The sequence below is a fragment of the Faecalimonas umbilicata genome (assembly GCF_042846195.1).
In the GTDB taxonomy this organism is placed as follows: Bacteria; Bacillota; Clostridia; order Lachnospirales; family Lachnospiraceae; genus Faecalimonas; species Faecalimonas umbilicata.
On the sequence record NZ_AP031411.1, the window covers coordinates 115,343 to 1,038,088 of the forward strand.

Below are 922,746 nucleotides of genomic sequence, written 5' to 3' on the forward strand. Positions count from 1 at the left end.
TCATTGGTCAGAAAGCTTATGTAACAGGTGTGAAATACTTACCAGGTGGAAGTCTTATTGTAACAAATGCCGGACTGAATCACTAATCAATATGTGGTTGATACTAGGAAAAGGGCAGCGCCGTAAGCTGCCCTTTTTTCAAGATACATCTGTGATGTATGGATACAGAACTTGTCCTTTTCAGGATATGACAGCAGAGATACCCGATGAAACATCGGAGAAAATGAAGTTGGAGTGAGAAGATATGAGTCGATATTTTGTCAAGCGAATCCTGCAGACGATACCATTGATGCTGGTAATCTCGATTTTAGTATTTTTATTTATTCATATGATCCCGGGAGATCCGGCGAGAACAATGGCAGGACTGGATGCAGAACAATCAGAAGTAGAGGCGATTCGCGAAGAGTACGGATTAAACGATCCGCTGATCGTGCAGTATGTGAACTATATGAAAGGTTTGTTTACCGGAGACCTTGGAAGAAGTTTAAAATCTGATACTCCGGTAGCAGAACTGATCGTAGACAGAATGCAGAATACATTAAAGCTTGTATTCGCAGGAATTTTATGGGCGCCGGTATTAGGTATTTTTATCGGTGTGATCTCAGCGATCAAGAGAGGAAAAGCACTGGATCACGGCTGTATGCTGTTGGCGATCACCGGGCTTTCCGCACCGGGATTCTGGCTTGGTCTGATGGGAATCCAGATTTTTTCGGTACAGTTAGGATGGCTTCCGTCAGGAGGACTGGATTCCTGGACCGGATACATTTTACCATCGTTTACAATGGGATGTGGAATCATGGCGGTTCTGGCGAGATACTCCCGTTCTTCCATGTTAGAGACATTGAGAGAAGATTATGTCAGAACAGCAAGAGCAAAAGGACAGAAAGAATTTTTAGTTATGTTCCTGCATGCATTCCGTAACTCGCTGATTCAGGTTATTACGATTTTAGGTCTTCAGATTGGTGGATTACTGTCAGGATCTGTTCTGACAGAGACAGTATTTTCTATCCCGGGAATGGGACGTCTTCTGGTGGATTCCATTGCATTCCGTGACTACCCGGTGATCCAGGGGCTGCTGATGCTGTTTGCGTTCCAGTACGTTATCATCAACTTGATCGTTGACTTGCTGTATGGTGTGATCAATCCGAAGATTCGATATGATTAGTTGTGAGGGAGGAATGTATAATGGCTGAAGAACAAGTAAAAAAACAAGAAAATACAGAGTTTGAAAAAACATATATTGATGAAAATATACAGTCCGATAAAGACGGGCGGTTCAAGTCGTTTCTGAAAAAATTTTTAAAAAGAAAAACGGCTGTCGCAGGTCTGATCATTATTTTCCTTCTGGTGATCATTGCGATCATCGGACCTTATGTTACTCCGTATGATTATACAGAATATGATTATGCAAATACACTTGCAGGGCCTAGCGCGAAGCACTGGTTTGGAACAGATAACTATGGACGTGATATTTTGAGCCGTATGCTCGTAGGAACAAGACTGACACTTGGTGTGGCATTGTCTTCCGTAGTAGTCGGCGCTGCGCTCGGAAGTATTCTCGGACTTCTGGCAGGGTATTATGGCGGGATCATCGAGATGCTGGTTATGAGAAGTTCAGATGTGCTTTTCAGTTTCCCTGATATTCTCCTTGCGATTGCGATCGTGGCAATTTTAGGACCTGGTATTATCAACGTATTTATCGCGGTTATGGTATTTACGGTGCCGAGTTTTGCACGAATTATGCGAAGTTCGACGCTGGCGGTAAAGAATTCTCTCTATGTAGAAGTGGCACAGAGCCTTGGATGTAATGATTTCCGGTTATTGTTCGTACATATTTTCCCGGGAACGATCCAGTCACTGATCGTCAATTTTACAATGAGAATCGGAAGTGCGATCATGGCGGCAGCATCCTTGAGCTTTTTGGGATTTGGCGCAAATGTCTCAGAGCCGGAATGGGGAGCAATGCTCTCGCAGGGAAGAAGTTACCTGGGAATTGCATCACATATGGTATATTTTCCTGGTCTGATCATTTTTATAACGGTACTTGCATTTAATCTGTTTGGTGACGGTCTGAGAGATACACTTGATCCGAAGATTAAGTAGTGGGAGAGGCAGTGAAAGGAGTATACGATGAAACAAGAAAATTTGCTTGAAGTAAAGCAGTTAAGAACGGAATTCTTTTCCAGTAAGACTTCCAGTGTGACTGCGGTAAATGAGATTAGTTTTTCAATAGGAAAAGGAGAGATCCTCGGACTGGTAGGAGAATCAGGATGTGGGAAAAGTGTTACTTCTCTGTCGATTATGGGGCTTCTCACAGCTACCAGCGGAAAGGTTACAAAAGGTGAAGTGCTTTTTGAAGGGAAAGATTTGTTAAAGATCAGTGAGAAAGAGATGCGCGAGATCCGCGGCGGAGAGATGAGCATGATCTTTCAGGAGCCGATGAGCAGTCTGAACCCGGCAATGCGGATTGACAAGCAGATGATCGAGGGAATCCGTCTTCATACAGATCTCTCCAAAGAGGAGGCAAGAAAGCGGGCAGCGGAAATTCTGGCGCAGGTGGGGATCCCTGATCCGGAGCGTGTCCTGAAGAATTATCCGCACCAGCTGTCAGGAGGTATGAGCCAGCGTGTGATGATCGCGATGGCAATGAGCTGCCAGCCGAAGCTTTTGATCGCCGATGAGCCGACGACTGCGCTGGATGTTACGATCCAGGCACAGATTCTTGATCTGATGAAAAAGATCCAGGAAGAAAAGGGAATGAGTATCCTGATGATCACTCACGACCTTGGTGTTGTCGCAGAGATGTGTACAAGAGCAATCGTTATGTATGCAGGAGAGATTGTGGAGGAGGCGCCGATTGATGAATTATTCAATGCGCCGCAGCATCCATATACAAAAGGTCTGATCGCATCTGTACCGAAGCTTGGCTCAGGAGTCAAAGTGCTTCCGAGTATTCCGGGAAGTGTACCGGATCTGTCTTCTCTGCCGTCTGGCTGCAGATTTGCACCGCGCTGTAAATATGCGACAGAAAAATGCCGGGCAGGAAAGCCGGAGTTATTTGAAGTAGGTGAAAATCATTACAGCAGATGCTGGCTTGCCAGCGAAGACAGAAAGGGGGAAAAGTAGTATGGATACATTAGTTTCTGTAAAAAATGTGACAAAAACTTTCCCGGTCGGAAAGACACTGCTTGGGAAACCGGATAAATTTGTACATGCGGTAAATAATGTAAGTTTTGATATCTATAAAGGTGAGACGTTCTCTGTCGTAGGAGAATCCGGATGTGGAAAAAGTACGACAGGAAGGCTGATCAATCATCTGTTGATGCCGGACAGCGGAGAGATCTGGTTTGACGGACAGCGGATCGATCAGATGACACAGGCGCAGGTAAGACCTCTGCGAAAAGAGATGCAGATGATCTTCCAGGATCCGGCGGGAAGCTTAAATCCGCGTATGAGAGTGGAGGATCTTGTGGAAGAGCCGCTTTTGATCCATACAAAGATGACAAAGGCAGAGCGGATGAAAGAAGTACATAAGCTTTTGGAGATTGTAGGATTAAGCGCAAAGCATGCACAGCGTTTTCCGCACGAGTTCTCAGGTGGACAGAAGCAGAGGATCGGAATTGCGAGAGCACTGACAGTAAAACCAAAACTGATCATCGCCGATGAACCGATTTCAGCGCTGGATGTTTCCATTCAGGCGCAGGTACTGAATCTTCTTCATGATCTTCAGAAAAGCTTCGATCTGACTTATATGTTTATCTCTCACGACTTATCGGTTGTAGAGATGATCTCTGACCGGATTGCAGTAATGTATCTTGGATTTATTGTGGAGATGGCGCCAAAAGAGATGATCTACAACAATCCGTCACATCCGTACACACAGGCATTGTTATCGGCGGTGCCGATTCCGGATCCGGGACGGAAGAAAGAGCGGATCATTCTGGAAGGGGATATTCCAAGTACGGTAAATCTGCCGGAAGGATGTCCGTTTGCAACGAGATGTAAATACTGCAAGCCGGAATGTCTGAAGACGAAACCAGAAGCAAAAGAGATTGAGCCTGGACATGTAGTGGCATGTCATTTATATTAGAAGTATATCGTTTGCTTAGGAGGAATAGAAATGAAACGAGTATTAGTTGCATCGATGATGCATGAATCTAATTCATTCAATCCAATCATTGCCGGAGAAAATGACTTCGGTGTTGTCCGGGGAGAAAAACTTTTTGAGAGAAATCCAAAAAATGATCCGCTGCGCGGAGTGATGGATACGCTTCAGGAACAAGGATATGAAGTAGTACCGACACTTTTTGCAAGCGCAGTTCCAAATGGGGAAGTAGATCATGACTTTTATATGGGACTGAAAGCAGAGATCCTTGAGAGAGCGCGTCAGGCGCAGGAAGAAAAGCCGCTGGATGCGATCACACTTGCACTTCACGGATCTATGAGAGTGAAAGGACTTGGAGATGCAGAAGGATATCTGCTGGAAGAATTAAGGGAGATGTTCCCGGACATTCCAATCTTCTGCGCGCTGGACATGCACACAACGATGACTGTGCGTATGCACGAGAACTGTGACGGATTTGTCGGATTTAAATGTGCTCCGCACACAGACCGGTATGAGACCGGGATACATGCGGCACAGATGACGATCGCGGCTCTGGAGAATCATGTGCAGGCAAAATCTGCCTGGGTAAAGGTTCCGATTCTGATCGCAGGAGAGCAGTCTTCCACAACGGTAGAGCCTATGAAAGGACTGATCACCAAGCTACGCGAGACAGAGAAGAAAGAAGGAATCCTCGCGGCTTCTTATCTGATGGGATTTCCTTGGGCAGACAATGAGGATAGTTCTGTCGCAGTCTATGTGGTAGCAGAAGAGCAGGAACTGGCTGACCGCGAGGCGCTTCGTCTTGCGGAGATCATCTGGAATACAAGAAATGATTTCTGTTTTCAGACAGAGACATATACAGAGGAAGAGACATTAAATGTCGCTTTTGATGCGATTGCAAACGGACAGGAACTTCCGGTATACCTTTCTGATTCCGGGGACAACCCGACAGCAGGATCTTCTTCGGACTGTACCGGATTCTTAAAACGAATCATGGATGATCCTCGTACAGAGCAGTTAAAAACACCGGTTCTCTACGGTGGAATTTATGACCCGGAAGCGACGCTGGCTTGTAAGGGAAAAGTCGGGGAAGAGGTTACGATCACCTTCGGTGCAAAGTTTGACACGACGACAACACAGCCGATCACAGCGACCGGAACGGTCAAGGCTTATGTGGAGAAATGGAAGAAGACATCGATCCCTTGCGATATTGCACTGTTTAGTTCCTGCGGTGTTGACGTTGTACTTGCAGAGGGTCATATCGGTTATGTTTCTCCGGACGTATTCACAGATCTTGGAAGAGATCCGAAGGAAGCAGATATTGTCGTATGTAAATTAGGGTATCTGACTGCAGACCAGGATGCGATCGCCAAGAGAAGCATTATGGCGCTCACAAAAGGAAGTACAAATGAAGATCTGAAGACGTTAAATTACACGAAAGTGCCAAGACCGATCTTTCCGCTGGATGAAGAGTTTGCATATGAGGCAAAGGACAATCTTGTTGTGAAATAAGGGAAATGTCAGACCGGTGTTCGACCACGTTAAAAGAAAAAGGGAACGAATACATAGCTGAATAGAAAAAGTAAAAGGAGTCTCCGCTATCAAAATGTGGCAGGAGACTTCTTTTTTGGATTTTGGTCAAGAGTTGGGATGACAAATTGGTCTTTTGTCAAGGGCCGGGGGAAAATCTTTTTTCTTGGTAACAGATTGAAATTATGATAAAATAGGGGAAATGTTTGGAAAGGAAAAGAAAGAATATGGCGTTTACAACTGTTTTTTTCTTATTTGCAGTGTTGCCGGCATCGGTTGCAGGATATTATTTTATAAAGCTTGTGGGAAATAGAAATGAGAAGTGGGGCGACCGGATCGGCAATCTGTTTCTGGTTCTCGTAAGCCTTTGCTTTTACGGATGGGCCAGACTGGAAGGAATTGCCCTTTTGAGTATCTATGTGCTTGGAGTATGGCTGGCGGGAAAGGGAATCTGTCGTTTGGGAAAGGAAGAAAAACATAAGTGGAAAGTGTATGGTATGACACTTTCAATTCTGGCTGTGACAGGCATTTTGATCTGGTATAAGTATTATAATTTTATTGCGGAAAATCTGAATCACTTTTTCGGAATCAGTCTGGCAATGAGCCGATGGATCGTTCCCCTGGGAATCTCTTTTATCACCTTTACGACAATATCTTATCTTGTGGATGTCTTTCGTGGAGATGCAGAAGCGGGAAGCCTTTTGGATGTATTTTTATATCTTTCTTTTTTCCCGAAAGTGATTTCCGGACCGATCGTACAGTGGAAAGATTTTCAGAAGCAGACGGTACACCGGCAGGCAGATGAGAACGCATTTTTAGACGGATTGAACCGGATCATGATCGGATTTGCAAAAAAAGTGATTCTGGCAGATTCGTTTGGGGCTGTGATCAGCCGGATCGATCCTTATGTCGGAGTGGGAATAGATGTGCCGACCGCATGGTTGTTTGCATTTTTTTATATGATGCAGATATACTATGATTTTTCAGGATATTCAGATATCGCGATTGGTTTGGCCCGGCTATTTGGATTCCATTTTAAAGAGAATTTTCAGTTTCCTTATCGGTCAAAATCTATTACAGAATTTTGGAGACGCTGGCATATTTCACTCGGCACATGGTTCCGGTCGTATATTTATATTCCGCTTGGAGGAAACCGAAAAGGGATGAAAAGAACCTTATGGAATCTGTTCTGCGTCTTTTTGCTGACCGGAGTATGGCATGGAGCATCATGGAACTATATTTTATGGGGTGTGATCAATGGGATCTGTGTACTGGCAGAGCGCTGTGCAAGGGAAAAAAGTTTCTATCAGAAGATTCCTGATATCGTTAAATGGGCTGCTACGATGGCGATTGTATTTTTTAGCTGGCAGGTATTCTATTTTTCAGACTTTAACCGGCTGGAAGTGTTTATGAAAAGTCTGATCGGTATCAGCGCCGCCAACGCAGCAGGTACAGTGGAATATACCTATCGGCACTACCTGACAGCAAAACTGATTGGATTGTCAGCGATTGCGGTACTTGGGGCGACAACCTTTTGTATGCCGTGGGCGGAGAAAGTGAAAAATTATTTTGATCGGACAAAGACGGGACTTTTTATCAAAGAGACCGGACTGATCCTGCTGATGATCCTATCGGTGATCTTTCTGATCAATAGCTCGTACAGCCCTTTCCTGTATTTTCAATATTAGTAGGAAACAGGTAAGAATTAGTTAGGAGAAGAAAATGAAAAAACTAAAGATATTTTTTATTGTCATATTTTTTGTACTGCTTGCGATTCCTGTTGTGACCTTCAATACCGAAGAAAATGCAGTTTCAGAGGTGGATAACCGGATGCTCGCTACAAATCCTGTCTCGGCAATACGGGAGGGAGAAGATGCCACTCAGGCAATTGAAAACTATGTAAATGACCGCATTGGACTGCGAAATGAGATGATCAAGCTTTATACAGTGGGGCATGATAAGATTTTTCATGAGATGATCCATCCTAGTTATGTATATGGACAGGATGGGTATGTATTTTTAAATACAGGGGGAAATCCGGTCTTCGGTGATTACCATATTGCTTTTGCGGACATGATAAAAACAATCCAGGATTACTGTGAAGCAAGAGAGATTCCGTTCCTATTCGTGTTTGAGCCTGCGAAAACAACTGTTTTGCAAGAGGAACTTGAAGAGGGATGGAATTATGACAATCGGTGGGTGCAGCAGTTTTTAAAAGAACTGGATCAAAGAGAAATTCACTATGTAGATAATACAGAGATATTGGAGGAAAAGACAGAGGAAGGAGAGGCGGTATTTAATAAGAAATATGATGGAGGGCATTGGAATGAACTGGGGGCGTTCTATGGAGTCAACCATATTTTAGAGGGATTGAGCGAGCAGGGAGTTCCCGTTCATATTAATACGAAAGAGGAATTTCTCATTCATGAGGAAACGATGGAAAAATTACTGCTCTCAGATATTCCGATCCACGAGAAGATTCCTGTCTATGAAAGAAAAGCAGATGTGGAGTGTCTGACGGAGCAGTACAGCCCGGAAGTCAGAAGAGACGAAAGCTTTAATCATTTCAATTATTATGTAAATAAGCAGAAAGTTGCCGAAGGGGTGCCGAGAACACTTGTTTTTCAAGGAAGTTATTTAAATGGTCTAGGTTCTAAATTTTTGGAGAACAGTCTTGGAGAATATATTTCTGTTCATGATTATCGGAACATTTTTGACTTTGATTATTATTTTACGATGTTTCAGCCGGAATGTGTTGTTTTTGAAGTGGCAGAGTATACTTTTATAGAAGACTATTTTCCGTATGAGCAGATAAAAACGATGAATCTCCCACCGGTGTTAGAGTCATTTGAGGAGATGCCGGAGGAAAATCTTACGATGCCGGAGACGATGTATCAAGTAGAAGAGGGGCAAATCTATGAAGTAATATCGATAGAGGGGCTTTCGGCCGATACCCAATATGCATATTTGCAGGAAGGGAATCAGGTATTTGACTTGGTGAGAAGAGAAGACGGAGTTTACACAACAACAGTGGAAAAACAGCTGTTAAATGTGGATAACATTTCTATAATTGCTGTGGAAAGTGGAAAAAAAGTCTGCTATCATAAAGAAAACAGGTAAATGCAGAGGGAGAAATCTAGGAAGGGTAAGGAGGAAGTCGTATGAAGAAGAGAATGTTGCTATTGTCCATGTGCCTGATGCTCGCGGTTATTCCGGGATGTGGAAAAAGTGGGAAACAACAGGAGGAATCTGTAAAGGCAGGCCAGTCGGATGCAAAAGAGCAGAAGAGTGAGGATACGAAAGGATCAGAGGAGAGTGCATCGTCGGAGGAGATTCCCGCAAATCAGAATCTTCTGACCGGAGTTTTGGATCTGACAGAGGGTGCGATCGGGAAACGTCCAGTGGCAGTCATGGTCAATAACGTGGATCCGGCGATGCCGCAGTATGGGGTCGGAAAGGCAGATATTATTTTTGAAATCCCGGTAGAGGGGGATGCGACAAGATTTATGGCGCTGTACGGTGATTATACGGCTGTCCCGAAAATCTGTGCGATCCGAAGCTGCCGCGCATATTTTCCGGCGCTGTCAGAAGGATTCGATGCCTTTTATGTCAACTGGGGAAGCGATGACACAATCGGAGAATACATTGCTTCGCTGAATCTGGACCAGATTGATGGAATCAGTGATGGAAGCGGTCTGTTCGGAAGAGATCAGGCGCGTCTAAGTGCAGGATATGATCTCGAGCATACAGGATATTTTGATGGTACTCAGTTTGCCAGTGTCGTGCAGTCCAGAGGATTGAGAACGGATATCGAGGAAGATAAAAAGGATGCGGCTTTTTCGTTTTACGGACTCAATGAGCAGGTAAAACCGGACGGAGAGGATTGTCAGAAAGTAGATATTAATTTTGGAGCTGCCAGAGCGACACTTACTTATGATGAAGCAAAAAAAGTATATGTCAAAGACTTAAATGGAAAACCGCAGATCGATGGAAATACTGGAGAGCAGCTTGCATTTACAAACGTATTTGTCCTGGAAACATCGATTACAGTGAGAGATGAGATTGGACATAAAGAGGTAGACTGGGATGGCGCCAGCGATTCGGTTGGATACTATATTTCCAACGGTGGTGTGCAGAAAATTCACTGGTCAAAGGAAGAAAAAAATGAGCAGTCCAGGCTGAAATTTTATGATCAGAATGGGAAGGAAATTAAGATCAACAGAGGAAAGAGCTATATTGCAGTAAATTACGCCGATCAGGCGACTTTCCAATAACAGAAAAAAATACGTCTTGCAGAAATGCTGTGATTTTCACATAAGGCAGTCACAATTTCTGCGGAGACGTATTTTTTTATTTAGATAGTATTTGAAGCAGTGCTTAGGGGAGAACGAGGTTACATTTCATCTGTCAGGATGTCATGATCTCTGAGTAATTTTTCAATTACCGTTCCTTTTATCACACGGATCAGTGGTTTCTTCAGTGCATTTAACGGCCCCGGAAGCTGAATGTCGAGAGGGGATTTTCCATCCATGAGCTTGACAGAGCTGTCGAGCAGGTCGCGGATATCGTAGACACTGCCCCATACTTCCGGTACACCACGGTCTACGCCGAGAAGACCGTATACGGCTTCCATCGCAGTACGAACAGAATATTCTGTTGTAAATACCGTGTCGCGAGGAGTATCGGCAAACTGTCCAAGGAATGCAAAGTTTACACATCCATCCGGGATGACATCCGGACGGTCTCCTTTTGTTCGAGGCATGAAGAATGCAGTGATATACGGCATCATTGTCGGAACACAGACTGCACTCTGTTCTGCCAGTTCAGGAATCTGTTCTACCGGAACACCGATATGGTACAGCCATTCTTCCGTGATCTCCTTTCCGGTACATTCCCGCATCGGTTTCTTGACGAAATCTCCCGGAACATCGGTAAATAGTCCATATACCCAGACACATACTTTATCTTTATCCTGTTCTTTAAATTGTCCCTGACGGTTGATGGTCCAACTCATGAGCCATTTGGAATCCTGGCAGCTCACGATTCCTCCGGTTACGACTTTTCCACTCTTTGGATCACGTTTACAGATCTTTGTGATGTAAGGAATAATCTTATCATCCAGTGTTGTGATCGTTGCAGATTCCCAGTTTGTTTTGGAAATATCAGAGCAGAATTTCTCAGGATGTCCAAAAGATGGATCCTGCCGTGCGATATTTTTCCATAAGTTCCAGCATCCACTCGTGCGTACTTCTGCATCGCCATTTGGTGCATGGTTCTGGTCACCGTAAATCGTTCCTTCGGTACAGCTTCCGTTTGTCACAAAGACAAGATCGTTCTCTGTAAGCAGGATTCCCTTTTCGACACCTTTTACCTTGCATTCAATTGCGGATGCAATTTTCTTATGATCTTTAAATTCAAAGACAACATTCGTTACTTCAGTGTTGAACTGGAAGTCGACACCTGCATTCTCCAAATATTTCTGCATTGGAAGAATCAGAGATTCGTACTGGTTGTATTTTGTGAATTTCAGAGCACTGAAATCAGGGAGCCCTGCAATATGGTGAATGAAGCGCTGGAAATACAGCTTCATTTCTAATGCACTGTGCCAGTTTTCAAAAGCAAACATCGTTCTCCAGTATAGCCAGAAGGTAGAGTTGAAAACTTCGTCATCAAAGACATCTTCGATGGTTTTGTCATAGAGATCTTCGTCTTTTGTCATAAACAGTTTCATGATCTCTATGCAGCCTTTCTGACTTAAATTGAATTTTCCATCTGTGTGTGCATCTTTTCCGCGTTGTACGGTTGCACGGCAAAGAGAATAGTTCGGATCATGCTTGTTGAGCCAGTAATATTCGTCAAGAACAGAAGCACCAGAGGTCTCAAGAGAAGGGATGCTGTGGAAGAGATCCCAAAGGCATTCAAAGTGATCTTCCATCTCTCTGCCGCCTCGCATAATATAGCCGCGAGAAGGATCGAAAATTCCGTCACAGGCTCCTCCAGCAATATCCATCGCCTCTAAAATGTGAATATGAGGTCCCGGCATCTGGGCATCTCTTACGAGAAAGCATGCGGCTGCGAGTGCTGCGAGCCCGCTTCCTACAATGTAAGCGTGTTTCTCATCAACTCCGTCAGGTTTTTCCGGACGTGCAAACGCTTCATAATTTCCGTTGGAATAGTAGATTCCTTTGCTGTTTTTCTCATGCTTGCCTCGCTCTGTGTTCCGATAGTCGGAAGATTTGGAAACACTTTTTGAGGAAGCAGTGTGAGATTCTACATCGGATTTTTTCTTTAATAAAATGGCGGCGCCTGCTCCTGCGGCAACTGCGGAGGCAACACCGATCGCTAATTTTTTCTTTGCCATATAGATGACCACCTTTCTGAAATAACTACATTGCTTTCTTCTGTACTTTCAGCATAGACGTTCTTTTCTTTTGTGGCAATTTACAAAGAGAGGGAGATGATTATTTTTTTATCATTCCCCTTGTTTTGTAAAATTATGAATGGAATTTGCAATTGTTCCGTACATGGTAACGCAGATATTATGTACGATTTCTTCATAATTTTCTTTCATGCCATGTTTGATCCAGTCGAGCATAAGACCGACAAAGCTGTATTTGTAAAATTCAGCAATAAATTTCTTTGCATGTTCAGAGATTGGTGTCTGGGCGGCCTGCTCTTCGACGACACCGGCGATCAGCTCGTAAGTAAGGTGAAAGAGATAATTTTCAATCTGTTCCCGGCTGAGGCAGCGGTAAGCATTTAGGATGAAAGGTTTATTTTCAAAAACGACTTCAAAAATTTGAAGAAGTCCTTCCTGCCAGGTGTCATAAGTTTTCTTTCCCTGAAGTGCTTTCGTTGCATCTTCCAGGCATGACCATTCTACAAGATCATAAATATCCTTAAAATGATAGTAGAAGGCCATGCGGCTGATTCCGCAGTCTGATGTGAGATCATTGATCGTGATCTTGTCTAGGGGTTTTTTTAATAAGAGTTTTTTTAATGATGCTTCCAGCGCGTATTTCGTAATATTAGACATTTGCCATTCCTCCAGATCATCCGCGATAACAGGCACGGAGGAAGGAGTCGCGGATTTCCGTGCCTATAAAAAATGATATTTTACAAAATTGGAAAATGATTTTGCTAAGATAAGCTAAGTATAGCATACAAATAGAAGGATGTAAAAATGATAAAAAATTGCTTGCATTTTCAGAACAGATATGATATAAATATATACTAGTTGAGGCAATTTGCTTCAAGAAAATGGATGGATTCCCGAGTGGCCAAAGGGGGCAGACTGTAAATCTGTTGGCAACGCCTTCGAAGGTTCGAATCCTTCTCCATCCATTTAAAATACTTTGTATGCCGCAGTGGCGGAACAGGCAGACGCACAGGACTTAAAATCCTGCGGGACTTATACTCCCGTACCGGTTCGATTCCGGTCTGCGGCATTATTGAAAAAAGTGGAAGAAACTTTTGATTGAGTTTCTTCCACTTTTTTTGTGCTGTTTTTTGGGTATGCAGAATCGGATGTGTGTCGGTAGAGTTAATCGCGATATATCTGGAGAAACTGTTCCCGGACACTCTGGATGTAAGAACGGCTTACAGGAATCTGTCTTCCATCTTTCAGGCAGAGATATCCCGGCAGGAAAGCAGATAATTGTTCGAGGTTGATGAGATAGCTCCGATGGCATAAAGTGAAGGAAGGGGAAAGCTGAGCTAAAATAGAGGAGAGCTTTTCTGCCGTGTAAAAAGTATCATGGAGGGTGTAGACAGCCGTTTTCCGGAGTAGCCGTTCCATATAGCAGATATCTTTCTGGAGAATTTCTGTTTTCTTTTTGTTCCAGGAAAGAGTCAGAATCAGATGGCTGTGCTCCTCAATCTTTTGCAGTGCTTTTTGAACGGCAGGTTTTAGATAAAGTTCTAATTCCGGTTTATAGATGAAGTAGGTATGTGCAGTCTCGTAAACCGGGCTGACATATTTTAGATATTGACTGACAAAGATGATCTGTATGTCCGGGCAGTATTCAGATAGTCGTGATGAGAGAGTGATTCCCGATGCATCACCGAGCTCGATATCCATAATCGCCAGATCATAGATGATATGGGAATCCTGGATATCTGACAGCATTTCCTTACCGGATGTATAGTGTGTCAGAGTTATATTCTTTGGAAGGACAGCTGTCAGCAGTTCTTTCATCTTGTTTGCATGTGTTTCAATGTCTTCGCAAATTGCAATATGTATCATTTGAAATTGGATACCTCCTGTTTTCCTGGTAATTGAGAATGATGGAGGAATCAAAAGAATCTCCCTGATCTGTAAAGTGACAGATTCCTCCATATTTTTCAACGATTGTCTCTATAATTCCAAGACCGAATCCATGACGGATTGCAGCAGATTTTGTAGTTGTTTTTTGAAATGTCCGAGCCGGTGTTTTTGTATTTTCCATATGAATGCAGAGCATGGTTCCCTCTGTATGAATTTGCAGATGGATTTCAGGTGTAGCTTTTTCAGATTGGATACATGCTTCGATACCATTGTCCAATAGATTAAATAGAATGCAGGATAGTTCGGATGCAGAGAAATTTTTCAAAAGCTGGAGATCCGGAAGAAGGATCTGATAATTGACAGAAATTCCATACCGGTGAGCCTCCTCTTGTTTGAATTGCAGGACAGCGTTTATGTAAGAATCTGCACAATAGGAAGCAGGATTACTTCTGGAAGGACGAAGTAAGAGTGACTCCAGAGAAGAAAGTGCTTCTGTATATTGCTCGGAGCGGATTGCTTTTTGTATTGTTTCCAGATGATGATAGAAGGATTTTTTGTTGTGGATAGTATCTTTCTGCAGGTTGGATAATTGTTGCTCCTGAATGGAGGATACTTCCTGCTGTTGCTTTAACAGAGCAAGTTCGCTTTTTGTGTTCTGTTCTTTTACCATCTGAAAAAAACCGATCCCAAAGAATAAGATAGCGGAAAGTGATGCCGTTGCACTGAATAGTTCAGTGATGCAAAATAGCAGAGAAGTAGTGGGGAGAGATAGAAAAGCAAGGAAAAGACCACCCGCGGACAGAGGCATCAATAGTAGGCTTAAAAAGAAAAAGATTCTATATTTCATAAGCTAATCCGCCTCCTTTTGTTTCATAAGTTCTTCGAGATAAGCAGATACTTCATCCCAGTGACCATCCTTTGCCAGATATGTCATTGTGGTCAGGTGATTAGAACTGTCATGTTCCCAGCGCCGGATAGCACGGTATTTTTGCTCAAGTGTCCGTGTATATTCCGATTGACTTTTTGACTTCTGTCTTTGCAGAAGAAGAGATTGTTTTCTCTGTTCTGCTTCTTCAAAGATTCTGCAGGTTTTTGAAATATAAAAGAAAAAAAACAGAAGCAGGATAAGGCTGATGCCTACATGGATCAACAGGGTGGAGGGTTTGTCGCTGTCTATCTGGGCAAATAAAATATTTGACAGATTGTACATACAGATAATAGGAAGGATTAGTTTTAAAACAGAAGATTCCGGGACAAATCCATAATAATATCTGAGCTTTGGAAGCAATTTCTTATAGAAGAAATATAAACAGAACACATACACAGAGGTATATAGAGACAATGTTTTGAAGTCGTAGTTTAAAAACAGCATTGTACTCTCAAGTGTATTATCTGGAAATAGAATATCAGCGACACTGATGATCAACATAAAAAAGGATTCGATCGCTATCAACATCAGATAAAAGAGAAAAATCAAGTTTACTTTTGTCAAAAGCCGTCCCTCGAAAAAGGGAAAACAAGTGATCAGCTGAAAAAAGATCATTGCAAAGCAGATATAAGGGAAAGATTCATCAGGAATCAAAGAAACCAGTATAGCAAACACACAGCACAGAAAAATCAGGCAGAGTGTAGAGTGTCTGCGAAAGTATTTTTTCAGAGGAAAGAAGAAACGGCAGGTGAGAAATGAAAAAATTAGGACAACCAGCTGTATCAGTATGAGAAAAAATTTACTCGATAAGATCATAATAGATGCTTCCTCCTCTTTTTCTAAAAGTTTAAATCCGAATCTATTATATCACAGAGGGAAGCAGTGAGAAAAGACAAGGTAAGGTTATATATTACATATATCTTGAAATCCATGACGTGATCATACAAAACGATATAGGGAAGTAGTATAATCATGAAAAAAACAGAAGAAAAAATAGGAGGAATGTATATGAAAAGAAAGAAACAGGAGAGGCGAACCAGAGGGGTCATACTGACGATTGTTCTTCTGCTCATCCTATTTATTTTTGTAGTGGCAGGTTTGCTGAATAAACGTGCGGAAAAGGAGAGAGAGGAAGCGTATGAACAGAAGACACTGGAGGAGGCGCAGGGAGTCTGTGAGGAGTTTCTGAATGCATATCAAGATAAAGATGGCGAAATGCTGACAAGACTTCTCTGGAATCAGGGGTATGGAGAACCTGTGGAATTTAGTGAATATATGAAGATTGCGGCAGATCATCTGTCTTATGAGATTGGAAAAGCAAAGAAACATAAAGATGGAAGTTGTTGGGTTTCAGTAGAAATTACAAATCTGGATCTTCCTGCCATTGCAGAGTTGGAGATTGAAAAGAAGACACATTTAAAATCAGATTCGGGGACTGTGCTAAATGATTTTTTACATCTCCTTTCAGATTGGGATACAAAAAATCTGGGAGAAATGCCAATGAAGACGTATAAAGCAGACATACTTCTCAAGGAAGAAAACCTTCAGTGGAGAATAGAGATGACCGATGAATTGTCAGATGCACTGCTTGGGGGGTATGTGGAACTTTACAGTGAAGTCGTGAAGGAGTTGGAGGGAGCACAATGAGAAGAAAACGGATATGGGGAATGATACTTGCTGTCTGTATGCTTGTGCAGCCGATTAGTGTACTTGCAGAAGAAAAGGAGCAGAACGGTTATTTGAATATACGTGAGTATGCGACCGGAGAAAAGACACAGATTTATGTAAAGGCAGAAGACAAGATCATTTATGCACAGCCGCAAGAAATCGCACAGGTCTGTGGGGCAGTTGTAGAAGAAAAAGCATACGGAGTCGACCTAAACCGGAATGGCTATATGGTGAGGATCAATGTAGAAGAAGGGACGGCAACATTAGAAAATGAGATTGGACCGATTTCAAGACAGACCTTTCCGCTGGAATGTAAGGTGAAAGATGATGAAATTTATCTTCCATTGGAGAAGACAATGTACCTGCTGAATGCAGGATGGCAGATGGATGAGGAAACGGTTGTCGTAGATGCTCCGAAAGAGACTCTTTGGAATCTTTTGAATGATTTCCCAAAACTGGCAAAAATGCGCCCGCTTGCCGAAGATCTTTATGGCAATCATGTATATGAGAAGAGTTTTAAATATGTGCTGCTGGCGCTGGGAGATGAGATTGATTACCGGATTATTTTATCAGTCATCGGCGAAAGAATGATTGAGAAACAGCAGTGCGAGAAAGTATTATATGATCTTGGAAAAGACGATTCAAAATATCTGGAAGGAAAAGACGATATTTTTGCAGATATGGAAACACTGTTGAAGATATTTAAAGATGGATATGGGATGTTAGAGGGACTTGGAAAGATGCCGGAAGACTTGTCCGGTATTTTGAAATATATGGAAAAAAGAAATGGGATTCCATTTACGAAGTGGGATGTGATTCCGGAAGAGTGGCTTACAAAATTAATTAAAAGTCAGGGGAGTGTGTCGCAGACAGCAACGGATCTGGATATTGCACTGCGCTTGTATACAGTGATTGAGGCGGTCCATCGCCTAGAAAACTGGCAAGAGATTTACTGTGATCAGCTGAAATCACTTGCAGACAGTGATATATCCTATGTAAAGAGAGCAGGAGAAAGAGCAGAAATGCTTCAGGACTCTGCAAAAAGGCTGTATGAGAATAGTTCTGATTCGGAGAAAGAATTATGGCATCAGATCATTCTCCAGGTAATGGATGTATTTGCCTCTGAGCTTTTTAAAAAGGTTCCGGTCGCCGGAAAAGCGTTGGAAGTCTATGGGATGATTGTTCCTGTGGCCTCTGCAATCCCAGAGATTTCTAAACAGTTTGATCTCGGAAGCGATGCGTATGATGCGGATGTACTGCTGGATATCGGCGCAATGTCACTGCACAATTGCAGTTATGTATTAAATCATGTTGTGAATCAGCAGGCAATCACAATCGAGCAGCTCAAGGAAGCAAGGGCAAACTATATGCTGATGATTCGGACTTATTTTCACACATGGGATCGCATCGGAAAAGTAAGAGAGGCAGAAGGGAACCCACCTTCTGCGGATGAGATTGATGTGACGAAGTGGGATACTGTGCAGTTAGAAATGATGAATCTTCAGGAACTGATCACGAAAAGTTATGAGCTGATCATAAGGATGAATGAGAGTGCAAGATATGACAGTGCGCTTCTGTTAAATACAGAATATACAAATTTATACAACGAAAAAATAGAGGATGGCATTGTCCGTCAGAAGATTCCGCTCTCTCTGATCACAGAGGAACGTATGCAGGCAGAAAATGAAGGTGTGGGAAATGTGATTCAAGGAGAGGATGGCTCCATCTATTACTGGAAATATCAGAAGAGCAGTTTTGAAGAGACTGGAACGCTGGCACAGTATCAGGCACTGCCAGGAGTGAGCAATGCGCTGATCAAGAGAGATCCGTCTGGAAATGAAGAGACGGTCTTCGAGGCAGAAGGCGCCGGGGAGATCGCAGTTACCGACGAAAAAATCTTCTATGAGAAGCCGATCGACAATATGTCAGTGACAAAGATTTGCAGTTATGACCGAAAGAGTGGAGACATTACAGAGATCAAAAAAGGAAAACTGAAAGCGGCGACGGAGAAATATATTATCTGTTCGGATCCGAATGAGGAAGAAATCTATAGCTTGAACATTTCTAATGAAGAGGAAACGAAATTAGGGGATGGAAGTTATCTTGCGATTAAAGATGGATTTATCTACTATCAGCTGGCAGGAACTGGCAAGGATAAAGTAACACTGGCACGAATCCAGCCAGACGGAAGTGATGATAAAGAACTATGTACTGTGGATCTGGAAGAGCACGTAGATGAGGATGACCTTGTCAGCAATGCAACAATCGCATTCATGGTATTTCAGGGAAAAGATATTTATTTTTCATATGGAAACTATGGGGGATCAGCAGTCATGTATCAGGGTGGAAAGATTGCGAAGTACAGTAGTGAAGAGGAAACAGTAGAAGACCTGACGCCGGAAGAGTGGGATGAGCTGAAGGCAGCTGACTTTGTGGTCAATGCAGATGGAACGGTCGACAAAGAATACATCGGAAATGAACTGAATGACACATCGCCGATGGCGGAATATTATACTGCAGATGGAAGTGTATTCTATTATGCGGAAAATGGAGCTCCGGAAGAGATCATCACGCAGGAGGATTATGCTTCGGTCGGAGAAGGAATCTGTGGACAAGCGACTGATGATACTGCGCTTACATTAAAGTATGTGGAAAAATTCGGAGAAAAGGTATATTTCTTCATGGATTCCGGTGAAAAGCAAATCAGAGGTGGAGCAGGATGGCGCTATTCTTATAAGCTGCAGAGCGGAGCGATGCTGGAGAAAGATCTGTCGACCGGAGAAGTGAAGACATTGTACACTTATTAAAGAGAGGGGGCGTATGAGAGTGAAAATAATACAAAAGACAGTATTGACCTTTTGTCTTCTGGCACTGGTAGGGTTCTCGGCTCCTATGCTGGTCCATGGAGCGGAAGATAGACAGAGTACAGATTCCGATTTCCATATCGATAAGGAAGGATGCCTGACCAGTTATACCGGATCGGAGGAGCATGTGGTGATTCCAGAGGGAGTAAAGCGCATCGGAGGTAATCCGGATAACAGTATCTTTGAGGATACGGAGACAGAGATAAAAAGCGTTGTGATACCAGATAGCGTAATCGAAATTGGCGAGAGGGCTTTTTACACTTGTCTGCAGCTGGAAGAAGTGACGATGGGAAATGGGGTTAAAAAAATCGGTCAAGAGGCTTTTGCGGGTTGCTTTAAAATGAAGACGATTCATTTGTCAGATAGTTTGCAAGAGATTGGTCTGAGAGCATTTAACTTTTGCGAATCTCTGGAAGCACTGGAACTGCCGTCTAGCCTGCGAAATATAGAAATGGAAGCTTTTGGAAATTGTATTAGCCTGAAAAGTCTGAACATTCCGGATGGGGTGCAGGCAATCCCGCCAGGTACATTTGATCGGTGTTCCAGTATGGAAGAACTATATATTCCTTCCAGTGTAACTAAAATCGGAGCAGGAAGTAAACTGATGCCGCAGTATGTTGGGGAGAGAACCGGTTTGGAGGATTGTGATAATTTGACAATCTATGGCGCAGCAGGCAGTGCAGCGGAGAAGTATGCACAAGAAAAAGATATCACCTTTGTGGAGGATGCAAGCATGCAAAGCACTGTGATACCGGATTCCGAAGAGGAGGAACTGGAAACGCAAGAAGAGGTGGAAGAAGAGGAAGAAGCGATAGAAGAGGAAACAGATAAAGACGAGGCAGAGAAAAAAGAAAGTACGCAAAAAACACAAAGTAAAACTTCTGTGGACAGAGTGCAGATTGTTGGATTGACAGTGGGGGCAGTTGGTCTGGTGATCATTCTGATCGCAGTTGTGATTCAGATCATAAGAAACAGTAGAAGAAAATAATAGAAACTATAGAAAACAGGTACAGAGATCACAGGGAAGATGAGAAAATTTTCCCGTATAGTTGTGAGATGTACCTGTTTTTTGTTGGAAAGAAATAAAGAAGGTACGATATTTCATTTATAATGAAATGCTATTTGTCTATCGCAAGTTTATGCCGGATTTCCCGCGGTGTACATCCGTAGATTTCTTTGAACATCTTGTTGAACAGTTTGTAGTTCGTAAAACCGTGTCGTTCGACGATTTCCATAATGCCGTCCTCTGTGTTGCAGATATCATGGTAAATATGAATCAGGCGGATCTGGTTGACGTACCGCGTGAACGTCACACCGAGGCTCTGTTTAAAGAAGCGGCAGAAATATTCCCGGCTTAGCCCCAGTTTCTGTGCAGCTTCCTCAAGGGAGATTGGTTTACTGTAATGATCATCTACATAAGAAGTGATCGCACTCAATCGGTCAAGGCTCCCGATATTTTCAGGAATCAGAGATTCTTCGGCAGGGCGGGCAAAATGTGTCAGAATCAGATAGAGAACTTCCATTGCGATGGACTCACATTCGAGGCGGTAGCCAAGAGGCTGCTGGACATGGAGTGGTGGAAGTTTTTTCAACAATTCGCAGATCTGGAGATAGATATCGAGCTTCTCTTTGACGAGGATATCCCGGCTGAACTGTAGGTTCAGGTGGTCAAGATCAGGGATATATTTTTGTAAATGCTGACGGGAATAGTGGATGCAGAGCCCCATCGTCATTGTGGCACATTTCGATTCGTGGATCTGATTGGAGTCAATTAAGACAAAATCTCCCGGAACAACGAGATGTCTGTGTCCATTGATGCTCATCTCGGCAGAACCGTTTAATACGAAGATCAGTTCCAGTGGAGAATGCCAGTGAGGCGGTGTATAGTAACCTCTCTCTGTATAATACTTGATAGCAATTCCAGTATCGTCCACGTTATATAATTGTTTATATTTAAATGCAATCATGTGATAATATCTCCTTATGTCAATTTTGACCTAAAAGTAGTCAATTTTATATCTAAAAAACAATATAGTAGTATGATAACATAATACACGTAGCAAGGAAAAGTTAATTATAAAAGTTAAAATAAAGGAGAGATTATTATGTCAACAATCGCATTAAACAATCAGAACGTATATGTAAACAATAAAGCTGAGAAAAAGGTAGAAAAGAAAATGTCTGTATGGGCAAAAATCGGAGCATTTATTATGGAAAATGCAGATGCATTAGAAGCATATGCTTGTACTTTAGACGGAAGAACTTATGTCCCAGATCACAAATAGGATGGGGCATAAGCAAATGGAAAAACAAAAAGATAAATGACAGCAGGAACAACTTTAACAAGTGTTCTGCTGTTTTTTTGTGGAAAAATCATCAGAATCTTTTTTTACTGGTTTTGACCTTTTAGTTCTTTTCGAAGTGCGCCGGGAGTGGTGTGAAAATGTTCGTGAAACATACGGCGAAATACTCTGTAATTTTTAAACCCATGGATTTCCAACAGCTGATAGAGAGGGTAATCTGTGGAGGTGAGATCCTGGTAAATATGGGAAAGGCGAATTTCGTTAATATATTCCAAATAAGTGCAGCCCATATGCTTTTTGAAAAAGCGGCAGAAATATTCGGGTTGCAGAGAGGCAATATTTGAAATCTCCGGAATAGAGATCTGCAAATGGTAATTCTGCTTAGTGTATTCAATCACCGGCTCTAGAAGAGAGAGACTTTTAAAACGACGGTCGGTAAAGCGAAGCGGCAGCTCCCGGCGAAAATCTCTGTAAAGATGATAGAGAAAATCAAACAGAAGGCTTTGAAAACGGAGTGTATTGGCAGAAGATAAGGATGCTTTGTCGGTAGCTGAGATCATATTTTGCAGGATTGTTTTGAGTGTATCTAGTTTCGCCTTCGTTTCGCGGTCTTGTGCAAAGACAGGTACATCGAAAAAAATCTTTGGCATATCCGGAATGTATTTTTTGAGAAGGGGATATGGAATTTGTATAAGAAGACTTTTGGTATTTTTCACGTATCTGGTGGCATGTATTACTTTGGAATTGATAATGATACAGTCGCCTGACTGCAGAAGGAAAGTCTGACCATCGGCAGTTACCTCAAAAGTGCTGTCCAGAACAAAATTAATCTCAAGTGCATTGTGCCAGTGAGGCATGATGTAGATATCTGATGCATGAAAAAGATCAAAGCGGATATCCAAATTGTGGGAAAGTTCAATGTGCTCATGTGCAGCGGAAATTTCTGTTGACATAGGAAGTTCCTCCTTTTTTATAAAAAATGAAAGAGTATTTACGATCAGCTTTTTTATTTTTCATTTCTTTTCACATATTCTCTATAATATCACAGGAAATTGCCTGAAACAATCGAAAAACAATTCCCAAAAGATAAAATCGACCTATATAAAAGTAAGGATAAGGACTTACAAAAAAAGTGTATGCGGTAGTATAATAAAAAACAGAGTGTATTCGATCAGATTGGAGGAAATCGTATGGACGTAAAAGAATTAGTTGCAAAAATGACATTGGAAGAAAAAGCGGGACTTTGTTCCGGACAGGATTTCTGGAATACAAAAGCAGTAGAACGGCTGCAAATTCCGGCAATGATGGTCAGTGACGGACCTCATGGGCTCCGGAAACAAGATGAGAGCGGAGATCATCTGGGAATCAATGAAAGTATTAAAGCAGTATGCTTTCCGGCAGGATGTGCGACCGCCGCTTCTTTTGACAGAGAGCTTCTCTACAAAGTAGGAGAGACACTGGGAAAGGAATGTCAGGCAGAGGGAGTCGGGGTTATTTTAGGACCTGCGGTCAATATTAAGCGTTCTCCGCTCTGTGGAAGGAACTTTGAGTATTTCTCAGAAGATCCTTATCTTGCGTCAGAGATTGCGGCAAGTCAGATCAAAGGGGTACAGAGTAAGAATGTCGGAACGAGCATCAAGCATTTTCTTGCAAATAATCAGGAGCACAGAAGAATGACTTCGAGCTCGGAAATAGATGAGAGAACGCTGAGAGAGATTTATCTTGGTGCATTTGAGGGCGCAGTGACACAGGCAAAACCGTGGACAGTCATGTGTTCTTATAACAAGATCAATGGAACTTATGCGGCAGAAAACAAAACCTATCTGACAGAAGTACTTAGAAATGAATGGGGATTTGACGGATTTGTTGTCAGTGACTGGGGTGCAGTCAATGACAGAGTGCCGGATCTGGAAGCAGGACTTGACCTTGAAATGCCGACTTCCTTTGGATTAAATGACAAAAAGATTGTGGAAGCAGTCAAAACCGGAACACTAGCAGAGGATGTGCTTGATCAGGCAGTCGAACGGATCCTGAACATCGTATATCGCTTTGAGGAGAACCGGGATGCAACAGCAGTGTTTGACCGTGAGGCAGACCATGCCCTTGCGAGAAAAGTAGCTTCTGAGTGTATGGTACTTCTGAAAAATGACGGAATCCTTCCTCTCACAGAAGAGAGAAAGGCGGCATTTATCGGAGTATTTGCGGAGAAACCTCGCTACCAGGGTGGCGGAAGTTCACATATCAATGCCTCTCAGACAGAATCTGCGCTGGAGATGGCAGCAGGATATCCGGTTGTATATGCGAAAGGATATGACACGAAGGAAGATCAGGTTGATGAAGAACTCGTGGCAGAGGCAGTGCGTGTGGCAAAAGAAGCAGAAGTCGCTGTGATCTTTGCAGGACTGCCGGATGCATTTGAGTCCGAAGGCTATGACAGACAGCATATGCGCCTTCCGGAATGTCAGAACTATCTGATCCGGGAAATTTGCAAAGTCAATGAAAATGTAGTGGTAGTCCTTCACAATGGGTCTCCGGTGGAAATGCCTTGGGCAGATCAGGTGAAAGGCATTTTGGAAGTGTATCTTGGCGGACAGGCAGTCGGCGGAGCGACTGTGGATGTGCTTTACGGCAAGGTAAACCCGAGTGGACATCTGGCAGAGACATTTCCATTGAAACTGCAGGACAATCCATCTTACTTATATTACGTAGGAGAAGGAAATAAAGTAGAGTATCGAGAAGGTGTGTTCGTCGGTTATCGCTATTATGATACAAAAGAGATGGATGTTTTATTCCCATTTGGACACGGACTGAGTTATACGACATTTGCTTACAGCAATATGAAGTTAGATAAGACGGAGATGAACGACACAGAGACATTGACTGTGCAGGTAGATGTGACCAATACCGGAGATCGTTTCGGAAAAGAAGTGGTACAGCTCTATGTGATGCCTCCCAAAGGAAATGTGATCCGTCCGGTCAAGGAGTTAAAAGGGTTTGAGAAGATTGGATTACATCCGGGAGAGACAAAGACCGTTACATTTACATTAGGGAAACGTGCATTTGCTTACTATGACACAGATCTGCATGCATGGAATGTAGAGAGTGGAAGCTATCGGATTGCGTTGGGGCAGTCTTCCAGAAACATTCTGGCAAATCAGGAAGTTCAAGTTCACTCTACAACACAGAAAAGACCCGAACTGACTATGAATACCATGTTTGGTGATATCATGACGATTCCGGGTGCGAAGGAAGTTATGGCAGAAGCAATGGGAGCAATTTCTGTTTTTGATGGAATGCAAGGAGATTCTCTTGGAGAGGGAACCGGAGATATGATGGAAGCCATGATGCGATATATGCCATTGCGTGGACTGACCGCATTTGGCGGTGGAAAACTGACATTTGCAGAGGTGGAGAAACTACTGGAAAAGTTAAGGAGATTATAGGAAGCAAATGAATTCAGAGAAAAGGAATCAGAATTTTATGGAACAGAAATGGACAGAGAAAAAGGAAGACGGATATAGACTGCTCCAAAATGAAAACGGACCAGAGTTGGGAATCAGTGAAGGAAGCAGAGTCAAAATCTTGGTCGTAGATGGATATGCATTTAAAGATCTGGCAGGAGCCGGAGAGTTACTTCCGTATGAAGATTGGCGTTTATCTTATGAGAAGCGTGCAAAGGATCTGGCAGAGCGTTTGGAAATAGAAGATATTGCAGGGCTAATGCTTTACAGTGCACATCAGCTGATTCCAGCAAAAGGAAAACTAGCAGAGACGTTTGGTGGAACTTATGAAGGAAAACGATATGAGGAAAGTGGTGCAAAGCCATGGGAATTGACAGACCAGCAGAAGGAGTTTGTGCAGAAAGATAAAGTGCGCCATGTTCTAATCATGGGGCTTGAGAGCACAGAGGTGGCGGTCAGATGGAACAATAACCTTCAGGCATTGGCGGAAAATACCGGTTTCGGAATCCCAGTCAATAACAGTTCAGATCCGAGACACAGTGCGGGTTCTACGGCAGAATATATGGGAGTGACCGGAGAACCGATCTCGAAGTGGGCAAATGGCATTGGATTGTCCGCATCCTTCGACCCAGAGCTGGTAAAGGCATTTGGGGAAGCTGGATCTGCAGAATACCGGGCACTTGGGATTACGACAGCACTTTCACCTCAGATTGATCTTGCGACAGAGCCGAGATGGATGCGGTTTGCAGATACGTTCGGGGAGCACACCCAGATGACGATCGATATGACAAAAGCATACTGTGACGGGTTTCAGACAACCGAAGGAACTGCGGACGGATGGGGAAAGGACAGCGTCAATACAATGGTAAAACACTTCCCAGGCGGAGGTCCTTGCGAGGGAGGAAGAGATGCGCATTATGCCTATGGAAAATATGCAGTCTATCCGGGAGAAAATTTTGCAGAGCATTTACGGCCATTTACAGAAGGAGCATTTTCGCTTGGTGGAAAGACAAAAAAAGCAAGCGCTGTCATGCCTTACTACACGATTTCTTATGAGAGAGATCAGAAATACGGAGAGAATGTAGGAAATTCTTTCAACAAATATCTGATCCAGGATTTGCTGCGGGAAGAGCTGGGATATGACGGAGTGGTATGTACCGATTGGGGAATCACTCATGATACCGGAAAGACGGAAGAAGAGTTTGCTGGAAAATGCTGGGGTGTGGAACATTTGACAGAGGCGGAACGCCATTTAAAAGCATTGGAGGCCGGTGTCGACCAGTTTGGTGGAAATAATGATGTCAAGCCTGTCATGGAAGCCTACGGAATGGCATGTGAAAAGTATGGGAAAGAGGCTACAGATGCAAGATTTCGGAGATCTGCCTACCGCCTGCTTTTAAATATTTTCCGGACAGGACTTTTTGAAAATCCATATTTAAATTTGAAGTCTTCTTTGAGTATTGTAGGATGTGAAACGTTCAAAGAAAAGGGATTTGAGTCACAGCTGAGATCTGTGACGATGGTAAAGAATAGGGAGCATGTACTTCCATTGAAAAAGGGAATCAAAGTTTATATTCCAAAGAGACATATACGCTCTTATCTGAACTTTATGAGTATGCCGACAGGGGATCAGACAGTGACTCCGATGGCAAAACAAGCGGCAGCATCTTATTTCCATATAACAGAAGATCCGAGGGAAGCGGATGCCGCGCTCTGTTTTATCGAATCCCCGATCAGTGTTGGATATGATCCGAAAGACAGAGAAGATGGTGGAAACGGCTACGTTCCGGTGACACTTCAATATCGTCCATATGAGGCAAAAACTGCAAGAGAGATAAGTATTGCAGGAGGGGATCCGCTCGAAGCATCCAAGGACCGTGGGTATAAAGGGAAGTGGAACACGGCGGCAAATGAGGAAGATCTTGATCTGATTCTGAATATGAGAAAAGAGATGGGAGAAAAACCAGTCATTGCGATCGTCACCTTAAAAAATCCGATGGTGATGGCAGAATTTGAACCGTATACGGATGCAATTCTCGTAGAATATGGAGTGACTCCGGCAGCTGTGCTAGATGTTCTTACCGGAGCATTTGATCCCGAAGGACTACTGCCAATCCAGATTCCAAAGGATATGGAAACGGTTGAACAACAGAAAGAAGATGTGGCATTTGACATGGAATGCTACGAAGACAGTGAAGGACATACTTACGATTTTGGGTATGGAATGAATTTTGGCGGGGTCATCCGGGATGAAAGAACTAAAAAGTACGTAAAATAGAAAAAATAACAATATGGAATAGATTTTTGCCTGACAGTCGTATTATAAGTGAAACGTAATTATTACATTTATAGTATGGGAGGACTTCGTTATGAGTATGAAGAAAACAACAGTTGGTATTTTGACTTCAATAATCGTAGTTTCCGCAGGGACAGCAAGTGTCTTTGCTGCTGGACAGGCAAAAGGAAGAAATTTTATAGATGTCGATGGCAATGGAATCTGTAACAATGCAAAAGTGGTCTGTTCCTATGTGGATGAGGATCAAAATGGAATTTATGATCATTGTAAATCTGGCCAAGGGGAAGTTCTGACAAACGGAAAGGGAATGAGACACAGACAAGGATATCGGGCAGGGCGAAATAAGTAGCAGGTGAAAAACTCATGAAAGGTGAGCAAGATGTAAATCGAGTAGTCGAGCAATATTCGGATATGATTCGGCGACTTTGCATGATACATTTAAAAAATTATGCAGATACCGAGGACATTGGCTCTATTTTGAACCAACAGCAGAAATCAGCATCGATATCAATCCATCTCTGGAGTTGGAACTTAATCGATTTAATCATGTGCTCTCAGTGGAAAGTTAATGATCAAATACAATCAAAAGAAGTTTTGAATCATATAAAGGGATGTACAAACAAAAGCGAAAATATTTATTGCTATTATATAAAAGCAGAAGAAGTAGAAAATGCGCATGAAGCAGGATTTTCCTGTGGGAAATATAAGGTGTTTTTAGAAATTCAGGAGTTGGATCCAAGAATTACGGCAAAAGAAGTGAAGAATATGTCGATGAAGGAAATGAGAGACTTGCTGAAAGAGCTGTCAGGAACAGATCAAGAGAAGCCAGAGCCTCACGAAAAAAGAAAAAGGCATGGAAAGTGTAAGTAAAAAAAGTGAAGAAAAATTTAAAAATGTATTGACAAATCCGAAAACTTAGTATAGAATAATTTTTGTTGTTAGCGCAATACTGAGTTGCCCAGATAGCTCAGTCGGTAGAGCAGAGGACTGAAAATCCTCGTGTCGCTGGTTCGATTCCGGCTCTGGGCACTGTGCGGGTGTAGTTCAATGGTAGAACACCAGCCTTCCAAGCTGGATACGTGGGTTCGATTCCCATCACCCGCTTTGGTGAAAACCAAAGCAGTATCACAATTTTATAGCAGATGCGGGTGTAGTTCAATGGTAGAACACTAGCCTTCCAAGCTAGATACGTGGGTTCGATTCCCATCACCCGCTTTGGAGAAACATGTACAGTTGGTACATGTTTTTTTTCTTTGTCAGTGGAAATGTTGTCTTAGCAAAAGGAAAAGGGATTTTCGATAATAATGATAATTTTTATCGGCAATCCCTTTTCTTTTTATATTTGCTTTTTCTGTTGTTGGGTCATGAGACGCTTTAAGAGTATTTTGTCTCAACGTTCCTGCACTTAAAGTGGAAGATCATAAATCCGAGTACGAGCATTCCTCCAATTACGGCGACACCGACTTTGGAGTTGTCGGCAAGCTGGGTTGTGATTCCCATCAACATTGTGCCGAGGAAGGATGCACCTTTACCGAAAATATCATAGATTCCGAAGTATTCGCTCGATTTGTTCTTCGGAATGATCCGGGCAAAATGAGATCTGGAGAGTGCCTGAATTGCCCCTTGGAAGACTGCTACGAGTACAGCAAGGAACCAGAATTCCCATGTTTTATCCAGCTGCAGGGCGAAGGCAGCGATTCCGATATAACCTACGATCGATATAGAGATCAGATCTGTCGTGCGATATTTTTTCGTCAGTTTTCCGAACAGGATCGAAAATGGAAAGGCAACAATCTGAGTAAGGAGCAAAGCCAGAAGCAGGCTGTTGTCGTCAATTCCTACATCTTTTCCGTAAGAGGTTGCCATCTCAATGATCGTATACACTCCATCAATATAGAAGAAAAAGGCGAGAAGGAAATAAAAGACGGTTTTATTCTCGCGCAATTCTTTGAAGATATTTCCGAAGCGCTGAAAGCTGCTCTTGATCGGGGAGCGTACAGGTTCAATATAGTAAATCTGTTTATAATTTTTTAAAAGCGGCAGCGTCACGACCAGCCACCATACAGCATTTAAAAGGAATGCAATTGCAGTTGCCGCAGCAGTCGACAGTCCGATCGGCTCTGCGAACAGCACAAGGATAAGGCTTGCGATAAATGGAACACAGCTTCCGAGATAGCCCCATGCATAGCCGAGAGAGGAGAGGTTATCCATCCGGTCATCAGTAGTGACATCTGATAACATCGCATCGTAAAAAATGAGACTGGAAGCAAATCCAACTTTGGCAACTACGAAAACAGCCAGAAAGAAGATCCAGGAGGACGGCAGAGCAAGAGCAGCACAGCCAATGACACCGACCATCATGGAGAAGGTAAAAAGTGGTTTCTTGTAGCCTTTTGTATCTGCGATCGTGCCGAGTACAGGACCTATGACTGCAACGATCAGTGTCGAAAGAGACACAGCGTATCCGTAGTAGGCGGTGGAGTCCGAAAGGGAAATTCCGTTGGCAGATGCAATGTTTTTGAAATAGATTGGGATGATCGTTGATACCAGAAGGACAAATGCAGAATTTCCGATATCATAGAGGATCCAGTATTTTTCCAGTTTTGTCAGTTGATTCTTGTCCATAGGGGACTCTCCTTTGTTAAATTGTTATTCAAAGTTTCTGTCAAACCGCTCTTCCAGCGGCTCTCCGGTAGAAAGTGCATTGTAAAAGCTTTCGGTCAGGCGGACACCTACCGGAATTGCCTCGATATACAGGTGGCTGAGTCTGCGGCAGATCGGTGCGCAATCCGGATTGCGATGAAAGTTCATCACAAGACCATGAAGTTCCTCATAACTTCCACTGAGCCGAAAGGCAGCATTGATCACTGCGCGGCGCACTTTGCAAGGGCTGATCAGGAAGTTGTTATAAAAGCGGAATGATTTTAATGCTTCGAACATTTCTTTCTCAGAAATTGCAGGGAAAAACTGTGCAATGCAGTTAGAAATTTCTTTGCTTACCTGGATGTGAGAAAGTGTCTTTGTTGTGATGGGATCTTTCTGACAGTGGAGAAGAATACTCCGGTCAAATTCAGTCTCAATTTCCGTATGAGAGATTCCAGTTTCTGTCATCTCTCCGATATATCCGTGGCATTCGCTGTCGAGAGAGTAGTGGCAGATAAATCCGAGAATATAAGCGATGGATGCTTCTCTGTTATTACTCCGGTTGATGACACGTCTTGCCTGTCGGAAGAAAGGAGCAGCAATTTCTGCGTGCATCAAGTGCCCGGCTTTGCTGACTGGATTGCTCTTTAGCGGTCTGTAAAAGAATAAAATGTCAGGACCGTGGAGTCCGATGTCAAAAAGTGCACGGTGTTCTGTGATGATACGCCGAATATCCGGATTTTCTATATTTGCAAGGACTTTTTTTCCAAATGTGTAGTGTGCATAAGCTGCAGGCATGGCAATTCCTCCTTTGAAATTACAATGATAAAGTGTAAGTATTGTATGTTAAGTTTGTCGTATGTATTGTGTTAAAAACTTGTAAAACAGCTGCTTGTTATTTTGTCAGCACTTCGATTCCAGTCTCTGTGACGAGCACCATATATTCAATCTGTGCGGAAAGTCCATCGTCAATCGTGTAGACCGTCCAGTCATTATCCTCATCGACGAAGAAATCAGGGCTTCCTTCATTGAGCATCGGTTCGATTGTAAACATCATACCCGGAACAAGGACCATCTCAGATCCCTTTGGGGTTACATAGGAAACAAAGGGTTCTTCGTGGAACTCCAGTCCGATTCCATGTCCGCCGATATCTTCTACGACAGAATACCCGTTTTTCTGTGCGTGCGTGTAGATTGCATCGGCAATATCTCCGAGGTGTCCCCAAGGTTTTGCCGCTTTTAAGCCAAGTTCTACACATTCTTCAGTTACGCGTACAATCCGTTCGGCACGTTCGCTGACGGTTCCGATTTTAAACATTCTGGACGCGTCTGAAAAGTAACCGTCAAGGATTGTAGAGACATCGACATTGATGATATCTCCTTCCTGAAGGATGATATTTTTATCCGGGATTCCGTGACAGATCTCATTGTTCAGAGAAGTGCATACACTTTTCGGGAATCCTTCATAGCCAAGCGGAGCCGGAATGCCACCGTGGGAAACGGTGAAATCGTGTACGAGTACATCGATGTCCTCTGTGCTTATGCCTGCGTGGATGTGTTTGGCAACGTGGTCAAGCACAGCGGTGTTTAATTCGGCACTTTTTTTGATTGCTTCAATCTGAGCGGGTGTCTTTAACAGTTCTCTTCCCGGGACAATGTGTCCGGCTTCCCTCAGTTGCTGCATTTTTTCTTCCATCGCCATATGGCAGCGTTTATACTTTTTGCCACTGCCGCACCAGCATAATTCATTTCTTTCCATGATGTAAGACTCCTTTTTATAAAATAATGTACATTGTCAGGCAAAGAAAAAAGGGAAAAATACAGTCTTTTCCTTTCTGCCTTGCAATGGTTTAAAATAGTAACAGATGATTTGTACTTCATATAGTATACCGCATTTTTTTGTTGTTAGCACCTGAAAAATAAGATATACTATATTTGTTGAGAAATAGTGACTGTGAATCGGAAGGGATGGGAAATATTTCCATAGAAAGGAAGGGCTTGTATGTTAAGAATAGGAATGTTGACAAGCGGTGGCGATTGCCAGGCACTGAACGCGGCGATGCGTGGTGTGGTAAAGGGTATTTGTTCAAAGATCAAGGATGTGGAGATTTATGGCTTCAAAGAAGGTTATAAAGGATTGATCTATGCTAATTTTGAGATGTTGACTCCGAAAGATTTTTCGGGGATCCTCACGATGGGTGGAACGATCCTTGGGACATCGAGACAGCCATTTAAACTCATGCGGGTTCCGGATGAGAAGGGACTGGATAAAGTGGAAGCGATGAAGCACACTTACCATAAGCTGAACTTAAATTGCCTTGTGATCCTTGGAGGAAACGGGACGCATAAGACGGCGAATCTTCTGAGGGAGGAAGGGCTGAATATCATTACACTTCCAAAGACGATCGATAATGATCTGTGGGGAACGGATATGACGTTCGGATTCCAGAGTGCGGTAGACATTGCGACAAATACCATCGACTGTATTCATACAACTGCTACATCCCACAGCAGAATCTTCATTGTCGAGGTGATGGGTCACAAAGTTGGCTGGGTGACGCTTCATGCAGGAATTGCAGGAGGAGCGGATATTATCCTGATTCCGGAGATTCCATATGATATCGAGGTTGTGGCAGAAGCAATCCGGAGAAGGACAGAGGCAGGAAAGCATTTTACAATCCTTGCGGTAGCAGAAGGTGCCATTTCCAAAAAGGATGCAAAGCTTTCTAAGAAGGAATACAAAGAGAAATTAAGAAATCGTAAGTATCCGTCCATCGCTTACGAGGTGGCAGAGGAATTAAAAGAACGTACGGGTCAGGAAATCCGGATTACAGTGCCGGGACATACGCAGAGGGGAGGCTCTCCTTGCCCATATGACAGAGTGCTTGCGACAAGACTCGGAGCAGCGGCAGCGGAATTGATCATGACAGAACAGTATGGTTATATGATCGGAATCCGCAACGGGGAGACGACAAAAGTGCCGCTGAAGGAAGTGGCAGGAAAGCTGAAGACGGTGCAGCCGGATTCCGGCATTGTCCAGGAGGCGAAGATTACAGGAATCAGTTTCGGTGATAAATAGCAGAGGTTACAGGAAATACAAAAGGGAACTGTAGATTGTTTTCCGGAATATAGAAGAATGAAACACCAGCAGGAAGATAAGGAGAGAAAAATATGTCATATACAGCATTGTACAGAAAGTTTCGCCCGGGTGGATTTGAGGATGTAAAGGGGCAGGATCATATCGTACAGACATTGAAGAATCAGATAAAGGCAGAGCGGATCGGACATGCTTATCTTTTCTGTGGGACAAGAGGAACTGGAAAGACGAGTGTGGCGAAGATTTTTGCGAAGGCCGTAAACTGTGAGCATCCAGTAGACGGAAGCCCGTGCGGGCAATGCGCGATGTGTCAGAAGATTGCAGAAGGGACATCGATGAATGTGATAGAGATCGATGCGGCATCGAACAATGGTGTCGACAATATCCGTGAGATTCGTGAGGAAGTCGCATATCGTCCAACGGAAGGAAAGTATAAGGTATATATCATCGATGAGGTGCATATGCTTTCCATCGGTGCGTTCAATGCACTGCTAAAGACACTGGAGGAGCCGCCGGAGTATGTAATCTTTATTTTGGCTACAACAGAAGTACACAAGATACCTATTACGATTTTGTCCAGATGTCAACGGTATGACTTTAAGCGGATCACGATCGATACGATCGCGGCGAGAATGAGTCAGCTGATGGAGACAGAGCATGTGGAAGTAGAAGAGAAAGCAATCCGCTATATTGCGAAGGCAGCGGACGGTTCTATGCGTGATGCGCTAAGTCTCCTCGACCAGTGTATCGCATTCTATCTCGGACAGAAATTGAAGTATGATGATGTGCTGGAAGTACTTGGCGCAGTGGACACAGATATTTTCAGCAGGATGCTTAGACAGGTCATGGCGCGGGATGTGGCAGGGGTTCTTCAGACGGTAGAGGAACTGGTCATGCAGGGAAGAGAACTGACACAGCTCGTGGCAGATTTTACATGGTATTTAAGGAACTTGCTTCTTGTGAAAAGTTCTGATAATATGGAAGATGTTCTGGATGTTTCCACAGAGAACTTAATTCAGTTGAAGGAAGAGGCAAAGATGATTGAAAGTGATATGCTGTTTCGGTATATCCGTATTTTCTCAGATTTGTCTAATCAGATCAAATACGCCACACAGAAGAGAGTGCTTCTGGAGGTGACATTGATCAAGCTCTGTACACCGGCAATGGAGACGACGCAGGATAGCCTGCTCGATCGGATCCGTGCAGTGGAAGAGAAGGTGGAGAAAGCAGATTTTTCGACGCAGGGAGAGCAGAGAGTTGTCTACGTGCAGGAGGAGAAGCAGGCGGGGCCTGTTGAGCGCCCGAAGCTTGAGAAAGCGATTCCGGATGACGTGCGGGAAGTGGTGCAGAACTTCCGGGGAATTGCCAATGAGGCATCGCCGATGCTGCGCAATTATCTGAAGTATGCGAAACTAAGTCTCGGTGGAGATGACCGGCTGTTAGTTGTACTGCCGGATGAGATTTCTGCAAATGTTGTGGGGACAGAAGAACATAAGAAGGAGCTGGAAGCTCTGATTGAAAATAGAATCGGCAAGACAGTGACGCTCGATGTCCGTCAGGTAGACGATGGAAGAAGGTTCGAGGATAGTTTTGTGGATATAGAAGATGTGATTCATATGGAAATTACGGTCGAAGATTAAGGAGGATATGATTATGGCAAAACGTGGAGGATTTCCGGGCGGAGGAATGCCGGGAAACATGGCGAATTTAATGAAGCAGGCGCAGAAGATGCAGCGCCAGATGGAAGAACAGGCAAAGGAAATGGAGTCGAAAGAATTTACAGCAACAGCAGGCGGAGGAGCTGTAGAAGTGACTGTTTCCGGTACAAGAGAAGTCCTGAAAGTGAAATTACAGGAAGAAGTGGTAGATCCTGATGATATCGAGATGTTAGAGGATCTGATCGTTGCTGCAACAAATGAGGCGCTCCGTAAAGTGGAGGCAGAATCAGCATCAGCAATGTCAAAATTGACAGGCGGTCTTGGCGGAGGAATGCCGGGACTTCCATTTTAGTGTAAGAAGGAGCGGAGGATATGGACTATTACAGCAGTCAGATCAGTAAATTGATCGAAGAGCTGTCAAGACTTCCGGGAATTGGTGCAAAGTCAGCCGGGAGGCTGGCTTTTCATATTATTAATATGCCGAAGGATCAGGTGGAGCGGCTGGCATCTACGTTGGTGGAGGCGAGAAATAATGTAAGGTACTGCGCGCAGTGCTGTACATTGACAGACAAGGAACTTTGCCCGATCTGCGGAAGTAATAAGCGAGATCAGAGGACAATCATGGTCGTGGAGACGACCAGAGATCTGGCGGCTTATGAGAAGACAGGAAAATATAACGGAGTCTATCATGTTCTTCACGGTGCGATTTCTCCGATGCTTGGGATCGGACCGGGAGATATTAAATTAAAGGAACTGATGGAACGGCTTCAGGGGGATGTCGATGAGGTGATCATCGCCACGAATTCCAGCTTGGAAGGAGAGACAACAGCGATGTACCTCAGTAAACTGATCAAGCCGACCGGAATTAAAGTGAGCCGTATCGCAAGCGGGGTACCGGTAGGAGGAGATCTGGAGTACATCGATGAAGTGACACTTCTGCGTGCATTGGAAGGAAGAACACAGCTGTAAACGTGAAGATGCATTTGTATGAGATACTGCAGGAGGAAACAGAATCAAATATGCAAGGAGGAAACGGGTATGAAATTTTTTATTGACACAGCAAAAGTGGAAGAAATCAAGAAAGCAAATGACATGGGTGTCATCTGCGGAGTAACTACAAACCCATCTTTAATTGCAAAGGCAGGGCGTGCTTTTGAAGATGTGATCGCAGAGATTGCATCGATTGTAGACGGACCGATCAGCGGGGAAGTAAAGGCCACGACCACAGATGCAGAAGGAATGATCGAGGAAGGCAGAAAGATTGCGAAGATCCATCCGAATATGGTTGTGAAGATTCCGATGACGGCGGAAGGGTTAAAGGCATGTAAGGTGCTTTCGTCCGAAGGGATCAAAGTCAATGTCACATTGATCTTCACTGCGAATCAGGCGCTGCTGGCGGCGAGAGCCGGTGCAGCTTATGTATCTCCGTTCCTCGGAAGACTGGATGATATCTCTGTGCGAGGCGTGGATCTGATCACAGAAGTGGCAGAGATCTTTGCCGTTTCTGGTATTGACACCGAGATTATCGCAGCGAGTGTCCGCAATCCAATCCATGTTACGGATTGTGCGCTGGCAGGAGCTGATATTGCGACAGTGCCATATGCAGTGATCGAAAAAATGATACACCATCCTCTGACAGACCAGGGAATCGAAAAATTCCAGGCAGATTACCGGGCTGTGTTCGGGGAATAAACGGCTTGCATAAAGAGAAAGCAGCAGATATAATTGAGTAGGAAAACAAAATGTGGAGGCAGTCTAATGAATAAATTAGAATTAATGAAAATGGCGAATGAAATCCGCAAGGGCGCTGTGACGGCGGTTTACCATGCGAAATCAGGACATCCGGGCGGATCATTATCCGCAGCAGATATCTATACATATCTTTTCTTTGAAGAGATGAATGTTGACCCGGCAGATCCGAAAAAAGCAGACAGAGACCGTTTTGTCTTATCGAAAGGTCACACAGCACCGGGATATTATGCGACACTTGCAAACAGAGGATTCTTCCCGGTAGAAGATCTGACAACACTTCGTCACGTGGGATCTTATCTCCAGGGACATCCGGACATGAAGCACATTCCTGGTGTAGATATGTCAAGCGGATCTCTCGGACAGGGAATCTCAGCAGCAGTTGGAATGGCGATCGGAGCAAAGCTTTCCGGAGATGATTATCGTGTATACACACTTCTTGGAGACGGAGAGATCCAGGAAGGGCAGGTGTGGGAAGCAGCCATGCTTGCAGGACATAGAAAATTAGATAATTTAGTTGTGATCGTAGACAACAATGGACTTCAGATCGATGGAAATATTGCAGATGTCAATTCTCCATACCCAATCGACAAGAAGTTTGATGCATTTAACTTCCATGTGATCAATATTGACGGACATAACTTTGACGAGATCGCAGCGGCATTTAAAGAAGCAAAAGAAGTAAAAGGAAAACCGACAGCGATCATCGCGAAGACGATCAAAGGAAAAGATGTTTCTTTCATGGAAAATGAAGCTTCTTGGCATGGAGCAGCTCCAAATGAAGAACAGTATGCAGTGGCAATGGCAGATTTAGAGAAGGTAGGTGAAGCATTATGTCAGATGTAAAGAGAATTGCGACAAGAGAGAGCTATGGAAAGGCATTGGTAGAATTAGGAAAGCTTCACGAAAATCTGGTTGTGCTGGATGCAGACCTTGCAGGTGCTACAAAGACAGCGATGTTTCAGAAGGAATTTCCGGAGCGTCATATTGACTGTGGAATCGCAGAAGGAAATATGATCGGGGTTGCAGCAGGACTTGCTACGACAGGAAAGGTTCCGTTTGCAAGCTCGTTTGCGATGTTTGCAGCAGGACGTGCATTTGAACAGGTGAGAAACTCTGTCGGATACCCGAAGTTAAATGTGAAGATTGGGGCAACGCATGCCGGAATCTCTGTAGGAGAAGATGGAGCGACACATCAGTGTAACGAAGATATTGCGTTGATGAGAACGATTCCGGGAATGGTTGTGATCAACCCTTCAGATGATGTAGAGGCAAAAGCGGCAGTGAAAGCAGCGTATGAACATGAGGGACCGGTATATCTTCGCTTTGGAAGACTTGCAGTTCCGGTGATCAACGATAATCCAGAATACAAGTTTGAACTTGGAAAAGGAATTGTATTGCGTGAAGGAACAGATGTGACAATCATCGCAACCGGGTTGGAAGTATCTGAATCGTTGGAAGCTGCAAAGAAATTAGAAGCAGACGGAATCAGTGCAAAAGTAATCAATATCCATACGATCAAACCGCTGGATGAGAAATTAGTGATCGAATCTGCAAAAGAAACAGGGAAGGTTGTTACAGTAGAAGAACATTCTGTGATTGGCGGACTTGGAAGTGCTGTATGTGACGTGCTGTCAGAAAATTATCCGGTGAAAGTGCTGAAGATCGGAGTGAATGATGTGTTTGGAGAATCCGGACCGGCATTAGAACTGATCAAGAAATATGAACTGGATGCGGACAGCATTTACAAAAAAGTAAAAGCATTTGTATCATAAGAGCAGAGACTATGATCAGAAAGAGTAAGAGATATAAAAGTTGGAAGCGTAAAGTCCTCCATGTGCGTAAGGAGTGGCAGGATGAGTTTTGTGAGAGCATCCGTGATATCGCGACACATCCGGTGGTACTTCGCATGAAATTGTATCCCCATCACGGTAACAGCAACTGCTACGAACATTGTCTGCATGTTGCGTATTATAATTATCAGTGGTGTAAGTTTCTTGGTTTGGATGCAAGATCTGCAGCGAGAGGCGCAATGCTTCATGACTTGTTTTTGTATGACTGGCACACACACAGAAAAAAGACGGGTGATCGGTTTCACGGATTGACACACCCGAGAACAGCATTGAAAAATGCAAGTAAGTTTTTTGATCTCAATGAGATTGAGAAGGATATTATTTATCGGCATATGTGGCCTGTGACATTTTTCAGAGTGCCACGGACAGCGGAAGGTTTCATTACCACTTTGACAGATAAATATTGTGGAGCGTGTGAGACGAGTCAGAGAAAGCCTAAGCAACGAAAACAGGTAATGCTCGGATCATATCAATAAAAGTAGAGCAGAAAAAGAACGCGGAAGGGAAAGTACAATGTTTGTACGATTCCTTCCGCTTTTTGTCGAAATATTCCAGCGACCTCTCGACAACAAGTGATAAATTCAGTCGGCTTTGTGTGCTATGCTAAAGAAAATACGCAGAGAGGTGAGTAAAGATGGAAAGAGAGATTCCTAGAAATGTAAGACAGATTGGGAACATATCCGGCGGTCCTAAAATCTATGTAGAAGATTATGTAGATACATTTTTCGGGCAAATTTCGGATCAGACAGAGGAAATTCGGGGAGCATTTTTAATAGGAGAGATGGAAGACAAGGAGCATCCGGATTACATATACATCACAGGAGCGATCCAGATGTATGAACTGAAACGGGACGGAAATACATTTCAGATTACGGAAGAAACATGGAAAAATGCATACGAAGACTGCAAGCGTTATTTTGGAAATGCAACGATCGTAGGATGGTTTGTAAGTGCCCCGGGAATTCCGGCTGAGATCAATGACGAGGTGATACGGACACACGAGAATGCTTTTCCAAATACGTATTCTATATTTGTTATGCGGGATTTGCGGGAGAAAGAAGATTATTTTTATGTGAATAAATTCAATGATCTGATGAAGGTGAGTGGATATTATATTTACTATGAGAAAAATCCTGCGATGCAGAATTATATGATTGCATCGCGCAGAAAAAATGGACTTACGATCAGTGAGTCGGTGGAGGACAGGGCTGCAAAAAGTTTTCGCAACCTGATTCGTACGAAGGGGGAGTTAGAAGATCAAAAACAGTCAATTCATTTTATGCGTATCGCCAGTTCGTTTTTGATCTTAGTCATGCTGGTGATGGGGATAACGATGATGAATAATTATGACAAGATTCAGTCGGTACAAAAATCGCTGGAAGCACTCGCAGAATCTGCACAAGCGGAACAGGAAGCAAAAAGAGTCAGCGTAGATCGGACGCCTTCCGTTGGATTAAAAAAGGAGCTGGAGGAGCACGCAGTAGAGAAAAAAGAAATCAACAAAGAAGATGCTGCAGCAAAAAGTGGAGAAAAGACCACAGAAGAAAAAACAAAACAGGAAGCATCTGACTGGAAAGAAGGAGCTGCGGAGGAACTTGAGGAGGGAAGCCAGGGAGATATTTATGTTGTGCGGAAAGGGGACACGCTTTTGTCTATCAGCAGAAAAGTTTATGGTACGGATGAAAATATTGCATCTATCTGTAAGATCAATGGTTTGAAAGAAAATGACTTTATCTATGTAGGACAAAAACTGCTTCTTCCGTAATCAGAAAAAGAAAATTAAAAACACACCAGAAAGAAAAAGTGTGATATAATGTACGCGAATATAAGTAAAACAGCGGGATAACGATTAGATCCCGAAAAACAAAGGGGAAAACTATGACTGATAAAATCAATAAAGAATTACATTTGTCAGAGTCGATGCAAAATCTGAAAGAAAAGATCAGAAAGCATAAATTAATGAGGTGGAAAAGAATTATTACGGCAGCATTTCTGGGATTTATGATCATTTTTGGATCTTATCTGCTTTTGGAGTACCGCACATATGAAAATACACGAGTGATTCGTACATACAAAGGAGACAGTTCGGCAGATGGAAGCTATAAGATGTTCGGGGATTCCGTTTTAAAATATACAAAAGACGGAATGACACTGATTGATCAAAAAGGAAAAGAAATATGGAATCACTCTTATCAGATCAAGAATCCGATCATTGAGATCAATCATGAGGTTGCAGCAATCGGAGACAGTGGCGGAAACAGTATCATTGTAATCGACCATGAAGGGATCAAAGGAGAGATTGAGACGACGCAGCCAATCGAAAAGTTGTCTATTTCCACGAATGGAATTGTGGCAGCAGTGTTAAAAGATGAAGTTTCTCCGAAGGTGATGTGTTATGACTCGACGGGAAATATTCTCGTAGAAAATAAAGTATCAGCAGCAAAAGACGGTTATCCAGTGGAAATCGCACTTTCCAATGATGGGACAACCTTGATCGTGTCCTATTTACATGTACAAAGCGGAGCGCTTGCTTCCAACGTGGTGTATTACAACTTTGGGGATGCGGGAAGAGAAGAGAAAAATAATCAGGTTGCCGGAGAAAGCTATACGGGTCAGATTGTTCCAAGTGCTTTTTTTATGGATGATGAGACGTCTGTGCTGGTCGGGGAGTCTGGGTTTTATATTTATGAGGGAACAGACAAGCCTAAATTGAAAAAAGAAGTAAAATTTGATACAGAGATCAAGAGTGTATATCATACAGAGAAGTATATCGGTTTTGTTTTAAAGGCAAAGGACAAAAAGGGATATGAAATCTGTCTTTATAATCAAAAAGGACAGCGGACGATGTCCAAAAAGTTTCAAGGGGATTATGCACATGTAAAGATGGTCGGAGAAACGGTGATGATGTATGACGGTGTAAATTGCTGTATCTACACTGCGAATGGTGTGAAGCGGTTTGCCGGACAATTTCAAGATAAGATTCTCGATATAGTTCCGGTGGGGGGAATCAACACTTATACGGTCATGAATATCAACGGAATCCAGAAAGTTCGTCTGGTAAAATAGAAGGGGAAAAGAGCAATGGATCAGACAAACTGGATGGCAGTCATTGTTATGGCAATTTTTGCGATCAGTATCTGCAATGGCTATCGAAAAGGGTTTTTCAGGCTTTGTGTTTCTTTTGCTGCGACAATTTTTACGGTGATACTGGTGAGCATTCTTACGCCACATGTCGGGGAAGCAATCATGAAGTGGACGTCTGTGGATGAGGTGATAGAGAAAAATTGCATGGAGATTTTTGCACCGGCGGAGATTGCAGAAAAGGAAGATGTTTCCCTTCAAGAGCAGATTCAGACAATCGAACAGGCAGGACTTCCAGAATTTTTCAAGCAGATCCTTTTGGAAAACAATAACCGGGAAATTTATGGGATACTCGGAGCGGAACGATTTGCAGATTATATCAGCAGTTATATTACGAGGACTGTGATCAATGTAATCGCTTTTTTGACGACATTTGTTTTCCTTACAATCGTGGTGAGGATGACTTTGTTTACATTGGATGTGATCACAAAGATTCCGATCCTGCATGGATTGAACCGATGGGCAGGAGCGGCACTTGGGTTTTTTCTAGGAGTCATTTTTGTGTGGATGTTCTTTTTGGTGCTTACTTTGTTTGGAGGTACTCCGTTGGGAGCGGAGTGTTTCCGACAGATACAGTCAAGTAGATTCCTGTCAGAATTATACAGAGCGAATGTGATTTTAAGAGAAATGCTGCTTTAAGCAAGAAGGACTTCGATAACAGAAATAGAAAACATATTTAAAAAGAGGAAGAGATGAGATGGGATGGGATATAGTCATGAGATTATTTTGCCAAATGAGGATTTGAGTTTTAAAATGTTTCTATTTGAAGGGAAAAATGGAAACTATGTTAGGGGAAAACATTGGCATCGCTCAATAGAGATTTTTGCAATTTTTGAAGGTAGTTTACGCTTCTTTTTGAATGAAGAAGAGTATAAAATGAATGCGGGGGAATTCCTTTTAGTAAACTCCAACGAAGTGCATTCGATTTTTTCGCCAAAGCCGAATGTAACAGTTGTGATTCAGATTCCACTTGTCGTTTTTAAAAAATACTATACAAATGAACAATTTATTTCTTTTTCGCATGAGCCGCGCGTCCGCAATCAGGAATTAATGAAGCTGATGCATAAAATGTATGATACCTATGTGAAAAAAGAATGCGGATATGAATTTCGAGTACAAAGCTATTTTTATGAATTGCTTTACACACTCGTTACGGAATATAGAGATATAGATATTAGTCCTGAGGCGGTTAAGAGTTATCAGAAACTAAGTCGGCTTACGGAAATTACAGATTATATCAAAAAGAATTATCAAAAAGAATTGTCGCTGGAGAGTCTGGCAGAAATCTTCGGATATTCTCCAACGTATTTGTCGAAGATGTTTCAAAAGTATGCAAAGATTAATTATAGGGATTATGTACAAAATGTGAGATTGGAGCGTGCCAGTAAGGAGTTAATGGAGACGGATCACATGATTAGCGATATTGCATTGAATCATGGGTTTGCCAATAGCAAAGCCTTTGCAAATGCATTTCGTAAAAAGTATGGAAGATTACCAAGTGATTTTAGAAAAGAGAAAAACTAAAAGAAGTGTATGCAGAGACAGCTGCTTCCGAATGAAATCGGAAAGAAGTGTTTCGCATACGCTTTTTTATGTTGCAAGTCATAAAGAGGTTATTGTGGAAAAATGACAAGAAAGTGACATTAAAAAGGCAATATATTGGTTGAATAGAATAAAAAAACTTGTTAAAATATAGAAAAATTTTCAAAAGAGGGGGAGAAGCTTAAAAATGAAAAAGGTAACGGATGAATCTTTTAAAAAATACGGGAAAGTGATAAGTAATTTAGATTTCTCGGATCTGTTAGAAAAAATGAATGCTACACAAGTTCCGGAGGATGTTATTTATGTACCATCAATGGAATGTTTGGAAAAATCGGATGTAGCACAGAAATTGAAAAATAGTATATACGGCGGCTTAGATATTCAGATAGGATATTGCAACGGACATAATAAGTCATTGAATGCACTGGAATATCATCGTTGCTCAGAAGTGGATGTGGCGGTGGATAATCTGATTCTGTTGCTTGGCTGTCAGCAGGATATAGAGGACGACTTTACATATGACACGGAACGGGTAGAAGCTTTTTATGTACCGGCAGGAACTGCGGTAGAATTATATGCAACGACGCTTCACTATGCACCGTGTAACGTGGAAGATCAGGGATTTCGTTGTGTGATCGTACTTCCAAAGGATACGAACACAGAGCTTACTTTTGAAACATCCGGTGAGGGTGAAGAAAAATTGATGGTCGCAAAAAACAAATGGTTAATCGCTCACGAAGATGCAAAGATTGAAGGAGCTTTTAATGGACTCAAAGGTCTGAATATTACGTTGGAGTAAATCAGGAGGAGAAAAAATGAATAATATGCCAAAACTTAAGATTGGTGTGGTAGCAGTAAGTCGGGATTGTTTTCCGGAAAGTTTATCTGTTACAAGACGAGAAGCACTTATCAAAGCTTATGTTGAAAAATATGGAGAAGCAGAAATCTATGAATGCCCGATTTGCATCGTGGAAAGTGAAATTCACATGGTTCAGGCTTTAGAGGATGTCAAGAAAGCAGGATGTAATGCATTGGTTGTATACCTTGGAAACTTTGGACCGGAAATTTCTGAAACTTTACTTGCAAAGCATTTTGACGGACCAAAAATGTTTGTTGCAGCTGCAGAAGAAAGAGGAGACAATTTGATTCAGGGACGTGGTGATGCATATTGTGGAATGTTGAATGCAAGCTACAATCTGAAACTTCGCAATGTCAAAGTATATATTCCAGAATATCCGGTTGGAACCGCAGAAGAATGTGCAGATATGATCCATGAATTTGCTCCGATCGCAAAAGCGATTATTGGACTGCATAGTTTAAAGATTATCAGCTTTGGTCCGCGTCCGTTAAACTTTTTAGCTTGTAATGCCCCGATTCAGCAACTTTACAATTTAGGGGTTGAGATTGAAGAAAACTCTGAGCTGGATCTCTTCGAAGCATTTAATAAACACGCAGATGACGAGAGAATTTCGGAAATTGTAAAAGAAATGGAAGAGGAACTTGGTGCAGGAAATAAAAAACCAGAGATTCTTAGAAAATTAGCACAGTATGAGTTGACGTTAAAAGATTGGGTAGAGGAGCATAAAGGGTACAGAGAATATGTTGCCATTGCAGGAAAATGCTGGCCTGCATTCCAGACTCAGTTCGGATTTGTGCCTTGCTATGTGAACAGCCGTCTTACAGCGCAGGGAATTCCGGTATCTTGTGAGGTAGATATTTATGGAGCTTTGAGTGAGTTTATTGGTACAGTAGTAAGTAATGACATCGTAACCTTACTGGATATCAATAACAATGTTCCGGCAGATCTCTATCGGGAGGATATTGAAGGAAAATTTGATTATACACATAAAGACACATTTATGGGATTCCACTGCGGAAACACTGCAAGCAAAAAACTTTCTTTCTGCGAGATGAAATATCAGCTGATCATGGCAAGATCGCTTCCGGAAGAAGTGACACAGGGAACTTTGGAAGGAGATATTGTTCCGGGCGATATCACATTCTTCAGACTCCAAAGTACAGCAGATTGTAAGCTGCGTGCATACATTGCACAGGGAGAAGTTCTTCCGGTTGCTACAAGATCATTCGGTTCGATTGGTATTTTTGCGATTCCGGAGATGGGAAGATTCTATCGCCATGTGTTGATTGAGAAAAACTTCCCGCATCACGGAGCAGTTGCGTTTGGAAAACATGGAAAAGTATTATTTGAAGTATTCAAATATATTGGAGTTCCAGTAGAAGAGATCGGATACAATCAGCCAAAAGGTGTGAGATATCCTACTGAAAATCCATGGGGATAAATAAGTGAATCGATAAGTTGCCTATACTTTTTGCGTATGGGCAACTTTTTTATGTTCGTAGGAGATTGCTTTGGAATCTTATACGATAAAACATGCTTGCGAGAGAGGTTTTGTTCTTTGGATATTCCAAGAAATATATGTGCGAATATGATATTTTATTGACAATCTCGTTGATGTGCATAAAAAAGTAGATATACAAATGTGTTTTATATGCAAAATAACAAGAAAGTGACATTGAGAGGTTGAAAGTCTGCTAGTGATGCACAAAAAAGATTGCTATAATTTAAAATATAAGAAACAGGAAATCCACAAAAGGAGGAAACAAAAATGAAAAAGAGACTTGCGAGAGTTCTTGCTGCAACCTTAGCAGCATCGACAGTACTTACAGGTTGCGGGGGTGGAAGTGAGAAAAAATCTGCGAATGGGAAAGCACCTGAGAAACAGAAAATCACTGAGGATGTAACAAAGACAGAAGGAGAAATCAACGTTTGGACAAACTTAAGCCAGGACGAGATGAATTTCTATGTGGAGGAGTTCAATAAAATTGTACCGGGCGTTAAGGTAAATGTAACAGTTATGCCGTCCAAAGAATACCGGACAAAACTTCAAAATGCGTTCCGTACAGGAACAAATGCACCGGATGTAGCAACTTTTGAAATTTCAGACTTTGGTGTTTATAAAGATTCCGATATGCTTGAGAACTTAAGCCAGGAACAGTACGGAGCAGATGCGATTTCGAAAGACATGATCCCATATGTAGATGAGTTGTCAAGAGATGGGGAAGGAAATGTAAAAGGTCTTTCATGGCAGTCAACACCGGGCGGATTCTGGTACAAAAAAGCATTAGCAAAAGAATATCTTGGAACCGATGATCCACAGGAATTATATGAGATGTTATCAAGCTGGGACAAAATTGTTGAAACGGGTAAACAGGTTTATGAAAAATCAGGTGGAAAAATTGCTTTATTAGATGACGTGGAATCTGTATTACAGCTCTATGCATCTTACAAAGGACAGGCATGGGTAGATGAAAACAACCACATCATTGATGATGAGTATATGCTTGAGATGTACGAAATGATGGATACTGTTGTAAAAAATAAAGTAGATGCAGAAGCTGATATGTGGTCAGCAGGCTGGACATCCGGAATGTATTCAAAAGATATGTTTATTTTAACATGTCTTCCAACTTGGGGATTAAACTTCTGTATTAAACCAGGTATTCCGGCAGACGAAATGGACAAAGCTGCTAATACATGGGGATATATGCAGGCTCCAATTCCTTACCAGAATGGTGGAACATGGTATGGAATGTATTCGAAATCAGAAAATAAAGATGCTGCATGGGCTTGGATTAAAACTATGACATCCAACGAAGATTACCTTGTAAACGGTCTTGCAAACACATGGGGAGATTTCCCAGGATATATCCCGGCAATTGAAAGATGTATTGAAGAGGGACATACAGATATCGTTACAGGAGATCAGCAGTATTTTGCAGATTTCTATGAAACAGCAAAAAATGTAAAAGGAGATCCGATGACAAAATATGACCGTCAGGCATGGGCAAGTGCAACTGCACAGATGGATCTGATAGCTACAGGACAGACAACACCGGAAGAAGCAGTAGAAGGCTTTAAAGAAGAAATGAAAAATATTTATCCGGAAATCGAAATCGATTAATTTTTAGCAACATAGCTGCTTCGTGGAGGTATTCGGGAAGAGTACAACGCGAAGCAGCTTTTTTAGTCGGAAGGAGGATTACAAAAAAGTGTCCGCAAAAACAAAGAAAAAACGAAACAAAATAGATAAAAATAATGCAGGATATTTCTTTATTGCCCCATATATTATTGTGTTCCTGGGGTTTACGCTGTATCCGATTCTTTATACGTTTAAATTAAGCTTTATGACATGGGATGGATTTGGAGAACAACAATTTGTTGGATTAGCCAATTATGCCAGATTGTTACATGATCCGATGTTTATCAAGTCGATCGGGAATACAATATTCATTGCGCTGCTTTCGATGATACCACAGATGGTATTCGGATTAGTGCTTGCATTTTTATTGAATCAGAGAAGATTAAAAGGATCTAATTTCTTTAAAACGGTTTTCTATTTTCCGAATCTTGTCACAGCAGTTTCGCTCGGTGTTTTATTCAGCTTACTCTTTGACTGGAAAGTCGGAAGCGTGAACCAGTTACTTACCTCTTTGCATATTATTTCGGAACCGATCAACTGGAAAGGAAGTCCGATCTTATCACAGTTGATTGTTGCATTTGTTCTGTTTTGGCAGTATTTTGGATATTATACGATTATCTTCACAGCAGGAATTCGTGGTATTTCTTATGAACTGTTTGAGGCAGCAGAGGTGGATGGGGCAACAAAGGTTCAAACCTTCTTTAAAATTGTTCTTCCGCTTATGCGACCGATCATGACCTTCGCATTTGTAACTTCCATCATAGGTGGTCTGCAAATATTTGACCTTCCATATACATTCGGCGGTCAAATGGGAGGAACGAAAGGATCCTTGTTGACGATGGTTATGTATATGTACAATATTGCATTTACAAATTTAGATTATGGATACGGTGCAGCTATTTCTTATGGATTATTTGTGATTATTATTGTATTTTCTATTATCTTTATGAAGTATACAACAGGAAAGAAGGAGCAGTATTAAATGAGTGTGAAAGCAAAAAAAGAAAACCACGCAAAAATCGGCAGGATTTTGACCTATATCGTTTTGATTTTTCTGGCTATTATAAGTATAGTACCATTTTATAATATGATTATTGGATGTACTCATGATAATGCAGCCTTAGCAACATCTTTTCAAATGCTTCCAGGAAGCCATTTGATGGATAATTATAAACGATTACAAGACAATGTAAATATCTGGAGAGGACTTGCGAACAGTATTTTTATTTCGGTTACTTATACATTGATCTCTACATATATTGGAGCTTTAACGGCATATGGATTTGCAAAATATAAATTCCGCGGAAACAAAGTTTTGTTCTGGATTGTACTTGCAACGATGATGCTGCCAGGACAGCTTGGTATCATCGGATATTTCCAGGAGATGAATGGATTAGGATTGCTGGATAGTTATCTTTCTATTATTATGCCGAGTTTTGCAACTCCGGTTATGGTATATTGGATCCGTCAGTATATAGATGCGTATGTTCCGAATGAACTTATGGAAAGTGCGAGGATTGATGGCTGCAATGAATTTAAAATTTTCAATAAAATTATTTTCCCGGTAATTATTCCGGGTGTAGCTACACAGGCAATTTTCACATTTGTAGGATGTTGGAACTCATTTGTTCAGCCGTCTATTCTTTTGTTCTCGCAGGAGAAATTTACACTTCCTATTTTGGTACAGCAGATGCAAGGGGTATACAAGACGGACTATGGTGTTATATATTTAGGAGTAACACTATCAGTTATTCCAATTCTTCTTTTATTTATGTTCTGTTCAAAGAAGATTTTGGAAAGTTCAATGGCTGGTGCAGTAAAGGGATAATCTATGAAATATGATTTTGATGAACAAATAGACAGAAGAAATACAAACAGCGCAAAATTTGATGAGATGGATGCGTTGTTTGGCTCGGACGTGATGCATTTAGGAGTGGCAGATATGGACTACCGCTCCCCAAAGCCAATCATAGAGGCAATGCAGAACATTGTTGAGAAAGGTGTGTTTGGATATACTATTTGGCCAGAGAATTATGAAGAACTGGTTTCTCAATGGATGAAGCGTCGTTATGAACAAGAAACTAAGACCGAATGGGTTGTATTTTCTCCGAGAATTAATATGGCGTTGAATATGGCAGTGGAAACTTTTACAAATGAGGGAGATGGGATTGTTCTTCATACTCCGGCTTACACAGCGCTTCAAAATGCAGTTGAGAAATATAACCGTGTTATGATTGAAAGTCCTCTTGTGTTGGAGAACGGTAGATATAAAATGGATTTTCAGCAATTGAGAAGAAATCTGGACGAGAAGAAAGCGCAAGGTGTCTGTGCAAAAATCATGCTTTTATGTAATCCACATAATCCAACGGGGAGAGTCTGGGAAATCGAGGAGCTGCAGGAAGTAGTTGATATTTGTAAGGAATATGATCTGCTTTTGATATCGGATGAAATACATGAAGACTTTGTGAAAAAAGGGCATAAATTTGTGTCGTGCCTGCACTTTCAAGAGGATCTTCAGGGACGGATGATTGTGTGTAATTCGATTACAAAGACATTTAACGTACCGGGAGTTATTTTGTCGAACTTATTGATTCCGGATCAAGGAATCAGGGAGCGGATGAAAGAAACCATGGATCGTTGGGGACTTCATAATCCGAATATTTTTGCTGCAGGTATTATGGAAGCGGCTTATACGCAATGTGATGAATGGATAGAACAGGTCAATGCATATCTGGATGAGAATTATGAGTTTTTGAAAAAATATCTTGAAAAGAATATGCCGGAACTGGAAGTGATCCCATCAGAGGGTACTTATATGGCATGGGTGCAAACAGAAAAGCTTCAGATCAGTCCGGAGGAGTTAGAAAAGTTTTTTATCGAAGATGCAAAGGTATCTGTTTATATGGGCAGCAGATATGGGAAGCATACTGATTCTTTCATAAGGATCAATATTGCAACGTCAAGGAGTTATCTACAGGAAGCATTAGAAAGGATTCGGGCACAGTATTACAAAATAGCGCCAAACAATAAAAAGTAAAAGCAATTAGAGGTGTAGAAGATGGATAGGGAATTTTTGGATAAACTATTAGAGCAGATATCGGTATCTGGCTGTGAGGAGTGTGGACAAGAAGTAGTAAAATCTCACATGCAGTCCTTTTCAGATGAGATATGGACAGATGAAATGGGAGATGTAATCTGTATTTTAAATCCGGAAAGTCCGGTTAGAGTCATGCTGTCTGCACATGCAGATGAAATTGGTCTTCTTGTCACGAGGATTACAGAGGAAGGCAGAATTCAGGCGATTGAGCGTGGAGGTATCATTCATCAGAATTATCCGGGACAGAAAGTTCGGATTCATACGCAAAAGGGGATTGTGTATGGTGTTGTAGAGTGCAGCAGGGAATTGTTTAAACAAGATAATTTAAAAGCTTCTGACTTTTTGATTGACATCGGTGCTACTTCGAAAAAAGATGCGGAAGCATATGTATCGCTTGGAGATACGGTTGTATTGGATGCAGGAGTAAGGGAACTTGCAAATGGCAGACTGTCAGCGCGGGCATTCGATGATCGAATTGGTGTTTTTGTAATTATGGAGGCATTAAAAAGAGCGAGGGAGAGAGGCTGTGAGATAGGAGTTTATGCAGCAGCGACGGTTGGCGAAGAGACGGTTAAAAACGGGGCATATTGGTCTAGTACACGGATTCAGCCGACAGCAGCCGTCGTTGTAGACGTTACGAATTGTACGGATTATAGCAGGTTCCCAAATCCGGCAGTAGCGGGAGATGTTGTTCTTGGAGGGGGTCCATCTCTTTGCAATAGTCCGTTAGCATCCAAACGGTTGAATAAAAAAATGCAGGAATGTGCAGAACGCATCGGCATTCATACACAGCGTGAGGCGGCAAGTGCAAGAAGCTATACGGATGCAGATGAGATTCATTTTTCCAATCAAGGGGTACCGGTAGTATTTACAGCAGTTCCACTGCGCAACATGCATACACCGGGAGAAATTGCGGATATGAAAGATGTAGAAGGCTGTATTGAAGTGATTGCAGAATTTTTATGTTCGTTTACTGAGCCGTAATGAATGTGTGGTAAGTTAACAGGAAGGTAGTTGGAGGAAACAAATATGTTATACATAGGTATCGATTTAGGGACATCGGCTGTGAAGCTGCTTCTGATGGATGGAAACGGAGAAATTAAAAAAATAGTTTCAAAAGAATATCCTTTGTTTTTCCCGCACCCTGGATGGTCAGAACAAAATCCGGAAGATTGGTTCGAACAATCTATGAACGGCCTGAAAGAGCTGACTGCAGAATGTGATAAATCGCAAATTGCAGGAATCAGTTTTGGTGGACAGATGCATGGATTGGTTGTCCTGGATGAAGAAGATAATGTAATAAGACCGGCGATTTTGTGGAATGATGGTCGTACGGGAGAAGAAACAGAGTATTTAAATACAGTAGTCGGAAAAGAAACACTTTCGAAGTATACTGCCAATATTGCGTTTGCCGGTTTTACGGCTCCAAAGATTCTTTGGATGAAACGTCATGAACCGGAACGTTTTCAGAAAATTAAAAAAATCATGCTTCCAAAAGATTATCTTGCTTATCGATTGTGCGGAACATTTTGTACAGATGTATCGGATGCTTCCGGTATGCTTTTGATGGATGTGAAAAATAAATGCTGGTCAAAAGAAATGCTTGAGATATGCAGTATTACAGAAGAACAGCTTCCGAAGCTATATGAAAGCTATGAGGTCGTAGGATCCTTAAAGAAGAATATTGCAGAGGAACTTGGAATGACGGAAGAGGTAAAAGTGATTGCAGGAGCCGGAGACAATGCGGCGGCAGCGGTGGGTACAGGCACAGTAGGAGAGGGAATGTGTAATATTTCTCTTGGAACTTCCGGAACGATTTTTATTTCCAGTAAAAAATTTAAAGTAGATGAAAATAATGCACTTCATTCTTTTGCACATGCAGATGGAAACTATCATCTGATGGGATGTATGCTAAGTGCAGCATCCTGCAATAAGTGGTGGTCAGAAGAAATATTGAAAACAACAGATTTTGTAAACGAACAGGCAGGTATTACAAAACTTGGTGAGAATAACGTATTCTATCTTCCATATTTAATGGGAGAAAGATCTCCGCATAATGATCCAAAAGTCCGGGCTGCTTTTATCGGAATGTCTATGGACACAACACGGGAAGAAATGACACAGGCAGTTTTAGAAGGAGTGGCATTTGGATTAAGAGACTCTCTTGAGGTTGCGAGAAGTCTTGGCATAAATATTGCGAGAACGAAAATCTGCGGTGGAGGTGCAAAAAGTCCACTTTGGAAAAAGATTATTGCAAATGTCATGAACATAAAAGTAGAAGTGATAGAGAGTGAAGAAGGACCGGCGCTTGGAGCTGCCATGCTTGCAGCGGTCGGGTGTGGGGAATATCCGGATGTTGAAACAGCGACAAAGCAATTTGTGAAGACTGTCGATACCGTAGAGCCGGAAAAGGAACTTGTAGAAAAATACGAGGAAAGATATCAGAAATTTAAAAATATCTATCCGGCGGTAAAAAATCTGTTTTAGTCTGAAAAGCTTGGGAATCGTTTGATTATCTAGGTTTAAAAATTTTCCTGAGGTACGGGGATTCGAAAAAGAATAGTGCAAATCAGCATGAAGTCGGATCCCGTGCCGGGAATTGCGAATGAATTATGGATGAGATAAGAAAGCGGTAGAGAAGAAAGAGTAAAGCTTTTTGAAATAAAATAAAAAATGTATTGACAGTTTTTGAATAAGATGATATTATAAATGTCGCTGCAAACAGCAGTGGCTATATTTTTTGAAATGTTTCATCAGAGTTAACAGGAAATGAAAAATAAAATAAAAAAACTGTTGACAAAGAAAGAATAAAGTGATAAGATATAGAAGTTGTCGCGACAAGTGATAACGAAAAAATAAAAATAAAAAAGTGCTTGACAAGTAAGAAATGCTGTGATAAAATAAAACAGCTGATTGCGAAAAGCAAAACAGAACATTGATAATTAAACAATAGACAACACAACCCTGAAAATTTCGAACAAATGAGAAAATTTCAGAACAGACAGAAATGTCAACCTAAAAACAGTAAAAGGGATAGGATTGCTAGTAGTGATTCTTGACTGGAAACAAACACTTTTAACGAGAGTTTGATCCTGGCTCAGGATGAACGCTGGCGGCGTGCTTAACACATGCAAGTCGAACGAAGCACTTGAATGGAATTCTTCGGAAGGAAGCTCAAGTGACTGAGTGGCGGACGGGTGAGTAACGCGTGGGTAACCTGCCTCATACAGGGGGATAACAGTTAGAAATGACTGCTAATACCGCATAAGCACACGTGATCGCATGATCGAGTGTGAAAAACTCCGGTGGTATGAGATGGACCCGCGTCTGATTAGCTAGTTGGTGGGGTAATGGCCCACCAAGGCGACGATCAGTAGCCGGCCTGAGAGGGTGAACGGCCACATTGGGACTGAGACACGGCCCAAACTCCTACGGGAGGCAGCAGTGGGGAATATTGCACAATGGGGGAAACCCTGATGCAGCGACGCCGCGTGAAGGATGAAGTATTTCGGTATGTAAACTTCTATCAGCAGGGAAGAAAATGACGGTACCTGACTAAGAAGCCCCGGCTAACTACGTGCCAGCAGCCGCGGTAATACGTAGGGGGCAAGCGTTATCCGGATTTACTGGGTGTAAAGGGAGCGTAGACGGCAGTGCAAGTCTGAAGTGAAAGCCCGGGGCTCAACCCCGGGACTGCTTTGGAAACTGTGCAGCTAGAGTGTCGGAGAGGCAAGCGGAATTCCTAGTGTAGCGGTGAAATGCGTAGATATTAGGAGGAACACCAGTGGCGAAGGCGGCTTGCTGGACGATGACTGACGTTGAGGCTCGAAAGCGTGGGGAGCAAACAGGATTAGATACCCTGGTAGTCCACGCCGTAAACGATGACTACTAGGTGTCGGGGAGCAAAGCTCTTCGGTGCCGCAGCCAACGCAATAAGTAGTCCACCTGGGGAGTACGTTCGCAAGAATGAAACTCAAAGGAATTGACGGGGACCCGCACAAGCGGTGGAGCATGTGGTTTAATTCGAAGCAACGCGAAGAACCTTACCTGCTCTTGACATCCCTCTGACCGCTCTTTAATCGGAGCTTTCCTTCGGGACAGAGGAGACAGGTGGTGCATGGTTGTCGTCAGCTCGTGTCGTGAGATGTTGGGTTAAGTCCCGCAACGAGCGCAACCCCTATCTTCAGTAGCCAGCGGCAAGGCCGGGCACTCTGGAGAGACTGCCAGGGATAACCTGGAGGAAGGTGGGGATGACGTCAAATCATCATGCCCCTTATGAGCAGGGCTACACACGTGCTACAATGGCGTAAACAAAGGGAAGCAGAGTCGTGAGGCCGAGCAAATCCCAAAAATAACGTCTCAGTTCGGATTGTAGTCTGCAACTCGACTACATGAAGCTGGAATCGCTAGTAATCGCGAATCAGAATGTCGCGGTGAATACGTTCCCGGGTCTTGTACACACCGCCCGTCACACCATGGGAGTCAGTAACGCCCGAAGTCAGTGACCCAACCGCAAGGAGGGAGCTGCCGAAGGTGGGACCGATAACTGGGGTGAAGTCGTAACAAGGTAGCCGTATCGGAAGGTGCGGCTGGATCACCTCCTTTCTAAGGAAGAAAGAAGTAAGGATTGAAAGAAGTCTATTGTTTAGTTATGAGTGTTCTGAAAAGAACGAAAAGCTTCTGGTGGCGATGCGCTGAGGGGAAACACCCGTACCCATCCCGAACACGATGGTTAAGACCTCAGCGGCCGATGGTACTGCACTGGAGACGGTGTGGGAGAGCAGGTGGCTGCCAGATTTATAAAAAAGATACTGGATTTACCAGTGATCAGAAAACTGAAAAGATTTAGCTTTCTGATGACTGATAAAACAGTCAATATGTACCTTGAAAATCGCATACAGAAATGAAATGATAAGAAAAATATCAAGACATCCGAGGTGATCATGGAAGCTTGCAAGAGCAGAAATGAGAACTGATTCGAGAAAACGAATAAAAACAACAAACTATTGCCAACGCATATCACGCTAGATATGTGTAGCGGAGTCCATACCCGTGGACGAAGCAAGTTGGTTATGCTAGAAAGAGCGTATGGTGGATGCCTTGGCACTAAGAGCCGATGAAAGACGTGATAAGCTGCGAAAAGCTTCGGGGAGGAGCAAATATCCAATGATCCGGAGATATCTGAATGGGGAAACCCGGCGGAGCAAACCTCCGTCATCTTAACGCCAATACATAACGTTAAGAAGGGAACCCGGTGAACTGAAACATCTAAGTAGCCGGAGGAAGAGAAAGAAACATCGATTCTGTGAGTAGCGGCGAGCGAAAGCGGAAGAGCCCAAACCGGGATGCGTGCATTCCGGGGTTCGGACTGCGTAAGTGATGAGTAAGCCTAGTAGAATGGTTTTGGGAAAGCCAGCCAGAGAGGGTGAAAGCCCCGTACATGAAAGGCGAGCGAGCACGGCAGGATCCAGAGTACCACGAGACACGAGAAACCTTGTGGGAATGAGCGGGGACCACCCCGTAAGGCTAAATACTCCTTAGTGACCGATAGCGCATAGTACTGTGAAGGAAAGGTGAAAAGGACCCCGGGAGGGGAGTGAAAGAGAACCTGAAACCATATGTTTACAAGCTGTGGAACATCTTTATATGATGAACCGCGTACTTTTTGTAGAACGGTCCGGCGAGTTACGCTGGCTGGCAAGGTTAAGGACTGAAGGTCTGGAGCCGAAGGGAAACCAAGTCTGAACAGGGCGTGAAGTCAGTCAGAGTAGACCCGAAACCGGGTGATCTATCCATGTCCAGGTTGAAGTTGCCGTAAAAGGCAATGGAGGACCGAACCCACATCCGTTGAAAAGGGTGGGGATGAGGTGTGGATAGGGGAGAAATTCCAATCGAACCCGGAGATAGCTGGTTCTCCTCGAAATAGCTTTAGGGCTAGCCTCATACGAGTCTTGCGGAGGTAGAGCACTGAATTTCCTAGGGGGCGTCAAAGCTTACCGAAGAATATCAAACTCCGAATGCCGCGTAGATGATGTATGGGAGTCAGACTATACGAGATAAGTTGGATAGTCGAAAGGGAAAGAGCCCAGACCACCAGCTAAGGTCCCAAAATGTGTGTTAAGTGGAAAAGGATGTGGGATTTCGAAGACAACTAGGATGTTGGCTCAGAAGCAGCCATACATTCAAAGAGTGCGTAATAGCTCACTAGTCGAGAGGTCCTGCGCCGAAAATGTCCGGGGCTGAAACACACTACCGAAGCTGTGGAATTGAGTAATCAATTGGTAGAGGAGCATTCTTAAAGGGAAGAAGCTGTACCGGAAGGAGCAGTGGACTTTTAAGAAGAGAGAATGCCGGAATGAGTAGCGAGAGGAAGGTGGGAATCCTTCCGGCCGAATATCTAAGGTTTCCAGAGTAAAGCTGATCTGCTCTGGGTAAGTCGGGGCCTAAGGCGAGGTCGAAAGACGTAGTCGATGGACAACAGGTTGAAATTCCTGTACTATGATATAACAGAACTGTGGGGACACGTGTGGAGAGCGGGAGCCGGGAATGGAAAGCCCGGTGCAAGCGAAGTAGGAGAGGAGTTGGCAAATCCGCTTCTCAATCTGAAGACGTGATGCGGACCGAACTGAGAGTAGGGAAGCCCGTGAGCCATGCGTCAAGAAAAGCCGCTATTGTTTATATCATACCCGTACCGTAAACCGACACAGGTGGATGAGGAGAGAATCCTAAGGCCGACGGGAGAAGCATTGTTAAGGAACTCGGCAAAATGACTCCGTAACTTCGGGAGAAGGAGTGCCAGTGAGAACTGGCCGCAGAGAATTGGCCCAAGCAACTGTTTAGCAAAAACACAGGTCTATGCAAAACCGAAAGGTGAAGTATATGGGCTGACGCCTGCCCGGTGCTGGAAGGTTAAGGGGAGAGGTTAGCGTAAGCGAAGCTTTGAACTTAAGCCCCAGTAAACGGCGGCCGTAACTATAACGGTCCTAAGGTAGCGAAATTCCTTGTCGGGTAAGTTCCGACCCGCACGAAAGGCGTAATGATTTGGGCACTGTCTCGACAATGCACCCGGTGAAATTGAAATACCAGTGAAGATGCTGGTTACCTGCGCCAGGACGGAAAGACCCCATGGAGCTTTACTCCAGCTTGATACTGGGATTCGGTATTGCATGTACAGGATAGGTGGGAGACTGAGAAGTATTTACGCCAGTAGATACAGAGTCGCTGTTGGGATACCACCCTTGCAGTACTGGGTTTCTAACCAGCAGCCGTGACCCGGCTGGGGGACAATGTCAGGTGGGGAGTTTGACTGGGGCGGTCGCCTCCGAAAGGGTATCGGAGGCGCTCAAAGGTTCCCTCAGAATGGTCGGAAACCATTCAAAGAGTGCAAAGGCAGAAGGGAGCTTGACTGCGACACCGACGGGTGGAGCAGGTACGAAAGTAGGACTTAGTGATCCGGTGGTATAAAGTGGGATTGCCATCGCTCAACGGATAAAAGCTACCCTGGGGATAACAGGCTTATCACTCCCAAGAGTTCACATCGACGGAGTGGTTTGGCACCTCGATGTCGGCTCATCGCATCCTGGGGCTGAAGTAGGTCCCAAGGGTTGGGCTGTTCGCCCATTAAAGCGGTACGCGAGCTGGGTTCAGAACGTCGTGAGACAGTTCGGTCCCTATCCGGCGTGGGCGTAGGATATTTGAGAGGAGCTGCCCTTAGTACGAGAGGACCGGGGTGGACTGGCCGCTGGTGTATCTGTTGCACTGCCAAGTGCATGGCAGAGTAGCCAAGCCGGGACGGGATAAACGCTGAAGGCATCTAAGCGTGAAGCCCCCCTCAAGATGAGATATCCCAACGCAAGTTGTAAGACCCCTTGAAGACGACGAGGTAGATAGGACAGAGGTGGAAGTGCAGTAATGTATGGAGCTGACTGTTACTAATCGGTCGAGGGCATAACCAAGTGGTGATAGGAGAATGGATGGAAGAGAAAAACTTAGAAAAGTAGTTGACTGTATGTGATTTTGAAGGTATAATATCTTTAGGTTAATCCTCAATAGCTCAGTCGGTAGAGCACTCGGCTGTTAACCGAGTTGTCGTTGGTTCGAGTCCAACTTGGGGAGTTTAGAAATAATCATTTCTAAAAGTGAAAAGACGAATAAGGCTCCTTGGTCAAGCGGTTAAGACATCGCCCTTTCACGGCGGTAACACGGGTTCGATTCCCGTAGGAGTCATTTGAGCATAAATGATTCATTTGGCTCATATAATAAATTATATAAGTTATGGCGCCATAGCCAAGTGGTAAGGCAAAGGTCTGCAACACCACAAACTAAGGAGTCAAATAATATATCTATTCCTCCTTAGCTCAGTCGGTAGAGCATGCGGCTGTTAACCGCAGTGTCGTTGGTTCGAGTCCAACAGGGGGAGCTACAAACCCAATAATTGTGCAAAATAACTAAATACGGCGCAGTAGCCAAGTGGTAAGGCAATGGTCTGCAACACCAGTATTCACCGGTTCAAATCCGGTCTGCGCCTCTTAAAAAGCCCAGAAAATCAAGGTTTTCGAGGCTTTTTCTTTTTTCAAAATCCTATAATTCTGTCTAAAAAAATAAGGTGGCAAAATTATAGGAAAGAAAAAGTTCACAATTTTTTCTACAAGTCCATTTTTCCATAATCCAATTCCCTTTTTTAAAAAATTAATTCTAAAATATAAGTTTTCATGCTTTAATATTTATAGATATGTCCGCCAAAAACCGTTAAAAACCTTATAAAATCAAGTAAAATCGTTTCGTAAGGTGGACGATAAGGTGGCAGAATTTTGGTTGTTACAGCCTGTGCCATCATACTGTAGACAACCATTACCTCTGTTAAGCGGATGATTTATGCAATCATAGCATCAATTAAACTTACCTTACGTTCACTGTCTGTATGAACATAAGTACGCATGATCACCTCATAGTTATCGCCAATGATTTCAGCAGCTTCCTTTATTTCTCCCATATTGTGAGTCTGCCGGATCAGATTTGTTGCAAAAGTGTGCCGTAGTGCATGAAGATTATATTCTGGAATCTCAGCACGCTTACAAATTTTCTTTAGCGTATTGGCTAAATTTTGGATTGTAGGGCTGACACCATTTTGCGTAGATAATATCAAATCTGGAAAAACCCGATTTTTATCGTATAGCTCCATCATACATGATAGTGAAAATTCAGCTTCCTTGTTTAATGGAATAGTCCGTAAACTATTTGGGTATTTTGGAGGAGTCAAAATCATTTTAGTCTTTTTTTTGGAACCGGCCTCTCTGTTTTTAACCCTGCTAAGCGTATGTGTGATTTTAATGCCACGCCGTCCTAAAAAGGGCACGATAGAAGATTGACCTAATGCAAGCAATTCACCACCACGTAAACCTGTGTTTAAAAGGAATACAATGGCAGGACCATATCTATACAAATAGCGTTCATTTTTATTTGGACTGGGTTCCATTGCAATTTCTTTTATGATCTGCTCATGTTCTGGTGGGATGATTGAGATTTCCTTTGTTTCTACAGGAAGAACGGATTCTTCCGGCATTATCACCCGATTTAAAATATCAGAAAAGTTTTTTGGCAGTTCGCCGAGAGAAATTGCTGTTTTAATCATTGCAGACCAAAATAAGTAAATTTTCTTTAATGATGAATAACTCAGGATTTCCTTTTTGGCATTAATCGTTGCTGTAATATCATCAGCAGTCAGATTAGAAAATGTTTTGCTAAAAGCATCCGTATCTTTTAAATGATTTTCGTATGTTTTTTCTAATCGATCTAGGCTGGTTTGTTTGAATTTGCCAGCTTCAACCATGAGACTTTTGCGGAATAAGTATTTGTTCGCATAGTCCTGTACTTTGATGTTTGAAGTAATTGCGTCTTGTATTGCCACTTTTATCTTCCAGTCATCTAATAATGCTTTCGCTTCTCCTTTGGTAGGAGCATTAAACTCCTTGTCCGGTAGCCCTTTTTTTCTATATCGGGCAGTCCATCCTCCTCTCTTATTTGGAAATAGTGATCCATCCCCTTTGGATCTTCTTTTTTGTTGTGTACCTTTCGTTGTTCTCGCCATGAATAGTTCCCTTTCTTTAATGAGATATTCATGCCAAATCAGGTATAAGGTCTATTTTAATATAGCCAAGCCTGATTGACAATAACTTTCTAAAGGGCCTAAAAGAATATTTGCTTTCCTATGTTTTTCTTGAGAAACTCCTGAATAGAAGCTGGTGAAGTAAAATATTGCCGCCCAACTTTTGTAACGGGAAGAATTCCACTGTCAAGAAGTTCCCTGGTTTTTGTTTTTCCAATGCCGAGCATGGATGCTATCTCCTGAACGGAGTATGCTTTAAAGAGATTGTCTGTTTCACTCAATATAATCACCTCTATAAATTAGATTAATGAAAGAGTAGACATATCAGGAAACCGTTTCCTATGCCATGTTTCATGCACGTATGAGGTGTTACTATGTAATCATCAAGCTGCAGGCGTGCATTTATGCGACACTATCTGCAGCACCTATATACATTTCCTGATAAGGTATAAAATTATCAAGGTACAATAGCGTAAGACTTGGTTTTGTCTTAACAATTTCATTAAGTAATTAACTGAGATTTTTTCAGATTGAACAGATTATGTACTTTTTATTAAAAATTTTTCTATAAACTTGAAAAAAGAGAGATGGGATACGTGATATTTCAATATTCTAATTGAAGTCATATATGCAAAGCATAGTATTTAAAAACATACAATATATTGTGCATGAAGATTGACATATACTATATCATGTGCTACTATACTGCTATAGTTAATTTTATGCGTACCCATAGGGGGAGTTTTGGATTTGTATAAATCCGAAGACTCAAGGAGAGCAGTAAGGCTGCTTATTCCGCATAAGTTGTTTATGATTGTATAAAGTGTCACTATCTGTCCTTATGGGGCAATAGCGGCACTTTTGTTTTTTCGGTAATATTATCAGGGATATGAGAATGGATAGCGAAGGAATACTTCACTTTTCATTCTTTTTTTATGCCCTAATGAAAGGCAGGATTGCCACAATCAGCTTTGGCTGTTTATGGATAAATAAATTTAAGAAAGGTGGTACACACATGAAAGAAACAAAGATTTATGCAGATGAGTTTTGCACTACATTTGCAAGTACAACGGAGATGCTGGAATTTCTGGCTGAGAGGGCAAAGCAGTCCAAGTGGATTCGTAAGCCTACCAGGATGCTAAAACTGGTTCCATTGGAAAAGGAGGCAGAAACCATTGAAGAAGCCTGTGAAAAAGAACTGGAAGGAATAGTAGAGGATACAGAAAAGAATACCCAGTTGGTATTAAAAGTGAACAAGGATTTTTATCCGGTTCGTGACTGTGCTATCCATACAATTCTGAAAAGAGCCGGCATTAATGGAACAGGATTAAAGAAACTGGAGAAAGCTACTTATGCAAAGGTAGTAAACTACTGTCTTCAGGTAGCGAAAGGAGATGCCTTAATCAAGGTGGCAGATGGAAAAGTATCTGCAGTACATGGCGGTGATGATCATGATTACTGTGTACTGGATATGCAGACAATCTTCAATATGACAAGTGATTATCTGAAAGCACATTTTAAGGGAAGTACTTATCTGGAGGGTTCTGGAAGTTTTGACCATTCCATTGTGTCTGCTATGTGGACTTTAGGAGGAAATCAGGAACTTTTGGATACTTATCACCAGGCTTTGGAAGATCATGGAATTGAGGATAAGAGCCTAGCTCCTGCACTGCGCCTGACTACTTCTGATGTAGCAGTAAGTGGTGTGAATCTGTATCCCATGATGCTCTCGCAAACCAGTAACCGTGTCATTAACCTGGGAAGTCCTATCAAACTGTCCCATGATAGAGGGGCGACCTTACAGGATTTCCGGAATAATCTGGACAAAATTTTTTCCCGTTATCAGGAAGCAGTTAAAGGAATTGTTGGTTTGATGGATATAGATATCCAAAACCCTGTAAACTGCCTGCATCTGATTATGAAGGAACTTAAAATCAATCAGAAAATCCGAAATGAAGTAGTAGATCTTTTTGTGGGACAATATGGAGAAGAACCATGTACCGCTCATGACCTTTATTTTGCCATGCACGAAGCTGCTTTCTTTGCTGCTTGTGAAGGGTTTTCTGCACCACGGATTTTAAAATTGGAAGAAGACATTGCAAAAACACTGGTCTTTGACTGGAAAGGGTTTGATGTATATGGAACGATTAAATTATAAGGAGGAAATGAGATGAATACAGCATTAAATTATCAGCCGGAAGTTCTTGTTGATACAGCAGATTTGAGCCGAGAAGAGTGGTTGGATTACCGGCGCCTTGGCATTGGAGGAAGCGATGCAGCGGCAATCATGGGCTTATCCCCATTTGCGACAATCAGGGATTTGTATTTCGATAAAATTGGTGTTACGCCAGTAATCGAAGAAGAGGAAGAAAACTGGGTAGCGAAAGAAGTGGGACACCGCCTGGAAGATTTGGTTGCCATGATTTTTGCAAAGAAGACGGGGCTTGAAGTTTTCCCTGTACGAAAAATGTTCCGGCATCCGCTATATCCGTTTATGTTGGCGGATGTGGATTACTTTATCCGTTTCCCAGATGGAAGCATTGGAATTTTGGAATGTAAGACCTGCAATTACAATGCAAAAGACAAATGGGCAGATGATGGGATTCCTGAAAACTATGTTTTGCAGGTTCGTCATTATCTTGCAGTCATGAATATGAATAAAGCATATATTGCCTGCCTTTATGGAAACAATGAAAATGAATTTGTTTATCGGTGTCTGGAACGGGATAGAATGGAGGAAGAAGAACTTATTGAACAGGAGAAATACTTCTGGGAAGAATATGTGGAGAAGAAAATAGAACCACCGTATTCCGGGAAGCCAGATCTCATTTTGGCTAGTATCCGGAAATATAAGGGTTACGCAGACAAATCAATTCCTGAAATCAGCATATCTAGCTTGGAATCACGCAGTCTTGAAAAATATCTTAAATTATCTGAAGAAAAATCCCAATTGGAAAAAAGAAAAAAGGAGATTGAAGCGGAACAACGTGCATTGAGCGTACCGTTTGTCGAGCTTCTTGGACAAGGGTGTAAGGCAGTGATCGAGGATGGGAGTTTCCGTTACCGGATTACTTATAATCCTACGATACGCACCCAGATTGGAAAAGAAAATATGGAGAAACTGAAAAATCAGCATCCGGATATCTACGAAGAATACACAAGTACTACAGAAAGCAGGATTTTCCGGATTAAAAAGGAGGTTGCATAATGTTACAAGGAAAAAAGGCATATATCTGTTCTCCGCTGTCTGCCCCGAATCCAGAGGGAGTGCAGCATAATATGGAACTGGCAAAATACTATCTCATGCAGATGAAAAGGCTGTATCATTGCCGTACTTTTGCTTCACATGCTCATCTTCCATTAATGTTAGATGACCGTATCCCGGAAGAACGGGAAACTGCAATGCAGATTGCAGTTTTGATGTTGGATTTATGTGAAGTATTGATCATTTGTGGTTCACATATCAGCGAGGGAATGAGAAGCGAGATTCAGACAGCATTTGTAAAAGGAAAGGATATTTATTGGTATGACTCCAAGATGAAACCAGGGGAATTGATGAAAGTAGAGAACTGGAGGGACATAGACGATGAGGTGCAAATATATACGTAAGATTTTTCAAAATGAGGAAAACGGATATACGGTTGCATTATTTTCCACACTGAATCAGGAAGTTCCTCTTTCTGCCAGGGATAAGTTTTGGGCAGAGAAAAAAATCATTGCGTTTACTGCCAAAGGATATGACCTTCCGCTTACGGATGAGATCGAAATTGAGATGGAAGGCGAGTGGGAAACAAGTTCCTATGGGACACAATACAAGGTGGAAACTTTTTTAGAGGTTGTACCTAGAACAAGGGAAGGTATCTTAGGATACCTTTCTTGTGGTTCTTTAAAAGGAATTGGTCCCAAAACGGCAGAAAGGATTGTCAATCGTTTTGGTCTGGATACCTTAGAGGTGATGGAAAAATATCCACAGGAATTATTAAAAATTCAGGGGATATCTCAGCAAAAACTGGACCGTATTGTGGATTCCTTTGGAAAAAATAAAGTATTCCGGGAATTGATGACCTTTTTATCACCATTTCATGTTACTCCTAAAAAAGCAAATATGATTCTTCAGAAGTTTCGGGATCAATCCGTAGAAATCATTCGGAAGCAGCCTTATATCCTTTGTGCTGTTAAGGGGTTTGGTTTTCTCACTGTGGATGCCATTGCAAGGCAGTGTTGTGCTGCAACGAATGATCCTATGCGCATTTCCGGCTGTGTCAGTTATGTGTTGCGGGAAGCCATGAAGCAAAACGGACATTTGTATCTGGAGCAGGAAATTCTGGTAAAAGATGCCTTGAAAGTTCTAAATAAAGAACCGGATCTTCAGCCGGTGACAGAAACAGAAATTTTAAAAGTGATCTATCGTCTGGTTATGCAAGACAGTATCGTGGTAGAAGAAAATAGGATTTACATTACCAAACAGTATCAGGAAGAAGATGACACTGCTTCTATGATTGCAAGAAAATTGTATGAGCGAATTCCAGTTCTTACGATTGAAAAGGAACTGGAGGAAGCACAGAAAGATTTAAACATAACATTATCCGAACAGCAGAAAGAAGCAGTACGTATGGTTTTTGCAAACCCGATCAGCATTATTACTGGAGGACCTGGAACCGGTAAAACAACGGTTTTAAAGGTCATTTTGTATATCTATCAGAAAAAATGCGGGAATAAAGTCCAACTGATGGCACCAACTGGTCGTGCCGCAAGGCGAATGGCAGAGAGTACCGGAAGTGGGGATGCAACTACGATGCACATGGCACTGGGGCTTTTTGGTGACGGAGATTATGAAGCACTTATAGATGAATTGTCCGCAGATTTTATTAATGTGGATGAGGTATCTATGGTAGATATGCACCTTGCCTATGAATTTTTTTACAAGGTAAAAGCAGGAGCCAGAGTGCTTTTGGTCGGAGATGTCCACCAGCTTCCTTCTGTAGGAGCAGGAGATGTGTTCCGTCAGCTTATTTTGTGTGGGAAAATACCGGTTACTGTTTTAAATCTGGTCTATCGTCAGGGGAAGGACAGCAATATCCCCATAAATGCCCAGCTTATCAACGAAGGAAAAACAAATCTGCAATGGGGAGATGATTTCCAGATGATTGAATGTTCAGGAGCAGATGCAGCAGCACAAATTGTTAAGAATATTTATCTCAAGGAAATTCAGGTGTATGGTATGGAGCAGGTACAGATACTTTCTCCATACAAAGTGCGAAGTGCAGCCGGTGTCTTGGAACTGAACCGCAGTCTGCAGGATGATGTAAATCCTCCTGTATCCGGGAAACAAGAGCTTCATCTTGGCGGTGAGATATTCCGAGAAGGTGACCGAATCCTTCAAAACAAAAATACAGAAGTTGCCAGTAATGGAGATTTAGGTACTTTGGTACAGATTTCTGAGGATGAGGATAACAACCCAATAGTTCAAATCGTATTTACAGACGGACGCAGGGTGAAGTATGAGGCAGAGCAGGTGGAGATGATGGAACATGCAAATGCCATAACCATACACAAAAGCCAGGGAAGTGAGTGCCACGTGGTTATCATTCCGTGGCTAAAAGCTTTTTATCCCATGCTGAAGCGGAATATTTTTTATACAGGGATTACCAGGGCGAAGCTGCGCGTTTATATTGTTGGGGAATGGAAAGCTGTTTGTCAGGCAATTCATACAGATGATACAGGTACCAGAAAGACGATGCTGGCGGCAAAAATACAACAGTATTGTGAACGGTATCAGCCACAGAGTAATAGACAGATCCCGACAACAATTTGCAACCGGGCTGTGTAAAAAAATAGCAAAATAGTTCAATGTTGAGAATTGGCAGGTTATTACTTTATAAAGGGATGTCCTGCCGGTTCCAAAGAAAGGAGCAGGCAATGAGCGAATTATTATATAACAAGTCAAAAGCAGTAGAAGAACTGAATAAAGTGGAAGGATTTTATCCTCTGGAACTTGCCAGAGTTATTTCTAATGAAGGGCAGGAGGAACAACGGTATCTGGATGTGAAATATCGGAAGCTGTGGTTCCGTCTGGTAAATCCTACAGGCAAGATTATCAGCCGGATTGTTCATTTTACAGAAAATATGGCAGTTGTAGAAGCCAGGATTTATCTGGATAAGTGTGATCAGGAGAATAATTATATTGCCAATTCCTTTTCGCAGAAATTTCGTACAACAGATACACAGTTTGGAGATAAATTTCTTGAAATGGCAGAAACCGCAGCGATTGGGCGAGCTTTGGCAGATGCGGGATATGGTCTGCAATTTGCTGATGTAGGGGAAGGTAATGATCCCATGCAGGTAGATGCAGGAATTCCTGTAAACCAGGGAACTTCGATGCAGGCTGCGATGCCGGCACAAAATCCGGCACCTGCAATGCAACAGACACCGAATCAGCCGGCAGGGGCGATGCCAGCATTTCAGACGCAAGCAATGCCAGGACAGCAGATGATGGAGCAGTTTTACCAGGAAGCACAAGCGAATGGAAATACAATTAGCAGGGCAACGGGGAGTGGACAGATGACTAATCCGGTAATGAGTTCGGCAAGTGGTGGTGTTGCACCAACTATGCAGCAGATACCTCACCAGCAGCAGATGCCATCTAAGCCGCAATCTCTGGCTCCCAATATGCCGGTGGAAGAACTGGTGAAATGGATGAGTTATGAGCAGGCAATCCAAGTTGCCATAACAGGAAAAGGAAAATTTAGCGGAAAAACTATGGGGCAGGTTGCGATGGAAAGTCCTTCCAGCTTGCAATGGTTCGCAGAGCAGTATCATGGACAGAACCATTTTATACCGGCAGCAGCCAGAGTAATTCTTGCAAAAGCATAACAAATAGCCGGTGATCATCATTCTTTCCACAGCCTTTATTGGCTGTGGAAGAAAGGAGGAGCCATAGAGTGTATGATATGTCAGGCTTTAACTACGATATCACAGATGTTGTACATTTACTGCAGCTTAGAGTACGGCATAAGAATTCTTCATCGATGGATGTGAATTGTCCATTTTGTGGAGAAACAAAAGGAAAAATGAATGTTAATCTTCAGAAAAATGTGTTTCGGTGTAATCGGTGTGATGCTTCCGGCGGAATGCTGGAATTATACGGAAGACTGCATGGTGTTTCCAGCGCAGAGGCAAATCGGCAAATCCGGGAAGCTCTGGGAAAGGGAGAGTACAGAACAAATTATCAGGTAGCTCCTAAAAAAGAGCCTGTAGTAATTTTCAATGCCGAGTTGGCAGATGCAGATGTCATTGACCGAACATATCAGGAGATGTTGTCCTTATTGACATTAAATGATAAACACCAGGAGGATCTTAAAAAAAGAGGGCTGACGGAAGAACAGATCGAGATACAGAGGTATCGTAGTGTACCGTTGTTTGGAATTAAAAATATGGTACAGAAACTGTTGGAATCCGGACAGACAGTAAAAGGTGTGCCTGGATTTTATGAAGATCAAGATGGGAAATGGACAATTAATTTTAGTTCTAAAAATTCCGGGATTTTAATACCAATTCAATCCCCGGAAGGAAAAATACAAGGATTTCAGATTCGGTTGGATCAGGTAATGGAGGGACGGAAGTATATCTGGCTTTCCAGTGTGAAATTTAAAAATGGAGTATCATCAGGAAGTCCGGTACATGTCATAGGAAACCTGGACGCAGAACAGATCTATTTAACAGAAGGCGCATTAAAAGGCACGATAGCTCACTATTTATCAGGGGATACGTTCATTTGTGTTGCAGGTGTGAATCAATACAGAAATTTAAAGCCAGTTTTGGAAATGTTGAAAAGCAGGCATCTGCAGCACCTATATGAAGCGTATGATATGGATAAAAAAATGAAGGTATATTGTGACGGGGATTCCGAAAAATGTGATGCCTGTCAACGTAAATCAGCCACTTTTTATTGTCCGCATAAGATGCAGAAACGGCAGATTCTACAGAACGCTTGTAGAAAGGTGTATGAAATCTGTAGTGGATTGTCTATTTCCATGAGCCGTATGGTTTGGGACATGGATCCTTATGGTGAGTGGAATGGACAGATCAAAGGAATTGATGATTATTACTATGTATTGAAAAATACAGGGTGAATATGGACCGGGCAAGTTGTCCGGTCTTATGGAAGAGGAGGATTCGATGAAACGAAAGAAAATTTACGGTATATTTATGCTTGTAGCCATTGCTGTTTTTTTATTTGCAGGAGGAAGGATACTGCAAATTTATTTGAATTATCAGGAAAGTCAAAAAGTCTATGAGCAGATGGAAGGGTTTACACAAAAGATAGAGGATCAAGACCTGTCACCAGAAGCGGTTCCAGGGGAAACACCAGAGGAGGTCGCAGAGCAGGGAGTCCTACAGGTGGATTTTAACAAGCTGGAAGAAATCAATCCAGATGTCATTGCATGGATTGAGATTCCTGGTTTGGAAATTAGTTATCCGGTAGTCCAGGGGAGGGATAATGACTATTATCTGCATCACCTGATTACGGGAGAAAATCATAAAAGTGGCAGTATTTTTATGGACTTTCACAACCAGGAGAATTTATCAGACAGAAATTCCATTATCTATGGGCATAATATGAAGGATGGGAGCATGTTTGGAACCCTGGATCAGTATCAGTCACAGGCACTTTATCGAAACTATCCCTGTTTTTATATGTATGTGCCAGGATATATTTATGAGTATCAGATTTTTTCCTGTTATGCAGCACCGACGGATCATCCAGCATATACTTATGATTTTCCTACTTCTGAGGACTATGAAGTTTTTCTGGAAACACTACAAAGAAGTGCTGAGTATAACACAGGGATGACAGTTACCGAGGAGGATCAGGTAGTGACCTTATCAACTTGTGTAAATACCCGAAAGGATTATCGCTATTTAGTACATGGAAAACTGAAACAGAAAATAAAAATGGAGGAATAACAGATGTTAGATTTTGAATATGCAAAGGCATTGGCAGAGGTTGTGCTGGATACAACTTGCAGCGAAAAAGAAAGAGAAGTACGGCTGGAGTGTTCAACCCAAATATTTGGCAGAGCAAATGCTTATTTAAAGAAAGGCTTCTTACCCGATGTGGTAGAGGCTTTTTTTGTGCGAAAAATGAAAGGTTTGCCACTGGTATCGACAAAGCAGGATATGCAGGATTTTTTGAAAGTCAGTACACCCCATTATTTTGGCGGGAAATTTACAGTTAGTAATATTCCGTATTATTCAGAGGAAGAAGAACTGCTACTTTGGTCAGAAACATCACTTCGTGGTCCATTGATTACAGCCGGATACGAACGCTATATGGAACTGTTTAAAAAGATTTTGCCTCAAAAGGCAGAACAGATTAATTTTTTATAAAGAGAAATAATTCGAATGAGGACTGGAAATATATGGTGGTTTAAAGATAAATGTTAAAAATTATTATATAGGAAGAAAGCATCTGTCTGTAGCAAAATGCTGCAGACAGGATATTTTTTTGAAAAAAAGTTGCTTTGTACGGAAGCTCTGCGTACAAGAGAAGTATAAAGAAAAAAAGGAGAGATGATTTTATGATAAAAAAAGTTCGGATTGCGGTAGACCATGGCAATAGAAATATGAAAACCTGTTCCCAGGTATTTACGACAGGGCTTACCATTCAGGATAAAAAGCCTGCCAGAGGGGAAAAGTTCCTGTTCTATGAGGGAAAGTATTATGTGCTGAGTGAAAATAGGATTCCTTATCAAAGAGATAAAACGCAGGATGATCGATTTTTTATCCTTACTCTATTTGCAATCGTAAAAGAGCTGGAGGAAAACCCTCAAATTCAGCCGGAGGATGTCATTCAGGTGGATCTTCCGATTGGGCTGCCACCCAAGCATTATGCAGAACTTTGTGAACGGTATGAAGCATATTTTAAAAGACAAGGGAAAATCCATGATATCAATTACTGTGGTAGGACATATCATATCACCATTGGAGAGGTAATGGCATTTCCACAGGACTATGCGGCTATGATGACTATGATTGAAAAGCTGCAGCAGATTCCCAAAGTAGTAGGAATTGATATAGGAGGATTTACTACAGACTATCTGCTGATGCGGAAAGGTAATCCGGATATGGAAGCCTGTGATTCTATGGAAAAAGGTGTGATTACCATGTATAACAAGATTATTTCCGGGATTAACAGTGAATATGATATTTTGTTAGAGGAAAGTGATATTGACAGTATCCTTCAGGGAAACACAGAGTTTTATGAAGAGGCTGTAGTCCGTATGACAGAAGGTATGGTGCAGGATTTTGTAAAGGATCTGCTGAACAGTATTCGAGAAAGAGGCATAGATACCAAAGCAGCATATACGGTATTTATTGGAGGCGGGGCAAAGCTATTGAGCCATTTTCTGGAACAATCGGACCGTCTGGGGAAATATACCTTTATTGAGGATATTTCTGCCAATGCCAAAGGATATGACAGACTGTTTCAGATTATGTAGAGGAGTGTGATAAATGTGGAGAAAAAGAATCCCTATAAATTCACACTTGGATTTGATAAAACAAAGCCGACACATGTATGTGCGGCAGAGATTTTAAATTCCGTAAGGGATAAAGCCGACTTAATCGCATCAGCAGTGGTTGCTCATATAGATGGCGGCAGTACAGAAAAAGGGGCTGTATTGAACCAAGAAGCTTTGCAGATTATGATGTTGGAATTGGTAAAGCAAGAAGTGGAAAAAGCAATGCAGAATTATTTTTCAAAACAGGAGAATGTTCAAGTGGAAGAAGAAACAGAGGAAGATGTAATAGAGAAACAGAAGATATCTGAATTTGTCCTTGCACCTGAAGTTGCCAAAAGCGTTAGAGATGCAATGAGTGCATTTAGAAATAGATAGAAAAGAAAAAAGAAGCATCGGATTTTGAGTGCTTCTTTTTTGTTGCACATTTATGCCAATTCACAGGAACCCCACAGATTTCGCACAGGTTTCTCACAGATTTCATCCGTATAATCAAAAGTCAGATATTGTCAGAAAAAGGCTTAATTGAGTGGATCCTTTTCTTTCAATGCAGAAAGAAGCCCACGCAAGGTGCGTAGGGCAATTTGCCGCTCGTCTTCAGAGCAGTTTTGCAGTTCTTTCATAATCTGATAAGTAGTAGTGTCCGGTTCCTTTCGTTCATCCTGAACAGCTGCATCAATTGAAATATTCAGAAATTGAGCGATTGGGATTAAAGTTGCAAGTTCCGGATTGCCATTACAGGTTTCAATATCAGAAATGGTCCGGGTGGACACACCGGCTTGTTCTGCAAGTCTTGATTGTGACAGACCACGCCTTTCTCTTTCACTTCTTACCATATAGCCTAATTTTTTCTTGACGGTATCCATCAGCATCCGCATCACCTCACTTATTGTTTTATTTTATCGTAGATTGATAGTAAGAGAAACGCATTATAGTGCATGAAGATACGCAATATAATGTGAATTGCGGGGCAGGAGAACCTACAAGGGAGGAGCATCTATGTTGCAAGGAAAGACAAGGCACTTGTGTAATGATTCGTCAAAAAAATCTTGCTTTTGCAGGGGTGCCAAAAGGGTTATTTATATGCAGTATATGCGTTAATATATGAAGTCACCGTGCAGGATGATGCATGGGATAAGAAAGATGTCGAGCCAGAAGAAATGTGGTTCGGCGTTTTCTTTTACCAAAATAAAAATATCCTTCACAGATGCAGATCTCCACCTCTGAAATTTGGAAACTTATTGATTTCAAATTTCGGAGGTAGAAAATGAAAGAAGAACAAAAATATAATGGATCTAAAACAAGAAATTATTTCACTGCTTACTTGCTGGCATCTATAAGGGGAAAAAGACTTCGGTATCTGGAAAAGCAGCAGAAAATATTATTTGCAGAGGAAAATCTGGAAGATAAAGAATATACAGATGCGGATATTTCTCCAGAGGAAAGGCTGGAATTGGAACAGAAAGAACAACTGCTTATGGAAGAAGCACAGGGGATATATCCAGAGTGGAACGAAATGACGGATATAAGCCTTATAGAAGCCATGTTTTCTTTGCAGGAAGAAGAACGGAAGCTTATTTATCAGCATGTCTTTGAGGAGCGTACTTTTAAGGAGATGAGCATCTTAAATCAGATGACGGAAGAACGCTGTAAAGGTGCGTATTATTGGGCTATCCGCAAAATACGAAAGAGAATGGGAGGAAAGAAATCATGAATTTTAAAGAATTGTTATATCGGGCAAGACAAGGGGATGAAGATGCTATTCTGGAAATATTTGAAATGTACCGACCACTCTTGATTAAAAATGCCTTGGTAGATGGAATCTTTGATGAAGATCTGTACCAGGAATTGACAGCAGAATTGTTGAAGTGCATACGGTATTTTAGGGATGTAGAATAGAATTATAGGAGGTGTAGCGGTATAATCCATACACCTCCCTAGAGCATATTCTGCCATTTTTAGTAAATGGATTACATAATTATAATTGCCAATTAGGCAATAAAAAACGCAATTGAAACAAGAATACTAGACGGGATAAACTAAAATCCCCTAATATAGTAAAAAATAGTAGGAGGAAATTTCGATGGAGATGAACCAAAAAGAATGTGGAATAGTGTGCAAAGAAAATGGTACGGAGCAAATAGAAAAAGTAACAGAGGAAGAATGGAAATTATTAAAACAATATAGAAATTTGTGTGAAGAAAATAAATTAACCATCAACATTTTGATCCAGCGATTATTAGCACACGAGAAAGGCAGGGAATAAGTTGATTAAAGTGGCATTATGTGATGATATTATTGACTATAATAAAAAAATGGAGAGTTATATCGAAAAATATGGAAATGAAAATCATGTAGAAGTCAAAATTACTTCGTATGGAAGTGGCAGTCAGTTATTATTGAATTATCAGAAACGAAAGTTTGATGTTATATTTTTGGATGTGTCTATGCCTGAAATGGATGGATTTGAAACAGCAGAGGAGATTCGGAAGAGTGATACTGATGTTTCAATCGTTTTTTGTACTTCTTATTATACAATCACTAATGCAGGGAAAGGCTTTGAAGTTGCGGCAGAAGATTTTTTATCAAAACCTTTACTGTATAGAAAAGTTGAGAATATCTTAAACAAAATATATAAAAAGAAATTGTTGAATGCAGAGGAAAAATTATTTTTGAAATGTCACGATGGATTGATTACGCTGCAACTTTCCGATATAATCTATATACAAACAGAAAACAAGCTGTTGATCTTACATACAATTCATGGAGATGTGCAAAGTAGCCAAAGAATGAGTGAACTGGAGAAGCGTTTAAGCAAAAAGCAATTTTTTCGCTGTCATAATAGTTATATGGTCAATTTTGATTATGTTGAAGGGGTTAAGAAAGATAGTGTGTTAATCAAAGATAAAGTTCAGAAGTTAAAGACTATTCCAATAAGTAAATATAAGAAAGAAGAGTTCATGAGAGCATTAGCTAGATATGTGGGAAAATGGGAAAACTGAAAATCTATGTCAAAAATATGTTGATTTATACAAAGAATATTGTTGTATGGAAAAAAATGGATTATAGTCCTCATATACTAAACAGAAAGGAGAAAAAACATGGTTAATACTGAAACAACAGAAGAGTTCGTAAAAGAACTGGATTTAACAGAGGAAGAAATAGAAAGTTATACCGGATGTTCTGAAAGAACGCAGAGATGTTTAACTGATTGCCCATGGCCATTTCCAGGGGCATACATTAATGAAGCTAGTTAAAACAAAGAACCGTGTAGCCTATCGGATATGATAGTCTGTGCGGTTTCTTTTTTGGAGGAAAGTATATGTATACAATTACTTTAGAAGTAAACCAAATATGTAATTTACGTTGTACATATTGTTATCTTGGAAGAAAGACAAACCAAAAGATGTCCGAACAGATAGCATACAAAGGATTGGAAATTGCATTTTTAAATGCGGAAAATCATAGAGATCGAAGATTATGGGTGGATTTTGTAGGTGGAGAGGCACTCTTAAGTCTTTCATTTTTAAAGCATTTGGTGGATTATATAGAGGGGCAGGCATTAAAAAGAAATATTTTAGTGACATATTCTATCACGACAAATGGAACTATTTTAAATGATGAGATTTTAGCATGGCTGATTAAATATAGAATTCATTTAAAAGTAAGTATTGATGGAGATGAGGAAACCCATAATAAAAACAGAAAGAGGATTGATGGTGTTGGAAGTTATTCTAATATTATTGAAAACTGTATGTATTTCAAAGAATACGAGAAGAGAACCAAGCAATATATTCAGGCAGCACATGTTGTTACACAGAATAATTATGGGGAAACATTTGAATCTGTTTGCCATTTAGTTGAAAATCTAAATTTTAGCATAGTGGATTCTTCTATTGATGTTATGAATAGATGGACAACCGATCAGTTGGATGGTTTGGCTGATGAATGGGAAAAAGTATTACGTTACTATTTAAAAAGGAAAAAAGCAGGAAAAGCATTTCTTTGGGGACCAATTTTAGATTTGAAGAAATACGGAGAAAATAATGGAGAATCAGGATTTTGTGGTGTAGGTCTTATTCAAATATATATAAAGGTGGATGGGAGAATCTTTGGTTGTGCGGCAAATTTAGAAGATAGTGGGTGCATTGGAGATGTTGAAAATGGATTGTCTAAGGAATGTATCAAAAGATTGAGGAAAATAGGAAAAGAAGGTAATATGTGTTCAAAATGCAGCTTTGCTGTGAAGTGCCAAAGCAAAAATTGCATCATGAACAGTTTGGCATATAGTGGAACAGTAGGTGAACATAATCCTGATATGTGTTATTTTGAAAGGAAAAAGAGGAATCTATGGGAGATATATGCTCCTCAATTATAATTTTTTGAAAATAAAACTTGAAATATGGGTAAAAATACGCTATTTTTATTATAAATACCAACTTATGAAGTGACTGGTAGTAAGTGTTTTATTATATTGATGTGGTGGTGAAAATGAATATAATTAGGCGAAAGAGAAAGGAATTGGGGATTTCTCAAAAAGAATTAAGCGAAAAGTTAGGTACGAGTCAACAGACAATCAGCAGGATTGAAAAGGCAGATATTGAAAATATTCCCTGTAGCTTATTGGTGAAACTGGCAAATATATTTGACATACCAATAGATGTTTTGGTATATGGAGATAATAGTGATTTGTGTAAAAGTCAAATTGAAGAATTATGGGATGTTTTTCAAAAGTTAGATGAGATAAATAAAGCTACGTTATTGTTGATGGGAAGAAGGCTAAATGAAGCACAGATGGAAAATATGCTGAAGAAGCAGATAGGTGATATGAGTGATAAAAATAGCGATATGTGATGATGAAAAATATTTTGTAGATACAGTTGAAAAAATGCTAAAAATTTATGCAGAGAAAAATGGTAAGGACTTTTGTATAAAAAAATATACAAAGCCGTTGCAGTTAATGGAATCTTTAAAAGAAGAATTCCAAATTTTCTTTTTGGATATAGAGATGCCTGCGATGGATGGCATGGAGTTGGTGGATATTATCCGCAGACATGATGAAAAATATAATGGTATCGTAATTTAAGACACTTCAAGAGACATTTCTTAATGAATCTGATATACTGTAAACACTACAGAAAGAAGGATTATTATTATGTCTCGAACAAGAAGAAATTTCTCTGCCAAATTCAAATCAGAATTAGTGATTGAACTGCTCAAAGGAGAAAAAGACTTAAATACAATCGCAACCGAAAACAATATTCAGCCGAATCTTCTCCGCAACTGGAAGAAGGAGTTCCTCGATAAAGCATCCGTGGTTTTTAATGACACACGAGAGGATAATCTGAAAGAAAAACTCGCTTTAGAACGCAAGGAAAAAGCTGAATATGCGAAAAAAGTTGGCCAGCTCACCATGCAGGTGGATTGGTTGAAAAAAAAATCTGAAGAAACACTTGGACCTGACTACGAGAGTAAATTTAGTCCAAAACCTTTTGAAGACTAAAGAACTTCCAGTTAAAACAGGAGCTACACTTCTTGATATCAATCGTACCAGTGTTTATTACAAGGGCATGCCCATATCTCAGGAGGAGTTGGATTGCAAATCGATCATAGATCGATTACACACGGATAATCCGGCCTGGGGAGCACGACAACTGTCTGCTCAACTGAAGAAGCGTGGGCATCAGGTTGGTCGCCGGAAAACGCGCCGTTATATGAATGAAATGGGGATTGATCCAATTTATCCAAAAATGAACCTTTCTAAACGTATGCGACAGGCTAAAGTCTGCCCGTATCTGCTACGTAACGCCGTTATCGACCGTCCAAATCAGGCATGGTCAATCGACATTACATACATCCCCATTAAGCGTGGATTTCTGTATCTGACCGCTGTGATTGACTGGTACAGCCGCTGTATCGTTGGCTGGGAAGTCGATGATACTCTGGATACCAGAATGGTCATAACTGCGTTAAAAAAGGCGTTTATAGTGGCAAAACCTGTTATCCTGAATTCAGATCAGGGCTGTCAGTTTACAAGCAATGAGTACATGAATTTCCTCAAAGAGAACCAGATCCGTCAAAGCATGGATGGTAAAAGCCGGTGGGCTGACAATATCATGATTGAACGATGGTTCCGAAGCTTCAAGTACGAGGAAGCATATCTGACCCAATATAACAATATCAGAGAAGCACGGAAGGCAATCGGTAAATATGTGCACACTTACAACTTTGAACGTTGTCATTCTGCACTCAATAATCAAACACCGGCATCCTGCTATTATCCGATTCTGTTACTGGATGATCATGCAGCCTAAGGGGGGATTTTCTCCCCTACCCAGTTACATATATCAGTTCATTATAAAAAGCTTAGATTTTTGTCTTGACAACTGAACCACTATAAAATCAATTATTCTTTATGTATCATCTCATAATGAATTTTTAGGGGTTGGATATAAGTATGATGTCCAAAATTTTATTACAAAACCAATTACACAAGTACAGATTAATTGTGAAATGAATAGAGCATTAAGAAAACTAGAGTCATATGAGCAAAAATACATAGCAGTAAAGAATGAGAAAGGATACTTTAAACTATTTCTTTCCGATATAGAATACATTGAAACCGTGAAACGAAAGGTTTTATTTCATCTACGAAATGGAAATCAGGAAGATGGATATTTTAAAATGAGAGATTTAGAAGAACGCTTGGAAAAATACTATTTTGTACGTTGTCATAATGGTATTATTGTAAATGTCGATTGTATTGAATCATTACATGATCTTACCACTACACTTTATTCCGGAGCTAAAATTTATATTACACGGTCTAGAAAACAAAACCTAATGAAAAAAATGGCAGAACGGGGAGGAAGTGTATAGTGTGTATGCACAGAGTATTATAAAGAATCTTTTTTCAATAATTAATATTTTTCTGATTACATATTTGTTGATTGATAGAAAAAACAATCAAGAGTATCGAAAGAAAAATTGGTATTCCTATGTTTTGTGCATTGGAAGTATTTTTCTGGTGCGGGTAATGGAGAATGGGGTATCCATACATATCGTTTATAATTATATTACGATTGTGATTATTGTCATGTTTATAGGACATTTTTTATTTCAACGGAATATGAAATATTGTATTTTGATAGGCAGTATTTTCTTATCTATTTCGTTATTAGGGCAATTACTAAGCAGTATTTTCCTATATCCATATAGTGGAAATAGAGTATTAGCTGAATTACCAGGAATATACCAAGTGGTGATGATGGTAATTGCAGAAAGTGTTATTATTGCCGGATGTTTGACATTAAAGAAAATTATAGAAAGAATTCCACCGCATTTATCAAGCATTAATGTGATGACAATTTTCATCCCGTTATTGCTTAATATTATAGTTATGGCAGTATGTACCGATAACCTATATAATGATAAAAAGGTAATTATTGGAAACATATGGTCAGTTATTACAATATCAATAGTTCCTATTGTTATGTTTTTAGGAACTGTCTGTAACATAGTGATTTTGGAGAACTACTTAAATGTAAAAAAAATCGAAAATGAAAAAAAGCTTCAAATAAGTGAGATGAGCTTGCAGTATGATTATTATATGAAACAATCGAAAGATATGGAAAATATCCGCAGGCTTTCCCATGATATAAAAAATCATTTGGAGGCATTGAAAGAAAATATAGAGCCAGAACAAAAAATAGAGTATATTAATGGTATTGAACGTAAATTAAATAAGTATCAAAGTTACTATAAATCAGGGAATACTTTTATTGATAATTTGCTTCATACGAAACGATTGGAGGCTATCGAAAAGGGAATTGAATTTAAGGTGTTTGCCGATTTTACAGAGTTTCGACAGATAAGAAATGAGGATTTATGTGTCATAATTTCGAATACAATAGATAACGCATTAAGAGAATGCCGGTTAATGAAAGAAGAAAATCCTATGGTAGAGTGTTTAGTACAGTTAAAGGCTAAAAAAGTAAAGGGGTTCTTGTCAATTTTATGTGAAAATAGCCTAAGAGATTCACAAGTACGTTATCTGCGAGAAAATGCAACACTGGAAACATCAAAGGAAGATAAGAAAAATCATGGGTTTGGTGTCAAAAATATTAAAAGTGTGGTGAAAGATTATGGAGGAGAAGTATCATTTAGTGTTTTAGATGATATGTTTTCTGTTTCTGTGATTATTCCGATAGAAATATAGTGTGACAAGATGGTGCTTATGGAAAATAAGTGCCATTTTTATTGGTCCAGGCAGGGCATAAAAAATGCAAACTAAACAAATTATATGTTTTTTCTTGAAGCAGGATGTAAAATAAAGAAAAAAGAAGAGGAGGCATGGGTATGCGAAAAAAAATGAAACTATTTATTGCCATGGTATCAGTGGGGGCTTTATTGGGAACGATGCCAGTTATGGCAGCGGAACAACCAGAACTTCCAACGAAAGTGCAGGATATTGCGAATGGTTCTGATGAACTTTACGGGGAAGGAGTTCCGATTGAGCATGGCACAAATCCAGATGAAAGATTTTCGTCTGGTGGGGTAGATCATACACATCAGTATATTGTTGCAAACGCACTTAAAATTCTGAGCAATGATAAAGGAAATAGTGCATTCTATAATGGTATCGTAATTTAAGACACTTCAAGAGACATTTCTTAATGAATCTGATATACTGTAAACACTACAGAAAGAAGGATTATTATTATGTCTCGAACAAGAAGAAATTTCTCTGCCAAATTCAAATCAGAATTAGTGATTGAACTGCTCAAAGGAGAAAAAGACTTAAATACAATCGCAACCGAAAACAATATTCAGCCGAATCTTCTCCGCAACTGGAAGAAGGAGTTCCTCGATAAAGCATCCGTGGTTTTTAATGACACACGAGAGGATAATCTGAAAGAAAAACTCGCTTTAGAACGCAAGGAAAAAGCTGAATATGCGAAAAAAGTTGGCCAGCTCACCATGCAGGTGGATTGGTTGAAAAAAAAATCTGAAGAAACACTTGGACCTGACTACGAGAGTAAATTTAGTCCAAAACCTTTTGAAGACTAAAGAACTTCCAGTTAAAACAGGAGCTACACTTCTTGATATCAATCGTACCAGTGTTTATTACAAGGGCATGCCCATATCTCAGGAGGAGTTGGATTGCAAATCGATCATAGATCGATTACACACGGATAATCCGGCCTGGGGAGCACGACAACTGTCTGCTCAACTGAAGAAGCGTGGGCATCAGGTTGGTCGCCGGAAAACGCGCCGTTATATGAATGAAATGGGGATTGATCCAATTTATCCAAAAATGAACCTTTCTAAACGTATGCGACAGGCTAAAGTCTGCCCGTATCTGCTACGTAACGCCGTTATCGACCGTCCAAATCAGGCATGGTCAATCGACATTACATACATCCCCATTAAGCGTGGATTTCTGTATCTGACCGCTGTGATTGACTGGTACAGCCGCTGTATCGTTGGCTGGGAAGTCGATGATACTCTGGATACCAGAATGGTCATAACTGCGTTAAAAAAGGCGTTTATAGTGGCAAAACCTGTTATCCTGAATTCAGATCAGGGCTGTCAGTTTACAAGCAATGAGTACATGAATTTCCTCAAAGAGAACCAGATCCGTCAAAGCATGGATGGTAAAAGCCGGTGGGCTGACAATATCATGATTGAACGATGGTTCCGAAGCTTCAAGTACGAGGAAGCATATCTGACCCAATATAACAATATCAGAGAAGCACGGAAGGCAATCGGTAAATATGTGCACACTTACAACTTTGAACGTTGTCATTCTGCACTCAATAATCAAACACCGGCATCCTGCTATTATCCGATTCTGTTACTGGATGATCATGCAGCCTAAGGGGGGATTTTCTCCCCTACCCAGTTACATATATCAGTTCATTATAAAAAGCTTAGATTTTTGTCTTGACAACTGAACCACTATATTCAATGGTGAGCTGAACTCATCTATTCTTATGGAGGCAACCGACTGGCCGGATAAACTTGGAAATGAAACAGATGCAGGAACTTTTGCAGGACACTTTTATGATCCTGATACTGGAAAAAACTGGCTTGGTCAAAAATCTCCGACAGCTAGGACAAGAGCAGAGTCATATTTTCAGGCAGCAGTAAATGCGTATCGTGCAGGAGATGTACAATTGGCTATGTCAAACTTAGGAAAAGGCACCCATTATGTATCAGACTTAAATGAACCGCATCATGCATCGAACTTGACAGCAGTAAACAGCAATCATTCCGCTTTTGAAAAATATGTTGATAAAAACCGTAAATCTTACACAATAGCAGGAAATTCGTTTGGCTCATCCGTATATACAACCGCATTAAATACATCAACAGGAGATTTGATGTATTCCGCAGCAAAACATGCGAAAGGGCTTGCGGCGGATGCTCAAAAGGAAAGTTCCTATGATAGTGCAGGCAGACAATCTGTGCAGCATGCTATACAGACGGTAACTCAATATATGTATAAATTTGGAAAAGAAGTTGGAATCTATTAATAAGAGTTTTTCAGGTCTTGGTATTAAGAATATCGAGGCCTGTTTTTTATGCCATTTAGACACTAAAATACGCAAAATAATCAAAATATATGGCGAGATAGGAGAATTTGATTAAAATTGTTTTTAGTATATTCAAGAAAGGAGTAGACAGATATGTATAATTTCACATTATATATGACAACAGATTGTAATTTTAAATGTCAGTATTGTTATGAAGACTACCATAACCATTATCAGTTGAATGAAAAAACACTTGTGGACTCTTTGGAGTTTATGATGAATTATGGGGATAGAGGGAAAGTCTTGATTGATTTTTTGGGCGGTGAGCCTTTGCTGAAGAAAGATTTAATTTACAAGGCAGTAGCCTATATCAAAGATAATTATCCGGAAAGGGAAGTAAAGTATTATATTACTACCAACTGTTCCATGATGGATGATCGGTTCATTGCATTTATGAAAGAAAATCATTTTACAGTACGCCTTAGTTTTGATGGGAATAAGGAAACCCATGATTTGAACAGAGTTGCGAAAGATGGAGTTTCTTGCTATGAAAAAATTTTTGAGAATATCATGAAGGTAAAGGATAGTGGATTGAATTTTTCTGTAAGAATGACGGTCACAGAAAATACCATTCCGTATATGTTCGAAAATATCTGTTACCTGCATGAGCATGGATTGGATAACATCTGTATGATTATGGATGTATATTTAAAAATATGTGATGAGCTGAAGGCAGAATTTGAAAAGCAGGTGGGACAAATTTTGCGGTACTATTTGGCTGAGGCAGCAGCGGGCAGAGTTTTTACTATAGATCAATTTGATGGAAAAATGTTTAATATGTTGTGTGATTTTGGGAACTGCTTTGGCATGTGCGATGCCGGAATTGGAAATTTCAAGATCTTTCCGAATGGTCAGATATATCCATGTGGATTTCTTACAAGTAATGAAAAATATTGTATAGGTAATATCAAGGAAGGCGTTGATATAAGAAAGGCAAAATTAATAGCAATGTCGAACTTTGATAAAACCGATCCGAAGTGCAAGGGATGCACAATCCGAGATTTTTGTCATGGTATGAAATGCGGATATATGAATTTTATCAATACAGGGAAGATTAATGTACCATCGGATGCAGAGTGTATTTTTGAACATATCTTTTATAAGGCAATGGTGCAGATTCTTGAATATTATTTACAGCAGCCGATTGAAATAGTTAGAGAAAAATTAGGAGTGTATATAGACTATATCCAGGAGGAAGATTTAAAATTCAGTGAGTTCGGAGAGAAGATTGCCAAGAGGTTAAGCGATGAAAAGTAAAGAAAGCCGTCCATATCTTGGATTTTTAAAAGAGTATGCTTTTAAGAAAAAGTTACTACCTTCCTATATTTTAACAATAGCAACGATTGTGTTAACGGCGGGAGTTTCTTTGGTGCGTCCGGAGCTGCAGGGAAAAGTGATAGATGATTTGGGGAATCCACATAGTACCAGTTTATCTGCGTTTATGCTCCTTCTGGTGGTGTTCCTGGGCATGTTACTGCTGAACTACCTTATGAATTATGTACAGCGTTATATCGTGGCTGTTATTTCGGAAGAGATAGCAGCAGATATGCGACAAAAGGTAGAAGATAAATTATCAACAGTAAGCGTGAATTTTTTTGAGAAGATAAAGCTAAGTGACATTTTGCTGAAAGTAGATAAAGATGTTTCAGCAGTGAAACAATGTGGAATCACAAGTATTATCACATTGGTTTCCAATATTGTTATCCTGGTGGTTGTTCCTCCATATATGTTTTCTATCCATAAGGGGATTGCCGTATCCAATATTATCTTACTTGTCAGTGTTCCTTTTATTAGTAGAATCCTGGGGAAATTGATACAGGAAACCAGTGGTCAAGTTTTGGAAGGATATAACAGCATAACCAATGTTCTGACAAACACCTATGATAATTGGTTTATTACAAGACTCTTTCAATGTGGGCAATATGTGCATGATATGTACTTTGAGAAAAATCAGAAATACAAAAAAGAGACGAATCGCCAGAATTTGTTGTACATATTGAATACATCTACGATACTCGTGATTCAGTTTATAGGAACAGTCATAATTTGGGTAGTCGGTGCACAAGAAGTATTTAAAGGAAATATGACCATAGGTACCATTATGGCCTTGATGAATTACCAGACAATTATTATGAATCCTATTATTGGAATCGCACAGTTTGCTAACGAGTATCATACAGCCGTAGTTTCCTTAAAGGATATCAATGGTTTGCTTCAGTATCCGGATCAGAAACAAGGAGATGGAGAGAAAGTAACAACAGTTAACAACATTTCCTTAGAAGAGATGAGCTTTTCTTATACAGAGTCGAATAAGAAGGTATTTGACCGGCTCAATTTGAAGTTCGAAAAAGGCACTCTTTACGGAGTTCATGGAAAAAGTGGACAAGGCAAAAGCACTCTGTTCAAAATTATAACAGGTGTGTATCAACCGACAGAAGGAAAAGTAGTTGTGAATAACACAGATTTGCAGGAATTAGATATTAACAGCTATTGGGAAAATACAGGATATGTTATGCAGCGTACACAGTTCTTCAATGATACGGTAAGACGGAATATGGGATTACTACATATTGTTTCGGAAGAAGAAATGGATACAGTGGCAAAGTGCTTGGATTTGTATGATGAAATCCATACTTTAGAAATGGTATGGGATACCGAGATAAAGATAGATCCATGCAATTTCTCAGAAGGACAAATGCGGCGTTTAGATATTATGAGGAATATTTTGAAAAATTCACAAATTCTGATTTTTGATGAAGCGACAGCAAATATTGATGAAAAACGAAGAGGGCGTTTTTATCAATTATTGCATGCGTTATCAAGGGAGAAAATTATTATTTTTTCTACGCACAATCTGGAAGAATTGCGAGAAGCAGATATTATTGTGGATTTGGAGAAGCTACATATAAGGCAGGTGAGTGAAAAGTGAGGATAGGTGTGTTGGATTCCAATGGATCTTTTGATAATCCTTTTTTTCAGGATAAGAAAATTGTAAAAATAGACTGCAAGTGGAAAGGTCAGGAATACAGTAAAGATGCCTTTGGATTTACCCATGCGGAATATGTCTGTTCTTTTATTTTAAAGGAAAACCCAGAAGCTGAAATTGTTCTGGTACCCATTGTGAGGAAGAACAAAAAGAGTACGGTTCTGGATATGATAGAAGGTATTGAATTACTGATAGAGGAACAGGTAGACATAATTAATATGAGTATGGGAGATGAGTACAAATATCACAAAGAAATAGAGGAGGTATGTAGAGCAGCTACAGAAAAGGGGATTTTGATTGTGGCAGCATACTCTAATCAGCAAGTAGAAGCAACCTATCCGGCTTCCTTCCCTTTTGTAATGGGAATAAGATGCCTGGACATAGAGAATCCTTTACAGGTTTTCCAATATGATGGGATAGGAAAGGATGTGATTTTTTCCTCTAAATTTTTTTCTCTTTATCATTTAGGCATTCCTAAGTTTTATCAGGGCAATAGCTTTGGGTGTGCTGTAATAACAGGGTATTTAAGCAATTATGAGGATGAACATGAACAGGCAATTTTACAGTTTACTCTCAACACTTTGAATCACTATTATCCATATCAAACATTGAAGCAGAAACAGTGTTATTTTCTAACGAACCGTATAGAAGAACCTTTAGAGCAGCGTTTCATACGGGAAGTAACGAGAACAGAGAGATGTGATACTTTTGAAAGTGGAATGGAAAAATTGAGAAATATAAAAACAGCAGAACAGTATCCGGTGCTATTTATTGATCACAACAATTATCAGGAAATATGTGAGTATAAAGAGAGAATCAGGGTATATGCCATGGAAAATCCGAAGACAGAAATTATTTTGCGATATCCCTTATTTAATATGGTGGAAAGATTGGATTTCCAGAAGAAAACAAATAGAAATTTGAACCAATTTACAGTTTAGGAGGCAGGAAAATGTATACATTGTCATTAGAGATCATAAATAAGTGCAATTTGAATTGTACTTACTGCTATCTGGGCGAGAAGAAAAATACATACATGAGTTTAGAAACGGCTCAAAAGGCAATCGATATTGCTGTGCATGAAGCAAATAAACAGCATGATCGGACACTTATGGTTTACTTTATTGGAGGGGAACCCCTTATGGCATTTAATCTGATGAAAGATGTGGTAGATTATGCGAAGAAAAAATGCCAGGAAACAAACTTAATATGCAAGTTCAGTACTACGATAAATGGAACGTTAGTTACAGATGAAGTAATTGATTTTTTTGTGGAAAATACATTTGAGGTGAAGGTGAGTTTAGATGGTCCTGAGTATGTTCAGAATTTGAACAGGAGAGATTATGCAGGAACCGGAAGCTTTGAAAAAATTATGAAGAACCTTCCGTTATTGAGAAAATATGAGCAGGAAACAGGAAATCAGATTTCGGTAGCCAGTGTTGTGACAAGTAATAACTATCAATATTATGCAGAAAGTTTCCAGTTTTTGCTTGATTTAGGAATTAAAAAATTAGAGTCGGGAATTGATTATTATTGCTCCTGGAGTGATGAGCAGATACAGGGATTACGAGAACAGATAGAGAAGGTATTTGGTTTATATAAAGCACATATACAAAAAAATCAAGAAGTAATCTTTTGGAATCTTTGGGAACAATATCTGAAATCTTTCCTGATTCCATGTCCATTTTACGCATGTAAGGCAGGTTTGACAACTTGCTATGTAACAACGGATGGTGGGATTTATACTTGTGCGGAACTTCCAGAATTTAAAATCGGTTCTGTAGAAGCCGGGTTGGATGTTCCGAGGATTCGAGAGATTATTTACCTAGAGGATCAAGAGGATACAATGTGTAAAAAATGTCAATACATTAGACATTGTAAAACAAGAGGCTGTCAGGTGGCAAATTATGAAATTCACCAAAATGTATATCAACCTATAAAAGTGAATTGTGAAGTGACGAAGTGGATGTACCATCTGATTCAAACAAACTTAACTGAAAAACAGCTTGAAAAGCTGAAACAAGAATATGAAAGGAGATATTTACGTCATGGAAAGTAAGATGAATGAGTTTATTAAGATAACTGAGGGAGAAAAAGTGGCTTTAATTGATCCGGTAGGAAAAGTCTGCCTGGGGGTAAGTAAAAGATTTGCAGACAATTTAGATAAACCAGAGTTTCAGGAAAAGTTATTCCCTGTATGGGAGCAGCAAACTGAATTTGTAAAAGAAATAGAGAAGAATCATGAGAAAATCAATACGGTATATTTGATGGTAACCAGGAAATGTAATATGAATTGTGATTTTTGTGCGATCAGTGCAAACGACAAGCTTCGTCCAGAAAAAGAATTTAAGCTGGAGGATATACAGAATAAGGTGATTCCGTTCTTTCAGAAAAATAAACCACATAAAATGATTCTTACAGGTGGAGAGCCACTGATTAAAGATCAAATTGTGGAAATTGCAAAAGCATTAAGAAATGGTTTGACTTGCCCAATTACACTACAGAGCAATGGTCTTGCGATTACCGAGGAATTAACAGAACAACTCAAAGGATATATAGATGAAATTGATTTCAGTACCATGCACATGTTCGGAACACCTGAAAAGGAGCAGCAGCTAATTAAGCATATAGAGATGTGTCAGCAAGCCGGAATAAAGGTAGTCCTTACTTTCATTTATGAGAAAACCAATGAGATGGATTTGTATCGATTGATTGATATAGCTGCGAAATATGACATAGATGTTCTTTTTAATATAGTTTCATCCGTGGGTAGGGCGAAAGAAAACTCTGAAATTTTAACAGATATGGAGCATCTTGATATGAACCTGAAGATAGTAAAATATATATTGAACCAGGGATACGAGGATAAAAAAATTGGGGGAGCTTTTTATCAAAGAGTTCAGGTAAGAAATTCTTGTGGGGGCTATGGAAAAGTTATGGCAATTTTCCCGGAAGGCGATATTTACATGTGCCAGTGTATGGAGCAGAACCAGGTTCGAATGGGAAATATACTGTCCGATGAGCCACAGAAAATTTTACAGGAATTAGAAAATTTATTGAAAAAAGATGAAATTAAGAGGTTGTTCTGTGCTGAATATAAAGAAATATGTAAAGAATGTGATTATCGCTATATATGCGGTGGGCATTGTCTAGCATCAGAAGAACCTTATGATTATCGGTGTATTTTCTTAAAAGCAGTATTAAATTATGTGCTGTTTTACTATGATTCTAAAGCAAATAGAAGGAAAAATTTAGAAATTTATATTGAGTATATGGAGGAGGTAAAGAGAAGATGGGAGGAAGAACCCAACTAGGAAGAAAAAAGAGCAATTTAGACAAGAAATATAGATAAAAGGTATGTGAAAGCGTATAAATATAGGCATAAGGAGGTGAGTTCTATGGAAGAATTCAATACAGAAAGAAAATCCTCAGAACTTAACAAAGAGGAAGTAAATGTTTATACGGATGACTGCGGTGTGACAAGGTATAATTGTGTAACAGATTGTTTTTGGGTATTAGCTTTAGTTACAGCAGCGGAGTAAATTCGGAAAGGAGACAGTAGACTATGAACGAATTAAAAGAAAAAGAAGCTCAGGAATTATCAAAAGAAGAAATCAATGTTTATGCAGCAGGCTGTGGAGAAATTCAGAATCATTGTAAAAATGACTGCTTTGGTGGCGGATCTTTTCTGAATCCGGATTATTAAAGAGGAGGATCAGTGTCATGGAAGAAAAGAGAATAGAAGTAACTGAAAACGAAGAGTTATTAAAGGAAGAAGTTGATATTTATGAATTGCCAGACTGCGATATCGTTCGTAAGAAATGTGAAAATGATTGCATCGGTGGCGGAGCGTTTTTAAATACAACTAAGTAATACATACAAAAACATGGAAGGCTATTCGAGAAAATAAAATCGAGTAGCCTTTCATTGATATATAGATACGAATTAAAGAATGAATTGAAAGGAGAAATAAATTATGAAAGTATTGGAAGCAAGAAATATAAAAAAATATTATGGAAAGGAGCCTAATATAACAAAGGCATTAGATGGAGTAGATTTTAGTGTTGAAAAGGGAGAATTTGTAGCTATTGTTGGTACATCCGGAAGTGGTAAATCTACCTTATTGAATATGTTGGGAGGATTGGATATACCTACCTCTGGGGAAATTAAAATCCAAGGAAAAAAATTGTCAGACTTAAATGATGAGCAGCTTACAATCTTTCGAAGAAGGAATATAGGCTTTATTTTTCAAAACTATAACTTACTCCCCATGTTAAATGTTTATGAGAATATAGTTTTGCCAATTGAATTAGATGGGCAGGAAGTTGATCAGGTATTTTTGAACGAAATTATTAATATGCTCGGTTTAAAGGAGAAACTGAAAAGTATGCCGAATATGTTATCTGGTGGACAACAGCAGCGTGTTGCCATTGCAAGAGCCTTGATTACGAAGCCGGCAATTATACTTGCAGATGAACCTACAGGAAATCTTGACAGCAAGACGAGCCAGGATGTACTGGAATTGATTCAAAGCACGAGTAGAAAATTTGAGCAAAGTGTTGTGATGATTACTCATAACGAGCACATTGCAGATTTAGCAGAACGAATAGTGAGGATTGAAGACGGAAAATTTTTGAAAATTGGAGTTGGTGAAGATGAGAAAACAAGGGGATAAAAAAGCAATAAAAAATATTGTACAGAGGAATCTTCGGTCTGAAAAGCGAAGAAATATTATGTTAGTGATTTCTATAGCTCTAGCATCATTTTTGATATGCTTTTCAGGACTAATTGCGACTTCACTGCTGGAAGTACAAAAAAAACAGATTCAGGATACATACGAAGCAGTATACATGAATGTTTCAGAAGAAAAACTGTTAAAGCTAAGAGAAGAAACGGGATTTGAAAGAGTAGGACAATACTACATTGTTGGGGATATACCGTCTGATAAAACATATACTGCTGCTTTTTTTTACATGGATCAGCCAATGCTCTATATGATGAGAAACCAGATGAGTTTATTTAGTGGAGAACTTCCAGAGGAAGAAGCTCAAATTGTCGTATGTAAAAAATGGTTGGATAAATATGATAAAGATAAAAAGGTAGGAGATAAGATTACATTAAACACGGAACAGCTATCAGGAAAATACACGATTTCAGGGATTCTTGATATGGCAACTAGTGGAGAAACATTTCCATTTTTAATATCTTGGGAAAAACTGAAAAATTATGAAGACTATAATGAAGACTCCAGCATGGTTTATGTGCATGTGAAGGAAAAAAATGCTGAAGAAATAAAGAAATATTGCAGCGAAATTGGTGAAATAAATAATCTACCTGTAGCATTTAATAATCGATATTTTCGGTACGTTAATCAAATGATTTCTGCAGATCAATTAGGTATCTTAGGAATATTAATTGGACTCGTTTTGATAGGAAGCTATACTGTTATAAAAAGCATTTTCCAAATTTCTATAATTAATAAAATACAAAATTACGGACAACTTAGGACGATAGGAATGACACAAAAGCAGATAAAAAAGATTGTAAAAAAGGAAGGAAGGTATTTAGGTGTTAGAGGAATACTGATAGGTATTACATTAGCAGTTCTTTGTTCAGCGATAATACTAGCAAAAGGGATTAATATTAGGAATTATATCGTATGTGCAATGATAACCGCAGCTATCTGTAGCATTATTGTCAGCATCTCTATAAATAAACCAGTTAAAATAGCAATGAAGGCCTCACCGATGGAATCTGTGAGGATGACAGCAATTAGTAATATAAAAATATCAGCACAAGAAAAAAATAGAAAGCTTACGCCAATATCTTTGGGAATAATGAATTTTAAGAGAGAACCCAAAAAAGTATGGAGCATTGTTATATCATTAAGCCTCGGAGGAATTATTCTGTTAACGGTATCTTCAGCTTTACTTTTACAGTCTCCGGTAAAGATGACACAACACTATTTTGGTGATGCTGATTATAAAATATATATAAAGTCAGATAAAGAACCTACGGAACTATTATATTCCGGGAATCCCCTTAATGATAATTTGAAAGAAGAAATTGGTAGTATTCCAGGCATAAATGAGATGCAAACATTAAGAAAATCAGCAACCTTTACCTTCGAATATAAGGGATATGGAGGAAGAGGAATGTGTGATATGATTACCACGCAAAATAAGAAAGAAATTGAAGATTCATTAGTTGCAGGGCGAATGCCTGAAAATTCCCATGAAATATTAGTAAAGACTGGTTACGAAGATTTTGGGGAAGAAGTAAAGGTAGGAATGCAATTTGAGATATCCTTTGGGAAAGAGAAAATCCCAGTAACAGTATCAGGAATTTTCCAATCAACTAAATTTGCATCTGCACTAGGAAGTGGGCGTGGGGGATTTAATGCTGCGATGATGTGTATGACGGAAGATGCTTTTAAAGAATTATTGCCTGGAATAAAAAATTTTGATTTCACATGGGGAATAAACATTGATCCAAAGGAACAGAGCAGTGTTGATGAAAATCTTCGAAATACGATTTCAAAAAACGAAGATATTGCAATCGAAAGCTTTAGCGAAAGAGTGAAGGGATATGAGAAAGACAATACAATATATTTCGTTTTGCAGGTAATTTCAATCCTAATTTTTCTTTTTGGTGTGATAAATTTGATTAACACAACATTGTCAAATCAATTATTTAGAAGACGTGAATATAGTGTTTTACGGTCTATAGGATTGACAGAAAAGCAGCTTTATAAAGTTATTATCGGTGAAGGTATGTGCTATTCTATCTTAAGCATTTGTATGACTTTGCTAATTGGAACTCCTATTGCAATGTTAATTTGTCGTCAAATGAGTATAAGCTGTTATGGGAAAGTGGTAGAATATTCATTTCCGTTTTTTTATATGGGTATATACGTATTGGTGCTTCTGTTAATACAGGTTATATTATCTATTTATCAAATAAGAGAACAGAAGAAAAAATCAATTATTGATCAACTAAGAATGGAATAGTTATCCAAATAGAAAGAAAAAAATGTAATCTGTACATAAAATATGGAGATGAAATTTTAAAATAGTATACTGATGTTATCAAAAATATTAATAGGAAGGAGGAAAGTCGGATGAAAGAGCGAAGAGATGAACAAGAGGCAAGAGAACTCCTTATGGCAGAAGTAAGCATTTATACGGATGATTGTGGAGAGATTCAGTTTCATTGTTTAAATGATTGCTTGGGCGGAGGTGCTTGGCTCAATATTGAATACTAATAATAACTGAATAAATTTATACAGAAAGGAAAAAAGACATGGAAAGTGAGAGAATAGTAAAAAATAATGAAATAGAGATAGAAGAAGTGAATGTATATACAGACGATTGTGGCACAACAAGAAAAGCGTGTGTAACAGATTGTATTGGTGGAAGTGCTCTTATAACCCCTATGGAGTAATATTGAGTAGGAGAAATTCTATATAGACGATTGTACATTAACTAAATGCCAATATTGTCAGCTACGTTTTAGATATGTGCATAATTAAAAGTACGGAATGAAACAAGGAGGATTTTTATGAACGATGTAAAATTAGAGAATGTTGAATTACAGGAAGAAGAAGTCAATATATACACTCCAGCCTGTGGAGAAACAAGATATAAGTGTATAGCAGATTGCCTTATGGGTAATTGTTTCATTACCTGTGATTACTAGATCATAAGATAAGAAAGGAGCAACGTTATTCGTAATAGATTACGTTGCTCCTTTAATAGGTACTCCACATATATCCAATTCCATATATTGTCTTAATATAATGATGATTTTCGGTATCAATTCTTTGCCGTATGCGGCAGATCATACTATTGAGAGAAGTTTCTTCTACATAATTCCCATTTCGATCCCATAGAGAATATAAAAGATGTTGTCTGGTTAAAACGGTGTTTGGATTTAAAGAAAGCAGTTTGAGTAGCTTAAATTCCAATGGAGTAAAAGAAGTAGCAGTACCTTCAATCACTGCGGTCAAGGAGTCAAAATTTAAAGTTATGTGGCTGTCTTCATACTTTGTGGTTGGATGATGGTTACTAAATAAGATATCCAATTTTTTCTGTAAAAGTGCTGGTGATGAGAGGGTCGAATATAAATGGTCATCGGCACCTGCTTCATAGAAATCCAAAATAATTTGTTCTGGAATATTGGTAGCGCATAAAAACAGAACAATAATATTTGGGAAGTGCTTTTTTGCAGTCTTACATATGATAAGACTATATTCATGTAACAGTGTGAAATCCAAGAGCAAAGCATTATAAGAGTTAAATGGTATGCTGCCGATTTGTTTTGGTACGGTGGAAATAAAATCGGTATGATAATTTTGCTTTAAGATATTCTCCAGATTTTTCCCCAAGACGGACGGGTTGCTAATCAATAATAGTTTTTTCATAAGCATTTCTCCTCCCCTATAAGCACTAGTATATTTAAAAGAAAAGAAATTGTAATATTGTTTGTATAGATTGACTTTTTTTCGGTATAGATGTGTGGAAATGATGATAGTAATACTACGATATACTATGATACATAGTAGTAATACTCTTAAACGAAGTAAAATACAGGCGTATTTAAGTGTAAAATGAGTGTATCGGGAGGTGTACGCTTGTGAATCGAATATCTGAATTAAGAAAAAAATTAGGCCTGACTCAGACGAGATTAGGGGAAGAAATAGGAGTCAGTCAGCAGACAATTAGTAAGTATGAAAAGGTAGACGAGAATATTTCTGGTGATATGTTGCTTGCATTATCCAAATTCTTTAAGGTCCCTGTTGATTATATATTGAGGAAAGATGAAGAGGAACAGCAGAGAGAGCAGGATAATAAAAGAGAAATTATGGAATTGTATAGGGATATGGATCAGTACAATAGAGATACTTGGATTATTATAGGAAAGCGTTTATTGGGCGGTCAGTTACACAAATACAATGAAGATAGTATCGTAGAAAAAAGGCTAAAGGAATAATTTAATAAGATTTCTGCAATAATTCGGATGTAAACTTAAAGTATAATGATAAATGATATGAGGAGATAGAGGATGGGAGAATTATTATACTTTAAGAATTGTGAGGAAAGAAAAAAAGCAGAGGAATTATTAAAGAAATGTTGGCCGGAAGTATCTTTTGTAGTTATGCGATTAGATATGCAAAATATATTAGAAGAAGAAAGAATTCATTTCGGAAAATGGGATATTGAATTTGACAAGAAAAGGATGATTTATAATGGTACAGAAATTGTAATTACTGATATGCAATGGGAGATTTTACAACTGTTGATGAGCGATTCAGAGTTGAGTTTTTCAATTAGAGAAATTGCATACGCCATGAATATTGAAGTGCATGAAGCTCAAATATATGTAGAAGAATTGTTAAAAACGATACAAGAACAAACGGGTTCTGCAATTGTGCAAAAGAAAGAGGAAAGATACTCATTTGTGGAAATAACAGATTAAGTGATGGAGAAAAGGCAGTGGACGACACTGCTTTTTTTATGGGGAGAATGATGTATGCTAAAAATATATAAGATTAAAATAGGCAAAGAAAAAATCAAAATATACAATAGATATACCAGACTTGCTTAAAGTGGTTTATGATGAAATTGGTATGGTGCCTTAGATACAAATAAAATAGAGGTAACTTCTCATTGCTATTATTTTTTAATGGAGATAAGAAATGAAAAAGATATTGTTAATAGAGGACGATAGTAATTACATTTGGCATATAAAAAACTTTCTACAGCGAAAAGGATATCATGTATTAGTTGCATTTACAGTATCACAAGGAAAAGAGCTTATAGAAAAGGAACAAATACTCATTATAGGCTCGGATTTGAAATTGTCAGATGGGAGTGGAATGGAGCTGCTAGAATACTTGCGGGAGAAAACATACAAAATTCCATTCCTTTTCTTTACATGCTATGACAAAAAATATTATGAGAAAGAAGCATTGGAAAAGGGAGCTAAGATATGCATGAATAAATTACAATTCGATTTAGTGAAGGAAACATTATTGGAATATGCTTATAAAGAATCCAATGGAGAGGGAGCTACTTTTCATAAGATACTTCTTGTAAAAAAGAATTCGGAAATCACGTCTATTATACAAACAGAGCTTCTTAAAAAGGGGATATATATGATTATGGTAGAAACTATATGGGAAGCAGAGAATAAACTATTAGAATGTCAAGATATTGAATTGATTCTGTGTGATTTGTTTTTACAAGATGGAATTGCTATGGATTTTTTTCATTCTATGAAAAAGCTTGCTGGAATATATCAAAACACGAAGGAGCCAATATTCAGAGAGTTGCCGTTTTTTATATTCACTGATAATAAAGATTTATCTTTAGAATATCAATATCGCCATGAGGGTGTAAGCGACTATATAACCAGTCCTGTTAATATTCCAGAATTAATCAGACGGATATGTTATTTCGTAGAAGAATAGAAAAGTTATTTGGTTTAAAGATAAAACCAACCGGACAGAAAAAAGTACAATGTAGACAAAAAATATAGTAATAATAGTAAAGATATTTTATGTTATTGACAAATATGAAATATTGATACAAAGGAGAATTTACTATGGAAAAAAGAATATTTACCTCAGAATCAGTAACAGAAGGGCATCCGGACAAAATTTGTGATGCCATATCAGACGCCATATTGGATGCTCTTATGGAGAAGGATCCGATGAGCAGAGTGGCCTGTGAGACTGCAATTACAACGGGTATGGTATTAGTGATAGGAGAAATCACGACCAATGCGTATATAGATATGCAGCAGGTGATAAGAGAAACGATTAAAGAAATTGGTTATGACAACGGAGATTATGGATTTGATGCACATACCTGTGCCGTCTTAACGGCAATTGATGAGCAGTCAGCAGATATTGCTTTGGGTGTGAATAAGGCATTGGAAGCAAAAGAACACAAAATGTCAGAAGAAGAGCTTGATGCAATTGGTGCTGGGGATCAGGGTATGATGTTTGGTTACGCATGTGACGAAACGAATGAATTTATGCCATATCCAATTTCACTGGCACACAAATTGACTCGGCAGCTTACGCAGGTCCGTAAAGATGGTTTGTTGAATTATTTAAGACCGGACGGTAAGAGTCAGGTTACTGTAGAATATGACGAAGCAGGTATTCCGCACCGGTTGGATGCAGTGGTTCTGTCAACACAGCATGATCCAGATGTGACACAGGAGCAGATCCACGAAGATATAAAAAAATATGTATTGGAACCGATTATTCCAACAGAACTGGTAGATGAGAATACAAAATTTTTCATCAATCCAACAGGGCGTTTTGTCATCGGTGGTCCTCACGGAGATAGTGGTGTAACAGGACGCAAGATTATTGTAGATACCTATGGTGGTATGGCACGGCATGGCGGCGGAGCTTTTTCTGGAAAAGACTGTACGAAAGTAGATCGTTCTGCATCTTATGCTGCTCGTTATGTTGCGAAGAATATTGTGGCTGCAGGTCTAGCAAAAAAATGTGAAATTCAGTTGTCTTACGCAATTGGGGTGGCTCATCCGACCTCTATTATGGTAGACACCTTTGGAACCGGGAAAATTTCAGATGAGAGTCTGGTAGATATGATAAGAAAAGAATTTGATCTGCGACCAGCAGGAATCATTCAGACGTTGAATCTCCGCCGTCCAATCTATAAACAGACGGCAGCCTATGGACATTTTGGAAGAAATGATCTCAACCTTCCATGGGAAAGATTAGACAAGGTAGAAGAACTGAAAAAATATTTGAAATAATTTACTTAGGAGGGAGCGTATGAGAAGATACAAAAAGCAAATCTCAAGAATTGTGACGGTTGCGATGCTGTTTGCATTTTTGGTAGGGAATTCTAATATGGTATATGCTATGGGAGCAACACAAGTTGGATATGCGAGTAAATATATCACGGTGAAAGGGAATAATATGCATCTTGCTTTGTATGGAAAATTGGATGCAAGTGGAGAAACATTTGCAGATGAAGGAAAAACCACATTGGTGATGATGCCGGCTCTGGGAGTTCCATCACCGCATATCTACTTCAAACCTCTGGCACAATCTTTAGATGAGAGTTTTAACATAGTGATTGTAGAGCCGTTTGGATATGGGCTTAGTGATGTTGCAGCAACGGATCGAACTGTAGATAATATCAATAGTGAATTGAATGCTGCACTGGACACCATGGGAATTAAGCAGTGTGTATTGCTGGTACATTCGATTTCTGGAGTATATGGACTCAACTTTGTACAGAATTATCCCGAAAAAGTAAAAGGTTTCATTGCTGTTGATAATACGGTATATGATGAAGAACTGGCAGAGGCTATGGAAATGGAAAAGAAATATATGCTGCAGGGAATTGATGAATTTCAGAAAATCAAGAATTCTTTTTCTTCTTTGGAAGAATTCCAGATGGCACTGAAAACAGATCCAGATAAATATGGGGCAGCATTACCACAGGTTTCCGGGTACACTTATACGGAGAGTGATAGGGAGGAATACATTCAGGCATATTCTTTAAGCAGCAACGATACGATTAGAAATGAAGTGAACGGGATGGATCAATCATTACTCTCTATAAAGAATAAAAAATTCCCATCGGCACTTCCTGTATTAACCATGATTTCTTCAGAGAATGTACAAAATGTTCCGGCATGGGAGACTGCTCATAGAAATCAATTGGATTTAGAATCTGGTAATCACCAGTTATATATTGTAAATGGAGGACATTATATCTGGTATACCAATTTAACGCAGGTTGTCCAGCTTATCGATGAATGGAGAATAGAGAATCATTTTTAAAAGGAATCTGTGTGATGAGATTTCTAAATAAGAGAAAACAGAAGGGAAGTGTAGCTTGGGGAAAGTAACTATTTCAACTGTATTGGGATACAAAGAATATGTAGTGGAAAATATAAAAAACATCCGGGGAGAGGATGAAGAAAATTCCGATTTTAGGATTTATCCGGATTATCATAAGATTTATAGAGGACAGACGGAGATCGTCTTAACGAAAGCAGAGTATGAATTGTTTATGCTTTTGTCAGGGAGACCAGGTGTGATATTTACCAAAGAAAAAATTTTTGAGATTCTTTATAACGAGGAATTGCCGGAAAGCATTGATAATATTGTGTACTGTCTGGTATCCAGTATGAGAAAGAAAATTGAACCGGAGCTAAAGCAGTGCCGCTATATTAAAACAGTGAGAGGTGTAGGATATAAGTTTGAAGGAAAAAAGATGGACATCTTTCCAGAATAGTTGATCTGAAGACAGAGGAAATTTTTAAAAACCTCTGTCTTTTTTTGTTGCTTTTTTATGCCATCTTGCGTACAGAAGTAGTGAAAGTCACCTCCCAAAAAGTATGCTTTTTGATGGGAGATGTAATAGGCTATTTTTTTATTTCCAAAAAGTATATAAGAAAGTTTTGAGATATGCCAAAATATTTTAAGACTTTTTGGGAATGTATAAAGGGGGATACGTATGGCATATTATGGGTATCACAGAATCAGTACTAAGGAACAACACTTGGACCGAGGTATTATAGAAATAAAGAGGTTCTGTGAAAATCAGAAAATTAAACTGGAAAGTATTTTTACAGATAAGATAACCGGTAAAAATTTTGACAGACCACGTTATACCGTTCTTGTGGAAGATGTTTTACGGGTAGGGGATACCCTGATTATTACAGAGCTGGACAGACTTGGCAGGAACAAGCAGGAGATTTTAAAGCAGCTACGTTTTTTAGAAGAAAAAGGGGTTCGGGTAATGGTATTGGAACTTCCTACCACGTTGTTTGACCTGTCTCAGATGGAAAATAATCTGGCAAAGATGATGATAGAAACAATCAATAATATGATGATTGAACTCTATGCATCCATGGCACAGGCAGAGATGGAGAAAAAGGAGAAGCGACAAAAGGAAGGTATGGAGGCAAAAAGGCTTCGGGGTGAATGGGATGAAGTAGGAAGACCACGGGCTATAGAACAGGAAAAGTTTAACCAGGAATTTATGAGGGTGGTACAAAAGAAGGTAACACCGACACAACTGCAGCGGGAGTTGGGGTTAACTTCTTCTACCTATTATCGGTATCGGAAAAACTTTTATGAAATTTTTCCGGAATTTCTTCAATCTGTATAGAGATGAGGTAATTACTAAGTAAAAGAAAAATTTAAGGAGGCAGATATTATGAGTGAACACAGAGAAGGTACATTGTTTTATGATACTGAAACAGGGAGGTATGATATACGTTTTGATTTGGAATCTTTTTATGGAGGACTACATTGCGGGGAATGTTTTGATGTAAAGGTGAAAAATGTTTGGGTTCCGGTCCGAATTGAAATGGGAGATGACTGGTATCTGGTTGGACTGAACGTGTCGAGATTAGATGGATTGAGAGTACGTATGTAAATAGGAGGATAAGCCTGATGAGGGGAAGCACAATGAGAGAAAGTGTTACGGATGTTCGCATTATACTGGAATGCTTACAGGAAGCATATCAAATGGAAGGAGATATGGTACGATCCGGGAAAAATATTCATGCGACTATGATATATCCATTTGTCCGTATGCTGCAGGAAAAGTGTAGAGATTTAACAGAGGAACAGATACATAAGACACTTTGGAAAGAATATGAGATTTCAGGGGCAGACAGGATGTTTGTGGAGAGGGCTTCAAAGATTTTAGAGCCATACGAAGGAGAATCTGAAGATGAGAAATAGTACAATGGAATATAAAGTAAATCAAGCCTATGAAGAACTAAAGCGTTTAATACAGTGGAATCCGGATAGTGAAGAAAAATTTTTACAGAAAATGGTATGTTTATTGTTACCTGGACAAAGAAAATGTTGGTCAGAGGCTATCCGTGATTTGAGGCAATCTTTTGAAGCTGAGCAGGGGATGATATTTGTTGAAAAATACAGAGGAAAACTGGAATGGCTGAATAGCATATCTTTGGCAGAACTACAAAGAAAGATAGGAGAAATTTATTTTGTTGATCATTACAAGATGATAGCAGATCAATTCCTATATAAAAAGGATTTTGAAACTTCCTTATTTTTGAGAATTGCAATGGAAACAGGGATAAGAAGTGCAGATATTCCATGTATAGAATGGTCCTGTATGCATGGAAAAACTATTATTTTGGAAGAAACCAAAAGAGGAGATTTGTATAAAAAAGTTAATGGAACGTTTCCTAAGATTTCAACTCAGTCGTTACGGATTATGAAGTTATTGCACAGGAAGCAAGGGAAAATATTCACAAAATCAAACGAGTACTATGTTCGCAAAATTTCTTGTGCTTGGGGAATGCCTGGGTTTCGTATCCATAGTTTTCGGGATTATAGGAGAAAGATAGAAATGGGAATTACAGCAGGAGTACAAGTTCCAAGGATCATTCCATTATAAAGAATAGGCTGGATTGGAAAACGTTATAGGATGCTATATGAGCTGCTGTTGCAGTTCTAGTGAGTTTCAATAAAAATACGCAAATATAGTATTTGCGTATTTTTTATTGAAATTACAAATATATTTGCAAATAGATTGAATTATAAATAAAAACAATAAAATAAACGCAAATATAAACTTTGCGTTTATTTTATTGTTTTTATAGGTGCTATGTGATATACTACGAAAAGAAAGTAGGTGTAGTATGAATAGCAAAACAGCATTAGAAAAAAAATACGAGATAATCAAACAAAATCTTGGGAATCAAACTACCTTTTATACAGATGAAGTAATTCCCCTTTTCCCGGAGTTAAAAAAGTCTACTTTATATTGGAATCTTTCTAAATTAGTAGAGGCGGGTTACATTAAGAGAGTGCGAAACGGTGTATTTTCCTTCAATGATTTGAAAGGCAGACAGGGAATTATTTTATGTGAAACAGCCCAAAAATTGAAAAATTACATGGATGAGCTGGGATTTTATTATTATATATCCGGTTTGGATATTTTGGCAAAATATATGTTACACATACCAGAACAATATCCTGTCATTGCATTTATTGAAAAAGCAGCAAAAGAGGAAATATATAACAATTTATTAGCAGAAGGATTTGAGGTGATAGAACCACAATACACGAAAAAAATGTATGAAGATGCTATGTTTTCAGGTAGCCATAATATGCAGGTGATTTTATACACAACGGAGGATTTTCAGTACAGTAGTGAAGGTCTGGCAAGTATAGAGAAGGCTTTTGCAGATCTTTATTTTGCAATAACGAGAAACGGATATCCACTATCATTGCAAGAATTGGTAAGAATTTATCAGAATCTCAGCAGATTGGGAAATATAGATAAAAAGAAGCTGATAACAGTAGCATCAAGAAGGAATATACAATATGATATTCGCTTTATCGTTGAAAATCGGTTTATTACAGATTCGGCAATAGAGTTTGGAAAAATACTTAGAAGGGAAGAATAAAATTTGGATTACAAAAAGTTATTTCATAAAGAGGAAGCATTTCAGAGAGAAACCTTTCAGAAGAGAATGGAAGAATTTGGGTTTAAAAATATGGCGAGAATGGAACTGTTTTTATGGGATCTTGAATTATTCTTGCATATTCAGAAAATACTAGGAGATAAAATAATATTGAAAGGTGGTGCAGCCACGCAGTTTTATCTGCCAAGGGATGCTCAAAGAACAAGTGTAGACATTGATATGTTATTTTTTGGAACAGAAGAGGAAATAAAGAAAACATTGAGGAAAATCGAAGAATATTTGGGGACAGAAGACGAATTGTTTTACTTTCATAAACATAGCCCTAAGAATCCGAAAACAAATCTTCCATTACATACATATTACACGAAAGTTCCTTCTGTACTATCCAATGCAGAACGTAATATGGAGAGAGAGAGTATTCCCTATCAGGAATTAAAAATAGAATTTATTCTCCAGCCAGAAAAATGGGAATATGAAAGAAGAACGGGAGAAAACATATTTGCGGTAAACAGTTCATGGAACTATCAGATCCTTCCATTGAATTATTTATTTGCGGATAAGCTCACCACATTAGGTTGTAATACGATTGGCGTACAAAATGAAAGGCTGGATGAACAGGTGAAGCAGTTCTATGATATTATGATGTTGTCCAGAAACTGTATATCCGAGATGCAATGCTCTGTTGTGAAAGAAAAGTATTTAAAACGGGCAGAACAAGAATGGAATACAAGGAAGATTACACTGGGGAGCACGCTGGAGGGAAGAGATTATGAACCTAAATATATCGTAAAAGATGTTGAGAAACAGCTTTTGCGTTATCAACAAGCCGATAGCGGTGAAGATGCAGAATTGAAAAAGTTTATTAATGATTTTCATTCGTTATATTTAAACAGGAAAGTGCAGTATGATCCCAAAACGGTTGCCTGCGGAGCATCCCTGGTTCGCTTGATGTATGAACTGATGATTTCAGGCATGGGTTGGGATAAGGTAAAACAGGCATTAGAGATTGAAAAAAAATTAGGTATGGAGCATTTATCGGGACCAGAAAAAGGACAAAAAATTCGTAAACTCAGAAATCAGTTTATTCAGGAATTTGGTAAAGATTCGGTAATCCCGGCATCAACTTTGAAAGGGAAAGATTTAAAAAGAGTGTTCTGGGCAGTTGTAAATATTGATAATTTAAACAAGATTGAGGGAATGATATAAAATGAGATATTATATTGCAGATTTACATTTCTTTCATGAAAATTTGAATACAAAAATGGATAAACGTGGATTTGCAAATGTAAATGCAATGAATGATTATATGCTGAAACAGTGGAATAGTAAAGTGCGTAATAGGGATGAAGTTGTTATCTTAGGGGATTTATCATGGGGGAAATCTGAAGAAACAAACCAGTTGCTTCAGAAATTGAACGGACGTCTATATCTGATACAGGGAAACCATGACCACTATGTCAAGGATCCAAACTTCGACAGTTCACGCTTTGAGTGGATTAAAATGTATGAGGAACTTAGCGATAATAAGAGAAAAGTGATACTTTGTCATTATCCTATTATGTGTTATAACGGACAGTATAAATTGAATGCAGAAGGAAACCCAAAAACCTATATGTTGTATGGACATGTACACGATACGCAGGATCAGAGATTGCTGGAAAGATTTCAAGGAATCACATCTGAAACAACATTTCTGAATACACAGGGGGAAACACAGCATATTCCATGTAATATGATTAACTGTTTTTGTATGTATTCAAATTATCAGCCGCTTACTTTGGATGAATGGATTGCGTGTGATAAGAACAGGAAACAAAAGAGCTGCCAGAATGTAAAGTGATATGAAAAAGAGCCGTCCAAAACTGGTCGGCTCAAAGTATTTATAGTTGTTTATGATTTCTTAGGAATGTCAACAGTTCCTAGTGTTTCAATTAAGGATAGGATTGCATCTGAATTTTGCTGAAATTGCGTTTGAAAATCTTCTGTAATATCATAGTTCAGATACAGAGTTATCAAAGTAGCATTCCATATTGAAATCATGGTCTTTTCTGATATGTGTTCTTCCAGAAATTGTAGATGTTTGCAGAGTGTTGCCTGTGTTCTTGTCCATGTAAAGAAATAGTCATCTTTTAGTGGAATGTTAAAACTACGAAACCATTCCCGGACGGTATGTGTTTCGATTCCGTCTCCGCACTCAGGATTATTAAAGATATATCCAACAGACAGTTCTTCTGGATTTTTCGGAAAACTATCATCCGCAGAAAGGGTAAGATACCGACCAATCGGAAACATGGCACAGACAGTCGGTTTTACATCATGAACCAAACATTTCTGATCCTTTAATAAAGGGCAGCGTTTGACACTTCCTTGTGGTCTCAGGCGGACTATCGGGAAACGGGAGTTACATCCAATATAAGTTTCACAATATTGTTCCAAGGCTTCCGCTGGTGTAATTTGAAATTTTTTTGCTATGTTAAACAGATCTTTCGGGGATAAGAGAATATCCTCCCGGTGAATGCAGCACTTTCCGCATTGGGTACAGTGAAATGTAAATGTATCATCGAGACCGATTTCTTCATATCCTAATTGTTCTTTTAGTTCTTTTATTGAATTCATAATCATTCTCCTTAAAAAAAATATTTTTATGGCGGTTCTATTATTTTGTGTCTGAACACATTGCTTTTTCGTATTCTAGGATTTGTTTCCATGTCAACCATTCTGGTTTCCCATCATCCGGAAATTCATTCCAGAGTTTTTTCATGGCGGCAATTTGTTTGCTTTCATTGTGATAGTACAGATGTCCAGTACAACGGTTTCCGTAATTCAAGTAATACTCACAGTCGCTTTGTAAACGACTAAGCATCATGTACTGAAATTCATAAGGATTTTTCGGTTTATCTGTTAAAATTCTAAATGGTTTCCGGATAGGCATATCCGGTTCTCCATCAAATTCATTTCCGACTGCAGAGTGCAGATGAGGAATTTCAAAGTCACCAAGTTCTACATCTTTCCACAACTTCCCATATTGATCCTGGTATACCGGGCGAGCCCATTCGTCTGTACCAATATAATGAAGAAGACGAGAGGGTTCTTCTGGAATAGAAATCAGTTCATCCGGGGACATAATCACTTCATCCAAAGCAAGATCATCCAGTTTTTTTGGCATATTGTAAAGAGAAGAAAAGCGTTCCTCTAGTTTCCGAATGTCTGCTTCAGACTCAGGAAAATCAAAGCAACAGTGAATATCAGGAGTCAGATTGTCGGTTTCTTTATCTTCGCCGGTATGAATTTCCAAAATAACACCATCCAATCCTGCATAATCGCTGGCATCGGTTGTCCGCACACGTTGTCCAGGTTTGAAGATGACATCTCCCCATTGTAATTCAGTTGTTGTATTGTTCATGTAATTCTTCCTTTCTTGATGGGAATTGGCATTGACAAAAGAGGGAATAGAATAAATCCATACCCCTTTTCCGTAACATCACATCTATGCCAATTCTCATAAATTCATAAATTTTCACTAATTCAGTGCTGTGTTTTTCGTGATCCTTCTAAATAAAAAGAGACCACTCGCAAGTAGTCTCTTCGTAAACATAAATTTAATTAAACTTGTATTGTTCCAATAAATAAATAGGCAGTGTTTCTGTTTTTCCGTCTATTCCTCCTTTGGTTGCCCCTTTTAAATAAAGAAGCTTATCTGCTTTTCCCTGAGCCAGAGCTTTCTGGGCAGTGGAAGCAGTCCCTTTTCCGGCTTTTACTTCTATTAAATATCGGGTGGAAGAAGATAGGCTTTGTGCCAAAAAATCAATTTCTCCGCCTCGGTAAGTAGCAAAAGCTGGGGTTTCAAAGGAAATTTCCGGTGGAAAATCCTGGCGTTTCTTCAGGTTGATATAGACATAATTTTCATTTAATGTGCCTGCAAGTACACGGGAATCGGTACCGGTACGTGTCAGATAATAATTTGCCAGCCCCATATCCATGAAGTAGCAGCGGCTTGCAGACTTAAAATCCAGAATGTCCATTTCTGTTATTTTTGCACAGAATCCAATGATTCCAGAAAAGTACAGCCAGCTAATGGCACGGTTGCAGGTAGCCTTTGAAATATTGCTGGAGTAGTCTTTGGTTACCAGTTTTTGCAATTCTTCACTGATGCTGTCTTCTGAAAATCCTTTCTTTTCACGATTTAAAATACGGCAGATGGAAAAGAAAATATGGGTAAACACTTTGGTATACAAAATATCCGTAAAATAGCGAATGGATTCATTGGTAAAGGTATCAATGATTTTTACGAGTTCGCCTTGAGCTTTTACGATGTTCCGGTTTTCCAGATAGTTTTCGACCACTTTGGGATAGCCACCAATCTGGCAGTACAGCTCATAGGTTTCCTTTAAGCGATTATAGACTTCTGCTTCAGAGGAAACAAGAGATATTTTTTTGTAATCGCCATACAGATTCTGATCATAGGCCATCAAAAACTCCTCAAAAGAAAGCGTATAGATGGTGAGTTTGGTGACATCGCCGCTGGAATAACGGAATTCTGGATCATAAATCCGTCCAAGGTAGCTTCCTGTGATGATGAAATGGGCTTTAAAGTGACGTGTAAACTCCCGGATACGGTTATAAATTTCGGAAGACTCCTGGATTTCGTCAATAATGATGACGGTATCTTCAGAATCAATAAAGTCCGGTTCATATAACTGGAAGGCATCGTGGAGAGGATGCTCCCGCCGTTTTGTTCCAGGTGTCCAGTCGGTTGCCTGTTTATAACATTCCATAAACTGTTTGCCGCTTAATTCAAACAGGTTAATATAAATTTTGTGTTTGTAGTTTTCGTCAGCGAATTTCTGTATCAGGTAGGTTTTTCCAACCTGACGGGCTCCACCGACTTCCAGGGTACTATGACCTCCTTCATTTTTCCAATCCAGAAGACGGTCATAGACAAAACGCTTCAGATACATAAGCACAAATCCTTTCTTTAAAATCTATCTTTCATTATAGCAAAATATTTGCAGTTCATACAGTGCAAAATTGGATAAATTATGTTTTAACATTCAAATTGAAGCTTTGCACGTATATCCATAAGAATTTTGCCCAGATGATTTTCGCCATGACCATTTACAGAACCCCAAAAGTAATCTCCCCAGTTGTTTCCTTCAACAAGGTGACAATTCCCAGTAGCAAGTAATGCTTTACATAGGGTAGGATTCTGCATGAATTTGCACATACAAATTTCATACATGTACATAAGCTTTACACTTTCCCAGTCTGAACGGAGCTGCACTTCTCTTCCCAGTTTTTTTGCATCTTTTGGATTCCTTAATTTGGTAAATTGAAGCTGTTCTTTAGGGGAAATGGTCTTTTGTGCCTGGAAAGCAGCCTCATTATTTGCATACCAGTAGCCCCGGTAATATATCCGGGAAGGATAGAAGTTACTAAGAAAAGCGTATGCTCCATGAAAGTGGTCAATTGTTTGCTGGTAATGATTCGAATAGGTATTAATATACATGTAATCCCTTCTTTCTTATACAAAAAAGGAACCGCTTATGGTAAGCAGTTCCTTCTTAAACATATTTTTTTGTTTGTTATTTGTTTATTTGTGCTTCTTCTTGTTCTTCGTAATAGCGGTCTGCAATATAGCCGGCAGATTCCGCCCAAAGAGTATTTTCTGTATTTTGTAGGGCCTTGTAAGTTTTTGAATGATAAAATTTGCCCATGGCATCCGGAAAGGAAAGATTACTCTTTTCCATAATAATATCGATAACATCCCGGATCTGAATATACAGATTCATTGAAATATCTTTTCCGTTAAAAAAATATTTACCTTCCATGTTTTACACATCCTTTCGAGATTCCAATACCAGATGTTCAAGAGCAAGTGGGGTGTGAAAGGAAACCTGATTATTAACCTTATTATACCGAAGCCTTGTAACCGCTTCATCCACGCTCAAGATACCGGACAAATAAAGTTGTACAGTTTCCATGGTATTATCATCCGCAACAGGCCCAATTACAACATCATAGTGATGCTGGATATCGCCGACAGTACGGTTGAGTTTGACAAACTCCAACCATTCCTTGTCCAAGGTGGCAAAATGTTTGATTTTTAGTTCCTCGGATTGCTGGAAGATATACCGATACACATATTTGCCGCCAGTATGAGTACGCAAGTACAGGCGGTTCGCCCATTCATTTGCCTGCTGTTCGAGAACTGTGCAATAAAATCCACGACCAAAATCACGACGGTTATGTGATTTGTTCAAATCGATTTTATCAAATGCAATATTGGAGCCATGGAAAAGAACAAGCGTGGGCGTATCTTCTTCTATAATATCTTCTACGTATTGAAAAGTATCATGAATATCTAATTGGTGCAACGTTTCGTGTTGTACCAGTATTTTTTCAAATACTTGATGTTTGTAGAAAATATTAAAGGCATCGTCTTCTGATATTTGGTGCTTTTTAGCATAATATTCCAGTGCTTCAATTGATAGCATCTCTATATCTGATTGAATACTCATATACGTTATCCCTCCATTTGCTTTCATTATATCAAAAAAGAAGGTGCTTTCCAACGGTAAAATAACTATAAATGTAAAGTTGCAAAAGATGTTTGAAATGGGGCGTCACCCCATTTCACTATCCCCAAACTTCGCCCATGATTTCCACAAGAAAATCATCTAATGGAAAATCGGGAGGAAGTAATTCACCAAACGTTTCTTGAATTTCTTGGATAACTTCCGTATAAGAAGAATACGCCTGTGAAAATAAGTGGGAAGAATTTTTAAGTTCAATGATATAAAATTCTTCTCCTGGATTTAAGTCCAGTTCTTCCTGATCTTTGATCCTCCATACCGTCATAGACTCAGCAGTGCCATAACGACAGCCATCAAGTTTCTCACAAAGATATTCCTGAAAGGCTAAGAGTGATTCTGGATCAGAGAACTCTTTGTATAAATCAGGAAAAACTTCCTCTGTATATCGAAGGATAAGATTAGCAGCCTCTTCTGTAATAAGAAATCCATAGATATGAAAAACGGATGTAATGATACTCATAGATTTCTCCTTACGCAATCATTTCAAGAAACTCATCTTCAGATAAAATCTTAATGCCGAGAGACTGGGCTTTTGCTAATTTACTGCCGGCTTTTTCCCCACAAATTAGATAATCTGTCTTTTTTGTGACAGAACTGCCGGCTTTTGCTCCAAGCTCTAAAATCTTCGAGTTGATTTCATCTCTTGTAAAATGAGCAAGTTTTCCTGTTGCAACGATAGTACATCCTGTAAATACATTTTCTTTCATCATAGTATTCATTTCCTTTCTTTCTTCAAATATAAGTTCTTTTTGGAGTTCGTGCCAGAGAATTAAATTGTTTTCATCAGAAAACCAGTCATGGATATTCTGATTCAGAGTATCACCAAAGTCATCTAACTGGGTGAAATCATAGTCATCAGAGGCAGCATCAAAAAATTCCTGTAGACTGCCGTGGAATACTGTATCCAAAATCCTGCTTTTGGTCCTTCCGACCATAGGAATATCCATGGAAACCAGGAACCGGACAAAGGTAGTATTCCGGCTGGAAGTAATGGAATTCCATAATCTTTCAAAGGATTTTTTACCGAAACCTTCCAACTGTAAGATTTCTTCCTGATGTTCATTTAGATGGTAAATATCCGGAAATGTCTGGAGATAACCCAAAGTCAGGAATTTTTCCAAGGTAGTTTCGGAGAGTCCCTCGATGTTCATTGCTTTTTTTCCAACGAAATGTGTAAAGCGTTTTCGGATCTGGCTATCACAGTTGGGATTGTCACAATGCACCGTTTCAATGAGACGCCCATCATTTCCTTTTCTTTGATAGATACGAGTCTGAGAACCACAGCATGGACATACAGGAGGAACTGCATCTACGTAATGACCACGTTCCAGATTTTCTTCAATATGAGGAATGATCATATTACGTTTTGATACAGAAATTCTACAACCTGGCACCAATTCTAATTCTTTGATAAAGGTCAGATTGTGAAGGGTTGCTCTGGAAACAGAGCATCCGTCAATTTCCACAGGGTCAAAAACTCCCACAGGTGCAATTTCTCCGAAACGGGTGGGTGTCCATTCTATATTGCGAAGAGTGGTTTCGTAAGTTTCGTCTTCAAACTTAAAAGCCAGTCCATCTTTATAATGATGTCCGGTACGCCCGCAGTTTTTGGAATAGTCCAGACTGTCGAAAATCATTACAATTCCGTCAATAGGCAGATGTTTTTTGCCTGCCAGATCAGTCAGCCTTTCAATATACTGATTTACAAGTTCCGAGGTTAAGGGATGGTTTGCAGCAATATAAGGACAAGGCTGAAAACCATAGTCAAACAGGCTGGAAATTTTCATAGCTCTGCTGTCTGGAAAGAGAAATGGAGAGTCCAGACCTTCCAGAACATTAAAAGGCATAAAGTGCAGACAGCGTCCTGCACAATTTGCCGGATCAAGACTTCGCACAGAGCCAGAAGCCAGATTTCGCCCATTTTTGTAAGGTTCTCCTTTTCCATCTCGGAGGGTTTCTTTTAAACGCTCAAAGTCATGGGTTGGGATGAAGGATTCTCCAACAATCACCAGCCGGCCTTTATATGGAATTGAGAGAGGGACATCAACGTATGCAGGGATGTTATGGGTGATAAGTTCCCCAATTTCTCCGTCGCCACGCGTGGAAGCCTCTACAAGTGTTCCATTTTCGTAGACTAATTTAGTCGTTAATCCGTCCAACTTCAGCATAAACAGAACTGGCTGCTTACCGGCAAAACTTATCAAGTCCTGTACCTGCTTTGTCTTATCTAAAGAGAGCAAAGGGACCGGATGCTTTACTTTGGGAAGTTCACTGATGGGAGTATAGCCTACGGTTTGTGTCGGTGAATTGGATAAGACAAAGCCTGTCTGCTTTTCTAATTCCACTAATTCATCGAAGATTCGGTCATATTCCGCATCACTGATATTCGGACTGTTCTCATTATAATAAGCGTTACGCTGTAAATTCAGATGGTCCACCAGTTGTTTGATTTTTTCCACGTTTGATAATTCATTAGAGTGGTTCATTTTATTCTTGTCTCCTTTTCTATGGTATAGTTGTAATTCTTATTTGTTCCGGTTTTTCTTCCTCCTTTCTTTGCGTTCAGGCATAAAAAAAGAGAATGACACGGATGTTCATTCTCTAATGCGTGCAGTTTCCTGCAAAATAAAAAAGCCAGAAGTCCCTGCTGGTAGCGTGGTATACTTCTGACACTTTTACAAACCTAAACTGCGTGCGTATATCCTTTCCGGATGACACAAATAATAATTACATAGTAAGTGTAACACTATATGTAGTATGTGTCAATATAAAAGCACTATATATTGTTTATTCTGAGAAGAAAATTACTATATATAGAGGAAGCATGGATATGGAAAATATTATCTCTTGATTTCAGAACGTATGTTCTATATAATGAGATATAAAGGAGGGGAACGTGAGTTTGGAAAAAGTGATTTTTCATATAGATGTAAATTCTGCCTTTTTGTCCTGGGAAGCGGTATATCGGCTGCATCATTTGGGATGGAAAGGCGATTTAAGAGAACAGGTGTCAGCGGTAGGTGGGGATATGGCGATGCGTCATGGAATCATTTTGGCAAAATCCATTCCAGCAAAGAAATATCGGATACAGACAGGTGAATCAATCTTGGAAGCAAAACAGAAATGTCCAAATCTTATCTTAGTGCCTCCGAATTATGGATTGTATGAGAGGTGTTCCAAAGCTTTTATGGGAATTTTGCAAGAGTATTCTCCCACAGTGGAACAATACTCGATAGATGAGGCGTTTGTAGATATGACTGGAACGGAATTGCTTTGGGGGACACCAGTGGAAGCGGCGGAGAAGATGCGGAGACAGATTAAGGAACGGCTTGGATTTACAGTGAATATCGGTATTTCAGAGAATAAACTGTTAGCTAAGATGGCAAGTGATTTTCAGAAGCCCGACAGAGTGCACACACTATGGAAGTCTGAGTTACAGAAAAAGATGTGGCCATTGCCGGTAAGCGACTTGTTTTTTGTAGGACGGGCAACAACAAAGACACTTTTCAAGTTGGGAATTCGGACCATAGGAGATTTGGCAAAGAGTGATCCGAGTTACTTAAAACAACATTTGAAGAAACATGGGGAAGTTGTCTGGGGGTTTGCAAATGGGATTGATGTGTCTGTAGTCCAGTCGGCCCCGCCTGCTAATAAGGGATACGGCAATTCTACAACGATTCCTTTTGATGTGACAGATGCATCTACAGCAAAATTGGTGCTGTTGGCTTTGGCAGAGACAGTAGGAAGCAGACTTCGTGGAGCAGGAGTCAGGGCAGAAGTGATTGCAGTAGGGATCAAGAATTATGATCTCAGTTATGCCAGTCACCAGATGACGCTTCAGAATGCAACCAATATTACGATAGAGATTCATCAGTGTGCTTGCCAGTTATTTGACCAGCTCTGGGATGGGACACCCATCCGGCATCTGGGAATCCATACCAGCCGCATCAAGGATCAGGTGAATATGAGACAACTAAATCTGTTTGATACGAATGATTATGAGAAACTGGAAAAAATGGATGAAACGATAGATCAGATCAGAAAACGGTATGGGAATGATTCGGTAATACGTGCGGCTTTTTTAGGTGGGTGTATTGATCACATGAGTGGTGGCATTTCACGGGAAAAACGTTCTGTGGACTATGAGAAATTAAAGACAGAATAGCGGGAAGGGGGAAGGAAAGGTGGCATTTGGAATCGGAATAAATACAGAGCATACAGAGCAGGAGCCTTTATCCGGAACCTATCATGAGGTGGCAGTCCAGTGCTGGTTCACAGCTACCGGAAAATCTCTGCCATTGATGCTGAAGGTAAAAGGGGAGGATGAAGAGATTATTCAAATCAATCATATCCAGGTTCTGACTGTAGAAAAGCAGTGGTATGCGGGAATTTTGAACTGGAAGTATAGATGTCAGGCGGTACTTTTGGGAAAACAAATCAATTTTGTGCTTCTCTTTTGTCCGGAGGATTGTGCATGGAAACTGGTTGTATAAGATACCAGGGATGAAGTAAAATAGGAAAAAGGAGGACAGAAAATGTGCGGAAGATATTATGTGGATGATGAAACTTCACGGGAAATTGAAAAGATTGTAAGGAAACTGGACTAGCGTTTAAAGATAGAGCATGGACAGGACATCCACCCGTCTGAATCTGCAGTCATTCTTACAAAGGAGTGTAAGGAAGTGGCTGCGAGGCAGATGCAGTGGGGCTTTCCGGGGTTCCAGGGAAAGGGACTGCTTATCAATGCAAGGGCAGAGGCGATACTGGACAAGAAGACCTTTCGGGACAGTGTGCTGCATCGAAGATGTGTGATTCCTGCCCATCACTTTTACGAATGGAGTAAAAACAAAGAAAAATATACTTTTCAAAGTCCAAAGCAGGATGCCACATTATTTATGGCAGGGTGTTATCAAATCTATAATGGTCAAAATCGTTTTGTAATTCTGACTACGCAGGCAAATGCTTCCGTAGCACCAGTGCATGAACGGATGCCATTGCTTTTGGAACGACAAGAACTGGAAGATTGGATTATGGAGGATGCAGCGGTAGAATTTATTCTTGCTAAGAAGCCCATACTGTTGAATCGGACAGCAGAATATGAACAACTGAAATTATTTTCATAAGAAGGGAAACCCATAAAAGTTTCCCTTCTTGACATAAAAATTTTTGAATTTAGAATCCATTGTTTATTTGTTCTGTTGCTGCAGGCATAGGAGGACTAGATTTTACATAGATTAATAGTTTCCCATGCAGATCCAAATTCTGTTTACTCCATTGCCCATTCTCATAAACCTTTTGGGTAATTGTATTGTAGATAATTGGCGTATCCTCTATACGTTCCATATCAACGACAAGGCAATCCTGAAGGGCAATATATGGATATAGAGCATCTTCAATATATGTCCTTAATTTTAATGCCTGCCTGTGCAGTAGTTCCACATCATACAGTTTTGATAAGGTATAGCTCATTTCTTTGAGCATCCCGGATGTTGTAATTGCCTGTTGGATAACAGAAATCTGCTCTTCCAGAGATACATCTGGATTTATCATAAGCTTTGATAATGTAATTTCTTTTACAAAAGCTGTTGCTGTATCACCAATTTGCTTTTTTAGGCTTTCATAAGGAATCCGATACTGTGTTTGTAAAATTTCAAGTGGAACGTATTCTCGGTTTTTCTTCAAAGTTGAAAGCAATTCACAAAGCCTGCTTCCCAATTCATATATGTTATTCAAGCACACATCACTTCCGATACGGTCTCTGGTGTATGAACCAAATGGTAAATGGTATTTTCTGTTTCGAAAACGATACTGTCATTTGATACTTCCAAAATCGTTAGGATAGGAGATGTCAGAATAGAGAAACCATTGACTCCAGAAATAATAGCACGTTCCCCAACCCGTAGCGAAGAATGAAACCATCCTGAGAGTGTCGTTATTTGTCTATTTTTCACATGGTGCTTTCGATTTGTCATAGTGTTCACACTCCTTTTGTAGCGTCATAGAAAATCTGTTTTTCATGGCTCGTTTTTATGTAACAGGGTAACTCAAACGAAAATATCCTTTCGATACAGGTATATATTCGTCTGGGTGTTCATATAAGGTGGCACGGATACGTTCCTGATAATGCGGATTCTTTTTCGCTTTTGGGTGTTCCTTTAATAAATCGTACAGGTCTTTTAAAGCCCCTCTTCCTCCAATACTCTCCATTGTCATCCGGATTAGATGATGCCAAGTCAGTGCAAGAATATCTGTATTTTGTACATAAAACACACCTTCTTGCCGGATGCTGAAGGGGATAATGAAAGAATCTGTTTTTTTCAGCAACAGAGCATATTCTGTCACAATGGGAATGAAAGGCTTTTTGTACGTCCGATTGTCAGAAACACAATTAAACTGGCCCTTTACCAGAAAGGATTCAAAATCACCCATCCGCATTAAATCATTCTGCATACTATAGAACTTACCATGGAGCCGCATATCGCCTACCAGTATGGCAAGCCTCCCACCTTTCCGAAGTGCCAGGAAAAATTTCCGGATACAGTGATTTAGTTTTTCAAGAAAATCCGAATAGTTTTCACAGCGGGATAGGTCGTCCGGGTGAGGGGTTCCCCAGATATTTCCGGAATACTGGATCATATTATGGTAGGGTGGATGGAAAAAGATGAGATCAGCGGAATCCTCTACTTCATCTTTTAGAGCATTCCAGTTACCTTTTCCATACGCAGGTGCCGGATTTAGATCATAGAGCAGGGAGCGTACCTGATAACGGTCAGCAGCCGCCTTTGAAGTCCCAGAGCCACTCATAGGATCTAAGAGGGTAAAGGTGCTGGTATCTTTTCCGTAATATCGCTTATCGTCCAGGCAATAGCGTAGAAGTGCTGCAACCACTTCGGGGGAGCAGTTACCACGCCACTGGCTGTTACCGCCTGCTCCACGTTCTGGGTATGCCATGAAAGAAGTCAGTTCCTTTCCTACACGTTTTCGCAATCCTTCCGTTCCAAGCATGTCAGCGACAGTACGCCATTGGGGACCAAATTCAGCTTCTAATAATTGTGCTGCCCGATGCAGCATTAAGTCATTCATTTTATGTCACCTTCCTTTCATAATTTTGTTGGATGTAGCGGGAAATCGCCGCCGCAGTCATTTTGGCACAGCCTAAATCCATTTCGCTGAAAGGCTGTTGGTTTTTTGCACATAGTAAAAGACCCAACGTTTCACCAAATTCGTCTTTTTTAGAAATAGGGAAAAAGACTGATATGGGATATTTTCCTGTCATAGTAGGGTATATGCGTTCCTTTTCAGAGAATAATTTCATCTTTCCCTGTTGCAGAAGCCTTTGAATACTTTCTGTTACAGGCATATTAAGTGCTGTATGATAATTCTTGGAAGCAATGATTTTGGAATCATTACATAACAGGATCCGGCAAGGGACATTACTATGTAAAATATCCAGAAAACTGTCTAACCGGATATCCATAGGGATATGGGAGTCGCATTTACGAAGACAGATGTTGCGTGTGTCAGCTTCCAGCATCAATACATCGCCTGTATGAAGCTGTAGGGCTTTTCTTACTTTGGCAGGAATAATGATCCGCCCTTGTTGGTCAATATTTAGTGTTGTGGCATAATCCATAGAAATCTCCTTTCCTTTATAAAAAGAAGCAGTCTTTTCGGCTGCTTCTTTGTTGAAATTCTTTAAGCGACATACATACCATTCAGATATTGTTCTTGTGGTTGTTCTTGCATATAGGAAGACATTTCATGCGGCTGTATATTTTGTGCCATTCGTGCGTCCTGTTGTTTTTTAAATTGTTGTTTGCCGTTTTGAATCAGGAAGGATGCAACGTAGTTTTCCCAATTTACGATATAGGAATCAGCACGTTTTAACAGCATATAAAAATCCATATCTGTCAATTGGATAAAAGCACTTTTTTCAGAGATAAAACTTTGAGCCTGCATATAAGTGCCGCCGTTATGATTCTTTTTCTTGATACCTTTTCCGTTATTAATTTGAATTCTCCATGGGCTGGTCAGTATTTCCTGCTGGTTGTTATATACGTGGCGGGAAATAAAAAACTGTTGTGCAGTAGAATAGCCATTGCCATCCGGCACACCAAATATTTTGCTTTGCGACCATTCAAATTCAGGAAAGCCAGCGGTAACTCTGGACAGCAGAAATTGAATTTGTTCGGGTGCCAGATGAAAACGGGTGATAATATTTTTATCACCGGTACCACTAGAGTAATCCTGTATGGAGATTCCAATAAGGGAGTGAACTTTATGACCATTTTCTTCAAATTCTCCTTTTGCATGAAGCTGTGCATAGCTGTTATAACTTGTGTAGCGGAGACGGTCATACAGTGCAATTAATTTTTTACTGGTCTGTACTTTGCATATCTGATCTGTAATTGAGTTTTGATAATTTTCACTCATGTATGTTTTCCTTCTTTCTATTTCAAATATTGTTTTACAAGCTGTGTCATATTTTTGGGCAAATCTTCTAATTTGGTAATATCTAAAAAACCATCCTGATAGATTCTGCGGATGTTTTCTTTGTCATCACCAATTGCTGCAGCAAAGATCACAATGCCACGTTTACGATATTCATTCTTGATACCACGAAGATCTGCTTCTGCTTCCGTACCACTGTACCCACAATCTGCGGGCTGTCCGTCAGAGATTATGATGAGGAGTTTTTGTGATTCCGGACGCTTTGCCAGGTGTTCCGCAACATAACGAAGTGCAGCTCCATCCCGGTTGCCATTACGGGCAGACATATCCATCAGCCGGTAACGGTCAGAGGCATCCAGAGAATCAAATTCAGCATAGGAATACAAAGCAACCCCCTTAGAATCTGTAGAATGCCCATAAATGGTAATAGGAATTCCCAGGCTCATACAGAAATCATACAGCACGATTGCAGTTTTCCGGGCATGGGTAATACGATCTCCCCAGCCCATAGAACCACTTTCATCAACCAAAAGTCCCACGGAAAGTTTTTGTTCTTCATCCGGAAGCCTGGTTCTGGTAAAGATACCGCCGTCCTTTCGGTGTAAAGCCCGCATATCCAGCCTTTTACCAAATAACAGGTTTTTTTGTTTCCCGCCTTCTGCCTCTTCTTTTAATAAAGGAAGAATGGAACTTTGCAGCCTTTTGGAGGTCCGCAAAAGAGGGGAAGCAACTGTTTGATAAGATTTGATAAAAAAGTCGGAAACTGGATTGATGCGGTGGATTGTTACATGGATGCCTGCATGGGCATTTCCGTAATGTATTTCATCCGCCGATTTTTGCAAGTCTTCTGTTAATTCCTGTTCATAATCATTTTGGGCTTTTTCCGTAGCAACATCATTTAGGATGCGTGCAAGATCATTCGCTGCATTTTCATAACCGGAACCGGCATACTGTGATGCGTATGTGATTCCTGGATTATTTCCATCTAATACTGCTGTAGTTTTAGCAAGTTCAATTCTTCCTCCTTCTTCCTGCAGTACCTTTTCTGCCTGGTTGATTGCATCTTGCCTGTAATTTGGATCAAGACCAGATAAGTCACAGGTTATAGGAGTTTTTGATTTTACTGTAGGACCTGGAATGTTTTTAGGGATTCCTCCGTTTTTACCAGTTGGAAGAGGAGATCCGCTACCTGATTCTTTCCGCAGCAGATCCTCCAGAGCATCGCCAACTTGGGTACTATCCTGCTTTTTTAAAGACTCTCTGGTTAACTCTACCATAGGCTGAATATAGTTCCAGCAAAGTACTAAAAGATAGTTGGAAGCACGTAAGCGTTCTTTCCCCTGTGTGGCAATTAAAGCATCGTCAATATAATCCATGCAGTCTGAAAGGGTGTCTGTGTATTCTCCAGAATAATTCGTGCGGTTATTTATATTACCAGTCCGGCAATAAGACAAAATTAAATTGCTCATAATGGAAAACGGCTGATAGCCACAGTCAATTTGTTCCTGTATAGAAGGAATCAATTCAGACATCCGCAGATTATTGATCTGTATTCCCTGCTTAAAAGTTCCGGGATATTCTTCACACATCCGGGCTTCAATGTAGATGTCCTCCAGTATATTATTATACTGTGCAGCACAGCGGGATAGCGTCAGACACGTTGCGTTATCTTTTTCTTCCATGGCATCTAAGATGTCCTGCAGATTTGCCTTGTATCCAGAAGGCAGATTGTCTGGTGCTTCTGGATAGAAGGAACCATTTTCCATATTGGTCAGATAAAGCTGTAGTGATGCAAAATCAGAGTAACGCAGATGTCCGATTTCATGTCCAGTTAGACCAGTCAGGCTTTGTGACCGCAGAAATCGGGAAGGAAAGCTTTGGGTTATCGAGTTTGCGGCGTTACAGTGAATTCTATAATTATCTGTATAAGCGATGTCTGCATTTTCAGAACTGTCCCATTCCATAAGCACCTGAAGTCCATAGCGAGAACGGCCAGTAGCCGCTTTCGCCAGAGATGTTTGGTATTTTTGGAAAGCCGATGAAAGAAAGAGTTCTTCATCAGTGATTTTTGACTCCGTATCCCGGATCATTCTTTTTAAAGCTTTTTGAGTGTTATTCAATTTTTTCACCTTTCTTTCTTTTTCATATTTTGGGTTAGGAGATCTTCCATTGTACAGCCGTAATACTGGGCTAACCGAAAGACGGCGTAAGCAGATGGAAGCGTATGCCCATTTTCATAGTTCATAATTGTTTTTTCCGGTAGATGCAGAAGTCTTGCTACGGCTTTCTGAGAGAGTTTCGTCTGCTTGGATTTTCTTAAATAAACGAGATTTTCTGCCAGAGTTTTGCGTAGTTCGGCTTCGGTATAAAAGGTGTTCCTCAATAGTGTGTTATGATGCAAGAACTGTATCCAAGCAAGAACCTTCAATTTCGATACGGCTTTCAGAATCGGCAGTGACGGAAGATAAAATGGTATAATGAGCAGCTTCCTGTATATCGCCACATACCATAAAAGACTGAACCCAGGCAATTAATTCCCGGACTCCACAGCAGCCATCTGTTATCAGGTTATCCTGACAATACTGTGCGATGGAACGTACAATCTGTGTCATGGTACGTACTGATTTTTTATCGGAACATCCGGTAATAGCAAGAACACGCTCTACCATGGTCTCTTCATCCGGTTCATCCATATCTATGACCATATTCATCCTTGAAATGACAGACTGGTTCATGGGACGACAGCCGGCATAGTCATGATTAGTTGTGACTATAATGGTAGTATCCGGATGCCGATGGATGACTTCCCCGTTTGGCAGAAATACGCTGTTACAACGGTCCAATAGGGAATTAAGTCCTACCAGTACACCAGGATTGGCAATCACCGTAGGCTCCTGTATTTCTACCAGATAGCCGTTTCGGATGGCTTCAACCAGTGGTGTATCCACATAGCGGAACTGTTGGCTGCTGGAGGTAGCAGCTTGTTTCTGCTTCATTTCCTCAGATATATGATGGATCAATTCTTCATAAACTGTATTTTCTGATACCTTTTCATCATAAGTACCCGTTAATTTTTCATAGGCAGTAGCCGGATCGAGGGTAATGTCTTGAAAAGAGGGCAGTTCCCCTACCAAAGAAAGCTGTTTTTCATCTACATCAGGTAAAATCTGTCCAAGAAGGTCAAAAATTTCTGTATTTGCCGAGCAGGTGATGCATCGGTAAGGAAGGTGAAGTCCTGCAGCAATGGCTTTGGCACCTTCGGTCTTTCCCGTTCCAGCAGGCCCACGGAGCATAAAATTCCTCATAGGCTGCTTGCTGTCAGTTGTTAATTTGGCATGTTCGCATATTCTTTGGATTTCTTTTGGGATTACATACCAATCTTCGAGAATAGGAACGGTTGATTCTTCTTGGGGAGTTAATGTCCGAGAATTGGACAGGATGTATTTATCGACAAAATCTTCTTTGGGAATTGAAACGGCGGAAGCAGTATAGTGATGTCCACCTTTTAATACCTGAAAGGTACCCTGGATAATTTCCGTTGGTGCATAAACACCTTTTTGGATATTCAGTGGTGTAAGTCTTTGGAGCACGCCATTTGCAGGAGTGTCAACTTTGATGTTCCCGATAGGAAGGGAATCACCATAACGGATCCTGCGGTACACGTTATCACAAAGAACCGCAGCCGTTTCTGCAGCTTTGGGCAGGTCAGGAAAACCGTCATCACGGTGTTGCTTTAATTCCTGATATTTTTCATTGAATTCGTCATCTGAAAGGAAAGTAGGCATTAAAGCAAAATAAAGAGCACTTCCGGAATCTTCATCTTTTTTAAACTGATATGGCTCTGGTTTACTGTCCAGATCCAAAGGTTTTTCATACTTTCCGGCTATAAATTTCCCAGTCATACGGTTGTAGACCACTACATGCAGCAACCCGGTACGGCTTGGATATTCTGCGATTGTAAAATTGTTTGCCTGGCTTCCAATGGCTCCGAGTTCTTCCTCTGCTTTTCCAGCAGGTGGATTTTCCAAATTCATATAAGAAAAAACTGCCTGCAAAGTAGCAGAATGGAGAGTAGCCCGTTTTTTAGGCTGATTACAGTATTTGGAAGCGATGTCTTTCATCACTGCACTTTTCCCGGAATAGCTGTCAAATGGAGATGGTAGCGTTCTTTCAAAAGTCCAGTTAGGGACAAAGTTTGTATTTGGCATAGTATTTCCTCCTTTATTCTTTTATCCAGGATAATTCTAGTGCCTGGTCCTTTTCTTTTGCGGTCAATTCATCTTTTTGGAAGATGGAAATGAGAATATCCCAATAGTTTCGTGGCGGGAAATAATCAAAACAATCCTTGATTTCCGCTGTATCACCATTTTGGATGTAAATTTGCCCGTTTTCATTAATATAGAGTTTATGGTGTCCTTTCGCATGGAGCTGTCCGATAAGGTTCTCCAGTTTTTTCTTGCCAATTAAGGAATACCAGGATTCCGGATCAGCAAAAGGAACATCGTCCTCATCGGTAACTGTGACAGTCTTTTTGAGGCTGGCAATGGTCAGCATTTGAAGTTCCAGATATCCGTATTGGTTCATACGTGCTTCCGCAAAGTTGTAGTCCTCCGTATGAAAGGTTCTCAGACGTATGGGATTTCCGCAAAGAAGCTGCTTCATGGATGGCGGCTTCTGGAATTCCCATGTTGCATTTGGAAATGCAGCCTGTAGTTTGTCGGTAATCTGATAGCTGATTTGTCTCCAAAGCAATTCTTCTGTTTCGGAAACTGGCTCAGATGATTTCAAAGAAGACCAAGGGCTTGTTTTGCCCTGGTTCTTGAGTAGGTTTAGAGTCAGTTTATAGATTTTAGGAAGAAGTGTGGAAAGAAATAGCAGCAGGATGCCAAGGATTCCGATACTTGCGACTGCATTACGATTTCCATTTCCTGGTATGAATATAGTTGCAATTAACAAAATTATTGTGAGCATACTTAGAACTTTAAGAAATTTCTTTTGTGTATTCACTTCATTTCCTCCATGTTTGTTTCAATAGAAAAAGGAATTGCAGCAGACCAGTAGATACTGGAAAGTCGCAATTCCTTCATTTTAGGGATCTTTGATAATTTACGGGAATGGAAGCTGCTGTGGTGGTGTATTTTCCGGAATATTGGTAAATCCATCACCAGATACATTGCCAGCCGTAAATCCCTGTGGTGCATAAGCCGATCCCCCTGCCGGAGCATAAGACATCTGTTGTGCGGCCTGTGGCATCATATTGTTATTGACTGGCATTGCGCCAGTAGGCACGGTACCGGAAGGATTCATTCCCGGGTTTCCATTATAAGTAGCACCGTTTGCTGGTACTGGTGGAACATTTGGATTTCCGACCATTGGATTCCCCGGTACAGGTGTTGCTGCATTGGTATCATTACGATTCGCAGGTAAGAACTGCCAGTCCTTTACCATAATTTGCGGCGTGATAGCTGCTTGACCTGCATTATTGCCTTTCTGGTGAATATACGGATGGAGTTCTAAATCTCCGTAGACCATGAGACACGTTGATTTTTTGACACCGGCTTTTATCAGTCGATCTGCAAGAAACTTGTTGCAGTAACACTGATAGAAGATGGGTTCTTCCTTTCCGCTTTGACCTCTCTGGTTGGTAGCAAGCCCCAGACTGATGTATTCAGTTCCGGAATTCTTTGCTTGTTGCATAACCGGATCGGCAGTTACCCTTCCTGTTACAATGATAATAGATGACATAAAAATTCTCCTTTCTGCCCTTTGGGCGATAAAATAGTGATAAATAAAAAAAGTGCCATTATAGCACCGTATAAAACGGCATTATAATGACACGATTTTCCAACTTAAACTGCATGTGTACTGGAGATAGTATCCAGACACCCTATAAAGGGATAACACAAAACTTAAATACAATATCATAGTAACACAAGATATAGCGAAGGTCAATGATAAAATACCATATATAGTATTTTGCGATTCGAAATAATAATTTTTGTGTCAAAATGCTTGGAAGTGTAGTATTTTATGAGGATAATCCCAAATAGATATAAAATTTTCATAAAACACTACTACCTTTTCAGAGTAGATAAAATGTGGTAGAATGAGGAAAAATTATTAGGAGGATGCATTATGGCAAGACGAAAAAAACTGGAAAACACATCTTTGGAAGAGCAACTGGAGTATGTGGAACAGGAGATTCGTACAAAAGAGTCCGATTTAAAGGAACTGCGTCATAAAGCAAAAGAGATTCAAAAAGAGATAGAAGAGAAGCAGAAAGATGAGCTGTTTAAGGCTTTGGTAGCATCTGGGAAAACCATTGATGAGGTTATGAGATTTATAAAGGCAACAGGAGAAGATAAAATCGAATAAAAAAAATGAAAGATGCCGTTGTGGGGGAGTGAATCTGCAACGGTGTTTTTTATGGTCAGCTGAAATACAAATGATTTTCATAGACCACAATCACCGTTACCTTGGAAAGGAATATGTAGTGGTTCGAAGTTGTGTCTTTGCATTTGTAATTCGTAGATTTAATATATACTGCGTGGAAGTTAAGCCATTGTAGTGTCTAAAACTACGGATAACTCAGATGGTGCTTGGACGTATGTGATAGTTAATGAAGTGTTTGTGCCTGAAAAAATTGTTGAGGGTATACCTAGTTGTTTGAAAGTATGAAAAAAGTGAATAGGGTAAAAAATACCGTTACAGATTAATCTTTGTAATGGTATTTTTTGCGTGAATTTATTCTAACGGTGTAATTTATAACCTATTCCCCATACAGTATCGATATAAGGGGCTTGGTTTCCTATATGCTCTAGTTTTTTTCTTAGTTTGCTTATATGGACATTGAGAGTATTATCATCTGAAATATAATCTTTTCCCCAAATAAGTTGATATAAAGATTCCTTTGTAAAAGTCTGTTTTGGATGTTTGATTAGTAGCTGTAAGAGGTTATATTCGGTAGTAGTCAGAGTAAGCTCTGTGTTATTTACAAGTACTTTGTGATCATCCACATTTATGCGAATATCTTTAAAGGAATATTCCGTTTGGGGACTTTCGCTGCAACGGCGCAAAACACTTTCTATTCGTGCGAGAACTTCTTCATGATAAAAAGGTTTAGTTATATAATCATCTGCACCGGATCGGAGAAGGTTTATACGAATCTCAGGCTGATTTTTGGCAGATATAACAATAACTGGAATAGAATTGTTGTGTTTTTTTAGGTGAAATAGTATTTTTTCACCAGGCAAATCGGGAAGCATCAAATCTAATAACATTAAATCATATTTTTTAGAGGAAAGAGCTTCAATTGCTTCTATCCCATTGTGATATGCTGAAACATTGTAAGGGTTTCTTTTTAATAATTCTGTAAGAATAAAGCAAATTTCTTTATCATCTTCTACTAATAATATATCAATCATAATAAACTCCTTTGGTAATAGGTATGGTAAAAATACTAACATGATTTGTAATTTCATACAAGTTACTGTTTTAAATAATTTGAAGGTTTCATAGGCGAGTGGGAAAATATAAAGATAAATTTATAATTTTATGGAAATTTAAGAACTGATTTAAGAGAAATGTTAGAATTAGACATTATCATTATCATTATAGGATTTAAGAAACGAGGGAAGTGATTAGAATGAAAGAACCCGAAAAAATATTGGAAGCAAAAGATATTTGTAAAGCATACGGAAAAAATATGGTACTTAATCAGGTAAATCTTACGATAAAAGCGGGCGAGATATATGGACTGGTTGGAGAAAATGGTGCAGGAAAAAGTAGCCTGATGAAAGTTATTACAGGACTAACAAAGCCGACTTCAGGTGAGATAAGTTTATTTGGTAAAAAAAATCTTGAAGATGAAAGAAATAAGATAGGATGTTTAATTGAAAATCCAGCTTTGTATATGGACATGACAGCACGCCAAAATTTGGAAATCCAGCGTACTCAACGAGGAATTCCAGGAAAAAGTAGTATTGATGAAGTTCTGGAAATAATGGATTTAAAGGACGCTGGAAATAAAAGAGTGAAGGCTTTTTCTTTAGGGATGAAACAGCGATTAGGAATTGCAATTGCATTGCTTGGTCGCCCACAGTTGCTAATTTTAGATGAACCAATAAATGGCTTAGATCCAACCAAAATTAAATATGTGCGAGAAGTCTTAAAGAATATGAATGAAGAAGATGGTACAACGATACTTATATCCAGTCATATTTTGCCAGAGTTACATCAACTTGCAACTGTATATGGATTTATACATCATGGAAAAATGTTACAACAGATTACAGATAAAGAATTAGATGAGAAATGTCGTCGTCATGTTCATATCGAAGTAGACAATGTGGAAAAGGCTAGTTGCATTTTAGATGAGAGGTATCCAGAAAGTCAAATAAAAGTTTATTTAAGAAATGTGATTAAGGTATTTGGTTATAATAAAAATATTTCTGATATAACAAAAGAATTAGTATATGGAGGAGTTGGTGTAGAAAAAATAGGATATGAAGGAGAAGACTTAGAAGAGTATTACACAAATCTATTATCGGAGGTGAAATCGAATGAGACAGCTTAAAGCAGAGTACTATAAAATGAAATATTCGCGAGCCTCGAAGTGGGTTTTAGTATTTATGGCATTTATTTTTTTTATACCGTTCGTTGTGGGAAATGATACATTGTTTATGACTTTTGGTGATTATAGAAATATAGATAGCATTGGTTGGATTTGCTACATAGACGACATGAATAATGTAAAAGCTGCAGAAATCGCAAGATTTGCATTATCAATTAATTTTTTTTCTTGGATTGGATTAATTGTCTATATTACGACAATGGTATCTGCAGAATTTCATCAAGGAACAATAAGAGCTTCTGTCGTATATGGGATAAATCGAACCAAATTATTTTTAAGTAAATTACTGGTGATAAATGTTCACTTTTTTATTCTCTATTATATTGTGGAAACTGCATTAGGCTTAGGATTAGCATGGAAGTATGGTTTTCATTATAAAGGTGAGGAATTTTTGATTTTTATCGGAATGGTTACCTTAAATATGATAGCTATGATTGGAATGGAAGCTGTGGCGGTTTTGATTACGGTTTTAGTAAAGAATACAGGAATTGTGGCAGCTTTATCATGTGTATATTTCTTTGCAGGTGCGATTACTTATCCTATGGTATATGAGAATTTTCAAAATCAATCAGTGCTTCTTAAAGCATTTTGTGTTATGAACCCGACCACTTATATGTATAATATTTGTGGATATCGGATGACAAATGGGATTGTTGTTGGAACTATTATGTATGGTATGGGTGCGTGCCTGGTGGGGATAGTTTTAATGCATTTTGCATTGAAACGTCAAGAACTTTAATTTGTGTTTCAAGTAGCTCTTACTACTTTGAAATAAATAAATATTTTACAGGAGGATATTGCAATGAAGTGGATTAACAAAGCATCAGAGGACAAAAGTACAAGAATCTGCTGGGTTTACAATGATAAAGGTTGTGGATCTAAAAAGGCTACATGTGTAATTCGTTACTAAAGATATTTGTAGTCAGTAAAGGAAAATGTGCTCAGCAATATGCTGGGCACATTTTCATTATTGCAAAGAACACTGTGAAAACAAGAGATTAAGAAAAGAGGATATAATAATGAAATTATCAAGATACAATATAGAGAAAAAAGAAGATAAAAGTTGTTTGATTTACAATACGGTCACATCTGCAATACTGGAATTAGATACTGATTATGAAAAATCATATTATGAAATGAAAGAAGGGAAAAAATGTTCAAAGCCTGATTTAGAGTCAGCATTATTAGAGGGTGGTATGCTAGTTGAAGATGATAAAGATGAATTTGCAGAATTGCTTATAAGAAATAAAATAGAAAGGTTTGCGGATTCAAATCTTACATTAACTATTGCCCCAACTATGGCATGTAATTTTTGTTGTCCCTATTGCTATGAAAAAGGGAGAGAATATATTACTATGTCTGAGACTGTTCAGGATCAATTAACATCGCAGCTCAAAGAAAAATATCAGCATATACATGAATTAACGGTATCTTGGTATGGAGGGGAGCCATTATTGGCAATTGAAACTATTGAAAAATTAACCAAAAAGATAAAGTCTGTTTTGCCACTTGGTTGCAAATATAATGCGGATATGGTCACAAATGGTTATAAATTGACTAGAAGAGTAGCTGAAAAATTAAAAGACATGGACATCCACTATATTCAAGTTACTTTAGATGGTTCAAAACAAGCCCATGATAGTAGAAGGATTCTCCATAATCATCAGCCTACCTTCGAACATATATTGGACAATATAAGAGAATGTGCGGATATTTTGAATATTTCGATAAGAATTAATGTTGACAAGACAAATATAAACGAAGCAACAGAAATATTTGATTGGCTAGAAAGATATGGTTTAAAAGGTAGAGTTGGTTATTATTTAGCACCAGTAGATGATATTAATGGAGTATGTAATAATCATATATGTATGGAACGACCACAGTACGCAAAAGAAGAGATTGCGTTTTATAAAGAAGGGATTAAGAGAGGCTTTATGTACCAAGGTGTTAAGCCGAGCAATTATGGTGTATGTGGAGCAATTAGCTTAAATTCATTTGTGATAGGTCCAGATGGAGCGTTGTATAAATGTTGGAATGATATTGGATATAGTGAACGAAGTATCGGTAATTTGGAAAAAGGAATCAAACTTACAAATAAATTTGTAGAATGGCTTTCCTATGATGTCGTAAAGGATCAAGAATGTAAAGATTGTTCATTTTTTCCAGTATGTTATGGTGGGTGTGCTGCTTATAAAAATAAGATTTGTTCTTCAGTAAAATGGAATGCAGAAGAGATGTTGGAGCTGATGAAAGAAATGGCTCAATGAAATAGCAGGGAGAATTGGAATGATAAAATTTTGCAGTAAATATGTTTTTCAATATAAAATAGAATATGGGATATATTTTTTGTTGGGTATTATACTGTGCGGGTTAAATACATTTATACCGGCTGCTATGGGACAATTTATTAATATGTTTAATGTGGAAACAACATATTCAGCAATGTTAAAATTCATATTTTTATTACTGTTATTGTATGTTGGTAAGGAAATTGTCTGCTATGTCAATAAAATACTTTATATAAGGATACAGACTAATGCAGCATTTTCATTAAATTTCGAAATTGTAAATCATTTAAAAAAAGTTTCGCCACTCGTAATTGGCAGAACTGATTTATCGTACTTATCTCAAAGGATAAACAATGATGCGAATGATGTACTTATTTTTTTCATCAGCTCCTTGACTGAATTGATATTTTCAGTTTTTTCAGCGGGTATAATCTTATTTATGATTTGGAAAATGGATTCGATTGCTTTTATAGTTACAATGTTTTTATTAGCACTTTATTTTTTTATATATATTGGCTTCAAAAAGCGTATTTATAATTGCAGTTATGGAATGAAAGAGGAGAAATCCAATTTCTTCTCCAGACTGCAGGAACAATTAGAAAAAATAGAGTTTATAAAAATACATAGTATGGGTTCATTTTTTTCAAATAGGTTAGTAGCATCATATCAAAAATTATATCGATCTATATTTAAACAACAAGCGACTATCCAGGCATTTGCAAATCTTGAAGGGATTGTAGGGGCAATATCTGTATGCATTTTACTTTGGATTGGAGGAAAAAAGATACTTACTGGAGATATGCAAATAGGATATTTCTATATGATTTCAGTATATTTTAATATGATTTTGGAATATGGAAAAGAAATAGTGGCATACGGTCAAGAATACCAAGAGGCTTATGTATCCTTTGAACGTATAAAATCTATTTTAGAAATTAAGGAGCAGTCTAAGGGGTGTATAAGACTTAATGAAATCAAACAAATTAGAATTCAGGATTTGAATTTTGCATATGACCAGAAAGAAACCATAAAAAGTTTTTCTACAAACTTAAAAAAGGGGAAAGTTTATGGATTGAAAGGAGAAAACGGATGTGGGAAAAGTACACTTATTAAAATTTTAATGGGTATGTATGTAGATGAATATCAAGGGAATATAATATGGAACGATACAGAAATGAGAAATTTAGATATGGATTATATAAGAGAACATGTAATCAGTGTAACAGAACAGGAGCCGACTTTAATAGCAGATACAATATATAATAATATTGCTTTATATCGAAAGCTTGATGTAAAATGTATACAGAGAGCCGTTGATTGCTTTGGTGATAGTATTTTGAAAAGAGATAATTGGGATTTGCAAATTAATGAAAAGTCAAGTAATATTTCCGGTGGAGAAAAGCAAAAAATTGCAATTATTCGCCAAGTAGTGCAAGACGGTCAGGTAATGATTTTTGATGAGCCTACCTCAGCTATGGATGAGAGTGGAAAAAAACAATTTTTACAGTTGATCGATCAAATTAAAAATCATAAAATAATTATTATTGTTTCACATGATAATGCAATCTTGAATACATGTGATGAGATTCTAATATTATAAGGAGATATGAAGTTTGCTAGTTGTCTTTTTAATAACAGGAGTGTTTATATTATTAGGCATATTATACATTTTTCATCTGAAGAGGGAAATTAGAAGAATTATAGAATGGATAGAACATAATGAGCATATCTACTCGGTCAATGTATTTGATAAAGATATTGAGAACCTTGCACTTAGTATCAACAAGCGAATTAAAGAAGATGAACGAAAAGAACATCAGCTAAAAAAACAGGATAAAAATTTTAAAAAGATGGTAGCAAATTTATCACACGATTTACGTACTCCATTAACTGTTATTATTGGTTACTTGCAGTTAATTAGATTAGAAAAAAATGTGAATGAACCTGTTAATAGCTATATAGAACATATTGAAAAAAAGGCGGATTATTTAAAAAAATTAGTAGACGATTTATATTTATTGTTTTGGAGTGAAGCAATAGAGAGCGAAGTTGATATGAAATCAGTCAATATTACAGAGGTAGTCACTTCTTTGTTAAAGGAATATATTCAAAATTCAAAACGTGCCTCAGAACAATTAGATATTAGACTGCCACATGGAAACATTTGGATACTTGCTCAAGAGAAAATATTAATTAGAATTTTATGTAATTTAATAGATAATGCTTTAAAGTATAGTACTGGTGATATAATGTTTTACATGTGGGGAGAATCCGAGTATTGTCATATACAAATAAGCAATCCTTCTGATTATATTAGTGATGAAGAATTAAAATCTATATTTGATTTGTTTTACACAAAAGATGAAGCAAGGACAAAAAGCAGTGGTATCGGATTGTATGCTACTAGAAAGCTAGTAATACAAATAAGTGGTGATATTCAAGTGAATTATGAAGCGGGAATTTTCACTGTCAGTATAAAGTTGCCCTTAATATGAAAAAATTGGTCACAGTAGAAAAATAAAAGATATGGTTACTGCATTTTGAAACCCTGAAAGTGAAAGCACTGTCTATTTTTTGAAGAGTCTTCTGGAATACAATAGATTATTATTCCCTGCGATTGCTGTTATGCTGTCATCCTTGAGACAGAATACGTGGTAGTTCGGAGTGGTTTTTGTCATTTCACTGGGACGGCAGAAGGAAAACTTATAAAGCATAATAGAAGTGGGTATGTGAAAGTGGCATATCCACTTCTATTGTATTTAGAGAAGAAATCTAAGAGTTCTTCGGGGAAACATCTTCATTTAGGGATAATTCCTCATACGCAAGTAAATCCGGAGTAACCTTTTCTTCACCCGAAAGGTTTGCTACATTCCGGAAATATAGGCGATAATAATGTCCAGATAAAAGGCGGATATTTTTATCGAATGTAAAGTGATATTCTTTCTGGTCAGTGGAACGGAAAATAATTTTCTGTTTCTTGGTAAGTGGGCTGACTTCACGTTTTGTACAGGTTCCAGTTAATTCGGTATAGTCATGCATCTTGATGGTATGTAGCAGACTCACAATTCGTATGGCAGTTCCAACACCGATGCAAAGACTCATAAGGAGAAATATCTGGTCGTCTGTTATAAATCCGTAAATACATCCAAATAGGACACAGAAAAAGCCGATTGCCCCATGGACAATCAGCTTATTAAGAAATGGTTTTGGCATAATTTGCTCCTTCCTATAATTTTTCAAATGCAATCTGTTTATTGAGGTACAAATTACTGATGGCTTCCAGTACAGGATAACCGGCATGGGTGAATTGGATATCCTGTGCCAGGGTACGGAATGTTGCATCCGAGGTTTCATAGAGCTGCGTCAAAAGTTGCTCTGTATTTTGTGGATGGATGCCCTGTTCTACACAGGTTACAAGCTCTGCCGTAGAAATCTGTACTTTTTTTGCTATTTGGAGTACCGTGTCCTCTATAGCAGTCCGTGCCGGCTTTTTTAGATAATGGATCAGTTCCTTTGTGTGCAGTTTTTTCTTCATGCAGAGATAGATGCAGGTAAAAAGCCGTACTGAAAAACTGTCCTGCAATGGGCTGATATAAAGTTCTCCTAAGAGGCGGTACAGGGCATCCACACCAGTTAAACCATCCCCTTTTACAACCAGTCCTCGAAGCAGCAGCCGATTCAGGTAAGGTTCAATGGGGATATTTTCCGAACGGTGATGTTTTTTCAAGCGTTCGGAAAAAGCAGACTGCAATTCATGGATCTGTCGGATTTGAAATGCGAGGCTGCTCCACAGAAAGAATTCTTCTTCTGTCAGTCCGTATTCCTGCCGGTTATTGATAACAGTCGGTGTTTTATGTTCCTTTATGGAATCCTGGAATCGTAGGATTCCGACTGCAGTATAAAGTGTCAGCATAATCGTTCTCCCTTCAAGATAAAAGAGTATATAATTTGGTATCCTGCTGTAAGTATTTCCGGGCTTTGCTTTGCCATGCCCGGACATGATTCATTGGGACACCATAATGTTTGGAAATTTCTTGGTTGGTATATCCTTTTTGCTGCAGGAGCAGGGCATGTATTCCTTTTCTTAGTGTATTGCAGCTTCTCGCTTCTAAGGACTGCAGGTGCTTATAAATGGGTTCCTGGTTCATACATTGTTCCTGCCATAGTTCGGTTTTTTGGTCTACAAGCAGGGGTTCCATGTCAAATTCGGAAGATGCATACATGGAACAGGTGTATTTTCGTTCTTTTTGCAGTTTTCTCCAATAACTGTAAATGGCATTTCGTATGGCAACTCTGGCGTAAACTGCAAAGGGACGGGTGTTGTCATAGTTCATGGCGGCTTTGCATAAAGCTAAGTTTCCGGCTTGCAGAAGGTCTTGCTGCTCATCGTATGAGACATAAGCACAACGAGTAGTCAATTTTTTTACCATTTCAGGTACCAAATATAAGTACTCCTCTGTCAATCGGCGTTCATCATCTGTCATCGGGATGATCATACATATCCCCCCTTTCAACCAATGGCCCTGAGAGGGATATGGTTATTCTCCAGAATCTTCATGGATTCCAGAATTAGTTGATCACACATATAAGTGCTAAATTCTCCGATGTGTGCTTCCTTGGCAGTCAGACAGAATTTATCAGCAATCCAGCGGTAAGCCTCCGATTTCGTAAAGATGTGGTTTAGCCATATCTGGTCAAACACCCGGTGTGCTTGGATCCTTTTTTGCCGAAGCTCTTTGTTTGCCAGTTTTCCTTTGGCATTGGTAGTGCCAGGATGAACTCCTACATAAGAATTACACTGTGGGAAGTGACTGCACACATAGAGTTTTCCATCTTTCGCTTTATTTCCATATACATAGGACGCATCCCTTAAAATTGCGATGCTGCCGCAGTATGGGCAGCGGATTTGTTTCTGTTTCATAAAGATTCACCTCGCTTACGTGTTTTATACGTATATTGTAAGAAAGCAGGTGATGAATTCCCATAGGATGGGCATAGAAACTACTCCCAGATTCGGACTAAATGGCACAAAATGGCAGAAAATCTAAGAATAGAACAGTGCCTTGATAAGCGGAAAGAAACCGCTGTCTGCAAAACGTGAGTAATTTACTGGTGTAAAGATGAACCCTGCACAGAAAATCCGGATGACATAAACAGAAATCAGAGCTATACATAGCCGATACAGATTTCTGGTGCGTCTGCTCCAGGGCTTTCTCGGACGAAACTTCAGGTACAGGATTAAAAGTGCAGGAATAAAAATTAAGTTCGTAAATATTGTATCGATTCCTTGAATCATAGCAGTGAAATTCAACATAAAATCGCCTCCTTTCTTATCCTGTACGCAGAAAGTACCAAAAGTGCAACCTTTTACCAGTAATAATGGGATGCTTCCTGATGCCGCAGTAAAGCAAAACAAGGACATGGCTTATCGGTCAATGCTTCTTTTGCAAAGTAGAGTCCATATAAGGACTGAAACTGTTCCAGTGTTATGGCGGACAGGCATTCCGTTGGTTCCGGTATGCGGGAGAAGAGCATACGGGCATCTGCCATGGGCAGGATACAAGGACTGCCGTTTTCATCTGGATGATATAAGAAGTGTGGGCCATTACAATAACCTGGGGTTTTACAGGAAACGCAGCGAACATAAATACAGGAATGCCAATTTCCATCACAAATATCTAAAAAATGCCGGATGTGCTTGGCATCGGCATTACAACGAGATTGTTCCATATTCATCACCTTTATAGCAGGCAGCCGTAAGAAGCTGCCTGTGAGCATATTTATTGATAGTTACTTATCTTTTTTTCGCTTACGGATATATAAAATACCAAATCCGGCAGCAAAGAGGAGTGCGGCACCTGCCAGTAAAAGATAAGGAAGAATGGTTGTTTCATCTCCAGTCTTGACTGGTTTGGAAGGTTCCGGTGTGTCTTTTGGAACTTCCGTAAGTTTTATCGTCTGTCCTTTATCGTCCAGATCCTCATGGGAAGCAATTTCAAGTGCTGTTTCTCCTTCAAGGGAAAAAAGTTTTTCAAAAACGACTACATCATGACCAGCCAATGTGCTTCCATCAAAAGTGAAGATGACTTCGACAGAACCATTGGAATCCTTTGGTGTAAATTCTGTTTCTGACGTGACAGGTTTTCCATCAATCAGAACTTCCTTTTGGGTTGTTTTGTCCATCAGTGTGCCGACCAGTTTGTATGGAGTATCCGGAATCAGATTTTGGTAGGATACGGTGTCAATGATGGTTACTTCTTTCGTAGCAACGGCTTCCTGATCCCCATCCGCTTTGTCCTTCGCAGTAGTTCCAATTCCTGGGAAGTAGATAGACTGTTCATGGTCTTCTATATCGGCGTGAACAGCAATCTCTTTTTCCTGATACGTTAAAGACTCAAAGACAACAATTGTTTTGCCGGACAGGATGCTGCCATCAAATGTAAAGGTAAGTTCAATACTGCCAGAGGCATCTTCAGGAGTAAAGGTCGTAGTGGCAGTAATCGGTTTACCATCTGCCTGAAGAGGCTCTTTTGTCTCTTTGTCCATCAAGGTACCGGTAAGTGCATACTCTTTTCCTGGAATTAGGTTACTATATTTAACCGTGTCAACGATGGTAATCTCTTTATCGGTTTTGGTAAAATGATCTCCGTCTGCTTTATCTTTTGCAGTAGTAGCGATTTCTGGGAAGTAGATGGTCTGCCCATTATCTTCAAGATCTGCGTGTGTTGCAAATTCTTTGCCGTCATAAGTAGCAGATTCAAAAACAACTACGGTTTTTCCGGCAAGGGAGGTCCCATCAAAAGAAAAAATCACATCTACCGTTCCAGAGGATTCTTTAGGAGTAAATGTGGTTTCGGCAGTAACCTCTTTCTTATCTATTTCGACAGGTTTTCCGGTTTCTTTATCCATAAGGGTTCCAGTCATAACATATTCTTCGCCGGGCAGAAGATTTTTGTAAGCTACCGTATCTACAAGGGTAACTTCTTTATCTGCTTGGGAAAGATTCATATCTGTTTCCTTATCTTTTGCAGTGGTCCCGATTTCTGGGAAATAGATAGTCTGATCCTGATCTGTAATGTCCGCATGAACAGCCAGTTTTAAATCCTCCTGGTACAGTTCCTCAAATACTACGATTGTTTTGCCCTTCAGAGAAGAGGCATTGAACGTAAAGGTCACTTTTGCAGAACCAGAAGATTTTTTTGGTTTGAAGGTGGTTTCTGCTGTGACAGGTTTTCCATCTATTTCAATTGGCTTTCCGGATTCCTGATCCATCAGTGTACCGATGAGCTTATAAGACTGTCCCTTCTTTAAGCCTTCGTATTCTACGGTATCAACCAGAGTGATTTTTTCTTCTGGTTTGGCAAAGTGGGAGTTGCTGTCTTTGTCAAGGGCAGTAGTTCCAATGGTAATCTGATCATCCGTTAAAGTTCCCATATCCACGACTACGTGATTTTTGTATACAGAGACCTCAATTTTTAAGAGGTTCATACCTTCATTGGAATCGCAGCGTTGTTCTTCCAAAATATAGGTATCATAAATCAGGGCTCCTTTGGCATCATCAGGTTTAGAAGCGCCAAACCAGATTCCGTCTTCAGAAGTTTCCCCACGATTGGTATTTGTAGTGTGCTTATTCCATTCTGAGGAAGTACTGGCATAGCCATTTTTGTCTGTTACAATGGTATGACTTTCTCCTGTAGTTTTGGAGGTAATGGAAAATGGGACATTTGCCAGCCGGTTTAAATCTCCGTCAGAGACCTTTACGAATTCTAAATCGCCACGGATTACCTGATTGGAAATCGCTGTTTCTTTTGCAGTTAAATCCAAAATTTTCCCATTTTCTGTGATATGAAACTCCTGAGAGAGTTTGCCCTCGTTCAAATAACCTTCCGGTGCTTTTGTCTCATCAACCCGGTAATGACCATAAGGGAGCGTATCTTTTTTGGTGGAAGCAAGCCCCTTTTCATCTGTCTTCAAAGTGAGAACTACTTGATCTTTTTCGTAAAGGGTTCCATCCACAAGAACAGGATTTGGACCAAGATTGGTGATTGTAAATTCTGCATCCTTTAAAGAAGCATTTCCCTGTGGTTTGGCTTCTCCTGTTTCCAGATCCCGTTTTTGGATTTTGACACCGCCACGGATAATCTGGTTAGAAACAGAAGTCTCTTCTGTTGTTAAATCTACGATTTCTCCATTTTGGGTGATGTCAAATTCAAGAGCCTTTGCACCATCGGTTAGGTATCCGGAAGGCGCTTTGGTTTCTTCTATCCGGTAATGTCCAAGGGGCAGGGCATCAGCGGCACTTGCAGCAATACCATGTGTATCCGATTTGATTGTAAGCACTGCCTGACCATTTTCATAGAGCTTTCCACCTACCCATACTGGCTGTTTGTTCAGAGTGGTAATGGTAAATTCGGCATCTGCAAGAGATGCGGTTCCTTGTGCTTGTGTTCCCTGAGTTTCCAGATCCCGCTTCTGAATTTTGACGCCGCCTCGGAAGACCTGTTCTTCGACAGAAGAAGCGTTATAAATAGAGATAGTTTCTTCCGTACCGGTACTGGTGATTTGCTGCACGAAAACAGATTCGTTTGGAAGATAGCCGGCAGGGGCTTTGGTTTCCTGTACGGTTACTGTACCCAGTGGGAAGCAGACGGTCTTTCCATCACTGGCATAGAAAAATTCATCCCCGGATACCAAATAATCTTTTGTAAAATGGATTTCTCCAGAGGCATCTGTTTTCAATATCCAGGTGCGAACCGGTTTCTTACCATTTGCTCCGGGATCGGTAGCTGACTGCTCTGTATAGAATTTTATTGTAAATTCGGCATTGGCGAGAGAGCCGGTTCCCTGTGCAGAATTTTGCTGTGTGTCAGCATCCAGCTTTTTAAGGAGCAGTTTTACGGGATTATTTTGAGGAATATCCTTTACTTTTACGGTAGATGTTCCTTCTGCTTTTACCGTAACATTATGGGCGGAAGTATCTATAGCAAATCCTTCTGGGGCACTGATTTCTTTGACGGTGTAACTTCCTTCAGCCAGTTCTTTGGATTTTGCATATCCTTTTTTATCGGTAACAAGAGTTTCTACCAGTTCTTCCCCTTTGTAGATTCCGTATTTGGCTCCTTCTAAAGAGTAATTGCCATTTTTATCGGAAATATCGGTATTGGCAGAGGATTTCTGCAGTTCGATAAAGCCGTTTGGAACCTGATACCAGCTTCCTGCAAAAGTTTGGGAAGCATTGCCAGGAACGATAAAAGCACGGAAGGATTCTGGTGGGGCAGGAAGCCCTTCAATGGCGTTGGCAACTTCCAATGCTTTGTCAATATAATTTTGAGGTGCGCCATGGAAGGCACCGGTGTCCCCGTTATTTCCAGCGTGGATATAGGAAACGACCAGATGACCAATGACATAAGAGTTGTCATCGGACCATCCTTGGAAATATTGATCTTTTATGAGCTTTTCGTAGCCGTATCCACCATTGACATAGTAGAGTGCTTTTCTAAGCGGGGAATCCTTTCCTAAAAGATTATAAGGATATTGTCCGGAAGCAGGTGTTTTCTTTAATGGTTCAACGCAATAAGCTGTATTATTACCATCAAAACTCATGCGGGAAGTATAATAGTCCCCGTATGGAATTTTGGCTCCTGCCTTATAATCAATGGTTCCATCTGCAGCATAAGCGGTATGGGCATTGAAAAAGAGTGTGCTAAGAAACATCGTGACACAAAGAAAAAGGGCGGTTAGCCGGATATGAGGTTGTTTTGCTGGTTTTAACATAAATCTCCTCCTTTGTTAAAAAGAAAAGCAGCCATATTCGGGCTGCAGGTAACATTAACCGACTTTTTTATCCTGGCGTTTCAAGATTTCCAGGAGTTCCTGTCGGTCTGTGGTAATTAATTCTTTTTCCAGGTTGGAAGCTTTAAATTCCACAGTGATATTATTGTTGTTTGTTGAAATCAGTCCGTTTCCACGTTGGAAATGGGTGATATTCATAACTTCGGTTTCGGAAAGACGAAGAATGGTTTTTACACGTTGTGCCTCTTCATCTTCCATGTTAAGAATAATTTTGGTTTTACAGTTATTGATAATGCCTTTTCCATATTTTCCGTCATCAAGAGCAAAAAAGTCGTTGAGGTCCTGGGTTGCAAAAATACCGGCACCAGAGTATGCCCGGATGATCTTGGCGATCTCCAAAACGAATTCAGCGGCCAGACGGTTACTGGAGGCACCGATGAGCTGCCATACTTCATCTACGAAAATGGCTTTTTCTTCGGTACGATTTTCTTTGGCTTTATCCCATACATAGTCCAGAGCAACAAACATCCCTACCGTTAAGAGATCACTGGAACCAGTCAGCTCTGAAATGTCCAAAACGGTATATTTATTGGTCAGATCTACATTGGTCTGCTGGTTAAAAGAGGAAGCAGAGCCATGGACAAGACGGTTCAGGATGTGAGCCAGTCGTTTGGTATCTTCAGTTTCCATCAAAACATCATATACATCTCCAAGAATTGGCATCGCTTTATAATGATCCGGGTGTTTGGGATCAATGAGGGATTCATTCTTATGGGTGATTCCCTTTCTTGCATAGGTTTTAATCAGTGCTTCGTCCAAAAGCTGTTTTTCCTCATGGCTCATATCTGGAATGAGCAGAGAAAAGAAAACGTGCAGACGTTGAATCTTACTGGCTAAGGCAGATGCGTCTAAAGTTGGACCGTCCAGCAGCTCATTGACAGAGTTATCTACTTTTCGGATTTCCATGACATTGATGCAGTTTTGGCTGGCAGGAGAAATCTGGATAAAGGTTCCTCCTACATTTCTGGCAGCCCGATAAAACTCATGACCTTTTAACGGTGCGATGATAAATACCTGGATTCCTTTACGCCGCATACGAAGTGCCATAGTCTGCATGGTAAAGGTTTTTCCGGATCCAGAAGTGCCAAGAATCGCAATATTGGAGTTTTTATATTGTTTGGAGTCAAAAATATCAGCAATCACTAAAGAGTTGTTATGCTTATTTACTCCAAATAGGATGCCGTTGTCATCGCAAATGCTGTAGCTGACGAAAGGATAGCAACTGGCAGCTCCGGTGGTTAAGACATTTCGTTTTGAGAGTTCATAGAGCTTCTTATCCAGGTTTACAAGAGGAAGGGAAGATAAAAATCCCTGTTCTTGCAGGAAGTAACAAGACCGCAGATCCATATCCTGTGAGATGAGAAGTTTTTTCATCTCCTGAATCCGCCATTGCAGTTCTTCCAGATCACCTGCCGTAATCGTAATCAAAAGATTCATGTAATAGAAATCTTCATTATTAGCAAGTCCCTGTTTGAGGAAATAGCCGGAACGGATGGCAGAATCCAGATCATCAAAATCCGCATTGGTATCAGAGGCATCTTTGATCTTTGAACGGTTGATCCGGATTTGCTGTCCAAGACGTTGCTGGATCTTATCTTTGGGCTGTTTATGCAGAAAAAAGTCAATGTCAATTCCTTCGCCAGCATTGATAAGCAGGGACAGCCAGCCTGGCATTACTTTTGCTTTGTAACCATCGCACGGCACCAGCAGGTAAGAATGGTAGATGCCATTTACCAGCACATAGTTACTGTGCTTAAAGTCCAAAGACTCTGGTGCAATGAATTCATTGATATGGATGTTATCCACTTCCTGCTCACGACCAGATTCCATATAGCGGGTCAGTACCTGGTTAATCCGTTTTGGCAAAGGGGTTTCGGTACATTTGGTACGGTTCAGTAAAGTGTAGAGTACATCGGTTGTAAACTCATCTTCATTGTCATGAACCAGCACATCGTTGCCGCATTGATATAGAAAGGTTTTTGCGGTCTGTGCAGCAGTTTCCAAAGCTGCCAGGATTTCCTTTTCCTCCACCTTCCGATTCACATTGAAAGGTTCGTATTCAAAGATTAGGAAAAAACGTCTGGAAACCGCTTCTCTGGAACTTAACTGCCGGACAAATTGGATATAGTCTTTTTGTAACTGCCGGCAGTTAGGATCTGATTCCCGTTCCATTTCCAAACGGGACTGTTCCAGATGTTTGTTGATATCCGCTTTTTTGGAGATCATCTTAATCTGCAGTTTCACAGGGCTGATTTTTAGGTAGGAGATGAAGCTGAAAATGATCCCCTGTTGTTCCCTAGCACTGCGTAAGAGGAAATTGATCGGTTCAATCTCCAGGATTTTTACATAACGATGGTCTGTCGTGTAGATAACACCATTGGCAATCTTATCAATAGGAAGATAATCTTCCAAGGTGATTTCTTTTCGTTTTTTCTTTTTGCTTTTCCCGGAAGCAGCAGATGACTGGTTGGAAGCTTTATTCGCAGTTCTTTCTTTTTTTCGTTCCTCCAAAAGTTGCTGCTTTATCTGTTGTTTTTCAAGTTTTGCCTGCCTTTTCGCACTTTTACGTGCAACGTTTTGTTCTTTTTTTAATTGTCGGGACTCAAATTTAAGAATCCGGATGTCTTCACGAGCCTGTTTGCGTATTCCACGTTTTGTAGAAGTATCAAACTGCCGACGTTCTTTTTTTTTAATAGCAGAGGATTCTTTTGTCTCCTCTTCGGAAGACATCTGTGAGCAGTTCTCTTCAGAAGAAGATTCTGCAGGTTGTTTTGGATGCCGTTTGCGTTTCTTGGTTTTTGGTTCTTTGTTGCGGGGCTTTTTTATCCGGTACTTTTTTTTCGGCTCCGGATGTACATCCATACGGTAAATAACCCGGCGGTTTTTCAGAAAACGCAGAGCGTTCATTAAAAACGCAGTAATGCTTTCCCCACCGATTCCAATTAGAGAAATCATAGCTGCAGGCAGAGCAGTCATACAGAGAATAATAATCCTGACAGTGAGTGTCAGAGGCAGATTGATAACAGGAATGGTGATCAGGATTGCCAGGATACCGCCTTCGATGGCATTACGGATTTTAAACATTCCGCCCATAAAGGTCCCTTTTTCTATAAAATTGCGAGGGATGAAGACAGGATGTTGTTCTTCAGTATTGTTCATGGCTGCACCTCCTTTGGTTCTTCCATGGAAGGAGTTTCCGGAACTTCTGTGACAGGGGCAGCTTTTTCCGAATTCACTGAGGTATCATCATAACCGCCTTCTTGCAACTGTTCAATTTCCTCTGTTGTGATGGAAGGAAGTTTGTCATCTGTCGGACGTTCATAGATGATTTCTTTTCCAGAATCAGGGGTACGTTCCTCACCGAAAAAGAATCTTCCAGTAGAGGAAGTGTAGTACACAGGAAGAACGGACTTATCCGGAAGCTGGAACGAAAAATTAATATCAGAAGCATTGGGATAGGTAGTATCATCAGCAAGGAAACGGATGGAAGTTAGAGACATCTGTTTTACGTTTTTAAGATAGGAGGTCAGTTCTTCCTGAAAAAGTTTCACCTGTTCCTTGGAGAAAAAGTCTTCCAAAGCTTCAAAATCCTGAAAGCTTATGGATTCGTTATTTTCTGCTTGTTCTGTCTCGGTATTTTCATTATTATCGTGTTGAGTATTTTCTGTCTCGGATTTTTTGTTTCCTTTTTGGGATTTCCAGATGGAGGGAAAGACAAATCCGATGATAATTAAAAAGGCCATCATAAAGATAGCCAGAATTGCTTTTTTTCTGTTCATAAGTGTCTCCTTTATTTTTTAGCGAAGATCCAATAGGCATTTGCGGTTGCATGCACTTCCGTCATCATATCGAATTCACGGTTGATGTAGTTTTTGGAGGAACTGTCATTGGGATCATTGACTAATACTTTACCTCCAGCCGTTACACCACGAAGGACAATAAAATGTCCGCCACTGGTAAAAAGCCCAGCTCTTTGGGAACTGATGACCGGATGACCTTCAGATAAAGCCTGAAGTACCTGGTTGGGATCACTGGTCTGTGTGACAGCCCCACACCCAAAATGATCGGACGCTGCCTGGAAATAAGACCAGTAAGTGCCGACTCCTGGTTTGTAATAGGAATTTCCGCACCAGGATATTGCATCAATAGGTGTAATGGTAGTGCCTGTAAGATAACTGGCAATCATAGCAAAGCTTGTCGGACCGCATCCGCTGCTGGCGATGGAACCCCCGCCGTATGGAATGTTTCCATAGTCTGTCTGGAGATAGTGTGGAATCTGCATACCGTTTGCGGGATAGCTGCCACCACTGGCAGTAATTTGGTAATACCGAAGGACATGATCCACATATTCTTTATCACCATACAGGTCATAAGGCCAGCTTGGTCTTGCACACATCATATCAGAGTAGGCAATCGCATTTTCCTTGGTATAACCACCGTCACGCTCCATTGCCCAGTCAATGTATGCAGAACCGTAGTTGTAACCCTGAAGAGCCAGTTTAATCCGGTCTAAGTCCGTAGGTCCGGTACAGCCGGCTTTGTCGAGGGCATATTTTAATTCCTGTACTCCACATTCAATGGAGTATTCAGGATCTGTAATCCCATTTGGCACATGGGGATAGCGGGTATTAAATCCACCTTCCGCTGCTTGCATAACATCCAGCCCTCGTCCGCCAGATTCCTGCATCATGACTGCCAGAATTAAATCCACATAATCACTCATACCATATTTCGCAGCAGCTCTTTCTACAGCAGGGCGGTAGGACAATACCTCATCGCTAAGATTGATAGCAGCTACTATGCCGGAAGAAGCAGTACCAAAGAAAGCAGTCAGGTTTTCGGCATAGTTTTTGGCAAGTTCTTTCTGCTTGTCTGTAAGATGGAATACATGGTCTGCAAAATAGGAATCTCCAGCATAAACAACGGTATAGGTGTGTTTCGTAAAAGTAACCGTCTGTGTTTGTGCCTGCCCCTGTTCTGTGCCGGCTTCTCCTTCTGCATCGCCATCAACGGTAACTTCCATGGTAACTGTCTCGGTTGCTACATCATAAGAAAAAAGTCCTTCTTTGTTTTCACGGATGAGTTTCTTTAATTGGTTTAGGTTGATGTTTTTATAGTCATCCTGGCTGGCACAAAATTGTGAAATCAGCAGATTGGCATTGACGGAGATGCTGTATGTATAGGGGTCATTGATGGATGCAGTATCACCTTGTGGAAGACGGGAAATTGCTGCATGGATCTCTGCCAGAATGTCTTCATGGCTTTCTTCTAACACTTCAACGATGGCTTCACGGGAAGCACGGATGTTTTCACTGATCATAGAGTTGCTGTTCAGTACATCGCTTTGTTCGGTCAGACTTCCAAAGATCAGACCAGGGAGCATCACAATAAATAAAACCGGAAGCAGCAGTATGGCGAGAATAACAAGGAGAATTTTAGCGAACTGATTCCGGTTGGCTATGACTGCTCCAATCGCTGCTGAAAAAGGCCCGCCAAGGGCTGCACCATATCCTGCTTTGGAGAAAGTGGCTGCTGTTTTTAAGGACTTTAGGTGAGAAATGGTACTGGAGCCTACATCCATTGCTTCGTCAAGTCCAGAGCGTTCTGTATCCATCACTAAATCCGATCCTTTCTTGGAGGAGTAGGAGGAAGCTTTTGGACAATGGATTCGTTGTAGGCTATCTTTCCATCGCCAGCATCATAAGGAATTTTGGATACCGTATTTTCAGCATACTGTTTGTACCAGGTAGCTCCGTCTACAGATTGAACAGTTTCATAGGTTCCATGGGTAGGAGCCGTATATTGATCGGCATGGTACATAGCAAATTCCCGGCTGTCTCCATTGGAACCGGACTCAACTCCTGTTATCCTGCCGCCGCCAATTTCAACATTGGTATAGGAATGATCTGTTTTATCTTCATTTTGAATTCCCATGTAGGATTGAAATGCAGAAACAGCCCCATCACCTTTGATCGAGCCAACTTGACCATAGTTTCCCTGAGCAATATTGCTGATAACGTTATTGGCAAAATCTCCGCCCTTTTCAAGGGAAGACTGATAGAGTGCATTTCCGATACTTGGTCCTTCGGTATATCCGGTGGCTGCATTTACCGCAGAACGCTCTGTCTGCCTTCCAACGGCTCCGGCTAATCCTCCGGAAAGGAAAGAACTTTGTACTGCAGCACTTCCGGGAGAGGAAGAATGGGAACTACTATGGCTTCCACCTCCATGCCCTCGAAAGGAACTTGCAAGACCTCTTCCGGCGATTAAAAGTTCAGCCATCATATTTCCACCAGTATTTCCAACATTGACTCCCAGACTTGCCATAAAGCTGTCAATCTTTTGAGAAACCTTCAAAAAAGCAATGGCACACAGAAACCAGATAAAGACATTACCGGTGACCGTTTCTTTTCCCTGTGCATCTACAGCTTGCTGCACCTCTGCTTCTGTAAGTTCAGCGGCAAAGACCGGCATGGAAGTTACAAGAATCAGACAAGAAATCAATAGCAGGCTGCAGAGCAGTGTTTTCTTATGTTTCATAATCTCCTCCTTCCTAGAGTGATAAAGGGTTTGCAAGGAATGTTCCGACCATGGAAGTAAACAGCCGCAAACACCAGGCGTTCATTAAAAGCAAAAAGAACTGTCCGCCGAGCATACGGCACCAGCTCTTAAAAACATTTCCGGTAGCCTGGGAAGCACCCGTGGAAAACGCAACAGGTGCGGTGTAGACCAGAACTCCAAGTAGTATGTAACGTTCCGCAGCTTCAAAAAGCAGCTTGATGTAATTCCAGGCAAGGATCAGTACCAGTATGAGGGCAACAATGGCAACAGCACCATTGGCACATACCCCCAGGATTACTGTGATCACAGAATTGAATTTGGCAAATTCCAGTGGTGGAAGATCTTCAGTCAGAATCCAGCTATACGGGGTTCCTGCAATATTCAATAGAAGATCCACGATGTCCTTGGCATAGAATGTCAGGAAAAGGAACATAAATGTCCGCAGTGATAATTTGATTGGATCTTCAGCATCAATCCCTGTCCCCATAAAATAATTCTTAAAAAGCTGCCAAACCCAGTTTAAAAGGATGAGTCCGATAGCCAGTGCCAGAAAAATCTGGTACATTGTTTCCGCTGCTGGAAAATAACGGAGAAAAGTATCCATGGAACATCCCAGTGCACCCAGAACAGAAGTAGTAATCAAATCCAGAATGTTCATGACCTGTTCGGCAATCCATTCTACAATTCCGTCAAGTATTCCCATGACAGAGCCACCTCCTTATCTGCATTATCCATTCCACTGCCCGCCGGCAAAGAACGGTGTAATGTAAGCCATGATAAATCCCAGACCATTGAGAATCGCCCATGTAATGATGATTCGTTTGAGCCATGCCCTGGATTCATCCACGGTTTTTCCAGATTTGGAAAAATTCATCAAGAGCAAAGCAACCGATGCAGTTACAACAGCCGCAATGGTGGAAATCAGAATAATCTGGTTATATACGTCTTTCATGATTTCTGAAGCTTTGTCCCAGATGGTAGCAGCCATAACGGGTTGTACATTACAGGCAATCAGAGTGAAAGCGAGGAAGGCAGTATAGAGATATTTTCCATAGTTCCGATGATGTTTCATGCCCGGTGGGGCTTCTTTGTGTACATGGTTTTTCAAGTAAATGAACCTCCTTCATAAAAAGAGGGCAAAGTGAGATCTTTCACTTTGCCCTGGCTTATAGTTTTCCTGCCTCATAAAAGCTTCAATCCGGTCAATACGGAGGAACGCTTATTCTATATTTAGTTGTGATACTCCTTTCCATGCACTAAAAAACGCAGCTTGTACCAGAGAAGAGGCATTCCCTGGAAAGCTACGTTTTCGCTACATATAATTTTGACAGTATCATTCTAACATGGGTAGATTTCCCTGTAAATCGCAGAAGTGTGCCAAGTTGGGACATAAAAAGGAATAGTATGCGCCAACGAGGAAAGAAAAAAGACAATGTAGACAAAAAATATTACTAAAAAAAAGAATAAGGGTATATTGAAAATGTCTTAGATAGTTGAACATAAAAAATAAGCATATAGATTGATACTGGGATATAGCTTCGGGGATTAGGATTTATGTTTATGTGAATATGAATTTTAAAAAAGAGAATGAACGTATGGAATAAGATCTAAAATGAAAGGGGGAATGAGTATAATGAGGATTGGTGTGATTGATTCAGATGCCATATTTCAACACCCGTTTTTTTATGGCAAAAAGATAGAAATAAAAAGAATGAATCCAGGATATTGCATTAAAAATAAAAATTTCCCATTTTCTCATGCGGAATATGTATGTGCATGTATTTTGTTGGAAAATCCTACGTCTGAGATATTACTTTATAATATAATAGGTGGCAATGCTGGGAATGAGGGAGAACTACTTTACAGAAGTTTGGAAGCATTAATTGAAAAAAATGTAGATATTATTAATATTAGTTTAGGAGTAGAGATTCCATTCTCAAAAGAGCTGTATGATTTATGTAAAAAAAGTCCAGTGCCAATAGTGGCAGCACATGCAAATAATAACCAAACTGCATATCCTGCATCGTATGATAATGTTATTGGTATTAGGCGTGAGTTTGACGGAAATGTTATTCTCAAAAGGAGTGGAAATCAGAATTTATTATTGAATAATAAGACTTATGTTTCGTTTAAACAGTTAGATCAAGAACATTTGATGCAAGGCAATAGTTGGTATACAGCGAAACTTACGGGAATAATAAGTTGTTTTAGAGAAAACAAAAATCTGGGGATTGAAGATATAGTTGATTTAATAATGTCTTCTAGTCTGAACCAGATAAGTAGCGTTAAACAGAATAATTCTGAAAATGCAATTTTGGTAACTAATAGGAGTGATAACCAGAGGCAAAAAGAATTTATCAAACAATGTTTTTCTAAAGTTCATATTATAGACATAAATAATTTAGAAGCACAAAAAATAGTTGGTTATTACGATAAGTTGTTTATAGATATTGATAAATATAGCGATTTTATGTCAGCTAAAAAGGATTTGCTAAATTTTGTATATGATATCCGTGATGCTTATAAGCACTGTTATATTCGATATCCTTTTTTGGGGTATTATGATAGATACAGGTTTTTGACTGAGAAAGGAATTTTAATAGAACAGCTATATTTTTAGTAGATGATAGGAGAGTAAATGTATTCATTAACATTAGAAATTACTAAAAGATGTAATTTGAATTGTTCATATTGCTACGTGGAAAATAAAGAAAAAGTGAATATGAAATGGAAAACAGCACAATTGGCAATAGATATAGCTATGCGTGAGGCCATCAAGCAGAAAGATAAAACTTTAAGTGTGTATTTTATTGGTGGAGAACCTTTGCTTGCTTTCGGGCTTTTGAAAGAGATTATTTTTTATATAGAAAAGAAAAACGAACAAATTGGATTAAATATTTTTTATAGTACCACTACAAATGGAACTGTATTTACAACAGAGATTATAGAATTTATGATTGAAAAAAGAGTACGATTCAAAATTAGCATAGATGGTTTAGAGGATGTTCATAATGAAAACAGGAAATTTGTGAATGGTGTTGGAAGTTATAGTGAAGTTAAAGAAAAACTTGTATACAAAGAAGAATTTGAGAAAATGACAGGAATTGCTGTACATGCAGCACAACTTATTAATACTAATACGTATACTAAATTTTCAGCTTCATTTAGGCATTTACATGAATTGGGATTTCGATATATAGAAACGGAGATAAATGCCTATCAGAAATGGAATAAGGAAGATAAAATTTGTTTGTTTCAGCAAATTGATGAGGCATTTGAGTATTACATTTCTTCTAGAAATAGAGGACAACTATGGGTATGGAAATTTTATAATGATATGTTAGAAGGCTTTGTAGCAGATTATTTGCCTTTTTTCCCTTGTAAAGCAGGATTGGTTTCGTTATTTGTAACAGTGAAAGGAGAGTTATATCCTTGTATAGAAACTGGGAAAAAATATATGATAGGAAGTGTAGACAAGGGGTTAGATGCAGAGTATATAAGAAAAATTATTAAAATAGAGAAAACGCAAAATACGAGATGTTTACAGTGTAAAGAGTATAAAGAAAATAAATGTAGAATTTGCAGTTGTTTATTTGGAAATTACGAAAATACAGGAAATTGTTATATACCTTCTGAAATTAACTGTGAACTTACTCGACATGTAAACAATATATTTCGAGAAAAATATAGTGAAGAACAAGTAGCAATGCTTCGAAAGCATTATAGGAGAGAGTTGTAGTATGGGATATAAATATAGGGTGGTGGAAATTGGAGAATATGTTCTAATTATCCAAAGAGAAAAAAATATTTGTTTTAAAATGAAGAAAAAAGAATTTGAAGAAGAGGGTGACATAAAGATTCGGGAAATTATAGATGGAATTTCAAAAATGCGAAAGAAATATGATGTGACATTTCCTGAGAATAAAAAACAGATGAATACAATTTATCTATTTGTTACGGATTATTGCAATCTGAACTGTGAATTTTGTGCTATGCGTTCTAATAATAAGGATATCAAAAAAGAGAAATTGTCTCAACTTGAAGTAAAAGAACATGTAATTGATAAAATTAGGAAGGCTAACCCTAGAAAGTTAATAGTCAGTGGTGGGGAACCGTTTGTCCTAGAGGACATACTAGATATTCTTAAAGAGTTGAAGGAAAATATTAATACAAAAATAATTGTTCAGACAAATGCGACTCTATTAACAGAAAAGACTATTAAAAGCCTTAATGGAATTATTAATTCCATAGAAATTAGTACAGCCCATTATAAAAATACTGAGCAATTAAAAGAAAAGATTGCTTTATTGAATAAATACAAAATAGATGTAGTGTTAACATTTACATATCAGAATGAAAAGGAAAAGATGTTGCTTCGAGAAATCATAGATATGGCTGCATATTACGATGCTGATTTTTTGTTGCATTTTGTAGATTATGCAGGGAGTGCAGCAGATAGAGGTTATCCATTATTAAATTATCAAGAAAGGTTAAAGGTATACTGCTATTTTGCTAAATATATCATAGAAAAGGGCTATACGAATAAACGTTTTGCCGGAAATCTTTTTCATGCGGTAGAATTGAGCCATCCATGTTCAGCATTTGGAAAAATGGCTGCTTTTTTCCCTGATGGAAATATATATTTGTGTCATTCTCTGGTTAAAGAAAAATATCGAATAGGCAGTATAGAACAAGAGACGGATATAGAGCAATCGATCGAAAAAATATTGTCTAATGACAATGTGGAAAAGTTATTTTATATGCCTAATGAAAAATGTAAGACTTGCAAATTTAATTGTGTTTGTGGAGGAATGTGTCCAGCACTTATAGAAGAAGGAGTAGATTCTGACTGCACATTAAGAAAAATTATGTTTATATATAGCATGTTTATATTTGATAAAAATGAAAATATAGCAATAAATTTGGAAAGATTTATAAAATTTTGTGAAGAGGAAGAGTATCAGCAATTTTTGTGATATGTATATAATTAGTGAAAACTATTTATATAAATTTTTAATGAAAGGAGGAGTCAAAATGCTGGAACATAAAGAGAATAAGGAATTAACAGAGGCAGAAGTTAATGCGTATGATCTCGTCATTATTTGCTACGGTAAACTGAGAAAAGATTGCTTAACTGATTGCTTAGACGGTACTTATTGGTTATCACCAGAGCAGTAAGATGTGCTAGGAAAAACCCATTTTCAAAATCAGAATTTGGTTTTGAAAATGGGATTTTTCGTAAATTTATATAGAATTGAGGTAGGAAAAATGAAAGGCAATAATGAAAAAAAGGTAATAGGGCATTTAGCAAGACAGGATTTGAATAGTGTGAGGTTAAAGAAGTTTTGTGGCATTTTAACGATAATATTGTCAACAGCATTAATTATAGTGGTAACACTTTATTTTGTACAAACACAACGTTTTTCAATTCAAGATGCTGAAGGTCGGTATCAAGCGACATTTATGGATGTTAATTCTAAGGTTGTCAATAAAATGAAAGCCATGAAGAATGTTGAAATGGGAGAAACTAGAACACTGGGGACATTAAACCAGGGGACTTATAAAATTACTATAAGAACAATGACAGAGTCGTTACTAAAGTTAGGAAGATATCCCGAATTAAAGGGGAAATTACCTGAAATGGAAAAAGAAGTTGTAGTAACTGATTCATATTTAGAAGAGGTTCAATCAAAGGCCAAAATAGGTGATTCTATAGAGATAGATTTAGGAGATGGAAAAGAAAGCTATGTTATTGCAGGAATTTTACCTATGCAGAGTACTGCAGATACACATTCGATATATGTATCTGATAAATTGATTGAAAGAAAAATGCCAGGGGCTTTATATAGCATATATTTTAAAATTAACGATACTCAAGGCTGGAACGAAGCCGGAATAAAGAGTGAAATTGATAAAATAGCACAACAATTAGATGTACCAAAGGATAGCATTGTTTATTCATCTTATTATTTTTCTCTTATTAGTCAGAAAAGTATTCAATATATAAGTGTTATTTTGGGCGTGAGTTTAGTCATTGCAATTATATCAAGTATAGTTATTTATAGTATATTTTTTGTTTCTGTTTTGGAGAGAATTGGAAAATATGGACAGATGAGAACATTGGGTATGACTAAAAAGCAAATCAGAAAAATAATAAAAATAGAAGGGAATGTTTTAACTCTAAAAGGTTGTTTTTGGGGATGTGTTTTTGGGGGTATTATAGCTTACTTTATTCAACCAAAAGGATGGTATTTAGTGAATACTATTTTAATATCAGGTATGGCGAGTGCGTTTGTTTATTTTGTTGTAATGTTATCTCTTTATAAACCAGCAAAAATAGCATCTGCAGCCTCTCCAATAGAAGCATTACGATATTTTGCAGATACAGAGGTAAATATAAATAGGAAACATTCATATAAAAAAATTACATTGTGGAGATTAGCATTGTTAAGTGTGCAGCGTAATAAGAAAAAAACGTTTTTAACAATACTTTCTTTAGGAATTTGTGGAATAGTTCTTATGGCTAGCTCTTCCTACTTAAATTCTATTGATCCATATAATATGGCAAAAAAATCAATGCCAAATGGTGAAATAAAAATTGAACTTGGAACATACGGACCACAGTCTTATACGAGTAAACAATATTTTGATTTACAAAAAAATAATATTTTAAATCAAGAGTTGCTAAAAAAATTAGAGGATATGCAAGCTGTCGAATCAATTAAACAGTATAAAGGAACAGTTTGTGACATAACATTACCGAATGGCGATACAGATATTTTTGTTGTGGACGGAATACAATCGGGGGATATTACTAATTTAAAGAAATTTTTAGTAGATGGTGAAATAGATTTTAAGAAAATGCAACAGAAAAATGGAATTGTAGTTTCGGAAGCAAGTGAGTGGGAAACTTTATGGGATTGGGAAGTTAAAATTGGTGATACAATTAATATTTTAGATAGCGAGGGTGTACCAGTAAAATATGAGGTTGTAGGAATTGTAGAAAATGGTGCTGATTATGGCGGCTACAATATGGTGTATATGCCTTTATCTAATATGGAAGAATTAAGAAAAGATGTATTAAATTTAACTTATCAATTGAGTATAAAAACAACAAGTGATACAAATGTTTCAAAAACAGAAGATATGATTAGAAAGATGTTTCAAAATGAAATGCCTATCCAATTTACTACCATAGATGATGTTGCTGCTTCATATAAACAAAGGATAGATGCATATAGAAAGCCAGTTTATGGTTTAGTTATATTTGTAGGAATTTTTGGTATTGTTAATTTGCTAAATATGCTGTTTTCAAATATGGCAACACGTAAACGAGAATATGGAATGCTACAATGTGTAGGTCTAACTGATAAACAATTATCATCTATAGTAGTAAAAGAGGGAATCTTATATTCCGTTGGTTCGATTTCAATTTCTTTGATTTTTGGAACTATTTTTGGGATTATACTGTGTAATGTATTTAGTTCCTTTAGTGTTTTTGGAAAAGTGATATATCACTTCCCATTTAAAGAAATGACGGTATATTTTTCAATACTTATTATTGTTCAAATGATATTTGCCTATATAATTATTAATTTTTACAAGAGAGAGAGTCTGATAGATAGAATAAAATAGAGTATATCTACTAATAAAAGAATTTTATAAATTAATATATGGGCATTGTATTTGTTCTTTTGCTTCATAAACTGCAATATATTTTTGGTTTGAAAATTGAGTATGAGGGTGAGAAAAGATAACAGAAAAGGTAGGAAAGCGTTCAGTTGATTTCCTACCTTTCACATTATGGACTGTTAAATACTCTGTTTAATAATACGAGTGATAATCCCCACTGCAACATTCCGTTCTTCATCAATATGTGTCACAACAAAGGACACCTTATCTTTCTTCCCAACGGTGCGGCTGTCGTAGCAACTGTGAGCAATGGCGTTGACGCCCAATTCTAACCGGACAAAAACAGTTCCTTTGTGGATGTCTTCCACCGTTCCGGCATATTTTCCCTGTACCCGACAACTTTTCAGATTTTCTTTGCTGGTGTTGCCTTCCACGATTTTTACATCTGCATGGATGGAGAGCGTTTCTGGGGAATCTCCCGGGATAGTTAAGATTCGGACCAGAATATGTTCCCCTACCTGGAATCGTTGTCAGATTATTCTAGTATGGGTGAATTTTTTTTAATTGTAGAGGTTTGTCAAGTTGAGATGAAGAAATAAAAATTTGATATATAAAGAGTTAGCCAAAATGGTTCGATATATGAATTACAAGAATATTGTAAGATACAAACGGTTAATATAGTGATAAAATAATTACCAATATAATTGTTGCAATCAATTTGAAGAGATATACATATTACTGGAGGCTTGAGATGAGAAAAGATATTATAATTATTGATGATGATAGGGATTTATGTACACTCTTGCAAGAGAGTCTTTTGCAAGAAAATATTTGTGCAGATATTTCATGCAACGGTTTTGATGGGATAAAATCAGTAAAAGATAAGGAATATCAATTAGTTGTATTGGATGTGATGATGCCAGGAATCAGTGGTTTTGAAGTTTTAGAAAGAATACGAGACATGAGTAATGTACCAATACTAATGCTTACAGCGAAAGATGACAGCACCTCAAAAGTAAAAGGGTTGCGGGCGGGAGCTGATGATTATTTGACAAAACCTTTTGAAATGGAAGAGTTTTTTGCAAGAGTATTATCTCTAATAAGACGTTACACACGTTTAAATAATATGGCTAGTAAAGCAATTTTGAAATATGGCGATTTAAGAATTGACTTAGAAAGTGGCATAGTAGAATTGTCTGGTGAAGAGCTTAAATTATCTGCAAAAGAATATGATGTACTTATATATCTTGCAAAAAATCAAGGAAAAATTCTCACGAAGAAACAAATATACGAAAATGTTTGGAACGAAGAGTATGTATATGATGATGATAACATAATGGCAGTTATTAGCAGATTGAGAAAGAAAATAGAGCGAACAGCAGAAAATTCGTATATTCAGACTGTAAGAGGTCTTGGATATAGATTCAATAAGGAGTTATGAGATAAATGAAATTATTTTATGTGGTGCTAGTCATACTTTTATTTTATAATTTGGGATTGACACTTTATGTGTTTAAAATTAATAGAAGACTAAAAGAGTTCAATCAAATACTTTTAGAAATAGAGAAAGGTCAAAGCAAACAAAAGTTTCTATTGAAAAAAAATAATAGGATAGATCAAGTTGGATTTAGAGTAAATTCTATATTGTATAAATATGAAAAAAGGATCGAAGAGAGTAACATAGAGTTGGAAGCAAATAAGCAACTCATGACAAGTTTATCACATGATGTCAGAACACCCATGACAACCTTAATAGGGTATTTGGACGCTCTAGATTTAAAACTGGTAAGTTCAGATAAAGAGGAACAATATCTAAGACTAGCGAAAGAAAAGGCGTATGACTTAAAAAAATATATCGAAGTGTTATTCGAGTGGTTTAGGATTAATTCAGATGAGGAACAGTTGGAAATAAAAGCAGTTGACATTACTGAAGAAACCAGAAGGATTTTTTTGGATTGGATCCCTATAATAGAAGAACATCGAATAGGATATAATATAGAAATTCCTGAGAAAGCTATAATTGTTGAGATTGATGAGGATTGTTATATGAGGGCTATAAATAATATTGTGCAGAATATTTTTACTCATAGCAAAGCAGCAAACATATCAATAACAGCATCAGAGGGGAATGGTAAATTTAGACTCGAGATAGGTGATGATGGGATAGGGATAGCAAAGGAAGATTTGAATTATATTTTTGAAAGATTATACCGGTGTAATAAAGGAAGATCCGGAAAAGGGAATGGACTGGGATTAAATATTTCAAAATTATTGCTAGAGAAAATGGGTGGGACAATTAGTGCATTTAGTGAACCGGGTAAAGGAACAGTATTTTGTATTGAATTTTCAGTTATACAAAGGTAACAAAAAAGATGATACGTTCGAGTATCATCTTTTTCGTATTAAATAAATTACAAGGTTCTTGTCAGGTTTCTGTCAGGTTCCTGTCAGAAAAATATATTATACTGTAAAACATAGAAGATTCTGAAAGGAGAAAAACCAAATGTCACAATACATTATACAAACACGTGATTTAACTAAAACATATGGAGAACAGAAAAGTGTTTCCAATCTAAATATGCATGTAAGAAAGGGAAAGATATATGGACTTTTAGGGAGAAATGGAGCTGGAAAAACCACAACTATGAAAATGCTGCTAAACCTCATAGAACCGACATCAGGTTCCATACGTATTTTTAATAGAGATATAAGGCTTGAAGAGAAAAAAATATTACCTCGAATAGGATCACTGATTGAAAGTCCTGGATTTTACCCTAATTTGACAGGTACGGAAAATCTTAGAATTTTTGCGAAATTGAGAGGAATCCCAAGAACTGATGCTATCGAACAGGCATTAAAACTTGTTAATTTACCATATAAAGATAAAAAGTTATATTCGCAGTATTCATTAGGAATGAAACAGCGATTAGCTATAGCATTAGCGGTAATGCATGATCCAGAAATATTAATTTTGGATGAACCAATTAATGGCTTAGATCCGATAGGAATCGCAGAAATAAGAACATTTATAGAAGATTTATCTAAAAATAGAGGGAAAACTATATTGATCTCTAGCCATATACTTTCAGAAATTGCTGTTTTAGCAGACGATATTGGTATCATTGATAAAGGCGTACTCATTGAAGAGGGAAGTATGAAGGAATTAGAAGAAAAAAATGGAAAATATATACACTTCAAGGTTTCTGATAATGCCCAAGCAGCAAGAATACTGTCAGTGTATTATAAAGAATCAAATTTTAAGGTATCAGGAAACCAAGATATAAATGTGTATAATCTCAGTATATCAATACCAGATATAGTTCGTTCCTTTGTTCAAGAAGGAGTAGACGTGATGGACGCTCATTTGTGTGAAGATACTTTAGAGGACTATTTTAAAAAAGTGACAGGAGGGGAAGGAATTGCTTGATTTAGTCAGATGTGAGTTTACAAAATTGAAAAGAAGGAAAATCACGCTCATGCTGATTGTATTATCATGTTTTTTCCCCTTAATTGTGGTTATGACAACTAAGAACGGGATGTCTGGTGATCTGAGCACACATTATTTGAAAATGAGGTTTGATTTATCCTTTACTATGACACAGGGCTATGGTCTTGTATTCCTTGCACCTTGTTTAATAGGAATGCTTGCGACAATCTTGTTCTTTATGGAACGAGATAATGATACATTTAAAAATATTAGAACAGTGCCCGTGACAATTACCAAAATGATCCTTGCAAAGATCTGTGTACTTTTTATATATGGTACTCTTTTTAGCCTGGCGAGTGTATCATTTACAATATTCTTTTCATGGATATTGAAGGTTGGTATTATATATGATTTAGCATACAAGCTAGGATTTAGTATTATATTTGGGCTTGTGATAACGATAGCGTCACTTCCTATTGTGGTTATAATAGTATATTTTAATAAATCCTATTTAGTGTCTACATTGTTGGCATTTTTTTATTCGATTCTAAATTGGGGAATTATCGGTTTATTTGAAACAATGGCAGTGAAAGGTACCGCAAAATTTCTAAATCTATTTCCAGTTATATGTGCGATGGACTGGACAAGCGGTAAACTGGTAGATCATGTAATAAAAGATAATTTGTCAAAAGAAGCATATATTATGTTTCCGTCAGATATTTATGCATTTTTGGTATTAGGAGTAACATTGTTCTTATCTTTAATGCTTATGATTAGATTTTATAAAAAATGGACGAGGTAATTTAAATGGGAAATATTATATCAACAGAGTTATTAAAAATTAAAAGATATTCAGTTGTAAAAGCTGGATTAGTTATGATGTCGCTATCTGTGTTAATGAGTTGCTTTTATTCAATTGCAAGCACAAATAAAGTATGGGATTTTCAGTATTTTATACAGCAGGTAATTATTAGTAATTGTACATTATTTTTCCCGATTATTATTACATTAGTCGCTGTGTACATTATTTCCAGGGAAACAACAGATGATACATTAAAATCTATTTTAACAGTACCTATTTCATATAAAAAGTTACTTATTGCTAAATTTTGGCTGCTTTTATTTTTAACTATAGTTTTTAGTATTTTTAACGCTCTTTTGTCAATATGTTTTAATGCTTTTTTAGGATTTTCTGGAATGAATATTCATATGATGCTGATGTCAGCCGCTCAGATTATTGTATCTGACATATTGGTGTATATATCAGTACTTCCCATTATTATTGTTTGTGCTTTTGCAGAAGGAAAATCATTGCTGGGAGTTGCCGTTGCATTCATCTACGGATATTTTGCAACAATGGAAGGAAGTATGCTTAATTGGTTTCCAATCAAGGCTGCAATGATACTTGTTGATCCTAAATGCGGAAGCGAATATGGAATAACATATAAAATTCCTCCTGCGGCGATGTCTATAATTGGGGTTTTGGTGGTTTCCATACTATTGTTTCAAATGCTAAACAGAACCAAAAAGAATGTTTATATGAAATCAAAAAGAAAAGTAAAGGTAAAACAAACAAGACGGAAAGGGTGGTAAAAAATGGTGGATTGAATGTAAAGAAATGTTGTCCGTAATCATAAACAATTTTAATATATGTTTGTAAGGAAGGAGAAGAGAAAATACATACTGCTAGTCAAGTGAACTTAACAGAACCTTTTAAGGAAATGAGAAATGAAAAAATAAATATCTTAGGATGAACCTGAAGGGTTCTGTATTCCTGCAGTATTTTGTGAAAAATTAAATCGTATAGATATAGACATTTTGAATTTACATATGGTATCTATGCAAGAAGCAGTTAGGAGCGTGCCTTATGAAGAAAAATTATAGAAATCCAATGACAAGACCAGAAAATTTCATGAATCCGGCAGGAAATGTAATGAAGGAAATTAAAGAGGCGGATTTAAACAATTTTTCCGCAGGTGCTGGTGAACCAAGAGTTTCCGATGGGTCTCAGTTCTGTACATCAACAAAAGAATGTAACTGGGGAACAATTATGTTTGTTTGCTGTTAGTTTATGAGAGTGGTATGAAACCACAGGTATGATGACTACTGAATGAATAGGTTTGGCTTCTATGCATAGATATCATATGCAAATTCAAAATTTTTTACATAATGGAGGAGATTATTATGGATAAAAATAATTGTGACAATAATTCCTATTTTTATGAAAGAAATTATTATAAGGATGTTCCAATCAAAGATACTCAAATATTAGAATATTGGAATAACATTTTAGGTAAAGATGTTATTGAATCAATAGATAAGGCTTATGGGGTTTCTATAGAGCAGATATTATTTTCAGAGTATTCGTTAAATCATAAATATATTAGCTTTGCAACGTTAAATCAGGAATATTCTGATATGTGTAATGAGAAGGCTATATCCTATTTGACTAAAAAAGGGACAAAAGTATTATTTGATCAATTTGTTCTCAGGTTTCTGGGATATGGGAAACGGGTTTTAGAAAGAAAGAGTAGAAAAGGATATATTGTTAAAGTAATTCAGGACTGTTTTTTGAAAAATTTAGCGGAAAGGATTTTAGATGTTTCTTTAAGCACTCTTATTTTTGAAATGTATTTAGCAAAAGAACAAGGAGAACTTAGAGGAAATGATGAAGCAGAAGAATATAACGACTATAATCAGAGATTTCTTGGTAATGATAAGTATATAAAAGAATTATTTTCCATATATCCAGGTCTTAAAAGAATGCTGATAGAATTAATGGAAAATTTGGCAAATAATTATATATTATTGCAGGAAAGAATGGAAAAGGATACTTTACTTTTAGAAGATAAATTTGGTGGGAAAAAGAGCTGGACTGAAGTAAAAGATATAAGAACGAGTGGTTCAGATTCACATAAGAAAGGAAATAGTGTTTTTTTAATTCAGTTTCAAGATGGAACAAAAATAGTTTATAAACCACACGGACTGAAGGTGGAGAAAGCATATCAGTCATTTTTGGAATTTATTTCTTCCAATTGTAAAAAGGACTTTAGGCAATTTTTGATTCTGGATTGTGGGGACTATGGATGGGAAGAATTTGTAGTTAATCTTCCTTGTAACAGTGAGGCTGAAGTCAGGAATTATTATTATCGGATAGGAGTGCTTGTTTTTTGCAATTATATATTAAATGTCAATGATATACATACTGAAAATCTTATTGCTAATGGGGGATATCCGGTTGTTGTAGATGCCGAGACTGTCTTAGATAATAAAAGGGACAAAAAGAAAAAATCAGGTAGAGAAAAAATTTACGATAAGATACATGAATCAGTGTTGTATTCTGGAGTACTGCCTTTTTATAAATACACTAAAAATGGAAAAGGTATAAATATGAGTGCTCTTAATGGCCAAGAGGGAGAGCAATATCCAATACTGATTCCAAGATTAAAAAATGCTGGGACATCAAATATGCATTATGAATATGAAAGACCTATTACTCAAGCTAGTAATAATTTACTGAGACTGGGGGAAAAGGTAAAAGAACCTAATCAGTATATAGATGAGATATGCGAAGGTTTTTTTGACGCATATACATTTTGTTTGGACAATAAGAAGCTTATATTAAACTATGTTTCGATATTTGAAAATATTGAAGTTAGGCATTTAGTCCAAGATACTCAGCGGTATTCCATGCTATTGCACACATCATACAATCCGGATTTTCTTCAAGATGCGAAAGATAGGCAACTATTTTTGTGTGCAGTGTTAAAAAATGTGGAACAGATGCAAGGGAATATGGAAATTGCAAAACTGGAAATAAAGGATATGCTGAATATGGATATTCCATATTTTTATAGCAATACTTCAAAAGAAGATCTTTATGGATCAGAAGGGGAAGTGGTGAAGAACTATTTTGCTGAGTCTAGTATTCAACATCTTAGAAATAAGATCTGTTCTATGGGCAAGAAAGATAGAGAAGAACAGATTAGATTTATAAAAATAATTTTAACAGATTTGAATGATGTAAAAGTTGAGAAACCTAAAAAAGATATAAATGAACTTTGTATAAGTAGAAGCGATAATGAACATGGACAAAAGGAATATAAAAAAAATGCCATATTAAAAATTTTACATACATTAGAGCAAAAAGCTTTTTATGGTGATGATGGGCAGGATATAAATTGGATAGGAATAACATCTATTGGAAATTCTGAAAATTCTTCTTGGAATATCCAACCATTAGGGGTTTATTTATATGAAGGATTAGGAGGAATTGCCCTTTTTTATAATGCACTACAGCAATCAGATTTTGATGTGGATTTGTCAGCAGCCTGCAAAGCATTTGAGACCATGATGTTTCAATATACCGATGATATGTTGGAACGATCCACGGATTTAGAAAAGGAAAGTAGCGGTGCTTATGCGGGGGAAGCTTCTGTTATATATGTATACGAAGTTTTATATAAGATAACAGGAAAACAAAAATATTTAGAATATGCAGAAAAACATTGCAAAATTTTAGAGTATGCATTGAAAGCAGATGAAAATAATGATCTGATTTATGGTAATGCAGGTGCCGTTATTGTTCTTCTTAATCTTTATCACTTAGCTCAAAAGGATATATATTTGCAATTGGCGTGCGAAGCAGGGAACATTCTTATAAAAAATCAGAATAAGGGTAAGTGGTGCTGCGGAAACGGGCAGAGCTTATCTGGGCTGTCACATGGAATTACAGGTATAATTTATGCTCTTACAAAGTTAAATAATGAGCAATTTCATATTGAATATCAAAAGGCAATACACTCTGGATTAATATATGAAAATACCATGTATTCTGATAAATATAATAATTGGTTAGACAATCGGGAGGAGGCAAAAAAAGAAGAAAACTCTGATAATAGATGCATGGCAGCATGGTGTCATGGGGCACCAGGGATTTTATTGGCAAGAAGTAAGATGTATAACCTGGTTAAAGACAGTAGTGATTATATAACAGTACAATGTGATATTGAACGTGCACTATTTGCGACAAAAATGTATGGATTTACAGATAATGACTGTCTATGTCATGGGAATTTGGGGAATACAGAAATATTACTTGAATATTCAAAAGAATGTAATGATGAAGAAGTAAGACATATGATGTTGTCTGCGAGAACACAAATTGCTATGGATATTATAAATGAAAATTACGATTGTGCAAGGTCTTATTTGCATGGGTATAAGATACCAGGATTTATGACAGGAATCTCAGGAATGGGATACTCTCTATTAAGAGATTTGTACCCAGAATTACCATGCATTTTGGCTCTGGAGATTTAGGAGCGTAATTGCTAAGTAATATTTAACAAAGGGAGGAACTTGATGTTTCAAAAAAAAGTGCATTATGTTTCACAGCTAGGAAGCATGGATTGTGGCATAGCATGTCTGACAATGATTCTTAATTATTACGGGTGTAAAAGTGATATCGTGGACATAGGGGCAGAGATTCAGATTGGCAGAGACGGTATGACCTTAGCTCAAATGAAAGAATTAGCAGAAAAGTATGGATTTAAATTTGCTGCATACCAGTATAATCATGAAGAAAAAAACTTAATAGAGTATCTTCCAGCCATTTTGTGTAATGATTCCCACTATGTGGTAGTTGATAAAACTAAGAAGAAAGGAAAATATATTCTGTTTGATCCAGCAAATGGAAAAAGAGTTGTCGATTTTTTAGAATTAAAAAACGGATACAAGGATATTCTTGTATCCGTTATTCCAAGTAGAAATATTAAGAAAATAAAAAAAACCAAATTTAAAATAGAGGTAAAATTCTCTCAATTTATGATTGCAATTATGTTGATGCTTATGTGTCAACTTATTACATTAGCTGTTCCAATGGTTGTGCAAAAAGTAATAGATAGTTTATCTTCTGCCCATATTACAATTCATATATGGAAAATTACACTTTTAGTTCTTCTGATTATGTGTGCCCATTTTGTATTGAGCTTACTAAGACAGAAAATTTTATTGAATATTAACATGAAACTTTTTAAAACAATGATTTCTAATATGATTCATAAAATTTTCCGTTTGGATGTAAGTTTTTTTGAATGGCATTCCGCAGGTGACATAGGGAACCGTTTCAATAGTATAAATCAGTTGAACGACATTCTTACCAATGTATTTATAAACATTATAATCCAAGGGATTACATCCTTGGTATGTTTAGCTGTTATGACCAGTATATCTCCATATTTGACTGCATTTGTTCTAGTTGTTTCTATTATACAGATCGCCATAATGATTTTATTAAATGGTAAAAATCTCATAAAGACGAAAGAGTATATATACTCACAGAGTACAATACAGGGAGAACTGATAGATACTCTGGAGAATATAATGGAAATAAAATGTATGGGGATGGATAATGCAGTTAAATCAAATTTACAAAATTCTTATAGTAAGTTAATAGAAAGATTCAAGGGAAAAACTCGAATTAGTAATTTGATGAATAGTTTTTCCTCAACCTTAAACTTGATTTTCCCTTTAATGATTTACGTGATTGGAAGTTATAGTGTGAAGCAAGGAGGGTTAACGATAGGACAACTTATAGCCTATGCAACCTTAGTGGGATATTTTACAGCACCTTTTACTACCGTTGTATTGTTGTTACCGAGTATCAATAGTATTAAAGAAGTGCTTTTACGTTATAAGGAACTAATGATTTTTAGAGAAAATTATCATACGGGAGTTCTTGTACCTGGAAAATTTGAAAATTTAAAAATAAGTTCGGTTTCATATTGCTACAATAGTGGGCAGGCATACGCATTGAATAATGTTTCTCTTGATCTTAGGCGAGGCGAGAGAATTGCTATTGTTGGTTTATCGGGTAGTGGAAAATCAACCTTGATAAAAGCCATACTGGGTGCCGTGGATATTAATCAAGGATGTATTGAGATAAATAATTATGATATCAGATCAATGTCGAAGGAACAGATTTATAAATGGTTTTCAGTAGTTACTCAAAATCCTATGTGCTTAAATGCAAGTATAAGAAAGAATATTGATATTATAGGTGATGCTCCGGATGAGAAAATATGGAAGGTACTAGACATTGTAGCATTAAAAGAGGAAGTTTTAAGTATGCCGTTGGGATTGGATACACTTGTTGGAGAAGGAGGACAAAATATTTCAGGTGGTCAAAAACAGCGTATTGCCATAGCAAGAGCTCTGCTTAGCGATACGGAGGTAGTTATTTTTGATGAAGCTACCAGTAATCTGGATCAGCTTACAGAAAAGAAAATTTATGATAACCTAAGGTCTACCAATAAAACGCAAATTATCATTACTCATAGACTTTCCTCTATTCGAGATACGGATTATATCTATGTATTGAACAGGGGAAGCATCATTGAACAGGGAACACATTTGGATTTGATGAAGAAAAAGGGATGGTATTTTGAGAGTATTCAATGACAGATAGGAATTAAATTATGATATGAAAAGCCATTGTATGGGGAGGTATTACAGATGAAGAAGAAAGAGATAGTTATTGGGGTGAGCGTACTGATTAGTGCATCACTTCCCATTTCAGTTTATGCTGCTTCAAATGAAAGTATGAGTTCTAGAGGTTTTATAATTGATGAAACTAATGAGTTTGAGGATATCGTTAAGCAAATTTTAGATGTTAAGTCAAAACATCCGGAATGGAGTGAACAGCAGATAAGTGATTTTATGGATCAGATTCATGCTATTAAGAAAGATGGCGTCATAGACATTTGGAACGCACTTACTTCTTCTGAGAAAAAATTAGTGATTCGATATCCGTTTGATGCACTAAAAGTCAATAAAGCAAAGGAAATTGCCACTAAACAAACCGAAAGAAAATTCGGAAAAAATGGTTTGGGTGACAGGAGTGACGCATTTAGACACGGAATATGGAATGCCGAAATGACAGTTTTGATAGGAAGTGAAAAAGCAGAGCTTTTTGCGACAGCACATGAAGATAAAGATACTACTGGAAACGAAAGCGATGGATATACAAAAGATGAGCACAAAAAAATGGATTTACATAACAATGAAATAGGGAGGAAATTAGGTGCAGATAACCTATCTGCACCAGAAGAGAAAATGGCGGAAATCATATATGACGAGATAATGAGAGAAGATTCGCTGTTTGTATGGCTGCATGAATGAAAAAGTTAGAACGTATGAACTGAAATGAAATATATCTCTAAGACAGTCGCAGATATTTTATTGATGTTTAGATATCTGTGACTGTTTTTGAATAGAAATAATAGTCGTTAAAAATGTCTGCTCTGACTAAATTTGAAAGAAGAATCAGAATGAGAACCAAGTACTAATGTATAGCCATGAATTAGATGTGAAATCTGTTAAATGATGGTCAAATGAGAATGAGGGGGCTGTAGAAAAATATTTATCAACATATTATTTGTCGATTTAGTTTAAGTAATGACAATAACAATAATAAAGGGGGACTTGATTTCTCATATCCCCCAGTGTATAATCTAATTAAGAAAGGTAATCAGATGCAAGATCTGATGCCCTCAGTAAAATTTAATTTTTTTCTATGTTAAGACATAGCATCCATCAAACTTTCTCAGGGTTTATCGTGGATGCTATTTCTTATCATGTCGATTATCTATGTAAGTCAGAGCCGCAAAAACTACTAAAAGCAATGTGAGTACTTCCATTGTGTTCATGGGCATCACCCTCCTTTAAAAACTAGAGGGCTGGTCGAAATTGCATCCGCATCTCTTTCTCGATTAGCTATACTCGCTCAGTATAGCATGGAATATCTTGTATCGCAATAAGAAATGGATGTAGTGAGCTCCTTTTCATATTGCTTTTGGTAATCAGATATTTTGTTTGATAATCCTTGTAATGATGCCAACAGCAACATTCCGTTCTTCATCAATATGTGTCACAACAAAGGACACCTTATCTTTCTTCCCAACGGTGCGGCTGTCGTAGCAACTGTGAGCAATGGCGTTGACACCCAATTCTAACCGGACAAAAACAGTTCCTTTGTGGATGTCTTCCACCGTACCGGCATATTTTCCTTGTACCCGACAATTTTTCAGATTTTCTTTGCTGGTGTTGCCTTCCACGCTTTTTACATCTGCATGGATAGAGAGCGTTTCCGGGGAATCTCCCTGGATAGCTAAGATCCGGACCAGAATATGTTCCCCTACCTGGAATCGTTCCCTGGCATCACCCAGCCAGTCAAAAGACAGATCTCTTGCAAGGATGGAAGTTTCTACACCAAAGATTTCTGCCCGGACTACTTTTTCAGCAACGGCAATGACTCTGGCCTGCACAATACGGTCTTCGTGGATTTTATTCTGTCCGGAAGAGTCCTGATCAAAATAGAAAATCTGACGTTTCTTCAGCATAGCATCTTTCCGGCTGGCAACGATGCTTCTGGATTTGGTATCCAGTCCTTTGATTACAAAGTCGATTTCACTACCAAGCATGTTATTAAGGACTTTGTTCTGTCTAAGAGAGAAATCTCCGTAATCATGAGTTTCATCTTGGATCAGATTGATCATCATTTCCGAGATAGGGATGACTGCCCGATAATCTTTATAGTAAATAATTGCTATTAAGCTGCCGGCTTCGGTCTTTTCAATACCTCCCAGAATGCCGGTGAGAATTTTCCGGGTACGATAGGCATTTTGGATGTCATGCCAGATTAAATCCGCTTTTGATTGAGCAGTTTCTAATACAGTATCGGAGTCAAGGGTTAAAATAGGGGTGTTCAGGTTCATTGTTTCGTTTGCCATAAATGTTATCTCCTTTCAAAATGTGTTATGACATGATGGAATCTTTATCTAAAGGAACCATGCCAGAGTCGGGGGAATCTTCTATAAAATTTTCCTGAAAGAAATCCTCCATAAAATCATCGGGAGTAGGTTCCTGATAAACGGGTTCGGATGTAAAATGTGGTTTCTGTTTTGCTATTGACGCAGAAGATGAACGGCGTTTCCTTTTGGCTGATCCGGGTGAGGGCTGTGGTCGATACTCTGTTTCTTCCGAAGACCCATTTTTGCGCCATTCAGGTATGTGTTCCGATGCTTTTCTTGGTGTCAGCTTTTTGGCATCTGGATGCAGGGTATAATCGTACTTTTCTACTTTTAGGACTTTTTGCCCACGTAGGATAACCAAAGCAGTATCAAGCGGGAGCCGCAAGATTTCATCTGGTGTTAAGAGTTTTCGTTTGCCGATAGATTTTGTCTGCCGGTATTCCGGTGTATAGTCGGATACCCGCCAGCTATTGAGCTGCTTGGCTTCGCTGCTTACCCCTACGGTCACATCGCCGCTGCGGTTGCTGATAAAGGTAGCAGTAACTTCATCTGTGCAGCCCAAAAAGAGCTGGGTATCACAGTTGCCAATGATTTCCTGCCATTGGTTATAAGGATAGCGGTTCTGCATCTGGGGCAAATTCTGAAAGATGCAGGAAATGCTGAGATTCCGGCTTCGGATTACACTGATTTTCTTATTCAGTTCCAGGATAGCTCCGGTGTTGGCAAGCTCATCAGCCAGTATATGTACAGCAACAGGAAGTTTTCCTTCTTCTCCATACTTATCTGCATAACGGACCAGTTTGATGAAGATGAAGGTCATAAACAGGGAAGATAAAAAATCGAAGGTGCTGTCCTGGTCTGAGGTAATGCAAAAGTAAGCACATTTCTGTTTCCCTGGAAGTGTCAGATCAATCTCATCATAAGAGGTAATCTGCCGAATGAGTTTATTCTGAAATACCTGAAGTCTGGCACCCAATCCGATAATAACTCCGCTTCGCACGGTATCACTGGCTTGTTTGTAGATGCAGTAAGGAACTTTTGCTGGATGGGACACTGGGAGCAGATCAAAAAGACTGTTCAGCTCCTTTTCGGAACTCATGGTCAGCAGCTTATAAACCTGTCCAATATTTCTGGCTTCCGGCGGAAAGCCCTGATCTACATAGAGAACCAGGGCTTTTAGCAGGTTCATCTCCGCATTATCCCAGAAATGATCTCCTTTTCCGGAACCTGTATTCTGGATAATGACATCTGCAAATACCTGAGCCATCGTTTCTTGTCCATTGATTTCACCCAGACAATTCCAACTATCCGAGTTTTCCGGATTGACCAGATTAAATGCTTTTACTACATAGCCCTCATTTTCCAGATAAGCAGACATGCTTTCATAGAGTTCGCTTTTGGGATCGGTAATGATTAAACTTTCCCCGGAAGCGTTGTTGCCTTCCTGCCCTCTGGCGACACACTGGAAAATCATATTCCTGGCAAATGCCCTGGATTTCATGGAACCGCTGGCACCATACACGGCGATATTTTTATTCATTCGTGTTTGATATGGAAGACATACGGCTTTGCCATTTAATTTTCCTAAAATGGTTCCTTTATTTTTCTTGACATCTCCGGTCAGTTCCAAAACTTTCATCATTTCATCTGGAGTCATGAATCCGGATGTACCGTAGGTTCCTTTTGTAGAGTAATTTAAGTTCCGGTCATGGTCACTAATTTCCCCGTTTCTGTCATATCCCATACGCATAAGTAAAAAAGTAAGAAGCCCAAAGAGAACCAGGCAAAGAAAAATCCCATACAAATTGTATGGGAAATCGGTAAGGGCGGTATGAAAGCAGACCAATGGGTGTAAAGAAGCTGCTTGCGGATAGGTTCCGTTGCCGGCAAAGTTTCCGGCAGAAGTCCATTCCTGATAGTTTTTAATAAATTGTGCTGCGTATCCTCCGGCATACAGAGTGCAGACGCTTATGGGAAGCAAAAACAGGAACTTCCACCATTTACGGTTCATTGAAAAACCTCCTTTTAAACTTTTGAAAATCAATGCTGGAGAAGTGTATATCTGCAGTTAGGTATTTTTTCAGGCAGGGAAGCTGAAAGTCAAAGCAAATCAGGTTCCCGGATAGCCCATATACATTTAATCCAGTATTGAAGCGGTTGATACGCTGCATGTCAAAATCATACGCAAGCAAAATAGGATTTTCCTGGCTGTCTATTCCATCATGTTCAATTGGCAGATCCTCACGCTGGGGAAAACAGTCGGACAGTAGTAGCTGATTGAGCTGCATCATACGCTGGGGTTGTACCAATAAACGGAGCAGGTATTCTCCGTAGCTGTTATTGGGCAGGAAATAGAAGTGTTCATACGAAGTATCCAGCATGAACAGTGTTTTTTTGTATCCACCGGTACTGGTAAGGAGCCGGAAAGCCATATCCATATCACTGCCAGTCATGATGGCATAAACGGTAGGTGGCCCATGGTAAGGAAGTCCCTGAAGATAGTGCTGCAAAAAAGCATTGAGTCGGACTTCCGTTTTGTATTCCCATTTTAGAAGTGTATTTCCGGTATTATAAACAGCATAGACACAGTGAGGAGCCATCAGGATTCCTATACAACGGGAATTTTTAATTTTGGTAGTGGATGCTCCAAGATTTTTTATTTCTCTGGAAGAGTAAAACAGAGGAAGGCTTCGCACAGGAAACGTAGCCGCTTCGCTGGATTCAGAAAAAAGCAGCGGCTTTTCATCTGGAAAGAATGGGATTCCGGCATGTGAAAGCGTTAAATAGGTTTCTGCTTTTTGATGAAGTCGCAGCCGTCTTGGTAATTCACTACGTATGAGGTTGGTTTCTGCATTTCCGGTTAAATAGTTTTGAAAACGACAGGGATTTTGCGAAAGCAGCAGTTCTTTTGCCCGTTTGGTAAGGCGATAACCTCGTAGGCCATCTTTATAGTGTGTTCTTATAAGCTTACTCTGCTTTAAATCTGTAACCACCTTCTCTGCATAGGAATCACTCTCAATCAATCTGTTAAGCTGTCCGGAAGGGAATTCCCCACATAGCCCAACCATTTCCAAAAGCTGATATTTTATAGAATCGGTTTTTATCAAATAAGCATCACCTCAGTTCGATTTTTACCTATGACAGCCTATACTTGGGTAAAGTAAGGGCGGTATTAAGCATAAAAAATGCAAAGAATATGGCTTCTTTGCAGAAAAATTACCCATATCGGAAAAAGAAAGAAAAATATCAGGAAATTTCCGATATGGTTTTGATAGACTCTTTTCTATCTTTCAGCCAGCCAGGAAAGATTTCCGGTTCCATTACAAAGATAACGGTGTGATCGTAATTCCCCAGTTCCGTAGTGTGATAGGAGTCGCAAAAGAGTCCCGTATCATCAACCAGAACATAGGAAGCGATAGTATCTAAAATCTGTTTGAACTCCAAATTATCGTAATCACGTATCCGTTGTAAAGAAAGGCTCTGGTCATAAATTTGACTAAAACAGACCACACATCTTTTATATAACGGAATAGAATGTTCTGTCACATAAGTCTGCAAGGCAAGGTTTAATGGCTCATGTAGAAAAGCGGTGTTGGTTCGCAATTTACGTTTGGGCAGTAGTCCTGGCATGGTAATGGAAAGAACACTATTTGAAAAAGAGATTTTGATTCCCTGCACAGCCGCAGCCTGTTTCAGATAGTCTTTCTTTCCAGTGTCAGTTGTGGTATATACCAGATTTCTGAGCTGGCAGGCAATCCTTTCAGAACGTAGGGCAGCACTGATACTCAGCTCTTCGTATTTGTCGGCATACGCTTGAATATCTGTTGTTTTCAATGCAAAAATAGTGTTGTGAAGTTTTTGGACTTCATCATCAATGCTCTGTAAACGGTCAAAAACAGTTTTGGTGTTCATACATACCTCATTTCTTTGCATAATAGCTGACAGATCCGGTAGAGGAGTCTACAAGGCAAAAGGCAATCACGCCTGTGATATGAATTTTTGCAGCCTGTTCTTCTGTTTCTAATACAACCAGCCGTTTCGCATCGCTTTTTGTCTGGCTTTCCATGACATGATTGATAAGATATTCTTGTTCCTGGGGGACATAGAGGACTTCATACCACTCATCTTTAGAGAAAAAGTTCAGTTTCACAGGAAATTCACCGTCAGTATGGTACACAATGGCTGTTTTGAAGTCCAAAAGCACCCAAAAGGATGCAATCATGCCATAATCAGGATTGTTTGCAGATTCCTGGCTGTCGAAGAGAAGCCCGTTCTCCTTATCATAGATAATGCGTTTTTGTTTTACCAGACTTGTGATCAGAGATTTGATAGACTCTCTGTTTTTGGAAAAGAGCCGTAAGACCTGTTCATATTGCAACGAATGGTAAGTTGTAATGAACCGGAGCAGTTGGGCACCTTCCCCTTGATAGATTTCATTTCTTGTTTTCATGGTAATCTCCCTTCATTATATAATAGGAAGTTTTACTTACACTGTACGCACAGAATACGTTTTATTTTAGGGGAAGTACGCTGTACGTACTGTGTAAGTATTGGCTACTGTCAGCGAAAGGTTTACGGGTACAAAAAAAGCACCGATTAAGGTGCTGGGGAAAATAGGAATACTATAAGCAATACCTATTGTAACATGGGTAAAATTACCCTTCAATCGCAGAAGTGTGCCAAGTTGTGGCATATTTAGGAAATGATAAAGACAGTTGAAAACCAATTAGGAAGAAAAAATGTCAATCTATACCAAAAATAAAGACGAAATTCGGAGATAGGATATAATAAAAATCAAGATACTTAGGTATCAAAAGGTCCTAGTTCTGAAGAAAGGAATGGTGGATATTATGAGAAAATTTGACAGAACAAATATGAAATATAACAACCCGGCTGGAGATCTTTTGACAGAATTAGAAGCAGCAGATTTGACAAGTAACAAAGTTGATAGTTTAGCTTCATCAGGTGTGGTTTGCACAATTTCTGTTGAATGCGGAAGTATTTTTACACTTGCTTGTTGCTAATTAACCAAAGATGATTTTAGAACTAGGGCCTGGATTAAGAGAAAGGGAGATAACATGAAAAAATCTAGTTATTTATCTGAAAGAGTGTATGATGCTATTCCGTCTGAAATAAATATGGAGTCTTTAGAGTATTGGAAGAAAATACTGAAGGAGGAAGGATTACAATATGTAAAGAAAAACCACCTTGAGTATTTTTTTGGTTTTATAAATAATTGTGCTTTTAGTAGCCACGAGAAGAGTCAACCACGAAATTTTGTGAAATTGTCTTTGAACAAAAAGGCGTTTAGGCATGAGGGTGAGAAAATGGTTTTCGGAGCATTTTATGATCCTTTTGTGCAAGAGGCAAATAGACAGCTTAGAGAAATAGTTATACAAAGACGATATATCAATGAATCGATTCTATTTGATTTTCAGCAATTTTTGTTTAATTCGCTTAATAATCTTTGTATCCGAACTTTAATTTATGAAATGCATATATGTGGACAAGAAGGCGTGTTAAGGGGAAATGAATCTGAACAGTATCAATATTATATCGACCATTTTTTAAAGGATAAACAATATTTGAATGATTTATTTTCGCTTTATCCAGTGTTAGAAAGAAGGATAAATGAAATTATACAAAATGCGATAGATATTTACAAAGAAGTGATAGAGCGCATTGAGAAAGATGCAGATGTTTTAATGAAAAAATTTAATATCACTGAAAAAGGATTTGTCGTAAACCATCTTTCGACAGATTTTTCTGATTCGCATAAAAAAGGGAGAAGAGTATTTTGTGTGGAATTTGTATCGGGAGATAAAATTTTATATAAACCACGAAGTTTGCAAAATGAGATTAAGCTACAAGAGATTACAAATTATTTCTATAGAATATGTAATTTGGGAAGTTATGAGTATTCTATACTTGATAAAGAAATGTATGGTTGGTGCGAAATTGTAATACAAAGAGATTGTAAGTCTATAGAAGAACTTTCAAGATATTATCAAAGAATAGGGATTATTTTGTTTATAAATTATCTTTTGGAAGGAGGAGATATTCATTTTGAAAATCTCATTGCATGCAATGAATATCCAGTTATTATTGATGCGGAAACATTTATAGGAAATATAGAAGAGAATAATGGGAAAAGTGCAGCAGAAAAAGTGGCTAGTCTTTTAAGAAAATCGGTGTTGTATTCAGGAATACTCCCCTTTTATTCATGGAATAACGCAGGAGATACAGGAATCAATATGAGTGCCATTAGTGGAGAAGAAGGACAAAAATTCCCGATAAAAATCCCCTTTATTATCAATCCGAAGTCGGTTAACATGAGGGTTGTCTATGATTATCCAGTATCGAAAGGAAATCACAATTTGGCAATGCTAAAAGGAAGGTTTATTCAACCCTCCGAATTTGCAGATAAAATTATCCAGGGATTTGAAAGTGCATACTTAGGTGCAATGGAAAATACAGAAACACTATTAAGAATCATACAACAATATGGTGAATTAGAGGTGAGATATCTGATTAGAAATACACAACAGTATGCAATTGTGTTGAGTAGTTCATATCATCCTGAATTATTAGTGGATGGAGGAGCACGAAATTTATTTTTTTATTCATTGGCAAATGGAAATCTTCAAAATCAAAGGAGTAGATCTCTTATTGAGTATGAAATTGAAGATTTATTAAGTGGTGATATACCGTATTTTTATTTTCGTGGAAGTAAAAAAAACATTTATACTTGGGATGGCAGAGAAGTAAAGGATTTCTTTAGTAAGCCAGCTTTGCAGCAAATTGAGGAAAATATACAGAATTTGTCCTATAAGAATTTAGAACAACAGACGCAATATATTAAAATTACTTTTAATATGGAGAATGCAGGAACAAGGAAAATAAAGAATAAAAGGTTAAAACTAGATCTTTATAGTAATATGGCCAAAACGGCAGAAGAATTGGCAAAAGAGCTGCTAGATAAAATAGGAACAAATGCGATTTATAGCGAAGATGGAGCAGACGTTAATTGGATTGGCGTAAAATTATTTGGTATAAAAGAAAATCAGTGGATGATCCAGGCATTACCGAATACATTATATGATGGTACGGTTGGGATTAATTTGGTATTCCATTTATATGAATGGATATACCATGACAGAAAATATCATAAGATTTGTGAGGTTTTAGATAATCGTTTGTTGAGGTATATTGATACTATAAGTGAAGGGGAACAGAATATCGAAGACTTTAATACAGGAATCTTTAGCGGCGAAGGTTCGATTTTATATACGTTGGGTATTTTATATGAAATATATGATGATATCAAGTATAAGGAATATTTCGATAAGTGGCTAAATTGTATGGAAACACTTATCTTAGAAGATCGTTTGTTCGATATGATTTCGGGAAATTCGGGAATAGTTTTGGTTCTGATTAATATGTATAGAAAAACAAAAAAGCCTATTTATCTACAAAAAGCTATACAAATAGCAGAACAATTGATAGAGAATATGATTACTGAAAATGGAAAAGTTGGTTGGAAATCAGAGGTGGTTCCTGAAGTATTGGCGGGATTTGCACATGGAAACAGTGGTTTTATAGAACTATTTTCAAGATTATATGAGGTATATCCACAAACAAAATATTTAGATATCCTTTCAAGTTTAGTAGAATATGAAAATTCTTTATACTCAGAAAAGGATAATAATTGGATTGATTTAAGAAAGTTTTCAGAGGTTGATCAGCATAAGAGTCAACCAATAGCGTGGTGCCATGGAGCTGCGGGTATTCTGTTATCCAGATTAACCTTATATAATGCCATCAAGAATTTAGGAGAAACTGCATTGCTTCAGCAAGCTATTAAAGATATAAGCCTTGCTAAAAATAAATTAATTGAAGACGGGTTACATGCAGGTTTCTGCCTATGCCATGGAAACATGGGAAATTTATTGATTTTAAAAAGATATGCAGAAATTTTTGATGATAAGCAGGTAAGAAGCATTTGTGATTCTCGATTTGAACAGATTTTGGAATTCCTTAATGAGGAAAATATATTACCAACAGAATTATACAATCCAGGTTTTATGACTGGTTTATCAGGAATCGCTTATGCTTTGTTAAAATATAAGATGCCCAAATTACCATTGCTTATAGGAGTTGAGGGAATATATGATAGAAATGAAGTTTAGTAAAAATGATGAAGAAGATGGGTTGTTCCGCATAAGTTCGAGAGACATAGTTGGATTTTATAATTGTAGTAGTAAACAAGAGCGTAAGATAACAGACATTATAAAATGCTATGGAACAACAAAAAGCATAAAAGAAGTTGAACTGAAAAACATGAAGCCAGAGGATAATGTTACAGTATCTCGGTATATAGAGAGAAATGTAGGTTCAATTATAAACAAAGATTATGTGATTGAAGGCTTTCTGGGAATGGGGAAGTTGTCCGATTGTAAAGACGAAATGGTTAGCAGATTGGATATATCTAAGAGATACTGCTTAGAAATATTAGTGGCATTTCTTCAAGAAGCAGACATTATTATTTTGCATGAAATGTTTGAAAATGTTTGGAATCATACTATAGAGGAAATTTTAGTTGAATTTTCACTAAGAGGAGCAGTGGTTGTGTTCTCAGAACATGGTGAAGAATCATTGATGAAATTACCAATGCACAGTTACGACCTAAGTGGTAGGTGTGTTGGATGGTAGAATAATTGGGGAATATGATTTTTCATATTCCTTGAGATATATAGGGTAGAAAATATATTTAGCTGCAATGTTTTGTCCCTCCATAGTTAACGAATCTATCTAAATAAGAAATAGGTTATATCAAACAGATTTTACAAAGGAGAAATACATGGAGAGAGTTTTAATAATATCTTATATTATCAGTATGATACTTACGGCAGGCTTTATTTATTGTATTTATAGAGAGAAATATTGGGTTTTTGAATTTGTAAACAGAATAAAGAAGCCGATACAGCAACTTGTTTATGTTTTTCTTATGCTCCTATCATCGTATGCCTATATATGCTTTTCGTTACTCATAAAGGCTGATTTTAATGCTGTGATATGTGCGGTGCTATTACTTCTTTTGATTTGGGCTATGGACTATCTGTTTTCTTTATGTTTTAAAAAAAATGATTTGGGGATAAGTGAAAAAAAACGCTATATTTTTATGGCGTATGTGGGAGCCTGCATATCGGGATTTATTATTGCAAGTCGTGATGCTTCGAAAATGGCTTTAGAAATTCCAAATATAACAATTAGCGTTTTGATCGGAGCTTATGTACCTTTTACATTATTATTAGAGGATGGGAAAAAAGGGAAAGTAGAATTGCAAAGTATGAAAGAAGAATGGGAGGAAAAGTATAAGAAGACATTTCGTGAACGTAAGGTCAAAGACATTCTTTCTGCTCTACTATTTGCGATGGTATATGGCGTTTTACTGGTAGGGGCGTTATCTCCTGCTCAAAATATCATCAATGATATTGCTTCAGGGATAGGAATGGGGATGGCTACAGTGGTTGTTGCCTTTGTAGGGTTGGTTGAAGTGAAAAACAGGTTAACGAAAAGGAGGAATAAAAGAGAAGACGCAGATCAAGAGAAATCCGATACAGAGTAGAAGGGGCAAGACAGCAAGGAGTATTTAGCCGGAATTATTTCAAATGTACCTCACAAGATTGGATGTTGATGCGATATAAATGATATGATATACTGAAGTCCATATTATTAGATTTGTGGAGAAATAGGGATAGCCAAGAGAAAAAATATAAAATTAAATTTTGCAGAAAGAAGGCATTTTTATGAAACTTGTAGGAAGCAGAAAATTAACATGGGGAATTTGCAGTATTGGTGTTTTATTAGCAATAGTAAGCGTGTTTTTCTTACCTCAGATTATTCCTGTTCATTTTGCAAATGGGATAGCAGATGATTTTGGAAATAAGGTAGAGATTTTTTTATTTCCTATTTTGTTAATCATAATTACACTTTTGACTGGAAAAGAAAACATTAAATATTTCCTGACACATTCAAAAACATTTTTGACAGATATACAGTATAATTTGATGATAGATGGCGTTCTCGGAATTGTTTTGATTGCAGAAATTTATGTTATTTATGCTTCATTTGTTTAAGTGTTTCAACAAAAAATTCCAGTTTCTATAAAGAGCAAAGGAGAATGGTCATGATTGATATGCAGAATCAAGAGGAAATTCCGATCTTAGAGGATTTTGCGGCATATATTAGAAATCCAGTATTTATGAAATTTTGTTCCGAGATTAAAAAGAAGTACAGGTGCCATGAAAAAATAGAATTTAGCCGTTGTAGTTTAGAACGTGGTTGGAATGTAAAATTTAAAAAGTCTGGGAAAAGCCTGTGTACGATATATCCAAGAGAAGGGTATTTCACAGTGCTGGTTGTGATTGGTTCAAAAGTAAAAGAAGCAGTTGAGAATATTTTATGCGACTGTGCCCCAGAATTAAGAGAACTTTATGAAAAAACAAGATGGGGAAATGGACAAAAATGGCTTATGATTGATTTAGAAGATCAAGGAGAAATGTTTGCGGATGTACTTCAGCTTATTGAAATTCGCAGGGGATAATCAATTTTGGAGTGTGGAACAAGGAGTAAAGACGGAAGACTGCGAGGTAAACGATGAAGACGTATGAAAATAAAGAGGAACTAAAGGCAGAAATCAAGAGGGCTTACGACAAATATATTGCAGAGTTTAAGGATATCCCGGAATCCTTGAAGGACAAACAATGTATGGAGGTAGATCGAACACCTGCAGAAAATCTTGCATATCAGGTTGGGTGGACCGCATTAGTATTGAAATGGGAAAATGATGAACAGGCTGGACTTCCAGTGAAAACACCATCGGATGGTTTTAAGTGGAATCAATTGGGGGAATTGTATCAGTGGTTTACCGATACCTATGCCCATTTATCTCTAAAAGAACTAATGGGCATGCTGGATGATAATATACAGAAAATTTTTACAATGATTGATTCTATGACGGAAGAGGAGCTATTTTTACCACATAAAAGAAAGTGGGCAGATGAAGCTACCAAAACAGCAGTATGGGAAGTTTATAAGTTTATTCATGTAAATACAGTAGCCCCTTTTGGAACATTTCGGACAAAGATTAGGAAGTGGAAGAAGCTTTTACTTTGACACACAGATAGAGTTTTAGAAAATATCGTGCTTTTTTGTGCAAAAGAAAATAAATATATAATGCTATTTGGAGTGCATATTCAGTTTCAGGATATGCACTTTTTTAATAAAATAAAAGAGACAAACATTATTCAGATTCAAAGGGTAAGAAATTGTGATAAATCTATACGGTATGCTTTAATGGTTTTGGAATTTAACTTTTTTATGGTTTCACATGTTTTGAGATATTCGGATATAAAATTTGATAATTGATCCATAATAGGCACCCTCCTTTGTTTTTTTCAATTATGAGTGCCTATATGGAAAATGTCGATTTTATTTTGGGAAAAACTTATTTAAAGTTTCCAGTGTCCCCTTTGCAGAAAATCCCCATAGTATGCTGCTAAGAGCGTTAATAGCAGCCTGCCTCCTTCGGTAGTACGTCCGGTAGGAGATACTGGGAACGTGCTTTTCCAACTCTTCCAGGATTTCCTCTGTATTTTTCAGTTCATGGGGAGACAGAAAGGCGTAATATAATATCCAGTAATATTCTTCCCCATGCTTATGATTTTTCCGGAGCAGATCCACAGAAGAGAGAAGCAGCTTTATCATTTTGTTACTGCGGGCAATGCTTTTTGCCCATTCTTCAATCTGGCTGTCTCCCAGATCTGCTCCTGCAGCATAGATGGAATCTAGAAATTCGTCTACACTGGTGTTGTATTCCAGTTGGAATTGAATTTCCACCTGCCGGACAGCAACCATCAGGCTATAAGTAGAATCCCGGTAACAACGGAGCAGCTTATAGGTATCATGGTACAACGGATTATTTTCTACTTCAGCAGAAACAGGGTGGTGATTTTTCTTTGCCATTATACAACCCCTCCTTTCAACAGAACTTCTGGGATTTCAGCGAAGGCAGGTAAGGTATGCTGCAGAGGCGGAGTATGCCCTGGGACGTTGGTGACGGCGTGATTTTCCGGTTTTAGTTTTAATTCAAACTGATAGGCTGCTTTCCCCCAGGGGCAGATAATACGTAGTGAATATAGATATATACTATCCTTGCAGGCTGATAAAGGAGATAATATATACTTTGTTTTGGGGCATCTACAACAAGAAATGCCTTGTATTTCCAGTATTTCAGCGACTTTGCGAACAATGACTTTGATGTGTGATTCTGGAACGCAGGAGCCTTCCTGTGAAACGATGATTTGTTCGTCAGTAATAGATTCTGAAACGCATTCAGAATTGTTTTTGTCAGGCAAGGTATCTTCGGTTATATGTATTGGCAGTTGCATTTTCATGGCAATTTCCTCCTTATCAATCATGACATCACTGATATTAAACATAACGGACAGATAATTACGCAGATATACCATGCTACCATGTTTCCCGGAATAGGAAATCAGTGTGATCATGTCGGTATCTTCAAGTTTTTTAAGCAGACGGGATACAGAAGATTTCGACTGTTTCCAACGTCTGGCAAGTTCCTGATAACTGAACAAGGGATTTCCAGTCTGATTGCGAAAATATACTACTGGACCGGCATCAGAGCCTTGCACAGATGGATCATTATAGACTGCATGAATCCAAAGATCCAAAAGAGCATCCATTTCTGAACATTTTCCCAGTCCGATTAGTTTATGAACATCTGCGATTGGAAAAAAGAAAAACCCGATGTCTTTTTTGCATGGGTAATTATAGGAAAGGGCAGTATTATCTTTTGGCCAGTCTTTGATCTTGTATTGGATAATCTTATTTTTTTCGTGCAGTGAGTAGGTTAAAAGGTTTTGCTCAACCAGGGTATCCAATATGGATATGACCTGGTGCTGGAATTTTTGGCGGAAGTGAATCTGGAGTTCTTTAAGAGAACAGATCCATTCGCCAGGAACAACTTTGTAAGTAAGGTGTTCGATGTTCCGATAAGAGGAGCTGTAATTTGCATAAGAACATAAAATGAGAAAATAAAAAAGACAGGAACCTCCGTTGGTACGGATGCTTCTGTCTTTCATAAGGGTTTGTATAAATTCCCGGTAAATCCGGCAGCGTGGAAAATCCACAATTTGTTTTAATTCTAATTGATAATTCACGATAAACCTCCATATAATATTGTAGTTGTAGTAAAATAATTGTAGACGAAAGATACTAAAATGTATATAATATGCCCATAGGGGTGCTAAGTGGCATAGATTTGGCACAGTAAAATACCTGATATGGCATGAAAGCAACATGAAAATTAGGGTGGATATAAGGTGGACAGTTTGGAAAACCTTAGAGTTTTAGAGGGTTCCGAGGTTTTTTTCCGGGGTCTGCAACACCTCTATCACCAGTTCAAATCTGGTTGGCGCCTTAGAAAGTATCGAAGTGATTCGGTACTTTTTTTGTGCGGTAAAAGTTCTTTGGATTTTGTGTAAGAATGATTATGTCAAAGATTTTTAACAATTTCATGAGAAATGAAAAGAGAGGGCAAACGGATGTGCCCTCTCCTTTTTAGTTATTGGGTAAGATTTTTAAAACTCAAGCCCAAAATTCATTTCATAGTAATTTCCTTCGCTGTCACGGTAAGCGTATGCTTTGCCGTTCTCATCCTTCATTTCTTCCGGCATATAGAAGTCTTTGTCATATCCCGGTACGTCGTTGCGAGATACGCAGACACCGTCGGCATTGACAGCGAGAACACTGTCATCTTTTGGAAGGGTGATCGGCATTTTTCCGCTTGGAGTATAGGCACCGGTAATAATATCAATCGTTGCTTCCGGGAAAGTGTCAAATCCAGCGAGCAGTGCGTCAGAATAACGTTCGACATTTCCCACCATCCATGCGAGTGTAAAGTTAATATTAGAAATCACTTTTCCTCCATTTGCATGGATTGCTTCTGAAATCACGCGGATCTCATCAGTGCCAAGAAGTGTTGTTTCTTCGTGTGTCGCCTCAGCTGGTCTTCCGAGATCGTCAACATCGTGGACAGTTTTGTTCTCGCAGATATCCAGTTCGAGATATCCTTTTGTTGCGTTGAAGTATTCTCCGGAACTTGGACTTGCGAAGAGGAATGCATAGTCAGCATCCTCGTAATGATCTGTAAGTGTCACTCCTGGAGTTTCGGCTAAGATGCTGTGCAGTTTTTCTGTAAGCGCCTTGGCAGTATCTTCTTTTGATGCAAATCCTTTTGCAAAGATTTTTTTGTCTGCAAGTTTTTCTGCTGTCAGAGGGAGAAGCTGTTCTTTGTTTTTCAGAAGGACAACAGATTTGCGGTGTACGTCATCGGCATGTTTCCAGTGTACCGGATTTGCAATCACTTCTTTTGCAGTCTGCGGATCACGGTATGGGTTTTCAAAGACACCAAGTTCGAACATTTCTTTTAATGTGTGTGCGGCCGCAGTTGTGAGAGCTTCTTCAGACAATGTGATCTGCTCTAATGTATATCCGTCAGGAATTTTGTGCGCACCGTCTGTATAGTAGCCATTTGTTCTTCTATCTAAAGCTTCTTTTGCGGCAAATACATCAAAGGAACCGCTGATGATATCGACACCGGAATTAACTGCAAGTGCGATTCTTTCAGGAATGTCAAGTTCTTCCACACCCCATGCCATATTGATGGTGATACCGGAGTCGCTGTTGATATAGCCTTGGAAGTTCATCTGATTTTGCAGAAGTTCCTTTAAGAAAAACTGGTTAAACGCAAATCCAACTGGAATCATTTCAATCGGATTTCCATTCATGTCGTACTGGATGCCGCTCTTTTCAGCTGCAGGTTTTGCATAATAAGGCATGATAGAGGATACGTGGTTTGCAATAGAAGATCGGAATCCTGGCAGATGGTATTTCTGTAAGCTGTTTTCTGTCTGGTAGACATTCCATTGTCCTTGTTTGTAGTGTGGGTCAAATCCATTTTCACGAGCACCGCCGCCAGGGAAATGTTTGACAGTCATTGCAACACCATCTGTTGTTACACCATCTTTGCTTCCCTGAATGCCTGGAACAAGGCGGTCAAAAATATTGTTGATCAGTTCTGGATCTTCGCCGAACGTACCGTAAGTACGCTGCCATCTCGGATCAGATACGACGTCTGCCATGTACATATATCCTTTTTTCATTCCGGTTGCATCCCATTCTTCACGGATGCATTCTGCAAAATCATCGATCAGGTCAAGGCTGCTTCCTTTTACGGCAGCGGCAATTCCCATTGTTCCCGGCCATGTGGCAAATACACCAGCGGCATCGTTCATACCGAAGACGATCTCTCCGTTTTCGTTTCGTGAGTTTGATACCATGAGAACCGGAATCGCATGTGTTTCGCCTTCAGCAAGTGCATTCAGTTCGTTCATCCAGTCTGCCAGTTCGTCCGGTTTTGGATTTTCGCGCAGGATAAAGTGTCGGATTCCCATATCTTTTACTGTATACGTGGTTCCGTGATATTTTTCGGCGTTAAAGATCGTAGTGTCTTTTTCAATTACTTTTTCATCAAAAAGTCCGGTTGCATCGACTGCCTCTTTGTCTTCCTGGTAAGCTCCCATTTTTAAAGAATTGATGAAGAGCAGACCGATCTTTTCCTCGGAGGAAAGTTCCTCTGCAAGTGCTTTGGCACGTTCTGAAGGAGTTTTTCTCCAGTCTTTGTAAGTATTTAATGTTCCGTCACCGTTTAAGTCTTTGAAATAAAGACCATCGGATTCGATCACATCTTTGGCTGTTACACCAATCGTAGGCCCATTTGGGTTCTTATAGTAGCGAATCATTTCTGTTGCCTTTTTTGTTGACATTATTTTTTCTCCAATCTTATAAATTTATTCTTTCAGAAATATTTGTGGCAAGTAGATTCCAATTAGCAATCACTTGGAAAATCCGGAAGAATATACTTTTATTTTATCGTATTTTGTGAGATGAGATATTAAGAAATATGCTATAATATTATTGAAATATGCTGTCAGATGAAAAATAGCGGACAGTAAAAGGTATGTAAAAATAAGTCTGATTTTCTAAAATAAGGTTTAGGAAAGAATAGGGCAGCTTAGGGGGAAGAAGAGTTGTGAAAGGAGAGGAAACATGAAAACACATGAAGAACTGGTGCAGACTGCCAGAGTGCTGCACAAGGCGCTGAAGGTTGACCTGACAATCTACGGCGGTGACAGAGACTGTATTGTGAAATTCACAAAAAACCCATATCCCGAGGAATTGTGTGGAAAACTTTGGGATCATCCGGAGAAAATGTGGAAACATCTTGGGAAAGCGAAGGAAGATAGTGTTTCTTATCAGTATTTTCCAGAATTTCATCTCGTCTGTATGAATCTGAAGGTCATAGAGGAGGATGAGAGTTATTATCTGTCAGCAGGACCATTTCTGACGGAGCATTATTCAGAGCAGCTTGTCTTGAAAATTCTTCATAGCCAGAAGCTGTCACTTTCCAGAAAAGGGAAGTATGAACTCTTGTATTCACAGCTTCCATATTTTTCAAACCGGGTAAAATCGATGGCAGATGTCCTTTCGTATCTGATCAAAGTTTGTCCTGAGTGGAAACAGATCCCGGTCATATATGAGGAGATGCCCGGACAGGAGGAATGTGTGAAAGAAACAAGGAGAGAAAGGGAAGGGCTGTTAGAGAAGACAGATGTTTTGCTAAATTACGAGACGGAACGGCGATGGAGGGCTGCGGTGGAACAAGGAGATTTCCAGATGGCAAGGCGTGGAATCTCTCAGATGAGTAAAGGAGAATTTTTCTATCGAACCCCGGATAATCCGCTTCGTTCACAGAAGAATCTTTTGTTTACAGTCAATACGATCTGCAGAATCGCGGCAGTGGATGGGGGAGCAGATGTTGTGAGAGTACACGAGATCAGTGATTTGTTTGCGATCCGCATCGAGCAGGCGAGAAGCGGGTTGGAGACAACGATGTTGGAAGAGGAGATGTTGCGCGCATATTGTCAGATTGTGATGGAGACGAAGACGAGAGGACATTCAGCGCCTGTGGCAAAAGCAATCCAGTATATGTATGCACATTTTGATCAGCCGCTTACAATGGAGAAAATTGCGGAGGCGATTCATTTTAGTCCGGGGTATTTGTCGAGAACTTTCAAAGCAGAGATACATGTGACAGTCGGAGAATATTTGAACCGGCTTCGCATTGAGAAGGCAGAGGGAATTTTAAAAACAGGAGATTTCCCGGTTATGGAGGTCGCGATTATGACTGGATTTTCCAGTTATGCGAAATTCAGTGTAGAGTTTAAAAAATATACGGGAAAAACAGCGCGGGAATATATGGCAGCCATTCATTGACTATCCAAGGAGAGTTTGCTATGATTTCATAAAATAAATGAACAAAGGAGGACGCTATGAGACAAAAGATAAAGGACCGGATGCGGGCACTGAAAATGGAGATTCGGGAGCACAAGAGTTCTTTTATAGTGTATGTGACCCTTCGCGCACTTGTGATCCTTGTGATGATTCTTCAGATATTCAATCGAAATTATGAAGGGGTTTTCTACTGTATACTGACCTTGATTCTTCTGATGATTCCAAGCTTTATTCAGATGGAACTGAAGATAGAACTTCCGACGACACTGGAGATTTTTATATTGATCTTCATTTTTGCGGCGGAGATACTGGGAGAAATCGGTTCTTACTATACAAAGGTAGCGAACTGGGATACGATGCTCCACACGATCAATGGATTCCTTGCGGCGGCAATCGGATTTTCCCTTGTAGATATTCTGAATCGGAATGAAAAAGTGAAAGTACAGTTATCACCTCTTTTTATGGCAGTTGTGGCATTTTGCTTCTCTATGACGATCGGTGTCATGTGGGAATTCTGGGAGTGTGGAATGGATTTGTTTTTGGGTATGGATATGCAGAAAGACACGATCGTACACAGTATTTCCACTGTGATGCTGGACCCGACCGGAGGGAATCGGGTAGTGCATATTGATAATATTAAAAATACTGCCGTCAATGGGATGGAATTGGGCTTAGGAGGTTATCTGGATATTGGGCTGATCGATACGATGAAAGACTTATTTGTCAATTTCATCGGTGCGGTTGTATTCTCAATTATCGGATTCTTTTACGTAAAGCAGAGAGGAAAGGGAAAATTTGCAAACCGCTTTATCCCAAGAATCAAAGATGAGAATGCAGATTTCCTGAAAATTGTGGAAGAGGATAGAAAAGCTGAAAAAGTCCAGAAAGAGGATTCTGACAGCAATCCCTAGTATATAATAGAGCCAAGAGAGAATAGACTACATAGGGAACGGGAAAACTGAAAGAAAGTTCCGAGATGCATATAAGAAGCGAAATCGGCATAAAAAATTAAGATAAGAAAAGAAGCGGGAATCGAATGAGAAAGAGCGTGTGGAAAAAAAGAAGAAGGATCATTTTGATAATCTGTGCAGGCATTTTCGGGGGAATCACGCTCCTGACGGGGACAGGAAGCGGTGGAAATGTATTCGCACAGAGGTTCGATGAAAACGAGACAACTGCATCTGGGGAAGCCAGACAGGATGATAGTATCCAGAATGATCGTGTTCCGGATGATAGTGCCCGAAATGAGAATGTTCTGGGTGATGGAGACCAGGCGGAGAAATCTCAGGAGGAACAAGGGGAGATTTTTGTAAAGGATGTGCTGGAAGAACTCACCTATATGAGAGTGAGGCTTGGCAGACGTTATCTGGGGAGAGAGGCAGAGTATGATATTTACGGAGCAAGAACGATTGTGCAGCCAAATGAGGGAGAAAAGCAGATTATAATCCGAGATGGGAATTGTGCAGAAATTTTTTATGGGACATACAGAGGTGTGAAAGAGTATGAGTCTTACACAGAGCTGTCAGATATGTTGGATGCACAATTCTTTTTACTTCCCATTATCAATTTGGAATTGACGGATCAGAGGATCAAAGAACAGAATTATGAGATGGAATTTACAGAGGAAGAGCAGCTCGAAGGATTTCTGACGGCACTTTCTTATGTGGGAGCAGTGGATATTGAGGCAGTACAGCTTACGGCAGTGCGAATTCGGTTTGATGAAATGTATCGGCCGGAGGAGGTACAGTTTCATCTGCAGTCAGAGACGATTGCGGAGGAGGACCTTCGGACTGTGGAGCAGGAACTGCAACAGCAGTATGCTTACGATGATGTTGTGGAAGAAGTATCCTTTGAGGACAGGTACAATGAAATTTTGCTGAAGATACAGGAAATTGTCCCGGAGAAGGATGTGACGGCAGAACAGTATATTGAAGATTTGTCAAATGTGGCGCGGGCAGCAGATGAGAGTTTTCTTGCGATTTTGAGAGACCAGTCAAAGCAACTGATAAAGAAGGATGGCTGGGATCGCCGAGCAGTATTTGCCTATCTGGAAGCAATCGATGCAAGATTCGGGGAATTTCGGGAAGATTCTCTGACAGAGATCCCTCAGGAAACCTATTTAAAAGAACTGGAAGATACATTTGCAGAAGTACACAAGGTTGGCTCGGGTGTCTACACCTATATGTTTGAAGTCAGTGGGCTGAAAGCGAAAGAGAAGGCGCAACTTGTCATCTCTCAGATGGGTGGCTATATGGATGGGAATGAGATGCTTCAGTTGGCAGGTGAGTATCAGTTTGACAGTGAGATGCCGCCGCATGCGGAATTTCTGGAGTCCTATGCTGCCTGTGTACGGACTGCATGGCAGAAGAAGAGTGGATCGTATAAAATACTGGATGATCAGAAAGTGCATCAGTTTCGAATGTACATCGACAGGCAGAATATTCAGTATGTGCGAAGTCATTTTGCCGGGAAGACTGATTATGAAAAGCTGCAAAATTATGCGAAGCAGTATGAGTTTTCTCTATATTATGGGGAACCTTCCAGACATCACAATAAGATTCTGCGCAAAGGAAGATTTGAAGTGCAGGAATATGACAAGGTGCTGACACCGAACCGGTTGTCAGAATTTATTATCGACGTGCAGACAGGAGCCTTTATTACGGAGTGGGATATTTTGAAAGTGGATGAAGTAACAGGAATTGTGAGTAACTCGGAGGCATATCCAAAGCAGAAGACGATCGAAGGCAAGACAATTGTTGACACAGAGTCTTTTAACTATGCACCTGCAAATTATGAGGAGGCTCACCAATGTCTGGATGTGCTGCCGGCCTCTCCGGACAAGAAAAAGGGGGATGCAACCTATCTTGAGAATCAAGTGAAGAAGACAATGAAAAAAGTGTGGAAGAGTCCTGAAAAATATCATTACAGAGAGCGGTATCGTTCTGCGAAGGATTATAAAAAGGAAAAATAAAAGGGCAGTAGGAGGAAACCAGGATGAAAAAGGAGAGAAAGTGGCTGTGTGGTATACTGGCTGCAGTGATATTGGGCAATATGACCGGCTGTGCAGAGCAGATTTCGGGCAAGACAACGGTAAATCGTATTCTGGCAGAAGAATCTTATATTAATGTCATACTTGGAGAGGGCTATCATCAGCAGGAAGTGCGGTTTGATCTGAAAAATGACAGAGCAGTGATTCCGAAAGATGTGCAGTGGGGGATGCACAGTTATCGAAACGGAACTGAGGTCGGAATTTCCTACGGAGAGAGCGAAGGGTGTGAGATCTATGATTCAGATCCGGAAGTAAATCCAGAACTGTATGAAGAATCTTATTTGGATTCTATTCGAAAACTCAAGTTGAATGTGTCGGATATCCGAAAAAATAATTATAATATCAAGGTTGTTAAAAAGAAGCAGCTGGAAGCATTTGAACAGGAACTTGCGCTGATGTCGGGAGTTGTGATCAAGGGGGAATATGAACTGACAGGAGTCAACATTGAATTTGACCGGAGATTCCGACCAGTCAAAAAGACCTTTCGACTTCAGGCGCTGGATGAGTCGCAAATGCATGAAGAGAAAAAAGACGAGAAAAAATGTATTCAGGAATTTGGGTATAATATAGGAAAAGTCCGGTTTCAGACTTCTTACCGCGATGTTGAAAAAAAGATACAGAAAGAGTGGAAGAAAATTTTGGAAGCGGAAAGAACTGAGGCACTTCTTCCCTACAGGAATCAATAATTGCAATCAAGCCATGAATGTGCTACACTCCAACTATACAAAGGAAGCTTTGCGTATGAGGAGGTGAAAGAGAAGCGGTTATGGCAAAAAAGCAGGAAAGATCAAGGAAAAAAGGAAAGAAGAAAAAATCAGGATTGCTGAGCAATCTTATTTTGATACTGGCAGTGTGCGTATTTGTATTTTCCGGCTATCAGCTCTACCAGATTTTTTCCGAGTACCATGAAGGAAAGAAGGAGTACGAGGAGATCAGAGAACTTGTCATTCAAGAAGAGCCAAAGAAAGAACCGGAAGAAGAGAAAGAACCGGAAGTTCAGCCACGCTTTACAGTTGATTTTGCGACATTGCAGCAGATGAATCCCGATACTGTTGGATGGATCCGCTTTGAGGAGCCGTCAGAGATCAGTTATCCGGTTGTCAAAGGCAGAGATAACGAAGAATATCTGACGAGAACTTTTGAGGCGAATGACAACAAGTTAGGAACACTTTTTGTAGATAAAGATAATACCGGTACTTTTACAGACCGTAATACAATCATTTATGGACACAATATGAAAAATGGAACGATGTTTGCTCAGCTGTTAAAATATAAAGAACAGGATTTCTTTGAAAAATATCCGTATTTTTCTATTTATACTCCTGATGGAAAAGAATCAAAATACCAGATTTTTGTGGCGGGAGTTGTAGAGGACACTGCTGTAAATTATCAGTTTGCATTTCAGTCGGATGAGGAGTTTTTAAATTACATTGAGACGATCAAAGGAACATCACTGTATACGCCGAATGTGGAAATCAACGCAGCATCTCAGATTGTGACACTTTCTACCTGTACAAATGTTGCTGATGAGGAGCGATTTGTCGTGCAGGCAGTAAAAGTCAGTGAACAGTAAGACAGACAAGGAAGGAAACGGCAGAGGAGGGACAAGAGATGGCGAATGTATATGAAGTCGGGGACATCGTCCGCATGAAGAAAAAGCATCCGTGTGGAAGCTACGAGTGGGAGATTCTTCGTGTCGGAGCAGACTTCCGTTTAAAATGCACAGGTTGTGGACATCAGATTATGATTACAAGAAAATTAGTAGAAAAAAACACAAAAGAAATCAGAAAAAATGCTTGAAATCAGTAGAATCTTATGGTATAGTATTGACTTGTGATATATTGTTGTTTGCAGACAAGCGTCCGCGAACGATATTTCCTTGTTCCTGACAAGGTTCAGGGACCAAGAGACCATAAGGAGGTGCAAGAACATGAACAAGTATGAATTAGCTGTTGTAGTCAGCGCAAAAGTTGAAGATGACGTTAGAGCAGGAGTAATCGAAAAAGTAAAAGAGCTTATCGCTCGTTTCGGTGGAAATGTGACAGACGTTGATGAATGGGGTAAGAAAAGATTAGCTTACGAAATTCAGAAAATGAAAGAAGGATATTACTATTTCATCCACTTCGAATCTGATTCTACTGTTCCAGCAGAGCTTGAGAGCAGAATGCGTATCATGGAAAACGTTATCAGATTCTTATGCGTAAAACAAGAAGCATAGAGAAAAGAGGATAAATCGTATGAATAAAGTAATTTTGATGGGACGTCTGACAAGAGATCCAGAAGTGAGATATTCACAAGGTGACAGCGCAACTGCTGTTGCAAGATATACATTAGCAGTAGACCGCCGCTTTAAACGTGACGGAGAGGCAAGTGCCGACTTTATCAACTGCGTAGTTTTCGGAAAATCAGCAGAGTTTGCAGAGAGATATTTCCGCCAGGGATTAAAGGTTGTTGTAAGTGGTCGTATTCAGACAGGAAGTTACACAAACAGAGATGGTGTGAAAGTTTACACGACAGATGTTGTTGTAGAAGATCAGGAATTTGCTGAGAGCAAAGCTGCAAGCGAAAGCAGCATGGGAAGCTACCGTCAGGCAAGTCCAAGTCCATCACCAGCTCCAAGTGCAGATATTGGAGATGGGTTCATGAACATTCCAGATGGAATTGATGAAGAATTACCATTCAGTTAGACGATACAATGAGTAGATTTGTATAAATATAGGAGGTAATACCACAATGGCTTACGATAAAGGTAACAAAGCTGATTCTCCAATGAAGAGAAGAGGCGGACGCAGAAGAAAAAAAGTTTGTGTATTCTGCGGTAAAGAAAACAACGAAATCGATTACAAAGACGTAGCAAAATTAAGAAAATATGTTTCTGAAAGAGGAAAAATTCTTCCAAGAAGAATCACAGGAAACTGTGCAAAACATCAGAGAGCTCTTACAGTAGCAATCAAGAGAGCAAGACATATCGCTTTAATGCCATACGTTCAGGACTAAGAAATGCAGAGGCTAAAATCTCAGAAAAGAGGTTTTGGTCTCTTTTTTTGTCTATTTGTCAAAGGCTGGGGAAAAAGAAGTTCCCTTGCAGTTCGGTGTAAAAGTACATTTTGTATGAGAAAGAACAGCTTTCCTAGGTTTGTATTATCTAAATAATATTCGCTATTGAAATGAATGACAGATAAGTCTATAATAAATCCATATAACTCGAAAAAATCAGACAACTGCAAAATGTACAGGAGGTACTGTGTATGGTGAAATTATATAATCAAGGAGTGTATCTGCTAAATGGGTCAGAGATTGTGCCAGATGGAGAAGATGCTGTAAGGGAGATAGAAGGCAAGGTGGGGCATGTTGTTTCCAAAGAGGAAGCGGCAAAGGAGACTATTGCATACCGCATTCTGAAGGAGCACAATACGTCTCCGGATATGGAGCACCTCAGAATCAAATTTGATAAACTGACTTCGCACGATATCACTTTTGTGGGAATTATTCAGACGGCAAGGGCATCGGGACTGGAACGGTTTCCGATACCGTATGTGTTGACGAATTGTCATAACAGTCTGTGTGCGGTCGGTGGGACGATCAATGAAGATGATCATATGTTTGGACTGACCTGCGCGAAGAAGTATGGAGGAGTGTATGTTCCACCGCATCAAGCGGTAATCCATCAGTATGCAAGGGAAATGCTTGCAGGCGGAGGCAAGATGATCCTCGGCTCTGACAGCCATACACGCTATGGTGCACTCGGTACAATGGCAATTGGCGAAGGAGGACCGGAGCTTGTCAAGCAGCTGCTGAATAAAACATATGACATCCGCATGCCAGAGGTGATCGCGGTATATCTGGATGGACAGCCTTCAGTCGGTGTGGGGCCACAGGATGTAGCGCTTGCGATTATCAAGGCGACTTTTGCAAACGGATATGTGAATAATAAAGTCATGGAATTTGTAGGACCGGGAGTAGAGAAATTAAGTGCGGATTTCCGAATCGGAATTGATGTGATGACGACAGAAACGACATGTCTGTCTTCTATCTGGAAAACAGATGCTGTCATAGAGGAGTTTTTTGAGATCCACGGAAGAAAAGAGGATTTTGAGAAGCTTTCTCCAGGTGAGACAGCTTACTATGACGGAATGGTATATGTAGATCTTGACAAGGTTGAGCCGATGATCGCGATGCCGTTCCATCCAAGCAATGCCTATACAATCCGCGAACTGAATCAGAATCTGAGCGAGATTCTTCATGATGTGGAGCAGAAAGCGCTGGTAAGTCTTGGAGGAGATGTGAATTTCACATTGCAGGATAAGGTGCGGAACGGAAAGCTTTATGTGGAACAGGGCATCATCGCCGGATGTGCAGGTGGAGGATTTGAAAATATCTGTGCTGCTTCTGAGATTCTTTCAGGATGCGGAATCGGAGCAGATGAGTTTACACTCAGTGTGTATCCGGCAAGTACACCGATCTACATGGAGTTGGTGAAGAATGGGGCTGTTGCAAAACTGATGGAAGCCGGGGCGGTTGTGAAGACAGCATTTTGCGGTCCGTGTTTCGGTGCAGGGGATACCCCGGCAGATGGGGCGCTCAGCATCCGGCATTCTACAAGAAACTTCCCAAATCGGGAGGGATCAAAATTACAGAGTGGACAGATTGCTTCTGTAGCTTTGATGGATGCAAGATCGATTGCGGCAACTGCGGCGAATAAGGGATACCTTACATCGGCGGCAGATATGATGGACAGAGAATATCAGATGCCGAAGTATCATTTTGATAGTAATATTTATGCGAATCGTGTCTTTGACAGTAAAGGAATTGCAGATCCGTCAGTCAAGATTAAACTTGGACCAAACATTAAAGACTGGCCGGAGATGCCGCCGCTTCCGGAACATCTCCTTTTGAAGGTGGTATCAGAGATTCATGATCCAGTCACGACGACTGACGAACTGATTCCGTCTGGAGAGACTTCCTCCTATCGGTCCAATCCGCTTGGATTGGCAGAATTTGCCTTGTCGAGAAAAGATCCGGCATATGTAGGCAGAGCGAAGGAAGTACAGAAGGCACAAAAAGCAATTGAGCAAGGACAATGTCCGCTGGAAGTGTTGGAAGAGCTGAAGGATGTGATGGAAGTTGTGCGCAGGAGATATCCGCAGGCAGGTGAGGGGACACTTGGAATCGGAAGTACGATATTTGCAGTGAAGCCGGGCGACGGATCTGCGAGAGAGCAGGCAGCCTCTTGTCAGAAAGTACTTGGCGGATGGGCAAATATTGCAGAAGAGTATGCTACCAAGCGCTATCGCTCAAACTTGATCAACTGGGGTATGCTCCCGCTTTTGACAGACGAAAAGGAAGAACAACTATCGTTTCACAATGGAGACTATATTTTCTTCCCGGATATTTTAGAAAAAATCAAACAAAAGGAAAATAAGATTACAGCTTACATTGTAAAAGATGATCTGGTGGAGGTCACATTCCGGTTGGGAGAAATGACGGAGAATGAGCGAGAAATCATCCAGAAAGGCTGTCTGATCAACTATTACAGGGACCAGAACAGGTAAGTGCTATAGGATCCTGATTAGATTATGAGGAGAAAAAACAGATGAAAGAGAAGTTATATACGATTCCGGTAAATGATGCGTTTCGGGAGGACTGTGAATGTCCTCTCTGCAGTATTTACCACAAGCTGGAACAGGATGCTCTTGAATATACACTGCGTCCATCTACTTATATGGTAAGTGAGCGCAGGGAAGAGAGTGATAAAGTAGGATTTTGCAAAAGACATGCAGCGATGTTAAATGAGATGCCGGATCGGCTGGGGCTTGCACTGATCTATAAGACGCATATGGATTCTTTTATCAAGGAAATTGAACAAAGGCAGAAAGAACCGGTAAAGCAGGCATCGTTTTTCAAGAAAAAGACAGAAGCCTCAGGATTGGCTGCTTATATCGGGCAGTTGGAGAAATCCTGCTTTGTCTGCGAGAAGATCGAGAAAACTTTCCATGATTATTTAGGTACAATCTTTCATCTGTATAAGAAGGAGGAAGAATTCCGGAAATTGTTTACCTCCTCGAAAGGATTTTGTACAAAACATTACGGGATGCTGTATGAGATGGCGCCGGAAAGACTTGGCGGCGCTTTGCTGGATTCCTTTATCAGTGAATTGAATCAGCTCTATCTGGAAAATATGAAGCGCGTGCGGGATGACCTTAGCTGGTTTGTCGATAAGTTTGATTATCGATTTAAGGACGAACCGTGGAAAAATTCCAAAGACGCGCTTCCAAGAACTTTGACAAAAGTAAATGGCTTATAAAAGCAGAGCTTTCAACCGCTTCTGGATCGTAAGACCGGCGAAGAGGGCAATCAATATTTTTGCAATATCAAAAAAGAGATAAGGAACTACTCCGATCATCAGACCTTCTGCAAAGGATAGGTGGAGTTGTACACAGAGCCAGACAGTTCCAAACAGATAGTTTACTGCGGAGCCGAGCAGCATTCCGATCAAGATGACTGCAGGTTTTTTTAAGAATCGCTCTGCGATCCACCCGGATAAGATTGTGAGAAAGATCATTCCGACAAGGTAGCCTCCGGTCGGTCCTGCGAGTTTTCCGAGACCTCCTGCGAATCCGGAGAAGACAGGAAGACCAATAGCTCCGAGGAGAAGATAGGCGAGGTAGCTTACAGTGGCGGCTTTCCATCCCAGTATAAAGATACTGATGTATAAGACCAGGTTGGTCAGAGAGAGGGGAACCGGGCTAAATGGCAGCGGGATGGAAAGCGGCGCTAAAATGCAGGTGATTGCGGTAACAAGTGCAATCCGTACAAGCAGGTGCGTTCTGACTTGTGGATGTTTGGTAGTTGCTGAAGGTATTGGATTCATAAGTGTTGTAAGATCCTTTCTTTTGCTAAAATTTATGGAGATCAAATATATTGTGTATCCCATATGAAGCATATTATAATTTGGGGAAAACTAAATGTCAACATATTTAAAAATAAAGTTAACAATTAAAACCGGAAGTGTATGTCCAAAAGTCTGTGACGGAATAGAAATGAAATTAATTGATAATAAAATTAAAAATAAGATAAAAACAGAAAATATAATTATATAAAAAGAAAAATAAAAAAACATATAAAAAACTGTTGACAAAACAGAAAATATAATGTATTATAAACTCAACAAAAGAAATCCAAAGAAATTAAAAAAGTAATTTTCATACAAAATTTTCTAAAGATTCTAGAAGAATTTGAATATGACAAGTAGACGGAAAAGGAACTTTTGAAAATATTTCAGATAACCGGAAGCGGATACTTGAATATAAAAGAAAAAATGAGAGTTTTGATTTATGAAGACTTAAAGAAATTTCAGAGGATGGATGATCGGAAGGAGGCTGTTACCATTGGATATGACATCGTTTACAATTCAATATGTGAGTGGTCGGGCAGATAAAAGTTCCTGCGAGAACGGCCTTTATCATAGATAGTTCGATGATGAAAAAATAATGAAGAAAGTAATCGGAGAAAGAAAAGCTACCATATGATTTAGAATTGCAGAACATATTGAATAAAGAAAATAGACCAAAGAAGTTCGGAGAGTTTAGAGGATGTGTAAAGAAACATCTAATAAAAAATCAGAAACAATATATAATCGGTACAGAGAGAATTAATTTTATATGAGTAGCGAAAAGAGTATTGATATGAAATGATTTGAAGGAGGAAAGCAATCCGATTATAAAAAACGAACGAGAAATGGTATCGGAGATTTGGAAATCGGAGACCTTAAGAAAAATCGAAATCAATTAAAGGTTGATTATGAAAAGAATGAAGGCCGGCAGGAACAGAAAGTGTTAGCTTCTCCGCTGAGAATAAATAGAATGGATAAGGATAAGATTTAGATAGCCATTATAATTTCAAAGAAAATTATAATGGCTATTTTTTTGACAGAATGGAGTTGGTGTGATAAACTATGATAGTATTGGAGTAAGCAAATATAAGAATGGGAAGTAAATTATAATAGATGAGGTGATTGTATTGGATAAATATGAATATCGCGTAAAGACAGAGCAGATGCTCGAGTATATGGAACAAAAAGCATATGGGAAGGCGATGGAGATTGCAGATACGATTGATTGGCGTAAAGTAAAGAATGCGTCTATGCTCTGTTCTGTAAGTGAGATTTACGAGCAGAATGAAAAGTATGAAAAAAGCCGCGATGTCCTATTCATCGCATATGATCGCACCCCGGGAAGTAGAAAGATTATATACCGGCTTGGAATTTTAGCTCTCAAGCTGGGAGAGCCATCGGAAGCGATGGACTGCTATGAGGAATTTGTATCAGTCGCACCGAAAGATCCGAACCAGTATATTTTACGTTATAAGATTCTGAAAGCACAGAATGCTCCAATTACACAGCAGATTGAAGTACTGGAAGAATTTAAGAAAGCAGAATATATAGAGAAGTGGGCGTATGAGCTTGCAAAATTGTATGATGAGGCAGGGATGATCACGGAATGTCTGGAAGAGTGCGATGATCTGATTCTTTGGTTCAGTGAAGGAAAATATGTGTATCAGGCCATGGAACTGAAGATGAAGTATAAGCCTTTGACATCTTTACAGCAGGAGAAATACGATCAGAAACCTGGCGGACCGATGACGCCGAGCCAGAAGTTTGTTCAGAAATTAAGAGAGAACCAGTTGGATACGTCTACAGCAACGATTCCGACTGGAGAAGTGAAGGAAGCAATAAAGGAACCACAGCTTCAAAAGCAAGTGACAGGTCAGATGAAGATTGAAGAAATCCTTGCAAGCTGGGAAGAAAAGCAGAAAGAAGTCATGGAAGTCATCGAGCAGAAACGTCAGGAAGCAGAGGCAGACAAGGAGATTGTGGAACTGAAGTCTGAACCGGAAGCAGCAACTCCGGAGGATGTTCGCCGACTGATGGAAGAGCTGGAAGGAAAGAAAGAGGATGAAGCTTTAGAGGAAGCATCTGCTTCAGAGCCTATGGAAGAGGAAGCGGAACCGGAAGTCATCGAGGAACCAATTGAAGAGCAGACATTTGCAGAAGAAGATTTTGAAGAATGTTTTGATGATGAGATTGATGAGGAACTCGAAGAGTTTGAAGAACTGGACATTCCTGAATGGGATGAACAGGAGATGGAGGCGATGACAGAAGATCCGGTGGAGGTGATCGAAGAATCTGAGGAGGAAGTGATCGAGGAACCGGAGAGTATTTTTGAAGAGATGTCGGAAGAGGATGCTGCTCAGGTGCTGTCGGAAGAATCGGAAGTACATGAGGAGACAGAACTGTACGAAGAGGAAGAAATTTCGAAAGATCTGTCAGAAGGACAAGAAGAGATGGATCCGGAAGACGATGACGAAGGCAGCTTTGATCCGAATGATTTTGAAGAAGTAGAAGATGGATATGATATCCGTGACTTTGAAGAGGAAATAGCAGCTTTTGAAAGAGAGAGAAAGGAATCGGAGGAGGACGACGACGATGATTTTGACCTTCTGAATGAGACGATCCCTCTTTCGAGAATTGAAGTGGCAAAAGCGGCAGCAACTGGTAAGACAGGAAAGATTCCAGTAGATGAGATTGCAAATGCACTGGGAGCTACGGGAACTTTTGGACAGGGAACAACCGGATTTACTGTTCAGGCAAAATATGATCTGGAAGCACAGAGTGAAGTGGGACTTCGTGCCGGATTGACAGAAGAGCAGAAGAAATTATTCTCTTATTTTGTACCAGTAAGAGGAATGAGCGAACAGCTGGTAGATGTTTTAGAGCAGGATAAGCAGTGTACGAATCGACAGGGAACGTCAAAGACAGGAAACTTGCTGATCATTGGGCGAAAAGGTTCCGGTAAGACGGTTCTGGCTGTGGATGTGGTAAAAGCAATTCAGAAACAGAGAAAATTAAAGCAGGGAAAAGTAGCGATTATTACCGGAGATTCTCTGAATAAGAAAAAGATCAAAGAGATCGTATCGAAGTTATATGGAGGCGCTCTGATCATTGAGAAGGCCGGAAGAATGAATGAAAAGACAGTTCAGCGGTTGAATAAGGCTATGGAGAGAGATACCGGAGAGCTTCTGATTGTTTTGGAGGAGCAGAGAAAGCCTTTGGATCGTCTGTTATCTTCTAATAAAGAATTCAGAAGAAAATTCACCTCTCGTCTGGAAGTGCCGATCTTTATCAATGATGAGCTTGTTACATTTGGTCAGACATATGCAAAGGAAAATGGATTCAAGATTGATGAAGTAGGTATTCTCGCACTGTACAGCCGGATCGATATGCTCCAGAGAGAGGATCATGTTGTGACAGTAGCGGAAGTCAAAGAGATCATGGACGAGGCGATTGAACATGTGCAGAAGACAAATGTCAAGAAAATCGTCAAGAGAGTGTTAGGAAAAGGAAGAGATGACGCAGACCGCGTGATCTTGTCTGAGAAAGATTTCAATATATAAGACGGGAAAGAGTCTGGATACAAAAGAAAAAGGTAATTTTTCAAGAAAAAAAGAGAAAATTTTTGGAGAAAAATTACAAAAAAAGAGTTTTGACAAGGTGAAAAATTGTCAAAACTCTTTCTTTTTGTATGGGTCTAAAGTATAATGAAAGAAATATCAGTAAATGGACTGGAAAGGTGAATGATATGGGAAAAGCAATGAAAAAGAATACGAAAATGTCGTATGAAATAGGAGAGCTGGATCAATATCTGTTTGGACAGGGTACACATTATGAAATTTATAAAAAGCTAGGTGCGCACAAAGCAAAGAAGGGAAAGAAAGAAGGAATCTATTTTGCAGTATGGGCACCTCATGCACAGGAGATATCTGTCATTGGTGAGTTTAATCAGTGGGATCGAACAGCCAGTCCGATGAAGCGACACGAACCTCTTGGAATTTATGACTGTTTTGTGCCGGAAGCAAAAGAAGGGATGCTGTATAAGTTCTGCATTCGGACACAAGAAGGAGAGTATTTATACAAGGCAGATCCATTTGCAAATTATGCGGAAGTAAGACCAGGTACCGCTTCCAGAATTGTGGATATCGAAGATTTGAAGTGGACAGACAGTAAGTGGATGAAGGACAGAGAAACCTGGGATCACAATCATGAACCGGTGTCGATTTATGAGGCACATATCGGTTCCTGGAAGCGTCATCCGAGGGAAGAGGAAGATGGATTTTATACTTACCGGGAATTTGCCCACGAGGCTGCCGCCTACATAAAAGAGATGGGATATACACATATTGAACTGATGGGGATTGCAGAGTATCCATATGATGGATCCTGGGGATATCAGGTGACCGGGTATTACGCACCGACTTCCCGCTATGGAACACCGGAAGATTTTGCGTATATGATCAATTATTTCCACAGGAATAAGATTGGGGTAATCCTCGACTGGGTTCCGGCACATTTTCCGAAAGATGCACATGGCCTCGCAAATTTTGATGGGGCACCATTGTTTGAATATGCAGACCCCAAGCAGGGAGAACATCCGGACTGGGGTACGAAGATTTTTGATTATGGCAAGGCAGAGGTAAAGAACTTTCTGATTGCCAATGCACTGTTCTGGGTGGAAAAGTTCCATGTGGATGGGCTTAGAGTGGATGCGGTTGCCTCGATGCTTTACCTGGACTATGGAAAGGAAGATGGACAGTGGATTGCCAATAAATATGGTGGAAATCAGAACCTGGAGGCGATAGAATTTTTCAAGCACTTAAATTCCGTTGTGCTTGGAAGGAATCAAGGGACGATGATGATTGCAGAAGAGTCGACAGCATGGCCGAAAGTGACTGCAGAGCCCGAGTATGATGGTCTTGGATTCAGCTTGAAGTGGAATATGGGTTGGATGCATGATTTTACAGAATATATGAAGTTGGATCCGTACTTTAGAAAAGGGTGCCACAACCAGATGACGTTTGCGATGAGCTATGCTTACAGTGAGAAATATGTACTTGTCCTTTCTCATGATGAAGTTGTTCATTTGAAATGTTCTATGATCAATAAAATGCCGGGACTTGGCTTTGACAAGTTTGCAAACTTGAAAGCGGGATATGCATTTATGATGGGACATTCCGGCAAGAAGCTATTGTTTATGGGACAAGACTTTGCACAGCTACGGGAGTGGAGTGAAGAGAGAGAGCTGGACTGGTACCTGCTTGCGGAGGAAGAGCACAGGCAGATGCAGGCATTTACAAGAGATTTGCTCCATCTCTATAAGAAGAACAAAGCATTGTATGAATGTGATGTTATGCCGGAAGGGTTTGAGTGGATCAATGCAGATGACAGGGAGCGAAGTATTTTCAGCTTTATCAGACATTCGAAAGACGATAAAAAGAATTTGCTGTTTGTATGTAATTTCACACCGGTGGCAAGACCAGATTACCGCGTGGGAGTATCAAGAAGAAAACAGCTGAGATTAGTGTTAAACAGTGATGAGAAGCAGTATGGGGGAACCGGTGCAGAACGTCCGGTGATCTATAAACCGAAGAAACAGGAATGCGATGGAAGACCGTATTCCATCGGCTACGATCTTCCACCATATGGTGTGGCAGTATTTGAATTTTAATAGGTTAAGAACGGGTATAGGAGAGCATCTCCAGAATACGTTTTTTTAAGACTTGTCTGGAAAGAATCCCGCTCATCATACCGAGCGCTTCTCCGTGGGAAAAAAGAAGGAATGTGGGTACGATTTCGATCCCGCATTCCTTTGTCAGTTTTTCATATTTTTCTGTATCAATCCGGACTACTTTCAGGTCTTTGGCAAAGTCGTTCTCAATCTCATCGACAAGAGGAAGCATCATATTGCATTTGGGGCACCATGTCGCAAAAAAGACGACAAGTACAGGCTGTTTTTCTTTGAAAATATAAGAATGGAAAAAATTATTTTCCAGAGCAGCAGCCATGTGGATCACCTCCGGGACATCTGCATTTTGCATTTAAAATGTGATATACTTCTACCCAGGATCTGCGGATCGCACAGAGCTTTTTCTTTAGAAATGGCTTGTCATACAGATAACAGTTCATCTTACATTTCATACGGTTACAGCATTTCATAAAAAGACTCCTTTTCTTCTTACTATATGCATTGGAAAGAACTGCGTGATGCGATCAGTTTGTGGATCGGGTTGCCCATGGATGAGAATTTCTGTTCATATTCCGTCATTACATTTCCTTCATTCATGACAGGATCATGGTGAAGGTCGAAAGTGTGAGCATTCAATGTCCATCCTGCTTCGGTCACTTGTTCCAAAGAGAAGTCAAAGAGCGGACGGTTGTCTGTCTTAAATTCTACTGTGCCGTCGGCTGCCAGCACACGATCGTAGCGGGCAAAAAATTCTTTGGAAGTCAGTCTTCTTCTTGCATGGCGTGCTTTCGGCCATGGATCTGAGAAATTCAGATAGATCTTTTCCACTTCTCCTTTTTCAAATACCTCAGAGATATCTGCAGCATCCATGCAGATAAAGCGGATGTTCGTCAGTCCTTCGTACTCCTCGGAGTCGAGCTTTTCAAGAGCGCGCAGAAGAACACTGGAGTAGCGCTCAATCCCGATGTAGTTGATCGTTGGATATTTCTTTGCGAGGGTAAGCAGGAACTGTCCTTTTCCCATACCGATCTCGATGTGGATCGGGTGGTTGTTTCCGAAAAGGGTATGCCAGTTTCCCTTCTGTTCTGTCTCATTTTTGATCGCAGCAGCATGTGCTAAAATCACGTCATCTGCATGCGGTATATTTCTAAGTCTCATAGATATCGTTTCTCCTTCTGTTTCAAATCGGATTTTATTATACCATTTTTGTGTGAAAAAGCAAAGAAAATCGTATCAGTGGAAATGTGAAATTATACAAAAGAAATTTTATGTCAAAAAATAAATTTGTTAAATTTCCCGATGGATATTTTCGAAAATGAGAGTATGATAATACAATAGATAAAATAAGGAAAGGGAGGCAGAGTATGGATTCGATTATTAGTAAACTGTCAGAAGTAGAATCTGCAGCAGAGTTGATCGTGCAGCATGCAGAGGAACAGAAGCATATACTTGATGAGCAGATGAAGGAAAAAACGGACAAGTTTGACCGGGAACTCGCTGCGGATACAGAAAAGAAACTAAGTGAAATACGTGCCGGTATGCAGGGCAGTATGGACTTCGAGCTGGAACGGCTCAGAGAAGAAAGTGCAAAAACGATCAATGCATACAAGAGAGAATATGAGTTGGAGCATGAGCGGTATGCGCAGGAGATTATAAAACGTATAACTGAGGTATAAGACATGGGAAATTTGCTTGTATATAGTGGGATCACTACAAAGATACGTGCTATGAGATCGAGACTCTTGTCTGAGAAAGATTTTGAGGAAATATCAGCGCTCCACAATGTACCAGAAGTAGTCGCTTATTTGAAGAAACACTCGGCATATGCAGATGATTTTGCCCAGATTGATGAGAACAAACTTCACCGCGGAGACGTAGAGAAAATATTAGTTCAGTCACTCTATGATGATTATTCAAGACTGTACCGTTTTTCGGGAATAGAAGTACGGAAGTTTATGAAACTATATCTGAAGAGATATGAAGTCGATCTGATCAATTATTGTCTGCGGATTATTTTTAACCATTATGAACAGCCGTTTGATTTGAATTATAAGCGAACTTTTTTTGACAGATATTCACAGATTTCTATTGAAAAACTGATTACTTCCAGAACGATTGAGGAGTTCGTGGACAACTTGCAGGGAACTGAGTATTATGAACCGCTCAGAAAGCTCAGGGATTCCAATGCATCCACACTGTTTGATTATGATCTGGCACTGGATCTGTATTACTACACAACGCTGTGGAAGGAGAAGAAAAAGGTCTTAAAGAAAAGAGAATTAGAGATCTTTACAAGAGATATTGGTTCTAAGATCGACCTTCTGAATCTTCAGTGGATCTACCGCGCAAAGAAATATTTTAAGATGCAGCCGGCAGATATTTATTCGATGATCATCCCGATTCATTTCAAGATTCATCGGGATACGGTGAAAGAGCTGGTGGAGACTGCTTCAGTGGAGGAGTTCATCGCGCATGTTGCCAGCACATATTATGTAAAAAGATATGATTTCGATGATCATCATACGATAGAAAGAGTCTATTTTGAATGTATCCAACGGTTATATACGGTGGATGAAAGACGGAATCCATATTCCATTGCTTCAATTAACACATACCTTTTCTTAAAAGAAGAGGAGATTAAGCGATTGACCAGTACATTAGAATGTATCCGTTATGGATTGACGCCGAAAGAAACATTAGATTATACAGGGGGTGTTATACAGAAATGATAGTAAAGATGAAGTTCATAAGTATTACAGGACCGAAAAATGACATCGACCGTGTAACTGACCAGTATCTTTCCAAATATGAGATTCAACTGGAAAATGCGCTTTCTGAGTTGAAAACTACAGAGAATCTTCAGCCGTTTGTGGAGATCAATCCATACCGGGAAGCATTGGAAAAGGCGAAACAGCTCGCCTTGTATGTCAAGGATCAGAAGCCGGAAGATACACCGGAACTTTCCATTGAGGAGATATTCCACACAGTGCGCGATGCGAATCATGATTACATGGAACTGCGTGCAAAGGAAAATGACTGGAAGGTAGAGCGGGAGATGTTAAGAGAACGTCTGCTTGCACTTGCACCGTTCCGTCCGTTGAATTTTAACCTGCACAATGTTCTTCAGTTCCGCTATATTAAGTTTCGGTTCGGAAGGGTTCCGGTGGATTATTACCATCGCCTTGAAAAATATGTGTACAGTGACATGGATGCATTGTTCATTGAAGGCGGGAAAGATGACAGCTATGTGTACGGAGTGTATTTTGTAGCGAATAAGGCAGCCGATAAGACCGATTCGATCTTCCAGTCGCTGCATTTTGAACGGATTTATCTGCCGGATGAATATCAGGGAAATACAGAGGAAGCCTATCAGAAGCTGGAGCGAGAGATTGAGGAGATCACAGCAAAGATTAATGGGATTGATGACGAGATCAAGCTGACGCTGGCAAAGAAGGCCGGACGTCTTTTGGAGGCGAGAAACCGGCTTGAGATGCTCTGTGAGAACTTCGATGTCCGAAAGGTTGCGGCTTGTGTAGAAGATCAGCATGAGGACTTTTATATTTTGTGTGGTTGGATGGCGGAAAAAGATGTGGAATCTCTTCTGAAAGAAGTGAAAAATGATCCGAATATTTTTATTTTTGTAGAGGAGGATAATTCCGGATACTTTGGAGCGCCTCCAACTAAGCTTGAGAATCCAAAGTTGTTTAAGCCGTTTGAGATGTTTATCAAGATGTATGGACTGCCGGCACACAATGAGATGGATCCGACAATCTTCGTGGCACTGACTTATACATTTATCTTCGGTGCGATGTTTGGAGATGTAGGACAGGGTCTCTGTCTGTTCCTTGGAGGAGCAATCCTTTATAAGTGGAAGAAACTGAACCTTGCGGGAATTGTATCTGTCGCTGGACTGTTCTCTACATTTTTTGGCTGGATGTTCGGAAGTATTTTCGGATTTGAAGATATTATCGAGGCAAAATGGTTAAGACCAATCTCCCATATGACGAATCTTCCATTTATTGGAAAGCTGAATACAGTATTTATTGTCGCAGTTGCATTTGGTATGGGAATTATCCTGTTATCGATGGTGTTTCACATTATCAATGCTCTCAGGGCACACGATGCGGAAAACGCATGGTTTGATGCGAACGGACTTGCCGGACTTGTATTTTACGGTTCTGTGACAGCGGTTCTTGTGTTGTTTATGACAGGGCATAAGACACCGGCAGGAATCGTGATGGCAGTGATGTTTGGAGTGCCTTTGATTCTGATGGTATTGAAAGAGCCTCTGGCAAAGAAAATTGAAAAGAGCACTGAGAAGATGACAGAAGGAAAAGTGATGTTCTTTGTGCAAGGATTTTTCGAATTATTTGAAACATTACTGAGTTATTTCTCAAACACATTATCGTTTGTCCGTATCGGGGCATTTGCTGTCAGCCATGCGGCGATGATGGAAGTGGTCCTGATGCTTGCAGGCGCTGAGGCGGGGACACCGAACTGGCTGATCGTTGTACTCGGTAACCTGTTCGTATGCGGTATGGAAGGGCTGATCGTAGGGATCCAGGTACTCCGTCTTGAGTATTATGAGATGTTCAGTCGTTTCTACAAAGGAAATGGACGAGAATTTAAACCATACAAAATCATTAAGAAACAATAGGAAAATTTCATTAGGAGGCTATTATTATGACATTAGCAACAAAATTAATTCTGATCGCAACTTTAGTATTAAGTATCATTCTTCCATTCGGATATTATCTGATCGGAGAGAAAAACAAGAAGCGTTATAAAAGAGCAATCGGAACAAACGCATTCTTCTATTTTGGAGCATTTCTTGTGGCATCGATCATGATGTTCGGAGGAAATGTACAGGCTGCAGAAGCTGCTACTTCTGCTTCTATCGCAACAGGTCTTGGATATATCGCTGCCGCTCTTGTTACCGGTTTATCATGTATCGGTGGTGGTATCGCCGTTGCCAGTGCTGCTAGCGCTGCTCTTGGAGCAATCAGTGAAGATTCTAGCGTACTTGGTAAATCATTGATCTTCGTAGGTCTTGCAGAAGGTGTCTGCCTGTATGGTCTGATCATCTCCTTCATGATCTTAGGTAAATTATAAGCCGATGAAGATGTATTTGATTAGTGATAATGTAGATACCTACACAGGGATGCGTCTTGCGGGTGTAGACGGAGTCGTCGTGCATGAGCGCGGCGAACTCTATGAGGCGCTTCAGAATGTCATCAAAGATAAGGAAGTAGGAATTGTCCTTCTGACCGAAAAATTCGGACGAGAATTCCCGGAGATCATTGATGATATTAAATTGAAGAGAAAGATGCCTCTGCTCGTGGAGATCCCTGACAGGCACGGAACCGGCCGTAAGAAGGACTTTATCACATCCTATGTAAATGAAGCCATCGGGCTGAAACTATAATGAAACAGAGGGCGATGACATGACTTTAGAAGAAAAAATTGAAAACTTGCAGGCAGCTTCGATGGAAGAGGCGAGAGCCCAGGGAAATGCAATCATCCAGAATCACAAAGAAGCGCTGGAAAAACTTTATAACGAGCATACAGAGACTGCACTCAGACAGGCAGAACTGAAGCTGAAGGCAGAGACGGCAAATGCAAAGCATGAGGTCAACAAAGCCATGGCAAAATCCCAGATTGATCTGAAGCGTGAGCAGGGAAAATGCCAGACAGAGTTAAAGAACAGACTGTTCCGCAGAGTGCATGTTCTTGTAGATGAATACATGCAGACAGAAGCGTACACAGAACTTCTGTCTTCTTATATCCACAAAGCAATGGCATTTGCCGGTGGGGAACAGGTGACGATTTATATTAATCCGACAGATGAAGATAAAAAAGCAGAATTAGAAGAGCGCACGGGAGCTTCCTTGACCGTCAGCAGAGAAGACTTTATCGGAGGGATCCGGGCAGTCATCCATGCGAAGAACATTCTGATCGATCACTCCTTTAAGGCGTCCCTTGCAGAAGAATACGAGAAATTCTTGTTTTTAGGAGGGAAAGAAAATGCTTAGAACGGGAAAGATTTACGGGATCAATGGTCCGGTTGTTTACCTGAAAGGAAACACGGGATTTAAGATGTCGGAAATGGTATATGTTGGGAAGGAAAGACTTGTCGGGGAAGTGATCGCCCTTGATAAAGAACGGACAACGATCCAGGTGTTTGAGGAGACGACAGGGCTTCGGCCGGGTGAAACGGTTGAGGCGAGTGGAGATGCGATCTCTGTCACACTGGCACCAGGAATCCTGAACAACATTTTTGACGGAATTGAAAGACCGTTGGAGCGTATCGCTGAAAACTCCGGTGCATATATCAGCAGGGGTGTCAGTGTAGACTCACTTGATAAGACAAAAAAATGGAGCACACATATGACGGTTTCTGTCGGGGACGAGGTTCACGGCGGACACATTATCGCGGAAGTTCCGGAGACGGCGGCGATCGTGCACAAATGTATGGTTCCTCCAAATATCAGCGGAATGATCACAAAGGTAGTGCCGGATGGAGAATACACGATCGATGAGCCACTTGTGACGGTGGAATTGGAGAGTGGAAAGACGATCGACCTTACGATGACACAGAAATGGCCGATTCGTGTGCCGAGACCGACGCATCACAGATTTCCGGCATCCAAGCCGCTTGTGACCGGACAGCGTATTCTGGATACGATGTTCCCAATCGCGAAGGGCGGAACAGCCTGTGTGCCTGGTGGATTTGGTACTGGAAAGACAATGACACAGCATCAGATCGCAAAATGGTCGGATGCCGACATTATCATTTATATTGGATGTGGAGAGCGTGGAAACGAGATGACACAGGTATTGGAAGAATTTACTCAGCTTGTGGATCCGAAATCAGGAAATCCGTTGATGGATCGAACAACATTGATCGCCAATACATCCAACATGCCGGTGGCTGCCCGTGAGGCGAGTCTTTACGCAGGTCTGACACTTGCAGAGTACTACCGTGATATGGGATATGATGTCGCGATCATGGCAGATTCCACTTCTCGTTGGGCGGAGGCGCTCCGTGAGTTGTCTGGACGTCTGGAGGAGATGCCGGCAGAAGAAGGATTCCCGGCTTATCTTGCATCAAGACTTTCTGCATTCTACGAGCGTGCCGGAATGATGCACAATTTAAATGGAACAGATGGTTCTGTATCGATCATCGGTGCGGTATCTCCGCAGGGTGGAGATTTCTCTGAGCCGGTTACACAGAATACAAAGAGATTTGTCCGCTGCTTCTGGGGACTGGATAAGAGTCTTGCATACTCCAGACATTTCCCGGCGATCCACTGGCTGACAAGTTACAGTGAGTATCTGATGGATCTTGCACCGTGGTATGCAAAACATGTCTCAGATAAATTTATTGATTACCGGAATCAGATGATGGCACTTCTCAATCAGGAGAGCAGTCTGATGGAAATCGTAAAACTGATCGGAAGCGATGTGCTTCCAGATGATCAGAAGCTGGTACTGGAGATTGCAAAAGTGATTCGTCTTGGATTTTTACAGCAGAATGCATTTCATGCAGATGATACATGTGTCTCTCTGGACAAACAGTTTAAAATGATGGAGGTCATCCTTCACTTATATGATAAATCAAAGGCATTGATCACGATGGGAATGCCAATCTCGGTATTGAAAGAGGAAGACATCTTTGAGCGTGTCATAGCGATCAAGTATGATGTCCCGAATGATAAACTGGAAATGTTTGATGACTACATGAAAGCCATCGATCAATTTTATGACCGTATTATGGAAAAGAACGCATAAGGAGGCTGTGTCATGGCAATAGAATATTTAGGACTGAGTAATATCAACGGCCCTCTTATCGTGCTTGAGGGCGTAGAAAATGCTTTCTATGAAGAAATCGTAGAGTTTGTTGTAGAGGGCAATCAGAAAAAGATCGGACGTATTGTTGAAATCTACGAGGACAAAGCGGTGATCCAGGTGTTTGAGGGGACAGAAAATATGTCCCTGACTAATACGCATACAAAGCTGACTGGACATCCGATGGAAGTTGCATTGTCACCGGATATGCTGGGACGTACATTTAACGGTATCGGGGAACCGATCGATGATCTCGGACCGATCACTTCCACACTCCGCAGAAATATCAACGGACTTCCGTTAAATCCGGTAAAGAGAGAATATCCGCGTAACTACATTCGCACAGGAATCTCAGCGATTGACGGACTCACCACACTGATCCGAGGACAGAAGCTGCCGATTTTCTCCGGCAATGGACTTCCGCATGACCAGCTGGCGGCACAGATTGTAAAACAAGCGTCGCTGGGAGATGATTCGGATGAACAGTTTGCGATCGTATTTGCGGCGATGGGTGTGAAACATGATGTTGCAGAATTTTTCCGCAGAACATTTGAAGAGAGCGGGGTTGCCGATCACGTTGCGATGTTCTTGAATCTCGCAAATGATCCGGTGGTAGAACGTCTGATCACACCGAAGGTAGCATTGACTGTGGCAGAGTATCTTGCATTTGAGAAGAACATGCACATTCTTGTTATTCTCACAGACATGACATCTTTTGCGGAGGCGATGCGAGAAGTATCTTCTTCCAAAGGAGAGATTCCAAGTAGAAAGGGATTCCCGGGATATTTATACAGCGAACTGGCAACAATCTATGAGCGCGCCGGAATCGTGGAAGGTGTCAACGGTTCTGTGACACAGCTTCCGATTCTGACAATGCCAAACGATGATATTACGCATCCGATCCCAGACCTTACAGGATACATTACCGAGGGGCAGATTGTTCTCGATCGAAACCTTCATGGACAGTCTGTCTATCCGCCGATCAATATCCTCCCATCTCTTTCCCGTCTGATGAAGGATGGTATTGGAAAAGGATATACGAGGGAGGATCATCAGGATCTTGCAAATCAGCTGTTCTCTTCTTATGCAAAAGTAGGAGAGGCGAGAAACCTTGCATCGGTTATCGGAGAAGATGAACTTTCGCCGATTGATAAAAAATATCTCGAATTCGGTAAGGAATTTGAGGCAAGATACATCGGACAGGGTATGGAAGAAAACCGGACAATCGAGGAGACACTGGATCTTGGATGGGAACTGCTTCGTATGCTTCCAAGAGAAGAGCTTGACCGAATTGACACGAAGATTCTGGAACGCTTCTACGAGAAGAAGGAAGCATAAAAAAAGAAAGAGAAGAAGATTAGAATATCTGGAAAGGAGCCGAGTGTGTTATGGATCCACGTACATTTCCCACAAAAGGAAATCTGATTCTTGCAAAAAATTCTCTGGCACTTGCGAATCAGGGATATGAGCTGATGGACAAGAAACGAAATATTCTGATCCGTGAGCTGATGGATCTGATTGATCAGGCAAAAGAGATTCAGGAGAAAATTGATTCGACATTCACATATGCTTATAAATGTCTGCAGCGTGCGAACATCGAACATGGGATCAATCTCGTATCTCAGATTGCCTACACCGTTCCAATTGAAAAATCAATCCGGATCAAAAGCCGAAGTATTATGGGAACAGAAATTCCATTGGTCACTTATACGCCGGAGATGGAGGCGCCGACTTATTCTTTCAGTACGACAAAAGAATCCATTGATGTGGCGCGTGAGGCCTTTAAGCAGGTAAAAGATCTGACAATCAAATTGTCGATGGTAGAGAATGCTGCGTACCGCCTTGCGGGAAATATTAAGAAGACACAGAAACGTGCCAATGCATTAAAGAATATCACAATACCGACTTATACAGCACTTGTGTATTCTATTTCCAATGCGCTGGAGGAAAAGGAGAGGGAAGAATTTACCCGTCTGAAAGTGATCAAGCGGATGAAAGAATAGGATCGTTTCTAAAAATAATTTTGGGAAGTCCGATTTCGTTCTTGAATATTTGAATTGAAAATGATAGAGTATACTTTAGAAAAGCAGAAGAAGGTATACTGTCATGAGAAGAGTCGGAAAAGTCAGAAGTGAATATAGAGAAAAGAAGCAGGTCGGGAAGGCCTGCTTCTTTTCACTTTATCCGGCTAAATGATTAAAGAGAAGGAGTGGGACCATGAAAGAGGCGACAAAAGCAGAGTTAAAAGAAGTCTTCAGCTTAAAAAGAATTATGTGGGTGCTGATCGGAAATACGATCTATTCTTGCGGAATTGCCGCATTTGTATTGCCGAATGACTTGATCACAGGAGGAACAACAGGAATTGCGTTGATACTGGAACATTATTTCGGTCTGCCGATCGGATTGTCTGTTGCAATTTTTAATATAGTAATGTTTATCCTGGCAATCTTGATTCTCGGGAAATCATTTGCGCTCACAGCGCTGATCAGTACGTTTTATTTCCCGTGGATCTTATCGCAGTTTCAAAAAGTACAGTTTATTCAAAATATGACAGATGATTTTCTGCTCGGAAGTATTTTTGCAGGACTGATGCTGGGACTTGGAGTTGGGCTTGTCATCAGAGCCGGAGCTTCCACTGGAGGTATGGACATCCCACCGCTGATCTTAAATAAGAAATTCGGACTTCCGGTATCTATTGGGCTCTATGTATTTGATTTTACAATTTTGATCATTCAGATGTCCTTCAGAGACAAAGAGCGGATCTTATACGGAATTTTACTTGTTCTAATTTATTCAACACTGGTAGACAAAGTGCTTCTTATGGGTAAGACACAGATGCAGGTAAAGATCATCAGCGATCATTACGAAGAGATCAATAAAGTGATCCAGGAGAAACTGGACAGAGGTTCTACCTTCTTCAAGACGGAATCTGGATATCTCAGAAAAGATTCTTTTGCAATCATGACAGTCGTATCGTCAAGAGAATTACCGAAGCTGAACGAACTTGTGCTTGAGATTGATAAGCAGGCATTTATTGTGATCAATCAGGTCAATGAAGTCATGGGACGAGGGTTTACACTGCATAAACAGGCAGAGTAATTGTCCGGGAAATAGTTTGCGGACGGCCGGAGATTATATGGAAGAAATGTGATCTCCGACCACGCAAAAAATATTTCAAAAAATTTGAAAAAATTTAAAAAATTGCTTGCATTCTCTAAAAAACTGTTATATAATATCACTTGTGTTAAGGAAACACAAAAATAAAATAAAGAAAATGCGCGATTAGCTCAGTTGGTAGAGCACCTGACTCTTAATCAGGGTGTCCAGGGTTCGAACCCCTGATCGCGCAGTTGGGAAGCACTGTTTTTGCAATCTTTGAATTGTGGGGGCGGTGCTTCTTTTCGATATTTTTCATAGATTTTTAAGAAATTTCTCAACATTTTAGAATGCAGTTATGATATAATGCTGAACAGTGGAGTGAAAGGAGACGGAAATGTTCGGATATGTGACGGCATATAAGCCGGAGATGAAGATGAAAGATTTTTATAAATATAAGGCATACTACTGTGGACTGTGTCATGTGCTGGAAGAACGACATGGACTTAGAGGTCAGGTTACACTCACATATGATATGACATTTCTTGTGACGCTGCTCACTTCCTTGTATGAGCCAAAGACGGTTCATGAGAAGCATCGGTGTATGGTGCATCCGCTAAAAGAGCATGACATGCTTTTCAATGAGATTACAGAATATGCAGCGGATATGAACATTGTGCTGACGTATTACCATTTTCTAGATGACTGGAAGGATGAGAAGAGCAAGACGGCGCTTGTAGGACTTCATACTTACCGGAAATTATACCGGCAGGTAGAAGAGAAGTATCCGGAGAAATGCAGAGTAATCCGGAAATGCCTTTCAAAGCTTCAGAATTATGAGAAGGCGGGCGAGACGGATATCGATGCGGTTTCAGGCTGTTTTGGGAAATTGATGGGAGAACTTTTCTTATTTCGAAAAGATGTCTGGTCGAAGAATCTCTGGAAGATGGGGTTTTATCTTGGAAAATTTATTTATATTTTAGATGCCTATGACGACTTGGAGAAAGACCGGGCGCAGGGCAGTTATAATCCGCTTTTGAAGATGGCAGACGAAGAAGGATATGAGGAGAGATGCAGGCAGATGCTCACGATGATCCTTGCAGAGTGCAGCAACTGTTTTGAAATGTTGCCATGTGTGGAAAACATAGATATTCTGCGAAATATTCTGTACGTTGGCGTTTGGAATAAGTTTGAGGAAAAGTCTGCGGCCGAGGACACGGCAGGAAAGAGTAGATTAGAGAAAGAAATAAAAGGAGAAGACAGAGGAGAATTATGATTACAGATCCATACAGTGTGCTGGGAGTGCCGTCGAGCGCTTCCGATGATGAAGTAAAGAAAGCGTACAGAGAACTGATCCGGAAGTATCATCCGGATTCCTATGTGAACAATCCGCTTTCTGATCTGGCGGAGGAGAAGTTTAAAGAAGTGCAGGAAGCTTATGACCAGATTATGAAGCAGAGGGAGAATGGAGGGTATTCTGGAGGCTATGCGGGAAATTATTCCGGAGGGTATTCTAGTGGTCAATCTTATTCTTCCGGCAGTGAGGATGATGTGAAGATGCAGGCGGCATGCAATTATATCAATGCAAGACATTACCGGGAAGCTTTAAATGTACTGTCAAGCATGTCGAATCAGAATGCGCGCTGGTATTATTGTAGTGCGATTGCCAACTATGGTGTGGGAAATAATCTTGTGGCAATGGAGCATGCGCAGCGTGCAGCATCGATGGAGCCGGGCAATCCGGAATATACAAATCTAGTCAATCAGTTCCAGTGGAGGGGACAGCGTTATCAGAATACCGGATATGGTTATGGCAGACCGACATTTGGAACTGGAAATATGTGTTGTGATCTGTGGTGTGCGGATCAGATGTGTGAATGTATGGGAGGCGATCTTTGCTCATGCATGTAAATGCAAGAAAAATAGCATTGTCAGGGGTACTGGCTGCATTTGCAGTCGTGCTGATCGTGCTGGGGAGCATATTTGAAACAAGTACCCTGTTTCTGCTGGCTGCAGCGGCATTTTGTGTTGGAATAGTGGTCAGAGAGTGGGGGATTGCTTACGGCGCAGCATTTCTTACGGCATGTACTCTGCTTGGTGTGATCGTTTCTCCGCAGAAGATGTACTGTGTGACATTTGCGGCAATGGGAATCTATCTTCTGCTTGCGGAGGCCGGATGGGAAGCGCTTGCGAAAGCAGAACGCATTCAGAAGAAAAAGATAATTTTGTGGGTGTGGAAATATCTCGTATTTAATAGTATGTTTCTTCCGGCATTGTATTTTTTTCCATCCTTACTGGTTGCCAAGAAGATGACGAAGACGTTGTTTTTCGTTATGGCAGCAGCGGGACAGGCCGGTATTTTTATTTTTGACAGAGCACACATTTATTTTCAGGCAGAAGTATGGGGCAGGCTTAGAGGAAAGGTAATGAAACAGTAAGGGAAGCCGGTGAGGAGCTTTGTTTACAGAAGTTCCCATGAAAAGTTTTCGGCACGATTCTTTAAAAAAACGAAAAAACATGGTATAATAAAAATGTTACAGGAAAATCAGCAGGAAAAGGAAAAAATTATGTGGATAGATGATGAAGCACTGGCGAGAAAGGACAGGAATCAGAAGCGCAAGTTTGAAATGCTGAAGAAGATTGCGATGACTCTCGCAGGGATCGCACTTGTGGCAGGGCTCGCAGCAGGAGGAGCTGTCGGTATTTTCGTTGGAAAGAGGACAGAAGCAAAAGCAGTTGATGCCAAAGTTGCGAAGGCAGTCAAAGAAAGTGAAGCCAAAGCGGCAAAGCAGAGTTCGGATAAGAAAGAGAAGGACACTGTTGATGAAGAGAAGAAAAAAGAGTGGAATTTGACATTGGTGAATAATACACATCCGCTGGATGAAAATTATCAACCGGAACTTGCGGAAGTGGAGAATGGTTATACATTTGATGCAAGAGCAGCAGAGTCGCTCAAGGAGATGCTTGCAGCGGCCAGAGAAGCGGGACTTAGTCCTCAGATTTGCTCGGCATATCGTACGATCGAGGAGCAGAAGGCAATCTATAATCAGACGATGCAGGAGTGGATCGATCAGGGAATGACCTATCTGGAGGCATTTGAGGAGACAGGAAAGTCGGTGGCATACCCGGGAACGAGTGAACATGAGCTGGGACTTGCTGCGGATATTGTATCTTCTTCTTACGGGATGCTGGATGAAGCTCAGGCAGACACCGAAGAGGCAAAATGGCTGGAAGAGAACTGCTATAAGTATGGATTTATTTTAAGATATCCACCGGATAAGATTTCGGAGACAGGGATCATTTATGAATCGTGGCATTACCGGTATGTCGGAAAAGAAGATGCAAAGAAGATCATGGACAGTGGTGTGACACTGGAAGAATATCTGGGAGAAACTTATTAAGAATTGTTTCCAAGGGGAAATGTCTGCAATGGCAGAGAGAAAAAATTCGCATGCAGACAGAAAATAGGCAGTAAAAATAGGCATAGAAACTTGTATAGGCAGGCAGTATAAGGGGAAACTACACTTATACTGCTGCTTTTTTTGAAGAGGAAGTCATAAAGAATTTACGTTCTGTTCTCTTTACCTTTTTTCTATTGTCTGATAAAATAGAACCCAAAGAATTGGCGATAGATTTCATATCCTTAAATTTTTTAGAAAAGAAGCGAGTGTGAACAAAGTGAAAATAGAGGTAATCGATACGCAAAAAGAAGACCGGACGGAAAACCTGCAAAAGAAGCTCAGCGGTAAGACGATGTTGGAGAGGAGATATGAGCAGGAATTGATGAAGGTGAAAGCGGCGGCAGACGCAGAACTGGAAGACCGTGACAAAGGAGAAGTGAACCCGTATACAGGCAGAGAATATGATACAAATACAGTCCGGGTACACGCAGATAAGATTGGATATGTGCAGGTGTATGACCGCAGTATCCATGGGTGGGAGACCATGACGGAATGGGCATTTCTTGGGAAGGAAGAACAGAAGAAAGTGACGCTGGGGGATGCCTATGAACCACCAGTATTCGTGTAATCCGGCAAGAGAAGAGGAAAAGGAGCAAATATGGAAAGTTACAAAGAGTTTTTAAAAAGTGAAGTACAAGAATTTAGAAAAGCAGGACACAGATTTTTGGAGAAGGAGATCAGCAAGGCAGAATTTAAAGGTATTTCCGGTGGGATGGGTGTATATGCGCAGCAGGATCAGAAGTCCTTTATGATCCGCCTGCGGACACCGTCGGGATTGATTTCCAAGGAACACTTAAATCTGATTCTTTCTTATGTGCACAAGTATGGTCTGGAGAAAGTACATTTGACGACGAGACAGGCAGTGCAGCTTCATGATCTGGATATTGACAGTGTATGCGATATTATGGAAGATGGGATCGATCATGATCTGTTTACAAGGGGAGGAGGCGGTAATTTTCCGCGGAATGTCTCCTTGTCTCCGCTTGCGGGAGTGGAAAAAGCAGAGGCATTTGATGTGACACCGTATGCGCTGCAGGTTGGAAACTATTTCCTTGGAAATGCTCCTTCATACAAGCTTCCGAGAAAATTGAAAGTGGCATTCTCTTCGGATGAGAAAGATACGGCGGCTGCGTCTATCAATGATATGGGATTTATGGCAGTGTCTGAGAAGGGGATTCCGATGTTCCGCATGTGGCTTGCCGGTGGGATGGGACAAGGTCCGGCAGTAGCAGTTCCTTACCCGTCACTGGTCCGTCCACAGGAAGTGCTGTATTACGTTGAGGCGATGATCCAGCTGTTTATTGCAGAAGGGGATTATGAGAATAAGGCGAAGGCACGTACGCGTTTTATTCCGAGAAGAATGGGGACAGAGGCGTTCTTAGAATGTTTTGAGAAACATCTGGAAGAAGTGAAAAAAACACATCAGTTCGAGGAGATTGCGCCGGTTGCGGCAGAAGGAATGTCTTCTTGTGAAGACTTGAATGGTACTTGCATCGCACAGCGTCAGGAAGGTCTTTATACAGTGATACTTCACCCGGTATGTGGTCAGCTTGCGGCGCAAGATCTTGAGAAGATCGCAGCATTTGTGGAGCGAGTGGAAGCGGCTCAGATTAGACTGAGCATGGAAGAAGAGATGTATGTCCGCAACTTGACACGGGAGCAGGCGGAAGAGCTTCAGGCGATGATGGCGCATATGATGCAGACACCGGTTGCACGTACACTGAGTTGTGTCGGAACTCCATCTTGCCAAATGGGAATTTTGCAGAGCCAGAAGCTTTGCAGGGGAATACTTGCGGCAGTGAAAGAAGCCGGACTTTGCGAAAGCCGGCTGCCAATGATTCAGATCAGTGGATGTCCGAACAGCTGTGCAAGGCATCAGGTGGCAGAGATTGGATTTGCGGGAAGAAAAGTAAAAGTCGGAGATCGGTCGGAAGATGCGTTCCAGCTTTTCGTGGGCGGTTCTGTTTCCGGAGCAGATACACGTATGGGAGAACTTCAGGGAGTAATGCTTGCAAGTGAGATTCCGCAATACATTGTAGAATTAGGAAAGCTTTTGGAGCGGGAAAAGAAGACTGTGACAGAGATCGCAGAGTGTGAGTGCTTTAAAGAACTGACAGAGAAATTTTTAGTTTCATAGAAGGACAGAGCGTGTTTGAAGGTGCAGAGAAGCTGAAGTTCAGACACGCTCTGGTTCTTTTTTCCCTGGCTTGTGCATAGATTAAGAAAAAGACAAGTTGAGGGATGTTGCGGAAATATGGGACAGCAAATCTGTTATTTATATGAATATAAAGAATCTGTACCAGTGAGAAATGTTGGCTTTATCCGGGCAGAGCAGAAAAGAGACGGAGCTGTTTTTAGCATCAGTGCGAAAGGAATCGTGGAACATGCAAATGAGAAATTGGAGATTTTTGGATTTTGCATGAAACATGGAAGTTGTGAAACAGTCTCTCTTGGGGAGCTTCCGATCGTGCATGGGAGTGTATCGCAGATGGTGGAGACAGAGGAACGGCTGGATGGTCTGGATGGGCTTTTGATCAAGTGTGAAGAGAAGGTTCTCTACGCGGCGGTATGGGAGCCGGTAAAAGTAAATTTTACCGGATGCGTCAGAAGAGAAAGCCAAAAAGAAGAGATAGCAGAAAAGCCAAGTGAAGAAAATGACGCAGAGGCGGAAGAAAGCTTTGCGGAAGAAAGTGTGCTGGAACAGGAGATTGATCCGGAGCAGTGTGCGTGTGCAGGGGGACAGACAGACTATGAGGAGTGCGGTGGAAAGGAACGTCTGCAATGCAGGAAAATTCGGAGAAATGATCTGGGGGAACTTGCGCGCGGAGAGTGGAAGCTAGCGAACAACAGTTTTTTGCTGCATGGTTACTACAACTATCATCATCTGCTTCTGATTGAAGAGGGGGATGACTGCATACTTGGTGTGCCGGGGATTTATCACCGGAGAGAGCGGCAGGCGGCAGAGTGCTTTGGTTTTTTGGAATTTCGGGAAGCAGAAGGATTGCCGGTCACACTTTCTGAGCAAGAGCGAAATGATTATGAGAGATTTGGATATTGGTGCAGAAAAGTAGAAAAAGGACAGTAGAAAGAGAGCAGAGGAAACAGGAAGATGAATCAGGATGAAAAGTACATGAAAGAGGCAATTCGGCAGGCGAAGAAGGCATATGCGCTGAAAGAAGTGCCTATTGGCTGTGTGATCGTATATCAGGATAAAATTATTGCAAGAGGATATAACCGGAGGACGATTGACAAGAATACGCTTGCCCACGCGGAGCTGATCGCAATCAGGAAGGCGAGCAGGAAGATGGATGACTGGAGGCTGGAGGATTGTACTATGTATGTTACGTTGGAGCCATGTCAGATGTGTTCGGGAGCGATCGTGCAGTCGAGGATGAAGAAAGTTGTTGTCGGATGTATGAATCCAAAAGCGGGATGTGCAGGGTCGATTTTTAATCTGCTGCAAGTGCCGCAGTTCAATCATCAAGTAGAACTGGAGATTGGAGTGTTGGAGGAGGAGTGCAGTCAGTTGATGAAATCTTTCTTTCGGGAGCTGAGAGAAGAAAAGGCGAGAAAGAAAGCGGAGGAAAACTCCGTGGAATAAGAGGGCGATTTGTGGAAAAGAAAGCAAAAAAACAGAAGGTACGTGGATAACTTTCCAGTGCCTTCTGTTTTTTTAAAATTATAATGCGAGTGAGCCCATTGGATCCCAAGGTTCGAGGAGGATCGGTTCAGATTCATATTCTTTGACAAATTGTTCCGGAAGGTATTTTTTATTGACAACAACCTGGTACATATATTCGTCAAACCATGCATCACTCATGACATAGTAGCCTTTCTTACCGGATTTTTCTCCCCAACTGTTCTCGACACGCCAGCGATCTGGGTTTCCGTTCTCGTCTAGATTGACACCCATAAATGTCATTGCGTGTGTCATAAGGCTCTCATGATAGTCCAGACGCTCGGCTTTTGTCATATGGTAGGTGGTACCGAGAAGTTCTTCCGTCTGATAGAGGTCAAGATCCATCACACCGTTCTCGCCGCAGGAATATTTTCCGACATCACAGCCGAACCATACCGGGGAACCGTCCTGCATCTGTGCGATTGCGGCTTTCTTTAATTCTTCAATTTCCAGATTTAGGTAGCGAACCGGGCGTCCTTCTTTGACATTTCCAAGATATTTGACGCTGTAGCTGCGGTGGTATGGTTTGTCGCTGGTTGGAGCATTGATCAGGCTAATATAGTCATCGAGATTCAGACTGATGTACTTTTCGTAAAATTGCTGCGGAGTGATCTGTGTATCGCGATGGAAGTTCTTATCTTTGTCGCGCACTTCAAAATCGAATGTCTTCGGAGGTTCACCGAGACAGATGCAGAGAATGCGGTAGATTTCATTCATCATAGATTCTTTCTGCATGCGAAGTTCATCGATAGAAGCCCCGGATTCGTTCGCTTTGCGGAGGGTGCAGGCAAATTCACGAAGTTTTTTTGTCATATATCCTGCCATTTCGCGTGTTGCAGAAGAGCAGGCTGTCTCCGGCATCGCATCCTTCGGGACGAGACCGTATTTGCGGATAATGCTGCACAACATATCCCATTGACCACCGTCTCCGAGCGGGTCTGTAAGAAGGTGGGAGATCAGTCTTCCATTTACAGGTTCCTTAAGTGTGTCAAGAATGCTTTCTAAGAAATAATTTGCTTTCTCAAGTTTGTCGTAGAATAAAGTATAATTCTGTGACAGCTCAAATGTCTCGAGATTCAGTTTTTTCATGACTTCAAAGCGGAATGTGTTGAGTGCGGCGAACATCCAGCAACGTCCACTCTGCATCTGATTGGTAATCTCTCCTTGTTCAAGGGAGATGGAAAATTCGTGTCTTGTGCTGCGGGCTGCCTCGCTGTTTCTGGATGATTTTAAGAGTCCATTTACAGTGACGGCATTTTTCGCAACAGTGTGAAGTGTGTTTGCGCGGAAATCATTCTGAAATGCTTCCAGTGTTTCTTTTGTGAGTGATTCCTTCATTTGATAACCTTCTTTCTGCTCATTCGTTGTGTTAAAGATTTTGTCTATCTGTATTTTACCACCGGAGAAATCTAGTGTAAATGAGGAAATAAACAAAATAAAAAGTGATTATTACCAAGTGAAGATTGAGATTATTTTTTATGTAGATTTTCTTAATGCTTTCTATATGAAAAGTAAACTTTGTGAAAAATAGTATTCCTTATTTTAGATTTAGTTAGTGTTTAGAAAATGTGTTTTTATTCAAATTTTTCATAGAAAACATCAATAATTACATTGCAAAAACTGATTGGACTTTCAAAAAAACACTTGCTATAATCAGTTCTAGTAATAAATCAACTGGTTGTGAAAGGGTGGAAGTATGGGCTTGAAGGTTGATACTAAGCAGATTTTGGCAGATTCATTTTGCAAATTGCTAGAAAAAAATTCTATTGAGAATGTTTCTGTTCAAAATATTGTTGATTATTGTGGCGCATCGAGGACTACTTTTTACAATCATTTTTCGGATAAATATGAGTTGATGATTTGGATTTATAAAGAGGATATGAAAAAAATTTGGACGGGATGTTTAGGGGATTGGAAAGAAAATGCAATAAAAGTATTGGAATATTTTAAGGAAAAACGTTCTTTTTATTTAAACATATCTCAGCATGCAGGTCAGAATTCAATTCAAGAAGAAATGACAGAAAGATTAGTGCTAAATGCGGAGAATTATTTAAAAGAAAAGGCGGGTACAAATTTGTTTAGGGACGAGATAGAATATGCTATTAGGATTTATAGTAGAAACGTGATAGATGAAATTTTTAATTGGTTAAAGTCTTCAAATGCATGTTCTACTCAAACAATGGTTAAAAATATGTCAATGTGCATGCCGTTTGTATTAATGAAATATTTTGTGGATAAAAGAGTATAAAACATAAAGGAAAGCTGTAATGGCTTTCTTTTTTATTGTTTAACTTTTCATCATATCATAAATTTTTTGAAAAATAACTTTACAAAAAAATAGAAATGTAAATTTGTTTTACAAATATACTTATTTATCAATTCTCATTAAAATGAAAGCTTATTATAATTAAGTTGTACAAAATAATTTTAAAAGGAAATCTTGAGGAGGAAACAAATGAAGAAAAAAGTTTTAGCTCTTTTTCTTGCTTCACTTATGGTAGTGGGAGTATTTACAGGATGTGGAGCTGGGAATGAGAAAAAAGAAAACAACACAAAAACAGAAGAGACGGCAAAGAAATCTGAAGGGAGTACATTAAGAATTGCAATGGGTTATAAACCGAATTCACTTCAGCCAAGTGCGCAGAGTAGTGATGACCTTGTGAGTGCAATTCGACCAATTTATGAGCCTTTGTTTGCAGAAACAAAGGAGGGATTAGAGTATTATTTGTCTGATAACCTTGAGATTTCTGAGGATGGGTTAACATATACACTTCATATCAATGAAAATGCTACATGGAGCGATGGAAAGCCGGTAACGGTTCAGGATGTAATGTTTACGATTAATTATGGAGTTGAGACATATGGAGGGCCAACCTCTTTTACCCAGATTAATGGGAAAGAAGTCCTTTTTAATGAAAAAGATGATAAAACATTAGAAATTGTACTTCCAATGGTATATGACAATTATACAAGAACTTTGGCACAGTTTTATCCAATGCCGGCACATGCATTTGATAATGACCCGACAAAAGTTGATGATAGTAATTATTTTAAAACTACAGAGATGGCTACGTCTGGTGCGTATGTTGTAAGTGAAATTAATGAGGATAGTTTTGTATTTAAGGCAAGAGATGATTATTATAGAGGAACTCCTACCGTTAAGACAGTCATAATGAAAACAATCGGAAGTGGAAGTACAAAACAGATTGAATTTGAGAATGGTCAAATTGATTATATGCGTGTGACTTCAGCAGAGGAGTTGAAAAAATATCAAGAAGCAGATGACAAATACAATATGTATAGTGTTTCTGAAGCGCGTTTAAATTATATTCAGCTGAATCCAAATGGGTCAACTATGTCAACGTTATCGGATGATGCAAGGAAAGCAATTTTTCTTGCTCTCAATAAAGATGATATTATTCAATTTGCATGGGGAACAGATGAGCTTGCTAAGCCAGCAAACAGTCTTCTGACTCCGGATCAATCTCTTTATAATAAAGAGTGTAAAGGATATGAATATAATTTAGAAGAGGCAAAAGCACTTGCTGAATCATCAGGTCTTGCTGGAAAGACATTGACTTATATTTATAATGCGGATAGAGCAAATATGGAAGCGGTTGCAACCGTTGTGCAGCAGCAGTTAGCAGCAATCGGAGTAAATGTTGTTATTGAAAGTTGTGATACATCAACATTTTTCCCGAGATTTTTCGCGAAAGAGGATAGTGAATACGCAAATACATGGGATCTTGGAACAAACGGATGGGATTCGCAGAGAGGAACAAACTGTGGACAGACAATTAGTTATCTTACAAACCGTCTTTCAGATTGTGGCTATAGTGAGGAAGTTTCTGGGCTTGCTACAAAGGCATTGAGTACTGTAGATACAGATGAAAAGCAGGATCTTTGGAATGAAATTCAAGATAAAGCACTTGCAGAATGCTGGGAATATCCATTGACTTATACAAATTATGTTATGGTTTCACAGAAGAATGTTACGGGACTAGATGGATCTTCTGTAATTCCAGAATTTATTGATTATTTGTCAATTGAAGTGAAGGAATAATCAGTAATACAAAATTTAAAATGAGTAAAGGAATGTGACTTTGTTGAAAAACGAGTCACATTCTTTCTCATTAGATTTTTATGGAGAAAAAATTATATGGGAAAATATTGCTTTAAAAAATTAGTTCGAATGATTATAGTTATGTTCCTTATTTCATTTTTTTCATTTGCAGTAATATATTTTGCTCCAGGTGATATTTCAGATATGTATGTGACGGCAGATATGACAGAGGAACAAAGAGAAAATCTAATAGCAGAATTAGGACTAGATAAAAGTATGGTGGAACAATATGGAGCATGGGCAATGAAAATGTTACGTGGTGATATGGGAGTTTCTCTGTCAAATAAATCTGCTGTGTGGCCACAGTTTCAAGAAAGACTTCCGGCAACTGTACTATTGATGGGGAGTTCGATTATTTTATCGCTAGTGCTCTCGATTCCACTTGGATTATGGTCTGGTTATAAGAAAAATACTTGGGTAGATAATTTAATTAGTTCAATTTCATATATAGGTATGTCTTTGCCATCGTTTTGGTTTGGTATGCTATTGATTATTTTCTTTTCTGCTATTTTACATTTGCTTCCTTCGTCTGGTATGCATACGGTAGGAAATGAATCTGTATTTGACACATTTAAACATATGATTTTACCTTGTATTACATTAAGTATTGGTCATGTGGCAGTATATATTCGTTACATAAGGGCTAATACAATTGGACAGTTGAGTGAAGAGTATGTATTAACAGCAGAAGCAAAAGGAAATTCTCAGAGAAAAACATTATTTGGACATGTTTTCAAAAATACATTATTGCCTATTATTACATTGCTTGGTATGAATCTCGCATCTTTAGTATGTGGTTCCTTTATTGTAGAATCAGTATTTGGATGGCCAGGTATTGGAACACTTGCGATGACGGCAATCGGAGCAAGGGATTATCCAATTATTATGACATATGTCATGCTTTCAGGTTTCTTGCTCGTGATGGGAAATTTTCTCGCAGACTTATTGTATGCTTTTGTAGATCCGAGAATTAAGCGGGGAGGTACAAGAAATGGAAGATAGAAAAGAAATTGATGAGAAGTTATTTCGGCAATTGGAGAGAAAAAATTCTCAGCAATATACAGCAAAATATCAAAACGTATGGGTCAGCATTTTGAAAGAATTAAAAGCAAATAAGATTGCAATAATCTGTTTGGTTTTGTTAATGATTTTGGCTATAGCGGTATTATTGGCTCCATTAAGTCCGTATGATCCGTATGCATTGGACGCAACACAACGACTTCAAGGAATCTCGAAGGCCCATTGGTTTGGAACAGATGAATATGGAAGGGACTATTTCACTAGAACGCTGTATGGGGGAAGAGTATCATTGTTAGTAGGATTTATGTCGATGATTATGACGATTGTGATTGGAACGTTGATAGGTGTATTTTCTGGATATGTGGGAGGTAAAATAGATACACTTTTAATGAGTTTTACCGATATTTTCCTTGCATTACCAAGTATGCTTTTAATGGTAATATTGAATACATTTTTGAAACCGGGGCTATCAACATTAATTGTGGTATTGAGTCTATTTTCATGGGCATCCGTAGCAAGAATCACACGAGCAGAAACAATGTCATTGAAAGAGAGAGATTTTGTTGTTGCAGCAAAGAATCTTGGTGCATCTAATTGCCGAATTATTTTTGTACATATTATTCCTAACATTGTAGGTCCGGTAATTGTAGCTGCAAGTTTAAGTGTCGCAAGCGCGATTTTAACAGAATCTTCACTCAGCTTTCTTGGGCTAGGTGTGCAGATTCCGATGGCATCGTGGGGAAGTATGCTTCAGGCAGCGCAGACTTATATTTTAGATTATCCTTTGTTGGCAATATTTCCAGGGGTCATGATTTTAATTACGGTGCTTAGTTTTAATTTACTTGGTGATGTGTTGAGAAATGCACTGGAACCTAAGATTGTGGATTGATTTATTTCGTGAATCCAAAAGAAAGGAAAAAAGAGAATGAGTGATTTGTTAGAGATGAGGAAGGTTTCAGTAACTTATGATACATACAGTGGTATGGTTCAATCGGTGAGAAACATTTCGTTTTGTGTAAAAAAAGGAGAGACGGTTGCGCTAGTTGGAGAATCAGGTTGTGGAAAATCAGTGACAGCTAAGAGTATTATGGGATTAATTAAAAAGCCGGGTAAAATTTCAAAAGATAGTGAAATTATATTTTCGGGAACTAACATTCAAAAGTTTTCAAAAGATCAATGGAGAAAGTTTCGTGGAAAAGAATGCTCTATGATTTTTCAGGATGCTCTTGTGTCTTTGAATCCGACAATGAAGATTGGAAGACAGATTATAGAAAACTTAGACAATCATGCAAAAGAGCTATCAAAAGAAGAGAAGGAACAAAAAGCAATAGAGATGCTAACGCTTACAGGAATTCCAGATGCAAAACAATGCCTGATGAAATATCCACATGAGCTTTCAGGAGGTATGAGACAGCGGATTATGATTGCTATTGCATTAATTACTCATCCTAAATTGTTGATTGCAGATGAACCTACAACTTCCTTAGATGTAACGATTCAAGCACAGATTCTGAAACAGATGAAAAGTTTGCAAAAACAATTAAATATGGCAATTTTGCTTATTACACATGATCTTGGGATTGTCGCAGATATTGCAGATAAGGTAATTGTGATGTATGCAGGGAGAATTGTAGAGGAAGGGGAATGCCGTGAGATTTTTTATCGTCCGGCACATCCATATACAAAAGCTCTTTTAGAATCTGCACCTAGATTAGATCAAAATGGAAAACAAATGCTTCGAGCGATTGAGGGAAGTATTCCGGATATGACAAATCCCCCAGAGGGATGCGCGTTTTGTATGCGCTGTCCTTACGCAATGGAGGTGTGTGCAGCTTATATACCTGAAGAGAAAAAAATATCGGAATCGCATCGCGTATCCTGCTGGTTAATGGATAAACGTGCAGAAAGGGAAGGAACTAATAATGAAAGATCGCAAAAAAATCTTTGAAATAAGACACTTGAAAAAATATTATTCAGTGTCACAGAAGCAGTGGTTAAAAGCAGTAGATGATGTTTCTTTTGATATTTATGAAGGAGAAACACTTGGGATTGTCGGTGAATCAGGATGCGGAAAAACGACTTGTGGAAAAACTTGTCTTGGAATGATTGAAAAGAGTGGAGGAGAAGTTTTGTTCATGGGACAGGATGTTCATTCTATGAAAAGAAGAGAGCATTTTGAATTTACAAAAAAAGTTCAGATGATTTTTCAGGATCCTTATGCATCACTAGATCCCCACCAGAAAGTATATAATATTATTGCAGAGGGGATTCGTATTCATAAAATGGCCAAAGGGAAAAAAGAAGAAGAAAAAATGGTTTCAGAACTTTTGGAAATGGTCGGCTTGAATGCAGAACATGCATCTAGAAATGTCCATGAATTTTCAGGGGGACAAAGACAGAGAATAGGAATAGCAAGAGCGCTTTCAGTAAATCCAGAATTTCTTTTTTGTGATGAACCAATTTCGGCATTGGATGTATCTATTCAAGCTCAAATCATAAACTTACTTATGAAACTTCAAAAAGAGAGAAAGCTTACAATGCTTTTTATTGCACATGATCTTTCAGTTGTTAAACATATTTCGGATCGAGTTGGTGTTATGTATTTAGGGAGGATGGTAGAACTGACAATGGCAGATCAATTGTATATAAATCCTAAACATCCCTATACACAGGCTTTGCTATCAGCTATTCCAATTGCGGATCCAGATGAATGTAAAAGAAAAGAAAGAATTATGCTAGATGGAGACGTCCCGAGTCCTATAAATCTTCCATTGGGATGTCGTTTTGCAAGTCGATGCAGTAAATGTATGGAGATATGTAAAAGTATAGAACCCAATATGATAGAAGTTGAACAGGGACATTTTGTTGCTTGTCATTTATATAAATAAAAATAAGGAGAATGGAGAGGAATAATATGAAGTATGATTTTGTATCTATTATTGATCGTCAGGGCAAAGATGCTATGGCTGTGGATGTAGTAGGAAAATTTTCCGGTTTTGAATTGCCACAAGAAGGATTTGATTTTATTCCGATGTGGGTTGCAGATATGAATTTTGCAACAGTACCTACAGTTCAGAAAAAGATTTTAGAAAGAACTGAACATCCAACTTTTGGATATTTTATTACAAGAGATGAATATTATGAAGCGATTATAAACTGGCAAGAAAAAAGAAACAATGTTGCTAGGCTTACAAGAGAATGCATTGGTTATGAGAATGGTGTATTGGGGGGAGTTGTATCGGCTTTAAATGCTTTTGCAACTCCGGGAGATAGTATACTTGTTCATAGTCCTACTTATGTGGGGTTTACAGGAAGTATTACAAATGCAGGATATAAAATTGTGTTGAGTTCGCTAAAAAAAGATGAAGAAGGCATTTGGCGTATGGATTATGAAGATATGGATAGAAAGATAAAAAAGAACCGAATTCACGTTGCTGTATTTTGTAATCCGCATAATCCTACAGGAAGAGTATGGGAACGAGAAGAACTTAGAAAAGCTCTTGAAGTATATCGTAAAAATGATTGTATTGTTATCTGCGATGAAATTTGGTCTGATATTATTTTAAATGAAAATCAGCATATTCCTATGCAATCTTTAGATGAAGATGCAAGAAACAGAGTGATTGCTCTTTATGCGCCAAGTAAAACTTTTAATTTAGCAGGATTGATTGGAAGTTATCACATAATTTATAATCCATATTTGAGAGATCGTGTGAGAGCGTGTAGTAGTAAATCTCATTACAACTCTATGAATGTACTTTCAATGTATGCATTGATTGGAGCATATAGTAAAGATGGTATGGAATGGGTAGATGAATTGAGAAAAGTACTTTCCCAAAATATTAATTACGCATACGATTTTATTAATAAATATTTTGAAGGAGTGGAACTGAGTAAACCGCAGGGAACTTATATGTTATTTCTAGATTGCAGAAAATGGTGTGAAAAGCATCATATAAGTTTAGAAGAGATTTTGAAGAAAGGACATCGTGTTGGAGTGGGTTGGCAAGATGGAAGACCGTTTCATGGGGAATATGCAATTCGCATGAATCTTGCACTTCCCTTTACAAAAGTTCAAGAAGCACTTAAAAGGCTTGCAGAATATGTTTTTTGCTCAAAATAGCATTATTAGTTGGAAATAAATCATTCGATTTTTGCCTATCAATTAGAATACATCGAAAAATAGGAATAGTAGTAAAGATCACCTATTATGAGAGTAATATCGTCAACTTAAAACATATTCAAAATAGATAAAAGCACTTGACAAGATGTAAAATATGTTGCCTCGCATTGATTTGATATGCTCAATGCGAGGTGTTTTTATGAATACAAAAATTATGGTATATTTCTTTTTGAAAAATAATAAAAGAAAGAGCAGGATATACAGCTTGGTATATCCTGCTCAGAATGGGCATTGTATTCAATATATTAATTAATGATATTGATGTTATTTGCCCAAGTAAGTCCATATTTTTTTCGTGCGTTACACTTCGAACTTACCTCCCGAACGTTACCTCGGTAGTTAACTCAGCCCAGGCACCCTTACGGCACCCGGAGGTCTCTGCTTAGTGCTGCTTCGTTCCCGACCTGACACGGTTCACAGAGTTCCGTCGCGTAAGACCCAAGCCTCAACGCCACTTTCCGAGGGCAGCTTCACAAGCATAAGCCCTCCGTGTAACATCACCCCCACTATAGCGGATTGTGGGTACAAGGTACCGCTAACACCCCGGCTGCACGAGTCTATATTTTACCTTGTTTATGTGAAAATGTCAACTGGGAATTGCGAAAAAGTACAATATATAGTAAAATAAAACAATATTTCAGGCGCAGATTTGCCGCAAGGTACAGTTGGCGCAGAAAAGAGGCGTATATGAACATTTTATTAACAGCGATTAATGCGAAATACATCCATTCCAATCTGGCCGTGTACAGTCTTCGGGCGTATGTGCCGGAATATCGGGAAGAGATACAAATTGCGGAGTATACGATTAACCAGCAGGTAGATAATATTTTGATGGATCTGTACCGGAAGAAACCGGATATTCTTTGCTTTTCCTGTTATATCTGGAATCTGGATTATGTAGAGCAGCTTGTGAGGGAGGCAGGAAAGATTCTTCCAGGAGTGCCAATCTGGATCGGAGGCCCCGAAGTATCTTATGACAGTCCGACAGTTCTTCAGAGACTTCCGGAAGTATTCGGAGTGATGAAGGGAGAAGGGGAAGAGACATTCCGGGAGTTGGTACATTACTATATGGAAGGTGGAAGTCTGGAGAAGATTGACGGGATCACTTACCGGGGAGAAAAAGGGCAGATTCTGGAGAATCCATGGCGCCCGGTAATGGATCTGAGCAAAGTCCCATTTGTCTACCATGACATGAAAGATTTTCAGAATAAGATCGTTTACTATGAGACAAGCAGAGGATGTCCGTTTTCCTGTAGTTACTGCCTTTCTTCAGTAGACAAGTGCCTGCGTTTCCGTGATTTAGAGCTCGTGAAGAAGGAATTACAGTTTTTCCTTGATGAAAAAGTGCCGCAGGTGAAATTTGTAGACCGGACGTTTAACTGTAAGCACGGACATGCGATGGAGATTTGGAGATATTTGATTGAGCATGACAATGGGATTACGAATTTTCATTTTGAAGTGTCGGCTGATCTCCTGAATGAGGAGGAACTTTCTTTGATCAGTCAGATGCGACCGGGACTGATCCAGCTGGAGATCGGCGTACAGTCTACCAATGCGAGGACGATCCGGGAGATCCGCCGGACGATGAAATTTGAAGAGGTGGCACGCATCGTCAGACAGATCAATGCTTACGGAAATGTCCATCAGCATTTGGATCTGATCGCGGGGCTTCCGTATGAAGATTACGAGAGCTTCCGAAAATCTTTCAACGATGTCTATGCGCTTGCACCGGAACAGTTACAGCTAGGTTTTCTGAAAGTGCTGAAAGGCTCCTATATGGAGGAACAGAAGGAACAGTATGGGCTTGTGTATAAGAGCAGACCACCGTATGAAGTGCTTTACACAAAGTGGCTCCCTTACAGCGATGTGCTTCGCCTGAAGAGGGTGGAAGAGATGGTAGAAGTTTACTATAACAGCAGACAGTTTTCGTACACACTTGGGGCGCTTGAAAAGGCATTTCCGGATTCCTTTTCGATGTATGAGCAGTTGGGCGCATATTATGATGAAGAGGGACAGACCTTTTTAAGTCACGCGAGGGTGACACGGTATGAGATTCTGTATGCATTTGCGAAGAAGATAGATCCGGAGAGGGAAGAATTGTATCGGGAACTGCTTATTTTTGATTTTTATCTCAGGGAAAATGCAAAAAGCCGACCGGCATTTGCAGGAGAAGAGACGGTGAAAAAAGAAGAGCAGCAGCAATTTTATGATGAAGAAGCAAAAGCACATAAGTATCTTGTCGGATATGAAAAATGGGACAAACGACAGTTGCGGAAGATGACACATATCGAACGGTTTGGCTATCGAGTGACCGAAGATGTTGCCAGAGGAGAAACGGTACTTTTATTTGATTATCAGAATCGGAATCCACTGAACTATGAGGCGCGTGTGGTAGAAGTTTGTGAGATGGAAGAAGAAACAGTATTTTAGAAAAAGATTCGGGAAAATCCGCTTTTGGTTTCTTGCAAAAGAGGAAGAAACGGTATAGAATGAAGAAATATCTTCCGGCAGGAAGGGAAGAAATGTGCAATAGTAGTTGGTGGAAGAAAGGAAGAAGAACAATGAATTTTTATAATAAGAAATTTCGAAAGATTGCATCGGTGATCATTATCGTAATTATTGTAGCAATGATTCTGACCGGAGTTGTGCCATATTTGTTCTAATCATATAGGAGCAGAGAACAGATGATGGGCAGAACAAAAGAAAGGACTGGGAAAGCATGAAAATAGGGAATGTGTCAGGAACTGTGCTGAAGCGTTCTATTTTAAAACAATTACATACTGTCAGAGATGAGTCGATGTTTGAACCGACTTCTGAGGAAATGTGTGCGGGGATCCGTGTAAAAGAGTCGGCTCCGGTGATTTTTTCCGGGACTTCGGTGTATGGAAGTGCGAAAAGTATCGGCATATTTGCGATGGCGCGAGCGGTAAATGATATCGCTGCCCGAGGTGCAGATCCAATCGGTGTGGATGTGCAGATCCAGCTTCCGCCTTATGCATACGAATCCAGATTGAAGGCGATGGTAGAATGGATGGAGCAGGCGGCAGAGAGGCAGAATCTTCAGATCCTCTGTGCCAAGGCAGAAGTAAGTCCCGCCATCTGCGAGGCGATTGTGCATGTCAATGCAGTTGGAACGGCGGAAGAAGAGATTCCTCAAAAGATGGTAGCAGAGGCAGGGCAGGATATTGTGCTTGCAGGATGGATCGGGCTTGAGGGAATGCTGCGGGTTGCAGGCAGGAAAGAAGAAGAGCTGGCGAAGAGATTTGTTCCGGCATTTTTGAATCGAATCAAAGGGATGGAGCAGGAATTGTTTGCGCTGGAACAGATCTGGACTGCCAGAGAGCATGGCGCTTCGGCAATCTATCAGATCGGTCCGGGAGGAATTCTGGCGACACTGTGGGAAGCAGCCGAGGCAGCTGATGTAGGGCTGGAAGCAGATATGAAGAAGATGTCTATTCAGCAGGAAACAGTAGAAATCTGCGAATATTTCCGCTTGAATCCGTATCAGATGACGTCAGTGGGAAGTCTTCTGATCTTTACACAGAATGGAGAGGCGCTTGTGCAGAAACTTCAGGAGGCAGGAAAGCAGGCAGCGGTCATCGGACATACGACGAACAGGAAGGAGCGCGTGTTGTCTGGGGGAAGCGAGCGGCGTTTTCTGGACAGACCTCAGCCGGATGAGCTTGCAAGGATCTATGAGTCATTTATCGAACAGGACAGGAAAGAAGGGAAAGTATAATGAGAAGAGAGATTTTAAAATATCTTGAAAGGAACAGCAAAATAAATCTGCAGGAGTTAGCAGTACTGCTCGGCTCAGATGAGGTGATGATTGCAAATGAGATCGCGCCGCTGGATGCCGTGCTGAGCACAGCGACCCATTTCGTATTGAAGAAGTACAAAGATCATGGAGCAGTACTTGTGGCAAAGACAGAATCAGAAAGGATGTTGGTGACACCGTAATGAGGAATCCGTTAGCAAAAAAAGTAGTAGAAATAGAGCCTTCGGGAATCCGTAAGTTTTTTGATGTCGTCAATGAGATGAAAGATGCCATTTCTCTTGGAGTTGGGGAGCCAGATTTTGACACGCCTTGGCGGATCCGGGAGGAAGGAATTTATTCTCTGGAAAAGGGAAGGACATTTTATACATCAAACTCTGGGCTGAAGGAATTAAAAGAAGAAATCTGTAATTATATTCAGAGAAAAACATCTGTCGTATACGATCCAAAGTCAGAGGTAGTCGTGACAGTCGGCGGGAGCGAGGGAATTGATATCGCAATGCGTGCAATGCTCGATCCGGGCGATGAAGTGCTGATCCCACAGCCGAGTTATGTATCGTATCTTCCGTGTGCGGTACTTGCAGGCGGTGTGCCGGTTGTGATCCCTCTTCAAAATAGAAATGAGTTTAAGCTGACAAGAGAGGAGTTGGAGGCGGCAATAACACCTCGCACAAAGATTCTTGTCCTGCCATTTCCAAATAATCCAACGGGGTCGATCATGACGAGGGAGGATCTGGAACCGATCGCAGAAGTGGTAAAAGAGCATGATCTGTTTGTGATTTCGGATGAAATTTACTCAGAATTGAGCTATCAGGGAGAGCATGTATCGATCGCAGAGTTTCCGGGTCTCCGGGAGCGGACGATCATGATCAATGGATTTTCCAAAGGGTTTGCGATGACCGGATGGAGGCTTGGGTATGCGTGTGGTCCGGCGGAGATTATTGAGCAGATGATTAAGATCCATCAGTTTGCGATTATGTGTGCGCCGACAAACAGCCAGTATGCAGCGATCGAAGGACTTAGAAACTGTCAGCCGGAAGTTGATGAGATGCGGGAAGCTTACAATCAGAGAAGAAGATTTCTCATGCATGAGTTCAGAAGGATCGGGCTGAAATGTTTTGAGCCGTACGGAGCATTTTATGTGTTCCCGGATGTTTCCGAGTTTGGAATGACATCAGAAGAATTTGCCACGAGGTTTCTCGAGGAAGAGAGGGTGGCAGTTGTGCCGGGGACTGCCTTCGGGGCAAGTGGAGAAGGATTTATCCGTATTTCTTACGCGTATTCTCTGGAAGATCTGAAGGTGGCGCTTGGAAGGCTGGAAAGATTTATTGAACGTCTGAGGGAGCAAAAGAGATAAAGGAGGCAGAAGAAATGTTAAATATCGTGTTATTTGAGCCGGAGATCCCGGCGAATACAGGAAACATCGGGAGGACGTGTGTGGCAACAAACACACGACTGCATCTGATCGAACCGCTTGGATTCCGACTAAATGAAAAAGCAATCAAACGGGCCGGTATGGATTACTGGGACCAGCTGGATGTGACAACCTATATTGACTACAATGATTTTCTGGAGAAAAATCCGGGGGCAAAGATCTATATGGCGACGACAAAGGCTCCAAATGTCTATACGGATGTAAAGTATGAGCCGGATTGTTATATCATGTTCGGGAAGGAGAGCGCAGGGATCCCGGAGGAGATTTTAGTCCACCATAAAGAAGACAGTATCCGTATTCCGATGGTAGGGGATATCCGCTCACTGAACCTTGGAAATTCTGTGGCGATCGTACTTTATGAGGCACTTCGTCAGAATCAGTTCGCAGGAATGAATTTAGAGGGGCATTTACACCGGTTAGAATGGGATATATAATCATAGGAAGATTCACTAAAATTATAGACAGAATTAATAAAGAAACTGTAAAAAACCTAGACAAGAACCCTAAAAATGTTATAATAAAAAGGACAGGAAAATATGAATTGAAAGTAGGGATCGAGTTATGAAGTATAAAAGAAGTGTGTATCGTACATTTGCACTTATTACACAGCTTGGATTAAGTATGATCACCCCTATTTTTTTGTGCGTTTTTCTTGCGGTGTTTTTGGAAAAAAAGTTCTCCATTTCACTGTTTATCCCATTGGTGATCATGGGTGTGCTGGCCGGAGGACGCAACACATATTACTTGGCAAAACATGCAAATGAAGATCCAGAAGAGAAAGAGGAACATAAAGATGAATAGTGCAGACAATACAGTGAAGGAACTGGCGGCTGGCATAATTGTATATGGAATTCTGACACAGATCATCTGTCTGGTCGTGACGGATAATACGTTGTCTGTTGCGGTTGGTCTCTGGATCGGAATTGCAACGGCACTCGGTATGATGATACATATGAAGCGGTCGATCGAGGATGCTCTTGACTTTGGGGAAGAGGGTGCACCGAAGCATATGCGTAAGACATATGTGATCCGTCTTTTTGTTGTTGCAGTCGTATTTGGAGTGACAGCTTACTTTCAGGTAGGCAACATCATTGCGGCGCTGATCGGCGTTATGAGTCTGAAGATCTCGGCGTATCTCCAGCCGTGGACGCACAGAGTATTTGTAAGACTCCAAAAATCTAAGTAAAGGAGGGTGATCATGTGGGAACTGGCTTAGGAATTTTAGCTGCAGACGGACCTGATTTTATGATACACGGGCTTGTCAAATTTCACTTGTTTGGGCAGGAACTGTGGCTGACAACGACACATGTCAGTGTACTGGTTGTGTGCGTACTTCTTATCATTTTTGCACTCATTGTCCGCAGTAAGCTCCGGGATACCGAAGGGGAACCTGGAACATTGCAGAACATTGCAGAGATGGTTGTGGAAGCGCTGGACGGCATGGTAAAAGGCAGCATGGGGAAAAATGGAATCCCTTACCGGAATTATATCGGAACGCTGTTTTTATTCCTGATCGTCAGCAACCTGTCAGGGCTTCTTGGACTTCGTCCACCGACAGCGGATTACGGTGTAACACTTCCACTTGGTGTGATAACGTTTATACTGATCCAGTATAATAACATTCGTTACAACAAGGTCGGAGCATTCACCGGATTGTTTAAACCGCTGCCAATTTTATTCCCGATCAATTTGATCGGTGAGATCGCGGTACCGTTCTCGCTTTCATTGCGTCTGTTCGGAAACGTTGTATCCGGAACAGTTATCATGGGTCTTTTATATGGCCTGTTATCGAAGTTCGCAATCGGATGGCCAGGTATCTTGCACATATACTTTGACATCTTCTCAGGATGTATTCAAACATATGTGTTCTGTATGCTGTCAATGGTATTTATCAATGATAAATTACCGGAAGCAGAATAATCAGCCTCTTAGCAGGCAGGGAAATTTTACGAAAATGAATTGTAAAACAGGAGGAATTTATTATGAGTCAAATTACAAACGAAGCATTAATCTTAGCGTGTTCAGCAATCGGTGCAGGTCTTGCGATGATCGCAGGTATCGGACCTGGTATTGGACAGGGTGTTGCAGCAGGTCATGGTGCATCTGCAGTTGGTAGAAACCCGGGAGCAAAATCAGACATCACATCCACAATGCTTTTAGGACAGGCCGTAGCAGAGACAACAGGTCTTTATGGTCTTGTTATCGCGCTGATCTTATTATTCGCTAACCCATTATTAGGTCAGTTATAAAAAAGAGATTCCGTACAGAAGCAGATTGAAAAACGGAAGAGATGAAAATAATAGAAGGAAGGAGGCTGAACCTTGGAACGTTTATTTAACCTGGATGCACAACTGCTGTTCGATGCGTGTACACTTGCAATTGCGATGTTCGTACTTTTCACACTGTTGTCCTACCTGTTATTTGAACCGGTCAGAAAGATGCTTGACGAGCGTAAGAGACGGGTAAAGGAAGAACAGGATACTGCAAAGAAAGAGAGAGCAGATGCTGTCGTATTCAAAGAAGAATATGAGACAAAGTTAAAAGAAGTGGACAAAGAAGCGCAGGTCATCCTGAGCGAAGCCCGCAAGAAAGCGATGAAGACAGAGTCACAGATTGTTGCAGAAGCGAAAGAAGAGGCAGCCCGTATTATAGCGCGTGCAAACGCAGAGGTTGAATTAGAGAAGAAACGTGCATTGGATGAGATGAAGCAGGAGATGGTAGCAATTGCTTCTCTTATGGCAGGAAAAGTCGTAAAGGCTTCGATCGATACAAATGTACAGGAAAGTCTAATCGATGAAACATTAAAAGAAATGGGTGAACGTACATGGCTAAGTTAGTTTCTAAAACATATGGTGATGCATTGTTTGCCGTTGCTGTTGAGGAGAACAAGATGGATCTGTTCTTCACAGAGGTTCAGGATGTGCTGGAAGTTTTACGCACAAACGAAGAACTGAGCAGATTAATGAATCATCCGAAGATCATCAAAGAAGATAAAGTGAAGATCATCGAAGAAACATTCGGCGGTCATGTATCCCGCGAGATCATTGGACTGATGACATTATTGATCACAAAAGGTCATTACCCGGATACAGTGTCCGTATTTGAATACTTTATCGGACTTGTAAAGGAAGAAAAGAAGATCGGTATCGCAAATGTGACGACAGCTTTTGCGCTGAGCGACAAACAGAAAAGTGATATCGAGAAACGTCTGCTTGAGACAACACAGTATGAGACATTTGAGATGAATTACGATGTTGATGAAAGTCTGATCGGAGGCATGGTGATCCGTATCAAAGACCGTGTTGTGGACAGCAGTATTAAGACGAAGCTCTATGAATTATCAAAACAGTTGAGAAAGATCCAGATTCACTAGAGCACAAAAAATAGAAGGAAGGTGGATTCGCTCCATGAATTTAAAACCAGAAGAAATCAGCTCTGTCATTAAAGAACAGATTAAAAGATATGCATCAGAGTTAGAAGTATCTGATGTTGGAACGGTTATTCAGGTAGCCGATGGTATCGCGCGTATCCACGGACTGGAAAATGCAATGCAGGGAGAATTGTTAGAGTTCCCTGGAGAAGTATATGGTATGGTATTGAACCTTGAAGAAGACAACGTTGGTGCGGTTCTCTTAGGTGATAACAGAAACATCAACGAAGGTGATACTGTAAAGACAACAGGCCGTGTAGTAGAAGTGCCGGTCGGTGATTGCATGTTAGGCCGTGTAGTAAACGCGTTAGGTCAGCCAATCGATGGAAAAGGACCGATTCAGGCAACATCTTTCCGCCAGATCGAAAGAGTTGCTTCCGGAGTTATTTCTCGTAAATCCGTAGATACTCCATTACAGACAGGTATCAAAGCGATCGACTCCATGGTGCCGATCGGAAGAGGACAGCGTGAGTTGATCATCGGTGACAGACAGACCGGTAAGACAGCAATCGCAGTCGACACAATTATCAATCAGAAAGGTCAGGGCGTAAAATGTATCTACGTTGCGATCGGACAGAAAGCATCTACTGTTGCAAATATCGTTCAGACTTTTGAAGAACATGGTGCAATGGATTATACAACAGTCGTTGCATCTACAGCAAGTGAGCTGGCACCTCTTCAGTACATTGCACCATATGCAGGATGTGCGATCGGTGAAGAGTGGATGGAAAATGGAGAGGACGTTCTCGTAGTATACGATGATTTGTCCAAACATGCGACAGCTTACCGTACACTCTCCTTACTGCTCCGTCGTCCACCAGGACGTGAGGCTTATCCGGGAGATGTATTCTATCTGCACTCTAGATTGTTAGAGAGAGCAGCAAGATTATCTGACAAATTAGGCGGAGGTTCTCTGACAGCACTTCCGATCATTGAGACACAGGCAGGTGACGTATCTGCATACATCCCTACAAATGTTATCTCTATCACAGATGGTCAGATCTTCCTCGAAACAGAGATGTTCAATGCTGGTTTCAGACCGGCGATCAACCCGGGTATTTCCGTATCCCGTGTTGGAGGTTCTGCACAGATCAAAGCGATGAAAAAGATCGCAGGACCGATCCGTATCGACCTTGCACAGTACCGTGAGCTTGCTTCTTTCGCGCAGTTCGGTTCTGAGCTTGATGCAGATACGACAGAACGTCTTGCACAGGGTGCCCGCATCAAAGAGATGTTAAAGCAGCCACAGTATCAGCCAATGCCGGTAGAATACCAGGTTATCATCATTTATGCGGCAACACAGAAACATCTGCTGGATATTCCGGTAGAAGATGTGCTTCGTTTTGAAAAAGGACTGTTTGAATTTATTCAGACAAAATATCCGGAAATTCCAGAAGCAATCCGTACAGAAAAAGTAATTTCTGACAAGACAGAAGAAGCACTTGTAAAAGCAATCAATGAATTTAAAGCAGAATTTTAGTGCGGTAGCGATTACCATTCAGGTGAGAGGAGAACTATATCATGGCATCAATGAGAGAGATTAAAAGACGTCGAAGCAGTGTGCAGAGTACACAGCAGATTACAAAAGCCATGAAACTTATTTCTACTGTAAAGCTGCAAAAAGCAAGAACCCGCGCGGAAAATTCAAAAGCATATTTCGAATGCATGTATGCGACGGTGACTTCCATGCTTGCAAAAGCAGGAAACATTGAGCATCCATACTTGCAGAAGAGCGACTCTAAGAAAGTCGGAATCGTAGTTGTGACATCAAACAGAGGTCTCGCAGGCGGATACAATTCTAATATCGTGAAACTGATTACTGGAAGTGGAATCGAGAAAGAAAATATCCGTCTGTATACGGTCGGACATAAAGGTGCGGAAGCATTGGAGAGAAAGGGATATGAGATCGTGGAAGATTTCTCTGACGTGATCGAAGAACCTTCTTACAGTGATGCACAGGCGATCAGCAAAAGACTTCTGACTGATTTTGCGGCAGGGGAGATCGGTGAGATCTATGTGGCATACACATTCTTCAAGAATACTGTAAGTCATATTCCGACACTTACAAAATTACTTCCGGTAGACACCGCTGCAATCGCAGAGGAGGAAAAAGAGGGAGAAAGTTCTGTGGATAAACTGACACTGATGAACTTTGAGCCTGAAGAGGAAGTGGCAGTCGGACTGCTTGTTCCAAAATATATGACAAGCATTCTCTACGGAGCCTTTGTAGAGGCCGTTGCAAGTGAAAATGGTGCGCGTATGCAGGCGATGGATTCTGCGACAAACAACGCAGAAGAGATCATCGAAGACCTGGCATTGAAATATAACAGAGCCCGTCAGGGTGCGATCACTCAGGAACTGACTGAGATCATCGCGGGTGCAGAGGCATTGTAGTATTGGAAAACAGATTAGGAGTGAAAAGATGGCAGAGAGAAATATAGGTAAAATCACTCAGATCATCGGCGCGGTATTGGACGTAAAATACGCCGAGGGCCAGCTTCCTGAGATTAACGAAGCGATTGAGATCACAAGATCCAATGGCGAAAAGTTAGTTGTAGAAGTTGCGCAGCATCTGGGAGATGATACAGTAAGATGTATCGCCATGGGTCCGACAGACGGACTTGTGCGCGGAATGGATGCGGTTGCGACAGGTGCACCGATCACAGTACCGGTTGGAGAACATACATTAGGACGTATCTTCAACGTACTTGGAGAAGCAATCGATGAGAAACCGGCTCCGACAGACGTGGAATATGAACCGATTCATAGAAAAGCGCCTACATTCGAGGAGCAGGCAACCGAGGCAGAAATGCTGGAAACTGGTATCAAAGTAATCGATTTACTTTGTCCATATCAGAAAGGTGGTAAGATCGGACTGTTCGGTGGTGCCGGTGTAGGTAAAACAGTATTGATCCAGGAACTTATCACAAACATTGCAACAGAGCATGGTGGATATTCTGTATTTACAGGTGTAGGAGAGAGAACCCGTGAAGGAAATGACCTCTACTACGAAATGACAGAATCAGGAGTTATCAATAAGACAGCCATGGTATTCGGACAGATGAATGAGCCACCTGGAGCTCGTATGAGAGTTGGTCTGACAGGTCTGACAATGGCAGAGTATTTCCGTGACAAAGGTGGAAAGGACGTACTTCTGTTCATCGATAACATCTTCCGTTTCACACAGGCAGGTTCAGAGGTATCAGCGCTTCTTGGACGTATGCCTTCAGCCGTAGGTTACCAGCCTACACTTCAGACAGAGATGGGAGCTCTTCAGGAACGTATCACATCTACAAAGAACGGTTCTATCACATCCGTTCAGGCTGTATACGTACCTGCCGATGACTTGACTGACCCGGCTCCGGCTACGACATTCGCCCATCTGGATGCGAAAGTCGTACTTTCCCGTGCGATCACAGAGCTTGGTATTTACCCGGCGGTAGATCCACTGGAGTCTTCATCAAGAATGCTTGATCCACATATCGTAGGCGAAGAGCACTATAATGTAGCCCGCGGTGTGCAGGAAATTCTTCAGAAATACAAAGAATTACAGGATATCATCGCAATGCTTGGTATGGATGAGCTTTCCGAAGACGATAAGCTTACTGTATCCCGTGCGAGAAAGATCCAGAGATTCTTATCACAGCCGTTCTTCGTTGCGACACAGTTCACAGGATTTGAAGGACGTTATGTACCGATCAGTGAGACTGTTCAGGGATTCAAGGAGATCCTCGAAGGAAAACACGATGATATTCCGGAAGGTTACTTCCTGAACGCAGGAAATATTGATGACGTACTTGCTCGCGTGAAGTAGGAGGGAGTTCCTATGGCAGAGAGATTTGAATTGAAGATCATCTCTCCGGATGAAGTATTCTACGAAGGCGAGGGGACATTCCTCGAATTTGTATCGGTCGAAGGAGAGATGGGTGTATATCAGAACCATATTCCGCTTACAACGATCTTAGAGCCTTGCGTTATGAAGATCCACAATGAATCGGAAGTGAAGAAAGCAGCAATCCTCGGTGGATTTGTTGAGATTCAGAAGGATAAGATCACGGTACTTGCAGAAGATGCACAGTGGCCGGAGGAGATTGACGTAGAGCGTGCAAAGAAAGCGGAAGAGCGTGCAAAAGAGAGACTTGCAAAGAAGGACGGAATTGACATACTCCGTGCAGAAGTCGCATTAAAGAAAGCGATTGCAAGGCAGAATGCAGTAAAATAACAAAGATTGACGAAACAGAATACGTTCTGAATGAGAGTAGATTTCATTCAGAACGTATTTTTTTGTATTTTTCACGCTTTGGATATTTTTTCATATAGTAAATTAGATGAAACAGGAAAGCGCAGGTATTTTTATGGATTATCGCTTACCATATTATATGGCATATCCTATGCCGCTTCAGTATGATGACGAAAGAATTGAACGTTACGATTTTGAGTATATGAAAAGTATGTATCCACAGACGGCAAAAAAGGTTCTGCCTTATGTAGAGGATGAGTGCGACCGGATGGAATATGAGGGGAGCATGATGTATGATGAATATCCTGACCAGCTTCAGCTCCGTTTGATGTGCAGGCGGGTATACGACAGAATGATGCGGGAAGAAAAAGAGGAACTGGAGATGGCAGATGAAGAAGATGTAGAACAGCAGTATCTGCAGATGGGGCGTCAGCAAAACGGAAGAAATCGAAAGGATAGAGATCAACATCTAAGGGAAATTATTGAGATTCTGTTATTCCAGGAATTGTTTAAGAGGAGAAGTGATCATAGAAAAAGAGGGAGAAGATACTATTAAAGTGCAGATGAAAATTGTATGCTAAAACATAGAAGAAAAAATTTTTCCTCGGCTGTCTGCGGACGAATGTGCGGCGTGCAAGAAAGATGAGCGGGACATGAGAACAAGTGTGCGCTGGACGGAGAGACAAAAATATGGTAAAATACTATAGAGATGCGGGACAAAACGAGAAAATGAAAATTTTAGAAACCGTTCCGGTATCGTATATTTGGAGAGTTCTTTTGACATGATAAGTATTAAGCAGAAAAAAGAGTGACAAAGAAGAGGCAAATTTCGGGGCTGAAAACAGAAGGACTGATCAGAGAGAATGAAAATTGTTTTACAAATAAGAAATATGTGCTATAATACTCCGTGGACTAAAAAGAAATTACAGGTTATTGTCCCGTAGATAAGAGATAGGGATTCGACAGTTAGGATGGCAGAAGGGACGATAACGATCACTTGAAAATCAGATGAAGTAAAATAAATGGAACAATAGAGGTGCGATATGGAGCAATATATAATCAAGGGCGGCAGTCCGCTCGTAGGTGAAGTGGAGATTGGCGGCGCGAAGAATGCAGCACTTGCAATTCTTGCAGCAGCGATTATGACAGATGAGACTGTGACGATTGACAATTTACCAGATGTAAATGATATTAATGTACTTTTAGAAGCGATGGAGGGCATCGGAGCCCAGATCCAGAGAGTTGACAGACATACAGTGAAGATTAACGGAAGCACAATCGGTGATTTTAGCATAGACTATGACTACATCAAGAAGATCAGGGCTTCCTACTATTTACTTGGGGCTCTGCTCGGGAAGTACAATAAGGCAGAGGTTGCGCTTCCGGGAGGATGTAATATCGGTAGCAGACCGATCGATCAGCATTTGAAAGGATTCCGTGCGCTCGGAGCAGAAGTTGAGATTGAACATGGAAAGATTCTTGCAGAAGCAGAGACACTGAAAGGTACACATCTTTACTTTGACGTAGTATCCGTAGGTGCAACGATCAATGTTATGATGGCAGCGGCGATGGCAGATGGGCTGACTATTCTTGAGAACGTTGCGAAGGAACCACACGTCGTTGACATGGCGAATTTCCTGAACAGCATGGGAGCCAACATCAAGGGAGCAGGAACTGATGTGATCAAGATCCGCGGTGTGCAGAAGCTTCACAAGACAGAATATTCTATTATTCCGGATCAGATCGAAGCCGGAACATTCATGTTTGCAGCGGCAGCGACAAAGGGAGATATCACAGTATTAAATGTAATTCCAAAGCATCTTGAGGCAACGATTTCTAAATTAGAGGAGATGGGATGCCAGGTAGAAGAATTTGACGATGCAGTCAGAGTTGTGGCAAACAAGCGCTTAAAGAGTACACAGGTAAAGACACTTCCGTATCCGGGATTCCCAACCGATATGCAGCCACAGATTGGCGTGACGTTAGCTCTGTCAAAAGGGACAAGTATCATTACAGAGAGTATTTTTGAAAATCGCTTTAAATATCTGGATGAACTTGCAAGAATGGGAGCCATCATCAAAGTAGAAGGAAATTCTGCAACGATCGAAGGGGTAGAAAAGTTCTCAGGTGCTCGTGTCAGTGCGCCGGATTTAAGAGCAGGAGCGGCACTTGTGATTGCAGGACTTGCGACGGATGGAATCACGATCGTAGATGATATTGTCTACATCCAGAGAGGATATGAACAGTTTGAGAAGAAACTGCAGGGGCTTGGTGCGATGATCGAGAAAGTTGCAAGCGAAAAAGAGATTCAGAAGTTTAAACTGAAAGTAGGATAAGGACTAGTTCAAATAAAAATAAATACAGATTATGCAGCAGTGAAAAGCAGCCTGCCAGAGCAGATCGGTCGAGGAGACCGGGTGTTTTGGCAGGCTGTTTATTTTGGTTCTTTGTAAAGTGAAATTTATAGATAATATGAATGAGTATTATAGAAATAAACAATTTTTCATCCTTAAGGTTCCATGTTATAGTGAAGGTTAAAGAAAATCGGAGAAACTTTTCTTTGCAGTATAGAAAATATGGAAAGAAAGAGGATACGAGGGATGAAAAACAAGAAGAAACTACTTTTAGTCAGCCATTGCATTCTAAATGTGCGTTCTAAGATTCAGTATGCGGTGGAGTTTGAAACGGAGGAGGAGAGAAACAGGAAAGCATTTTTGAAAAAAGTGATTGAGGAGGATATTCAGCTGATACAATTACCGTGCCCGGAATTTTTGATGTACGGTGGAAGACGGTGGGGACATTCCTCAGAACAGTTTGATAATCCTTTTTTCAGAAGACAGGCGAGAAAGATGCTGGAGGATATTGTGCTTCAAGTGAAGGAGTATCAAAACTGTGCAGAGCGGGTGGAAGTGCTTGGAGTAGTAGGAATCAATGGCAGTCCGAGTTGTGGGATCGAATACACTTTCTCTGCGGATTGGGGAGGAGAGTTATCTTCACAACCGAATCTGGAAGCATATCTGAAAAAGGGAGAGCGGAAAGAAGCGATGGGAATCTTTATGCAGGTGCTGAAAGAGATGCTGGAAGAAGAAGGAATCATTCTTCGGATGGTTCCGCTGACAGGGAGGACACTGGAGGAACTGGAAGATGAGAATTAGACTGGAGAATCTTACCAAACGGTATCAAGAAGTGACTGCAGTAGATCACTTGAATTTGGAAATTGAGGATGGAGATCTTGTCTGTCTGCTTGGACCGAGTGGATGTGGGAAAAGCACGACTTTATCGATCATCGCCGGGCTGGAGCAGGCAACAGAAGGAAGTATTTATTTTGATGAGGAAAATGTCGGAGGACTGGAGGCGGAAGAGAGGGACATTGGAATGGTGTTTCAGGATTATGCGCTCTATCCTCATATGACTGTGCAGGAAAATATTGCATTTCCTCTGAAAATGCAAGGATGGAAGAAAAAAGACCGGATAGAAAAAGTAAAAGAAGCGGCTAAAATGCTTCAGATTGAAGAATACTTGAAGAGAAAGCCGGGGAAATTATCGGGTGGACAGCAGCAGAGAGTTGCGATTGCGCGTGCCATCGTAAAGAATCCGAAGATCTTACTTTTAGATGAGCCACTGTCAAATCTGGATGCAAGACTTCGCATTGAACTGCGCGATGAGATCCGGCGTGTGCAGAAACAACTGGGGATCACGACTATTTTTGTGACACATGATCAGGAAGAGGCGCTTAGTATTTCGGATAAGATTCTTTTGATGGAGAAAGGAAAGATCAGTCAGTATTCTTCTCCAAAAGAGATGTATATGGAGCCGCAAAATATGTTTGCGGCGAAATTTCTTGGAAATCCACCAATGAACTTTGTTCCGGGAGAAAAAGTAGAAGATGGAATCTGTCTGCTGTTAGGTGATGAGAATGTGATCGTGAAAAGAGGAACAGTACACGAGGCAGGAGAACTGAAAGGAAATGTTTGCGTTGGCATCCGTCCGGAGGCATTAGAGTTGTGCAGTACAGAGGAAGAAGCGATTTCGGGAGTAATCACCGGAATACAGACACTTGGAAAAGATATGTACATTCATTTCCGAGCAGGTGAACAGGCGTTGACGGCCTGCGTAGGATGGGAAAAGACATTTTCAGAAGGGGAACGTGTGTCATTTCGTGTCAAGCGGCTTCATTTGTTCCCAGGGGAGGGTGACAGATAATGAAGAGAAGATGGAAAATCAGAAATCCGCAGTTTCGGGCATTTCTGTATTTGCTGCCTGCACTTTCTGTCATAGCAGTCTTTCAATTTTATCCAGTGCTGAAGTCTTTTTTTATGGGGTTTTATACGAAATTTGATTATTTGACAGATACGGTGGAAGCAGTCGGTCTCGACAATTTTCTCTACGTATTGAAAGATCCGGAGTTTGCTCTTGCTATGAAAAATACGGCAGTATTTGCGGTGATCTCGGTACCGCTTGGAATCATTACGGCATTGGTATTTGCCCTGATTTTAAATTCCAATATCCGGTTTCAGAAATTTTTCAGAAGTGCATATTTTCTTCCATTTGTCACATCGACGACCGCAGTGGCTGTTGTGTGGCGGTGGATGCTCAACAAAGACTATGGAATGGTCAATGCACTTCTCTCAGTGCTTGGGATGCCAAAAGTAGCGTGGCTTACAGATGCGCAGATGACCATCCCGATCTTGATTGTATTAAGTGTGTGGAAAGGGCTTGGCTATAAAATCATTATTTTGCTGGCTGCACTTCAAGGGGTAGATGAAAGATATGTGAAGGCAGGACGGATGGATGGCGCAGGGTCATTTAGAAGGATCTGCCATATTATTCTTCCAATTTTAAGACCGACGATTTTATTCTTATCTGTGACATCACTGATCGGAGCTTTTAAGATCTTTGATGAAGTTTATATTATGTACGGGCAGAAACCGGGGCCGCTTCAGAGCGGGCTTACGATTGTCTATTATATTTTTGATAAGTTTTACAGACACTGGGAGTTTACTACCGCATCGGCGGCAGCATTTCTTCTGTTTCTTGTGATTCTATTTTTTACGTTGCTCCAGTTTCTGTTTTCGTCAGAAAGGAGGAAGTCATGAGAAAAGGGAAAAAGATGGTGACAGTTCTGTCCTATGTCATTCTGGCTGCGGGACTTTTGTGGGTCAGCCTTCCGTTTGTCTGGATGGTTCTGACAGCATTTAAGCCGGCAAAGGAAGTATTATCGATGCCGCCAAAATGGATCCCATCTGTCTGGCAGTGGGAAAATTTCAAGATGGCATTGCAGCAAGTACCGTATGCTAGATATTTTTTCAACAGTGTGTTTACAGCAGTGATGGTGACGGTGGGGGAAGTATTTACAACAATACTTGCGGCCTATGCATTTGCATATATTCCATTCCGGTTTAAAAATGCTCTGTTTTTGGTTCTTGTAGCGACCATGATGGTTCCGGGAGAAATCCTGATGATCCCTAATTATATTACACTGAGCAACTGGGGATGGATTGACAGTTATAAGGCGCTGATCATTCCCTGGTGTGCAAGTATTTTTTCGATATTTTTACTGAAACAGCAGTTTGAAAGCATTCCGATTTCTTATTATAAATCGGCGAAGATCAATGGTTGCTCGGAATTGCGATTTTTATTTACTATTTTAATTCCGTGTTCCATACCGACACTTGCATCGATTGCTATTTTAAAATTCATTAACTGCTGGAATTCCTACATGTGGCCTCTGATCACGACAAATTCAGAGGAGATGCGGACGCTTCCGGTAGGAATGGCAGCATTTTCAACCGAGGCGGGAACAAGATATCATATTTTAATGGCCTTTTCGATCCTGGTGATTGCGCCGGTGATCATTTTATATTTATTTACACAAAAATATATTGTGAAAGGGGTAAGCAAATCAGGACTGAAAGGATAAAACGAAAAGAGAGAGGAAAAGAAAGATGAAGAAAAAAGTATTGGCGGCACTTCTTTGCACGACGATGGCAGCATCCATGCTGACCGCATGTGGAGGGGAGAAAAAAGAAACGGAGAAGAAAGAAGAGACGAAAACAGAGTCGTCAACAGAGAAAAAAACAGACACAAAAGTGACAGAAAAAACAGAGATTACATTCTGGCATGCGATGTCAGGATCTAATGAGGAGGCAATCCAGAAAATTACAGATGATTTTATGGAGCAGAATGAAAATGTATCCGTAAAATTAGTGAATCAGGGAGGATACATGGATCTGTTTGACAAATTGATGGCCTCTGCAAAGGCAGATCAGCTCCCGACAATGACGCAGATTTATTCCAACAGATTATCCTGGTATGTTTCCAAAGGGCTTGTGGCAGATCTGACACCATATATGGAAGATGAACAGACAGGATTTACTGAGGAAGACCTTGCAGATATTCCGGAGATGTTCCTTGCAGATGGAATCTGGGATGGAAAACAGTATGCAATCCCGTTTAACAAAAGTCAGATGGTTTTATATTACAATGAAACTATGTTCGAAGAAGCTGGTGTAGAAGTTCCAAAGACATGGGACGAGTGGACAGCGGCAGCTGAGAAACTGACGGTAGACGAGGATAAGGACGGCGAGCCGGAAGTGTATGGATGTGTATTTGCAAATAACCTTTCCACAGATATTGCACCTTGGCTGAAACAGGCAGGTGGAAGTACGATGAATGAAGAAACAAATGAATTGTATTTTGATACACCGGAGACAAAGGAAGCAATCGAATTTTTAAATAGTATGTTCCAGGCAAAGACAGCAAGATTTGCCGGAGATGATGAAAATGCAAATGTTCCGGTGCAGGATGGACGAGCTGCAATGTGTGTAGCTTCTACATCCGCACTGCCATACATAGAAGAAGGAACGATGGAAGGTATTACTATCAATGCCGCAGCGCTTCCAGGACATAAGACAGATGATCAGCTGTATTACGGAACAAATGTGGCAGTATTTGATTCTGCAACAGACATGCAGAAACAAGCTGCATGGGAGTATATTAAATTCCTGACAAATACAGAAAATACAGCATATTTTGCGGCAGAGACAGGATATATTCCAGTGCGTGTATCTGCACAGGAGGATCCGGTGTTCGCAAAAGTACTCGAGGAAAAACCGATCAAACAACTTTCGTTGGAATGCTTTGACAAAGGTTTCCAGGGAACAAGAAATATCGGCGGCAAGAATGCGTTAGATGAACTTGGAAAACAGCTTGATCTTGTATTCAGCGGAGAAAAAGGAATTGACGAAGCGCTCAAAGATGCCCAGACAAACGGAGAGCAGGCAATGAAAGAGGCACAGAGTAACTAGAAAAGTTTTCTCAAAAAGACTCTTGACGGTCCTGTCAATCAGTGTTATGATTTCTAACGGAACAAGAACAGAATAATAGAAACTTTCTCTTATTCAGAGCAGTGGAGATACAAAGGATCTGTGAAGCTGCGGCAACCCCGTGAACGGAAGGTGCCAGCCTGAGCGAGTAATCGAACAATAAGAGGATTGATTTATGAGTATAAAGCAGTCCGAATGTTGTCGGGCTGCTGTTTTTATCTCAGAGAGTTTTGGTAAATGACTTTTTATCAGAGAAAGACAGAACAGTCCGGCGAAAGAGAAAGAGAAAAAAGAAAGGAACGTACGAATGGAAAAATTATTATTTACTTCAGAATCAGTAACCGAAGGTCATCCGGATAAGATCTGTGACCAGATTTCAGATGCTGTGTTAGATGCGCTGATGGAGCAGGATCCGATGAGCCGTGTGGCATGTGAAACAGCGATCACAACAGGACTTGTCCTTGTTATGGGTGAGATTACAACAAATGCATATGTAGATATTCAGAAAATCGTAAGAGATACTGTGGATCAGATTGGATACAACAGAGGAAAATATGGATTCGATGCACATACTTGTGGTGTGATCACAGCAATCGATGAGCAGTCTTCTGACATTGCAATGGGTGTAGATAAAGCTTTAGAAGCAAAAGAAAACAAAATGTCAGACGAGGAGATCGATGCAATTGGAGCAGGAGACCAGGGAATGATGTTCGGATATGCTTCGGATGAGACAGAAGAATTGATGCCATATCCAATCGCGCTGGCACACAAGCTGACATTGCAGCTGACAAAAGTCCGCAAAGATGGAACACTTTCTTACCTCAGACCAGATGGTAAGAGCCAGGTGACAGTAGAGTATAACGAAGAGGGAATCCCGGTGCGTCTTGATGCGGTTGTATTATCTACACAGCATGATCCGGATGTAACTCAGGAACAGATTCATGAAGATATTAAGAAATATGTATTTGATCCGGTACTTCCACAGGAGATGGTAGATGCGCAGACAAAATTCTTCATCAACCCGACAGGAAGATTCGTAATCGGTGGACCACACGGAGACAGTGGTGTGACAGGACGTAAGATCATCGTAGATACTTACGGCGGAATGGCACGTCACGGCGGTGGAGCATTTTCCGGAAAAGACTGTACAAAGGTAGACCGCTCTGCAGCATATGCAGCACGTTATGTTGCAAAGAACATCGTTGCAGCAGGAATTGCAAAGAAATGTGAGATTCAGCTTTCTTATGCAATCGGGGTGGCTCATCCGACATCGATCATGGTAGATACATTCGGAACCGGAAAACTTTCTAACGAGAAGTTAGTAGAGATCATCCGTGAGAACTTTGATTTAAGACCGGCAGGAATCATCAAAATGTTAGATCTTCGCCGTCCAATCTACAAGCAAACAGCAGCTTATGGACACTTTGGACGTAACGACTTAGATCTTCCATGGGAAAAACTGGATAAAGTAGAAGCATTAAAGAAATATTTATAAGAGACTTCGATCATCAGATGAGAAGGATGGCTGCTCCACAGATAAGGGAAAATCTGTGGAGCAGTTTTTGCATACTGGGTCGTACGAAGGTTTACAAAAATTTTATAAATGTTTATAGATGTTTTGGTGTATTTAACAAGGTGGCATGATATAATAATGAAGTCAGATTGAGACAAGCATAGAAAGTATATAGAACAAGAGGTTGGACACGATGAAATTAAAAACACGACTGGTCATTGCTTTTATGACGATCATTATTTTGCCGGTGTTCTTGACGAGCGCCGTATTTTGTGGATTCGCACAACTTCAAATTCGTTCGATCGAGAAGACATATGGAATTACAGGGACCACCTATGAAGCACTGTTAAATAGTGTACAGGTGCCGAGCCGGATTACGAAAGAGGCATATCATGAGCTGGAGAAGGCAGCGGATAAGGATCCGGAGAAGCTGGAAGATGCTTCTTATCTGGAGCAGTTTAACCAGAGGCTTCGGCAGAAAGGATCCTATCTTCTTGTGAGAAAGGATGATATTATCGTATATATGGGAGAAGATCCGCAGAAGACGGAGGTGGTGATCCCGGATTTACCGGCTTATGAGGAATACAATGCAGATTCCGAGAATGGTGTATATATTGGCGGAGAAGCACAGGTACTTGTAAAGCAGGTGGATTTTGTCAGTGATGACAAGAACAAGTGCAGTGCATTTATTGTAACAGATGTAACGAGCATGCTGCCGGAAGTATCACAATTCTTAAAAGACATTCTTGTGGCGGTCATTGTGATCCTTGTCATTACCGGAGCGCTGCTGGTTGTTTGGATTTACAGAGGAATCAAGATTCCGCTTGTGAAGATGCAGAAGGCGACGAAGAATATTAAAGAAGGGAATTTAGATTTCCGGCTGATTCCGGATACCGATGATGAACTCGGACAGCTTTGTCAGGATTTTGAGGAGATGCGGAAGCGGCTGAAAGACAATGCGGAGGAGAAGCTTGCCTATGATAAGGAGAGCAAGGAGCTGATCAGTAATATTTCCCACGACTTGAAGACACCAATCACAGCGATCAAGGGGTATGTAGAAGGAATTATGGATGGTGTTGCAGATACACCTGAGAAGATGGAGAAGTATATCCGGACGATTTATAATAAGGCAAATGAGATGGATCTTCTGATCAATGAACTGACACTTTACTCTAAGATTGATACGAATCGAATTCCATACAATTTTACAACACTGTCAGTCAATGAATATTTTGATGATTGTGCAGAAGATCTGAAGTTGGAATTGGAGCAGAGAGATGTCGAGTTTGGATATTTCAATTACGTAGAGGAAGATATCCGCATCATCGGCGATGCCGAGCAGTTAAAGCGAGTCATCAACAATATTGTGACGAATTCTTTGAAATATATGGATAAGAAGCGGGCGCGGATTAACTTGCGGGTGAAGGACGTCGGTGATTTTATTCAGGTGGAACTGGAGGACAATGGGAAAGGAATTGCCGCCAAAGATCTGCCGAATATTTTTGATCGTTTTTACCGGACAGATGCATCGAGAAATTCTTCTAAGGGCGGAAGCGGTATTGGACTTTCGATTGTGAAGAAGATCATCGAGGAGCATGGCGGCAAGATTTGGGCGACAAGTAGAGAAGGGACAGGGACGGTCATGTATTTTGTAATCAGAAAATATCAGGAGGTACCGGTAAATGAGTAGAATATTAATCGTAGAAGATGAAGAAACGATTGCAGATCTGGAGAGAGATTATCTAGAACTGAGTGGGTTCGAGGTAGAAGTTGCAAATGATGGAGAGACGGGGCTTGAGAAGGCGCTGACGGACCAGTTTGATCTGGTGATCCTTGACCTGATGCTTCCGGGAGTGGATGGATTTGAAATCTGCAGAGAAGTACGTCAGAAGAAAAATACACCGATCATTATGGTCTCTGCCAAAAAGGATGATATCGATAAGATCCGGGGACTTGGACTTGGCGCAGATGATTATATGACAAAGCCATTTAGTCCGAGCGAACTTGTGGCGAGAGTCAAAGCGCATCTTGCAAGATATGAGCGTTTGATCGGAAGCAATGTACAGACAAATGATATTATTGAGATCCGTGGCTTAAAGATTGACACGACAGCGAGAAGGGTGTGGGTCAATGGAGAAGAGAAGGCATTTACGACGAAGGAATTTGACCTTCTGACGTTTCTTGCAGGGCATCCGAATCACGTATATACAAAGGATGAATTATTCAGTGAGATCTGGGATATGGAATCGATCGGGGATATTGCGACTGTGACAGTTCATATTAAGAAGATTCGGGAGAAGATTGAGTACGATACTTCCAAACCGCAGTATATTGAGACAATCTGGGGTGTGGGGTACCGATTTAAAGTATAAGAGAAGAAAAGAAGGGCCGTAGTCCGGAAATGAGGGCTGTCGGCAGCGTGAGGGGTTCCTGTGCTGTTGGTACAGGGATTCTTTTTTTAGGACTGTTATCTTTTCGGGAAGTGTAGTATAATTGATTCAAAAAGCATAAAGGGAGAAAAGTGAAAGAAAATGTTTAAGTGGAAAGAAAAAAGTGTAAGATTAAGCACGATGCAGATGCTTGCAGCAGGCTTCTTGCTCGTGATCGTGATCGGCGGAATACTTCTATGGCTTCCGGTCTGCAATCAAGAGCCGATTGCATTTACAGACGCACTTTTTACATCGACATCGGCAGTTTGTGTGACCGGGCTTATGACAGTTGTTCCGGCAACGCAGTTTACGCTTCTTGGCAAAGTGGTACTGCTTGTTCTGATACAGATTGGAGGACTTGGTGTAGTCGCAGTATCGACATTTTTTCTTGTTGTGATCGGAAGGAAGATCACGGTAAAAGAGCGTGTGATGATTCAGGAAACGTATAACATGGAGTCTTTGTCAGGTATGGTGAAATGGATCTTGCGTATTCTGAAGGGAACCTTCGTTGTAGAAGGAATTGGAGCAATCTTTTTTGCATTTCAGTTTATTCCGGAGTATGGATTTTTGAAAGGAATTTGGTATAGTGTGTTTCACTCTATCTCAGCATTTTGCAATGCGGGAATTGATATATTAGGGGCAGATAGTTTTGCGGCATATGCAAGAAATCCGTTGATCAATCTGACAACGATGATATTGATCGTTGCAGGAGGTATCGGTTATACCGTGTGGTTTGACATCACTGATAACATTAGAAACTTTCGCAAAAAGGGTGAGAGAAGACGTGGAATGTTTAAGATTTTAACCTTGAACTCCAAGGTTGCACTGACGATGACGGCAATTCTGATTGTGACAGGTACAGTCAGTTTTCTGTTTCTAGAATTTTCTAACCCGGATACGCTTGGAGAATTTTCTTTTGGAGACAAGGTGATGGGAGCGGCATTTCAGTCAGTGACAACGAGGACGGCCGGATTCTTTACCGTGCCGCAGGGAGATCTAAGAGAAGAATCGGTATTCATTTCCTGCCTTCTGATGTTTATCGGAGGCTCCCCGGCCGGTACCGCCGGAGGGGTGAAGACGACAACGATTGCAATGTTATTCCTTACAGCGGTTACTGTCGTAAAAGGAAATAAGGATACGGAGTGCTTTGGAAGAAGAATTCCGGAAGAAAATATTCGGACGGGGATTTCAGTTATGCTGATGTCTTTTACAATCTTGATGATAGGGACTATAGCTGTTTCAGTGATAGAATCGGCGGGATTTCTTGATATTTTGTTTGAGACGACCTCGGCAATTGGAACAGTAGGTCTTTCCACGGGGCTGACTCCGGCGCTTCACACCGCAAGTAAATTTGTGATTATGATCTTAATGTATGCAGGGCGGATCGGACCGGTTACAATGGCGCTGGCATTCGGATTAAAGAAAAATCCGATGAGCCAGGTGAGACAGCTGCCGGCGAAACGTCTGATGATTGGATAGGGGGATAAGAAAATATGAAAAAGCAATATGCAGTATTTGGACTTGGAAAATTTGGTTCCAGTGTGGCAGTGACATTGGAGAAACTCGGATGCGAAGTGATCGCAGTAGATATTGCGGAAGAAAAAGTACAAGAGATCGCAGATCAAGTATCTTACGCAATGCGCGCGGATCTGCATGACACGGGAGTGATCCAGTCTCTGGGACTTCGCAATCTGGATGGTGCAGTCGTGGCGATTGCCGATAACATGGAATCTAGTATTATGGCTACGATTTTGTCAAAAGAGGCAGGGATTCCGTATGTGCTTGCAAAGGCGCAGGACGAGCTTCATGCATCCATCTTAAAAAGGGTCGGTGCAGATGCAATCGTATTTCCGGAGATGGAGATGGGAAGAAGAGTTGCCAAAAATCTTGTCTCCACAAATTTTGCAGATTGGATCGAGCTATCACCGGATTATAGTATCGTAGAGACAAGGGTTCCGGAAAAATGGATCGGGAAGACTTTGCGTGAACTTTGCATCCGTGAGCGCTATGGATTTAACGTAGTCGGTATTAAAAAGGATGAGAAAGTTGATGTCAATGTAAGGCCGGAGATGCCGCTGGAAGAAGGAACTATTATGATTTTCATCGGAAGTAATGAAATGTTGAATAAATACAAAGGGGAATAAGTATGATTACAAGCACGTCAAATGCGAGAGTGAAGGAACTGGTGCAGCTTCAGAAAAAAAGCAAAGTGCGGAACGAGCAGGGAGTCTTTCTTGTGGAAGGAGTCAAGATGTACCAGGAGATTCCACAGGAGCAGCTTGTGAAAGTCTATGTATCCGAGACATTTGCAGACAAACAGAAAGAAGAAATCAACAGGCTGAAAGACAGAAGGAAGTTAGAATATCTGTCAGATCATGTTTTTCAATATGTTTCTGATACAAAGACACCACAGGGAATCCTCTGTGTCGTACGCCAGTCCACTTACTGTCTGGAGGATATTTTAGAGGCAGAAGATGCACATCTTCTTGTTTTGGACAACCTTCAGGATCCAGGGAACCTTGGAACGATTCTGCGAACCGCAGAGGGAGCGGGGGTGACAGGAATCATCATCAGCAAGGAGAGTGTGGATATTTATAATCCGAAAGTTATCCGTTCAACGATGGGTTCTATTTACCGTGTTCCGTTTGTCTATGTGGAAGATTTAAAAGAAGCGATCGCAAAAGTAAAGGCGCACGGTATTTTTACATATGCCGCACATCTTGATGGGAAAAATAGTTACGACAAGGAAGACTATACGAAAAAGACGGCATTTTTGATTGGAAATGAGGGAAACGGACTTCGAAAGGAAATCGCGGATTTGGCAGATACATGGATCCGCATTCCTATGCAGGGGCAGGTAGAATCACTAAATGCAGCAATTGCCACCTCCGTGCTGATGTTCGAAACTGCGAGACAGAGAAGAAATCAGAGATAAACAAAGAAATAAAGATAGACAAAGAGTATCATTAAAAAGGATAGCAGTTGATCTTGAGGAAGTTCCAAAAGATCAGCTGCTTTTTTGTATGGAAAATTCATTTGATATTGTGTGAGAGAAAGAGACAAAAGGGGATGGATCTTGGAAGGAGAAAATTTCCAGAGCGGAAAAGTTGACAAATGAAAGAAAAGCTGTTAGGATGTTCCTACAAACAAAATGTAATAAGTTTGTAACAAATGTAATAAAAATGAATTAAAAGAGTATAATATAATTAACTTTTAATTCGTTTTATTGCAAAATCAGGAGGAAAAGTATGAGAAAAGAGAATAAGAGGATGCTGGCAGTAGTTTTGTCTGCGGTTTGTGTGCTCACAGCTGCAGGAATGGACGGAAGTATATCTGTGGCATCAACTGAAACTCGGCAGACTGACAGTATAGAGAAAACACAAACAATTTCATCGGCATTGGCATCAGCGCTGGAGCAAATACCGGAGGTCGCAGCAGTTGCAGTATCCACGCAGGAATGGCACCAAAAGGCAGTATCCAACGTGGATGGGGAGACTGATGTACTGCTTGCGGGAGAAGAAGGAAGCGAAGTTGTTGGAAAACTATACCACAACACAATTGTAGATGTGGAAGAAAAAGGGGTTGTATGGACAAGAGTTTCCGCAGATGAGGTGAACGGATATGTGAAGAGCGATTCCCTTGCATTTGGAACGGATGCAGTCAGAAGGGCAGATCAGGTGTGTCCGGTTGTAGAAAAGCCGATGGAAGACAATGGAGCAATTGTCCGGACAAGGGAGTCTGAACCAGCGAAAACGTTAGCGCAGATTGAAGAAGAACAAAGAGCGGCAGCGCAGGCGGCGGAAGAGGCAAGAAAAGCAGAGGAAGCAAAAAAGAAAGCAGAGGAAGAGGCGGCAGCAGCGCAGGCGCAGCAGCAGGCACAAGAAGCACAGGCTTCCCAGCAAGCAGTGACAGCTGCCACCAGCGGGGAGCAGGCATTGCTTGCAGCGTTGATCTTCTGTGAGGCCGGGGGAGAGCCGTATGAAGGTCAGGTTGCAGTAGGGGCTGTTGTTATGAACCGTGTAAGAAGCGGCATTTTCCCGAACTCAATTACAGAGGTCATTTATCAGAGCGGACAGTTTGGACCGGCAATTACCGGCAAGCTGGATGCGGTACTTGCCGACGGGCGGACAACGGCAAGTTGCTATCAGGCAGCGGCAGATGCCCTCGCAGGAGCCAATCCGATCGGGGAGGCACTTTATTTTGGAAATGGTGATTACGGACAGCTGATCGGAAATCACTGGTTCCACTAAAAAAGAAAATAGGGGAGTAAAAAAATGTCTGGAGTTCTGCAGGAGATGTGAAAACATCGAAAACGCAGGATTCCAGACATTTTTTATAAGTCATAGATTTCGCAGATAATCTTATAGGAAGTATCTATAATATTATAAAAAATAGCAATTTGACTTCGTTTTAAAACGACTATATCATCATAAGTAAAGGTCGAAATATGGAGGAAAACTAACATGGAAGTGATTAAAGAATTACCAGAAGTATTTGAAGAGTTTGCCGAGCAGCGCAAAAACTCATTTCTTGCTATGAAGCAATTAAAAGATAAGGGAATCCCGGTAGTCGGAGCATATTGTACATATTTTCCAAAGGAAATCGCAACGGCTATGGGAGCAGCGACAGTTGGATTATGTTCTACATCAGATGAGACGATTACAGAGGCAGAGAAAGATCTTCCGAAAAACTTATGTCCGCTGATCAAATCCAGCTATGGATTTGCGAAAGCGGATAAATGTCCGTTTTTCTATTTTTCAGATGTAGTTGTCGGAGAGACGACTTGTGATGGAAAAAAGAAGATGTATGAATATATGTCAGAGTTTAAAGATGTATTTCTGATGGAACTGCCGAACACACAGAGTGAGGAAGCACTGAAATTGTGGAAGAGCGAAATCATCCGTTTCAAAGAATATTTAGAGAAGAAATTTGAAGTGACGATCACGGAGGACGATATCCGCAAGGCAATTCATGAAGAAAATAAGGTCCGCAAGTCTTTAAAGAGATTTTATGAAGTGATGAAACATGATCCGGCGCCGATCACAGGTATGGATCAGTTTAAGGTACTCTATGGAAGTGGCTTCAAATTCGACAGAACAGCGATCCCGGCAGAGGTGGACGGAATTGTTGAAAAAATCGAGAGAGAATATGCAGAAGGAAAGATGTTAAACAAGAGACCTAGAATCCTTTTGACTGGATGTCCGGTAGGGGGAGCAAGCGAGAAGGTGATCAAAGCAATCGAAGAGAATGGCGGTGTCGTTGTGACTTACGAGAACTGCAGTGGTGCAAAATCTATCGATAAGCTGGTTGATGAGGAGAATCCGGATGTATACGATGCACTTGCGAGAAGATACATTGATATCGGATGTTCTGTAATGACACCGAACCCAAACAGACTGGAATTGTTAGATCGTCTGATCGATGAGTACAAAGTAGACGGAGTTGTAGAGATGACACTTCAGGCATGTCATACATATAATGTGGAGACACTGGGAATCCGCCGTTTTGTCAATGAGAAGAAGGGAATTCCTTATATTAATGTAGAGACAGACTATTCTCAGGCAGACATCGGTCAGCTCAATACAAGAATCACAGCATTCCTGGAGATGCTGTAACATGTCAGAAGAGGTAAGAAACGTGAATTATGTAGGGATTGATATTGGCTCCACCGCATCGAAGGTAGTAGTAAGAGGGACATCCGATATGCAGTTTGTGCTTCCTACGGGGTGGAGCAGCAAGGAAACAACACAGACGATCAAAGAGAAGTTAAAGGAAAATGATGTGGATGTTCTGGGAGATGAGACGAAAGTCGTTGCGACCGGGTATGGCCGGATCGCAGTAGATTTTGCCGACTATGTGATCACGGAGATCACCTGCCATGCAAGGGGCGGAAGAGAATTGGCGGGAGGAGACTGTACGGTCATTGATGTCGGAGGTCAGGACACGAAAGTCATACTGATCGAGAACGGAATGGTACAGGATTTTCTGATGAATGATAAGTGCTCAGCAGGAACTGGAAAGTTTTTGGAAATCATGGCAAACAGGCTTGGTGTGACACTGCAGGAACTTTTTGATCTGGCAGAAAAGGGAACCGTGCTCCCAATCAGTTCTCTCTGTACTGTTTTTGCGGAATCAGAAGTTATCAATTATATTGGAGAAGGCAGAAGCAGGGAGGATATCGCAGCAGGTGTTGTGGACTCTGTTGTGACGAAGGTAGCGCAGCTTGCTATGCGAAAGGCAATGACAGACCGTGTCATCCTGACAGGAGGACTGAGTCACAGCGCATATTTTACAAGACGCCTTTCTGAGCAGATTGGAAAGAACGTGGAGTCGACTGCAGATGGAAGGTATGCGGGGGCGCTGGGCGCAGCGATCCTTGCAGAAGAAAAGTCAAGAAGAGGGAGATAGAGGAGTATCGGTTTTTACGGAAAAGCCAGTACGTTATTAAAAGGAAGAGAGGAAATAAGAGTGGCAGAAAATTCTGCACTTCTTACAAAAAAGATACCGAAATTCAGACGGTATCTTTTTTGTATCTGACTATTGTATTTGGAAGAAAATTATAGTAAGATAAGGAAAATAAATAACACAATAGATTCTGTCTAAAAGAGAGACGGATCGTTGAAAGGGGGACTTTCTATGTATTACGCAACAGGAAGCATCATGACGATGGTGCTTGGAATTGTTTTTCTTATCATTATTGTAGGGCTTCTGATTTCGTGTATTAAGATTGTGCCGCAGGCACAAGCGATGGTAATCGAAAGACTGGGTGCTTATAAGACAACATGGGGAGTAGGATTCCATGTCAAAGTGCCGATCATCGAGAAGGTAGCAAGAAAAGTGGACTTAAAAGAGCAGGTAGTAGATTTTGCGCCACAACCGGTGATCACAAAGGATAACGTTACAATGCAGATTGACACAGTTGTGTTTTATCAGATTACAGATCCAAAGTTATTCTGCTATGGGGTGGCGAATCCGATCATGGCGATCGAGAATCTGACCGCGACAACCCTTCGTAATATCATCGGTGATTTGGAATTAGACGAGACACTTACCTCCAGAGAGACAATCAATACGAAGATGCGGGCATCCCTCGATGTTGCAACAGACCCTTGGGGCATTAAAGTCAATCGTGTAGAGTTAAAGAATATCATTCCTCCGGCTGCGATCCGTGATGCTATGGAGAAGCAGATGAAGGCAGAGCGTGAGAGACGTGAAGCGATTCTGAAGGCAGAAGGTGAGAAGAAGTCTACAATCCTTGTGGCAGAAGGTAACAAGGAGTCTGCAATCCTTGATGCAGAGGCAGAGAAGCAGGCTGCGATCCTTAGAGCGGAAGCAGAGAAAGAGAAGATGATTCGTGAAGCAGAAGGTGAGGCAGAGGCGATCCTCAAGGTGCAGAAAGCCAATGCAGACGGTATCCGTTTCTTGAAAGAGGCAGGAGCAGATGAGGCAGTTCTGACGATGAAGAGTCTTGAGGCATTTGAAAAGGCATCTAATGGAAGAGCGACGAAGATTATTATTCCTTCTGAGATTCAGGGAATCGCAGGACTTGTGAAGTCTGTGACAGAGATTGCAAAGACAGAGAAAGAACAATAAAGAAATAAAAGAGGAAAGTCATAAGAGGAAGGCGGCTGCTGCAAAGGATTTTGCGGCGGCCCCTTCGCTTTCCACCTGACAGGAGGGGATTTTGTGAAACCGGTGATAGATCTTGAGAAAACATATGGAATTGTATTTGACGGTGGAGGCGCCAGAGGAGCATATCAAATTGGAGCGTGGAAGGCGATGCGGGAGGCCGGTGTCAAGATCAGTGCAGTGGCAGGCACATCGGTCGGAGCTTTAAACGGTGCACTTGTCTGCATGGGGGATCTGGAGCGAGCGGAGAAAATCTGGGAGAAGATCACTTTTTCAAGAGTCATGGATGTAGATGACCAGATCATGCAGGAATTGTTTGACAGAAAACTTCCGCTCCACGAAGCAATCCATGAAGTGCTCACTGTGATAAAAAATGGGGGAGTGGATGTTACACCGCTGAGGGAACTGATCCATGAAATGGTGGATGAAGAGAAAATCAGACAGTCAAAAATTGCATTTTATCTGCTTACATTTTCTTTGTCAGATATGAAGGAGCTGGAGCTTGGAATCGAAGATATTCCGGAAGGACTGCTGGAGGATTTTCTTCTGGCGAGCGCTTATCTGATTGGGTTTAAAAACGAAGAACTGCATGGGAAGAAGTATATGGACGGGGGCGTGATCAACAATGTACCGCTTGGAACACTTGTTGAGCGCGGGTATCAGAATATTATCGAAGTGCGGATTTTTGGTCCGGGAAGAGAGCCAAGGGTATATTTACCTGACGATGTGACAGTCTATGAGATTGCACCAAGGGTGAAGCTTGGGAGTATTATTGAATTTCAGGAAAAGCGAAGCAGGCAGAATATGAAGATTGGATATTATGATGCCAAACGAGTAATCTACGGACTTGCGGGTACGATTTACTATATTGAACAAACGAAAGAAGAGTGGTATTATGAAAAGAAGTTTGAGGGCCTGACAGAGCATGACCGCAGGGAGATTGCATTCTGGCTGAAGCTTCCGCTGCGCACAAAGGAAGCAGAGTTGTATCTTGCAATGTTGGAGGCGAGCGCAAAATATCTGCATGTCCCAAAGTACCGGATCTATACCGTGGAAGAATTATTTGATCTTATGAAAGAAAAATATGAAAAGAAAGACAACAAAGAGGCTGTTCCATATTTTACGGAACTGCTCCTTGCGATGGGAAAGGAAGAATAGTATGAATTTAAAAGGACGTCATTTTTTAACATTAAAAGATTTTACCGCAGAAGAGATTACATATTTTCTTGATCTGGCCGCAGAACTGAAGGAAAAGAAAAAGCAGGGTATCTTGACTAAAACTTTGCGCGGGAAAAATGTAGCGCTGATTTTTGCAAAAACAAGTACGAGAACCCGCTGTTCTTTTGAGGTGGCTGCCCACGATCTCGGAATGGGAACGACCTATCTGGAACCGGCTGCGTCACAGATTGGGAAGAAGGAGAGTATCAAGGATACTGCACGGGTGCTTGGAAGAATGTTTGATGGGATTGAATACCGCGGATATGGACAGGAAATCGTTGAGGAACTGGCAAAGTATGCAGGCGTTCCAGTCTGGAACGGGCTTACGAATGAATATCATCCGACACAGATGCTGGCAGATCTGTTAACCATCCGGGAGCACTTTGGAGATCTTGCGGGAAGAAAGCTTGTGTATATGGGGGATGCCCGCTATAATATGGGAAATTCTCTGATGATCGCCTGCGCGAAGATGGGAATGCACTTTGTGGCATGTGCACCGGAGAAATACTTTCCGGACCAGGCACTTGTGGAAGAATGCCGGAAATTTGCAGAGGAATCTGGCGCAACGATCACACTGACAAAAGATGTCAGCGCAGGGACTAAGGATGCAGATATTATTTATACAGATGTATGGGTATCTATGGGAGAGCCAGACAGTGTGTGGGAAGAACGAATCCGTGATCTGACCCCGTACAAGGTGACAATGGATGTGATGAAAAATGCGGGAGAGCAGGCAATCTTTCTCCACTGTCTGCCGGCATTTCACGATTGGGAGACTGAGGTCGGAAAAGAGATGGGAGAACGTTTCCAGATTAAAGAGATGGAAGTCACCGACGAGGTGTTTGAGTCTGCACAGTCGAAAGTATTCGATGAGGCGGAGAATCGTATGCATACGATCAAGGCAGTGATGGCTGCCACTCTGGGAGCATGATCATGAAGGCAGAGATATTAAAAGTGCTTCGGGAAAGCAGTGGGCATGTCTCCGGGCAGGAGCTGTGTGAACGGTTCCAAGTGTCCCGGACTGCCATCTGGAAAGTAATCTCACAGCTGAAGGAAGAAGGATATGAGATCGAGGCGGTGAGAAACAAAGGATATCGACTCCAAGAGAGCCCGGATGTGCTTTCTAAAGAAGAGATGGAAAGCAGGATTGAGACACGGACAATTGGAAAGTGTGTAGAATATTATGCAGAGACAGACTCTACGAACATTCGTGCAAAGCAGGCAGCCGGGCAGGGAGCTGTGCATGGAACACTTTTTGTGGCAGACAGGCAGAGTGCCGGAAAAGGACGCAGAGGAAGAAGCTGGGATTCCCCAAAAGGAACTGAGATTTTTATGTCTTTGCTGCTGCGACCGCAGTTTGCTCCGGACAAGGCGCCGATGCTGACGATCTTGATGGCGATTGCCGCGGCGGAGGCAGTAAGAGATAAGACTGATCTTGAGGTAAAGATTAAGTGGCCAAATGATCTTGTGATTGGCGGAAAGAAGATCTGTGGGATTCTGACAGAGATGAGCGCAGAGATTGATTACATTGACTATGTGGTTGTCGGAGTCGGAGTAAATGTAAACCGGAAGGAATTTCCGGAAGAGCTTAGAGAGAAGGCGACGTCCCTTCTGCTAGAAGGCAAGGTTTCCATAAAGAGATCTGAGTTGATCGCAGAGATCATGCAGCGGTTTGAGACGCTTTATGAAGCGTTTGAAAAAGAACAGAGCCTTCGTTTTGTGCAGCAGAGATACAATGAGCAGTCAGTAAACTGTGGACGGAGAGTGACAGTTCTGGAACCAAAGGGAAACTGGGACGGCATAGCACTGGGGATCAATGAAGCTGGAGAACTGCTAGTAGAAAATGAAGCGGGAGAGATTTGCACGGTTTATGCCGGGGAAGTATCGGTGCGCGGAATTTACGGATATGCGTATTAGCATAAATGAATTAGAAAAATGGAGTAACAAAAACATGTACGAAGAGAAAGTAGTATTGTGCGGGGCGAACTCGTATGAAAAAAAATATTATCTAAATCCGGATTTTGAGGCATTGCCGCAGGAAATTCAGGATGAATTGAAGATTCTGTGTGTACTTTACACAGAAGATGTGGGGGGGATCCTCACACTCGTCTTTGAAGAAGATGGAACACTTTGCTTTGAAGTGACGACCGAGGATTTTGATCCAATGTTTGATGAAATTGGAAGCAAGCTCAAGATCAAAGAGATACAGCAAACAAAAGAAGAACTGTTGAGATCTTTGGAGCTTTACTATAAAGTATTTTTCTTAGGAGAAGAAATTTAATGTTATTGGTTATAGATGTTGGAAATACAAATATTACACTGGGTGTATATAAGGAAGAAAAGCTGGAAGCGAAATTTAGAATGACAACAAAGCTTCCGAGAACATCAGATGAATATGGGATTTCTCTGTGTGATCTGATTGAACACCAAGGGTTTGAGATCCGGCAGATCGATGCAGTCATCATTGCTTCTGTCGTGCCGGATATTATGCACTCTCTGACAAGTGCGATTATTAAATATCTGGATGTATATCCCCTTGTAGTCTCAAGAGAGATTGAGACGGGAATTAAGATCGGGATGGATAATCCGCGCATGGGACCGGATCGGATTGTAGATGCAGTTGCTGCATATGAAAAATATGGCGGTCCGGTGATCGTCGTCGATTTTGGGACAGCGACGACCTATGATATGATCGCAGAGGATGGTTCCTTTATGGGAGGATGCATTGCAACGGGAATCCGTACCTCTGCACGGGCTCTTTGGGGCGGGGCAGCGATGCTGCCAGAGATTGAGATCAAGAAGCCGGAAGTGATCATGGGACAGGAAACAATTACAAGTATGCAGGCGGGACTTGTATATGGGTATATCGGGCAGACAGAGTATATTGTCCAAAAGATGAAAAAAGAAACAGGATTGGAGAATGTAAAAGTCATTGCGACCGGAGGCCTTGGTAAGATCATTGTCTCGGAGACAGACGTTTTTGATGCCTATGATCAGAATCTGACATTGGACGGACTTCGGATTCTGTATGAGAAGAATAAGAAGTAAAAAGCAGAAAGGAAAGAGATGATACACAAAAATAGATTGAAAATAGGGACAGTAGAGCTGGAGAATCCATATATACTGGCACCGATGGCAGGAGTGACCGACCTGCCTTTTCGCTTGCTCTGCAAGGAGCAGGGGGCAGGACTTCTCTGCATGGAGATGGTCAGCGCGAAGGCAATCCAGTACAAGAATAAAAATACACAGGACCTTCTTCGGATCCACGAGGAAGAACGACCGGTTTCTCTTCAGCTATTCGGTTCTGAGCCGGATACGATCAGTGAGATTGCAAAGCAGATTGAAGAACTTCCGTTTGCGATCCTCGATATCAATATGGGATGCCCGGTGCCTAAGATTGTCAAAAATGGAGAAGGTTCTGCGCTGATGAAACAGCCAAAGCTTGTCTATGAGATCGTGAGCAAGACAGTGAAGGCGATCCAAAAGCCGGTCACTGTTAAAATCCGGAAAGGATTTGATGATTCTTGCATTAATGCAGTGGAAATCGCAAAGGTGATCGAGGAGGCAGGGGGCGCTGCAGTGGCAGTGCATGGCCGGACAAGAGAGCAGTACTATTCTGGAAAAGCAGACTGGGAGATCATAAGGAAAGTGAAAGAGGCAGTATCCATCCCGGTCATCGGAAATGGAGATGTGACTTCCGCAGAAGATGCTGTGCGGATGCAGAAACTGACTGGATGTGATGGAGTAATGGTAGGAAGAGGCGCACAGGGAAATCCATGGATCTTTCGAGAGTTAGTAGAATATGATAGAACCGGAAAGATTCCGCCACGCCTATCGCTGGAAGAATTAAAGGAGACTATGCTGCGTCATGCAAGGCTTCAGATCGAGTATAAAGGAGATTATCTCGGGATCCGGGAGATGCGGAAACATGTCGGATGGTATACGACTGGATTAAAAGGAGCAGCGGCTTTGCGGGCAGAAATCAATCAAGTGCAAAGTTACGAGGAATTGGAACAATTACTTGGAAACAAATTGACATTATAGGCAAAAACATGTATAATGTTGAAATTGTGAAAATAGAATTATTTTACAGGAAATATTCGCTGAAAAGCTGACAAATAATAGGGGAATGTTATAAGCATACAAGGAGGTAATATGCAATGGCAGACAAAAAAACAATACTTACTTATGCAGGGTTAAAGGCATTGGAAGAAGAGCTGGAAAACCTCAAAGTAGTAAAACGTAAGGAAGTTGCAGCAAAGATCAAAGAAGCAAGAGAGCAGGGCGATTTATCAGAGAATGCAGAGTACGATGCTGCAAAAGATGAACAGAGAGATATCGAAGCAAGAATCGAAGAGATAGAGAAGATTTTAAAGAATGCAGAAGTTGTTGTAGAGGATGAAGTAGATTTCGATAAGATTAATATCGGATGTTCTGTACTCGTATATGACAAGGAATTTGACGAGGAAATTCAGTTTAAGATCGTAGGTTCCACAGAGGCAAACAGCCTTCAGGGTAAGATCTCCAACGAATCTCCGGTAGGACAGGCACTGCTTGGCAAGAAAGTCGGAGACGAGATCCAGGTAGAGACGCAGGCAGGCGTTATGGAATACAAAGTGTTAAAAATTGAAAGAGCAAACTAAGGAGTGAGAGAAGTGGCTGAACAGAAGAAGGTACAGGAGCAGGACGTAAACCAGCTCAGACAGGTGCGCCGGGAGAAACTGGCAGATCTGCAGGCAAGTGGAAATGACCCGTTCGTCATTACAAAGTATGATGTGACACATCATAGCATGGATATCAAGGATCATTTTGAAGAGATGGAAGGAAAAGACGTAGCGATCGCAGGACGTATTATGTCCAAACGTGTGATGGGAAAAGCGTCTTTCTGCAATGTTCAGGATTTACAGGGCAATATCCAGTCTTATGTCGCAAGAGATAACATCGGAGAGGAAGCTTATAAAGCATTCAAAAAGATGGATATCGGTGATATTGTCGGAATCAAGGGAGATGTGTTCCGCACAAAGATGGGAGAGATTTCTATCCATGCGCAGGAAGTGACATTGTTATCGAAGAGTCTTCAGATCCTTCCTGAGAAATTCCACGGTCTGACCAATACAGATTTACGTTACCGTCAGAGATATGTAGACCTGATCATGAATCCGGACGTCAAAGATACATTTATCAAACGTTCTAAGATTCTCAGCGCGATCAGAAAATACTTAGATGGACAAGGATTCATGGAAGTAGAAACTCCAATCCTCGTTTCTAATGCAGGAGGAGCAGCAGCAAGACCATTTGAGACACATTTTAATGCACTCAATGAAGATTTCAAACTGCGTATCTCCCTGGAATTATATTTGAAGAGACTGATCGTTGGTGGTATGGAACGCGTCTATGAGATTGGACGAGTATTCCGCAACGAAGGACTTGATACAAGACACAACCCAGAGTTTACATTGATGGAATTATACCAGGCATATACAGATTACAACGGAATGATGGATTTGACAGAAAATCTTTACCGTTTTGTGGCACAGGAAGTTCTTGGAACAACGAAGATTACTTACGGTGGAGTAGAGATGGATCTTGGAAAACCGTTTGAGAGAATTACAATGGTAGATGCGGTGAAGAAATACACTGGTATCGACTGGAACGAAGTGACTACACTCAAAGAAGCAAGAGAACTCGCCAAAGAACATAAAGTAGAGTTTGAAGAGCGCCATAAGAAGGGAGATATCCTTTCTCTGTTCTTCGAGGCATTTGTAGAAGAACATTTAATCCAGCCTACATTTGTGATGGATCATCCGATCGAGATTTCTCCGCTGACAAAGAAGAAACCGGAGAATCCAGAATATACAGAGCGTTTCGAATTCTTCATGAATGGATGGGAAATGGCAAACGCATACTCAGAGTTAAACGATCCGATCGATCAGAGAGCACGTTTCAAAGCACAGGAAGAGTTGCTTGCACAAGGTGATGAGGAAGCGAACACAACAGACGAAGACTTCCTGAATGCACTGGAGATTGGTATGCCGCCAACAGGTGGTATCGGATTCGGAATTGACAGAATGTGTATGCTTCTCACAGATTCCGCAGCGATCAGAGACGTTCTCCTGTTCCCGACAATGAAGTCACAGGGCGCTGCTAAGAACGAAGCAAACAATGCTGCACAGTCAACAACAGCAGCTCCAAAAGCTGTAGAAGCACCGGTTGCAGCTGAGCCGGCTAAGGTAGAAATCGACTTTTCTAATGTAGAAGTGGAACCATTATTTAAAGATATGGTAGACTTTGACACATTCAGCAAATCAGATTTCCGTGCGGTAAAGGTAAAAGAATGTGAAGCAGTTCCAAAGAGCAAAAAACTTCTGAAATTTGTATTAGACGATGGAAGCGGCGAAGATCGTGTCATCTTAAGTGGTATCCACGATTACTATGAGCCAGAATTCTTAGTAGGAAAGACATTGCTTGCAATCACAAACCTTCCACCACGTAAGATGATGGGAATTGATTCTTGCGGTATGATTATCTCCGCTACACACCTTGTAGAAGGAAGAGAAGGACTCAATGTTCTGATCCTGGATGATAAGATTCCAGCTGGAGCAAAACTGTACTAAGAGCAAGAAATTTTAAGCTATATTTTAAACAGAAAAACAGGTTACTACACCACATTTACACCAAATTTTTTAAAAGTCTAAGAGAAGGACTCTGCAAAAGAATGGTGTAAAAGAAAACTAGTAATAAAAGATACAGTTGAGTGTACCAAAAAAGTTGGTACACCCAGCTGTTTTTTGTTTTATTAGAAATATCTAAATATCAAAATGGAAGTAATCAGTGTTGTAGGTGGTTATTTTTTATTCTATATCGCACATCAGAAATTCTAAAACTTTTATAAATTTCTCAGAAATTCCTGTAAAAATGCCTCTCAGCAATTCGTTATGTAGAAGGATATATATAACAAGTTTAACGAAATGTTAGAAGTAAATCATTATTCTTACAAATGAGGAAGGATTATGGTACACAACGTTCCTGAATCTGTGTAAATAATTTCCTGTCGTAAAAGAAGAGGGGGAAGTGCCTACGAAGCAGGAGGTTTCCATCTAGGGGAAGAACAATTTGACTTTAGAAGAAGCGGCTGTTTACTGGAGTTGGTATTAACAAATTGTCTGATGATGGGAATTGTAGGTTTATGCTCTGGATTGGGCAAAAGACTAATTAAACACAGACAGCTTGACGTGTATATTAAGATGAATGTGTTCGTTGTAGTGAATGATATGATAAAATGAAAAAAATATTGCGTTTTAAAGTGAAAGGTGGTGGTATTACAGTATGCCAATGGAGAAAGGAAGTATCATTATGAAAATACAAGCAGTATTGATTGATGGATTTAAAAATTTATCAAATGTTAGGATTAATTTTGATAATATTACTGCATTGGTATCATTGAACAATTTTGGAAAATCCAATGTTTTGTCGGCGATAGATTTTGGATTGACTTATATTAAGAGTAATATCGAAGATAAAATTGATATGATGGGAAGGGATAAAAGTATAATAAGCTTATCAAAAGAAATCAAGAAGAGGCATTTTATAAAAGTTCAGAAACAGGAAGATGTTCATCCAAAATTAAAGTGGAAGATGCAAAGCGTTTTTATCAGCCTGATCCTATTATAAGAAAAGGATTAGAAGATGTGATGATTAATGCGGAAAATTTACCAAGAGTAATTTATCAGCTCAAGGAAAAATATCCAGACAAATTTGAATTGCTTAAAGATGTATATTCTCAGTTGTTTCCTGATATAGAAGATATTGTTGTAAACAGTTTAAGTTAAAGGGCAGTGAAAATGATAAATTACCAGAGAATGCCCCTTTCATAATAGCAAATTCGATTCATGTTTTATTCGTTAAAGATAGGAATTTAAGCCATCCAATAGGGTTTGAAATGATGTCGGATGGAGCAAAAAGGGTATTTATGATTTTGGCAAGAATCATTCTATCGGGAACGAGTAACGTGTCTTTGATAGCAATAGAAGAACCGGAAAATTCTGTGCATCCTAGTTTGTTTCAGGCATATATAAGAATTATTAGCCAGTTGCTTGATGATTGTAAGATCATTATTACAAGTCATTCACCATATATTGTAAGCTATTTGGAGCCTTCGTGGATACATGTTGGAATGAACAGAGAACCCGGAATTGCAGAGTTCTTTACGTTTAAAAAGTCAGGGCAGAAATTGCTACAGCAAGATGCCGAGTCGTTTAAAATGAGTATGGGAGATTATCTGTTCTCATTATTGGCAGATTCGGAAAATAATTTGAATGATTATTTGGAGTGTGATGCGAATGAGTAAATGCCTTGTGCTATTTGTTGAAGGAGAAACAGAAGTAGAATTTTATAAACAAGTTATTGCTAATGCACGTAAAAGCGGAAATAAAGCCAGATTTTTTTATTTTTCGTAGTTTGGCTCGTGAAATTCCTGCCCTGCGTTCTAATTCTGCGAGATTAACTTTATCAGGATTAAATTTTTCTCCCATTTCCCTCTTCATTTCATTAAGGGCATGTGCTATTATTTCAGTTAAGTCATTGTGTTTTTCTTCCATTGTGATTTCTACTGATGCATTGGCATACATCATTTTAGAACACGAAGAGAAAAATACAATGACTTTTCTATTCGACTAAAAATGGTTAATTCTAAGCGGCTTTAGGTGGTCAATTTTCCCCGCCCCTAACAAAAGTATTATTTTGTGTATATTCTATCTTGTTTTGTTTATGGTGTATACACATACTAAACGGTAAAATTAAAGTGAATTTAGATATCATTTGTGACAAAGCGCACTTCAAGTTTATCAGGGCGTGAATAACTTTCTGTATATTCAACTAAATTCCCATTTTCATCGTATCCTATGAATTCAATATAGTTGACGATAGAGGTGGCACTTGGAAGATGAAGGTGCTTTTGAAGTTTTTCGCCAGCTTCTACCATCACCATTGTCTCATTAAATTTTACAGGCAAATGATTTTTGGATTTCATATAATCATAAAGCGATATGTGCTCAAAATTGTAATTATCGATATCTGAAAAAAAATGAATAGGAACATAGGTAAACTCAATTGCAAGAGGTTCCTTGTTTCCAAGACGAATTCGATGAATACCGTATATTTCATCTTCTTCAGAAAGTCCAAGTTTATCTGCAAAGTATTTTCTGTTTTTGATTATACCTGTGCCTAAGCATTTATTGGAAATTTCAATACCAAAGTTACGAACTAAAGAGGTAAAGCTGGCATTTTTTGATTCATTTAGTACTCCTAAAGCAACTCGATTTTGTTCGGGTTTGCGGACAAAAGTTCCCTTTCCGTGAACGCGAATTAAGTAATGTTGGCTAATTAATTCGTCAAAGATGTCATGAATCAAATACCGACTTACACTATACATTGTTGCAAAATCCCGTTCGCTAGGAAGCAACTCCCCAGGAAGATATTCCTGTGTTTTAATTTTTGTAATGATACTAGATTTTATTTGTGCGGCTAATACATCATCATTGCTCATAAAACTACCTCCCTGATAAAACCAAAACGATCAATTAGCATATTATTTTCAAAAAAGACTGCAAGATGTCCTTGTTTATCATACATGAGCCCTTTGTATTTCATTAAAGGGCTATCAACAGGAATATTTAAAATTTGAGCAGTCTTTATGTCTGCGTAAAGTAAGGTGACTTTTTGATTCGATTTTGCCAAGGTTATTTGACAATTGTTTGTAATCAAATCAATTGCAGGAGCAGAAGCAGCAATTTGTTGGGTGAGATCTGGATAGATGTATTCAGGAATATAAGTTGTATTGATACAAATTAGTTGAGTACCATCTGAATAAAGCCAAACAATTTTGTATATTTTCGATTTTTCAGGAAGTAACATTTCGCTTGCAAGATAGTTATCTGCTTCTATTTTTTTGAAATCATATAATTCGTAAGTTAATTGTCCGCTATCTTCCTCTGAATGTAAGGAAAAATTACGAATGGATTGTAAAATGCGTTTAGGCGCTACGTAATAACCACTTCGTGGTTTTGAGATAATTGTTTTATCTTGAAGTAACAGATTCAAGGCTCCACGAACAGTTAAGCGTTGTACATGAAACAGCTCTGCCAGCTTTCGTTCCGAAGGCAGTTTGTCACCTGGAAGATAGTGTTCTTCCTTTAGCATGTATTTGATTTCTTTTGATAATGCAACATCTAAAGTTAATAAATTTTTTTTCATAAGAACTCCTAATATTATAATTTACTTGTAAATTATAATCAAATTATACGTTGTCAGTTCTTAAAAAGCAAATGGAAAGGAAAAAAGAAATGAATAAATAAAAAATAAATATAAAAACTGGTATAGTAAGTTTGAAATGTGTTTCATACCAGAATAAAAGAAATATATGCATTATGTATAAATAAATGCATTTATATTTATAAAAATACAACAATATTCAATATTCTTTACATGAAGTATTGAAAAAAATAAAAAAAGTGGTATATTAAATTTAAAAATAGTCGCCAATGCAAAGGAAGAGAAAGGGGAAAACACTATGTTGAAATTTAATGAACAGAAACAGATTGAAAGTGTGAATGGAGCGCTTGCTCTGAGAAATCAAATTAATGAATTGATTGATGGAATTTGTAAAGAAGGATACAAGAATATTTGTTGGCTCGGTATCGGTGGAACATATGCATCTTGCCTCCAGGCAGAGGTTCATATGAAAGAAAAATCAAAACTTTCATTTTTTGTTGAAAACGCAGCAGAGTATTTGACAACTGGAAATAAAAAAGTTGGAGAAGGAACTATTGTAATTATTTCGTCTGTTACAGGAACAACTTCTGAAATCGTAGATGGAGTAAAAAAAGCACAGAAGAGTGGAGCAAGGGTGATTGGTTTTATTGATGTTGCTACTGCAGAACTTGCAAAACTTGTAGATTATGTGATTACATATCCTGCCAATGAACAATTGAAATTTTATATGGTAGCAGATAGATTTATGTACAATGCAGGAGAATTTCCAGAATATGAGGATTTATACAAGGAGTTGGATCAGTATTTGGCAACTGCACTTGTGGAAGTTGAAAAGGAAGCAGATGCTTTCGGAGAAGAATTTGCAAATCGTCATAAGGACGACAAAATTCATTATTTTGTTGGGGCTGGGAACCAGTATGGTGCCACATATTCTTATGCAATGTGCTATTGGGAAGAACAGCATTGGATTCGTACAAAATCTATCCACAGTGCAGAATTTTTCCATGGAATGTTAGAAGTAATTGACAAAGATACACCAGTTACAGTATTTATTGGGGAAGATTCTCAGAGATCATTGAGCGAGCGCGTTGCAAACTTCTTGCCACGCATTTGTGGAAAATACAATATTATTGATACCAAGAAATTTGAATTAAAAGGAATTAGTCCAGAGTACAGAGGATATATATCACATTTAGTGATGCATGCGGTAACACAGAGAATTGATGCACATATGGAAAAAGTCAATTGCCATCCTATGGAAATCAGAAGATATTACAGACGTCTGGACTATTAAGGTGGCAAAATGGACAGAAAGATAAGAGTAGCAGCAATAGGAGATAATTGTATTGATTATTATGATTCATTGAATGAATCTTATCCAGGGGGAAACCCAGTGAATGTTGCTGTATACATAAAACGATTAGGTGGAGAAAGTTCTTATACAGGTGCTGTTGGAACTGATTCATTCGGAAAAATCATGATAAGTGCAATTCAAAATAAAGGAGTCGATACTTCTCATATTCAAGTGCTAGATGGAAAAACCGCAGTTTCACATGTTGACATTGTAGATGGAGATAGAGTGTTTGGAGAATATGAAGAAGGTGTTTTGGCAGACTTTAAGCTAAGAGAACAAGACATTTCCTTTATAAAGAAACATGATTTAGCGGTTACAGGAATTTGGGGAATGATTGAAGATGAGCTTCCACTTATTTCGAAAGAAATTCCAGTTGCATTTGATTTTGCAAATAAATTTGCAAATCCAATTGTTGAGAAAGCGATTCCATATGTGACATATGCATTCTTCTCTTTTGACGAGGAATCACGCAATGAGTTTAGACAGAAATATCATAGCATGGGCTTAAAAGAAAAAGAAAATTGTATGGAACAATTAAAGGAATTCATGAAAGCAATGCAACAAAAAGGACCTAAAGTCATTATTGCAACATTGGGGAAAAATGGAAGCATTGGGTATGATGGAAATTCTTGGTATCGATTTGGAATCATAGAGTGTAAAGTTGTTGATACAATGGGTGCAGGCGACAGTTTTATTGCCGGATTTTTATATGGGATTTTGAATGGATTGAATGTTCAAGATTCGATGGAAGCAGGAGCTCAGAATAGTGCGGTAACAATAGGGTATCGAGGAGCATGGTAGAAGGAGAATATAACAAATGAGAAAAAAAATAGTGGCAATTTTATTGACAGCTGCGATGGCAATGGGTATTGCAGCATGCGGAAATCAAAGTGAAAGCAATAAAGAGGCAAAAAAAGACGATAATACAATTACAGTATGGTGTTGGGACAAAACATTTAATATTTTTGCAATGGAAGAAGCTGCAAAAATTTATCAAGAAGCTCATCAAGATGTGAAAATTGATATTGTCGAAGTTGGAGATGTAGATGTACAGTCTAGACTTACTACGGCTGGTACATCAGGAGATCTAAGCACATTGCCAGATATTTTTTTGATGCAAGACCATGCATTCCAAAAAAATGTATTATCTTATCCGGATATATTTACAGAAATTTCTGAAGAGAAAATTGATTTTTCAGAATTTGCCTCTGGTAAAACAGATTTTTCTGTTGTAGATGGAAAACACTATGGAGTGCCTTTTGACAACGGAGCAGCAATTGCTTGTTATCGTACAGATATTTTGCAAGAAGCTGGAATGACTTTAGAAGATTTTACAGATATTACTTGGGATGAGTGGGGTGAAAAAGGCAAAGTAGTACTGGAAAAAACAGGAAAACCATTATTGACAACGTTAGCAGGCGAATGTGATTTGCTTACGATGATGTTACAGTCTGCAGGAGCATCTTTGTTTAATGAAGATGGAACAACGAATATTGCAAAAAATGACACTTTAAAGAAGGTAATTGATACATATTGTAAAATGAAAGATTCAGGTGTGTTACAGGAAATAAATAACTGGGATGAATACACTGGCTCAATATTGAACGGTGAAGCTGCAGGTGTGATTAATGGGTGTTGGATTATGGGAACAATTCAGACAGCTGAGGATCAGTCAGGAAAATGGGCTATTACAAATATTCCAAAACTTACAAATGTAAAGGGTGCCACAAACTATTCAAATATTGGAGGTTCTTCCTGGGCAATCTCAGGGAATTGTGGAAACGTAGAGTTAGCAGAAGATTTTCTTGCGTCTACATTTGCTGGAAGTACAGAGTTATATGATAATATTCTCTCTTGTGGAGCAATTTCTACATGGACACCAGCAGGAGATTCTGATGCATATGCAGTACCGAATGAATTTTTCTCTGGTGATGCAGTGTTTGAAAAAATAGTTGACTATTCAACAAAAGTTCCTTCTATTATTACGGGACCATATTTCCATGAAGCAAGAGACGCAATCTCTGTTGCGACAACAAATATTACAAATGGTGCAGATTTAGAGGAAGAGCTTAAAAAAGCGGAAGATACTGTTAATTTTAATATGGGACAGTAAGAGAGATTCCTATCATACAAGGGGATGGAATGTAGAACCATCCCCCTTATGGATAGAGAGGAGGGGTTTTTGTGTCTAACAAACCAAGAAAAATGACGTTAGAAAAAAAGCATAATTTAACAGGATGGGCTTTTTTGGCACCAGCAACATTTTTGATTGCGGTGTTTAGTTTTTGGCCAATGATCAAAGCGTTAGTTTTATCTTTTCAGACGGGGAAAGGTACAAATATGCAGATGGCTGGATTTACAAATTACATCAGAATGTTTCAAGATGATGTATTTATTCAGTCAATAAAAAACACATTTTTTTATTTCGTTCTTCAAGTGCCCATTATGCTTGCAGTAGCGTTGGTGTTAGCTTGTATTCTAAATAAAAAAGACTTACGGTTTAAAGGATTTTTCCGAACAATGATTTTTTTGCCGTGTACAACTTCATTGGTTGCGTATTCAATTATTTTTCGGTCTTTGTTTGCAAATGATGGATTAGTAAATTATGTTCTAGTGAATTTTGGAATTTTGGATAAACCATATAATTTTTTGACACAACCATTTGCGGCAAAAATGGTTATCATATTGGCTCTTTTGTGGAGATGGACAGGATATAATATGGTATTTTTCCTTTCTGGATTGCAAAACATTGAATCTTCAGTATACGAAGCTGCAAAAATTGATGGAGCATCAGCAATACAGACATTTTTTAAGATTACTGTTCCAGTATTAAAACCAACTATCTTGTTGACAGCAATAATGTCAACAAATGGAACATTACAGTTATTTGATGAATCAATTAACTTGACCGATGGAGGTCCTGCGAATGCTTCAATCTCTATGTCACATTACATATATAATTTATGTTTTAAGTATGTGCCGAATTTTGGATATGCAGCAGCGATGTCCTTCTTTATATTACTGTTGGTTGCAGTATTAGCATTTATACAAATGAGGGTGGGTGATAAACGTGATTAAAAAGATGAAAAATATAGGAATGTATGCATTCTTGATTTTGGTTACTTTTATTTCAGTATTTCCTTTGTACTGGATGGTAAGTGCATCCACAAACAAAAGTGTGGATGTATCAAGAGGTGTATTATCGTTTGGCTCTCATTTGGGAGAAAACTTGAAAAATCTGCTGGCAAATCAAGATGTAGGGGCTGCATTGGTCAATTCATTTAAATATGCAATATTACTTACAATAGTTTCGATGGTGATATGTTCCTTGGCGGGATATGGATTTGAAATTTATCATGATAAAGCAAAAGATGCCGTGATGGTTGTGATTCTTCTTGCAATGATGGTTCCATTTATTACGACATTGGTCCCATTGTTTCAGATGGTTTCAAAAATGAAAATGTTAAATAGTACGTTGGGATTCATTTTACCAACGGTATCAACCCCATTTTTAATCATGATGTTTCGGCAGAGTGCAAGATCATTTCCTCATAATATTATTGAAGCTGCCAGATTAGATGGACTTTCGGAAATTAGAATCTTCTTTCAGATGTTTATTCCTACAATGAAATCAACATATGCAGCAGCTATGACTATTACATTTATGAATGCTTGGAATAGTTATTTGTGGCCGAAAGTAATCATGACACAATCCAAGAGCATGACAATGCCAATGGTTGTAGCAAATCTGACAGAGGGATATGTAACAGACTATGGAATGCTTATGTTGGCAGTCTTAATATGTACATTGCCTACCGCCTTAGTATTCTTTATTTTACAGAAGAATTTTGCAGAAGGTATTACTGGAGCTGTAAAATAATAAATGATATCTATAAAGAAAGGGATTAGAAATGAAATATAAAAAAATAAATATGCCAGGTCTTCTGCATGGTGGAGATTATAATCCTGAACAATGGTTAGATAGACCGGATATTCTTGAAGAGGATATCCGGTTAATGAAATTAGCGCATGTAAATAATGTTTCACTAGGAATATTTTCGTGGGCATTTTTAGAACCAGAAGAAGGAAAATATCAGTTTGACTATTTAGAAGAAATTATTAACCGTTTATATGACAATGGCATCTATACAAATCTAGCTACACCAACAGGTGCAATGCCAAATTGGATGACTCAAAAATATCCTGAAGTAATGCAGACAGATGAAAACGGGATACAGAATTTACCAGGAAAAAGGCATAATTTTTGTTACACGTCTGCTGTTATGAGAGAAAAAACTAGAAAGTTGGATTTGAAATTATCAGAACGCTTTGGAAAACATCCAGGAGTAATTCTTTGGCATATATCAAACGAATACGGAGGAAATTTTAGGGATGCTTCTTGTCATTGCGAAGAATGTCAAAAAGCATTTCGGAAATGGTTGAAAAAAAAATACAAAACATTGGATGCATTGAATCATGCATGGTGGAGTGCGTTTTGGAGTCATACTTATACCGATTGGGAACAGATTCATTCACCTTCTCCGAGGGGAGAGGATGAATTACACGGTTTGAAATTGGACTGGAAAAGATTTGTGAGCGAACAGTTACAGGACTTTTGTAGAGAAGAGATTCGAGCTGTTAAAACATATTCGGATCTTCCAGTTACAACAAACATGATGATGTATTTTTCGCCATTGGATTATGATAAATGGGCAGAGGAGTTGGATGTGATTTCTTGGGACTCTTATCCGAGTTGGCATACAAAAGAAGATGAAGTACCGATTGCTGTGTGGGCAGCCTTTATGCATAACCAGATGAGAGGATTTCAGAAGAAGCCATTTTTGATGATGGAATCAACACCATCACTTGTGAATTGGGATGAGGAAAATAATGTAAAAAGACCGGGGATGAATTACTTATCTTCAATGCAGGCAATTGCGTTAGGTTCTGATAGTGTTCTTTATTTTCAATGGAGAAAAAGCAGAGGATCGAGTGAAAAGTTTCATGGAGCGGTTGTTGATCATGATGCGTCAGAAAAGAATAGAGTTTTTCAAGAAGTTGCTTGGATTGGCAAAGATCTAGAAAAGCTAAGCAGTCGAATACTAAGTACATGTAATAGGGCGAAGGTAGCTATTATTATGGATTGGGAAAATTGGTGGGCTCTTTCTGACGCACAAGCAATATCGAGAAAATTCGATTATACGGAAGAGCTTTTAAAATATTATCGGGTTTTTTGGGAAAAAGGAATTGAAGTTGATATAATTTCCATGGATCGAGATTTGTTAGATTATCAGCTTGTGGTTGCTCCGACCTTGTACTTGTATAAAAAAGAGTATATTCATAAAGTAGAAGCATACGTGGAAGCAGGTGGAATATATGTAACAACTTATTGGAGTGGAGTAGTAAATGAAACAGATTTATGTTTTATTGGAGAGAGACCACATGAGAGATTGCTAGGATTATCAGTTGATGAGATTGATGTGGGGAATGAATATTTTCCAAATACTTTCTCCTATAAAGACGGTGTATATAAAGCCGGTGTGTTAAGAGAAGTTGTGACACTTCAAACTGCAAAGCCGTTGGGAACATACTTGCAAGATTACAATGCAAATACTCCAGCAATTACAGAAAATGCGTATGGCAAAGGAAAAGCTTACTATGTTGTTGTTCAACCAGATCTGGAATTTTTGAAAGAATTTTTGGGCGATGTAATTGAGGAAGCAAATGTGGAAGCAAATTTGACGGAAACATTACCTTATGGAGTTACTGTTTCAAAAAGAAGTGGAAAAGAACAGAAAGATGATGTATATTTTCTTCAGAATTTTAACAGACATCCTGTGAAGATGGTTTTGAATGAATGTTATACAAATTTGATTACTGATGAAATCCTTACAGGTTCAATAAAACTGCAAACATATCAATGTATTGTGATGCAAAAGAAATAAGATTCCGTAATAGGGAGGAACTCACATTGAAATCAAAGGCAAAGACATTTTTAATTGATATTTTACTTGATATTGTAGGTGGTTGTTTCATTGCGATTGGAGTCTATAATTTTGCAGTGGCATCTGGATTCCCGGTAGCAGGTATATCAGGTATTGCAATCGTGTTTTATTATTTTTGGAAAATTCCAATTGGTACAATGACGACAATTTTGAATATTCCAATTATTTTAATTTGTTACAAGTTGTTGGGAAAACAATTTTTTTTAAAATCAATAAAGACAATGTTAATTTCTAATATACTGATGGACTGGGTTGTTCCATTGTTTCCAGTTTACCAAGGTGATATGATGTTATCTTGTATTTGTATGAGTGTATTCTCAGGAATCGGATATGCATTAATTTACATGAGAGATACCTCTACAGGTGGAGCAGATTTTGTTTTGATGGCAATACACAAGGCAAAGCCACATATTTCTGTAGGAAAAATTATCATTGTTATGGATTTTATTATTGTAATTGTTGGTGGAATTCTGATGCGTGGAAACATTGATAAGATTATTTATGGATTAATAGGAACGTATATTCTATCATTTGTCGTAGATAAGCTAATGTATGGCGTTGATGCTGGAAAACTTGCTTTGATTGTAACAGAAAAGGGACCACAAATTGCGGCAAAAATTGATGAGCTATCACAACGAGGGGCAACTTTGATTAAGGCAGAAGGAAGTTATACAGGACGTGAAAAAGAAGTATTAATGTGTGCATGTAACAATAAAGAAATGCATACGATTCAAGAAGCTGTAAAGAAAGTAGATTCATCAGCGTTTCTTGTTATAATGGAATCGAATGAAGTGCGTGGAGAAGGATTCAAGCCACATTAAAAGAAATATAATATAAAAATTAAGAAGTTCTAGCATGGATCGGTATAAGATTGGATCCGGAACATTATCTTTGATTATGGAACGTTATCACGCGGGAGGTTTATGAAAATTCAGAGGTTTATCCAGTTGCATATGTGACCAGTCAATATCTTTCGGAAGAGGATTATAATACCCTGGAATTTCCATATAATCAGACAGCATTTCTTGACTTTGCTGTTGTGAAAAACAGAAGTTCCTGTGCCGGATGGAAGGAACAGCTTCAATCAAAGATACAGGAAGTAGATATTGGATTTCAATATAAAGAGATAGATAGCAGGCAGTCAGTGACAAAAGAATTTACAATTCCAAAAGCCCAAAAGGGAGATTTATTTTTGCTTCAGTTTGATGTAGAAAACCAAGATACTTCAAAGGATGTATCTGTAGATGTAGAAGGTATTCGCAATAAATTAACGGAAAAAAATCATATTTACTATAACGAAAACGAAACCTTTACTTATGCTGTTACGCTAGAAGATGGTCAGTGTCTTTGGTTTGCTGTTATTTTGTAAGCGCAAAATATTGCTACGCTGTCCATGAATCACGCTTGCACCAAAATGATAGATGCAAGCGTTTTACTCTATGTTTAGTTTTGACAGTTCGCTTTCGCAGTCTCGCTCCATGGGGCAAGCTGTTCCAGCTGTTCATCTGACATTTTAGCGTCTGGCCGCTGTGATAAGAGGTATGTCAGATATTTGTAGGTATTCAGGTCATTCGCTTTTGCCATCTCAACCATTGTATACACAATAGCGCTAGAGGCCGCTCCCTTCGGACTGGCACTGAACAGCCAGTTCTTCCGCCAAGAAAGATGATGGGAATCGATTCCTGTGGTATGATTATCTCCGCAACTCATCTGGAAGAAGGAAGAGAAGGATTGAATGTCTTGATGGTAGATGACAGAATCCCAGCAGGAGCAAAACTCTATTAATGGAAAATAAATATTGATTGTTGAGGGCACTTTTTGAAAGAAAAAACTTTCAGGGAGTGCCCTTTTTATGTTTATAATCTGTTATACAAAAAGTGGATGAATATTTTTAGAAATTACATGAAGAACATGATGAAGTATACAGCCTTGCAGAAGAAAATCTGCAAGTGTATAATTTACATAAAGTTAATTTATGAAATTTTCAAGGAGCAAAAAACTTATGAATAAAATTTTGATCATAGAAGATGATGCTGATATAAATGTTATTATAGCGGAGGCGCTCACCAAAGCCGGATACAGCTGCACACAGGCGTTTTCGGGAACAGAAGCTTTGCTTTATCTGGACAAAGAGAATTACGCACTTGCTGTTATGGATTTGATGTTACCAGGGTTATCCGGTGAAAAACTACTTCCTAAGCTGAAAGAAAAGCAGCAGATACCTGTGATTGTAGTTTCTGCTAAAGATAGCCTTGATAGTAAAGTGAACCTTCTGACAGAGGGGGCAGAGGATTACTTGACAAAACCTTTTGAGCTTGAAGAACTTATTGCAAGAGTTGGTGTTCAGGTTCGTCGTTTTGCAAAAGAGTATAATACAGAGAATAACTTGTTAAAATATAAAAATCTGGTTCTGAATTTAGATACATTTACAGCTGAAATTAACGGTACAGAGATTATATTGACAAGACAAGAGTTTAAAATATTGGAACTTTTCATGTCTCATCCCAATAAGGTGTATGCAAAGCAGGATATATACGATTATGCCTGGGATGATATTTATGTTGGAGAGGATAAGACTATTAATGTACATATCAGTAACATACGCAAAAAAATAAAAATTGTTACAGAAGAGGAATATATTGAAACGGTATGGGGAATTGGATTTCGTCTGGTTAAATAACTTTAACTTTTCTTTAACTTTGCTTTGCGTTTTATTGTCATTTTATCTGTAAACTAGGAAGCATAAAGTAAAGGAGGAGTTGAAATGAAGGATTTGTTAAGTACAAACGGTCTTACGAAAAAATTCGGAAGATATAAGGTCGTAAATGCAGTAAATATTCATATCAGACAAGGTGATATATATGGGCTGATTGGGAGAAATGGAGCAGGGAAAACAACGATTCTTAAAATGATAAGCGGACTTGCAGCTCCAACAGAAGGTGATTTTTCTCTATTTGGGAAAAGTGGAAAAGCTGCCTATCAGTATATGTCCCGCATCGGTACATTGATTGAAGCACCAGGAATTTATCCGAATATGTCTGCTTATGAAAATATGAAACTGAAATGCATCGCAATGGGTGTTAGAAAACAGGGTGTGATTGAAGAACTTCTTAATACTGTAGGACTTGGAACTGTTGGAAAGAAAAAGGTCAAGAACTTTTCTCTTGGTATGAAGCAAAGACTTGGAATCGCACTTGCACTTGTAGGCGATCCAGACTTAGTGATTTTAGATGAACCGATCAATGGTCTTGATCCCCAGGGAATTGCTGAAGTAAGAGAAACTTTATTCAAATTGAATAAAGAGAAGAATATTACCTTTATTATTTCAAGCCATATTCTTGAAGAATTATCAAAGATTGCAACAAACTATGGTGTTATTCATGATGGTGTTCTAATTAAGGAAATGACACGAGAAGAGCTTCTTGCAGAATGTAGTGAACGAATAGAGCTTAAGACAGATGATACAGGAAAAGCCTGCACTGTTCTTGAAAATATGGGAATCCATCAGTATAAGGTAGTAGATGCTGATACAATCCAGATTTTTGAGAGACTGAATGATGGTGGAAGCATCACGATGACATTAGCGGAAAATGGTGTAAAGACTGTAGGGATTACTATAAAGAACGAAGCTTTAGAAGATTACTATTTAAATTTGACGGGAGGTGCTTTAAATGTTTAATCTTATAAAAATGGATATTCACCGACTATTACATTCAAAATCTACATGGATTATGATCTGTTTTGTAATTGGTCTTGCAGTGTTCAGTGTAACGATGACAAATTCAGATATAGAATTTATGAAAGATGATCCAGCGGCAGTGACAGAAACAATGGAAGAACGCCCGGTAGGTATCTATGTGGAAGCACAGCCGGAATGGGTAAATGGTACTATTGAAATTGGAAGTGTCGTCAGTGTTGAAATGAGAAGTCAGTTACTTGCAATTTTATGTGTTATTTTTGCGGCAATTTTTACCAATGCAGATTATAAGAATGGATATATAAAGAATATTGCTGGGCAATTTCCAAGACGGGAACAGCTTGTTGCATCGAAATTTATCGTAATTGCATTCCAAGTGCTAGTGATGGTTGTTGTATTTACAATATCGATAGTTGTAAGTGGGTACGTAATGTGGGGAAGTGATTTCTATTTAGGAAGTGTAACAGAACTGTTTCAGTATTTAGGGGTACAATACTTGCTTCATTTAGGAATTGCTACAGTAATGATGTTACTTTGTATTCTCACTTATAGTACTGCGTTTAGTATGACCAGTGGGATTCTTTTGTGCTCTGGACTTGCAGTGCCTATTTATTCACTAATAAATAAAGCAATTAATGGATTGAAAACAGGACTTGAATTTGATATTAACAAGTATATACTTGATGGTAATATTACGATGTTATTGTATGATAGCACATCAGAAGTTATGGTAAGAGGTGTTGCCGTTGGAGTAGCATTTGCAATTGTATCTTTATTCATTTCTACGATAATTGTAAAGAAACGAGATATTCGATAGAGGTTTTATATGATTCTATGGGCTGTTTTATCAACAGTGTTGGCTGTTGGATTAATATTTATACTGTTAATGTACAGGCGACAGGTAAAGAATACCTGCCGCCAACTTGGGTTTCTAAAAGAAAATCAGACAAATCTTCGCCTTACGGTAATGGTTCCTTTTAAACAATTCGAAAAGCTTGTGGACAGTATCAATCAAGTACTTGACATGTCGCAAGAGATTAAGAACAATGCACGGAAAAATGAAGAACATTTGAAGGAGACAATTACAAATCTTTCTCATGATATTCGAACACCGCTGACATCTCTTGATGGATACTTTCAATTGCTGGCACAAAGTGATTCAGAAGAAGAGCAGCGACATTACATAGAAGTAATCCAAAGCAGAATTTCAAGTTTAAAGGATATACTGGAAGAATTATTTACATATACAAAACTTCAGAATGAACAGTATGAGTTGAAGATGGAAACAGTTGATTTTGGTAAATGTGTGTATGATACAGTATTTTCGTTCTATGATGAATTTCAGACAAAAGGCCTGGAACCTGAGATTGATTTTTGTGAGGAGAATATTCTGATAGAGGGAAATACGGAAGCAATTAGAAGAATATTGCAGAATATTATAAAAAATGCATTGGTGCATGGCAGTCAAAAGATCAGAATGAAGCTTTTCAGTGAGAATAATGACATAATTTTTCTATGTGAAAATGATTTGGAAAATCCAGGGGACATTGATATTAAGAAGATTTTTTCAAAATTCTATAAAGCCGATACAGCACGAACAAGTAATACTACAGGGCTTGGTCTTTCAATTGCAAAAAGTTTGGTAGAGCGAATGGACGGAACGATAATTGCTGAGATAGAGAATGATATGTTCCTAATAAGAGTTATGTTTTTTAGAAAGAAACTTTAAATATGTATATCCCTTATCCTTATGCCAGATGGGGAAAGTACAGTAATTTGGAGACTTTAGGCAAATTCTATTATGAATTCTTCTTGCTTTCATAAGGAAAGTAGATTAGAATATACGATTAGATTAGTAAATGTAGAACTTTTTCAAGTATACATAAAAGGAAATACGACTAGAGTAAATTCTACAAGGAAGAAAAATATCATTTACAAGAGAGGAAAACATGGTCTTTATTGTTATATTTTTGGTACTTGCTATCGGTGGGCGTTGGGCATGCTCTGCGATATGTCCATTGGGAATTATACAGGAAGTGATTTTTCAAATTCCTTTCCCTAAAAAGTTACTTCAGTTGCCTTACGAAAAGTATTTGAGAAAAATAAAGTACATTATTTTTTTTGCATTATTGTTTTTTATTCCCATTGTTTTTTTGCCAAATAAGGAAAATTGGAGGGAAGCATTTCTTTTTATAAAAGTATTTGGATTCACAACTATTTTTATATTGTCACTTTTTATTTATCGCCTGTTCTGCAAATATTTCTGTCCATTCGGTGTGTGTTTGGGATTCTTTCAGAAAATATCACCTTTCCGCTATAAGGTAGAGTCTTCTTGCAATCGTTGCGGACTATGCAAACGTAAGTGCAAAATGGGAATCAAGCCTTATGAGAGCCCGAATCATATGGAATGTATTCGATGCGGAGCATGTTTGAAGGGGTGCCCACGGAATGCAATAAGGAGAAGGAAAAATGAATAAGATTTTGATGATCGCATGGATACTGGCAGGAATCTCATCGTTTGTTGTGCCGCCAGATATGGAATATTTGAACTATATTGATTTTCATACACTAGGGTTACTATTTTGTCTGATGGCAGTCATGGCAGGCCTGAGCCGGGAAGGAGTATTTGGACAGGCGGCTGGAAGATTGATCACAGTTGTGAAGAATAGTCGGCAGATGGAACTGATTCTTGTGTTTTTATGTTTTGTGTTTAGTATGTTGATCACAAATGATGTAGCTTTAATTACATTTGTGCCATTTGCAATACAGGTGCTGGAGATGGCAAATATGAGAAAACGAATTGTTCCGGTAATTGTCATGCAGACAGTTGCGGCAAATTTAGGAAGTATGTTTACCCCAATTGGGAATCCACAGAACCTTTATCTGTATTCCAAATCAGGAATGACATTGAGTGCATTTTTTAAATTGATGCTGCCGTACACACTACTTGCAGCAGTGATGTTGCTTGGAATGATTTTGTTGAGAAAATGTGTTGTGCTTGGTGATTTACAAATGCGGGAAAGCGAAGAGGTGAAAAATCCGTGGAAAGTAGCTATTTATGCAATAATTTTTCTATTGTGTCTTCTTTGCGTATCGCATTTGCTTCCTGTTTGGGTTGTAATGCTCGTGACAATTTTGGCAGTGTTTGTGATGGACCGTGGAACTTTTAAAGAAATCGATTACTCTCTTCTTCTTACTTTTGCAGGATTTTTTATCTTTATCGGAAATATGGGGCGAATTTCTATGTTTTGTAATTTCCTAAAGAGTATTTTGAATGGGAATGAAATATTGACTGCGGTCATTTCTTCGCAGGTAATCAGCAATGTTCCGGCAGCACTATTACTTTCAGGATTTACAGATCAGTGGTCGGAATTGATTATCGGAACAAACCTCGGGGGATTGGGAACTATGATCGCATCCATGGCGAGTTTAATCTCGTATCGTTTTCTCATAGCGGCCTATCCGGAAGAAAAAAGAAGATACACAATGCATTTTACAGTTGTTAATCTCGGGTTCCTGCTAGGATTTCTGATTGCTATGTGGAGCATTCGTATTTGGTGATGGAAAAGTCAGTTAAAATGAAAGAAAAATAGATGTTAACGGTGTTGAATAGGATTGGGAGGAAAGAAGATGCTTGCATATACATACAAAGAGCAGGGGAAATTTATGTTGGAAGAAAAAGAGAAGCCGGTTCTTCAAGAGGAAGAGGATGCGATCGTCCGCGTAACGCTGGCGAGTATTTGTTCGAGCGATATTCATATCAAACATGGAGCAGTTCCAAGGGCGGTACCGGGAATTACAGTAGGGCATGAGATGGTTGGCATTGTGGAGGAAGTAGGAAGCAAGGTGACCAAAGTAAAACCTGGAGATCGTGTAGCTGTAAATGTAGAGACTTTTTGTGGAAATTGCTTTTTCTGCCAAAATGGTTATGTGAATAACTGCACAGATAAAAATGGCGGATGGGCTTTGGGATGCAGGATAGACGGAGGGCAGGCAGAATATGTGCGTGTGCCTTATGCCAATCAGGGATTGAATCGGATTGGAGATGCGATTACGGATGAAGAGGCATTGTTTGTCGGAGACATCCTGGCTACGGGATACTGGGCAACAAAAATTTCTGAAATTGGAAGCGAGGATACTGTAGTCATCATTGGCGGGGGGCCAACGGGAATCTGTACACTTTTATGTGTGATGTTGAAAAATCCTGAAAAGATTATTTTGTGTGAGGTGGATCACGAGAGAATTACATTTGTGAAAGAGCATTATCCGAATGTGCTTGTAGTAAATCCAAAAGAAACTGATGTCGAGGAATTTGTCAGACAACACAGTAGACATGGTGGAGCTGATCGCGTGCTAGAAGTAGCGGGAGGAAGGAATACTTTTGAGCTGGCATGGAAGGTAGCCAGACCAAATGCCATTGTGACTGTGGTGGCTCTTTATGAAGAAGAACAGATCTTGCCATTGCCACAAATGTATGGAAAAAATCTCACGTTCAAGACCGGAGGGGTAGACGGATGTGATTGTGATGAAATTTTACGGTTAATAGAACAGAAGAAAATCGATACGACACCGTTACTTACCCATACATTTCCGCTAAGAGAGATTGAACAGGTATATGATATTTTTGAAAATCGAAAAGAAGGTGTCATTAAGGTAGCTATTCGACCGTAGACAAGAAAAAAATGATTTCTGCTATCACGGCCTCTTCATTAATGCAAAGAGAAATACAAATAGTTCTGTTGCGGGATATGCCAGCCAGACACCGGTCATTCCAAAGCAGCAAGAGAGTATCCATGACATTGGTATTAAAACAAAAAAGCTGCGGAGTATGGAAATGATCTGTGCCGGAAGCGGATGGTTTATGGAAATAAAATAGGTCGAAAGAACAATGTTAAATCCGATAAACGGGCAGGCGGTAAAGTAAAGTCTTAAGCCGGGGATTGCATAGCTGGCTAAAATCAAATCTTGTTCGCTGTTAAAAACAGAAACGAGACGGGGTGCATGAAAGAAAATAATCCCATATATCACAATGGATAAAAGGATAGAAGTTATGAGGGAATAGCGCAAAAGCGTTTGCACATTTTTCTTATTTCCTGCCCCATGATTCTGGCTAATTAATGGCTGTATTCCCTGTGATAAACCGGTATACAGGGAGATTACCACAAGCGAAATCACGCTGATCACACTGAATGCTGCGACGCCTGTGTTTCCGGAAATTCTCAGAATAATAAAGTTAAATAAAAACATCACAACACCGGAAGCGGCTTCGGTCAGAAAAGGCGGAATACCATTTGCAAGGATGTTGGCAGTAGTTCTTTTCATTTGAACAAGATTCGGAATTGTCAAATGAAAAGAATTCTTTTTTTTCAGAAAATATGGAAGCAATACTAGCATACTTATCACTGGTGACAGTCCGGTTGCAAGGGCAGCCCCGAAAATGCCCATATGAAAAGGGAAAATAAAAATGTAGTCTAAAACAATGTTGGAAAAACTTCCGGTTATCATAGCTGCCATGGAAAGTGAAGGATTCCCATCATTTCTGACAAAGCACTGAAGGAAATGGTTTAATAAAAAGGCAGGAGCAAATAGCATGAGAACTTTCAGATAACGATTTGTTGTTTCAAACACCTGGATGTCTGCACCTAGAACTGTTACAAGATGCTGGGAAGCAAATAGTCCTGTAAAAAAGAAAATGGAAGCAAACAAAAGTACCAGTATAAGTCCATTGGTAAATACTTGATCAGCAGTGTTGGATTCATTACGGCTTTTCAGGATAGAAAATCGGGAACTGCCTCCAATACCAATCATAAGTCCAGTTCCGCTGATAATACAAAATACAGGAAAAGCAAGATTCAGTGCAGTGAGCCCGTTTGTGCCAATGTCCGCAGATACGAAGAAAGTATCTGCCAGCGTATAACAGGAATAAGCAATCTGCCCTAAAATATTGAAAGAAACATATTTAGAAAAATCTTTAAAAATAGTTTTATTCATATAGCCTCCCAAATATAAATGGTAATTTAGACAAAAACACGCTCCCGGAAACAAAGTAGCCTTTGCATTCGGGAGCGTTTCAAACCGTGGTTACAGAATAACATAGAAAGGGAGAAAGTGCAAGAAGTGGATAGGAATAAGTACTTTGATATGATTCTGAGCGTGTTTCTTATTTATAAATCATAGATTAAATTCGTTCTGCATATCTTGTATAAACAAATTATACAGGGGTTTCTATGAAAGATTATATCGAAGAGCGTGCCGCTGCGATCGCGAATTATATTATTGAAGAAAATGCAACAGTGCGGCAGACTGCGAAAAAATTTGGGGTAAGTAAAAGTACGGTACATAAAGATGTAACTGATCGTTTGCTTCAAATTAATCCTGCGCTTGCAGTGAGTGCAAGAAAAGTTCTGGATCAGAATAAATCAGAGCGTCATATTCGGGGAGGAATGGCGACGAGGGAAAAATATCTGCACATTGCGCATAGATATTAACCGTTTCGGAAGGCATTGTAAAAATATAATTTCTAGAGAGGGGTATTAGAAAATCATCTTCCTTAACACAATTATGGATGATATAGATTATTTGTGAGAAGGGAGATGATTTTATGTCAGGCTACATACTTTTAAGAAGAGGAAGTTCCAAAGTCATTTAAATCTTCTTTCAGATAATGAATCGCGTCCTCCAGGCGTTTTTGGCGGATTGCGTCTAAAATTAAATCGTGATATTTCATATCAGCCGGGATATTATAGTGGCTCCATTTATTCCAGTGTAATTGTGCATAGGCGCGCCATAACATATTCATACAGCTTTTCAGCTGAGCACAGGCATAGTCGTTGCCGCCGAGAGAAAGCAGTGCAATGTGAAAATCCATATTATAAATCCAATGCTCCATGACATCCTCAGTATTTTTGCTGCAGAGAGAAGAGAGCTCATCAAGATGCAAAAGCTGTTTTTCAGTGATAGTGTCGAAGCAGAGGCGCAGCATTCCGGTTTCAAGTACCATTCGATATTCTAACATTTTTTGTATGTCCTCGGAGGTGAGTGCGATCACTTGGTAACCACACCTTGGAATGTTTTTTAAAACGCCCTCGTGGCAGAGGGCAGTCAAAGCTTCACGGATTGGTGACTTGCTGTAACCGTATTTTTGAATTAGTGAAGTCTCTGTGATAATTTCATTTGCACGGTATTCAGAGGAATAAATGCTGTTCAATACCGAATCATATACAATTTCTTTTAAATTCTTTTTGCTCATAATGCTCAAGTCCTTTGTTTTGAATAAATAGTCTTAATGAGATTCCATCCTTATCCATGAATAAATTGGAGAAATAGATCGTGCTATAAAACCTTGTGTTTGCAGTAAGAAATTATATCATGAATCACACAGAACAAAAAGAGAGAAGTAAATATTTATCAGAGATGATTGTATTTTATTTTGAGAAAGGATTCTTGATTGACGATTAATCATATTAGTGATATTATCAGAAGAAAGAGCTGGTATGACTACTGATATGATTTATATCAGTACAAGGCAGAAAAAACGAATGAGAAGGTAGAAACAGGAAAAATCACAGTTAGAAAAGAGGATGGAAATGAACCAGGAATTGTATCAGAAGTATGTAGAAATTTTGAAAAGCGAGCTTGTTCCGGCGTTGGGCTGTACAGAACCGATCGCTCTGGCGTATGCAGCAGCGGTGGCGAGAAAGGAGCTGGGACAGTTTCCAGAGAAAGTGGAAGTGTTATGCAGCGGAAATATTATTAAAAATGTAAAAGGGGTAAAGGTTCCAAATTCCGGAGGAATGAAAGGCGTAGAGGCTGCGGTTATCTTAGGAATTGTCGGAGGAAAGGCAGATCGAGAACTAGAAGTTTTACAGAGTATTTCTGAAGAAGACCGGGAAAAGACACGGCAGCTTTTTAAAGAGGGATACTGTGAGTGTAAATTAAAAGAAGGGACTGCAAACCTTTATATTGAAGTGAGGGTATGGGCATCAGGCGAAGAGACGGCAGTTAGAATTGAACATGCACATACAAACATTACAAGAATTGAGCATAATCAAAAAGTGGTATATGAGAATGAAGAAAAATTTACAGCACATGAGCTGGATAAATCTTGTCTGAATATCAAAGATATTACGGCTTTTGCAAATGAAGTGGAGATTGCGGATGTGAAAGATGTCCTGATGAGACAGATTGAATACAATTATGCGATTTCAGAGGAAGGCCTTCAAAATACATGGGGAGCTCAGATTGGAAAGATTATCAGGGAAGAAGAAGGAGATCAGCTGAAGTGGAAAATGATTTCCAGGGCAGCGGCAGGATCCGATGCTAGAATGAGTGGCTGCTCTCTTCCGGTGATTATCAATGCAGGTTCTGGAAATCAAGGAATGACTTGTTCTCTTCCGGTTGTCGAGTATGCCAAAGAAAAGGGGAAGACAGAAGAAGAACTTTTGAGAGCATTGTGCGTTTCCAACTTGATTGCTCAGGATCAAAAGAGGTATATTGGTGCTCTTTCGGCTTATTGTGGAGTGGTATGTGCAGCGGCAGGAGCAGGCGCGGCAATCACATATTTATGTGGGGGAGATGAAGAACAGATTGAAAATACCGTGATCAATACGATTGCAAATATTGGAGGGATGGTCTGTGACGGTGCGAAGCCAAGCTGTGCGGCAAAGATTTCCTCTGCGCTTCAGTCAGCAATTTTAGGACATGAGATGGCAATGAGAGGTATCCGCTTTGAAGCCGGAGATGGAATTGTCATGGAGAATGCGGAAGATACTGTAAAGGCGGTCGGCTATATGGGAAAAAATGGAATGAAACAGACAGATGTGGAGATTTTGAACCTGATGATCGGAAAGACAAAACTTTCATAAGAAACAGCAGGGGGAATAGAAAAGTACTTTCAGAAGTGGATTAGGAATACCTATTGTGACTACAGTAGAGATTCCTTTTCCGCTTCTTTTTATCAGAGGAAGAAAAGAGCGTCAAGACAGAGAACTATATGTAATGCAAATGGAAGATGCAGGGAAAAGAGAGGGGAAAATTAGGGAAGAGAAAAAGAGCCTTGTCTGTTATTTTTTTCGGACGTATAATAAAATAGTCAGATGGATATCTGATAAAACACAAGGGGCGGCAGAGAGAGGCGCTGTACTTTGTGGATTGTCAGAATCAGGTTGGGTGTTGCAAGAGATAAATCGGGACTATGACAATACATATGGCAGGAGGAGATGAGAGATGAAAATAAGTAAAGAAAGGCAGTTGTTTGATAATAGAGCGCTGGTTGCGTTGATCATTCCGCTGATTATCGAACAATTTTTAGCTGTTCTCGTAGGGATGGCAGATTCTATTATGGTGGCGAGTGTCGGGGAGGCGGCAGTGTCTGGCGTATCCTTGGTTGATAATATCGTTGTACTGCTTATCAATATTTTTTCGGCTTTGGCAACTGGTGGGGCTGTTGTCGCAGGTCAGTATCTTGGAAGGAAGAGGGAGGAAGAAGCTTGTAAATCTGCGGGACAGCTTGTGTGGTTTGTCACAATCAGTGCGGTGGGAGTGACAGCGATTGTATATCTATGCAAGAGTTTTATTTTACACGGTGTATTTGGAAAAATAGAGGCAGATGTTATGGAGCATGCCAATACGTATCTGCTGATCGTAACTGCATCCATTCCGTTTATTGCTCTTTATAATGGAGGAGCCGCTATTTTCCGTGCAATGGGTGATTCGAAAATACCCATGATCGTGTCCATGATCATGAACGTGATCAATGTGAGTGGAAATGCAATTTTAATTTATGGCTTCCACTGCGGAACAGAAGGTGTGGCAATTCCTACACTGGTTTCCAGAGCAGTTGCAGCGATTCTGATCACCATTCTTTTATGTAATTCCAAGAGGGTGCTGCACTTGGAAAAAACATTCCGCTATCGGTTTGATGGTGCGATGGTTAAAAATATCTTAAAGATCGGTGTTCCGAATGGACTGGAGAACAGTATGTTCCAGTTGGGGAAAATTCTTGTATTGAGTCTGGTATCTACTTTTGGAACATATGCTATTGCGGCGAATGCGGTTTCAAATGCAGTGGCAATGTTCCAGATTCTTCCGGGAATCTCAATTAATCTAGCAATCATTACTGTTATCTCAAGGTGTGTTGGAGCAAGGGATTATGAGCAGGTAAAATATTACACAAGAAAACTGCATATTATCACTTATGCATGGATGATCGTTGAAAATATTATTATTGCTCTGCTGATTCCTACTATTTTAAAGGTATATCATTTATCAGATCTCACAGCACAGACAACGGAGCAGATTCTTTTGTTCCATGCAGTTGCAGTTGTGACGATTTGGCCATTATCATTTTCGCTTCCATGTACACTCCGTGCAGCAGGAGATGTCCAGTACACAATGTATATGTCGATCTTTTCCATGTGGATCTTCCGGATTGCGTTTAGCTATGTCCTTGGAAAGTACATGGGACTAGGCGTATTTGGAATCTGGGTTGCAATGGTCATCGACTGGATTTTCCGCGCCATCTGCTTTGTGATTCGATATCTGGGTGGAAAATGGAAGCATAAGGTGACAGTATAAAATGGCAAATACATGTAGGATTGATACAAAAGAAGTAGATTTTTTGGAAAAATATGGAAGAAAAGAAGAAATGCAAAAGGAAAGTGATAGTTTAACTTGTAAAACAGCAAAACCTACTTTATAATAATGACATTGGCAACAGAACATCACAGACAGTTTGCAGGAAAAAGAGCAACTGCAGGGAACTGACAGGCATGCAAATCAGGAAATCTTATAGCTAAGAATACTGAAAGAAGTGCGTGTCAGAATTGTTATCAAGAGAAATGAAAAAATGCAAGGAGGAAACATAGTGAAAAATGAAACAGTCATCGTTCTTGACTTTGGCGGGCAATACAATCAGCTGATTGCAAGACGTGTAAGAGAATGTAATGTATACTGTGAAATCTATTCTTACAAAAAAGATATAGAAGAAATAAAAGCAATGAATCCAAAGGGAATTATCCTGACTGGAGGACCGAACAGCGCATACGAAGCAGATTCACCGACATATTCCACAGAGTTATTTGAACTGGGGATTCCGGTTCTTGGTATCTGCTACGGATCTCAGTTGATGATGCATTTGCTGGGCGGACATGTATGTAAGGCACCAGTTCGCGAGTATGGAAAAATCGAAGTGAATGTAGATACGACATCGAAATTATTTAAAGATGTATCTGAAAAGACGATTTGCTGGATGAGTCATAACGATTACATCGAGCAGGCAGCACCAGATTTCAAAATCTCAGCCTATACAGCAGACTGTCCGGTAGCGGCAGTTGAAAATGAAGAGAAAGGACTCTACGCAGTGCAGTTCCATCCGGAAGTACTTCATACACAGGAAGGAACAAAAATGCTGTCCAACTTCGTATACAATGTATGTGGATGCTCCGGAGACTGGAAGATGGATTCTTTCGTAGAATCATCTATTCAGGCAATCCGCGAAAGAGTTGGAAATGGAAAAGTTCTCTGCGCACTTTCCGGTGGAGTAGACTCTTCTGTAGCAGCAGTAATGCTCTCCAAAGCAGTCGGAGAACAGCTGACATGCGTATTTGTAGACCACGGTCTTCTTCGTAAAAATGAAGGTGATGAAGTAGAAGCGGTTTTCGGACCAGAAGGAAACTACGACCTGAACTTTATCCGTGTTAACGCACAAGAACGTTTCTATGAGAAACTAAAAGGTGTAGAAGAGCCGGAAAGCAAGCGTAAGATCATCGGAGAAGAATTTATCCGTGTATTTGAAGAAGAAGCAAAGAAAATCGGAGCGGTTGATTTCTTAGTACAGGGAACTATTTATCCAGACGTAGTAGAGAGCGGACTTGGCGGAGAATCTGCTGTGATCAAATCTCACCACAATGTAGGAGGACTTCCTGAGTATGTAGATTTCAAAGAAATCATCGAGCCACTTCGCGATTTATTCAAAGATGAAGTACGTAAAGCAGGACTGGAATTAGGAATTCCAGAATATCTCGTATACAGACAGCCATTCCCGGGACCGGGACTTGGAATCCGTATCATCGGAGAAGTAAATGCTGAGAAAGTAAAAATCGTTCAGGATGCAGACGCAATCTACCGTGAAGAGATTGCCAATGCCGGACTTGACCGCAGCATCGGACAGTATTTTGCAGGTCTCACAAACATGCGAAGCGTTGGGGTTATGGGAGATGAGAGAACTTATGACTACGCAGTAGCGCTCAGAGCTGTAAATACAGTTGATTTCATGACTGCAGAAGCAGCAGAGATTCCTTACGAAGTACTGAATAAGGTAATGAACAGAATTATCAATGAAGTCAGAGGCGTTAACAGAGTCATGTACGATCTGACAAGTAAGCCACCGGGAACGATTGAGTTTGAATAGTACGCGGTAGGCTAAAAAGCCTTTATTTACGGGCTTTGTCGGCATCGATGACTCTGGATTGCATTATTATTGCATTTTTATATTTTCCTGTGATACGACGCAGTAAACTGGTTATGTGTATAATCAGCGATGCTTTCGGTAGCAGGAGTGAAGTTAATAACTCCGCCTAACAGTTTGGCAACCTCAAAGTTGCTGTTAGGATATAGATGTCCATAGGTCCCTAAAGTTGTCTGGATTTTTTCGTGTCCCAGACGGTCTTTGACGATCAATGGATTCACCCCCATGCTGATTAAAAGTGCTACATGTGAATGTCTTAATGCATGGATTTTAATGCGGTGAACACCGGCAAGCCCTGCCAGCTTTTCCAGGGCTCTTGGCAGGGTATGCTTGCTGGTGGGAATCCCACTATAGCTCAGTACAAAATTACAGTCTTTCAGAACTTTCTTCTGCACTTCCCTCCAATCTTTCAGTTCCCTTATGGTATCTTCATCAAGCACAACGGTCCTGATGCTGGCAGATGTTTTGGGATCTACAAATTTGTATTCATTCATAGATTTGTAATATAACGTTTTTGTCACGCTGAGTAATCCGCTTTCAAAATCGATGTCATCCCACTGTAATGCAGCAGCCTCTCCAATTCGTAATCCTGTTGTGAACAGGAGCCAGAAACAGATAAACAAATAATGTTCGTAGTAATCTCCTTTGTATAAAAGAGAAATTACTTTCTGGAATTCTTCCAATGTCCAAAAATCCACTTTTACTTTCTTATATTTAATATTGCCGACCATACGTGCGGGATTTTTCTTGGCAAGGCCGAGGATGATTGCACGGTCAAATGCCAGAGAAAGCATACCTTGTATAATTCGTACATAATTAGGACTGTAGTCTTTTGCCAGTTTTAGCTGCCAGGTTTGTACATGAATCGGTTCTATTTCGTTTACCTTTTTCCGATAAAAAAATTTAAAGTGTTTTTCGATAGTATTTAAACGGTTTCTATAGGTACTCTCTTTGACTTGTGTTTTATACCATGGAAGATAAATTTCTTCAATAAATTGTTTAAATGAGGGTTGCTTCTTTTCCATTGCCAGTTCATCTTCAGCAGCGATGATGAGTTTGGAATATTCTGCACGGGCCTCTTTTTTTGTAGAGAAACCACTTCGATATTTCTGAATCTGCTTTCCAGTTACAGAATCATAGCCCAGATTTGCTCTGAAATAGTAAGTTCCATTGTTTGCCCTTTTAATTGGATCCTTTGCCATAAAAATTCCTCCTTTGCATAAACACACAAGAAGTACTATTGGTTTTGTTCGTCTGGCAATTTAATCCCCAGAATTTCTTCAACGGCTTCTTTGGGTACCCTGTCTAATTTTCTTGACTGGTAATAAGTATGTCCACGTTCAATCATAAGAATTTTGGCCTGTCTTATAATGTCTGAAGAGAAAGATGGACCATACCCCAGTGCAATCAGATCTTTTTTTGTAACAGTAATCATATACCTCCCTTCTATGAACAGGGTAATCATAATACCTGTTCATTATTATAACAAATTTTGAGTAATTGTGTAGGCAGAATGACTTCTTGCTGAAAAATAAAAGTATCTTATCAGGAAACCGTTTCCTATGCCTTGTTTCAGGCACGTAGAAGGCGTTACTATGTAAACATCAAGCAGCAGGTGTGCAATTATGCGACACTATCTACAACACCTATATACATTTCCAGATAAGGTATGAAGTTATCAAGGTACAAAGGCGTAAGACTTAGTTTTGTCTTAGCAATTTCATTAAGTAATTAACTGAGATTTTTTCAGATTGAACAGATTATGTACTTTTTATTAAAAATTTTTCTATAAACTTGAAAAAAGAGAGGTGGGATACGTGATATTTCAATATTTTAATTGAAGTCATATATGCAAAGCATAGTATTTAAGAACATACAATATATTGTGCATGAAGATTGACATATACTATATCATGTGCTACTATACTGCTATAGTTAATTTTATGCGTACCCATAGGGGGAGTTTTGGATTTGTATAAATCCGAAGACTCAAGGAGAGCAGTAAGGCTGCTTATTCCGCATAAGTTGTTTATGATTGTATAAAGTGTCACTATCTGTCCTTATGGGGCAATAGCGGCACTTTTGTTTTTTCGGTAATATTATCAGGGATATGAGAATGGATAGCGGAGGAATACTTCTCTTTTCATTCTTTTTTTATGCCCAAATGAAAGGCAGGATTGCCACAATCAGCTTTGGCTGTTTATGGATAAATAAATTTAAGAAAGGTGGTACACACATGAAAGAAACAAAGATTTATGCAGATGAGTTTTGCACTACATTTGCAAGCACAACGGAGATGCTGGAATTTCTGGCTGAGAGGGCAAAGCAGTCCAAGTGGATTCGAAAGCCTACCAGGATGCTAAAACTGGTTCCATTGGAAAAGGAGGCAGAAACCATTGAAGAAGCCTGTGAAAAAGAACTGGAAGGAATAGTAGAGGATACAGAAAAGAATACCCAGTTGGTATTAAAAGTGAACAAGGATTTTTATCCGGTTCGTGACTGTGCTATTCATACAATTCTGAAAAGAGCCGGCATTAATGGAACAGGATTAAAGAAACTGGAGAAAGCTACTTATGCAAAGGTAGTAAACTACTGTCTTCAGGTAGCGAAAGGAGATGCCTTAATCAAGGTGGCAGATGGAAAAGTATCTGCAGTACATGGCGGTGATGATCATGATTACTGTGTACTGGATATGCAGACAATCTTCAATATGACAAGTGATTATCTGAAAGCACATTTTAAGGGAAGTACTTATCTGGAGGGATCTGGAAGTTTTGACCATTCCATTGTGTCCGCTATGTGGACTTTAGGAGGAAATCAGGAACTTTTGGATACTTATCACCAGGCTTTGGAGGATCATGGAATTGAGGATAAGAGCCTTGCTCCTGCACTGCGCCTGACTACTTCTGATGTAGCAGTAAGTGGTGTGAATCTGTATCCCATGATGCTCTCACAAACCAGTAACCGTGTCATTAACCTGGGCAGTCCTATCAAACTGTCACATGATAGAGGGGCGACCTTACAGGATTTCCGGAATAATCTGGACAAAATTTTTTCCCGTTATCAGGAAGCAGTTAAAGGAATTGTTGGTTTGATGGATATAGATATCCAAAACCCTGTAAACTGTCTGCATCTGATTATGAAGGAACTCAAAATCAATCAGAAAATTCGAAATGAAGTAGTAGATCTTTTTGTGGGACAATATGGGGAAGAACCATGCACAGCTCATGATCTTTATTTTGCCATGCACGAAGCTGCTTTCTTTGCTGCTTGTGAAGGATTTTCTGCACCACGGATTTTAAAATTGGAAGAAGATATTGCAAAAACACTGGCCTTTGACTGGAAAGGGTTTGATGTATATGGAACGATTAAATTATAAGGAGGAAATGAGATGAATACAGCATTAAATTATCAGCCGGAAGTTCTTGTTGATACAGCAGATTTGAGCCGAGAAGATTGGTTGGATTACCGGCGTCTTGGTATTGGTGGAAGCGATGCAGCGGCAATCATGGGCTTATCCCCATTTGCGACAATCAGGGATTTGTATTTCGATAAAATTGGTGTTACGCCAGTAATCGAAGAAGAGGAAGAAAACTGGGTAGCGAAAGAAGTGGGACACCGCCTGGAAGATTTGGTTGCCATGATTTTTGCCAAGAAGACTGGACTTGAAGTTTTCCCTGTACGAAAAATGTTCCGGCATCCGCTATATCCGTTTATGTTAGCGGATGTGGATTACTTTATCCGTTTTCCAGATGGCAGCATTGGGATTTTGGAATGTAAAACCTGTAATTACAATGCAAAAGACAAATGGGCAGATGATGGGATTCCTGAAAACTATGTTTTGCAGGTTCGTCATTATCTTGCAGTCATGAATATGAATAAGGCATATATTGCTTGCCTTTATGGAAACAATGAAGATGAATTTGTTTACCGGTGTCTGGAACGAGATAGAATGGAGGAAGAAGAACTCATTGACCAGGAGAAATACTTCTGGGAGGAATATGTGGAGAAGAAAATAGAACCACCGTATTCCGGAAAGCCAGATCTCATTTTGGCTAGTATCCGGAAATATAATGGTTACGCAGACAAATCAATTCCTGAAATCAGCATATCTAGCTTGGAATCACGCAGTCTTGAAAAATATCTCAAATTATCTGAAGAAAAATCCCAATTGGAAAAGAGAAAAAAGGAGATTGAAGCGGAACAACGTGCATTGAGTGTACCGTTTGTCGAGCTTCTTGGACAAGGGTGTAAGGCAGTGATCGAGGATGGGAGTTTCCGTTACCGGATTACTTATAATCCTACGATACGCACCCAGATTGGAAAAGAAAATATGGAGAAGCTGAAAAATCAGCATCCGGATATCTACGAAGAATACACAAGCACTACAGAAAGCAGGATTTTCCGGATTAAAAAGGAGGTTGCATAATGTTACAAGGAAAAAAGGCATATATCTGTTCTCCGCTGTCTGCCCGGAATCCAGAGGGAGTGCAGCATAATATGGAATTGGCAAAATATTATCTCATGCAGATGAAACGGCTGTATCATTGCCGTACTTTTGCTTCGCACGCCCATCTTCCGTTAATGTTGGATGACCGCATACCGGAAGAACGTGAGACTGCAATGCAGATTGGACTTTTAATGCTGGATTTATGTGGAGCATTGATTATTTGTGGCTCACAGATTAGTGGGGGAATGAAAAGTGAGATTCAGACAGCATTTGAGAAAGGGAAGGATGTTTATTGGTATGATTCCAAGATGAAACCAGGCGAATTAATGAAAGTAGAGAACTGGGGGCGCATAGAAGATGAGATGCAAATATATACGTAAGATTTTTCAAAATGAGGAAAACGGGTATACGGTTGCATTATTTTCCACGCTGGACCTTGAGGTTCCTCTCTCGGCCAGAGATAAATTTTGGGCAGACAAAAAAATCATTGCGTTTACTGCCAAAGGATATGATCTACCTCTTACGGATGAAATCGAAATCGAGATGGAAGGCGAGTGGGAAACAAGTTCCTATGGGACACAATACAAGGTAGAAACTTTTTTGGAAGTTGTACCTAGAACAAGGGAAGGTATCTTAGGATACCTTTCTTGTGGTTCTTTAAAAGGGATTGGTCCCAAAACTGCAGAACGGATTGTGGATCGTTTTGGGCTGGATACCTTGGAGGTGATGGAAAAGTATCCACAAGAATTATTAAAAATTCAGGGGATATCTCAGAAAAAATTAGACCGTATTGTGGATTCTTTTGGAAAAAACAAAGTATTCCGGGAACTGATGACTTTTTTATCACCGTTTCATGTTACGCCTAAAAAAGCAAATATGATTCTCCAAAAGTTTCGGGATCAATCCGTAGAGATTATTCGTAAGCAGCCCTACATTCTCTGTTCAGTTAAAGGATTTGGTTTTCTCACGGTGGATGCCATTGCAAGGCAGTGTTGTGCTGCAGCAAATGATCCTATGCGTATTTCCGGCTGTATCAGCTATGTGTTGCGGGAAGCCATGAAGCAGAATGGACATTTATATCTGGAGCAAGAAATACTGGTAAAAGATGCTTTGAAGGTTCTGAATAAAGAACCGGATCTTCAGCCGGTGACGAAAACAGAGATCTTAAATGTGCTGTATCGTCTGGCAATGCAGGACAGTATCGTTGTAGAAGAAAATAGAATTTACATTACTAAACAGTATCAGGAGGAAGAAGATACAGCCTCTATGATTGCCAGAAAATTGCATGAGCGAATTCCAGTTTTTACGATTGAAAAGGAACTGGAGGAAGCACAGGAGGATTTAAACATAACATTATCCGAACAGCAGAAAGAAGCAGTGCGTATGGTTTTTGCAAACCCGATCTGCATTATTACTGGAGGACCTGGAACCGGAAAAACAACGGTTTTGAAGGTCATTTTGTATATTTATCAGAAAAAATGCGGGAATGAAGTCAAACTGATGGCACCGACTGGACGTGCTGCAAGGCGAATGGCAGAGAGTACTGGAAATGGAGATGCAACTACTATGCACATGGCACTGGGGCTTTTTGGTGACGGTGATTATGAAGCACTTACGGATGAGCTATCCGCAGATTTTATTAATGCGGATGAGGTATCTATGGTAGATATGCACCTTGCCTATGAATTTTTTTACAAAGTAAAGGCAGGAGCCAGGGTGCTTTTGGTTGGGGATGTCCATCAGCTTCCTTCTGTAGGAGCTGGGGATGTGTTCCGGCAGCTTATCCTGTGCGGAAAAATACCGGTTACTGTTTTAAATCTGGTATATCGTCAGGGCAAGGACAGTAATATCCCCATAAATGCTCAACTTATCAATGAAGGAAAGACAAACCTGCAATGGGGGGATGATTTCCAGATGGTTGAATGTTCAGGAGCAGATGAGGCGGCACAAATCGTTAAGAAGATCTATCTCAAGGAAATCCAGATGTATGGTATGGAGCAGGTACAGATACTCTCTCCATACAAAGTGAGAAGTGCAGCCGGTGTCTTAGAATTGAACCGCAGTCTGCAGGATGAGGTAAATCCCCCTGTATCCGGGAAAAGGGAGCTTCATCTTGGCGGTGAGATATTCCGGGAAGGTGACAGAATCCTTCAAAACAAGAATACGGAATTTGCCAGTAACGGAGATTTGGGTACACTGGTACAGATTGCTGAAGATGAGGACAATAACCCTTTGGTAAAAATTGTATTTACAGATGGCCGCAGGGTGAAGTATGAGGCAGAGCAGGTGGAAATGATGGAACATGCAAACGCCATAACCATACACAAAAGCCAAGGAAGCGAGTGCCAGGTGGTCATCATTCCGTGGTTAAAAGCTTTTTATCCTATGCTGAAGCGGAACATCTTTTATACAGGAATCACTAGGGCAAAAAAGCGAGTTTATATTGTTGGGGAATGGAAAGCCGTTTGTCAGGCAATCCACACAGATGATACGGGAACCAGAAAGACGATGCTGGCAGTAAAAATACAACAGTATTATGAACGGTATCAGAGACAGGAAAACAGACGGATCCCTACAACAGTTTGTAATAGAGCTGTGTAAAAAATAGAAAAATGGTTCAATGTTGAGAATTGGCAGGTTATTACTTTATAAAGGGATGTCCTGCTGGTTCCAAAGAAAGGAGCAGGCAATGAGCGAATTATTATATAACAAGTCAAAAGCAGTAGAAGAACTGAATAAAGTGGAAGGATTTTATCCTCTGGAACTTGCCAGGGTTATTTCTAATGAGGGGCAGGAGGAACAACGGTATCTGGATGTGAAATATCGGAAGCTGTGGTTCCGTCTGGTAAACCCTACAGGTAAGATTATCAGCCGGATTGTGCATTTTACAGAAAATATGGCAGTTGTAGAAGCCAGAATTTATCTGGATAAGTGTGATCAGGAAGATAATTATATTGCCAATTCCTTTTCGCAGAAATTTCGCACAGCAGATACACAGTTTGGCGATAAATTTCTTGAAATGGCAGAAACAGCAGCGATTGGGAGAGCTTTGGCAGATGCGGGATATGGTCTGCAATTTGCTGATGTAGGGGAAGGAAATGATCCGATGCAGGTAGATGCAGGAATTCCTGTAAATCCGGGAACACCGATGCAGGCTGCAATGCCAGCACAACCCCCGGCCCCTGGAATGCAGCAGATTCCCAATCAGCCGGCAGGGACAAACCCATCATTTTCGCCTCAAGCAACTCTGGGACAGCAGATGATGGAACAGTTTTATCAAGAAGCGCAAGCCAATGGAAATACAATTGGCGGGGCAACAGGTACAGGACAGATGACAAATCCGGTAATGAGTCCGGCAACTGGAGCCGTACCAATTATGCAACAGATACCATCGGAGCCACAGTCTCTGGATCCCAATATGCCAGTGGAAGAACTGGTGAAATGGATGAGTTATGAGCAGGCAATACAGGTAGCAGTAACCGGCCAGGGAAAATTCAGTGGCAAAACTATGGGACAGGTTGCAATGGAAAGTCCTTCCAGTTTGCAATGGTTCGCAGAACAGTATCATGGACAGAACCATTTCATACCGGCAGCAGCCAGAGTAATTCTTGCAAAGGCATAGCAAATAGCCGGTTCATCATTCTTTCCACAGCCTTTACCGGCTGTGGGAGAAAGGAGGAAACATAGATTGTATGATATGTCAGGCTTTAACTACGATATTACAGATGTCGTGCATTTACTACAGCTTAGAATACGGCATAAAAATTCTTCATCAATGGATGTGAATTGTCCGTTTTGTGGAGAAACAAAAGGGAAAATGAATGTCAATCTTCAGAAAAATGTGTTCCGGTGTAATCGGTGTGATGCTTCTGGCGGAATGCTGGAACTATATGGAAGACTGCATGGTGTTTCCAGTGCAGAGGCAAACCGGCAGATTCGTGAAGCTCTGGGAAAGGGAGAATACCGGACGGATTATCAGGTAGTTCAAAAAAATGAATCTGTAGAAATTCTCAATGTTGAGCTGGCGGATGCAGATGTCATTGACAGAACATATCAGGAGATGTTGTCGTTATTGACTTTAAATGATAAGCATCAGGAGGATCTTAAAAAAAGAGGGTTAACGAAAGAACAGATTGAGATACAGATGTATCGTAGTGTACCGTTGTTTGGAATTAAAAGTATGGTACAAAAACTGTTAGAATCCGGACAGACAGTAAAAGGTGTGCCGGGATTTTATGAAGATCAAGATGGGAAATGGACAATTAATTTTACTTCTAAAAACTCTGGGATTTTGATACCGATTCGATCCATGGAAGGGAAAATCCAAGGATTTCAGATACGGTTGGATCAGGTAATGGAGGGACGGAAATATATCTGGCTTTCCAGTGTGAAATTCCAGAGCGGAGTGTCTTCAGGGAGTCCGGTACATATCATAGGAAGCCTGGACGCAGAAAAGATCTATTTAACAGAAGGTGCATTAAAAGGTACGATAGCCCACTATTTATCGGGAGATACATTCATTTGCGTTGCAGGTGTGAATCAGTACAGAAATTTAAAGCCAGTGTTGGAAACACTGAAAAGCAAGCATCTGCAGCACTTATATGAAGCTTATGATATGGATAAAAAAATGAAGGTATATTGTGATGGAGAGTCCAAGAAATGTGATACCTGTCAACGCAAACCAGCCGCTTTTTACTGTCCGCATAAGATGCAGAAACGGCAGATTTTACAAAATGCCTGTAGAAAAGTGTATGAAATCTGCAGCGACTTATCTATTTCCATGAGCCGGATGGTTTGGGATATGGATTCCTATGGTGAGTGGAATGGGCAGATCAAAGGAATTGATGATTATTACTATGCATTGAAAAATGCGGAGTGAATAGGAACAGGGATATCTATCTGGTCTTATGAAAAAGGAGAACTCAATGAAACAAAAGAAAATTTATGGCATATTCATGCTTGCCGCAACTGCTATTTTTTTATTCGCAGCAGGAAGGATGCTGCAAATTTATTTGAATTATCAGGAAAGCCAAAAAGTTTACGAGCAGATGGAAGAATTTACGCAGAAGATAGAGAAGCAAGAACTGCCCTCAGTAGAAGTTCCGGGGGAAATACCAGAGGAGAATGCAGAACAGGGATTTCTACAAGTGGATTTTAACAAGCTGGAAGAAATTAATCCAGATATCATTGCATGGATTGAGATTCCTGGTTTGGAAATCAGTTATCCGGTAGTCCAAGGGAAGGATAATGAGTATTATCTGCATCATCTGATTACGGGAGAAAAGCATAAAAGTGGCAGCATTTTTATGGACTTTCACAATCAGGAGGATTTATCAGACAGAAATTCCATTATTTATGGACATAATATGAAGGAGGGGAGCATGTTTGGAACCCTGGATCAGTATCAGGAACAGTCGCTTTATCAAAACTATCCTTGTTTTTATATGTATGTGCCGGGGTATGTTTATGAGTATCAGATCTTTTCCTGTTATGAAGCACCAACGGATCATCCAGCATATACGTATGCTTTTGCTGATTCTGAGGACTATGAAGTTTTTCTGGAAACATTGCAAAGAAGTGCTATGTATGACACGGGGACGACCGTTACCAGGGAGAATCAGATAGTAACCTTATCAACTTGTGTAAATACCCGAAAGGATTACCGCTATTTAGTACATGGAAAACTAAAACAGAAAATAAAAATGGAGGAATAACAGATGTTAGATTTTGAATATGCAAAGGTATTGGCAGAGGTTGTGTTGGATACAACCTGCAGTGAAAAGGAAAGAGAACTACGGCTGGAGTGCTTAACCAAAACATTTGGCAGAGCAAAGGCTTATTTAAAGAAAGGCTTCTTACCCGATGTGGTAGAGGCTTTTTTTGTGCGAAAAATGAATGGTTTGCCACTGGTATCGACAAAGCAGGATACACAGGATTTTTTGAAAATCAGTACCCCCAATTATTCTGGCGGAAAATTCACGGTTAGTAATACACCGTATTATTCAGAGGAAGAAGAACTGATGCTATGGTCGGAAACATCATTTCGTGGTCCATTGATTTCAGCTGGATATGAACGCTATATGGAACTGTTTAAAAAGATTTTGCCTCAAAAAGCAGAACAGATCAAGCTTTTATAGGAGAGAGTACCTCTTATCCGCTTGGAATTTGTAGCGTGTATAAGGAAATCCACAAATAAGCATAAGGATATTACTATCTTACAGGAGAACAAAGAATCGGCTGTATGTATTGCTGTTTTAGTGTCAATCAGGAAGAAGAACCAACCACTTACAGAGAAGGATGCTTACCTATCCAAAGTGCTATGCGTTTTGTATGAAGGTAGAAAAAGGTGGTCCGGGACTAAAAGACGTGTTGCGATACATGGAGATGCCGTATGAAACTTGGGAATCCGTTGGACAGATGTCCTGGATTTTGATGAAGAAGGATTTTTATCCTGAATATAGAATTGAGTAGGAGAAGGAAGTTCCTGTCTGTGGAAAAAATGCTACAGACAGGATATTTTTTGTGGAAAAAGTTGCGCTGTACGGAGGCTCTGCGTACAAGAGAAGTATAGGATAAAATAAAGAAAAGGAGATAAGCCTTATGATTAAAAAAGTACGAATTGCGGTGGATCATGGGAATCGGAATATGAAAACATGCAGTCAGGTATTTACTACTGGACTAATTATTCAGGATAAAAAGCCTGCCAGAGGTGAGAAGTTTATGATCTACGAGGAAAAATATTATATTTTAAGTGAGAATAGAATTCCGTATCAAAGGGATAAAACACAGGATAATAGATTTTTTATACTTACCTTGTTTGCTATTGTAAAAGAATTGGAAGGAAATTCACAAATTCAGTCGGATGATGTCATTCAGGTGGATTTGTCCATAGGTTTGCCTCCAAAACACTATGCGGAACTTTGCGAGAAGTATGAAACTTATTTTAAGGGTGGAAGTCGGATTCATAAGGTGACTTATTGTTCCAACGAATATCATATAACGATTGGTGAAGTGATGGCATTTCCGCAAGATTATGCAGCTATGATGACGATGATTGAGAAACTGCAGCCAATTCCCAAAGTAGTGGGAATTGACATCGGAGGATTTACTACAGACTATCTTCTGATGAGGAAAGGAAACCCGGACATGGAGGCCTGTGACTCCTTGGAAAAAGGAGTGATTACCATGTACAACAAAATTATTTCGGGCATTAATAGTGAATATGATATTTTGTTAGAAGAAAGTGATATTGATAGTATTCTTCAGGGAAATACCGAGTTTTATGAGGAGGCGGTAGTGCATTTAACAGAGAATATGGTGGAAGATTTTGTAAAGGATTTACTGAACAGCATCCGAGAAAGAGGAATTGATACAAAATCAGCTTATACAGTATTTATTGGAGGTGGAGCAAAATTATTACATCACTTTTTGGAACAATCGGATCGTTTGGGGAAATATGTTTTTATTGATGATATTTGTGCGAATGCCAAAGGATATGACAGGTTGTTTCAGATTATGTAGGGGAGTGTGATAAATGTGGAGAAAAAGAACCCCTATAAGTTCACGCTTGGATTTGATAAAACGAAACCGTCTCATGTACGAGCAGTAGAGATTTTAAATTCTGTAAAGGATAAAGCTGATTTAATTGCTTCAGCAGTAGTTTCCCATATAGATGGTGGCAGAACTGAAGAAGGGACTGTATTGAATCAAGAAGCTTTGCAGATTATGATGCTGGAATTGATAAAGCAGGAGGTGGCAAAGGCTATGCAGAGCTATCCTGTAAATCCGGCGAATGCTCAGAATGAAGAACAGGAAAATATCATAGAAAAAAAGATGGTATCTGGATCTGTCCTTGCACCTGAAGTTGCTAAAAGTGTTAGAGAAGCAATGAGTGCATTCAGAAACAGATAGTAAATAAAAAAGAAGCATTTCGGCTGATGCTTCTTTTTTATTGCACTTTATGGCAATATACAGGAATCCCACAGATTCCGCACAGGTTCCTCACAGATTCCATCCGTATAATCAAAAGTCAGATATTGTCAGAAAAAGGTTTAATCAGGTTGATCCTTTTCTTTTAATGCAGAAAGAAGCCCACGTAAGGTACGCAGGGCAATTTGTCTCTCATCTTCAGAGCAGTTTTGCAATTCTTTCATAATCTGATATGTAGTAGTGTCCGTTTCTTTTCGGTCATCCTGAACAACGGCATCAATTGAAATCTTCAGATACTGAGCGATAGGGATTAAAGTTGCGAGTTCCGGATTGCCATTACAGGTTTCAATATCAGAAATGGTCCGGGTAGAAACACCGGCCTGTTCTGCAAGTCCTGATTGTGACAGACCGAGTCGTTCTCTTTCGCTTTTTACCATATAGCCTAATTTTTTCTTGACGGTATCCATCAGCATCCGCATCACCTCACTTATTGTTTTATTTTATCGTAGATTGGTAGTAAGAGAAACGCATTATAGTACATGAAGATATGCAATATAATGTGAATTGTGGTGCTGGAGAACCTACAAAGGAGGAACATCCATGCTGCAAGTAAAGAGAAGGCATCTGTGTAATGATTCGTCAAAAAAATCTTGCTTTTACAGGGGTGTCCAAAGGGTTATTTACATGCAGAATATGCGTTAATCTATGAAGTAACCATGCAGGATAGTGCATGGATTAAGAAAGATGTCGAGCCAGAAGAAATGTGGTTCGGCGTTTTCTTTTACCAAAATAAAAATATCCTTCATAGATGCAGATCTCCACCTCTGAAATTTGGAAACTTATGGATTTTCAAATTTTGGAGGTAGAAAATGAAAGAAGAACAAAAATACAGTGGTTCTAAGACAAGAAATTATTTTACTGCTTACTTACTGGCATCTATACGGGGAAGAAGACTCCGGTATCTGGAAAAGCAACAGAAAATATTATTTGCAGAGGAAAATCTGGAAGATAAAGAATTTACAGATACGGATATTTCTCCAGAAGAAAGGCTGGAACTGGAGAGAAAGGAACAGCTGCTTATGGAAGAAGCACAGGGAATTTATCCAGAATGGAATGAAATGACAGATATAAATCTTATGGAGGCATTGCTTTCGTTGCAAGAGGAGGAACGGAAATTAATCTATCAGCATGTATTTGAAGAACGTACATTTAAAGAAATGAGCATTTTAAATCAGATGCCTGAAGAAAGATGTAAGGGTGGCTATTATTGGGCTATTCGGAAAATACGGAAAAGAATGGGAGGAAAAAAGGCATGAATTTTACTGAATTGTTGTATCGAGCGAGACAGGGGAATAAGGATGCCATCTTAGAAATATTTGAAATGTACCGCCCACTTTTGATTAAAAACGCTTTGGTGGAAGGGATTTTTGATGAGGATCTTTATCAGGAGCTGACAGCAGAATTGCTGAAGTGCATACGGTACTTTAGGGATGTAGAATAGGATGATAGAAAGAGGCGTAGCGGTATAATCGTTACGCTTCTTTAGCATATTCTACTATTTTCAGTAGACGGATTATATGATTATATTTACCAATTAGGGAATAAAAAGTGCAATCGAGACAAGAATAGTAGACGATTACTATACTACTACTTAATATAAAAAATAAAGGGGGGATTTTATGATGACTCAACAGAAGGGATAACCCATATTTGGAAAAATCGGTAATACTATAGAACAAGAATTAACAATAAAATAGAGAAACCGTGTAGCAGTGTAATGGCAAGGAAATTGAGTTATACATTACGCTGATTGTTCTAGTATTAGATTTTTGGCATGTAGTTATCTAAAAAATAAAAAGTGAAAAGATTAGCTCGTATATATTGCTATTTGATATCATAAACAGATAAAAAATTTTAAAATTTAGATGGTATGAATATCAAATCAAGGGAAGGCAAGCGGAAGAGTATATCTAGAGACTGAAACCTAAAGAGGTGGTTATAGTATATAACTTATTGATAAAAGAAAATATTATAGTGGAGGAAAATGAAAAATAGATTATTAAAATATTTGACAGGTCTATTATTTATGGGTCTGGGGACTGTACTTATGCTAAAAAGTGAGTTGGGGGTGGCTGCGTTTGATGCACTGTGTATGGGATTATCTGAAAATATACATTTTTCAACGGGAACGTGTTGTATGGGATTAGGGATTCTCATAATTTTGATCAATTCGATTATAGAGAAAAGAATACCAAGTTTTTTTTCGTTTTTAACGAGTCTAATTGTAGGAATGTGTATCGACTTATGGATGAAATTGATTATATATATTCCTTATACAAGTTTATGGCGACTCTTTTTCTTAATAATTGGTATGTTAATAAATACTTTCGGGATAGCCTTATATATATCAGCGGAGTTATCTAGGGGACCAATAGATCAGTTAATGCTGAACATAAGCAATTTAATGAAGACAAGTATTTGGATTGGAAAAACGTGTATGGAAGTTTTTTTTCTGATAATAGCATTAGGATTAAAAGGACCGATAGGTGTAGGAACAATTATTGTTACTTTTTCATCAGGCGTTCTAATTCAAAAATTTTTAGACATGATAAAAGAAAGGAAAGACAAGAATTATGGATATATTACAAGAGAAAAAAAATAAAGATGTAGCCGTTTTATTTTCGGGTGGAATTGATTGTAGTTTAGTTTCCTTACTGTTAAGGAAAGACGGATATAGAGTGCATTTATTACATTATAATCATGGGGCAAACATTTCTAATGGATTACATAGGATTAGATTCCAAGAATTAAAGAATTTGATGGGGGAAGAGAATATTTTATTACAGGAGTTATCGCATAGGGGACTCTTTCGGAAACTGGCTTTAGCTAATATAGAAAACGATTTTGCAAAATATAAAACAAATATGATTTGTTTGGGATGTAGGTTAGCGATGCATATAGAGTCCATTATTTATTGTATCAAAAATGATATACATATAGTAGCTGATGGTAGTGTAAAATATCAAAATGATTTTCCAGAGCAAAATGGTGTAGCTATAAAAATATTTAGAGAATTATATAAAAAATATGGAATAGAATATAGAACTATATTGGCAGAAGTCAGCTCTGCAAAAGAGGTAAAATATAGATTACTAGATAACGGGATTTCTATACAATCAATGGAAGATACGTGTTTATTTAGTAACACATTTAATAAAGCAGAAGAAAACGCCATAAAGGAATATTTGAATGAAAGACTATCCATTTGTGATACATATATAGAGGAAAAATTGTGTCTATTAAAATAAGGAGAGGTACATATTTATGATAGATAAAGTTGGTGGCATAGTTATTAAAGATAAAAAGGTATTGGTTGTTCGTAAAAAAACAAAAGAGAATTTTCTGGAGTTTATTATTCCTGGAGGAAAAAGAGAATCCGGAGAAACTGATTTGGAAACATTACAGCGTGAAATGCAAGAAGAGGTCAATCTTAAAATTATCAAAACGGAGTACTTAGGGGAATATAGAGACATAGCAATTTTTGAGAATATTCCCATTGCCATGAAAGTATATTTGTGTGAGGTGGAGGGAGAAATAAACGTACAAAATGAAATAAAAGAATTTTGTTGGATCGATAAAAATTATAAAGAGAAGGGGATAAAAGTGGGATCTATTTTGGAGAAATTTGTTCTCCCCCAACTCATAAAAAGGGAATTGATTTAATTAGGAGACAATAGTGCTATGGATAATTTATTTGTTTTTGACTTAGATGGAACGATAATTATGGATAATGAAAAGATAAATCCACTAATTTGTCAAGCATTACGAGTGTTACATAATAAGGGAGAAAAAGTAGTTTTTGCAACTTCGAGATCCTTGAGAGGTGTAAAGGAAGTGCTGCCCATCCAATTACTAAAATTTCCGTTGATTTTATGTAATGGAGCGTTTGCAGTTGTAGATGGTAAGTTTTTTTCAGCGGGGGTAATATCAAAAGGAGAGTATGAAAGAATAGTATGTTTTTTAAATAAAAGCAGTATCCCGTTTTATTTAGATATGGGAAATGAATTGTTTATCCCAGCTGGTGTTGAACATGATTTTTTGACATTATTAAAACAAGAGGCAGAAGGAGAAAAAATAATTCACGAACTAAGTGAGATAAAGTCCAATGTGTATAAAATTGGTATTGTCCAACCAGTTAGGTCAGATGAATTGAAGAAGATAGAGAGTATTGGTGGAAGGATAAGAATTTACCAGCATACAGATAAAACAGTAGATATAGTTCCATTGAACTGTTCAAAATGGAAAATGCTACAAGAACTTAAACTGAGCCAAAATAGAAAAAGAGTTATAGCATTTGGGAATGACACGAATGATATAGAAATGATAAAGCATGCGGATATAGGAGTGGCGGTTTGTTCTTCGAATAAAGAATTGTCTGATGAGGCAGTTATGCAAGTATTTGATAATACACCAGAAAGTTTAGTGAAGAAAATAGAAGATATATGTAAATATTTAAGAGAATTAGAAATGAGAAAATAAGAGTTTTAGTAAGGAAAACGGACAGAGTTACTGTTAGCTCTATATTAGAATAAGATGATAGAAAGAGGCGTAGCGATATAATCGTTACGCTCTTTTGCGAATGATTTTAAACTAAGTTTAAATTTGCTTAAAGTAATTACCAAGTAGGCAATAAAAATGGCAATCTATACAAGAAAACTAGACTAGTATAATTAAGGACATTTATTATTAAAAAATAAGGAGGATGTATTCATGGGAACAGAACGGAACAAAACGAGTTTTGACAGGGAAAAAAGAAATCATGATGAGAAACAGGATATAACGGAGAAAGAATGGATATTATTAAAGCAGTATAGAGAGTTGTGCGAAGAAAACAAATTAACAATAGACATTTTGGTTCAACGATTATTGATACATGAGAAAGGCAGGGAATAGGTTGATTAAAGTAGGTTTGTGTGACGACATCATAGATTTCAATAAGAAAATGGAAAATCATCTAGAAAGATATGGAGAAGAAAACAACTTAGAGGTTAAAAGTATTTCATACGGAAGTGGATCACAACTATTGTTAAATTTTCAAAAGGGAAAATTCGATATTATTTTTCTGGACGTTTCTATGCCAGAATTAGATGGTTTTGAAACAGCAGAACGGATACGGCGTATGGACGAAAATGTATCTATTGTATTTTGCACATCATATTATACAATTTCTAATGCAGGAAAAGGTTTTGAAGTAGCAGCAGAGGATTTTTTGGCAAAACCGTTATTCTATAAGAAAATAGAAAATATATTGGATAAAGTGTATCAAAGGAAACTGGTGCGTGCAGAAGAAAAGCTGTTTTTAAAATGCCAGGATGGATTGATTACGTTACAGATTTCCGATATAATTTATATACAGACAAGGAATAAATTATCAATATTACACACAACATCTGGAGAGGTACAAAGTAACCAAAGAGTAGGAGAATTGGAAAAACGGCTGAGTAAAAAACTATTTTTTCGGTGTCATAATAGTTATATAGTGAATTTTGATTATGTAGAAGGATTTCAAAATGACAATGTGTTCATTAAATACAAAAACCAGAAGATAAAAGAAATTCCGGTGAGCAAATACAAAAAGGAGGAATTTATGAAAACCTTTGCTATATATGTAGGAAATCAGCTAAATTGAAATTTATACTAAAAAAGTGACAATTTAAACATAGAATATTGTTATCTGAGAAAAAACAAGGTATAGTTTTTTCATACTTACTGAAATGAAAGGAGTAACAAATATGCAAAAAAATAAGACAGAAGAAGAATTTCAAAAAGAGGTGAACTTAACGGAAGAAGAAATCGAAAGCTATTCTGGGTGTACTGAAAGAACACAGAGATGTTTAACAGATTGTCCATGGCCGTTTCCAGGCTCCTATATCAACGCAGCAAGCTGAGTCAAAGAACCGCATACCTATCAGAGAGGATAGGTTGTGCGGTTTCTTTTTTGGAGGAAAGAAATGTATACAATTACTTTAGAAGTAAATCAGATATGTAATTTACGATGTGATTATTGTTATCTGGGTGAGAAAACAAATCAGAAAATGACAGAAGAGACAGCTCATAAAGGTCTGGAGATTGCTTTTTTGAATGTAGAAAAACATAGGGATAGAAGATTATGGGTTGATTTTGTAGGCGGGGAGGCTTTCCTTAGTTTTCAATTGTTACAGAACTTAGTGGAATATATAGAGAGAGAAGCAAAGAAAAGAAATGTAACGGTTTCTTATTCTGTCACAACCAATGGTACTATCATAGACAAAAGTATACTAGATTGGTTGGCTAAGTATAGATTTCATTTAAAATTAAGTATAGATGGAAACAAAGAAACACATGACAGAAACCGGAAAATAAGTTCGAATATGGGAAGTTATCAAAGTATAATGGAAAATATGTGTTACTTCAAAGAATATGAAGAAAAAAGCGGGCAATATATTCAGGCAGCCCATGTGATAACTCAAAATAATTATTGGGAAGCAGTTAAATCTGTTAAGCATTTAGTAGAAAATCTTCACTTTAGAATTGTAGATTCCTCTATAGATGTTTCCCATAGCTGGACACATGAGCAGTTAGACAAGTTAATTGAGGAGTGGGAAAGTATTTTAGGTTATTACATGAAGGAGAAGAAGATAGGAAGGGAATTTTTATGGGCACCAGCATTAGATTTGATGAAATATGGGGAAATGGTAAAGAGTTCAGGGTTTTGTGGGGTAGGATTGATACAGATATATGTTAAGACAGATGGTAAAATATATGGTTGTGCAGCTAATTTGAAGCCTAGTGGATGCCTGGGGGATGTAGAAAAAGGGCTTTCTGTAAAAAAGATTAAGGTTTATCGTGAATTAGCTCTAAAAGACGAAATGTGTTCAGGATGTAGCATAAATCAAAGATGCCAGAGTCAAAAGTGTATTATGAATAATCTGTTTTATAGCGAGAACATTAATGAACACAATCCAGATATGTGTTATTTCGAACAGAAGAAAATAAATTTATGGAAAAAATTTTTTTAAAATAAGATTGAAGAAAAACTAGAAAAATAAGTAAAAATGTGCTATTTTTATTACAAAATACTTGATTTATAAGTGCTTGCTTTGAAAAGAATAAGATGTGTGTGGTGGTAAAGATGAATGTAATCAAACAAAAACGCAAGGAATTGGGAATTTCTCAAAGAGAACTTAGCGAAAGGCTAGGAACCAGTCAACAGACGATTAGTAGAATCGAAAAGTCAGATGTTGAAAATATTCCAAGCAGTTTGTTGATAAAATTGGCAGATATATTCCAGGTTCCGGTTGATTTCCTTATCCGTGGAGAAAAAAGTGATTTGTTTTCTACGAAAGGAGAGGAGATGTGGGAAATATATAAGCAGTTGGACGAAGAAAATAGAACTACGCTAATTGTGCTTGGAAGAAGATTAAATGAAACGCAAGCAGAAAATATGTTGAAAAGACAGACAGGTGAGAAAAGTGATAAAAATAGCAATATGTGATGATGAAAAATGCTTTATAGATGCAATTGAAAAAATGTTAAAAACCTATGCAGAGAAAAATGGACAGGACTTTTTGATAAAAAAGTATACAAAACCATTGCAATTAATGGAAGCATTAAAGGAAGAATTCCAAATTTTCTTTTTAGATATTGAAATGCCTGCCATGGATGGGTTAGAATTGGTAGATGTTATACGAAGGCATGATGAAAACTCCGTAGTCTTGTTTGTTTCTTCGCATAATGAATTTCTGGGAGTTGGATATACGTATGATGTCCAGAATTTTATTACAAAACCGATTACGCAAGTACAAATAAACTGCGAAATGAATAAGGCACTTAGAAAACTCAATACATACGAGCAGAGGTATATTGCAGTAAAAAGTGAAAAGGGTTATTTTAAGCTGTTTCTATCAGATATAGAATATATTGAAACAGTAAATCGAAAAGTAGTATTTCATTTGCGAAATGGCAATCAGGAAGCTGGATATTTTAAAATGAGAGATCTGGAAGAACGATTAGAACCATTTTTCTTTGTACGTTGTCACAATGGTATTATTGTGAATGTGGATTGTATTAAATCATTACATAATCTTACGCTTACGCTTTATTCTGGGAATAAAATATATATTACCTGTTCGAGAAAACAGAAACTTATGAAAAAGGTGGCAGAACGGGGAGGTTGGGTGTAAAGTGTATGGACAGATTATAATAAAAGATATATTTTCTATATTCAATATTCTTTTGATTGCATATTTATTGATCGATCCTAAGCCAAACCTCGGTAACAAGCAGAAAAATTGGTATTCATACATTTTGTGCATTGGAAGTTTAGCTACAATAAGAATAATGCTAAACAATGTATCATTACACATTGTTTACAACTATATAACAATTATTTTTATTGTCATGATTATAGGCCATTTTTTATTTCAACGTAGCATAAAATACTGCCTGCTAATTGGAAGCGTTTTCTTATCAATTGTTCTATTAGGTCAGTTATTAAGTTGCATTTTTTTCTATAGATATAGTAGTAACGCAATATTGGCAGATCTTCCAGACAGTTATCAAGTATGTATGATTTTAATTGCTGAAATAGTTATTGCTGTTGGAAGTTTAGTTATAAAAAGAATAGTAAGAAAAATTCCCTTACTTTTTTCTGGAATACATATAGCTACAATTATTGTACCACTATTTATTAATATTATAGTGATGGCAATATGCGCAGATCAACTGTATTATGAAAAAGAAATGATAGTGGATAATATGTGGTCAATGGTTACGATTATGGGCGTTTGTATTTTTATGTTCATGGGAACAATATGTAACATTGTAGTCTTAGAAAACTATTTGAATGTTAAAAAGATTGAGAATGAAAAGAAATTGCAGATTAGTGAAATAAGTATGCAGTATGACTACTACGTTAAACAGTCCAATGACATGGAAAATATACGAAAACTTTCTCATGATATTAAGAATCATTTGGAGGCGTTAAGGGGAAATATTGATTATTACCAGAAGATGGATTATATTGATGGTATTGAACGTAAACTGAGTATTTATCAAAGCTATTATAAAACTGGAAATACTTTTATCGATAATGTTTTGCATGCAAAAAGGTTAGAGGCTCTGGATAAAAAAATTGAATTCAAGGTATTTGCAGATTTTTCAGTTTTTAGAAGAATAAAGAATGAAGATTTGTGTGTAATTGTTTCCAATACAGTGGATAATGCTTTACGAGAATGTCAACTTATGAAAGAGGAAGATTCAGAGGTAGAATGTTTAATACAACTAAAAGCAAGGCAATTAAAGGGATTTTTATCAATTATATGTGAAAATACTTTAAGAGAATCTCAAGCGGAACTTCTAAAAGATAATGTAACATTAGAAACATCAAAAGAAGATAAAAAGAATCATGGATTTGGAGTAAAGAACATTAAAAGTGTCGTGAAAGATTATGGTGGAGAGGTATCATTTCATGTAGTAGATGGCATGTTTTCTGTATCTGTGATTATTCCTATCGAAGTGTAGAAATAAAAGTGGTATTTACGGAAGGTAAATATCACTTTTTTGCATCTAGATAGGAAGGAAAAGGGACAATTTAAGTAATTTTTATTTCTTCTTTTCTATTAAGAGATAAGATATAGAAAAAGAAAAAGAAGAGGAGGCATGGGTATGCGAAAAAAATCAAACTTTTTATTACTATGGTATCAGTAGGAGTTTTAATGGTAACGATGCCAGTTATGGCAGCAGAACAACCAGAACTTCCAACAAAAGTGCAAGATATCGCAAATGGTTCTGATGACATCTACGGGGAAGGTGTTCCCATTGAACATGGAACAAATCCAGATGAAAGGTTTTCATCCGGTGGAGCAGACCATACACACAAGTATATTGTAGCAAATGCTCTTATAATTCTTAGCAATGATAGGGGCAATAGCACATTTAATGGTGAATTAAATTCATCTATTCTTATGGAAGCAACTGATTGGCCGGATAAGTTGGGGAATGAAACAGACACAGGAACTTTTGCAGGGCATTTTTATGATCCTGACTCAGGGAAAAATTGGCTTGGACAAACTTCGCCAACTGCAAGAACAAGAGTGGAATCTTATTTTAAGTCTGCAGTAGATGCATATCGCTCAGGAGATGTACAGTTGGCGATGTCAAATTTAGGAAAGGGTATACATTATGTATCAGACTTAAATGAACCTCACCATGCATCAAACTTGACGGCAGTCAATAGCAATCATTCCGCTTTTGAAAAATATGTTGATAAAAACCGAAAATCTTATACAATAGCAGGAAATTTATTTAGCGAGTCCGTATACACAACTGCGCTAAATACTTCTACAGGCGATCTGATGTATTCAGCAGCAAAACAGGCAAAGAGTCTTGTAGGAAGTGCCCAGAATGAAAGTATGTATGAGAGTGTAGCAAGGCAGTCCATTCAGCATGCAATACAAACGGTAACACAATATATGTATAAGTTTGGAAAAGAAGTCGGTATTTATTGGTGGTATTTAAGGAGACTTGATATTAAGAAGTTAATATCAAGTCTCCTTTTAACATTAGACATTAAAAGCGATAAAATAAACAAGATATATAGAAAATTATAGAAAATAGTTTTAAATTATTTGTATTAAACAAAAAGGAGAAATAGATATGTATAGTTTTACATTGTATATGACAACCGATTGCAACTTCAAATGCCAGTATTGTTATGAAGACTATCATAACCATTATCAATTAAATGAGAAAAAGTTGGTAGACTCTTTGGAGTTTATGATGAATTATGGAAATAAAGGTAAAGTTTTAATTGATTTTTTAGGTGGGGAGCCTTTGCTGAAAAAGAATTTGATTCATCAGGCGGTAGAGTATATTAAGAATTTTTATCCGGAGAGAGAAGTGAAATATTATATTACGACCAACTGTTCTTTGATGGATGATGTATTTATTGATTTTATGAAAGAAAATCAATTTACGATACGGTTTAGCTTTGATGGAAATAAGGAAACCCATGATTTGAATAGAGTGGCAAAAGACGGTATATCTTACTACGATAAAATTTTTGAAAATATTATGAAAGTAAAAGACAGTGGATTGAATTTTTCTGTGAGAATGACTGTGACAGAAAATACAATTCCTCACATGTTTGAAAATGTCTGTTATTTACATGAACATGGTCTGGACAACATTTGTATGATTATGGACGTGTATTTAAAAATGTCAGATAAATTGAAAATGGAGTTTGAAAAACAGGTAGCAGTAATATCGGAGTATTATTTGGCGGAGGCAGCAGTAGATAGAAGCTTTACTATAGACCAATTCGATGGAAAACTGTTTAATATGCTGTGCAATTTTGGAAACTGCTTTGGTATGTGTGATGCAGGAATTGGGAATTTCAAGATATTTCCGAATGGTCAGATATACCCATGCGGATTTCTTACAAGCAATGAAAAATATTGTATAGGAAATATCAAAGAAGGCGTTGATATAAGGAAGGCAAAATTAATAGCAATGTCTAACTTTGATAAAAGCGATCCGAAATGTAAGGGATGCACAATTCGAGATTTTTGTCATGGTATGAAATGTGGATATATGAATTTTATCAATACAGGGAAGATTAATGTACCATCGGATGCAGAGTGTATTTTTGAACATATTTTTTATAAGGCAATGGTGCAGATTCTTGAGTATTATTTACAGCAGCCGATTGAAATAGTTAGAGAAAAATTAGGAATGTATGTGGACTATATCCAGGAGGAACATTTAAAATTCAGTGAGTTCGGAGATAAGATTGCCAAGAGGTTAAGGGATGAAAAGTAAAGAAGGACGTCCGTATCTTGGATTTTTAAAAGAGTATGCGTTTAAGAAAAAGTTACTTCCTTCCTACATTTTAACAATAGCAATGATTGTGCTAACAGCGGGGGTTTCTTTGGTACGCCCGGAGCTACAGGGAAAAGTGATAGATGATTTGGGAAATCCGCAGGGTACCAGTTTATCTGCGTTTATGCTCTTACTGGCGGTGTTTCTGGGAATGTTGCTGCTGAACTACCTTATGAATTATGCACAGCGTTATGTCGTAGCTATTATATCGGAAGAGATAGCAGCAGATATGCGACAAAAGGTAGAAGATAAATTATCAACAGTAAGCGTGAATTTTTTTGAGAAGATAAAGCTAAGTGATATTTTACTGAAAGTGGACAAAGATGTTTCAGCAGTGAAACAATGTGGAATCACAAGTATTATCACACTGGTTTCCAATATTGTTATCCTGGTAGTGGTTCCTCCATATATGTTTTCTATCCATAAGGGAATTGCCGTATCCAATATTATCTTACTTGTCAGCGTTCCTTTTATCAGCAGAATCCTTGGGAAATTGATACAGGAAACCAGTGGTCAAGTTCTGGAAGGATATAACAGTATCACCAATGTTCTGACAAACACCTATGATAATTGGTTTATTACGAGACTCTTTCAATGTGGGCAATATTTGCATGATAGGTACTTTGAGAAAAATCAGAAATATAAAAAAGAGACGAATCGCCAGAATTTGTTGTACATATTGAATACATCTACGATACTTGTGATTCAGTTTATAGGAACAGTCATAATTTGGGTAGTCGGTGCACAAGAAGTATTTAAAGGGAATATGACCATAGGTACTATTATGGCTTTGATGAATTACCAGACGATTATCATGAATCCTATTATAGGAATTGCACAATTTGCCAATGAGTACCATACAGCCGTAGTTTCTTTAAAAGATATCAATGGCCTGCTTCAGTATCCGGATCAGAAACAAGGAAACGGAAAGAAAGTAACAACAATTAACAGTATTTCCTTAGAAGCGCTGAGTTTTTCTTATCCAGAGTCAAATAAGAAGGTATTTGACCGACTCAATTTGAACTTTGAAAAAGGCATTCTTTACGGAGTTCATGGGAAAAGTGGACAAGGTAAAAGCACTCTGTTTAAAATTATAACAGGTGTGTATCAACCGACAGAAGGAAAAGTGATCGTGAACGACACAGATTTGCAGGAATTAGACATTAACAGTTATTGGGAAAATACAGGATATGTTATGCAGCGTACACAGTTCTTCAATGATACGGTAAGACGGAATATGGGATTAGTACATATTGTTTCCGAGGAGGAAATGGATACAGTGGCAAAGTGCTTGGATTTGTATGATGAAATCCATACTTTAGAAATGGTATGGGATACTGAGATAGAGATAGATCCATGCAATTTTTCAGAGGGACAAATGCGACGTTTGGATATTATGAGGAATATTTTGAAAAATTCGCAAATTCTGATTTTTGATGAAGCCACAGCAAATATCGATGAAAAACGGAGAGGACGTTTTTATCAATTATTACATGAGCTATCAAGAGATAAAATTATTATTTTTTCTACGCACAATCTGGAAGAATTGCGAGAAGCAGATATTATTGTGGATTTGGAAAAGCTACATATAGGGCAGGTGAGTGAAAAGTGAGGATAGGTGTGTTGGATTCTAATGGATCTTTTGATAACCCTTTTTTTCGGGATAAGAAAATTGTAAAAGTAGACTGCAAGTGGAAAGACCAGGAATACAGTAAAGATGCTTTTGGATTTACCCATGCGGAATATGTCTGTTCTTTTATTTTAAAGGAAAACCCAGAAGCTGAAATTGTTCTGGTACCCATTGTAAGGAAGAACAAAAAGAGTACGGTTATCGATATGATAGAAGGTATTGAATTACTGATAAAGGAACAAGTAGATATAATCAATATGAGCATGGGAGATGAGTACAAATATCACAAAGAAATCGAGGAAGTGTGTAGGGCAGCTACAGAAAAAGGGATTTTGATTGTGGCTGCATATTCCAATCAAAAAGCAGAAGCAACCTATCCAGCTTCCTTCCCTTTTGTAATGGGGGTAAGATGCCTGGATATGGAGGACCCTGTACAAGTGCTTCAATATGATGAAAAGAAAAATAATGTAATTTTTTCTTGTAGGCTTTTCTTTTTATACCATTTAGGAATTCCGGTACTTCATCCAGGAAATAGCCTTGCCTGTGCTGTAGTAACAGGCTATTTGAGTAACTATGAGAAACAGTATCAACAGGCAATTTTACAGTTTACTCTTAACACTTTGAATAACTATTATCCATATCGGACATTGAAGCAAAAACAGTGTTATTTTCTAACGAACCGTATAGAAGAACCTTTAGAGCAGCGTTTCATACGGGAAGTTACGAGAACAGAGAGATGCGATACTTTTAAAAGTGGAATGGAAAAATTGAGAAATACAAAAACAGCGGAGCAGTATCCGGTACTCTTCATTGATCATAATAACTATCAGGAAATATGTGAGTATAAAGAACGAATCAGGGTATATGCCATGGAACATCCGGAGACCGAAATTGTTTTACGATATCCCTTATTTAATATGGTGGAAAGATTGAATTTCCAGAAGAAAACAAGTAGAAATCTGAACCAATTTACAGTTTAGGAGGCGGGAAAATGTACACATTGTCATTAGAAATAATAAATAAGTGCAATTTGAATTGTACTTACTGTTATCTGGGAGAGAAGAAAAATACATACATGAGTTTAGAAACAGCTCAAAAGGCAATCGATATTGCTGTGCATGAAGCAAATAAGCAGCGAGATCGGACACTTATGGTTTACTTTATTGGAGGGGAACCTCTTATGGCATTTAATCTGATGAAAGATGCGGTAGATTATGCGAAGAAAAAGTGCCAGGAAACAAACCTAATATGCAAGTTCAGTACTACAATAAATGGAACGTTGGTTACAGATGAGATAATTGACTTTTTTGTGGAAAATACATTTGAGGTGAAAGTGAGTTTAGATGGTTCTGAGTATGTCCAGAATTTGAATAGGAGAGATTATGCAGGAAATGGAAGTTTTGAAAAAATTATGAAAAACCTTCCGTTATTGAGAAAATATGAACAGGCTACAGGAAATCAGATTTCTGTAGCCAGTGTCGTAACAAGTAATAACTATCAATATTATGCAGAGAGTTTCCAGTTTTTGCTTGATTTAGGAATTAAAAAATTAGAGTCAGGAATTGATTATTATTGCTCCTGGAGTGATGAGCAGATACAGGGATTACGAGAGCAGATAGAGAAAGTATTTGGATTATATAAAGCATATATACAAAAAAATCAAGAAGTAATATTCTGGAATCTCTGGGAACAATATCTGAAATCCTTCCTGATTCCATGTCCATTTTATGCATGTAAGGCGGGTTTGACAACTTGCTATGTAACAACGGATGGTGGGATTTATACTTGTGCGGAACTTCCAGAATTTAAAATCGGTTCTGTAGAAGCTGGTTTGGATGTTCCGAGGATTCGAGAGATTATTTACCTAGAGGATCAAGAGGATACAATGTGTAAAGAATGTCAATACATCAGACATTGTAAAACGAGAGGCTGTCAGGTGGCAAATTATGAAATTCACCAAAACGTATATCAACCTATAAAAGTGAATTGTGAAGTGACGAAGTGGATGTATCATCTGATTCAAACAAACTTAACCGAAAAACAGCTTGAAAAGCTGAAACAAGAATATGAAAGGAGATATTTACGCCATGGAAAGTAAAATGAATGAGTTTATTAAAATTACAGAGGGAGAAAAAGTGGCTTTAATTGATCCGATAGGAAAAGTCTGCCTGGGAGTAAGTAAAAGATTTGCAGATAATTTAGATAAACCAGAGTTTCAGGAAAAGTTATTCTCTGTATGGAAGCAGCAAACTGAATTTATAAAGGAAATAGAAAATAATCATGAGAAAATCAATACGGTATATTTGATGGTAACTAGGAAATGTAATATGAATTGCGATTTTTGTGCGATTAGTGCAAACGACAAATTGCGTCCAGAAAAAGAATTTAAGCTGGAGGATATACAGAATAAGGTGATTCCGTTCTTTCAAAAAAATAAACCACATAAAATGATTCTTACAGGTGGAGAGCCACTGATTAAAGATCAAATTGTGGAAATTGCAAAAGCTTTGGGAAATGGTTTGACCTGCCCAATTACACTGCAGAGCAATGGCCTTGCTATTACCAAGGACTTAACAGAACAACTCAAAGGGTATATAAATGAAATAGACTTCAGTACTATGCACATGTTTGGAACACCTGAAAAGGAGCAGCAGCTAATTAATCATATAGAGATGTGTCAGCAAGCAGGAATAAAGGTGGTTCTTAGTTTCATTTATGAGAAAACAAATGAAGTGGATTTGTATAGAGTGATTGATATAGCAGCTAAATATGACATTGATGTTCTTTTTAATATTGTTTCATCTGTGGGTAGGGCGAAAGAAAACTCTGAAATTTTAACAGATATGGAACATCTTGATATGAACCTGAAGATAGCAAAATATATATTGAAGCAGGGGTACGAGGATAAAAAAATAGGAGGAGCCTTTTATCAAAGGATTCAGGTAAGAAATTCTTGTGGGGGTTATGGAAAAGTTATGGCAATTTTCCCAGAAGGCGATATTTATATGTGTCAGTGTATGGAACAGAACCAGGTTCGAATGGGAGATATACTTATAGATAATCCTGAAAAGATTTTAAAAACTCAAGAGTGTTTATTAAAGCAATCTGAAATAAAGCAGTTATTCTGTGTTGACTATAAAGAAATATGTAAAGAATGTGATTATCGTTATATATGTGGGGGGAAATGTATGGCTTCGGAAAACGAATATGACTATAAATGTACTTTTGCAAAAGCAATGTTTAAATATGTGCTGTTTTATTACCAATCCCAAGAGAAAAATAGAGAAAAACTTGAAAGTTATGTTCAATATCTTGAAAAAATAAAGAAATGCATATGAGAAAGATAGAGAATCCATATAGGAAGAAAAAAATGCAAAATAAACATAAGTTGTGGCTGATACATCAGAAAAGGGATATATTTAAAATAGTTTTACATACGGAAAATTAAGGAGGTAATAGCATGAATGAAAAGTTGGAGCTGACAGAGGAAGAAGTTAATGTGTACAGTGATGATTGCGGTAAAATACAGGTAGATTGTTTAAATGATTGTATTGATGGAAGCGCATGGCTAAGTATCGAATCCTAAAGAATTTACGATGACATGATGATTAAGGAGATGTAATTGAGGTAACAAGTATCTTTAAAGTAAAAAAATATTATAATTTTATGTAGGCAATAGGAGGAAGTGTACATGAAATTTTCAAAGTTTAATTTGATAATCAAAGAAGGGGATAAAAGAATTTTATTTAATACGCTTTCAGGAGAGTGCTTTAAAATATCTATAGATGTTGCAGAAATGATTGAGAATAATTTACTGGATCAACTCAATAAAGAATTATATGATGATTTTGTGGAAAAAGGAATTATTGTGGATGATCAGGTTGAAGAAAATAGGTATTTCAGTTATATTCAAAACCAAACAAGGTTCAATAATAATGCATTATCATCGACAGTACTGCTAACCTGGGCATGTAATTTAGCATGTATATATTGCTATGAAGGAGCAGGATGTAGAACGATAAGAATGAATAAAGCAACAGCAGATAGATTTATAGGATTTATGATAAACCAAGCAAAGACAAGAAATTCAAAAAGTATGTATATTAATCTGTTTGGTGGAGAGCCATTACTTAACATAGATTGTGGATTTTATATTTTAGATGAGTTAAAGAAATTCTGTGGGGAAAAAAATATAGAGTTTGCATCAGGGATAATAACAAATGGAACTTTATTAACAGCTAAAATAGTAAATCAATTAATAAACTATAATTGCCAACAGATACAAATAACTCTTGATGGTATGCCTGATACGCATAATGCAAGAAGAAAATATAAGGATGGAAAAGGTTCATTTGAACAGATTATTTCGGCGTTAGAATTGCTGAACAATAAAAGTGCTGATATACATACTGTTATAAGAATCAATGTGGATAAGAATAATTTGGATGAAGTGAGTTTGCTTTTGGAGTATCTTGGGAGTAATGGAAAAGGTTTAACAAATTGCAATGTTGACTTTGGAATCGTTAGAGGTTCTACACAAGCATGTTCTGCATATTCGGGGAATTGTTTAAGTGAAAGTATTGTAGGAGAAGTATTGAGTAAACTATGGAGTAAGGCTGAAATGGAAGGGTTTACTTTATATACAAAACCATTTCATAGATGGATTTATTGTGGACTATATGCTGATAGTCAGTTTACAGTTACTCCCAATGGTGAATTATATAAATGTTGGGAACATGCAGGGGATGAGCAACATTTGATGGGGAATATTAATGAGAACGGTAATATTGATAACATAAAGTATTCATATTATGATTGGATGTCTCATAACCCATTAGAGAATGAAGAATGTAAAGAATGTGTATATTTGCCAGCTTGTGGTGGTGGATGCGGGGTCGTTAGCTATAACGAGACTAATAGCTACCATTCGAAAGGGTGCTTTAAAGTAAAAGGCGTACTTGAAAAGCAAGTGTTACGGTATTTTAAGGGGAAAATATAAAATTGGAGGTAATATGTATGGAGGCTTGCACCAAAGGAACAGTAATTTCAACTAATAGATTATGGTGGTTGAAAATTAATAAAAAACCTATTAGAACACATTTATTAGATGGAGCTGATTTTCCTACGGTTATTACTGTGCAATATAGTGTTTCCGGTGTTAATTATAAAAAAAGAAAATTTATTGGCGTAGGTACTAATTGCCCCAAAAAAGGGGAAGAATTGTCAGTATTCTATTTTATGGATAATCCCAAAAAGGCCAGAATAAAATTGTGATTAGTAATCTGAGGGAGAAGTTATGGTAAGCATTTTTAAAATGTGTAGAAAGTATCTGATTAAAAATAAGTATTGCGTGATTTGGTATGGATTTCTGTGTCTAACAAGTAGTATATTTTCTATGATTTCTCCCTACATAAGTGGCAATTTTATTGATTATTTGATAGTGGCTGATGATATCAGTAAAATTTATCAATATTGCTTTGTTTTTTTCGGGCTTTTTGTTATTAATCAGTTGATAGGGTATATTGTTAATAGAGTATACATAAAGATGCAGACTCAAATGGGCTATGAATTGAATAGTGATGTGATACGTCACATACAACGTTTGCCAGTTTCATTCTTAAAAAAGCAGAACATGGCTTATTTAAACCAAAGAGTCAATAATGATTCTAATCAGCTCATCACATTTTGTATCAATATTGTACAGGGGATATTAATAAATAGTTTAAAACTTTTATTTTCCATTTCTCTATTGGTGCAATTTAGTAGCAATATTACATTGTTATTCGTAGCTATAATAGGTGCGTATGCATTGTCGTATAAAATATTAAAGAAAATCCTTTTCGAAGCACAATTTATTTTGACAGAAGCACAAACAAATTATTTTTCGAAATTATTCGAACAATTTGATAATATCCTTTTTGTAAAAATGCAGGCTATATATGAATCTTTTTTAAGTCGGTTAAAGAGAGAGTTTCAAAATATTTTAAAAGTAAGTCTCCAATATCAAAAAATTTCGTATTTATTTTCAAGTTTGGATTCTTTAGTGATGTCCTTAGCTCAAATAGGAATTTTTATAATGGGAGGGGCATTAGTTATTAGAGGTAAACTTAGTGTAGGTCAATTAACAATTATGTTGAGTTACTTTGGGATAATGATGGAAGCTTCGAGATATTTCTTTTCGTTAACAAAGACAATACAGGACAATAAAGTAGCATATACAAGATTAAAGCAGATATTAGATTTAGAGAGTGATGAGAATGCTGGGGTAGAGTTAAAGGATATTGGTCAAATCAGACTGAAGAATATAATGTTTTATTATGGTAAGAAATGTATTTTCCGTGATATTAGTTTAGAATTTAAAAAAGGGAAAATATATTCCATCATCGGAAAAAATGGAATAGGGAAAAGCACATTGGTAGATTTGATTATAGGGTTCTATAATAGAGAATATGAAGGTGAGATATATTATGATGATTTATCATTAGATCAGATTGATGTTTATAAAACGAGAAAAATGTGTTTTGGAATATGCGAGCAAGAGCCAGTGTTATTAGCGGATACAGTAAAATATAATGTATCAATGGATGGTGAGGGTGGCATAGATTTAAAGCGATTATTTTATATAGCAAAAAAGATAAATTTGTATTCATTCATAGAAAGTCTGCCACAGAAATTGGAAAGCACCATTGAAGAAAAAAATTCAAATTTGTCTGGAGGAGAAAAACAAAAGCTTTCTATAATGAGGACATTTTACAAAAATTCACCGGTAATTATTTTAGATGAACCGACATCTGCATTAGATGAAGAGAGTATAAGATGTTTACAAGCCTATTTAAATGAAATAAAAAAAGATAAAATAATTATTTTAATATCGCATAATTCCGATTTTATATCTATATCAGATGAAATAGTAGATTTAGATAAATTAGATATGGACGTATAGTATAAGTTATGAAAGCTAAAACGGTATACTGAAGAGCTGGCATGGTTATTACATGTTATGGCTAATATATTATTTATATAACGAATCGCATACTTATTCAGGAAAGGAGAAATGTTATGGGTAGTGAATACATAGGAAATGGATATGGTCAGTCTAAAGCTGGTGGATGTGTCGGAGGAGTTGGATGTTTAGCCGATGTAGGATGTGGTGGAAATGCCTGCGGAGCGGCAGCATGTGGAGCTAATGTTTGTGGGGTAGATGGTTGCGGAGCAGCAGCATGTGGAATTAATGCTTGCCCACTTAATGGGTGTGTGGGAGATGCATGTGCAGCAAACTTTACGCCATTGCCGGGACCGTTTTCAAATAGTGATAATAAATAAACAGAAAATAAGGATATATTAGCAAAAAGTATGCGACTCGTACTGAGCCTTGAAAGGGTGCAATTATAGCAACCTTTCAAGGCTTATTTTTAGTACAACAAAAAAGATTTTTAAATCCATTTGAAATGGAAGCAGAAAAAACACAGCATTACTTGGAGGTCTCAAAATCCTATACGATAATGATATCGGTTTTGTATGTTTTAGTTATAATTCTATTTCGTAAGCGCAAAAATATTGCTACGTTACTCGTAAATTACGCTTGCACCAAAATGATAGATGCAAGCGTTTTCCTCTATTTTAGTTTTGACAGTTAGCTTTCGCAGGCTCGCTCCATGGGGTGAATATTCTTGCGGCTCGAAATCACGAATTCGGAAATTTGGAAATCAGAGTTCTGGTACTCGGAAATCGCCTTTTTTGTGCTTGATTACGGTTCCATTTCTATGGGAATATTTGTCAAGGCCTTGCCGCATCTGCGGTGCGTAGCAGCCTTTACGAATATTCTTGTAGAAATTATGATTCAGTATGTACAAAAGTGAATCTAAAAAGTGATTTCCATATCGCCGGACAGCTGATGGAAACTTATCGGAATAATCATGGGGCCAGCTGTTCCAGCTGTTCATCTGACATTTTATCGTTTGGTCGTTGTGATAAGATATGTCAGATATTTATAGGTATTTAGATTATTCGCTTTTGCCATTTCAACCATAGTGTACACAATAGCACTGGCAGTGGCTCCTTTTGGACTGGCACTGAACAGCCAGTCCTTCCGGACAACAGTAAATGGTCTGATTGCATTCTCGCTGAGATTGTTAGATAAACTACAATGACCGTCTTCCAGATAGGTCATCAGAGTGTCTTTCCGATTTTGGGCATAGTTCACCGCTTTCGCCAAACGAGCCCCCTTGTTTGGGCGCTGTTGTTCCAGCCAATTCCAGAACGCATCCAATATCGGCTTTTCTTTTTCAAGACGAAACTGTTTCTTCTGCTCCGCAGTATGATTATGATCTGTCAATCCACTTTGACGGCATTCCATGATGAGACGGTATTGTTCTTCTGTAGGTATTCTTTTGCTTCTCATGAGCAGTCCTCCATAAATCGAATCGAGTAAAATGCTCTCACCTATCATTTCTAGCAACAGAAGATGAAGTAAAGTGCTTGGATTTTCTAATGATTATTATGGACTGAATTTTAGGGCAAAGCAATCCGTCGAATTATTTTGCGTTTACTCTATTTCTGAAAAAGATTGAAAATCCGTTAACAATTACTGAATCATAGTAATACCATGGTATACCACGATATATAGTAGTAAAACAATAAATGATAGTAAAACAAGGTGTATTTATGTGTACAATGAATATATGGAGGTGTATACTTGTGAATCGGATTGCTGAATTAAGGAAAAAATTAGGTTTGACGCAGACAAGACTTGGAGAAGAAATAGGAGTTAGCCAGCAGACAATTAGTAAATATGAAAATGGGGATGAGAATATTTCAGGAGATATGCTACTTGCATTATCTAAATTTTTTAGGGTTCCAATTGACTATATATTGAGGAAAGAGGAAGAACAGCAACAGCAGGAGCAAAATGACAGAAAAGAAATTATGGAATTGTACAGGGATATGGATCAATATAACAGAGATACTTGGATTATTATTGGGAAAAGATTATTGGGTGGTCAATTACATAAGTATAATGAAAATTGTATTTTGAGGAAATAGTTTGGGCAGGTAATGAACATATTGTTTATACAATGGAGCGGTGGTCTTAGAGCCACTGCTTTTTTCAATGAAATAATTATGCCAGTTAGGAAATTTCCAACGAGGCAAATAAAATGTTGATTTAAACAGAAAGTCTACACATTTGTTGGCAAATGAAATATGATATTTTTGTTATTATAGTATAAAGAAATTTTTATAAAGTGATAGAATAATCCTAAAATTAATGGAGGTCTAAGAGAAATTATTAAAAATACTATAAAAATATATAATGTAAGGAGAAAATTACTATGGAGAAAAGATTATTTACCTCAGAATCAGTAACAGAAGGACATCCGGACAAAATGTGTGATGCTATATCAGATGCCATATTGGATGCTCTTATGGAGAAAGATCCGATGAGCAGAGTGGCCTGTGAGACTGCAATTACAACTGGTATGGTATTAGTAATGGGAGAAATTACGACTAATGCATATATAGATATGCAGCAGGTGGTAAGAGAAACAATCAAAGAAATTGGTTATGATAATGGAGACTATGGATTTGATGCACATACCTGTGCCGTCTTAACAGCAATTGATGAGCAGTCAGCAGATATTGCTTTGGGTGTAGATAAGGCATTGGAAGCAAAAGAACACAAAATGTCAGAAGAAGAACTTGATGCAATTGGTGCTGGGGATCAGGGTATGATGTTTGGTTATGCATGTGATGAAACGAACGAATTTATGCCATATCCAATCTCACTGGCACATAAATTGACTCGTCAGCTTACTCAAGTCCGTAAAGATGGTATATTGAAATATTTAAGACCGGACGGTAAGAGCCAGGTTACCGTAGAATATGACGAAGCAGGTATTCCGCACCGGCTGGATGCAGTGGTTCTGTCAACACAGCACGATCCAGATGTGACACAGGAGCAGATCCACGAAGATATAAAAAAATATGTATTGAAACCGATTATTCCAACAGAGCTGGTAGATAAGAATACAAAATTTTTCATCAATCCAACAGGACGTTTTGTCATCGGCGGACCTCACGGAGATAGTGGAGTAACAGGACGTAAGATTATTGTAGATACCTATGGTGGTATGGCATGCCATGGCGGCGGCGCTTTTTCCGGTAAGGATTGTACAAAAGTAGACCGTTCTGCAGCTTATGCAGCTCGTTATGTGGCAAAAAATATTGTGGCAGCAGGTCTTGCAAAAAAATGTGAAATTCAGCTGTCTTACGCAATTGGCGTGGCTCATCCGACCTCTATTATGGTAGACACCTTTGGAACTGGGAAAATTTCAGATGAGAGTCTGGTGGAGATGATAAGAAAAGAATTCGATTTGCGACCAGCAGGAATCATTCAGATGTTGGATCTTCGCCGACCAATCTATAAGCAGACAGCAGCCTATGGACACTTTGGAAGAAATGATCTCAACCTTCCATGGGAGCGCTTAGACAAGGTAGAAGAACTGAAAAAATATTTGAAATAATTTACGTAGGGGGAAGCGTATGAGAAGATACAAAAAGCAAATCTCAAGAATTGTAACGATTGCGATGCTGTTTGCATTTCTGGTAGGAAATTCTAATATGGTACATGCTATGGAAACAACACAAATAAGATATGCGAGTAAATATATCACAGTGAAAGGGAATAAGATGCATCTTGCTTTGTATGGAAAATTGGATGCAAGTGGAGAAAAGTTTGCAGATGAAGGAAAAACTACATTGGTGATGCTGCCGGCTCTGGGCGTTCCATCACCCCATATCTACTTTAAACCTCTGGCAGAATCTTTGGATGAGAGTTTTAATGTAGTGATTGTGGAGCCATTTGGATATGGACTTAGTGATGGTGCATTGACAGATCGAACGGTAGATAATATCAACAGCGAAGTGAATGTTGCACTGGACACCATGGGAATTGAGCAGTGTGTATTGCTGGTACATTCGATTTCTGGAGTATATGGACTCAATTTTGTACAGAATTATCCGGAAAAAGTAAAAGGTTTCATTGCTGTTGATAATACGGTATATGATGAAGAGCTGGCAGAGGCTATGGAAATGGAAAAGAAATATATGCTGCAGGGAATTGATGAATTTCAGAAAATTAAGAATTCTTTTTCTTCTTTGGAAGAATTCCAGACTGCATTGAAAACAGATCCGGATAAATATGGGGCAGTATTACCACAGGTTTCCGGGTACACTTATACGGAAAGTGATAGGGAGGAATACATTCAGGCATATTCTTTGAGCAACAATGATACGATTAGAAGTGAAGTAAATGGGATGGACAAATCATTACTTTCTATAAAGAATAAAAAATTTCCATCGGCACTTCCTGTATTAACCATGATTTCTTCAGAGAATGTACAAAATGTTCCAGCCTGGGAGACTGCTCATAGAAATCAACTGGATTTAGAATCTGGTAATCACCAGCTATATATTGTAAATGGGGGGCATTATATCTGGTATACCAATTTAACGCAGGTTGTGCAGCTTATCAATGAATGGAGAATGGAAAATGATTTTTAAAAGGAATCTGTGTGAAAAGATTTCCACATAAAAGAAACAGAAGGGAAGTGTAGCTTGGGGAAAGTAACTATTTCAACTGTACTGGGATACAAAGAATATGTAGCGGAAAATATAAAAAGCATCTTGGGAGAGCATGAAGAAAACTCCGATTTTAGGATTTATCCGGATTATCATAAAATTTTTAGAGGACAGACGGAGATTGTCTTAACGAAAATAGAGTATGAATTGTTTATGCTTTTGGCAGGAAGGCCGGGTGTGATTTTTACCAAAGAAAAAATTTTTGAAATTCTTTATAACGAAGAATTGCCGGAAAGCATTGATAATATTGTGTATTGTCTGGTATCCAGTATGAGAAAGAAAATTGAACCGGAGCTAAAGCAATGCCGCTATATTAAAACGGTGAGAGGTGTAGGATATAAGTTTGAAGGAAAAAAGATAGACATCTTTCCGGAATAGTTGATATGAAGACAGAGGAAATTTTATTAAGCCTCTGTCTTTTTTGTTGCTTTTTTATGGCATCTTGCGTACAGAAGTAGTAAAAGCCATCTCTCAAAAAGTATGCTTTTTGGAATATGCCAAATAAAAGCTGTTTTTCGTTTCAAAAAGTATGCATTTCTTGTTTTGGGATATTCCAAAAAAATGTGGACTTTCTGGAACAGATAGCAGAAGGATGTGGATAGATTATGGCAGTATATGGATATCACCGCACCAGTACGAAAGAGCAGCACCTGGATCGAGGTATTATTGAGATCCAGAATTTCTGCCGGGAACATCATCTGGAGTTGATTGATATTTTTACGGATCAGATGACCGGGAAAAAGTTTGATCGGCCGGAGTATCAATTCTTAAAGAAACGAATCTGTCTCGGGGATATGCTGATTATTACAGAACTGGATCGACTGGGAAGAAACAAGCTGGGAATTTTGAAAGAGCTTCGTTATTTTCAGGAAAAAGGAGTGCGAGTCATGGTATTGGAACTTCCGACCACCCTGATTGACCTGTCCAAGTTCAGTAACGAACTGGCACGTATGATGATTGAAACCATCAACAACATGATGATCGAGCTGTATGTTTCTATGGCGGATGCAGAAATGAAGAAGAAAGAAAAACGTCAGCGGGAAGGATACGAAACAAAGCATATGCGGGGAGAGTGGGATGAGATTGGGAGGCCGGCTGTGATGGGGTGGGAATTATTTTATCAATATTTTGAAAAGGTTGTTGCCGGAGAGATCACCCCTACGGAGCTTCGGAGAGAACTGAACATGACGCACTCTACTTTTTACAGGTACCGGAACATGTATTATAAGAAATATGTGAAAAAATTTCAATCTGAGGATTAACAGGACTATTACATATATAGAAGAATATTTTTAGGAGGAAATTAAAATGAGTGAAAAAAGAGTTGGCAATTTGTTTTATGATGCAGAGATAGGGCGCTATGATATTAGGTTTGATACAAATTCTTTCTATGAAGGACTACATTGTGGAGAATGCTTTGATGTTAGAATAGAAAATTCATGGATTTCTGTAAGAATAGAAATGGACGACGATGGCTGGTATCTGGTAGGGCTTCCCGGAATAAAACTGGATGGCCTTACTGTACGGATGTAAAAAAGAAAGTATGAATAAGTATTTTTCAACGGTTGAAAAATGGAGCGATACAGAAATAAAACAAAGAGCAGGTATTCTTGCAAGTAAATTGATGAAAATATATCCATATTTTGATGAAACAATCAATAGTAGTGATTTGTCAAGTGTAACTGGAACAAAACCTTATTCGTTAGTAGTTCTTGGACAAGAATTTAATGTAAAGACATGGGCAGATGTTTTAATGTATACATTGAAAGTTGTATCTGATTTAGCCCCGGATAAGCTTGAAAACATAGAAACGGATTATCCATCGCTCGTTGGAAAAAATGCAAAAATTTTTAGAAGACCTAAAGAGTTGTGCAATGAATATTATTATGAATCAAATTTAAGTGCAAGTCATATATACAATTTCTGCAAACAGTTAGTCAATGTAATGGAGCTGTCAGAAGATGAGTGGAAAACAGAAGTAACAAATTAGAACAGAATGTTGATAGCTCAAAGAAACATTGACATAGGTATATTTTATATTATTTTATGCGATTAAATGAAATATTTTGGAATAGACAATAAAATATTGACACCATATACGATACCAAATATAATATAGATAGGAAGTATAAAAAATGTCAAAGTGGGATAAACTGATAGCACGTATATGTAATTTATCAAAAGACCTCCGATTTGATGAGTTACGAAAGGTATTGGAAAGCTACGGATACGAAATGAATGCACCAAGAAGTGGAAGCAGTCATTACACTTTTAGAAAGCAAGGGTGTATGCCGATTACAGTACCAAAGCACGAACCAATCAAGAAGGTGTATGTAGAAATGGTAAGGCAGATTGTAGAAAGTGAGGCGAAGAATGATGAAGACGCTGAATGATTATATGGCAATGTCCTATCGTATGGAAATTGTGGAAGACAAAGATGAAGGCGGATTTGTAGTTTCTTATCCGGATTTGCCTGGATGCATTACTTGTGGTGAGACAGTGGAGAGGGCGGTAGCAAATGCACTGGATGCAAAAAAAGCATGGATTGAAGCTGCATTGGAAAATGGTTTAGAGATTCATAAACCAGACAGTCTGGAAGATTATTCTGGACAGTTTAAATTAAGAATTCCACGAAGCCTACACAGATCACTGGCAGAGCATTCTCAGAGAGAGGGAATCAGCATGAATCAATACTGTGTGTATCTACTTTCCAGAAATGATGCGGTGTTTTCAAAATAAATGTTGTCAAGTTTATTTACAGCATTTATAATGCTCTGACAACAAATTGGCAACAGAAAATCAGCGAGCCAAAATAATATATGTAACAGAAATAAAATAACGGCAAAAAAGACATAAAACTTAAACAAATATATTAAAGAATATTTTTGAATTTGCCGAGTTCGAATAAGATTAGGCGTTGTCAGATTCGAATAACAGACAGAAAACCTCGGATGCCCATTTTATAAGGGTTTCCGAGGTTTTTTTATGCCTGTTGGATCTATTTCTTTTGACGGAGTATTTTTTATGCGTTAATACCGAAAAACTTCTCCATATCCTCTTCCACAGTGCCAATTCCTGCAATGCCGAAGTTCTCGATCAAGACCTTTGCAACATTCGGGCTGAGAAATGCCGGAAGTGTAGGGCCAAGGTGGATATTCTTCACACCAAGATATAAAAGAGCCAGAAGAACGATAACTGCTTTTTGCTCGTACCATGCGATATTATAGATAATTGGCAGATCGTTAATATCGTCAAGCCCAAAGACCTCTTTGAGTTTCAAGGCGATTACAGCAAGGGAATAGGAATCATTGCATTGACCTGCATCCAGAACACGTGGGATGCCATTGATATCGCCTAAAGGCAACTTGTTATATTTATATTTTGCACAACCGGCAGTAAGGATGACAGTGTCCTTCGGCAGAGCCTTAGCAAATTCTGTATAGTAGTCGCGGCTCTTTGCTCGACCATCACAGCCCGCCATAACCAGAAACTTTTTGATAGCACCGCTTTTTACAGCTTCTACAACTTTATCTGCCAAAGCCAGAACCTGTGCATGGGCAAATCCGCCGATGATTTCACCGGTTTCGATTTCACTCGGAGCGACACATTTTTTTGCATGCTCAATAATCGCAGAAAAATTTTTTTGTTCGCCAATTTCTCCCGGAATATGTGTACATCCCGGATATCCCGCAGCGCCGGTAGTGTAAAGCCTGTTTTTGTAACTATCCTTAGGAGGAACAATGCAGTTGGTTGTCATTAGAATAGGACCGTTAAAGGATTCAAATTCTTCTTTTTGTTTCCACCAAGCATTCCCATAATTACCAACAAAGTTAGGATATTTTTTGAAAGCGGGATAATAATGAGCTGGCAACATCTCGGAATGCGTATACACATCCACTCCAGTTCCCTGTGTCTGTTCTAACAGCATTTCCAAATCGCGCAGGTCGTGGCCGGATACCAGAATGCCGGGGTTCTTTCTGACACCGATATTTACCTTTGTAATTTCGGGGGTTCCATAGCTGTCTGTGTTAGCCTTATCCAGCATTGCCATACCGGATACTCCGTATTTTCCTGTTTCCATTGTTAGAGCAATCAGATCTTCTACACTAAGGTTGTCATTCAGCGTGGCAGCCAGTGCTTTCTGAAGAAATGTGTCAACTTCATCGTTGTCCTTCAACAGCACATTTGCGTGCTTCGAGTAAGCGGAAAGTCCCTTCAAACCGTAGGTGATTAACTCGCGCAGAGAGCGAATATCCTCGTTTTCGGTAGAAAGAACACCGACAGTTCTGGCTTTTTCTTCCCAGTTTTCAGATCCGTTCCACTTTGCGGCTTCAGGCAGAACAGTCAGATTGGTAACTTGCTTTAGCAGAACTTCCTTTTCGGTCAGTGTAGCACGGATTCTTGATTCAATGCTCTCTTTATCAAAATTTGCGTTGGTAATGGTAGTGAACAGATTCAGAGTAATCAAGTGATTGATTTTGGCAGATACCTGCTTACCTTCCTGACGCAATGCAGTCGTAATAGCCGAAATTCCTTTTGTGACATAGACCAACAGATCCTGCATGGCCGCTACATCAGGTTTCTTTCCGCATACGCCGGACATGGTGCAGCCCTTGCACCCGGCGGTTTCCTGACACTGATAGCAAAACATTTTTTGTTCCATAATATGCCTCCTAAAAACTATTAAAATTTGAAATAATGTGGTTTCTTCTCAATCAAAAAAGCATATAGACGCGTTTGAATTAATCTTCCCAGGCGATTGCAGACACAGGACACGAGTCGATGGCCTCCTGTACAGCACCTTGATTTTCAGCGTTTGCTGGTTGATACGCTTCCGCCTTTCCCTGCTCGTTCATACGGAAAACCTCGTCGCAGATCCACAGCAAAGCCCACAGCCAATGCAGAGATCCTTATCTACTTTTGTTGCTTTCATAAAATCACCTTCCTTTGTCAATTTTGCGTTTGATTAAAATACAACTACTAAAAGCATCTTGAACGCTTCCTGCCCATATACCGCATGGGGATGGCCTGCTGGCATGACAATAGATTCTCCTTCGTGCAGCAGATATTCAACGCCATCAATCGTGATTTTTCCGATACCATCCAAGCAGGTGACGAAGGCGTCCCCACCCGATTCATGGGTGCTGATCTCTTCGCCCTTTGCGAATGAGAACAGGGTAATACTTACTGCCTGGTTTTGTGTCAAAGTTTTGCTGACAACCTGCCCCTCCTGATAAGAAATTTGTTCTCTCAGCATCAGTACTTCTGATTGAGCAATGTTTTTCATTTTTTTACTCATAGTATCTCTCCTTTTATTCCAAAATTTTACCACCCAACGAAATCGTAACAATCTGCCAAGGAATGAATTTTCCGCTTGCCTGCAACGCTTTTTTGGCAGCTAATTCCAGTCCGCCGCAGCAGGGAACTTCCATGCGTACAACCGTCACACTTTGAATGTTGTTGTTTTGAATGATCTGCGTCAGCTTTTCGCTGTAGTCTATGCTGTCAAGCTTTGGACAGCCGATAATCGTAATTTTCCCACGCATGAAATCCTCGTGCATTCTGGCATAGGCGTATGCACTGCAATCCGCTGCAATTAACAATTTTGCGCCGTCAAAATATGGTGCATTAGTCGGTACTAGTTTGATTTGGCATGGCCATTGTCCCAACTGTGATTCTGTCTGTACCCGGGCAGAAGGAGTTGTTTCTTGTGAATGTTGAATACGCTGCATTCGACTGCCGGGGCAGCCTGTATGGGGAACAGCGGCATGATTGCTTTTCGCTTTTTTTCTCATATTTTCCTGCACAGCTTTTTCATCATAGGCGGCAGCTTCTCTCTCCACAAAGGAAATTGCACCTGTCGGGCAGGTTGGCAGACAATCTCCCAAACCATCACAATAATCATCTCGCAGAAGTGTTGCTTTGCCGTTTACCATGCCGATTGCACCCTCGTGACAAGCTTCGGCACACGCACCACATCCGTTACATTTTTCTTCATCTATTTGGATAATTCTTCGAATCATTTTATACCATCCTTTCTCTTGTCTTTCTGGGCATAGTATATTATAATTAAAAATAAAAATCTGTTGTTATAACAACGAAAGGGTAAAAAATATGAAATTATCCGATATGCAGCTATTCCGTGGGTTAGAAGAAGATGACATCTCCTCGCTTTTAAGCTGTTTGAATAGTGTAAAACGCAATTATAAAAAAGGAGAAGTAATTCTTTCAGAAGGGAGTATTATAGAGAATATCGGCATTGTACTGTCAGGCATGGCAATGATATCTTGTAACGATATTTGGGGGAATACCAGCATTTTAGGAAGTGTTGCACCTGGTTCTGTATTTGCTGAGGTATATGCCTGTATTCCGGGACAGCCGATGCTGGTTACAGTGTCTGCCGTGGAAGATACCTCTGTGTTGTTTATGAATGTGGGACGTGTTCTGACTACCTGCACAAACGCCTGCCCTTTTCATACAAACCTTGCACGAAATCTACTGACTGTCTGTGCTCATAAAAGTCTGCAACTTTCACAAAGGATTTTGCACACCAGTTCCAAATCCATACGAGGCCGATTGATGTCTTATTTTTCAGAATGCGCAAAACATGCCGGAAGCAATTCTTTTCTGATTCCATATAACCGCCAGCAATTAGCAGATTACTTGAATGTTGACCGCAGTACTATGTGCAACGAGCTTTCTAAAATGCAGAAAGATGGCATGATTGAATATAAAAAAAATCGTATTTTGCTCAAAGACTGAGATTTAAGGAATGGTATGAATTTGAATAGGGATTGATTTTTTAAGCAAAATCGCTTATGATCTGAAATAGAATATAGTGCTATTATCCACAGTTACAGAGCAAGTGTTATCAACACCGATAACAAAATGATAACATTAGCCTGTATAGGCAGGATAATATGGATAAATCAAATAATCAAAAGAACTGTAAACACGACAGAGAATAATCTCTAAACAAAATTGATTAGTAATTGTCGAATTTGAATAATAAACCAAACCCCAGAGTGCCCTATTTTTTTATTCCGTGATGTTAAAACTCAGAAATTTCCGCTTTTTCCGCATAATTTCTTATATTTCGGTATGGTTGTATTGGCCATAAAATCATCCAATTTTTCTATGCTGCCATTAACCATCTCGCACGTACTGATCGCATCCGAAAAAACAGCTAGAACAAAATCCTTCATATCCGGATCCGGCCTGAAGGTAGAAATAATATGAATGATTGAATCGCCAAAAGCTATCAAATCAAGATATGCTGATATAGGATATCCGTACAACTCTTCACTATCTATATTAATTCCATATTTGGAGAAAATATTTTGGTTGTTCTTTTTTATATGTTCGTTTCCATCATCTATTGATTTTTTGAGAAGATACTGGCTTGCTTTTGATAGTGGAGAGCCAGGAACCATATCAACAAAGATATCGTTAGGAATAATAGAATTTGTTTTTCTCTCTTTTTCGTATTCTTCCTGCCTAATCATCACTTCTGTTTTATCGGCAAGAGCCTTATCGGAATCCGGATACAAGTGAGAATAAGTATCCCATGCCGGCTATATCTTTCCCCGAACCAGCATGGCAGTTAAGGGCCTGGTGTGCGAGCTGCCGCCCGTGGATTCTGGCTATCGTGGAGAGAGCCATGCCATTATCAGCAATGTCAGCAACCAAATTCAGGAACTCACCAAAGGCTCCCGTGTAGGGCAGCTCGTAATTGCCCCGGTTGTTATTGCAGATTTTGTGACGGATCTGGGTGCGGAACGTGGTACAGGAGGATTCGGCAGCACAGGGCAATAAGAATACCGTTTGATATGCGCGCACAGTTTAAGTGTGCGTTTTTCTTACCCAAAATCTAAAAAAATGAAGGAGGCTATATGCAGATAGAGGAATTTAACCAATATGTGAAAGACCACATCAAAGAATACCTTCCCCCGGAATATGAGACTGCAAAGGTTTCTATCCAGGAAGTTACAAAAAGCAATGACCGTATGTTGAACGGGCTTACCATTCTTCGAGAGGGCGAGAACTTTTCACCTACGGTCTATCTGGAACCTTTTGCGGAGCAGGTGGCACAGGGGTGCTCCTTGGAAGATACCCTGCGCGAGATTACAAAGATCCAGACCGTTCACCATGCACATGTACCGGTGAACATTTCCACTTTTATGGATTATGCTGAAACAGGTGGAACGGAGCGAACTATCCGCAGATACCTTTATGGAAGGGATCACGGAAATGTGCCGGGAACTGGTAAAAGAACATACTGCACCGGAGGAACGATTTGCCAAACTGTTCCCGGACGCTAAAGGAAAGCAGGATGCTGTCGGCACCTGTCCCCGCTGTGGTGCACCTGTGTATGAGGGCAAAAAGGGCTTTTTCTGTGATAACAGGGATTGTGCCTTTGCTCTCTGGAAAGACAATAAGTTCTTCACTTCCAAGAAGAAAACCATAACCAAATCCGTTGCGGTTGCTCTATTGAAATAGGGCTGCATTTCCATATCCGGGCTTTACAGCGAAAAGACTGGCAAAACCTATGACGCGGTAGTGGTGCTGGATGACACGGGTGACAAGTATGTGAATTTCAAGCTGGAATTTCCAGCAGCAAAAGGCAGGCGGAAATGAGCGGCCCGGCATCACGGGAACTGACACGATCTGAACGGGCAGCGATCCGGCGGCTGGTAAACAAATGTGCCAACTATGACAGCACGGATAAAATCTGCCTTCTGCTGGACTGCCCTTGCTATAGAGTACTTCCATAGTCTACTTGTAAGCCGTTAGAAAGGACTCACTATGAGGCATGAAAATCTGACGGGGTAAATAAGTTCCTGTGAGGTGAATAAAATTAGTGGCTACATTTTGGCTACAAAAACATTACGGACGAAGTGGATTATGCGGATAATCAATCATAAAACACACATAAAACGAATTGATAATACACTTTATAAGCATTTGTACGAATGTAAAAGACGAGTTCGAATAAATTTGTGCCAACAGCATATAATTTTAATGGATAGTTCTCTTGACTTTCCGCTTTGTACTTGTTAGTATATTGTTACAAAGAAAGTTTACCACTGACCGATATGTGGTATATAAATGGTCGGGTTGAAAGTTTACCGCTGACCGATATGCGGTATATAAATGGTTGAGTTGAAAGTTTAGTCCTTTGCCGAAAAGCGAGGGACTTTTTCCATATTTCCGCAGAGAGGATGGACAAATGAAGAAAACAGGGTTTTACATCATAAAGGACAGATTTTTTGAAGATATGCCTGATCCGTATCTCAAGGGGAATAAGGCAGGTAATAGACCACATTATTATTGTTTTGAAGATAAGAATACGGGAATTTATTGGATGATACCATTCAACCTCAAATTTGAGTAAGTGAAGATTTGAAGTGGCATATAAAACATATAACAATTCTGTTTGTTTGTGAGGAATATGCTTTGTGCGGTTGGGGAGGGGCTGGAGGGGATTGTGAATTTAAAAAGATATCATTCAAATAGAGATGAGTAACTACTTCATATTTGATAAACCTAGATTAGGAGGATATATTTTACGTGAACTATAAAGAAAACACTTTATGTTATGAGGAATATTGTAAACTTCGTGAAAGCGTTGGGTGGATAAATTTTTCAAGAACACAAACTGAAAAGTCACTCCAAAATAGTTTATATACAGTGGCAGCAGAAGAAGACAACCAAGTAGTCGGTATGGGAAGATTGATTGGTGATGGAATGTATTATATGATAGTAGACATTGTAGTACAGCCGGCTTATCAACAAATGGGCATTGGCAGTAAAATACTTAATATGATAATTGAATATGTCGATAGTGCAACACCAGACGGAGGCCGTTGCAGTATTCAATTGATTGCAGAAAAAGGAAAAGAAACATTCTATGAATCAAGAGGATTTAAAATAATTCCTCATGAATTTTGTGGATCGGGTATGAGGAAAGTTATTCGTAAGTGAAGTTTAGGTTGTAGAAGAGTTGGAGTGTCGTCTAAAAGTATTTAAACATTGTAATATAAAATCATCACATGAATTTTGAGATATGCAGTGTATGTTGTTAACAATACAATTTGACGAAGGAATAGCAAATATATATAAAACAGTTCAAAAATGGATTGATTTAAGGCAAAAATAAGGGATAAGCACTACCAAGCAAAGAGAAGTTTACAAGTTTGAATATATGAGCCAAGAAATGCCTATTTTACGGGCTTTCTTGGCTCTTTCTATGTTCGTTGACAATCAAATGACAATACTTTCAAATCTTAGAAAAGAATATTATTTACAAGCTTTTAAAACTTCCAGCAAAAATCTCCATATGCGTTCTACAGAGGCAAGGTCTAATTTTTCATTGATGGAATGAATATCCAGGATGTTTGGACCAAAGGAGACAGAGTCAAGACCTTCACAGTGACCGCCGAAGATGCCACATTCCAAACCGGTATGAACAGCCTCCACTCTAGGTTCTTCTTCGAACATTTTTACATAAACATCACGCATAAGAGGGCGTAACTTAGAGTTTGGATCGTATCCCCATGCTGGATATTCGCTGTCAATGATGTAGCGACCGCCAGCAAGTTCTACCAATGCACCAACTCTTTCGCAAAGGGATTGTTTCTTTGTTTCGATAGAACTTCTAAGAAGGAATTGCATGAATACAGAATCTTCTCTGGTAACTGTAACGCCAAGATTCAAGGATGTTTCAGATTGTCCCGGAAGGTTGCGATCGGAGCAGATTAGCCCTTGGGGTACTGCATAGATAAATTTCATAATTCTGGAAGAATCTGCTGGAGCAATCACCGCAATGTTCTTTTGACCTGCATTTGTAATCTCGATGTTCAGACCGGTTTCGTCATTGCTGAATTCTTTTTTCCAAATGGCTTCTTCTTCTCTGACAGCTGTGATAAATTCTTCCGCCTGAGCGCTGTCTACCAATACTCTCATTTTAGCACTATAAGTGATGACATTATCTTTTTCACCACCATCAATAGAAATCAAATCCATAGCAAATGTTTTTGATAAATGGATATACATACGGGAAGAAAGTTTTACTGCATTCCCTCTTTGTTTGTGGATGTCAGAACCAGAGTGGCCACCCAACAATCCTTTGATCCAAAGTTCGATTTCAGTACCTTCTTTTTCTACTTTCTGGAAATCAAATGTAACATGTTGACGGAGACCGCCTGCGCACCCACATGTCAAAACACCTTCTTCTTCGGAGTCGATATTAAGAAGACGACGTCCTTTCAAGAGAGACATGTCTAATTTTTCGGCACCTAACATAGAAGTTTCTTCATCTACAGTAAAGACGGCTTCGATTGGTGGGTGAGCAATAGTGTCACTGGCAAGAACTGCAAGTGCGTAAGCAATTGCAATTCCATCATCACCGCCAAGACTTGTATCCTGTGCATATAAGTAACCATTTTCTACTTTCAAGTCTAAAGGATCTTTCATAAAATCATGAGTGGAATCCAAAGTTTTTTCACAGACCATATCTAAATGTCCTTGTATGATTACTGGCGCTGAGTTTTCAAATCCTTCTGTACCATCTTTGTAGATGATGACATCATTATATTCATCTTGTACATAGCGAAGATTGTGATCTTTGGCAAATTGTACACAATAATCACTAATTGCTTTTGTATTTCCTGATCCATGAGGAATTTTGCAGAGCTCCTCAAAATAGCTTAATACGTTTGCTGGTTCAAATCCTTTTAAAACTGACATATTCAAAAAATCCTCCTGTCATTTATGATGTTTTTTAAAAAATTCCCACACCGGCAATTCAGCGTGGGAATTTATGTGCTACCTTAGTGTAGATTATCGAAGTAATGTTCCTACAAAGATTCCGTAGTAGTTACCAATTACATATCCTAATGTACCAACAAGGAGTGCTGGGACGATTAAGGCGTTCCATCCCTTTGCAATCGCAAGAGCAGCAGCAGTTGTTGGTCCTCCAATGTTTGCATTGGATGCAATACAGATTTCTTCCAGATTGAACTTGAAAAGTTTTCCAAAGAGGAAAGAAATCAACATGTTTGTTGCAACGATGATCGCACAGAATACAAGAAGCAATGGTGCCTTTGTAAGAATCAGGTAGATAGAAGCTGGAGCACCGATGACACCAAAGAAAATGTGGATCATAAATGTACCGATTTCTTGAGCACCTGCGATTTCACCAACCTGTGTTGGGAATGCAGTAGCTAAAATCATTGTAAGCGTTGTCATGATAAGATATTTGTTACCGATCAATCCATTTAACAGAGCTAATACAAAATTAGATGTTGGGATGATTCGTCCAAAGAACGCAGCAATCTCAGTAGAAACAGCAACAATCACAAAAGAGAGTGCAAAGGTAAATGCAATATCTTTGAGAGCGACCGGTTTCGCTGTCCAATAGCTTTGTGCGTGATTCTGACTTTCGCCATTTGCAGTACGTTTGTCAATTTCATCCTGAAGTGGGTGCCTAAAATGTTTTCTAAAGAAGCTTACTGTTGGGATTGCGATTAAAGCGAAAAAGTAAAGTGCCATTAGCAAGTTGTCAGCGACAACGGATGTAGATACTAATTCGCCACCTGCATCAAATGCATCTGCCATAGCAACAAGGTTTACGCTTCCACCAGTATATGTTCCGACCATCATGGCAGTTGCCTTGTTGAGTTCAGGAATAAAGTTCTTTAACGCAAAGAATGCAAGAAATCCTCCGGCTACTGTTCCGATTCCGCTGATCAGATATATAATGATCAGACGTCCAGAGTCCTTTGAAATTTTCTTAACGTTAGCTTGCAAAAGTAGCATTGGAATTGCAAGTGGAACAACGTAGTCCCAAACGAAGTCGTATGCTGCTGCTTCTGTTGGAATAATTCTTAAGTTTGATAAAATAAGACATCCAATAAGTGCCAGCACGCATCCTGTGATTTTTGAAGCCCATTGGTATTTTTGCTCCAAATAGATTGCTAATGCAGCAACCGCTACCAAAATCGCGAATAACCCCCAAGTATTTTCCGCACTGATTAAGGTTTTCATGTAATTCACTCCTTTTTTGATATATTATATGAATACTTTCTTAATACATATGATAACTCTTTAACAGAATAATCGCAAGCATTTCGAACAAAAGTCAATCAAATTAGAAAATATATTAATATATCTTGCACAAATAATGTGTTTTGCTGACAATGGGAAGGAGTATTGTTTTTTGGGGTTCCGGAAACTACAATAAAAATAGTTTCTGAACTTTTGGAAGAGGCAATTGATTTGATAGAAGAAAAAACATGCCTATTTCAAAACAGAAAAGGATTCTCTATGCACAGAAAACTTGGAAAATGGGATTGACAAGAAAACTTGGCGGAGATATAATTGTGACAACAAAACTTGTCAATTTGAGATGGAGGTGCTGATATGGAACGAGATGAGATTTTGAAAATGGCACAGAAAGAAAGTGAACATTATGATGAGAGGGAAGTATTTATACAAATGAAAGGGTACAATTATGGGATGGTCGCCTCAGCGATTGTATTTGCTTTTATCGTGATACTGAAAGCTTTTAGAGGAGAGCCGATGTATGATATTCTTGCAATGTATGAGACAACACTGGCTGGATTTTATATATACAAATATAAAATGGAGAAGAAAAAAAAGGATTTGTTTTTGGCTATATGTTGGGGAATGACAACGATTATCAATTTGTATCTGGCTATTTGGAGGCATTAATATGGATGGCGAATTGATATTGAAAAACAACTTAAAGAATGCTAGAGCTGAGAGAAAACTATCTCAGATGGAGCTTGCAGAGTTAGTTGGAGTGTCGCGAAATACGATTAGTTCTATTGAGACAGGTCAGTTCAATCCTACTGCGAAACTAGCATTACTTCTGTGTATTGCTTTAGAAAAAAAGTTTGAAGAACTGTTTTATTTTTAAATTGAGGCTTATGAAGAAATGAATGAGGAGCGCAAGTCAAAGCGCTCCTCATTTTACTATTCTGTGTAGTTGAAAGGTTCCGCGGATGTTTCCATATTGCAACGAGAAAGTCTAGCTGTCTTGAGCTGATAGAACAGTGCGCAAAGACCTGTAACTACAAGTGCTACAAGAACCCATCCAAGACCCAGAGAGTACAGTGGAAGTGCATGGAGCAATTTGCCGGCAAATCCAAAGGAAACTCCAAGATTTTCAAGTGCATATGCAACGCTGAGGATACTTACTGCACCGATGGTGCATGGATAGATATAAGTGATATTTTTTATCCAGCGATGACATAATCCAAGTAAAATCAGAGTGATGGAGACTGGATAGATAGCATCCAACACCGGAACGGAAATGCTTAAAATCATATTTAATCCCTGATTACAGATGATAAAAGAAAATCCCGCAATCAATAATACCCATTGACGATAAGATAATTTTGTAGTCAATGTCGAAAAATATTGTGAGATGGAAGTAATCAGTCCAACACAGGTTGTCAAGCATGCTAATGTGAAGATTGCTGCCAGTAAAACTGCGCCGGTATCACCAAACAGTTGGTGAACAATGCAGCGGAGTGTCCATGCACCATTTTCCTGGATTGGGAAGACACCTGAGGAACTCATTCCCATATATGCCAGAGATAAGTACACGCATGCAAGAATTGTTCCGGCAAAGATTCCGGTCATGACAGTGTATTTCATTACACCTTTTTTCTCTTTCACCCCTAAACTTCTGATTGTAGTTGCAATTACAAGTCCAAAATTTAAGGCTGCAATGGTATCCATTGTAAGATATCCTTCTAAAAATCCTTTGACAAGTGGATTGCTGCTATAACTTACTTGAGCAGGATTGACTTTCACGGTGCCTCGGAATAGGAAATTGACAAATACAAAAAACAGTAAAAGTAGCAGTGATGGTGTCAAAAATTTTCCGATTCGTTCTACCAGTTTATTTGGAGCTAATGCAAGCCAGCTGGCAGTCAGGAAAAAGACTAAGGAAAAGAGAAACATAAATACAGTCAAATTCGCATTTTCCGGAAGGTATGGTGCAACTGCCATCTCAAACGGGAGAGAAGCCGCACGAGGAATTCCAAGGCCAGGTCCGATAGACAGGTAAATCAAAATAGTAAAGAAAATGGCAAATTTAGGATTAACCTTTTTTGCGAGCTGCTCTAGTCCATCAAATTTCGCAACAACAACAACACCCAGGACAGGCAATGCCACTGCTGTAATTAGGAAGGTTGCAATTGCAAATGGAGTTTTGTCTCCTGCGTTTTGTCCCAAAAATGGAGGGAAAATCAGGTTCCCTGCACCAAAGAAAAGGGAAAACAACATAAAGCTGACGAGTAAAATTTGTTTCTTTTGTAGTTTCATAGATAACCTCCTTAAAATAAAAAAAATCGCCCTAGAAAGGACGATTGAAGACCGTGGTACCACCTTAATTCCTGAGAAAATCTCAGCTCATATCCGCATCATCTAATGCGTCTCACCTGTAACGTGGCTTTACTCCGGCGCTCCTACTTTGTTTCAGTTTGCTTCTCAAGGATGATTTCATCTGTCAGGTTCATTGGCAACTCGCACCACCCGTTACCTCTCTGAAAAATCCGCTGAAGACTACTTGTTCCTATCAAATGAATTTGGAATATTTTTCTGTATTATAGGACAAGATGAGAGAAATTGCAAGAGATTTTTTTGAAAAAAGTAGAAAAAGTAGAAAAATATGTTTGTTGATACGGGAGAGGGGAAAGTGAAATTTGAAAATAGTATGGTTTTAAGAGGTTAATAAATGGAAAATGACATTAGGTGTACAGATTTTTGCACATCTATTTTTTTATAATACAAACATAAGAAAATGTCAGAAAATTATATCATATGGCAGGGAAAGGAGTAAAAGATAATGAGAGTTGTGAGTATGCAAAGTAAAGCGAAAGTCTATCACCGCGAAGAATGTAGATATGCAAAAAAGATTCTTCCTAAAAATAGAATGCAGTTAAGCAGTGAGGCGGCGGAAAAAGCGGGGTATCATATTTGTCCGTACTGTGATGGAATGGATGCATTGTTTCGCATGAAGAAGGAACAGATTTTAAAATATGCAAGAAAGAATCATATGGAGGTAGATTTGTTGAATCATGTTCTGTATGTACGAACAGATGTTGGATGTTGGAAAATGATTTATAGTATGAGCGAACAGAGGTTTTTACTTTATCATAAAAATTATATGCAGGGAGTGCTCTCGCTTGATGAGGTTGAAGAAGGAGCTTATCATAGGCAAAGAGATGTTCCTTTTTCAAAAAGTATAGAAAAATATCTTTTTTATATAAGCAAACATGATGCAGCCCGGAAAATAGAGATGATAGATTATAGATTGCTTCCTAATAGAACAAAAAAGGAGAAGCGATATTTTGCCAGCGCGAGGGCAAGGAGTAACAGAAGATCTCAAAGGCGCTTGGAGGAATTATTTACAATGATTGAGCAGGGAGCATAAGGAAAAAGATAAACAGATCGGACTTTAGGGCAAGAAAATTATGTTATAATAATACCAATGAGATTTGAGACTTGTTTGGGAGGAAATGTGTTATGGGAGTGTATGAGACGAAGCTTAGAACGCTATATGTAATGCGGATTTTAGCAGAAAATACAGATCAAGATCATATTTTGAATGCTACAGATATTTGTAAGCTTTTGGAGCAACAGTATCAAATTCACGCCGATCGGAGAACGATTTACGGAGAAATAGAAGCGTTGAGAATGTTTGGGGTAGATATTATACAGCAAAAAGGAAAAGCATCTGGATATTATATTGGGGAAAGAAGCTTTGAATTTCCAGAGCTGAAATTACTTGTAGACTCTGTTCAGTCCTCTAAATTTATTACAGAGAAAAAATCAAGAGAACTTATTTTTAAGTTGGAGAAACTTTGCAGTACGTTTCAGGCAGAACAGTTGGCAAAACAAGTAACTATTTTAAACCGATTGAAGACTGAAAATGAAGAGATTTATTACAGTGTAGATAAAATTCATTCCGCGATATATAACAACAAGAAGATTCAATTTCAGTATGCAGAGTGGACGCCAAAAAAGGAATTGAGATTTAGAAAGAATGGGATGTTTTACAAAATTAGTCCTTGGGTACTTACTTGGGATGATGAAAAGTATTACTTAATTGCATTCGATGATGTGGCGGGGAAAGTAAAGCATTACAGAGTCGATAAGATGAAGCATTTGGATATTTGTGAGGAAGACCGGGAAGGTCAAAAACAATTTGAAAAATTTGATCCATCTGAACTTACAAAGAAAACATTTGGTATGTATGGAGGAATGGAAATAGGAGTAAAACTCTTATGTCAAAATAGTTTGGCAGGAGTGATATTGAACAGATTCGGGAAGGATGTCTGGATGAGAACTGTCGATGAAAATCAATTTATAGTCCATGTAAATGTGGTAGTCAGCCCTCAGTTTTTTGGATGGATTACGGGAATAGGGGCTCATATGAAAATTGTGGAGCCCATGGAAGTGAGGGAGGCATACAGAAAATATTTGGAGACGATATTAGAAGGATATAGGGTGTAGATTAAAATTCATATTTGTAAAAAGTAAAAGGTGATAATAAATTTACAAAAAATCAAAAAGATGAAAGGAATTCAAAAATTATGCAATATATAGCACACATAGATCTGGATAGAATTCAGTCAGTCAAGGAACATTTAGAAGGGACGGCAAAGATTTCTGGAGAGTTTGCGGGGAAATTTGGGAAACAAGACTGGGGCTACTGTAATGGGATATTACATGATATTGGAAAGTATTCTGTGGATTTTCTGAAAAGGATTACAGGGGAAAGCAATCAGCGGGTGGATCACTCTACAGCAGGAGCGAGAGTTTGCAGGGAGAAAGGCGGAAAGTACAGTTTTTTAGAATATTGCATTGCGGGGCATCATGCCGGACTTCCGGATTATGGAAGTAATTATGATAATGCAGGCGATCCTACTTTAATGGGGAGAAGAAAGAAAAAGATCAGTGACTATCAGGCATATCAGAAAGAAATTGATATTCCAGAAATCGTAACGGATCCATTTGATTTCAAGAAGACAGTGAATCCAGATTTTTCTATGAGTGTTTTTATAAGAATGCTTTATTCTTGTTTGGTCGATGCTGATTTTTTAGATACAGAAGCATTTATGAGTCGTGGGCAAAAAGTAAGAAATTCTGGAGAGCCGATGGAAGCACTTCTTGAGAAATTGGAAAAGCATGTTTCGGAATGGTTGAAAAATCAAGATCTGGATACAGTAAATGGAAGAAGAACAGAAATTTTAAAGCATTGTTTAGCAGAAGGTAAATCTGAAAAAGGGCTGTTTCGCTTGACAGTTCCGACTGGTGGTGGAAAGACAATAGCTTCTTTGGCCTTTGCATTACGTCATGCGGTGGAAAATCAAATGGATCGGGTAATTTACGTCATTCCATATACAAGTATTATTGAACAGAATGCGAAAGTGTTCAGAGAAATTTTAGGAGACGAAAATGTGTTGGAAAATCATTGTAATGTTGATTACGAAAGTTCGGAAGAACTTCAGCCAATGCAGCTTGCAGCTGAAAACTGGGACAAACCGGTTGTTGTCACAACAAACGTACAGTTTTTTGAATCACTATTTGCAAATAAGTCTTCCAAATGCAGAAAATTACATAATATTGCAAACAGTGTAATTATTTTTGATGAAGCGCAGATGTTGCCGAATGATTACCTAAAACCTTGTATCGCAATGATAGAAGAACTTCTCAGTAATTATAGAACCAGTGTTGTTTTATGTACAGCAACTCAGCCGGCTTTAAAATCATTTTTTCAGAGAAATGTTTCAGCAACAGAGTTGTGTCCTAGAATGGATGAACAATTTCAATTTTTTAAGAGGACATTGTTTGAAAATATCGGAACAGTAACGGAAGATTGTTTGATAAACAAGTTAAGAGGGGAATATCAGGCGCTTTGTATTGTTAATACGAAAAAGAGAGCGCAAAATATTTATCAAGAGTTAAAAGAAGAGGGGGTATACCATTTATCTACAAGTATGTATCCGAAACATAGAAAACAGGTTTTGGAAGAAATAAGAGGAAGACTTAGGGAAGATAAAAAATGTATTCTCATTTCTACAAGTCTCGTAGAGGCAGGAGTCGACCTTGATTTTCAGTCAGTATATCGAGAACTGGCGGGAGTAGATTCTATGATACAGGCGGCAGGACGGTGTAACAGGGAAGGCCATAGAAAGGCAGAAGAGAGTAAGGTTTTTATTTTTAGATTTGAAGAAAAAGAGAGTGTTTTAGGACAGCGACAGCAGATCGATGTGGCAAAAAGTCTGATAGCAGATGGAAGGGATCTTTCAGATAGGGAGACCATTACAAGATATTTTGAAATGCTATATCATATCAAGGGGGAAAGTCTGGATAAGAAAAAAATCATGGATGAGTTTACGAATAAGAAAATAAAATATCGGTTTGCAAAAGTCGGGAAGGATTTTCGATTGATTGAACAAAATACAAAAACAATTTTTATAAATTGTGAGGAGGATGCAGATGAGATTCTTCGCGAATTAAAAGAAAAAGGATTTACAAGATCGGGAATGCGAAAGGCGAGTCAATATTGTATTACCGTATATGACCAGACTTTTGACAAGATGTACGGTGCCGGCATGCTGAAACCGATAGCGGAAAATATGGAAGATTTTTATGAATTGGCAGATGAGAGTAGATATACAGAAGAGATGGGTTTGAAGTTAGAAATTGATAATGGTATGGCATTGTTTCTTTAAAGAATTATGAAATAGAATGAGAAATGAAAGAAGCAGTGAATATGCAGAACTTTGAGGAGTTCTATCATAAATACTGCTTCTTTTGCAGTAGTTAAAGCTACTACTAATATTTTAAGACACAGTCTAGTTTGACAGGATAAGTATAGTATTTGAAGGTTCAACAAATTGTTAAAATACTTATAATAAATTTTTTTGTAAAAAGTATTTTAACGAAATATATTTTGGGGTTAATTAGTACGAAAAAATATGATATATTGACAATATGAGAAAATAATTAAAATGGTCAGAATAATAAAGTGAAGTAAATAAGAGGAGTATGCGAATGATTTTATATCATGGAAGTAATGAGAGAGTGGAATATCCTGAGATTCGGAAAACGAAATATAACAAAGATTTTTATTTTGGATTTTATTGCACACGATGTCAGGAACAAGCAGAACGATGGGCTACGAGATATGGGAAAAAGGGGTATGTTAATCAATACGAATATGAGCCAAATGAAAAATTGAATTATCTTTTATTTGAAGAAATGACAGAAGAATGGTTGGATTTTATTGTAGCGTGTCGTCAGGGGAAATCTCACAAATATGATATTGTGGAGGGACCAATGACAGACGATACGATTTATAATTATATACAGAATTTTATTGATGGGAAAATATCAAGAGCGGCATTTTGGGAGTTGGTAAGGTTCAAGTATCCTACTCATCAGATTAGTTTTCATACGATTTCTGCTCTGGATACACTGAAATTTGTAGGATGTGAGGTGGCACATGGCAAGAAAAAATAACAATCATTTATTTTTTACATGTAGTTTGATTGAATACATTGGAAGAAAAGTGAAAAGAACACGAAAGCAGGTGGTGGATTTTCTTGGGGAAGAACGGATTGAGAGAATTTATGAGTACGCAGATGTGTTCCATTGTGAGCCGATTGAAAAAGTGGCGGATGAATTTATAGAAGAAAGTAAGATCACATTGGGAAATTTTGACAATGAGAAGGAGTGTAGGTATTTAGTTCCTGATTACTGGAATATAGGAGAAGTATATGAGCGTTTGATAGAAGATTCCTATGACGATGAGGAAATTATAAAGGGAATTTGGGAGGTGTATCATTCATGGATCGATGAGCATATTTCAGATTATAATACAGACTTTTATTATCAGCCGCGAGATTATATTGCAGCGTGTTATGAGGAAGGAGTGATCTTATGATGAGACTGAAAAAAGAGGTGAGAATATGGGAATGGGAGTAAAGGTAAGAGTCTGGGGAGATTATGCATTATTTTCACGTCCTGAGTTAAAAGTAGAACGGTATTCTTATGATGTAATGACACCCTCAGCGGCGAGAGGAATTTTGGAAGCCATCTACTGGCATCCGGGGCTGCGGTGGATCATTGATAAGATATATGTAAAAAATCCGATTCAGTTTACAAGTGTGCGAAGGAATGAAGTGAAAAGTAAGATTTTAGCCAGCAATGTACTGTCTGCATATAACGGGGGAAAGAAACCACTTTATATAAGCAGTAAAGAAGAGATTGTTCAGAGAGCCTCTATGATTTTAACAAATGTAGAGTATGTGATAGAGGCGCACTTTGAGATGACAGAGAATGCAAATAAAACAGATAATCCGGGAAAATTTAAGGATATTATGATGAGACGTCTGCGGAGAGGAGAGTGTTATCATATGCCTTATTTTGGGTGTAGAGAGTTTCCGGCAAACTTTGCATTATGTGAGGAAGAGGAAATTAAGACTGCTTTTGACGATGTACCTGAAAAAGATTTTGGATTGATGTTGTTTGATATGGATTATAGCGATAAAGAAAATATCAGTCCAATGTTTTTTCGGGCGGTTATGAAGCGTGGAGTTATAGATTTGCAGAATTGCGAGGTGATACGATGATTTTGCAGGCACTTGCGAAATATTATGAAAATCTGGCAGAAGAGGAAAAGGTACCTAAGCCGGGATGGTGCAGTGCAAAAGTATCTTATCAGATTAATCTGTCTGAAGAGGGAGATGTAAAGGGAATCATTAGTTTGAAGACAGAGGAAGAGCGGGGAAAGAAAACAGTTCAAGTTCCTCAAGTACTGCTAGTACCCGAGATGGTTACAAGATCCTCCGGTGTATCTGCTAATTTTTTGTGTGACAATGCGAAATACTTACTTGGGATTAGCCAGGAAACAGATGAAAAAAACAAAAAGAGAGCAAAAGAGTGCTTTGATGCTGCCAGAGAGAGACATCTTTCTATATTGTCTCAGATAAAAAGTACGATGGCAAAGGCAGTATGTCTGTTTTTTGAAAAATGGAATCCTGAGGAAGCAATGGAGCATCCGGAAATCAGAGAAAACTGGGAAGAAATTACAGATGGAAGCAATTTGATTTTGGGAATGGGAATGGATTATGCTCAGGATGATGCAGACGTCAAGAAGGCTTGGGACATTCATAATTCCGGGGAGAGTAAAGATGTTCAGGGAATTTGTCTTGTGACGGGAGAAAGGGCAGAAATAGCAAGAATCCACAGGGGGATTAAAGGAGTCCCGGGCGCACAGTCAAGTGGTGCAGCACTGGTTTCCTTTAATGCACCTGCATTTGAGTCGTATGGAAAGGAGCAAAGCTATAATGCTCCGGTAGGGATGTATGGAGAGTTTGCTTATACAACAGCATTGAATTATTTGCTGTCGGACAGAACATATTCATTACAAATTGGGGATACGATGGTCGTTTTCTGGGCGGAAAGTGCAGAGATAGATTACCAGGCTGTATTTATGGGATGTATGGATTCTCCTACTGATAATCAGGAGGAATTAAAGAGCCTTTTTAAACGGATACAGTTAGGACAGCCTATAATATATCAGGGGAATGAATTGGATCCGGAACAAAGATTTTATGTTCTTGGATTAGCACCGAATGCGGCAAGATTATCCGTGCGATTTTTCTATGAAAATTCATTTGGAAATATTTTAAAAAATATTTCTGCCCATTATAAGAGGATGGAGTTGATCAGACCGAAATGGGAACAGAAAGAATATCTGAGCGTGAGGGAAATGCTGTTTGAAACAGTGAATAAAAAATCAACCGATAAAAAACCAGTATCAAACATGGCTGCCATGACTTTTCGGGCAATTTTATCCGGCAGCAGATATCCGGAACGCTTGTATTCAGATACCTTGATTCGCATCCGTGCAGAGCAGGACGAAGGAAAACTTAATTGGAGAAGAATCGCTATTATAAAGGCATATTTAATGAGAAATGGTAACTGGGAGAAAGGAGAGGATTATATGGGATTGAATGAAGAAAGCAATGATATTGCGTATGTACTTGGAAGGTTGTTTTTTGTTTTGGAAGCGATACAGATAGAAGCAAATCCGGACATACAGGCGACAATCCGAGACCGATATTACAATTCAGCATGCGGAACACCTGCATCTGTATTTCCTATTTTGATCAAGCTCAAAAATAGTCATTTGAAGAAAATAGGAAGAGAAAAAGACGGAGCTAAAAAATATTATGAAAAACTTTTAGCTGAACTTATGTGGAAGATAGATTGTCAGAAAGGCTTTCCAAAACGATTGTCGTTGGAAGAGCAGGGAATGTTTGCAATCGGTTATTATCATCAGAAACAGAAAAAATATGAAAAAAGGGAGGAAAAATAAATGAGTGAAGTGATTAAAAATAGGTATGAATTTGTAGTTTTATTTGATGTGGAAAATGGGAATCCCAACGGGGATCCAGATGCGGGAAATATGCCGAGAATTGATCCGGAAAGCGGTCTGGGGTTAGTCACAGATGTCTGTTTGAAAAGAAAAATCCGGAATTATATTGAGACGGTTAAAGAAGATGCAGAAGGCTATAAGATTTATATAAAAGACGATGTGCCTCTAAACAGAAGTGACCGTGAAGCATGTGCAAGTGTTGGAGTGGAGGAAACAGATGAGAAAAAGGTAACAGAATCTTTGAAAAAATTAAAGAAAAATGATGACAATGTTGATATCAAAATCCGGGATTATATGTGCCAGAACTTTTTTGATATCCGAACATTTGGTGCTGTGATGACAACTTTTGTAAAGGCTGCTTTAAATTGTGGACAGGTAAGAGGGCCGGTGCAGCTTGGATTTGCACGAAGCATTGATCCAATTGTTTCTCAGGAAGTTACAATCACGAGAGTAGCGATCACCACGGAAAAAGATGCTGCGAACAAGAGTACTGAAATGGGAAGAAAGAGTGTAGTACCTTATGGACTGTATCGTGTAGAAGGGTATGTATCTGCGAATCTGGCACGGAAAGTGACAGGATTTTCAGAGGAAGATCTTCAATTACTGTGGGAAGCGATTATTAATATGTTTGAACATGATCATTCTGCCGCAAGAGGAAATATGGCAGTTCGGGAACTGATTGTATTTAAACACAGCAAAGAATTAGGAGATTGTCCAGCTTATAAATTATTTGATTCTGTGGAGGTGCGAAAAAAAGAGGAAGTAGAATATCCTAGAAGTTATAGAGATTATATTGTTGAGGTTCATGAGGAAAATATACCAGATTCAGTAGAAATGAAAAGGATGATTTGATGGAATATGCAGAAGATGATTATTTAATGCTGTCAGGTATTCAACATTTCAAATTTTGCAGGAGGCAATGGGCACTGATCCATATTGAACAACAGTGGGCTGAGAATGTCCATACAGTTGTTGGAGAATTGATGCACAAAAAAGCACATGATCCTTATCTTGTGGAAAAGAGAAAATACTTACTTGTAGCCCGTTCTCTTCCGATTGCCTCAAGGAAAATGGGGATTAGCGGAGAATGCGATGTTGTTGAATTTCACAGATGTGAAGATGGAATAAAGTTGCATGGGCATAGAGGGAATTATTCGGTTTATCCGATAGAATATAAAAAAGGGAAACCTAAACTTACAGAGGAAGATCGTCTGCAGTTGGCAGCTCAGGCGATGTGCCTGGAAGAAATGTTTTCTACGGATATTCCTGAAGGAGCATTATTTTATGGAGAAACGCGGCGACGTGAAGCTGTGGAGATTACGGAAGATTTACGCCAGGAAGTAAGGAATATGTTTCGAGAAATGCATCAGTATTTTGAAAGAAAATATACTCCGAAAGTAAAATATAGTAAATCGTGTACTGCATGTTCACTTAAGGACATTTGCCTGCCGAAACTTGGAAAGTCAGGTTCAGTAAAGGATTACATTCATCAGATGCTAAAGGAGGATGAGGAATGAAAAAGTTATTGAATACATTATATGTAACCTCTGAGAATAGTTATCTGGCATTGGATGGGGAAAATATTGTTGTTTTGGAAGAAATGACAGAGGTGGGACGCCTGCCTTTGCACAATTTAGAAGGCATTGTTTCCTTTGGGTATAAGGGGACAAGCCCGGCTTTAATGGGAGCATGCGCAGAGAGAAACATCTCTCTGTGCTACATGACTCCGCAAGGAAAATTTCTGGCAAGGGTAACGGGGAAGGTAAAAGGAAATGTAATATTAAGAGAACAGCAGTATGCCAGCTCGAAAAATGAAGAACAAAGCCTTGAGATTGCAAGAAATTGTATTTTAGGGAAAGTGCATAATGCTAGATGGGTGCTGGAGCGTGCAACACGAGATCATAGCTTGCAAATCAATGTGGAACGAGTAAAGGAAGCATCGGGGTATCTGAAAAAATCTTTAAACTATATTCAGAACAGTCAGTCAAAAGAACAATTGAGAGGATATGAAGGAGAAGCGGCAAGTATTTATTTTGGAGTATTTGACGAGTTGATATTGCAGCAGAAAAAGACTTTAAATTTCAGGGGAGAAATAAAAGACCACCGCTGGACAATGTAAATGCATTATTGTCTTTTGTGTACACCTTATTGACAAACCAGATTACTTCGGCATTGGAAAGTGTTGGCTTGGATCCCTATGTAGGATATCTTCATACAGAACGTCCGGGAAGAGCTTCATTGTCATTAGATTTAATTGAAGAGTTAAGAGCGGTACTGGCAGACAGATTTGTTTTATCACTGATTAATAAGAAAGTAATTACCGGGAAAAATTTCATAACAAAAGAAAACGGTGCCGTACTGATGACGGATGATTTAAGAAAAAAGCTGTTGGCAGAATGGCAGAACAAAAAGAAAGAAACATTGACACATCCATATCTCAAGGAAAAAATAGAGTGGGGGATGGTTCCTTATGTGCAGGCAATGTTACTGGCGAGATATTTAAGAGGCGACTTAGACAGTTATCCGGTATTTCTTTGGAAATGAGGCGAAAATAGGTATGTTAGTGCTGATTACATATGATGTAAATACAGAAACAGCAGCTGGAAAGAAAAGGTTACGCCAAGTGGCGAAACAATGTGTAAATTATGGTCGGCGAGTGCAGAATTCTGTTTTTGAATGTATTCTGGATAACGCACAGTATGTGATGCTTAAGGCAAAGCTAACAGATATTATTGATGAAGAAGTAGATAGTTTGAGATTTTACTATTTGGGAAATCAATATAAAACAAAAGTAGAACATGTTGGTGTAGATAAAGGAATTGCAGCAGATGGAATACTGATTCTATAAATGAATGTGCGAGTAGTAAGTGAACATGAAAATCCAGGGAGATTCGCACCAGAAAAAGTGCACAAAAAGTAATAAATGTTTCTTTTCGTTAAAAGTAAAGAGAGACTTTCTAAGGTTTAATTAGGAAATTGATGAAAGAAATTAAAAAATAAAAGTCCTAAATTGGACAAAATTGCTGTCACTCCCTTCGTGGGAGTGTGGATTGAAATCATATCCATTCGCCCCTGCCCAGTTGGTATAATTGTCACTCCCTTCGTGGGAGTGTGGATTGAAATTCCTAAATGACTCTTTACATTCTCTGACTACTGTGTCACTCCCTTCGTGGGAGTGTGGATTGAAATGAGCAGGCGGCAAAGTATATCCGCCAGTAAAAGATGTCACTCCCTTCGTGGGAGTGTGGATTGAAATTGCTAGTGGCTTCGGTCTGTCGAATATCGATTTCGTCACTCCCTTCGTGGGAGTGTGGATTGAAATTTGCATAAATTTCTGACTTGTAAACTGGTACATCGTCACTCCCTTCGTGGGAGTGTGGATTGAAATACGGAGGCATGAAGTCAACGAAAGCATATTTTATGTCACTCCCTTCGTGGGAGTGTGGATTGAAATTACAAAAGATTTAGTGAATGCGTGTGGGTCTTCGGTCACTCCCTTCGTGGGAGTGTGGATTGAAATCGATCTTGAGCTATTAAGCATTGGAATGGTAAATGGTCACTCCCTTCGTGGGAGTGTGGATTGAAATAAAAGTTGGCAGAGATTATCACGAATCTCGTGAAGTCACTCCCTTCGTGGGAGTGTGGATTGAAATTTAGTTCGCTCACTTTAAATGCATCGACGAAGTGTCACTCCCTTCGTGGGAGTGTGGATTGAAATTTATGTCAGGCTATGTTTGATGAGACATTGAGATTGTCACTCCCTTCGTGGGAGTGTGGATTGAAATTGCCTTTGTGTCGTACAAAACATAAGGCTTTTGCGTCACTCCCTTCGTGGGAGTGTGGATTGAAATGGAAAGCGGATACCCAAGGGGCAAGGCTTGACTGGGTCACTCCCTTCGTGGGAGTGTGGATTGAAATTTCTGAAGACACCGAAAACATGTTGAAAGAGGCTCGACACTCCCTTCGTGGGAGTGTGGATTGAAATCGTAAAAAGAGAAATAGGAAACATCACACAGCTTGTCACTCCCTTCGTGGGAGTGTGGATTGAAATTTGGTTTAGTGGGTCGCTTGAAGGTGCTTGCTGAGTCACTCCCTTCGTGGGAGTGTGGATTGAAATTTTTAAAAATGCAGATGCGGCCATCGAAATGATTCGTCACTCCCTTCGTGGGAGTGTGGATTGAAATGCATAAAATTTGCAAATATATGCGGACGGCATAGAGTCACTCCCTTCGCAGGAGTGTGGATTGAAATCCAAAACATAAAATTGGAACATAGACAAAAGATATCACTCTCTTCATGAGAGTAATAAATGAAATTTTTTGCAATATTTTAGAGAATACAAATATCAATAAAATAAATTTCATCATCTGTTACATATAGAAAAAGGAATTTATACTTTTTATTTCCGAAACATTTATTCATATAAATTGTAAGCAATAAAACAAATTGCAAATGCTCCCCCTCTATAGTATCATATTACTCATAACCATTTTTGAAACAAAAGGAGAAATATCATGAGTAATGAAGTTTTAGCAGTCGTTGCAGGTAAGGAGATTACAAATGCGGAATTGGATGCATTTTTACAGAATGCTCCAAGAGAACAGCAGGCATATGTTACAAATCCACAGTTTAGACAGCAGTATTTGGAGCAGCTGATTTCTCTGCACTTATTTGCGCAGGCAGGGGAGGATGCAAAGCTTGAGGAGACTGAGGAATTTGCGAAGATTTTAGAAAATGCGAAGAGAGATATTCTTGCGCAGCTCGCGATGAGAGAGACATTAAAGGATGTAACTGTGACAGATGAGGAAGTGGCAGCTTACTATGAGGAAAATAAGCAGCAATTTACAAAGGGAGAGACAGTTAGTGCAAAACATATTTTAGTAGATTCAGAAGAAAAGTGTACTTCTGTTCTGGAGTCTATTACAAGTGGAGAGAAAGCATTCGAGGATGCTGCAAAGGAAGCGTCTACCTGCCCATCTGGTGCAAGAGGAGGAGACCTCGGAGAGTTTGGAAAGGGTCAGATGGTCAAAGAATTTGAGGAAGCAGCATTTGCAGCTGAGATTGGTCATGTGGTAGGACCGGTAAAGACACAGTTTGGTTATCATCTGATCAAAGTTGAGAAGAAAAATGAGGCATCTGTGGCAGCATTTGATGAGGTAAAAGAGGCGATTAAGAGAAATTTGATTCAGCAGAAGCAGAATGCAGCATATAATGCAAAGGTTCAGGAACTGAAAGAAAAATATTTACAAAAATAAATGAGTGATACAAAGAATGCCGTAAAAGTGGTCGTAAGAAGCACTTTACGGCATTTTTCATATAGTTCAATTATTTTTACAAACCTGTTTATTTCTATCGGTTATTTTTATGTAGCTATGTAACTTACATTACTCCACTTGCATTACCCGATTCATATTCTTGGGCTGTTGTATTCCCAGCATCTGTTTCATCTTGCGGACGGTTGCATTGTATACAATCCAGATGATCAGGACAAGTAAGAATAAGAGTGCCAGGCACACAAGCAGTGAGGCAATTTCCGTGAAAGAAATGGTGCCGTCATTTGCGTACATGATCATGGAAAAGAAGAAGTACATAGCGACCATTCCAATGATGGAAGGGGTAAAGAAGATTTTTCTCGTCTGTGCTTTTACTTCTTTTGTGAGGAATGCAGGGGAAGCGCCGAGTCGTTTCAAATCCTCAAAGACGTAGCGGTTGTTCAGGACGATGGAGATGCTTCTTGTATAGCAGATGATCAGCGCTGCCATGACACAGATAATGGTGATAAAGAAGAACAGCATCAGATAAACTGCCGTTGTGCGAACAAAATCAGTGGAGTCCAGCATTTTGAAGGAAGGCATGTATTTCCATCCGAATCGGAAAGTGCTGCCGTCACAGTCTGCATAATCTACTTTTGCATCGGCTGCATACTCAGGTTCATCGAGAAAGTAACTTTTCCCATTGACGGAACGACCATATTTTACAACGCGGTCATAGTTGGATGAGATTGCGTATTTTTCTCCGAGTGCATCCATGAAAACATGGAATAATTTGTCGGCAAATTCGTAGTTGTCTTCTCCATCAATGTTAAACAGGATTTGATGTTCCTTCCATTCATCGCCTAGACCGACTTCCATATTTTCGTAGTCTGTATCGTTTAGAACATAATAGTTTGAGCGCCCGGAGAACAGACTGTAGTGCAGATAGCCGTCAAAAGTAACTGGAAGTTTTTTCATCGTCGTCATGTTGATGATTTGATCTGAGTCGGAGGTGAGCCAGTAGGTGTCGGTCTCGTCCTCATTGGAAATTGCTTTGTATGTTCCGGGTGCAACTTCTGTCTTCTGTCCGGTTAGAAATTCAAAAGCGGAAGCGGTAAGGAAGGTTCCCTCATTGGCAAATTCCTCATAGACAGTGTAGAGTTTTCCGTCGTCCGTAGTTCGTTCTACCGTGGTTGACATGCCGAGAAGGATGGTTGCTTCTTCCTTGTAATCTTTAATCGAGAGGTCATAATCTTTGGCAAGATCTGCAATTTCTTCTTTCCCTGGAACCGGCTGACCGATGGGATAGTGGAAAGAATAATCATATGGAGTGGATTTTACTTGCATCGCCTGACTGGTCTGTAGCGTTGGGATATAGAACAGTGCGAAGGCGCCGCCAGCCACGAGCAGTGCGATGACCATCATATTATTTACAGTCTGTTTTCCATGAAATTTCATCATACTGCGTGAGATAATCCCTTTGTATGGATGCTTTTTATGATTTCCGAACCCGCGTACCACAATGTGCAAAAGAAACATATACAGACCGATGAAGAGCGGTATGTAAAGGAGGGGTAAAAATGGGGATGAAAAGCGCCGGAATACTACTTGATAAATCGTTGGTCCAAAATATCCGGCGGTTCCTCCGAGAATCATCAGCAAAATACCGACGGAGGCATACCATGGCTTTACATCCCGCACGGGTTCGTTTTTGTGTTCTTCATTCACGACATCCATAATGTTGGTGCGGTAAAGTGTCCGTCTTCCAAGGAGAAATGCAAAAAGTAAAATGATCAGGATAAAGGCCGCCGGAATCAGGAGACAGCGAAAGTCCAGAAATAAACGCATCTCAGTGCTATCTACAACAAGCAGACGGAACAGCTGCCAGATAGACCAGGCAAATGGAATCCCAAGTGAGGTTCCGAGCAGGGAAGCGCTTAAGGAAGTGATAGCAGTGTCCTTGTACAGATGATTTCGAAGTACTTTTTTAGAAGTTCCCAGTGCGAGGAAGATTCCGAGTTCTCTTGACTTCATGCGGAAGAAGATATTTCCGGCATAGATGGTAAAAATTACGCATCCGATGCAGGCGAGTGCGAAGATCATCATTGCCTGTTTTCTGCTGTCGCCGCCTTCTGGAAGAACGAGAAGGACAGTCGGCGAAGTCAGGATCGCGGAGTAGGCTGTGATCAGTAAAAGCGCTGTAAAGTTACAGATAAAGTACAGTGTGTAATTTTTCCGGTTCTTTTTTCTTAAGGCAGAAAAAGTATCAGTTAAGGTTTTCATCGTTCTCTTCCTCCTCTTCTAACGTATTCATCTGTTTTAATTCCTCTAAAAGTGCATCGTGAAAAGCATGCTGGGAACTATTTCGTTCCATATTTTTATAGACAACTCCATCTTTGAGCAGGATGACACGGTCGCAGAAGGAGGCGGAAAAGCTGTCATGAGTCACCATGAAGATGGTTGCTTTCAGAGAAGCTTTTGCCTCTAGGAAAGAATCAATGACAGCGCGGCTGGATTTCGAGTCAAGATTTCCGGTCGGTTCATCTGCGAGGATCAGAAGCGGGGAGTTGATCAGTGCTCTTGCAACTGCGGTCCGCTGCCGTTCTCCACCGGAAATTTCTGCCGGATATTTGCCTGCAATCTGCGCAATACCAAATAAGTTACAGAGCCGGTCTGCCATCGTCTCTTCCTTTCTTCCCACATTTCCTCGGATGATCGCAGGGAGGAGGATGTTCTGCCGTACGGTTAGTCCGTCAAGCAGCATAAAATCCTGAAAGACAAATCCTAGTTTTTCGTTTCGGATATGTGCAAGAGCATCTTCCGACAAGCCTTTTAATTCTTTTTGTCCGAGTGTAATCTTGCCCTCCTCAAATGGAATGTAGCAGGAGATGCAGTTTAAAAGGGTGCTTTTCCCGGAGCCGGACGGGCCCATGACAGCGACAAATTCGCCTTGTGCAACGCTGAGACTGACGCCTTTTAACACCTCATAGCTGGTCGCTCCGACCTGATAAGATTTATGAAGATTTTTTACATACAGCATAGAAATACCACCTTTCTGAATTGTTTGAATGAAATCTGTATGGACAGAATCCGGAGTTTATGGAAATTTATGATCCCGGATTGTTCTTTTGTGTTGCTGTTGAAAAAAGTATAGCATGGAAAAGAAGAAGTAAAATTTGGGATGGAAAGAATGGCAGTTCTGATGTAATGTTTGGAGGGGGATGAGGAGAAATGTAAAAAATAGCAGCCGGAATGTAAAGTTTTGTATTCGGAGAGAGAAAAGCAGGAGGCGCAGAGACAAAGATTTATGTTATAATGCATAGGAAAATAGATGTGTCAGGAGATGGGGGGCACAATGGAAATATGTAAATGTCGCATGGAGACAAGGTATTCGGTGTGTGATAGTTCTTAATTCTGTGGACATTGAGGAGGTATAGATCATGTTAAGAATTGGAATCTGTGATGATGAATGCTATGCAAGAGATGCGCTTCGGTTGGAACTTGAGAAACTCTTGGAAGAAACCGAGGAGATTGTCTATGAGTTTTCCGGGGGAGAGACGGCGGTCAGTTGGCTGAAGAAACATCCGGGTGAGATTGACCTTCTGTTTCTGGATGTGGAGATGAAAGGGGTTAACGGAATCCGGACAGCGGAGCAGATCCGGGAATTTGATACAAGAATCCAGATCGTGTTTGTGACTGGTTTTCGGGATTTTGTGTTTGAGGGGTACCGTGTGCAGGCAGTTGATTATCTTGTAAAGCCTGTGGATGCGGACCGGCTTTCCAGTGTGCTTTCGCGTGTGCGCAGACAGCTGGAGCAGGTGCGGCAGAAGCAGTTTGTCTTTCAGAATGGGGACGGCGTATACAGGCTTTACCAGGATGAAATACAGTATTTTTACAGTGAGAAGAGAAAAGTGGTGGCGGTGACAAGGGAAAAGGAGCTGTCCTTCTATGCCAAACTGGATGAGGTGGAAGCTCGGGTCGGGAGAACTTTCGTGCGGATCCATCAGCGCTACCTAGTCAATGCAGATGCGGTGTCCTATATCGGCGCATCTTCGGTGCGGATCGGAAGCGAGGAACTGCCGATCAGCCGGGCGCTGAAGCAGGATGCGGTTGCAGCGCTTGCGAAAGCCATGATCGGTGGTGATCTCTCATGATAGAAAAAGTGATTCTTTCGATTGCGGAGTATTTCAGGGTGTTTCAGATAATCTGCTCAATCTTTATTGCTTTGGCAGTCAGCTTTACGATCGAACGATTTTTTGTGGTACGCCGACAGTGGTACTGGAAGCTTCTGCTCTTTGGATGCAGTTGGCTCCTGAGCTCTATGCCGTTTTTTATCGGGGATCTGGTGAACCTCCCTCCGACGGTGCTGATATTTGTGGCGGGAATCCTGCTCGGATGTGAAGGAAGTCTGTTAAAAAAGCTGTCACTTTCCTTTATGATTATCAGCCTGACATCTTCTTTTAGTGTGCTGATAGATAATTATCTATTGTCGGCTGACAGTGGAATACCGACGGAGCAGGAAAGAATCGTCTATCTGTCTGTAAAACTGCTTTTTTACCTGATGATCTATTGCAGTGTGAAAAAATTTGTCCCGAAGAAATTCTATGAGTTGTCCAATCGGCTCTGGAGTCTTTTGGGACTGTTGACGTTGACACCTTTTTGTACCGTTTTGTTGGTTGTGTTGTTTCAGGAGTACAATGGTGAAATTCTTACAGCAAATGCGGCGTTCAATAAGACGATCCTCTGTCTTTGTATCCTTTCATTTGTCGGTCTGATCTGGGCAGTCGTCGTGTTATCCCATCAGTATGAGCTGGAGCAGAGCAGCAGGCTTTTAGAAATGAATCAGCTCTATTATGAATCATTGGAGCGGCAGCAGCTGGAAGTCAGAAAACTGCGGCACGATATGACAAATCATCTTCAGACACTTGCAGGACTTTCCGGGGAGGAACACAAGGCATATCTCGACAAACTTCTGGATCGTCCGGGGATCAAAAGGAATGTACAGTATTGTGAAAATCCGGTGATCAATGCCGTGCTGAGTACAAAGACCGGCAAAATGGAGCTGGAACAGATTGCATTTGCGTATGATCTGCAAGTGCCGTCCAAAATTGACATGGATTCGGTGGATCTCTCGGTGTTGTTTGCAAACAGTCTTGACAATGCGATCGAGGCGTGTGAAAAATTGCCCGGACAAAAAAGAAAAATTTCTCTGCAGGCCAAGAATGAGAAAGGATTGTTTGTGATGAAGATAGAAAACACTGCAAAAAGTGAAGGAAAAATTTCGGAAAAGGCTGCGCCGTGCCTCCTTCCGCAGACGACGAAGAAAGATCGGAAGCTGCACGGATATGGGTTGAAGAGCATTCAGGAGATCGTACAGAGATATGGGGGAAGCATGGAAATTACAAAAGAAGAGGAGCGGTTTGTGCTGTTTCTGTATATTCCGGTGATGATATAGCGCCCGGGATGGAACTTTATCTGCCCCAAAAGCTGTGCGGCAGACTTATCTTGGATCTGCAGACCGCACTCCCTGCGAGATAAAAAGAAGGACTGGTCGACTTATCCCTCTTTCTGTGATATGATAATCCTTGTATTAACAATCACAGAAAGGGGGATTTTCATGGAAAATATGTCTGAGGACAGAGAAAAAAATACGGCGAAAGAGCCGTCAAATCATATATGTATCGGGTTGTTGGCCCATGTAGATGCAGGAAAGACAACCTTGTCGGAAAGTATGCTCTATCTGAGCGGAAGGATCCGGCAGCAGGGAAGGGTGGACCATGGGAATGCCTATCTGGATACTTATGAACTGGAGCGTGCGAGGGGAATTACGATTTTTTCCAAGCAGGCAGAGCTTGTGTTTGGAGAACTGAAGGTTACACTGCTGGATACGCCGGGGCATGTGGACTTCTCAGCAGAAATGGAGCGGACACTCCGGGTGCTTGATTATGCAATCCTTGTGATCAACGGAGCGGACGGTGTGCAGGGGCATACGGAGACACTGTGGAAGCTCTTAAAGCAGTATCGGATCCCGGTCTTTTTGTTCATCAACAAAATGGATCAAAATGATACGGATGCAGAGAAATTGCTGGAGGAACTGCGTGTGAAGCTTTCAGGAAGCTGTATCCGGTTTGGGGAAGCGGAAGATTCGGAAGAATTTTTGGAAAATGTAGCTATGGCAGAGGAGCAGGTGCTGGAAACGTATCTGGAACATGGTACGATCGAACGGGGGGAGATTTCCAGACTGATCTGGGAGCGGAAAGTATTTCCGTGTTATTTCGGCTCTGCGTTAAAAAATATTGGGGTGAAGGAATTCCTTGCCGGCTTGGAATGCTATGCCAAAGAGCGGTCCTACCCGGAAGAATTTGGCGCAAAAGTCTATAAGATCGCGCGGGATCCGCAGGGGAACCGTCTGACATATCTGAAAGTGACCGGGGGTGTATTAAAAGTCCGGGATCTGATACGATATCAGGATGTAGAGGAGAAGGTTAGCCAGATCCGGATTTATTCCGGTGAGAAATATGATGCGGTTCAGGAAGTGCGTGCAGGGCGCGTGTGTGCGGTGACCGGGCTTACGAAAACGTATCCGGGAGAAGGACTTGGGGCAGAGCCGCCATCGGAAGGGCCGGTGCTGACTCCGGTTTTAAATTATCAGCTGATACTCCCGGAAGGATGCGATACCCACGGAATGCTGCTCAAGCTTCGCCAGCTGGAGGAAGAAGATCCGGAGCTTCATATCGTGTGGAATGAGGAACTTGGGGAAATTCATGCGCAGTTGATGGGGGAAGTACAGACAGAGATTTTACAAAGTATGATCCGGGAACGATTTCAGACAGAGGTCACGTTTGGACCGGGAAATATTGTATATAAGGAGACGATCAAACGTCCGGTGGAAGGTGTCGGGCATTTTGAGCCGCTGCGCCATTATGCGGAAGTACATCTGCTTCTAGAACCAGGAGAATCGGGAAGTGGACTTGTGTTTGCGGCAGACTGCAGTGAGGATGTCCTTGACCGAAACTGGCAGCGGCTGATTTTAACACATTTGGCCGAAAAAGAGCATAGGGGTGTGCTGACTGGATCTGCGATCACAGATATGAAGATTACGCTTGTTGCAGGCAGGGCACATCTGAAGCATACAGAAGGAGGAGATTTCCGTCAGGCAACTTACCGTGCGGTTCGCCAAGGGTTAAAATCGACAGAAAGTGTGCTTTTGGAACCGTACTATGAATTTCGGATGGAGATCCCGGCTGAATTTGTCGGAAGAGCACTGACAGATATTCAGAGAATGGCAGGAGAATTTCAGACACCGGATACAGAGGGAGACTTTGCGGTGATCACCGGGAGCGCTCCAGTATCTGAGATGAGGGATTATCAGCTGGAAGTGACAAGTTACACGAAAGGAAGAGGACGACTGTTCTGTACTTTAAAGGGATATGCACCTTGCCACAATGCAGAGGAAGTGATAGAGCAGATCGGATATGATTCAGAGGGAGATCTGGACAATCCGACCGGATCCGTTTTCTGTGCGCATGGAGCAGGTTTTCATGTCAGCTGGGATCAAGTGCCGGATCATATGCATTTGGAATATGTGTGGACACCTGAGGCAGAAAAAGAGAAATCGGCAATTGAGGCTAAGAAAGGTCAGGGAAGCGTACAGAGTGGAAGAGTTTCGAGTAGTTTTTCAAGAAGTGTTGAAGAGGATAAAGAACTAGAGGAAATTTTCCTTCGTACCTATGGAAAAATAGAGAGAAAACGTCCGATTGCTGAGCGGCGAGTAGAGAGCCCGGAGGAAAGACAAAAGCGGATTCGAAAGGATCAGATGGAAGAATATCTGCTTGTAGATGGATACAATGTGATTTTTGCATGGGAAGATCTAAAAGAGCTTGCAAAAGTCAATATCGAAGGGGCGAGAAATAAACTGATGGATGTGTTGTGCAACTATCAGGGATTCAAGAAATGTAATCTGATTCTTGTGTTTGATGCATACAAGGTGCAAGGGCAGGAATTAGGGGTTCAGAAATACCATAACATCTATGTCGTGTATACGAAAGAAGCGGAGACTGCAGACCAGTATATTGAAAAAGTTGTTCATGAGATTGGAAGAAAATACCATGTAACGGTTGCTACTTCGGATAATGTAGAGCAGGTTGTGACACTGGGGCAAGGTGGAAAGCTGTTATCTGCCCGGGAGCTTCGGACAGAGGTGGAAGAAGTGCAGCGCCAGATAAGAGAAGAATATCTGAATCGTCCGCAGAAGGGGAAAAACTATCTGTTTGATTATCTCGATGAAGAGATTTCCGGTCAGATGGAAGAGGTACGACTTGGGAAAAAAGAGCTAAAGGATGTCTGGGGAGAGTGAAGATGCACGAAAGTGATGAATGGATGCAAACAAACTTGATATCATTCATTCCCACTTTCGTGTTTTTGTTTTATAACATTTCTTCCAGTGTCTGATAAAGTGATAGGGAGTTCATTTCGTCGATTGTAAATTCTTTTGTAAAAGCGATGATTCCATCTTGAATCTCCTGGCGGCTGTAATTGTGATCCGATAAGAAATTATCGGTATATTCGTTAATATGCGAATAGAACGTCAGTCCCATCAGCAGATAGTCTTTGCTGTCAGGTTCGACATTTGCGTATAGAAGGTTCTCGGCTTCGTTGATTTTTCCGCCGTCTGCGAGGGAAAGGATCCGTGCGAAAATATCATCGCATGGGGTGTAAAGCCCATCAGAGGGCAGTTCATAGACCGTATCTGACTTCCCAGTGATCAGCTTGATGAAGAAGCTGACGATACTTTTGATCATCCGCATAATATAATCTTGCTCAAATTCCATAGAGACCTCTCCTTATTTCTGAAGCATAGTTTCGGTGTGATGTAGTGTTACAGTTGTAAGCATATCAGGCTGGACTTTGCCAACGGTGTTGTACAATTTCGATCAGTCAAGAAAATCTGTGTCATCATCGAACTGTCTGGCCAGCTTTTTCTGGCGATACTTTGTGAAAGTTCCCATTAGAAACAAAACTACAAACATCAAAAAGAAAATACTGATGGCAAACAGGGCGCAAATGGACAGTACATGTTCAGAGCCGTTGCATGCGAGACCTGCGCCGAGTAAAAAGGTAAAAATCAGTGTTCCAATCAGGCTGGCACTAAGATAAGTCTTCATACATGGTGTAGAGTCATATCCCCAAAGCCCTTTTTTCACACAGCCGATCACAACGATCAGACATCCGACCAGAAATGAAATATTTTCTCCGGCAATCTGCTTTGGACCTGCCCCGAGAAAAAGTGATTGCACCAGAAGTGACAGAAGGAGTACGCCCCACATAATCCAGAATCCAGTGCGTTCTACTTTCATCATTTCCAGTTCCTGACGTTCGTCAATAATTTTCTTCATAGCTACTCAACCTCCCAAAATAAATCGTCTAATGTTTTGCCCAAAGCCTTGCAGATTCGGATACATAGTTTCAGCGAAGGATTGAAATCTCCGGCCTCAATCATACCGATCGTCTGTCTGGTCACATCGGTCATCTCTGCAAGCTGGATTTGCGAAAGCCCTTGTTCCATGCGGGCAATCTTTAGTTTCATATTTTTCATATACGGTTAAGAATCTCCCTTCCAGCCAGTAGATGCAATGCATGCTGCTGACTTGATTTCTGTCTTCTTGTCTTCAGTATATGAAATATGTAAAAGTATGTCAAGTATATATTGCATTTTGTGTAATATAGTTTGCATACAGGGCGCCGTAAAAGTATTATTTTGAAAACAAAAGAAGACAGAAACATTGTAAAGCAAATACGAAAAGTCTTGCTTTGCTCAGTTTCTGTCTTCTGTATCAAATTTGCAAAGGTATCTGTCTGACTAGCAGATTAATTCCGCCTGTCAAATCCATGGATCCAGTCTGCTTTAAAATAGTAGATGATAAATAAAATCGAACTTAATGTCCAGGTGATCGGGTATGCCCAGAAGATGACTTTGATATCTGGGATGATCCGGACAGCGACGGTAATGTAAGATACACGGATTATGCACCAGCAGATCAGCATAACGAACATCGGTATCGTAGATTTTCCAGCCCCGCGGAGGATTCCGGCAATACAGTGCGAAAATGCGAGGAGGAAGTAGAACAAAGTAATGGTACGTGCCTGTGCAGTTCCAAAAGCTACCACCTGTGGATCATTGTTAAATGCGGCAACAAGGTATGGAGCGGTAAAGAAGATAATGATTCCGACAATCTCTGCCATAGTAATGGAACAGAGCACACCGAATTTTGCGCCTTTTTTTGCACGTTCGTACTGTCTGGCGCCGAGGTTCTGGCTGATAAAGGTAGTCAGAGACAGTGCAAAGCATGTGATCGGCAGGAAGCCAAATCCCTCGATCTTTGAGTAAGCACCGCAGCCGGCAACAGCCATTTTCCCAAAGGAGTTGATGTTGGACTGCACGATGACATTTGCGAAAGAAATGATCGAGTTCTGGAAGCCAGAAGGAAGTCCGTTAGAAATAATCAGCTTTAGCATTGGAAAGTCAAAGCGGATTTTCTTTAGGTGAATTTGATAATCTTCTTTGCAGCGCATCAGATGGATCAGGCAGAGGATTGCACTTAAAAACTGTGAAAGGATTGTGGCGACGGCTGCGGATCCCACACCAAATCTGAACACACCGATAAAAAGCAAATCTAGAACTACATTTGTCACAGAGGAAATGATCAGGTAGATCAAAGGATGTCTGCTGTCACCGACAGACTGAAGGATTCCAACAAAAATATTATAGAGTACAAATGCAATGGATCCGAGGAAGTAGATGCGGAAATACAGCACTGAATTTTTTAATACATCTGCGGGAGTCCCCATCCACCTAAGAAAAGTAGGTGTCATGATCAGTCCGATGGCAGTCAAAAGAATTCCTGCCACAATTCCAAAAGCAACGGTTGTGTGAATGGCATCCTGTACTTTTTCTTTCTCGCGTGCGCCAAAGTATCTGGCAATGACGACGCCGGCACCAAGTGAGATACCATTGAAAAAGCCGACCATTAGAAAAATGAGACTTCCGGAGGAACTGACAGCGGCAAGGGCATCACTTCCAAGGAAGTTTCCAACGATCAGGGAGTCGGCGGTGTTATAAAGCTGCTGGAAGAGGTTTCCAAGGAACAGCGGAATGGCAAATAGGATCATCCGTTTCCAAATGGGCCCCTCAGTCATTAAAGTAGACTTTGTTTTCGTATTCATAATTCAGATCTCTCCATTCCTAAAATAATATCTTTTCTTATTATAGCATGCCTTCTGATCAGTGAACAAAAAAGTTGTATGAATGAGAAAAATATATTATAATACACAATAATTTACAACGATTGTGGAAAGAGCCAGACGAGATAAAGACATTTACAGAGGAGGAAGAAAATATCTCGAAAGAAAGGGTACAGAGAATGGAAAAGAAAGGGATTATTTTTGATTTAGACGGAACGATTTTGGATTCGATGCATATCTGGGAAGAAATTGATAAGAAATTTCTTGGAAAAAGAGGACTGGAAGTTCCGGAAGATTATTTGAGAAGTATTGCGCCTCTTGGGTTTGAACGGGCGGCAGTCTATACCATTGAACGGTTTGGATTTTTAGAAACACCTGAGCAGATTATTGCAGAATGGTACCAGATGGCAACAGATGCTTATGCAAATCAAGTACAGCTAAAGCCGTCAGCAGAGGAATATCTTCGTTATCTGAAAAAACGGGGGATCAAGATTGGAATTGCAACATCCTGTGAACCACAGATGTTTTTGCCGGCATTGGAGCGAAATGGAATTTTGGATCTGTTTGAGTCCTACACAACTGTGCGAGAAGTACCGAGGGGAAAAGAGTTTCCGGATATTTATGAGAGACAGGCTGAAAAGATGGGACTTTTGCCGGAAGAATGTGCAGTATTTGAAGATATTCTAAAAGCGGTACAAGGGGCGAATGCAGGAGGATTTTATACGGTAGGTGTGTACGATGCACATTCAAAAGATGAATGGGAAGAAATCCAAAGGCACGCAGACAGCTTTATTTACAACTATAAGGAGTTGATCAGATGAAGAAGATTATTTTAGCTTCCGGTTCGCCGAGACGCAGAGAGTTGCTCGAGCAGATCGGATATACATTTGAGGTTGTGACAAGCGAAAAAGAAGAGGTATATCAAAGCACGGAACCGCAGGAAATCGTAAAGGAACTGGCGCTTTTAAAAGCAAAGGACGTGGCGGAGAAAACTGCATCGGATAGAGAAGAAGATTGTGGCCGGATAATCATCGGTGCAGATACTGTTGTGGCGCATGAAGGGAAGATTTTAGGAAAGCCAAAAGATAAGGAAGATGCAGAGCGCATGCTGGAAGCACTTCAGGGGGATGCCCATGATGTTTATACCGGAGTAGCTGTGATCTGCTATGACAAGGAGGGGAAAGAAGAAGTCATTTCCCATGCGGTCCAGACAAAAGTATATGTAGATGTAATGACAGAGGAGGAGATTCAGTCCTATATTGCGACTGGGGAACCAATGGATAAAGCGGGCGCATACGGAATACAAGGCAGATTTGCAGCACATATTGCAAAGATTGACGGGGATTACTATAATGTGGTCGGACTTCCGGTGTCTTATATTTATAAAGTGCTTCGGGAAAAAATCTGATTATTAAACATGGAAAAAGCCTTTGTTTTTGCGATTTGAAGGAAGTTATAGGGTAAAAAGCAGGAAAAAATAAAAAAACATAGGAATGTAGAAGAAAATCTTTTACATTCTCTTTGTTTTATATTATAATACTGTTGCAATATGCAGAGATGCCGGATTTATGATTCTGACATCCTGTGCAGGAAGCAAGTAAATTAAAGAAATAGATTTGGAGAGTGCAAAAGATGGAACGTAAAGTAGGTACTATATCAAGAGGAATCCGCTGCCCGATCATCAGAGAAGGCGACAACCTCGCAAATATTGTAGTAGAAAGTGTATTAGATGCAGCAACAAGCGAAGGCTTTGAGTTAAGAGACAGAGATGTCATCTCCCTGACAGAGTCAATCGTTGCAAGAGCACAGGGAAACTACGCTTCTGTTGAGGCAATCGCAAGTGATGTAAGAGAAAAATTAGGCGGTGAGACAATCGGTGTTATTTTCCCGATCTTATCCAGAAACCGTTTTGCGATCTGCTTAAAAGGAATTGCGATGGGCGCAAAGAAAGTAGTTCTTATGCTGAGCTATCCGAGTGATGAAGTTGGAAATCAGCTTGTATCTTTAGACAAGCTGGATGAAGCAGGAATCAATCCATACAGCGATGTACTTACTTTGGAGAAATACAGAGAACTGTTCGGAGAGAATAAGCATGAATTTACAGGTGTAGATTATGTAGAATATTACGGACAGCTGATCAGAGAAGCAGGTGCAGAAGTAGAGATTATCTTTGCAAACAATCCGAGAACAATCTTAGATTATACAAAGAATGTAATGACTTGTGATATCCACACAAGAGCAAGAACAAAACGTATTCTCAAAGCAGCAGGTGCAGAGCGTGTATGCGGAATGGACGACATCCTGACAGCGCCGGTAGATGGAAGCGGATGCAATGAGAGATATGGATTGTTAGGATCTAACAAGTCTACAGAAGGCATGATCAAGTTATTCCCAAGAGAGTGCCGTGATCTTGTAGATGAGATTCAAAAACAGATCTTGGACAAGACAGGAAAACATGTGGAAGTAATGGTATACGGAGATGGAGCATTTAAAGATCCTCAGGGAAAAATTTGGGAATTAGCTGATCCGGTTGTATCTCCGGCATTCACAGACGGACTTCGCGGAACTCCGAACGAAGTAAAATTAAAATACCTTGCAGATAACGATTTCAAAGATTTAAGCGGAGAAGCTTTAAAAGAAGCAATTTCCAAGAGAATCAAAGAAAAGAGTGACAATCTTGTCGGAGATATGGCTTCTCAGGGAACGACACCGAGACAGCTCACAGATCTGATTGGTTCCCTCTGTGACCTTACAAGTGGTTCCGGAGACAAAGGAACACCGGTTGTGTTAGTGCAAGGATACTTTGATAACTACACAAACTAGTGTAAAAAGCAGAAACGATACAGCAGTAAGAACTGTTAAAAGTTTATAAAGACTGGAAATGAGGCATTGTCGATGATCAGAAGATCATTTGGCAATGCCTTTTTCAATAGTTCAAAAAATGCAATATTTTGTATAAAAAGCACAAGAAAATGTGAAAGAAAGGTGATACGATACAGTTAGATGAAACAGCAAAGGGAGGAAAAGAACTATGGAAATTAAAAAAGAGAATATGGAGTGGCTTGCAGAAGCGATGCACTATGTAAAGAGCAAAGTGAATGAGAGTCTGCCAAAGTATTCAACAGTTTTTCCGACATCAAGTTCCGAAAACCTGATTTATGGAGAAATGGGGAATAAAGATTAGACAGAAGGATTTTGGACAGGGATTTTGTGGCTTTTGTATGAAGACACAAACGAGGAAAAGTATCTTTCTGCATTGGAGACATTGCTCCGCACATTTCAAGAGAGATTAGATCAGAACATTGGTTTAAATACACATGATATTGGATTCTTATACTCTTTATCCACACTTGTGGGTTATAAAATTACAGGAAATGAAAAGGCACTGGAGTTCTCGGTGCGCGCTGCAGATTATCTTATGGAACGATACAGTGAAAAGACTCAGATTATTCAGGCATGGGGCGTTTATGGATTTGCGCTCAGCTATGCACATACGGGAATTCTTGCATGTGGGCTTCTGGAATTAAGTAAGCACCTTCCGGTCTTAGATCCAAGAAAGAAAGAATATGAGGAAACGGCAGTTCAAATTGTGAAGTCACTGTTTGAAAATTATACAACGGAGAAAGATCTTTCAAATGGGATTATCAAACATGGAGTATATGCAATTCCATTCCATGTTGGAGTCGATGAATGTTGTATCTGGGGAGACTATTTTTATGTGGAAGCATTAATGCGTTTAAGAAATGTCTGGAATATGTATTGGTAAGGGAGAAGAATGAGATGATTCTGCATGCGTTGGAAAAAGTAGCATCCGAAAAAGGGTTTTCGGTAGACAATTATGGGATGTATTCTGCAGAAGACGAGTGTCAGTTGACATATGTGCAGGTTGGGATTCTTGCAGCAGTTTTATTAAATGCAGGGGCGGCGGACTATGTGATCACCGGATGCGGAACTGGTGAAGGAGCTATGCTTGCATGTAATTCTTTTCCAGGTGTGATTTGTGGACATGTAGAAGATGCATTAGATGCTTATACATTTGCACAGATCAATGACGGAAATGCAATTGCAATCCCATTTGCAAAAGGATTTGGATGGGGTGGAGAACTGAATTTGGAGTATATCTTTGAAAAACTATTCGCAGAAGAGAGTGGACAAGGATATCCAAGAGAGCGTGCAGTTCCGGAACAGAGAAATAAGAGGATTTTGGATGAAGTAAAAAAAGTGACTTACAAAGATCTGCCTACAATCTTAAAAGAACTTGATCGTGATCTTGTGAGAGGGGCATTGCAGGGGAAAAGATTTGAGGAACTTTTCTTTGCGAATTGCAAATGTGAAACGCTGGCAGAATGTGTGAGAGAAATTTTGAAGGAAGATTAAGATGTTAAAAGTAACAATAAAAAATGCCGAGGGACAAGAAATATTAAGTAAAGAGGGAGAGCAGGAAATTGCATTTCTCTGTGAACGAACTTATGAAGAGGGGGATCGTATTGTAGTGGAAAGCAGTGAGAAAAACTTACCGAAATCTGGCGCTGAATGTCAACAATCAGTCATGTAGTACAACTTGTTATCCACATGTATCTGCAAATGTAGAAACGAGAGGAGAAGCTGTCTTTGCAGCAGTCAATGTAGTTGACGGAGTGACTGCAAATGAAGGACATTGGAAGTGGCCGTTTCAATCGTGGGGAATTAATCGTCGTGAGGATGCGGCGATCAAGATTGACTTTGGAAGAGAAGTGGAGATTGATCGGATTATTCTCTATACGAGAGCAGATTTTCCGCATGAATTTATGATTGAAAAAAGGAAAGTGAGCTGGATAGAATTGTGCGATCTGATCAAAGCAGACGATCCATCTCCATTTCCGGCGCTGACACAGATTGAAGTGTATGGAAACGACTTGTAAGTGAAGAAAATTCCAAAAAAGTTACCACATCCTTCAGGATTGCGTTAACTTCTTTTTGTTGCGGTTTTATTTGGGTTTGCAGGATGCTGTGTGTCTAAAGCTGCTCGGAATATTAAGAAGAAAACTGAGAGTATTTCTTTGGTGAGATGCCGACTGCCTTTGTAAATGTCTTCAGGAAGTTACTGTAATCGTTGAACCCGCATTCCTCACATGCCTCATTGACCGATTTTCCTTCAGCAAGCAATGACTTTGCGATCGTGATTCGTTTGGCAGTAATATATTTGTTGATCGTTGTCCCGGTCGCAGATTTGAAAATGCGGCACAGGTAGGAAGGACTCAGATAGAAATTTTCGGAGAGTTCTTCGATTGTCAGTGGATTCTGAATGTGCTGGTTGATATAAGTCAGAATCCGGTCAACCTGCTGGTGCTGTGTCCAGCGCACAGAAGATGTGACAGGAAGATTGTTGTCAGAGAAAATTTTATTCAAAAATACCATTAATTCTGTGAACGTGGCTTTCTCTATAAGATCTGCGCCGAATCCATCTGTGCTGACAAGTTTATGAATGAAGTACTGAAAGAGCTTTTGCTCCTCGGCATTCAGAGAGCGCTTGTGCAGATTTGGATTGGAAGCATCACGAGAAGAAAAGCAGTTATCCAGGTTGGTCTGCCCAGAAGAAAGCTGTTTTAAAAAGTCTGGGAAGATAGATAAAACAATCCGCTCATGGACTTTCTCATCAATATAAGTTAAATGGTGGCTTTCATACTGATTAATGAAGAAAATATCCCCTGGTTCGATGCTGTAGAACCGGTTATCATCATTGTATAAGTGGGAAACAGCAAAAGTTTTCTGATCTAAACAAGAAGCGATTGCTTCTTTACATGAACGTTGTAATTCCATATCAAACCTTCTCAAAATTTGATAAAATTATAGCAGATTTTGTGGATTTTTACAATTCGTCTTTGGGTGATTGTACTCTTTTAAAAAGTATTTGCTGCCTTTTTCGGAAAACACCTGCTGCCCTATATTGACATTCTAGGAGCGTCAATTTATAATCAACAATTAGGGGACTAACAAATGGAGGATAATATGGAACGGGACATTGCGATTGGCAGAATAATCGGCATTTTGTCAAATCAGATCAAGAGACAATTTGACAGTTCTGCCTCAAAGACAGGTGTGACCGGAGTGCAGGGACGGGTGTTGCATTATCTTTTGGGACAGCCAAGAGAACAGGAGATTTTTCAGAAGGATCTGGAGGAAGAGTTTAATTTAAGAAGATCTTCAGCTACGGGTATCTTACAGCTTATGGAGAAGAACGGATATATCGAACGGGTTCCGGTGGAATATGATGCGAGATTGAAGAAAATAGTAGTACTTCCGAAAGGGCTGGAGGCAAGTGCGGCAGTGGATGAGGATATACGATATGTAGAATCTAAGCTGCAAGATGGCCTGACAGAGGAAGAATTGGAAATTTTTCGACGGGCAGCAAAGAAGATGCTAAGAAATCTTCAACAGTCGAGGGATGGAGAAGAAAAAGGATAATTTTATCTTGTAAGGGAAAAGAGCGGATAGCTGCAAGGCTAAAAATAGAATTGACAAGTGAAAATAACCGTGCTATTCTGTTACGGTGTAAAATAAAGTGCCGGATGGGCTATAAATTTTTTCTGTTTCTGATTTAAACAGAAAAGATTTATAGCCTTTTTGTGTACTAAAAAAGGAAAAGATAAAGGAGGAATTGTTAAATGAAACAATCAGAAAATCAAATGGGAACGAAAGCAATTTTTCCTCTCTTGATGGGGATGTCTGTTCCGCCGATGATTTCGATGCTGATTCAATCTTTATACAATATCGTAGACAGTATTTTTGTAGCTAAGCTGGGAGAGGAGGCGCTTACAGCAGTCTCTCTCGCTTATCCGCTTCAGAATTTAGTACTTGCCGTGGCGGTAGGACTTGGTGTAGCAACGAATGCAGCGATTGCAAGAAATCTTGGAGCAAAAAAAAGTGAGGAGGCAAATGATGCGGCGGCACATGGGCTTGTACTGACAGGTATTCATTCGATATTTTTTATTTTGCTTGGAATCTTTTTTACAAAACCATTTTTGCAGATGTTCACAGATAATCCGACTGTGCTGGAATGGTCCTGTCAGTATTCTTATATTGTAATCTGCCTTTCGTTTGGATCGCTCTTTCATATTGAAATTGAAAAGATGTTTCAGGCGACAGGAAATATGTTTTTACCGATGATCATGCAGGGGGTGGGAGCGATTGTGAATATTATCCTTGATCCGATCATGATCTTTGGACTGTTTGGATTCCCGGCGATGGGAGTACGGGGAGCAGCGACAGCGACGATTCTTGGACAGTTTTCCGCGTGCATGTTATCCATCATCTTGTTTTGTAGACACAGTGGAGGGCTTCAGATTCATATGAAAGGATTCCGCATGAAAGGAAGGATTGTCAGACAGCTGTATCTTGTGGCAGTTCCATCTACGGTGATGATGTCCCTTCCGTCTATCCTGATTGGTGTTTTGAATGGAATTCTAGGAGCTGTTTCCCAGACAGCAGTTGCGGTACTTGGAGTATATTTTAAACTTCAGATGTTTGTCTATATGCCGGCAAATGGAATCATTCAAGGAATGCGTCCGATCATCAGTTACAATTATGGAGCAGGGGCTAAGAAGAGGCTTCATGAGACAATTAAAGTTAGTGTGCTGGTGACAGCGGTCATTATGACAGTGGGAACGATTTTGTTTATGGGATTCCCGGAGCCGGTTCTTTCTTTGTTCAGTGCCACAGAAGAAATGCAGAAGATGGGAGCACAGGCGCTTCGGATCATTGGAACTGGATTTATTGTATCTACATTAGGAACAGTATTTGCCGGTGTGTTTGAGTCGATGGGAAAAGGAATTGCATCGCTGATCGTATCTCTGTTACGACAGCTGGTCATCATTGTTCCATGTTCTTTGATGCTGATCAAGGTGATGGGAGTTGCGGGAGTGTGGTTGACATTTCCAGTATCAGAGGCAGTGGCAGCAGTTGTTGCCTCTATTCTTCTGTACCGTATGATGAAGAAAATTTAGCATGCATAATTTTGGGCGATCGGATAGTACTTGTTCACAATCTTAAAGAAAGATTCAGAAAAACAAGGTGGAATTTTTCAGAAAAAAGTAGTAGAATATAGAAAAGATACAGAAAATAAAACCGATACGCACAAGAAGGGGGCGTCAGTATGAATCAGGAATTGATCAGACAGTTAAAATATGTGAAGCAATGCATTGTAAACAAAGAAATGCGTGGAAATGACTGGGAGGAACAACAGGAGGCTGTCAACAAGTTGGAAGAAGTCATTAATTATCTCAAAGATGAAGAAGGGAAAGCGGTCGAGTTCGATTCTTGATCGGCGAGACGTGGCAGCCGACTGAAAGAATGTGAATCGTATATAGAAGAAAGTAACGGCAGAGAAGGGAAGACCGATTTTGCCGGATGGAAAATCCCCCTGGGCAGACAAGGCGATAAGCGGAAATCTGCTCGGGGATTTTTTGTTCCTGTTTCCAGTTGTGGACAGGAACAATTTTTATTTGCGGAGGAAATTGCTGAGATATTGCTATTCACTTTCGGGATATGATATAGTTGTTGTGTAAAAGGAATATACTGACCATTTTTGGAAGGACAAAACAGAAGAGAATAAGGGAGAGACATATGGCACAGAAGAAGATAACAGCATTGATTTTTGATATGGACGGACTGATCTTTGACTCAGAGCGCGTTGTGCAACGTTCCTGGAACCGAGCAGGAGAGGTGCTCGGAATTCCCAAAATGGGAGAACATATTTATCATACGATTGGATTTAATGTGGTGAGAAGAGAACAATATTTTCGCACAGCCATCCGGGAAGATTTTCCGATGGATAGGTTTAATGAACTGACAAGAGCATTTTTTAAAGAAATCGTAGCATCTGAAGGTCTGGCGATGAAACCGGGGGTGAAAGAGCTGCTTGCCTATGCAAAAGAGAATGGGTATAAGCTTGCGGTCGCCTCGTCTTCGAGAAGAGAACATGCGGTGAACTTGTTGACAGAAGCAGGAGTATACTCGTATTTTGACGGTAGTGTTTTCGGGGATATGGTAAAAAATGCGAAGCCGGATCCGGAAATTTATCGGACTGCCTGTGAAGTGATCCAGGCAGTGCCGGAGGAGACGGTAGCATTGGAAGATGCACCGGCGGGTGTGAAATCTGCATCAGGGGCAGGTCTTCGGGCGATTATGATCCCTGATCTTGTACAACCAGATGAGGAGACGATGAAGGATGTCTGGAAAAAGTACAATACACTTCTGGATGTCTTGGAGTTATTAAAAGAACAAGAGGCAGATGACAAAAGGAATACGTCCGGGGGGAAGGAATAAAAAGAGAAAAAGGAGAGGGAAATGAAAATGAGAGAAAAATCAATGGGAAATCATAGTGGAAGTCAGGCTTTGGCAGGACATCGCAAAGCACTTTTTCTGACGATTCTTGCGCTGGCATGGCCGACACTTTTGGAACAGATGCTGCAGACACTTGTACAGTATATTGATGCGGCGATGGTCGGAAGAATCGGCGCAGAAGCCACGGCAACGGTCGGGATGAGCACGTCGGTCACATGGCTTGTGAACGGACCGTTGTTTGCAATGGGAATTGGATTTATGGCATTTATTTCAAGGGAAATGGGAGCAGAAGCATTTGATAATGTGAAGAGGGCATCTGTGCAGGCAGTGATCGTTACCGTGGTGACCGGAATCGGAGTTGGGGTATTGACACTTGCTGTCAGTCCGATTCTTCCAACGTGGATGGGAGTAGATCCGGCGATCAAAAAGGATGCGTCCCTCTATTTTGCGATCATCTGCCTTCCGATGCTCTTCCGGAGTGCGATCATTATTTTCGGAGCGCTGCTTCGGGCAGTGGGAGATACAAAGACACCAATGTATGTCAATGTTTGTATGAATCTTGTGAATATCGTCCTGAATTACCTTTTTATCTATGATACAAGAATGATCAAAATCGGTGGAGCCAGTGTGAAGATGTTTGGATTCGGATATGGGGCAGTCGGAGCCGGAATCGGAACGGCAGTCTCCTTTGTAGTTGGCGGAATCTTTATGACGATTGCACTTTATAAAAACCGATATGTATCTCCGGCGGGATGTGAAATCCGCCCGGAGCGGGAAATTATGGAACCTTGTATTCGCGTTGGATTTCCGGTTGCGATGGAACGCATGGCTACCTGTCTTGGTCATGTCGTGTTTGCATCGCTTGTGACAGGACTTGGAACAGTGGCTTTTGCGGCGCACTCGATTGCGCTGACAGTAGAACAGGCGTTTTACATCCCAGGGTATGGGATGCAGGCCGCAGCAGCTACTTTGGCAGGAAATGCCATTGGTGCAAAAGACCAGAAACGGCTGCACGAATTGACAAGGATGTTGATCGTGATCATTCTTGTGATCATGACTGTATCCGGAGCACTCTTATTTTTCATGGCACCACAGCTTTTGCAGCTGTTTACGAAGGAAAGTGATGTCATTGCACTCGGAACGGTTGTCCTTCGTATGGTTGCAGTATCAGAGCCACTATTTGGTGTATTGATTATCCTCGAGGGAATTTTCAATGGGGTAGGAGATACGGTAAAGCCGTTTTACTATGCGCTATTCAGTATGTGGTGTGTGAGAGTGTTAGGAACATTCTTCTGTGTCAAAGTATTCCATCTTGGACTGTATGCAGTGTGGGGATGCATGATCGCTAATAATGTCTGTCTGGGAAGTTTGTTTATCCTTCGATATCTGCGGGGAGGCTGGAATCCACTGAATAAAGAAAAAAGTAGAAAATAAAAATAGTAGTAGGAATCGTGATAAGTTCAGGAAGGCAATGTGGTAGTGAGGCGATCATATGAAGAAAATTGTAATAATCCCAGATTCTTTTAAGGGAACGATCAGCAGCCAGGAGGCAGGAAGAATTATTGAGGAAGAGGCAAAAAAGAGATGGCCGGATGTGGAAACAGTTCGGATGGAAATAGCGGACGGAGGGGAGGGAAGCGTGGATGCTTTCCTCTCTGTTTTAGATGGGGAGAAAAAACAAGTCAAGGTGAGGGGACCTTATGGCGAGCAGGTGGAAAGTTTTTATGGGAAAATAAAAGAAACAGCAGTCATTGAAATGGCAGCAGCGGCAGGACTTCCTCTTGCAGGCGAGTGCTTAAATGCCGGGGAAGCTACAACTTATGGGGTCGGAGAGTTGATTTTAGATGCGCTTCAGGGAGGAGTGAAGAAAATCATATTAGGACTTGGGGGAAGTGCTACAAACGAAGGGGGTGCTGGTGCGCTTGCGGCATTGGGAGTTAAATTTTTGAATGAAAGAGGAGAAGAATTTATTCCGGTTGGGAATACTTTACATTGTATTAAAAAAATTGATTTGTCAGAGCTTGACCAACGAATAAAGGAAACGGAAATTTTGGTTATGTGTGATGTCAGTACCGTTTTGTGCGGAGCAAACGGAGCAACTGCAATATTTGGACCACAGAAGGGGGTAGAACCGGAGGAAGTTTCCAGATTAGATGACGGATTGAGCCATTTTGCAGAGAAAATATATGAGGTGACCGGAAAGGAAATTTTGCAATTAGAAGGAGGCGGAGCTGCCGGGGGAATGGGAGCTGGCATTGCAGCGATTCTTGGGGGAAAGCTGATGAGTGGAATTGATATTATGCTGGATACAATCACATTTGAGGAGGTTTTGAAAGATACATCCATGGTAATTACTGGGGAGGGAAAAATTGATGGACAGAGTTCCTATGGAAAAGTAATTTCAGGGGTAGCGAAACGGGCAAAGAAATATCAGGTTCCGGTGATCGCACTTGCGGGGGCAGTCACAGAAGATGCAGATCTGTTGTATGAGATGGGAGTCAGTGCAATGTTTGGGATTAATAGAAGAGCATTGTCATTTGAGGAACTAAAAGCGACAACGAAAATGGATTTGAGAAAGACAGCAGAATCAATCTTCCGTTTGATGGATCTGTCCTCAAAAGTTTAGTTTTTTTTCACTTGACGATGAATGAAATTTGACAGATAATAGAGTTCGATTTAGAGAGAGGAACATAGCAGGACGAAACAGGCGCACTTGCGGCTGTCGGAAGAGGAAAGAAGAAAAAATATATTGAAATAGAATGAAAGAAGAGGAGAATTTATGAAGAGTTTTTATACAAATGGAACGATTTTGACCATGGAAGATGACGCACTGTATGCAGAGGCAGTGTGTGTGGAGAATGGGCGGATCAAGGCGGTCGGAACAGCCGGGGACGTGTTGAAGCTTCAGGAGGATGCAGATGAGATGATTGATCTGAACGGTGCGGTGCTGATGCCGGGATTTATTGATGCACATTCTCATTTTGTCGGTGCAGCCAATGCGATGACACAGTGTGATCTATCTCTTTGTAAGGATTTCGGAGAGATCATAGAATTGATGAAAGCGTTTAAAGAGAAGAGAAATCTGCCGGGGGATGCATGGATCATCGGATGTAATTATGACCAGAACTTTCTTGCAGAAGGAAGACATCCGGATAAGACGGTGTTAGATCAGATCAGCAGTGAGAATCCAGTTCTCTTAATCCATGCATCTTCTCATATGGGTGTGACAAACAGCCGTGGACTGGAGGTTCAGGGGATTACGGAAGCGACAGAGGACTGTCCGGGTGGACGTTACGGAAGAGTCGCAGAAACGAGAGAACCGGATGGTTACATGGAAGAGAAAGCATTTCTGGCATTCCAGGAAAAGCTTCCGATGACATCGATGGAGGAGTTGATGCGACTGATCGGGGAAGCGCAGAAGATGTATGCAAGCTACGGGGTAACAACGGTACAGGATGGAATGGTTGCAAAGCCGTTGTTTCAGCTGTTAAAGTATGCATCGGGTGCAGGACTTCTGAAGCTGGATGTCGTTGGCTATGCTGATGTAATGACTGCAGCAGATTTGCCGGAGACGGAGCCGGAATATGCGGGACGGTATAAAGATCATTTTAAAATGGGCGGCTTTAAAGTGTTCCTTGATGGTTCTCCGCAGGGAAGAACTGCGTGGATGACAACGCCTTACGAAGGAGACGACACATACTGTGGGTATCCGATCCACAGCGATGAGAAATTAAGGGAGTATATTGCAGTCGCTTTGGATAAAAAGCAGCAGCTTCTCGCACATTGTAATGGGGATGCGGCGGCAGAACAATATATCTCGCAGTTTGAGAAAGAATTAGAAGCAAGAGGAGAGAAAGACAGCAACCGTGCAGTGATGGTACATGCGCAGCTTGTCAGAAAAGATCAGCTGGGACGAATGAAAGCAATCGGGATGATTCCGAGTTTTTTTGTGGGGCATACTTACTACTGGGGGGATATCCATATCAAAAATTTTGGAGCGCAGAGGGGAAGCCAGATTTCACCGGTAAAAGATGCGCTTGAGGATGGAATGAAGTTTACATTTCATCAGGATACACCGGTAGTTCCGCCAGATATGATGCGGACAGTTTCCTGTGCAGTGAACCGTGTGTCAAGAACCGGTCAGGTGATTGGGGAAAATCAGAGAATCCCGGTGCTTGATGCGCTCAAAGCGATCACAAGTTATGCGGCATACCAGTATCACGAGGAGCAGGAAAAAGGAACAATCGCTGTTGGAAAATATGCGGACTTTGTCGTGCTTGATAAGAATCCTCTGGAGACAGATGTGAAAGCACTCGCGGATATCCAGGTGCTTATGACATTGAAAGAAAATGAAGTAGTTTATCGCAGAGAAGAAGTGCAAAAAGAGAACGTAAGAGAAGGAGAGGCAAGTCATGAATAAGCGCAGCAAAGGGATTGCACTGGCAGTGATCACTGCAGTTATGTGGGGGATTATGGGGATTTTCGTGAGAGATCTCTCGAAATACCAGTTTTCCAATATTGAGATTTCTTTCTTCCGATGTGCTCTGGCGGGGGCGGCGTATTTTGTATTCCTTCTGATCACAAAGCCGGCAGCGCTTAAAATCAATCTGAAAGGGATTATTATTTGCATCGTGTATGGGGCAGTCGCCTACAGTATCAGCTTTGTCAGCTATAGTGTGGCAGTATCGAGAATTCCGGTTGGAGTTGCGACAGTACTGATGTTTATGAGTCCAATCTGGGTTGCAATCCTTGGAAGGTTTATGTTTGGGGAAAAACTCGAGAAAAGTAAGATTATTACGATCTTTGTCTGTCTGATTGGCGCTATACTCGTGGCAAATCTGATCGGAGGAGGAAATATCAAACTGGATGCGATCGGTATTCTTGCGGGAGTGGTCAATGGAATCGGTGTCGCGTTGCAGATCTTGCTTCCAAAGTTTTTCGCGAAAGATTATGACCGAGATACACTGCTTGTCTACGGATTTCTTGGAGCGGCAGTGGCTCTGTTGTTTGGAATGGATTTTGGTGCAGTTGCAGGACATTTTGCGGCGGCTCCGGTGACCAATCTTTTGTGGGATCTGTTTGGGATTGGAATACTCTGTACGATGGTGGCGAATGTGGCATGTGTGAAATCTACTCAGTATGTAGAGGCGACAACGACCAGTATTTTATCTGCACTGGAAGTTGTTGTAGGGACATTGGTTGGATTCCTTGTGTTTCATGAGCATCTGACTATTTTGCAGATGATCGGGGCAGTCATTATCGTTGTAGGTGCGATTGGATCCGAGCTGGTTCAGGGGAAAAAGAAGACGGAATTTAAAAAGTAGAGTGAAATAAAAATAAAGTGGACAGCTTGCAAAATCTGATGAAATCTTATAAAATGCAGAGGTAATTTTGCAGAAAGATTTAGAAAGGGGATATTTATGCCAGACATCAGAAGTACATGCAGCTGTCCGTTAATCTTTACACATCGTATACTGGGAGGAAAATGGAAGATGAGAATTTTGTGGCATATCATACACGGAGAAAATCGTTTTTCCGAATTAAAAAAAGCACTTTCCGGCATTTCAGAGAAGGTACTTTATACAAGTTTAAGAGAACTGGAAGAGGCAGAGATACTGGTCAGAGAAGTTGAACAGGAACAGAAGCCGTCCATTATCCGCTACTATCTGGCGGAAGAATACGCGGAGGTGAAAGAAATGGTCCGTGCTGCTCACAGCTTTGCCGAAAAATATGTCAGAAAGAATGAGATCAGACAGTGTGGGGACTTACAAAAAAGTAAGGTATTGCAGGAAAAAGAAAAACTGTGTATAGTTGACACGGAATAAGAAATGAATATATTTTTTTACCCATGAGTTAGTGTAAACTAATATATGTAAAATAAAACTAATCGGAGGTGGTGTTATTAAAAAATATATATCAACGATCATTCTGGCAGTGGCGCTTGTGATCTTATCGATCGTATCACTTTTTATCGGCGTGATCGACACAGATCCCGGAGCGTTTTTGACAGGAAATCCGGAGACTGTGAAATTGTTTCTGATCTCGAGAGTGCCGAGACTGCTTGCAATTTTATGTACTGGAATCGGTCTGAGTACGGCGGGACTGATTATGCAGCAGCTCTGCATGAATAAATTTGTCTCTCCATCCACAGGAGCCACAATTTCATCTGCCCAGCTTGGGATACTGCTGGCGCTTGTATTTCTGCCGAATTCCTCACTGTGGGGCAGAGCGGCTTTTGCATTTGTGGCAGCGATACTCGGAACATGGATTTTTGTATGGTTTATCCAGCACATTCAGTTCAAAGATGTGGTACTCGTTCCGCTTGTAGGAATTATGTTTGGAAATGTGATCGGAGGCATTACAAATTTCATCGCATATAAGTATGAGATGACACAGGCGCTTTCTACATGGCTTGTGGGACACTTCTCAATGGTACTCAGAGGCAGATATGAGATCGTATATATGGCGGTGCCGCTGGTGATTCTTGCTTTCGTGTTTGCCAATCACTTCAATATTGTGGGAATGGGAAAGGACTTTTCAAAAAACCTCGGTGTTCCGTATAATTTTATTCTGTTTATGGGAATTACGATCGCTGCGATGATCACAGCCTCTGTGATTGTTGTAGTTGGTTCTGTTTCCTATATTGGACTGATCGTACCGAACATTGTTGCGATGTTCAAAGGAGACAAGATCCGCGGTACTTTAATCGATACGGCTCTTTTCGGAGCGTTATTCGTGCTGGTGTGCGATATGATCGGGAGAGTTGTGATTATGCCGTACGAGTTGCCGATTGAGCTGATCATCGGAACAGTAGGAAGTGTTCTGTTCGTGATCCTGCTATTGTATCGTCTGAAGAACGGAAGAAAAGCAGTCCGGTTTGGGAAAGGAGGGATTGGCAATGGGCAGTGCGGCGCATAGAAAAAACAGACGGAAGCTGGCATTGCTGGTATTTCTTGTGGTTGTGGCTGCCGCTGCATACCTGTTTACCGACGTGTCATTTGCAAATGAGCGGCTCTTCCGCTATGCGATGAAGATAAGGATTCCGAAGCTGATCGCAATGCTTGTCACGGCGGCTGCGATCGGAGGGGCCTCCATTGTATTCCAGTCTGTGATCAACAATACGATTGTAACGCCTTGTCTTCTGGGAATGAACTCTCTGTATACACTGATCCATACCGCGGTCGTGTTTGTGGCGGGATCGGGAAGTTTCCTTGTGGTGAACGGGAACATTTCTTTTGCGGTGGACCTTGTTTTGATGGGAGTGGCGGCGACAGTCATTTACAGTTATCTGTTCCGTAAGACGAATCATAACATTTTGTATGTGCTTTTAATAGGGACGGTACTGACATCGTTTTTTGGGAGTATTCAGAGTACGCTTGTCAGAGTGATGGATCCGAACGAATATGACAGTCTGCTTGCGTCGCTTGTGGCAAGCTTTAGCAATATCAATTCGGAAATTATTGTGTTTGCGGTACTGCTGCTGGCAGTTCTGATATTTGCACTACGAAGAGAACTTGCGCTTCTGGATGTTCTGACACTCGGAAGAGATCAGGCGGTCAATCTCGGGGTGGACTATGACCGGGCGATTCGAAGACTTTTACTTGGAGTGGCACTCTGTATTGCGATTGCCACAGCGATGGTAGGTCCGATCTCATTTCTGGGACTGATCATTGCGAACCTGTCCAGACAGCTTTTGAAGACGTACCGCCATTCACAGCTGATCGCGGGATCAGCACTGTTTGGGATGATTGTTCTGGCAGGAGGCCAGATGATCGTAGAGCAGGTGTTCGTCTACGCAGTTCCGGTTAGTGTATTTATTACAGTAGGGGGCGGGATTTATTTCCTGTATCTTCTGCTTGGAAAAAGGAGGGTTAATTTTTGAGAATCCATGAGTTGAAAAAACAGTATGATGGGAAGACCGTTGTGGATTCCGTTTCCTTTGAGATACAGAAAGGGAAAGTGACTGCCCTGATTGGCCCGAATGGTGCCGGAAAATCCACGGTTATGAGTATGATCTCACGTCTGATCGCAAAAGATGAGGGGCTTGTGGAAGTAGAAGGAAAAAGCATTGAAAAATGGAAGAGCAAGGAGTTATCCAAACATCTGGCGATCCTGACTCAGAGCAACCATATCCAGATGAAACTCACTGTCAGAGAACTGGTGGCATTTGGGCGGTTTCCTCACACAGGAGGAAGGCTTACAGAGGAAGATGAAAAGATCATAGACCAGGCAGTTGCCTATATGGAACTGAAGGAGTTTGAAGACCGTTTCATCGACGAGTTGTCAGGAGGACAGAGACAGAGGGCATACATTGCCATGGTAATTGCGCAGGATACCGAATATGTGCTTCTCGATGAGCCGACGAACAATCTGGATATTTACCATGCGACCAACCTGATGAAAATGGTGAGGAAATTAAGTGATGATCTCGGAAAGACTGTGATACTTGTACTGCATGAGATTAACTATGCATCTTTTTACTCGGATTATATCTGTGCGTTTAAGGATGGAAAAATTGCAAAATACGGAGCAGTCGAGGAAGTTGTGACAAAAGAGGTGCTCTCAGAGATTTACCAGGTAGATTTTGAAATATTGAGGATCGAAGGGAAACCACTGTGCATCTATTATTAAGGCAAAGAGAATTACGGTAAAAGAAACAGAAAATAAAAAGAAAGCAAAAGAAGGAAGGAAAAGGAGAAAACGATGAGAAAATTAACAGGAGTATTACTTGCGGGAGCAATGGCGGTCAGCCTGGCAGCATGCGGACAGGCGGAGGAGAAAAGCAATACCTCCAAAAAGGCGGAGACAGAACAGACAAAGGAGCAGACACCGGAGAATGTGATGATCAAATCCTTTAATGGAAACAAGGAAGAGGTGAATCTGGAAGTTCCGTACGATCCGGAGAGAATCGCGGTGCTTGATATGGCATCACTTGACATTCTCGATAATCTGGGAATGGGAGACCGTGTTGTAGGTTCCGCTTCTACCTCTCTGGAATATCTTACTGATTATGTGGATAATGAAGAGGTAGCAAATCTGGGAACGATCAAAGAAGCGGATCTTGAGGCTGTTATGGAGTGTGACCCGGATGTGATTTTCATCGGAGGACGTCTGGCATCTTCTTATGACGCGCTCAGTGAAATCGCACCGGTCGTATTCCTCTCCACAGACAGTGAGCTCGGCATTGTAAAGAGTGTGACAAAAAACGCGGAGACCATCGCATCTATGTTCGGTCTGGAAGATGAAGTATCGAAAAAGACAGAAGGGTTTGACGAACGTATTAAGGCACTGAAGAAAACAGCAGAAGGCAAAACAGCGTTAGTTGGTATGACGACAAGCGGAAGTTTCAACTTGATGGGGAATGATGGACGCTGCTCGATTGTTGGAAGAGAGGTTGGATTTGAAAATCTTACTGCGGCAGAGAGCACATCGACACATGGAAATGAAGCATCTTTTGAGACGGTAGTGGAGAAGAATCCAGACTATATTTTTGTTATGGACAGAGATAGTGCGATTGGTGCAGACGGGGCACAGACCGCGAAAGAAATTGTGGAGAATGAACTTGTCATGGGAACAGATGCATATAAGAATGGACGGATTATCTATTTGGAACATCCAGCAGTGTGGTATACAGCAGAAGGGGGGATCACAGCACTTAACATTATGCTTTCTGACCTGGAGAATGCACTGTAAGAGAACAAAAGCATTGTAAAATACTGTTGCAGAGTGATAAAATTATAGAGAAGGAAAAGGTATTTTCCGGCTACAGAACATGTACCGGAGGATGCCTTTTTTGAAGTTACATTTCTACAGAGCATTGCATCTGTTTTTAAAGCGACTGGATCGATGTATTTGTGCAGGGAACCTGGTGGGAATCTGACAGAAAGACAGAGGAGACATGTCCGGCAACCGTAATCTGGAGACAATACCTTGACAAGTATATACTTTATCTCGTATGCTTTTAGAAAGCCCTTTCACGGGGAAATGTAATAAGGAGAGGAAATGGAATCAAGAAACATGAACATTTATGATATAGCAAAAGAAGCAGGAGTCTCAATCTCTACGGTGTCGAGAGTGCTCAATCATAAGGGCAACGTGAATCCTGCGACGAGAGAGCGAGTAGAGGAGGTACTTGAACGCAATCACTATACACCAAGTGCCATTGCACGAGGCATGGTCAGTAAGTCTATGCGTACGGTTGCAGTGCTTACGGTGGATATTCGTGTGCCGCACTATGCTCGGACGGCATACACGATTGAGCGGGAATTAAGTCACAGAGGATATGAGGTTACTCTCTGCAATACAGGTGGAGAGGCAGAGGAGACAGAGAAATATCTGCAGACGATGTTGGAGAAAAAGGTAGATGGAATCGTTCTAGTCGGATCTGTGTTTAATACGATCTGTAAGAAACCAGAAATTAAAAAGCTTCTGCGGACGGTTCCGGTTGTTTTGGCAAATGGAAAGCTGGAAATGGATAATTCCTATTCGGTTCTCGTAGACGATAAGTATGGAATTGCACTTGCGGTAAATGAATTGCTCAAAAAAGGACACAGAGATATCTATTATGTAAAGGATATGGATACCGTCAGTGCCCGGCTCAAATGGGAAGGATTTGTCGATACACTGCAGCGTGCCGGAATTGCTGAGGCAAAGAAGAAGGTATTACATACAACATCTGATCTGGAAGGCGGAATGCGGGCAGTCAGAGAGCTGATCCAAAGCGGAAAGAAATTCTCAGCATTGGTCTGTGGAGAAGATATTACAGCGGCAGGTGCAGTGAAAGCACTTTTGCAGGAAGGTTACCGGATTCCGGAAGACGTGGCTGTGACAGGGTACAATAATTCAGAATATGCAAGGATCTGTGAGCCGACACTTACAACGATCGACAATAAACCGGAACTTGTTGCGATGTTCAGTGTACAGCTTTTGACAAGTCTGATCGAGAAGACAGATGCATATTCTTCCTGCACAATCCAGCCGGAACTTGTAGCGGGAAAGACAGTCTGAGTTCTTCAGGCCTTATAGGCTGAAGAACTCTTTGATCTGTTCTGCGATAATGTTCATTAGTTTTGTCCTCGCTTCGATACTTGCCCATGCGATATGAGGTGTAATAAGAAGGCGGTTACTGTCAGAAAAGCCGCGGAGCGGATTGTCTGTGCACATGGGCTCTTCAGACAGGACGTCTAGACCGGCAGCTCGTATTTCGTCTGTTTCCAGTGCCCGTTTCAAATCTTTCTCCACGACGATCGGACCGCGACCAAGATTTAAGAAAATAGCGCTTTTCTTCATTTTTCGAAATGCCGAAAAATCGATGAGATTTTCCGTATACTTATTTAACGGTGCATGTACGGATACAATGTCGGCAGTCTCAAGGAGCAGATCAAGGGAAACTTGATGAAAACCTTCTTGAGGAGCCGCGCCTGAAGGTGAAGAGTAAATCACGTTTGCTCCGAATGCGTTTGCAATGGAGGCAACTCTTCGACCGATATTTCCAAGACCAATGATTCCCCATGTCTTGCCTTTCAGTTCATAAAAGGTCTTCTCAAAATGTGTGAAGATCGTATCATTTGTATAATGGTCATTTTTGACATAATCGTCATAATATCTCAAATGTTCCAGAAGATAAAACAGCATGGCAAAGGTGTGCTGTGCAACCGATTCCGTAGAGTATCCGGCAACATTCCGCCATGCAATGCCACGTTTGTCTAAATATTCTTTATCAAGATTGTTCGTGCCGGTAGCTGTTACGCAGACTAATTTAAGCTTTTTTGCAGTTCCAATCGAAGCCTCGTTGATCAGGATCTTATTTACAATAATCACATCAGCATCCAAAACGCGCCCGGGAACTTCCTCCGGAGTAGAAAAAGAGTATTTGACAACCTCTCCGAACTGGTCAAACTGGGAGAGGTCAAGATCATCGCCGATTGTCTTCGCATCTAAAAATACAAGTTTCATATAGTAGTCTCCTTTCTGTTCGCTGCATGGCAGGTTGTTGCCTGTAGACAGTTTCTGTGACAGCGATAGTTTATAAAAGTTTACCATGAATGTACTAGTTATGTAAATTCTTTGTTTTCGAATATCTTTGAGAACGCCATTGGTGCGACAAATTTCTGATGTAGAACAAGATATTGTGAAAGCCCTTTCTTAAAAATGATTTAAAAACCTTTCAAGAACATAATAAACGTTAAAAATAAATCGTTATTTTGCACTAAAATAAATACAAAAAATAGACAAAATGACGAAAATAGTTGTTTTTCATCACATATATTGACAAAATATGATAGATAACTATAATGAAAAATAAAGAAAGCGCTTTTATAAAGTTTCAAAAAATAATTAGTTTGTTTTGAAATTGACAATTGTAAAAGGCAAAATGTTTCAGAAAGTTGAAAGGAGATCACATAATGAGAGTTCAATATGATGTGATGGTGCAGGAATTTGCACGTGTATTAGAGAAAAAAGGATTTCGGAGAGAGGATGCAGAGAGTGCAGCAGTGATTTTTGCACAGAACAGTCTGGCTGGTGTGTTTTCTCACGGACTCAATCGCTTTCCGCGTGTCGTAAGTTATCTGGAAAAAGGAGAGATCGATCCAGATGCGCGCGCAACATGCGAGATGAGTATGGGTGCAATTGAGCGATGGGATGGACATCGTGGGTTTGGTCCGCTGAATGCAAAGCGTGCAATGGACCGAGCATGTGAACTTGCAAAAGAATATGGAATCGGATGTGTTGCTCTTGGAAATAACAATCACTGGATGAGAGGCGGCACTTATGGATGGTTGGCAGCGGAGAACGGATGCATCGGAATCTGCTGGTCTAACACAATGCCGAATATGCCTGCATGGGGTGGAGCAGACAGAAAGATCGGAAATAATCCGCTGATCATGGCAGTTCCTCGCTCGAATGGAGAACATGCAATGGTAGACTGTGCCGTGTCACAGTTCTCTTACGGAAAGATTGAAGACTGTCGTCTGCGCGGTGTGCAGCTTCCGGTTCCGGGTGGATATGACACAAAGGGAGAACTCACAACAGATCCGACAGAGATTGAGAAAACATGGCGCGTACTTCCGATGGGATATTGGAAGGGAAGTGGACTTTCTATTATGTTAGATTTGATTGCGACGGTTCTGACAAATGGAAATTCAGTACAGAAAATCGGAACATTCGGAGACGAAGTCGGGCTGACACAGATTATGATCGCAGTTGATCCGACAAAATTCCAGACAGCAGAAGAGACAGATAAGATTGTGGACGAGATTCTTGCAGATATCAAATCTTCAGAGCCGGTTACCGAAGGCGGAGAAGTCTTCTATCCGGGTGAACTGGAATTGAACAGCATTCGTGACAACAAAGAACATGGAATCCCAGTTATTGAGGAAGTATGGGAATCTGTTCTGAAAATGTAAAGTGACAGATACTAGGAGGAAAAGTTATGGAATATATCATTGGTATTTTGCTGCTCATCTCATTTGTCGGACTGGCAGTCTATGCGGTTCGCGGTGGAAATTTGATGATGGGTATGCTCATTATGGGAGTGATCTGGACAGTTCTCCCGCTCATTGGAAATACATTTGCAACAAATCCTGATTTTATAGCGGCTTACCCGGGAGTGACGGATATTTCTTTTGTAGATGCGATCACGAAAGTCTTCCAGTCAGGACCAGAAGGATGGGGAAGTGTACTTGTAAACGTTGTGTTCGGCGCATGGTTTGGACGTGTGCTGTTAGAGACTGGTATTGCGGATGCATTGATTCGAAAAGCCGTAGAGCTTGGCGGAGATAAACCGATCGTTATATGTGTGCTTCTGTCAACAGTGACAACAGCTATTTTCTCTACATTATTCGGAGCAGGTGCAGTAGTTGCAATCGGTGTGATCATTCTTCCGATCCTTATGAGTCTTGGGATTCCGAAAACGCTTTCCATCGGTTCGTTCATGATGAGTGTCGGTGCAGGAATGTATTTAAACCCGGTGCTTTCTGGTCAGTTCCTCGCATTCTTCCTCGGGGAGGATGGAAAACAACTGATCACATACGATGATCCTGCACGCTTAAGATGGGCGGTGATCGGCCTTGCAGTACAGCTTGTTCTAGTAATCACAATGTGTGCATTTACACTGAGAAAGAAAAAGACAGTACATGCGTGGAGTGCTTCGGCGGCGAGAAAAGCCCGTCCGGGATATGTGCCGACACCGGCTCTGATCGCTCCGATTCTTCCGGTGCTTCTGCTTGTTATTCTCAATGTGCCGATCATTCTTGGATTTATTATAGGAAGTTTCTACGCACTGATCATCTGTGGAAGATTAAAGACATTCCGCGGGGCATGCCGTGTGCTGAATAAAGATTTCTATGACGGTGTAGTAGACACTGCTCCGCTTGTAGGATTCCTTCTGATGATCCCGATGTTCAACAAAGCAGCAGAACTTTGTGTTCCGTATTTCAATGCACTGCTTGGAAATATTATTCCGAACAACACACTAATCATCAGCATCGCATTTGCAGTACTGGCACCGCTTGGATTGTTCCGTGGACCGTTTACCTTATTTGGATGTGGGGCAGCTACGCTCGGAATTTTAAAAGGAATCGGATTTTCCACACCATATCTGTATGCGCTGATGGTCATTCCTTCGATCACGATGAATGTATCAATCTGTATGACACAGAGCTGGATCGCATGGGGTGTAAGCTATGCAAAAGTTTCTACAAGAGAACATTTGAAGAAGACATTGCCGGTTGCATGGATCATCTGCGCAATTATGCAGGCAATCACATATATCATGTTTGGTTAAGGAGAGGGTGAAAATGAGTAATAGAAAAGTACGCATGGGAATAGATGTCGGCGGAACCCATACAAAGGCAGTTGCGATCGACAATGCAACACATCAGATCATCGGAAAATCTTCCGTGAAAACATCGCACGATGACAAAGCAGGTGTGGCAGCCGGTGTTGTTCAGGCATTTCAAAATTGTCTGAAAGAAAACCAGATCGATCCGAAAGATGTTATCTTCGTTGCCCACTCTACGACGCAGGCAACCAATGCGTTGATCGAGGGTGATGTGGCGCATGTAGGTGTAGTCGGAGTCGGACCGAAAGGGGTAGGAGGATGGCTTGCAAAAGCACAGACAAATATGAAAGACATCAATCTAGGGTCCGGAAGATTTATCCATCTGCACAATCGCTTCATTTGTGATGAGAAACTGTCTGACCAACTTGTGACAGATACGATCAAATCTCTCGTAGGAGAAGGGGCGCAGGTAATTGTTTCCAGTGAATCTTACGGTGTAGACGATATGGAAAATGAGACAGGGATCTGTGCGATTGCGAAAAATATGGGGCTCGAAGCGACGGCGGCAAGTGAGATCACAAAGCTTTACGGACTTACACGCCGTACACGGACAGCTGCGATCAATGCTTCTATCCTGCCGAAAATGCTGAACACTGCTAATTCTACAGAGCAGAGTGTCAGAAGCGCAGGTGTGGAAGTGCCTCTTATGATCATGAGAGGTGACGGCGGTGTTATGGAGATCAGCGAGATGAAGAAACGTCCGGTACTGACGATGCTTTCCGGACCGGCAGCCTCTGTGATGGGAAGTCTGATGTATCTGCGCGCTTCTAACGGTGTATATTTTGAAGTAGGTGGTACGACAACGAATATCGGTGTCATCAAAGACGGACGTCCTGCCATCGATTATTCCGTTGTAGGAGGACACAGAACTTATATCAGCAGTCTGGATGTGCGCGTGCTCGGTGTAGCAGGTGGAAGTATGGTGCGTGCGGATAGAGGCGGTATCAAAGATGTAGGGCCACGTTCGGCGCATATCGCAGGGATGGATTATGCTGTATTTACTCCGGAAGAAGAAATCGTAGATCCGAAAGTTGTCTTCTTCAGCCCAAAGGAAGGAGATCCGGATGACTATGTGGCAATCGAATTGAAGAGTGGGAAACGGATCACAATCACAAATACTTGTGCGGCAAATGTCCTTGGATTGATCAAGCCGGAATATTTCGCATATGGAAATGCCAATGCAGCAAGAAAAGCAATGCAGCCGCTTGCGGATTACATGGGAAAAACAGTGGAAGAAGTCGCAACACAGATCCTGACAAGAGCTTACGAAAAGATTCAGCCGATCATCATGGATCTGGCAGAAAAATATCGTTTGGAAAAAGATCAGATCAGTCTTGTCGGAGTCGGCGGAGGTGCCGCATCTCTGATCGGGTTCTGTTCAGATAAAATGGGACTTCGTTACTCGATTCCGGAAAATGCGGAAGTAATTTCTTCTATTGGTGTTGCGCTCGCGATGGTGCGTGATGTTGTAGAGCGTGTTGTGCCAAATCCGACACCGGAAGATATCCGCTCCATCAAGGCGGAAGCAATCGACAAGGCGGTAGAAAGCGGTGCGGCAGCCGACAGTGTGGATGTCCACATTGAAATTGATCCGCAGACATCGAAACTGACTGCAATCGCACTTGGATCTACAGAAGTGAAGACAACAGACTTATTGAAAGAGTGTACGCCAAAGGAAGCATGCGAGCTTGCGGCAGAAGATTTAAAAGCATCCAAATCAGAAGTCAAAGAAGAATGTGCGACAAAGAACTTCTATGTATTTGGGATGGAACGAAAAGGAAAACATCCAGTCCGTATCCTCGATAAAAAAGGATTTATCAAAGTGCAGAGAAATGATGCAAAAGCAGTGTTGTGCAAGGCAGGAAGTTATCGTAATATTGTTTCTCAGCTCTGGGAGGAACTGGCCATTTATCAGCAGGATGCAATCTTAAGACCGGATTATTATATTTGCGCCGGTGCGAGAGTCATGGACTTTGCAGGTTCTATTGACCTGGATAAGATCATGATGCTGATGGAAGTAGAGATGCAGATGATCAATCCGGGAGAGGATGTGATCATCGTGGGAGCAAAGAACAGTTTGTAAAAGAGAAAGGGGTGCCTTTTATATGGAAGGAAGCAGAAAAAAAGAAAAGTGGAATCGTTTGGTAGATGCATTTTCCTTAAAAGGCACTTCTTATGTGGTTCCGCAGTATCCTCAGGTGGAACCGGAGCAGATGGCAGAGGAATTGTCAGAGATATCAGAAACAGTCTGGGGAATGTATGCCTTTGCACGGGAACCACTGGAAGGAAGATTTACAAGAGAGCAGAAATGCCATTATATCGCAAAAGCCAATGTCTGTGGAAGAGAATGGGCAGATAAAGTTGCCAAAGAGTATGGGACAAACGATCCGAAACTTCTGGCAGAACGGATGGGAATGAAAGTCTTAAAGAAAAAGACACCGACAGGAGGCGGAATCGTGTTGTTTGCACAGTTTGTCCAGCCGGATGAAATCACAATCTTTACAGACTGTATCGCAAAGGCACAGCGTATCTACAAAGTGTGCGGCTGTCCGCTCTTAGAGGCAGAAAAACTGACCTCGGTACTGCTTTCCCATGAGCTCTTTCATGCGGTGGAAGAGAGGCATGAAAAAGAAATCTATACCCGCACGGAGAAGGTAGAGCTGTGGCGCCGCCCGTTTTCCAACCGTTCATCGATCGTCTGCCTGTCTGAGATTGCAGCAATGGCATTTGCGGCACAGATGACAGGGATCGAGGTATCGCCTTATATGCTCGATGTTCTGCTTGTGTATGCTTATGATCAAAATGCTGCGTGGGGGCTGTACGAGGAAGTGTGCAGTCTGCGGGCAGAAGAGCAGAAACTGCAGGAAAAAAGAGAAAACAAGAATACTTGTCTGGACTGAGATCCGGACAGACAGGGGGCAAATCATGCTGACAACAACAATGAAATACGCTGAAAAATATAATTATCTTGATGAGAAATTTCAGAAGGCATTCTGCTTTCTGAGAGAGACAGATCTTCTGGCACTGCCTGTCGGGAACGTTCCGATCGACGGGGAAGAGATCTATGCAAACGTGCAGAGCTATACGACAATGACACCGGAAGACTGTCCGTTTGAAGCACATCGCAAGTATTTCGATATTCAATATGTCGCAGAGGGGGAGGAAGTCTTCGGTTATGAGCCTTTGGATAATCTGACTCCTGCGATGGAATATGACGAAGAGAGAGATCTGATTTTCTATGAAGAGCCGGATCAGAGCGGCTCCATCGTCTTAAAAGCAGGAGATTTTGCGATCGTGCCTCCGGAGGATGGTCATGCACCACGGAGAATGACAAAAAACGGAGCATGCCAGGTGAAGAAAATTGTAGTTAAAGTAAAAGTATAAGTAATGTCATGAAAGAAAAAGTCTTATGCCAGTTGTGGTGTAGGGCTTTTTTTCATGGGAATCACTATGGGATTCTATGTGATAAGAAACATGTGTTGCGTGAAAAAAATCAGCAGACTTTGTAGAAAAATAGGGAGGAGTATGATAAAATGAAACCATATTTTTATGAGGAGGGATTACTATGAAATATTGTCAGCAATGCGGTGCACAATTGGAAGAGGAAATGAAGTTCTGTGTATATTGCGGTGCGAGTGCGGAAGATAGTGCGAATGCACAGCAGGAGCAGAATCCATGGAACAACTACAACAGCAGTCATCAGTCTCAGGAAACGTATGGCCAAAATCGGTCTGAACAGAACGGGCAAAATATGAACTGCCAGAATAATGGCTTTCAGAATAATAATGCCGCAGGTTATGGCCAGATGCCGGGACCTTACGGAGGAGGTATTCATGGGATTGAGAGAAGAAGTATTCCGCTAAGTGTCATTTTGACGATTGTCACATGTGGACTTTATGGATTATACTGGATCATCAAATTAAATGATGAGATCAATCAGCTTGCTGGAGAGCCGAACGCAACTTCCAGCGGAATGGTAATCTTACTTTCTATCGTCACATGTGGAATCTATGAGTTTTACTGGCTGTATAAGATGGGAGAGCGCGGCGATAAGATCAAAGGAGTGAATTCAAGTTCCGGTATCCTTTATATTGTCATTGCTATTTTAGGACTGAGCATTGTTGACTTGTGCCTGATCCAGGATACGGTCAATAAGAAGGTGGGAAATTAGGAACGGTTTAGGAAAAGAGCAAGATGAAGAAAAAAGCAGGGACAATATGGACCGTGCTGGCAGTCGGAGTGATCTATTTTTGTTGGCTGAAGGTGACAGGGATCGGGATTCCGTGCATATTTCGTAAGATCACAGGGTGGTATTGTCCGGGATGTGGGATAACCACCCTGATTTTATGTATTTCTGAGCAGGATTTTGTGGGGGCTTTTCGGGCAAATCCATTTTTGTTTGTGACAAGTCCGTTTCTTCTGGGAGAACTTGCTGCAGAGTGGATCCGGGTAAAAAGAGGGAAAAAGATGCCAGGATGGAATGAAAAGCTGTTAGTTGTGTATACGATTTTTTTGTGTGCATTTGGAATTTGGAGAAATGTAGCATAGATTCGGTGTTGTGGTGGCAGAGAAAGAGGATTGACGGAAGCTTTTGAAAATGTTAAGATGAAGCAGTTTCAAAAGGAGGAAAAAAAGATGAAAGATAAAAAGAATAAAAAAATATGGATTGCCCTTGCAGTCTTTGTAGTTGTGATCGCTTTATTTGCAGGAGCTTACATGATGTTCCGGCCGCAGGCACAGGAAGGAAGCAAGTCGGTGACGATCACAGTTGTAAATAAAGATGGAGAAAAGAAAGAGTATCAGATCAAGACAGATGCAGAATATCTTCAGCAGGCGATGGATGAGGCAAAAGAAGAAGGGCTTACTTATTCAGGGGAAGACAGTGAGTATGGTCTTATGGTAGATACGGTAAACGGTGAGGAAGCCGTGTTTGAGAAAGACGGTGCCTACTGGGGCTTTTCTGTCAATGGTGAATACTGCAATTACGGGATTTCAGAGCAACCGGTAGCAGACGGAGATGCATTTGAGATTGCGTATACAGTAGGAGAATAGTAATGAAAACAAGAGAGCTTGTTGGAAATGCATTTCTTGCGGCGATTCTGGTCATAGTCCAGGTCGCCTTTTCTTTCCTGCCAAATATCGAGTTTGTATCACTTTTGATCATTCTTTATACACTTGTATTTGAAAAACGTACAGTAGTGATCATCTATCTGTTTGCGCTTCTGGAGGGAATCCTCTATGGCTTCGGGGTGTGGTGGATCATGTATCTGTATGTGTGGACGATTTTATATCTGCTTGTGCGGATATTCAGAAAGAACAACAGCCTGCTTCTGTGGGCGGTTCTGAGTGGATTTTTCGGACTGGCGTTCGGCATGCTGTGTGCAGTTCCATATGCAGTGACAGGAGGAATTGGAGCCGGAATTGCATGGTGGATCAGCGGGATTCCGTTTGACATTCTGCATGGAATCGGCAATTTTATCACGGTTCTTATTTTTTTTAGACCACTTCAGTATATCCTGCGGAAAATCAAGTAAAAAAACTTGACAAATCCGCAGGGTGCATGGTAAGCTATACTGGCGAATGGAAGTAGGTCTTTTTTTTATGCCTAAATTTGGGTAGTCTCGCAAACTACCATGTAACACAGAATTCAATTTAAAAAAAGCGAGGTGGAAGTTGTGCGCACAAGAATCACATTGGAATGTACAGAATGTAAACAACGTAATTACAACATGACAAAGGATAAGAAATCTCATCCGGAACGCATGGAAACAAAAAAATACTGTAAGTTCTGCAAATCACACACATTACACAAAGAAACGAAATAGTTGTTGAAAGGAAGTGAATGTTATGGGCGAAAAAACTAAGGATAAGAAAAAATCCGAGAAAAAAGCTCAGAAGACAAGCTGGTTTCAAGGCATGAAAGCTGAGTTTAAGAAAGTTATTTGGCCAGACAAGAAAACACTTGCGAAACAAACGGCAGCAGTCGTTTCAGTGTCCGTTTTTTTAGGGGCATTGATTTCAGTTATCGATGTTATCGTAAAATACGGTATTGATTTATTGGTGAAATAGGAACGGATATGTGAACTGTTAGCAATAATGAAAGGTGATTTTATGTCAGAGGCAAAATGGTATGTAGTTCATACCTATTCTGGGTATGAAAACAAGGTGAAAGCCAACATTGATAAGACAATCGAAAACAGACATCTGGAGGACCAGATTCTTGAAGTCCGTGTTCCGATGCAGGAAGTGATCGAGCTGAAGAACGGTGCCGAGAAAGCGGTTCAGAAGAAGATGTTCCCTGGATATGTTATGATTCACATGATCATGAATGATGACACATGGTATGTCGTAAGAAATACACGAGGCGTGACAGGATTTGTAGGACCGGGATCTAAGCCGGTTCCGCTCACAGAAGAGGAAATGCTGCCGCTCGGAATCCAGAGTGAAAGCATTGTCGTTGATTTTGAGGAAGGCGATACAATCACTGTTGTTGCCGGAGCATGGGAAGGGACAGTCGGAGCAGTTCAGACAGTAAACCCAGCAAAACAGAGTTTGACAATCAATGTTGAATTGTTTGGTCGTGAAACACCAGTCGAATTAAGTTTCACAGAAGTTAAAAAGATGTAACAATAAGATATGGTCTTTGGAACGGAACAAAGACTATCACTTAACAAATCGAGTGGGAGGGAAATCCCCGCGAATACCACAAGGAGGTACTGAAAAATGGCAAAAAAAGTTCAAGGTTATATTAAATTACAGATTCCAGCAGGAAAGGCAACACCAGCACCACCGGTTGGTCCAGCTCTTGGTCAGCACGGTGTAAACATCGTTGAATTTACAAAACAGTTCAACGCAAGAACAGCAGATCAGGGAGACCTTATCATTCCTGTTGTGATCACAGTTTACAATGACAGAAGCTTCAGCTTCGTAACAAAGACACCACCGGCAGCAGTATTGATCAAAAAAGCATGTAACATCAAATCTGGTTCAGGTGTACCGAACAAGAACAAAGTTGCTACAATTACTCAGGAACAGTTAAGACAGATCGCTGAGACAAAAATGCCAGACTTAAACGCTGCAACAATCGAAGCTGCTATGAGCATGGTAGCTGGAACTTGCAGAAGTATGGGTGTTAAAGTAGAAGAATAAGAAGATTGTAAACAGTTAATGTGGGAGGGCTAGCTCCCGATACTACCACTAGGAGGTTATTTAATATGAAAAGAGGAAAAAAATATATTGAGGCTGCTAAGTTGATCGAGAGAGGAAATCTCTACGACAAAGAAGAAGCAGTAGCATTAGTGAAAAAATCTGCAGTAGCAAAATTCGATGAGACAATCGAAGCACACATCAGAACTGGATGTGACGGACGTCACGCTGACCAGCAGATCCGTGGTGCGGTTGTATTACCACACGGAACAGGTAAAAAAGTTCGTATCTTAGTATTTGCAAAAGACGCAAAAGCAGAAGAAGCAAAAGCAGCTGGAGCAGATTACGTTGGAGCAGAGGATTTAATCCCAAGAATCCAGAACGAAGGATGGTTTGATTTTGATGTTGTAGTTGCTACACCAGACATGATGGGTGTTGTAGGACGTTTAGGACGTGTACTTGGACCAAAAGGTTTAATGCCAAACCCGAAGGCTGGTACAGTAACAATGGACGTTACAAAAGCAATCGCAGATATCAAAGCCGGTAAAATCGAGTACAGATTAGATAAAACAAACATTATCCATGTGCCATTAGGAAAAGCTTCTTTCACAGAAGAACAGTTAGCGGACAACTTCCAGACGCTTATTGATGCAATCAACAAAGCAAAACCAGCAGCAGTTAAGGGACAGTACTTAAAGAGTGTGACTCTTACTTCTACAATGGGACCTGGTGTAAAAGTAAACCCAGCAAAATTAGCTTAATTTGTTATTGACATCAAATATATAAAGATGCTATAATAGCAGAGCAATAACTGCCGAAGACAGTAGGTGCCGTAAGGCATAAGGAGAAAACGCCTACCGAGGAGATGTAAATTCTAAATATGAATTTTCTAGCCTCTCTGTCTTTTGACAGAGAGGTTTTTATATCGGCGGTATAAATCTATAAGGAGGTATACCATTCATGGCAAAAGTTGAGTTAAAACAACCGATCGTACAGGCTATCGCGGAAGACATCCAGGGTGCTCAGTCAGCAGTTTTAGTTGATTATCGTGGATTAACAGTAGCAGAAGATACTGAGTTACGTAAACAGTTAAGAGAAGCTGGTGTAATCTACAAAGTCTGCAAGAACACAATGATGAGAAGAGCATTCGAGGGAACAGAGTTCGCTGAACTTGATTCTTACTTAGAAGGACCAAGCGCGATCGCAATTTCTAAAGACGATGCAACAGCTCCGGCAAGAATTCTTTGCAAATTTGCAAAAGACGCAAAAGCATTAGAATTAAAAGCTGGTGTAGTAGAAGGAACTGTTTATGACAGCGCAGCTTTAAACGAGTTAGCGAAGATTCCTTCAAGAGACGAATTACTTTCCAAATTCCTTGGAAGCATTCAGTCACCAATTACAAACTTTGCTCGTGTTATTAAACAAATCGCTGAAAAAGATGGCGAAGTTGTAGAAGCGGCAGCAGAGGAAGCAGCTGAAGTAACAGCTGAATAATCTATAAAAATCAAAAAACGAAAATAAAGCAAATTTTATGGAGGTAAGTAAAATGGCAAAATTAACAACAGCTGAAATGATCGAAGCGATCAAAGAATTATCAGTATTAGAATTAAACGAATTAGTAAAAGCATGTGAAGAAGAATTTGGTGTATCTGCAGCAGCAGGTGTTGTAGTTGCAGCAGCAGCTGGAGACGGAGCTGGAGCAGCAGAAGAGAAAGATGAGTTCGACGTAGAATTAGTTTCTGCTGGAGCATCTAAAGTTAAAGTAATCAAAGTTGTTCGTGAAATCACAGGACTTGGATTAAAAGAAGCTAAAGAAGTAGTAGACGGAGCTCCTAAGGTAGTTAAAGAAGGCGTTTCTAAAGCAGAAGCTGAAGAAATCAAAGCTAAATTAGAAGCAGAAGGTGCTGAAGTTAACTTAAAATAATTGTATTGTGAAAACACTACAATAAAATAAGATGAGGCTGTCATCCTTGCAGAAAATGCAGGATGGCAGCCTTATTTGCATATGGGGAAAAGTGCTTTAAACTTTAAAGAAGTATCTTGTTGAGTTATAAAATGAGGTGCTATAATGAGAAAAGAGCAGATAAAAACAGATGAAAGAGAGGTGGGGAAACGATATGTTTACACAAAAATTTATGCAGGAGATAGAGCGTAGCTTTGAAGCGCAGCTGAACCGTCTTGGAGAGAGGAGAACAGAGGTGGAGACTGCCCTTTCCAAATGCAGTGACGATGAGGCGGAGGCGCTGAAATGTCTTTATGCTTCGATGCCGGTCAGTGATGCGGCAGATTATGAGGCGGAATTGTTTTTATCTTATGCAAAACATGGAGTGTTTTTATGGGAGGCAGGTCCATTTGCAGGAACGATTCCGGAGGAGATTTTTGCGGGCTATATACTCCACCATCGAGTAAATAATGAAGATCTGACACCGTGTCGGCCGTTTTTCTATGAAAAGTTGCATAAGAGGATTGAGGGGCTTTCGATGGAGAAGGCGATTTTAGAGATCAATTACTGGTGTGCCGAGGAGGCGACGTATCGCACGACAGATGACAGAACTGCAAGTGCAGAGTGCGTGTACCGTTCCGCATATGGCAGATGTGGGGAGGAGTCCACCTTTGCAGTATCCGTGTTCCGAAGTGTCGGGATTCCGGCAAGGCAGGTGTATGTTCCGCTTTGGTCTCACTGTGATGATAATCATGCGTGGGTGGAAGTCTGGAGCGATGGCATGTGGAAGTTTCTGGGAGCATGTGAGCCGGAGGAAGTTCTGAATAAGGGGTGGTTCACGAATGCATCCTCCCGGGCAATGATGGTACATTCCCGCTGGCTGCTCCCGGTCAGACCGAAGGAAGAGCTGGTCGGACGAACAGGTATGGCTCTTGTGGCTAATCAGTTGAAAACGTATGCAAAAACGACTAATGTGGAAGTGACGGTGCTCAATGCTGACGGTACTCCGGCTTCGGGAGCAGAGATCCGCTTTGAGGTGTTGAACTATGCAGAGTTTGGAGAAATTGCCTGTGCCCGTGCAGATGCAAAGGGAAAGAAGGTGCTGGAGACTGGACTTGGCACTTTGCAGGTGACTGCATACAAGGATGGAGCCTATGCGGAACAACTCGTAGATGTGGCAAAGCAGCACAGCTGTATACTGAGACTGGGGCAGACAGACTGTCAGCTAGATGCATGGACGGAGATGATCGTGACCGCTCCGAAAGATTCTCCGGTCAATCGTTGCGTGCAGTCGGAAGAAGAAATTTTGTTTGGAAGAGAAAAAAGCAGAAAAGCGACAGAAAAACGCATGGCAAAGGAAGCGGCTTTTTATGATGAAGAGGTGGCGGTAAAGGCAGCCGAATGTATGCCGGAACGGTTTCGGGCGCGTGCAGTGGAGATTATGAAGCTTGCGTGTGGAAATCAGAGGGAGATTGCAAAATTTCTTGAAAAGGAGATGGAACCTGCACTCAAGATGGAGCTGTTAAATAGTCTTCGGGAGAAAGATTATCTGGATATTACCGCAGATAGTTTAGAAGAACATTGCAGGCAGGCGGCAGTCTTTGCGGGAAAATGGGACAAAGAGTTATTTGTACCGTATATCTTATGCCCGCGCGTGGATAATGAGATGATTCGTCCATTCCGAAGGTTTCTGCTGTCATGGCTCTCGGAGGAAGAGAGGCAGAAGATGGCGGAGGAGCCAAAGTATGTGTGGGAATTTGTCTGTGCACATCTGAAGTCCGATGAGCAGTTAGCGTATGGAAATCTGATCACTTCTGCACAGGGAGCATTTACCACCGGATATGGAAGTGCACTGACCAAACGGGTAGTAAGTGTGCAGATATTAAGAACACTTGGAATCCCTGCCCGTCTGAATCCATCTGATCGCATACTGGAAGTGTGGAAGGACGGTGCATTTGTGGCATTGGAAGAGTATGAAGGACAGTCGGAAGTGCGGACAGCAGGGATTGTTGTCGAGCAGCAGGAAGGAAAGACATGGACATACTATCAAAACTGGACGATCGCGAAATTTGATGGAACGAAATATCAGACATTGCGGCTGAGTGATGAGAACGGGCTTCCGGTCTATGGGGAGATCCCTCTGTTCCCGGGACAGTATAAGATTCTCACAGCGAACCGTCTGCCAAATGGAAATGTGTTTGCCAAACAGTTTGTGTTTGTATTGAAAGAAGGGGAAAAACGGCATATTGTTCTCGAACAGAAGGAGGCAGATGTCAAAGACATGCTGGAAGAGAATGAGATCACAGACTTTACAGTGCAGAAAGAAGACGGAACGCAATGTCATCTTTCGGAACTGGTAAAAGAAAAGGAAGGGCTCTTCCTCTGGCTGGAAGAAGGAAAAGAGCCGACCGAACATCTTTTAAATGAGATCCGACAGAGGAGTGAGGCATATAATCAACTGCCTGCGAATCTGTATTTTGTAGTCCGGGATATGGAAGTGAAAAAGGATCCGACGCTTGCGAAAACACTCGCAGAACTGGAGCATGCCCAGTTTCTTGTAGACGACTTTGGAGCAGATATGGAGACGCTGGCAAGAAGGATGTATCTGGAGCCGGGCAAACTGCCGCTGATTGTCATTGTCGATCAGGAAATGAGAGGAATCTATGGTGTTGCAGGGTATAATGTGGGAAGCGCAGATATGATTCTGAAAATTTTAAATAGATAAAGGTGAGAGGATAGATAGAAAAAGGAAATGTGACGGGTGGATTTCCATATGTGGGAAGTTTAATCGATTGAAAAAAGCAGGAGTTGTCTTAAAGGGCAATTCCTGCTTTTTCACAACAGAAGATTTTTATTCTCGGACAAGCGAATCACGGTTCGGTTGAGGTTTGCGCTCCACAAGTTTTTTGCCGGAAGAGAATGCAATCAACAAGCCAAGTCCCATGAGTAAAAGAGCAAAGAATAATTGTAATCCATCTGTTAAGAAGGCAAATCCTCCGGTTACGAATATTTTTTTGCAGATGGAGTAAACGCTCATTCCTAAGGATGTCATGGTCACAACTAACATCATTGTCATTGGTGCGTATAACATGAATCCCTTTCTGCCTGTCACTTTTAAGAACACAGATAAAGAAATCAATACCATAGCGGCTAATAACTGATTTGCAGAACCAAACAGTGGCCAGATGTTATTATATCCACCTAAGCTTAACAGATACCCGCCGGCCAGTGTGATGATTGTTGCAAAGTATTTGTTTGTCAGAACTTTTACAGCCGGTGAAACTGCTTTGCCTTCTTCGATTTCAAATAATTCCTGAAAAGAGAGTCTTCCGATACGTGCAACAGCATCTAAGGAAGTTAAAGCCAAAGCAGAAACGAACATAGTCATGATGCATAATCCCCATTCTTGAGGCATTCCAAGCTTACTGATCAATCCCGTTACCCCTACGGAGAATTTCGTAAAAGGAGTAGCGGTGTCTGCCAATGCCATAGCGGCCAGATCATTATTTAATACACCGGTGTCGGCTAAATTTGTCAAAGAGCCTACAATTACAATTACTAATACAGCTAACAGAGATTCCAGAAGCATACTGCCGTAGCCCACTTGCAGCATGTCTTTTTCATTTCGAATCTGTTTGCTGCTCGTCTCGCTTGATACTAAAGAATGGAATCCGCTTACTGCACCGCAGGCAATGGTGACAAACAGTGTCGGAAATAAATAACTTCCATTCGCAGAGACAAAACCGGTGAAGACCGGTGTTGAAATCGTAGGATTTGAAATCACAACTCCGATGACAGCTGCAATGATCATTCCTACAAATAAGAAGGTAGTCAAATAATCACGCGGTTGTTTTAAGAGCCACATAGGGGTGACACTTGCGAAGAAAATATAAACAAACACTAAATATAACCAGCTTTGCTTTTGCAGATAAACAGGAAAAGCAATTCCTGCTGCAAGCATAGCGACAATTAGTACGATTCCTAAAACAGCTTGTTTCCAGCCGTCGATTTTCGTTTTGCGTAAGAATAATCCAAATGCAATCGCCACAAAAACATAAAGAATAGAAATGGAAGCAGCCGCAGCATTTGGTTGTAATTTGGAGCCGTCAGCGCGAAAACCATGAAAAGTTCCCGCAACCATATCTGCGAAAGCCGCAATGACCAATAATGTAAATAACCAGCAGAATAAGAAAAATAACTTTCTTCCGGTCTTTCCAATATATATTTCAATAAGCTGGCCGATTGATTTCCCATCTGATTTTACAGAAGTATAAAGGGAAGCAAAATCCTGAACGGCTCCAAAGAAAATACCTCCGACTATGATCCATAAAAATGCAGGAAGCCAGCCAAACATCATTGCCATCACAGGACCGGTGACAGGACCCGCGCCGGCAATAGAAGAAAATTGGTGGGCAAAGACCTCCCATTTATTGCTCGGGACATAGTCAACTCCATCCTCTTTTTTTACTGCGGGTGTTTTAGCAGTTACATCAATTCCCCACTCTTTTACTAAGTAGCGGCCATACAGCAGATAAGCTCCGATTAATACAACAGCCGTAATTCCTAATAATAATAATCCATTCATACAGTTCCTCCTTTGCATATTCCTTTTTGATAACAGCATGAAATAAAAATAAAAAACTTCGTCTAGCCTCACAGAGGAGAAAACGAAGACAAAATCACAGATTTGTTTTGTAGTACTACTTAGATTGCATAAAAATACAGTGTAACTTTTGGCCTATTTCTTGCTTTATCCCAGTGCTGAAAGCTTTTGTGAAGAAAAAGCAGGAAAAAAGTTATCTTGATATTGTATTTGTATTCATGCGTTGCGTATATATTACAAGAAAAAATACTAGATGTCAATTATTTTTTTGGATAAAATCAAATTGAACTACATATTGAGAAAATACAAAGAAATGTCAAACGGTTATTGACAAAAAAGAGGAAAAAGGTGTAATCTGATAACTAAATAATTTTAGGAGGAGTTACAATGGAAGTAAAATTTATACCCGCAGAACAATTAAAAGAAAAGCCGGATGAGAATGCGTTAGGCTTTGGAAAATATTTTACAGACTATATGTTTACGATGGACTGGACGAAAGAAAAAGGCTGGCATAATGCAACGATTGAGCCTTATGGACCAGTTTCACTGGATCCGGCAACAATGGTTTTACATTATGCGCAGGAAACCTTTGAGGGATTAAAAGCATATAGGACAAAAGAAGGAAAGCTACTTTTATTCAGACCAGAAATGAATGCGAAAAGGTTTGCAAATTCCAACCGCCGTCTTTGTATGGAAGTATTGCCGGAAGAACTGTTTGTGGATGCGATTGCTACTTTAGTCTCTTATGAAAAAGACTGGATCCCAACGGCGGAAGGAACTTCTCTTTACATTCGCCCGTTTATGTTTGCAACGGAACGTGCGGTGGGAGTACACCCAAGCAATGCATATAAATTTATGATCATTCTCTCGCCGGTTGGGGCATATTACCCGGAGGGAGTGAATCCGGTTAAAATTTATGTAGAAGATGAATACGTGCGTGCTACGAAAGGCGGTACAGGATTTGCAAAGTGTGGTGGAAACTATGCTGCAAGTATAGCGGCTCAGGTGAAAGCGGAAAAGTTAGGGTATACGCAAGTATTGTGGCTTGATGGAGTAGAAAGAAAATATGTAGAAGAAGTAGGGACGATGAATGCGATGTTTATCATCGATGAAAAAATTGTGACTGCACCGTGTGATGGAACGGTTTTACCGGGAGTCACTCGTGATTCCGTGATCCAATTGTTAAAATCCTGGGGATATGTCGTAGAAGAGCGTCATTTGTCAATTGATGAATTAATGGAAGCAGGAAGAAATGGAAAGCTGCAGGAAGCTTTTGGAACCGGGACAGCAGCTGTCATTTCCCCAATCGGCAAATTAAGTTATAAAGGGGAAAGTATTACCATCAATGACTTTCAAACCGGAGAAATCACACAGCGATTATATGATACATTGACAGGAATCCAGTGGGGAAAATTAGAAGATTGCTTCCACTGGACGTATGAAGTGAAATAGTGTCGTTCATACGTCCCAATTTTTTAGAGCATAATATTAAAGCGGGTTATTTGCACGTGTTGCGATCAGTTCGCCTGCGATGCTGACTGCAATCTCGGCAGGAGTCTCCGCGCCGATGGAGAGCCCGATCGGGGACTTGCAGCGGTTAATCTCTTCCTTGGTAAATCCGTCAGCCAGAAGTTTTTCGCGGAGTGTCTCGCATTTTCGTCGGCTTCCCATGATGCCGATGTAGGAGACGGGTGTCTGCATCACTTGTTTTTGGACAATGTAGTCACAGAGATGTCCGCGAGTCATAATGCAGACATAGTCTTCCGGATGAAAGTCGATCAGATTTGACAGCTGCTCAAAGTTTCCAGTGATGCAGCGGCAGGCAGAAGGGAATAGTTCTGGGTTGGCAAATTCTTTTCGGTCATCGAAGACGACACAGCGAAAATCCAAATGTGTCAGTACCGGAACAAGTTCCTGCGCCACATGTCCGCCTCCAAAGATATAGACAGTTCCGGCTTTGATGAGGGGTTCGATGTAATAATGCCTGCCGGCAATACTATATTCGGATGGCTCTTCTGGAAGTGCATATCCAGAATCTGTCAAATTGCGCAGTGAGGCGTCTATGGTATCGGTCATATACTGGAAGGTCCAGTTGGATTCTTCTGTCAGATCGAGGAGGAGCCAGAGTTGTTTTGCCTGATCCCAGTTGGCGAGCAGTGAACGGCACTGATCTAGAAAGACTGTATTCTCATGGGAGACATATTGAAAATAGGCAGTGATCTGACCGCCGCAAATCATTCCGAGATCGGCAGCATCATTTGGTCTTAAGACAAAGTCTTTCAAAAAGGAAGTCTGCTCTTGGATCCCGAGAAGCGCCTGCTTTGTTGCTTCGTATTCAATGGAGCCTCCGCCAATCGTTCCGTGGGACGTTCCGTCAGCGAGGACGATCATGCGGGAGCCGGCGCCGCGGGGAGCAGAGCCGGAGCTTTTTGTCACAGTCACGATCATACAGTCATTTTCGGATTCTACATGTTCTAAAAGGATTTCAAAAAGTTCTTTCATAGTTTTCATAAGATTCTCCAATCTAAATTTTTAATAGTTAATCTTTTTCCCCAATCTAAATTTTTAATTAGGAATCTTTTCCTCTAATCTAGGTTTTTAAGAGGTGTTTTTTGTCCGGTAAAAATTTCTTGAAACAGTTCTGAGGCATAGGCAGAAAGCTGTTCTTCTGCGCGCAGATAATTCTGTAAAAATACCGTTCCCTCTTTTGTGAGAGAGGAGGAACCGCCTCCGCCCCCGCCTGTTTTTGTGTGCAGCAGAGAAAAGCCGAGATGACTTTCCACGGACTTGATCGTCTTCCAGCCTTTGCTGTAAGAAATTTGCATATGCCGGCACGCGGTCTGCATGGAACCGGTATGCTCGATCAGCATCAAAAACCGGGCTGTCTCGGATGTGAAAAATGGGATTTCTCGGCAAAGCTGAAATTCTCCGACGGCGTAGATTGGAAGTGTCTCATTTTTATTGAAGCGTTCAGTATCGGAATCTACGGTGTCTGCGGATAAAATGATGCCGGAATCGCTGACGGAAACTTCTGCTGTGCGGGCGGCGATAGACGGTTGGCGCAACGCACCGCGCAGTCCGTTTTCACCGGTGTATGTCAGTATTTCTGAAAATAATTCTTCCCGGAGCAGGATCGGATGGCCCCGGTGACCTTCAAAGACCGGGCGGACGCAGGGGGCATCCTCAGACAGCATGGTCTCCAGTGTCTGTGACAGAAGGATCGGATATTTGGCAGGGAGGATAAATACGCTGTCGCAGAGATCCTCCATGTAGTTAAGCCCGGTACAGATTTGGTCAAACATAGAGAGTGTTTCATACTGAGGACTGTACAGACAGATCGTCTGCAGCCCGGATATTTCTTTTTCCACCTGGTCGGCTTCTTCTCCGGTGATCACGGTAATTGGGGAAATTCCTGCCCGTTTTAGAGCCAGGATCACACGGCGGATGACAGAGACGTGATCCAGTTCCAAAAGTGGAAGGAAAGTGCTGTCCTGCTTCCCTCTCTTTGCCGCTAAAATAATCGCACCTGTTTTCATAAAGTCTCAAAAACTCCTTGTAATTTCTAAGAAAATTATATATGATGTATTTCGATATGTAAATAAAAACATAACGAACGGAGTGAGAAAATTGAAATTATGTAAAACAGAAGAGGCAGTCGGACAGATTTTGTGCCATGATATCACACAGATCATTCCGGGTATCGTAAAAGATGCCGTGTTCCGAAAGGGGCATGTGATCAAAGAGGAAGATATCCCCGTACTGTTAAGTGTCGGAAAAGAACATATTTATGTGTGGGAAAATGATGATACGATGCTTCATGAAAATGAGGCAGCAGAGGTTCTATACGAGATTTGCAAAGGGGAAGCGATGCATGGCTCGGAGGTAAAAGAAGGGAAGATCGAACTGATTGCAGACTGTGACGGCGTGCTGAAGATTGACAGAGAGAAGCTTTTTGCAGTCAACAGTCTTGGACAGATGATGATTGCTGCAAGACATGGAGATTTTCCGGTCAAGGCCGGGGAGAAGATTGCAGGGACAAGGATTATTCCGCTTGTGATCGAGAAGGAAAAGATGGAGCGGGCAAAACAAGTGACAGAAGGCGGACCGATTTTTTCCATTCTTCCGTATGTGCAGAAGAAGATCGGGCTTGTGACGACTGGAAGTGAAGTCTACAAGAGGAGAATTCAGGATAAATTTTCACCGGTGATCAAGGAGAAGCTGGCAGAATATGGCATGGAAGTGGCAATGCATGAGATCTGCAGCGATGACCATGAACAGATCACAGCTGTGATCCGGGCGATGCTGGATGCCGGGATGGATATGGTCATCTGTACTGGGGGGATGAGCGTCGATCCGGATGACCGCACGCCGCTTGCGATTAAAAACACAGGCGCAGAGATCGTCACTTACGGAGCGCCGGTGCTGCCGGGAGCGATGTTTCTTCTCGCCTACTATGAGGGAAAAAGACCGGTTGTCGGATTGCCGGGCTGCGTGATGTATGCGAAACGGACCATCTTTGATCTGGTGCTTCCGAGGCTTCTGGCAGGAGAGAAGATCAAGGCAGAAGAATTTTACGCACTTGGAGAAGGCGGGCTCTGTCTGTCCTGCCCGGTCTGTACATTTCCAAACTGCGGATTCGGAAAAGGAGGATATTAATGAGCGGATTTACACATTTTGATGCGAGTGGCCATGCTGTGATGGTCGATGTCAGCGAGAAGCAGGAAACACAGCGCGAAGCGACAGCGAAAGGAAAGATCTATATGAGTCCGGAATGTTTTGCGCTTGTTAAAGCAGGAGAAATGAAGAAGGGTGATGTCCTCGGTGTTGCAAGGATTGCCGGGATCATGGGAGCCAAAAAGACATCTGAGCTGATTCCGCTCTGCCATATTTTAAATCTTTCTAAAGCGGAAATCACATTCACATATCTGGAGGAAAGCTGCGCGATCGAGGCGGCGTGCACGGCAAAGACGGTCGCTAAAACCGGCGTGGAGATGGAGGCGCTGACGGGAGTTAATATCGCGCTGCTTACAATCTATGATATGTGTAAGGCGGTGGATAAGGCAATGCGTATTTCCGATATCCGGCTGTGCAGAAAGACCGGGGGCAAGAGTGGGACACTTATTTTGGAAAGCGAGGACGAATAGGTGAAAGATTCGTATGGAAGAGTCATTGATTATATGCGGATTTCCATCACGGACCGATGCAATCTGAGATGTCGCTACTGCATGCCGGATGGGATCAAAAGCATTCCGATGGAGCAGATCCTTACACTGGAAGAGATTGCAGAAGTCTGCCAGATTGCTTCGGAACTTGGAATCACAAAATTTAAAGTGACCGGAGGGGAACCGCTTGTGCGGAAAGGCTGCATCGAACTGATCCATATGCTGAAAGCACTTCCGCACACAGAGCAGGTGACGTTGACGACAAACGGGATTCTCCTTGCAGTGTATGCGAAAGAATTAAAAGAAGCGGGGCTCGACGGCGTCAATGTAAGTCTGGATACGCTGTGCGCAGAAAAATTTGCGGAGATCACCGGATATGACAGGCTAAAGGATGTGCTGGAAGGAATCCGTACCGCACATGCGCTTGGACTGAAAGTCAAGATCAACACGGTACTTCAAAAGGGCGTCAATGAGGGAGAATGGGAAGCGTTGCTCCAGATTGCAAAGGAAACACCGATCGATATACGGTTTATTGAGATGATGCCGATTGGGCACGGCAGCAGGAAGGCATCTGTCTCCAATCAGGAGTTGTTGGAAAAGATCCGTGGAAGATATGGCGAAATGACAGAAGAAGCAAAGAAGCAGCAGAGCGGTGGGCGAGGAGCATTTTCTGGGCATGGCAATGGACCGGCAGTGTACTACCAGATACCGGGATTTCAAGGAAGTGTTGGATTTATTAGCGCATTGCACGGAAAATTCTGTGACAGCTGCAATCGGATACGAATGACAGCGGAAGGCTTCATAAAGCCATGCCTGTGTTATGATACCGGGATTTCAATAAAAGAGGCGGTCAGAAACCATCAGCCGGAGAAAGTGAGGCGGTTGCTTGCACAAGCAATTTCAGAGAAACCGGAAGCACATTGTTTTGAAAAGAAAGAGGAAATCACAGAAAAGCGGGAAATGTCCCGGATAGGAGGATAATATGGGAATCATCAGGGGAATCTGTACAAGCGATATCAGAGGAATTCAAAAAAGCGAAGTGCAGGAAGCAGATATTGAAGTAGACTGGGGGATTGTTGGCGATGCACACGGGGGGAAATGGCACCGTCAGATCAGTCTGCTTTCGTTGGAGCGCATTCAGGAATTTCGTGAGCGAGGGGCGGATGTGGAATTTGGCGCATTCGGAGAAAATATTATCGCGGAAGGGTACGATTTTAAAAATCTTCCGGTTGGTTCGCGCTTCCAGATTGGTGAAGTGATCTTGGAGATGACACAGATTGGGAAAGAATGTCACAGTCATTGCCAGATCTTTCAGAAAATGGGGGACTGTATCATGCCAAGAGAAGGCGTGTTTGCACAGGTGATCCACGGAGGACATATTAAAGTCGGAGATGAGATCAGGCTGCTGGAGCAAAGTGAATAAAAGAGAAGGGAAAAGGTGGATTCGATGCATCTGAGGAAAATGGTGGGAAGCGGAAAGAAAACATGGAGACGGGCAGGCGCCCTATTGCTGGCAGGATGCCTTTTGAGCGGAAGTGCGGTTGGGCTGACCGGCTGTGCCGGAAAAAATGAAAAGACGGAACCGCAGGGGAAACAAGCAGAAGCAAAAGCAACACAGAAAAAGGGGAAAGCAGATCCCGGCAAGAAAGAAGAGACGGAGATCCAGGTATTTATCGCTGCGAGTCTGAATACGGTCATGACAGAACTGGCAGAAAATTATGAGAAGGAGCATCCGAAAGTGAAGATCACTTACAATGCGGATAGTTCGGGGACCCTTCTCACACAGATTGAAGAAGGATACGAATGCGATATTTTTTTCTCCGCAGCGCAAAAGCAAATGGATCAGCTTGAGGCAGACGGGCTGATTGTGGATGGGACAAGAAAAAATGTAGTGAACAATCAGGTTGTCCTTCTTACAAGAAAGGACAGCGGTACCGAGGTTACCGGACTGGAAGATCTGGACAAGGCAAAGAGCATTGCCCTTGCCGGGGGAAGTGTACCGGTTGGAAAGTATACAAGAGAAGCGCTTGTCAATATTAGGATCCTTCCGGAGACAGAGGATGTATCAAAGATTCGGACAGAGGAAGTGTCAAAAGCACTCGGAGGCGTGGAAATCAGCGAGCAGGATAATGTCAGCAAAGTTCTGATCGCTGTCACAGAAGGTTCCTGTGAGGTTGGGACAACTTACTATTCAGATACATACGGCTATGAGGATCAGGTAAAGGTACTTCAGACAGTCAGTTATGATCTGACGGGAAATGTCATTTATCCAATCTGTCAGGTGGAAAATAAGGAAGCGGATGATGCACAGAAAGAAGCGGCTGCAGAGTTCTTAGAATATGTCGTCTCAGACGAAGCAAAAGCGATTTTTGAAAGTTATTATTTTGATACACAGGTAGAATAGAGAGAGTATCGTATTAGGAGGAAGGAAACATGGAAGAAGTCAGAAGGATTATGGCAGAACTGGACTGGAGTCCGCTTTGGATTTCTATGAAAACCGGTGTGGTTGCGACAGTAATCTCGTTCTTTTTAGGAATCTACGCGGCTAGAAAATCTGTTCAGGCGGGACCGAGACTAAAAGCGGTTCTGGATGGTATACTGACACTTCCGATGGTACTTCCTCCCACGGTTGCAGGTTTTTTCCTGCTGCTCATATTCAGTGTGCGGCGGTCGTTTGGGGCATTTCTATATGGCAATTTTGATATCAAGGTCGTACAGTCATGGGCCGGATGTGTGATCGCTGCGACGGTGATTGCATTCCCGCTGATGTATCGGAATGCACGGGCGGCATTTGAGCAGATCGATATCAATCTGATCCATGCGGCGCGGACACTTGGAATGTCAGAGTTTCGTATTTTCTGGACGGTAGTTATGCCGACCGCAGGTCCAGGAGTTACAGCGGGAACGATACTGGCATTTGCCCGGGCGCTCGGAGAATATGGGGCGACTTCGATGCTGGCGGGAAATATTCCGGGAAAGACGGGAACGATCTCCCAGAAGATCGCGATGGTCATTCAGGATGGTGATTATCTGACGGCAGGTGTATGGGTAGGGATCGTGATGGTGATCGCGTTTGGAATGATCTTCGTGTTGAATCTTTTGCTTGGAAGACGGATGAGACATATCAAGAGGTGGTAGTATGGCGATAGAAGTAAGGATACATAGAGAATTTGATGATTTTAAGCTGGATGTGCAGTTTCAGTCGGAAAGTAGAAGAATCGGGATCCTCGGAGCATCTGGATGTGGAAAGAGTCTTACACTAAAAAGCATTGCAGGGATTGAAAGACCTGAAACCGGGAAGATAGAATCCGCGGGGAAGGTCTTTTTTGATTCTGCAAAAAAAATATGGATGCCGCCGCAGGAGCGAAATGTCGGTTACTTGTTTCAGAATTACGCACTTTTCCCGACGATAACTGTGGAAAAGAATATTGGGATTGCACTTCGTTGTGGAAAAAAGGAAAAAGAAAAAAAAGTGCGGGACATGATTGACCGATTTTCCTTGCAGGGACTGGAAAAAAAACTTCCGGGGCAGTTGTCAGGAGGCCAGCAGCAGCGGACGGCGCTTGCGAGGATCATGATTTATGAGCCGGATATGATTCTGTTGGATGAGCCTTTTTCAGCATTGGACAGTTATTTGAAGGAACAGACACAGAGAGAATGTCTGGAACTGCTTCAAGATTATCCGGGCACTGTTATTTTGGTTTCGCACAGTCGGGATGAAATTTATCGTTTTAGTGAAGAAGTACTGGTGATGGATGGCGGAAAAGCTGTTATCCAAAAAACGGTCAAAGAGTTGTTTGAGCATCCGCAGAAAGTAGCTGCAGCGAAGCTGACCGGATGTAAAAATATTGAAGAGATTGTATGGAAAGACGGGAAACACCTGTATGTGCCGGGATGGGATATGGTGATTCCTGCTGGAATGGGAAACGTAGGCGATGCACAGGCAATCGGGATCCGGGCGCATGAATTTACAACAGAGCGTACAGAGTCAGACGGTGAACTTGTATTTCCGGTTTACAAACCGGAAGTGAAAGAGGATTTATTTGAGTATCATGTACAGTTTTTCACATCGGAACGTGCAAAAACTCCAGTTGTGTGGAAAGTTTCCAAGAAACTCTGGGATGTTGGGGAAAAAGGTGTGCCGAAGTGGCTGCATCTGAAGAGAGAGCATATATTGTTTTTGGAGAGAGAGTAGGAAGTTTCCGGAAAGAGTAGAAAATATGCTAGAAAAAGCGTATGATAGCAGAAAGAAGCATATGGAAAGAAATTTTGAAAAATGGGAGAAAGAAATATGAAGTTATTTGACTTACATTGTGATACACTTGTTACCTTGGGAGAGAAAAAGGCAGATTTTTTCTGCCCGGAAACACAGTTCTCATTATGTGAGCTGGAAAAGTTCAGGTGCTTTTGCCAAACGATGGCGATTTTTATTCCGGATCAAGTCCGAGGAGAGGATGCATTTGCATATTTTCTCAAGTACAAAGAATATTTGGATCAGCTTTTGCAGAGACAGGCAGAAGTTGTGGAAAAAATCAACTGTGGAGCAGATATCAGACGGATTACCGGGCAAGGAAAGTGCGCGGTAATTTTGGCGGTAGAAAGTGGTGCGGCGCTTGGAGGAAGGATAGAACGTATAGATGATCTGGCGGAGAGCGGCGTAAAAATCATGACGCTTGTCTGGAATGGAAAAAATGAGCTTGGGTCAGGACATGATACCGGGGAAGGGCTTACGCCGTTTGGAAAAGAAGTAATCAGAAAAATGGAAGAGAGGAGAATGATCGTAGATGTCTCTCATTTAAATGATCGAGGATTTGATGAAGTCTGTGAAGTGGCTGCGCGTCCGTTTGTTGCAACTCACTCGAATTTACGGTCAATCTGTTCGCATCCGAGAAACTTGAAAGAAGAACAGTTTTGTGAAATGGTTATACGAGGAGGATTGGTAGGGATCAATCTTCATCAACCGTTTTTAAGTGATACAGGAGAGGGGAAAGAGGAGGAGGTGTATCGGCATATTGACCGCATGTTGGAGCTGGGTGGAGAAAATGTGATCGCATGTGGAAGTGATTTCGATGGAGCGGATATCCATTTGTCGTTAAATACGCCTGTGAAATATGCAGAACTTGCAGAGAAGATGTTAAAAAGAGGGATCAAAGAAGCGGTAGTAGATAAAATCTTTTTTGAAAATGCAGAGCGATTTTTCAGAGAAAATGTATAGAGGGATGTGCAGGGTGGGAAAAGTCCTGCCCTTTTTAAATTGCTGAAAAAAACACTTGACAACAGAAAGTTTTCATGATACAGTTAAAAATGCGCTATTGTGGATAATAATGCCCGTAGTGCGCATATGAAAACACTCATAAATGCTTGTTTTCATTGTATATTCAAGGAAAATACAACGCAACCAAATAAATATACAAGGAGTGAAACGTCAATGGAGAAAAATAGAATTCGTCCCATCACAAATGGAAAAAGTTCCCGTATGAGCTATTCTAGACAAAAAGAAGTATTGCAGATGCCGAACTTGATCGAAGTCCAGAAGGATTCTTACCAGTGGTTTCTGGATGAGGGATTAAAAGAAGTATTCCGCGATATCTCTCCGATTGCTGATTACAGCGGTCACTTGAGTCTGGAGTTTGTAGACTTTACATTATGCGAAGATGATGTGAAGTATACGATCGAGGAATGTAAAGAGCGTGATGCAACTTATGCAGCACCGCTGAAAGTCAGAGTAAGACTTTATAATAAGGAAAAAGATGAGATCAACGAGCATGAAATCTTTATGGGAGATCTGCCGCTCATGACAGCGACCGGTACTTTTGTAATCAATGGTGCTGAGCGTGTTATCGTAAGCCAGTTAGTTCGTTCCCCTGGAATTTATTATGCGATTGCCCATGACAAAATCGGGAAAGAATTATTTTCATCAACAGTTATCCCTAACCGTGGGGCATGGCTGGAGTATGAGACAGACTCCAATGACGTTTTTTATGTTCGTGTAGACAGAACAAGAAAGGTACCGATCACAGTGCTGATTCGTGCACTTGGATTTGGTACGAATGCAGAAATTATTGAATTATTCGGAGAAGAGCCGAAGATTCTTGCAAGCTTTGGAAAAGATACGGCTGAGAATTATCAAGAAGGTCTTCTGGAATTATATAAGAAGATCCGTCCGGGTGAACCTCTTGCAGTAGACAGTGCAGAGAGCCTTATCACAAGCATGTTCTTTGACGCGAGACGCTATGACCTTGCAAAGGTTGGACGTTATAAATTCAATAAAAAACTTGCACTGAAGAACCGTATTTCCGGACAGAAAGCGGCAGAGACAGTTGTAAGCCCTCTGACAGGTGAAGTGCTTGTAGAGGAAGGACAGCTCATTACAAGGGAACTTGCAGAAGCAATCCAGAATGCAGCAGTTCCATATGTATGGGTACAGGGAGAAGAACGTAAGATCAAAGTTCTTTCCAATATGATGGTAGATTTAAAGGCGATCGTAGATATCGATCCAAAGGAAGTTGGAGTGACAGAGGCAGTCTTCTATCCGGTACTGGCAGGTCTTTTGGAGGAAACTGCAGGAGATGTAGAAGAACTCAAAGATGCAATCCGCAAGAACATCAATGAGTTGATTCCGAAACATATTACAAAGGAAGATATTCTTGCTTCCATTAACTACAATATTCACTTAGAGTATGGACTTGGAACAGACGATGATATCGACCACTTAGGAAACAGACGTATCCGTGCGGTTGGAGAACTGTTACAGAACCAGTACAGAATCGGTCTTTCCAGACTGGAGAGAGTTGTTCGTGAGAGAATGACTACACAGGATCTGGATGGTATTTCTCCACAGTCTCTGATCAATATCAAGCCTGTAACGGCAGCAGTGAAAGAATTCTTCGGTTCTTCACAGCTCTCACAGTTCATGGATCAGAACAACCCGCTTGGTGAGCTGACACATAAGAGACGTCTCTCTGCACTTGGACCAGGTGGTCTGTCACGAGACAGAGCCGGATTCGAGGTGCGTGACGTTCACTATTCTCATTATGGAAGAATGTGTCCGATCGAGACTCCTGAAGGTCCGAACATCGGTTTGATCAACTCTCTTGCAACCTATGCGAGAATTAACGAATATGGATTTATCGAGGCTCCGTATCGTAAGATTGATAAGACAGATCCGGCGAACCCGGTTGTCACAGAAGAAGTTATCTACATGACAGCAGATGAAGAAGATAACTACCATGTAGCACAGGCGAATGAGCCTTTGGATGAAGAGGGACATTTCCTTCACAAAAATGTTTCCGGTCGTTACCGTGAAGAGACACAGGAGTACGAGAGAAAGATGTTCGATTACATGGACGTTTCTCCGAAGATGGTGTTCTCGGTAGCGACAGCACTCATTCCTTTCCTGGAAAACGATGATGCCAACCGTGCGCTGATGGGATCCAACATGCAGCGTCAGGCAGTGCCGCTTCTTACAACAGAAGCGCCGGTAGTCGGAACAGGTATGGAAGTGAAAGCCGCTGTCGATTCTGGGGTATGTGTTGTTGCAGAGCAGGCAGGAACTGTGGAGCGCTCTACATCAAAAGAGATTACGATCAGACATGAAGATGGAACAAAGAAAACATATAAATTGACAAAATTCCTTCGCAGTAACCAGAGCAACTGCTACAACCAGAGACCGATCGTAGTCAAAGGAGAAAAAGTAGAAGCAGGTCAGGTAATCGCAGATGGACCATCCACATCAAACGGAGAGATGGCCCTTGGTAAGAACCCGCTGATTGGTTTCATGACATGGGAAGGATACAACTACGAGGATGCTGTACTTCTGAGTGAAAGACTTGTACAGGATGATGTTTACACATCTGTACATATCGAAGAATACGAGGCAGAAGCTCGTGATACGAAGTTAGGACCGGAAGAAATCACACGCGACATTCCAGGTGTTGGAGATGATGCACTCAAGGATCTTGACGAGAGAGGTATCATCCGCATCGGTGCAGAGGTGCGCGCAGGAGATATTCTTGTCGGAAAAGTAACTCCGAAGGGAGAGACAGAACTGACAGCAGAAGAGAGACTGCTCCGTGCAATCTTCGGGGAAAAGGCGAGAGAAGTAAGAGATACTTCCCTGAAAGTACCTCATGGAGAATACGGTATCGTAGTAGATGCAAAAGTATTTACAAGAGAAAATGGTGATGAGTTATCTCCTGGAGTGAACCAGGCAGTCCGCATTTACATTGCACAGAAGAGAAAAATCTCTGTCGGTGATAAAATGGCCGGACGTCATGGTAACAAGGGTGTTGTTTCCCGTGTACTTCCAGTAGAAGATATGCCGTTCCTTCCAAACGGACGTCCGCTTGACATCGTGCTGAACCCACTTGGTGTGCCTTCACGTATGAACATCGGACAGGTACTTGAAATTCACTTAAGTCTTGCTGCGAAAGCATTAGGATTTAACATTGCAACGCCGGTATTCGACGGTGCAAACGAAAATGATATTATGGACACTCTGGATCTTGCAAATGATTATGTAAATCTCGAGTGGGAAGAATTTGAACAGAAACATAAAGAAGAGTTGCTGCCGGAAGTTATGCAGTATCTGTCAGACAACAGAGAACACAGAAAACTCTGGAAAGGTGTTCCGCTCTCAAGAGACGGTAAAGTTCGTCTCCGCGACGGTAGAACCGGAGAATATTTTGACAGCCCGGTTACGATCGGACACATGCACTATCTGAAGCTGCATCACTTGGTAGACGATAAGATCCATGCACGTTCTACTGGTCCTTACTCACTGGTAACACAGCAGCCATTAGGTGGTAAGGCACAGTTCGGTGGACAGAGATTCGGTGAGATGGAAGTTTGGGCACTGGAGGCATACGGTGCATCTTACACACTTCAGGAAATCTTAACTGTAAAATCAGATGACGTTGTCGGCCGTGTGAAGACATACGAGGCAATCATCAAGGGAGATAACATCCCAGAACCAGGAATTCCGGAATCCTTTAAAGTACTCTTAAAAGAACTTCAGTCACTTGGACTTGATGTCAGAGTACTCAGAGAAGACCAGACAGAAGTAGAGATCATGGAGACAATCGATTACGGTGAGACGGATTTACATTCAATCATCGAAGGAGACAGAAGATATAATTCAGAAGAAGAATCTTACGGGGAACACGGGTTCAGCAAACAGGAGTTTGACGGAGAAGAACTTGTGGACATCGAGGAGGATCTGACGGATTTTGATGCAACTGATGACATCGATTTTGAAGCAATTCTTGACGAAGAATAGAAGAAGGGAGTGCCACAAATGACAGCCACAAATAATGAAACATCATATCAGCCAATGACGTTTGATGCAATTAAAATTGGATTGGCATCACCTGAGAAGATTTTAGAGTGGTCAAGGGGAGAAGTTACAAAACCTGAGACAATTAACTATAGAACATTAAAACCAGAGCGTGACGGTCTGTTCTGCGAAAGAATTTTCGGACCAAGCAAAGACTGGGAATGCCACTGTGGAAAATACAAAAAAATCCGCTACAAAGGCGTTGTCTGCGACCGCTGTGGTGTAGAGGTAACAAAGGCGAGTGTCCGCCGTGAGCGTATGGGTCATATTGACCTTGCCGCTCCGGTGTCTCACATCTGGTATTTTAAAGGAATTCCGAGCCGTATGGGACTGATCCTTGATCTTTCTCCGAGAACACTTGAGAAAGTATTGTATTTTGCTTCCTATATCGTACTGGATAAGGGAGAGACAAACTTACAGTACAAACAGGTGTTATCTGAGCAGGAATACCAGGATGCAAGAGAGGCATGGGGAAATAATTTCCGTGTCGGAATGGGAGCAGAAGCAATTCAGGAATTGCTTCAGGCAATCGATCTTGAGAAAGAATATGTAGAGCTTCAGGCAGGATTAGAAGGAGCAACTGGACAGAAGCGTGCAAGAATCGTGAAGCGTCTGGAAGTTGTAGAGGCGTTCCGTGATTCCGGAAACAAACCGGAATGGATGATCATGACTGTGATCCCGGTTATTCCGCCGGATTTACGTCCGATGGTACAGCTTGATGGTGGACGTTTTGCTACTTCTGACTTAAATGATCTTTACAGAAGAATCATCAACAGAAACAACCGTCTGAGAAGACTGTTGGAGTTAGGTGCGCCTGACATTATCGTCCGCAATGAAAAGAGAATGCTTCAAGAAGCAGTAGACGCCCTGATTGATAACGGACGCCGCGGACGTCCGGTAACAGGACCAGGAAACAGACCGTTAAAATCACTTTCCGATATGCTGAAAGGTAAATCCGGACGTTTCCGTCAGAACCTGCTCGGAAAACGTGTTGACTACTCTGGACGTTCCGTTATCGTTGTAGGACCGGAACTGAAGATTTATCAGTGTGGTCTTCCAAAAGAGATGGCAATCGAGTTATTCAAGCCGTTCGTAATGAAAGAGCTTGTAGCAAACGGTACCGCTCACAATATTAAAAACGCAAAGAAAATGGTTGAGAGATTACAGCCGGAAGTATGGGATGTCTTAGAAGACGTGATCAAAGAGCATCCAGTTATGTTAAACCGCGCCCCTACTCTTCACAGACTTGGTATTCAGGCATTTGAGCCGATTCTTGTAGAAGGTAAGGCAATCAAACTTCATCCGCTTGTATGTACAGCGTTCAACGCTGACTTCGATGGTGACCAGATGGCTGTTCACCTTCCGTTGTCTGTAGAAGCACAGGCAGAGTGCCGCTTCTTACTCTTATCTCCAAATAACCTTCTGAAACCTTCAGACGGTGGTCCGGTAGCAGTTCCTTCCCAGGATATGGTACTTGGTATCTATTACCTGACACAGGAAAGACCGGGAGCAAAGGGAGAAGGAAAGTACTTTAAGAACTTAAATGAGGCGATCCTCGCGTATGAAAATGGCGTGATCACGCTTCACTCTAAGATTAAAGTGCGTGTTACAAAGACAATGCCAAACGGTGAAGTGAAGACTGGAAATGTAGAATCTACACTGGGAAGATTTATCTTTAACGAGATCATCCCACAGGATCTTGGATTTGTAGATAGAAGCATTCCGGGAAATGAACTGCTTCTGGAAGTAGACTTCCATGTAGGAAAGAAACAGAATAAGCAGATTCTTGAAAAAGTAATCAATACACACGGTGCAACAAAGACAGCCGAAGTATTAGACTTAATCAAGGCGACAGGATATAAGTACTCTACAAGAGCAGCGATGACTGTTTCGATTTCTGATATGACAGTGCCTCCGCAGAAGCCGGAGATGATTCAGAATGCACAGGATACTGTGGATAGAATCACAAAGAACTTCAAGCGTGGTCTGATCACAGAAGAAGAACGTTACAAAGAAGTTGTAGAGACATGGAAAGAGACTGATGATAAGCTGACAGAGGCACTGTTATCAGGACTTGATAAATACAATAACATCTTCATGATGGCAGATTCCGGAGCCCGTGGTTCTGACAAGCAGATCAAACAGCTTGCAGGTATGCGTGGATTGATGGCCGATACAACAGGACGTACGATCGAGCTCCCAATCAAGTCAAACTTCCGTGAAGGTCTTGACGTATTGGAATACTTCATGTCTGCCCATGGAGCTCGTAAAGGACTTTCTGATACAGCGCTTCGTACAGCCGACTCTGGATACCTGACAAGACGTCTTGTTGACGTATCACAGGAACTTGTTATCCGCGAAGTAGACTGTGTGGAAAAAGGCGCTGAGATTCCAGGTATGTATGTAAGAGCATTCATGGATGGAAACGAAGTTATTGAAAGCTTACAGGAACGTATCACAGGACGTTATTCCTGCGAGACTATCTGTGACAAAGATGGAAATGTGCTTGTAAAAGCAAATCATATGATTACACCGAAACGTGCAGAGAACATCATGAAATACGGTGTGAATGCACAGGGCGGAGAGATTACAGAAGTGAAGATCCGTACGATTCTTTCTTGTAAGTCACACATCGGAATCTGTGCAAAATGCTACGGTGCAAACATGGCAACGGGAGAGCCGGTACAGGTTGGAGAAGCAGTCGGTATCATTGCTGCTCAGTCAATCGGTGAGCCGGGTACACAGCTTACGATGCGTACATTCCATACCGGTGGTGTTGCCGGTGACGATATCACACAGGGTCTTCCTCGTGTCGAGGAGCTTTTTGAGGCAAGAAAGCCGAAGGGTCTTGCAATCATCACAGAATTTGGTGGAGTTGCAACCATCCATGATACTAAGAAGAAACGTGAGATCATTGTGACAAACAACGAGACAGGAGAATCCAAAGCATATCTGATCCCTTACGGTTCCAGAATCAAAGTGCAGGATGGAGCAGTATTAGGAGCAGGTGATGAGCTGACAGAAGGTAGTGTGAACCCACACGATATTCTGAAAATCAAAGGACTCCGTGCAGTACAAGATTACATGATCCAGGAGGTACAGCGTGTATACCGTCTCCAAGGTGTAGAAATCAACGATAAGCATATCGAGGTCATTGTACGTCAGATGCTGAAGAAGATCCGCATCGAGGAAAAGGGTGATACAGAATTCTTACCGGGAACAATGGTAAATGTACTTGAATTTGACGATGTGAACGAGAAGATGATCGCAGAAGGAAAAGAGCCTGCAACAGGTGTTCAGGTAATGCTTGGTATTACAAAAGCTTCTCTTGCAACAGATTCCTTCTTATCAGCAGCTTCCTTCCAGGAGACAACAAAAGTCCTGACAGAGGCGGCAATCAAAGGTAAAGTGGACCATCTGATCGGTGTGAAAGAAAACGTATTGATCGGTAAACTCATTCCAGCAGGAACAGGTATGAGAAAATACCGTGATGTAAAACTGGATACAGATATGGCAATGGAAGATGAGATTTCTTTAGAAGACTTTGAGACATTTACATTATCTGAGGAAAGTGTAGCAGAGCTGGAAGCACAAGATGTATTGGTCGAGGATTTATTTAATTCGATAGAAGAATAAAAGAGGAGGGTGAGGCTGAAAAAGTCTTGCCCTCTTTTGCTGCGCGGAAGACATTCTGCTGGATATCACATAAGAGGTTTGAAGAAGGAGACATGTATGGTTGACTGGATCATAGGAATTGGAGTTGCTGTGCTGGTTGTTTTGATTATCCGACAGCAGTTTCGAAAGAAAAGAAATGGACAAAGTGGATGTGGATGAGGCGGTTGCAGCGGTTGTGCCGGAACTTGTCCGACGGACAGAAAAGATCAGAATTGACAGTAGAAAGAAGAAGAGAATATAATAAAAAATAGAGGGTTCTGCTGGGAGAATTTATCAGTGAAAGGAGAACCAGACAGAAATAGATTAAGAGATAGCAGGAGGAAGAAAAATGTTTCAAGATAAGCTGAACCGTGTATTGAATGCGATGAAAGACGCAGGACTGGAACAAATGATTGTTGCAGATCCTGCATCGATCTACTATCTGACAGGAAGAATGATCCTGCCGGGAGAGAGGATGCTAGTACTGTATCTGAACCAGAATGGAGATCACAAGCTGATCCTATCTAAACTTTTCCCGCAGGAAGGAGAAGTTGGAGTGGATGTCATCTATTTTGATGATGTGGAGGACAGTGTGGAAATCCTTGCACGATATGTGGAAAAAGAGAAAAAAGTAGGAGTGGACAAGATTTGGCCCGCAAAATTTTTACTTCGTCTGATGGAACTGGAAGCAGGAAGTGCGTTTGTCAATGCTTCTTTTGTACTGGACGATATTCGGCAGATCAAAGATGCAGATGAGATTTGTAAAATGAAAGAAGCTTCCAGACTGAATGATATGGCAGTGGAGCGACTGATACCGCTTGTGAATCAGGGGATGACAGAACAAGAGTTGGCAGAAGAATTGCAGAAGATTTATCTAGAACTGGGTGCAGAAGGATATTCTTTTGAGCCAATCTGTGCTTATGGGGCAAATGCGGCAGATCCACATCATATGACAGATACGGTCAGTGTCGGCAAAACAGGAGATTCGGTTGTGCTTGATATTGGCTGTAAGAAGGATGGATATTGCTCTGATATGACGAGAACCGTCTTTATCGGTGAGGCTTCTGAGCAGGCAAGAGAAGTGTATGATACCGTGCTTCAGGCAAATCTGAGGGCGATTGCGGCAGTAAAACCAGGTGCGCGTTTCTGTGATGTGGACAAAGCAGCCCGAGATTACATTACAGAGAAAGGCTATGGACCATATTTTACACACCGCACCGGACACTGCATCGGACAAGAAGTGCATGAGGCGGGGGATGTTTCTTCTGTGAATGAAAACGTGTTGAAGCCGGGAATGATCTTCTCCATCGAGCCGGGCATTTACCTTGAAGGGAAAGTGGGAGTCCGTATCGAAGATCTTGTTCTTGTGACAGAAGAAGGGTGCGAAGTGCTGAATCGAGCAGATAAAGCCTTGAGAATTATCTAAGATGGTAGTAAAAAATATGTTGAATATGCAGCTGATGATCTTTCTTCTTGTGATCATTGGTTTCTGCATCCGAAAAAAGGGGATTGTGGGCACAGAGGGGCGGAAGAACATGGTAGACCTCTGTCTCTTTGTCACACTTCCGTTTAATATTATTCATTCATTTTTTATGGAATGGGATTGGGGGATGATGGTTTCCTGCGCGATCGTATTGTTCCTGTCAATTGGATATAATGTAGTCAGTATTGTGACGAGTTTTGTATGCTACCGAAAAGAACCGCATTACAGGCAGAAGACACTTCGGTATGGGACGATCGTGTCAAACGGTGGTTTCCTCGGAAATCCAATTATTGAGGGGATTTACGGAAGCAACGGACTTTTTTATGCATCTATTTTTATGATCCCTGTCCGGATTGTGATGTGGACGATTGGAATGTCTGTGTTTATGAAAGGAAGCGGGCAGGAAGAAAAAGCAGGGAAACACAGCCTGTTTCGAAAAGTGATGACCAATCCCTGCATTGTGGCGGTCTATACCGGGGCAATTCTGATGGGGAGCGGGATCAGCCTTCCGACTTTTCTGGAAAATACTATTTCGGGGATCAGCAGCTGCAATACACCGCTCAGCATGATGCTGGTAGGGATGATGCTTGCCGAAATGAATCCGAAGGGACTTTTGACCAAGTCCGTTGCATTTTACACATTTGTCCGGCTGATTGTTGTGCCAGGGATTGTGTTTGGATTGACGGCGCTGCTTCCGATCGATCCGCTTCTTCGGGGAATCACAGTGATCATTGCGGCGATGCCGACACCGATTACAGCAGTACTTCTGTCAGGAAAACATGGAGGAGATGAACAGTGCGCTGCGGGAATGCTGTTTGTATCTACGCTTCTGTCACTCGTGACGTTGCCGATCTGGTGCATGTTTTTATAGAAAAGCAGGGAAAGCAGAAAAAAGTTTGCAGGATTGCGACTTTTTTTTGCTTTTTTTGTCTGGGTGCTTGACATTTGGGGAAAATCGTAATAGACTAATAGAGCGTGCATAGGAATATGTATATTTTTTATGCACAAAAAGAGTGAATAAAAGCTCAGCAACCAGGAGTTCTTCGCGAAAAGAAGAACAGGAAATATCATAGGAGGTGAAAGGAATGCCAACATTTAATCAGTTAGTAAGAAAAGGACGTCAGACATCTGTAAAGAAATCTACAGCTCCAGCTCTTCAGAAAGGTTACAACTCTTTAAAAAAGAAAGCAACTGACACATCTGCACCACAGAAAAGAGGTGTGTGTACAGCAGTTAAAACAGCTACACCTAAGAAGCCTAACTCAGCTCTTAGAAAGATTGCCAGAGTTCGTCTTTCTAACGGTATCGAAGTAACAAGCTATATCCCAGGAGAAGGACACAACCTTCAGGAACACAGCGTTGTTCTGATCCGTGGTGGTAGAGTAAAAGACTTACCAGGTACAAGATACCACATCGTCAGAGGAACACTTGATACAGCAGGTGTTGCTAAGAGAAGACAGGCGCGTTCTAAATACGGTGCTAAGAGACCGAAAGACGCAAAGAAATAAGAATCAGTAACAAAAATCGTATCACAAACAGAACTATGATTCCAGTAGGTTGCGGGTTATATCGATAGAGATAGTAAGTCCCGCACGAACACATTATCATTAGAAAGACACATGTGAGTACCGATGAATTAATTAAGTAATTTTGAACATTTCAAAACAATGATTAAGGAGGGAAGGACCGTGCCACGTAAAGGACATACTCAAAAAAGAGACGTATTAGCGGATCCATTATACAATAACAAAGTGGTTACAAAGCTTATCAACAACATCATGTTAGATGGTAAGAAAGGTGTAGCTCAGAAGATTGTATACGGAGCATTTGAAAGAATCGAAGCAAAAGCTGAGAAACCAGCGATTGAAGTATTCGAAGAAGCAATGAACAACATTATGCCAGTGCTTGAAGTAAAAGCAAGACGTATTGGTGGAGCAACATATCAGGTACCGATCGAAGTAAGAGCAGACAGAAGACAGGCTTTAGCACTTCGTTGGATCACATTGTATTCTCGTAAAAGAGGAGAGAAGACAATGGAAGAAAGACTGGCAAACGAACTTTTAGATGCAGCTAACAACACAGGTGCATCAGTGAAGAAGAAAGAAGACATGCACAAGATGGCAGAGGCTAACAAAGCATTTGCTCATTACAGATTCTAAGGGAGGAAAAAGTCTTGGCTGGAAGAGAATATCCATTAGATAGAACTAGAAACATCGGTATTATGGCTCATATTGATGCTGGTAAAACAACAACAACTGAGCGTATTCTTTACTATACTGGTGTTAACCACAAAATCGGTGATACTCACGAAGGTACTGCTACTATGGACTGGATGGCTCAGGAGCAGGAAAGAGGTATCACAATCACTTCAGCTGCTACAACATGTCACTGGACACTGCAGGAAAACTGCAAGCCAAAAGCTGGTGCGTTAGAGCACCGTATCAACATCATTGATACTCCGGGACACGTTGACTTTACAGTAGAGGTTGAGCGTTCACTCCGTGTACTTGACGGTGCAGTTGGTGTATTCTGTGCAAAAGGTGGAGTAGAGCCTCAGTCAGAAAACGTATGGCGTCAGGCTGACACATACAACGTACCAAGAATGGCATTCATCAACAAGATGGACATCTTAGGTGCAAACTTCTACGGAGCAGTAGAACAGATCAAAACAAGATTAGGTAAAAACGCAATCTGTATCCAGCTTCCAATCGGAAAAGAAGATGAATTCAAAGGAATCATCGACTTATTTGAAATGAAAGCATATATCTACAACGATGATAAAGGTGATGATATTTCCATCACAGATATCCCGGAAGATATGAAAGAAGACGCAGAGCTTTACCGTACAGAATTAGTTGAGAAAATCTGTGAATTAGATGATGACTTAATGATGGAATACCTGGAAGGAGAAGAACCTTCAACAGAAGCATTAAAAGCAGCTTTAAGAAAAGGAACATGTAGCTGTGATGCTGTTCCGGTATGCTGTGGTACTGCTTACAGAAACAAAGGTGTTCAGAAACTTCTTGATGCAGTTATCGAATTCATGCCTTCACCACTTGACGTACCTGCTATCCAGGGTATTGATGAAGACGGAAACGATGTTGTAAGAGAATCATCTGATGAAGAACCGTTCTCAGCATTAGTATTCAAGATTATGACTGACCCATTCGTAGGTAAGTTAGCATACTTCAGAGTTTACTCTGGAACAATGAACTCAGGTTCTTACGTATTAAATGCAACAAAAGGTAAGAAAGAACGTGTTGGACGTATCTTACAGATGCATGCAAATAAGAGAGAAGAGCTTGACAAAGTATACTCAGGAGATATCGCAGCAGCGATCGGATTTAAGTTTTCTACAACTGGAGATACAATCTGTGACGAGCAGCACCCGGTAATCCTTGAGTCTATGGAATTCCCAGAGCCGGTTATCGAGTTAGCTATTGAACCAAAGACAAAAGCTTCTCAGGGTAAATTAGGTGAATCTTTAGCAAAACTTGCAGAAGAAGACCCGACATTCCGTGCTCATACAGATCAGGAAACTGGTCAGACAATCATCGCTGGTATGGGTGAGCTTCACCTTGAAATCATCGTAGACAGACTTCTTCGTGAATTCAAAGTAGAAGCAAACGTAGGTGCACCACAGGTTGCTTACAAAGAATCCTTTACAAAAGCAGTTGATGTAGACAGCAAATATGCAAAACAGTCAGGTGGACGTGGACAGTACGGACACTGTAAAGTTAAATTTGAACCAACAGACGTCAACGGTGAAGAGACATTCTTCTTCGAGTCAACAGTTGTCGGTGGTGCAATTCCGAAAGAATACATCCCGAAGGTTGGAGAAGGTATCGAGGAAGCTATGAAGTCTGGTACACTTGGCGGATTCCCGGTAGTAGGTATCAAAGCTACTGTATATGATGGTTCTTACCATGAAGTCGATTCAAGTGAAATGGCATTCCACATTGCAGGATCTTTAGCTTTCAAGGAAGCTATGGCAAAAGCTGCACCAGTTTTACTTGAACCAATCATGAAAGTAGAAGTAACAATGCCAGAAGAATACATGGGAGATGTTATCGGTGACATCAACTCTCGTCGTGGACGTATCGAAGGTATGGATGACCTCGGCGGTGGTAAGATCGTTCGTGCATATGTTCCATTATCTGAGATGTTTGGTTACTCTACAGACTTACGTTCTAAGACACAGGGACGTGGTAACTACTCAATGTTCTTTGAGAAGTACGAGCCAGTTCCGAAGAACGTACAGGAGAAAGTGTTATCTAACAAAAACGCTTAATCAACCGTAAAATATATCGTATCTGACAACCGGATATGGCTTCTGAGATTTTCTTAGGCAGATTCGGTTGTTTGATATAAAAAAATCAGAAAAAGGCTTGAAAAACAATGCGATTTGAAATATAATCGAAGTAGTCGAGTTAAACTGAAACTAATAGAATTGTCTTCGTTAAGAAGACATATAATAAGGAGGATTATTCAAAATGGCTAAAGCTAAATTTGAAAGAAGCAAACCACATGCTAACATTGGTACAATCGGACACGTTGACCATGGTAAAACAACTTTAACAGCTGCTATCACAAAAACTCTTGCAGCAAGAGTAGAAGGTAACACAGCAACAGATTTCGAGAACATCGATAAAGCTCCAGAAGAAAGAGAACGTGGTATCACAATCTCTACATCACACGTTGAGTACGAGACAGAGAACCGTCACTACGCTCACGTTGACTGCCCAGGTCATGCTGACTACGTTAAGAACATGATCACAGGTGCTGCTCAGATGGACGGTGCTATCCTCGTTGTTGCTGCAACAGATGGTGTTATGGCTCAGACAAGAGAGCACATCTTACTTTCTCGTCAGGTAGGTGTTCCTTACATCGTAGTATTCATGAACAAATGTGACATGGTAGACGATGAAGAGTTATTAGAATTAGTTGAAATGGAAATTCGTGAATTATTAGACGAATACGAATTCCCAGGAGATGACACTCCAATCATCCAGGGATCTGCTCTTAAAGCTCTTGAAGATCCAAACGGAGAATGGGGAGACAAGATCATGGAACTTATGGCAGCTGTTGACAGCTACATCCCAGATCCAGAACGTGAAACAGACAAACCATTCTTAATGCCAGTAGAGGACGTATTCTCTATCACAGGACGTGGTACAGTTGCAACTGGTAGAGTTGAGCGTGGTACACTTCACGTATCTGACGAAGTTGAAATCGTTGGTATCAAAGAAGAAACACGTAAAGTTGTTGTAACAGGTATCGAGATGTTCCGTAAACTTCTTGACGAAGCTCAGGCTGGTGACAACATCGGTGCATTACTTCGTGGTGTTCAGAGAACAGAAATCGAAAGAGGACAGGTTCTTGTTAAACCAGGTAGTGTTACATGTCACACAAAATTCACAGCTCAGGTTTACGTATTAACAAAAGACGAAGGTGGACGTCACACACCATTCTTCAACAACTACAGACCACAGTTCTACTTCAGAACAACTGACGTAACAGGTGTTTGCCACTTACCAGAAGGTACAGAAATGTGCATGCCTGGAGATAACGTAGAAATGTCTATCGAACTGATCCATCCAGTAGCTATGGAACAAGGTTTACGTTTCGCTATCCGTGAAGGTGGACGTACAGTAGGATCAGGAAGAGTTGCTACAATCATCGAATAATTAAAAGATGAATAAATTTTTGAGGGATTGCCGTAAGGCAGTCCCTTTTTGCATGACAGGTTGCCAGTTTGTATGATAAAATATTTTTGTATTTTAAGTAAGAGAGAAAAGGGATAACTACAAAATGTTAAAACAGTCGTACACATTTCAAAGTCCAATCGGTATCCTGACAATTTCAGAAGCAGATGGATATCTGACAAATCTTTTTTTAGAAACGGAAAATGTTATTTTGTTATCGGAGAAGCAATCCGAACATCGCTATCATCTGCATTCGGATATTCTATATGAAACGTACTGTCAGATTCAGGAATATTTCGCGGGAGAGCGAAGGAATTTTACAATTCCAATCAAGGCAGAAGGGACAGCGTTTCAAAAGCGAGTATGGGAAGAACTACGCAAAATCCCATATGGGGAAACGAGAAGTTATGCAGATATTGCAGCAGGTATAGGAAATCCGAAAGCAGTCCGCGCAGTCGGACAGGCAAATAATCGGAATCCGATTTTGATCCTTGTTCCATGCCATCGTGTGATCCATAAGAATGGAGATATATCTGGATTTGGATGTGGGGATGATGTGAAGCGATATTTACTGGAACGGGAAGGGAGAAGAAACGAGAGATGGAAATGAGAGTAGATGGGATTATTTTTGATGTAGACGGTACGCTGTGGGATTCGACAGAGATTGTGGCAGGTGCATGGAATCAGGCAATCATAGAAGAGGGAATCACAGACGTTCATCTGACTGGAGAGATTTTAAAGGGATTATTTGGGAAGACGATGGATGTGATTGCGAAAAATATTCTTTCAGAGGCTACAGAAGAACAGAGGGAGCGTATCCTGGAGCGATGCTGTCGATATGAGCACGAGGCGCTGGCTGCCAGCGAAGAGGACATTACTTATCCACAGGTAATAGAAGTTATGCGAACACTGGCAGAGAGGTATCCTCTGTTTATTGTCAGCAACTGTCAGAGCGGTTACATTGAGTTATTCTTAGAGAAGACAGGGCTTGGCAAGTTTGTGACAGATATGGAATGCTTTGGGAATACAAAACGTCCAAAGGGAGAGAATATCAGAAGCGTTGCAGATAGAAATGGACTAGATTTTCCGGTCTATGTCGGAGATACGCTCGGGGACTATAAAGCGTGTGAGATTGCCAAGGTACCGATGATATTTGCGGGATACGGGTTCGGTGAGGCGCCGGATGCTGAGGCAGAAATAGGGCAGTTTCAGGAACTTCTTGAGATCTTTTAAGAGCAGTTTATATACTTTTTGCAAAAGGATAAAGGATATAAGAAAATGACTTTTTGCAAAACAGGATATGATATGAGAAAAATATAGAGGTTTTTCGGTAAAAAAGTGTTATACTAAAAGGAGTATGACACTTTTTCTGTATTAGGAAAGATAGGAGCAAATGGATGACACAAAAGAATAATTTATTGAGAAATGCCTCTTTTTTGATGATTGCGGCGTTAATTTCAAAAGTGATCGGGTTGCTGTATAAAAGCCCACTGTCGGAGATTGTTGGAGAAATTGGGATTGGTTATTATGGGCTTGCACAGAATGCGTATCTGATTTTGCTGATGATCGCATCTTTCAGTATTCCTCAGGCAGTATCGAAAGTGATTGCAGAACGGCTGGCATTTAAGGAATATAAGAATGCACAGAAGTTCTTCAGAGGTGCGCTGATCTATACAATGATCTTAAGTGGTGCAAGTGCGCTGTTTTGTCTGTTTGGAGCAAAATACATGATTCCAAGTAATCAGCCGGGAGCGACTCTTGCACTTCAGGTATTAGCGCCGACGATTTTCTTGTCAGGGATCCTTGGGGTATACCGTGGATATTTTCAGGCGCACAGCAATATGCTTCCGACCTCTTTGTCCCAGATTATTGAGCAGATTCTCAATGCGGCAGTCAGCATCGGGGCGGCATGGCTTTTTATCCATTTCTTTTCCGATGGAACAAAAGAAGGAATTGCAAAATGGGGGGCAGCAGGAGGAACCGTTGGAACCGGAGCAGGTGTATTGATCGCGTTGCTTTTTATGGCAGCTGCCTATGAGGTCAACCGAAAACAGATCGCACGGCATGTGAGAGCAGATCAGACCGGGAAGGAAGATAGTTATCGAGAGATTTTCCGTGTTTTATTTCTGATTGTAACACCGATTATTTTCAGTTCGTTCATCTATAATATCAACGGTTATATCAACGGTGTCATGTATTCCGAACTGGCAGGCAGGCAAGGGGTAAACTCGGAGGTGGTGAGTACACTCTATGGTGAGTATTCGGTCTATTTTCTTACGATTATCAATATTCCTCTGACGCTTGCTGGAGCGGCGCCTACATCGATGATTCCGGAGGTGTCCGCACTGTATGCACAGCATAGGAGGAAGGCTGCCAGAAGGAAGATCGATGAGGCGACTCAGTTATCGATGTTTATTTCAATTCCGGCGGCTGTAGGGCTTGCAGTATTGGCTTATCCGATCACAAGACTGTTGTTTTCGAATACGAATGGAACCGCCGGCACTTTGCTGCTCATCGGCGCAGTAACGATTATTTTTAATACAAATTCAAATGTATCCAATGGTGTTCTGCAGGGAATCGGCAAGGCAAATCTGCCGATGTGGAATGCGGCGATCGCATTGGTCATCAATGTCGGGCTGCTTGTTGCGCTTCTTCAACTGACTTCACTTGGGATTTATGCAGTGCTGGTGGCAACGATTGTCTATTCAATTGTCATCTGTATTTTAAATGATATTTCAATGAAGAAGTACATTCATTATAAAAACCCATGGGGAACTGCCTATCTCTGTCCGCTTCTGGCATCTATTCCGATGGGAGTGGCAGCAGGTGGGATTTATTATCTTTTGGAGCTTGTTACCGAATCTAATCTGATCAGTCTTTTGTTTGCAATTGCCATCGGAGGAATGATTTATCTGAGTTTTTATACAACGATCATGACTAAGCTGAAAGCTATGGAGAAAAGGCGGCGTATGGAACAAAGATACAAAAGGGAACGGGCAAGAGAGAGACGGTAGATGAAACAAAGTGAGATGTTCTGCATAGAATAATGATAAAGAAATTTATCGGGAGTAGAAACATGCCATATTCAATTATGTTAGATGCCGGGCACGGTGGACGTGACCCGGGAGCAGTATATAACGGTAGACAGGAGAAGGATGATACACTGAAGCTTACGTTAGCGATTGGGCAGATTTTACAGAATAACGGATTAGATGTAGAATATACAAGGACAACAGATGTGTATGAGTCGCCGTATGAGAAGGCAATGGAGGCGAACAAAGCCGGAGTAAATTTTTTTGTGTCCATTCACCGGAACTCCTATCCCACTGCCAACGCAGTATCAGGGGTAGAGTCACTTGTCTATGACAAATCTGGGATTAAGTATGAGATGGCACAGAATATCAATGAGCAGCTAGAATCCATTGGATTTGTGAATCTCGGGGTCAAGGCAAGACCGAATCTGATCGTGTTGCGCAGAACAAAAATGCCGGCAGTTCTTGTGGAAGTTGGGTTCATCAATTCAGACACAGATAATCAGTTGTTTGATGATAATTTTCAGGATATTGCAGAGGCGATCGCGTCAGGTATTCTTGATACCTTGGAGAGCAGCAGTGGCGGAACCGTGCCGGGAAGTGGTGGAACTGCCGGAGGAGCAGGAGGAAGATACCGTGTCCAGGTCGGAGCATTCCGGAATCAGGTATATGCAAATAACTTGTTAAGAGAGCTTCAGGAGCAGGAATATCCCGCAAGAATTGAAGACTCTAACGGGTTTTACCGTGTAGTGGTCGGGAGTTATCCGACTTTGCAGGAGGCAGCGCAGATGGAGCAGCGGTTAAAATGGGCAGGATATCCAACGATTGTGATCCATTAAGCAGTAAAACTACATGGCAATAGAGCATAATGCTTTACAAAAGCAGTGAAAATAGGTAGAATAGGGAAATATACAAAGCAGAAAAGAGGATAAAAGTATGAGTGATAGATTAGAATTTCGGGAGAAACTAGGAGGAATTCTTCAGAAGGCTCAGGGAGCGCAGAATGTACTTTCGGTAAGAGAAGTAGAAGAATATTTTGCAGAGGACGGACTTTCCAGAGAACAGATGGAGTTGGTCTGCGACTATCTGCTGTCGCAGAAAGTAGCAGTCAAAGGCTATGTAAAACAGGGAGGAACTGTTACTGAGAAGACAGAAGAACAGGCAGAGGAGCACTATACAGAGGAAGAAAAGCGTTATCTCGCATGCTATATGGAAGAAATCAAAACAATAAAGGCAGAGGAAGCAGGCGAGCGACAAAAGTTATTTGCAGCCTCGATAGAAGGAGATGCACTCGCAAGGGGAAGACTGATCGAGCTGTATTTGGAGAAAGTTGTGGAAGTAGCGAAAGAGATGTATCACAAAGAAGTATTTCTCGGAGATCTGATCCAGGAGGGAAATGTAAGCCTGATGCTTGCACTGGATGAATTGAAATCCGCAGAGGAAGCGCATGGGAAGATTATGGAGGAAGTACGCGCGGGAATGCAGATGCTGATCGAGGAGCAGACAGAAGTGAAGCGAAGAGACCATACGCTTTTAGAGAAGTATACAGATTTAGATGATAATATCAAGAAACTGAAAGAGGAAACAGGAAGAGATGTAACGATAGAAGAAGTATCTGCCTTTCTGGATATGTCGGAAGAAGAGATCAATGATATTCTCAATCTGGGAGAACAATAGGTGAATGCATAGAAAATAAAAATGTTGCTGTAAAATGGTAAGATACCATATTGCAGCAACATTTTTGTTAGATTAGAAGTCGAAAGAGTCTTCTTCTTTCCGATCGTAGAATCCTTCCGGAATATATAAGTGAACACTTTCTACACGATTCTTCTGGAGTGCCTCCACGACGAGCCGGATTCCATCATCTGTCGTCAATTCATCCCCCTGTTCAGGAAGACGGTCAAGATGTTCGATGATGAATCCACCAAGGGAATCGTAGTCTTCAGAGGAAAGATTTAATCCGAGGCTGTCGTTGAGATCGTCAAGATTCATGGAACCTTCAATGATATATTCCCGGTCATTGATCTGACGGACAAACTCCTCTTCGTTCTCATCGTACTCGTCATGAATCTCGCCAACAATCTCTTCGAGTAAGTCTTCGAGGGTAATCAGTCCGGCAGTTTCTCCATATTCATCGAGGACGATGGCGATGTTGATCGAAGCCTGTCGCATTTCTACTAGCAATTCAGAGATGCTCTTATACTCGTAAGTAAAATAAGCTTCTCTTAAAATATCTCTGACATGAAATTCCTTCTTGTCATTGTAATTGTATAACAGAAGATCCTTCATATTGATTGTACCGACGACATTGTCAGTGGTCTCTTCGTAGATCGGAAGTCTTGTAAACTTGTCCTCACGGAAAATCTCGATCAGTTCATCGTAAGTGCTGTTTATATCAGCGAACGTCACATGGACACGAGGCACCATAATATCTTTTGCTTTGGCATCTCCCATATCAAATACATTGTAGATCATTTCTTTTTCTTCTGATTCAATCACGCCGTCCTCATGGCTGACATCCACGATGGTCCGAAGTTCGTGTTCGGTCATTGTGTTGACCTTCTGATCCGGATTGACACGCAGAAGAAACAGAACTCCCATGGAGAGCTTGTTCACAATAAAAATGACCGGGGTAAAAATCTTCATCAGAAAATGGATCAGCGGTGCATAGAGCAGCGCCATCTTTTCGGAATGGATCGTTGCCAGTGTCTTTGGAGAAATTTCTCCGAAGATCAAGATCAATAAAGTGATTACACCGGTCGCAATACCGACCCCAGAATTTCCGAATAGCTGAATGATCAGAGACGTCGTGAGCGCGGTTGCCGCATTGTTCACGAGGTTATTCCCGATCAAGATCGCACTCAGCATCTTACCAGAATCTTCTGAAATCTTTAGAAGAATGCGGGCGCGCTTGCTTCCCTGGTCTGCCAGAGATTGAATTTTTAGTTTGTTAGAGGTTGTCAAAGAGGTCTCTGCCGATGAAAATAATGCTGATAAAAGAATCAGTACGGCTAAAATAATTAATTGTATGACGACACTCGAGTCCAATGATAAGTTCACTCCTTTTTTGCTTTACATTTTGCTTCTAATATACCGTATTTCGGGAGATTTTGCAAGTGTACATTGAATTTGCGGGGGCTTTATAGTATGATAAAGATACTGCCCGGAGGAATACTTCGGGACAGGATGAATAGGAACAGAATGAATGATGCATATAGATAGAAGCAGGAGATAGAGCATGAAGAAAGAATTTTATGACGCATTGATACAGCTGACCGAAGAAAAAAATGTGCTGACAGACGAACCGTTGAAAAACCATGTGACGTTCCGTGTCGGAGGAGCAGCGGATTACTTTGTATCACCGGAGAGTGCAGAAGAAGTACAGAAGATTATTCTCTTATGCAAAGAGGTAGGAATGCCATATTATATTTTAGGAAATGGAAGTAATCTTCTTGTTAGCGATCAGGGCTACCGAGGGGTTATCATACAGATTTACAAATCCATGAGTGAGATTTCTGTAAAAGGAGAATTTGTGACAGCGCAGGCAGGTGCGCTTTTATCGGCAATTGCAGCAAAGGCAGCAGGAGAGTCGCTGGCTGGATTTGAGTTTGCTTCCGGAATTCCCGGAACAATCGGAGGAGCTGCAGTGATGAATGCCGGAGCATACGGCGGTGAGATGAAAGATGTGCTGGAGCAGGTGACAGTTCTGACAAAGGAAGGAGAACTGCTCACGATTCCGAAAGAGGAACTGGATATGGGATATCGCACAAGCAAGGTTGCGAAAAATCAGTACATTGTACTGGAAGCGGTAATCCATCTTGCACATGGGGAGCAAGAAAAAATCCGGGAAAAAATGAATGAACTCAAAGAGAAGCGCACGACAAAGCAGCCGTTGGAATATCCAAGTGCAGGCAGCACCTTCAAACGTCCGGAAGGATATTTTGCCGGAAAGCTGATTGAGGAAGCCGGGTTACGAGGATTTCAAGTAGGAGGCGCACAGGTATCAGAAAAGCACTGTGGGTTTGTGATCAATAAGGATAATGCGACAGCTTCGGAAGTACGGGAACTGATCCGCCAGGTATCGGAGCGCGTAAAGGCAAATTCCGGGGTGACACTGGAACCGGAAGTAAAGATGTTAGGAGAATTTTAAGATGAGATTTGTGATCGTTACGGGAATGTCCGGTGCGGGAAAGAGCACTGCATTGAAGATGCTGGAAGATGTTGGATATTTTTGTGTAGATAATCTTCCGATTCCTGTGATTCCGGCTCTGGCAAGTCTTTTGAGTGGGGCCAATTCAGAGATTGATAAGCTGGCTCTTGGGATTGACATTCGGGATGAGCGGAATTTTACAGAATTAGAAGAAGTGTTAAAGAAGATTGATGACACTGGATTTGCTTATGAAGTGTTGTTTCTTGAGGCAGGGAATGATGTGCTGATCAAGCGATATCAGGAGACAAGGCGGACTCATCCGATTGCAGGAAATGAGCGGCTGGATAAGGGAATCGAACTGGAACGTGAGAAATTAAAGTTTTTAAAATCCAAAGCAACATATATTGTAGATACAAGTAAAATGCTGACAAGGGAACTAAAGGGTGAACTCAACAAAATTTTTGTAGAGAATAAAGAATTTAAAAATCTGTATATTACAGTATTGTCGTTCGGATTTAAGTATGGAATTCCTAATGATGCAGATCTGGTATTCAATGTGCGTTTCCTTCCGAATCCATATTATATAGAAGAGCTCCGGCCGATGAGTGGAAATGACAGTCCGGTCAGTGAGTATGTGATGAAGGAACCAAAAGCACAGGAATTTTTAGAGAAGTTAAAAGATATGGTTACCTTTCTGATTCCAAACTACATTATAGAGGGAAAGAATCAGCTTGTCATTGCAATTGGATGTACCGGGGGAAAGCACCGATCTGTTACACTGGCAAATGAACTGTATCAGTTTTTGAAGCAGGATGACAGATATGGAGTAAAGGTAGAACACCGGGATATTGAAAGAGATTCATAGGGAAAAGTAAAATAAATGGAAAAAATGTCATTTTCAGCAAAAGTAAAAGAAGAACTGTCCACGCATATGAGCAGTGCAAGACATTGTCAAATTGCAGAACTTGCGGCGATCATAAGTATCTGCGGGAGAATTTCCATCTCCAGTTCGGATAGATACCGGGTGACAGTACATACAGAAAATATAACTGTTGCAAGAAAGTACTTTACATTAATCAAAAAAACATTTAATATATGTACTGAAACTTCTATTCGAAAGAACCTTAAAAAAGGAAGTGTTTTTTATTCCGTTATCATTGCAAGGCACGAAGAGGCAGTGAGAGTGCTTCAGGCAGTGAAGTTATTGGATGATACGGGTGAAATTAGAGAGGAACTTTCCATTGTAAAGAATGTGGTGATTCGTCAGCTATGCTGTCGGAGAGCGTTTCTAAGGGGAGTGTTCCTTGCATCAGGTTCAATCAGTGATCCTTACAAATCTTACCACTTTGAAGTGGTATGTGCGACTGAAGACAAGGCGAAGCAATTACAGTATATTATGAACAGTCTGCATATGAGTGCCAAGATCGTGCTTAGAAAGAAATCCTATGTTGTCTACCTCAAGGAGGCAGATCAGATTTCGGATATGCTAAATATCATGGAGGCACATGTTGCACTGATGGAGTTTGAAAATATTCGTATTTTAAAAGATATGAGAAACACCGTGAATAGAAAGGTAAATTGTGAAACTGCCAATATTAATAAAACCGTTTCCGCAGCAGTCAAACAGCTGGAAGATATTGTATATATCAGAGATGAAATCGGTTTTGAAAAATTAGCAGACGGATTAAGAGAGGTTGCTCTTGCGAGAATCGCCTATCCGGAAGCAACATTGAAGGAACTAGGTGACGCACTGACACCGCCAGTCGGGAAGTCGGGTGTGAATCATCGGCTAAGAAAGTTAAGTGAGATCGCTGAGAAGGTAAGAGCGAACAAGGAGGTACACAATGATTAGGAAACCAGTAACAATTCAACTTGACAATGGACTAGAGGCAAGACCAATTGCTCTGCTTGTTCAGGAAGCAAGTCAATATGCAAGCCAAATCTATATTGAGATCAAGGAAAAAAGAATTAATGCCAAAAGCATTATGGGAATGATGAGCCTGAACGTTCACAGCGGAGAAGAGCTGACAGTAGTTACTGAGGGTGAGGACGAAGAAAAGGCAGCACAGGGTATTGAATTGTTTTTAAATAATGTAAAGTAAAAGAGGTAGGAAAAAGAGCATGTGATATGCTCTTTTTTATCCTATAAAAATAGTAGAAAGGAGAACGCGATGAAGAAATTATTATTTATTTATAATCCGAACGCAGGGAAGGGATTGATCAAGCCAAAACTGTCAGATGTACTTGATATTTTTGTGAAAGCAGGATACGAAGTGACCGTTTATCCGACACAGAAGTACCGGGATGGATATCACAAAGTGCGTCACTTTAAGGAAGAATATGACTTAGTTGTGTGCAGCGGTGGAGATGGCACGCTTGATGAAGTCGTAACCGGGATGATGAAGAGAAAAGAACAGATTCCAATCGGTTATATCCCGACTGGGACGACGAATGATTTTGCCAGAAGTTTACATATTCCAAAAGATATGCTAAAGGCTGCAGATACGGCAGTGAATGGAATTGTCTTTCCGTGTGATATCGGGAAATTTAACCACGATTTTTTTGTGTATATCGCAGCATTCGGGCTTTTTACAGATGTTTCATATCAGACAAAGCAGGAAGTGAAAAATGTTCTCGGACATCTTGCATATGTGCTGGAAGGAATGAAGCGCCTTTATAATGTGCCGTCTTACCGGATTAAAGTGACGCATGATGATCAGGTGATCGAAGATGAATTTATCTTCGGGATGGTAACAAATTCCAGGTCGATCGGCGGATTTCGAAATATGGTTGGAAAGAGTATTGTATTTGATGACGGAGAGTTTGAAGTGACTCTGATTAAGACGCCAAAGAATCCGTTAGCATTGCAGGAGATCATCGCAGCGATTCTGATCGAACAGATTGATACAAAACATATGTATACATTTAAGGCAAACAGCTTGAAACTGGAGTCTCTGGAAGAGATTCCATGGACACTGGATGGTGAGTTCGGAGGGGAACATGATGAAGTGATGATTGAGAACCAAAGACAGAAATTAAAGATTATGGTACCTATCGATAAAGTCAAATCTCTGATGAAGGAACCAGATACGTTACAATTAGAGGAAGGAATTGAAGAGGATTAATGGAAAAGAGAGAAAAATTTTCATCCCGGTTGGGGTTTGTATTGATTTCAGCCGGTTGTGCAATCGGTCTTGGTAATGTATGGAGATTTCCATATATTACGGGAAAATATGGAGGGGGAGCATTTGTACTTGTATATTTGTTTTTCTTATTTATACTTGGTCTGCCGATTGTTGTTGCAGAGTTTTCAGTAGGGAGGGCGAGCCAGAGAAGTATTGCTACTTCCTTCAATAAATTAGAGCCAAAAGGGACAAAATGGCATTGCTATCGTTATTTTGGAATGGCAGGTAATTATTTGTTGATGATGTTTTATACAACCATCGGTGGATGGATGCTTGCGTATTTCTTCAAGATGCTCAAAGGAGAATTTACAGGACTGAAGCCAAAGGAAGTTGAGCAGGTATTTGCTACATTTACATCTGATCGAAATGCGATGATCTTCTGGATGTTATTAATTTCAATAGCAGGATTGTGTGTGTGTTCTCTTGGACTTCAGAAAGGCGTGGAGGGAATCACAAAGATCATGATGTCTACGCTGTTTGTAATTATGGCGGTGTTGGCGGTGAAGTCACTAACACTTCCAAACGCAATGGACGGTCTCCGTTTTTATCTTGTACCGGACTTCGGTAAGATGAAAGAGGCAGGGATCGGTACTGTGATTTTTGCAGCCATGGGACAGGCATTTTTTACACTGAGCATTGGAATCGGGGCACTGTCAATTTTCGGAAGCTATATTGGGAAAGAACGAGCACTGACTGGAGAGGCCATCAGCGTTGGTTTACTTGACACAACAGTGGCGATTGTTTCTGGTCTGATTATTTTTCCAGCATGTTTTGCATTTGGAATCAATCCAGGAGAAGGTCCGGGACTTGTATTTGTAACATTGCCGAACGTATTTAACGAGATGGCAGGCGGAAGAGTGTGGGGAAGTCTGTTCTTCTTGTTCATGACATTTGCGGCATTTTCTACGATTATCGCAGTGTTCCAGAACATTATCACATTTGCAAGAGAGATGTGGGGGTGGTCCTTACAGAAATCTCTGCTCATAAATGGTGCGCTTTTGATCCTGTTAGGACTTCCGTGTGTACTTGGTCTGACAGATTGGTCTGGAATACAGATCCTTGGAAAGAATATTATGGATTTTGAGGATTTCCTTGTCAGCAACAACCTGCTTCCACTCGGATCTTTGATCTATCTGTTATTCTGTGTGACAAAATATGGGTGGGGATGGGATCATTTCCTGAAAGAAGCCAATACCGGAACCGGAATCAAATTCCCGGGTGGCCGTCCGATGAAGTTGTACCTTACATTTGTTCTTCCGGCGGTAATCTTGTTTATCTTTGTGCAGGGATATATGTCTATGTTTGCCGGAGGAATGTAGGAAAAATCAGCAGCAGAAGCCGAGGGGCGAAAAGCGCCTGGTTTCTGCTGTTGAATCTATAAAGGGAAGGTTTGGGCGATAGATAAGAATTGTTCAAGTATAGAAGCAAAAAATAGAAAAACAAAAAAGTTTAAAAAATTTGAAAAAAATTGAAAAAAAGACTTGCATAATCCCCAAAAGTGTTCTATACTATACAGGTACCAAACAAATGGCTCCATGGTCAAGCGGTTAAGACGCTAGCCTCTCACGCTGGAATCAGGGGTTCGATTCCCCTTGGAGTCACTTTTGGGATTGGCGGAAGACCTTTAAAATGAAAGGGTTTTTCGTCTTTTTTTGTTTGCTGGAAGATATATAATATTTGTCTTACGTTTTCTCAGATTTACGGAAGGTTCTGCACTAGATATAGTGGATCCTTTTGTTTTGCTATAATAAAAGGTTCTTCTATGATTTTTATTTTATCAGAGTAGAACCTTTTGTATTTTATTTAGGAGAAAAAATTTTATACTTTTATGCTCAAGAAATTATACGGAATAAACAAGTAACTCTTCCATGTGCACATTTAGGAGTGAAGATAAGGCAAGCAAATTATCCAGAGAAGGAAGAGACTTCCCGGAAAACCAATTATAAACAGACTGATTGCTGATATTAAACAGTCGTTCAATTGCACAAGCAGAAAGATTATTTTCCTCGCATAGAGAACGAATATTTTCCCCAGTTTTTATCATATCTATCTGGGGATAATTAAAAGGTACAAAAGTCGTCATCAAAATCACCTTCACAATCATTATTGATATCATCATCATCTTCCTCATCCCAATTCCAATTCAGACCATCCGCTTCTTCCTTATCCCAGTACAAGTCATCTTCCTCTTCAGAATCATCAGATAAGAAGTCTTTTAAATCTTCTGCAGGAAATAGGGAATAAGGAGTAAAGACTTCATCATCATTTTCCATTTTGACATCGGAGTCTTTTCCAGTGTCGATATTTTCTGAAATCAGTTTTGAGAAATTACATAAGTTTCTTTTTAAAGTTTGATAATGCTGTTCTCCAAGAAAGTCTTCGACCGTATCCAATAAATATAAAATACTGCTGCGTGCAGCAGGAATAGCCATATCTAGTGTAGCCATTGCATATGTGCATAATGAAACAAGTCCTTTTTTTGAATAGGAAGAATCGTTTCCCATTACAAACCCTTCTTTAGGCTGCAAAGCATAGGCAAAAAGTTGGTCGACGGTTTCTTTGAAGTATTCGTTGACAGTGATATAGTTCTCGGTATCTTTTTTGCATGACAATATATCGATGAGTAATTTTGTGAGTTGATACAAGTTTGTTATATGTAATTCTGATAAATATCTTCGATAGAGCTTTTTCTCCTTTTTTGTCATGTATTTTGCTGGCGTCATTTTAAATCCTCCTTATTTGAAAACAATATGTTAGTAGTTCTGTTGTGATCACACTTATAGTATACGGGTGGGAGAAAAAACTCGAAAGAGAGTATAAAAAATATTTTTATGGGTGTTCCAATTGGTAGTTGGAGTATTAGATTGTGTAGCATATAGGGTGTTTTTTGTCAAGGGGATAGGAAAAATATTTTTAAAGTGTATAAACCATTTTTTAGTGTCCAGTTTGTGATTGAATGTGGAAATCAGAAAAATTTGATATGCTTGATGTAAGTCACAAGAAGAACTAGAGTGACATATTAAGATGAGTCTATGAGTCACTATGGTGAGGAAGTTTATGGGCAATATTTTGAGGAGTGATTAACAGAACTATATGACTATTTTGAGAGAGAAGGCTATGATCCATTACTCTATTCAGAACTTGAAGTTGGCATTTATGTGCATGATAAGAAGATTGAAATATTAGGGGTAAAAAACAGTACAGGTTAGCAGTAGAGAGGTGACAACAATGATTTATATTACAGGGGATACCCATGCAAATTTTAGGCGTTTTTTAAGAAAACAGATGCCTTATCATTTGGAAGAAGGCGATTATATGATTGTGTGTGGAGATTTCGGTCTGTTGTGGACGAAAGATAGGACCTTTCAATATAATTTAAAATTTTTTGAGCAAAGAACATACACAACCCTGTGGGTAAGTGGAAACCATGAGAATTATGATATGATAAAAGAGTATCCAAAGGAACTTTGGCATGGAGGAATGGCGAGACATATTGTCAGGGATAAAGTAATCCTACTTGAGCGAGGGCAGGTCTTTGAGATAGAAGGAAAGAGATTTTTCACATTTGGAGGAGCTGCAAGTCATGATATTCAAGGAGGAATTTTAGATTTGGATGATCCGGAATTTATGGTGAAGAGACAGCGGGCAAATCGATCCTACCTTCCATATCGGGTGAAAAATATTTCATGGTGGGAAGCGGAACTTCCCACAGAGGAAGAGATGAAAGAGGGAAAGGAGAATCTGGAAAAAATCAATTATAAAGTAGACTATGTGATTACGCACTGTGTATCCAATCGGATTCAAGATAAAATAGAAGAAAGGTATTATGGTGGTGGAACTTATGGCAGAAGTTATTTCCCAGATATTCTGACAGGGTATTTGGAGGAAATAGAGGGGAAATTGCAGTATCAACATTGGTTTTGTGGACATTATCATATGAATGAAGAAATAGACATGAAGCATACAGTTCTATATGAAAAAATCATTCCGCTCAATCAGTATGAAATGAAAGGGATCTTTCAAAAATAGGAGTAGATGGAGAAATGGATAAGATTATGTTGTATAATAGAAAAATGTTCTCCAGTCTTTGATGGGCTGGTACAGTTTTTTATGGGTAGATTAGAGGGGGTGAAAGCCACTGGATGGAGAAGATATTCGTGGATGAAGAAATAGCAGTTCGCTTTATCTGGTTTAAAATAAGGTATTTTCTAATCAGGAAATACAAGCTACAAGGTGTCTGTGGAAAAGAGAGAATATGGGCATAGAAAGGAAATGGCTGGAATACATGTTTAGCGTGGGGGGATTCGATTCACCTCATAAAAGGAAGAAAGAAGAGAGTGGGACAGATAAAGACGGAAGAAAACGATAGGATTATCCCAAAGAACATTTTTCGGAAGGTGTGGTGGAAACGTACTGGTGGATAACACTTGGAGAACATGAAAAAGAATTAGAGGGACTGTCATATGAGATGATCACATGTCTGATATAAGATATCCCTGGGAGGAAGGATAGATGTTTTTTGTGAAGAATGAAAAAGGAGAGTACATTTGTGCAAGATGCGGATGTGGTGGGAAGATTACAAAGGATCATTTTATTCCGAAATCGTGTGGAATGACTGTAAATGAAGAAGGAAATTATGTCGGCATTTGTGAGAAATGTAACAGGGAGAAAGGAGATGACATTGTATTACCTTCGTGGTATTCTTTTCTTCCGAGAGGGCAGCAAGAGGAACTGAGGAGATACTTAAGATATGCGAGAAGTTATGTTTTGCAGAAGTGTAAAGATGAGGAAGTTGAGAAGTATTTGAGGGAAATGAAGAGGGAGTAGAAGATGCCGGATTGCTTTGCAATCCGGTATTTTTGTTAAGAAAAGATTGTTTGTCATAGATTAAAAATGAAAAAATTTCGAAAAGTATTGACAAACAGATTGTTGATGTATATAATAAAAGTCAGTGAAGTCAGCAATGTCAGCGATGTCGGCTTTGTCAGATGAGTTGTTTTAAAAACTACATTTAAAAAGGAGGAATTTAGTGTGCGAACAGAAGCGGTTGCATTAAGAGTGGTGAATTATGGTGGAGATGTCCCTCGGGATATCATCAATCAGCATTTTAAAAAACTGAAGTTATCTGGCCGGGTTTATTATTCAACGGGGGTTATTTTTGAGGAAAGTAAACTCCGGGAGATCAAAAAGTTGATTCTTTTTTTCGAAGAAAACAACTGCAGGCGGTATGTTGTTGCCGATGTTATCAAATCTTTGAAATATAATCTGAAAAAAGAAGATTCAAGCCAGTGCATTCCAAAGGATAGTTTTTTATGGAGCGTGAAGAAATATGAGAATATAGCTGCAAATACTTGGTTTTTAATAGAATCTTTGAGAGTCCCAAGCCAAGAAGAGATTGATTCTTTTCAGGTTAAATACATGGCTGAAAATCAAGTTTATGTTAGACGGTTGGAAGATGTACTAGACGCGTCTACGCGACCTAACAGAGTCTATTGTTCTCGGTTTTATGATTGTAGTGAAGAAATTGAAGACGAATTCTGTTTAGTTTAGGCCCTGAGGGATAATTAACAATTTTTCAATGACAGATTTCTCTAGAGATCAAAGGTAACTAAAAAATTATTTGTAAAAAAGGGGTAGTTTTTGATACTATCTATTTAATGATGGAGGTTTGGATATGAACAATTTTTGGCTTATACCTATGGATTTTAGAACCTGTAATTATGAACAAATGAAAGAGGAGTGGGATGAAAATAAAAAAATCATGTGGGAAGCACCTGGAAAACCTACGAACAAAAACGGTGAATGGACTGTCGAAAATACTATGGCTAAATCGTTAAAAAAAGGGGATGTGGTGTATTTTTATGTTACTAATTTACCGTCAGAAAGTAACGTCAAGCTAAGCAGAATTATGCTAAGGGGAAAAATAGAAGATGAGCCCTATCCGATAGAAAAAAATAAGGTTTATAGGAGCTTAAAAGAAACGACGATGATAAGTGGTTTTTCTATTGGCTCTATTTCAACTTTACATAAAGAGCTACTAGAAAATAATTTATTTTTGAGTTTAAAAGACTTGAGGAAAAGAGATAATAATTTTCAATATCCACGAGGAAAAAATTGGCCTGACAAAAACAGTAAAAAAAGTTTCAGTCAAGATTTGATTAAAACATTAGAAGAAAGTTTTAAAGTTGGTATGCGAGAGAATGATTTTGAAGTATTAATGAATCATTTTAATAAAAAATGTTTCTTTTGTGGAAAAGATGGAAATGGACATAAGACATTTGTGGGGAGGAATGGATTAGATTACTTTGAATATCATCACTTTATTCTACAATGTGTAGCTAAAAAATTTCCGGAATTGCAGGATATTATAGATTCACCGACTAATAGATTATCCTTGTGCTCAAATTGTCATAATAAATTTCATTATGGAAGAGTTGAAGAAGTGAGCAGAATGATAGAAATAGTTTTGGAGGACAGCGAAATTAATAAAATGTTAGAGGAATTTGATTTTCAAAAAAATATAGGAGAAAATAAGGATATTTTTGAGTGGTTTCAAGAAGTATATAGCGTAAAATAGGGAAATTAGACTATGAAAAAAGTTTATAAATAAGATCTTCTATGATAATGATAGGTGAAAGGCTTGATTAAAACTAGCTTTTCACCTTGATTTATATATAGCAGTTATAAAATTTTATATCAAACAGGAGTAATTTTTCTGTGGAACAACACTCTTCTTAGATTCAGCAGTTTCAGTACTCTTTTGGGTACTGTTAATGGTCAGCTAATGAATAGTATAGATACCAGATAGCAGCCTATTTTTGATTAATTTTCCAAGATTTGTAGGTTCATATCCGTACACATTACCTGTTAGATTCAAATTTCTACAATCTTTTGAGTAGGTTGCTGTAGCTTTGTGTTCATATCCGTGGATATTGATTGTCTATGGGAATCCGATGATTGTCTTGTGAGAAACTTTTCAATAGTTTCAACGCTAAGTCCACATGTTTTTTGTAATAAACTGGTCTTGGTGGATATTCTTATCACTTCCTCGTGTGGTCGTAAGTGTTTTTCATTTAGATTATCCAAAATTACGAAACTTTCCACCGGTTTCCCATACCATTCTCTTAGCTATTGATCGATTTCATTGTTGCGATGCACGTTCTCTGAGAATGGAGTTCGATCCCCAAATTTTAATCCAAATTCTCGAAACTTATTCTGCAAAACCCTAAAAAGTCGAAATTCCCGTTTGCGAAAAAACATTTTCTAGAATATAGGTGTTCAGGCATATCTAATCAAACTGCCAGGCAGACGATAGTATGATTTTGTCATCAGCACGATTTACCAATTGCTTTCATTTCCCAAAGCGCCTCTCCGTTCTTATTAAAAAATACATTTTTGAGTAGGTAGGAAAGTATCAATGAAAATATCATACGGAAACGTATTTTTCAATTATGCTGCAACTGGAAATAAAAAATCTACTGTCGAGAAAATTTATGGAAATTGAATTTGTTCCAACTATGGATTGATGTCGGTTTCAGAGTGAAAATGGTATCCTAATATCAAACAAGGAACAACTTTTTGATTACAGATAATACAAATATATTTGTAGGAGAAAGTTCTATTATGGAAAATAGATTATTGATTACACAGGCATTGGATGAAAGAGATTTGCCGGTAAAAAGATTACGTCTAAAATTGCAGTATTTTAGTCGGCGGATGCAAAAAAGAACAATGAAGAAAAAGTTTTGGAAAACAGTATAGGAGAGGAAGCAAGCTTTCAAAAAAATATGGGAGTTTTTAAGAACCATTTATTCCACTACCCCAAATTAGATAAACAGTTTTTTCTATAAAAGATAGTGGTATTCACAAAGAAAAGTTAGTTATAAATATGGAGGTTGGATTTACAATGGACATTACAAAAGAAATTTTAAGACGTGCAACTATACAAGGTATTACAGAATATTTGCTCTATGGATCCGCGATCGAGGCAAAACAGACAGAATTAGATTATAACAAAAAGTTAGAAGAAAGTTATAGTAAAAATGAAGAGGTATTAAGAGAACATGGAAACAAAACAGTTTCAGAACTGATAGATTCAGCAAATGAAATGGCAAGTGAGGTTTCCGAAGTTTATACTGCGCTTGGTCTACAAGCGGGTATGAAAATCATGCAGGAACTGTTGAAAGGCATGAATAAATAGCAAATTTCCTTGTTTGTTTACATTCAAAAAACAGTGTCTTGCAGGATGCCCCGAGCAACGGATTCTAACAGGTTGGTGGGGCATCGGGGCAAGCGTTACGCTGACAGAATATTATGGGTTCTTTCTATTTGACAATCCGAGCATATAATCAGCAGATACATTGTAAAATTTGCATAACGCTATCAGATAATCAATAGGCATTGGTCGCTTTTCTAATTCATATTGAGAATAAGTTGTTTGAGCAACTCCTAGCATATCAGCTACTTTCTTTTGAGAAAGATCGTTATCTTGTCTTAAATTTCTCATTCGTTCAGCATAATTCAAAGTTATCACCTCAAATTGATTTTATTATAGAAAGAATTTGAGGATTGACTTTCAAGTCGGTGCGAGTTAGAATAAAAATATAACTCGGAACGAGTTAAAAATGTGTTGAATTTAAGGATGATAGAAGAGGGGATAGAATTCGGGTTCTTAAATATTGTCTTTAGATTCATGAAGGCAAATTTTAGGAGGAGATACAAATGAGAAAGAAATTTGTTGTTGCGTTGGTTGCTGCTATGTCTTTGACTGTTGCAGGAACGGGAACAGTATTTGCGATGGATAAAGTATCAGCAATAGCAAGCGAAAAAGAGCATGTACATGGGGATAATTGCGAGTGGGTAGTGGATAAGGAAGCGTGGCAGGAAACTATTCACCACGAAGCAGAATACAAGACGGTTCATCATGAAGCTGAAGGATATTATGAAAAACAACAAGTACAAGTAGGTACTAAGCCTATTTACGAAAAACAGAAGCATGCAATTTGTCAAACATGTGGTGGTATAGATATAGGTCTTTACGAAGATCCTGTAGAAGGCGGTTTATCTAAAGAGTATGGAGAACATATCGGATATCATGCGGATCGTGGTGAATTCCGTATAACAATAAAGGCTAAATGGGTTGATGTACAAGTTGGTGAGGAGCCTATTTATGAAGAAAAGGATATCTGGATTGAAACAAAGCCGGCATGGGATGAACAAGTTCTTGTAAAAGAAGCATATGATGAGGTGATTAATCACCCGGAAGAGGGGCATTGGGTATGTAATGGAGAATCACAAGAGCCAGATCAGAAACCGGAACAGCCGGAGAACCCAGATCAGAAACCGGAACAGCCGGAGAATCCGGAACAAAAGCCAGAACAGCCAGAGAACCCAGATGTAGAAACACCAGAAGTACCGGAACAGAAACCAGAAGCACCAACAACACCAGAAGAAAATAAGGAAAATGTTCAGACACAAGCAGCAGAAACAAAGAAAGAGGGAACAACACCAAAAACTGGTGACACAGCTTCCTCACTTCCGGTTGCAGGAGCAGGAATTGCTTCACTCGGAGTTGCTCTTGCAACAATCTTAAAAAAACGGAAATAATTTGATAATTTTATTTGATCGAAGCCTAATCGCTTATGCGTGAGGGCTTCTTTGTATGGGACGTTGTTTACTAAAAAATAGATGAGCATAGGAAAGAAAGAGCGGACGTATGATTACACCCACTTGTTTTTCTATTTTAATTAAAACAGCAGGCAAGATACGACCGGAAAGTTTCTGTGATAAAAAGGTTTCCTTTTTTTTACATATGCGGTATAATAGGGCATGTGAAATAACGTAAAAGAAGCGGAGGAAGAAACATGTTAGTATCAGCAAAAGAAATGTTAGAAAAAGCAAAAGCAGGTCACTATGCAGTTGGACAGTTCAACATTAACAACCTGGAATGGACAAAATCTATCTTATTAACAGCTCAGGAATGTAATTCACCGGTAATTCTCGGAGTATCTGAAGGTGCCGGAAAATATATGACAGGTTATAAGACAGTAGTAGGTATGGTAAATGGAATGTTAGAAGAACTGAACATCACTGTTCCGGTAGCACTTCACTTAGACCACGGAAGCTTTGAAGGATGTATGAAGTGTATCGAAGCAGGATTTTCTTCTATTATGTTCGACGGTTCTCACTACCCGATCGAAGAGAACGTTGCAAAGACAAAAGAGTTAGTAGCAATCTGTGCTGAAAAAGGAATGTCTCTGGAAGCGGAAGTAGGTTCTATCGGAGGAGAAGAAGACGGAGTTGTAGGAAAAGGTGAGTGTGCAGACCCTCAAGAATGTAAGGCGATCGCAGATTTAGGCGTAACAATGCTTGCAGCAGGTATCGGTAATATCCACGGAAAATATCCGGAAAACTGGGAAGGACTTAGCTTTGAGACATTAGATGCGATTCAGCAGCTTACAGGGGCAATGCCGCTTGTACTTCACGGAGGAACAGGAATTCCGGAAGATATGATCAAAAAAGCAATTGACCTTGGTGTAGCGAAGATCAATGTAAATACAGAGTGTCAGTTAGCATTTGCAGCAGCAACTCGTGAGTATGTGGAAGCAGGAAAAGACCTTCAGGGAAAAGGATTCGATCCTCGTAAATTATTAGCTCCGGGAGCAGAAGCAATCAAAGCAACTGTAAAAGAGAAAATGGAATTATTCGGATCTGTAAACAAAGCTTAATATTTGCAGAAGAATTGTTCAGAGATAATTGAAAAGAGATTTCGGAAAAAAGATCAGTGTGACTGCACCGATCTTTTTTCCTTATCAATATTTATAAGAAATTACAAGTGTTAGGAACCTTGCTTTTTTTCTGAAATTAGAGTATCGTATTAAAGTGTATTTGAAAACGAAAACAAAAGCGAAACAAATATTTGGAAGGATGGGAATATGAGCGAAGTAATGAAGGTAACGGAAATCTTTGGGGAAAATGTCTTTAATGATGCTGTCATGCAGGAACGTCTGCCGAAGAAAGTATATAGAGAATTAAAGAAGACGATTCAGGAAGGAAAGGAGTTAGAGACTTCCATTGCTGATGTTGTCGCACATGAGATGAAAGAGTGGGCGATCGAGAAGGGGGCAACACACTACTCTCATTGGTTCCAGCCTCTGACAGGAGCGACAGCAGAAAAGCATGATGCATTTATTTCTGCACCGAAGCAGGACGGAAAAGTACTGATGGAATTCTCGGGCAAGGAACTTGTCAAAGGGGAACCGGATGCTTCCTCCTTTCCTTCCGGAGGATTGCGCGCCACATTTGAGGCGAGAGGATATACGGCATGGGATTGTACTTCTCCTGCATTTGTGAAAAAAGATGCAGAGGGAAACGGAGCAATTTTATACATTCCGACAGCATTCTGTTCGTACAATGGAGAGGCGCTCGATCAAAAGACTCCGCTGCTGCGCTCGATGGAGGCAATCGATAAGGAGGCAATGCGGCTCCTTCGTCTGTTTGGAAATACGACCTCTTCTAAAGTAATCCCATCAGTAGGGGCAGAGCAGGAATACTTTCTTGTAGATCGGGAAAAGTATTTAAAGAGGAAGGATCTTGTATTCACAGGAAGAACACTGTTCGGAGCAATGCCGCCGAAAGGACAAGAACTTGACGATCACTATTTTGGTGCGATCAGAGAACGAATTGCAGCGTTTATGAAAGATGTGAACAAGGAACTGTGGAAGCTAGGAGTATCGGCAAAGACGCAGCACAATGAGGTGGCTCCTGCTCAGCATGAACTTGCTCCGATCTATGCACAGTGCAATGTGGCAGTGGATCATAATCAGCTTGTCATGGAGACATTAAAGCAGGTGGCATACAAACATAACCTTCAGTGCCTGCTTCATGAAAAGCCGTTTGCAGGAGTGAATGGATCAGGAAAACATAATAACTGGTCGCTGACGACTGATGATGGAATCAATTTGCTGGATCCAGGAAAGACGCCGCACGATAATATCCAGTTTCTTCTTGTACTCACTTGCGTATTAAGAGCGGTAGACCGCCATGCGAAACTTTTGAGAGAGTCGGCAGCAGATGTGGGAAATGATCAGCGTCTCGGGGCAAATGAGGCGCCGCCGGCAATTATTTCTGTCTTTCTTGGAGAACAGCTGGAGGATGTTTTGGAGCAGCTGATCAGTACCGGGGAAGCGACACATAGTCTGAAAGGCGAACGATTGCACACTGGTGTGTCGACACTTCCTGATTTTACGAAAGATGCAACAGACCGAAATCGTACTTCACCATTTGCGTTTACTGGAAACAAATTTGAGTTCCGTATGGTTGGTTCCAGAGATTCGGTTGCAGCGCCAAATGTCATTTTAAATACAATTGTGGCGGAAGCATTTTCGGAGGCATGTGATTATCTGGAAGCGGCAGAAGATTTTGACAGAGGTGTCCATGATCTGATCAAAAAATATGCTTACGAACACCAGAGAATCGTTTTCAGCGGAAACGGGTACTCAGATGAGTGGGTTGAGGAAGCAAAACGGAGAGGACTTCCGAATTTAAAAACAATGGTAGATGCGATTCCGGCATTGGTAGAAGAGGAATCGGTTGAAGTCTTTGAAAAATTCGGTGTATTTACAAGAGCAGAATTAGAGTCAAGAGCGGAAATCAAATATGAGGCATATGCCAAAGCGGTAAATATCGAGGCGAGAGCAATGATCGATATTGCAAGCAAACATATCATTCCGGCAGTGATTACCTATATTACATCGCTTGCGAAGTCTATCAATGAAGTGCGTCAGGCATGTGCAGTAGCGGTGATCGATGTGCAGGAAGAACTTCTTACCCAGTCATCGAATCTTCTTGCAGAAACAAAGAATGCGCTAAAAGAGCTGGAGAAAGTAACAGAAGAAGCTGCAAAGAAAGAGGAAGGAATGGAGCAGGCATGCTTTTTTGAACGTCATGTTGTGCCTGCGATGGAGCATTTGCGCCGTCCGGTCGATCAGCTGGAGATGATTGTTGATAAAAATATTTGGCCGATGCCATCTTATGGAGACCTTCTGTTTGAGGTATAGTATAGATCTTTTGTTGTGAAGATAGAATCGTGGAAATTGTAAAAATTCTTAGATTCTTTTAATAAAATATTAAGGATGTTCCTATTGGATTCAAAAGAAGTTTATGTTATTCTTTATTTTGAAAGAAGATAAGAAACATCAGACAGTCCCCCGCCTGGTCTGCCTGGCGGGGGACTGTTTGTCATAAGGGACTGTGACTGCATGGAAGGCATTCTCTTCGGCATTTGTTGTGGGAGTGTCAAGTAGATACAGGAAATCTGGGGGAAATAGATGAATAGACATGAATTTTTAAAACAGTTGGAGCATGCTTTGGAAGCGGAGATGAATCCGGCAAAAGTCAGAGAGCATGTGGACTATTACCGAAGTTATATTGTAGAGGAAGTCAAAAATGGAAAGTCAGAGAAGGAAGTGATGGATCTTCTCGGGGATCCGTGGGTGATCGCAAGGTCTATCATTGACTCTCCTTTAAATGAAACGGAGGATCAATACACATATGCCGATTATGAAGAGGCAGAGCAGGAGGCACCATTTGGAACACCGGAGATAAAGATTAAGAAAATTACCGGATGGAAGATAGCGGCAGTTTGTGTCGGGATTGTGCTGATTTTGGTGCTTGTAATTTCGCTGCTCACTGGGTTGATCAGTATGTTGGCACCTGTGCTGGTTCCTCTTCTTGTGATTTGGATTGTGCTGCGAATCGTAGAAAATCACAGACGGTGAGAAGAATCTGAAAATAGTAAAAATGGGGAAAAGTGGGGAGAGCAAGCCTGAAATAGCAAAATAAAAGACCGTTGGGGGAGCCAACGGTCTTTTGAGGGGAGTATAAATAATTAATAAGGGGTTGTAAGAAGTTTCCTTCCTACAAGCAGTAGTATAATATAATACGAAATAAAAAGCAAGCTTAAATTAGAAAAAAAGCAAAATATTGGCAAAATTTACAAATGCAAAACCTCCGGAAGCTGCATAGTTTTTTACGGAACAGGGATAATAAGAATGTAACTATTCACGAGTGAGCAGCAAATTGCAGGAGGAAATTTAAAATGGCAAAGAATGCGAAAACAACAAACAAAGCCAAAAACAGTGAATCTTATTCATCTTATTCTGATGGATATTCCGGAAACAGCAGTAAAGCTTCAGATCGAATGACATCAAAAAATAGCAACAAGACATCGGATCGCATGACATCAAAAAACAGCAGCAAAGCATCTAACAAAAATAAGAATTCAGAGAGCAACGAAAATTCTTACGGAAATTGTGATTACTAATCAGCAGAAACGAGCCAGTGCTGTAATACTTCAAATGTCTTAAATAGGAATACTTTTAAAAGAATCTGACAGAAAGCCTTTGGTAGTATGAAAATACCGCCGGAGGCTTTTTTATTGATGCGAAAATAGTTGTGCATCCAGACAAGTTGCGGTATCATAAAAATGAAATACAGAACATCGGGAGGAAGAAGATGGAGAAACTGGAACTGATTGCACCATGCCATTTTGGGCTGGAAGCAGTTTTAAAGAGAGAAATACAAGATTTAGGATATGAGATTATAAATGTAGAAGATGGAAGAGTGACTTTTGCCGGGGATGCAAGTGCGATTTGCCGGGCGAATGTGTTTTTGCGGACCGCGGAGAGAGTGCTGCTGAAGGTTGGAAGTTTCAAAGCAGTGACGTTTGATGAATTGTTCGAGCGGACCAAGGAGATCCCGTGGGGAAAATATATTCCGGAGGATGGAAAATTTTGGGTGGCCAAGGCCGCTTCTGTAAAGAGTAAATTGTTCAGTCCTTCAGATATTCAGTCTATCATGAAAAAGGCGATGGTTAACCGGATGAAGCAGCATTATCATATTGACTGGTTCGAAGAGAATGGGGCGTCTTATCCGGTGAGGGTATTTTTAATGAAAGATATCGTGACGGTAGGAATCGACACTTCGGGAGTTTCTCTTCATAAGAGAGGATATCGTCAGTTGTCCAGCAAAGCGCCGATTACAGAGACATTGGCAGCCGCTTTGATTTTGTTGACACCGTGGAAAAAAGACAGGATTTTTATAGATCCATTCTGTGGAAGTGGGACATTTCCAATTGAGGCGGCGATGATCGCTGCCAATATCGCACCGGGGATGAATCGCTCTTTCACGGCGGAGGAGTGGACAAACTTGATTCCGCGAAAACTCTGGTACGAGGCGGTGGATGAGGCGAATAGCCTGATTGACGATGATATTGAAGTGGATATTCAGGGATATGATATTGATGGGGAAGTTGTAAAAGCGGCCAGAGAGAATGCGAGAGAGGCAGGCGTAGAGCATTTGATTCATTTTCAGGAGCGGGCAGTAAAGGATTTAAGACATCCAAAGAAGTATGGATTTATCATCACCAACCCTCCATATGGAGAGAGACTTGAGGAAAAGTCTGCACTTCCGGCTCTGTATAGAGAATTCGGTGAGAGCTTTAAGAAGCTGGACAGCTGGTCGGCATATATGATTACGAGTTATGAGGAAACGGAACGGTATTTTGGAAGGAAAGCAGACAAGAACCGAAAGATTTACAATGGAATGCTAAAGACGTACTTTTATCAATTCCTCGGTCCAAAGCCGCCGAGAAGGAAGAAATATCCGGAAATTTAGACAGAACATAAATAGAAAGTGAATGACAATGCAGGATATGGATGTGCAAAGAAAAGGATCAGTATCCTGCTTGCAAAAAGGGACAGGGAGAAAGAACATGGAAAGAAAGATCATATTTGCGACAGGGAACCAAGATAAAATGAAAGAAATCCAGATGATTTTAGAGGATCTCGGAATTGTGGTATCCTCAATGAAAGAGGCTGGGATTGACGTGGATATCGTAGAAGATGGAACCACATTTGAAGAAAATGCGATGATCAAGGCAGAAGCGATTGCAAAATTGACAGATGCAATCGTGCTGGCAGATGATTCGGGATTGGAAATTGATTATTTGAATAAAGAACCGGGTATCTATTCGGCGAGATATGCAGGAACAGATACTTCTTATGAGATTAAAAATAATCTTTTGCTGCAGCGTTTGGAAGGAGTTCCAGATGAGAAGCGCACAGCAAGATTTGTCTGTGCAATCGCAGCAGTATTTCCAGATGGAAGCAAAGAGACTGTAAGAGGTACTATTGAGGGGCGGATTGGATATGAGATTGCCGGAGAACATGGATTTGGATATGATCCGATTTTTTATCTTCCAGAATACGGATGTACAACTGCAGAACTGGACCCGGAAAAGAAGAATGAACTTAGCCACAGGGGAAAGGCACTCCGTTTGATGAGAGGGATTATCGAACAAAAAATGCAGCAGGAAGATTAGGATCCAAAGAAATAAAAGGTTCGTGTTCCGAAAAAAGGAAACGCTAAAATAATATTCGAAGAAAATGACAGGTGAAAGAATGAAGATACTGATCGTGAGCGATACGCATGGGAGACACCGGAATCTGGAGGAGGTTCTGGACAGAGAGGGACCGATTGACATGCTGGTCCATCTTGGAGATGTAGAGGGGGGAGAAGACTACATCTGTGCACTGGCAGACTGTGAGACGCATATTATTGCGGGAAATAATGATTTCTTTTCAGATCTGAGCAGGGAGCAGGAGTTTTTTATAGGAAAGTATAGAGTGTTTATCACACATGGGCACTCTTACTATGTCTCTATGGGAACGAAAGAACTGAAAAAAGAGGCAAGAAGACGAGGGGTAGATATTGTAATGTATGGACATACTCATGTGCCGCATCTGGAAGTAGATGGAAATCTTACTGTGCTCAATCCGGGAAGTCTTTCTTATCCAAGGCAGGCAGATCGCCGTGCAGGGTATATGATTATGGAAATAGATCACAATGGAAAAGCATATTTTGAGCAATGTTTTGTATAAAGTGCCAAATGAATAAAAAAATAAAAAAAATTAGAAAAAAGTGTTGACTTTTGTTTGTTGCTATAATATAATAACTCTTGTCTTAAGGACAGAGACAAAAACAAAAACACAAAATAGCAACTACGGGGTGTGGCTCAGCTTGGCTAGAGCGCCTGGTTTGGGACCAGGAGGTCGCAGGTTCGAATCCTGTCACCCCGACTCCGCGGGTGTAGTTCAATGGTAGAACACTAGCCTTCCAAGCTAGATACGTGGGTTCGATTCCCATCACCCGCTTTCCTAGAGCCTTAGCTGTTAGGAAGAAAAAAAGAATGCGTGTTTGTAGCTCAGTTGGATAGAGCAACGGCCTTCTAAGCCGTGGGTCAGGGGTTCGAATCCCTTCAAGCACGCTTATGGTGGGTATGGTGCAGTTGGTTAGCGCGCCAGATTGTGGTTCTGGATATCGTGGGTTCGAGTCCCACTATCCACCCTTATTTTTTGCCTATTTTTAGGCGATGCATGATGGGCTATCGCCAAGCGGTAAGGCACAGGACTTTGACTCCTGCATTCGTTGGTTCGAATCCAACTAGCCCAGTTGAAGTTTTATATTATGGAGCATTAGCTCAGTTGGTAGAGCACTTGACTTTTAATCAAGTTGTCCGGGGTTCGAATCCCCGATGCTTCACTAGAACAAGCCTAGGCTTGTTCTTTATTTATGCGGATGTGGCGGAACTGGCAGACGCGCTAGACTTAGGATCTAGTGGGAGACCGTGCAGGTTCGATTCCTGTCATCCGCAGCCTAAAAAGCACTTGAAAGCTGATTTTTTTATTAAGCTTTCAAGTGCTTTTTTATTTTTATTCAGTATCCTGAAAATAATTTGATGATCAGAGAAAAATGTTGATATACGTATACGTATATGATATTATATACTTGTAGGGAGGTGAGAGGTGCGCATGCAAAACAGTGAGGAAAAGAAAAACAGACCGCAAGATAAGTGGGATGAGAAAGCAGGGTTGGTTCCGAAGACATACAAAGTCGATAAGGAAGTAGCTGAAGAGTTCAAAGAAGTTTGTAAAGAAGTAGGTGTTGCGATGGGCACACAACTTACAAGGATGATGAAAGAATTTATTGAAGAAGTGAAAAAATAAATAGTAGTGAGGCAATTGAGAAAGGATAAGGAGAGTTCAGATGGAAAAATTATTAGAACAGATTTTGCAGGAACGCTATCAAAAAACAATCAAAGAAGCATCGAACAAAGAAATCTATACAGCACTTTTTATTCTCACGAAGGAGAAGATGAAAGGTGCAAAGCGAAATGAAGGAAAGAAGAAGCTTTATTATATTTCAGCAGAATTTTTGATTGGGAAATTGCTGTCAAATAACCTGATCAACCTCGGATTGTTTGAGGAGACAAAAGAAGTGTTGGAAAAGCACGGACACCAGATCACAGAGATCGAGGAGATCGAGCAGGAGCCTTCTCTTGGAAACGGGGGACTGGGACGTCTTGCAGCATGCTTCTTAGATTCGATTGCCACACTCGGATTGAATGGAGACGGTGTTGGTCTGAACTACCACGACGGGCTGTTCCGTCAGACGTTTGCAGACCATAAGCAGAAGGAAGAGAAAAATCCATGGATCACAGATCTTAGCTGGCTCATAAAGACAGACGTGCAGTTTGAAGTGCCGTTTAAAGACTTTACACTGACTTCCACGATGTACGATATCGACGTGCCGGGATATAGAAACGGATGCAATCGTCTACACCTGTTCGATGTAGATACGGTAGACGAATCCATTATCCGGGACGGAATCGATTTTGATAAGACAGATATCCCGAGAAACCTGACACTGTTCCTCTATCCGGACGACAGCGATGAGGCAGGACAGTTACTCCGCATCTATCAGCAGTATTTTATGGTGAGCAATGCCGCGCAGCTGATCTTAAAAGAGGCAGAGGAACATGGATATGACCTTTACAGACTGCATGAGCATGTGGCAGTGCAGATCAACGATACCCATCCGACAATGGTGATCCCAGAACTGATTCGTCTTCTGATGCAGAGAGGATTTAATATGGATACCGCCATTGATGTTGTGAGAAAGACATGTGCATACACAAACCATACGATCCTTGCAGAGGCATTGGAAAAATGGCCGGTCGCTTATCTTGAAAAAGTAGTGCCGCATCTGATGCCGATCATCCGGGAACTGGATGCGCGTGTCAGAAGAGATTACCATGACGAGCGTGTGTATATCATCGATGAGATGGACCGTGTACATATGGCACACATCGATATTCATTTTGGATATGCAGTCAATGGGGTTGCAGCGCTTCATACACAGATTTTGGAAGAGTCTGAACTGAAACCGTTCTATGATATTTATCCGGAGAAATTCAATAATAAGACAAATGGGATTACCTTCCGAAGATGGCTCGTGCACTGTAATCCAGAACTGGCTGCCTATCTGAAAGAACTGATCGGATCGGAATATATGGAAGATGCCAAGCATCTGGAGAAATTGCTTGCATACAAAGATGACGAGCAGGTGCTGAAAACGTTAAGAGAGATCAAAATGCACTCCAAACAGGGGCTTGCGGATTATCTGAAGCGGACACAGCATGTGGAGATTGACACCAATTCTGTATTTGACATTCAGATCAAACGTCTGCATGAGTACAAGAGACAGCAGATGAATGCACTCTATGCAATCTATAAATACAAAGAGATCAAAAAAGGGAATCTTCCGAAACGTCCGATCACAATGATCTTCGGAGCAAAGGCAGCGCCGGCTTACACAATCGCAAAAGATATTATCCATCTGATCCTCTGTCTGCAGCAGCTGATTGAAAATGATCCGATCGTGAGCAAACATATGAAGATTGTCATGGTAGAGAATTATAACGTGACAAAGGCAGAAAAATTGATTCCGGCATGTGATATTTCTGAGCAGATTTCCCTTGCATCCAAGGAAGCATCCGGAACCGGAAATATGAAGTTTATGTTAAATGGCGCAGTCACACTTGGAACGGAAGACGGGGCAAATGTGGAAATCCACGAGCTTGTCGGCGATGAGAATATCTATATTTTTGGAAAGAAATCGGAGGAAGTCATCAAACTTTATGAGGATGCTTCTTATTGCTCGAGAGAGATTTATGAGAGTGATACCACCGTAGAAGAACTTGTGGACTTCATTATCAGCAAGGAGATGATTCAGATTGGAGATCCGGTGAACCTTGGAAGACTCTACAAAGAAATCGTGTCCAAAGACTGGTTCATGGCGCTTCTGGATATCAGAGAATATATTCAGAAGAAAGAAGAAATGCTCGCAGATTATGAGGATCAGACCGCGTGGGCAAAGAAAGCGCTTGTCAACATCGCAAAGGCAGGATATTTCTCCGCAGATCGTACAATCGCTGAGTACAACAGAGATATCTGGAAATTATCATAAGAGGAAACGAACATGAGAGAAACGGGGATATTGATGCCCGTATCTTCGCTCCCGTCACACACGGGAGTCGGAGAACTGGGAAAAGAGACAGAAAAATTTATTGGATATCTGAGTGCATCCGGTGTGAAAATATGGCAAATTTTGCCGCTCAATCCGGTTGGCTACGGAAATTCTCCATATCAGCCATACTCTTCCTGCGCTGGAGATGAGATCTATATCAGTCTCGAAAAATTGTGGGAACAGCAGCTGTTAAAGGAAATTCCGATGTCAGAGCTTGCAGGAAGTACGAGGGTGCAGTATGAAAAGGTCCGGGTGTGGAAAGAAATGTATCTGCGGGAGGCATTTCAGACATTTATCGAAAAAGGACTGGATCAGACAGAGGAATATCAGACGTTTGCCACACAAAAATGGGTGCAGGAATACGCACTGTTCCGTGCATTTAAGAAAGAAAACGGTGGATCCTGCTGGAATGACTGGAAGCCGGAACATAAAAACTGGCCGGAACACAAAACGGAGGTTGCAACAGTAATCAGAGAAGAGGCAGACTATCAGATTTTCTTACAGTATCTGTTTTACTGTCAGTGGATAGAAATAAAGAGCGTAGCAAACGCAAATGGGATTCGCATTATGGGAGATGTGCCGTTCTATGTTGGTGTAGATTCTGTAGATGTGTGGGCGGGAAAGGACAATTTTCTTCTCGACACAGACGGAAGGCCGATCTTTGTGGCGGGCGTGCCGCCGGATTATTTCAGCGCGACCGGACAGAGATGGGGGAATCCAATCTATGACTGGGAGTATCTGAAAGAACAGAATTATCAGTTCTGGGTGGATCGAATCGGGTACAGCAGCAGCCTGTTTGACATTATCCGTATCGATCATTTCCGGGCATTTGATACATTTTGGAAAATTCCGGCATCTTGTCCGACAGCTGTTGAGGGAGAGTGGATCCTGGCGCCGGGATACGAAGTGATCGACACCCTTCTGGAGCAGATCCCGGGAGTGAACCTGGTGGCGGAAGATCTCGGGGATCTTCGGCCGGAGGTGTTGGAATTAAAGGAACACTATCACTTAAAAGGAATGAAGATCCTGATGTTCTCCATCGACACTTCGGGAAAATATGCAAAAGACAGTTTTGACGATGTGGAAAATATGATCATCTACACCGGAACCCATGACAATGATACGCTGATGGAATGGTATGGTGATCTGTCTGTGGCAGAGAAACGAAAAGTGCGCCGTTTCCTATCAAGAGAAGGTATTCGGCAGGGATCCGTGAAAGAACGTCTGCTCACCTACACGTTAAAGAGCAGGGCGGAGTATGCGATCATTCCGCTTGCGGATATTCTCGGAATGGGAAAAGAGGCACATCTGAACACGCCAGGAACGGTGGGGAGTCCAAACTGGGAGTGGAGAATGCCTAAACTGGAGAAAATTGAGAGTGGACTGAAAAAATATAGAAGGCAGTTTATTGACAGATAAGAAAGAATTATTTATATAGAAAAGAGATTAAATTGCACAAGGAGGAATTGGCTCGTTTGGGTCAATTCCTCCTTGTATTTTGGTGTAATTGTTAGAGGTTTTTGAAAGCAGTCTCTTCTGCATTCTTTATAACCTGGCGGATGATATCATCGCTTCCGTATAATTTCTGAATGCGCTCTAATTCATGGGCCATCGTTGTGTTGCTGACGGTGCGGTTGTCGGTGTTGACACTGACTTTGACGCCTGCATGTAAGAAGGTATCGAGTGGGTAATTGTTCCAGCTGTCGATAGCATGTGTCTGGAGATTGCTTGTCGGGCACATTTCGATTCCGGTTCCTCTTCGGGCAATCTCCTGCATCAGGTCCGGATCTTGAATCAGTGCAAGACCATGGCCGATGCGGGCTGCGCCGTACTCCATGGCTGTGCGGATATTTTCCACATTGCCAGTCTCACCAGAATGGATGACAAAAGGAATCTTTCGGTGTCTTGCCTCCTCAAAGAGTTCATGAAAAAGAGGATTTGGAAACTTTGACTCATCTCCGGCAAGGTCAAGCGCGCAGACACCGTGTCCGACATATTTTTCCATACTGTCAAGGAGCTGCATATTCTGTTCTGGCGCAAAATGGCGCATTGCACAGGTGATCACATTATAATCAATTCCTGTCTCAGATTTTCCTTTTTCCAGTCCCCGCAGGACACTCTCAATCACGTCTTCACAGGAGAGACCATCCTGCGTGGAGAGTGTAGGGGCAAATCGAACTTCGATGTATTTCATCTGGTCTGCGGCAAGTTCTTTTAAGAATGTGTATGCAGCCAGTTCTAAGTTCGCTTTTGTCTGAAGACAGTGCAGCGGGAGATCGAATTTCTTTAAATACTCCGTGAGGGAAGTGCAGGAATCATCTACCGAAAGTTCGGAAAAATCTGGTGTACGATGCAAAAAATGGGAAAGTGTAGTGGCGGAAAGGGATCCGTCCAGGTGACAATGTAAATCTGTTTTTTTCAATTCTTTTATATTCAACATAAGTCCTCCTCTATATTCAGTCTGTTAGTTGCTTTCAGTATAACTGATTGCGAAGGGGGATACAAACATTTTCGTGTTGACAACCTTTGAAAAATTGTGATAAAGTGTGGATAGATTCAGAAGAAATAGTTTCTCGGAATCAATAAGAAGAGGATAGGAGCTGGAAAGATGAGCAGTATTTCTTGCAAATAGTAAAAACTAAACAGGCACAAGAAGGAAAAATAGTCTGCCAAGAATCGTTGGATGGGCAGATTGTATTTTGTATGTTTGTGCATTTGCAGGAAAATCTTTCGCAGTCTTATTATGTTGCGGCACAAGCTGTAGCGCAGAGATATAATAACAAGAGAACATAAGCAGTATGCTCATAACCGCAGATGAGCAGGAGTGGGATGTTTGAAGATGCAGAAAGTTTTTGAAGCGTTCTGTGTCTTTTTTTATTACGCAGAAACTTTCTTCGGAATACTATGGGATGTGACAGAGAGGTTGTAAGGAAGGCAACGAACTTTGGAGGATCTGCAGAGAATTATCTTTGATGGATACCGATGCAGAAGTGTTGTACCGTCCGTTTGAGACACTCAGCAACGGAGAGCAGACAAAGGTACTGCTGGCAGTACTGTTTGCAAAGGAGAATGCATTTCTGTTAATAGATGAGCCGACCAATCATCTGGATCTGGATACAAGGGAGATTGTAATGGCATATCTGAAAAAGAAGAAAGGATTTCTTTTAGTTTCCCATGATAGATATTTTCTGGATGGATGTGTGGATCACATACTGGCAATTAACAAAGACGGAATTGAGATCTGCCAGGGGAATTTCACTGTGTGGCAGGAAAATAAAGAGCGAAAAGATGCTTATGAGGCTGATGAACAGGAGCGTTTGAAAAAAGAGATTGGAAAGCTTACAAAGGCGGCGGGAAGAACAGCAGGATGGTCGGATCAGATCGAAAAAAGTAAGGTCGGGAATGGTCCGGTAGACCGTGGGTATATCGGTCATCAGGCGGCGAGGATGATGAAGCGGGCGCTTGTGATCGAACAGCGGGCGCAGAAGGCAGTAGAGGAGAAGAAAAAACTGTTGAAAAATCTAGAAAAAGCGGAAGAATTAAAACTGTTTCCACTCAGACATCACAGAGAAACGGTAATCAGGGCAGAAAATCTGGAGCTATTTTACGGAGAAAAGAAGGTGACAGGTCCACTGAATTTTGAAGTGAAAAATGGGGAACAGGTCATTCTAAGAGGGAAAAATGGATGTGGAAAATCAAGTATGCTAAAGCGGATTCTGGGAGAAGCTATTTCTTATCGGGGCAAATTAGAGGTTGCCTCCGGCTTGGAAATATCTTATGTTTCTCAGGATGCAGAGCAGCTTTGTGGGATGATTGATGAATTTGCAATAAAAGAAAGAGTGGATCCAACACTTTTGAAAGTGTTGCTGCGAAAACTGGATTTTTCCCGGGTGCAGTTTGAAAAACCAATCGAATCTTACAGTGGAGGGCAGAAAAAGAAAGTACTGCTTGCCAAAAGTCTCTGTGAGCAGGCACATCTCTATATTTGGGATGAACCGCTGAATTTTATTGATCTGTTTTCCAGAATACAGATCGAAGAGCTGATACAGACCTATCGTCCGACGATGCTTCTAGTGGAGCATGACAGATTTTTCGGGGAGAAGATCGGGGCGAGATATGTGGAAATCCAGTGTACGCAGGATTGATCAAACTGTGAGGATACCGTGCATCGGCATTGCTATTTTCACGGAAATGCGTTATGGTAGAAAAAAGATAAAGGAGGTATTTTTCACATGCGTTTAAAAGGAAAAGTTGTACTGATCACAGCTTCTACAAGAGGAATTGGACTGGCTTGTGCAGTCAGATGTGCAAAAGAAGGAGCGGTTGTCTATATGGCAGCGAGAAATATGGAGCGTGCAGAGGCGCGTGCAAAGGAGTTAAATGAGCAGGGTTATACAGTGAAGACGGTATTTAACGATGCTTCCGACAAGGACAGCTATCGCACAATGGTAGAGGAAGTGATCCGCCAGGAAGGAAGGATCGATGTTCTTGTCAATAATTTCGGAACATCCAATCCGAAGAAAGATTTGGATATTAAAAGTACAGAATACGAGGAATTTATTGGAACATTGGATATGAATCTGGCGAGTGTATTTCTTCCGGTACAGACAGTGATCCCACATATGGCAAAGCAGGGCGGTGGAAGTATTATCAATATTTCTTCCGTCGGAGGACTTCGTCCGGATATCTCGCAGATTGCTTATGGAACGAGCAAAGCGGCAATTAATTATATGACAAAGTTGATCGCAGTGCAGGCGGCAAGAGATAACATCCGCTGTAATGCAGTGCTTCCGGGAATGACGGCAACAGATGCGGTCAAAGATAATCTGTCAGATGATTTCCGTGAGTTCTTCCTAAAACATACTCCGATCCGCAGGATGGGAGAACCAGAAGAAATTGCAGCAGCGGTTGTCTATTTTGCGAGTGATGATGCAGCCTATACAACAGGGCAGATCATGGATGTCTCTGGAGGATTTGGGATGCCTACACCGGTATACGGAGATATGATCGAGCGGACAGATAGAAGATAAAGCAAGGTGATTTCAGAAAGAACGGAAAATAGGTTTACAAATGTGCTTATAAAAGGAGACGAAAAGAGAAAAAATCTTTGTAATTTTTGATGCTTACTGCTAAAATAATATAAAGAAATTACAAAGAAATGGAGAGAACGAGTGGATAAAGAATACAAGATTAAGATTGGAAAGATTATTTTTCAAGCAGCGAAGATTGCAGTTGGAAGCTGTGGGGCGATTTCTATTGCAATGGCACTGAATTTGGAGTATGCAACGACGGCAGGGATCATTACACTGCTTTCAATTGTACCGACGAAATGGGATACACTGAAGCTTTCGATGTATCGGGTCATTACTTTTTTGTTGTCGGTGATTGTTGCGTGGACCTTTTTCCAGCATATGGACAGTGAGTGGCTGGCATACGGATTGTTTATATTTCTTCTGGTTGTGTTCTCAGAATGGACGGGATTGAAAGCGACGATCTCGGTCAATGCAGTAACGGGAACTCATTTTTTGATGACACACGATTTCAGTCTGGAATTTATTCTCAATGAATTTCTTCTTGTACTGATCGGGATTGGATTTGCAGCGGTGTTGAATCTGTTTCATTATAATAATGCGCAGCAGAGAAGTCTTGTGGAAGATATGCGGTATGTAGAGAGAAAACTTCAGCAGATTATGGAAGAGTTGGAGAAATATCTCCGGAACATTCCGATGGATGAGAATGTGTGGGATGATATTATCTCGTTGGAGAAGAAATTGGAATACCATGTAGAAGCCGCATATGAATACCAGAACAATACATTTCAGTCTCATCCGGGATATTACATCGACTATTTTGAAATGCGTACAAAGCAATGTAATGTGTTGCACAACCTGCATTATGAGATGAAAAAGATTCGTTATATCCCGAAAGAAGCAGATATCGTTGCGGATTACATCTCCTATCTGCGACCATTTGTGACAGAGAAAAATGATCCTACTCCACAGATCGAGAAATTACATGAATTATTTGATGAAATTCATTACTATGAATTGCCAAAGACAACGGATGATTTTGAGAGTCGGGCAAAGTTATACCATATTTTGATGGATCTCGAAGAATTTCTCATTTTTAATCGAAGATTTGTGGAAGGCTTGGATGAGCGACAGAGAAGAATTTACTGGGAAGAATAGAGTAAGCACAAATGTAGGTCAAAAAGAGAACAGCATTTCTGTAAAATAAAATATGAAAAAACTTGGGGCACTTAAGATTTCTTCCCACAATCTTAAGTGCCTGTTTCTTTGCGCTAGAGAAATCAGTGTATAAGGAAAGAAAACTGCTTGACTTTTGGAGAAGAGTTTCTCTTATAATAGAGAGGACATACTGGATTACGAAAGAGGGTGTGTCCTCTCTATCTGTGTACAATCGGAAATAAATAGAATTGGAGCGATAAACTATGGCGATCATACTTGATTATCAACTGAGAGAACAAATTCCCCATGATGTTGAAAAATTTCCTATTACATATTTTTGTGATGAACTTGCTGCGCTTCCCAACTGGGCAGGACCTTTACATTGGCATCCTGATTTTGAAATTGCCACTGCGGTAAGTGGTGTGCTGGATTTTCAAGTTGGGCAACATCATGTGATACTGAAAGCAGGTGACAGTATATTGGTTAATGGAAATATCCTGCATGGAATCAAGCAGTTATCTGGCGATATTCCTGATCCGATGCCGAATATTGTCTTTTCGGGTGCTTTAATTGCATCTGAAACTAGTGATATTTATCAAAAATATATTCAACCTGTCGCAAACTGTGATGCTTTGCCTTTTATTGTGTTTGATCAAAAAAATAGTTGGCACAATGAAGTGAATCAGTTGGTTAAAAATGTTTACGGTCTGATGTCTGAACAAAGGCAATGTTACGAAATGGCTGTGCAACGCGAACTTAGCAGTATATTTCAATGCATCTTTTCGAATTTTGATGAATTACCTAAAACAGAAAATACACGCATCCAAATCAATACTCAAATACGCATCCAAAAGATGCTCTCGTATATCCGGGAGCATTATGCAGAAGCCGTCACACTGGAAGAGATTGCCCGATCTGCCAGTATCAGCCGCAGCGAAGCGGGACGTTGCTTTAACGCATATGTAGGATGTTCTCCAGTGGATGCGTTGATTCAGCATCGACTTCAAGTTGCACACAGACTTATAAAAGATACAACGCGGTCTCTTCAAGAAATCAGTTATTCCTGTGGTTTTAATTCGGTACACTACTTTAGCCGTCAGTTTCGGAAAACCTATGGGTATACACCGGGACAATATCGTGCTTTGGGTAAATAGTGCTTTTATTTGGGTCTTTTGTGACTTTGTTTTGATTGGATATGATGATATAATGCAATCCGACTATAATATTACATTCATTTTAAAGGAGCAGTTATGACAAAACAAAAAAACTACAAAAAAACACTTATAGCTTGCCACCTCGGTTTTGTTACCCAAGCGATATCTGCAAATTTCACTCCACTGTTATTTTTGACGTTTAAGAACACTTATGGAATTGGATTTGAAAAGATTGCGTTGATTCCGATGGTATTCTATCTCACACAATTACTGATTGATCTTGCTGCTACAAAATTTGTTGACAAAATAGGATACCGTACCTGTGTAGTTTCGTCTCAGGTGTTATCCGCAGCAGGGCTTGTTTCAATGGCTATTCTGCCTGAACTGCTTCCTGTTTCCTTTGCGGGTATTCTGATTGCAGTCATCCTTTATGCTATGGGCAGTGGTCTTATTGAAGTATTAGTAAGTCCGATTGTGGAAGCTTGTCCTTTTGAAAACAAAGATGGGATGATGAGTTTACTACACTCCTTTTATTGTTGGGGGGCTGTAGGTGTGATTTTAGGTTCCACCCTCTTTTTTACAGTATTTGGTGTAGAAAATTGGAAGATACTTACAATGATTTGGGCAGTGGTGCCGTTATATAATGCATTCAATTTCATCTCTTGTCCGATGGAACGTTTAGTGGAAGATGGAAAGAGTATGCGGATCAGCCAATTGCTTAGATTGCCGTTGTTCTGGTTGATGATATTGCTTATGGTATGTTCCGGTGCATCTGAAGCGTCTATGGCTCAATGGGCATCTTCGTTTACAGAATCTGCGATGGGTGTTTCTAAAACGGTTGGTGATTTGGCGGGGCCTTGCCTGTTTGCGGTATTTATGGGAATATCCGGAATAGTATATGGAAAAATGAGCGAGAAGCTGGACTTGACTAAAACAATGTTGGTATGTGGTGTGTTATGCGTAATATGCTATTTGATGGCATCTCTGTCTTCAACACCAATGATCGGATTGGCAGGTTGTGCCCTTTGCGGACTTTCGGTTGGGATTATGTGGCCGGGAACGATCAGTATTTCGTCACAGAAGTGTCCAAGGGGTGGCACGGCAATGTTTGCATTTTTAGCTCTGGCAGGAGATTTAGGCGCTACGATCAGTCCTGCAATGGTAGGAAATGTTTCTAATATGTTTGGCGGGAATCTCAAAGTGGGATTGTTTGCTGCGACTGTATTTCCACTGATACTGATTGTCGGATTGGCTGTACAGCTGAAAGGAAAGAGGAAAGAAAAAACGGCATAGCCAAAAAGGCATGCCGTTTTAAAGTGAAAATTTGAGAGATAAAATCATTGGGGCACCTTCCGAAAGGAAAGTGCCCCAATGATTTTATCTCTGTTCAAATGTATGCGGAAAATGGGACTTGAACCCACACGTGGTAACCCACACTAGAACCTGAATCTAGCTCGTCTGCCATTCCGACATTTCCGCTAACAAAATGTATTTTATCATATGGAAAATGAAAAAGCAAGAGAAAAATAAAAAAATGTTGACAAAATTGATTATTGTGATATACTTTGAATATCAAAATATTTTAAAACAAAATAATAAGAAAGAAAAAGTAAAACAATGGTAGGAAGAGTGACAGGAACCGGCTCGTATGTGCCGGAGAACTATTATGACAATTATGATTTAGAGAAGTTTGTGGATACGAGTGATTCATGGATTCGGGAACGGACCGGAATCGCAAGACGACATATTATATCAGAAGAAGAGACAACGGTCACGATGGCATGGAAAGCTTCCGAGAGGGCGCTGGAAGATGCAAAGATCCATGCAGAGGAAATTGATCTGATCATTGTAGCGACGATTTCTTCGAATGTAGTCCTTCCGTGTACCGCATGTGAGGTGCAGAAGAGACTTGGCGCGAAACATGCAGTCTGTTTTGATCTAAATGCAGCATGTACAGGATTTCTATTTGCTTACAATACTGCGCAGACTTATATTGCAGCGGGACTTGCAAAATGCGCACTTGTTATAGGAACCGAGAGTTTGTCTAAGCTTGTGGACTGGACAGACAGGAGTACTTGTATTTTGTTCGGTGACGGAGCAGGAGCCGCTATACTTCAGGCAGAAGAGGGCGATTTTCCGTCGATGGTATTCCATTCAAACGGGGCACAGGGGGAGGCGCTCTCCTGTGGCAGTAGAGCAGACTATATTCATATGGATGGACAGGCGGTATTTAAATTTGCGGTCCGACAAGTGCCTCTATGTATCAGTGAATTGTTAGAGAAGGAGGGGCTTGCACCGGAAGATATCGATTATTTTATCCTGCATCAGGCGAATCAGAGAATTGTAGAGGCAGTTGCAAGGAGGCTTGGACTTACAGTAGAAAAATTCCCAATGAACCTTCAGGAGTATGGAAATACTTCCTCGGCAAGTATTCCAATCCTGCTTGCTGAGCTGAAGCAATCAGGTGTACTGAAACAAGGACAGAAGATTGTGCTGGCAGGGTTTGGAGCAGGACTTTCCTGGGGAGCCACATTGATTGAGTGGTAATAAAAAGGGTAATTCCCGGAGAAATGAAAGATGTTTCTGCCGGATTACAAATAAAATGAAAAAATGAAAAACGCATGCAGACCATCTGGATGTAAGAGAAAAAGGAGAATATTCACTATGTTAGAAAAGGTAAAAGAAATTGTAGCAGATTCATTAGGAGCAGATGTAAGTACATTGACTGCAGAGTCATCTTTTAAGGAAGATCTGGGAGCAGATTCCCTTGACTTATTTGAGATGGTTATGGCTTTTGAGGAAGAATTTGGAAGAGAGATTCCGACAGAGGATTTAGAACAGCTGACAACAATCGGAGCAGTTGTTGCATACTTAGAGAAATAAAAAAGACAGGAAAAGGAAAGGTGTCCGTATGAGAACAGATGTGACAAAACTACTTGAAATTGAATATCCGATTCTTCAGGGAGGAATGGCATGGGTTGCAGAGCATCATCTTGCAGCCGCTGTATCCGAAGCCGGAGGTCTGGGATTGATCGGAGCAGCGAGCGCGCCGGGAGAATGGGTGCGGGAGCAGATCCAGAAGGTGAAAGAGCGAACAGAGAAGCCGTTTGGGGTCAACATTATGCTGATGAGTCCATATGCCGATGAAGTAGCGAAAGTCGTGGCGGAAGAAGGTGTGAAGGTTGTGACGACCGGCGCAGGAAATCCGGAAAAATATATGAACCTGTGGAAGGATGCGGGCATCAAAGTTATTCCAGTTGTGGCATCCGTCGCGTTGGCAAAGAGAATGGAACGGTGCGGCGCAGATGCGGTTGTGGCAGAAGGTTCTGAGGCGGGGGGACATATCGGAGAAAACACGACGATGGTACTCGTTCCTCAGATTGCCGATGCAGTATCCATCCCAGTCATTGCAGCGGGAGGAATTGCAGATGGGCGCGGGGTTGCAGCATCCTTGATGCTGGGGGCATCCGCAGTGCAGGTTGGCACACACTTTGTCGTGACAAAGGAGTCGGTGGTGCACGAGAATTATAAGAAATGTATTATCAAAGCGAAAGATATTGATTCAAAAGTAACAGGAAGAAGTACCGGACATCCAATCCGTGTACTGAGAAATCAGATGACAAAAGAATACCTTCGGCTGGAAAAAGAAGGAGCTTCTTTTGAAGAATTAGAAAAGCTTACGCTTGGAGCGCTTAGAAAGGCAGTCGTGGAAGGAGATGTAGTCAATGGCAGTCTGATGGCAGGATTAAGTGCAGGTCTTGTCAAAGAGGAATTCAGCTGTCGGGAATTGATTCAAAAACTGATGAGCGAGGCGGAAGCGTGTCTGAAAGGGGCGAAGCTTTATGAGTAAAATAGCATTTATTTTCCCGGGACAGGGTGCACAGAAGACTGGTATGGGAAAAGATTTTTATGAACAAAGCCAGAGGGCAGCAGAAATTTATGATGCTGCATCTAAGAGGCTAAAAGAAGAAATGGAAATAGACATCAGAACTCTTTGTTTTGATGAGAATGATAAATTAGACCAGACAGCTTACACACAGGCAGCACTTGTGACCACTTGTCTTGCGATGGCAAGGACCTTGGAAGAAAAGGGTGTTCGTGCAGATGTAACGGCGGGTTTAAGTCTAGGGGAATACTGTGCTATCGCAGTAGCAGGCGGAATGTCTGATCTGGACGCAGTCTGGGCAGTACGAAAAAGAGGAGTCCTTATGGAAGAGGCAGTGCCGACGGGAGTTGGTGCAATGGCAGCAGTTCTAGGACTTTCTGCAGAGCAGATTGAGAAAGTAACAGAGGAGATCAAGGGAGTGACGGTCGCAAACTATAATTGCCCGGGACAAGTGGTGATCACCGGGGAAACGGACAGTGTGGATGCGGCAAAAGAAAAGCTATTGGAGTGTGGTGCCAAGAGAGTACTTCCGCTAAATGTGAGTGGTCCATTTCATTCGCCGATGTTAAAAGAGGCAGGAGAAAAACTGTCCGAGGTGCTTGACCAGATCCACTTCCATGAGCTGGAACTTCCATATGTGACAAATGTGACAGCAGAACCGATCACAGATATTTGTAAGACAAAAGAACTGCTGAAGGAGCAAGTGGCGGCCTCTGTCAGATGGCAGCAGAGTATGGAGCGGATGATCGAAGATGGTGTAGATACTTTTATAGAGATTGGTCCGGGAAAGACACTGGCAGGCTTTTTAAAGAAGATCAATCGAACGGTCACGGTTATGAACATTAGTTGTATTGAAGATGTGGATAAAGTAGCTTCGGCAGTAAATCTATGTGGAGAACTTTAATGGGAAGAAAAGCGCCTGGCAGAATCTGACAGAAAGGAAGCAGAGAGGATAGCATTCTCTGGTACGAAAAAAGATGGATAGAAAAGAAGAACAAAATCAGGAAAGAAATGGACAGAAAGAAATTTTTGCGGGAAAAGTTGCGGTTGTGACTGGAGCTTCTCGTGGGATTGGACGTGCAATCGCTCTGGAACTTGCCCGAAAAGGAGCAATGGTTGTGATCAACTATAACGGATCGGAAGAGCGAGCGCAGGAAGTACAGAAGTGTATCGAAGAAGAAGGAAATGAAGCAGCCATCATGCAGTGCGATGTATCTGACTTTCAGGCATGCGAAGCATTTTTCAAAAAGGTGATCGAACAGTTTGGAAGGCTGGATATTCTTGTAAATAATGCGGGAATTACGAAAGATGGATTGTTGATGAAGCTGTCTGAGGATGATTTTGACAGTGTGGTGGATACAAATCTGAAAGGAAGCTTTCACTGTATGAGATTTGCGGCAAGACAGATGATCCGGCAGAGAAGTGGAAGGATTATCAATCTGTCCTCTGTTTCCGGTGTAATGGGAAATGCAGGGCAGACAAATTATTCTGCGTCAAAAGCAGGCGTGATTGGGCTGACAAAAGCGGCAGCGCGGGAGCTGGCGGCAAAAAATATTACAGTGAATGCAATTGCACCTGGATTTATTTCAACAGATATGACAGAAAAACTTTCCGATCGCGTAAGAGAAACGGTGGTGACACAGATTCCGATGGGGCATTTCGGGACAGTGGAAGATATTGCACATGCGGCAGTATTTCTTGCTACAGAAGAAGCGGCATATATTACCGGGCAGGTACTCTGTGTGGACGGCGGAATGGCAATGTAGAAAATGAGGGAGAACGACATGAAAAGAAGAGTAGTTGTGACAGGATTAGGAGCAGTGACTCCGATCGGCAATAATGTGGAAACATTCTGGAATGGAATCAAAGAGGGGAAAGTCGGGATCGGGCCGATCACAAAGTTTGATACAGCTGAGTATAAAGTAAAGATTGCGGCGGAAGTGAAAGGGTTTTCCGCAAAAGAACATATGGATTTTAAAGCAGCAAAACGAATGGAATTATTTTCCCAGTATGCAGTGGCGGCGGCAAAAGAGGCCTGTGCCGATGCCGGACTTGAGATGGAAAAAGAGGATCCGTATCGGGTAGGAGTTATCATAGGATCTGGGATCGGAAGTCTTGCGACAGTCGAGAAAGAGTATGAAAAGATACTGGAAAAAGGGCCGGCAAGAGTCAATCCGCTCATGGTGCCATTGATGATCTCTAATATGGCAGCAGGAAACGTGTCGATTCACACTGGAGCTAAGGGAAAATGTACAAGTGTTGTTACAGCCTGTGCATCTGGAACCAATTCGATTGGAGATGCGTTCCGGGCAATCCAGTATGGCGATGCAGATGTGATGTTTGCAGGTGGAAGTGAGAGCTGCATCTGTCCGACCGGAGTTGCAGGGTTTACGGCCTTGACTGCATTGACAACAACAGAAGATCCACTTCGTGCCTCCATCCCGTTTGACAAGGAACGGAGCGGATTCGTACTCGGAGAAGGAGCGGGCATTGTTGTGCTTGAAGAATTAGAACACGCAAAGGCAAGAGGAGCGAGAATCTACGCAGAAGTCATCGGATATGGCTGTACTGCCGATGCATTTCATATCACTTCTCCGGCGGAAGATGGAAGCGGCGCCCAAAAGGCAATGCAGCTTGCGATGGAGGAGGCAGGAATTGCGCCGGAAGAGGTGGATTATATCAATGCACATGGAACAAGCACCCACCACAATGACTTGTTTGAAACAAGGGCAGTGATCGCTGCATTTGGAGAGGCAGCACATAAACTTAAGATCAATTCTACAAAATCGATGATCGGTCATCTGCTCGGAGCGGCAGGCGCTGTGGAATTTATTACTTGTGTCAAATCCATAGAAGAAGGGTTTATCCATCAGACTGTGGGAACTACGGAGGCAGATCAAGAGTGCACACTTGATTATGTGCTCGGTGCGCCTGTCAGACAGGAAGTGTGCTGTGCGATGAGTAACTCACTTGGATTTGGCGGACATAATGCAACACTTCTGATCAGAAAGTATCATTAGTACGATCGGATTCGCTTTCAGAAAGTCATTGGGAAAAGAGGTACAAGAAATGGAAACAGAACAGTTAATACAGCTGATTCAGGCGGTGTCTGCATCGGAACTGACACAGTTTAAGTATGAAGAAAAGGGAGTGAAGATCTCTCTTAGAAAAGGAGAAAGAAGGACTGGATGCCATACCGGTATAACTGCAGAAGGAGATATGGAAAGTCAGATCAGTTTCTCTGGAAATGCAACTTCCGGGAAGAAAATGGTAGAGGAAGAGGCAAGCAGATTGGATTCGCAGAAAGAAAAGAAGCAAGAAAATCTGGCACAGAACTGCGAGGGAGTTCAGGAGGAACCAGAAGGAACGATTGTGACCTCACCGCTTGTCGGAACATTTTATGAAGCTCCGGCAGAGGGAGAAGCGCCTTATGTGAAAGTGGGCGATATTGTTCAGAAAGGGCAGATGCTTGCAATCGTGGAGGCGATGAAGCTGATGAATGACATTGAAAGCGATTTTGCAGGTACTGTGGCAGAAATCTATGTGGCAAATGGAGAGGTGGTTTCTTACGGACAACCGTTGTTTCGAATTGTAGAAGGGAAGTAGAGAGATGAAACGATTGAATGTAAAGGAAATAGAAGCGATTATTCCACATCGCCATCCATTTCTTCTGATTGATTATATAGAAGATTATGAGCCGGGGAAATATGCGGTCGGATATAAATGTGTGAGTTATCGGGAGGAATTTTTTAAAGGACATTTCCCGCAAGAACCGGTGATGCCGGGAGTATTGATCGTGGAGGCACTGGCGCAGGTCGGAGCTGTAGCCATTTTGAGCATGGAGGAAAATCAAGGCAAAACAGCTTATTTCGGAGGAATCCAGAAATGTCGCTTTCGTGAGAAAGTGATTCCGGGAGATCAATTGAAGCTGGAAACAAAAATCATTAGACAGAAAGGACCGCTTGGAATTGGGGAGGCAGTAGCAAGTGTGAATGGGAAAATCGCAGCGACTGCAGAGCTGACGTTTATGGTAGGATAGGAAAAAGGGTGGAACTATGATAAAGAAAGTATTAGTCGCGAACCGCGGAGAAATCGCGGTGCGTATTATAAGGGCATGTCGGGAGATGGGAATTGAGACAGTTGCAGTGTATTCGCAGGCAGATGAGGAGGCGCTTCATACACAGCTTGCAGATGAAGCAATCTGTATCGGACCGGCACAATCTTCAGAAAGCTATCTGAATATGGAGCAGATCATCAGTGCCACCTTAGTATCCGGGGCAGATGCCATTCATCCAGGATTTGGATTTTTATCGGAGAACAGTAAATTTGTGGAACTGTGTGAGAAATGCAACATTACGTTTATCGGTCCTTCCTCTGAAGTGATTCAAAAGATGGGGAATAAAGCACAGGCTCGGAGCACAATGATAGAAGCGGGTGTTCCGGTCATTCCGGGAAGTAAGGAAGCAGTAAGAGACGTTTCACATGGCGCTGAAATTGCAGAGGAGATCGGTTATCCGGTAATGATCAAGGCGGCGCTTGGAGGCGGCGGCAAGGGAATGCGTGTGGCAGAAACCCGCGAGACATTTGCGGCAAGCTTTCAGACGGCTCAGAAAGAAGCACAGATGGCATTCGGAGATGGAACGATGTATCTTGAGCGATTTGTGAGAAATCCACGTCATATTGAATTTCAGATTCTGGCAGATTGGTACGGGAACGCAATCCATTTGGGAGAGCGTGACTGTTCGATTCAGAGAAATCATCAGAAGATGATTGAGGAGTCACCGTCTGCGGTGATTGATGAGGAACTTCGCAGTAGAATGGGACAGGCGGCAGTGCAGGCGGCAAAGGCGGCAGGCTATACCAATGCAGGAACCATTGAATTTCTTCTGGAAAGAGATGGTCAGTTCTATTTTATGGAGATGAATACGAGGATTCAGGTGGAGCACCCAGTGACAGAGTGGGTGACCGGAATCGATCTGATCCAGGAACAGATACGGATTGCATCCGGACTGCCTCTATCTTACCGGCAGGAGGACATCAAGCTTTCCGGGCATGCGATTGAGTGCAGGATCAATGCGGAAAATCCGGACAAAAATTTCCGCCCATCTCCGGGTACGATCACAGATCTTTATCTGCCGGGCGGAAAGGGCGTGCGGATTGACACGGCGATTTACAGCGGATATACAGTTCCGGCATATTATGATTCTATGCTGGCGAAGCTGATCGTACATGCAGATACAAGAGAACAGGCGATCAGCAAAATGCGTACTGCGCTTGGCGAAGTGATCATCGAAGGAATTGACACGAATATTGATTATCAGTATGAAATTATGAATCATCCGGATTATCAATCCGGAAAGATTGATATTGAATTTATCTCTAAATGGCAGAGGTAGGAGTGAAAAGACATGAAGCTGAAAAATATGTTTAAGAAAACCGGTGCAAAGAATTATATTTCCCTGACGGAAGGAAGAAAGCCGGAAGTACCGGAAGGGCTTTTGCGAAAATGTAATAACTGTAAAGCTGCAATCATCGCGGAGGATGTCAGAAGAGGATATTATATCTGTCCAAAGTGTCATGCGTACTTTCGTATGGATGCATGGAGAAGAATTGAGACAATCGTAGATCCGGATAGTTTTGAAGTGTGGGAGGAAGCAATTTTAGATGGAAATCCCATGGGATTTCCGGGGTATGAAGAAAAATTACAGAATGTGCGGGAGAAGACCGGACTTGATGAGGCAGTTGTGATTGGAAAGGCAGAGATTGAAGGAAGGAAAGTTGTACTTGGAGTCTGTGACGGAAGATTTCTCATGGCAAGTATGGGGGAGGCTGTCGGCGAAAAGATCGCGAGGGCAGTAGAGCGTGCGACAAAAGAGAAACTTCCGGTCATTCTCTTTGCCTGCTCCGGTGGGGCGAGAATGCAGGAAGGGATTTTTTCTTTAATGCAGATGGCAAAGACGGCAGCGGCATTAAAACGTCACAGTGATGCGGGACATCTGTATATCTCGGTGCTTACCGATCCGACGACCGGAGGTGTGACCGCAAGCTTTGCGATGCTTGGGGATTTGATTTTGGCAGAGCCAAATGCGCTGATCGGTTTTGCGGGTCCTCGTGTCATTGAACAGACGATCGGACAGAAACTTCCGAAGGGCTTTCAGCGGGCCGAGTTTCTTTTAGAGCATGGCTTCATTGATCAGATTGTAGAGCGGGAAAAGCTGCGTGAAACATTGGGAAAAATCTTGAAATTACATCCGGGACAACCAGATCGTACTGCGCAGACTAAAGCAGAGGAGATGCAGAACAAAAAGCAAAACGAGAAAGAAGAGGAGGAACTGTGTCAGATACGGGAAATGACACCGTGGGAGCGTGTACAGGTTTCCAGAAAAAAAGATCGCCCGGTTGGATCTGACTACATCAGGGAGTTATTTGATGATTTTGTGGAACTGCATGGAGACCGTCTTTTTGGAGACGACAAGGCGGTTATCGGCGGGATCGCACAGTTCTGTGGGGAACCAGTCACGGTCATCGTACAGGAAAAAGGGACAACGACAAAAGAAAATATTGCGAGGAATTTTGGAATGCCGTCACCAGAAGGGTATCGAAAGGCATTGCGCCTGATGAAGCAGGCGGAAAAATTCCATCGTCCGGTTCTCTGCTTGGTCGATACACCGGGGGCATTTTGCGGCCTAGAGGCAGAAGAGCGAGGACAGGGAGAGGCAATTGCAAGAAATATCTATGAGATGTCTGCGCTCAAAGTTCCGATCCTCTCTGTGATCATCGGGGAGGGTGGAAGCGGCGGTGCACTTGCACTGGCGACAGCAGATGAGGTGTGGATGATGGAAAATTCAATCTACTCGATCTTATCACCGGAAGGGTTTGCATCAATTTTGTGGAAGGACAGTAAGCGGGCAAAAGAAGCCGCGGAAGTTATGCGACTGACTGCAAAAGATTTGTATGAGGCAGGAATTGTAGAGCAGGTCTTTGCAGAACCGGAAGCATTCACAAGTGAGACATTTGCTCCGGTGACAAAGAAACTTCGAGAGCATATCAGAAGATTTTTGAAAACGTATCAGGGAATGGAAGAGTCAGAGCGCACAGAAAGAAGATATCAGAGGTTCCGGAGACTGTAAGAGAAATACACATCGAAAATGAGTAAGCAAAGAGATAGGTATCAGGTATGAAGTTAGAAGAAAAAGGATTACGAATTGGGGAAAAGCAGCTCAAAGTTCCGATCCTCCAGGGAGGAATGGGAGTCGGGATCAGTCTTGGCAGACTGGCCGGGAGCGTGGCAAAAGAAGGTGCGATTGGTATCATTTCAGCAGCGCAGATAGGGTATCAGGAGCCTGATTTTGACACAGATGCAAGAAAGGCAAATTTGCGTGCAATTGAAAAAGAGATGGAGGAAGCAAGGGCAATCTCGCCGGATGGGATTATTGGATTTAATATTATGGTAGCGATGCGCCATTATGAAGACTATGTCCGGGAGGCTGTCCGTGCCGGAGCAGATCTGATCATTTCGGGTGCAGGCCTTCCGACAGAACTTTCGAAATATGTGGCAGAGAGCAACGTACAGATTGCACCGATTGTCTCCACGGAAAAATCAGCGAAAGTCATTCTGAAATATTGGGATAAGAAATATCAGCGAACGGCAGATGTGCTTGTGATCGAAGGACCGTCTGCCGGAGGGCATCTCGGATTTACAAAGGAACAGATTACATATTATGATGTAGAAACTTATGCCGGGGAAATCAAAAAGATCAAGAATGTTGTCCGAGAATACGAAGAGCGCTATGGAAGGAAGATTCCTCTGTTTTTGGCAGGTGGAATTGAGAATCACAGTGATGTAAATCGGGCACTTTCACTTGGTATGGATGGTGTACAAGTGGCGACAAGATTTGTGACAACAAAAGAATGTGATGCCGATCAACGATATAAAGAAGCATATTTAAATGCAACAGAAGAGGATATCGTTATTGTGAAAAGTCCGGTGGGAATGCCGGGACGTGCGATTTTAAACTCGTTTATGAAGAAAGTGATGGCGGGGGAGCAGATCCCTCACAGTCCGTGTCATGGATGCATTAAAAATTGCAGACCGCAGGAGATTCCTTATTGTATTACGGATGCGCTGATCGCGGCGGCAAAGGGCGATATTGAACATGCGCTGCTGTTTTGTGGAGCATATGCTTACCGGGCACAAAAAATAGAAACCGTGAAAGAAGTCATTGCTTCTTTGATGAATCCGTGTGTATAATATCAACATAAGAATGTCGGCAGCAGACAAAAACAAGATGTTGGTAAAGGAGCCGGAGACAGTGAATACATATGAAACAATCAATCATGTTCTCGTTCATTTGTTTAATGAAATATGGGAGCTGGAAGAAAAGGCGATCATCACAGAAGAATACAAAGATATCAGTAACAATGACATGCATATCATCGAAGCAATCGGGCTGGGGGAAGGAAGTACGATGTCTGTGATTGCAAAAAAACTGAATATTACCGCAGGATCACTTACGACATCGATGAACAGTCTTGTGAATAAGAAATATGCAGTCAGAGAGCGGAGTGAGCAGGATAGGCGTGTCGTTCATATCCGTCTGACCAAAAAGGGAGAGCGGGCATTTTATCACCATCAGGAATTCCACCGGAAGATGACAGAGGCAGTGATCAATTGTCTCGGGGAAGAGGAACTGCCGGTGCTTTTAAAGACACTGGATAAATTGTCGGAATTTTTTAGAGAATATCCGATTGAGCAGGGAGAGAAAAAGGAATAGGAGGAATGCTCGTGGAAGAGGAAAGCAGACACGAGATAGAGCGGTTACAGAAGATGATCGATGAAAGTCAAAAAATTGTATTTTTCGGCGGCGCAGGGGTATCTACGGAGAGTGGGATTCCTGATTTCCGAAGTGCAGACGGGCTGTATCAGCAAAATTATAAGTATACCCCGGAGCAGGTTGTGAGCCATAGTTTCTTTGTGCGCAATCCGGAGGCATTTTATGAATTTTATAAGGAGAAAATGATGTTTTTGGAGGCGGAGCCGAATCCAGCCCACGAAAAGCTGGCACAGTTGGAGTATGTGGGGAAACTGACTGCGGTGATCACGCAGAATATCGATGGTTTGCACCAGAAAGCGGGGAGTGAACAGGTGCTGGAACTGCATGGAAGCATTCATAGAAATTACTGTCAGAAATGTGGAAAGTTCTATGACGCAGCCACCGTGAAGGAAGCAGAAGGAATTCCGAGATGTATCTGTGGAGGAATCATTAAGCCGGATGTTGTTCTGTATGAGGAGGGCTTAGACAGCAGTGTGATCCGGCGTGCGATCCGGGCGATCAGCGAGGCAGATATGCTGATCATCGGGGGAACATCCCTTGTTGTTTATCCGGCAGCTGGATTTATTGATTATTTCCGTGGAAAATATCTTGTGGTCATTAATAAAAGTGAGACAGCGAGAACTGTGGAGGCAGATCTTTGTATCCGCAGGCCAATCGGGGAAGTATTTGCACAGATTCAGCTGTAAATTGAGATGATTCATCTGGCGGGGAATATCTCCATTCTTTTTCATATAAGAATGTAACATAAGAAGGATTTGGAATTTTGCCAAATCCTTCTTATAATTTTGTGTCATATTTTTCTAGAGTGCAAAGACTATTGTGGTTCGGTCATCGTAAATGGATTAAGCAGCACATCTGCTTCACTTGGGCATAGAAGCCCTTTTTCGATGACGAGTTTGCGAACCGGAATTCCAGTCTTTAAAGATTCTTTCGCAATCTCAGCAGAAGGTTTGTAACCGATCGTTGGGCATAATGCAGTGGAGATTCCAACACTTGCATCGACTAATTCTTCGCAGTGCTTCTCATTTGCGGTAATTCCAAGGATACAGTTATCTGTCAGAGTCTGTACTGCTGATGTCAAGGTTTCAATCGATTCAAATAAATTATAGAAGACGACCGGTTCGAAGGCATTTAATTCTAACTGTCCCGCTTCCGCAGCCATCGTGATCGTGCAGTCATTACCGATAATGTTAAATGCGACCTGAGATACGACTTCCGGAATGACTGGATTGATCTTTCCAGGCATAATCGAGGAACCGTTCTGCTTTGGCGGGAGCGTGATTTCGGCAAAACCAGTGCGTGGACCACTGCTCAGAAGGCGAAGGTCATTACAAAGTTTGGATAAGTTGACGGCACAAGTTTTTAGAGAGGAAGAGACCGTCACAAATCCGTCCAGATTCTGTGTCGCATCAAACAAGTCATCTGCGGATGCGAACGGAAGTCCAGTCAGTTCTGCAATTTTCGGGCAGATATGCTGTAAATAGGAGTGGCTGACATTGATTGCAGTTCCAATGGCAGTTCCCCCCATATTCAGGCGGTACATTTCTTTCTGAGCGTTTTCCAGACGATGGATATCTCTTTGGATCACGGAAGCATAAGCATGGAAAGACTGACCGAGTCGCATCGGCACAGCATCTTGAAGCTGTGTACGTCCCATTTTTAAAATGTGGTCAAATTGCTTTGATTTCTCTAACAGTGCATTCAAAAGCCGTTCCAGTTCTCTGAAAAGAGGAACAAGCAGTTTTAATACGGTTAGTTTTCCGGCGCTTGGAATGATATCATTTGTGGACTGAGCCATATTGACGTGGTCATTAGGATGTACATGCTGATAGGAACCTTTTGTTCCGCCAAGTAATTCGTCAGCACGATTAGCAATAACTTCGTTAGCATTCATATTTGCAGAAGTTCCGGCACCACCCTGAATGGCATCTACGATGAACTGATCAAAAAGTTTCCCCTCTAAAATTTCGTCGCAGGCAGTGCAGATCGCTTCGGACACTTCGCTGGAAAGTTCGCCCGCATTTTCATTTGTAAGTGCGGCAGCCTTCTTTAAAATGACGATGCTTTTGATAAACTCCGGATGGAGTGGTCTGCTTGTAATGGGAAAATTGTGCTTGGCGCGAAGGGACTGTACTCCATAATACGCATCAGCAGGGACTTCTAAAATACCTATAGAATCAGCTTCTAATCTTGTTTTCATAGTTTCTTTCCTCCGTAATCTCTTTCAAAACGCTGTCTGCCGGTAACATATACTTACAGACAAATTTCTTCTGACTTATATATAACACGGACAGAGAAAGGAGAAAAGGAGAAGAGAAAAAGTGTGAAAAGAAAGAAAAAATAAAGTATAAGTAGTTAGAAATGTTAATATGAAACGATAAAAACTTTATTTTTTTAAGAAAGATTTAGGAGAAAGTTTTTGGCAAAATTAGTAGAAAGGATTGTAATTCTTTGAGAAGTTCTCTATAATGGCAGGAAGGAGGAAGGATGATGGATCAGATAGACAGAGAGATCATGAATATGCTGCAGAAGAATGCGAGAATACCACTGAAGGCAATCGCACAGGAAGTACACTTGTCTATTCCTGCAGTTTCAGCGCGGGTAGAGCGATTGGAGCGGGAGAATGTCATCTGTGGATATACAATGATCGCAGATCCGGTGAAGATGGGATACCATATTACTGCATTTATCAATATGGAGTTAAAACCGGAACAAAAGGATGGATTTTGCAAATTTATCCGGGGGGTTCGGAATGTGGCAGAGTGCAATCATATTACAGGAGCCTACTCTATGTTGATCAAAGTACTGTTTCCAAGTACCATGGAATTAGATCGGTTTGTTGGAACGCTTCAGAAATATGGAAAGACACAGACACAGATCGTATTTTCTTCGATTGTAAGTGCAAGGAGTATAGGTCCGCTTGAGCAGGAGGAGTCGAAGAAAAAAGGATAGTCTTCAGAAGGAATAGAAAAAGATAAGAATAAGAATATATAAGGCGTCTGTAATAGAAGAGGCAGTTACAAAATGGAAAAAATCATTTTGTAACTGCCTTTTTCAGAAAATCTAGTTCTATTTTCCGCAAATACTGCATCCAAGCGCACATCCGGTTGGAGTTCCGGCGCATCCGCCCATAGCTGTTTCCCGCAGTTCGAATGGAAGGCTTTGCCCGACACGGTGCATAGCTTCTGCCATTTCGTCAAATGGAATCGGATGTTTCACACCACTTAATGCGAGCTCTGCACAGGTGATCGCATTTGCGACACCGATCGCATTCCGGCTTTGGCATGGGGATTCTACAAGACCTGCAATTGGGTCGCAGACGAGTCCGAGTAGATTGGAAAGTGCAAAGCTTGCAGCGTGAAGACACATCTCAGGAGTTCCCCCCATGATTTCAACGACAGCGCTGGCAGCCATTGCAGAGGCCGCGCCTACTTCTGCCTGACATCCGGCTTCCGCACCGGAGACAGAGGCATTTCGCATTAAGATATAACCAATCGCGCTTGCATTTAGAAGACCGTCGTAAATGCTGTTATCCGGAAGGGCATGTACTTCCTCCAGAGCGAGCAGGACACCCGGCAACACGCCTGAAGAACCGGCAGTTGGTGCTGCAACGATCAGTCCCATGGAAGCATTGACTTCAAGAACAGCCATACTGTAAGCAATTGCTTTTGATAGCATAGAACCACATACACTGTTTGGGGAGGAGGAATGATCTGCTACTTTCTTCGCTTCTCCGCCGAGGAGACCGCCGATGGAACGGACTGGTTCTTTTAAAGGCTTATGAACGGAATCTTTCATGATGGCAAGCACCGTCTCTAGTTTTACCTGAATTTCTTCGGCAGAGAGACTGCCCATAGTAATCTCGCGCTGCTTCATGGCAGAAGAGATTGATATCTTTTCTTTTTGACATAAATCTAATAAATCTTGTCCTGAATAAAAATCCATAATGTCTCCTCCTACATCTGAATGAGCATCAGATCAGATACATGCTCATGTGTTTTGATTTTCTCTAATACAGACGATGGAATCGTCTCATCGGATTCTACAACGGTAAATGCATTGGCGCCTTTGTCCTCGCGGAAGAGACGCATAAATGCGATATTTACATTTTCTTCGCTCAGACACTGGGTAATGTGGGCTACTACGCCAGGTTTGTCTGTCTGACTGACGATGAGGGTGCTGTATTCTCCCGTGAACTCTACATCGATCTGGTTGATCCGGACAATTTTCATCTTGCCCCCTCCGATCGATTCGCCGCGGATCGATAAGGTATGCCCGGTCACGCCTATAAGATCAATGTCGGCAGTGTTTGGGTGATTCGTCATCGTTTTCTCATCAATGATATATTCGTACTCCACACCTCGCTCAGTTGCAATGGAAAACGCATCACGGATCCGTTCATCATCGGTAGAAAAACCGAGAATTCCCCCCAGCAGCGCACGGTCAGTTCCATGTCCGTGGTAAGTTTTGGCGAAAGAGCCATAAAGGGTGAACGTTACTTTTTTCACTTCTTCCGGAAACATTTTTCTTGCGAGAAGTGCAATCGATACGGCGCCAGCCGTGTGTGAACTGGAAGGACCGATCATGTTAGGGCCGATCACATCAAATATACTTAAAAAGTTCATAAACTATCCTCCTGAGAGATTTTTTGCATAACTATTTATAGTATAGCATAAAAGGAGCAGGAAAATAAAGAACCGGGAGCAGAATTTGTTGAGAGATTACGAGGAACCGTTCCAAGGATAGAAAAGAGGATCAGATTCCAAAAGTGTAAAAAGAGAGTGAAAAAATCGTCGGATAGCACAAAAAGGATATGGCAAAATAACCAAAATAGGATGGCTAAAACTATGGAGAATATACAAAAAGACGAAGCGGAAGGGGAAATTGATTGACAGTATCATCACATGTATATAGAATGTAAATATGTTTATAGAGTCGGATGATAAATTCGAGAGAGACTACACGGGAAACCGATGTGGCGCCGAAGGGGAAAGGAGTACCAAAGCTCTCAGGCAAAAGGATTGAATTTGGACGAGCTCTCTGGAGAACGCGAGTATGCGTACCGAAGAAGAAACTTGTGAAATACGGAAGTTAAGAATGATAATTGAAGTAAAACATAAGGAAACTTTCAGGTTCGAGGACAGAGATGAACAAAAGTATAGGCGTGCTTTGTTTGTCTGTGTCTTTTTTTGTTCGCATTTTCCGGGAACAGGAACTGCAAAAGAAAGAGGAGGCAAAAGAATGGCAGTAATATCAGGGTTAGGGTTGTTGTTAGTCACACTGGCGGCATTTTCGCTGTTTAGTATGAAGGCACCGAAAGGATCAGAGGCGATGTCCGGGATGGCAAGTGCAGCGGTGGCTACATTTCTTGTGGAGGCAGTACACAGATATATTTCGGGTGACTTACTGGGAGTCAGCTTTCTAGGTGAAGTAGGAAGTACAGCCGGAAGCTTAGGTGGAGTTGCAGCAGCGATCATGGTGCCGATCATGATGGGAGTAAATCCGGTATACGCAGTTGTTGCGGGGGCAGCGCTGGGAGGATATGGAATTTTACCGGGATTTATTGCAGGATATGTAGTTGGATTTGTTGCACCGCTTCTTGAGAAATATTTACCGACAGGGCTGGATGTGATTGTCGGAGCGCTCTGTGTGGCACCGCTGGCAAGAGGAATTGCATATATTTCCGATCCAGTTGTAAATGCAGCGATGGAACACATCGGATCTATGATCACAGCAGCGACAGATCAGTCACCAGTATTGATGGGATTTATGCTCGGAGGCTTGATGAAAATGATCTGTACCTCACCGCTTAGTTCTATGGCGTTGACGGCGATGCTTGGACTGACTGGACTTCCGATGGGAATTGCATGTATCGCATGTGTCGGTGGGGCATTTACAAACGGAATGATTTTCAAAATGCTCAAATTAGGGGATAAGAGCAGTACGATCGCAGTTATGGTAGAGCCATTGACACAGGCTCACATTGTGACGAAACACCCGATCCCAATTTATGGATCTAATTTCTTTGGTGGAGGAATTGCAGGTATTGGAGCGTCCCTACTTGGAATTGTATGTAATGCGCCGGGAACAGCATCACCGATTCCGGGAGTGATCGCACCATTTGCGTTCAATTCACCGGTAAAAGTAATCCTTGCATTAGCTATCGGTGTAGCAGGCGGGATCTTGGCAGGATATGTGGGAGGACATATTTTCAAAAAGCATTACGCAGAATCTGACGCACACATGGAAGGATAGGGAATCGGAGAGATACCGAAGAGAAGTAATCCGTACAGAACGAGCAGGCCTATTTTTTGCAATCCGTAAACATAGGGAGAAAAGTGGCATAAAGTAAAAAGAGGCAAATATGTAAAAAGAAGAAACCGCGAAACCTCTGGGGAGAGGCGACGATGTTTCTTCTTTTTGTATTGCACAAAATATGAAAAAGATGTTTGTTGTACTATAAAATACTAAGAGAGATCAAATAATTCAATACTGCGGAAAAGGATCCCTTTCATCTGTGCGATCGCAATCCCGTAATTTGTGATTGGGACATTCTGATCTTCGGCACAGGCAATCCGGTATTTCATCTCGCGGTCATTGAGCATACAGCCACCACAGTGGATGATCAGCTTATATGGGGATAGATCAGCTGGAAATTCTGTGCCGCTTGTAAAGTGAAATTCCGGTTCACAGTTTGTATAGCTGCGAATCAGGCGTGGAAGTTTCACAGTGCCGATATCTTCGCATTGCCGATGATGCGTGCATCCCTCGGAAATCAGTATTTTGTCTCCGTCAGAAATAGAATCCAAAGTGTGGGCGCCGTTTACGACAGTGGAAAGATTCCCTTTATGCCTTGCAAACAGGATTGAAAAGGAAGTAAGAGGGATATCTTTTGGCGTCTGTCGGTCTACCTGAGCAAAAGCCTGACTGTCGGTGATGACCATTCGTGGTTTGACAGACAGTTCGTCTAATGTCTGGCGAAGCTCCGTATCCTGTACGCAGAGCACACGCCCATGATGATCCAAAATATCCCGGATGGTCTGCTGCTGTGGAAGGATCAGACGTCCCTTTGGTGCAGAGGCATCGATCGGAATCACGAGAATCACAAGATCCATGGGGGAGAGCAGATCGCTGACGATCGGAAGTTTTGTTTCTTCGCTTGGCTGGATTGCGCCGAGCAGGTCTTTGAGTGCAGAAATCTGAAATCCGGAGGCAGCACTGATAGAAATAGCTGATCCGTTTTTCGAGGTGTCTGTAGTCGTATCTGGCATCTGGGATTCGCTAGTCGGGCAAAGATCACATTTATTGAATGCGATGACATAGGGAATCTGTTTTTTCTGGATCTGTTCCAGAAGAGCGAGATCTTCCTCCGTCATCCCGATGGTGCCATCCACAACAAGGATGGCAATATCGGTCTTATTTAACATTTGGTAGGTCTTCTGAACGCGCAGCTCTCCGAGTGGTCCGTGGTCATCAAGTCCCGGAGTGTCGATGAGTACGACAGGACCAAGCGGGAGAAGCTCCATGGATTTTAATACCGGATCCGTTGTTGTCCCTTTGATGTCGGAGACGATTGCGAGATTCTGACCGGTCAGTGCGTTGATCAGGCTGGATTTTCCGGCATTTCGTTTCCCGAAGATTCCGATATGTAGGCGTTCAGAGGAAGGGGTTGCATTTAAACTCATGTCAGTTACAGTCCTTTCCATGATAAGTAGAGTATCGTGTTACAAAGAAAAAGTATCAGTGACCAAAGCGGTACGTTTGAGAGATGTTAGAAACGGAAATCTCTCCGATTTTCTTCTTCAATCGCGCGTAGATGGTCAATAACGATTGCGCGTACGTTCTCATTTGGAATCTGCTCCAGTTCTTTTAAAATCAGTTTTTCTCCGACTTCTTTTGTCGCAGGAGAAGCATAGTCTGTCAGATATTCTTTCAGTGTCATCAGTGCATTTGGCTGGCAGCAGTTCTGGATCTGACCGGATTTGCAAAGAGACATGAAACGGTCGCCGGTGCGGCCTTCCCGGTAGCAGGCAGTACAGAAGCTTGGGATGTATCCCATTTCCATCAGCCACTTGACAATATCATCGAGTGATCTTGTATCACTGAGGTCAAACTGTGCAGAGTTTTCTTCTTCCGGCTCCGGCTCTGCATATCCGCCTACACTTGTCTTGGAGCCGCCACTGATCTGGGAGATTCCAAGGTGCAGAACACGCTCACGGGATTTCTGGCTCTCGCGGGTAGATACGATCATGCCGGTATAAGGCACTGCAATGCGGATGCATGCCACAAGTTTTGCAAAAATATCATCGTTGATCCCGTTGTCAAAATCATTTGTGTCAATATCGTCGGCTGGACATAAGCGCGGCACACTGATCGTATGAGGACCCACACCGTATGCAGCTTCCAGATGTTCTGCATGCATCAGAAGTCCTGCAAATTCATAGCGGTATTTGTCAAGACCGAACAGCACACCGATTCCGACATCATCAATACCTGCTTCCATTGCACGGTCCATCGCGGTAGTATGGTAGTCATAGTCGTGTTTTGGTCCGGTCGGATGCAGCTCCAGATAGCTTTTTTTATGATAGGTTTCCTGGAATAAAATGTAAGTTCCAATTCCTGCTGCCTTCAGTTTCCGATAATTTTCTACCGTTGTTGCCGCAATATTGACATTGACACGGCGGATTTCTCCGTTTTTATGTTTGATGCTGTAGATGGTGTCAATACATTCGAGGATATATTCGATCGGATTGTTCACAGGATCTTCCCCGGCCTCCAGCGCCAGACGTTTGTGACCGAGATCCTGGAGCGCGATCACTTCCTGACGGACTTCTTCCTGCGTCAGTTTCTTTCTTGCGATATGCTTGTTCTTTAAATGGTACGGACAGTAAGTACATCCGTTGACACAGTAGTTGGACAGATAGAGCGGCGCAAACATGACGATACGGTTTCCGTAGAAATCTTTTTTGATCTGTTCTGCAAGTGCATAAATTTCTTCATTTTTCTCTTCGATATCACAGTCAAGAAGAACGGCAGCTTCCCGGTGGGAGAGCCCTTTTCGTTCTTTGGCTTTTGCAATGATCTGGTCGATCAGTTCCACGTTATGTTTGTTTGCCTCTGCATAGGAGAGGGTTTCCAGAATTTCCTCGTGGTTGATAAATTCCTCTGGATTTTTTGATCTGACATCGTACATGGTGATGTTCCTCCTCTTGAATATGATAGTTTTGGCATGAGTTCATGCAATTAGTTTACTGGTGGGATTGTTTCGGTATTCAAAGAATCTCCGCGGGCTACGACAACATGGTAGCCGATTTTCTCCATCCGCTTTTCCATACAGTGCCGGCATTCAGCAGCTTCATCTCCTGTACAGATTTTGTTGTCGTAGAGCGCATAATCTTTTCGCACATCGGTTGGAGAAAGGTTTGGCATAACGACATTTGCTCCGGCAAGAATACCAAGCTCTCTTCCGTTTGGATCGATCGTTCCAAGCGCAGTTGTCGAAGGCAGCAGAAGCTTTGGAATCATCAGTCGCAGAAGTCCGAGCATAAATAAGGTCAGTTCCAGCGTGCCGGCCGGCTGTGCGGCAAATGGGGTATCATGGTGCGGAATAAAAGGTCCGATTCCGACCATATGTGGATTCAGTTGTTGGATAAACAGCATATCTTCTGCGAGATGCTCGGCAGTCTGGTAAGGAGAGCCGACCATAAATCCGGTTCCGGTCTGATAGCCGATTTCCTTCAGATCATACAGACAGCGTTGCCGGTGGGCGGCGGTCAGTGCCGGTGGATGCAGTTTGCCATAGTGGGTGGAATTATATGTTTCGTGCCGCAGAAGATAACGATCCGCCCCAGCATCAAAAAATGCCTGATAACTTTCTCGTTCTTTTTCGCCGATGGAGAGTGTGATAGCACAGTCCGGAAAGTCTGTTTTAATCTTCTCGATCAGAGAGATGATTTTTTGATCTGTAAACCAGCCATCTTCTCCGCCTTGAAGGACAAAGGTGCGAAAGCCCAGTTCATATCCGGTACGGCAGCAGTTTTGGATATCTGTTTCACTCAGTCGGTAGCGACACGCATTTAGGTTGCTTTTCCGGATGCCGCAGTAGATGCAGTCATTTTTGCAATAGTTTGTAAATTCGATTAGACCGCGGATATACACATCATGTCCATAATGTTGGTGCCTGACTTCGCGTGCCTGTGAAAATAGATATTCGCTCACATCGCGGGTGCGGTTTTCAATCAGAAACATCCACTCTTCTTTCGAGAGGAGATGGGTGTCACGCAGTTGATCGATCAAGGTGATCAAAGTTTGTTCTGCTATTTTATTCATAGAAAATACTGCCTTTCTTAAAGTTCCGCGGAAGTTGTCTTTGCATAAATTGTCTTGCTGGAAATACCGGGAAGCATTCCGATTTTCCCAGATAAGGCGCTGATCACGTTGTTGGGTGCATCCATAGCAATGCTGATGATGGAGAGGCTTTTCTCACGGTAAGGGATTCCCATTCTTCCGATGATATAGTTGCCATACTGGCTGAGCAGGCTGTTGAGCTGTTCGACAGAATCGCTGTTTTCCACGACAATACCGATCAGAGCGATTCTGGTAGGTGTTTGTTCCATAAAGACCTCCTGTAATTCTTATGTGGTAATCGTATCATATCGGGATAGCTGAGGAAGAGTGATGTGATCTTTTTAGAAAAAAAGACTCTGCGAGAAGGCAAAGTCTGATGAGGGTTTTCCATATGGTATCATGCACAGTTTCAGGAAGGATACCGTATACGGTCAGTCATTTTGTTGTCCTCTTCGCCTTTTCACTCAGGAATTCCTTTATGATCAGTACGTTTTTTTCAGTATAACATGTGGAAGAGCGGACGGCAATAAAAGTTTATTGTTTGACGAACTTGTGTGAAAAGGGGTTTACGCGGGGAAAAGAATTCGTTACAATAAAGAAGAGTCAGAAAAAGACTGGAGAGCCGGGGAGAGGCCGGCAAAAATCAGAGAAAAGAGGAGACAGATTATGGCAAATCCAATCGTAACATTTGAGATGGAAAACGGAGATGTGATCAAGGCAGAATTATATCCGGAGATCGCACCAAATACAGTGAATAATTTTATTTCTTTAGTACAGAAAGGATTTTATGACGGACTGATCTTCCACAGAGTGATCCGTGGATTCATGATCCAGGGAGGATGTCCGGACGGAACAGGAATGGGCGGCCCGGGATATCAGATCAAGGGAGAATTTAAGCAGAATGGATTTATAAATAACTTAAAGCATGAGCCGGGAGTTCTCTCTATGGCAAGAGCAATGCATCCGGATTCTGCAGGATCACAGTTCTTTATTATGCACGAAACTTCTCCGCACTTAGACGGATCTTATGCTGCATTCGGAAAGGTAACAGATGGCATGGATGTCGTAAATAAGATCGCAGAGACAGCGACAGACTACAGTGACCGTCCGTTGGAGACACAGAGAATGAAGAAAGTGACTGTAGATACAATGGGAACAGAGTATCCGGAACCAGAGAAAAGATAAGAAATATCTTTGGAAATGAAGAAAAGAGCTGCACACCAAAACAACCGGTGGGCAGCTTTTTCTCTTGCAATACGACTTGGCTTCCAGTACAATAAAAGGCAGCTGGCAACAATGAGTAGAAAGCGAGGAACAGCCATGCGAATGATTCAGACAGAGAAACTTGTATATGAATATGAAAAAAGAGACGAAGAAGGAAATATAATCGGAAGTCATCGGGCGATCAATGCGGTCGATGTTCATGTGGAGCCGGGAGAGTTTGTTGCGATCCTTGGTCATAATGGTTCAGGAAAATCTACACTGGCAAAACATATGAATGCGATCCTGACACCGACAGAAGGTACGATGTGGGTAAATGGCAGAGATACGAAAGAACCAGATAATCTGTGGGAGGTCAGACAGTCTGCGGGGATGGTATTCCAGAATCCAGACAATCAGATCATCGGAACCGTGGTAGAGGAGGATGTCGGATTTGGTCCAGAGAACCTTGGAGTGCCCACAGAGGAGATCTGGAAACGTGTTGAGAAAAGTCTTGAGGCGGTTGGGATGATCGAGTATCGGCATCATTCCCCGAATAAATTATCTGGAGGGCAGAAACAGCGCGTTGCGATTGCAGGAGTTGTGGCAATGGAGCCAAAATGTATTGTACTGGATGAACCGACTGCGATGCTTGACCCAAATGGGCGTAAAGAAGTGCTGCGTGCCGTGGAAGAACTTAGACGTCGGGAGAAAGTGACAGTGATTCTGATCACACATTATATGGAAGAAGTAGTTGATGCTGACCGGGTAATCGTCATGGATCAGGGAAATGTTGTGATGGAAGGAACACCGAGGGAGATCTTTTCCCGGGTAGAGGAATTAAAGAAATATCGATTGGATGTGCCGCAGGTCACGCTGCTTGCCTATGAATTGCAGCAGAGAGGTCTGCCGCTTGCAAACGGCATTTTAAAGACAGAGGAATTGGTGAAAGAATTATGTCAATTACATTAGAACATATCAATTATACATATAGTGAAGGGACAGCCTATGAAAAAAAGGCGCTAAAAGATATCAATTTGGAGATTCCCCACGGGCAGTTTGTAGGGATCATCGGACATACAGGTTCCGGGAAGTCTACACTGATCCAGCATTTCAATGGATTGATCAAGGCCACGAGCGGGGTGTTGAAGTATAATGGGGAGAATATTTACGGGGAACAGTATGACTTGCGAAAGCTGAGAAGTCAGGTGGGGCTTGTGTTTCAGTATCCAGAACATCAGTTATTTGAGACAGATGTGATCACAGATGTCTGTTTCGGACCGAAAAATCAAGGATTGTCTCCCGAAGAGTGTAAGGAGCGGGCAAGAGAGGCATTAAAACTTGTCGGGTTTCCAGAAGAGTTGTATGAAGTATCTCCATTTGATCTGTCTGGCGGACAGAAACGAAGAGTTGCGATCGCAGGGGTACTTGCAATGCATCCACAGGTACTCGTACTTGATGAGCCAACCGCAGGGCTGGATCCGAAAGGGAGAGATGAGATCTTAGATCAGATTGCCCTTCTCCATGAAAAGAAAGATATGACGGTCATTCTCGTATCTCACAGTATGGAAGATATTGCGAAATATGTGGAGCGAATCATTGTGATGAATCGCGGAGAGAAGATGTATGATGGAACTCCGCGGGAGGTGTTTGCGCATTACAAGGAGCTGGAAGCAGTAGGGCTTGCGGCACCACAGGTTACTTATATTATGAATGCTTTGAGAGAAAATGGGATTTTGGTATCATCCGAGGCGACAACGGTGGAAGAGGCTGCAGACGAGATTCTGCGTGTGGTATCCGGGGAGAAGAAAGAAGCAGACAGCAGAGATGGGCAGGTGAGAAAATGATTCGAGATATAACAATAGGACAGTATTATCCGGCGGACAGTATTTTGCACCGCCTGGATCCGAGAGTAAAGATATCTTGTACATTATTGTATTTGATTTCTTTGTTTCTGTTTAAGAGTGTACTTGGATATGTGATTGCCGGGTGCTTTCTTGCCGGAGTGATCTGGTTATCAAAGGTTCCGGTCAAATTTATTGTAAAAGGATTAAAGCCGGTTGTAATGCTTTTAATGATCACAGTGATTTTTAACTTGTTTTTGACAAATGAAGGGGACGTATTAGTCAAAGTCTGGATTTTTAAAATCACGGAAGGAGGACTTCGCACAGCGGTATTTATGGCAATCCGTCTTGTATTTTTAATCGCAGGTTCTACGATCATGACATTGACAACAACGCCAAATGCGTTGACAGACGGGATTGAGAAGCTATTAAGACCGCTGAATAAGATTCATGTTCCAGTGCATGAGATTGCGATGATGATGTCGATCGCGCTGCGCTTTATTCCGATTCTGCTGGAAGAGACAGATAAGATTATGAAAGCACAGATCGCAAGGGGGGCAGATCTGGAGAGTGGAAATATTATTCAAAAGGCAAAGAATATGATTCCGATCCTTGTGCCGCTGTTTGTCTCTGCTTTTCGTCGTGCCAATGATCTTGCAATGGCGATGGAGGCAAGATGTTACCGCGGTGGGGATGGAAGAACAAAGATGAAACCGCTTGTATATCATTCACGGGACTATCTGTCTTACACAGTGATGGCAGTCTATCTTGTCGTCGTTGTTGGAATCGGAAGATATGTGCCGTTTCATCTGTGGATATTTTAGAGGGTGAGTTATGCAGAAAAAGAGAATCAAACTGACGATCGCGTATGACGGGACAAATTACTGTGGATGGCAGGTACAGCCAAATGGAATCACAGTGGAGGAAGTGATCAATAAGGCACTTTGTAAACTGACTGGGGAAGATATTGCAGTGATCGGCGCCAGCCGCACAGATTCTGGGGTACATGCCCTTGGAAATGTGGCAGTGTTTGACAGTGCGACAAGCATCCCGCCGGAGCGGATCGCGATGGCATTAAATCAGAGACTCCCAGATGATATTGTGATTGTAAAATCTGAGGAAGTAGCCACGGATTTCCATCCACGGTATTGCGATTGTGAGAAAACATACGAATACCATATTATCAATACGCGGACGCCAATTCCGACCAAGCGACTGACAAACTATTTTGTTTCCTACGATCTTGACGTAGAAAGGATGCAGCAGGCGGCAGATTATCTTGTCGGAGAGCATGACTTTGTCAGTTTCTGTAATGTGCGGACACAAGTGGAAGATACTGTGCGGACGGTGACCGAGCTGGAAGTCTTGAGAGAAGGGGAGGAGATTACGATCCGGATCAGCGGAAACGGATTCCTCTATAACATGGTTCGGATTATCGTGGGAACACTGGTTCGCGTAGGAAGAGGATTTTATACCCCTGAGAAAGTGAAAGAAATTTTGGAGGCAAAAGACAGAAAGGCTGCAGGAGTGACTGCTCCGGCACATGGTCTGATGCTGGTGGAAATCCGTTATCCGAAGAAATAGAATAGTGAAAAGAAGGAAGCTAAAGAAATGTATTTTGAGGTTGTGAAATTTTGAAAAATCAGAAAGAAACACCCTATGAAATCATAACTCTTTAGCTTTTTTTATTGAGAAAAGTCAACTTTGTGTCTCAGATTGCAGTAGGGGGCAGAGAAAGAAGCAAGAATTCCGTTTGATGATTTAAAAGAAATACGTTAGAATAGAGGGGGTTAAGTTAAAAAGTTCAAAAATATGATGGATAAAAATAAAGATAAAGGAGCAAAAAATGAAAGCATTAGTAATCGCGGAGAAACCTTCCGTTGCGAGAGATATTGCGCGTGTATTAAAGTGTACAAAAAATATTTCTGGTGCGATAGAGGGAGAGAAGTATGTAGTGACATGGGCGCTCGGTCATCTTGTGACGCTGGCAGATCCGGAGGAATACAGCAAAGAGTATAAAGAGTGGAAGATGGAAGTTCTTCCAATGATGCCAAAGCCGATGAAACTGATTGTGATCCAGAAGACGGCGAAACAATACCGTGCGGTAAAGGAGCAGCTGTTTCGGAAAGATATCGGGGAGATTGTCATTGCAACAGATGCAGGAAGAGAAGGGGAGCTTGTGGCGAGATGGATTCTTGAGAAAGCGGGATGCAAAAAGCCGATCAAGCGCCTTTGGATTTCTTCTGTGACAGATAAGGCAATCCGGGAGGGATTTGCAAAGCTTTGTGACGGCAGAAAATACAATGATCTTTATGCAGCAGCGGTATCCCGCGCAGAGGCAGATTGGCTTGTCGGGATCAATGCGACACGGGCGCTGACCTGCAAATATAATGCACAGCTTTCTTGTGGGCGTGTGCAGACACCGACATTGGCAATGATCGCAAAACGAGAAGAAGAAATCCGCGCATTTCGCCCGCAGGAATATTATGGTCTTCAGGTGCAGGCGGGAAAGATTCAGTGGACATGGCAGGATCAAAAGTCGGGAGGTTTCCGGTCGTTTTCAAAAGAGCGGATAGAAACTATCAGCAGTTTTGTTTCCAATGAGAAACTGTCTGTGAAAAAGGTGGAGAAAGCAGCGAAAAAGAAATATGCGCCGGGGCTTTATGATTTGACGGAACTGCAGCGAGACGCCAATCAAAAATTTGGATTTTCTGCAAAGGAAACGTTAAATATCATGCAGCGACTCTATGAGAATCACAAAGTGCTGACGTATCCTCGGACGGATTCCAGATACATTGGCACGGATATCGTAGATACGATCAAGGACAGACTGCGCGCAATTAGTGTTGGGCCATATAAGAAGCTGGCAGGAAGTCTTGTGATGAAGCCGCTTCGCACGAACAAGTCGTTTGTAGATGATAAAAAAGTAAGTGACCACCATGCGATCATTCCGACAGAACAGTATGTCCAGCTGGAACATATGACAAGTGAGGAGAGAAAGATTTACGATCTTGTTGTGAGAAGGTTTTTAAGTGTGCTCTATCCTCCGTTTGAGTATGAGCAGACCACACTGCATGCGGTGGTTTTAGGTGAACATGCAGGAAAAAACAGTGAGGAACATTTCGTTGCAAAAGGAAAGATCGTAAAGGAAGCAGGATGGAAAACCGTCTATGACTGTGAGGAAGAAGAGGCGGAGGAAGGACTGAAAGAACAGTCTCTTCCAACGATAGAAGCCGGTGACAGATTGCCGGTGGAGCGGGCGGCTGTGACAAGAGGAAAGACAAAACCGCCGGCACATTTTACCGAGGCGACGCTGCTGTCTGCGATGGAAAATCCGGTCAGATATATGGAGAGCAGAGATCAAAAAGCTGCCAGAACACTAGGGGAGACCGGAGGGCTTGGAACGGTTGCCACGCGAGCGGATATTATTGATAAATTATTTTCTTCATTTTTGATGGAGCTAAAAGGAAAAGAAATCCATATTACGTCCAAAGGCAAGCAGCTTCTGGAGCTTGTACCGGAAGACTTAAAGAAGCCTGAGCTGACAGCAGATTGGGAAGGAAAGTTGTCAGCGATTGCAAAGGGGAGCCTAAGGAAAGAAAAATTTCTTGAGGAGATCAGGAACTATACGGAGGAGCTGATAGAGGAGATTAAAAAGGGAGACGGAAAATTCCGCCATGACAATGTGACAAATAAGAAGTGTCCGGAGTGTGGGAAACCGATGCTTGCGGTCAAAGGGAAAAATGCAAGAATGCTTGTATGCCAGGACAGAGCCTGTGGACACAAAGAAGTGATCGCCCGCATTTCCAATGCAAGATGCCCGAATTGTCACAAGAAGATGGAAATTATTAAAAAAGGTGATGAAGAGCAGTTTGTATGCGCGTGTGGACATAAGGAAAAGATGTCTGCATTCAAGGCACGGAGAGCCAAAGAGGGTGCAGGGGTAAGCAAGAAGGATGTCCAGCGGTATCTGAAGCAGCAGAAAGATGAGCCGGTCAATACAGCGTTTGCAGATGCATTTGCGAAGCTGAAATTGTAAGATGGAAGGATGATCGGAAAAGGGAAACGATGCACAAGAGGCTGAGCATTTTTATAGTGTTCCTATGTGAGAAAATGTTGTATAGATGTCTTTGCGTGTAGTATAATAACATACAGTAAAAAAGAAGGAGGCGCAGGGAAACCGACGCGCAAAGGTGTGAGTTGATGGCGCGCCGTACTCTGCAAGAAGGACAATGCAGATTAAAAATGTAAAAGTATTTACAGAAGAAAAACAGTTTCAACAAGGAGAGATTGCAATCGCAGACGGAGTTTTTGCAAAAGAGGCAGACGGAGAAGTGATCGATGGAGAAGGTTGTTATGCGATTCCGGGAATGGTCGATGTTCATTTTCATGGCTGTGTAGGGTATGATTTCTGCGATGGGACAGAGGAGGCGATTGCCGAGATTGCTAAATACGAGGCAGCTCAGGGAGTGACTACGATCGTTCCTGCAACAATGACACTTCCGGAGGAGACACTGATGGAGATTTCAAAGATTGCCGGAAATTATAAGGCAACGGAAGGAGCTGACCTTGCAGGAATCAATATGGAGGGGCCGTTTATCAGCCCTGGAAAGAAAGGGGCACAGGCATCCACACATATTGTAAAACCGGATATTGCGATGTTTCGCAGACTGCAGGAGGCTGCAAATGGACTGTATCGTTTGGTAGATATTGCGCCGGAAGTAGATGGGGCAATGGAATTTATTGAGGAATTAAAAGAGGAAGTCAATATTTCTTTTGCACATACACTTGCAGATTATGATATTGCGAAGAAAGGATACGATCTGGGAGCAAATCATGCCACACATCTGTACAATGCAATGCCTCCATTTTCACATCGGGCACCAGGAGTAATCGGGGCGGCACATGACAGTGCACATTGTATGGTAGAATTAATCACAGATGGGGTACATATCCATCCATCGGTTGTGCGTACTACTTTCGATATGTTTGGAGATGACAGAGTTGTTTTGATCAGTGATAGTATGAGAGCGACTGGGATGCCAGATGGAGAGTATACACTTGGAGGACAGGCAGTACAGGTGAGAGGAAATCGAGCTACATTGGTAGAAGGAGGTGCGTTGGCAGGCTCCGTGACAAATCTGGCAGACTGTATGCGCGTGGCAGTGAAAGAGATGCAGATACCGCTTGAAAGTGCAGTGGCAGCAGCAACGATGAATCCGGCAAAGAGTGTGGGACTTTATGATAAGTATGGTTCAATCACAGAAGGAAAAGTTGGAAATGTTGTGCTGCTTCGGGAAGATTTATCACTCAAGGCAGTAATCCAAAATGGAAGAGTGATTCGTTGGGAAGAATAAGTTTGATAGGAAAGAAGTAATTATTTATAAAAGAAAAAAGAGGAGACAACAGGAAACCCGAGAGGGGAACCGGTTGTCCTTTCTTTTTTTAGTACAAATGATAATAAATATCAAAATCATATTGAAAACAGGAAAAGCATATGGTAATATAAACGATATTGAAAATTATATTCAAAATTGTTTTTAGGTTATAGAAAAGGAGCTTATTATGTTAAATATATTGCTTTCAGTAACAGCCACAGTATTATTTGTACTGCTCTGTGTTATTTATCCGCTTGGAATTCTTAGATTTTCAGAAAAATCCAAGGAAAAGCAAAGAAAGAGTGTGGATTGTTTTTTGCGGAAAATACATAAAAAAATGGGAGTATGGATAATCGTAGTCTCGCTGCTTCACGGAATTGTAGAAATCAAAGCCGGAAATTTGGATGGAATGTTCAGTGGAAAAATCTGTTTTCTACTTCTGATCTTATTATGGTTGAGTTATGGATTGAAACGGGTTCTTAAGGAAAAATGGATGATCGTGCACCGGATACTTGCAGTGCTCACAGTGATTGCAGTCATCGTTCATGTAGGAGGTATGTGATGAAATTTATTTATTTGACAATCGGATTTTTTGCATTTGTGCTTGGTTGTGCAGGAATCGTGCTTCCGGTACTCCCGACGACACCGTTTCTGCTTTTGGCGGCAGTGTGTTTTACCCGGGGAAGCAGACGGGTAGATCAGTGGTTCAGACAGACAAAGGTATATAAGAATCATTTGGAAGGATTTGTGAAGAACCGGGAGATGGAAGGAAAGACAAAAGTGGTGATACTGACATTTGCATCAATCTTTCTTCTGATTACATTTTTTATGATGGAAAATGTATATGGGCGCACCTTCATTTTGTGTCTGATACTATTGAAATATTACTATTTTATATGCAGGATCAAGACGGTAAAGAAAAGAGAAAAGAAAGGGATAATATACCATGATGATCAACAAGCGATTAATTAAAGAGATGGGGGAGACAAAGCAGTATATCGGAATGCAGGTACTGCTTCAATGGGCAGCGCTCCTTTGCAATATTTGTCTCATATTTTACATTTCCAATGTTCTTTGGCAAGTGGTAAAAGGAAATGCCGGAAATATTTCCTTGATTTTGAGCATAGGAGTATTTGCCGGTGTCATTGCAGCACGTCGTCTGTTTTTGAGGCTGGAGGCAGCGTATTCCCATCGTTCCAGTGAGTATGTAAAGAAGAAACTGCGTCACCGGATTTACGAACATATTTTGAAAGTTGGCGAGAAGTATGAGAAAACATTTTCTACTTCTGAAATTCTTCAGGTGGCAGCTGAGGGCGTAGAACAGCTCGAAATATATTTCGGGAAATATCTTCCGCAGTTATTTTACAGTCTGCTGGCCCCGATCACACTTTTTATTCTTGTTTCCTTTATGAGTGTAAAAGTTGCACTAATCCTATTTTTATGTGTACCTCTCATCCCGGCTTCCATCATTGCCATACAGAAATTTGCAAAAAAATTACTGGCAAAATATTGGGGCAGTTATGTGCAGTTGGGAGATCATTTTCTTGACAATATTCAGGGACTGACCACATTGAAGGTTTATCAAAGTGATGGCTATAAAAATGAAGAGATGAACAAAGATGCAGAACATTTCCGGAAAATTACAATGAAGGTTTTGACGATGCAGCTAAACTCAGTGACTTTGATGGATTTGATCGCTTATGGGGGAAGTGCGCTTGGAGTTATTTTTTCCTGTATGGAACTGCGGGCAGGAAACTTAAATATGATGCAGGCGTTGGCAATCATTTTGCTTGCGGCAGAATTTTTCATTCCACTACGGCTGCTCGGTTCATTTTTCCACATTGCGATGAATGGAATGGCGGCAAGCGATAAGATGTTTCGGCTGCTGGATATGGAAGCAGAGGAAGTGGATATGGACAATAAGCAGGAGAGAGAGAAGGCTGGAGAAAAAAATGACCGTGTGCCGTATGCAGTTTCGGCAAGGCAGGTTACATTTGCCTATGAGGAAGAACAGCCGATTTTGAAAGAGGTGACAGTGGACATCCCTTCTCGTTCGCTCGTGTCAGTTGTCGGTGCATCTGGTTGTGGAAAGAGTACACTGGCATCACTGTTTATGGGGTATCAGACTGCGCAGAGTGGAAAGGTGCTGATCTGTGGCAAGGATATTCGGATGATCCCGGTAAAGGAGCGCATGAAACAGATGACGCTTGTATCTTTCCAAAATTATCTGTTTAAGGGGAGTGTTAGAGAAAATCTGTTGATGGGAGATTCATCTGCAACAGAGGAAAAGCTTCTTGCGGTACTTAAAAAAGTTAATCTGTATGAGTTTTTCCAAACGCAGAACGGATTGGATACAATGCTCGATGAGCAGGCGGCAAATTTGTCTGGTGGACAGAAACAGAGACTTTGTATCGCGAGAGCGCTTCTTCATGACAGTGCACTCTATATTTTTGATGAGGCGACAAGTAATATTGATGTAGAGAGTGAAGAAATTATTTTGAAGTTGATTAGAAACCTTGCACAGGAGAAGACGGTAATTCAGATCACACACCGCCTTGCCAATGTGGCAGACAGTGACCAGATTTATATGATGGAAAAAGGCTGTGTGATTGAGAAAGGAACGCAGGAAGAACTTCTTGAAAAGCAAGGCGCATATGCAGACATGTATGAACTGCAGAAAGCGTTAGAACAATATCGGGAGGAGGCAATATAATGAAGAGGAGAAGTGGAATCAAAATCGTCATGCAGTTGATTGGACTTGTAAAACCGATGTGGCTGATTATGACAGGGGCAGTCATTCTTGGAGTGATTGGGTATCTCTGTGCAACATTTATTACGATCCTGGGAGGATACGGTCTTCTCGGAGTGCTGGGAGTCCAGACAAAAATGTCCTTACATACCGTTTTTATCGTTGTGGCAGCACTTGCGGTTCTTCGAGGAGCGCTCCGCTATGGGGAACAGGCGGGTAACCATTACATTGCATTTCGTCTCCTGGCTCTGATTCGGGATAAAGTATTTCAGAAACTTCGTAAACTGGCTCCGGCGAAACTGGAAGGAAAAGACAAGGGAAACCTGATTGCAATACTGACAAGTGATATTGAACTTTTGGAAGTATTTTATGCACATACGATTTCGCCGGTCTGTATTGCTGTGTTGACTTGTGCGGTGATGATTGCCTTTTTTGCCAGCTATCATCCGGCACTTGCGCTAATTGCCTTGGCAGGCTATGTGACAGTCGGAGTCATTCTTCCGATGATCACAAGTAAGATGGGAAAAGAGGATGGAAATCGCTATCGCAATCAGTTCGGGGAGATCAACACTTATTTTCTTGACAGTATCCGAGGTCTTCGAGAGGTCATTCAATACGATTGTGGAGAAGAGCGATTGGCAAATATAGATCAGCAAAGTGAAGCGCTGACAAAACTGCAGGGCAGATTAAAGAACTGCGAAGGCAAAGCAAGAGCAAACTGCGATTGTGCAATTCTCGCTTTCTCGTTTCTGATGTTAATGACTTCTGTATATCTCTTCCAGAAAGGGATGTTAAATACAGAGGGGGTTGTGATCAGTACGATTTCGATGCTTGGCTCTTTCGGACCGGTGACAGCACTCAGCAATCTCGCAAATAACCTGCTTCACACATTTGCGAGTGGTAACCGGGTATTGGAACTGCTAGAAGAAGAGCCGCTGATCCAGGAGGTAGAAGAAAAAGGAGCAGAACCTTCTTTTGATGGCTTCCACATAAAGGATCTTACGTTCTCTTACAAACAGGGTGAGGAGGAAGAACAGATCCTGTCGGATGTCTCTCTGGAAATTCCAAAGAACGGGATACTTGGAATCGTAGGAAAGAGTGGTTCTGGAAAATCAACTTTGATCAAATTGCTGATGAGATTCTGGGATGCAGAGAAAGGAGAGATAAGCATTTCCGGCAAACCGATCAAAGAGTGGAGTACAAACGGTCTTCGCGCACTGGAGAGCTACGTGATTCAGGATACATATTTATTTGAAGATACCATTGAAAATAATGTAAAGTTGGCACGGCTTGGAAGTACTCATGAGCAAGTGGTGGAAGCATGTAAGAAGGCAAATATCCATGAATGGATCGAAAGCCTTCCAAATGGTTATGACACAGTGATCGGAGAAGGAAATCATCAGCTTTCCGGCGGAGAGCGGCAGAGAATTGGAATTGCAAGAGCATTTCTGCATAATAGTGAGGTTATTCTTCTTGATGAACCAACAAGTAACCTAGACAGCTTAAATGAAGCAGAGATTTTAAAAGTGCTTAAAGAACAACAGAAAGATAAGACCATTATTCTCGTATCCCACAGACAGTCTACAATGAAGATTGCAGATCGTGTCATCCGGATGAAAGAAGGACGCGCTTCTTAAAAGAAGGGGGAAATTCATCAAAGAGTCATTGACGCATTTCTTTCTAATAGTGTAGAATGAAGAAAGAAATATAAGAAAGAATATAAAAAATAAAGTGTCGCAGGATGTGGGCTGCGGCACTTTTTGATTTTAATAGTATAAAAATTTAAGAAAAGATTTAAAAAGGTATCTTCTAGTAGAAGTTATACGGTCTGTTCCGCTACTTTTGTTACTTTACTGGGTTCCCTCATATATACGAGAACATACATCACAGCGCCCATCGCACCGGCGAGAAGTACATCGATAACAGAGTGCTGTTTTAAGAACATTGTTGATAAAATGATCAGTACAGTCAATGCGAGAGAGCCGTAGTGGATCAGCGTGTTCTCCCGGAGCTTTTGATTGTGGGAGATGGCGATGTAGGCACCAAGGGAATTGTACACATGAATACTCGGCAGAATATTTGTCGGCGTGTCTGTAGCATAGAGGGTACGAACCATATCTACAAATATATTCTCTCTGGCAAAGGTATCCGGTCTTAATAACTGACCATTTGGATATAGCGTGGATACAATCAAAAAGATAGTCATTCCTGTGAAAAGGAAGAGACAGAGTCTGTAAAATTCGTTCGTATTACAGAAGAAAAAGTATCCGATCGTCACAGTGATAAAAGCGAACCAGAGCATATATGGAACTATAAAGTATTCGATAAAAGGAATCTTATCATCCAACGGGGTGTGGATAACATGAAATTTTGTAGTCACATGCTGCTCTAAGTAAAAAAACCATGGCAGATAGATCAGTCCATAGAGAAATACCCACGCATGCTTATATTTTTTCAAAAATGTTTTCATAGTTTTTACAACTCTCTTTCGTCATTGTCGGATCACTGCCTGACAGAGCCTGTAACAACAGGGTAAAGGCAGTTTAAGTTATAGGAGATTATAACATGAATGAAATGGAACAACAACTAAGTTCATAGTATCTTAATAATTTTCCGGAAAAATTTTATAAATTACTTTTGTATTGTCTGTGGTGCGATTATGAGCAGGCGTTCTTGTTCACAGGTGACGGAGATGGCATCCTGAAGAAAGGCAGACTCACCGTCTGCATGTACCGGCATAGGAGCGCTGGTATGGATCTGGACTTGTTTGCATCGGAATGTGTCGACGCCTTTTAGAGAGGTATGCCAGCCAAATAATCCGATTGCCATCAAAAATAATAGTTTTATCTTAGAGACATCGTGGATCATACAGAGATCTAACTTGCCGTCATTGTTCTGAGCATTCGGACAGAAGCGAAATCCTCCGCCTTCGAAAGGTTGGTTCATCACGGCGGCAAAGTGAAGCTTCTCGAAAGTGACTTCTGTTCCGTTGTCAAACGAAATGCGGCAGCGGCAAGGTTTGTGCAGCGCAAGTTCGCGCAGTGAAATAAATGCGTAGGAAAGCTTACCTAAGTGGATACGGTTCAGTAAGACTTTCAGTCTGGACACCAGAGCCAGGTGACAGATTGCGGCGTCAAAACCGATTCCGGTGCTGACGGCGAACTTCCGTATTTTTTTCGTGTCTTTTTCAGAATATTTGAGAACTCCAATGTCAACGGTTCGGTAACTGTTTGGAGACAGTATCAGTTCCAATGCTTTTTGTGGATCCGATGGGAGAGCCATTCCCTTTGCAAAATCATTTCCGGAACCGGTTGGGATATATCCCAGGATAATATGCTCCGGATGTTCTATGCCATTTAATACTTCATTGACCGTTCCGTCACCGCCTACAACAATCAGTGTTGTGCGGGAAGAGAGGTCTTTCGTAAGCTGTTGTGCAAGTTTTGTGCCATGTCCTCGGTGAGAAGTGAAATATACGCGATATAAAATGTTCCGTTCTTTCAGGAGTGTTTCTATTTCTGTCCAGATCTGGCTCGCATGTCCGGAGCGGGAAGCTGGATTTACAATAAATATGTACATGAGTCTATACTCTCCTCGTATCTGCTGTTTTTTCTCAAGTATACAACAAAAAAAGAGGAAATACTACTTTTGTTTGCTAAGATAAAGTTGACGAATAGAAGATCGAGGGATAAAATATTTATAACAGAAATATTGGTATAAAACAGAAAAGAGGAAACTATGGAACGGACAGAAAATTTGAACTTTAATCAGACAGACAGGGTGGCGGCAATCGGAAAGGCGCTTTCATCCGAAATTCGGATACAGATTTTAGAGGCACTCGAAGAACAGGAACACAATGTCAATGAGCTGGCAGAACTTCTGGAACTTCCGGCTTCTTCGACGGCAATGCATGTCCGGGTGCTGGAGGAGGCAGGATTGATCGAGACGGAACTTCGAGCGGCAGTGCGTGGTTCTATGAAGATGTGCAGGAAAAGTGTCGACAGCCTTATGATTCAGCTTCGGAAGGAAAAGGATGAAAAGGTGGAGAAGATCAGTATGCCGATCGGAAATTATGTGGATTACCATGTGGAACCGACCTGTGGAATTGTATCGGGAGATGGACATATTGATATGGAAGATGAGCCGGCAGTATTTTACAACCCAAGAAGAGTAGAAGCAAAGCTTCTCTGGTTTGGGAATGGGTATCTGGAATATCGCTTTTCTAATGCTTCACTCAAGAAAAATACACTCCGTAAACTGGAAATTTCAGCGGAAGTATGCGCGGAGGATCATGAATATAATATGGACTATCCGTCCGATATCACCGTATGGGTCAATGAGATCGAAGCAGGCACTTACGAATGTCCAAGCGATTTTGGAGGAAGAAAGGGAAGACTGACACCGAACTGGTGGCCAGAGCAGAACACGCAGTATGGAGAACTCAAGACATGGTGTTTGAAAAAAGATGGAACATACCTCGATGGAAAGAAAGTGACGGAACATGGGCTGGCAGAATTTAAGCTGGAAGAGCAGGAATATATTTCAGTCAGGATTGGAGTCAAAGAAGATGCGGTACACAAAGGAGGCATGAACCTGTTTGGCAATGGATTTGGAGATTATCCGCAGGACATTGTCATGAAGATGTGGTTCTCGTAATTGCGGCAGAATAGATTTTACAAAATATGGAAAAAGAAATCCGAGAATAAAAAAACAGATATATCACAGAGAAAAAAAATCCTATGGATATATCTGTTTTTTGTTGGTCTTTGCTGAGACTGTTATACGGATTTTATCTAGCTTTTCTTTGCATCAATATCTCAGAAGCAAAGAAAGTTTTCTAGCGAGGTCGTTTTGGCATCTCCCACGCATTATGATCAGTATGAAGCAACAGATGTGCCTTGTGTGAGAGTGGTTTGCCCATAAAGTCTTCGTACAGTTTTAATACATCTTTGTTCTCATGTGAGAATCGGATATTTGCATTTTTATCGAGGAAGTACAGATTCTTTCCACGTTCAAGGGCGAGCTCCTGACCATCGTGGATCGGTTGTCCGCCGCCGCCGACACATCCGCCCGGACAGGCCATGACTTCTACAAAGTCATAGTGGACATCACCGCGCTCGATCATTTCAATCAGTTGTCTGGCATTGCCAAGTCCGCTGACAACAGCTGCTCTTACAACTGTATCACCGATTGGAATCTCTGCACAGACAGCACCGTGATTTAAGTTGTTGCTTCTGACAACAGAGAATGCATCGGCATCCGGGTTCTTTCCGGTTACGAGGAAGTATGCGGAGCGAAGCGCCGCTTCCATAACACCTCCGGTTGCCCCAAAAATGACTCCGGCGCCGGAACCATCCTGCATCAGCGTATCACAAGGGGCATCTACCAGAGTAGATGGTGCGATGTGAGCGGAGCGGATCATGCGCACTAGTTCACGGGTTGTCAAAACGATGTCAACATCATGGCCGGCATATTCTTCATAGAAGAGTTCCATATTGCGTTCGCCTTTCTTTGCAAGACAAGGCATGATCGATACCGTACAAATATTTTCCGGATCTACACCAATTGATTTCGCAAAGTATGTTTTCATGACCGCACCGAACATCTGCTGTGGAGATTTTGCGCTTGATAACTGCGGCACAAGGTGCGGATATTGGGATTTAATGAAACGGATCCATCCTGGGCAGCAGGAGGTGAACATCGGGCGGTCTTTGAGTTCGCCGTTCTGGAGCCGTTCTAAAAATTCTGCTCCTTCTTCCATGATCGTAAGGTCAGCAGAGAATGCTGTGTCAAATACATAGTCAAAACCGATCTTTCGAAGAGCGTCGACGATCTTTCCGACCGTTGCCTCTTCTCGTTTCATGCCGAGTGCTTCCCCCCAGGCTGCACGAACAGCAGGTGCGATCTGTACGACAGTGATTTTTTTCTTGTTGGCAAGTGCAGACCAGACTTTTTCAGTGTCGTCGCGTTCGCGAAGTGCACCTACCGGACAGTGGGTAATGCACTGACCACAGAGCGAACAGTCAGCATCTTCAATCTTACGATTCTTTGATACGTGTACAGTTGTGCGGGATCCGGTGCTTTCTACATCCCAGATATTCAAACTCTGGATCTTGTCACAGACTTGAATACAGCGCATACATTTGATGCATTTAGAAGAATCGCGGATCAATGGGAAATCTTTGTTCCACGGAGTCTGTTCCAATTCTTGTTGAAACGGCACTTCAAGAATGTTCAGGTCATTTGCGATTTTCTGGAGAGTACAGTTTCCGCTCTTTACGCAGGTTGCACAGCGGCAGTCATGCTGAGAGAGGATCAACTCTACTGTTTTTCGCCGGTTCATGCGAACTTTCGGACTGTTAGTGTAGATGACCATGCCCTCTTCTACTTTATTATTGCAGGAGATGATCAGTTTATCTTTGCCCTCCAGTTCGACTACGCATACACGGCAGGCGCCGATCTCGTTGATATCTTTTAAATAACATAATTTTGGAATCGGGATTCCATTATGTTCGGCTGCTTCCAGGATCGTTGTGCCGGCTGGCACAGTGATCGGTTTATTGTCGATTGTAAGATGTACAAGATTTACCATAATGTTTCTCGACCTCCTTTAAATATGCCGAAGCCGAAGTGATCACAGCGAAGGCAGCGAGATGCCTCCTGCTTTGCTTCTTGTTCGGTCATACAGATTTCTACCCCGTCAAAGTCGTGGATACGTTTACAGACTTCACGTTCTGTCATATTTACTCTTCCGCAAGGGGTTCTGTCATCCAGTCTTGGTTCCGGAATTTCTACATCAGCAGAAATGATATGGTGGAATCCAAGATATTCATCAATATTAGCTGCAACAACCTTTGCTGCTGCAATCGCTTTGATGACGGAGGCAGGACCAGTTGCACAGTCTCCACCGGCAAAAACGCCAGGGATGTTTTCGAATCCGGCATTTTTCTCGGACATGATCCGTCCACGCTGTACCGGGACACCAGCCTCTTCAAAGTGCTGGAATTCAATATCCTGACCAATCGCAACGATCAGTGTTGTACAAGGGATAAACTGATCTTCCTCGCCAGTCGGACGTACACTTGCACGACCATCTTTGATCTTACTGATCATCTGTGGTGTGACATAAAGTCCCTGTACATGACCATTTTCATCCGTGACAATGCGGGAAGGAGATTTCAGTGTCTGCACTTCGATTCCTTCTGCAACAGCGCCTTCGATCTCTTCCGGAAGGGCAGTCATATCAGCCACACGTCTCCGGTAGACGATGCTAACTTTTTTTGCGCCGAGACGGACAGCAGTGCGGACTGCATCCATGGATACATTTCCGCCTCCGATGACAGCTACTTCCTGACCGGTTAAGTCAGTAGGATTACCGTTTCCGACATCTCTTAAGAATTTTACAGCGGAGAGAACTCCTTCTGATTGTTCTCCGTCGATTCCAAGCTTCTTGTCTGTACTTGCACCGATTGTGATCAGGACAGCATCATATTGTTCGCGAAGGCTTTGTACAGTAATATCTTCGCCGATTCTAAGTCCGTGTTTCACTTCCACGCCTGTTTCCAGGATTGCCTCAATATCCTTATCAAGCTGCTCTTTCGGAAGACGGTAATTTGGGATTCCATAGCGGAGCATACCGCCAAGTTTTGGAAGCATCTCATAAACAGTCACCTGATGTCCCATCAGCTGAAGGAAGTAAGCACTGCTAAGTCCTCCAGGTCCGCCTCCTACGACAGCAACTTTCTTGCCGGTAGATTTGGCGCATTTCGGAGGTGGAACCTTTCCGGAAAAATCTGCGGCAACGCGCTTCAGTCCGCGGATATTGATGGAGTCGTCTACCATGTTGCGACGGCATCTGGCTTCGCAAGGATGTTCACAGATATATCCGCATGTAGTTGGAAATGGGTTGTCTTTGCGGATCAGTCGTACTGCATCTGCATAGCGGCCTTCTCCTACAAGTGCGATGTATCCAGGGATATCAACCTTTGCCGGACAGAGCGAAACACAAGGTACTGGTTGGTGGAACGTGCAGGTACAGCGTCCCTGACGGATATGTTCTTCGTAGTCTTCCCGGTAGCCGATAAGGCCTTTGTATACCATATGTGCGGCTTCATAGCCGATTGCACAGTCAGCAGAATCCATGATGGAAAGCGCAAGATCTTCCATCAGATCAAGTGTTTTCAGAGTTGCCTTTCCGTCAAGAACATCTGTGATCAGATTTTTAAGCTGTCCAAGTCCGATACGGCAAGGGACACACTTTCCACAAGTCTGTGCATGACAAAGTTCCAGAAATGCTCTGGATATGTCGACCGGACATAAGCCCGGAGGACTGGATTCGATCCTTCTCTCGAGGTCTTTGTAGAGACCTTCCACAACAAGCTGGGCCTTATCCGGAGTCGAAATCTCAAGTCTGCTCATAATATCACCTCTCATAAATATTTGTCGTTTTGAGTTTATAGAAAGCTTCTTCCATCGAAAAGAAAATTTATATAAAGCAAAAAAGACTCTCTTACAGCGATTGTAACTTATGCTGAATAAAAAAGCAATAAAAGTTAAAAGATAGTCAAAATTGTTAATAAACAGACAAGAGCAACAAAAAATCCTTTGACACGCCTGCGATCTATGATATAATAAACAGAGAAAGTGTTTTAAAACAAGAATATTAAAACAAAAGAAAGGAAAAAGAAGAATGACGGCAAAATTAGTGGAGAAATTTCAGGAACTTTTTGGCGCGGAAGGAGATATCCGCACTTACTTTGCACCTGGGCGCGTGAATTTGATCGGAGAACATACAGATTACAATGGGGGACACGTGTTTCCATGTGCACTGACACTTGGAACATATGGGATTGCAAGGAAGAGAGAAGATAATAAGCTTCGGTTTTACTCAGTAAATTTTGAACGGCTTGGAGTGATTGAATCATCTCTGGAGGATCTGAAACCATACAAAGCTGCAGAGTGGACGAACTATCCAAAGGGAGTGATGTGGGCATTTGAGGAGAGAGGATACAAATTGCCGAACGGACTGGATATTTTATTATATGGAAATATTCCAAACGGTTCCGGATTGTCTTCTTCTGCTTCCTTAGAAGTGTTGACGGGCGTGATTTTAAAAGATATGTTTGGATTTGATGTCTCTATGACAGATATTGCTCTGATCGGACAGTTTTCAGAGAATAATTTTAATGGATGCAATTGCGGAATCATGGATCAGTTTGCGAGTGCGATGGGAAAGAAGGACAATGCGATTTTCCTTGATACGAATACACTTCAGTATGAATATGCACCGGTTGTTCTGGAAGATGCGAAGATTGTTATCATCAACAGCAAAGTAAAACATAGTCTTGTAGATTCTGCTTACAATGACAGAAGAAACGAGTGCGAGACGGCGTTGAAGGAATTGCAGGAAGTGGTTGCTGTGCAGACATTGGGAGATTTGACAGAGGAAGCATTTGAGAAGCATAAAGATGCAATCAAGAGCGAAATCAGACAGAAGAGAGCAAGACATGCTGTTTATGAAAATCAGAGAACGATCCGTGCGGTGGAAGCTCTGAAAGAAAATCGAATTGAAGAATTTGGAAAACTGATGAACGAGTCACACAGATCACTGAGAGATGACTATGAAGTTTCTTGTAAAGAGATCGATATTCTCGTGGATCTTGCATGGGAAACAGAAGGTGTGATCGGATCTCGTATTACAGGAGGCGGATTCGGCGGATGTACGGTCAGCATTGTGAAAAACGATGCAGTAGATGGATTTATTAAAAACATCGGAGAGCAGTATCTTGCAAAAGTCGGACATGAGGCAGAATTTTATGTAGTAGACATCGGAGACGGTGCAAGAGTGCTGAATGGATAAGCCTGATTGAAAAGCGGACAGGAAATAGGATGAGTTTTAGGAGAGAAAATATGTTATCAGAAAATATTAAAAGATTAGTACAGTATGGGATCGATGCAGGATTGACACCGGAGTGCGAGCGAATCTACACAACAAATCTTCTGCTGGAATTATTTCATGAAGATGACTATGAAGAAGTAGAAGTAAACGGGGAAAAAGAGTTAGAAGAGATCTTAGGGGAACTGTTGGATGAGGCGTGCAGTCGTGGAATCATCGAGAACAGTGTAGTATATAGGGATCTGTTCGATACGAAGATGATGAACTGCCTGATGCCTCGTCCGGTGCAGGTGCAGGAGACTTTCTGGAAGAAATATGAGGAATCTCCGGAAGCTGCCACAGATTATTACTATAAGCTGAGCCAGGACAGCGATTACATCCGTCGTTACCGGGTAAAGAAAGATTGGAAATGGACGGTGGACAGCCCATATGGTGAGATTGATATTACGATCAACTTGTCAAAACCGGAGAAAGATCCAAAGGCGATCGCAGCGGCAAAAAATGCGAAAGCAAGCAGTTATCCAAAATGTCTGCTCTGTGTGGAAAATGAAGGATATGCAGGAAGAGTCAATCATCCGGCGAGGGAAAATCATAGAATCATGCCGATCACAGTCAATGACAGTGCATGGGGATTCCAGTATTCTCCATACGTATACTACAACGAACACTGTATCGTATTTAATGGAAAACACACACCGATGAAGATCGAGAAGGAAACATTTATGAAATTATTTGATTTCGTAAAATTATTCCCGCACTATTTCCTTGGATCCAATGCAGATCTTCCAATCGTAGGAGGATCGATTTTAAGCCACGATCATTTTCAGGGAGGACATTACACATTTGCGATGGCGAAAGCTCCAATCGAAAAACATTTTGAAGTAAAAGGATTTGAAGATGTGGAGAGTGGAATCGTAAAATGGCCACTGTCAGTGATCCGTTTAAGAAGCAAGGATGAGAAGCGGCTGATCGAACTGGGAACACATATCCTTGATGCATGGAGAGGCTATACAGACGAAGAAGCGTTCGTATTTGCAGAGACAGATGGAGAACCACATAATACGATCACACCGATTGCAAGAAAGGTCGGGGAGATCTATGAACTGGATCTGACACTCCGCAACAATATTACTACAGAGGAACATCCGCTGGGGCTGTATCATCCACATGCCGAGTATCACAATATTAAAAAAGAAAATATCGGATTGATCGAAGTAATGGGACTGGCAGTATTGCCGTCCAGATTGAAACAAGAACTGGAGACACTTGCAGAGTACATTGTAGAGGGCAAGGACATTTCTGAAAATGAAATGATCGAGAAACATACAAAATGGGTAGAGAAATTCCTGCCGAAGTATGATACAATTACAAAAGAGAATGTAATGGACATTTTAAAAGAAGAAGTCGGAATTGTCTTTACAAAAGTATTAGAAGATGCAGGTGTTTACAAATGTACAGAAGAAGGAAGAACAGCGTTTGCAAGATTCCTGAACACATTATAAGAAATAGAAGGCAGGCTGCATGTCAAAGATGCAGTCTGTTTTTTTCTGGAAAAAATCATTGAAAGCACCAGGCAGAGAACCTATGCAAAATGTGAATGGCAGACAGAAGGAGAGGAAATATGCCGTATAAAATTATGCTGGTAGATGATGAGGAAGAAGTCCGCACAAGCATTATCCGTAAGATGGCTTGGGAAGCACTGGGATTTCATGTAGTGGGAGATGCAGAGAATGGGGAAGACGCACTTGAGAAGATACATATTCTTGATCCGGATGTGATTATCACGGATATTCACATGCCATATATGGATGGACTTCAGCTTGCAGAGACAGTGAAAGAAAAATATCCGGGGAAGGAGGTTGTCATTTTTTCTGGATACAATGATTTTGAATATGCGAAGCAGGCGATGAAGTGCGGAGTGACAGAGTACATTTTAAAACCGGTAAACAGTGAGGAATTAGGGGAGATTCTTCAGCGGATCCGCGAGAAAAGAGACAAGTATCTTGAGCAGCAGAGAGACATCCGGATTTTAAGAGAGAATTATCGGAAGAATTTTCCGATTTTAAAAGAAAAGTTTTTAAATGACTGGATGGAAGAAAAAATCGTCAAGGAAGAGTTCTATGAGAAGCTGGAGGAATATGTTCCGGAGATTCGGGATTCTGATAGGTGGATCGTTGCGATGTTTTGTATTGAACAGGAAGAAACCGTAGAGGGAGGTGCAGTGGTAGAGGAAAAAGAATTGCACCAGGTGTCAGTGGAAAAAGTAATCGATGAATATTTGACAGAAAAGTACCCATTTGCACGATTTATCTGTGAGAAGGAGATTGGAGTAGTGATTGCGCTTTCGCAGGAGCAGACGGTTAACGAACTGCTCGGCGTGTTTGACCAGATTCAAAAAGTATGCAGACAAGTGTTTGGACTTCAGATTTCCATCGGAGTCGGAAGCAGGAAACAGTGGATCAGACAGGTGCCGCAATCGTTTATGGAAGCAAAAGAGGCAAGTGGATACCGGGCAGTTCCGGATATGGGAAGTGTGATCTATATTCGAGATGTGGAGCCAAAGAAGACAGAGACACTGATTTTTGAGGAGCAGGAGAAAAATGCACTGATCCATGCTGTCAAATTTGAACAGGAAGAGGAGATTGCGTGTGAACTTACGAAGATTATCGGTCGGATTGCAGATGGGAAGATTTACTCCAGGCAATGTAAGAGCTATGTCATCAGTGTATTGAATAGTATTTTGCAGGTTGTATGGAGCAATGAACTGGAAGAACAGAGGATTTTTGAATATGGCACAGACTGCTATGAACAGGTGCTGCATATGAAGACGACAGAGGAAGTAGAGCAGTTTCTTCTGAAACTTTGCTGTGAGATCCATACGCAGCTCGTGCAGAGAAGAGAAAATATGACGATTGATATCATTAAGGAGGCAAAAGAGTACATCCAGGAGAATTATGCCAATCCAGAACTGTCTGTTGAGATGTTGTGCAGTAGTCTGCATCTGAGTCCATCTTATTTTTCTACTGTATTTAAGAAGGAAACCGGACAAAATTATGTTGCCTATCTGACGGATGTACGGTTAAATAAAGCGGTGGAATTGTTGAATCATACAGATGACAAGACGTATATCATTGCTGCGAAAGTCGGATATCCGGAGCCCAATTATTTCAGTTATGTCTTTAAAAAGAAATTTGGTGTATCACCAAGCAAATACAAAGGAAAATCATAATGAATAGAAAATTTTATCAGAAGTGGAACGCATTTTATTCAAAAGTCAGCCTGCGCTATGTGATCTGGGGGGCATTTACACTCACAGCGCTTCTCGGTGCGGTGCTGATGGGGACTTCTTTTTATAACCGATTTTCGCTTCAGCTTCAGGGAATTGTCGAAAAGCAGAATCGGGCGCTGATTGAACAGGTCAATAATACGTTGACATCAGAACTGCGGAATATTATGAGAATTTCAGATTCTCTTTACTTTTCGGTTTTGAAGTCTGAGGAAAATGTTCCGGTGGAAGAGGGCTTTGCGCTTTTGTACGATACGAACAAGTCGTCTATCCAGAACATTGCCCTGTTTTCCAAAGAAGGGGACTTACTTGTTTCCGCACCGGCAGCAAAATTAAAGCCTGGGGTAGATGTGACGAAGGAAGCGTGGTTTCAGAATGCAGTGACACAGACAGAAAATCAGCATTTTTCCAGGCCGCATGTACAGAATTTGTTTGTCAACAGCAAGGGGAATTATGCACATGTACTGACGTTGAGCAGGATGGTGCAGGTGCCTGATGCCTATGAGGTGCAGGATGGTGTACTTTTGATCGATCTGAAATACGAACAGCTGGAGAGTATTTTCAAAAATATTTCCCTTGGGGAAGAAGGGTATATTTATCTGGTAGACGGAGCGGGGAATTTAATTTATCATCCGCAGCAGCAGTTGATCCTAGATGGGATTGAGCAGGAAAATCATGAGAAAGCATCTGCATACAAAGACGGGGTTCATGATGAGGTGTTTGAGGGACAGCATCGGAAGGTGACGATCAAGTCTGTCGGATATACAGGATGGAAAATTGTTGGGGTGGTTTCTGATAAGGCGGCACAGCTTTCCACAGTGAAAAATATTATTTTCCTGATCGCGCTTGTCATGTCTTTTATGTTAATCTTGTCAATTATCAACTCTTATATATCAAAGAAAGTGACAATCCCGATCGAGCATCTGGAAGGCGCTGTGAAGCGGATTGCGGAGGGGGATCTGGAAACAACGATCGAGGAGCGCGGAGCATATGAAATCAGTCATCTGGGACGTTCGATTCGCAAGATGAAAGTGCGGATCAAGAAATTGATGGAAGATATTGTGAGGGAGCAGGAGATTCAGAGAAAGAACGAACTGGATACGCTTCAGTCACAGATCAATCCACATTTTCTTTATAACACACTGGATATTGTCGTGTGGATGGTCGAGAATGAGAAACCACAGGATGCAGTACGCGCACTGACGGCTCTTGCACGTTTTTTTCGAATTGGATTGAGCAAAGGGAAGACGGTCATTACAGTCCGAGATGAGATCGAACATGTAAAAAATTACCTGACGATTCAGAAGATGCGTTATAAAAATAAGTTTGAATATTACTTTGAGGTGGAGGAGGAAATCCTTGAGCTATCTACGCTGAAGTTGATCCTGCAGCCGATTGTAGAAAATGCAGTTGCTTATGGAATGGAGTTTCAAGATGGGGATGGAGAAGTTTTTATCAAAGCATATTTGAAAGAAGAAAAGTTGATTTTTCAAGTTGTGGATAATGGTCCGGGAATTATGCCGGAGCGTCTGGAAGAGATTCGCGCGGGGAAAGTTGTCTCTTCGAAGAAAGGTTCGGGGATCGGTATGCGAAATGTCGGAGAGCGGATCCAGCTTGCATATGGAAAAGAATATGGAATCCAAATTGAGTCGGAGCCGGACGAAGGCACTTGTATTACATTGACGCAGCCTAAAATAGCGTATGGGCAGGAGGGAGAATTGCTGTGAAGAAAGCAGAAAAAATAGGAATTATCGCGGCGCTCTGTGGAATTATCCTTCTATTTTTAATTGCATCCACAGATTTTGTGTTGGAAGAGAACAGAAAAGAAGTGTATACCATCGCATTTGTGACTGACGGAAGTGCAGATGACCGCTTTCAATCCCTCCGGAAGGGTATGGAGAAGGCTGCGAAGAAGTGGAATGTAGATCTAGTTGTGGATGCACCATATCTCAGTGGAAATGCTGCAGAGCAGGAGGCTGCGATCGAAGAGGCGGTGGAAAATGGCGCGCAGGCGGTGATCACAGTGCCGGCAGACCAGGTACAGATGGAAAAATTTCTGGATCAGAGTAAGCTTCAGGTTCCGGTGATCACGCTGGAAAAGGAGCTTCATTCGGAAAAAAAATTTGGAGCCTATATTTATGACAGTGAAAAGTCAGCAAAAAAGCTGGCGAGAGCTGTACTGGAAGAAAAGAAAGACGCAAGCGTTGCTCTTTATGCATCAGATGTCTCGGCAAAAGAGACTGCAAATTGTCTGGATATATTAGAAAAAGAATTGGAAGACGGAGGCTGCACTGTGATCCGCAGGCAGTACCGTCAAGGATTTGAGATCGAAGGAGAAGTTATCGTTGCAGCAGATCCATACACGTTTTCGCAAATCGTCAATTTACAGAAAATTCCCGACAGGCTTTACGGAATTGGCTGTTCGAACAAGATGTTAACTTTGCTTGAAGAAGGAAAAGTGTGTGCGGCAGTGATCTGCAACGAATATGATAAAGGATATCTGAGTGTGGAGGCGGCGATGAAAAGTATCCAGAATGGGACGAGACAGCGGACAGTAAAGATGGAGCAGGTGCTTGTAAGACAGGAAAATCTCTACGACAAAGAATATGAGGCATTGTTGTTTCCGATTTCATAGTGGAAGGTCAGGGAAAAGTGATGAGAGAGTACAAAAAGTGGAAAACACAGATGGGGCTTTTGGCAGTGACAGTGGCAGTGATCTGTGTGGCAGCAGCGGGCATTTCAAGAAGAAAAGAAAAACAGAAAGAAGAGGACACACTCAAAGTCGGGATCTCGATTTATCAAAGTGATGATACGTATGTAAATTTGTTGAGGAAAAAAATAGAGCGGCAGTTGAAAGCATGCGAGAAGCAGCAGGGGATCAAGATTCATTGTAAGATTGTATCCGCAGAAAATGATCAGAATGAACAAAATGAGCAGGTGGAACATTTCGCAGCGCTTGCGTATGATGTCATCTGTGTCAATGCAGTGGATCGGACAAATGTGTCGACGATGATCGATCGTGTGGAGAAATCAGAGATTCCTCTGATTTTCTTTAACCGCCAGCCGGTACAGGATGATCTGAGAAAAGGGCAGCATATTTATTATGTAGGATCAGATGCACAGGAGTCAGGGAGATTGCAGGGAGAGCTTGTGGCATCAGTATATCGAAAGGATCCTGCGGTGTTGGATAAGAACGGAGACGGGGTTGTAGGGTATGCCGTTTTAGAGGGGGAGACCGGGCATCAGGATGCCATTATCCGTTCCGAGTGGTCAGTAAAGACAATGACATCTTCTGGAGTTCCTGCAAAAAGGATCACAGGAGGGGTTGCAAACTGGATGAAAGAGCAGGCGGCAGCAATCGTTGGACGGTGGCTGAAGGAAGAAGAGGGGGAGCTGGAACTGATTTTATGTAACAATGATGATATGGCACTTGGCGCGATCGAGACACTTCGCCAGGAGGGCAGGACAGATATCAGTGTGGTAGGCATCGATGGCACGGAGGAAGGGCTTATGGCAGTCAGAGACGGGAAGATGCTTGGAACCGTGAAGGCAGACTCTGACATTTATGCGGAATATATTGCACGCATGGTATGCGGGCTAAAAAAAGAAGGAACGGTGCCAAAGGAAATCTTGGAAGGACATGATCGGGAAGTATGGATTCCATGGGAAATTAAGATCTGTCCAGAATTGGGAGAATAGAGAGTGTAAATATGCACAAATATGTCAAATAAAAATTATATAAAATGTTTAAAATGATGATAAAATCAAAGAAAATTCATAGAATACCATAGAAATCTGTATGGAATTCTATGAATTTTTTGCTTATAATATAGTCATCAAGAACAAGAGTCGTGTTTTTAAAGGAGGAAAAAAACTATGAAAAAGAAAATCGTATGTGGAATGTTATGTGCAGCAATGTCACTTTCATTACTTGCAGGCTGCGGCGGAGGCAGTGAGGAAGGTGGAAAAGATGCAAAGAAAGACGGAGACGCAATCAAATTAGGTGTTCTCGTGTACAAATATGATGATACATACATTTCTACAGTACGTTCTGCAATCGAAAAATATGCAAAAGAAGCAGATGTTGAGATTAAACTGGATATGCAGGATGGACAGGGAGACCAGTCAAAGCAGAATGACCAGTTAGACGTTCTGATTTCTAAAGGAGTAGATGCACTTCTGATCAATGCAGTTGATACAGGTTCTGCACAGGGACTTGCAGATAAGGCGAAAGCAGCAGACATTCCGGCAGTATTCTTTAACAGAGAGCCTGCAAAAGAAGTTGTAGAATCTTGTGAAGGTATCTTCGTTGGAACAACAGCTTCAGAAGCTGGTGTAATGCAGGGAGATATGCTTGCTGATATGTATGAGGCAGACAAAGAAGCAATCGACAAAAATGGAGATGGAAAAATTCAGTATATCGTATTCAAAGGAGAACCAGGTAACCCAGAAGCTGAGGCACGTACAGAATATGCTGTAAAACAGGCAGAGGAACGTGGACTTGTGATGGACAATATGGGAATCGAACCACTTGTTGCAAACTGGATGACAGACCAGGCTCAGACACAGATGGAAGCTCAGATGTCTGCAAATGGAGATAAGATTGAAGCTGTATTCTGTAACAACGATGACATGGCACTTGGAGCAATCGCTGGTATCAATGGAAAATCAGATGCTCCGGTATTCGGTGTGGATGCAACAGAAGCTGGTATGGAAGCAATCAAATCAGGAAAAATGGCTGGTACTGTAAAACAGGATGGAGATGCAATGGGTAAGGCACTTGTTGCAATCGGTGCAAATGCAGCTCAGGGTAAAGACTTTATTGAAGGAACAGATTACGAAATGGCAGAAGACGGATTCTCAGTTCGTATTCCATATGCACCTATTACAAAATAGTTTTAAGATTCATTTGTAACATGTAACAAATAACTGAGGTGGTGCAGGAGGCAATGATTCTTGTACCACCTCTCATAGAGTGTATCAAAGGAAAGAGATATGCTCTGGAGTGTATTTGAAAGTTCTTTTCCGCAATTTTCAAACGCACTTCGCAGTATGAGGAAGAGTGGTGAGCGAAAAAATGTCAGAATATATTCTGGAAATGACGAACATTGAAAAGCAGTTCCCAGGTGTCAAAGCACTCGATAAAGCAAATTTAATGCTGAAAAAAGGAAGCGTCCACGCTCTTATGGGAGAGAATGGAGCAGGAAAAAGTACATTAATGAAATGTCTGTTCGGTGTCTATGTAGAGGATGCCGGGGAGATCAAAATTGATGGAAAACCAGTGCGTTTTACAAATCCGAAGCAAGCGCTTGACAATGGGGTGGCAATGGTACATCAGGAGCTGAACCAGGTATTGCGGCGCAGCGTAATGGAGAACCTGTGGCTTGGAAGATTCATTAAAAAGGGCGGCTTTATTGACGATAAGAAATGCTACGAGGAGACAAAGAAAATTTTTGAGGATCTTGATATTGATGTAGATCCAAAAACAATCATCGGTGAGTTGTCTGTCTCACAGAGGCAGATGGTAGAGATTGCGAAAGCAGTATCTTACGATGCCAAGATCCTTGTACTTGATGAGCCTACATCTTCCCTGACTAAGGAAGAAGTTGGACATTTATTTAGGATCATCAACCGTCTGCGCGATCGTGGAGTTGGTATGGTATATATTTCCCATAAGATGGAAGAGATTCTGGAGATTTCGGATGACGTTACGATCATGCGTGATGGAAAATGGATCGCAACAAAGTCTGCAAAAGATATCACAATGGATGAAATCATCAAGTTGATGGTAGGTCGAGATTTGACGGAACGTTTCCCGGAGAAGACTAATAAGCCGGGAGAAGTGTTGATGAAAGTAGAAGGGCTGACTGGAAAATATATGCCAAGCTGTATGGATGCTTCTTTTGAACTGAGAAAAGGAGAAGTGCTTGGCGTCGCAGGGCTTGTAGGTTCCAGAAGAACAGAGTTGCTTGAGACGATTTTCGGAATTGCACACAGAGAAAGCGGAAAGATCGAACTGCATGGAAAGGAAATTTACAATAAGGATTCCCGTCAGGCGATTAAAAATGGATTTGCACTTCTGACAGAAGAACGGCGTGCAACTGGTATCATTCCGCTTCAGAGTATTACGTTTAATGCAGTACTTGCAAACATGAAGTCTTATCTGAAATGTGGTCTTCTCTCTACAAAGAAGATGGAGAAAGATGCCAAATGGGTGATTGACAGTATGCATGTGAAGACACCTTCGTCTAAGACACATATCAAATCTCTCTCAGGAGGAAATCAGCAGAAAGTCATTATTGGACGCTGGCTTCTGACAGAGCCGGAAGTGCTGCTTCTGGATGAACCGACAAGAGGTATCGATGTCGGTGCAAAATTTGAGATTTATCAGCTGATCAATGATCTTGCCGCAAAGGGCAAAGGAGTCATGGTAGTTTCTTCAGAAATGCCAGAGCTGATCGGTATCTGTGACCGTATCCTTGTTATGAGCAATGGTCGTGTGGCAGGTATCTTAGATATGAAGAAGGATTATCACGGACAGGAGCAGGAAGAAATCATGCGACTGGCTGCAAAATACATTTAACACAGGGGGTGTCGACGTGGAAAAGAAAAAATTTAATCTCAACGAATTTTTATTAAACTATGCGTTATACATAATTTTAGGATTGATGATCATCGTAGTCATCATCATTGAACCGGGATTTTTACATCCGTCAAACTTTATTAAGATTTTAACCCAGGCGTCTACAAGAGGTATTCTTGCACTCGGTGTTGCAGGTATGATCGTACTTGCCGGAACCGACCTCTCTGCAGGACGTATCCTTGGATGTTGTGCTGCTGTATCAGCTTCTCTTGTACAGGCAACAACATATGCTTCCAGAATGTATCCGGAGATTACAAAAGATCTTCCGTTAATCTTACCACTGGCAGCAAGTATTCTGATCGGTGTTGCGTTCTGTGCACTCAACGGATTTGGTGTTGCAAAATTAAACTTGCATGCATTTATCGTCAGCTTAGGTACACAGACAATCGCATTTGGTGCAACATGTATTTATATTGACAGCCAGGAAGGCGGAGCACAGGCATTGTCTTCTTTCAATGAAAAATTCTTGAACTTTGTCAACGGATCTTTCAAGATCGGAAGCTTCGAACTTCCATACCTGATCATTTATTTTGCACTTTCTGCAACAGTTATGTGGGTGATCTGGAATAAGACAACACTTGGAAAAAATATGTTTGCAATCGGTGGAAATAAAGAAGCTGCCGCAGTATCCGGTGTAAATATTACAAAAAACATTATGGGTGTGTATCTTGTAGCCGGTGTGCTCTACGGACTTGCAGCTTTCTTAGAGGCAGGACGTATCCAGTCTGTCAATACAGGTACAGGTTTAAACTATGACCTGGATGCGATTTCAGGTTGTGTAATCGGTGGTGTATCATTCAACGGTGGTGTTGGTACAATCCCGGGAGTTGTTCTTGGTGTAGTTCTTCTTCAGGTAATCAACTACAGCTTTAACTTCCTTGGAATCAACCCATACTTGCAATATATCATCAAAGGTATTATCATTATCCTTGCAGTATCCATCGACGTAAGAAAGTATCTTGCAAAGAAATAAAAGATAGAAGGACAATAGCAATTCCTCATGTAAATCTCGTGATCTGCATGAGGAATTTTTTAGAAAGGGGCAGGCTATGAGCGAAGCACAGATGAGAAGCGCAGAAGAGGAAATAGAAGAAAAGGAAATCACAGAGAGCAAAACAGAGGAAATAGCGGAACAAGATGGGGAGAATATGCAGGAAGAAAAGCCGGAAGAAGAGAAGAAGACCGGATTTTTAAGCAGAGAAACACTTTATTCCAAAATCAATATTTCACTGAAATCTATGGACCGTTTCATTGCGATACTCATTATTCTTCTGATCGTACTGCTCGGTGTGGGGATTTTCAGTTAAAAGTTTTGGGGACGATCTAAGAAAGCTACAACAAGAAATACAGAACAAGCAAAAAAGGAAAGGCAGGGTCTTCATAGGAGGAAAGCCTTTCCTTTTCTGATAGGAATTTGATTTTGCGTTTGAACCGGGAATAAGCTATAATAAAGCGTAACAGTATAAAAAGCAGAGAGGAAAGAACAGTATGGATATGATTCAGAAACTCACAGAAGAGCTGGAAGTAAAGAAATGGCAGGTAGAGGCAGCAGTCAGACTGATCGATGAGGGAAATACGATTCCGTTTATTGCGCGGTACCGGAAAGAGGCAACCGGCTCTCTGAATGATGAGCAGCTTAGAAGTTTACATGAGCGGCTGATATATTTACGCAATCTTGAGGAGAAGAAGGAGCAGGTACTCGCTTCAATCGAGGAGCAGGGGAAATTGACAGAAGAACTGAGAGTGCAGATTATAAATGCCCAGACGCTTGTTGCTGTGGAAGATCTGTACCGACCATATCGGCCAAAAAGGCGGACAAGGGCGACCATTGCAAAGGAGAAAGGACTGGAACCGCTGGCGACACTTCTGATGCTGCAAAAGATACAAAAGCCTTTGGAAGAAGAGGCGCAAAAATATATTTCTGCAGAAAAAGAAGTACATACAGTGGAAGAGGCCATTGCAGGTGCAAAAGACATCCTTGCGGAGACAGTTTCTGATGAGGCAGATTACCGGAGTTTTATTCGGAATCTTACGGTGAAAGAAGGAAAGATGATTTCTTCGGCAAAAGATGATAGTGTGCAGTCTGTCTACGAAATGTACTATTCTTTTGAAGAACCAGTCAGCAGGCTGGCAGGACACCGGATCCTTGCACTGAATCGTGGAGAGAAGGAAAAGATTCTGAACGTGAAGATTGAAGCGCCGGAGGAGAAGATTCTGCGGTATCTTGAGAAGAAAATCATTGTTTCCGAAAATCCATATACGTCAGAATATTTAAAAGAAGTGGCAGAAGACAGCTACAAACGACTGATTGCTCCGGCAATTGAGCGGGAGATCCGGAGTAGCCTGACAGAAAAGGCAGAGGATAGTGCCATCACAGTATTTGGAAAAAATCTGGAACAACTTCTAATGCAGCCGCCGATCGTTGGACAGGTTGTGCTTGGATGGGATCCGGCATTTCGGACCGGATGTAAGTTGGCTGTTGTAGATGAGACTGGAAAGGTACTAGATACGACGGTAATCTATCCGACTGCCCCGACGACACCACAGAAGATCCAGGCGGCAAAGGATACGTTAAAGAAGCTGATCCGCAAGTACCATATTACGCTGATCTCTGTCGGAAATGGTACGGCATCGCGGGAATCGGAGATGATCCTTGTCGAACTGTTAAAGGAGATCCCGGAGAAAGTACAGTATGTGATCGTCAATGAGGCGGGCGCTTCTGTCTATTCTGCAAGCAAGCTGGCGACAGAGGAATTTCCGAATTTTGATGTGGGACAGAGAAGTGCGGCATCCATCGCTAGAAGGCTGCAGGATCCGCTTGCAGAACTTGTGAAGATTGATCCGAAGTCAATCGGTGTCGGACAATATCAGCATGATATGAACCAGAAGAAATTGAGCGAGGCGCTTTCTGGAGTGGTAGAATCCTGTGTCAACCGGGTAGGAGTAGATTTAAATACTGCATCGGCACCGCTTCTCTCTTATATTTCCGGAATCAGCAGTGCAATCGCAAAAAACATTGTGGCGTACAGAGAGGAACATGGGAAATTCCAGTCAAGAAAGGAACTGCTAAAAGTTGCAAAGCTTGGACCGAAAGCATTCGAACAGTGTGCCGGATTTCTCAAGATTACAGATGGGAAAAATCCGCTGGATGCGACAAGCGTTCACCCGGAGTCTTATGAGGCGGCGGAAAAACTTTTAAAACAGCAGGGATTTTCAACGGAAGAGATCCGCAGAGGGGGACTTCAGGGACTTTCTAAAACAATCAGAAATGAAAAGAAGCTGGCAGAAGAGCTTGGAATCGGAGAGATCACCCTTCAGGATATTGTAAAAGAACTGGAGAAACCGGGCAGAGATCCTCGTGAGGAGATGCCAAAACCAATTCTTAGAACGGATGTGCTGGAAATGAAAGATTTGACGGAGGGGATGGTCTTAAAAGGAACCGTACGAAATGTGATTGATTTCGGCGTGTTTGTGGATATCGGAGTACATCAGGATGGACTTGTGCATATTTCGCAGATTACCGATAAGAAATTTATCAAACATCCACTGGAGGCAGTGAGTGTCGGTGACATTGTCGATGTCAAAGTCATGAGTGTCGATGTACAGAAAAAGCGGATCCAGTTAACGATGAAAGGGATTTAGAAGAAAAAGGAACAAGGAGGAAGCGGCATGGCGAAATATGTAATGGCGCTGGATGCTGGGACAACAAGCAATCGCTGTATTCTTTTTAACGAAAAAGGACAGATATGCAGTATGGCACAGAAGGAGTTTACACAGTATTTTCCGAAGCCAGGATGGGTGGAGCATGATGCCAATGAGATCTGGTCCTCCCAATTGGGAGTGGCAGTGGAAGCAATGACAAAGATTGGAGCAACTGCGGAAGATATTGCAGCGATTGGAATTACCAATCAAAGGGAAACTGCGATTGTGTGGGACAAAAAGACTGGGGAACCGATCGGACATGCAATCGTCTGGCAGTGCAGAAGAACATCCAGGTACTGTGATAAGTTGAAAGAAAAGGGACTTACAGAATCATTCCGGGAGAAGACGGGACTGATGATCGATGCTTATTTTTCGGGGACAAAGGTAAAGTGGATGTTGGATCACATCGAAGGGGCCCGAGAGCGGGCAGAGCAAGGAGAATTGCTGTTTGGGACAGTGGAGACATGGCTGATTTGGAAACTTACGAAAGGGCGTGTGCATGTCAGCGATTATTCGAATGCTTCCCGTACTATGCTGTTTAACATCAAAGAGCTGAAATGGGATGATGATATATTAGAAGAGCTTCAGATTCCAAAAAGTATGCTTCCAAAGGTGTGTCCATCCAGTGAAATCTACGGCTATGCAGATGCAAGCTATTTTGGAGGGAAAATCCCAATCAGCGGAGCGGCAGGCGATCAACAGGCAGCGCTTTTTGGGCAGACCTGTTTCCATGCAGGGGAAGCAAAAAATACATATGGAACCGGGTGTTTCCTTCTGATGAATACAGGGACAGAACCGGTGTATTCTGACCACGGTCTTGTGACGACGATCGCATGGGGACTGGATGGTAAGGTGACGTATGCACTGGAAGGCTCTATATTTGTAGCAGGAGCTGCGATCCAGTGGCTGCGGGATGAGATGAAGCTGATAGATTCTGCGAAAGATTCGGAATATCTTGCCCAGAGAGTGGAAGACACGAACGGCTGTTACGTCGTGCCGGCATTTACCGGGCTGGGAGCTCCGCACTGGGATCAGTATGCCAGAGGTGCGATCGTAGGATTGACAAGAGGTGTGAATCGATATCATATTATCCGGGCGACATTAGAGTCTATTGCGTATCAGGTAAATGACGTTGTGCATGCAATGCAGGCAGATTCGGGAATTTCGCTGAGTACACTCAATGTTGACGGAGGTGCCAGTGCAAATGATTTTCTGATGCAGGTACAGGCGGATATCTGCAATGCCCCGGTCAATCGACCGGAATGCGTAGAGACAACGGCAATGGGAGCGGCATATCTTGCCGGGCTGGCCGTTGGATACTGGAAGGACAAAGAAGACGTCGGAAAGAATTGGGCGATTGATAAGGTGTTCTATCCAAAATTAAAGGAAAATGAACGGGAAGAAAAAATTCATGGCTGGGAGAAGGCTGTAAAACGCTCTTTTGGATGGGAAGAAGAGGAGTAAAACAGTAAAGATACACGCAGATGTGGGACTGAGAAAAGAGAGGGAAGAACAGATGAAAAAAAGGAGTTGGGTAATCGCGCTGTGTATAGCGCTTTTGACAGTGCTGCTTCCTGCAGGGCAGGTGGAAGCGCAGCAGGTGGAGGAAGAAGAAAAGAAAAAATCCGGAAAACGTGCGATCGATGTAGCGAGGGAAAGTGGCTATCAGTTGGACGATCGTTATCAGCCGGCAGGTTCTATCATTACAGAGATCCATACCGGGCAGATTTTGTGGGAGGAGAATAAAGATGTTTCCTGGGCTCCGGCCAGTATGACAAAATTGATGACAATTTTGCTCGCATATGATGCGATGGAGGAAGGAAAATTTGAAAAGGACATGCAGGTAGCGGTGAATGAAAAGTATGTAGATATCGCCGGAAGGTATGTGCTCAGCAACAATGTGATGCAGATGGGAGCAACCTATACGGTGGGAGAATTGATCGATCTGATCATTGTCCCATCTTCGGCGGCAGCCACGTATATGCTTGCAGATTTAGTGGAGCCGGATCCGGATAAATTTGTAGCGCTGATGAATCAGAAAGCAAAAGAGATTGGGATGACGCATACTACTTATTACAATTGTGTTGGTGTCACAAATGACCTGCTGTATCCGTATGCTCCGAAAAATCTACCGGCAGATGCAGATAATGTGACTTCCCCACAAGATTACGCACTGCTGTGCAGTTATTTTGTAAAGACTTACCCGGATATATTGACACATACGAGTTCTCCAGAAATTGTAGTGAAAGAAGGTACCCCGTATGAAGAACATTTTAAGTCGTATCAGATTTCTCTGGAAGGGGCAAAGTATGGTCTGAAAGGGACAGATGGGTTGAAAACTGGTTCCAGCGGAAGAGCAGGGTTTAATTATTCCTCTACTGCAAAACGTCAGGATACGAGGCTTGTGGAAATTGTGATGGGGGTTTCGGACTGGACAGACCAGACCGGAGAAGAACTTCGTCATCTTGTTGGGAATGCAATTATGGAACAGGCATTTGAGAAATACGAGTATCGAAAGGTTCTGCCAAAAGGAACACATCAGATTGGAAAAGAGAAAATTGTAACAAAGAAAGACCTGTGGGACTGTGTGCCAAAAGAAGAAAAAATAAAGTTTAAGATGGAAGATGGCAAAGTATTTGTTGATCTTGAACGGCAGTATCTTCCGGGATACGCAGCGCCTTCCGTTACCTATCAGCAGAAACAGATAGTTTCGGAAGCGAAAAGCGGACTGGGCGCGATTGGAAAAGGAATACTCGCAGTATTGCTTGCCGGAGGTGTTGCACTTGTAGGAAGAATCGCATATGTGGATGCGGTCAGAAAGAAGAGACGAAGACGGAGAAGGAAATAGGTCTTGCACAATTTTTAAAACCGTCGTATAATAGGCGATATGAAAAAGAATAGGAAAATTCTTCGGGGTAGGGTGCAAGTCCCAACCGGCGGTAAAGTCCGCGACCTGCCTGGGAACAGGTGGCTGAACTGGTGAGATTCCAGTACCGACAGTATAGTCTGGATGAGAGAAGAATCATTTGATCGCAAATCAGATCGTGTGATAGCGGATAGATTTTTGCGCGAGAATCAAAGTTCCCCCGGAAGTTATTTCGGGGGAATTTTTACTTTGCAGGAAATGTAGGTGCAATTCTTTCACCTTTTGGGGTATGGAGGAAAGCTGATCAAAGATTTCCGGAAGATTTTCTTTCTTTTAAATTTTAGAAAAAGAAGGAGAGAAGAAAAATGAGTACAAATGTAGCAGAGAAGACAAAGGTGAACACAAGGACGCTTGTTCAGATTGGGATGTTATCGGCACTTGCAATTATTTTGATGCAGTTTGAGATTCCGCTCCCATTCGCACCGGCGTTCTATAAGATTGATTTCAGTGAGGTTCCAGTGTTGATCGGATGTTTTTCGATGGGACCGTTTGCGGGGGTTTTAATCGAATTGATCAAGGTGATCCTAAATGTTGCAATCAAAGGAACGATGACGATGGGGATCGGAGATGCAGCAAATTTCCTGATTGGATGTGCATTCTGCGTTCCAGCGGCGCTGATCTATCAGAAAAAGCGTACGAAGAGTGGAGCGGTGACGGGGATGGTAGTTGGAACTGTGATCATGACTATTCTCGGATGTGTTCTGAATGCTTATATTTTGCTTCCGGTGTATGCAAAAGCATTTGAGATGCCCTTGGATGCTCTGGTATCGATGGGCACAGAGGTAAATGGTGCGATCACTGGTCTGATGACCTTTGTCCTTTTTGCAGTGGCACCGTTTAATTTGCTGAAAGGGATTTTGGTATCTTTGATCGTATTTTTTGTCTATAAGAAAATCCGGCAAGTGTTATTGTAAGGAAAAGGGTGGTATGTTATAATTTTATAACATACCATTTTGCGTATGAGACAGAAAAAGTAATGGAGGGATTAAGCAATGTCAGTGAAAATGGATGTTCAGATGACACCGAGAGCAATGTATGACTTTTTGCTGTATCACACATACAGCCATCTCAGTGGGCTGATCGGAGCGATTTTTGGAGTTGTTGTACTTGGACTTGGAATCCGGGCGATGGCACAGGGAGATTATACCGCAGGTATGATGTTTTTCTTTTTTGCCGCAGTTTTTCTTGTTATGACACCTCTCACACTGAAGTCAAAGGCGAAGGCGCAGGTAAAGACAACGCCGATGTTCCAAAAGCCAATCACATATGAGTTGACCGAAGAAGGAATCACCATTTCCCAGGAAGATCAGCAGACAGAGGTGAAATGGGAAGAATTTCAGAAGGCAGTTTCTACGAACCGGACATTGATTCTTTATATCACGCGGGTACGTGCGCTTGTTTTTCCGAAGGAAGCGCTAGGAGAGCAGTATACAGCAGCTGTGCAGATGATCTCAACACATATGGCGCCGGCGAAAGTGAAGATCCGTCAGGTACGGTAAGAGGGAAAAGGAAGGAAAACTATGGTAATAGAGACAAGAAGTCCGAAGGAGACGTTTGAGTTTGGGAAAAAAATCGGAGAACTGGCAAAAGCAGGAGAGATCTATACACTGATTGGCGATCTGGGCGTGGGGAAGACTGTATTTACGCAGGGATTGGCAAGAGGGCTTCAGATTGAAGAGGCGATTAGCAGCCCGACATTCACAATCGTACAGGTATATGAGGAGGGAAGGCTTCCGTTTTATCATTTTGACGTATATCGGATTGGGGATATTGAGGAAATGGAAGAGATCGGATATGAAGATTACTTCTATGGTCAAGGAGTATCTCTGATTGAGTGGTCAAATCTGATTGAAGAGATCTTGCCACAGAGACGGACAGAGATTACTATTGAGAAAGATCTGGATCAAGGGTTTGATTTCCGACGGATTACGGTAAGAGAACTTGGAGTATAGGAACGAGAGAAAAAAGAAGTTGGAAAAGAGGTTGCGTTAGAAATAGTGACCTTTCTAAAACAGATGATAGACAATGAAAAAGAAAGAAGTGAAACTATGCGGATATTGGCATTAGACAGTTCTGGTTTGGTGGCGTCAGTGGCAGTTGTAGAGGAAGAACAGACAATTGCGGAATACACAGTGAATTATAAGAAGACTCATTCACAGACGCTGCTTCCAATGCTGGATGAAATCGTAAAAATGACAGAGATGAATCTTGGTGAGATTGATGCAATCGCAGTGGCGGGAGGACCTGGGTCCTTTACCGGGCTGCGAATTGGATCGGCGACGGCGAAAGGACTTGGACTCGCGTTAAAAAAGCCGTTGATCCATATTCCTACGGTGGATGGACTTGCTTATAACTTATATGGAAATGAAGGGGTGATCTGCCCAATCATGGATGCAAGGAGAAATCAGGTTTATACCGGAATTTATCGTTTCCGGGAGGAATTTGTAGTAGAAGAGCCGCAGATGGCGATAGAAATATCAGCTCTTGCAGAGAAATTGAATGAACGAGGAGAGCGGGTGACATTTTTAGGGGACGGTGTTCCGGTATACAAAGAACAGTTAGAGCAACTTTTGCATGTTCCGGTAAGATTTGCCCCATCTCATATGAATCGGCAGCGGGCAGCAGCTGTTGGGACACTTGCAGTTCAGTATTGGAAAGAAGGAAAGATAGAACGTGCGGAGGATCATCAGCCGGATTATCTTAGAATGTCACAGGCGGAACGCGAGCGTTTAGAGCGAGAAGAGAAGGAGCAGCAGGGAAAATGATCATTCGAGGAATGAAAGAATCCGACATCATGCCGCTATATGCGCTGGAGGAGCAATGTTTTTGCCCATCCGATCGGTGGAGTATGGCGGACATTAGAAAGGCATATGAGCTGGAGCATTTTTTTGTCCTTGTGGCAGAAGAAGCAGAGGAGATCTGCGGATATTGCATTGTCTATGCGGTGATGGATAGTGCGGATATTGGGAAAATAGCGGTGGCTCCCAAAGCGCGTGGAAAAGGAATTGCAGGAAATTTGTTGGAACATTTATGGAAAGTTTGTGCTGAGAGAGGAATCAAGGATGTGATTCTTGAAGTGCGGGCAAGCAATGATGCTGCGAGGTGCCTGTATACAAAGTATGGATTCGAGACGATTTCCCTGCGGAAGGATTATTATAAAGAACCTATGGAACATGGATTGACTATGCAAAAGAACCTATCTGAATAGGGGTTGGGGCATTGTAAGAACATGGAAAAAAAGGAAACAGTTCCCGCTAGGAATCTGTTTTAAAAATCAATATAATAAAGGCGTGACAACAAGAAAAAAGAAGGATTTTTCATAGGAGGAATTGTATGCGCCAATATAAAAAAGTTGAGACGACGGAATTAGATAAAGTATTTTGCAACAAATGTGGAAAAGAAATTCTCAGAGAGGCAGATTTCCTCCATGTAGAGAAGCGCTGGGGATATTTCTCGGGAAAAGATAACGAAGTACACGAGTTTGATCTCTGCGAAGAGTGTTACGATGCATGGATTTCAGACTTTTCGATTCCGGTAGAGAAGAAATAATAGAAGGAGAATCACATGTTAGATGTTTGTCTTCTCGGAACGGGCGGGATGATGCCACTGCCTTATCGGTGGCTGACTGCTCTGATGACGAGATTTAATGGAAGTAGTCTGCTGATCGACTGTGGAGAAGGGACGCAGATTGCGATCAAAGAGAAAGGCTGGAGCTTTAAGCCGATTGATGTGATTTGTTTTACTCATTATCACGGAGATCACATCAGTGGACTGCCGGGGCTTTTGCTTACAATGGGAAATGCAGACAGAAGAGAACCGTTGACGTTAATAGGACCGAAAGGGCTTGAGCGTGTTGTGAGCGCTCTTCGCGTCATTGCGCCGGAACTTCCATTTCCGATCATATACAAAGAAATTGAAGGACCAGAGCAGACTTTTGAATTAAATGGATATCGTCTGAAAGCGTTTCGTGTCAATCATAATGTGCTTTGTTACGGGTATACACTGGAGATTGACCGTGCTGGAAAATTTGATGTAACAAGAGCGATGGATCATGCGATTCCAAAGCAATATTGGAAGCATTTGCAAAAAGGTGAGACGATTGAGCATGAAGGAAATGTATTTACCCCGGATATGGTGCTGGGTGCTCCGCGCCGTGGAATCAAACTTACCTATACGACAGATACAAGGCCGACAGACTCGATTCGTGTGAATGCGAAACATTCCGATCTGTTTATTTGTGAAGGAATGTACGGGGAGAAAGAAAAGGCATGCAAGGCGGTAGAATATAAGCATATGACATTTTACGAAGCGGCGCAGCTTGCAAAAGAGGCCGAGGTAAAGGAAATGTGGCTGACACATTACAGTCCGTCTCTGACGCGCCCGGAATTTTTTATAGAGGAAGTGCAAAAAATTTTTCCGCAGGCAAAAGCCGGCAGCGACAGTATGTCTGTGGAACTGGATTTTCCAGAAGAGGAGTAAGAAGATGAAAGAAAAAGAAATCACAATACTGGCAATAGAAAGTTCTTGTGATGAGACAGCGGCAGCAGTCGTGCGGGGAGGAAGAGAAATCCTCTCCAATGTCATTTCATCACAGATTGAATTACATAAATTATATGGAGGGGTTGTTCCGGAGATTGCATCCAGAAAGCATATTGAGAAGATCAATCAGGTGATTGAGGAAGCGTTGAAAGAAGCAGGGGTAACATTGGATGAAATCGATGCAATCGGAGTCACTTATGGACCGGGGCTTGTAGGAGCGCTGCTTGTCGGGGTTGCAGAGGCTAAGGCGATTGCATATGCAAAAGGACTTCCTTTGGTGGGAGTACATCATATCGAGGGACATATTTCTGCAAATTATATTGAAAATAAAGACTTAGAGCCTCCATTTGTATGTCTTGTAGTATCGGGAGGACATACACATCTGGTTCGTGTGAAAGATTATGGAACTTATGAAATTATCGGAAGAACAAGAGACGATGCCGCGGGCGAAGCATTTGATAAAGTGGCGCGGGCAATTGGGCTTGGATATCCGGGTGGACCGAAGATAGATAAGTTGTCTAAGGAGGGAAATCCGGAAGCGATTGTCTTTCCGAAAGCACATATGAGTGATTCGCCGTATGATTTTAGTTTCAGTGGTGTGAAATCGGCGGTATTGAATTATATCAATGGCTGTCAGATGAAAGGGGAAAGTTATTCTCAGGCGGACATCGCAGCATCTTTCCAGAAAGCGGTGACAGATGTACTTGTAGAAAATGCGATGAAAGCAGTGGATGAGTTTGGATTAAAAAAATTTGCGATTGCTGGTGGGGTAGCATCGAATAGCGCCCTCAGAGCTGCGATGCAGGAAGCGTGTGATAAGAAAGGAGTCAAATTCTATCATCCATCACCAATTTACTGCACGGACAATGCAGCAATGATAGGAGTTGCAGCTTATTATGAGTACCTGGCGGGAACAAGACATGGATGGGATCTAAATGCTGTGCCGAATTTGAAACTGGGAGAACGGTAGACTCTGGTTGTCAGTAGGGAAAAGAGATTCGGGAAAGGATGTGCAATGCCAGATGAAGCAGAAAAAGGACAAACGAGAAAAAAAATGTACGGCGATCGTGTTGGCAGCCGGGAGTGGAAGCCGGATGGGGACGGCGATTCAGAAGCAGTATTTAGAATTAGAAGGAAAGCCGGTGTTGTATTATTGCTTGCATGTATTCCAGGAGTCCAGATATATTGATGAGATCGTTCTTGTCACAGGAGAACGTGAAATAGACTATTGCAGAGAAAAGATTGTACAACAATATGGTTTTGACAAGGTGGTACAGATAGTGGCGGGAGGGAAAGAACGCTATGAGTCTGTGTACCATGGATTAAAATATGTGGAAGATGGAATTGTGTTCATCCATGATGGGGCAAGACCGTTTGTGGATGAAGAAATGGTAGAGCGGGCATACGAATGTGTTTTGAGAGATCAGGCGTGTGTCGTAGGTATGCCTGTGAAAGATACAATTAAAATTGCAGATCAGAATCAGTATGCTGTTCAGACGCCGGACAGGGCATATGTCTGGCAAGTGCAGACACCTCAGGTATTTGATGCAAAACTGGTGCGTACTGCTTATGAAAAATTAATCCAGAGTGGATGGGAGAAGGCGACAGATGATGCGATGGTTGTCGAAAGAATGACAGAACATCCAGTCAAGCTTGTTTTCGGTTCTTATGAAAATATAAAAATTACAACGCCGGAAGATCTGGAAATTGCAGGCCTTTTTCTCAGGAGGAGCCTTGTTGATTGTTGTTAAATATACTACACTGACTGTAGCAGTTCTTAAAGAGAAAACCGTTCGATGTGCTGCTCATCAAGGCACTCTTTTGTACATTGACAAGATATGAGATTGCAATACGAAATTCGTGTACTGCGTAAAATCTTAATCGTAAAGACATTATTACTGTATGGCATGGGAAGTTTAGTACCTGATACAGTTACAGATGAGCATATCTTATCCGTAAAGGGTGTTGTCAACCACCCTATGATGTAACGCCACTTTAGATAGCAATATCTTTTGGGGTTAAAAGTCGGAGACGTATGTCGTTCGTACGACTGGGCAGTTACAATCCCATGACCTTTAGGTCGTGGGTAGTTGACATAGCGAGGATCCGGTTGGACAATGGTTTATTACTTACTTCCAGGCGATTTTTAGATATAAAAATGATACCTGAAATCGCCGGAAGGGCAGCGAGATTAAAGGTTCATGTTAGCAGAAAAATTCCCGAAAAATAAAAAAATAAAAAAAGTTTAGAAAAAGTGTTGACAGTTGGAAATATCCGTGATAGAATACATCTTGTCTTCAAGAGATGACAAAAACTTAATAGATGCAGAGGTATCGAAGTGGTCATAACGAGGCGGTCTTGAAAACCGTTTGTCCGAAAGGGCGCGTGGGTTCGAATCCCACCCTCTGCGTTAGGAAAACCACCAATCAATCATCGGTGGTTTTCTTATGCCAAAAGAACGAAAGGCGTTTTGGAGAAATACCCAAGTGGCTGAAGGGGCTCCCCTGGAAAGGGAGTAGATCGTTAATAGCGGTGCGAGGGTTCAAATCCCTCTTTCTCCGTTTACCATAAAGTATCAACAGATAGATGACATGGTGAAAAATTGACAAGTGAAGACGGTATGAAGTTGAAATGTTGAAAATAAAAACAGTTGACAAGTACTGTTGGAAATGTTAATATAAAAAGCACTCAATAGTGTGACAGGAAAACAACAAAAAGCATCGGAGATATGGAATCGAAAAAAGGCTATGAAAGTAGAAAAGAAAAGATTTCAAAAAAAGATGAAAAAGTTGTTGACAAAGATAAAAAGATGTGATAATCTAATATAGCTGTCGCAAGAGAGCGAAACAAACAGAACATTGATAATTAAACAATAGACAACACAACCCTGAAAATTTCGAACAATTGAGAAAATTTCAGAACAGACAGAAATGTCAACCTAAAAACAGTAAAAGGGATAGGATTGCTAGTAGTGATTCTTGACTGGAAACAAACACTTTTAACGAGAGTTTGATCCTGGCTCAGGATGAACGCTGGCGGCGTGCTTAACACATGCAAGTCGAACGAAGCACTTGAATGGAATTCTTCGGAAGGAAGCTCAAGTGACTGAGTGGCGGACGGGTGAGTAACGCGTGGGTAACCTGCCTCATACAGGGGGATAACAGTTAGAAATGACTGCTAATACCGCATAAGCACACGTGATCGCATGATCGAGTGTGAAAAACTCCGGTGGTATGAGATGGACCCGCGTCTGATTAGCTAGTTGGTGGGGTAATGGCCCACCAAGGCGACGATCAGTAGCCGGCCTGAGAGGGTGAACGGCCACATTGGGACTGAGACACGGCCCAAACTCCTACGGGAGGCAGCAGTGGGGAATATTGCACAATGGGGGAAACCCTGATGCAGCGACGCCGCGTGAAGGATGAAGTATTTCGGTATGTAAACTTCTATCAGCAGGGAAGAAAATGACGGTACCTGACTAAGAAGCCCCGGCTAACTACGTGCCAGCAGCCGCGGTAATACGTAGGGGGCAAGCGTTATCCGGATTTACTGGGTGTAAAGGGAGCGTAGACGGCAGTGCAAGTCTGAAGTGAAAGCCCGGGGCTCAACCCCGGGACTGCTTTGGAAACTGTGCAGCTAGAGTGTCGGAGAGGCAAGCGGAATTCCTAGTGTAGCGGTGAAATGCGTAGATATTAGGAGGAACACCAGTGGCGAAGGCGGCTTGCTGGACGATGACTGACGTTGAGGCTCGAAAGCGTGGGGAGCAAACAGGATTAGATACCCTGGTAGTCCACGCCGTAAACGATGACTACTAGGTGTCGGGGAGCAAAGCTCTTCGGTGCCGCAGCCAACGCAATAAGTAGTCCACCTGGGGAGTACGTTCGCAAGAATGAAACTCAAAGGAATTGACGGGGACCCGCACAAGCGGTGGAGCATGTGGTTTAATTCGAAGCAACGCGAAGAACCTTACCTGCTCTTGACATCCCTCTGACCGCTCTTTAATCGGAGCTTTCCTTCGGGACAGAGGAGACAGGTGGTGCATGGTTGTCGTCAGCTCGTGTCGTGAGATGTTGGGTTAAGTCCCGCAACGAGCGCAACCCCTATCTTCAGTAGCCAGCGGCAAGGCCGGGCACTCTGGAGAGACTGCCAGGGATAACCTGGAGGAAGGTGGGGATGACGTCAAATCATCATGCCCCTTATGAGCAGGGCTACACACGTGCTACAATGGCGTAAACAAAGGGAAGCAGAGTCGTGAGGCCGAGCAAATCCCAAAAATAACGTCTCAGTTCGGATTGTAGTCTGCAACTCGACTACATGAAGCTGGAATCGCTAGTAATCGCGAATCAGAATGTCGCGGTGAATACGTTCCCGGGTCTTGTACACACCGCCCGTCACACCATGGGAGTCAGTAACGCCCGAAGTCAGTGACCCAACCGCAAGGAGGGAGCTGCCGAAGGTGGGACCGATAACTGGGGTGAAGTCGTAACAAGGTAGCCGTATCGGAAGGTGCGGCTGGATCACCTCCTTTCTAAGGAAGAAAGAAGTAAGGATTGAAAAAAGTCTATTGTTTAGTTATGAGTGTTCTGAAAAGAACGAAAAGCTTCTGGTGGCGATGCGCTGAGGGGAAACACCCGTACCCATCCCGAACACGATGGTTAAGACCTCAGCGGCCGATGGTACTGCACTGGAGACGGTGTGGGAGAGCAGGTGGCTGCCAGATTTATAAAAAAGATACTGGATTTACCAGTGATCAGAAAACTGAAAAGATTTAGCTTTCTGATGACTGATAAAACAGTCAATATCAAAAAAATAGATGCGAACCTCAGGAACTACGTTCCTTCGGTCATGGCATTACATGCCAATGCATGAAAAAGCAATCGTGCTTAGACAAGCAAGCTTGTCACACACAATCGTTTTTCAGGCGCTCGCATCTTTATGTACCTTGAAAATCGCATACAGAAATGAAATGATAAGAAAAATATCAAGACATCCGAGGTGATCATGGAAGCTTGCAAGAGCAGAAATGAGAACTGATTCGAGAAAACGAATAAAAACAACAAACTATTGCCAACGCATATCACGCTAGATATGTGTAGCTAAGTCCATACCCGTGGACGAAGCAAGTTGGTTATGCTAGAAAGAGCGTATGGTGGATGCCTTGGCACTAAGAGCCGATGAAAGACGTGATAAGCTGCGAAAAGCTTCGGGGAGGAGCAAATATCCAATGATCCGGAGATATCTGAATGGGGAAACCCGGCGGAGCAAACCTCCGTCATCTTAACGCCAATACATAACGTTAAGAAGGGAACCCGGTGAACTGAAACATCTAAGTAGCCGGAGGAAGAGAAAGAAACATCGATTCTGTGAGTAGCGGCGAGCGAAAGCGGAAGAGCCCAAACCGGGATGCGTGCATTCCGGGGTTCGGACTGCGTAAGTGATGAGTAAGCCTAGTAGAATGGTTTTGGGAAAGCCAGCCAGAGAGGGTGAAAGCCCCGTACATGAAAGGCGAGCGAGCACGGCAGGATCCAGAGTACCACGAGACACGAGAAACCTTGTGGGAATGAGCGGGGACCACCCCGTAAGGCTAAATACTCCTTAGTGACCGATAGCGCATAGTACTGTGAAGGAAAGGTGAAAAGGACCCCGGGAGGGGAGTGAAAGAGAACCTGAAACCATATGTTTACAAGCTGTGGAACATCTTTATATGATGAACCGCGTACTTTTTGTAGAACGGTCCGGCGAGTTACGCTGGCTGGCAAGGTTAAGGACTGAAGGTCTGGAGCCGAAGGGAAACCAAGTCTGAACAGGGCGTGAAGTCAGTCAGAGTAGACCCGAAACCGGGTGATCTATCCATGTCCAGGTTGAAGTTGCCGTAAAAGGCAATGGAGGACCGAACCCACATCCGTTGAAAAGGGTGGGGATGAGGTGTGGATAGGGGAGAAATTCCAATCGAACCCGGAGATAGCTGGTTCTCCTCGAAATAGCTTTAGGGCTAGCCTCATACGAGTCTTGCGGAGGTAGAGCACTGAATTTCCTAGGGGGCGTCAAAGCTTACCGAAGAATATCAAACTCCGAATGCCGCGTAGATGATGTATGGGAGTCAGACTATACGAGATAAGTTGGATAGTCGAAAGGGAAAGAGCCCAGACCACCAGCTAAGGTCCCAAAATGTGTGTTAAGTGGAAAAGGATGTGGGATTTCGAAGACAACTAGGATGTTGGCTCAGAAGCAGCCATACATTCAAAGAGTGCGTAATAGCTCACTAGTCGAGAGGTCCTGCGCCGAAAATGTCCGGGGCTGAAACACACTACCGAAGCTGTGGAATTGAGTAATCAATTGGTAGAGGAGCATTCTTAAAGGGAAGAAGCTGTACCGGAAGGAGCAGTGGACTTTTAAGAAGAGAGAATGCCGGAATGAGTAGCGAGAGGAAGGTGGGAATCCTTCCGGCCGAATATCTAAGGTTTCCAGAGTAAAGCTGATCTGCTCTGGGTAAGTCGGGGCCTAAGGCGAGGTCGAAAGACGTAGTCGATGGACAACAGGTTGAAATTCCTGTACTATGATATAACAGAACTGTGGGGACACGTGTGGAGAGCGGGAGCCGGGAATGGAAAGCCCGGTGCAAGCGAAGTAGGAGAGGAGTTGGCAAATCCGCTTCTCAATCTGAAGACGTGATGCGGACCGAACTGAGAGTAGGGAAGCCCGTGAGCCATGCGTCAAGAAAAGCCGCTATTGTTTATATCATACCCGTACCGTAAACCGACACAGGTGGATGAGGAGAGAATCCTAAGGCCGACGGGAGAAGCATTGTTAAGGAACTCGGCAAAATGACTCCGTAACTTCGGGAGAAGGAGTGCCAGTGAGAACTGGCCGCAGAGAATTGGCCCAAGCAACTGTTTAGCAAAAACACAGGTCTATGCAAAACCGAAAGGTGAAGTATATGGGCTGACGCCTGCCCGGTGCTGGAAGGTTAAGGGGAGAGGTTAGCGTAAGCGAAGCTTTGAACTTAAGCCCCAGTAAACGGCGGCCGTAACTATAACGGTCCTAAGGTAGCGAAATTCCTTGTCGGGTAAGTTCCGACCCGCACGAAAGGCGTAATGATTTGGGCACTGTCTCGACAATGCACCCGGTGAAATTGAAATACCAGTGAAGATGCTGGTTACCTGCGCCAGGACGGAAAGACCCCATGGAGCTTTACTCCAGCTTGATACTGGGATTCGGTATTGCATGTACAGGATAGGTGGGAGACTGAGAAGTATTTACGCCAGTAGATACAGAGTCGCTGTTGGGATACCACCCTTGCAGTACTGGGTTTCTAACCAGCAGCCGTGACCCGGCTGGGGGACAATGTCAGGTGGGGAGTTTGACTGGGGCGGTCGCCTCCGAAAGGGTATCGGAGGCGCTCAAAGGTTCCCTCAGAATGGTCGGAAACCATTCAAAGAGTGCAAAGGCAGAAGGGAGCTTGACTGCGACACCGACGGGTGGAGCAGGTACGAAAGTAGGACTTAGTGATCCGGTGGTATAAAGTGGGATTGCCATCGCTCAACGGATAAAAGCTACCCTGGGGATAACAGGCTTATCACTCCCAAGAGTTCACATCGACGGAGTGGTTTGGCACCTCGATGTCGGCTCATCGCATCCTGGGGCTGAAGTAGGTCCCAAGGGTTGGGCTGTTCGCCCATTAAAGCGGTACGCGAGCTGGGTTCAGAACGTCGTGAGACAGTTCGGTCCCTATCCGGCGTGGGCGTAGGATATTTGAGAGGAGCTGCCCTTAGTACGAGAGGACCGGGGTGGACTGGCCGCTGGTGTATCTGTTGCACTGCCAAGTGCATGGCAGAGTAGCCAAGCCGGGACGGGATAAACGCTGAAGGCATCTAAGCGTGAAGCCCCCCTCAAGATGAGATATCCCAACGCAAGTTGTAAGACCCCTTGAAGACGACGAGGTAGATAGGACAGAGGTGGAAGTGCAGTAATGTATGGAGCTGACTGTTACTAATCGGTCGAGGGCATAACCAAGTGGTGATAGGAGAATGGATGGAGAGAGAAAAAACTTAGAAAAGTAGTTGACTGTATGTGATTTTGAAGGTATATATAATAGTATATAGGGGATTGGTCAAATGGTATGATAGGAGTCTCCAAAACTTTTGGTGGGAGTTCGATTCTCTCATCCCCTGCTTTGAAAAGCCTTAAGAACAGCGTAGAATTGTTGTTTTAAGGCTTTTTTTATTTTAAATTTTAAAGAGTAGTAATCCCTGCAGGATAATGTATGGAACACAGTTCTAATGAAATAGCTGCACGATAACTCTATGCTTTTTAAACGATTCAACAACCAAAAGAATTTCCCTTAGTGCTTTTTCTTTAGGAACATAGAAATCAGCATCGCCAAGATCCCTAAGAATAAATAGACCAATGCATATAAGAGAAATGCCTTTTCACCTATATCCAAAAACAACCATGTACCAGCCAAAAAGAATAACGCTGTAAGAATTGGTGATGCGCATAATTTTTTTATGTATTTACCAGCATATACTCCGGCACAAATTGCGTAAATAGGGTTCAATGCAAAAAGTAGAATAAGGCAAGTTGCCATTCCGCTGTCATCTTCTAGAAAGGTAACCGCAAGACAAGGCAATCCCAACATAATTCCCCCTGATGCTAGTATCCAAGGTAAAAATTTCTTCATGTGCGCAAGCTCCTTTACCAATTCAATCTTCTTATTGTTTTTACTTCCTATCAAAACGTGTCAATTCCAATGTTGTAAACCGCTATGTATCAAATTCTAAAAGATACATTATATCCGTATCTAAATCATATAGTGCTAAAGAAAAATTGAAGGAACCTCTAAATATATTCGTGTCATCTTTAGTATCTTTGCTGTTTGCATATCTATCATAAAAATAATAATATCCATTCTTAATTTCAGGAATATTTGAAGCATCAGCCAGATTATAATTATAAAAATGATCTTCTTTTTCACCTCCATACATTAAAAGCTGAAGATTCTCTGTCAATGGAAGGATTTTCCATTCCTTTGTATATTCCAATGCTTTTTCTTTATTTTCAGAGCAATCTAATATTAGAACGTAATCTCCATCTCCATGAAAACCTCTGTGACTATCTGTTTCTTTTAAAACCTTAAACTCTTTTTTATTAAAGCCAAAGGTATCTTTAATGAAATGATTCCGTTTTGCTTTTAATATGTAATCAAATAAAAATGGGCTACTTAAAGTGATGATCACCAACAATACAACAACTAGTTTCCAGCGTTTCATAGAACATCTCCTTTCGTTCCTTTTGTCATCGTATTTACTATGTTTCGTTTTTCACAGTATATCATATTTTTCTACAAACATTTCTTAATATTTTTTTATTTTTGCTTTCAGAAGCTCAAATGTGTAATTACTCTGCCTATAAATACTTAGCAGAGTACCACGCCCATAGCATACTTCGCATGAGCGTGGGTGAATGCGGTTAATTTTTGCTTCCTTGGTTTTGAATGTATTTTTGTACAATCATTCTGGTATTATCACCGATGTTTCTTGGTGCTCCACAAATGCCACATTACAAAAAGAAAGGATCTGTATCCGGGTTACATTTTACAAATCAAGATTGTGCAATTCGCGACAACAATGGCAAAATCTATTTGAAGTTTCCACATTTTCATGGCGACTACCTTCCAATTGGTTATGTAAGTGGCTCTTTGAAAGAGGTACGTGTAAGACCTTATTATAGTGATTTCCTTGTAATCTGTGTTTATGAAACTGAGTCAACAGAACCATTACCAGAAAACGGTAATGGTTGCGGCATTGATTTTGGAATTTCAAACATCGTAGCTCTCGTAAGCAATACACAAAAGTGCATGCGCTACAAAGGCGGTGCATTAAAAGCACAAAATCAATGGTATAATAAGCAACGTTCGTACTATCAGTCCATTGCGATGCAAGGACACGAGGCAAAAGAAGCAAAACAACAGGGGGTGTTGAATACCAGGCGTATGGAACAATTGAATCGTAAAAGGAATCAATTCTTTCATGATGCATTGCATAAAATTGCATCTGATGTTGTAAAATTTTGCCTCGAAAATGATATACGAGCTATCGTACTTGGTAAAAATAAGAATTGGAAACAAAACTGTAATCTGGGACACCACAATAACCAGATTTTTGTTCAAATGCCTATCGCAACGCTTAGTTATTGCATCAAATACAAAGCAGAAGAGAATGGCTTATTTGTAATGGAACAAGAAGAATCTTACACACCAAAAGCAAGTCTTGTTGATGGAGATAAAATCCCAGTTGTTGGTATCAGGAAAAACCTTCTTTTTCAGGTAAGCGTGTTAGTGGTAGACTATATTGCACGAAAGAACAGATGCTCATTAATGCCGACTTAAATGGTGCCGGCAATATTTTAAGAAAGCATATTCAACAGCTTTTGAAGGTATAACAGATTATCGCCTCCTAAATAAAATGATTGTAAAAAAATACAATACCATGTATTCCAGCAATGGATAGCAACCCTCATGAGCGGGCTTGTATTTGCGCAAGCGGTACGAAACCACTTCCATTTTTTGTTAGAGAAAATGCAAGTGGTAGTTCATAAAATTTAAATTACAATATATCCCTATAAGAGCTGTTTTTGTATTGTGCCGACTTGACATTCCCCACAGCTAAAGCAAGGGGTCTACGACACATTGGATAATCGTCGTCACCAGACAACAAGCCTATCACACGATTCTCTTCTTATACCTTCACAGTCAAAAAATAATTAAATATTTAATTAAATTTTCGGTGAAAAATATTAAAAAAATATAAATAGTACGAATGGATATTGACATTTTTTGTATAGAAAAATAAAATATTAATTAAACAATTAACTAATTTAGAAAGGAGAGACAGAATGGGAGAGAGTACACAGTTATTGATGTGTCATGTGATGCACCTGTATTTGCAGAGAAGCATTTGTCTGTTTAAGGAGTTAGATATACATCCGGGACAGGCGGGACTTTTGTGGGCATTGAATTGCAAAGATCAAGATCACAGAGGCATGGCACAGAAGGAACTGGCAAAACATATCGGTGTAAAGCCTCCTTCGATTACCGTAATGTTAAAGAAGTTGGAAGCGGAAGCGTATATAGAGAAGAAGCAGGATGAAAATGATCAGAGGATCATGAGAATTTTTCTTACGGAGAAAGGAAAGAATATTGCGGCAAAAATGGAAACTGTGATGGAGCAGTTGGAACAGGAAGCGTTCGCAAATATGAATGAGCAGGAAGTAATGCTTTTTCGCAGACTCTTGCTTCAGATGAGAGACAATTTAAAGAGTGCAGGCAGAAAGGAAGATTAAAATGGGAAAATTATTTAAATTTATGAAGCCGTATGCAGCAACCATTCTGATGATTGTTGTGTTTCTTGTACTTCAGGCTTACTGTGACTTGTCGTTGCCGGGATATACATCAGACATTGTAAATGTCGGTATCCAGCAGGGCGGAATTGACACGGCGATACCAGAACAGATTTCTGTGGAAGATATAGACAGATTATTTTTGTTTGTTTCTGAGAAGGATCAGAAGACGGTTCTAGACGCGTATGAAAGAGATACAGATACTTATGAGTCTGAGGCATATGTGCTGAAGGATGGAATTTTGAAGAATGAGAAGAGAACAGATAAAATCGGGGCAATCTTAAGTAAACCGATGATGCTTGTGACTGTGTTTTCATCAGACAGTGAGGAGACAAAGGAAATGACAGATGCGATGTTTGCCAGTCTCCCAAAAGAAATGTTAAGCGAAGACATAACAGTTTTTGATGTGCTTGGCATGATGCCAGAAGAACAGCGGGCGCAGATGGTGACTCAGATTGGAGAGAAGGTCGATGAGATGCCGGAGACGATGTTGGAACAGGCGGCGACCATTTATCTCAAAGAAGCATATAAAAACTTGGGAATGGATACAGATAAGATTCAGACCGGTTATATGTTGCGCACAGGAGGAAAAATGCTGGCGCTTGCTGCGGTTGGAATGATTGTCAGTATGATTGTTGGATTCCTGGCATCCAAAGTAGGTGCTTCGACAGGGCGAGATCTGCGAGGAAAAGTATTCCGTAAGGTGGTAGAATTTTCAAATGGAGAATTTGACAAGTTTTCAACTGCATCATTGATTACGAGAAGCACAAATGATATACAGCAGATTCAGATGCTGACGGTGATGATTTTGCGAATGGTACTTTATGCACCGATCATGGGAATGGGAGGTGTATTCAAAGTATTCCATACGAATGTGTCTATGTCTTGGATCATCGGGCTTGCAGTTGTCCTGATTGCGATGGTCGTAATGGTCTTATTTGTTGTAGCAATGCCGAAATTTAAGATCTTGCAAAATCTGGTAGACCGATTAAATCTTGTTACAAGAGAAATTCTTACTGGATTGTCTGTTATCCGTGCGTTCAGTACAGAAAAGCATGAGGAAGAGCGATTTGATCAGGCAAACAAAGATTTGACAAAGACAAACTTATTTGTCAATCGTGCTATGACCTTTATGATGCCGACGATGATGCTGATCATGAATGCAATCTCAATCCTGATTGTATGGGTAGGTGCAAATGGAATTAACGATGGTCAGATGCAAGTTGGAGATATGATGGCATTTATTCAATATACAATGCAGATTATTATGGCATTCTTGATGATCTGTATGATCTCAATCATGCTTCCGAGAGCGGCGGTTTCTGCAACGCGTGTGGATGAAGTGTTGACAAGTACAACGCTGATCAATGATCCGAAGCAGCCGAAACATCTGAAAGAAGGCAAGGGGATGGTAGAATTTAACCACGTATCGTTCCGGTATCCGGGTGCGGAGGAAGATGTGCTGCATGATATTTCCTTTACAGCAAAACCGGGTGAGACGACAGCGATCATCGGAAGTACCGGAAGTGGTAAATCTACAATGGTAAATCTGATTCCAAGATTTTATGATGTGACAGAAGGAAAAATTACGATTGATGGGGAAGATATCCGAAATGTAACACAGCATGAGTTGAGAGACCAGCTTGGCTATGTGCCGCAGAAAGGAGTTCTGTTCTCAGGAACCATTGCAAGCAACATTTTGTATGGGAATCCAGACGGAAGTGAAGAGACGATGATGGAGGCTGCAAAGGTGGCTCAGGCAGCAGAATTCATTGAGGAGAAGCCAAAATGTTACGACAGCAGAATCTCCCAGGGCGGAGGAAATGTTTCTGGTGGACAGAAACAACGTTTATCGATTGCAAGGGCAATTGCGAAAGATCCAAAGATATTTATTTTTGACGATAGTTTTTCTGCTTTGGACTATAAGACCGATGTAACATTGCGGAAAGCATTAAAAGAACATACTGTGAACAGCACAGTCATCATTGTTGCACAAAGAATCAGCACGATCCTCCATGCAGATCAGATTATTGTTCTGGATGAAGGAAAGGTTGCGGGAATTGGAACGCATAAAGAATTGCTGAAAAATTGTGATGTATATTATCAGATTGCGGCATCTCAGTTATCGGAAAAAGAACTGGAACGAGATCTTAATCAGGATGAACAGGAAGGGGGCAGATAGGCATGAGTAAAGGACAAAGACATGGTGGTGGCCATATGGGCGGCATGCGAGCCGGAGAGAAAGCAAAAGATTTCAAAGGCACAATGAAGAAACTCCTGAAATATATGAGCGCATATAAGTTGGGAATATTTGCAGTGATGCTTTTTGCAGTCGGAAGTACGATATTCACTATCGTAGGACCGAAGATTCTTGGAAAAGCCACAACAGAAATCTTTCATGGACTTGTAAGCAAAGTGTCAGGTGGAAGTGGAATTGATTTTGACAAAATTACGCAAATCCTTCTGTTTCTGTTAGGATTGTATGTGTTGAGTGCGCTGTTCTCCTTTATTCAGGGATTTATTATGACAGGAGTGTCCCAGAAGCTGACTTACAAACTCAGAAAAGAAATTTCTGAGAAGATCAACCGTATGCCGATGAATTATTTTGATACAAAGACGCACGGCGAGGTGCTTTCCAGAGTTACCAATGACGTGGATACATTAAGCCAGAGTTTGAACCAGAGTGCGACACAGATCATTACTTCTTTTACGACGATCATAGGTATTTTGGCTATGATGCTCAGCATCAGTCCTCTGATGACTGTTGTAGCATTGTTAATTCTTCCGGTGTCAATGCTCCTGATTTCCACGATTGTAAAGAAATCACAGAAACACTTCAAGAATCAACAAGAGTATTTGGGACATGTCAACGGACAGGTAGAGGAGGTCTATGGAGGCCACAGCATTGTCAGAGCATTTAACAAGGAAGATGATGTCATCCGGGAGTTTACTGAGACAAATGAAATTTTATATCAGTCTGCATGGAAATCTCAGTTTTTCTCGGGGATGATGATGCCGATCATGCAGTTTATTGGAAATCTTGGATATGTGGCAGTAGCAATTTTAGGTGGATATCTGGCAATCAAAGATGCGATTGAAGTCGGAGATATCCAGTCCTTTATCCAATATGTAAGAAGTTTTACGCAGCCAATCACACAGGTGGCACAGGTGGCCAATATGTTACAGTCTACAGCGGCAGCTTCTGAGAGAGTTTTTGAATTTTTGGAAGAAGAGGAAGAAGACCAGTTTGCAGAGCATCCGGTTTCCGTAGAGGGATTGAAGGGAGATGTAGAATTTAAACATGTTCATTTTGGATATAATGAAGATCGTATAATTATCAATGACTTCTCTGCAAAGGTGAAGGAAGGACAGAAAATTGCCATTGTAGGACCGACCGGAGCAGGAAAGACAACAATGATCAAACTTCTGATGAGATTTTACGATGTCAACAGTGGAGAAATTTTGATCGATGGACATAATCTGAAAGATTTTAACAGAAGTGAACTTCGACAGATGTTTGGAATGGTGCTGCAAGATACATGGCTGTTCCATGGATCGATCAAAGACAATATCCGCTATGGAAAGCTTGATGCGACCGATGAAGAAGTCGTAGAGGCAGCAAAGGCAGCATATGTACACCGGTTTGTGCAGACCCTTCCAGATGGATATGATATGGAGTTGAATGAGGAAGCAAGCAATGTATCACAGGGACAAAAGCAGTTGCTTACGATTGCAAGAGCGATTCTGGCAGATCCAAAGATTTTGATCTTAGACGAGGCGACTAGCTCAGTGGATACAAGAACGGAAATCAGGATCCAGAAAGCTATGGATAATCTGATGAAGGGCAGAACAAGTTTTATCATCGCGCATAGATTGTCTACAATCCGTGATGCGGATTTGATCCTTGTTATGAAGGATGGAGATATCGTAGAGCAGGGAAATCATGAAGAGCTGTTGGAAAAAGGTGGATTTTATGCAAATCTCTATAATTCTCAGTTTGAGCAGACAGGTGCATAGAACTATTTCGGATAATTGCAGAGAACAGAGTTGGAGAGTAATGATAAACAGATACTAAAAAGAAAATAAAAAAGACCCGTACGGTAAGAGAGAAATCCTTGAAAATCTGATTTTTAGGAATCTTACCGTACGGGTCTTTTTTATTGTTCAGAATTAATGATAAAGTTTTTTGTTCTCATATTTTGCTTCAGAAGTCAGCTGGATGGAAAGCTTTTTGAATTGCTTGACGTCAACTTCGGAGAGCATTACGGATGTATGAACCTGACAGCCTCTTAATTTTGGAATCTGATCTAAGGCAAGCTGTGCGGTTTCATTTGTTGCGGCGCTGATGGAAAGTGCAATCAGAACTTCATCAGTATGAAGGCGCGGATTTTTACTTCCCAGATAGGAAGTTTTCAGTTTTTGGATCGGTTCGATAGCAGATGGAGAAATGATGTGCACTTCATCCTCAATGCCGGCGAGCTTCTTCAGAGCATTTAAAAGTAATGCAGCAGATGCTCCGAGAAGGTTGCTTGTTTTTCCGGTAATGATACTTCCATCAGGAAGTTCTAAAGCGGCAGCAGGAGCACCTGTCTCTTCAGCACGCTTCAGTGCGGCATCTACAACGGTACGGTCATTGACTGTAATATGCGCCTGTTTCATCAGAAGTTCAATCTTAAATACTTCTTCTTCGGTGGAAGTTCCTTCTGCGAGCCCATTCAATGCCTGATAGTAGCGGCGGATAATTTCCTGATTGGATGCATCACGACACGCTTCATCGTCACAGATACAGTTTCCGGCCATATTTACACCCATATCTGTCGGGGATTTGTAAGGGTTTTCTCCATATATTTTTTCGAAAATAGCACTGAGCACCGGGAAAATTTCCACATCACGATTATAATTGACAGTTGTAATGCCGTAGGCTTCCAGATGGAATGGGTCGATCATATTGACGTCATTTAAATCAGCGGTAGCAGCCTCATAGGCAAGATTGACCGGATGTTTTAAAGGAATGTTCCAGATAGGGAACGTCTCAAATTTTGCATATCCGGCGCGGACACCACGCTTATGCTCATGATAGAGCTGAGAGAGACAGGTTGCCATCTTCCCGCTTCCAGGTCCAGGAGCTGTGATGATTACAAGTGGTCTGGAAGTCTCGATGTAATCGTTCTTTCCATAACCTTCGTCACTGACGATCAGCGGAATGTTAGAAGGGTAACCTTCGATCACATAGTGGATATATACACGGATGCCAAGCTTCTCCAGTCTTGTTTTAAACAGATTGGCGCTGCTCTGACCGGTATACTGAGTGATCACAACACTGCCGACAAAGAGTCCTTGCTCGCGGAAAGATTCAATCAGACGGAGTACATCTGAGTCGTAGGTGATTCCGAGATCTCCGCGGACTTTATTTTTTTCGATGTCACCGGCACTGATGACAATGACAATTTCGGCCTGATCGGATAACTGCATAAGCAGTTTCAGCTTGCTGTCCGGTGCGAATCCCGGAAGTACTCTGGAGGCATGATAGTCGTCAAATAATTTCCCACCGAATTCCAGATACAATTTGTTGTCAAATTGATCAATTCTTTTTCTGATATGTTCTGACTGCATGGTCAGATACTTATCGTTGTCAAATCCAATTTTCATAGCGCATTCAGTCCTTTATCTCATTCTTATATTATAATGTTACTAAAAAGTTGTATATAATAAACATACGTCAATAGTATACTATAAAACAATTGTGTTTTGCAAGGAGAAAAATTTCCTAATGGGAAACAGGAGGTGCAATGGGGAAATTCACAAAAGTTTTAGAAATGCAGTGCTGATTTCACAATGTTTTTATTGATTTATGAGGAGACCATACTTATAATAAAAGAGATGATAATTAGGAGGAAAAGAATGGACAACCAAAACAAAAATAACCAGAAGAACAACAAACAGGGCTTTGGGATTATTATAATTACAACATTGATTGCGGCGGTCATTGTGCTTGGCCTTTATCAATTTATGGAAGAAAGCACATCAAAGGAGATTGCGTACAGTGAATTTCTGAAGATGGTAGATGACGGTAAAGTAGAAGAAGTTCGGATCGGCGCCAATGAGCTTATAATTACTCCGAAAGAGGAGAAAGTTCCAGGGCTGAAAGTAAAATATTTTACTGGAAAAGTAGAAGATGAGAATCTTTCACAGCGTCTCTATGAAGCGGGCGTTAAGTATGGGGCAGAGATTCCAGATTCGACTTCAGCAATGCTTTTTAATATTCTGATCAGTATTGTACTTCCATTCGCATTTATTTGGATCGGTTTGAGTTTCCTGATGCGTCGGATGTCCAAGAGCGGCGGAATGATGGGCATTGGAAAGAGTAATGCAAAGATGTATGTAGAGAAGGAAACCGGAGTTACCTTCCGTGATGTAGCAGGAGAAGATGAGGCGAAAGAATCACTTCAGGAAGTGGTGGATTTTCTTCATAATCCAGGCAAATATACCGGAATCGGTGCAAAGCTTCCAAAAGGAGCGCTTCTTGTAGGACCTCCGGGAACCGGTAAGACATTGCTTGCAAAAGCGGTTGCGGGAGAAGCAAAAGTACCGTTCTTCTCTCTGTCAGGTTCTGCATTTGTAGAGATGTATGTCGGTGTGGGTGCATCGAGAGTGCGAGATTTATTCAAAGAAGCTCAGGCGATGGCTCCGTGTATTATTTTCATCGATGAGATTGATGCGATCGGTAAGAGCAGAGATAATGCGATGGGAAGCAATGATGAGCGAGAACAGACTTTAAATCAGCTTCTTGCAGAGATGGATGGATTTGACACGGACAAAGGTCTGCTGATTCTTGCAGCGACAAACCGTCCGGAGATCCTTGATCCGGCGCTATTAAGGCCGGGACGTTTTGATAGACGGATCATCGTAGATAAGCCGGATCTGAAAGGACGTGTGGACATTTTGAAAGTTCATGCAAAGGACGTCAAAATGGATGAGACAGTCGATTTGGAAGCAATTGCACTGGCAACATCAGGGGCAGTCGGTTCAGATCTTGCAAACATGATCAATGAGGCTGCGATCAATGCAGTCAAGCATGGAAGAAAAGTGGTATCGCAGGAAGATCTGTTTGAAGCAGTAGAAGTAGTTCTTGTCGGAAAAGAGAAGAAAGACCGTATCATGAATGCGGAGGAGAGAAGAATCGTTTCATATCATGAAGTAGGTCATGCGCTCGTCAGTGCACTTCAGAAAGATGCAGAGCCGGTACAGAAGATTACGATTGTACCAAGAACGATGGGAGCGCTTGGATATGTTATGCATACACCAGAGGAAGAAAAGTTCTTAAATACAAAGAAGGAGCTGGAGGCAATGCTCGTTGGTATGCTCGGGGGAAGAGCTGCGGAAGAGATTGTATTTGATACAGTTACAACTGGGGCTTCCAACGATATCGAGAAGGCGACACAGGTGGCCAGAGCGATGATCACTCAGTATGGTATGTCAGAGAAGTTTGGTCTGATCGGTCTGGAGTCTATTCAAAACAGATACTTGGACGGACGTCCAGTTATGAATTGTGGTGAGGCGACAGCAGCAGAGATTGATACAGAAGTTATGAGAATTCTGAAAGAAGCTTATGCTGAGGCAAAGAGACTTTTATCTGAGAATCGCAGGGCTCTGGATGAAATTGCAGCATTCTTGATTGAAAAAGAGACGATTACCGGAAAAGAATTCATGGAGATTTTTCACAAAGTTCAGGGAATCGAGGACGGTACTCAGGAAAAAGAGGCTAGAATCTCAATGAAGGAAGTTTCCACAGCAGATGTGGCACAAGAGGATGTCACGGAAGAAAACGAAGCAGAAAGAAATACTCTACAAGAGAGTGCCGCACAAGAGGATGCTGCACAGGAGAGCGGGCAGGACCACTAATATAAAAAAATAAAGAGTATCTGATATTGCTAATAATGGTCAGTGAAAATAGAAATCATAAGTTCACAGGGAAAACAGCTATGGATCAGATGTGGTGGAAAAGAGGAGTGCCTTTCGGCACTCCTCTTGCGTTAAAAACATTTTGTGGAATCAAAATCATATGCGTTTATTCGATATATGCAACTGTAGGGAAAGAGATGAAATTAGGGAGAAAATAATGTTTAATATAGAAGAGGAATTAAAAAAGCTTCCATCAAAACCGGGAGTCTATCTGATGCATGATGAGAAAGATGATATTATTTATGTGGGAAAAGCAATCAGCCTAAAGAATCGTGTACGGCAGTATTTTCAAGCAAGCAGGAATAAAGGAGTGAAGATTGAGCAGATGGTCACACATATTTCGCGCTTTGAATATATTGTGACAGATTCGGAGCTGGAGGCGCTTGTACTGGAATGCAATCTGATCAAGGAACACAGACCGAAGTATAATACGATGCTGATGGATGACAAGACGTATCCGTTTATTAAAGTGACGATAGAGGAGGCATATCCGCGGATTCTGTTTGCAAGAGAGATGAAAAAAGATAAGGCGAAGTATTTCGGACCATATACAAGCGCAGGAGCAGTGAAAGATACGATTGAACTGCTGAGAAAACTGTACCACATAAGGAGCTGTAACCGGAATTTGCCAAAAGACATCGGGAAAGAGCGACCATGTCTGAACTATCACATTAAGCAATGCTATGCACCGTGTCAAAATTATATTAGTCAGGAAGCATATCGGGAATCGGTGCAGAAAGCAGTAGAATTTCTGAGCGGAAAATATGATCCTATCCTCAAAGAACTTCAAGAAAAGATGGAATGTGCATCAGAAGCGATGGAATTTGAGAAGGCAATGGAATATCGAGATCTGCTTGCCAGTGTAAAGCAGATTGCGCAGAAGCAAAAGATTACGAACAGTGATGGGGAGGATAAAGATATTCTCGCGGTGGCAACGGAGGATCGGGATGCAGTGGTGCAAGTGTTTTTCATCCGGGGAGGAAGACTGATCGGAAGAGATCATTTCTATATGACGATTGCCGACAGAGAGCCGAAGGCAGAGATTCTTACAAGTTTTATCAAACAGTTTTATGCGGGGACGCCATATGTGCCACGAGAGTTGATGATCCAGCAGGAAATCGAAGACCAGGAGGTGCTGGAGGAATGGCTGTCTGAGAGAAGAGGGCATCGGGTTCACATTCGTGTGCCGAAAAAAGGGGAGAAGGAGAAGCTGGTGGAACTTGCGAAGAAGAATGCACAGCTTGTTTTGAGTACGGATAAGGAGCGCTTAAAGAGGGAAGAGGGAAGAACGATCGGAGCGGTAAAAGAGATTGAAAAATGGCTGGGAATTGCATCTGTGAAACGAATCGAGGCATTTGATATATCCAACACAAATGGATTTAATTCCGTTGGTTCTATGATCGTGTATGAGAAAGGGAAACCGAAGCGAAACGATTACCGGAAATTTAAAATCAAAGGGGTACAGGGTGCAGATGACTATGCAAGTATGCGGGAAGTATTGACGAGAAGGTTCGAACATGGAATGAGGGAGAGAGAAGAGGGGAAGGATCACGGAGGCTTCCAGACATTTCCAGACTTGATCATGATGGACGGGGGAAAAGGACAGGTCAATATTGCATTAGAAGTGCTGGATCAACTGGGAATTGTGATACCGGTATGTGGGATGGTGAAAGATGATCATCATAGGACAAGAGGGCTATATTACAATAATGAAGAGATTGGGATTGACAGAAATTCAGAAGGATTTCGTCTGATCACGAGGATTCAGGATGAAGCACACCGGTTTGCAATCGAATTTCACAGAAAACTGAGAAGTCAGGGACAGGTACATTCCATTCTTGACGATATTCCGGGAATCGGGCCGGCAAGAAGGAAAGCGCTGATGAAGCATTTTATGAGCCTGGATGCGATCAAAGCGGCAACGATAGAGGAATTAAAAGAAATTCCATCTATGAATGAAAAATCTGCAAATGAAGTATACAACTTTTTCCATTGATGATATACTAAGGAGAGAATAAGAATGAAGAAGGAGAGCATTATGGGAAGCGTAGAGTTACAGAAAGTTGCAGAGAAAATGAATTTAAAAAATCTGACTCCGCAAATTGGTCTTTTAGGAAAAGAAGTCAATGTGCCGGATATTAACCGCCCGGCGCTACAGCTCACAGGCTTTTTTGAACATTTTGAATCCGATAGAGTACAAGTGGTAGGATATGTAGAGTATACCTATCTTCAAAAGCTCAGCGATGATAGAAAGGAAGAAGTATACCAGTCACTATTATCCTATCCAGTGCCTTGTATCATTTTCTGCAGAGATCTTATGCCAGATCAGAGATTTTTGGAAATTGCGGTCGAAAAAGATGTGCCGATTTTTCTGACAGACAAGACGACATCTTCTTTCATGGCGGAGATCATCCGGTGGCTGAATGTGGAACTGGCCCCGTGTATCTCCATCCACGGTGTGCTTGTGGATGTCTACGGTGTCGGTGTGCTGATCATGGGCGAGAGCGGAATTGGAAAGAGCGAGGCTGCTCTGGAACTGATTAAGAGAGGACACCGCCTTGTGACAGATGATGTGGTTGAGATCCGAAAAGTCAGTGACGATACATTGGTTGGAACTGCTCCGGATATCACGAGACATTTTATTGAACTGCGAGGAATTGGTATCGTAGATGTTAAGACGTTGTTTGGTGTTCAGAGTGTAAAAGAGACACAGACGATAGATCTTGTGATCACACTGGAAGACTGGAATAAGGACAAACAGTATGACCGGTTAGGATTGGAAGAAGAGTATACAGAATTCCTTGGCAACCGTGTTGTATGTCATTCCATCCCGATTCGTCCAGGAAGAAATCTTGCGATCATAGTAGAATCTGCATCTGTAAATCATAGACAAAAACAGATGGGATATAATGCAGCACAGGAACTGTACAGGCGTGTGCAGGAGAATTTGACAAAGAGAAAATAGGAGACGAGAGAAATGAATTATTGCTTTGGAGTGGACATTGGAGGAACAACAGTAAAGTTAGGACTATTTGAATTCAACGGGACAATCGTGGATAAGTGGGAGATTAAGACCTATACAGAGAATGAAGGTGCAGCAATTCTTCCGGATGTAGCAAAATCAATTGCTTCCAAAATGGAAGAACATCAGATGAAGAAAGAGCAGATTCTTGGAATTGGTGTCGGGGTACCGGCTCCGGTGGCAGATGGAATTGTAAATGGAAGCGCAAATCTTGGATGGAAGTATAAAAATGTGAAGGCGGAGCTGGAAGAGCTGACTGGAATCAAGGTGAAGGTTGGAAATGATGCAAATGTAGCTGCGCTTGGAGAAATGTGGAAAGGCGGAGGCCAGGGAAATAAGGATTTGATCATGGTTACACTTGGAACGGGAGTCGGAGGAGGAATCATTGTCGACGGACGTATTTTAGGGGGATTTCATGGAGCAGGCGGAGAGATTGGTCATCTCTGTGTAAATTATGAGGAGACAGAAGTGTGTGGCTGTGGAGGTCGTGGATGTCTGGAGCAGTATGCATCTGCTACAGGTGTAGTAAGACTTGCCAAGAAAAGGCTTGCGAAAAATGATGATGAGACAATATTGCGCGAAGAAGAAATTACGGCAAAAGCTGTCTTTGATGCAGTTAAGGCAAACGATGCAGTTGCAATGGAGATTGCCGAAGAGTTTGGACGCTATCTTGGATATGCACTTGCCAATCTGGCAACAGCAGTTGATCCATCGGTGATCGTGATCGGTGGAGGGGTATCGAAGGCAGGCGAAGTACTTCTCCAGTATATTGAAAAATATTTTCGTGAGAGAATGTTCTTTGCAAATGCAAAGGTGCAGTTTGCTCTTGCAAAGCTTGGAAATGAAGCAGGTATCTGCGGAGCTGCAAAACTGATTTTATAAAGTAAAAGCTTATATACGAAAAGATAACAAAAAGAAGACAGAACTGAATGTGAGTATTAGTAATATCATTTCTGTCTTCTTTTTTGTTCGTGTATAGAAAATTGATTTTGAAATCCGGGAATACTATTCCTCTGGCGTGATAGAGCCATCCCCCTGATCAGGTGGGGAGGTTTCTCCACCACCGTGGTCTTCGCCATTTCCGTTTTCGTTGCCAGTTCCACTCTCAGATCCATTATTTCCATTTCCAGAACCGTTGTTTCCATTTGGATTTCCGGAATTTGGATTTTCTGGGTCAGGTGTTACTGTTTCATTGTCAGTTGATTCGTCTTCTGACTCGTCCTCAGCGGAACTGTCTGAGTGAGTGTTAGTAGAAGGCATATAGTAGCCTTCGTGCTTTCCATCACATCTTTGACCGGAATCTGTTGCAACATATTCTGTCACTTGTGGACAGCTGGACAACGGCAGCTTTCCAGAACTTGCACAGACGGCAGTCTTTTCAACTGTGTCAGGCATCACAAAATCTTTGTATTCTAGACCTTCGTGTACTCGCTCCATAATGCTGTTCCACAGTGTCAGGTGCCATGAAGTATTATCCATAGGCTTGTTGGAGTCATATCCACCCCAGACAGAAGCAGTGTAGTATGGAGTATATCCGGAGAACCAGATATCTACATTATCGGAAGTTGTACCAGTCTTACCGGATACTGGCATATTGCTGAGTGCAGCACCGGTACCGGTTCCTTTTGTCACAACATCTATCATTGCATTTGTCAGCAGTCCGGCAGTAGAAGCCTTTACGACTTGATGCGTCTCGGAAGTGTTATCAATCAGTACATTTCCAGAATGATCGAGAATCTTCGTATAGAACTTTGGTTTTGTGTAAGTTCCGTTATTTGCAAGGGACGCATAGGCGGCAGTCATCTCGAGGTTATAGACACCGTGCGTGATACCTCCGAGCGCAGTTGCCTGCTGGATATCGCTGAAAGTCTGTCCGTTGATTACTTCCTGATCTACAACAGTGGAGAATCCAAAGCTCTTCAGGTAATCAAATCCAGTCTGCTCTCCAATCTCAGTGAGTGCTTTGACTGCAACGACATTCATAGACTGTTCGATCGCTTTCCTTACAGTCACCCAACCTTTGTAGGAAAAATCCCAGTTATTGACTTCTTTTCCGTTTTTATAGCGGTATGGTTCGTCTTTGATCGAGGTGTGAAGTCCCATTGCACCAATATCAAGTGCAGGGGCATAAGTTGATACAATCTTAAAACAGGAACCAGGCTGTCTTGCAGATTCCGTCGCACGGTTGAGAGAAAGGCTTTCCGTCTTCTCGCCGCGTCCTCCGACGATTGCTTTTACTTCCCCGGTGTATTGATCCATAATCACAAAAGAAGCTTGTGGTTGTGGAACGATCGTCTTTTTTTCCACCTGAGTGTCTCCTTCGCGGGAGATTGTTGATTTGTATTCATCAATCGCCGCCTGAGCAAGTTCAGGGGTAGAGAAGACGAGCGGATAAGAGTCATTTCTTGTCTGACGCAGATACTGCTCGAGCATCTCTTTGCTGAAGTTTTCGACAGTTCCATCAGAGCGTGTGATCGTGAGCTGATAGTCGATCAGGCCAAATTCTGTATTGTACGGATAGTTATTCGGGTTTAAAAACTCTTCATCACAGATTTGCTGAATTCTTGCATCCTGAGTTGCGTAGATGGAAAGACCACCGCTGTAAAGAGCATTATAGGCTTGTGTCTCCGTATATCCCAGCTTTGTCTGTAAGTCGGAAATGACTTGTTTAGAAAGCTCATCGATAAAATAAGTGTATGGAGTGTCTGTGGATGTATCGGCATTTGTAACCTGAATCCGGTCATAAACGGGATCAGCCATGGCAGTATCGTACTCTTCCTGGGAAATATATTTCTGTTCTAACATGTTGCCGAGAACAAGTTTGCGCCGCTTGGCATTTTCTTCCGGGTTGACTGTAGGGTCATATCTTCCAGGATTCTGAGTAATGCCGGCGATCACGGTACATTCTGAGAGTGTCAGCTGCGATACGTCTTTGTTGAAGTAGCGTTTGGCAGCGGATTGAACTCCGAGTGTGTTCTGTCCTAGGTTGATCGTATTCATATAATTTTCCAGAATCTCTTCTTTGCTCATCTGCTTTTCCAACTCCAAAGCAAGGAACTGTTCCTGAATTTTACGTTCGACACTGTCTAAGAATGTCTTTTCCTGTGAGAAATTCGGAAAGACATTATTTTTTATCAATTGCTGGGTAATCGTGCTGGCACCTTCAGAAAAGTCACCGCTTGTGATGCCGACAAGACCGGCACGAAGAATTCCTTGCAGGTCGATTCCGTTATGCTTGTAAAAACGTTCATCTTCGATCGCTACAAAAGCGTCCTGAAGGTCTTCCGGTATTTCGTTGATTGTTTTATAAATACGGTTGGAACCGGAAGTAACAAACTTTTCTAATTCCTGTGAACCGTCTGCGTTATAAACAGTTGTGAAGTATCCACTCGGTTTGACAGAAGCAGGAGAGATCTTCGGAGCTTTGTCAAGAATTTTCTTCAAGAACAGACCGCCGCCAATCATACCGATGATAATGAGCAAGAGAAAAACAATTAAAAATCCTTTGAAAATCCGGACACCTGCTCGTTTTTTCTTCATCTTTGATTTTGAAGATATTTTCTTCTGTTTTTTGACAGAATTTCGTTTTCCATAATTCATGAATGGTTTCCTCCTTTATCAGGTAATTATATCAAATTTATGTATTGAAATAAAGCATAAAATAAAATCTTCATATTTCAAGGCAAAAACTTAAGAAAAACTTGTGAAAACAGAGTTCTGTTGATATAGTATAAACAGTTTCAGATAAAATGTAATTAGAAAAAGGGTGATAGTATATGTTAAGTAAATTTCATACAGTCTATGAGGGGGGAGAAGCAGAAATCATTGAGAAGAAGTCCCGCTTCATTGCGACAGTACTTCCGGTCACCTGCGAGGAAGAGGCGCTGGAATTTATCGAGTCTATGAAGAAAAAATATTGGAATGCCACTCATAACTGCTATGCTTACGTGATCGGGGAGCGATTTGAGACACAAAGATGCAGTGATGACGGAGAACCGCAGGGGACAGCAGGGAAACCGATGCTCGATGTGTTGCTGGGGGAGGAGATACACAATACAGCAGTCGTAGTGACAAGATATTTTGGAGGTACGTTACTTGGAACCGGAGGGCTTGTGAGGGCTTATTCTGGAGCAGTCAAAGCAGGATTGGAAGCCAGTAAGATTATTACCAAAAACTGGGGGATTAAACTGGAAATACAGACAGATTATACCGGACTTGGCAAAATACAGTATATCCTTGGACAGAGGGGGATTACGGTTCTGGATTCTGTCTATGCAGAGAATGTGATGTTGATTGCGCTCATTCCTGAAGAGATGAATCAGGAGGTGATAGCAGAGATCACAGAGGGGACAAACGGACAAGCAAAGATGGCACAGAAGGAAAGCTGCTATTTTGGAACAGTTGATGGTGAGATGAAAGTGTTTGATACAGAATAAAAATCCCTCCCGGTAATGGAAAGGGATGTCCATTGCCGGGAGGGAAGGAAATGTCTACTGAAATTCCGGTTCGATCAAACCGAAAGTACCATTCTTTCTCTTGTATACAACATTGACTTCTTCTGTCTCTGCGTTGAAGAATACGTAGAAATCATGTCCAAGTAAATCCATCTGGATACACGCATCCTCAGGGAACATTGGTTTGATTCCAAATCGTTTTGTACGGATGATCTTAATCTCATCATCTTCTGAAGAAGTATCTTCTGATTCAAAAAATTCTTGCTTGAAGTTGCTGCCTTCTTGATTTCTGGCAACTAATTTATTCTTATATTTGCGAAGCTGTCGCTCAATCACCTCTTCTACGAGATCAATCGATACATACATATCATTACTGCTTTGTTCAGAACGAATGATATGTCCCTTGACAGGAATTGTGACCTCAATCTTCTGACGTTCTTTTTCTACACTTAGTGTTACGATAATTTCTGTTTCAGGAGTAAAATATCTTTCTAGTTTCCCTAACTTTTGTTCAATGCAACTCTTTAAACCTGGTGTTACATCGATGTTTTTTCCGCTAATGATAAAGTTCATGCTGCCAACCCCTTTTCGGTATATTCTACAAATAATAGAAATAAAAATGAGTTATTTGTAGTATGTTTGTATTATACATCAAAATTCCGCGAAGAGCAATAAAATATTTGATAAAAATATAAAAAAATAATAAAAGACTGACAAAAGAAAGGTTTTATGGATAGTGTTCGCAGAAAAGAAATCAGGTGTCCATTTGGACACCTGAAGTAAATTAGTTTTGAGTGGAAGATGATCGATGAAATTTTTTTAGAATCCATGGATAGAGGAAGATTACCCATAGAACTAAAAGAAAGTAAGTGAACATATCTGCCGGAAGGGAGTCGCCGAACAGAAATTCTATCCCGATTTTGAAGGAAACGGCGACGAGAAGACCGATAATGAGTTTTCCAATCTGAAACGGGATCGATCCTTTGACGGAAAAATTCACATAGCGATTTTCAAGATACCAGCCGACACCGAATCCAATCCCTGCAGCAGATGCTTTGCAACAGTCAGATGCGTAGTGAAGTGAGATATCCCCATGGGAAAGTAGGAATAAGGCATAGATACTGACAGCAGAAGAAAGGAGCAGGAGTGACAGAAGAATCAGCCTTCTGTATCGCGTGGAATCCAGAAGGAAATCGCTTGCTTTATACACGGCAAAGGAAATACAAAGTGAAACTGCCATAGATACAACTACATCTTTCGGTGTGTGTACCCCGAGATACATGCGGGAAAATCCAATCAGTAAAAACATAAAGGCAAACAGGAGCTTAGAAAGCAAGCGTTTGCTTTTGAACATGAATGGAGCGAACAGGCAAGTACCACCCTGGGTATGTCCACTTGGAAAGGAGTATCCGGTCGCAGCAGGTACGGCGCTTTCCACTGGAGAAAAGCTTGGATCTAATATCCAGGGCCGTGGGATCCGGAACGTGATCTTTAATGTCTGTACACACAGACCGGCAAGAAAGTAAGTAAATCCCAGCTGATAAGCAAAGCGCTTATCCACACACCAGTAGAGTGTGCAGATAACCGCTATGATGATGACTTCCTGCCCAAAATAAGTGACAAACTGAAAAAAATGTTCCCCGAAAGGAGTGCGCAGTTCTGCCAGAACGTGTAAGAAGTCCATTATTTATTTCCTCGTTTTCTCATCTTTGAATCTAATATTTTTTTGCGGATGCGCAATGTCTCTGGAGTTACTTCCAAAAGTTCGTCTGTGTCGATGAAGTCCAGTGCCTCCTCGAGACTCAGTGTTCTAGGAGTTGTCAGTTTCAAGGCATCGTCTGCTCCTGAAGAGCGAGTATTGGTAAGATGCTTTGTCTTGCAGACATTCAGCTCGATATCCTCTGCCTTTCCATTCTGTCCGATGACCATTCCGGCGTAGACTTTCTCGCCGGCGCCGATGAATAACGTTCCGCGTTCCTGTGCGCTATACAATCCGTAAGTGACAGATTCACCAGTTTCAAAGGCAATGAGAGAACCTTGCTTACGGTACTGAATATCTCCTTTGTATGGTGCATAGCCGTCAAAGGCAGTATTTAAGATTCCGTTTCCTTTTGTATCTGTCATAAACTCTCCGCGGTAGCCGATCAGTCCTCTTGCAGGGATTGAAAATTCGAGCCGAGTATAGCCACCGTTAGACACACCCATATTCTGAAGTTCTCCTTTTCGTTGGCTTAATTTGTCGATGACAGTTCCGGTAAATTCATCTGGGACATCGATGTAGGCCGTTTCAATCGGCTCTAACAGCTTACCGTTTTCATCTTCTTTGTAAAGGACTTCTGCCTTGCTGACTGCAAATTCATATCCTTCCCGGCGCATATTTTCAATCAGAACGGAAAGGTGGAGTTCACCGCGGCCAGATACTTTGAAGCTGTCTGTATTTTCTGATTCCTCTACGCGCAGACTGACATCGGTATTCAGCTCACGGAACAGACGGTCTCGCAAATGTCGGGAGGTAACATATTTTCCCTCCTGTCCTGCAAACGGGCTGTCATTTACAATAAACTGCATAGCGATTGTCGGTTCGGAAATTTTCTGGAAAGGAATTGCAACCGGATTTTCCGGGGAACATAAAGTGTCTCCGATATGGATGTCTGCGATTCCGGAAATTGCCACGATAGAACCAATCGTTGCTTCTTTTACTTCTACTTTATTCAGTCCGTCAAATTCATACAATTTACTGATCTTTACACGTTTCTGTTTGTCCGGCTCATGGGCATTGACAAGCATGACTTCCTGATTGACGGCAATCGTACCATTGTCGACTTTTCCGACACCGATTCGTCCAACATATTCATTGTAGTCGATCGTGCTGATCAGTACCTGTGTATCTGCATCCGGGTCGCCTTCCGGTGCAGGAATGTAATCGATGATCGTCTCAAAGAGCGGGATCATGTTTTCAGGATTGTCTGTCAGATCAAGGATTGCATGACCAGCCTTGGCAGATGCATAGACAAATGGACAGTCAAGCTGCTCGTCAGATGCGTCAAGATCCATGAAAAGTTCTAAGATTTCATCGATTACTTCGTCTGGGCGTGCTTCCGGGCGGTCAATCTTATTGATGCAGACAATGACCGGAAGGTCAAGCTCGAGCGCTTTTTTCAGAACGAATTTTGTCTGTGGCATTGCACCTTCGAAAGCATCTACAACAAGAACAACCCCATTTACCATTTTCAGTACACGTTCTACTTCACCGCCGAAATCAGCGTGTCCTGGTGTGTCGATAATGTTGATCTTTGTATCCTTATAGTATACGGCAGTATTTTTTGAGAGAATCGTGATTCCACGTTCTCTTTCAATGTCGTTAGAATCCATGACGCGTTCTGCCACTTCCTGGTTGGCACGAAATACACCACTTTGTTTTAAAAGCTGGTCGACCAGTGTTGTTTTTCCGTGGTCAACATGGGCGATGATTGCGATGTTTCGGATATCTTCTCTTTTTGTTTTCATAAATAACCTTCTTTCTATTATAAATCCATGAATAAGCACTAATAACTCATACAGTTTACCACATTGGCAATAGATTACAAGTCCTTTTTAAAAAAACACATAATATGGAAAGAACACAGAAAAATTGAGGGAAGCATATCTTGCGGTCGATTTCTGTCGATGAAAAGTCCGGGGAATGTCCAATCGGATGGTTATAAATCCGTTATCATAGAATAAAATAATAAAGACAAAAAAATACAGCAAAGAGGAGAGAGATAAATTATGTCCGATAAGATTATTGAAAACAACCAGGTAACAATTATGGGAGAGGTGGCATCCAGATTCACATTTAGTCATGAAGTATTTGGAGAAGGATTCTATATGGTAGATGTCCTCGTTAAGAGACTTAGCAATTCTGAAGATCGGATTCCACTTATGATTTCCGAGCGTCTGATAGATGTGACCAAAGATTATACAGGGGAATTTATCATGGCAAGTGGACAGTTCCGGTCGTATAACAGACACGAGGAACATAAGAATCATCTTGTACTTTCCGTGTTTGTTCGGGAGGTAGCATTTGTGGATGAGGAACTTGATGGGGCGAAGACAAATAATATTCTTTTAGATGGATACATCTGTAAAGCACCTGTTTACCGCAAAACCCCTCTTGGGAGAGAAATTGCAGATCTTCTGCTTGCAGTGAACAGACCATATGGGAAATCTGACTACATACCATGTATCTGTTGGGGAAGAAATGCAAGATATGCTTCCGGATTTGCAGTGGGAGAACATGTGCAGATTTTAGGAAGGATCCAAAGCAGAGAATATGTGAAAAAATTGTCTGAGACAGAGACAGAAAAACGTGTGGCATACGAAGTGTCAGTCAGCAAGCTGGAATGTATCGGTGCTGAAATAAGTGAAGAAGAGTAGTAGGAATAGCTGTGGCTCCATTGACATTAGAAAAAAATGATGATAAAATTTCAGACAAGAAATCGCTGATGAAATGAAAAAAATCAAAGTAAAACTGATGTTTAGGAGGATAAATATGGCAATTTTTACAGGAGCAGGAGTAGCGATCATAACGCCGTTTCATGAAGATGGAAGTATTAATTATGATCAGTTAAAGAAGCTGGTGGATTATCATTGTGAGAATGGAACAGACAGTATCGTAATCTGCGGAACAACAGGGGAATCTGCGACAATGACGGAGGAAGAACATCTGGAGTGTATTAAACGCACGATTGATTTTACTGCAGGAAGGATTCCGGTGATTGCAGGGACGGGATCAAACTGTACTGCAACAGCGGTAGAGCTGTCCAGAGAGGCTGCAAAAGCAGGAGCAGACGGACTCCTTGTTGTAACTCCGTATTACAATAAAGCGACGCAGAAAGGGTTGATCGAACATTATAAGGCAATCGCAAGAGAAGCAGATGCGCCGATCATCATGTACAGTGTGGCAAGCCGTACCGGGTGTAATATTGAACCGGCGACAGTTGCGGCGTTGGTAAAAGAAGTCGATAACATTGTGGGCGTGAAAGAAGCCTCCGGTAATATTTCACAGGTGGCAAAGATCATGCAGCTGACACAGGGAGATATCGATCTGTATTCTGGAAATGATGATCAGATCGTTCCGATTTTGGCTCTGGGAGGAAAGGGAGTTATCTCTGTATTATCCAATGTGGCTCCAAGAGAGACGCATGAGATCTGTGCAAAATTCTTTGCAGGAGATATTGCAGGAAGCAGAGAACTTCAATTAAAAGCGATTCCGCTGATCAATGCACTGTTCAGTGAAGTTAACCCGATCCCTGTTAAGAAGGCAGTTTCTTTGATGGGAATGGAAGCCGGTGGACTGCGGATGCCGCTGACAGAGATGGAAGAAGCAAATGCACAGAAATTGGCACAGGCAATGAGAGCGTTTGGAATTCAGCTCGCATAGAGAAAGCATAGAGGAGCTGCCATAGGATGGAAGCTGTCGGAAGAATGTAGTATTGTAGGAAGAAAAGAACTGCATTCTGTCCGGACAGTCATTCTGTGGCAGCCCCTTTTGTCAATTGTATCGCAAAACCTCGCACATTCGCTGTGAGGGCTGTAAAACATAAGAAAATGGAGGAGAAGATGATGGTAAAAGCAATTATGCACGGATGTAATGGGAAAATGGGGCAGGTAATTTCCAATCTTGTAAAGGAAGATGATGGGATTGAGATTGTTGCAGGAATTGATAAATATACAGGTGTGAAAAATGAATATCCGGTTTTTACGGATATTGCGGACTGTGATGTGGAGGCAGATGTCGTGATTGATTTCTCCAATGCACTTGCAGTGGACGGACTGCTTTCTTACTGTGGAGAGAAAAAGCTTCCGGTGGTACTTTGTACTACTGGATTGTCTGAAGAGCAGCTTGCACAGGTACAGTGTGTTTCTGAAAAGACAGCAGTGCTGAAATCGGCAAATATGTCGCTGGGAATCAATATGCTGTTAAAGCTTCTTCAGGATGCTGCCAAAATTCTTGCTCCGGCAGGATTTGATATTGAACTGGTGGAAAAGCACCATAATCTGAAAGTAGATGCCCCAAGCGGGACAGCGCTTGCACTGGCGGACAGCGTAAATGAAGCGCTTGGAAATGCGTATGAATACGTTTACGACAGAAGCAAAGAACGCAAAAAAAGAGAAAAGAAAGAAATCGGAATCTCGGCAGTGCGCGGCGGAACGATTGTAGGAGAACACGAAGTGATTTTCGCCGGAGCAGATGAAGTGATTGAATTTAAGCATACGGCATACTCGAAAGCAGTCTTTGGAAAAGGTGCTGTGGAAGCGGCAAAATACCTTGCAGGGAAACAAGCCGGACTTTATGACATGAGTGATGTGATTGAATCTTCTTCTGAAAATCAATAGAAAAAATTACCATTACTTTCCGAATGTATAGAATGGCAGGGAATGCAGACAATATTGGCGAGAAGCAATTCTTACTACATTTCAGGAAAGGAAGATAGCCAGATGAAGAGAGCAAAGAAAATGATACTCAGTATTTTGTGTGTGAGTGTTCTTTTGTGCATGACAGCGTGTGCAAGGGGAAACAAAGATAATGTGGCAGATGATAATACTGCAACGGGAACAAATGAAGAGAAGAAAAATGACAGTGAAAGAAAGCGGGAAGAAACAAATACAGATGGAGAGGCGCCGCGTGACGGAGTGCTTGAAGATGTAGGGGATGCCGTGGAAGATGGAGCAAGAGATGTCAAAGACGGAGTAGAAGATGTCCTTGACGGAACAGACCAGAATGACGGACGTACGGAAAAACGTATAGACGATAACAAGGATGGCGGAAATGCGGATACAATGAACGGTGCGACGGACAATACCGGACAAACGAACACGGCAAGATAGCAGAAACTGTATATTTTTTTGATTTTGGACGCCCTGCGGCTGTATGCCGTGGGGCATTCTTGCAGAGATGGCAGAAAAATGATGAAAACTCAAAAAAGAATGGGGATATTTTGCGGGAGAACAGAATGCTTTGTGGAAAAAATTTAACAAAGGTGTAAAGAAGATGGGAAGAGTTTATGAACAGTTGATAAACTTGTTGAAGAAGCGAAAGGATAGTGTTAAAATAAGAAACAGAGTAAATTTGGATAAATTAAGGAGTAGGTCATGGGTTTATTAGAGAAGATATTTGGGACGCACAGTGAGAATGAATTGAAGCGTATTTATCCGATCGTTGACAGAATTGAGGCGATGGATGAAGAAATGCAGCAATTATCCGATACAGAACTGAAAGGGAAAACAGCGGAGTTTAAGAAACGTCTGGAAGAGGGCGAGACATTAGATGATATTTTACCGGAAGCATTTGCAGTCGTAAGAGAAGCAGCTTCCCGTACCTTACATATTAAGCATTACAGAGTACAGCTGATTGGTGGAATCATTCTTCACCAGGGAAGAATCGCGGAGATGCGTACCGGAGAAGGTAAAACATTGGTTTCTACACTTCCTGCATATTTGAATGCTTTGACTGGAAAGGGAGTTCATATTGTAACAGTCAATGACTATCTGGCAAAGCGTGATGCAGAGTGGATGGGGCAGGTGCATGAATTTTTAGGACTGAAAGTCGGGGTTGTACTTAACTCGATGGATAATGATGAGCGAAGAGAGGCATATAACTGTGACATTACTTATGTGACCAACAATGAATTGGGATTTGATTATCTGAGAGATAACATGGTCATCTATAAAGAGCAGCTTGTGCAGAGAGGACTGCATTTTGCGGTTATCGATGAGGTTGACTCGGTATTGATTGATGAGGCGAGAACACCGTTGATCATTTCCGGACAGAGCGGAAAGTCTACAAAGCTTTATGATGCCTGTGACATTCTTGCAAGACAGCTTGTAAAAGGAGAGGCAAGCGGTGAATTTTCCAAGATCAACGCGATCATGGGAGAGGAAATCGAGGAGACAGGTGATTTCATCGTCAATGAGAAAGAAAAGAATGTCAACCTGACAGAAGAAGGTGTGAAGAAGGTAGAGAAGTTCTTCAACATTGAGAACCTTGCAGATGCGGAGAATCTAGAGATTCAGCATAACATTATTCTTGCTTTGCGTGCGCACAACTTAATGTTTAAAGATCAGGATTATGTTGTGACTTCTGACGGAGAGGTAATGATCGTTGATGAGTTCACCGGACGTATTATGCCGGGAAGACGTTATTCCGATGGACTCCATCAGGCCATTGAGGCAAAAGAACATGTAAAAGTAAGACGGGAAAGTAAGACGCTGGCAACAATCACCTTCCAGAACTTGTTTAATAAGTTTGAGAAAAAGAGCGGTATGACAGGTACTGCGTTGACAGAAGAGAAAGAATTCCGCGATATTTACGGTATGGATGTTGTTGAGATTCCGACGAACAGACCGGTGCAGAGAGTTGATTTAAACGATGCGGTATATAAGACAAAGAAAGAAAAATTTGAAGCGGTGATCGAGGAGATTATCGAGGCACATGCCAAAGGTCAGCCAGTTCTTGTCGGTACGATCACGATTGAGACATCAGAACTTCTCAGTAAGATGCTGAAGAAGAGAGGAATCCAACATAAGGTGTTAAATGCCAAATTCCACGAGAAAGAGGCGGAAATCGTAGCAGATGCAGGTGTGCATGGCGCTGTAACTATCGCTACGAATATGGCCGGTCGTGGTACTGATATTAAGCTGGACGATGCGGCGAGAGAAGCAGGAGGACTGAAGATCATCGGTACAGAGCGGCATGAATCAAGACGTATCGATAATCAGCTGCGTGGACGTTCTGGACGACAGGGAGATCCGGGAGAATCCAGATTCTACATTTCGCTGGAAGATGATCTGATGAGACTCTTTGGTTCGGAACGACTGATGAATGTCTTTAACACACTCGGTGTGGAGGATGGAGAGCAGATTGAACATAAGATGTTGTCCAGTGCGATTGAGAAGGCTCAGAAGAAGATTGAGAATAATAACTTTGGAATCCGTAAGAACTTACTTGAGTACGATCAAGTTATGAATGAACAAAGAGAGATCATTTACGAAGAGCGAAGAAGAGTACTTGACGGAGAAAGTATGAGAGATTCTATTTATCATATGATCACGGAATACGTGGAAAATGTTGTGGATTCCTGCATTTCTCCGGATGTAGATTACGAAGAATGGGATCTGACCGAGCTGGATGTCAACCTGCATGCAACACTCCCGATCAAGATTCCGACAATCGAAGATGTCAAAGGTATGAACCAGAAAGAATTAAAGCATCTTTTGAAAGAGCGTGCCGTAAAAGCTTATGAGGAGAAGGAAGCAGAATTTCCGGAGCCGGAGCATTTAAGAGAGATTGAACGTGTGATTCTTCTGAAGGTTATCGACGCAAAATGGATGGATCACATTGACGATATGGATCAGCTGCGACAGGGAATCGGGCTTCAGGCGTATGGACAGAGAGATCCACTTGTAGAGTATAAGATGATGGGTTACGATATGTTTGGAGAGATGACAGCGGCAATTGCAAAAGATACAGTACGTCTCCTCTTTAACGTAAGAATTGAACAGAAAGTAGAACGTGAACAGGTTGCAAAAGTGACTGGAACAAATAAAGATGAAAGTGCAGCACATACGCCGATGAAGCGGGAGGAGAAGAAAGTATATCCGAATGATCCTTGTCCGTGTGGAAGCGGCAAAAAGTATAAACAGTGCTGTGGTCGTAAAGCATAAAAGAAAGGAAATTTCTCTGCGGGCAGATATCTGCCTTCGCGGGAGAAATTTCTTTTTACAGATTTTTAGATAAAAATTTTGAAAATTGGAAAGAGGTGATCAAGGTGGTAGCATTGGATGAGATTAAGAGTATTTTAAATACATATGAGGCACCGCTGAAAGAACTGAGGGATTCACTTTGACCCGGAAGGGAAGAAGCAGAGAATCGAGGAATTAGAAAGAAAAATCGGAGAGGCAGACTTTTGGGATGACGCAGAACATTCTCAAAAAGTGATGAAAGAACTGAAAAGCCTGCAAGATTCGGTGAAAAGAACTGAGGAACTGTACCGGCAGTATGAGGATATTCAGATTTTGATTGATATGGCATACGAGGAAAACGATGAGAGTATGATCAAAGAGATCGATACAGAGTTAAAGCAGATCGAGAGCACATATGAAGAACTGCGGATCGAGACGCTTCTGTCAGAAGAGTATGATAAGGATAATGCAATTGTTACCTTACATGCGGGAGCGGGCGGTACAGAGGCTTGTGACTGGGTGAATATGCTGTACCGAATGTACAATCGCTGGATTGAGAGCAAAGGATTTACAACAGAAGTGCTCGATTATCTTGACGGGGATATTACAGGGATCAAGACAGTAACCTTTGAGGTCAATGGAGAGAATGCATATGGATATTTGCAGTCAGAAAAAGGAGTGCACAGGCTGGTACGGATTTCTCCGTTTAATTCAGCAAATAAAAGACAGACTTCGTTTGCCTCATGTGATGTGGTGCCGGATCTCGAAGATGACATTGATATTGAGATTAATGAAGATGAATTGAAAATTGATACTTACCGGGCGAGCGGCGCCGGCGGACAGCATGTCAATAAAACATCATCCGCGATTCGTCTGACACACCTGCCAACCGGGATCGTGGTACAATGCCAGAATGAGCGTTCCCAGCACAGCAATAAGGAAAAGGCAATGCAGATGTTAAAGGCGAAGCTTTATCTGCTGAAGGAACAAGAACAGGCAGAAAAAGTATCGGGAATCCGGGGTGAAGTAAAGGAGATCGGGTTTGGAAACCAGATCCGTTCCTATGTGATGCAGCCTTATACGCTTGTGAAGGATCACAGAACGAATGAGGAAAGCGGAAACGTTACAAGTGTGCTGGATGGGAATCTGGATCCGTTTATCAATGCTTATCTAAAGATGCGAAATGCAAAAAAGGAAGAAAAATAAAAGTCTGGTGATCCAGACAAGGAGAGTGGAACGTTATGGATAAGACAAAGTATTATGTATTAAAGAAAAAGGCTGTTCCGGAAGTACTTTTAAAAGTCGTAGAAGTAAAAAGGCTTCTTGCTGCTGAGCGGGGGCTGACCATTCAGGAAGCGACAGAGCGAATCGGAATCAGCAGAAGCTCTTTCTACAAATACAAAGACGATATATTTCCGTTTCATGAAAATGAAAAAGGGCAGACAGTGACGATGGTCATTCAGATGGATGATACACCGGGACTTTTAGCAGAACTTCTCAGAGAGGCGGCAAAGTATCGTGCGAATATCCTGACTATTCATCAGAGTATTCCGATCAACGGAATTGCAACATTGACACTTAGTATAGAAATTTTATCGACAACAGGAAATATATCGGAGATGGTGGACGAGATGGAAGAAAATGAAGGCGTCCATTATCTGAAAATTGTAGGCAGGGAGTAGACTATGATAAATATTGCAGTATTAGGATATGGAACAGTAGGCTCCGGGGTAGTAGAAGTGCTCGACACAAACAGAGAGTGTATCAGCCAGAGAGTCGGAGAAGAAATCCGGGTAAAATATGTGCTGGATCTCAGAGACTTTCCGGGAGATCCGGTACAGAACATACTGGTCCATAATTTTGAGGAAATCATCCGGGATGAGGATGTTAAAATCGTTGTAGAAGTTATGGGAGGGATTGAGCCTGCATATACTTTTGTGAAGCGCTCGCTTCTCGCTGGAAAGAGTGTGGCGACATCGAACAAGGCGCTTGTAGCAAAGCACGGAGCAGAACTTTTATCAATCGCAAAAGAAAAGCAGATCAATTTTTTATTTGAGGCAAGTGTGGGAGGAGGAATCCCGATTATCCGCCCGCTCAATTCTTCTATGACCGCAGATGAGATTGAAGAGATTACAGGGATCTTAAATGGAACAACAAACTATATGCTGACGAAGATGTTCTATGAAGGAGCAGGGTACGAAGAAGTGCTCCGGCAGGCGCAGGAAAACGGATATGCAGAGAAGAATCCGGAAGCAGATGTAGAAGGTTATGATGCATGTCGTAAGATTGCAATCCTATCCTCTCTGATCTCGGGACATCAAGTTGATTTTGAGGATATTTACACAGAAGGGATCACAGAAATCACAGAGAGGGATATGGAGTACGCAAAGCAGATGCAGATGACGATTAAGCTGCTTGCGAGCAGTAGAAGAAGCGGCGAATGCTTAAGCGCGATCGTGGCACCATGTCTTCTTGAGAATACCCATCCTCTTTTTGGAGTCAATGGAGTATTTAATGCGATTTTTGTACATGGAAATGTACTTGGGGATGCGATGTTTTATGGAAGTGGCGCGGGAAAACTTCCGACCGCGAGTGCAGTTGTGGCAGATGTTGTGGAGGAAGCAAAGAATCTGAACCGCAATGTTATGACCATGTGGAAGAGTGATAAGCTAAAACTTCAGGATAAAGGCGATACAATCCGAAGATTTTTTGTGCGGATCACAGGAAATGCGGAGGCGATGAAGACTTATATCGAGAGTATTTTCGGACCGGTTCAGATTGTGATGCTTCCGGATGTGGAGGAAGAGTTTGGATTTCTCACAGGGCGCATGACGGAGCGGGCATATGAGGAGTGTGCGGCAAAATTTCCGAATATTATCCGTATGATCCGCATGCAGGAGCAGAGCGGGTCCAAAGAGTAAAAGATTCTTCGGAATGTCTGGTACGAGAACAAGGAGAAAGGAGAGTCTGTTCGTGTAAAATAGAAAGCGGACAGAAAAGTGATATGCTGATAGTGAAAAAATTTGGCGGCAGTTCCGTTGCGAACAAGGAGCGGATCTTTCGGGTCGCAGAGCGATGTATAGAAGAATATAAGAAGGGAAATGATGTTGTAGTTGTACTGTCCGCAATGGGAGATACGACTGATGAACTGCTTGCAAAAGCTGCTGACATCAATCCGAATGCACCAAAGAGAGAGCTGGATATGCTTCTGACGACAGGAGAACAGGTTTCTGTATCATTGATGGCGATGGCAATGCACGCACTCGGAGTGCCGGCAGTTTCTCTGAATGCGTATCAGGTTATGATGCATTCCACCTCTAGATATGGAAATGCAAGATTTAAGCGAATTGATTCAGAACGGATCAGACACGAATTGGATTCTCGGAAGATTGTCATTGTCACCGGCTTTCAGGGAGTCAATAAATATGATGATTATACAACACTTGGAAGAGGTGGTTCGGATACAACTGCAGTGGCGCTTGCAGCGGCATTGCGCGCAGATGCGTGTGAGATTTATACAGATGTAGATGGAGTATACACAGCAGATCCGCGTGTTGTAAAAAATGCGAGAAAATTAAAAGAGATTACCTATGATGAAATGCTGGAATTAGCAACTTCGGGGGCGAAAGTGCTTCATAATCGCTCTGTGGAGATGGCAAAAAAATATGGCGTACAGCTGGTAGTCAGATCTAGCATGAATTTAGAAGAAGGAACGACTGTGAAGGAGGTAGCGAAGATGGAGAAAATGTTGATCAGTGGGGTAGCAGGGGATAAGAATACAGCACGAATTTCAGTACTTGGAGTCAGTGACCAACCGGGAGTGGCATTTAAGATCTTCCACACGTTGGCAAAAAATAATATCAATGTGGACATCATCCTTCAGTCTGTCGGACGGGAAGGGACAAAGGACATTTCTTTTACTGTTTCTCAGGAAGATCTAAAGCCGGCACTGGCAATCCTGGAGGAATATCAGGAGCCAATGACAATCCGGGAGATCAAGTGGGAGGATACTGTTGCAAAAATATCAATCGTGGGAGCGGGTATGATGAGCAATCCGGGGGTTGCGGCAAAGTTATTTGAATCGCTCTACAACAATGGAATCAATATCAACATGATCTCTACTTCAGAAATACGTATTACGGTTCTGATCGATGAGAAGGAAATTGACAAGGCAATGCAGGCAGTCCATGATGGGTTTGGACTTGGAGATGTGTAAGAACGAGAGGGAAAACAAAAAAGAGAGGGTGAAGTAGGACCCTCTCTTGTGTATTTGCAAAAAGATTTTGCTAAGATCAGAGCAGTTTCATCTGACTCAGAGCGCTGTTGTGATATTGTGGACAGAACGTTACATCTTCGCCAAACCAGTCAGGCGGAGTGAAATGTTCAGCGGACATTGCATCTGCAAATTCAACTTCTGCAATTTGGAGTCCGGAGAGCTTGCCGGAAAAAATATCCAGTTCGATGGTAAGCGAGTCGGAGAGCGGAATCATATAGCGAGTTTTTTCGATGCAGATTCCGTCAATCTTTGTCTTAAGATGTTCGTAGCCTTCAGCGGTCAGAGGAAGATTGTGTTCTTCTCGGATCATCATGCCGCGGGATTTGTAGGTGAGTTCATAGCGGTCGTTATCCTTTCGGATACGCACGACGGGGTTTGTGCAGAGATAGCCCTGTTCAATCGTGCGAAAGGGAAAGGAAGACAGATCGAAAGGGATTGTGTGGATCAGATATTTACGTTCGATTTCCATAAAAAATACCTCCAGTGATTTTTACATACAGCGACAAATTTGTGTCGGTTGTTTAAAATAACAGTTCAAAATACTCTTCGGTATCATAGTACAGATAAATGAAAATGTAAAGCAGTCATGGAAAAAATACGTAGGGAAAGGAAAGGTTGATATGAAAAAAGAAGCTGTGATCTTTCTTGCAGAAGGATTTGAAGAAGTGGAAGCACTGGCAGTTGTGGATGTACTGCGCAGGGCGGGAGCCGTTGTTCGTATGGTATCAGTCAGCGGCAAGAAGTATGTGGCAGGTTCTCATCAAATTTGCGTGCAGGCAGATGAAGTGTTTGGAGAAAAGACTTATGAGGAGGCAGATGTGGTGATTCTTCCGGGAGGCATGCCGGGAACACTCCATTTGAAAGCACATGAAGGAGTAAGAAGTGTTGTAAAAAGGGCAGCCAAAGAAAAGGTTGTGGCTGCAATCTGCGCGGCTCCTACCGTGCTTGCGGATATGGGGCTGTTGGAAGGAAAAGAGGCAACCTGCTATCCGGGGATGGAAAAAGACATGTGCAAGGCTGTCTGCCGGGAGGAGAAGGTAGTACAGTCGGGAAACATCATTACCGGAAGAGGGCTGGGCACTGCAATTGATTTTGCGTTGAGGTTGACAGAAGTATTGTTTGGCAGAGAACAGGAAGAGAAAGTCAGAGAGACTATCGTATATTCTGCGCAGGAATAAAACAAAATGGAAATGAGGTATCTATGCGGAAACAGAAAAGGATCATGATATGTTTTTGTCTGCTGCTCGGCATGAGTTTGGTCGGCTGTGGAGTATTGAAAGGATTTGATGCAGAAGCCTATACGGAGGCAGTTTTAAAGCAGCGGCTTTCGGGGGATACAAAAGCAATTGCCAGACTTACCGAGGAGATGTCAGAAGAAGAACTGACCGCACAGTACGAGAAAGAAGTGCAGACGTTTGTTGCGGGATATATCACAAAGGATGTGTCGATGGGAGAAGAATTGACAGAAAAATATACGGCATTGTGTTCCGAAATTTTTAAAAGTCTGAAGTATGAAACGGCGAAAGTCGAAAAGAAGGATAAGAATACTTATGATGTGAATGTGTATATTTATCCGACGGATATATTTGTGACTTTTTCAGAAAAATTAAAACATCCTGCAGATGAAATGATCCAGAAGGCAGAAAATGGTGAGTATAAAGGTACTGAGGAAGAAATCAAGACCCAAATGCAAAGCGAGTTTTTAGAATATTCCTATACGCTCTTAGAAGAGAGTTTCGAGGGAGCGCAAAATGGCAAAAAAGAAACGGTAGTGTTGACGATCAGCAATAAGGAGAAAAAGGGATTTGCAGTTGAAGAAGAAAGCTTTTCAAACTTTCTTACAGCAATACTCAGACTTGATGAAGTGAAATGACCTGGCAGGGAAATGCAAAATAATTTGAAATACACACTAGTAATTTCAGATACTTTATGCTATAATTTTTTAGTGACTCTGAGTAGGAGTAATTATACGAAGTGAAAAACAAAAGTTACCATATATAAGGAGGAAACTGTAAATGAGTTTACAAGTAGAAAATTTAGAAAAGAACATGGCGAAGCTTACAATCGAAGTGTCCGCTGAAGAATTAGAAAAAGCAATCCAGGGTGCATACTTAAAACAGAAAAATAAAATCAGCGTACCAGGATTCCGTAAAGGAAAAGTTCCGCGTCAGATGATCGAGAAAATGTATGGAGCAGAGATTTTCTATGATGATGCTGCAAACGCACTCATTCCGGAAGCATATTCCAATGCTTATGATGAAAGTGGATTAGAGATTGTTTCTCAGCCAAAAGTAGAAGTAGTTCAGTTAGAAAAAGGAAAACCATTTATTTTCACAGCAGAAGTTGCAGTAAAACCGGAAGTAACTCTCGGTGAGTACAAAGGTCTTGAAGTAGACAAAGTTTCTAACAGAGTAACTGCAAAAGAAGTTGAAGAAGAGATCAAAAAAGAACAGGAAAAGAATGCAAGAACAATTGAAGTAGAAGACCGTGCAGTACAGGACGGAGATGAAGTTGTATTAGACTTCGAAGGATTTGTTGATGGTGTTGCATTTGAAGGTGGAAAAGGAGAAAACTATCCGTTAACAATCGGATCAGGATCTTTCATCCCAGGATTTGAAGAGCAGTTAGTAGGTGCTGAAAAAGAAAAAGAAGTAGAAGTAAATGTGACATTCCCAGAAGAATATCATGCAGAAGAATTAGCAGGAAAACCGGCAGTGTTCAAGTGTACAGTACACGAGATCAAAGCAAAAGAACTTCCGGAATTAGATGATGAATTCGCAGCAGAGGTTTCTGAATTTGATACATTAGACGCTTACAAAGCAGATGTGAAAGCAAAGATCAAAGAGAGAAAGAACACAGAAGGAAGAAGAAAGAAAGAAGATCAGGCAGTAGAAAAAGCAGTTGCAAACGCTACAATGGAGATTCCGGATGCGATGATCGACACTGAGGTAAGACAGATGGCAAATGATTTCTCACAGAGAATCATGCAGCAAGGACTTACTATGGAACAGTACTTCCAGTTCACAGGAATGACAGCAGAGAAGATGCTCGAAGAACTTCGTCCACAGGCTGTAAAACGTATTGAGACAAGATTAGTTCTGGAAGCAATCGCAAAAGCTGAGAACATTGAGATCAGCGATGAAAAATTAGATGAAGAATTAGCTAAAATGGCAGAAGCTTACAAGATGGAAGTAGAAAAACTGAAAGAATTCATGGGAGAAGCTGAGAAGAAACAGATGAAAGCTGATATGGCAGTTCAGGAAGCTGTTACATTCTTAGTAGAATCGGCAGTAGAAGCTTAATTCATTTTGGCATTGCAAAAAAATAGGAGGGATATACATGAGCTTAGTACCTTATGTCATTGAACAAACAAGCCGTGGAGAACGCTCTTACGACATTTATTCAAGACTATTAAAAGACAGAATTATTTTTCTCGGAGAAGAAGTAAACGATGTGTCTGCAAGTGTGATCGTTGCCCAGTTATTATTTTTAGAGGCAGAGGATCCAGAGAAAGACATCCATCTTTACATCAACAGTCCGGGTGGCTCGGTAACGGCAGGAATGGCAATCTATGATACAATGCAGTTTATCAAATGTGACGTATCGACAACATGTATTGGTATGGCGGCAAGTATGGGAGCCTTCTTATTAGCCGGAGGAGCAAAAGGAAAAAGATATGCTCTTCCGAATGCGGAGATCATGATCCACCAGCCGTCAGGCGGTGCACAGGGACAGGCAACAGATATTAAGATCGTAGCTGACCATATCTTAAAGACCCGCACAAAATTAAATAAAATTTTAGCAGAAAATACTGGTCAGGATTTATCTGTGATCGAAGTAGACACAGAGAGAGATAACTATATGTCTGCTGAGGAAGCAAAGGCATATGGACTGATTGACGAAGTAATTATTAAGCATTAGACTAAGGAGGGGTTGTTCCGGGTGGGCATCCCCTTTCCGTGTAAAAATGAGGTGAGCATATGGCAGGAAAAATGAGCGATGATCTGATAAGATGTTCGTTCTGCAACAAGACACAGGCGCAGGTGCGTAAGCTGATTGCAGGCCCGAACGGGGCATATATCTGTGACGAGTGTATTGATGTATGTGCAGAAATTATAGAAGAAGAATTTGCTTACGAGGACGAGAGTAAATTTAGCGGAATCAATCTGTTAAAGCCGGAAGAGATCAAAGCATTTTTAGATGATTATGTAATCGGACAGGACGAAGCAAAAAAAGTGTTAGCAGTTTCCGTGTACAATCATTACAAAAGAATTATGGCAGAGAAAGACCTGGGAGTGGAGCTGCAGAAGAGTAATATTCTGATGTTAGGACCAACCGGGTGTGGAAAGACATTTCTCGCACAGACGCTTGCAAAGATTCTGAATGTACCGTTTGCGATCGCAGATGCGACTGCGTTGACAGAAGCAGGATATGTAGGAGAAGATGTGGAAAACATTCTTCTGAAGATCATTCAGGCGGCAGATGGAGATATTGAGCGCGCAGAGTATGGAATTATCTATATCGATGAGATTGATAAGATCACGAGAAAATCAGAAAATCCATCGATTACAAGAGACGTATCAGGTGAGGGAGTGCAGCAGGCGCTCTTAAAAATCCTTGAGGGAACGGTTGCCTCTGTTCCGCCACAGGGAGGAAGAAAACATCCTCACCAAGAACTGATCCCAATCGATACGACAAATATTCTGTTTATTTGCGGAGGAGCTTTTGAGGGCATTGAGAAGATCATAGAGTCTCGTGTGGATAAGAAATCAATCGGGTTCAATTCTAAGATGACAGGTGCCAATGAGCATGATAAAGACAAGCTGTTAAGTCAGGTGCTTCCGCAGGATCTTGTGAAATTTGGATTGATTCCAGAACTTGTAGGGCGAGTTCCGGTGACGGTAACTTTAGAACAGCTTGACGAAGATGCGCTGATCCGCATTTTGACGGAGCCAAAGAGTGCGATCGTCAAACAGTATCAGAAGTTGCTAGAACTTGATGGTGTAGATCTTCAATTTGATGAAGATGCACTGAAAGAGATTGCGAAGATTTCTCTTTCTAGAAAGACTGGTGCGAGAGGCCTTCGTGCAATTCTGGAAAATGTCATGATGGACACAATGTTTAAAGTGCCATCAGATGATAAGATCAAGACATGCAGAATTACAGAAAATGTAGTAAAAGGACTGGAAGATCCAGAATATGGATATGAGCGTGTACTTCTTCCAAAGAGGGAGAAAGTGGCATCAGAAAGTGCATAGAAAAGAGAAAGGGACGGGGGAAGCGGATTCTCCTGTCCTGTTTTATAATAGATAACATTTGGAGGAAATATGGAGAAAATACTGGAAAGCCTGCCGATGATTCCGCTTCGCGGCATGACGATCCTTCCAGAGATGGTCGTACATTTTGATATCAGCAGGAAAAAATCGATCGAAGCCGTGCAGGAAGCGATGGTGGGAGATCAGAGAATATTTTTAGTGACACAGCGGGAAGTGGAAACCGAAGAGCCACAGCAAAAAGAATTGTTTGAGATCGGGACGATTGGTACAATCAAGCAAGTGATCAAGCTTCCGAAAAAGATTTTGAGGATTCTTGTAGTAGGAGAAGAGCGGGCAATGCTTCGCAATATTGAGTGCGGGGAGCCATACATGAGGGCGCTTGTGGAAGTAGAGCGTGAAGAAAAAAAAGAGTTGCCAGAGGAGGAAGGAATCCAGGAACAGGATCCGCAGACCGAAGCACTTGTGAGAAATCTGAAAGAAATGTTTGCAGAATTAGGGGTGAAAAGTCCGAAAGTCAGCAAAGAGACCGTTGCACAGATTCTTGATATTGACGATCCCAAAAAGCTGATCAGACAGATTTGTGCAAATATTCCGCTTCCTTATCGGGAACTTCAGGAACTATTGAATGAAGGAGATCCATGGAAACTTTACGAGCTGCTTAGTTTTAAGTTGGTCAATGAACTTCAGATTATGAATATTAAGGAAGAACTTCAGGTCAAAGTCAAAGAGCGTGTCGATAAGCACCAGAGAGAGTATATTTTAAGAGAACAGTTAAAGCTGATCCGGGAAGAACTCGGTGATGATACGACAATGAGTGATGCTGAAGAATTCGAGGCTGCGACAAAGAAAATGGCAGCATCCAAAGAAGTCAAAGAGAAGCTGATGAAAGAAATCAAGCGTTTTAAAAATTCTATGGGAAGTGCGGCAGAGACCTCGGTCATCCGAACTTATATTGAGACTATGCTGGAGATGCCGTGGGATAAGAAGAAAGAAGAAAGTTATGACTTAAGCTACGCAAAAGAGGTTCTGGAAAAAGAACATTATGGATTGGAGGAAGTCAAAGAGCGTGTGTTGGAATATCTTGCAGTCCGTACACTCACACAGAAAGGGAACACACCGATTCTGTGTCTGGTAGGACCTCCGGGAACTGGAAAAACTTCCATTGCACGGTCGCTTGCAAAAGCTCTCCACAAACCATATGTGAGAATTTCGCTCGGCGGCGTCAAAGATGAGGCGGAAATCCGGGGACATAGGAAGACGTATGTCGGTGCAATGCCAGGAAGAATTGCAAATGGGTTGAAGACAGCAGGAGTCAAAAATCCGTTGATGCTGTTAGATGAGATAGACAAAGCAAGTTCCGACTATAAGGGGGATACTTTCTCAGCACTTTTGGAAGTGCTTGACAGTGAGCAGAATTATAAGTTCCGGGATCATTATCTTGAAGTTCCAGTGGATCTTTCGGAAGTATTGTTTGTCACAACTGCAAATTCACTCCAAACTATTCCGAGACCGCTGTTAGACCGTATGGAGATCATTGAGATTAGCAGTTACACAGAAAATGAAAAAGAGCATATTGCAGACAGACACTTGATTCCGAAACAATTGGAACGTCATGGATTATCCGAGGAACAACTTCAGATCAGTAAGAATGCCGTAGGAAAGATGATCCGTTCTTACACGAAAGAAGCAGGGGTGCGCCAATTGGAGCGAAAGATTGGGGCTATTTGCAGGAAATCTGCAAAAGAGATTCTTGAGAAGGACAGAAAGAAAATCCGGGTGACGGAGAAGAATATTGAAAAGTATCTTGGAAAAGAAATCTTCACGTATGAGATGGCAAATGAAACAGACGAAGTCGGAATTGTGCGCGGGCTGGCATGGACAAGTGTCGGAGGGGATACACTTCAGATTGAAGTGAATCTGATGCCGGGAAAAGGGGAATTACTTTTAACCGGACAGCTTGGGGATGTCATGAAAGAGTCGGCGATGGCCGGGATCAGCTATATTCGCTCGATCAGTGAAAAATATGGAATTGAGGCAGATTATTTTGAAAAACATGATTTCCATGTACATATTCCGGAGGGGGCTGTTCCAAAAGACGGACCATCTGCCGGAATCACGATGGCGACGGCAATCTTTTCGGCAATTCTGAATCGAAAAGTGCGTGCAGATGTTGCGATGACAGGAGAGATCACACTGCGTGGAAGAGTGCTTCCGATTGGAGGTCTGAAAGAAAAATTGTTGGCGGCCAAGAATGCCGGGATCAAGAAGGTGCTGATCCCAGCAAGGAACAAAAGAGATGTGGAAGAACTTTCAGCAGAGATTACAAAAGGACTGGAAATCATTCCGGTAGAACAAATGGAAGAAGTGTTAGAACATGCATTTGTTCCGGAATAGGAAGGAAAGGAAAAATTATGATTATCAGAAATATTAATTTAGAGACTGTCTGCGGGATCACAAGTAAGCTGCCGGAAAATGATAAGCCGGAGATTGCGTTTGCAGGGAAATCAAATGTGGGGAAATCTTCGTTGATCAATGCGCTGATGAACCGCAAATCCTATGCAAGAATTTCAGCCACACCAGGAAAGACGCAGACAATTAATTTTTATAATATCAATGAAGAGATGTACCTTGTGGATCTCCCGGGATATGGATATGCAAAAGTGTCGGAGAAAGAGAAAATCCAGTGGGGAAAATTGATTGAAAAATATCTGCATACATCAAAACAGTTACGGGCAGTGTTTCTTCTGATCGACATCCGGCATGAACCATCAGCCAATGATAAGATGATGTATCAGTGGATCGTGGATCAAGGATATAATCCGATTATTATTGCGACAAAATTAGATAAAATCAAGCGCAGCCAGGTGCAAAAACATGTTAAAATGATAAAAGAAGGTCTGCAGCTTGTGCCGGGAACGACAGTTATTCCATTCTCTTCGGAGACAAAACAGGGAAGAGATGAGATTTGGGACCTGGTCGAGCGAGAATTTCTAAATGACGAAGAGACATTACAGGAAACTGAAAACTAAGAAGCAAAGAAAGCTTACTGATTCATAAAAAAGAGGTGGAGCATATGGAAGACAGAAGACCTTACTGGAAAGTGGCGGCAAGTCTTTTGGTCAGTCTGATTGGAACAGTCGTGTTTGTGGTGGTAGGATTTCAACTGATGAGGTATTTTATGCCATTCGTGATTGGATGGGTAATCGCAATGATTGCCAATCCGGTCGTGCGATGGCTGGAAAAGCGGTTGAAGATCGTAAGAAAGCTGGGATCAGCGATCATTATTGTAATGGTGCTCGGTCTGATCGTGACAGGACTTTACTTTGGATTCAGCAAGGCGTTTACGGAAATCAAAATTTTTATTGACAATTTTCCGGAGATGTATCAGCAGTTCGAGGAAGATTTTCGACAGATAGGAAGAGAATTCCAGGGGATTTTTCATTTGTTGCCAGCAGAACTGCAGGTGGGCTGGGATGAGATGGTCAACAATATGGATCAGGGAATGGCAGATTTGATCACGGGGATCAGCGAGCCGACAGTGACTGCAGCAGGAAACTTTGCAAAGCGTCTTCCATCTATTTTGATTGCAGTAATCGTGACGGTCATTTCTGCTTACATTTTTATTGCGGAACGTGACGAGATCATTGTGTGGAGCAAGAAGATCGCTCCAAGTGCAGTTCAGAAAAAAATGACGATGGTTGTGGACAATTTTAAATGTGCAGTGGGGGGATATTTTAAAGCGCAGTTTAAGATTATGATCGTTGTTGCACTGATCTTGAGTTTGGGCCTGGCATTCCTAAAAGTCAAGTATGTGTTACTCTGTGCAATTTTGATTGCACTGCTTGATTTTCTTCCATTTTTTGGAACCGGGACAGCAATGATACCGTGGGCTGTATTCGAGTTTCTGACAGGGGACTATAAACTTGCAATCGGTCTGATTATTTTATATGCTACCACACAGCTTGTAAGACAGCTGATTCAGCCTAAGCTTGTGGCAGATAGCATGGGACTGACGCCGCTTGTGACATTGGTTCTGCTTTATGTTGGTTACAAGATGGGAAGTGTATTTGGCATGATACTGGCAGTTCCGGCAGGAATGATCGTTATTAATATGTACAAAGCAGGAGCCTTTGATTATATTTTAGATGATGTGAAAATATTGCTCAAAGGGATTCAAAAGCTCAGAGAGCCTTAAGGGAAACCAATCCGACCGGACGTGTCTGGGAAAGATGGGAATTAGAAAAGGCGATGGAGATTTATAAAGAGAATGACGTCTATGTGATTTCCGATGAAATCTGGTCTGATCTTGTTCTCCATGGAAATCAGCATATTCCGACACAGTCTGTATCTGAAGACGCGAAAAATCGTACAGTAGCTCAGTATGCTCCCTCTAAGACATTTAATCTTGCGGGAATGGTAGGAAGTTACCATATTATCTATAACAAATATATCCGCGAGCGTGTGGAAAAAGAATCTTCCTTATGCCATTACAATTCGATCAACCTCTTATCGATGTATGCGCTGATGGGAGCTTATTGTGAAGAGGGTGCAGAGTGGACAGATGAGCTTCGCGAGGTGCTTGGTGAAAATGTAACATACGCATGTGATTTTATTGAAGCACATTTCCCTGGGGTAAAAGTGTCAAGACCGCAGGGAACGTATATGCTGTTTTTAGATTGTACGGAGTGGTGCAAGGAACATGGAACTACGATCGATGAAGTGCAGGCCAAAGGATATGAAGTAGGTGTTGTCTGGCAGGATGGGCGTGCATTCCACGGTCCATGTGCAATTCGTATGAATGTGGCACTTCCATTTAGCCGGGTAAAAGAGGCATTTGACAGACTTGCAGAGTATGTATTTTGTTAAGGTAGAAGCGGTGAAAGTTTAGATTTCCTGCTAGTTTTCAGAAGAAAAATGCGACCGTAGAGGAAATTGGGATATGGATCTGTGACAGAATATTCGATTTGAAAGAACAGGACTGCGACCTATCAGGGGGAAATGAGGAACCCAGATAGGTGCGGTCCTTTTGTTATAGGAGTGTTTCTAAAATAAAGGGAAAAGTTAACCGAGTGCTACATCCAGAATCATCATGACACAGAAGCCGACTGCAAATCCGATTGTGGCAATGTTGGAATGTGTTCCTTCACTTGCCTCAGGGATGATCTCTTCTACGATTACATAAATCATAGCTCCTGCCGCAAAACTTAGCAGGTATGGAAGGAGTGGAATCAGAAAATCGGAGAGCAGGATTACTGCGATTGCCCCAAACGGTTCCACCAGACCGGAAAGCGTACCGTAGAGAAATGATTTTCTGCGGCTGATCCCTTCTGATTTCAGTGGCATGGAGATGATTGCCCCTTCTGGGAAATTCTGAATTGCAATCCCGACAGAGAGAGCAAAAGCAGAGGCAAGAGTTACCTCTGTACCGGCATTTTTCAGTCCGGCAAATACGGCACCGACTGCCATCCCTTCCGGCAGATTGTGGATTGCGACTGCAAGAATCATCATAGTTGTTTTTTGAAGACTGCTCTTTGGTCCTTCCGGTTGCGTTTGATTGAGGTGTAGATGTGGAATCAGGCGGTCAAAGAGAAGCAGGAGCAAGATGCCGATCAGAAGACCGGATATTGCTGGGAGGAAGCTGAACTTTCCCATGCCTCTTTCGGTAGACAGATCCATTGCGGGAATCAGCAGAGACCAGACGGATGCGGCCATCATTACCCCGGAAGAAAATCCGAGCAAAGCCTTCTGCAAAAGAGGATGGATTTTGTCTTTCATAAAAAACACCATAGCTGCGCCGAGGGTAGTTCCGACAAATGGGATGGAAACCCCTGCAATTGTATTAAAATCTAACATAGAACCTCCTTGTACTTTTTGATAAAAATGAAATGTTTAATGGAAAAATTATATTGTTATCATATTGTGAAGTGTGAAAAATGTCAATGGCAATGGAAAAAGAAGAAACAGAACAAACATTCGATTTCTTCTGTACTTTTATTTTATATTCTGATATAATAGCGTAAAAGAAAGAAGATAATAGTATTACGAAGAATCCGGTTATTCGAAAAATTTGAATGACGGTGAGAACATAAAGGAGAAATAATGGAGCACTTTGAGTTAGTATCAGAATATGCCCCAACCGGTGACCAGCCACAAGCCATCGAGCAGCTTGTCAAAGGTTTTCAGGAAGGAAACCAATGCCAGACGCTTCTTGGAGTTACCGGTTCGGGGAAGACATTCACAATGGCGAATGTCATTCAACAATTAAACAAACCAACATTAATTATCGCCCACAATAAAACTTTGGCTGCTCAGTTATACGGCGAATTTAAAGAGTTCTTTCCTAATAATGCGGTAGAATATTTTGTATCCTACTATGACTACTACCAACCAGAAGCCTATGTCCCATCTTCGGATACCTACATTGCAAAGGATTCTGCCATCAATGATGAGATTGATAAGCTTCGACACTCTGCGACAGCTGCACTGTCGGAGCGAAGAGATGTGATTATTGTGGCGAGTGTATCTTGCATCTATGGACTGGGTTCACCGATTGATTATCAGGAGATGGTGATCTCGCTGAGGCCAGGTATGATCAAGGACCGAGATGAGGTCATTGCAAAGTTGATTGAGATTCAATACGATAGAAATGATATGGATTTTAAGCGTGGAACCTTCCGTGTAAGAGGCGATGTACTGGAAATCTTTCCGGCAATCTCGGAAGATTATGCAATCCGAGCAGAGTTTTTTGGAGATGAGATTGAACGGATCACGGAGATTGATCTTCTGACAGGAGAGATTAAGAGCGAACTGAGCCATGTTGCAATTTTTCCGGCATCACACTACGTCGTATCGAAGGAGAGCATTGACCGGGCAACGAAGGCAATCGAGGAAGAACTGGAGGAGCAGGTTCGGTACTTTAAGAGTGAGGACAAGCTGCTGGAGGCACAGAGAATCGCAGAACGGACGAATTTTGATATCGAGATGATGAGAGAAACTGGGTTCTGTTCGGGAATTGAGAATTATTCCAGACACCTGACGGGATTAAAACCGGGAGAAGCGCCACACACATTGATTGATTATTTTCCGGATGATTTCATCATTATGATCGATGAGTCACATAAGACAATTCCGCAGATTGGGGGAATGTATGCGGGGGACCGCTCCCGCAAGAAGACTTTGGTGGACTATGGGTTTAGGCTTCCTTCGGCGTTGGATAACCGACCGCTGAATTTTGAAGAATTTGAAAGTAAGGTCAATCAAATGCTGTTTGTCTCTGCTACGCCGGGAGAGTATGAGGAACGCAATGAACTTCTGCGGGCAGAGCAGGTAATCCGTCCGACAGGACTTCTTGATCCGGAGGTGGAAGTACGTCCGGTGGAAGGGCAGATAGACGATCTTGTTGGCGAAGTGAATAAAGAGATTGCGAAGAAAAATAAGGTGCTGATCACAACGCTGACGAAGCGTATGGCAGAGGATCTTACGGATTATATGCGAGAACTTGGAATCCGGGTGAAATACCTTCATTCGGATATCGACACTTTGGAGCGGACAGAGATCATTCGCGATATGCGTATGGATGTGTTCGATGTTCTTGTGGGAATCAATCTTTTGCGAGAAGGGTTGGATATTCCGGAAATCACACTTGTTGCGATTCTCGATGCAGACAAGGAAGGATTCCTTCGTTCGGAGACATCGCTGATCCAGACGATTGGTCGAGCTGCAAGGAATGCAGAGGGTCATGTGATCATGTACGCGGATACGATGACAGATTCTATGAAGGCTGCCATTGAAGAGACAAAGCGAAGACGTCAGGTACAGATGGAATACAATGAGAAGCATGGAATTACGCCGAAGACAATACACAAATCCGTACGGGATCTGATCAGTATTTCAAAAAAGGTGTCTTCCGAGGAGATGAAGCTAGAAAAAGATCCGGAATCTATGAGTGAAAAGGAATTACAGGCTGCAATTAAGGATATTAATAAGAAGATGAAAAAAGCCGCAGCAGAACTGAATTTTGAGGTGGCAGCAGAACTAAGAGATCAGCTGATAGAATTTAAGAAAAAGCTGTTGGAGATAGAGGAATCATAAGGACAAAGAAAAGAAGAGGTAAGAAATGGCACGCAAAGCAGAAAAGAAGCAGTATATTAAGATTAGAGGTGCAAACGAACACAATTTGAAAAATATTGATGTGGATATTCCGAGAAATGAGCTTGTAGTATTGACAGGATTGAGTGGTTCTGGAAAGTCTTCTCTGGCATTTGATACGATTTATGCAGAGGGACAGAGAAGGTATATGGAGTCATTATCCTCCTACGCGAGACAGTTTCTAGGACAGATGGAGAAGCCGGATGTAGAGAGTATCGAAGGCCTTTCCCCGGCGATTTCGATCGATCAGAAATCTACGAATCGAAATCCGAGGTCGACAGTTGGAACGGTGACGGAGATTTATGATTATTTTCGATTACTGTATGCGAGGATTGGTATCCCACATTGTCCAAAGTGTGGAAAAGAGATTAAAAAGCAGACAGTGGATCAGATGACAGATCAGATTATGGAACTGCCGGAAGGAACGAAGATTCAACTACTTGCTCCGGTAGTCAGAGGGCGCAAGGGAACCCACGCAAAACTGTTTGAGAAAGCGAAGAAGAGTGGATATGTTCGTGTGCGCGTGGATGGAAGTATGTATGAACTGACCGAGGAGATTATACTGGATAAGAATATCAAGCATAATATTGAAATTGTTGTAGATCGTCTGATCGTACGGGAAGGGATTGAAAAAAGACTGTCAGATTCGATTGAGAGTGTACTGACATTGGCGGAAGGATTGCTTCAGGTAGATGTGATCGGCGGAGAAACATTAAATTTCAGCCAGAGTTTTTCCTGCCCAGATTGTGGAATCAGTATAGAAGAGATTGAGCCGAGAAGCTTTTCTTTCAATAATCCTTTTGGAGCATGTCCGGATTGTTATGGTCTTGGATATAAGATGGAATTTGATATTGATTTGATGATCCCAGATAAAACACTCAGTATCAATGACGGAGCGATTACGGTGATCGGATGGCAGTCTTGCACAGATAAAGGGAGTTTTACAAGAGCAATCCTGGAGGCACTCTGCAAAGAGTACGGGTTTGATCTGGATACGCCGTTTGAGGACTATCCGGAAGCGGTGCAGCATGTGCTGATTCATGGTACAGATGGAAGGGAAGTGAAAGTATACTATAAAGGACAGCGGGGCGAAGGTGTTTATGATGTCGCGTTTGAGGGACTGCTAAGGAATGTAGAGCGCCGATACCGGGAGACTGGCTCTGAGACGATGAAAGCAGAATATGAATCTTTTATGCGGATTACCCCGTGTCATACTTGTGGGGGACAGCGTTTGAAGAAGGATGCGCTTGCAGTGACTGTCGGCGGAATGAATATTGCGGAGGTAACCGCATTATCAATCGAAAAATTGCAAAAATTTCTTGCAGAACTCGTGTTGACAGAGACACAGGAGCTGATCGGCGGACAGATTCTAAAGGAGATCAAAGCGAGGACAAATTTTCTGATGGATGTTGGGCTGGATTACCTTACCCTTTCTCGGGCGACAGGAACACTCTCCGGCGGTGAGGCACAGAGAATCCGACTGGCGACCCAGATCGGTTCCGGACTTGTAGGTGTGGCCTACATCCTTGATGAGCCGAGCATTGGACTGCACCAGAGAGACAATGACAAGTTGTTAAAGACGTTGAAGCATTTAAGAGACCTTGGAAATACACTGATTGTTGTAGAACATGATGAAGATACGATGAAGGAAGCGGATTATATTGTCGATATCGGTCCTGGGGCAGGAGAGCACGGCGGAGAAGTTGTAGCGGCAGGTACGGCAAAAGAGATTATGAAAAATAAAAAATCTGTGACGGGCGCGTATCTGAGCGGTCGGAAGAAGATTCCGGTACCGGAAGAAAGAAGGGAGCCGAAAGGATTTCTTAAGATTCTTGGAGCAAGAGAAAACAATTTGAAAAATATTGATGTGGAGATTCCACTGGGGGTCATGACATGTGTGACAGGAGTCTCGGGATCTGGAAAGAGTTCTCTTGTGAATGAGATTTTATATAAAGCACTGGCAAAAGAACTGAACCGCGCCCGGACAATTCCCGGAAAGCATACGCGGATCGAAGGGCTGGAACAGGTAGATAAAGTAATCAATATAGACCAATCTCCAATCGGAAGGACGCCGAGATCGAATCCGGCAACTTATACGGGAGTCTTTGATCTGATCCGTGATCTGTTTGCGGCAACAGCAGACGCAAAGGCCAGAGGGTATAAGAAAGGAAGATTCAGTTTTAATGTCAAGGGAGGACGATGTGAAGCGTGCAGTGGAGATGGGATTCTGAAAATCGAGATGCACTTTTTGCCGGATGTCTATGTACCATGTGAAGTTTGTCATGGAAAAAGGTATAACCGTGAGACGTTGGAGGTAAAATATAAAGGAAAAAGTATTTACGATGTACTCAATATGACTGTGGAAGAAGCACTTCATTTCTTTGAAAATGTGCCGAGCATCCGCAGGAAAATGGAGACGTTGTATGATGTAGGACTGTCTTACATTCGTCTTGGACAGCCATCCACCACATTGTCGGGAGGAGAAGCGCAGAGGATCAAATTGGCGGCGGAATTGAGTAAGCGCAGCACCGGAAAAACGGTGTATATCTTGGATGAACCGACAACTGGACTGCATTTTGCGGATGTGCATAAGCTTACAGAAATTTTGCAGAAGCTGTCTGCAGATGGAAATACAGTGGTAGTCATTGAGCATAATCTGGATGTGATTAAAACGGCTGATTATCTGATCGATATCGGTCCGGAAGGAGGAGACAAAGGAGGGACGGTGATCGCAAAAGGAACACCGGAACAGGTTGCCGCTTCCGAATGCTCTTACACCGGAAAGTATATTGCACCGCTGTTGCGGCAGGGGGAATAAACAAAAAATCAGACAGACAAAAATGAGGAAAGGGGAATCGAGATGTCGGCAGATATCGGAATTGATCTGGGAACTGCAAGCGTACTCGTGTTTATAAAAGGCAAAGGGGTTGTATTAAAGGAGCCCTCTGTCGTGGCACTGGACCGGGATACGAAAGAGATAAAAGCCATTGGAGAAGAAGCTAGACTGATGCTTGGAAGGACACCGGGGAATATCATCGCGATCAGACCTTTGGAAAAAGGTGTTGTATCAGACTATACGGTCACAGAAAAGATGATTAAATATTTTGTGCAGAAGTCGCTCGGAAGAAGGATGTTAAAGAAACCTAGAATCAGCATTTGTGTTCCGTGTCAGATCACAGAAGTGGAACAGAAGGCCGTGGAGGAGGCTGCTTATGTAGCAGGAGCAAGAGAAGTCTGTCTTGTGGAAGAACCGGTGGCGGCAGCGATCGGAGCTGGTTTGGATATTATGAAACCATTTGGCAATATGATCGTAGATATTGGCGGCGGAACAACGGATGTGGCGGTGATTTCGCTGGGGGCAGCAGTGGTCCATACTTCTGTGAAGACGGCGGGGAATGATTTTGATGAGGCAATTGCACGCTATATGAGAAAAAAGCAGAATCTGCTGGTTGGTGATCGTACGGCGGAGGAGATTAAGATCAAAGTGGGAACGGTTTATCCGCTTGAAGAGGAACTGGAGATAGAGATCAGAGGACGGAATCTTGTGACGGGATTGCCGAAAACAGTTACGGTGACTTCCTCAGAGACAGAGTCTGTCCTGAGGGAAGTGGCAGACCAAATTGTAGAGTCGGTGATACATGTACTGGAGCAGACACCACCGGAATTGTCAGCGGATATTTTGGAGCGTGGAATTATGCTGACCGGAGGAGGTGCACTTCTGCGGGGGATGGATACACTGATGGAGGAGAAGACGGGAATCCGGACGATGGCAGCAGAAGATCCGATGAAAGTTGTTGCAGTGGGAAGTGGACAATTTGCAGAAGTTACTGGGATGAGAAGAAATTCTTAGTCAGGTTTAGATTTTACAAAAAACATTGAAAATAATAGAGCATAAGCTGCCGGGAAGTAAGGAATTCGGAAGAACAGACAGAGGAAGGGAAATCCTGTGAAAAAGTTTGGATGAAAGCTTTAGTTCACGGCAGTTTTTTTTATATATTTTGTGTGATAGAAGGAGCATATGTATTTTCTGAAAAGCAATCTACAAAGGAGTTTTCATGCTTTTAAGAACATGGTACGATAGAAACAGATTTAACAGAAAAGGAAAAGAGCAGGAACATGGAGAAAATAATCGGATATGTGGAGCACATTGTGTTTCGCAATGAAGACAATGGTTATACGGTGTTTCATCTGCACAATGAAGATGGGGATCTGACTTGTGTCGGGATGTTTCATTATATTAGCGAGGGAGAGTTTCTGGAGGTATCCGGAGAATATACGAATCATGCGGTGTATGGATCACAGCTTCAAGTACAGGAGTATCGGGTAAAAGAGCCAGAAGATCTTCATTCTATAGAAGTTTATCTTGGTTCCGGAGCAATCAAGGGACTTGGAAGTGCGCTGGCAGGCAGAATTGTAAGAAAATTCAAAGGGGATACCTTCCGCATCATCGAAGAAGAGCCGGAACGTCTCGCAGAGATCAAAGGGATCAGCGAGAGAATGGCAAGAGAGATTGCAGTGCAGGTAGAAGAGAAGAAGGAAATGCGACAGGCAATGTTGTATTTGCAGAAATATGGTATTTCAACAACACTTGCGGCAAAGATTTATCAGCATTATGGACAGAGCATTTATCGCGTGGTCGAACAGAATCCGTATCAGCTGGCAGATCATGTAGAGGGGGTTGGATTTAAGACTGCCGATGAGATCGCAGCAAAGGTAGGGATCCATACAGACTCTGATTTCCGAATCCGGAGTGGTATCTTTTATACGTTGCTTCAGGCAGTTGGGGAAGGACACGTGTACCTTCCGGAACAGACACTGCTTGCGCGAACAAGCCAACTTTTGCAGGTGAAAATTGAAGATATGGAGCGGCATCTGATGGATCTGTGTATGGAAAAGAAGATCGTCGTCAAGGAGAAGCCAGAGGGAAAGAGAGTGTATGCTTCTCATTTCTATTATCTGGAATTAAATACTGCAAAAATGTTGTACGATCTAGATATCAAAAATGAAGTGGGAGAAGATTATCTGGAAAAGCGCCTGAGCAAGATTGAGGCGTATGCAGAGCTATCTTTGGATGAATTGCAGCGGACAGCAGTAAAAGAAGCAGTAAAAAATGGTCTGCTTGTGCTGACTGGAGGGCCAGGAACTGGAAAGACAACGACGATCAATGCGATGATTCATTTTTTTGAGAGCGAAGGGCTGAATATTTATCTGGCGGCACCGACCGGACGTGCGGCAAAGAGAATGACGGAGGCGACTGGTTGCGAGGCGCAGACATTACACAGACTGCTGGAGGTCAATGGCAATCCAGAGGGGGAACAGACAGGAGGATTTGGAAGAAATGAAGAGAATCCGCTGGAGGCAGATGTGATCATCATAGATGAAATGTCAATGGTGGATCTATCTTTGTTTCATGCGCTTTTAAAGGCAGTGATGGTTGGGACTCATCTGATCCTTGTGGGGGACGTCAATCAGCTTCCATCAGTGGGACCGGGAAGTGTGTTGAAGGATATGATCAAATCAGAATGTTTTCCGGTTGTGCGGCTCAATAAGATTTTCCGCCAGGCGGGGGAAAGTGATATTGTAGTCAATGCGCATAAGATTAACAATGGAGAGCCGGTTGAGCTGAAAAACAAAGGAAGAGATTTCTTTTTCTTAAAACGGCAGGATGCAAACGTGATCATCAGCATCGTCATCCAGCTTGTAAAGGAAAAAATGCCGAAGTATGTGGATGCTCCGATGCATGAGATCCAGGTGCTTACACCAATGAAAAAAGGATTGATCGGGGTAGAGCGGCTTAATGTGATCTTACAGGAATATCTGAATCCGCCGGATCGAAAGAAAGAAGAAAAAGAATATGGAAATAAGAAATTCCGGGTTGGCGACAAGGTCATGCAGATTAAGAATAATTACCAGCTGGAGTGGGAAGTCAAAACGAAATATGGGCTGACTGTGGACAAAGGAGTTGGCATTTTTAACGGAGATATGGGAATCGTCAAGAAAATCGATCATTACCAGGAACTCATGACGGTGGAGTATGAAGAAGGAAAGCAGGTAGAATATTCCTTTAAAATGCTGGAGGAGTTGGAGTTGGCGTATGCGATCACGATACATAAATCCCAGGGGAGCGAGTATCCGGCGGTTGTGATTCCGCTTCTGCCGGGCCCAAGACTGCTATATCACAGAAATTTATTATATACAGCGATTACAAGGGCAAAAAAGTGTGTTACACTGGTAGGAGATGAGCATACTTTTTATGAGATGATTGAAAATCAAAGTGAGCAAAAACGGTATACGAGTCTGGCGGAAGCGATTCGTGAGCGGTATGAAAGTATCTTGTGATACAAAGAATGAAAAAAACAGAGAAACAGAAGAACAGAGAAAGAAAAACAGCAGAAAAATGGAGAGCAAAACTTATAGGGCACAGGATTTTAGAATTACTTTATCCGACCACTTGTGTGTTTTGTGGAACAGTAGCTTCTGAGGGGATTTGTGAAAGCTGCCGGAAGGAAGTAAAGATACTGCAGGAGCCTCTCTGTAAAAAATGTGGAAAACCAGTGCGCTATGAGGAGCAGGAATACTGCTATGACTGTCAGAAAATCATACATTTCTATGAGCAGGGAAGGAGTCTGTGGCTCCATAAAATGCCGGTTTCGCAATCGATTTATCAGTTTAAGTATAGAAATCGTCGCGTATTTGCACAGTACTATGCGGAACAAATGGCAGGACAGTTTGCAGATCTGTTAAGAAAATGGCAGATCGAGGTGATCATTCCTGTACCAATTCATAAAAGTAAGCGGAGAAAACGAGGATACAATCAGGCAGAAGTTTTGGCAAAAGAGCTTTCCGGACGGTTGGAGGTCCCTATGGAGGCATTTGCAGTCCGAAGAGTTCAAAAAACAAATGCATTGAAAGAGATGAATCCAAGTGAGAGAAGGAGGGCACTTTCCGGAGCCTTTGCCGTGGAGGATGACTGGAAGCCAAAGAAAAAAGTACTTCTGGTCGATGATATCTATACAACGGGAAGTACTGTGGATGAGCTTGCCCGCATATTGAAAGAAAATGGGGTACAAAAAGTATATTTTCTGACTATAAGTGTTGGACAAGGTTTCTGATTATATGCTATACTAAAAATAGTGTTTGGCTGAGGGGAAAAACAGAGACAGAGGTGACGAGATGTTAAATGAGGAACGAGTCAAGATGATGATAAAGCTGGCCTCTTATGAAGAAGGACAGGGAAAAGAAGATTTTAAAGTGAACAGCTATTATAGAAAAGATTATGTGAGTTTCCGTACAATTGTCACATTGATTTGGACGACGATTGGGTATGGATTGGCAGTCGGATTATTTTTTCTTGTGAATCTGGAGAGGATTTTTGAAGACCTGACACTTGCAAAGTTTTTTTTGCTTGGTGTGCTGGTTGTGATCGGATATATTGCAGTGTTGATCATCTATGGGATGATGGCTGGAAGTTATTACAAAAAGAAACACAATGAAGCAAAATTGAGAGTAAAGAGATATTACAGGAATTTATCGCGCCTGAGTAAGATGTATAAAAAGGAGAATATGTAGATGAATAGTTTATACGTGTGGAAAGAAGAGATGCAGAAATTATATGCGCGGTATGCAAAATATATCGATAAAGTACTTCAGCTGATTCTTGGAATTCTCGTATTTGGGATGATCAACTCTAAGCTTGGCTATATGGAACTGGCGGCATCCAAATATGTGACGGCAGGTCTGACAGTGTTCTTTACATTTTTGCCATCAGTGTATATGGCGGTGGCAGCAGCAGTTTTGATTTTGCTGCATTTGTTTTCGTTGTCAATGGCAGTGTTTGCTGTAACGGCAGCCGTGTTTTTGATGATGTTTATTTTTTATTTTCGATTCGCACCGGGGACGGCGACTATTTTGTTGCTGACACCTCTGGCATTTGTATTAAAAGTTCCGTATATTATCCCGGTTGTCTATGGGTTGATCGGAACTCCGGTCTATGTTGTACCGGTTGCATGTGGGACAATTGTTTATTTTATGTTGCATTTTGTATCGTCATCAGCGACTGCATTTAAAGGCAGTGCAGGCGCAGAGGGATTGATGAATGCAGTGACAGAATTTACAAAACAGATTTTTACTAACAAAGAGATGTTGATATTTGTACTTGCATTTTCGGTGTGCCTGCTGATTGTGTATGCAATCCGCAGAAGTTCCTTTGACTATGCATGGAAAGTGGCGATCGCTGTTGGGATTATCGCCAATGTTGTGCTCGTTGTAAGCGGAGAACTTGTCTTTGATGTACATATTCCATATGGTGGTATGATCGGTGGGAATATAGTAGCAGGACTGATTGCAGTTGTGTTGGAATTTTTTGTATTTACAGTGGACTATTCCCGGACGGAACAGATTCAGTTTGAAGATGATGAGTATTATTACTACATCAAGGCAGTTCCGAAGATTTCAGTGCCGGCTCCAAGAAAGACAGTGAAAAAGATCAATGAGAGACAAGAGACAACAACACTTCCGGCGGATGAGATCAGAGGAGCAGGGGAAGTGTTTGATAGAAATGAAGAGGAGGATCAGCAGGATCTTCAGAGAATGATTGAAAAAGAATTAGAAAAATAGTCTTCAAAAATAAGTACAGGAGGTGATAAGATGGGGGCACAGTTTGAGAGATTCCTTGAAAAATATATTTCCGCATGGTATATACCAGAGATTAAAGTTGTCGATATTATTGAGATCATCATTATTTCGGTATTGGTCTATGAGATTATGGTGTGGATAAAAAATACAAAAGCATGGATGCTGTTGAAGGGAATGCTTGTACTTTGTGCATTCATTCTTGTCGCTGCAATTTTTGAGATGAATACCATTTTGTTCTTGGCGAGCCATGCGATCGATGTGCTGGCGATGGCGGCAGTTGTTGTCTTTCAGCCAGAGCTTCGAAGGGCACTTGAAAAACTCGGAGAGAAAAATATTTTGTCTTCGGTTGTGCCTTTGGATAAGAAGAAAGAGTCTGTCAGATTTAGCACAGAGACTATTGATGGTATTGTCAGAGCATGCTTTGAGATGGGAAAAGTTAAGACAGGAGCGTTGATCGTTGTAGAGAGAGCGATCAAACTGACGGAGTATGAAAGCACAGGGATCCGTTTGGATTGTCTTGTTTCCAGTCAGGTGCTGATCAATATTTTTGAACACAATACACCGCTCCATGATGGTGCGATCATTATCAGAGGAGACAGAATCGTCTCAGCAACCTGTTATCTTCCTCTTTCAGACAATATGAAGTTAAGCAAGGATCTTGGAACAAGACACCGTGCGGCAGTGGGAATGAGCGAAGTGAGCGATGCGCTGATCATTGCAGTATCAGAAGAAACCGGGGCAGTTTCCATTGCGATGGGAGGACGTCTGGAGCGTAATGTACGCCCGGAACGGCTCACAGAGAGATTGATTGATGTGCAGGATCGTACGGTAGAGCGGAAACGTCTGATTCCATGGAAAGGAAGGCGAAAAGATGAAAGAAAGACTGACAAATAATTTGGGGCTGAAATTCATCGCAGTGTTCTTCACAATAGTTTTGTGGCTTGTTGTTATGAATGTCGAAGATCCGATTGATACACGGACTTTTAAGGGAATTTCTGTTGGAATACGGAATGATGATATTATCACATCCAAAGGGAAGACGTATTCGGTTGTCGGAGAGCAGTCTGTGGAAGTCACGGTTAAGGCAAAAAAATCTATTTTGAGTGATCTGAAGGAACATCCAGAAAAGATAACCGCATATGCAGATATGCAAAATCTGGAAAACAGGGCTTTGATTCCAGTAGAGGTAAGTATCAGCGGATATGAGGATGAGTATGAGGAGGCCTATACCAATCCGAGAAATCTGGAAGTAGAAATTGAGAATTATCTGTCCAAGAGATTTCCTATTGTCGCAGAGACGAGAGGCACTGTGAGAGATGGATATGTGCTCGGACCGGTCACGCCGAATCCGGCTTATATTACAATCCAAGGTGGTGTCAGCGCTATCAATCAGATTAACAAAGTTGTGGCAAAAGCAGACGTGTCGGGCATGTCAAACGATGGAGAAGTTCCGGCAGAATTGATTCTTTATGATGCCGGCGGAGGAGTCATTGATCAGTTCCAGTTTGAAACGAACCTTGGAGAAAAAGGAGTATCTGTTGATGTGGAATTGCTTGATACGAAAAACGTAAAGCTGGATGTACTATATAATGATGCCATTGTAGAGGGATATGTGGTAGAGGAAGCTTTGATCGAACCGGCTGAGGTACAGATTGCAGGAAGACCGGATGTGTTAAAGGAAATCGATAAGATCACAATACCGGCAGAGGCATTGGAAAATACAGAGATCAGCAGTCGTACGGAAGTTGGAATCGATGTGACGCCATATCTTCCGGAAAATACAAAACTGGTAGATGAGAGTCAGAAAAATATTGCAGTGACGATTTCTGTCAGCGAAGGTGGAAGCAGAAGAATCCATATACCGGTATCTTCGATCATTCCGAGAGAACTGGAAGAGGGACTGAAAGTCAGCTTTGATTCTGAACAGATTGAATTGGCATTTACAGGTTCCGAAGAGAATTTGAAGAAACTTGATGCAAGCAAGATCAATGTCTATATTGATATGAAAGATTATAATACGCCGGGAAAATATCAAGTAGTTCCAGTCGTGGAAGGATATGGAGACTGCCAGTATAAGGGTGAGAAGATCAATATTACAGTCGAAAAGAAAAAGTAAAAAACAGGAGGCAGAGATGATCAGGCAGGTAGTGACAATCAAGAATCCAACCGGGCTTCACTTGAGTCCCGCCGGACTTCTGTGTAAGGCGGCAATGCAATTTGAATGCAAGATCACATTTCAGGCGAAAAATTCTACTGGGAATGCAAAGAGTGTTCTGAGTATTTTAGGGGCTTGTGTGAAATCTGGAGATGAGGTAGAATTTATATTTGAAGGTGAAGATGAAGAAGCAGCAGCCCGAGAGATTATAGAGATGATCGAAAGTGGTTTAGGAGAATAAGATAAAAATAGTCGAGATAAATGCTCGACTATTTTTGCAAAAGAAAAGGAGAAGAAAAATGAACAGAGCGACATTGGTAATTATGGCGGCGGGTATTGGAAGTAGATTCGGTGGCGGAATCAAGCAGTTGGAGCCAGTCGGACCAAATGGTGAGATTATCATGGACTATTCGATTGCGGATGCGATGGAGGCAGGTTTTGATAAAGTCGTATTTGTGATTAGAAAGGATCTAGAGAAAGATTTTAAAGAAGTCATTGGAAATCGGATTGAAAAGGTGGTAAATGTAGCGTATGCTTATCAGGAGCGAGAAGATATCCCAGAACAGTATCGCGAACGATTTGCAGAGCGAACAAAGCCGTGGGGAACCGGACAGGCAATTCTTTGCTGTAAGGATGTTGTAAAAGAACCGTTTCTTGTGATCAATGCAGATGATTATTATGGAAAAGAAGCATATGCAGAAGCTTTCGGATATCTGACAGCAGAGAAGGAACAATCAGAAAAGCAAAAGCTGTGTATGGTGGGATTTGTTCTGAAGAACACATTAAGCGAAAATGGCGGTGTGACAAGAGGAATCTGCAAAGTAGACGAACAGGGAATGCTGACAGATATTGTGGAGACACATCAGATTGAAATGGTACCGGAAGGGGCGGCAGTGCGTACAGAGGAAGGAATGCAGCCGATTGATATCGAGTCTCCGGTGTCAATGAACATGTGGGGACTGACTCCAGAATTTTTCCATATTTTAGAAGAAGGCTTTGAGGAGTTCCTTTCTCAAATACCAGAGTCGGATCTGAAAGCAGAATATCTTCTTCCAACGATCATTGGTGAACTGTTAAAAGAGCAGAAGGTGGAAGTAAAAGTGCTGAAATCACATGATAAGTGGTTTGGGGTTACTTACAAAGAAGATAAAGAGGCAGTTGTAGAAGCGATCAGGAGCCTTGTGGCAAATGGGGTATATCCGGAAAAATTATTCGGATAAGTACTAGATAGAAAGAAAGTAGAAGGCAGAAAATACATGCATACAAAAATAAAAAATACTGTTTGGAAAGGATTGGCAATTTTATTGTCAATCCTTGTAATTGTTTTGAGTGGTTTGGGAATTGTATTGTTCAATGCATCCAGATGGGTGATGGATACGTGGGGGCTGATTACATTTGATGAGATTATTTTTCATCTGAAGGTACCGATGGAGGGAACAAATACGGATATGATATTTGATTTTATCAATCAGTGTCTTCCGGCTGCAATCTTGGTAATGTTATTAGAACTGGCAATTTTTATTGCTTTCAGAAAAAGGAGAAAAAAATATGCTGTAGTTTGCACGGCAGGAATCGTTGGGGCAGTTGTCTTATCGGTGAGTGCGGCAAATTATCTCTGGGTGAATCTGGATATTGGAACGTATCTGGAAACACAGGGCAAAGATTCGACATTTATCCAGGATCACTATGTAGATGTGAAAAATACAGAACTCATTTTCCCGGAGCAGAAGAGGAATCTGATCTATATTTTCCTGGAATCTACAGAGGCGACCTTTATGGGAAAAGAAGATGGAGGAGCCTTTGATCAAAATGTGATTCCGGAACTGACGGAGGTTGCAAGAAATAATATTAGTTTTTCCAATTCAGATTTGCTGGCAGGAGGTGCCTATCCGGCATTTGGTTCTACGTGGACGATGGGAGGAATGTTTGCACAGACTTCAGGACTTCCGTTGAAGATTCCGATTGATGGAAATGCGATGTCTAATCAGGATTTATTTATGCCGGCAGTTACAAGTATTGGAGATATCCTGGCAGAGCAGGGATACCGACAGTCACTTCTGATTGGTTCCGATGCGGAGTTTGGCGGAAGAAAAAATTATTTTGAGCAGCATGGAAATTATGAGATGCTGGATTACGGATGGGCGAATGCAAATGGGAAAATTCCGCCGGATTACCGTGTGTGGTGGGGATATGAAGACCAAAAACTGTTTGATATCGCGAAGGAAAAGCTAACAGAGATTTCGATGACAGGGCAGCCGTTTAACTTTACAATGCTGACTGTTGATACACATTTTGAAGATGGATATTATTGTGAAAAATGTCAGCCTGTGACTGAGAATCAATATGCAAATGTATACTTGTGTGCGAGCCATCAGCTTCAGGAATTTCTTACATGGATCCAACAGCAGAGCTTTTATCCGAATACAACGATCGTTCTGTCAGGGGATCACTTGACAATGGACAGTGATTTTTGTTTGAATATTGATCCGTCATATGAAAGAACAGTGTATAATGCGTTTATCAATCCGGCAGTTATGCCAGTACAGACAAAGAACAGACAGTTTACGACGATGGACATGTTTCCGTCTACACTTGCAAGTATGGGTGTGACGATTCAGGGAGAACGTCTGGGACTCGGTACGAATCTGTTTTCAGCAGAACCGACGCTGGCAGAGCAGTACGAAATAGAAACAATCGATGAAGAACTGGTGAAAGAATCAAAATTCTTTGATAATTTTGTCAGTGATATCAAAGTGGAGGGAGAAGAATAATTCATGAGGAGTGTAGTAATAATAGGGAGAAAATCAATTGAGAGAATGCTCGGTCTGCTGTGTATCATCGCGGCAACACTTATTTTTGGAATGTCCGTAAAGGCAGCAGGACCGGAAGAAATTGCGTATGTATATCTGGACGAAGATGTTGTGGGCACATCAGGAGTACAAAATATCGTTGTCGGTTTTCAAAAGGAAGAAATGGTGATTGGGGGTGCCAGATTATTCTATCAAACGGAATCCGGAACTGAGGGTACTGTGGAAGCTGCACAGATTTTAAATAACACCGTTCTCTTTCAGAAGGAGGGGATGGAAGAAATCGGGACTTATCAGATCACAGGAATTGCATATCTTGATGGATCAGGTGCGGAACAGATGATTTTGTTTGCGGAAAAAGGAATCACAGCTTCTTTTCAAGTAGTGCAGGATGAGGCACTGTTCGTTCCGGAGTCGGGCGCTCAGGTGGAAACTTATTCGATGAATGAGGGAAAGCAGATGGTGCAGGCAGGAGCAGAGACAGCGGAGGCCGCAATTTCAGAAACGCTGGATGAGGCGGGAGTTACTGAGGCAGCTGTCCTAAGTGCCAGAAGTGGAGAGCGAAGAGAAGTAGTTGTTGCAATCGGTGCAGGTCATGATGCAAACCATCCGGGAGCATCTGCAAATGGATTGCGGGAAGAAGTGCTGACATTGAAAGTGGCAAGATACTGCCAGCAGGAATTGTCACAGTATCGTGGGGTCAGAGTTGTAATGATCAGAGAAAGCGAAAGCTGTCCTTATAATTCAACATCAAGCTATTGTCTGAACCAGAGAGTAAAAGATGCAAAAAATGCCGGAGCAGATCTTTATGTAGACCTTCACTTTAACAGTGGTGGAGGAACCGGAGCAGAGATTTACTATCCAAATAAAAACTACCGTCCGGACTTGTCGGAAGAAGGACTCAGTGTGTCAAATAAAATTTTAGAGCAGCTCTCTGCGCTGGGACTTCCAAACCGGGGAGCCAAGATCAAGGACAGTACACTGGCGGGACCGTCCGGGCAGTATCCGGATGGAAGTAAGGCGGATTATTTTACGACAAATGTGCTGGCAAAAGAACTTGGACTGACAGGAATTATTGTAGAGCATGCGTTCCTCGATCATGGATATGATGCGGCAAAACTTCAGGATGAAAACTTCTTGAGACAGTTAGGGATTGCAGATGCGACAGGAATTGCTCAGAAATATGGGCTGGTGAAAGGAAACGAGTCAAAGAAGGGGCTGAATCTGAAAGCACATGTACAAGAACTTGGGTGGCAGAGTACTGTGGGAGATGGAGAACTCTGTGGAACAACTGGAAGAGCACTTGGCTTAGAAGCGCTTCAGATGAGCATTGCCGGAATGGAAGGCGTGGGGATTGAGTATAGTGCCCATGTTCGTGACATTGGATGGCAGGGAACCGTCCGTGATGGTGAGACAGCGGGAACAACAGGAAGAAATTTACAGATAGAAGCATTGAAAATTAAATTGACCGGAAGCAACGCAACAAAGTATAATATATATTACCGAGGACATGCCTCCAACATAGGATGGCTTGACTGGGCAAAAGACGGACAGGCAGCGGGAACACAGGGATATGCTTATCAGTTAGAAGCAGTTCAGGTTCGGATTGTACCGGCAGGAAGCGCCGCGCCGGGAGCAACAAATAGGCCGTTTTTAGACAAAACACAGGAACAGCCAGCGGTGACGCTTTCTTATCAGGCACATGTTTCTGAGATTGGCTGGCAGAATGCAGTGGGAAGCGGAGTAACTGCGGGAACAGTTGGAAGAGCACTTCCGATAGAAGCGCTCAAAGTGAATTTAAGTGGAATATCGGGCATTCAGTATCGTGCACATGTCTCTGAGATTGGTTGGCAGAGCAATGTGACAAATGGAAAGATGTCAGGAACAACCGGAAGAGCACTTCCGATGGAAGCATTGGAGATGAAACTGACTGGCAATGCGGCTGCGAAGTATGATATTTATTACAGGACGCATTGTAGAGATTTTGGATGGCTTGCGTGGACAAAAAATGGTGGAAAGTCAGGGAGTGCAGGATATGCAAAATCCATAGAGGCAGTAGAAATCCAATTGATTCCGAAAGGACAGGCGGGTCCGTCTACATCAGGTACAGCTTTTAAAGAGCGATAAAAGTAAAATGCATCAGATAGGAGGTAATATGAGAAAAACAAAAAGAAAAGTTGCGGCATTTTTGTTGGCAGTGGGCATGAGTCTGACGAGTATTCCTATGTCGGCATATGCACAAGAGGTGCAGGAACCATCTAATCAGGAACAGGAAAGTCAAGAGGTTGTTCAGGAAGAACAGGCAGAATCTGTTGAAGAGCAGGAGACAGTCGAGTTTCAGGGAGAAAATCCGGAAAGTAATCAAACTATTACGAGTATGGATCTTGATGGAAATGTTACAGAAGTTGTAATCGAAGATGGAACAGTAGATAGTTACGCTGCAGACAAGGCAAGGATTGGGGGAGGACAGATTGTCAACTTCAATACAGGAAGCAGTGGTGTGACAGAATATGTAGAAGAGGGGTCAAACACTTCAGGATATACACATGGATCGTATGGAGCGGATGCCGCTTACCTTGGGACAAGCGGCGGGAAAGTAAGATTTATGCTGTCTGGGGTTATTGGCCTTGTAGATGCCAATAAAGTTCAGGTTGTCAGTGCAGCAGCAGCGCAATCTGTAAGTTATTATGCTGTCACAGGAGGAAGACTGATTCATTATATTACGATAAATGTAAATAAAAGTTCCTATGCGAGTGTACTCGATAATGGGGCGGCTCCGTCTTATTTGTCAGAGGGCACAAAGTATTACAGCTATGATGGACATTACTTTTATCCAGAATCAGCATTTCAACAGATGTTGGAGGATTATAAAAATGGAAACCGAAGCAGATCGGTAAATGCAAGTGCGCCATATTACAATTATTATCAATATCTTCCGTTTCGAAGCACAACGAATTATGGAAGTGATCTGAATGCGATGATTAATGCGAGGGTAACTGCAAGTTCAAAAATGAGAGATCTGGGAAATTCGTTTATCAATGCGCAGAATACATATGGAATCAATGCATTGCTTGCTGTTGGAGTAGCAGCCAATGAAAGTGCATGGGGATCCAGCTGGATTGCACAGAATAAAAATAACTTATTCGGTCTGAATGCGATTGATACTTCGCCAGGACAGAGCGCAGATTATTTTGCCAGTCCGACACAGTGTGTCAATGAATTCACAGAGACATTTCTTTCAAAAGGATATATGAATCCACAGGATTGGCGTTATTTTGGAGGATTTCTAGGAAACAAAGCGAGCGGAGTGAATGTAAAATATGCCTCCGATCCGTACTGGGGTGAGAAAGCTGCAAATGTAGCCTGGAGTTTAGATAAGGCAAATGGTAACAGAGATGCGGGGAAATATACAATTGGAGTCAAAGATACGCTCAGTAATCAGCATACAGATCTGAATGTGAGACAGGAGAGAAGCGCTTCTGCAACAAAAGTATATTCCACCGGCACACAATCCAGCCATGCGTTTATTTTACTCGAACAAAATCCAACATCCGGCTTTTATAAAATTCAGTCAGATCCAGTATTAAATGGGAGCAGAAGCGGAATTCATTCCGGAAGTGGTCGGTATGACTTTACAAACATGTATGCTTATGTAAGCAGCGATTATATTACAAAAGTTTCTATCGGAAACGGGGATTCAGGAAACAGTAATTCTGGTAATGGAAATTCTGGAGGCAACAATGGAGGAACATCAGTGGATCCCGTGTCAGTGCCGGAGGCTCTGAAAAATGTGATCAGTTACTCAGCTCATGTACAAGATATCGGTTGGCAGGATGCGGTATCAAATGGTGTGATGGCAGGAACAAACGGAAGAAATCTTCCGATGGAAGCGATTAAAATTCAGACAAGCGGTGTGGCAGGGCTAGGTGTGAAATACAGTACACATACGAGAGATTTGGGATGGCTTGAATATGTGAGTGACGGAAGTGTTGGCGGGACAACGGGACAGGCGAAGCCAATCGAAGCTATTAAAATTGAACTGACAGGAGAAAAAGCGGCAGATTATGATATTTACTACCGGGTTCATGTACAAAATTTTGGATGGCTTGATTGGGCGGATAATGGTACTGCTGCAGGAAGTCAAGGATATGCTTATCATATAGAAGCGATTCAAATCGCAGTGCTTCCAAAATGGAGTAGTGCACCGGGGAAAACAGATACTCCGTTTCAAGTGAAATCCGTAGATCTTCAGTACCGTGCACATGTATCTGAAATTGGGTGGCAGGAGTATGTCGGAAATGGAACACTTGCAGGAACGGTAGGTAAAAATCTTCCGGTAGAGGCTCTTCAGATTGCAGTGAAAAATGCGGGCAATTTAGGAATAAAGTACAGTGCTCATGTAAGAGATATTGGATGGCAGGATTACGTAAAAGACGGCCAGACGGCAGGAACAACGGGAAGAGCACTCTCAGTGGAAGCTCTTAAGATTCAATTGACCGGATCGGCAGCGGCTAATTATGATATTTACTACAGAACACATGTGCAAAATCTTGGCTGGCTCGATTGGGCGAAAAATGGAGCAGCATCAGGAAGCGCAGGGTATGCATACCATGTGGAATCTCTTCAGATTATTATTATGCCAAAAGGAAGTGCTGCACCAGGGAAGACGGCGAATGCTTTTCAAGAGAAAGGGATAGAAATACAATATCAATCACATGTACAAGACATCGGCTGGCAGAATTGGGTAAAAAATGGCGAGTTGAGTGGTACGACCGGACAGGCAAAAGCGATTGAAGCAATGCATATTTCCCTTGTAAATGCAACAGCAGGAGGAAATATAGAGTACCGTGCACATGTGCAGGATATTGGCTGGCAAGGTTGGGTGAAAAATGGAGCGCAGACCGGTACAACCGGAAGGGCACTTCCGATGGAAGCGGTGAATATTCGCCTGACAGGAGCGTTGTCAGAAAAATATGACATTTATTACAGAACGCATTGTAGAGATTTTGGATGGCTTGGCTGGGCGAAAAATGGCGAGTCAGCAGGATCAGAAGGGTATGCAAAAAATATAGAAGCTATAGAGATCAAACTGGTCAAAAAAGGAGAGCAGGGACCATCAAGCGGTGGAACTGCCTTTAAAAAGAAATAAAAGCAAAAAAATGGCGGTGAATATCCGTCATTTTTTGTTGTGATTCTTTATTGAGAATCAATGAAAACAATGGTATAATAACTTGTTAGTGTAGAAAAGATTAAAAAAATGGAGAAAAAATGAAGAAAACAATCATTCAAAAGATATTTATCTCAGATGAGACAACTACAAAAAGTAATTTTTTGTGGAATACGATTGGAACGGGAATGTTGGCCGCAGCTACTATGCTTTTTACTGTGATTGTGGCACATCTGTCAGGAGAGAAAGCAGGAGGGCTGTTTTCTTTTGCACTTACAATCGGACAATGGATTGGAACAATTGCATATTTTGAACTCAGAACATTTCAGGTAACCGATGTTGCAAGAAGGCACTCGTACGCTGAATATTTTTATGCAAAAGTTTTCTGTTGTATACTGGCGGTGCTGGCAGGAGGCGGTTATATAATGCTCCGTGGAGGCACAGTGGAGAAGGCTTTCTTTATCTTTCTGCTTTGCATTTATAAAATTTTGGATGGATATTCAGATCTGTACGAAGGAGAACTTCAGAGATATGGTCGGATTGACGTTGCAGGGAAATTGTTGTTCTGGAGAGTTGCCGGAGGAATTTTGATTCTGACTGCAGGGATTTTACTTACACAAAATCTGACCGTGGCGGTTATTGCCATGATTGTATATTCTTTATTGATGATTTTTGTTGTAAATGAAAAAGCACTTAGAGTTTTTGAAAAAGGGAAGCTGACATTTAGGAAAAAAGAAGTAGGGACTGTTTTGATAGAATGTCTTCCTCTATTTCTCAGCAGTTTTTTGAACACTTATGTATATAGTGCTTCGAGAATGTCCGTGGATAAAGTGCTGGATGCAAGGTATCAGTTGTATTATGCGGCAATTTTTATGCCGGTAATGATCATTAATCTATTTAGCACATTTGTTTTTAAACCGTTGCTTTCCGTTATGGCAGAAGACTATGAACAGAAGAGGAAAAGACAGTTTTTTCTCATGATTGTTAAAGTGTGTGCAATTATTGTTGCAGTTACGGTAGTCTGTGAGCTAGGTGCTTATTTGCTAGGAATTCCGGTATTGTCTATTTTATATGGCATCAATTTGGGAGCATATAAAATTGATCTGCTGATTCTGCTTCTTGCAGGTGGGATTAATGCATTGGCATTTTTTATGTATTATATTCCCATCTTTGACAGTTAGGAAGAGCAAAAATCGCTGTATCCCTTGTGGTTACTGGGCTGCAGCGATTTTTGCTGTTGTTACGGACTATAGTATTTTATTCTTTCCCTTTACTTTTTTTCTGAATATTTCTCATTTTACTTTTTGTTATGAACTGATAATCTGTTCGGAAACCACACACGTCATGAAGATCATCCGTAATTCTTTCTCGTTTGTATAAAGGAATGAATCCCTGTTCCTGTATTTCGGCGAAATTCATTTCTTTTAGAATATCTAATAATTCTTCACATGTATATTTAGCATCCAGTTTTTTCTCAAGGAAGCGGTATATTGTCAATGCAAGAAAACAGATTAGAAAATGTGCTTTGATCCGGTTTTCATCCTGTAAATAGACAGGTCTTGCAGAAAAATCCGTTTTCATAATCCGGAAACATTCTTCTATCTGCCATCTTCCTTCACTTACTTTCAAAATATCACCAACTTCGTCATCTAAAAGATCTGTGCATACTGCGTAAAATCCATCATACTGGGTTTCTTCAGAAATCTTAATTTCATCTAGATACTGCTTTACATCAGCAGCTTCGCCTTCCTCTGTTACAGCCATAGTTCCGATGAAACGTGCTGGATCATTTGGATTTTTTCGGTTCTTTTTTGTGCTCCCTGAATCCAGCATCTTTTGTGCCCGTTCAATCTGTTTGTCTCGAATAGATTTTTGATAAAGGGCATATTTAGGAGAATAGGTAATGATCAGGCGTTGATGTAGCTTCTTTGTGGTGTAGGGTTCGTCTTTATAATAAAGTCCTTTATCATCTTCGGGTAGTTTTGTGATATCAACAGGGGTTCCATCTGATACTCTTTTAAATCCCTGTAAATTTAATGCCCATTCTTTTTCTTCTTTCTTCAGCTTCTTGATGGACTGGGTTACGATATAAGCCCGTTCCCCCATGTGATTGTATTCCCGGATTGATTCAGAGCCAAGACCGGCATCACTGCAATAAATAAATTTCTGACAGCCAAAATCTCCAAGGACTTTCTTTTCTAACGGTTTGAGAGAGGTCTGCTCGTTCGCATTTCCCGGAAAAAGAGAAAAAGCAAGGGGAATCCCGTCTCCATCCATAAACAATCCCATTTGGATGATCGGGTTTGGCCTGTGTTCTTTACTTTTCCCGTATTTTTTATTTCCATCTTCCTGTTCAATTTCAAAGTAATAATTCGAGCAGTCATAATAAAGGACCTTATCATTTCTTTTTCCAAGGAAGTGGGAGTTTTTATAAACTTCAGACTGAATAAGATCACATTCCGCACCAAGTACATCCAATGCCCGGTAGACATCATGAAGTTCGTAGGATGGTTTTTCTAAGAATTCAGATGCAACTTTGTAAGAAGAACGTTTGCTGCAAGGTTCTAAGATTCTTGCATAAATCAAATCCGAAAGGATCGCATTGATATCATACTTGAATTTATATTTCTGTTTCAGTTTCCGGCAGATTTTATTCATTTGTAGTTGATAATAAATGGATTGGAGAAACAGATAGCCACCACGGAAGAAGACCTGCTTGTCATAATCTAATTGTCTATCCGCATGGAATGGTATCAATACTGTCTGTGCTTCTTTTTCTTTTTTATATTTTTCAGTTTCTATTTTCACTTCATTTTTCGCCCATGCAACGACATCATCTCTTGTAGGACCATGTTCAGGCAAAAGTTGTTCTAAGGTTCCCAGCTTGCGGACGATAGCTGAAGTAGTGCTGCCATTTGATTTTGTATAAGATTTACAGATATAAAAGGACTCTGCATTTTTTGATTTTGTTATATGAAGATTCATCTGTCATCCCTCCTATCCCTTATTATACCATACAATAACACAAAATAACAGCTATAAAAACGGAAAATTTGACATAAAAAAAGCAGGTTTTATGCGACCTGTGAGTACTTTTTTCGATATTCAACTGTCAAACTCCCGTGTGTGCAATTATTGTTGCAGTTACGGTAGTCTGTGAGCTAGGTGCTTATTTGCTAGGAATTCCGGTATTGTCTATTTTATATGGCATCAATTTGGGAGCATATAAAATTGATCTGCTGATTCTGCTTCTTGCAGGTGGGATTAATGCATTGGCATTTTTTATGTATTATATTTTGACTATTATGAGAAAACAAAAATATGCGTTGATTGGTTATGGAATGGAAGCGGTGGCAGCATTTGTCATTTCGGATTGGTTAGTCAGAAAGTATGCAATCAGAGGAGCAAGTGTGAGTTATCTGATAGCGGTAACCGTTTTATTGACAATCTTTGTGCTATTTATGATCTATAATATATGGAGAGGGAAAAAGGAAAATGGAAAATAAACATACATTTGCTATTTGTGCATATAAAGAAAGTAGTTTTTTGGAAGAATGTATCAAGTCTTTAAAGAACCAGTCGATTGAGAGTGAAATATTTATTATAACATCAACTCCTAACAGTTATATTGACAGAACAGCGGAGAAATATGGGATTCCTGTATATGTGAATACCGGAGAAGCTGGAATTGTTCAGGACTGGAATTTTGCTTATAAAAAGGCGCAGACAGAATTTGTGACAATTACTCATCAGGACGATGTGTATTTTGAAAAATATGCGGAGCATGTAGTGAGAGAATTTGAAAAATCTTCAAAGCCATTGATTTTCTTTACAGACTATGCAGAAATGCGTAATGGAGAAAAAGTGACGGATAACAGACTGCTCCGAATAAAACGCCTCTTGCTTCTGCCCTTAAAAGTGAAAGTGTTTAGAAAAAGTAGATTTGTGAGAAGAAGAATCTTGTCGTTAGGTTCTCCAATCTGCTGTCCATCGGTTGCTTTTGCGAAGAAAAATCTGCCGGAAACAGTATTCAAGCCGGGATTTGCTTCGGATGAAGACTGGGAGGCATGGGAATACATATCTAGATTCAAAGGTGAATTTATATATGACAAAGAAATATTGGTAGGACATAGAATTCATGAAGAATCCGAAACATCAAAAATCTTAGGGAACAATGCGAGAAATAAAGAAGACTATACGATGTTCTGCAAATTTTGGCCAAAGCCGATTGCCAAAATATTGGCAAGGTGGTATGCGGAAAGTGAAAAGTCAAATGAGTTGTCGTAATGTGGATGGGAGAACATATGAAAAAATTAATTATTATTCCAGCTTATAATGAGCAGGAAAGTATAAAGAAGACAGTCGAAGATATTATAAAAAATGCACCGGAGTTTGACTATATTGTAATCAATGATTGCTCTACTGATAGGACAAAAGAAATTTGTGAGACAGAAAAGTTTAATGTTGTGCATTTACCTGTGAATTTGGGAATTGGGGGTGCGGTTCAGACAGGGTACTTATATGCCGCAAGAAATGGATATGATATTGCTGTCCAAGTAGATGGAGATGGGCAGCATGATCCAAAGTTTTTAAGTAAAATGGCAGAGTTTATAGAAGCTGAACATGCAGATATGGTAATTGGCTCTCGATTTATTAATAAAGAAGGGTTTCAGTCATCAGGGGCAAGGCGTGTAGGAATTAAATATTTTACAATGTTAATAAAGTTACTTACAGGAGCAAAGATAACAGACCCAACGTCGGGGTTGCGGATGGTAAACAGAGAGATAATAGAATTTTTTGCGGAAGAATACCCAAAAGATTATCCGGAACCTGAAAGTGTTGTAGCTATTTTGAGAAGAAAGAAAAAAGTGTTAGAGTTACCTGTAATTATGAGAGAAAGAAGTGGGGGAGTGTCTTCTATCTCAATGAAAAAATCAGTGTATTATATGATAAAAGTATCACTTGCAATTTTGATTGAAAGGATTAGAAAATAGGAGGAGAAAAATGGATATCAAAATACAGTTGATTGTAGTGGTTATCATTGCTATTGCAATGGGAATTGTGGTTATGATGATTAGAAATAAGCAATTAGAGTTAAGATATGCCTTATCGTGGTTTGTGCTTGGTGTAGGGATACTTATTCTTGATTGTTTTCCAGATTTAATTACAGAATTGTCTGAAATTATGGGAATAGGAACACCGATTAATATGCTATTCTTCTTTGGATTTTGTTTTTCCTTAATGGTTATATTTGTTCTGACTGTTGTTGTATCAAAACTTACAGTGAAAGTAAAGAGACTTGCACAAGAAATTGCACTAATGGAAAATAAAGGTGAAATAGATGGAAAATAGAAAAAAAGGAAGTAAAATAATTGTAGCTTTTTTTGTGGCGATTTTGCTGTCGTTGGCAATTTCTACATTTATAACAAGCCATATGTGGGAAAGTGCTTCTATCATAATCGCATTAAGAGATATGAGAAAACAGATTATGTTAAATCGAGCGATTGTGCTAAGTCCAATTATCTTTTTTATAGAGCTTCATTTCGTAGTTGATATAAATACACTGTATACAAAAATATTTCGATATAGATGGATTTTGGGAGGAATAGTCTTAGTATTTCTTGTTATAAACAAATATAATGGGGATTCATTGGCTTGTTATAATTATATTCAACCTAATTTTCAAACAGAATTGGGGGAGCCATTTATTGGAGAGGAGAGATATATACGATCAGATGAGTACAGAGTGAATTCGCCTTCAGTATTATCATCGGGGAAAGGAGAAAATCCATACGGTCAGTATACAGATATCGCACGAGGAACAAAAACAGTAAACGGTGTATATGGGGTTAGTGCTAGATTAGGAACAGTTGCACAGGCGCCATGGAAATTAGTATTTCTTATATTGCCATTAGAATATGCCTTCAGTTTTTATTGGTATTTTCCTATTATTTTAGCATTCCTTGTAACGATTGAATTGTTTATGATTATTTCGAGAAAAAATGCACTGGTTTCTACGATGGGAGCATTTTTAGTTGTATCTTCAGCTTTTTGGCTTTGGTGGAGCTTTCCATTCATATTCATAGCAGGAGAGGCTAGTATCATATGTACATATTATCTTTTGGAATCTAAAGTGGTATGGAAGAAAATTTTATTTGCAATTGGATTTTCATTAGCGTTTAGTAATTTTGTGGTAAACTTGTATCCAGCATGGCAAGTCCCACTTGGATATTTGTTTTTAGTGATTGCTATATGGGTGATTCGAGAAAAATGGGATGAAATAAAGGCGTTAAATTGGAAACAGTGGGGAATCATAATAATAAGTATTCTAGTATCTATTGGACTAATTTTTTCCTATTTTTTTGATAATATTGAATATATACAAGCGATTATGCAAACGGCATACCCAGGAGATAGAAGACAGAGTGGTGGATTTAGTATTAATAAAGTGTTTTATTATGTCCAGTCACTATTTTATGCTTATAAGGATGTGGGAAATGCGTCAGAAGCAGGTGTGTTTTTTAGTTTTTTCCCAATCCCCACATTAGTAGCAGGATATTGTTGGATAAAATCAAAAAAGAAAGATTGGCTTGTAGGAGGGCTTTTGCTGATTAGTATTCCTATGCTTATATATACAACTGTAGGATTGCCTGCAACTATAGCTAATATTACATTGTTAAGTTATAGTATGCCAGAAAGAGTAGTTGATATTATAGGATATATACAAATATATTTTATTGTAATTCTAATGTCTCGTTATGCAAAAAAGAGAAAATTTTCAATAGGCACAGCAAGTATTATTGCTATAGCTGTAGCTGGTAGCGCAGTATTCTTTTCAAAACAAAGCTATCCAGAATATTTATCTGGGTGGTCACTGCTGATAATGGTGTGTATCATTAGTGCGGGAGGTATAGTTCTATTATCTAATTTTAAGAGAACTATAAGCAAAATTTTTTGTATAGGAATGATTATAATATCGGTTATTACTGGTATTTATATCAGACCTATTTCAAAAGGTTTGGATACCATTTATGAAAAACCAGTAGCTCAGCAAATAGAAAAAATTACGAAAAAAGATCCAGATGCTAAATGGATTGCTCTCGGCGGGACAGGAAACGCTTCTTTTATAACTATGTGTGGAGCTAAAACTATAAATTTTGTGAATTTTTATCCTAATATGGAACTTTGGGAAAAATTAGATGTAAATCACAATTACCAGAGAATTTACAATAGATATGCGCATATCGATATTGACTTTGTAGAGGGAGTAACAAGATTTCAAGAAGTTAGCCCAGATGCAATTCGAATAAAATTGGCATACAGTGATATAGAAAAGACAGAGGTTAAATATGTTTTTTCACAAGTCCCGGTAGAAAGTAATGAGAAGATAGAATTTTCAGAAATATATGGTGAAGATGGATGCTGGATTTATGAAGTGATTTATAAATCGCAAGGATAAATAAAGAAAAAAACTTGAATATAGGATGTTATGTGAGTATAATGACTATAAGAAAGTTTGAAGATGGAGGATAACTATGAGAACATATTTAGTAACAGGTGGAGCAGGATTCATTGGTTCAAATTACATTCATTACATGTTTAAGAAGTATGACAATGAAATTCGGATCATTAATGTTGACAAGCTTACTTATGCAGGAAATCTTGAAAATTTGAAAGATGTAGAAGATAGAGAAAATTATACATTTGTAAAAGCAGATATTTGCGATGCAGAAGCAATCAATAAGATTTTTGAGGAGAATGATATTGACCGCGTTGTACATTTTGCGGCAGAGAGTCATGTTGACAGAAGTATTAAGAATCCAGATGTGTTTGTAAAAACAAATGTACTTGGAACATTAGTGATGCTCAATGCGGCAAAGGCTGCATGGGAGTTAGAAGATGGAACATTCAAAGAAGATAAAAAGTTCCTTCATGTATCTACAGATGAGGTATATGGATCACTGGAAGAAGAAGGAGAATATTTCTACGAGACAACTCCTTATGATCCACACAGCCCATATTCAGCAAGTAAAGCATCTTCTGATATGCTTGTGAAATCTTATATGGATACTTATAAATTCCCTGCAAATATTACGAATTGCAGCAATAACTATGGACCTTATCAGTTTCCAGAAAAGTTGATTCCACTTATCATCAATAATGCCCTTCAAGGGAAACCACTTCCTGTATATGGAGATGGAAAAAATGTCAGAGACTGGTTATATGTAGAGGATCATGCGAAGGGAATCGATATGGTTCAGGAAAAAGGAAGATTATTCGAGACATATAATATCGGTGGACACAATGAGAAGCAGAATATCGAGATTATTCATATTATTCTTGATACACTTCAGGAGATGCTTCCGGAAGGTGATCCGAGAAAAGAACTTGTCAGTGAAAATTTGATCACATATGTGACAGATAGAAAAGGTCATGATAGAAGATATGCGATTGCTCCGGATAAAATTAAGAAGGAAGTAGGCTGGGTTCCGGATACTATGTTTGCAGAGGGAATCAAACTTACGATCAAGTGGTTCTTTGAAAATGAGGACTGGATGAAAAATGTCACAAGCGGTGACTATCAGAAATATTATGAAGAAATGTATAAATAAGAATTAAAAGACCGTACTTTTGTATGCAGATGATAGTATACAAAAGTACGGTTTTTAAGTAAATTAAAAATTTTTCCTGAGTTTATTTAATGCGTGACGAAGAGGAGCAGTAATTTTCCATGAAGTAGAATTAGTAATGGTATTGAGTGATGAGGATAAATAAGTCACCTGCTCCTGAAGTTTTTTCAAATGACTCTCGCATTGTTGAAGCTCTTCTGTCAATGATTGGATTTTATCTGTGTGATGTTTCGCATTTAATAAAGCGGTTTGAACAAATGAGTCACAGAAAATGTGTTGGTTACTGAGTGCATAGTAGGAAATTGGAGTAAAGTGATAGGAAGCTTCAAGAACTTCAGCAGTTTTTGGACAGGCTAACAGTTCTCCGAGTTTCATGATTCCAAGAATTGGATTTTGTTTTCCACCATATTTGCAATCGCAAAGTAAAAAGGCCTGTTCGCAGAGAAGTTCTTCCGGAGTAGCTGCGTGAGGATTACGAAAATAAGAGTGAAAAGTGCGTACAAATAATTCGGTATCCATATTTTCAAAAAAGTGGTTGCGGATCAGTAAATATTCATTTAAGTATCTGGTTGTATCAGATTCTGTGGTGGAACTTGTATTTAAAGTGGAGGAGGATAAAAATCGTCGCATGATAGTCAGATTTTCCTCTATAACAAAAATAGGATATTTTTGGGCAATGCGGATCCAGTAATCAAAGTCGTGAGCTTGTCGGTAAGCCGGATTGAAGTCTCCGATTTCTTTTTGGATTTCGGTTTTCATAAGCACGGAAGGATGAGAAAGGCAGTTTCCGTGAATGAAGAAAAATTCCAGCCAGTGTTCTTGACAGGATGGATGGCTACCGTTGAATAAGTTGTAAAGCTCTCGTTCAGAATCGTTGATACTATTTCCATGTTCGTCAATTAAATCCGTCCATGAAAAGCAAATATTACAATCTGGCGTTTTTTGCATGAAGTCTAGCTGCTTTTGCAGTTTGTTGGGATACCAAAGATCGTCGCTGTCGATTCTCGCAAGATATTCACCAGTCACTTTTTGGAAACCAAAGTTGGTAGCGTGACAAATATGTTGATTTTTTTCTAAAAAATAATATTCGATGCGGGGATCCCTACTGGCGTAATCTTTTATGATTGTCTGGGAACAATCAGTAGAACCATCATCAACTATAATAAATTGGATGTTTTGATAAGTCTGCGATAAGACACTTTCAATTGTTAGTGAGAGATGGGCTGCATGATTGTAGTTTATCATTAAAACACTTATTTTTGGATAAAACATAGAGAACCTCCTAATTTAATATTGATGTCAGCGTATCACGGTCTGACAAATTTGTAAAGAGAGCATAGGCGGGGAAGAAGAGGATTCTTGAAAGAATTTGAGAATCTTAAAGAAATGTGAAAAATATCTCAGAGATTGAAAAAGACAGAAGGAAGTGCTATAATACAACGTGACTTAATGTGCAGTTGCCAAAAACTACATCATGTCGGAAACCGAAAAGTTAGAAATGTGTATATAAAAAGTAGGAGGTACTTAAAATGAAAGGTATTATTTTAGCAGGTGGTTCAGGGACAAGATTATATCCACTGACAAAAGCAGTGTCAAAGCAGATCATGCCGGTCTATGATAAGCCGATGATCTATTATCCGTTATCCATTTTGATGCTGGCTGGAATTCGGGAGATTCTTGTAATTTCTACACCGAGAGATCTTCCGGTATTTGAGGAGTTACTTGGAACAGGAGAGGATTTAGGATTGAAGATGTCCTATGCGGTTCAGGAAAGTCCTAGAGGATTGGCAGATGCATTTATCATTGGAGAGGAATTTATTGGAAATGATAGTGTAGCTCTGATTTTAGGAGATAATATTTTCTATGGACAGAGTTTTTCGAAAATTTTACGAGAGGTGGCTTCACGGGAGTCCGGAGCAACAATTTTTGGATATTATGTAAGAGATCCGAGAGAGTATGGTGTAGTAGAATTTGATGAAAATGGAAAAGCGCTTTCGATTGAAGAAAAACCGGAACATCCAAAATCAAATTATGCAGTACCAGGATTATATTTCTATGATAATGATGTTGTGGAAATTGCGAAGAATGTAAAGCCGTCTGCACGTGGGGAAATTGAGATTACAAGTGTCAACAATGCATATCTTCAGAGAGGAGATTTGCGTGTAGAAACTTTGGGACGCGGTTTTGCGTGGTTGGATACTGGAAATCATGATGCACTTTTAGATGCAGCAGATTTTGTAGCAGCATTCCAAAAACGTCAGGGATTGTATATTTCGTGTATCGAAGAGATAGCATATAAGAGAGGATTCATTGACAAAGAGCAGTTGATTAAACTTGCACAGCCGTTATTGAAGACTGCATATGGAAAGTATCTGATGGAAGTGGCAGAAGGATTATAAGATTCGTCTGTAAATAAAAAGAAAGAAGGAAATTTCAATGGGAAAAATTACAGTAGAAACATGTGAAATCGAAGGACTGAAAGTGATTACTCCTACAGTATTTGGAGATGAACGTGGATATTTTATGGAAACATATAATTACAATGATTATAAAGAAGCGGGAATCGATATGGAGTTTGTTCAGGACAATCAGTCAAGCTCTAAGAAGGGAGTATTAAGAGGATTGCATTTTCAGATTAATTTTCCGCAAGATAAGCTTGTGCGCGTAGTGAGCGGAGAAGTGTTTGATGTCGCGGTTGACTTAAGAGAGGGATCCAAGACATACGGACAGTGGTATGGTGTGTTACTTTCTGCTGAAAATAAGAAGCAGTTTTTCATTCCGAAAGATTTTGCACATGGATTTTTAGTTCTTTCTGATACAGCAGAGTTTGCATACAAATGTACTGATTTTTATCATCCAAATGACGAGGGCGGACTTGCATGGAATGACCCGGATATCGGGATTCAGTGGCCGATTCCGGAAGGAATGGAACTGACCATTTCTGAAAAGGATCAAAAATGGACAGGGATCAAGACGCTAAAGAAAGACAAGTAATTGGAGGATAAACTGTGTCAGTATATATACAGAATTTTTTGAAATTCCGACCACTTTTGATGGAGTTGGTCACAAGAGATATTAAGACAAAGTACAGACGTTCTATTTTAGGTGTATTGTGGACACTTTTGAACCCGTTACTCATGATGCTTGTATTGTCGGTCGTATTTTCGCATATTTTCAAATTTCAGGTGGAAAATTATCCGCTATACATTTTAAGCGGACAAGTTGTGTTTAACTTTTTTTCAGAGTCAACATCAAGTGCGATGTCATCGATCATCAATAATGCACCTTTGATCAAAAAGGTGTATATTCCGAAATACTTATTTACACTTTCCAGAGTTGCATCGAGTGTTGTCAATGTGATGGCTTCTTTCTGTGCGCTTATTGTTGTAATGGTATTTTCTGGTATTGAATTAAACTTTACTGTATTGCTTCTTGTTGTTCCAATGGGGATACTGATTATTTTTTCAACGGGGATTGGTCTGCTTTTGGCAACAGTAGCCGTAAAATTCAGAGATATCATCCATTTATATGGGGTATTGATTACTGCATTAACTTATTTGACACCGGTTATTTATCCGATTTCTATCTTGCCGGCAAAAATACGTTTCTTCGTAGAATTAAATCCGCTGACAGGAATTTTAAATATGTTTAGAAATCTAATGTTCTATAACACGCTTCCGACAGTGGGACAGCTTTTGACAAGTGTTACCATTGCAATCGGCACATTCCTACTTGGATTGTTCGTATTTTACAAGAATCAGGATAAATTTATTCTTAATATTTAGGAGAGAAAATATGTCGGAAATTATGGTAGAAGTTTCAAATGTTTCTGTAAAATTTCATCTATCACGGGAACGGATTGACAGTATCAAAGAGTATATTATTAAAAAAATTAAAAACCAGATTGAGTATGATGAGTTTATGGCGCTTCAGGATGTCAGCCTTACTGTGGAAAAAGGAGAGTCTGTTGCGCTGATCGGTTTAAATGGCTGTGGGAAAAGTACACTTTTAAAAACAGTTGCTGGTGTTTTAAAGCCGTTTAAGGGAAGTGTGAGAGTTTATGGAACGGTAGCGCCGCTGATAGAATTGGGGGCAGGATTTGACCATGATCTTACAGCAAGAGAAAATGTGTTTTTAAATGGAGCAATCCTTGGATACGATCGTAAGTCTATGGAAAAACACTATGAGGATATTGTGGAATTTTCAGAACTGAGAGATTTTATGGATGTGCCGATCAAAAACTTTTCCTCAGGAATGTTGGCAAGACTGGCATTTGCGATTGCAACGATTGGTACACCGGATATTTTGATTGTAGATGAAGTGCTCTCTGTTGGAGATTTTCGTTTCCAACAAAAGTGTGAGAAGCGTATCCAACAAATGATGAAGAAGGATACATCGATTTTATTTGTTTCTCACAGTATTGATCAGGTGAAGAAACTGTGTACAAAAACAGTGTGGATTGAAAAAGGAAAGGTCAAAATGATCGGACCGACAGAGGAAGTCTGTGCTCTTTATGAACAGGCATACTAAAAGAAGAACAGAAGTGAGGTTTATTATGAAAAAAATAGTAAAAACAATCATCATGATACTTCTGATGGTAGCTGTCGGTGCAGTTCATGCATATGGGCAGTGGAAGCAGCCGGTATATGATACAACGGTAGATGCAGCCGAATATCAGAATGTAGGTGAGATTAGCGGGACAGCAAAGATTGAGCAGGAATTTACGGCAGAGTATAACGGAATGAATGGGCTGTTTGTTCGCACATCTACATGGGGACGAGTGAACGATAGCAAGATGACGTATGAGCTTGTCAATATAAAAGATGATTCGGTAATCGCAGAAGGAGTACTGAAAGTTTCTGAAGTGACAGACAATGATTACAAAGAGATTACTTTTCCAGAGGTGAAAGAAAGTAAGGGAGAAGAGTATCGCTTTACAATTGCAGCAGATGGAATCAACAACGGAGAAGGAATCAGTATTTTTACGACGAAGAAGGCAGAGAGTGCAGAAGTGCTGAAAGTAAGTGGAAAGGAACAGGATCAGGCACTTGTAATGAAAGTGCAGGCAAAAGAATTTAATTGGGAAGATTTTATTGTTCTGATCGGATTACAACTCTATGTCGTTGGCTTCGTGAAGTTGTTGTACAGATTTTTGAAATAGAAGGCAGATTGGAGGAAGCATGCAGTATAAAAGTTGTATTGACGTAATAAAATACCGGATAAAACCTGAAGAAGCTTATATAAGGATTAATGGATGGGCATTTGAAAAAAATGGACAGCCATTAGAAATAATTACTGAGATCAATGGGAAGGTAGTTCCAAACAGATTAAAGAAAATCAAGCGTCCGGATGTGGCAGAAAAGTTTAAAAAGATGAAAGTAGATAAGATGTGTGGATTTCATATAAAAGTTTATGTGGATCCTCAAAAGGACATCGAAGATTTTCGATTTTATCTCCAGTCTGGGAAAGAAAAAAAACTTATCAAAAAGCTTGACAAGAAGGAAATAGAAGAGATTATTGATCGTAGCACGATTTCACACAATGTAGAGCAATATTACATTGATCGTGAAAAAATTGTGGTATCTGGATGGGCATTTTCCAATGCAAAAACAGGAAAAATGAAAATTCAGGTGTTTGATAATACTGAGACTGAAAAGAAAGTAGTACTTCAGGTCTTAAATCGTACTGATTTGATAGAAGCAGGATTTGTTTCCAAGGAAAATTGTAGATGTGGATTTCATTTAGAATTTCCATATGAGAGAGAAAAAAGATACAAGTTGCGTTTGTCAGATGGAATAAATGCAATTAATGTCTATTTAGAACCGCAGAAACTGTTAAAAAAGCAGAGAATCAAATCAACAGTTGGTTTTATTAAACAGGGAATTAAAAAAACAAATCCAAGAACCGTAAAGAAAGTGGTCAAATATATTCGTGTCAATGGTGTCAGAGGATTAAAAGCTTATATCATACAGGGAGTCAACCGAACAGAAAAGTCGTATGCGGAGTGGTTTACAGAAAATCTGCCATCTAGAGAAGAATTGGATCAGCAGAGAAAAACTGTTTTTGATAAACAGCCTAAAATCAGCATTATTGTACCGACTTACCGGACACCGGAAGTGTTTTTAAGAGAGATGATTGATTCTGTTGTGAATCAGACTTATGGAAACTGGGAACTTTGCATTGCAGATGGCAGTGAAGGGGATCCGGTTGTAGAAGCAATTCTGGAGGACTATACAAAGAAGGATTCAAGAATTAAGTATCGTTTATTAGAGAAGAATCTCGGAATTGCAGATAATACAAATGCTGCATTAGAATTGGCAACGGGAGATTATATTGGATTGTTTGATCATGATGACATTTTGGCAGAAAATGCATTATATGAGATTGTCAATGCCCTGCAGGAAGATGATTATGATATTTTGTATACTGATGAGGATAAGATCAGTGGAGATGGGAGAGAACACAATGATCCGAATTTTAAACCGGATTTCAGCATGGATCTTTTCCGGTCCCACAACTATATTACACACTTTTTTGTAGTAAAGCATTCCATCATGAACAAAATCGAGGGATTCCGGTCAGAATATGATGGATCGCAGGATTATGATCTGATGTTTAGATGTATTGAAAATTCAGAAAAAATCAAACATATTCCTATGATTCTTTACCATTGGAGAATTCATCAAAATTCAGTAGCAGGTGATCCGGCAAGTAAAATGTATGCATATGATGCAGGAAAACGCGCAATCGAGGCTCACTTAAAGCGGATGAATATTGCGGCAAGTGTAGAGCACCAAGGGCTGTGGGGAATGTATCATGTGAAATATGAGACACCAGGAAACCCACTGATTTCTATTGTGATTCCAAACAAAGATCACACTAAGGATCTTGATGTCTGTATTCGATCTATTCAGGAGAAGAGCAGTTATCGAAATTTTGAGATGATTGTGGTAGAAAATAATAGTACAGAGAAAGAAACTTTTTCTTATTACGAAAAGATTCAGGAAGAATTTGAAAATGTAAAAGTAGTTACATGGGAAGGCAGCTTCAATTATTCTGCGATCAATAACTTCGGGGTGAAGTATACAAACGGTGAATATTTGTTGTTTTTAAACAATGATACGGAAATGATTTCAGAGCATGCATTAGAGGAAATGCTGGGATGTTGTATGCGAGAAGAAGTGGGAGCTGTTGGTGCTAAACTTTTATATGAAGATGATACGGTGCAACATGCAGGTGTTGTTGTAGGTTTTGGAGGATATGCAGGTCATGTCAATACAGGAATTGGCAGGGATGACTATGGCTACATGGTAAGAGCGATGATCAATTGTAATTACAGTGCTGTGACAGCGGCATGTATGTTGACCAAAAAAGAGTTGTTCTTACAAGTAGGCGGCTTTGATGAACAGTTTGTAGTTGCATGTAATGATGTGGATTATTGCCTTCAGCTCCGCTCGTTGGATAAGCTGATCGTCTATAATGCGTTTGCAGAATGGTATCATTACGAATCGAAGTCAAGAGGATATGAAGATACACCTGAAAAGCTGGCACGGTTTGAAAATGAAGTGAAAAAATTCCAAAAGAAATGGCCGGAGATATTGGAAAAAGGGGATCCATTCTATAATCCTAATTTCCCTGTCACACAGGCACCATTTACTTTGGGGTAAAACAGATTAAAAATGGAGGGCGCAGATGAAAGTATTAGTAACAGGGACAAAAGGACAGCTTGGATATGATGTGGTAAATGAGCTGGAGAAGAGAGGACATACAGCAGTTGCAGTTGATATTGAAGAGATGGATATTACAGATGCTGTTTCAGTTGAGAGGGTTATTACGGAAGCAGAGGTAGAGGCAGTAATCCACTGTGCGGCTTACACAGCAGTTGATGCTGCGGAAGATAATGTGGAAATCTGTCGGAGAGTCAATGCAGAAGGAACCAAGAATATTGCAAAGGTATGTAAAAAACTAGATCTAAAAATGATCTACATCAGTACCGATTATGTATTCGATGGAGAGGGTGAAAGACCATGGGAACCGGATGATGAGAGACATCCTCTAAATGTATATGGACAGACGAAATACGAAGGAGAACTTGCAGTAGAAAAGTATCTGGAGAAATATTTTATTGTTCGTATTGCATGGGTATTCGGTGTGAATGGAAAGAACTTTATCAAGACAATGCTGAAGCTTTCAGAAACTCATGAAGAATTGAATGTTGTGGACGATCAAGTAGGATCCCCGACGTATACTTATGATCTTGCGGTATTGCTTGTGGATATGGTAGAGAGCGATAAATATGGAAGATACCATGCGACAAATGAAGGACTCTGTACCTGGTATGAATTTGCAAAAGAGATTTTCAGACAGGCAGGTGTAGAGGTGAAAGTAAATCCGGTTACAAGCGATATGTTCCCTGCAAAAGCAAAGAGACCTAAGAATAGCAGAATGAGCAAGGAGAAGCTCGATGCAAATGGATTCCACCGACTTCCAACATGGCAGGATGCGTTGGAAAGATATCTTAGCGAGATTCGCTAGAATGAAGGAAGGTATTTTCATGAAAAGCAGATGGAAACAGATGTGCATTTTTCTCGTATTGATCCTGAGTATGATTGGATGTGGACAGAAAGAAACGGAGCCGAAGGAAGAACAGACTCAGACAGAAGATACAAAAGACGAAGAAAGCACGCAGGAAACACAACAGAAGGAAGAATCAACTCAGTCTGCAGAGCCAGAGCAGGGAAGCCAGTCACAGAAGGAAATCAAAATCTATTTTGCAAATAAAGATGCGTCTGGTTTTGAAACGGAAGAGGTTGCAATGGAAGACGTATCAGCCGAAAAGATTTGGGAACAACTTGTGGCAAAAGGAGTTGTACCGGCAGATACGCAAGTAATCAGCTGTACAGAAAAGACTATTGATGGGGAAAAGGCATTGCAGTTGGATCTGTCTGAAAAATTTTCTACTTATCTGAATGGGCAGGGTTCCTCTGGAGAGTACTTGACAGTAGGGTGTATCTGTAATACTTTTTTGGATGCTTTTGATGGAGAGTCGATACGGATAACCGTAGACGGGAAAAAACTTGAGACAGGTCATGCGGAATATCCGGGATATTTGTCAAAATATGAATCCGAATAGAAGGTTTTAGAAAAATATGAGTGAAAAAGAGACAAAGACATTTAAAATTAAATGGACAAAAGTCTTGAAGAAAGTATCCCCTTATAACATTAAAAAGGGGATACTTTATTTAAGGCATTATGGTCCGAAAGAATTTTGGGTAAAACTTACGGAGCGATTCCAGGCAGATGATGTAGATTATGAGCAGTGGTATGAGAATCATAAGGCTTTGCCCGAAGAACTGGAAAAGCAAAAAAACGAAAAATGGAAAAGAAAGCCATTGATCAGCATTGTAGTTCCTGTTTATAATACTCCGCAGGTATTTTTGCGGCAAATGATTGAATCAGTTCAAAACCAGTCCTACTCCGAATGGGAACTTTGTATTGGAAATGCAAGCCCGGAAAATAAGGAAATGAAAAAGATTCTGGAGGAATATAAAAACGATGCGCGGATCAAAGAAGTAGAAATTCCGGAGAATAAAGGAATTTCGCAGAATACAAACAGAGCGATGGAGATTGCTTCCGGAGAATTGATCGGTCTTTTGGATCACGATGATCTTCTCGCTCCGAATGCACTGTATGAGATTGCGAAAGCGGTAAATGAGCATCTAGATGCAGAAGTGATCTATACGGATGAAGATAAGGTGACCACTGATTTGAAAGAACATTTTCAGCCGCACTTAAAGCCAGATTTCAACTTAGATCTTCTCCGTTCCAACAACTACATCTGTCACTTCTTCGTAGCCAGCCGTGATCTGATCAAGCGTGTAGGAGGATTCCGCCCGGAATTTAACGGAGCGCAGGACTATGATTTGATTCTTCGCTGTACGGAGCAGGCGAAGCAGATTGTGCATATTCCAAAAATTTTGTATCACTGGCGTGTCCATAAGGCGTCAACTGCAGATAATCCGGCTAGCAAGATGTATGCGTTTGATGCGGGAAAGCGTGCAATTGAGGAACATCTTATCCGCTGCCGTACAAAGGGAACCGTACAGCATACGAAAGATCTTGGATTTTACCGGGTAAAATATGAAATCTGCGGGGAACCACTGGTATCGATCATTATTCCAAATAAGGATCAGTCGGAAGCGCTGAAAAAATGTCTGGATTCGATTCGAGAAAAGACAAGCTATCGGAATTATGAGATTATCATTGTAGAAAATAATAGTGAGGAGCCGGAAACATTTGCCTTCTATAAAAAGATTGCAGGGGAGAAGATTAAAATCGTCACCTGGGAAGGGGAATTTAATTATTCCGCGATCAACAACTTCGGTGTTCGTCATGCGAGAGGAGATTATCTTCTGCTTCTCAACAATGATGTGGAGATTATTAACGGGGACTGGCTAACAGAGATGCTTTCCCATTGCCAGAGAAAAGAAGTGGGAATTGTCGGGGCGAAGTTATATTATCCGGATAATACGATCCAGCATGCAGGAATCATCATCGGGATCGGAGGCGTTGCAGGAAGTGTCTTTGTAGGACTTCCAAGAGCGTTTTCAGGATATCTTCACAAGGCATCGATCCAGCTTGATCTCAGCGCGGTCACTGCAGCATGTATGCTTGTAAAACGCTCTGTATTTGAGCAGGTCGGCGGGCTTGAGGAAAAGTTGAAAGTAGCGTTTAATGATGTGGATTTCTGCCTGCGCGTCAGAGAAAAAGGGTATCTTGTTGTCTATGATCCGTATGCAGAGCTGTATCATTACGAATCGAAGACAAGAGGTGCTGAAGATACGAAAGAGAAAATCAGACGGTTTCAGACGGAAATCGAATATATGAGAAGCCACTGGATCGGGCTTCTGAAAAAAGGCGATCCGTATTACAATTGTAATCTGTCACTGACAAAGTGGGATTATTCGTTGAAAAATAATCAGAGGAGCTAAGAGATAGATGTACGATGTGTCAGTCGTTATACCAAACTACAACGGAATAAAGTATCTGGAGCATTGTCTGGAGGCTTTGGAAAAGCAGAGAGAGGTTGCCTTTGAGACGATCATTGTAGACAACTGTTCGCAGGATGGAAGCGCCAGCCTGGCAAAAGAGAAGTTTCCACAGTGCTGCTATCTGTCGCTGGATCAGAATTATGGCTTCTGCCGCGCGGTCAATGAAGGAATCAAAAAGGCAGCGGCTCCGTTTGTAGTGCTTCTCAATAATGATACAGAAGTGGAGCCTGAATTTTTGAAAAATCTGTTGGATTGTATCAGTAAGGATGAGCGGATCTTTTCGGTGGAGGCCCGGATGATGCAGTATCACAGAAGAGAACTGATCGACAGTGCGGGGACATCTTATTCAGCGCTCGGATGGGCATCGGCAAACGGAAAAGATAAGACAAAAGAAAAGTTTCTGACTTCCCGGAAGGTGTTTGCGGCATGCGCGGGAGCGGCAATTTACCGGAAATCGGTCTTTGAGGAGATTGGATATTTTGATGAGGAGCATTTTGCATATCTGGAAGACATTGATATCGGATATCGTGCAAGGATTCATGGATATTACAATGTCTATGAGCCGTCAGCAGTTGTCTACCATGTGGGAAGCGGGACGAGCGGCTCCAGGCACAATGAATTTAAGGTGAAATATTCATCGAGAAATAATGTCTATCTGATTTATAAAAATATGCCGCTCCTTCAGATTTTATTGAATAGCCCATTTTTGCTGATTGGTTTTCTCACAAAAACGATCTTTTTTGCCGCAAAAGGATTCGGGAAAACTTATGTAAAAGGACTTGCAGAAGGAGTACGCCTTTCTCGAAATAATCGGGAGAAAAAGATTGTTTTCCAGAGAAAAAATTTTGACAGTTACTGGCAGATTCAAAAGGAACTGTGGAAGAATCTGCTTGTATATTTTCAATAGGAATATAAAAAGTAAAGGAATGAAAAGGCTGTTGCAGCAGAACATTTGCAAAAACGATGGGCGCCGGAGGCGTTTCAGGAAGAGGCAAAGAAAAGCTGCAATAGCCTTTTTTGTTTCGGTTAAAAAAATAAAATGCAACCTTTTCCGCTTGCGGCACGTCTAATAGTTGAAGAGAAAAATCATTTACAAGAAAAACAACGGGAGGAGGGGCAAATGTGATACAGCTTGTAAGAAGAGCAAAGAAAAAAGATGATCAGGCTTTTATAGAACTGATTGACCGATGCAAAGGGGATCTTTATAAAGTGGCGAGAAGTTATCTGAATAATGAAGAGGACATTGCGGATGCGATTCAGGAGACGGTCATAGATTGTTACGAGAAGATTGGAAGCCTCAGGGAGGCAAAATACTTTAAAACATGGCTGACAAGGATCCTGATCAATAATTGTAATGACATATTAAGATGTGGAAGGAGGGAGTGTCCTTTGGAGGAAGCAGCACAGATCAGAGGAGAGAGCAGGGAGTTGGAGAGATGTGAGTTTGAGGACGTTCTGGATGCGTTGGATGAGAAATATCGGATCATTCTTGTGCTGTATTATGGTGAGGGATTTAAAATACGGGAGATTGCACAGATTCTGGAATTGGAAGTGAATACCGTAAAGTCCAGGCTTTCCAGAGGAAGAAAGCAGTTTGAACACATGTATTGTATGGAACCAAGTATGCAGAGGGGGTAATGTAGATGAAGAAAGAATTTGACGAAGAAGTAAAGAAAAAGCTGAGGGAAGATGTGGATGTGCCGGAATGTGTAGATGAGGGGATTAAGAGGGCATATGATATGATCGGGATTTCCGGTGAGAAAAAGGTAATACGGCGAAGAAAGAGAATATGGCCGGCAGCTGCGGCAGTTGCCGCGTTGACAGCAGGGATTTCCATTACAGCAGTAGCAGTGAATTATTATCTGAAAGTTCATCTGAAAGAAGAGGGACAGGTTCTGAAATATTATATTGAAGTGGATAAAGAACAGAAAGAAGCGCACCAGATTGAAGTGAATCCGACGTATCTTCCGAAGGGATTTGAAGCAGAACAGGCAGAAGAAGGGGCGGCAAAGAAACTCTACGGGACAGCGGAGGGAGATAGTATTTCCATTATCTCTTATAATGCGGCAGAACTTTATCGGATGTCGCAGCTCGAGGAGAATGTTTTTGCCGAATATCAGAAAGACAGCTATACCGCAGTCGAGGGAGAACAGAAGTTAGATCTGTTTACGAGAAAAAATGAAAAGGTAGACAGCGACAGGGAGATTACAGATGTATATCTGTTTAGTGAAGAAGAGGGATATGGAGTCTGGATTTGGAGTGAGAGCAGTCTAGAGCAGGAAGAACTGGTGAAAATTGCAAACGGGCTGGAGATTACTGTCTTAGAGGAAACTGTGCCATATCCGTCTGAGGCGGAAATTGCAGAAGAACGGCAAAATGACAAAGATGCAGCCAAAAAAGCCGAAGCAGAGCAGGAGTATCGGAGCAGCAATGGGGTTTCAGAAGAATTGGTTTATCAGGTTGGCGAAGAAGTAAAAGACACAACGAGAGAGATGATGGCAGAGGCAGATCCGGATTATCTGAATGAGGTGGAGGATATCAGGTTTACTGTTCTTAGTGCAGAAGTGTCAGATACACTTCCGGCAGATACATTTTCGCAGCAATATTTTACAACAGATATGGAAAGCTGGATGAACGAAGATACGTCGCTAAAAGCACATCAGAGATATCGGCTTGGAGAAGAGGAAGGACAGACGACTCTTGATGCGCTGGCAGACAAAGAGGCAGAGACGGTGAATGCAAAGTATGTTATTGTGAAGATGAAAGTGAAAAACGCATCTGCATTTCAGACAGAGTGGAATAAGACAGAAGGGGTGTCGATCGCTCCGACGCTTACTGCGATGCATACAGGAGAAGAGGGAAAGCTTGTGTATCCGCAGGAAACATTCTGGTCGGCAAATGAAGGATATGATCTCCAATGGGGAGCAGAAAGAGGAGGATCATTCCCAATTTATTTTGACAAGCCATATTTTACAGAGGGAATCAAGGGAGTAAAATCAAGGCTGTTCTGTCCGCTTGCTCCGGGGGAGGAAATGGAATATACATTAGTCTATGTGGTAGACGAAGATCAGCTTTCAAATATGTATCTGCATTTTTATCCGCAAAATGAGATGGAGATGAATGGAGAGTATCTGACAACTCCGTATGTGGACATCAGCCAGTAAAGAAAGCAGACAGAAATCTGAATGAAAGATTCAGATGATAAAAAAGAACTTGTGTGGATGGGAGAAAAGAAAGAAAAATCTCCATCGCATAAGTTCTTTTTTGTTACAAAAATATTACAAAGACTACACTTTTTCTTGTGATTTTTAAAACTTTATTGTATTATATATAGGATAATGGAAAAAAATAGATATAGAATCAAATGAAATAAACAATAGATGAGAAACGGGTGAATGAATTTTGATCAAAGATAATCAGAAACATTTTAACCGGATGCATGTTGTGCTGGATGCATGTGTGATTATTTTTTCTTATGTTCTGGCATGGTATCTTCGGTTTAAGAGCGGACTGTTTCAGCAGGATCCGTGGTTTTTATCTCTTCATGAATATATGGGAGCACTTCTCTACATTGTTCCGGGCTACTTAATGTTGTATTATTTATTCCAGCTTTATACGCCGAAGCGGGTACGTGGACGGAGACTGGAAGCATGGAATATTCTGCAGGCAAACACGATTGGGCTGATGGTGTTCACATTCGTGTTGTATATTATAGAGCAAGCAAACTTTTCCAGAAAAATGATCGCGATTTTTTTCTGCGTGAATATTGTGACAGAGATTTTTATGAGAAATCTTGTGCGGCATTTTCTGCGGGATATGCGGAAGCGCGGTTATAATCAGAAACATATGATTTTGATTGGATACAGCCGGGCAGCGGAGCAATACATTGACCGGATCAAGGCAAATCCAGAGTGGGGATACACCATCCGGGGAATTCTGGATGACAATCAGCCGAGAGGAATGGAATATAAGGGTGTCAAGGTGATTGGTACGATTGAAAATCTAAAGATCATCCTGCCGCAGAATCGTTTGGATGAGATTGCGATCACACTTGGAATTAATGAGTATTCCAAGTTGGAATCCATCGTTGCAATGTGCGAAAAATCAGGAGTGCATACGAAGTTTATTCCGGATTATAATCACATCATTCCGACCAAACCGTACACGGAGGATCTTTTGGGACTTCCGGTCATCAATATCCGCCATGTACCACTCAGCAACACATTGAACCGATGGATGAAGCGATTGATGGATATTTTCGGAGCCATCGTCGCAATTATTTTATTCTCTCCGGTCATGCTGCTTGCAGCAATTCTTGTCAAGACGACATCAGAAGGACCGCTGATTTTCAAGCAGGAGCGTGTGGGACTTCACAACAGACCATTTTATATGTATAAATTCCGATCAATGGTTGTGCAGGATAAAGCAGCAGAGAAAGGAAAGTGGACCGTCCAGAATGATCCGCGCGTGACACCGATCGGCAAATTTATGAGAAAGACAAGCATCGACGAACTTCCGCAGTTGTTCAATGTCCTGAAAGGTGAGATGAGCCTTGTGGGACCAAGACCGGAACGACCGTTTTTTGTAGAGAAATTTAAAGAAGAGATTCCGCGCTACATGGTCAAACATCAGGTACGCCCGGGGATTACTGGGTGGGCACAGATCAATGGCTACCGGGGGGACACTTCTATTATGAAGCGAATCGAATATGACTTGTATTATATTGAAAACTGGACTATCGGGTTGGATATTAAAATATTGATTTTGACGTTCTTTAAAGGCTTTATCAATAAAAATGCATATTAGTAAGGAGATTATAGATGGGAACAAAGAGACCATCCGGGAGACGATATCCGGAAGATGAAAGAGAGATGAGAGCAGCAAGATCCGCTTCGGAGCGGAGACGACTTGCACTGGAGGAGAAGAGACGGGCGAAGAAGAAAAAGAGGAGAAGAAGAATCGGTATTTTAGTAGCTGAAGTGATTATCCTCAGTGTATTGTGTGTTTTTGCATATGCGACAGTAAAGATGGACAAGCTTGATTTCAATTTTCTGGATGAAGATAAGCTGGAAGTATATAAGGACACCGGACCGTATACAAATATAGCGCTGTTTGGTCTTGACGCCAGGGAAGGTGAGAGCATTGAGAGCGGTGTGCGAAGCGACAGTATGATGGTCGCCAGCATCAATAATGAGACGAATGAGGTAAAAGTCGTTTCTATTTTCCGAGATACACTGTTAAAACAGCAGGACGGTACGTTTGACAAGGCGAATGCGGCATATTCGTATGGAGGGCCGCAGGAGGCGATTGCACTTCTGAACCGAAACCTGGATCTGGATATTAAAAACTACATGAGTGTGGACTTTAAGGCCCTCTCTGATGTGATCGATGCACTCGGTGGAATGGAATTGGAACTGACTGCAGAGGAAGTTGTACATATGAATAATTACTGTGTGGAAACTTCAGAAGTGACTGGCAAAGATTACGAGAGAATCGAGCCGGAAGTGGCAGGAACTTACCATTTAAATGGTGTGCAGGCGACATCCTACGCCAGAATCCGTGCCACGGCGGGAGGAGATTACAAGAGAGCGGAGCGCCAGCGGCTTGTGATCGAGAAGATTGTAGAGAAAGCACAGAAGGCAAATTTAAAAACATTGGATAAGATTATAGACGTCGTATTTCCGCAAGTATCCACGAGCTTTTCTTCTAAAGATCTGATTGGGATTGCAGCGAATGCACTCTCTTATCAGTTGGGAGAGACACAGGGATTCCCATATAGTATTGCAGATACAGATGTAGTGGATGGATATGAAGGCTCTTATGTAGTTCCTTCAGATTTTGACGGGGATGTCAAAAAGCTGCATGAATTTTTGTTCAATGAGAAAGACTATCAGGTATCGGATACGGTCAAGGAAATCAGCCATGAGATTGACGTGATGTCAGGAGCAATTGTGGAAGATGGATATACCGATGAGTATGGGACCGATGAAGGATATTCGGAAGAACCATACGGTGGTTATGAGTCTGACGGTTACGAGACTGATGTTTATGAAAGTGAAAATTACGAAGGCTCTTACTAAGAAGAGAAAAAGAGCAGGAAGACAGGGGACACAAGTGTAATAATGTTAGAAGAAAGAAGAAAAAGAGCTGATGTCATTATTCCGGTCTATAGGCCGGATGAAAAATTAAAAAAACTGTTGGAAGGGTTAAGAAAACAGACGCATTTGGCAGAGCATATTTTTCTGATCCATACAAAGACAGAGGGAGTCTCGTTAGAGTGGTGTAAAGAATACGAAACAGTACAGGTTATAGAAATCAGGCCAGAAGAGTTTGATCATGGAGGAACAAGACGGATGGGCGCAGAACTGTCTGACGAGGAATTCCTGATTTTTATGACACAGGATGCAGTGCCGCAGGATCAGTACTTGATCGAAAAACTGATGGAACCTTTCCAAGACCAAAAAGTCGGAGCAAGTTATGCAAGGCAATTGCCGGATAAAGACTGCCGGATGGTGGAATGCTATACGCGAAGCTTTAATTATCCACAGGAAAGCAGAATAAAAACGATTGAGGATGTGGATAAACTTGGAATTAAGACGTTCTTCTGTTCAAATGTATGTGCCGCTTATAAAAAGTCAGTTTATAAAGAACTGGGGGGATTTGTACCGCGGGCGATCTTTAATGAAGATATGATTCTGTCAGGGACAATGATAAAGGCAGGATATGGCATCGCATATGCGGCGGATGCAAAAGTAATCCACTCTCACAATTACAGTGGGAGACAGCAGTTTCACAGAAATTTTGATCTTGCAGTTTCGCAGAAAGATCATCCGGAGATTTTTGCTGGGATCTCATCCGAGAGCGAGGGAATCCGCCTTGTGATTTCAACAGTCAAATATTTGCTGAAAAATAAGAAAGGGATGGAAATTCCCGGTCTGATTGTACAGAGTGGGTGCAAGTTTCTGGGATATAAACTGGGGCTGCATTATGAGAAGCTGCCGGAATGGCTTATTTTGCGCTGCACGATGAATAAAACTTACTGGAAATCACAAAAAAACGCATAAAGTCATTGTAGTTCGCTGATAAGTGCGATATGATAAAAGATAGCTTACGGATAAAAACATAGAAGAACAGTTGTAGGAAAAGAAGAAAGGATACAATTATGACACAGAGACAGTCAAGAAGAAGACGTGCAAGGAGAAGACGGAAGCATGGATTTTCCACATGGTCACTGGGAAAGAAGATTTTATTAGTTTTTGTCATTGCATTGCTTTTGATGATCACGGTAGGTGTTGTCTATGCGGCAGATAAGCTTGGCAAACTTGAGCAGACGAAGCTGGACACAAAGAAATTGAGTATTTCAGATGAAATTGATCTTGGAGATGGATATACGAATCTTGCATTGTTTGGACTGGATTCCAGAGATGGGGAGTTAGGCGAAGGTGTCAGAAGTGACAGTATTATCATCGCAAGTCTGAACAATAAAACAAAAGAGATTAAGATGGTTTCTTTATACCGTGACACGCTGTTAGAACTGGAAGACGGAAGCCTGAACAAAGCGAACTCGGCATATGCATTCGGAGGCCCAGAAGAAGCGGTCGCGATGATCAATAAAAATCTGGATCTGAATATTGAGGATTATATTGCAGTGAATTTCAACGCACTTGTCGATGTCATCGATGCACTTGGCGGCATGGATGTGACATTGTCTGATGCGGAAGTAGTGCATATGAATAATTATTGTGTGGAGACTTCGGAAGTGACAGGAAAGTCTTATACAAAGATTGAACCAGAAGTTGCAGGAACGTATCACCTGAATGGAGTGCAGGCGACATCGTACGCACGTATCCGCTACACAGCCGGAGGAGATTTTGAAAGAACAGAGCGTCAGCGTTTTGTCCTGGAACAAATAGCGGAGAGCGCAAAAAAGGTAAGTTTTTCTTCGTTGAATTCCATCATGGATAAAGTATTCCCTCAGGTGGCAACAAGTATGGAACTTGGGGAAATGTTAAAGTATGCCAAAATAGGAACCAGTCTTAAGATTGGCGCTACGAAAGGATTCCCGGAAGCCAATACGAGTGATACATTAAGTGGTGTCGGAAGTGTAGTAATTCCAGACAGTCTGATCCAGAGTGTCAGAGAATTGCATGAATTTTTATTTCCGGATCTGGAGTATGAAGTGTCTTCCACTGTGACCGCGATAGATGAAAAAATAAGAAATAAATCTTTGGACCGTTCGGATGGATCTGATTTTGTGGAAGATGAAGTAAACTTCTATTCGGAACCGCAGTATTATGAGTATGGAAGTCCGGAACAGGATGTATGGACTGGCGGAGAGACTCAGACACCAGATTATGGAACAGGAGATTCTTCGGGAAGTATCGAGGGATCAGGAACTGGAGAATCAGGTTTGCCGGGAGGTGACGGAACCATTTCACCGGACGGAGGTGGAAGTGATCTCGGCGGTGGAGATGTAGGAGACAGTATGGGAGGCGGAGAGACTGGCGGTGTTGATACCGGAACCGGTCAAGAGATGACGCAATAACAAGAAACATACGATAAAGAGGATAAGAGGATGAAGATAGCAAAGAAAACAGCAGCATTTTTATTGGTATTATTTCTGGGAATCCAATGTATGCCGTTGACTGCACTGGCGGCGGACGGAACATTGTCATTCTCAGATCCTACTGCAAAAGCAGGAGAAACGATAGAAGTAACTGTCAAGATCAACACAGCAGAGGGACCGATCGGGGATGGTCAGGTACAGGTTACCTATGATCCGACCTATCTGGAATTTGTCAGTGGAGTCAATGCGACTGGAGAAGCAGGAACGATTACGCTTTCTGCATCCGGAAATGGGATAGATTCTGAACTCGCATACAGCATGACCTTCAAGGCTTTGGCAGAGGGAGAGACAACTTTGCAGGCAGTGGGATATACAGCGTATACGTTTGGCGGTGAAGAATTGAATCTGACACTTGGGACATCTGCGGTTAAGATTGAAGCGGGAGATGGCACACAGCCGGCCGCTGCACAGCAGCCAGGCACACAGACTATGATTGAGCTGGATGGAAAGCAGTATTTTATTGCAGACGATATTCCAGAAGCGCTGATCCCGGAAGGATATGAGAAGAGCCAGCTCACATATGAGGGAAGCCCACATACAATCCTTGTGCATACCGGAAGCGGTCAGAAGATGATTTATTTGATGGATACGCAGGGTGAGGGAAACCTGTTTTTATATGATAGTGAGACAGATCATTTCTCTGCGTTTGAAAAGATAGACTTATCAAGTGATTCGTATATTTTGATCACAGATGACAAAGAAAGTGCAAATATTCCGGAAGATTATGAGGAAACAACAATTCAGATCAATGGGAAAGTATTTCCTGCATGGCAGAATGTAGTTGACACAAAATTGGCTGATTTCTGTCTGGTATATGCAGTGGATAATGCTGGTAAAAAAGGGTTATACCAGTACGACAGCACACAGAAGACCTACCAGAGATTTCTTCCTCCAACGGCAGAAAAAGAGAAACAAGATGGTTCTGTTGCAAATAAGGTGACAACATTTGTAGAGGAGAATCTTCCGAAAATCATGGTAGGGGCTTGGGGAGTTTTCCTGATGATGTTGCTGCTCATTGTGATCCTTGCTGTAAAACTTCGCCATAGAAATGAAGAACTGGATGATTATTACGATCAGGAATATGACGAAAATCCGCGTGCAGCGAGAGGGTTCTCGTCAGAGGATTATGATGAGTCCGACGACGATGACTATGATTACGAAGAGGATTATGACGAGTCTGACGAAGATGACTATGATTACGAAGAGGATTATGACGAGTCTGACGACGATGACTATGATTACGAAGAGGATTATGATGAGTCCGAGGAAGATGACTATGCTTATGAGGATGCTTATGACGAGTCCGAGGACGATTATGAAGATGACTATGATTACGAAGAAGACTATGAGTCGGAAGATGCTTATGATGATTTGTTAGATTATTATGATGATGACGATGATGATGAGTTGGAGCGGGAGATTCTGGACGAGGATGAAGGATTTTTCGATAAGAGAAGCGGTAAAAAAAGAGGAATCGATTTAATCTAACCAGTAGTGTAGAAAGAAAAGTTTCAATGAAAGGGGAGTACGAAGCATGAAGATGAAGAAAGTAAAAGCAGTTTTAGCAGCATTTGCGCTGATTGCTATGATGCCGTTTCAGGTAATGGCAGCAGATGGAAGTATTATGTTTTCTGACCTGACAGAAGAAACGGGAAGAAGCGTAAAGACAGGTGAGACGGCTGAAATTAAATTTGCGGTAGCCTCTACAGCAGGTGCAATTGGAGAGGCCAATGTCACTTTGACTTATGATGCCAGCGCGCTGCAGTTTGAGGGCGCAGAAGGTGTCACAGAGGGAAGTGAAAAAGGATCGCTGGTCTATACGGGAAAAGGGGATGGAACAGTAGCAGAATTAAGAACAACTCTGAAATTTAAAGTATTAAAAGCAGGAGATTTGTCGATCCATGTCGCATCTTACCAGGTGACCTCCAGTGTGGGAGCACAGCTGACTGAAGTGGAAACAGGAAGTTCTGCAATCACAGCACTTCCAGGGGAGACAGAGGTGGCAGAGCAAACTGGCAGCGAACAGCAAGGACAGACGACAGGAGAAGCAATTGAGATTTCAGATACATACAAGATCACGCTTCTCACAGAAAAGCCGGATACAGAACTGCCGGAGAATTATGTAGATACAGAATTGACATTGAATGGAAAATCTTATCCGGTATGGCAGGATGAGAATAAATCTTCTTATTACATCGTCTATGCAGAAAACAGTGATGGTGAAAAACAGTTATATCAGTATGATTCAAAAGAGGGAACTTACCAGAGATTTATTGCGCCGGAGACAAAAAAAGACAGCGCATCGGGAATCAAAGGGAAGATCAAAGGTGTGTTGGAAGGACATCTGATGCAGGCAGTTATCGGAGTGGCTGCGGTTGTCGCATTCCTTCTTCTGATGGTGTTGATTCTTGCAATTAAATTGCACAGACGCAACCGAGAACTGGATGAGATGGAGCTGTTCGGTATGCAGGAAGACGATGATTTTGAAAATGACCTTTCAGACTATGAAACAGATGCTGATGAGGCTGAGTTTGATGACGATTATGATGAATATGAAGAGGATGATTACGAAGAGGATTACGATGACGAAGACGACTTTGATGATGAGGACGACTTCGAGGATGACTTTGATGATGAGGAAGATCGCTCTAAGACATTTTCCATGGACTTCATTGATCTTGATTAAGAATACATTTTAGTATGAGAATCTAATACTGTGCAATCATGACAGGATAAAAGCTGTTGTGGAACAAAAAATTATGAAAATGTGTGCATAGATAAAATCTGTGAAACAGTTTTCTAGTGTAATTTTGTTCTGCGGCAGCTTTTCTATTTGAGAAAATGCTTTACAAAATTCGATATTCTTGCTACAATACAACACGAAAATGCAAAAAAAACGGATGTTTGTGCAAAAAAGGAGGACTTATACCATGTGTGGGATTGTAGGATATATAGGAAATGAACAGGCGGCACCGATACTGTTAGATGGATTATCCAAGTTGGAATACCGAGGATATGATTCTGCGGGGATTGCTGTCTATAACGGAGCGGAGATCGCAGTTGCAAAGTCTAGAGGAAGATTACATGTGTTGAGTGAATTGACACAAGAGGGGAAAGGTCTTCCGGGGACAAGTGGGATTGGGCATACGAGATGGGCGACACATGGTTCACCATCGGATCAGAATGCACATCCACATGTCAACAAGGAAGAAAGTATTGTGGTAGTACATAATGGAATTATTGAGAATTATTTGAAACTCAAGAAGAAATTAGAGAAAAAAGGATATGAGTTCCAATCGGAGACAGACACGGAAGTGATCGCGCATCTTTTGGATGATTATTACAAAGGCAATCCGTTGGAGGCGATTACAAAGATCATGCATCGAATGGAAGGCTCTTATGCACTTGGAATTTTGTTCAAAGATCATCCGGGAGAACTTTACGCTGTGAGAAAAGACAGCCCGCTGATCGTAGGGCGTACAGACGGTGGAAATATCATTGCATCTGATGTTCCCGCTGTCTTGAAATATACAAGAGATGTGGTGTTTATTGAAAATGAGGAGATTGTAAAGATGACAAAAGAAGAACTGTCATTTTTTACAGCGGATGAAGAACCAATTGAGAAAACAACAACAAGAATTGAGTGGGATGTAGATGCGGCAGAAAAGGGCGGATATGAGCATTTTATGCTGAAAGAAATGTATGAACAGCCAAAAGCAATTACAGATACTGTTGCACCGAGGATCAAAGAAGAACAGATTGTGATTGAAGAATTAGGTATGAGTGATGAGGAAATCAAAAGCATTCAAAAAATTATGATCGTTGCCTGTGGATCGGCATATCACGCAGGTGTTACGAGCAAGTACATTTTTGAAGGGCTGGCAAGAATTCCGGTAGAGGTAGATGTTGCATCGGAATTTCGATATCGGGATCCAATCCTTGGAGACGGTACACTTGTACTGATCATCAGTCAGTCAGGAGAAACGGCGGATTCACTGGCGGCATTGCGCGAAGCAAAGAGAAAAGGAAGTAAGGTACTTGGGATTGTCAATGTTGTGGGAAGTTCGATTGCAAGGGAAGCGGACAATGTGATGTATACATGGGCAGGACCGGAGATTGCAGTCGCTACTACGAAGGCATATTCCTCTCAGCTTGCAGCACTGTATCTTCTTGCAATGAAATTTGCGGGTGTGAGAGGAAAAATAGCACCAGAATTACAGAGAGAAATGTTGTCAGATTTAAGAAAACTTCCGGAACAGGTAGAAGTACTCTTAAAGCAACAGGAGAAAGTTCAGAAATTTGCAAACAGATATCTGGCTGCAAAGGACATATTTTTTATCGGGCGTGGAATTGACTATGCGATTTCGATGGAGGGATCCTTAAAGTTAAAAGAGATTTCCTATATCCATTCAGAAGCCTATGCGGCAGGAGAATTGAAACATGGAACGATTTCTCTGATCGAGGAAGGAACACTTGTGGCAGCGGTATTGACACAGGAAGATCTGTACAAGAAAATGATCAGCAATATGGTTGAGGTAAGGACGAGAGGTGCTTTTGTTCTTGCAATTACAAATGAAGGCAATACGGAAGTAGAGAGAGCCGCCGATTACGTTCTCTATATCCCGAAAACAAATAAATACTTTACAAATTCACTTGCGATCATTCCGCTGCAGTTATTTGGATATTATGTGTCAGTCGGAAGAGGGTGCGATGTGGATAAGCCGAGAAATCTCGCGAAATCGGTGACAGTAGAATAAACAAGATCTAAAAACACTTTTTTTTAACGAAGAGAACACAATTCCATCACAAATATCGCTTATACTGATAATCACAAAAGCGAAAGAATATGTGAAAAGGAAGGGAGACTTGTTTATGGATAATCAATATAATTATAATACACCAAATGATCAGTTTCAAAATCAGGCAACGGGGAATGGAGGACCGGATTTTCATTTCGGACAGACAGACCCGGATTTTTCTCACAGAAAAAAAGAAAAGAAACCGCGAGATCATAAAAAAGCAGCGAAAATTGCAGGAGGGCTCTGTTTTGCAGTTGCATTTGGCGTGATTGCAAGTGCGGCGTTTCAGACAACAAATTTCGTGGGAAATGCTCTTTTCGGAGAAAAAGTAAAGACAGAAAAATCTTCTGAGAAGAAGGTCGACAGTACATCTTTGACAAGAACATCAAGCACAGTGACATCTGATGTGTCAGAAGTAGTAAACAGTGTGATGCCATCGGTTGTATCTATCACAAATATGAGTGTACAGCAAGTACAAAGTTTCTTTGGAGGAACAAGCAGTCAGGAAGTACAAAGCAGCGGTTCAGGAATCATTGTCGGACAAAATGACACAGAACTTTTGATCGCGACAAACAATCATGTTGTGGAAGGAAGTACAACATTGACTGTCAGCTTCATCAATGAGTCAAGTGCAGAAGCAAAGATTAAAGGAACAGATGCATCAAGAGACCTTGCAGTCATTGCGGTTCCACTGGAGAACATCGAAGAAGAGACGATGGGAGAAATCAAAGTAGCAACCTTGGGAGATTCCACAAAGCTTCAAGTAGGGGAGCCGGTAATTGCAATTGGAAATGCACTTGGTTATGGACAGTCAGTGACAACAGGAATTGTCAGTGCATTGAACAGACAGATTGATATGGAAGGATTTGATGCAGAATTGATTCAGACAGATGCTGCAATCAATCCGGGAAACAGTGGTGGAGCCCTTGTCAATGCGAATGGAGAGGTGATCGGAATCAATACAGTGAAAGTAAGCAGCGATGCGGTAGAGGGAATGGGATATGCAATTCCAATTTCTGATGCAAATGAGACGATCACAACTTTGATGAACAAAGAAACAAGGGAGCAGGTACCGGAAGATGAGAGAGGATTTTTAGGAGTTGAAATCACAAACGTGGAGGCAGAAAGTGCCGAATTATACGGTATGCCGACCGGTGTTTATATCAGAAATGTCATCGAAGGAACCGGAGCGGAGAAAGCAGGACTTGTGCGTGGCGGAGTCATTACAGAGCTTGACGGAAGCAGTGTAGACAGTATGACAACACTCCAGAATTTACTTTCTTACTACCGTGTGGGTGAAACTGTGACACTGACGGTAGAGATGCCGGGAAAAGACGGTTCATATGAAGAAAAAGAAGTGGAAGTTGTCTTGAGTGAAAAACAGACTGAAACAGCAATTCCAAAGAGATAGGAAAAGAAGATAATAAAAAAGAGCATCCTTCAGAAAACGAAAACATTTCCATGAATGGTTTTCTTAGAAGGATGCTCTTTCTCTTTTAGAATGTTATTCAGTGTCGCATTTGAAGCAAGATTTCATATCAAATTCAGGATTGAACGCATAGAAGTTTTTGCTGTCCAAATGATCTTGAACGATTCGGAGACTTTCGCCGAAACGCTGATAATGAACAATCTCACGTTCCCGTAGAAAACGGATTGGTTCGCAGATTTCAGGATCTTTCACCAACCGGAGAATATTGTCGTAGGTGGTTCGAGCTTTCTGCTCTGCGGCCATATCTTCATGGAGGTCAGTGATTGGATCCCCTTTGGATTGGAAATAAGTTGCAGTCCAAGGTGTTCCTCCGGCAGACTGAGGCCAGAGTGCGAGAGTATGGTCGACATAATATTTGTCAAAGCCAGATTCTTTGATCTGTTCCGGAGTCAGATCTTTCGTCAGTTGGTATACGATTGCGCAGATCATTTCCATATGAGCAAGCTCCTCGGTACCTATATCTGTCAATGTTCCGATTACTTCCCGGTATGGCATTGTATATCGCTGGGAAAGATAACGCATAGATGCAGCGAGTTCGCCGTCGGGACCACCAAATTGACTGATGATGACTTGTGCGATCTTTGGATTGGTTTGCGTGATTTTGACGGGATACTGTAATCTTTTTTCATAATTCCACATGAACTAACATCCTCCTTCCTGCCACGGCCATGGTTCATTGATCCAGTTCCACCTGTCTGTACAGGAGGTCATAGTCGTATCAATCGTCAGCGGTCCGTAATATTTTGCATATTCTTTGAGCGCCTGATTCCGAAGCTTACTGTATTCGTGGAAGTAGGCCAGCGCATTGGCATCGCAAGGATGAGTGTCAAGAAAAAGTTTGACATCATCTACGGCAAAACTGACACGGTTGATCAGGCAGAGAAGATCTTTGCGGCAAGGTGCGTTGTTTGTCATCGATTACAACCTCCCATCCCATGAAATGGTTTGTCGAGTTCTTCAAAGATGGTTCCCCGGCAAAATCCTTTTTCGGCCTCGTAAATGCGCTGCCAGATCTGCCATGGAACATAAGCCATTGCAAGTGGCATGCCGTCCAGACTGTCTTCTCTGTCGCAGCATGGAGTTGCCTGCGGGCGGGAAACATATTGTGTGGAAGAATATCTTCCATAGTCGGTTGTCTGCCTGCAGCCACAGTTATTCTGATGATAATTTTGCATATGGAAAGCTCCTTTCTTCTTCTATCTGATATTATTGTATGTTTTAGCAGAGAAACCGTGCGTTCACAGAAAGAAAACCGGAGGAATGGCAGAAACAGAATAAAAAAATTGCAATCAGTGAAGAGGAAGGGTATAATAAAAAAGTATAATTTGGAAACAGAACAAAAGGAGAGTATAACTATGTGTGGATTTACAGGATTCGTCGGAAATATTGACAACAAAGAGCAAGTGCTTGAAAATATGATGAATACGATCGTGCACCGTGGACCGGACAGTGCCGGACAGTTTCTGGATGAGGATGCGGCACTTGGATTTAGAAGGTTAAGTATCATTGATATTTCCGCAGTTGGAGACCAGCCATTGTATAATGAGGACCGGACAAAAGTACTTGTATTCAATGGGGAAATCTATAACTATCAGGAACTTCGCGAAGAACTGATCGCTGCAGGACATACTTTTACGACACATACAGATTCGGAGACCTTGCTGCACGGATATGAAGAGTGGGGAGAACAACTTGTAGACCGTCTCCGGGGCATGTACGGATTTGTGATCTGGGACAGGGTAGAGAAGAAGCTCTTTGGCGCGCGTGATATTTTCGGAATCAAGCCGTTTTATTATGCACAGATGAACGGCACATTTTTATTTGGATCAGAGATTAAATCATTTGTGGAGCATCCGAAGTTTGATAAGGTATTTAATGAAGATGCGCTTGCAGACTATTTGTCATTTCAGTTTGTGCCGACAAACGAGACATTTTTTAAAGGGGTATTTTGTCTCCAGCCGGGACACTATTTCACATATCAGAATGGAACGCTTTCCATCAGCCGTTATTATGAACCGGATTTCCATGGAAAGACGGACAAGCCGTTTGAGGAGATCGTTGATGATGTGGAACGTGTGATGAGAGAATCTGTCAAAATGCATAAGATCAGTGATGTGGAGGTAGGTTCTTATCTTTCCAGTGGTGTAGATTCGAGCTATATGGCCTATTTAGGAGAAGTAGACCGGACGTTTACAGTTGGTTTTGGACAGGAACAATACAGCGAGATCAAAGATGCGAAGGAGTTTGCCGACAGCATCGGTGTAAAGAATGACAGTAAGATTATTGAGCCGGAAGAATACTGGGACAGTCTTTCAGATATACAGTACTATATGGATGAGCCAGTGGCAGATCCGGCGGCAATCGCACTGTATTTTCTGAGTAAAGAAGCGGCCAAGAAAGTAAAAGTAGTACTTTCAGGAGAAGGATCGGACGAGTTGTTCGGAGGGTATCAGATTTATTGTGAGCCGATCGAGTATACTGGATTTAATAAAATCCCGCGTCCGATCAGGAAAGCGCTCGGAGTATTTGCAGAAAATTGCCTTCCGCGAGGAATGAAAGGTCGGAGTTTTCTGATTCGGCATTCAAAGACACTGGAAGAGCGATATATTGGGAATGCATATATTTTTACAGAGAAGGAAGCAGGAAGACTGTTGAAAAATAGCAGAAGACCAGATACAATGAAAGTGACAGCGCCGATCTATGAGCGAGTAAAAGACAAAGATCCGGTGACAAAAATGCAGTATCTGGATATGCATTTATGGCTTGTTCATGACATTTTAATGAAGGGCGATAAGATGGGAATGGCAAATTCACTGGAAGTAAGGGTACCTTTCCTTGATAAAGAAGTGATGGAGGTTGCACAGAGCCTTCCTCTGAAATATAAGATTGACGCACCTCGCACGAAGATTGCACTCCGTGCGGCAGCAGATCGTGAGATCAGAAGTTATACAGCAGAGAAGAAGAAGCTTGGATTCCCGATTCCAATCCGTGTCTGGCTCAAAGAAGACCAATATTATAACCGTGTCAGAGCGATGTTTGAGACGAAGGAAGCGGAGCAGTTCTTTGATACTGCTTATCTGAAAAAACTTTTGGAAGAGCATCGTGCCGGTAAATTTGACAACAGCAGAAAGATATGGACGGTCTATATTTTCCTGCTTTGGTATGAACGCTTTTTTGCAAATGGGAAACCAGTGCATCCGGCGATGAGCAACAAGTAGAAAAAGTACAGAACAGGAGAAGTAGATGGCAATACGTAGGAAAGTCCTGCGGGAAGGGACGAGAAAGAAAATTGAATATTTTGACTATAACCTGCTTGCGGTTTTGATTTTTATTATCTGTTTCGGTTTGATTATGCTGTACAGTGCCAGTGCCTACAATTCTCAGGCGGCGAACAATGGTGATGGAATGTATTTGTTCAGAAGACAGGCAATGGTCACGGCAGGAAGTTTTGTTGTGATGCTTGTTATTTCCAAGATTGATTACCATCTCTATGCCCCGTTTGCAAAAATCATTTATTATATTTCGATTTTTCTGATGGTACTTGTGCGCTGGTCGCCGCTTGGACTTGAGGCAAATGGATCAAAGAGATGGCTTGGTATTAAAGATACCCCGTTTCAGATGCAGCCATCCGAAGTGGCGAAGATTGCAGTGATCATATTCATTCCGTATATTATCTGTCAGCTTGGGAAATATCTTAAGACAAGTGCCGGGATGACGCGAGTGCTTGTCTATGGAGGATTTGCTTCGTTCAGCGTATTTTTCTTTACCGATAACTTAAGTACGGCAATTATCGTGGCAGGGATCGTGTGTGGTATGATTTTTGTGGCGCACCCGAAGACAAGGCCTTTTATCAAGATTGCAGTTGGCGGAATGGTGGCTGTTGGAATTTTTCTGGTGATTATTTTAGTGCAGCTTTCTTCCAGTGATAATTTCCGTATCCAGCGTGTCGTTACATGGCTTCAGCCGGACAAGCATATGGCAGAAGGCGGATATCAGGTAATGCAGGGATTGTATGCGATTGGTTCCGGAGGATTCTGGGGCAAAGGACTTGGGAACAGTGTTCAGAAGCTTTCGGCAATTCCGGAGGTACAAAATGATATGATTCTTGCGGCAATCTGCGAGGAACTTGGAATCTTTGGCGCAATCGTTATTTTAATCCTTTTTGGCATGCTTTTATATCGCCTGATGTTCATTGCACAAAATGCCCCGGATTTATACGGCTCTTTGATCGTAACTGGAATTTTTACGCATATTGCGCTTCAGGTCATTTTGAATATTGCGGTTGTAACAAACTTGATTCCGACTACTGGAATCACACTTCCGTTTTTTAGCTACGGAGGTACGTCGATTTTGTTCTTGATGTCAGAGATGGGGCTGGCATTAGGGGTATCGCGCACGATAAAGTTTGAAGAAACTTAAGAAAAAACTTTTCATATAGCAGGCAGTGTGGTATTATAATGTAGTATTGAAAACTACATGAAAACATGATTGAGTATCATGAGAGCTGGTATCTGGGAGGGATGAAGAATGAATTACAAGATTGTCGTGGACAGTTGCGGAGAATTGACAGAAGAGATGAAACAAAGCGGATATTTTGAATCTGTTGCGATGAGTATAGAATTAGAAGGAAGTACGATTGTAGATGATGAGACCTTTGATCAGGCAGACTTTTTAAAACGGATTGCAGCCAGTGGAGAATGTCCGAAGTCGTCTTGCCCATCTCCGGAACGTTATATGGAAAGCTATGCTGGAGAAGCGGAACGTGTATACGTTGTAACATTGGCAGCAGAACTTAGTGGTTCGTATAACAGTGCAGTGCTTGGGAAAAATCTGTACGAGGAGGAATATGGGAAGAAGCAGATCCATATTTTTAACTCCAAATCTGCTTCTGTCGGGGAAACTTTGATCGCGCTGAAAATTCAGGAATGCGAAGAAGCTGGCATGACATTTGAGGAGGTCATTCAGACAGTAGAAGAATATATAGAAAGTCAGAAATTATATTTTGTCCTGGAAACTTTGGAAACTTTAAAGAAAAATGGAAGATTAAAGGGAGTCAAAGCATTGGTTGCCAGTGCATTGAATATAAAGCCTGTAATGGGAGCTACTCCGGAAGGAACAATTTACCAGATCGGTCAGGCACGTGGAATTAAGAAAGCATTGGCGAAGATGACAGAAATGGCTGCGGAAGGAATTCAATGCGGGGAGAATAAGATTCTTGGGATTGCACATTGCAACTGCAGGGAGAGAGCAGAGGCGGTGGCGGAGATGATCAAAGAAAAGAAAAAAGTGAAAGATGTGATCATCTCAAATACAGCAGGAATCAGCAGTATGTATGCAAATGATGGGGGAATCATTGTTGTAATATAAGAGAAGATGTTGCAAAGGAGCTGTGAAAGAAATGAGTCAGGAGAAAGTAAACAGATATAAGGAAGAAAAAGCCAACAGAAAGAAGATGCTGCGCCGCCAAAAAGTTATGAATACAGTTCGAAAGACTGTAGTATCTGTTGTGTGTGTGGCGGTTCTGGGATGGATCGGTTATTCGGTATACAGTACTTATACAGAGAGCCAGCCAAGAGAATCCTATGAAGTGGATTACAGTGCGGTAACAGAATATTTGCAAGGTGCATAATCGTGAAGGGAGTCGGAGAAGAGAGTAAGATCTTTTCTGGCTCTCTTTTTAAAATGAAAACTAGAAAACTGAAAAAAAGTCTTGAAATCAAGTAAGAAGTGGGGTACAATGAATCTAAGTGGTAGAAAGTGGTGAAAAGTGGTACGAAATGGAAAGGAAGTGGCAGACCATTTCGAGAGAAGGTGACCTTCATGTTGACTGGAGAATATAATCATAGTATTGATTCAAAAGGCAGATTAATTATCCCTGCCAAGTTTCGAGAGATACTTGGTGACAGTTTTGTAATTACAAAAGGGTTAGATAACTGCTTATTTGTGTATCCGGACAATGAGTGGAAACTTTTTGAAGAAAAGCTCAGAACCTTACCGCTTACAAACAAGAACGCAAGAACTTTTACGCGCTTTTTCCTTGGGAGTGCAGTGGAAGGCGTACTTGACAAACAAGGAAGAGTTTTAATCTCTTCAGCCCTGAGAGATTTTGCCGGTCTTGAAAAGGAAGTCGTTCTGGTAGGGGTGCTGGATCGAGTTGAGATTTGGGATAAGGCAAAATGGGATGAAAGTAATGCTGAAGTAGAAGCAAATATGGATGATATTGCCGGTCACATGGAAGAATTAGGGCTTGGCATCTAATTCATGACAATAGAAAGAGAGCAAGTGATGCTTTCTATCGTTAGAAATGGAGGACAATATGGAATTCAAGCATAAGTCAGTATTACTGGAAGAGACGGTAAATGGTCTGAACATCAAGCCAGACGGCATTTACGTAGATGGAACGCTTGGTGGTGGCGGGCATGCCGAAGAGGTATGTAAGCAATTAAATGACAAGGGGAGTTTTATAGGAATAGATCAGGACGCAGCGGCGATTGAAGCAGCAAGTGTCCGGTTGGCCGGCTTCGGGGAGAGAGTCACGATAATCAGAAGTAATTATTGTGATATGAAGTCGAGACTTCGGGAAAGAGGAATTGACAAAGTCGATGGGATAATCCTTGATTTGGGCGTATCATCTTATCAGTTAGATACGGCAGAAAGAGGATTTTCTTATCGTGTTGATGCCCCGTTAGATATGAGGATGGACAGGCGTCAGGAAAAGACGGCGCGTGATATCGTTAATACATACAGCGAGATGGAGCTATTTCGAATTATCCGTGACTATGGAGAGGACAAGTTCGCAAAGAATATTGCAAAGCATATTGTCATGGAAAGAGAGAAGGCGCCGATCGAGACTACGGGGCAGTTATGCGAGATTATCCGACATGCAATTCCGATGAAATTTCAGAAGAACACGGGACATCCGGCAAAGAGAACATTTCAGGCGATTCGTATTGAACTGAATCGAGAACTGGAAGTACTCAGAGATACATTAGATGAGATGATTGAGTTACTCAATGATAATGGAAGGATCTGTATCATTACATTTCACTCATTGGAAGACCGGATCGTGAAGGGAATATTTAAGAAGAATGAGAATCCTTGTACTTGTCCAAGCCATTTTCCTGTATGCGTTTGTGGAAATGTATCGAAAGGGAAAGTGATCACGAAAAAACCGATCTTGCCTGGCGAACAGGAATTAGAAGAGAACAGTCGGTCAAAGAGCGCGAAGCTTAGGATTTTTGAGCGGCATGTGAATACGAAAGTATAAAAAGAAAGAGGAGAGATTGTAATGGCGATAAGAGAAGAAGCTTACGTATATGGAAACACTGTACGACAGCCGAGAGTCAGTATAGATAGACAGACAGCATTACAGCCTTCAGAACCAAAAAGGGTGAGTAAACAAGTACATAAAAATAGAAAAAGAGCATTGGATATGAATAAGGGATATGTGTTGTTTTTATCTATAGCTGCCATTGCAGCGCTCTTTATTTGTGTAAGATATCTTCAGATTCAGTCTGAGATTACGAACCGTTCCGAAGCGATCGCTGCACTTCAAAGTGAACTGACAGAGCTGAAAGAGGAGAATACAGCAATGTACAATGCTGCGACAGACAGCGTGGACTTAGAAGAGCTTCGCAAACGTGCTGTAGAAGATCTGGGGATGGTGCCGGCTACGCCGGATCAGGTCATGGAATATGACAGCCCGACGAGCAGTTATGTGAAACAGTACGAAGAGATACCGGAAAATGGAATATTAGCACAGTCAAGTAAAGTTTCTAAGTAAAAGGTGAGAAAATGTCCAAAAGAAAAAAGCGAAACTCATTTCATTTTTTAAAAAGAAAATTTTCGAAGATTATGCAGAAAAAGCTAGTACTATTATTTTCATTAGTTGTGCTGGCTTTTGCTATTTTAATTGGAAGAATTATACAGATCAATGCCATGAATGGCGAAAAATATACGAAGGTCGTTTTAGATCAGCAGCAGTATGACAGCAGGGTGATTCCTTTTCGAAGAGGAGATATTGTGGATCGCAATGGAACAAAGCTTGCAACCAGTGAGCGCGTGTACAATGTTATTCTGGATGTCAAGGCAATGCTTGAGAAAGACGAATATCAGGAGCCTACGATCAAAGTTTTAAAAGACTGCTTTGGAATCGCAGAGGAGGATGTGGAGGAACTGGTCGAATCGAGTCCAGAAAGCCGTTATAATATACTTCTGAAAGGTGTAGATTATAATACTGCGAAGGAATTTGAGGCGATCGATGAAGACGAAGAGAAGCATCCGAATGTTAAGGGAATCTGGCTGGAAGAGGATTATGTGCGGAAATATCCGTACAATTCACTGGCGAGTGATGTAATCGGATTTTCCAATGCAGACGATGTGGGAACAATCGGTCTTGAGGCATCTTACAATGCAATTTTAAATGGAGTAGACGGAAGAGAGTACGGTTATCTGGAAGAAGGAGCGCTTCTGGAACGTACAATCAAGGAAGCGGAGAATGGAAACACGATCGTATCTACTATTGACGCGGAACTCCAGAAGATTGTGGAAAAACATATTTTAGAATTTAATGAAGCTTATAAGGATAATGCAGAGAAAGGAAACGGAAGCTTGAATACAGCGGTGATCATTGCAGATCCGCAGAGTGGGGAGATCCTTGCACAGGCATCTTACCCGAACTTTGATCTGAACAAACCGCGTGATATTTCTGCCTACTACACAGAGAAAGAACTGAAGAAGATGAAAGAGGAAGAAAAAGTGGAGATCCTCAATAATCTTTGGAGGGATTTCTGTGTCAGCGATTCGTATGAACCGGGATCAACAGCAAAACCGTTTACTGTTGCAGCGGGACTGGAAACAGGAAAGATAAGGGGAAATGAAGTATATACTTGCGGAGGATCTCTCGTTGTTGCGGAGGATACAGAGCCGATCAATTGTCACTACACAGCGGGGCACGGTACGCAGACCATTGCGCAGTCGATTGCAAATTCTTGTAACGTTGCAATGATGGAAATGATCAAAGTGATTGGAGCTGAAGATTTTTATCGTTATCAGAGTATCTTTGGATTTGGCGCTCAGACAGGGATTGACCTGCCGGGAGAGGCAGAGGGGATCCTGCAGGATCCAGAGCTGGTAGGTCCGGTAGATCTGGCAACTAATTCCTTCGGGCAGAATTTCAATGTGACGATGGAACAGATGGTTGCGGGAATGTCAGCCTTGATCAATGGAGGCAACTATTATGAGCCGCATGTTGTCAAACAGATTCAAGATGAAAACGGAAATGTGATTGAGACGAAAGAATCTGTTTTGAAGAAACGTGTGATTTCTGAGCAGACGTCGACAATGCTGAAACAGTATATGAAAACGGTTATGGAAGGAACTGGAACAGGAGCCTCAGCAGCGGTGGAAGGATATGACATCGGAGGAAAGACTGGTACTGCTGAGAAATACCCTAGAAACAGTGGAAAGCATTTACTTTCTTTCATTGGATATGCACCGCAGGATGAGCCGGAAGTGCTGATTTATGTTGTGATTGATGAGCCGAATACAGAGTCCCAGGAAGACAGTTCTCTCGTGTTGAATCTGGCGCGAAGTATTATGGAAGAGGCATTTCCATATATGAATATTTCTACGATTGACGGGCAGCCGGTTGTAGCTCCGGAGCAGCCGGAGGAAGATCAGCAAGAGGTAGAACCACAGGCGGAGAATGAGACGGAAACCGAAAGTCAAGAAGAGGTTTCGGGAGAACCTTCCTATGAAGGGGAAGCTGTCGGGGATGTTTCTTACGAAGGGGAAAGTTATGACGATGGTGCTTACGGAGATGGAACTTACGAGGACGGCTCTGGGGATATGGAGTCTGGATATTGATTGAACGATTTTATGAAAATTTTGTCCAAGGAAATGTGAATAACCTCACAGAAGTGTTAATAAATTATAAAAACAACTTCTGTGAGGTTTTTTTATGAAAAATAAGACCTATAATAAGAAAAAAGTGCTTGTGGTCTTTCTCGCAGCGGTCACAGTGATCTTAGGATTGATCGGACGGCTGTGTTATCTGATGATTTTTGATGCAGAATATTACCAGAAAAAAGCGGAGGCGCTCCATGAACGGGAACGTGAAATTAAAGCCGCAAGAGGAGAAATTGTAGATCGGAATGGAACAGTGCTTGCGACGAATCGTACAGTCTGCACGATTTCTGTGATTCACAGCCAGATCAAGGATCAGGAGCGTGTCATTGAAGTGCTGGCAGAGGAGCTGGAGTTGGAACCCAAGGTGGTGAGAAAACGAGTAGAAAAAGTTTCGTCTATGGAGAGGATCAAAACGAATGTACCGAAGGAAATCGGGGATAAGATTCGTGAATATGATCTTGCGGGGGTAAAAGTAGATGAAGATTTCAAGCGCTATTATCCATATGAAACGCTGGCATCAAAAGTGCTCGGATTTACCGGAGGGGATAATCAGGGAATCATCGGGTTGGAAGTGAAGTATGAGAAGTATCTGAAAGGACAGAACGGAATGATCCTCACGACAACAGATGCCCGTGGGATTGAACTGGATGGGATTGCAGAAGACCGCATCGAACCGGTACCGGGGAATACATTGCAGCTCAGCATAGACTATAACATTCAGAAATATGCTGAGCAGGCGGCACAGAAAGTGATGGAGGAAAAGCAGGCAGATGGGGTGTCTATCCTGCTGATGAATCCTCAAAATGGAGAAATACTGGCGATGGTGAATGTGCCAGAATTTAATCTGAATGATCCTTTTACACTGACGGAGGAATTTCTGGCAGCAAATGCTGAAAAACAGCCTGCAGCAGATATGAAAGATCCGGAGAAGAAGCAGGAACTCCTGAATCAGATGTGGAGAAATCGCTGTATTAACGATACTTATGAGCCAGGGTCGACTTTTAAGATTATTACGTCCTCTGCCTGTCTGGAAGCAGGCGTAGTGAAACTGGATGACACTTTTCAATGTCCGGGATATCGGATGGTGGAGGATCGGAAGATCCGATGTCACAAAGTAGGAGGACATGGAACGGAAACATTTGTGCAAGGAGTTCAAAATTCCTGTAACCCGGTATTTATCGACATCGGTCTGCGACTCGGTGTGGATAAGTTCTGCGAGTATTTTAAACAGTTTGGATTGCTGGATCTGACAGGGGTAGATCTTCCAGGAGAAGCAGGAACAATCATGCATAAGAAGGAAAACATCGGTGCGGTAGAGCTGGCAACGATGAGTTTTGGGCAATCCTTCCAGATTACGCCGGTGCAGATGGCGACAACGGTAAGTTCTCTGATCAACGGAGGGGTTCGTGTGACACCACATTTTGGCATGGGAATTGTGGATCAGGAAGGAGAAAAGCTGGAGCCTTTTTCTTATCCAGAAAGAAAAGGAGTGGTATCGAAAGAAACGTCGGCGACAATGCGAACGATCCTTGAGAGCGTTGTAGCAGAAGGATCTGGGAAAAACGCATATATTGAAGGATATCGGATCGGAGGAAAGACAGCAACCTCGCAGACACTTCCGAGAAGCGCCAATAAATATATTTCTTCTTTTATCGGATTTGCTCCGGCAGACAATCCACAAATACTAGGAATGGCGGTGATCCATGATCCGCAGGGAATTTATTATGGGGGAACGATTGCGGCTCCGGTAATCCGTGATATTTTCGACAATATTCTTCCATATATGGGGATAGAAAGAGGGCCGGTTAGCGAAACAAAAGAGGAGGAGTAGTTGAAAATGAGGGGGAAATGAAGTATACTATATAAGTTGAATTAAAATGAGAACAAAAGAGTGAAAGGGTGTATCTATGGATTATAAATTAATTGTACCAGTGCTGATTTCTTTTGCATTGAGTCTGCTGATGGGACCGGTCGTCATTCCGTTTCTGAGAAAACTAAAGATGGGACAGACAGAACGGGTGGAAGGTGTACAGTCACATTTGAAGAAGGCAGGAACACCGACAATGGGCGGTGTGATCATCCTTGGAAGTGTATTGCTCACTTCAGTTTTTTATATAAAAGAATATCCGAAGATCATACCGGTGCTGTTTGTGACACTTGGTTTTGGATTGATCGGATTTCTCGATGATTATTTGAAAGTTGTGATGAAACGGTCGGATGGGTTGTTTCCAAAGCAGAAGATGGCGCTTCAGATTGTTGTGACGGCAGTGTTTGCCTACTATCTTGTAAAAGTGACAAATGTTCCAATGACACTACTGATTCCATTTTCCAGTGGAAAATATCTGGATATCGGATGGCTTTCGATTCCGCTGTTGTTTGTTGTCGTGATTGGAACGGTCAATGGAGTGAATTTCACGGATGGGCTGGATGGCTTGGCCTCCAGTGTGACGGTGCTTGTTGCCACATTTTTCACTGTAGTGGCAGTGGGGACGAGAAGCGGTATCGAGCCTGTGACCTGTGCGGTTGTGGGGGCGCTGCTTGGCTTTTTACTCTTTAATGTCTATCCGGCGAGTGTGTTTATGGGAGATACCGGATCGCTTGCGCTGGGAGGATTTGTGGCATCCACAGCATATATGCTCCAGATGCCGCTCTTCATCGTGATCGTAGGGCTGATTTATCTGATTGAAGTGCTGTCGGTTATGATTCAGGTGACATATTTTAAGAAGACAGGCGGGAAAAGAATCTTTAAAATGGCGCCAATTCATCATCATTTTGAACTTTGCGGCTGGTCTGAGACACGGGTTGTAGCAGTGTTCGCTGTTGCAACAGCAATTTTATGTCTGATTGGCCTGATGGCGCTTTAGGAGGGTATTATGGATTTAAGAGGAAAAAAAGTACTTGTATTTGGAACAGGAATCAGCGGAATTGGTGCAGGAGCGCTGCTTGAGAGGGCACAAGCGTCTGTGATCCTGTACGATGGAAATGAAAATTTAGACAAAGAAAACTTAAGAAAACATTTTGCGGCAGAGAGCTCTGTTGAGATCTTGCTCGGCAGCCTTCCGCTGGAAGTGATGGATCAGCTGGAACTTGTTGTGTTAAGTCCGGGGGTTCCGACAGATCTTCCGCTTGTAAATCAGTTGAGAGAACGAGAAATTCCAATTTGGGGAGAAGTGGAACTGGCATACCGCTTTGCAAGTGGAGAGGTACTTGCAATTACCGGAACAAATGGAAAGACAACAACAACTGCATTGCTGGGGGAAATCATGAAAGCGTACAGAGACAGTGTTTTTGTTGTCGGGAATATCGGGACACCGTACACGGGAGCTTCGTTGGAGATGAAGGAAGATTCTGTGACGGTTGCGGAGATGAGCAGCTTTCAGTTGGAGACGATCGATACGTTCCATCCAAAGGTAAGTGCGATCTTAAATATTACACCAGATCATTTAAACCGACATCATACGATGGAGGCATATATTCAGGCGAAAGAGGAAATCACAAAAAATCAGACAGAGGAAGATGTCTGTGTACTCAATTATGAGGACGAAGTGCTGCGTGCATTCGGAGAAAAACTTCATACACAGGTTCTATATTTCAGCAGCAGGCGTAAACTAGAGAGAGGGATCTATCTTGAAGACGGAAAGATCATTTATGCAGATGGAAAGCCGGAAGTGCTCTGTAAGGTAGAAGAACTAAAGTTGCTTGGTACACATAATTATGAGAATGTGATGGCGGCTTCTGCGATGGCAGCGGCATATGGAGTCCCGCTTTCGAGTATACGAGAGACGATTAGGAATTTCGGCGGAGTTGCCCACCGGATCGAATTTGTGACGGAGAAAGAAGGGGTTGCATACTACAATGACTCCAAGGGAACAAATCCGGATGCTGCCATCAAGGCAGTGGAGGCGATGAATCGACCGACGATACTGATCGGAGGAGGATATGATAAGAACTCTTCTTATGATGAGTGGATTGATTCTTTCGGGGAAAAAGTAAGATACCTTGTATTAGTTGGAGCAACAAAAGAGAAAATCGCTGAGACCGCAAGAAGAAAAGGATTTGACAATGTTATCCTCGCAGATACTTTTGAGGAGGCTGTCATGGAGAGTGCGCGACTTGCAAGAGAGGGAGATGCAGTACTTCTTTCCCCTGCATGTGCGAGTTGGGGCATGTTTAAAAATTTTGAAGAACGTGGAGATAAATTCAAAGAACTTGTAAATCATTTATAAGGAGTGAAGAATTGTGGGCAGACCCGGAAAGAAAAAAGGGTATGATTACACATTGCTTGCGGTTGTATTTGTGCTCGTGTTCGTAGGATTGATGATCTTGTACAGTACGAGTGCCTACAATGGTGAGTTAAAATTCCACGATCGTTTTTACTATTTAAAAAAACAGTTGTTTGCAACGATTTTAGGAACGGTTCTGATGCTGGTCGTGGCAAATATCGATTATCATGTCTGGGAACCGCTTGCAGGCATTGGCTATCTTGTTGCAATCGGGCTGTCTGTTGCGGTGATTTTTATAGGAGATGAGTATAATGGGTCCAAAAGATGGCTGTCTTTGGGACCTTTATCTTTTCAACCGTCAGAGTACGCAAAGGTGGCGCTGATTCTATTTCTTGCATGTATTGTGACCAAAAATGTAAAAGAGATGGGAAAGATCAAGACTTTGTTTAAGATTATGCTTATGGTACTCCCGGTTGTCGGTCTTGTCGGGGCAAGTAATTTAAGTACTGCAATCATTATTCTTGGGATTGCAGTCATTCTGATTTTTGTGGCAAGTCCAAAGTATGCACAGTTTATCTGGATGGGGCTGCTTGGATGTGGATTCCTTGGTATTTTCCTCGGGGTGGAGAGTTATCGCCTGGAACGTCTTGCAATCTGGAGAAATCCGGAAAAGTATGAGAAAGGTTATCAAACATTGCAGGGACTTTATGCAATCGGTTCCGGAGGACTTTTTGGACGGGGAATGGGAAACAGTGTACAGAAACTCGGATTTGTTCCGGAGGCACAGAATGACATGATTTTTTCCATTGTCTGTGAAGAACTGGGACTTGTGGGAGCGGCACTGATCATCCTCTTGTTTTTGCTTCTGATCTGGCGTTTCTTTGCCATTGCAGTTCATGCGCAGGATCTGTTTGGAGCGCTGATCGCATCTGGAGCAATGGCGCACATGATGATACAGGTGATTTTAAATATTGCGGTAGTGACAAATACGATTCCCAATACAGGAATCACACTTCCGTTTATCAGTTATGGAGGGACATCGGTTCTGTTTCTTTTGATGGAAATGGGACTTGTGCTGAGTGTGTCCAGTCTGATACAATAAAGAGAACATCCGGCGCGGAAGGACGCGACGGCAACAAAGTTGTTAGGAGGATAGGATGACGACATTTAAACATCGTAAAGTACAAAAGAAAAGAAAATATGGACTTTATGCATTGCTTGTAGGTTTGATTGCAGCAGCAATCCTTGCGCTGTCTGTATTTTTGCTGTTTCATATACAAAAGATCGAAGTGACGGGAATAGAGATGCTGACACAGCAGGAAGTGTCAGACTGGGTAAAAAGTGACACAATGTCCGGCAATTCCCTATACGTTCTCTGGAAATCCAAGTTTCGTCCGGACAAATTACTTCCTATGATGAAAAGTGCAGAGATCAGTATGAAGAATCCGTGGACGATCAAAGTAAAGATTGAAGAGCATAAATTGCTTGGCGGAATTCTTTATGAGAATGAATATGCCTATTTTGATGAGGAAGGAACCGTCTTAAAGAAACAGACAGAGTCCATTCCGGGGATTCCGCTTGTTGAGGGGCTGGGTGTGAAAAAGGTTGTCTTAAATCATAAAGTAAAAGCGGAGAATCGAAAGGTATTCAGCTATGTCATCCAGGTTGGAAAAGTTGTGGAAAAATGGGAACTTAGTCCAGAGAAGATTGTGTTTAACGGAACAGAGGCCACACTTCATTTTGGGACGATCGCAGTTAATATCGGCGATGAGAATTTTGATGACAGAGTTGCTCAGATTACTCCAATTTTAGAAAAACTTCAGGGAAAAAGCGGAACTGTTCATTTGGAAAACTTTACAATGCAGTCAACGCTGATCAGCTTCCGGCCGACAGTGGAGGCAGAAGATGGAACTGTGACAGAAGGGGAAGATCAGATACTTGATGAAACCGGAGCGACAGACAGCGGTGAACAGACAGATGCTGACAGTTATAATGAAGACTGGGAAGCAGAACCACAGTATGATGAGAGTGTGACTTATGGCGATGGAACGGAAATCTATGATGACGAAACCGGAAGTTATGAGGATGGAAGCGGCACATACGATGACGGAAGTGAAAATTATGATGGGACAGGCACTTATGATGACGGAAGCGGAATGGGGTATTAGAAAATGATACTGCATCTGCTTTGAACGGAGAGTGCCACGACAAAAAAATCGGAAAATCTAAAAAAGGCTATTGATTAATTAGAAGAAAAACTATATTATATATCTATATGGCAGAATCTATATAGAACCAGAGGGATGTATAAGAAGTAGATCGATAAAGGAGGAAAAACTCTTGTTAGAAATTAAAACAAATGAATCTGAAGCAGCAGCAAAAATTATCGTCATTGGTGTCGGTGGCGGCGGAAATAATGCAGTGAACCGAATGATCGATGAACAGATCGCCGGTGTGGAATTTATTGCTATTAATACAGATAAGCAGGCATTACAATTATCGAAAGCTCCTACATTGATGCAGATCGGTGAGAAGCTTACGAAAGGACTTGGAGCAGGTGCTAAACCTGAGATTGGTGAGAAGGCAGCAGAGGAAAGCTCAGAAGAAATCGCAGCAGCAATCAAAGGTGCAGATATGGTATTCGTTACTTGTGGTATGGGAGGCGGAACCGGAACAGGTGCGACTCCGGTTGTAGCACGTATCGCAAAGGATATGGGTGCACTGACAGTCGGTGTAGTTACAAAGCCATTCCGTTTTGAATCCAAGACAAGAATGAACAATGCGCTTGCAGGAATTGAGAAGTTAAAAGAGAGCGTAGATACGTTAATCGTTATTCCGAATGATAAATTACTGGAAGTAGTAGACCGCAGAACAACAATGCCGGAAGCACTGAAGAAGGCAGACGAAGTTCTTCAGCAAGGTATCCAGGGAATCACAGACCTGATCAATGTACCGTCTCTGATCAACCTTGACTTTGCAGATGTGCAGACAGTTATGATTGACAAGGGAATTGCACACATCGGAATTGGTCAGGGCAAGGGAGATGACAAGGCATTAGAAGCTGTGAAACAGGCAGTGGCAAGTCCGCTTCTTGAGACAACTATTGCAGGTGCTTCTCACGTTATTATCAATATCTCAGGAGATATCACACTGATGGATGCCAGTGATGCAGCAGAATACGTACAAGAACTTGCAGGGGAAGATGCAAATATCATCTTCGGTGCAATGTATGACGATTCAAAGTCAGACGAGGCAGTGATCACAGTTATTGCTACCGGACTTCATAACGTGGAAGGACCGTCATCCAGACTCAAATCCAGACTGGATGGACAGAAGACAGGCAGTGTGCTTCCAAATACTAGTCACACAGCAGCTTCAGCAGCAGGAACAGCATCTTCTGTAAGACAGGCAAGACCAGAATTCAGCGTAATTGGAAATAACACCAATACATCAGCTGGCCAGAGAACTTATACAGGGACAACACCGGTGACACCGAGAGTTCCGACAAGTACAGTCAGAGAGAAATCCATCAAGATTCCGGATTTTTTTAAGAAATAGAACGATAAAATAGCAAACACTTATCTTTTATAATAGAAGCTCACCGAAGAGAACTATAGCAATGGGACGAGATCCAGTTGTTATAGTTCTTTTTTGTCGAAAAAATCCCAGAATAAGAAACAAATATTTGACAAATTCTGCAGAAGCATGCAGATATAATAATAAGTACGGAAATGAAAAGATATAAGGAAAGCGGAGCGGAAAAGAGGTGGGAAATGTATTACGAAGTGTACATAGATGTGTTGTTTCTCATAAATTTTATGATGGACTACCTGCTGCTTCTGATTGTGCGCAGAGTATTGAAATGTACTGCCACACATGGAAATATTTGCGTGGGGAGTATTTTTGGAGCGGCAGCGGTCTGTATTTGCATGCTTCTCCCGGTAAGGAGTACACTGATTCGCTTTCTTTTGTTTCATTTATCTGTGAATGCAGCTATGATCTGGATCGGGTTGAAAATCCGAACACTCAGAGAATTTCTAAAGGCATTTGTGGCATTATATGCCAGTGCATTTCTGCTTGGGGGAGTATTTACATGGCTGCAGCCGTATGTGCGCGCGGGAAGTCTTTTTTTTGGCGCAGCAGTCGGAAGTTATTATCTGGTGATCGGAATCTGGAAATTTCTTTTGTATCTGCAGCGCATGAACAAGTATCAATATACAGTTACGGTGTATACTTCCGGGGAGAGCTGCACGATACACGCGCTTTTAGATACCGGAAACAGTCTGTGCGATCCGGTTACGGGGAAGCCGGTCTGCATTTTAGGAAAGAGACAGGCAGGGGAAATTCTAAAAGAAAAGGAACTTCAGACACTGCGCTATATCCCGTATTGTTCAGTTGGAACAGAGAAAGGGGTACTTCCGGTAATCAGAGCAGAAAAAATGTGCATTCATACCGGGCAGGAGTGTTGGGTGGAAAAGCCGCTCATTGGAATTTGTGAGGAAGATAGTTTTACAAATGGGGAATATCAGATGATTCTGAATCCAGCAATATTAGGAGGAGTATAAAATGGTAACAAATGCAATGCTGCCAAAGCAGTTTCGGATGAAGTTTTTGTCACAGTTTCGTAAGATCGTGATAGGGACAAGGAGAGAAATCCATTACATAGGAGGGTCAGAGGTGCTCCCGGCGCCATTGGAGATGGAAGAGGAGAGCGCAGTCATCAAGGAACTGGCAACAGAATATAATGAAAAAGCAAAAAAGGTGTTGATTGAACACAATCTCAGACTTGTTGTTTATATTGCCAAGAAATTTGATAATACGGGAATTGGGGTGGAAGATCTGATCTCAATTGGCACGATTGGTCTGATCAAAGCCATCAATACCTTTAATCCCACAAAGAAGATCAAGCTTGCAACTTATGCGTCCAGATGTATTGAAAATGAAATTTTGATGTATCTGAGAAGAAATAATAAAACAAAGCTGGAAGTGTCGATCGATGAGCCACTGAATGTGGATTGGGATGGAAATGAGCTATTGCTGTCAGATATCCTTGGAACCGAAGAAGATACAATCTACCGAGATCTAGAGACGGAGGCAGAACAGAAAATGCTGCGCAAAGCGATTGAAAAATTGTCTCCGAGGGAGAAGACGATCGTAGAGATGCGTTTTGGGATCAATCGTTCTGAAGGGGAAGAAAAGACACAGAAAGAGGTAGCGGATCTTTTGGGAATTTCTCAATCTTATATTTCACGTTTGGAGAAGAAGATTATGCAGAGATTAAAAAAGGAGATTGTACGCTACGAATCTTAAAAGAAAAATAAAAAAAGTATAAATAAAAGAATAAAGACTGAAATATATGCCATTTCGATTGAAAATGTGTTATAATATAGTAAATTTTATGACAGCAGTTGCGAGGTGTTCCTGCATATTAGACAAAGAATATATAGCGGGGAACTGCCGCAATCAGAAAGGAGACTTGCATATGAAACTTACATTTATCGGTGCAGCACATGAAGTGACCGGAAGCTGCCATCTTCTGGAAGTCAATGGAAAACACATTCTGATCGACTGTGGTATGGAGCAGGGACCAGATCTCTATGAGAATCAAGAGATTCCGGTTGCCGTCGGGGAGATTGACTATGTACTTTTGACGCATGCACACATTGATCATTCCGGTCTGATTCCTCTGCTTGCCAAGCGAGGATTTCAAGGGCAGATCGTAACGACTTTTGCGACAGCAGACCTCTGTCAGATCATGCTCCGTGACAGTGCCCATATTCAGGAGTTTGAGGCTGAGTGGAGAAATAGAAAGGCGAGAAGATCTGGTGCAGAACTTTATGAGCCATTGTACACGATGGAAGATGCTGTCAATGCACTGCAATATTTTGTACCGTGCGATTACGATCAGAAAATTGAGCTTTGCGAGGGCGTATGGGTACGGTTTACAGATGTGGGACATTTGCTCGGCTCTGCGAGTATCGAAATTTGGATGTGTGAAGACAATGTGGAGAAGAAGATTGTATTTTCGGGGGATGTCGGAAATATCAATCAGCCGATCATCAAAGATCCAAAGACTGTGCGTGAAGCGGATTATGTAGTAATTGAATCTACCTATGGCAACAGGCTCCACGGAGATGAGATTCCAGACTATGTAGGTGAATTTACGAGAATACTCAGGGAAACTTTTGCAAAAGGCGGAAATGTGGTGATTCCATCTTTCGCGGTCGGACGTACACAGGAATTACTTTATTTTATTCGTGAGATCAAAGAGAAGAAGTTTTTGTCAGATTTTCCTGATTTTGAAGTGTATGTGGACAGCCCGCTTGCAATCGAAGCGACGAACGTTTTTCAGAAGAATACAAAAGGATGCTTTGATGAAGATGCACTGAAACTTGTACAACAAGGAATCAATCCTCTCGTATTTCCGGGTTTGAAGCTTTCCACGACGAGCGATGATTCGAGGCTGATCAATTATGATAGTAAGCCGAAGGTGATTATTTCAGCGTCGGGTATGTGTGAAGCCGGAAGAATCCGCCATCATTTAAAACACAATCTGTGGAGAAAAGAATGTACGATTCTGTTTGTCGGTTATCAGGCGGTGGGAACGCTTGGAAGAAAGCTAATCGAAGGAGTACCGTCTGTCAAGCTGTTTGGTGAGACAATAGAGGTATGTGCAAAGATTGAGACGTTGAAAGGTATCAGCGGACATGCGGATATGAAAGGCTTACTTAGCTGGCTTGGTGGATTTGAGACGAAGCTTTCCCATGTATTTGTTGTGCATGGGGAGGATACGGTAACAGATGAATTCGCAAAGACGATTGAAGAACAATTTGGATGCCAGGCATTTGCACCATATTCCGGAGGATGCGTGGATCTGGTGACAAATGAAGTGCTCACAGCTGGCGCGAGAGTTCCGAAAAAGGCAAAGGAAAAACCGATGGCGGCACGTGCTGCGACTGCATTCCAGAGAGTGGTTTCTGCAGGAAAACATCTTATGGAAGTTATTTTCAAAAACGAAGGACTGTCCAACAAAGATCTGGCAAAATTCGAATCACAGATTCAGAATCTTGCAGAAAAATGGGATCGTGATTAGAGAAGAAAGTAAGCAGAATGAAAAATAGTAGAAGGAAAGTGGTATAACTGCCGGAGATTGTGAGAATCCTCTGACTAGAAAATGTTCTAGGAGGAAGGCAGTCATGGCATTAAGTAAAGTTGAAATATGTGGAGTCAATACAGCGAAGCTTCCTCTCCTAAGCAATGAGGAGAAGGAAGCTTTGTTTGTGAAGATCAAAGAAGGGGATGAAGCGGCAAGAGAGCGGTATATCAAGGGGAATTTAAGGTTGGTCCTGAGCGTGATCAAGCGGTTTGCAAGCAGCAATGAAAATGTCGATGATCTTTTTCAGATCGGTTGTGTCGGGTTGATGAAGGCGATTGATAATTTCAATACAGATCTTCAAGTAAAATTTTCAACCTATGCGGTTCCGATGATCATAGGAGAAATCAGGAGATATCTAAGAGACAATAATTCTATCCGTGTGAGCCGTTCTTTAAGGGATACTGCGTATAAGGCAATCTATGCGAAAGAAGGCTATATGAAAAGACATTTAAAAGAACCGACAGTAGAAGAGATTGCAGAGGAGATTGGAATTGCGAAAGAAGATATTATCTTTGCACTGGATGCCATCCAGGCACCGATGAGTCTGAATGAGCCGGTGTATAATGACAGTGGAGATGCGCTGTATGTGATGGATCAGATTAGTGACAAGAAGAACCGGGAGGAATATTGGGTGGAAGGTCTTTCTCTGGAAGCGGCGATGGAACGTTTGAATGAAAGGGAGCGTTTTATTATCCAGCTTCGTTTTTTTGAAGGAAAGACACAGATGGAAGTGGCGAGTCAGGTAAAAATCTCACAGGCGCAGGTAAGTCGTCTGGAGAAAAATGCACTAAAGACAATGCGGCAGTATTTGGCGGGGTAAAAGAAGCATTGCGAAATCCATCTAGGATAGGGCAAAAGATAGGTAGTGTTATTCTGTGAAATGCCGGAAGAAAAAAGAAAAAAGAAGAGGGGAAGACGGTGGAGCAGAGAAGAAAAACAATGAAAACACTGCTGATTCTAGTGCTTGTAGCAGTATGTACTTTGCTTTGCACAGCAAGTGAGTCCGGGTCAGAAGAAAATTTCTTGTTGAAATTTCAGCCTATTCATACTATTATATGGATATAAAGGAGAGAGACAATGTATAAAGCGTGCATATTTGACTTAGATGGAACATTGACAAATACGCTGGATTCCCTTGTAAGATCCGTGAATCTGACGTTGTGTGAGATGGGACTGCCAGAGATTACAAGAGATCAGTGCAGGCAGTTTGTAGGAAATGGAGCAAGAGTGCTGATGGAGAAAGCATTGATGGCTTCTGGGGCAAGAGATCTTTCAAGAATAGAAGAGGCGATGGAGATTTATGGAAGGATATTTCATGAGAACTGTATGTATCATGTAGAACCATATGCGAAGATCCGAGAGCTTCTGGAAGGATTAACGGAACATCAGATTGAGAGGGCGGTTTTATCGAATAAACCGCATGCCCAGACGGTTCAGGTAGTGCAGGACGTATTTGGAAAAGAGTTATTTTCCTACGTGCAGGGGCAGTGTGAAGGGTATCCGAAGAAACCGGATCCGACGATGGTATTTGAGATTGCCAGAAAGCTTGGAAGGAAGATAGAAGAATGTGTCTATATCGGAGATTCCGAGGTAGATATCAGAACCGGAAGTGCAGCGGGAATGCGGACGATCGGAGTTACATGGGGATTTCGTTCTAAGGAAGAATTGCTAGAAGCAGGAGCCGTGGAGACGGTGGATGATCCGCTGGAAATATTGGAACTCATATCATAAGAAAAACATGCATAGAAATACAAAAAGAGGAAATGAAGGAGGATATATGCGATGTACGAATATGATGAGGATTGTTTAAAGGTGTTTTTAAAGAACCAGTCACAATTATTTGATGAGCCGGTGGCAGAGACACTGGAGGAAGCAGAAGCGTTTTTAGAGGACTGTATGGCAGTAATCGTAGACTCTTTGCAGGAAGTAAGAGAGTATTTTGAAGAGAATGGTGCAGACGTTGATGGAATGTCAGATGAAGAGCTTGAGGAGGCTTCTGAAGTGTTTGCATTGCCGGGCGGACAATATCTTGTCGTAGAAGGGTAGCATATTGGCCTGTTTATATGGAAAAATAACTGCTTTGTTGATTGATAAGATCGTACAAGACCAACTAAGAGAGCAGAACATTATAAAAGCCGCAGTCATTTGACTGTGGCTTTTTTGAGTGCTTCTTCGATGGTATCTAAGATGACTTGGGAAGTATAGGGATTCTCTTGCGGCAGAGAAATATTTTCAAGAGACTGTGTGTCGTATACTTGCTCTGCAATATCTTCGATCGCCGGTTGGATCAAAGGAAACATAGTAGTTACCGTGTCATCTAGATTTGAGAAACGGATAGAATTGATGTGGGAGGCGTCGACGGCGACTTCCACTTCCAGATCGGTGTTGTTCAGTGTCAGTGTGGAAGTGTATATGCCGGGTTGATATTGCTTAGCTCCAGGGCTCCCCTCTTTCTTTTCAGGAAGAAACATAAAAAAGAGAAGGAGCAGAAGCAGGATGCCAAGTACAATGAAAATAGTAGTGTAGATGATTTCCTTCATGTGAAGGACGACGATTTTTGTTTTCGAACTCATATATGCCTCCTGTGAATGTATGCTTGAAAAAGAACTATGAAATAATTGTTTTAATATACTTTATGATACGGCAGAAGGAAATATGCGTGACAAACAGGGGCGTATCCTGTAAAATGGGAACGGAGGTGACAATGTATGTATATTATTATTGGATTAGGAAATCCGACAGCACAGTACGAAGGAACAAGACATAATGTCGGATTTGATGTGATAGACCGACTGGGAGAGAAATATAATATAGCTGTGGATACAAAGAAACACAAGGCATATATCGGGAAAGGTATGATCGATGGTCAGAAAGTGATCCTCGTAAAACCGCAGACCTATATGAATCTGAGTGGAGAGAGTGTGAGGGAACTTGTAGACTATTACAAAGTGGATGCAGAAGAGGAAGTTCTTGTGATTTACGATGACATCAGTCTGGATGTCGGACAACTTCGAATTCGGAAGAAAGGAAGTGCGGGAGGACACAACGGAATTAAGAATATTATCGCACATCTCGGCACACAGGTATTTCCGAGAATCAAAGTAGGAGTTGGGGAGAAGCCAAAGAATTACGATCTGGCAGATTATGTGCTGGGACACTTTTCCAAGGCAGAGAGAGCGCAGATGGAAGAAGGGTATGATCGTGCGACAGAGGCTGTCCGTCTGATTCTTGCAGGAGAAATTGATGCTGCGATGAACCAGTATAACAAAAAGCAGACGACGGTATAAAAATGAAAGGAGTAGGTGTGTATGGAAGCTCTTTTGGAGCCTTTGAGGGAACTGGCAGAGATTGAAGAGATTCAGAACGAAAAGAAAAAAGAAGCAGGATTGATTCAGATTACAGGATGTGTCGGTTCACAGAAGACACATCTGACCTGTGCACTTGGCAGCGACTGCAAGTATAAGTTGATTGTAACTTCCGGAGAATCAAAAGCAAAGCAGATGTATGAGGAGTATCGTTTCTTAAAGGAGACTGTATATTTATATCCCGCAAAAGATTTGCTGTTTTATCATGCAGATTTGCGAGGAAAACAGCTTGTCAGCAGCAGGATGGAAACAATTCAGGCACTTCTCCTTGGGGAAGGGTGTACAGTCATCACAACATTTGATGCGTTTATGGATTCTCTTTTGCCGATTGAGACGATCCGGGAGAGAATTTTTTCTCTGAAGGTAGGAGATATTATTGATTTTGAGAAAGTTCAGAAAGATCTGACGCTTCTTGGATATGAAAGGGAAGTGCAGATTGAAGGGCCGGGACAGTTTGCGGTGCGTGGGGGAATCTTAGATGTATACCCGCTCACTGAGGAGGTTCCGGTCCGCATAGAACTTTGGGATGATGAAATTGATTCGATCCGCACATTTGACGTGGAGAGTCAGAGATCGATTGAAAATCTGGAAGAGATTACAATCTATCCGGCGTCCGAGTTCATGGATGAGAAGACAAAGCGCGTTTCATTTCTAGACTACTTTCCGCGAGAAGATACGCTTTTATTTTTGGAAGAGCCGGCACGGCTGATAGAGCAGGGGGAAGCAGTCGAAGCAGAATTTATCGAGAGTATGAAGAAGCGTGTGGAGACCGGGTGTGAAGTGTCAGACGAAGAAGTGAAGCTGTTTGCACCGAAGGAGATTGCATCGAAGATGAATCAGTATCCGGGGATCGGGCTGTCGATTCTGGAAGGCAAAAGAAATCTGTTTCATGTAAAGAAAAGTATTCACCTTCAGGTAAAGGGAGTGAATCCGTACAATAATAGTTTTGAGACACTTACGAGGGATCTGGCGCGGCTGAAACGGAGCGGTTACAGAGTGATCCTTTTATCTGGATCCAGGACGAGAGCAAAGCGTCTGGCAGAAGATTTGAGAGATTATAGTTTGAGCAGCTTTTACAGTGAAGAGATGGATCGGGAAGTGCAGCCGGGAGAGATCATGGTCGCCTATGGGCATGTAGATGAGGGATACGAGTATCCACTGTTAAAGTTTATTGTAATCTCGGAGACAGATATTTTTGGGAAGAAAAAGAAGAAAAAGAAACGGAAAACTTATGAAGGACAGAAAATCCAGAGCTTCTCGGATCTGAAGGTCGGAGATTATGTCGTTCATGAGAATCACGGACTTGGAATCTATCAGGGAATTGAGAAGATTGAAGTCGATAAAGTTGCAAAAGATTATATGAAGATCTCTTATGCAGATGGAGGGAATCTTTACATTCTTGCGACACAGCTGGAACTGATCCAGAAATATGCAAGTGCCGATGCAAAAAGACCTAAGCTGAATAAGCTCGGGGGACAGGAATGGGCGAAGACGAAGACGAGAGTCCGTGGGGCAGTCAAAGAAATCGCAAAGGAACTTGTGGAATTGTACGCGGCAAGACAGAAGGAAGAAGGATATGTCTACGGAGAAGATACCATTTGGCAGCGTGAGTTTGAGGAAATGTTTCCGTTTGAGGAGACCGATGATCAGTTAAATGCGATCGAGGCAACTAAAAAAGATATGGAAAGCAAGAAGATCATGGACCGCTTAATCTGCGGGGATGTCGGATACGGGAAGACAGAAGTGGCAGTCCGCGCCGCATTTAAGGCAGTGCAGGAAAGTAAGCAGGTGGTGTACCTCGTTCCGACAACGGTGCTTGCTCAGCAGCATTATAATACGTTTGTACAGCGGATGAAGGATTTTCCGGTGAGAGTAGACCTGCTGTGCAGATTTCGGACTCCGGCACAGCAAAGAAAGACAATCGATGATGTGAGGAAAGGTCTTGTAGATATTGTGATCGGGACGCACCGCGTACTTTCAGATGATCTGAAATTTAAGGATCTTGGCCTGTTGATCATCGATGAGGAGCAGCGGTTTGGGGTACAGCACAAAGAGAAAATCAAGCAGATGAAAGAAAATGTAGACGTGCTGACACTGACAGCAACTCCGATTCCGAGAACGCTTCACATGAGTCTGATCGGAATCCGAGATATGAGCGTGTTAGAAGAGCCTCCGATGGACAGAATGCCGATCCAGACATATGTCATGGAGTACAATGACGAGATGGTACGTGAGGCGATCGAGCGGGAACTCGCAAGAGATGGACAGGTATATTATGTGTACAACAGGGTACAGGATATCGATGAAGTCGCAGACCGGATTCAGAAACTTGTGCCTGAGGCAAATGTGGCATTTGCACATGGACAGATGAGGGAACATCAGCTGGAGCGGATCATGTATGATTTTATCAACGGAGAGATCGATGTATTGATCTCGACGACGATCATTGAGACCGGGCTTGATATTTCCAACGCAAATACGATGATCATACACGATGCGGACCGGCTTGGACTTTCTCAGCTGTACCAGCTTCGCGGGCGTGTCGGGCGGTCAAACCGGATGGCATATGCTTTTTTACTCTATAAGAGGGATAAGCTGTTAAAAGAAGTGGCAGAAAAAAGGTTGTCCGCGATCCGTGAATTTACAGACCTCGGTTCTGGATTTAAGATTGCCATGAGAGATTTGGAAATACGAGGAGCGGGAAATCTTCTTGGGGCAGAGCAACATGGACATATGGAAGCAGTTGGATACGATCTGTACTGTAAAATGTTAAATGAGGCAGTGAAGCATCTGAAGGGCGAAGTAGAGGAAGAACCATATACGACAACGGTGGACCTAAATGTGGATGCATATATTCCTGCATCGTATATTCCGAATGAATATCAGAAGCTGGATATCTATAAGCGGATCGCAGGGATTGAGACAGAGGAAGAGATGGATGATATGATCGAGGAACTGATCGATCGCTTTGGAGATATTCCAAGAAAAGTTCAAAAGCTTCTGGCGATTGCGAACCTGAAAGCGATGGCACACCGACTGTATATTACGGCAGTAGAACAAAAGGGAGAAGAGTATCAATTTACCATGTTTGAGCATGCCAGAATTCGGACAGAAAAAATTCCGAAGCTTTTGGAACTGTACAAAGAAGAGTTGCATTTCAAAATGGATACGCCTCCATATTTCCTCTATCATAAGAAGAACAGAAACCGAAAAGGCAAAGAGGAAGATCCAATTGAAGTTGTGAAAAAAGTGTTAATTGATATGAAAACATTGCTAGAATCATAGTCAGAGAGTATAATGAGAGAGTTAGAAACACGAAGGAGGGCAATTATGAGAAGGACAGGAAAAAAAGCGGCAGCGCTTGCTGTGACAGCAGCACTGGCAGTTTCCGCTGCCGGCTGCGGGTCTGTCAAAGACAGCGATGTGGTAGTTACGATTGGTGGAGAAAAAGTGACTGTAGGTGTTGCCAATTTTTTTGCGCGCTATCAGCAGGCAGAATATGAAACATACTACTCAGGAGTGATGGGAGAGGACATGTGGTCTACAGAGATTTCCAAAGGGAAATCCTATGAGGAGACGGTGAAAAATCAGATCTTAGAGACACTGGAAAATATGTATGTACTCGAAGACCATATGGGCGATTACAAAGTCGAGATCACCGAGGAGGAAAAGAAGAAGATCAGTGAGGCAGCAAAAGCGTTTGATGAGGCAAACGGACTGGAAGAAAAGGGAGCTGTTTCCGGAACAACAGAAAATGTAGAGCGGATGCTGACACTTGTGACGATTCAAGAGAAAATGCAGAAGGCGATGGTCGCAGATGTGGATACAGAAGTGTCTGATGAAGAGGCGGCACAAAAGAGTATGCAGTATGTCAACCTTTCTCTGACAAAGACAAAAGAAGACGGAAGCACAGAGCAGATGACCGAGGAAGAAAAGGCAGAGGCAAAGAAAAAGGCAGAAGCATTCCAGAAAGCAGTTAAGGAAGGGGCTGACTTTGCAAAGACTGCAAAAGAGAAGGAACTGGAAGTAAAGACAATGACTTTTGACGAAGAGACGACAACTCCGGATGAGGGATTGATGACGAAGGCGAATAAACTTGGCGAAGGGGAAGTCTCAGAGGTGATCGAGACGGACAGTGGCTACTATGTGTTGAAAGTGACAAGCCTTCTTGACCGGGAAGCGACCGATGCAGAAAAAGAATCTATCGCAGAAGAGCGAAAGGAAAAACAGTACAAAGATCTGTGCGAAGAGTGGAAAAAAGATGTAAAGATTGAAGTCAATGAAAAGGTATGGGATAAGATCAGTTTCGAGAAAAAAGGGATTAAGATGAAACAGCAGGAAGAGATTCCATATGCAGAAGGATCTGACACAGATAAAAGTGACCAGAAATAATCGAAAATAGAAGAATGGAGGAGATTTGATGAGTAAGATTGAAGAAGTAAGAAGTGCGATGGTAAGTGCGATGAAGGCAGGGGACAAGGAGACGAAGGAGTCCTTATCACTGCTTTTATCTGCGCTGAAGAATAAGGTGATTGACAAAAAAGGAGATCTGACACCGGAAGAAGAGACACAGGTTATCCTAAAAGAGATCAAGCAGACAAAAGAGACGTTGGAACTTGCACCGGCAGACCGAAGTGACATTGTGGAAGAATGCCAGAAGAGAATTGCAGTGTTGGAACAGTTTGCACCAAAGATGATGTCAGAAGAAGAAATCCGCGGAGTGATCAAAGAGGTGCTTGCTTCTCTGGCGCTGGAGACACCGACAGCAAAAGACAAAGGAAAGATTATGAAAGAACTGATGCCGAAAGTAAAAGGAAAGGCAGATGGAAAGCTTGTAAATGACATCGTACTGTCTTTTCTGAACTAGTTCGGGAAAACGGAAGATCTCCCGAAAAAGCGATGAGAGAATGTGCTAAAAAAGTTCTGAAAAAGATGTAAAAAAAGATTGTTTAATTGCAACGGCTGATATAGTATAGAGGTAACAAAAAGGAGAAAGGGCGGAGGTATATGATGAGCATTGTATGGTTGGCGTTGATTGTGATTTTTCTGATCGTTGAGATCGCCACAGTAGGACTGACTTCCATCTGGCTTGCAGGAGGTGCACTGGCGGCACTGGTGGTAGAACTTCTCGGACTTGGAATCGTATGGCAGATCGCAGCTTTTCTGATCGTGACTTTTATACTGTTATATTTTACGAGACCTTGGGCGCAGAAATATTTGAATGCGAAATCAGTGAAGACAAACTATGAGAGTCTGATCGGGCAGAAAATTAAGATGACAGAGCAGGTAGATAATTTGAGTCAGACAGGGAAAGCAGTCGTCAACGGACAGGAATGGACGGTCAGAGCGGAAGCAGATGGAGACATTCTGGAACCGGGCGATTTCGGAGAGGTACTCAGGGTCGAGGGTGTAAAGCTGATCGTAAAGAAAATTTGACAAAAAAAGAAAGTATGGTACAATGCTATATGAAATGACAAATTTCATATAGCATTTTGCTAGGGGAGCCCAGGGCTGAGAAATCACATTGCGTGATGACCCTCACTACTTGAACCGGTTAGTACCGGCGGAAGGAAGCAGTACCAGAATGGTTCCTCCTGTAAAAAAATAATAAAGGAGGTTTTTTTATGTCATTTTTTGTAACAAAAGCAGATGGGGCATACAGTCTGACAACGGCAGGTTATGTGGCAGTTGCTGTGATTCTTGTGGCATTGATCGTTGTAGCTGCGCTGTTTGCAAAATGGGAGAAGAAAGAAAAAAAGAAAATTGGAACAAAACAGCTTGTCGTATGTGCGATGGCAGTTGCACTTGCGATGGTGACATCGATGTTAAAGATTTATTCTTTTCCATTTGGTGGATCGGTAACATTATTCAGCATGTTGTTTATCTGTTTCGTTGGCTATTTATATGGACCGGCGACGGGGATGCTGACTGGGGCGGCCTACGGGGTACTTCAGCTTCTGATTGAACCATATATTTATTTCCCACTTCAAGTGCTTGTAGATTATCCGCTCGCATTCGGGGCACTCGGACTTTCAGGATGTTTCAGCAAATCCAAACATGGTCTTGTAAAAGGATACTTGTTTGGCGTTCTTGCAAGATATGTATTTGCGGTAATTTCCGGATGGCTCTTTTTTGGAGAATATGCGTGGGACGGTTGGGCGGCGCTTCCATATTCGCTTGTATATAATGGATGTTATATTTTTGCAGAGGCAGCGCTTACAGTTCTCGTTTTATCGATTCCGGCAGTCTCCAAAGCGATGAAGAAAGTGAAGATAACAGCGGTCAACTAATCAATCGGATAGAATTAAAAATAAAAATGTCATAAATTCCTTCATTTTACAGATACTATTTCCAGAAATGGAAAACAAAGTAAAATGGAGGAATTTTTTATATGAAAGCAACAGGAGTCGTAAGAAGAATTGATGATCTCGGGAGGGTTGTAATTCCAAAGGAAATCCGACGGACACTCAGGATTCATGAAGGAGATCCACTTGAAATCTTTACCGATCGAGAGGGAGGTGTCATTTTAAAGAAGTATTCTCCAGTCGGAGAAATGACACCGCTTGCGATACAGTATGCGGAAAGTCTTGCCCAGGTAGCAAAATGTACTGTCTGCATCACCGATCATGAGACGGTAGTCGCAGCGGCGGGAAATGGAAAAAAAGAATTTGCGGGGAAAAGAGTCAGCGAGGCATTTCAGACCTGTCTAAGTGACAGAAAGGAGAGATGTGCAGCCAGAGGGGAGAAAGGATTTGTTTTATTGACAGAAGGGCAGAGCGCAGTCTTTACGGAGGAAATCATCAGCCCGATTGTGGCAGAGGGAGATGTGATCGGTGCGGTTGTACTTTTGATGAAAGAGGAAACAAAGAGGACGGAAGATGGAGCAGAAAAGCTTGCACTTGCAGCGGCAGCTTTTCTCGGGAAACAGATGGAATTTTAAGATGGTCATAAAACATTGTGGACGGGCATAGATTAGAGTGTACTTATTATTTGGTGCAAATACGCTTGAAATCTGGGAGGGACGACAATGGAGAAGACAATCAGACAGGAAATGAAAGTCACATGGGTGTTAAAGGCGCTGATGGCAGCTTACGTTGTGACCGGCTTACTTCTTTTGCTGCTGACGCTGCTTGTATACAAGATGGAGTTCAGTGAGGAAAAGGTGACGGCGGGGATTACAGCGATCTATGTACTGTCCACATTTGTGGGCGGACTTGTGATCGGGAAGCTTTCCAAAATGAGAAAATTTTTGTGGGGACTTGCGGTCGGAATTTTATATTTCGGGTTATTGCTTTTGATTTCCTTTGGGATTTATCGTACCTTACAAGGAAATGGGACGAATATTTTGACGTCGTTCCTGCTCTGTGCGGCAGGTGGAATGGCGGGTGGAATGATTTCTTAAAAGAAAGTCTTTTAAATCTTACATGCATGTGATATAATAAGCTAAGTTAATGCTAATTTAAGGAGGAATGTAAGATGAAGCACATTAAAACATTAAATACTCAGACATTAAACAATACAATGAAAAAAGGCGGATGTGGAGAATGCCAGACATCTTGTCAGTCAGCATGTAAGACATCTTGCACAGTTGGAAATCAAACTTGCGAACAAAAGAAATAAGCTAACATCGCACAGATTGAGATCAGGCAGCGGCTTCGGTCGCTGCTTTGTCTTTGCGTTAAGAAGAAAGGAGCAGAACACAAGTGATTCATCAGTATGTAAATAATGGGTATCACATCGTGCTGGATGTCAACAGCGGTTCCGTTCATGTTGTAGATGAACTTTGCTATGATGTCATTCAGGCGCTGGATACAATGGGAATAGATCAGGCAGAAAATCCTGTGGAAGAGTTGAAAAAAGAAGAAACAGCAGCAGGGCTTTTGGAGAAGCTTTCAGCAAAATATGCAGAGAGTGATCTGAAAGATGCCTATGGAGATATCGTGGAACTGACAGAAGCAGGTCAGTTGTTTACAAAAGATATTTATGAACAGTATATCGGGGAAGTGAAGCAGAGAAAGACAGTGGTAAAGGCGCTCTGTATGCACATCGCACATGACTGTAATCTTGCCTGCAAATATTGTTTTGCAGAAGAAGGAGAATATCATGGAAGAAGAGCGCTGATGTCCTATGAAGTTGGAAAGAAAGCGCTGGATTTCCTGATCGCAAACTCTGGAAACAGAAGAAATCTGGAAGTAGATTTCTTTGGAGGGGAGCCTTTGATGAACTGGCAGGTTGTCAAAGACCTGGTGGCATACGGACGTGAGCAGGAAAAGATACATAACAAAAATTTCCGTTTTACGATCACAACAAACGGTGTACTTTTAAATGATGAGGTACAGGAATTTGTCAACAAAGAGATGGACAATGTTGTCTTAAGTCTTGATGGAAGAAAGGAAGTCAACGATAAGATGCGTCCGTTCCGCAATGGAAAGGGAAGTTATGATCTGATCGTGCCGAAATTCCAGAAGCTTGCAGATAGCAGAAATCAAGAGAAATACTATGTGCGTGGGACATTTACAAGAGATAACCTTGATTTTTCAAAAGATGTGCTGCATTTTGCAGATCTTGGTTTCAAACAGATCTCTATTGAACCGGTCGTAGGGGAAGATTCAGATTTCTATTCTATTAAAAAAGAGGATCTTCCAAAGATCTTTGAAGAGTACGATGCACTTGCAAAAGCACTTGTAGAGAGAGAGCAGGAAGGAAAAGGAGTGAATTTCTTCCACTTCATGATCGATCTCGACGGTGGTCCGTGCGTTGCAAAGAGATTGTCTGGATGTGGTTCGGGCACAGAGTATCTTGCAGTGACGCCTTGGGGAGATCTTTACCCTTGTCATCAGTTCGTAGGAGAAGAAGAGTTCCTGATGGGAAATGTAGATGACGGAATTGTGAAGCCGGAGATCGCAGAGGAATTCCGGGGATGTAGTGTATACTCCAAAGAAAAATGTAAGAATTGTTTTGCGAAGTTCTACTGCAGCGGTGGTTGTATGGCGAACTCTCAGAAGTTCCACGGATCGATCCATGACACATATGACATCGGATGCGAGATGGAAAGAAAGCGTGTAGAATGCGCAATCATGATGAAGGCAGCATTGGCAGAGTAAGGGAAAGAAGGTAACAGGACATGAAAAAATCAAGAGGAGTATGGAGCCTGATCGCGACTACACTTCTGATCGTTTTGCTCGGATTTACGACAATCGTCGGATTCGGAAAGGGAAAGATTGGTTCTGTAAAGAACATCACACTGGGGCTGGACCTTGCCGGTGGTGTGAGTATTACCTATCAGGCGAAGGATAAAAATCCTACTTCAGAGCAGATGAGTGATACGATCTACAAGCTTCAAAAGCGTGTGGAGCAGTATAGCACAGAGGCGACAGTTTACCAGGAAGGTGACGACCGGATCAACATTGAGATTCCGGGTGTGACAGATGCAAATAAGATCCTCGATGAGCTTGGAAAACCGGGGTCATTGGTATTCCAGGATTCAGAAGGAAACGTTGTCTTAGAAGGAACGGATGTGAAGACAGCTTCTGCAAAGACAACGCAGGATGAGATGAACAATAAAGAGTATATCGTGGAACTGATCCTCACAAAGGACGGTACAGATAAATTTGCCAAGGCGACAGCGGAAAATCTTGGAAAACAGATTGCGATCGTCTATGATGGAAAGACGATCAGCAATCCGGTTGTACAGTCTGAGATTGATGGCGGACAGGCCTATATAGACGGAATGGCTTCCTATGAAGAGGCAGAAAATCTGGCATCTACAATCCGTATCGGAGGACTTCAGCTGGAACTGGAAGAACTTCGCTCTAATGTAGTCGGAGCGCAGCTCGGAGAAGAGGCAATCAGCACAAGTCTTCTTGCTGGAGCGATCGGACTTGCGATCGTGCTTGTATTTATGTGTATTGTATATCTGCTTCCGGGATTTGCATCCAGCATTGCTCTGATCATTTACACAGGACTGACACTAGTACTTTTAAATGCATTTAATATCACATTGACTCTACCGGGGATCGCTGGTATCGTGCTGTCCATCGGTATGGCGGTCGATGCAAATGTCATTATTTTTGCGAGAGTCAGAGAAGAACTGGCAGCAGGAAGGGCTGTGAAATCAGCGCTTCGCATCGGATTTCAGAAAGCATTGTCTGCAATTATTGATGGAAATATCACAACATTGATCGCAGCACTGGTACTTGGATTAAAAGGAACAGGAAGTGTCAAAGGGTTTGCACAGACACTTGCACTTGGTGTGGTTGTGTCCATGTTTACAGCACTTTTCATTACAAGAATCATTATCTTCTCGCTGTATGCGATCGGTTTCCGTGATGTGAAGTTTTATGGAGCGAAGAAGACAACGAAAGTTCGCAACTTCCTCGGAAAGAAAGCAGTCTGCTTTGCTATCTCCGGAGTGATCATCCTCGGCGGACTTGGAATCATGGGATATCATGCAGCAAAAGGGCAGGGGGCATTTAAGTACAGCCTGGAATTTATGGGAGGTACTTCCACAAATGTGACATTCAATGAGGATTACTCAATCAAAGAGATTGATTCCAAAGTGGTTCCGGTTGTTGAGAAGATTACAAAAGATGCAAATGTGCAGACACAAAAAGTTGATGGTTCCAATGCGGTCATTATCAAAACGAGAAGTCTTGACTTAGAGGAGCGTGAAGCATTTAATAAAGCAATGGTAGACAATTTTGATGTGGACGAAAGTCTGATCACTTCTGAGAATATCAGCTCTACCGTAAGTTCCGAGATGAGAAGCGACGCAGTTGTTGCGCTTTTAATCGCGACAGCCTGCATGCTTCTGTATATTTGGTTCCGCTTTAAAGATGTGCGCTTTGCAACAAGTGCAGTCATCGCATTGTTAAATGACGTACTGTTTGTTGTAGTTTTCTATGGAGTGGCAAGAATTTCTGTCGGAAATACATTTATCGCATGTATTTTGACAATGGTCGGATATTCGATCAACTCGACGATCGTTATCTTCGACCGTATCCGTGAGGAATTGAAAGTGCAAAAACGTAATGAAGATTTGGCGACACTTGTCAACCGCTGTATTTCTGAGACACTGACAAGAAGTATCTATACGAACTTTACAACTTTTGTTATGGTTGTAATTCTCTTTATTCTCGGAGTAAGCTCTGTGAAAGAATTTGCGGCACCACTGATGGTTGGGATCGTAGGAGGAACTTTCTCTTCAATTACGATCACAGGTGCACTTTGGTACATTATGAGGACAAAGATTCAGAAGAAAAAATAGAAAAAGACAGGGGCGGGAGAACGAGGAGGTTCTTCTGCCCCTGTTTTTCGATGAGGTATATGATGGAAAAATGGTTTATTATGCGGAAGGGTGCACCGTTTCAGGAAATTGCACAGAAATTTCACATCAGCCCCATTCTCGCAAGACTGATCCGGAACCGGGAGATCACGGATGAGGAAGAGATCAGACTTTATTTAAACGGAACGATCGCAGAACTCCACGATGGAATTCTGATGAAAGATATGGACCGTGCAGTGGAAATTTTAAGTGAGAAGATCCGGGAGAAAAAGCCGATCCGGGTGATTGGGGATTATGATATTGACGGGGTGAATGCAACATATATCCTTTTGGAAGGAATAGAAAAGCTTGGTGGAGTTGTGGACAGCGACATCCCGGATCGTATGAAAGATGGATATGGACTGAATCAGGAATTGATCAACCGTGCGCTGGAGGCGGGGGTCGACACAATCATCACTTGTGATAATGGAATTGCGGCGGCAGAAGAGATTGCCTATGCGAAGAAGATGGGGATGACGATCATTGTCACGGACCATCATGAAATCCCATATGAAGAAAAAAATGGGGAAAAAGTGTATGAACTTCCACCGGCAGATGCGGTCGTTGATCCGAAGCGGATCGACTGTGAATATCCGTTCTCTTCCCTGTGTGGCGCGGCAGTGGCTTATAAGCTGGTGGAAACACTCTTCAATGTGATGGGGCAGGACGTGGAGGACGTAGATTATCTGATGGAAAATGTGGCGATTGCGACGGTAGGAGATGTGATGGATCTTGTCGGAGAAAACCGCATTTTTGTAAAGCAGGGACTGGAGATGCTAAAGTGTACAAAAAACTATGGACTGGATGCTTTGATTGAATGCACCGGCGTTGACCGGGCACATTTGTCTGCATATCATATTGGATTTGTCATCGGACCATGCCTGAATGCGGGAGGAAGGCTTGACACGGCAAAACGGGCATTGGAACTTCTGAGAGCCTCCAGTCGGAGAGAGGCAGATATGCTTGCGGGGGATCTAAAAGCATTGAATGACAGCCGAAAAGAAATGACACAGGCAGGGGTCGAGGAGGCGGTGAAGATGGTAGAGACAACAGCGCTTCAGAAAGACAAAGTGCTTGTGATTTTTCTTCCGGACTGCCATGAAAGTCTGGCCGGAATCATTGCCGGACGGATCAGAGAACGGTATCACAAGCCGGTATTTATTCTTACAAAAGCAGAACAGGGAGCAAAGGGCTCTGGCAGGTCGATAGAGAATTATGATATGTACGAGGAGATGAGTAAGTGCAAAGCTTTGTTTACCAAGTTTGGAGGACATAAGATGGCAGCAGGATTATCGCTTCCGGAAGAGAATATCGAAGTATTTCGCAGACAGATGAATGAAAAAACGGTACTGACACAAGAGGATTTCTGTGAGAAAGTATCGATCGACATGCAGATGCCACTCCAATATGTGACAGAGGAACTGGTAGAGGAACTGGAACTTCTGGAACCGTTTGGAAAAGGAAATACGAAACCGGTTTTTGTAGAAAAAGATATGCTTGTTTTAAATAGCCGGATTCTCGGGAAAAATCAGAATGTGCTGAAGATGCAAGTGAAAGACTTGGGAGGAACGGTGATGGATGCGATTTATTTTGGAGAGGCACAGGAATGTCTGGAAAAAATCAGGAGAGCAGGGGGAAAAATCACAGCGACGTATTATCCATCGGTCAATGAATTCCGTGGACAGAAGACACTTCAGATCGTGATACAAAATTACAGGTGATTCGATATGATATAAATGTTGTTTCAAAGCAAAAAAAGTGATATACTAAACAATATCGTTTGAAGCAAAGGAGAAGGAGGGATCGAGATGTCAGAAACACTGGAAATCAGACCAAAAGAATTTAAAATGGTGGACGGCCACGCAGTTAAGGAGCCGGAAGACTATCAAGATCCCGAACTGTTGTACCAGTCATTAATCAAGAGGATAAGAGAGTATCATCCATCGGCGGATATCTCTATGATCGAGAAGGCATACCGGATTGCAAAGCAGGCTCACGAAGGACAGAAGAGGAAGTCCGGAGAGCCTTACATCATCCATCCACTTTGGGTAGGAATCATTCTGGCAGAGCTTGAGATGGATAAAGAGACGATCGTTGCAGGAATTTTGCATGATGCTGTGGAAGATACGATCATGACGAGGGATGATATTGAGAGGGAATTCGGCGCGGAGGTAGCACTTCTTGTGGAGGGGGTCACAAAGCTTGGACAGTTATCTTATTCAAAAGATGTCGATAAGATGGAACTTCAGGCAGAGAACTTAAGGAAGATGTTTCTTGCGATGTCCAAGGATATCCGTGTGATCATCGTGAAGCTGGCAGACCGTCTGCATAATATGCGTACGGCACAGTTTTGGCCGCCGCACAAGCAGAAGGAGAAGGCGAGAGAGACGATGGATATCTACGCTCCGATCGCACAGAGACTTGGAATTTCTAAAATCAAGAAAGAACTGGATGATCTGGCGCTGAAGTACTATCAGCCGGAAGTGTTCTATGATCTTGTGAAGCAGATTAATGACCGGAAGACAGAGCGGGAGGAATTTGTACAGCAGATTGTAGATGAGGTGGCAAGCCATATGAAGAATGCGGACATTCAGGCAGAAGTCTATGGCAGAGTGAAGCATTTCTTCAGTATCTATAAAAAGATGGTCAATCAGGATAAGACAGTAGATCAGGTCTATGATCTGTTTGCGGTCCGCATCATCGTAGATACGGTGAAGGATTGTTATGCCGCGCTTGGTGTGATCCATGAGATGTACACACCGATTCCGGGAAGATTTAAAGATTATATTGCGATGCCAAAGGCAAATATGTACCAGTCTTTACATACAACGCTGATGGGACCTGCAGGACAGCCGTTTGAGATCCAGATCCGAACGAAGGAGATGCACAAGACGGCCGAGTATGGTATCGCAGCACACTGGAAGTACAAAGAGAGCGGGGATGGCAAGAAGAATATTGCCATGCAGGAAGAGGAGAAGTTAAGCTGGCTCAGGCAGATTCTCGAGTGGCAGCAGAATACGGACAATCGTGAATTTTTAAGTCTGTTAAAGGGCGGTCTGGATCTGTTTGCCGAAGATGTTTACTGCTTTACGCCGAACGGAGATGTGAAAAATCTTCCAAATGGTTCTACACCGATTGATTTCGCCTATGCGATCCACTCGGCAGTCGGCAACAAGATGGTCGGGGCGAGAGTCAACGGAAAGCTTGTGACGATTGATTACAAGATTCAGAACGGAGACCGCATTGAGATACTGACATCACAGAATTCTAAGGGACCGAGCCGTGACTGGTTGTCGATCGTCAAGAGTACGCAGGCAAAGAATAAGATCAATCAGTGGTTTAAGAAGGAGTTCAAAGAGGAGAATATCATCCGCGGAAAAGAGATGCTTCAGGCTTATTGCAAGGCAAAATCTCTCGTGTTGAGTGACCTGACAAAGCCAAAATATATGCAAGTTGTGCAGAAGAAATATGGATTCCGAGACTGGGATGCAGTGCTTGCGGCGTTGGGACATGGAGGACTCAAGGAGGGACAGATTGTCAATCGCCTTGCTGAGGAATATCAGAAGGATCACAAGGAAGAGATCACGGATGAGACGATTCTTGAGAAAGTGTCAGAGGCGTCCAAACATAAAGTGCACATCGCAAAATCAAAGAGCGGAATTGTCGTAAAAGGAATCGATGATATTGCAGTCCGTTTTTCAAGGTGCTGCAATCCGGTGCCGGGGGATGAAATCGTGGGATTTGTGACAAGAGGAAGAGGAATGTCGATTCATCGCACAGACTGTGTCAATATTCTTCACTTGTCTAATGCAGAGCGTGCACGGCTGATCGATGCAGAGTGGGAACAGACAGAAAGCGATGCATCCAATGGACAGTATATGGCAGAGATTAAGATGTATGCGACAGATCGGCAGGGAATGCTGATGGAGATTTCCAAGATCTTTACGGAGAATAAGATTGATGTCAAGTCCATGAATGTGCGTACTAGTAAGCAGGGAACTGCGACCATTGAGATGGGATTTATTGTGCGCGGTCGTGAGGAATTGGCAAGACTGATTGAAAAGATGCGTCAGTTAGAAGGCGTGATCGATATAGAACGTAGTGTGGGGTAACAAAAAGAGATGAAAGTAGAACGTTTTTTAACTGGAATATTAAGTACGAACTGTTATGTTGCATGGAATGAACAGACGAAGGAAGCCGTAATCGTAGATCCGGCGGCATATTCCAAGAAGTTGGCAGAATTTCTCCGAGAAGAGGGATTAAAGCCGCAGGCAGTGCTTCTGACACATGGACATTTTGACCATATTATGGGGCTGGATGCATTGCTTGAGGAGTATCCGGTTCCGGTATATGTCCATGAAGCAGAGAAAGGACTGATCGCAGATCCGAAGACAAATCTTTCTTTGACTTATACAAACGGGTACGTCTTTGAGGATGCAACCTATGTGACGGACGGTCAGAAGATTGCGGCTGCAGGGGTGACATTTGAAGTATTATTTACACCTGGACATACATCGGGCGGATGTTGTTATTACGCGGAGACAGAGAACATGTTGTTCAGTGGGGATACACTGTTTCGGTGTTCCGTCGGAAGGAGTGATCTGCCGACGGGGGATGAGACGACATTGATTCGTTCTATCAAGGAGAAGCTCCTTGTTCTGCCGGAAAATACAGTGGTATATCCAGGGCATATGGCAGCGACGACTATTCAGACAGAGAAGACTGCAAATCCATTTTTGGCGTAAGTGGTGAAAAGATAAAACCAATTCTGTTCAGAAAAATGTCAGAATTATACAAGGAGCAGAAAAGGTGTTTTGTGTAAGGTAACTGAGGGCGGGGAAGCATTTTCCCGTCCTTCCTTCGTAAGAGAGAAGAGGAGTGCTGTCTGTGACAGTGGTGTAAAAAACACAGTGAGAGAATAAATGAGGAAGAGAAGAGAATGATTCGATTACGGATAAAAGACAAAAGTTATATCTATGATGTATTTCATATTGTAAAAGCATTTTTCCCAAATGAGACAGTAGAGCAGGAAATTGATGAGGAGCAGGGAATGTTTCTGGAGCTGGAGGTGTGTGTGCAGGAGCGCATTTGCAGAATCTGTGCGGAGATAAAGGAACTGGATGCATATGAGACAAAAAAAGAGAAGAAGCAGTATCTGGACCGAAAGATTTACCGGGCGCTTGCAGAATATTCCGGGAAAACGCTGGCGTGGGGAATCCTAACGGGGATCCGCCCGACAAAAATCGCAATGAAGATGTTAGAAGAGCAGATGGAGGAAGAAGAGATTCAGAGAACTCTCATGGAACAATATCTGATGAGTGAGGAGAAAGCACGCCTTGGAATCGAGATTGCAAAGCGCGAGAAGGCCCAGCTGGAGCAGCTTGATTATGAAGATGGATATAGTCTCTATGTGGGAATCCCATTCTGTCCGACCACCTGTGCGTACTGTTCGTTTACCTCATACCCGATCGAAGCATGGAAGACGAGGGTGGAGGAATATCTCGATGCACTTTGCAAGGAAATCAGCTATGTCGGGGATATTTCAAAAGAGAAGAAATTAAATACAATCTACATTGGTGGAGGAACGCCGACGACGTTGGAAGCAGATCAGTTAGATCGTCTGCTCACACATTTGGAAGAGACATTTTCTTATGAGGAGATAAAGGAGATTACCGTGGAGGCAGGGCGGCCTGACAGTATTACAAGAGAAAAACTGGAAGTGCTGAAGCGCCACAAGATTCCGCGGATTTCGATTAACCCGCAGACGATGCAGCAAAAGACTTTGGATCTCATCGGGAGAAGGCATACCGTGGAGGATATTCTCCGCGTGTATGGGATGGCGAGAGAATTGGAGTTTGAAAATATCAACATGGATCTGATTGCCGGACTTCCGGGAGAGACGGTGGAAGATGTCAAAGACACGTTAAGGCAGATTGAGGAACTTTCTCCTGACAGTATTACGGTGCACTCGCTGGCAGTTAAGCGTGCATCAAGGCTGGCACAGATGCCGGAATTGAAAGAGGCTGCGCTCCAGGAGGAAAGAGGACGGCAGATGGAAGCGATGATAGATCTCGCAGCGGAGAGTGCTGCGCGGATGGGAATGAAACCGTATTATCTGTATCGCCAGAAAAATATTGCCGGAAATTTTGAAAATGTTGGCTATGCAAAGGTTGACAAAGCAGGAATATACAATATACTTATTATGGAGGAAAAACAGTCTATCGTAGCAGTGGGAGCAGGAGCCTCCACAAAGGCTGTATTTTCGGCGGCAGAAGACCAGTTAAAGAACGGTCAGCCGGGAAAAGAAGTAAAATTAGAAAAAAGGATTGAGCGTGTGGAAAATGTCAAAGATGTGGGACAGTATATCGCACGGATCGACGAGATGATAGAGCGAAAGGGAGAACTATTATGGCATTAAAGAAAAAGCCCGTAACCGGGATGAAAGATATGTTACCGAGAGAGATGCAGATCCGGGATTATGTGATCCGTCTGATCAAGGAGACATATGGAACATTTGGATTCTCTTCGATTGAGACACCATGTGTGGAGCATATCGAGAACCTGTCGAGCAAGCAAGGGGGAGAGAATGAAAAGTTGATCTTTAAAATTTTAAAACGTGGAGAGAAGTTAAAGCTGGACACAGCAGAATGTGAGGCAGATCTCGTGGATGGTGGACTCAGATATGATCTGACTGTTCCGTTATCCCGTTATTATTCCAACAATGTCAGTGAGCTTCCATCTCCGTTTAAAGCGCTGCAGATGGGAAATGTGTGGAGAGCTGACCGTCCGCAGAGAGGGCGCTTCCGTCAGTTCATGCAGTGCGATATTGACATCTTAGGAGAACCAAATAATCTTGCGGAGATAGAATTGATCCTTGCGACGACGACACTGCTTGGGAAACTGGATTTTAAAAACTTTACTGTCCGTATCAATGACCGGAAGATCTTAAAGGCGATGGCAGCTTACAGCGGATTCGAAGAGAAAGACTATGATGATGTATTTATCATCCTGGACAAGATGGATAAGATTGGTCTGGACGGTGTAGAAAAAGAACTGCAGGAGCATGGATATCCGAAAGAAGCAGTTGAAAAATATCTTCAGTTATTCAAGGAGATTACAAATGATATCGAGGGAGTACGCTACTGCAAAGAAAAATTAGAGGGATACCTTGAGGAAGCGACTGCAGATGGACTGGAGATGATCATCGCAAGTGTGGACAGTGTGAAAGAAGCAGATTTTAAGTTAAGTTTTGACCCGACACTGGTGCGGGGAATGTCTTACTATACCGGAACAATCTTTGAGATTGCGATGGATGAGTTCGGCGGCTCTGTCGGAGGTGGCGGAAGATATGATGAGATGATCGGAAAGTTTACCGGACAGCCGACACCGGCATGCGGATTTTCAATCGGATTTGAGCGGATCGTCATGCTGCTTTTAGAGAGAGGATATGAGATTCCGGACAACAAAGAGAAGCTGGCGCTCTTGATCGAGAAAGGAATGCCGCAGGAGAAGATGCTGGAAGTGCTGGCATTTGCAAAAGAGCAGCGTGCTGCAGGGAAGCAAGTAATGCTCTCGATCATGAAGAAAAACAAAAAATTCCAGAAAGAACAACTTTCTCAGGAAGGTTACACAGAAATTAAGGAATTTTTTAAATAAATATGGAGGAAAAGAACATGGCAGAATCAATGCAGGGCTTAAAGAGAAGCCACAGATGTGCAGAGTTAAGCAAAGCAAATATCGGTGAGACTGTGACCGTGATGGGATGGGTGCAGAAGAACCGTAATAAAGGAGGAATTGTTTTCGTAGATTTAAGAGACCGCTCCGGTCTGCTGCAGATCATTTTTGAAAATGGTTCCATCGATGAAGCCGGATTTGAAAAGGCAGGAAAATTAAGAAGTGAATTTGTAATCGCAGTAGTGGGAACTGTGGAGGCACGTTCTGGTGCAGTCAATGAGAATCTTGCAACAGGAGAGATCGAGATTCGCGCAAGAGAGATCCGGATATTATCCGAGTCAGAGACACCGCCGTTTCCAATCGAGGAGAACAGTAAGACAAAGGAAGAACTTCGTCTGAAATATCGTTTCCTTGACCTGAGAAGACCGGATCTTCAGAGAAATCTGATGATGAGAAGTAAGGCTGCTACACTGACACGTCAGTTCCTTGCAGAAGAAGGATTCCTTGAGATCGAGACACCGATGCTGATCAAGAGTACACCGGAAGGCGCGAGAGACTACCTTGTACCAAGCCGTGTACACCCAGGGAATTTCTACGCACTGCCGCAGTCACCACAGATTTTCAAACAGCTTCTGATGTGTTCCGGATATGATCGTTATTTTCAGATTGTAAAATGTTTCCGTGACGAGGACCTTCGTGCAGATCGTCAGCCGGAATTTACACAGATCGATATGGAACTTTCTTTTGTAGACGTAGATGATGTCATCGATGTCAATGAAAGATTGCTGGCAAAATTATTTAAAGAAATCTTAGGTGTAGAAGTAAGCCTTCCGATTCCGCGCATGACATGGCAGGAGGCGATGGATCGCTTTGGTTCCGATAAGCCGGATATCCGCTTTGGAATGGAACTTGTGGACGTATCTGAAGTCGTAAAAGACTGTGAGTTCGTTGTATTTAAAAATGCACTGGAAAACGGAGGAAGTGTCAGAGGTATCAATGCCAAAGGGCAGGGAGCGATGCCGCGTAAGAAGATTGATAAACTGGTAGATTTCGCCAAAGATTTTGGTGCAAAAGGGCTTGCTTACATTGCAATCCAGGAAGACGGTACGGTGAAATCTTCGTTCGCAAAATTTATGAGCGAAGAAGAGATGCACGCATTGATCGAGGCGATGGGTGGAGAGAACGGAGACTTACTTCTCTTTGCTGCTGATAAGAATAAAGTTGTATGGGATGTGTTAGGAAATCTGCGTCTGGAGATCGCACGTCAGTTAGAGATCCTTGACAAAGGAGATTACAGATTCCTCTGGGTAACAGAATTCCCGTTATTAGAGTGGAACGAGGAAGCCGGAAGATATACAGCAATGCATCATCCATTTACAATGCCGATGGAAGAAGACCTTGACCTTCTTGATACAGATCCGGGAAAAGTCCGTGCAAAAGCATACGATATCGTATTAAACGGAACGGAACTCGGAGGCGGAAGTGTCCGTATCTTCAATCAGGAGATTCAGAATAAGATGTTTGAAGTGCTTGGATTTACAAGAGAGCAGGCAGAAGAACAGTTTGGGTTCCTGTTAAGTGCATTCAAATATGGAGTGCCGCCGCACGCAGGATTAGCATACGGACTTGACCGTCTGATTATGTTGATGGCAAAAGAAGACAGCATCCGTGACGTGATCGCGTTCCCGAAAGTCAAAGATGCCTCCGATCTGATGACAGAAGCGCCGGCAGCAGTTGACAGAAAACAGTTAGAAGAACTTGGACTTGAGATTGCAAAGGTAGAAGAGTAGATCGTATTTAAAATTGCAAAGAAAAGAGAGCGTTGTGAAATAGGGAGAGGATTCCTTATTTCGCAGCGCTCTTTTTTTAGTACAAATCAGATTTATGTGAGCCTATGAATGATAACCAAGCTCTTCTTCCAGTTTTTTCTTTGTCTGTAGCATCAGCTTGGAGAGTTCCAGGATGCGCTCATCTGTCATGCGGACGGTCGGGCCAGAGATACTGAAAGCATATTTTGGCTTGCCGCTGTAATCCATGATCGAGGAGGCAATGCAGCGAACGCCGTTTTCATTTTCTTCATTGTCAAGTGCGTAACCATTTTCCCGCGCTTCTTCCAAAATAATAAATAGTTCATCCAGATCGGTGACGGTATACTCTGTCAGTGCCTCGATCTTACTGTCGCCCCAAATTGTACGCACTTCCTCTGGACGCATCATGGCGAGCAGTGCTTTTCCGACACCGGAACGATACATTGGTGTGCGGCTTCCGACACGGGATACCATTCGCACCGAGTTAGAGCTGGATTCTACCTTGTCGATGTACACGACGTCCAGTCCGTCACGTTTGACAAGATGGACGGTCTCTCCGCTGATATCTGCGAGCTCCTTTAAATAAGGGTGAATGGTAGATAACACATCAATATGTCCTAAAATTCGGCTGGAAATTTCAAGAAGTTTAAAAGAAAGGGAATATTTTCCACTCTCTTCATCTTGACGCACATAATCCATATACATGAGTGAGGTTAGAAGTCGGTGGGTCGTGCTTTTATGTAAACCAAGCGTATTGCTCAGTTCAATCAGTCCGGTCGGACCGGACTTGGAAAGTTCTTCAATGACTGCAAACAGTCTGTCTGCGACCTGAATCGGATTTTTTTGTTCTGCAGTCTGAGTTGTAGTTTGGTTCTCTTTTTTATCGTACACAATCATTTCCTCCTAGAATCTGTGGACTATTGTAACATTTTATGAAAAGAGAAGCAATCCCCTTTCCAGATTCAGGGAGAATGGAAGGAGGTTTCGGGTGATCGGAGAATAAATCCTGCATTTGTTGGAGAAAATCGAAAGAAACATCTTGACTTTCTTACAAGAAGTAGTATAATCCCATCTTTGACAGTTAGGAAGAGCAAAAATCGCTGTATCCCTTGTGGTTACTGGGCTGCAGCGATTTTTGCTGTTGTTACGGACTATAGTATTTTATTCTTTCCCTTTACTTTTTTTCTGAATATTTCTCATTTTACTTTTTGTTATGAACTGATAATCTGTTCGGAAACCACACACGTCATGAAGATCATCCGTAATTCTTTCTCGTTTGTATAAAGGAATGAATCCCTGTTCCTGTATTTCGGCGAAATTCATTTCTTTTAGAATATCTAATAATTCTTCACATGTATATTTAGCATCCAGTTTTTTCTCAAGGAAGCGGTATATTGTCAATGCAAGAAAACAGATTAGAAAATGTGCTTTGATCCGGTTTTCATCCTGTAAATAGACAGGTCTTGCAGAAAAATCCGTTTTCATAATCCGGAAACATTCTTCTATCTGCCATCTTCCTTCACTTACTTTCAAAATATCACCAACTTCGTCATCTAAAAGATCTGTGCATACTGCGTAAAATCCATCATACTGGGTTTCTTCAGAAATCTTAATTTCATCTAGATACTGCTTTACATCAGCAGCTTCGCCTTCCTCTGTTACAGCCATAGTTCCGATGAAACGTGCTGGATCATTTGGATTTTTTCGGTTCTTTTTTGTGCTCCCTGAATCCAGCATCTTTTGTGCCCGTTCAATCTGTTTGTCTCGAATAGATTTTTGATAAAGGGCATATTTAGGAGAATAGGTAATGATCAGGCGTTGATGTAGCTTCTTTGTGGTGTAGGGTTCGTCTTTATAATAAAGTCCTTTATCATCTTCGGGTAGTTTTGTGATATCAACAGGGGTTCCATCTGATACTCTTTTAAATCCCTGTAAATTTAATGCCCATTCTTTTTCTTCTTTCTTCAGCTTCTTGATGGACTGGGTTACGATATAAGCCCGTTCCCCCATGTGATTGTATTCCCGGATTGATTCAGAGCCAAGACCGGCATCACTGCAATAAATAAATTTCTGACAGCCAAAATCTCCAAGGACTTTCTTTTCTAACGGTTTGAGAGAGGTCTGCTCGTTCGCATTTCCCGGAAAAAGAGAAAAAGCAAGGGGAATCCCGTCTCCATCCATAAACAATCCCATTTGGATGATCGGGTTTGGCCTGTGTTCTTTACTTTTCCCGTATTTTTTATTTCCATCTTCCTGTTCAATTTCAAAGTAATAATTCGAGCAGTCATAATAAAGGACCTTATCATTTCTTTTTCCAAGGAAGTGGGAGTTTTTATAAACTTCAGACTGAATAAGATCACATTCCGCACCAAGTACATCCAATGCCCGGTAGACATCATGAAGTTCGTAGGATGGTTTTTCTAAGAATTCAGATGCAACTTTGTAAGAAGAACGTTTGCTGCAAGGTTCTAAGATTCTTGCATAAATCAAATCCGAAAGGATCGCATTGATATCATACTTGAATTTATATTTCTGTTTCAGTTTCCGGCAGATTTTATTCATTTGTAGTTGATAATAAATGGATTGGAGAAACAGATAGCCACCACGGAAGAAGACCTGCTTGTCATAATCTAATTGTCTATCCGCATGGAATGGTATCAATACTGTCTGTGCTTCTTTTTCTTTTTTATATTTTTCAGTTTCTATTTTCACTTCATTTTTCGCCCATGCAACGACATCATCTCTTGTAGGACCATGTTCAGGCAAAAGTTGTTCTAAGGTTCCCAGCTTGCGGACGATAGCTGAAGTAGTGCTGCCATTTGATTTTGTATAAGATTTACAGATATAAAAGGACTCTGCATTTTTTGATTTTGTTATATGAAGATTCATCTGTCATCCCTCCTATCCCTTATTATACCATACAATAACACAAAATAACAGCTATAAAAACGGAAAATTTGACATAAAAAAAGCAGGTTTTATGCGACCTGTGAGTACTTTTTTCGATATTCAACTGTCAAACTCCCGCGTACACAATCATTTCCTCCTAGAATCTGTGGACTATTGTAACATTTTATGAAAAGAGAAGCAATCCCCTTTCCAGATTCAGGGAGAATGGAAGGAGGTTTCGGGTGATCGGAGAATAAATCCTGCATTTGTTGGAGAAAATCGAAAGAAACATCTTGACTTTCTTACAAGAAGTAGTATAATGCAAATAAAGAGTATTGCATTATGAAACTGAGTTTCACAATGTGAAACAAAATGAAACGTAGAGAGATCCAGTCAGGAGGAAGTTAAATGAACGAAGTATTAGAGAAAATCCAGAAGATCGGAATCATTCCGGTTGTTGTATTAAACGATGCGAAAGATGCAGCACCACTTGCAAAAGCACTTTGTGATGGTGGACTTCCATGTGCAGAAGTAACATTCCGTACAGATGCAGCAGAAGAGTCTATCAGAATTATGGCAGAGCAGTTCCCGAACATGCTTGTAGGAGCAGGAACCGTTCTTACAACAGATCAGGTGGACCGCGCAGTGGCAGCAGGAGCAAAATTTATTGTCAGCCCTGGATTGAATCCAAAGATTGTAAGATACTGTGTAGAGAAGAATATCCCGATCACACCGGGTACAACAAACCCAAGTGATATCGAGCAGGCAATTGAGTGCGGACTGGAAGTTGTAAAATTCTTCCCGGCAGAACCGGCAGGCGGAATCAACATGATCAAAGCGATGGCAGCTCCATACACAAACATGAAATTCATGCCGACAGGTGGAATTAACGCGTCTAACTTAAAATCTTACTTAGACTTCCCGAAGATCATCGCATGTGGCGGAAGCTGGATGGTAAAAGGAGATCTTGTAGCAGCAGGTAAATTTGATGAGATCGAAAAACTGACAAGAGAAGCAGTACAGTCTATGTTAGGATTTGAACTTGCACATGTAGGAATCAATGCAAATAGCGATGATGAAGCTGGAAATACAGCAAGTGCATTTGAAAAGATGTTCGGATTCACATCCAAAGAAGGAAACTCTTCATACTTTGCAGGAACTGGTGTAGAAGTAATGAAGACTCCATACAAAGGAACAAACGGACACATCGCAGTTTCCACAAACTACATCGACAGAGCAGTGAGCTATCTGGAAATGCTGGGATATGAATTCGATATGTCCACAGCAAAATATGATGCAAAGAACAATTTAAAAGCAGTTTACTTCACAGGAGAAGTTGGCGGATTTGCAGTGCATTTAGTACAGAAATAAGAAATGCTTACAGCTGCACGACATTGCAGCGTATCCGTTAGAAGTTTGTAATATTGATTATAGAAGATAAAATTACAATTTATGATTAAGAGGAGATTAAACATGGCAAAGAAAGTAATTACATTTGGAGAGATTATGTTAAGACTTGCACCGGAAGGATACTACCGTTTCGTACAGGCAGATACATTCGGAGCAACATACGGTGGAGGAGAGGCAAACGTAGCTGTTTCTCTTGCAAACTATGGATTTGATGCAAAATTTGTAACAAAATTACCGGCACATGAGATTGGACAGGCTGCTGTAAACTCTCTTAGAAAGTATGGAGTAGACACATCTTACATCACACGTGGTGGAGACAGAGTAGGTATCTACTTCTTAGAGAAGGGTGCTTCCCAGAGACCTTCTAAAGTAATCTACGACAGAGCAGGATCTTCTATCGCAACAGCTACAAAAGAAGATTTCAACTGGAAAGAGATCTTTGACGGAGCAGAATGGTTCCACTTTACAGGAATTACTCCAGCATTAAATGATGAAGTAGCAGCAATCTGCTTAGAAGCTTGTAAAGCAGCAAAAGAGAATGGAGTGACAATCTCTTGTGACTTAAACTACAGAAATAAACTTTGGTCAAAAGAAAAAGCCGGAGAAGTGATGGGAGAATTATGTAAATACGTTGACGTATGTATCGCAAACGAAGAAGATGCAGCAGACGTATTCGGAATTCACGCAGCAAACACAGATGTTACAACTGGTACAGTAAACCACGAAGGATACAAAGATGTAGCAAAACAGTTAGCAGATAGATTTGGATTCAGCAAAGTAGCAATCACATTAAGAGAGTCTATCTCAGCAAACGACAACAACTGGTCTGCAATGTTATATGATGGAAATGACTACTTCTTCAGCAAAAAATATAAAATGCACATCGTTGACCGTGTAGGTGGCGGAGACAGCTTCGGAGGCGGACTGATCGCAGCTTCCTTAAACGGATTTGACTCACAGGCAACAATCGAATTTGCAGTTGCAGCTTCCTGCCTGAAACACTCTATCGAAGGAGATATGAACTTAGTATCTATGGATGAAGTGTTAAAACTTGCAGGTGGAGACGGTTCAGGCCGTGTACAAAGATAGTATATAATTTATTTTTAATTATATAAACCTGTATTTGCCAGTACAGGAAACGTCCAAACAGCTTATACCCATTTGAGCTGTACCTAAAATTATTTATACATTTTTTACCGTAGGGAATACAGGCAGAGGTGCATTGTATTCCCTATTTTCAAATCAGAGAGAATCATAATTGCAAAATGAATTAAAAGAGGTGTACCTTATGGAAACAAAAAAAGAATTTGATCTGCTTGCACTTGGAGAATTACTGCTTCGGCTGTCCCCGCCGAACAATGAGAGGATTGTGCGCGGAGAGACTCTTCAGAAACAGGCGGGTGGCGCAGAATTAAATGTGGTATCTGGTGTTTCCCTTCTTGGGTTACGTACCGGAATTATTTCTAAGCTTCCGGCAAATGACATTGGAACTTATATCAAAAATCGAGTGCGTTTCTGTGGCGTCAGCGATGACTATTTAGTATATGACAGCGAGAAAGATGCACGCCTCGGGGTATACTATTATGAAAACGGAGCGTATCCGCGAAAACCGGGAATCGTCTATGACCGGATGTATACGTCTATGACAAAGATTGATGTGGAGGATTTTGATGAGAGTCTGTTTTCGTCAGCAAGATGTTTCCACACGACCGGAATCACATTGGCACTCAGTGAGAAGACACGTGAAACTGCAATAGAGATGATCAAACGGTTCAAACAGGCAGGAGCAATGATCTCCTTTGATGTCAACTTCCGTGGAAACTTGTGGACAGGAGAAGAAGCGCGGGCGTGTATCGAGAGAATTCTTCCATATGTGGATGTATTTTTCTGTTCTGAGGAGACGGCGCGGCTTACGTTTGGAAAAGAAGGGGATGTCCGGACGATTATGAAGAGCTTTACGGAGGATTACCCGATTTCCATCGTAGCCTCTACACAGCGGATCGTCCACAGCCCGAAACGCCACACATTCGGTTCAGTAATCTACAATGCGAAGACGAATGTTTACTATGAGGAAGAGCCTTACCGAGATATCGAAGTCGTTGACCGGATCGGAAGCGGGGACGCCTACATTTCGGGTGTGCTGTACGGATTGCTTGCACACAATGGTGATTGCCAGAAAGCGCTGGAATATGGAAATGCTACAAGTTCGGTGAAAAACACGATACCGGGAGATCTGCCATCCTCCGACTTAAGAGAGATTGAACGTATTATCCGAGCACATAAGAGTACGGGAAGACAAAGTGAGATGGATCGATAAGAAAGAAAAAATAGAACATATCGTTTTATGCAAGTGAAAAGCATGAAACGATATGTTTTATTGCTTATATGAAAAAATACTGCAAGGTACTATACTTTTGGAAAATAATCTTGTAATATAGGTTCATACAAGCATATAAAAACAAATGAGACATCAGAATGTGGAGGCAGCATGGAAAAGAATTACGAAGTGTTAAAGCATTATCTTCAAAGTGAAAAGCAAGCAGGAAATATGAAGAAGCGTCATAGAGTGCCGCAAATGCATAGAGATGAAGACCAGATTGTCATTTCGTATCCGAATGAAGAGGTATGCAAAGAGAGAGTTGCAATCCGTCAAAAATATAAAAATGTTCCGATTCCAAATCACAGACATGAGTATATCGAACTTTCTTTTATGATGGAGGGAGAACTTTCAATGCAGATAGAAGGAAAGGGAATTCGAATGAAATCGGGAGATGTCTGTCTGATGAATCGAAATGTAAGTCATTCTTCAGAGCGGGCAACAGATGATATTTGGATGTTTAATATATTAATGACAGCTGATTTTTTTGATACCATTTTTATGTATTTGTTTTCAGAAGATAAATACATTTCTAACTATATCATTAATAGTCTGTATTCGGAAAGTAAAAAGAAAAATTACATTTTTTATCATCTTCCGGAGGGAAGCTTTGAAGAAAAGGTTATGGAACAACTTATTTGCGAGTATTTTCTGGAAGAACAAAAAAATATTGGAAAGATCACCGCATGCCTGCTCTTACTTTTTACGGAAATATCGAGAGCAGTTGGAGCAGAAGATGAGGCGGTCATCACACAGAAAAGCATCAAGATTCAAAAAGAGGTAATTGAATACTTAAAGAAAAATTATCGAAATGCAACTTTGAATTCTGTGGCAAAAGAGTTGTGCTTCCACCCGAATTATCTTAGTGCGCTGTTGAAAATGGAGGGGAATCGGGGGTTTAAAGATATTTTATTTGACATACGTATGGCAGAAGCATCTAATTTATTATGCAAAACAGATAGGAAGATAGAGGAGATTTCATCTGAAATCGGATATGCGAATGAAGGGTATTTTTATAAATGCTTTAAACAAAAGTATGGCGAGTCTCCGGATAATTACCGAAAAAAGCATAAAAATCTTAATAAAAAACAGTAAAAGCTTTATTTTCTATATGAAAAGAAGGGAGGAAAAGAGATATAATTTTTACCTGAGAAAAGTATTTGGAGGGTAAGATGAGTACAAAAGTAAAAAATTCAAAAATGGAAGCCACACGTGTTATTATGACACCACTTGGTTCCGCAGCATCGAATGTATTCAATATGTTGAATATGTCGTTTTTCCTTGTGTTTAGTACAGAAGCACTTGGGTTAAATATTATGATCATGGGGCTTGTAATGACTGCGATGAGAATCTTTGATGGGATTACAGACCCTGTCATTGGTTCGATTATTGACAGAACAGAGACAAGATTTGGTAAGTTCAGACCATTCTTAGTGATCGGATCGCTGATTATGCTTCTGGCAAGCTTTATGATCTATCTGTTTTCATTTGATATTCCACAGTCATATCGTATGATATGGGTAATTCTGTGGTATGCGGTATGGGTAATTGGATATACATTTATGACAACGGTAAATAAATGTGTATTGTCCATCGTAACAAAAAATCCAAAATATCGTCCGCTTTCAGGCGTGGCAGGAGGATGCTATTCTACGCTGCTTAGCTTGATCATGACAACGGCTATTATTCCGATTTTACAGAAAAATGGTGGACTCGGATCGCAAAAAGGGTGGATGCTTATTATCATCAGTGCGTTTATCTTACATGCAATTCTTTTAGTAGGTTGTTTGTTTGCGATTTCAAGTTCTGATAAGCCGGAGTTTTACAGACAAGATCCTAACAAAAAGGAAGAGAAGATCACAATCAAAGACAGTATCAATGTGCTTCGTCTGAATCAGCCGCTGCGAATGTTGATCTTAGCTGCATCCACAGATAAGATTGCGTCAACAATCCAGACTTCAGTCATGACATACTTTTATATTTATGCGGTAGGAAACATTGATTTACAGCCGATCGTAGGAGGAATCTCTACGCCGATGTCCCTTGTAGGTGCATTTGTTGCAGGTTCTGTTGCAGTAAAATTTGGATGTAAGAAAGCATCTCTGATCGGAGCTGTGGCAAACTTGACTTTAGAGGCTATTTTAATTATTTTCCGTCCTTTTGGAGAGGGAACACTGTTTGTCTTTGTGGCATTGATGGCATTGAATATGCTCTTTAGAAGATTCTCTGCTCAAAATGTAGATCCAATGATCGCAGAGATCATCGACTATCACAAATTAAAAACAGGAAAGTTTATGCCGGGATTCATCGGTGCTACATTTTCACTGGTAGATAAGGTGATCAGTGCATTTGGTTCTTCGATTGTAGGTATCCTTATGGGACTTGCAGGATACAGCGCAGGAGCAGAACCGACAACTACATTGTATATCGCAACAATCGCAATGTACCTTGGAGCTCCGCTGTTGGGAGATTTGGCGAGTGTGATCGCTCTGAAGCGGTATCATATTACGGCAGAAGAGTACAAAGAAATGTATGGAGATAAAGCAATTTTAAGTAAAAAAGAAGCTAACAAATAAGAGGTGAATAGGTTGAAAGAAATTTTATTGAATGACAACTGGCTTTTTCACAAAGAAAATGAAGTGGAAGGCTGTGTGACATTGCCTCACACATACAATGCTGTCGATGGTCAATCAGGAATTTCGATGTGGAGAGGAAAAGGCTTTTACAAAAAAGAGGTTCTTTTTTCAGAAGAGGACTTAAAAGAAAAGATTTTCCTGGAAATCGGCGCATCTGCGATGAAGAGTACTGTGTATATGAATGGAAAAACTATTTGTCACAATACTTGTCCATACGCAATGTACAGAATTGCGTTGAATGAGCACATCATTGTTGGAAAAAATTTGTTAGAAATTGTAACAGACAATACGGCGACGGATGAAGTGTATCCGCAGATGGCAGATTTCTCGTTCTATGGAGGCGTCTATCGGGATGTAAAATTAGTGTTCGTGCCACAACAGCTTCATTTTGACTACTTAGATGGCAGCAGAGATGGTGTGCAAGTCAGAACACAGAAGTTGGATGGACAAAAGTGGGAAGTCACAGTAACCGGTTGTGTGATCAACGAAGGAAAAGATTGCGAAGGGGAAGTGAAAGTATCTGTTTTAGATAGGCAGGGAGTAGTCCTTGAAAAGACTCTTAGCATGTATTTCTCTGAGAAACAGGCATTTACGATCCGGACAGAAATAGATCATCCGCATTTATGGATGGGAGTAGAAGATCCGTATTTATATCAAGTACAGGTTGAAATCTGCACAAAAGATGGAGTGGAAGAAACACGCAGTATTGCAACAGGATTCCGTGAAATCACGATTGATCCGGAGAAAGGAATGTTTTTAAACGGAAAGCACATCAAGATTCGCGGGGTTGCCCGTCATCAAGATTTTGGCGGTGTGGGAAATGCAGTTTCCAAAGAGCAAATGGAAGAAGATCTTTCTCTTGTAAAAGAAGTGGGAGCAAATTCCGTTCGTCTTTCACATTATCAGCACGATGATTATTTTTATCGCCGCTGCGATGAAGAAGGAATTCTTGTATGGGCAGAAGTACCATTCATCAGTATTTTATCAGAAAGCGAAAAAGCAGATGAAAATATCAGACAGCAGATGGAACGTTTGATCAAACAGTGCGGAAATCACATCTCGATTTATTGCTGGGGTGTGCAAAACGAGATTACAATTGCAGGAGAGACGGCAGAGATCCACGAAAAGGTAAAAGCGATGGCAGCGTATACAAAGCAGTTAGATCCGAGCAGATATACAGCAGAGGCAAACATCTATTCCGTGGCAAATGAAAGTCCTTTGAATCGAATGGCAGATTTAGTTGGGTATAATCTGTACTATGGATGGTATTATGATAAAATGACAGGGCTGCAGCAGCGTCTGGATGAGTTCCATATGGCCTGTCCGGATGTTCCGCTGCTTGTGACAGAATATGGTGTAGATACCAATCCAGGCTATCACTCTTATGAACCGAAAACGAAAGATTATTCGGAAGAGTATCAGTTGTTGTTCTCGGAAAATGCGCTGAAAGCTTTTGAAGAGCGGGATTACTTTGTCGGAAGTTATGTTTGGAATCTGTGTGATTTTGGAAGCGCCAACCGTGATGAAGGCGGAAAGCAGGGACAAAATCAGAAGGGACTTGTGACGATTGACCGAAAGATCAAGAAAGATGCATATTACTTATATAAAGCAAACTGGTCAAAAGAAAGCTTTGTAAAATTAGCTGGCAGCAGATTTGTAAATCGTCATCAGGAAGAGAATACAATTACAGTATTGTCTAATCTTAAAAAGCTTGAAGTATATGTCAATGGAATGCTTGCTGGTGTGAAAGAGCAGCCAGAACCAATGACGAATTTCACGGTAGTACTTCCGATGGGAGAAAACAAAATTACTGTAAAAGGCTTTGATCAAGCAGAGACAGTATATGAAGATGAGATGGTGCTTCATCGAGTGACAGAGCCGGATAAGAGCTATGAATATGTACAGAAAGATCAAGGCGGAAATGTCATTAACTGGTTTGAAAAATTTGACTTGGAAGATGCCGGTACAGAGGAGATTGCATTGGATCCGGAGTGCTATTCTAGTATGGATAAGCTTGGAGAGATCATGAAGCATCCAAAAGGTGAAGCGATTATTTTGAAATATTTTGGAGAAATGGTAGATCACCCTAAATTTGCAATGATGAAAGTAATGACATTAGATGCGATGAGCAAATTAAAGAATTTGGGAATTCCGAAAGAATTAATTCTTGTCATTAACCGCGAATTGCAGCAGATAAAAAAATAAGTAAAAAAGAAAAATAGAAAATGCCAGTCAGAAAATCTTTATGAGAGAAGCTCATTTGGAATTACTGTCTGGCATTTTTGTTAGAAATATCGTATGTCTGTTCTGTAAAAGGGGAATTGGGGATACAAAAATCCAGAAATCAAATGGTTTGCTTACAAAAGTTGTATAGATTAAAAATGTGCAGGCAATCCCTCGGGATGTTTCTGATTGCGGATCAGCTTGGAATCTGCTATGATAATCTCATAGAATTCCTCTGTCAAATGGAGGAGTATCATGAGGAGAAAACATCGTTTAAAGGAACTTACAATCAAAGATAATTTCATGTTTGGTGCAGTGATGATGGATGAAGAAAACTGCAAAGGTCTTTTGGAAAGAGTGCTGGAGATACCAATTGAACGGGTGGAAGTCAGCAGGGAAAAGAGTATTGTATATCATCCGGAATACAAGGGTGTCCGATTGGATGTATACGCGAAGGATGAGCATCAAAGTCACTATAATGTGGAAATGCATGTGGAACGGAAAGCGGCTCTTGGAAAAAGGAGCCGGTACTATCAGAGTCAGATGGATATGGAACTATTATTGTCAGGGGAAGATTATTCAGAACTTCCAAACACTTATGTCATTTTTATCTGTGATTTTGATCCGTTTGGAGAAGAAAAATACCGCTATGTATTTGAGATGCAATGCAAAGAATCTAAGCAGACTAATCTGGAAGATGGAAGGACCATTTTATTTTTGAACACGCATGGAAAGAATGAAAGTGAAGTTCCGAAAGAACTGGTAACATTTCTAAGATATGTAAAGGCAGACCTTGCGGAAAGTGAGGAAGCATTTGATGATCCGTATGTGGAACAGCTGCAGAAATTCATTCGGAAGGTCAAGAGAAGTAGGGAAATGGAGGAGCGCTTTATGATTTTTGAAGAGATGTTAAAAGAAGAGCATGCGCAAGGTCTTGAGGAGGGTCGTAGAGAAGGTCTTGTAGAGGGATGTGTAAGTACACTGAAAGAGACATTGCTTCTGTTTTTAAAAAATTTCGGAGAAGTTCCAAATGAAATTTCTGAGCAGATTCAGTTACAGCAAGAGACAGAAGTATTGAAACATTGGATGAAGATAGCCTTTCAGTCAGAAACATTGGATGAATTCATACAAAAGATGTAAGAAAATCTATTTCTGATCGATGATCAGATCTGAAACTCTGGAAGTTTTACTGTTCTTGTAAAATTTCCGGGGATATGAAACAAGTCGATGCCATTTCAGGCAATAATTCAAAAATAGACAGGGGAATTCTATATTTGAAAGTATCAGATTCATCAATTAAGAATTGAAGAAGATTAAGAAAATAGAAAATGCCAGTCAGAAAATCTTTATGAGAGAAGCTCATTTGGAATTACTGTCTGGCATTTTTTGAAGTATGTGTTAGAAAAATGGGAGAACGGACTATTATTGTTTAATATCCTAAATCTTCTCCAATCAAAATGACCTTGATACGACCGGTATGTCTGGAGTGCCTTGTGACAACGACCTGACAGCACATACAGTCCGCAGAATGGCAGTCTGCACATGTGCCTGTTACTTTACAAGGTGTGTTTGTCTGAAGTCTTGCAGCATTTGCAGGAGTAGCAATGTTTTGAACGCGTGCGATTCCGGATGGAACATCTGTGACAATTTTATTCATTCCTGCAAGGATGATAACATGCTCTGGTCCGTGAATCAGACAGGCAAGTCGATTTCCGTTTCCGTCGATATTGATCAGCTCACCGTCAATGGTAATGGCATTGGAACTCATAAAGAAGAAATCAGAAGCTGCACTTTTTAAGTAAACTTCTTTTCGCTCTTGCGGAGTGCGGGCGAGCCCTCGGTCAATGAGTGTGATATCTGCTTCGCGGAGCGCCTGGAGCATACCGCTCTCTTCTAGTGTGACAGACCCGCCAAAGCTTACTGAAGATTTTGCTGGGATAAAAGAAAGAGCTTGCTGAACGGCTTCAGAAGCAGTCGGACAGTAGTACCCCTCCATATTTCGTTTCGCCAGTTTTTGAATGATCGTATTGGCCAACGCTGCGCGTGCCTGTTGTTTTGGTGTTGTATCAGTTGCCTGTGTCATAAAGAATACCCCCTTATAAAAGTGTGTGGTCAAAGTACTGCAAAATGAAAGCTGTTATTTCTTTTGCAGTAGCCTTATTTTTTGTATTATCATACCGCAGTTTTTTTGCATGGGCAAGAGAAAATCGAAAAGCAAACTAGTTTAGTGAGCGTGCACGCTTAAAAAATTTGTGCATGCAATACGAAAAAGCTCTCGCATAGGTGAGGATAGAATAAGAAAATTGTGAATAATAACGAAAAAATACAGAATATTAATTAAAAGTAGATAAAAAAACTGAAATATAGTATGATAAAAAAAAGAATACCTAAATCTCAAGTGCAAGCGAGCATTCACTTCTATGTAATTGCAACATCTGGAAGTGATGCGGTACATGGATTCGGAAGGAGGGGATTTTATGAAGACAATCAAAAAATGGATGGCATATTTTATGGCAGTTCTGATGTTATGCAGTATGTCTCAGGTGCGAGTATTAGCGGAAGATGCCTTGCCGACAGCGGACACTCCTAAGATTACAGAATTTAAGATTCAGGGAGTAAAAGGAACGGTGGATGATCAACAGCAGAAAATTAATGTGGCAGGGCTTCCGTGTAATACAGATCTTACAAGTCTTACCGCAGAGGTTACCTGTGATCCGGCAGATGCTATAGTACGGTTTGATCCGTTGAAGCCGTCAGCAGATGATGGGCAGAAGAAGCTGGAGCAGGGAAATGCATTGCAAACAGAAGACTTTTCAGTACCGAGAATATGTAACGTAGAGTATCAGGGACAAATAAATTCTTATACAGTGACAGTGAGTACCCTTTCGCATGCGGGAGATCCAGCGACTTGTACAAACGATTCCGTATGTAAAACATGTGGAATGTTACTGGAAGAAAAATGGGGGCATGATCTTTTAGCGGCAACTTGTACCGAAAAAGCAAAATGTCAGAGGAGTGGTTGTAGTTATACAGAACCTGCCCTTGGACATGATCTCTCTAAGGCGACTTGTACCGAACCGGCAAGATGTCAGAGAGAAGGCTGTGACTATACAGAAGGCGAAGCGCTTGGACATGATCTTTCAAAGGCAACCTGTACGGAACCTGCAAGATGCCAGAGAGAAGGCTGTGATTATACAGAAGGCGAAGCGCTTGGACATGATCTCTCTAAGGCAACCTGTACGGAGCCTGCAAGATGCCAGAAAGAAGGCTGTGACTATACAGAAGGCGAGGCTCTTGGTCATGATCTTTCCAAAGCGACTTGTACGGAACCTGCAAGATGTCAGAGAGAAGGCTGTGACTATACAGAAGGTGAGGCTCTCGGACATGATCTCTCTAAGGCAACCTGTACGGAACCAGCAAGGTGTCAGAGAGAAGGCTGCGACTACACAGAAGGAAAAGCCCTTGGTCATGATATTTCTAAGGCAACTTGTACAGAGGCAGCAAAATGTCAGAGGGAAGGTTGTCATTATACAGAGGGAAAGCCGCTTGGACATGATATGAATGCCTGGACTGTTACAAAGAAAAGTACAACGACAGAGAAGGGAGAACGGGCACGAAATTGTAAGCGCTGCGACTATCGAGAGACTGAACTTATAGAACGACTGAGTCGGAAGGCAGATGCCGGGAAAAACCAGATTGCAGATTTAAGGACAGATATTAATTATCCTTTGGATGAGACGATCACATTTCATCTTTACGGAGCTGGACAGGATAATACAGAACCGGTAGAAGGCGATACCAGATACGTTCCGGAGAGCTGGAAGATTGAAAATCAGTTTGACTGGAGAGAGACTGATGGAGAATCTGGATTTCAAATACACAAGGCAGGATTTTATAAGGTGATGGCATCTTTCCGGCAACAGAAGTTTGAAAGTGGAACGTGGCAGAATACGGATCAGACAGATATAAAAGAAGTGACGATCAAAGCGGGAACAGAGGCGCAGCGGGAAGAACAGGCAAGAAAGGATGCAGCAAAGAAAGCGGCGAAGACGGGAGATACGAGCCAGATGTTTGTTTATATTCTTCTTCTGCTTGTGGCAGCAGGACTTGCAGTATTTGTGATTGTTCGAAATAAGAAGAAACAACAATAAGCCATTGGATGGAGAAGTGTTGAAAACAGATAATATTTGAAATTTGAAAAGGGAGGCTGTTTGTAACAGTCTCTCTTTTTTGAAATGCGGGAATCTTCGTAGATGGGATTCAAAAGAAATTTTCGATGTACCTATGTTACATAGACAACAAAAAACTTTACAGTAACCTGTAAAGCTTCTGAAGAGCACGAGACGGGATTCGAACCCGCGACCCTCGCCTTGGCAAGGCGATACTCCACCACTGAGCCACTCGTGCATGTTGTTTTGTTGTTTGTGTTCCCTTGAACAATACATACTATACAGGATAAAAAGGGATTTGTCAACAGAAAAATTGAAAAAATTTATTTTTTTTAATTTTTCTGTAATTTACCATCAATTACGAACAAGGTATTCTCGCAATGGAGTGGAGGGTGAGTTGGATAAATAGAATCGAATATGGTAAATATCGGTGTGAAGGTCATAATTGATTTCTTTTTGTTTGCAGAGAATGGAGTCTTTTAAAAGAGCGAGTCTTTGTTCCGAATAGTCTTTGGGGATAGAGACATCGATTGTAAGCTCAGAAAGATTATAGCACTCTGAACGATGTTGTCTGATGATATGATAGGTTGGATGAAGATAATTCCAAATGATTCCGAAAAGAACCAGAAGGAGAAGAAGTCGAAATGATTTTTTGCCTTTCAAAGATTTACACCCCCTGCATATATAATATATCCTATAAATAACACACCTGTCAAATCTATAGCTTATTTATTTAGGATTACTTGGATATAATAACAGTCAGATAAGTACAGGGAGTGAATCGAAATGGAAGATGTAGGATATTTAAAAGTCAAAATTGAGGAGTTGCTGAAAGAGAGAAATATTTCTAAAAATAAAATCTGTTTTGATCTGCGGATACAGAGAACACAGTTGAACCGTTACTGTAAAGGAGATGTACAGAGGCTGGATGTAAATCTTTTATGCAGAATCTGTGATTATACGAATTGTAGGATTCAGGATGTGATCGAATATATTCCAAGGACAGAGAAGGTACTGGAGGAAGATGGAGAAGATACAGTACACTAGAAGGAATTGTGAAATGGCAGGTGAGTAGAGGGAAAAATTTTTCTGAACAGATGCCAAATAGAAGGGAAAGCTGGTAGGAATCAATAGCAAAACAGAAGTTTTGCAATATTGTGTCTCTACCAGCTTTCCTTTTTATCAGATAAGAAATTTATTTGAAACCATTCTTAGTTCCAAGCATCTGTGTCAGTCAGATTGAGACTAGATGCTTGAAAGACAGGGTCTTTGCCCTGCTTTTTTTGCGCACGGTAATCGTCAAGCACGCGGAATGCAATATTTCCAAGAAGCAGGATAGCAAAAATATTGACGAGAGCCATAAGTCCCATCAGAACATCGGCGAGATTCCACACAGTTGAAAAATTTGCCTGTGCGCCGAAAAAGATGGCAATGAGGCAGGTGATACGGAAAAGATTCAAAAGAACAGGACTGTTTTTGATAAACAGAATGTTGGCTTCTGCATAATAGTAGTTTCCGACAAGGCTTGTGAATGCGAAAGCAAAAATGGAGAAGGTAATAAAGTGGATTCCCCATGTTCCTACACTGCTCTGCAGGGCTGCCTGTACATATGGAATGCCGTCTAATGTTCCCGGAACTCCTTTGACATTGGAAAGCAGCAGGATGAAAGCAGTTGTGGTGCAGATCAGAAGTGTGTCGATAAACACAGACAAGATCTGTACGAGTCCCTGCTTGACTGGGTGAGAAACAGCGGCAGAAGCAGAAGCATTTGGCGCACTTCCCATCCCAGCTTCATTTGAGAATAATCCCCGTTTAATACCGATCAACACAGTGCTGCCAGCAAAACCTCCGATGATTGACTCGATATCAAAAGCTTCGGAAAGAATCGTTTGAAACATTTCCGGAACGGACGACAGGTTTGTTACAGTTACATAAACTCCTACAAGAATATAAATTCCCGCCATGATCGGAACAAGCACAGAAGTAATGAAACTAATCCGGTGAACTCCACCGAAAATGACAACTGCCGTAAGCAGGGCAAGAACTGCTCCGACAACTGCCGGAAGCATTGTGTTGGAATAGTCTTTGACATAGTATTCGAAGGAGGAAGAAATATTATAAGCCTGGAGTCCATTGAATCCATAGGCAAAGCAACAGATCAAAAGGACAGAAAAGAGGACGCCCAGCCAGCGCTTTTTTAATGCGCGCTCAATGTAATAGGAAGGTCCTCCGCGGAAAGAATCTCCGTCTTTTACTTTATATACCTGTGCAAGCGTACTTTCCACAAATGCAGAAGCTCCGCCGATCACTGCCATGATCCACATCCAGAAAATGGCTCCGGGACCACCTGCTGCAAGTGCAGTTGCGATTCCGGCAATATTTCCGGTTCCGACTCTCGAGGCCGTAGAAATCATCAGAGCCTGAAAGGAAGATACTGGTTTTCCGGAGGCATTTTCTCCGTCAGAAGATTTTTCTTTCAGTGCAAGGAATGCATCTTTTAAAAGTGTGAGCTGGACAAACCGTGTCCGGATAGAAAAATAGATTCCGGCGCCCACTAACAGAAAAATTAGAATATAGCTGTACAGAAAATCATTTACATGTGATAAAAAATTGTTCATAGTCATCTCCTTTGTTCTAGAATGTCGCAGAGTACTGCGTATCAAAGTATGGACATTCTTTTATAAAATAGCATTTCCAGTAAAAATATATTTAGTAATATTGCTTGGAAGGCAATGATCTGAAAAATAAGAAATACGCTCTAGAAGTTTAATATAAAAATTTTTCAAAGTCAATATAAGAATCAGAATCCTGGAAAAAGAAAACAAAGAAAGTATTGCATCAGGAAAATGGATATGGTAGAATTGGAGCGAAAATAAATATAGAAAAAGCAGAGTAGAGATGTGTGCGTTAAGTGCCAGACGGACGGGGAGTTGCCGGCTGGACGAAGAGCAGAAGTAGCTTGCGGTACATATTTCGCATCCCGCTGCTGCACATAGAAATGATATGTGAATACCTTCTATGCGTGGCTTCTGGACTACTGCAAAGGAGGTATTTTTTATGAAACAAATGAAACAACAGTTTGTAGACTCCTGGCATGAGTTAAGACACTTGAAGACAGTCGTTGTGACAGCGATGCTGATTGCGGTTGGAATTATTCTGGGATATTTTTCCATCACAGTGACCCCGTATCTGAGAATCGGATTTTCGTTTATTGCAAACGAATTGACAGCACTTCTTTTTGGGCCGGTGGTCGGTGGTGTCATGGGCGGAATTGCAGATATTATCAAATATCTCATCAAGCCAGACGGGCCATATTTTTTTGGATTTACACTGAGCGCAATTTTAGGTCCTGTGATCTATGGAATCATGCTCTATAAGAAACCGCTGAGTTTTCCGAGGATTTTTATAGCTAAAGTGCTTGTCGCAGTTTTCGTGAATCTTCTTCTTGGAACTTACTGGCTGTCTATGCTTTATGGAAAAGGATTTCTTGCATTGCTTCCGGCAAGAGCGCTCAAGCAGGTGTGCTCGGTTCCAGTAGAAGCGGCATTGTTTTATATCATCGTAAAGACATTGGGGAAAGCACACTTTTTCTCTGAGGTTCGTGCAAAGCGATAACGTATAGTGTTAGAAAAGCAGTCAGTCATTGCGGCGGGCTGCTTTTCCTGTTCCATATTTTGGAGAGACTAAATCCAATCCAAAAGGGATAAAATTGTGAAAAGGGATAGAGACTAAAAAAGATATCAACAAGTATTTCGGGGCAAAGGTGTAAAAGGGGAGAAATCATGGAGGCGGAAGTAGTTCGATATCTTCTGAAAGAGGAGAAAGGAAAACGTGCAGTGCTTGCAAGACTGGTATTGTACTGTGCGCCATTTTTAAAGCGATTGAAGATTTCAGCCATGATCTGGATGCCGGAAGAACTTTTAGAAGAACTGGAAACGCTTATAGACGAGATGGGGATTTTGTGTGAGAGGATGGATCAAAAGTCAGGGAAAGTTTTGATCTTTCTTTATCGGGAAGAAACACTTTGCAGATATCTGATGCGGGAAAGTCAGGAAGCATTTCTTTTGAATTGTGGTTATCAAAAAGGAAATCTGAAAGGGAAGATCAGGCGGTTTGCGGAGCGTATTTCTATTGAAAAAGAGAAGGGGAGATTTCCACAGGAGGCGGGGATTTTTCTTGGCTACTCTTTTGAGGATGTGGAAGGATTTGCCGGCATTTCCGGAAAAGAATGCATGATGACTGGGTATTGGAAAGTGTATGGGCACAGGGCAGAAAAAGAAATGCTGTTCATGATTTATGATCAGGTGAAAATGTGGGCTGTCAATGAATTTCTGGCAGGAAAAACAGCGGGAGAAATCTGTCGCTAAAGCGAATCAGGAGCAAAGCGCAGGATAGAAAGTGTTGGATTTCGTTTCAATTCATGTTACAATACGAAAGAGGTTCTGCAAGAAGATTTCAGGCGGTCGAAAGTGAAAAATAGATTCTAACATAGAAGAAAAAGAGAAAGAAGAAGGTGGAAATATGAGTTATGCAGATAAAGTGTTTATAGAAATGTGCCGTGATATTATTGATAATGGAACAAGCACAGAAGGAGAAAAAGTGCGACCAAAGTGGGAAGACGGGAGTTATGCGTATACGATCAAGAAGTTTGGAGTAGTAAATCGCTATGATCTGTCAAAGGAATTCCCGGCACTGACACTCCGTCGGACAGGAATCAAGAGTTGTGTAGATGAGATGCTCTGGATTTGGCAGAAAAAATCAAATAATATCCATGACTTGAATTCTCACATATGGGATAGTTGGGCAGATGAGGATGGTTCAATCGGGAAAGCTTATGGGTATCAGATGCAGGTAAAGCATCAGTACCGGGAAGGAATGATGGATCAAGTAGATCGTGTAATCTATGATCTGAAAAATAATCCTTACAGTAGAAGAATTATGACAAATATTTATGTACATCAGGATCTTCATGAGATGAATCTTTATCCATGTGCATACAGCATGACTTTTAATGTGACGAAGCGAGAAGACAGTGAGAAACTTGTGCTAAATGGAATTTTAAATCAGCGATCCCAGGATGTATTGGCGGCAAACAACTGGAATGTCTGCCAGTATGCAGTACTTCTGCATATGTTGGCTCAGGTATGTGATATGCAAGTGGGAGAGTTTGTTCATGTAATTGCAGATGCACATATCTATGACAGACACATTCCTTTGATTGAGGAACTGATCAAACGAGAACCACTTCCGGCTCCGAAATTTTGGCTGAATCCGGACATTAAGGATTTCTATGCATTTACACCGGAGGATGTGCGTTTAGATGATTATCAGACCGGACCACAGGTCAAAAATATCCCGATCGCTGTGTAGAGAGTTAAAGTCATACAGTATATGGATCATGTAGTCAGAGAAAAAACAGAGTTTTGGAGGAAGAAAGATGAATATTATTGTTGCAGTAGACAAAAACTGGGCAATCGGAAAAGATAACAAGCTTCTTGTCAGCATTCCATCTGATATGAAGTTTTTCCGGGAGACGACAACCGGGAAAGTGGTTGTCATGGGAAGAAAGACATTAGAAAGTTTTCCGGGCGGACAGCCGTTGAAGAAGCGGACGAATATTGTGCTGACTTCTGATAGAAATTATAAGGTAAAAGATGCGATTGTCGTGCACACTGTGGAAGCGTTGCTGCAGACACTGAAAGCATATAAACAGGAAGATATCTATGTGATTGGTGGAGAGAGTGTGTACAGACAACTGCTGCCTTACTGTGATACAGCACATATCACAAAAATTGATCATGTCTATGAGGCAGATACTTATTTTCCGAATCTGGATACGGATGAGGAATGGGAGATTACAGGAATCAGCGAAGAACAGACTTATTTTGATCTGGAATATGAATTTGTAAAATACGAGAGAAAATAAAAAATAAAATCGGTTGCCGTGGATGGCACAGAAGTAAATCTGTGAAAATCTGCGGCAGCCTTTTTGTTCAGGAGAAAGGAGTGTAAGTGACTGTCAGGATCTATCGGAAATTTCCGAAGTGTGTTCCTGGATTTGTCTGACATATTCTTTGGGAGTCATTCCGAATTCTTTTTTGAATGCACGGAACAAGTGATTGTAGTTTCCGAGTCCGCAGATTTTGTAAATCTCGATCATCGGGTAGCCTTTTTCCAGCAGCCGTTTACAAAGATCCAGTTTGGATTTGACGATGTAGCGGTGGACAGTCATCCCGGTCTGCCGTTTGAATTCCCGGCAGATGTGGTATTTACTGATGTAAAATTCCTTTTCCAGTCGGTCCAGGGAGATTTCTTCGTGCAGATGATGCTTGATGAAAATGAAAATATCATCGAGAGAAAGGCGGGGGCGCACTTTTGTGTTTGTCTGGAATTCTGTACGGATGCAGGCGCGCAGGACAAGCACGATCAGCATTGTGAGAATGCTGTCTTCAAAGAGCCGGTGGCCGAAATCTGTCTGTTCCTGAGGGAGAGTCAGGAGCTTTTTGGATAGATTTTTGATCAACATAGTAATCTCTGAAGAAGAGTGGACACAAGTACACTCATACGGTACGACATGAAAACAGGATTCCAGATCAGTATTCTCATCGGAGAGACGGGTGAGAAGTTCACTTGTAAATCCGACTTGAAGAAATTTCAGAGGGATTTTCGATGGTGTATATTCTAAGAGAAAAGTAGTGTTTGGGTTTACAAGCAGGATGTCTTCGGTGGCACATAAAAAAGTCTGGTGATTATAGGTGTAGCTGCATTTTCCGGATGTGACAAATAAAATCATATAAAAATTACCGGAGGAAAAGGTTTTCTTTTTCGCATTGGTGTATACATATTCTTTTGCAAAGTATTCTTCACGCATCAGTTATCTCCTAAAATTTGTATTCAAAATACACAAAAAATAAAACTTATTTTTATCTATAATGACTAATATAGATAATATATCAATTTTTGGATATTTTCAAGCAAAAAATGGATATGTTTTCTTATTTCAGAAAGCTATAATACTTTCTAACGACAGCGTTCTGTCAAAGAAATAACAAAGATACAATAAGAAAACATGCGAGGAGGAAATTATTGTGAGAGAGTTTTCCATGAAAGACAAAATTGGCTACACCCTCGGGGATTTGGGGTGCTGCTGTACCGAGCAGTTCAGAGCAATGTTTTTGACAGTGTTCTACACGCTTGTACTGAAAGTAAATCCTGTCCATGTCGGAATCATCCTGCTGATCACAAAAATCTGGGATGCAATCAATGACCCGATCATCGGTGCGATCATCGACTCAAGAAAGTCGACAAAGGGCGGAAGATTTATTCCGTGGATCAAAGCATTCTGTGTTCCGATGGGTGTGCTGTGTGTGATCGGATTTTTAGATGTCAGCAGCTGGGACTATAAATTCAAGTTGGCATATATTTTGATCACCTATATTCTTTATGAGGCGATGTATACTTGTGTAAATGTTCCGTTTGGTTCACTTTCCAGTGTCATGACAGATGATGTCAATCACCGGACAGATTTATCCCGTTACAGAAGCCTTGGCGGAACGATTTTTATGACCGTGATCGTAATTGTAGGGCCGCTTGTACTTTATAAGGACAATAAGCCAGTTGCGTCCAGATTCACTCTGATGGCACTTCTCTGTGCGACAATCGGTGTGTTCTGCCTGATCGTGACAAGCTCCTGGTGTAAGGAACGTATCGAATGGAAGGTGCAGGAAGGCAAGAAATTCAACTATTTAGATGCGCTGAAAAATGTTATCAAGAACAGAGCATTGCTTGGACTGATCTTTTCAAGCCTTGCAGGAATGATTGCAGCAAGTGTTGTAAATGGATTGAATACTTACTTATTTAAAGACTATTTCGGAGATGTGAAAGTAATGTCAATCTCTGGTATGTTAAATACTGTGTATGCAATCATCACATTTATCGGAACAAAATATGTTTCCAAGAAGCTTGGAAAAAAAGAATGGTGTATGTACGGAGCGGGATTTGCAGCACTTGTCTTTGGTATTTTATTCTTTGTACCGGTGAAAAATCCACTTGTATTTATTGCGATCAACGGAATCTGTTATCTCGGAGCAAGTGGTTTTCAGGTGCTGATCTGGGCAATGGTAAATGACGCGATCGATTATCAGGAGTTGATGACAGGAGAAAGAAATGAAGGTATGGTATACTCTACTTACTCTTTCTTCCGGAAGCTGTCATCGGCAGTCAGTGCAAGTCTTAGCAGCTTTACACTTGCAATGATCGGATATAATGTAAATGAAGTAGTACAGACAGCGGCAGTAAAAGCAAATATATGGAAATCTTACACCGCAATCTATGCAGTGGGATATTTGATCGCAGTATTGATTTTATTCTTTGTATATCCATTGTCAAAGAAAAAGACAGAACAAATGTTAGAAGAGCTTGCAAAAAGAAGAGCAAAGGGAAAAGGAGGCAGATAAATGGTCCGTTATATTGAAGTTGAAAATAGAAAAGGAAAAATTCTCCGTGGATTTTTAAATCTTCCGGACGGAGTAGCGCATCCGCCGGTTGTCTTAAATCTACATGGATTTGGAGGAAGTCTGTCCGGATACAAATATGCACATACACATTTGGCTAGAACACTGGAGGTGGAGGGAATCGCATGTATGCGATTTGACTTCTACGGATGTGGGGAAAGTGACGGAGAGTTTGATGAGATGACATTTACCGGGCTGCTTGAGGATGCGGAGGATGTCTATGCATGGCTGAAAAGTCAGTCATGCGTAGACGGAGAGAAAATTATTTTATCCGGTCAGAGTATGGGGGGATTTGTGGCGGCAAGTGCGGCTCCACGTATTCAGCCGTACGGTTTGGTTCTGATGTGTCCGGGAGCAGGAATGTGGTATGGATGCAAAGAGCGCGCAGATTACTTTAAGAATCTCGGAATGACTTTCGCAGATATGGAAGGACTGAGATTCGGTCTGGAGTTTAACTATGACCTTGCAAAGTATTCACCATTTGAAGACGCAAAAGGATATGAGGGCAGTGTGCTGATCCTGCGCGGAACAAAAGATGAACTTGTCGATGATAAAACTTGTGAAACATATATGGAATGTTATACCGGAGCGAAAAAATTCGTGAAGATCGAAGGCGGCAATCATAATTTTGCAAGTATTCCGGCAAGAGAAGCGTGTGAGGCAGAAATTGTAAATTATGTAAAAGAGATTATCTGATTTCAGAAAGGCAGGAGAACAAGATGAAATTATTAGAGAGCATTCAAGTAGGGAATACAACACTGAAAAACAGAATTATGTTTCCACCTCTGACGACAGGATATGAGGCAAAGGATGGAAGTATTACTCCGCAGAGTCAGGCGTTTTATGAGAGACTTGCGGAGGGCGGAGTATCGTATATCGTTCTCGGAGATGTGGCGCCGATCAAGACGTTTACACCGGTTCCAAAGTTATGTGAGGACAGTCAGATTGAAAGTTTCCGTAAGCTGGCAGATGCAGTGCATAAACATGGTGCCAAGATCGGAGTACAGATTTTCCATCCAGAATATGATACAGCAAGCATTACAGAACTGTTCTTAAAAGGAGATTTTGAAGGACTCCGCGCAAAAATGAAACATGATATGATGCATTTCATCGATGAGGTATCAGAAGAAAGTCTGCAGGAGATCATTAAAAAAATGTGTGAATGTGCAAAGCGGGCACAGACAGCCGGAATCGATGCCATCCAGGTGCATGGAGACCGTCTGGTCGGAGCACTTTCCAGCACAATTTTAAACCACAGAACAGATAAGTATGGTGGAAGTCTTGAGAACCGTACAAGATTTGCCATCGAGCTTGTGACAGCGCTCAGAAAAGCAGTTCCAGATATGATCATTGATTACAAGTTGGCTGTTGTTACTCCACAGAGAGGAAAGGGCGGAGTGATCGCAGAGGAAGCGGTTATATTTGCAAAATGGCTTGAGGAAGCCGGAGTAGATATGCTCCATGTGGCACAGGCAAATCATACTGGGAATATGGCAGATACCATTCCACCGATGGGTGTTCAGCCATATGCATTCTTTGCTGACATTGCAGGAAAAGTGAAAGAACAGGTCAACATTCCAGTCAGCACTGTTGGAAGAATCGTAAGTCCGGCGCTTGCAGAGAGTATCCTGGAAAGTGGAAAGGCAGATATTATCGGACTGGGTAGACCGCTTCTTGCAGATCCGGATTGGGGCAAAAAGCTGGAAGAAGGTAATGGAGATCAGATCCGCCAGTGCATCATGTGCAACAAAGGATGTACAGACCGAATCCAGAACAGACAATTCTTAAGCTGTATTTTAAATGCAGAAAACGGATATGAATTAGAGAGAAAGATCACACCTGCAGAGACACCAAAGAAAGTTGTTGTAGTCGGCGGAGGCCCGGCAGGACTGGAAGCTGCGAGAGTTGCGGCATTAAAAGGACATCAGGTGACCCTGTTTGAAGAGAAGACAGTTCTCGGAGGACAGATTCAGATCGCTAAAGTTCCGCCGAGAAAAGAAGAGCTGGAACGTGCGCTTGTTTACCTGACAAATGCAGTAAAAGAGGCCGGTGTGGAAATTTTCTGTGGAAAGAAAGTGACAGAGGATGATCTGCTTGCTTATGGAGCAGATGCAGTGATCGTTGCGACCGGAGCTTCTAACATGATGCTCCCAATCCCAGGGGCAGACAGCACACGCGTATGCAGTGCATGGGATGTGCTGGAAGGAACTGCACAGGTATATGGAAGAGCAGCTGTGATCGGTGGTGGAATGGTAGGATGTGAAACCGCAGAATATCTGGCAGAGAGAGGGTGTGAAGTAAGTATCATCGAAATGCTGGATAAGATTGCAAACGGAGAGAGCAGTACAATCCTTCCTACTTTGATGGAAAATTTTGAAAAAAATCACGTTGCTCAGTATGTATCTCATAAAGTAGAGAGCATCGGAGAGAAGTCAGTCGTATGTAAGACAGGAGATGATGAGACGAAAGAAATCCCTTATGATTTTGTTGTGATGGCAGTAGGAGCAAAAGCAAATACATTTGAGACGGAGAAATTAGAGAAAGCAGGCATTGCAGTGACAAAGATCGGAGACTGCAAAGACCGTGCATCGGATATCGAAAATGCAATAAAATCAGGATACGATGCGGCAAATGCGATTGCATAGGAGAAAATAGAAAATTATTCAAAGACGAAAGATAAGAAGTTGATAAAATGAGAATAAAAAAGCCAGTGATAGTGGACAGAGAAGAAATCTCTGCCCGCCATTACTGGCTTTTTAAAATGTATTCTGAATCCATTCGCATGCTTCATTTGGAGAAATATTTCCTAAGAGAAGATTGCGGATGGAAGTTCCTATAGAAAATTCAAACTGTTGGATAGAACAGCCAGATTGTTTTCCGCAGCCTCTAGAGCCCAGATCGAAACTTTTTTTGACGGCATGGAGCCATGGAAAGAGGTCAAGATTTCTCAAACCAGTGTAAGAAGTGGTGAGCGGGGAAGTGCCTCCTAGCTTCATCATAAGAGATGACACTTCTTCGGAATAGTACCATTGGAAGAATTGACGGCAGGCCTCTATTTTTTTTGAGTATTTAGAGATTCCGATGACACCTCCACCAATTAAGGGATGCTTTCCGGGAACAATAGAAGCACCGACTTTTCCTACTACATCTGAATGTTTTGAATTGATGATGTATGGGGCATAATTCGAATAGATGATAGTAGTTGCTGCGTTTCCGTTAATAAATTGTGAAACACTGTCAAGCCACCATGGCTGTTGGGTCGCATAGTGACTCATTTGGAGATATTGTTTCATTGCTGAGAGTAAATGCTCTTTATTTTGACACAGATTTGTGATAGTTTCCTTAGTATTTTCTGAAAAAAGATAGGGCATAAAATCACTGGCAATGATGGATGCCGCACCGGAAGTCATGGTTGTTCCGTATAAGGTTGGTGACAGAGTATTGTATGATTCTGTAAAAAATTCAGCGATTTTCAAAAAGTCCCTGCAGTTAGAAGGAACGGTAAGTTTTTCATGAAAATGCTCATAAAAAGCCCGGCAAATCGTAGCATCTTCAAACAAGTCCTTTCGATATAAGAAGATTTGTGTACTTAGATCGAAGGGCAGTGCGTAAGACGCATAGTTTGGAAAGCTATTGTCGGTATAACCAGTTGAGATCAGCGAAGAAAAATCAATATCAGAAAGTGAAAGACAACTTGTCAATGGGAGGTAAGTGCTTTCACCAAGTGTGTCCAGCATTGCAACATCAATTCGGATTAAATCATAGTGATGCTGCTCTGTCATCAGAGGAATTTGCTGATGAAGGTCATTATAAGGCATACTGACTACTTTTAGATGAACTCCACTAATGGTTTCAAATAGAGGGGCTAATTTTTTTAAAGCCTCTGTGGATGGAGTGTCTAAAGTGAGGATAGAAAGAGTTTCTTTCTCGGCTTTTTTTATATTAGTAAATAAAAAAGGGAGCCCTTTGGGCTTTAAAATATGATTGGAAGTAGTTCTCTTGTCTTGAGAGGAAGGGGAACAGAGAAGTTCATAAATTTTCATTCCAATTTTAGTATAATCCAATTCGTACACATGAAAATGCCCATGCGGAATCCTGGCCAGGGATGCAAATGTCATAATATGCGGCATGTTGCAATGTGCCAGGGAAACCGCATTGATCACAGCATCGGCACGCAAAATACTTGTAGTAATCACTAAATCATAGGAAGCTTCTTCCTGAAGAAGATCAAAAGCTTTTGTCAGTGACAAGTTCATATCGGAAGAGAAATGCTCCAGTGTGACTGAAGAGTTCGAAAGAGCATTCTGCAGGTGGATAAAAAGCTGTGTTTCACAATGATTAATGCCAGAAGCGGAAAAAAAGGCGATTCTTTCAAAGTGATTATGGGAAATATAGTTAGCAAGATCAATCCCAATCTGTTTTTTATCGAAAGAAATATAATGGTCGTTGTCTCTGAGTTCAGCAGGGGAGCGGTCTATATAAAAAACAGGACAAGGAAGTGACTGATACGGATTTCTGGAAAGAGAAATTCCTTTTAAGGAGGAAACAGTCACTACTGATAAAATGTTGGAAACAGGAAGTCTGTCTAAGATGGAAAGTTCATGTTCACAAATATCATCAGTTGTATAAACATGTACACTATAATCAGCAGTCTTCTTGGAAGAAGCAAAGGCAATTTGAAGAGAGGTATAGAGATCCATATATAGGTCTTCACGGAGTGACGGTACGATCAAGGCGATGACCGTAGCATTTCCCTGCCGGAGAAGCTGAGCCTGGGCATTTGGAACATATCCAAGCTTTTTGGCAGCAGCTTCTACTAATTTTATTTTTTCAATACTGACCTTCCCTGTCTTGTTTAGCACATTGGAAACCGTTCCGTGGGAAACGCCAGCTTCTTTTGCGATGTCTTTCATTGTTGGCATAATAATGTACTCCTAAAATTTAAATCTTTCAATATAGTATTAGATTAGCAAAAGACTATAAATAATTCAAGAGAGAAAAAGAAGAGAATGATACGTTCCAATATTTATCACCTGGAAAAGGTTAAAACAAAACTAAAAAGGTAAAAACTAACAAAAATAGACATCTTCTTTTGTTAAAAATGTGTAAAATGACGTTAAAATAAGTTTGAAATATTGACACGTTCCAATTTATCAAATATAATGAGGACACGATACAAGAGAAGTGTAAAAAACTTCCTAAGACAATAATTTACAAAAAGTGGAGGATTTTCTGATGAAAAAGAAACTGATTAGCATTTTGCTGTGTGCAGGTATGGTGATTTCATTAGCTGGATGTGGTGAGACAGGAAAAGAAGAGAAGGCAGAAAATGAAGCAAAAAAAGGAGAAACATTGACAATTTATACAAATTCAGGTTCGGATGGTCGAGGAGAATGGCTGGAAGAGAAAGCGAAAGAGGCTGGATTTGATATTCAATTTATCGATGCAGGGGCTGCAGAGACACAGAGTCGTCTGATTGCAGAGAAAAATGCTCCTGTGGCAGATGTAGTGTTTGGATTGAATTCCATCATTTGGTCTTCTTTGAAAAGTGAGGACATTTTGACAGAATATGTTCCGAAGTGGGCAGGAGAAGTTGAATCAGAATTAAATGATCCGGATGGATTTTATCATGCGACAGTAAAGCAGGCAATTTTACTTTGCTACGATGAAAATCAGATATCAGAGGAGGAAGCACCGAAGGATTGGCCGGATTTGTGGCAAAAAGAAGAATTTCATGGCAAATATGAATATCTGACAGGACTTTCAGGTGGAACAGTAAGAAATGTATTGGCAGGTATTTTGACAAGATATGCGGATCCAGAAGGAGAGCTTGGAATTTCTGATGAAGGTTGGAAAGAGATTGAATCTTATTATAAAAATGGATCTCCAAATGAGTCCGGAGTTGATCTCTATGCGAGAATCGCAGATACGAATAATCCAATTATTTGTGGACAGATGTGGTCAAGTGGCATTGAGTCACGTGACGAGCAGTATGGAACAAAAACAGCATATGCTGTACCGGAAGTTGGAGTGCCATATGCAGTGGAAGCAATCGGAATTGTAAATGGAACGAAAAAATTAGATGAAGCAAAAGAATTTGTAGATTGGTTTGGAAGTGCGGAAGTACAGGGACAATGGGCGGAAGAATTTTCCACATTACCGGCAAATGAAAAGGCAGTGGACAAGGCAAATGAATTTAATCAGGAAATTGCAAAAATTCCGGCACAGGATATCGACTGGGATCTTGTGGCAGAAAATATAGATGCATGGTGTGAGAAAATTATTCTTGAATATATGCCATAGGAATTGAACCGAGCAAAGGAGAAAAAGCCATGATTAAGCTTGAAAATATTGATGTATGCTTTGGAGATTTTAAAGCATTAAAAAATATTAATATCCATGTGAAGGAAGGAGAATTTTTCACTTTTCTCGGACCTTCAGGGTGTGGGAAGACAACGACGCTTCGTACGATTACAGGATTTATCAATCCGGTCAATGGAACGGTCAGTGTCCGTGGGAAAGACATTACCAATACTCCTGTTGAGAAAAGAAATATTGGAATGGTATTTCAAAGTTATGCGTTGTTTCCGACGATGACAGTATATGAGAATATTGCATTTGGTTTAAAAGTACAAAAGATGAGTAAAGAAGATATTCGCCAAAAAGTATATTCTATGGCAGAAAAAGTAGATTTGAGTGAGGAGCAGCTTCAAAAGAAGGTTTCAGAATTGTCAGGAGGGCAACAGCAGAGAGTCGCGATAGCGAGGGCGCTTGTAACATCTCCGGAGATCATCTGTTTGGATGAACCATTGTCAAACTTAGATGCAAAGCTCCGAGTGCAGCTTAGAAATGAATTAAAAGATCTGCAGAGAAGATTTGGGATTACAAGTGTTTATGTCACCCATGATCAGGAAGAAGCTTTGACGCTATCTGATAAAATTGCAGTATTTAATGAAGGAGTCATTGAACAGATTGGTACACCGGATGAAATTTATAATCACTCTGCAACGGAGTTTGTATGTAATTTTATCGGGGATATCAATCGTCTTGAAAAGGAGTTTTTGATTGCATCAGGGCTGGATGTTTCCAATAAATCCATTGTGGATGTAGATAAAAAGTGTTATATCCGTCTGGAGCGAATCCATGTGAATGATGTTTTGGATGGGGACACGCTTAAAATCGGAGCGGAAGTAGAAAGTGCGGAGTTTTATGGACTTTATATTAAATATATTTTGAAAGCCGGAAATGAGTCACTTAAAGTGATCGAAAAAAATAGTGGACGTCCGCTTTATAAAAAGGGAGAAAAAGTAACATTAAGCTTTAATCCAAAGGATATTATGCAGTATTAGAGGAGAAGGATGATGAAAAAGAAAAAGATGAAATTTGATTCCGGTCAATTGCCTAAATATTTGATCTATGCATTTTTTGTGTGGTTTATTTTATCCTGTCTTGTAATACCGAATATCAATACGATTTTTACTGTGTTTTTTGAAAATGGAGAGTTTACACTGGAACCGCTTCAGAAACTTTTGAGTTCGGAAAAAGCAATGAAAAGTCTTAGAAATAGTTGCATTCTTGCACCGGCACTTTCGGTGACGGTAGGATTTGTTGGAATCAGCCTTGTACTTATCACGGAATATTTTGATATTCGGGGAGCGAGAATGTTACGCATTGGTTATATGACAACACTGATTTATGGTGGAATCATTCTTGTGTCAGGATACAAATTTATTTACGGAAACAATGGATTTCTTACAAATATTTTTGCAAAGGTAATTCCAAATTTCCCAACAGACTGGTTTCAGGGGTTTTGGGCAGTTTTGTTTGTCATGACGTTTGCATGCACATCAAATCATATGATTTTTTTGAGGAATGCAATGCGTGCAGTTGATTTTCAGACAGTGGAAGCGGCGCAAAATATGGGGGCATCCCAGATTCGGATTTTGCTGCGAGTAGTTCTGCCGGTTTTGACACCATCACTTCTGGCGGTTACCATTTTAACATTTATTACTGGCTTGTCAGCGACTTCTGCTCCGCTTTTGATTGGTGGAAATGATTTTCAGACAATTACACCGATGATTTTGACTTTTTCTAAAACAGTAAATTCAAGACCATTGGCAGCTTTGCTCGCATTGTTTTTAGGAATTGCGACAATTTTACTGCTTACAGTGATGATGAAGATTGAAAAGCGCGGGCATTATATGTCGATTTCAAAAGTAAAGACGACTATTAGAAAGCAGAAGATCAGAAATCCAATTATCAATGTGCTTGTACATATTTATGCGTATATCCTGTTTTTGATCTATGTACTGCCGGTTGTTTTAATCGTGCTGTTCTCATTTACAGATGCAAAAACAATTGCGACAAGAAAGTTAAGTTTGTCAGCATTTACTTTGGATAATTATAAGACGATTTTAACAGAGGCCTCAGCGTACAGACCGTTTATTGTCAGTGTTATTTATTCATTGCTATCTGCAGTGGCAGTTGCAATCCTTGTATTAATGGCATGCCGCATTATTCAAAAGAATAAGAATAAGGCATCAGCAGCATTGGAATATGGGCTTTTAATCCCGTGGCTACTTCCGACAACATTGATTGCGATCGGATTGATCACTACATATAACACTCCAAGATTCTGGATGTTTAACAAAATATTGACAGGGACATCTGTTATTATGTTCATCGGATATGTGATCATTAAAATCCCATTTACACTTCGTATGACAAAGGCGGCATTTTTCTCATTGGATGATTCGCTGGAGGATGCAGCAAGAAGTCTTGGGGCCAAAGGGTTTTATACTTTCAGAAGAGTGATCCTGCCAATCGTTCTGCCGACAGTTCTTGCAATTTTTGCACTGAATTTTAATGGTCTGCTTGGAGATTATGATATGTCTGTATTTATGTATCATCCTTTGAATCAACCGCTTGGAGTTTATATCAAATCATTGACAGATGCACAAACAAATGCGGATAATTCGGCATTGTCATTTGTCTATGCGGTGCTTATGATGATAATCTCCGGGACAGTTGTTTATTTTGTCTATGGAAGAGGAGATAAAACAAAAGTAAAAAAATAGTAGTAATGAGGGAAAATATGGTAGGTAAGGAAAAGTTTAAAGAAATAAATAGGCTTTTAAATCAGAAACTAGAAGAAAAAAAGGTGTTAATTGCTGTTCATAGAGGGTGTGGCTGCGGCAATATTATAGAAAATACGATTCCGGCGTACCGGGCAGCATTGCAAATGCATGCGGATATGTTTGAATGTGATTTGATTTCATCTACGGACGGAGTTGTCTATGCATTTCATGACGGATATGAGATGCGTCTTCTGCGGAAGAGACGAAATATTAAAACTTATACTTCTAAAGAGATTGACGCATTTAAATACAAAAATATTATTGAAGAGCCAGCTGAATATGGTGTTGAAAAGTTTGAAGATATTTTGCAGTCTTTTCAGTCAGGAGAATTGTTTAATATTGACAGGGCATGGGATATTCTTCCGGAAGTGATAAGTCTGTTAGAAAAATATCCACAGGCAATTCACCAAGCAATTATCAAAACTCCCGTAAAAAAGAAATATTTAGACTATCTGGAAGAATGCAAGATGAAAGTGATGTATATGCCAATTGCATATAATTTGGAGGAAATCAAGACGGTGTTGGCTTATGAGAATATTAATATCGTAGGAGTTGAAATGATTGCAAAAAATTCCGAAGAAGAACTTTTTCAAGATTGTAATATTCAATGGGTCAAGGAACAGGGACTATTTTGCTGGGCGAATGCAATTACACTTGGAGGATCTCAGAAATATGACCTTTTTGGAGGTCTTGACGATGATATGGCAATTAAAGAGTCCCCTAAAAAGGCATGGGGAAAGCTGATTGATAAGGGAATCAATGTGATGCAGACAGATTGGCCTGGGATTATGAGTGATTTCATTGAGAAGTATATTTGATCTGAAATGATGAGAAAATTATAAAAAGAGCTGTTGCAAATGTGGTGATATGCAAAGGGACAAAAAATCCTATAGAAATGCATCTTGCTGCAAAAGCAGCAGCTTTCTCTAACTAAGAAATGTTGCAGGAGAAAGGAAAGAGAAGATGTTGGCAGGTTTTCGGGAAGTCACATTACAGGCGGTAGTTTTCAGGCTTGTACTTTCGGTTCTGATCGGAGGAATTTTAGGGTTTGAGCGTGGCTTAAAGAATCGGCCGGCAGGGTTGAGAACCTATGTCCTTGTATGTGTTGGAGCAACAATTGTGATGCTGACCAATCAGTATATTTATCAAAATGCCGGGACGGGCGACCCGGTAAGGATGGGAGCTCAGGTGATAAGCGGGATTGGTTTTTTGGGAGCGGGGACAATTATGGTTACACCCCACAATCAGATCAAGGGGCTGACAACAGCAGCGGGATTATGGGCATCGGCGTGTGTTGGACTGGCGCTTGGAATTGGCGCTTATGAAATTGCAATGATTGGTGGTGTAACTATTTTTATTGTTCTTACATTGCTTCAGCACTGGGATTTTTTAATGAGAAACCGACTTCATATTTTGGACGTTTATGTAGAACTTGACAAGAAGATTCCGATTGGAGAATTTATCAGAAATTTGCGTGACAGAGATATGGAATTAAGTAACCTACAGATAGAGCGTGACAGTTATATGGGGAATGATGTGATTTGCTTTACGGTAACGCTTGCGGGGAAAAAGGCCCTATCAAGGGAAGTATTACTTCGGACAGTGACAAAGCTGGAAGGAGTACGTTTTGCAGAAGAAATATAGAGGTGATGTAAGATGAAAGAGAGAAAGACAAGAAAATATTTGATCATCCTGCTAGGTATTGTGATGATATTGATCGGCACAGGGAGTTATTTCTATATAAAAAAGATGCCGAAGGTAACACTGACAGAGGAAGTGGATATGCCGATTCCTGGGAAGCCGGGAAGAGGGAAAGCGATGGAAGATCTTGTTCCGATGTATGCTGAAGAATATGTGGATGATCCGGTATTAAAACAGGCGGTAACGTATTTTCGGAGATGGGAATGGACTCAGCTTTACAGAGAGTTGGATGAAATTGTCACAGAAGATCCAGACTATCTGGATGCATACCGACTTCAGGCGGAAGCTTATATGATCAATAAAAATTATGAGGCAGCGCTGTCACAACTGGATAGAATATTGGAAAGAGACAGAACAGATGTGCATGCACTGGGAGTTACTACAGTATTGATGCATATTTTAGAGAATGAAGAAGGAGAGAAAGAGCGACTGTTAGCTTTGGAGAAGGTATCCGGGCAGGCGGCGGATGCTGTAAGAAATGTTCTAGAAGAAACAGATGAACTTTTAAAGCAGTCATATGGAAGTGAACCGCAAACGGATATGATTCCGCAAGCTATTGCAGTATTTGGACAGACACCAAAGGAAAATGGAAAGCCGTCCGCGGGACTTTTGAGCAGATTGGAGTGTGCATTAGAGTTGGCGGAGCGGTTTCCGGACGCAAAAATCATTTTGAGCGGAGGCGATGTCAAGACAAAATTTACAGAGGCATCGGTGATGAAAGAATGGCTTCTAGAACAGGGGGTAGCAGAAGACAGAATATTGTTGGATGAGAGGGCAAGAGATACCTATGGGAATGCAATCGGAATCCTCTCTATTTGCAAAGAAATAAAAGTACATAAAGTCATGGCGGTTGGGACGATTTTACATTTATCGCGCGCGGTGACAACTTTGACACTTTATGCCAAAGCAGAAGGATATGACATGAAGATTGATTCAGCAGGAGGCGGGGAACATGAAGCATCAGATGAGGGAGAAAGACTTTATACTTATGTAAATGCCTCTAGAGCAGCTGGAATATTTTCTAAACAGGATTATGAAAAATTTCAGTAAAAATGGGGATGTATAAAAATGGAAGAATGATTCAAAAAGGAAAAAGTTATAAGCATAAAAACAGTTGCTTTCTTGTGTGAGTATGGTAAAATTGTGACAGTATTGCTATAACACAGAAAAGAGAATAGGAAGGAATAACGAAGATGAAAAAAAGTGTAAATCTACTGGAGGGATCGATTTTCCCATCACTGACCAAGCTTGCTCTTCCAATCATGGCGACATCTCTTGTACAGATGGCGTATAATATGACGGATATGATCTGGATTGGAAGAATCAGCAGTGATGCGGTGGCAGCGGTCGGCGCAGCGGGAATGTATATGTGGCTCGCCAATGGGCTTGCAACACTTGCGAAAATGGGCGGGCAGGTAAAGGTTGCACACGCAATCGGAGCGAAAGATTATGAGGAAGCGACGGTATTTACAAAGAGCGCACTACAGCTTGGAATTTTATTTGGAATCATTTATGGGTTGGCAGCGGTACTTTTTGCAGGACCTCTGATCAGTTTTTTCCATTTGAATAGTCCGCAGGTCGTTGCGGATGCGAGGATTTATCTCCAAGTGACTTGCGGGGGAGTGATCTTTTCCTTTTTAAATCAGATATTTACCGGGATCATGACTGCTATGGGAAATAGCAGGATTTCTTTTATGGCAACTGCAGTAGGACTTTTGATCAACATTGTTTTAGATCCACTGTTGATTTTTGGAGCCGGACCGATTCCTAAAATGGGGGTGCTCGGAGCGGCTGTGGCTACGGTTCTTGCCCAGACAGTTGTGACAGCAATGTTTCTGTGGGCAGCATTTCATGAGGAGACAGTCTTTCAGAAAGTGAGGATTTTATCCGGGATCCATAGAGAACATATGCTGCTTCTGATCAAAATTGGTCTGCCAAGTGCAGTACAGAGTATGATATTTACAGGGATCTCGATGATCATTGCACGTTTGATTGCGGGATTTGGGGATTCCGCTGTGGCAGTGCAGAAAGTCGGATCGCAGATTGAGTCCATCTCCTGGATGACCGCAGAAGGATTTGCAGCCGCAGTCAATTCGTTTGTAGCGCAGAACTATGGAGCAGACAATATCAAACGTGTAAAGAAGGGATACCGGATTGCAATGGGAGTTGTCACTGTTTGGGGGATTTTCTGTACGATTCTTCTGATCGGATGTCCAGAGGTGATCTTCCGAATTTTTATCCCAGATGACAAGATTTTGCCGATGGGAGTTGATTATCTAAGAATTTTAGGGTATTCACAGTTGTTTATGTGTGCGGAAATTACGACTGGGGGCGCTTTTGCGGGGATTGGGAAGACATTGCCGCCATCTATTGTCAGTGTAATCCTGACTACTGCAAGAATTCCGATGGCGATGCTCTTGACTGCAACTGCACTTGGATTAAATGGAATCTGGTGGAGCATTACAATCTCAAGCATTTTAAAAGGAATTTGTCTGTTGGTAGGGTTCCTTATTTATATGAAGAGATTGAAACCACGAAAAACGTTATTGGGAAGTCAATAGTAAAGAGGTGTAAAATGCCATCATGAAATGCAGCGGCAGATCATGATGGCAAATAAGAAACATTAATTCAGATGGAATACCTGTGTGGCAATCGAAAAATAGATAATGATCGAGCAGGTATCTACAAGTGTTGTGATCAGAGGTGCAGCCATGATTGCTGGATCTAAGTGAACTTTCTTAGCGGCAAGCGGAAGCACACAGCCGATCAATTTGGATAAAATCACGGTTGCAATCAGGGAAAGGCCGATGACAACAGCAAGTTTCATGTCGTGGTAGACAAGGAAAATCCGAAGTCCATTTGCAAAGGCGAGGACGACACTGACGATCAGTGCAATCCGGAATTCTTTGAAGATGACTTTGAAAATGTCCCGGAAACGTATTTCATTCAGCGCCAGACCGCGGATGATCAGTGTAGAACTCTGGGAACCACAGTTTCCGCCGGTATCCATCAGCATTGGAATGAAGGAGACAAGGAGCGGGATTGCGGAGAAGGCATCCTCGTATCTTGTGATGATGGCGCCTGTAATGGAGGCGGAGAGCATCAGGACAAGGAGCCACACGATACGGTTTTTGGCGTGAGAAAATACGGAAGTTTCAAAGTAAGATTTTTCACTTGGGTTCATTGCCGCCATGATCGTGATATCTTCGGTAGCCTCTTCCACCATGACATCCATCGCATCATCGACTGTGACAATCCCGACCATCAGACCGCCGGTGTCAAGGATCGGAATTGCAAGCAGTCCATATTTGGAAAACAGTTGGGCAACTTCCTCCTGGTCTGTGTGAGTGGTAGCGGAAATAATCTCGGTCTCCATGATTTCGGAGATGACAGTATCGTCATTCATCGTCATCAAGTCTTTGGCAGAGACGATTCCAATCAACTTTCTGCGCTCCAGAACATAGCAGGTATAGATGGTTTCTTTGTGGATGCCGACCTGTTTGATGTGTGTCATAGCCTCTTTGACAGTCATGGACTGGTGGAGGGAGACATATTCGGTTGTCATAATGCTGCCGGCGCTGTCCTCAGGATAATTCAACAGAAGATTAATGCTGTTTCTCTTGCTGCTGTCCACTGCATTGAGAATGCGGGTGACAAGATTGGCCGGAAGCTCTTCGAGAAGATCCACAGTATCATCCATATATAGATCGTCGAGGATTTCTTTCAATTCTTTTTCGGTAAACATTTCTACAAGGTTTGTCTGCATTGTATTAGACATATTGGAAAACACATCAGCAGCCTTGTCTTTTGGGATCAGACGAAAGGCAATCGCAAGTTCTTTTTCGTTGAGCTCTTCTAATAAAAGAGCGATATCGACCACATTCATTACATCTAAAATACTATGGACGGCTTTGAAATCACCTTTGATTAGAAGTTCTGTAAAAATTTTAGCATTCATAAATATACACCCCTTTCTGGAAGTTGATAGAAATTCAGTAAAAACAAGAAAGTATATGAAATAAAAAAATCTCCGACATGCCTGAAAGATGTCGAAGATGGAAATACAAATATACCCTATATTTCTGTCTGAAAGGACAATCGTTCAAGCTTTAGCATCATAGGGCGTAAAAATTGCATTAGGTTATGCCTTATTACGACATAGCCTGCTAACCAACTAATTGTGTCTCCACAATTTTGCGGCAGCAATCTTAGGAAAATCCAAATCCCTATGGTAGCCTCACCTACCGAATTTCTCATATTTTTTGTTCGGTTTCATTGTAGTTGATTATGATTATAATGTCAAGAAAAAAATATTGAGAAAATCTTTCTAGAAATTTTTGAAATGGAGCTGCTTTTTTTCGTGTATTTAAAACCGAGATATGATATGATATTTGTAGTAATGAATTTTAGAAAGGAGCATGTTATGTATCACTATATGTATCATTATGGAAGTCCGGAAGGGATGGTTTTGCCAACTGTTTATTTGCTTATATTCGCAGGTGCCCTTTTTGTGGCGGCAGTAGAATACATTTTTCTTGGAATGGGCTTGTATCGTATGGCGGCAAATAGAAACCATCCTTCTCCGTGGATGGCATTTGTTCCATTTGCAAGAACTTATTTAAGAGGTGAGTTGTCAGGAGATATTTATCTGAAGAAACACTCTGTGAAAAATCCGGGACTCTTGCTTGTGCTTATGCCGATTGCTTACAGCGTCATTGTCAGCTGCCTGCTTCTGGTGTGTTTTATGTTCGCGATATTTGGTGCGAGTGTGATGATAAACGGAGGTGTTGAGGCAGTCGTTTCGGTGCTGTTATTTGCCTTCGCTATACCGGTTCTGGTCATTTCGATTGTTTATCAAGCGGTGATGAGTGTGTTGAATGTACTGGTGGATTATCAGATTTACAGCCGGTATATGCCACTGCATCTTGCAGTAATCCATGCGGTTTTAGGTATTTTTGTGCCGCTTTACAGAGGAATCTACCTGTTTTATATAAGAAAAACACCGTGTTATGGAATGGGGCAGCAGAGAACGGACAGGCAGGAACGCGCACAGACAGTTGTAAAGGATGCTGTGCAGAAAGAGGCGCAGGCAAATGCGGATGTGCCTGCGGGAAATACAGAGGTCCCTTCAGAAGAGCAGTCTGTCGAAAAAAATGAGGCTGCTTGTGGCGAAGGCGCTGGAAAGGAAGAAAAGTAATTGGAAGCGTATACAAGTTTTGCGTCAGTCTATGATATCTTTATGGATAATATTCCATATGAAGAGTGGGCAGAATATCTGTCAAGGTTGTTGGCCGAGTATGAAGTGACAGATGGAATTGTATTAGATCTTGGATGTGGAACCGGAACTCTGACAGAACTGATGGCTGCGCGTGGATTTGACATGATCGGTGTGGATTATTCGGAGGAGATGCTGGAAATCGCGATGGAGAAGCGGGCAGAATCTGGAAGGGATATTTTGTATCTGCTTCAGGATATGAGGGAGTTTGAATTGTATGGGACTGTCCGTGCAGTGATCAGTATCTGTGACTCTCTTAACTATATTACAGAGGAAGCGGAGTTGGAAGAAGTTTTCAGGCTTGTCAATAATTATCTAGATCCGGAAGGTGTATTTATATTTGATTTTAATACGGTATATAAATACCGGGAGATCCTGGGAGATCAGACAATCGCGGAGAGCCGGGAAGACTGTAGCTTTATCTGGGACAATTATTATTATGAAGAGGAGCAGATCAATGAATATGAGTTGAGTCTGTTTCTTCAGGAAGAGGGAAATTTATATCGAAAATATGTCGAGACACATTACCAGAAAGGGTATGAGCTGGAGACAGTCAAAAGGCTGCTGGAGAAATCCGGCATGAAGTTTGTCACTGCATACGATGCATTTACAAGGAATCCACCGACAAAAGAAAGCGAGCGAGTCTATGTGATCGCAAGGGAATCTGGAAAGTGCAGGGAATAGATCAGAGACAGATCAGAAACAGAAAACAATGAAAGAGGAAGAAATTTATGACAGATTATATTGTAAGAGCAACAGCAGCAAATAATCAGATTCGTGCATTTGCTGCAACAACAAAAGAGACCGTGGAGGCAGCGAGACAGGCACATAATACAAGCCCGGTCGCAACGGCTGCGCTTGGAAGACTTTTGACGGGCGGCGCGATGATGGGAAGCATGATGAAAAATGACAGTGATATGTTAACGATCCAAATCAAAGGAGATGGTCCGATCGGAGGGCTTACAGTCACTGCAGACAGTAAGGGAAATGTAAAGGGCTATGTGGAACACCCGGAGGTCATGCTCCCACCGAATGCACAGGGGAAACTCGATGTGGCAGGAGCGCTTGGGATTGGTTTGATTTCCGTAATCAAAGATATGGGATTGAAAGAGCCATATGTAGGGCAGACAATTCTTCAGACGAGTGAGATCGCGGAAGATCTGACTTATTATTTTGCAACTTCTGAGCAGGTGCCATCTTCGGTAGGACTTGGTGTACTGATGGAACACGACAATACCGTGAAGCAGGCGGGAGGATTTATTGTACAGCTGATGCCATTTGTAGATGACGATGTTGTAGACAGACTGGAAGCAAATATTAAGAAAATTTCTTCTGTGACTTCTATGTTGGACAAAGGAATGACACCGGAGGAGATTTTAGAAGAAGTACTGGATGGATTTGAAGTAGAAGTAAAAGATACAATGCCGGCACAGTTTTACTGTAACTGCACAAAAGAACGTGTAGAGAAAGCAATCATCAGCATTGGGAAGAAAGATATTCAGGAGATGATCGAAGATGGAAAGCCGATTGAGGTCAACTGCCATTTCTGTGGGAAGAGTTATGAATTTTCTGTGGAAGAATTAAAGACATTGATCAAAAAAGCAACTAGATAATCAGAAGGAGCAGAGAGTATGAAGCAGGGATTTGTAAAAGTGGCAGCTGTCACACCGAATATGCGTGTGGCAGATGTTGAATATAATGTAAATGAAATCTGCAGAATGATTGATGAGACGACAGAGCAGGGAGCAAAGGTCATTGCGTTTCCAGAGTTATGTATTACCGGATATACGTGTGGAGACCTGTTCTCACAGGAAATTCTTTTGCGTGAGGCAAAACAAGGATTATATCGGATTGCAGAGTATACAAAGGAGAAAGATGCACTTATTTTTGTGGGAGTCCCTTATGAAGTCGCGGGAAAGCTTTATAATACAGCAGCGGCACTAAATCATGGGAAGGTTTTAGGATTGGTGACGAAGACATTTCTTCCTAATTATGGAGAATTTTATGAAATGCGCCAGTTTCAGGCAGGACCACAGTCCGTACAGATGATCGAGACGGAAGGACACAGGATTCCGTTTGGTCCGAGGCTGCTCTTTCAGGCGGAGACGATGAAGCATCTCGTTGTATCTGCGGAAATTTGCGAGGATGTGTGGTCTGCCGTACCGCCAAGTATCGAGGCAGCGGTTGAGGGTGCGACATTGATCGTCAATTGTTCAGCGAGCAATGAGATTGCGGGAAAAGAAGAGTATAGAAGGAGTCTGATCGCGGGGCAGTCTGCACGTCTTCTTGCCGGATATGTATATGCAAATGCGGGAGAAGGGGAGTCTACGACAGATCTTGTGTTTGGAGGACATAATATTATTGCAGAAAATGGAGAGATTTTAAAAGAATCCAAGCGTTTTACGAGTGGCGCAATTTATTCGGAGATCGATGTGGAGATGCTTCTTGGAGAGCGTAGAAAGAATACTACTTTCCAGAGAAAGGGAGAGTATTCGATTCCTTACATTCCGTTTGAGATTGAGAAAGAAGAGACCATGTTGACAAGGAAGATTCCGATGTCTCCGTTTGTTCCGGAGAATAAGGTTACGCGCAGCAGACAGTGTGAGGAAATTTTGATGATCCAGGCCGTCGGTCTGAAAAAGCGGATGCTGCACACGAACTGTCAGCGTGCAGTAGTTGGAATTTCAGGGGGGCTCGATTCTACTCTGGCATTGCTTGTTACTGCAAAATCGTTTGATCTTCTCGGAATTGACAGAAGTCAGATTCTGTCAGTGACGATGCCTTGTTTTGGGACAACAGACAGGACTTATCAAAATGCATGCAGATTGACGGAAAAGCTTGGAGCTACGTTGAGAGAAATTCCGATTCAGAATGCAGTTAGGGTACATTTTGAAGACATCGGGCAGTCCGAGGAAGAGCATGATGTCACCTATGAGAATGCGCAGGCGAGAGAGCGGACACAGATTCTCATGGATCTGGCGAACAAGACAAATGGGATGGTCATTGGAACCGGGGATATGTCAGAACTTGCACTTGGATGGGCAACTTACAGTGGAGATCACATGTCTATGTATGGAGTCAATGCCTCTGTGCCGAAGACATTGGTATATCATCTTGTAAGATATTATGCTGAAGAATGTGAAGATCCAGAATTAAAGGGACTACTCTTTGATATTTTGGATACGCCGGTAAGCCCAGAGCTTTTGCCGCCTAAGGATGGGGAAATCGTGCAGAAGACAGAAGAAACTGTAGGACCGTATGAACTACACGATTTCTATCTCTATTATGTTTTGAGATTCGGTTATGAACCGTCGAAGATCTATCGTTTGGCAAAATATGCGTTTGGTGGGATTTATGAAGATGAGATAATTTTGAAGTGGCTGAAAAAATTTTATTGGAGATTTTTCTCTCAGCAGTTTAAACGATCTTGTCTTCCGGATGGACCGAAGACAGGAACAGTGTCGCTTTCGCCAAGAGGCGACTGGCGGATGCCGAGTGATGCATGTGTGACACTTTGGCAGAAAGATTTGGATGCACTAGAATAGACTAAGAAGAGGATTCTACAGAGATTTCTCATTTGGAATAAAATAGTTTCCCCTAAGTCTTGATAAAGAGTATAAAAATAGGATGGAGAGTAGTCAAACTCACCATCCTTATTTTTTTACGCTTCTACAAAAACATCTTTTCCAAGACCGCAGAGTGGGCATACCCAATCTTCCGGAAGATCTTCGAATGCTGTTCCAGGTGCGATTCCGTTATCTGGATCACCGATTTCTGGATCATATTCATATCCGCATGGTTCGCAAATATATTTTTTCATAAAGTCACCTCCTAACTGAATGGTTATAAAAATATAAAACACATATCAGAAAATCCTGAATATATTATGATCATATTTCTGCAAGTTATTCTAGCAGAAAATCAGGAAAAATACAATAAAAAAACGGTGAAAAATGTATAAAGCTTATTGAGTGCCGAGATATTTGGATAAGGCTTCTATTTGGACAAGGAATTCTCGCTGCCTTTCTTCTGGCAACGAATGAAATACTAATAGCATCCGGGTTTCCAGACGGGAAAGGGATAATGAAGCATGTCCGGTCTTGATTTCTAATACATCATCGGCAGAAAGATCGTATAATCTTGCCAAGGTTGCAAAGGTATTCAAATCTGGTTCTGCAACATTGTTCTCATATCCCGACAAAGATTTCCGATTAATTCCAGTTAATTCCATGACACGTTTTTGTGTATAGTCTTTATTTTCCCGCGCATTTTTAAGGGTAAGTCCAATATTTTTCATGAAATTCTCCTTTTTTGATTAATATAAACCAGGGCTCTATGAAAATTCATGAAAGTCCGATAAAAATGGCATTTGGTAGTTGACGTCTTAAAAACTAAGACTTATAATAGTGGAGAATAGAAAAGCATGCGTGTGAGCTTGAGACATGAATGCAGGTACGTGAACGGAAAAGTGGGGACGCAGCTTTTGAAAGTGTGAGCAAAAAAGAAAAGTGAGGTAGTGTTATGAAGAAAAGATTTGTAGCAAAGCAAGTAGGGGTACTTTCATTGACAGCAGTTCTCGCTGGAATGCCAGCTGTAAATGTACTTGCAGAAGATGTGTATGCACAGAAAGTAGAAAGCTTACAGAAAGAGATGCTGGAACAAGCAGTAGCAACGGAAACAAAATTAAATATTACATTTGAAACTGTTCATGGCGAAAAAGTAGGAGAAACTGTAGCAAAAACAACAGCGACAGGAACAGGTGACTGGACATTCATGCTTGGAACAGATTATCAGTTACCAGCAGGATACCAGCTTGCAACAGGAGTAGAGCAGGTAACAAATGTAGCAGTACCATTTGGAGCAACAGCAGGACATACAGTAGTAGTAGAGCCAGTTGCAGGTGCAGTGACAGAAACAAAATTAAATGTAACATTTGAAACTGTACATGGTGAAAAAGTAGGAGAAACTGTAGCAAGTACAACGGCAGCAGGAACAGGCGACTGGACATTCATGCTTGGAACAGACTATCAGTTACCAGAAGGATACCAGCTTGCAACAGGAGTAGAGCAGGTAACAAATGTAGCAGTACCATTTGGAGCGACAGCAGGACATACAGTAGTAGTAGAGCCAGTTGCAGGTGCAGTGACAGAGACAAAATTAAATATTATATTTGAAACTGTACATGGTGAAAAAGTAGGAGAAACTGTAGCAAAAACAACAGCGACAGGAACAGGCGACTGGACATTCATGCTTGGAACAGACTATCAGTTACCAGAAGGATATCAGCTTGCAACAGGAGTAGAGCAGGTAACAAATGTAGCAGTACCATTTGGAGCAACAGCAGGACATACAGTAGTAGTAGAGCCAGTTGCAGGTGCAGTGACAGAAACAAAATTAAATATTACATTTGAAACTGTACATGGTGAAAAAGTAGGAGAAACTGTAGCAAAAACAACAGCGACAGGAACAGACGACTGGACATTCATGCTTGGAACAGACTATCAGTTACCAGAAGGATACCAGCTTGCAACAGGAGTAGAGCAGGTAACAAATGTAGCAGTACCATTTGGAGCGACAGCAGGACATACAGTAGTAGTAGAACCAGTTCAGGAAGCAGTAAGACCGACTGTGCTGACAGTGACATTTGAAACTGTTTACGGAGAAAAAGTAGGAGAAACTGTAGCAAGTACAACGGCAGCAGGAACAGGCGACTGGACATTCATGCTTGGAACAGACTATCAGTTACCAGCAGGATACCAGCTTGCAACAGGGGTAGAGCAGGTAACAAATGTAGCAGTACCATTTGGAGCAACAGCAGGACATACAGTAGTAGTAGAACCAGTTGCAGGTGCAGTGACAGAAACAAAATTAAATATTACATTTGAAACTGTACATGGTGAAAAAGTAGGAGAAACTGTAGCAAGTACAACAGCAACAGGAACAGGCGACTGGACATTCATGCTTGGAACAGACTATCAGTTACCAGAAGGATACCAGCTTGCAACAGGAGTAGAGCAGGTAACAAATGTAGTAGTACCATTTGGAGCGACAGCAGGACATACAGTAGTAGTAGAACCAGTTCAGGAAGTAGTAAGGCCTACTGTACTGACAGTGACATTTGAAACTGTTTACGGAGAAAAAGTAGGAGAAACTGTAGCAAGTACAACGGCAACAGGAACAGGTGACTGGACATTCATGCTCGGAACAGACTATCAGTTACCAGAAGGATATCAGCTTGCAACAGGAGTAGAGCAGACAACAAACGTGGCAGTACCATTTGGAGCAACAGCAGGACACACAGTAGTTGTGGAACCAGTGCCGGGAGAAGTAGTAGAAACAAAATTAAATATTACATTTGAAACTGTTTACGGAGAAAAAGTAGGAGAAGCAGAAGCAAAAACAACAGCAACAGGAGCAGATGGAGAAGCATGGACATTCATGCTTGGAACAGACTTCAACTTACCAGAAGGATGGCAGCTTGCAACAGGAGTAGAGCAGGTAACAAATATTCAGGTACCATTTGGAGCAACAGCGGGACATACAGTAGTAGTAGAACCGGTTGCAGGAGAAGTGGTAGAAACAAAATTAAATGTAACATTTGAAACTGTTGATGGAGAAAAAGTAGGAGAAGCAGAAGCGAAAACAACAGCAACAGGAGCAGATGGAGAGGCATGGACATTCATGCTTGGAACAGACTTCAACTTACCAGAAGGATGGCAGCTTGCAACAGGAGTAGAGCAGGTAACAAATATTCAGGTACCATTTGGAGCAACAGCGGGACATACAGTAGTAGTAGAACCGGTTGCAGGAGAAGTGGTAGAAACAAAATTAAATGTAACATTTGAAACTGTTGATGGAGAAAAAGTAGGAGAAGCAGAAGCGAAAACAACAGCAACAGGAGCAGATGGAGAGGCATGGACATTCATGCTTGGAACAGACTTCAACTTACCAGAAGGATATAAACTTGCAGAAGGAGTGGAGCAAGTTACGAATATTCAGGTACCATTTGGAGCGACAGCAGGACACACCATGATTGTTGAAAAAAACACAGAAACTCCAGATAAACCAGATCCAGAGAATCCGGAAAAGCCAAATCCGGAGAACCCAGAAAAACCAAATCAAGATAATGCAAACAAAGATGACGGGAAAACACAGGAGAAGGATAAAAAGACAGAGAATAAAGCTAAAACACCAAAAACAGGTGATGATCTTCAAGCGGCAGGTACATTTTCAATCTTAGGAGCAGGGGCGCTTGCAGCAATTGCAGCATTACTTAAGAAGAGAAAATAGTAGTTAGATTCTGTATCGTAAGTAAAAATTAATTAGTATTGCCAAAAATGCAGAGAATAGATCTGTGTTTTTGGCAATCTTTTTTGAAATGAAAGGAAATTTGGAGAAGAAAATCATGCGAAAAACAATGAGAAAAATAGGTATGATGACTATTTTCTTTTGCCTGATTGCAATGATGGCAGCAGGATGTAAAAAAGAAGAAAAGGAAGAAGTGAAAAAAGAAAAAGGAAAGACTTATGAATTCTTTTATGACAAACTTCCAAAATCAGATCAAAAAGTGTCAGACGAGGAAAACGAAAAAATCAAAAGAGGAGTGGAAAACTGGGCAAAATCTGTCGTGTTGGTAGACAGTTCTGTGAGTAAGCAGAATCGGAAAACAATCGATAATAGCTTTTATCAGAGTATCGTAGACGACAAACAGAGAGAAAAAGTAAAAAAGGACAGGAAAACATTTTATAAAGACAGTGAAGTGCAGGTACAGAGCGCAGAAGCGAAGATAGAAAGTGCATATGCGACAGAATATCAGGGGAAACAGATTGGAAATGTTACTTGTGATGTTGTATTAAAAGGAGTCAAAGACGGAAATAATTTTTCTCGTACTTATCATTTAAAACTTGCAGTAAGCTATCAGAATGAAGTTGTATCAATCTATGAAATAGGAAATATTACCTGGGAATAGTTTACGATCTTGTCAATTAGGATATAAGCAGTAAGAAGCAGGCATATAGTAAAGTAAAAGAAAGCTGGAGAACGGTATGAAAAAAATCTGGAAATGCTGTTTGTTTGTTGTGTCTGTGTTTCTTCTGGCCGTAGGTGCTGTGTGGCATCTCCCAGAGATAGTTACTGTAAGCAACAATGTTTACGGAAAAGAATTACCGATTCAGTCGGTGGAAACAGAAGAGAAGAAGGCAGTGCTGACATTTGAGTGTGCATGGGATCACAGTAGTCTAAAGGACATACTGGAGATTCTTGAGGATCATAATGTTCGTGCTGCTTTTTTTGTCACTGGGGATTGGGTGAAACAGTATCCGGAAGATGTTCGGGGGATCGTTCAAGGAGGGCATGATATCGGGAACCATTCGGCGACACATCGGAACATGGTACAGCTTGAAAAAGAGGAGATAGAGAAAGAATTAAAAGAGACACATCAGGCAGTAAAAGAATTGACAGGGAAAGAGATGAAGTTCTTCCGACCACCTTATGGTGCATTTAATGATACGGTGATTTTGACAGCAAAAGAAGGAGGCTATCTTACTGTGATGGGAAATATAGACTCCATGGACTGGAAAGATTATGGAGCGAAGACAATCTTACGGACAGTGATGGAAGATAAAGAGCTGCAAGGGGGCTCAATCATCCGGCTAAACAGTGAGGCAAAATATACGAAAGAGGCATTGCCAAAGCTCATTGAAAGTCTGGAGAGAGAAGGGTTCCGGCTGGTGCCGCTTTCACAGCTGCTGTATGAGGAAGCATATCATTTAGATGTGAAAGGAAGGCAGATCCCAGATGACAGGTGATCAGCCTTCTTTTTTGAGAGGATTTGGACTGTGGACAGTCAGGATTTTTGTAATATGATTTGTCTTGTTGGACCAGTTATGAGGAATGCATGATGGGATGTGGACGGAATCACCGGGATAAAGCTGATAAGTGATACCATCAATATTCATCGTGAGGATTCCTTCTAAAATATAAATGAATTCTTCGCCGGTGTGATTGTAGAGTTCCAGAGTCTCTTTTTCTTCAGGAAGAGGAGGCATGATCTCTACAAGGCGCGGAAGCAGATCGAAACTGGTCAGATGGTCAGTCAATGCATATTCAATGATTTCCGAGTTGACGAGGGTAGTCTCCTTTTCATAGCTTCGTACTACATATTTTGTCTCCTGTGGTGAGGAGAGATCAAAAAAGGACGAGAGTTCAACTTCCAATACCTGGGCAATCTTTTCCAAAGAATCAATCGCAATACTGGTCAGTCCACGCTCAAACTGTGACAAAAAGCCGATGGAAAGACCGGTCTGTTCACTGAGATATTTTAATGTATATTTTTTTTCTGTTCGCAGTTCTTTGATGCGAAATCCGATGACAGCACTTTTATTCACACTGGATGCTCCATTTCTTTTTATTTCTGTTTCTATGATAAAGGATTTGCAGGAAAAAATCAATTCACGAGATATGAATTTTATAAAAAGTCAAAAAGTTTTTTATGAAAGAAGTAATTAAAAAATGTAAAATAATTTTATGACAAAATAAAAATACTGTGATATAATATGAAAAAATGATAAAAATTTCATTTTTATGAAAATATAAGGATGAATTTTAGCCATAAAAAGAAGAATCCTGACGGAAGAAAAGGTGGAGGGGATTATGAAATATCCTGAGATTATGAATATTCAGAAATATTCCATACATGATGGAGATGGAATTCGAACGACGGTCTTTTTTAAAGGCTGCCATTTAAAGTGTTGGTGGTGTCACAATCCAGAAAGTCAGAAATTTACGCCTCAGCTGATGTTCCATGCGGACCGGTGCGGCGGGTGTCATGCATGTGAACAGATCTGTAGTCACCATGCAGTGACGGTTCGGGATGGAATTGCGTGCACGGACCGGACAAAATGTGAACTTTGCAGAGAATGTCTGGATCATTGTGTGAATAATGCGCGAGAGATTGTGGGGAAGGAATACACGATTTCGGAATTGATAAAAGAAATTGAGAAAGACTGTATGTTCTATGAGGAGTCAGGAGGAGGCGTAACGTTATCTGGCGGTGAGGTCATGGCGCAGGATATGGACTATATCGAGCAGTTATTAAAGAAGCTTAAGAGAAAGGGATACAATGTGGCAATTGACACATGTGGGTATGCACCGCAGGAGAATTATGAGCGCGTGCTGCCTTATGTGGATACATTTCTATATGATATCAAGACAATGGATCCGGAAAAGCATGAAAAATATATGGGGAAAGACAATGAATTAATTTTGTCAAATCTTCGTTTCATCAGTGAACGTGGGGCAAGGATTTATATTCGTATTCCGGTCATCGGTGGAGTCAATGACACGGAAGAAGAGATGGAAGCAATGATTACTTTTCTGAAACAATCTATTTCTGTCAACCAGATCAATCTGCTCCCGTATCATAATATTGCCGGGGGAAAATATGATAAGCTGGATATCAGATATAAGGGGGAAGCATTTACGATTCCGCCGAAAGAACAGATGGAAGCATTCCAGAGACAATTTATCCAAAATGGATTTGCAAATACAAAAATCGGAGGTTAATTATGAGAAGAGGTATGAACGAAAGAATTCAGAAACTGAGAGAACAGAGTGTCAATGCAGTTCCACACATTTATATGGAGCGTGCCGATCTGGAGACAGATGCGTACATAAAGTACGAAGGCTCTGTCAGTGTACCGGAGATGAGGGCACTGGCATTTAAGCACTTTATGGAAAATAAGACACTTTGTATTAATGAAGGAGAACTGATTGTTGGAGAGAAAGGGGACAGCCCGCAGTCGGCACCGACATTCCCAGAACTTTGCTGTCATACACTGGAGGACATGCATGTGATGAATGACCGGGATCTGATCAGTTTCAAGGTAACAGAGGAAGACTTAAAACTTCAGGAGGAAAAGATCATTCCATACTGGGAGAATCGTTCTATCCGTCATAAGATCCTTCACAATATGAGCATACAGTGGAAAGAGTGCTATGAGGCAGGGATTTTTACAGAGTTTATGGAGCAGAGAGGACCGGGACATACAGTCGGTTCTGAGAAAATCTACAAAAAAGGATTTCTCGATTACAAGCAGGATATTATCGAGAGCAGAAACCGTCTGGATTTCCTCAATGACAAGGAAGCACTTGACAAGCGTGCACAGTTAAATGCGATGGAGATCGCCTGTGATGCAATTATTATCCTTGGAGAACGTTATGCAGCGTTTGCAAGAGAACTTGCAGAGAAAGAGGAAGATGAAGTGAGAAAGCAGGAGCTGCTACAAATCGCGGCAAATTGTGATGTGGTTCCGGCACATGCGCCACAGACATACTGGCAGGCGATCCAGATGTACTGGTTCGTGCATCTTGGTGTGACAACGGAGTTAAATCCATGGGATGCGTATAGTCCGGGAAGACTGGATCAGCATTTGAATCCATTCTATGAAAAAGATACAGAGGCAGGTATTTTAGATGATGAGAAAGCGCTGGAACTTTTAGAATGCCTCTGGGTGAAATTTAACAATCAGCCCGCTCCTCCAAAAGTGGGAATCACATTAAAGGAGAGCAGTACTTACACAGATTTTGCAAATATTAATACCGGAGGGATTACACCGGATGGACAGAATGGAGTCAATGAGGTCAGCTATCTAATCTTAGATTGTATGGATGAAATGAAGCTTTTGCAGCCAAGTTCGAATGTACAGATCAGCAAGAAGACACCGATGAAGTTCCTAAAACGTGCCTGCGAAATTTCTAGAAAAGGATGGGGACAGCCGGCATTTTATAATACGGAAGCGATCATACAGGAATTGCTAAATGCAGGAAAATCTATTGAGGATGCAAGAAGAGGCGGAACGAGTGGATGTGTGGAGACTGGTGCATTCGGAAATGAAGCATATATTCTGACAGGATATTTCAACCTTCCGAAGATTCTCGAGATCACGCTGCACAATGGTTTTGATCCGGTCAGCAAAAAGCAGCTCGGGCTTCAGACTGGGGAGGCAACAGACTTCCATTCTTATGAAGAATTGTTTGAGGCTTATAAGAAGCAGGTAGAATATTTTGCAGACATCAAAATGGAAGGAAGCAATATTATTGAGAAGATCTATGCAGAATATATGCCGGCGCCATTTTTATCTGTCATCACAAACGACTGCATTTCCAACGGAAAAGATTATAATGCCGGAGGAGCTCGTTATAATATCAACTATTTGCAGGGGGTAGGAATCGGTACGATTACCGACTCTCTGACAGCGATCAAATACAATGTGTTCGATGAGAAGAAATTTACGATGGAAGAGTTAATGGAAGCCATGGAACACAACTTTGAAGGATACGAGAAGATTGCAAATCTTGTACGCAACAAGACACCGAAATATGGAAATGACGATGACTATGCAGACGATGTGATGCAGGCAGTCTTTGACTTCTACTATCATACAGTGACAGGCAGACCGAACATGAAAGGCGGTACTTATAGGATCAATATGCTTCCGACTACCTGTCATGTGTACTTTGGTGAAGTGATGTTAGCAAGCCCGAACGGAAGACTTGCACATAAGCCTGTATCAGAGGGAATCTCGCCGGAGAAAGGTGCCGATATCTGTGGTCCGACAGCGGTAGTAAAATCTGCATCTAAAATGGATCATGTGCGGACAGGGGGAACGCTTTTGAATCAAAAATTCACACCGAGTGTTGTTGCAGGGGAAGAAGGATTGACGCAGATGGCAAATCTTGTGCGGAGTTATTTTAATATGGATGGACATCATATCCAGTTCAATGTCATCGATAGACAGACGTTGATCGATGCTCAGAACAATCCGGAAGAGTATAAGGATCTGATCGTGCGCGTAGCAGGTTACAGTGATCACTTCCGCAATTTGAGCAAAGCACTTCAGGATGAAATTATTGAACGTACAGAACAGTCATTTAATTAGGAAAGATGCTTTTGAAAGCTTTTGTGAAAGGAGAAAGAAAACATGGAGAAGAAATTAGGGTTTATCGGCGCCGGAAATATGGCAAAAGCGATGATGGGTGGAATTTTGAAGAACGAGATTCTGTTACCGGAGGATGTGATCGCATCTGATCTTTATCAGCCGGGATTGGAGCGGATGAAAGAGGAACTTGGAATTGCTGTGACAACAGATAATCAAGAAGTGGTAAAGAAAGCAGAGGTAGTCGTTCTGTCTGTGAAACCACAGTTTTATGCAGCTGTGATCGAAGAAATCCGGGAAGTGGTATCAGAGGGGCAGATTATCGTCACGATCGCGCCGGGACAGACGCTGGAACATTTGCAGGAATTATTCGGAAAACCGGTGAAGATTGTTCGCACAATGCCAAACACACCGGCGCTTGTGGGAGAAGGCATTACAGGTGTCTGCAAAAATGAACTGGTGACAGAGGAAGAACTTTCCTATATTTGCAGAATATTTAGTGGATTTGGAAAAGCAGAAGTATTAAGTGAGAAACTGATGGATGTTGTTGTGTCTGTAAGCGGAAGTTCTCCGGCATATGTCTTTTTATTCATCGAGGCGATGGCAGATGCGGCTGTCGCAGATGGAATGCCGAGAGCGCAGGCATATAAATTTGCAGCGCAGGCAGTTTATGGGAGCGCGAAAATGGTGTTGGAGACAGGAAAACATCCAGGAGAATTAAAAGATATGGTATGCTCTCCGGGAGGGACAACCATCGAGGCGGTGCGCGTACTCGAGGAGAAAGGATTCAGAAGCAGCGTCATAGAAGCGATGAAAGCGTGCGTAAAAGTTGCAAAAGAGCTTGGAAAGAAGTAAAATAGAAAAAAAGTGCAGCAAGAAAGGGGTTACGCAGCGATGAAATACCATGCAGATGAAGAGAGATATAATAGGATGAAGTATCACAGATGTGGAAAGAGCGGGCTGAAGCTTCCGGCGGTGTCACTTGGACTTTGGCACAACTTTGGCACAATGGACGATTTTGAGACGATGCGTCAGATGTGTTTTACTGCTTTTGATCTTGGAATCACACATTTTGATCTGGCAAATAATTATGGTCCGCTTCCGGGAAGCGCAGAGACGAATTTTGGAAAGATCCTAAAAGAAGATCTTGGAAGTTACCGTGATGAAATGATCATCAGCACGAAGGCGGGATATGATATGTGGGAGGGCCCTTATGGCAGTGGCGGAAGCAGAAAATATCTGCTGGCAAGTCTAGATCAGAGTCTGCAGCGCATGGGGCTGGAGTATGTAGATATTTTCTATCATCACTGTGTAGACCCAGAGACGCCTGTGGAGGAGAGTATGATGGCGCTTGATGCGGCAGTGAAGCAGGGAAAGGCATTGTATGCGGGAATTTCGAACTATGATCTGGAACATACGATGCAGGCGATGGAGATTTTAAAGGAATTAAAATGTCCTTTCGTGATCAACCAGATTCGCTATTCGATCCTGGATCGGTGGATTGAAAATGATGGTTTGAAAACATTTGCGAACAAGAGTGGCTGCGGGCTGATAGCATTCAGTCCGTTGGCACAGGGACTGCTCTCCGACAGGTACTTGCATGGAATTCCGGAAGACAGCCGCATTCGGAAAAGCGGAAGATTCTTAAAGGAGAGTGCAGTCACAAAAGAACGGTTAGAGCAGCTGGAGGCGTTGAATGAAGTCGCAAAAGAGCGTGGACAGACACTGGCACAGATGGCTCTGTCCTGGGTGCTTCGCGATGGAGATGTGACAAGTGTCCTGATCGGCGCATCCAAGCCGGAACAGATTCGGGAGAATGTAAAAATCGTTGAAAAAACAGAGTTCAGTGAAGAAGAGCTTAGACGAATTGATGAATTGTCAAAAGCAGTCACAAAATAGCGGTGATTTCGTTGACAAATAAAATAGGGATTGTTATGATAAAAAACAGACGAGGGCGTTTTCCGTGCAGGAACGCCCTCTTTCTGGATCGCATAAAAGTAGCAGCAGAAAACTCGGTTTTGTCGGGGAGGAAGTTATGAGAACATATACGAAGGACGATATTATACAAATTGTGGAAGAGGAGGATGTAGAGTTTATCCGCCTTCAGTTCACAGATATGTTAGGAACATTGAAAAATATAGCAATCACAGCAAGTCAGCTTCCAAAAGCTTTGGAGCACGCATGTACATTTGATGGATCCTGTATGGAAGGATTTATCTGGTTGGAGGAAGAGGATATGTATTTACATCCTGATCCATCTACGTTTGAAATATTTCCATGGCGGCCACAGCAGGGGAAAGTTGCCAGGTTGCTCTGTGATGTCTATAAGTGTGATGGGACACCATTTGAGAGCGATTCCCGCCAGATTTTAAAGCGAACGATCAAGCGGGCGCAAGAGAAGGGATACAAGATGGAAGTTGGAAGTGAGTGTGAGTTTTTCCTCTTCCACATGGATGAAGAAGGAAATCCGACGACAGTAACACATGAGTGTGCAGGATATTTTGACATCGATCCGATGGATTTTGGAGAAAATACAAGGAGAGATATCGTACTGACATTGGAGGAGATGGGATTTGTGATTGAGTCTTCCCACCATGAAGTGGCTCCGGCACAGCATGAGATCGTTTTTCGGCACAGTGAGGCACTGTCTGCGGCAGATGATATTCTGACATTTAAGATGGTTGTGCGGACTATTGCGAAAAAGCATGGACTGCATGCAACATTTATGCCGAAGCCGAAAAGTGAGAGCACCGGCTCGGGGATGCACTTGAATTTGACACTTCAGAAGGAGGGAAAGAATCTATTTTTCGATGAGAAGGATCCTTATAGATTAAGCAGAGAAGCCTATTATTTTATCGGAGGATTAATGAAACACATCGGCGCAGTGTCTCTGTTTACCAATCCGATCGTCAATTCGTATAAAAGGCTGATACCGGGATTTGATGCGCCGATTTATGCGAACTGGTCAGTCAAGAAGAAAAGTGCTCTGATTCGCATTCCGTTTGAGAAAGAAGAAAAAAAATGGATAGAGTTAAGGAGTCCGGATGCATCCGCGAATCCATATTTGGCACTCGCAGTCTGTCTGGCGGCAGGAATGGATGGAATTGAGAGGAAAATCCTTCCGCCATCCTGCATTGACGAACAGGAATACAGGGAACAGAGTCAGAAACAGGAAGAAACATGCAGGCTTCCGAAGAGCCTTTTGGAAGCAGTGGAAGCCTTTGAGCAGGATGAACTGATGCAAAATGTGATCGGGAAAGAATTATCGCAAAAATATATTCAGACGAAGAAGAGAGAATATCGGGAATACTGTGCACAGGTGACTGCGTGGGAGCTGGAACAATATTTGTATCGGATATAGGAAGCTATTCTGTCAAACGAAAAGATGCAGGGAGGGGTGAGCGTGAGCAGGATCGTAGTGGCAATTCCGAAAAGGGAGACCGGAATACAGATTCGGAATCTGCTTGTCCGAAATGGATTTGATGTCATCGGAGTCTGCACTTCCGGCGTGCAGATATTAAACTATGCGGATGTTCTGGAGGAGGGGATCGTCATTTGTTCCTGCCAGCTCAAAGATATGGTGTATGGAGAATTACGAGCGGATTTGCCGCAGTCATTTGAGATGCTGGTGCTTACAACAGGAAGGCATCCGGTGGAGGAAACGGCACATATCAGGACGCTTTCTTTGCCTCTGAAAGTGCAGGAATTGTTAGAGCAAGTGCGGGCCATGGAAGAAATGTTTGAGTGGCAGAGAAGAAAAAGGCGCGGCAGAAAGAGTGAACGAAATGAGAGACAGAATCAGATTATTTCCAGAGCAAAGGCGCAGCTGATGGAAAAGAAAGAAATATCAGAAGCAGAGGCACACCGATATTTACAAAAATACAGTATGGAGAGTGGGAACAGCCTGACAGAGACAGCGCAGATGATATTAGAGATGATGGATGAGCGTTCATCAGAAAAATAAAAGAGAAAAGAGAGGAACCGCAGATGAAATTTACAAAAATGCAAGGATTAGGAAACGATTATGTCTATGTAAACTGTCTGAAGGAAAAAGTAGAATCTCCTTCGGAAATGGCACGGAGAGTCAGTGACAGACATTTTGGAGTGGGATCGGATGGATTGATTTTAATCTGTCCGTCTGAATGTGCGGATTTTGAGATGAAGATGTATAATGCAGATGGATCCAGAGGTGAAATGTGTGGAAATGGGATTCGCTGTGTTGGAAAATACGTCTATGATTATGGTCTGACAGATCAGACAGAAATATCTGTAGAGACACTTGGAGGGATCAAACATTTAAGTCTGACAGTAGAAGAGGGGAAAGTTGCACTTGTAAAAGTAGATATGGGATCCCCGATTTTTGTGCCAGAGCAGATTCCGGTAAAAGTAGAAGGGGATCATGCGGTAAATGTTCCAATCAGTGTGGATGGAGACGAGTATCGGATGACCTGTATCTCAATGGGCAATCCGCATGCAGTCGTATATCTGGATGACATCCAAAATATGGAGATCGAAAAAATTGGACCAAAGTTTGAGCATCACCCGTGTTTTCCGAATCGAGTGAATACCGAGTTTGCCCGTGTGCTTGATCGCGAGACCGTAGAGATGCGTGTATGGGAACGGGGATCCGGGGAGACGCTGGCATGTGGAACGGGAGCATGTGCGGTGGCAGTGGCAAGTATGGTAAATGGTCTTACAAAGGACTGTGTGACAGTGCAGCTGCTTGGAGGCAATCTGAAGATTGAGTGGGACAGAGAAAAAAATGTCGTATATATGACCGGACCGGCGACGGTTGTATTTGATGGAGAACTTTATGAATAGCAATTCGGAGGCGGGATCTTGCAGCACAAGATCCCGGTTATCAAACAACCTGGAGCTCCGTATTTTTAGTGGGAAGGGAAAGTGCCAAAATCCGTTGAAAAATATACAAAATGAAAAAAATTAAAAAAAATAAAAAAATTTCAAAAAAGGTGTTGACTTTTTCTGTAACTCTGCTATAATAGGTTTTGTTGAGTGAGGGACACAAAACAAACACAAAAAAACAATAATGAATAATGCGGAATGGTGTAATGGTAGCACAGCAGACTCTGACTCTGTTAGTAGGGGTTCGAATCCCTTTTCCGTAGTTTAAACTTCATTGAATACAGTGAAGTTTTTATTTTCGGAGTGTGGCTCAGCTTGGTAGAGCGCTACGTTCGGGACGTAGAGGTCGCAAGTTCAAATCTTGTCACTCCGATTTTTTTATATCCATACCGGGAATCTTTGTTGATAAGATTTCCGGTATTTTTTTGCTGTCAAGACGCGCTTCCATTTTTTTTCAGAAGGAAGTATAATTTTATTAACAAAAGTTTCCGTTTGGATTATAAAAAGAGGAGGATGTAGTATGAGTGAATCTAGAAATATTTTTTACCCGCAAACAGAAATCACAACTGTTTTAGTTCCCGTAACACGAGGCTGTTCATTTAATCAGTGTGCATTTTGTTCCATGTACAAAGAGGAAGCATATGAAGAGGTGAGGCTTCAGGAAATCGAATTTGAATTGATGAATGGAGAAACTTATACTGAACGTGTATTTTTGACAGGAGCAGATCCTCTTTCTGTTGGATATGAAAAAATGATGTGTATTTTAAAACTGATTCAAAAGTATTATCCGTACTGTGGATGTGTGGCTATGTATGCAGCTGTCCGCACGATAAACAATTATACTGTGGAAGAATTGAAACAGCTCCATGCGGCAGGGCTTAGACTTCTATATATAGGGTTTGAATCGGGAAGCGATGAAGTTTTGAAGAGCATCCGAAAGGGACATACCGTAAAAACAGCGATTGCTGTAGGAAAAAAATTAAATGAAGCAAGACTGCCATTCAATGCGATTGTCATGTATGGGATTGCAGGGGAAGGAAATTCAGAAGAGAACGCAAAAAAGACTGCAGAGATGTTAAATCAGTTTTCGGCAAGTAAGATCATTACTATGAATTTAACAGTATTTGCAAGTACAGAACTTGCAAAGATGGAACAGGAAGGGATGTTTGTGCAGGCTGGTATCAAAGAAAAAATATCCGAGGTGAGAATTCTTTTAGAAAATCTTGATGTGAAAAAAAGAACTGAATTTGATACGACACATGCCACAAATATTATAAAGTTATTGGGAACTCTGCCGGACGAAAAAGAAATACTGTTAGAGAAAATCAAAAATAGTACTATGAAAAAACTTAAGGATGATAAAAAATAGAGAAAACGGATAGAAGCGGATGAAGAGGAGGGAACGGATGAGAAGAAAAAGATGTACGCTTTGTGGTGGGAAGCTGGTTAATGGAATTTGTCAGGAATGTGGACTGGATAACAGAAAGTCGGACAGTAGATATCAGACCAGAAATGGGACACCGCATTGGGGGAACGAAACGAACGAGAAAGGAAAGGTTCAAATTCCAAAAGAAAAGACTGGGAAGAAAACAGAGTTACAGAAGGAGAAATCTTCTACGATTGTCCAGGCAGAAAAGAAAACTTCCGGAAAAAAAGGGACAAAGATATTTGCAGGTATCGTTCTTTTTCTCTTTCTGATCAATATAGTCTCCTCGCTTGTAGGAGAAATCCAGGAATTTTTTATGGAAAGAAATTATCAGGTGGCAGATGAGTCTGATCCATATGCACAGACCGATGCGGTTCTGAGAGAAACGGGAGCATTTTTTGAAAATCAGCTGGTACAAGGGGAGTATGTTGTCGGGGTGCATATCCCGGAAGGAAAATATACCATAGAATTGATGGAAGGGTATGGCGGAATGCAGGTATTGGACATGGAACATAGCATCTATATCTATGAGTTTTTTTCGGAAGAGTATGAAGCGGGAACAGATTCTATTACAGAGTGTGAGGATGTGAGATTATTTGCGGGAGCGACAGTAAAGATCCTATCTTCTGGAGTACGGCTTCGCTTTTCATCAGAAAATGCACAGATAGAGGAAATGACTGGAATCAAAAATCCATTGACCGAACAAGTGCATCTGAAAGCGGGGGAGAAGTTGAGGGCAGGAAAAGATTTTGAAGCGGGAGTTTATAATTTGTATTATGAAGGGACAAAAGAGAGAGAATATGGGACGTTTGCGTGGCTGGTTCCCGGCACAGTTACCGAGGAGGCGAGAAAAGAGTATGATGCCTATACGGAGGTTGTGTTTGTAGAAGACAGACTGAGTGAGGTTGGAGGACTTCATTGCTGCAATATTGTACTTCCGGAGGATACGGTCATCTATTCCAAAGGAGTGGGCGTACGGCTTGTTCCAAGTGAAGTGATCGTGTCAGAAGATTATGCATCAGCTTATGAATATATTGATACAGAAGAATAGAAATAGAACAGAAACGTGCAGATAGGGAAAAGAAGGGAAACTCAGGGATAAACTCAGACATTGCTTGACAAATATCTTTCCATCCAATAAAATAAGACGTATGTTTGTAAAACATACAGGAAGATGCTGATATGCAGGCATTTGCAGCATCATTATTTATTTTTTATGAGGAGGAGCAGGATGAATCCGATTGTAGAATTTAAAAATGTCAGCAAGACATTCTATACAAAAAATGGTCCGTTTCAGGCGCTGAATCAGATTAATCTCGCAATCCAGGAAGGAGATATTTTTGGCATTATCGGTCTGAGTGGTGCGGGAAAAAGTACGCTTGTCCGGTGTATCAATTATCTGGAAGTACCGACAGAGGGAGAAGTACGGATTGCAGGACGCGATCTTGGGAAGATGAATCAGAAGGAACTGCGGAGACAGAGGCAGGAAATCGGGATGATTTTTCAGAATTTTAATCTTCTGATGCAGCGCAATGTGCTGGATAATATTTGTTTTCCACTGGAAATTGCAGGAGTGAAAAAAGCAGATGCAAGAAAGCGTGCAGAAGAGCTGTTAGAGATTGTAGGATTAAGCGATAAGGCGAAGTCTTACCCATCACAGCTGTCAGGAGGACAGAAGCAGAGAGTGGCGATTGCCCGCGCGCTTGCGACAAATCCAAAGATCTTACTCTGCGATGAGGCAACAAGTGCACTCGATCCGACGACAACAAAGGCAATCCTTGCACTGTTAAAGGAGATCAACCAGAAATTTAAGATTACAATTGTGATCATTACCCATGAGATGGCGGTTGTAGAAGAAATCTGTAACCAGGTTGCGATCGTTGATGCGGGAAAACTTGTGGAGACAGGAAGTGCGACAGATGTATTTTCCAAGCCACAGACAGAGATTGCAAAGCAACTTGTATATAAGGAAGAGGCAAATCAGCTTGAGGTAGGCGGAAAGAGATATGTCCGTGTTGTATTTGACGGAAATTCTTCGTTTGAACCTGCCATTGCGGATATGATCTTGAATTGCAGAGTCCGCGTCAATATTATGGGGGCGGATATGAAGAATATCGATGGGAAAGCATATGGTCAGATGATCTTACAGATGCCAGATGAGGATGTGAAAGCGCAGCAGGCAATTCATTATCTGGAAGAGAGAAATATTATTGTAGAGGAGGTCACCGCACATGGAAACACAGGAACTCATTAAAATGCTCGCGGAAGGTTCGGTTGATACACTCTACATGACACTGGTATCAACGGCACTTGCATATGTGATTGGATTTCCGATGGGAATTGCTCTGATCGTGACAAGAAAGGATGGCTTAAAACCAATGCCGTCGGTGAATCGGATTTTGGATATTTTTGTAAATATTTTAAGATCTATTCCATTTTTGATCTTGTTGATCGCAGTGACCCCTCTGACAAAACTGATCGTCGGAAAAAGTTATGGATCTACCGCTACAATTGTCCCGCTCGTTATTGCAGCGGCACCATTTATTGCGCGTATGATCGAATCTTCTTTGTTGGAAGTAGAACACGGTGTTGTGGAGGCTGCGTTAAGTATGGGAGCTTCCCCACTTAAAATCATCGTGAAAGTATTGATCCCGGAGGCGAAGACATCATTGATCGTAGGATGTACAATCGCACTTTCAACGATCCTCGGGTATTCTGCAATGGCAGGAGTTGTTGCCGGAGGTGGACTGGGTGATATTGCGATTCGATACGGATACCATCGATATCAGACAGACATCATGTTGATCACAGTCATTGTACTTGTATTGATCGTGCAGATTTTACAGGAAGTCGGAATGCAGATTTCCAAACGGACAGATAAGAGAGTGAGAGGATAAGGATATGAAGAATAGAAATGCAAAGAGAATATTGGCAGCAGGAGTAGCTGCTGTGCTTGCAGTTGGATTGACTGCATGTGGAGGAAAAGAAAACAAGGCAGATGATAAGACAATCACGGTGGCGGCTTCCCCGACACCACATGCTGAAATTTTAGAGGCGGCAAAGGATCTTTTAAAAGAGAAAGGATATACACTGGAAATCAAGGAATTTGATGATTATCCGCAGCAGAATGTTGTTGTGGATGAGGGAGAGTTTGATGCAAATTATTTCCAGCACCAGCCGTATTTGGATAATTTTAATGAAGAGAAGGGATCGGATCTGGTAAGTGCTGCAAAGATTCATTATGAGCCGCTGGGAATTTATCCAGGAGCATCCGAAAACCTTGAGAATATAAAGGACGGAGCAAAGATTGCTGTTCCAAATGATGCGACAAACGAGGCGAGAGCGCTTCTGCTTCTGGAAGAAAATGGAATCATCACATTGAAGGAAGATGCAGGATTGAATGCAACTAAGAAAGATGTGGAAGAAAATCCTCATAACATTGAGATTGTAGAGCTGGATGCCGCACAGATCGCGAGAGTGGTAGAGGAGCTGGATTTTGTCATATTAAATGGAAATTATGCGCTGGATGCAGGATTTAATGTGCAGACAGATGCAATTGCAAAAGAAGAGGCCGATTCTGAGGCTGCTCAGACTTATGCGAACATTATTGCAGTGAAAAAGGAAAACAAAGATAGTGAGAAGATCAAAGCACTTGTGGAAGTACTTCAGAGTGAAGAGATTGGAAAATTTATCACAGACACTTATGAAGGTGCCGTGGTACCGATGAAATAACAGTGAATACAAGAGAGGACAGTGTTTCCGGCAAATAGTAGGACTGTTCTCGAAATATTAAAAAGCTGCCTGCAGCATGGGAAACGTTCCGTAGTTGCAGGCAGCTTTTCTGTTAATGAATCCTGCTATTTAACAGGATATTCTAGGATATAATCATCCATTACAAACCCGCCGCCGATATCGCTGACTTGTTCTCGTGTCTGAATGAATCCAAAATGTTTATAGATGGCGAGAGCAGACTCATTGCCACGGTTACAGGTCAGCCAGATTTTATCAAGAGAACGGACTTTACAAAGCTCTATCAAATTTTTCATAACTTTAGAACTGATGCCATTTCCACGAAAATCTTTGTGAATGTAAAGCTTGCTGAGGAAAAGATTTCCATTTTCTTCATGTACCCCGGCAAAACCTGCAAATGTATAATCGTGAATCAGCAGAAAATATTCATATCCATTTTGGATCTGCTCAAAAATAGAGTCAAAAGAAAGAAATTTCTCAAGCATATAATCAATCTGCTGTTCGCTGATCAGAGCTGGAAAATATTCATGCCAGATTTCTTCCGCCATTGTTGCCACATTTAAAATAAGTTCTTCATTTGTTACCGGTAAAATTCTTAAATCATCCATTGAAAATATTCTCCTTTATCCATATCACATATAGCGATTATAACATGAAATGGCAAAAAATACATCGCACATTTGTGAATTTATTCATCTTTTGTCAAAAGATCATCGATCAGAAAGAGAAGATGTTCCTGTTGTGTAGTTGTCAGGTTCATAAATTTTTCTGTAAGTTTCTGAGAAGTTGCAGGATTTTTATCAGATTCATCGAAAAAATCTCTCGGATGAATTTTTAGAAAATCACAGATATAAAAGAAAGCACTCATGGAAGGAAGCGCTTTTCCGTTTTCGATTTTATTGATATAACTTTCGCTCTGCCCGAGTGACAGGCTCATGTCCCTTGCCGAGATTCCCTGTTTGTTTCGTAGTTGTGTCAGTCGTTTGTAAAATAATGTGAAATGATCCATAGCTCTAAATCTCCTTCGTAAAAATGTATGTTATCGTTTAGTAGAAAACCACATCTGACTGAAAATGATTTCCAGATTTTCTCTATACTGGAGTTCCATGCAAAATACCTGTCTTTAGAATTATAATCTATAGAAAGTTGAAAAATAAAGAATTAAAGTATGGAAATAGAATGAAATGAGGAATTGAATTCTGTTTTAGGGAAGAGTAGCAATAAAAAATAGCGCTTCACTCTATGAGCGGCGCTATTTTTTATGGTATTTGGACTTGCTTTCTATTTTGTAAGCAACATCATAATTTCATTGCTTCTGCTGATGAATGCTGTCATCTCTTCTGGATTTAACGGCTTGTTGCTCAGCATTGCAAGATCAAATAACTGCTGGCAGAACAGATTTACATGTTCTCCGTCTTTATTATTTAAGACATATTGTACCAGTGGATGGTTTGCGTTTAACACGAGGGTCACATCTGTGCCGAACATGCCAGCATCCATACCGTACATGTTGTACATTTTCATCATTTCCTGCATACGACGGGACTGTTCAGAAAGTGTCACCATAGAAGCGACATTTTCATTTTTCAGTTTTTCTACTTTGACTTCCAGTTTTTCGTTATTCAGTGCTTTGCGGAAGATGGCTGTGAGTGTTTCAGTGTTTGACTTAAAGGTTTCTTCCTCTTCTTTGGCAACCTCTTCTTTGAAATGGTCAGTCAAATCTGCATCAATACGCTGGAACTGGACATTTTCATTACGCTGTTCTAGCTGTGTAATGAATGGAGAGTCAATATTGTGAGTCAGGAGTACCGCGTCAAGACCTTCTTCCTTGAACATATTGATGTACTGGCTCTGCTGTTGCTCATCAGTTACATAGTAGATAGTCACTTTCTCAGGTTCTTTTGCATCTGCATCGTTGTCAGAGTGATCAGAAGTATTTTCCTCTGCGGTTTCTGTGGAAGGTGTTTCCTCTGCCGCTTCTTTTGCAGGGCTGTTTTTCTCAATACATTCTTTTAAAGTGAGGTAGTCATGGTCAATGTTTTTGAAAAGAATGTAGTCGCTCATCTTATCACAGAATTTCTCGTCTTTTAAGCAGCCGAATTTAATAAATGGACTGATATCATCCCAGTACTTGATGTAGGATTCTTTGTCTGTCTTGCACATTCCGCTTAATTTATCTGCGACTTTCTTTGAAATATAATCAGAAATCTTGTGTACAAATCCGTCATTTTGCAGTGCGCTTCTTGACACATTCAGAGGAAGATCCGGACAGTCGATCACACCTTTTAACAGCATTAAGAATTCTGGAATGACTTCTTTGATGTTGTCTGCGATAAATACCTGGTTGTTATATAATTTAATCGTACCCTCAATGGATTCGTACTCTGTGTTGATCTTCGGGAAGTAGAGGATACCTTTTAAGTTAAATGGATAATCCATATTTAAGTGGATCCAGAATAAAGGTTCCTTGTAATCCATGAATACTTTACGGTAGAATTCGATGTAGTCTTCTTTTGTACAATCATTTGGATGTTTGGTCCAAAGCGGAGTTGTATCACTTAAAGAAACCGGACGTTTGTTGATCTTTACTTTGTCAACAGCAGGGGAAACTTCTACCATTTCTTTCTCGCCGTTTTCATTTTCTTTTTCTTCCATTTTAGCTTCTTCGTGGATCCGTTCTACGATGACATCGTCTTCTTTTAATTCTTCTTCTAAAATAGTCTCATATTCCTGCTCTGCATTTGCGTTGGATAAGAAAATCTCTACCGGCATGAAAGAGCAGTATTTTTCGATAACTTCACGGGCACGGTATTCATTTGCAAATGCAAGGCTGTCTTCGTTTAAGAACAGTGTAATCTCTGTGCCGACTGTTGTTTTATTGCCATCTGTCAGATCGTATTCGGTTCCACCATCGCATGTCCAGTGTACTGGTGCAGCCCCTTCCTTATAGGAAAGTGTGTCGATGTGTACTTCGTCTGCCACCATAAAAGCAGAGTAGAATCCAAGACCGAAATGCCCGATAATCTGATCTTCATTTGTCTTATCTTTGTACTTTTCTAAAAATTCTGTTGCGCCGGAGAATGCAATCTGTGTGATATATTCTTCGACTTCATCAGCAGTCATACCAATACCGTTGTCGATGAATTTTAAGGTTTTTTCTTTTGGATTTACAATTACCTGAATATTGGCTTTATAGTCATCCGGGAAAGTATATTCGCCCATGACTTCCAGTTTTTTTAGTTTTGTAATCGCATCACATCCGTTGGAAATCAGCTCACGAAAGAAAATATCGTGATCGGAATACATCCATTTTTTTATAATTGGAAAAATGTTCTCACTGTGAATAGAAAGATTACCATGTTTTGCTGCCATGTATAACACTCCTTTTTTTATGATTTTCATTTGATAGCTATGTTCAATTCCGGGAAATTCCCGCGATAACTACATATTAATACTGGCAAATTGAAATGTCAATAGAAAATTAGCACTCTTTAAAGTAGAGTGCTAATAAAAGTATAAAAAAGATAAAGTTTTTATAAAATGAGGAAAACAAATTTGGGAAGTAGGTACAGTTTTGATCTGCTGCGTTACAGTACTTCAAATGGCATTTGCTTTTGCTTGAAAAATCGCTGTACCATTGTATCCCAGGCATGTTCGAGTGATTTGTCCATCGTAAATGTATTCATGGAAGTTCCGGTTACGCAGTGGAGTGTACTGCCGTCAAAGGATAAGTTCAGGTAAAGCCCGCGGACATCTTCAGGAGAAAATGAAAGTCCTTCCTGTACAAGAAGACGAGAAGTATTTTCGCCCGAAAGGCAGAAAACAAATTTAAATCCGAGCGGTGTCTTTTTCCCTTTGATGATAGTGTAACAGAGTGTACGTACTTCTTTCCACAGGGAGTACTCACGGGAAGAGAAGCGGGAGAGGGCTTCTTCGGTATCAAAAAAATCTTTTTTCAAGTATCCATCGAGGTGGAATGTATTAAAGGTTGTAATGTCTCCTTCTATAAAAAGGAAGGCATCGAAGATGTCCGAGAGGAGCAGTTTGCTCATGCAATCCCGGACTTCCAGCATATGTAGTGCGATCATAAAATAAAATCACCTCCTGAGTGAATTTGTGTTTTGGGTAGTATCTGCCTCAAAAAGCAGAGGGTATTAAGTTGTTTTCTTAGCCATCGATTTTTTCAACAACAGGATTCCAGTAAGTAATGTGAATAGTTCGGCAAGCGGGACAGAAATCCAGATTCCGTTCAGACCTAAAAAGATCGGTAGAATTTTCACAAAAATAATACTTAAGACACATCCACGCATCAGGCAGAGTGTGAGAGCATAAATCGGTCTTATCGTTGACTGGAAGTAACCGATGAGAAACATGTTCACTCCGGTGATCAAAAATCCGATAAAGTAAAGGCGAACAGCAGCCGGCGCCAGAGCAAGTACTTGTGAATCGGGATTCAGGAAAATGTAAGTAAACAGATTCGGGACAGTAAGACCAAGCAGTGTTGGTATAGCACAGATGAACAGTGCTGTGCGCAGTCCTAATTTACGGACATGATCGATCCGTTCCTGGAATCCTGCGCCGAAATTTGTAGAGATGATCGGCTGTGCTGCCTGACAGATTCCGTTTGAGAGGCAGGTCACAACAATTGCAGTGTTGGAAATAATACCATAGACACTGACACCGAGATCTCCCTGATAGCGCAGCAGCTGTTGGTTGAAGAAAAAAATTACGATCCCTGAAGACAGGTCGATCAGAAAGCTGGCAAATCCACTTTTGAAAATATCGGAACCGAAAGAACTTCGGATTTCTGAAAAACAGAAATGTAAGTGATTGTGTTTTCCGAAAAAATGGATCAGCAAGATCAACACGGTCAGAATAGAGCCGCACACAGTGGCAATCGCAGCTCCTGCCATTCCCATCTGGCATGGATATACAAGAATATAGTCAAAGATGACATTAAAAATTCCTCCGGAAACAACAGCGGTCATTGCAAGTTTTGGCGCCCCATCATTTCGGATAAAGGTTTGCAGAAACGAAGAAAAAGCAAAGACCGGAAGACTCCATGTAATATAAGGAAGATAGTCCATCACATAAGGCAGTGTGACATCGGTTGCTCCGAGAAAGAGGGCAATCTCTTTTGTAAAAGTGTTGCAGATGATCATATAGATGATGCAGGCAAGAACATTTAACAGAAAGGAAAGAGAAAAATAGGCATTTCCTTTCAAATGTTCCCCGTGCCCGCGGCAGATGGACATCATGACAGATCCGCCAACACCGAACAGGAGACCGGTGCCAAAGAAAAGATTGTAGACGGGGAGGGCAATATTTAATGCTGCCATCGCGTCGGTTCCGATTCCTTTGCCGATAATAATAGTGTCTGCCAACACATAAATAGACGTTACCATTGTACCGCAGATCGATGGAACAAGGTAACGGAAAAAGAGCTTGGAAATAGGCTCTGTCGTAAAATTGTTTAGGTTCATGTGCAGGTGTCTCCTTTGTAAAATTTTGCCGGAAACAAAGCAGTGTCCGGCATCACTAACAGTATAACATAATTGAAGAAAAAAGCTACCAGAGATTTGACTTTTAAAGAAATTGCCAGTATGATTAAAGTATTGCGAAAGACATCCGTATGGATGTCGGAAGAATCATAGATGATCCGCGTCAGAAAGATGCACATACAGAGGATCATCTGTGCAGAAAAAGGAGGAAAACAGAGATGGAACAGAACAAATATGTGGATAAATTACTGAAATTGACAAAAGGTGCAACATCGCAGTTCCATACGGTGTTGGAGACAAAGAAACAGCTTGAGGAGGCTGGATTTGAGGAAGTGGCTTTAAGAGAAAACTGGGATCTGAAGCGAGGCGGAAAGTATTTTATGGTTCATCATGATTCTACGATCTTTGCATTTACAATCGGGGAAGAATTTGAAGGTGAAGATGGGTTCCGTCTGGCTGCATGTCATGGAGATTTTCCAGGATTTCGTATCAAACCAAATCCAGAGATCGTGACAGAGGGATATGTGCAGCTGAACACAGAGGTATATGGTGGAGTGAACTTAGCAAGCTGGCTGGACCGTCCTCTCTCTATCGCGGGAAGAGTGGTATTGCGCTCAGAGGATGTTTTCCATCCGGAAGTCCGTTTGATTGATTTTAAGCGTCCGTTGCTTACAATTCCGAACATTGCCATTCATTTACAGAAGGAGATGAATCAGGGGGTAGAACTGAACCGTCAGACACAGATGATTCCGCTTCTTGGAAAACTTGCAGAAGGTGAGAAAAAAGAAGGATATTTTGCAAATCTGCTCGCAGAGGAGATGGGCGTGAAAGCAGAAGATATCCTGGAATATGAACTGAATGTTTATAATTTTGAAGAAGGTTGTCTGACAGGGGCGAAAGAAGAGTTTATTTCTGCGCCGAGGTTAGATAATCTGACTTCTGTACAGGCACTTGCAACTGCGATCATCGATGCAGACAGAACGAAAGGAATCAACTGTGCGATTGTCTATGATCATGAAGAAATTGGAAGCAGAAGTAAGCAGGGAGCACAGTCTACGCTGATCGTGACAATTTTAAAGAAAATCTATGTAGCTCTTGGATATTCTGAGACGGCGTTTTCTAATGCGATTATGGATAGTCTTTTGATTTCAGCAGATGTGAGTCATGCGATACATCCAAGCTATGCGGCAAAGAACGATCCGACAAATAAAGCAAAATTAAATGAAGGATTTTGTATCAAGGAGGCATGTTCTCAGGGATATGCGACAGATTCTGAGGCGATCGCAATCGTGCAGCAGATCTGTGAAAAAGAAGGAATTGCTTATCAGAAATTTGTCAATCGTTCTGACGGAAGTGCAGGAGGAACATTAGGTTCTATCGTTTCTGCAATTCTTCCGGTGCGTACAGTGGATATGGGAATTCCGATGTTTGCAATGCACTCTAGCAGAGAGTTTATGGGGAGAGAAGATCAGGAGAGCCTTGTAAAATTTATGACAGCCTATTTTTCACTGTAAAAAAACACATGAAAGAATGTTACATAATTGTAATAGAAAGAACAGACATTTGTAATATTATAAATTTATAATACTATTCTAAAGCGTGTGTTCGGAGGACAAAGAGTAGTAGACAGATTTTGACAGAGTGTGTCTGGAGATGGATTTTGCAGAGTCGTGCATGAACGTTTTCGGACACATTTTGTATGTCTAAAACGGAATAGCGCTAGAAGATAAAAGATAAGGGGTAATCAGATGAGAAAGGATGTAAGAAAAATTGCGATCGGAGGCGTGTGCGTGCTTACCGGTGTGATTCTCATATTTGGAATCAAAAAGGGGATAACTGTTCTGAAAACGGAGAAGACAGAGACAAAAAAGGGTGTGGAAGTGATCAGGAAACTGGAGCAGGCAGATATTTCACAGATCGAGGGGAAGATATTGGAGTTGGAGAGAAGTGAGATGGAGGCCAATCCGGAACTTTACAGTCAGTCAATGAAAGCAAGATTTTCCAATGCACTTGTGTTAGGGGATTCAATCACAGAAGGATTTGTGGAATACGATTTTCTGAGAGAGTCTTCAGTCATTGCAGAGCTTGGAATGAAAGTGACAGATGTGACAGAGAAACTTGATACGATCCGAACACTGAATCCACAGACTGTTTTTTTATCTTACGGAATGAATGATATTGCAGTAACCGGTGGAGATGCGAAAGTATTTAAGGAGAATTATAAAGAAGTACTGGAGGATATCAGGGAGATCCTTCCAGGTGCTGCAATCTATATTAATTCTATCTTTCCGGTACAGCAGATGAAGATAGATGAGTCGCCTGTATATGGATCATTAGATACATTTAATCAGACTCTGCGGGAACTGGCAGAGGAGGAAGGCGTGACATTTATTGATAATACAGAGATTGTAAAAGAAGAATATTATGAGCCGGATGGGGTACATATGACTTCTGAGATCTATCCGCTGTGGCTTGTAAATATGGCGGAGGTGGCAGGCCTATGATGAGGAAGATCCACAGCAGAGAGAGAAAGAATGGACTGGATGCTATTTTTATTACGCAGATGATACTGATCGGAATATTGGTTTTGTACGTTGCGGTACTGCTTTTTAGAAAAGGTGAGAGTGATACCCCGTTTGCAGAGATGGAGCAGGCGGTGGAAGGAGTACTGGATAATTCTGATATGAAAGAAGCCGATCATAAAATGTTCCGGCGCAATTATCGGTTAAATGCAAATGATTATGATGGAGTAATGCTCTGGTTTCGAGAGGGGACAATGGAAGTCGATGAGATACTTGTCGTGAAATTGAAGTCCAAAGAGCAGTCCGATACCGTTGTTGAATCTATCGAAGCGCGAAAAAAATCCAGGAAGGAGAGCTTTCAGGGATATGGAGCGAGTCAGACAAAACTGATTGAAGATTCTATTATAGATGTAAGGGGAAATTATATTCTTTTTGTGATCAAGGAAGATGCAGAAAAGATCGATCAGGTATTTCAAAAAGCTTTGTAGAAGCGAAAACTTTCTGTCGGATGGGGACGAAGGTACTTTTCAGGAGTTTCTGAATAAGAAGATGGGATGAAAAAGAATATAAAAAGGGGACAAAAGAATGTTATTTAGTAGTATCGTTTTTCTATTTACGTTTTTGCCGGTCACGCTGCTTGTGTACTATCTTGTACCAGGCAGGCTGAAAAACATCGTGCTTCTGCTTGCAAGCCTTGTTTTTTATGCGTGGGGAGAGCCGGTATATGTGATTTTGATGGTGCTATCCATCTTGTTTAATTATGTGTCGGGAATTGATATTGAGCGGAATTTAGAGAATCCATTTAAGGCGAAGCAGAGTCTGGTTATCGCAGTTGCAGTGAATCTGCTGATTCTTGGGTTTTTTAAATATTATGGATTCCTGATAGAGAGTCTGAATGCGGTATTGCCGGTAGAACTACCTTATAAAGAACTGGCACTTCCAATTGGGATTTCATTTTATACTTTCCAGACATTGTCTTATATCATTGATGTATATCGCGGCAAGGTACAAGTACAAAAGAATCTGATTTCCTTTGGCGTGTATGTGACGATGTTTCCACAGCTGATCGCGGGACCGATCGTCAAGTATTCAGATGTGGAGATGCAGTTGCGGGATCGAAATATTACGATGGAAAAATTTGGAGATGGTGCCATCTATTTTGTGCGGGGACTTGCAAAAAAAGTGCTGATTGCAAATATGACAGGGCTGGTCTTTACAAAAGTATCGGCAATCACATTTTCGGAGATGTCGGTTCTGACTGCATGGATTGGATGCATTGCTTACACATTCCAGATTTATTTCGATTTCAGCGGGTATTCAGATATGGCAGTTGGTCTTGGAAAAATGCTCGGCTTTGAGTTTATGAAGAATTTTGACTATCCGTATCTGTCCAAGAGCATTACAGAATTTTGGCGTAGATGGCATATTTCCCTTGGAACATGGTTCCGGGAATATGTGTATATCCCGTTAGGTGGCAATCGGAAAGGGAAAGAACGGACGATTCTTAATCTGATGATCGTATGGTTTTTAACCGGCCTGTGGCATGGCGCGAGCTGGAATTTCGTGATGTGGGGAATGTATTACGGAATACTTTTGATCATTGAAAAGTTTATGATCGGGGATCGGCTTGAGAAAGTTCCGGGGATGTTCAGACATTTGTATAGCCTTTTGTTTGTGATGATCGGCTGGGTATTCTTCTTTAGTCCGACACTTGGATTTGCGTGGAAGTATCTCGGCGTCATGTTCGGAGTCGGAGCAAAGACTGTGGTGGATTCTATGGGGATTTATCTGCTTATTACCAATCTTGCATTGTTTGCGATCGCAGCAGTCGGCTCTACGGCCAAAGTGCATGAGATCTTTGGGCGGATTGTCTATGGAGGATATAAGGTGCGGGCAGTTCTTGCATGTGCAATCTATGCAGGAATGTTCCTGCTATCCATCGCGTATCTTGTGACGGAAACCTACAACCCATTTTTGTATTTCAGATTTTAAGGGGAGACGGATGAATAGAGTAAACAGAAAGAGAAGAAAGGTCAGACTTTGGATGGCGCTTGGATTTATTTCCTGTATAGCGCTGTTAGTTCTGGCGGATGGGATTACAAAGGAAAGAAAATTTTCTGAGGAAGAGAATCGGATGCTTGCAACAAAGCCGAAGGCATCGGTGGAGACTGTCATGAGTGGAAAATTCATGAGTCAGTATGAAAAGTACAAATCAGATCAGTTTCTTGGAAGAGATTTCTGGGTAAGCCTAAAGACAAAAGCAGATCTGCTCCTTGGGAAAAAAGATTCCAACGGGGTTTTTAAAGGAGCAGATGGGTATCTGCTAGAGGAGATCAGCGTGCTTGATCAAGCCTCTTACAAGGAAAATATGGATGCAGTGACAGCATTTGCTGCGCGCTATCCAGATTTGAAAATGCATATGTTGATTGCACCGAATGCGGCAAATATTTTAAAGGAGAAACTTCCGGCATTTGCAGCAACAGAAGATCAGAATGCACAGTTAAAGAGGACAGAGGAGATTGTTTCAGCGGCGGGCATTCAATGGATTGATGCAGCAAAGACGTTAAACCAACATAAAAATGAAGAAATTTATTATCGTACAGACCATCACTGGACAACAAAAGGGGCATATTATGCATTTCAGGAGGCGGCAGGAGACCTGGGGATTTTGCAGGAGGAGATGACAGCATTTGTACCGCATACGGTCACAGAAGAGTTTAATGGGACACTGTCGGCTACAAGTGGTTATGAGCGGTCAAGAAGAGAGAACATTGATATTTATCTTCCAGAGAAAAATGATACAGAGGTTGTTGTCAACTATGTGGAGGAGAAGGAAAAGAGTGCTTCCATGTACAGTTCAGAGAAGCTGGAAGAAAAGGATAAGTATGGAATGTTCTTAAATGGGAATCATGCATTGGTAGATATTAAGACAACTTCAGAGAAGAATCGGAGACTATTGATCTTAAAAGATTCTTATGCGAACTGTTTTGTGCCGTTTCTGACACCATATTACAGGGAAATCGTGCTTGTAGATCCGCGGTATTATTACGGGGATCTGGATGATCTCATTGAGGAAGACAGGATTACAGATGTACTGTTTTTATACAATGGAAATACGTTTTTTACAGACAATAATTTAAGTGGAGTGTTAGCGAGTGAGTAATCAGATAGAGAGAGAATTTGACGCGCCGAAAGAGTCGGTGCGGTTAAATAAATTTTTAAGTGAGGCAGGTGTCTGCTCGAGGAGAGAAGCAGATAGATTGATCGAGAGTGGAAGAGTCACTGTCGATGGCAGACGAGCAGAGATGGGAATGCGTGTCACGAAAGATCAGGAAGTGTGCGTTGGAAAGAAAGTGATACAGAAAAAAGACCGGATGGTCCTGCTTGCAGTCAATAAACCGACCGGAATCGTCTGTACAGAGGAAAAACGGGAGAAGAAAAACATTATCCGTTTTTTAAATTATCCAACGAGGATCACCTATATTGGAAGACTTGATAAGGATTCCGAAGGGCTTCTTCTTATGACAAACAACGGCGATATTATTAACAAGATGATGCGTGCGGGCAACTGCCATGAGAAAGAGTACAAGGTGACTGTCAACAAGGAAGTGACAAAAGAATTTGTTCGGAAAATGTCAGAAGGGGTACCGATCTTAGACACGGTGACAAGACCGTGCAAAGTAGAAAAGACTGGAAAATATAAATTTCGCATTATCCTGACACAGGGATTGAACCGACAGATTCGCAGAATGTGTGAATATTTTGGATATCAAGTGACAAGGTTGGAGCGGGTACGGGTGATGAATATCGAACTTGGAAATCTAAAAAGTGGAGAATACCGCGAAGTGACCGGAAGAGAACTGGACGAGTTATATGAACAATTGAAAGGTTCTTCCAACAACACAGTATATGAGGAGCAGTAGAGTATGGAACAGAAAAAGCAGAGAATGCAGGAACTGGTACAGCTGTTAAATCAAGCGGGGAAAGCTTATTATCAGGATGCAAAGGAAATTATGAGTAACCATGAGTATGACAGGCTGTACGATGAGTTACTTGTACTGGAGCAGGAACTAGGAATTACGATGGCGAACAGCCCGACCGTCAATGTTGGGTATGAAGTATTGAGTGAACTTCCGAAGGAGCGGCACGAGAAGCCGATGTTATCACTTGATAAGACAAAGGAGACAGACAGACTGAAAGAATTTGTCGGAGAGAAAAAAGCAGTGATCTCCTGGAAACTTGATGGACTTACAATCGTGCTGACTTATGAGAATGGAGAACTGAAAAAGGCGGTAACGCGTGGTAACGGTGAGGTCGGAGAAGTAATCACAAACAATGCAAAAGTGTTTCAGAATGTACCGCTTCGGATTGCTTACCGGGGAGAATTGATCCTTCGAGGGGAAGCGGTGATTGGTTATCGGGACTTTGAGAAGATCAATGAAGAAATCGAAGATGTGGATGCAAAATACAAAAATCCGAGAAATCTGTGCAGCGGCTCAGTGCGTCAGCTGAACAATAAGATTACAGCGCGAAGAAATGTGCAGTTTTACGCATTTTCGCTTGTCAAGGCGGATGGAGTGGACTTCCAAAATTCAAGGAATATTCAGCTTGAGTGGCTGAAAGAGCAGGGATTTGATGTAGTGGAACACTATGAGGTGACAAAGGATACTCTGGAAGAACGTGTTCGATTTTTTGCGGAGCATATTGAAGAGAATGATATTCCGTCCGATGGACTTGTACTCACTTACGATGATATTGCTTACGGACAATCTCTTGGAAGTACAGCGAAGTTCCCAAGAGATTCTTTTGCGTTTAAGTGGGCAGACGAGATCCGGGAGACAACTTTGCGGGAAATAGAATGGAGTCCGTCAAGGACTGGACTGATTAATCCGGTGGCAATTTTTGATCCGGTGGAACTGGAAGGAACTACAGTCAGCCGTGCAAGTGTCCACAACTTAAGCATTATGGAAGAGTTAGAGCTTGGGATCGGGGACACGATTCAAGTATATAAGGCGAATATGATTATTCCGCAGATTGCAGAAAATCTTACGCGAAGTGGGATGGATCCGGTGCCGGAATGCTGTCCGGCATGTGGCGGTGAGACAGAGATCCGTCAGGTCAGCGATACGAAGACATTATACTGCACGAACCCAGAGTGTGGGGCGAAGCATATCAAGGCGTTTTCACTGTTTGTGAGCAGAGATGCGCTCAATATTGATGGGTTGTCTGAAGCGACACTCGAGAAATTTATCACACGCGGATTTATCCGCCATTTCTCTGATATTTTTCATTTGGAGCGATATGGAGAGGAAATCCGGTCGATGGAGGGATTTGGGGAAAAATCTTACAAAAACCTTCAGGATAGTATTGAGAAAGCGCGGACAACTACACTGCCAAAGTTGATCTATGGGCTTGGCATTGCGAATATCGGGCTTTCCAATGCAAAGATGATCTGTCGTGCATTTGATTATGATGTAGAGAAAATGCTTCAGGCAGATGTAGAAGCGCTGAATGAGATCCAGGGAGTCGGTGATGTGATCGCGAGGGCTTTTGTTGATTATTTTGCAGTGGAAGACCATCGGGAGGAATTTTTCAGACTACTTGAGGAAGTGAAGATTCCAGAGGAAGAGACGACTCAGGAAGAACAGATCTTCGCAGGCATGAACTTTGTGATCACAGGAAGTGTGGAGCATTTTGCAAACCGGAATGAAGTGAAAGAGGTCATTGAGAGCAAAGGAGGAAAAGTGACCGGGTCTGTCACATCAAAGACGAACTGGCTGATCAACAATGATGTGGAATCAACATCTTCAAAGAATAAAAAAGCGAGGGAACTTGGGATTCCAATCATTTCCGAGGATACATTTTTGAAGATGATTGGAAATAATTAAGGAGAATTTATAGATTCTTAACTTGTTTCAGCGAAACGACTACGATATAATAGACCCATATATGGTAGAAAGAAGGAAAAAGTATGTCAGAAAAAGATTTGACGATAGACAGTGAGATCATAGATGAGATTACAGAAGGAAAAGAAGACAAACATGTGGAGAAGCATGGAAAAGAGCATCCGGATGTGCCGGACGATGCAGGATATGAAAAGTATTGTTCACTTTGCAACCGCCCGGAGAGCATTGCGGGGAAGATGATTGAGCTTCCGAACAATATTACAGTATGTTCTGACTGTATGCAGAAGAGCTTTGATCTAATGTCGAATAGTAATTTTGATTATAGTAAGCTGATGAATATGCCGGGCGTTCATATTATGAACATGGCAGAACTTGAGAATATGATGCCAAAGGCGAAGCCGGTCAAGAAGAAAAAAGAAGGCGAGAAGAAAGAGCCTGCGCTGAATCTTAAAGATATTCCGGCACCGCATAAGATCAAGGCAAAATTAGATGAATATGTGGTAGGGCAGGAGCATGCGAAGAAGGCAATGGCAGTTGCTGTCTACAATCACTATAAGAGGGTAGCGACAGATACGATGGATGATATCGAGATTGAGAAGTCCAATATGTTGATGATCGGGCCAACCGGAAGTGGAAAGACGTATCTTGTAAAGACGCTTGCGAGACTTCTGGATGTACCGCTTGCGATTACAGATGCGACTTCTTTGACAGAGGCCGGATACATTGGTGACGATATTGAAAGTGTTGTCTCAAAGCTTCTGGCAGCTGCAGACAACGATGTGGAGAAGGCGGAGAGAGGGATTATCTTTATCGATGAGATTGACAAGATTGCAAAGAAAAGAAATTCCAGCCAGAGAGATGTCAGCGGGGAATCTGTACAGCAGGGAATGTTAAAACTTTTAGAGGGAAGTGAAGTGGAGGTTCCGGTAGGGGCAAACAGCAAAAATGCAATGGTGCCACTTACGACTGTGAATACGAAGAATATTCTGTTCATCTGCGGCGGAGCATTCCCAGATCTTGAGGAGATCATCAAGGAGCGTCTGAACAAGCAGGCGTCGATTGGGTTTACCGCTGATTTGAAGGATAAGTGGAATCACGATAAGAACATCCTTGAGAAAGTGACTGCCGAAGATCTTCGAAACTTTGGAATGATCCCGGAATTTATCGGACGTCTGCCGATCATCTTTACACTTCAGGGATTGAATGAAGAGATGTTGGTCAAGATCTTAAAGGAACCAAAAAATGCAATCTTAAAGCAGTATCAGAAGCTTCTTGCGCTTGACGAAGTCAAGCTGGAGTTTGACGAAGCAGCATTAGAGGCAATCGCGAAGCGTGCCATGGAGAAGAATACTGGTGCCCGTGCGCTTCGTGCGATCATCGAGGAATTTATGTTGGATATCATGTATGAGATTCCGAAGGATGATAACATCGGACAGGTGACGATCACAAAAGAATATATCGAAGGAACCGGAGGTCCTGTCATCACACTCAGAGGACAGGCACTGCTTACGGGAGAATAGAGAATTCAGGACATTGAAGCATATTCAGTGTCCTGTTTTTATATGATGTAAAGATTGACAAAATTTGGAGGTTATGATGCCGGAAACTATAGAAATATGCAGAAGCAGAGCGATGTCCGAAGAATACCGGGATTTTATTTTTGAAAGTAAAAGACCATATTTTCTTAATGGAATTTCAGGTGCAGAACTCTGTGAGCAGTATGTCGGGTATGAATATCACGTTGTATATATTGACAAGATGTTTGCAGATCCGATGTCTTTGGATCGGTTTACGTATGGGGCAATTCCGAAGTGTTATACTCTTTTGGATACAGAAGCGCTAAATGAGGCAGGAATCAGCCAGATTCAGAATTATCCTACACTGAAACTGACAGGAAAGGGCGTGATGATTGGATTTATTGATACTGGTATCGATTATCAGAATCCAATTTTTCGAAATCTTGACGGAACCACAAGGATTGCGGGAATCTGGGATCAGACGATCCAGGAGGGAGCTCCTCCCCAGGGATTTGTTTACGGAACAGAGTATACAGAGGAGAAGATTAACGAGGCGTTACAAAGAGAGAATCCTCTGGAAGTTGTTCCATCCAAAGATGAGAACAGCCATGGGACATTTCTTGCGAGTATTGCGGCAGGAAGTGAAAACATTGAAAATCGATTTAAAGGAGCTGCGCCGGAAGCCACACTTGGCATTGTAAAATTAAAAAAAGCCAAACAATATTTAAAGGATTTCTATTTGATTGGAGACGATGCAGAGTGCTACCAGGAGAACGATATTATGCTTGGAATCCGGTATCTGGCCGATCTGGCAAAGAAGAAAAAAATTCCATTAGTTCTGTGCATTGCCCTTGGAACCAATATGGGGGATCATAATGGGACTTCTCCGCTTTGCAACTTGCTGGAGATATCTTCCTACACTGCTAATATGGGGATTGTGATTGGTGGTGGAAATGAAGCGAATCAAAGGCATCATTATTATGGGCTGATAGAAAATATGGCGGACAGTAAGAATGTGGAGATCCGTGTGGCGGAAGGTGTAAAAGGATTTTCGCTGGAGTTGTGGACCGAGATTCCGAATGTGTTTGCGGTTTCCATTGTTTCGCCTGCCGGGGAGAAAATTCCCCTTGTGCCAGTGAGACAGGGAATCGGAACGGTGCTAAACTTTGTGTTTGAGAGAACGAGTGTCTATTTGGATTATAGGCTGTTGGTGGAGCGGACGAATTCCGAATTGATCCTGATGCGTTTTGCGGATCCATCCCCGGGAATCTGGAGAATTGTGGTAGAACCACAACAGCTGGCGGATGGGATTTTCCATATGTGGCTTCCGGTTGCAGAATTTTTGACCGGAGATGTATATTTTCTGCAGTCAAATCCAGATACTACTATTACAGAACCTGGAAATACACCGGATCCGATGACGGTTGCAAGTTACAATGGGGCAGATAAGAGTATTGCCATCGACTCGGGAAGGGGGTATACTAGAGGTGGAAGACTCAAGCCGGAATTCGCGGCGCCCGGAGTAGATGTGACGGGTGCAGTAAGCCGTGGGCAGTTCACAAAGAGGACTGGATCCAGTATTGCGACGGGGATCACTGCCGGAGCGACAGCACTTCTGTTTGAGTGGATAGTTTATCAATTGGGCAGAACGAATATTGACTCGATCCAGCTGAAGAATCTGATGATTCTCGGTACAGAGCGTAAAGACACGGAAGTGTATCCAAACAGATCGTGGGGATATGGCAGCTTGAATCTCTACAATACGTTTGAACAGCTTCGGACATTTTAGGATGTAGATCGCACAAACTACATGTGTGACTGCATTCCGATACAGAAAAGAAGAGCAAAGGACAGAAAGGAAGAGCGCGATGAAAGAATTTTTTGAAGATTTAGGAAAATTTATTACAGAGACAGCAGGAAATGTAGGGAAAAAGACGGAAGAGGTTATGGAAGTACAGAAGCTGAAAAGCCAGATCCGCAGTCTGGAGCGCAGCAATCAGGGAGATCTGACAGATCTTGGAAAGATCATTTATGAACGCTTCCGAAAAGAAGAGGCTGTAGATGGAGAACTGGAAGTAATCTGCGAGGAAATCAGGAAGAGAAGAATGATCATCGCTGCCTTTGAGAAGAAACTTGCGGATATGAAAGGCGTGAAAGAATGTGAGAATTGCAAGGAACTGATTGAGAAAGATATGAAGTTTTGTCCGCATTGTGGAGCAGAGGTGAAGAGAGAAGAGATGCCGCAGGAATGTGAAGATATTTTTGCAGAGAGTGATGTATCGGAAAGTGCTAAAATGGAAGAGACAACAGAAGAAGTGATTGAGGATATTATGGAGAAGGCGGCAGATGTGACGAAAGTATCCGTAGAGCATGTAAAAGATGCAGCATCTGAGATTGCTGAGGATGTCAGAGAATCTGTTCATGAGGTGAAAGAACATATAAAGGAGAGCGTGGAGGATATTCGAGAATAGCGACACGCAGAGGGAAATTATGATTTATTTACTCATAGCAGGTAGTTTGCTTGCCTTGGATCTGGGAATAAAATGGTATGTGGAGAATCATTTCACGGAAGCGGATATCAGAAGGGCGGCAGGTGGGAGAATCCTGCTCAGAAAAAGCTATAACAGTGGGATGGCAATGAATTTGCTGGAGAATAAACCGGGATTCGTAAAGTGGTTGACGGCAGGGCTTGGAGTGTTTCTTTTGGTGTATGAGCTGTGTTTGTTGGCAAAGGGCGGAAGAACAGTGGAAAAGACCGGATGGGCGCTTGTTCTTGGAGGTGCGTGCAGCAATTTATATGATCGTTTTCGGAGAAAGTATGTTGTCGACTACTTTAGTTTCCGGTGCAGATGGAAAAAAATACAGAATATTGTGTTTAATTTAGGAGATCTATTTATTTTTACAGGAAGTATTCTTGTAGTATTTGCACAAATATTCCGGAAGAAGTAAATTGACTTTTGGAATTTACCGCGTTATACTTAATAACAGAAGAGCATTTGCGAATGATAATTTTTATGATTTGCAAATGCTTTTTCGGGTATTGGGGGGATTTGGTAAAAGAAAATAAGATCATATCGACAGGGAAAGAAAAAGCAGGAGGCAGAGATCATGAAGAGAATAAATGGAAAAGAACTGGCAATTGATATTTTGATTGATTTTGTAGGAGGGTTTTTGATTGCCGTTGGGATTTATAACTTTGCAGTAAAAGCACAGTTTCCGATGACCGGGTTTTCAGGAATTGCATTGATTTTTTATCATCTATTTCATATACCGATCGGTGCAATGACTATTTTGCTGAATATTCCTGTAGTCTTTCTCTGTTATAAATTGCTTGGGCGTACATTTTTTCTTCGTTCGCTAAAGACAATGATCATTTCTTCGATATTGATGGATGTGGTGGCACCGATGCTGCCAGTATATGAGGGAAATCGAATGTTAGCAGCAATCTGCACAGGTGTATTAGCCGGGCTTGGATATGGAATGATTTATATGAGAAACTCTTCCACGGGAGGTGCGGATTTTGTGATCATGTCGGTAAAAGCATGGAAACCTCATGTATCTATCGGTCAGATTGCATTTGTGATGGATGTGCTGATCGTTTTGATGGGAAGTTTTATTTTCCGGGACGTAGAAGGGATTATTTATGGCTTGATTGTGACTTATCTTCTGTCTGCGGTAGTCGATAAAGTAATGTATGGAATTGATGCCGGAAAGATGACATTGATCGTGACAGATTATCCTCATGAGATTGCGGCAAAGATTGATGAGTATACTGGAAGAGGTGCTACTTTTCTCAGAGGAAGGGGAAGCTATTCTAAAGAGGAGAAAGAGATTGTAATGTGTGCCTGCAATAATAAACAGATGTACACAATCCGGAAGATGGCAAAAGAGATTGACCCGAAGGCATTTATTGTGATCATGGAGTCAAATGATGTGGTCGGGGAAGGATTTAAGGAGAATTAGACTAAGAAGAAAATATATTTACATCCGAAAATGGACGAGGTTTGTAAAAAAGAAAGAACGCATTGCAAATGAGAAGTTTCATCTTGCAGTGCGTTCTTTTCTACATCAAAATATTATTCGGCATATTTCTGAATTAATTTTACGATCATATCTGTGGCAAGATCCATGCCTTCGGCGGTGATATGTTCATATGGTCCGTGATAGCCGTAGCCTCCTGTTCCAAGGTTCGGACAAGGAAGTCCCATGTAGCTTAAACGACATCCGTCAGTTCCCCCGCGGATTGGTGCGACATCTGGTACGATATCAGCAAGTCTGGCAGCTTCCACCGCATTATCGATCAGGTGCATACAACCCTGGATCACTTCTGACATATTCCGGTACTGGTCATGGATTGTCAGTGTGACAGTACCTTCTCCCCACTTCGCATTGAGTTGTTTTGCAATCAGATGCATAGTATTTTTACGCGCCTCGAAAAAGTGAGGATCGTGATCACGAATGATGTATTCCAGTTTTGCGTTGGCAACATCTCCGGACATTTCACAGAGATGATAGAAACCTTCATATCCTTCGGTACCGCGCGGCGTCTCGCAGGATGGAAGCATTGCATTGAATTCCATTGCAACCAGTGCGGCATTGATCATGGTATCTTTACTGGAACCAGGGTGGACATTGAATCCTTTGATCTCAACAATAGCTTCACATGCATTGAAATTCTCATATTGGATCTCTCCCTCCGGACCGCCATCCATCGTGTAGGCGAATTCTGCATCGAAGTCTTTTACATTGAAATGGTTGACACCGGATCCAGCCTCTTCATCAGGAGTAAATGCAACAGAGATTTTTCCGTGAGGGATCTCTTCTTTCTGAATCCGCTCTAACATGGTCATAATCTCAGCAATCCCTGCTTTGTCATCTGCACCGAGTACAGTCGTGCCGTCCGTTGTGATCAATGTGCGTCCCTTCAGGGATGGAAGGTGCGGGAAGTTTTTTACAGACAGTGTGCGGCCGCTTGTACCGAGCACAAGGTCTTCCCCGTCATAATTTTCTGTCACGATCGGGGTGATGTCATGGTCGCAGAAGTCTGATACCGTGTCCATGTGTGCGACAAATCCAAGCTTTGTCTTCTCTTCATATCCTTTTGTTGCAGGAAGAGAAGCGTATACAAAGCACTTTTCATCGACAGAGGCATCCGTCAGCCCCAATTCTTTTAATTCTGTTACGAGAAGATGTGCCAGGTCAAACTGGCAGGAAGTAGTTGGAACCGTTGAGCTTGTATGATCACTTGGTGTACGGACAACTACATACTTTAATAAACGTTCATATGCTCTCATGTTAAAAAATCCTTTCTGTGTGATTGGTCAAAAAGGCACCGAAGGCAGGAAAGTGCCTGCGATGCGACTTGATCTTGCATAAGAACAGTATAGCAAGTAGGGAAAGAGAAGACAAGTAAGAATGAAACTAATGAGAAGAAAAATAACAGAGAATAAGGCAAGAGATAGGTTGAAAGGAAAAAGCATTGTGATATAATGATATTAGATATTGCATCATTTATGTTTTGCCAAAAAGCAATATGTGATAGTGGATTTCTGAGAAACATGAGGATGGATTGTTGATCGTTAGACTGTTTTTTCAAAAAAATGAAAGGAGGAATATTGTTATGAGAGAAAACAAATATGTAGGAACAGAAACAGAAAAGAATTTAAAGGTAGCTTTCTCAGGGGAGTCAGAGGCGCGAAATAAGTATACTTATTTCGCATCTGTTGCAAAAAAGGAAGGGTATGAGCAGATTGCCTCATTATTCCAAAAGACTGCGGATAATGAAAAGGAACATGCAAAAATATGGTTCAAAGAGTTGATGGGGATTGGAGGAACGAAAGATAATCTTAAGACAGCAGCAGAAGGTGAGAACTATGAATGGACAGACATGTATGAGGGATTTGCAAAAACAGCAGAGGAAGAAGGATTTCCAGAACTTGCAGTAAAATTCCGCATGGTTGCGGAGATTGAGAAGCACCATGAAGAACGCTACAGAGCATTATTAAAGAATATAGAGACAGAACAAGTGTTTCGAAAGAGTGAAGTAAAAGTGTGGGAGTGTAGGAACTGCGGACATATCTCGGTGGGAACAGTTGCACCAGAAATCTGTCCGGTGTGTGCGCACCCACAGAGTTATTTTGAGGTACATGCAGAAAATTATTAAAAGAAAGTAAAAATTCTATATAGAAGTGCCGGAAGTGTGCGGATATATCTATCTTGCAAACGAGATAAGCAAAGTTTGTAAAAATAGACTACAGATGTAATTATCAATGCCTCCGGCACTTTTGTTATGTCAGAAGATTGTTAATGGCATTGCTCTTGCGGGAAGAGAGGTATATCATCTAAAAATCAATGGTTCATATTTTTGAACAATAAAAGTGTGTGAAAAATATTCATTATTTTGAATTTAAATCTTCTTCCGTATCCTGACGGAATTCAGAAGTAGATACAATTAGAAATTTTGCAGGCTCTTTCGTATGATTTTCCCAGCGGTGTCCGATTTCATTTGGATAGTACAAGGTATCACCTGTTTCGAGAATATAATTCCCAACCTGATCAAGTGAGAAAGTAATACTACCTTCTAGCATAAACACAAATTCTTCTCCACCGTGATAATAATAGTCGCCGGAATTCGTCCCGGCTGGCATATCGATAATGCCTCCCCACATACGGCTTTCCCCTTTTGTAACTAGTGATTCTACGATGGACTCTCCATTGCTTGTGTTGCGAACAAAGGAAGTGCGTTCATTTTTACGGACAAGTTTTACGCGGTCGGTGTCATCCTGGATAAAGAGTGCAGAAATAGGGAAATTCAAAGTTTCGCATAGGGAATATACACTGACGAGATTCGGGGAAGTTTTACCTGTTTCAATCTGGCTGATCGTCCCCGCAGCAACCCCTGATTTTATCGATAATTCTCTGATAGATAAACCACTTTCGACTCTTCGGTTCTTCAAAAGAAATCCAATTCTTGTAAGATTTAGTTTTGACATAATATCCCCCTTTTTGTAAATTGATTGGTTTTATGATAGCACAGAAAACAATATTTGTCATGAAAAATAAGAATGGAATTGACAAAAGCAGAATCATTCATTATAATGAACACGAATAAAACGAATACGTTTGATGAAGGAGAAAGATGATGAAGAAATTTTTCGCTATGATGTTATGTGGAACTTTGACAGCAGGAATTCTTGCAGGATGCGGGGGAGCATCCGGGGAAGAGAAGAAAGAAGCAAAAGATGGAGAACTGAAAGTTGCCCTCTGTGTGACTGGTGCAGTCAATGATATGGGATGGTGCCAGTCTGCGTATGAAGGACTGAAGTTGGTAGAGGAGGAATTAGGATGTGAAATTGCATACACGGAAAATGTGCAGCCATCCGATATGACTTCTGCATTTACTGAATACGCATCGAACGAGTATGATGTTGTGATCGGACATGGATTCCAATTTGGAGATCCGGCATTGGAAGTTGGAGAACTGTATCCGAATACAAAATTTATCTGCATTGAGGCGGATGCTTCAGCAGAAAATGTTGCTTCTTATGTGATGAAGTGTGAGGAGACTGGATATCTTCAGGGAATGCTTGCGGCGGGAATGTCACAGACAGGAAATATCGGATTCATCGGTCCAGTGCAAGGTGCATCTCTCGTAAAGATTATGAATGGGTATGAAGATGGTGCAAAAGAAGTCAATGCAGATATCAAATATCAGACAGCATGGACAGGATCCTTTACAGATACAGCGTTGGCAAAAGAGGCGGCGCAGGCAATGATTGATAATGGTGCGGATGTGATCGGACATTGTGCAAATGAATCTGGAACAGGAGCGTTAAATGCAGCGCAGGATGCAGGAGTATTGGCAACTGGTGATTCCTATGATCAGAGTTCGTTGGCAGAAAATGCAGTGCTTTCTTCTGCAGTATACCATGTTCCAGAATTGATCAAAACGGCAGTTTCTGACATCAAAGAAGGGAAGTTCAAAGGGGAAGTAAAAGAACTTGGAATGGCAGAAGGAATCGTAGAGCTGGTGTATAATGAAAAAATGGCAGAAGAGATTCCGGCAGAAGTAAAGAAGTTGGTAGATGAAACAGAAGCGAAAATCAAAGATGGAAGCTTTGAGGTTCCATGCGATACAAAAGACAGAGCAGGAAAGTAAAGAGCGAATCACATAGAAAGGATGAGGCAGGACAATCGCAGAGAACGTGTATTGGACCTGCCTGTTTTAAAGGAGTTTTCACTATGAATATATTGGAAATGAAACAGATCAGTAAAAAATTTTCTGGTGTTTATGCAAATGAGGCGGTGGATCTGTCAGTCAAAAAGGGAGAAATTCATGCACTACTTGGGGAAAATGGAGCAGGTAAAACGACATTGATGAATATTTTATTTGGGATTTATTCTGCCGATGAAGGAGAAATTTTCTGGAAAGGAAAAAAAGTGAAGTTTTATTCTCCAAAAGATGCTATCGCAGAGGGGATTGGAATGGTGCATCAGCATTTTTCTCTTGTAAATAAAATGACAGTACTGGACAACGTGATACTCGGTCTGAGAAAGCAAGGATTTTTCCTTGATCGAAAAGGAGCAAAAAAGAAATTGGGGGAATTGGCAGAAAAATATGGATTGTCAGTAGATCCAGAAGCAACGATTTCAGAGCTTTCCGTAGGACAGCAGCAAAGAGTGGAAATATTAAAAGCGCTTTATCGTAATGTCGAATTGTTGATCCTTGATGAACCGACAGGCGTATTAACTCCACAAGAGACAGAGCAGTTTTTTGATGTGCTCAGAAAATTGAAGATGGAAGGATATGCGGTGATTATCATTACCCATCGAATGAGTGAAATTATGAGCATCAGTGACCGTGTCACAATATTGCGAGATGGGAAAAAAATTATAGATCTTGTGACAAAAGAAACGAATCCAACGGAGTTGTCCAATTATATGATTGGAAGACAGTTGGATTATGATTTTGAAGTAAAAGAAACCGAACAGAAAAAATCTGCACTGTTCCTTCAAAATGTGACAGTCAGAAAAGCGCACAAAAAGCCTGTATTAGACGAGATTAATCTGGAAGTGTATAAAGGAGAAATTCTTGGAATTGCAGGCGTGGATGGAAACGGTCAGAGAGAGCTGGCGGAAGTAATTGCTGGAATTCAAAAGACGACAAAAGGAAAGATTACATTCTATGGGGAAGAGATTGCAGCAAAAAATATTAAAGAGAGATTTGCACGTGGGATTTCTTACATCTCGGATGACAGGCATCAGGATGGGCTTATCCTTGATATGAATGTGGAAGAGAATTTAATCCTCAGACAGTATGAGAGAAGACCTTACTTGAAGAGCGGGATTTTCCAGAAAAATATCATCCGGGAAAATGCAGTAAAAGCAATTGAAAAGTATCGGATCAAAACATCCGGAACTTCCACGGGAGATACGCAGGTTAAGCTGATGTCCGGAGGAAATCAGCAGAAAATCGTGCTTGCCAGAGAAATTACAGAGCATTCAAAGCTAATTATTGCGAGTCAGCCCACAAGAGGGCTGGATATTGGAGCGACACAGTTTGTGCGACAAGTCTTGATGGAACAGAGAAATGAAGGGAAGAGTGTGATTCTTATTTCAGCAGATTTAGAAGAAATCATGCAGCTTTCTGATAGAGTGGCAGTGATGTTTGGTGGAAAAATTGTCGGTATCCTAAAAAAAGAAGAAGCTGAGCTGGAAAAAATAGGTCTTCTGATGGGTGGGATTACGAAGGAGGAAACAAATTAATGGAAAATAGAAAAAAATTTCTAGATATCATCTGGATCACACTTTTGACGATTGCAGTAGGAACAATCCTGATTCTGTTGTGTGGCGCAAATCCTGTGGAGGCATATCAAAGGTTTTTTGGTGGTGTTTTTGGAAATCTCAATGGATTCTGTGAGATTTTCGTAAAAGCAACCCCTCTGATTTTTACAGGACTTGGATGTGCGGTCGCTTTTCGGACAGGTTTTTTTAATATTGGAGCAGAAGGACAATTTTATATGGGAGCGATTGCGGCGGCAGTTGTCTCTTTAAATCTGACTCAGATTCCGGGGACAATACGAATTTTGATCTCGGTTTTGGCGGGGTTTTTCTGTGGTGGAATTTGGGCATTGCTTGCGGCTTACATGAAGTCAAAATTTGGAATTTCAGAGATTATCGTGACGATCATGCTGAACTATATTGCGATCAACTTTTTGGGAATCGCAATCCGTACATTTTTAATGGATCCAAAGGGGAGTGTTCCACAGTCTGCTAGAATTGAGCGTGATGCAGCTTTTTCTTACTTAATGCCTCCTGCCACATTGCATGCAGGTATTTTTCTTGCAGTCGGAGCTGTTATATTAATTTGGATTTTGATGGAGAAGACAAAATACGGGTATGAGATGAAAGTTGTTGGGATGAACAAACGAGGAGCAAAATGCAACGGAATTTCTGTGATGAAAAATATTGTACTCTCTGCATTTTTAAGTGGTGGACTGGCAGGAATCGCAGGGGTCGTAGAGGTGCTGGCGGTCCAAAGAAAGCTTTTAGAGGGCATTTCTTCTGACTGTGGTTATACAGCGGTTCTGATTGCTTTGATCGCCGGAAATCGTCCGTGGGGTGTTCTTGTGGCGTCAGTTGCATTTGCGGCGATGCAAGTAGGAGCAAATTCTATGCAGAGACAGCTTGGGATTCCATCGGCAATTGTAAGTATTTTAGTAGGATTTGTAGTGCTTCTTATATTAGGAAGAAATATGTTTCAAAAGTCACTGTGGAAAAGAAAAAGCAGGGAGGAATAAGGATGCTGGAACAAATTTTTACAATTACTTTTTTCACTGCATTTTTGGCGGCGGCAGTTCGAATGGCAGTTCCGCTTATTTATGCAGCTTTAGGAGAAGTTTTTCTTGAGAAAACAGGAATTTTAAATATCGGACTGGAAGGCGTGATGTTAGGGGGAGCGTTCGGTTCTTTTGCAGGGGCATTTTATAGTAAAAGTATATTCATTGGATTTTTATGTGGAATGCTGGGAGGATGTCTGGTCAGCCTTATCCATGGATTTTTGTGTATCTATCTGTCACAGGATCAGTCTGTGAGTGGAATTGCTCTGAATATTTTTATGTTGGGAGTGACCAGTTTTGGATACAAACTGATGTCTGCCGGAGAAGCTTATCAGCAGGTGAAAACATTGAAAGTGATACGGATTCCAGTACTAAGTAAAATTCCGGTGATCGGGGAGGCGTTTTTTTGTCAGGATATTATGACTTATCTTGTAGTTCTGCTTGTCATTCTAGCAGCAGTATATTATAAGAAAACATCTTCGGGACTTGCGTTTGCGGCAATTGGAGAGAATCCACAGTCTGCAGATGCAGCGGGGATTTCGGTCTACCGTTATCAGTGGATTGCAATCGTTGTCAACGGAGTTATGGGAGGAATTGGTGGAGCGGTACTTGTCCTTGTGCAGCTTGGAAAATTCTCAGAAAATATGATTTCTGGACGTGGCTACATTGCACTTGCTGCGGTAATATTAGGAAGATATACGCCATTTGGTGCATTAGGAGCAGCTTTTGTTTTCGGAGGAGCAAATGCACTGCAGATTCGTCTTCAGGCATTAGGGGTTCCGTTACCGACACAGGCGCTTGCAATGCTTCCATATGTCATTACATTGGTAACACTACTGATTTCAATTGGAAAGAGCAATCAGCCAGACAAACTTGGAAAACCATATATCCGTGGTTCTAGATAAACACTAAAAGAGCGGTAGTGATAAGATAAAGTGACGTGGAAAAAAGAGAATTATAGATAGGGAAGAAGAATCCTGCAGAATATAGTCAGGATTTTGGAGGAAAGCGATGAGTAAGATTTTAATAAAAAATGCGAAAGCAATTGTAACCTGTAATGAAAAGGATGAGGTATTCTATGATGCGGATCTATTGATTGATGGTCCCAAAATTGTTGCCATTGGGAAAGATCTGAAAGCGGAAGAGGCTGAGGTGATTGATGGGAAAGGCAAATTCGTCTATCCGGGAATGGTGAATACTCATCATCATTTTTTTCAAACATTTGTAAGAAATTTGATTACGATTGACTATCCGCATTTGACGGTGATGGACTGGATTGATAAAATTTATCGTATTTTCCAGAAAATCGATGATCAGGTCATCTATTATTCTTCGATGACAGCTATGGCAGATCTTTTGAAACATGGATGTACGACAGCATTTGACCATCAATATTGTTATACAACTGCTACGGGGAAAAGTCCAGTGGACAGACAGATGGAAGCAGCAGCGCAACTTGGAATCCGTTACCATGCGGGACGTGGGGGGAATACACTTCCGAGGGAAGAAGGAAGTTCTATTCCGGCAGCGATGGTAGAATCAACAGAGGAATTTATCAAGGATTGCGAACGTTTGATTGATACTTATCATGATGCATCACCATATTCCATGAGCCAAATTGTCGTGTCACCGTGTCAGCCGATTAACTGCTATAAAGATACATTTGTGGAATCTGTAAAACTTGCAAGAGATAAAGGGGTTCGCCTTCACACACATTTAGGAGAAGGAGAAAGTGAAGGAATTAGAGCGCGTTATGGTATCCGTACCTTGGAATGGTGCGAACAGATTGGATTTATTGGGGAAGATGTTTTCTATGCACATGCATGGGAATTGACTTCGGAAGAGTATGCGCGGATCGCACAGACAAAGACAGGGATTTCTCATTGCCCGGCACCGGCAGTTCTTGGAGGATTTCCAATACTTGATATCAAAAAGCTTCAGGACATGGGAATAGTTGTCAGTCTTGGATGTGATGGATCTGCAACGAATGATAGCTCTAATGAACTTGATGCACTGCGCATGGCATATTTGATGCAGGCATACCACACAAAGGAAAGAGGCGGAAGTATTTCTGCGTATGATATGTTGAAAGTGGCGACAATCAACGGAGCGAAAACACTTGGAAGAAATGATCTTGGCTCACTGGAAGTTGAAAAGGGAGCAGATTTATTTATTATTGATACAAGAGGGCTGGAATTTACCGGAGCAATCCATGATCCCAAAAATCTGCTTGCAAGAGCAGGTGTGACAGGACCTGTCTGGATGACGATTGTTAATGGAAAGATTGTGTATGCAGATGGGCATCTGACTGGAGTGGATGAGGAGAAATTTGCCAGAGAAGGAGAGGGAGTCTGCACAAAGGTGTTGAGAAGTCAGTTTCCGAATTATTGGAAATAGTAGATATAATACAAGAGGCTTTTTGTCATGCATTTAGGAGTATGGACAAAAAGCCTTGTTGTTTTATGATTGATCCATACCGCAGGCGGCAGCGGATGCAATGAGGCAGCGATCATTCATAACGGCATCATAGAAGCGGAATCCACCGGAGAAGTTGTAAGCACGATATCCATTTCCTTCCAGAATTCTGGTGGCGATATAGCTTCTAAGACCACTTTGACACATGACATAAACTGGTTTCTCTTTTGGGAGTTCTTTTAGGTGTTCGCGCAGAACATCTACAGGGATATTTGTAAATCCAGCCATATGTCCTCTTTCGTATTCCTCAGGGGTTCGTGTATCCAGAAGAATAGCGCTGCCATCCAGGGGAAGCGTTTTAATATCTTCCAGATGGAATTGTTTTAACGTACCATCAGAAATATTTTCTATCATAAATCCAGCCAGATTGACTGGATCTTTGGCAGAAGAGTAAGGAGGGGCATAGGCCAGATCTAATTCTGCCAGATCTGAAGCTTTCATCCCGGCATGGATGGCTGTAGCAAGTACATCGATTCGCTTGTCTACACCTTCATATCCCACAATTTGTGCCCCAAGGATCCGGTAGGTTTCTTTCTCAAATACTACTTTCATCGTCATAACTTTCCCTCCGGGATAATAGCCAGCATGGCTCATAGGAGAGAGAATTACTTTGTCTACAGCCAGACCGGCTTTTCTGGCATTGGTTTCATTTACACCAGTGACAGCGGCAGTCATATCAAATACTTTAATCACAGAACTACCCTGGGAGCCAGGATAAGAACTGTTTTTTCCACAGATATGCTCTGCCGCAATACGTCCTTGCTTGTTGGCAGGTCCGGCAAGAGAAATTAAAGTATCTTGTCCGGTGACGGAATGTTTTATTTGTACGGCATCCCCTACAGCATAAATATCAGGTGCGGAAGTTTGCATATGCGCATTGACTAAAATACTGTCTTTTATACCAAGTTCCAGACCGGCATCTTTAGCTAGTTTTGTGTCCGGAGTAACACCAATAGCTAATACTACCATGTCTGCACAAAGAGGTTCCTCTTCTTTTAAAAGAACACGGACACCATCTGTAGTTTCCTGAAATCCTTCTACCGTATGTCCAAGAGCCAGTTTTACTCCATGTTTACGCATTTCATTATGGAGAAAGGCAGCCATATCTGAATCAAACGGATTCATCAGCTGCTTTGGTCGCTGTACAATGGTGACCTCCATGCCAAGCTCACGGAGATTTTCGGCTAATTCTAATCCGATGAAGCCTCCTCCTGCCAAAACAGCAGACTTTGGTTGGTTTTTCTCAATATAGGTTTTGATCCGCAGGGTGTCTTCTACGGTTCGCAGTGTAAAGAGTTTGTCGATATCTGTACCAGGAAGTTTGGGCTGGGTTGGCTTGGCACCAGGAGAAAGGATGAGCTTGTCATAGGTTTCCTCAAATTCTTCTCCTGTTTCCAGATTCTTTACAGATACTGCATGACGTTCCGGATGCAGGGAGGTAACTTCGTGATGTACCTTCATGGATACGCGGAAACGAGAAAGGAAGCTTTCTGGTGTCTGTAAAGTAAGAAGGTCTGAATCTGTAATTACATCTCCAATGTAATAAGGAAGTCCACAGTTTGCGTAGGAAATAAATCCAGAGCGCTCAAAGACAATGATTTCTGCATGTTCGTCCAATCTGCGGAGTCTTGCGGCAGCAGTTGCACCGCCAGCTACACCGCCTACAATTACAATTTTCATTTTATTTTTCCACCTTTCCTGTATAGGAAGCGATGCCTCCTATATTTTTTACATTCGTATACCCCATTTTTTTGAGTAAGATAACTGCTTGACGACTTCGGGCTCCTGAATGGCAGTAAACGAATACAGGTGTCTGAAGCTGTGTAGCAGGTGTTCCTTCGTATAAGGAGCGTAGAGGGACATTTTTGCTTCCGGGAATATGTCCTTCTTTGTATTCCTCAGGGGTTCTTACATCTAATAGTACGCCTTCTTTTGTATTGTGAAAAGCTAGCAATTCCTGATTAATATCAGGTAGTTTAAAAAAATCGAAAAAACTCATAATGTTACCTCCTTGTCACAGTATATTCGTTCCAATCGTTGATACTGCTGAATGATACAATCGTTGGATATCTTAAATCTGCCAGTTTTTGAAAAGCTGAAAAATAGGCAGAGCATCTATTTCTTTTTCATAATAAAACATTTAAAAGTTGATAAAAATACTATAATACAGAAAAAAGAAATATTCTGTGATGAGATTACAAAAAAAATATTAAAAATGTTAGCACTCGTCTATTGACATGGCTAACAACATATGTTATATCTATTATAGAACAAAAAGAAAGAGAGGTAACAAGATGAACATTAATAAATTTACCCAGAATTCATTGCAGGCGGTACAAGGATGTGAAAAAGTTGCCTATGAATATGGCAATCAGGAGGTAGAGCAGGAACATCTGCTGTATGCTCTTATCATACAAAATGACAGTTTAATCGCAAATCTAATCGAGAAAATGGGGATTCAGAAGCAGTTGTTTAGCAATCGCGTGGAAGAAGGATTAAGAAAACGCACAAAGGTACAGGGCGGACAAATCTACATTGGCCAGGATTTGAACAAAGCTTTGATCCATGCAGAAGATGAGGCAAAACAGATGGGAGATGAGTATGTTTCGGTAGAGCATATTTTCTTATCTCTGTTGAAGTATCCAAACAAGGAATTAAAGGCCATTTTCAGAGAATTTGGAATTACGAGAGAAGGATTTCTTCAAGCACTTTCTACTGTCCGAGGAAATCAGAGGGTGACAAGCGACAATCCGGAGGCTACGTATGATACTTTGAATAAATATGGAAGCGATCTGGTAGAACGAGCCAGAGAACAGAAGCTAGATCCGGTGATCGGGCGTGACGCAGAGATTCGGAATGTGGTCCGGATCCTTTCAAGAAAGACAAAGAATAATCCGGTATTGATCGGAGAACCTGGTGTCGGTAAGACTGCAGCGGTAGAAGGCCTTGCACAGAGAATCGTCAGAGGAGATGTGCCGGAAGGTCTGAAAAATAAAAAGATTTTTGCGCTGGATATGGGGGCACTTGTAGCTGGAGCCAAATATCGCGGGGAGTTTGAGGAACGTCTGAAAGCGGTACTGGAAGAAGTGAAGAACAGTGCTGGGAATATTATTCTTTTCATTGATGAACTTCATACAATTGTTGGTGCAGGAAAGACGGATGGTGCGATGGATGCCGGCAATATGTTAAAACCGATGCTGGCGAGAGGTGAATTACACTGTATTGGTGCGACAACGTTGGATGAATACAGGCAGTATATCGAGAAAGACGCGGCTTTAGAGAGAAGATTTCAGCCGGTTATGGTAGATGAACCGACGGTGGAAGATGCCATTTCTATTCTTCGTGGATTGAAAGAACGCTATGAAGTATTTCATGGTGTGAAGATCACAGATAGCGCACTTGTGGCAGCTGCAACACTCTCCAACAGATATATTACAGACCGTTTTCTGCCAGATAAGGCTATCGACCTTGTAGATGAGGCATGTGCTTTAATTAAGACAGAGTTAGATTCTATGCCGACAGAGATGGATGAACTGCGAAGAAGGATCATGCAGTTAGAGATTGAGGAGGCTGCATTGAAAAAGGAAAATGACAGACTCAGTCAAGAGCGTCTTGTTCATTTGCAGCAGGAACTGGCAGAGATGCGGGATGAATTTGCCGGAAAGAAAGCGCAGTGGGACAATGAGAAAACATCTGTGGAACGTTTGCAGAAGATCCGTGAGGAGATAGAGCAAGTCAATCAGGAGATACAGAAAGCACAGCGTTCTTACGATTTGGAAAAGGCGGCAGAACTTCAGTACGGAAGATTACCGCAGCTGACAAAGCAGCTTCAGGAGGAAGAAGAACGTGTCAAAGGAAAATCGATGACACTTGTGCATGAAAGTGTCACAGAGGATGAGATTGCAAGGATCATCTCACGCTGGACGGGCATCCCGGTGGCGAAGTTAAATGAAAGTGAGAGAAGTAAGACCCTTCATCTGGACGAAGAACTTCATAAAAGAGTGATCGGACAGGACGAAGGTGTGACGAAAGTGACGGAGGCAATTATCCGTTCCAAAGCAGGAATCAAAGATCCTACAAAGCCGATTGGTTCTTTCTTATTCCTTGGACCGACCGGTGTTGGTAAGACAGAACTTGCAAAGGCACTTGCGCAAAGTCTGTTTGACGATGAGAGCAATATGGTTCGGATCGATATGAGTGAATATATGGAAAAATATTCCGTGTCACGTCTGATCGGAGCACCTCCGGGATATGTCGGATATGATGAAGGAGGACAGTTGACAGAGGCGGTGAGAAGAAAACCATATTCTGTTGTACTGTTCGATGAGATTGAGAAAGCACATCCAGATGTATTCAATGTGTTGCTTCAAGTATTGGATGATGGTCGGATTACAGACTCACAGGGACGTACCGTTGATTTCAAAAATACGATTTTGATCATGACATCGAATATCGGTTCTACGTATTTGTTAGATGGAATTGATGAGAATGGGGAAATCAAAGAAGAGAGTGAGACTCTCGTTATGAATGATCTGCGGGCACACTTCCGGCCGGAGTTTTTAAATCGTCTGGATGAAATCATTATGTTTAAGCCACTGACGAAGAAAGATATTTACGAGATTGTTGAGTTGTTGATTCAGGATTTAAATAAAAGATTGCAGGATTCTCAAGTGAAGATAGAACTGACAGAAGCTGCAAAGCAATTTGTTGTGGATGGCGGATATGAGCCGATGTACGGTGCAAGACCACTTAAGAGATTTTTACAGAAAAATGTAGAGACACTGGCAGCAAAGTTGATTCTTTCCGGAGAAATCGGAGCGGAGGATACAATCTTGATCGATGTAGAAGATGGAGCACTCAAGGCGAGAGTCAAGGCGTGGGTAAGATCCTAACAAAGTGAATTCAATCAGCGGAAGCGATTTGTGGAAGCAGTCTGCATGTGGAGCCGTTTTTCGTTGACGAAAGAGGACATTTGTGCAATGATAGAAACAGTACAGATGTTCTCTTTTTGTTGCGCGGAATATTTTTTTGAAATCCCAGATGATAAAGAGATCAGAGATGGAAAAAGTGTACTTTTAATAGGCTAGGGAAAGGAGCAGACATGTCATCCATTATTTTTCATATTGATGTAAATTCCGCTTACTTAAGCTGGACTGCGGTGGAAAAATTGAAAAACGGGTCAGAGATTGATCTGCGAAAGATTCCTTCTATTATAGGAGGAAATCAAGCATCCAGACATGGGGTTGTTCTGGCAAAATCAATCCCTGCAAAAAAGTATGGAGTGAGAACTGGGGAACCAGTAGCAAACGCGCTCAGAAAGTGTGCGACACTGGTAATTGAACCGCCGGATCATAAGATGTACAGACAGTATAGTCAGAGACTGATGGAATTCTTGAAGGGCTATACACCAGAGATTGAGCAGGTCAGTGTTGATGAATGCTATATGGATTTTACAGGGATTGCTTATCGATTTTCCGGTCCGGTTGCGGCGGCAGAGGAAATCAAAGAGCGGGTACGAAAGACCTTTGGATTTACAGTGAATATTGGAATCTCCTCGAATAAACTTCTTGCGAAGATGGCATCGGATTTCGAGAAGCCTGATAAGGTGCATACGTTGTTTCCAGATGAGGTGAAAGAAAAAATGTGGCCACTTCCGGTTTCAGAACTTTATATGGCGGGAAGAGCAAGCGTTGAGGTGTTGGAAAAGCTTGAGATCCGCACGATTGGGGATCTTGCCAGAATGAATCCACAACTTTTGGAGCTGCACATGAAAAGTCATGGGAGGATGCTGTGGGAATTTGCAAATGGGATTACGCATTCCAAGGTGGAAAAGGAGCAGACACAGGCAAAAGGAATCGGCAATTCAACGACACTGTCTCAGGATGTGGTAAGTGAGGAAGAGGCTCAGAAAGTACTTCTGATGTTGGCGGAAAGTGTCGGTGCAAGACTCAGAAAAGCAAAACAGCAGGCGGGGATGGTCAATGTGGAAATCAAATATGCTACATTTCAAAGTGTTTCTCATCAGAAGCAGCTTAGGATGCCGACCAGTTCAGATAGTATTCTGTATGAGAATGCCTGCAGTCTTTTTCGAGAATTGTGGGATGGAAGACCGATTCGTCTGTTAGGAGTCCGGACATCAAAGCTGGTAGATGAGAGTGCACCGCGGCAGATGAATCTATTTGATTATCAGATGGAGCAGGAGGTTCAGAGAAAAAAGAAGGATGCCCGCAATACAAAATATGAAAAGCTTGAAAAAGCGGTAGATGAGATTCGGAAAAAATATGGGGAGCATGCAGTGATGAGAGGAGTGCTGCTCCCGCCAGAAAAAGAATAGTAGAAAAAGGAAAACAAAAGATCAATGCTTTTCTGTAAATTTTTTTACTTCATTGCCAAGCTGCTCTTCAAAAAGGTCTCCAAACCATTCGTTTTCCAAAGAGATGTTTCTTGAGGAAGAAGAGTTTGTTCTTCGTTGCCTGGAGGAGCGCATGACTTCTCGGTAATCTTCCTCTTCGTAATCGTCCTCATAATAATCATTGTAATCGAATGTATCATCGTATTCATCATCGAGCACATCATCATAGCGACGGCGCTTTCTGGAAGAGGAATATTCCCGAGGTTCTGGAGAGTTGTATCGGTAATGATTTGCCGGAGCAGAACGGCATTCGTAGGAGCCGTAAGATCTTCGGGGAGTTCGGCTGCGTCTGGCATTTTTTCGTTCCAGGCGGCGCCGTCTCCGTTCCAACATGCGTGCAGGTGCAAGAAAGATAAAGCAGACGATCCGCACAGTTAAAATTCCGAAGAATACACCGATACTGTCGATGCCTACATCAATCACAGAAGGTCCTCGCCCATCTACGAAGGATTGATGATATTCATCCCCTGCGGCAAATCCGACACAGATCAGTCCGGCGACGACCATAAGCGGAAAACCGCGCAAACCGTAGACGTAAAACGGGAAGGACACTGCGACAGCGAGGATGAAATATTCGCTCATATGTGCAAGTTTGCGGACCGGATATTCGATGCTGGCGGCAACTTCAGAAATTTCCCAGTCCTGAAGTTCTTTATCCAGAACCTGATTTCCGATTTCTACAATTTTTACACTTACTTCATAACTTAAATTTCCTGATTCCTCCCCGGTCTGACCGGAAAAAGAATAGATTATATACATAATTGCCAGTGCCGGCAGAAAAGACAGTGGTTTTAATACAAAGGTGATCAGTTCTTTCATAATGCTTATCCCTCCTTTTTATTATTACGCAACTATATCATTTTTTCAGATATTTGTAAAGGAGGACAAAATTCCCCATTGGGAATCTTCTTAAAATAAAGGAAATAGAGGAAGACTGTTTTACAACTATATCCGAGTGTGTTATTCTATAACTGTTATCCATATCGCAAAGCGGTATGTAGAAAGTCAGGAGGGAAACCGCATGAAATTAACAGCATTGTTAGAACGTTTACAATATGAAGTTGTGCAGGGAACAAAAGAGATAGAAATTACGGAATTGACAAATGATTCCAGAAAAGTAACAGAAGGCAGTGTCTTTGTCTGCATCAGCGGAGCTGTATCAGACGGACATCAGTATATTGAAGAAGTAGGAAAGAAAGGTGCGGCAGCAGTCATTGTGGAGAAGGATGTGGAGGCACCAAAGCATATGACCGTCATCCGTGTGGAAGATACGAGATATGCACTGGCACTTGCATCGGCTGCATATTTCGGATATCCGGCAGAACAGTTGAAAGTAATCGGAATTACAGGAACAAAGGGGAAGACAACAACAACTTATATGGTCAAATCCATTCTGGAAGAGGTCGGACATAAAGTAGGTCTGATCGGAACGATTGAGGCAATCATTGGGGATGAGGTGATCCCGGCGGTCAATACGACTCCGGAGTCTTTTACAATTCATCAATATTTTCGGAAGATGGTCGATGCAGGGTGTGATGCAGTTGTGATGGAAGTGTCCTCACAAGGGCTGATGCTGCATCGGACGGCAGGAATTCCGTTTGAAATCGGAATTTTTACAAACCTGGGGGAAGATCATATTGGACCGAATGAACATAAGGATTTTGAAGACTATAAGAGATGTAAGGGATTGCTTTTCAGACAGTGTAAGATCGGGATTGCAAATGTAGATGATCCCTATTTTAAAGATGTATTCCGAGAGGCTACCTGTGAGATAGAAACATTTGGATTTTCTGAGAAGGCAGATCTTCGCGCCGAACATGCAGAACTGGTGACAAGACCGGGGTACCTCGGGGTAGCCTATCACGTAGCAGGTCTGATGGATTTTGATGTGGAGATTGATATTCCAGGGACGTTCAGCGTGTATAATTCGCTGACAGCCATTGCAGTGTGCAGACACTTTAATGTACCGTCAGAGAAGATTCAAAAAGCGCTGAAAGTAGCGAAAGTGAAAGGGCGCATTGAGATGGTCAAAGTTTCAGATGAATTTACGTTGATGATCGACTATGCGCACAATGCGATGAGTCTTGAGAGCCTTCTGACCACCTTGAAGGAATATCATCCAAAGCGTCTGGTATGTCTGTTTGGATGTGGAGGAAACCGCTCCAAGACGCGCCGCTATGAGATGGGAGAAGTGTCTGGTCGTCTGGCAGATCTGACGATCATTACATCAGATAATCCAAGGTTTGAGGAACCGCAGGAAATTATTGATGATATTAAGATTGGAATGAAGAAGACAGATGGAGCATATGTGGAGATCTGTGACCGGAAGGAGGCAATCCGCTATGCGATCGTCAACGGACAGCCGGGAGATGTGATCGTACTGGCAGGAAAGGGACATGAAGATTACCAGGAGATCAAAGGAGTTAAGTATGCGATGGATGAGCGGGACTTGATTGCGGATATTCTGGCAGAAGAAAGAGAACGGGAGCAGTAAATGTACGCAGATATCATTGTAGATATTACCCATGAAAAATTAGATAAGATCTTTCAATACCGGATTCCAAAAGAGATGGAAGGACGGCTGCAGACTGGGATGGAAGTTTTGATCCCGTTCGGCAGAGCAAATCGTGAGACAAAGGGATATGTGATTGGATTCTCTGAAAAATGTAATTACGATCCGGAGAAGATTAAAGAGATCATACAGATCATCCAGAATCATATTGCGATTGAGGCAAAGCTGGTGGCGCTTGCGGCATGGATGAAGGAACATTATGGTGGAACAATGATACAGGCGTTAAAGACGGTTCTTCCGATCAAGCAGCAGGAGAAACAAAAAGAGCAGAGAAGCATTCGATTGCTTCTTGACAGAAGGGAAGCAAAAGAAAGGCTTTCGTATTTTCTCTCAAAAAATCAAACTGCCAGAGCAAGGGTTGTTGCAGCGCTGTTAGATCGTCCTATTCTTCCGTATGAGTATGTCACAAGACAGCTGAAAGTTACAGCGGCGGTGCTGCGGGCGATGGAAGAGCAGAGAATTCTTCAGATAGAAGCCGAGGTTGTGTACCGCAATCCGGTGACTGCGAAGCGAACAAAGCAACAGTCGTTTTGCTATACTGAGGCACAGCAGGCGGCAATCCATACATTTTGTGAAGAGTATCGCCGGGGAAAACGGGGAACTTATCTCGTGTATGGTGTGACTGGGAGTGGGAAGACAGAAGTCTACATGGAAATGATCGAGCATGTGATCGCGGAAGGAAAGCAGGCGATCGTTCTAATTCCAGAGATTGCCTTGACCTATCAGACGGTCATGCGGTTTTACCAGAGATTTGGCGACCGGGTGTCAATCATCAACTCCAGGCTGTCGAAAGGGGAGCGGTATGATCAGATGATCCGGGCGAAGAGGGGAGAGATCAATGTGATGATCGGTCCCCGCTCGGCGCTGTTTACTCCATTTGAGAGACTGGGACTGATCATCATCGATGAGGAACATGAAGGAACGTATAAGAGTGAACAGACACCACGTTATCATGCGAGAGAGACTGCGATCGCGCGTGCCGCGATGGAGGGGGCAAGTGTTGTGCTTGGCTCCGCAACGCCGTCGATGGAGGCGTTTTATAAAGCGGTGACTGGGGAATTTCGTTTGCTCAGACTTCCGGAACGGGCAAAGCAAAGAGCGATGGCACATGTGACAGTGGCAGATATGCGAAAAGAGCTGGAAAAGGGGAATCGGTCTATTTTCAGTGATGCACTTCGCAGTTTGATGGAAGACCGGTTAAAGAAAAAGGAACAGATTATGCTGTTTTTGAACCGCCGTGGGTACGCGGGATTTATTTCTTGCCGTTCCTGCGGTCATGTCGTGAAATGTCCGCACTGTGATGTGTCGCTTTCTTCTCACAGGAATGGGAAACTTGTATGTCATTACTGTGGGTATGAACAGCTGATGGTGACATCCTGCCCGGAATGTGGATCCAGCCATGTCGGAGGATTCCGTGCGGGAACCCAGCAGATCGAAGAACTGCTTCTGCGGGAGTTTCCGCAGGCGAAAGTCCTTCGAATGGATATGGATACGACGAAACAGAAAGACGGACATGAGAAGATCCTTGCTGCATTTTCAAGCGGGGAGGCAGATATTCTTGTGGGAACACAGATGATCGTAAAAGGACATGACTTTGGAAATGTGACACTGGTCGGAGTTCTTGCGGCGGACTTGTCGCTCTATGCGGACGATTACCGGGCCGGAGAGAGAACCTTTCAGCTTCTGACGCAGGCGGCAGGCCGAGCGGGGAGAGGAGAGAAGGCCGGAGAAGTTGTGATCCAGACATACAGTCCGGAACACTATAGTATTGTAGCAGCGGCAAAGCAGGATTATGAACAGTTTTTTCAGGAAGAAATGACTTATCGCGCATTGATGGGATACCCTCCGGCAAGTCAGCTTATGGCAGTTCTCGTTTCCTGTAAGGAGGAAGAACTTCTTGAGACAGCATGTCACTATCTGAAGGCTTATGCGGAAACATGCTGCAAAAAGTGTGAGAGGGCAGGGACCTCTGTGCAGCTGATCGGACCCGCAAGTCCGTATGTCGGGAAGGTCAGGGATACTTATCGCAGAGTGATTTATCTGAAATCGGAGCAGGAAGCAGTACTTGTGTTCCTAAAGGATCAGCTGGAACAATATATAGAGATCAACAGTGGATTTCAAAATCTTTGGATACAGTTTGATCTGAATCCGATGAGTGTGTTTTAGTGAGCTCAATTACAGCATGATAAAATATATAAGAATAAAAATGGAAAGAAAGGAGAGTATGGCGTAGTTTTATAGGAAATACACCATACGAGAAAGAAAATGGCAATTAGAAAGATTCGTGAAATGGGAGATGACGTGCTGACAAAAGTCTGCAAGGAAGTAGAAAAAGTAACCCCTCGTACAAAAGTGCTGATCGATGATATGTTTGATACAATGTATGATGCGATGGGAGTTGGACTTGCCGCACCACAGGTTGGAGTGTTAAAGAGAATCGTTACGATCGATGTGGGAGAAGGACCGATTCTCCTGATCAATCCGGAGATCATTGAGACTTCCGGAGAGCAGACCGGGGAAGAAGGATGCTTAAGTGTGCCAGGAAAATCCGGTGTGGTGACAAGGCCGAATTATGTCAAAGTGCGTGCATTTGACGAAGATATGAAAGAAATTGTACTTGAGGGAGAAGGACTTCTTGCCCGTGCATTCTGTCATGAGATCGATCATCTGGATGGGCATTTGTATGTAGAAAAAGTAGAAGGCGAACTGGAAGATATGTATTACGAAGAAGACTAGGAGGAAATGTGATGAGAGTCATTTTTATGGGAACACCGGAATTCTCGGTGGGGACATTGGAGACACTTGTAGAGGCAGGTCATGAAGTCGTGCTTGCGGTCACGCAGCCAGATAAGCCAAAAGGACGAGGAAAAGAGATGCAGTTTACTCCGGTAAAAGAGGCGGCTATCCGCCATCAGATTCCAGTGTATCAGCCGGTGAAAGTCCGTGAGAAAGCGTGTGTGGAAGTGTTGAAATCGTATGAGGCAGATGTCATTGTTGTCATTGCATTCGGACAGATCCTTCCAAAGAGCATCCTGGAGTTGACACCTTATGGGTGTATTAACGTACATGCATCACTGCTTCCAAAATACCGTGGGGCAGCGCCAATCCAGTGGGCAGTCATTGACGGAGAGAAGGTGTCAGGTGTGACAACGATGCAGATGGATGAGGGACTTGATACTGGTGATATGATCTTGAAAAAAGAAGTCATTTTGGATGAAAAAGAGACAGGTGGAAGCCTGCATGACAAGCTTGCAGAAGCGGGTGCGGCGCTGTGCGTAGAAACACTGAAAAGGCTGGAAGAAGGAACAGCTCCGGCTGAAAAGCAAGGGGAAACGACGACAGATTACGCAAAGATGCTGACAAAACAGATGGGAGAGATTGACTGGAAGCAGCCGGCAGAGAAGATTGAGCGTCTGATTCGAGGGTTGAATCCGTGGCCAAGCGCCTATACATACTGGAACCAGAAAGTTATGAAAATCTGGCTTGCAGATACTGAGGCGGATGAAAGCGGCGAAAAAGAGAAAATGGCGTCAGAGGAAGCAAAACATCCAGAACCTGGTACCATCACAGCAGTCGCAAAAGACAGGTTTTCCGTGCAGACAGGAGAAGGACTTCTGACTGTTTTGGAATTACAGATTCCGGGGAAAAAGAGAATGGATGCAGGAGCATTTTTAAGAGGATATCAGATCAAAGCGGGAGAAATCTTAGGATAGGAAGATCTTGGAGAGAGGAACTTGAGAAATTGATAAAGATTCTCTTAAAAAACTATAAAATAAAGTATTTCTAAGGGAAATTCGTATATAATGATTCTGACAGCTGTAAAAAGCAGCAGTTTACACGAAGAAGTCTTTATCAGATAGGAGCGAGAAAATGTATAGAGCATATTATCCAATGTATTTTGATCCAACATACCTGCTTGTGATTGTAGGAGTATTGCTCTGCATGCTTGCATCTGCAAGGGTGCGGACAACTTACGCCAAATATGAGCGGGTGAGAAATCATTCCGGGATGACCGGGAGAGATGCGGCAGAAAGGATTTTAAGGGGAGCAGGAATTTTTGATGTACGAATTGAACGGGTAAGCGGGCATCTGACGGATCACTATGATCCGAGGAATAAAGTGTTACGGCTGTCGGACAGTACGTATAGTTCAGCATCGGTTGCTGCAGTTGGTGTGGCAGCGCACGAGTGCGGACATGCCATCCAGCACGCGGTCGGATATGCACCTCTTAACATCCGAAGTGCACTTGTTCCAGTGGCAAACTTTGGATCGACTATCGCATGGCCGTTGATCGTTCTTGGACTTTTTATTTCCGGAAATTCTTCTAGTCTTCTGATCCAGATCGGAATTTTGGCATTTTCATTATCCGTATTGTTTCAGATTGTTACACTGCCGGTGGAGTTTAATGCATCTGGCAGGGCAATTCGGATTTTAGGAGAGAGCGGAATGCTCTATCCGGATGAGATCAGCGGTACAAAGAGAGTACTTGGTGCAGCAGCTTTGACGTATGTCGCGAGTGCTGCGTCAGCAATCTTACAGCTGATCCGTATCATATTGATCACAGGAGGAAGAGGAAATGGCGAAAATGACAGATGATAGGGAATTGATACTCGGTGTTCTTCTTGAAATTACAAGGGATGGAGTGTACAGCCATATCGCCATTCGAAATGTGCTGGAGAAATACCAGTATTTAGATAAAAAAGAGCGTGCCTTTATCACGAGAGTTGTGGAAGGAACGCTGGAGAGAATGATTGAGATCGATTATATTATCAATCAGTTCTCAAATGTGAAAGTAAATAAAATGAAGCCGGTCATCCGGACGATTCTTAGGAGCGCAGTCTATCAATTAAAATATATGGACGGCGTTCCTGATTCTGCTGTCTGCAATGAGGCAGTCAAGCTGGCGGAGAAAAAAGGGTTTCGTAGTCTAAAGGGATTTGTCAATGGGGTGTTGCGCACAATTGCAAGAAATATGGATCAGATCCGTTATCCGGAGAAAGAAAAAAATCCTGTATCATGGCTTTCCATTCATTATTCTATACCGGAATGGATGGTAAAACTGTGGCTTTCCGAGTATGGTGCGGAGACTGTTGAGAAGATGCTGAAAGGATTTCTGGAGGAACATCCGACAGTGATCCGCTGCAATCTTCGGAAACAGTCCGAAAAGGAGCTGACAGAGAGAATCCGGAAAGAAGGTGTGAAGGTGGAAGCACATCCATATCTTTCCTATGCAAAGAAAATTAGCGGATATGATCATCTTGGCGGGCTGGAGAGTTTCCGGGATGGAGCATTTCAGGTGCAGGATATCAGTTCTATGCTTGTTGCAGAGATTGCAGCTCCACAGAGAGGCGATCAGGTGATAGATGTCTGTGCGGCTCCGGGAGGGAAGTCTATGCACATTGCAGATTTGCTTGATGGCAGTGGCATGGTAGCAGCGAGAGATCTTACAGAATATAAAGTAGGACTCATCGAGGAAAACATCTGCCGGACTGGATTCCAAAATATAAGGGCAGAGCAGAAGGACGCTACCGTTTTTGATAAAGATTCTGAGCGGATAGCGGATATTGTAATCGCAGATCTTCCATGTTCTGGATTAGGGGTTCTGGCAAAAAAGACAGATCTGAAATATAAGATGACAAAGGAAGGGACAGAAAGTCTTGCAAAGCTCCAGAGGGAGATTCTTGGAGTAGTGAAAAATTATGTGAAGGAGGGCGGAGCGCTCGTATATAGTACATGTACGATCAATCCGGCAGAGAATCTGGAAAATGTGAGATGGTTTCTTGACAATAGTCCAGAATTTGAAGCAGAGGATATTACACCATTTCTCTGTGGAGAACTTCAAAAGGATGTCAAAGAAGGATGTCTTCAGCTTCTTCCAGGAGTCCATGACAGTGACGGATTTTTTATTGCAAAGTTCAGAAGGAAGAGAAAGTAAGAGGTAGTTATGAAACAGGAGAAAAAGGATATCGGATCTTTCCGGTTTGAAGAGTTGAAGGAAGAGATGACATCGATTGGAGAGAAAGCATTTCGCGCAAAACAGATTTATGAATGGCTGCATGTAAAGCTTGTGCGGTCTTTCGATGAGATGACAAACCTATCTAAACCACTCAGAGAAAAGCTTGCACGCCAGTATGAGATCCGGGAGGTGGAGATGCTTGACAGACAGGTGTCCGCAATGGATGGGACAAATAAGTTTTTGTTCCGATTAAGTGATGGACATGTGGTAGAGAGCGTACTCATGAAATATAAGCATGGCAATTCTGTTTGTATCTCCTCCCAGGTTGGCTGCAGGATGGGATGTCGGTTTTGTGCCTCGACGATCGGAGGACTTGAGCGAAATCTCACGCCGTCAGAAATGCTTGGGCAGATCTATCAGATTCAGAGAATTTCCGGTGAGCGTGTTGCAAATGTTGTAGTGATGGGAACTGGGGAACCGTTGGATAATTATGAAAATTTATTAAAGTTTATTCAGATGCTGACTGATGAGCACGGACTTCATATCAGTCAGAGAAATGTGACGGTTTCTACTTGTGGAATTGTGCCAAAGATGCTGGAGCTGGCAGAAGAGCATTTGCAGATTACATTGGCATTATCCCTTCATGGATCCACACAGGAAAAAAGAAAGAAACTGATGCCTGTGGCGAATAAGTATGAACTTTCTGAAGTGCTGGAAGCGTGTGATATATATTTTGCGAAGACAGGAAGAAGAATGACTTTCGAGTATAGTCTTGTTCATGGAGTGAATGATACCGAGGAAGATGCAAAAGAATTAAGTGCACTTCTTTCTCATAAAAACTGCCATATCAATCTGATTCCGGTCAACCCGATCAAAGAACGTGATTTTGAGCGACCGACAAGGGAGGCGGCTGAGAAATTTAAAAATAAACTTGAAAAAAGCGGAATAAATGTTACTATAAGAAGAGAAATGGGTTCTGACATTGATGGAGCCTGTGGACAACTAAGAAAGCGTTATGTTGAAACAAATGGAAGTAAAGGAGAACATCATGAAAACATTTTCTAAGACAGACGTGGGGAGAAAAAGGGAGACGAACCAGGATTATGTCTATGCCAGAACGAAACCGGTAGGAAAACTTCCAAATTTATTTGCAGTGGCTGATGGTATGGGGGGACATAATGCCGGAGATCGTGCATCCAAGTGTACCGTTGAGATATTGGAACGTGAAATAGAGGAGAGCACGGAGACCAATATCAAGGACATTATCCGACAGGCAATATATAAAGCAAACGAGAAGATCATTGAGATGGCAGAAAGGGACAGCAAGTTAGAAGGAATGGGGACGACGCTTGTTGTTGCCACGATTGTACATAACATGATTTATTTCGCAAATGTGGGGGACAGTCGACTTTATCTGATCAATCATACAATCACACAGTTGACTAAAGATCACTCCCTTGTAGAAGAGATGGTGCGCCTTGGGGGAATCAAGCCGGAGGAGGCAAGGAATCATCCGGATAAGAATATTATTACGCGTGCAATCGGAGCAAAAGAGGGAGTGGAACCAGATTTTTTCGAACACAGTCTGAAAAAAGGGGACATCATTTTGATGTGCTCGGATGGACTCAGCAATATGATAGAAGATGAAGAAATATTCCAGATTGTAAAGAGTGGAAGGGATGTTGTGGAGATTACAGAGGATCTGATCGAAACAGCAAATGAAAATGGCGGAAAAGATAATATAGGGGTTGTTGTGATTGAGCCATTGGCAGATGAGGTGAGTATATGTTAAATGAAGGAACCATGTTAAATGGCAGGTATGAGATCCTCGGCAAGATCGGCGCCGGGGGAATGGCAGATGTTTATAAAGGAAAAGACCATAAATTGAATCGCTTTATTGCGATAAAAGTGTTAAAGAAAGAATTTCATGAGGATGATTCATTTATTCAGAAATTTACAAGTGAAGCGCAGGCGGCAGGCGGTCTTATGCATCCAAATGTAGTAAATGTGTACGATGTTGGGGAAGATCAAGGTGCCAATTATATGGTCATGGAACTTGTGGAAGGAATTACACTGAAACAGTACATCCAGAAAAAGGGACGACTTTCCGCAAAAGAGGCAATCAGCATTACAATTCAGATGGCAAATGGAATTCAGGCGGCGCATAATAAGAATATTATCCACAGAGATATTAAGCCGCAGAATGTGATCATTTCCAAAGAAGGCAAAGTGAAAGTGACTGACTTTGGTATTGCAAAAGCAGCGAACTCAAACACTATGAGTTCTACCGTACTTGGATCGGTGCACTATACATCGCCGGAACAGGCAAGAGGAGCTGCAAGCGATGCAAGAAGTGACATTTATTCACTTGGTATTACAATGTATGAGATGGTGACGGGTCGACTTCCATTTGACGGGGATACTGCAGTTGCAGTTGCGGTAAAGCATCTTCAGGAAGAGATCGTATCTCCGGCGGAGTATGTGCCAGAGCTGCCGTATAGTTTGGAGCAGATTATCTTGAAATGTACACAGAAACGGCCCGAATTCCGTTATCCAGATGTGGCATCACTGGTACTTGATTTAAAACGTTCGCTCGTGGATCCGGAAGGAGACTTTGTGCGGATCAGAAGAGTACCGGGTTCCGATACGGTCATGTTATCAGAAGGAGAACTTCAGAAACTTCAGATGAATAATATATCTGCAAGACGATATGACGATTATGACGATGATGATTATGATGAAGAGCAGTATGATGATTATGACAATGACTATGATGATGACTATGACGATGACTACGATGATGAGTATGATCAGGACGATGATTATGACGAGGATGACTATGGAAGAGGAACATCTCGGAAAAGAAATGGAGATGTCAATCCGCGGATGAACAAGCTGATCAAGATTCTGATGATTGTCGTTGCAGTTCTGATTGCATTTTTCGTGATCATGATGGCAGGAAAGGCGGCAGGAATCTTTGGATCTGGTCTGGGATTTGTCACAGAAGATTCAAAAGATAAAGTAAAAGTGCCAAATGTTGTCGGTAAGACACAGGCAGATGCGATTGAGGCTCTGAACAAAGTAAATCTTGGATATGAACTTGTGGATGGCGGAGAGTCTGATAAATATGAAAAAGGCTATGTCATGGAACAGGGAACAAAAGCAGGTACAAAAATAGCGAAAAATACAAGAGTCAAGATTGTTGTAAGCAGTGGGAAGAAAAAAGAAGAAGTGACCATGCCGGATGTGAAGGGACTGAACCAGGATAAAGCACAGAAAGAACTGGAAAAGCTGGGACTGAAAGTTTCTGTCACCTATGAGTATAGTTCGATGTATACCGAGGGAGAGGTTATTTCCACAACTTACGAGCCGGGAACCAAGGTGGCAAAAGGTACAGAAGTAGGCATGCAGGTAAGTAAAGGCGAAGAGCCAATTGAGAAAGTGGCCGTACCGGAAATTACAGGAAAGACAGAAGTTGATGCGATTGCAGCTTTAGAAGCAGTTGGATTATATGCCGGGGACAGAAAGGAAGAGTACAGCGATGAACCGGCAGGGACTGTGATTTCCCAGGATATTGCAGGTGGAAATAAGATTGAAGTCGGAGGAAGTGTCGGTTATACAGTCAGCAAAGGAAAAGAAAAAGCAAAAATGCCGGCAGTGATCGGTCTTTCAGAGGCGGATGCAAAGGCACAACTTCAGGCAGCCGGATTGACACCGGTCATCTATCATGAGCCAAATGAAAATCAAAAAGGATCTGTATTTTATGCCAGTGCGAATACCGGGGATGAACTGGAAAAAGGAGCAACGGTTGAAATCTGGATCAGTGACGGTCCGGCAGAACAGCCGCCTACCGATGGAAATAACAATGGAAACACAGATCATAATGGCAGCGGAGATAACAATAGCGGCAGCACGGATGGAAATACCACTGGCCAGGAAGGAAATTCCGGGCATTAGTTTGAAGGAACAAAAGCGGTACAGTACTGTGTATTTGTGCCCGGAAGCCAGATAAATAAATGGATAAGGGAAAATTCATGCAGGGTAAGATTGTAAAAGGAATTGCCGGATTCTACTACGTTCATGTAGTAGGATTCGGTATTTATGAATGTAAGGCAAAAGGAAGTTTCAGAAAAGAGAAGAGAAAACCACTCGTCGGAGATAATGTAGAGATCGACTGCCTGAGTGAGGAAGAGAAGACGGGAAATATTATTCAGATTTTTCCAAGGAAAAACGAATTGATCCGTCCGGCAGTAGCAAATATCGATCAAGCACTTGTTGTCTTTGCAGTGACGGATCCAAAGCCACACTTCAATCTGTTAGACAGATTTTTGATCATGATGGAGACAAAAGGGATTCCGGCGGTGTTATGTTTCAATAAGCAGGATATTGCAACAGAAAAAGAGATTCAGGAATTGCAGGAAATTTACAGAAGGTGTGGCTATCAGATCCTTTTTACGAGTGCAAAAAAAGAGGAAAATATTGCGCTTGTAAAAGAGGTTTTAAAAGGAAAGACAACAACGGTAGCAGGACCTTCCGGAGTGGGCAAGTCTTCCTTGATCAATATTCTTCAGCCGGAGGCGAAGATGGAGACAAGGGAAATCAGCAAGAAGATTGCCCGCGGAAAGCATACGACAAGACATTCGGAACTGATTCCGATTGATGAGGATTCCTATATTATGGATACTCCGGGATTTAGTTCGCTGTATGTGAATGAATTTGAAAAAGAAGAATTGAAATATTATTTTCCGGAATTTACATATTATGAAGGAATGTGCAAATTCCAGGGATGCGACCATATTCATGAGCCGAAGTGTGCGGTCAAGGCAGCGGTGGAAGCTGGAGAGATCCACAAAGTGCGGTATCAGAATTATTTAGAGATGTATAAGGAATTACAGGAGAAGAGGAGATACTAACATGGAAATGATTTTGGCTCCGTCTATATTGGCGGCAGATTTTACAAAATTAGGGGAACAGATGAAAGAGACAGAGCGGGAAGGAGCACAGTACATTCATTTTGATGTGATGGACGGAAAGTTTGTGCCAAGTATTTCTTTTGGAATGCCGGTACTGGCATCCATCAGAAACGCAGTGGATCAGATTTTTGATGTGCATTTGATGATTGAAGAGCCAATTCGCTATGTAGAAGAATTTCAGAAAGCAGGGGCAGATATTATCACCGTTCACCTGGAGGCGTGCAGTGATGTGAAAGCGACACTGGAGAAAATCAAAGCATGTGGGGCGAAAGCGGCAATCTCAATCTGCCCGGACACACCGGTGGCAGAACTGGAGCCATATGTGGAATTGGTAGATATGGTATTGATCATGAGTGTACATCCTGGATTTGGAGGTCAGTCTTTCATCCCATCTTCTCTGGAGAAGATTCGAGAGACGAGAGCACTGCTTGATCGTGTCAACTCAACCGCAGATATTGAAGTGGATGGTGGAATCTATACAACGAATGTAAGAGAAGTGCTGGAAGCAGGGGCAAATGTGATTGTGGCAGGTTCTGCTATTTTCCGTGGAGATGCTGCAGAAAATACAAAAAATATGATGGAGATCTTAAGAGGTTATGAATAGACAACATGTTGTGATCATCAGCGGCGGCACAGTGGAAGAAAATCTTGCACTGGACATTTTAAAAAAACAATCGTCTGCATTTCTGATCGCGGTTGACCGGGGACTGGAATTTTTTTATAAGCACAAAATCAAGCCGGATTATATTGTAGGAGATTTTGACAGTATTGCACCTGAGATTATCGTCTGGTACAAGGAGTGGACAGAGATTCCTATCCGGGAGTTTAATCCGGTCAAGGATGCGTCAGATACAGAGATTGCCGTGCGATATGCAGTGGAGAGTGGATACGGAAATATCACGATTCTCGGAGGAACCGGAACGAGGCTGGATCATGTGATGGCGAACATTCAGGTTCTTTCAATTCCTGCACGGTCAGGAATTCCGGCAGAGATCATTGACGGACACAATCGGATCCGGGTCGTGGAACGAGAAGTACGGTTGAAAAAATCAGAGACCTATGGGGAATATTTCTCTTTATTTCCACTCGGAGGAGAAGTCCGACATCTCTATATTCGTGGAGCAAAATACCCATTGACAGATCACACTCTTGTTCCTTACGACAGCCTTTGTGTGAGTAATCAGATTGACGGGGAGGAAGCGGTCATTGCTTTTGGTGAAGGGATGGTCATTTTAATGGAAACAAGAGAAGAAATGTATCAATAAGTGAAAAAAGTAAAAAGTCACAAAAAGAAGAAAAAAAGAAAAAGGAACGCAGGGTGTCTATTGGCAAACCTGCACAGATATGATAGACTAAGATGTAAGAATGCATGTTCACAGAACTGCATCTGACAGCAGAAAAGAGATGCAACTCTGTGAAAGAAAATAGAGAAAGGCAGAAATCTTTATCAGACGAAGATTTCTGAATAGGGAAGGACAGAAATGAAATTAGGTATCGTTATTATTTGCCTGATTTCATGTATGTCCGTATAAGTCGTTAAAAGCCTTTAAATGCTGATAGCTAGAGCATTTAGCGGATTTTTGACTCGGATATAACTCCATATAAATTCATATAAGTTTTTGAAAAATGGCCCACTTTGTGGCCCACTATTTTTTGAATGATTTTATTAAAGTCCTAATACAGTAGAAATGATGGAAAGTTTTTAAGTGGCAAAATGTATGGTCTAAAAGGAGCAATTGTCATTGAATTTAAGACCGTGATATACAGCGACAAAAAATCGGAAAATATGTAAAGAGTAGTAGGAAGACTCATAAGGTACGATTAAAGAGAAAAAGGCCTCTTGATCATGAGGAAAAAATAAGGTAAAAAGCATTCTGTGATAAAGTATAAAGGCTTAGAGGAGAAAAGTATCTTCTAAGCTTTTTTTAATTAAGAAGCAGTTTGAACGTATGCTTTTGAATTAATAATAAGTATAGTAAAATTTGCACTGGAAGGAACAGAATATGGAATGCTTGTAGAAGGTGATTTTGGCAGAATGACTTTTCAATGAGATATTTGTCGTTTGAACGATAATTTGAATTTAATGAAATAATCGTAGATGGTAACTTACAAATGAGTAAACTATCAGTCGGTTTACTGATTTATCAGTTTACGATATATTATGAGATGAAAGGAGGGGACTTATGGATGCTATGAAAACAGGCTGTTTTATTGCAAGAAAAAGGAAGGAAAGAAATATGTCTCAAAGAGAACTGGCAGAATATTTACATATTACCGACAAGGCCATAAGTAAATGGGAACGAGGAGTTTCCCAAACAAAAGGATATTAAGAAATAACCTGTGTTTACCTGCTTGCAAATTATTGTATTTGACGAATGAGAAAAAACTTTCTATTGACAGAAATAATGTCAAATATTATAATTGTCTGTAATTGAATAACTATCTTCAGGGCAGGGTGCAATTCCCTACCGGTGGTACAGCCCACGAGCCGAAAGGCATGATTTGGTGAAATTCCAAAGCCGACAGTATAGTCTGGATGAAAGAAGATGAAAGTATATTTATGCTTTTTTGCGTGCTCTGAAATGATTTCGTATCGTTTCGGAGCATTTTATTTAATCGCATAAATCCTCTTTTGCATGTCTTGGATAGCTTTTATTCAAGGCATGTATTTTTTTGGAGGTGTAAAAATGAGCGATGCAGAATACATGAAATTAGCAATAGAATTGGCAAAAAAAGGTGCTGGCTATGTCAATCCTAATCCTATGGTTGGAGCAGTAATTGTAAAAGATAATCGGATTATAGGACAGGGATACCATGAAACTTTTGGTGGAATGCATGCTGAAAGAAATGCACTTAAAAATTGCAGGGAATCACCTATAGGATCAACACTTTATGTAACACTTGAACCATGCTGTCATTATGGAAAGACACCACCTTGTACAGAAATAATTATTGGCAGTGGCATTACAAGAGTAGTCGTTGGAACTTTAGACTGTAATCCTATTGTGTCTGGAAAAGGTGTAAAAATACTTGAGAAAAACAATATTCAAGTTGATGTGGGCATTTTAGAAAAAGAGTGCCAGCAGTTAATCAAAGTTTTTAGAAAATATGTTACAAAGCACATTCCCTATGTTTTTATGAAATATGCAATGACACTAGACGGAAAGATAGCAACTTATACAAATCAATCAAAATGGGTAAGTGGAGAAGAAGCGAGAAAACAGGTACATCAACTTCGGCATAAGGTTACTGCAATCATGGTAGGAGTCAATACTGTTATTCAAGATAATCCTTTACTGACATGCCGATTAGAGAATGGAAAAAATCCTATCCGTATCGTATGTGATACAAATTTAAGAACACCCATTACATCAAAAATTATAAAAACAGCGAATGATATTAAGACTTATATTGCTACTTCTTCTAGTGATGAAAGTAAGATAGGTCTTTATAGAAAATACGGTTGTGAAATTATTCATACAAAGAAAAAAGGTAATCATATTGACTTAATGAATTTAATGCAATGTTTAGGAAATATGCAGATAGATAGCCTGCTTTTAGAGGGCGGAAGTGCAATGAATTGGAGTGCTCTTGAACAACAAATTGTCGATGAGGTGCAAGTCTATATAGCACCCAAAATATTTGGTGGGAGTGCAAAAAGTCCTGTAAGCGGGCAAGGGGTTGCTTTTCCTGATGATGCCGTTATGCTTAAACCGTATGCTTTTTCTCAAGTAGGAAATGATTATCTCATAGAAAGTGAAGTGATTTATTCATGTTTACAGGAATAATAGAGGAAATCGGTAAAATAGAAAAAATACAGAAAGATATTTGTAACTGTAAACTATCCATTAAGGCTTCAAAAATATTAGAAGATATACATTTAGGGGATAGCATAGCAGTAAATGGCATTTGCCTTACAGTTACTTGTTTTAATCGCCAGTCTTTCACAGTTGATGTGATGAATGAAACATGGAATAGAACAGCTCTTAGTCTATTAAAACATGGAAGTTGTGTGAATTTAGAAAGAGCTATACCTATGAATGGCAGGTTGGGCGGTCATATTGTTACAGGGCATATTGATGGAACAGGCAGAATATCTTCTGTGCGTAGAGAGAAAAATGCTATGTGGTATCAAATCAATACGAAAAGAGAAATCTTAAATTTAATTGTCGAAAAAGGCTCGATTGCTATTGACGGTATTAGTCTTACTGTCGCAAAAGTATCGAAAACAGACTTTTTAGTATCCGTTATCCCACATACTTTAGAGCAAACAGTTCTCAAGGATAAACAAATTGGGAATATGGTTAATCTTGAAAATGATATATTAGGTAAATATGTGCAGAAACTCATAGACAACAGCAATAAAACGGAGTTATCGAAAGAGTTATTATGCCAATATGGATTTTAACAGAAAGGATAAAGGAATAATGAAATATCAAAAAATAAAAGCGGCATTGCAGGCGTTACAAGAGGGAAAACTTGTTTTGGTTATGGATGATAAAGAGAGAGAAAATGAGGGAGATTTGATTTGTTCGGCACAATCGGCTACAACAGAAAATGTTAATTTCATGGCGACTTATGCAAAAGGCTTAATCTGTATGCCTATGAGTGAAAGTCTAGCTAACCAACTTATGCTTTCCCCTATGGTTGAAAATAATACAGATAACCATGAAACTGCCTTTACGGTTTCTATTGATTATAAGGATACTACAACAGGTATTTCTGCCGAAGAAAGAGGATTGACGGCTCGTATGTGTGTGGTTGAGAATATAAATCCCTTTGATTTTCGTAGACCGGGGCACATGTTTCCTCTGATTGCAAAAAATGGAGGTGTTCTGGAAAGGAACGGACATACGGAAGCAACTGTTGACTTATTGAGGTTGGCAGGATTAAAAGAATGTGGCTTATGCTGTGAAATCATGAATGAAAACGGGAAAATGATGAGAACACCTGATTTAATTCAATTTTCTCAAACACACCATATACCTACCCTCACAATTAAAGAATTACAGGAATATAGAAAAGTATATGATATACTTGTAGAATGTGTTTCGATTGTAGAAATGCCCACAAAATACGGAAAATTCAAAGCACATTGTTATATCAACAAACTGAATGGAGAACATCATATTGCATTGGTTATGGGAAATTTGGATAATGGAAACGATGTGTTATGTCGTGTTCACTCAGAGTGCTTAACAGGAGATGTTTTTGGTTCTTTACGCTGTGATTGCGGACAGCAGTTAGATAAAGCTATGAAAATGATTGCAGAAAATGGTTCAGGTGTATTGCTTTATATGCGACAAGAAGGACGAGGTATCGGACTTGTCAATAAACTAAAAGCCTATCATTTGCAGGATAACGGTATGGATACCCTTGACGCTAACCTTGCATTAGGATTTCAAGGCGATTTAAGAGAATATTATATTGGAGCACAGATTTTAAGAGATTTGGGAATAAAATCATTGCATTTACTTACAAATAATCCTGATAAAGTTTATCAGTTAGAAGATTATGGAATGAGAATTTCAAGCAGAGTACCGATTGAAATAGAAGCAAATCCTTATGATAGTTTTTATTTGAAAACAAAGAAAGACCGAATGGGGCACATTTTGAATATGGAGGAAAAATAAATGAATACTTTTGAAGGCAATTTAGTGGCAGAAAATATTAAAATAGGTATTGTTGTAGCAAGGTTTAATGAGTTTATAACTTCAAAGCTATTAGCAGGAGCATTAGACAATTTGAAAAGAGAAAATGTTAGCGAAAAGGATATAGAGGTGGCTTGGGTTCCGGGAGCATTTGAAATACCGTTGATAGCGTCTAAAATGGCAAAAAGTAAAAAATATGATGCGATTATTTGTTTAGGGGCAGTTATTCGAGGCAGTACAAGCCATTATGATTATGTGTGTAGTGAGGTATCAAAGGGAATTGCCCAAATCAGTTTAAATACCGAAATACCTGTTATGTTCGGTGTTCTTACGACAGATACGATTGAACAGGCGATAGAACGAGCTGGTAGTAAAGCAGGAAATAAAGGCTCTGAATGTGCACAAGGAGCTATTGAAATGGTAAATTTAATTCGTACATTAGAGGTATAATTTGATTGGTAGATTAAAAGTTAGAGCGAAAAAGCATAATAGGCGAAGTGATCCATTCGCGGTGGCTGTCGAAGACATAGAGCCACGCCAGCTTGCTGGCGAGGGAATGGTTCACTTCGTCTGTGAGCGAGCCTATGGCGAGCGATTATCAAGCCCCCGTTATCTAACAGGGGGGTACTATTACAAAAGACAAGAGAAAAAATAAATACAAAACTGCTGATATGCAACGATTTATAAGGTTATAAGAACTTATTTCACTTCACACCATATTCTTTTTACCCGACAGGTCTAAAACAGCATATCAATAGAAAATAAATATAAGATACAAGGTGTATGCTCCTATGAGTATATGCCTTTTTTGATTGGAGGAATGAAGCATGAATGATATAGAATTTATTGAAACATTAAAGCAAAAGAGAAATGCCTGTGATTATTCTCAATCACGACTGGCACAGGAATTGCAAATTAGCAGGCAGAACTTAAATGAAATTGAAAACGGAAAAACAAAAGCCAGTAAAGAAATGAAACATATACTTTTACATTATCTTGATTATTGTAATTGTACACAGCCTTTCACTTTAACGATTGACTATCTGCGTGTTCGTTTTCCTACCACAGACGCATTGGAAATTATAAAAAATGTACTGGCAATGAAAAGCGAATATTTTATACATGAAGATTACGGAATGTTTGGTTATGAAGAACAGTATATCTATGGGGATATTAGTGTAAATGCTTCTAAAGATAGTTCTATGGGTGTTTTATTGGAATTAAGAGGTATGGGGTGTCGAAACTTGGAATATGTTTTACAGGCAAGAGGGATAGACTGGTATTACTTTTTAAGCAGTTGTATAGATTATCAAGGTGTTTTTAAACGCATAGATTTGGCGGTCAATGATATGGGCGGATTGCTGGATATAGAAATTCTAAGGGAACGTTATTATGCCAACAAGGTATGGAAACGTTCAAGAACCCATGAAGCAGTAGACAGCGGAAAATTATCGGGTACACATGGAGATACTGCAAAAACTTTTTATATCGGTTCAAAGAATAGTTCTATTTACTTTTGCTTGTATGAAAAAGAAAAGGAACAAAAAAGCAAAGGTATAAAAACAGACATTAAGAACCGATTTGAAATTCGTTTAAAAAGTGGAAAAGCAGAACAAACGATAGAACAACTTGTTTTTTCAAGAAATCCCGAACAGACCATAGCAAGCCTTATCCTCACACAGATAGATTTTCCCGTTTATATTTTATGGGATATATTTTTAGATAATGTAACGACTTCACTTCCGTTTATTATGACGCCTGTTGCTGTCAATATGGATAAAACAAAACGTTGGTTAGAAAGACAGGTCATGCCCTCTTTATTGATGATAAAAGAGATTGAAAAGCAAACAGGAGCAAATTATCTGGAAGAAATCGACAGACATACAAGACTAACAGAAAAGCAGGAATTAAAAATTAAACAAATGACAACAGACATAGCAGATATGATTGAGAAAGATACCGCTGTTCCACAAGGGAATGACGGTATTTTTTAATTTCTTCAAAAAATCTGCAACAAAACGGCTACTTGCGTACAGATATGGTGCGAGGAAAGGAAATCTAACTTTTTTTCAAAACTACTCATTAAATCGAGGTTTCCATTCCCTATATGGAGTGAAAGAAGAAAATATTTTCATTCTCAACTTAACCTTTGGCAGTTGCCGTTCCCTATATGGAGCAAAGAAAATCTTTCATTCCATAGTTGGCAATAACGGTGTTGCATGGGTAGTTAGGGTATGAAAAGAAGTTTTTTCATCAGCAACTTAGCAGAATGGCACTTTCTTTCCCTATATGGTACAGGAAAAGAAAAAAGTTTTGAATATTGGTTACGCTTTTGCTCTTTTCCAACGCGATATATAGGAAAGACGATTTTCTTCTTTTGTGTTCTTTGACAACTGAATAAAGCAATTCAATACCTTAGACAGACAGCGAGCCGTTGAAACAGATACGCCATGACCTTTCTCCAGCAAAAGCGAGCGATAACCTATTTGTGTTCCTGTAAAAGATTTGTCCTCTTTTATCGCCATGACCTGTCCTGTCTGATAATGATACTCCCGTACAGCCACAGCTTGAGCGTTCAGAGCGTCGCACGCAATGGGTACGGCTACATAAGAACTATGCAGAGGTGGAACTCCTGTGGGCTATGACAAATGCCATTGAATTGTTTAGAAAAGATTTTTACAGAAAGGGGGGGATGTGTTATTGCTGATATTGTAAAAACAAGGCAAGAAAAGACAAATAATAAGCGTGGCATTGGCAACAGAGGAAAAACAAAGATTGTTGTAAAAGAGCATTTTTCTGAAAAGGGAAAGACAATGGAAGAACTTCTGACTGATGTTATGCTTGAAAAGGCAAAGCAGACAATCGCATAAATTCGGTGCAGTTGTAAGAAATAGATTGAATGATAAAAAGCACCCGTGTTATACTTTACTTGCAAGCAGGTATTGTAAACACGGGTTAGTTATAAAGGAGGATAACTGACAATGAAACAACAGATTTACAATACTGCACTTTATCTTAGGTTAAGCCGAGATGATGAATTACAGGGCGAAAGTTCCAGCATTACCACACAAAGAAGTATGTTGCGTCTATATGCAAAAGAACATCATTTGAATGTGATTGATGAATATATTGATGACGGCTGGTCGGGAACAAATTTTGAAAGACCGAGTTTTCAAAGAATGATTGAGGATATAGAGGCAGGAAAAATCAACTGTGTTGTAACAAAAGACTTATCACGACTTGGTAGAAACTATATTATGACAGGACAATATACAGAATTGTATTTTCCTAGCCATAATGTCCGTTACATAGCGATTGACGACGGTGTGGACAGCGAAAAAGGCGAAAGTGAGATTGCACCATTTAAGAACATCATCAATGAATGGGTAGCAAGAGATACGAGCCGTAAAGTGAAATCAGCCTTTAAGACAAAATTTGCAGAGGGTGCGTATTATGGGGCTTATGCTCCGTTAGGATATAAGAAACACCCCGACATCAAAGGAAAACTGCTGGTTGATGAGGAAACAAAATGGATTGTTGAAAAAATCTTCTCCCTAGCCTATCAAGGTTACGGTAGTGCAAAAATCACAAAAATACTGCGAGAAGAAAAAGTCCCGACAGCGTCTTGGTTGAATTTTACAAGGTATGGTACTTTTGCTCATATCTTTGAGGGAAAGCCCGAAAGCAAGCGTTATGAGTGGACGATTGCTCATGTAAAGGCGATATTGAAAAGTGAAGTCTATATCGGAAACAGCGTTCATAATCGACAATCAACCGTTTCTTTCAAAAGCAAGAAAAAAGTACGAAAGCCCGAAAGCGAATGGTTTCGAGTAGAAAACACGCATGAACCGATTATTGACAAGGAAGTGTTCTATCGTGTGCAGGAACAGATAAAATCAAGGCGTAGACAGACAAAGGAAAAGGCAACGCCGATATTTGCAGGGCTTGTCAAGTGTGCGGATTGTGGCTGGTCTATGAGATTTGCAACAAATAAAGCAAATAAGACGCCTTACAGTTATTATTCTTGCAGTTTCTACGGACAGTTTGGCAAAGGTTACTGTTCTATGCACTATATCCGCTATGATGTGCTGTATCAAGCTGTATTGGAGCGATTGCAGTATTGGGCTAAGGCAGTACAGCAGGACGAAGAAAAGGTATTGCATAAGATACAGAAAGTCGGTAATGCAGAGCGAATACGGGAAAAGAAGAAAAAGGCAAATGCTTTGAAGAAGGCTGAGAACCGACAAAATGAGATTGACCGTTTATTTGCGAAAATGTATGAAGATAGAGCCTGTGAGAAGATAACAGAACGAAACTTCATTATGCTGTCGGGGAAATATCAAAAGGAGCAGATAGAACTGGAACAGCAGATAACCAACCTAAGAGAAGAATTAAGTAAAATGGAACAGGATATGATAGGTGCTGAAAAGTGGATTGAGTTAATCAAGGAGTATTCCGTACCAAAGGAACTGACAGCACCGTTATTAAATGCAATGATAGAAAAAATCCTTATTCACGAGGCAACAACGAATGAGGATAACGAAAGAATACAGGAAATTGAGATATATTACCGATTTATTGGAAAAGTAGACTGATAAAGAGGGTTCATATCTTTAACTAAGGGAAACGGGACTCTCTTTCCCTGATATAACAATTTTAATTCCCCTTTCAGAAATACTAGGGGTAAGTCTATATGATTTATTAACTGGAGGTAGCAACAATGAGTAAAGAAAATAATGAAAAAATTGTAGATGAAATTATAGAATATGCCAACAATGAAATTGAGAAGAGTAAAAAAAAGCATGTAATAATTCTCCTTTCGGTACTGACAGGTGTTTTTATGGTCTCAGTCATTTTTTTGTTAGTATTCACATTTGTCGGCGGATTTGCTAAGTGGTTCTTTTTTGGTATGACTGCAATTATAACTGCAATATTAAATGTTATATGGACATTACGGAATCGAGAAGCAAAATGGTTTAGATTTTGCAGTTTATCATTTACTGTGTTCACCTTATGTTCCTTTTACGCTGAAGCGGCCCATTGGATTTTGGTTGAAGATTGGAGTGCTTTGATGGATGTGGTTCCAATCACTTCGAATATATTGTGGTTCCTTACTGTGGTTTCAGTGGCTATCAATAGTATTTCTTTGTTTACGAGAAGGGATAGATAATTGAATATTAGTAGTTTTGATACTAGCAAGGTAACAGATATGATAGATATGCTTCATGTCTGTCACAAATTTAATACTGTTATTATTCGACTGATTTCATGTATGTCTGTATAAGGTATGGCTTGCTTTTTCTTCACTATGTAGAAAAGTAAGGTATAATTACATTAGTGAGACAAATTGAAAGTTGTCAAACTGAAATGTAAAGGGAGGAACATGTGAATGAAAAAAATTGGAATAGTTTTGTTCATACTTATTTTTCTAACAAGTACATTGTTAGGATGCGGAAAACAAGATGTGAATATCGATTTAGAAACCATTGATGTGTCAGAAATAAAAAAAATTGAATGTATAGGAACTACAGGTGGGATAGATGGTGATTATTCGTATTCTTTTTCAGATAATGAAGTTGTTGAGTTTGTAGATCTATTGAATCAAGTGAAACTTGGCGACAAAGTAGATGAAAATAAAGCATTATCAAATGGAGCTGTTGCTTATTATACAATCTATTTTGCAACCGATAAAACACTGACAATTAGTCCGGGGAAATATTTTATAATTGAGGATACATTTTATGAGTTTAATAATTATGATGAATTGTGGGATGAATTTATAGCAATTAACAGTGTAAAATAAACTTCGAAAAATTCTAGTTGACATAACTGAGGAACACTGTAATGATGTATGGAAAACAAAATATAAAACACTCTACTAAGTAGGTTGAGCTAAATGCCCCTATGATTTCGATTTTGAAGTCATAGGGGTATTTTTTTGTGCAGAAAAATAAAAAATTTCCTTTTCCACCCTGTATTTTCCCCTCTGAGCCTTTCGTTATATGAGGGCAAAAAAATAAAATTCCTTTTTTATTTGTAAAAATCCCTCTCTACGTTCTGATATATGAGGAACAAATTACATTTGCCTTAAAAGAATCGGGCCTGATTCAAGAACAAAGAAAAAAACGAAAAGAGAAAGGAGAAATTACATGAACAAAACAATCTTAATGGGAAGACTGACAAAAGATCCGGAGGTGAAATATCTCCAGGATGAAAATAGTACTGCTATGGCACGATACACGCTGGCAGTAGACAGACGATATCGAAAGGATGGAAAGGCAGAAACAGATTTTATTTCCTGTGTTACCTTTGGGAAGAATGCTGAGTTTGCAGAACAATATCTGAAAAAAGGTTTGAAGATTTTAGTAAGCGGACGGATCCAGACAGGAAGCTATGTGAATCAGGAGGGGAATAAAGTTTATGCCACCAACGTGATTGTAGAAGAACATTATTTCGCAGAAGGGAAGAAACTGTCAGGATCAGAAAAGAAAGAAGATACCGATCCAGATGGATTTATGCATCTTCCAGACGGAGAAGAACTTCCGTTTGAGTAAGAAAAACTCGGATGCTGAAAGCAGAAGAGCGCACTTATATACCTTAAAAGGTATGTGCGTCCTACGGAAGTAGCATCTTTCTGAAGGGGAATTCCGAAAGTGTTGGCGGGTGATCCATCCGAAGAAGGGTTCCCCTTCCGGCAGAAATGCCTATCCCGTAACAGAGAAAATGGAAGAGTTGAAAAAGGAGGAAAAGAACGATATGGCGAAGAAGAAAACATTTCAGGAATATACCCAGGAAGCACTTTATGAGATTGAAAAAACAGAAGCTGCATTGAAACAGGCAAAGCTTGAGAAGGAACAGGCAGAACACAGGATCCAGAGATCCTTGAATTATCTGGATACACAGAAAAAGAAAAAACGAAAGGCACGAACTCATCTGTTGATCCAGAAAGGAGCAGCCATAGAAGCTATCTGTAAAGATACCAAATATCTGACAGAGGCGGAATTTTATCAGCTGATGGATGAACTTCTTCATGATCCCGCTTGTAAGTTTTGTGATGTCGTTCATGAAATGGTTCGTGGACGGGCGGAAACTGCAGAAGTAAAAGAACGAGAATTAGCAGAAGAGGAAGCACTATTAAAGGCGATGAAGCGAGGTGAACTGCCACAGGGAGATGAGTAAGATGGGATGTTATCACTTTCATCTGAATCAATTATCCAGAGGAAAAGGACAGTCTGCCATTGCCAGTGCTGCTTATCGAGCCGGTGCAAAACTGGAATGTACGTATTATGGAGAAGTAAGTGATTATACGAGAAAAGGCGGTGTGGTATTAGCGGAGATCCATTTTCCTAAACAGGCTCCGGAGAGACTCAAAGACAGGGAGACCCTTTGGAATGAGGTGGAATGGATTGAAGGGAATAAGAAAGCACAGCTGGCACACAGCTTTGATATTGCCTTGATGAATGAGTTTTCCATGGAAGAAAATATTGAGCTTGCAAGAAGATTTGTGGAAGAACAATTGGTGGCAAGAGGAATGATCGCTGATCTGGCAATCCATGATCCGAAGAAGGGAAAGGATAAAATTCCCAATCCCCATATGCACATCATGGTTCCCATCCGCCCTTTACAGGAAGATGGTACCTGGGGACAAAAACAAAAAAAGGTTCCAGTACTGACACCGGATGGACAGCCAGTTTTGAATCAGAAAGGACAGCCGGTGTTTCGGGCAGTGCATACAACGGATTGGAGCAGGAAAGAAACTTTGGAAGAATTGAGAAGTGCCTGGGCGAGGATGTGCAATGAACTGTATGAAGAAAAAGGACTTACAGAAAGAGTCGATGCCAGATCTTATGAGGAACGGGGGATTGATAAGATCCCGATGGTGCATGAAGGACCGAACGTACAGGCAATGGAAGCAAGAGGAATTTCAACCGCATTGGGAAGTTTAAACCGACTCATCCGAGCCTTAAATGATATGAAAGAACGGGCAAAGAATCTTCTTCAATGGTCTTTGCTTCGACAAAGCCAGTTGATGGAACGGATGGTGTTCTTCCATCAGCCAACCTTAGCGGATTATCTAAGAAACTATTATGACAAGAAAAATGCAGTCGCAGAATCCTACGCTTATGGAACACAAAAGGCGAAGAATACAAATCTGAAACAATTTGCAGAGACGATCCGCTTTCTGGAAGAGCAGGATGTGAGAACCCCAGAACAGCTGACAGAGAAAATCCAGGAATTAGATATACAGCTGAATGAGGTGAGTCAGCGGTTGAATCAACAACTGTCTGCTTTGCGAAGTGTCAACAGCAATCTTTATGCAATGAAAGAGTATTTTGAAACAAGACCTGTTTATCTGGAATTAAAGAACAAATATTTTGGCAGGGAAAAATTCAAAGAGGAACATAAGAAGGAACTTAGCGGATATTATCGTTCGGAAAGAATCTTAAAAGAAAATCTAGACCCAAGTGGGAAGATTCCGGAAGGACAATGGAAACGAGAAGCCGCTCGTTTATCAGAAGAGATAGCTGCTTTACGAAAAGAAGATAAACGGATCCATGCCATGTTACGAAAGTATGAGGGAATCAAAAATCATGTGGAAGCTTTGATGGCAGAGGAAGGAGAAGGTGTCTCTCTTCCAGAAACAAACAAACGGGAGCAATCCACAGAAACAAAAGAAGCAGTGAGAACCATGAAACGAAAGAAGAAACATCATGGAATGGAGTTATAGGAGGAATTTTAGAAGATGGAAGAATATACAAGAGAACAGATTCAAAGAGCAGATGATACTGATTTATATGTTTTTCTTTCTGGGAGAGGAGAACAGTTCAAACGATGTGGGAAGGAATACCGATGGTTGCGACATGACAGTGTGATGATCAACAAGAACGAATGGTATCGTTTTAGTCAGAATAAAGGTGGTCATGCCATTGATTTTATGAAAGAATTTTACGGTCTTTCTTTTGCAGAGGCAGTCAAAGAATTATTAGGAGAAGAGGGAGTTGGAGAAACCAACAGAAGAACGGCCAAGGAAGATGCAGGCAGACAGAAGGTCTGCCCCATCCCCTTGCCTGGATTGGAATTGCCAGAAAGAAATGAAAGCTGTGAGATTGCAAGGAAGTATCTCATTGAGCAGAGGAAACTATCGGAATGGCTGATAGATCAGATGATTGCAAAGGGGGATATTTATGAAAGTAAAAACTATCACAATGTGGTATTCGTCGGAAGAGACAAAGAACAGAATCCTAGATATGCAGCTATGCGGGGAACCGATGAGAACCGATATCGTGGGGAGGCAAGAGGTTCGGAAAAAGCCTATGGATTTGGCCATATAGGAACGGATGAAAAACTGTTTGTGTTTGAATCCCCCATTGATCTTTTGTCTTATATCACTGCAGTTCCGGAAGACTGGGGAAAGCATAGTTATATTTCTCTGGGCGGATTGAGTGAAAAAGCAATGAAACGGATGTATACAGAATATCCTCATATTCATTCCATCTACTTGTGTCTGGATAATGATGAGCCTGGAAATGAGAGATGCAGGCAGTTTGTTTCTCTTATTCCGAAGGAACTGAGTGTGTACCGATTAGAACCGGTGAAGAAAGACTGGAATGAATGTCTAGTAGCAGAAGTTCCAGTAGAAAATATGGCAAAGCAGATGTGTTGGAGAGATGCCAGGGAAAAACCAGTTCCGGTCATGAAAATGTCGGAGGTTGAGGAAACGGTGGTCCAGTGGTTATGGTATCCCTTCATTCCCTTTGGAAAGGTTACTTTGATCCAAGGGAATCCGGGAAAAGGAAAAACATGGCTTGCAATGGCAATTGCCGCATACTGTACCAACGGAAAGGAACTTCCCAATGCACTTCCGATAGAACCCTTTAATGTGTTGTATCAAACAGCAGAGGATGGGATTGCAGATACCATTAAACCCAGATTAGCAAAATGTGGTGCAGATATGACAAGGGTACGATTCATCAATGAAGAAGAAAAACAGCTTTCTATGACGGACGATCGGATTGAAAAAGCCATCCGACAGAATAATGTACGACTCATGATCATGGATCCCATACAGGCTTATCTGGGAGCCAATGTGGATATGAACCGGGCAAATGAGATCCGTCCCTTATTTCGACATCTCAGTACGATTGCAGAGAGAACTGGATGTGCCATTGTTCTCATTGGACATTTGAATAAGTCGTCGGGAAGTCAGAGTGATTACCGTTCCCTGGGATCCATTGATATCGCAGCGGCAGTACGAAGCATCTTATTTGTAGAAAAGGTGGAAAAAGAGAAGGAACAGGATATCCGAGTGGTATATCAGCAAAAGGATTCTCTTGCTAAAAAAGAAAATCCGGTAGCATTTTCTTTAGGAGAAGAAGGCTTAACCTGGTTAGGGGAATACGATATATCCATTGAAGATCTGCTGATGGGGAAAGCAGGAACGAAAAAGGAAACGAAACTGGAAAAGGCACAGAAATTGATCCTGGAGTTATTAACCAAACGGAAAGTAATGTGTTTAGAAGAATTAGAGGCAGAACTACTAGCCTATGGGATTTCTTCTAGAACAGGAAGAGATGCAAGAAAGCAGCTGGAAAACAGATTGAGCTACGACTGGTGTCAGGGAAGAAAAACAGTTGCGTTAATCACAGAATAAAAGATGATATTGGCAAAAAAACTACTTTGGCATTGGCAGTTTTTATAGATACCTTTGCCAGCCGCCAATGTCAAAGATATTTACCATTTATTTCAAAAAATGGTCGTGTGTATTGCGAGGTGAAATTTATGCTATGCACGTAAAAACAGGGAAAGGATATTATGAATAAACCATATGTACCGATTTATGAAAAGGTGGCTCTTACAATTGAAGAGGCAGCTGAATATAGTAATATTGGACAAAATAGAATTAGTAATTTGTTAAAAGAACCACGATGCCCATTTGTACTTTATGTAGGAGCTAAAAAACTTGTAAAGAGAAAAGAATTTGAAAGATTTATTTCGGAAAATATAGAGATTTAAGAGATAGGAGATGAGATGGAAATTGAATATTCACAAAGATAAAATGGTATGGTATAATATAAAGTACTGTATTAGGGCTTCTTTGAAAGGAGCTAAAATATGGGAAAAGATTTAAAAGGCAAAGAACTTGGTGTGGGTATATCACAGGAAAGTACAGGATTATACTCCGCAAGATTTGTAGATCGGTTTGGAAAGAGAAAGCATAAACGATTCAAAAAGCTACAAGAGTGTAGAACTTGGCTTGCAGATGCGATTTATGTAGATGAACATAGTGATATTTCAATGCCATCTGATATGTTGGTGGATCATTGGTTTGATTATTGGATTGGAATAAAGAAGAAAACAGTCCGTCCGAATACGGTTCGTAATTATACAGAGAGATATGTAAGAAATATTAAACCATTGATTGGGAAAATGTTATTATCAGATGTGAAACCTCTACATTGTCAAAAGATATTTTATGATATGGCGGATCAAGGCTATCGTACGTCTACGATTTATCAAGCAAGAATTACATTATATAATATGCTTGAATATGCAAAAGAAAATGAAGTATTACGAACGAATCCCTGTAAAAGGTCAGTAAAGAGTGATATGGGAAAACCTTCGGAGAAGAAAGTTGCATTAGAAAGAGATGTGCAAAAAATATTTTTGAGATATGCAGAAGGGCAGAGTTATGAAAATCAGTATCGATTTATTCTTCAAACCGGATTGAGGACAGGCGAATTAGTTGGATTGAAATGGGAAGATATTGACTTTGAATCTAAAACAATTCAGATTCGCAGGAGTATGGAATACCGTTATAGTGTAAAAGAGTGGTGTATTGGAGAACCAAAGAGTAAATCAGGTTATCGTACGATACCTTTAACAGAAGAAGCGGTTGCTATACTGAATAAACAAAAAGAAAAGAATAAGTGGATTTCAGAAATTTCAAAAGAATGGGAAGAGTTTGTGTTTCTGTGCAGAAAGGGGACACCAGTTAAGAACAGTACATATGATACGGCATTGTTTAAGATTTGTGACAAAGCACAGATTCCTAGATTTTCAATGCATATTTTGAGACATACATTTGCTACTAGATGTATTGAAGCAGGTATGAAGCCCAAAACACTTCAAATGCTACTGGGCCATTCAAATATTGGAATTACCATGAACTTATATGTTCATACTACCGAAGAAGAAAAGAAAAAAGAAATTGATTTGGTAGCAGAAGCGCTTATGGCAATATGATGGCCCACTAAATGGCCCACCTGTTAAAGTAAGTATGCTGAAATCCCTTGAAATCTAAGGATTTATAGGAGGAAATAGAAGAAATGAAACTAGGTATCGTTGGATTGCCGAACGTAGGGAAAAGTACATTATTTAACTCATTGACAAAGGCAGGGGCAGAGTCAGCAAACTACCCATTCTGCACGATCGATCCGAATGTCGGCGTTGTTGCAGTGCCGGATGAGCGTCTGGAAGTGCTTGGGGAGATGTACCATACAAAGAAGATTGTTCCGGCAACGATTGAATTTGTAGACATTGCAGGTTTGGTGAAGGGAGCTTCCAAAGGAGAAGGTCTTGGAAATCAGTTTCTTGCAAATATCCGTGAGGTAGATGCAATCGTTCATGTTGTGAGATGTTTTGAAGACGAGAATATTGTACATGTAGATGGAAGTATTGCTCCGCTTCGAGATATTGAGACGATCAATCTAGAGTTGATTTTCTCAGACATTGAGATTTTAGAGAGACGTATCGCAAAGACGACAAAAGTTGCGAGAAATGACAAGTCAGCGGCAAAAGAACTTGTATTGTTAGAGCGGCTGAAAGGATATCTCGAAGAAGGAAATATGGCACGCAGCTTTACGACTGAAGATGAGGAAGAGCAGGAATGGCTGGAAAGTTATAATCTGTTGACTTATAAACCAGTAATTTTTGCGGCAAATGTGACAGAAGATGATCTTGCAAATGACGGTGCAGACAATTCCGGTGTGGCAGAGGTCAGAGCATATGCAGAGAAAGAGCACTGTGAAGTGTTTGTTGTATGTGCACAGATCGAGCAGGAAATCGCAGAGTTGGATGACGATGAGAAGAAAATGTTTTTAGAAGATCTTGGACTGAGCGAATCAGGTTTGGAAAAATTAATTCGTGCAAGCTATAGCCTCCTTGGACTTTTAAGTTACCTGACAGCTGGAGAACAGGAAGTCAAAGCATGGACGATCACAAAAGGAACCAAAGCTCCACAAGCAGCAGGAAAGATTCATTCAGATTTTGAACGTGGATTCATCCGTGCGGAGATCGTAAGCTATGATGATCTGATGGCATGTGGTACTTATACGAACGCGAAAGAGAAAGGGCTTGTCCGTCTGGAAGGAAAAGAATATGTTGTTCAGGACGGTGACATTATTTTATTCCGTTTCAACGTGTAGAAAGCCAGAGAAGGGAGAGGTAGTATGAATATGAATATCAATTTTCCGCATTTGGGAATCGAACTGGAACATGTGGGTCGGTCCATATCCATTTTGGGGTTTCATATTACATACTATGGAATACTGATAGGTCTGGCGCTTGTCGCGGGGATTTTTATTACGATTTATTTTGCAGTAAAGAGCAGACAAAATATTGAGCATTATTTAGATCTTGTGATTGGGACGGTGCTTTGGGGTGTTGTCGGGGCAAGACTCTATTATGTTCTGTTTTCGTGGGACAGGTATCAAGGACATTTCTTTCGTATTTTCAATTTGAGGCAGGGAGGACTTGCATTTTATGGTGCCTTGATGGCAGCGGTACTTTTTACAGTTTTCTATGCGAAACGGAAGCGGGAAAAACCGATGCGTCTGTTAGATACGGCAACTGTTGGTCTGATTGCAGGACAGATTATCGGGCGATTCGGTAATTTCTTTAACAGAGAATCTTTTGGCGGATATACAGATGGACTTTTTGCAATGCAGCTTCCGGTCGATGCTGTGCGGACCGCCGATATTACAGAAAAGATGCGGGAACATATCGTAGAACTGGAAGGGATTTCTTATATTCAGGTACATCCTGCATTTTTGTATGAGATGGTATGGAACCTTCTGATTCTTGTACTTGTGCTTCTCTATTATAAGAAAAAAATGTTTGAAGGGGAACTGTTTTTAATCTACATAGCATTATATGGAATCGGGCGTACATGGATTGAGGCACTCCGTGTGGACAAACTCCATCTTCCTTTTGGAAATCTTCCGGTTTCACTGATTTTTGCAGTTGTTTCAGCGGCGGTAAGCATTGTGCTGATCATACATTTTAGAAAAGAAGTCGAGCGAAAGAAACAGATGGAAAAAAGAAGACAGCTCCGCAGAGAGTGTGAGACAGAGAGACATTAACAGAATAGATTGTGAGAGAAAAACTCCTCACCGGAAACGGCAAAGAAAAGCTGTGGAAGGTGGGGAGTTTTTTGGGAAAATTCTCTTGTATTTTAAAAGGAACAAATTCCTACTGGACTTTTGTATACAAGAGGAATATAATATGAATAAATAGGAAAAAACCTAGAATTTGAAGGAGGAAAAAAACCAATGGCAAGAAAAATGAAGACCATGGATGGTAATCACGCAGCAGCTCATGCTTCTTATGCATTTACAGATGTTGCAGCTATTTATCCTATCACACCTTCATCAGTTATGGCGGAAGCTACAGATGAATGGGCTACTCAAGGTAGAACGAATATTTTTGGACAGACAGTTCAGGTAACAGAAATGCAATCAGAGGCAGGTGCAGCAGGTACAGTACACGGTTCCCTCGCAGCAGGTGCTTTGACAACTACATACACAGCATCTCAGGGATTATTACTTATGATTCCTAACTTATACAAAATCGCTGGTGAGCAGTTACCGGGTGTATTCAATGTTTCTGCCCGTGCTTTAGCAAGCCATGCATTATCAATCTTTGGTGATCACTCAGACGTTTATGCATGTCGTCAAACAGGATGTGCTATGCTTTGTGAATCAAGTGTACAGGAAGTTATGGACTTGACACCGGTTGCTCACCTTGCAGCAATCAAAGGAAAGATTCCGTTTATCAACTTCTTCGATGGATTTAGAACATCTCACGAGATTCAGAAGATTGAGACATGGGATTATGAAGACTTAAAAGATATGGCAGACATGGATGCAATTGCTGAATTCAGAGCACATGCACTGAACCCAAATCACCCATGCCAGAGAGGTTCTGCTCAGAACCCGGATATCTTCTTCCAGGCAAGAGAGGCATGTAACCCATTCTACGATGCTATGCCGGCAATCGTTCAGGAATACATGGACAAAGTCAATGAGAAGATTGGTACAAACTACAAATTATTCAACTACCATGGAGCAGAAGATGCAGAACATGTAATCATCGCTATGGGATCTGTATGTGATACAATCGATGAGACAGTTGATTACTTATTAGCAGCAGGAAGAAAAGTTGGTGTTGTAAAAGTTCGTCTTTACAGACCATTCTCTGCAGAAGCTCTGATCAATGCAATTCCAGAATCTGTAAAACAGATCACAGTATTAGATAGAACAAAAGAGCCGGGAGCGCTTGGAGAACCATTATACTTAGACGTAGTTGCATCTTTAAAAGGAACAAAATTTGATGCAGTACCTGTATTTACAGGACGTTATGGATTAGGCTCCAAAGATACAACACCTGCTCAGATTGTTGCTGTATATGACAACACAGAAAAACAGAAATTCACAATCGGTATCGTGGATGACGTTACAAACTTATCATTAGAAGTAGGTGCTCCGTTAGTTACAACACCAGAAGGAACAATCAACTGTAAGTTCTGGGGACTTGGAGCAGATGGTACTGTTGGAGCAAACAAAAACTCTATCAAGATTATCGGTGACAACACAGATATGTACGCACAGGCATATTTTGATTACGACTCTAAGAAATCAGGCGGTGTGACAATGTCTCACTTACGTTTTGGTAAGAGCCCGATCAAATCTACATACCTGATCAAACAGGCTAACTTTGTAGCATGTCACAATCCGTCTTATGTGAATAAGTACAACATGGTACAGGAATTAGTTGACGGTGGTACATTCTTACTGAACTGTCCATGGGATATGGAAGGACTTGAGAAACATCTTCCAGGACAGGTGAAAGCATTTATCGCAAATCACAACATTAAGTTCTATGTGATCGATGGTATCAAGATTGGTAAAGAAATCGGACTTGGCGGACGTATCAACACAGTTCTCCAGTCAGCATTCTTCAAACTTGCTAATATCATTCCGGAAGAACATGCAATCGAATTAATGAAAGCAGCTGCAAAAGCATCTTACGGTAAGAAAGGTGACAAGATCGTACAGATGAACTACGATGCGATCGATGCAGGTGCAAAACAGGTTGTAGAAGTTCAGGTTCCAGAAAGCTGGAAGAACGCAGAGGACGAAGGCTTATTTACACCAGAAGTAAAAGGTGGAAGAAAAGAAGTTGTTGACTTCGTTAAGAATATCCAGGCAAAAGTAAATGCTCAGGAAGGAAATACACTTCCGGTATCTGCATTCACAGAATACGTAGATGGTTCTACACCATCAGGTTCTTCTGCATACGAGAAACGTGGTATTGCAGTAGATATTCCGGTATGGAAACCAGAAAACTGTATCCAGTGTAACCGTTGTGCATATGTATGTCCACATGCAGTTATCCGTCCGGTTGCTCTTACAGAAGAGGAACTTTCAAAAGCTCCAGAAGGAATCGAGACAATCGATATGATCGGTATGCCGGGAATGAAATTTACAATGACAGTATCTGCTTATGACTGTACAGGATGTGGCTCTTGTGCAAATGTATGTCCAGGTAAGAAGGGTGAGAAAGCTCTTGTAATGGAAAACATGGAAGCAAATGCTGGAAAACAGGAATACTTCGATTTCGGAAGAGAGATTCCGGTAAAACCAGAAGTAGTTGCTAAATTTAAAGAAACAACAGTAAAAGGAAGCCAGTTCAAACAGCCATTACTTGAGTTCTCAGGAGCTTGTGCAGGTTGTGGAGAGACTCCTTATGCAAAATTAATCACACAGTTATTCGGTGATAGAATGTACATCGCGAATGCAACTGGATGTTCTTCAATCTGGGGTAACTCTTCACCGTCTACACCATACACAGTAAACGAAAAAGGACAGGGTCCTGCATGGTCTAACTCTTTATTTGAGGATAATGCAGAGTTCGGTTACGGTATGTTATTAGCTCAGAAAGCTTTAAGAAACGGCTTAAAAGCAAAAGTTGAGAAGTTAGTAGAGAGCGGAGACAATGAAGCAGTTGTTGCAGCAGGAAAAGAATGGTTAGAGACATTTAACTGTGGAGCTACAAACGGAACAGCAACAGATAACCTTGTTGCAGCATTAGAAGCTTGTGACTGTGGATGTGAATTGAGAAAAGAAATCTTACAGAACAAAGACTTCTTAGCTAAAAAATCACAGTGGATCTTCGGTGGAGACGGATGGGCTTACGATATCGGATTCGGTGGAGTTGACCATGTATTAGCTTCCGGACAGGATATCAACATTATGGTATTCGATACAGAAGTTTACTCTAATACAGGTGGACAATCTTCAAAATCTACACCGACAGGTGCGATTGCTCAGTTCGCAGCAGGCGGTAAAGAAGTGAAGAAGAAAGATATGGCAAGCATTGCAATGAGCTACGGATATGTATATGTAGCACAGATTGCTATGGGAGCTGATTTCAATCAGACTGTAAAAGCGATTGCAGAAGCAGAAGCTTATCCAGGACCATCTTTAATTATTGCTTACGCTCCATGTATCAACCATGGTATTAAGAAGGGTATGAACAAAGCTCAGACAGAAGAAGAGTTAGCAGTAAAATCAGGATACTGGCACAACTTCCGCTTCAACCCAGCTGCAGAAGGAAATAAATTCACTCTCGACAGCAAGGCTCCAACAGAAGATTACAGAGAATTCTTAAATGGAGAAGTTCGTTACAATGCATTGGCAAGAATGAACCCAGAAAGAGCAGAAGAATTATTTGCGAAATCAGAAGAAGCAGCAAAAGAGAGATATGCATACTTGAACAAACTTGTAACTCTCTATGGAAGCGACGCTGAATAGAACAGACAATAATGTTTTTCGAAAGAGAATAAAGTCATGGAAAAGGGATACTTCAGAAATGGAGTATCCCTTTTTGCAGAAAGTATACAAAAAAAGAAAAAGGACAGAAGAAAAAATAGTAAAAGTAGCAATTCCTATTTTAGGAAAATTGTGCTATACTAAATGCTGTTTGAAAAGAGAATTGAATGACAAGAGATAGAGGTGCAAGGATTATCAGTACGGTACATGAGAACACGGTGGACGACCGATGTACCGGAAAGGATGAATTGCCGAAGAACTGTTCTTTCGTCCGGGGAGCAGGATCTGGGTCACTGCAGAATATGCAGTGGACTGTCACAGACATGTGGAGTGCTATCGTTGGCTGAAATAAAACAGAGATGAGTTAGAAGGTTTTTGCCATGAACGCGCTTTAGCAAGTTGTCGTTCATGGTTTTCTTTTTCTAAAAACAAATTTGAAATTATTTTAAAGGATTAGAGAGAAAGGAGAACTTTTATGCACATTTCAAAGAAAAAAATATGGAGTGTGGCGGCGTTTGTGTTTATGTTTACACTATTGCTGTCAATGACGGTATTTGCAGCGGATGGGGAGGCGGCACAGCCGAAGATGTATGCAACATTTTGGGCATTGATTCCCCCGGTGGTGGCCATTGCATTGGCTTTGATCACGAAAGAAGTTTATAGTTCACTGTTTGTAGGAATTCTTGTGGGGGCGATGTTTTATTCAGACTTTTCATTTGAGGGAACTATTGTCCACATTTTCAAGGGAGGAATCATCAGTGTGCTGTCGAACAGTTATAATGTAGGAATTCTTGTATTCCTGATCATACTGGGAGCGATGGTCAGCCTGATGAACCGGGCAGGAGGATCTGCGGCATTTGGAAAGTGGGCTGGAAAGAGAATAAAAACTCGTGTCGGTGCACAACTTGCAACGATTGCGCTGGGAATGTTGATATTTATCGATGATTATTTTAATTGTCTTACAGTCGGAAGCGTGATGCAGCCTGTGACAGACAGACATCAGGTGTCGAGAGCAAAGTTATCTTATCTGATTGATGCAACTGCAGCTCCGATCTGTATTATTGCTCCGATTTCTTCCTGGGCAGCAGCGGTGACGGGATTTGTAGAGGGAGAAGATGGTTTTTCCATCTTTATGAGGGCAATTCCGTACAATTTTTATGCACTATTGACGATTCTGATGATGATTGCGATTGTTGTGATGAAATTTGATTTTGGGACAATGCGGACACATGAGAAAAATGCAGTAAAAGGAGATATCTTTACAACTGCGAACAGACCTTACGAGAGTGGGGAGGAAATTCCTGTCAATGAAAATGGGAAAGTGACAGATCTTCTGATTCCGATTGCATCCCTGATCGTTTGCTGTGTAATTGGGATGATCTATACCGGAGGATTTTTTGACGGGGTTGATTTTGTAACAGCGTTCTCGAACAGTGACGCGTCGGTGGGACTTGTCCTCGGAAGCTTCTTTGGCCTCGTTCTTACGATTGGGCTGTACTGTGTCCGGAAGGTTTTGACTTTTAAAGAGTGTATGGAATGCATTCCGGAAGGGTTTAAGGCGATGGTTCCGGCAATTATGATCCTGACATTTGCATGGACCTTGAAAGCGATGACAGACAGTCTCGGAGCGGCAGCGTTTGTTGCAATGGGTGTGAATCAGTTTGCGGAAGGATTGATGAACTTCCTTCCGGCGATCATTTTCCTGATCGGATGCTTTTTGGCATTTGCCACGGGAACTTCCTGGGGAACTTTTGGAATTTTGATTCCGATTGTCGTTGCGATTTTTGCAGAGACAAACGAGACTTTGATGATCATTTCCATCTCTGCATGTATGGCAGGAGCGGTATGCGGAGATCACTGTTCTCCGATTTCAGATACGACGATCATGGCATCTGCCGGTGCGCAGTGTGATCATGTTACCCATGTATCGACACAGCTTCCGTATGTCATTACGGCGGCACTGGTCTCTTTTGTGACGTATATTATTGCCGGATTTGTACAGAGTGCATGGATAGCACTCCCGGTTGGAATCGGATTGATGATCGTTACATTGATGGTGATCAAGAAGAAAACAGAAAATCAAGAATAAAAAGAAAACAAACGGGAGATCGTAAAAATACGGTCTCCTATTTGTGTTTGAAAGAACACATTGTTTATGAAATCAAAGAGATCAGATTCTTTTTACTTTCTTAATATAGAAAATAATGATATAATGTATAAATCGGAGCGGTCTGTTTGAGCCGCTGCTATGATAGGAAAATACAGAGTGGAGAGTGATAGTATGAAGCATACACAATTATCTGCATACGAACTTGTGCGGAAACAGGACGTATCAGATTTACAGTCTGTCGGCTATTTATTCAGACATAAAAAGACGGGAGCGAGGGTGCTCCTTTTAGAGAACGATGATGAGAATAAGGTATTTACAATTGGTTTTCGTACACCGCCGGAAGACAGCACAGGACTTCCGCATATTTTGGAGCATTCTGTTCTCTGTGGATCGAAGAAATTTCCGGCAAAAGATCCGTTTGTGGAGCTGGTGAAGGGCTCTTTGAATACATTTTTGAATGCGATGACATATCCGGACAAGACATTGTATCCGATCGCAAGCTGCAATGACAAGGATTTCCAGAATCTGATGCATGTTTATATGGATGCGGTTTTTTATCCAAATATCTATGAGCGAGATGAGATTTTCCGGCAGGAAGGCTGGAGTTATAAGCTGGATGAAAAGGAAAGTGATCTGGAGTATAACGGAGTAGTATACAATGAGATGAAAGGAGCATTCTCCTCACCGGAAGGTGTTTTGGATCGTGTCATCTTAAACACGCTGTTCCCGGATACTTCTTACCGCAATGAGTCCGGAGGGGATCCAGATGTAATCCCGGAACTGACGTACGAGCAATTTTTAAACTTCCACAAGAAGTATTATCATCCGTCCAACAGTTATATCTATCTGTATGGGGATATGGACATGGAGGAAAAATTAAACTGGCTGGATCAGGAATACTTAAGTAAGTTTGATTATCTTGCAATCGACTCAGAGATTCGTTTCCAAAAGCCGTTTGAGCAGATGAAGGAAGTAGAGATGGCATATTCGATCACAAGCAGTGAGTCAGAGGAAGATAACACATATTTATCCTACAACAAAGTGATCGGGACAAGTCTGGATGAGAAGTTGTATCTCGCATTTCAGATTCTTGACTATGCACTTCTGTCTGCACCAGGTGCGCCGTTGAAGAAGGCACTTGTGGATGCGGGCATCGGAAAAGATATTATGGGATCTTACGACAATGGGATTTATCAGCCGATTTTCTCGATCATTGCAAAGAATGCCAATCTGGAACAGAAGGAAGCGTTTATTCAGATCGTAGAAGATACGTTGAAAGAAATCGTGAAAAATGGAATGGATCAGAAAGCGCTGGAAGCAGGAATCAATTATCATGAGTTCCGCTACCGGGAAGCCGATTTTGGAAATTTCCCGAAAGGATTGATGTATGGACTGCAGATGTTTGACAGCTGGCTTTATGACGATGAAAAACCATTTATCCATGTGGAAGAGCTGAAAACATTTGCATTCTTAAAAGAACAGATCGGTTCAGGGTATTTTGAAGAATTGATTCAGAAGTACATTTTGGACAATCCGCACGGAGCAATTGTCGTGATCAAGCCGGAGAAAGGGCGCACCGCACGGTTAGACAAAGAATTGGCAGAACGTCTTCAGGAATATAAGAAGAGTCTTTCGGAAGCAGAAGTGGAGAAGATTGTGGCAGATACGAAAGAGCTGATCGCATATCAGGAAGAGCCATCGACGAAAGAAGAACTGGAAGCAATTCCGGTGCTGGAGATTGAGGATATTTCAAAGGAAATTGCACCGATTTATAATGAGGAACTGCATCTGGCAGATACACTTGTCGTACATCATGATGTAGAGACAAACGGAATCAGCTATCTGTCATTGATGTTTGATCTGTCAGATGTGCCGGAAGAACAGCTCCCATACGTGGGAATTTTACAGTCTGTAATTGGAATGATCGACACGAACAACTATGCCTATGGAGAATTGTTCAATGAGATCAATATGAGCACTGGGGGAATCGGGACAAGCCTTGAAGTGTATCCGAATGTGACGAAAGTTTCTGAGAAGGAATTTAAGGCTGCTTTTGAGGTGAAGACAAAAGCACTCTATGATAAACTTCCAGTTGCATTCCAGATGATCCGTGAACTTTTGATGGAGTCAAAATTCGAAGATGAGAAGCGTTTGGAAGAAATTTTGGCATTATTGAAATCAAGACTTCAGATGAAATTCCAATCTTCCGGACATATGACCGCAGTGCTGCGTGCGATGTCCTACCGCTCGCCGATGTCACAATTCAAAGATTTGACAAATGGAATCGCATTCTACGAAAAAGTGTGCCAGATTGCAGATCATTTTGAGGAAGAGAAGGCAGCACTGATCACGAATTTGAAGAAATTATCCGAACAAATCTTCCGCGCAGATAACATGATCATCAGTTGTACATCCAGAAAAGAAGGATTGGAAGAATTGGAGAAATTGATCAGAGAGCTGAAGAACGGAATTTATCAGGGAACAGCAGATCACACTCCGTGCATTCTTCACTGTGAGAAGAAGAACGAAGGGTTTCAGACAGCATCAAAAGTGCAGTATGTAGCCCGTACCGGAAATTTTATGGAGGAAGGTCTTGATTACACCGGAGCGCTGCAGATTTTGAAAGTAATTTTAAGCTATGATTATCTCTGGCAGAATATCCGTGTAAAAGGCGGCGCATACGGATGTATGAGTAACTTTAACCGGATTGGAGATGGATATTTTGTTTCTTATCGGGATCCGAATCTGGAAAAGACCAATGAAGTATACGAGGGAATTACAGAATACCTCAGAAACTTTGACGTCGATGACAGAGATATGAAAAAATATATCATCGGAACGATCAGCAATATGGATGTGCCGATGACACCTGCTACAAAGGGAGAACGATCTATGAACCTCTATATGAATCATGTGTCAAAAGAGATGATCGAGCAGGAGAGAAAAGAAGTATTAGATGCAAAAGTATCAGACATCCGTGCACTTGCCGATATTGTGGAGGCAGTGTTGAAGGCAGGAGATTTGTGCGTAGTCGGAAGTGAAGAGAAGATTGAAGCACAGAAAGAATTATTTATGGAGATTAAAAATCTTGCATAGGAAGGAGAACGAATGAGAGCAGATTACAGATCAGGTTTTGTCACATTGATCGGAAGACCGAATGTGGGAAAATCAACACTGATGAATTATCTGATCGGACAGAAGATAGCGATCACATCGAACAAGCCACAGACGACGAGGAACCGGATCCAGACAGTTCTGACAACAGAGGAAGGACAGATTGTTTTCGTAGACACCCCGGGAATCCACAAGGCGAAAAATAAGCTTGGAGAATATATGGTAAATGTGGCAGAGCGCACATTGAATGAAGTAGATGTGGTGCTCTGGCTCGTAGAGCCGTCGACATTTATCGGAGCGGGAGAACGGCATATTGCAGAACAGCTGAAAAAGGTAAAGACACCTGTGATCCTTGTAATCAATAAGACAGATAAAGTTAAGAAAGAAGAAGTGTTTACATTTATTGATGCCTACAAGAATATCTATGACTTCGCGGCGATTGTTCCGGTTTCGGCGCGAAGCGGAGAAAATACAGATGAATTGATCCGTGTGATCATGCAGCACCTTCCATACGGACCTCAGTTCTATGATGAGGATACGATCACAGATCAGCCACAGCGCCAGATTGTAGCGGAAATTATCCGTGAGAAAGCGCTTCATAGTCTGAACGAAGAGATTCCGCATGGTATTGCAGTGGCAATCGACAGGATGAAGATGCGTAAGAAGATTGTAGATATCGATGCGACGATCATCTGTGAGCGAGATTCGCACAAAGGGATCATCATCGGAAAGCAGGGGGCGATGTTAAAGAAAATCGGAAGCACGGCACGCTATGAGATTGAGCAGATGCTGGAGTGCAAAGTGAACCTGCAGCTTTGGGTGAAAGTCAAAAAAGACTGGAGAGACAGTGATTTCCTGATCAGGAACTTTGGATACACAAAGGAAGATTAAACAAGAACACAACATGAGGTACAAGACCAGTTGTATAGTTTCATTCAGAATGGACATCCTAGAAGTAAAGAAATACGAAGGGATGATTGGATGAAGAATGCATATTGGGACCATTTTGTGGAGACAGGAAAAGTAGAAGATTATCTCTGTTACAAAGGGATGGAGATTTGTCATCAGACAATGGAATTGTATAAAGACAGAGAAAAAAGTTTAGGATGGGCAGGAGAACAGACAAGTGAATCAGGCAGTGACAGTGACAGGAATGATTTTATCGGCGGCCCCGGTGGGGGACTACGATAAGAGAGTTGTGATCCTGACAAAAGAACGAGGCAAGATTTCTGCATTTGCAAGGGGAGCGAGACGTCCAAACAGCTCCCTTGTAGGTGTGACAACGCCGTTTGCTTTCGGGGAGATGACGTTGTATGAAGGGAAAAGCTCCTATAATCTGGTGCAGGCAGATATCTCTAATTATTTTTCGGAGCTGCGCACAGATATGGAGGGAGCCTACTATGGGTTTTATTTCATGGAATTTGCGGACTATTATACAAAAGAGAATAATGATGAGCGGGAAATGCTGAAACTTCTGTACCAGTCGCTGCGTGCGCTTGTAAGAAAGACCATACCTTATGAATTGATCCGTTACATATTTGAACTGAAGTCGATCAGTATCAATGGGGAGGCGCCGGAAGTGTTTGCATGTGTGTCCTGTGGCTCGACGGAGGAACTGGAAGTGTTCAGTGAGTCTGGGCAGGGGATGCTGTGCAGCGAGTGCTGCCACGAGGTCAAGGATGGGAAAAGACTGCATCCATCCACAGTTTATGCGATGCAGTATATAATCAGCAGCAGTATCGAGAAGCTTTATACCTTTACGGTAAGTGCTCAGGTGCAGAAAGAACTGAAACAGCTGATGAAGCAGTATATCCGGCATCATATTGACAAGAATTTTAAATCACTGGAAGTACTGGAAGTCTGTATTCGATAAAAGGAATGCTATTCCATACTGCCATTAGGAAAAACTATCCTGGATTGCTTGAAAAAACAAACGGGAAAGGGTATAATAACAGACATTAATATCTTATTTATCTGTGGATGGAAACTGTCATGGATGAAGAGAAGAGAGTGAGGTAGATAGTTATGGAGAAGACAATGGACAAAATCGTGGCCTTGGCAAAATCAAGAGGTTTTGTATATCCGGGATCTGAGATCTACGGTGGGCTTGCGAATACATGGGATTATGGAAATCTCGGTGTAGAACTTAAGAACAATGTAAAAAGAGCCTGGTGGAAAAAATTTGTTCAGGAATCAAAATATAATGTTGGTGTAGACTGTGCGATTCTGATGAACCCTCAGACATGGGTGGCATCCGGACATCTCGGGGGATTCAGTGATCCGCTTATGGATTGTAAAGAATGTAAAGAAAGATTTCGTGCAGATAAGCTGATCGAAGATTTCGCTCAGGAGCATGGGATTGAATTAAAAGACAGTGTAGATGCATGGTCACAGGAAGAGATGGCAGCATGGATTGAAGAACATAACGTACCATGTCCGTCCTGCGGAAAACATAATTTTACAGATATCAGACAGTTTAACCTGATGTTCAAGACCTTCCAGGGAGTGACAGAGGATGCGAAAAACACAGTATATTTAAGACCGGAGACTGCGCAGGGAATCTTTGTAAACTTTAAAAATGTACAGCGTACATCCAGAAAGAAAATTCCGTTTGGAATTGCACAAGTTGGGAAATCTTTCCGAAATGAGATCACACCAGGGAACTTCACATTCCGTACAAGAGAATTTGAACAGATGGAATTAGAATTCTTCTGTGAGCCGGGTACAGATTTAGAGTGGTTTGCATATTGGAAGAAATTCTGTCTTGACTGGTTGAGCTCTCTTGGATTGAAAGAAGAGGAGATCAGAGTCAGAGACCATTCGCCGGAAGAGTTATGCTTCTATAGTAAGGCGACATCCGACGTAGAATTCTTATTCCCATTTGGATGGGGAGAACTCTGGGGAATCGCAGACAGAACGGACTATGACTTGTCACAGCATCAGGAAGTCTCCAAACAGGATCTGACTTACTTTGATGATGAGAAGAAAGAAAAATATATTCCGTATGTCATCGAGCCGTCACTGGGAGCAGATCGTATGGTTCTTGCATTCCTTTGCAGCGCATATGATGAAGAAGAGTTGGAAGGTGGAGATACCCGTACAGTGATGCATTTCCATCCGGCGCTTGCACCGATCAAGATTGGTGTGCTTCCGCTTTCTAAGAAATTAAATGAAGGCGCAGAGAAAGTATTTGCAGAGCTGTCAAAGACTTACAATTGTGAGTTTGATGACCGTGGAAATATCGGAAAGCGCTATCGCCGTCAGGATGAGATCGGAACTCCGTTCTGTGTTACATACGACTTTGAGTCTGAAGAAGACGGAGCGGTTACAGTCAGAGATCGTGATACGATGGAACAGGAGCGAATCAAGATCGAAGATCTGAAAGCATATTTTGAAAAGAAATTTGAATTTTAATAGGAGTACGCGATACTCAGAATGCTATGAGATGTATGGTGAAAAGTAAATTTTACCATACATTGCATATAGAGAAAACAAAAAGGAGCGACGACAAAATGAAAAGAGAAAATCAGTGGAATAACTATGATGCAGCTGAATTAGAAGTGCTTGAAAAAGTGAATGCTGCATACAGAGAATACCTTGATGCAGGAAAGACAGAGAGAGAATGTGTGACAGAGTGTATCCGCCTTGCAGAAGAAGCTGGATATCAGAGTCTTGAATCTGCGATTGCAAGTGGAGTAAAATTACAGAAGGGCTCAAAAGTTTACAGCCAGTGCATGGGAAAATCTATCGTATTGTTCCAGCTCGGAGAAGAGCCTTTAGAAAAAGGTATGAATATTTTAGGAGCACATATCGACTCTCCACGTATTGATGTAAAACAGAACCCATTATGTGAAGACAATGAGTTTGCTTATTTAGATACACATTACTATGGCGGAATCAAAAAATACCAGTGGGTAGCAACACCACTTGCACTTCACGGAGTCGTAGTGAGAAAAGATGGAACAAAAGTTGAGATCGTAATCGGTGAAAAAGAAGATGATCCGGTACTTGTGATTACAGATCTTCTTGTACATTTATCAAGAGAACAGCTGGATAAACCGGCAAGAACTGTGATCGAAGGTGAAAAATTAGATCTTTTGATTGCCAACAAGCCATTAGAAGGAGAAGAAAAAGACGCTGTCAAAGCAGGCGTATTAAAGTTATTAAAAGAGAACTATAACATCGAAGAAGAAGATTTCCTCTCAGCAGAGCTTGAGATCGTTCCGGCTGGAAAGGCAAGAGAATGTGGAATTGACAGAAGTATGATTATGGCATACGGACAGGATGACAGAGTTTGTGCATTTACATCTTTACTCGCAATGTTAGAGACAAAAGATGTGAAGAGAACAGCATGCTGTATCCTTGTGGACAAAGAAGAAATCGGAAGTGTCGGAGCAACTGGTATGACATCTAAATTCTTTGAGAATGCAGTCGTAGAACTGATAGATGTTGTGGAAGGATACTCAGAAGTGAAGTTCCGCCGTGCAATGGCAAATTCTAAGATGCTTTCTTCAGATGTAAGTGCTGCATTTGATCCGTTATATGCAGCAAGCTTCGAGAAGAAAAATTCTGCATTCTTTGCACACGGTCTTGTGTTTAATAAATATACAGGAAGCGGCGGAAAAGGTGGATCTAACGATGCCAACGCAGAATATGTTGCAGAACTTCGCAAGATCATGGATGACAACAACGTTGCATTCCAGACAGCAGAACTCGGTGCAGTAGACATCGGAGGCGGCGGAACAATCGCATACGTTCTTGCAAGACATGTCATGAACGTGATCGATAGTGGTGTGGCTGTACTTTGCATGCACGCTCCATGGGAGATTACAAGTAAGGTAGACGTATACGAAGCTGTAAAAGGATACAAAGCATTCTTAAAAGATGCATAAGATCAGGAAGCAAAGGCAGAGATTGCTAAAATAGAATAGAAAATAGAAATCCCCTCTTTTTAGAAGCATTGTGAAAGCGGTAAATTCTAAAAAGGGGGGATTTTACATTAGGCGAAGAACTTATGGATGCAGCTTTTCTTTTGTTGAATGCGAGAATGCATTGGAGATTCCTTTTACCGAAGAAGAATATTCCAGTGGGGACATCCCGGTTGCTTTCTTGAATTGTTTGGAGAAATACTGGAGGGAACTATAAGACAGGTAATGAGCAATCTCTGTGAAGTTCATTGTTCCGATCCGAATGATTTCTTTTGCGTATTCAATCTTCATCTGACTGAAATATTCGATCGCACCGCAGTTTTTTTCTTTGTGGAACAGTGCCTGTAAGGCAGAACGGCTGATCGAGAATTGGGAGCAGATTAGTGGAACTGTCAGGTGGTCACAGATATGTTCTTCCATATAAGTCGAAATCTGTTGAAACTGGTTCTGTTTTGCCGTAATATTGGCGGGAGATTCCATGAGCGGTGGTTCAGGAGAATGTTCTAACTGACCGGAGGAGGATCTGTTTCGCTGGATCGTGATCAGAAACAGTTCGAGATAAAGGGTGATCAATTGCTGTGCGCCAAAAGGAGCTTCCGCGGAAATATGAACTTGTTCGATGCGCGGCTCATGAAGCGGGGTAGAAAATGCAAGTCTTGCTTCAGCAATGATCTGTGAGATGATCGTACGTTCTTCTAAAGTCAGAGTGGTGTGTAGTTTCTGGAACAAGTGCATGGCGGGTGAAAAGCAGTAGAAGGAGATCGCGACAAGGTTTGGTGCTTTTTCGCCAATGGACTCAAAGGCATGAAATTCATTTGGTCGATGAAAGATAATATCCCCTGCGTGGAGTGTGAGCCATTCATTTTCTGCGCGAACAGATACTTCTCCTTTATCTACATAGAGTAGTTCCCAAAAATCGTGAGATTCTCCTTGAAAGACGAAATTTTTCATATATTCAAAATAGTGTATGGTGACAATGCTCTCGATATTGATTTCTTTTTTCATGCGTGTACTGACATATCCCATTGTATCTTTCCTCCAGTGTGATCATTTGCCGGTTGCAAATGATTCTCAGTGATTGTTTTTTGAAATAGGTTCTGTTTTTTACTTGGTTATTCTATCAGAAATTGGATAATAAGACAATAAGCATAGATGATAAAATAAGCGGTTTTCCACAGAACAATATATAATAGATAGAAGAGATGTTGTTATTGTTCGCTGTGTGAACGGCAGCAGGAATCATAAAGAAAGAGAGGGTATAAAAGTTGGAGAACATTTATACAAAAGGAACGGAGATCAGCTTTGACGAGAGCAGATTGTCATTTACGATCACACATGAAGGAGATAGCTGGAACTGGGGAGAAGGATTCCGTCCACGCATGGAATGTGAGGAAGGAACAATCTATTTTGCAGATGCGAAGAAGATTTCACACGAGGAGTGGAAGACAGGAATCGGACATGGAATCTTAAGCCATTTTGAGGGATTTGAGCTAAATGGAGCAGATGCAGGCATCGCATTTGACACAATCGTATGGATCGAAGAGGTGTCAGGAGATGTATTTTTTGAGTGGGTGCCACTTTCCACAGAGACGGTTAAAGTAAAATCCGTGTACTGGCCGGGATACATGGAGTTTGATGAGAAGAAAGACAGCTGGTATACACTTTTGAACTGGCAACAGGGATTGCTGGTGCCAAATACATGGAAAACAGCAGTGGATAAAGTTGTATTTGATGGTTTTATGGGAACTGCAGGTGCATATATGCCATGGTTTGGACAGGTGAAGGATCGCGCAGGATATATTGCAATTTGTGAACAGCCGTGGAATGCAGCATATTATACAGAACATCCGGCAGAAGGACCATACACTCATGTGGGAATCCGCTGGGAGCCAAGTCTGGGCAAGATGGATTACCGCCGCGTGATGAAATACAGCTTTGTCAAGGATTGTGATTACAATGATCTCTGCAAGATTTACAGAAACTATGTGATCGAAAAGGGAAGATTCAAATCTCTGGCAGAGAAGGCAGTGAAGACTCCTTCTATTGATCAACTGATCGGATCTGCATTTTTACATAAGGGAATTAAGACACAGGTAATGACAAACTCTGATTTCTATGATGCAGAGAATCCGGATAAGAACAATCATCTTACGCCATTCTCCGTGAGAACAGAAGAGATTAAAAAATTCCATGAACTTGGTGTGGAAAAATTATATCTGCATCTAGATGGATGGGCAGAACCAGGATATGATAATCAGCACCCGGATTACCTTCCGGCATGTGAGAAAGCAGGCGGATGGAAAGCGATGAAAGAACTGTCCGACACGATGCATGAATGCGGATATTTATTTGGAATCCACGACCAGTACAGAGATTACTACTACGCAGCAAAAACATTTGATGAGAATTTTGCAACACGTCTCGCAGATGGAACAATTCCAAGTCATGCGCGCTGGGCAGGAGGTCCGCAGACATATCTCTGTGCGACACAGGCTCCGTTTTATGTGAAGCGAAACTTTACAGAGATCATGGACAATGGAATTAAACTGGATTGTGCTTACCTGGATGTATTCACATGCAATGAAGGGGATGAGTGTTCTCATCCATGGCATAAGATGACAAGAAGAGAATGCTACGAATACAGAAATGCATGCTTTGAGTATCTTCTGTCAAAAGGAATTCTTCCAAGTTCTGAGGAAGTGAACGACTGGGCAATCCCAAGTCTCGTATTTTGCCATTATGCGCCATATGACTTCATGCTGGATCGACCGGGAAGTCCAAAGAAAGGAATTCCGGTGCCGTTATTTAATCTTGTTTATCATGACTGTCTGATCGAGCCATGGATGATGGACAAGGTAAGTGAGGAAGAAGACTACATGCTGTATGCAGTATTAAATGGAGGTGCTCCATATCTTGTGAGAGATGGTGCATATCAGAATACAGACGGTTCTTTCGCAGGAGGAGTGGAAATTAGCATCGAAGATCAGATTAAGAGATGTAAAGTCGTATCAGATCTGCATGAGAAAGTTGCGAAATGTGAGATGGTGCGCCATGAGATGGTAGATGGAAATCCAGAAGTACAGAGAACAACATTTGCTGACGGAACAGTTGTTACGGTAGATTTCCAGGCACAGACATACCAGATTCGATAAAAACAGAGACAGATAAGTACAAAATGAGAAAAGACAAGGAAATAGATCAAAAAAGATCGAAGGGATTCCTTGTCTTTTTTTGATTCAATTTTTACAAAAAGGCTGCTTTGCTGTGCAGAGAAAAATCTGTCTGTTGAATTTGACGAACGCAGGAAAGACTAAGGATGAGCAGGAGCAGGGAAAACTAAGACGGATTTAGAAAGTATTTCTCGTCAAAATGGACAGAGGAGAACAGAAAAAGGAATATAAAATGTCCTAAATGACAAATACAGGACAATAAGACAAGTTTAGGAGATTATCTTGTAAGCATTTATGTGCAATAAAATATATAATAAGAATAAATAAAGAACGAATATAGACAACAGACAACCAAGAATCGAGTATTCAAACAAACTTATAACAGAGGAGAAGAAAGATGAGTAAGAGAATAAAAGTTGCGCTGGCAGGGCTTGGAAGCCGAGGGAAAGATACATATGCACCAACGGCAAAGCTGTTTCCAGAAAAGATGGAGATTGTGGCAATTGCAGATATTGATCCAGAGAAAGTAAAAGCGGTTGCAGCAGAATATCAGATTCCGGAGGAGATGTGCTTTCAGAGTGCGGAGGAGATGATCGCCAGAGAAAAACTTGCAGATGTGATGTTTATTACAACACAGGACAGACAACATGTGGGACAGGCAATTCCGGCATTGAGAAAAGGATATCACCTATTACTGGAAAAACCGATTTCGCCGGATCTGGATGAATGCAGAGAGATTGTGAAGGTTGCACAGGAATGTGATAGAAAAGTAATTGTCTGTCACGTTCTCAGATATACTCCATTTTATACGAAGATCAAAGATCTGATCGATGAAGGAACGATTGGTGAAATAGTATCTGTGAATTCGGTAGAAAATGTAGGGTATTGGCATCAGGCACACAGCTTTGTCAGAGGAAACTGGAGAAATTCTAATACGACAAGTCCAATGATCCTTCAGAAGTGCTGTCATGATATGGATATTTTATTATGGCTGACAGGAAAGACTTGTAAATCGGTATCTTCGTTCGGAAATACCTATCTGTTCCGGGAGGATAAAGCACCAGAAGGAGCGGCACACAGATGCATGGACGGATGTAAAGTGAAAGATCAGTGTCCGTATGATGCAGAGAAAATTTATATTACAGATCCAGTGACAGGTGTTCAAAATGGAAATACAGACTGGCCGGTCAATGTGGTGGCACTTCACCCAACAGTGGAAAGTGTACGCGAAGCAATTCAGACGGGACCGTATGGACGATGTGTATATCACTGTGACAATAATGTAGTAGACCATCAAGTTGTTAATTTAAATATGACAGATGGATCGACGATCAGCCATACAATGTGTGCGTTTACGGCACATACAGCTGCCGGAAATCGATATGCCAAGATCATGGGAACTTTAGGTGAGATTATCGCCGATATGGGAGAAAATACCATTCAAGTCAATGTGTTTGGAAAAGAACCGGAAGTGATAGATGTACGCACGCTGGCAACTGATTTCTCAGGACACGGCGGCGGCGACAACCGGATGATCGAAGAATTTCTTGATATGTTGATCAATGAGTCAGGCCCGACAAAGAGCACAACTTCTGTGGAACAATCCGTGGAGAGTCATTATTGTGCATTGGCTGCCGAGGAATCCAGATTAAACGGCGGAGCAGTAATCGAACTGGATACTTATAGAAGATAGTATATAATACAAATTTGTTACCAGGCGGCAAATAACTGCCGCATGATATAAACCAAAAGGAGGATGATTTCAATGAAAAAGAATCTGAAAAAATTAGTAGCTTTAGGATTAGTTGCGACAACAGGAACTACATTGTTAGCTGGATGTGGTGGAAGCGACAAAGGCGGAAGCAAAGATGGAAAAGTTGAGCTTGTGATGAGTGTGTGGGATTCTGACCAAGAGCCGGTTATGAAACAGATGGCAGAGGCATACTCAAAAGAAAATCCAAATGTAACAGTAAAGACACAGCTTACAACATGGAATGAGTACTGGACAAAATTAGAGGCAAGCGCAACAGGTGGATCTGCTCCGGATATCATCACTATGAACGTGCTTCATGTAGAAGAATATGCAGACGCAGGAATTTTAATGGATTTAACAGATGCAGAGAAAGAGTCAGACTTAAAGGTACATGATAATTTCCCGACACCACTGGTAGATGGATATACAGTAGAAGGTAAATTATACGGAATCCCGAAAGATTTCGATACAAATGCCGTATTCTACAACAAAGAAATCTTTGATCAGGCAGGAGTTGCTTATCCAACAGATGACTGGACATTTGAAGATTTCAGAAAAACTTGTGAAGACTTACAAGCAGCAGGACTTCCGGATGGAGTTTATCCGACAGCAATTAACCGTAACTCCGGACAGACTACATATGATGCAGCTGTATTCGCAAACGGTGGATATTTCTTAAATGAAGATAACACAGAAACAGGATGGGATAAGAAAGAGACAATCGAAGGTATCCAGCCATGGTTAGATCTTGTATTAGACGGACTTTCACCGACATTACAGCAGATGACAGATACAGATCCAGACAGTATGTTCCAGGGTGGACAGTTAGCAATGTACTTCTCAGGAAACTACATGATTCCTTCTTATAATAAGACATTAGAAGGAAAATACGGAATCGTAAAAAGACCTTCTTTCAATGGTGTAGATAAAGATATCATCAACGGTCTTGCATTCTCAGTATCTGCAAATACAAAACATCCAGAAGAAGCAAAAGACTTTGCATTATGGTTAGGAAGCAAAGAAGCTCAGGAAATCCAGGGAAAATCAGGTACAGTTATCTCTGCTAGAAATGACTGCCAGGAATTATTCTTAGATACACATAAAGACTTAAATCTCCAGGTATTCCTTGACAATGTACCGAACACAGAATTACTTCCTCACTGTAAAGTGACTGCAAAACTTTCTCAGGTTGAAAAAACTTACTTAGAGCAGGCTTGGCAGGGAGAAATCACATTAGAAGAGGCTTGTAAGAGCATTAAGCCAGAGGCAGATGCAATTCTTGATGAAATGAACGCAAAGTAAAGTAGGTAGATACAAATGGGTGAAGGAAAGAAAAAAGTAAGGCGGAAAGCGAGCAGACGTGAGAAGAAAGACTGGGTAGCAGGCTACGTATTTATTGCGCCGGTTACGATCGGACTTCTGATCTTCTATGTATTTCCGTTTATCCAGAACTTCTGGTTCAGTTTTAATGATGTAAACAAATTTAACATGGCAACCTTCTGCGGAATCAGCAACTATCAACGTCTGTTCCAAGAACCAGATCTGATGCTCGCCATGAAAAATACACTTTTATATGCCGTTGTGACAGTGCCGATCGGGCTGGCGCTGTCACTGTTAGTGGCATCCCTCTTAAACTCCAAGATCAAAGGAACTTCCTTTTATCGGACAATCTACTTCCTGCCATCAGTAACGATGTCAGTAGCAGTAGCACTTGTATGGAAACTGATCTTCCACGGAGATTTCGGTATTTTAAATACGGTTCTTGGAATTTTTGGAATCGAAGGGCAGAGCTGGCTTACAAACCCGCATACCGCATTGTTCTGCGTAATGATCGTGGCAATCTGGGGAAGTGTCGGTTATAATATGATCATTCTTCTTGCGGGTATGCAGGGAATTTCAAGATCTTACTATGAAGCAGCGGCAATCGACGGAGCAGGACCAGTAAAACAGTTCTTTAAGATTACAATCCCGTTACTTTCTCCAACGATCTTTTTCGTAATGATTACAGGTCTGATCGGTGCGTTCCAGGTATTCGACAGCATCTATATGATGGTCGATCCGGTGACAAACCCGGCGTTCAACAAAGTAAAGACCATGAACGTTTTGTTCTATCAGAATGCGTTTATGTATGGAGAAAAAGGTTATGCAGCAGCAATTTCTATCTTTATGTTCGCAGTGATCATGATCATCACAGTGATCCAGCTGGTCGGACAGAAGAAATGGGTAAACTACGATTAGAGGAAAGGAGGAAATACGATGAAAAAGACATCTACAAGAAATCATTTGCTTATACACATTCTTTTGATCGCAGGTATTGCAGTCACAGTATTCCCATTCCTCTGGATGGTGTTTACATCATTTAAGACATTGCCGGAATCTATGCAGATACCGCCGTCAATTTTACCGGAACATTGGCAGTTAGACTCTTATAAATATGTACTGGAGATTCTGCCGTTCGGAAAAGTATATATCAATACGATTGTGGTAACCATCATTACGGTATTGGTACAGGTTGCATTTTGTACAATGGCAGCTTATGGATTTGCAAGAATTGATTTTCCATTTAAAAATGCGATTTTCATGATCTTGTTATCTATCTTAATGGTACCGGGACAGATTTTCTTAATCCCACAGTACCTGATCATTCAGAATTTAGGATTGATCAATACCTTACCGGGTCTCTTCCTCCCGAACTTGTTCAGTGCATTTGGTACGTTCTTATTGAGACAATTCTTTATGTCACTGCCAAAGGAATTGGAAGAAGCAGCATTGCTTGACGGATGTAACAGATTCCAGATTTTTGGAAAGATCATGCTTCCGTTAGTACAGCCAGGTATCGTAGCGCTGGTAATCTTTACAGCAAAATTTGCATGGAATGACTTCATGTGGCCATTGATCGTTAACACAGATCCGGCTAAGATGACATTAGCTCCAGCACTTTCTACACTGAAAGGACAATATGCTACAAACTACCCGGCACAGATGGCAGGTGCCGTAATGGCAGTTATTCCGATGATCGTACTGTTCTTCATCTTCCAGAAACAGTTTATCGAAGGTGTTGCACAGTCTGGTATCAAAGGCTAAAAATTTAATCGAATATGTAATAGAAATATCAGAAGACGAAAAGTAAAAAATGCACGATTATAGAACCGTGCATTTTTTGTACAAAAAAACAGTATAAAAAGCCAAGTGGGGGAGATGGCAATGAAAAAATTTTATTATCTTGTGCGAATGACATTTTTGGAAAAGATGGCATACACGAAAGCTGTGTGGTTTAATACGATTGGTACCCTTGTGTCTATTTTCAGTTACTATTTTTTATGGAAAGTTGTGTTTATGGGAGAGAATGAACTTGTTGGATTTACGATGGGGGAAATGATAACGTATGTCATTTTGTCCAAGGTTTTGTCGTCACAATTTGCAGGTGGAATTAATATGCAATTTGCAGAGTGGGTATATGAAGGAACGATTGGGACAGAACTTTTACGTCCGGTGACTTTGTTTTATACATTATTTGCACGGCGCAGTGGAGAGTTTGCATATTTTATTTTATGGAAGGGAATTCCGGTTTCTCTAATTTCTTTTTTTATACTGAGAGGAGTAGGTCCGGCAGGAGCCGGGGAATTTCTTTTGTTTTTAATTAGTGTGTTGCTGGCGCTGGTAATTTTATTTTATGTGGAATTTATGGTTGGACTAGCTTCTTTTTATACACTCAGTATGTTTGGCATGGCATTTACAAAGACGGCAGTATTGTCCATATTATCTGGCGGGGTTGTACCATTAGCTCTATTTCCGGAAGGAGTTGCAAGGGTATTTGGACTTCTTCCATTTGCGGGTATGGTATCAGTTCCGTTAAATATTTTTCTTGGGAAATATAGATTGGAAGAATGCATGGGATATATGGGACTTCAGATATTCTGGTGTATAATAATGGGAGCATTAGCTCATTTGTTGTATCATATGGTGATTCGGAAAGTGATTGTCCAAGGAGGATAGAAGAGTGAAAAGATTGAAATATTATTTTCGATTGTATCAGGAATTTTTAAGAATAGGGATGTTATGCCTTGTACAATATCCGATGGATAGTACTATTCGCTTGATTTCTATTATTGCGAGGGAAGCAGCAGGATTTCTTGGCGTATTTGCAATCGCAAATGTAGTTGGTACTCTTGGGGAGTGGAGTATATATGGTGTCTGCTTGATATTTTCCCTGGGTGCAATGACGGAGGCTATTAGCCGGGGACTTTTAGATAATGTATGGAGCATTGGGAGCTTTGTTAGGAAAGGAAAGTTGGATATTTTTTTGATACGTCCGGCTTCTGTTTTGTTTCAAATGCTAACATTTCGAATGGAATTTGCGTCGTTAGTCAGTTTTTTTCTGCCGTGTTCTTTGATGATTTGGTCACTCGCAAAATCAGGGGTAGAGTGTTCGATTGGTTTGATCGCATTTTTAATCGAGTTTCTCGTGATGGGCACAATTTTGAATTCTTCCCTCTATTTGATTTTTAATGCGCTTAATTTCTGGCTTGTCCAGGGAAATGAGATTGCAGATCTTATACAGACTTTTCGTGAATTTGCAAAATATCCGATTAATATATTTCCGGCAGTTTTTCAAGTGCTTTTTACCGTAGTGATACCGTTCGGCTTTATTGGATATTATCCGGCAATGTATTTACTTGGGAAAACAAAGATGTGTGTACCGATGTGGCTTTTGGCAGTGACATTGCTCTTTGCGCTGGCCTCAGTGCTCATTTGGTGTTGTGGAATGAAAAAATATGATAGTACAGGTACTTAAAAGGAATAGCATTGGGATCAGTGATTATAATACAAATGTGATATAAATGAGAGGAATTAAGAACGGTGAAGATGATAGAAGTGCAGCATTTATGTAAGGAATATAAAAGAAAAATCGTACAGCCGGGGTTGATTGGCGGAGTGAAAGGTTTTTTGACTCCACAGTTTGATAATTTTTGTGCGGTGGATGATATTAATTTCCAGATAGAACGTGGAGAATCAGTGGGATATGTAGGTCCGAATGGAAGTGGAAAATCAACAACAATCAAGATGCTTTCAGGTGTACTTACCCCTACGTCCGGAAAAATCATTGTAGATGGGATAGAACCGATCAAGAAGCGGATCCAGAATAATAAGCAGATCGGGGTGGTGTTCGGAAATCGTTCCCAGTTATGGTGGGATGTTCCTATTATAGAGTCTTTTCGTGTTCTGCAAAGACTCTATGAAATTCCGAAACCGATATTTGATGAGAATATTGAAAAATTTCGAGATATTTTAGGACTGGAGAAACTTTTGGATGTGCCGGAGAGGCAATTATCCTTAGGACAAAGAATGCGTTGCAATATTACGGCAGCATTTTTGCATAATCCTAAAATTGTGTATTTAGATGAACCGACAATTGGATTGGATGCGGAGTCAAAACAGCGGATACGTGCATTTATCAAACAGATGAATGAGGAAAAAAAGACAACATTTATCGTTACTTCTCATGATTTCCAAGATATAGAAGCACTCTGTAAGAGAATTATCCTGATTAATAAAGGAAAAATTGTTGTGGATTCGGATATGGAGCACATCCGCAAAGAGTTTACAGAATTTAAGCGGATTACAGTGGAAGTAAAGAAAAATGCAGTGGAAATGGCTAGAAGTTCAAAAGCGGCAGGGATGAATGTTAAGGTTGTAGATGATTACCATTTAGAAATCATATATCGTCCGGAGGAAAAGAATCCAATGGAGATCATGGTAGAACTTGGAAAATATGGAGAGATTGTAGATATTTCTATTACGGGACAGGATATTGAAAGCATTATACAAAAAATTGTAACAGAGAATAATAAGGATAGAAGATAAAATGAGATTACATTCTGGCAAAACTATGCTATGATAGGGGAAACTTAAAAAATATGAGTGACAGGAGAAAAATTAAGATGAAGAAGACAGTATCGATCTTGCTTGCAATCCTTTTAGGAATGAGTATATTTGCAGGATGTGGAAAAGGGAAGGAAGAAGCCTCAAAAGATACAACGAAGACAGAAAAGGAAACAGAAGGCGGTGAAGAGAATCTTCTTACCGGAAAGCATCATGTAGAAATCCAGGTGAAGGATTATGGGATGATTAAAGTGGAACTGGATGCAGATGCAGCGCCGATCACGGTGACAAATTTTGTAAATCTTGCAAAGGAAGGTTTTTATGACGGACTGACTTTTCACAGAATTATGAGCGGATTTATGATCCAAGGCGGAGATCCAAGAGGCGATGGCACCGGAGGATCTGATCAGACGATCAAAGGTGAATTTTCTCAAAACGGAGTGGAAAACAATCTTTTACATACGAGGGGTGCGATTTCCATGGCGCGTTCTCGCGCAAACGACAGCGCAAGTTCCCAGTTCTTTATCGTCCATGAGGACAGCAAACATCTAGACGGAAGTTATGCGGCATTTGGATATGTGACAGAAGGCATGGATGTTGTAGATAGAATCTGCGAAGATGCAGAACCGACAGACAATAACGGCACGATTCCGACAGAAGAGCAGCCGGTCATGACATCCGTGAAGGTGATAGACTAAATCTTTTGCAAGAGGGAATGGGAGAGGGAAGGAAACGATGAGAGAGACAAAGCAGGTAGAGAAAGAAACTATGTCAAAACAGCAGCGAGAAATTACAGTGGAAATCCCGGGATATCAGAAACTGCAGATGAGGTATTTGATCCTGGATTATAATGGAACAATTGCATTGGATGGAACATTGCAAAAAGGGGTTGCTGAGCGTTTGCAACAGCTTTCGGAACAGTTGGAAATCTACATTGTGACTGCAGATACACATGGGACTGTGAGGAAATTGTGTCAGCAACTTCCGGTACAAATACATACATTTCCGACAAGTGAAGCGGCAGAGGAAAAGCGAAAGATTGTGGAAACGCTTGGCGCTGATTACTGTGTCTGCATAGGAAACGGAAGAAATGATCTGGAAATGTGCCAAATTGCAGGGCTGTCTGTTGCTGTGATGGGAGAAGAAGGAATGTGTGGGAAACTTGGGGCAAAAGCAGATATCTGTGTGAGAAATATTACAGATGGGTTGGACCTGCTTTTATATACCAAACGGTTGATTGCAACACTTCGAGGGTGAGAGTAAGAACAGATAGAAGATTCTTTGATAAAAAAGTAACAAAACAGTAGTTTTTACCAAGAAAGTCCTTGACTATCCGAAGTAAAACAGATAAAATGATATACAGATAGCGGGGGAAACCGTTATTGGATATATAAAAGATGAACGACTTCATGGCAAAAAGTCGTATTTTTCATGTTTTATACTAAAGCAAAATATTTTTAGGAGGTCGTTTAGACATGGCAAAATGGGTTTATATGTTCACCGAAGGTGACGCAAGCATGAGAAACACTCTTGGCGGTAAAGGTGCTAACCTTGCAGAGATGACAAAGTTAGGTCTTCCAGTGCCACAGGGATTCACAATCACAACAGATGCTTGTACACAATATTATGAAGATGGAAGAAAAATTAACGATGAGATCATGGAACAGATCATGGACGCAATTGTTAAAATGGAAGAAGTTACTGGAAAGAAATTCGGTGACAAAGAAAATCCACTTCTTGTATCTGTTCGTTCTGGAGCAAGAGCTTCTATGCCAGGTATGATGGATACAATCTTAAACCTCGGATTAAATGAAGAAGTTGTCAAAGTATTAGCTGAAAAATCAGGAAATCCACGTTGGGCATGGGATTGCTACAGAAGATTTATCCAGATGTACTCTGACGTAGTTATGGAAGTCGGTAAAAAATATTTTGAAGAACTGATCGACGAGATGAAAGCTGAAAAAGGTGTAACTCAGGACGTTGACCTCACAGCAGAAGATTTACAGAAACTTGCTGAACAGTTCAAAGCTGAATATAAAGAAAAGATTGGGGAAGAATTCCCTACAGATCCAAAAGAACAGTTAATGGGTGCTGTAAAAGCTGTATTCCGTTCTTGGGATAACCCACGTGCTAACGTTTACCGTCGTGACAACGATATCCCATATTCTTGGGGAACAGCTGTAAACGTACAGATGATGGCATTCGGTAACATGGGAGAGACATCTGGTACAGGTGTTGCATTTACTCGTGACCCAGCAACAGGAGAGAAACACTTGATGGGTGAGTTCTTAATGAACGCTCAGGGTGAAGACGTTGTTGCAGGTGTTCGTACACCACAGAAGATTGACCAGTTAAAAGAAGTTATGCCGGAAGTTTACGAACAGTTCGTAGGAATCTGCAAGACTTTGGAAGATCACTACAGAGATATGCAGGATATGGAATTCACAATCGAAGATAAGAAACTCTACATGTTACAGACACGTAACGGTAAGAGAACAGCTCAGGCTGCTTTAAAGATCGCTTGTGATTTAGTAGACGAAGGAATGATCACAGAAGAGAAAGCTGTTGCAATGATCGATCCTCGTAACTTAGATACATTACTTCACCCACAGTTTGATGCTGCAGAATTAAAGAAAGCTGTACCAGTTGGAAAAGCTTTAGGAGCATCTCCAGGAGCTGCTTGCGGTAAGATCGTCTTCACAGCAGAAGATGCAAAAGAGTGGGCTGCAAGAGGAGAAAAAGTTGTTCTTGTTCGTCTTGAGACATCACCGGAAGATATTGAAGGTATGAAAGCTGCTCAGGGTATCTTAACAGTTCGTGGTGGTATGACATCTCACGCTGCCGTTGTTGCTCGTGGTATGGGTACATGCTGTGTATCTGGATGTGGTGACATCACAATGGATGAAGCAAACAAGAAATTTACATTAGCTGGAAAAGAATACCATGAAGGAGATCCAATCTCTCTTGACGGTTCTACAGGTAACATCTACGACGGAATCATCCCGACAGTAGACGCTACAATCGCTGGTGAATTCGGAAGAATCATGGGATGGGCTGATAAATATAGAACATTAGGAGTAAGAACAAATGCGGATACTCCAGCAGATGCAAGAAAAGCTCGTGAGCTTGGCGCTGAAGGTATCGGACTTTGCCGTACAGAGCATATGTTCTTCGAAGGAAACAGAATTGATGCATTCCGTGAAATGATCTGTTCTGAGACATTAGAAGAAAGAGAAGCTGCTCTTGAGAAGATCCTTCCAGAACAGCAGGGAGACTTCGAAGCTTTATATGAAGCATTAGAAGGTAATCCGGTAACAATCCGTTTCTTAGATCCACCGTTACACGAATTCGTTCCTACAACAGAGGAAGATATTAAGAAACTTGCTGATACTCAGGGAAAAACAGTTGAACAGATCAAAGCAATCATTGATTCTTTACATGAATTCAACCCAATGATGGGACATCGTGGATGCCGTCTTGCAGTTACTTATCCAGAAATCGCAAGAATGCAGACAAGAGCTGTGATCCGTGCAGCAATCAATGTACAGAAAGCACATGCTGACTGGGATGTTTGCCCAGAGATCATGATTCCGTTAATCGGAGATATCAAAGAATTAAAATATGTGAAGAAAGTTGTTGTAGAGACAGCAGATGCTGAGATTGAAGCTGCTGGTGTTGAATTAAAATACCATGTAGGTACAATGATCGAGATTCCAAGAGCTGCTCTTACAGCTGATGAGATTGCAAAAGAAGCTGATTTCTTCTGCTTCGGTACAAACGACTTAACACAGATGACATTCGGATTCTCTCGTGATGATGCTGGTAAATTCTTAGAAGGATACTACGATGCAAAAATCTTCGAGAACGATCCATTTGCAAAATTAGACCAGATCGGTGTAGGTAAATTAATGGAGACAGCTGTGAAATTAGGAAGACCGGCAAATCCAGATTTACATGTAGGTATTTGTGGAGAGCACGGTGGAGATCCAAGTTCCGTAGAATTCTGCCATAAGATTGGATTAGACTATGTATCTTGCTCACCATTCCGTGTGCCGATCGCAAGATTAGCTGCTGCACAGGCTGCTATCAATAACAAGTAATACACCGTATAGAATAGGTGTAGAAACTTAATTAGTTTCAATAACAGAACCCCTTACGCAATGAAAGCGTAAGGGGTTTTTATTTGTGGATTCGTTATAGATTTCAAGGATATAGTCAATTCCAAATTCCCATATCCTCTAATAGATCCAGTGTAATCTGTGATGCAGTGCTTCCGGAGGCCTGCTGTTCTGCCTGAATATTTGTGGCAAAAAAATATGTATTTTGTGAGTTTTCGATATATCCGATGAACCAACCATTTACATTTTGCCCATTGACATTACCGGTTCCTGTTTTTCCATAAAGTGTGTTTTTGCCGTGTGTAATCAGGCGGATGGAATCTTTTACGGCAGCAATATGTTCCGGATTAAAAGCAAAGGTATTTTGATAGAAATCTGTCAGCAGGCTGACTTGTTCGAAGGCAGAAATTTTTAAGGAAGACTCCATCCAGTAAGAATTAGATTGATCGATCGATTCGTTCCCATAATGAATCTGCTGTAGGTAAGAACGGATTTTGCCGTGCCCCAGTTTTTTGTCGATTGTCTGGAAATACCAGTTGACCGAAGCAGACATTGCAGAGTGCAAGGTATGGTTTTTATTCCAGGTATCAAACGGATAATGATTGTGATCCCATGGGATCATGGAATCTTTTGGAGTAATGATTTTTTCTTCCAATCCGAACAGAGCACTATAGAGTTTGTAAGTAGAATCCGGGGAAATTCTTTTGTATGCCTGTTCGGGATGATAAATTTGGTAATGATCCTTTTGCAAATCATATAAGACAAAAGTACCTTCATAATTTCTGAAATAAGAAGAAAGATCAATGGTAGAAACAATGCTGTCCGAGGTATCTGGGCGGAAGGAAGTTTCCTTTGCGGCCTGCATAGACAACATAGGGGACATACTGATCAACAGTAGAGAAATCACCAGAACCAGAGCGTAGCCTTTCGCCTTTTTCCATGGTGTGGGAGCTTGATAGGAGGCGATATTAAGGATTCTCCGCTTCATTTGCGGCATCGATCCGCCAAGTCCGACAGAGAAGGAAAGGGGAGTGTGAGAAAGTGTCTCAGCAAAATTAATTAAAGCGGAACCATACTCCTGACAGGAAGTTTCGCCTACGGTTTCCAAAACAGAAGTATCACAGGCGATTTCACGGTCGATGCGTATTTCATGAAGGACATACCAGACAGCCGGATTGAACCAGTAGAGTGCACAGAAAATATTTAGAAAAAGATTCAACAGGCCATCTTTTTGGCGATAGTGCTGCAATTCGTGCAGGAGAATGTAGCGGAGGGCACTGTGGGGATAACCGGAAATCAGACGAAGTGGAAGGTAAATGCGAGGTTGAAAGATTCCGGTAATCGCAGGTGATGGAAGAAAGGCAGTGGTATAGACGGGGATGTTCCGCGTAATACCAAACTCTTTCAGGCAGCTTATATACAAAGAAGAAATTTCAGCATTTTCCAGAGGAAGTGCTGTACGGCTTAAGTGATATAGCTGCCGGACAGAACGGATGAAAAAAATGAACATAATCCCAATCCCTGTGCACCATAGCAAAAAAAGAATCTGTCCTGCAATGGAAGGAACCTGCCTGCTTATAGATATTGTAAAATCATTCATCCATTCAGAAGTGTTTGAAAATGTGGAAGAAAGAGGGCTGTCTGTGAGAGGGTGATGGGCAAATCCTTTCTGGGAGGAAAATGTACTGAAAAATGAAGAAATTTGTGCGGGCAGAGAAAAAGAGCATACCGGGACAAAAGGAACAAGCAGGAAAAAGAAGAGAAGGAACCAAAGATGGTACTGCATTTGACTGGAGAGTGTCCTGCGAAATATCCATTTGCAGAATGCAAGTATCCCGATGAAAATTCCAAGAAACAAGTTTGACAGAAGAAAGCGAATCATAAAATCAGCCATGTTACTGTCCTCCTTTTCCTTTGGAAAGAATAGAACGAAGAGTAGCGATTTCACTGTCTGATAATCGGTCATTTTCAATGTAGGAAGACAGCATAGCGGTGATATCACCATTATAATAGCGATTCAAAAAAGAAGAACTTTCCTGACCAATGTATTCATTTTCTTTTACCAGTGGTGAGTAGACAAAAATACGTCCGTGCTTTTCGTAGGAAAGAGCTCCCTTTGTCGTAAGGCGCTTAATCAGGGTTTGGATTGTTTTGGGGCTCCAGGAAGTAGTACGTGTGAGTTTTTCAGTAATCTCATTTGTATTGATCGGTGCGTATTTCCATACGATTTTCATAACTTCATATTCGGCTTCTGAAATTTGTGGCAATTTTTTCATAGTAATCCTCCAAATCTTACATGCGTAATAAAAATATTATAAAGGAGAGAGAAAAAAAAGTCAAATAGCAGGTGACAGGTAGAAGTGGAAGGATGCGTATATGAAATAAAGATAAGAAGATATGCGAAAAAGTCTGAAAAATTAAGACAAAAGTCGATACTTTTGTAAAAATGTCGAAAAAACATTGAATTTAGAGTGAAAAAAGAAGAAAAAATATACAAAATAAATAAAAATAAAATGTATAGAATAAAAAAATAGACAAAATACACAACAAATGTTATATTGACAGTATCAGAAAAACCGGAATAAAGGAGGAAGTGGATATGAAGAGAAAGAAATTAGCAGCATTGGGACTGGCAATTGTTATGGCAGTGGGGACTGTTGGTACATCGGGCATCACTGTTATGGCTGCAGAGGCACAGACAGCAGGCACGGAAGCGGAAAAAGAAAGTCGGAATGCTGAAGCTGAGTCTCAGACACAGGAGGATCTCTCTGCACCACAGCAAGAAGAACAACAAACACAGCAGCCGATGGTCGGAGAAGAGCAAGATCAGCAACCGGGAACGGGAGAAGAACTTCAGACACAACAGCCGGAGAAGGAAGAACAACAAGAGGTACAGCAGCCAGAGACTGAAAGTGGTCAGGAAGCACAGCAGCCGGGGCTCGAACAGAATAAAGAAGAAAAAGAGAGCATGACGGAAGCTGAATTTATTGCAATGGTGCAGGCAGAAGTGGATGGACTTTTGGCAGATGCAGATGAGGTTATTTTTGGACCTTTGATGTATACGGAACAGTCATGGAAGGTATATGAAGCTGCGAAAGCGGAGATGCTGGCACTTCGCGCAGATCCTATGAAATATTATGATCCAGATGGAGCACAGATTTATGGAATTTTTGAACGTTTTGTCAATGCTGTAAATGGTCTTGAACTCATTCCAGAGGTGGTAGACAAATCAGAACTTTATGAATTGATTGCGTTGGCAGATCAGGTTGTATCACAGACAGAAGTATATGCTCCAGATTATATTCAAGCTTTGAAGAATGTACTTGCAACGATTGACAGAAATAAGATCGAAGCGATGACGAAAGCAGAGACGGCTCAGGCAGTGGTAGCACTGAAGCAGTTGTTACAGACGCCGGTCGTTTCAGAAAGTGGAGTGATAAAGCTCATAGAGGAATCTCGTCAGATGCTGGAACAGTTAAAAGTTTCCGGTCTGTATGCAGATCAGGATCTGGCTACAATTCAAACATTGCTTGATGAAGCACAAAAGGCTGCCGACAGTGCGAACTGGAATGAAGCAATAGAAAAGCTAAATATGGCAAATCAGAAAATGTCAGAGATCTCAATGTCTGCTGAGAAAATAAAAGAGGCATTGGCAGGTAAAGTTGCAGATAAAGAATACAAAGATTTGTATGAAGATATTAAAGCACACCCAGAAAATTATGATAAGAATACAACAGGATTTTATGTCGAGTCCTATGATCAGGCAAAAGCTCTTTCTGTATCCAATGAGACAGACGTGGAGAAACTGTATGAGGCATTACAGCAGATAGAGTTTGCGAAGAGTACTGTTATGAAATTGGAAGATTCTATGAAGAATTTCATGGAAGATATGGGAAAGATTCTTGAATCCGAGAGAAAAAATGTCGGCAAAGCCGGAGGATTTACAAAAGAGGACTTTGACAAAATGGAGGCGCTTTACAATGAGTTGAAGGAACTTCTTGCAAATCCGGATACAGAGAAGGCTGTGCTCCAGGAGAGAGTGGAAGCACTGAATAATCTTCTTGTAACGGCGGAGAGGATTGAGAAAGAGGAAACAGTAGATCCGGAACAGAAACCAGAGCAGAAGCCGGAACAGAAGCCAGAGCAGAAACCGAATAAAGAAGAGGAAAAGAACGAGGACAAAAAGAAGAAATCTGAGGCTCCAAAAACAGGAGATCCGGCTTCGATTTTGGGATTAGGAGTAATGTTAATCGGAAGTGGAATTGCAGGAGCAGTAGGACTTAGAAAAAAATCGGAAGATTCTGAAGAATAGCGGAACGGATTTCAAGCAGGATAAAATGAATTATTAAAAGAAGAGCATGTCTGTGAGTATTTGCAGACATGTTCTTTTTTCGTTATAAGAAGTTTTAGGAAACTTCAAACAAAAAACAGAAAAAATCATAAAAAACATCGTTATTAACAGAAAAATGTGTTATAATTTGTATAAAATATCCATATGAAAATAGATGAAATAGCTTTGTTTGTGTTTTGGAATCATATTTTCGGAGCGCAGGGAATCGTTTTTTAAATGGACTAAAGAAGGTGAAAATATGGGAAAGAAACAACCGTTGTATCAAAGTTTCAGGTATGCGTTTGAAGGCATTTTTACCGGGATCAGGAAGGAGCGGAATATGAAGATCCATTGTCTAGGAGTTATCTGTGTGACTGCGGCAGGATTTTTCTTTGATATTTCTGCAACAGAGTGGTGTATCTGTCTGATTTTGTTTGGTCTGATTCTTGGTTTGGAACTTGTAAATACTGCGGTGGAGGCAGTAGTTGATCTTGTGACCGAAGAGAAAAAGCCGCTTGCAAAGCTGGCGAAAGATACTGCGGCAGGTGCAGTTCTGATTGCAGCTATCATGGCAGCATTTGCAGGAGTGATTATTTTTTTGCCGAAGGCGGCACAACTTTTTGTAGGATAAGACAGGATATCTGGAAAAGATAGGCATAAGGAGGAAATTTTTATGGAGAAACTTGGAGAAAATGTAAAGAAATTATTGTTGGCAGGAATCGGAGCAGCAGCAGTGACAGCAGAGAAATCAAAGGAACTTCTGGATGAGATGGTAAAAAAAGGGGAGCTGACTGTGGAGCAGGGAAAGGTGTTAAATGAAGAGTTAAAACATAATCTCAAAAAGACGGTACAGGAGAATGTCCATAAAGCAGAAAAGCAGACTTCCACAGAAGAAGTGGATGATCTGCTGGAAAAATTATCACCGGAACAGCTGGAAGAATTGAAAAAGAAACTATATGTTACAGAAGGTGACGGTGAGAAAGACGACTGTGATGACAGAGCAGAATGAGGTTGTAGATGAGCAAAGAAGAATCCAGAGAATACAGGACAAGATTAAAAGAAATGACTGCAATTTTGCATCGCCATGAGATTTCCAAAGGAATTTCACCGGAGAAGCTTCGCTTGATTTTGGAGGATCTTGGTCCTACTTTTATTAAATTAGGACAAATTATGTCCATGCATTCAGATATTTTACCCAAAAGATACTGTGATGAGCTGATGAGGCTTCGCTCAGAAGTAGCTCCGATGAACTTCGCAGAGGTGGAGGAAGTACTAAAGTCTGCCTATGGATGTCCGTGGGAAGAGATTTTTGCATCCATAGAGGAGAAACCGCTTGGTTCAGCATCCATCGCTCAGGTGCACCGTGCTGTTTTAAAAGACGGTAAGCAAGTTGTGATCAAAGTACAGCGCAGAGGGATTTATGAGAAGATGGCGAGGGATATTGGATTGCTGCACCGCGCAGTGAAGCTGGTTCCCCCGGTGAGTCTGAAAGAACTGGTAGATCTTGATATGGTGCTCGATGAGTTGTGGGCTGTGACAAGGGAGGAGATGAATTTTCTGACAGAGGCTTCCAATATGGAAGAGTTTGCCCGGAGAAATAAAGGGATTCTGTTTGTGAAAGTTCCAGAACTTTATCAGGAGTACACAAATCAGCATGTGCTTGTTATGGAACATATTGACGGGTGGAGCATCGATGATAAAGCAGCATTAAAAGAGAATGGATACGATCTGGAAGAACTTGGAACAAAACTGATCGATAATTATATCAAACAGGTAATGGATGATGGATTCTTTCACGCAGATCCTCACTCTGGAAATGTAAAGGTTTGTGGTGGTAAAATTGTATGGATTGATATGGGGATGATGGGACGGCTGACTGAACGTGACAGAAAACTGGTCGGTAAGGCTGTACAAGGTGTTGCGCTGGGGGATGTAGGAATGATTCAGGAGGCAGTTTTGGCGCTTGGAGAATTTCGGGATAAGCCGGATCAGAGCAGACTTTATGAGGACATCAGTGCACTTCTCGCCAAATATGGTACGACGGATATGGGCAGCATTGATGTGGCAGAAGTGATGGTAGATCTGATGGAAGTGATGAAAGAGAACCGGATCATCATGCCCCATGGTCTGACAATGTTGGCGCGTGGACTGACACATATGGAGGGGGTGCTGGCAGACATTGCCCCGGAGATCAATATGGTAGAGATTGCCTCCAGACATATGGCAGGGAAAATTTTCACAGAGAAGGACTGGAAAAGTGAATTGAAAAATGGAGGCAGAAGTTTTTACCGGTCCATTCACAAAGCGCTGGATCTACCTTCCCTTGTGGCAGATTTGATTCAGGGAAATTTGAGAGGACAGACAAAGATCAATCTCGATCTTCATGTATCTGGGGAACTGGAGCGATTGCTTCGGAGACTTGTGAGAAATATTGTGATGGGGTTGTGGGTGATGGCACTTTTGATTAGCTCCAGCATTATCTGTACGACGAATATGAAACCAAAAATATGGGGGATTCCGGCACTTGGTGCGTTTGGGTATGTCAGTGCATTTCTCATTGTGATGTATGTATTTTTGAAACATATTTTTTCAAAGAAATAGAGGAAATACAGCAAGAGACAACTAAAAAAGAATGGTTTGCACATTATTGATAAGAAAATAACGTACAGACCATTTATTTTTGTCAAAACAGGTGTCTTGTCACTTGTAAAGGACGGTGCTATAATGGTAGGAACTGAGGTGGAGAAGAGGATAGGAGAAGACAGAATGAAAATAGTAGAAGAGATTAAAAAATGGAAACAAAAGAAAAATGCAGTCATCCTTGCCCATTATTATGTGAATCCAGAGATACAGGAGATTGCAGATTATATTGGTGATTCATTTTATTTAAGTAAAGTTGCAGTTGGGTTAAAAGAACAGACAATCGTATTTTGCGGCGTTTCTTTCATGGGAGAAAGCGCGAAGATATTAAATCCAAAGAAGACCGTGCTGATGCCGGATCTGACTGCGGATTGTGCAATGGCACATATGGCAGATGCAGAGACCATTCAGAAGATGAGAGAAAAATATGAGGATCTGGCAGTTGTATGTTATATCAATTCCACTGCAGAGTTAAAGAGACATTCGGATGTCTGCGTAACTTCCGCAAATGCAGTGCAGATTGTAAAGGCATTGCCAAATAAACGTATTTTCTTTATTCCAGATAAAAATCTGGCGAGATATGTGGCAGAACAGGTGCCGGAGAAGGAATTTGTATTCAATAACGGATATTGCCCAGTGCATGAGCATATGCAGTTAGAGGAGATCAAGAAAGTAAAAGAGCAACATCCGCAGGCGGAGATTCTCACACATCCGGAATGTCCGGAGGCTGTGTGTGCGATTTCGGATTATATCGGAAGTACATCCGGAATTATTGCATATGCGGCCAAAAGCTCTTGCAAAGAGTTTATTGTCTGTACAGAAAATGGGGTGCGCTATGAATTGGAGAAGCAGAATCCAGATAAGAAATTTTATTTTGCAGAGACGGAACCGGTTTGTCCGGATATGAAGCTGATCACACTGGAAAAAATTCTTCATGTGTTGCAGACAGGCGAAAATGAAGTTCACATCACAGAAGATCTGCGTAAAGAATCAGGAAAGACACTGGAGCGGATGTTAGAACTCGCGAAATAAGAGAAAATGAACGTAGGAAAAAGTAAAGACAGAGGAACTGGAGGAAAAAGAGATGGAGATAAGTGCAGACATAGTTGTAGTGGGAACTGGAGTAGGAGGTTTATTCAGCACACTTTGGCTGCCGGAGGAGAAACAAGTCGTACTGATCACGAAATCGGATTTGGAGAGCAGTGATTCTTTTCTTGCACAGGGAGGAATCTGCGTACTCCGAGATGAAAAGGATTACGAGAGCTTTTTTGAAGATACGATGAAAGCAGGGCATTATGAGAACCGAAAGGAATCCGTAGATCTGATGATACGAAAATCCAGAGAGATTATTGACGATCTGATTGGATTTGGAGTCGATTTTGAACAGGAAGACGGTTGTTTGAAGTATACGAGAGAAGGGGCACATTCGTGTCCACGTATTTTATTTCACAAGGATATTACCGGAAAAGAAATTACAAGTAAGTTGCTGGAACGTGTAAAAGAGCGGAAAAATGTGACAATCTTTGAGTATACAACAATGACGGATATTCTTGAGGAAGATGGCAAATGTACTGGAATTCTTGCAGAAAATGAACAAGGGACATTGCATATCCATGCAGCAGATACCATTCTTGCAAGTGGTGGAATCGGCGGGACTTATCAGCATTCGACAAACTTTCCGCATTTGACCGGAGATGCGATCCGAATCGCAAAGAAACACGAAGTGCGGTTGGAACATCTGGACTATGTGCAGATCCATCCGACGACATTGTATTCGAAAAAACCAGGAAGACGCTTTCTGATCTCGGAGTCAGTGAGAGGAGAAGGGGCAGTGCTGTACAATAAGAAGCATGAGCGTTTTGTCAATGAATTGCTTCCGCGGGATGTTGTGACAAAGGCGATCCACGAAGAAATGGAAAAAGATGGAACAGATTACGTATGGCTTTCGATGGAACATATTCCAAAAGAAACGATCCTCGGTCACTTTCCAAATATTTATCAGAGGTGTCTGGAGGAAGGATACGATGTGACAAAAGAATGTATTCCGGTTGTGCCTGCACAGCACTACTTCATGGGAGGTATCTGGGTAGATCTGGACAGCCAGACTTCGATGGAACATCTTTATGCAGTAGGGGAGACAAGTTGTAACGGTGTGCACGGGGCGAATAGACTGGCGAGCAATTCGCTGCTGGAAAGTCTTGTATTTGCTAAGCGGGCAGCGACAAAGATCTCCGGGGAATCTGAGAAAAGATATCGATAAAGAATCAAAAGATAAGAAAATCAATCAGAGCAGTTGTGATATGAAATAGATATGGGAGGTAAAAAACATGAATAAGATTACAATGACACTTCAGGTGGATCACCTGATTCTGGAAGCGCTGAAAGAAGATATTTCAAGTGAAGATGTGACAACTAATGCGGTGATGAAAGAAGCCGTAAAAGGAGAAGTAGAATTGATCTGCAAGCAGGATGGGATTATTGCAGGATTGGAAATTTTTGAAAGAGTATTTAAATTGCTTGATGCAGAGACGGAAGTAACATTTTTCTGCAAAGATGGGGACAAAGTGACAAATGGACAGTTGATGGGAAAAGTGACAGGAGATATCCGTGTACTTCTTTCTGGAGAGCGTGTTGCGTTAAATTATCTTCAGAGGATGAGTGGGATTGCATCTTATACACGTTCGGTTGCCGATCTTTTAGAAGGTACAGATACAAAATTGCTTGATACGAGAAAAACAACGCCGAATATGAGAATTTTTGAGAAATATGCAGTCCGTGTCGGAGGAGGGTATAATCACCGCTACAATTTGTCTGACGGAGTGCTGTTGAAAGATAACCATATTGGGGCGGCGGGCAGTGTGACTGCGGCAGTGAAAATGGCGAAAGAATACGCTCCGTTTGTTCGAAAGATAGAAGTGGAAGTAGAAAATCTTGATATGGTGAAGGAAGCAGTGGAAGCTGGGGCAGATATCATTATGCTTGACAATATGTCAACAGAAGAGATGCAGAAGGCAATAAGCATCATCGACGGACGTGCTGAGACAGAATGTTCCGGAAATGTGACAAAAGAAAACATCGGTCGTCTGACTTCTCTTGGAATTGACTATATTTCCAGTGGGGCATTGACGCATTCTGCTCCAATTCTGGATATTTCCCTGAAAAATCTTCACGCGTTAGAAAATGCGTAAGTGGAATTAAGAAGGAGATGGAGGGAACAGGTTGCAAGGGACAGAGAGAAGAGAACAGATCATTTACGAAATCCGTGAGAGTACTGCGCCGGTATCTGGGAAAAAGCTGGCAGCCCTCTACAATGTGAGCCGTCAGGTGATCGTGCAGGATATTGCGTTGATCCGGGCGGCAGGTTATGATATTCTTTCTACAAACAGAGGATATATTTTGCAGACACCGGCAACAGTCAGCCGTGTGTTTAAAGTAAATCATACGGATGAGCAGCTGGAAGAAGAGCTTTGTTCGATTGTAGATATGGGCGGTTGTGTAGAAAATGTAATGATCAATCATAGGGTATATGGACATATGGAAGCAGAATTACATATTAATTCCAGAAGGAAGGTTATGGAATTCATCGGTGATATCAAAAGTGGAAAATCAAGTCCTCTGAAAAATATCACCTCGAACTATCATTATCATAAAGTAAGTGCAGACAGTGAAGAAACGTTGGATATGATAGAAGAGGTATTGCGGCAGAAGGAAATTTTGATTGAAACAGCTTAAAAAGCAGAGAGGAAATGGACAAAGATGTCTGTTTCCTCTTTTGTGTGTGGAGAGTATAGAAAAAATATAAGGGAAAAGAAAATGACGAAAACAGGCAGCTGTGTTATAATTTACCAAAAGAAGCAGAAAGAAGGAAGAAAACGAGATGCGGATTTTGATTGCAGAGGATGAAAGAGATTTAAATAAGATTCTGGCGCAGCGGCTGATGGCAGAGCATTATAGTGTGGATTCCTGTATGGATGGGGAGGCAGCTCTTGATTATCTTGCAGGGGCAGAGTATGATGTCGTAATTCTTGATATTATGATGCCAAAAAAGGATGGGTTATCGGTACTTCGGGAAATTCGCCAGAAAAATAAACATGTCCCGGTGCTTCTTTTGACGGCAAAAGACAGTGTTGAGGACCGGGTGCGGGGATTGGATGCAGGTGCCAATGATTATCTCGTGAAGCCATTTGCATTTGAGGAATTACTTGCAAGGATCCGGGTACTTTTGAGGCGGCCTGAGAAATCCGAGGATTCGTGTTATAGAGAAGGCGGTTTGGAAGTTCATGTAGATACGCATCAAGTATTTCGGGATGGGAAGGAAATCCAGCTGTCCGGAAAGGAGTTTGCCTTGCTGCGCTATATGATTCAGAACAAAGGAATTGTATTGTCGCGGGAAAAATTGGAGCAGCACTTGTGGAATTATGATTATGCGGGCGGTTCTAATGTGATTGATGTATACATTCGCTATCTGCGAAAAAAGATTGACGAATCGTTCAAGGAAAAATTGATCCATACAGTTCGTGGCGCCGGATATGTGCTGAAGGAGAAAGTATGAAGCGATGGACATTAAAAGCAAGACTGACATTGTTCTACACAACATTCCTGCTTTTGCTTACCTGCACCACACTTGGAATTTTATTCTCTATGAGTGGCAGAAAAGTGCTGGCTTCTGTGAAAAATCAGCTGGAGAACTCTGTGCAAAAGAGTGTTGAGGAGATTGAAATAGAAGATGGCAGGCTGGAAGTAGACAATGATTTTTATTCTGTAGAAAAGGGGATTTATCTGTCTCTGTACGATGAAAGCGGGTATTTTCTATACGGAAAAGTTCCGTATGGAATCGAGAATGCCTATGCGCTTGAAGATGGAACTATGCGTGAGATCAAAGAGAATAAGCAGAAATGGTATTTGTATGATGTGTTGTATCGGCTGGAAAACGGGCAGAATGTTTATGTGAGGGGGATGGCGTCCATCAATGATGCAGAAGAAAGCTTTCAGATTACGATGCGGTTTGCAGTGATCCTGCTCCCGCTTTTCACATTGGCAGCAGCATTTTTGGGTTATCAGTTTACGAAAAGGGCATTGCTCCCAGTAAAAAAAATGACAGACACGGTCCGGCTGATCCAATCGGATGCAGATCTGTCCAAACGAGTAGGGCTGACAGAGGAGCAAAAAGAAAGTAAAGATGAAATCTACCATTTGGCACAGACCTTTGACGGGATGCTGGAACAGCTGGAAATGGTATTTCAAAGAGAAAAGCGGTTTACTTCCGATGTTTCTCATGAACTGCGCACTCCGGTGAGTGTAATGCTGGCACAGTGTGATGCATGTCTTTCCGAGGAAACATTGACGGACAGACAGAGAGAGCAGATCGAGCTGATTGCAAAAAAGGCGAGAGAGATGGCGGGGCTGATTTCCAGCCTGCTTTTGTTATCCCGGGCAGATGAAGGAAGGCAGAAGTTGAATAAAGAGAGGGTAAATCTCAGTGAACTGACACAGATCATTGCGGAAGAACAGCAGATGATCGCAGAGGAAAAAGAAATTACGGTCAGAACTGAGATTACTCCGGATATTTATGCACAAGTGGATGAAAGTTTCTATATCCGGATGGTTGTCAATCTCGTATCCAATGCTGTTTTTTATGGAAGAGAAGGTGGGATTGTAAAAATTTCTTTGCAGGCAAAGGAAGAAAATGTAGTCGGAATCGTGGAAGATAATGGAATTGGGATTTCTGTGCATGACATGGAACATATCTGGGAACGCTTTTACCGTGCAGACACTTCGCGCACAGATGGAAGCCATTTTGGGCTTGGACTTTCTATGGTAAAATGGATTGCCGAAGCGCACGGTGGCAGAGTGTCTGTTGAGAGCATAGAAGGGGAAGGAAGCAGATTTACATTTTATATTCCTTTTTAAGTATTTTCTAATGTTCTTTTAATGTTTCTACTGTATGATTCAGATACAAAGTAAGAAACAAGAAAGAAAAAAAAGAAGAAAAGGAGAAAACAGATATGATGAAAAAATATATGGCAGCAGGAATCGTAGCAATCAGTGTATTAGGAGCAACCACGGGATGTGGGTTCACAGGTGGAAAGGACATTGGAAAAGATGCAGCACTGGAAGCGGCACTTCAAGATGCGGGTGTGACGAAGGAGGAAGCGACAAGACTAAAAACATCGAAAGACAGAGATGACGGAAGAATGATCTATGAAATTCAATTCGATGCAAATGGAACAGAATACGATTATGAAATCGCAGCGGAAGACGGGACAATCTTAACTGCTGATACAGAAAGTGTCGCTTCCAATACGGCAGCACAAAATGGACAGCAGAATAATACGCAAAATAATCAGTCACAAAGCGCAGGAGCAAATGTGGCGGTCAGCCAGGAACAGGCAATGCAAACGGCATTAGAAAGAGTTCCGGGGGCGACAGAGTCTGATATCCGGATGGAACTTGACAACGATGATGGACAGTATAAATACGAAGGGGATATCATCTACGATCAGAGAGAATACGAATTTGAGATTGACGCGAACACAGGAGTTATATTAGAGTGGAGTGAAGAGAGAAGATAACGAAACATTTGAAAAGGAATATTATTTACTATTGAAAGTATGATTTGGTCCGGTGTGAAAAGTACCGCCGTAAGATACTGATAGGTTCCGGTGAAATTCGTTTAAAGTGAAGGATTAATTAGAAAAAATGAGTTGATATTTTATGAAAAATGTAAATAGCAAAAGAGTGATATTACAAAATAAGCGTTATTTTATTTACACAATTCGTATGGTATCTTGGATAACAATAGGTTTGTATGCTTATTTCGGTTTTTCAAATTTGAAATATTTTGCAGAACATTATTTTTTAAGTGCTATTTTCCTATTTGCACTTTGGGGAACTGATTATAAGGTACACTATTGCAAGACATCATTTTTCAAACGATTTTGTGAAGTTTTCCTACATGTACTTCTTGTTTTTCTGCTAATATTTGCAATGTATATTATAACAGTCTATATTTAGTTGAGTAATAAATGCTGTAATATATAATAAAGTGTGGTATGATATGTTTTATAGAAAACAAGAAGAAACAGACAAGTAAAGGGATTACAAAAGATTTCAGAACAAACAAATTAAGTGAACAAAACAAAGGGAGTAATGAAAGAGAAACTATGTCAGAATTTTATAAATTTTTTTCCCATAAGCAATGTGAATATTTCCCATGTCATAAGACAGACGATCCGGACAATTTTAACTGTCTGTTTTGTTTCTGTCCGCTGTACTTAAAAGGAGCAGAGTGTGGTGGGAATTTCAGATACACAGAAAAAGGTGTGAAAGATTGTAGCCAGTGCATGTTTCCGCATGAACGGAAAAATTATACTAAGATGATGGAAAAACTGCGGCAGAAGTAAAGGAGAAAATAATGGGGATTTGTCTGAAAGAAAGGACAGAAGAAACAGTTCGGATTTATTTTGAAAAGGCGAACACGGTTGAAATCAAAACAGTATTGCCACAGAAGGCGAAAACGGTGGAGGAAGCGCTAGAAGATTATCAGCAGACGTTACTTCCTGGGGCTGCAAGCTATGGCAGAACAATTTGGTTAAATCAAACTTATGTTGGCGATATATGGTGCTATGGAATTCATCTGGAAGAAGAACCGGACGCGATGATAAGCTATTGTGTTTTTGAGGAAGCATTTTGGAGAAAAGGAATTGCAACGGAGGCTGTTACAATCTTTTTGCAGGAAATCTCCGAAAAATTCCAGCTAGAGACTGTTGGAGCATTTACATTTTTAAATAATGTAGCATCTATCCGGGTACTGGAGAAAAATGGATTTGAGAGGAAAGAAGTATTTGAGGAAGAAGGAAGAATGTCGGCATATTTTCAAAAGAAAATATAATGGTTTTTTATTTCAATGGATATGAAAATAGGATAATAGATAAATACTAATAAAAGTATATATATAAAATCTTAAAAGAGTTTGAAATTTTGTTTGATGAAAAAAATAGAAAATCTACTTTGAACAATGAAAGACCAGTCAGGTAAATCGGATTCTGACTGGTCTTTTTCTGAAAAGCAGATAGATAAAATTAATCAGAATACTTTTCTTTGTAAAATGAGTATTTATTAAAAAATTTCATTTTGATTTTTGGCAACTGCCTTAACGGAAATTCCATTGATCTCCACATGGTCATCGATACCAATCACGATGCAGCGGCGCCCATCAATAATTCTTGTTTCGACCAGGTCGGAACGTTCCGGGTTGACATTGATCACAACATCTGGGGTGCGTATCTCAAACTTTCTTGTATTGACAATGTTAGTTGCAAGAAAAGATGGCTGTTCGGACGAGGAAGATGAAGTTGCCTGTTCAAAGTTCCGGTCAAAGTCTTCCAAATGTTCTTCGGTCACACCACTGTGGGCAAAAAGTTTTTTTACTTCTGTTTTGTCAAGGGTAACCGGTTCCGGGGAATCTTTCTTTTCTTCAAGCATTTCATAGAGGTTCTCATGGATATTTTTGACCACTTCATAGTCACGTTCTTCTCCGAGTGTTTCTTCGATCAGTGTCTGGAAAGTTTCTTTCTGTCCTCCGGCAGATAATGGAAGAATGGCACCGAGTAGATTTTCTACAAGAGAAGCACGGAGTTCTTCGGCATTTTTGGCGTAATAAAGAATGCTGTGCAGGTCGGTGCTCCGGTCATTAAAAGCAGGAAACAGAAATCCCACATCCGGCATTTCTACGATCCAGTCGCGGACGCGTTCACCAAAGGTGTTATCTTCTGCATGGTAACTAAGCCCTGGTTTAGACAGTTTTACCGGACAGATGCTGCAGAGCAGATATTCATATACTTCATCGGAGGCATCGAACATTTCGCTCCCGTCACTGGATTTTCCCGGAATGTCATAGGCGGCGTGAATGACAAGGATCAGGTAGTTCTCGCCATAGTCGTAAGATTCGATGATCCGGTCGTAGAATGCATCCAGAAGCGCATCATTGGTCAGTTGGCTGGCACGAAGTTTCAGGAGAAAATCCTGAGTTCCTCCCGCATTTTCCGCAGAGAGAGGGAATTCCATGTTGAGCAGATTTTTTCCAATCGTGCCGGACAGTGTCTTGCGAAATAGTTCAAAATATTTGAAGATTTCTTCTTCAGGAAGAGAGAGAAATGCTTCTTTTAATTGTGTTTTTTTATTTTTTTCGCCGTCGACATAGCAGCCACAGATGCGGGTGATCGCGCAGTTGTCCGGCGTAAATTGCTTTTTGATTTCGGATACTTCTTTTTTATTCATAATCTAACCACCTTATCTATCTAAATTTTTGTGAACAAACTAAGAGCGTGCCAGAAGATCTGTGCACGCTCTTCATTATAACAAGTCCAAAAGAAAATAGAAAGAAAATTCTTTTGTTCTTTAAAATTTTCTGTGACTATTCTACTCCGTTAAAGCAGTAAGTACATACTTTACAAGGAGACAGCCCGATGGATGCAATCAGATCATCCAGTCTGTGATAGCGGAGTGTAGTAAAGTTTTGTTCTTTGCGGATCGCTTCCAGCATGTCGGCATAGCGCTGACTGTTTGGATCTGCATATTCGCTTAAATATTTCTGTGCATCATCGCCTTCTTTCTCTTGGATCACACGTCTTGTGATCAGATCCAGTTCGGATTTGGAGCGAGAGAAATTTAAATATTTACAGCCGAATAAGAGTGGCGGGCAGGCAGGGCGTACATGGACTTCTTTTGCCCCACTATTGTAAAGAAATTCTGTTGTCTCACGAAGTTGAGTTCCGCGCACAATGGAGTCATCGATCAGAAGGAGACTCTTGTCTTCGATCAGAGACTGTACCGGGATCAGTTTCATGCGGGCAATCAGATTTCGCTGTTCTTGATTTTGCGGCATAAAAGAACGCGGCCAAGTCGGTGTATATTTGATAAATGGACGGGCAAATGGAATACCGGATTCATTGGCATAGCCGATGGCATGGGCAATTCCGGAATCTGGAACTCCTGCGACAACATCTGGTCTGACATCGTCAAGCGCATCACGTTTTGCAAGCATTCCACCGCATTTGTAACGCATTTCTTCTACATTGACGCCTTCGTAGGAAGAGGTCGGGTATCCATAGTAAACCCAAAGGAAAGAACAGATCTTCATATCTTCTTTTGGCTCACTGACAGTCTCGACACTATCCGGTGTGATGTAAACGATCTCAGCAGGTCCTAATTCTTTGTAGTCGCTGTAGCCGAGATTGATATATGCGAAACTTTCAAAGGAGACACAGTAGGCATCTTTCTTATGTCCTACGACAAGCGGAGTACGCCCGCGTCTGTCTCTTGCGGCATACAAACCGTCTTTTGTCATCAGAAGCAGTGTCATAGAGCCGTCTACGATTTCCTGTACATACTGGATTCCTTCTACAAGAGAATCTTTCTGACAGATCAGGGAAGCGATCAATTCAGTTGCGTTGATCTGTCCGCCGCTCATCTCCTGGAAATGTGTATGTCCATGGGCATACACTTTGTCTAAAAGTTCGTCCATATTATTAATTTTGCCGACCGTTGTGATCGCGAAGCTTCCGAGATGAGACTGGATTAGAAGCGGCTGCGGTTCGAAATCAGAGATACAGCCAATTCCTAAATTTCCCTGTAATTCTTCTACATCTCGTTCAAATTTTGTACGGAATGGTGAGTTCTCGATATTGTGAATGGCTCTGCTGAAACCGCTTGGACCAAAAGTAGCCATTCCTCCCCGTCGTGTTCCTAAATGTGAGTGGTAGTCAACACCGTAGAATAAATCAAGCGTACAGTTTGATTTTGCGGCAACACCAAAAAATCCTCCCATGTGTTCGTCTCCTTTTCTATGTGTAAATTTGAAATATGTTTCATTGACAGAATAAGTTTAGCACGATTCAGAAAGGAAAGCAAAGGGGGATGCTGGGAAATGGATAATTATTTTTAAAGAGAAATAATAAGCAGAGATTATAAATCAGTTGCAGATAGGGACAGTTGTGATCTGATCAGAATAGAATATTTTGAGAAGTCAGTAAGGGAGAAGTGCAGACAACAGTTGTAACTGCAAGAAAAATCCAATATAATAGAATGGGCAAAATAATAAGTATGTGTAATAAGTATGAGGAAAATGGAGTGGCAAAAGATGAAATTATTTCATATATCAGATTTGCATATCGGAAAAATTCTGCATGAGGTCAATCTTCTGGAGGAACAGAAAATTGTCCTGGCACAAGTACTTGCGCTTGTGGATCTTCATATGCCGGATGGAATCCTGATCGCGGGAGATATCTATGATAAGGCAGTGCCGTCGGCAGAGGCGGTAAAAGTATTTGACACTTTTTTAAGTGAACTGGCTGACCGGGGGATTTCCGTCTTTTTGATTAGCGGAAACCACGATTCGTCTGAGCGGATCCATTTTGCAAGCCGGATTTTGCAGAAAGAAAATATTTTTATCAAGGGGATTTTTGACGGGAAACTGGAGCCGGTAGAACTCAACAAGGATGGGCAGAAAGTTTCTGTTTATTTACTTCCTTATATAAAGCCATTTGATGTGCGTCCGTATTATCCGGAGGAAGAGATTGACAGTTATGACCGGGCGGTGCGAACAGTTCTTTCTCATGTAGATATCAACCCGGAGGCTGTGAATGTTCTTGTCGCTCATCAGTTTATTACCGGGGCAGTTTCTTCTGAGTCGGAGACTGTGATGGTTGGAGGGCTTGACAATATCGGTGCCGATGCATTTGATCTGTTTGACTATGTGGCTCTTGGACATCTTCACCGGGCACAAAAAGTAAAACGGGAGACTATCCGGTACTGCGGGACATTATTCCCGTACTCATTTGATAAAAATGAGAGCGAAAAATCAGTGACAATGCTCACAATCGAACAAGGAAAAGAGATTGTGGTGGATACACTTGCAATCCATCCACGCCATGGACTTTGTACAGTATCTGGATCATTGCAGGAGGTTCTTGGTGGAGAAGGGTGCGAAGAGTATGTGAAGGTAGTACTGACTGACGGGGAAGATCAGGTGGATGTAGTACCAAGACTTCGAGTGAAATATCCGAACCTGCTGACAGTAGAATTTGAAGGAAGGATGCGTGCCACTTTAGAAGGGATCAAAAATGCAGAGCAGATTGCAGACCGCTCGCCGATGGAGTTGTTTGCGGAGTTTTTTGAAGAGCGAAGCGGGGAGAAGCTGGCGGAAGAAGACCGAACGCTTGTGGAGCAGATGATGAGAGAACTTTTAGAGGGAGGAGAGAGCTGATAATGAGACCGATCACACTGACGATGAATGCATTTGGAACTTATCTGGAAGAGACGACGATTCCGTTTGAGCAGTTTGGAACGAGCGGACTTGTTTTGATCACGGGAGATACCGGTGCGGGGAAGACAACGATTTTTGATGCCATTTCCTATGCGCTTTATGGGGAGACCAGCAGCGGAAATAAAAGGCGGAAGCCAGAGATGCTGCGAAGTGATTATGCAGATGCGAAAAACAAAACGTATGTGAGCCTGACATTTGAACACCAGAATGAGCAATATACGATCACGCGCTCTCCTGCATATTTTCGGGATGGATATGCGACAAAGACTGCTGCCACGGTGGAGATGCTACTTCCGGATGGAACTCGGTTAAAGACGGCAAAAGATATCGATGGGGAGACAAAGGGAGGAACTATTCTATTTCCTGGGAAGATACGAGAATTGCTTGGAATCTCACTAGAACAGTTCAGACAGATTGCTATGCTTGCACAGGGAGATTTTTTGAAATTGCTGCATGCAGAGACAAAAGAGCGGGAAAAGATTTTCCGGACTATTTTTAATACACAGATTTTCTTTGATCTTCAGGAAAAGATTTCTGCAACTTATCTTGATAGGAAACGGAGATACGAAAGCCTCCGACAAGGGGCAGAGGAGCAATTAGGAGAAATACGGCTTCCGGAGGAAGAAACTTGTGAGAAGAAGCGGCCAGAGGCAGAAGAATGTTGGGAGCGCTTAAAAAGGAATGTGAAGGAAAGAAGACTGGAAGTGCTAGACGAGATTATTCGTGATCTGAAAGTAGTCAATGCCGTTGATGTAGCAGAATTAAAAAAACTTCGTGCTGCGGAAGAACGTATGAGGGAGCATCTGACAAAACTGCAGGATTATGACAGAGAAAAAGGACGTCAGAGGAGAAATCAAGAAGACTGTGAGAAGTTTTTTCAAGAGAGGGAGCGTCTGGCCGTGCAGGTACAGTCTGCACAGGAAGCTTATCAGCAAGCGGCAGGTATCGATCAGACACCATGGATCGCAGAGAAAGATCAGATTCAGAAGCAGCTAGAGATCCATGGAAAATTAGAAATGATTAGAAGCAACTGTAAAAAAAGCGAGGCAGACTGGAAGAACAAGGAAGCACAGATCCGGCAGGAAAAACTATCAGCGGAAAAGATGGCAGAAGAAAAGAAGAAGATTATAGAACAGTTGAAATTGTGGGAAACACTTCCAATCCGTCAGGAACAAAACAGACAGCGCAGAGAGCAGTGGAAGGCGCAGGAAGAAATTTTAAAACGCCTTCGATACATGCAGGAAGAAATCTACAAGAAGGAGACAGAGTTAGGAAAAGTTCGCAAACGATTGCTAGGAGAACTTTGCAGGAAAGATGAGGCAAATCAGAAGTACAATGAATTGGATACGAAGAGCAGGGCGCATATGGCGGGAATTTTTGCAGCAGAATTGATAGATGGAAGTCCTTGCCCTGTTTGTGGTTCTATTTCTCATCCATCTCCGGCAGGAAGGGTGAGTGGTGTGCCGACTGCGGAGGAAGTGAAGCGGGCGCAGAAAGAACTTGAGCGGGCAAAGGAAGCCTGCGATCATACACAAGAACAGATTCAGAGAACAGAGGCGGCGGTGGAAACCGAGAAAAATCATCTGAGACAGCGTTTGAGTGAATTGTCAAAAGCATCGTGGGAGACGAAAAGATTTGAAGAGATTGCGGAATATCTAGAGCAGCTTACTGAAAAAATCACAAACCGGATAGAAGAGTTGACGAAGGAACATGAGGAATTAGAGAAGCAAAAAGAAAAACAAGAGGCATGGAACGCACAGCTGGAAATGATTGAAGCAAGGCAAAAAGGACAGGAAGAGAGACAAAAACAGCTGCAGGAAGACAGAGAGCGGCTGCTTGGAAAGTATTTGTCTGATAAAAGTACACTGGAAGTGATGGAAAAGCAGGTGACATCCGCGAAAGAGCAGTTGAAGTCCCAGCTTACTGCGTGTATCAAAACGCTGGAGAAAATCCGAAGAGATACCGAAGCTGCACAGAAGCAGTATTTGGCATCGAAAGAATTGGCGGATAAGACAGAAGGACAACTTCGGGTGGCGAAAGAAGAAGGAGATCGTCTGCAAAATCTCTTGAAGGAACATGAGAAAGAGCTCTTCCGGTTGGAAATCTTATCCGGAACAGAACAGGAAGGGGAGAGAGCAGAGAAGGAAGCTTTTATGAAGGAAGCTTGTGCACAGTTCCACGAAGCGTATGAGGTTTACTTACTTCGGTCCGATAAAAATGCGGAGTGTGTCCGAAAACTGGAAAAGCGGGAAAAAGAGCTGGGACAGGCGGAGGAAGAGTTTGTCCAGATTCGTCGGATCCATGCAGCGGCAAATGGAAATTACAAATTTGAGACGTACATTCAAGGGGTATATTTTGACCAGATCATTGCGCAGGCAAATAAGCGACTGACCATGATGATGCATCAGCAGTTTGAGTTGAAACGCGGGGAAAAAACTGTGGGAAACAGAGGGTTGGATCTGTTTGTTTATGATTACCGAACTGCGAAAAACCGAGATGTGCGGACACTGTCCGGCGGAGAGTCATTTGTAGCATCTCTGGCGATGGCGTTGGGACTGTCTGATATTGTGCAGCAGCATAATGGAGGGGTGAAGCTGGAGACTATGTTTATTGATGAAGGGTTCGGTTCTCTGGATGCGGATACACTGGAGCAGGCAATTCGCACTTTGAATCAAATGTCAAAAGGAAAGTGCCTGATCGGTATTATTTCCCATGTGGAAGAACTTAGAAAGCGTATTGATAAAAAAATTTATATTCATAAAACAAACCAGGGAAGTCAGGCGGAATTGGTAGTGTAGGAGGAAACATGCAGAAAGAAACAGAACAGAAAAAAAGAAAACAGATGGAAAAGTTTGATATGCTCGGAAAACATCCTGGGAGAGCGCTGATATTTTTTGCGGTGCCTATGATCCTGGGAAATCTGCTCCAGCAGTTTTACAATATGGCGGACTCTGTGATTGTCGGCAGATTTGTCGGGGAAGATGCACTTGCAGCCGTTGGCGCCTCGTACTCATTGACGACCGTGTTCATTATGATCGCCATTGGAGGCGGGGTAGGAGCCTCAGTCATTATTTCCCAATATCTCGGGGCGAAGGAATATACGAAGATGCAGACCGCAATTTCTACCGCACTTTTGACATTTCTTGCAACCAGTGTGATACTTGCAGGGTTTGGACTGTTTGCGAACAGGGCGATTTTGTCTTCGTTAAAGACGCCGGCAAACATTTTGGAAGATGCTGTGTTGTATCTGAATATTTATTTTATGGGGCTTCCATTTTTATTTATGTACAACGTACTTTCGTCAATCTTCAATGCGCTGGGAAAATCAAATATCCCGCTGTATTTGTTGATGTTTTCTACAGTACTGAACATTGCGTTGGATCTTGTGGCGGTAATTGTATTCCAGAAGGGAGTCGCGGGAGTGGCAGTGGCAACCGTGTTTGCCCAGGGAATTGCCTCGGTGCTTTCCTTTTGGATCCTGCTCCGCAGACTGAAAGAATATGAGGGGGAGGATACTACGAAAAAATACGATATGGAAATTCTTGGAAATATGGTAAAAATAGCAATTCCTTCCATTATTCAGCAGTCAATCGTATCTATCGGAATGTTACTTGTGCAGTCAGTTGTGAATGGATTTGGATCATCCGTTGTGGCAGGATATTCCGCGGGGATGAGGATTGAGTCCATCTGCATTGTGCCGATGATTGCAATGGGAAATGCTATTTCTACTTTTACTGCCCAAAATATCGGCGCAGGACAGACCGATCATGTAAAGAAAGGATATCGGACAGCACACGGAATTGTATTTGCATTTGCAGTAGTAATCTGTGTGACATTACTTCTGCTGAAAAAGCAGATTATTTCCATGTTTGTGGGAGGCAATGAAAGCTCTCTTGCATTTCAGACAGGAAGTTCGTATCTGTCTTTTATCGCATATTTCTTTGTATGTATTGGGCTGAAAGCGCTGACGGATGGGGTGTTGCGAGGTTCAGGAGATGTGGTTGTATTTACACTTGCTAATCTCTGCAATCTTGCAGTCCGCGTGAGTATTGCCTTTATTTGTGCGCCGCTCTGGGGCGTTCAGGCAGTGTGGTATGCGGTTCCGCTTGGATGGATGACAAACTACATCATATCCTTTGCGAGATATCTGACTGGAAAATGGGAGAGAAAGAGGTTGATCTGACGTTAGACAAGAACAGAAAGGAAAAGTGGTTATGAGACAGGAAAAATTCAAGATGGAACGGCAAGGACTTGTGGAAGAAGGTCAGAGAGTGAAAGTGACGGAAAGGGTCAATGGAAGTCTGTACAGCTATGTAGTGGAGCCGGCGGTGGCAATGTCTGGTATTTACAGAAGCAATGCCAGGATTCAATCCAGAGAAGGGATTATCCGGGAAATTCAGCAAAATGACAGAGGATTTTATCTTCTCGTAGAATTTGAGGAATAGATGACAAGTGGAAAAACCTGTGCTATAATAAATTTTGTTGTAAAAATGTCGCTAGATATGTATTAGGAGGAAATCAAAATGGTAGCAAGAAAAGCAGCAAGAAAAATGAACAATAAGAACAATACAGAACAGAGAAAAGCGACTGCAAAAAAAGCAACGGAAGCTACAGTACAGAGTGCGGAAGAAGTTGTGATGGCAACAGAGGAAGAGACAGTAGAGGAAAAAGCAGTTGAGACAGTAGAGAAAAAAGATGCCGTGGAAGAAAAGAAGACAGAAGAGAAGAAAGCAGTAAAAAAAGCAGCTCCGAAAAAGGAGATGAAGACTTCTGTAGTAGTAGAATACAAGGGAAAACAGGTAGAAGAAAAAGAGATGATCGCGGCAGTGAAAAAAGCGTGGACAAAATCTGGACGTCGGATCGGTGAGATCAAGACAATGACACTTTATGTAAAACCAGAGGAAAATGCGGTGTACTACGTGATCAATGGAATCGATACAGGGGCAGTTCCTTTTTAGAATGTGGGACGTATCTGCAAAGTGATTTTAGCAGATATGTCCTTTTTAATAGAAAACAATTAAAGAAAAACTATAAAAATAGAAAAAATAGAAAATAAATTAGAAAAATCTGAAAAAAGTATTGACAAATCTGAAAAGTATGTTATTATATAGTCATAAACATAACAAATATAAATAAGAAACAGAAAGGAAATTGAAAGACCTGTCATTATTTTTATTTCTTATGTGGAACGGATATAACTTTAACGGACGGAGTTATATAATAGTAGAAGCAAAGATGTTTGCACAATCTAAGATAAGGAGGTACGGACCACCAGAAAGAGTAAGAAAATCTGACAAATGATAAAAAAGTTGGATGTATACCCGAAAGAAGATCAGAAAGTCAGACACAAAAGAATGGAAGCTATGTATCAGTTAAGATTCAGATTTTTGGATGGTGTGCTGTATGAATAGAAGATTTGTATGACGCATTATCGGAAGAAAAGAAGGATTAAGACTACACAGTATTCAGAAAATGAGGTAAAATGAATGATTGAAGAATCAAAGTAAGAGTAGGTATTGATTAGCAAAGTGATTGATACCTACTCTTACTATGTAAAAATGAGAGCAGGAGAAGGAACGATGATAAAAGCAGTTATATTTGATATGGATGGCGTGTTGATCAATACGGAAAAATATCTTGTGAAATATTGGTGTCAGGCAGCGGAAGAATTGGGAATGCCGATGAAGAGAGAGCATGCATTGATGATTCGCAGTTTTTCGGGAAAATTTGCAGAGCCGTGGTTAAAAGGAATATATGGGGAGACATTTGATTACGTTGCTGTGAGGGAGAGAAGAAAAGAAATCATGGCGGAGCATTTGGCAAAGAATGGGGTGGAGATCAAGCCGGGAGTCAAAGAGACTTTGAACTATTTAAGGGAAAAAGGATACAAACTCGCAGTGGCAACTGCGACGGATCGAGAACGGGCAGAAGCATATCTGGATGAAATTGGAATTACAGAAATGTTTGACCGGATTGTCTGTGCCAATATGGTAGAGAACGGGAAGCCAATGCCGGATATTTATCTGTATGCCTGCGATCAGATTGGGGTGAAAGCAGAAGCATGTGTGGCTGTGGAAGATTCCCCTAATGGAGTGAAATCGGCGTATGGGGCAGGCTGCCGGGTAGTTATGATACCGGATCTGACACTTCCGGATGAAGAGACAAAAGGTTATCTTTGGAAACAAGTAGAAAAAATGAATGATTTGCAGCAGATTTTATAAAGACAAATCTACACATTTACTAAAATTTTACATCGATTTAACTTGTAATTGACAGTGTGAAATTAATTATGATACTCTTGAATTACAGAAGTCATAGAGAATCATAGAGAGTCAGTGACAGGGAGGCAGTGCCATGAAGAAAAGAACAAAAGCTGTTTTGACAATTTTCTTTTTGTCATTGCTTTTTTTTGTGGAAATAAATGTAGAGGCGAGAAGTGTCAGAAACATGTCGGCATATCCGGCAAAGCATGGTCAGTCTTTTGTACAGAGTGTGTGGATGGAGCAGAAGGAAGTCTTTGATGCCAGCTTGTACCGGGCGGTACTCTGTACCAAAGATATGAAACAGAAGAAAAGCAATGAAGGAAGTTTTTTACAACAATATATACCATTACAACAATGGCTCACAGGAGTTCTTTTATGGTCCATGTGCAGTGTCTGGGTGATTCCCGATATTATAGGGGTTCAGAAGAGAAAAGTCTGGTATCATCAGACGCGGATGGAGATCATACATTTGGGAGATGGAAAAAGCAGGATTCCGATGAATAGATAGGAAAAGAGATTTGCAGGCATTTTAGAAATGTCTGGAGAAAAGAAATGAGATATATTCGGAGGAAACAAAAGAAATGAGAATGGAAGATATTTTAATGTTGCTTGGAGGTTTGGCGCTGTTTCTATACGGAATGCAGATGATGAGTAACGGGCTCGAGACGGCAGCGGGCAATAAGATGAAAAGTATTTTGGAGAAGCTGACATCCAATAGGATCAAAGGTGTCGTAGTTGGGGCTGTGATCACAGCCGTGATTCAGTCTTCATCTGCTACAACTGTTATGGTGGTAGGATTTGTCAATTCGGGTCTGATGACACTGAATCAGGCAGTCTGGGTGATCATGGGAGCCAATATCGGTACAACGATCACAGGACAGCTGATCGCACTTGACATCGGAGCAATCGCACCGCTGATCGCATTTGGAGGTGTCGCAGCGATTACATTTGTGAAGAATGAACGAGTACGCCATATCAGTGAGATTTTCGCCGGACTTGGAGTGTTGTTCATCGGTATGGGAATGATGGGAGATGCAATGCAGCCGCTCCAGCAGTCCGAGACATTTGTCAACTTTATGACAAAAGCAAGTAATCCGGTTGTAGGTATTTTAGTAGGAGCAATCTTTACGGCGGTCATCCAGTCTTCCTCTGCTTCGGTAGGAATTTTACAGGCATTGGCAGGGACAGGTGTGATTCCGCTGTCAAGTGCTGTTTATGTATTATTTGGACAGAATATCGGAACTTGTATTACAGCAGTTCTGGCATCTATCGGTACAAAGACAAATGCAAAGCGCGCGACCGTGATCCATTTGATGTTCAATATTTTTGGTTCGATCTTATTTACATTTATCAGTATGCTGACACCGTTTGTGTCATGGGTGGAGGCACTTTCGCCGGGCAACACGGTAGCGCAGATTGCAAATGTTCATACAATCTTTAATATTGTGACAACACTGATCTTACTTCCAGTTGGAACTTACATGGCGAAATTGGCAGTATTGATCCTTCCGGAGGGAAAAGAAGAGACAATAGAAGAACGAGGACTCAAACATATCAAAGTATTTGAAAACAGCTATTCAGTAGGAAATGAGGCTCTTGCGCTCTCAGAATTGGAGCAGGAAGTGGATCGGATGCGCGGAATGGTTGCTCAAAATATAGAGGAAAGTTACGATGCAGTCTTGACTGGAAATTTAGGAGCATGGGATTCTTTAAAAGAGAGAGAAGAGTATATTGATTATCTGAATGCAGAAATTTCAAAATACATTGTTCGCCAGATGTCCGGAGAAAAGTCGGTTGCAGGATCTAAGAGTATGAGTAGTTACTATATTATTGTAGGCAATATTGAGCGGATCGGAGATCATGCAATGAATATTTTAGGATATGCAAAGAATCTGAACGAATGGGGAATCCATCTGTCACAAGAAGCTTTGGAGGAAGTAAGACAGATGAAGAAAATTTGCGAGAAAGCGCTGGCAGATATCAGTATGCACAATGGAAGCAGAAAGGAATTTCTTGAGAAGGCTGCGCGGAATGAGCAAAAGATCGATGATCTTGAAGAAATGTACCTTAAGAAACAGATTGAGAGAATGAAGTCAGGATCCTGCAATGCAGAGGCGGGAATTCTGTTCTCGGAACTGTTGACAGACTTTGAAAGAATCGGCGATCATGTGTTGAATATTGCGGAACAGTATCAGAATATGGCGCGATAGAGTGGAGTTGTGATCAATTAGGACGCGAGTGAGGAACATAACATTCAACCAATAAAAATATTAATAAGAATCAGGATAAATTGGGAAAAGACAGAACAGTTTATCCTGATTTTTTAATTTTTTAATCTTTCTAATATTTTTGTTCTATCATTGAACTTTACAGAAAAAAGGGTATAATAAAAGTAGATAGTAAGACAAGGAGGCAGGCTTATGAAGATTGATATGCATTGTCACGTAAAAGAAGGTTCTGTGGATAGTAAGGTAAGTCTGGAAGAATATATTACCCTGTTGAAAGAGAAAGGTTTTGACGGGATGTTGATCACGGATCACAACACATACAAGGGGTACCGATACTGGAAGGAACATATCAAAGGGAAAAAACATACAGATTTTGTTGTCCTGAAAGGAATTGAATATGATACAAGTGATGCGGGACATATTATTGTAATCATGCCGGAAGGAGTTAAGATGCGGATGCTGGAGATGAGAGGACTTCCGGCAGCAGTCTTGATTGATTTTGTACATCGAAATGGTGGAATTTTGGGACCGGCACACCCGTGCGGAGGAAAATATTTGAGTTTTACGAATACGAAACGATATTTTAAGAATCCGGAACTGATCAAGCGGTTTGATTTTATGGAAGCGTTTAATGCGTGCGAATCGGTGGAGTCAAATGAGGGAGCACTGCGGCTTTCGCAGAAGTATCAGAAGCCGGGAATCGGAGGCAGTGATGCCCACAAGCCAGAATGTGTCGGAAAAGGAGCGACCATTCTTCCGGAGAGGGTTACTTGTGAGACAGAGCTGATTTCTTTGATCCGTAAGAAAGGTCCTTTAGAAGCAGGTGGAACACTCTATAATAAGACGACAAAAGAAAAGATGGGAAAGGCTGGAAAACTTCTCACGTATTCTTTTTGGATTTATAACAAAGGCGGAGGGCTTTTGAAATATTATAAAAGAAAAGTAAAAGGAAAAGAGGAGAATCCGATCGATCCGATCGATCCGATCGAGCTCCATTATTTGAATAAATAAAGCTTTTGTTCAGAAAGTCAGATCAATCGTTTGCAAGGAGGGACGATGAAGTTTTTTAATCAAATGATCATCACAGGGATGCTGACCAAAATTGCAGTTACAGACTGGAAAGAACAGAAGATTTTCAATCAGGATGTCACAATATTGTTCTGTTATTGTCTCATGCAGTTATTCTTTTGCCTGGATCAAGGTGAATGGGGAAGACTTCTTTTTTATGTGATTTCCGGAGTGTGTTCTGCCAGTGGGGTGCTTGTGCTGATTACGATTTTAAGTCCAGGAGCCTTTGGAGGAGGAGATATCAAATTAATGGCAGCAGTGGGAAGTTTGCTGGGGCCTGTAAAAAGCCTGTATTCCCTGACTGCTGCCATTATTCTATGTGGGATCTATATTCTTGCCGGGATGGCAAATGGTAAGATCAAACGAAATTCAGTTGTTGCATTTGGACCATTTCTCTGTGCTGGAATCTTATACCATCTGTGGAGCATGCCCATCTGATCTTATCAGATGGACTGTCATTTCAACTACACCTATCTAGAAAATTTCCATATTTTTGAAAAATTAAAATAACAGTCCGATATGGTATACGAGGAAGCTCATAACCCATGCGACAGCAAACTGGAAGAAAATGATCAGTGCTGTCAGTTTTTTGCTCTCTACTTCCCGGTTGATCGTTGCGATGGTAGCAGTACACGGGATATAAAGAAGGCAAAATACCATCAGTGCATAGGCATTTGCTGCCCCGAATCCAAGAGCACCGAGTGTTGCAACCATGGTACTCATACCATCTGTAGTTGTAATGTTTTGTACCCCAAATAAAACGCTGCAGCTTGATACAACGACTTCTTTTGCTGCAATTCCTGCAATTAGGGCAACGACAATCTGCCAGTATCCGAGTCCGACTGGTGCAAAGAGAGGAACAGCTGCTTTCCCGATGATAGATCCAAAGCTGTTTGAAATATCGGTTACATATCCGGAAGAACCAAAGTTTAATAATCCCCATAAGATAACGGAAGCAACAAAGATGACTGTTCCGGCTTTCGTGAGGTAGTCCTTTACTTTCTCCCAGACATAGATTGCGATTGTTCTGGCATTTGGAGATTTATATTCCGGAAGTTCGATCAAAAGTGCATGTTCGGCTTTGCTTCCATCTAATTTGGATAAGACAAAAGCAGTAGTGATCGCAACGATGATTCCGAGCAGATACATAGAGTAAGATACAAGCATTGCATGTTTTGGAAAGAACATCTGCGAAAACAATACATAGATTGGAAGTCTTGCACTGCATGACATAAACGGTGTGATCAAAATAGTTTTTAACCGGTCTTTGCGGTGTTCCAGTGCACGGGAGGCCATGACGGCAGGAACAGAACATCCAAATCCGAGCAGAAGCGGAATAAAAGCACGTCCGGAAAGTCCGAGATGTCCCATAATATCATCCATGACGAAGGCGACACGAGCCATGTAGCCGCTGTCTTCCAAAAAGGCAAGCGCGAGAAACAGGATGAAAATGTTTGGCAGGAAAGTCAGAATTCCGCCGACACCGGAGATGATACCATCTACAACTAGGGAAATCATCATGTCGCCTACATGCAGGGAGGTAAGTCCGCTTGTCACTGCTGCCGAGAAGGATTCCAGAAAGATTTCAAAATATCCTTTGAGCCAGTCGCCGACGGTAAAGGTCAGCAGAAAGACAAGTGCCATAATTCCGAGAAAGAGCGGAAGTCCCCAGATCCTGTGTGTGAGAAAGTGGTCTAATTTCTCGGTAAAAGCTTCTTTTTCTGATTTGTTGACCAGTATCTCTTGAATGATCTCCTCGATAAAATCGTATTTTTGATTGATGATCTCCTGTTCATAGCTGCGGTCGATGATCTTCTCAAGATCTGGAAGAGGAAAGGCCGCTGTGACAGATTCATCTTTCTCAAGCAGCTTGATTGCATGCCATCGAGGGTTCTCAAGCGTTGGGTAGGAGCAGGCGAGTGCATCCATGATCACATCAATCTTATCTTCAAGGGCATCTGAATAGACCATCGCATATTCTGTATGATGATTGTGTTCATGCCGGCTCTGTTTGTCGTGATGATGATGAATCAGAGGATTCTGGATCGCATGGTCTGCATGATGGGATACTGCGTGCATCAGAACAGAGAGCCCGCTTTTTTTTCGTGCAGAAACCGGAATGGCAGGAATGCCGAGCATTTCCGGAAGTCTGTGCAGATCAATTTCCATTCCACGTTCTTCGACGATGTCCATCATGTTCAGCGCAAGAATGACCGGTTTCCCAAGCTCGATCAGCTGAAGAGTCAAATATAGGTTGCGCTCGAGACACGAGGCATCTACTACGTCCACAATGACGTCAATCTCATCGCTCATGATGCATTCGCGTGAAACTTTTTCTTCCATTGTATAGGAAGTTAGACTGTAAATTCCCGGGAGGTCTACCAATTTGAACTGTTCTCCCTCATAAGTTGTATAGCCTTCTTTTTTCTCGACCGTGACGCCAGGCCAGTTTGCCACCTTGAGGTTTGCCCCGGTAAAGGCATTAAAAAGTGTGGTTTTCCCACAGTTTGGGTTGCCGATGAATCCGACATTGATCGTTTTACTCATGGGAATCTACCTCCTTTACTGTGATATGGTCTGCAATCCGCTTTCCGACAGCAAATCTTGTGCCGCGGAACTTTACAGTCATGGAGCCACGTTTTTGATTATTTAAAATAGTGATGCGGGTTCCGGGGGTCAGACCAAGTGCTTCCAGCCGACGTTCCAGTGGAAGTTCCAGATCCATCGCCTCTACAATGTAAGTCGTGTTATCTTTTCCTTGTTTTAACTGCATAGGATCATGTTTCTCCTTTTGTAATTGTGTTAATGATAATGATTATTCATTATCATTATAATAAAGAACCGGGGAAAGTACAAGAATTTCTGAATGGAAATTGCAAAAAGATATTTACAGAGAAGAAGTTCCTCTATATAATGAAATTTATCTTTAAGGCAGGATGCTGTTGAACATGTGATATGGTAAGTAGCAGAAGGAAAAGAAAGGGTGAGAGTATGTCGGTTTATTTTATCTTGCTATATTTTTTTGTATATGGATTTCTTGGGTGGTGTACGGAAGTTGCATTTGCAGGTGTCAAGGAAGGAAAGTTTGTCAACAGAGGATTTCTAAATGGTCCGATCTGTCCGATTTATGGAGTAGGGGTAGCTGTTGTTGTGTCCTGTCTGGATGGGCTCAAAGACAATCTGCTCCTGCTATATATTTCCTCCGTTGTACTTGTGACAGCATTGGAGTGGTTTACCGGATTTATTTTGGATAAACTGTTTCATAATAAGTGGTGGGATTATTCTTCTATGCCACTCAATCTGAATGGATATGTGTGTCTTTTGTTTTCTTTGATCTGGGGTGTGGCATGTGTACTGATCGTGAAGATTTTACATCCGTTGATCCATAAAGCACTGGACTTTTTGCCGGAATTTGTGGGCTGGACATGCATTGTGTTGTTTGGGGTAACTTTGTTTGTAGATTTATATGTGACAGTGACAGATATTTTGAAGATGAATCGAAAGCTGGCCAAGATGAATGAAATTGCCACAGAACTTCATCGGATCTCAGATGAGATTGGGGAAAATATTTACGAAGATGTCACAGAGGCATTGGAACTGAAAGAAGAGATGGCAGACCGTCTGAAAGAGCGGGCAGCAGAGTTCCATGAGAGAAGAAAGGATCTTTCAGAAGATATGCGGGAGCAGATCATTGAACTGCGGAAACATTATCGGGAGCTGATTTTGAGAAATCCGGCGCATATGAAGCGAATCATCCGGGCATTTCCGAAGCTGGAGTCTAGAAAGTACAAAGATGCATTGGAAGACCTTCGTGAGTACATTCGGAAAAATGGAAAGAAGAAATAGAATAGAAAGAGAAAGAAGGATTTTGCAGATCTTCATTGAGAAGATTTTGCAAAATCCTTTTTTGAGTGAATAGGAACGGTGTTTTGCTGCGATGCTAAGAGAAATTCTGCCTTTTTAATTTTTTCATGGTAGAAATGTAAAGAGGAACGAGGATGATATTTGCTGCGATCCATGCTGCCGGATTCGCAAAACAGATGGCAGTGTAACCGAAAGCGGATGACAAGAATGCAACGATTGTCCGGGCAAGCATTTCAAAAAGTCCAGCTCCCATAGCAATCACACTGTGTCCAAGTCCCTGCAGCGTATTTCTGAAAATCAGCAGGGAAGCAAGCGGAAAGAAAGTACAGCTGTTAAAGAACAGAAGCTTTTGGATACATTCTGTGATATACGGAGTCATATCACTCTGCTTCATAAAGAGCAGAGACATTGGCAGACAGACAAGATTGATCAGAATCATCAGCACGATAGAGCAGACGACAGAGAAAATCATAGAAATTTTCACGCCATTTTGAATTCGGTCAATTTTGCCGGCTCCGAGGTTTTGGCCGGAGTAGGTCGCAAGTGTTGCGCCAAGAGCTTCAAACGGCTGTGTAAAGATCATCAAGATCTTCATAGCAGCATTGACTGCCACAACGGCATCGGCGCCGAGCAGGTTTACTGCACTCTGGAGGACAACACTTCCGATTGCTGTGATGGAAAACTGCAGTCCCATTGGGATTCCGATGATCGTGGATTGACGGATGGAATGGAGGTCAATTTCCCATTCTTCTTTCTGGAATGTGAGGATGTCGTACTTCTTTTTCAGATAGACGATGCAGAGAATACCGGATAATGCCTGAGAAATCACGGTTGCGATCGCGGTTCCAGAAACGCCCATATGAAAGATACAGACAAAAATCAAATCCAGAATGACATTCATAAATGCGGAAACCAACAAAAAGTACAGTGGAATTTTGCTGTCGCCCAGTGCACGAGAAATATTTGCAGGTACATTATAAAGAAGCGTGGCAGGAATCCCGAGAAAAATGATAAAGATATAAGTGTAAGCATCCTTATAAATACTGTCCGGTGTCTGCATCAAGCGTAAAAGTGCTCCTGTAGAGCAGGCGATGACGATAGTCAGCCCAATGCCGAGCACGATAGAAATTTGCACTGCGGCAGCGATCTTTCTGCGCATGTCCGATAATTTATTTGCACCATAGCGTTGTGCAACGGGGATGCAGAGACCGCTGCTTAACCCGAGCACAAATCCGATAATGAGAAAGTTTAACGAACCTGTGGAACCTACTGCGGCAAAGGCATCCTTTCCGACAAAACGGCCGACGATAATACTGTCTGCCATATTATAGAGCTGTTGAAATACATTCCCGATGAAAATCGGAAATGCAAAAATTAAAATACGTTGAAAAATATTTCCGGTTGTCAGATCTTTTTCCATAAAAATTTCCTTTCTGAATGATATGATTGGTATTGCAAGTGATAGAATAGAACAAAGTTTTCATTTTGTACATGTAAAATAACGCATAGTTCTTGTAAAATAGCGATATTTTAGATATCCTTGGAAATAGAAAATCATATGGAGAAAAATTGAAAGGAGCATGATATACATGTATTTTTGCTTGAAAACAGATCAGATTCCGAAGATATCATACATGAACAAAACCGATATGCAGGAAGGCTGGATACATTTTCTGCGGACAGCAGAGGAATATATTTTGTATTTTGTCAGACGTGGGACGATGTATTTAAAAGAGGGAGACAGAAAGTATGAAATCCGAGAAGGGGAATATATTTTATTGCAGCCTGGTATGACTCATGTTGGTTACAGAGAATCAGAATGTTCCTATTACTATATTCATTTTGGGGCAGAAACGTTACAGGAACTTTCCTGTACGGAAGAAGGAAAAATCAGAGAAGTATTATCAGAAAACCGCAAGTTGTTCTATCAATGCGATCCGCTTGGATATGAATTTTATGAAAAATCAAAATTGATTTTTCCGAAGACAATGAGAATAGACAGTCCGGGGATCCGTCAGAAGATCCAGAGGCTGATCGAGGAGGCAATCGATGCATTTGTCTATCGGAAAGAATATTTTAAGTTAATTTGTTCCTGCAAATTGATTGAGGTACTTACTGAAGTGGGCGCATACTATTCGCATACGGTATTCAATGAAAGAGAAGATGACCCGATTCAAGTGCAGCACAGAGAGAAAGTTCAGTTGATCCTAAATTTTCTATATGGCGCTTATGGACAGAAGATTACCGGGAAGCGGATTTCGAATTTGTGCAGTATGAGTTTTGACTATCTAAATCGAATGTTTAAAAAGCAGACGGGAATTACAATTTTTGAGTATCTGAACCGAATACGGATCAACAAAGCAAAGGAGCTTCTGCTCACAGGAACGATGAAATCCAGTGAGATTGCGGCGGCAGTCGGATATTGTGATGAATATCATTTCAGTAAAGCATTTAAAAAGGCTGCCGGAGTATCTCCGCGGAAATACCTGGAGGGAAATCATGTCTTGACATCCGAAAAGAAAGAAGGTATATTGTATTAAAACAATAATACAAATGAAGTAAGAGTGACAGAGAGTACATGGGAGACTAGAGAGAAAGGGTGGGAAAGAAAGTATGTTGCGGATCGAACATTTTTCAAAAAGGTATAAAGGTGGAAAAAAGGCGGTGGATGATCTGAATCTTTTTGTGGAGGCAGGAGATATTTATGGATTCATCGGACATAACGGAGCCGGGAAAAGTACCACGATCAAATCGGTGGCAGGTGTGCTGGAGTTTGAGGAGGGAACGATCACGATTGACGGGATAGACATCAAAGAGAATCCGGTTGCTTGCAAAAAGTGTATGGCATACATTCCGGACAATCCGGATCTTTACGAACATCTGACAGGAATTCAGTATCTGAACTTTATCGGGGATATTTTTGAGGTGGAAGCGTCTGTGAGAAAAGAGCGGATTCAGAGGTATGGGGATCAGTTTGCATTGACGGGTGCGCTCGGAGACCCGGTGGCATCCTATTCTCATGGAATGAAGCAGAAACTGGCAATTATCTCGGCGTTGATTCATGAGCCAAAGTTAATGATTTTGGATGAACCATTTGTTGGGCTGGATCCGAAGGCAACGCTGCTTTTGAAAAACACGATGCACGAGATGTGTCAAAGAGGAGCGGCTATTTTTTTCTCCACCCATGTACTGGATGTGGCGGAGAAACTCTGCAACAAGGTTGCGATCATCAAAGATGGAAAACTGGTTGTTTCTGGAGAGATGGAGTCGATCCTGAAAGATGCATCTCTCGAACATCTCTTTATGGAGGTGACGGAGCATGAGAAGTAAATGTCTTCTGTTAGTGAAAATACAGATTCAGAATCTAGGTCTAAAAAAGAAGTGGGGAGTAAAACAGATCTTTCTGGCAGCTATATATTTGATGCTTCTTGTGATGTTGGCGTCTTATTCCTTTGGTTTGGCGTTTGGACTTGGATTCCTTGAAATGGAAGAACTGGTTCCCGGATGTGCGGTCATACTGCCGGGGATTGTGACATTCTTTTTCTCGATGCTGAAGACGAACGGGATATTGTTTGCTTATAAGGATTATGAGATGCTGATGTCCCTTCCAGTGCCGACACGGACAGTCATCGCGAGCCGTTTTCTCCTCATGTATCTGTTTCATCTGGGGATGACAGCATTTGTGCTTGTACCGATGGGGATTGGATATTTTCTTTGGGCAGAGAGATCTGTTATGACAGTTCTGATATGGATTACCGGAATCTTTTTGATTCCTCTGATTCCGACAACGGCAGCGACACTTGTAGGAGCCGGAATTATATTTATTTCTGCGAGATTTCGCCGTGCAAATGCAGTGTCCACAGTTCTTACAGTATTGCTTACTATATCAGTACTGATTGCCTCTTTTGGAAGTACAGCTGTGATTCCAGAGGAAGGATTTACACCAGAACAGATTGGGATGATCGGTAAAGCACTGAAAGACAGTATCTATCAAATGTATCCTCCGGCGAATTGGTTCTTCAGAGGCGTGACAGGGGCGGGGCTGATGGATTTCTTTCTGTTTGCTGCTTTGTCAGTGGGAGTGTATCTGATTTTTGTTGTGCTTGTATCAAAAAATTACAAAAAAATGAATACTGCATTGATGACACATCGGACAAAGGGGAATTATCAAGTAGAGAAAATTACAGCAAAACATCCGGTGACGGCGATCTGCCAAAAGGAGATAAGGCGGTTTTTTGGTTCTACCATTTACTGTGTGAATATGGGAATCGGTGTGCTCATGAGTCTGATGTTGGCAGTGGCGTCATTCTTTGTGTCAGATGCAGATCTAAAGCGGATGCTCGGAGTGCAGATTCCAGAACAGATGTTGAGGGGAATCCTCCCACTGATTCTTGGGGCATTGATTATGATGACATGTACGACAAGTGTTTCCCTGTCCCTGGAAGGGAAAAATCTGTGGATTCTCAAATCACTTCCAATTACGAAGGAAGAAATCTATAAAGGAAAAATGTTGTTCAATTTGTTGCTTCAGATTCCGACAGCACTGATTAGTTCTGCACTTCTCGCAGTGCGGTTTCGTGTTACGGGAATGACACTTATCACACTGTTTGTCTATCCGATGGCGGCAGCTTTTGCGGGGACCGTGTGGGGATTGTTTATCAATTTGAAGCTGCCGGTTTATAACTGGACAAATGAGACAACCGTAGTCAAGCAGAGTGCAGCTTCCTTTTTTGCCTTGATTTTTGGAATCATTGTGAGCATTCTGTTTATGGGACTCATATTTTTTGTGGGAGATGTTTCGGTGGGAGTTCTTGGAGTGGCGGAAGCAGGGGTGCTGTTCCTGATTGCAGCGGGACTTTGGAGTTATTGCAGGAGAGTGGAATTTTAACACTCTCCTTTTTGCTTGACATTTAGTTTTCAGGGAAATAAGATAGAGGAAAGGCAATGAATGGAAAGGATAGAAGGAAACATGTTATATACCGTGCCGCATTATTATAGAAAGTTTCAGTGTACTGCATCTGCGTGTACAGACACCTGCTGTGCCGGATGGCAGATTATGATCGATGACAAGTCACTTAGAAAATATAAAAAGATACCAGGCGCATTTGGAAACCGTATGAAAAATTCTGTGGACTGGAAGGAAGGTGCTTTTTTACAATATAAGGGAAGGTGCGCTTTTTTAAATGAGGAAAATCTGTGTGATCTGTACGCGGAGAAGGGAGAGAAGATGCTTTGCCGGACTTGCAGAATGTATCCCCGTCATATCGAGGAATATGAGGGGATCCGAGAGATTTCTCTTTCCCTCTCATGTGTGGAAGCGGCAAAGATTATACTTGGCGGCAAAGAACCGGTTCGTTTTTTGAACAAAGAAGATGACAGAGAAGAAACGTATGAATCCTTTGACTTTTTCTTATTTACAAAACTGATGGATGTTCGGGAGGCGATGATCGGTATTCTCCAAGATCGGAAGGAGTCAATGGAAGTTCGGATCGGGAAGGTGCTGGCGATCGCCCATGATGTACAGCGAAGAATCCGGGGAGAAGCTCTTTTTGAGATCGATCAGCTGCTTGAGCGTTATCAAAAGGAGAAGAATCGTGAGAGGTTCAGAGAAAAATTAGAGAAAATTAGACAAAAAAGCAGATCACGTTATGAGATAATGAGTCAGATGTTCCAAGTCTTTGGAAAACTGGAAGTGTTAAAGGCGGATTGGAAGCCTTATATAGAATCTGTGGAGCAGAAGTTGTTTGGACAAGGTGAGGCATTTTATCAGGAAGCATTTGCGCGGTTTGAAAGAGAAGTTTGCAAAGAAGAGCGCTGGGAAATTTACCTGGAACAGCTGATGGTATATTTTCTCTTCACATATTTCTGCGGAGCTGTTTATGATGAGATGGCATACGAGAAGGCGAAATTCGCAGTCGCCAGCACACTGTTGATTCAGGAGATGGTGTTTGCCTCCTTTCTTTCACATGGGAAATTTCCACAGGTGGAAGAGGTGGCAGAGATTGCACACCGGTATGCCAAGGAAGTGGAGCACTCAGATACGAATTTAAAACGGTTGGAAGAACTTTTTCAGAAAGAAAAATCGTTCCATCTGTTATCGCTTCTGGCGGTAGTATAGATCGAGAAGTAAAGCAGAATAAAAAAGGGGTTAGAAGTAAATGGCGACATTGACAAAGGAGATGAAGATTTTTTCCTATCAGACAAGTCCGGTTGTGGGTTGGGAAGGAGAGTACGGGGGATTTTCTCTGGAACTTTTTGGAAATGGAAATCTGAGATATTGTACTTATAAATTGTTTGATGATATTCAGCTGATGCAGATGTTTAAGGTGGATCGAGATACTGTATACGGAATTTATGAACTGATCCAGGAGACGAAAGAAGAAATTGGGGAGATACCGAGAAATCTTGATAATGGTTCTCATGAAGGATGGATCAATGAGTTTCATTTTATTGGGCAGGAAAAGATCGTGGCTCGAAATATTAAGACATCACTGCCGAAACTTACGATGTTCACAAAGCGTTCTTATTACGAAAAATATAGAGAGAACATGGCAAATGAGAACAGTGTGTTGCGGATCTTTCATGAAATTTGCCGTCTGTTGCGTACCCAGGGGGTGCGTTTGTCTCTGGGACAGTGCAAAATTGATCAAGATTTTAAGCTGAAGGTGACATGGTAAGAAAGTGAAAAGCAGGACATACAAAGGAGGAGAGGCGTATGAAATGGATTCGCAGAATACTGGTAGGGATGCTTCTGATCATTGTCTGTGCAGGGGGATTTGTTGCCGGGAAGGGATATCGGATGTATCAGGAGGCGCTGGAAGAGAAGAGTCTTGTGCAGATCCGGAAGGAAACAGTGGAAGATGAAAATTTCGTATCGGCAGAGCAGCTCCCGGATATTTACAAGAAAGCAGTTGTGTCAGTGGAAGATAAACGGTTTTACAGACACAAAGGAATTGATCCTATTGGAATTGCGCGGGCATTCTATCACAATATCCGTGCGAGAAAGCTTTTGGAGGGAGGAAGCACGATTACTCAGCAGGTGGCAAAAAATTTCTATTTTGACATGGATCAAACAGTTGAGCGGAAGATTGCCGAGATATTTATGGCAATTGCGATGGAAAAAGAATTTACAAAAGAGGAGATTTTAGAACTATATGTAAATCATATTTATTTTGGGGATGGATATGACTGTGTAAGAGAGGCAAGTCTTGGATATTTTCAAAAAGAACCCGGACAGATGAATGACTATGAGAGTACGTTGCTGGCGGGAATCCCAAATGCACCATCGGCCTATGCGCCGACTAAAAATCCGGAACTCGCCAAACAGAGACAGCAGCAAGTGTTAGAGACGATGGTAAAAAATGAGATGCTCACGGAGGAAGAGCAAAAGGAGATTCTGACGCAGGCAGAATAGAGAAAAGAGTTTGCAGAAAAGGGATTGACAATTAAATACTACAAATGTAATATAAAAGAAAGGAAAGCGGAGCGCTTTCTTATCTTTTTACGGCAAAATATTACAAGTGTAAGAATAATAACCGTATAGGGTCAAAGGAGCTGGTAGCGGTGGTTTGTTCTGAAAAGACGGAGGCAAAAGAAAGGGGAGATAGGAATGGAGACAGGACAAGGAAAAGAGAGAAAGAAGCGGTGTGTGTGCAAGTGTGTTTTACTGTTTTTGACAATACTTCTTCTGTCTGCCTGCGTGCAGGGATGTGATCGCACAGATGAGAAGGCAAAAGTAGAAGTGTCCGGGGAGATTCCGAAATCAGAGCAGGAGATTCTGCTTGCGGAAGCGGAAACAGTGGCAAAAGATTATCAGAAGATTTATAAGGAAAAGCCGGAGATTTCTTTGAAAGAGATGGTAGAAAAAATGGGGAAACGGGGGTATATTATAATAGATGAAAATAATCAGACCAATTTGCAGAATCCGAAGAAGCTAAGAAAGTTCTGCGAAGAGATAGCATCCGGCAGAGAGGGAACCGTACGGTTTTACCGGGCGCTGGAAAGAAACGGAATCCGGCAGACCGATCTGACTTTTGATGGAACAAACCTGATCATAACGAATGTTGTCCTAAGCAGAGAGAAAGAAGATCAGTTTATCTCGTATATGGAGCGTTATGCAGCAAAGGAGTGGAAGGTAACCGAGAAAGGATATTTAATCTATAAGAAATATCGTCCGGCAGGTTATGATGGAGAGGATGCAGTCGATGCAGTTCGGATGGAACCGATTCCGGATGCGTTAAGAGAATTGTGTAAACGTTATGTTCCACAAAGTGGGTACTACAACGGAGGATTATTTTTTGAGGAGTGGAATGAGAAGAATTATGACAGACTGGATTTTCGGTCGTTGTTTGAAGAGTTTTACCGGATACAGAATGGAAATTATCCGGCAGATGACGTATATCCGGAGGGGATTCCGGCGCAGGAATTTGAGTCGGTAGTGCAGAGTTACCTTTCGGTTCCGGTAGAAATTCTTCGGGGAAGGCAGGAGTATCAGAAAGAAAAGAACTGTTATAAACGGGAAGAAATGTTGTATCGAAGATATAATATTACAAATGTGCCGGTGCCGGAGGTGACGGCTTATAAGGAAAATCCAGATGGAACATTGACCATAACGGTGGAGGCGGTCTGGAAAGAACGGATGACAGATTGTGCGTTCGTACATGAAGTGACCGTAAGGCAACGAGGGGAGAGAAGTTTCCAGTATATTGGAAATAGGATCATTCAGTCGGAGGAGAATATGCTTCCAACTTATATGGAAGAGGCTGAGAAAAAGTAGAAGGGAGTATTCATGTCAGAGAAGAGAACACAAAATAAGGGTACAAAAAAACAACAAGAGATACAGAATTACAGAAGGAAAGAGAAAAGCTTCAATTGGGTGTGGCTCGGGGTTTCTGTGCTTTTGGTTATTGGAGTGATCGCAACCGGGGTGATGTTGAATGTTGCAGATATCCGACAGACTCCAAAGAGGGTTAAGAAAGAATATTTTGAATTACTTTCCAAAGGAAAGTATGAAGAGATGTATGCGTTTGTCAGTGACACAAGCGGAATAGAAAAGAAAGCTTTCCTTGAGAAAAACAAAAATATTTATGAAGGGATCCAGATGAGTGGACTTCAAGTGAAGTTTGACAAGGAGAAGAAAAAGAAGGACAAAGAGAAGACAGCTGTAGTATCTTATCAGACGAAGATGGAAACTGTGGCAGGAGAAAAAGCATTTTACAATGAAGCAAGTCTGGTCAAAGAAAAAGGCGGTGACTGGAAACTTGTATGGGAACCGTCATTGATTTTCCCGGAATTGAGGGAAGATGACAGAATTGTCGTGTCCACGGTTTCGGCACGCAGGGGAAATATATTGGATCGGAATGGAAATGGGCTTGCAGTCAATGGAACTGTACTTCAAGTCGGTGTGGTCCCGGGAAAGATGGATGAGGATAAGACGGGAGCAATTGAAAAAATTGCAGCAGAAATGGATATGACAGAGGAAGAGATAGAAACAAAGCTCAGCGCTGCGTGGGTGACAGATGACGTGTTTGTGCCATTAAAGTCGATGGCAAAAGGGAATGAAGAAAAAGAACAGCGTCTGCTGGAAGTCAAAGGAGTTATGATCTCTGAGTCGGAAGGAAGAGTCTATCCTCTTGGAGCAGCAGGAGGACATCTGACTGGCTATGTGCAGCCGATCAGTGCAGAGGAACTGGAAGAAAAACAGTCGGAAGGGTATCATGAAAATAGTGTGATTGGAAAATCAGGTTTGGAACTTGCCTATGAGAAAACACTAAAGGGTTCCGATGGCTATGAAATCTACACAGCAGATCAGAATGGCAGGACAAAGATTCTTTTAGCTGCGAAGGAAAAAGAAGATGGACAAGATGTGACGGTGACTATCGATGCTGCAATCCAACAGAAAGCGTACGAACAGTTTCAAGGAGATGCTGCGATGGCTGTTTCCATAAATCCAAAAACCGGGGAAGTGATGGCACTTGTGAGCACGCCGGCATATGACCCGAATGAGTTTGTCTATGGAATTTCCGATCGGAGATGGACAGAATTAAATGAAGATCCAAACCGACCGCTTTTGAACCGATTCTATGCGGCTCTTGTGCCAGGATCTACGTTTAAACCGATCACGGCAGCAATTGGCATGGATGCAGGGAAGATTGATCCAAATGAAAACAAAGGATATGTGGGGCTAAGCTGGCAGAAAGATGCAAGTTGGGGGGAATATATGGTTACAACACTGACCGATTATGGAAGCGAGGTCAACTTGCAGAATGCGCTTGTCTATTCGGATAATATTTACTTTGCACGTGCAGCGCTTGATATTGGGGCGGATACGATGATCGAGGGCATGCGCCGGGCAGGATTTGAAGAAGAACTGCCATTTGACATCGGTGCACAAGTATCTACATTTGGAACAGACAGTAAGATTTCTTCTGAAATTCAGCTGGCAGATACAGGATATGGGCAGGGAGAATTACTTGTCAATCCAATTCATCTTGCGTCCATTTACTCTGCATTTGTCAATGAGGGAAATATGATTCTTCCGGTACTACAGATGGAGGAAGGACAGCAAGCAGAGTATTGGAAAAAAGATGTATTTACGAAGGAGACGGCAAAACAGATTCAGAGTGATCTTGTGCAGGTTATTGAGAATCCGACTGGAACTGGAGCAGGCGGAAGAATCGAGGGAGTTTCCCTGCTTGGAAAGACCGGAACAGCCGAGACAAAAGGAAGTCAGGAGGATGCAGGAGCTCTTGAATATGGATGGTTTGCATGTGAAACGACAGAGGGGGAAGAGCGGCCACTGTCTGTAATCGGAATGGTGGAAGATGTACAGAAAAAAGGTGGAAGTAATTATGTTGTGTCAAAAGTCAATGCCATCATGGAGTCGTATTATGCAAATTGATCAAAAAGAGCATGATTTTTTGTGAATTTCCATAATTTTATAAAAAATATTGACAGATACTGTCGACAGTTTTATAATAAAAACAGCGTTAAATAAGAAAAAGAAGGAGGTAAAACTATGAACGCAAAGAGAACAATAAATTCAATGGATTGTACAACAATATACAGCAACCGTTTGGAACGTTTACCTCAGGAGAATCTTTTTTAGAGTAAAGTAAGAATAGAAAGATAGTGTTTTCTTTTTGTGCAAAAGCTGTGGTATGCGTGCCACAGCTTTCTTTTTTCAGGAATTTCCTGGAAAAGAAGCGTTTCTGGGTGGATATCTTTGGAGAGATATCTGTTCTGGGAGAATCTTGCAGAAAACATAGAAGAAGCACATCTTATAGAGGAAGTTTGAACCGCAATAGGGAAAATCAGGATGTGCACCAGGCATGTCCTTTTTTTGTGGGAAATTTCATCTTTTAATCAAAATTTTCAGTAGATTCCTGGCGGAGCACAGAAGTGTGGCGCTTTGGAAAAGAAAAAGATTCTTAGGAGCGAAAAAGGTCTGTTGTATAAGAGAGGAAAGGAGAACGGGGAAACTTATGAAAAAAATATCAAAATATCTGTTGGAAAAGTGGTATGTGTATGCGTTTGCAATCGGCTGCCTGGTTATCAAGGTCAGTCTTGACATGCTGTCTCCACAGATTACAAAGCGTATGATTGATGATGTGATTGGAAAGGGACAGAAGGAAATTTTTCCAATGCTACTTTTTGGAGTCTTTTTCATCGGAGTAGGAAGATGTGTTTTTGGATATCTTCAAGAATTTACTTTTGACCGGGTGGGATCGGAGATCGCGATGGATATTAGAAGAAGGCTGTTTGATCATATCCAGTCGTTGTCCATGCGGTATTTTAACAATACAAATACTGGAGAACTGATGTCGAGGGTCAAAGATGATGTAGATAAAATATGGGGATCACTGACTTATATCAGCATGTTGATCGTAGAAGTCATCTTTCATACCAGTGTGATTTTGGTTTGTATGTATCGCCTTGACAGAGGTTTGTTTCTTATTCCGGTGATCGCAATGCCAATGGTGGCGCTGTTTGCAATTATGATGGAAAAGAAGCTTGGAAATGTGTATGAGGAGATTAGTGAAGAAAATGCTGCTCTGAATACGGTGGCGGAAGAAAATCTTGCCGGAGTGCGTACCGTCAAAGCATTTGCAAGGGAGAAATTTGAGATCAGAAAATTTTTATCTCACAACAAGCGTTATTACGAACTGAATATGAAGCAGTCTAAAGTGCTGGTTCGATACCAGCCATTATTTCAGGCAATCACAAAGCTGCTTCCAGTTATTGTTATTATTTTTGGCGGACACCGTGTGATCGAGGGAAAAATCACACTGGGAACGCTCGGGGCATTTGTGGAATATTCAATGAACATCGTCTGGCCGATGGAGATGCTAGGATGGCTGTTCAATGACTTTGCGGCGGCAGTTGCATCCAATGAAAAGCTGAAGAAGATTTACCGACAATATCCGGAAATTACAGAGCCTAAGAGCCCGGAAAGACTGGAGAATGTAAAGGGGAATATTACATTTGAACATGTTTCTTTGGAACTTGACGGACATTCCATTTTGCGAGACATATCCTTTGATCTGCCGGCAGGAAAGACGCTCGGGATTATGGGAGAAACCGGTGCGGGAAAGACTTCTGTCATCCATGTACTTCAGCGGTTTTATGATGTCACGGGAGGAAAGGTCCTTTTGGATGGGAAGGATATTCGAAAACTCCCACTTCATCAGTTGAGAAGAAGCATTGCGCTTGTTATGCAGGATGTCTTCTTGTTTTCAGATACGGTGGAAGAAAACGTACGGTTTGGAAAGCGGGGAGAAGTTTTGCGGGAAGAGGTGGTTGCCTCTCTTGATTGTGCGGAGGCAAAAAATTTCGTAGAGCGTATGGAAAGCAGGTATGACACGCTGATCGGTGAGCGCGGGGTAGGGCTTTCTGGTGGTCAGAAACAGAGAATCAGCATTGCCCGGGCGATTGCAAAACGTGCGCCGATCCTCGTATTAGATGATTCGACTTCTGCACTCGATATGGATACCGAGCGTCAAATCCAAGAGAACCTACGGAATGTGACAGATGTGACAAAGATTATCATCGGACACCGGGTTTCTTCAGTGCGAGATGCAGATGAAATTCTGATTTTACAAGATGGAAAAGTGGCAGAGCGGGGAACGCATGAAACATTATGGGAGAAAAAGGGGATTTATTATCAGACCTGTCAGATACAGGGGGAAGTTATTTAAAGGAAGGAGAGAAAAACGATGGCGGTAAATGCAACGAGAACAGATGAGCAGGTCCAGACAGTGTCAAAGAGAAAGACTCTGGCGCGGATGTTCTATTATCTGCTCGCATATAAAAAGCAGGTCGTGGCAGTGCTGACGATTATGCTTGTATCAGTTGTGATCACACTGATCAATCCGCTGATCATCCAACAGGCGATCGACGTTTATATTGCAGGAGAAGACTGGCATGGGTTAAAAAGGCTTGGCATTGTGGCAGTTCTTTTGAACCTGACACTTGTCTTGCTTGTGAAAATGCGTATGTATATTATGGCGAAGGTGTCAAATGAGGTGCTTCTCACAATTCGTGAAGAATTGTATACGCATATCCAGACACTGAGTTTTCAATTTTTTGACAGCAGACCGACCGGGAAGATTCTTGCAAGGATCATTGGGGATGTCAATTCTTTGAAGGAGGTGCTGTCAAACAGTGTCACGACACTGATTCCGGATTTTATCACAATCTTGTCGGTGGTCGGGATCATGTTTGTCAAAAACTGGAAGCTGGCAGCGGCAGCGCTCTCCAGTTTGCCGCTTATGATCCTCGGAGTTGCCTTTGTGCAGAGCAAATCTCATATACGGTGGCAGATCCACCGAAAAAAAGGATCGAATATGAATGCATTTGTCCATGAAGATATTTCAGGGATGTATGTTGTGCAGAGCTTCGGGGCGGAGCAGGAAACGAAACAGATTTTTGAAGAATTATTACAGGAGCATAAGGACTCCTTTGTAGATGCAGTGCGCTATGCAGATGCGTTTGGTCCAATTGTAGATTTCTGTTGGGGACTTGGAACAATGGTACTATACTTTTTCGGGGTCAATATGATTCTTGACAGAATGCTGCAGGTCGGAACGCTGATCGCATTTGGAACATACATTTCAATGTTCTGGCGACCGGTCATGAACCTCAGTAATTTCTATAATCAGCTTGTGACGAATATTGCAGGAGCAGAGCGTATTTTTGAGATTCTTGACACGAAGCCGGACCTGACTGACGGGGAGACAGCTTGCGAGATGCCGGAGATCACAGGTGCTGTCAGCTTTCGGCATGTAACCTTTTCCTATGAGAAAGAAAAGGAAGTATTAAAGGATGTCAGCTTTGAGATTGAGCCTGGTCAGACAGTGGCGCTGATCGGACCGACCGGAGCAGGAAAATCAACGATTGTCAATCTAATCTGCCGCTTTTATGATATTCAGCACGGGCAGGTCTGTATTGATGGCAGGGATGTAAAGAGTGTGACGATTGAAAGTCTTAGAAGTCAGATGGGAATTATGACACAAGATGTCTTCTTGTTTTCGGGAACGATTCGGGAAAATATCCGATATGGAAGGTTAGAAGCCAGTGAGGAAGAAATCATCCGGGCAGCAAAAGCAGTCCATGCCCATGAATTCATCATGAAGATGGAGAAGGGATATGATACAGAGTTAAAAGAGCGCGGCGCAGGACTTTCAGCGGGACAAAGACAGCTTCTCGCATTTGCAAGAACGATGCTGTCAGAACCTAAAATACTCATACTGGATGAGGCGACATCTAGTATTGACACGCATACAGAACTTCTTGTGCAGAAAGGAATTGAAGTGTTATTAAAAGGAAGAACCTCCTTCGTGATCGCACACCGGTTATCGACAATCCAGAATGCCGATCGCATTTTCAGGGTAGACAATGGCGGAATTTTGGAGTTAAATAGTTTTGAGGAAATTGAAAAGTGATGTCTGTTTCAAGGAAGTAAGACGGCGGACAGGAAAATGAGCATGTAAGGAGGAAAAAGATGAAGCATGATACATCGCAGATGATTAAAAGAGAGGAGCATCTCCCGGTCATTTTGATCGGAGAGGGGCTGCTTGTCGGGATGATTGGCGGTCTGATCGTCCTTGCCTACCGCATTGCATTGAAGTATGCCGGGAAGTGGATGGATGAGATCATCACCTTTGCGGGACAGTCTCCGGTGCGGATGGCAGGATGGCTGCTTGTCTTAATGGTGTTGGCAGTTCTTGTAGGATTGCTTGTCCGGTGGGAGCCGATGATCTCAGGGAGCGGGATCCCACAGCTGGAAGGAGAGATGGCGGGAAAATTATCGCAGAAATGGTGGCGTGTGCTGCCAGCAAAATTTGCAGGAGGATTTCTGTCACTGCTGGCGGGATTATCGCTTGGAAGGGAAGGCCCGTCGATCCAGCTTGGAGCAATGACGGGAAAAGGGATTTCAAAACTGTTAAAGCGGGATCGGACGGAAGAAAAGTTTCTGTTGACCTGTGGGGCGAGCGCCGGGCTGTCGGCGGCATTTCATGCGCCTCTTGCGGGGGTGATGTTCTCACTTGAAGAAGTGCATAAAAATTTCTCGGTATCTGTGCTGATTTCGGTGATGACCGCATCGATTACTGCAGATTATATTTCTTCTCAGTTTATCGGGATAGAACCGGTATTTCAGTTTGATATCGGAAATGTACTTCCACAGAATTATTATTGGATGATCGTTGTGCTTGGAGTGATTCTTGGATGCTTCGGTGCATTTTACAACTGGTTTACGCTGACGGTGCAGGCAATGTATAAAAAAGTCTCATGGTTAAATGAAGTGACACGACTGCTTATTCCATTTACGCTTGCCGGAATTTTTGCATTTACAGCGCCGGAATTACTTGGAAGCGGACATGAACTGATCGATCTGATGACAGATCATAAGCTATTGCTAGGGGGAGCAATCTTTTTGCTCGCAGCGAAATTTGTGTTCTCGGCAGTCTGTTTCGGTTCCGGGGCGCCGGGAGGGATTTTCTTTCCACTGCTTGTGCTTGGAGCATTGACTGGGGGAATCTTTGGAATGATCGGTGTCAATTACTTTGGAATGGACCCGGATTATATCAATAATTTTGTCTTACTTGCAATGGCAGGCTATTTCACCGCGATCGTGCGTGCGCCGCTGACCGGAATCATCCTGATCTTTGAGATGACTGGGTCAGTGAGCCAGATGCTGTCACTCTCGATCATCTCGATCGTGGCATATATTGTGGCGACGTTATTAAAGTCTGATCCGATCTACGAAAGCCTTCTGGAACGCCTGCTCGCGGGCAGAGGAGAACTGAAAGAAGAAGGAAGCAGGGAGAAAGTACTGATGCGGCAGTCTGTGATGTTTGGTTCAGCGGCAGCGGATCATGAGGTTGGAGAAATCCAGTGGCCGGATCACTGCCTGCTTGTGACGATTCAAAGAAGCGGAAGAGAGATTATTCCGAGAGGAAACACAATGATCAGAGCAGGAGATGTTCTTGTGACGATGACAGAAGAACAATATGCGGGAGAGATGCATGATGAAGTTCGGGAGATCTGTGAAGAGTAGCAACAGCTTCAAAATAGTGTAGAAGAAACTTCCTTTTTATGTTATGATAAATTGATAGGTCTAAAAATAGATTTTGGAAGACCTTGCAGAGCAAACAAAAGAAGAGGAAGAAAACAATGGGAATCATAGAATTATTTTTGATCGCGGTAGGTCTTTCCATGGATGCGTTTGCAGTGTCAGTCTGCAAAGGATTGGCGATGAAGAAATGTACATGGACAAAGGCTGGCATTGTCGGACTTTATTTTGGTATATTTCAGGCGGGGATGCCGCTTTTGGGATATGCATTGGGTGTGCAGTTCAGCCATGTGATCACTTCGATCGATCACTGGATTGCATTTGTACTTCTTGGGATCATCGGTCTGAACATGATCAAAGAATCGCGGGAAGACGGCGAAGAGTGCGGGATGGAAGAAGATTCTCTTAAGGTGAAGGAGATGCTTGTGCTTGCGGTTGCGACCAGCATTGATGCACTCGCAGTTGGGATCACATTTGCATTCTTGCAGGTGGACATCATCCCGGCAGTTGCATTTATCGGAGTGACAACATTTTTACTGTCCGTAGGCGGGGTGAAGATTGGGAATGTATTTGGTGCAAAATATAAGTCCAAAGCGGAACTGGCAGGAGGATTGATCCTGATTTTAATGGGAATAAAGATTCTTCTGGAGCACCTGGGGATTTTCTAATACAGTAAAGTAAAAATAGGCAGAGCAGAGAAGATAAGAAATCTGTTATTGGGAGAAGATGCAGATTAGATTTTTAAAGAGGTGAATGATTATGAGATGGAACAAATTCAGATTAAAGACAACAACAGAGGCGGAAGACCTTGTCAGCAGTATGTTGATGGATCTGGGAATTGAAGGTGTGGAGATTGAGGATAAAGTGCCGCTTACACAGGCTGATAAAGAGCAGATGTTTGTAGACATCCTGCCGCAGATCGAGAGGGATGATGGAATTGCTTACCTCAGCTTCTATCTTGAGGAGGATGTGGATAAAGAGGAGATGCTTGCAAAGGTCAGAAATGAGTTTGAAGCGATGCGTGCCTATGCGAATGTAGGAGAAGGGACGATCGAAGAGTCTCAGACAGAAGATCTGGATTGGGTAAATAACTGGAAGCAGTATTTTCATCAGTTCTATGTCGATGACATTTTAATTATTCCATCCTGGGAAAAGGTAAAACCGGAAGATGAGGATAAGATGATCATTCATATCGATCCGGGAACAGCATTTGGAACAGGAATGCACGAGACGACACAGCTTTGTATTCGTCAGCTGAAGAAACATGTGACAAAGGAGACAAGAATTCTTGATGTAGGATGTGGAAGCGGAATTCTTGGCATGCTTGCCTTAAAATTTGGCGCAGCTTATTCTGTGGGAACAGATCTTGATCCGTGTGCAATCGATGCTACTTATGAAAACATGGAAGTCAATGGAATTACTAGAGACCAGTATGAAGTCATGATTGGCAATATTATTGATGATAAGGAAGTGCAGGATAAAGTCGGCTATGATAAGTATGACATTGTTGTGGCAAATATTCTTGCGGACGTTCTTGTGCCACTGACACCAGTGATCTTAAACCAGCTGAAAAAAGGTGGTGTCTATATTACAAGCGGAATCATCGATGACAAGGAAGATACTGTTGTAGAGGCAGTGAAGGCAGCGGGGCTGGAAGTGCTGGAAGTGACCTATCAAGGAGAGTGGGTATCTGTTACCGCAAGAAAAAATTTCTAAGAAAGAGGATAGAAGAACATGCAGCATTTTTTTGTAGTGCCAGATCAAGTGAGGGATGGATACATTGAGATTACCGGATCGGACGTCAATCATATGAAGAATGTACTTCGTATGAGGACGGGAGAGCAGTTGGAAATCAGTGATGGCAACAATAAGAAGTATCTCTGTGAGATCGAATCACTGGAGGCAGACAAGGTAACGGCTCGGATTTTGGAGGAACGGGAAGCGGAAAATGAACTTCCATCAAAACTTTATCTGTTTCAGGGGCTCCCAAAGAGCGATAAGATGGAGTTGATCATCCAGAAAGCGGTAGAACTTGGGGTATGGGAAGTGATTCCGGTTGCGACAAAGAGGGCAGTGGTAAAGCTGGATCAGAAAAAGGCGGCAAAGAAGAGAGAACGGTGGAGCGGGATCTCAGAGAGCGCTGCAAAACAGGCTGGGAGAAATGTGATCCCGGAAATAAAACAAGTGATGAACTTTCAGGAAGCGCTTTCTTATGCGAAAAGCCTTGATGTTCTTCTGATCCCATATGAATTGGCGGAGGGAATGCAGGCTACAAAAGAGCGGATCCAAGCGATACAGCCGGGGCAGTCGGTTGGGATTTTTATTGGTCCGGAAGGCGGATTTGAGCAAGAAGAGGTGAAGCTTGCCATGGAGGCAGGAGCATATCCGATCACGCTTGGAAGGCGGATCCTTCGCACAGAGACGGCGGGGATGACGATGTTGTCTGTGCTGATGTATCATCTGGAACAGGAATGACATAATCTGATAGTAAAAGAAAACAGGAGAAAACTATGGAAATATATCTGGACAATTCGGCGACAACAAAGTGTTATGAATGTGTGCGGGACATTGTTGGAAAAGTAATGTGTGAAGATTACGGAAATCCATCTTCTATGCACAGAAAAGGAGTCGAGGCAGAACAATATATCAAGGAAGCAAAGGAAATCATTGCAAAGGCGATGAAAGTGCAGGAAAAAGAAATCTTTTTTACTTCCGGAGGAACTGAGAGCGATAACCTTGCGCTGATCGGTGCTGCAAGGGCAAATCATCGGGCAGGGAGACATCTGATCACTTCGTCCATCGAGCATCCGGCAATTTTAAATACGATGCATTATCTTGAAGAAGAAGGATTTCGCGTGACGTATCTTCCTGTGGATGCAGAAGGAAAGGTGAAGCTTTCCGCACTGCAGGAAGCGCTCTGTGAGGAGACAATCCTCGTATCGATCATGTATGTGAATAATGAGATGGGAGCGGTTCAACCAATTGAGGAAGCAGCGCGTATCATTAAGGGGTACAACAATAAAATTTTATTTCATGTGGATGCAGTTCAAGGATTTGGAAAATATCGGATTTATCCAAAGCGGATCGGGGTTGATATGATGTCTGTGAGCGGACATAAAATCCACGGACCGAAAGGAATCGGAGCGCTTTATATCAACGAGAAGGTGAAGATCCATCCGATTATTTTCGGAGGAGAACAGCAGAAAAATATTCGTTCCGGCACGGAGAATGTTCCGGGGATTGCTGGACTTGGAAGAGCCGTCAAAGAGATTTATACGGATTTGGATGAAAAGACCGCAAAGATGCGTGCGCTGAAAAATCGGTTCATTGAAGGAATCCAGAAAATCGATGATGTAGTAATCCATGGAGTGACAGATGAGACGAGTGCGCCGCATATTATCAGTGTCGGTGTAGCTGGAATCCGAAGTGAAGTGCTGCTTCATACGTTGGAAGACAAAGGAATCTATGTGTCCTCTGGTTCTGCCTGTGCATCAAATCATCCGGCAATCAGCGGTGTGCTGAAAGGAATCGGTGTGAAGAAAGAATACCTCGATGCGACGCTTCGATTCAGTCTTTCCGAATTTACAACCGAAGAGGAAATTGACTATACACTGGAAACATTATATAATTGTGTACCGATGCTGAGAAGGTATACAAGACATTGATATAATATGCAAAAGAAAGGATAAGAAAAATGATATTTCATGCATTTTTGATAAAATACGGAGAAATCGGGATCAAAGGGAAAAACAGATATCTTTTTGAGGATGCCTTGATCCGTCAGATGCGTTATGCGCTGAAAGATGTGGATGGAACTTTTGATATCCACAAATCTCAGGGGAGAATCTATGTAGAATGTGAAGGAGAGTATGACTACGAGGAGACTGTCGCAAGTTTAAAGAGAGTTTTTGGAATCGTGGGAATCTGTCCGGTAGTCCATGTGGAAGACCAGGGATTTGAACAATTAAAAAAAGATGTTGTAGATTATATGGATCAGATGTATCCAGATAAAAATACAACATTTAAAGTAGAGGCAAGAAGAGGCAAGAAGAGTTATCCGAAGAATTCTATGGAGATCAACTGCGATCTTGGAGAGGCTATTTTAGAGGCATTTCCAGAAATCAAGGTAGATGTGCACAAGCCAGAGATCAAGCTTAATATCGAAATCCGCGAACAGATCTACATTTATTCAGAAATCATTCCGGGACCAGGTGGAATGCCGGTGGGAACAAACGGAAAGGCGATGCTTCTGCTCTCCGGTGGGATTGACAGCCCGGTAGCAGGTTATATGATTTCCAAGAGAGGAGTCGGGCTGGAGGCAACTTATTTCCATGCACCACCGTATACAAGTGAGCGTGCAAAACAGAAAGTAATCGATCTTGCGAAATTAGTGGCAAAGTATTCAGGACCGATTAAGTTGCACATTGTCAACTTTACAGACATTCAGCTGTATATTTATGATAAGTGTCCGCATGATGAGCTGACGATTATTATGCGTCGTTATATGATGAAGATTGCAGAACATTTTGCAAAAGAGAGCGGATGCCTTGGGTTGATCACAGGGGAGAGTATCGGACAGGTGGCGAGCCAGACGATGCAGAGTCTGGCAGCAACCAATGATGTATGTACACTGCCGGTATACCGTCCGGTGATTGGATTTGACAAGCAGGAAATCGTGGAGATTGCAGAGAAAATCGATACTTACGAGACGTCTATTCTTCCGTTTGAGGATTGTTGTACGATCTTTGTCGCAAAACATCCGGTGACAAAACCGAATATCAATGTGATCCGCAGATCAGAAGAAAATCTTGCAGAAAAGATTGATGAACTGTTTGAGGCAGCTGTGAACACTGTGGAGACGATTGTTGTAAAATAGTAAAAAAATAGATATGTTCCTGACCGGAGCCGGCCGGAACATATCTATATTTTCTTACAGACATTCCGAAGAATATCTGTATACTTCTTTATCAAAGTCGTAGGTGACTGTTGAAAACTTATACTAAGTATGGAGCAAGCGCTTCTAAAATAGTATCAAGGTCTTTTTCAGCGTGGATGTTTAAGTCGATCGGTTTTGATAAGTCTAAGCTGAAAATACCCATGATAGATTTTGCGTCAATCACATATCTTCCGGATACTAAGTCGAAATCGTGATCAAATTTTGTGATTTCGTTTACGAAAGATTTTACTTTGTCGATTGAATTTAATGAAATTTGTACTGTTTTCATTGAATAATCCTCCTTGAATTTTGTTCTACCCTTATCTTAAAGTTTGGGGGTATAAAAGTCAAGGAACAAAGTGCCAAAGAAATGGAGAAATTTTCGTGATTTTGGATAACAATTACATAGAAGCAGAAAAAGAAAGGGAAAAAAGATGAAAAAAGCAGCATTACATAATCTTGGATGTAAAGTCAATGCATACGAGACAGAGGCGATGCAGGAACTGTTGGAGCAGAATGGCTATGAGATTGTTCCGTTTCAGGAAGGGGCGGATATCTATATTATCAACACATGTACGGTGACCAATATGGCTGACAGAAAGTCAAGACAGATGATCCACCGAGCAAAAAAGATGAATCCGGATGCAATCGTTGTGGCGGCGGGATGTTATGTGCAGGCGCAGGAAAACAGCGATAAGATCGATGAATGTATTGATATTGTCATCGGAAATAATAAGAAGCAGAATTTGATCGAGATTCTTGAGGAGTATGAGCAGAAACGAAAAGAAGCAGACGGTGTGTTTGTGCAGCAGGAAGTCATTGATATCAATCACACGAAAGAATACGAAGAACTCCATCTGACCAAGACTGCAGAACACACACGGGCATATATTAAAGTACAGGACGGCTGTAACCAGTTTTGTACATACTGCATCATCCCATACATGAGAGGTCGTGTCAGAAGCAGAAGAAAAGAAGAAGTTGTGGAAGAAGTGAGTGCACTTGCGACCAATGGCTATAAGGAAGTTGTGCTCACAGGAATTCATCTGAGTTCTTACGGAGTTGACTTTGAAGAAAAGGAAACGTTACTTTCGCTGATCCAGGCGGTTCATGCAATCGAAGGAATCGAGAGAATCCGACTCGGATCGTTGGAACCCCGCATTATCACAGAAGAATTTGCGTCGGCGCTGTCTGCACTTCCAAAAATCTGTCCGCATTTTCATCTGTCATTGCAAAGTGGCTGCGAGGAGACTTTAAAGCGGATGAACCGAAGATATTCAGCAGAAGAATATTTTGAAAAATGTATGCTGCTCCGTAAATATTTTGAAAATCCGGCATTGACTACAGACATAATCGTCGGATTCCCGGGAGAGACCGAAGAAGAATTTGAAGAGTCAAGGGCATTTGTAGAAAAAGTAAATTTTTATGAGACGCATATTTTTAAATATTCAAAGCGTCAGGGAACAAAGGCTGCGGTAATGCCGAATCAAGTGCCGGAGCCGGAGAAGACAAAAAGGAGTAACAAGTTACTTGCATTGAATGAACGGAACCGGAAAGCTTATGAGGAACAATTTTCGGGCAAAGAGACAGAAATTCTTGTAGAGGAACAGATGGAGAAAGACGGAAAGACATATTGGATCGGACATACGAAGGAATATATCAGGCTGGCAATCTTGTCTGATGAAAACTTATCTGGCAGGTTACTAAGAGTGACTGTCGGAAAAGATGCATGGACAGTGGATGCATTGTAAAAGTAGAAAACTTTATTTTGAGAATCATTTTAAAAATCCTTCACAAAATATTCATTGTATTTTTGGTACATTTATATTAGAATAGAAATGTATGAAACGGAGGAAGAAAAGATGAAAGATTTGAGCAATACACAGTTCTTTCACGTGGAGACCGGACCACAGATCAAGGCGAAAGACATTCTTGAGATCGTGTATGGGGCACTGAAAGAAAAAGGATACAACCCGGTAAATCAGATCGTAGGGTATATTATGTCAGGAGATCCGACTTACATCACAAGTCACAATGGCGCGAGAAGTCTGATCATGAAGATGGAGCGGGACGAGCTTGTAGAGGAGATGCTGAAAGCGTATATCGAGCATCACGGATGGGAATAATATCGTATGAGGATTATGGGACTGGATTATGGGTCTAAGACGGTGGGGGTCGCAATCAGTGACCCTTTAGGTCTTACTGCCCAGGGAATTGAAACAATCTGCAGGAAGGAAGAGAACAAGCTAAGAAAGACACTGGCTCGTATTGAGGCACTTGCGCAGGAATACCAGGTCGAGGAGATTGTTCTTGGCTTCCCAAAGAATATGAACAACACTGTCGGTGACCGGGCAGAGAAGTCGCTGGAATTCAAGGAGATGCTTGAGCGGAGAACAGCACTTCCGGTTACGATGTGGGATGAGCGCCTGACAACCGTCGAGGCAGAACGGACATTGATCGAAAATAACGTACGAAGAGAAGACCGCAAGAAATATGTAGATAAGATCGCGGCAGTTTTTATCTTGCAGGGATATCTGGATTCTGTTTATTTCAGACAGAAGTCAGACGAGGATATGGAAGAAGTGTAGGAGTTTTTATGGAAAAGATTACATTTACATTTGAAGGAGAAGATCAGGCAGTAGAATTTTTTGTGTTAGAACAGACAAAATTAGGCGGTGTGACATATATTCTTGTTACAGATTCTGAAGAAGATGATGCAGAATGTCTGATCTTGAAGGATTTAAGTAAAGTAGAAGAGGATGAAAGTGTATATGAAGTTGTGGAAGATGATACAGAACTTCTTGCAGTTTCAAAAGTATTTGAAGAATTATTAGAAGACGTTGATATTGAAATGTAGTTAGATACATTTGAGTATAGAACTTTGCAGATGAGGTGGCATATGACATTAAACCAGGAAGCGTTTAAGAAAATATTAAAAGAGCAGGGACTGAAAGTGACAAACCAGAGACTGCTTGTACTTGAGGTGCTTGAAAAACATCGTGGTGAGCATATGACAGCGGAGGACATTTATGAACTGGTGAAAGTCGACTATCCTGAAATTGGATTGGCGACCGTATACCGGACGGTACAGTTGTTACTGGAATTGCAATTGGTGGATCGGATTAATCTGGATGATGGATGTGTCAGATATGAAATCGGAACCCTGATCGAAGGCGGGGAAGGAAAGCATCATCATCATCATTTGATATGTAAAAGTTGTGGAAAAGTATGGTCTTTTGAAGATGATCTCTTAGAGGAGCTGGAAAGTTATATTGAGAGGAAAACGGATTTCCATGTTCTGGACCACGAGTTGAAATTCTACGGACAATGTAAAGAATGTGCAGAAAGAGAAAGTGCAGAGAAAAGAAAGTAGAATGAAACATGGAGGTGTAGCTTTTGAAAAGAGAGAGCAATTCAAAATTAAAGATCATTCCGCTCGGAGGACTTGAGCAGATCGGAATGAACATTACTGCCTTTGAATATGAGGACAGTATTATTGTAGTAGACTGTGGACTGGCATTCCCGGAGGATGATATGCTAGGAATCGACCTTGTGATCCCGGATATCACTTATTTGAAGGATAATATCCAAAAGGTGAAAGGATTTGTCATTACCCACGGACATGAGGATCACATCGGAGCATTATCTTATGTATTAAAAGAGATGAATCTTCCAATCTATGCGACAAAGCTTACGATGGGAATCATTGAAAATAAATTAAAGGAGCACAACCTGCTCCGCTGTACAAGAAGAAAGGTTGTACGTCACGGACAGTCAATCAATCTGGGGCAGTTCCGGATTGAATTCATTAAGACAAATCACAGTATCGCAGATGCTTCTGCGCTTGCAATTTATTCGCCGGCAGGAATCGTTGTGCATACAGGTGACTTTAAAGTCGATTACACTCCGGTATTTGGAGATGCGATCGATCTTCAGAGATTTGCTGAGATCGGAAAGAAAGGTGTGCTTGCGCTGATGTCAGACAGTACAAATGCAGAGCGCCCGGGATTTACGATGTCAGAGCGGACAGTTGGAAAGACCTTTGACCAGATTTTTGCAGAACATAGAAATACAAGGATTATTATTGCCACTTTCGCATCGAATGTAGACCGTGTACAGCAGATCATTAACTCTGCCTATAAGTATGACAGAAAAGTTGTCGTGGAAGGACGGAGCATGGTCAACATTATTTCCACAGCATCAGAGCTTGGGTATCTGAATGTGCCGGACAAGACATTGATCGAGATCGATCAGCTGAAGAATTATCCGGATGAGAAGACGGTTCTGATCACAACAGGAAGCCAGGGAGAGTCTATGGCGGCATTATCCCGTATGGCAGCAGATATTCATAAGAAGGTCAGCATCAAGCCGGGAGATACAGTTATTTTCAGTTCAAACCCAATCCCGGGAAATGAAAAGGCAGTGTCAAGGGTGATCAATGAACTTTCCCAGAAGGGTGCAGATGTTATTTTCCAGGATGCACACGTATCCGGGCATGCCTGTCAGGAAGAGTTGAAATTGATCTATTCTCTTGTGAAACCAAAATATGCGATTCCGGTTCATGGAGAATATCGTCATTTGAAGGCAAATGCAGGAATTGCGACAGCGCTTGGCATTCCGAAGGAAAATGTATTCATCCTCAAATCCGGAGAGGTACTGGCGCTGGATAATCAAAGTGCAAAGGTTGTAGACAAAGTACAGACGGGAGCAATCCTTGTAGACGGACTCGGTGTTGGCGATGTTGGAAATATTGTATTACGTGATCGTCAGCATTTGGCAGAAGATGGTATACTGATCGTAGTCCTGACACTGGAGAAGGGAACCAATCAGCTCCTTGCAGGACCAGACATTGTTTCGAGAGGGTTTGTCTATGTAAGGGAGTCCGAAGGGCTGATGGAAGAGGCAAGACAGGTACTTTCCGATGCGCTTGAGAACTGTTTGAGAAACAATCGCAATGCAGACTGGAGCAGAATTAAATTAGTGATCCGCGATACGATGAATGATTTTATCTGGAAGCGGACTAAGAGACGTCCGATGATCCTTCCGATCATTATGGATGTATAGAAGGAAAGAAGGGCGGAGGATTTTGGTTCTCCGCCTTATTTTCTGAGGTTTTGCAATTCAGAAACAGAGGAGAAGGCATATGATTGTAGATGAAAGAATGGTGACGTTCATTAATTCTCTTGACACAGAAAACACAGCGATTTTGGAGCAGATCGAGCAGGAGGCGCTGGATACTTATGTACCGATCATCCGGAAGGAGATGCAGAGCTTTCTGAAAGTACTGCTTGCGATGCAGAAACCGAAGCGGATTTTAGAGGTTGGAACGGCTGTCGGATTTTCTGCAATTCTGATGAGTGAATATGTGACAGAGGAATGTGAGATCACAACAATTGAAAAATATGAGAAACGGATTCCGATTGCCCGTGAAAATTTCAGGCGGGCAGGAAAAGAAAAACAGATCACACTTCTGGAAGGAGATGCGATGGAAGTGATGCAGTCCTTAAAAGAGCCGTATGATTTTATTTTTATGGATGCGGCAAAAGGACAGTATATTTATTATCTGCCGGAAGTGATGCGTCTTTTGAATCCGGGAGGCGTCCTCGTATCGGACAATGTGCTTCAGGAAGGAGATATCATTGAATCTCGCTTCGCAGTGGAGCGCAGGAATCGGACGATCCATAGCCGAATGAGGGAATATCTGTATGCATTAAAGCATGATGACAGACTGCTGACGTCTATAGTTCCGATCGGGGACGGAGCAACAGTCAGTGTAAAGATTGGAGAAAAATAGAAAAGAAACAAGTTGTACAGAAAGGAAAAATATATGGCAAGACATCCAGAATTATTGATTCCGGCGAGCAGCCTGGAAGTATTAAAGACAGCCGTTATGTTTGGAGCTGATGCGGTTTACATTGGAGGAGAAGCATTCGGACTTCGAGCGAAAGCGAAAAACTTTTCCATGGAGGAAATGAAGGAGGGAATCGCATTTGCACATGAACACGATGTAAAAGTATATGTAACTGCCAATATTCTCGCACATAATGAGGATCTTTCAGGGGTACGAGAATATTTTAAAGAGTTAAAAGAGATTAAACCAGACGCATTGATCATTGCCGATCCTGGTGTATTTGAGATTGCAAAGGAAATCTGTCCGGAGATTGAGCGTCACATCAGTACGCAGGCAAATAATACAAACTATGCGACTTATAATTTCTGGCATAAGCTGGGGGCATCTCGTGTCGTATCAGCAAGGGAATTGTCTCTGGAGGAAATTAGAGAGATTCGGGCAAATATTCCGGATGAGCTGGAAATTGAGACATTTGTCCATGGGGCGATGTGCATTTCTTATTCCGGAAGATGCCTGCTCAGCAACTATTTCACCGGAAGAGATGCAAACCGGGGAGCATGTACCCATCCATGCAGATGGAAATATTCTGTGGTTGAGGAGACCAGACCAGGAGAATATATGCCGGTATATGAAAATGAGAGAGGAACTTATATTTTTAACTCCAAGGACCTCTGTATGATCCAGCATATCCCGGAAATTTTAGAGTCGGGCATTGACAGTCTGAAGATCGAGGGACGTATGAAGACCGCACTCTATGTAGCAACGGTTGCAAGAACATACCGCAAGGCGATTGACGACTATCAGAAGGATCCGGCACTCTATGAGAAAAATATGCCATGGTATCTGGAGCAGATCTCTAATTGTACTTATCGGCAGTTTACGACAGGATTTTTCTTTGGAAAGCCGGATGAGACAACACAGATCTATGACAGCAATACTTATGTGAAAGAGTATACCTATCTTGGAATCGTAGGGGAAGAGCGTGATGGCACTTACCGTATCGAACAGAGAAATAAGTTCTCTGTCGGAGAGACGATCGAAGTGATGAAACCGAATGGCGAAAATATTAGTGTGGAAGTGAAGCGGATCTTAGATGAGGATGGCAATGAGCAGGAAAGCGCTCCGCATCCAAAACAAGTATTGTATGTAGATCTGGGAATGCCGTTAGAGCAGTATGATATTTTAAGAAGACAGGAAGCGAAAGAAGTATAATGTGATGAGGAAACCGAAAGCGGCAAGCATTTTCAGTGAAAATGAGCCTTTGCTTTCGGTTTCTTAGTATTCTGTCAAGATTCCGGAAAGAAGCTGCGCAATTTTTCCACGGCGCTTTTTTCAATGCGTGATACGTAAGAGCGGGAAATTCCAAGCCTTTTTGCGATTTCACGCTGCGTGTATTCTTCCTCATTGTAAAGTCCGTAGCGCATTTTCAGAACGAGCCGTTCCCGGTCAGATAATTCGGATTCTACTTTTTCGTATAAAGTGCGTACATCGTCTTTGAGATTGATTTTCTCGTGGATATCTTCATCTGTTGTCTCCATGACATCAAACAGCTGAATCTCATTGCCTTCCCGGTCAGTACCGATCGGTTCGTAGAGAGAGATTTCCCGGGAGGATTTTTTTCTAGAGCGAAGCATCATCAGAATTTCATTTTCAATACAGCGGGCTGCATAAGTGGAAAGTCGATTTCCTTTTTCGGGATTAAAGGTGATGACTGCTTTGATCAGTCCTACGGTTCCGATGGAGATCAGATCTTCATTGTCTTCCTCCGGACGTTGATATTTTTTGACAATATGTGCTACAAGCCGGAGATTGTGTTCGATCAGGATGTGTTTTGCTTCAAGGTCGCCCTCTGTGTATTTTTGCATGTAATATTGTTCCTCAGCAGAAGTGAGGGGAGTTGGAAATGATTTCAAGATAAGCACCTCTAAGCATATTTAATATAGCTTATGTGCTGGAGAGAAGATTTGTGCTTTTCCACATGAAAACAGAGAAAAAAGCATCAAAATGTCTGTTTACTATCAAAGGAGAACGTGCTATCATATAATTATGTCTGACAAAGTGAAGGGCGGCAGCTGCCGCAAAAATTATATGAATGGCGGGATTGTATGGGCAGATTATTTGACACAGACAATATTGTCTGGAGATTTTTGGGAAGGGTAGCCGATTTGGTCATCCTCAATTTTTTATTCCTTTTATGCAGCATTCCGATCGTAACGATCGGTGCTTCGTGGACGGCGCTGTATTCTGTAACATTGAAGGCGGTAAAGAACGAAGAAAGTTATATTGCCAAAGGATTTCTAAAAGGATTTAAAGAGAATTTCAAACAGAGTACGATCGCATGGTTAGTGATACTTTTAGTTGGAACAGTGCTTTTTGTAGACATCAGGTTTGCGATGGGACTGGAAGGCGGATTTGGAAAAGCATTTGGGGTGACCATTTATGCAATGTCTTTTGTTTATCTGATGATTGCAATGTATATTTTCCCTTATATTGCACGATTTCACGCGACAATGAAGCAGATTTTCAAAAATGCTCTGTTGATCGGTATCGGCAGTTTTCCGTTCACATTACTTCTTTTTGGAGTCAATATTTTAGTACTGTTTGTGACGTTTTTCAGTGCACGGGCAATGATCACAGCACTTGCATTCTGGTTCATGACTGGATTTTCGTTTCTGGCATTTGTCACATCGTATATTTACCGGAAGATCTTTTCGAAATATGAGCGTGTGGAAGAACCCGAAGTAGAGACAGAAGAAGCATAACAAATTTTACGAATATTTGTAAAAAGCAGAGAAAAGAAGATAAGAAAATGATACGTTCCGGCAGAAAGTGTTTCTGCACGGGACGTATTTGCGTTAGAGAGAAAATGCAAGCGATTGCATGGAAAACTGTAATTATTCATAAAAATATTATAACCCTTATGTAGCATAAACAAAAAAGATATGTTATAGTAAAGAAAATCATTCTGAAAACATCTCTTTCAGAATTATTCCGGCGTTTCTGCCAGAAAATCAACGATTAAAAATAGTATGGAAACACAAGAAAAAAGAAAGAAAATCGCATGTGCGGTTCTTATTTTTGTACAGAAATAAAAGAGGTTAAGAGAAGATACGCAGTGCGATTTGGGAAGGAGTGGTATCGGCTTTGTTTAGCACAGTTTTATCAGCATCTCTGCAGGGAATGCAGGCAGAGTTTATCCATGTGGAGGCAGATGTGGGAAATGGACTTCCATTTTTTCATATGGTAGGTCATCTTGCATCGGAAGTAAAAGAGTCGGCAGAGCGTGTTCGCACGGCAGTAAAAAACAGCGGCATACAGATTCCGCCAAGAAAGGTAGTGATCAATCTTTCTCCGGCAAATGTAAGAAAAAGAGGAGCAGCATTTGACCTCCCAATCGCGGCAGCAGTGCTTGCAGCCAATGGGGTGATCAGTCAGGAAACGCTTGTAAATGTACTTATAATCGGAGAGTTAAGTCTCGATGGTGGTGTGAAAAAAGTTCCCGGGATTCTCCCAATTCTTCTGGAAGCGAAAGAACATGGATGCGTCCGCTGCATGATTCCAAAGGAGAATGAACAGGAAGGGAGAAGTATCACAGGGATGGAAGTGATCGGTGTGTCAAAATTGACAGAACTGATTGAAGTTGCAAAAAAAATAGAACAGGAGGGTGAGAAAATTGTCTGGAAAAATCATAAAGTGTCGGGAGAGCGGAATATAGAAGTTGAGGATAGATGTCAGGGTTCAGAGGATTTTAGCGAGATCAAAGGGCAGACATTTGTAAAGCGGGCGGCAGAAATCGCAGTTGCAGGAGAACATAATCTTTTGCTGATCGGACCGCCAGGTTCTGGAAAAACGATGGTAGCAAGACGGATTCCAACCATCTTTCCTCCGCTTTCGATGGAGGAATGCATAGAGATTTCGAAAGTGTATAGTGTTGCAGGATTTTTGGATGAAAAACGGCCTCTGATTTTAGCTCGTCCATTTCGCGCGGTACATCACACGGTCACAAAGGCTGCGCTTGTAGGAGGAGGTTTGCATCCTGTTCCGGGAGAATTGAGCTTAAGTCATGGTGGATGTCTGTTTTTGGATGAGGCGGCAGAATTTCGAAAAGATGTGCTGGAGGCGTTAAGAGAACCGTTGGAAGAACAGAAGATTCATATTGTCAGAAATGGAGGAAGCTATTTATTTCCGGCAGATACGATTGTAGTGGCGGCAATGAATCCGTGTCCATGCGGACAGTTTCCGGATTACAATCGATGTCGGTGCAGTGAACAGGAAATCCGCAATTATTTAGGCAGAATCAGCGGACCACTGCTTGATCGGATCGATCTTTGCGTAGATGTACCGAAGGTGCGGTATGAGAGCCTGATCCAAACCGATGAGGAGGAGACATCCGATATTATCCGTGCGCGAGTATGTGCAGCGCGAGAGATTCAAAAGAAACGATATGAGGGGCAGAAGAAGCAGACAAATGGAAGGGTATCCGTCAAAACACTGATGGAGCATTGTGAATTGGATCCGGAGGGAAAAGAAAAGATGAAAAGAAGTTTTGAGACGCTTCAGTTGACTGCCCGTTCCTACTATAAAGTACTTCGGGTAGCAAGGACGATCGCAGATCTGGAAGGCAGTGAAAAGATTGAATCGACCCATTTGGATGAAGCGTTGATTTACCGTACAATGGATCAGAAATATTGGAGATAAGGGTGGAGGAATAATGTGGAAAAACAAAGAGAGAATCAGATAGAACAAGATGAACTATTTCGTTTTTGGTTTGCGGGATTAAAGGGAATCGGAAACAGGGAAAAAATACAGCTGACAAAGGAATTTCCTCAAAAAAACACGCTATATTATATAGAAGAAACAGCACTGAAGAAGAGGTTAAAAGAGAAGTGGACAGAGGAAAAGGCGGAGACGATCACGCAGATCATACAAGAAGGAAAACGGCGATGGAGCAAAGAAATTGTTGCAGAATGGCAAAAAAAAGGGATTGCGCTTGTCACATATGAACAGGAAAAATACCCGGACAGATTAAGGAACATTTCTTCACCGCCTTATGCGCTCTATGTGATGGGAAAACTTCCGGAAAAGGGAAGAAGGACTGCGGCAATTGTCGGCGCCAGAAACTGTACGTATTATGGGGAAACTTATGCAAGAAAGATTGGAAAAATATTGAGTGAAGCGGGGATTTCTGTGATCAGTGGGATGGCAAGAGGAATCGACGCAGCAGGTCAAAGAGGGGCAATCCACGGAAGCGGAGGAACATTTGGTATTCTTGGAAGCGGTGTGGATATTTGCTATCCAAAAGAGAATCGAGGACTCTATGAAGATTTAAAAAAATATGGAGGAATTTTGTCAGAACAACAACCGGGGAGTCCGCCGCTTGCACAGTATTTTCCGGCGAGAAACCGGTTGATCAGTGGGTTGGCAGATGTGGTGATCATCATTGAGGCGAGAGAACGGAGCGGGTCGCTGATTACAGCTGATATGGCGCTGGAGCAGGGGAAAGATGTATATGCACTTCCGGGCAGTGTGGACAGCCAATTGAGCAGAGGCTGCAACCGTCTGATCAAGCAGGGAGCGGGGATTATTTTATCACCGGAAGAGCTTTTAGAGGAACTGAATATTTGTGGAAATTTTGTGAAGAATTTGACAGAAACAAAAATAATACTTGAAACTGAACAGAATATAGTGTATAGTTGTCTCGATTTGAACCCGAAGAGTATCGGCCAGATACTGGCGGAAACAAAGCTGTCGATTCCAGAGCTGATGAGGCAGCTTGTTTCTTTGGAAATGAATGGAAAGATCAAAGAAATTTCCAAAGGATACTATGTGAGAGGAAATTGGTAGAAAGAAAAGAAATCGAAATAAAGGGACAGAAATAAAGGAGTAGTTTATGGCACGTTATCTTGTGATTGTAGAATCGCCTGCAAAAGTTAAGACAATTAAAAAATTTCTGGGAAGTAATTATGTTGTGACAGCATCCCAGGGACATGTGAGAGATCTGCCAAAGAGCCAGCTTGGAATTGATGTAGAAAATGATTTTGAGCCTAAATACATTACAATCCGCGGGAAAGGAGATATTCTTGCGAATCTTAGAAAAGAAGTGAAGAAGGCAGATAAAATTTATCTCGCAACTGACCCTGACCGTGAGGGAGAGGCAATTTCGTGGCATTTGTATGTAGCGCTGAAGCTGGAAGGAAAGAAAGTGTACCGTATCAGCTTCAATGAGATCACGAAGAATGCGGTGAAGGCGTCTATCAAAGATGCGCGGGAGATCAATATGAACCTGGTTGATGCACAGCAGGCAAGGCGTGCGTTAGACCGGATGGTAGGGTACAAGATCAGTCCGCTGCTTTGGGCGAAAGTAAAGAGGGGATTAAGTGCAGGGAGAGTACAGTCTGTGGCGCTTCGCATTATTGCTGATCGTGAAGAAGAAATTGATGCATTTATTCCGGAAGAATACTGGACACTTGATGCAACGATCCATGTTGAAGGTGAGAAAAAGCCGCTTGTGGCAAGTTTCTACGGGAAAGATAAGAAAAAAATGACCATTCATTCGAAAGAAGAGATGGATCAGATTGTCCGTGAAATTGAGCACGAAAAATTCTTTGTAGATGAAGTGAAAGTAAGTGAGCGTCTGAAGAAAGCGCCACTTCCGTTTACGACAAGTACACTGCAGCAGGAAGCGTCAAAGGTACTGAACTTTGCTACGCAGAAGACGATGCGGATTGCGCAGCAATTGTACGAGGGAGTTGATATCAAAGGCAGTGGTACGATTGGTATTATCACATACCTCCGTACGGATTCCACAAGGATTTCGGATGAGGCAGATGCAGCGGCAAGAGAATATATCCGAGAAGTTTATGGAGAAAATTTTGTGGCAGAGGGAGAAAAGAAGAAAGCTTCTGAGAAAAAGATTCAGGATGCCCACGAGGCGATTCGACCGACAGATCTTAGCAGGACACCGGCTTCTGTGAAAGAATCTCTGACAAGAGATCAGTTTCGGTTGTATCAGTTGATCTGGAAGCGGTTTGCAGCAAGCAGGATGCAGCCGGCGAAATTTGAATCTACTTCTGTAAAAATTGGCGCGGGAGCATATCAATTTTCAGTATCAACTTCAAAAGTTGTGTTTGAAGGATTCCGCATCGCTTATGTGGAGTCAGACGAAGAAAAGATGGCGAGCAATCTGCTTGTGAAAGGATTGGATCAAGATTCTGTTCTGACAAAAGAAGCGTTGGAAGAAAAACAGCATTTTACACAGCCGCCGGCACACTATACAGAAGCAGCACTGGTAAAGACACTGGAAGAACTGGGGATTGGACGGCCGAGTACGTATGCACCGACAATCTCTACAATCATCGCAAGACGATATGTTTCGAAAGAAAATAAGAACCTCTATCTGACCGAACTTGGAGAAGTTGTAAATAACATGATGAAACAATCATTCCCAAGTATTGTTGATGTGAACTTTACTGCCAATATGGAAGGGCTGCTTGATATGGTTGAGGAAGGAAAAGTGGAATGGAAGTCTGTGATCCGCAACTTCTATCCGGATCTTGATGAGGCTGTAAAAGTGGCAGAGAAAGAATTGGAAAGTGTTAAGATCGAGGATGAGGTGACTGACGTTATCTGTGAGGAATGCGGAAGAAATATGGTGATCAAGTATGGTCCACATGGAAGATTCCTTGCATGCCCGGGATTCCCGGAATGCAGAAATACAAAGCCTTATTTGGAAAAAATAGGTGTCCCATGTCCGCTCTGTGGAAAAGAAGTTGTGCTGCGCAAAACAAAAAAAGGTCGGAAGTATTATGGATGTGAGGACAATCCGGAATGCGAATTTATGTCATGGCAGAAGCCATCTAAGGAAAAATGTCCGGAATGTGGCGGATATATGATCGAAAAAGGAAATAAGATTGTCTGTGCAGATGAAAAATGTGGATATGTCAGAAATAATAAAAAGAATTAGAAAAAATCCGTTGAATTTTTTGAAAATGCGTGATAATATAGACGTGTGAAAAGAGTTTTGACGTTTTGTGGATATATTTGCTACAATAAACAAAAGCAGTAAAATAGACAGACGATGGACGTCGTGAACGGAGGCGAATAAATGAGCGTACAGTTATTAGACAAGACAAGAAAAATTAATAAACTTCTGCACAATAACAATTCAAGCAAAGTTGTATTCAATGACATTTGTGAAGTGTTGACAGAGATTCTTAATTCTAACGTATTTGTTGTGAGTAAAAAAGGAAAAGTGCTTGGAATCAGTAAATGCGAAGGAGTCGATGAAATACAGGAGCTGATTACAAATGAGGTCGGAGGACACATTGATGAGATGTTAAATGAGAGATTGTTAAGCATTCTTTCTACAAAGGAAAATGTGAATCTTCAGACACTTGGATTTTCACCAGAACATGTAAGAAATTATCAGGCGATCATCACGCCGATCAATATTGCAGATGAAAGACTGGGAACGTTGTTCATCTATAAGAGAGATTCTTTATACGAGATCGATGATATTATTCTGAGTGAGTATGGAACAACTGTTGTAGGATTAGAGATGCTTCGCGCGGTCAATGAAGAAAGTGCAGAAGAGGTCAGAAAAGAGCAGATTGTCAAGTCGGCGATCAGCACTCTTTCCTTCTCGGAGATGGAGGCGATCATCCATATCTTTGATGAACTGGAGGGAACAGAAGGAATTCTTGTGGCAAGTAAAATTGCGGACCGTGTAGGAATTACCCGTTCTGTGATCGTAAATGCACTTCGTAAGTTTGAGAGCGCAGGAGTGATCGAATCTCGTTCTTCCGGTATGAAAGGAACTTATATTCGTGTCATCAACGATTTTGTTTTCAAAGAACTGGAAAATTTGAAAAAAGATACAAAGCATAGAGAATAAGAAAAAAGGGTATCAGAGGCAGAACTGATACCCTTTCGCTGATTGTGACAGGAAAGGGGCAAAGATAATGTTTGAAAATTGCAGAGCGAAAATATCGATGGAAGAACTGATCGGAACAAAGGAAGAAAAAAGTGAGAACAGCTATGAAGGAATCATTTTGATGTATGATCCGAAGACAGAGTGCATATATTTGAATCTGGAGGAGACAGATCTTTCAAAAATTTCGCTGGATGTATCGTATCGCTGCACGGTTTTTTTGGGAGAAGAGGCAGAAGAATGCGTTGGAAGAGTGAGAGAGAGATTCCTTGGAAAAAGCGGAAATATTCTGATTCTTCAAATTGAAAATGGATTTTATAAAATAAATATAAACTGAGTTGACAAATGAAAAACATAGTGCTATTTTATTAGTAAAGCAAATTAGCACTCGAATAAAATGAGTGCTAATAAAGGCGGCGCAGACACCCCGTGCAGATAGACTGTGTGGGGCGGAAAGCTTTTGAGGCTTTCGCACAGACCTTGAAATTGCGGTAGTATAAGGAGGAATTTACATGAAATTAGTACCATTAGGTGACAGAGTCGTATTGAAACAATTAGTCGCAGAAGAAACAACAAAATCCGGAATCGTATTACCGGGACAGTCAAAGGAGAAACCACAGCAGGCGGAAGTTGTAGCGGTAGGACCTGGCGGAACAGTTGATGGGAAAGAAGTTACGATGAACGTGGCTGTCGGAAATCAGGTGATTTATTCAAAATACGCCGGTACAGAAGTTTCCTTAGAAGATGAGGAATACATTATTGTAAAACAGAGTGATATTCTTGCAATCATCGAATAGGAATAAAACAACAGAAAGAGAATAGAAAGGTGACATCAGGTCATCGAAGAAGATAGAGAGACAGAATTTAAGGAGGACATCAGTCATGGCAAAAGAAATTAAATATGGCGCAGAGGCCAGAAGTGCTTTGGAATCAGGTGTAAATCAATTAGCAAATACAGTACGTGTGACATTAGGACCGAAGGGAAGAAATGTAGTTCTGGATAAATCATTCGGTGCTCCGCTGATCACAAATGATGGTGTGACGATCGCAAAAGAGATTGAACTGGAAGATGCTTTTGAGAATATGGGAGCACAGCTGATCCGTGAAGTGGCAGCAAAGACAAACGATGTTGCCGGAGACGGAACAACGACAGCGACTGTATTGGCACAGGCCATGGTCAATGAAGGAATGAAGAACCTGGCAGCAGGTGCAAATCCAATCGTACTTCGCAAGGGTATGAAGAAAGCAACAGATGTTGCAGTGGAAGCAGTTGCAGGCATGAGCAGTAAAGTAGAAAGCAAAGAAAGAATCGCAAATGTAGCTGCAATCTCCGCAGGAGATATAGAAGTTGGAGAGATGGTTGCAGATGCAATGGAGAAAGTATCCAATGATGGTGTCATTACGATTGAAGAGTCTAAGACAATGAAAACAGAGTTGGACCTTGTAGAAGGTATGCAGTTTGATCGTGGATATATTTCTGCATATATGGCGACAGATATGGATAAGATGGAAGCAAATCTGGAAGATCCATATATTCTGATCACAGATAAAAAGATTGCGAACATTCAGGAATTACTTCCATTGTTAGAGCAGGTTGTGCAGGCAGGAGCAAAACTTCTGATCGTTGCAGAGGATATCGAAGGAGAAGCGCTGACAACATTGATCGTCAATAAATTGCGTGGTACATTCCAGGTAGTTGGAGTAAAGGCACCGGGTTATGGAGACAGAAGAAAAGCTATGTTAGAAGATATTGCGATTCTGACAGGCGGACAGGTGATCTCAGAAGAATTGGGATTAGATTTAAAAGAGACTACACTGGATATGCTGGGACGTGCAAAATCTGTAAAAGTTCAGAAAGAAAATACAGTGATCGTAGATGGACTTGGAGAGAAGGAAGCAATCAACGCACGTGTTGCACAGATTAAGGCACAGATTGAAGAGACAACATCTGAGTTCGATAAAGAAAAACTTCAGGAAAGACTCGCAAAACTTGCTGGTGGTGTTGCAGTAATCCGTGTAGGTGCAGCGACAGAAACTGAGATGAAAGAAGCAAAACTTCGTATGGAAGATGCGCTTTCAGCAGCAAGAGCAGCAGTGGAAGAAGGAATTGTAGCAGGTGGTGGATCTGCATATATCCATGCATCCAAAGAAGTTACTAAGCTTGCAGAAACATTAGAAGGAGACGAGAAGACAGGTGCAAATATTATCTTAAAAGCACTGGAAGCTCCGTTATTCCACATTGCGGCAAATGCAGGTTTGGAAGGTTCTGTTATCATCAATAAAGTAAGAGAACAGCAGCCGGGAATCGGATTTGATGCTTATAACGAAGAATATGTTGATATGGTAAAAGCAGGAATTTTGGATCCGGCAAAAGTGACAAGAAGTGCATTACAGAATGCGACAAGTGTTGCATCTACACTTCTTACAACAGAGTCTGTTGTGGCAAATATAAAAGAAGATGTTCCTCCTATGCCGGCGGGCGGACCAGGAATGGGTATGATGTAAATTTTGAAAGGACAGATGAGTACCGGAGAATAGGCCGGTACTCATCTTTTTTTCTTTACTGTTTTTTAGAATGTGATATAATAAAAATATATGTAAAAAATGGAGGTACAGCAAAGATGAGTGATTTTTACACAGAACAACTTGTCAAGAGAAAGGCATCAATGGGTACAATGGTGGCAAAAGCTGCATTGATCGCGCTTACAGTGGTATCGCTTTTATCGTTTTTTCTGTTTCCGCTGGGGATTCTTTTCTTTGGAATTATGATAGTGGCAGATATTTTTTTGCTCCGGCAGTTAGACCTGGAATTTGAATATTTATATGTCAACGGGGATCTTGATATCGATAAGATCATGGCGAAGCAGAAGAGAAAGAGAGTGTTTCAGACAAATGTCAGCGAACTGGAAGTGATCGCGCCTACAGGGTCAGCAGAACTGAATGCATTTCAGAATATCAAGGCACATAATTTCAGCACGATGAATCCGGATCATAAGACATACACAATGGTGGTAGTAAAGAACGGACAGAAGGAGAAGATTATTTTTGAACCAAATCAGACAATTCTGGAAGGAATGCGAATGCTGGCGCCAAGAAAGGTAATTCTCTAAATAAAAAACAATTTATAGCTTGACATTGTGCCAGGTTTTTTGTAATATAACAATACCTTATAAAACGACAAAAGTTATTTATAGTATTAATAAGTTATGCTTATAAGTGCTGTAAAGATGAAATGTTACTAAGAAAATGGGATAAACAAAAGAAAGAGAGGAAGCAAAATCATGGGAAAAATTATTGGAGAAGGTATTACATTTGATGACGTGCTGTTAGTGCCGGCTTATTCAGAAGTAATCCCGAATCAGGTTGATCTGTCTACAAATCTGACGAAGAAAATTAAATTAAATATACCGATGATGAGTGCCGGAATGGATACGGTTACAGAACATCGTATGGCGATTGCAATGGCTCGTCAGGGTGGAATCGGAATTATTCACAAGAACATGTCAATTGAAGAACAGGCAGAAGAAGTCGACAAAGTAAAGCGTTCTGAAAATGGAGTTATCACAGATCCATTTTATTTGTCACCGGAACATACACTTGCAGATGCAAATGATCTGATGGCGAAATTCCGTATTTCCGGAGTTCCAATTACAGAAGGAAAGAAATTAGTAGGAATTATTACAAACCGTGATTTAAAATTCGAAGAGGATTTTACAAAGAAGATCAAAGAATCTATGACATCCGAAGGTCTGATTACAGCTCCGGAAGGCATCACTTTGGAAGAGGCAAAAAAGATCCTTGCAAAGGCGAGAAAAGAAAAGCTTCCGATCGTGGATAAAGATTTCAATCTGAAAGGGCTTATCACAATCAAAGATATCGAGAAACAGATCAAATACCCGCTTTCAGCGAAGGACGAGCAGGGACGTCTTCTCTGTGGAGCTGCAGTTGGAATTACAGCAAACTGTCTGGAACGAGTAGATGCACTCGTGAAAGCGAAGGTAGACGTTGTTGTTATGGATTCTGCACATGGACATTCTGCAAATGTAATCAGAACAGTTCGTATGGTCAAAGAAAAATATCCGGATTTACAGGTAATCGCAGGAAATGTTGCAACAGGAGAGGCTACAAGAGCATTGATTGAGGCAGGCGTTGACGCAGTGAAGGTTGGTATCGGACCTGGATCTATCTGTACAACACGTATTGTTGCAGGAATTGGTGTTCCGCAGATCACAGCAGTGATGGATTGCTATGAAGTTGCAAAAGAATATGGCATTCCGGTCATCGCTGATGGAGGTATCAAATATTCAGGAGATATGACAAAAGCAGTTGCGGCAGGAGCAAATGTATGTATGATGG

842 protein-coding genes, 25 tRNA genes, 6 rRNA genes, 1 other RNA gene, 10 pseudogenes, 1 CRISPR repeat array, 9 riboswitches and 2 other annotated features (2 of these 896 only partly in view) are annotated in these 922,746 nt (G+C 41.2%); of the genes and pseudogenes, 731 read left to right on the forward strand and 153 right to left on the reverse strand.

Features of this window, described 5'->3' with window-relative positions:
- From ACGG81_RS00495 to ACGG81_RS00535, 9 genes are all read left to right on the forward strand, one after another.
- Nucleotides 1-86, forward strand: the end of a protein-coding gene (locus ACGG81_RS00495; RefSeq protein ID WP_039930869.1) for an ABC transporter substrate-binding protein. It extends 1,519 nt beyond the left edge of the window; only the last 86 of its 1,605 coding nucleotides appear in the window; its start codon lies off the left edge, out of view; the stop codon is at nt 84-86.
- 158 nt (nt 87-244) lie between these two features.
- Nucleotides 245-1,165 carry an ABC transporter permease gene (locus ACGG81_RS00500; RefSeq protein WP_009263758.1) on the forward strand — a complete coding sequence of 307 codons (921 nt, stop codon included), beginning with the start codon at nt 245-247 and terminating at the stop codon, nt 1,163-1,165.
- Between the two features lie 20 nt (nt 1,166-1,185).
- A complete protein-coding gene (locus ACGG81_RS00505) occupies nt 1,186-2,103 on the forward strand; it encodes an ABC transporter permease (protein WP_009263757.1) in 918 nt (305 codons plus the stop codon).
- 27 nt (nt 2,104-2,130) lie between these two features.
- A complete protein-coding gene (locus ACGG81_RS00510; protein WP_009263756.1) occupies nt 2,131-3,126 on the forward strand; it encodes an ABC transporter ATP-binding protein in 996 nt (331 codons plus the stop codon).
- A 1-nt stretch (nt 3,127) separates the two neighbouring features.
- Nucleotides 3,128-4,090, forward strand: coding sequence for an ABC transporter ATP-binding protein (locus ACGG81_RS00515; RefSeq protein WP_009263755.1), 963 nt, complete (start codon nt 3,128-3,130; stop codon nt 4,088-4,090).
- Nucleotides 4,091-4,120: 30 nt separating this feature from the next.
- Nucleotides 4,121-5,617 carry a M81 family metallopeptidase gene (locus ACGG81_RS00520; RefSeq protein ID WP_116440917.1) on the forward strand — a complete coding sequence of 499 codons (1,497 nt, stop codon included), beginning with the start codon at nt 4,121-4,123 and terminating at the stop codon, nt 5,615-5,617.
- Nucleotides 5,618-5,841: 224 nt separating this feature from the next.
- A complete protein-coding gene (locus ACGG81_RS00525) occupies nt 5,842-7,323 on the forward strand; it encodes an MBOAT family O-acyltransferase (protein ID WP_390109009.1) in 1,482 nt (493 codons plus the stop codon).
- Between the two features lie 34 nt (nt 7,324-7,357).
- The gene (locus ACGG81_RS00530; protein ID WP_390109012.1) at nt 7,358-8,755 is read left to right on the forward strand and encodes an alginate O-acetyltransferase AlgX-related protein; all 1,398 of its coding nucleotides are present in this window, start codon (nt 7,358-7,360) and stop codon (nt 8,753-8,755) included.
- A gap of 41 nt (nt 8,756-8,796) precedes the next feature.
- Nucleotides 8,797-9,909 carry a DUF3048 domain-containing protein gene (locus ACGG81_RS00535; protein ID WP_009263751.1) on the forward strand — a complete coding sequence of 371 codons (1,113 nt, stop codon included), beginning with the start codon at nt 8,797-8,799 and terminating at the stop codon, nt 9,907-9,909.
- 119 nt (nt 9,910-10,028) lie between these two features.
- Here ACGG81_RS00535 and ACGG81_RS00540 read toward each other — a convergent pair whose 3' ends face one another.
- Nucleotides 10,029-11,996 carry an oleate hydratase gene (locus ACGG81_RS00540; protein WP_390109015.1) on the reverse strand — a complete coding sequence of 656 codons (1,968 nt, stop codon included), beginning with the start codon at nt 11,994-11,996 and terminating at the stop codon, nt 10,029-10,031.
- Between the two features lie 111 nt (nt 11,997-12,107).
- Nucleotides 12,108-12,671 carry a TetR/AcrR family transcriptional regulator gene (locus ACGG81_RS00545; protein ID WP_270602832.1) on the reverse strand — a complete coding sequence of 188 codons (564 nt, stop codon included), beginning with the start codon at nt 12,669-12,671 and terminating at the stop codon, nt 12,108-12,110.
- 226 nt (nt 12,672-12,897) lie between these two features.
- Between ACGG81_RS00545 and ACGG81_RS00550 the strand changes: the two genes are divergently transcribed.
- Nucleotides 12,898-12,979 (forward strand) — tRNA-Tyr (locus tag ACGG81_RS00550).
- 17 nt (nt 12,980-12,996) lie between these two features.
- A tRNA-Leu gene (locus ACGG81_RS00555) sits at nt 12,997-13,083 on the forward strand.
- A 95-nt stretch (nt 13,084-13,178) separates the two neighbouring features.
- On the opposite strand, the gene ACGG81_RS00560 is transcribed toward ACGG81_RS00555, so the two are convergent.
- The 3 genes from ACGG81_RS00560 to ACGG81_RS00570 all read right to left on the reverse strand — a co-directional run bounded on the left by ACGG81_RS00560 (nt 13,179) and on the right by ACGG81_RS00570 (nt 15,393).
- Entirely contained in the window at nt 13,179-13,880 is a 702-nt protein-coding gene (locus ACGG81_RS00560; RefSeq protein ID WP_009263748.1) for a LytR/AlgR family response regulator transcription factor, read from the reverse strand.
- Complete coding sequence (locus ACGG81_RS00565) at nt 13,849-14,571, reverse strand: ATP-binding protein (protein WP_270428609.1); 723 nt, start codon at nt 14,569-14,571, stop codon at nt 13,849-13,851. Before ACGG81_RS00565 ends, ACGG81_RS00560 begins: the two co-directional genes overlap by 32 nt.
- A 180-nt stretch (nt 14,572-14,751) precedes the next feature.
- Nucleotides 14,752-15,393 carry a hypothetical protein gene (locus ACGG81_RS00570; RefSeq protein WP_270428681.1) on the reverse strand — a complete coding sequence of 214 codons (642 nt, stop codon included), beginning with the start codon at nt 15,391-15,393 and terminating at the stop codon, nt 14,752-14,754.
- A 444-nt stretch (nt 15,394-15,837) separates the two neighbouring features.
- Here ACGG81_RS00570 and ACGG81_RS00575 point away from each other — a divergent pair, with 444 nt between their 5' ends.
- From ACGG81_RS00575 to ACGG81_RS00585, 3 genes are read left to right on the forward strand one after another with little or no spacing between them, the layout of a single operon-like run.
- Nucleotides 15,838-16,476: a hypothetical protein gene (locus tag ACGG81_RS00575; RefSeq protein ID WP_390109019.1), complete on the forward strand. Its 639-nt coding sequence runs from the start codon at nt 15,838-15,840 to the stop codon at nt 16,474-16,476.
- Entirely contained in the window at nt 16,473-19,304 is a 2,832-nt protein-coding gene (locus ACGG81_RS00580) for a DUF5050 domain-containing protein (RefSeq protein ID WP_390109022.1), read from the forward strand. The genes ACGG81_RS00575 and ACGG81_RS00580 overlap by 4 nt, the downstream gene beginning before the upstream one ends.
- 13 nt (nt 19,305-19,317) lie before the next feature.
- The gene (locus tag ACGG81_RS00585; RefSeq protein WP_390109025.1) at nt 19,318-20,349 is read left to right on the forward strand and encodes a leucine-rich repeat domain-containing protein; all 1,032 of its coding nucleotides are present in this window, start codon (nt 19,318-19,320) and stop codon (nt 20,347-20,349) included.
- Between the two features lie 130 nt (nt 20,350-20,479).
- Here ACGG81_RS00585 and ACGG81_RS00590 read toward each other — a convergent pair whose 3' ends face one another.
- Nucleotides 20,480-21,328 (reverse strand): helix-turn-helix transcriptional regulator, encoded by an 849-nt coding sequence (locus tag ACGG81_RS00590; protein ID WP_009263742.1) that lies wholly within the window; start codon nt 21,326-21,328, stop codon nt 20,480-20,482.
- Nucleotides 21,329-21,466: 138 nt separating this feature from the next.
- On the opposite strand from ACGG81_RS00590, the gene ACGG81_RS00595 reads away from it, so the two are divergent.
- Entirely contained in the window at nt 21,467-21,646 is a 180-nt protein-coding gene (locus tag ACGG81_RS00595; protein ID WP_008977566.1) for a hypothetical protein, read from the forward strand.
- 104 nt (nt 21,647-21,750) lie between these two features.
- Here the strand turns inward: ACGG81_RS00595 and ACGG81_RS00600 are convergent, their stop codons facing one another.
- Nucleotides 21,751-22,617: a helix-turn-helix domain-containing protein gene (locus ACGG81_RS00600; RefSeq protein ID WP_270602833.1), complete on the reverse strand. Its 867-nt coding sequence runs from the start codon at nt 22,615-22,617 to the stop codon at nt 21,751-21,753.
- Nucleotides 22,618-22,854: 237 nt separating this feature from the next.
- Here ACGG81_RS00600 and ACGG81_RS00605 point away from each other — a divergent pair, with 237 nt between their 5' ends.
- From ACGG81_RS00605 to ACGG81_RS00635, 7 genes are all read left to right on the forward strand, one after another.
- On the forward strand, nt 22,855-25,107 hold the full coding sequence (locus ACGG81_RS00605) for a glycoside hydrolase family 3 C-terminal domain-containing protein (RefSeq protein ID WP_390109029.1): 2,253 nt from the start codon (nt 22,855-22,857) through the stop codon (nt 25,105-25,107).
- 37 nt (nt 25,108-25,144) lie between these two features.
- On the forward strand, nt 25,145-27,403 hold the full coding sequence (locus ACGG81_RS00610; RefSeq protein WP_390109032.1) for a glycoside hydrolase family 3 N-terminal domain-containing protein: 2,259 nt from the start codon (nt 25,145-25,147) through the stop codon (nt 27,401-27,403).
- A 91-nt stretch (nt 27,404-27,494) separates the two neighbouring features.
- The gene (locus ACGG81_RS00615; protein ID WP_390109034.1) at nt 27,495-27,770 is read left to right on the forward strand and encodes a hypothetical protein; all 276 of its coding nucleotides are present in this window, start codon (nt 27,495-27,497) and stop codon (nt 27,768-27,770) included.
- 14 nt (nt 27,771-27,784) lie between these two features.
- Entirely contained in the window at nt 27,785-28,291 is a 507-nt protein-coding gene (locus ACGG81_RS00620) for a hypothetical protein (RefSeq protein ID WP_270602836.1), read from the forward strand.
- An 86-nt stretch (nt 28,292-28,377) separates the two neighbouring features.
- A tRNA-Phe gene (locus ACGG81_RS00625) sits at nt 28,378-28,450 on the forward strand.
- 4 nt (nt 28,451-28,454) lie between these two features.
- Nucleotides 28,455-28,525: transfer RNA gene (locus ACGG81_RS00630), tRNA-Gly, on the forward strand.
- Between the two features lie 40 nt (nt 28,526-28,565).
- A tRNA-Gly gene (locus ACGG81_RS00635) sits at nt 28,566-28,636 on the forward strand.
- Between the two features lie 159 nt (nt 28,637-28,795).
- On the opposite strand, the gene ACGG81_RS00640 is transcribed toward ACGG81_RS00635, so the two are convergent.
- The 3 genes from ACGG81_RS00640 to ACGG81_RS00650 form a co-directional block, all read right to left on the reverse strand.
- Nucleotides 28,796-30,046 carry an MFS transporter gene (locus ACGG81_RS00640; protein ID WP_120105699.1) on the reverse strand — a complete coding sequence of 417 codons (1,251 nt, stop codon included), beginning with the start codon at nt 30,044-30,046 and terminating at the stop codon, nt 28,796-28,798.
- A 24-nt stretch (nt 30,047-30,070) separates the two neighbouring features.
- Complete coding sequence (locus tag ACGG81_RS00645; RefSeq protein ID WP_009263731.1) at nt 30,071-30,862, reverse strand: zinc dependent phospholipase C family protein; 792 nt, start codon at nt 30,860-30,862, stop codon at nt 30,071-30,073.
- 97 nt (nt 30,863-30,959) lie between these two features.
- Nucleotides 30,960-31,823 carry a methionyl aminopeptidase gene (locus ACGG81_RS00650; protein ID WP_009263730.1) on the reverse strand — a complete coding sequence of 288 codons (864 nt, stop codon included), beginning with the start codon at nt 31,821-31,823 and terminating at the stop codon, nt 30,960-30,962.
- Nucleotides 31,824-32,066: 243 nt separating this feature from the next.
- Here ACGG81_RS00650 and ACGG81_RS00655 point away from each other — a divergent pair, with 243 nt between their 5' ends.
- The 27 genes from ACGG81_RS00655 to ACGG81_RS00785 all read left to right on the forward strand — a co-directional run bounded on the left by ACGG81_RS00655 (nt 32,067) and on the right by ACGG81_RS00785 (nt 58,729).
- Nucleotides 32,067-33,143, forward strand: coding sequence for a 6-phosphofructokinase (locus ACGG81_RS00655; protein ID WP_117577768.1), 1,077 nt, complete (start codon nt 32,067-32,069; stop codon nt 33,141-33,143).
- A 92-nt stretch (nt 33,144-33,235) separates the two neighbouring features.
- On the forward strand, nt 33,236-34,801 hold the full coding sequence (gene dnaX, locus ACGG81_RS00660; protein WP_009263728.1) for a DNA polymerase III subunit gamma/tau: 1,566 nt from the start codon (nt 33,236-33,238) through the stop codon (nt 34,799-34,801).
- Nucleotides 34,802-34,814: 13 nt separating this feature from the next.
- Complete coding sequence (locus ACGG81_RS00665) at nt 34,815-35,171, forward strand: YbaB/EbfC family nucleoid-associated protein (protein WP_009263727.1); 357 nt, start codon at nt 34,815-34,817, stop codon at nt 35,169-35,171.
- A 20-nt stretch (nt 35,172-35,191) separates the two neighbouring features.
- Nucleotides 35,192-35,788: a recombination mediator RecR gene (gene recR / locus ACGG81_RS00670; RefSeq protein WP_008977554.1), complete on the forward strand. Its 597-nt coding sequence runs from the start codon at nt 35,192-35,194 to the stop codon at nt 35,786-35,788.
- Nucleotides 35,789-35,857: 69 nt separating this feature from the next.
- On the forward strand, nt 35,858-36,511 hold the full coding sequence (gene fsa / locus ACGG81_RS00675; protein WP_008977553.1) for a fructose-6-phosphate aldolase: 654 nt from the start codon (nt 35,858-35,860) through the stop codon (nt 36,509-36,511).
- 66 nt (nt 36,512-36,577) lie between these two features.
- Nucleotides 36,578-37,414, forward strand: coding sequence for a transketolase (locus ACGG81_RS00680; protein ID WP_008977552.1), 837 nt, complete (start codon nt 36,578-36,580; stop codon nt 37,412-37,414).
- Nucleotides 37,402-38,343, forward strand: a complete 942-nt coding sequence (locus tag ACGG81_RS00685) for a transketolase family protein (RefSeq protein WP_008977551.1) — start codon at nt 37,402-37,404, stop codon at nt 38,341-38,343. Before ACGG81_RS00680 ends, ACGG81_RS00685 begins: the two co-directional genes overlap by 13 nt.
- A gap of 11 nt (nt 38,344-38,354) precedes the next feature.
- Nucleotides 38,355-38,897 (forward strand): HDIG domain-containing metalloprotein, encoded by a 543-nt coding sequence (locus tag ACGG81_RS00690; RefSeq protein WP_009263725.1) that lies wholly within the window; start codon nt 38,355-38,357, stop codon nt 38,895-38,897.
- Nucleotides 38,898-39,055: 158 nt separating this feature from the next.
- Nucleotides 39,056-40,186: a LysM peptidoglycan-binding domain-containing protein gene (locus ACGG81_RS00695; RefSeq protein WP_390109042.1), complete on the forward strand. Its 1,131-nt coding sequence runs from the start codon at nt 39,056-39,058 to the stop codon at nt 40,184-40,186.
- 113 nt (nt 40,187-40,299) lie between these two features.
- Nucleotides 40,300-41,487, forward strand: a complete 1,188-nt coding sequence (locus ACGG81_RS00700; RefSeq protein WP_009263723.1) for a DUF5711 family protein — start codon at nt 40,300-40,302, stop codon at nt 41,485-41,487.
- Nucleotides 41,488-41,502: 15 nt separating this feature from the next.
- Entirely contained in the window at nt 41,503-42,201 is a 699-nt protein-coding gene (locus ACGG81_RS00705) for a CvpA family protein (RefSeq protein ID WP_009263722.1), read from the forward strand.
- Nucleotides 42,202-42,264: 63 nt separating this feature from the next.
- The gene (locus ACGG81_RS00710; RefSeq protein ID WP_016439884.1) at nt 42,265-43,086 is read left to right on the forward strand and encodes a helix-turn-helix domain-containing protein; all 822 of its coding nucleotides are present in this window, start codon (nt 42,265-42,267) and stop codon (nt 43,084-43,086) included.
- A 205-nt stretch (nt 43,087-43,291) separates the two neighbouring features.
- On the forward strand, nt 43,292-43,903 hold the full coding sequence (locus ACGG81_RS00715; RefSeq protein WP_120092368.1) for a DUF4867 family protein: 612 nt from the start codon (nt 43,292-43,294) through the stop codon (nt 43,901-43,903).
- Between the two features lie 16 nt (nt 43,904-43,919).
- A complete protein-coding gene (locus tag ACGG81_RS00720) occupies nt 43,920-45,404 on the forward strand; it encodes an L-fucose/L-arabinose isomerase family protein (RefSeq protein ID WP_336304525.1) in 1,485 nt (494 codons plus the stop codon).
- A 327-nt stretch (nt 45,405-45,731) separates the two neighbouring features.
- On the forward strand, nt 45,732-47,087 hold the full coding sequence (locus ACGG81_RS00725) for an ABC transporter substrate-binding protein (RefSeq protein WP_009263718.1): 1,356 nt from the start codon (nt 45,732-45,734) through the stop codon (nt 47,085-47,087).
- Between the two features lie 88 nt (nt 47,088-47,175).
- Entirely contained in the window at nt 47,176-48,087 is a 912-nt protein-coding gene (locus ACGG81_RS00730; RefSeq protein ID WP_117577764.1) for a carbohydrate ABC transporter permease, read from the forward strand.
- A complete protein-coding gene (locus ACGG81_RS00735) occupies nt 48,088-48,933 on the forward strand; it encodes a carbohydrate ABC transporter permease (RefSeq protein WP_009263717.1) in 846 nt (281 codons plus the stop codon).
- A gap of 3 nt (nt 48,934-48,936) precedes the next feature.
- A complete protein-coding gene (locus ACGG81_RS00740; RefSeq protein ID WP_120092365.1) occupies nt 48,937-50,142 on the forward strand; it encodes a MalY/PatB family protein in 1,206 nt (401 codons plus the stop codon).
- A gap of 21 nt (nt 50,143-50,163) precedes the next feature.
- Complete coding sequence (locus ACGG81_RS00745; protein WP_390109049.1) at nt 50,164-51,186, forward strand: M20/M25/M40 family metallo-hydrolase; 1,023 nt, start codon at nt 50,164-50,166, stop codon at nt 51,184-51,186.
- Nucleotides 51,187-51,231: 45 nt separating this feature from the next.
- Nucleotides 51,232-52,689, forward strand: coding sequence for a xylulokinase (xylB, locus tag ACGG81_RS00750; protein WP_320852427.1), 1,458 nt, complete (start codon nt 51,232-51,234; stop codon nt 52,687-52,689).
- A 587-nt stretch (nt 52,690-53,276) separates the two neighbouring features.
- A 16S ribosomal RNA gene (locus ACGG81_RS00755) occupies nt 53,277-54,807 on the forward strand.
- Nucleotides 54,808-54,881: 74 nt separating this feature from the next.
- A 5S ribosomal RNA gene (gene rrf / locus ACGG81_RS00760) occupies nt 54,882-54,999 on the forward strand.
- 271 nt (nt 55,000-55,270) lie between these two features.
- Nucleotides 55,271-58,157, forward strand: a 23S ribosomal RNA gene (locus ACGG81_RS00765).
- The 16S, 23S and 5S rRNA genes sit together here with 4 tRNA genes alongside, the layout of an rRNA operon.
- An 87-nt stretch (nt 58,158-58,244) precedes the next feature.
- Nucleotides 58,245-58,317 (forward strand) — tRNA-Asn (locus ACGG81_RS00770).
- Nucleotides 58,318-58,356: 39 nt separating this feature from the next.
- Nucleotides 58,357-58,428: transfer RNA gene (locus ACGG81_RS00775), tRNA-Glu, on the forward strand.
- A gap of 120 nt (nt 58,429-58,548) precedes the next feature.
- Nucleotides 58,549-58,621: transfer RNA gene (locus ACGG81_RS00780), tRNA-Asn, on the forward strand.
- Between the two features lie 36 nt (nt 58,622-58,657).
- Nucleotides 58,658-58,729: transfer RNA gene (locus ACGG81_RS00785), tRNA-Cys, on the forward strand.
- A gap of 345 nt (nt 58,730-59,074) precedes the next feature.
- Here the strand turns inward: ACGG81_RS00785 and ACGG81_RS00790 are convergent.
- Both ACGG81_RS00790 and ACGG81_RS00795 read right to left on the reverse strand, forming a co-directional pair.
- Nucleotides 59,075-60,289 carry a site-specific integrase gene (locus tag ACGG81_RS00790; RefSeq protein WP_059085258.1) on the reverse strand — a complete coding sequence of 405 codons (1,215 nt, stop codon included), beginning with the start codon at nt 60,287-60,289 and terminating at the stop codon, nt 59,075-59,077.
- Between the two features lie 98 nt (nt 60,290-60,387).
- Complete coding sequence (locus ACGG81_RS00795; RefSeq protein WP_243148421.1) at nt 60,388-60,588, reverse strand: helix-turn-helix domain-containing protein; 201 nt, start codon at nt 60,586-60,588, stop codon at nt 60,388-60,390.
- 734 nt (nt 60,589-61,322) lie between these two features.
- Between ACGG81_RS00795 and ACGG81_RS00800 the strand changes: the two genes are divergently transcribed.
- From ACGG81_RS00800 to ACGG81_RS00845, 10 genes are all read left to right on the forward strand, one after another.
- The gene (locus ACGG81_RS00800) at nt 61,323-62,465 is read left to right on the forward strand and encodes a transposase (protein ID WP_117843944.1); all 1,143 of its coding nucleotides are present in this window, start codon (nt 61,323-61,325) and stop codon (nt 62,463-62,465) included.
- Between the two features lie 12 nt (nt 62,466-62,477).
- The gene (locus tag ACGG81_RS00805) at nt 62,478-63,515 is read left to right on the forward strand and encodes a YqaJ viral recombinase family protein (protein WP_117843946.1); all 1,038 of its coding nucleotides are present in this window, start codon (nt 62,478-62,480) and stop codon (nt 63,513-63,515) included.
- Nucleotides 63,515-63,916, forward strand: a complete 402-nt coding sequence (locus ACGG81_RS00810) for a DUF4406 domain-containing protein (RefSeq protein ID WP_117843947.1) — start codon at nt 63,515-63,517, stop codon at nt 63,914-63,916. The genes ACGG81_RS00805 and ACGG81_RS00810 overlap by 1 nt, the downstream gene beginning before the upstream one ends.
- Nucleotides 63,894-66,137, forward strand: coding sequence for an ATP-dependent RecD-like DNA helicase (locus ACGG81_RS00815; protein ID WP_025581132.1), 2,244 nt, complete (start codon nt 63,894-63,896; stop codon nt 66,135-66,137). Before ACGG81_RS00810 ends, ACGG81_RS00815 begins: the two co-directional genes overlap by 23 nt.
- An 89-nt stretch (nt 66,138-66,226) precedes the next feature.
- Nucleotides 66,227-67,180 (forward strand): hypothetical protein, encoded by a 954-nt coding sequence (locus tag ACGG81_RS00820; protein WP_173684405.1) that lies wholly within the window; start codon nt 66,227-66,229, stop codon nt 67,178-67,180.
- A 68-nt stretch (nt 67,181-67,248) separates the two neighbouring features.
- Complete coding sequence (locus tag ACGG81_RS00825; RefSeq protein WP_173684406.1) at nt 67,249-68,439, forward strand: CHC2 zinc finger domain-containing protein; 1,191 nt, start codon at nt 67,249-67,251, stop codon at nt 68,437-68,439.
- A 46-nt stretch (nt 68,440-68,485) separates the two neighbouring features.
- Nucleotides 68,486-69,274: a class B sortase gene (gene srtB, locus ACGG81_RS00830; RefSeq protein ID WP_226824566.1), complete on the forward strand. Its 789-nt coding sequence runs from the start codon at nt 68,486-68,488 to the stop codon at nt 69,272-69,274.
- 3 nt (nt 69,275-69,277) lie between these two features.
- The gene (locus tag ACGG81_RS00835) at nt 69,278-69,697 is read left to right on the forward strand and encodes a hypothetical protein (RefSeq protein WP_117843950.1); all 420 of its coding nucleotides are present in this window, start codon (nt 69,278-69,280) and stop codon (nt 69,695-69,697) included.
- Nucleotides 69,698-69,888: 191 nt separating this feature from the next.
- Complete coding sequence (locus ACGG81_RS00840; protein ID WP_117843951.1) at nt 69,889-70,809, forward strand: ParM/StbA family protein; 921 nt, start codon at nt 69,889-69,891, stop codon at nt 70,807-70,809.
- A 15-nt stretch (nt 70,810-70,824) separates the two neighbouring features.
- Nucleotides 70,825-71,205, forward strand: a complete 381-nt coding sequence (locus tag ACGG81_RS00845; RefSeq protein WP_226824567.1) for a stage III sporulation protein AF — start codon at nt 70,825-70,827, stop codon at nt 71,203-71,205.
- 143 nt (nt 71,206-71,348) lie between these two features.
- Here ACGG81_RS00845 and ACGG81_RS00850 read toward each other — a convergent pair whose 3' ends face one another.
- Complete coding sequence (locus tag ACGG81_RS00850; RefSeq protein WP_004223831.1) at nt 71,349-71,699, reverse strand: helix-turn-helix domain-containing protein; 351 nt, start codon at nt 71,697-71,699, stop codon at nt 71,349-71,351.
- A 395-nt stretch (nt 71,700-72,094) separates the two neighbouring features.
- Here ACGG81_RS00850 and ACGG81_RS00855 point away from each other — a divergent pair, with 395 nt between their 5' ends.
- From ACGG81_RS00855 to ACGG81_RS00995, 29 genes are all read left to right on the forward strand, one after another.
- A complete protein-coding gene (locus ACGG81_RS00855) occupies nt 72,095-72,541 on the forward strand; it encodes a sigma-70 family RNA polymerase sigma factor (RefSeq protein ID WP_117843953.1) in 447 nt (148 codons plus the stop codon).
- Nucleotides 72,538-72,726, forward strand: coding sequence for a helix-turn-helix domain-containing protein (locus tag ACGG81_RS00860; RefSeq protein ID WP_054337518.1), 189 nt, complete (start codon nt 72,538-72,540; stop codon nt 72,724-72,726). The genes ACGG81_RS00855 and ACGG81_RS00860 overlap by 4 nt, the downstream gene beginning before the upstream one ends.
- A gap of 184 nt (nt 72,727-72,910) precedes the next feature.
- Entirely contained in the window at nt 72,911-73,093 is a 183-nt protein-coding gene (locus ACGG81_RS00865) for a hypothetical protein (protein WP_005342250.1), read from the forward strand.
- Nucleotides 73,094-73,103: 10 nt separating this feature from the next.
- Nucleotides 73,104-73,829: a LytTR family DNA-binding domain-containing protein gene (locus ACGG81_RS00870; protein ID WP_226824573.1), complete on the forward strand. Its 726-nt coding sequence runs from the start codon at nt 73,104-73,106 to the stop codon at nt 73,827-73,829.
- A gap of 99 nt (nt 73,830-73,928) precedes the next feature.
- Nucleotides 73,929-74,084, forward strand: a complete 156-nt coding sequence (locus tag ACGG81_RS00875; RefSeq protein ID WP_054337519.1) for a hypothetical protein — start codon at nt 73,929-73,931, stop codon at nt 74,082-74,084.
- Nucleotides 74,085-74,149: 65 nt separating this feature from the next.
- A complete protein-coding gene (locus ACGG81_RS00880; RefSeq protein WP_054337520.1) occupies nt 74,150-75,205 on the forward strand; it encodes a radical SAM protein in 1,056 nt (351 codons plus the stop codon).
- A gap of 113 nt (nt 75,206-75,318) precedes the next feature.
- A complete protein-coding gene (locus ACGG81_RS00885) occupies nt 75,319-75,681 on the forward strand; it encodes a helix-turn-helix domain-containing protein (protein WP_054337521.1) in 363 nt (120 codons plus the stop codon).
- A complete protein-coding gene (locus ACGG81_RS00890; RefSeq protein ID WP_390109063.1) occupies nt 75,659-75,913 on the forward strand; it encodes a response regulator in 255 nt (84 codons plus the stop codon). Before ACGG81_RS00885 ends, ACGG81_RS00890 begins: the two co-directional genes overlap by 23 nt.
- Nucleotides 75,914-75,982: 69 nt before the next feature.
- A complete protein-coding gene (locus ACGG81_RS00895) occupies nt 75,983-76,330 on the forward strand; it encodes a transposase (RefSeq protein ID WP_004615306.1) in 348 nt (115 codons plus the stop codon).
- The gene (locus ACGG81_RS00900) at nt 76,320-77,141 is read left to right on the forward strand and encodes an IS3 family transposase (protein ID WP_004841748.1); all 822 of its coding nucleotides are present in this window, start codon (nt 76,320-76,322) and stop codon (nt 77,139-77,141) included. The genes ACGG81_RS00895 and ACGG81_RS00900 overlap by 11 nt, the downstream gene beginning before the upstream one ends.
- Nucleotides 77,142-77,340: 199 nt before the next feature.
- Nucleotides 77,341-77,706: a LytR/AlgR family response regulator transcription factor gene (locus ACGG81_RS00905; RefSeq protein WP_390109068.1), complete on the forward strand. Its 366-nt coding sequence runs from the start codon at nt 77,341-77,343 to the stop codon at nt 77,704-77,706.
- A gap of 1 nt (nt 77,707) precedes the next feature.
- Entirely contained in the window at nt 77,708-79,045 is a 1,338-nt protein-coding gene (locus ACGG81_RS00910) for a sensor histidine kinase (protein ID WP_114002298.1), read from the forward strand.
- 140 nt (nt 79,046-79,185) lie between these two features.
- Nucleotides 79,186-79,479, forward strand: coding sequence for a hypothetical protein (locus tag ACGG81_RS00915; protein WP_390109072.1), 294 nt, complete (start codon nt 79,186-79,188; stop codon nt 79,477-79,479).
- A 69-nt stretch (nt 79,480-79,548) separates the two neighbouring features.
- The gene (locus ACGG81_RS00920; protein ID WP_004615306.1) at nt 79,549-79,896 is read left to right on the forward strand and encodes a transposase; all 348 of its coding nucleotides are present in this window, start codon (nt 79,549-79,551) and stop codon (nt 79,894-79,896) included.
- Entirely contained in the window at nt 79,886-80,707 is an 822-nt protein-coding gene (locus ACGG81_RS00925; protein ID WP_004841748.1) for an IS3 family transposase, read from the forward strand. Before ACGG81_RS00920 ends, ACGG81_RS00925 begins: the two co-directional genes overlap by 11 nt.
- Before the next feature lie 109 nt (nt 80,708-80,816).
- On the forward strand, nt 80,817-81,365 hold the full coding sequence (locus ACGG81_RS00930) for a zinc dependent phospholipase C family protein (RefSeq protein WP_390110324.1): 549 nt from the start codon (nt 80,817-80,819) through the stop codon (nt 81,363-81,365).
- 153 nt (nt 81,366-81,518) lie between these two features.
- Nucleotides 81,519-82,682 carry a radical SAM/SPASM domain-containing protein gene (locus tag ACGG81_RS00935; protein WP_054350812.1) on the forward strand — a complete coding sequence of 388 codons (1,164 nt, stop codon included), beginning with the start codon at nt 81,519-81,521 and terminating at the stop codon, nt 82,680-82,682.
- A complete protein-coding gene (locus tag ACGG81_RS00940) occupies nt 82,672-84,354 on the forward strand; it encodes an ABC transporter ATP-binding protein (protein WP_117843954.1) in 1,683 nt (560 codons plus the stop codon). Before ACGG81_RS00935 ends, ACGG81_RS00940 begins: the two co-directional genes overlap by 11 nt.
- Nucleotides 84,351-85,352: a S8 family serine peptidase gene (locus ACGG81_RS00945; protein ID WP_118045833.1), complete on the forward strand. Its 1,002-nt coding sequence runs from the start codon at nt 84,351-84,353 to the stop codon at nt 85,350-85,352. The genes ACGG81_RS00940 and ACGG81_RS00945 overlap by 4 nt, the downstream gene beginning before the upstream one ends.
- A gap of 11 nt (nt 85,353-85,363) precedes the next feature.
- The gene (locus ACGG81_RS00950) at nt 85,364-86,470 is read left to right on the forward strand and encodes a radical SAM/SPASM domain-containing protein (protein WP_117843956.1); all 1,107 of its coding nucleotides are present in this window, start codon (nt 85,364-85,366) and stop codon (nt 86,468-86,470) included.
- A complete protein-coding gene (locus ACGG81_RS00955) occupies nt 86,460-87,725 on the forward strand; it encodes a radical SAM/SPASM domain-containing protein (protein WP_225084405.1) in 1,266 nt (421 codons plus the stop codon). The genes ACGG81_RS00950 and ACGG81_RS00955 overlap by 11 nt, the downstream gene beginning before the upstream one ends.
- Nucleotides 87,726-87,809: 84 nt before the next feature.
- The gene (locus ACGG81_RS00960; protein ID WP_173684407.1) at nt 87,810-87,953 is read left to right on the forward strand and encodes a hypothetical protein; all 144 of its coding nucleotides are present in this window, start codon (nt 87,810-87,812) and stop codon (nt 87,951-87,953) included.
- Nucleotides 87,954-87,976: 23 nt separating this feature from the next.
- Entirely contained in the window at nt 87,977-88,117 is a 141-nt protein-coding gene (locus ACGG81_RS00965; protein ID WP_165852526.1) for a hypothetical protein, read from the forward strand.
- A gap of 17 nt (nt 88,118-88,134) precedes the next feature.
- Nucleotides 88,135-88,284, forward strand: coding sequence for a hypothetical protein (locus tag ACGG81_RS00970; RefSeq protein ID WP_172538635.1), 150 nt, complete (start codon nt 88,135-88,137; stop codon nt 88,282-88,284).
- A gap of 103 nt (nt 88,285-88,387) precedes the next feature.
- Nucleotides 88,388-89,086 carry an ABC transporter ATP-binding protein gene (locus ACGG81_RS00975; protein ID WP_117843958.1) on the forward strand — a complete coding sequence of 233 codons (699 nt, stop codon included), beginning with the start codon at nt 88,388-88,390 and terminating at the stop codon, nt 89,084-89,086.
- Nucleotides 89,067-91,421: an ABC transporter permease gene (locus ACGG81_RS00980; RefSeq protein WP_118045835.1), complete on the forward strand. Its 2,355-nt coding sequence runs from the start codon at nt 89,067-89,069 to the stop codon at nt 91,419-91,421. The genes ACGG81_RS00975 and ACGG81_RS00980 overlap by 20 nt, the downstream gene beginning before the upstream one ends.
- Nucleotides 91,422-91,531: 110 nt before the next feature.
- Nucleotides 91,532-91,675 carry a hypothetical protein gene (locus ACGG81_RS00985; RefSeq protein WP_173684404.1) on the forward strand — a complete coding sequence of 48 codons (144 nt, stop codon included), beginning with the start codon at nt 91,532-91,534 and terminating at the stop codon, nt 91,673-91,675.
- A gap of 38 nt (nt 91,676-91,713) precedes the next feature.
- Entirely contained in the window at nt 91,714-91,854 is a 141-nt protein-coding gene (locus ACGG81_RS00990; RefSeq protein ID WP_173684408.1) for a hypothetical protein, read from the forward strand.
- A gap of 117 nt (nt 91,855-91,971) precedes the next feature.
- Nucleotides 91,972-92,109 carry a hypothetical protein gene (locus tag ACGG81_RS00995; RefSeq protein ID WP_173684409.1) on the forward strand — a complete coding sequence of 46 codons (138 nt, stop codon included), beginning with the start codon at nt 91,972-91,974 and terminating at the stop codon, nt 92,107-92,109.
- Nucleotides 92,110-92,161: 52 nt separating this feature from the next.
- Here ACGG81_RS00995 and ACGG81_RS01000 read toward each other — a convergent pair whose 3' ends face one another.
- On the reverse strand, nt 92,162-92,833 hold the full coding sequence (locus ACGG81_RS01000) for a response regulator transcription factor (RefSeq protein WP_054337529.1): 672 nt from the start codon (nt 92,831-92,833) through the stop codon (nt 92,162-92,164).
- A gap of 212 nt (nt 92,834-93,045) precedes the next feature.
- On the opposite strand from ACGG81_RS01000, the gene ACGG81_RS01005 reads away from it, so the two are divergent.
- The 13 genes from ACGG81_RS01005 to ACGG81_RS01065 all read left to right on the forward strand — a co-directional run bounded on the left by ACGG81_RS01005 (nt 93,046) and on the right by ACGG81_RS01065 (nt 102,721).
- Nucleotides 93,046-93,402, forward strand: a complete 357-nt coding sequence (locus ACGG81_RS01005) for a helix-turn-helix domain-containing protein (protein WP_054337530.1) — start codon at nt 93,046-93,048, stop codon at nt 93,400-93,402.
- A 72-nt stretch (nt 93,403-93,474) separates the two neighbouring features.
- Complete coding sequence (locus ACGG81_RS01010) at nt 93,475-93,888, forward strand: hypothetical protein (RefSeq protein ID WP_054337531.1); 414 nt, start codon at nt 93,475-93,477, stop codon at nt 93,886-93,888.
- A 220-nt stretch (nt 93,889-94,108) separates the two neighbouring features.
- Nucleotides 94,109-94,882 (forward strand): response regulator, encoded by a 774-nt coding sequence (locus ACGG81_RS01015; RefSeq protein WP_117843961.1) that lies wholly within the window; start codon nt 94,109-94,111, stop codon nt 94,880-94,882.
- Between the two features lie 134 nt (nt 94,883-95,016).
- Nucleotides 95,017-96,207 carry a methionine adenosyltransferase gene (gene metK, locus ACGG81_RS01020; protein ID WP_015526821.1) on the forward strand — a complete coding sequence of 397 codons (1,191 nt, stop codon included), beginning with the start codon at nt 95,017-95,019 and terminating at the stop codon, nt 96,205-96,207.
- Nucleotides 96,208-96,226: 19 nt separating this feature from the next.
- A complete protein-coding gene (locus ACGG81_RS01025; RefSeq protein WP_015526822.1) occupies nt 96,227-97,246 on the forward strand; it encodes an alpha/beta fold hydrolase in 1,020 nt (339 codons plus the stop codon).
- 55 nt (nt 97,247-97,301) lie between these two features.
- Nucleotides 97,302-97,703: a winged helix-turn-helix domain-containing protein gene (locus ACGG81_RS01030; RefSeq protein WP_025579072.1), complete on the forward strand. Its 402-nt coding sequence runs from the start codon at nt 97,302-97,304 to the stop codon at nt 97,701-97,703.
- 222 nt (nt 97,704-97,925) lie between these two features.
- A complete protein-coding gene (locus ACGG81_RS01035) occupies nt 97,926-98,582 on the forward strand; it encodes a recombinase family protein (protein WP_005340281.1) in 657 nt (218 codons plus the stop codon).
- A 48-nt stretch (nt 98,583-98,630) separates the two neighbouring features.
- Nucleotides 98,631-98,852: a DUF5348 domain-containing protein gene (locus ACGG81_RS01040; RefSeq protein WP_015526823.1), complete on the forward strand. Its 222-nt coding sequence runs from the start codon at nt 98,631-98,633 to the stop codon at nt 98,850-98,852.
- A gap of 32 nt (nt 98,853-98,884) precedes the next feature.
- Nucleotides 98,885-99,163 carry a hypothetical protein gene (locus ACGG81_RS01045; protein WP_390109086.1) on the forward strand — a complete coding sequence of 93 codons (279 nt, stop codon included), beginning with the start codon at nt 98,885-98,887 and terminating at the stop codon, nt 99,161-99,163.
- Nucleotides 99,153-99,848 carry a hypothetical protein gene (locus tag ACGG81_RS01050; protein ID WP_015526825.1) on the forward strand — a complete coding sequence of 232 codons (696 nt, stop codon included), beginning with the start codon at nt 99,153-99,155 and terminating at the stop codon, nt 99,846-99,848. Before ACGG81_RS01045 ends, ACGG81_RS01050 begins: the two co-directional genes overlap by 11 nt.
- Before the next feature lie 244 nt (nt 99,849-100,092).
- Nucleotides 100,093-100,863 carry a DUF6577 family protein gene (locus ACGG81_RS01055; RefSeq protein ID WP_117457421.1) on the forward strand — a complete coding sequence of 257 codons (771 nt, stop codon included), beginning with the start codon at nt 100,093-100,095 and terminating at the stop codon, nt 100,861-100,863.
- 3 nt (nt 100,864-100,866) lie between these two features.
- Nucleotides 100,867-102,087, forward strand: a complete 1,221-nt coding sequence (locus ACGG81_RS01060; protein ID WP_117457422.1) for a nucleotidyl transferase AbiEii/AbiGii toxin family protein — start codon at nt 100,867-100,869, stop codon at nt 102,085-102,087.
- Nucleotide 102,088: 1 nt separating this feature from the next.
- Nucleotides 102,089-102,721: a metallophosphoesterase gene (locus ACGG81_RS01065; protein WP_015526826.1), complete on the forward strand. Its 633-nt coding sequence runs from the start codon at nt 102,089-102,091 to the stop codon at nt 102,719-102,721.
- Nucleotides 102,722-102,771: 50 nt separating this feature from the next.
- On the opposite strand, the gene ACGG81_RS01070 is transcribed toward ACGG81_RS01065, so the two are convergent.
- The 8 genes from ACGG81_RS01070 to ligA (ACGG81_RS01105) form a co-directional block, all read right to left on the reverse strand.
- Nucleotides 102,772-103,497 carry a YkgJ family cysteine cluster protein gene (locus tag ACGG81_RS01070; protein WP_015526827.1) on the reverse strand — a complete coding sequence of 242 codons (726 nt, stop codon included), beginning with the start codon at nt 103,495-103,497 and terminating at the stop codon, nt 102,772-102,774.
- 40 nt (nt 103,498-103,537) lie between these two features.
- Complete coding sequence (locus ACGG81_RS01075; protein WP_015526828.1) at nt 103,538-104,284, reverse strand: LPD11 domain-containing protein; 747 nt, start codon at nt 104,282-104,284, stop codon at nt 103,538-103,540.
- Between the two features lie 196 nt (nt 104,285-104,480).
- Nucleotides 104,481-105,839: an ATP-binding protein gene (locus ACGG81_RS01080; RefSeq protein WP_015526829.1), complete on the reverse strand. Its 1,359-nt coding sequence runs from the start codon at nt 105,837-105,839 to the stop codon at nt 104,481-104,483.
- A gap of 86 nt (nt 105,840-105,925) precedes the next feature.
- Nucleotides 105,926-106,387 (reverse strand): NADAR family protein, encoded by a 462-nt coding sequence (locus tag ACGG81_RS01085; RefSeq protein WP_004223769.1) that lies wholly within the window; start codon nt 106,385-106,387, stop codon nt 105,926-105,928.
- Nucleotides 106,388-106,463: 76 nt separating this feature from the next.
- The gene (locus ACGG81_RS01090; RefSeq protein WP_004223767.1) at nt 106,464-106,709 is read right to left on the reverse strand and encodes a hypothetical protein; all 246 of its coding nucleotides are present in this window, start codon (nt 106,707-106,709) and stop codon (nt 106,464-106,466) included.
- A 3-nt stretch (nt 106,710-106,712) separates the two neighbouring features.
- Entirely contained in the window at nt 106,713-107,399 is a 687-nt protein-coding gene (locus tag ACGG81_RS01095; RefSeq protein WP_015526830.1) for a DUF3990 domain-containing protein, read from the reverse strand.
- Between the two features lie 118 nt (nt 107,400-107,517).
- Entirely contained in the window at nt 107,518-107,934 is a 417-nt protein-coding gene (locus ACGG81_RS01100; protein WP_004223763.1) for a hypothetical protein, read from the reverse strand.
- 10 nt (nt 107,935-107,944) lie between these two features.
- A complete protein-coding gene (ligA, locus tag ACGG81_RS01105) occupies nt 107,945-109,960 on the reverse strand; it encodes an NAD-dependent DNA ligase LigA (RefSeq protein ID WP_117843962.1) in 2,016 nt (671 codons plus the stop codon).
- A gap of 410 nt (nt 109,961-110,370) precedes the next feature.
- Between ligA (ACGG81_RS01105) and ACGG81_RS01110 the strand changes: the two genes are divergently transcribed.
- The 3 genes and pseudogenes from ACGG81_RS01110 (at nt 110,371) to ACGG81_RS01120 (ending at nt 112,597) form a co-directional block, all read left to right on the forward strand.
- Entirely contained in the window at nt 110,371-111,639 is a 1,269-nt protein-coding gene (locus ACGG81_RS01110) for a hypothetical protein (protein WP_054337542.1), read from the forward strand.
- A gap of 19 nt (nt 111,640-111,658) precedes the next feature.
- The gene (locus tag ACGG81_RS01115) at nt 111,659-111,967 is read left to right on the forward strand and encodes a hypothetical protein (RefSeq protein WP_054337543.1); all 309 of its coding nucleotides are present in this window, start codon (nt 111,659-111,661) and stop codon (nt 111,965-111,967) included.
- A 42-nt stretch (nt 111,968-112,009) separates the two neighbouring features.
- Nucleotides 112,010-112,597, forward strand: a pseudogene (locus ACGG81_RS01120) (SOS response-associated peptidase).
- Nucleotides 112,598-112,646: 49 nt separating this feature from the next.
- On the opposite strand, the gene ACGG81_RS01125 reads toward ACGG81_RS01120, so the two are convergent.
- The 9 genes from ACGG81_RS01125 to ACGG81_RS01165 all read right to left on the reverse strand — a co-directional run bounded on the left by ACGG81_RS01125 (nt 112,647) and on the right by ACGG81_RS01165 (nt 121,670).
- Nucleotides 112,647-113,207, reverse strand: a complete 561-nt coding sequence (locus tag ACGG81_RS01125; RefSeq protein WP_117843963.1) for a hypothetical protein — start codon at nt 113,205-113,207, stop codon at nt 112,647-112,649.
- A 294-nt stretch (nt 113,208-113,501) separates the two neighbouring features.
- Nucleotides 113,502-114,557 (reverse strand): SAM-dependent methyltransferase, encoded by a 1,056-nt coding sequence (locus ACGG81_RS01130; protein WP_117843965.1) that lies wholly within the window; start codon nt 114,555-114,557, stop codon nt 113,502-113,504.
- A 1-nt stretch (nt 114,558) separates the two neighbouring features.
- Nucleotides 114,559-115,107 (reverse strand): AbrB/MazE/SpoVT family DNA-binding domain-containing protein, encoded by a 549-nt coding sequence (locus ACGG81_RS01135; protein ID WP_055151554.1) that lies wholly within the window; start codon nt 115,105-115,107, stop codon nt 114,559-114,561.
- 62 nt (nt 115,108-115,169) lie between these two features.
- Nucleotides 115,170-115,907, reverse strand: coding sequence for a hypothetical protein (locus ACGG81_RS01140; RefSeq protein ID WP_054337547.1), 738 nt, complete (start codon nt 115,905-115,907; stop codon nt 115,170-115,172).
- A gap of 17 nt (nt 115,908-115,924) precedes the next feature.
- The gene (locus tag ACGG81_RS01145; protein WP_117843966.1) at nt 115,925-118,054 is read right to left on the reverse strand and encodes a nitric oxide reductase activation protein NorD; all 2,130 of its coding nucleotides are present in this window, start codon (nt 118,052-118,054) and stop codon (nt 115,925-115,927) included.
- Nucleotides 118,051-118,428 (reverse strand): helix-turn-helix domain-containing protein, encoded by a 378-nt coding sequence (locus tag ACGG81_RS01150; protein WP_225084396.1) that lies wholly within the window; start codon nt 118,426-118,428, stop codon nt 118,051-118,053. The genes ACGG81_RS01145 and ACGG81_RS01150 overlap by 4 nt, the downstream gene beginning before the upstream one ends.
- Nucleotides 118,316-120,133, reverse strand: a complete 1,818-nt coding sequence (locus ACGG81_RS01155; protein ID WP_015526834.1) for an AAA family ATPase — start codon at nt 120,131-120,133, stop codon at nt 118,316-118,318. Before ACGG81_RS01155 ends, ACGG81_RS01150 begins: the two co-directional genes overlap by 113 nt.
- A gap of 13 nt (nt 120,134-120,146) precedes the next feature.
- Nucleotides 120,147-120,932 carry a hypothetical protein gene (locus tag ACGG81_RS01160; protein ID WP_055151549.1) on the reverse strand — a complete coding sequence of 262 codons (786 nt, stop codon included), beginning with the start codon at nt 120,930-120,932 and terminating at the stop codon, nt 120,147-120,149.
- A gap of 99 nt (nt 120,933-121,031) precedes the next feature.
- On the reverse strand, nt 121,032-121,670 hold the full coding sequence (locus ACGG81_RS01165) for a single-stranded DNA-binding protein (RefSeq protein ID WP_015526835.1): 639 nt from the start codon (nt 121,668-121,670) through the stop codon (nt 121,032-121,034).
- Between the two features lie 390 nt (nt 121,671-122,060).
- On the opposite strand from ACGG81_RS01165, the gene ACGG81_RS01170 reads away from it, so the two are divergent.
- Nucleotides 122,061-122,300: a hypothetical protein gene (locus ACGG81_RS01170; RefSeq protein WP_025580526.1), complete on the forward strand. Its 240-nt coding sequence runs from the start codon at nt 122,061-122,063 to the stop codon at nt 122,298-122,300.
- 374 nt (nt 122,301-122,674) lie between these two features.
- On the opposite strand, the gene ACGG81_RS01175 is transcribed toward ACGG81_RS01170, so the two are convergent.
- Entirely contained in the window at nt 122,675-123,349 is a 675-nt protein-coding gene (locus ACGG81_RS01175; protein WP_226824569.1) for a response regulator transcription factor, read from the reverse strand.
- A 221-nt stretch (nt 123,350-123,570) separates the two neighbouring features.
- Between ACGG81_RS01175 and ACGG81_RS01180 the strand changes: the two genes are divergently transcribed.
- From ACGG81_RS01180 to ACGG81_RS01200, 5 genes are all read left to right on the forward strand, one after another.
- Nucleotides 123,571-124,500, forward strand: a complete 930-nt coding sequence (locus ACGG81_RS01180) for an ABC transporter ATP-binding protein (RefSeq protein WP_015526838.1) — start codon at nt 123,571-123,573, stop codon at nt 124,498-124,500.
- Entirely contained in the window at nt 124,487-125,296 is an 810-nt protein-coding gene (locus ACGG81_RS01185; protein ID WP_054337552.1) for an ABC transporter permease subunit, read from the forward strand. Before ACGG81_RS01180 ends, ACGG81_RS01185 begins: the two co-directional genes overlap by 14 nt.
- A 280-nt stretch (nt 125,297-125,576) precedes the next feature.
- Entirely contained in the window at nt 125,577-126,827 is a 1,251-nt protein-coding gene (locus ACGG81_RS01190; protein ID WP_025580532.1) for a radical SAM/SPASM domain-containing protein, read from the forward strand.
- 19 nt (nt 126,828-126,846) lie between these two features.
- On the forward strand, nt 126,847-128,448 hold the full coding sequence (locus ACGG81_RS01195; RefSeq protein WP_117843968.1) for an ABC transporter ATP-binding protein: 1,602 nt from the start codon (nt 126,847-126,849) through the stop codon (nt 128,446-128,448).
- 13 nt (nt 128,449-128,461) lie between these two features.
- The gene (locus ACGG81_RS01200; RefSeq protein WP_179976650.1) at nt 128,462-129,343 is read left to right on the forward strand and encodes a sensor histidine kinase KdpD; all 882 of its coding nucleotides are present in this window, start codon (nt 128,462-128,464) and stop codon (nt 129,341-129,343) included.
- A gap of 277 nt (nt 129,344-129,620) precedes the next feature.
- Here ACGG81_RS01200 and ACGG81_RS01205 read toward each other — a convergent pair whose 3' ends face one another.
- The 13 genes from ACGG81_RS01205 to ACGG81_RS01265 all read right to left on the reverse strand — a co-directional run bounded on the left by ACGG81_RS01205 (nt 129,621) and on the right by ACGG81_RS01265 (nt 144,333).
- A complete protein-coding gene (locus ACGG81_RS01205) occupies nt 129,621-130,061 on the reverse strand; it encodes a hypothetical protein (protein ID WP_025580278.1) in 441 nt (146 codons plus the stop codon).
- Nucleotides 130,062-130,074: 13 nt separating this feature from the next.
- Nucleotides 130,075-130,761 carry a hypothetical protein gene (locus ACGG81_RS01210; RefSeq protein ID WP_004223695.1) on the reverse strand — a complete coding sequence of 229 codons (687 nt, stop codon included), beginning with the start codon at nt 130,759-130,761 and terminating at the stop codon, nt 130,075-130,077.
- Between the two features lie 13 nt (nt 130,762-130,774).
- Nucleotides 130,775-131,344, reverse strand: coding sequence for a sigma-70 family RNA polymerase sigma factor (locus ACGG81_RS01215; RefSeq protein ID WP_054337558.1), 570 nt, complete (start codon nt 131,342-131,344; stop codon nt 130,775-130,777).
- 14 nt (nt 131,345-131,358) lie between these two features.
- Nucleotides 131,359-131,769 (reverse strand): zinc-finger-containing protein, encoded by a 411-nt coding sequence (locus ACGG81_RS01220; protein ID WP_004223692.1) that lies wholly within the window; start codon nt 131,767-131,769, stop codon nt 131,359-131,361.
- A gap of 123 nt (nt 131,770-131,892) precedes the next feature.
- A complete protein-coding gene (locus ACGG81_RS01225; protein WP_054337559.1) occupies nt 131,893-132,162 on the reverse strand; it encodes a hypothetical protein in 270 nt (89 codons plus the stop codon).
- A 53-nt stretch (nt 132,163-132,215) separates the two neighbouring features.
- Nucleotides 132,216-132,578, reverse strand: a complete 363-nt coding sequence (locus ACGG81_RS01230; protein ID WP_054351054.1) for a hypothetical protein — start codon at nt 132,576-132,578, stop codon at nt 132,216-132,218.
- A gap of 60 nt (nt 132,579-132,638) precedes the next feature.
- On the reverse strand, nt 132,639-136,622 hold the full coding sequence (locus tag ACGG81_RS01235) for a VaFE repeat-containing surface-anchored protein (RefSeq protein WP_117843970.1): 3,984 nt from the start codon (nt 136,620-136,622) through the stop codon (nt 132,639-132,641).
- Nucleotides 136,623-136,676: 54 nt separating this feature from the next.
- Nucleotides 136,677-139,859: an ATP-binding protein gene (locus ACGG81_RS01240; protein ID WP_117843971.1), complete on the reverse strand. Its 3,183-nt coding sequence runs from the start codon at nt 139,857-139,859 to the stop codon at nt 136,677-136,679.
- On the reverse strand, nt 139,856-140,479 hold the full coding sequence (locus tag ACGG81_RS01245) for a DUF5038 domain-containing protein (protein ID WP_025580269.1): 624 nt from the start codon (nt 140,477-140,479) through the stop codon (nt 139,856-139,858). The genes ACGG81_RS01240 and ACGG81_RS01245 overlap by 4 nt, the downstream gene beginning before the upstream one ends.
- Nucleotides 140,480-140,490: 11 nt before the next feature.
- Nucleotides 140,491-142,314 (reverse strand): lysozyme family protein, encoded by a 1,824-nt coding sequence (locus ACGG81_RS01250; RefSeq protein WP_025580267.1) that lies wholly within the window; start codon nt 142,312-142,314, stop codon nt 140,491-140,493.
- A 2-nt stretch (nt 142,315-142,316) separates the two neighbouring features.
- The gene (locus ACGG81_RS01255) at nt 142,317-143,240 is read right to left on the reverse strand and encodes a hypothetical protein (RefSeq protein WP_025580265.1); all 924 of its coding nucleotides are present in this window, start codon (nt 143,238-143,240) and stop codon (nt 142,317-142,319) included.
- A gap of 13 nt (nt 143,241-143,253) precedes the next feature.
- On the reverse strand, nt 143,254-143,964 hold the full coding sequence (locus ACGG81_RS01260) for a conjugal transfer protein TrbL family protein (RefSeq protein WP_004223652.1): 711 nt from the start codon (nt 143,962-143,964) through the stop codon (nt 143,254-143,256).
- A 24-nt stretch (nt 143,965-143,988) separates the two neighbouring features.
- Nucleotides 143,989-144,333 (reverse strand): hypothetical protein, encoded by a 345-nt coding sequence (locus ACGG81_RS01265; protein ID WP_044996742.1) that lies wholly within the window; start codon nt 144,331-144,333, stop codon nt 143,989-143,991.
- 561 nt (nt 144,334-144,894) lie between these two features.
- On the opposite strand from ACGG81_RS01265, the gene ACGG81_RS01270 reads away from it, so the two are divergent.
- From ACGG81_RS01270 to ACGG81_RS01290, 5 genes are all read left to right on the forward strand, one after another.
- Complete coding sequence (locus ACGG81_RS01270) at nt 144,895-145,881, forward strand: S8 family serine peptidase (RefSeq protein ID WP_025580261.1); 987 nt, start codon at nt 144,895-144,897, stop codon at nt 145,879-145,881.
- Nucleotides 145,882-145,899: 18 nt separating this feature from the next.
- Nucleotides 145,900-147,000, forward strand: a complete 1,101-nt coding sequence (locus tag ACGG81_RS01275; RefSeq protein WP_117843972.1) for a radical SAM protein — start codon at nt 145,900-145,902, stop codon at nt 146,998-147,000.
- Nucleotide 147,001: 1 nt separating this feature from the next.
- Nucleotides 147,002-148,237, forward strand: a complete 1,236-nt coding sequence (locus ACGG81_RS01280) for a radical SAM/SPASM domain-containing protein (protein WP_025580259.1) — start codon at nt 147,002-147,004, stop codon at nt 148,235-148,237.
- Nucleotides 148,238-148,295: 58 nt separating this feature from the next.
- Nucleotides 148,296-148,439, forward strand: a complete 144-nt coding sequence (locus ACGG81_RS01285) for a hypothetical protein (protein ID WP_173684410.1) — start codon at nt 148,296-148,298, stop codon at nt 148,437-148,439.
- A gap of 90 nt (nt 148,440-148,529) precedes the next feature.
- On the forward strand, nt 148,530-150,896 hold the full coding sequence (locus tag ACGG81_RS01290) for an FtsX-like permease family protein (protein WP_161276371.1): 2,367 nt from the start codon (nt 148,530-148,532) through the stop codon (nt 150,894-150,896).
- 176 nt (nt 150,897-151,072) lie between these two features.
- Here the strand turns inward: ACGG81_RS01290 and ACGG81_RS01295 are convergent, their stop codons facing one another.
- Nucleotides 151,073-151,327: a hypothetical protein gene (locus ACGG81_RS01295; protein ID WP_226824571.1), complete on the reverse strand. Its 255-nt coding sequence runs from the start codon at nt 151,325-151,327 to the stop codon at nt 151,073-151,075.
- Between the two features lie 317 nt (nt 151,328-151,644).
- On the opposite strand from ACGG81_RS01295, the gene ACGG81_RS01300 reads away from it, so the two are divergent.
- The 9 genes from ACGG81_RS01300 to ACGG81_RS01340 all read left to right on the forward strand — a co-directional run bounded on the left by ACGG81_RS01300 (nt 151,645) and on the right by ACGG81_RS01340 (nt 162,501).
- Nucleotides 151,645-152,334 carry a response regulator transcription factor gene (locus ACGG81_RS01300; RefSeq protein ID WP_025580962.1) on the forward strand — a complete coding sequence of 230 codons (690 nt, stop codon included), beginning with the start codon at nt 151,645-151,647 and terminating at the stop codon, nt 152,332-152,334.
- Nucleotides 152,335-152,339: 5 nt separating this feature from the next.
- Nucleotides 152,340-153,257 (forward strand): sensor histidine kinase KdpD, encoded by a 918-nt coding sequence (locus ACGG81_RS01305; RefSeq protein ID WP_117843973.1) that lies wholly within the window; start codon nt 152,340-152,342, stop codon nt 153,255-153,257.
- 139 nt (nt 153,258-153,396) lie between these two features.
- Nucleotides 153,397-154,320, forward strand: coding sequence for an ABC transporter ATP-binding protein (locus tag ACGG81_RS01310; RefSeq protein ID WP_055151469.1), 924 nt, complete (start codon nt 153,397-153,399; stop codon nt 154,318-154,320).
- Complete coding sequence (locus tag ACGG81_RS01315) at nt 154,313-155,122, forward strand: ABC transporter permease (RefSeq protein WP_117843974.1); 810 nt, start codon at nt 154,313-154,315, stop codon at nt 155,120-155,122. Before ACGG81_RS01310 ends, ACGG81_RS01315 begins: the two co-directional genes overlap by 8 nt.
- A 5-nt stretch (nt 155,123-155,127) precedes the next feature.
- Nucleotides 155,128-155,913 carry an ABC transporter permease gene (locus ACGG81_RS01320; RefSeq protein ID WP_117843975.1) on the forward strand — a complete coding sequence of 262 codons (786 nt, stop codon included), beginning with the start codon at nt 155,128-155,130 and terminating at the stop codon, nt 155,911-155,913.
- Between the two features lie 274 nt (nt 155,914-156,187).
- Nucleotides 156,188-156,388, forward strand: coding sequence for a plantaricin C family lantibiotic (locus tag ACGG81_RS01325; RefSeq protein WP_025580957.1), 201 nt, complete (start codon nt 156,188-156,190; stop codon nt 156,386-156,388).
- 116 nt (nt 156,389-156,504) lie between these two features.
- Nucleotides 156,505-159,642, forward strand: coding sequence for a type 2 lanthipeptide synthetase LanM family protein (locus ACGG81_RS01330; protein ID WP_173684412.1), 3,138 nt, complete (start codon nt 156,505-156,507; stop codon nt 159,640-159,642).
- 42 nt (nt 159,643-159,684) lie between these two features.
- Nucleotides 159,685-161,781 carry a peptidase domain-containing ABC transporter gene (locus ACGG81_RS01335; RefSeq protein ID WP_390109114.1) on the forward strand — a complete coding sequence of 699 codons (2,097 nt, stop codon included), beginning with the start codon at nt 159,685-159,687 and terminating at the stop codon, nt 161,779-161,781.
- Nucleotides 161,782-161,835: 54 nt separating this feature from the next.
- Nucleotides 161,836-162,501, forward strand: coding sequence for a DUF6973 domain-containing protein (locus ACGG81_RS01340; protein ID WP_025580954.1), 666 nt, complete (start codon nt 161,836-161,838; stop codon nt 162,499-162,501).
- A gap of 680 nt (nt 162,502-163,181) precedes the next feature.
- Here ACGG81_RS01340 and ACGG81_RS01345 read toward each other — a convergent pair.
- From ACGG81_RS01345 to ACGG81_RS01365, 5 genes are all read right to left on the reverse strand, one after another.
- Nucleotides 163,182-164,111, reverse strand: a complete 930-nt coding sequence (locus ACGG81_RS01345; protein ID WP_059085305.1) for a hypothetical protein — start codon at nt 164,109-164,111, stop codon at nt 163,182-163,184.
- A gap of 25 nt (nt 164,112-164,136) precedes the next feature.
- Nucleotides 164,137-166,143 (reverse strand): VirD4-like conjugal transfer protein, CD1115 family, encoded by a 2,007-nt coding sequence (locus tag ACGG81_RS01350; RefSeq protein ID WP_025579348.1) that lies wholly within the window; start codon nt 166,141-166,143, stop codon nt 164,137-164,139.
- Nucleotides 166,133-167,200 carry a hypothetical protein gene (locus tag ACGG81_RS01355; protein ID WP_025579350.1) on the reverse strand — a complete coding sequence of 356 codons (1,068 nt, stop codon included), beginning with the start codon at nt 167,198-167,200 and terminating at the stop codon, nt 166,133-166,135. Before ACGG81_RS01355 ends, ACGG81_RS01350 begins: the two co-directional genes overlap by 11 nt.
- A gap of 178 nt (nt 167,201-167,378) precedes the next feature.
- Nucleotides 167,379-168,044: a DUF6100 family protein gene (locus tag ACGG81_RS01360; RefSeq protein WP_025579351.1), complete on the reverse strand. Its 666-nt coding sequence runs from the start codon at nt 168,042-168,044 to the stop codon at nt 167,379-167,381.
- A 7-nt stretch (nt 168,045-168,051) separates the two neighbouring features.
- On the reverse strand, nt 168,052-168,582 hold the full coding sequence (locus tag ACGG81_RS01365) for a DUF5697 family protein (RefSeq protein ID WP_054338136.1): 531 nt from the start codon (nt 168,580-168,582) through the stop codon (nt 168,052-168,054).
- A gap of 400 nt (nt 168,583-168,982) precedes the next feature.
- Here ACGG81_RS01365 and ACGG81_RS01370 point away from each other — a divergent pair, with 400 nt between their 5' ends.
- From ACGG81_RS01370 to ACGG81_RS01400, 7 genes are all read left to right on the forward strand, one after another.
- Nucleotides 168,983-169,156, forward strand: coding sequence for a plantaricin C family lantibiotic (locus tag ACGG81_RS01370; protein WP_114002469.1), 174 nt, complete (start codon nt 168,983-168,985; stop codon nt 169,154-169,156).
- A gap of 54 nt (nt 169,157-169,210) precedes the next feature.
- Nucleotides 169,211-172,321 carry a type 2 lanthipeptide synthetase LanM family protein gene (locus ACGG81_RS01375; protein WP_117843977.1) on the forward strand — a complete coding sequence of 1,037 codons (3,111 nt, stop codon included), beginning with the start codon at nt 169,211-169,213 and terminating at the stop codon, nt 172,319-172,321.
- On the forward strand, nt 172,302-172,844 hold the full coding sequence (locus ACGG81_RS01380) for a hypothetical protein (RefSeq protein ID WP_054338131.1): 543 nt from the start codon (nt 172,302-172,304) through the stop codon (nt 172,842-172,844). The genes ACGG81_RS01375 and ACGG81_RS01380 overlap by 20 nt, the downstream gene beginning before the upstream one ends.
- Before the next feature lie 148 nt (nt 172,845-172,992).
- Nucleotides 172,993-173,760, forward strand: a complete 768-nt coding sequence (locus ACGG81_RS01385; protein ID WP_114002467.1) for a hypothetical protein — start codon at nt 172,993-172,995, stop codon at nt 173,758-173,760.
- Nucleotides 173,761-173,941: 181 nt separating this feature from the next.
- Entirely contained in the window at nt 173,942-174,271 is a 330-nt protein-coding gene (locus tag ACGG81_RS01390) for a DUF1648 domain-containing protein (RefSeq protein WP_054338147.1), read from the forward strand.
- Between the two features lie 50 nt (nt 174,272-174,321).
- The gene (locus tag ACGG81_RS01395) at nt 174,322-174,738 is read left to right on the forward strand and encodes a DUF3788 domain-containing protein (RefSeq protein ID WP_054338130.1); all 417 of its coding nucleotides are present in this window, start codon (nt 174,322-174,324) and stop codon (nt 174,736-174,738) included.
- Between the two features lie 53 nt (nt 174,739-174,791).
- Nucleotides 174,792-175,310, forward strand: a complete 519-nt coding sequence (locus ACGG81_RS01400; protein ID WP_054338129.1) for a ClbS/DfsB family four-helix bundle protein — start codon at nt 174,792-174,794, stop codon at nt 175,308-175,310.
- Between the two features lie 315 nt (nt 175,311-175,625).
- On the opposite strand, the gene ACGG81_RS01405 is transcribed toward ACGG81_RS01400, so the two are convergent.
- The 3 genes from ACGG81_RS01405 to ACGG81_RS01415 all read right to left on the reverse strand — a co-directional run bounded on the left by ACGG81_RS01405 (nt 175,626) and on the right by ACGG81_RS01415 (nt 180,043).
- On the reverse strand, nt 175,626-176,159 hold the full coding sequence (locus ACGG81_RS01405) for a hypothetical protein (RefSeq protein WP_015526878.1): 534 nt from the start codon (nt 176,157-176,159) through the stop codon (nt 175,626-175,628).
- Nucleotides 176,159-177,376 (reverse strand): helix-turn-helix domain-containing protein, encoded by a 1,218-nt coding sequence (locus tag ACGG81_RS01410; RefSeq protein ID WP_055154206.1) that lies wholly within the window; start codon nt 177,374-177,376, stop codon nt 176,159-176,161. The genes ACGG81_RS01405 and ACGG81_RS01410 overlap by 1 nt, the downstream gene beginning before the upstream one ends.
- Nucleotides 177,377-177,796: 420 nt before the next feature.
- The gene (locus tag ACGG81_RS01415) at nt 177,797-180,043 is read right to left on the reverse strand and encodes a glycoside hydrolase family 3 N-terminal domain-containing protein (protein WP_390109125.1); all 2,247 of its coding nucleotides are present in this window, start codon (nt 180,041-180,043) and stop codon (nt 177,797-177,799) included.
- Nucleotides 180,044-180,326: 283 nt separating this feature from the next.
- On the opposite strand from ACGG81_RS01415, the gene ACGG81_RS01420 reads away from it, so the two are divergent.
- The 11 genes from ACGG81_RS01420 (at nt 180,327) to ACGG81_RS01470 (ending at nt 190,924) form a co-directional block, all read left to right on the forward strand.
- Nucleotides 180,327-181,553 (forward strand): helix-turn-helix domain-containing protein, encoded by a 1,227-nt coding sequence (locus ACGG81_RS01420; protein ID WP_390109127.1) that lies wholly within the window; start codon nt 180,327-180,329, stop codon nt 181,551-181,553.
- 56 nt (nt 181,554-181,609) lie between these two features.
- Nucleotides 181,610-182,482 carry a hypothetical protein gene (locus ACGG81_RS01425; RefSeq protein ID WP_009263310.1) on the forward strand — a complete coding sequence of 291 codons (873 nt, stop codon included), beginning with the start codon at nt 181,610-181,612 and terminating at the stop codon, nt 182,480-182,482.
- A gap of 125 nt (nt 182,483-182,607) precedes the next feature.
- A complete protein-coding gene (locus ACGG81_RS01430; RefSeq protein WP_390109130.1) occupies nt 182,608-184,542 on the forward strand; it encodes a DUF3114 domain-containing protein in 1,935 nt (644 codons plus the stop codon).
- Nucleotides 184,543-184,565: 23 nt separating this feature from the next.
- Nucleotides 184,566-185,306, forward strand: coding sequence for a hypothetical protein (locus tag ACGG81_RS01435; protein ID WP_117576908.1), 741 nt, complete (start codon nt 184,566-184,568; stop codon nt 185,304-185,306).
- 80 nt (nt 185,307-185,386) lie between these two features.
- Nucleotides 185,387-186,193, forward strand: a complete 807-nt coding sequence (gene srtB / locus ACGG81_RS01440) for a class B sortase (RefSeq protein WP_116440895.1) — start codon at nt 185,387-185,389, stop codon at nt 186,191-186,193.
- A gap of 38 nt (nt 186,194-186,231) precedes the next feature.
- Nucleotides 186,232-186,420 (forward strand): DUF951 domain-containing protein, encoded by a 189-nt coding sequence (locus ACGG81_RS01445; protein WP_008976960.1) that lies wholly within the window; start codon nt 186,232-186,234, stop codon nt 186,418-186,420.
- A gap of 130 nt (nt 186,421-186,550) precedes the next feature.
- Nucleotides 186,551-186,838: a 30S ribosomal protein S6 gene (rpsF, locus tag ACGG81_RS01450; protein WP_008976959.1), complete on the forward strand. Its 288-nt coding sequence runs from the start codon at nt 186,551-186,553 to the stop codon at nt 186,836-186,838.
- Between the two features lie 19 nt (nt 186,839-186,857).
- Nucleotides 186,858-187,307: a single-stranded DNA-binding protein gene (locus tag ACGG81_RS01455; protein WP_008976958.1), complete on the forward strand. Its 450-nt coding sequence runs from the start codon at nt 186,858-186,860 to the stop codon at nt 187,305-187,307.
- 46 nt (nt 187,308-187,353) lie between these two features.
- The gene (gene rpsR / locus ACGG81_RS01460; RefSeq protein ID WP_008976957.1) at nt 187,354-187,617 is read left to right on the forward strand and encodes a 30S ribosomal protein S18; all 264 of its coding nucleotides are present in this window, start codon (nt 187,354-187,356) and stop codon (nt 187,615-187,617) included.
- Between the two features lie 251 nt (nt 187,618-187,868).
- Nucleotides 187,869-190,172 (forward strand): hydratase, encoded by a 2,304-nt coding sequence (locus tag ACGG81_RS01465; RefSeq protein ID WP_390109135.1) that lies wholly within the window; start codon nt 187,869-187,871, stop codon nt 190,170-190,172.
- Nucleotides 190,173-190,213: 41 nt separating this feature from the next.
- Nucleotides 190,214-190,924, forward strand: coding sequence for a DUF6062 family protein (locus ACGG81_RS01470; RefSeq protein WP_016439572.1), 711 nt, complete (start codon nt 190,214-190,216; stop codon nt 190,922-190,924).
- Here the strand turns inward: ACGG81_RS01470 and ACGG81_RS01475 are convergent.
- Nucleotides 190,919-191,491 carry a biotin transporter BioY gene (locus ACGG81_RS01475; protein ID WP_390109138.1) on the reverse strand — a complete coding sequence of 191 codons (573 nt, stop codon included), beginning with the start codon at nt 191,489-191,491 and terminating at the stop codon, nt 190,919-190,921. The genes ACGG81_RS01470 and ACGG81_RS01475 overlap by 6 nt on opposite strands.
- Before the next feature lie 94 nt (nt 191,492-191,585).
- Here ACGG81_RS01475 and ACGG81_RS01480 point away from each other — a divergent pair, with 94 nt between their 5' ends.
- The 4 genes from ACGG81_RS01480 (at nt 191,586) to glgB (ending at nt 197,180) form a co-directional block, all read left to right on the forward strand.
- On the forward strand, nt 191,586-191,720 hold the full coding sequence (locus ACGG81_RS01480; protein ID WP_390109140.1) for a hypothetical protein: 135 nt from the start codon (nt 191,586-191,588) through the stop codon (nt 191,718-191,720).
- A gap of 200 nt (nt 191,721-191,920) precedes the next feature.
- Nucleotides 191,921-192,058 (forward strand): hypothetical protein, encoded by a 138-nt coding sequence (locus ACGG81_RS01485; RefSeq protein ID WP_390109143.1) that lies wholly within the window; start codon nt 191,921-191,923, stop codon nt 192,056-192,058.
- Nucleotides 192,059-192,639: 581 nt separating this feature from the next.
- On the forward strand, nt 192,640-195,072 hold the full coding sequence (locus ACGG81_RS01490; protein WP_390109146.1) for an AAA family ATPase: 2,433 nt from the start codon (nt 192,640-192,642) through the stop codon (nt 195,070-195,072).
- 185 nt (nt 195,073-195,257) lie between these two features.
- Nucleotides 195,258-197,180 carry a 1,4-alpha-glucan branching protein GlgB gene (gene glgB, locus ACGG81_RS01495; protein ID WP_035103069.1) on the forward strand — a complete coding sequence of 641 codons (1,923 nt, stop codon included), beginning with the start codon at nt 195,258-195,260 and terminating at the stop codon, nt 197,178-197,180.
- A 4-nt stretch (nt 197,181-197,184) separates the two neighbouring features.
- Here glgB and ACGG81_RS01500 read toward each other — a convergent pair whose 3' ends face one another.
- The 3 genes from ACGG81_RS01500 to trmB are packed head-to-tail and all read right to left on the reverse strand — an operon-like array spanning nt 197,185 to nt 198,356.
- On the reverse strand, nt 197,185-197,517 hold the full coding sequence (locus tag ACGG81_RS01500) for a thioredoxin family protein (protein WP_242990113.1): 333 nt from the start codon (nt 197,515-197,517) through the stop codon (nt 197,185-197,187).
- Nucleotides 197,495-197,668, reverse strand: a complete 174-nt coding sequence (locus ACGG81_RS01505; protein ID WP_165854660.1) for a hypothetical protein — start codon at nt 197,666-197,668, stop codon at nt 197,495-197,497. The genes ACGG81_RS01500 and ACGG81_RS01505 overlap by 23 nt, the downstream gene beginning before the upstream one ends.
- A gap of 22 nt (nt 197,669-197,690) precedes the next feature.
- On the reverse strand, nt 197,691-198,356 hold the full coding sequence (gene trmB / locus ACGG81_RS01510; RefSeq protein WP_009263297.1) for a tRNA (guanosine(46)-N7)-methyltransferase TrmB: 666 nt from the start codon (nt 198,354-198,356) through the stop codon (nt 197,691-197,693).
- Between the two features lie 206 nt (nt 198,357-198,562).
- On the opposite strand from trmB, the gene ACGG81_RS01515 reads away from it, so the two are divergent.
- From ACGG81_RS01515 to tadA, 19 genes are all read left to right on the forward strand, one after another.
- Nucleotides 198,563-198,874, forward strand: a complete 312-nt coding sequence (locus ACGG81_RS01515; protein WP_117576926.1) for a hypothetical protein — start codon at nt 198,563-198,565, stop codon at nt 198,872-198,874.
- Nucleotides 198,875-198,877: 3 nt separating this feature from the next.
- Nucleotides 198,878-199,927, forward strand: a complete 1,050-nt coding sequence (locus ACGG81_RS01520) for a V-type ATPase subunit (protein ID WP_016439575.1) — start codon at nt 198,878-198,880, stop codon at nt 199,925-199,927.
- Entirely contained in the window at nt 199,924-201,855 is a 1,932-nt protein-coding gene (locus ACGG81_RS01525) for a V-type ATP synthase subunit I (RefSeq protein ID WP_008976944.1), read from the forward strand. Before ACGG81_RS01520 ends, ACGG81_RS01525 begins: the two co-directional genes overlap by 4 nt.
- A gap of 26 nt (nt 201,856-201,881) precedes the next feature.
- The gene (locus ACGG81_RS01530; RefSeq protein WP_008976943.1) at nt 201,882-202,310 is read left to right on the forward strand and encodes an ATP synthase subunit C; all 429 of its coding nucleotides are present in this window, start codon (nt 201,882-201,884) and stop codon (nt 202,308-202,310) included.
- A gap of 4 nt (nt 202,311-202,314) precedes the next feature.
- A complete protein-coding gene (locus tag ACGG81_RS01535) occupies nt 202,315-202,623 on the forward strand; it encodes a V-type ATP synthase subunit F (RefSeq protein ID WP_008976942.1) in 309 nt (102 codons plus the stop codon).
- Nucleotides 202,624-202,642: 19 nt separating this feature from the next.
- On the forward strand, nt 202,643-203,230 hold the full coding sequence (locus ACGG81_RS01540) for a V-type ATP synthase subunit E (RefSeq protein WP_008976941.1): 588 nt from the start codon (nt 202,643-202,645) through the stop codon (nt 203,228-203,230).
- Nucleotides 203,223-204,989 carry a V-type ATP synthase subunit A gene (locus ACGG81_RS01545; RefSeq protein ID WP_390109154.1) on the forward strand — a complete coding sequence of 589 codons (1,767 nt, stop codon included), beginning with the start codon at nt 203,223-203,225 and terminating at the stop codon, nt 204,987-204,989. The genes ACGG81_RS01540 and ACGG81_RS01545 overlap by 8 nt, the downstream gene beginning before the upstream one ends.
- Before the next feature lie 12 nt (nt 204,990-205,001).
- The gene (locus ACGG81_RS01550) at nt 205,002-206,384 is read left to right on the forward strand and encodes a V-type ATP synthase subunit B (protein WP_008976939.1); all 1,383 of its coding nucleotides are present in this window, start codon (nt 205,002-205,004) and stop codon (nt 206,382-206,384) included.
- Between the two features lie 50 nt (nt 206,385-206,434).
- Nucleotides 206,435-207,049 carry a V-type ATP synthase subunit D gene (locus ACGG81_RS01555; protein ID WP_008976938.1) on the forward strand — a complete coding sequence of 205 codons (615 nt, stop codon included), beginning with the start codon at nt 206,435-206,437 and terminating at the stop codon, nt 207,047-207,049.
- Nucleotides 207,050-207,263: 214 nt separating this feature from the next.
- Nucleotides 207,264-208,145, forward strand: coding sequence for a YitT family protein (locus ACGG81_RS01560; protein WP_008976937.1), 882 nt, complete (start codon nt 207,264-207,266; stop codon nt 208,143-208,145).
- A gap of 177 nt (nt 208,146-208,322) precedes the next feature.
- Nucleotides 208,323-208,395: transfer RNA gene (locus tag ACGG81_RS01565), tRNA-Lys, on the forward strand.
- A gap of 144 nt (nt 208,396-208,539) precedes the next feature.
- Entirely contained in the window at nt 208,540-209,418 is an 879-nt protein-coding gene (locus ACGG81_RS01570) for a DUF5685 family protein (protein WP_390109158.1), read from the forward strand.
- Nucleotides 209,415-210,053: a J domain-containing protein gene (locus ACGG81_RS01575; RefSeq protein WP_117500803.1), complete on the forward strand. Its 639-nt coding sequence runs from the start codon at nt 209,415-209,417 to the stop codon at nt 210,051-210,053. Before ACGG81_RS01570 ends, ACGG81_RS01575 begins: the two co-directional genes overlap by 4 nt.
- A complete protein-coding gene (locus tag ACGG81_RS01580; RefSeq protein ID WP_120106138.1) occupies nt 210,044-210,580 on the forward strand; it encodes a hypothetical protein in 537 nt (178 codons plus the stop codon). The genes ACGG81_RS01575 and ACGG81_RS01580 overlap by 10 nt, the downstream gene beginning before the upstream one ends.
- 129 nt (nt 210,581-210,709) lie before the next feature.
- Nucleotides 210,710-211,543, forward strand: a complete 834-nt coding sequence (locus ACGG81_RS01585) for a M15 family metallopeptidase (RefSeq protein ID WP_390109163.1) — start codon at nt 210,710-210,712, stop codon at nt 211,541-211,543.
- A gap of 268 nt (nt 211,544-211,811) precedes the next feature.
- The gene (locus ACGG81_RS01590; protein WP_008976932.1) at nt 211,812-212,171 is read left to right on the forward strand and encodes a hypothetical protein; all 360 of its coding nucleotides are present in this window, start codon (nt 211,812-211,814) and stop codon (nt 212,169-212,171) included.
- Nucleotides 212,172-212,201: 30 nt separating this feature from the next.
- The gene (locus tag ACGG81_RS01595) at nt 212,202-213,740 is read left to right on the forward strand and encodes a nitrite/sulfite reductase (protein ID WP_120091017.1); all 1,539 of its coding nucleotides are present in this window, start codon (nt 212,202-212,204) and stop codon (nt 213,738-213,740) included.
- A 117-nt stretch (nt 213,741-213,857) separates the two neighbouring features.
- Nucleotides 213,858-214,688, forward strand: a complete 831-nt coding sequence (locus ACGG81_RS01600) for a hypothetical protein (RefSeq protein WP_270666128.1) — start codon at nt 213,858-213,860, stop codon at nt 214,686-214,688.
- A gap of 24 nt (nt 214,689-214,712) precedes the next feature.
- Nucleotides 214,713-215,204 (forward strand): tRNA adenosine(34) deaminase TadA, encoded by a 492-nt coding sequence (gene tadA / locus ACGG81_RS01605; protein WP_008976929.1) that lies wholly within the window; start codon nt 214,713-214,715, stop codon nt 215,202-215,204.
- Between the two features lie 78 nt (nt 215,205-215,282).
- Here the strand turns inward: tadA and ACGG81_RS01610 are convergent, their stop codons facing one another.
- Nucleotides 215,283-216,620 (reverse strand): aminopeptidase C, encoded by a 1,338-nt coding sequence (locus tag ACGG81_RS01610; protein WP_390109167.1) that lies wholly within the window; start codon nt 216,618-216,620, stop codon nt 215,283-215,285.
- Between the two features lie 358 nt (nt 216,621-216,978).
- Here ACGG81_RS01610 and ACGG81_RS01615 point away from each other — a divergent pair, with 358 nt between their 5' ends.
- The 7 genes from ACGG81_RS01615 to ACGG81_RS01645 all read left to right on the forward strand — a co-directional run bounded on the left by ACGG81_RS01615 (nt 216,979) and on the right by ACGG81_RS01645 (nt 224,548).
- Nucleotides 216,979-217,530: a TetR/AcrR family transcriptional regulator C-terminal domain-containing protein gene (locus ACGG81_RS01615; RefSeq protein WP_009263281.1), complete on the forward strand. Its 552-nt coding sequence runs from the start codon at nt 216,979-216,981 to the stop codon at nt 217,528-217,530.
- A gap of 207 nt (nt 217,531-217,737) precedes the next feature.
- A complete protein-coding gene (locus ACGG81_RS01620; RefSeq protein WP_009263280.1) occupies nt 217,738-219,345 on the forward strand; it encodes an ABC transporter substrate-binding protein in 1,608 nt (535 codons plus the stop codon).
- Nucleotides 219,346-219,441: 96 nt separating this feature from the next.
- Nucleotides 219,442-220,407, forward strand: coding sequence for an ABC transporter permease (locus tag ACGG81_RS01625; protein WP_009263279.1), 966 nt, complete (start codon nt 219,442-219,444; stop codon nt 220,405-220,407).
- The gene (locus ACGG81_RS01630) at nt 220,397-221,314 is read left to right on the forward strand and encodes an ABC transporter permease (RefSeq protein ID WP_009263278.1); all 918 of its coding nucleotides are present in this window, start codon (nt 220,397-220,399) and stop codon (nt 221,312-221,314) included. The genes ACGG81_RS01625 and ACGG81_RS01630 overlap by 11 nt, the downstream gene beginning before the upstream one ends.
- Before the next feature lie 36 nt (nt 221,315-221,350).
- Entirely contained in the window at nt 221,351-222,373 is a 1,023-nt protein-coding gene (locus tag ACGG81_RS01635; RefSeq protein WP_009263277.1) for an ABC transporter ATP-binding protein, read from the forward strand.
- A complete protein-coding gene (locus tag ACGG81_RS01640) occupies nt 222,348-223,313 on the forward strand; it encodes an ABC transporter ATP-binding protein (protein ID WP_009263276.1) in 966 nt (321 codons plus the stop codon). Before ACGG81_RS01635 ends, ACGG81_RS01640 begins: the two co-directional genes overlap by 26 nt.
- A gap of 26 nt (nt 223,314-223,339) precedes the next feature.
- Complete coding sequence (locus ACGG81_RS01645; RefSeq protein WP_009263275.1) at nt 223,340-224,548, forward strand: MalY/PatB family protein; 1,209 nt, start codon at nt 223,340-223,342, stop codon at nt 224,546-224,548.
- A 353-nt stretch (nt 224,549-224,901) separates the two neighbouring features.
- On the opposite strand, the gene ffs is transcribed toward ACGG81_RS01645, so the two are convergent.
- Nucleotides 224,902-225,163: signal recognition particle sRNA large type (ffs, locus tag ACGG81_RS01650), an RNA gene on the reverse strand.
- A 132-nt stretch (nt 225,164-225,295) separates the two neighbouring features.
- On the opposite strand from ffs, the gene ACGG81_RS01655 reads away from it, so the two are divergent.
- The 43 genes from ACGG81_RS01655 (at nt 225,296) to ACGG81_RS01865 (ending at nt 265,949) form a co-directional block, all read left to right on the forward strand.
- A complete protein-coding gene (locus ACGG81_RS01655) occupies nt 225,296-227,038 on the forward strand; it encodes a B12-binding domain-containing radical SAM protein (protein ID WP_390109174.1) in 1,743 nt (580 codons plus the stop codon).
- 59 nt (nt 227,039-227,097) lie between these two features.
- Nucleotides 227,098-227,271, forward strand: coding sequence for a hypothetical protein (locus tag ACGG81_RS01660; protein ID WP_016439582.1), 174 nt, complete (start codon nt 227,098-227,100; stop codon nt 227,269-227,271).
- A 56-nt stretch (nt 227,272-227,327) separates the two neighbouring features.
- Nucleotides 227,328-228,347 (forward strand): AIR synthase-related protein, encoded by a 1,020-nt coding sequence (locus ACGG81_RS01665; protein WP_016439583.1) that lies wholly within the window; start codon nt 227,328-227,330, stop codon nt 228,345-228,347.
- Nucleotides 228,347-228,568 (forward strand): hypothetical protein, encoded by a 222-nt coding sequence (locus ACGG81_RS01670; RefSeq protein WP_390109178.1) that lies wholly within the window; start codon nt 228,347-228,349, stop codon nt 228,566-228,568. The genes ACGG81_RS01665 and ACGG81_RS01670 overlap by 1 nt, the downstream gene beginning before the upstream one ends.
- Nucleotides 228,568-229,740 carry a pyridoxal phosphate-dependent aminotransferase gene (locus ACGG81_RS01675; RefSeq protein ID WP_390109181.1) on the forward strand — a complete coding sequence of 391 codons (1,173 nt, stop codon included), beginning with the start codon at nt 228,568-228,570 and terminating at the stop codon, nt 229,738-229,740. Before ACGG81_RS01670 ends, ACGG81_RS01675 begins: the two co-directional genes overlap by 1 nt.
- Nucleotides 229,741-229,754: 14 nt before the next feature.
- The gene (locus tag ACGG81_RS01680) at nt 229,755-230,252 is read left to right on the forward strand and encodes a tRNA (cytidine(34)-2'-O)-methyltransferase (protein ID WP_008976923.1); all 498 of its coding nucleotides are present in this window, start codon (nt 229,755-229,757) and stop codon (nt 230,250-230,252) included.
- A gap of 127 nt (nt 230,253-230,379) precedes the next feature.
- Nucleotides 230,380-230,619 (forward strand): AtpZ/AtpI family protein, encoded by a 240-nt coding sequence (locus ACGG81_RS01685; protein ID WP_016439584.1) that lies wholly within the window; start codon nt 230,380-230,382, stop codon nt 230,617-230,619.
- Entirely contained in the window at nt 230,612-231,004 is a 393-nt protein-coding gene (locus ACGG81_RS01690) for a hypothetical protein (protein WP_016441143.1), read from the forward strand. The genes ACGG81_RS01685 and ACGG81_RS01690 overlap by 8 nt, the downstream gene beginning before the upstream one ends.
- A 14-nt stretch (nt 231,005-231,018) precedes the next feature.
- Nucleotides 231,019-231,738, forward strand: a complete 720-nt coding sequence (atpB, locus tag ACGG81_RS01695) for a F0F1 ATP synthase subunit A (RefSeq protein WP_008976920.1) — start codon at nt 231,019-231,021, stop codon at nt 231,736-231,738.
- Between the two features lie 62 nt (nt 231,739-231,800).
- The gene (gene atpE / locus ACGG81_RS01700) at nt 231,801-232,067 is read left to right on the forward strand and encodes an ATP synthase F0 subunit C (protein WP_008976919.1); all 267 of its coding nucleotides are present in this window, start codon (nt 231,801-231,803) and stop codon (nt 232,065-232,067) included.
- A 72-nt stretch (nt 232,068-232,139) separates the two neighbouring features.
- Nucleotides 232,140-232,655, forward strand: a complete 516-nt coding sequence (gene atpF / locus ACGG81_RS01705; RefSeq protein WP_008976918.1) for a F0F1 ATP synthase subunit B — start codon at nt 232,140-232,142, stop codon at nt 232,653-232,655.
- A complete protein-coding gene (gene atpH / locus ACGG81_RS01710; RefSeq protein WP_008976917.1) occupies nt 232,643-233,191 on the forward strand; it encodes an ATP synthase F1 subunit delta in 549 nt (182 codons plus the stop codon). Before atpF ends, atpH begins: the two co-directional genes overlap by 13 nt.
- Nucleotides 233,192-233,225: 34 nt before the next feature.
- Nucleotides 233,226-234,728: a F0F1 ATP synthase subunit alpha gene (gene atpA, locus ACGG81_RS01715; protein ID WP_008976916.1), complete on the forward strand. Its 1,503-nt coding sequence runs from the start codon at nt 233,226-233,228 to the stop codon at nt 234,726-234,728.
- A 41-nt stretch (nt 234,729-234,769) separates the two neighbouring features.
- Nucleotides 234,770-235,642 (forward strand): ATP synthase F1 subunit gamma, encoded by an 873-nt coding sequence (gene atpG / locus ACGG81_RS01720; RefSeq protein ID WP_008976915.1) that lies wholly within the window; start codon nt 234,770-234,772, stop codon nt 235,640-235,642.
- Between the two features lie 28 nt (nt 235,643-235,670).
- Nucleotides 235,671-237,062: a F0F1 ATP synthase subunit beta gene (gene atpD / locus ACGG81_RS01725; protein WP_008976914.1), complete on the forward strand. Its 1,392-nt coding sequence runs from the start codon at nt 235,671-235,673 to the stop codon at nt 237,060-237,062.
- Between the two features lie 12 nt (nt 237,063-237,074).
- Entirely contained in the window at nt 237,075-237,470 is a 396-nt protein-coding gene (gene atpC, locus ACGG81_RS01730; protein ID WP_009263271.1) for an ATP synthase F1 subunit epsilon, read from the forward strand.
- A 133-nt stretch (nt 237,471-237,603) separates the two neighbouring features.
- Nucleotides 237,604-238,044 carry a hypothetical protein gene (locus ACGG81_RS01735; protein WP_016439587.1) on the forward strand — a complete coding sequence of 147 codons (441 nt, stop codon included), beginning with the start codon at nt 237,604-237,606 and terminating at the stop codon, nt 238,042-238,044.
- A 487-nt stretch (nt 238,045-238,531) separates the two neighbouring features.
- Complete coding sequence (locus ACGG81_RS01740; RefSeq protein ID WP_390109189.1) at nt 238,532-239,824, forward strand: UDP-N-acetylglucosamine 1-carboxyvinyltransferase; 1,293 nt, start codon at nt 238,532-238,534, stop codon at nt 239,822-239,824.
- 264 nt (nt 239,825-240,088) lie between these two features.
- Complete coding sequence (locus ACGG81_RS01745) at nt 240,089-240,643, forward strand: CD3072 family TudS-related putative desulfidase (RefSeq protein WP_016439589.1); 555 nt, start codon at nt 240,089-240,091, stop codon at nt 240,641-240,643.
- Nucleotides 240,633-241,691, forward strand: coding sequence for an ABC transporter ATP-binding protein (locus ACGG81_RS01750; RefSeq protein ID WP_120106146.1), 1,059 nt, complete (start codon nt 240,633-240,635; stop codon nt 241,689-241,691). Before ACGG81_RS01745 ends, ACGG81_RS01750 begins: the two co-directional genes overlap by 11 nt.
- Nucleotides 241,691-242,584 (forward strand): carbohydrate ABC transporter permease, encoded by an 894-nt coding sequence (locus tag ACGG81_RS01755; RefSeq protein WP_016439591.1) that lies wholly within the window; start codon nt 241,691-241,693, stop codon nt 242,582-242,584. Before ACGG81_RS01750 ends, ACGG81_RS01755 begins: the two co-directional genes overlap by 1 nt.
- Nucleotides 242,581-243,408 carry a carbohydrate ABC transporter permease gene (locus ACGG81_RS01760; protein ID WP_390109194.1) on the forward strand — a complete coding sequence of 276 codons (828 nt, stop codon included), beginning with the start codon at nt 242,581-242,583 and terminating at the stop codon, nt 243,406-243,408. The genes ACGG81_RS01755 and ACGG81_RS01760 overlap by 4 nt, the downstream gene beginning before the upstream one ends.
- A gap of 25 nt (nt 243,409-243,433) precedes the next feature.
- Nucleotides 243,434-244,795, forward strand: coding sequence for an ABC transporter substrate-binding protein (locus ACGG81_RS01765; protein ID WP_016439593.1), 1,362 nt, complete (start codon nt 243,434-243,436; stop codon nt 244,793-244,795).
- A gap of 86 nt (nt 244,796-244,881) precedes the next feature.
- Nucleotides 244,882-244,979: riboswitch (SAM riboswitch) on the forward strand.
- 141 nt (nt 244,980-245,120) lie between these two features.
- Nucleotides 245,121-246,308: a methionine adenosyltransferase gene (gene metK / locus ACGG81_RS01770; RefSeq protein ID WP_009263268.1), complete on the forward strand. Its 1,188-nt coding sequence runs from the start codon at nt 245,121-245,123 to the stop codon at nt 246,306-246,308.
- A 211-nt stretch (nt 246,309-246,519) separates the two neighbouring features.
- A complete protein-coding gene (locus ACGG81_RS01775; RefSeq protein WP_016439594.1) occupies nt 246,520-248,016 on the forward strand; it encodes a sensor histidine kinase in 1,497 nt (498 codons plus the stop codon).
- On the forward strand, nt 248,009-248,698 hold the full coding sequence (locus ACGG81_RS01780) for a response regulator transcription factor (RefSeq protein WP_008976900.1): 690 nt from the start codon (nt 248,009-248,011) through the stop codon (nt 248,696-248,698). The genes ACGG81_RS01775 and ACGG81_RS01780 overlap by 8 nt, the downstream gene beginning before the upstream one ends.
- 159 nt (nt 248,699-248,857) lie before the next feature.
- Complete coding sequence (locus ACGG81_RS01785) at nt 248,858-250,234, forward strand: TrkH family potassium uptake protein (protein WP_016439595.1); 1,377 nt, start codon at nt 248,858-248,860, stop codon at nt 250,232-250,234.
- A 14-nt stretch (nt 250,235-250,248) separates the two neighbouring features.
- Nucleotides 250,249-250,899: a TrkA family potassium uptake protein gene (locus ACGG81_RS01790; protein ID WP_270457976.1), complete on the forward strand. Its 651-nt coding sequence runs from the start codon at nt 250,249-250,251 to the stop codon at nt 250,897-250,899.
- 2 nt (nt 250,900-250,901) lie between these two features.
- Nucleotides 250,902-251,690: a 23S rRNA (guanosine(2251)-2'-O)-methyltransferase RlmB gene (gene rlmB / locus ACGG81_RS01795; RefSeq protein ID WP_270602908.1), complete on the forward strand. Its 789-nt coding sequence runs from the start codon at nt 250,902-250,904 to the stop codon at nt 251,688-251,690.
- A 313-nt stretch (nt 251,691-252,003) separates the two neighbouring features.
- Nucleotides 252,004-253,005, forward strand: coding sequence for a cell wall hydrolase (locus tag ACGG81_RS01800; protein ID WP_009263264.1), 1,002 nt, complete (start codon nt 252,004-252,006; stop codon nt 253,003-253,005).
- Between the two features lie 213 nt (nt 253,006-253,218).
- Complete coding sequence (locus tag ACGG81_RS01805) at nt 253,219-254,370, forward strand: double-cubane-cluster-containing anaerobic reductase (RefSeq protein ID WP_008976895.1); 1,152 nt, start codon at nt 253,219-253,221, stop codon at nt 254,368-254,370.
- A 1-nt stretch (nt 254,371) separates the two neighbouring features.
- Complete coding sequence (locus ACGG81_RS01810) at nt 254,372-255,163, forward strand: acyl-CoA dehydratase activase (RefSeq protein WP_008976894.1); 792 nt, start codon at nt 254,372-254,374, stop codon at nt 255,161-255,163.
- A 228-nt stretch (nt 255,164-255,391) separates the two neighbouring features.
- Entirely contained in the window at nt 255,392-256,348 is a 957-nt protein-coding gene (locus tag ACGG81_RS01815) for an SPFH domain-containing protein (protein ID WP_008976893.1), read from the forward strand.
- A gap of 93 nt (nt 256,349-256,441) precedes the next feature.
- Nucleotides 256,442-257,542 (forward strand): patatin-like phospholipase family protein, encoded by a 1,101-nt coding sequence (locus ACGG81_RS01820; protein ID WP_120106162.1) that lies wholly within the window; start codon nt 256,442-256,444, stop codon nt 257,540-257,542.
- A 1-nt stretch (nt 257,543) separates the two neighbouring features.
- Nucleotides 257,544-258,533, forward strand: a complete 990-nt coding sequence (gene argF / locus ACGG81_RS01825; RefSeq protein ID WP_270196704.1) for an ornithine carbamoyltransferase — start codon at nt 257,544-257,546, stop codon at nt 258,531-258,533.
- Nucleotides 258,534-258,535: 2 nt separating this feature from the next.
- The gene (locus ACGG81_RS01830; protein ID WP_336304543.1) at nt 258,536-259,519 is read left to right on the forward strand and encodes a biotin--[acetyl-CoA-carboxylase] ligase; all 984 of its coding nucleotides are present in this window, start codon (nt 258,536-258,538) and stop codon (nt 259,517-259,519) included.
- 34 nt (nt 259,520-259,553) lie between these two features.
- Entirely contained in the window at nt 259,554-259,883 is a 330-nt protein-coding gene (locus ACGG81_RS01835; RefSeq protein ID WP_008976889.1) for a DUF6145 family protein, read from the forward strand.
- On the forward strand, nt 259,883-260,650 hold the full coding sequence (locus ACGG81_RS01840) for a type III pantothenate kinase (protein ID WP_008976888.1): 768 nt from the start codon (nt 259,883-259,885) through the stop codon (nt 260,648-260,650). Before ACGG81_RS01835 ends, ACGG81_RS01840 begins: the two co-directional genes overlap by 1 nt.
- A gap of 18 nt (nt 260,651-260,668) precedes the next feature.
- Complete coding sequence (dusB, locus tag ACGG81_RS01845) at nt 260,669-261,646, forward strand: tRNA dihydrouridine synthase DusB (protein WP_016439607.1); 978 nt, start codon at nt 260,669-260,671, stop codon at nt 261,644-261,646.
- Nucleotides 261,647-261,762: 116 nt separating this feature from the next.
- Nucleotides 261,763-262,245, forward strand: a complete 483-nt coding sequence (gene greA / locus ACGG81_RS01850; protein WP_008976886.1) for a transcription elongation factor GreA — start codon at nt 261,763-261,765, stop codon at nt 262,243-262,245.
- A gap of 12 nt (nt 262,246-262,257) precedes the next feature.
- The gene (gene lysS, locus ACGG81_RS01855; protein ID WP_016439608.1) at nt 262,258-264,216 is read left to right on the forward strand and encodes a lysine--tRNA ligase; all 1,959 of its coding nucleotides are present in this window, start codon (nt 262,258-262,260) and stop codon (nt 264,214-264,216) included.
- A 739-nt stretch (nt 264,217-264,955) separates the two neighbouring features.
- Complete coding sequence (locus ACGG81_RS01860; protein ID WP_390109205.1) at nt 264,956-265,273, forward strand: AAA family ATPase; 318 nt, start codon at nt 264,956-264,958, stop codon at nt 265,271-265,273.
- 298 nt (nt 265,274-265,571) lie between these two features.
- Complete coding sequence (locus ACGG81_RS01865) at nt 265,572-265,949, forward strand: AAA family ATPase (protein WP_334304240.1); 378 nt, start codon at nt 265,572-265,574, stop codon at nt 265,947-265,949.
- A gap of 10 nt (nt 265,950-265,959) precedes the next feature.
- On the opposite strand, the gene ACGG81_RS01870 is transcribed toward ACGG81_RS01865, so the two are convergent.
- The 3 genes from ACGG81_RS01870 to ACGG81_RS01880 form a co-directional block, all read right to left on the reverse strand.
- The gene (locus ACGG81_RS01870) at nt 265,960-266,199 is read right to left on the reverse strand and encodes a hypothetical protein (protein ID WP_390109208.1); all 240 of its coding nucleotides are present in this window, start codon (nt 266,197-266,199) and stop codon (nt 265,960-265,962) included.
- A 209-nt stretch (nt 266,200-266,408) separates the two neighbouring features.
- Entirely contained in the window at nt 266,409-267,146 is a 738-nt protein-coding gene (locus ACGG81_RS01875; RefSeq protein ID WP_022066792.1) for a GntR family transcriptional regulator, read from the reverse strand.
- The gene (locus ACGG81_RS01880; protein ID WP_117578121.1) at nt 267,143-267,853 is read right to left on the reverse strand and encodes a GntR family transcriptional regulator; all 711 of its coding nucleotides are present in this window, start codon (nt 267,851-267,853) and stop codon (nt 267,143-267,145) included. Before ACGG81_RS01880 ends, ACGG81_RS01875 begins: the two co-directional genes overlap by 4 nt.
- A gap of 316 nt (nt 267,854-268,169) precedes the next feature.
- On the opposite strand from ACGG81_RS01880, the gene ACGG81_RS01885 reads away from it, so the two are divergent.
- The 8 genes from ACGG81_RS01885 (at nt 268,170) to ACGG81_RS01920 (ending at nt 276,599) form a co-directional block, all read left to right on the forward strand.
- Complete coding sequence (locus ACGG81_RS01885; RefSeq protein ID WP_117578123.1) at nt 268,170-269,165, forward strand: SIS domain-containing protein; 996 nt, start codon at nt 268,170-268,172, stop codon at nt 269,163-269,165.
- Nucleotides 269,166-269,174: 9 nt separating this feature from the next.
- The gene (locus ACGG81_RS01890) at nt 269,175-270,026 is read left to right on the forward strand and encodes a PfkB family carbohydrate kinase (RefSeq protein ID WP_336304545.1); all 852 of its coding nucleotides are present in this window, start codon (nt 269,175-269,177) and stop codon (nt 270,024-270,026) included.
- A 16-nt stretch (nt 270,027-270,042) separates the two neighbouring features.
- A complete protein-coding gene (locus tag ACGG81_RS01895; protein WP_117578127.1) occupies nt 270,043-271,338 on the forward strand; it encodes an ABC transporter substrate-binding protein in 1,296 nt (431 codons plus the stop codon).
- A gap of 71 nt (nt 271,339-271,409) precedes the next feature.
- On the forward strand, nt 271,410-272,303 hold the full coding sequence (locus ACGG81_RS01900) for a carbohydrate ABC transporter permease (protein ID WP_117578129.1): 894 nt from the start codon (nt 271,410-271,412) through the stop codon (nt 272,301-272,303).
- Complete coding sequence (locus ACGG81_RS01905; RefSeq protein ID WP_117578131.1) at nt 272,296-273,105, forward strand: carbohydrate ABC transporter permease; 810 nt, start codon at nt 272,296-272,298, stop codon at nt 273,103-273,105. Before ACGG81_RS01900 ends, ACGG81_RS01905 begins: the two co-directional genes overlap by 8 nt.
- Nucleotides 273,106-273,136: 31 nt before the next feature.
- Nucleotides 273,137-275,170, forward strand: a complete 2,034-nt coding sequence (locus ACGG81_RS01910) for a beta-galactosidase (protein WP_117578133.1) — start codon at nt 273,137-273,139, stop codon at nt 275,168-275,170.
- On the forward strand, nt 275,146-276,051 hold the full coding sequence (locus ACGG81_RS01915; protein ID WP_117578135.1) for a YitT family protein: 906 nt from the start codon (nt 275,146-275,148) through the stop codon (nt 276,049-276,051). Before ACGG81_RS01910 ends, ACGG81_RS01915 begins: the two co-directional genes overlap by 25 nt.
- A gap of 323 nt (nt 276,052-276,374) precedes the next feature.
- On the forward strand, nt 276,375-276,599 hold the full coding sequence (locus ACGG81_RS01920) for a hypothetical protein (protein ID WP_207667247.1): 225 nt from the start codon (nt 276,375-276,377) through the stop codon (nt 276,597-276,599).
- Between the two features lie 74 nt (nt 276,600-276,673).
- On the opposite strand, the pseudogene ACGG81_RS01925 reads toward ACGG81_RS01920, so the two are convergent.
- A pseudogene (locus ACGG81_RS01925) lies at nt 276,674-276,886 on the reverse strand (transposase domain-containing protein); the annotation flags it as partial.
- Here ACGG81_RS01925 and ACGG81_RS01930 point away from each other — a divergent pair.
- The 8 genes and pseudogenes from ACGG81_RS01930 to ACGG81_RS01965 all read left to right on the forward strand — a co-directional run.
- Nucleotides 276,881-277,015 (forward strand): annotated as a pseudogene (locus ACGG81_RS01930) (methionine--tRNA ligase subunit beta); the annotation flags it as partial. The pseudogenes ACGG81_RS01925 and ACGG81_RS01930 overlap by 6 nt on opposite strands.
- 217 nt (nt 277,016-277,232) lie before the next feature.
- The gene (locus ACGG81_RS01935; protein ID WP_016439624.1) at nt 277,233-277,910 is read left to right on the forward strand and encodes a response regulator transcription factor; all 678 of its coding nucleotides are present in this window, start codon (nt 277,233-277,235) and stop codon (nt 277,908-277,910) included.
- A gap of 84 nt (nt 277,911-277,994) precedes the next feature.
- Nucleotides 277,995-278,909 (forward strand): ABC transporter ATP-binding protein, encoded by a 915-nt coding sequence (locus ACGG81_RS01940; protein ID WP_336304546.1) that lies wholly within the window; start codon nt 277,995-277,997, stop codon nt 278,907-278,909.
- Complete coding sequence (locus tag ACGG81_RS01945) at nt 278,902-279,744, forward strand: ABC transporter permease (RefSeq protein WP_390109216.1); 843 nt, start codon at nt 278,902-278,904, stop codon at nt 279,742-279,744. Before ACGG81_RS01940 ends, ACGG81_RS01945 begins: the two co-directional genes overlap by 8 nt.
- 9 nt (nt 279,745-279,753) lie before the next feature.
- The gene (locus ACGG81_RS01950) at nt 279,754-280,656 is read left to right on the forward strand and encodes a sensor histidine kinase (RefSeq protein WP_390109219.1); all 903 of its coding nucleotides are present in this window, start codon (nt 279,754-279,756) and stop codon (nt 280,654-280,656) included.
- A 220-nt stretch (nt 280,657-280,876) separates the two neighbouring features.
- Entirely contained in the window at nt 280,877-281,404 is a 528-nt protein-coding gene (locus tag ACGG81_RS01955; RefSeq protein WP_390109221.1) for a 4Fe-4S binding protein, read from the forward strand.
- Nucleotides 281,397-282,488, forward strand: coding sequence for an SLC13 family permease (locus ACGG81_RS01960; RefSeq protein ID WP_390109224.1), 1,092 nt, complete (start codon nt 281,397-281,399; stop codon nt 282,486-282,488). Before ACGG81_RS01955 ends, ACGG81_RS01960 begins: the two co-directional genes overlap by 8 nt.
- Before the next feature lie 69 nt (nt 282,489-282,557).
- The gene (locus ACGG81_RS01965; protein WP_390109227.1) at nt 282,558-283,598 is read left to right on the forward strand and encodes an alcohol dehydrogenase; all 1,041 of its coding nucleotides are present in this window, start codon (nt 282,558-282,560) and stop codon (nt 283,596-283,598) included.
- 24 nt (nt 283,599-283,622) lie between these two features.
- Here the strand turns inward: ACGG81_RS01965 and ACGG81_RS01970 are convergent, their stop codons facing one another.
- Entirely contained in the window at nt 283,623-284,918 is a 1,296-nt protein-coding gene (locus ACGG81_RS01970) for an MATE family efflux transporter (protein ID WP_390109230.1), read from the reverse strand.
- Nucleotides 284,919-285,154: 236 nt separating this feature from the next.
- Here ACGG81_RS01970 and spoIIID point away from each other — a divergent pair, with 236 nt between their 5' ends.
- A complete protein-coding gene (gene spoIIID / locus ACGG81_RS01975; protein WP_016441111.1) occupies nt 285,155-285,415 on the forward strand; it encodes a sporulation transcriptional regulator SpoIIID in 261 nt (86 codons plus the stop codon).
- 131 nt (nt 285,416-285,546) lie between these two features.
- Here the strand turns inward: spoIIID and ACGG81_RS01980 are convergent, their stop codons facing one another.
- The gene (locus tag ACGG81_RS01980; protein ID WP_117578161.1) at nt 285,547-286,176 is read right to left on the reverse strand and encodes a GntR family transcriptional regulator; all 630 of its coding nucleotides are present in this window, start codon (nt 286,174-286,176) and stop codon (nt 285,547-285,549) included.
- Between the two features lie 337 nt (nt 286,177-286,513).
- Between ACGG81_RS01980 and ACGG81_RS01985 the strand changes: the two genes are divergently transcribed.
- The 4 genes from ACGG81_RS01985 (at nt 286,514) to guaA (ending at nt 291,336) form a co-directional block, all read left to right on the forward strand.
- Nucleotides 286,514-287,791, forward strand: a complete 1,278-nt coding sequence (locus tag ACGG81_RS01985; RefSeq protein ID WP_390109234.1) for a serine dehydratase subunit alpha family protein — start codon at nt 286,514-286,516, stop codon at nt 287,789-287,791.
- A gap of 361 nt (nt 287,792-288,152) precedes the next feature.
- Nucleotides 288,153-289,502 (forward strand): MATE family efflux transporter, encoded by a 1,350-nt coding sequence (locus ACGG81_RS01990; RefSeq protein ID WP_390109237.1) that lies wholly within the window; start codon nt 288,153-288,155, stop codon nt 289,500-289,502.
- 1 nt (nt 289,503) lies between these two features.
- Nucleotides 289,504-289,626, forward strand: a complete 123-nt coding sequence (locus ACGG81_RS01995; protein ID WP_016439638.1) for a hypothetical protein — start codon at nt 289,504-289,506, stop codon at nt 289,624-289,626.
- Between the two features lie 165 nt (nt 289,627-289,791).
- The gene (gene guaA, locus ACGG81_RS02000; protein WP_008976837.1) at nt 289,792-291,336 is read left to right on the forward strand and encodes a glutamine-hydrolyzing GMP synthase; all 1,545 of its coding nucleotides are present in this window, start codon (nt 289,792-289,794) and stop codon (nt 291,334-291,336) included.
- Nucleotides 291,337-291,413: 77 nt separating this feature from the next.
- On the opposite strand, the gene ACGG81_RS02005 is transcribed toward guaA, so the two are convergent.
- Nucleotides 291,414-292,595 (reverse strand): site-specific integrase, encoded by a 1,182-nt coding sequence (locus tag ACGG81_RS02005; protein ID WP_004223860.1) that lies wholly within the window; start codon nt 292,593-292,595, stop codon nt 291,414-291,416.
- 35 nt (nt 292,596-292,630) lie between these two features.
- On the reverse strand, nt 292,631-292,828 hold the full coding sequence (locus ACGG81_RS02010) for a DUF3173 domain-containing protein (protein WP_005342226.1): 198 nt from the start codon (nt 292,826-292,828) through the stop codon (nt 292,631-292,633).
- A gap of 801 nt (nt 292,829-293,629) precedes the next feature.
- Between ACGG81_RS02010 and ACGG81_RS02015 the strand changes: the two genes are divergently transcribed.
- The 10 genes from ACGG81_RS02015 (at nt 293,630) to ACGG81_RS02060 (ending at nt 303,754) form a co-directional block, all read left to right on the forward strand.
- The gene (locus ACGG81_RS02015) at nt 293,630-294,772 is read left to right on the forward strand and encodes a hypothetical protein (protein ID WP_005342227.1); all 1,143 of its coding nucleotides are present in this window, start codon (nt 293,630-293,632) and stop codon (nt 294,770-294,772) included.
- A 12-nt stretch (nt 294,773-294,784) separates the two neighbouring features.
- On the forward strand, nt 294,785-295,822 hold the full coding sequence (locus ACGG81_RS02020; RefSeq protein ID WP_316381615.1) for a lambda-exonuclease family protein: 1,038 nt from the start codon (nt 294,785-294,787) through the stop codon (nt 295,820-295,822).
- Nucleotides 295,822-296,223, forward strand: a complete 402-nt coding sequence (locus ACGG81_RS02025) for a hypothetical protein (RefSeq protein WP_390109244.1) — start codon at nt 295,822-295,824, stop codon at nt 296,221-296,223. The genes ACGG81_RS02020 and ACGG81_RS02025 overlap by 1 nt, the downstream gene beginning before the upstream one ends.
- A complete protein-coding gene (locus tag ACGG81_RS02030; RefSeq protein WP_390109247.1) occupies nt 296,201-298,444 on the forward strand; it encodes an ATP-dependent RecD-like DNA helicase in 2,244 nt (747 codons plus the stop codon). The genes ACGG81_RS02025 and ACGG81_RS02030 overlap by 23 nt, the downstream gene beginning before the upstream one ends.
- Nucleotides 298,445-298,532: 88 nt before the next feature.
- Nucleotides 298,533-299,465 (forward strand): hypothetical protein, encoded by a 933-nt coding sequence (locus ACGG81_RS02035; RefSeq protein WP_294463307.1) that lies wholly within the window; start codon nt 298,533-298,535, stop codon nt 299,463-299,465.
- 66 nt (nt 299,466-299,531) lie between these two features.
- Nucleotides 299,532-300,722, forward strand: a complete 1,191-nt coding sequence (locus ACGG81_RS02040) for a CHC2 zinc finger domain-containing protein (protein WP_294463305.1) — start codon at nt 299,532-299,534, stop codon at nt 300,720-300,722.
- A 46-nt stretch (nt 300,723-300,768) separates the two neighbouring features.
- Entirely contained in the window at nt 300,769-301,557 is a 789-nt protein-coding gene (srtB, locus tag ACGG81_RS02045) for a class B sortase (RefSeq protein WP_294463303.1), read from the forward strand.
- A 3-nt stretch (nt 301,558-301,560) separates the two neighbouring features.
- The gene (locus ACGG81_RS02050; RefSeq protein WP_294463301.1) at nt 301,561-301,980 is read left to right on the forward strand and encodes a hypothetical protein; all 420 of its coding nucleotides are present in this window, start codon (nt 301,561-301,563) and stop codon (nt 301,978-301,980) included.
- Between the two features lie 463 nt (nt 301,981-302,443).
- A complete protein-coding gene (locus tag ACGG81_RS02055; RefSeq protein WP_294463300.1) occupies nt 302,444-303,364 on the forward strand; it encodes a ParM/StbA family protein in 921 nt (306 codons plus the stop codon).
- A gap of 15 nt (nt 303,365-303,379) precedes the next feature.
- A complete protein-coding gene (locus tag ACGG81_RS02060) occupies nt 303,380-303,754 on the forward strand; it encodes a stage III sporulation protein AF (protein WP_294463299.1) in 375 nt (124 codons plus the stop codon).
- A gap of 140 nt (nt 303,755-303,894) precedes the next feature.
- Here the strand turns inward: ACGG81_RS02060 and ACGG81_RS02065 are convergent, their stop codons facing one another.
- A complete protein-coding gene (locus ACGG81_RS02065; protein WP_294463298.1) occupies nt 303,895-304,245 on the reverse strand; it encodes a helix-turn-helix domain-containing protein in 351 nt (116 codons plus the stop codon).
- Nucleotides 304,246-304,641: 396 nt separating this feature from the next.
- Here ACGG81_RS02065 and ACGG81_RS02070 point away from each other — a divergent pair, with 396 nt between their 5' ends.
- From ACGG81_RS02070 to ACGG81_RS02185, 24 genes are all read left to right on the forward strand, one after another.
- The gene (locus ACGG81_RS02070) at nt 304,642-305,088 is read left to right on the forward strand and encodes a sigma-70 family RNA polymerase sigma factor (RefSeq protein ID WP_390109254.1); all 447 of its coding nucleotides are present in this window, start codon (nt 304,642-304,644) and stop codon (nt 305,086-305,088) included.
- Nucleotides 305,085-305,273 (forward strand): helix-turn-helix domain-containing protein, encoded by a 189-nt coding sequence (locus ACGG81_RS02075; RefSeq protein ID WP_390109256.1) that lies wholly within the window; start codon nt 305,085-305,087, stop codon nt 305,271-305,273. The genes ACGG81_RS02070 and ACGG81_RS02075 overlap by 4 nt, the downstream gene beginning before the upstream one ends.
- Before the next feature lie 543 nt (nt 305,274-305,816).
- Nucleotides 305,817-306,434 carry a YitT family protein gene (locus ACGG81_RS02080; protein ID WP_390109259.1) on the forward strand — a complete coding sequence of 206 codons (618 nt, stop codon included), beginning with the start codon at nt 305,817-305,819 and terminating at the stop codon, nt 306,432-306,434.
- Nucleotides 306,406-307,080: a hypothetical protein gene (locus ACGG81_RS02085; protein ID WP_390109262.1), complete on the forward strand. Its 675-nt coding sequence runs from the start codon at nt 306,406-306,408 to the stop codon at nt 307,078-307,080. The genes ACGG81_RS02080 and ACGG81_RS02085 overlap by 29 nt, the downstream gene beginning before the upstream one ends.
- A gap of 16 nt (nt 307,081-307,096) precedes the next feature.
- Nucleotides 307,097-307,495, forward strand: a complete 399-nt coding sequence (locus ACGG81_RS02090; protein ID WP_390109264.1) for an NUDIX domain-containing protein — start codon at nt 307,097-307,099, stop codon at nt 307,493-307,495.
- Between the two features lie 18 nt (nt 307,496-307,513).
- Nucleotides 307,514-308,311 (forward strand): HAD-IIB family hydrolase, encoded by a 798-nt coding sequence (locus ACGG81_RS02095; protein WP_390109267.1) that lies wholly within the window; start codon nt 307,514-307,516, stop codon nt 308,309-308,311.
- A gap of 231 nt (nt 308,312-308,542) precedes the next feature.
- Nucleotides 308,543-308,725: a hypothetical protein gene (locus tag ACGG81_RS02100; RefSeq protein WP_390109270.1), complete on the forward strand. Its 183-nt coding sequence runs from the start codon at nt 308,543-308,545 to the stop codon at nt 308,723-308,725.
- 1 nt (nt 308,726) lies between these two features.
- Entirely contained in the window at nt 308,727-309,461 is a 735-nt protein-coding gene (locus ACGG81_RS02105) for a LytR/AlgR family response regulator transcription factor (RefSeq protein ID WP_390109272.1), read from the forward strand.
- A gap of 103 nt (nt 309,462-309,564) precedes the next feature.
- Nucleotides 309,565-309,720 (forward strand): pseudouridine synthase, encoded by a 156-nt coding sequence (locus ACGG81_RS02110; protein WP_390109276.1) that lies wholly within the window; start codon nt 309,565-309,567, stop codon nt 309,718-309,720.
- Between the two features lie 63 nt (nt 309,721-309,783).
- Entirely contained in the window at nt 309,784-310,830 is a 1,047-nt protein-coding gene (locus ACGG81_RS02115) for a radical SAM protein (protein WP_390109279.1), read from the forward strand.
- A 113-nt stretch (nt 310,831-310,943) separates the two neighbouring features.
- Nucleotides 310,944-311,306 (forward strand): helix-turn-helix domain-containing protein, encoded by a 363-nt coding sequence (locus ACGG81_RS02120; protein WP_390109282.1) that lies wholly within the window; start codon nt 310,944-310,946, stop codon nt 311,304-311,306.
- Complete coding sequence (locus tag ACGG81_RS02125; protein ID WP_390109285.1) at nt 311,284-311,994, forward strand: LytR/AlgR family response regulator transcription factor; 711 nt, start codon at nt 311,284-311,286, stop codon at nt 311,992-311,994. Before ACGG81_RS02120 ends, ACGG81_RS02125 begins: the two co-directional genes overlap by 23 nt.
- 1 nt (nt 311,995) lies before the next feature.
- Nucleotides 311,996-313,333, forward strand: a complete 1,338-nt coding sequence (locus ACGG81_RS02130) for a sensor histidine kinase (protein ID WP_390109288.1) — start codon at nt 311,996-311,998, stop codon at nt 313,331-313,333.
- A gap of 194 nt (nt 313,334-313,527) precedes the next feature.
- Complete coding sequence (locus tag ACGG81_RS02135; RefSeq protein ID WP_390109291.1) at nt 313,528-314,421, forward strand: zinc dependent phospholipase C family protein; 894 nt, start codon at nt 313,528-313,530, stop codon at nt 314,419-314,421.
- Nucleotides 314,422-314,467: 46 nt separating this feature from the next.
- Nucleotides 314,468-315,631 carry a radical SAM protein gene (locus tag ACGG81_RS02140; RefSeq protein ID WP_390109294.1) on the forward strand — a complete coding sequence of 388 codons (1,164 nt, stop codon included), beginning with the start codon at nt 314,468-314,470 and terminating at the stop codon, nt 315,629-315,631.
- A complete protein-coding gene (locus tag ACGG81_RS02145; RefSeq protein ID WP_390109298.1) occupies nt 315,621-317,303 on the forward strand; it encodes an ABC transporter ATP-binding protein in 1,683 nt (560 codons plus the stop codon). Before ACGG81_RS02140 ends, ACGG81_RS02145 begins: the two co-directional genes overlap by 11 nt.
- Entirely contained in the window at nt 317,300-318,301 is a 1,002-nt protein-coding gene (locus ACGG81_RS02150) for a S8 family serine peptidase (protein ID WP_390109301.1), read from the forward strand. Before ACGG81_RS02145 ends, ACGG81_RS02150 begins: the two co-directional genes overlap by 4 nt.
- A gap of 11 nt (nt 318,302-318,312) precedes the next feature.
- A complete protein-coding gene (locus tag ACGG81_RS02155; protein ID WP_390109304.1) occupies nt 318,313-319,419 on the forward strand; it encodes a radical SAM protein in 1,107 nt (368 codons plus the stop codon).
- Nucleotides 319,409-320,659: a radical SAM protein gene (locus tag ACGG81_RS02160; protein WP_390109307.1), complete on the forward strand. Its 1,251-nt coding sequence runs from the start codon at nt 319,409-319,411 to the stop codon at nt 320,657-320,659. Before ACGG81_RS02155 ends, ACGG81_RS02160 begins: the two co-directional genes overlap by 11 nt.
- A gap of 122 nt (nt 320,660-320,781) precedes the next feature.
- Nucleotides 320,782-320,907, forward strand: a complete 126-nt coding sequence (locus ACGG81_RS02165; protein WP_004223787.1) for a hypothetical protein — start codon at nt 320,782-320,784, stop codon at nt 320,905-320,907.
- Nucleotides 320,908-321,012: 105 nt separating this feature from the next.
- Nucleotides 321,013-322,320, forward strand: coding sequence for a Cys-every-fifth radical SAM/SPASM peptide maturase CefB (locus tag ACGG81_RS02170; protein WP_117457415.1), 1,308 nt, complete (start codon nt 321,013-321,015; stop codon nt 322,318-322,320).
- A gap of 17 nt (nt 322,321-322,337) precedes the next feature.
- Nucleotides 322,338-322,595 carry a sugar ABC transporter permease gene (locus tag ACGG81_RS02175; RefSeq protein ID WP_390109311.1) on the forward strand — a complete coding sequence of 86 codons (258 nt, stop codon included), beginning with the start codon at nt 322,338-322,340 and terminating at the stop codon, nt 322,593-322,595.
- Nucleotides 322,596-322,617: 22 nt separating this feature from the next.
- Nucleotides 322,618-324,264 carry an ABC transporter ATP-binding protein gene (locus ACGG81_RS02180; protein WP_117457417.1) on the forward strand — a complete coding sequence of 549 codons (1,647 nt, stop codon included), beginning with the start codon at nt 322,618-322,620 and terminating at the stop codon, nt 324,262-324,264.
- A 116-nt stretch (nt 324,265-324,380) separates the two neighbouring features.
- Nucleotides 324,381-324,644: a Cys-every-fifth RiPP peptide CefA gene (locus ACGG81_RS02185; RefSeq protein WP_390109313.1), complete on the forward strand. Its 264-nt coding sequence runs from the start codon at nt 324,381-324,383 to the stop codon at nt 324,642-324,644.
- 591 nt (nt 324,645-325,235) lie between these two features.
- On the opposite strand, the pseudogene ACGG81_RS02190 reads toward ACGG81_RS02185, so the two are convergent.
- A pseudogene (locus ACGG81_RS02190) lies at nt 325,236-325,644 on the reverse strand (transposase); the annotation flags it as partial.
- Nucleotides 325,645-326,018: 374 nt separating this feature from the next.
- On the opposite strand from ACGG81_RS02190, the gene ACGG81_RS02195 reads away from it, so the two are divergent.
- The 9 genes from ACGG81_RS02195 to ACGG81_RS02235 all read left to right on the forward strand — a co-directional run bounded on the left by ACGG81_RS02195 (nt 326,019) and on the right by ACGG81_RS02235 (nt 331,697).
- Entirely contained in the window at nt 326,019-326,363 is a 345-nt protein-coding gene (locus ACGG81_RS02195; protein ID WP_270499947.1) for a helix-turn-helix domain-containing protein, read from the forward strand.
- A 287-nt stretch (nt 326,364-326,650) separates the two neighbouring features.
- Nucleotides 326,651-327,841 (forward strand): methionine adenosyltransferase, encoded by a 1,191-nt coding sequence (gene metK, locus ACGG81_RS02200; RefSeq protein ID WP_117457419.1) that lies wholly within the window; start codon nt 326,651-326,653, stop codon nt 327,839-327,841.
- Between the two features lie 19 nt (nt 327,842-327,860).
- Complete coding sequence (locus tag ACGG81_RS02205) at nt 327,861-328,880, forward strand: alpha/beta fold hydrolase (protein ID WP_390109317.1); 1,020 nt, start codon at nt 327,861-327,863, stop codon at nt 328,878-328,880.
- A 54-nt stretch (nt 328,881-328,934) separates the two neighbouring features.
- The gene (locus ACGG81_RS02210) at nt 328,935-329,336 is read left to right on the forward strand and encodes a winged helix-turn-helix domain-containing protein (RefSeq protein ID WP_390109320.1); all 402 of its coding nucleotides are present in this window, start codon (nt 328,935-328,937) and stop codon (nt 329,334-329,336) included.
- Nucleotides 329,337-329,563: 227 nt separating this feature from the next.
- Nucleotides 329,564-330,220, forward strand: coding sequence for a recombinase family protein (locus tag ACGG81_RS02215; RefSeq protein ID WP_390109322.1), 657 nt, complete (start codon nt 329,564-329,566; stop codon nt 330,218-330,220).
- A gap of 46 nt (nt 330,221-330,266) precedes the next feature.
- A complete protein-coding gene (locus ACGG81_RS02220) occupies nt 330,267-330,491 on the forward strand; it encodes a DUF5348 domain-containing protein (protein WP_390109325.1) in 225 nt (74 codons plus the stop codon).
- Between the two features lie 10 nt (nt 330,492-330,501).
- Nucleotides 330,502-330,948, forward strand: coding sequence for a hypothetical protein (locus ACGG81_RS02225; RefSeq protein WP_390109327.1), 447 nt, complete (start codon nt 330,502-330,504; stop codon nt 330,946-330,948).
- A 145-nt stretch (nt 330,949-331,093) separates the two neighbouring features.
- Nucleotides 331,094-331,351 carry a type II toxin-antitoxin system HicA family toxin gene (locus ACGG81_RS02230; RefSeq protein ID WP_320853108.1) on the forward strand — a complete coding sequence of 86 codons (258 nt, stop codon included), beginning with the start codon at nt 331,094-331,096 and terminating at the stop codon, nt 331,349-331,351.
- On the forward strand, nt 331,335-331,697 hold the full coding sequence (locus ACGG81_RS02235; RefSeq protein WP_390110327.1) for a type II toxin-antitoxin system HicB family antitoxin: 363 nt from the start codon (nt 331,335-331,337) through the stop codon (nt 331,695-331,697). Before ACGG81_RS02230 ends, ACGG81_RS02235 begins: the two co-directional genes overlap by 17 nt.
- Nucleotides 331,698-331,980: 283 nt before the next feature.
- Here the strand turns inward: ACGG81_RS02235 and hcp are convergent, their stop codons facing one another.
- The 4 genes from hcp to ACGG81_RS02255 form a co-directional block, all read right to left on the reverse strand.
- The gene (hcp, locus tag ACGG81_RS02240) at nt 331,981-333,621 is read right to left on the reverse strand and encodes a hydroxylamine reductase (protein ID WP_390109330.1); all 1,641 of its coding nucleotides are present in this window, start codon (nt 333,619-333,621) and stop codon (nt 331,981-331,983) included.
- 79 nt (nt 333,622-333,700) lie between these two features.
- Entirely contained in the window at nt 333,701-333,814 is a 114-nt protein-coding gene (locus ACGG81_RS02245) for a 4Fe-4S domain-containing protein (RefSeq protein ID WP_004842264.1), read from the reverse strand.
- A 110-nt stretch (nt 333,815-333,924) separates the two neighbouring features.
- Nucleotides 333,925-334,257, reverse strand: a complete 333-nt coding sequence (locus ACGG81_RS02250; RefSeq protein ID WP_016439650.1) for a cupin domain-containing protein — start codon at nt 334,255-334,257, stop codon at nt 333,925-333,927.
- Nucleotides 334,258-334,270: 13 nt separating this feature from the next.
- On the reverse strand, nt 334,271-334,981 hold the full coding sequence (locus tag ACGG81_RS02255) for an ATP-binding protein (protein WP_004842261.1): 711 nt from the start codon (nt 334,979-334,981) through the stop codon (nt 334,271-334,273).
- 91 nt (nt 334,982-335,072) lie between these two features.
- Here ACGG81_RS02255 and ACGG81_RS02260 point away from each other — a divergent pair, with 91 nt between their 5' ends.
- The gene (locus ACGG81_RS02260; protein ID WP_016439651.1) at nt 335,073-335,720 is read left to right on the forward strand and encodes a Crp/Fnr family transcriptional regulator; all 648 of its coding nucleotides are present in this window, start codon (nt 335,073-335,075) and stop codon (nt 335,718-335,720) included.
- A 296-nt stretch (nt 335,721-336,016) separates the two neighbouring features.
- On the opposite strand, the gene ACGG81_RS02265 is transcribed toward ACGG81_RS02260, so the two are convergent.
- On the reverse strand, nt 336,017-336,508 hold the full coding sequence (locus ACGG81_RS02265) for a hypothetical protein (RefSeq protein ID WP_016439652.1): 492 nt from the start codon (nt 336,506-336,508) through the stop codon (nt 336,017-336,019).
- Between the two features lie 19 nt (nt 336,509-336,527).
- On the opposite strand from ACGG81_RS02265, the pseudogene ACGG81_RS02270 reads away from it, so the two are divergent.
- The 5 genes and pseudogenes from ACGG81_RS02270 to ACGG81_RS02290 all read left to right on the forward strand — a co-directional run.
- Nucleotides 336,528-336,773 (forward strand): annotated as a pseudogene (locus ACGG81_RS02270) (deoxyuridine 5'-triphosphate nucleotidohydrolase); the annotation flags it as partial.
- A 77-nt stretch (nt 336,774-336,850) separates the two neighbouring features.
- Nucleotides 336,851-337,279, forward strand: coding sequence for a DUF5688 family protein (locus tag ACGG81_RS02275; RefSeq protein WP_331680359.1), 429 nt, complete (start codon nt 336,851-336,853; stop codon nt 337,277-337,279).
- 312 nt (nt 337,280-337,591) lie between these two features.
- On the forward strand, nt 337,592-337,732 hold the full coding sequence (locus tag ACGG81_RS02280) for a cysteine-rich VLP protein (RefSeq protein ID WP_081636858.1): 141 nt from the start codon (nt 337,592-337,594) through the stop codon (nt 337,730-337,732).
- Nucleotides 337,733-338,187: 455 nt separating this feature from the next.
- Nucleotides 338,188-338,352, forward strand: a complete 165-nt coding sequence (locus ACGG81_RS02285; RefSeq protein WP_009263172.1) for a hypothetical protein — start codon at nt 338,188-338,190, stop codon at nt 338,350-338,352.
- Between the two features lie 176 nt (nt 338,353-338,528).
- Entirely contained in the window at nt 338,529-338,942 is a 414-nt protein-coding gene (locus ACGG81_RS02290; protein WP_016439654.1) for a GNAT family N-acetyltransferase, read from the forward strand.
- 315 nt (nt 338,943-339,257) lie between these two features.
- Here the strand turns inward: ACGG81_RS02290 and ACGG81_RS02295 are convergent, their stop codons facing one another.
- Complete coding sequence (locus tag ACGG81_RS02295) at nt 339,258-340,706, reverse strand: aminoacyl-histidine dipeptidase (RefSeq protein ID WP_390109338.1); 1,449 nt, start codon at nt 340,704-340,706, stop codon at nt 339,258-339,260.
- A gap of 93 nt (nt 340,707-340,799) precedes the next feature.
- A complete protein-coding gene (locus ACGG81_RS02300) occupies nt 340,800-342,005 on the reverse strand; it encodes a DUF819 domain-containing protein (RefSeq protein WP_117578076.1) in 1,206 nt (401 codons plus the stop codon).
- A 375-nt stretch (nt 342,006-342,380) separates the two neighbouring features.
- On the opposite strand from ACGG81_RS02300, the gene ACGG81_RS02305 reads away from it, so the two are divergent.
- Together ACGG81_RS02305 and ACGG81_RS02310 are read left to right on the forward strand one after the other, a co-directional pair.
- A complete protein-coding gene (locus ACGG81_RS02305; RefSeq protein WP_390109341.1) occupies nt 342,381-342,692 on the forward strand; it encodes a DUF6442 family protein in 312 nt (103 codons plus the stop codon).
- A 1-nt stretch (nt 342,693) separates the two neighbouring features.
- A complete protein-coding gene (locus ACGG81_RS02310; protein WP_008976794.1) occupies nt 342,694-342,900 on the forward strand; it encodes a helix-turn-helix transcriptional regulator in 207 nt (68 codons plus the stop codon).
- Nucleotides 342,901-342,956: 56 nt separating this feature from the next.
- Here the strand turns inward: ACGG81_RS02310 and brnQ are convergent, their stop codons facing one another.
- Nucleotides 342,957-344,315 carry a branched-chain amino acid transport system II carrier protein gene (brnQ, locus tag ACGG81_RS02315; protein WP_009263167.1) on the reverse strand — a complete coding sequence of 453 codons (1,359 nt, stop codon included), beginning with the start codon at nt 344,313-344,315 and terminating at the stop codon, nt 342,957-342,959.
- A gap of 33 nt (nt 344,316-344,348) precedes the next feature.
- Nucleotides 344,349-344,582: a binding site (T-box leader), on the reverse strand.
- A 256-nt stretch (nt 344,583-344,838) separates the two neighbouring features.
- On the opposite strand from brnQ, the gene ACGG81_RS02320 reads away from it, so the two are divergent.
- The 12 genes and pseudogenes from ACGG81_RS02320 to ACGG81_RS02375 all read left to right on the forward strand — a co-directional run bounded on the left by ACGG81_RS02320 (nt 344,839) and on the right by ACGG81_RS02375 (nt 357,701).
- Nucleotides 344,839-345,426 carry a hypothetical protein gene (locus ACGG81_RS02320; RefSeq protein WP_016439659.1) on the forward strand — a complete coding sequence of 196 codons (588 nt, stop codon included), beginning with the start codon at nt 344,839-344,841 and terminating at the stop codon, nt 345,424-345,426.
- Nucleotides 345,427-345,518: 92 nt separating this feature from the next.
- The gene (locus tag ACGG81_RS02325; protein WP_390109344.1) at nt 345,519-346,508 is read left to right on the forward strand and encodes a helix-turn-helix transcriptional regulator; all 990 of its coding nucleotides are present in this window, start codon (nt 345,519-345,521) and stop codon (nt 346,506-346,508) included.
- Between the two features lie 80 nt (nt 346,509-346,588).
- Nucleotides 346,589-348,733, forward strand: a complete 2,145-nt coding sequence (gene cas3 / locus ACGG81_RS02330) for a CRISPR-associated helicase Cas3' (RefSeq protein ID WP_390109347.1) — start codon at nt 346,589-346,591, stop codon at nt 348,731-348,733.
- A gap of 322 nt (nt 348,734-349,055) precedes the next feature.
- Entirely contained in the window at nt 349,056-349,523 is a 468-nt protein-coding gene (locus ACGG81_RS02335) for a DUF3990 domain-containing protein (protein ID WP_390109349.1), read from the forward strand.
- Nucleotides 349,507-349,947: a hypothetical protein gene (locus tag ACGG81_RS02340; RefSeq protein ID WP_009263163.1), complete on the forward strand. Its 441-nt coding sequence runs from the start codon at nt 349,507-349,509 to the stop codon at nt 349,945-349,947. The genes ACGG81_RS02335 and ACGG81_RS02340 overlap by 17 nt, the downstream gene beginning before the upstream one ends.
- A gap of 25 nt (nt 349,948-349,972) precedes the next feature.
- On the forward strand, nt 349,973-350,635 hold the full coding sequence (gene cas5c / locus ACGG81_RS02345; RefSeq protein ID WP_016441069.1) for a type I-C CRISPR-associated protein Cas5c: 663 nt from the start codon (nt 349,973-349,975) through the stop codon (nt 350,633-350,635).
- Complete coding sequence (gene cas8c, locus ACGG81_RS02350; RefSeq protein ID WP_390109352.1) at nt 350,632-352,386, forward strand: type I-C CRISPR-associated protein Cas8c/Csd1; 1,755 nt, start codon at nt 350,632-350,634, stop codon at nt 352,384-352,386. Before cas5c ends, cas8c begins: the two co-directional genes overlap by 4 nt.
- A complete protein-coding gene (gene cas7c, locus ACGG81_RS02355) occupies nt 352,387-353,298 on the forward strand; it encodes a type I-C CRISPR-associated protein Cas7/Csd2 (protein ID WP_119988369.1) in 912 nt (303 codons plus the stop codon).
- Nucleotides 353,298-353,963: a CRISPR-associated protein Cas4 gene (cas4, locus tag ACGG81_RS02360; RefSeq protein WP_390109355.1), complete on the forward strand. Its 666-nt coding sequence runs from the start codon at nt 353,298-353,300 to the stop codon at nt 353,961-353,963. The genes cas7c and cas4 overlap by 1 nt, the downstream gene beginning before the upstream one ends.
- Nucleotides 353,960-354,990: pseudogene (gene cas1c / locus ACGG81_RS02365) on the forward strand (type I-C CRISPR-associated endonuclease Cas1c). Before cas4 ends, cas1c begins: the two are co-directional and overlap by 4 nt.
- Before the next feature lie 13 nt (nt 354,991-355,003).
- On the forward strand, nt 355,004-355,294 hold the full coding sequence (gene cas2, locus ACGG81_RS02370) for a CRISPR-associated endonuclease Cas2 (RefSeq protein WP_390109358.1): 291 nt from the start codon (nt 355,004-355,006) through the stop codon (nt 355,292-355,294).
- A gap of 177 nt (nt 355,295-355,471) precedes the next feature.
- Nucleotides 355,472-356,697: direct repeats of the CRISPR family, unit length 32 nt; unit sequence GTCACTCCCTTCGTGGGAGTGTGGATTGAAAT.
- Nucleotides 356,698-356,960: 263 nt separating this feature from the next.
- Entirely contained in the window at nt 356,961-357,701 is a 741-nt protein-coding gene (locus tag ACGG81_RS02375) for a peptidylprolyl isomerase (protein ID WP_008976781.1), read from the forward strand.
- 129 nt (nt 357,702-357,830) lie between these two features.
- On the opposite strand, the gene ACGG81_RS02380 is transcribed toward ACGG81_RS02375, so the two are convergent.
- Complete coding sequence (locus tag ACGG81_RS02380; protein WP_390109361.1) at nt 357,831-359,981, reverse strand: FtsX-like permease family protein; 2,151 nt, start codon at nt 359,979-359,981, stop codon at nt 357,831-357,833.
- Complete coding sequence (locus tag ACGG81_RS02385) at nt 359,965-360,738, reverse strand: ABC transporter ATP-binding protein (RefSeq protein WP_009263157.1); 774 nt, start codon at nt 360,736-360,738, stop codon at nt 359,965-359,967. Before ACGG81_RS02385 ends, ACGG81_RS02380 begins: the two co-directional genes overlap by 17 nt.
- A gap of 400 nt (nt 360,739-361,138) precedes the next feature.
- Between ACGG81_RS02385 and ACGG81_RS02390 the strand changes: the two genes are divergently transcribed.
- From ACGG81_RS02390 to ACGG81_RS02400, 3 genes are all read left to right on the forward strand, one after another.
- Nucleotides 361,139-361,852 (forward strand): LytR/AlgR family response regulator transcription factor, encoded by a 714-nt coding sequence (locus ACGG81_RS02390; RefSeq protein ID WP_009263156.1) that lies wholly within the window; start codon nt 361,139-361,141, stop codon nt 361,850-361,852.
- Nucleotides 361,849-363,153, forward strand: a complete 1,305-nt coding sequence (locus ACGG81_RS02395; protein WP_390109365.1) for a sensor histidine kinase — start codon at nt 361,849-361,851, stop codon at nt 363,151-363,153. Before ACGG81_RS02390 ends, ACGG81_RS02395 begins: the two co-directional genes overlap by 4 nt.
- A gap of 162 nt (nt 363,154-363,315) precedes the next feature.
- A complete protein-coding gene (locus ACGG81_RS02400; protein ID WP_390109368.1) occupies nt 363,316-366,054 on the forward strand; it encodes an NYN domain-containing protein in 2,739 nt (912 codons plus the stop codon).
- Between the two features lie 70 nt (nt 366,055-366,124).
- On the opposite strand, the gene ACGG81_RS02405 is transcribed toward ACGG81_RS02400, so the two are convergent.
- The 4 genes from ACGG81_RS02405 to ACGG81_RS02420 all read right to left on the reverse strand — a co-directional run bounded on the left by ACGG81_RS02405 (nt 366,125) and on the right by ACGG81_RS02420 (nt 368,921).
- On the reverse strand, nt 366,125-366,529 hold the full coding sequence (locus tag ACGG81_RS02405) for a DUF6483 family protein (protein ID WP_009263153.1): 405 nt from the start codon (nt 366,527-366,529) through the stop codon (nt 366,125-366,127).
- 102 nt (nt 366,530-366,631) lie between these two features.
- Nucleotides 366,632-367,093: a DUF6773 family protein gene (locus ACGG81_RS02410; RefSeq protein WP_009263152.1), complete on the reverse strand. Its 462-nt coding sequence runs from the start codon at nt 367,091-367,093 to the stop codon at nt 366,632-366,634.
- A 2-nt stretch (nt 367,094-367,095) separates the two neighbouring features.
- Entirely contained in the window at nt 367,096-367,293 is a 198-nt protein-coding gene (locus ACGG81_RS02415) for a helix-turn-helix transcriptional regulator (RefSeq protein ID WP_390109372.1), read from the reverse strand.
- A 272-nt stretch (nt 367,294-367,565) separates the two neighbouring features.
- Nucleotides 367,566-368,921, reverse strand: a complete 1,356-nt coding sequence (locus tag ACGG81_RS02420; protein WP_120092874.1) for an MATE family efflux transporter — start codon at nt 368,919-368,921, stop codon at nt 367,566-367,568.
- A gap of 197 nt (nt 368,922-369,118) precedes the next feature.
- On the opposite strand from ACGG81_RS02420, the gene ACGG81_RS02425 reads away from it, so the two are divergent.
- The 8 genes and pseudogenes from ACGG81_RS02425 to ACGG81_RS02460 all read left to right on the forward strand — a co-directional run.
- Nucleotides 369,119-369,760 (forward strand): HAD family hydrolase, encoded by a 642-nt coding sequence (locus ACGG81_RS02425; protein ID WP_390109375.1) that lies wholly within the window; start codon nt 369,119-369,121, stop codon nt 369,758-369,760.
- Entirely contained in the window at nt 369,757-370,347 is a 591-nt protein-coding gene (locus ACGG81_RS02430) for a Maf family protein (protein WP_390109378.1), read from the forward strand. The genes ACGG81_RS02425 and ACGG81_RS02430 overlap by 4 nt, the downstream gene beginning before the upstream one ends.
- 224 nt (nt 370,348-370,571) lie before the next feature.
- On the forward strand, nt 370,572-371,762 hold the full coding sequence (locus ACGG81_RS02435; RefSeq protein ID WP_008976766.1) for a coenzyme F420-0:L-glutamate ligase: 1,191 nt from the start codon (nt 370,572-370,574) through the stop codon (nt 371,760-371,762).
- Between the two features lie 208 nt (nt 371,763-371,970).
- On the forward strand, nt 371,971-372,123 hold the full coding sequence (locus ACGG81_RS02440) for a hypothetical protein (protein ID WP_320619460.1): 153 nt from the start codon (nt 371,971-371,973) through the stop codon (nt 372,121-372,123).
- Between the two features lie 33 nt (nt 372,124-372,156).
- Nucleotides 372,157-372,705 (forward strand): hypothetical protein, encoded by a 549-nt coding sequence (locus ACGG81_RS02445; protein ID WP_320619459.1) that lies wholly within the window; start codon nt 372,157-372,159, stop codon nt 372,703-372,705.
- Between the two features lie 14 nt (nt 372,706-372,719).
- A complete protein-coding gene (locus ACGG81_RS02450; RefSeq protein WP_320619458.1) occupies nt 372,720-373,316 on the forward strand; it encodes an RpiB/LacA/LacB family sugar-phosphate isomerase in 597 nt (198 codons plus the stop codon).
- Nucleotide 373,317: 1 nt separating this feature from the next.
- Nucleotides 373,318-373,494: a hypothetical protein gene (locus ACGG81_RS02455; RefSeq protein WP_320619457.1), complete on the forward strand. Its 177-nt coding sequence runs from the start codon at nt 373,318-373,320 to the stop codon at nt 373,492-373,494.
- Nucleotides 373,454-373,840, forward strand: a pseudogene (locus ACGG81_RS02460) (hypothetical protein); the annotation flags it as partial. The gene ACGG81_RS02455 and the pseudogene ACGG81_RS02460, both read left to right, overlap by 41 nt.
- Nucleotides 373,841-373,952: 112 nt before the next feature.
- Here the strand turns inward: ACGG81_RS02460 and ACGG81_RS02465 are convergent.
- On the reverse strand, nt 373,953-374,738 hold the full coding sequence (locus ACGG81_RS02465; protein WP_336304570.1) for an AraC family transcriptional regulator: 786 nt from the start codon (nt 374,736-374,738) through the stop codon (nt 373,953-373,955).
- A 189-nt stretch (nt 374,739-374,927) separates the two neighbouring features.
- On the opposite strand from ACGG81_RS02465, the gene ACGG81_RS02470 reads away from it, so the two are divergent.
- The 14 genes from ACGG81_RS02470 (at nt 374,928) to ACGG81_RS02535 (ending at nt 389,267) form a co-directional block, all read left to right on the forward strand.
- Nucleotides 374,928-375,383 (forward strand): MarR family winged helix-turn-helix transcriptional regulator, encoded by a 456-nt coding sequence (locus ACGG81_RS02470; RefSeq protein WP_009263142.1) that lies wholly within the window; start codon nt 374,928-374,930, stop codon nt 375,381-375,383.
- Nucleotides 375,384-375,583: 200 nt separating this feature from the next.
- A complete protein-coding gene (locus tag ACGG81_RS02475; protein ID WP_390109385.1) occupies nt 375,584-376,921 on the forward strand; it encodes an MATE family efflux transporter in 1,338 nt (445 codons plus the stop codon).
- Between the two features lie 149 nt (nt 376,922-377,070).
- Nucleotides 377,071-377,238: a hypothetical protein gene (locus ACGG81_RS02480; protein ID WP_008976757.1), complete on the forward strand. Its 168-nt coding sequence runs from the start codon at nt 377,071-377,073 to the stop codon at nt 377,236-377,238.
- Nucleotides 377,239-377,540: 302 nt separating this feature from the next.
- Nucleotides 377,541-378,242 carry an HAD family phosphatase gene (locus ACGG81_RS02485; RefSeq protein WP_270196317.1) on the forward strand — a complete coding sequence of 234 codons (702 nt, stop codon included), beginning with the start codon at nt 377,541-377,543 and terminating at the stop codon, nt 378,240-378,242.
- A 21-nt stretch (nt 378,243-378,263) separates the two neighbouring features.
- The gene (locus tag ACGG81_RS02490; protein WP_336304573.1) at nt 378,264-379,694 is read left to right on the forward strand and encodes an MATE family efflux transporter; all 1,431 of its coding nucleotides are present in this window, start codon (nt 378,264-378,266) and stop codon (nt 379,692-379,694) included.
- A gap of 58 nt (nt 379,695-379,752) precedes the next feature.
- Complete coding sequence (locus ACGG81_RS02495; protein ID WP_390109390.1) at nt 379,753-380,886, forward strand: glycerate kinase; 1,134 nt, start codon at nt 379,753-379,755, stop codon at nt 380,884-380,886.
- A 153-nt stretch (nt 380,887-381,039) separates the two neighbouring features.
- Entirely contained in the window at nt 381,040-382,680 is a 1,641-nt protein-coding gene (locus ACGG81_RS02500) for an amidohydrolase (protein ID WP_390109393.1), read from the forward strand.
- On the forward strand, nt 382,673-383,584 hold the full coding sequence (locus ACGG81_RS02505) for a DMT family transporter (protein WP_390109396.1): 912 nt from the start codon (nt 382,673-382,675) through the stop codon (nt 383,582-383,584). The genes ACGG81_RS02500 and ACGG81_RS02505 overlap by 8 nt, the downstream gene beginning before the upstream one ends.
- Before the next feature lie 96 nt (nt 383,585-383,680).
- Complete coding sequence (locus tag ACGG81_RS02510) at nt 383,681-384,085, forward strand: helix-turn-helix domain-containing protein (RefSeq protein ID WP_270196321.1); 405 nt, start codon at nt 383,681-383,683, stop codon at nt 384,083-384,085.
- A 118-nt stretch (nt 384,086-384,203) separates the two neighbouring features.
- A complete protein-coding gene (locus ACGG81_RS02515) occupies nt 384,204-385,178 on the forward strand; it encodes an ABC transporter permease (RefSeq protein WP_390109399.1) in 975 nt (324 codons plus the stop codon).
- On the forward strand, nt 385,159-386,142 hold the full coding sequence (locus tag ACGG81_RS02520) for an iron chelate uptake ABC transporter family permease subunit (protein ID WP_390109402.1): 984 nt from the start codon (nt 385,159-385,161) through the stop codon (nt 386,140-386,142). Before ACGG81_RS02515 ends, ACGG81_RS02520 begins: the two co-directional genes overlap by 20 nt.
- On the forward strand, nt 386,139-386,891 hold the full coding sequence (locus ACGG81_RS02525; protein WP_009263133.1) for an ABC transporter ATP-binding protein: 753 nt from the start codon (nt 386,139-386,141) through the stop codon (nt 386,889-386,891). The genes ACGG81_RS02520 and ACGG81_RS02525 overlap by 4 nt, the downstream gene beginning before the upstream one ends.
- Nucleotides 386,892-386,963: 72 nt before the next feature.
- Complete coding sequence (locus tag ACGG81_RS02530) at nt 386,964-387,953, forward strand: siderophore ABC transporter substrate-binding protein (protein ID WP_270196324.1); 990 nt, start codon at nt 386,964-386,966, stop codon at nt 387,951-387,953.
- A gap of 309 nt (nt 387,954-388,262) precedes the next feature.
- On the forward strand, nt 388,263-389,267 hold the full coding sequence (locus ACGG81_RS02535; RefSeq protein WP_117577153.1) for a LacI family DNA-binding transcriptional regulator: 1,005 nt from the start codon (nt 388,263-388,265) through the stop codon (nt 389,265-389,267).
- A gap of 12 nt (nt 389,268-389,279) precedes the next feature.
- Here ACGG81_RS02535 and ACGG81_RS02540 read toward each other — a convergent pair whose 3' ends face one another.
- A complete protein-coding gene (locus ACGG81_RS02540; protein WP_016439688.1) occupies nt 389,280-390,215 on the reverse strand; it encodes a D-2-hydroxyacid dehydrogenase in 936 nt (311 codons plus the stop codon).
- Between the two features lie 449 nt (nt 390,216-390,664).
- Here ACGG81_RS02540 and yiaK point away from each other — a divergent pair, with 449 nt between their 5' ends.
- The 17 genes from yiaK to ACGG81_RS02625 all read left to right on the forward strand — a co-directional run bounded on the left by yiaK (nt 390,665) and on the right by ACGG81_RS02625 (nt 404,915).
- Entirely contained in the window at nt 390,665-391,666 is a 1,002-nt protein-coding gene (gene yiaK, locus ACGG81_RS02545) for a 3-dehydro-L-gulonate 2-dehydrogenase (RefSeq protein WP_390109407.1), read from the forward strand.
- 26 nt (nt 391,667-391,692) lie between these two features.
- Complete coding sequence (locus tag ACGG81_RS02550; protein WP_120105454.1) at nt 391,693-393,045, forward strand: citrate transporter; 1,353 nt, start codon at nt 391,693-391,695, stop codon at nt 393,043-393,045.
- A 13-nt stretch (nt 393,046-393,058) separates the two neighbouring features.
- Nucleotides 393,059-395,185, forward strand: a complete 2,127-nt coding sequence (locus tag ACGG81_RS02555; RefSeq protein WP_009263129.1) for a hydantoinase/oxoprolinase family protein — start codon at nt 393,059-393,061, stop codon at nt 395,183-395,185.
- Between the two features lie 22 nt (nt 395,186-395,207).
- Nucleotides 395,208-396,002: a hypothetical protein gene (locus ACGG81_RS02560; RefSeq protein WP_320853092.1), complete on the forward strand. Its 795-nt coding sequence runs from the start codon at nt 395,208-395,210 to the stop codon at nt 396,000-396,002.
- A gap of 25 nt (nt 396,003-396,027) precedes the next feature.
- Nucleotides 396,028-396,486 (forward strand): YhcH/YjgK/YiaL family protein, encoded by a 459-nt coding sequence (locus ACGG81_RS02565; RefSeq protein ID WP_120092144.1) that lies wholly within the window; start codon nt 396,028-396,030, stop codon nt 396,484-396,486.
- 181 nt (nt 396,487-396,667) lie between these two features.
- Nucleotides 396,668-397,273 (forward strand): DUF4234 domain-containing protein, encoded by a 606-nt coding sequence (locus tag ACGG81_RS02570; RefSeq protein WP_390109412.1) that lies wholly within the window; start codon nt 396,668-396,670, stop codon nt 397,271-397,273.
- 23 nt (nt 397,274-397,296) lie between these two features.
- A complete protein-coding gene (locus ACGG81_RS02575; protein ID WP_008976738.1) occupies nt 397,297-397,650 on the forward strand; it encodes a DUF2752 domain-containing protein in 354 nt (117 codons plus the stop codon).
- Nucleotides 397,651-397,737: 87 nt separating this feature from the next.
- Nucleotides 397,738-398,154 (forward strand): DUF4430 domain-containing protein, encoded by a 417-nt coding sequence (locus ACGG81_RS02580; protein WP_317344929.1) that lies wholly within the window; start codon nt 397,738-397,740, stop codon nt 398,152-398,154.
- Nucleotides 398,155-398,156: 2 nt separating this feature from the next.
- A complete protein-coding gene (locus ACGG81_RS02585; protein WP_008976736.1) occupies nt 398,157-398,636 on the forward strand; it encodes a hypothetical protein in 480 nt (159 codons plus the stop codon).
- 141 nt (nt 398,637-398,777) lie between these two features.
- A complete protein-coding gene (rpmG, locus tag ACGG81_RS02590; protein WP_008976735.1) occupies nt 398,778-398,927 on the forward strand; it encodes a 50S ribosomal protein L33 in 150 nt (49 codons plus the stop codon).
- 22 nt (nt 398,928-398,949) lie between these two features.
- Nucleotides 398,950-399,171 (forward strand): preprotein translocase subunit SecE, encoded by a 222-nt coding sequence (gene secE, locus ACGG81_RS02595; protein ID WP_016441040.1) that lies wholly within the window; start codon nt 398,950-398,952, stop codon nt 399,169-399,171.
- Between the two features lie 42 nt (nt 399,172-399,213).
- The gene (gene nusG / locus ACGG81_RS02600) at nt 399,214-399,729 is read left to right on the forward strand and encodes a transcription termination/antitermination protein NusG (protein ID WP_008976733.1); all 516 of its coding nucleotides are present in this window, start codon (nt 399,214-399,216) and stop codon (nt 399,727-399,729) included.
- 96 nt (nt 399,730-399,825) lie between these two features.
- Entirely contained in the window at nt 399,826-400,251 is a 426-nt protein-coding gene (rplK, locus tag ACGG81_RS02605; protein ID WP_008976732.1) for a 50S ribosomal protein L11, read from the forward strand.
- A gap of 65 nt (nt 400,252-400,316) precedes the next feature.
- Nucleotides 400,317-401,009: a 50S ribosomal protein L1 gene (gene rplA, locus ACGG81_RS02610; protein WP_009263123.1), complete on the forward strand. Its 693-nt coding sequence runs from the start codon at nt 400,317-400,319 to the stop codon at nt 401,007-401,009.
- 35 nt (nt 401,010-401,044) lie between these two features.
- Nucleotides 401,045-401,180, forward strand: a sequence feature (ribosomal protein L10 leader region).
- Between the two features lie 28 nt (nt 401,181-401,208).
- The gene (gene rplJ / locus ACGG81_RS02615) at nt 401,209-401,742 is read left to right on the forward strand and encodes a 50S ribosomal protein L10 (protein ID WP_008976730.1); all 534 of its coding nucleotides are present in this window, start codon (nt 401,209-401,211) and stop codon (nt 401,740-401,742) included.
- Nucleotides 401,743-401,794: 52 nt separating this feature from the next.
- The gene (gene rplL / locus ACGG81_RS02620; protein WP_009245166.1) at nt 401,795-402,172 is read left to right on the forward strand and encodes a 50S ribosomal protein L7/L12; all 378 of its coding nucleotides are present in this window, start codon (nt 401,795-401,797) and stop codon (nt 402,170-402,172) included.
- Between the two features lie 169 nt (nt 402,173-402,341).
- Nucleotides 402,342-404,915, forward strand: a complete 2,574-nt coding sequence (locus ACGG81_RS02625; protein WP_390109419.1) for a transglutaminase-like domain-containing protein — start codon at nt 402,342-402,344, stop codon at nt 404,913-404,915.
- Between the two features lie 126 nt (nt 404,916-405,041).
- On the opposite strand, the gene ACGG81_RS02630 is transcribed toward ACGG81_RS02625, so the two are convergent.
- The gene (locus ACGG81_RS02630) at nt 405,042-406,775 is read right to left on the reverse strand and encodes a carbon starvation protein A (protein WP_009263120.1); all 1,734 of its coding nucleotides are present in this window, start codon (nt 406,773-406,775) and stop codon (nt 405,042-405,044) included.
- A 405-nt stretch (nt 406,776-407,180) separates the two neighbouring features.
- Here ACGG81_RS02630 and ACGG81_RS02635 point away from each other — a divergent pair, with 405 nt between their 5' ends.
- The gene (locus ACGG81_RS02635; protein WP_390109423.1) at nt 407,181-408,245 is read left to right on the forward strand and encodes a branched-chain amino acid aminotransferase; all 1,065 of its coding nucleotides are present in this window, start codon (nt 407,181-407,183) and stop codon (nt 408,243-408,245) included.
- 36 nt (nt 408,246-408,281) lie between these two features.
- Here ACGG81_RS02635 and ACGG81_RS02640 read toward each other — a convergent pair whose 3' ends face one another.
- Nucleotides 408,282-409,304 (reverse strand): XdhC family protein, encoded by a 1,023-nt coding sequence (locus tag ACGG81_RS02640; protein WP_270457922.1) that lies wholly within the window; start codon nt 409,302-409,304, stop codon nt 408,282-408,284.
- 74 nt (nt 409,305-409,378) lie between these two features.
- Nucleotides 409,379-410,329, reverse strand: a complete 951-nt coding sequence (locus tag ACGG81_RS02645) for an NTP transferase domain-containing protein (RefSeq protein WP_270196330.1) — start codon at nt 410,327-410,329, stop codon at nt 409,379-409,381.
- Nucleotides 410,330-410,420: 91 nt separating this feature from the next.
- Between ACGG81_RS02645 and ACGG81_RS02650 the strand changes: the two genes are divergently transcribed.
- The 22 genes from ACGG81_RS02650 (at nt 410,421) to ACGG81_RS02755 (ending at nt 436,840) form a co-directional block, all read left to right on the forward strand.
- Entirely contained in the window at nt 410,421-411,449 is a 1,029-nt protein-coding gene (locus ACGG81_RS02650; protein WP_009263116.1) for a molybdopterin-binding protein, read from the forward strand.
- Nucleotides 411,449-411,937, forward strand: a complete 489-nt coding sequence (gene moaC, locus ACGG81_RS02655) for a cyclic pyranopterin monophosphate synthase MoaC (RefSeq protein ID WP_390109427.1) — start codon at nt 411,449-411,451, stop codon at nt 411,935-411,937. Before ACGG81_RS02650 ends, moaC begins: the two co-directional genes overlap by 1 nt.
- Nucleotides 411,938-412,936 carry a GTP 3',8-cyclase MoaA gene (gene moaA / locus ACGG81_RS02660; protein ID WP_117577147.1) on the forward strand — a complete coding sequence of 333 codons (999 nt, stop codon included), beginning with the start codon at nt 411,938-411,940 and terminating at the stop codon, nt 412,934-412,936. It begins immediately after the preceding gene.
- A 1-nt stretch (nt 412,937) separates the two neighbouring features.
- Nucleotides 412,938-413,378, forward strand: a complete 441-nt coding sequence (locus ACGG81_RS02665; protein WP_117577145.1) for an MOSC domain-containing protein — start codon at nt 412,938-412,940, stop codon at nt 413,376-413,378.
- Nucleotides 413,379-413,402: 24 nt separating this feature from the next.
- Nucleotides 413,403-414,359, forward strand: a complete 957-nt coding sequence (gene modA / locus ACGG81_RS02670) for a molybdate ABC transporter substrate-binding protein (RefSeq protein ID WP_117577143.1) — start codon at nt 413,403-413,405, stop codon at nt 414,357-414,359.
- Nucleotides 414,360-414,388: 29 nt separating this feature from the next.
- Entirely contained in the window at nt 414,389-415,093 is a 705-nt protein-coding gene (gene modB / locus ACGG81_RS02675; protein ID WP_117577141.1) for a molybdate ABC transporter permease subunit, read from the forward strand.
- A 1-nt stretch (nt 415,094) separates the two neighbouring features.
- On the forward strand, nt 415,095-416,150 hold the full coding sequence (locus tag ACGG81_RS02680; protein ID WP_009263110.1) for a sulfate/molybdate ABC transporter ATP-binding protein: 1,056 nt from the start codon (nt 415,095-415,097) through the stop codon (nt 416,148-416,150).
- Nucleotides 416,151-416,246: 96 nt separating this feature from the next.
- Entirely contained in the window at nt 416,247-417,170 is a 924-nt protein-coding gene (locus ACGG81_RS02685; RefSeq protein WP_390109432.1) for a dipeptidase, read from the forward strand.
- Between the two features lie 213 nt (nt 417,171-417,383).
- Nucleotides 417,384-421,232, forward strand: a complete 3,849-nt coding sequence (locus ACGG81_RS02690) for a DNA-directed RNA polymerase subunit beta (protein WP_008976712.1) — start codon at nt 417,384-417,386, stop codon at nt 421,230-421,232.
- An 18-nt stretch (nt 421,233-421,250) separates the two neighbouring features.
- Nucleotides 421,251-424,925 carry a DNA-directed RNA polymerase subunit beta' gene (rpoC, locus tag ACGG81_RS02695; RefSeq protein ID WP_008976711.1) on the forward strand — a complete coding sequence of 1,225 codons (3,675 nt, stop codon included), beginning with the start codon at nt 421,251-421,253 and terminating at the stop codon, nt 424,923-424,925.
- A 96-nt stretch (nt 424,926-425,021) separates the two neighbouring features.
- Nucleotides 425,022-425,123 (forward strand): FeoB-associated Cys-rich membrane protein, encoded by a 102-nt coding sequence (locus ACGG81_RS02700; RefSeq protein ID WP_009263107.1) that lies wholly within the window; start codon nt 425,022-425,024, stop codon nt 425,121-425,123.
- Between the two features lie 169 nt (nt 425,124-425,292).
- A complete protein-coding gene (locus tag ACGG81_RS02705; protein WP_008976710.1) occupies nt 425,293-426,369 on the forward strand; it encodes a M24 family metallopeptidase in 1,077 nt (358 codons plus the stop codon).
- Between the two features lies 1 nt (nt 426,370).
- On the forward strand, nt 426,371-427,297 hold the full coding sequence (locus ACGG81_RS02710; protein WP_009263106.1) for an AEC family transporter: 927 nt from the start codon (nt 426,371-426,373) through the stop codon (nt 427,295-427,297).
- A gap of 214 nt (nt 427,298-427,511) precedes the next feature.
- Nucleotides 427,512-427,934, forward strand: a complete 423-nt coding sequence (gene rpsL, locus ACGG81_RS02715) for a 30S ribosomal protein S12 (RefSeq protein WP_009263105.1) — start codon at nt 427,512-427,514, stop codon at nt 427,932-427,934.
- A gap of 180 nt (nt 427,935-428,114) precedes the next feature.
- On the forward strand, nt 428,115-428,585 hold the full coding sequence (gene rpsG, locus ACGG81_RS02720) for a 30S ribosomal protein S7 (RefSeq protein WP_009263104.1): 471 nt from the start codon (nt 428,115-428,117) through the stop codon (nt 428,583-428,585).
- A gap of 14 nt (nt 428,586-428,599) precedes the next feature.
- A complete protein-coding gene (fusA, locus tag ACGG81_RS02725) occupies nt 428,600-430,717 on the forward strand; it encodes an elongation factor G (protein WP_120092107.1) in 2,118 nt (705 codons plus the stop codon).
- Nucleotides 430,718-430,919: 202 nt separating this feature from the next.
- Nucleotides 430,920-432,113, forward strand: coding sequence for an elongation factor Tu (gene tuf / locus ACGG81_RS02730; RefSeq protein WP_009263102.1), 1,194 nt, complete (start codon nt 430,920-430,922; stop codon nt 432,111-432,113).
- 124 nt (nt 432,114-432,237) lie between these two features.
- On the forward strand, nt 432,238-432,741 hold the full coding sequence (locus ACGG81_RS02735; protein WP_120092104.1) for a methylated-DNA--[protein]-cysteine S-methyltransferase: 504 nt from the start codon (nt 432,238-432,240) through the stop codon (nt 432,739-432,741).
- The gene (locus ACGG81_RS02740) at nt 432,732-433,364 is read left to right on the forward strand and encodes an HAD family hydrolase (RefSeq protein ID WP_390109442.1); all 633 of its coding nucleotides are present in this window, start codon (nt 432,732-432,734) and stop codon (nt 433,362-433,364) included. Before ACGG81_RS02735 ends, ACGG81_RS02740 begins: the two co-directional genes overlap by 10 nt.
- Before the next feature lie 164 nt (nt 433,365-433,528).
- Entirely contained in the window at nt 433,529-435,145 is a 1,617-nt protein-coding gene (locus tag ACGG81_RS02745; RefSeq protein WP_390109445.1) for a polysaccharide biosynthesis C-terminal domain-containing protein, read from the forward strand.
- 62 nt (nt 435,146-435,207) lie between these two features.
- Nucleotides 435,208-436,002 carry an N-acetylmuramoyl-L-alanine amidase gene (locus tag ACGG81_RS02750; protein WP_009263098.1) on the forward strand — a complete coding sequence of 265 codons (795 nt, stop codon included), beginning with the start codon at nt 435,208-435,210 and terminating at the stop codon, nt 436,000-436,002.
- A gap of 97 nt (nt 436,003-436,099) precedes the next feature.
- Nucleotides 436,100-436,840, forward strand: a complete 741-nt coding sequence (locus ACGG81_RS02755) for a sigma-70 domain-containing protein (protein ID WP_390109449.1) — start codon at nt 436,100-436,102, stop codon at nt 436,838-436,840.
- A 72-nt stretch (nt 436,841-436,912) separates the two neighbouring features.
- On the opposite strand, the gene ACGG81_RS02760 is transcribed toward ACGG81_RS02755, so the two are convergent.
- Complete coding sequence (locus ACGG81_RS02760) at nt 436,913-438,211, reverse strand: HlyC/CorC family transporter (protein WP_390110330.1); 1,299 nt, start codon at nt 438,209-438,211, stop codon at nt 436,913-436,915.
- Nucleotides 438,212-438,401: 190 nt separating this feature from the next.
- On the opposite strand from ACGG81_RS02760, the gene murB reads away from it, so the two are divergent.
- The 7 genes from murB to ACGG81_RS02795 all read left to right on the forward strand — a co-directional run bounded on the left by murB (nt 438,402) and on the right by ACGG81_RS02795 (nt 444,099).
- Nucleotides 438,402-439,313: a UDP-N-acetylmuramate dehydrogenase gene (murB, locus tag ACGG81_RS02765; protein ID WP_390109452.1), complete on the forward strand. Its 912-nt coding sequence runs from the start codon at nt 438,402-438,404 to the stop codon at nt 439,311-439,313.
- Between the two features lies 1 nt (nt 439,314).
- Nucleotides 439,315-440,178 (forward strand): RNase adapter RapZ, encoded by an 864-nt coding sequence (gene rapZ, locus ACGG81_RS02770; protein ID WP_390109454.1) that lies wholly within the window; start codon nt 439,315-439,317, stop codon nt 440,176-440,178.
- Between the two features lie 24 nt (nt 440,179-440,202).
- Nucleotides 440,203-441,165 carry a DNA-binding protein WhiA gene (gene whiA, locus ACGG81_RS02775; RefSeq protein WP_035103098.1) on the forward strand — a complete coding sequence of 321 codons (963 nt, stop codon included), beginning with the start codon at nt 440,203-440,205 and terminating at the stop codon, nt 441,163-441,165.
- The gene (locus tag ACGG81_RS02780) at nt 441,158-441,415 is read left to right on the forward strand and encodes an HPr family phosphocarrier protein (protein WP_008976695.1); all 258 of its coding nucleotides are present in this window, start codon (nt 441,158-441,160) and stop codon (nt 441,413-441,415) included. Before whiA ends, ACGG81_RS02780 begins: the two co-directional genes overlap by 8 nt.
- Before the next feature lie 69 nt (nt 441,416-441,484).
- The gene (locus ACGG81_RS02785) at nt 441,485-442,438 is read left to right on the forward strand and encodes a diacylglycerol/lipid kinase family protein (RefSeq protein WP_008976694.1); all 954 of its coding nucleotides are present in this window, start codon (nt 441,485-441,487) and stop codon (nt 442,436-442,438) included.
- A complete protein-coding gene (locus ACGG81_RS02790; protein ID WP_008976693.1) occupies nt 442,438-443,817 on the forward strand; it encodes a sodium-dependent transporter in 1,380 nt (459 codons plus the stop codon). Before ACGG81_RS02785 ends, ACGG81_RS02790 begins: the two co-directional genes overlap by 1 nt.
- A 210-nt stretch (nt 443,818-444,027) precedes the next feature.
- Nucleotides 444,028-444,099 (forward strand) — tRNA-Glu (locus ACGG81_RS02795).
- Between the two features lie 239 nt (nt 444,100-444,338).
- On the opposite strand, the gene ACGG81_RS02800 is transcribed toward ACGG81_RS02795, so the two are convergent.
- A complete protein-coding gene (locus ACGG81_RS02800) occupies nt 444,339-444,629 on the reverse strand; it encodes a helix-turn-helix domain-containing protein (protein ID WP_318391892.1) in 291 nt (96 codons plus the stop codon).
- Complete coding sequence (locus ACGG81_RS02805) at nt 444,559-445,221, reverse strand: hypothetical protein (RefSeq protein WP_390109459.1); 663 nt, start codon at nt 445,219-445,221, stop codon at nt 444,559-444,561. The genes ACGG81_RS02800 and ACGG81_RS02805 overlap by 71 nt, the downstream gene beginning before the upstream one ends.
- Before the next feature lie 505 nt (nt 445,222-445,726).
- Here ACGG81_RS02805 and ACGG81_RS02810 point away from each other — a divergent pair.
- The 6 genes from ACGG81_RS02810 to ACGG81_RS02835 all read left to right on the forward strand — a co-directional run bounded on the left by ACGG81_RS02810 (nt 445,727) and on the right by ACGG81_RS02835 (nt 450,698).
- The gene (locus ACGG81_RS02810; protein ID WP_390109461.1) at nt 445,727-446,527 is read left to right on the forward strand and encodes a metallophosphoesterase; all 801 of its coding nucleotides are present in this window, start codon (nt 445,727-445,729) and stop codon (nt 446,525-446,527) included.
- A gap of 483 nt (nt 446,528-447,010) precedes the next feature.
- Entirely contained in the window at nt 447,011-447,325 is a 315-nt protein-coding gene (locus tag ACGG81_RS02815; RefSeq protein ID WP_009263087.1) for an HNH endonuclease, read from the forward strand.
- Between the two features lie 204 nt (nt 447,326-447,529).
- Nucleotides 447,530-448,048, forward strand: a complete 519-nt coding sequence (locus ACGG81_RS02820) for a hypothetical protein (RefSeq protein ID WP_117577079.1) — start codon at nt 447,530-447,532, stop codon at nt 448,046-448,048.
- A 124-nt stretch (nt 448,049-448,172) separates the two neighbouring features.
- The gene (locus ACGG81_RS02825; protein ID WP_116441432.1) at nt 448,173-449,075 is read left to right on the forward strand and encodes a hypothetical protein; all 903 of its coding nucleotides are present in this window, start codon (nt 448,173-448,175) and stop codon (nt 449,073-449,075) included.
- Between the two features lie 1,046 nt (nt 449,076-450,121).
- On the forward strand, nt 450,122-450,259 hold the full coding sequence (locus ACGG81_RS02830; RefSeq protein WP_390109464.1) for a hypothetical protein: 138 nt from the start codon (nt 450,122-450,124) through the stop codon (nt 450,257-450,259).
- 145 nt (nt 450,260-450,404) lie between these two features.
- A complete protein-coding gene (locus ACGG81_RS02835) occupies nt 450,405-450,698 on the forward strand; it encodes a hypothetical protein (protein ID WP_009263085.1) in 294 nt (97 codons plus the stop codon).
- A 111-nt stretch (nt 450,699-450,809) separates the two neighbouring features.
- Here ACGG81_RS02835 and ACGG81_RS02840 read toward each other — a convergent pair whose 3' ends face one another.
- Entirely contained in the window at nt 450,810-451,022 is a 213-nt protein-coding gene (locus ACGG81_RS02840) for a helix-turn-helix transcriptional regulator (RefSeq protein WP_035103059.1), read from the reverse strand.
- A gap of 197 nt (nt 451,023-451,219) precedes the next feature.
- On the opposite strand from ACGG81_RS02840, the gene ACGG81_RS02845 reads away from it, so the two are divergent.
- From ACGG81_RS02845 to malQ, 18 genes are all read left to right on the forward strand, one after another.
- A complete protein-coding gene (locus ACGG81_RS02845; RefSeq protein ID WP_390109468.1) occupies nt 451,220-452,104 on the forward strand; it encodes an LPXTG cell wall anchor domain-containing protein in 885 nt (294 codons plus the stop codon).
- 257 nt (nt 452,105-452,361) lie between these two features.
- Complete coding sequence (gene fba / locus ACGG81_RS02850; protein WP_009263083.1) at nt 452,362-453,225, forward strand: class II fructose-1,6-bisphosphate aldolase; 864 nt, start codon at nt 452,362-452,364, stop codon at nt 453,223-453,225.
- Between the two features lie 207 nt (nt 453,226-453,432).
- Nucleotides 453,433-455,556 (forward strand): glutamine synthetase III, encoded by a 2,124-nt coding sequence (locus tag ACGG81_RS02855; protein ID WP_390109472.1) that lies wholly within the window; start codon nt 453,433-453,435, stop codon nt 455,554-455,556.
- A gap of 270 nt (nt 455,557-455,826) precedes the next feature.
- The gene (locus tag ACGG81_RS02860; RefSeq protein WP_390109475.1) at nt 455,827-456,276 is read left to right on the forward strand and encodes a DUF1700 domain-containing protein; all 450 of its coding nucleotides are present in this window, start codon (nt 455,827-455,829) and stop codon (nt 456,274-456,276) included.
- 320 nt (nt 456,277-456,596) lie between these two features.
- Nucleotides 456,597-456,821, forward strand: a complete 225-nt coding sequence (locus ACGG81_RS02865) for a hypothetical protein (protein WP_009263080.1) — start codon at nt 456,597-456,599, stop codon at nt 456,819-456,821.
- Nucleotides 456,822-457,012: 191 nt separating this feature from the next.
- Nucleotides 457,013-458,173, forward strand: a complete 1,161-nt coding sequence (locus tag ACGG81_RS02870; protein WP_390109478.1) for a class I SAM-dependent RNA methyltransferase — start codon at nt 457,013-457,015, stop codon at nt 458,171-458,173.
- Between the two features lie 97 nt (nt 458,174-458,270).
- A complete protein-coding gene (locus ACGG81_RS02875; RefSeq protein ID WP_009263078.1) occupies nt 458,271-458,879 on the forward strand; it encodes an XTP/dITP diphosphatase in 609 nt (202 codons plus the stop codon).
- Between the two features lie 79 nt (nt 458,880-458,958).
- The gene (locus tag ACGG81_RS02880) at nt 458,959-459,438 is read left to right on the forward strand and encodes a metallophosphoesterase family protein (RefSeq protein ID WP_009263077.1); all 480 of its coding nucleotides are present in this window, start codon (nt 458,959-458,961) and stop codon (nt 459,436-459,438) included.
- A 123-nt stretch (nt 459,439-459,561) separates the two neighbouring features.
- A tRNA-Pro gene (locus ACGG81_RS02885) sits at nt 459,562-459,636 on the forward strand.
- Nucleotides 459,637-459,640: 4 nt separating this feature from the next.
- A tRNA-Gly gene (locus ACGG81_RS02890) sits at nt 459,641-459,711 on the forward strand.
- Nucleotides 459,712-459,750: 39 nt separating this feature from the next.
- Nucleotides 459,751-459,824 (forward strand) — tRNA-Arg (locus ACGG81_RS02895).
- 6 nt (nt 459,825-459,830) lie between these two features.
- Nucleotides 459,831-459,904: transfer RNA gene (locus ACGG81_RS02900), tRNA-His, on the forward strand.
- Nucleotides 459,905-459,937: 33 nt separating this feature from the next.
- Nucleotides 459,938-460,009 (forward strand) — tRNA-Gln (locus ACGG81_RS02905).
- Nucleotides 460,010-460,026: 17 nt separating this feature from the next.
- Nucleotides 460,027-460,099: transfer RNA gene (locus ACGG81_RS02910), tRNA-Lys, on the forward strand.
- Nucleotides 460,100-460,131: 32 nt separating this feature from the next.
- Nucleotides 460,132-460,211, forward strand: a tRNA-Leu gene (locus ACGG81_RS02915).
- A gap of 157 nt (nt 460,212-460,368) precedes the next feature.
- On the forward strand, nt 460,369-460,563 hold the full coding sequence (locus ACGG81_RS02920) for a hypothetical protein (RefSeq protein ID WP_009263076.1): 195 nt from the start codon (nt 460,369-460,371) through the stop codon (nt 460,561-460,563).
- Between the two features lie 40 nt (nt 460,564-460,603).
- A complete protein-coding gene (locus ACGG81_RS02925) occupies nt 460,604-462,865 on the forward strand; it encodes a glycogen/starch/alpha-glucan phosphorylase (protein WP_390109481.1) in 2,262 nt (753 codons plus the stop codon).
- Nucleotides 462,866-462,877: 12 nt separating this feature from the next.
- On the forward strand, nt 462,878-464,344 hold the full coding sequence (malQ, locus tag ACGG81_RS02930; RefSeq protein ID WP_390109484.1) for a 4-alpha-glucanotransferase: 1,467 nt from the start codon (nt 462,878-462,880) through the stop codon (nt 464,342-464,344).
- Nucleotides 464,345-464,435: 91 nt separating this feature from the next.
- On the opposite strand, the gene add is transcribed toward malQ, so the two are convergent.
- Nucleotides 464,436-465,365, reverse strand: coding sequence for an adenosine deaminase (gene add, locus ACGG81_RS02935; protein ID WP_390109487.1), 930 nt, complete (start codon nt 465,363-465,365; stop codon nt 464,436-464,438).
- Nucleotides 465,366-465,873: 508 nt separating this feature from the next.
- Between add and abc-f the strand changes: the two are divergent.
- The 5 genes and pseudogenes from abc-f to ACGG81_RS02960 all read left to right on the forward strand — a co-directional run.
- Nucleotides 465,874-467,070 (forward strand): annotated as a pseudogene (abc-f, locus tag ACGG81_RS02940) (ribosomal protection-like ABC-F family protein); the annotation flags it as partial.
- Nucleotides 467,071-467,157: 87 nt separating this feature from the next.
- Complete coding sequence (locus ACGG81_RS02945; protein WP_390109490.1) at nt 467,158-467,955, forward strand: SDR family NAD(P)-dependent oxidoreductase; 798 nt, start codon at nt 467,158-467,160, stop codon at nt 467,953-467,955.
- Nucleotides 467,956-468,096: 141 nt separating this feature from the next.
- Entirely contained in the window at nt 468,097-469,113 is a 1,017-nt protein-coding gene (locus tag ACGG81_RS02950) for an aromatic acid exporter family protein (RefSeq protein WP_390109493.1), read from the forward strand.
- Nucleotides 469,114-469,376: 263 nt separating this feature from the next.
- Nucleotides 469,377-470,267, forward strand: coding sequence for an AraC family transcriptional regulator (locus ACGG81_RS02955; RefSeq protein ID WP_120105434.1), 891 nt, complete (start codon nt 469,377-469,379; stop codon nt 470,265-470,267).
- 96 nt (nt 470,268-470,363) lie between these two features.
- Nucleotides 470,364-471,560, forward strand: a complete 1,197-nt coding sequence (locus ACGG81_RS02960) for an MFS transporter (protein ID WP_390109496.1) — start codon at nt 470,364-470,366, stop codon at nt 471,558-471,560.
- Between the two features lie 103 nt (nt 471,561-471,663).
- Here ACGG81_RS02960 and ACGG81_RS02965 read toward each other — a convergent pair.
- Nucleotides 471,664-471,746, reverse strand: a tRNA-Leu gene (locus ACGG81_RS02965).
- 138 nt (nt 471,747-471,884) lie between these two features.
- Here ACGG81_RS02965 and ACGG81_RS02970 point away from each other — a divergent pair.
- The 13 genes and pseudogenes from ACGG81_RS02970 (at nt 471,885) to ACGG81_RS03030 (ending at nt 483,673) form a co-directional block, all read left to right on the forward strand.
- Nucleotides 471,885-472,814, forward strand: a complete 930-nt coding sequence (locus ACGG81_RS02970; RefSeq protein WP_390109499.1) for a beta-ketoacyl-ACP synthase III — start codon at nt 471,885-471,887, stop codon at nt 472,812-472,814.
- A 117-nt stretch (nt 472,815-472,931) separates the two neighbouring features.
- A complete protein-coding gene (gene acpP, locus ACGG81_RS02975; RefSeq protein WP_008976653.1) occupies nt 472,932-473,150 on the forward strand; it encodes an acyl carrier protein in 219 nt (72 codons plus the stop codon).
- A 25-nt stretch (nt 473,151-473,175) separates the two neighbouring features.
- Nucleotides 473,176-474,117, forward strand: a pseudogene (gene fabK / locus ACGG81_RS02980) (enoyl-[acyl-carrier-protein] reductase FabK); the annotation flags it as partial.
- Nucleotides 474,110-475,057: an ACP S-malonyltransferase gene (gene fabD / locus ACGG81_RS02985; RefSeq protein ID WP_009263066.1), complete on the forward strand. Its 948-nt coding sequence runs from the start codon at nt 474,110-474,112 to the stop codon at nt 475,055-475,057. The pseudogene fabK and the gene fabD, both read left to right, overlap by 8 nt.
- Before the next feature lie 73 nt (nt 475,058-475,130).
- A complete protein-coding gene (gene fabG, locus ACGG81_RS02990; protein WP_320853069.1) occupies nt 475,131-475,919 on the forward strand; it encodes a 3-oxoacyl-[acyl-carrier-protein] reductase in 789 nt (262 codons plus the stop codon).
- A gap of 18 nt (nt 475,920-475,937) precedes the next feature.
- The gene (fabF, locus tag ACGG81_RS02995) at nt 475,938-477,173 is read left to right on the forward strand and encodes a beta-ketoacyl-ACP synthase II (RefSeq protein ID WP_390109503.1); all 1,236 of its coding nucleotides are present in this window, start codon (nt 475,938-475,940) and stop codon (nt 477,171-477,173) included.
- A gap of 49 nt (nt 477,174-477,222) precedes the next feature.
- Nucleotides 477,223-477,759 carry an acetyl-CoA carboxylase biotin carboxyl carrier protein gene (accB, locus tag ACGG81_RS03000; RefSeq protein WP_270196352.1) on the forward strand — a complete coding sequence of 179 codons (537 nt, stop codon included), beginning with the start codon at nt 477,223-477,225 and terminating at the stop codon, nt 477,757-477,759.
- A 4-nt stretch (nt 477,760-477,763) separates the two neighbouring features.
- Nucleotides 477,764-478,192: a 3-hydroxyacyl-ACP dehydratase FabZ gene (gene fabZ / locus ACGG81_RS03005; protein WP_008976647.1), complete on the forward strand. Its 429-nt coding sequence runs from the start codon at nt 477,764-477,766 to the stop codon at nt 478,190-478,192.
- A 16-nt stretch (nt 478,193-478,208) separates the two neighbouring features.
- A complete protein-coding gene (locus ACGG81_RS03010) occupies nt 478,209-479,549 on the forward strand; it encodes an acetyl-CoA carboxylase biotin carboxylase subunit (protein WP_390109508.1) in 1,341 nt (446 codons plus the stop codon).
- Between the two features lie 12 nt (nt 479,550-479,561).
- Nucleotides 479,562-481,283 (forward strand): acetyl-CoA carboxylase carboxyltransferase subunit alpha, encoded by a 1,722-nt coding sequence (locus ACGG81_RS03015; protein WP_390109511.1) that lies wholly within the window; start codon nt 479,562-479,564, stop codon nt 481,281-481,283.
- A gap of 47 nt (nt 481,284-481,330) precedes the next feature.
- Complete coding sequence (locus tag ACGG81_RS03020) at nt 481,331-482,404, forward strand: NAD(P)H-dependent flavin oxidoreductase (RefSeq protein ID WP_390109514.1); 1,074 nt, start codon at nt 481,331-481,333, stop codon at nt 482,402-482,404.
- A gap of 61 nt (nt 482,405-482,465) precedes the next feature.
- A complete protein-coding gene (locus ACGG81_RS03025; RefSeq protein WP_009263059.1) occupies nt 482,466-482,927 on the forward strand; it encodes a MarR family winged helix-turn-helix transcriptional regulator in 462 nt (153 codons plus the stop codon).
- 5 nt (nt 482,928-482,932) lie between these two features.
- Nucleotides 482,933-483,673 carry an NAD-dependent protein deacylase gene (locus ACGG81_RS03030; protein WP_390109517.1) on the forward strand — a complete coding sequence of 247 codons (741 nt, stop codon included), beginning with the start codon at nt 482,933-482,935 and terminating at the stop codon, nt 483,671-483,673.
- Nucleotides 483,674-483,801: 128 nt separating this feature from the next.
- Here ACGG81_RS03030 and ACGG81_RS03035 read toward each other — a convergent pair whose 3' ends face one another.
- Nucleotides 483,802-485,187, reverse strand: coding sequence for an aspartate ammonia-lyase (locus tag ACGG81_RS03035; protein ID WP_008976640.1), 1,386 nt, complete (start codon nt 485,185-485,187; stop codon nt 483,802-483,804).
- A 290-nt stretch (nt 485,188-485,477) separates the two neighbouring features.
- On the opposite strand from ACGG81_RS03035, the gene ACGG81_RS03040 reads away from it, so the two are divergent.
- Nucleotides 485,478-485,939 carry an Lrp/AsnC family transcriptional regulator gene (locus ACGG81_RS03040; protein ID WP_009263056.1) on the forward strand — a complete coding sequence of 154 codons (462 nt, stop codon included), beginning with the start codon at nt 485,478-485,480 and terminating at the stop codon, nt 485,937-485,939.
- Nucleotides 485,940-486,056: 117 nt separating this feature from the next.
- Here ACGG81_RS03040 and sdaAA read toward each other — a convergent pair whose 3' ends face one another.
- Both sdaAA and sdaAB read right to left on the reverse strand, forming a co-directional pair.
- Nucleotides 486,057-486,932: an L-serine ammonia-lyase, iron-sulfur-dependent, subunit alpha gene (gene sdaAA / locus ACGG81_RS03045; RefSeq protein ID WP_320853063.1), complete on the reverse strand. Its 876-nt coding sequence runs from the start codon at nt 486,930-486,932 to the stop codon at nt 486,057-486,059.
- An 11-nt stretch (nt 486,933-486,943) separates the two neighbouring features.
- Nucleotides 486,944-487,612, reverse strand: coding sequence for an L-serine ammonia-lyase, iron-sulfur-dependent subunit beta (gene sdaAB, locus ACGG81_RS03050; protein ID WP_009263054.1), 669 nt, complete (start codon nt 487,610-487,612; stop codon nt 486,944-486,946).
- Nucleotides 487,613-487,926: 314 nt separating this feature from the next.
- Nucleotides 487,927-488,021: riboswitch (glycine riboswitch) on the forward strand.
- Nucleotides 488,022-488,141: riboswitch (glycine riboswitch) on the forward strand.
- An 87-nt stretch (nt 488,142-488,228) separates the two neighbouring features.
- On the opposite strand from sdaAB, the gene ACGG81_RS03055 reads away from it, so the two are divergent.
- Nucleotides 488,229-489,242, forward strand: coding sequence for a PTS sugar transporter subunit IIC (locus ACGG81_RS03055; protein ID WP_390109522.1), 1,014 nt, complete (start codon nt 488,229-488,231; stop codon nt 489,240-489,242).
- Nucleotides 489,243-489,454: 212 nt separating this feature from the next.
- Here ACGG81_RS03055 and hydF read toward each other — a convergent pair whose 3' ends face one another.
- The 4 genes from hydF to ACGG81_RS03075 form a co-directional block, all read right to left on the reverse strand.
- Nucleotides 489,455-490,672, reverse strand: coding sequence for a [FeFe] hydrogenase H-cluster maturation GTPase HydF (hydF, locus tag ACGG81_RS03060; protein ID WP_390109525.1), 1,218 nt, complete (start codon nt 490,670-490,672; stop codon nt 489,455-489,457).
- 86 nt (nt 490,673-490,758) lie between these two features.
- Nucleotides 490,759-492,180 carry a [FeFe] hydrogenase H-cluster radical SAM maturase HydG gene (gene hydG, locus ACGG81_RS03065; protein WP_009263050.1) on the reverse strand — a complete coding sequence of 474 codons (1,422 nt, stop codon included), beginning with the start codon at nt 492,178-492,180 and terminating at the stop codon, nt 490,759-490,761.
- Nucleotides 492,181-492,230: 50 nt separating this feature from the next.
- Entirely contained in the window at nt 492,231-493,316 is a 1,086-nt protein-coding gene (hydE, locus tag ACGG81_RS03070) for a [FeFe] hydrogenase H-cluster radical SAM maturase HydE (RefSeq protein WP_016439732.1), read from the reverse strand.
- Nucleotides 493,317-493,333: 17 nt separating this feature from the next.
- Nucleotides 493,334-493,603, reverse strand: coding sequence for a TM1266 family iron-only hydrogenase system putative regulator (locus tag ACGG81_RS03075; RefSeq protein WP_008976632.1), 270 nt, complete (start codon nt 493,601-493,603; stop codon nt 493,334-493,336).
- 397 nt (nt 493,604-494,000) lie between these two features.
- On the opposite strand from ACGG81_RS03075, the gene ACGG81_RS03080 reads away from it, so the two are divergent.
- The 11 genes from ACGG81_RS03080 to ACGG81_RS03130 all read left to right on the forward strand — a co-directional run bounded on the left by ACGG81_RS03080 (nt 494,001) and on the right by ACGG81_RS03130 (nt 506,142).
- Nucleotides 494,001-494,519, forward strand: a complete 519-nt coding sequence (locus ACGG81_RS03080) for a peptidylprolyl isomerase (protein ID WP_390109529.1) — start codon at nt 494,001-494,003, stop codon at nt 494,517-494,519.
- A gap of 135 nt (nt 494,520-494,654) precedes the next feature.
- On the forward strand, nt 494,655-495,506 hold the full coding sequence (locus tag ACGG81_RS03085) for an energy-coupling factor transporter ATPase (protein WP_016439734.1): 852 nt from the start codon (nt 494,655-494,657) through the stop codon (nt 495,504-495,506).
- Nucleotides 495,491-496,381 (forward strand): energy-coupling factor transporter ATPase, encoded by an 891-nt coding sequence (locus tag ACGG81_RS03090; RefSeq protein ID WP_336304659.1) that lies wholly within the window; start codon nt 495,491-495,493, stop codon nt 496,379-496,381. The genes ACGG81_RS03085 and ACGG81_RS03090 overlap by 16 nt, the downstream gene beginning before the upstream one ends.
- A complete protein-coding gene (locus tag ACGG81_RS03095) occupies nt 496,378-497,202 on the forward strand; it encodes an energy-coupling factor transporter transmembrane component T family protein (RefSeq protein ID WP_008976628.1) in 825 nt (274 codons plus the stop codon). Before ACGG81_RS03090 ends, ACGG81_RS03095 begins: the two co-directional genes overlap by 4 nt.
- Before the next feature lie 10 nt (nt 497,203-497,212).
- Nucleotides 497,213-497,962, forward strand: coding sequence for a tRNA pseudouridine(38-40) synthase TruA (truA, locus tag ACGG81_RS03100; protein WP_009263045.1), 750 nt, complete (start codon nt 497,213-497,215; stop codon nt 497,960-497,962).
- A gap of 262 nt (nt 497,963-498,224) precedes the next feature.
- On the forward strand, nt 498,225-500,417 hold the full coding sequence (locus ACGG81_RS03105) for a DNA topoisomerase III (RefSeq protein ID WP_390109533.1): 2,193 nt from the start codon (nt 498,225-498,227) through the stop codon (nt 500,415-500,417).
- A 193-nt stretch (nt 500,418-500,610) separates the two neighbouring features.
- Entirely contained in the window at nt 500,611-501,735 is a 1,125-nt protein-coding gene (gene nagA / locus ACGG81_RS03110) for an N-acetylglucosamine-6-phosphate deacetylase (protein WP_016439736.1), read from the forward strand.
- A 208-nt stretch (nt 501,736-501,943) separates the two neighbouring features.
- Nucleotides 501,944-502,318 carry a hypothetical protein gene (locus ACGG81_RS03115; protein ID WP_008976610.1) on the forward strand — a complete coding sequence of 125 codons (375 nt, stop codon included), beginning with the start codon at nt 501,944-501,946 and terminating at the stop codon, nt 502,316-502,318.
- Nucleotides 502,318-502,728, forward strand: coding sequence for a YbaN family protein (locus tag ACGG81_RS03120; RefSeq protein WP_390109538.1), 411 nt, complete (start codon nt 502,318-502,320; stop codon nt 502,726-502,728). The genes ACGG81_RS03115 and ACGG81_RS03120 overlap by 1 nt, the downstream gene beginning before the upstream one ends.
- Nucleotides 502,703-504,469 carry an ABC transporter ATP-binding protein/permease gene (locus tag ACGG81_RS03125; RefSeq protein WP_390109541.1) on the forward strand — a complete coding sequence of 589 codons (1,767 nt, stop codon included), beginning with the start codon at nt 502,703-502,705 and terminating at the stop codon, nt 504,467-504,469. Before ACGG81_RS03120 ends, ACGG81_RS03125 begins: the two co-directional genes overlap by 26 nt.
- Nucleotides 504,469-506,142: an amino acid ABC transporter ATP-binding/permease protein gene (locus tag ACGG81_RS03130; RefSeq protein WP_116441634.1), complete on the forward strand. Its 1,674-nt coding sequence runs from the start codon at nt 504,469-504,471 to the stop codon at nt 506,140-506,142. The genes ACGG81_RS03125 and ACGG81_RS03130 overlap by 1 nt, the downstream gene beginning before the upstream one ends.
- A 182-nt stretch (nt 506,143-506,324) precedes the next feature.
- Here ACGG81_RS03130 and ACGG81_RS03135 read toward each other — a convergent pair whose 3' ends face one another.
- Nucleotides 506,325-506,975 (reverse strand): phosphatase PAP2 family protein, encoded by a 651-nt coding sequence (locus tag ACGG81_RS03135; RefSeq protein WP_016439748.1) that lies wholly within the window; start codon nt 506,973-506,975, stop codon nt 506,325-506,327.
- Nucleotides 506,976-507,136: 161 nt separating this feature from the next.
- A complete protein-coding gene (locus tag ACGG81_RS03140) occupies nt 507,137-508,084 on the reverse strand; it encodes a diacylglycerol/lipid kinase family protein (RefSeq protein ID WP_390109545.1) in 948 nt (315 codons plus the stop codon).
- Nucleotides 508,085-508,243: 159 nt separating this feature from the next.
- On the opposite strand from ACGG81_RS03140, the gene ACGG81_RS03145 reads away from it, so the two are divergent.
- On the forward strand, nt 508,244-509,161 hold the full coding sequence (locus ACGG81_RS03145; protein WP_008976600.1) for an ArsR/SmtB family transcription factor: 918 nt from the start codon (nt 508,244-508,246) through the stop codon (nt 509,159-509,161).
- Nucleotides 509,162-509,342: 181 nt separating this feature from the next.
- Here the strand turns inward: ACGG81_RS03145 and ACGG81_RS03150 are convergent, their stop codons facing one another.
- On the reverse strand, nt 509,343-511,097 hold the full coding sequence (locus ACGG81_RS03150) for a [FeFe] hydrogenase, group A (protein ID WP_009263032.1): 1,755 nt from the start codon (nt 511,095-511,097) through the stop codon (nt 509,343-509,345).
- On the reverse strand, nt 511,091-512,923 hold the full coding sequence (locus ACGG81_RS03155; protein ID WP_008976598.1) for an NAD(P)-binding protein: 1,833 nt from the start codon (nt 512,921-512,923) through the stop codon (nt 511,091-511,093). Before ACGG81_RS03155 ends, ACGG81_RS03150 begins: the two co-directional genes overlap by 7 nt.
- Before the next feature lie 271 nt (nt 512,924-513,194).
- Here ACGG81_RS03155 and ACGG81_RS03160 point away from each other — a divergent pair, with 271 nt between their 5' ends.
- From ACGG81_RS03160 to ACGG81_RS03295, 28 genes are all read left to right on the forward strand, one after another.
- Nucleotides 513,195-514,364: a galactokinase gene (locus ACGG81_RS03160; RefSeq protein ID WP_009263031.1), complete on the forward strand. Its 1,170-nt coding sequence runs from the start codon at nt 513,195-513,197 to the stop codon at nt 514,362-514,364.
- A 50-nt stretch (nt 514,365-514,414) separates the two neighbouring features.
- Complete coding sequence (galT, locus tag ACGG81_RS03165; protein ID WP_120092497.1) at nt 514,415-515,902, forward strand: UDP-glucose--hexose-1-phosphate uridylyltransferase; 1,488 nt, start codon at nt 514,415-514,417, stop codon at nt 515,900-515,902.
- A gap of 119 nt (nt 515,903-516,021) precedes the next feature.
- Complete coding sequence (locus ACGG81_RS03170) at nt 516,022-517,629, forward strand: response regulator (protein ID WP_390109550.1); 1,608 nt, start codon at nt 516,022-516,024, stop codon at nt 517,627-517,629.
- Nucleotides 517,629-519,413: a sensor histidine kinase gene (locus ACGG81_RS03175; protein WP_390109552.1), complete on the forward strand. Its 1,785-nt coding sequence runs from the start codon at nt 517,629-517,631 to the stop codon at nt 519,411-519,413. The genes ACGG81_RS03170 and ACGG81_RS03175 overlap by 1 nt, the downstream gene beginning before the upstream one ends.
- On the forward strand, nt 519,410-520,321 hold the full coding sequence (locus tag ACGG81_RS03180) for a sugar ABC transporter substrate-binding protein (protein WP_117577997.1): 912 nt from the start codon (nt 519,410-519,412) through the stop codon (nt 520,319-520,321). The genes ACGG81_RS03175 and ACGG81_RS03180 overlap by 4 nt, the downstream gene beginning before the upstream one ends.
- Nucleotides 520,322-520,341: 20 nt before the next feature.
- On the forward strand, nt 520,342-521,385 hold the full coding sequence (locus ACGG81_RS03185) for a galactose ABC transporter substrate-binding protein (protein ID WP_390109556.1): 1,044 nt from the start codon (nt 520,342-520,344) through the stop codon (nt 521,383-521,385).
- A 177-nt stretch (nt 521,386-521,562) separates the two neighbouring features.
- Nucleotides 521,563-522,582: a galactose ABC transporter substrate-binding protein gene (locus ACGG81_RS03190; protein WP_009263025.1), complete on the forward strand. Its 1,020-nt coding sequence runs from the start codon at nt 521,563-521,565 to the stop codon at nt 522,580-522,582.
- A 181-nt stretch (nt 522,583-522,763) separates the two neighbouring features.
- Complete coding sequence (locus tag ACGG81_RS03195; RefSeq protein ID WP_009263024.1) at nt 522,764-524,269, forward strand: sugar ABC transporter ATP-binding protein; 1,506 nt, start codon at nt 522,764-522,766, stop codon at nt 524,267-524,269.
- A 16-nt stretch (nt 524,270-524,285) separates the two neighbouring features.
- Nucleotides 524,286-525,302 carry a galactose/methyl galactoside ABC transporter permease MglC gene (gene mglC, locus ACGG81_RS03200; protein WP_016441586.1) on the forward strand — a complete coding sequence of 339 codons (1,017 nt, stop codon included), beginning with the start codon at nt 524,286-524,288 and terminating at the stop codon, nt 525,300-525,302.
- A gap of 76 nt (nt 525,303-525,378) precedes the next feature.
- On the forward strand, nt 525,379-525,636 hold the full coding sequence (locus ACGG81_RS03205) for a hypothetical protein (RefSeq protein ID WP_270196369.1): 258 nt from the start codon (nt 525,379-525,381) through the stop codon (nt 525,634-525,636).
- 181 nt (nt 525,637-525,817) lie between these two features.
- The gene (locus ACGG81_RS03210; protein WP_390109560.1) at nt 525,818-527,971 is read left to right on the forward strand and encodes a Tex family protein; all 2,154 of its coding nucleotides are present in this window, start codon (nt 525,818-525,820) and stop codon (nt 527,969-527,971) included.
- Between the two features lie 27 nt (nt 527,972-527,998).
- Nucleotides 527,999-529,495, forward strand: a complete 1,497-nt coding sequence (gene glpK, locus ACGG81_RS03215) for a glycerol kinase GlpK (RefSeq protein ID WP_120092509.1) — start codon at nt 527,999-528,001, stop codon at nt 529,493-529,495.
- Between the two features lie 52 nt (nt 529,496-529,547).
- Nucleotides 529,548-530,879 carry a DUF1958 domain-containing protein gene (locus tag ACGG81_RS03220; RefSeq protein ID WP_390109562.1) on the forward strand — a complete coding sequence of 444 codons (1,332 nt, stop codon included), beginning with the start codon at nt 529,548-529,550 and terminating at the stop codon, nt 530,877-530,879.
- Between the two features lie 54 nt (nt 530,880-530,933).
- A riboswitch (FMN riboswitch) is annotated at nt 530,934-531,057 on the forward strand.
- Nucleotides 531,058-531,262: 205 nt separating this feature from the next.
- On the forward strand, nt 531,263-531,871 hold the full coding sequence (locus tag ACGG81_RS03225; RefSeq protein ID WP_008976584.1) for an ECF transporter S component: 609 nt from the start codon (nt 531,263-531,265) through the stop codon (nt 531,869-531,871).
- A 78-nt stretch (nt 531,872-531,949) separates the two neighbouring features.
- A complete protein-coding gene (locus tag ACGG81_RS03230; RefSeq protein WP_009263017.1) occupies nt 531,950-532,456 on the forward strand; it encodes a YcxB family protein in 507 nt (168 codons plus the stop codon).
- Nucleotides 532,457-532,477: 21 nt separating this feature from the next.
- A complete protein-coding gene (tsaE, locus tag ACGG81_RS03235; RefSeq protein ID WP_008976581.1) occupies nt 532,478-532,909 on the forward strand; it encodes a tRNA (adenosine(37)-N6)-threonylcarbamoyltransferase complex ATPase subunit type 1 TsaE in 432 nt (143 codons plus the stop codon).
- A gap of 96 nt (nt 532,910-533,005) precedes the next feature.
- On the forward strand, nt 533,006-533,722 hold the full coding sequence (gene tsaB / locus ACGG81_RS03240) for a tRNA (adenosine(37)-N6)-threonylcarbamoyltransferase complex dimerization subunit type 1 TsaB (protein ID WP_390109566.1): 717 nt from the start codon (nt 533,006-533,008) through the stop codon (nt 533,720-533,722).
- The gene (rimI, locus tag ACGG81_RS03245; RefSeq protein ID WP_009263014.1) at nt 533,719-534,165 is read left to right on the forward strand and encodes a ribosomal protein S18-alanine N-acetyltransferase; all 447 of its coding nucleotides are present in this window, start codon (nt 533,719-533,721) and stop codon (nt 534,163-534,165) included. Before tsaB ends, rimI begins: the two co-directional genes overlap by 4 nt.
- Nucleotides 534,166-534,290: 125 nt before the next feature.
- The gene (locus ACGG81_RS03250) at nt 534,291-534,506 is read left to right on the forward strand and encodes a hypothetical protein (protein ID WP_008976578.1); all 216 of its coding nucleotides are present in this window, start codon (nt 534,291-534,293) and stop codon (nt 534,504-534,506) included.
- A 15-nt stretch (nt 534,507-534,521) separates the two neighbouring features.
- Nucleotides 534,522-535,436, forward strand: a complete 915-nt coding sequence (locus tag ACGG81_RS03255; protein ID WP_120092517.1) for a ribonuclease Z — start codon at nt 534,522-534,524, stop codon at nt 535,434-535,436.
- A 4-nt stretch (nt 535,437-535,440) separates the two neighbouring features.
- Complete coding sequence (gene tsaD / locus ACGG81_RS03260) at nt 535,441-536,466, forward strand: tRNA (adenosine(37)-N6)-threonylcarbamoyltransferase complex transferase subunit TsaD (RefSeq protein WP_008976576.1); 1,026 nt, start codon at nt 535,441-535,443, stop codon at nt 536,464-536,466.
- Nucleotides 536,467-536,518: 52 nt separating this feature from the next.
- A complete protein-coding gene (gene ispD / locus ACGG81_RS03265; RefSeq protein WP_117578045.1) occupies nt 536,519-537,247 on the forward strand; it encodes a 2-C-methyl-D-erythritol 4-phosphate cytidylyltransferase in 729 nt (242 codons plus the stop codon).
- A gap of 573 nt (nt 537,248-537,820) precedes the next feature.
- Nucleotides 537,821-537,906, forward strand: a tRNA-Ser gene (locus ACGG81_RS03270).
- Nucleotides 537,907-537,968: 62 nt separating this feature from the next.
- A tRNA-Ser gene (locus tag ACGG81_RS03275) sits at nt 537,969-538,057 on the forward strand.
- A gap of 436 nt (nt 538,058-538,493) precedes the next feature.
- Nucleotides 538,494-540,024: ribosomal RNA gene (locus ACGG81_RS03280) — 16S ribosomal RNA — on the forward strand.
- A 74-nt stretch (nt 540,025-540,098) separates the two neighbouring features.
- A 5S ribosomal RNA gene (gene rrf, locus ACGG81_RS03285) occupies nt 540,099-540,216 on the forward strand.
- Between the two features lie 406 nt (nt 540,217-540,622).
- Nucleotides 540,623-543,509 (forward strand): 23S ribosomal RNA (locus ACGG81_RS03290).
- 87 nt (nt 543,510-543,596) lie between these two features.
- A tRNA-Trp gene (locus ACGG81_RS03295) sits at nt 543,597-543,667 on the forward strand.
- Between the two features lie 170 nt (nt 543,668-543,837).
- On the opposite strand, the gene ACGG81_RS03300 is transcribed toward ACGG81_RS03295, so the two are convergent.
- Both ACGG81_RS03300 and ACGG81_RS03305 read right to left on the reverse strand, forming a co-directional pair.
- A complete protein-coding gene (locus tag ACGG81_RS03300) occupies nt 543,838-544,176 on the reverse strand; it encodes a hypothetical protein (protein WP_390109572.1) in 339 nt (112 codons plus the stop codon).
- 82 nt (nt 544,177-544,258) lie between these two features.
- Nucleotides 544,259-544,765, reverse strand: a complete 507-nt coding sequence (locus ACGG81_RS03305; RefSeq protein ID WP_009263010.1) for a hypothetical protein — start codon at nt 544,763-544,765, stop codon at nt 544,259-544,261.
- A gap of 281 nt (nt 544,766-545,046) precedes the next feature.
- Here ACGG81_RS03305 and ACGG81_RS03310 point away from each other — a divergent pair, with 281 nt between their 5' ends.
- From ACGG81_RS03310 to ACGG81_RS03325, 4 genes are all read left to right on the forward strand, one after another.
- Entirely contained in the window at nt 545,047-545,883 is an 837-nt protein-coding gene (locus ACGG81_RS03310) for an RNA-guided endonuclease InsQ/TnpB family protein (protein ID WP_390109575.1), read from the forward strand.
- 506 nt (nt 545,884-546,389) lie between these two features.
- A complete protein-coding gene (locus ACGG81_RS03315; protein WP_008976563.1) occupies nt 546,390-546,836 on the forward strand; it encodes a MarR family winged helix-turn-helix transcriptional regulator in 447 nt (148 codons plus the stop codon).
- 1 nt (nt 546,837) lies between these two features.
- A complete protein-coding gene (locus ACGG81_RS03320) occupies nt 546,838-549,075 on the forward strand; it encodes an ABC transporter ATP-binding protein (protein WP_390109578.1) in 2,238 nt (745 codons plus the stop codon).
- Nucleotides 549,076-549,077: 2 nt separating this feature from the next.
- Nucleotides 549,078-550,910 (forward strand): ABC transporter ATP-binding protein, encoded by a 1,833-nt coding sequence (locus ACGG81_RS03325; protein WP_390109580.1) that lies wholly within the window; start codon nt 549,078-549,080, stop codon nt 550,908-550,910.
- Nucleotides 550,911-551,063: 153 nt separating this feature from the next.
- Here the strand turns inward: ACGG81_RS03325 and ACGG81_RS03330 are convergent, their stop codons facing one another.
- Nucleotides 551,064-552,542 (reverse strand): DUF1846 domain-containing protein, encoded by a 1,479-nt coding sequence (locus tag ACGG81_RS03330; protein ID WP_008976560.1) that lies wholly within the window; start codon nt 552,540-552,542, stop codon nt 551,064-551,066.
- 252 nt (nt 552,543-552,794) lie between these two features.
- Here ACGG81_RS03330 and ftsH point away from each other — a divergent pair, with 252 nt between their 5' ends.
- The 4 genes from ftsH (at nt 552,795) to ACGG81_RS03350 (ending at nt 558,759) form a co-directional block, all read left to right on the forward strand.
- Complete coding sequence (ftsH, locus tag ACGG81_RS03335) at nt 552,795-554,795, forward strand: ATP-dependent zinc metalloprotease FtsH (RefSeq protein WP_016439409.1); 2,001 nt, start codon at nt 552,795-552,797, stop codon at nt 554,793-554,795.
- 217 nt (nt 554,796-555,012) lie between these two features.
- Nucleotides 555,013-556,851 (forward strand): excinuclease ABC subunit UvrC, encoded by a 1,839-nt coding sequence (gene uvrC / locus ACGG81_RS03340; protein ID WP_270196379.1) that lies wholly within the window; start codon nt 555,013-555,015, stop codon nt 556,849-556,851.
- A 42-nt stretch (nt 556,852-556,893) separates the two neighbouring features.
- On the forward strand, nt 556,894-557,820 hold the full coding sequence (hprK, locus tag ACGG81_RS03345; RefSeq protein WP_016439407.1) for an HPr(Ser) kinase/phosphatase: 927 nt from the start codon (nt 556,894-556,896) through the stop codon (nt 557,818-557,820).
- Between the two features lie 12 nt (nt 557,821-557,832).
- A complete protein-coding gene (locus ACGG81_RS03350) occupies nt 557,833-558,759 on the forward strand; it encodes an ROK family glucokinase (RefSeq protein WP_016439406.1) in 927 nt (308 codons plus the stop codon).
- Nucleotides 558,760-558,882: 123 nt separating this feature from the next.
- Here ACGG81_RS03350 and ACGG81_RS03355 read toward each other — a convergent pair whose 3' ends face one another.
- Complete coding sequence (locus tag ACGG81_RS03355) at nt 558,883-561,477, reverse strand: PBP1A family penicillin-binding protein (RefSeq protein WP_320853170.1); 2,595 nt, start codon at nt 561,475-561,477, stop codon at nt 558,883-558,885.
- Nucleotides 561,478-561,653: 176 nt separating this feature from the next.
- Between ACGG81_RS03355 and ACGG81_RS03360 the strand changes: the two genes are divergently transcribed.
- Nucleotides 561,654-562,313: a YigZ family protein gene (locus tag ACGG81_RS03360; protein ID WP_390109586.1), complete on the forward strand. Its 660-nt coding sequence runs from the start codon at nt 561,654-561,656 to the stop codon at nt 562,311-562,313.
- A 54-nt stretch (nt 562,314-562,367) separates the two neighbouring features.
- On the opposite strand, the gene hpf is transcribed toward ACGG81_RS03360, so the two are convergent.
- The 3 genes from hpf to typA form a co-directional block, all read right to left on the reverse strand.
- Nucleotides 562,368-562,904, reverse strand: coding sequence for a ribosome hibernation-promoting factor, HPF/YfiA family (gene hpf, locus ACGG81_RS03365; protein WP_008976553.1), 537 nt, complete (start codon nt 562,902-562,904; stop codon nt 562,368-562,370).
- A gap of 211 nt (nt 562,905-563,115) precedes the next feature.
- On the reverse strand, nt 563,116-564,015 hold the full coding sequence (locus ACGG81_RS03370) for a phosphatase PAP2 family protein (RefSeq protein ID WP_120105850.1): 900 nt from the start codon (nt 564,013-564,015) through the stop codon (nt 563,116-563,118).
- Nucleotides 564,015-565,838, reverse strand: coding sequence for a translational GTPase TypA (gene typA, locus ACGG81_RS03375; RefSeq protein WP_008976551.1), 1,824 nt, complete (start codon nt 565,836-565,838; stop codon nt 564,015-564,017). Before typA ends, ACGG81_RS03370 begins: the two co-directional genes overlap by 1 nt.
- Nucleotides 565,839-566,099: 261 nt before the next feature.
- On the opposite strand from typA, the gene ACGG81_RS03380 reads away from it, so the two are divergent.
- From ACGG81_RS03380 to ACGG81_RS03420, 9 genes are all read left to right on the forward strand, one after another.
- Nucleotides 566,100-566,747: a single-stranded DNA-binding protein gene (locus tag ACGG81_RS03380; protein ID WP_120105848.1), complete on the forward strand. Its 648-nt coding sequence runs from the start codon at nt 566,100-566,102 to the stop codon at nt 566,745-566,747.
- Between the two features lie 115 nt (nt 566,748-566,862).
- Nucleotides 566,863-567,753, forward strand: coding sequence for a 4-hydroxy-tetrahydrodipicolinate synthase (dapA, locus tag ACGG81_RS03385; protein ID WP_009262998.1), 891 nt, complete (start codon nt 566,863-566,865; stop codon nt 567,751-567,753).
- Between the two features lie 182 nt (nt 567,754-567,935).
- On the forward strand, nt 567,936-568,709 hold the full coding sequence (gene dapB / locus ACGG81_RS03390) for a 4-hydroxy-tetrahydrodipicolinate reductase (RefSeq protein WP_009262997.1): 774 nt from the start codon (nt 567,936-567,938) through the stop codon (nt 568,707-568,709).
- A 102-nt stretch (nt 568,710-568,811) separates the two neighbouring features.
- On the forward strand, nt 568,812-569,201 hold the full coding sequence (locus ACGG81_RS03395) for a hypothetical protein (protein WP_016439979.1): 390 nt from the start codon (nt 568,812-568,814) through the stop codon (nt 569,199-569,201).
- Nucleotides 569,202-569,465: 264 nt separating this feature from the next.
- Nucleotides 569,466-572,036, forward strand: a complete 2,571-nt coding sequence (gene secA / locus ACGG81_RS03400; protein WP_009262995.1) for a preprotein translocase subunit SecA — start codon at nt 569,466-569,468, stop codon at nt 572,034-572,036.
- Between the two features lie 104 nt (nt 572,037-572,140).
- A protein-coding gene (gene prfB / locus ACGG81_RS03405) for a peptide chain release factor 2 (protein WP_147625391.1) occupies nt 572,141-573,260 on the forward strand; the annotation gives its coding sequence in 2 pieces (ribosomal slippage) (nt 572,141-572,215 and nt 572,217-573,260; 1,119 coding nt in all).
- A gap of 35 nt (nt 573,261-573,295) precedes the next feature.
- A complete protein-coding gene (locus ACGG81_RS03410; RefSeq protein WP_008976544.1) occupies nt 573,296-573,736 on the forward strand; it encodes an ACT domain-containing protein in 441 nt (146 codons plus the stop codon).
- A gap of 3 nt (nt 573,737-573,739) precedes the next feature.
- Nucleotides 573,740-574,975, forward strand: a complete 1,236-nt coding sequence (locus ACGG81_RS03415) for a homoserine dehydrogenase (RefSeq protein ID WP_008976543.1) — start codon at nt 573,740-573,742, stop codon at nt 574,973-574,975.
- 83 nt (nt 574,976-575,058) lie between these two features.
- On the forward strand, nt 575,059-576,270 hold the full coding sequence (locus ACGG81_RS03420; RefSeq protein WP_016439403.1) for an aspartate kinase: 1,212 nt from the start codon (nt 575,059-575,061) through the stop codon (nt 576,268-576,270).
- 76 nt (nt 576,271-576,346) lie between these two features.
- On the opposite strand, the gene ACGG81_RS03425 is transcribed toward ACGG81_RS03420, so the two are convergent.
- Nucleotides 576,347-576,799: a CYTH domain-containing protein gene (locus ACGG81_RS03425; protein WP_008976540.1), complete on the reverse strand. Its 453-nt coding sequence runs from the start codon at nt 576,797-576,799 to the stop codon at nt 576,347-576,349.
- 151 nt (nt 576,800-576,950) lie between these two features.
- Here ACGG81_RS03425 and ACGG81_RS03430 point away from each other — a divergent pair, with 151 nt between their 5' ends.
- From ACGG81_RS03430 to ACGG81_RS03470, 9 genes and pseudogenes are all read left to right on the forward strand, one after another.
- The gene (locus tag ACGG81_RS03430; protein ID WP_016439402.1) at nt 576,951-577,508 is read left to right on the forward strand and encodes a DJ-1 family glyoxalase III; all 558 of its coding nucleotides are present in this window, start codon (nt 576,951-576,953) and stop codon (nt 577,506-577,508) included.
- A 23-nt stretch (nt 577,509-577,531) separates the two neighbouring features.
- Nucleotides 577,532-578,203 (forward strand): hypothetical protein, encoded by a 672-nt coding sequence (locus tag ACGG81_RS03435; RefSeq protein WP_390109596.1) that lies wholly within the window; start codon nt 577,532-577,534, stop codon nt 578,201-578,203.
- Between the two features lie 142 nt (nt 578,204-578,345).
- A complete protein-coding gene (gene tig / locus ACGG81_RS03440; RefSeq protein WP_009262991.1) occupies nt 578,346-579,632 on the forward strand; it encodes a trigger factor in 1,287 nt (428 codons plus the stop codon).
- Between the two features lie 37 nt (nt 579,633-579,669).
- Nucleotides 579,670-580,251 (forward strand): ATP-dependent Clp endopeptidase proteolytic subunit ClpP, encoded by a 582-nt coding sequence (gene clpP, locus ACGG81_RS03445; protein WP_008976537.1) that lies wholly within the window; start codon nt 579,670-579,672, stop codon nt 580,249-580,251.
- Nucleotides 580,252-580,310: 59 nt separating this feature from the next.
- A complete protein-coding gene (gene clpX, locus ACGG81_RS03450) occupies nt 580,311-581,588 on the forward strand; it encodes an ATP-dependent Clp protease ATP-binding subunit ClpX (RefSeq protein WP_009262990.1) in 1,278 nt (425 codons plus the stop codon).
- Between the two features lie 69 nt (nt 581,589-581,657).
- Entirely contained in the window at nt 581,658-584,000 is a 2,343-nt protein-coding gene (lon, locus tag ACGG81_RS03455; protein ID WP_390109601.1) for an endopeptidase La, read from the forward strand.
- 17 nt (nt 584,001-584,017) lie between these two features.
- Complete coding sequence (gene yihA, locus ACGG81_RS03460) at nt 584,018-584,635, forward strand: ribosome biogenesis GTP-binding protein YihA/YsxC (protein WP_009262988.1); 618 nt, start codon at nt 584,018-584,020, stop codon at nt 584,633-584,635.
- Between the two features lie 44 nt (nt 584,636-584,679).
- On the forward strand, nt 584,680-585,801 hold the full coding sequence (gene ytvI / locus ACGG81_RS03465) for a sporulation integral membrane protein YtvI (protein ID WP_016439399.1): 1,122 nt from the start codon (nt 584,680-584,682) through the stop codon (nt 585,799-585,801).
- An 8-nt stretch (nt 585,802-585,809) separates the two neighbouring features.
- Nucleotides 585,810-586,472, forward strand: a pseudogene (locus tag ACGG81_RS03470) (aminotransferase class I/II-fold pyridoxal phosphate-dependent enzyme); the annotation flags it as partial.
- A gap of 195 nt (nt 586,473-586,667) precedes the next feature.
- On the opposite strand, the gene ACGG81_RS03475 reads toward ACGG81_RS03470, so the two are convergent.
- Nucleotides 586,668-587,459 (reverse strand): ZIP family metal transporter, encoded by a 792-nt coding sequence (locus ACGG81_RS03475; RefSeq protein WP_008976529.1) that lies wholly within the window; start codon nt 587,457-587,459, stop codon nt 586,668-586,670.
- A gap of 246 nt (nt 587,460-587,705) precedes the next feature.
- Here ACGG81_RS03475 and uvrB point away from each other — a divergent pair, with 246 nt between their 5' ends.
- The 15 genes from uvrB (at nt 587,706) to ACGG81_RS03550 (ending at nt 609,698) form a co-directional block, all read left to right on the forward strand.
- Nucleotides 587,706-589,697 (forward strand): excinuclease ABC subunit UvrB, encoded by a 1,992-nt coding sequence (uvrB, locus tag ACGG81_RS03480; protein ID WP_120105834.1) that lies wholly within the window; start codon nt 587,706-587,708, stop codon nt 589,695-589,697.
- 25 nt (nt 589,698-589,722) lie between these two features.
- On the forward strand, nt 589,723-592,572 hold the full coding sequence (gene uvrA, locus ACGG81_RS03485) for an excinuclease ABC subunit UvrA (protein ID WP_008976521.1): 2,850 nt from the start codon (nt 589,723-589,725) through the stop codon (nt 592,570-592,572).
- A 42-nt stretch (nt 592,573-592,614) separates the two neighbouring features.
- Complete coding sequence (locus ACGG81_RS03490; RefSeq protein ID WP_390109608.1) at nt 592,615-593,604, forward strand: rod shape-determining protein; 990 nt, start codon at nt 592,615-592,617, stop codon at nt 593,602-593,604.
- Between the two features lie 266 nt (nt 593,605-593,870).
- Complete coding sequence (locus tag ACGG81_RS03495) at nt 593,871-596,093, forward strand: ATP-dependent RecD-like DNA helicase (RefSeq protein ID WP_009262983.1); 2,223 nt, start codon at nt 593,871-593,873, stop codon at nt 596,091-596,093.
- Complete coding sequence (locus ACGG81_RS03500; protein WP_390109611.1) at nt 596,090-596,866, forward strand: ComF family protein; 777 nt, start codon at nt 596,090-596,092, stop codon at nt 596,864-596,866. Before ACGG81_RS03495 ends, ACGG81_RS03500 begins: the two co-directional genes overlap by 4 nt.
- A gap of 85 nt (nt 596,867-596,951) precedes the next feature.
- Entirely contained in the window at nt 596,952-597,323 is a 372-nt protein-coding gene (locus ACGG81_RS03505) for a hypothetical protein (RefSeq protein ID WP_270457770.1), read from the forward strand.
- Nucleotides 597,324-598,370 (forward strand): hypothetical protein, encoded by a 1,047-nt coding sequence (locus tag ACGG81_RS03510; RefSeq protein ID WP_009262980.1) that lies wholly within the window; start codon nt 597,324-597,326, stop codon nt 598,368-598,370.
- Between the two features lie 30 nt (nt 598,371-598,400).
- Nucleotides 598,401-599,282 carry a diadenylate cyclase CdaA gene (cdaA, locus tag ACGG81_RS03515; protein ID WP_009262979.1) on the forward strand — a complete coding sequence of 294 codons (882 nt, stop codon included), beginning with the start codon at nt 598,401-598,403 and terminating at the stop codon, nt 599,280-599,282.
- Nucleotides 599,260-600,504, forward strand: coding sequence for a YbbR-like domain-containing protein (locus tag ACGG81_RS03520; protein WP_009262978.1), 1,245 nt, complete (start codon nt 599,260-599,262; stop codon nt 600,502-600,504). Before cdaA ends, ACGG81_RS03520 begins: the two co-directional genes overlap by 23 nt.
- Nucleotides 600,505-600,520: 16 nt before the next feature.
- Nucleotides 600,521-600,784, forward strand: coding sequence for an HPr family phosphocarrier protein (locus ACGG81_RS03525; protein WP_390109615.1), 264 nt, complete (start codon nt 600,521-600,523; stop codon nt 600,782-600,784).
- Between the two features lie 58 nt (nt 600,785-600,842).
- Nucleotides 600,843-601,763, forward strand: a complete 921-nt coding sequence (locus tag ACGG81_RS03530; protein ID WP_117576761.1) for a sugar phosphate nucleotidyltransferase — start codon at nt 600,843-600,845, stop codon at nt 601,761-601,763.
- A gap of 36 nt (nt 601,764-601,799) precedes the next feature.
- Nucleotides 601,800-603,314 (forward strand): LTA synthase family protein, encoded by a 1,515-nt coding sequence (locus tag ACGG81_RS03535; RefSeq protein ID WP_016439393.1) that lies wholly within the window; start codon nt 601,800-601,802, stop codon nt 603,312-603,314.
- A gap of 3 nt (nt 603,315-603,317) precedes the next feature.
- Nucleotides 603,318-605,477, forward strand: coding sequence for an N-acetylmuramoyl-L-alanine amidase (locus ACGG81_RS03540; protein WP_120105819.1), 2,160 nt, complete (start codon nt 603,318-603,320; stop codon nt 605,475-605,477).
- 28 nt (nt 605,478-605,505) lie between these two features.
- Nucleotides 605,506-608,499: a glucosaminidase domain-containing protein gene (locus ACGG81_RS03545; protein WP_390109618.1), complete on the forward strand. Its 2,994-nt coding sequence runs from the start codon at nt 605,506-605,508 to the stop codon at nt 608,497-608,499.
- A gap of 119 nt (nt 608,500-608,618) precedes the next feature.
- A complete protein-coding gene (locus ACGG81_RS03550) occupies nt 608,619-609,698 on the forward strand; it encodes a lipopolysaccharide biosynthesis protein (RefSeq protein WP_390109620.1) in 1,080 nt (359 codons plus the stop codon).
- A gap of 76 nt (nt 609,699-609,774) precedes the next feature.
- Here ACGG81_RS03550 and ACGG81_RS03555 read toward each other — a convergent pair whose 3' ends face one another.
- Complete coding sequence (locus tag ACGG81_RS03555) at nt 609,775-611,502, reverse strand: IS1634 family transposase (RefSeq protein WP_009263683.1); 1,728 nt, start codon at nt 611,500-611,502, stop codon at nt 609,775-609,777.
- 137 nt (nt 611,503-611,639) lie between these two features.
- Here ACGG81_RS03555 and ACGG81_RS03560 point away from each other — a divergent pair, with 137 nt between their 5' ends.
- The 6 genes from ACGG81_RS03560 to rfbB all read left to right on the forward strand — a co-directional run bounded on the left by ACGG81_RS03560 (nt 611,640) and on the right by rfbB (nt 617,129).
- Nucleotides 611,640-612,023, forward strand: coding sequence for a hypothetical protein (locus ACGG81_RS03560; RefSeq protein ID WP_390109622.1), 384 nt, complete (start codon nt 611,640-611,642; stop codon nt 612,021-612,023).
- Nucleotides 612,013-612,804, forward strand: coding sequence for a glycosyltransferase family 2 protein (locus ACGG81_RS03565; RefSeq protein WP_116441669.1), 792 nt, complete (start codon nt 612,013-612,015; stop codon nt 612,802-612,804). The genes ACGG81_RS03560 and ACGG81_RS03565 overlap by 11 nt, the downstream gene beginning before the upstream one ends.
- A 17-nt stretch (nt 612,805-612,821) precedes the next feature.
- Nucleotides 612,822-613,511 carry a glycosyltransferase family 2 protein gene (locus tag ACGG81_RS03570; RefSeq protein ID WP_120091331.1) on the forward strand — a complete coding sequence of 230 codons (690 nt, stop codon included), beginning with the start codon at nt 612,822-612,824 and terminating at the stop codon, nt 613,509-613,511.
- A 10-nt stretch (nt 613,512-613,521) separates the two neighbouring features.
- Complete coding sequence (locus tag ACGG81_RS03575; RefSeq protein ID WP_120091329.1) at nt 613,522-613,869, forward strand: DUF2304 domain-containing protein; 348 nt, start codon at nt 613,522-613,524, stop codon at nt 613,867-613,869.
- Nucleotides 613,859-615,976 (forward strand): hypothetical protein, encoded by a 2,118-nt coding sequence (locus ACGG81_RS03580; RefSeq protein WP_390109627.1) that lies wholly within the window; start codon nt 613,859-613,861, stop codon nt 615,974-615,976. Before ACGG81_RS03575 ends, ACGG81_RS03580 begins: the two co-directional genes overlap by 11 nt.
- Nucleotides 615,977-616,052: 76 nt before the next feature.
- The gene (rfbB, locus tag ACGG81_RS03585; RefSeq protein WP_008976501.1) at nt 616,053-617,129 is read left to right on the forward strand and encodes a dTDP-glucose 4,6-dehydratase; all 1,077 of its coding nucleotides are present in this window, start codon (nt 616,053-616,055) and stop codon (nt 617,127-617,129) included.
- A gap of 63 nt (nt 617,130-617,192) precedes the next feature.
- Here rfbB and ACGG81_RS03590 read toward each other — a convergent pair whose 3' ends face one another.
- A complete protein-coding gene (locus ACGG81_RS03590) occupies nt 617,193-618,419 on the reverse strand; it encodes a glycosyltransferase (protein WP_120091323.1) in 1,227 nt (408 codons plus the stop codon).
- Nucleotides 618,420-618,676: 257 nt separating this feature from the next.
- On the opposite strand from ACGG81_RS03590, the gene rfbA reads away from it, so the two are divergent.
- From rfbA to ACGG81_RS03690, 20 genes are all read left to right on the forward strand, one after another.
- Nucleotides 618,677-619,546, forward strand: a complete 870-nt coding sequence (rfbA, locus tag ACGG81_RS03595) for a glucose-1-phosphate thymidylyltransferase RfbA (protein WP_008976498.1) — start codon at nt 618,677-618,679, stop codon at nt 619,544-619,546.
- A 37-nt stretch (nt 619,547-619,583) separates the two neighbouring features.
- On the forward strand, nt 619,584-620,141 hold the full coding sequence (gene rfbC / locus ACGG81_RS03600; protein ID WP_008976497.1) for a dTDP-4-dehydrorhamnose 3,5-epimerase: 558 nt from the start codon (nt 619,584-619,586) through the stop codon (nt 620,139-620,141).
- 14 nt (nt 620,142-620,155) lie between these two features.
- Nucleotides 620,156-620,932, forward strand: coding sequence for an ABC transporter permease (locus ACGG81_RS03605; RefSeq protein ID WP_008976496.1), 777 nt, complete (start codon nt 620,156-620,158; stop codon nt 620,930-620,932).
- A gap of 10 nt (nt 620,933-620,942) precedes the next feature.
- Nucleotides 620,943-621,677: an ABC transporter ATP-binding protein gene (locus tag ACGG81_RS03610; protein ID WP_016439999.1), complete on the forward strand. Its 735-nt coding sequence runs from the start codon at nt 620,943-620,945 to the stop codon at nt 621,675-621,677.
- Between the two features lie 25 nt (nt 621,678-621,702).
- The gene (locus tag ACGG81_RS03615; RefSeq protein WP_008976494.1) at nt 621,703-622,308 is read left to right on the forward strand and encodes a hypothetical protein; all 606 of its coding nucleotides are present in this window, start codon (nt 621,703-621,705) and stop codon (nt 622,306-622,308) included.
- Nucleotides 622,309-622,327: 19 nt separating this feature from the next.
- Complete coding sequence (locus ACGG81_RS03620) at nt 622,328-624,814, forward strand: glycosyltransferase (RefSeq protein WP_390109634.1); 2,487 nt, start codon at nt 622,328-622,330, stop codon at nt 624,812-624,814.
- Between the two features lie 25 nt (nt 624,815-624,839).
- Nucleotides 624,840-625,682, forward strand: a complete 843-nt coding sequence (gene rfbD, locus ACGG81_RS03625; protein WP_390109636.1) for a dTDP-4-dehydrorhamnose reductase — start codon at nt 624,840-624,842, stop codon at nt 625,680-625,682.
- Nucleotides 625,683-625,701: 19 nt separating this feature from the next.
- Complete coding sequence (locus ACGG81_RS03630; RefSeq protein ID WP_120105807.1) at nt 625,702-626,280, forward strand: GerMN domain-containing protein; 579 nt, start codon at nt 625,702-625,704, stop codon at nt 626,278-626,280.
- A 16-nt stretch (nt 626,281-626,296) separates the two neighbouring features.
- Entirely contained in the window at nt 626,297-628,138 is a 1,842-nt protein-coding gene (locus ACGG81_RS03635) for a glycosyltransferase family 2 protein (protein ID WP_390109639.1), read from the forward strand.
- Nucleotides 628,139-628,145: 7 nt separating this feature from the next.
- Nucleotides 628,146-629,105 carry a glycosyltransferase family 2 protein gene (locus tag ACGG81_RS03640; RefSeq protein ID WP_390109642.1) on the forward strand — a complete coding sequence of 320 codons (960 nt, stop codon included), beginning with the start codon at nt 628,146-628,148 and terminating at the stop codon, nt 629,103-629,105.
- Between the two features lie 215 nt (nt 629,106-629,320).
- The gene (locus ACGG81_RS03645) at nt 629,321-629,836 is read left to right on the forward strand and encodes a sigma-70 family RNA polymerase sigma factor (RefSeq protein WP_008976487.1); all 516 of its coding nucleotides are present in this window, start codon (nt 629,321-629,323) and stop codon (nt 629,834-629,836) included.
- 5 nt (nt 629,837-629,841) lie between these two features.
- Entirely contained in the window at nt 629,842-631,362 is a 1,521-nt protein-coding gene (locus tag ACGG81_RS03650; protein ID WP_390109646.1) for a DUF4367 domain-containing protein, read from the forward strand.
- 238 nt (nt 631,363-631,600) lie between these two features.
- The gene (locus ACGG81_RS03655) at nt 631,601-633,004 is read left to right on the forward strand and encodes an undecaprenyl-phosphate glucose phosphotransferase (protein WP_008976485.1); all 1,404 of its coding nucleotides are present in this window, start codon (nt 631,601-631,603) and stop codon (nt 633,002-633,004) included.
- A 14-nt stretch (nt 633,005-633,018) separates the two neighbouring features.
- Nucleotides 633,019-634,278, forward strand: coding sequence for an LCP family protein (locus tag ACGG81_RS03660; RefSeq protein WP_120105803.1), 1,260 nt, complete (start codon nt 633,019-633,021; stop codon nt 634,276-634,278).
- A 42-nt stretch (nt 634,279-634,320) separates the two neighbouring features.
- The gene (locus tag ACGG81_RS03665) at nt 634,321-635,262 is read left to right on the forward strand and encodes a glycosyltransferase family 2 protein (protein ID WP_390109651.1); all 942 of its coding nucleotides are present in this window, start codon (nt 634,321-634,323) and stop codon (nt 635,260-635,262) included.
- A 98-nt stretch (nt 635,263-635,360) separates the two neighbouring features.
- The gene (locus tag ACGG81_RS03670; RefSeq protein WP_008976482.1) at nt 635,361-636,743 is read left to right on the forward strand and encodes an LCP family protein; all 1,383 of its coding nucleotides are present in this window, start codon (nt 635,361-635,363) and stop codon (nt 636,741-636,743) included.
- 30 nt (nt 636,744-636,773) lie between these two features.
- Nucleotides 636,774-638,312, forward strand: coding sequence for a cohesin domain-containing protein (locus ACGG81_RS03675; RefSeq protein ID WP_270602519.1), 1,539 nt, complete (start codon nt 636,774-636,776; stop codon nt 638,310-638,312).
- Between the two features lie 46 nt (nt 638,313-638,358).
- Nucleotides 638,359-639,510 carry a hypothetical protein gene (locus ACGG81_RS03680; RefSeq protein ID WP_117501168.1) on the forward strand — a complete coding sequence of 384 codons (1,152 nt, stop codon included), beginning with the start codon at nt 638,359-638,361 and terminating at the stop codon, nt 639,508-639,510.
- Between the two features lie 244 nt (nt 639,511-639,754).
- Entirely contained in the window at nt 639,755-641,581 is a 1,827-nt protein-coding gene (gene glmS / locus ACGG81_RS03685) for a glutamine--fructose-6-phosphate transaminase (isomerizing) (RefSeq protein ID WP_117501167.1), read from the forward strand.
- 115 nt (nt 641,582-641,696) lie between these two features.
- Entirely contained in the window at nt 641,697-643,034 is a 1,338-nt protein-coding gene (locus ACGG81_RS03690; RefSeq protein WP_008976478.1) for a S1C family serine protease, read from the forward strand.
- 93 nt (nt 643,035-643,127) lie between these two features.
- On the opposite strand, the gene ACGG81_RS03695 is transcribed toward ACGG81_RS03690, so the two are convergent.
- From ACGG81_RS03695 to ACGG81_RS03705, 3 genes are read right to left on the reverse strand one after another with little or no spacing between them, the layout of a single operon-like run.
- On the reverse strand, nt 643,128-643,751 hold the full coding sequence (locus ACGG81_RS03695; protein ID WP_009262946.1) for a manganese catalase family protein: 624 nt from the start codon (nt 643,749-643,751) through the stop codon (nt 643,128-643,130).
- A gap of 3 nt (nt 643,752-643,754) precedes the next feature.
- On the reverse strand, nt 643,755-644,027 hold the full coding sequence (locus ACGG81_RS03700) for a spore coat protein CotJB (protein ID WP_008976476.1): 273 nt from the start codon (nt 644,025-644,027) through the stop codon (nt 643,755-643,757).
- Nucleotides 644,024-644,287 carry a spore coat associated protein CotJA gene (locus ACGG81_RS03705; RefSeq protein WP_009262945.1) on the reverse strand — a complete coding sequence of 88 codons (264 nt, stop codon included), beginning with the start codon at nt 644,285-644,287 and terminating at the stop codon, nt 644,024-644,026. The genes ACGG81_RS03700 and ACGG81_RS03705 overlap by 4 nt, the downstream gene beginning before the upstream one ends.
- Nucleotides 644,288-644,467: 180 nt before the next feature.
- On the opposite strand from ACGG81_RS03705, the gene asnB reads away from it, so the two are divergent.
- The 20 genes from asnB to ACGG81_RS03805 all read left to right on the forward strand — a co-directional run bounded on the left by asnB (nt 644,468) and on the right by ACGG81_RS03805 (nt 666,446).
- Nucleotides 644,468-646,330 carry an asparagine synthase (glutamine-hydrolyzing) gene (gene asnB, locus ACGG81_RS03710; protein WP_008976474.1) on the forward strand — a complete coding sequence of 621 codons (1,863 nt, stop codon included), beginning with the start codon at nt 644,468-644,470 and terminating at the stop codon, nt 646,328-646,330.
- 25 nt (nt 646,331-646,355) lie between these two features.
- The gene (locus ACGG81_RS03715; protein WP_120105800.1) at nt 646,356-647,531 is read left to right on the forward strand and encodes an FtsW/RodA/SpoVE family cell cycle protein; all 1,176 of its coding nucleotides are present in this window, start codon (nt 646,356-646,358) and stop codon (nt 647,529-647,531) included.
- Nucleotides 647,532-647,639: 108 nt separating this feature from the next.
- Nucleotides 647,640-648,479, forward strand: coding sequence for a DegV family protein (locus ACGG81_RS03720; RefSeq protein ID WP_120105799.1), 840 nt, complete (start codon nt 647,640-647,642; stop codon nt 648,477-648,479).
- Nucleotides 648,480-648,510: 31 nt separating this feature from the next.
- On the forward strand, nt 648,511-648,741 hold the full coding sequence (locus ACGG81_RS03725) for a hypothetical protein (RefSeq protein WP_009262942.1): 231 nt from the start codon (nt 648,511-648,513) through the stop codon (nt 648,739-648,741).
- Nucleotides 648,742-648,932: 191 nt separating this feature from the next.
- Entirely contained in the window at nt 648,933-649,370 is a 438-nt protein-coding gene (gene mraZ, locus ACGG81_RS03730; protein WP_008976470.1) for a division/cell wall cluster transcriptional repressor MraZ, read from the forward strand.
- 58 nt (nt 649,371-649,428) lie between these two features.
- Nucleotides 649,429-650,379, forward strand: a complete 951-nt coding sequence (rsmH, locus tag ACGG81_RS03735; protein ID WP_008976469.1) for a 16S rRNA (cytosine(1402)-N(4))-methyltransferase RsmH — start codon at nt 649,429-649,431, stop codon at nt 650,377-650,379.
- A gap of 21 nt (nt 650,380-650,400) precedes the next feature.
- Nucleotides 650,401-650,895, forward strand: coding sequence for a hypothetical protein (locus tag ACGG81_RS03740; RefSeq protein ID WP_008976468.1), 495 nt, complete (start codon nt 650,401-650,403; stop codon nt 650,893-650,895).
- 11 nt (nt 650,896-650,906) lie between these two features.
- A complete protein-coding gene (locus tag ACGG81_RS03745; RefSeq protein WP_009262941.1) occupies nt 650,907-652,979 on the forward strand; it encodes a peptidoglycan D,D-transpeptidase FtsI family protein in 2,073 nt (690 codons plus the stop codon).
- A 94-nt stretch (nt 652,980-653,073) separates the two neighbouring features.
- Nucleotides 653,074-654,852, forward strand: a complete 1,779-nt coding sequence (locus tag ACGG81_RS03750; protein WP_390109660.1) for a peptidoglycan D,D-transpeptidase FtsI family protein — start codon at nt 653,074-653,076, stop codon at nt 654,850-654,852.
- A 76-nt stretch (nt 654,853-654,928) separates the two neighbouring features.
- Nucleotides 654,929-655,885 carry a phospho-N-acetylmuramoyl-pentapeptide-transferase gene (gene mraY / locus ACGG81_RS03755; RefSeq protein ID WP_008976465.1) on the forward strand — a complete coding sequence of 319 codons (957 nt, stop codon included), beginning with the start codon at nt 654,929-654,931 and terminating at the stop codon, nt 655,883-655,885.
- Nucleotides 655,886-655,894: 9 nt separating this feature from the next.
- Nucleotides 655,895-657,247, forward strand: a complete 1,353-nt coding sequence (gene murD / locus ACGG81_RS03760) for a UDP-N-acetylmuramoyl-L-alanine--D-glutamate ligase (protein WP_016439362.1) — start codon at nt 655,895-655,897, stop codon at nt 657,245-657,247.
- A gap of 13 nt (nt 657,248-657,260) precedes the next feature.
- Nucleotides 657,261-658,346: an FtsW/RodA/SpoVE family cell cycle protein gene (locus ACGG81_RS03765; protein ID WP_117576733.1), complete on the forward strand. Its 1,086-nt coding sequence runs from the start codon at nt 657,261-657,263 to the stop codon at nt 658,344-658,346.
- Between the two features lie 55 nt (nt 658,347-658,401).
- Entirely contained in the window at nt 658,402-659,412 is a 1,011-nt protein-coding gene (locus ACGG81_RS03770) for a cell division protein FtsQ/DivIB (RefSeq protein ID WP_270456533.1), read from the forward strand.
- 172 nt (nt 659,413-659,584) lie between these two features.
- Complete coding sequence (ftsZ, locus tag ACGG81_RS03775) at nt 659,585-660,802, forward strand: cell division protein FtsZ (RefSeq protein ID WP_008976461.1); 1,218 nt, start codon at nt 659,585-659,587, stop codon at nt 660,800-660,802.
- Nucleotides 660,803-661,017: 215 nt separating this feature from the next.
- Nucleotides 661,018-661,809 carry a sigma-E processing peptidase SpoIIGA gene (locus ACGG81_RS03780; RefSeq protein ID WP_117576731.1) on the forward strand — a complete coding sequence of 264 codons (792 nt, stop codon included), beginning with the start codon at nt 661,018-661,020 and terminating at the stop codon, nt 661,807-661,809.
- Between the two features lie 37 nt (nt 661,810-661,846).
- Nucleotides 661,847-662,554, forward strand: coding sequence for an RNA polymerase sporulation sigma factor SigE (gene sigE / locus ACGG81_RS03785; RefSeq protein ID WP_390110335.1), 708 nt, complete (start codon nt 661,847-661,849; stop codon nt 662,552-662,554).
- Nucleotides 662,555-662,726: 172 nt separating this feature from the next.
- Nucleotides 662,727-664,337: an MBL fold metallo-hydrolase RNA specificity domain-containing protein gene (locus ACGG81_RS03790; RefSeq protein WP_390109667.1), complete on the forward strand. Its 1,611-nt coding sequence runs from the start codon at nt 662,727-662,729 to the stop codon at nt 664,335-664,337.
- Nucleotides 664,338-664,440: 103 nt separating this feature from the next.
- Nucleotides 664,441-665,220, forward strand: a complete 780-nt coding sequence (gene sigG / locus ACGG81_RS03795) for an RNA polymerase sporulation sigma factor SigG (protein ID WP_009262934.1) — start codon at nt 664,441-664,443, stop codon at nt 665,218-665,220.
- A gap of 257 nt (nt 665,221-665,477) precedes the next feature.
- Nucleotides 665,478-666,131 carry an HAD family hydrolase gene (locus ACGG81_RS03800; protein WP_120091300.1) on the forward strand — a complete coding sequence of 218 codons (654 nt, stop codon included), beginning with the start codon at nt 665,478-665,480 and terminating at the stop codon, nt 666,129-666,131.
- A 51-nt stretch (nt 666,132-666,182) separates the two neighbouring features.
- Complete coding sequence (locus ACGG81_RS03805) at nt 666,183-666,446, forward strand: glyoxalase (protein WP_008976455.1); 264 nt, start codon at nt 666,183-666,185, stop codon at nt 666,444-666,446.
- Nucleotides 666,447-666,541: 95 nt separating this feature from the next.
- On the opposite strand, the gene ACGG81_RS03810 is transcribed toward ACGG81_RS03805, so the two are convergent.
- A complete protein-coding gene (locus ACGG81_RS03810; protein ID WP_008976454.1) occupies nt 666,542-666,973 on the reverse strand; it encodes a hypothetical protein in 432 nt (143 codons plus the stop codon).
- Nucleotides 666,974-667,108: 135 nt separating this feature from the next.
- On the opposite strand from ACGG81_RS03810, the gene pth reads away from it, so the two are divergent.
- From pth to aspS, 17 genes are all read left to right on the forward strand, one after another.
- On the forward strand, nt 667,109-667,687 hold the full coding sequence (gene pth / locus ACGG81_RS03815; protein ID WP_008976453.1) for an aminoacyl-tRNA hydrolase: 579 nt from the start codon (nt 667,109-667,111) through the stop codon (nt 667,685-667,687).
- A 21-nt stretch (nt 667,688-667,708) separates the two neighbouring features.
- Nucleotides 667,709-671,050: a transcription-repair coupling factor gene (gene mfd / locus ACGG81_RS03820; RefSeq protein WP_117576725.1), complete on the forward strand. Its 3,342-nt coding sequence runs from the start codon at nt 667,709-667,711 to the stop codon at nt 671,048-671,050.
- Nucleotides 671,051-671,095: 45 nt separating this feature from the next.
- The gene (locus ACGG81_RS03825) at nt 671,096-672,157 is read left to right on the forward strand and encodes a peptidyl-prolyl cis-trans isomerase (RefSeq protein ID WP_390109673.1); all 1,062 of its coding nucleotides are present in this window, start codon (nt 671,096-671,098) and stop codon (nt 672,155-672,157) included.
- Nucleotides 672,158-672,185: 28 nt separating this feature from the next.
- Nucleotides 672,186-672,632 carry a GatB/YqeY domain-containing protein gene (locus ACGG81_RS03830; protein ID WP_390109675.1) on the forward strand — a complete coding sequence of 149 codons (447 nt, stop codon included), beginning with the start codon at nt 672,186-672,188 and terminating at the stop codon, nt 672,630-672,632.
- Between the two features lie 143 nt (nt 672,633-672,775).
- A complete protein-coding gene (locus ACGG81_RS03835; RefSeq protein ID WP_009262928.1) occupies nt 672,776-673,201 on the forward strand; it encodes an NfeD family protein in 426 nt (141 codons plus the stop codon).
- A 51-nt stretch (nt 673,202-673,252) separates the two neighbouring features.
- Nucleotides 673,253-673,354: riboswitch (TPP riboswitch) on the forward strand.
- Nucleotides 673,355-673,389: 35 nt separating this feature from the next.
- Nucleotides 673,390-674,055 (forward strand): energy-coupled thiamine transporter ThiT, encoded by a 666-nt coding sequence (gene thiT, locus ACGG81_RS03840; RefSeq protein ID WP_390109677.1) that lies wholly within the window; start codon nt 673,390-673,392, stop codon nt 674,053-674,055.
- Nucleotides 674,056-674,156: 101 nt separating this feature from the next.
- Entirely contained in the window at nt 674,157-674,705 is a 549-nt protein-coding gene (locus tag ACGG81_RS03845) for a stage V sporulation T C-terminal domain-containing protein (protein ID WP_008976447.1), read from the forward strand.
- Nucleotides 674,706-674,792: 87 nt separating this feature from the next.
- Nucleotides 674,793-675,167 carry a TIGR04086 family membrane protein gene (locus tag ACGG81_RS03850; RefSeq protein ID WP_008976446.1) on the forward strand — a complete coding sequence of 125 codons (375 nt, stop codon included), beginning with the start codon at nt 674,793-674,795 and terminating at the stop codon, nt 675,165-675,167.
- A 74-nt stretch (nt 675,168-675,241) separates the two neighbouring features.
- Nucleotides 675,242-675,385, forward strand: coding sequence for a six-cysteine ranthipeptide SCIFF (gene scfA / locus ACGG81_RS03855; protein WP_008976445.1), 144 nt, complete (start codon nt 675,242-675,244; stop codon nt 675,383-675,385).
- A gap of 83 nt (nt 675,386-675,468) precedes the next feature.
- Nucleotides 675,469-676,869: a thioether cross-link-forming SCIFF peptide maturase gene (gene scfB / locus ACGG81_RS03860; RefSeq protein ID WP_390109682.1), complete on the forward strand. Its 1,401-nt coding sequence runs from the start codon at nt 675,469-675,471 to the stop codon at nt 676,867-676,869.
- Between the two features lie 20 nt (nt 676,870-676,889).
- Nucleotides 676,890-679,031: a protein translocase subunit SecD gene (secD, locus tag ACGG81_RS03865; RefSeq protein ID WP_390109685.1), complete on the forward strand. Its 2,142-nt coding sequence runs from the start codon at nt 676,890-676,892 to the stop codon at nt 679,029-679,031.
- Nucleotides 679,032-679,093: 62 nt separating this feature from the next.
- A complete protein-coding gene (gene recJ, locus ACGG81_RS03870) occupies nt 679,094-680,809 on the forward strand; it encodes a single-stranded-DNA-specific exonuclease RecJ (RefSeq protein ID WP_317344674.1) in 1,716 nt (571 codons plus the stop codon).
- An 87-nt stretch (nt 680,810-680,896) separates the two neighbouring features.
- Nucleotides 680,897-683,200 (forward strand): RelA/SpoT family protein, encoded by a 2,304-nt coding sequence (locus ACGG81_RS03875; RefSeq protein WP_008976441.1) that lies wholly within the window; start codon nt 680,897-680,899, stop codon nt 683,198-683,200.
- A 9-nt stretch (nt 683,201-683,209) separates the two neighbouring features.
- Nucleotides 683,210-683,833, forward strand: coding sequence for an MBL fold metallo-hydrolase (locus ACGG81_RS03880; RefSeq protein ID WP_008976440.1), 624 nt, complete (start codon nt 683,210-683,212; stop codon nt 683,831-683,833).
- A 194-nt stretch (nt 683,834-684,027) separates the two neighbouring features.
- A complete protein-coding gene (hemZ, locus tag ACGG81_RS03885) occupies nt 684,028-685,506 on the forward strand; it encodes a coproporphyrinogen dehydrogenase HemZ (protein WP_317344676.1) in 1,479 nt (492 codons plus the stop codon).
- The gene (gene hisS / locus ACGG81_RS03890; RefSeq protein ID WP_016439348.1) at nt 685,497-686,744 is read left to right on the forward strand and encodes a histidine--tRNA ligase; all 1,248 of its coding nucleotides are present in this window, start codon (nt 685,497-685,499) and stop codon (nt 686,742-686,744) included. The genes hemZ and hisS overlap by 10 nt, the downstream gene beginning before the upstream one ends.
- A gap of 17 nt (nt 686,745-686,761) precedes the next feature.
- Nucleotides 686,762-688,552, forward strand: a complete 1,791-nt coding sequence (aspS, locus tag ACGG81_RS03895) for an aspartate--tRNA ligase (RefSeq protein WP_009262920.1) — start codon at nt 686,762-686,764, stop codon at nt 688,550-688,552.
- Between the two features lie 102 nt (nt 688,553-688,654).
- Here aspS and ACGG81_RS03900 read toward each other — a convergent pair whose 3' ends face one another.
- Nucleotides 688,655-689,461, reverse strand: coding sequence for an IclR family transcriptional regulator (locus tag ACGG81_RS03900; protein WP_008976436.1), 807 nt, complete (start codon nt 689,459-689,461; stop codon nt 688,655-688,657).
- A gap of 270 nt (nt 689,462-689,731) precedes the next feature.
- On the reverse strand, nt 689,732-691,459 hold the full coding sequence (locus ACGG81_RS03905) for an IS1634 family transposase (RefSeq protein WP_009263683.1): 1,728 nt from the start codon (nt 691,457-691,459) through the stop codon (nt 689,732-689,734).
- Nucleotides 691,460-691,867: 408 nt separating this feature from the next.
- On the opposite strand from ACGG81_RS03905, the gene ACGG81_RS03910 reads away from it, so the two are divergent.
- From ACGG81_RS03910 to ACGG81_RS03940, 7 genes are all read left to right on the forward strand, one after another.
- Complete coding sequence (locus tag ACGG81_RS03910; RefSeq protein ID WP_390109692.1) at nt 691,868-692,830, forward strand: bifunctional 4-hydroxy-2-oxoglutarate aldolase/2-dehydro-3-deoxy-phosphogluconate aldolase; 963 nt, start codon at nt 691,868-691,870, stop codon at nt 692,828-692,830.
- A gap of 102 nt (nt 692,831-692,932) precedes the next feature.
- Nucleotides 692,933-693,958, forward strand: coding sequence for a sugar kinase (locus tag ACGG81_RS03915; protein WP_008976434.1), 1,026 nt, complete (start codon nt 692,933-692,935; stop codon nt 693,956-693,958).
- Nucleotides 693,959-694,157: 199 nt separating this feature from the next.
- Nucleotides 694,158-695,186: a sugar kinase gene (locus ACGG81_RS03920; protein ID WP_008976433.1), complete on the forward strand. Its 1,029-nt coding sequence runs from the start codon at nt 694,158-694,160 to the stop codon at nt 695,184-695,186.
- A 171-nt stretch (nt 695,187-695,357) separates the two neighbouring features.
- Entirely contained in the window at nt 695,358-696,341 is a 984-nt protein-coding gene (locus ACGG81_RS03925) for an AraC family transcriptional regulator (RefSeq protein ID WP_390109697.1), read from the forward strand.
- 77 nt (nt 696,342-696,418) lie between these two features.
- The gene (locus tag ACGG81_RS03930; RefSeq protein WP_009262917.1) at nt 696,419-697,822 is read left to right on the forward strand and encodes an MFS transporter; all 1,404 of its coding nucleotides are present in this window, start codon (nt 696,419-696,421) and stop codon (nt 697,820-697,822) included.
- A 3-nt stretch (nt 697,823-697,825) separates the two neighbouring features.
- Nucleotides 697,826-700,087, forward strand: coding sequence for a glycoside hydrolase family 2 protein (locus ACGG81_RS03935; RefSeq protein ID WP_390109701.1), 2,262 nt, complete (start codon nt 697,826-697,828; stop codon nt 700,085-700,087).
- A 273-nt stretch (nt 700,088-700,360) separates the two neighbouring features.
- Complete coding sequence (locus tag ACGG81_RS03940; RefSeq protein ID WP_270196414.1) at nt 700,361-701,245, forward strand: Rpn family recombination-promoting nuclease/putative transposase; 885 nt, start codon at nt 700,361-700,363, stop codon at nt 701,243-701,245.
- 289 nt (nt 701,246-701,534) lie between these two features.
- On the opposite strand, the gene ACGG81_RS03945 is transcribed toward ACGG81_RS03940, so the two are convergent.
- Entirely contained in the window at nt 701,535-702,188 is a 654-nt protein-coding gene (locus ACGG81_RS03945) for a lactate utilization protein (protein ID WP_016440051.1), read from the reverse strand.
- A gap of 394 nt (nt 702,189-702,582) precedes the next feature.
- Between ACGG81_RS03945 and ACGG81_RS03950 the strand changes: the two genes are divergently transcribed.
- A complete protein-coding gene (locus ACGG81_RS03950; RefSeq protein WP_270602528.1) occupies nt 702,583-704,256 on the forward strand; it encodes a sortase B protein-sorting domain-containing protein in 1,674 nt (557 codons plus the stop codon).
- Between the two features lie 184 nt (nt 704,257-704,440).
- On the opposite strand, the gene ACGG81_RS03955 is transcribed toward ACGG81_RS03950, so the two are convergent.
- Nucleotides 704,441-704,512, reverse strand: a tRNA-Gly gene (locus ACGG81_RS03955).
- 548 nt (nt 704,513-705,060) lie between these two features.
- Between ACGG81_RS03955 and ACGG81_RS03960 the strand changes: the two genes are divergently transcribed.
- Nucleotides 705,061-705,321, forward strand: coding sequence for a helix-turn-helix domain-containing protein (locus ACGG81_RS03960; protein WP_009262909.1), 261 nt, complete (start codon nt 705,061-705,063; stop codon nt 705,319-705,321).
- A 164-nt stretch (nt 705,322-705,485) separates the two neighbouring features.
- Here the strand turns inward: ACGG81_RS03960 and ACGG81_RS03965 are convergent, their stop codons facing one another.
- Nucleotides 705,486-706,892, reverse strand: coding sequence for an alanine/glycine:cation symporter family protein (locus tag ACGG81_RS03965; RefSeq protein WP_009262908.1), 1,407 nt, complete (start codon nt 706,890-706,892; stop codon nt 705,486-705,488).
- A 268-nt stretch (nt 706,893-707,160) separates the two neighbouring features.
- A riboswitch (THF riboswitch) is annotated at nt 707,161-707,262 on the forward strand.
- Between the two features lie 69 nt (nt 707,263-707,331).
- On the opposite strand from ACGG81_RS03965, the gene ACGG81_RS03970 reads away from it, so the two are divergent.
- From ACGG81_RS03970 to ACGG81_RS03985, 4 genes are all read left to right on the forward strand, one after another.
- Nucleotides 707,332-707,889 carry a folate family ECF transporter S component gene (locus ACGG81_RS03970; protein WP_016439341.1) on the forward strand — a complete coding sequence of 186 codons (558 nt, stop codon included), beginning with the start codon at nt 707,332-707,334 and terminating at the stop codon, nt 707,887-707,889.
- A gap of 167 nt (nt 707,890-708,056) precedes the next feature.
- Nucleotides 708,057-708,641: a DUF3793 family protein gene (locus ACGG81_RS03975; RefSeq protein ID WP_009262906.1), complete on the forward strand. Its 585-nt coding sequence runs from the start codon at nt 708,057-708,059 to the stop codon at nt 708,639-708,641.
- Nucleotides 708,642-708,795: 154 nt separating this feature from the next.
- Nucleotides 708,796-709,644 (forward strand): thymidylate synthase, encoded by an 849-nt coding sequence (gene thyA / locus ACGG81_RS03980; RefSeq protein WP_009262905.1) that lies wholly within the window; start codon nt 708,796-708,798, stop codon nt 709,642-709,644.
- Nucleotides 709,645-709,711: 67 nt separating this feature from the next.
- The gene (locus ACGG81_RS03985; protein WP_120093057.1) at nt 709,712-710,200 is read left to right on the forward strand and encodes a dihydrofolate reductase; all 489 of its coding nucleotides are present in this window, start codon (nt 709,712-709,714) and stop codon (nt 710,198-710,200) included.
- A gap of 93 nt (nt 710,201-710,293) precedes the next feature.
- Here ACGG81_RS03985 and ACGG81_RS03990 read toward each other — a convergent pair whose 3' ends face one another.
- Nucleotides 710,294-711,145 carry an AraC family transcriptional regulator gene (locus tag ACGG81_RS03990; protein ID WP_120093054.1) on the reverse strand — a complete coding sequence of 284 codons (852 nt, stop codon included), beginning with the start codon at nt 711,143-711,145 and terminating at the stop codon, nt 710,294-710,296.
- Between the two features lie 217 nt (nt 711,146-711,362).
- Here ACGG81_RS03990 and ACGG81_RS03995 point away from each other — a divergent pair, with 217 nt between their 5' ends.
- From ACGG81_RS03995 to bilR, 3 genes are read left to right on the forward strand one after another with little or no spacing between them, the layout of a single operon-like run.
- On the forward strand, nt 711,363-712,730 hold the full coding sequence (locus tag ACGG81_RS03995) for an MFS transporter (protein ID WP_008976419.1): 1,368 nt from the start codon (nt 711,363-711,365) through the stop codon (nt 712,728-712,730).
- On the forward strand, nt 712,731-713,483 hold the full coding sequence (locus ACGG81_RS04000; RefSeq protein WP_009262902.1) for an alpha/beta hydrolase family protein: 753 nt from the start codon (nt 712,731-712,733) through the stop codon (nt 713,481-713,483).
- Between the two features lie 23 nt (nt 713,484-713,506).
- Entirely contained in the window at nt 713,507-715,432 is a 1,926-nt protein-coding gene (gene bilR / locus ACGG81_RS04005) for a bilirubin reductase, long form (protein WP_390109710.1), read from the forward strand.
- Between the two features lie 111 nt (nt 715,433-715,543).
- Here the strand turns inward: bilR and ACGG81_RS04010 are convergent, their stop codons facing one another.
- Nucleotides 715,544-717,709, reverse strand: a complete 2,166-nt coding sequence (locus ACGG81_RS04010; RefSeq protein WP_390109713.1) for an extracellular solute-binding protein — start codon at nt 717,707-717,709, stop codon at nt 715,544-715,546.
- Nucleotides 717,710-718,022: 313 nt separating this feature from the next.
- Between ACGG81_RS04010 and ACGG81_RS04015 the strand changes: the two genes are divergently transcribed.
- The 7 genes from ACGG81_RS04015 to ACGG81_RS04045 all read left to right on the forward strand — a co-directional run bounded on the left by ACGG81_RS04015 (nt 718,023) and on the right by ACGG81_RS04045 (nt 726,186).
- Nucleotides 718,023-719,090 (forward strand): extracellular solute-binding protein, encoded by a 1,068-nt coding sequence (locus ACGG81_RS04015; protein WP_120093042.1) that lies wholly within the window; start codon nt 718,023-718,025, stop codon nt 719,088-719,090.
- A 29-nt stretch (nt 719,091-719,119) separates the two neighbouring features.
- Nucleotides 719,120-720,136, forward strand: coding sequence for an ABC transporter ATP-binding protein (locus ACGG81_RS04020; RefSeq protein WP_390109716.1), 1,017 nt, complete (start codon nt 719,120-719,122; stop codon nt 720,134-720,136).
- A gap of 12 nt (nt 720,137-720,148) precedes the next feature.
- Entirely contained in the window at nt 720,149-721,864 is a 1,716-nt protein-coding gene (locus ACGG81_RS04025) for an ABC transporter permease (protein ID WP_242990133.1), read from the forward strand.
- A 17-nt stretch (nt 721,865-721,881) separates the two neighbouring features.
- Nucleotides 721,882-722,742, forward strand: a complete 861-nt coding sequence (locus ACGG81_RS04030) for a glycerophosphodiester phosphodiesterase family protein (protein WP_165851590.1) — start codon at nt 721,882-721,884, stop codon at nt 722,740-722,742.
- A gap of 145 nt (nt 722,743-722,887) precedes the next feature.
- Nucleotides 722,888-723,568, forward strand: a complete 681-nt coding sequence (locus ACGG81_RS04035) for an MgtC/SapB family protein (protein WP_116441756.1) — start codon at nt 722,888-722,890, stop codon at nt 723,566-723,568.
- A gap of 12 nt (nt 723,569-723,580) precedes the next feature.
- Entirely contained in the window at nt 723,581-724,675 is a 1,095-nt protein-coding gene (locus ACGG81_RS04040; protein WP_390109720.1) for an ElyC/SanA/YdcF family protein, read from the forward strand.
- Between the two features lie 143 nt (nt 724,676-724,818).
- Nucleotides 724,819-726,186: an MATE family efflux transporter gene (locus ACGG81_RS04045; protein ID WP_016439337.1), complete on the forward strand. Its 1,368-nt coding sequence runs from the start codon at nt 724,819-724,821 to the stop codon at nt 726,184-726,186.
- A gap of 62 nt (nt 726,187-726,248) precedes the next feature.
- On the opposite strand, the gene mgtE is transcribed toward ACGG81_RS04045, so the two are convergent.
- Nucleotides 726,249-727,583 (reverse strand): magnesium transporter, encoded by a 1,335-nt coding sequence (mgtE, locus tag ACGG81_RS04050; protein WP_390109723.1) that lies wholly within the window; start codon nt 727,581-727,583, stop codon nt 726,249-726,251.
- Between the two features lie 128 nt (nt 727,584-727,711).
- Nucleotides 727,712-727,881, reverse strand: a riboswitch (M-box (ykoK) riboswitch).
- 128 nt (nt 727,882-728,009) lie between these two features.
- Here mgtE and ACGG81_RS04055 point away from each other — a divergent pair.
- Genes ACGG81_RS04055 through ACGG81_RS04070 form a run of 4 tightly spaced genes read left to right on the forward strand, consistent with a single transcriptional unit; the run spans nt 728,010 to nt 732,445 of the window.
- Nucleotides 728,010-728,822: a hypothetical protein gene (locus tag ACGG81_RS04055; protein WP_390109726.1), complete on the forward strand. Its 813-nt coding sequence runs from the start codon at nt 728,010-728,012 to the stop codon at nt 728,820-728,822.
- Nucleotides 728,823-729,584, forward strand: a complete 762-nt coding sequence (locus ACGG81_RS04060) for a class I SAM-dependent DNA methyltransferase (RefSeq protein ID WP_009262898.1) — start codon at nt 728,823-728,825, stop codon at nt 729,582-729,584.
- A 47-nt stretch (nt 729,585-729,631) separates the two neighbouring features.
- Entirely contained in the window at nt 729,632-730,513 is an 882-nt protein-coding gene (gene hslO, locus ACGG81_RS04065; RefSeq protein ID WP_009262897.1) for an Hsp33 family molecular chaperone HslO, read from the forward strand.
- 18 nt (nt 730,514-730,531) lie between these two features.
- The gene (locus tag ACGG81_RS04070) at nt 730,532-732,445 is read left to right on the forward strand and encodes an NAD(+) synthase (protein ID WP_120093031.1); all 1,914 of its coding nucleotides are present in this window, start codon (nt 730,532-730,534) and stop codon (nt 732,443-732,445) included.
- Between the two features lie 116 nt (nt 732,446-732,561).
- Here ACGG81_RS04070 and rd read toward each other — a convergent pair whose 3' ends face one another.
- The gene (gene rd, locus ACGG81_RS04075; protein WP_008976410.1) at nt 732,562-732,720 is read right to left on the reverse strand and encodes a rubredoxin; all 159 of its coding nucleotides are present in this window, start codon (nt 732,718-732,720) and stop codon (nt 732,562-732,564) included.
- A gap of 144 nt (nt 732,721-732,864) precedes the next feature.
- On the reverse strand, nt 732,865-733,197 hold the full coding sequence (locus ACGG81_RS04080; RefSeq protein ID WP_390109730.1) for a helix-turn-helix domain-containing protein: 333 nt from the start codon (nt 733,195-733,197) through the stop codon (nt 732,865-732,867).
- 224 nt (nt 733,198-733,421) lie between these two features.
- Here ACGG81_RS04080 and ACGG81_RS04085 point away from each other — a divergent pair, with 224 nt between their 5' ends.
- From ACGG81_RS04085 to ACGG81_RS04095, 3 genes are all read left to right on the forward strand, one after another.
- The gene (locus ACGG81_RS04085) at nt 733,422-736,190 is read left to right on the forward strand and encodes a hypothetical protein (RefSeq protein WP_390109732.1); all 2,769 of its coding nucleotides are present in this window, start codon (nt 733,422-733,424) and stop codon (nt 736,188-736,190) included.
- A gap of 115 nt (nt 736,191-736,305) precedes the next feature.
- Nucleotides 736,306-736,869 (forward strand): hypothetical protein, encoded by a 564-nt coding sequence (locus ACGG81_RS04090; protein WP_390109735.1) that lies wholly within the window; start codon nt 736,306-736,308, stop codon nt 736,867-736,869.
- A gap of 76 nt (nt 736,870-736,945) precedes the next feature.
- Nucleotides 736,946-737,707: a polysaccharide deacetylase family protein gene (locus ACGG81_RS04095; protein WP_390109738.1), complete on the forward strand. Its 762-nt coding sequence runs from the start codon at nt 736,946-736,948 to the stop codon at nt 737,705-737,707.
- Here the strand turns inward: ACGG81_RS04095 and ACGG81_RS04100 are convergent, their stop codons facing one another.
- Nucleotides 737,708-738,286: a helix-turn-helix domain-containing protein gene (locus ACGG81_RS04100; RefSeq protein ID WP_008976404.1), complete on the reverse strand. Its 579-nt coding sequence runs from the start codon at nt 738,284-738,286 to the stop codon at nt 737,708-737,710.
- Between the two features lie 265 nt (nt 738,287-738,551).
- On the opposite strand from ACGG81_RS04100, the gene ACGG81_RS04105 reads away from it, so the two are divergent.
- From ACGG81_RS04105 to ACGG81_RS04170, 14 genes are all read left to right on the forward strand, one after another.
- Entirely contained in the window at nt 738,552-739,463 is a 912-nt protein-coding gene (locus tag ACGG81_RS04105; protein WP_390109741.1) for a trans-4-hydroxy-L-proline dehydratase activase, read from the forward strand.
- Between the two features lie 2 nt (nt 739,464-739,465).
- Nucleotides 739,466-741,838 carry a trans-4-hydroxy-L-proline dehydratase gene (gene hypD, locus ACGG81_RS04110; protein WP_390109743.1) on the forward strand — a complete coding sequence of 791 codons (2,373 nt, stop codon included), beginning with the start codon at nt 739,466-739,468 and terminating at the stop codon, nt 741,836-741,838.
- Nucleotides 741,839-741,880: 42 nt separating this feature from the next.
- Entirely contained in the window at nt 741,881-742,690 is an 810-nt protein-coding gene (proC, locus tag ACGG81_RS04115; protein ID WP_117576400.1) for a pyrroline-5-carboxylate reductase, read from the forward strand.
- Nucleotides 742,691-742,729: 39 nt separating this feature from the next.
- Entirely contained in the window at nt 742,730-743,734 is a 1,005-nt protein-coding gene (gene mgrA, locus ACGG81_RS04120) for an L-glyceraldehyde 3-phosphate reductase (RefSeq protein WP_008976400.1), read from the forward strand.
- Between the two features lie 136 nt (nt 743,735-743,870).
- A complete protein-coding gene (locus ACGG81_RS04125) occupies nt 743,871-745,196 on the forward strand; it encodes a glutamine synthetase family protein (protein ID WP_009262888.1) in 1,326 nt (441 codons plus the stop codon).
- Nucleotides 745,197-745,238: 42 nt separating this feature from the next.
- Nucleotides 745,239-745,799 (forward strand): ANTAR domain-containing response regulator, encoded by a 561-nt coding sequence (locus ACGG81_RS04130; protein ID WP_390109746.1) that lies wholly within the window; start codon nt 745,239-745,241, stop codon nt 745,797-745,799.
- A gap of 23 nt (nt 745,800-745,822) precedes the next feature.
- Nucleotides 745,823-746,656 carry a diaminopimelate epimerase gene (dapF, locus tag ACGG81_RS04135; RefSeq protein WP_117576397.1) on the forward strand — a complete coding sequence of 278 codons (834 nt, stop codon included), beginning with the start codon at nt 745,823-745,825 and terminating at the stop codon, nt 746,654-746,656.
- A 234-nt stretch (nt 746,657-746,890) separates the two neighbouring features.
- Nucleotides 746,891-746,961, forward strand: a tRNA-Gln gene (locus ACGG81_RS04140).
- A 36-nt stretch (nt 746,962-746,997) separates the two neighbouring features.
- Nucleotides 746,998-747,071 (forward strand) — tRNA-Pro (locus ACGG81_RS04145).
- 147 nt (nt 747,072-747,218) lie between these two features.
- The gene (locus tag ACGG81_RS04150) at nt 747,219-748,067 is read left to right on the forward strand and encodes a radical SAM protein (RefSeq protein WP_390109748.1); all 849 of its coding nucleotides are present in this window, start codon (nt 747,219-747,221) and stop codon (nt 748,065-748,067) included.
- Between the two features lie 37 nt (nt 748,068-748,104).
- The gene (locus ACGG81_RS04155) at nt 748,105-749,175 is read left to right on the forward strand and encodes a hypothetical protein (RefSeq protein WP_390109750.1); all 1,071 of its coding nucleotides are present in this window, start codon (nt 748,105-748,107) and stop codon (nt 749,173-749,175) included.
- A 180-nt stretch (nt 749,176-749,355) separates the two neighbouring features.
- Nucleotides 749,356-750,378 carry a methionine ABC transporter ATP-binding protein gene (locus ACGG81_RS04160; protein ID WP_008976394.1) on the forward strand — a complete coding sequence of 341 codons (1,023 nt, stop codon included), beginning with the start codon at nt 749,356-749,358 and terminating at the stop codon, nt 750,376-750,378.
- Nucleotides 750,356-751,021, forward strand: a complete 666-nt coding sequence (locus ACGG81_RS04165) for a methionine ABC transporter permease (protein ID WP_390109753.1) — start codon at nt 750,356-750,358, stop codon at nt 751,019-751,021. The genes ACGG81_RS04160 and ACGG81_RS04165 overlap by 23 nt, the downstream gene beginning before the upstream one ends.
- A gap of 4 nt (nt 751,022-751,025) precedes the next feature.
- A complete protein-coding gene (locus ACGG81_RS04170) occupies nt 751,026-751,856 on the forward strand; it encodes a MetQ/NlpA family ABC transporter substrate-binding protein (protein ID WP_390109756.1) in 831 nt (276 codons plus the stop codon).
- Nucleotides 751,857-751,981: 125 nt separating this feature from the next.
- Here the strand turns inward: ACGG81_RS04170 and ACGG81_RS04175 are convergent, their stop codons facing one another.
- The 5 genes from ACGG81_RS04175 to ACGG81_RS04195 all read right to left on the reverse strand — a co-directional run bounded on the left by ACGG81_RS04175 (nt 751,982) and on the right by ACGG81_RS04195 (nt 757,357).
- Complete coding sequence (locus ACGG81_RS04175; RefSeq protein WP_320852219.1) at nt 751,982-752,482, reverse strand: GNAT family N-acetyltransferase; 501 nt, start codon at nt 752,480-752,482, stop codon at nt 751,982-751,984.
- 80 nt (nt 752,483-752,562) lie between these two features.
- Complete coding sequence (locus ACGG81_RS04180) at nt 752,563-752,883, reverse strand: helix-turn-helix transcriptional regulator (RefSeq protein ID WP_317343873.1); 321 nt, start codon at nt 752,881-752,883, stop codon at nt 752,563-752,565.
- Between the two features lie 272 nt (nt 752,884-753,155).
- The gene (gene htpG, locus ACGG81_RS04185; protein WP_390109761.1) at nt 753,156-755,246 is read right to left on the reverse strand and encodes a molecular chaperone HtpG; all 2,091 of its coding nucleotides are present in this window, start codon (nt 755,244-755,246) and stop codon (nt 753,156-753,158) included.
- A gap of 215 nt (nt 755,247-755,461) precedes the next feature.
- Nucleotides 755,462-755,962: a DUF5721 family protein gene (locus ACGG81_RS04190; protein ID WP_009262880.1), complete on the reverse strand. Its 501-nt coding sequence runs from the start codon at nt 755,960-755,962 to the stop codon at nt 755,462-755,464.
- Nucleotides 755,963-756,028: 66 nt separating this feature from the next.
- Entirely contained in the window at nt 756,029-757,357 is a 1,329-nt protein-coding gene (locus ACGG81_RS04195; RefSeq protein ID WP_120105070.1) for an MATE family efflux transporter, read from the reverse strand.
- Nucleotides 757,358-757,593: 236 nt separating this feature from the next.
- Between ACGG81_RS04195 and ACGG81_RS04200 the strand changes: the two genes are divergently transcribed.
- The 12 genes from ACGG81_RS04200 (at nt 757,594) to ACGG81_RS04255 (ending at nt 771,283) form a co-directional block, all read left to right on the forward strand.
- A complete protein-coding gene (locus ACGG81_RS04200) occupies nt 757,594-758,889 on the forward strand; it encodes a M18 family aminopeptidase (protein WP_390109765.1) in 1,296 nt (431 codons plus the stop codon).
- Between the two features lie 234 nt (nt 758,890-759,123).
- A complete protein-coding gene (locus ACGG81_RS04205; RefSeq protein ID WP_008976381.1) occupies nt 759,124-759,879 on the forward strand; it encodes an SGNH/GDSL hydrolase family protein in 756 nt (251 codons plus the stop codon).
- The gene (locus ACGG81_RS04210; protein WP_120090649.1) at nt 759,876-760,385 is read left to right on the forward strand and encodes a DUF4358 domain-containing protein; all 510 of its coding nucleotides are present in this window, start codon (nt 759,876-759,878) and stop codon (nt 760,383-760,385) included. The genes ACGG81_RS04205 and ACGG81_RS04210 overlap by 4 nt, the downstream gene beginning before the upstream one ends.
- A gap of 97 nt (nt 760,386-760,482) precedes the next feature.
- A complete protein-coding gene (locus ACGG81_RS04215) occupies nt 760,483-761,889 on the forward strand; it encodes an MBOAT family protein (RefSeq protein WP_320852216.1) in 1,407 nt (468 codons plus the stop codon).
- Between the two features lie 10 nt (nt 761,890-761,899).
- Nucleotides 761,900-763,060 (forward strand): DHHW family protein, encoded by a 1,161-nt coding sequence (locus tag ACGG81_RS04220; protein ID WP_318265098.1) that lies wholly within the window; start codon nt 761,900-761,902, stop codon nt 763,058-763,060.
- Nucleotides 763,053-763,820, forward strand: coding sequence for a 23S rRNA pseudouridine(2604) synthase RluF (gene rluF / locus ACGG81_RS04225; RefSeq protein ID WP_008976376.1), 768 nt, complete (start codon nt 763,053-763,055; stop codon nt 763,818-763,820). Before ACGG81_RS04220 ends, rluF begins: the two co-directional genes overlap by 8 nt.
- A 3-nt stretch (nt 763,821-763,823) precedes the next feature.
- Entirely contained in the window at nt 763,824-765,785 is a 1,962-nt protein-coding gene (gene ligA, locus ACGG81_RS04230; protein ID WP_320852214.1) for an NAD-dependent DNA ligase LigA, read from the forward strand.
- Between the two features lie 83 nt (nt 765,786-765,868).
- Complete coding sequence (gene clpX, locus ACGG81_RS04235) at nt 765,869-767,323, forward strand: ATP-dependent Clp protease ATP-binding subunit ClpX (RefSeq protein ID WP_008976373.1); 1,455 nt, start codon at nt 765,869-765,871, stop codon at nt 767,321-767,323.
- Nucleotides 767,324-767,399: 76 nt separating this feature from the next.
- Entirely contained in the window at nt 767,400-769,109 is a 1,710-nt protein-coding gene (locus ACGG81_RS04240) for a S8 family peptidase (protein ID WP_390109771.1), read from the forward strand.
- Between the two features lie 79 nt (nt 769,110-769,188).
- Complete coding sequence (locus ACGG81_RS04245; RefSeq protein ID WP_390109774.1) at nt 769,189-769,791, forward strand: zinc ribbon domain-containing protein; 603 nt, start codon at nt 769,189-769,191, stop codon at nt 769,789-769,791.
- Nucleotides 769,792-769,810: 19 nt separating this feature from the next.
- Nucleotides 769,811-770,269 (forward strand): signal peptidase II, encoded by a 459-nt coding sequence (gene lspA / locus ACGG81_RS04250; RefSeq protein WP_120090656.1) that lies wholly within the window; start codon nt 769,811-769,813, stop codon nt 770,267-770,269.
- 159 nt (nt 770,270-770,428) lie between these two features.
- Nucleotides 770,429-771,283 carry a YitT family protein gene (locus ACGG81_RS04255; protein WP_390109777.1) on the forward strand — a complete coding sequence of 285 codons (855 nt, stop codon included), beginning with the start codon at nt 770,429-770,431 and terminating at the stop codon, nt 771,281-771,283.
- Nucleotides 771,284-771,396: 113 nt separating this feature from the next.
- Here the strand turns inward: ACGG81_RS04255 and pepT are convergent, their stop codons facing one another.
- A complete protein-coding gene (pepT, locus tag ACGG81_RS04260) occupies nt 771,397-772,614 on the reverse strand; it encodes a peptidase T (RefSeq protein ID WP_120090659.1) in 1,218 nt (405 codons plus the stop codon).
- A gap of 326 nt (nt 772,615-772,940) precedes the next feature.
- On the opposite strand from pepT, the gene rbr reads away from it, so the two are divergent.
- Nucleotides 772,941-773,483 (forward strand): rubrerythrin, encoded by a 543-nt coding sequence (gene rbr, locus ACGG81_RS04265; RefSeq protein WP_016440089.1) that lies wholly within the window; start codon nt 772,941-772,943, stop codon nt 773,481-773,483.
- Nucleotides 773,484-773,715: 232 nt separating this feature from the next.
- On the opposite strand, the gene ACGG81_RS04270 is transcribed toward rbr, so the two are convergent.
- Nucleotides 773,716-774,312, reverse strand: coding sequence for a helix-turn-helix domain-containing protein (locus ACGG81_RS04270; RefSeq protein ID WP_016440090.1), 597 nt, complete (start codon nt 774,310-774,312; stop codon nt 773,716-773,718).
- A gap of 149 nt (nt 774,313-774,461) precedes the next feature.
- On the opposite strand from ACGG81_RS04270, the gene ACGG81_RS04275 reads away from it, so the two are divergent.
- The 5 genes from ACGG81_RS04275 to ACGG81_RS04295 all read left to right on the forward strand — a co-directional run bounded on the left by ACGG81_RS04275 (nt 774,462) and on the right by ACGG81_RS04295 (nt 780,555).
- On the forward strand, nt 774,462-775,478 hold the full coding sequence (locus ACGG81_RS04275) for a BMP family protein (RefSeq protein WP_016440091.1): 1,017 nt from the start codon (nt 774,462-774,464) through the stop codon (nt 775,476-775,478).
- 83 nt (nt 775,479-775,561) lie between these two features.
- The gene (locus tag ACGG81_RS04280; RefSeq protein ID WP_320852213.1) at nt 775,562-777,085 is read left to right on the forward strand and encodes an ABC transporter ATP-binding protein; all 1,524 of its coding nucleotides are present in this window, start codon (nt 775,562-775,564) and stop codon (nt 777,083-777,085) included.
- Complete coding sequence (locus tag ACGG81_RS04285; protein ID WP_320852212.1) at nt 777,085-778,119, forward strand: ABC transporter permease; 1,035 nt, start codon at nt 777,085-777,087, stop codon at nt 778,117-778,119. The genes ACGG81_RS04280 and ACGG81_RS04285 overlap by 1 nt, the downstream gene beginning before the upstream one ends.
- Before the next feature lie 2 nt (nt 778,120-778,121).
- Complete coding sequence (locus ACGG81_RS04290; RefSeq protein WP_320852211.1) at nt 778,122-779,063, forward strand: ABC transporter permease; 942 nt, start codon at nt 778,122-778,124, stop codon at nt 779,061-779,063.
- A gap of 106 nt (nt 779,064-779,169) precedes the next feature.
- Nucleotides 779,170-780,555, forward strand: coding sequence for an amidohydrolase (locus tag ACGG81_RS04295; RefSeq protein ID WP_320852210.1), 1,386 nt, complete (start codon nt 779,170-779,172; stop codon nt 780,553-780,555).
- Between the two features lie 63 nt (nt 780,556-780,618).
- Here the strand turns inward: ACGG81_RS04295 and ACGG81_RS04300 are convergent, their stop codons facing one another.
- Both ACGG81_RS04300 and ACGG81_RS04305 read right to left on the reverse strand, forming a co-directional pair.
- The gene (locus ACGG81_RS04300) at nt 780,619-782,313 is read right to left on the reverse strand and encodes an FAD-dependent oxidoreductase (protein ID WP_320852209.1); all 1,695 of its coding nucleotides are present in this window, start codon (nt 782,311-782,313) and stop codon (nt 780,619-780,621) included.
- A gap of 1 nt (nt 782,314) precedes the next feature.
- A complete protein-coding gene (locus tag ACGG81_RS04305; protein ID WP_117576383.1) occupies nt 782,315-782,632 on the reverse strand; it encodes a rhodanese-like domain-containing protein in 318 nt (105 codons plus the stop codon).
- A gap of 295 nt (nt 782,633-782,927) precedes the next feature.
- Here ACGG81_RS04305 and clpB point away from each other — a divergent pair, with 295 nt between their 5' ends.
- Nucleotides 782,928-785,525, forward strand: coding sequence for an ATP-dependent chaperone ClpB (clpB, locus tag ACGG81_RS04310; RefSeq protein ID WP_009262858.1), 2,598 nt, complete (start codon nt 782,928-782,930; stop codon nt 785,523-785,525).
- A gap of 209 nt (nt 785,526-785,734) precedes the next feature.
- On the forward strand, nt 785,735-786,967 hold the full coding sequence (locus ACGG81_RS04315; RefSeq protein WP_390109786.1) for a DNA polymerase IV: 1,233 nt from the start codon (nt 785,735-785,737) through the stop codon (nt 786,965-786,967).
- A gap of 21 nt (nt 786,968-786,988) precedes the next feature.
- Here ACGG81_RS04315 and ACGG81_RS04320 read toward each other — a convergent pair whose 3' ends face one another.
- Complete coding sequence (locus tag ACGG81_RS04320) at nt 786,989-787,864, reverse strand: VanZ family protein (RefSeq protein ID WP_390109789.1); 876 nt, start codon at nt 787,862-787,864, stop codon at nt 786,989-786,991.
- Nucleotides 787,865-788,066: 202 nt separating this feature from the next.
- Here ACGG81_RS04320 and ACGG81_RS04325 point away from each other — a divergent pair, with 202 nt between their 5' ends.
- The 18 genes from ACGG81_RS04325 (at nt 788,067) to ACGG81_RS04410 (ending at nt 808,191) form a co-directional block, all read left to right on the forward strand.
- Complete coding sequence (locus tag ACGG81_RS04325; protein ID WP_008976363.1) at nt 788,067-789,539, forward strand: UDP-N-acetylmuramoyl-L-alanyl-D-glutamate--2,6-diaminopimelate ligase; 1,473 nt, start codon at nt 788,067-788,069, stop codon at nt 789,537-789,539.
- Entirely contained in the window at nt 789,540-791,783 is a 2,244-nt protein-coding gene (gene priA / locus ACGG81_RS04330; RefSeq protein ID WP_390109792.1) for a primosomal protein N', read from the forward strand.
- Between the two features lie 99 nt (nt 791,784-791,882).
- Nucleotides 791,883-792,353, forward strand: a complete 471-nt coding sequence (gene def / locus ACGG81_RS04335; RefSeq protein WP_008976361.1) for a peptide deformylase — start codon at nt 791,883-791,885, stop codon at nt 792,351-792,353.
- Between the two features lie 11 nt (nt 792,354-792,364).
- Nucleotides 792,365-793,330, forward strand: coding sequence for a methionyl-tRNA formyltransferase (gene fmt / locus ACGG81_RS04340; RefSeq protein WP_009262854.1), 966 nt, complete (start codon nt 792,365-792,367; stop codon nt 793,328-793,330).
- Between the two features lie 157 nt (nt 793,331-793,487).
- Complete coding sequence (locus ACGG81_RS04345; RefSeq protein WP_009262853.1) at nt 793,488-794,213, forward strand: zinc metallopeptidase; 726 nt, start codon at nt 793,488-793,490, stop codon at nt 794,211-794,213.
- Nucleotides 794,194-795,552, forward strand: a complete 1,359-nt coding sequence (rsmB, locus tag ACGG81_RS04350; protein ID WP_390109797.1) for a 16S rRNA (cytosine(967)-C(5))-methyltransferase RsmB — start codon at nt 794,194-794,196, stop codon at nt 795,550-795,552. The genes ACGG81_RS04345 and rsmB overlap by 20 nt, the downstream gene beginning before the upstream one ends.
- Before the next feature lie 9 nt (nt 795,553-795,561).
- The gene (gene rlmN, locus ACGG81_RS04355; protein ID WP_270665903.1) at nt 795,562-796,638 is read left to right on the forward strand and encodes a 23S rRNA (adenine(2503)-C(2))-methyltransferase RlmN; all 1,077 of its coding nucleotides are present in this window, start codon (nt 795,562-795,564) and stop codon (nt 796,636-796,638) included.
- Nucleotides 796,622-797,365, forward strand: coding sequence for a Stp1/IreP family PP2C-type Ser/Thr phosphatase (locus ACGG81_RS04360; RefSeq protein ID WP_009262850.1), 744 nt, complete (start codon nt 796,622-796,624; stop codon nt 797,363-797,365). Before rlmN ends, ACGG81_RS04360 begins: the two co-directional genes overlap by 17 nt.
- The gene (pknB, locus tag ACGG81_RS04365; RefSeq protein ID WP_016439304.1) at nt 797,359-799,530 is read left to right on the forward strand and encodes a Stk1 family PASTA domain-containing Ser/Thr kinase; all 2,172 of its coding nucleotides are present in this window, start codon (nt 797,359-797,361) and stop codon (nt 799,528-799,530) included. The genes ACGG81_RS04360 and pknB overlap by 7 nt, the downstream gene beginning before the upstream one ends.
- A gap of 77 nt (nt 799,531-799,607) precedes the next feature.
- Nucleotides 799,608-800,486: a ribosome small subunit-dependent GTPase A gene (gene rsgA, locus ACGG81_RS04370; protein ID WP_390110338.1), complete on the forward strand. Its 879-nt coding sequence runs from the start codon at nt 799,608-799,610 to the stop codon at nt 800,484-800,486.
- Nucleotide 800,487: 1 nt separating this feature from the next.
- The gene (gene rpe, locus ACGG81_RS04375) at nt 800,488-801,150 is read left to right on the forward strand and encodes a ribulose-phosphate 3-epimerase (RefSeq protein ID WP_117576373.1); all 663 of its coding nucleotides are present in this window, start codon (nt 800,488-800,490) and stop codon (nt 801,148-801,150) included.
- Nucleotides 801,143-801,811 carry a thiamine diphosphokinase gene (locus tag ACGG81_RS04380; RefSeq protein WP_016439302.1) on the forward strand — a complete coding sequence of 223 codons (669 nt, stop codon included), beginning with the start codon at nt 801,143-801,145 and terminating at the stop codon, nt 801,809-801,811. The genes rpe and ACGG81_RS04380 overlap by 8 nt, the downstream gene beginning before the upstream one ends.
- A gap of 918 nt (nt 801,812-802,729) precedes the next feature.
- The gene (locus ACGG81_RS04385; RefSeq protein WP_291682100.1) at nt 802,730-802,876 is read left to right on the forward strand and encodes a helix-turn-helix domain-containing protein; all 147 of its coding nucleotides are present in this window, start codon (nt 802,730-802,732) and stop codon (nt 802,874-802,876) included.
- 107 nt (nt 802,877-802,983) lie between these two features.
- Nucleotides 802,984-803,098: riboswitch (FMN riboswitch) on the forward strand.
- 135 nt (nt 803,099-803,233) lie between these two features.
- Complete coding sequence (gene ribD / locus ACGG81_RS04390; protein ID WP_120090912.1) at nt 803,234-804,334, forward strand: bifunctional diaminohydroxyphosphoribosylaminopyrimidine deaminase/5-amino-6-(5-phosphoribosylamino)uracil reductase RibD; 1,101 nt, start codon at nt 803,234-803,236, stop codon at nt 804,332-804,334.
- Nucleotides 804,319-804,954, forward strand: coding sequence for a riboflavin synthase (gene ribE / locus ACGG81_RS04395; RefSeq protein ID WP_120090913.1), 636 nt, complete (start codon nt 804,319-804,321; stop codon nt 804,952-804,954). The genes ribD and ribE (ACGG81_RS04395) overlap by 16 nt, the downstream gene beginning before the upstream one ends.
- Before the next feature lie 19 nt (nt 804,955-804,973).
- Nucleotides 804,974-806,179 carry a bifunctional 3,4-dihydroxy-2-butanone-4-phosphate synthase/GTP cyclohydrolase II gene (locus tag ACGG81_RS04400; protein WP_120090997.1) on the forward strand — a complete coding sequence of 402 codons (1,206 nt, stop codon included), beginning with the start codon at nt 804,974-804,976 and terminating at the stop codon, nt 806,177-806,179.
- A complete protein-coding gene (ribE, locus tag ACGG81_RS04405; protein WP_120090915.1) occupies nt 806,180-806,647 on the forward strand; it encodes a 6,7-dimethyl-8-ribityllumazine synthase in 468 nt (155 codons plus the stop codon).
- Between the two features lie 377 nt (nt 806,648-807,024).
- Nucleotides 807,025-808,191 carry an XRE family transcriptional regulator gene (locus ACGG81_RS04410; protein WP_009320127.1) on the forward strand — a complete coding sequence of 389 codons (1,167 nt, stop codon included), beginning with the start codon at nt 807,025-807,027 and terminating at the stop codon, nt 808,189-808,191.
- Nucleotides 808,192-808,521: 330 nt separating this feature from the next.
- Here ACGG81_RS04410 and ACGG81_RS04415 read toward each other — a convergent pair whose 3' ends face one another.
- Nucleotides 808,522-808,722, reverse strand: coding sequence for a hypothetical protein (locus ACGG81_RS04415; RefSeq protein WP_154266806.1), 201 nt, complete (start codon nt 808,720-808,722; stop codon nt 808,522-808,524).
- A gap of 129 nt (nt 808,723-808,851) precedes the next feature.
- On the opposite strand from ACGG81_RS04415, the gene ACGG81_RS04420 reads away from it, so the two are divergent.
- The 20 genes from ACGG81_RS04420 to ACGG81_RS04515 all read left to right on the forward strand — a co-directional run bounded on the left by ACGG81_RS04420 (nt 808,852) and on the right by ACGG81_RS04515 (nt 834,423).
- Nucleotides 808,852-809,067, forward strand: a complete 216-nt coding sequence (locus ACGG81_RS04420) for a tRNA wybutosine-synthesizing protein 3-like protein (RefSeq protein WP_302773301.1) — start codon at nt 808,852-808,854, stop codon at nt 809,065-809,067.
- A 111-nt stretch (nt 809,068-809,178) separates the two neighbouring features.
- The gene (locus ACGG81_RS04425) at nt 809,179-810,792 is read left to right on the forward strand and encodes a recombinase family protein (RefSeq protein WP_390109805.1); all 1,614 of its coding nucleotides are present in this window, start codon (nt 809,179-809,181) and stop codon (nt 810,790-810,792) included.
- A 125-nt stretch (nt 810,793-810,917) separates the two neighbouring features.
- A complete protein-coding gene (locus ACGG81_RS04430; RefSeq protein WP_009262845.1) occupies nt 810,918-811,367 on the forward strand; it encodes a hypothetical protein in 450 nt (149 codons plus the stop codon).
- Between the two features lie 219 nt (nt 811,368-811,586).
- Nucleotides 811,587-812,000 (forward strand): hypothetical protein, encoded by a 414-nt coding sequence (locus tag ACGG81_RS04435; protein WP_390109808.1) that lies wholly within the window; start codon nt 811,587-811,589, stop codon nt 811,998-812,000.
- A gap of 346 nt (nt 812,001-812,346) precedes the next feature.
- Nucleotides 812,347-812,751 carry a single-stranded DNA-binding protein gene (locus ACGG81_RS04440; protein ID WP_009262843.1) on the forward strand — a complete coding sequence of 135 codons (405 nt, stop codon included), beginning with the start codon at nt 812,347-812,349 and terminating at the stop codon, nt 812,749-812,751.
- Between the two features lie 202 nt (nt 812,752-812,953).
- Nucleotides 812,954-813,376 (forward strand): DUF3847 domain-containing protein, encoded by a 423-nt coding sequence (locus tag ACGG81_RS04445; protein WP_119217053.1) that lies wholly within the window; start codon nt 812,954-812,956, stop codon nt 813,374-813,376.
- Between the two features lies 1 nt (nt 813,377).
- Nucleotides 813,378-814,925: a MobQ family relaxase gene (mobQ, locus tag ACGG81_RS04450; protein ID WP_390109811.1), complete on the forward strand. Its 1,548-nt coding sequence runs from the start codon at nt 813,378-813,380 to the stop codon at nt 814,923-814,925.
- A 15-nt stretch (nt 814,926-814,940) separates the two neighbouring features.
- Nucleotides 814,941-816,848 (forward strand): AAA family ATPase, encoded by a 1,908-nt coding sequence (locus tag ACGG81_RS04455; RefSeq protein ID WP_390109813.1) that lies wholly within the window; start codon nt 814,941-814,943, stop codon nt 816,846-816,848.
- 161 nt (nt 816,849-817,009) lie between these two features.
- Nucleotides 817,010-817,210, forward strand: a complete 201-nt coding sequence (locus ACGG81_RS04460) for an excisionase (protein WP_009262839.1) — start codon at nt 817,010-817,012, stop codon at nt 817,208-817,210.
- A gap of 99 nt (nt 817,211-817,309) precedes the next feature.
- A complete protein-coding gene (locus ACGG81_RS04465; RefSeq protein WP_390109815.1) occupies nt 817,310-818,440 on the forward strand; it encodes a tyrosine-type recombinase/integrase in 1,131 nt (376 codons plus the stop codon).
- 83 nt (nt 818,441-818,523) lie between these two features.
- Entirely contained in the window at nt 818,524-819,621 is a 1,098-nt protein-coding gene (gene ychF, locus ACGG81_RS04470) for a redox-regulated ATPase YchF (RefSeq protein ID WP_016439301.1), read from the forward strand.
- Nucleotides 819,622-819,645: 24 nt separating this feature from the next.
- Entirely contained in the window at nt 819,646-820,557 is a 912-nt protein-coding gene (gene lgt, locus ACGG81_RS04475; RefSeq protein ID WP_320852204.1) for a prolipoprotein diacylglyceryl transferase, read from the forward strand.
- Between the two features lie 189 nt (nt 820,558-820,746).
- Nucleotides 820,747-824,289: a pyruvate:ferredoxin (flavodoxin) oxidoreductase gene (nifJ, locus tag ACGG81_RS04480; RefSeq protein WP_008976349.1), complete on the forward strand. Its 3,543-nt coding sequence runs from the start codon at nt 820,747-820,749 to the stop codon at nt 824,287-824,289.
- Nucleotides 824,290-824,477: 188 nt separating this feature from the next.
- Nucleotides 824,478-824,651, forward strand: a riboswitch (Lysine riboswitch).
- 131 nt (nt 824,652-824,782) lie between these two features.
- Nucleotides 824,783-826,396, forward strand: a complete 1,614-nt coding sequence (locus tag ACGG81_RS04485) for a Na+/H+ antiporter NhaC family protein (protein WP_270196229.1) — start codon at nt 824,783-824,785, stop codon at nt 826,394-826,396.
- A gap of 192 nt (nt 826,397-826,588) precedes the next feature.
- Nucleotides 826,589-829,513, forward strand: a complete 2,925-nt coding sequence (locus tag ACGG81_RS04490; RefSeq protein WP_390109820.1) for an insulinase family protein — start codon at nt 826,589-826,591, stop codon at nt 829,511-829,513.
- A 12-nt stretch (nt 829,514-829,525) separates the two neighbouring features.
- Entirely contained in the window at nt 829,526-830,422 is an 897-nt protein-coding gene (gene era, locus ACGG81_RS04495) for a GTPase Era (RefSeq protein ID WP_008976345.1), read from the forward strand.
- Nucleotides 830,423-830,512: 90 nt separating this feature from the next.
- Nucleotides 830,513-830,722 carry a hypothetical protein gene (locus tag ACGG81_RS04500; protein ID WP_390109823.1) on the forward strand — a complete coding sequence of 70 codons (210 nt, stop codon included), beginning with the start codon at nt 830,513-830,515 and terminating at the stop codon, nt 830,720-830,722.
- Nucleotides 830,658-831,404 carry a DNA repair protein RecO gene (recO, locus tag ACGG81_RS04505; RefSeq protein ID WP_008976343.1) on the forward strand — a complete coding sequence of 249 codons (747 nt, stop codon included), beginning with the start codon at nt 830,658-830,660 and terminating at the stop codon, nt 831,402-831,404. The genes ACGG81_RS04500 and recO overlap by 65 nt, the downstream gene beginning before the upstream one ends.
- A gap of 152 nt (nt 831,405-831,556) precedes the next feature.
- Entirely contained in the window at nt 831,557-832,945 is a 1,389-nt protein-coding gene (locus ACGG81_RS04510; RefSeq protein WP_008976342.1) for a glycine--tRNA ligase, read from the forward strand.
- Between the two features lie 98 nt (nt 832,946-833,043).
- Nucleotides 833,044-834,423: an aminopeptidase gene (locus tag ACGG81_RS04515; RefSeq protein ID WP_390109826.1), complete on the forward strand. Its 1,380-nt coding sequence runs from the start codon at nt 833,044-833,046 to the stop codon at nt 834,421-834,423.
- 120 nt (nt 834,424-834,543) lie between these two features.
- Here ACGG81_RS04515 and ACGG81_RS04520 read toward each other — a convergent pair whose 3' ends face one another.
- Nucleotides 834,544-835,485 carry a helix-turn-helix domain-containing protein gene (locus ACGG81_RS04520; RefSeq protein WP_390109829.1) on the reverse strand — a complete coding sequence of 314 codons (942 nt, stop codon included), beginning with the start codon at nt 835,483-835,485 and terminating at the stop codon, nt 834,544-834,546.
- A 239-nt stretch (nt 835,486-835,724) separates the two neighbouring features.
- On the opposite strand from ACGG81_RS04520, the gene ACGG81_RS04525 reads away from it, so the two are divergent.
- The 11 genes from ACGG81_RS04525 (at nt 835,725) to ppdK (ending at nt 849,365) form a co-directional block, all read left to right on the forward strand.
- On the forward strand, nt 835,725-837,611 hold the full coding sequence (locus ACGG81_RS04525) for a DUF5696 domain-containing protein (protein WP_390109831.1): 1,887 nt from the start codon (nt 835,725-835,727) through the stop codon (nt 837,609-837,611).
- Between the two features lie 415 nt (nt 837,612-838,026).
- Nucleotides 838,027-839,322 carry a Gfo/Idh/MocA family protein gene (locus tag ACGG81_RS04530; protein ID WP_009262831.1) on the forward strand — a complete coding sequence of 432 codons (1,296 nt, stop codon included), beginning with the start codon at nt 838,027-838,029 and terminating at the stop codon, nt 839,320-839,322.
- 72 nt (nt 839,323-839,394) lie between these two features.
- Nucleotides 839,395-840,684 (forward strand): ABC transporter substrate-binding protein, encoded by a 1,290-nt coding sequence (locus ACGG81_RS04535; protein WP_390109834.1) that lies wholly within the window; start codon nt 839,395-839,397, stop codon nt 840,682-840,684.
- A gap of 15 nt (nt 840,685-840,699) precedes the next feature.
- Nucleotides 840,700-841,620, forward strand: coding sequence for a carbohydrate ABC transporter permease (locus ACGG81_RS04540; protein WP_008976336.1), 921 nt, complete (start codon nt 840,700-840,702; stop codon nt 841,618-841,620).
- Nucleotides 841,621-841,638: 18 nt separating this feature from the next.
- A complete protein-coding gene (locus ACGG81_RS04545) occupies nt 841,639-842,466 on the forward strand; it encodes a carbohydrate ABC transporter permease (RefSeq protein WP_009262828.1) in 828 nt (275 codons plus the stop codon).
- 120 nt (nt 842,467-842,586) lie between these two features.
- Nucleotides 842,587-843,378 carry an ABC transporter permease gene (locus ACGG81_RS04550; RefSeq protein WP_390109837.1) on the forward strand — a complete coding sequence of 264 codons (792 nt, stop codon included), beginning with the start codon at nt 842,587-842,589 and terminating at the stop codon, nt 843,376-843,378.
- A 4-nt stretch (nt 843,379-843,382) separates the two neighbouring features.
- Nucleotides 843,383-844,177: an ABC transporter permease gene (locus ACGG81_RS04555; RefSeq protein WP_390109839.1), complete on the forward strand. Its 795-nt coding sequence runs from the start codon at nt 843,383-843,385 to the stop codon at nt 844,175-844,177.
- Between the two features lie 71 nt (nt 844,178-844,248).
- Nucleotides 844,249-845,247, forward strand: coding sequence for an ATP-binding cassette domain-containing protein (locus tag ACGG81_RS04560; protein WP_039930713.1), 999 nt, complete (start codon nt 844,249-844,251; stop codon nt 845,245-845,247).
- Nucleotides 845,248-845,324: 77 nt separating this feature from the next.
- Nucleotides 845,325-845,963, forward strand: a complete 639-nt coding sequence (locus ACGG81_RS04565; protein WP_390109841.1) for a peptidylprolyl isomerase — start codon at nt 845,325-845,327, stop codon at nt 845,961-845,963.
- A 37-nt stretch (nt 845,964-846,000) separates the two neighbouring features.
- Nucleotides 846,001-846,522, forward strand: coding sequence for an HAD family hydrolase (locus tag ACGG81_RS04570; RefSeq protein ID WP_390109843.1), 522 nt, complete (start codon nt 846,001-846,003; stop codon nt 846,520-846,522).
- 218 nt (nt 846,523-846,740) lie between these two features.
- Nucleotides 846,741-849,365 (forward strand): pyruvate, phosphate dikinase, encoded by a 2,625-nt coding sequence (gene ppdK, locus ACGG81_RS04575; RefSeq protein ID WP_009262822.1) that lies wholly within the window; start codon nt 846,741-846,743, stop codon nt 849,363-849,365.
- A 115-nt stretch (nt 849,366-849,480) separates the two neighbouring features.
- Here ppdK and ACGG81_RS04580 read toward each other — a convergent pair whose 3' ends face one another.
- On the reverse strand, nt 849,481-851,277 hold the full coding sequence (locus tag ACGG81_RS04580) for a BlaR1 family beta-lactam sensor/signal transducer (protein WP_390109845.1): 1,797 nt from the start codon (nt 851,275-851,277) through the stop codon (nt 849,481-849,483).
- Nucleotide 851,278: 1 nt separating this feature from the next.
- On the reverse strand, nt 851,279-851,659 hold the full coding sequence (locus ACGG81_RS04585) for a BlaI/MecI/CopY family transcriptional regulator (protein ID WP_016439289.1): 381 nt from the start codon (nt 851,657-851,659) through the stop codon (nt 851,279-851,281).
- 323 nt (nt 851,660-851,982) lie between these two features.
- Between ACGG81_RS04585 and ACGG81_RS04590 the strand changes: the two genes are divergently transcribed.
- The 13 genes from ACGG81_RS04590 (at nt 851,983) to ACGG81_RS04650 (ending at nt 864,244) form a co-directional block, all read left to right on the forward strand.
- Nucleotides 851,983-853,695: a hypothetical protein gene (locus ACGG81_RS04590; protein ID WP_390109848.1), complete on the forward strand. Its 1,713-nt coding sequence runs from the start codon at nt 851,983-851,985 to the stop codon at nt 853,693-853,695.
- Nucleotides 853,696-853,972: 277 nt separating this feature from the next.
- Nucleotides 853,973-854,344 (forward strand): diacylglycerol kinase family protein, encoded by a 372-nt coding sequence (locus tag ACGG81_RS04595; protein ID WP_008976324.1) that lies wholly within the window; start codon nt 853,973-853,975, stop codon nt 854,342-854,344.
- Nucleotides 854,345-854,386: 42 nt separating this feature from the next.
- Nucleotides 854,387-854,722: a phasin family protein gene (locus ACGG81_RS04600; RefSeq protein ID WP_008976323.1), complete on the forward strand. Its 336-nt coding sequence runs from the start codon at nt 854,387-854,389 to the stop codon at nt 854,720-854,722.
- A gap of 8 nt (nt 854,723-854,730) precedes the next feature.
- On the forward strand, nt 854,731-856,314 hold the full coding sequence (locus ACGG81_RS04605) for an AarF/UbiB family protein (protein ID WP_317343752.1): 1,584 nt from the start codon (nt 854,731-854,733) through the stop codon (nt 856,312-856,314).
- Between the two features lie 165 nt (nt 856,315-856,479).
- On the forward strand, nt 856,480-857,385 hold the full coding sequence (gene nadA, locus ACGG81_RS04610) for a quinolinate synthase NadA (RefSeq protein WP_016439286.1): 906 nt from the start codon (nt 856,480-856,482) through the stop codon (nt 857,383-857,385).
- 52 nt (nt 857,386-857,437) lie between these two features.
- The gene (locus ACGG81_RS04615) at nt 857,438-858,613 is read left to right on the forward strand and encodes an L-aspartate oxidase (protein ID WP_009262815.1); all 1,176 of its coding nucleotides are present in this window, start codon (nt 857,438-857,440) and stop codon (nt 858,611-858,613) included.
- Nucleotides 858,614-858,680: 67 nt separating this feature from the next.
- On the forward strand, nt 858,681-859,541 hold the full coding sequence (gene nadC / locus ACGG81_RS04620) for a carboxylating nicotinate-nucleotide diphosphorylase (RefSeq protein ID WP_009262814.1): 861 nt from the start codon (nt 858,681-858,683) through the stop codon (nt 859,539-859,541).
- A gap of 31 nt (nt 859,542-859,572) precedes the next feature.
- Entirely contained in the window at nt 859,573-860,085 is a 513-nt protein-coding gene (locus ACGG81_RS04625; protein WP_390109853.1) for a transcription repressor NadR, read from the forward strand.
- Between the two features lie 145 nt (nt 860,086-860,230).
- Complete coding sequence (locus tag ACGG81_RS04630; RefSeq protein WP_009262813.1) at nt 860,231-860,905, forward strand: response regulator transcription factor; 675 nt, start codon at nt 860,231-860,233, stop codon at nt 860,903-860,905.
- Nucleotides 860,902-862,263 carry a sensor histidine kinase gene (locus ACGG81_RS04635; protein ID WP_390109857.1) on the forward strand — a complete coding sequence of 454 codons (1,362 nt, stop codon included), beginning with the start codon at nt 860,902-860,904 and terminating at the stop codon, nt 862,261-862,263. The genes ACGG81_RS04630 and ACGG81_RS04635 overlap by 4 nt, the downstream gene beginning before the upstream one ends.
- A 95-nt stretch (nt 862,264-862,358) precedes the next feature.
- A complete protein-coding gene (locus ACGG81_RS04640; RefSeq protein ID WP_009262811.1) occupies nt 862,359-862,925 on the forward strand; it encodes a PepSY domain-containing protein in 567 nt (188 codons plus the stop codon).
- 591 nt (nt 862,926-863,516) lie between these two features.
- A complete protein-coding gene (locus ACGG81_RS04645) occupies nt 863,517-863,756 on the forward strand; it encodes a cysteine-rich small domain-containing protein (protein WP_008976314.1) in 240 nt (79 codons plus the stop codon).
- A gap of 11 nt (nt 863,757-863,767) precedes the next feature.
- Nucleotides 863,768-864,244, forward strand: coding sequence for a GNAT family N-acetyltransferase (locus tag ACGG81_RS04650; RefSeq protein WP_120090704.1), 477 nt, complete (start codon nt 863,768-863,770; stop codon nt 864,242-864,244).
- A 227-nt stretch (nt 864,245-864,471) separates the two neighbouring features.
- On the opposite strand, the gene ACGG81_RS04655 is transcribed toward ACGG81_RS04650, so the two are convergent.
- Together ACGG81_RS04655 and ACGG81_RS04660 are read right to left on the reverse strand one after the other, a co-directional pair.
- Nucleotides 864,472-865,632 carry a DUF4317 domain-containing protein gene (locus ACGG81_RS04655; protein ID WP_390109860.1) on the reverse strand — a complete coding sequence of 387 codons (1,161 nt, stop codon included), beginning with the start codon at nt 865,630-865,632 and terminating at the stop codon, nt 864,472-864,474.
- Nucleotides 865,633-865,768: 136 nt separating this feature from the next.
- Nucleotides 865,769-867,181: an amidophosphoribosyltransferase gene (locus ACGG81_RS04660; protein ID WP_008976311.1), complete on the reverse strand. Its 1,413-nt coding sequence runs from the start codon at nt 867,179-867,181 to the stop codon at nt 865,769-865,771.
- Nucleotides 867,182-867,493: 312 nt separating this feature from the next.
- Here ACGG81_RS04660 and ACGG81_RS04665 point away from each other — a divergent pair, with 312 nt between their 5' ends.
- From ACGG81_RS04665 to ACGG81_RS04710, 10 genes are all read left to right on the forward strand, one after another.
- Nucleotides 867,494-868,618 carry an exonuclease SbcCD subunit D gene (locus tag ACGG81_RS04665; protein WP_390109863.1) on the forward strand — a complete coding sequence of 375 codons (1,125 nt, stop codon included), beginning with the start codon at nt 867,494-867,496 and terminating at the stop codon, nt 868,616-868,618.
- Between the two features lie 2 nt (nt 868,619-868,620).
- Nucleotides 868,621-871,476, forward strand: a complete 2,856-nt coding sequence (locus ACGG81_RS04670; RefSeq protein WP_390109865.1) for an AAA family ATPase — start codon at nt 868,621-868,623, stop codon at nt 871,474-871,476.
- 8 nt (nt 871,477-871,484) lie between these two features.
- Complete coding sequence (locus tag ACGG81_RS04675; RefSeq protein WP_390109867.1) at nt 871,485-872,861, forward strand: MATE family efflux transporter; 1,377 nt, start codon at nt 871,485-871,487, stop codon at nt 872,859-872,861.
- Between the two features lie 31 nt (nt 872,862-872,892).
- Nucleotides 872,893-873,123 (forward strand): hypothetical protein, encoded by a 231-nt coding sequence (locus ACGG81_RS04680; protein ID WP_009262805.1) that lies wholly within the window; start codon nt 872,893-872,895, stop codon nt 873,121-873,123.
- Nucleotides 873,124-873,201: 78 nt separating this feature from the next.
- Nucleotides 873,202-873,636, forward strand: coding sequence for a DUF6465 family protein (locus ACGG81_RS04685; protein ID WP_009262804.1), 435 nt, complete (start codon nt 873,202-873,204; stop codon nt 873,634-873,636).
- A gap of 621 nt (nt 873,637-874,257) precedes the next feature.
- Nucleotides 874,258-874,899, forward strand: coding sequence for an HAD family phosphatase (locus tag ACGG81_RS04690; protein ID WP_016440144.1), 642 nt, complete (start codon nt 874,258-874,260; stop codon nt 874,897-874,899).
- A gap of 133 nt (nt 874,900-875,032) precedes the next feature.
- Nucleotides 875,033-875,449 carry a hypothetical protein gene (locus ACGG81_RS04695; protein ID WP_009262803.1) on the forward strand — a complete coding sequence of 139 codons (417 nt, stop codon included), beginning with the start codon at nt 875,033-875,035 and terminating at the stop codon, nt 875,447-875,449.
- A gap of 73 nt (nt 875,450-875,522) precedes the next feature.
- Nucleotides 875,523-877,151, forward strand: a complete 1,629-nt coding sequence (locus ACGG81_RS04700; RefSeq protein WP_270665884.1) for a Na/Pi cotransporter family protein — start codon at nt 875,523-875,525, stop codon at nt 877,149-877,151.
- Nucleotides 877,152-877,361: 210 nt separating this feature from the next.
- Nucleotides 877,362-878,180, forward strand: coding sequence for a PHP domain-containing protein (locus ACGG81_RS04705; protein ID WP_008976302.1), 819 nt, complete (start codon nt 877,362-877,364; stop codon nt 878,178-878,180).
- 45 nt (nt 878,181-878,225) lie between these two features.
- Entirely contained in the window at nt 878,226-878,675 is a 450-nt protein-coding gene (locus ACGG81_RS04710; RefSeq protein ID WP_009262801.1) for an A24 family peptidase, read from the forward strand.
- Between the two features lie 63 nt (nt 878,676-878,738).
- Here ACGG81_RS04710 and feoB read toward each other — a convergent pair whose 3' ends face one another.
- Together feoB and ACGG81_RS04720 are read right to left on the reverse strand one after the other, a co-directional pair.
- Nucleotides 878,739-880,784, reverse strand: coding sequence for a ferrous iron transport protein B (feoB, locus tag ACGG81_RS04715; RefSeq protein ID WP_390109873.1), 2,046 nt, complete (start codon nt 880,782-880,784; stop codon nt 878,739-878,741).
- Nucleotides 880,777-881,010 carry a FeoA family protein gene (locus tag ACGG81_RS04720; RefSeq protein ID WP_016439273.1) on the reverse strand — a complete coding sequence of 78 codons (234 nt, stop codon included), beginning with the start codon at nt 881,008-881,010 and terminating at the stop codon, nt 880,777-880,779. The genes feoB and ACGG81_RS04720 overlap by 8 nt, the downstream gene beginning before the upstream one ends.
- 218 nt (nt 881,011-881,228) lie before the next feature.
- Here ACGG81_RS04720 and ACGG81_RS04725 point away from each other — a divergent pair, with 218 nt between their 5' ends.
- The gene (locus tag ACGG81_RS04725; RefSeq protein ID WP_009262800.1) at nt 881,229-882,083 is read left to right on the forward strand and encodes a putative ABC transporter permease; all 855 of its coding nucleotides are present in this window, start codon (nt 881,229-881,231) and stop codon (nt 882,081-882,083) included.
- A gap of 94 nt (nt 882,084-882,177) precedes the next feature.
- Here ACGG81_RS04725 and ACGG81_RS04730 read toward each other — a convergent pair whose 3' ends face one another.
- Nucleotides 882,178-883,521: an MATE family efflux transporter gene (locus ACGG81_RS04730; protein ID WP_009262799.1), complete on the reverse strand. Its 1,344-nt coding sequence runs from the start codon at nt 883,519-883,521 to the stop codon at nt 882,178-882,180.
- A gap of 214 nt (nt 883,522-883,735) precedes the next feature.
- On the opposite strand from ACGG81_RS04730, the gene ACGG81_RS04735 reads away from it, so the two are divergent.
- From ACGG81_RS04735 to thiI, 16 genes are all read left to right on the forward strand, one after another.
- Nucleotides 883,736-884,641 (forward strand): AraC family transcriptional regulator, encoded by a 906-nt coding sequence (locus ACGG81_RS04735; RefSeq protein WP_320852945.1) that lies wholly within the window; start codon nt 883,736-883,738, stop codon nt 884,639-884,641.
- 73 nt (nt 884,642-884,714) lie between these two features.
- Complete coding sequence (locus tag ACGG81_RS04740; protein WP_009262797.1) at nt 884,715-885,431, forward strand: ABC transporter ATP-binding protein; 717 nt, start codon at nt 884,715-884,717, stop codon at nt 885,429-885,431.
- Nucleotides 885,421-886,989, forward strand: a complete 1,569-nt coding sequence (locus tag ACGG81_RS04745) for a putative ABC transporter permease subunit (protein ID WP_390109878.1) — start codon at nt 885,421-885,423, stop codon at nt 886,987-886,989. The genes ACGG81_RS04740 and ACGG81_RS04745 overlap by 11 nt, the downstream gene beginning before the upstream one ends.
- Nucleotides 886,990-887,049: 60 nt before the next feature.
- Complete coding sequence (gene fliB / locus ACGG81_RS04750; RefSeq protein WP_320852947.1) at nt 887,050-888,219, forward strand: flagellin lysine-N-methylase; 1,170 nt, start codon at nt 887,050-887,052, stop codon at nt 888,217-888,219.
- A 40-nt stretch (nt 888,220-888,259) separates the two neighbouring features.
- Nucleotides 888,260-888,778: a hypothetical protein gene (locus ACGG81_RS04755; protein ID WP_008976292.1), complete on the forward strand. Its 519-nt coding sequence runs from the start codon at nt 888,260-888,262 to the stop codon at nt 888,776-888,778.
- Nucleotides 888,779-888,816: 38 nt separating this feature from the next.
- The gene (locus ACGG81_RS04760) at nt 888,817-889,515 is read left to right on the forward strand and encodes a biosynthetic peptidoglycan transglycosylase (protein ID WP_320852948.1); all 699 of its coding nucleotides are present in this window, start codon (nt 888,817-888,819) and stop codon (nt 889,513-889,515) included.
- A 195-nt stretch (nt 889,516-889,710) separates the two neighbouring features.
- Nucleotides 889,711-890,877, forward strand: coding sequence for a DUF6070 family protein (locus ACGG81_RS04765; RefSeq protein ID WP_270196248.1), 1,167 nt, complete (start codon nt 889,711-889,713; stop codon nt 890,875-890,877).
- Between the two features lie 12 nt (nt 890,878-890,889).
- Nucleotides 890,890-893,001, forward strand: coding sequence for a penicillin-binding transpeptidase domain-containing protein (locus ACGG81_RS04770; RefSeq protein WP_390109882.1), 2,112 nt, complete (start codon nt 890,890-890,892; stop codon nt 892,999-893,001).
- A gap of 583 nt (nt 893,002-893,584) precedes the next feature.
- Nucleotides 893,585-895,297 carry an ABC transporter ATP-binding protein gene (locus tag ACGG81_RS04775; protein ID WP_035102757.1) on the forward strand — a complete coding sequence of 571 codons (1,713 nt, stop codon included), beginning with the start codon at nt 893,585-893,587 and terminating at the stop codon, nt 895,295-895,297.
- An 18-nt stretch (nt 895,298-895,315) separates the two neighbouring features.
- Nucleotides 895,316-897,043, forward strand: coding sequence for an ABC transporter ATP-binding protein (locus ACGG81_RS04780; RefSeq protein ID WP_009262789.1), 1,728 nt, complete (start codon nt 895,316-895,318; stop codon nt 897,041-897,043).
- Between the two features lie 59 nt (nt 897,044-897,102).
- Complete coding sequence (locus ACGG81_RS04785; RefSeq protein WP_009262788.1) at nt 897,103-898,659, forward strand: ClC family H(+)/Cl(-) exchange transporter; 1,557 nt, start codon at nt 897,103-897,105, stop codon at nt 898,657-898,659.
- Nucleotides 898,660-898,775: 116 nt separating this feature from the next.
- Nucleotides 898,776-899,342 (forward strand): manganese efflux pump MntP family protein, encoded by a 567-nt coding sequence (locus ACGG81_RS04790; protein ID WP_008976285.1) that lies wholly within the window; start codon nt 898,776-898,778, stop codon nt 899,340-899,342.
- A 91-nt stretch (nt 899,343-899,433) separates the two neighbouring features.
- Nucleotides 899,434-900,390, forward strand: coding sequence for a 50S ribosomal protein L11 methyltransferase (prmA, locus tag ACGG81_RS04795; RefSeq protein WP_009262787.1), 957 nt, complete (start codon nt 899,434-899,436; stop codon nt 900,388-900,390).
- An 18-nt stretch (nt 900,391-900,408) separates the two neighbouring features.
- Nucleotides 900,409-901,149 carry a 16S rRNA (uracil(1498)-N(3))-methyltransferase gene (locus ACGG81_RS04800; protein WP_009262786.1) on the forward strand — a complete coding sequence of 247 codons (741 nt, stop codon included), beginning with the start codon at nt 900,409-900,411 and terminating at the stop codon, nt 901,147-901,149.
- Between the two features lie 35 nt (nt 901,150-901,184).
- Complete coding sequence (locus tag ACGG81_RS04805; protein ID WP_016439261.1) at nt 901,185-902,339, forward strand: cysteine desulfurase family protein; 1,155 nt, start codon at nt 901,185-901,187, stop codon at nt 902,337-902,339.
- A gap of 29 nt (nt 902,340-902,368) precedes the next feature.
- Complete coding sequence (gene thiI / locus ACGG81_RS04810; protein WP_008976281.1) at nt 902,369-903,550, forward strand: tRNA uracil 4-sulfurtransferase ThiI; 1,182 nt, start codon at nt 902,369-902,371, stop codon at nt 903,548-903,550.
- A gap of 118 nt (nt 903,551-903,668) precedes the next feature.
- On the opposite strand, the gene ACGG81_RS04815 is transcribed toward thiI, so the two are convergent.
- On the reverse strand, nt 903,669-903,899 hold the full coding sequence (locus ACGG81_RS04815; RefSeq protein WP_008976280.1) for an HPr family phosphocarrier protein: 231 nt from the start codon (nt 903,897-903,899) through the stop codon (nt 903,669-903,671).
- A 145-nt stretch (nt 903,900-904,044) separates the two neighbouring features.
- On the opposite strand from ACGG81_RS04815, the gene mtaB reads away from it, so the two are divergent.
- The 8 genes from mtaB (at nt 904,045) to ACGG81_RS04855 (ending at nt 910,673) form a co-directional block, all read left to right on the forward strand.
- Nucleotides 904,045-905,361, forward strand: coding sequence for a tRNA (N(6)-L-threonylcarbamoyladenosine(37)-C(2))-methylthiotransferase MtaB (gene mtaB / locus ACGG81_RS04820; protein WP_390109889.1), 1,317 nt, complete (start codon nt 904,045-904,047; stop codon nt 905,359-905,361).
- 111 nt (nt 905,362-905,472) lie between these two features.
- Nucleotides 905,473-905,736 (forward strand): IreB family regulatory phosphoprotein, encoded by a 264-nt coding sequence (locus tag ACGG81_RS04825; RefSeq protein WP_009262785.1) that lies wholly within the window; start codon nt 905,473-905,475, stop codon nt 905,734-905,736.
- A 6-nt stretch (nt 905,737-905,742) separates the two neighbouring features.
- Nucleotides 905,743-906,198 (forward strand): Holliday junction resolvase RuvX, encoded by a 456-nt coding sequence (gene ruvX / locus ACGG81_RS04830; RefSeq protein ID WP_117576332.1) that lies wholly within the window; start codon nt 905,743-905,745, stop codon nt 906,196-906,198.
- Nucleotides 906,199-906,206: 8 nt separating this feature from the next.
- Nucleotides 906,207-906,467, forward strand: coding sequence for a DUF1292 domain-containing protein (locus ACGG81_RS04835; RefSeq protein WP_008976276.1), 261 nt, complete (start codon nt 906,207-906,209; stop codon nt 906,465-906,467).
- A gap of 42 nt (nt 906,468-906,509) precedes the next feature.
- Nucleotides 906,510-906,983, forward strand: a complete 474-nt coding sequence (locus ACGG81_RS04840; RefSeq protein ID WP_008976275.1) for a Fur family transcriptional regulator — start codon at nt 906,510-906,512, stop codon at nt 906,981-906,983.
- A 23-nt stretch (nt 906,984-907,006) separates the two neighbouring features.
- Nucleotides 907,007-908,674, forward strand: a complete 1,668-nt coding sequence (locus ACGG81_RS04845; RefSeq protein WP_008976274.1) for a ribonuclease J — start codon at nt 907,007-907,009, stop codon at nt 908,672-908,674.
- A gap of 79 nt (nt 908,675-908,753) precedes the next feature.
- Complete coding sequence (locus ACGG81_RS04850; protein ID WP_009262783.1) at nt 908,754-909,404, forward strand: O-methyltransferase; 651 nt, start codon at nt 908,754-908,756, stop codon at nt 909,402-909,404.
- Between the two features lie 33 nt (nt 909,405-909,437).
- A complete protein-coding gene (locus ACGG81_RS04855) occupies nt 909,438-910,673 on the forward strand; it encodes a peptidase U32 family protein (RefSeq protein ID WP_008976272.1) in 1,236 nt (411 codons plus the stop codon).
- Between the two features lie 74 nt (nt 910,674-910,747).
- Here the strand turns inward: ACGG81_RS04855 and sigK are convergent, their stop codons facing one another.
- Nucleotides 910,748-911,374: an RNA polymerase sporulation sigma factor SigK gene (gene sigK / locus ACGG81_RS04860; protein ID WP_081636845.1), complete on the reverse strand. Its 627-nt coding sequence runs from the start codon at nt 911,372-911,374 to the stop codon at nt 910,748-910,750.
- 192 nt (nt 911,375-911,566) lie between these two features.
- Between sigK and ACGG81_RS04865 the strand changes: the two genes are divergently transcribed.
- The 10 genes from ACGG81_RS04865 to guaB all read left to right on the forward strand — a co-directional run.
- A complete protein-coding gene (locus ACGG81_RS04865; protein WP_390109895.1) occupies nt 911,567-912,223 on the forward strand; it encodes a YesL family protein in 657 nt (218 codons plus the stop codon).
- A gap of 382 nt (nt 912,224-912,605) precedes the next feature.
- Complete coding sequence (locus tag ACGG81_RS04870; RefSeq protein ID WP_009262780.1) at nt 912,606-914,159, forward strand: YifB family Mg chelatase-like AAA ATPase; 1,554 nt, start codon at nt 912,606-912,608, stop codon at nt 914,157-914,159.
- A 15-nt stretch (nt 914,160-914,174) separates the two neighbouring features.
- Nucleotides 914,175-915,305, forward strand: coding sequence for a DNA-processing protein DprA (gene dprA, locus ACGG81_RS04875; protein WP_016440170.1), 1,131 nt, complete (start codon nt 914,175-914,177; stop codon nt 915,303-915,305).
- A 46-nt stretch (nt 915,306-915,351) separates the two neighbouring features.
- A complete protein-coding gene (gene topA / locus ACGG81_RS04880) occupies nt 915,352-917,424 on the forward strand; it encodes a type I DNA topoisomerase (protein ID WP_120090728.1) in 2,073 nt (690 codons plus the stop codon).
- A 141-nt stretch (nt 917,425-917,565) separates the two neighbouring features.
- Complete coding sequence (gene codY / locus ACGG81_RS04885; RefSeq protein ID WP_008976265.1) at nt 917,566-918,354, forward strand: GTP-sensing pleiotropic transcriptional regulator CodY; 789 nt, start codon at nt 917,566-917,568, stop codon at nt 918,352-918,354.
- 67 nt (nt 918,355-918,421) lie between these two features.
- Nucleotides 918,422-918,727, forward strand: coding sequence for a hypothetical protein (locus tag ACGG81_RS04890; RefSeq protein WP_242990140.1), 306 nt, complete (start codon nt 918,422-918,424; stop codon nt 918,725-918,727).
- A gap of 175 nt (nt 918,728-918,902) precedes the next feature.
- Nucleotides 918,903-919,187 carry a co-chaperone GroES gene (gene groES / locus ACGG81_RS04895; protein ID WP_008976263.1) on the forward strand — a complete coding sequence of 95 codons (285 nt, stop codon included), beginning with the start codon at nt 918,903-918,905 and terminating at the stop codon, nt 919,185-919,187.
- Nucleotides 919,188-919,272: 85 nt separating this feature from the next.
- Nucleotides 919,273-920,895: a chaperonin GroEL gene (gene groL, locus ACGG81_RS04900; protein WP_008976262.1), complete on the forward strand. Its 1,623-nt coding sequence runs from the start codon at nt 919,273-919,275 to the stop codon at nt 920,893-920,895.
- Between the two features lie 116 nt (nt 920,896-921,011).
- Nucleotides 921,012-921,500 carry a DUF6106 family protein gene (locus tag ACGG81_RS04905; RefSeq protein WP_009262776.1) on the forward strand — a complete coding sequence of 163 codons (489 nt, stop codon included), beginning with the start codon at nt 921,012-921,014 and terminating at the stop codon, nt 921,498-921,500.
- 171 nt (nt 921,501-921,671) lie between these two features.
- On the forward strand, nt 921,672-922,746 hold the 5' portion of the coding sequence (gene guaB / locus ACGG81_RS04910) for an IMP dehydrogenase (RefSeq protein ID WP_008976260.1). Its footprint extends 380 nt past the window's final position; the window shows 1,075 of its 1,455 coding nt (coding positions 1-1,075); the start codon lies at nt 921,672-921,674; its stop codon lies beyond the right edge, outside the window.

Excerpts from the sequence above, each read along its gene's own strand:
- glgB (WP_035103069.1), top strand. The coding sequence starts at position 195,258 with ATGGGAAAAGCAATGAAAAAGAATACGAAAATGTCGTATGAAATAGGA.
- ACGG81_RS03205 (WP_270196369.1), top strand. The coding sequence starts at position 525,379 with ATGAGCGAAGCACAGATGAGAAGCGCAGAAGAGGAAATAGAAGAAAAG.
- ACGG81_RS04650 (WP_120090704.1), top strand. The coding sequence starts at position 863,768 with ATGGGGATTTGTCTGAAAGAAAGGACAGAAGAAACAGTTCGGATTTAT.
- topA (WP_120090728.1), top strand. The coding sequence starts at position 915,352 with ATGGCACGTTATCTTGTGATTGTAGAATCGCCTGCAAAAGTTAAGACA.
- modB (WP_117577141.1), top strand. The coding sequence starts at position 414,389 with ATGGAAGAAGTCAGAAGGATTATGGCAGAACTGGACTGGAGTCCGCTT.
- ACGG81_RS03490 (WP_390109608.1), top strand. The coding sequence starts at position 592,615 with ATGTCGGCAGATATCGGAATTGATCTGGGAACTGCAAGCGTACTCGTG.
- ACGG81_RS04815 (WP_008976280.1), bottom strand. The coding sequence starts at position 903,899 with ATGAAAACAGTACAAATTTCATTAAATTCAATCGACAAAGTAAAATCT.
- ACGG81_RS01790 (WP_270457976.1), top strand. The coding sequence starts at position 250,249 with ATGAAAAAGCAATATGCAGTATTTGGACTTGGAAAATTTGGTTCCAGT.
- ACGG81_RS01860 (WP_390109205.1), top strand. The coding sequence starts at position 264,956 with ATGAAAATACAAGCAGTATTGATTGATGGATTTAAAAATTTATCAAAT.
- ACGG81_RS00700 (WP_009263723.1), top strand. The coding sequence starts at position 40,300 with ATGACTGATAAAATCAATAAAGAATTACATTTGTCAGAGTCGATGCAA.
- ACGG81_RS04780 (WP_009262789.1), top strand. The coding sequence starts at position 895,316 with ATGGCGGTAAATGCAACGAGAACAGATGAGCAGGTCCAGACAGTGTCA.
- ACGG81_RS02855 (WP_390109472.1), top strand. The coding sequence starts at position 453,433 with ATGAGCGAAGTAATGAAGGTAACGGAAATCTTTGGGGAAAATGTCTTT.
- ACGG81_RS02295 (WP_390109338.1), bottom strand. The coding sequence starts at position 340,706 with ATGTCAGTTTTAAAAGGATTTGAACCAGCAAACGTATTAAGCTATTTT.
- rpe (WP_117576373.1), top strand. The coding sequence starts at position 800,488 with ATGGAAATGATTTTGGCTCCGTCTATATTGGCGGCAGATTTTACAAAA.
- ACGG81_RS03115 (WP_008976610.1), top strand. The coding sequence starts at position 501,944 with ATGTTAAATATATTGCTTTCAGTAACAGCCACAGTATTATTTGTACTG.
- ACGG81_RS01835 (WP_008976889.1), top strand. The coding sequence starts at position 259,554 with ATGTACGAAGAGAAAGTAGTATTGTGCGGGGCGAACTCGTATGAAAAA.
- ACGG81_RS02320 (WP_016439659.1), top strand. The coding sequence starts at position 344,839 with ATGAGAGTTGTGAGTATGCAAAGTAAAGCGAAAGTCTATCACCGCGAA.
- ACGG81_RS01525 (WP_008976944.1), top strand. The coding sequence starts at position 199,924 with ATGATAGTAAAGATGAAGTTCATAAGTATTACAGGACCGAAAAATGAC.
- dusB (WP_016439607.1), top strand. The coding sequence starts at position 260,669 with ATGATACACAAAAATAGATTGAAAATAGGGACAGTAGAGCTGGAGAAT.
- ACGG81_RS04665 (WP_390109863.1), top strand. The coding sequence starts at position 867,494 with ATGAAATTATTTCATATATCAGATTTGCATATCGGAAAAATTCTGCAT.
- ACGG81_RS01205 (WP_025580278.1), bottom strand. The coding sequence starts at position 130,061 with ATGCCAAAACCATTTCTTAATAAGCTGATTGTCCATGGGGCAATCGGC.
- ACGG81_RS04695 (WP_009262803.1), top strand. The coding sequence starts at position 875,033 with ATGAAGAAAAGAACAAAAGCTGTTTTGACAATTTTCTTTTTGTCATTG.
- ACGG81_RS02550 (WP_120105454.1), top strand. The coding sequence starts at position 391,693 with ATGGAATATATCATTGGTATTTTGCTGCTCATCTCATTTGTCGGACTG.
- ispD (WP_117578045.1), top strand. The coding sequence starts at position 536,519 with ATGAAGCAGAAAAAGGACAAACGAGAAAAAAAATGTACGGCGATCGTG.
- fba (WP_009263083.1), top strand. The coding sequence starts at position 452,362 with ATGTTAGTATCAGCAAAAGAAATGTTAGAAAAAGCAAAAGCAGGTCAC.
- ACGG81_RS03800 (WP_120091300.1), top strand. The coding sequence starts at position 665,478 with ATGTATAAAGCGTGCATATTTGACTTAGATGGAACATTGACAAATACG.
- ACGG81_RS02740 (WP_390109442.1), top strand. The coding sequence starts at position 432,732 with ATGGAAATGAGAGTAGATGGGATTATTTTTGATGTAGACGGTACGCTG.
- ACGG81_RS03085 (WP_016439734.1), top strand. The coding sequence starts at position 494,655 with ATGCGAATGATTCAGACAGAGAAACTTGTATATGAATATGAAAAAAGA.
- ACGG81_RS02030 (WP_390109247.1), top strand. The coding sequence starts at position 296,201 with ATGAGATGCAAATATATACGTAAGATTTTTCAAAATGAGGAAAACGGG.
- ACGG81_RS01405 (WP_015526878.1), bottom strand. The coding sequence starts at position 176,159 with ATGGCAAAGAAAAATCACCACCCTGTTTCTGCTGAAGTAGAAAATAAT.
- ACGG81_RS01090 (WP_004223767.1), bottom strand. The coding sequence starts at position 106,709 with ATGGAAGGTAAATATTTTTTTAACGGAAAAGATATTTCAATGAATCTG.
- ACGG81_RS03145 (WP_008976600.1), top strand. The coding sequence starts at position 508,244 with ATGGAACGGACAGAAAATTTGAACTTTAATCAGACAGACAGGGTGGCG.
- ACGG81_RS01575 (WP_117500803.1), top strand. The coding sequence starts at position 209,415 with ATGATTACAGATCCATACAGTGTGCTGGGAGTGCCGTCGAGCGCTTCC.
- rlmN (WP_270665903.1), top strand. The coding sequence starts at position 795,562 with ATGAAACAGGAGAAAAAGGATATCGGATCTTTCCGGTTTGAAGAGTTG.
- ACGG81_RS04835 (WP_008976276.1), top strand. The coding sequence starts at position 906,207 with ATGGAAAAGATTACATTTACATTTGAAGGAGAAGATCAGGCAGTAGAA.
- ACGG81_RS01785 (WP_016439595.1), top strand. The coding sequence starts at position 248,858 with ATGTTTAAGTGGAAAGAAAAAAGTGTAAGATTAAGCACGATGCAGATG.
- ACGG81_RS01505 (WP_165854660.1), bottom strand. The coding sequence starts at position 197,668 with ATGAAATGCTGTAACCGTATGAAATGTAAGATGAACTGTTATCTGTAT.
- ACGG81_RS02750 (WP_009263098.1), top strand. The coding sequence starts at position 435,208 with ATGCCATATTCAATTATGTTAGATGCCGGGCACGGTGGACGTGACCCG.
- ACGG81_RS03160 (WP_009263031.1), top strand. The coding sequence starts at position 513,195 with ATGACGGCAAAATTAGTGGAGAAATTTCAGGAACTTTTTGGCGCGGAA.
- ACGG81_RS01680 (WP_008976923.1), top strand. The coding sequence starts at position 229,755 with ATGTTAAATATCGTGTTATTTGAGCCGGAGATCCCGGCGAATACAGGA.
- ACGG81_RS02020 (WP_316381615.1), top strand. The coding sequence starts at position 294,785 with ATGAATACAGCATTAAATTATCAGCCGGAAGTTCTTGTTGATACAGCA.
- ACGG81_RS03540 (WP_120105819.1), top strand. The coding sequence starts at position 603,318 with ATGAGGAGTGTAGTAATAATAGGGAGAAAATCAATTGAGAGAATGCTC.
- ACGG81_RS03030 (WP_390109517.1), top strand. The coding sequence starts at position 482,933 with ATGCTCGTGGAAGAGGAAAGCAGACACGAGATAGAGCGGTTACAGAAG.
- ftsH (WP_016439409.1), top strand. The coding sequence starts at position 552,795 with ATGGACAACCAAAACAAAAATAACCAGAAGAACAACAAACAGGGCTTT.
- ACGG81_RS01645 (WP_009263275.1), top strand. The coding sequence starts at position 223,340 with ATGAAGTATGATTTTGTATCTATTATTGATCGTCAGGGCAAAGATGCT.
- ACGG81_RS03230 (WP_009263017.1), top strand. The coding sequence starts at position 531,950 with ATGTCAGTGAAAATGGATGTTCAGATGACACCGAGAGCAATGTATGAC.
- ACGG81_RS01805 (WP_008976895.1), top strand. The coding sequence starts at position 253,219 with ATGGAAGTGATTAAAGAATTACCAGAAGTATTTGAAGAGTTTGCCGAG.
- ACGG81_RS01100 (WP_004223763.1), bottom strand. The coding sequence starts at position 107,934 with ATGAGTATCATTACATCCGTTTTTCATATCTATGGATTTCTTATTACA.
- ACGG81_RS03435 (WP_390109596.1), top strand. The coding sequence starts at position 577,532 with ATGCGGAAACAGAAAAGGATCATGATATGTTTTTGTCTGCTGCTCGGC.
- ACGG81_RS04515 (WP_390109826.1), top strand. The coding sequence starts at position 833,044 with ATGAAAAGAGAAAATCAGTGGAATAACTATGATGCAGCTGAATTAGAA.
- ACGG81_RS00645 (WP_009263731.1), bottom strand. The coding sequence starts at position 30,862 with ATGCCTGCAGCTTATGCACACTACACATTTGGAAAAAAAGTCCTTGCA.
- ACGG81_RS02880 (WP_009263077.1), top strand. The coding sequence starts at position 458,959 with ATGAAGATACTGATCGTGAGCGATACGCATGGGAGACACCGGAATCTG.
- ACGG81_RS03680 (WP_117501168.1), top strand. The coding sequence starts at position 638,359 with ATGAAGATGAAGAAAGTAAAAGCAGTTTTAGCAGCATTTGCGCTGATT.
- xylB (WP_320852427.1), top strand. The coding sequence starts at position 51,232 with ATGTTATACATAGGTATCGATTTAGGGACATCGGCTGTGAAGCTGCTT.
- ACGG81_RS04280 (WP_320852213.1), top strand. The coding sequence starts at position 775,562 with ATGAATATATTGGAAATGAAACAGATCAGTAAAAAATTTTCTGGTGTT.
- tig (WP_009262991.1), top strand. The coding sequence starts at position 578,346 with ATGAGTTTACAAGTAGAAAATTTAGAAAAGAACATGGCGAAGCTTACA.
- ACGG81_RS03055 (WP_390109522.1), top strand. The coding sequence starts at position 488,229 with ATGGCAGTAATATCAGGGTTAGGGTTGTTGTTAGTCACACTGGCGGCA.
- ACGG81_RS01915 (WP_117578135.1), top strand. The coding sequence starts at position 275,146 with ATGTATTGTGATGCAAAAGAAATAAGATTCCGTAATAGGGAGGAACTC.
- ACGG81_RS04220 (WP_318265098.1), top strand. The coding sequence starts at position 761,900 with ATGAATAGAGTAAACAGAAAGAGAAGAAAGGTCAGACTTTGGATGGCG.
- modA (WP_117577143.1), top strand. The coding sequence starts at position 413,403 with ATGCATCTGAGGAAAATGGTGGGAAGCGGAAAGAAAACATGGAGACGG.
- ACGG81_RS02520 (WP_390109402.1), top strand. The coding sequence starts at position 385,159 with ATGGGCAGTGCGGCGCATAGAAAAAACAGACGGAAGCTGGCATTGCTG.
- ACGG81_RS00565 (WP_270428609.1), bottom strand. The coding sequence starts at position 14,571 with ATGGTAAAAGAACAGAACACAAAAAGCGAACTTGCTCTGTTAAAGCAA.
- secD (WP_390109685.1), top strand. The coding sequence starts at position 676,890 with ATGAAAAAATCAAGAGGAGTATGGAGCCTGATCGCGACTACACTTCTG.
- ACGG81_RS01470 (WP_016439572.1), top strand. The coding sequence starts at position 190,214 with ATGAAAGAGAAGTTATATACGATTCCGGTAAATGATGCGTTTCGGGAG.
- ACGG81_RS04325 (WP_008976363.1), top strand. The coding sequence starts at position 788,067 with ATGAAATTAACAGCATTGTTAGAACGTTTACAATATGAAGTTGTGCAG.
- ACGG81_RS04380 (WP_016439302.1), top strand. The coding sequence starts at position 801,143 with ATGAATAGACAACATGTTGTGATCATCAGCGGCGGCACAGTGGAAGAA.
- ACGG81_RS04800 (WP_009262786.1), top strand. The coding sequence starts at position 900,409 with ATGCAGCATTTTTTTGTAGTGCCAGATCAAGTGAGGGATGGATACATT.
- ACGG81_RS01370 (WP_114002469.1), top strand. The coding sequence starts at position 168,983 with ATGAGAAAATTTGACAGAACAAATATGAAATATAACAACCCGGCTGGA.
- pth (WP_008976453.1), top strand. The coding sequence starts at position 667,109 with ATGTATATTATTATTGGATTAGGAAATCCGACAGCACAGTACGAAGGA.
- ACGG81_RS03665 (WP_390109651.1), top strand. The coding sequence starts at position 634,321 with ATGTTAGAAGAAAGAAGAAAAAGAGCTGATGTCATTATTCCGGTCTAT.
- ACGG81_RS03410 (WP_008976544.1), top strand. The coding sequence starts at position 573,296 with ATGGATAAGACAAAGTATTATGTATTAAAGAAAAAGGCTGTTCCGGAA.
- ACGG81_RS03170 (WP_390109550.1), top strand. The coding sequence starts at position 516,022 with ATGCCGTATAAAATTATGCTGGTAGATGATGAGGAAGAAGTCCGCACA.
- rplJ (WP_008976730.1), top strand. The coding sequence starts at position 401,209 with ATGGCAAAAGTTGAGTTAAAACAACCGATCGTACAGGCTATCGCGGAA.
- ACGG81_RS01195 (WP_117843968.1), top strand. The coding sequence starts at position 126,847 with ATGATAAAATTTTGCAGTAAATATGTTTTTCAATATAAAATAGAATAT.
- ACGG81_RS00535 (WP_009263751.1), top strand. The coding sequence starts at position 8,797 with ATGAAGAAGAGAATGTTGCTATTGTCCATGTGCCTGATGCTCGCGGTT.
- ACGG81_RS03945 (WP_016440051.1), bottom strand. The coding sequence starts at position 702,188 with ATGACACAGGCAACTGATACAACACCAAAACAACAGGCACGCGCAGCG.
- ACGG81_RS02645 (WP_270196330.1), bottom strand. The coding sequence starts at position 410,329 with ATGAAAACAGGTGCGATTATTTTAGCGGCAAAGAGAGGGAAGCAGGAC.
- ACGG81_RS00620 (WP_270602836.1), top strand. The coding sequence starts at position 27,785 with ATGAAAGGTGAGCAAGATGTAAATCGAGTAGTCGAGCAATATTCGGAT.
- asnB (WP_008976474.1), top strand. The coding sequence starts at position 644,468 with ATGTGTGGATTTACAGGATTCGTCGGAAATATTGACAACAAAGAGCAA.
- ACGG81_RS00895 (WP_004615306.1), top strand. The coding sequence starts at position 75,983 with ATGTCTCGAACAAGAAGAAATTTCTCTGCCAAATTCAAATCAGAATTA.
- ACGG81_RS04745 (WP_390109878.1), top strand. The coding sequence starts at position 885,421 with ATGAGAAGTAAATGTCTTCTGTTAGTGAAAATACAGATTCAGAATCTA.
- ACGG81_RS03715 (WP_120105800.1), top strand. The coding sequence starts at position 646,356 with ATGGCAATACGTAGGAAAGTCCTGCGGGAAGGGACGAGAAAGAAAATT.
- ACGG81_RS02380 (WP_390109361.1), bottom strand. The coding sequence starts at position 359,981 with ATGAAAACCTTAACTGATACTTTTTCTGCCTTAAGAAAAAAGAACCGG.
- mtaB (WP_390109889.1), top strand. The coding sequence starts at position 904,045 with ATGAAAAAAGCAGCATTACATAATCTTGGATGTAAAGTCAATGCATAC.
- ACGG81_RS00580 (WP_390109022.1), top strand. The coding sequence starts at position 16,473 with ATGAGAAGAAAACGGATATGGGGAATGATACTTGCTGTCTGTATGCTT.
- mgtE (WP_390109723.1), bottom strand. The coding sequence starts at position 727,583 with ATGAATGCTAAAATTTTTACAGAACTTCTAATCAAAGGTGATTTCAAA.
- lspA (WP_120090656.1), top strand. The coding sequence starts at position 769,811 with ATGATTTATTTACTCATAGCAGGTAGTTTGCTTGCCTTGGATCTGGGA.
- ACGG81_RS04735 (WP_320852945.1), top strand. The coding sequence starts at position 883,736 with ATGAACAAAACCGATATGCAGGAAGGCTGGATACATTTTCTGCGGACA.
- ACGG81_RS03420 (WP_016439403.1), top strand. The coding sequence starts at position 575,059 with ATGCTGATAGTGAAAAAATTTGGCGGCAGTTCCGTTGCGAACAAGGAG.
- ACGG81_RS03130 (WP_116441634.1), top strand. The coding sequence starts at position 504,469 with ATGAAGAGGAGAAGTGGAATCAAAATCGTCATGCAGTTGATTGGACTT.
- ACGG81_RS00835 (WP_117843950.1), top strand. The coding sequence starts at position 69,278 with ATGTTAGATTTTGAATATGCAAAGGCATTGGCAGAGGTTGTGCTGGAT.
- ACGG81_RS02435 (WP_008976766.1), top strand. The coding sequence starts at position 370,572 with ATGGAACGTAAAGTAGGTACTATATCAAGAGGAATCCGCTGCCCGATC.
- ACGG81_RS01065 (WP_015526826.1), top strand. The coding sequence starts at position 102,089 with ATGAGATATTATATTGCAGATTTACATTTCTTTCATGAAAATTTGAAT.
- ACGG81_RS02970 (WP_390109499.1), top strand. The coding sequence starts at position 471,885 with ATGGTAGGAAGAGTGACAGGAACCGGCTCGTATGTGCCGGAGAACTAT.
- ACGG81_RS01535 (WP_008976942.1), top strand. The coding sequence starts at position 202,315 with ATGAAGATGTATTTGATTAGTGATAATGTAGATACCTACACAGGGATG.
- ACGG81_RS00985 (WP_173684404.1), top strand. The coding sequence starts at position 91,532 with ATGAAAGAGCGAAGAGATGAACAAGAGGCAAGAGAACTCCTTATGGCA.
- sigE (WP_390110335.1), top strand. The coding sequence starts at position 661,847 with ATGAAGTTTTTGTCACAGTTTCGTAAGATCGTGATAGGGACAAGGAGA.
- ACGG81_RS00710 (WP_016439884.1), top strand. The coding sequence starts at position 42,265 with ATGGGATATAGTCATGAGATTATTTTGCCAAATGAGGATTTGAGTTTT.
- ACGG81_RS02405 (WP_009263153.1), bottom strand. The coding sequence starts at position 366,529 with ATGGAATTTGAGCAAGATTATATTATGCGGATGATCAAAAGTATCGTC.
- ACGG81_RS01175 (WP_226824569.1), bottom strand. The coding sequence starts at position 123,349 with ATGATTGATATATTATTAGTAGAAGATGATAAAGAAATTTGCTTTATT.
- ACGG81_RS03845 (WP_008976447.1), top strand. The coding sequence starts at position 674,157 with ATGAAAGCAACAGGAGTCGTAAGAAGAATTGATGATCTCGGGAGGGTT.
- glpK (WP_120092509.1), top strand. The coding sequence starts at position 527,999 with ATGGCGAAATATGTAATGGCGCTGGATGCTGGGACAACAAGCAATCGC.
- ACGG81_RS02070 (WP_390109254.1), top strand. The coding sequence starts at position 304,642 with ATGAAAGAAGAACAAAAATACAGTGGTTCTAAGACAAGAAATTATTTT.
- ACGG81_RS04165 (WP_390109753.1), top strand. The coding sequence starts at position 750,356 with ATGGAAACACAGGAACTCATTAAAATGCTCGCGGAAGGTTCGGTTGAT.
- ACGG81_RS03175 (WP_390109552.1), top strand. The coding sequence starts at position 517,629 with ATGAATAGAAAATTTTATCAGAAGTGGAACGCATTTTATTCAAAAGTC.
- ACGG81_RS00545 (WP_270602832.1), bottom strand. The coding sequence starts at position 12,671 with ATGTCTAATATTACGAAATACGCGCTGGAAGCATCATTAAAAAAACTC.
- ACGG81_RS04160 (WP_008976394.1), top strand. The coding sequence starts at position 749,356 with ATGAATCCGATTGTAGAATTTAAAAATGTCAGCAAGACATTCTATACA.
- ACGG81_RS01245 (WP_025580269.1), bottom strand. The coding sequence starts at position 140,479 with ATGAACAGAAAAAAAGCAATTCTGGCTATCTTTATGATGGCCTTTTTA.
- ACGG81_RS03190 (WP_009263025.1), top strand. The coding sequence starts at position 521,563 with ATGAAAAAGAAAATCGTATGTGGAATGTTATGTGCAGCAATGTCACTT.
- ACGG81_RS03880 (WP_008976440.1), top strand. The coding sequence starts at position 683,210 with ATGAAAGTAGAACGTTTTTTAACTGGAATATTAAGTACGAACTGTTAT.
- ACGG81_RS00950 (WP_117843956.1), top strand. The coding sequence starts at position 85,364 with ATGTATACATTGTCATTAGAGATCATAAATAAGTGCAATTTGAATTGT.
- uvrC (WP_270196379.1), top strand. The coding sequence starts at position 555,013 with ATGTTTAATATAGAAGAGGAATTAAAAAAGCTTCCATCAAAACCGGGA.
- rfbC (WP_008976497.1), top strand. The coding sequence starts at position 619,584 with ATGGGAAAAATTACAGTAGAAACATGTGAAATCGAAGGACTGAAAGTG.
- ACGG81_RS00880 (WP_054337520.1), top strand. The coding sequence starts at position 74,150 with ATGTATACAATTACTTTAGAAGTAAACCAAATATGTAATTTACGTTGT.
- ACGG81_RS02575 (WP_008976738.1), top strand. The coding sequence starts at position 397,297 with ATGAAGAAAAAAGCAGGGACAATATGGACCGTGCTGGCAGTCGGAGTG.
- ACGG81_RS04435 (WP_390109808.1), top strand. The coding sequence starts at position 811,587 with ATGAAAAAAATTGGAATAGTTTTGTTCATACTTATTTTTCTAACAAGT.
- moaC (WP_390109427.1), top strand. The coding sequence starts at position 411,449 with ATGAGCGGATTTACACATTTTGATGCGAGTGGCCATGCTGTGATGGTC.
- fabF (WP_390109503.1), top strand. The coding sequence starts at position 475,938 with ATGAAAAGAAGAGTAGTTGTGACAGGATTAGGAGCAGTGACTCCGATC.
- galT (WP_120092497.1), top strand. The coding sequence starts at position 514,415 with ATGTTATCAGAAAATATTAAAAGATTAGTACAGTATGGGATCGATGCA.
- ACGG81_RS03415 (WP_008976543.1), top strand. The coding sequence starts at position 573,740 with ATGATAAATATTGCAGTATTAGGATATGGAACAGTAGGCTCCGGGGTA.
- ACGG81_RS03960 (WP_009262909.1), top strand. The coding sequence starts at position 705,061 with ATGGAAGATGTAGGATATTTAAAAGTCAAAATTGAGGAGTTGCTGAAA.
- ACGG81_RS01170 (WP_025580526.1), top strand. The coding sequence starts at position 122,061 with ATGGCAAGACGAAAAAAACTGGAAAACACATCTTTGGAAGAGCAACTG.
- ACGG81_RS00810 (WP_117843947.1), top strand. The coding sequence starts at position 63,515 with ATGTTACAAGGAAAAAAGGCATATATCTGTTCTCCGCTGTCTGCCCCG.
- ACGG81_RS04305 (WP_117576383.1), bottom strand. The coding sequence starts at position 782,632 with ATGAGTTTTTTCGATTTTTTTAAACTACCTGATATTAATCAGGAATTG.
- ACGG81_RS00960 (WP_173684407.1), top strand. The coding sequence starts at position 87,810 with ATGGAAGAATTCAATACAGAAAGAAAATCCTCAGAACTTAACAAAGAG.
- ACGG81_RS01395 (WP_054338130.1), top strand. The coding sequence starts at position 174,322 with ATGATTGATATGCAGAATCAAGAGGAAATTCCGATCTTAGAGGATTTT.
- ACGG81_RS01050 (WP_015526825.1), top strand. The coding sequence starts at position 99,153 with ATGAGAAATAGTACAATGGAATATAAAGTAAATCAAGCCTATGAAGAA.
- ACGG81_RS00560 (WP_009263748.1), bottom strand. The coding sequence starts at position 13,880 with ATGATACATATTGCAATTTGCGAAGACATTGAAACACATGCAAACAAG.
- ACGG81_RS01085 (WP_004223769.1), bottom strand. The coding sequence starts at position 106,387 with ATGTATATTAATACCTATTCGAATCATTACCAGCAAACAATTGACCAC.
- ACGG81_RS02385 (WP_009263157.1), bottom strand. The coding sequence starts at position 360,738 with ATGCTGTATGTAAAAAATCTTCATAAATCTTATCAGGTCGGAGCGACC.
- ACGG81_RS02560 (WP_320853092.1), top strand. The coding sequence starts at position 395,208 with ATGGAAGGAAGCAGAAAAAAAGAAAAGTGGAATCGTTTGGTAGATGCA.
- ACGG81_RS01950 (WP_390109219.1), top strand. The coding sequence starts at position 279,754 with ATGATTCTATGGGCTGTTTTATCAACAGTGTTGGCTGTTGGATTAATA.
- ACGG81_RS03690 (WP_008976478.1), top strand. The coding sequence starts at position 641,697 with ATGGATAATCAATATAATTATAATACACCAAATGATCAGTTTCAAAAT.
- ACGG81_RS01530 (WP_008976943.1), top strand. The coding sequence starts at position 201,882 with ATGACATTAGCAACAAAATTAATTCTGATCGCAACTTTAGTATTAAGT.
- ACGG81_RS01655 (WP_390109174.1), top strand. The coding sequence starts at position 225,296 with ATGAACATTTTATTAACAGCGATTAATGCGAAATACATCCATTCCAAT.
- ACGG81_RS04510 (WP_008976342.1), top strand. The coding sequence starts at position 831,557 with ATGGAGAAGACAATGGACAAAATCGTGGCCTTGGCAAAATCAAGAGGT.
- rbr (WP_016440089.1), top strand. The coding sequence starts at position 772,941 with ATGAGAGAAAACAAATATGTAGGAACAGAAACAGAAAAGAATTTAAAG.
- ACGG81_RS02495 (WP_390109390.1), top strand. The coding sequence starts at position 379,753 with ATGAAGAAAATTGTAATAATCCCAGATTCTTTTAAGGGAACGATCAGC.
- ACGG81_RS03105 (WP_390109533.1), top strand. The coding sequence starts at position 498,225 with ATGAAAGCATTAGTAATCGCGGAGAAACCTTCCGTTGCGAGAGATATT.
- ACGG81_RS03150 (WP_009263032.1), bottom strand. The coding sequence starts at position 511,097 with ATGGTAAATCTTGTACATCTTACAATCGACAATAAACCGATCACTGTG.
- dapF (WP_117576397.1), top strand. The coding sequence starts at position 745,823 with ATGAAATTTACAAAAATGCAAGGATTAGGAAACGATTATGTCTATGTA.
- srtB (WP_116440895.1), top strand. The coding sequence starts at position 185,387 with ATGGCAAAAAAGCAGGAAAGATCAAGGAAAAAAGGAAAGAAGAAAAAA.
- ACGG81_RS01945 (WP_390109216.1), top strand. The coding sequence starts at position 278,902 with ATGTTTAATCTTATAAAAATGGATATTCACCGACTATTACATTCAAAA.
- ACGG81_RS01665 (WP_016439583.1), top strand. The coding sequence starts at position 227,328 with ATGAAAATAGGGAATGTGTCAGGAACTGTGCTGAAGCGTTCTATTTTA.
- ACGG81_RS00995 (WP_173684409.1), top strand. The coding sequence starts at position 91,972 with ATGAACGATGTAAAATTAGAGAATGTTGAATTACAGGAAGAAGAAGTC.
- ACGG81_RS03210 (WP_390109560.1), top strand. The coding sequence starts at position 525,818 with ATGGATATGATTCAGAAACTCACAGAAGAGCTGGAAGTAAAGAAATGG.
- ACGG81_RS02960 (WP_390109496.1), top strand. The coding sequence starts at position 470,364 with ATGACAAAACAAAAAAACTACAAAAAAACACTTATAGCTTGCCACCTC.
- ACGG81_RS04535 (WP_390109834.1), top strand. The coding sequence starts at position 839,395 with ATGAAAAAGAATCTGAAAAAATTAGTAGCTTTAGGATTAGTTGCGACA.
- ACGG81_RS01290 (WP_161276371.1), top strand. The coding sequence starts at position 148,530 with ATGAAAGGCAATAATGAAAAAAAGGTAATAGGGCATTTAGCAAGACAG.
- ACGG81_RS04580 (WP_390109845.1), bottom strand. The coding sequence starts at position 851,277 with ATGGCTGATTTTATGATTCGCTTTCTTCTGTCAAACTTGTTTCTTGGA.
- ACGG81_RS01025 (WP_015526822.1), top strand. The coding sequence starts at position 96,227 with ATGAGAAGATACAAAAAGCAAATCTCAAGAATTGTGACGGTTGCGATG.
- ACGG81_RS02140 (WP_390109294.1), top strand. The coding sequence starts at position 314,468 with ATGTATAGTTTTACATTGTATATGACAACCGATTGCAACTTCAAATGC.
- ACGG81_RS02845 (WP_390109468.1), top strand. The coding sequence starts at position 451,220 with ATGAGAAAGAAATTTGTTGTTGCGTTGGTTGCTGCTATGTCTTTGACT.
- ACGG81_RS02790 (WP_008976693.1), top strand. The coding sequence starts at position 442,438 with ATGGAAAAGAGAGAAAAATTTTCATCCCGGTTGGGGTTTGTATTGATT.
- hslO (WP_009262897.1), top strand. The coding sequence starts at position 729,632 with ATGACAGATTATATTGTAAGAGCAACAGCAGCAAATAATCAGATTCGT.
- ACGG81_RS02535 (WP_117577153.1), top strand. The coding sequence starts at position 388,263 with ATGGAATCAAGAAACATGAACATTTATGATATAGCAAAAGAAGCAGGA.
- groL (WP_008976262.1), top strand. The coding sequence starts at position 919,273 with ATGGCAAAAGAAATTAAATATGGCGCAGAGGCCAGAAGTGCTTTGGAA.
- aspS (WP_009262920.1), top strand. The coding sequence starts at position 686,762 with ATGGCAGAATCAATGCAGGGCTTAAAGAGAAGCCACAGATGTGCAGAG.
- fabD (WP_009263066.1), top strand. The coding sequence starts at position 474,110 with ATGAGTAAAATAGCATTTATTTTCCCGGGACAGGGTGCACAGAAGACT.
- ACGG81_RS01190 (WP_025580532.1), top strand. The coding sequence starts at position 125,577 with ATGAAATTATCAAGATACAATATAGAGAAAAAAGAAGATAAAAGTTGT.
- ACGG81_RS00740 (WP_120092365.1), top strand. The coding sequence starts at position 48,937 with ATGAAATATGATTTTGATGAACAAATAGACAGAAGAAATACAAACAGC.
- ACGG81_RS04315 (WP_390109786.1), top strand. The coding sequence starts at position 785,735 with ATGTCATCCATTATTTTTCATATTGATGTAAATTCCGCTTACTTAAGC.
- ACGG81_RS04040 (WP_390109720.1), top strand. The coding sequence starts at position 723,581 with ATGAAAGAGAGAAAGACAAGAAAATATTTGATCATCCTGCTAGGTATT.
- ACGG81_RS01180 (WP_015526838.1), top strand. The coding sequence starts at position 123,571 with ATGAAAGAACCCGAAAAAATATTGGAAGCAAAAGATATTTGTAAAGCA.
- ACGG81_RS04770 (WP_390109882.1), top strand. The coding sequence starts at position 890,890 with ATGTCAGAGAAGAGAACACAAAATAAGGGTACAAAAAAACAACAAGAG.
- ACGG81_RS03740 (WP_008976468.1), top strand. The coding sequence starts at position 650,401 with ATGGCGATAAGAGAAGAAGCTTACGTATATGGAAACACTGTACGACAG.
- ACGG81_RS04400 (WP_120090997.1), top strand. The coding sequence starts at position 804,974 with ATGAAATATCAAAAAATAAAAGCGGCATTGCAGGCGTTACAAGAGGGA.
- ACGG81_RS01625 (WP_009263279.1), top strand. The coding sequence starts at position 219,442 with ATGGGAAAATATTGCTTTAAAAAATTAGTTCGAATGATTATAGTTATG.
- ACGG81_RS01270 (WP_025580261.1), top strand. The coding sequence starts at position 144,895 with ATGAGGATTGGTGTGATTGATTCAGATGCCATATTTCAACACCCGTTT.
- ACGG81_RS04430 (WP_009262845.1), top strand. The coding sequence starts at position 810,918 with ATGAGTAAAGAAAATAATGAAAAAATTGTAGATGAAATTATAGAATAT.
- ACGG81_RS02080 (WP_390109259.1), top strand. The coding sequence starts at position 305,817 with ATGAAAAATAGATTATTAAAATATTTGACAGGTCTATTATTTATGGGT.
- ACGG81_RS00500 (WP_009263758.1), top strand. The coding sequence starts at position 245 with ATGAGTCGATATTTTGTCAAGCGAATCCTGCAGACGATACCATTGATG.
- ACGG81_RS01685 (WP_016439584.1), top strand. The coding sequence starts at position 230,380 with ATGAAGTATAAAAGAAGTGTGTATCGTACATTTGCACTTATTACACAG.
- ACGG81_RS01210 (WP_004223695.1), bottom strand. The coding sequence starts at position 130,761 with ATGCTGACACTTTATACTGCAGTCGGAATCCTACGATTCCAGGATTCC.
- ACGG81_RS03940 (WP_270196414.1), top strand. The coding sequence starts at position 700,361 with ATGAGGAGAAAACATCGTTTAAAGGAACTTACAATCAAAGATAATTTC.
- ACGG81_RS00585 (WP_390109025.1), top strand. The coding sequence starts at position 19,318 with ATGAGAGTGAAAATAATACAAAAGACAGTATTGACCTTTTGTCTTCTG.
- ACGG81_RS00855 (WP_117843953.1), top strand. The coding sequence starts at position 72,095 with ATGAAAGAAGAACAAAAATATAATGGATCTAAAACAAGAAATTATTTC.
- ACGG81_RS02430 (WP_390109378.1), top strand. The coding sequence starts at position 369,757 with ATGAAGAAGATTATTTTAGCTTCCGGTTCGCCGAGACGCAGAGAGTTG.
- ACGG81_RS03020 (WP_390109514.1), top strand. The coding sequence starts at position 481,331 with ATGAAGTTAGAAGAAAAAGGATTACGAATTGGGGAAAAGCAGCTCAAA.
- ACGG81_RS02955 (WP_120105434.1), top strand. The coding sequence starts at position 469,377 with ATGGCGATCATACTTGATTATCAACTGAGAGAACAAATTCCCCATGAT.
- ACGG81_RS04080 (WP_390109730.1), bottom strand. The coding sequence starts at position 733,197 with ATGAAAAATATTGGACTTACCCTTAAAAATGCGCGGGAAAATAAAGAC.
- ACGG81_RS01255 (WP_025580265.1), bottom strand. The coding sequence starts at position 143,240 with ATGAAACATAAGAAAACACTGCTCTGCAGCCTGCTATTGATTTCTTGT.
- ACGG81_RS02090 (WP_390109264.1), top strand. The coding sequence starts at position 307,097 with ATGATAGATAAAGTTGGTGGCATAGTTATTAAAGATAAAAAGGTATTG.
- ACGG81_RS02220 (WP_390109325.1), top strand. The coding sequence starts at position 330,267 with ATGAGTGAAAAAAGAGTTGGCAATTTGTTTTATGATGCAGAGATAGGG.
- ACGG81_RS01660 (WP_016439582.1), top strand. The coding sequence starts at position 227,098 with ATGAAGAAATATCTTCCGGCAGGAAGGGAAGAAATGTGCAATAGTAGT.
- thiI (WP_008976281.1), top strand. The coding sequence starts at position 902,369 with ATGATATTTCATGCATTTTTGATAAAATACGGAGAAATCGGGATCAAA.
- rsmB (WP_390109797.1), top strand. The coding sequence starts at position 794,194 with ATGGCGAAAATGACAGATGATAGGGAATTGATACTCGGTGTTCTTCTT.
- ACGG81_RS01610 (WP_390109167.1), bottom strand. The coding sequence starts at position 216,620 with ATGAAGGAATCACTCACAAAAGAAACACTGGAAGCATTTCAGAATGAT.
- ACGG81_RS02135 (WP_390109291.1), top strand. The coding sequence starts at position 313,528 with ATGGTAACGATGCCAGTTATGGCAGCAGAACAACCAGAACTTCCAACA.
- ACGG81_RS04105 (WP_390109741.1), top strand. The coding sequence starts at position 738,552 with ATGAAATATCCTGAGATTATGAATATTCAGAAATATTCCATACATGAT.
- ACGG81_RS04300 (WP_320852209.1), bottom strand. The coding sequence starts at position 782,313 with ATGAAAATTGTAATTGTAGGCGGTGTAGCTGGCGGTGCAACTGCTGCC.
- ACGG81_RS03630 (WP_120105807.1), top strand. The coding sequence starts at position 625,702 with ATGAAAAGCAGATGGAAACAGATGTGCATTTTTCTCGTATTGATCCTG.
- ACGG81_RS03140 (WP_390109545.1), bottom strand. The coding sequence starts at position 508,084 with ATGTACATATTTATTGTAAATCCAGCTTCCCGCTCCGGACATGCGAGC.
- add (WP_390109487.1), bottom strand. The coding sequence starts at position 465,365 with ATGTTGAATATAAAAGAATTGAAAAAAACAGATTTACATTGTCACCTG.
- clpP (WP_008976537.1), top strand. The coding sequence starts at position 579,670 with ATGAGCTTAGTACCTTATGTCATTGAACAAACAAGCCGTGGAGAACGC.
- recR (WP_008977554.1), top strand. The coding sequence starts at position 35,192 with ATGGACTATTACAGCAGTCAGATCAGTAAATTGATCGAAGAGCTGTCA.
- rfbD (WP_390109636.1), top strand. The coding sequence starts at position 624,840 with ATGAAAGTATTAGTAACAGGGACAAAAGGACAGCTTGGATATGATGTG.
- ACGG81_RS01580 (WP_120106138.1), top strand. The coding sequence starts at position 210,044 with ATGCATGTAAATGCAAGAAAAATAGCATTGTCAGGGGTACTGGCTGCA.
- ACGG81_RS02440 (WP_320619460.1), top strand. The coding sequence starts at position 371,971 with ATGGAAATTAAAAAAGAGAATATGGAGTGGCTTGCAGAAGCGATGCAC.
- ACGG81_RS01955 (WP_390109221.1), top strand. The coding sequence starts at position 280,877 with ATGGTCTTTATTGTTATATTTTTGGTACTTGCTATCGGTGGGCGTTGG.
- tsaE (WP_008976581.1), top strand. The coding sequence starts at position 532,478 with ATGGTAATAGAGACAAGAAGTCCGAAGGAGACGTTTGAGTTTGGGAAA.
- ACGG81_RS01895 (WP_117578127.1), top strand. The coding sequence starts at position 270,043 with ATGAGAAAAAAAATAGTGGCAATTTTATTGACAGCTGCGATGGCAATG.
- ACGG81_RS00815 (WP_025581132.1), top strand. The coding sequence starts at position 63,894 with ATGAGGTGCAAATATATACGTAAGATTTTTCAAAATGAGGAAAACGGA.
- ACGG81_RS02390 (WP_009263156.1), top strand. The coding sequence starts at position 361,139 with ATGTTAAGAATTGGAATCTGTGATGATGAATGCTATGCAAGAGATGCG.
- ACGG81_RS03835 (WP_009262928.1), top strand. The coding sequence starts at position 672,776 with ATGAGCATTGTATGGTTGGCGTTGATTGTGATTTTTCTGATCGTTGAG.
- ACGG81_RS03970 (WP_016439341.1), top strand. The coding sequence starts at position 707,332 with ATGAAACAAATGAAACAACAGTTTGTAGACTCCTGGCATGAGTTAAGA.
- ACGG81_RS02640 (WP_270457922.1), bottom strand. The coding sequence starts at position 409,304 with ATGAAAACTATGAAAGAACTTTTTGAAATCCTTTTAGAACATGTAGAA.
- ACGG81_RS03910 (WP_390109692.1), top strand. The coding sequence starts at position 691,868 with ATGAACGAAGTATTAGAGAAAATCCAGAAGATCGGAATCATTCCGGTT.
- ACGG81_RS02215 (WP_390109322.1), top strand. The coding sequence starts at position 329,564 with ATGGCAGTATATGGATATCACCGCACCAGTACGAAAGAGCAGCACCTG.
- ACGG81_RS01980 (WP_117578161.1), bottom strand. The coding sequence starts at position 286,176 with ATGAGCAAAAAGAATTTAAAAGAAATTGTATATGATTCGGTATTGAAC.
- ACGG81_RS02180 (WP_117457417.1), top strand. The coding sequence starts at position 322,618 with ATGGTAAGCATTTTTAAAATGTGTAGAAAGTATCTGATTAAAAATAAG.
- ACGG81_RS00970 (WP_172538635.1), top strand. The coding sequence starts at position 88,135 with ATGGAAGAAAAGAGAATAGAAGTAACTGAAAACGAAGAGTTATTAAAG.
- ACGG81_RS03985 (WP_120093057.1), top strand. The coding sequence starts at position 709,712 with ATGAATATTATTGTTGCAGTAGACAAAAACTGGGCAATCGGAAAAGAT.
- ACGG81_RS01445 (WP_008976960.1), top strand. The coding sequence starts at position 186,232 with ATGGCGAATGTATATGAAGTCGGGGACATCGTCCGCATGAAGAAAAAG.
- ACGG81_RS02335 (WP_390109349.1), top strand. The coding sequence starts at position 349,056 with ATGATTTTATATCATGGAAGTAATGAGAGAGTGGAATATCCTGAGATT.
- ACGG81_RS04485 (WP_270196229.1), top strand. The coding sequence starts at position 824,783 with ATGCACATTTCAAAGAAAAAAATATGGAGTGTGGCGGCGTTTGTGTTT.
- ACGG81_RS03535 (WP_016439393.1), top strand. The coding sequence starts at position 601,800 with ATGCATACAAAAATAAAAAATACTGTTTGGAAAGGATTGGCAATTTTA.
- rsgA (WP_390110338.1), top strand. The coding sequence starts at position 799,608 with ATGCAGGGTAAGATTGTAAAAGGAATTGCCGGATTCTACTACGTTCAT.
- bilR (WP_390109710.1), top strand. The coding sequence starts at position 713,507 with ATGAAATTATTAGAGAGCATTCAAGTAGGGAATACAACACTGAAAAAC.
- dapA (WP_009262998.1), top strand. The coding sequence starts at position 566,863 with ATGGCAATTTTTACAGGAGCAGGAGTAGCGATCATAACGCCGTTTCAT.
- ACGG81_RS04655 (WP_390109860.1), bottom strand. The coding sequence starts at position 865,632 with ATGAATAAAAAAGAAGTATCCGAAATCAAAAAGCAATTTACGCCGGAC.
- ACGG81_RS03325 (WP_390109580.1), top strand. The coding sequence starts at position 549,078 with ATGAGTAAAGGACAAAGACATGGTGGTGGCCATATGGGCGGCATGCGA.
- ACGG81_RS04195 (WP_120105070.1), bottom strand. The coding sequence starts at position 757,357 with ATGAACCTAAACAATTTTACGACAGAGCCTATTTCCAAGCTCTTTTTC.
- ACGG81_RS03380 (WP_120105848.1), top strand. The coding sequence starts at position 566,100 with ATGTCCGATAAGATTATTGAAAACAACCAGGTAACAATTATGGGAGAG.
- ACGG81_RS02450 (WP_320619458.1), top strand. The coding sequence starts at position 372,720 with ATGATTCTGCATGCGTTGGAAAAAGTAGCATCCGAAAAAGGGTTTTCG.
- groES (WP_008976263.1), top strand. The coding sequence starts at position 918,903 with ATGAAATTAGTACCATTAGGTGACAGAGTCGTATTGAAACAATTAGTC.
- ACGG81_RS04565 (WP_390109841.1), top strand. The coding sequence starts at position 845,325 with ATGAAGAAGACAGTATCGATCTTGCTTGCAATCCTTTTAGGAATGAGT.
- trmB (WP_009263297.1), bottom strand. The coding sequence starts at position 198,356 with ATGAGACTTAGAAATATACCGCATGCAGATGACGTGATTTTAGCACAT.
- ACGG81_RS04240 (WP_390109771.1), top strand. The coding sequence starts at position 767,400 with ATGCCGGAAACTATAGAAATATGCAGAAGCAGAGCGATGTCCGAAGAA.
- fabZ (WP_008976647.1), top strand. The coding sequence starts at position 477,764 with ATGAAACGATTGAATGTAAAGGAAATAGAAGCGATTATTCCACATCGC.
- ACGG81_RS04070 (WP_120093031.1), top strand. The coding sequence starts at position 730,532 with ATGAAGCAGGGATTTGTAAAAGTGGCAGCTGTCACACCGAATATGCGT.
- ACGG81_RS00885 (WP_054337521.1), top strand. The coding sequence starts at position 75,319 with ATGAATATAATTAGGCGAAAGAGAAAGGAATTGGGGATTTCTCAAAAA.
- ruvX (WP_117576332.1), top strand. The coding sequence starts at position 905,743 with ATGAGGATTATGGGACTGGATTATGGGTCTAAGACGGTGGGGGTCGCA.
- ACGG81_RS02260 (WP_016439651.1), top strand. The coding sequence starts at position 335,073 with ATGAAATTATCCGATATGCAGCTATTCCGTGGGTTAGAAGAAGATGAC.
- ACGG81_RS02800 (WP_318391892.1), bottom strand. The coding sequence starts at position 444,629 with ATGAGGAAGATGATGATGATATCAATAATGATTGTGAAGGTGATTTTG.
- ACGG81_RS02540 (WP_016439688.1), bottom strand. The coding sequence starts at position 390,215 with ATGAAACTTGTATTTTTAGATGCGAAGACAATCGGCGATGATCTTGAC.
- ACGG81_RS03090 (WP_336304659.1), top strand. The coding sequence starts at position 495,491 with ATGTCAATTACATTAGAACATATCAATTATACATATAGTGAAGGGACA.
- ACGG81_RS03745 (WP_009262941.1), top strand. The coding sequence starts at position 650,907 with ATGTCCAAAAGAAAAAAGCGAAACTCATTTCATTTTTTAAAAAGAAAA.
- ACGG81_RS02470 (WP_009263142.1), top strand. The coding sequence starts at position 374,928 with ATGGAACGGGACATTGCGATTGGCAGAATAATCGGCATTTTGTCAAAT.
- ACGG81_RS03640 (WP_390109642.1), top strand. The coding sequence starts at position 628,146 with ATGTACGATGTGTCAGTCGTTATACCAAACTACAACGGAATAAAGTAT.
- ACGG81_RS03545 (WP_390109618.1), top strand. The coding sequence starts at position 605,506 with ATGAGAAAAACAAAAAGAAAAGTTGCGGCATTTTTGTTGGCAGTGGGC.
- ACGG81_RS01935 (WP_016439624.1), top strand. The coding sequence starts at position 277,233 with ATGAATAAAATTTTGATCATAGAAGATGATGCTGATATAAATGTTATT.
- ACGG81_RS04725 (WP_009262800.1), top strand. The coding sequence starts at position 881,229 with ATGTCGGTTTATTTTATCTTGCTATATTTTTTTGTATATGGATTTCTT.
- ACGG81_RS03780 (WP_117576731.1), top strand. The coding sequence starts at position 661,018 with ATGTATTACGAAGTGTACATAGATGTGTTGTTTCTCATAAATTTTATG.
- ACGG81_RS02665 (WP_117577145.1), top strand. The coding sequence starts at position 412,938 with ATGGGAATCATCAGGGGAATCTGTACAAGCGATATCAGAGGAATTCAA.
- ACGG81_RS03080 (WP_390109529.1), top strand. The coding sequence starts at position 494,001 with ATGGCAAATCCAATCGTAACATTTGAGATGGAAAACGGAGATGTGATC.
- ACGG81_RS00680 (WP_008977552.1), top strand. The coding sequence starts at position 36,578 with ATGAATAAATTAGAATTAATGAAAATGGCGAATGAAATCCGCAAGGGC.
- ACGG81_RS00790 (WP_059085258.1), bottom strand. The coding sequence starts at position 60,289 with ATGGCGAGAACAACGAAAGGTACACAACAAAAAAGAAGATCCAAAGGG.
- ACGG81_RS01430 (WP_390109130.1), top strand. The coding sequence starts at position 182,608 with ATGAGAAAGAGCGTGTGGAAAAAAAGAAGAAGGATCATTTTGATAATC.
- ACGG81_RS00610 (WP_390109032.1), top strand. The coding sequence starts at position 25,145 with ATGGAACAGAAATGGACAGAGAAAAAGGAAGACGGATATAGACTGCTC.
- ACGG81_RS02255 (WP_004842261.1), bottom strand. The coding sequence starts at position 334,981 with ATGATTCGAAGAATTATCCAAATAGATGAAGAAAAATGTAACGGATGT.
- rpsR (WP_008976957.1), top strand. The coding sequence starts at position 187,354 with ATGGCTTACGATAAAGGTAACAAAGCTGATTCTCCAATGAAGAGAAGA.
- ACGG81_RS00685 (WP_008977551.1), top strand. The coding sequence starts at position 37,402 with ATGTCAGATGTAAAGAGAATTGCGACAAGAGAGAGCTATGGAAAGGCA.
- ACGG81_RS01520 (WP_016439575.1), top strand. The coding sequence starts at position 198,878 with ATGGGAAATTTGCTTGTATATAGTGGGATCACTACAAAGATACGTGCT.
- rplK (WP_008976732.1), top strand. The coding sequence starts at position 399,826 with ATGGCAAAAAAAGTTCAAGGTTATATTAAATTACAGATTCCAGCAGGA.
- tuf (WP_009263102.1), top strand. The coding sequence starts at position 430,920 with ATGGCTAAAGCTAAATTTGAAAGAAGCAAACCACATGCTAACATTGGT.
- ACGG81_RS02165 (WP_004223787.1), top strand. The coding sequence starts at position 320,782 with ATGAATGAAAAGTTGGAGCTGACAGAGGAAGAAGTTAATGTGTACAGT.
- ACGG81_RS01890 (WP_336304545.1), top strand. The coding sequence starts at position 269,175 with ATGGACAGAAAGATAAGAGTAGCAGCAATAGGAGATAATTGTATTGAT.
- ACGG81_RS04020 (WP_390109716.1), top strand. The coding sequence starts at position 719,120 with ATGATTAAGCTTGAAAATATTGATGTATGCTTTGGAGATTTTAAAGCA.
- ACGG81_RS00655 (WP_117577768.1), top strand. The coding sequence starts at position 32,067 with ATGTTAAGAATAGGAATGTTGACAAGCGGTGGCGATTGCCAGGCACTG.
- ACGG81_RS03520 (WP_009262978.1), top strand. The coding sequence starts at position 599,260 with ATGAAAGAAAGACTGACAAATAATTTGGGGCTGAAATTCATCGCAGTG.
- ACGG81_RS02755 (WP_390109449.1), top strand. The coding sequence starts at position 436,100 with ATGAGTGATAGATTAGAATTTCGGGAGAAACTAGGAGGAATTCTTCAG.
- ACGG81_RS03370 (WP_120105850.1), bottom strand. The coding sequence starts at position 564,015 with ATGGACTTCTTACACGTTCTGGCAGAACTGCGCACTCCTTTCGGGGAA.
- ACGG81_RS00805 (WP_117843946.1), top strand. The coding sequence starts at position 62,478 with ATGAATACAGCATTAAATTATCAGCCGGAAGTTCTTGTTGATACAGCA.
- ACGG81_RS03430 (WP_016439402.1), top strand. The coding sequence starts at position 576,951 with ATGAAAAAAGAAGCTGTGATCTTTCTTGCAGAAGGATTTGAAGAAGTG.
- ACGG81_RS03395 (WP_016439979.1), top strand. The coding sequence starts at position 568,812 with ATGAAGAGAGCAAAGAAAATGATACTCAGTATTTTGTGTGTGAGTGTT.
- ACGG81_RS00990 (WP_173684408.1), top strand. The coding sequence starts at position 91,714 with ATGGAAAGTGAGAGAATAGTAAAAAATAATGAAATAGAGATAGAAGAA.
- ACGG81_RS02420 (WP_120092874.1), bottom strand. The coding sequence starts at position 368,921 with ATGAATACGAAAACAAAGTCTACTTTAATGACTGAGGGGCCCATTTGG.
- ACGG81_RS00505 (WP_009263757.1), top strand. The coding sequence starts at position 1,186 with ATGGCTGAAGAACAAGTAAAAAAACAAGAAAATACAGAGTTTGAAAAA.
- ACGG81_RS04825 (WP_009262785.1), top strand. The coding sequence starts at position 905,473 with ATGAAAGATTTGAGCAATACACAGTTCTTTCACGTGGAGACCGGACCA.
- ACGG81_RS04680 (WP_009262805.1), top strand. The coding sequence starts at position 872,893 with ATGAGACAGGAAAAATTCAAGATGGAACGGCAAGGACTTGTGGAAGAA.
- ACGG81_RS04530 (WP_009262831.1), top strand. The coding sequence starts at position 838,027 with ATGAGTAAGAGAATAAAAGTTGCGCTGGCAGGGCTTGGAAGCCGAGGG.
- mraZ (WP_008976470.1), top strand. The coding sequence starts at position 648,933 with ATGTTGACTGGAGAATATAATCATAGTATTGATTCAAAAGGCAGATTA.
- rlmB (WP_270602908.1), top strand. The coding sequence starts at position 250,902 with ATGATTACAAGCACGTCAAATGCGAGAGTGAAGGAACTGGTGCAGCTT.
- ACGG81_RS02015 (WP_005342227.1), top strand. The coding sequence starts at position 293,630 with ATGAAAGAAACAAAGATTTATGCAGATGAGTTTTGCACTACATTTGCA.
- ACGG81_RS04570 (WP_390109843.1), top strand. The coding sequence starts at position 846,001 with ATGAGAGAGACAAAGCAGGTAGAGAAAGAAACTATGTCAAAACAGCAG.
- ACGG81_RS03650 (WP_390109646.1), top strand. The coding sequence starts at position 629,842 with ATGAAGAAAGAATTTGACGAAGAAGTAAAGAAAAAGCTGAGGGAAGAT.
- ACGG81_RS03615 (WP_008976494.1), top strand. The coding sequence starts at position 621,703 with ATGAAAAAAATAGTAAAAACAATCATCATGATACTTCTGATGGTAGCT.
- ACGG81_RS02085 (WP_390109262.1), top strand. The coding sequence starts at position 306,406 with ATGGATATATTACAAGAGAAAAAAAATAAAGATGTAGCCGTTTTATTT.
- ACGG81_RS03790 (WP_390109667.1), top strand. The coding sequence starts at position 662,727 with ATGAAACTTACATTTATCGGTGCAGCACATGAAGTGACCGGAAGCTGC.
- nusG (WP_008976733.1), top strand. The coding sequence starts at position 399,214 with ATGTCAGAGGCAAAATGGTATGTAGTTCATACCTATTCTGGGTATGAA.
- ACGG81_RS03330 (WP_008976560.1), bottom strand. The coding sequence starts at position 552,542 with ATGAAAATTGGATTTGACAACGATAAGTATCTGACCATGCAGTCAGAA.
- ACGG81_RS03810 (WP_008976454.1), bottom strand. The coding sequence starts at position 666,973 with ATGAGTTCGAAAACAAAAATCGTCGTCCTTCACATGAAGGAAATCATC.
- ACGG81_RS00665 (WP_009263727.1), top strand. The coding sequence starts at position 34,815 with ATGGCAAAACGTGGAGGATTTCCGGGCGGAGGAATGCCGGGAAACATG.
- ACGG81_RS01745 (WP_016439589.1), top strand. The coding sequence starts at position 240,089 with ATGAAAAACAAGAAGAAACTACTTTTAGTCAGCCATTGCATTCTAAAT.
- def (WP_008976361.1), top strand. The coding sequence starts at position 791,883 with ATGGCAATTAGAAAGATTCGTGAAATGGGAGATGACGTGCTGACAAAA.
- rfbB (WP_008976501.1), top strand. The coding sequence starts at position 616,053 with ATGAGAACATATTTAGTAACAGGTGGAGCAGGATTCATTGGTTCAAAT.
- ACGG81_RS04055 (WP_390109726.1), top strand. The coding sequence starts at position 728,010 with ATGATATTTGTAGTAATGAATTTTAGAAAGGAGCATGTTATGTATCAC.
- ACGG81_RS01155 (WP_015526834.1), bottom strand. The coding sequence starts at position 120,133 with ATGCCAAATACAAACTTTGTCCCTAACTGGACTTTTGAAAGAACGCTA.
- ACGG81_RS02510 (WP_270196321.1), top strand. The coding sequence starts at position 383,681 with ATGCCAGACATCAGAAGTACATGCAGCTGTCCGTTAATCTTTACACAT.
- ACGG81_RS04640 (WP_009262811.1), top strand. The coding sequence starts at position 862,359 with ATGATGAAAAAATATATGGCAGCAGGAATCGTAGCAATCAGTGTATTA.
- ACGG81_RS01910 (WP_117578133.1), top strand. The coding sequence starts at position 273,137 with ATGAAATATAAAAAAATAAATATGCCAGGTCTTCTGCATGGTGGAGAT.
- ACGG81_RS01880 (WP_117578121.1), bottom strand. The coding sequence starts at position 267,853 with ATGAAAAAAAATTTATTAACTTTAGATGTTGCATTATCAAAAGAAATC.
- recJ (WP_317344674.1), top strand. The coding sequence starts at position 679,094 with ATGGAAAAATGGTTTATTATGCGGAAGGGTGCACCGTTTCAGGAAATT.
- ACGG81_RS01095 (WP_015526830.1), bottom strand. The coding sequence starts at position 107,399 with ATGAGTATTCAATCAGATATAGAGATGCTATCAATTGAAGCACTGGAA.
- ACGG81_RS04635 (WP_390109857.1), top strand. The coding sequence starts at position 860,902 with ATGAAGCGATGGACATTAAAAGCAAGACTGACATTGTTCTACACAACA.
- spoIIID (WP_016441111.1), top strand. The coding sequence starts at position 285,155 with ATGAAAGATTATATCGAAGAGCGTGCCGCTGCGATCGCGAATTATATT.
- ACGG81_RS02340 (WP_009263163.1), top strand. The coding sequence starts at position 349,507 with ATGGCAAGAAAAAATAACAATCATTTATTTTTTACATGTAGTTTGATT.
- ACGG81_RS01045 (WP_390109086.1), top strand. The coding sequence starts at position 98,885 with ATGAGAGAAAGTGTTACGGATGTTCGCATTATACTGGAATGCTTACAG.
- ACGG81_RS03495 (WP_009262983.1), top strand. The coding sequence starts at position 593,871 with ATGGAGAAAATAATCGGATATGTGGAGCACATTGTGTTTCGCAATGAA.
- ACGG81_RS01320 (WP_117843975.1), top strand. The coding sequence starts at position 155,128 with ATGGGAAATATTATATCAACAGAGTTATTAAAAATTAAAAGATATTCA.
- ACGG81_RS02310 (WP_008976794.1), top strand. The coding sequence starts at position 342,694 with ATGGATGGCGAATTGATATTGAAAAACAACTTAAAGAATGCTAGAGCT.
- ACGG81_RS02690 (WP_008976712.1), top strand. The coding sequence starts at position 417,384 with ATGGAGAAAAATAGAATTCGTCCCATCACAAATGGAAAAAGTTCCCGT.
- ACGG81_RS01755 (WP_016439591.1), top strand. The coding sequence starts at position 241,691 with ATGAAGAGAAGATGGAAAATCAGAAATCCGCAGTTTCGGGCATTTCTG.
- ACGG81_RS03620 (WP_390109634.1), top strand. The coding sequence starts at position 622,328 with ATGCAGTATAAAAGTTGTATTGACGTAATAAAATACCGGATAAAACCT.
- fmt (WP_009262854.1), top strand. The coding sequence starts at position 792,365 with ATGAGAGTCATTTTTATGGGAACACCGGAATTCTCGGTGGGGACATTG.
- hcp (WP_390109330.1), bottom strand. The coding sequence starts at position 333,621 with ATGGAACAAAAAATGTTTTGCTATCAGTGTCAGGAAACCGCCGGGTGC.
- ACGG81_RS04840 (WP_008976275.1), top strand. The coding sequence starts at position 906,510 with ATGACATTAAACCAGGAAGCGTTTAAGAAAATATTAAAAGAGCAGGGA.
- srtB (WP_294463303.1), top strand. The coding sequence starts at position 300,769 with ATGAAACAAAAGAAAATTTATGGCATATTCATGCTTGCCGCAACTGCT.
- ACGG81_RS01265 (WP_044996742.1), bottom strand. The coding sequence starts at position 144,333 with ATGAAACATCATCGGAACTATGGAAAATATCTCTATACTGCCTTCCTC.
- ACGG81_RS03660 (WP_120105803.1), top strand. The coding sequence starts at position 633,019 with ATGGGAACAAAGAGACCATCCGGGAGACGATATCCGGAAGATGAAAGA.
- ACGG81_RS03725 (WP_009262942.1), top strand. The coding sequence starts at position 648,511 with ATGAGTCAGGAGAAAGTAAACAGATATAAGGAAGAAAAAGCCAACAGA.
- ACGG81_RS04760 (WP_320852948.1), top strand. The coding sequence starts at position 888,817 with ATGAAATGGATTCGCAGAATACTGGTAGGGATGCTTCTGATCATTGTC.
- ACGG81_RS03350 (WP_016439406.1), top strand. The coding sequence starts at position 557,833 with ATGAATTATTGCTTTGGAGTGGACATTGGAGGAACAACAGTAAAGTTA.
- ACGG81_RS03830 (WP_390109675.1), top strand. The coding sequence starts at position 672,186 with ATGAGTAAGATTGAAGAAGTAAGAAGTGCGATGGTAAGTGCGATGAAG.
- ACGG81_RS02925 (WP_390109481.1), top strand. The coding sequence starts at position 460,604 with ATGGAAAAATTATTAGAACAGATTTTGCAGGAACGCTATCAAAAAACA.
- dnaX (WP_009263728.1), top strand. The coding sequence starts at position 33,236 with ATGTCATATACAGCATTGTACAGAAAGTTTCGCCCGGGTGGATTTGAG.
- ACGG81_RS02325 (WP_390109344.1), top strand. The coding sequence starts at position 345,519 with ATGGGAGTGTATGAGACGAAGCTTAGAACGCTATATGTAATGCGGATT.
- lgt (WP_320852204.1), top strand. The coding sequence starts at position 819,646 with ATGAATATGAATATCAATTTTCCGCATTTGGGAATCGAACTGGAACAT.
- ACGG81_RS04710 (WP_009262801.1), top strand. The coding sequence starts at position 878,226 with ATGAAGTTTTTTAATCAAATGATCATCACAGGGATGCTGACCAAAATT.
- ACGG81_RS04690 (WP_016440144.1), top strand. The coding sequence starts at position 874,258 with ATGATAAAAGCAGTTATATTTGATATGGATGGCGTGTTGATCAATACG.
- metK (WP_015526821.1), top strand. The coding sequence starts at position 95,017 with ATGGAAAAAAGAATATTTACCTCAGAATCAGTAACAGAAGGGCATCCG.
- ACGG81_RS02860 (WP_390109475.1), top strand. The coding sequence starts at position 455,827 with ATGAATAGACATGAATTTTTAAAACAGTTGGAGCATGCTTTGGAAGCG.
- ACGG81_RS00515 (WP_009263755.1), top strand. The coding sequence starts at position 3,128 with ATGGATACATTAGTTTCTGTAAAAAATGTGACAAAAACTTTCCCGGTC.
- cas7c (WP_119988369.1), top strand. The coding sequence starts at position 352,387 with ATGAGTGAAGTGATTAAAAATAGGTATGAATTTGTAGTTTTATTTGAT.
- ACGG81_RS01630 (WP_009263278.1), top strand. The coding sequence starts at position 220,397 with ATGGAAGATAGAAAAGAAATTGATGAGAAGTTATTTCGGCAATTGGAG.
- ACGG81_RS00940 (WP_117843954.1), top strand. The coding sequence starts at position 82,672 with ATGAAAAGTAAAGAAAGCCGTCCATATCTTGGATTTTTAAAAGAGTAT.
- ACGG81_RS01220 (WP_004223692.1), bottom strand. The coding sequence starts at position 131,769 with ATGAAACAGAAACAAATCCGCTGCCCATACTGCGGCAGCATCGCAATT.
- srtB (WP_226824566.1), top strand. The coding sequence starts at position 68,486 with ATGAAACGAAAGAAAATTTACGGTATATTTATGCTTGTAGCCATTGCT.
- ACGG81_RS02780 (WP_008976695.1), top strand. The coding sequence starts at position 441,158 with ATGATTAGGAAACCAGTAACAATTCAACTTGACAATGGACTAGAGGCA.
- ACGG81_RS01010 (WP_054337531.1), top strand. The coding sequence starts at position 93,475 with ATGGGAGAATTATTATACTTTAAGAATTGTGAGGAAAGAAAAAAAGCA.
- ACGG81_RS01300 (WP_025580962.1), top strand. The coding sequence starts at position 151,645 with ATGAGAAAAGATATTATAATTATTGATGATGATAGGGATTTATGTACA.
- ACGG81_RS02455 (WP_320619457.1), top strand. The coding sequence starts at position 373,318 with ATGTTAAAAGTAACAATAAAAAATGCCGAGGGACAAGAAATATTAAGT.
- ACGG81_RS01375 (WP_117843977.1), top strand. The coding sequence starts at position 169,211 with ATGAAAAAATCTAGTTATTTATCTGAAAGAGTGTATGATGCTATTCCG.
- ACGG81_RS02825 (WP_116441432.1), top strand. The coding sequence starts at position 448,173 with ATGAACAATTTTTGGCTTATACCTATGGATTTTAGAACCTGTAATTAT.
- ACGG81_RS04790 (WP_008976285.1), top strand. The coding sequence starts at position 898,776 with ATGGGAATCATAGAATTATTTTTGATCGCGGTAGGTCTTTCCATGGAT.
- ACGG81_RS02230 (WP_320853108.1), top strand. The coding sequence starts at position 331,094 with ATGTCAAAGTGGGATAAACTGATAGCACGTATATGTAATTTATCAAAA.
- ACGG81_RS02625 (WP_390109419.1), top strand. The coding sequence starts at position 402,342 with ATGAAAGAGAGGTGGGGAAACGATATGTTTACACAAAAATTTATGCAG.
- ACGG81_RS03220 (WP_390109562.1), top strand. The coding sequence starts at position 529,548 with ATGAAAAAAAGGAGTTGGGTAATCGCGCTGTGTATAGCGCTTTTGACA.
- ACGG81_RS01560 (WP_008976937.1), top strand. The coding sequence starts at position 207,264 with ATGAAAGAGGCGACAAAAGCAGAGTTAAAAGAAGTCTTCAGCTTAAAA.
- ACGG81_RS04170 (WP_390109756.1), top strand. The coding sequence starts at position 751,026 with ATGAAGAATAGAAATGCAAAGAGAATATTGGCAGCAGGAGTAGCTGCT.
- ACGG81_RS01550 (WP_008976939.1), top strand. The coding sequence starts at position 205,002 with ATGGCAATAGAATATTTAGGACTGAGTAATATCAACGGCCCTCTTATC.
- ACGG81_RS01240 (WP_117843971.1), bottom strand. The coding sequence starts at position 139,859 with ATGAACAATACTGAAGAACAACATCCTGTCTTCATCCCTCGCAATTTT.
- rpsL (WP_009263105.1), top strand. The coding sequence starts at position 427,512 with ATGCCAACATTTAATCAGTTAGTAAGAAAAGGACGTCAGACATCTGTA.
- ACGG81_RS02415 (WP_390109372.1), bottom strand. The coding sequence starts at position 367,293 with ATGAAAAATATGAAACTAAAGATTGCCCGCATGGAACAAGGGCTTTCG.
- ACGG81_RS04630 (WP_009262813.1), top strand. The coding sequence starts at position 860,231 with ATGCGGATTTTGATTGCAGAGGATGAAAGAGATTTAAATAAGATTCTG.
- ligA (WP_320852214.1), top strand. The coding sequence starts at position 763,824 with ATGGAACAGAAAAAGCAGAGAATGCAGGAACTGGTACAGCTGTTAAAT.
- ACGG81_RS00715 (WP_120092368.1), top strand. The coding sequence starts at position 43,292 with ATGAAAAAGGTAACGGATGAATCTTTTAAAAAATACGGGAAAGTGATA.
- ACGG81_RS01500 (WP_242990113.1), bottom strand. The coding sequence starts at position 197,517 with ATGGCTGCTGCTCTGGAAAATAATTTTTTCCATTCTTATATTTTCAAA.
- ACGG81_RS01690 (WP_016441143.1), top strand. The coding sequence starts at position 230,612 with ATGAATAGTGCAGACAATACAGTGAAGGAACTGGCGGCTGGCATAATT.
- ACGG81_RS01885 (WP_117578123.1), top strand. The coding sequence starts at position 268,170 with ATGTTGAAATTTAATGAACAGAAACAGATTGAAAGTGTGAATGGAGCG.
- ACGG81_RS01335 (WP_390109114.1), top strand. The coding sequence starts at position 159,685 with ATGTTTCAAAAAAAAGTGCATTATGTTTCACAGCTAGGAAGCATGGAT.
- hydF (WP_390109525.1), bottom strand. The coding sequence starts at position 490,672 with ATGAGTTTAAATGCAACCCCTTCCTCTGAACGCCTACATATCGGAATC.
- ACGG81_RS00640 (WP_120105699.1), bottom strand. The coding sequence starts at position 30,046 with ATGGACAAGAATCAACTGACAAAACTGGAAAAATACTGGATCCTCTAT.
- ACGG81_RS01600 (WP_270666128.1), top strand. The coding sequence starts at position 213,858 with ATGGGACAGCAAATCTGTTATTTATATGAATATAAAGAATCTGTACCA.
- rplA (WP_009263123.1), top strand. The coding sequence starts at position 400,317 with ATGAAAAGAGGAAAAAAATATATTGAGGCTGCTAAGTTGATCGAGAGA.
- ACGG81_RS02680 (WP_009263110.1), top strand. The coding sequence starts at position 415,095 with ATGGCGATAGAAGTAAGGATACATAGAGAATTTGATGATTTTAAGCTG.
- ACGG81_RS01515 (WP_117576926.1), top strand. The coding sequence starts at position 198,563 with ATGGATTCGATTATTAGTAAACTGTCAGAAGTAGAATCTGCAGCAGAG.
- ACGG81_RS01465 (WP_390109135.1), top strand. The coding sequence starts at position 187,869 with ATGGTGAAATTATATAATCAAGGAGTGTATCTGCTAAATGGGTCAGAG.
- ACGG81_RS00965 (WP_165852526.1), top strand. The coding sequence starts at position 87,977 with ATGAACGAATTAAAAGAAAAAGAAGCTCAGGAATTATCAAAAGAAGAA.
- ACGG81_RS01875 (WP_022066792.1), bottom strand. The coding sequence starts at position 267,146 with ATGAGCAATGATGATGTATTAGCCGCACAAATAAAATCTAGTATCATT.
- ACGG81_RS04865 (WP_390109895.1), top strand. The coding sequence starts at position 911,567 with ATGGGCAGATTATTTGACACAGACAATATTGTCTGGAGATTTTTGGGA.
- ACGG81_RS01305 (WP_117843973.1), top strand. The coding sequence starts at position 152,340 with ATGAAATTATTTTATGTGGTGCTAGTCATACTTTTATTTTATAATTTG.
- ACGG81_RS02185 (WP_390109313.1), top strand. The coding sequence starts at position 324,381 with ATGGGTAGTGAATACATAGGAAATGGATATGGTCAGTCTAAAGCTGGT.
- greA (WP_008976886.1), top strand. The coding sequence starts at position 261,763 with ATGGCAGACAAAAAAACAATACTTACTTATGCAGGGTTAAAGGCATTG.
- ACGG81_RS01985 (WP_390109234.1), top strand. The coding sequence starts at position 286,514 with ATGAACCAGGAATTGTATCAGAAGTATGTAGAAATTTTGAAAAGCGAG.
- yiaK (WP_390109407.1), top strand. The coding sequence starts at position 390,665 with ATGAGAGTTCAATATGATGTGATGGTGCAGGAATTTGCACGTGTATTA.
- mgrA (WP_008976400.1), top strand. The coding sequence starts at position 742,730 with ATGAAATACCATGCAGATGAAGAGAGATATAATAGGATGAAGTATCAC.
- ACGG81_RS02275 (WP_331680359.1), top strand. The coding sequence starts at position 336,851 with ATGCAGATAGAGGAATTTAACCAATATGTGAAAGACCACATCAAAGAA.
- ACGG81_RS02160 (WP_390109307.1), top strand. The coding sequence starts at position 319,409 with ATGGAAAGTAAAATGAATGAGTTTATTAAAATTACAGAGGGAGAAAAA.
- ACGG81_RS02580 (WP_317344929.1), top strand. The coding sequence starts at position 397,738 with ATGAAAGATAAAAAGAATAAAAAAATATGGATTGCCCTTGCAGTCTTT.
- ACGG81_RS04445 (WP_119217053.1), top strand. The coding sequence starts at position 812,954 with ATGGCGAAGAAGAAAACATTTCAGGAATATACCCAGGAAGCACTTTAT.
- ACGG81_RS02055 (WP_294463300.1), top strand. The coding sequence starts at position 302,444 with ATGATTAAAAAAGTACGAATTGCGGTGGATCATGGGAATCGGAATATG.
- ACGG81_RS02485 (WP_270196317.1), top strand. The coding sequence starts at position 377,541 with ATGGCACAGAAGAAGATAACAGCATTGATTTTTGATATGGACGGACTG.
- tsaB (WP_390109566.1), top strand. The coding sequence starts at position 533,006 with ATGCGGATATTGGCATTAGACAGTTCTGGTTTGGTGGCGTCAGTGGCA.
- ACGG81_RS02065 (WP_294463298.1), bottom strand. The coding sequence starts at position 304,245 with ATGCTGATGGATACCGTCAAGAAAAAATTAGGCTATATGGTAAAAAGC.
- pknB (WP_016439304.1), top strand. The coding sequence starts at position 797,359 with ATGTTAAATGAAGGAACCATGTTAAATGGCAGGTATGAGATCCTCGGC.
- ACGG81_RS03360 (WP_390109586.1), top strand. The coding sequence starts at position 561,654 with ATGTTAAGTAAATTTCATACAGTCTATGAGGGGGGAGAAGCAGAAATC.
- ACGG81_RS04295 (WP_320852210.1), top strand. The coding sequence starts at position 779,170 with ATGAGTAAGATTTTAATAAAAAATGCGAAAGCAATTGTAACCTGTAAT.
- ACGG81_RS03610 (WP_016439999.1), top strand. The coding sequence starts at position 620,943 with ATGTCGGAAATTATGGTAGAAGTTTCAAATGTTTCTGTAAAATTTCAT.
- clpB (WP_009262858.1), top strand. The coding sequence starts at position 782,928 with ATGAACATTAATAAATTTACCCAGAATTCATTGCAGGCGGTACAAGGA.
- ACGG81_RS03255 (WP_120092517.1), top strand. The coding sequence starts at position 534,522 with ATGTTAGATGTTTGTCTTCTCGGAACGGGCGGGATGATGCCACTGCCT.
- ppdK (WP_009262822.1), top strand. The coding sequence starts at position 846,741 with ATGGCAAAATGGGTTTATATGTTCACCGAAGGTGACGCAAGCATGAGA.
- ACGG81_RS03700 (WP_008976476.1), bottom strand. The coding sequence starts at position 644,027 with ATGACAAACAACGCACCTTGCCGCAAAGATCTTCTCTGCCTGATCAAC.
- ACGG81_RS02810 (WP_390109461.1), top strand. The coding sequence starts at position 445,727 with ATGATTTATATTACAGGGGATACCCATGCAAATTTTAGGCGTTTTTTA.
- ACGG81_RS00690 (WP_009263725.1), top strand. The coding sequence starts at position 38,355 with ATGATCAGAAAGAGTAAGAGATATAAAAGTTGGAAGCGTAAAGTCCTC.
- ACGG81_RS01140 (WP_054337547.1), bottom strand. The coding sequence starts at position 115,907 with ATGAGTGAAAATTATCAAAACTCAATTACAGATCAGATATGCAAAGTA.
- ACGG81_RS00615 (WP_390109034.1), top strand. The coding sequence starts at position 27,495 with ATGAGTATGAAGAAAACAACAGTTGGTATTTTGACTTCAATAATCGTA.
- ACGG81_RS01040 (WP_015526823.1), top strand. The coding sequence starts at position 98,631 with ATGAGTGAACACAGAGAAGGTACATTGTTTTATGATACTGAAACAGGG.
- pepT (WP_120090659.1), bottom strand. The coding sequence starts at position 772,614 with ATGAGAGCATATGAACGTTTATTAAAGTATGTAGTTGTCCGTACACCA.
- rpoC (WP_008976711.1), top strand. The coding sequence starts at position 421,251 with ATGACAGCCACAAATAATGAAACATCATATCAGCCAATGACGTTTGAT.
- ACGG81_RS01365 (WP_054338136.1), bottom strand. The coding sequence starts at position 168,582 with ATGAAAACAAGAAATGAAATCTATCAAGGGGAAGGTGCCCAACTGCTC.
- ACGG81_RS04285 (WP_320852212.1), top strand. The coding sequence starts at position 777,085 with ATGGAAAATAGAAAAAAATTTCTAGATATCATCTGGATCACACTTTTG.
- ACGG81_RS01415 (WP_390109125.1), bottom strand. The coding sequence starts at position 180,043 with ATGTCAACAAAAAAGGCAACAGAAATGATTCGCTACTATAAGAACCCA.
- ACGG81_RS01840 (WP_008976888.1), top strand. The coding sequence starts at position 259,883 with ATGTTATTGGTTATAGATGTTGGAAATACAAATATTACACTGGGTGTA.
- ACGG81_RS04545 (WP_009262828.1), top strand. The coding sequence starts at position 841,639 with ATGAAAAAGACATCTACAAGAAATCATTTGCTTATACACATTCTTTTG.
- ACGG81_RS01235 (WP_117843970.1), bottom strand. The coding sequence starts at position 136,622 with ATGTTAAAACCAGCAAAACAACCTCATATCCGGCTAACCGCCCTTTTT.
- ACGG81_RS03675 (WP_270602519.1), top strand. The coding sequence starts at position 636,774 with ATGAAGATAGCAAAGAAAACAGCAGCATTTTTATTGGTATTATTTCTG.
- glmS (WP_117501167.1), top strand. The coding sequence starts at position 639,755 with ATGTGTGGGATTGTAGGATATATAGGAAATGAACAGGCGGCACCGATA.
- ACGG81_RS03320 (WP_390109578.1), top strand. The coding sequence starts at position 546,838 with ATGGGAAAATTATTTAAATTTATGAAGCCGTATGCAGCAACCATTCTG.
- ACGG81_RS02865 (WP_009263080.1), top strand. The coding sequence starts at position 456,597 with ATGGCAAAGAATGCGAAAACAACAAACAAAGCCAAAAACAGTGAATCT.
- fsa (WP_008977553.1), top strand. The coding sequence starts at position 35,858 with ATGAAATTTTTTATTGACACAGCAAAAGTGGAAGAAATCAAGAAAGCA.
- secE (WP_016441040.1), top strand. The coding sequence starts at position 398,950 with ATGGGCGAAAAAACTAAGGATAAGAAAAAATCCGAGAAAAAAGCTCAG.
- ACGG81_RS01280 (WP_025580259.1), top strand. The coding sequence starts at position 147,002 with ATGGGATATAAATATAGGGTGGTGGAAATTGGAGAATATGTTCTAATT.
- ACGG81_RS02010 (WP_005342226.1), bottom strand. The coding sequence starts at position 292,828 with ATGATTACTGTTACAAAAAAAGATCTGATTGCACTGGGGTATGGTCCA.
- ACGG81_RS04730 (WP_009262799.1), bottom strand. The coding sequence starts at position 883,521 with ATGGAAAAAGATCTGACAACCGGAAATATTTTTCAACGTATTTTAATT.
- ytvI (WP_016439399.1), top strand. The coding sequence starts at position 584,680 with ATGGAAGACAGAAGACCTTACTGGAAAGTGGCGGCAAGTCTTTTGGTC.
- truA (WP_009263045.1), top strand. The coding sequence starts at position 497,213 with ATGCAGAAAAAGAGAATCAAACTGACGATCGCGTATGACGGGACAAAT.
- ACGG81_RS01865 (WP_334304240.1), top strand. The coding sequence starts at position 265,572 with ATGATTTTGGCAAGAATCATTCTATCGGGAACGAGTAACGTGTCTTTG.
- dapB (WP_009262997.1), top strand. The coding sequence starts at position 567,936 with ATGGTAAAAGCAATTATGCACGGATGTAATGGGAAAATGGGGCAGGTA.
- ACGG81_RS01670 (WP_390109178.1), top strand. The coding sequence starts at position 228,347 with ATGAGAAGAGAGATTTTAAAATATCTTGAAAGGAACAGCAAAATAAAT.
- ACGG81_RS00865 (WP_005342250.1), top strand. The coding sequence starts at position 72,911 with ATGGAGATGAACCAAAAAGAATGTGGAATAGTGTGCAAAGAAAATGGT.
- ACGG81_RS03705 (WP_009262945.1), bottom strand. The coding sequence starts at position 644,287 with ATGCAAAATTATCATCAGAATAACTGTGGCTGCAGGCAGACAACCGAC.
- ACGG81_RS01275 (WP_117843972.1), top strand. The coding sequence starts at position 145,900 with ATGTATTCATTAACATTAGAAATTACTAAAAGATGTAATTTGAATTGT.
- ACGG81_RS02490 (WP_336304573.1), top strand. The coding sequence starts at position 378,264 with ATGAAAATGAGAGAAAAATCAATGGGAAATCATAGTGGAAGTCAGGCT.
- ACGG81_RS01380 (WP_054338131.1), top strand. The coding sequence starts at position 172,302 with ATGATAGAAATGAAGTTTAGTAAAAATGATGAAGAAGATGGGTTGTTC.
- ACGG81_RS03695 (WP_009262946.1), bottom strand. The coding sequence starts at position 643,751 with ATGTGGAATTATGAAAAAAGATTACAGTATCCCGTCAAAATCACGCAA.
- ACGG81_RS00980 (WP_118045835.1), top strand. The coding sequence starts at position 89,067 with ATGAGAAAACAAGGGGATAAAAAAGCAATAAAAAATATTGTACAGAGG.
- ACGG81_RS02710 (WP_009263106.1), top strand. The coding sequence starts at position 426,371 with ATGGTAGTAAAAAATATGTTGAATATGCAGCTGATGATCTTTCTTCTT.
- ACGG81_RS04010 (WP_390109713.1), bottom strand. The coding sequence starts at position 717,709 with ATGCCAACAATGAAAGACATCGCAAAAGAAGCTGGCGTTTCCCACGGA.
- ACGG81_RS02175 (WP_390109311.1), top strand. The coding sequence starts at position 322,338 with ATGGAGGCTTGCACCAAAGGAACAGTAATTTCAACTAATAGATTATGG.
- ACGG81_RS01540 (WP_008976941.1), top strand. The coding sequence starts at position 202,643 with ATGACTTTAGAAGAAAAAATTGAAAACTTGCAGGCAGCTTCGATGGAA.
- hydE (WP_016439732.1), bottom strand. The coding sequence starts at position 493,316 with ATGAATAAAATAGCAGAACAAACTTTGATCACCTTGATCGATCAACTG.
- ACGG81_RS03310 (WP_390109575.1), top strand. The coding sequence starts at position 545,047 with ATGCCACATTACAAAAAGAAAGGATCTGTATCCGGGTTACATTTTACA.
- ACGG81_RS04675 (WP_390109867.1), top strand. The coding sequence starts at position 871,485 with ATGCAGAAAGAAACAGAACAGAAAAAAAGAAAACAGATGGAAAAGTTT.
- rpsF (WP_008976959.1), top strand. The coding sequence starts at position 186,551 with ATGAACAAGTATGAATTAGCTGTTGTAGTCAGCGCAAAAGTTGAAGAT.
- ACGG81_RS01390 (WP_054338147.1), top strand. The coding sequence starts at position 173,942 with ATGAAACTTGTAGGAAGCAGAAAATTAACATGGGGAATTTGCAGTATT.
- ACGG81_RS00520 (WP_116440917.1), top strand. The coding sequence starts at position 4,121 with ATGAAACGAGTATTAGTTGCATCGATGATGCATGAATCTAATTCATTC.
- ACGG81_RS03670 (WP_008976482.1), top strand. The coding sequence starts at position 635,361 with ATGACACAGAGACAGTCAAGAAGAAGACGTGCAAGGAGAAGACGGAAG.
- ACGG81_RS04275 (WP_016440091.1), top strand. The coding sequence starts at position 774,462 with ATGAAGAAATTTTTCGCTATGATGTTATGTGGAACTTTGACAGCAGGA.
- rplL (WP_009245166.1), top strand. The coding sequence starts at position 401,795 with ATGGCAAAATTAACAACAGCTGAAATGATCGAAGCGATCAAAGAATTA.
- ACGG81_RS00540 (WP_390109015.1), bottom strand. The coding sequence starts at position 11,996 with ATGGCAAAGAAAAAATTAGCGATCGGTGTTGCCTCCGCAGTTGCCGCA.
- ACGG81_RS02945 (WP_390109490.1), top strand. The coding sequence starts at position 467,158 with ATGCGTTTAAAAGGAAAAGTTGTACTGATCACAGCTTCTACAAGAGGA.
- ACGG81_RS03570 (WP_120091331.1), top strand. The coding sequence starts at position 612,822 with ATGAAAAAATTAATTATTATTCCAGCTTATAATGAGCAGGAAAGTATA.
- ACGG81_RS01015 (WP_117843961.1), top strand. The coding sequence starts at position 94,109 with ATGAAAAAGATATTGTTAATAGAGGACGATAGTAATTACATTTGGCAT.
- ACGG81_RS04085 (WP_390109732.1), top strand. The coding sequence starts at position 733,422 with ATGAAGAAAAGATTTGTAGCAAAGCAAGTAGGGGTACTTTCATTGACA.
- ACGG81_RS02685 (WP_390109432.1), top strand. The coding sequence starts at position 416,247 with ATGAAGTTATTTGACTTACATTGTGATACACTTGTTACCTTGGGAGAG.
- ACGG81_RS01185 (WP_054337552.1), top strand. The coding sequence starts at position 124,487 with ATGAGACAGCTTAAAGCAGAGTACTATAAAATGAAATATTCGCGAGCC.
- ACGG81_RS02005 (WP_004223860.1), bottom strand. The coding sequence starts at position 292,595 with ATGGCAAAGGATCCAATTAAAAGGGCAAACAATGGAACTTACTATTTC.
- ACGG81_RS04345 (WP_009262853.1), top strand. The coding sequence starts at position 793,488 with ATGTATAGAGCATATTATCCAATGTATTTTGATCCAACATACCTGCTT.
- metK (WP_009263268.1), top strand. The coding sequence starts at position 245,121 with ATGGAAAAATTATTATTTACTTCAGAATCAGTAACCGAAGGTCATCCG.
- ACGG81_RS01345 (WP_059085305.1), bottom strand. The coding sequence starts at position 164,111 with ATGGCAAACGAAACAATGAACCTGAACACCCCTATTTTAACCCTTGAC.
- ACGG81_RS02205 (WP_390109317.1), top strand. The coding sequence starts at position 327,861 with ATGAGAAGATACAAAAAGCAAATCTCAAGAATTGTAACGATTGCGATG.
- ACGG81_RS01570 (WP_390109158.1), top strand. The coding sequence starts at position 208,540 with ATGTTCGGATATGTGACGGCATATAAGCCGGAGATGAAGATGAAAGAT.
- hypD (WP_390109743.1), top strand. The coding sequence starts at position 739,466 with ATGAGAAGAGGTATGAACGAAAGAATTCAGAAACTGAGAGAACAGAGT.
- ACGG81_RS02785 (WP_008976694.1), top strand. The coding sequence starts at position 441,485 with ATGAAGAAATTATTATTTATTTATAATCCGAACGCAGGGAAGGGATTG.
- ACGG81_RS04685 (WP_009262804.1), top strand. The coding sequence starts at position 873,202 with ATGGTAGCAAGAAAAGCAGCAAGAAAAATGAACAATAAGAACAATACA.
- ACGG81_RS00800 (WP_117843944.1), top strand. The coding sequence starts at position 61,323 with ATGAAAGAAACAAAGATTTATGCAGATGAGTTTTGCACTACATTTGCA.
- ACGG81_RS02465 (WP_336304570.1), bottom strand. The coding sequence starts at position 374,738 with ATGGAATTACAACGTTCATGTAAAGAAGCAATCGCTTCTTGTTTAGAT.
- ACGG81_RS03510 (WP_009262980.1), top strand. The coding sequence starts at position 597,324 with ATGAATAGTTTATACGTGTGGAAAGAAGAGATGCAGAAATTATATGCG.
- ACGG81_RS04605 (WP_317343752.1), top strand. The coding sequence starts at position 854,731 with ATGAGCAAAGAAGAATCCAGAGAATACAGGACAAGATTAAAAGAAATG.
- ACGG81_RS01620 (WP_009263280.1), top strand. The coding sequence starts at position 217,738 with ATGAAGAAAAAAGTTTTAGCTCTTTTTCTTGCTTCACTTATGGTAGTG.
- rimI (WP_009263014.1), top strand. The coding sequence starts at position 533,719 with ATGATCATTCGAGGAATGAAAGAATCCGACATCATGCCGCTATATGCG.
- ACGG81_RS03195 (WP_009263024.1), top strand. The coding sequence starts at position 522,764 with ATGTCAGAATATATTCTGGAAATGACGAACATTGAAAAGCAGTTCCCA.
- ACGG81_RS02830 (WP_390109464.1), top strand. The coding sequence starts at position 450,122 with ATGGAAAATAGATTATTGATTACACAGGCATTGGATGAAAGAGATTTG.
- ACGG81_RS04410 (WP_009320127.1), top strand. The coding sequence starts at position 807,025 with ATGAATGATATAGAATTTATTGAAACATTAAAGCAAAAGAGAAATGCC.
- ACGG81_RS00735 (WP_009263717.1), top strand. The coding sequence starts at position 48,088 with ATGAGTGTGAAAGCAAAAAAAGAAAACCACGCAAAAATCGGCAGGATT.
- ACGG81_RS03505 (WP_270457770.1), top strand. The coding sequence starts at position 596,952 with ATGATGATAAAGCTGGCCTCTTATGAAGAAGGACAGGGAAAAGAAGAT.
- accB (WP_270196352.1), top strand. The coding sequence starts at position 477,223 with ATGGAAACAGAACAGTTAATACAGCTGATTCAGGCGGTGTCTGCATCG.
- ACGG81_RS01355 (WP_025579350.1), bottom strand. The coding sequence starts at position 167,200 with ATGGTTGGGCTATGTGGGGAATTCCCTTCCGGACAGCTTAACAGATTG.
- ACGG81_RS03425 (WP_008976540.1), bottom strand. The coding sequence starts at position 576,799 with ATGGAAATCGAACGTAAATATCTGATCCACACAATCCCTTTCGATCTG.
- ACGG81_RS02300 (WP_117578076.1), bottom strand. The coding sequence starts at position 342,005 with ATGAAAACCTTAATCAGTGCGGAAAATACTTGGGGGTTATTCGCGATT.
- ACGG81_RS02815 (WP_009263087.1), top strand. The coding sequence starts at position 447,011 with ATGTTTTTTGTGAAGAATGAAAAAGGAGAGTACATTTGTGCAAGATGC.
- ACGG81_RS03120 (WP_390109538.1), top strand. The coding sequence starts at position 502,318 with ATGAAATTTATTTATTTGACAATCGGATTTTTTGCATTTGTGCTTGGT.
- argF (WP_270196704.1), top strand. The coding sequence starts at position 257,544 with ATGAATTTAAAAGGACGTCATTTTTTAACATTAAAAGATTTTACCGCA.
- ACGG81_RS02285 (WP_009263172.1), top strand. The coding sequence starts at position 338,188 with ATGAAGAAAACAGGGTTTTACATCATAAAGGACAGATTTTTTGAAGAT.
- ACGG81_RS01130 (WP_117843965.1), bottom strand. The coding sequence starts at position 114,557 with ATGAATGACTTAATGCTGCATCGGGCAGCACAATTATTAGAAGCTGAA.
- ACGG81_RS04270 (WP_016440090.1), bottom strand. The coding sequence starts at position 774,312 with ATGTCAAAACTAAATCTTACAAGAATTGGATTTCTTTTGAAGAACCGA.
- rd (WP_008976410.1), bottom strand. The coding sequence starts at position 732,720 with ATGAAAAAATATATTTGCGAACCATGCGGATATGAATATGATCCAGAA.
- ACGG81_RS00820 (WP_173684405.1), top strand. The coding sequence starts at position 66,227 with ATGAGCGAATTATTATATAACAAGTCAAAAGCAGTAGAAGAACTGAAT.
- ACGG81_RS04155 (WP_390109750.1), top strand. The coding sequence starts at position 748,105 with ATGAGAAGAAAAAGATGTACGCTTTGTGGTGGGAAGCTGGTTAATGGA.
- ACGG81_RS04590 (WP_390109848.1), top strand. The coding sequence starts at position 851,983 with ATGAAGAGAAAGAAATTAGCAGCATTGGGACTGGCAATTGTTATGGCA.
- ACGG81_RS03250 (WP_008976578.1), top strand. The coding sequence starts at position 534,291 with ATGCGCCAATATAAAAAAGTTGAGACGACGGAATTAGATAAAGTATTT.
- ACGG81_RS04030 (WP_165851590.1), top strand. The coding sequence starts at position 721,882 with ATGGTAGGTAAGGAAAAGTTTAAAGAAATAAATAGGCTTTTAAATCAG.
- ACGG81_RS01800 (WP_009263264.1), top strand. The coding sequence starts at position 252,004 with ATGAGAAAAGAGAATAAGAGGATGCTGGCAGTAGTTTTGTCTGCGGTT.
- ACGG81_RS02095 (WP_390109267.1), top strand. The coding sequence starts at position 307,514 with ATGGATAATTTATTTGTTTTTGACTTAGATGGAACGATAATTATGGAT.
- ACGG81_RS02400 (WP_390109368.1), top strand. The coding sequence starts at position 363,316 with ATGGAAAATATGTCTGAGGACAGAGAAAAAAATACGGCGAAAGAGCCG.
- ACGG81_RS02110 (WP_390109276.1), top strand. The coding sequence starts at position 309,565 with ATGCAAAAAAATAAGACAGAAGAAGAATTTCAAAAAGAGGTGAACTTA.
- ACGG81_RS00510 (WP_009263756.1), top strand. The coding sequence starts at position 2,131 with ATGAAACAAGAAAATTTGCTTGAAGTAAAGCAGTTAAGAACGGAATTC.
- clpX (WP_009262990.1), top strand. The coding sequence starts at position 580,311 with ATGGCAGGAAAAATGAGCGATGATCTGATAAGATGTTCGTTCTGCAAC.
- ACGG81_RS03555 (WP_009263683.1), bottom strand. The coding sequence starts at position 611,502 with ATGAATCTTCATATAACAAAATCAAAAAATGCAGAGTCCTTTTATATC.
- thyA (WP_009262905.1), top strand. The coding sequence starts at position 708,796 with ATGAGTTATGCAGATAAAGTGTTTATAGAAATGTGCCGTGATATTATT.
- ACGG81_RS00600 (WP_270602833.1), bottom strand. The coding sequence starts at position 22,617 with ATGTCAACAGAAATTTCCGCTGCACATGAGCACATTGAACTTTCCCAC.
- ACGG81_RS01810 (WP_008976894.1), top strand. The coding sequence starts at position 254,372 with ATGTCAGAAGAGGTAAGAAACGTGAATTATGTAGGGATTGATATTGGC.
- ACGG81_RS04775 (WP_035102757.1), top strand. The coding sequence starts at position 893,585 with ATGAAAAAAATATCAAAATATCTGTTGGAAAAGTGGTATGTGTATGCG.
- ACGG81_RS00745 (WP_390109049.1), top strand. The coding sequence starts at position 50,164 with ATGGATAGGGAATTTTTGGATAAACTATTAGAGCAGATATCGGTATCT.
- ACGG81_RS01230 (WP_054351054.1), bottom strand. The coding sequence starts at position 132,578 with ATGGAACAATCTCGTTGTAATGCCGATGCCAAGCACATCCGGCATTTT.
- ACGG81_RS01080 (WP_015526829.1), bottom strand. The coding sequence starts at position 105,839 with ATGTATCTGAAGCGTTTTGTCTATGACCGTCTTCTGGATTGGAAAAAT.
- ribD (WP_120090912.1), top strand. The coding sequence starts at position 803,234 with ATGAGCGATGCAGAATACATGAAATTAGCAATAGAATTGGCAAAAAAA.
- ACGG81_RS02155 (WP_390109304.1), top strand. The coding sequence starts at position 318,313 with ATGTACACATTGTCATTAGAAATAATAAATAAGTGCAATTTGAATTGT.
- ACGG81_RS01585 (WP_390109163.1), top strand. The coding sequence starts at position 210,710 with ATGTGGATAGATGATGAAGCACTGGCGAGAAAGGACAGGAATCAGAAG.
- typA (WP_008976551.1), bottom strand. The coding sequence starts at position 565,838 with ATGAAAACAAAAAGAGAAGATATCCGAAACATCGCAATCATCGCCCAT.
- whiA (WP_035103098.1), top strand. The coding sequence starts at position 440,203 with ATGTCATTTTCAGCAAAAGTAAAAGAAGAACTGTCCACGCATATGAGC.
- ACGG81_RS02050 (WP_294463301.1), top strand. The coding sequence starts at position 301,561 with ATGTTAGATTTTGAATATGCAAAGGTATTGGCAGAGGTTGTGTTGGAT.
- ACGG81_RS03095 (WP_008976628.1), top strand. The coding sequence starts at position 496,378 with ATGATTCGAGATATAACAATAGGACAGTATTATCCGGCGGACAGTATT.
- ACGG81_RS00935 (WP_054350812.1), top strand. The coding sequence starts at position 81,519 with ATGTATAATTTCACATTATATATGACAACAGATTGTAATTTTAAATGT.
- ACGG81_RS01830 (WP_336304543.1), top strand. The coding sequence starts at position 258,536 with ATGAAGGCAGAGATATTAAAAGTGCTTCGGGAAAGCAGTGGGCATGTC.
- era (WP_008976345.1), top strand. The coding sequence starts at position 829,526 with ATGAGAGCAGATTACAGATCAGGTTTTGTCACATTGATCGGAAGACCG.
- ychF (WP_016439301.1), top strand. The coding sequence starts at position 818,524 with ATGAAACTAGGTATCGTTGGATTGCCGAACGTAGGGAAAAGTACATTA.
- ACGG81_RS02805 (WP_390109459.1), bottom strand. The coding sequence starts at position 445,221 with ATGACGCCAGCAAAATACATGACAAAAAAGGAGAAAAAGCTCTATCGA.
- ACGG81_RS01310 (WP_055151469.1), top strand. The coding sequence starts at position 153,397 with ATGTCACAATACATTATACAAACACGTGATTTAACTAAAACATATGGA.
- ACGG81_RS03750 (WP_390109660.1), top strand. The coding sequence starts at position 653,074 with ATGAAAAATAAGACCTATAATAAGAAAAAAGTGCTTGTGGTCTTTCTC.
- ACGG81_RS01075 (WP_015526828.1), bottom strand. The coding sequence starts at position 104,284 with ATGAACAATACAACAACTGAATTACAATGGGGAGATGTCATCTTCAAA.
- ACGG81_RS04705 (WP_008976302.1), top strand. The coding sequence starts at position 877,362 with ATGAAGATTGATATGCATTGTCACGTAAAAGAAGGTTCTGTGGATAGT.
- ACGG81_RS00860 (WP_054337518.1), top strand. The coding sequence starts at position 72,538 with ATGAATTTTAAAGAATTGTTATATCGGGCAAGACAAGGGGATGAAGAT.
- ACGG81_RS00705 (WP_009263722.1), top strand. The coding sequence starts at position 41,503 with ATGGATCAGACAAACTGGATGGCAGTCATTGTTATGGCAATTTTTGCG.
- yihA (WP_009262988.1), top strand. The coding sequence starts at position 584,018 with ATGATTATCAGAAATATTAATTTAGAGACTGTCTGCGGGATCACAAGT.
- ACGG81_RS03930 (WP_009262917.1), top strand. The coding sequence starts at position 696,419 with ATGAGTACAAAAGTAAAAAATTCAAAAATGGAAGCCACACGTGTTATT.
- atpG (WP_008976915.1), top strand. The coding sequence starts at position 234,770 with ATGGCATCAATGAGAGAGATTAAAAGACGTCGAAGCAGTGTGCAGAGT.
- ACGG81_RS04660 (WP_008976311.1), bottom strand. The coding sequence starts at position 867,181 with ATGGGAGGATTTTTTGGTGTTGCCGCAAAATCAAACTGTACGCTTGAT.
- ACGG81_RS01165 (WP_015526835.1), bottom strand. The coding sequence starts at position 121,670 with ATGTCATCTATTATCATTGTAACAGGAAGGGTAACTGCCGATCCGGTT.
- prmA (WP_009262787.1), top strand. The coding sequence starts at position 899,434 with ATGAGATGGAACAAATTCAGATTAAAGACAACAACAGAGGCGGAAGAC.
- ACGG81_RS02245 (WP_004842264.1), bottom strand. The coding sequence starts at position 333,814 with ATGAACGAGCAGGGAAAGGCGGAAGCGTATCAACCAGCAAACGCTGAA.
- ACGG81_RS04585 (WP_016439289.1), bottom strand. The coding sequence starts at position 851,659 with ATGAAAAAATTGCCACAAATTTCAGAAGCCGAATATGAAGTTATGAAA.
- ACGG81_RS04150 (WP_390109748.1), top strand. The coding sequence starts at position 747,219 with ATGAGTGAATCTAGAAATATTTTTTACCCGCAAACAGAAATCACAACT.
- ACGG81_RS03010 (WP_390109508.1), top strand. The coding sequence starts at position 478,209 with ATGATAAAGAAAGTATTAGTCGCGAACCGCGGAGAAATCGCGGTGCGT.
- ACGG81_RS02425 (WP_390109375.1), top strand. The coding sequence starts at position 369,119 with ATGGAAAAGAAAGGGATTATTTTTGATTTAGACGGAACGATTTTGGAT.
- ACGG81_RS01750 (WP_120106146.1), top strand. The coding sequence starts at position 240,633 with ATGAGAATTAGACTGGAGAATCTTACCAAACGGTATCAAGAAGTGACT.
- ACGG81_RS04765 (WP_270196248.1), top strand. The coding sequence starts at position 889,711 with ATGGAGACAGGACAAGGAAAAGAGAGAAAGAAGCGGTGTGTGTGCAAG.
- cas2 (WP_390109358.1), top strand. The coding sequence starts at position 355,004 with ATGTTAGTGCTGATTACATATGATGTAAATACAGAAACAGCAGCTGGA.
- ACGG81_RS04035 (WP_116441756.1), top strand. The coding sequence starts at position 722,888 with ATGTTGGCAGGTTTTCGGGAAGTCACATTACAGGCGGTAGTTTTCAGG.
- ACGG81_RS02305 (WP_390109341.1), top strand. The coding sequence starts at position 342,381 with ATGGAACGAGATGAGATTTTGAAAATGGCACAGAAAGAAAGTGAACAT.
- ACGG81_RS01340 (WP_025580954.1), top strand. The coding sequence starts at position 161,836 with ATGAAGAAGAAAGAGATAGTTATTGGGGTGAGCGTACTGATTAGTGCA.
- malQ (WP_390109484.1), top strand. The coding sequence starts at position 462,878 with ATGAGAGAAACGGGGATATTGATGCCCGTATCTTCGCTCCCGTCACAC.
- tsaD (WP_008976576.1), top strand. The coding sequence starts at position 535,441 with ATGAAAGAAAAAGAAATCACAATACTGGCAATAGAAAGTTCTTGTGAT.
- ACGG81_RS04255 (WP_390109777.1), top strand. The coding sequence starts at position 770,429 with ATGAAGAGAATAAATGGAAAAGAACTGGCAATTGATATTTTGATTGAT.
- nifJ (WP_008976349.1), top strand. The coding sequence starts at position 820,747 with ATGGCAAGAAAAATGAAGACCATGGATGGTAATCACGCAGCAGCTCAT.
- ACGG81_RS04550 (WP_390109837.1), top strand. The coding sequence starts at position 842,587 with ATGAAAAAATTTTATTATCTTGTGCGAATGACATTTTTGGAAAAGATG.
- ACGG81_RS04600 (WP_008976323.1), top strand. The coding sequence starts at position 854,387 with ATGGAGAAACTTGGAGAAAATGTAAAGAAATTATTGTTGGCAGGAATC.
- feoB (WP_390109873.1), bottom strand. The coding sequence starts at position 880,784 with ATGAGTAAAACGATCAATGTCGGATTCATCGGCAACCCAAACTGTGGG.
- ACGG81_RS02280 (WP_081636858.1), top strand. The coding sequence starts at position 337,592 with ATGAGCGGCCCGGCATCACGGGAACTGACACGATCTGAACGGGCAGCG.
- ribE (WP_120090913.1), top strand. The coding sequence starts at position 804,319 with ATGTTTACAGGAATAATAGAGGAAATCGGTAAAATAGAAAAAATACAG.
- ACGG81_RS01675 (WP_390109181.1), top strand. The coding sequence starts at position 228,568 with ATGAGGAATCCGTTAGCAAAAAAAGTAGTAGAAATAGAGCCTTCGGGA.
- htpG (WP_390109761.1), bottom strand. The coding sequence starts at position 755,246 with ATGGCAGCAAAACATGGTAATCTTTCTATTCACAGTGAGAACATTTTT.
- ACGG81_RS01070 (WP_015526827.1), bottom strand. The coding sequence starts at position 103,497 with ATGAATTCAATAAAAGAACTAAAAGAACAATTAGGATATGAAGAAATC.
- ACGG81_RS04125 (WP_009262888.1), top strand. The coding sequence starts at position 743,871 with ATGAGAACATATACGAAGGACGATATTATACAAATTGTGGAAGAGGAG.
- ACGG81_RS02635 (WP_390109423.1), top strand. The coding sequence starts at position 407,181 with ATGGAAGTAAAATTTATACCCGCAGAACAATTAAAAGAAAAGCCGGAT.
- ACGG81_RS01425 (WP_009263310.1), top strand. The coding sequence starts at position 181,610 with ATGAGACAAAAGATAAAGGACCGGATGCGGGCACTGAAAATGGAGATT.
- ACGG81_RS01325 (WP_025580957.1), top strand. The coding sequence starts at position 156,188 with ATGAAGAAAAATTATAGAAATCCAATGACAAGACCAGAAAATTTCATG.
- ACGG81_RS01330 (WP_173684412.1), top strand. The coding sequence starts at position 156,505 with ATGGATAAAAATAATTGTGACAATAATTCCTATTTTTATGAAAGAAAT.
- ACGG81_RS02395 (WP_390109365.1), top strand. The coding sequence starts at position 361,849 with ATGATAGAAAAAGTGATTCTTTCGATTGCGGAGTATTTCAGGGTGTTT.
- ACGG81_RS03805 (WP_008976455.1), top strand. The coding sequence starts at position 666,183 with ATGTACGAATATGATGAGGATTGTTTAAAGGTGTTTTTAAAGAACCAG.
- ACGG81_RS03875 (WP_008976441.1), top strand. The coding sequence starts at position 680,897 with ATGTCAGAAACACTGGAAATCAGACCAAAAGAATTTAAAATGGTGGAC.
- ACGG81_RS03355 (WP_320853170.1), bottom strand. The coding sequence starts at position 561,477 with ATGAATTATGGAAAACGAAATTCTGTCAAAAAACAGAAGAAAATATCT.
- ACGG81_RS02630 (WP_009263120.1), bottom strand. The coding sequence starts at position 406,775 with ATGAATGGATTATTATTATTAGGAATTACGGCTGTTGTATTAATCGGA.
- ACGG81_RS04090 (WP_390109735.1), top strand. The coding sequence starts at position 736,306 with ATGCGAAAAACAATGAGAAAAATAGGTATGATGACTATTTTCTTTTGC.
- atpE (WP_008976919.1), top strand. The coding sequence starts at position 231,801 with ATGAGTCAAATTACAAACGAAGCATTAATCTTAGCGTGTTCAGCAATC.
- ACGG81_RS03720 (WP_120105799.1), top strand. The coding sequence starts at position 647,640 with ATGAATTACAAGATTGTCGTGGACAGTTGCGGAGAATTGACAGAAGAG.
- ACGG81_RS04700 (WP_270665884.1), top strand. The coding sequence starts at position 875,523 with ATGAGAATGGAAGATATTTTAATGTTGCTTGGAGGTTTGGCGCTGTTT.
- ACGG81_RS01970 (WP_390109230.1), bottom strand. The coding sequence starts at position 284,918 with ATGAATAAAACTATTTTTAAAGATTTTTCTAAATATGTTTCTTTCAAT.
- ACGG81_RS01260 (WP_004223652.1), bottom strand. The coding sequence starts at position 143,964 with ATGGGAATACTTGACGGAATTGTAGAATGGATTGCCGAACAGGTCATG.
- atpA (WP_008976916.1), top strand. The coding sequence starts at position 233,226 with ATGAATTTAAAACCAGAAGAAATCAGCTCTGTCATTAAAGAACAGATT.
- ACGG81_RS03905 (WP_009263683.1), bottom strand. The coding sequence starts at position 691,459 with ATGAATCTTCATATAACAAAATCAAAAAATGCAGAGTCCTTTTATATC.
- ACGG81_RS03530 (WP_117576761.1), top strand. The coding sequence starts at position 600,843 with ATGAACAGAGCGACATTGGTAATTATGGCGGCGGGTATTGGAAGTAGA.
- ACGG81_RS04540 (WP_008976336.1), top strand. The coding sequence starts at position 840,700 with ATGGGTGAAGGAAAGAAAAAAGTAAGGCGGAAAGCGAGCAGACGTGAG.
- ACGG81_RS01250 (WP_025580267.1), bottom strand. The coding sequence starts at position 142,314 with ATGGATACAGAACGCTCTGGACTTGACGAAGCAATGGATGTAGGCTCC.
- ACGG81_RS03770 (WP_270456533.1), top strand. The coding sequence starts at position 658,402 with ATGACGACATTTAAACATCGTAAAGTACAAAAGAAAAGAAAATATGGA.
- ACGG81_RS02145 (WP_390109298.1), top strand. The coding sequence starts at position 315,621 with ATGAAAAGTAAAGAAGGACGTCCGTATCTTGGATTTTTAAAAGAGTAT.
- ACGG81_RS01775 (WP_016439594.1), top strand. The coding sequence starts at position 246,520 with ATGAAATTAAAAACACGACTGGTCATTGCTTTTATGACGATCATTATT.
- rfbA (WP_008976498.1), top strand. The coding sequence starts at position 618,677 with ATGAAAGGTATTATTTTAGCAGGTGGTTCAGGGACAAGATTATATCCA.
- ACGG81_RS00875 (WP_054337519.1), top strand. The coding sequence starts at position 73,929 with ATGGTTAATACTGAAACAACAGAAGAGTTCGTAAAAGAACTGGATTTA.
- cas3 (WP_390109347.1), top strand. The coding sequence starts at position 346,589 with ATGCAATATATAGCACACATAGATCTGGATAGAATTCAGTCAGTCAAG.
- ACGG81_RS02835 (WP_009263085.1), top strand. The coding sequence starts at position 450,405 with ATGGACATTACAAAAGAAATTTTAAGACGTGCAACTATACAAGGTATT.
- ACGG81_RS03590 (WP_120091323.1), bottom strand. The coding sequence starts at position 618,419 with ATGTTTTATCCAAAAATAAGTGTTTTAATGATAAACTACAATCATGCA.
- ACGG81_RS04520 (WP_390109829.1), bottom strand. The coding sequence starts at position 835,485 with ATGGGATATGTCAGTACACGCATGAAAAAAGAAATCAATATCGAGAGC.
- cas4 (WP_390109355.1), top strand. The coding sequence starts at position 353,298 with ATGGAATATGCAGAAGATGATTATTTAATGCTGTCAGGTATTCAACAT.
- ACGG81_RS04205 (WP_008976381.1), top strand. The coding sequence starts at position 759,124 with ATGAGAAAGGATGTAAGAAAAATTGCGATCGGAGGCGTGTGCGTGCTT.
- rsmH (WP_008976469.1), top strand. The coding sequence starts at position 649,429 with ATGGAATTCAAGCATAAGTCAGTATTACTGGAAGAGACGGTAAATGGT.
- ACGG81_RS02570 (WP_390109412.1), top strand. The coding sequence starts at position 396,668 with ATGAAATATTGTCAGCAATGCGGTGCACAATTGGAAGAGGAAATGAAG.
- ACGG81_RS03965 (WP_009262908.1), bottom strand. The coding sequence starts at position 706,892 with ATGAACAATTTTTTATCACATGTAAATGATTTTCTGTACAGCTATATT.
- ACGG81_RS01640 (WP_009263276.1), top strand. The coding sequence starts at position 222,348 with ATGAAAGATCGCAAAAAAATCTTTGAAATAAGACACTTGAAAAAATAT.
- ACGG81_RS04890 (WP_242990140.1), top strand. The coding sequence starts at position 918,422 with ATGTTTGAAAATTGCAGAGCGAAAATATCGATGGAAGAACTGATCGGA.
- ACGG81_RS01475 (WP_390109138.1), bottom strand. The coding sequence starts at position 191,491 with ATGAATCCAATACCTTCAGCAACTACCAAACATCCACAAGTCAGAACG.
- ACGG81_RS02115 (WP_390109279.1), top strand. The coding sequence starts at position 309,784 with ATGTATACAATTACTTTAGAAGTAAATCAGATATGTAATTTACGATGT.
- ACGG81_RS00905 (WP_390109068.1), top strand. The coding sequence starts at position 77,341 with ATGAATAGAGCATTAAGAAAACTAGAGTCATATGAGCAAAAATACATA.
- uvrA (WP_008976521.1), top strand. The coding sequence starts at position 589,723 with ATGGCACGCAAAGCAGAAAAGAAGCAGTATATTAAGATTAGAGGTGCA.
- ACGG81_RS01285 (WP_173684410.1), top strand. The coding sequence starts at position 148,296 with ATGCTGGAACATAAAGAGAATAAGGAATTAACAGAGGCAGAAGTTAAT.
- ACGG81_RS01545 (WP_390109154.1), top strand. The coding sequence starts at position 203,223 with ATGCTTAGAACGGGAAAGATTTACGGGATCAATGGTCCGGTTGTTTAC.
- ACGG81_RS03950 (WP_270602528.1), top strand. The coding sequence starts at position 702,583 with ATGAAGACAATCAAAAAATGGATGGCATATTTTATGGCAGTTCTGATG.
- ACGG81_RS02075 (WP_390109256.1), top strand. The coding sequence starts at position 305,085 with ATGAATTTTACTGAATTGTTGTATCGAGCGAGACAGGGGAATAAGGAT.
- ACGG81_RS02735 (WP_120092104.1), top strand. The coding sequence starts at position 432,238 with ATGTTAAAACAGTCGTACACATTTCAAAGTCCAATCGGTATCCTGACA.
- ACGG81_RS01035 (WP_005340281.1), top strand. The coding sequence starts at position 97,926 with ATGGCATATTATGGGTATCACAGAATCAGTACTAAGGAACAACACTTG.
- nagA (WP_016439736.1), top strand. The coding sequence starts at position 500,611 with ATGCAGATTAAAAATGTAAAAGTATTTACAGAAGAAAAACAGTTTCAA.
- ACGG81_RS03305 (WP_009263010.1), bottom strand. The coding sequence starts at position 544,765 with ATGAAACGCTGGAAACTAGTTGTTGTATTGTTGGTGATCATCACTTTA.
- ACGG81_RS01635 (WP_009263277.1), top strand. The coding sequence starts at position 221,351 with ATGAGTGATTTGTTAGAGATGAGGAAGGTTTCAGTAACTTATGATACA.
- ACGG81_RS04245 (WP_390109774.1), top strand. The coding sequence starts at position 769,189 with ATGAAAGAATTTTTTGAAGATTTAGGAAAATTTATTACAGAGACAGCA.
- ACGG81_RS02225 (WP_390109327.1), top strand. The coding sequence starts at position 330,502 with ATGAATAAGTATTTTTCAACGGTTGAAAAATGGAGCGATACAGAAATA.
- proC (WP_117576400.1), top strand. The coding sequence starts at position 741,881 with ATGGAGAAGAAATTAGGGTTTATCGGCGCCGGAAATATGGCAAAAGCG.
- ACGG81_RS01615 (WP_009263281.1), top strand. The coding sequence starts at position 216,979 with ATGGGCTTGAAGGTTGATACTAAGCAGATTTTGGCAGATTCATTTTGC.
- ACGG81_RS01000 (WP_054337529.1), bottom strand. The coding sequence starts at position 92,833 with ATGAAAAAACTATTATTGATTAGCAACCCGTCCGTCTTGGGGAAAAAT.
- ACGG81_RS00840 (WP_117843951.1), top strand. The coding sequence starts at position 69,889 with ATGATAAAAAAAGTTCGGATTGCGGTAGACCATGGCAATAGAAATATG.
- ACGG81_RS04360 (WP_009262850.1), top strand. The coding sequence starts at position 796,622 with ATGAAAACATTTTCTAAGACAGACGTGGGGAGAAAAAGGGAGACGAAC.
- hemZ (WP_317344676.1), top strand. The coding sequence starts at position 684,028 with ATGATTCGATTACGGATAAAAGACAAAAGTTATATCTATGATGTATTT.
- ACGG81_RS04180 (WP_317343873.1), bottom strand. The coding sequence starts at position 752,883 with ATGGATCATTTCACATTATTTTACAAACGACTGACACAACTACGAAAC.
- ligA (WP_117843962.1), bottom strand. The coding sequence starts at position 109,960 with ATGAACCACTCTAATGAATTATCAAACGTGGAAAAAATCAAACAACTG.
- ACGG81_RS01400 (WP_054338129.1), top strand. The coding sequence starts at position 174,792 with ATGAAGACGTATGAAAATAAAGAGGAACTAAAGGCAGAAATCAAGAGG.
- ACGG81_RS00530 (WP_390109012.1), top strand. The coding sequence starts at position 7,358 with ATGAAAAAACTAAAGATATTTTTTATTGTCATATTTTTTGTACTGCTT.
- ACGG81_RS04460 (WP_009262839.1), top strand. The coding sequence starts at position 817,010 with ATGAATAAACCATATGTACCGATTTATGAAAAGGTGGCTCTTACAATT.
- ACGG81_RS03475 (WP_008976529.1), bottom strand. The coding sequence starts at position 587,459 with ATGTTAGATTTTAATACAATTGCAGGGGTTTCCATCCCATTTGTCGGA.
- ACGG81_RS00590 (WP_009263742.1), bottom strand. The coding sequence starts at position 21,328 with ATGATTGCATTTAAATATAAACAATTATATAACGTGGACGATACTGGA.
- ACGG81_RS02505 (WP_390109396.1), top strand. The coding sequence starts at position 382,673 with ATGAATAAGCGCAGCAAAGGGATTGCACTGGCAGTGATCACTGCAGTT.
- ACGG81_RS04595 (WP_008976324.1), top strand. The coding sequence starts at position 853,973 with ATGGGAAAGAAACAACCGTTGTATCAAAGTTTCAGGTATGCGTTTGAA.
- ACGG81_RS02565 (WP_120092144.1), top strand. The coding sequence starts at position 396,028 with ATGCTGACAACAACAATGAAATACGCTGAAAAATATAATTATCTTGAT.
- ACGG81_RS00695 (WP_390109042.1), top strand. The coding sequence starts at position 39,056 with ATGGAAAGAGAGATTCCTAGAAATGTAAGACAGATTGGGAACATATCC.
- ACGG81_RS03975 (WP_009262906.1), top strand. The coding sequence starts at position 708,057 with ATGGAGGCGGAAGTAGTTCGATATCTTCTGAAAGAGGAGAAAGGAAAA.
- mobQ (WP_390109811.1), top strand. The coding sequence starts at position 813,378 with ATGGGATGTTATCACTTTCATCTGAATCAATTATCCAGAGGAAAAGGA.
- ACGG81_RS01780 (WP_008976900.1), top strand. The coding sequence starts at position 248,009 with ATGAGTAGAATATTAATCGTAGAAGATGAAGAAACGATTGCAGATCTG.
- ACGG81_RS03825 (WP_390109673.1), top strand. The coding sequence starts at position 671,096 with ATGAGAAGGACAGGAAAAAAAGCGGCAGCGCTTGCTGTGACAGCAGCA.
- ACGG81_RS04290 (WP_320852211.1), top strand. The coding sequence starts at position 778,122 with ATGCTGGAACAAATTTTTACAATTACTTTTTTCACTGCATTTTTGGCG.
- ACGG81_RS03920 (WP_008976433.1), top strand. The coding sequence starts at position 694,158 with ATGGAAACAAAAAAAGAATTTGATCTGCTTGCACTTGGAGAATTACTG.
- murD (WP_016439362.1), top strand. The coding sequence starts at position 655,895 with ATGGATTTAAGAGGAAAAAAAGTACTTGTATTTGGAACAGGAATCAGC.
- ACGG81_RS00725 (WP_009263718.1), top strand. The coding sequence starts at position 45,732 with ATGAAAAAGAGACTTGCGAGAGTTCTTGCTGCAACCTTAGCAGCATCG.
- ACGG81_RS01420 (WP_390109127.1), top strand. The coding sequence starts at position 180,327 with ATGAAAACACATGAAGAACTGGTGCAGACTGCCAGAGTGCTGCACAAG.
- ACGG81_RS03915 (WP_008976434.1), top strand. The coding sequence starts at position 692,933 with ATGGCAAAGAAAGTAATTACATTTGGAGAGATTATGTTAAGACTTGCA.
- ACGG81_RS04175 (WP_320852219.1), bottom strand. The coding sequence starts at position 752,482 with ATGGATGATTTAAGAATTTTACCGGTAACAAATGAAGAACTTATTTTA.
- ACGG81_RS04095 (WP_390109738.1), top strand. The coding sequence starts at position 736,946 with ATGAAAAAAATCTGGAAATGCTGTTTGTTTGTTGTGTCTGTGTTTCTT.
- ACGG81_RS01385 (WP_114002467.1), top strand. The coding sequence starts at position 172,993 with ATGGAGAGAGTTTTAATAATATCTTATATTATCAGTATGATACTTACG.
- ACGG81_RS04560 (WP_039930713.1), top strand. The coding sequence starts at position 844,249 with ATGATAGAAGTGCAGCATTTATGTAAGGAATATAAAAGAAAAATCGTA.
- ACGG81_RS01215 (WP_054337558.1), bottom strand. The coding sequence starts at position 131,344 with ATGATCATCCCGATGACAGATGATGAACGCCGATTGACAGAGGAGTAC.
- ACGG81_RS04000 (WP_009262902.1), top strand. The coding sequence starts at position 712,731 with ATGGTCCGTTATATTGAAGTTGAAAATAGAAAAGGAAAAATTCTCCGT.
- ACGG81_RS02250 (WP_016439650.1), bottom strand. The coding sequence starts at position 334,257 with ATGAGTAAAAAAATGAAAAACATTGCTCAATCAGAAGTACTGATGCTG.
- codY (WP_008976265.1), top strand. The coding sequence starts at position 917,566 with ATGAGCGTACAGTTATTAGACAAGACAAGAAAAATTAATAAACTTCTG.
- clpX (WP_008976373.1), top strand. The coding sequence starts at position 765,869 with ATGTCAGAAAAAGATTTGACGATAGACAGTGAGATCATAGATGAGATT.
- cdaA (WP_009262979.1), top strand. The coding sequence starts at position 598,401 with ATGGGGGCACAGTTTGAGAGATTCCTTGAAAAATATATTTCCGCATGG.
- ACGG81_RS04425 (WP_390109805.1), top strand. The coding sequence starts at position 809,179 with ATGAAACAACAGATTTACAATACTGCACTTTATCTTAGGTTAAGCCGA.
- ACGG81_RS01940 (WP_336304546.1), top strand. The coding sequence starts at position 277,995 with ATGAAGGATTTGTTAAGTACAAACGGTCTTACGAAAAAATTCGGAAGA.
- ACGG81_RS04670 (WP_390109865.1), top strand. The coding sequence starts at position 868,621 with ATGAGACCGATCACACTGACGATGAATGCATTTGGAACTTATCTGGAA.
- ACGG81_RS03315 (WP_008976563.1), top strand. The coding sequence starts at position 546,390 with ATGGGAGAGAGTACACAGTTATTGATGTGTCATGTGATGCACCTGTAT.
- ACGG81_RS02705 (WP_008976710.1), top strand. The coding sequence starts at position 425,293 with ATGTTTCAAGATAAGCTGAACCGTGTATTGAATGCGATGAAAGACGCA.
- ACGG81_RS03580 (WP_390109627.1), top strand. The coding sequence starts at position 613,859 with ATGGAAAATAGAAAAAAAGGAAGTAAAATAATTGTAGCTTTTTTTGTG.
- ACGG81_RS02500 (WP_390109393.1), top strand. The coding sequence starts at position 381,040 with ATGAAGAGTTTTTATACAAATGGAACGATTTTGACCATGGAAGATGAC.
- ACGG81_RS01555 (WP_008976938.1), top strand. The coding sequence starts at position 206,435 with ATGGATCCACGTACATTTCCCACAAAAGGAAATCTGATTCTTGCAAAA.
- ACGG81_RS01360 (WP_025579351.1), bottom strand. The coding sequence starts at position 168,044 with ATGAACACCAAAACTGTTTTTGACCGTTTACAGAGCATTGATGATGAA.
- ACGG81_RS02870 (WP_390109478.1), top strand. The coding sequence starts at position 457,013 with ATGGAGAAACTGGAACTGATTGCACCATGCCATTTTGGGCTGGAAGCA.
- ACGG81_RS04415 (WP_154266806.1), bottom strand. The coding sequence starts at position 808,722 with ATGGCGATAAAAGAGGACAAATCTTTTACAGGAACACAAATAGGTTAT.
- ACGG81_RS00605 (WP_390109029.1), top strand. The coding sequence starts at position 22,855 with ATGGACGTAAAAGAATTAGTTGCAAAAATGACATTGGAAGAAAAAGCG.
- ACGG81_RS03155 (WP_008976598.1), bottom strand. The coding sequence starts at position 512,923 with ATGAGCAGACTTGAGATTTCGACTCCGGATAAGGCCCAGCTTGTTGTG.
- fabG (WP_320853069.1), top strand. The coding sequence starts at position 475,131 with ATGGATAGAAAAGAAGAACAAAATCAGGAAAGAAATGGACAGAAAGAA.
- ACGG81_RS04905 (WP_009262776.1), top strand. The coding sequence starts at position 921,012 with ATGAGTGATTTTTACACAGAACAACTTGTCAAGAGAAAGGCATCAATG.
- hpf (WP_008976553.1), bottom strand. The coding sequence starts at position 562,904 with ATGAACTTTATCATTAGCGGAAAAAACATCGATGTAACACCAGGTTTA.
- ACGG81_RS03925 (WP_390109697.1), top strand. The coding sequence starts at position 695,358 with ATGGAAAAGAATTACGAAGTGTTAAAGCATTATCTTCAAAGTGAAAAG.
- ACGG81_RS01870 (WP_390109208.1), bottom strand. The coding sequence starts at position 266,199 with ATGGAAGAAAAACACAATGACTTAACTGAAATAATAGCACATGCCCTT.
- ACGG81_RS01350 (WP_025579348.1), bottom strand. The coding sequence starts at position 166,143 with ATGAACCGTAAATGGTGGAAGTTCCTGTTTTTGCTTCCCATAAGCGTC.
- ACGG81_RS04645 (WP_008976314.1), top strand. The coding sequence starts at position 863,517 with ATGTCAGAATTTTATAAATTTTTTTCCCATAAGCAATGTGAATATTTC.
- ACGG81_RS00975 (WP_117843958.1), top strand. The coding sequence starts at position 88,388 with ATGAAAGTATTGGAAGCAAGAAATATAAAAAAATATTATGGAAAGGAG.
- ACGG81_RS03525 (WP_390109615.1), top strand. The coding sequence starts at position 600,521 with ATGATCAGGCAGGTAGTGACAATCAAGAATCCAACCGGGCTTCACTTG.
- ACGG81_RS01760 (WP_390109194.1), top strand. The coding sequence starts at position 242,581 with ATGAGAAAAGGGAAAAAGATGGTGACAGTTCTGTCCTATGTCATTCTG.
- ACGG81_RS03035 (WP_008976640.1), bottom strand. The coding sequence starts at position 485,187 with ATGAAAACAAGATTAGAAGCTGATTCTATAGGTATTTTAGAAGTCCCT.
- ACGG81_RS02375 (WP_008976781.1), top strand. The coding sequence starts at position 356,961 with ATGAGTAATGAAGTTTTAGCAGTCGTTGCAGGTAAGGAGATTACAAAT.
- ACGG81_RS03075 (WP_008976632.1), bottom strand. The coding sequence starts at position 493,603 with ATGGAACAAACACCTACCAGAATCGCTCTGATCGGTATTGTCGTGGAA.
- ACGG81_RS04015 (WP_120093042.1), top strand. The coding sequence starts at position 718,023 with ATGAAAAAGAAACTGATTAGCATTTTGCTGTGTGCAGGTATGGTGATT.
- ACGG81_RS04785 (WP_009262788.1), top strand. The coding sequence starts at position 897,103 with ATGAAGCATGATACATCGCAGATGATTAAAAGAGAGGAGCATCTCCCG.
- ACGG81_RS04720 (WP_016439273.1), bottom strand. The coding sequence starts at position 881,010 with ATGCAGTTAAAACAAGGAAAAGATAACACGACTTACATTGTAGAGGCG.
- brnQ (WP_009263167.1), bottom strand. The coding sequence starts at position 344,315 with ATGAAACTACAAAAGAAACAAATTTTACTCGTCAGCTTTATGTTGTTT.
- ACGG81_RS01735 (WP_016439587.1), top strand. The coding sequence starts at position 237,604 with ATGGATTATCGCTTACCATATTATATGGCATATCCTATGCCGCTTCAG.
- ACGG81_RS04615 (WP_009262815.1), top strand. The coding sequence starts at position 857,438 with ATGGAGATAAGTGCAGACATAGTTGTAGTGGGAACTGGAGTAGGAGGT.
- rapZ (WP_390109454.1), top strand. The coding sequence starts at position 439,315 with ATGAGATTTGTGATCGTTACGGGAATGTCCGGTGCGGGAAAGAGCACT.
- thiT (WP_390109677.1), top strand. The coding sequence starts at position 673,390 with ATGTCATTTTTTGTAACAAAAGCAGATGGGGCATACAGTCTGACAACG.
- ACGG81_RS02875 (WP_009263078.1), top strand. The coding sequence starts at position 458,271 with ATGGAAAGAAAGATCATATTTGCGACAGGGAACCAAGATAAAATGAAA.
- ACGG81_RS00915 (WP_390109072.1), top strand. The coding sequence starts at position 79,186 with ATGCGAAAAAAAATGAAACTATTTATTGCCATGGTATCAGTGGGGGCT.
- ACGG81_RS04740 (WP_009262797.1), top strand. The coding sequence starts at position 884,715 with ATGTTGCGGATCGAACATTTTTCAAAAAGGTATAAAGGTGGAAAAAAG.
- ACGG81_RS03185 (WP_390109556.1), top strand. The coding sequence starts at position 520,342 with ATGAGAGAGTACAAAAAGTGGAAAACACAGATGGGGCTTTTGGCAGTG.
- ACGG81_RS02745 (WP_390109445.1), top strand. The coding sequence starts at position 433,529 with ATGACACAAAAGAATAATTTATTGAGAAATGCCTCTTTTTTGATGATT.
- uvrB (WP_120105834.1), top strand. The coding sequence starts at position 587,706 with ATGGAGCACTTTGAGTTAGTATCAGAATATGCCCCAACCGGTGACCAG.
- ACGG81_RS02100 (WP_390109270.1), top strand. The coding sequence starts at position 308,543 with ATGGGAACAGAACGGAACAAAACGAGTTTTGACAGGGAAAAAAGAAAT.
- ACGG81_RS00720 (WP_336304525.1), top strand. The coding sequence starts at position 43,920 with ATGAATAATATGCCAAAACTTAAGATTGGTGTGGTAGCAGTAAGTCGG.
- hprK (WP_016439407.1), top strand. The coding sequence starts at position 556,894 with ATGGGAAGCGTAGAGTTACAGAAAGTTGCAGAGAAAATGAATTTAAAA.
- ACGG81_RS02480 (WP_008976757.1), top strand. The coding sequence starts at position 377,071 with ATGAATCAGGAATTGATCAGACAGTTAAAATATGTGAAGCAATGCATT.
- atpD (WP_008976914.1), top strand. The coding sequence starts at position 235,671 with ATGGCAGAGAGAAATATAGGTAAAATCACTCAGATCATCGGCGCGGTA.
- sdaAA (WP_320853063.1), bottom strand. The coding sequence starts at position 486,932 with ATGGATTTTTATTCAGGACAAGATTTATTAGATTTATGTCAAAAAGAA.
- ACGG81_RS02025 (WP_390109244.1), top strand. The coding sequence starts at position 295,822 with ATGTTACAAGGAAAAAAGGCATATATCTGTTCTCCGCTGTCTGCCCGG.
- ACGG81_RS03575 (WP_120091329.1), top strand. The coding sequence starts at position 613,522 with ATGGATATCAAAATACAGTTGATTGTAGTGGTTATCATTGCTATTGCA.
- nadA (WP_016439286.1), top strand. The coding sequence starts at position 856,480 with ATGAAAATAGTAGAAGAGATTAAAAAATGGAAACAAAAGAAAAATGCA.
- ACGG81_RS01055 (WP_117457421.1), top strand. The coding sequence starts at position 100,093 with ATGAATAGCAAAACAGCATTAGAAAAAAAATACGAGATAATCAAACAA.
- ACGG81_RS04855 (WP_008976272.1), top strand. The coding sequence starts at position 909,438 with ATGGCAAGACATCCAGAATTATTGATTCCGGCGAGCAGCCTGGAAGTA.
- ACGG81_RS02555 (WP_009263129.1), top strand. The coding sequence starts at position 393,059 with ATGAGTAATAGAAAAGTACGCATGGGAATAGATGTCGGCGGAACCCAT.
- ACGG81_RS03015 (WP_390109511.1), top strand. The coding sequence starts at position 479,562 with ATGAAGCTGAAAAATATGTTTAAGAAAACCGGTGCAAAGAATTATATT.
- ACGG81_RS01990 (WP_390109237.1), top strand. The coding sequence starts at position 288,153 with ATGAAAATAAGTAAAGAAAGGCAGTTGTTTGATAATAGAGCGCTGGTT.
- murB (WP_390109452.1), top strand. The coding sequence starts at position 438,402 with ATGAAGAAAGAATTTTATGACGCATTGATACAGCTGACCGAAGAAAAA.
- ACGG81_RS02235 (WP_390110327.1), top strand. The coding sequence starts at position 331,335 with ATGAAGACGCTGAATGATTATATGGCAATGTCCTATCGTATGGAAATT.
- ACGG81_RS04465 (WP_390109815.1), top strand. The coding sequence starts at position 817,310 with ATGGGAAAAGATTTAAAAGGCAAAGAACTTGGTGTGGGTATATCACAG.
- ACGG81_RS03135 (WP_016439748.1), bottom strand. The coding sequence starts at position 506,975 with ATGAAAACATTTTTGAAAAAATATAAGCATGCGTGGGTATTTCTCTAT.
- ACGG81_RS01815 (WP_008976893.1), top strand. The coding sequence starts at position 255,392 with ATGTATTACGCAACAGGAAGCATCATGACGATGGTGCTTGGAATTGTT.
- mraY (WP_008976465.1), top strand. The coding sequence starts at position 654,929 with ATGGATTATAAATTAATTGTACCAGTGCTGATTTCTTTTGCATTGAGT.
- ACGG81_RS03990 (WP_120093054.1), bottom strand. The coding sequence starts at position 711,145 with ATGCGTGAAGAATACTTTGCAAAAGAATATGTATACACCAATGCGAAA.
- ACGG81_RS03850 (WP_008976446.1), top strand. The coding sequence starts at position 674,793 with ATGGAGAAGACAATCAGACAGGAAATGAAAGTCACATGGGTGTTAAAG.
- ACGG81_RS01740 (WP_390109189.1), top strand. The coding sequence starts at position 238,532 with ATGGAGCAATATATAATCAAGGGCGGCAGTCCGCTCGTAGGTGAAGTG.
- ACGG81_RS01965 (WP_390109227.1), top strand. The coding sequence starts at position 282,558 with ATGCTTGCATATACATACAAAGAGCAGGGGAAATTTATGTTGGAAGAA.
- ACGG81_RS04320 (WP_390109789.1), bottom strand. The coding sequence starts at position 787,864 with ATGAAAGAACTGATCACCTTTGTATTAAAACCACTGTCTTTTCTGCCG.
- ACGG81_RS00575 (WP_390109019.1), top strand. The coding sequence starts at position 15,838 with ATGAAAAGAAAGAAACAGGAGAGGCGAACCAGAGGGGTCATACTGACG.
- ACGG81_RS00850 (WP_004223831.1), bottom strand. The coding sequence starts at position 71,699 with ATGCTGATGGATACCGTCAAGAAAAAATTAGGCTATATGGTAAGAAGT.
- mfd (WP_117576725.1), top strand. The coding sequence starts at position 667,709 with ATGGAAGCTCTTTTGGAGCCTTTGAGGGAACTGGCAGAGATTGAAGAG.
- lon (WP_390109601.1), top strand. The coding sequence starts at position 581,658 with ATGGAGAAAATACTGGAAAGCCTGCCGATGATTCCGCTTCGCGGCATG.
- cas8c (WP_390109352.1), top strand. The coding sequence starts at position 350,632 with ATGATTTTGCAGGCACTTGCGAAATATTATGAAAATCTGGCAGAAGAG.
- ACGG81_RS04455 (WP_390109813.1), top strand. The coding sequence starts at position 814,941 with ATGGAAGAATATACAAGAGAACAGATTCAAAGAGCAGATGATACTGAT.
- ACGG81_RS04215 (WP_320852216.1), top strand. The coding sequence starts at position 760,483 with ATGTTATTTAGTAGTATCGTTTTTCTATTTACGTTTTTGCCGGTCACG.
- ACGG81_RS01595 (WP_120091017.1), top strand. The coding sequence starts at position 212,202 with ATGGAAAGTTACAAAGAGTTTTTAAAAAGTGAAGTACAAGAATTTAGA.
- fliB (WP_320852947.1), top strand. The coding sequence starts at position 887,050 with ATGGAAAGGATAGAAGGAAACATGTTATATACCGTGCCGCATTATTAT.
- ACGG81_RS04490 (WP_390109820.1), top strand. The coding sequence starts at position 826,589 with ATGAAGCATACACAATTATCTGCATACGAACTTGTGCGGAAACAGGAC.
- ACGG81_RS01765 (WP_016439593.1), top strand. The coding sequence starts at position 243,434 with ATGAAGAAAAAAGTATTGGCGGCACTTCTTTGCACGACGATGGCAGCA.
- ACGG81_RS00650 (WP_009263730.1), bottom strand. The coding sequence starts at position 31,823 with ATGGAAAGAAATGAATTATGCTGGTGCGGCAGTGGCAAAAAGTATAAA.
- priA (WP_390109792.1), top strand. The coding sequence starts at position 789,540 with ATGTACGCAGATATCATTGTAGATATTACCCATGAAAAATTAGATAAG.
- ACGG81_RS03550 (WP_390109620.1), top strand. The coding sequence starts at position 608,619 with ATGAAGAAAACAATCATTCAAAAGATATTTATCTCAGATGAGACAACT.
- ACGG81_RS04755 (WP_008976292.1), top strand. The coding sequence starts at position 888,260 with ATGGCGACATTGACAAAGGAGATGAAGATTTTTTCCTATCAGACAAGT.
- ACGG81_RS01455 (WP_008976958.1), top strand. The coding sequence starts at position 186,858 with ATGAATAAAGTAATTTTGATGGGACGTCTGACAAGAGATCCAGAAGTG.
- ACGG81_RS00595 (WP_008977566.1), top strand. The coding sequence starts at position 21,467 with ATGTCAACAATCGCATTAAACAATCAGAACGTATATGTAAACAATAAA.
- tadA (WP_008976929.1), top strand. The coding sequence starts at position 214,713 with ATGAATCAGGATGAAAAGTACATGAAAGAGGCAATTCGGCAGGCGAAG.
- ACGG81_RS02530 (WP_270196324.1), top strand. The coding sequence starts at position 386,964 with ATGAGAAAATTAACAGGAGTATTACTTGCGGGAGCAATGGCGGTCAGC.
- ACGG81_RS02475 (WP_390109385.1), top strand. The coding sequence starts at position 375,584 with ATGAAACAATCAGAAAATCAAATGGGAACGAAAGCAATTTTTCCTCTC.
- ACGG81_RS04805 (WP_016439261.1), top strand. The coding sequence starts at position 901,185 with ATGGAAATATATCTGGACAATTCGGCGACAACAAAGTGTTATGAATGT.
- ACGG81_RS03300 (WP_390109572.1), bottom strand. The coding sequence starts at position 544,176 with ATGAAGAAATTTTTACCTTGGATACTAGCATCAGGGGGAATTATGTTG.
- hisS (WP_016439348.1), top strand. The coding sequence starts at position 685,497 with ATGGCATTAAAGAAAAAGCCCGTAACCGGGATGAAAGATATGTTACCG.
- ACGG81_RS04200 (WP_390109765.1), top strand. The coding sequence starts at position 757,594 with ATGGAACAGAACAAATATGTGGATAAATTACTGAAATTGACAAAAGGT.
- metK (WP_117457419.1), top strand. The coding sequence starts at position 326,651 with ATGGAGAAAAGATTATTTACCTCAGAATCAGTAACAGAAGGACATCCG.
- ACGG81_RS03125 (WP_390109541.1), top strand. The coding sequence starts at position 502,703 with ATGATGATCAACAAGCGATTAATTAAAGAGATGGGGGAGACAAAGCAG.
- nadC (WP_009262814.1), top strand. The coding sequence starts at position 858,681 with ATGAATAAGATTACAATGACACTTCAGGTGGATCACCTGATTCTGGAA.
- ACGG81_RS00920 (WP_004615306.1), top strand. The coding sequence starts at position 79,549 with ATGTCTCGAACAAGAAGAAATTTCTCTGCCAAATTCAAATCAGAATTA.
- ACGG81_RS02700 (WP_009263107.1), top strand. The coding sequence starts at position 425,022 with ATGGTTGACTGGATCATAGGAATTGGAGTTGCTGTGCTGGTTGTTTTG.
- sigG (WP_009262934.1), top strand. The coding sequence starts at position 664,441 with ATGGCATTAAGTAAAGTTGAAATATGTGGAGTCAATACAGCGAAGCTT.
- ACGG81_RS04385 (WP_291682100.1), top strand. The coding sequence starts at position 802,730 with ATGGATGCTATGAAAACAGGCTGTTTTATTGCAAGAAAAAGGAAGGAA.
- ACGG81_RS03040 (WP_009263056.1), top strand. The coding sequence starts at position 485,478 with ATGGATCAGATAGACAGAGAGATCATGAATATGCTGCAGAAGAATGCG.
- cas5c (WP_016441069.1), top strand. The coding sequence starts at position 349,973 with ATGGGAATGGGAGTAAAGGTAAGAGTCTGGGGAGATTATGCATTATTT.
- ACGG81_RS01225 (WP_054337559.1), bottom strand. The coding sequence starts at position 132,162 with ATGTTGAATTTCACTGCTATGATTCAAGGAATCGATACAATATTTACG.
- ACGG81_RS03635 (WP_390109639.1), top strand. The coding sequence starts at position 626,297 with ATGAGTGAAAAAGAGACAAAGACATTTAAAATTAAATGGACAAAAGTC.
- ACGG81_RS04210 (WP_120090649.1), top strand. The coding sequence starts at position 759,876 with ATGATGAGGAAGATCCACAGCAGAGAGAGAAAGAATGGACTGGATGCT.
- ACGG81_RS02120 (WP_390109282.1), top strand. The coding sequence starts at position 310,944 with ATGAATGTAATCAAACAAAAACGCAAGGAATTGGGAATTTCTCAAAGA.
- ACGG81_RS04190 (WP_009262880.1), bottom strand. The coding sequence starts at position 755,962 with ATGATCGCACTACATATGCTGGAAGTCCGGGATTGCATGAGCAAACTG.
- ACGG81_RS02410 (WP_009263152.1), bottom strand. The coding sequence starts at position 367,093 with ATGAAGAAAATTATTGACGAACGTCAGGAACTGGAAATGATGAAAGTA.
- sdaAB (WP_009263054.1), bottom strand. The coding sequence starts at position 487,612 with ATGAACTTTTTAAGTATATTTGATGTGATCGGCCCTAACATGATCGGT.
- secA (WP_009262995.1), top strand. The coding sequence starts at position 569,466 with ATGGGTTTATTAGAGAAGATATTTGGGACGCACAGTGAGAATGAATTG.
- ACGG81_RS02585 (WP_008976736.1), top strand. The coding sequence starts at position 398,157 with ATGAAAACAAGAGAGCTTGTTGGAAATGCATTTCTTGCGGCGATTCTG.
- atpH (WP_008976917.1), top strand. The coding sequence starts at position 232,643 with ATGGCTAAGTTAGTTTCTAAAACATATGGTGATGCATTGTTTGCCGTT.
- ACGG81_RS01480 (WP_390109140.1), top strand. The coding sequence starts at position 191,586 with ATGTCAACATATTTAAAAATAAAGTTAACAATTAAAACCGGAAGTGTA.
- ACGG81_RS04500 (WP_390109823.1), top strand. The coding sequence starts at position 830,513 with ATGAAGAATGCATATTGGGACCATTTTGTGGAGACAGGAAAAGTAGAA.
- scfA (WP_008976445.1), top strand. The coding sequence starts at position 675,242 with ATGAAGCACATTAAAACATTAAATACTCAGACATTAAACAATACAATG.
- ACGG81_RS01960 (WP_390109224.1), top strand. The coding sequence starts at position 281,397 with ATGAATAAGATTTTGATGATCGCATGGATACTGGCAGGAATCTCATCG.
- ACGG81_RS01435 (WP_117576908.1), top strand. The coding sequence starts at position 184,566 with ATGAAAAAGGAGAGAAAGTGGCTGTGTGGTATACTGGCTGCAGTGATA.
- ribE (WP_120090915.1), top strand. The coding sequence starts at position 806,180 with ATGAATACTTTTGAAGGCAATTTAGTGGCAGAAAATATTAAAATAGGT.
- ACGG81_RS04850 (WP_009262783.1), top strand. The coding sequence starts at position 908,754 with ATGATTGTAGATGAAAGAATGGTGACGTTCATTAATTCTCTTGACACA.
- ACGG81_RS04440 (WP_009262843.1), top strand. The coding sequence starts at position 812,347 with ATGAACAAAACAATCTTAATGGGAAGACTGACAAAAGATCCGGAGGTG.
- ACGG81_RS01135 (WP_055151554.1), bottom strand. The coding sequence starts at position 115,107 with ATGGATTATGCCACAACACTAAATATTGACCAACAAGGGCGGATCATT.
- acpP (WP_008976653.1), top strand. The coding sequence starts at position 472,932 with ATGTTAGAAAAGGTAAAAGAAATTGTAGCAGATTCATTAGGAGCAGAT.
- ACGG81_RS02170 (WP_117457415.1), top strand. The coding sequence starts at position 321,013 with ATGAAATTTTCAAAGTTTAATTTGATAATCAAAGAAGGGGATAAAAGA.
- atpC (WP_009263271.1), top strand. The coding sequence starts at position 237,075 with ATGGCAGAGAGATTTGAATTGAAGATCATCTCTCCGGATGAAGTATTC.
- ACGG81_RS02920 (WP_009263076.1), top strand. The coding sequence starts at position 460,369 with ATGCAAAACAGTGAGGAAAAGAAAAACAGACCGCAAGATAAGTGGGAT.
- ACGG81_RS01995 (WP_016439638.1), top strand. The coding sequence starts at position 289,504 with ATGGCAAATACATGTAGGATTGATACAAAAGAAGTAGATTTTTTGGAA.
- ACGG81_RS02035 (WP_294463307.1), top strand. The coding sequence starts at position 298,533 with ATGAGCGAATTATTATATAACAAGTCAAAAGCAGTAGAAGAACTGAAT.
- ACGG81_RS03565 (WP_116441669.1), top strand. The coding sequence starts at position 612,013 with ATGGAAAATAAACATACATTTGCTATTTGTGCATATAAAGAAAGTAGT.
- ACGG81_RS03225 (WP_008976584.1), top strand. The coding sequence starts at position 531,263 with ATGAGTACAAATGTAGCAGAGAAGACAAAGGTGAACACAAGGACGCTT.
- ACGG81_RS04045 (WP_016439337.1), top strand. The coding sequence starts at position 724,819 with ATGAAAAAAAGTGTAAATCTACTGGAGGGATCGATTTTCCCATCACTG.
- ACGG81_RS00955 (WP_225084405.1), top strand. The coding sequence starts at position 86,460 with ATGGAAAGTAAGATGAATGAGTTTATTAAGATAACTGAGGGAGAAAAA.
- hydG (WP_009263050.1), bottom strand. The coding sequence starts at position 492,180 with ATGTACGATGTCAGATCAAAAAATCCAGAGGAATTTATCAACCACGAG.
- ACGG81_RS04025 (WP_242990133.1), top strand. The coding sequence starts at position 720,149 with ATGAAAAAGAAAAAGATGAAATTTGATTCCGGTCAATTGCCTAAATAT.